Genomic DNA, 909004 nt, shown 5'->3' on the forward strand with positions numbered 1-909004 from the left:
TGGGCGGCCAGTTCGGCGGGGGTGCCCATCAGCTGGGCCTGCGCGGCACCCAGCATCAGGGAGGCGCCGAGGGTCGCGGCGCGGGCCGTCTTTCGTATGCGTTCAGCGTTCACCGGCCCAGTCTAGAGCCCGGCGGGCCGCCCGCATGTCCGGTGTGCGCTGCGCCTCTGGAGGGCGTGCTGGTGCGGTGGTGGGCGCCATGTGCGCACACCGCTGCCCCCCCTGTTTACAGACCAGAAAAGCCGTGCTAACATTCCTTCCGCTGGAGAGGAAGACCCGCCAGCCGCCCGCAAGGGACAGCACAAGCCTCACGGCGCTGTAGCCAAGTGGTAAGGCAGAGGTCTGCAAAACCTCCACCACCGGTTCGAGTCCGGTCAGCGCCTCCAAATCAGTCCCCGGCCGTCAGGCACACAGACTCGTAGCTCAGGGGTAGAGCACTACATTGACACTGTAGGGGTCAGGAGTTCAAATCTCCTCGAGTCTACCAACCGGAAACTCCCGCCCAGGCGGGGGTTTTTCTTTGATGGTTCAGTAGTGGTGGCCGGCGGAACGCAGCGGACCGCTGGAGTGTGGCGGCGTGCATGAGCGCAGACTGTGAGAACCACGAAGGTCGTCTGCGAAAAAATTCCATGCGCAACAGCAGGGCCGGAGTACACTGCGCAATCGCATGTCCGACCTCGACTTTCTTCTGACTTTCCTGGCGGCGGGGGCCAGCCTGTACTCCCTGTTCACCCTGCGATCCGATGCCCGGCGACTGCACTACCGGGACCGACGCGGATTCTGGCTGGGTGTCCTGCCGCTCCTGCTGGGTGTGGCGGTCACAGCCGCGCTGCTGCTGCTGCCCCTGCTGACGGGCGTGACCCTGAACTGGGCGCCGGTGGTGGCGCTGGCGGTGGCAGTTGCCGTGGCGGGTCTGACGTGGTGGGTGGACCTGGAACCGGGTCGCGTGCTGCGCGTCCGGGCCACACGCCGCTGACCTGCATCGGTCTTCCCGCGTTCGGCACTGCCGTGTGGTAAACACCCCCACCGCGCCGGACCTGGAACAGGCGGGGATCCGTCCTTCAAGCGGAGTCCGTCTCAGGCAGCGTGGCCGTGCCGGAAACGGCGGCGAGCCATGGCCAGCACCCACACCTGGGCCGGCAGGCGCGTGCGGGGCCACTGGGCGCAGTGTTCGCAGATGTCCTTCAGGGCGTCCCCGACGGCCTGTTCCCGCGCGTGCTCGGGCAGCTCCAGGTGATCGGCCAGCGCGAACAGCAGTGGCGTGAGGGTCTGGACGCAGCGGCGCACGTCGCCCTGACCGTCCGCGAGTTCACGCAGGGCTTCCTCGCAGGGAAAGTGGGGGGCAGTCGCTGGCACCGCTCCAGTCTCGTGTCTGAGGGTCAGCTGAGATGTGCCCGGTGTTCATGAAGTGCCCGTCAAGTAACGGGCCTTTCTTCATGAGTCGTGTTCCAGGCCGTTCGGGGGGCGGCAATCAGGAGATCCGGTACAGACCTCGCGTGAAGGGTGGGGGGACAGGGTTCGCAATTGCGGACTCGCCACCCGCCGGGCTGTCCGGCCGGACCGTGGCCGACGGGCCACTGTGCAGGGGCGGTGCGAGCAGCGGCGTGCAGGTCAGGACATTCTGCGCGGCAGACCCGGTAGACTACGGCCCGTGCTTCCTGTCCGCCTGTTTGTCATGCTGCTCGGTCTGCTCCTCGGTTGGGCGGCGGGCCGCGCCCTGGCGGTTGTCCAGCCCACCGAACTCGGGTACGTGAACACCCTCAGCCTCATGCTGGCCGGAATGCTGAGCGCCCTGCTGCTGGCGCCGCGCATCGAGGGTGTCTCGCAGACGCTGCTGGGCCGCCTGTCCCGCTGGTACGCCGGCCTGTCGCCGCGCACCGTGGCCGCCGCGACCTCCGGCCTGATCGTGGCGCTGCTGCTCAGCGTGCTCCTCAGCAGCCTGCTGCGGAGCCTGCCGTTCTACAACTGGGTGTGGAACCTCGCCATCACCGGCGTGCTGGGGGCGTTCTTCGTGTCATTCGCCGTGCGCAACGCCGAAGCGTTCGGGTTGCTGGCCTTCCCGCAGGTGCGCCGCCGCCCCGGCAGCAAGCTGCTGGACAGCAACGTGATCATCGACGGCCGCATCCTCGAACTGGCCCGCACCGGATTCCTGGACGGGGACATCGTCGTGCCGGGCTTCATCCTGCGCGAGTTGCAGACCCTCTCGGACAGTCACGACGCGCAGAAACGCACGCGCGGCAAACGCGGCCTGAACGTCCTGGAGGAACTGCGCGACCTGCGCGACCTGCGCGTCGAGGACTGGGACGACCCGGCCCTGCCCACCACCGACGACAAACTGATCCGCCTGGCCCGCGAGACGGGCGCGCGCATCATCACGAACGACGGGAACCTCGGCAAGATCGCCCGGCTGCACGGCGTGCAGATCCTGAGCATCCACGAGGCGGCCGTGGCCCTCAAACCGCAGGTGCAGGCCGGGGATCACCTGACCGTCACCATCAGCAAGGGCGGCCAGCAGAAGGATCAGGGCGTCGGGTACCTGGAGGACGGCACCATGGTCGTCGTCGAGGAAGGCCTGAAATTCCGGGGCAAACCCACCCGCGTGCTCGTCGTGAACAACGTGCAGACGAACGTGGGCCGCATGATCTTCGCCAAGCTGGACCGGGAAGAGAACCAGCCGTAACCGGATGTGGCAGGGGGGACGCGGTTGGCAGTGTCACACTGCCGCCGGCGCCCCCCTTCTCCTGTGCCACTACAGTCCTACAGGTCCAGTCGCTGCACGGAGCTGCCGGCCACGCTCTTGGTGACGAGCAGGCGGCTGGGCAGGCGTTCGCTGAGGCTCTCGACGTGCGTGACGACGCCCACCATGCGGCCCTGGGTGCGCAGGTTCTCCAGGGCGTTGGCCACGGCTTCCAGCGCCTGCGGGTCCAGCGTTCCGAAGCCCTCGTCGAGGAACAGGGCGCCCAGGACGTGGTTCCCGGCGAGGTAGTCGCTCAGGGCGATGGCCAGTGACAGGGACGCCAGGAAGGTCTCGCCGCCCGAGAGCGTGCGGACGCCACGCGCCTCGCCGGCGTTCCAGAGGTCCTGCACGACGTACTCGCCGGTCTGGAGGGCCAGCCGGTAGCGGCCGTCGCTGATCTCGTGCAGCAGCAGGCCCGCGCGGGTCAGCAGCTGCGCCTCGACCTCGGCCAGCAGGAACTGCTGGAATTCGTTCGCCTTGAGGGTGTTCGTGAGGGTCTGCCACGTATCCAGCGTGCGCGAGACAGCCAGGGCGCGTTCCTGCAGTTCGGCGCGGCGTTCCAGGCGTTCGCGCATGGCGCGTTCCTGTTCGGCCAGACTGCCGGCGCGTTCGCGGGCGGCGCCCAGCGCGGCCTCGGTGGCGGTCAGGTCGCGGGCCACCTGCGCCAGCGCGGCCGGGTCGAAGGGCGCGGCGCCCAGCTGCCGGTCCAGGTCGGCCAGGGCTTCCCGCAGCTGCGCGAGCTGCGCGGCGTGCGTGCGCGCGGCCTCCTCCAGAGCGGCGATGTCGTGTTCGGGGAGTGCGGCGGCGCGGGCCTGCGCGGCGTCCAGGCCCAGGCTGCCCAGTGCGGCGTCCAGGCTGGCCTGCGCCTCGGTGGCCTCCTGGGCGCGGCGGGCGGCGCTGGCCTGCACGCCGCGCAGCGTGGCGGCGGTGGCGGCGGCCTCGCCCTGCGCGCGGGCCACGGCGCCCAGCGCGGTCTGCGTGGCAGTCCGCAGCCCCTGGATCTCGGTCAGGGTGGCCTGCCGGGCGCGGGCCGGGTCGGGGCCGGCGGCGCGCACGCGGGCGGCCAGTCCGGCGAGCAGGCGGGCCGCGTCGGTCTGCGGGTCGCCCGTGACCAGCGCCTCGGCGGCGCGCAGGTCCGTCTCGCGCTGCGCGAGCTGCTCGGCCCAGTTGCGGTACTCGGCGCGTTTCTCGTCCAGCCACGCCTGCCGGGACTTCTGCGCGGCGCGCAGGTCCGTGAAGCGGTTGCGGCGGTCCTCCAGCGTGGCGTTCAGCGCCGCGACCTGATCCTCCCAGGCGCGCAGGTCGGCGGCGGGCGTGTCGGGCAGCGTCCGGACCGGCTGGCCGCACAGGGGGCAGTCGTCCCCGACGTGCAGGTGCGCGCGGTACGAGGCGAGGCCCGCGTCGAGCCGCGCGGCCTCCAGCGCCCGCTGCGCGGCTTCCAGGTCGGCTTTCGCCTGCGTGCCCTCACGCTGCACGCGTTCCAGTTCGGCCTTGCCCTGCTCCTGGGCGCGTTCCTCGGCCGTGAAGCGGTCCTGCGCCGCCTGGAGGCTGATGCGCTCGGCCGAGAGCAGGCTGCGTTCCTGCCGGTGCTTCTCGGCCCGCTGCGCGCCCTCGCGGGCGGCCTGGAAGGCGTCCTCGTCCCAGTCGAGCGGCTGGGCGTGCGTGCTCTGCGGGGTGCCGCCGGCGCGTTTCAGGCGCGCGGCGTCCCCTTCCGCGTCCCGCAGCGCCTCGGCGCGCGCCTCCAGGTCCGGGATGCGGGTCTCGGCGGCCTGCGCGGCGGCCAGGGCGGTGTCGGCGGCGTGCGCGGCCTGCGCGGCCCGGTCGGCGGCGACCTGCGCGGCCTGCCGTTCGCGGTCCTCGCGTTCGGCGGCGATGCGGGCGCGTTCGGCAGCGTCCAGCAGCGGCAGCACGCCCGACACGCGCCGGGCGCGTGCGGCCTGCTCCGCGCCGGCCTGCACGCCGGCCGCGCGGGCTTCCAGGGCGCTCAGGCGACGGGCGGTGTCCTCGCGGGCCTTCCAGACGCGTTCCTGTTCGCGCAGGCGCAGCTGCGTGGCCTGCAACGCCTCGCGCGCGTCGGTCAGGCGCTCGGCGTCCGCCTCGGTCCGTTCGCGTTCGGCGCGCAGGTCGGCGGCCGCCTCGGGCGTCACGCCCGCGTACTCGGAGTCCAGCAGGGTGTTCAGGCCCTGCGATTCCACCTTCAGCGCCTTGGCCCGGTCGGACGCGACACGCTGCATGGCGCCCACGTGATCCAGCCCGGTCAGTTCGCCCAGCAGCGCCTGCCGCTCCTTGCCCGTACCGTGCAGCACGCGCGAGAACTCGCCCTGCGGGAGCATCACGCTACGCGCGAAGGTCTTGAAGTCCAGGCCCACCGCCCGGCGGATGCGGTCGTTGATGCCGCGCGCCCCGCCGTCCGACAGGTTCGCCCAGCGGCCGTCGGCGTCCAGCCGCTCGAAACGGACCTCGTTCTCGGCCTGCTTGCGCCCCTTGGTGCGCGAGGCGCGGTACGTCGCGCCGCCCACCTCGAAGGACAGGCTGACCGACAGGCCCCGCTCGCCCTGCGAGATCAGCGCGTCCAGGCCCGCCGCGCCCAGCCGCGCCGTCTGCCCGTACAGCGCGAACGTGATGGCGTCCAGCAGGCTGCTCTTGCCGCTCCCGGTCGGCCCGACAATGGCGAACAGCTCCAGATCCCCGAACTCCAGGCTGGTGAACTGCCGGAACGCCGTGAAGCCCTGAATGTCCAGTTTGATGGGCCTCATTGCCTTGCCTCCGGCTTGTTGATGGTTGATGGTTGATGGTTGATAGAAGTCAGACCATTAACCATCGACTTTCGACTATCAACCCTCCTCACGCGCTTTCCTCGGTGCGGGCGAGTTCGTCGGCCTCGCGGAAGGCGGCGCGCAGGTCGTCGGGCAACTCGCCGCGTTTCTCCTGGTGGTAGCGTTCGTACAGGTCGATCAGGCTCAGGCCCTCGCGTTTCAGGTCGGGCGTGGCCAGGTCCTCCTGCGCCGCGTCCAGTTCGACGGCCAGGGTGGTAGGCGCGAGTTTCAGCACGCGGTCCTTCAGGCCCGGCAGGGCGGTTCCGGCGGGGGCGCGCACGACCACCTTCAGCAGCCCGCCGAAGTCGCTCAGGGCCGCGAGGCGCGACTCGACGTTCTCCAGGTCCACGCGCAGGGTCCGCAGTTCGCGTCCGCTGGCGAGCGGCAGGGCGTGGACGCGGGCGGGCCGTCCGGCCTCGACCTCCACGAGGTTCACCTGTTTCTTCTCGCCGGCCTCGCCGAAGTCCAGCTGGATGACGCTGCCGGGGTAGTACGCGGGCGGCGCGTCGGAGACCTGCTGCGGCTTGTGCACGTGCCCCAGCGCCACGTACTGCGCGCCGGGCGGCAGTTGCAGGCCCGAGAGGGTGTAACTGTTCGTCAGGTCGAACTGCATGGTGCGCTCGGACCCGCTGGGCACCGCGCCGTCCATGGTCGCGTGGCACATCAGCATGTTCACGCTGCTTCCGGTGAAGCCCTCGCCCAGTCGGCGCAGGAAGAAGCCCATGCCCTCGCGGTACTTCTGCCGCCACGCGCCGGTGTCGCCGCCCAGCAGGTCGGCGGCCTTGACCAGCCGCCGTTCGGACAGGTACGGCAGGGCGCCCACGACCAGCCGCTCGCCGCCGCGCGTCTCGACGGTGCGGATCATGTCGGCCGGGTTGGCGGTGGGCTGCGCGACGACCTGCACGCCCACCCAGCCCAGCAGCCCGGTGACCGAGGCGAGGCGGGCGGCGCTGTCGTGGTTCCCGGCGATGACCACGCCCGGAATGCCCTGGTCGCGCAGGCGCAGGAAGAAGTCGAACACGGCGGCCTCGGCGTCGGCGCTGGGGTTGGCGGTGTCGAACAGGTCGCCGGACACCAGGACCACGTCGGCGCGTTCCGTGCGGGCCAGTCCGGCGATCTCGGTCAGGGCGTCGTGGACTTCCGGGGTGCGGTCGAAGCCCCGCAGGGATCGCCCGGCATGGAAATCGGCAGTGTGAAGTACGCGCATCACAGAAAAAAATAGCATGGAGGGCGCCGCGCCCCGCCCGCCCCTGCATACGCGCCGCCGGACCGTGCATAGAAGGCCCCGGTGGCCTGCGGCCTGACCTGCCGTCTGCGTTGTTTTCCTGCGTTCTGGCTGTCAACAGGAAGCCATCTGGCCCGGACGGCAAGAGAAGGAGCGCTGCTGCTCAATACCCGGAATCCCGATCATGATGCAGCTCCTGAATATGTATTCAACGGGTCATTTATCATATTTATTCCGGCCGAACACTGCAAAGATGGCTGCATGTATAGCAGTGACCTCGACCTGTACACCAAGGCGCGCCTGCGGGACACGCAGGACGTGGCCCGCTCCCAGCGCCCCACCCCCACCCTGACCCGCTGGGTGCGCCGCGCCGCCCGCCGCCTCGGCCGCCGCTGAACCCCCTCCCGCCCCCCGGCTCCGTTTTGTTCATGGCGAAACGAGCCGGGGCTTGCTATGCTGTCGGTCTATGTCGTTTTCCCCTCCTGCCGAGACTTTCCGCGTGTCCGGCGGTGTGAACAGGGTGCGCTTCCGCGCGGACTCGGGCTTCACGGTCATGACCGCCCGCATCCGCAACGCGGACGGCGAGGACCCGGACGCCACCGTGATCGGCGTCATGCCGCCCCTGGAAGCCGGCGACACCTTCAGCGCCGACGTCCTCATGGAAGAGCACCGCGAGTACGGCTACCAGTACCGCGTGCTGAACCTCGTGCTCGAAGCCCAGCCCGCCGACCTGACCGAAGCCGGGATCGCCGCGTACCTCGAAGCGCGGGTGGGCGGCGTGGGCAAGGTCCTGGCCGGCCGCATCGCCGGAATGTTCGGCGCGGCGACCTTCGACATCCTGGAAAACGACCCGGACCGCCTGATGCAGGTGCCGGGCGTGACGGCCAGCACCCTGCACAAGATGACCTCCAGCTGGTCGCAGCAGGGCCTGGAACGCCGCCTGCTGGCCGGCCTGCAGGGCCTGGGCCTGAGCATCTCGCAGGCGCAGCGGGCCGTGAAGCACTTCGGCGAGGCGGCGCTGGAACGCCTCCAGGCCGACCTGTTCGTCCTGACCGAGGTCGAGGGCATCGGCTTCATGACCGCCGACAAGCTGTGGCAGGCGCAGGGCGGCGCCCTGGACGACCCGCGCCGCCTGACCGCCGCCGCCGTGTACGCCCTGCAACAGGCGGCGCAGCAGGGCGGGCACTCGTTCCTGCCGCGCGCCCGCGCCGAGCGGGGCGTGGCGCACTACACCCGCGTGACCCCCGCCCAGGCCCGGCTGGCCGTGGAAACCGCCGTGGAACTCGGCCGCCTGAGCGACGACACACCCCCGCTGCTGGACACCGAGGACGCGCTGCACGACCCGACCCGCATCTACCTGCCGCCCACCCTGCGCGCCGAGAAGAAACTCGCGGGCCTGATCCGCACGCTGATCGCCACGCCGCCCGCCGGGGACGAGTGGATCGTGCCGAAAGGCGCGGCCAGGGGCCTGTCCGCCGAGCAGGCGGGCGTGCTGGACCTGCTCGCCGAGAACCGGCTGGTCGTCCTGACCGGCGGCCCCGGCACCGGCAAGAGCACCACCACCCGCGCCGTCGCGGACCTCGCCGAGAGCCTGGGCCTGGAGGTCGGCCTGTGCGCCCCGACCGGCAAGGCCGCCCGCCGCCTGGGCGAGGTGACGGGCCGCACGGCCAGCACCATCCACCGGCTGCTCGGGTACGGCCCGGCCGGTTTCCGGCACAACCACCTGGAACCCGCCCCGTACGACCTGCTGATCGTCGACGAGGTCAGCATGTGCGGCGACGGCCTGATGCTCTCGCTGCTCTCGGCGGTCGCGCCGGGCGCGCGGGTGCTGCTGGTGGGCGATACCGACCAGCTGCCCCCGGTGGACGCCGGACTGCCCCTGCACGCCCTGACGCAGACCGCGCCCACCGTGCGCCTGACCCAGGTGTACCGGCAGGCGGCCGAGAACCCGATCATCCGCGCCGCGCACGGGCTGCTGGAAGGACAGGCGCCGCAGTGGGGCGACCCCCGCCTGAACATCACGGAAACCGAACCGGACGTCGGCGCCCGGCGCGTGGCCCTGCTGGTCCGCGACCTGGGCGGCCCCACCCAGGTGCAGGTCCTGACCCCCATGCGCAAGGGACCGCTGGGCGTGGACATGCTCAACCACCACCTGCAGGGCCTGTTCAACCCCGGCGAGGGCGGCGTGCGGATCGCCGACGCGCACGCCCGGCCCGGCGACGTGGTCGTGCAGACCAAGAACGACTACACCAACGAGGTCTTCAACGGCACGGTCGGCACCGTCCTGAAGGCCGACGGGTCGCGCCTGACCGTGGATTTCGACGGGAACATCGTGGAACTCGCCGGGGCGGAACTGTTCAACCTGCAACTCGGGTACGCGCTGACCGTCCACCGCGCGCAGGGCAGCGAGTGGGGCACCGTACTCGGCGTGCTGCACGAGGCGCACATGCCCATGCTCAGCCGCAACCTCGTGTACACCGCCCTGACCCGCGCCCGCGAACGCTTCTTCGCAGTCGGGTCCGGCAGCGCGTGGCAGCGGGCCGCTGGCCGCCAGCGCGAGGAACGGCACACGGCGCTGCTGAAACGCATCCGCGCCCGCTGACCCGCACCCGTTCGTCCGGGGAGAACCAGCTTACAGAATCCTCACGGAAAAGCACGCGAGTTTGAGGATTTTCACACCCCCCGATTCGGGGAGTGAGATTTCCCGCATTCGGCGCCCATACTGAAGACATGCGCACCCCCGAACGGACCCAGGGCGCGACCCTGATCGTGTCGCTGCTGTTCGTCATGCTGATCCTGGCCGTGATCATGAGCGTCACCGCCCAGGTCACCCTCTCGGCCCGGCGGTCCAGCGTCGACCAGGACGCCATCCTGCGCGCCCAGTTCGCCGCCGAGTCCGGCGCGGCGCGCGTGCAGGCCCGCCTGCGCGTCATGGGCGGCCTGCTCGGCAGCGCCAGCCTGCCCCCGGACGGCGCGCAGGTCATGAGCGACCTCGCCGCGCTGTGCGGCCTGGGCAGCCTGCCCACCGTCGCCGACGGCGCCACCGTCTGCACCCTGAACCCCACCACCGGCCTGAACAGCGCCGGCAGCGGCGTGAACCCCCGCGTGGCCCTGCTCGTCAACGCCGTGAAGCAGCAGGCCTTCGAGGACGCCGGCATCAGCGGCGCCACCCCCGAGGTCCGCAGCCGCTTCTGGTCCGACCTGTTCTCCGGCACGCAGGGCGTCCCGCTGGACGGCGCCCAGGACGCCTCCGGGTACGCGGTCCGCTACGGCCTGAAACCCCTGGCGGTCATCCGCGACAGCGCCACCCAGTACCGCGTGACCTTCGAGGTCCCGGACGTGACCGTCACCGGCAGCGCCGGCACCGCCACCCGCACCGTCGCCGTGCGCTCCAACCTGCCCACCCTGAGCCTGCTCATCGCGCAGCCCTCGCTGGCGCAGTTCGCCCTGCTCACCAACCACCACTTCAACAGCGCCGCCTCCGAGGGCAGCGGGAACCGCATCACCTTCACCAGCCGCACCCTGTTCAGCGGTCCCGTCCACACCAACCAGCAGTTCATGTTCCAGGGCAGACCCTGGTTCGGGGGGGCCGTCACCAGCGCCGGCTGCCCCGCCAACACCCTGGGACCCGACTGCAACGCCACGGGCAAGGCCGCCGCGCAACCCGGCGCCTTCTTCGCCGGCACCTACCGCAGCGTGGCCGACATGACCCCCAGCCCCGACGCGCCCACCGAATGCGCCCCCGGCAACGCGGCCTGCGCCGCCAACCCCAGCGTGCAACCGGCCTTCCCGCAGGGTGTGAACTGGGACTCCCCGGTCCTGCCGCTGCCCGTGAACAGCAACAACCAGCAGGCGGCGGCGCAGGCGGGCGGCATTGCCGTCGCCGGGAACGTCAGCAGCCTCAGCCTGTTCCGCGACACGGTCGGCGGGCAGGACGTGCAGCGCGTGACATTCACCACCGACGCCGGCGGCGCGCCCGTCACCACCCAGCTGGCCTTCGGCGCCGACCGCCTCCTGCGCATCCTGGCGCCCGACGGCAGCTGGCAGCCCGCCACCCGCAACCCGGACGGCACCTTCGCGCCCGGCAGTCCCGCCGCCCCCTTCAACGGCGTGCTCCACGTCGCTGGGAACGTCGCCAGCCTGAACGCCGGCCCGAACGCCGCCGCGGGCGCCGCCGTCGCTCCCTTTGCCGGCCTGACCCTGGCCGCCACCGGCGACATCGACATCACCAGCGACCTGCGCTACGCCGACCCGCCGTGCAGCGGCGCCCACACCCGCAACCCCGACGGCACCGTCACGCCCGCCCCCTGCACCAACCTGAACGCGCAGAACATCCTGGGCATCTACGCCAGCGAGGGCAACGTGAACCTGATCCGTCCTGGCGGCAGCAAACCCACCCAGCTCGGGAACGACCCCGCCATCCACGCCGTCCTGATGGCCGGACAGGGCGCCGTGCAGGTCGAGGGGTACAACACCGGCAGCGCCCTGGGCAGCGTCAACCTGATCGGCGGCGTCATCGAGAACTACTACGGCGCGTTCGGCACCACCAGCGGCGACGTGCAGCAGACCGGCTACAGCCGCAACTTCGTGTTCGATCCGCGCACCCTGGCCGGCCTGCGCCCCCCGTACTTCCCGACCGCCGAGACCTGGACGGTCGCCCTGTACGACGGCGCGACCCCCCTGACCGACCCCCGCCTGCGCGGCGACACCATCAGCACGGCGGGAACCCCGTGAGGCGCCCACACGCCCGGCAGGCCGCCTTCACGCTGCTGGAACTGCTGATCGCCATGGCGATCCTGGCGGTCGTGGCCGGCATCTTCAGCTTCTCCCTGATCGGCACGCTGCGCGCCAGTCAGGTGCGCGAGGCGGCCGCGCAACTCAGCGCCGACCTGCGGCAGGCCCGCAGCGACGCCCTGCGCACCGGACAGTCCGCCAGCGTCACGGTCGCCGCCAACTCGGCGGCGTACACCTTCACCCGCGCCGGCGTCCCGCAGACCCGCACGCTGCCCGCCGGCGTCACCCTGACCGGCGTGACCGGCATGAACAGCGTCGTGTACACCGCCCCGACCGGCACGACCGGCGGCAACGGCGTGACCTGGACCCTCACCAGTCCCGGCGGCACCCGCAGCCTGAAGGTCAAGGTCATCGGAATCACCGGAAAGGTCATGACAGATGCGACGAACTGACACCCGCCCCACCCACGCACGCCCCCCCCACGCCCAGCCCGCCCACCGACAGGGCTTCACGATCGTCGAGGTGCTGGTGGCCGTGCTGCTGACCAGCGTCATCGCCTTCGTGGTCCTGACCCCCCTGACCGGCTTCTTCGGCCTGACCCGCCGCAGCACCGAACAGGTCACCGCCACCCAGCAGGCCCAGCGGGTGCTGGAAAGCGTGCGCGGCGACTGGCTGAGCGTCGCCAACTACGACCAGCGCTGCGCCACCCAGCCCGTCCCGGCCGGCGCGCAGGTCACCCTCACGAACCTCGACGTGAACGGCGACCCCACCGGCACGCCCGCCCTGAACCCCACCTGCGGCAGCAACCCCCCGGACCCCGCCCCGGTGCGGCGCGTGAACGTGCAGGTCACGCTGGGCACCGTCACCTCCAGCCTCAGCGTGGACGTGGCCCGCCCATGACCAACCCACCCGTCACCACCCCACCCGTCACCACCCCGCCCGCCGCCCGCCGCGCCGCGCAGACGGCCGCCTTCACCCTGATCGAACTGCTTGTGGCCGTCTCGCTGGCCCTGATCATCCTGTTCGCGGCCTCCTCGCTGCTGATCTCCTCGTCGCGGTCCTCCAGCGACCTGCAGATCAGGAACGACCTCCTCCAGGAACAGCAGATCGCGCAGAACTACCTGATCGCCAACGTCCGCGAGGCCGCCTACGTGTACCCGCAGGGCACCACCCTGAACCTCGCCAGCGGAACGACGACCGAACGGCCCGGCGGGGGCGCCTGGGTGGTCGGCAGCGCCACCGCTCCCATCCTGGCCATCGTGAAAGCCCCGGAACTGCCGGTCAGCGGCTGCAGCCCCAGTAATGACCGCGCCTGCTACAAGTTCAAGGCCTACTACCCGGTGGTGCGCTCAACCTGGGTCAGCGGCCTGAGCAACACCAGTCAGAACAACCCCGGTGCCGACCCCAGCAACGCAACCAGCTGGCTGCTCGTCGAGTACACCAAGAACATCGACCAGACCATGCCTCCCACCCTCACCCAGCTGACCGAACTGGCCTCCAACGGTCTGGGTAACGTGAGCGGCAAGCTGCTGCTGGACTACGTGCAACCCGCCGTGACCGGCCTGCCCCCGCTGTTCGAGGTGCCGACCGCCGGACCGCAGGCCGCCGGGCAGACCCGCGTCACCATGAACCTCAGCGTCAGCCGCGCCGCGTCCGGCAAGACCGTCGCCGTTCCCGCCCGCGCCAGCACCGACCCGGCCACCTGGACGCAACCCGTCCTGATCGCCCCCCGCAACGTCGGCCGCCTCAACCCCTGACCGGCTGGCGATCCTCCGGTAGCCGCCGCACGCCCGCTTCATCCACGCCCAGGCGCAACGTGCTCCCCTCCAGCGCCCCCGCCTCCCGCGCACTCAGCGTCAGGGTCAGCGGCCCCCAGGCGTGCTCGACCGTCACGCGCACCCCGCCCTCGGCCGCCTGCCGCGCCGACACCGGCCACGCCTCGCCCACACCGGGCCGCAGCGCCCCCTCCGGCACGAAGCGCACCCAGCCCGGCCCGTCCGGCAACAGGTTCACCTCACCCAGGAACGCCGCCACCCACGCCGTCGCGGGCCGCGCGAACACCTCCTCGGTCATTCCCACCTGCACCAGTTCCCCCGCCCGCATGACCGCCACCCGCCCCGCCAGGGACCGCGCCTCGCGCTGATCGTGCGTGACCAGCAGCACCCCCGCCCCCACCCGCGCGAACAGCGCCCGCAGCCCCTCACGCAACTCGGCGCGCAACCGTTCGTCCAGGTTCGACATCGGCTCGTCCAGCAGCAGCAGCGGCGACCCCGTCGCCAGCGCGCGGGCCAGCGCCACCCGCTGCGCCTGCCCCCCGGACAGCTGCGCCGGACGGCGCGCCTCCAGCCCCGGCAGGTCCACCAGCGCCAGCGCCTCGCGCGCCCGCCCCTCCGCCACCGCGCGCCCCGCCCCCCGCACCCGCGGCCCGTACGCCACGTTCCCCAGCACGCTCAGGTGCGGAAACAGGGCGTAATCCTGAAACACCAGCCCCACATGCCGCGCCTCCGGCGGCAGGACCGTCACGTCCCGGCCCGCCACCGTGACCGTCCCACTGTCCGGCCGCTCCAGGCCCGCCACCACCCGCAGCACCGTGCTCTTGCCGCACCCGCTCGGGCCCAGCAACGCCACCGTCTCACCCGCCGCCACGTCCAGCGACACACCCCGCACCGCCGCCACCCCACCGAACGATTTCTGAATGTCACGCAGGGACAGGGCAGGGGGCAGCGGCTCACTCACGGGCCCCAGCATGGCACGGGATTCCTCGCCGCCCCGCACGACACCCCTCACCCCTCGCTCCGCGAGGCCCTCTCCCCACGGGAGAGGGAACACACCGGCCGTTCTTCACGTGACCTCGCCCTCGCCGCCGTCCAGCAGCGTGAAGGCCAGGGTGGACAGCAGCAGCAGCGCGGTCGCCAGCGCGCAGGCTTCACCCAGGTTGCGTTCGCCGGGGCGGCCCAGCCGCTCGTACAGGCCGGTACTCAGGGTCGCCCACTCGGGCCGGGAGAGGACCAGGGTCGCGCCGAACTCGCCCAGCACGGTCGCCAGGGCCAGCGCCCCGCCTCCCCGCAGGGCCGGGAACGCCAGCGGGAACGTGACCGAACGGAACGCCGCGCCGCGCGACGCACCCAGGGACCGCGCCGCCTCGTGCAGGCGGGGCGGAATGGCCCGCAACGCCGGGAGGACCGAACGCACCACCAGCGGCAGTGCCAGTAGCGTGTACGCCGCGATCAGCATGGGCAGCGTCGCCGCCAGCAGCGGGTACGCCAGCAGGTACCCGACCGCCAGACTGACTGGCGAGACCATCAGTGGCAGCAGCGAGATCAGGTCCAGCACCCGTGACCGCGCCCGCCACGCGCCCAGCGCGTACAGGCCGCCCAGCACGCCCGCGCCCAGCAGCGCCAGCAGCCCGAAGCGCACGGTGTTCCACACCAGCCCCGGCGTGCCCTCGTCCGCCAGGACTGCCTGCCAGTACGCCAGGGTCGGCCCGCCGGACCCCAGCACGCCGCGCAGCACGACCGCCAGCAGCGGCGCGAAGCACACCAGCACCACCAGCCCGCCCAGACCCAGCAGCGCCGCCCGCGCCGCCCCCCGCGCGCCCGGTAGCCCACCCGACGGCACGCCCGCCCCGCCGCGCGACAGGCGCACGTACGCCCCGGTCGCCACCAGCGTCAGCAGCAGCTGCCCCACGATCAGCGCACTCGCCTCCGGCAGACGCAGTTGCAGGGCCGTCAGGGTGTAGATCTCGACCTCCAGCGTTCCGTACCGCTCGCCGCCCAGCGCCAGCGGCAGGCCGAAACTCAGCGCCGAGTACAGGAACACCAGCACCGCCCCCGCCAGCACCCCCGGCAACGCCAGCGGCACCGCCACGTCCAGCGCCGCCCGCCACGCCGAGGCACCCAGCGACCGCGCCGCGCCCACCGCGTTCGCCGGCACCCGCGCGAACCCCGCGTACCCCAGCCGCACCATCACCGGCAGGTTGAAGAACAGGTTCCCCAGCAGCAGCAACGCCGGCGTGTCACTCAGGTCCACCCCGGTCAGGCGCGTCACCCACCCCTGCGGCCCCAGCAGCGCACTCAGGCCCAGCACCGCCACCAGCGTCGGCGTCACGAACGGCAGCAGCAGCAGCCGCAGGAACAACGCCTTGCCGCGCACCTCGAACCGCGACATCAGGAACGCCAGCGGCACCCCCACCAGCAGCGCCGCCAGCGTGGTCAGGGCCGCCTGCGCCAGCGTCCACCCCAACCGACCCTGAAAGTACGGGTCCGCCCACACCGACAGGTTCACGCCGCCCTCCGACAGCGTTCTCGCCAGCGGCAGCACCAGGAACACGGCCACGAAGATCAGACCCGGCAGGGCGAGGAGCCAGCCTGTCAGCCTGGGCGGGGTCATGGGGTGGCGCCTGCGGCGGGCTTCCCCACCCCCCAGCCCCCATCCCCAGGGGGGACGGGGGAGCCTGCGTTGGCACTGGGCAGGGATTTCTCTGATTCGGCCGGTAGCAATTGGCGGTGATGGTTCCTGCTCAGACGCCATCCTTCAGTCACGCTGAGTGTGCCCCGCGCGCTGCGCGCACGACGGGCCCGGTGGCTGTCTCGGTTGGTTGGCAAGGTGTCTGGGTGCATGTGGGCAGGTTCTACTTTTCCAGCTTGAGCAGAGATGTCAGTCCTGGCTCCCCTTGAGGGGAGCTGTCAGCGAAGCTGACTGAGGGGTTCTGCGAAGCAGCTGTGTTGCCATGCCCACTTCCCACTCCCGACTGCCCACAACCCTCACCGTGCCCGGAGGACCTGTGTGATCCAGGCGTCCACGAGGCGCTGGGGGTTGCTGGCGACGTCGGGCTTGATGGGGGTGGGGGTGGGTTCCTGCGCGAATCTGTAGACGGGGTTGAGGGGGGTGCCTTTCACGGCGGGGTAGATCCACATGCGGGTGGGGATGTCGGTCTGGACGGGTGCGCTCAGCATGAAGTCCACGAATTTGCGGGCCAGGGCGGTCTGTTTGCTGCCTTTCAGGATGCCGATGCCTTCGAGTTGGGTGTAGGTGCTGCCGGGCAGGAAGAGGTTGGCGGTGGGGGCCTGCGCGGGGAGTTTGCTGGGGTCGAAGCCGTCGGCGTAGAAGACTTCGGCGGCGGGGCTGCTGGCGTAGGACAGCACGATGGGGTAGCGGCCGCCGTTGCGGGTGAAGTCCTTGTAGTAGGCGTCGCTCCAGCCGCGCGTGACTTTCATGCCCCCGGCGCGGGCGGCGCGCCACCAGTTCCAGGCGCCTGCCTCGCCGTAGTGGTTGACGGTGGCGAGCAGGAAGGCGAGGCCGGGGCTGCTGGTGGCGGGGCTCTGCACGACCGTGAGCTTGGCGTAGGTGGGGGTTTTCAGGTCGTCGAGGCTTTTTGGCAGGGCGACCTTGTTCTTCTCGAACCACGCGCGGTCGTAGTTCAGGGCCACGAAGCCGTAGTCGACGGTGTTCAGCAGGCCGTCCTCGCTCAGGCGGTACGCGGCGGGCACGCGGGACAGCGCGGGGCTCCTGTACGGCTGGAGGAGGTCGGCCTGCCGGGCGCGGGGCAGCAGGTTGTTGTCCAGGCCGTACACGACGTCGGCGATGGGGGCGCGGCGGGTGAGGATCAGGCGGTTCAGGAGTTCCCCGGCGTCGCCGCCCTTGATGAAGCGCACCTTCGCCCGGTTCTGCGTTTCGAACGCGGCGATCAGTTTCTTGTCCACGTCGAAGGAGTCGTGCGTGATGACGGTCAGTGTCGTCTGGGCTGGGTTGCTCTGGGCGGTGGCGGCGCTGGCAAGGGCAAGTGCGGCAAGTACGGTCAGTTTGGTTTGCATAAGAAAGTCCCCTCGCGTCACGAGGGGAAGCGGTGGGCCGTCACCACACGTGGGGTGTGGGCGGCCGGTCACGCTCCCTCCGCCGGTATGACCCGGATCAGGTTCTTTGGGGTAAGTCTCAGCCCGCCGCTGTCGGCAGGCACCCCCGGTGACGCATCCGTCAGGATAGCGCAGCCTGCCGGGGGGTGTCCTGCGTCCCCTGTTGCGGTGGCGGGGCGCGGCGCGTGCCACCCTGACCCATGCGGAATCTGCTGGTGTGGGTGGTCGTGCAGGATGAGCGGGACCGGGTGCTGCTGGGCCGCCGGGACGGCTCGGCGTACGGGCATGGCCTGTGGGGCCTGCCGGGCGGTCAGGTGGAGCCGGGCGAGGGTCTGCCGGAGGCGGCGGCGCGTGAGGTGCGCGAGGAGACGGGCCTGACCCTCGATCCAGCGGCGCTGGCCGTGCTGGGCGTGCGGCGCTACGAGGTGGACGGCGCGCAGGGCACCGATTTCCTGTTCCGGGTGCGGAGCTGGGAGGGTACGCCGCAGCCGCTGCACAAGACGTCCGAGGTCGCGTGGTTCGCGCCGGGCGACCTGCCGGACGACGCGCTGCCCTGGCTGGCGCCGCTGCTGGACGCGCACCTGCGCCGGGGGGTGTTCGTGACCGAGCAGATGTCCGACGTGCGCGCGGCGCGGGAGCTGGCGTGACCTTTCATCTGGTGGCGTGGGCGGTGCTGCTGGACGGTCAGGGGCGGGTGCTGCTGGGGCGGCGCAGCGGCGCGTCGTACGCGGACAGCCTGTGGGGGCTGCCGGGCGGGCACGTCGAGGCGGGGGAGACCCTGGCGGGCGCGGCGGCGCGCGAGGCGGCCGAGGAGGTGGGCGTGAGCCTGGACCCGGCGGCACTGGCCTGCCTGGGCGTGGCCCGCTATGACCTGGACGGTTCGCAGGGGCTGGACGTGTTCTTCGAGGCGCGTACCTGGGTGGGAACGCCGCGCCCGCTGGACAAGACCTCGGAGGTCGCGTGGTTCGCCCCGACCGACCTGCCGGACGACGCGCTGCCGTGGCTGGGGGCGGCGCTGGAACTGCACCTGCTGGGCGGCGTGCGGCTGGCCGAGCAGGTGGACGGCATGGTGCGGGTGCAGCCGCTGCCGCTGGCCTGATACAGACTCGGATTGAACGGTCTTTGCAGACCATTCAATCGGAGCGAAGCGAGCAGGAGAGAAGCGGGCTCCGGCTTGCCGGTGAAACAGACGGAAGTCCATATGACCAATGGTGCAGACAGGTTCATCACTTCCGGGCAGACCAGCGATGAACAAGCGGTGTTGACCCCTCCCCCTTGAGGGGGGAGGCTGGGAGGGGGTGAGCAGGAATGGCGTCACACAAGATGTTTTTCATGCTTGCCCCCTCGGGCGCTTGAACAGTGTCCGCACCATTGATGACCTGGGCGGGGCTCTGTGAGGAGGACCGCAGTCCCATTTCTTTCCATCTGAAATACTTCCAGTTGAAATGAAAACGGCGACTTCCCTCCAACCCCCACCCGCCGCCAGCAGCACGGACGACGCCCTGTACCTGCTCGTCCGCACCACGCTGCGCCTCTCGCGGCAGTTCCGGCAGGCGCTCGACGAACCGCTGGAACGCGCCCTGGGCCTGAATACCAAGGAACTGCTGGTCCTGGCCAGCGTCATGGACGGCTTCGATACGCCCGGCGCGGTCGCTGCCCGCCAGAACCTGCCCGCTCCCACCGTGACCCGCATCGTGACCAAACTGGTCGGGGCGGGCCTCGTGCAGCGCGTTGCGGACCCCGCCGACCTGCGCCTGCAACGCCTGCGCCTCACCCCGCAGGGCGAGGCGACCCGCGCCCGCACCCGCGCCACCGGGCAGGACATCGTGCAGGCCCACTTCGGGCACCTGCCGCCCGAGCGCGTCCAGGCTGCCCTGGCCGCCCTGAACGCCCTGGATGACGCGCTGAACGCCGCTCCGCCCGCCCCCGCCGGGGGGCGCCCATGACCGCTCCCACCCCGGCCCCCACGCACAGCGGCCTGAACGAACGCGAGAAACTCCTGGCGTTCGTGGGCATCCTGACCGTGCTGTTCCTGTCCAGCCTGAACCTGACGGTGGTCGGCAGCGCCATGCCGCGCGTCATCAGCGACCTGGGCGGCTTTCACCTGTACGCCTGGGCGTTCACGGCGTACTCGCTGGCGACCACCATCACCATTCCCATCGTGGGCACCGTCAGCGACCGCTACGGCCGCCGCCCCCTGATCCTGCTCGGCATCGCCGTGTTCGCCCTGGGCAGCGTCGGGCTGGGCTTCGTGCAGAACATGGAAGGCCTGATCATCCTGCGCGCCCTGCAGGGCGTCGGCGGCGGCACCCTGATGGCCATGAGCTTCACCGCCATCGCCGACCTGTTCACGCCCATCGAACGCGGCCGCTACCAGGGCTACACCGGCGCCGTGTGGGGCGTCAGTTCGGTGGTCGGGCCGCTCGTCGGGGGCTTCCTGACCGACCACCTGGGCTGGCGCAGCGTGTTCTTCGTGAACCTGCCCTTCGCGCTGCTTGCCGCGTACTTCATCTGGCGGTTCTTCCGCCTGCCCGCCCCCGCGCACGACCCCGCCACGCACGCCCGCTTCGACACCCCCGGCGCGGTCCTGCTGGGCGCGTCCGTCACCACCCTCACCCTGGCCCTCTCGTGGGGCGGCGGCACGTACGCCTGGACCAGCCCGGTCATCCTGGGCCTGCTGCTCGGCACCGCCGCGCTGTTCACCGGGTACGCGATGCACAGCGCCCGTCAGGAACGCCCCATCCTGAACCTGCGCCTCCTGAAGGACCGGGGCATCGCCGTCGCGTCCTTCGCGGGCTTCCTGACGAGTGCCGGCATGTACGCCGCGATCCTGTACCTCCCGCTGTACATGCAGGGCGTGCGCGGCTCCAGCGCCAGCGGCAGCGGCCTCGCCCTGGCCCCGCTGATGTTCGGCATGATCCTCACCAGCACCCTGAGCGGGCAGATCGTCAGCCGCACCGGCCGCTACAAGCACCTGATCCTGATCGGCGGTCTGATCGCCACCGCCGCGCTGCTGCTGGCCAGCACGCTGGGCACCACGACCCCCATCCTGATCGCCGTGGGCATCATGGTCCTGCTGGGCCTGGGTCTGGGCCCCGTAAACAGCCAGCTGACCCTGGCCGTGCAGAACGCCGCGCCGCGCGAACAGCTCGGCAGCGCCACCAGCGGCAACCAGTTCTTCCGGCAGATCGGCGGCACGCTGGCCGTCAGTCTGTTCGGCGCGCTCGTGAACGCTCACCTGGGCAGCCACCTCGCCGCCAGCCTGCCTGCCCAGGCCCGCGACCTGCCCGCGCCCGTGCAGGAGGCCATCGCCAACCCCAACCTCCTGACCAGCCCGCAGGCCACCGCGCAACTCGGCGCGGGCCTCACCAGCAGCGGCGACGGCAACCTGCTCCAGCCCATCCTGGACGCCCTGCGCGGCGTGATGGCCGGCGCCATCGATCAGGTATTCCTGGTGTCCGCCGTGCTCGTCGGCGTCGCGTTCCTGGCCACCCTGATCCTCCCGGAACGCCCCCTGAAAGGCCGCCCGGCAGCCGGGGACCTGAAAGCCAGCGCCACCGACTGAAACGGACTCCGACTGAATGGTTCTGGTCAACCATTCGGTCCGAGCGGACGCGAGTTGGAGTAGAGCGGGTTCCGGGCGTGGAGCTGGCAACCCGGTGCCGTTCCGGGTTGTTAACGAAACAGACGGAATCCGTATGAAGCGAGGTTGTGAGATGTGGGCTGCGGGGAGGATGTTCCCGCAGCCCACACCCCTTATGGCAGCGGCCCCTCACGGCAGCGGCCAGGTGATCGTGCCGCTCTGGTCGGTACGCCACATCCGGGTGTTCGTGGCGGCCAGTCTGCCCAGCACGTCCGGGTGGGGGTGGCCGTAGGTGTTGCGGCCCACGCTGATCACGGCGTCGGCGGGGCGCGCGGCGGCCAGCAGGGCCGCGCCGGTGCTGTGGCGGCTGCCGTGGTGCGCGACCTTCAGCAGGTTCAGCGGTCCCAGGTTCAGGGCCTCCTCGGTGTGGGCGGGCAGGTCGCCCAGGAACGCGGCGCGCCAGTCGCCCACGTCCAGGCGCACGGCGACGCTGTTGTCGTTGTCCTCGGTACTCCAGGCGTGGCCGGGTGGCCACACGACCGTCAGGGCCGCGCGGCCTGCCTGCACGCGGTCGCCGCGCCTCACCTCGCGCACCGGGACGCCGCGCACCTGCGCCTCGTTCAGCACGGCCGTCAGGACCGGATCGTCCGTCTTGCGCTGCCCGATCCACACCTCCCCGACCGGCAGGGCGCGCAGCACGCCGCCCACGCCCTCGATGTGATCGGTGTCGGCGTGCGTGGCGATCACCACGTCCAGTTTCCGCACGCCCAGCGCCCGCAGGGCCGGGACGACCGTGCGCCCGCCCACGTCGTAGTCGCTGCCGACCGAGCCGCCCGCGTCGATCAGGACGGTCAGGCCCGGCAGCCTCAGCAGGGTGCTGTCGCCCTGGCCCACATCCAGAAACACGATGTCCTGCGCGGGCCGCACCCAGCCGGGCAGCGCCGTGATCAGCGTCCCGGCCAGCGCCGCCCCCAGGACCGCCCGGCCCGGCGCGCGGCCCAGCAGCCACAGCCAGCCGGCGCCCGCCGTCAGCCCGAACGCCACGAACCCCGCCGGGCCGATCACGCCCCAGGTCAGGACCGGCGCCTGCCCGAAGGTCTGCGCGACCAGCAGCAGCGCCGACGCCAGCGGCCCGTTGATCAGGTTCAGCGGCGCGGCCAGCGGCCCCAGCAGTCCCGCCAGGAAGCCCAGCGGGACCAGCGCCGCCATGATCACGCCCGCCACGAGGTTGGCCGGCAGCCCCACCAGCGGCACCTGCCCGAACGTCCCCGCGATGACCGGCAGGGTGCCCAGTTCGGCCAGCACGGTCGCCGCGACCGCCAGCCGCAGCGCGTACGGCCAGCGCGCCGGGAGCCGCCCGGCCAGCCGCGCCGAGCCGGTCAGGGCCAGCACCGCCAGGAACGACAGCACGAAGCCCAGGTCCAGCAGCCACAGCGGGAACAGCAGCAGGCACAGCAGCGCCGCCAGCGCGATCAGGCCCAGCGGGTCGGGCCGACCGCGACCGACCGCCAGCGCGATCAGGACCACGCCGCCCATGATCACCGCCCGCGTGATGCTGGGCGAGGGCTGCACCAGCAGCAGCAGGTACGGGGCGAGCAGCGCGGCCGGCACCCCGAACCGCCAGCCGGGCGAGGCCCCGGCGCGGATCATCAGCCACACCAGCACGCCCGTGATCAGCGCGACGTTCTGGCCGGACAGCGCCATCAGGTGCGCCAGCCCGGCGCGGGTGAAGGCGTCCCGCACCGAGTACCCTGCGGCGAACTCCTCGCGGGTGATGTCGCTGCGGTCCCCGAGTTCGATGGCCTGCATGAGCGCCGCGCGCCGCGTGTCCAGCCCGGCGCTCAGGCCCCGCCGGAACCAGCCGCGCAGCCCGCGCTCCGGCTCGTGTGCCCGCACCTGCGCCGCGACCAGCACCGCGCCGGGCGTCGGCACGAACAGCCCGCCCTGCGAACGCAGCCACGCCGCCTGATCGAAGCCGCCGGGCGTGCGCCGTCCCTCCGGCGCGACCAGCCGGCCCGCGACGGTCAGCGCACCCGGCCCCTGGGTGGGTTTCGGGGCGACCACCACCCGCGCGCGCGGCTCGGCCAGCGTCAGGAACTGCCCGTCCCACTCGCCCCGCAGCGTCACCTGCGCGCCCAGCCACGGGGTCATGGGGTCCGGGCGGGTCAGCACCGTGCGCGCCGACAGGAACCCGGCCCCCACTCCCGCCCCGGCCAGCGCCAGCAGCAGCGCCCGCCGGGGGTCCCGCCACGCCAGCGCTCCCAGCAGGGCGCCCAGCCCCGCCAGCGACAGCGCGCCGTTCCCGCCGAAGCCCAGCGTGACCCCCAGCGCCAGCAGCACGCCCGCGATCAGGCCCAGCGCCGCCGGAACCGACCACGCCGTGCGCGCCGCCCCCGCGACCGGCCGGTCCGTCCCGCCCGGCACGGCCGCCGGCACCGTCCGGGGCGCCCCCAGCCCCTGTGCCGGCGCGTGCCGTCCGCTCAGAACGACACCAGCGGCGCCAGGGTTTTCAGGGTGGACGGCCCCACACCCTTCACGCGGTCCAGGTCCGCCAGCGAGCGGTACGGACGGCCCGCGATCAGCTTCGCCGCGAGCGCCGGACCCACCTTCGGCAGGGCCTCCAGTTGCTCGGGCGTGGCGGTGTTCAGGTTCACGCGGCCCGAGATCAGCGGCTGCACGCTGGCCGTCGCCGGGTACGTGCGCGGCTCCGACGACGGGGCGGGCGTGCCCAGGGCCGGCAGCGTCACGCGCGTCACGACCGGCACCTGCGGGCGCGGCCACAGCGCCGGCCCCAGGCTCAGGGCGGCGCTCAGCAGCACCCCGGCGGTCAGCAGCAGCGGCCCGCGTTCCTGACTGAACATGCGGTCAGCGTACCGGGCCGCCCCGCCCCTGTCACGCGAACCTGACGCACCCCGGCCCGCTCCCGCTCTGCCCCTTGGCCCGGCCCGCACCCGCGTGATACACTCCCGGAGTTTGCCCTCCGCAGGGGGGCGCTATCGCGTGAGGCTGCCACGACCCCAGGAGAGAGGCAGTTCCGCGAGCAAGGAGAGCACCATGAAGCGTACCTACCAGCCCAACGTCCGCAAGCGGGCCAAGACCCACGGCTTCCGCGCCCGCATGAAGACCAAGTCCGGCCGTAACATCCTCGCGCGCCGCCGCGCGAAGGGCCGCCAGCAGCTCACCGTCTCCGACGAGTAAGCCACCTTCTTCAGGAGCGACCCTTATCGCCCGAGCAGTTCAGTCCAGCGCCACGCAGGAACGGCCCCGCCGTCCGGTGGCGCTGGATTCGTTGCGTGGCGACCGCGAGTTCCGCAAGGTCCGCAGCCACGGCGTCGCCGTGCGCGACCCGCTGTTCACGCTGCGCGTCACCGAGTACCGCCCCCGCCACGGCGAGACGTGGCGGCCCCGCGCGATCATCGGGCTGGTCGTCAGCAAAAAGACCCTCCGGCGCGCCGTGGACCGCAACCGCGCCCGCCGCCGCGTCCGCGAGGCGCTGCGCACCCTGCCCGGCGGCCTGCCCGCCTGCCGTGCCATCCTGCTGCCCAACCCGGCGGTCCTGACCGTGCCGTTCAGCGAGTTGCAGGCCGCCCTGACCCGCGCGCTCTCCCGCGCACCGGGGCGCGCAAAACGCGGCGGCCAGGGCGGAAACGGACCCCAGGGCGGCCGGCAGGGCGGCGGCGGGAACGCGGCCGGTCCGCGCCCCGTACCTGCTTCCATGCCCCCCCAGGACCCAGCCACGGACGGCCCCCGATGAGCGGCCCCGAGCCGCGCCCCGCCGGGGGCCTCGCCGCGCGCGGCCTGCTGCGCGCCGTCCGGTACTACCAGTCGGCCCTCTCGCCCCGCAAACCCGCGCCCACCTGCCGCTTCACGCCCACCTGCTCGGAGTACGCCGCGCAGGCCATCGAACGGCACGGCGCGGTGCGGGGCGCGTGGCTGGCGTCCTGGCGCGTCATGCGCTGTAATCCCCTCGTGCCCGGCGGGTTCGACCCGGTTCCCGAGCACTTTCCCAAAAGGCGACCCCACACCCCATGAAGACAAGACACCTGCTGCCCCTCGTGGCCGTCGGCGGCGCACTGCTCCTGAGCAGCTGCGGCCAGACCGGTCCCCTCCCCACCTTCGGCAAGGCCATCACGCCCGAATGGATCACCGCCGACTTCGACGGCCAACCCGGCGACGAGTTCATCGCGACCAGCAACCTTCAGGACGTGGTGTTCAACGCGCGCGGCGAGGTCATCGGCTGGTACATCAAGAGCTACGCCGGCACGCCGTACATCAAGCAGCGCGCCGACGGCAGCTACGACTTCAGCGCCCTGAAAGACCAGAAAGGCATCGTGAACATGGTCGCCGGCCGCAAGGCGCTGGCCGTGCAGGCCGACGGCGCGCTCGACCCGGCCGCCGACGCCCAGGTTACCGCCCCCACCGGCCTGACCACCGACGAGACCGCCAACCGCCAGGACGCCGTGTTCCGCTACACGCAGGGCGGCGCGACCGTCACCAAGACCGTCACCCTGCACCCCCGCAACTTCAAGATCGACCTGAAAACAGAAGTCACGGGCGGCCCCGACCGCGTGAACATCCTGTTCCCCGGCCTCGGTAAGGCCGACAACCCCCGCGTGCAGGGTCTCTCGCAGACCGGCGCGCAGCCCGCCACGGTGCAGGGCAGCGGCACACTGGTCGTCGAGAACGTCCGCTACGCCGCGCTCCAGGAAAACCCCAGCCAGATCGCGCACGCGCTGATCATCCTGCCGCAGGTGACCGCTGGCGCGAACGCCGCAGACCCCGCCAGCCAGCCCGACGCGGCCGTGAACGCCACCCTGACCGGCGGCGCGCAGAGCCTGATCAGCGCGTCCGTGCCGGCCAGCAGCAACCTCGAAGTGTACGGCGGTAAGAACGAACTGATTCACCTGTACCAGAGCGGCTACACCACCCTGCCCGGCCTGTTCGCCCCGAACTTCTTCGGTCAGATCAGCCTGTACATCGTGAAACTGATGGAAGCCCTGTACAAGGTCATCGGGAACTGGGGACTGGTGCTGGTCGTCCTGACCGTCCTTCTGCGCGCCATCATGTGGCCGCTGATGCAGGTGCAGGGCCGCACGACCGCCCGCATGCAGGTCATGCAGCCCAAGATCAAGGAAATCCAGGAGAAGTACAAAGACCGCAAGGACGCCGACTCGCAGCGCGCCATGCAGCTGGAGATGGCCCAGCTGTACCGTGACTACAACTTCAACCCGGCCGGCTGCTTCTCCACCTTCATTCCGTTCCCGGTGCTGATCGCCCTGTGGTCCACCATCCGGAACTTCGAGTTCGACAGCGGCTTCCTGTGGCTGCCGGACCTCGCCATTCCCGATCCGTTCTACCTGCTGGCCCTCGTGTACCTCGTCGTGAACATCGGCCAGCTGTACGTCATGACCCGCAAGACCCCCGAGATGTTCCGCCAGCAGGCGTTCATCTACCTGATCTTCCTGTACTTCGCCCTGACCTTCCCGGCCGGCGTGACCATCTACATCATCCTCTCCACCCTGATCGGCATCGGACAGCAGATCCTGATCAACAAGCAGGTCGAGAAGGAAACCGCCACCATCGGCCAGAAGGTCGAGAAGGCCCCCACCCGCCCCGCCGGTAAGAGCAAACCCAGCAAGACCATCGACGCGCCCAAGAAGTAAACGCGTTCCGTACACAGCAGGCCCCGACAGATGAACGTCGGGGCCTGCCTTATGTGTTACAGCGCCGCGAGTGCCTGCCTCGCCTCCGCGTAGCCGGGGCGCAGACGCAGCGCCTCGTGGTACGCGGCCTGCGCTTCGGCGGTGCGGCCCAGTCCGGTCAGGGCCCGCGCGCGCCAGTAGTGCGCTTCCTCGTGCGTGGGCACCGAGCGCAGCACCGCGCCGGTCAGGGTCAGCACCCGCGCGTACTGACCGGTGCGGGTGTACGCCTCCAGCGGCCCGAACGAGTACCACAGCGCGCGCCAGGGCAGCCCGCCCTGCACCCACGCGGGCCGGGTGGGGTCCAGGGTGCGGTCGGGCGTGGCGGCGAACGCTCGGTCGAAGGTGCGGGCGGCAGCGCGGGCGTCCCCGGCGTCCAGTTGCGCCTGCCCCAGGGTCAGGAAGCCCACCGCGTCGTTGCGCCGTTCCGCCTCACGTTCGGCGACCCGCAGAGTCCGGGCCTGCTCCTGCGCGCGGTTGGACCGCCAGTCCAGCACGCCCGCCAGGGCCGCCCGTTTCGACGGTGGCGTGACGATCAGGAACGTCCGCCCGAAGGACCGCCACAGCTCGTCGAACTTCGCGTAGTCCATCCGCAGTGGCCCCAGGTACGAGTCCAGCGCGCTGAACTGCCCGGTGGCGTCGTCGTACCCGGTCAGCAGGCGGTAATGGCCCATGCCGCCCGAGTCCGGCGTGACGAACCACGTCTCCACGATCACCGGGATGCCCGACGCGAGCAGCGAGCGCAGCAGCGCCCGGTCCCCGCCGCGCGCCAGATGCACGTCCATGCCCTGCGCCCGCGCGAACGCCGCGAGTTCCTCCGGCGAGACGTTCACATCCCCCTTTGACGGCTTGAGTTTCGGGGCGATGTCGGACTGGTTCAGCGCGGAGCCCCAGCGGCTCAGGGCCATGCCGATCGTGACCGGCCCGCAGTTGTTCAGCCGCTGGTACTCGTGCCGCACGCCGGAAACGCTGGCCCGCGCGGGCAGAGCCCTGGGTGGCGTGGCGGCAGGAGGCGCAGGCGTGACCTCCGGCGTGGGCGGCTGCACCTGAACCGGAGTGGGGGTGACTGGTTCCGGTGCAGGGTCCGGCTCCACGGGTTCCGGTGCGGGCGGCAGCGCAGGCACCGCTGATTGCTCGACCGCAGTCGTCTGAACCTCCGCACCCGACTGGAAGCGCGTGACACCGAACGCGGCCGCCCCCACGAGCAGGGCCGCCGTCACCAGCAGGGCAGGGGAACGCATTCCCTCCATCGTCCCCGCCCTTCATGATCCGCCCCTGAGGCGAAAAGGTCGCGCAGATCACGCTTCATGCTGGATTCAAGTGATTCCAAGTCATTCGGAGTCGCCCGGTGGCCCCCTCACCCTTCCATCGCTTCGCTCTTCCCTCCCTCTCCCACAGGGGGAGAGGGCTCAACGGAACGCAATCACGTTGAAGCCGAATTGCTTTAATTCCGTACCAGACGCGAAATTTGCGCGATCGTGTCGAGAACCCCGCCCCTGCTGAAGCCCGAAAAGTAGAACCTTCTGACACGCACCAAACACACAGAGCCACACAACCGTCGTGGCAACCGAGCCCGTCGTGCGCGCAGCGCGCGGGGCGCCCGCAGCGTCACCGGAGGAATGCAGCCCCATCAGTGGCCGAACCCGCCAGTCACCCACCGACCACCTCAGAGAAATACCTGCCCAGTGCAACGCTGCCCCCCCTGCCCCTCTGGGGGAGGGGGCTGGGGGGTGGGGAGCCCCGCCGCCAGATGCACCCCTTACGCGCGCACTCAGTGGGTCAGTAGTCCATGACCTGCCGAATCGCCTTCGCCACCCGCAGAGGGTTGGGCCGGTACACGTCCTCGACGGCGGTGAAGGGTGGGTAGGGCGCGTCGAAGCCGGTGACGCGGACGATGGGCGCGCGGAGGTGTTCGATGGCTTCTTCGGCGATGACGGCGGCGATTTCGCTGTGGAAGCCGGCGGTGCGGGGGGCTTCGGTGACGATGACGGCGCGGCCGGTCTTGGCGACGCTGGTGATGACGGTGTCGGTGTCCATGGGGACGAGGGTGCGCAGGTCGATGACTTCCACGCCGATCCCAGCCTGTGCGGCGGCGGCGGCGGCTTTCTGGGCGACTTCGACCATGCCGCCGTAGCAGATGACGGTGACGTCGTCGCCTTGGGTGACGAGGCGGGCTTTGCCGATGGGGACGCGGTAGTCGCCGACGGGGACGTCTTCTTTGACGCTGCGGTAGAGCTTGATGGCTTCGAAGAAGAAGACGGGGTCCGGGTCGTTGATGGCGCTGAGCAGCAGGCCTTTGGCGTCGGCGGGGGTGCTGGGGATGACGACTTTGACGCCGGGGGTGTGGGCGAGGATGGCTTCGGGGCTGTCGGCGTGTTGTTCGGGGGTGTGGACGCCGCCGCCGTAGGGGGCGCGGATGACCATGGGGAGGTGGTAGCGGCTGCGGGTGCGGTGGCGGTAGCGGCCGAGGTGGGAGAGGATCTGGTCGAGGGCGGGGTAGAGGAAGCCTGCGAACTGGATTTCCGCGACGGGTTTGAGGCCGGCGAGGCCCATGCCGATGCCCATGCCGACGATGGCGGCTTCGGCGAGGGGGGTGTCGAACACGCGCCCTTCTCCGTGTTTGGCCTGGAGGCCGTCGGTGGCGCGGAACACGCCGCCCATGACGCCGACGTCCTCGCCGAAGATGTGCACGGTGTCGTCGGCGGCGAGGGCGATGTCGAGGGCGTCGTTGATGGCGGCGACCATGGTCATGTTCCTGGTGCCGGTGGGGGGGGTGGCGGTGGCGGTCATGCCTGCTCCTTGCTGTTCTGGGCGCTGTCCTGCGCGGTGTGTTCGGCGAGGATCTCCGCGCGCTGCTTTTGCAGCTGGGGGGTGGGTTCGGCGAAGACGTGGTCGAGGATCTCGGCGGGGGTGGGTTCGGGGTAGCTGTCGGCCTCGGCCAGGGCGGCCTCGAACTCGGTGGCGATCTCGGCGAGCAGATCGGCCTCGCTGGCCTCGGTCATCAGGCCCGCGTTCAGGAGGTGGGTGCGCAGGCGCGTGACGGGGTCCTTGGCGTCCCAGCCGGCGGTGTCGGCCTCGCTGCGGTAGCGGCTGGGGTCGTCGGCGACGGTGTGCGGCTTCACGCGGTACGTGACCGTCTCGATCAGGGTGGGACCGCCGCCGCTGCGGGCACGCTCCACGGCCTCGCGGGTCACGTGGTAGGTGGCCAGGGCGTCGTTGCCGTCCACGCGCACGCCGGGAATCCCGTACCCGTCGGCGCGGCGACTCAGGTCGGTGGCGCGCGTCTGAGCGCGGGTGGGGACGCTGATCGCCCAGCCGTTGTTCTGGAGGATGAACACGCACGGGGCGTTCAGGGCTCCGGCGAAGTTCAGGGCCTCATGGAAGTCGCCCTCGCTGCTGCCGCCGTCCCCGATGAAGGCCATGGCGACGTTGCGGGTGCCCTGGCGCCGCTCGGCGAGGGCCGCGCCGACCGCCTGCGGGTACTGCGTGGCAATCGGGATGTAGAACGGCAGGACCTTCAGGTCGGCGGGCATGTGCCACCCGTGCGGACTGGTGCGCCAGTAGGCGAGGGTGCGGGCGATGGGCAGGCCCAGGGTCAGGGCTGCGCCGGTGTCGCGGTAGGTGGGGAACAGCCAGTCGTCCTTGGTCAGCGCGGCGGCGGTGCCGACCTGGCTGGCCTCCATGCCGCCGAAGGGTGGGAAGACGCCCAGGCGACCCTGGCGGTACAGCACCCAGCCTCGCTCGTCGAAGTGCCGGGCGCGGCGCATCTGCCGGTACAGTTCCAGGCGGGTGGCGGGCTCGGGCAGCAGGTCCTCACGGACGACCGTGCCGTCCGGCGCGAGGCACTGCACCATGTCGCCGCTGTCCTGCGCGGCGTCGTACGCGGCCTGCGCCGCCGCGTAGCCGGGGGCGGTGTCCTGCGACTCTGTGGCTGGAGCGTGGGGCTGCGGGGCAGCCGGTCTGGTATCTGGGGTCATGAAATCTCCTGGGTGGGGGGCAGGCGCGGGGTCCGGGGCAGAGGAGTGGCGGGGCGCGTCAGGGCGCGCGGCGCTGGTTCAGCAGCCGGTCGCTGCGCGGGGGCAGGCCGGGAGCGGGACAGGAAAGGACGTCAGGCATGGCGGGGCAGGGGAGGGGGGTACAGCGGCGCGCTGGCCGGGGCATGTTGAAGTGCCTCCCAGCGTAGCAGCCGGGAGGCACCTTTCCAAACGGACGTTTGTTTTCAGTGGCGGGGCGGCGCGGCCGCGTCCGGCATCACTGCCAGTTGCCGCCGTTGTACGTGGCGCTGCCCGAGGCGGGCGTGGTGTAAGAGCGGTTGCTGCCGCCCTCCCAGGTGACGCTGGCGCCGCTGTCGCCGGGTTTCTTGATGAACTTGAACTGCGTGGCCACGCTGGGCGGCAGGCTCACGGTGGTCTTCCAGGTGCAGGTGCTGCCCGAGCAGTCGCCCGGTGTCATGGCAAGCGCCGACGCGGTGTTCCACGCGCCCAGTTCGGCGCGGTTGCCGGTCAGGTACACGTCCTGCCCGAAGAAGGTGCTGGCCCGCACCTGGAAGGTCACGCTGACGGCCGCGCCGCCCCCGCCGCCGGTGCCGGTGGCGCCCGCGCGGTAGATGCCCATCCGGCCCGCGCCGATGGTCAGCGGGAGTTTCCCGCCCGTGACGGTCGCGCTGCTGGGCGCTCCCTCGGCGAGCAGGTCGTTGAAGACCGTGCCGTTGCTCAGCGCACTCTTGTCGGCCGCGCTGATGCCCGCGTTGCCCTGAATGTCCAGGTTCACGGTCGCGGCGCTGCCCGAGGTGTTCACGATCACCACGACGCGGTTGGCGCCGCTGCCCCGGTAGAAGGCGTACACGTTCTGCCCCCCGTTCGGGCGCCACAGTTCGGCGTAGCCTCCCTTCCACAGGCCGGGGTTCGCGGTGCGGATGCCCACGAGTTTCTTCGTGAGGTCGTAGGTGTTCTTGGGAGTGCCGCCGCCCGCCACGAAGTTCGCCTGCGTGACGCTGCGCCCCGCGTCGGTCCAGGCCCAGCCCGGCATGTCGCGGCGGTTGTCGGGGTCGTTCGCGCCGTACATGCCCAGTTCGTTGCCGTAGTACAGCTGCGGAATGCCGGGCAGGGTCATCAGCAGGCCCAGCGCGTTGCCGTAACGGGCGCGGATCTCGGATTCGGCGACGCCGGTGCCGGGTTCGTTCACGAAGCGCGGCACGTCGTGGTTGTCGAGCAGGTTCACCTGCAGCAGCGTGCGGTCCAGGCCCAGGGTGCCGACCGTGTCCTGCATACTCCCGGCCACCCGGTCGAGGCTGCCGCCCTTCCCGACCGAGTCCACCAGCGCCTGCCGCAGCGGGAAGTTGAACGTGGAGTCGAACCCGGCGTCCAGGAATGGCTTGAGCTGCGAGGCGCTGCCCGACAGGAACGCCTCGCCCAGCAGGAAGGTATTGGGGCGCGAGGCGAGCACGCCCGGCACCCAGGAGTTCTGCCAGTAGGAGTTGGGGACGTGCTTGACGGTGTCCATGCGGATGGCGTCCACGGCGTAGTTCGTGACCCAGGTCTTGCTGAGGTTGGTCAGGTACGTGGCGACGGCGCTGTCCTCCTGCCGGAAGTCCGGCAGGCCCGCCAGGGGGCAGACGATGTCGTCGCCGGTGCAGTTGCTGTGGAACCACGAGGGGTTCTGGCTGACGATCCGCGCGCCGTACCCGGCGTGGTTGACGACCATGTCCATCATGTATTTCTGCCCGCCGGCCTTCAGGTCGCTGATCAGGCCAGTGAGGTCGGCGCCCGTGCCCAGTCTGGGTTCGATGGCGGTGTCGTTGGGGTTGGTGTAGTCGGGCCAGTAGCCGTGGTACCCGCAGGAGTTCCCGTTCACGATCCCGACCTGCTTGTACACGGGGGTGGTCCAGACGGCGGTGGCGCCCAGGTCGCGGATGTAGCCCAGGCGGTTGCGCAGGCCCTGGAGGTCGCCGCCGTGGAATTTGGTGGGGCTGGCCGGGTCGAAGCAGTTCGGTTGCCCCAGGGTGTCGTTGGAAGTGTTTCCATTCGAGAAACGGTCCGGCATCACGAGGTAGATGACCTGCTGCCGCCAGGCGTCGATGGCGCTGCCGCTGATCGCCTGGGCCTGCACACCCCCGCTGCTGGAAACGGTTCCAGGCTGGGCAGCCGACAGCGGCGCCGGAGCAGGAGCCTGAGAGCAGGCGGACAGGAGCAGGGCGACCGACAGCGCGCCCCCGATTCCGGGACGGACAGCAGGAGAATACACAGAACGTTTCACGGCGAAACCTCCAGAAAGAGTGCTCCGCCACGGCGCGGAGCGGGCACGAATTGAATTGTGGTGCGTGCCCATCATAATGGTCGGCCCCGCCCGGAACGCAAGAGGAGGGGCCAGTCCAAACAGACTGACCCCTCTAGACAACACGGCGTTCACGGCTCATACGGATTCCGTTTGTTTCGCCGACAATCCGGTGACGTTCCGGATTGTCGGCTCCACGTCCGGAGGGGCGTTTCTCTCCTTCTCTGCGGGGCAGCTCTCCGAGTCGCATCCGCTCGGATTGAACGGGCTTTGCAGCCCATTCAATCGGAGTCCGTATCAGATTCGCTTGTCGCTGCCGCTGATCGGTGCCCACTCGCCGGGCGCCAGCCCTCAGCGGCGCTCGACCGTGATCTCGGTGCGGTTGCCCTTGCGCTTGACCTTCAGCTCGGCCTTGCCGCCACCGGCGCGGCGGAACTCGCTCTCGATCTCGTTGTTCTTCACGCGGGTCCCGACCAGCACGTACCCCTCGGCCCGCAGTTTCGCGGCGTAGGCGTCATGCTGGGCGCGCAGGTCCGTGCGGTTGTCGACGCTGATCCGCCACTCGCGCTGCGTGCCCCAGGGGTTCACCACGACCGGCGCCGGCGTGGGCCTGACCGGCTGCGGCGCGCTGACCGCGCGGCCCGCCACCGTGTAGAAGGCCGTGTCGCTGACCCAGGTGTTCTGCGGCAGCGGCGTCACGACGATGCTCAGCGCCTGCGCCAGCCCCTGCTGCCCTGTGACCTTCACGCTGGCGAAGCTGTTCTGCTCGGACTTGAATGTGGCGATCTGATCGAGGTTCAGCGGCGTGCGGCTCGCGACGGCCAGCACCTTGTTCACGCCGTAGGGCGCGGCGATGTCGAAGCTGAAGGGATCACCGGCCGAGGGGAAGGCCTTGACCACGTTCGCCTTCAGGAAGTTCGCGCCGCCCTGGTAACGGTTGGGCAGGATCAGGTCCACCTGCCCCTGCGGGTCCACGTTGAACAGGTACACGTACGCGTCCTGCGTGACGCTGGTGTACAGGCGGATCTTCTCGCCCGGCGCGTAGGCGGGCGTGCCGGCGCCGCTGCTGTCGCGGTCCGTCCAGACCTTCACGTTCAGTTCCGAGGTCACGGGGTTCACGATGATGCTCTGGGCGCTCAGGGTCGGCGCGGCCTGCGCGGGGCCGGAGGAGGACACGGCGGCCAGGGCGACGGTCAGGGCCATCAGGGAGTGGGGTCGGAAGGAAGTCATGCCGGCAGTGTGCCCGCCGCGCGTGACGCCCACCTGACCCGTCCCCACACGCCCATCCCGCGAGTTCTCATGAGCCGGTCAGGTTCCGGCCACCGGCAGCAATCGGAATACGTGTCACAAAGTAAATTCTGTTCATGCGTCCCTTGTGATCCGCTCATCCGGGCACTAGACTGACCGGCGTGCTCCCCCGCAACCCACACCCACAGTCACGCTTCCGCGTGTGGCGCCGCCTGGGACTGATCACCCTGCTCACGCTGGCGCCGGTCACCGCCGGACAGGTGAACCCCGCCTCCAAATCGCGGCTGCCGGCCTTCACGTACGTCCGCGCCGCGCAACCCACCCCGAAAGCCAAACCGGGCGAACGCCGCGCGCTCACCATCAGCACCGGCCAGCGCGAACTGAACCTCACGCTCGGGCAGTTGCAGGCCATGCCCGCCGTGCGCTACACCACCCACCACCCCCAGCTGAAACGCAGCTTCACGTACGAGGGCGTCACGCTGCGCGACCTCGCCGCGCGCGGCGGATTCCTGGGCCGCGACCTGCGTGTGTACGCCGCCAACGGCTTCGCCAGCACCATCCGCGCCGACGACTACATGAACTGGCCGATCATGCTCGCCTACCGCGCCGACGGCGCGCCCATCCCGATCCTGCAGAAAGGCCCGCTGACCGTCGTGCTGCCCGAACGCCCCGAACGCTTCCACGCCGGCGAGTACTCGGCCGCGTGGGTGTGGTTCGCCGAACGGATCGCCCCGGCCCAGTGACCGCTCCGACCGGGCACCAGGGACCGGCGCGGCTGTGGCTGCTGGCCCGCGAACTGCTGCTGGCCATCCTGCCGGGCCTCCTGACGACCGCCGTGCTGGTGGCCACCACCCTGCCCGCCTACAACGCCCTGAAGAACACCGGGACCGGCTGGACGCCCTACGCGTACCAGGGCTTCGCGCAGGACGTCCTGCAATACCAGGTCTCCCGGCACCCGGACGTGCCCGCCGAGGACCGCGAGCGGCGCCGCCTGATGGCCCTGTCCAGCGCCCTGAACCGCGCGCAGTTCGGGCTGCTCGACGACGTGGAACGCCTCGGCGAACGCCGCCTGTCGGTCGCGGCCCGCAACCTGCAGGAAGACACCGACGCCTCGGCCGCGCGGGCCGTGCAGGAAGCGCTGGGCCTGAGCGCCCAGGCCACCGAGTACGCCAAGGGCCTGGGCATCCGCTACGAGCAGGAACTCCAGCGGCTGCGCTACGCCCTGGTCGTCACCTCGGTCCTGACCGGCGTGCTCAGCGCCCTGCTGATCCTGCGCGCCCTGTGGCTGTGGCGCGGCGAACACCAGCGCACCCGCCAGCGCGAGGAACGCCAGCTCGAGGCACTGAACCTCGCCAGTCACGAGATGCGCCGGCCCCTCCAGACCCTGCTGCTCGCCAGCGACCTGCTGCGCCGCGCCGAGACGCCCGACCAGCAGCAACGCCTGCTGACCATGATCGAGGACAGCGCCTCGCAGATCTCGAACCGCGCCGACCTCAGCCGCCTGAACGACCTGTACCTCGACGTGACCCTGAACCCCCAGCGCACCGACCTGCGCCCCCTGCTGCGCCGCTTCGGTTCGGAACGTGTGCACGTCGTCACGCCCGACACGCCCGTGCCGTGGTCCGTGGACGTCGGCCGGTTCCGGCAGATGATCGAGAACCTCGTCGAGAACGCCCTGAAATACACCGCCGGCGTCGTCGAGGTCAGCCTGAGCACCCCGCACGGCCGGCCGCAGGTGCAGGTCCGTGACTTCGGCCCCGGTATGAGCGACGAACTGCAACGCCGCGTCTTCCAGCCCTACGAGCGCGGCCCGGTCAGCCTGGGCAGCGGCCAGGGCCTGGGCCTGCCCCTGGTGCGCCGCTACGCCCGCGCGCACGGCGGGGACGTCACCATCGGCCACGCGCCCGGCGGCGGCCTGATCATGACCGTCACGCTGGGCGACCCCACCACGCACCTGCGCGCCCCGGTCAGTGCCACGCCCGCCCGGCGGGACTGACCGGCAGCTGACGAACCGGATTTCCGCACAGCGTCCAGGCCCGCCGCGCCCTACGCTGGGTAACGTGACCCGCCGTTCCCTCCTGCTTCCGCTGCTGCTGGGCCTGCTGGCCGCGTCCGCCCCGGCCGCCCACGCGCAGGGCACCTTCCGGGTCGGGTACAGCGCCGACTCTACCCGGCAGGCCCCGCTGACCGTCACGTTCACCGCCACCTTCCCGGCCGCGCACACGGTCCGCTGGGCGTTCGGGGACGGCGCCGCCGCGCAGGGCCCGCAGGTCACGCACACGTACTACCGGCCCGGCACGTTCACGCTGACCGCCACGCTGCTCAACGCGCAGGGCCGCGAGGTCAGCCGCGCCGAGACGCCCATCGAGGTCCGCAGCGGCGGCCCCGAACGCGCCGAACTGACCGTCCTGCACGCGCCGGGCAGCGTCCGCATCGGCCCGGCCGGCAGCGTCCTGTACCGCCCGGAACCGCCGCGCGTGTTCCTCGACGGCCGCGAGGTCGGCCCCGGCCCCGCCCCCCTGACCCCCGGCCCGCACGCGGCGCTGGCCCAGGCGACCGGCAGCGCCGGCCAGCGCCTGGAACGTCGCCTGACCCTGAACGCCGCGCCCTTCCAGACGAGCCCCGCCTTCGACAGCGAGGTGCTGCGCCTCACCAACCGCGCCCGCGCGCAGGGCTGGAACTGCGCGACCCTCCGCACGGGCGGCCCGGCCCTGCCCCCGCTCGCCCCGCACCCCGCGCTGGACCTCGCCGCGCAGGGGCAGTCGGCCGGCATGGCGCTGTACGGGTACTTCGACCACACCAGCGCCCTGGACGGCAGCAGCCCCATGCGCCGCGTGCAGACGGCCGGCCTGAACCCCGCCAGCGTCGCCGAGAACATCGCCGCCGGACAGACCACGCCCGCCGAGGTCGTGGACGGCTGGCTGCGCAGCCCCGGCCACTGCCGCAACGTCATGGGGAACTTCACCCTGATCGGCCTGTCGTACGTGGCCCGCCCCGGCACCCCGTACACCCACTACTGGACGCAGGTCTTCGCGCGGCCCTGAACCCGCCGGGTGACCGGCAGGCGCCGGCCGTTGCGGCAGGAGTCCGGATCATACGGACTCCGATTGAATGGGCTGAAAAGCCCGTTCAATCCGAGCGGATGCGAGAGGGAGAGAAACGGATTCCGGACGTGGAGCCAACAATCCGGTGACGTTCCGGATTGTTGGCGAAATAAACGGAATCCGTATCAGTTCACGTCAGCGACGCTTTCGAGCAGGTCGGCCAGCTGCTCCTTGGCGCGGAACACGCGGCTCTTGGCCGTGCCGAGCGCCACACCCTGAATCTGCGCGATCTCGTCGTAACTCAGGTCTTCCATGAAGCGCAGCACGACCGCCTCGCGGTACTCGGGCGGCAGCTGTTGCAGGGCGCGCTGCACGCGGTCCTGCGCGTCGGCACTCTCGGCGGCCTGCACCGGGGAGCGTTTCTCGCTGGTGACCTCGAACCCCACGTCCTCGCGCGCCTGTTCCAGCGAGAAGCGCTGCAACTGCTTGCGGCGGTGCGATTCGATCTGCGTGTTCCTGGCCACCTGATACAGCCACGGCAGCACCCGCTCGCCCGGCCGGAAGGTGCGGATGCTGCGCCACGCGCGGTAGAAGACCTCCTGCGTCAGGTCCAGGGCGTCCTCGCTGTTGCCTTCCAGGCGGTACAGGTACCCGTACATGCGGCCCTCGTACTCCTGCACGAACTCGAACCACGCGCGTTCCTCGCCGGCCGTCAGCCGCTCCAGCAGCTCGGGTGAGATCAGATCGGCAGGCGCAGGATCGGCCGGTACGGGATCGGTCAGCGCAGGGTCGGTCGGAGGGTTCACAGTGCTCCTACCATAGCGCCCCGCCCCGGTCCGGCGCGCCGCACACCGCCCGGCGGCTGCGCTACCATGCGCGCCACCCGCCCATGACGACCCCGCCTCCCCCCGCCTCTGTCCCGCCGCCCGTCCCCCCGGCGCCGCCGGAGTCGTCCGCCCTGAGCGAGGCGCTGCGCGGCATGCTGCCTGACCTGAGCGTGGGCGCGCTGCTGGGCTTCGCGACGGGCGTGGCCCTGCGGCACATCGGGCGGGTGGCGCTGATCGCGCTGGGCGCGCTGTTCATCACGCTGCAACTGCTGTCGTACTTCGGGCTGATCACCGTGAACTGGTGGCAGGTGCAGGCGCTGACCGAACCGTGGTTGCGCCAGGGCAGCGAACAGGGCGGCGCGTGGCTGGCGCGGGTCCTGACGGCCAACCTGCCGTTCGCCGGGGCGTTCACCGCCGGCATGTTGCTGGGCCTGCGCGCCAGGGTGTAGAGAGCGAACAGTTGATGGTAGAGAGACGCACCCCTCTATCAACCATCAACGTTCAACCATCAACCCTTACGCGCTGCCGCGCACGATCAGGCGCGGTTCGAAGCGGCGGGCGCGGGGCGGTCCCTTGTAGCCGTTCAGGCGCGAGAGCAGCAGTTGCGCGGCCTCGTAGCCCATGCTCTCGACCGGCTGGTGCAGGGTGGTCAGGCCGCGCTCGGCTGCCCAGGGCTGATCGTCGAAGCCGATGACGCGCACGTCCTGCCCGATCCGCAGGCCGCGCAGGCGCACCTCGTCGAGCAGCGCGCCGGCCAGCATGTCGGCGGAGGCGAACACCGTGCAGGGCAGCCCGGCGGCCTGCGCGTCGTCCAGCAGGGTCGCGGCGGTGTTGCGGGCGGCCAGCGAGTCGAAGCTGGAGGTGTACTCGGCGCGGACGCTGCGCCCGGCGGCCTGCACCTCACTCATGAAGCCGCTGCGGCGGTCCTCGAACACGCGGGTGGTGAACAGCTGGTCGAGTTCCGTCTCGACCCACACGGCGTACAGCTGCCCCGGCAGTTTCGCGGCGTACTCGCCGGCCAGTCGGCCCCCGGCGACGTTGTCCATGAACGAGGAATCCACGTTGTCGGCGTAGGCGTCGACCAGCACGGTCGGCTGCTGGGTGCGCAGGCGCCGCTCGTGGAACATCTGCGTGAGGTTGTAGGTCGCCATGACCAGCCCGTCCGCCTGGTACGCCAGGGTGTGGGAGCCCAGGTAACGTTCCAGCCGCGAGCGGTCCAGCAGCGGGAAGATCGCCACGTCGTACCGCGCCTCCTGGAAGGCGCTTTCCAGGCCGTCGAGCAGCCGCACGTAGAACTCGGTGGTCAGGACCGGCAGCAGCACGCTGATGGTGTAGCTCTTGCCGCCGGCGATGCGGCGGGCGTGCGGGTTGGGGGTGTACTCGAGGTCCGAGATGGCCTTGAGCACGCTCTCGCGCGTGGCTCCCTTGACGGCGACGTGGTTGTTCAGCACCCGTGAAACGGTGCCGACTCCAACCCCGGCCTGCCGGGCTACGTCCTGAATGGTGGGTTTGCGCATGATCTTGCCCTCACCATACTCCCTTTGTGGAACGGGTTCCACAGCCCGGCGCGTGCGGGGCCGGTGGGACAATGCGGCCCCCGGCGCGGCCTAGACTGCCCCGTGAAGGCCGCCGGAGGCCGCTCCACGCCCCGCCTGACTTCCGGTTCCCGGCCGCTGAAAGGAGTGTCATGACTGCACCTGCCCACCCGCCCCGACGTTCCGTGGCCGCCCTGGCCCTGCTGACGCTGCTCGCCCTGAGCGCCTGCGGTCCCCGCGCGGCGTCCGAACCGGCGGCGGGCCGCGCGCCGTCCGTGCAGGCGGACGCGCCGGACACGACCGGTCAAGACAGTGCCGGTCACGACAGCACCAGTCATGACAGTGCTGGTCACGACAGCACCGGTCACGACATGGCCGGGATGGACCATGCCGCCGGGGACCACACCGCCGGGGACCATGGCAGCATGAACCACGGCGCTGCCTCCCAGGGTGCCGCCCCGGTCACCCCGGCGAACGCCGCGCCGCTCCCGCTGACCGTGACGGACGGCCGCGTGGTCGCCGTGCCGCCCGGCGTGACGGACACCAGCGTGTTCGCCACCCTGACGAACACCGGCCCCGACGACATTCAGCTGAGCGGTGTGAGCAGCCCCGCCGCGACCGGCGGCCTGCTGATGATCACCCGCACCGACGCGGCCGGCCTGACCGGCATGAGCGGCGTGGACACCCTGACCGTCCCGGCCGGCGGCACCCTGACCCTCAGCGACACGGGCGACCACCTGATGCTCAGCGGCCTGAAAGCCCCGTTGCAGGCGGGCGAACGCCTGAGCCTCACCCTGACCGACACGCAGGGCCGCGCCCTGACCCTGGACCTGCCGGTCCTGAAACCCTGACCCGCCCCGGAGACACCCGTGACCGAAACGCCCCCCCACCCGCCGCTCGCGCCCCCCGGCCCGCCCGCCCGCCCCTGGTACGTGTCGGCGCTGCTGGCGACCGCCGCCGTGACCCTGCTGCTGCTGGCCGTGTGGGGTTACGCCCGCCTGAAAAGCCCGTACCCCTTCTTCGGCACGGCGTACCCGGCCGGGACGCGGGCCGCCGGGTTCAGCGGGACCGTGCAGGCCGGGGAGCGCGAGCAGCCCTTCACGTTCACGCCGGACAGCGGACAGGCGGGCGGTCCGGTCACGGCGCTGTTCTTCGGGTTCACGAACTGCCCGAACATCTGCCCGCTGACCCTCTCGTACCTCAACCGCGTGCGTGACGCCCTGCCACCCGCACAGCGCGAGCGGCTGCGGGTCGTGCTCGTCAGCGTGGACCCCGCGCGGGACACGCCCGCCCGCCTGAACGAGTACGTGTCGTTCTTCGGGAAGGCCGGCGTGGGCGTGCGCGTGCCGGAACCGGCGCTGTCCACCCTGGCCGCCGCGTACGGCGTGGCGTACCAGAAGGCCGACGTGAAAGGCCCGGAGTCGTACCAGATCAACCACACCACCGCCACGTACCTGATCGACGCGCGCGGGCAGCTGCGGGTCCTGTGGGACTACACCCAGCTGCCGCAACTCGAACGCGTGAAAGCCGACGTGCAGTACGTCCTGGAGACCCCATGAGCGCCCCCACCCCCGTCAACCTGAACCCCACCCTGGCCGACCTGCTGGCCCCCACGCCCGACCCGGCCTTCCTGATTCCCACGCTGCTGGCCGTCGCCGCGTACACCTGGGGCTTCCTGCGTGCGCGGCGCGGCGCGGCGGCCGGTGCGTGGCCGGCGTGGCGGGCCGCGCTGTTCGCGCTGGGCACCCTGCTGCTGCTGATCACCACCCAGAGCCGCGCCGCCACCATGACCCAGAGCAGCATGGCGCTGTACATGGGCCGCCTGATGGTCCTGGCGGAACTCGTGCCGCCGCTGCTGGTGCTGGGCCTGCCGCGCCTGAACCTGCACCCGCGCCGCGCCCTGGGCCGCGTGCTCGGCGTCCTGCTGGACCCCTGGGTGGCGCTGGCCGTCTGGACGGCCGTGATCGTGTTCTGGAACGTCCCCGCCGGATTCAACGCCAGCGTCGTGTCGAACACCGCTGGGGCGCTGCTGCCCGCCCTGTACCTGCTGAGCAGCCTGCTGGTCTGGAGCGTCATCCTGCGCCCGCTGCCCAGCGTGCAACCCGCCGACATCGGCTCGCGCGGCTGGTTCGGGCTGATCAGCGCGTTGCCCATGATGGCCGTCGCCAGCGTCTGGCTGTACTCCCCCCAGGTGCTGTACACCCCGTACGTGAGCGCCCTGTGCCTGTGGAACTACACGCCCCTGCAGAACCAGCAGCTCAGTGGCTGGATCATGATGCTCGCCGGACTGCCCGCCCTGGCCCTGGCGTTCATCCAGCTGTTCGCGTGGCTGGTCAAACTCTCCGAGGGGCAGGGCATGCCGCCCCAGCCTCCCACCCGGCCGCCCGCGCCGCCCACCCGGCCCTGAGCCGGCCCCACCCCGCCTCTGTGGCCGCCCTGCGCTAGCCTGCACCCATGCATGACGCAGTGGTGATCGGCAGTGGACTGGCAGGACTCACGGCGGCGCGGGTTCTGGCGCGCGCCGGGCAGCGGGTGCGGGTGCTGGAGGCCGCGCCGTTCGTGGGGGGCCGCGTTCACTCGCGCGCCGTGAACGGCTTCACGCTGGACGCCGGGTATCAGGTGCTGTTCCCGGCGTACCCGGCGGTGCGGCGGCACCTGGACCTGGGCGCGCTGGACCTGGTGCCCGTGCCGTCGGCGGCGGTCGTGCGGCGCGGCGCGCGGACCGACACGCTCGGCAGTCCCCTGAGCGACCCGGCGGCGCTGCCCTCGACCCTGCTGAGCGGCGTGCTGAGCGTGCCCGACAAGGCGCGCGTGGCGGCCCTGGCCCTGAAACTGCGCGCCCCGGCGCCGCACACGCTGCTGCGCGGCGACGATCAGACGACCGAGGCGTTCCTGCGCGAATTCGGGTTCAGCGAGGACGCGCTGGACCGTTTCTTCCGGCCATTCTTCGGGGGGATCTTCCTGCGGCGCGAACTGGACACCAGTGCCCGCCTGTTCCGCTACTACTTCCGCATGCTGATGGACGGCGGCGCGGCGCTGCCCCGCGCGGGCATGGGCGAGGTGGCGGCGCAACTGGCGGGCGGGCTGGATGTGGTGACCGGCGTGCGCGCCACCCGCCTGAAATCCCACGCGGCGCACGTGACCGTGACCACCAGCGCCGGCGAACTGGACGCGCGGCAGGTGATCGTCGCGACCGACCCGGACGGCGCCGCCGCCCTGACCGGCCAGCCGACCGGGCGCGGCAGCCTGGGCAGCACGTACCTGCACTACGCCGCCCCACACGGCCTGGACCGCGAGACACGGCTGCTGCTGAATGCCGAGGCGGGCTTCATCAACAACGCGCACTGGCTGTCGAACGTGATCCCACAGCGCGCCCCGCAGGGCCAGTCGCTGCTGACCGTGACCGTCCTGGGCCTCCCGGACCTCGACGACGACGCCCTGGACGCCCGCGTGCGCGGCGAACTGGACCGCTGGTACGGCCCGCAGACCGCCGCGCTGCGGACCCTGCTGGTCGAACGCATCCGCCACGCGCAGTACCCGCAGCCCGCCGGGTACGCCGCCACCCTCGCCGGGCACGCCACGCCCCTGCCCGGCGTGATCCTGGCGGGCGAGGCGACCTCCATGAGCGGCATCCAGGGTGCCATGGAAAGCGGCGAGAAGGCGGCCGCCATCGTCCTGAACGACCCGGCTGGCATGAGCCGCCCCAGGGGCGCATGACCGCCCACCCCGCCCCGAGCCAACCGGGCGCGCGACTGGACCATCTGGTCATCGCCGCCCGCACCCTGGAGGAAGGCCGCGCGTGGCTCGAAGGCCGCCTGCACTGTCCGCTGGAGCCGGGCGGCGAGCACGAGCTGTTCGGCACGCACAACGCCCTGCTGTCCCTGGGACCCGACGCCTACCTGGAAGTGATCGCCGTGAACCCGAAGGCCCCCGCCCCGGCCCGCCCCCGCTGGTTCGGGCTGGACACCCCCGCCATGCAGCGGCGCCTGTCGCACGGCCCGGCCCTGATCCACTGGGTGGCGGGTGTGCCGCGCCTGCCGGCCGGTCCCGAAGTGCTGGCCCTGTCACGCGGCGCGAACCGCTGGACCCTGACCGTCCCCGCCGACGGCCACCTGCCCGGCGGCGGCCCCCACCCGTCCCTGATCTGCTGGGAAACCCCGCCGCCCCCCACCCGCCTGAGCGACCGGGGCGTGCGCCTGGGCACCCTGCACCTGGGCACGCCCGACCCGGACGCGCTGCGCGCCGCGCTGGACACCCTGAACTTCACGGGCGAGGTCGAGGTTCAAGAGGCCCCGCAGCCCGAACTGCGCGCCGTGCTGACCACCCCTGGCGGCCCGGTCGAACTGTGAGTGCCCACGGGCCACTGCCGCCCCCGGACGCCACCCACTACACCCGCCCGGACGGCGTGCCGCCGCGCCCCAGCGTGGGCGGGGTCATCCTGCGCCCCCTCACGCTGGATACCGTCGCTCTGGAAGGCACGCCCGGCGGCTGGCAGGTCGCGGTGGTCGTGGAACCCGGCCCCTACCCGCAACTGCCCAAGGGTGGCCTGGAGGGCAGCGAAACCCACCGGGATGCCCTGCACCGCGAACTGCGCGAGGAGGCCGGACTGGAGGGCGTGCAGATCCTCCGCGAGCTGGCGACCCTGGAACGCCTGAACTACGCCCGCACGAAGTGGCAGGTCACCCGTTACTACCTGGGCATCACCACACAGCAGGAGGCCCTGCCCCCGCTGGAGCCGGGCTACCGGCTGGAATGGCATCCCCTGGAGGGCCGCAGCGGGCAGGTGCCGGACCTGTTCTGGCCCGAGCAGACGCGGTTACTGCGGCAGGTGGTCCGCCAGCTTCAGCGGAACGGCACGCCGTTCTGACCTGCCGCCCGGCGGGGCCGCCGCCCGTGCAGCAGCGCCGCCGCCAGCAGGCCCGCCAGGAACCCGAACAGGTGCGCCTCCCACGACACGTACGGATTGCCAGGCAGCACGCCCCACAGGATGCCCCCGTACAGCGCGAATGCCGCGACCGCCACGCCGATGGCGACCGGCGTGCGCTCCCACCAGCCCACGCCCAGCAGGTACGCCAGGAACCCGAACACCAGTTCGCTGGCGCCCAGGTGCACGCTGCCGCCCCTCCCGAACAGCCACACCAGCGCGCCCCCCACCAGCACGATGATCAGCGTGGCCGCCACGAAGCGCGCCACGCCGCGCACGGCGCCCATGAACGCCAGCACCGCCAGCGGCACCGTGTTCGCCATCAGGTGCCCGAAGTCCGCGTGCAGGAACGGTGCGGTTAGGATGTTCCAGAACGCTCCCGTGTCACGCGGGAGGATGCCGTAACGGTCCAGCGACCCGCCGAACAGCAGCTGATCGGCCACCTCCTGCCCCCAGATGCCCGCCACGAGCGCCGCCGTCAGGGCCGCCGCCGGGCCGGGCTGACCCATGCGGGCGGGCTGACCCACACGGGAGGGCGGGCGCGCGGGACGGAACCGGTCGGGTCGGGTCATGCGTCCAGTGTGCCGCATGCGGGCCGGGCGTGGCATCCGCCGGAGGGTGCAGGGACGCGCGGGTGGGTGCGCTACGCTGCGCGCATGAACAACCCGGAATCAGGCGCCCACGCGGCAGGCACCCAGGCGGCAGGCAGCACCCCCACCCACCGACCCCTCGGGCACAGCGGACCGAGCGTCTCGGCGGTCGGGCTGGGCTGCAACAACTTCGGCGGTCGCCTCGACCAGACCGCCACCACCGCCGTCGTGCGCCGCGCGCTCGATGCGGGCATCACGCTGTTCGACACGGCCGACATCTACGGCAACCGGGGCGGCAGCGAGGAGATGCTGGGCCGCGCCCTCGGCCCGGAACGCCGGAACATCATCCTGGCCAGCAAGTTCGGCATGGACATGGGAGACGGCCAGCAGGGCGCCCGGCCCGAGTACATCCGATAGGCGCTGGAGGCCAGCCTTCGCCGCCTCGGCACGGACTACCTGGACCTGTACCAGCTGCACACCCCGGACCCGCACACGCCCATCGAGGACACCCTGGGCACCCTGAACGACCTCGTGCAGCAGGGGCTCGTGCGCGCCATCGGCGTGAGCAACATGCCCGCCGCCGACGTGCGCGCCGCCGACGCCCTGGCCCGCCAGCACGGCTGGGCGCGCTTCACGTCCTGCCAGGACGAACACAGCCTGCTGGTCCGCGACATCGAAACCGACCTGATCCCCGCCGCCCGTGACCTGAACCTGGGCCTGCTGCCGTACTTCCCGCTCGCCAGCGGCCTCCTGACCGGCAAGTACCACGCCGGGCAACCCCTCCCGGACGGCGCGCGCATCACGGGCAGCCAGGGCGCGCAGGACCGCTACCTGACCCCGCGCAACTGGGCGGTCGTCGAGAACCTGCGGACCTTCGCGGAGGGCCAGGGACACACGCTGCTGGAACTGGCGTTCAGCTGGCTGCTGTCCTTCCCCGAGACCAGCAGTGTCATCGCCGGAGCGACCCGGCCCGAACAGATCGACGCCAACGTCGCCGCCGCCAGCTGGACCCTGAGCGCCGACGAACGCGCCGAGGTGGACCGCATCACGCGCGGCTAGGCCGCAGGACGTGGGGTGGGGGAGACTTCCGGCTCCGGTGCCCAGGGTCACAGAAAAAGCCGGGGCAGGACGCTCCGGCTTTCCTGGGATCGGGTCGAGTCGAGAATCAACCCGGCCCCACTCCCCCCTTACGCCCGCTGTTTCGCTTTCAGCGCGCCTTTCTGCTGGAGGTACTCGGCGATCTGCACGGCGTTCAGGGCCGCGCCTTTCAGGAGCTGGTCGCCCGCCACGAACAGGTCAATGCCGCCGTCGAACACCAGCGACTCGCGGATGCGGCCCACCTCGACGTCGTACTTGCCGCTGGCGGTCAGGGGCATGGGGTACAGCTTACCTTCCGGGTTGTCGCGCACCTCGACCCCGGCGGCCCCGGCCAAGAGTTCGCGCACGGCCCCAGGCGTGGCGGAGCGTTCGAGTTCCAGGGTGATGGCCTCGCTGTGCGTGCGCAGCGTGGGGATACGCACGGCGGTGCAGCTGATCTTCAGGCTGTCGTCCCCGATGATCTTGCGGGTCTCCCAGGCGACCTTCATCTCTTCCTTGGTGTACCCGTTGTCCTGGAAGGAATCGATGTGCGGAATCACGTTGAAGGGAATCGGGTGCGCGAACACGCTCGCCTGCGCCTGCTCACCGTTCAGCTCCGCGCGCGTCTGCTCCAGCAGTTCCTCCATGCCCTTGGCCCCGGCGCCGCTGGTGGCCTGATACGTGCTGACGATCATGCGCTTCACGCCGTACTCGCGGTGAATGGGCGCCACGGCGACCACGGCGATGGCCGTCGTGCAGTTCGGGTTCGCGATGATGCCCTTGTGGCCCAGGGCCGCGTCCCCGTTCACCTCGGGCACGACCAGCGGTACGTCGGCGTCGTAGCGGAAGGCGCTGGAGTTGTCGATCACGACCGCGCCGCCCTCCACCCATTTGGGCGCCAGCGCCTTGCTGATGCTGCCGCCCGCCGACGCCAGGATCACGTCCGCGTCAATCGCCCCTTCCGGCGTGACCTGCACGGTCAGGGACTGGCCCTTGAAGGTCAGCTGCGTGCCCGCGCTGCGCGGACTGGCGAACAGGAGCAACTCGTCGAATTGCAGGCTGCTGCCCTCCAGCACCTTGAGAAGCTCGTGCCCCACCGCTCCGGTCGCTCCGACAATCGCTACGCGCATGCTCGTCTCCTTCCCACAAAAAAACCGCCCGGCGTGTCTCGCGGGGCGGCTGCCATCAGGACACCGCCCTCACGGGGTAATGGTGGTCATGACGGCGTTCATGCCCCCCAGCGTAGGCGCTGCCCCTCCGGGGGTCAAGGCTGCCTGCCTAGCGTGAAGGGACCGTGGGATTCAGAGGCGCACGGGAGCGTCGCCCACGCCCTGGTGCACGCAGGGTCCGGCGGTGGGGACGGTCAGGGTGATGGTCGTCTGATAGGTGAACGAGTTCATGTCGAGCGCCCCGTCCCGCTGGACGGTCAGCGTGCCGAACGTCCGGGGTTCGAGGCTCTGGGTAGCGAGCCAGTCCGTCAGGTCGCGGACCTGCGGGCCGCTCAGCTTCAGGCAGGTGCGTCCGGCGCGTCCCAGGAACTCCTGCATCAGGTTCAGTTGCGTCCCGCTGAGGGCGTGCCTGGGCACCATGATCTTCAGGTCGCGGATGGGCTGTTTCGGCGCGGCGCTCGTGAGGAACGCGAAGAGGAAGTCCGGTTCGGTCAGGCTCCGCAGGATGAAGCCGTCGTGTCCGGTCTTCCAGATCACCGTGCCGGTCACGGCCACCTGCGCCAGCGTGGTCGGCGCGGCACTACCCGGGGCGGGAACGGTCTGCGCCTGGGTGGCGGGCAGGGTCAACAGGGCAGCCAGAAGCAGAGGGCGGGACATGCCTCACGGTACGCGGCAGGACGAGCAAGAGTTGCCGCAGGTGCCCTACTTGCGCCGCCGCAGGAAGCTCAGCCACCCGGCGCGTTCGGGTTGCCGGGCCGGGGCGAAGTCCTCCATCCTGATCTCCGCTTCCGGGTGTGGCGCGGCCTCCCAGCCGTACTCGGTGGCGATCAGGCCTCCGAAGCGTCCGGCGGCGTACAGCGCGTGCGTGCGCTCCTGCTCCTCGGTGACGGCGCGCGGGTCGGCCAGCGCCTGCAGCATCGCCTGAAGGCTCTCGTCGTCGCACTGCCACGCGCCCTGCGTGAACACCGCTTCCTTACCGTAAACGCGAATCCTGGCCGACATGCACTCCTCGCAACGTGACGGGGCCGGGGTCCCGCCGTTCAGTTGTCTTGACCCGCCCAGCATAGCGCACGCCGGGCCGCGACCTGCGATACGGATTCCGTTTGTTTCGCTGACAATCCGGTAAAGTTCCGGATTGTCACCTCCACGTCCGGAACCCGGTTCTCTCCTACTCGCATCCGCTCGGACTGAACGGCTTACAAGGCCGTTCAATCGGAGTCCGTATGAGGTGCGCGCGGCCCGGCGTGCGTGAGGCTCAGCTGACCTTCTCGCCGAAACGGCGTTCGTTCCCGGCGTGCAGTTTGCGGATGTTCTCGCGGTGCTGCCACACGATCAGCGCGGCCAGCGCCGAGACGACCAGCGACAGCCACAGCGGCGCGCCCAGCAGGTACGCCGTGAACGCGCCCGTCAGCGCGCCCAGGATGCTGCCCGCCGACACGAACCGCGTGAGCCACACGGTCGTGATGCCCATCAGGAAGAAGCCCAGGCCCGCCACGGGCAGCAGCGCACAGATCGTCCCGAACGTGGTCGCCACGCCCTTGCCGCCCCTGAACTTCAGGAACGGACTGAAGTTATGCCCGATCACGGCGGCCACCCCGCACGCCGCCTGCATGGGCGCGTCCAGGCCCAGCGCACGCGCCAGCCAGATCGCCAGCGCGCCCTTGAGAATGTCGAAGATCGCCACGACGATGGCCGGGCCCTTGCCCAGGGTCCGCAGGACGTTCGTGGAACCGCTGTTGCCACTCCCGACCTTCAGGATGTCCACGCCACGCGTGCGGGCCACCCAGGCCGCCGCCGGAATCGCTCCGACCACATAAGAAATCAGCACCGCCAGCACGGCAATAAAGGTCACAGTTGCATTCTAGGGCATCGGCGGGCCGCGCATCCCTGCGGGCCGGACGGCATACGGCCCGGCCCCAGATTTGATTTTCCTGCCCTGACCCGCTAATCTGCTGTGCGCTGGAACGGTGCCCGAGTGGTTGAAGGGGCACGCCTGGAAAGCGTGTGTACGGGCAACCGTACCGAGAGTTCGAATCTCTCCCGTTCCGCCAGCCAGAATCAGAGCGTCGCAGTCGGCCCCAGGCCTGCTCCGGCGCTCTGTTCATTGCTTCCGTCCTGTCCTGCCCCTGGCCCCCGCGCCGGGGGTTTTTCATTCGCCGGAAATCTTGAACTGCGGGGACTGGTTTCAGGCCGGCGGGGTGACGTATGGTGCCGCTTGCACCTACAACTTCAGTTTCCGGCCGGCGCGCCGTTGCCCGGCCCCATCTGCCGCGTCCCGCTCTGCCCGGAGGAAATCCCGTATGCCCAGATCGTTCCTGTCGTCTGCCCGTCTGCCTGCCGCCCTGATCCTGAGTGCCGCGCTGGCGGCCTGCTCGTCCGCTCCGCAGCCGCAACTGGCGGCCACCGCTGGCCTCCCGGCGGGGTTCAGTGAGGCGCAGACGGCGCTGCTGGCCGAGGGAAGCGGCCGGGGCGGCGCCCTGAGCGCGCAGGCGGCCGCGTGCCCCACGGCGCTGGCCCTGCCGTTCGGGCAGAGCGGCCTGGATACCGGCGTGTACTGGTACGCCAGGGGCGAGAGCGGCAGCCCCGGCGGGGTGGGCTGCAAGGCCCGCGCGGACGGCGCGGCGATCAGCGGGTACTACGACCCGGCGAAGCCCGTGATGCTGTTCGTGCACGGCTGGCAGGACGGCAGCACGGTGGCGGGCGTGCGCGACAACTTCTACTTCAGTGACGGCAACCTGAATGTCGCGGACGCCTGGATCAATGCCGGGTGGAACGTGGCGCTGTTCCACTGGACGCAACTGGCCGACGACGAGGGCACCGTCAGCGTGCCGTACCACTCTCAGGCGAAGATCTGGACGGCCGGGTACTCGTACCGCGACACGCTGGGCCGCACGCAGAACATCGGCATGCGCTACCGCACCCCGACCGGCGCGTACTCGGTGACGGGCGCCCCCACCGTCAGCGCCGGGCAGCTGTTCTACAACGCCTACCGCAGCGCCCTGAGCCAGTGGACGTACAGCGGCGCCGAGGGCGTGCGCGTCATGGGGCACTCGCTGGGCGCGCAGATGGCCCTCGCCATGACCGAAAAAGCCTACGCCGACGCTGGCCTGAGCGCCGCGAAACGCCCCCGGCGCGTGATCCTGGCCGACCCGTTCTGGTCGCCCGCCAGCGCCGCCTACGGCCACTCGTACGCCTACCTGAGCCCCGACGCGAACCCCGCCGCCCGCAGCGCCCGCATCGCGCAGACCCTGAAAAGCAGCGGCGTGGCCGTCGAGTGGATCAAGTCCAGCCGCCTGCTGGACCTGGGCGGCGACAACAACCTGAACATGGCTAAATTCATCAGCCGTACCGAGGTCTTCCCGGACTACGTGTTCGACCTGAACCCCGCCAGCGGACTGGCCCGCAAGCACGGCGCCGCGCCCCGCTGGTACCTCTGGAGCCGCTCGTTCGCCGCGAACGGGGCCGTCAGCGCCGCGAACACCCAGTCGGTCGCCGTGACCCGCATGAACAGCGGCGTGCGCTACGACCAGAACGGCGGCAAGAGTAGCGCCACGCCCGGCGACGACACCTTCGTCAGCGCCGCCAATCCCTGACCAGCGGCCTCTGACCGGTGGGGGAGAGGCGTGCCGCACACCTCCCCCCACCGGTCACGGGTCAGGTGGTGCGGACCCGCCACGCGCTGAACAGCGGCAGCAGCGCCAGGACGGCGCAGGCTCCGGCCAGGACGGGGAAGCCGGCGCGGGCGATGATCACGCCGCCCAGCGCGGTGCCCACGCCCGCCGCGACGTACCCCAGGCCGTCCGTGACGCCCTGCGCGGCCGGGAAGCGGGTCAGGGACTTGCTGCCCGCCACGAACGCGAGGTTCCAGCCGAGGCCCAGCAGGAACATGCTGACGGCCAGCCACGCCGCGCCGCTCAGGGGGGCGCTCAGGGCGGCGGCGGCCAGCAGCAGCGCGCCGCTGACGTACCCGAAGCGCAGGCCCAGCCGGTCGATCAGCGGGCCGGTCAGCCAGCCGAAGCCGAACATGCCCAGGATGTGCCCGCTGATCAGCGCGGCGACCGCGCCGTGATCCATGCCCATGTGGTGCGCCCGCAGCGGCGTGAGGCTCATCAGGGTGACCATCAGGCCCTGCGCGGCGGCCAGGGCCAGCGCGGTGCTGCGCACGCCGGGAATGGCGAAGGCCGCCCGGACCGTCAGTTTCGCGGGGGCAGCAGCCTGGGCAGGCCGCGCGGTGGGCGCAGGGGTGGGGGCGGTGGGCCGCCACAGGCGGATCAGCAGGGCCGCGACGCCCAGCAGCGTCCCGCCGACCAGCCACCCGGCGACCTCCGGGGTGCTGCCCAGCGCCGCGCCCAGCGTCTCGATGGGCCGGGACGCCCCGGTGATCAGGAACGACCCGAGTACGCTCATGAGCATCAGCGCGCCCAGCGCCGCGCCGCGCCGGTCGTCGGGCACGCTCTCGGCGGCGGCGTAGCGTGCCTGCTGGTACCCGCCCTGCGCCGCGCCCATCAGGCACGCGCCCAGCAGGAACACGGGCAGCAGCTCCCAGCGGGCGCCCACGAAGCCCACGGCGGCCCCCAGCGCCCCGAGCGCGAAGGCGGCGCTCAGGCCGGTGCGGCGGCCCCGGCGGATCATCAGCGCCCCGAACGCCCCGGCCGACAGCGCCGCCGACGTGCTGATCAGCGTGCTGGGCAGGCCCACCAGCGTCTCGAAGTGCAGGCCGCTCATGATCAGGCTGGCCAGCACGGTGCTGACGGTGGTCGCGCCGGTCGCCAGGGCCTGCGCGGCGTACAGGGGAGCCAGCCTCCCGACGTTCAGGGCGGGGCGGGGCAGCGCGGCGTCACTCATGCCGGCATGATGACAGCCCCGCGCCGCTCACGCCGCGCACCACTCACGCCTCGCCCTGCGCCTGCCAGCGGGCCTGCACCGCGCCGCGCAGGTACGTGGCGGCGTCCTCGGTGCTGGCTCCGGGCGTGAATACGCGCCCCACGCCCAGTTCCGCCAGGGTCGGCAGGTCCTGATCGGGGATGATGCCGCCCCCGAACACGATGATGTCCTGCGCGTCCTGCTCGCGCAGCAGGGTCATGACCTCCCGGAAGTAGTGCATGTGCGCGCCGGACAGCACGCTCAGGCCGATGGCGTCCACGTCCTCCTGCACGGCGGCGTTCACGATCATCTCGGCCGTCTGGCGCAGGCCGGTGTAGATGACCTCCATGCCCGCGTCCCGCAGGGCGCGCGCCACGACCTTCGCGCCACGGTCGTGGCCGTCCATGCCGGGTTTGGCGATCAGTACTCGAATTCGGCGGTCCTGTGTCATGTGGTTCCTCCTGCCCCCGTCTCGGCTGACCGGGCGGCGCACTCTTGCATTCAGAGGGGCCGGAGGACGGTTCGCGCCGCACCTCCCGGACCCTAACGGGCGTTTGGTTGCCATTCTACGCACCGCCGCGCCCGACTGTCCCGCCCTGCCGTCTGGAGCGCCCGTCGTGACCGGTCGTCACGCGCCCATCAGGAACGCGGTGTACAACCCTTCTCATGAGCGCCCTGCTGCCCCTGACCCTGGCCGTGCTGACCTCGCTGCCCACGCCCACGCCATCCGCACCGGGTCCAGCCACGCCCAGCCCCGCGCTGGTCGGGACGACCTGGGTGTTGCAGACCGTGCAGCCCGCCGGCCGCGCGCCCATCACGCCCGGCGCGCGCCTGACCCGCCCCACCCTGACCCTGACCGCCCCCACCCTGAGCGGCAGCGGCGCCGAACTGACCCTGGGCGGCAGTACCGGATGCAGCCCCCTGAGCGGCGCGGCCCGCCTGGGCACCGCCGGCCCGCTGAAAACGGCCACGCTGCTGCTGCGCGGCGTGCAGGGCGGTAGCAGTCAGACCTGCACCGACGCCGCCCTGAGCCTGCGCGAGGACTACCTGAACCTGCTGCGCGCCACCACCCGCTACGCCCTGAGCGGCGACACCCTGACCCTGAGCGCCGGGAAGGGCCGCCTGACCTTCCGCGCGACCACCGGAGACCGCCTGAACACCACCCTGAACGGCGCCTGGACCGTCACGCGCCTGAACGCCGCAGGGCGCGACCTGCCCATCAGCGGCCTGCTGAATGTCAGCTTCGACGGGCCGAAAGTGACGCTGGGCGGCGTGGTCGGCTGCAACGCCCTGCGCGGCACCGGGGCGCTGCTGGACAGCCCGGCGCGCGTGACCTTCGGGCCGGTCAGTTCGACCCGCATGGCCTGCACGCCCACCCAGGCGCAGGCGGAAACCGCCCTGACCGGCCTGCTGCGCGCCCCGCTGACCGTCACGCAGGCGGGCAGCACCCTGACCCTCAGCGGCGCGGTCGGCACCCTGACCCTCACGCGCGGCCCCCAGTCCACCGCGACCCCGGCGCCCACCCCGGTCATGCCCGACCCGGCCGCCACGTACACCCTGACCCGCGTGAACGGCGCGCCCGCGCCCGCCACCGCCCGGCCCGTCAGCCTGACCTTCCGGGACGGGCGGGTGGGCGGCGTGGACGGCTGCAACAACGTGGGCGCGCCCTACGCCCTGCGCGGCACTCTACTGAGCCTGACCGGCCCGGCCTTCACGACCCGCATCGCCTGCCCGGAAACCGGCGTGAACCTGATCGGCCTGCTGGACCGCGCACCCACCCTGACCGTGCAGGGCGCCGCCGGACGCGGGCAGACCCTGACCCTGACGGTGGACGCCACCCCCGACGCGCCCGCCGAACGCTGGGAATTCCAGGCCCGCTGAAGGTAAGCCTGACGCACACAGAAGGGCGGCACTCCACATCTGGAAGTGCCGCCCTTGATGTTGTACGGCGTTCAGCGGGCCAGCAGCACCGCCAGCGCTGCCAGCGCGGCCGGGACCGTCTGGATGAACAGGATGCGGCGGTTCGCGGTCGCCGCGCCGTACAGGCCCGCGACCGCCACGCACGCCAGGAAGAACAGCTGAATCGCCGCCGAGCCGGTGACCAGACCCCAGATCAGCCCAGCTGCCAGGAAGCCGTTGTACAGGCCCTGGTTGCCCGCCATGACGCGCGTCGTCGCCGCGAGTTCCGGCGTGGTCCCGAAGGCCTTCATGGCGCGCGGGGTGGTCCACAGGAACATCTCCAGCACCAGGATGTACACGTGCAGCAGGGCGATCAGGCCCACCAGCGCGGCGGCGAGCAGGGTCATGCGCCCAGCTTGGAGGTCCGGGCGACCACCCGGTCACGGCCCAGCGTGGCGAGCAGGTCCGGCAGGTCCGGGCTCTCCATGGTGCCTGCCACGGCCGCGCGCACGGGCGGCATGACCTTCCCGAGCTTCAGCCCACGCTCCTCGGCGAACGCCGCGAAGGCCGCCTTGATGGACGCCGCGTCAAAGGTCGGCAGGTTCTTCAGCGTGGCAGCCAGTTCCGGCAGCAGCTCGCGCGCGTCGTCGATGGCCGCCTGCGCCTTCTCGGTCACCGGGTACTCCTCGGACCAGAAGTAGGGGGTCTTCTCCATGAATTCGCTGAACACCTCGATGCGCGGCGTCATCAGGCGCACGACCGAGCGGAAGTAGTCGTCCAGGGGGAGATTCACCTTCTGATCGGCCAGGAAGGCGTGCAGCCTCCGGGCGACCTCGTCCTCGCTCAGTACCTCGCGCAGGTACTTGCCGTTGTACCAGCGCAGCTTCGCCTGATCGAACACCGGGCCGCCCAGCGTCACGTCCTCCAGGCGGAACACCCGCTCGAACTCGGCCAGATCGAACACTTCCAGGCCGTCCGGGTGCGTCCAGCCCATCGTCGCCAGGAAGTTCAGCATCGCCTCGGGCAGGAAGCCCTGCCCCTGGTACCACTCGACGCTCGTGGGGTTCTTGCGCTTGCTGATCTTGGACTTGTCCGAGTTGCGCAGCAACGGCATGTGCGCGAACACCGGCTCATCCCACCCGAAGGCGCGGTACAGCAGCACGTGAATGGGCGTGCTGGTGATCCACTCCTCGGCCCGGACGACATGCGTCACGCCCATCAGGCGGTCGTCCACGACGTTCGCCAGGTGATAGGTGGGGAAGCCGTCGGCCTTCAGCAGCACCTTGTCGTCGATCTCGCGGTTCTGGAAGTGAATCGGGTCGCGCAGCAGGTCGTTCACGACCGTCTCGCCCTCACGCGGGACCTTCAGACGGATCACGGCCGCCTCGCCCGCCTCTGCCCGCGCCTGCGCCGCTGCCGGGTCCAGGTCGCGGCTGGGCACGGCGATCACGCGGCCCTCCGCCTGCGCCGCCTCGCGCAGCGCCGACAGCTCATCGGCCGTCTCGAAGGCGTAGTAGGCGTGCCCGCTCGCCACGAGCCCACGGGCGTAATCGCCGTACAGGTCGAAGCGCTCACTCTGACGGTACGGGCCGTTCGGGCCGCCCTGAAGCGGCGACTCGTCGGGCGTCAGGCCCAGCCACGCCATCATCTGGAAGATGCGCTTCTCGCTGTCCGGCACGTAGCGGTTGCGGTCGGTGTCCTCGACGCGCAGGATGAACTTCCCGCCCGACTGGCGGGCCAGGGTGTGGTTGAACAGGCCGATGTACGCGGTGCCCACGTGGGGGTCACCCGTGGGACTCGGAGCAATGCGGGTCACGACAGACATGACGCACAGCATACGAGGCGGCGGGGCGTTCCTGCCTTCCCACCCGTCCCGCCCTGCCCGTCCCGCCCTGTCCGCGCCGCCCGCCCGGCCCCCCCCGGCTGCCAGGGCCTATGCTGCCAGGGCATGTCCCCGCACCCCGACCCGTCCCCGACCGATCACCCGGCCCCTGCCACGCGCCTGACGCAGACCACCACCCGCCTCTTCGGCTACTACCCCGGCACGGTCGCGCTGGTCACGGCCGCGCACGCCGGCACGCGCAACGTCATGGCCGCCGGCTGGCACACCGCCCTGAGCGAGACGCCGCCCCTGTACGGCGTGTCGCTGGGCCGCGAACGCGCCACGTACCCGCTGATCCGCGCGTCCGGGGCGTTCGGCGTGAACTTCCTGCCGCTGGCCCGCGCGGACGCCATCCACGGCAGCGGCCTGCACAGCGCCCACGACGGCACCGACAAGCACGCCCTGCTGAACCTGCCCACCCTGAGCGAGCAACCCCTGGCGCTGAGCGGCGCGTACCTGCACTACACCTGCCGGGTCACGCAGGTCATCCCGGTCGGGGATCACGACCTGATCGTCGGGCACGTGCAGGAGGTCCGCTTCGACCCGGACGCCTTCGACCCGCGCGGCCTGCTCGCCGCCCCGCCCGCCCTGTACCTGGGCCGCAGCCTGTACGCCACCCTGGGCGCCGACCGGCTGGACGCCCGCCCAGACGGGCTGTAATACGGACTCCGATTGAAAGGGCTGCAAAGACCCTTCAATCCGAGCGGATGCGAGTAGGAGGGAAACGGGTTCCGGACGTGGAGCCGGCAATCCGGCGAAGTTCCGGATTGTTGGCGAAACAACCGGAATCCGTATGACGAACCTCACACTCGCCGACACCGCCCTGACGCGCCTCCCCGATGGTCAGGGGCGTGAACCGCTCCGCTCGCCAGTCCGTCCGTCTCGTCCAGGCCCTGCTGCCGCTGCTGCTGACCGGCGCCGCGCACGCCGCCGCGTTCAGCGTGGGCGGCGAGATCCGCAACCCCACCGCGACCCGCCCGCTGGGCAGCGGGGAACTGCGCGTCCTGATGACCAACCTGGGCGGCGGCTGGCTGCTGGGCATGGGCCCCCTGACCGGCACGCGCTTCAACGTCGTGGTGCCCGGCACCTTCCAGCCGCCCGTGCAGCCCCTGGATGTCTGCCCCGGCGTGAAGGTCACGCCCGCCGGGGCACGCACGTACACCGCCGAGACCCTGCTGCTCTTCAATCCCGCCACGAACGCAGTCGCCACGCTCGTGCAGGGCGACGCGCCCACCGACCCCACCGAGCGCGGCCAGTGGATCTACAGTGACCGCACCGTCACCCTGAGCGGCCGCTGCGCCGGCCTGAACACCTACTACGCCCTGACCCTGCGGCCCGGCTGGACCGGCGTGACGACCGAGAGCCGCGACGGACGCTTCGAGATCCGCAACGCCCGCCGCAACCTGCCGTACTGGGTGCAGCCGGTCCTGAGCACCGCCGCGCGCCAGACCTTCCCGGCGCTGTTCAGCGGGCAGCGCAGCGCCTTCAACCGCTGATACGGACTGCCGGTTGTTTCGACGGCAATCCGGAAGTTCACCGCCCCTGACGGCTCCACGTCCGGAGGGGCGTTTCTCTCCTGCTCTGCGGTGCAGCTCTACGAGTCGCATCCGCTCGGACCGGGCGGGCTTTGCAGCCCATTCAATCGGAGTCCGTATGAGTGGTTCTGCTAGCGCGGCGCGGCGTCCCGGCCGCGTGGCACGTCCCGCACGCCACGCCGCCCGAACGAGTGCGCGAGGTCCCGTTCGCTCAGGCGCAGCACGGTCGGGCGGCCGTGCGGGCAGGCCCAGGGGTGCTCGCAGGCGCCCAGGGCGCGCAGGACCGCCTCGCCGCGCGCGTGGTCCAGCATGCCGGCCTTCAGGGCGGGCGCGCAGGCCAGCCGCGCCAGCACGTCCCGGCGCGGGTCCGGATGGTCGCCCAGCGCGGCCTCCACGATCTGCTCGTGCAGGCGCGGCACGCCCAGCGCCGCCAGCGTGGCGGGCACGGTCCGCAGGCGCGCCAGTCCCGCGCCGAAGTCCTCCAGGGTCAGGCCCCAGGCCTGGAGCGCGGCGGCGCGTTCGTGCAGGCGGGCGGTCTGTTCGGGCGTCAGGTGCAGCAGTTCCGGTTCGGGCAGTTCGGCGGGCGGTTCGGCCTCCAGGGTGCGGGTCAGGTGCTCGAACAGGGCGCGTTCGTGCGCGGCGTGCGCGTCCACGATCCACAGGTCCCCCTCGCCCTGCGCCAGCAGGTACAGGTCCTGGTACACGCCCAGCAGCGTCAACGCCGGGAAGGTCCCCTGCGCGGCCTCCTCGCGTCCGGCCTCTGGCGGTGCGAGCAGCGCCGGGGCCGCCCGCGCCAGCGGATGCGCCGCCAGCGCCGCCGCCACCGCCGAACGCACCCGCGCCGCCACGCCCGGCAGGTCCGCCAGCGCCACGACCTGCTTGGCCGGATGCACGTTCGGGTTGTGATCCTCCGGTGCCACCGTCAGGTCCAGCACGCACAGCGGCGCCGCGCCCGCCGGGAGCAACTCCGCGAAGCCCTCGATCACGGCCCGTTCCAGTTCCGGCGGGGCCAGGATGGGCCGCCCGTTCACGCTGAAATGCATCCGGTCGCGCCGCGCCCGCGTCAGCTCCGGGCGGGACACCACGCCCCGCACGCCGCCGGCCACGACGGTCAGCACCCGGTTCGCGCTGAGCGGGCCGTACACGCTCGCCACCGCGCCCCGGTGATCGCCCGGCGCGTGCGTCAGGCGCACGTCCCCGTCCACGCACAGCCGCCAGTACAGCCCCGGATGGTGCAGCACGTACCGGCCCAGCAGCGCCGTCACCTCGCGCACCTCGGCCGCCGCCGGAGCCTGCGTCCGCAGCCGCCCCGGCAGCGCCGCGAACAGGTTGCGCACCGTCACGGTCGTTCCCGCCGGAGCCGACGTGCGCGACACCTCCACCTCGTCCCCGCAGGCCCGGACCTCGCAGGCGCCCACCTGCGCCGCCGGGCGCGTCACCAGCTGCAACTCGCCCGCCTGCGCCGCCGCCCACAGCGCCTCGCCCCGGAAGCCCAGCGTCGTCACCGCGTCCACCGACGCCGCGTCCGGCGCCAGCTTGCTCGTCGCGTGCCGCCGCGCCGCCAGCCCCGCCGAGGCCGCCGGAATGCCCGACCCGTTGTCCCGCACCCGCACCAGCCCCAGCCCGCCGCCCTCCAGGTCCACCTCCAGGCGGGTCGCGCCGGCGTCCAGCGCGTTCTCGATCAGTTCCCGCACCACGTCCAGCGGCCGCGACACCACCTCACCCGCCGCGATCAGCCGCGCGACGTGAGGGGGCAACACATGAATCGTCATCGTCCCCCGAGGCTAGCGCAGCCGCGCCCTGCCAATCCCGCCCCGCACCGCTTTTTCGGGGCTGACCGGGGTTCAGTGTTCGTCCGGCAGCACCTTCCCCGGATTGAGGATGTTCAGCGGGTCCAGCAGCGCCTTGACCTCACGCATCAGGTCCAGCGCCTCGCCGTGCTGCGCCCGCAGGAAACGCCGCTTGTGCAGGCCCACGCCATGCTCGCCACTGCACGTGCCGCCCACCCGCAACGTCTCGGCCACCATCCGGTCGTACGTGACCCCGATCCGCTCCCAGGTGGCCGCGTCCCCGGCCGGCGCGTGGAACAGCACATGAAAATTCCCGTCCCCCACATGCCCCAGCACGCTCGCGTCCAGCCCGGCCTCCCGCAGCCGCTCGTGCGTGAACGCGATCACGCCCGCCAGTTCATGCAGCGGCACGCACAGGTCGGTGCTCAGGAACACCTCGCCCGGATACAGCGCCTTGAGGGCGTAGAAAGCGCGGTGCCGCGCCTCCCACAACCCCTCCAGTTCCGCCGCGCCGCGCGCCACCTGCACGTCCCGCGCGCCCGCATCCCGGAACAGCTCCGCGCACAGCGACAGCGCCTCCTCCAGCGCCGCGCCGGACGGCCCGGTCAGCTCGGCCCACAGGGTCGGCACCTCCGGGAACGCCCGGCCCAGGTGCCGGTTCACGGCCCGCAACCCCTGCGCGTCCATCAGTTCCAGCCGCTCGGGTTGCAGGGCCGCGCCCATCACCCGCGCCGCCGCGTCCGCCGCCGCCGTCAAGTCCGGGAACGCCCCGCGCAGCGCCGCCCGGTGCGCCGGCAGCGGCCACAGCCGCACCGTCAGCTGCGTGATCACCCCCAGCGTGCCCTCCGCGCCCAGGAACAGGTGCCGCAGGTCGTACCCGGCGCTGCTCTTGCGCGCCCGGCTGCCCAGGCTCAGCACCCGCCCGTCCGCCAGCGCCACCCGCAACGCCAGCACGTTCTCGCGGGTCGTGCCGTACCGCACGGCCGCCGTGCCGCTCGCGTTCGTGGACGCCATGCCGCCCAGCGTCGCCTCCGCCCCCGGATCCACCGGGAAGAACAACCCGTGCGGCCGCAGCGCCCGGTTCAGCTGCGGGTACGTCACGCCCGGCTCCACCACCGCCAGAAAGGAAGCCGGGCAGACCTCCACGATGCCCGTCAGGCCGCTCAGGTCCAGGGACACCGCGCCGGGCGGCGGAATCAGCTGCCCCTCCAGACTGCTGCCCGCCGCGAACGGCACCACCGGAAAGGCGAACCCGCGCGCCAGCGCCAGCAGCTGCACCACGTCGGCCTCGCCCCGCGCGAACAGCACCGCGCCGGGCCGCGCGAACTCCAGCCCGCTCTCATCGCGGCCGTGCGCGTCCAGCACCGCGCCCGCCGTACTCAGGGCCTCCCCGAACGCTTCCCGCAACGCCGCGAGCGCCCCCGCCGACAGCTCAGATTCAGGCATGCCCCACTATGCCGCGCCTGCGCCCCGCGGGCAGGCAGGTCTGGTCGGTCAGGATTGGGCGACCGGCTCTGCGCCCGCGCCCAGTTCCCGTTGCCAGCGGTGCAGGGTTTCCAGCGCCTGCATGGGCGTCAGGCGGCCGAGGTCCAGCGTGGCGAGTTCGCGCCGGAGGCGGGTGTCGTCGCCCTGCACGCTCAGGGCGCCCAGCAGGCGGGCGGCGCGGGTGGTGACCGCTCCCGGCAGTCCGGCCAGTCGGGCGACTTCCACGCCGTAGCTCTGGCGGGCCGCGCCGGGCACGACCTGATGGTAGAAGGTCAGGCCGCCGCTGCCGGCGGCGCCGTTCTCAAGCTGCACTTCCTCGGCGGCCACGTGCAGGTTGATCAGGCCGGGCAGGTCGCTTTCCAGGCGGGTCAGTTCGAAGTAGTGCGTGGCGAACAGCGTGTGCGCGCCCGCCGCGTGCAGGTGTTCCAGCGCGGCCTGCGCGATGGCGAGGCCGTCGAGGGTACTCGTGCCGCGCCCGATCTCGTCGAGGATGACGAGGCTGCGGGCGGTGGCGCCGTGCAGGATGGCGGCCAGTTCGCTCATCTCGACCATGAACGTCGAGCGGCCCCCGGCGAGGTCGTCGCTGGCGCCGATGCGGGTGTGGATGGCGTCGTAGACCGGCAGTTCGGCCCGGTCGGCCGGCACGAACGACCCGATCTGGTGCAGCAGGGCGCACAGGGCGGCGGTGCGCAGGTACGTGCTCTTCCCGGCCATGTTCGGGCCGGTCAGCAGCAGGGTGCGCTGGCCCTCGCCCAGGCGCACGTCGTTCGGCACGAAGCGCCCGCCCAGGCTGCCTTCCACGACCGGGTGCCGGGCCTGCGTCAGCTGCGTGTGGCCGGCGGTGGTGACGGGCCGGACCCAGCCGCCCAGCGCGGCCATCTCGGCCAGGGCGGCCAGCACGTCCAGTTCGCTCAGGGCGCCGGCGGCGTCGGACAGCGCCTCGGCGTGCGCGGCCAGCGAGTCGCGCAGGTCCGTGAACACCTCCAGTTCCAGGCGTTCGCTCGCGGCGTCCAGCCGGGCGATCTCGCGTTCGCGTTCCCGCAGGTCCGGGCGGGTGAAGCGCGCGCGGTCCTTCAGCGTGGCGATCTGCCGGTAGTCGGCCGGGACCTTGCCCAGGTGGGCGCCCGTGACTTCCAGGTAGTAGCCGAACACGCCGTTAAACCCGACCTTGAGGCTGGGAATGCCAGTGCGGGCGCGTTCGCTGACCTCCAGTTCCGCCAGCCACGCGCGGTGCCCGATGGCCGCGCCGCGCAGTTCGTCCAGGCCCGCGTGGAAACCGTCGCGGATCAGGCCGCCGTCGCCCGCGCGGATGGGCGGCTCGTCCACCAGGGCCGCGCGGATGCGGGTCACGACGTCCGGCAGGCCCTCCAGGCGCGTGCGGACGGTTGCCAGGAGTCCCGACTGGCCGTCCAGCAGCGCCGCCGCCTCGGGCAGCAGGTCCAGCGTGCGCGCCAGGGACGCCACCTCGCGCGGCGTGGCCCGGCGGGTCGCCACGCGCGCTGCCAGCCGCTCCAGGTCGTGCGCGCGGTACAGCAGGGACCGGGCGGCGCCGCGCAGGTCCGGCGCGCGGGTCAGGGCTTCCACGCTGTCCAGCCGGGCGCGGATGCTCACCTCGTCCAGCAGCGGGGCGCGCAGCCACGCCCGCAACCTCCGCCGCCCGCCGGCCGTGCGGGTGTGACCCAGCGTGTCCGTCAGGGTGCGGCCCTGCGGGGACTGCGCCGTGAACAGCTCCAGCGCCCGCACGGCCGCGTCCGGCAGGCGCATGTGCGCGCCCGGCTCGAAACGCACCACGCGCCGCACCATGTCCAGCCGCCCCTGCTGCGTCACGCGCGCGTACCCCAGCACCGCCCCGCAGGCCCGGCGCAGCGCCGCCGACGCCAGTTCCGGCGACACCTCGCCCAGCACGGTCAGCAGTTCGGCCTGCGCGGCGTCCTCGTCGAAGGTGGCGGGCGAGAGCATCACGGGAAACCGCGCCTGGAAGTCCGAGAGCAGCGCCGCGTTCCCCGACAGTTCCGGCGCCAGCAGCACCTCCCGCGCCCGCCAGCGCGACAGCTCGTCGTACAGCGCCAGGCGCGTGTGGAACGCCGCGCAGCGGAACTCGCCCGTACTGACGTCCAGCAGCGCCAGCGCGTACCCGTCCCCGGTGGCGACCGCCGCGAGGTAATTCTCGTCCGCGCCCAGGTGCCGCTCCTCGGTCACGGTGCCCGGCGTGAGCAATTGCGTGACCTTGCGTTCCACCAGCCCGCTGCCGGGTTCCTCGACCTGATCGGCGACCGCCACGCACACGCCCGCCGAGAGCAGCCGCTCCACGTGTCCGTCCAGGGCGCGCAGCGGAATGCCCGCCATGGGCGTACTGAAGTCCCGGCTGCTCTTGTGCGTCAGGGCCAGCCCCAGCAGCCGCGCGGCGCGTTCGGCGTCCTCGCCGAAGGTCTCGTAGAAATCACCGACCTGAAACAGCAGCAGCGCGTGCGGCAGCTGCGCGGCCACCTCGTCGCGCATCCGCACGTACTGTTCCAGCATGGGCGGGAGTGCGCCCGACCCGGTTCCCTTCAGGACGTTCTGAGCCCGCATCCCGCGCAGCATAGCGGCGGCGCGCCCCGCCTGACAGCGGCGGCGGCACAAACGGAGACGCGGCAGGGGAGGGGTGGCCGGAGGGCGCAGCGAAAACGCCCGGCGTGACCGGGCGGGAGGGGTGAACTCGGGGGGTTGTGCGCCGTTACTCGTCGCAGCCGAGGGCGCGCAGCAGGTCGAGTTCCGTGATGGGACGGACGGGCAGGGCCGGCGCAGCAGGCTGGGCGGGACGGCGGAAGAAGAGACGGCGCAGCAGTGCAGTCATGGGGGCTCCTGAACTTCAATGAATCTGATGTGATCCTGACTGTACATGAAGAGCACTTCATGGGGATGTGATGAACCTCACCCTGCCGGCGCAGCAGCGCGGCGCGCCGTCCGGGCAGGTGCGGGCCGTGCGGCGCGCTGAACCGTGTCCCGGTTCGCCCGCCTGCGGGAACGGCGCGGCCTACCATGCCGGACATGGCTTACGATCCCCGCATGAACTACGACCCCGCCCGCAAACTCACGGACGGCGACGTGCAGGACCTGAAACCCGACGGCTGGTACGGCGACGACGGCAAACTGTTCCGCGAGTTCGAGTTCGGCACGTACCAGCAGGGCGTGGACTTCGCCATGCGGGTCGCCGCGCAGGCCGAGGAACGCGGCCACCACCCGGACCTGCATATCTACTTCCGCAAGGTCCGCGTCAACTTCTTCACGCATGACGCGGGCGGCGTCACGCAGGCCGACATCGACGGCGCGCGGGCCGTGGACACCCTCCTGCCCGCCCCGGACGCCCAGGCGGACCAGGATTGAAACTCCGCATTCCCGACGCGGACGTCCTGTGGGACGCCCTGCCTGACGCGCGCCGCCACGAACGGACCCTGCACGTCCAGCCGGGCGACCTCGACGACCTGAACCACGTGAACAACACCGTGTACCTCGCGTGGTGCGAGCAGGTCGCCCGCGAACACGCCCTGCGCCTGGGCATGGGCACCGACGCCCTGAGCGCCCTGGGCGCCGTGCCGGTCGCGCGCCAGCACGTCATCACGTACCACCGCCCGGCCGTGCTGGGCGACGCGGTGCGGGTCCGCACGGCCCTGACCCTGCACGCCGGGGTCCGCAGCGTGCGCGCCTACGCCCTGGACCGCGTGAACCCCGCCGACCCCGAAGGCGGCGTGCGTCTGGCTGAATGCCAGACCGAGTGGGTGTGGGTGGACCCCGTCACGGGCCGCCCCAAACGCGCGCCCGAGACGGTCAGCGACCGCTTCGGGTTCAGCGACGCCGTGTTCAGCCGCTGAAGCCAGAGCCGCTGAAGCCGGGTGGGCGGCCTACCCCAGGTCGCCCAGCGTCCCGGCGGGCAGCAGCACGGCGCGCGCCGGTGCGCCGTCCACCTCGGTCAGCGGCAGCGGCAGGCAGATCAGGTCGTACCCGCCGTCCGGCACGCCGCTCAGGTTCAGGCCCTCCAGGATCAGGACGCCCGCCTCGCGGCAGGCGTGGTGCCCGTCGAGCGTCTTGCTCGTCAGCGGGTCCACGCTGGGTGCGTCCGTGCCGATCAGGGTCACGCCGCGCCGCGCGGCCTCCCGCACGAACGCCGGGGACAGCGCGGCAAACACGGTAGGGAATTCCTGCCAGTGCGCGGGCTGCCCGGTGTTCAGCAGCAGCCGGGGCGGCAGGCTGCCCGGCAGGTCCGCCAGGGCGTCCTCCTCGACCGTCAGCGGCTCGCCGCGTCCCTGCACGCTGACCACCCGGCACGGCCCGACGTAGGTGGCCAGCGGCACGCCGCTCATCTTCACGCCCGCGTCGTCGTAGTGCCACGGGGCGTCCACGTGCGTGCCGGTGTGCGTGCTGGTGCTCAGCTCGCCGGTGTTCACGCTGTCGCCCTGCGCGATCCGGGCGCCCGGCGTGACCCGGAACAGGGCGTCGCCAGGCCAGTTCGGATGGCCGGGCGTGAGCAGGCGGGAGATGTCGATGGGGTAACGCGGCATACCCCACCATAACAACCGGCTCCGCGCCCCATTGCGCCCATGACGCGCATCCCGGACAATGAGGCATGAACCTGCGGACGCTGGGGGAACTGTCCGTGGAGGGCGTGACCTTCCGGCGCGAGAAGGTGTTGCTGCTGCTGGCGTTCCTGTGCCTGGAAGGCCCGCAGCCGCGCCGCCGACTCGCGGACCTGTTCTGGCCGGACGCCGCGAACCCCATGAACTCGCTCGCGCAGCACCTCGTCCACCTGCGCGGCCTGAACGGCGCGCTCGGCGAGGACGGCCCGCGCGTCGCCGCCGGCCCGCAGGTCCGCTGCGACGCCACCGACCTGAGCGGCGCCGTCCGCCTCGGCCGCCCGCAGGACGCCGCCGACCTGTACCGCGGTCCCTTCCTGGACGGCCTGACCATCCCGCTCGGCGCGGACCTCGAGGAGTGGCTGTTCGACACCCGCGAGAGCATTGCCCGCACCGCCCGCACCGCCCTGACCACCCTGGCCGCGCAGGCCGCCGCGCACGGCGACACCACCCGCGCCGGGGACCTCGCCGCGCGCGCCCTGACCCTGCCCGGCGCGCCCCCCGCCGACGAACTGGAACTGCCGCGCCTGCACCACCTGCTGACCCTGGCCGCGCACCCGCTGGCCGCGCAGGTGGACCGCGAGGCCCGCACGCTGGGCCTGCACCTGGACGCCGTGCCCGTCACGCCGCCCGCCCCGTTCGCCGGGCGGGAAGGCGAACTGGCCGCGCTGGGCGCCCTGCTGCCCGGACAGGTCGCCTGGGTCAGCGGGCACGCCGGGATGGGCAAGACCGCGCTGCTCGACGCCCTGGCCCGCGCCGGCGGCTGGACGGTCCTGCCGGGCCGCGCGGACCTGCCCTTCGGCACGCTGGCCCCGCTGTGCGCCGCGCCGCCCGCCAGCGCCCACGCCGCGCTGGGCGCCCTGCGCGACCCGCAGGCGCGCGTGGCCGTCGACGGCTGGGAGGGCACGGACCCCGGCACGCAGGCCACGCTGACCCTGGCCGCGCAGTCCCGGCCAGCGCCGGGACGGGACACGCCCGCGCGGCCCGGCGCGGCCCTGTTGATCACGGGCCGCACCCACCCGCCCTTCGACGTGGACCTGCACCTGCACCTGGGGCCACTGAACCCCGGCGACCTGAGCGCCTGGCCGGACCTGCACGTCCGCACGGACGGGCACCCGGCCCTGGTCGGCGCGGCCCTGCGCGGCCAGCCGCTGGACCTGCAGTTCGGCGCGCGGGTTCGCGCGTACCCGGACCCGGTGCGTGACACGTTCCTGACGCTCGCCGTTCAGGATCAGCCGAACCTGCGCGCCACCCGCGCCGCCATGAACCTGGGCGCGCAGGACTTCGCGCGGATCCTGTCATTCCTGACGACCGAGGGCCTGACCACCGAGACGGGCCGCGCCTACGCCGCCGCCGCCACCCGCGACGCCCTGGCGCAGATTCACGTACACGCCGCCCTGATTCACCTGCAACTCGCCCGCGCCCTGCCCGAAGAGGACGCCTGGCCGTTCTACGACCGCAGCCGCGACCTGTGGGAGGACGCCGACGAACGCCGCGCCGCCCGCGCCGCCCGCCTGCGCGCCCACGCCCACCTGAAACGCGGCTACCCCGGACAGGCCGCCGCACTGCTCGACACCCTGGCGCACCTGAGCGAACTGGCCGTCCCGCACGCCTGGGCGCTGATCGGCGTGGGCCGCTACCAGGACGCCCTGACCCGCCTGGACACCCTGAGCCCCCACGACCAGCAGGTCAGGGACGCCCTGGCCGCCCGCGCCGTCGCGCTGGTCTACCTCGGGCGCGCCGACGAGGCCGTGGTCCTGGCCGACCGGATCGGCGGCAGCGGCCCCGACGCCGCCCACGCCGCCAGCGTCCGCGCGCACGCCGCCCGCATGCGTGAACAGTGGGAGGACGCCCGCCGCCACGCCCAGATCGCCGCCGACCTCTGGAACCTGCACGGCGACGACGAGGCGCACCTGACCGAACTGGGTATGGTCGCCCGCGCCCAGGTGGGCCTCGGGGCGGACCCCGCCACCGTCTTCGGGCCGCTGCTGGACCGCGCCCGCGAGATTCCCAGCGCCCGCAGCCGCCTGCTGATGAACTACGTGATGCTGCTGGGCAGCCTCGGCCAGCGCCCGCAGGCCGAGGCGCTGTACCCCGCCCTGATGCAGGCCCTCCACGAGGCCGGCGACACCTTCGGACTGGCGAACGTCCACATCAACCGGGGCGTGGACGCCCACGAGAGCGGCCAGCACGCCGAGGCCGCCGCGCACTACCGCGCGGCCATCACCCACCTGCGCGGCACCGGGAACACCCGCCTGCTGGGCGTCGCCCTGAGCAACCTCAGCGAGATCGACGGCGACCTCGGGGCCTTCGAGGACGCCCTGACCCTGCTGACCAGCGCCGGGCAGCAGGAACTGGTCGCGCAGATCCGCCGCAGCGTCCAGGTCCGGTCGCCCTGAACCCCACCCCCGGCGCCCGATCATGGCCCGGTCACGATCCGCCTGACATGCTGCGCCCCGGAGGGACACCCATGATCCGAACCGCATTCCGCACCCGTCTGCCTGCCCTGCTACCTCTGCTCCTGCTGGGCGCCTCGCACGCTCAGCAGAGCGCGCCCGCGACCATGGTGGCCCGCACCGCCGGGGTGTACCCGGCCGCCGCCGCGCCCGGCGAGACTGCCTGGATCTTCGGGCTCAATGGCGTTCCCGCCGAGGGGAAACTGAGCGTCGGCGGTCAGACGACCGGGTACCGCATCGACCGCCCCAGCGGCTGGCTGGCCTTCCAGGTGCCCCAGGCGGCTGCCGGGGGACCACAGGCCCTCACGCTGCGCGGCGCCCCGCAGAACCTGCGTCTGAACGTCCTGACCGTGCCCCCCGGCACCGACGCCCTGGTGTACGTCCGCCCCGACGCGGCAAAGACCGTGCAGGCCGAGTACACCCGCCGACTCCGGGCCCTATCCGAAACCTGTGCGAAAAGCTGCCCGGCCGAGGTGCAGACCGTCCTGAAAAGCCTGGGCGCCCAGCCGTCTCCCGTCCTGACCCCCATCACGTCACCCGTGAAGGGCCAGGGGGTCACGCCGGGACTGGCCGCGCGGATCACCGTGACCCCCACCGTCCGCGCCCCCCTGATCAACCTGAACACCCTGAAAGCCACGAACCTGACCCAGCTGCTCAACCCGGCCGCGCGCCCCGCCGCCGCGCCCACCGACTCGATCTGCTCGGCCCTGGCCGGCACGGTCCCCACCGCCGGGCTGCCGCTGGGTCAGGTGCTGACGCTGCTGGAACTGATCTTCGCCGGCGACCTGCAGACCGACCCGGTCCGCGTCGGCTGGCCCAATCAGGCCAAGGAGCCTCCCCACGCGAAAACGCCCCCCGCCACCGTGCTCGGCCGCCTCCTGAACTTCAAGGGAGGCAGCGGCAAGGGCGTGACCATCCACGTCCTCGACACGGCCAGCGCCACAGAGGACCCCTTCACCTACAGCGGCCAGTACTACAACGTGCCCTTCACGGATCGCCCCCACCATGGCCGGGCCATCGGCGAGATCGCGCAGGCCGTCGCACCCGGCGCGGCCGTGCAGTACCGGCAGGTGTGCGCGAAGGACGGCACCTGCTCCACCCTGACGACCGTCCAGGCCCTGTGCGCCGTCGCCACCGAGGCCCGCCGCGGCGGGCGGCACGTCGTGAACCTCAGCGTGGGCGGCCCGAACCCCACGCGCGGCCTGGAACTCGCCCTGCGCGAGATCGCCGCGCTGGGCGTACCGACCGCCGCCAGTTACGGCAACCGCGACGACTGCGCCCGGCTGATTGCCGGGGACCGCTGCAACCACTACCCCGCCGACTGGACCCGCACCTTCGAATTCGGCCCGGCCGTCAATCTGGCGTCCCGCAGCCTGCGGCCCACCATGCTGCTCAGCGTCGCCGGATGGGACATCGCCGGCGGGCAACTGGCCACCTACAACCGGGGCGTGGGAAACCCCGGCCTCCTGAGCGAGGCACCCAGCGTGCAGGCCCCCGGCGAATTCTGGCTGGGCGGGTACCCCTACTTCGGGACCAGTTTCGCCGCGCCGGTCGTGAGCGGCGTCCTGGCCAACTGGATGAGCTGCCAGCCCGGCGTGCCCCTGCTGCCCCTGATCACCACGCCCGGCCAGCCCCCCCTCGCGCCGAACGTCGTGAACGCCTGCCCCTGAACCCAGTCGCGCCCTCCTGTGACCACCCGGCCTGACAGCGGGTGGTCACATCCACTTGACCCCCCCACCGGGTGTGTCGCTACAATGCTCTATGAAACTTCTCACATTCGGCGGAGTGTCAGTCGAGGGCGCCACCTTCCGCCGCGAGAAGCCCCTGCTGCTGCTCGCCTACCTGTGCCTGGAAGGCCCACAACCCCGCCGCCGCCTCGCCAGCCTGTTCTGGCCCGACGCCGCCAACCCCATGAACTCCCTGGCGCAGAACCTCATCCGCCTGCGCCCCCTGACCGGCGCCGTCCTCGAACACGGCAGCCGCGTCGAGGCCCTGCTCCCCAGCGACACCCAGGCCTTCCGCGACCACTGCCGCGCCGCCCGCCCCGCCGACGCCCTGACCCTGTACACCGGCGCGTTCCTCGAGGGCCTCACCCTCGACCTGAACCCCGACCTCGAGGAATGGCTGCTCGACACCCGCGAAACCCTCGCCCGCGAAGCCCGCGCCGCCCACCTGAGCCTCGCCGGACACCACCACGCCCGCGCCGAACACACCCCCGCCCACGCGCACGCCGAACGCGCCTACCACACCCCCGGCGCACCCCCCTGCGACCCCGCAGACCTCCACCACCTCTGGCAGATCCTCGGCCCCACCGACCACCCCCTGACCCTCACCCTGCGCCGCGACGCCCGCGACCTCGGCCTCACCCTGCCCGCCCCCACGCCCGCCCTGCCCACCACCCCCCTGATCGGCCGCGCCGCCGAACTCGCCGCCCTGAGCGCCCTGCCACCCGGACAGATCGCCTGGATCAGCGGCCCCCCCGGCATCGGCAAGACCACCCTGCTCTCCGCCCTCGCCGGGCACGGCTGGCAGGTCTTGCCCGCCCGCAGCGGCCTGCCCCTCGCCACCCTCGAACCCCTCAGCCCCCACCCGCCCTGCAGCGCCGCCGACGCCCTGAACCTCCTGCGCGACACCCGCCTCAAACTCGCCCTGGACGACTGGGAGGACATGGATGACACCACGCGCGCCACCCTCACCCTCGCCGCCCGCCAGCACCCCGGCGCGACCATCGCCATCACCGCCCGCCAACCTCCCGCCCTGCCCACCCACCACCACATCCCCCTGCACTCCCTGACCGAACACGACCTGCACGCCCACCCCGGTGCGCACGCCGCCACCGGCGGCCACCCCACCCTGCTCGCCGCGTACCTGAACGGCACCCCCCCCGACCGCACCCTCGACGCGCACCTGACCCTCCTCGGCCCCGACCACCGCCGTCTGTTCCTCGCCCTGGCCGCGCAGGACACCCCCAACCTGGCCGCCACCCGCGCCGCCCTGAACCTCAGCGCCGCCACCCTCGCAAGTACCCTGGACACCCTCACCCGCGAAGGCCTCACCACCCCAGGCGGCAGCATCCGCGCCAGCACCCCCGCCCGGCAACTCCTCGACGCGCATCCCCTCGACACCGCCCTGACCCACCTGCACCTCGCCCGGCACCACCCCCACGACACCGCCTGGCCCCACTGGCTCGCCGCCCGCGACCTCTGGGAACTGGCAGACACACCGAAATGCGCCGCCGCCGCCCACTGGCACGCCGACCAGGAAATGAAACGCGGCTACCCCGCCAGAGCCGCGAAGACCCTGGAAGTCGCACCACAGACCGACGAAGTGAAACTGCTACGGGGATGGGCTGAACTCCGCACCGGGAACGCCACCGCCGCCCAGCGCATCGTGGACGACACACACCGCACCCCGCCCCACCGCCCCCGACCCTGGCAGACCCTGGCCGCCGCCTGCGCCCTGAAACTCGGCCACCTGAATGTCCTGCGCGACCTCCTCGACACCCTCGACCGCACCGGCAGCCCACCAGACGCCCGGACCACGCACCTGCGCGGCATGCTCGCCCTGCGCGAAGGCTGTGACCCCGAAGCCATGACTCTCTTCCGGCAGGCCAGTCTCCGTTTCCGCAGTGAGGGCCTGCCCGGCGACGCCGTCATCGCAGAATCCCTGGTCGCGATGCTGAACGTCCGACTCGGCCACGACGCCCACGACGCCTTCCGGAACGTCCTGAACGACTCACGGCCCTACCCACGCGAACGCGTTCACGTCCTCACCAACTACGTGTACTCCCTGACCGCCACGCACGCCCCCGACACCGACGTGAACGCCGCCTACGAAGAAACCGTCACCCTGGCCGCACAGACCAACGACCTCGAAGGAGGCGCCGCCGCCTGGAATACCTGGGGCGTCCACGCCCACCTCGCCCGCGACTACGAACAGGCTGCCCACCGCTACCGCCGCGCCCTGCACCTCGTCGAAGGCACCGGCAACCTCAGACTCCACGGCCTCATCCAGAGCAACCTCAGCGAACTCATGGACGACCACGCCCAGCTCGCCGCGACGCTGGACCTCCTGAGCGGCGCAGGTCACGACACCCTCAGCCAGACCATCCAGAACAACATCCTCCGCTGAACCGGACCGCCCCCCGACCGGACAGGAGTCACGGCCCGGTCACGCCCCACATGGTGCACTGCCTCCCGGAGGGAACCATGAATAAGAGACGGAATCTGGGCTTCATTCCACACCTGTGTGCGAGCCTGACCCTGCTGACCAGCCACGCGGCTGCGCAACAGGGCAGCCGTATACCAGTTGCCCTGCGAGGCGAATTCCTGGCCGTAGATAGAGCCGGTGACGCCGTACCTAATATCAGGGTCGGAGGACGGGAGGCACCCTGCAAACCGATCGGGTGCCCCATTCCGAGTGACGCCGCGCTGGGACGACAGCCCCTGTCGTTTCCTGGTGCCGTGAACGTGACAGTGGCTGGAAAGCCCGCTCCGACAGAGATCAACGTGGCACCGGACTTCTCGAAGTTGCTGACCACACAGAAGCAGCAGCGGCAGCAGGTGAACGTGCAGGCGGATGCTGCTGGCATCATTGCGACGACGCCCGGAACTTTCAAACCTCCCATCAATGTCATAGAACTGAACAATTTCCTGACCGAAAAGCTGGGAAGGCCCTTCAAGCTGGAAAGTCGCCTGACTCCCCAGCAATTGCAGGAGATAAGGAACTTCCCCACCAGTCCCCAGAGCCTGAGCCCTCGCCTGACCGCGCAGGAACTGGAGCGGTTGCAGGAGTTCCTTGCTGCCAGATCAGACTTTCGCGGTTTCACGGGCTTTGATCTGTCCCGGCCACCGTTTCAGGCCCTGAATCCTTTTCAGATCAACCAACTGGACCTCCGGTTCGCTCCCGGCACACAGAACAACAAAGCCATAGAAGATCTTCTGGACAAGTCCCTGCGCCTCACGGGCCAGAGTTCGTTCACCGGTGTTGCTCGGGAGAAGCTCAAAGCCCAATTGCTGAACGGCACGGTGCCTACTATGACGTACACCCTGAATCCCGAACTGCTGCAGCGGTTGCAGGGGTCCACCCCACCGGACGCCTGCACGCAGGTCCAGGAAATTGAGGTGGCTGACCGGGCAAGTCAGGTTGCTTACCTCACCGCAGTGGACAACTACGGCGTCAATCTTCGCCTCGACCCGACAGCAGAACCGGTCGGCGGGCAGGTGACGGCAGTTGGAAGGATTCAGACGATGACTCCGGCCGCCAGGAGCAGCAATTGGTCGATACTGTCGCGCCGCAATTACGGTGTTGCCGCGCAGCCGAGACCTCAAGTAATGCAAGACAATCTCAGTGTTTACTTGCTGGATTCCCTGGCTGCTGATGAAAAAAATGATTACTTCCGGCGGACAGTGAATCTGGCATCGGGTGTCCGCGTAGAGTTCAGCGGACATGGCATTCATCTCAAGGAGATCATCATGGCCATCGCCAATGTCCCCGAAAGGGCATTCCGGATCTTGCCGGTCTGCGACGGGTCGGGGTGCAGCACGGCGAAGGTCATCATGGGGGTCTGTCAGGCCGCCGCCGAGAAGATTAGCTCGCCGGACAGGCGGGTGCTGGTGAACATGAGTTTCAGTACGCCACTGCCCGGCCAGTTGCTGCAGGGAGTCATGGAGTTCGCCGCGAGTAAGGGCGTTGTTTTCCTGGCAGCTCACGGAAACGCGCCTGACATGACCGAATCAGCCGAGATAGCTGGAGCAAGCCCGTTCTCATGCGCGAATCACGTGAAGGGTGACCGTTGCCATCACTTCCCAGGGGACTGGGCATACTCCAGTCGGGGTGCAGGTGCAATGCAGGGGGTCTACAGTGTATCTGCTGCGTCTTGCACTGCGAATGTCTGGAGTAAGTCGAGCTATACGCGCGCCGACCTGCCTGCTGATCGCGTCCAGAGTTTGCCGCCCAGCGTCTACTTCCCGGGGTCATGGCCGTTCATGGTCAAACTGAACGGACAGGAGAAGTACGCGGACTACAACGGCACCTCGTTCGCGACGGCCGTCGCCACGGCCATCATGATTCGCAACGGTGACCTGAAGGCCCACGCGCGCCTGAAGGGGAGGTGTTGAAAGAACGCAGGAGTGGCCGGACTTGGTACGGGTCCGGCCACTCTCAGGGGTGAATGGTTACACGCTGATTTCGGCGAATCTCGCGTTTTCTTGAATGAAGACTTTGCGGGGGGCGACTTCGGTGCCCATGAGGTTCTCGAAGACTTCGTTGGCGACGATGAGGTCTTCGATGCCGACGCGTTTGAGGACGCGGGTTTCGGGGTTCATGGTGGTGTCCCAGAGTTGGTCGGCGTTCATTTCTCCGAGGCCTTTGAAGCGTTGGATGTCGTATTTTTTGCCTTCGCGGTTGGCCTGGGCGACGGCGGTTTTCAGGGCGTCGTTGTCGTAGAGGTAGGTGCCTTTCTTTTCGCGGCCGATCATGATGCGGTACAGGGGCGGCTGGGCGATGTAGAGGTAGCCGGCTTCGACGATGGGGCGCATGTAGCGGTAGAAGAAGGTCAGGAGCAGCGTGGCGATGTGGCCGCCGTCCATGTCGGCGTCGGTCATGATGATGATCTTGTGGTAGCGGAGGTTTGACAGGTCGAAGTGCATGCGGTCGCCGGTGCCTTCGACGCCGGCGCCGATGGTGCCGATCAGGGCGCGGATTTCGGCGTTCTTGAGGATCTTGTTCAGTTCGGCTTTTTCGACGTTCAGGATCTTGCCGCGCAGGGGGAGGATGGCCTGGAAGCGGCGTTCGCGGCCGCCCTTGGCGCTGCCGCCGGCGCTGATGCCTTCGACGATGAACAGTTCGCTTTCGGTGGGGTCCTGGCTGCTGCAGTCGGCGAGTTTGCCGGGCAGGTCGTCGTTTTCCAGGGGGTTGCTGCGGCGGACGATGTCGCGGGCCTTGCGGGCGGCTTCCCTGGCGCGGGCAGCTTCGGCGGCTTTCTCGACGATGGTCTTGCCGACTTTGGGGTTCTCTTCGAGGAATTCGGCGAATTTCTCGCCGACGACGGCGTTGACGGCGGTCTGCGCTTCGCTGTTCAGGAGTTTGACCTTGGCCTGCGATTCGAACTGGGGGTCGCCGAGTTTGACGCTGACGACGCAGTAGATGCCTTCGAGGAGGTCGTCGCCGCTGGGGACGGGGTTCCCGGCTTTGATCATGTTCTTGTCGCGGGCGTACTTGTTCAGGATGCGGGTGTAGGCGGTCTTGAAGCCGGTCAGGGGGGTGCCGCCGTCGCGGGTGCGGATCATGTTGGCGTACGTCAGGATGTTGTCGCTGGCGTAGGTGTTGGCGTGGATGAACGCCACTTCGACCTCGACGTCGCTGTGCTTGCCGCGCATGACGATGGGCTGGTCGTACAGGAGTTTGGTGTCGTCGGTGACGAGTGCGCGGGCGAAGTTGGCGACGCCGCCTTTTTCGTGGAAGGTTTCTTCCTTGATCTGTCCGGCGTGCAGTTCGGTGCGTTCGTCACGGATGACGATCTTCAGGCCCGTCAGGTACGCGAGTTCGCGCAGGCGGTTGCGGATGCGGTCGTAGTTGAAGTGGTTGTCGAATTCCTTGAAGATCGCGGGGTCGGGGTGGAAGGAGACGCGGGTGGCCCAGGTGACGTCGCCCGGTGTGGGGCCTTCGTCGCGCAGGGGTTTGACGAGCGTGCCTTTCTCGAAGCGGATGTTGTGCAGTTTGCCGTGCTTGTTGACGGTGACGTCGAGGTAGAGGCTCAGGGCGTTCACGACGGTGCTGCCGACGCCGTGCAGGCCGCCGGAGACCTTGTAGGCGCCCTGGCCGAATTTGCCGCCGGCGTGCAGTTCGCTGAAGATGACTTCGATGGCGGGGCGGCCCTTGCTCTGCATGATGTCGATGGGGATGCCGCGGCCGTTGTCGGTGACGGTGGCGGCGCCGTCGGCGTGGAGGATGATGTGGATTTCGTCGGCGAAGCCGGCGAGGCCTTCGTCGATGCCGTTGTCGATGATTTCGGTCAGGAGCTGGTGGTAGCCGTCGATGCCGGTGCCGCCCTGGACGTACATGCCGGGGCGTTTGCGCACGGCGTCCATGCCCTCGAGGACGCTGATGTCGGCGGCGGTGTAGTCGGCGCTGGGGCCGGCGGTGGTGGTGATGTCCTGCACGGGGGCGTTGACGGGGTCGTCGATCTGGGTCATGGGGCTCCTGGGGCGCGGCTCCCGGTGGGGCCGGCGCTGGTGTGGGTGGTGGTGGGGTGGGGCGCGCGTGTTGGGGCGCCTTCCGGGTCTGTTCAGTATACTACTGCGGTTGAAAAGGGTCAAATATTTTACGTCTATAACGTAATACGCCGGCAAAGTCCGATCCCGTCTGCCGTCACGGAAATGCCGTGCAGCAGCCACTCCGGCCCGCAGGTGCAGCCGGACCGCGCCGCGCCCCCCACCGCCCCCGCCTCCGGAAGCGTCAAAATACGGCACGAATGGACCGCGCCCCTGCCAGCACCGCCCCGATCACCGCCCCGCCACCGGCCCCCCGGCCGGGGCGTTCCCGGCCACTGACCGCCCTGCTGCTGACCTGCCTGCTCCTGAACCCCACCCAGACCGGCGCCGCCCAGACTGGCACCCCCCAGAGCGGAACAGCCCAGACCAGAACAGCACAGACCACGCAGGCCAGCGGAGCGGCGGCAGTCCAGCCTGCCTGCGCCCTGCCCGCCGGCCCGCTGCCCACCCGCACCCGCGCCGTGATCGTGCTGGACACCAGCGGCAGCATGCGCGGCCTGGGCGACGGCCGCGCCGACATCTTCGAGCAGGTCAAGGCCAGCGTGGACCGGTACGTGCAGGTCCGCACCCCGGACGAACTGACCCTGATCACCTTCGACGGCGGCCTGCGCACCCGCCGCACCTTCAGCGACCCCGCCCGCAACCCCGACTGGACCGCCGCGCTGGCCGCCACGCGCGCCGACGGCAACAACACCTACCTGTACCGCAGCCTGCGGGCCGCGCTGCAACCCCTGACCCCCCAGCCGGACACCCTGACGACCGTGTTCGTCCTGACCGACGGCATCGACAACGACAGCGCTGCCACGGCCGGAGCCGCGCAGGCCGCCCTGGACGCCTTCACCGCGCGCGGCCCCCTGGACCGGCTGCACTACGTGGCGCTGGGCACCGACATTCCCGCCGCCGCCCGCGCCGCCCTGGAAGGCAGCGACTACGCCAGCGGCCTGACCCTCCCGCTGCGCCGGATTCCCGACCTGACCGGCCAGACGGCCGCCGGCACCGGCCTGGAAGGCGGACTGCTGACCATCACGGACCCCGCCGCCGCCGACACCGCCTTCCCGCCCGGCACGCCCCTGACGCTCGCGGTCAGTCCCGGCGCGCGCAACGTGCGGCTGAACACCGCGCGACTGAACAACGTGCCGGCCGACACGGGCCGCCTGAACCTGACCGGCCCCGTGCAGGCCGGCGCCGCCGCGCTGCTGTGCGCCCCGCCCAGCGAGGCGGCGGGACAGGTGGCGCCCCGCGCCCGCCGCGTGCTGCTGCGCCTGACCGGCAGCGCCCCCCTGCTGACCTGGCTGAACCCCGGCGAGGACCGCACCCTGAAAGCCGGCGAGCACGCCACCCTGCGCTACCGCGCCGCGCCCGGCCTGCCGCTCGAACAGGCCAGCGTCCGCGGCGCGGCGGGCCTGCGCGCCGAGGTCCGCGCCCTGCCCGGCAGTCGTGAACTGAGCGTGCAGTTCATGGGCCTGGACCTCCCGGCCGGTCAGAGCGTCACGCCCACCCTGCTCATTCCGGGCCTGCCGCCGCAGCCGCTGCCCGCCCTGACCGGCGCGGCCGGGGGACGCCTGCCGACCGTCCCACCGGTCACGGCGCCGGTCACGCCCACCCCGCCGACCACGGAGCCGACCACAGGCCCGGCGGGCGGAGCGGATTCCGGGCGGGCGCCGTCCCCGCTGGCCGCCCTGGTCGGGCTGGCGCTGGCCGCCGCGCTGCTGCTCGGGTGGCGGGCCCGCCGGAAGGCGCCCGCCCCGGCCGCCCGCCCGGCCCGCCCCGCGCCGCCCACCCCGGTCGAGGGCCTGGAGTACCGCGACGACCGCACCCTGGCCCTGGTCGGCGCGGACGGCGAGGTCAGCAGCGTCCCCACGCCGCTGGGCGGCCCCTTCGACCTGGGGCAGATGGCCCGCGTGCCGCACCTGAGCGGCCTGCGCGCCGAACAGCACCGCGACGGCCTGCGCATCCTGCGCTTCCCGCCGGACCTGGAAGTCAGTCAGGGTACCCGCCTGCTCAATCCCGGCGACGTCGTGCGCCCCGGCACCCTGCTGGGCGTGGCGGTCGCCCGGCGGTCCCGCGCGCCGCACCCCACCCTCGGCAGCCTCGCCGGGCTGGGCCTGCCCCTCGCGCTGCACAGCCGCGGCCCCGTCCTGCACGTGCGCGGCCCGTACGGCGAGCACGCCCTGCGCGTCCACGCGCCCGTCACGGACCTCGGCGAGGCCCTGCGCGCCCCCGCCCTGGAAGGCCTGAGCGTCAGCCTCAGTGGCCGCGACCTGCTGCTGCTGCACGCCCCGGACACCCTGCAACTGCGCGTCGCCGGCGAGAACACCGTCCTGACGCCCGGCACGCCCCTGCCCCCGCACGCCGTCGTGGACTTCCTGGGCTGACAGAGCGGACAGGGGAGGGGAGGCGGGGACGCCCGCCCACGCCCCGCCGCGATACGCTGCGGACATGGAGCTGATCCGCCTCATTCATAACGTCCGGTTCGACACGCCGCTGGGCATTCTGCTCTCGACCCCGCTGACCGTCGCGTGCCTGATCCTGACCGTCTGGAGTCTCGTTCCGGCCATCCGGGGGCGGGTAGACAATCCCTTCCTGATCTGGGTGCGCCTGACCTGGGTGACGCTGCTGCTGCCGGGCGTGACCGGCATCCTCCTGGCCCTGGGCGGCCAGAAGGTCGCCAGTGCCACCGACGCCGGTGGCGGCGTCACGCGCTACGGCTTCCCGCCCGACCCCAGCCGCAACGGCGAACACTGGATGTACGTGGCGTTCGTGCTGCTCAGCATGTACATCATCGAGATGCTCAGCCGGGGTCGCTGGGTCGATCCGCGCGTGGGCCTGCGGCTGCTGCCGCTCGTGGCGTTCTTCATGTACGGCTGCGCGTTCATGATCGGGCGGGTCGCGGTGTTCCCCGGCAGCACCCCCGGCACCTGACGCACCCGGCATGAACGTCGCGTCAGGCGCGCTTCATCCTGAGCCGACACAACTGTGGTCAGGTGGGACGTCATGCGCCGAACCTCCCTGCTGCTCCTGCTTCTCCTCGGCCTGACTGGCCCGGCCGGCCCCGCGCTGGCCGCCAGTGCCCCGCGCACCGTCACGGTCCGCGCCGGGGACACGCTGTACCGCATCGCCACCCGCACCGGCACCAGCGTGGCCGCCCTGCGCGCCGCGAACGGCCTGAAGGGCGACGTGATCCGCGCCGGGCAGGTGCTTCGCCTCAGCGCAGGCGCTTCCGCTCCTGCCCCTGCCACCACGGCGGCGGCCACCGCCCGGCGGCACACCGTGAAGCAGGGCGACACCCTGAGCCTGATCGCGCGCCGCTACGGCGTGAGCGTCGCCGCCCTGAAAGCCGGGAACAGCCTGACCAGCAGCGTCATCCGCACCGGCCAGACCCTGAAGATCCCGGCCCGAACCACCCGCCCCGCCCCGGCCCCCACCACCGAGGTCCGGGTCGTGTACCGCTACGTCCGCATGACCGCCGGGGACACACCCACCCGTTTCGCCGCCCGTTACCGCCTGAGCGTGGACCACCTGCGCCGCCTGAACGGCCTGAACACCGCCCGCCTGATCGTGCCGGGCCGGAAACTGCTCGTCCCCAGCCGCGTCCCGGTCCCGATCCCCCCCCGCCCGGTCCGCCCGGCCGTCAGCTTCAAACGCCTGACCCCGCTGAGCGTCCCGGTCCGGATCGCGAACGTGGACCTGCGGCACCGCGACACGCTGATCGCGCCGGTCCTGGCCAGCCCGCGCGCCGCGTTCGGCAGCGGCGCCCGCGTCAGCCAGCTGGCCCGGAACAGCGGCGCGAAAGTCGTCATCAACGGCTCGTACTTCCACCCGCAGACGTACGCCCCGGCCGGGGACATCGTCATGCAGGGCCGCATGCTCACCTGGGGCCGCATTCCCATGGCGCTGGCCATCACCCCCGACAACCGCGCCACCATCCGCGCCAGTACCACCCCGCTGCTCCAGCGGCCCCTGGACACCACCTGGGCCGGCATGGAAACCGTCATCGCGACCGGCCCCCGCATCCTGAGCGGCGGCCAGCTGATCACCCGCTACAACGCCGCGTTCCGCGACCCGGCCCTGTTCGGCCGCGCCGCCCGCAGCGCCATCGGCCTGATCAGCAACCGCGACCTCGTGCTCGTCAGCACCCACATGAAACTCACGACCACCGAGATGGGCCGCGTCATGGCCCGCCTGGGCATCCGCGACGCCCTGCTGCTCGACGGCGGCAGCTCCACCGGCATCGCCTGGAACGGACAGGCGGCGCTCGACAGCGTCCGCAAGGTCAGCTACGGCATCGGCGTGTTCACGGACTACACCGGCCGCCGCTACGCCCGCTGACACAGCGGCAGATACGCTGCGGGTCGCGTCCACCCGCATGACCCGGTTGGAGTCCGCATCATCAGGCCTCCGATTGAATGGGCTGCAGAGCCCGCTGGTCCGAGCGAAGCGACTCGGAGAGCTGCCCCCGCAGAGTGGGAGCAACACGCCCCTCCGGACGTGGAGCCGGCAGGGGCGGTGAAGTTCCGGATTGCCAGCGAAACAAACGGCAGTCCGTATGAGCCAGTTGCCGGCCGTGTTCAGCGCAGGATGGCGTGGCGCAGTTCAGGCCAGCTCGCGTACATGAACATCTGCACGGGCAGATCGTCACTCACCAGTGCGTACCCGGCGCTCGCTGCCGCCGCGTCCGAGACGTAGAGTCGCTGCACACGGTTGCCTGCGTAGGACACGGCGACCAGCGTCCATCCGTCGGCTTCCAGCGACGCGCACACCTGCTCGTGCGTGCCGGGCACCTCCACCCGGCCGGTCAGGGTGGTTCCACCCGCGAGGATGGCCCCGGATGTGGTCAGGGACGCCAGCCCCTGCGCGGGCGCGCCACACCCGGCGAACAGGGCCGCGCCGATCAGCAGCGGCCGCAGGCGGCGCACAGACGTCGGGAGGGGAAGGATAGAGATCAGGGTCCACATGAGGTTCCTCCTGCCCGCCCACTGGAGAGGATTCCGGGCGGCCTGCGCGGCTGCCGGGTGGGGCGGGTGCCATAACCCTGCGCCGCCCCCCGTGACCGCAGCGTGCCCGTGCCGTGACCGCCCGGCGTCCTGTACGCTGCTGGCCGCACGCCGTATCCGGCGGGGGCCGGACCGGGGCTGTCCTGCGGACGGACGCTGTAGCATGCGCGGATGTTGACCGCACCCTTCCTGACGGCCGCGCCGGTGCGCGCATGAAACCCGAACAGCTCCAGTCGCAGCTGACCCGCGTGCTCAGCGAGGCCATCTCGGGCCTGCGGGACCCGCGCGTGCCCATGATCGTGACCGTCGAGCGCATCAGCCTCACGAGCGACTACGGCATCGCGCGGGTGTACGTGAGCGCCATGACCGGCGACATGGACGAACTGCTCGAAGCGCTGCGGGGCGCACGCGGGCACCTTCAGCGGCAGGTGGCCGAACAGGTGAAGCTGCGCCGCACGCCCACCCTGGAATTCCACGCCGCGTCCGACGCGGTCCTGTGACGCCGGCCGTGACGGTCATCCGGGTCCGTTACGCCGAGACGGACGCCATGGGGGTCGTTCACCACGCCACGTACCCGGTGTGGTTCGAGGTGGCCCGCACGGACCTGATGAACGCCCTGGGCCTGCCGTACCGGGAGGTCGAGGCGCGTGGTTACTACCTGATGCTGGCCGGCCTGAACGTCGAGTACCGCCGCGCCGCCCGTTACGATGACACCCTGCATGTCCTGACGCGCGTGACGTCCGTACGCTCGCGCACCCTGACCTTCACGTACGAGGTCCGGCGCGGCGACGAACTGCTCGCCACGGGCGAGACGCGCCACATCGCCACCGATCACGGCTATCGCCCGGCGCGCCTGCCGGACGACGTGCTCGCCGCGCTGTCCTCACCCGGACCCTCCTGACCCGGCCGGCGCGCTAGACTGCCCGTCACATGAGTAACCTGTCGCGCACCCTGCCCATCAAGCGCGCCGCGCACGTGTACCTGATCCGCGACGGGCACCTGCTGCTGGTCGAGGAACGCATGGACGACGGCAGCATCTTCTACGGCCTGCCCGGCGGCAAGGCCAACGCCGGCGAGACCCTCGGGGACGCCGCCGTGCGGCAGGTGCTGTACGAGACCGGCCTGACCGTCACGGACCTGATGTTCGTCAGTCTGCTCGAAGGCGAGCTGCTGCCCGGCACCCGTAACGAGTGTTACGCCATCTTCGGGCGGTTCACCGCGACCTTCCACGGCGAACTGGACCCCACCGACCCCGAGGTGGTGGGTGTCAAGTGGGTGCCGTTCGAGCAGGTCGAGTCCCTGGTCCGTTACGGCCCGCCGCCCGAGGTCGAGGAACGCAACCCGCTGATCTGGGTGCCCACCCGTGACTTCGTGCGCGGCCAGCCCCGCGCGTACTACCCGATCTGACGGCCAGCCCGCGCCGCCCTCAGGGAATCCTGACCGGACCTTAAGGAACGTGGGGTAATTCACACTGCCTGGACCGGGCAGTGTACGCTGGCCCCCATGTGGCCATTTGGAAAAAGCACTGCTGACCGAGTCAAAGACGCCATCAACGAGCAGACCCGCCTGAAGGACCTGGGGCTGCAGGTTCAGGAGCGTGGCGGCACCGTCACGATCACCGGCATGGTGCCCAACGAGCGCTACGTGGGGCTGATCAACGCGGTGGCGGGCGGGATCAGCGGCGTCAAGAACGTCGATACCAGCGGCGTGACCTTCGAGCAGCAGGTGGCGGCGCCCGCCCAGCCGGCCCCGCAGGCCCCGGCGGCGACCGTGCAGGAGGCCGCCCCGGAGATTCAGCCCACCACCGGGAACCTGAATGCCCGTCCCGCGCCGGCCCGCGCCGCCCCGGCAGACGATATTGAGGCCGAGGTCGAGGACCGCAGCCGGATTGCCAAGGCTGTCCTGAAGGCCCTGCGCGGCAACGTGGAACTCGCGGACGATCCCATCGACGTGCTGCAGAGCGGCAAGAGCGTCATCCTGCGCGGCGTGGTGGACAACGATCACGAGCAGCGCCTCGCCGAGAAACTCGCCCGCGAGGTGCCGGGCGTGTCGGCCGTGGACATCAGCGGCCTGCGGGTCGCCGTCGGCGCCAAGGAACTGGCGAAGGAAAAAGACCAGGACACCGGCGACACCGTGTACACCGTGAAGGCCGGCGACACCCTGGGCGCCATTGCCCAGAAGTACTACGGGAACGCCGCCGAGTACCGGAAGATCGCTCACTTCAACAACATCAGCAACCCGGACCTGATCAAGGTCGGGCAGAAGATCCGCATTCCCGGCTGATCCGGCGCGCCCACTGTTGGTGCGTCCGTCCACGGAGGCCTGCCACGCGGCGGGCCTCCGCCTTTCGTGGGACGAGCGGGTGGGGTGCGCGGCGCTACGCTGCGCGGCATGATGAAGGTCATGGGAGCGGTGCGGGAACGGGGCGGGTCACGCGGCGTGCGTGGCGGGCCGCTGCGTGACCTGACCGATCCCGCCACGTACCGCGCGGCGGCGTACGTGCTGCTGACCCTGCCGGTGGGGCTGGTCGTCGCGGCGCTCCTGACGGTGGTGATCGCGGGCGGCCTGCTGACCCTGCCGCTGCTGATCGGGGCGCCCGCCCTGCTGGGCGCATTGTGGCTGGTGGGTGCGCTCGGTGACGTTCAGCGGGCGCTGGCGGGCGTGCTGGGCGTGCGGTTCACCCGTCCGCCGCCCCCCGCCTACCCCGGCGTGCTCGCTTGGCTGGGCGCGCAGCTGTCCTCGCCGGTCACGTACCGCACGCTGCTGTTCCATGTGGTGCAGTTGCCGCTGGGGCTGCTGTGCTGGCTGGTGCTGGCCGCGCTGCTGGGGCTGGCGCTGCTGGGGCTGGCCGCGCCGGGGTGGGCGCTGGGGTCGGCCGTGCCGGTCATGTGGAACGAGTGGACGGTGCAGCCGGGGCCGGTGGCCGTGGCGGGCCTGATGCTGGTCGGGCTGGGCCTGCTGATCGTGGCGGGCGGCGTGCTGAACCTGATGGATCGCCTGTGGACGCGCCTGACGTCGGCGCTGCTGACCCTGGACGCCGGGGACGAGGCGGCCCGGCGTGAGGTCGTGGCGCTGCGCCGCGCGGCCGGACGGGTCGCGTTGGGCGACGACCTGAACGCCACGCTGGCCGACCTGACCACCCAGGCCTGCGCCGCCAGCACGGCCGCGCAGGTCACGCTGCACGCCCCGGACGGCACGCTGCGCGCGTCGAGCGTGTCCGACCCCTGGGCCGATGCCTGGAGCGGCCCGTGGGCAGACGGCGCGGAGGGCAGTCCCCCGGACACGGCCCTGCCCCGGCCGGGCGAGGCGAACGTGCTGCCGCTGCCGGACGGGGGAGTGCTGGCGGTGCTGCCGGTGTCGCTGCCTGCGTCGGCCGGAACGCTGGAGGGCGGCACGCTGCGCGCCCGTTACCGTCCCGGCGTGCGGCCCGGCGAGGACGAACTGGCGTTCCTGCTGAGCATCGCGGATCACGCCGGAACCGCCCTGCACGCCGCGCAGCTGATCGAACGGGCGGGCGCGCGGGCCGGCGAGCAGGAACGCGCCCGGCTGGCCCGCGAACTGCACGACAGCGTCGCGCAGGCCCTGTACGGCATCACGCTGGGCGCCAAGACGGCCCGCGCCACGCTGGAACGCGATCCGGCCCGGACCCTCCAGAGCCTGGACTACACCATCCGGCTGGCCGAGGGCGGCGTGTCCGAGATGAAGGCGCTGCTGTTCAGCCTGCGCCCCGACGCGCTGGAGGAGGGCGGCCTGACCGCCGCGCTCACGCAGCACGCCCACGCCCTGGAAGCCCGGCACGGCCTGAAGGTGCACGCCGAGTTGCGCCGCGAACCGGACCTCGCGCCGGACGTGCAGGCCGCCGCGTACCGCGTGGCGCAGGAGGCGCTGCACAACGTCGTGAAGCACGCCCGCGCCGCGCAGGTGTGGGTTTCGCTGGCGCAGGACGGCCCGCTCGTGACCCTGACCGTCCGGGACGACGGGCGCGGCTTCGACCCGCAGGCGCAGGGGCGCGGCACGCTGGGCCAGCGCAGCATGCGCGAACGCGCCGCCGGGGCCGGCGGGACCCTGACCGTGCAGTCCGCGCCGGGCGAGGGAACGACCGTCACCCTGACCCTGCCCGCCGCGCCTCCCGCCCCACCCCTGCCCACGCCGGGCGCGGTGGGCGCGTGACCACCGTGCCGCCCTCCCGGCCACTGCTACCGGTCCTGGGCCGCATGGCCGCCGGGCTGCTGCTGGTGGCGGGCGGGGCGCTGCTGGCGTGGCAGAACGTCACGCTGCACCCCACGCCCGGCATGAGCGTGCTGGACACACCCGTCAGCGTGCCCCTGGACGGCCCGCTGCCGCTGGACCTGGCCCGCACGGCCGGCCTGAGCTTCAGCGGCGACCGCGTGAACCTGACGCTGGGCGCCCTGCCGGCGGGCAGCGCCCTGGCCGTGCAGGGCCGCGTGCGTCACCGCGCCCGCAACCCCGTGCAGGCCGACGTGACCCGCCAGGGCCGCGCCCTGAACGCCGCGCTGACCCTGCGCGTGCAGCCGCTTGACCGGGGCGGCGTGATCGTGAGCGGCCCGGAGCAGGTGCAGCACGCGGCGGACCTGCTGCTCGCGCGGAACCTGCCGCTCACGCTGGGGGTCGTCACGACCAGCGGGAACGTCACGGCCGACCTGGGACCGCTGCGCCTGCGGAGCCTGAGCCTGCGCAGCGACAACGGCGACCAGACCCTCGACCTGCCCGCCCGGCCCGCCGGGCCGCTGAGCGTCGTGACCCGCAGCGGCGAGGTCACCGTCCGCGCCGCGCCCGGCTCGGCCCCGGACGCGCTGCGCGTGAACACCGCCAGCGGCGACCAGACGCTCGACCTGGGCGCCATGCGCACCCAGACGCTGGGCGTCGGCACCGAGAGCGGCGACGTGCGCCTCACGCTGCCGACCGTCACGGGCCGCGCCACCCTGACCACCGACAGCGGCGACCTGACCGTGACCGCCACGCCCAGCACGCGCGGGAACCTCGACATCCGCACCCAGAGCGGCGACGTGACCCTGCGCGTCCCGCCCGCCCTGAAGGTCCGGGTGCGTTTCACGGACCGCGACAGCCTCTCCTGGCCGCGCGGCGCGCCCGCCTCGCTGGCCCCGGACCTCGACGTGTTCGTGGACGCCCCCCGCGCCCGGTTCACCCTGCGCCCCCTGGAGGACACCCCATGACCCACCCCACCGCCCAACCTTCCACCGAACCGTCCGTGCGCGTCCTGCTGGTCGACGACCACGCCGTCGTCCGCCAGGGCCTGCGCCTGTTCCTGGGCCTCGATCCCCTCATCGACGTGATCGGCGAGGCCGCCAACGGCGAGGAGGCCCTCGCGCAGGTCGCCGCGCTGCACCCCGACGTGGTCATCATGGACCTGATGATGCCCGTCATGGACGGTATCACCGCCACCCGCGCCCTGAAACGCGCCCATCCGGACACCGAGGTCATCGCCCTGACCAGCACCCTGGAGGAACACAAGGTGAACGGCGCCATCGAGGCCGGCGCGATCAGCTACATGCTCAAGGACGCCTCGTCGGACACCCTGGCCGACGCCATCCACGCCGCCGCGCGCGGCGAGGTGCGCCTGCACCCGGAAGCGGCCCGGCGCCTCGTGCGGGACTTCCGGGGCGGCGAGATGCGCGAGAGCCTGACCCCCAAGGAAACCATCGTCCTGCAACTCATCGCGCACGGGTACAGCAACCGCGACATCGCCGCCGACCAGAACGTCAGCGAGGCCACCGTCAAGACCCACGTCTCGCGCCTGCTGGGCAAACTGGGCCTGGACAGCCGCACCCAGGCGGCGCTGTACGCCCTGAAGCACGGCGTCGCCAGCCTGGACGGCGTGGACCTGTAGCCGTCTCCTGCATCTCTTCTGTCGCGTATAGTGGATGAATGTCTATCATGCGCGACGAAGCGACGGACGCCATCGCCCAGCGCCTGCGCCTGGAACGCGAGGCGCGCGGCTGGTCCCTCGCCGACCTCGCCGCGCGTTCCGGCGTGGCCCGCGCCAGCATCAGCCGCATCGAACGCGGCGAGATGAGCCCCACGGCGGCGCTGCTCGTGCGCCTCGCCGGGGCCTTCGACCTCACGCTCGCCGGGCTGCTCGTCCGCGCCGAGGCCGCCGCCAGCCGCCTGACCCGCGCCGCCGACCAGCCCGTGTGGCGCGATCCGGCCACCGGCTACACCCGCACGCAGGTGTTCATGCGCCCCGACCACCCGGTCGAACTCGTGCAGGTCACCATGCCCCCCGGTGGGCAGGCCGCGCTGCCCGCCTCCTCGTACGCCCTGATCCGGCAGGTGATCCAGGTGCAATCCGGCCAGCTCACGGTTACCGAGGGCGGCGACACCCACCACCTGCACGCCGGGGACAGCCTGGGCTTCGGCCCGCCTGCCGACGTGATCATCGCCAACACGACCGCCCACCCCTGCACGTACCTCGTCGCACTCGCCCGGAGCTGACCCCATGACCGACCTCCAGATCACGCCGCTGACCCACGCCGCCCTGCCCCAGCTGGCTGAACTCCTGACCGAGACCGTCGCCGCCGGAGGGTCCGTCAGCTTCATGCATCCCCTGGCGCCCGCCGACGCCCGCGCGTTCTGGCAGGCGTCCCTGAACGCCGCCGAGGCAGGCGGGCGCGTGCTGTACGGCGCGTGGCACGGCCCCGAACTGATCGGCACCGTCACGTTGCTGCTGGACTTCCCGCCCAACCAGCCGCACCGCGCCGAGATCGCCAAGATGATGACCCGCGTGGCGTGGCGCGGCCAGGGCGTCGCCACCGGCCTCCTGAGGACCGCCGAGGCCGAGGCCGCCCGCCGGGGGCGCACCCTGCTGACCCTCGACACCTCCGTGGACGGCGGCGCCAGGAAACTCTACGAGGGCGCCGGCTACACCCTGGTCGGTGAGATCCCCGACTTCGCCCTCACGCCGGACGGCCGCCTGAACGGCACGCTCATCTACTACAAGCGGTTGTAAACAGCAGAGGCGGCGGGCCGCGTGTGCCACACCGCCTCCCACCTGTTGCCGTTCAGCCCAGGTCGTCCAGCACGCCCGCAAGGTCCTTCTTCACGCAGGTGAACATCGGCGTGTCCTGCAACGTGAACATGCTCGCCTCGGTGTAACGCAGGCGGTGGACCAGATCCACGAATTCCTGCGGGTAGTCGCTGTCGAAGCTCACCACGAACTCCTGATCGTCGATGCCGTAGGAGTAACTGGTGTTGATGCGCACGCCCTTGAACGGCACGCTGGCGTTGATGTGCTCGTCCATCATGCCCTGGCGGGAGTGCGGGGTCAGGTCGTACCACGCGCGGGTCTTCACGAACGGGTAGATGAACAGGTACTGACCCTGGCCGGGCAGGATTTCCAGGCCGTGCCCGCTGCCCTCCACGCGGTTTACGTACTGGCTGCGTTTGTTCATGGAGATGAAGTTGTACGGCTGCGTCAGGTATCCCATCAGGCGCGTGCGGTTCAGGCGGGCCTGCGACTCCTGGAAGTCACGCACGTCGAACGCGATGCGCCACAGCATGAAGTCCACGTCGCCACGCACGCCCACCAGCGAGTACGGGCGCAGGATCAGGCCCTTCTCGGCGGGCGCGTCGGCCACCCAGCCCTGCGCGGCGGCGAGGAACTCGGCCTTCAGTTCGTCCCGTTCCGCCTGCGGCAGCCGCCGGAAGGAGGGGTCCAGCTTGAAGAACGCGTAGTTCAGGAACTGCCGGTTGGCGCGGTCGGCCTCGCGGCCCGTCACCTGACCGCTCGGGTCGAGGTCCACCATCATCTTCGGGCGGCCGGGCCGCGCGGCGGGCGCGGGCGCTCCCGTCTCGGCGGGCATCGCACCCTCGGGGCGGGTGCCTTCAGGACGGCCGCTCACTTCGCGCCTCCCGCGACGACCTCGCCGCGCAGGTCGTGCGTCAGGCCGAAGTTCTCCCGGTACAGCGCCTGGATCGCCCCGAACTCCTCGTCGGTCAGCGGCGCGGCGTCGAAGGTCGCGGCGTACTCCTCGAGGTTCTGCGCCGAGTAGATGTTCGGCAGGACGCTCGCCATGACCGGGGACCGCAGCGCGAACTGAATCGCCAGCTGCCCGACCGTGCGGCCACGGCCCTCCACGAACTGCGCCTGAAGCTGCTCGACCTTCTTCAGGCCGTCCTCCATCCAGGCCTTGCGCCGGGCGTTCGTGGTCATGCGCCAGTTGCGGTGGTCACCGGGCTCGAACTCGGTGTCCAGCGTCATGTACCCCTCCAGCAGCCCGGAGGCGTGTGGCACGCGGGCCATCACGCCCACGCCGGCCGCCTCGCCCGCCGGGAGGATCGCCTCGCCCAGCATCTGCTCCAGGAGGTTGTAGATGATCTGCGTGGGCGCGCGGCGGTCGCGGACGCTGGCAATCCCTTCCTCGATCTGCCGTTCGTTCAGCGCCGGCCCCAGCGCCGTGCCGTACGCGCGGATCAGGCCCTCGGATTTGGCGCGGTCCAGTTCGGCCCACAGGTCGTCCGCCAGCGCCGAACCGGGCGCGATGGCGTCCATGCGCGGATTGTGCAGCTGGTAGTAGTCGATGTAATCGGTGCCCAGGCGTTTCAGGCTGCCTTCCAGCGCCTTTCGCAGGTAAGCGGGCGTCCAGTCGTGCGGACGCTCCTGCTGCCCCGGCCGTTCCGGGTGGGTGTAGATGTCGTACCCGAACTTCGTGCCGATCACGATCTGATCGCGCACGCCGCCCAGCGCCTCACGCTGGAGTTCCTCGGCGCGGCCTGACGCGTACGTGTCCGCGTTGTCGAAGAACGTGACGCCCAGATCGAACGCCCGGCGCAGCAGCCCCTTGCCCATCTCCTCGTCCTTGACGCCCCACCAGGTCGTGCCGACCGTCCACACGCCGAACCCGACCGCGCTGACGGTCAGGTCGGTGCCCTGCAACTTGCGGTATTCCATGCCCGGCACTATGTCACCCCCGACCGGGGAGGGATGACCCCGAACGACCGGTCAGGCAGGCCGCCCCGGCGCCCATCCGGTCCCCCTGTACCCTGAGCACATGCTGAAACACGTCTCGTTCCTCACCCGCGACCTGAACGCCACCGTCGCCTTCTACGAAACACTGGGCGCCGTCACCGAGAAGAACCTCACCACCCCCGAGGGTTACCGCCGCGCCGTCCTGCGCCTCGGGGAGGGCCGCCTCCAGTTCTTCCAGATCCCGGAGCAGGCCCCCGCCCCGCACCCCCACTGGGCCGAGCACATCGCCCTGCACGTCACCGGTCTGCGCGCCCTGCTGCCCACCCTGCGCGCCGGCGGCGTCACCGTCACCCGCGACCTGCAACCCAGCCCCGGCGGCCGCGACATGGCCTTCGTGCAGGACCCCGACGGCCGGCAGGTCGAACTGCTGGAGGCGTGAGGGGATTCCGGGCACCCCGCGCCCATGCTCTTGACCATCACCCATCACCCATCACCCATCACCCAGGCGCTAGCCTGAACGCATGACACCGACCATCGTGATCGTGCCGGGCCTGGGGGACAGCGGCCCGGAACACTGGCAGTCCCTGTGGACCGAGAAGTTCGGCGCAGCGCGCGTGCAGCAGGACGACCCGGACCGCCCGACCCCGGCGGCGTGGTCGCAGCGGCTTCAGGAGGTGATCGAGGCGACGCCGGGCGAACTGGTGCTGGTCGGGCACTCGTGCGGGGTGCTGAACATCGTGCACTGGGCGGCGCTGACGGGCGGGCACGAGCGGGTCAGGGGCGCGGTGCTGGTCGGCCCGACCGACGCGGACCGGGCGTTCGAGGAGTACCCCACGGTAGCGGGCATGGCGCCCGTCCCCATGCAGCCCCTGCCGTTCCCGGCGCTGGTGGTCGCCAGCGAGAACGATCCCTTCGCCAGTTTCGAGCGGGCGCAGGCGTTCGCGGACGCCTGGGACGCCGCGTTCATCTCGGCCGGCGAGGCGGGGCACATCAACGTCGCCAGCGGGCACGGCGACTGGCCCGACGGAGAGGTGCTGCTGAGTGAGGCCCTGCACGCCTGGACCCCGCCGGACATCGTGCGGATGTGATCCGCACCCGGATGGCAAGGGGCTGCAAAGACCCCTCCATCCCAGTCCGCATGAGGAACATGGTGCGTGGGGAAAAGCCGCCTCGCCACCGCTCTCCACGCCCCGTACCCCGTTACAGCAACGCCGCCCCGGTCATGCGATCGGGGCGGCGTCGTGTGTCGGGTTCAGGCGCTGGGCTGGGCGGCCTTGTCGACCGGGGCGCTGTGCTTGTCGAGCAGCGTCTCGAAGGCGCGTTTGGGCTGGGCGCCGACGACTCCCTCGATGGGCTGGCCGTCCTTGAAGAGGATCAGGGTGGGGATGCTCATGACGCGGTACTGGCCCTGCGTGACGGGGTTCTCGTCCACGTTGACCTTGCCGATCTTGACGCGGCCCTCGTACTGCCCGGCGAGTTCCTCGATGACAGGCGCGATGATGCGGCACGGTCCGCACCAGGGGGCCCAGAAGTCCACCAGGGTCAGGCCGCTGGCGATCTCGTCGTTAAAGTTGCTGTCCGTGAGTTCCACAGGCTTCATGTCCGTCACTATACGCCCGGGGGGCATGGTCAGGATGGGGGTGGGATGGGGGAGACGCTCACCGCTCGTTTAACCGCTGTGACGCGGCTCTCATATCGACTCCGGTTGAAGGGGCTGCGCACACTGGCCCGGGCGGATGCGCGTGAGAGAGAGACGGAATCCGTATCAACCCCCCGCCGGGCCGCGTTAGGCTGGGTGGGTGAACGGCCCTGACCACTGGACGGACCGCGACGCGCAGGCGTTCGCGCGCGGCGCGGCCCTGTTCGCGCGCGGCGAGTGGTGGGAGGCGCACGAGGCCTGGGAGGAGCCCTGGCAGCGGGCCGCCGGGCCGGACCGGGCGTTCCTTCAGGCACTGATCCTGCTGGCGGCGGCGCTGCACAAGCGCTGGCATCACGGGAGCCTCACGCACCGCAACTACCACAAGGCGGCGCGGTACCTCGATACCCTGCCGCCCGCATACGGGGGCGTGGATCTGGCCCGCCTGCGCGCGGAGGTCTGGGAGGCGTTGGGCGACCCGGCCCGGCGACCCACCCTGCGACCGGCCCCCCCGGCGACCCCCATAGCCCCGGTCCCGCCCGGCCCGTGAGTGCGGGCGGCCAGTCCGGGCCGGGAAGGCTGCTGCGGGGGCCGGGGGGCTGGGTGGGCTGCGCGGGCGTCGGGTATCCTGACGGGCGGACGTTCCCCATCCGGGGGCGTGACGCGGCTCGCCCCTGGGCGGGCGGCACAGGAGAGACATCAGATGGAACGCATTGCACTTTTTATTGACGGCGCGAACGTGTACGCAGCGGCCAAACGACTCGGCTGGAACTTCGACCACCGCAAGATCCTGGAGCACTTCTCGGCGGGCGGCGCGCTGCACAACGCCTTCTACTACACGGCGGTCCCCACGCCCATCGACGACAAGCAGAAGCGCTTTACGGACGCCCTGACGTACATGGGGTACACGGTCCGCACCCGCCCGCTGCGCGAGGCGACCGACGAGGGCGGCGACACGTACCGCCGCGCCAGCCTGGACATCGAGATCGTCACGGACCTGCTGTCCACCAGCGACCGCTACGACACGGCCGTGCTGCTGACTGGCGACGGCGACTTCGAGCGTCCGGTCGAGGTGCTGCGCGCCCGTGGCAAGCGCGTGGTCGTGGCCTGCATCGCCGAGATGACCAGCTACGAACTGCGCAACGCCGCCGACGAGTACGTGGACTTCAAGGACATCCGCGAGCACGTCGAGCGTCCCGGTTACCGCCTGCCCAGCGAGTCGCGCGGCAACAGCGGCGAGCACCGCCCGTTCTACACCTCGGCGGCGCTGCAGGAACCCGATGACCGCTGAACCCCCCGTGGCGGCCGCGGACCGCAGGGTCCTGCCGGTCGCGCTGGACGCCATGGGCGGCGACCACGGCGCCCCGCCGAACGTCGAGGGGGCCGTCCTGGCCGCCCGCGCCGGCGTGAGCGTGCTGCTGGTCGGGGACCGCGTGAAACTGCACGCGGAACTCGGGAAGCACGCCGGGAGCGCCGCGCTGCCCATCGAGGTGGTCGAGGCGACCGACGTGATCGGCATGGACGAGCACGCCAGCGACGTGCGGCGCCGCACGCAGGCCAGCATCAACGTCGCCACCCGCCTCGTAAAGGACGGGCGCGCGTCGGCGGCCGTCAGCATGGGCCACAGCGGCGCGACCATGGCGTCCGCGCTGCTGACCCTGGGCCGCATTGGCGGCGTGGAACGCCCCGCGATCCTCACGCACCTGCCGGCCCGTGGGGGCTTCACGACGCTGCTGGACGTGGGCGCCAACGCCGACGTGAAAGCCGCGTACTACGCGCAGTGGGCGCGGCTGGCCAGCGTGTACCTGCGGGTCGTGGAGGACCGCGAGAACCCCACCGTGGGCCTGCTGTCCATCGGCGAGGAAGACCACAAGGGCAGCGCCCTGGTGCTCGAAGCGCACGCCCTGCTGCGCGAGCAGCACGGCCGGGGCATCAACTTCCACGGGAACGTGGAGGGCCGCGACATCTTCCGCAACACCACCGACATCGTCGTCACCGACGGCTTCACCGGGAACGTCGTCCTGAAACTCGCGGAGGGCGAAGCCAAGGTCCTGTTCGGCTGGGTCAAGGAAGCCCTGAGCGGCAGCCTGAAGACCAAGCTGGGCGGCCTGCTGGTGCGCGGCGCGCTGCGCGGCCTGGCTGACCGCATGGACCCCAGCACCTACGGCGCGAGCCTGCTGATCGGCGTGCGCGGACTGGCGTTCATCGGGCACGGCAGCGCCGACGCCCGCGCCGTCAAGAACGCGCTGCTGCGCGCCGCCCGCGCCCACGAATCCAACTTGATTCCCCGCCTGGAAGCCGCCTTCCAGGATCAGGCCCGCTGACCCGGCCCGGCTGACCCACCCGGTGGGGCCTGGGCAGCCCCGCAGAGCCCTCACCTTCCCGCCGCGACGGCCGGATGGTGGGGGCTGAACCGTCCCCCCACACCCCTCACGTTCTCATGAGTAAGGTGGGGGGCATGCTGGATGAACTGAGTATCCAAATCACCAAGCCGCAGGTGTGGATCGGACTGGCCCTGACAGCCGTGTTCGCCTACGCCATCTACCGTTTCGGACGGCTGCTGATCAAGGCGCTGACCCCCCACATCCACCGCCGACTCGCGCCGGTCCTCAAGTGGGCGTGGCTGCTGACCGTCAGCGTGTCGTGGCTGGCGGTCGCCACGTTCGTCGCGTACCTGCCCAGCGTCCCGGTGCTGTTCGAGCTGGGCCGCGACATCACGCAGGGATTCCGGCACAGCGCCGGGCAACTGGTCGTGGTGATCGCCATGGCCCTGATCGCCTGGAACCTGATCAGCACCCTGGCGGCCCGCATCGTCGCGGAACAGGAATTCAACCGCCGCAGCGTGCGCGTGCAGACCCTCAAGGGCGTCGTGGAAAGCACCCTGCGGGTCGTGGTGGTCATCATCGGCGCCATCGCCGCCCTGCAGGCCATCGGCCTGAACGCCACCAGCCTGCTGGCCGGGGTGTCCGTGCTGGGCCTCGCGGTCGGTTTCGGCGCGCAGAGCCTGATCAAGGACGTCTTCAACGGCTTCTTCATCCTGCTCGAGGACCAGTACGGGGTGGGCGACGTGATCACCATCAACACCGGGCAGCTCTCGGGCGGCGTGGAACGCCTGAACCTGCGCGTCACCGCCCTGCGCGCCCTGGACGGCACCATGCACATCGTCCCGAACGGCCAGATCCAGACGGTCAGCGTGAGCAGCAAGGACTGGTCGCGCGTGGTCGCCGCCGTGGACGTCACGTACAACGCCAACGTCGACGAGGCCCTCAAGGTATTGCAGGCGGTCAGTACCGAGCTGTACGAATCGCCCGACTGGCGCCACTTCTTCCTGGAGGAGCCCGAGATGCAGGGCGTCGTGCAGCTCGCCCCGGACGGCGTGACCCTGCGCGCCCTGTACAAGGTGCAACCCAAGAGCCAGTGGGCGCTGGGCCGCGAATTCAACCGCCGCATCAAGATCGCCATGGACGAGGCCGGCATCGAGATTCCCTTCCCGCAGCGCAGCGTGAACTTCGGCGCGAACCCCATCGAGATCCGCCTGACCCGCGACGAGGCCGCCGCGCCGAACGCCGCGCAGGACACCAGCACCCAGAACCGCCGCCGCCCCCCGGTCGAACCCAGCCTGGGCCGCGACCCCGAGGAAGAAGAGATCTGATACGGACTCCGATTGAATGGGCTGCAGCTGCTCCTCAGAGTGGCAGCAGCGCACCCCTCTGGACGTGGAGCCGGCAGGGGCGGTGAAGTGCCGGGTTGTCGGCGAAACAGACGGAGTCCGTATGAGCAGCGCCCCCGACCTCTGCGGTTGGGGGCGCTGCTCTGCCGTGCTGGGGTCGTCCTCAGCCGGGCAGGCCGGCCGGGGCGGGCGGCGCGACGGGCGGCAGCGGATCGAGTTCCCGGCCGTCGAGCAGGGCGCTGAATTCCTCGCCGCTGAGGGTCTCGCGGGTCATCAGGACCGTCACGATCTCGTGGACGCGGCCCAGGTGCTCGCCGATCAGGGCGATGGCGCGGGCGTACGCGGCGTCCATCAGGGCGCGGACCTCGGCGTCCACCTGCGCGGCGGTCGCCTCGCTGATGGGCAGCAGTTGCGACCCGCCGCCCAGGAAACCGCCCTCGCTGCTGGCCAGCGCGACCTTGCCGGTGTGCTCGCCCATGCCCCACTCGGTCACCATGCGCCGCGCGATGCCGGTCGCCTGCTGGAAGTCGTTCTGCGCGCCGGTCGTCACCTCGCCGAACACGACCTCCTCGGCGGCGCGGCCCGCCAGTGCCACGGCGATCATGTCCTCCAGTGCGGGGCGGGTGACGTGCAGGCGGTCGTCGGCGTCCGGCATCATGAACCCGGCGGCGCGGCCACGCGGCACGACCGTCAGTTTCGCCACGCGGTTGGCGTGCGGCAGGAGCTGGGCGGCGAGGGCGTGTCCGACCTCGTGGTACGCCGTGACCTTCCGGTCCGCCTCCCGCACCACCAGCGACCGCCGCTCCGGTCCCATCAGCACCCGGTCCCGCGCCTCGTCCACATCCCGCCCCACGATCCGCGTCCGCCCCGACCGCGCCGCCTGCAACGCCGCCTCGTTCAGCAGGTTCTCCAGGTCCGCTCCCACCATCCCCGCCGTCCGCCGCGCCACCACGCCCAGGTCCACCGACGCGTCCAGCGGTTTCTTCCGCGCGTGAATCCGCAGGATCTGCTCGCGGCCCCGCACGTCCGGCGCGTCCACCACCACCTGCCGGTCAAACCGCCCTGGGCGCAGCAGCGCGGCGTCCAGCACGTCCGGGCGGTTCGTGGCGGCCAGGATGATGACCTCCTGCCCGCTGGAGAAGCCGTCCATCTCGACGAGCAGCTGGTTGAGGGTCTGTTCGCGTTCGTCGTTGCCGCCCTGCATGTTCACGCCGCGTTTGCGGCCGACGGCGTCGATCTCATCGATGAAGACGATGCAGGGGGCGGCCTTGCGGGCCTGTTCGAACAGGTCGCGGACCCTCGCGGCGCCGACACCGACGAACATCTCCACGAAGTCGCTGCCGGAGATGCTGAAGTAGGGAACGCGGGCCTCACCGGCGACGGCCTTGGCCAGGAGGGTCTTGCCGCTGCCCGGGGGGCCGACCAGTAAGACGCCGTGGGGGATGCGGGCGCCGAGCTGGTGGTACTTCTCGGGGTGGCGGAGGAAGTCGACGACTTCCTGGAGGTCCTGCTTGGCCTCGTCGCAGCCGGCGACGTCAGTGAAGTTGAGTTTGATCTGGCCCTCGCTGATCACGGCCGCCTTCGACTTCCCGAACGTCCCCGCCGCGCCGCCCGAACTGCCCTGCCCGCGCATGCTGCGCCACAGCACCACCAGGATCAGCGCCGTCAGGACCAGCGGCAGCACCTGCACCAGCCACCCGAACGACGACCCCGCCTGCGTCACCTGCAGCGGCACCCGCGCCGCGCGGATGCGTTCCAGGGTCGCCCCGTCGGCCGGGACGACCAGCGAACGCGGGCGGCTGCCGTCCACGAAGGTCACGCTGGCCTGCCCCGCGCTGGACAGCACCACCCGCGACACCCGCCCCGCCTTCAGGTCCGCGAAGAACCGGTTGCTGGAGTATCCGGCCCCCGTCGCGTCCGGCGTGGCCCCCGGCGGCCGGGCCGGAGCGGTGTCCGACGGGGCGGTCGGCGCACTGGTCGCGGGGGGAAGCGCCGCTGGGGTAACCGCCGCCGGGGTGACCGCCGCGGCGGCCCCGTCCGGCGACAGGGCACCCAGCAGCAGCGCACCGACGGTCAGCGCGGCGACCCACCGGGCCACTGCACGTCGGGTCCCTGCACGTTGGGCCGCCACGCCTGGGGCGGCCGGGAATGACGGAACGCGGTTCATGCTCCATGCTACGCCGCTTTCCCGCCGGGCGAACGCACCCGCGCTGACCATTGGCTCCCCCGGCGGTCACCCCTGCGGGTGGAGCGCTCAGGTTTCCGTCAGGCTCGGCGGGTATGCTGACCGCATGCGCACTGCACTTCTGCTCGGCACGCTGGCCCTGGGTCTCAGCGCCTGCACCGTCACCGTCCGCCCCAACCTGGGCCTGCAGGGATCGGGCAGCAACCTGATCACCAGCCTCCGCCCGGACCGTGGCGAGGGCAGCACCTACGCCGTCGGCGAGCCGCTGCGCCTGAGCGTCACCACCCGCGCGGCCGGGTACGTCACGCTGATCGCCCTGCAGAGCAACGGGTACACCAGCACCCTGGTCCGCAACGCCTACGTGCCGGCCGGCACCACCACCTTCCCCCGCGCCCAGGACGGCGTGACGTACAACGTGGCCGAACCGCGCGGCCTGCAACGCGTGCGCGCCATCTTCACCCGCGTGCGCCCCACCACGGACCTCGTGCTGCGCGGCACGTACGACGACGGCCGCTGGAACGCCACCAGCAACGCCTACCTGCAACCCTACGACGCCGCCGACCGCGACGTGCAGGAAACCTACCTGTACATCCGCTGACGCCGCGCCGCGATAGGGGGGAATCCAGACCGGGTTCCCCCCTCGCCCGTTCAGCCCGCCGGGCGGGGCAGGCGGCCCCGGTGCGGCCGGCCCGGCAGGGGAGAGGCCGCACCCCGCCACGCACCGCACAGGGCGCGCACCGCCGCCACCCGCTGCCCCCCGGCGGCGTTCAGGGCGGCCGTCATGGCCTCCCGCTCGCCTCGCCGCTGCCCCAGCAGGAACAGCGTGCGGGCCTGCGCGAGTGCCGCCAGTCGTTCCGGGTCACGCGCGGGCAGCCCGGCAGGGGGCACAGCCCAGGCGTCGGCCGGGAAGCGCGGCGCGACCTTCTCTCCGTTCTCGGCCAGCCAGAACCACAGGCCCGCGCCGGTCAGGACACTGCGGGCCTGCACGCCCCGCAATTCGGGCTGTGCGTTCCAGCGCTGCGCGGCGGGCCGCGCGTACCCGCCGCGCAGCAGGCCCACCAGCCGCACGCGCCGGGTCACGCAGCGCCCATCCAGACCGTCCTCCTGCGCCCACTCGCGCAGCGTCCGGTGCAGCTCGGCGAACGTGCCGCCCGAGGCGACCACGTCCACCAGCGCCGCCCGGCGCCCTGAACGCACCAGTTCACGCGGGTGCAGGCCCGCCCCGGCCAGCAGGGGCCGCAGCGTCCGCACCTGCCCGGCGTTCAGCGTGGCGTGCAGCAGCGACACGTTCAGGCCCGACACCCGCCACGGCACGCCCACGCCCCACAGCAGCCCCCCCAGGTACGCCCGCAGCGGCTCGGGCGAGCGGCCCACGAACACCAGATCCGCGCCGCCCGCCGCGACCAGCACGCCCGCCAGCGCCGAGCGCAGTTCCGGCAGGAACACCTCCAGCGCGTCCGGACTGGCCGGAAGTGCCCCCAGGCCGTCGGCGCGGGTCACGTCCCACACGGGCGGCCCGGCACTGTGCAGCGGGTGGTGCCGGGGGTGGTGCAGCGGGCGCGGCGCGGTCATGGCCCCATGCTGCGCCCGGCGGGGCGGCCCGCGCATCGGCCAGCTGGCGCACGGTCCCCCCGGCCATTGCCGGTATGCTGACCCGCATGAGCCTGACCTTCGAGGACGCCAGCGCCCGCGTGGACGCCTACATCAGCCAGTTCCGGGAAGGGTACTTTCCGCCGCTGCTGATGCTGGCCCGCCTGACCGAGGAAACCGGCGAGATCGCCCGCGTCATCGCGCACGCCAGCGGCAAGACCCCCAAACCCGGCGAGGACCCCGGCGACCTGGAAATGGAACTCGCGGACCTGCTGTTCGTGACCATCTGCATGGCGAACGAACGCGGCCTGAACCTGGAACGCGGCTTCGAGCGCATGATGGCCAAGATCGAGAAACGAGACGCGACCCGCTGGACCCTCAAGGAACCCGCCGAGCCCAGCGCGCCCGGCAACACCGAGGTCACCCCGTGACCGGCGACCCCCGCTACCCGCTCGGGCCGATGCCCACCCCGCAGACCCTCACGCCCGTCGAGCGCGTCGAGGCCCTCGGGCAACTGTTCGCCCTGCCCGCCGACCTGTTCGACGCCGTGCAGGGCCTGACCGACGGGCAACTGTCCACCCCCTACCGCGACGGCGGCTGGACGGTGCGGCAGGTCGTCCACCACGTCGCCGAGAGCCACATGAACGCCTTCATCCGCCTGAAACTCGCGCTGACCGAGGACAACCCCACCATCAAACCGTACGAGGAGGACCGCTGGGCGACCCTCCCGGACCACGAACTGGTTCCCGACGTCAGCCTGAACCTGCTGGACGCCCTGCACTCGCGCCTGGGCATGCTGCTCGCCTCGCTGGAACCCGGCGGTCCCGACTGGACCCGCCCCTGGACGCACCCCGCGCAGGGCCGCACGTACACCGTGGACACCCTGCTCGCCATGTACGCCTGGCACGGACGGCACCACACCGCCCAGATCACCGCCCTGCGCGAACGGAGCGGCTGGTAGGTGCAGTTCGGCCCTGAACTCCACACGCCCGTCTCTCACCGCGCGGCGGGCGTGGTCATCCTGAACGCCGCCGGCGACCTCCTGATGGTCCGTGAGAACGGCGTGCCGGGCCAGCGGCAGAAGGCCGGTCTGTGGCACATCCCCAGCGGCACCGTCGAGGACGGCGAGAACCCCCAGGACACTGCCGTGCGCGAGGCATGGGAGGAAGCGGGCGTGCGGGTGCGCCTGCTGAAATTCCTGGCCGCGTACCTGGGTCACTTCCCGGACGGCGTGCCCGTCCTGCGGCACGCGTGGCTGGCCGAGGCCCTGCCGGACTCCACCTTCCGCCCCGCCCTGCCGGACGAGGTGACCGAGGTGCGGTTCGTGCCGAAAACCGAATTCGACGCCCTGTACGACGCCCGCCTGATCCGCATGCACCACACGAAACTGTTCTACGAGGACGCGCTGCGGGAACGGGGACGCTGACCGCCAGGGCAGCCAGAGCCGGGGCGGAACGCGTCAATCTGCGTTCCGCCCCGGCGGGTGGCCGTGCCCGTGTAGACCCTTACTCGTACCCGAGTTCGCGCAGGGCTTCCTCGTCTTCGCGCCAGTTGTTGATCACGATGACTTCCAGGCCTAGGTACACCTTGCGGCTCAGGAACACTTCCAGCTGCTTGCGGGCAGCCTGACCGATCTCGCGCAGCTGCTTGCCGCCCGCGCCGATGACCATGCCCTTGTGGGCGTTCTTCTCGACGACGATCTCGCCCTCGATGCGTTGCAGGCCGTCCTGCCGCTCGGTCCAGGAGTTCACGCGGGTCGCGACGGCGTACGGCAGTTCGTCGCGCAGTTTCTTCATGGCTTCCTCGCGGATGATCTCGGCCGCCCACTGCTCGCGGGTCTGGTCGCTGGCGGCGCCCTGCGGGAAGAAGAAGGGGTTTTCCGGCAGGGCGTCCAGCAGCTGTTCGCGCAGGGTTGCCACGGCGGCCGGGTTGTTCTGGGCGCTCAGCATGGTCTCGCTGGTGTCGTGCTCGCGACCCTCCAGCAGCGCGCGGTACAGCTTCATGGCCTCGTCGGGGTACTTGGCGGCGTCGGTCTTGTTGCCGACCATGAACACGGGTTTGGGCAGTTCGCGGATCTGCCGGGCGACCAGCTGGTCCTCGTCGGTGGGCGGGTGGCGCAGGTCCACGACCCACACGACGGCGTCCACGTCGGCCAGGGCGCTGTGGACCTCGTGGTTCATGTACTTGCCCAGGGCGTCCTTGGCCTTGTGCATGCCGGGCGTGTCCACGAACACGATCTGGCGTTCACCGCTGGTGTGGATGCCGCGCACGCCCCGGCGGGTGGTCTGCGGGCGGGGGCTGGTGGGGGCGACCTTGGTGCCCAGGAAGCTGTTCAGCAGGGTGCTCTTGCCCACGTTGGGTTTGCCGATAATGGCAATGAAGCCCGAGTGGGTCTGTTGCTCTCCGGTGGAGGAAAAATCCGTCATCGGGTTCATTCTCTCATGCCGCGCGCCGCGCAAAGGTGCCGGGGCGGGTTCAGCGGGTGCGGCGGGCCTGCACGCGGCCGATCAGGCGGGTCACGACCGCGCGCGGCAGCAGGCGGGGCAGCAGCGTCTGCACGCGGTTCAGGCGGCCCGCCACGACCACCCGCTGCCCCACGAGCAGGCCGCGCACGCCCTGACGGGCGACCTCGTCGGCACTCAGGATGACCAGCCGGGCGGGGCCGTTCAGCAGGTCGCTCTCGCCCAGGCGACTGACCGCCTGGAATCCGGTCTGGACCGGGCCGGGGCACAGCGCCGTGACGGACACGCCGCTGCCCGCGACCTCCTCGGCGACGGCCTCGCTGAAGCTCAGGACGTACGCCTTGGTGGCGTAGTACACGGCCATCAATGGCCCCGGCTGGAACGCGGCGGTACTGGCGACGTTCAGCACGCGCCCGCGCCCGCGCGCCAGCATGTCCGGCAGGAACGCGCGGGTCAGGCCGGTCAGGGCGCTGATGTTCACGGCGATCATGCGGTCGATCTCGTCGGAGGGCTGCGTGCTGAACTCGCCGTAGCCGCCCAGCCCGGCGTTGTTCACCAGGATGTCCACGTTCAGGCCGCGTGCCTGCACGGCGGCGTGCAGCTCGGCGGCCGCGCCGGGCCGGTTCAGGTCGGCGGGCAGGACGTGGACCTGTACGCGGTAACGCGCGCCGAGTTCGGCGGCCAGGGCGTGCAGGCGGTCCTCGGTCCGGGCGACCAGGATCAGGTGCGCGCCGTGCGCCGCGAGCTGCCGCGCGAGGCTCTCGCCGATGCCGCTGCTGGCCCCCGTGATCAGGGCGGTCGAGGTACGCATGTTCAGGGCGGGCGGGGCCGGAGGCTGGGTCATGCTTCACAGCATGCTGCAACGCCGTCCCGGCGGATCGACCCTGCATGAAGACACCGTGAAGTGAACGGAGGGTCAGTGGAATGCAACTTCCCTGACCGGCCCCCCGTACTCTGGGGCATGAGAAACCCCGTCACCGGACCGGAAGCGACCGTGCAGAACATGTTCGCGCAGAGCACCGCCGTCCTCACGCAGCCCAGCCCCGCCACCTTCGAACGCTACGAGCGCGGAGGCGGCCTGCGCAGCGCCCTGACGTACGTGATGGTGGCCGCCGTCGTCTCGGCCGTGATTGCCGCCGTGTTCTCGTTCCTGCACACTGACGTGACCTTCTTCGGGCAGCTGTTCAGCCGCCTGATCGGCGTGCCCGTGGGGTTCCTGATGTTCACGGGCGCGGTGTACCTGATCGGCCGCACCCTGTTCAAGGGCACCGGCACGTACCCGGAAGTGGCGTACACCTTCGCGCTGTTCTACGTGCCCATCAGCATCGTCATGACCCTCCTCGGCATCATCCCGATCCTGGGGTGGCTGGTCAGCCTCGCCCTGAGCCTCGTGCTGGTGTACTTCGGGTTCCTGGCCGTGCAGAGCAGCATGAACCTGCGCGACCAGACGCAGGCCGCCGTGACCCTGGTCCTCGCGTGGATCGCGCAGGCGGTCGTGGGTCTGATCGTGGCGGGCGTCGTGGGCGGCCTCTTCGCGGTGGGCCGCGCCGTCACCGGCGGCTGAACCGCACCTGACCACGGGGCGGGGCCGGTGTCGGAAACGACCGGCCCCGCCCCCCTTCTGCCGGCCGTTACTGGTCGCCGTAGACGTGGACCGCCACGTCCATGCGGCCCTGCCCGCCGCCGTAGTACGTGCCGCGCACCGGGGAGACGTCGCTGTACTCGCGGCCGTGACCGATCTTCACGTGCTTCTCGCGCGCCACGCAGTTGTTCGTGGGGTCCAGGCCCAGCCAGCCGTACCCCGGCACGAAGCACTCCACCCAGGCGTGCGTGGCTTCCGCGCCGACCATCTCGCCGCCGCTGTACAGGTAGCCGCTCACGTACCGCGCCGGAATGCCCAGTTGCCGCGCGACACCCAGCATCGCGTGCGTGAAATCCTGACACACGCCGCGCTGGTGCGTGGCGAACTCCGCCAGCGGCGTACTGACGGTCGTGGCCTGCGTGTCGTACGTGAACTGCCGGTACAGCTGCGAGTTCAGGTCCGTCAGGAACGACGGCAGGTCGTCCCCGGCGGCCGGACGGGTCACGCCGAACAATTCCGGCCACGCGCCGCCGGGCACGCGCGGACTGGCGACCAGGAACTCGGTGTGCTGCCCCCGCAGCGCCCCCAGCGTTCCGACCGTCACGGCCGCCGGGTCCGGCACCGGGTGCGTGTCCACGATCGCCTGCGCCTCGATCAGCAGGTGCGTGTGCGGGTCGTGCACATGCACGTGATGCACGATCGCCCCGAAGTAATCCTTGTGCGAGGTCACCTCGGCGTCCGGCGCGACGTGCAGGTGGAAGGACCGCACCGTCTGCCGCGTCTCCTGGCTGGGGTGTAGCCGCACCTGATTGAACGAATCCCAGGCGGGCCTGGGGTACCGGTACTCGGTGGTGTGCCGGATCTCGCAGCGCATCAGCCGTGTCCTCCCGCGCAGGTCCGGGCGGCGCCGGCCGGTCCCGCTGAGCCGCTCCCTGTCGGCACGTTCATTCCTGCTGGAAGTACGCCGCGTCGATCGCGCCGCCCACCCGGTTGATCTCCACGAGCAGTTCCGGCAGCGTCGGGCCCGGCGTGCCCAGCACGTCGTCGATCCGCGCGTACTGCAGGCGCGCGACCAGCCAGCGCGACAGCCGCAGGATCTCCGGGTGCGCGCCCGGATGGCAGCGGTCGATCTGCGTCAGCGCCTCGTGCAGATGCTCGGCGCTGTAACGCACGCTGCGCGGGAAGTACTCGTCGAACAGCAGGAAGCCCGCCACGCCGCGCGGATCGATGCCGCTGTGGACACTCTTGCGGTACGCCTCGAAGGCACTCGCGCCCTTCAGGACACTCACCCAGCGCTGCTCCTGAAGGGCCCGCCACGTCGGTTCCGCCGGACTGCCCGCCGGGTCGTCCGGGCTGTCCAGCCGCGCCTGCAGGACCCGCACGGTGTTGTCTGCGCGTTCCAGCAGCTGCCCGCTGCGCAGGAACGACCACCCCTCGTCACGCGGGAGGGTCGCGAACGCGATCCCGAAGAAGAACTGCGCCGCCTCGCGCGCCGCCACGCAGTACTCGTACAGGCCGTCGCGGTCCATCACGTCGCCCGTCTCGAAACACAGGTTCAGGTACGAACGGTTCAGGGCCTCCCACATCTCGCTGGGAATGCGGTCACGCAGGCCGCGCGCGTTCTGCCGGGCCCGCGCGAGGCTGCTGGCGATACTGGACGGGTTGTCCTGATCGAAAGCCAGCCACGCCGTGGCGCTGCGGGTATCCACCCGCCCGTAACGCTCGATGACCGGCCCCTCGCCCCCCGTGAGTTCCAGCAGGGGCCGCCAGTGCTCGCGGACCCGCCCGGCGGATTCCAGCGTGGCGTAGTAGTTGACGTTCAGCAGGCGCGCGGTGTTTTCGGCGCGTTCCATGTACCGCCCGATCCAGTAGAGGTTCTCGGCCAGTCGTGACAGCAGCAGCATCAGTTCTCCTCTCCGGCCGGGGCGGCGCCCAGCTCGGTCTTCTCCAGCTGCTGCTGGTACGAGTGCGCGCCGCCCTGCGCCTGGACCTGCCCCTGACGCTGGGACTGGCCCTGCGTCTGACCCTGTCCCTGGGATTGACTCTGGAATTGGCCCTGGAATTGGTTCTGACGCTGCGTCGACCCCTGCCCGGGCAGGGGGTCGCCGCCCGGCGCGGCACCGGGCGCGGGATCGCCGTGCAGGTGCTGCGTCATGCCCTGCGCCTGCCCCGGCCCGTCGTGATCGAGCACCCAGGTGTCCTTGCTGCCGCCCCCCTGCGAACTGTTCACGACCAGACTGCCGCGCGTGAGGGCCACCCGCGTCAGGCCGCCCGGCACGATCGTCACGTCCCGCCCGAACAGCACGTACGGCCGCAGGTCGATGTGCGCGCCCTCGAACGCGCCGTTGTCCGGGTACAGCGTCGGGTGGCGCGACAGGCCCACCACCGGCTGCGCGATGAACTCGCGCGGATTGGCCCGCACCCGCTCCAGGTACGCGGCCGTCTCCTCGCGCGTGGCGGCCGGACCGATCAGCATGCCGTACCCGCCCGCCTCGCCCACCGACTTGAACACCAGCTGCGGGGCGTTCGTCAGCATGTGTTCCAGGTGATCGGCGTTCCAGCCCAGGTACGTGGGCACGTTGTTCAGCAGCGGCGTCTCGTTCAGGTAGTAGCGGATCATGTCCGGCACGTACGCGTACACCGCCTTGTCGTCCGCCACGCCCGTCCCGACCGCGTTCGCGATCGCCACGCGGCCCTGCCGGTAGACCTCCATCAGGCCCGCCACGCCCAGCGAACTGTCCCGCCGGAACGCCAGCGGGTCCAGGAAATCGTCGTCGATGCGGCGGTAGATCACGTCCACCTGCCGTCGCCCGCCGGTGGTCCGCATCCAGACCCGCCCGGCGTCCACGAACAGGTCACGGCCCTCCACGAGTTCCACGCCCATCTGCTGCGCCAGGTACGCATGCTCGAAGTACGCGCTGTTGTACATGCCGGGCGTCAGCACCACCACCGTCCCGCCCGGCTTGGGACTGACGGCCTGAAGGTTCGCCAGCAGCGCCGTCGCGTAGTGCTGCACTGGCCGCACACCCTGCCCCTCGAACAGACCGGGGTAGATGCGGGTCATGGCCTGCCGGTTCGCCAGCAGGTACGACACGCCGCTCGGGGACCGCAGGTTGTCCTCCAGCACCAGGTACTCGCCCCGCTCGTCGCGGATCAGGTCGGTGCCGACCACGTGAATGAACACCCCGCCGGGCGGCGTCACGCCGTGCACCTCGCGCCGGAAGTGCGAGGACGTGAACACCAGCTCGGCCGGGATCACGCCGTCCGCCAGGATCTGCGCGCCGCTGTAGATGTCCGCCAGGAACGCGTTCAACGCCCGCACCCGCTGGGTCAGGCCCGCCTCCACGTGCGCCCACTCGGACGCCGGAATGACGCGCGGCACCGGATCGAACGGGAAGGTCCGCTCGGTGCCCTGCGCGTCCCCGTACACCGTGAACGTGATCCCCTGGTTACGGAACGCGGCGTCCAGCAGGTGCCGACGCCGCTCGAATTCCGGCACGCCCAGCCGCTCCAGGTACGCGCGGACACCCTCGTAGTGCGGCCGGACCTGCCCGTCCGCAGTGAACATCTCGTCGAAGAATCTGCTGCCCGGATCGTACTTCATGCCATCTGTCCCCCTGCTTGCGGCGCGTTGCCACAAGATACGCGTTCCGGCGCGGCCCTCCGGGCGCGCGGCGCAGACAGCGGCCCGACCGGCAAGGGACCATGAAGGCCCGCCCCCGACTTACACTGCCAGCCATGACCAGCAACGCCGACACCCCCATCACCCCCGACGACCGCGCCCGCCTGGACCCGGTGTTCATGCAGGTGATTCTCGACGCGCAGGCCCAGGCGCAGCAGACCCAGCCCGCCCAGAGCGGCAACCTGGCCGCCATGTTCCACCGCGAGACCGTCACCGACGCCCTGCAGGGCTGCGCCATGCTGATCGCCGGCTGGAACCAGGGCCGCGTGGACGAGGCCGGCCTGACCCGCGCCGCCAAGGCCCTGCGCGCCCTGGACCTCACGGACCTCGCCGGACGCCTGGAGAACCTGCGGAACATCGCCGCGCCGCAGGACTGACACGGACTCCGGTTGAAAGGCTCTGCACGCCGTTCAGCCGGAGGCAGGTCGTCCGGTCCCCGCCCAGGTGGCCGGGCCTGGACAGATTTCTGACACTGCCCTAGACCGCCGCCGCGACCCCCGCCGCGCCCGCGCCCTACACTGCCCGCATGACCCCGCGCGGCGCTTTCTTCTATTGGTTCGGTACCCACCGGGCCTAGCAGCGCTGCACCCCGCCGCCCGGTGAGCCTCCAGAGGCCACCGGGCCTTTTCTTTCCCCCCCACCCCCGAGGAACCCCCATGACGCACCCCGATCCCATCATCGAAGCAGGCCGCACCGAGAACCTGAACGTCAGCGGGTTCACGCCGCTGATCACCCCCCGCGCCCTGAAGGCCCGCTGGCCCCTGACCCCGCAGGCCGAGGCGACTGTGCTCGCGGGACGCCGTGCCGCGCAGGACATCCTGCACGGCCGCGACGACCGCCTGCTGGTCGTGGTGGGCCCCTGCTCTGTCCACGACCACGAGCAGGCGCTCGACTACGCCCGCCGCCTCGCCGCGCTGCGCGAACGTGTGAAGGACCGCCTGGAAGTCCACATGCGCGTGTACGTGGACAAACCCCGCACCACCGTCGGCTGGCGCGGCTACCTGCTTGACCCGGACATGAACGGCACGAACGACATCAACAAGGGCCTGGAACTGACCCGCCGGCTCATGGTGCAGGTCAGCGAACTGGGCCTGCCGGTCGCCACGGAACTGCTTGACCCCTTCGCGCCGCAGTACGTGTTCGACGCCGTCGCCTGGGCCTGCCTGGGCGCGCGCACCACCGAAAGCCAGACGCACCGCGTCATGAGCAGCGCCGTGTCCGCCCCCATGGGCTTCAAGAACGGCACCGGCGGCGGCATCAAGCTCGCCGTGGACGCCATCGTGGCCGCCGCCGCCCCGCACGCCTTCTTCACCATCGACGACGACGGACAGGCCTGCATCGTCCACACCCTGGGCAACCCCGACGGGCACGTCATCCTGCGCGGCGGACGCGGCGGTCCCAACTACGCCCCGCAGTTCGTGAAGGAGGCCGCCAGCCTCATGACCGCCGCGGGCCTGACCCCGGCCGTCATGGTGGACTGCTCGCATGCCAACAGCGGCTCTGACCACACCCGCCAGAGCCTCGTGTGGCGCGACGTGCTGCACCAGCGCGCCGCCGGGCAGAGCGCCGTGCGCGGCCTGATGATCGAGAGCAACCTCCGCCCCGGCAAGCAGGCCATCCCCAAGGACCTGAGCACCCTGGTGCCCGGCCTGAGCGTCACCGACGCCTGCGTCGGCTGGGACGAGACCGAAGCGTTGCTGCTCGAAGCGCACGCCGCGCTGGGCCAGCAGGCGGCGGGCCGCGAGACCGTCACGGGCTGACCCCCCGCTGAAGATCCCCCACCCCGGCGCGCGTCCAGGGTGGGGGATCTTCCGTTCAGGTCAGGGGTTCTGCACGAGCCTGAAGTCGCGGAAGCTCAGGCCGTAGCTGCTGCCGGGCGTGCCGACCGCGCCCAGAATCTGGAGTTGCGCGGCGGGGTTCGTGGCGGCCGCCGTGAAGGTGTACGTGAAGGTCTGCTCGGTGGCGCTCAGGGCGGCGGTCTTGTCGAGGTAGCGGGCGTAGCTGCCGCCGTTCTCGCCGATCACCACGGCGACCTCGCGGGCGTCGGTGGCCTTGCCCTTGAAGGTCAGGGTGTAGGACTTCCCGGCGGTCAGGGGCACGTCGGTCTGGTTCAGCTGCACGTGCCAGTTGTTGGCGGGGTCCACGTTCTTGACGTTCAGGGTGACGGTGCCGCCGCTGACGCTGGTGGTCAGGCGGTCGGGCACGTTGCTCCAGGTGCTCCAGTAGGCGGTGCCGGGCACGCCCGCGATGCCGGGGTGGTTGGGGCTGTCCTGCGTGAACGCGGCGTTGTACAGCAGGTTCCCGTCGGCGGCGGGCGGTCTGGCCCCGGCGGCGTTCCCGACGCGTTTGACGAGCACGTTGTCGATCCAGACGGCGCCGGTCCCGGCGTTCCCCAGGTTGAATTCCAGGCGGGTGGCGGCGTCGGTGGTGGCTTTCATGTCGAAGGTAACCGTCTTGCGTTCTTTGGTGGTGCCCAGTTGCAAGGTCTGCTCGCCGGAGTATGCGGCGTAGCCCCGGTCCGGGCCGCCGCCGACCTTCAGCATCATGGGCCGCGCGGTCTGCGCCCAGGCGTCGAAGGACACCTCGTACTTCCCGCCGCTTTCCAGGTTCAGGCCGTCCTGCCGGACCTGCACGGCGTAGTTCACGGTGCCGGGGTTGGTGATGTCCACCTTCAGGGCCTTCCCGGCGGCCGCGTCGTTGCTCAGGGTGGCCTGCCCGTCACTGCGGAACAGGGTCCAGTACGCGCTCTGGGTCACGCCGTCCAGGCGGGGGGCGTCGCTGGTGACGCGCGGGTCCGTGTCGGCCCAGTCGAAGGATTCGTTGTAGACGAGGTTCCCGTCCGGCTGGGCGGGGCGGGCCACGGCGGGCGTCCAGGGGAATTTCGTGGCGGGGCGGGGGCCGGCGCTGGCGGTCTCGCCGGTCAGGCCGTACACGCGCACGTAATCCACGCGCATCTCGGCCGTGCCCGGCGTGCTGGCGTTCGGGTTGCCGTCGAAGTTGCCGCCCACCGCGAGGTTCAGCAGCAGGTGGAACGGCTTGTCGAACGGGGCGGGCCAGGGGTGCAGGTCGGCGTCGCTGGTGGGGGGCGTGCCCTTGGCGCTCCACCAGCCGGTCTTCTCGCTGGTCAGTTTGCCGTCGATGAACCACTGGATCTTGCCGGGCGTCCACTCCACGGCGTAGGTGTGCCACTGGTCCATGGTGCCGCCGTTCGGGAAGTTCACGGTGGTGCCGGAGTACACGTTGTTCGGCCACTGCCCGCCGTAGTGCAGGGTCTGCGCGAGTTCCGTGGGTTTGCTGCCCCAGCCTTCGGCGATGTCGATCTCGCCGCCGGCGGCCCAGGTGCCGTAGGGGCTGGGTTCTTCCGGCAGCATCCAGATGGCGGGCCACAGGCCCTTGCCGGTCGGGAACTTGGCGCGGATCTCGAAACGGCCGTACGCGCGGCTGAACTTCCCGGCGGTGCGCACGCGGGCCGAGGTCCAGTCGAAGGTGCTGGTCTGGCCGTTCGCGGAGCCCTGGTATGCGCCCCGGCGGGCCGTGATGATCAGTTCGCCGTTCTCGACGCGGACGTTCTCGGGGCGGTCGGTGTAGTACTGGAGTTCGTTGTTGCCCCAGCCGCTCACGTAGTCGTTTCCGGACATGAAGCCGTTGCCGATCTGCGGGGTCCAGCGGGCGCTGCTGAGGGTGGTGCCGTTGAACTCGTCCTGCCAGACGGCCTGCGGTCCGGTGGGGCCGGAGCGGGCGCAGCCGGCCAGCAGCGCGGCGCACAGGGCGAGGGTCAGGGCGGACGGCAGGTGGGATCGGTTCATGGCGGGCTCCTTGCAGGCGTGCCGTGTGGGTCGCCCCGCTGCGGATCAGTGGGGGAGACGGTGGTGGGCGGGTGGCCCGTCGGGTTGCGCTGTCCTTCCGAGCGTAAGCATTTCTGAAAGCGCTGTCAAGGGTCCGCAGGTCAGGAGTCCGACCCGGATCGCCGGGCAAGGGGGATCTGGAACAGCCCGCCGGGCGGGACTTTTCCGGATTTCATGGCGTGCGGCCCTGCTGACGCCTCAGGTGAACCGGTTCCACCCCGGAGGCCGCAAAATCACTGGTTTTGAAAGGCCTTTCAGAGCATGAAGGCCCGAACCATCAGAAACCGTGACGGTTCCCGGCGTTCCCGCCCACACATCCCGGCCCGCCCACGCGCCACACTCGGAAGCATGAGCCCCACCCCTGCCAAGCGCCCCGGCGGCGGCCGCCCCCCCAGCCAGCGGCCCAGCAAACCCTGCGCCCACTGCGGCCTGCCCTTCACGTGGCGCAAGAAATGGGAACGCGACTGGGACCAGGTGAAGTACTGCTCGGACCGTTGCCGCGCCGCCGCCAAGCGGGACCGCCCATGACCACGCCACCCGCCCCCACTCCGCCCGGCCCCGTCTACGGTCTGGTCTGCCTGACCGCCGGCCCCGAGGTCCGCTTCCGGACCATCACGCTCACCCGCTACCGCGCCCTGACCCCTGCCGCCCGCGAGGGCACGCTGCTGGACCTGTACGCCGACAACATCGCCCGGCTGCGCGCCGCCGCCGCCTTCTGTCAGGCGCGGGGCATCCGCCTGTACCGCCTGAGTTCCAGCCTGTTCCCGATGCTGGACCTCGCCAGTGACGACGTGGGCGCCGCTGTCCTGACCCACCTCGCGCCGCAGCTGACCCGCGCCGGGCAGGCCTTCGCGGACGCCGGCATCCGCGTCCTGATGCACCCCGAACAGTTCATCGTGCTGAACAGCGACCGCCCCGAAGTCCGCGAGAGCAGCCTGCGCGCCATCCGCGCCCACGCCCGCGTCATGGACGACCTGGGCCTGAGCCGCACCCCCTGGAACCTGCTGCTGCTGCATGGCGGCAAGGGCGGGCGCGCCGCCGAACTGCGCGCCCTGATCCCCGACCTGCCGGACGCCGTGCGCCTGCGCCTGGGCCTGGAAAACGACGAACGCGCCTACAGCCCCCGCGACCTGCTGCCCGTCTGCGAGGCCACCGGCACCCCGCTGGTCTTCGACGCGCACCACCACGTCATCCACGACCGCCTGCCCGACCAGGAACACCCCAGCGTCCGCGAGTGGGTCCTGAGCGCCCGCCGCACCTGGACCCCCCCGGACTGGCAGGTCGTACACCTGAGTAACGGCATCGACGGCCCGCAGGACCGCCGCCACAGTCACCTGATCACCCACCTGCCCAGCGCCTACCACGACGTCCCCTGGATCGAGGTCGAGGCCAAGGGCAAGGAAGAAGCCCTGGCTGCCCTGAGCGCCCCCACCTGACGGGCCCCCGCTCCGCACACCCCACAGAAGCCCCGCCCCGCACGCGCTACGCTGCGGGGCGTGAATGTTGTCGTGTTCGACCTTGAAACCACGGGCCTCTCACCGGAGCGGGACGGCATCGTGGAAATCGGCGCGGTGCGGATCGTGGACGGTCAGGTGCAGGAACACCTGAAGTACGAGACGCTGGTGCGCCCCACCACCCCGGACGGGCAGACCCTGATGATCCCCTGGCGCGCCGAGCAGGTCCACGGCATCAGCAACGCCATGGTCCGCGCCGCCCCCACCATCGCGGAAGTCCTGCCGGAATTCATCGAGTACGTGAACGGCTGGCCGGTCGTGGCGCACAACATCGGCTTCGACGGCGGGTTCATGCGCGCCAACGCCCAGCGGCACGGCCTGACCTGGGCGCCCGCCAGCGAACACTGCACCGTGCAACTCTCCCGCCGCGCCTTCCCCAAGGAACGCGCGCACAACCTGACCGTCCTGGCCGACCGGCTGGGCCTGAATTTCGCGCCCGGCGGCCGCCACCGCTCGTTCGGTGACGTGCAGGTGACCGCGCAGGCCTACCTGCGCCTGATGGAACTGATCGGCGTCCGGGCCTAGACGCGGCAGGAGAAGGCGGGAACGGCCTTCACGGCCCTCTTCCCGCGGCCAGCCTTACCTCCGCGCGGCGGCCGTTCCGGGGCGGGGGACCAGCACCAGGGCGTTGGGGACGCTGCGGCTCCAGACGGTGTTCAGGTAACCGCCCAGGTCGGCGTACCCGCCCGTGACGTACGCCGTGGCGCTGCTGCCGCTGTCGAGGCGCACGGCGTCCCGCAGGCCCGCGCCGGCCAGCGCCGCCGCGAAGGTCTCGGGACTGCCGTGTTCCAGGTAGGCGATGGTGGGCTGGCCGCCCAGCGTTCCGAACGCCACCTGCCGGGTGGGCCGCCAGATGCTGGCGCTGGTGTTGAAGCCCTCGCGGGCCGGGTCCAGCACGACCTTGCCGCCCTGCAGCAGCAGCGGCCCGGCACTCAGGGCGTCCACCGCGCCGTCCCAGGGTGCGTCGGCGCGCCAGTTCAGGCTGACGGTCAGGGGCGCGCCCGCCGAGCGCGGCAGGTGCGGGTAACGGGCCGGGTCGAACGTGAAACTGAGCGTCCCGGCGGGCGGCGTGACCGGGCCGGTCAGGGCGCGCAGGACCGCGCCACTGCCCGGCGCGGCGTACAGGGTGGTCAGGCCGTCCGCGCCGACGCTGCTGCGCCCGTCCCCCACGAACGCGGTCAGCAGGTCCGGGGCGGGCCGGGCGCGCACGCTGTTCACGGTGACGCTGAACGGCGCGCCCTGACTGTCCGTGCCGCTCAGAACGTAGCGGGGGCGGGGATAGCCGAACAGCGTGTCGCCCCGCGCCGTGACGCCCAGCGTGGCGCGTTTCTCCAGGCTGCCGGCCGTCATCAGGCCGCCCACGGCGACCAGATCCACCGGGAGGCTGCTGGCCGGGTCGAAGTACCCGCCGTTCACGCCGGCCACGCCGCCCACCGACCGCACGAGGTCCGCCACGCCGCTCGTCCGGCCGGCCGGGGCGCTCACGACGCGGGTCTGGTACTGCGCCGGGTCGAAGCTCAGCAGGTGCAGTTTGCCCTGCTGCCGGTACGTGACGCCGGGCGCCAGGGCGTCCGGGTTGATGGGCGGCGGCACGCGCGTGTCGGTGTAGGTGGTCGTGTCGATGACCACGCGGGCCGGGTTGTCCAGCGTGAAGATCTCGCTGCGGCCCCCGCCGGTGCCGAGCCGGACGGCCGCGCCGGTCGCGGTGGGCTGCACGGACAGCTGATCGCCGGACTCCAGTTTCTGCGTGACGGGCGCGGCACTCACGCCGGGCAGCGTGACGATCAGCCCGGCCGCCTCGCGTGTCACGGTCAGCGGCACGAGGCGGGCGTCCGGCACGTTCAGTTCCAGCACGACGCGCTGCACCTCGACCGTGCGGTGCAGCGCGCGGCTCACGCGGACCGTGCCGAGCGACGCGACCGGCGTGAAGGTCGGCGCGGGCGGGACCGGCGCAGGGGGAGTGGGGGCCGGCAGTGCCGGCGAGGGGGTCACCGGGGTCGGCGTCACGGCCGCCGGGGAAGGGGTGGGCGTGACCGGGCTGGCAGGCGTTGCCGTGGTGGGCGAGGGCGGCAGCGTCTCTGCGGGCACCTGCGCGGGCGCCGCGAAATCCAGCAGGTCCGGGGCGTCCGCCGTGACGGTCACGCCCAGCAACGTCAAGGCCTGAAGCGGCACGAACAGGCTGCCGCCCGCCAGTTCCGGCAGCGGCAGTTTCGCGTTCAGCGTGAACCCCACCGCCCGCCAGCCGGTCTGCGGCGAGAAGCGCAGCTCGCGCGTCACCTGCTGGCGCGTGAACTGCAGGCGCAGGTCCTGCGGGTCGTTCCGGACGGCGACCCCCAGCCTCGGGAGGGTCCACACGGCCAGCGCCTCGCCCCCCGCGAACTGCCGCGAATCGAGCGCGGCACTCTGCCGCACGCCCCCGATCGCGACCGGCCGCGCCGACGCGGCGCCGCCCAGCAGCGCGCTCAGCAGCAGCACCCGCCAACCCGACCCGGCGCGCGGCAGGAATGGCCGTGCAGAACGACGAAAAAGAAGCAAGCGGCGCAGGTTCACGCGGGCGAGTGTAGCGCCCACGGGCGGGGCGGCGGGTGAGCGGCCCGTCAGCTCCGGGCGGCAGCGGTCCGGGGCGCGCGGCGCGGAGTTTCTCACGCGGCCCGGCAGGTCCGTCAGGCTCTTGTGTGAAAGGCTTCCTATACTGCGGCGTATGATCGAACCTTCACTGGCGCTGTACGGCGACGCCTTCGAGCGCGTGGATCAGGTGATTCAGGACCTGCTGGAAACCACGGGCGTCCGCTACGGACTGCTCGTCGACCGCAAGGGTTTCGTGCTGTCACACAAGGAGGCGCTGTGGGCGCCCCGCCCCCCGGCCCTGGACAGCGTCGCCACGCTGGTCGCCAGTAACGCCGCCGCGACCGCCGCGCTGGCGAACATGCTGGGCGAACGGACCTTCAGCGAACAGATCCACCAGGGTGAGAATGGCACCCTGTACGTCGAGTCGGTCGGCACGGACTCGCTGCTGACCCTGATCTTCGACGCCAGCGTCCCGCTCGGCAAGGTCAAGCTGTACGCCAAGAAGAGCATCACGCAGATCGCCGCGATCCTCGAGGAACTCAAGGACATCCCCCCGGTGCAGCTCGGTGAGGATTTCAGCCAGGGTGCCAACGCCCTGCTCGACGACCTGCTCGGCTGAGCCGCACGCGCCCCGGCCTGACCTGCCCGTTTCCCTCACCCTGACCCGGCGTCACAGGAGAATCCGTCCATGAGTACCATCAACTTCGCTGCGCGCGAAATCAACTGCAAGATCGTGTACTACGGCCCCGGCATGAGCGGCAAGACCACCAACCTCAAGCACGTCTTTTCCAAGGTGCCCGGCCACCTGCGCGGCGAGATGGTCAGCCTGGCCACCGAGGACGAGCGCACGCTGTTCTTCGACTTCCTGCCGCTGGACCTGGGCACCGTGCAGGGCTTCAAGACCCGCTTCCACCTGTACACCGTGCCGGGGCAGGTGTTCTACAACGCCAGCCGCAAACTGATCCTGCGCGGCGTGGACGGCATCGTGTTCGTCGCGGACAGCGCCCCCAACCGCCTGCGCGCCAACGCCGAGAGCATGCGCAACCTGCGCGAGAACCTTCAGGAACACGGCATCGACGTGCGCGACGTGCCCATCGTGTTGCAGATCAACAAACGCGACCTGCCCGACGCGCTGCCCACCGCCATGATCCGCTCCGTGATCGACCCGAAAGGCGAACTGCAACTGTTCGAAGCGATGTCCGACAAGGGCGTGGGCGTGTTCGAAACCCTCAAGACCGTCAGCCGCCTCGTGCTGGAACGCCTCTCCCAGAACAAGTAGCCGTCGCACCGGACAGGCAGCAACGTGGGCAGCGGGGAATTCCCTCCGCTGCCCACGTTCTGTCCTGTTACCTGCTGTCTCCTTCAGTCGGCGCTGAGGGGCAGGGCGCCCGGACTCTCTTCCGGCAGGTGGCGGCGCACCTCGCGCATGGCCGAGTGGATGACCCCCAGGGCGAGGCTCATGGTGAGCATGCTGGAAAAGCCGTAACTGACCAGCGGCAGCGGCACGCCGGTCACGGGGAACACCCCGGCCGCGACGCACAGGTTCACGAAGGCCTGCCCGACGACCATGAACATCGCGCCGATGGCGAGGATGCTGGCGCCGTGAATCTCGGGAGTCATGGGGCGCACGCGGCTGGCGAGATGCGCGACTTCCAGCGCGGTCGCCACGATCAGCCAGTACGCGAACATCAGCATGGCGACGCCCAGCAGCCCGGACGTGAAGCCGACCGACGCGACGATCATGTCGGTGCGTTCCGCGAAGTACTCGTAGCGGGGGCCGTCCGGGCCCAGGCCCCACAGGCCGCCGAAGTTCAGGTCGCGGTGCGCCATGCCGATCTGGTCCAGGCCCACGCTGACGTCCTCCTCGCGGGTCTGGTGGCCGTTCCAGCGTTCCAGGATGTACGGGTGGGTTTGCAGGTACAGGCCGGCGAACGGCAGGGCGATCAGGCCCAGCGCCAGCATGAAGCCGCCGATCTTGGTGATGCGGACCCCGGCGGCGTACATCAGGATGATCCCCAGCCCGAACATCAGGACGCTGGTGCCCAGGTCCGGCTCGAAGAACACCAGGGCGGTCGTGACGACGATCATGCCGGTCGCGCTGATCAGTTTGTTCTGCACGCCCCGCCGGGAGAAGAACGACGCGAGCATCAGGACCAGACCCAGTTTCGCCATCTCGGAGGGCTGGAAGCGGAACGGGCCGCCGAAGTCCAGCCAGCGGCGCGTGCCGCCACTTTCCTGCGTGCCCTCCCCGATGAAGAACACCAGCAGCAGCAGCACCAGCGTCACGCCCCACACGGCCGGCCCGATCTTCAGGAAGGTGCGGGGCCGCAGCCGGGCGACCAGCAGGGTGGCCAGCAGCGCCAGCAGCGCCTTGGCGCCGTGATCCACGATGTGTTCCGGTTCGACGGCTGCGATGCCCAGCAGGCCCAGGCTGAGCAGCAGCACCTGCGCGATCAGCAGTTGAACGCTCACCCGTGACCCCCGGAGCGGGCGGCGAGGGCCTGAGCGGCGCGGCGGAAGCTGTCGCCCCGCTCGCGGTAATCCCGGAACTGGTCGAAGCTCGTGCCGATCGGGGCCAGCAGGACCGTGCCGGCCCCCTCCAGGGCGTCCAGGCCGGCCTGCACGGCCCGGTCCATGGACTCGTCGCCGGTCGCGCCCGGCACGGCGCGGTAGGGGAGACCCAGCCCGCGGGCCAGCGCCTCGCCGTCCTCACCGAACGCGATGACCTGCCTGACCCGCCCGGCCGCCGCCTCCCGCAGCGGGGCGAGGTCCGCGCCCTTGTCCCGCCCGCCCACCAGCCACGCGACCGGCGGCGTGGCCCGTTCCAGCGCCGCCTGCACCGCCAGCGTGCGCGTGGCGATGGAATCCTCGATGAAGCGCACGCCGCCCACGCGGGCGACCGTCTCGAACCGCCCCTTCACGGGCGCGGCCGTGCCCAGCGCGCTGGCCAGCACCGCCGCGTCCACCGGGCGACCAAGGTGGCGCAGCAGGGCCTCGGCCGCCAGCAGCGCCGCCGCCGCGTTCGCCGGGTGGATTCCCTCGGGCAGCGCGGCGGCGTCCAGCACGGGCGTTCCGTCGGCCAGCGCCAGCCGGGCGGGCGTGAAGGGCTGAAGGCGGGCCCGCGTGGGCACCGTCAGGTCCGCCGGGACGATCAGCACGTCCCCGGCCTCCTGCGCCGCCGTGATGTTCAACTTGGCCGCGTGGTACGCCCCGACCGTGCCGTGCCGGTCGATGTGATCCACGCCCAGGTTCGTGATCACCGCGACCGGCAACCTCACGCCCGGCACCCGCTCCAGCTGGAAGCTCGACAGTTCCACGACCGCCACCTGCGCCGTGTCCACCACGTCCAGCAGCGGCGGGTCGATGTTCCCCCCCTCACGGGCGTTCAGGCCGCAGGCGCGCAGCAGGTGCGCGACCAGCACCGTCGTGCTGCCCTTCCCGGCCGTGCCGGTCACGCCCACCATCGGCAGGCCGGGCCGCCGCCGCGCCGCGAGCGCCACCTCCCCGATCACCTCGGCCCCCGCCGCCCGCAGCGCCGTCAGGTCCGGATGGTCGATGGGCACGCCCGGCGCGGCCACCACTGTCCCGTACGGCCGCGTCACGTCGCCCTGCGCCCAGCCGAGTTCCTGCATCAGCGCGAGGTCCTCGGGGGTGGGGCGGGCGTCCAGCCACTCGGCCCGCAGGCCCTCCCGCGCGAGGAACCGGGCGGCGCCGCGCCCACTGCGTCCCAGTCCGTACACCAGCACCCTGTCAAGCTTCACGCCACCCACCATAGAACAGCGTCCCTCCCCTTGTGTTCTGCGCTTCCCTCAGACGACAATCGCCGTGACCCGCCCCGCCCGGAGGTGCTCCCCGATGCCCACCCGCCCCCCGCGACCCGCCCTGCTGCCTGCCCTCCTGCTGTCCGGCGCTGCGCTGGGCAGCGGGAACCCCCCACCCGCCCCGCCCTGGACGCCGCCAGCCCTGGACACCCCCGTGCGCGAGGTCGCGGTGGCGGCTGCGCCCGGCGGCACCGTGTTCCTGGCCACCCTCAGCGACAGCGGGCGTTTCAGCAGCGGCCGGGGCACCTTCACCGCCCGCACGCTGCGCGCCTGGAAAGCCGCGCCCGGCGGCCCCTGGACGCCGCTCCCCCGCCAGGACGGTGCCGGGGTGGGCGGCGCGTTCGGCCTGAACGACTGCCACCCCCGCCCCGCCGCGAACCTGAACCTCAGCGCCGACCGGCACGGCAGCGCCGTCCTGGTCTGGAACGAGAACTACGGCGACAACGACATCGTGCAGCTGCGCGCCCTGCGGCCCGGCGGCTGGACCGACTGGCCTGGGCGCTACCTGGGCGACGACCTGCCCTACGCCGCCCGCACCCGCGCCGTCGCCGCCTGGAAGGGCGAGGCGGTCCTCGCCTGGGGCGAGTGGCTGCGCCGCCCCGACGGCAGCCAGCTCACGGTCCGCCGCTGGAACGACACCCTGAACAGCTGGGTGCGCGGCCCGCAGTTCAACGAGCGCGCGCAGTTCTCCCGCACGCCCGCCCTGGCCCTGACCCGCGCCGGACAGCCGGTCGTGGCGTGGCTCCAGGGCGACGTGATCGCCAGCCGCGTCCTGGCCGCCCGCTGGGACGGACAGGCATGGCAGGCGCTCGGCGGCCCGCTCAACCGCCACGCGCCGGGGTACGTGGCCTCCACCCGCCTCGTGCTGGACGGCCAGGACCGCCCCATCACCGCGTGGCTGGAGGACCACGCCGGACAGGACACCCTGTACGCCGCCCGCTGGGACGGCCGGCGCTGGCAGCCGCTGGGCGGCCCGCTCAGCGCCGCGTTCGCCTCCGCCCCCACCCTGAGCACCGACCCGGCCGGGTACGCCGTCCTCGCCTGGGTGGAGGAACGCGGCGGCCGTGGGCAGGTCCACCTCGCCCGCTGGACCGGCCGGCACTGGCAGCCGCTGGGCGTGCAGAACCGCGATCCGCGCCGCGACGCCCGCAGCCCCAGCGTCGCCACCGACGACGCCGGACGCACCACCCTCGCCTGGAGGGAAGACGGGGGCGGCGTCTACCAGATTCAGCTCCAGCAGATTCAGACACGGCAGTTCTGACAGCAGTTTTCAGGGGTGTTGAGGGGTTCCCTCAGCACCCCTGAACCGAGCAAAGCGAGAAGCCGTTCACACCAGCGGTTGGAAGTGGAATTGAAGGGCGTGCTGTTGGCCCTTCAATGGAACTGGAAACCGCTGTGACCCTGGGGAGCCCGGCGCTTTACGCTCCGGCGGCCTCTGCCCCCTCCGGCTGCGCGGCCACTTCCTCGCGCGCGGGGGGCGGCGTGACCGTCAGGCCCGCCTCGTCCTGCGCCCACTCCATGAAGGCATTCAGGCCCCGGCGGAACATCACCGGGCGTTTCTCGCGCTTGCCCAGCTTGCGGGGCTTGCCGGTCTTCTCGTTGATCTCGGCAGGCAGTTCCGGCACCAGCGCCCAGTTGACGTTCATGGGCTGGAACCCCTTCGGGTTCGCGCTTGCGAGGTAGCGGGTCAGGCCGCCCAGCATGCTCTCGGCAGGCGGTGTGAGCGGCGGCAGGCCCAGCGCGAGGCGCGCGGCGTTCGTTCCGGCCAGCCAGCCGGTCGCTGCCGACTCCAGGTACCCCTCCGTGCCCGCCAGGACGCCCGCCACCAGCTTGGTCGGGTCGGCCTTCAGTTGCAGGGTGGATTCCAGCACCAGCGGCGCGTTCAGGTACGTGTTGCGGTGCATCACGCCGTACCGGACGATCTCCGCGTTTCCCAGGCCCGGAATCAGGTTCACGACCGCCTTCTGATCCCCCCACTTCAGGCCCGTCTGGAAGCCCACCAGCGACCACATGCGGCCCTCGCGGTCCTCCTGACGCAGCTGCGCCACCGCGTACGGCCAGCGCCCGGTCCTCGGATCGTCCAGGCCCTTGGGCGACATCGGCCCGAAGCGCGGCGTGTCGATCCCGCGCCGGGCGATCTCCTCGATGGGCATACAGCCCTCGAAGAACTCCAGCTTCTCCCAGTCGTGCGGCGTGTGACTGCGCGCCTGCTCCAGCGCCCCGAAGAACGCCAGGTACTCGTCCTTCGTGAACGGGCAGTTGATGTAATCAGCGCTCTGGTCGTAACGTCCCGCCCGCCACGCCACGTCCATGTCGATGGAATCGAAGGCGATCACGGGCGCCGCCGCGTCATAGAAACTCAGGCGCTCGCTGCCCGTCAGGCGGGCCATGTCCGCCGCCAGCGCGTCCGACGTGAGCGGCCCCGACGCGATCACCGCGATGCCCTCCGGCACGGCCGTGACCTCCTCGCCCAGCACCTCGATCAGCGGATGCTCCCGCACCGCCCGCGTCACCCGCTCACTGAACTCGTCCCGCTCGACCGCCAGCGCGTTCCCGGCCGGCAGTTTGGAGGCGTCCGCCGCGCCCACGATCGCGCCCCCCACGCTGCGCAGCTCGGCCTGCAACAGGCCCTTGCTCTGCAACTCGCCCTCGCCGCCCAGCGAGTTGCTGCACACCAGCTCCGCAAAATTCCCGCTGCGGTGCGCCGGGGTCATCTTCACCGGCCGCATCTCGAACAGGCGCACCCGCACGCCCAGCCGCGCCGCCGCCAGGGCCGCCTCGGACCCCGCCAGTCCCGCACCAATCACCGTGATCATTCGCTCGCTCATCAAGACGGCAGTGTAGGGCAGCTTCGCAGCGGCATTTGTGCCGCGAGGCGAATCCGCACGCCCCTCAGCGTTCCGGCGTGCCGCCCAGCGCGGCCTTCACGCGCGACAGGGCCTCGTACAGCAGGATGCGGGTGGCGATCAGTCGGTCGCTGGGCTGGCCGAGCGTCTGATCGAATCGCCACTCCTTCGCGGGCACGCTGACCACGTTCACGCCGTACGTGCGGAACAGGGCGGCGGCGCGGCGGCTGTGGCTGGGGCTGGTCACCAGCAGGACGGTCGTCCAGCCGCGCGTGCGGGCCAGGTCGCGCACGCGGGCGGCCTCGTCGCGGGTGGTGGTGACGTTCCTCAGCGTGACCAGCGTGGGGCCGCCCGGCCCGTACAGCGCGCGGGTCAGTTCGGTTTCCAGCACGCTCATCTTCGGGCAGTCGCGCGGCCCGATCAGGCCGGACTGCTCGGAGACGGTCACGACCGGGGCGTACCCGGCCTGCCAGAGGGTCAGGGCGCCGGTCAGGCGGGCGACGGCGCTGGCTTCCAGTTCGCGGCTGCCGCAGTGGACGCCCGCGCCGAGCGCCACGATGGCGTCCGCCTTCACGGGCGGCTGTGACAGGGTCAGGGCCGCCAGCGGGCCGCGCAGGACGGGGGTCAGCAGGCACGCGGCCAGCGTCAGGGCCAGCGCACCCGCCGCCACGTTTAGCGCCCGGCGGGACGCCCGGAAGGCGCCGGCCACCCCGGCGGCCGCGATCAGGGTCAGCAGCAGGGCGGGCGGGGCGCGCACCTCGCCCAGAAAGGCAGCCAGGACCGCCAGCGCCGCGCCCACGGCCACTCCGCCGAGCACGCCGCCCAGCCGTTCACGCCGCTCTGCTGCCGTCATCGCCCGGCAGTGTAGCGGGCGCAGGACACTTCCCCCTGCCGGTCGCGGGGCGCGGCTGCCTATACTCGCGGGCATGGTCCGCCGATTTGCCCTGCCGCTGCTGGTCGTTCTCGCTGCCGTGCTGGGCGGCCTGCTGCTGCTGCCGCGCCTGGGCGGCCCGGCCGAGAGTAGCACCGAGGTCCGGTTCGTGCGCGAGATGATCCAGCATCACGCGCAGGCGGTGGACATGGCCCTGCGGGTCCGGGAACGCAGCCGCGACGAGCAGCTGCGAACGCTGGCGCTGGACATCACGCTGTCGCAGCAGGAGCAGATCGGGCAGATGCGCGGCTGGCTGACCCTGTGGGGCCGCCCCTGGGGAGGGGAAGGCATGAGCGCAGAGCACGCCCGCATGATGGGCATGGCCACCCAGGCCGAGGTGCAGGCCCTGAGCGACCTGGGAGCCGCGCAGAGCGAGGTGCGGTTCCTGCAACTCATGACCCGTCACCACCAGGGGGCACTGGCGATGGTGGCCCCGGCCCTGGCGCCCGGCGTGCGCCCCGAAGTGCAGGCCCTGGCCCGCCAGATCCAGGCGGCCCAGGCGTCCGAGGTGATGTTCATGACCCGCCTGCTGCGGGAACGGGGCGCGCAATTGTTACCCGCCCCGACCGGCAGTCACAGTGACGCGGGCAGCGATCACAGCGACATGGGCCACTGATACGAACTCCGATTGAATGGGCTGCAAAGCCCGCTGGGTCCGAGCGGATGCGACTCGGAGAGCTGCCCCGCAGAGCAGGAGAGAAACGCCCCTCCGGACGTGGAGCCGGCAGGGGCGGTGAGGTTCCGGATTGTCGGCGAAACAAACGGCAGTCCGTATGAGCAATGGTGCGGACAGGTTCATCCCTTCCGGGCAGACCAGCGATGAACACGCCGTGTTTGCCCCTCCCCCTTGAGGGGGGAGGCTGGGAGGGGGTGAGCAGGAATGGCGTCACAGAAGACGTGTTCCATGCCTGTTCCCTCTGGCGCTTGAACAGTGTCCGCACCATTGATGAGCAGGGCGGCGGCTGAAAGTGGAGTCCTGCGGAGTGCCCCTGGCTCTGGAGTGGAACTGGAAACCGCCGTGACGATGCGTCCGTCTTACCAGTTGTCCTCGTCCCAGACGTCGGTCTTGGCGTCGCGGCGGGCCTTGCGGCGGGCGTCCTTGCCGCCCTTGCGTTTGGGCTGGGGCGGCAGGGCCAGTTCGTAGGGACGGTCGGGCTGGCAGGGGGCCGGGTACTCGCCCAGCGACTCGCCGGGGTCGTTGCGGATGTTCCCGGCGACGTGCAGGTGCCGTTCGCCGCAGTACGGACAGGCGTCCACGACCCAGAACATCACGCGGGTGCCGGGCATGTCGCGCAGGGTCACGAAGGCCTGCTGGGGGGTGCGTCGGTCCTTCTTCGCCATGCCGCGCAGAGTACCGCCCGCCCTGCCCGGAGTCTGTGGCGGGCATGGCGTTCCGGCAGTCCGGCAACCCCCCTGTTCCCGCTCGTTTCTGCCTGAACGGGCGCCCGACGGCAACGACCGTTCAGGCAGGGTTACACGTCCTCGTCGCCTTCTTTCATGTATGTCACGACGCTGCGGCAGTGTTTCAGGCCCGCGCGGGTGTACAGGGCGCGGGCGGGTTTCATGTGGTCGTGCGCGCGGACACGCAGAGTGCGGAGTTCCGGGTGGGTGTCGGCCTCGGCGGCGGCCAGGGCCAGCAGGGTCAGGCCCAGGCCCTGGCCGCGCTCGGCGGGGTGGACGGCCACGTAGGTCACGTCGGCGCGGGCTTCCTCGGGGCAGAATTCCAGTTCCGCGAAGCCCAGCGGCTGCTCGCCGCGCATCAGGGCGACGAGGCGCACGTCGTCCTGCGCGAAATGGGCGTCGAACTGTTCGGGTGTCCAGTTCAGGCGTCCGGCCCAGGTGTCCTCGCTGCTCCGGTACAGCGCCCGGTACGTCTCGAACGGCAGGTGGCGCGTGATGCGCGTTCCGGCTGGCGCGCAGGCGCGCGGGGTCAGCAGCGACAGCGGGCCGCTGTAGAAGTCCGTGGTGTGCATGGGCGCGAATCCCGCCGCTTCGAGCGCGTCGCGCACGGGGGCGTTGTCGCGGGCGCTGAAGGCGTACACCGGGAGGCCGTCGGCGTGGTCCAGCGCGCGGCGCAGCAGGGCCGGCAGGTGCCCGCCGTCACTGACTGGCCCTTCCAGCACCAGTCCGTCCCGGAAGGGTGACAGGGCGCAGTAGGCGCGCACGCCCTCGTCGTCGGTGTCCACGAGGCAGGTGCTGTCCTCGCATTCCAGTTGCAGTTCGCGGGGGTCGCGGGCGTCCGGGGAGAACACCTCGCGTTCCGGGGCGTCGTCCATCCAGTTCAGGAGCGCGAGGACGTCCGGGACGTCGGTGGGCAGCATGGGTCGGATCATGGGAACCTCCGGAAACGGCGGCTGTGCTCCTGTCCGGCAGGGACGGGGCGCGGTCAGCGGGGAGACGGCAGGACCAGGGCGACAGGGTTGACGGTACGCTGACCTTCAGCCTAGTCAGCGGCGAGGCGGTCTGTCTGCCGTGCGTTTCACCCCGCGCCCCGGCCCGCGCGTGCTATGCTCAGGGCATGCCCTGAACAGGGTACGCCGCCTGCCTCCCCACAGACACGAAGCCGTGTTTGAGGGGCGTTTTCCTTTTGAGCCGGGGGCGGACCGCGCACGTGGCGCCCCCCCCTGGCCCCGCCGGAGAGACGACCGGGCAGCGCGGCATCATCCCGGAGGTGTTCGCCGTGACGAAACAGTCCAGCAGACCGGGCGGGAGCCCCCCGCCCCGCGCCGCCCGCCCCGCCCCGACGACCGGCCCGCAGCAGGGCATGGACCTGCTGGTCCTGCGCGCCCAGCTGGCCCGCGCCGAGAAGGCCGCGCGCCGCGCGCAGCACGCGCCGCCCCCGGTGCGCGCCGCGCCGCAGGCGCCGGTCAAACCGCAGCGCGAGGCGGACCTGGCGGGGGTCAGCACCGACGAGTTCAGCCTGAGCCGCGCGCACGCCCGCCTGCGGGAAGCGGTGTACGACGGCCGGTACCACCTGTGCGACCACGCCATCGGGCACGCCCGCGCCGAGGGGTTCCTGGAGCACGACGTGATGAACGTCCTGCTGACCGGCCGGGTGCGGGCCGTGTACCCCGAGGACCGCCGCTGGCTGGTGTGCGGGTACTTCGAGGCGTGCGGCGTCAAGCTTCCGCTGCACGTCGTGGCGCAGCACGCCCGTGACGGCTTCGTGGAGATCGTGACGGCGTTCGTGCCCAAGCAGCCGCACCACATCATCAGCCGGGCGCGGCTGGCCGTGATGCTGCGCTACGACGACCAGACCATCCGCGCCCGCACCGCGCACGCCGGGAACCGCGTGGGCTACCGGGGCAAGGGCCGCTGGAAGAAGAGCGCCTGATCCGGACTCCGATGGAATGGGCTGCAAAGCCCGCTGGGTCCGAGCGGATGCGACTCGCAGAGCTGCCCCGCAGAGTGGGAGCAGCACGCCCCTCCGGACGTGGAGCCGGCAGGGGCCGTGAAGTTCCGGATTGTTGGCGAAACAGACGGCAGTCCGGATGACGGCACGCCAGACTGGCACGCAAGGCAGGCAGGGGAGACAGCAGGGGGGCCGGAACACACGTTGTCCCGGCCCCCCTGCCTGTCTGCGGTCAGTGCCGGAAGTGGCGGCTGCCCGTGAACACCATGCTGATGCCCAGTTCGTTGCAGGCGGCGATCACCTCGGGATCGCGTTTGGCGCCGCCGGGTTGCAGGATCGCGGTGACGCCCACGCTGGCCGCGAGGCGCACCACGTCGTCGAAGGGGAAGAACGCCTCGCTGGTCAGCACGGCCCCCTGCGCCCGTTCGCCCGCGTTCGCCACGGCCCGCTCGGCCGCCCAGATGCGGCTGACCGCCCCGGCGCCCAGGCCGACCGTCACGCCGCCGCGCGCCAGGACCACGGCGTTGCTGCGGGCGTTCTTCACGACCGCCCACGCGAAACGCAGGTCGTGCCATTCCTGATCGGTGGGCTGGCGGGCCGTGACGACTTCCGGGCACAGGTCGTCCCAGGGGCGCGCGTCGCGTTCCTGCACGGCGAAGCCGCCGGTCAGGGGGCGCACGTCGAGTACGCTCACGCCCTGCGGCGCGGCGGCCACGAGTACGCGCAGGTCGGGTTTCTTCTCCGCGAACCACGCGGCGGCCTCGGGCGTGACCTCGGGGGCGATCAGCACTTCCAGGAAGGTGCCGCGCGTCGCCTGCGCCGCCTCCAGCGTCACGGGCGCGCTGACGGCGACCACGCCGCCGAACACGCTGAGGGTGTCGGCGTCACGGGCGCGTTCCCAGGCGGTCTTCACGTCGTCCGCGACGGCCACGCCGCAGGGGTTGGCGTGCTTGACGGCCACGCACACGGCCACCGGGTCGCCGTGCTGCGCCTGCGTCTCCTGCGCCGCGAGTTCCTGGCACAGTGCCCACGCGGCGTCCGCGTCGGCGTAGTTGTTGAAGCTCATGGGTTTGCCCGCCACGACCTGCGCGTCGATGACCGGCCCGACCGCGCCGCCCAGGCGGTAGATCGCGCCCGGCTGGTGCGGGTTCTCGCCGTAACGGACCTCTGCGGCGCGGCTGAGGTTCAGGGTCAGTGTTTCGGGCAGCTCGGTGGGCAGCTCGTCGCTGCGGCCCTCCAGGTAAGCGGTGATGGCGGCGTCGTACTCGCTGGTGTGGCGGTACGCCTTGGCGGCCAGCCGCTGCCGGTCGGCGGCGCTCACGTCGTCCTGAAGCGCCACCGGGTAGTCGGCCGGGTCCACGAGGACCAGCACGCCCGCGTGGTTCTTCGCCGCCGAGCGGATCATGGCCGGGCCGCCGATGTCGATGTTCTCGATGGCCTCGTCGAACGCCGCGCCGCGCGCCACCGTCTCCCGGAACGGGTACAGGTTCACGCACACCAGATCGATGGTGCCGATCCCGTGCGCGTCCAGCTGCCCCAGGTGACCGGGTTCGCGCCGCGCCAGGATCCCACCGTGCACGGCCGGGTGCAGCGTCTTGACGCGGCCGTCCAGCATCTCCGGGAAGCCCGTCACGTCACTCACCTGCCGCGCCGCCACGCCCGCCGCGACGATGCTGGCGTACGTGCCGCCGGTGCTCAGGATCTCCCAGCCGCGCGCCTCCAGCTGCCGCGCGAAATCCACCACGCCCGTCTTGTCACTGACCGAGATCAGCGCCCGTTTCCGGCCCTGCCCCGTGGTCTGCCCGCCCAACTCCGTGCCGTGCTGCGTCATGTGCCTTCCTCCCAAAACCAGAAAACGCGAACGGTTCCCACCGACAGGGAGCCGTTCGACCCAGGCGCGCGATCATTCACTCTTCCGGAGGCTCCCCCGTGGTCAGCCCACGTTCAGCGCCAGTCGCCCCCGCACTCGCCGCAGCATACCGGGTTCCGGCGCGGCCGGGTCCGGCAGTCGCAGACAGGGCGCCGCCCACGCGAGGTTGCGTCCCGCCGGCGGGGCGGCCCGGCTACACTGGAGGTCCTGGCTGCCCCGCCGGGACGGGCACTGCCGGACGCCCGTTTCCTCCCGGCCCGCCGGCCGCCTGACCGGAGATTCCCCTGCCTGACCTTCCTGCCGTGCCGCTCCCGGACGCCCCGCCCGCCGGGGTGCCGGAACTGCTGACGCTGTTCCGGCCGCTGGCCCGCACCGGGTTCCTGCCGCCCACCGCGCCCCTGCTGAGCCTGCCAGGACCGTTCCAGGCCCTGCTGGACGCTGTTCCGGCGCTGGCCCCCGCCTACCAGGGGGGCGGCGTGCGCGCCGACCTGCTGGACCTCGACGCGGCCCTGGGTGACCGCCGGGACGACGCCCGGCAGCTGGACACCGCCCAGCAGGAGGCGCTGCTCTCGGTCACGGCGATCCTGATGCACCTGTACCGCTGGAACGCCGTGCCGGTCACGCCCGCCCGCTTTCAGGAACGGCCGACCTTCCCGCCGCACCTGCACGCCCTGTTCCGCGACCTGAGCGCCGCGCACGACCTGCCCGCCTGCGGCACCATGCACACCCTGAAGTACCTGAACTGGCGCTCGGACGCCCTGCCGCCCGGCCAGCCGTACCACGCCGCCCAGGTGCAGGCCGGACAGGTGCGGATCGCGCACAACTGGCACGCCACACCCGCCGGGGACGACCGCGACCTCGCGGGGCAGCTGGACCTGTGGATCCAGACCTTCGTGCTGACCGAGGCGCGCGGACAGGCGGTCCTGACGGCCGCCGCGCAGGCCCTGGCCGCCGCCCACCACCACGACCGCCCTGCGCTGGAAACGGCCCTGGAAGCCCTGCACGCCGCCGTGCAGGCCATGACCCGCCAGATCAACACCCTGATGCGGTTCCGGGTGGTGCGCAGCGACCTGTGGCGGGTGTACATCCAGCCGACCTTCGGCTGGGGCCTGCCCGCGCCGGACGCACCGGACGGCCCGCCGCTGGAGGGAGCCAGCGGCCTGCAACTGGGCGGCACGCAGGTCGCGGACCTCGCGCTGGGCGTGCCGTTCGATTCGAACCTGGGCCGCGCCCTCCGGCACTCGCGCACCTCCATGACCCCGCCGCAGCGGGCGCTGCTGAACGCCTGGGAACCACACCGGAACGTGATCCGCGCGGCCGTCCTGGACTGGGGCGGCAGCCGCGCACGCGGCGCTTTCGACGCGGCGCTCGACGACCTGAACCGCTGGCGGGTCAGTCACCGCGAACGCGGCGCGGTGTACCTGCGTGGCGACGGCCGCGAGCACGTCATGGCCTCCACCGGCACCCAGCTGGACGCCGGCACACCCCACGAGCAGGCCTTCCGCGACCTGATGAACGAACGCATCGAGGAAACGGGTGCCCGGACGGTCGGGCCTGCTGCGGACCCCGACTGAATAGCTTGGGCCGCTGGGTCCGAGCGAAGCGCCTCGTAGCAAAATTTTCTACTTCCCTGCTTGAGGCCGCGTGATACGACATCATCAGAGAAGCGCAAACTCTTGCTGAACGGCAGACCCTGAAGCGAGACGCGTTTGAGATGCTGCTCAGGGCCGTTTCCCTCTGGGTCAGTTAGGGGAAGGTGCTGTCTCCAACAGTTCCGACGTGCAGCAACGTTTGTCATGCCCACCGAAGACGCCTCTGACGACCGGATGTCGCACCCGTCGTTCGTCACGGTGGACGGCCTCAAAGGCCGCCTCGCCCGCGTGGAACTCCCGGACGGCACCACCGAGGACTGGCCCCTGGCGTCAAGGAGGGCGACGTGATCCGCCTGACCGTCCACGGCGGCCTCAAAGCGGAGAGCGACCAAGCCCAGACCCGCGACCGCCTCACTGGCCCGCAGGCGGGCACGGACGCCCTGAATGCTGGGGCCCCCACCGGCCACGCGGGCCTGCTGACCTTCAGCGTACGCACCTGTGATGAGCATGCCGCCAACCTGGACCTCGGCGCTGAGGCTTTGCGGATAGATCTTAGAAGTGAAGCACGTTCCAGGTCAGCGAGAAGTGTTCGGGCAGATTGGTAAAGGTAACGTTCCGAACTTTGGACTTGTTTGTACTGTACTGACTCACAGTATTGAGGACAAGATTCCAGCCTTGTTTCAGGCTGAGTCGTGCTGTACCAGAGAAAAGAACCCCATTTTCAATCTGGCAGCTCGAGGCTATATCAATGTTCACATCTGTGGATGCGTAGATGAAACGGGCGAAATAGCCTATATCCATACCTTTAAGCGCGGTGTTCACCCCCGCCACGAGGGTCCAAGAGTCATCAATGTTCCTTTTACTGTTCAGCCGGAAAGTACTGAGGTTGCTGAACCACGCTTCTTTGTCCTGTTGATTGGACTTCAAGCAGCTGGTGTGGCCCTCCGTTACCATGATATCCAGAGACCTGACGTACGACTTGGCAACGTCAGGCAGAGTGACTTGAAATGTCCCATCGGCCGCCACCGTGCCCTGGTAGACGCCGTCCGACCCGGAGGCAAATACGAGTTCCTGGTTCACGCCAGTTGCGACGCCCTGAAGTTGCAACGGCGCGGCGTTGGCAATCGAGAGTGAGCAGGTGCTTACCAGCAAGAGGGTGCTGCGGATCAAAGGCGAGGACATGTGAGTCATTGGATTCCTTCGAGTGTACAAGAATTTCCACGCCTGCTGGAGTCGTGTGCCACACGACGTCATGACGACACAGAACAGGGAAAACGTCGGTCAACACGTCACTTTCTTCGTTGCGTCGTGTAGAGGATTTTTGGCTGCGACAGGCTCTGCCTGAACAGCCCGGAAATGAGCACTTATTGATACCGGCGTAAGTTGACATTGCTCATCACTCCCCTGTGCTGCGTAGATGCCGCGCAGAGCTATATGTACTCCGCTCGGATGACTTACAAAGCCATCCGAGCGGTAGCGAGAAGATAGAGAAATGGGTTCCGCACGTGGAGTTGACAGATCAGTGGTGCTCCAACCTGTCAAAGAAACAGAAGGAAACCGCATGAGCAGCCGGAAAGCTGATCGGCCCGGCGAGCACGGCGGCGGAATCAACGACAGGGCGCGGAGGTGAGTTCCCTCCGCGCCCTGTCCTGCACCGGGTTCAGCCGCTGTTGCCGCTGCCGTCCGGGGCGGGGGAGACCATGTCGGAGGCGGTGGTGGCGGGCGCGTCGTCGGGGAACAGCAGGCGGCGCAGTTCGTCCAGCACGGCCTGTTCCTTCTCGTCGACCAGCTTGCCGCCGATGCCCAGGAAGCCGCCCTCCGTGGCGGCGTTCGCGGTGCGTTCCGCCACGTTCATCAGCATCTGGCGGTACGCGGCGTTGTCTTCGGGGCTGGCCTTGGCGCTGACCAGCCACGCCGCCTGCCGCACGGCCTGGAGGCTCTGCTCGCGGGCTTCTTCGGCGTTGCGGGCGCGTTCCTGGGGGGGCTGCGTGTCGGGGGCGGTGCCGAGCATGTCGGCGGCCATGGCCTCGAGCAGCGGCGTGCGGGTGGCGGCGCTCACGCTCTCGCGGGTGGCGTCCGAGACGGCGCGCGCCTCGGCGATCAGGCCGGTCAGGCCGCTGGGGCTGGCGGCCATGACGGCCGCGCCGGCCCGGCCGGGGCCGGTCATGACCTTGAACCACTCGTCGGGCGTGAACTTGTCCTTGATGCTCATGCGCTCAGGGTACCGGGCGGCGTGCGGGGCGGCGTTCGCCGTTCATTCACGCTCGCGCGGGGCCGGCAGGGCACTCAGGTCGAAACGCACGGGTTCCGTTTCCTCGCGGACGCTGCGGTGATCGGCCGCCAGACCGTGGCTGCCGAACAGCCCGCCGGCAGCCAGATTGACGCCCAGCACGTCGCGGGGCCCCTCGTCGGCCGGGACCAGCGGCCGAATCCGGAACGACAGGGCGATCAGGGCGGCGGGCAGGACGATCAGCAGCGTGAATGCCAGCATGGAGGCCTCCGGGCGTGCGGGGGGGTCAGCAGGGGGTGGGTTCGGCGGGCGTGACGGGTCCCGTGGGAGTGACGGGTCCCGTGGGAGTGACTGGGGCGTTCAGGTGGGTCTTGGCCCAGCCGTCGATGGCGTCTATGACGCTCTGCAACTCGCGGCCGGCGGGGGTGAGGGTGTAGACGGACCGGGCCAGTTTGCCGTGGCTGTCCTCGGTGCGTTTGTTGATCAGTTCGAGTTGCTCGAGGTGTTCGAGGCGCTGCGTGAGGGTGGCGCTGTTGCAACCGCCGACGGCCCGCGCGAGTTCGTTGAACCCCTTCTCGCCGTCGAGCAGGGCGCGCACGATGTGCAGCACCCATTTCTCCTGCAACACCCCGATGGCCCGGTAGACCGGGCAGAATCCAGTGTGTTCGCTCATGACCAGAGTTTACACTGCGGGGCTGATCAGATCATGACGAAACTCACACCACTTGACTTTTCAAAGCGATTGATCTAGCTTGGACTTATGACCGCGACCACCCCCCACACCCTGAACGTCAAAGAAGCCATCGAGACCCGCCGCAGCATCCGCAAGTACGCCCAGGAACCCATGAACCAGGACGACCTGCACGAGATCCTGCGCCTCGCCAGCCTCGCCCCCAGCGCCTGGAACGCCCAGACCTGGCGCTTCGCCGTCGTGCAGGACGCCGCCATCAAGCAGCAGCTCCAGGACGCCTCCTACGGCCAGGGACAGGTCACGAACGCCCCCGCCGTCATCGTCGTGTACAGCGACATGGAAGACACCCTGGCCACCGTCGAGGAAACCGCGCACCCCGGCATGGGTGAAGCCGGCCGCGAAGGCCAGCGCAAGACCTTCGACGGCGCCTTCGGCGGCCAGGACGTCGCCCAGCGCGGCCAGTGGGGCCTGAGCCAGGCGAACATCGCCTTCGCCTTCGTCATGATCGCCGCCCGCGGCCTCGGCTACGACACCGTGCCCATGCTCGGCTTCCAGCCCGACAAGGTCAAGGAAATCCTGGGCCTGCCCGAGCACGTCCAGTTCGCCGGCCTGCTGCCCGTCGGCAAGCGCGCCGAGGACGGCTTCCCCCACCACCGCCACAGCGTCGAACGCATCACCAAGTTCTACTGAACCCGCACGGCTGACCCGCCGGGGTGCCGGGCCCGCGCCCGCGGGCGCACCCACCGGGCCAACCGAGGACCGCTCCCACACCGGGAGCGGTTTTTCACATTCCCCCTGTTCCCCCAGCGGTACTCCACCCGGCGCGCCGGCCGCCTGATGCTCCGCAGACAGGAAACGCCCTACAATGAATGGCGCATGAAAAACAATCTCCTTCTGATCGGCGCCGCCCTCAGCCTCAGCAGCTGCTCCATGCTCCTCGGACCCTCCGGCCCCACCTCGGTTGACGTCACCGTCATCGGCGTCAACGACTTCCACGGCAACCTGCTGCCCACCAGCTTCCGCGTACCCGATCCCGCCGACCGCACCAAGACCCTGACCGTCCAGGCCGGCGGCGTCGAGGCCATCGGCGGCATCCTCGCCGAGGCCCGCAAGGCCAACCCCAACACCATCTTCGTGGGCGTGGGTGACATGACCGGCGCCAGCCCCCTGATCAGCGGCCTGCTGCGCGACGAACCCACCATCAACGCCCTGAACAGCCTGGGCATGGCCGTGAACGTTGTCGGCAACCACGAATTCGACTACGGCTTCGCCGAACTGCAGCGCTACCAGAAGGGCGGCTGCAACAGCAACGACGCCGCCAAGGCCTGCAAGTTCAACAACACCTTCGAGGGCGCCAAGTTCACCTACATCGCCTCGAACGTCCTCGACGAGAAGACCGGTCAGCCCGTCCTGCCCGCCTACAAGATCGTGCAGGTCGGTAACGCCAAGGTCGCCTTCGTCGGCGCCGTCCTGAAGGACACCCCCACCGTCGTCACGCCCGCCGGCGTCGCCGGCCTGAAGTTCGAGGACGAGGTCAAGAGCATCAACGCCGCCATCCCCACCATCAAACGCATGGGCGCCGACGCCATCGTCGCGCTCGTCCACCAGGGCGGCACCAGCGGCGACGCCTTCGACATCGTGAACTGCAAGACCCTCAGCGGCCCCATCGTGGACATCGCCAAGACCCTCGACCCCGCCGTCAGCGCCATCATGACCGGCCACACCCACCGCGGCTACAACTGCCTGGTGGCCGGCCCCGACGGCAAGGACCGCATCGTCATGCAGGGCGACGCCCTGGGCCACCTGCTGCAGCGCATCGACATGACCGTCGACACCCGCGCCAACCGCGTCACCGCCATCAAGGCCAGCAACGTCGTCGTGGACGCCGCCAAGACGCCCAAAGACGCCGCCATGACCGCCCTGGTCCAGAAAGCCAAGGACCTGACCGACCCGATCGCCCGCACCGTGATCGCCACGCTGGGCGTCGAGCAGATCACCCGCGCCGCCGGCCCCAACGGCGAGAGCCTGCTGGGCCGCGTCATCGCCGACAGCCAGCTCGCCGCCGCCGCGCCCGCCAGCAAGGGCGGCGCCGTCATCGCCTTCATGAACCCCGGCGGCATCCGCGCCGACCTGCCCGTGAACGTCCCCAACCCCAGCAAGCAGGTCACGTACGGCGACGCCTTCACCGTGCAGCCCTTCGGGAACATTCTGACCGTCATCACCCTGACCGGCGCGCAGATCAAGGCCGCGCTGGAACAGCAGTTCGACAACCCCTCGGCCGGCACCAACCGCCTGCTGCAGGTCAGCAAGGGCTTCACGTACACCTGGGACAACGCCAAGGCCAAGGGCGACAAGGTCAGCGAGATCAAACTGAACGGCCAGGCCATCGACCCCGCCGCCAGCTACCGCGTCGTGCTGAACAACTTCCTCGCCGACGGCGGCGACGGCTTCACCACCTTCGCGCAGGGCACCAACCGCCTGGGCGGCGACCTGGACATCGACGCCTTCCGCGCCTACCTGACCAGCACCACCGTCACCCCCGACACCACCGAACGCATCAAGCGCCTGAACTGAACCCAGTCGCAGCGTAAGAGGCCGCCCAGCGCGGCCTCTTCTTCATGTCCGCGACTTCACGCCTCCTGTACCCCGCCACCCCCGACGCGCCACTCGCGGGTGGCGATCCGTTGCACCAGCCGCCGGTCATGACTGGCGAGCAGCACCGTGCCCGTGAAGTCCAGCAGCAGGGATTCGAGCGCCTCGATGGCCCGCACGTCCAGGTGGTTGGTGGGTTCGTCCAGCAGGAGCACCTGCGCGCGCGTGACGCTCAGCCGCGCGAGGCTCAGGCGCGTCCGCTGCCCGCCCGACAGACCCGTGACCGGGAAGGCCGGGCCGCCCGGCACCTCCAGCGCCGCCGCGACCTCATGCAGCTGGTGCAGGGTCAGCAGGGGATTGGCGTCCAGCAGCGCGTCCCCCACCGTGTCCAGCCCGCGCAGTTCCTCGCCGTGCTGCCCGGTCCGGCTGACGGTCAGCCCCGCGCCCCACGTCACGGCGCCCTCGTGCGGCACCTCGCCCAGCAGGGCGCGCAGCAGCGTGCTCTTACCGCCACCGTTCGGGCCGGTCAGGGCCACCCGGTCGCCCCGGCGCACGTGCAGGGTCACGCCGGACAGCACCACCCCTGAGCCATGCGTCACGCCCAGGTCCCGGACGGTCAGCACCTCCAGCGGCCCCGGCGGCACGGGCGGCAGCGTCAGGCGCAGCGTCCGCGCGTCCCGGAACGGTTTCTCTGGCGCCCCCATGTCCATCCGTTCGATCTGCCGCTCCATGGCCCGCGCCCGGTTCGAGAACAGCACCTGCGCCCGCCCCGCCTTGTGCGACGACAGGAACTTGTCGTTGTCCCGCGCGCGCGAGCGGTTCTCCTCGACGCTGCCCCTGCTGCTCAGGCGGCGGCGCTCCTCGTCCAGCGCGGCGCGCCTGCGGCGGTACGCCTCGAAATCACGGGCCTGCGCCTCGCGCAGCGTGGCCTTCAGGGCCATCGCCCCGGAGTAATTGCCGGGGTACACGCTCAGCGTGCCGCGTTCCAGGTCTGCCACGCCAGTCGCCACCTCATCCAGGAACGCCCGGTCGTGGCTGGCCAGCACGAACGCCGCGTCCGACGCCCGGATCCAGTCGCGCAGCCACGCCGCGCCCCCTGCGTCCAGGTGGTTGGTGGGTTCGTCCAGCAGGTACACGTCCGCCGGGGCCAGCAGCAGCGCAGCCAGCAGCACCCGCCGCGCCTGCCCGCCCGACAGCCGGTCCGTCCTCGCCCCGGCGTCCAGACCCAGCCCGGCCAGCACCGCCGCCGCGCGACCCGCGAAGTCGTAGCCACCCGCGAGCCGGTAGGCTTCCTCGGCGTCCGCGAAGGCCAGCAGCGCCGCCTCCGACCCGTCCGAGAGCGCCGCCGAGGCCGCCTCGAACGCCAGCTGCGCCCCGGCCAGCGCCGGGGGCGTCACCGCCTCCAGCACCGACCCGCCCAGTGATGCTGTCTGAGCGAGCAGCGCCACGCGGCCCGAGCGCGTCATCACGCCCGCATCCGGCGCGTCCAGCCCCGCCAGCACGCGCAGCAGCGTGCTCTTGCCGCTGCCGTTCTCGCCGACGAGCGCCAGCCGTTCCTCGGCCCCCACGGTCAGCTCCACACCCGAAAACACCACCCGGTCCGCGAACGACCGCGCGACCCCACTCGCCATCAACAACATGTCATCCCCCTGACGGGACAGGCCAGCCCACACGCGGCAGGCGGCAACTCGGAACACGGCAGTCAGGGGTTACAGACGCAAGGCAGGGAGGTCCTTTGAATGAACGGAGGGACGGAGCAGCCGGGTAACCCCGGCGATCAAGACAGACCGTACCACCTGCCGGGCGGGAAACACATGCGCCGGATGGCGGAGGGTTCCCTCACCCCTCGGCAGGCACGTCCGGGAAGTTGCTGAGGGGGAAGGTGTCCACGTTCGCGCTGCGCTGCTGCACCAGCACCCCGCCGTCCACGACCACGAACTGCCCCGTCACGTACGCCGCGTCGTCCGACGCGAGGAACGCCGCCGCGCCCGTCATGTCCTCGGCGGTGCCGTAGCGGCCCAGCGGCACGGTCTTCTCCCGCTGCGCGAGATCCTCACCTTCCAGTCCGTACGTGTTGATGAACCCCGGCGTGATGCCGTTCACGCGCACCCCGTACGGCGCCATGTCCAGCGCCAGCGCCCGCGTGAACGCCTCCACGCCGCCCTTGGCCGCGTCGTACGACGTGAACCCCCGGTGCGAGCGGGTCGCGCCGCCGCTCGACACGTTCAGGATCACGCCGCGCCGCCGCGCCGCCATGCCCCGCGCCGCGCGGTGGCTGCACAGGAACACGCTCTTGAGGTTCACGCGCAGGAACAGGTCCCACCACGCCTCGTCCGCATCCAGGAAGTGCCGCTGGTCACTCGTCAGCGCCGCGTTGTTCACGAGCACGTCCACTGGCCCGAGATGAGCCTCGGTCGCCGCAAAGATCGCCTCTACACCGTCGGCTACACTTACGTCGCCCGGCACGCTCAGCGCCTGTGCGCCCGCCGCCGTCAGGGCGTCTGCGACCGCCTGCGCCGCCGCCGCGTTCAGGTCGTTCACCGCGACGCGCGCTCCCTCTGAGGCATACCGGTGCGCCAGGGCCGCGCCGATCCCACCCCCTGCCCCCGTGATGAGTACTGTCCTGCCTGTGAACCGCTGCAAAGTCGTCATGACGCACAGGGTACGGCAGGGGAGGGGACGGCATGAAGATCGCCCCCTGCCGGATCGGAAGGGGGCGGCGTTGTGGGCAGGAAGTGCCGGTCACTCCCGTCTGCGCAGCGCCAGCGCCAGCAGGAAGATGGCGGTGTTCACGAGGACGATGGTCGCGCCGGGGGCGGTGTTGGCGTAGTAGCTGAGGTACAGGCCCGTGACGCCGCCGACGGTGCCGAGCAGCGCGGCCAGCAGCATCATCTTTTTCAGGCTGCGGGCCAGCAGGCGCGCGGCGGCGCTGGACGTGATGAGCAGGCTGACGCTGAGGGTCGTCCCGACGAGCTGCACGGTCAGGACGACGACGAGGCCGATCAGGATCAGCAGCAGGCTTTCCAGGCGGCGCACGGGGAGGCCGACGGCGCGGGCTTCGGTGGGGTCGAAGGAGGCGAGCAGCAGTTCCTTCTGGATGGCGGTCAGGATGCCGCCCACGACGACCGTGACGGCCAGCGCGCCCCACAGGTCGGCGGGCGTGACGCCCAGGGGGTTGCCGATCAGGAAGTTGCTGAGGTCGGTGGTGAAGGTGGGCGCGCGGGACAGCATGACGACGCCCAGTGCGAACATGCCGACGAACACGATGCCGATGGCGCTGTCCTGCTTGAGGCCGCTGCGCCGCCCGATGGCGCCGATGCCCAGCGCGGTGAGGACGGCGGCGATGAGCGCCCCGACGAGCAGGTTGCCCTGCATGAGGAACGCGCCGACGATGCCGGGGAACACGGCGTGGCTCATGGCGTCCCCGATGTAACTCAGGCCGCGCAGCACCACCCACGCGCCGACGAGGGCGCACAGGACGCTGACGAGGATCACGGCGATCAGGGCGCGGTTGAAGAAGGCAAACTGGAGGGGGTCGGTCAGCAGGTGCAAGGGAAGCCTCGAAGGTGCGGGAAGGTGGTCAGGCCGGGTGTGTCGTCCATCATCTTTCAACCATCACCCATCGACCTCACGCCTCGGCGTGAGTATGGCCCAGGAAGCTGGTGCTGAAGGTCGCCTCGATGTTCTGCGTGGTGTACACCTGTTCGGGCGTGCCGTCCGCGATCACGCGGCGGTTCACGAGGACCAGATGGTCGCACCAGCGCCGCGCCTGTTCGAGGTCGTGCGTGACCATCACGACGGCGCGGCCCCGGTCGGCCTGCCGCCTCAGCAGGCCCATCAGGGTTTCCTGGGTGGCGGCGTCCACGCCGGTCAGGGGTTCGTCCAGCAGCAGCAGGTGCCCCTGGCGGGCCAGCATGCGCGCCAGCAGGACCCGTTGCCGCTGCCCGCCGGACAGCGCGCCGATGTGCCGGCTGCGCAGGTCGAACACGCCGGTTTCCTTCAGGGCGTCCTCCACGATCTGCCTATCCTTGCGGCCGGGCCAGCGCAGCCAGCCCAGGCGGCCGGTGCGGCCCATCATGGCGGCGTCCCAGACGGTCACGGGAAAGGCCCAGTCCAGGGTCTGCTGCTGCGGCACGTAGCTGATGCACGAGCGGGCGCTGTGGCCCTCGTCGAAGCGCACGGCGTCCGCGTGGTCCGGCAGCAGGCCCACCAGGGTCTTGAGGAGGGTGCTCTTGCCCGCGCCGTTCGGGCCGATGATCGCGCTGAACGACCCGGCCTCGAACCGCACGCTGGCGTTCTCCAGGGCCGTCTGCGGCCCGTACTTCACGGTCAGGTTCTCGACGCCCAGCATCAGACCAGCATACCCCCTGGCGCGCTGATGTTGCGAGCGCAGAATCAAAAGAGGGGCGGGACGCAGGAAGGGCCTCTCCACTGCGTCCCGCCTTCCGCGTCCCGGTTACTTCAGGGCCTTGACCATGATGTCCACGTTCGCGCGGAACGCCTTGAGGTACGTGTCGCCGCTGCTGCCCTTGGCCCCGAGGGCGTCGGTGTACAGGGGCGGGGCAACGCGAGCGCCGGTCTCGCGGGACAGCGTCTGGGCGAGGCGGGCGTTGACGGTGTTCTCGGTGAAGATCACCCGCGCGCCCGCCTTCTTCATGGCCTGCGCCAGGGTCGCGAGTTCACGGGAGGTGGGTTCGCGTTCGGTCCCGACACCCGGAATGACGGCGCCGACCACGCGCAGCCCGTAGCGTTCGGCGAAGTAACCGAGGCTGTCGTGGTTGGTGACGATCACGCGCCGCGCGGCGGGAATGCTGGCGAACTGCTTTTTCGCGTAGGCGTCGGCGGCGCTGATGGCTTTCAGCTGCGCGGCGGCGTTCTTCGCGTAGGTGGCCTTCCCGGCCGGGTCCAGCTGGGTCAGGGCGGCCTGGGCGTTCTTCACGTACCCGGCGGCCAGGGTGGGGTCCCACCAGGCGTGCGGGTCGAGCGGGCCGTGGTCGTGGTCGTCCCCGGCGTGTTCGTCGGCGTGTTCGTCGCCGTGGTCGTCATGGCCGGCCTCGTGGAGTTTCAGGCCGGCCGTGAGTTCCCGGACCGCAACCCTGGGGGCGCTGGCTTTCAGTTTGGGCAGCCAGGGTTCCAGGCCGGCGCCGTTGGCGAACAGTGCGCGGCTCTGCGCGAGGCTGCGGATGGCGCCGGTGGTGGGCTGGAAGGCGTGCGTGTCGGCCCCGGCGGGCACGATGACGTTCACCTGCACGCGGCTGCCGCCGACGACCCGCACGAAGTCCGCGATGATGGTGGTGGTCGCGCTGACCTGCAGCGGCGCGGCGCTCGCACCGGGGGCGGCGCAGGCGGCCAGCAGCGCGGGAATCAGCAGCGCGGAGCGTTTCACAGCAGTTCGATGCCCTTGTGGGGGCCGCGGCTGAGGGTCCGCAGGGCGTTCGCGCTGAGCCAGACGGTCTTGACGGTGCTCTTGCCGTTCACGGTCTCGCGGATGGTCTTCTTCAGCAGGTTGGCGCGCTGCACGCGTTTGGTCACGCCCGTGACCTTGCGGCCCACGCCGCCCGCAGCGCGGGCCTTGCCGCGACGGGTCACGCTGTTCACCACGAGGTTCTTCTTGCCGGTCAGGTAGCATTCACGACTCATATTGATATCTCCTTATCACGTCTGGGGGTGGGGGAAAGGTTCAGCAGCGCACGTTCTGCCGGGCGCACCTTCTGGCGGTGGTCAGGCGCGCAGGGCGCCGCTCAGCAGCTGGTCCAGCGCCGCGCCGTCGAGGTCGTGCCCGATGAACACCAGTTCACTGAAGGCCTCGTCCGGGCTGAGCCACTCGCCCGCCGTCTCCAGGGCCAGCTGGCGGCCGGTGTGGTTCCAGAGGGTCGCCACGCCGTTGCCCAGGTTCACCCAGCCCTTGGAGCGGATCACGTTGCGCGGCAGGCCCAGTGTCAGCGCCTCTTTCAGGCGGTCCGGGTCGAAGGGCCGCTCGCTGCGGAAGATGTGGGTGCCCAGCCCGTACGTCTCGGATTCCGGGGTGTGTTCCTTTTCCAGTTCGGTCATCCAGGCGTCGAGCTGGCTGGAGTGGTCGAAGTCGAACAGGCCGGTGTTCAGCAGTTCGCTGGCGGGCAGGACGCCGCGCGTGGCTTCCAGCACGCGGGCGCGGGGGTTGGTGATGCCGATCAGTTCGCGCAGCTGCCGCACGTCGTCCGGCGCGGCCAGATCGAGTTTGTTCAGCACGACGATGTCCGCGAATTCCAGCTGCTCGGCCAGCAGTTCCCCGAAGCCGCGCTCGAAATCGTCGCCGGGGATGGCGTCCTGGCGGTTCCAGAGCGTGAAGAACTGCGCGCTGTCCACCACCGTGATCATGGCGTCCACGTGCACGCGGCCCAGCAGGTCGGGAATGGCGGGCTGGCCCTCCTCGGGTTCGATTTCCAGTTCCTCGGGGGTCAGGCAGAAGCTCTGCGCGATGGGCAGGGGCTCGCCGATGCCGGTGGATTCGATCAGGATGGCGTCCAGCTCGCGCGTTTCCAGCAGGTCGTTCACGGCGTGCAGCAGGTCGCCGCGCAGCGTGCAGCAGATGCAGCCGTTGCTGAGTTCGATGGTCTGCTCGTCGGTCTTGACCACGAGGCTGGCGTCGATGTTCACGGCGCCGAACTCGTTGACGATCACGGCGACGCGCTGCCCGTCGGTCTGGGTCAGCAGGTGGTTCAGGAGGGTGGTCTTCCCGGCGCCTAGGAAACCGCACAGGACGGTGATGGGCACAGAGGAGCGGACAGGGGGGACAGTCACCATAGCCTGATAATGATATTCTATTATCAATTTTATGGCAAGGTTCCACACCCTCCGACGCTGCCCCCTGACCGCCCAGTTCTGGTTCCTGGGCCTCGACGCCCGCCAGGGCGACCTCGCCCTGCGCGGCTTCCGCAAGAGCCCCAGCCCGCAGGGCAGCAGCCTGTACACCCTGGGTCACCTGACCCTGCACTCGGCCGGTCTGACCCTGGACCTGCCGGACGGCGCGCTGCACTTCAACCGCCGCACCCAGACCTTCACCCGGAACGGGCGCACCGTGCTCGCCACCGAGGGCCGCCTGCACCTGCGCGCCGCGCTGTACGCCCACGAGGCCTGGATCGCCGCCCGCCACGGCCCCGGCTACCGCGAGGCGCTGGTACGCCTGCACCGCCCGCCGCGCCCGGTCGTGGGGGCGCTGGAACCCTGGCGGGCCTACCTGCGCGGCGGACCTGTGGACGGAGCGGACCTGAATCTCGCGCTGCCGCGACCGATGGGCGGCCGGGTGGCTGGTCCCGCCGCCCACCTGCCCTCCAGATCGACCCACCCGATGCTTTAAAAAGTAAAGTGTGCTTGGCTGACCATCCGCAAAGGTGCCCGGTGGTACGCTTCACACATGACGGGCAACACTCCCAGCACCCAGCACTACGACGTGGTCATCGTCGGTGGCGGCCCCGCCGGCCTCACCGCCGCCATCTACACCGGCCGCGCCAGCCTCAGCACCCTGATCCTCGAAAAGGGCCTGCCCGGCGGCCAGATCGCCCAGACCGAGGAAGTCGAGAACTACCCCGGCTTCCCCGAACCCATCAGCGGCATGGAACTCGCCAGCCGCATGCAGCAGCAGGCCGAGAAGTTCGGCGGCAAGATCGAGATGGACGAGGTCCAGAGCATCACCCGCGCCGACGACGACCGTGAACATGCCTACCCCTTCACCGTCACCGGCTACAGCGGCACCTACCACGCCAAGGCCGTGATCCTCGCCACCGGCGCCAACCCCAAACGCCTGGGCATTCCCGGCGAGCAGGACTTCTGGGGCCGCGGCGTCAGCACCTGCGCCACCTGCGACGGCTTCTTCTACCGCGGCAAGAAGGTCGTCGTGATCGGCGGAGGCGACGCCGCCGTCGAGGAAGGCCTGTTCCTGACCAAATTCGCCGACGAGGTCACCCTGATCCACCGCCGCGACACCCTGCGCGCCAACAAGGTCGCCCAGGCCCGCGCCTTCGCCAACCCCAAGATGAAATTCGTCTGGGACACCGCCCCCGTCGAGATCCTCGGCGACGAGGCCGTCAGCGGCGTGCGCCTGAAGAACCTCAAGACCGACGAGCAGTACGACATGCCCACCGACGGCGTGTTCATCTTCATCGGCCACACTCCCAACACCGAATTCGTGAAGGACACCGTCGCCCTGCGCCCCGACGGCTACGTGGACGTCACCGACGAGATCTACACCAGCGTCCCCATGCTGTTCGCCGCCGGCGACGTCAGCGACCACATCTACCGCCAGCTCGGCACGTCGGTCGGCGCGGGAACGCGCGCCGCCATGAGCGCCGAACGCGCCCTGGCCGCCCTGGAACTCGAAACCGCCGAGACCGCAGCGGATTAAGAACACCTCAGCCCGCGGCGGGACGCCCCGGTGGTGGAGGGGCGTCCCGCTCGCTTATGCTCGGCACATGCCTCACCGCACCTTCATGAGCCGCCTGCGCCGCAAGGCGAACGGGTACGCGGCCAAGGTGCGCCGCCTCCTGCGCAGCCTGCGCGCCAGCGACGCCCACCCCGACGACCCCTGGGCGCAGACCCACCTGACCCCCGAAGAGACCCGCGTGTACCGCGCCATGGACCCCCGTGACCGCGAACACGCCTGCCGCGTCACCCGCCACCTGATCCGCGACCACCCGCACGCCGACCCGGAACTGGTCGCCGCCGCGCTGCTGCACGACTGCGGCAAGAGCCTGCGCCCCTACCGGCTGTGGGAGCGGGTGCTGGTCGGCCTGATCCCCAACCGCCTGTCCCGGATCCTGCCGCCCGTCGGGGCCGTCGGCATCCGCGCGCACCACCCGGAACTCGGGGCCCGCCTGCTGGCTCACGCCGGCGCCCGCCCCCGCGTCGCCCGCCTCGTCGCCCGCCACCACCACCCCGGCGGCGACCCGGACGCCGCGCTGCTGCACCTCTACGACGATCAGGAATAGGCCGCCCCGGCACACGGACAGCGCCGCCTTCCCCAACCGGGAGAGGCGGCGCTATTGCAGGAAGTCAGCCTTCCTGGTGCGGATTACTCGTGGTCGTGGTGGCCGTCGGCGTGCGCGTGGCCGTGCTCGAGTTCCTCGGGCGTGGCGTCACGCACGGCCAGGACCTTCACGTCGAAGTCCAGGACCAGTCCCGCCATGGGGTGGTTGAAGTCCACCTTCACGGTGTCGCCGTCCACGTTGATCACCGTGAAGGGCAGCATGCTGCCGTCCTCGGCCTGCGCGTAGTACGTCGCGCCGACCTCGATGTCGTCCTCGAAATCTTCGCGGGACAGGTCCTCGATGTTGTCCTCGTCGCGGGGGCCGTAGCCTTCCTCGGGCTGCACCGTCAGTTGCATCGCGTCACCGGCGGCCTTGCCTTCCAGCGCGTTCTCCAGGCCGGGAATGATGTTGCTGTGCCCGTGCAGGTACACCAGCGGCTCGCCCGCTTCGCTCTGGTCGATGATTTCGCCGTTCACGGTGAGCTTGTAATCGAGTTCGACAACCTTGTCCTGGGTAATGTTCATGCGGTCTCCATTTCCCCGTCCGTCCCTGGAGGTCAGGGAACGCCGGACAGGTTCTGTTGCCCAAGGAGTGTACCCTCTCGGCGCGGACAGGAACCGTTACCGTACCCTGAAACTCCACGCGACCCGCCCGGCCGACGTGCCGAAACTCACCTGCGCGCGGTCCCCGGCCCGCAGCGGCGCGTGCGGCAGCAGCACCCCGGCCCCCTGCGCGGCCAGCACGCCCCGCCCGGCCCGCGTGTCGCCCTCCGACGCCCCCCGGAAGGTGTCCGCGCGCAGCAGGCACGCCGGGACGGGCCGCCCGTTCACCTTCAGGGCCGCGCCGCGCACCGTGACGCCCGGCCCCATCAGCAGAGCGATGGGAGCGCCCGCCCCGCTCAGCCCGCAGTGCACCAGCGGGTCCGGCCACTCGGCCGCCGACGCCTCCGCCGGGAACGCCGCCAGCTCCAGGCCCGCCTCCGGGCCGGGGTAACGCACGGGGTACGCCTCACCGGTCGCCGCACCCAGGCCACGCCTTACATCCAGCACGGCCGCCGACCGGAACGCCCCGGCCGCGTCTTGCGCCTCGCCGGACGCCACGCGGGTCAGGCGCGGGTCGAGCAGTTGCGGCAGGTGGAACGCGCCACCCACCCAGTACGACAGCGCGCGCCGCAGGTCGCTGCCGGGCTGCGACGACACGAAGTAATGCCCCGGCGCGCAGGCCTCGCCCGCCGCCGACCGGAACGGACTGGCCGGGTCCTGGCGGTGCTCGGCGCGGTCGGCCCGCACCAGATACCGCGCGTGCGCCGCGCAGCCCGCCTGCCAGTCCGGCTCGGCCCGCACCGCGCCCACGCCCGCCCCGGCCCGCAGGCGGTTCAGCAGGGCCAGCGCCGGGTCCGGCGTCGGGTCTGTGGTGGGCTGCGCTGGAACAGGCGGCACCGGGTCTGACGGCCCTGGCTCCGGCTGGGGATCCGGGGCGGATTCCGGTGCGGCTGGCAGGGGCGCTTCTGGGGGCGCTTCGGCTGGTGGGGCCTCGGCAGTCGTGGGCGTGCTGACCGTGGTCGGGGCAGGTGGTGGGCCGGGCAGCCACCCCGCCGCCCGCAGGCCGACCCACGCCAGGGCCAGCAGCGCCAGCAGCCAGACGAGCGCCCACGCGGCCCGCCGCGCCGCCCACCGCCAGGAGAAACCGTCCATGAATGCCTCATGGTAGGGTCGGCCGCGCACCGGCAGGGCGGCCCGGCCCCTATCCTGCCTTCATGACTGCGCCGCTCCCCCCGTTCCCCATGCATGTCAGCGTGGACGAGGCCCGCACCCTGCTGGCCGCCCTGCTGCCCGACCGCCGCACCGAGACGCTGCCGCTCGCGCAGGCGGCCGGGCGGACCCTGGCGGGCGACCTGCGCGCCCTGGTCAGCCACCCCAGCGCCACCGAGAGCGCCCTGGACGGCATTGCTGCCCGCGAGGCCGACACGCTGGGGGCCACGCCGGACGTCCCGGCGCGCCTGCGCGTGATCGGCGAGAGCCGCGCTGGGGCGGCCTTCACCGGCACGGTCGGCGCGGGCGAGTGCGTGCGCATCTACACCGGCGCGCCCCTGCCGCCCGGCGCGGACGCCATCTGCCCGGTCGAACAGCTGCTCGACGACGGCCCGGACGGGGTGCTGCTGCGCCGCCCCGCAAGTCCCGGCGACGTGCGCCACGAGGGCGGCGACTTCCGCGCGGGCGAGGTCGTCATGACCGCCGGCCTGCTGCTGACCGCGCCCCGGCTGGCGCTGGCCGCCGCGCTGGGGCATCCGCAGGTGCCGGTGCTCGCGCCGCTGCGCGTGGCGCTGCTGTCCACCGGCGATGAGGTCGTCCCGCCCGGTCAGCCCCTGACGGCCGGGCAGGTGTACGACAGCAACTCCGTGGGCCTGCGTGCCATGCTGATCGAGGCCGGGTGCGAGGTCGTCCCGCTCGGGCACGCCCCGGACAGCCCCGAGGCCCTCCAGGCCGCCATCGACCGGGCCGGCGGCGCGGACGCGCTGCTCACCAGCGGCGGCGTCAGCATGGGCCGGTACGACTTCATGCGCGATCTGCTGATCGAGCAGGGCCGCGTGAGCTTCTGGAAGGTCCGGATGCGCCCCGGCGGACCCGCCATCCTGGGCGGCTGGAACGGCCTACCGGTCTTCGGCCTGCCGGGTAACCCGGTCAGCAGTCTCGTGGTGTTCCACGTGATCGTCCGGCCCGCCCTGACCGGCCAGCCCCCCCAGACGCTGCGGCTGCGCGCCGCCACGCCCTTCCGCGCCCTGCCCGACAAGACCGCCTTCTGGCGCGCCACCCTCCAGAACGGCATGGTCAGCGACTACGGCCAGCAGGGCAGCGGCATCCTCCGGTCTCTCAGCGAGGCCGGGGCGCTCGTCATCGTGCCCGAAGGCCGGCCCGTCGCGGCGGGCGACGACGTGGACGTGATCCTGCTGTGAGGTGAGCGGGGCGCGCGGGGCTGGTCGCCGTGAACCACCCCCACGCGCCCCACGCCGCTCACGCCAGCGGCACCAGCACCAGTGCGCCGCGCGCCGGGACGCTCAGGGGCGTGTCGGCGGTCAGGGTCAGGGTGCGGCCGGTCAGGACGTCGCGGTACTGGCCGGGCGTGACCCCCGTGACCGGCAGGTGCGCCTCGTGCTGCGCGGCGTTCAGGGCGATGTGCGCGTTGCCGGCCTCGTGGCGGCGCACGAAGACCACGCCCTCGCCCTGGGCGTGCGTGACCTCGAAGGTGCCGCGCGTCAGGGCCGGCACGCTGCGGCGCGCGGCGATCAGGGTGCGGGTCAGGGTTAGGGTGTCCCCATCCCAGTCCTGCTCGTCCCACGGGAAGGCGCGGCGGCAGTCGGGGTCGGGACCGCCGGGCAGGCCGATCTCATCACCGTAGTAGATGCAGGGCGCGCCCACGTACGTCATCTGGAACACGGTCGCCAGCCGGTACGCGGTCGCGTCACCGCCCACGGCCGTCAGGAAACGGGCCGTGTCGTGCGAGTCGAGCAGGTTCAGCTGCGCCCGCACGATCTCCGGGTGGTACATGTTCTTCACGTCGGTCATGCGGGCCGCGAACGCCTCGGCCGTCATGGGGTCCACGCGGCCCGTGCCGCTGCGTTCGTTCATGGGGTGATCCAGCGTCCGCGCCCCGAAGAACGCCAGACACGGCCGCGTGAAGTGGTAGTTCATGACCGCGTCGAACTGGTCGCCCTGCAACCAGCGGTGCGCGTCCCCCCAGATCTCCCCGACGATGTACGCCTCGGGGTTCACGGCCTTCACGCGGCGGCGGAACTCCTGCCAGAACGAGTCGTCGTCGATCTCGTTCGGCACGTCCAGCCGCCAGCCGTCGATTCCGAACCGCATCCAGTACTCGGCCACGTCCCACAGGAACTCCCGCACCGCCGGGTTGGCCGTGTTGAACTTCGGCAGGGCGCGGTTCCCCCACCACGCGGCGTAGTTGGCGGGGCGGGTGTCGTCGTACGGTTGCAGCGGCCAGCCGTCCACATGGAACCAGTCGCGGTACGCGCTCGCCTCGCCCTGCTCCAGCAGGTCGTTGAACTGGAAGAAGCCGCGGCTGGAGTGGTTGAACACGCCGTCCAGCACCACCCGGATGCCGCGCGCGTGCGCCTCGTCGATCAGGGCGCGCAGGGCGTCGTTCCCGCCCAGCATGGGGTCCACCTGATAGTAGTCGTGCGTGTGGTACCGGTGGTTGCTGGCCGACTGGAACACCGGGCAGAAGTAGATGGCGTTCACGCCCAGCCCCTGGATGTGATCCAGCCGCTCGATCACTCCCCACAGGTCGCCGCCCATGTACTTATGGAAGTGCGGCGTGTCGCCCCAGGGTTGCAGGTTCAGGCCCGTCACGCGGCCTGAACGGGCGAAACGGTCGGGGAAGATCTGGTAGAACACCGCGTCCGCCACCCAGTCGGGCGTGATGGGATGCGTGTCGCGGGAACGGTCGGGGCGCTGCGGATTCATCTCTGCGGCAGCATAGCGGGGATTGGCTGGCAATCCCCTGACAGCGGACTCCGATTGAATGGACTGCAAGGCCCGTTCAATCGGAGCGAAGCGACTCGTAGAGCTGCCCCGCAGAGTGGGGGCAACAGCGGGCTGCCGGACGTGGAGCCGGCAGGGGCGGTGAAGTTCCGGATGGTTGGCGAAACAAACGGCAGTCCGTATGACAGCGGACCGCGCTCACGTCAGGTTGTGGGGTTCCCGTCCGCCCAGTCCCGCACGAACGCCCGCGCCCCGTCCGGCGTGGTCACCTCTCCCAGCGCGGCCGCCTCGGCCAGGGCGCGGGCCGCCATGCCCACGCGTGGCCCCGGCGGGACGCCCAGCAGCGCCATGATCTCCTGCCCGCCCAGCAGCGGCGGCGGCGCAGAGGGCTGCTCCTCCAGCGCCGCCAGCACCCGCTCGAAACCCCGCGCGTACGTCCGCCGGGACGCCTCGCTGCTCGCCGGGCCGCGCGCCGCCTCGCGGTCCGCCAGCATCAGGGACAGCAGGTCCGGCAGCAGCTCCCGCCGCCGATGCACGAAGCGCCGCGCCTCCCGCTCATTCGCCGGGAGCGGCAGCATGTGCGCCCCCACCAGCGCCGACACCCGCCGCACCTCATCCCCCGGCAGTTTCAGGCGCGTCAGGATCCCGGCACTCAGCTCGGCGCCCACCCGCTCGTGCCCGTGAAACGACACGCGGCCCGTCACGGGGTCCACGGCGCGCGTGCGGGCCTTGCCCACATCGTGCAGCAGCGCCGCCCAGCGCAGCGTCAGCGGCGCGTCCGGCCGCCGCGCCAGCAGCTGATGCAGCGCCTCCAGACTGTGCCCGAACACATCCAGGTGATGAAAGCCGCCCTGCGCCACCCCCAGCCCCTCACGCAACTCCGGCACGGTCAGGACCAGCAGACCCAGCTCCTCCAGGCGCGCCACGCCCCGCGCCGCCCCCTCCGAACCCAGCAGCGCGTGCAACTCATCCCGCACCCGCTCCCAGGCCGGCATGGGCAGCAGACCCGCACCCAGATCCACGGCCACCTCCCGCACCGCCGCCTCCGTCTCCACCTCCAGCCGGAAGCCCAGCGTGCCCTCAAAGCGCGCCGCCCGCCACGCCCGCAACGGATCCGCGCGCAGGTTCTCCCGCGACACCATCCGCAGCCGCCGCGAGCGCAGATCCGCGCGGCCACCCGCCGGGTCCAGCACCCGCCCGTCCGCCCACACGCCCAGCGCATTCACCGTGAAATCCCGCCGCAACAGGTCTGCCGTCACATCAACCGGCAACGGCACCAGATCATGCTGCACACCCCCCGGCGCCGACACCCGCCAGTACCCACGTTCCGCGTCCAGCGGGAACGCCGCCCCGCCCGACACCCGCGCCAGCCCCTGCGCCGCGCCCGCCGGATCCGGCACCGCCCAGTCGAAATCCTTCGCCGGCACGCCCCGCAACCAGTCACGCGCCGCCCCGCCCACCAGCAGCGCCCCAGGCGGAAACACAGGCAATGGCGCGCGACGACCGAACATCCCCCCATGCTACCCACCCGCCGCCACCCACGCCTGCGCCATCTGGCCCACACTTGCTAAACCCCCCGCAAGCTGCTACAGTTCACGGCGCTGAGGGGGCTTAGCTCAGCGGGAGAGCATCCGCTTTGCAAGCGGAGGGTCTGGGGTTCGAATCCCCAAGCCTCCACCACAAGAAACCGCGCATTAGGCGCGGTTTTCTTTTTGCCGATTTTCGCCCAGCCGGAGCGCGGGACCAACGCGGGGCCAACTGGCCTGAGCAATGGTGCGGACGCTGTTCAAGCGCCAGAGGGGGCAAAGCATGGAACACGTCTTCTGTCATGCCATGCCTGCTCACCCCCTCCCAGCCTCCCCCCTCAAGGGGGAGGGGCAAACACGGCGTGTTCATCGCTGGTCTGCCCGGAAGGGATGAACCTGTCCGCACCATTGCTGATTGGGAGAGAAACGCCCCTCCGGACTTGAAGAACCCGTGTCTCTCCTGCTCTGCGGGGCAGCTCTCCGAGTCGCATCCGCTCGGACCGGGCGGGCTTTACAGCCCATTCAATCGGAGTCCGTATGACTGCCGCACCTGCGCCGTAAATGCGCTACGTTCCTGGGGTGATTCCCTCATGATCAGTGCGATGATGGTGGCCGTGATCGGCGTGGGCTTGCTGGCGGGCGTGCTGGGCGCGATTCTGGGTCTGGGTGGCGGCGTGGTGGTGGTGCCGGCGTTGGAGTTCGTGTTGCCGCTGTTCGGGCGGGACATCACGATTGCGCAGGCGGTGGCGGTCAGTCAGATCGGGGTGCTGGCCGTGGGCCTGAGTGGCGCGGCCAGTTACCTGCGGCAGGGGCTGGTGCGCGCCCGGACGGGGTACCTGCTGTCGCCGTACACGATCGTGGGTGGGGCGGCCGGGAGTTTCCTGGGGTTGGTCCTTCCGGCGCGGGCGGTGGCGACGGTGTTCGCGCTGCTGCTGCTGTACTCCGCGTACAACCTGCTGCGCGGCCTGAAACGGGTGGAGGTCGAGCGTCCGCCCAGTCGCCTCGTGCCGCCTGCCATGACGTTCGCGGGGGTTATGAGTGGTCTGCTGGGCATCGGTGGGGGCACCGTGCAGGTGCCGGTCCTGAACCTGCTGGCGGGCGTGCCGATCCGGCAGGCGATTGCCACGAGTACCTTCATCATGGGCCTGACGGCGGTGGGGAACGCGCTGGTGTATCAGGCGGGCGGGCTGCTGGACTTGCCGCTGGCGGCCGGGGTGGCGCTGGGTGTGCTGATCGGCGCGCGGGCCGGGGCGACCCTTCAGAGCCGCATTCCGGCGGCGCAGCTCAAGCTGTTCTTCAGTCTGCTGTTGATCTTCACGGCCGGGCAGCTGCTGTGGAAGTACTGGGGGCAGGCGTGAGCGCGCCGCTGCCTCCGCAGAAGCCGGATACCGAGCTGGCCGGGCTGCCCGCGTGGCTGTACCCGCTGGGTTTCTGGGTGGGTGTGGTGCTGCTGGCGGGTGGGGTGCTGCTGCCTGAGTACGCGTGGGTGGGTGTGGTGTGGATCGCGTCGGTGCCGGTCCTGGCGGCCCTGTGGGTGGCGCTGGCGGGGTGGCGCGTGGACCGTCGCCTGAGCGTGGCGGCGGTGCTGGCGCTGGCCGGTCTGGCGCTGGTGGTCGTGGTCCGGCAGTTCATCGGGTAGACCGGTCAGCTGCCGGGCGCGGTGTGGTGCAATGAACGGGTGAACCGACTGGAACTCCCGGTCCTGGGCGCGGCGCAGGTGGCGGCCCTGCTGCCGGACGCACCCGCCCGAGTGGCGTGGCTGGGTGCGGGCAGCGATCACCGCGCCTTCGCGCTGGGGGAGGACCGGGTGGTGCGCCTGCCCCGCTGGCCGGGCGGGGGAGAGGCGCTGCGGCAGGAGGCCCGGTTGCTGGCATGGCTGACCCCCCGGCTGCCCGGCGCGGCGATGCCGGAGGTGGTGCGCCTGGGGGCCGCCTCGCCGCTGGCTCCGGAGGGCTTCAGTGTGGCGCGGCGCGTGCCGGGTCGGTCGGCGCTGGGGGCCACCCTGCCCGACCCGGCCACTCTGGGGGGTGGGCTGGGGCGCTGGCTGGCGGATCTGCACGCCCTGAACCCGCAGGGGTCGGGGCTGACCGCGGACCTCGACCCGTCCGGGCGCGACTGGCGGGACGCCGCGCTGGACGATCTGGCGGTGGCGGCAGGGGCGGGCGTCCTCCCTGGGGCCGACGCCTGGGCGGCCCGCGTGCGCGCCGTGCCCGATCTCCGGAGGGTCGTGCCGGTGACCATCCACGGGGATTTCGCGGCCGAGCACGTTCACCTGGACGGTTCGGGGCGACTCGCGGGTGTGCTGGACTGGGCGGACGCGGCGCTGGGGGACCCGGCGCGGGATCTGGCGGGCCTGATCCACTGGGGGAACGCGGCGCTGCTCGCGGCGGCCCGCGCGGCGTACGGTCCGTCCTGTGGGGCGGTGTGGGAGCGCGCGGCGTGGTACGCGCTGTGCCGCACGCTGGGCGATCTGGCCTTCGCGGTGGGGGAGGGGTCGCCCGCGTACCTGGGGTCGGGACGACGCGCGCTGGACGGGCTGCGGGAGTGGTGGACAAACGCCCCGGCCCCGCCGTAAACTTGAACCGAGTCTAATTTTAAGTGAGCCCCTCAGGAGGTCGCATGAAGATACAGAAAGCTGCCGTTATCGGCGCGGGCGTGATGGGTGCCGCCATCGCCGCGCAACTCGCCAACGCCGGGATTCCCGTGACGCTGCTGGACATCGTCCTGCCGGACAACCCCGACCGCAACTTCCTCGCCAGGAGTGGCGTGCAGCGCGCCCTCAAGGCCCGCCCCGCCGCCTTCATGGACCCGGCCCGCGCCGCCCTGATCCAGGTTGGTAACCTCGAAGACGACCTGAAGAAACTCAAGGACGCCGACTGGATCATCGAGGCGATCATCGAGAAACTCGACGCCAAACGTGACCTGTGGGCCAGGGTCGAGGCGGTCGCCAAGAAGACCGCGATCATCTCCAGCAACTCCAGCGGCATCCCCATGCACCTCCAGATCGAGGGCCGCAGTGAGGACTTCCAGCGCCACTTCGTGGGCGCGCACTTCTTCAACCCGCCCCGCTACCTGCACCTGCTGGAAGTCATCCCCACGCCCAAGACCGACCCGGCGATCGTGAAGACCTTCAGCGAGTTCGCGGAAACCACCCTCGGCAAGGGCATCGTGGTCGCCAACGACGTGCCGGGCTTCGTCGCCAACCGCATCGGCGTGTACGGCATCGTCCGCGCCATGGACCACATGCAGCGCGCCGGCCTGACCCCCGCGCAGGTCGACCAGCTGACTGGCCCCGCCCTGGGCCGCGCCAGCAGCGCCACCTTCCGCACCGCCGACCTCTCGGGCCTGGACATCATCTACCACGTCGCCAGCGACCTGGGTAAGGCCACCCCCGACGACGAGGACTTCACCCTCACGCCCGCCTTCCGCGCCCTGGTCGAGGAGAAGAAGTGGCTGGGCGACAAGACCGGCAGCGGCTTCTACAAGAAGACCAAGGACGAGAAGGGCAAGACCAAGATCCTGAACCTGAACCTCGACACCTTCGAGTACGAGGACCAGGGCCGGGTCAAGGTCGCTGCCGTGGACGCCGTCAAGGGCCAGCCCCTCGCCGCGCGCGTCAAGGCCCTGTACGCCGCCGAAGGCCAGGAAGGCGAGTTCCTGCGCGGCGTCATGAACGACGGCTTCTGGTACGCCGCCAAGATGGCCGGGAATGTCAGTAACCGCCTCCAGGACATCGACAACGCCCTCAAGTGGGGCTTCGGCTGGGAACAGGGCCCCTTCGAGACGATGGACACCCTGGGCGTCCAGACCGTCATCGCCAACCTGGAAGCCGAGGGCCGCACCCTGCCCCCCCTGCTGGCCGCCATGAAAGCCAGTGGCCGCGACGCCTTCTACCAGGGCGGCGAGATCGTCACCCCCGAGGGCCAGCCCACCCCCTACGAGGCGCCGTACTTCATCCTGACCGACCTGAAAAAGGACGCCACGAAGATCGTCAAGAAACGCGCCGGGGCCAGCGTCATTGACCTGGGCGACGGCGTGCTGCTCGCCGAATGGCACGCCAAGATGAACGCCCTCGGCGAGGACCAGCTCCGCACCGTGCAGGACGCCCACAAGCTCGTGCAGGACATGGGCTACCACGGCCTCGTCATCGGCAACCAGGGCGAGAACTTCAGCGCGGGCGCCAACCTCCCCCTGATCCTCTCGCAGGCCCAGGCGGACGAGTGGGACGAACTCGACGACATGATCAAGCAGTTCCAGCAGGTCACCACCAGCCTGCGCTTCAGCCCCCACCCCACCGTCGCCGCGCCCTTCGGCCTGACCCTCGGCGGCGGCGCGGAATTCACCCTGCACGCCGACCACGTCGTCGCCAGCGCCGAACTGTACATGGGCCTCGTGGAAGTCGGCGTGGGCCTCATCCCCGGCGGCGGCGGCACCAAAGAAATGCTGCTGCGCTTCACGGACATGCAGCAGCCCGGCCAGCGCCTCGGCGCCACCCTGCTCCCCGCCGTGCAGCGCGCCTTCGAACTCATCGGCACCGCCAAGGTGAGCACCAGCGCCCTCGAAGCCCGCAACCTCGGGTTCCTGCGCGATACCGACACCGTCGCCATGAACAAGAACCACATCCTGCAAGACGCCAAACGCCAGGTCCTCGCCCTGGCCCCCGGCTACGTGCAACCCACCCCCCGCCAGGACATCCCCGTCATGGGCGACGCTGCCATCGGCGCCATCAAGAGCGCCTTGCACGGCATGCACCAGGGCGGCTACATCACCGACTACGACCTCGTCGTGTCCGAACAACTCGCCAAAGTCCTGAGCGGCGGCACCGGCAACAACCGCGCGGCCAAAGTGTCCGAGCAGCACCTCCTCGACCTCGAACGCGAAGCCTTCCTCACCCTCCTCGGGAAGAAAGGCACCCAGCAACGCATCGAGCACATGCTCAAAACCGGCAAACCGCTGCGCAACTGACGTCGATAGTTGATGGATGAAGGTTGAAAGAGGACAGATGACTCAGGCACGCTTCTTCGGATTCGAAAAACTGGATGTCTACCACCTGTCGGTGGAGATGGCGGCGAACGTCTACCGCGTGTCAGGGAGCTTTCCTCAGGAAGAACGCTTCGGCCTGACCAATCAGCTGCGCCGCGCGGCGACCTCGGTCACCCTCAACATTGCCGAAGGGGCCGGGCGGGACTCCCGCAGGGACTTCGCTCACTTCCTGACGCAGGCCAGAGGTTCCACGTACGAGGTCGCCAGCGGACTGCAACTCGCCGTGCGACTGGGCTTCGTCCCGCAGGCCGACACCCAGGCCGTTCATGAGCAGGCGCAGACCATCGCCGCCATGCTCAGCGCCCTCGCCCGTAACCTGAAGGCCGAAGCATGAAGCGCCAATCAACCATCAACCATCAACCATCAACCGGCGGCCGCCTGACCGACCGACTCCTGAACGTCCGTAAACGCCGCGCCCTCGGCTGGGCCGCCCTGGCCTACGCCGGGGTGGTGCTGGCGGGTGCGTTCCTGGGGGCGGAGATCACGTTGCGCAGCAAGACGCGCCGCGTGAAGGGCGTGATCGTGCCGGTGGGTCGGCGGGGGAACAGTGTGTTCCTGCCGGCCAGTGCCGAGACGCTGTCGCGCGGGCCGATCGGGATTGTGCCGCTCCTTCCGAACAAGGGGCACGCGGTGCTGGGGGAGCGGAAGGTCGTGGGGACGCTGGTGCGCCGCGAGGTGACGGGCGAGCGTGGCGTGCTGCCGAACGGGGCGCTCGCGTGGGCCAGTACGTTCGTGTACAACGGCACGCCCGCGCAACTGGGCGTGGCGTTCGAGCACACGGCCGTTCACACGCCGCTGGGCGACATGCCCGCGTGGCACATTCCGCCCAGTGGGGACGCGCCGGGCCGCGCGGATACGCTGGTGATCGTCATTCACGGTCACGGCGGTCAGCGCGCCCAGGCGTTGCGGATGCTTCCGGCCCTTCAGCGCACCGGGACGGGCAGCCTGTTCGTCACGTTCCGTAACGCGCACGGCGCTCCGGCCTCCCCGCAGGGGTACCTGACGCTGGGCGACCAGGAGGCCGAGGACGTCATCAGTGCGCTGCACTGGGCGCAGGACGCCGGGTACAAGCGCGCCGTGCTGTACGGATTCTCGATGGGTGGCAACATCGCCCTGAGCGTCCTGCGGCGCAGGCACCGTCCGTACCCGCTGCCGATCCTGGGCGTCATGCTGGACTGCCCCGCGCTGGACTGGCGGGACACCATCCGCTCGCAGGGCGTCCGCGTGGGCATCCCGGCGTTCATGGCGCGGCACGTCGCACGTTTCGTCGAACGGATCGTCACGCGCCGCAGCGGTCAGGACTTCGACACCGTCGACCAGATCGCCGCTGCGCCCACCTTCGACCTGCCCATGATCCTGTGGCACGGCACCCGCGACCGCACCATCCCCGTCGGGCAGGCCGACCGTCTGGCCGCCGCCCGCCCCGACCTCATCGAATACCACCGCGTGGAAGGCGGCAAGCACATCCGCGTGTGGAACATCGACCCCGAGCAGTACGACGCTCAACTGGAAACCTTCATCGCCCGCGTGGTGCCGGAGGTAGAAGGGTGAGTGGAGTTGACCCCAATCAACTGATGTATGAAGGACTCGATACCTTCCTGTCAGGGTTTGCCCGCAGTCCGCTGGGACAGCCGTTGGCGTTGCAGAACGCCGGACTGTCAAGGGGCCTGTGCAGCACTGGGTTCCGCCCGTGGGACGGTGAAGGTGACTTCTACGGCGGTTCGCAGGTCGAACTGTGCCGTGAAGACGGGGCAAAGTTCATGTGGAAATTGGGTGTTTTCTACGAACAGGGATCGAACGATGGAGAGCCATGGCAGCATGGTTGCGCCTATGCTTACGTCGCTATCAACCTCAACCAAGACGAGGGACGGATCGCCGTTTACACCATTGGAGATGTGCAGTTGCCTGCCACGCCTCTGAAACTCGCAGATCTTCCTGAGTTTTCTCGCGCTATTGCAGGTCTGGCCGAGAACTGCCTCGAGGATCTGGAATATGTATATGAAGCCAAGTTATTTGATCGTCTTCTGATGCTTGGCCGGCAAAGAAGTATGGGGCATGACCAGTGGGAAACAAATCCCCTAAGGAGTGAATACTATGCGTGACGCTGTTATTGTTTCTGCTGTTCGGACGCCCGTTGGGCGTGGTATCAAGGGCACCCTGGCGAACACCCGCCCCGACGATCTGGCGGCGCTGGTGCTGAACGAGGCCGTCAAACGCGCCGGGATCGACGCGGCGCTCGTCGAGGACGTGTACTTCGGGTGCGCGATTCCCGAGGCCGAGCAGGGCCTGAACGTGGCCCGTCTGGCCGCGCTGCGTGCCGGGATGCCGGACAGCGTGGGGGGCGTGACCATCAACCGTTTCTGCTCCAGCGGCCTTCAGACGATTGCGATGGCGGCGGCCGCCATTCAGACCGGTCAGGCGGATGTGATGCTGGCGGGCGGCGTGGAGAGCATGAGCATGCTGCCCATGAGCGGCCACAACCCCAGCCCGAACCTGGACCTCGTGGACAATCGGCCCGGCGCGTACATCGGCATGGGCATGACGGCCGAGAACGTCGCCGCGAAGTACGGCATCAGCCGTGAGGATCAGGATGCGTTCGCGTTCCGCAGCCACCAGCGGGCGGCGGCGGCGCAGGATGCCGGGAAGTTCGACGCCGAGATCGTGCCCGTGCCGGTGCGCGTGGACAAACTGAAGGGCACGAAGATGAAGTCCGAGACCATCAACTTCGATAAGGACGAACTGATCCGCCGGGACGCGAACCTCGCGGACATGGCGAAGGTCCGCCCGGCGTTCAAGGCGACCGGTTCGGTCAGCGCGGCGAACAGCAGCCCGTTCAGTGACGGCGCGGCCGCCGTGCTGATCATGAGCGCCGACAAGGCGCAGGAACTCGGCCTGAAGCCCCTGGCGAAATTCCTGGGCTTCGCCGTGGCGGGCGTCGAGCCGGAACTGATGGGCATCGGCCCCGTGAAGGCCGTCCCGAAGGTGCTGGCGCAGACCGGCCTGTCCCTGGCTGACATCGACCTGATCGAACTGAACGAGGCGTTCGCCGCGCAGTCCCTGGCCGTCGCGCGGGAACTGGGCCTGAACGAGGACATCATGAACGTGAACGGCGGCGCCATCGCGCTGGGTCACCCGCTGGGGTGCAGCGGCGCGAAACTCGCCACGACCGCCATCTACGAGCTGGGTCGCCGGGGCGGCGGGAAGGCCCTGATCACCATGTGCATCGGCGGCGGCATGGGCGCGGCCGGCGTGCTGGAAGTGTACGGGCAGGAGCAGGCCGCCGACTGACCGGCGCGGTCCACCCGTGATATGCAGGCCGCCCGCAGCAGGGGCGGCCTGTTCGCTTGCCGGACTGGGCTGTGCGGTACGCTGGGGGGATGCAGGACGCCGCTTCCACTCCCCGTTCCCGCCTGAGACTGCGGGTCTCTCCGGCCGCCGAGACGCACATCCGCGCCGGGCACCCCTGGGTGTACGAATCGAGCCTGCGGGATCAGAACCGCGAGGGTGACGCGGGGGAACTCGCCGTGATCTATGACCGCCGCGACCGCTTCCTGGCGATCGGTCTGTTCGACCCGGACAGTCCGCTGCGCGTGCGGGTGCTGCACCACGGGGCGCCCGCCACCCTGAACGACGACTGGTGGGCGGCCCGGCTGGACGCGGCCCTGCTGCGCCGCGCGCCGCTGTTCGGTCCGGACACGGACGGGTACCGCGCCGTGAACGGCGAATCGGACGGCTGGCCCGGACTGGTCGTGGACCGTTACGCGGACACGCTGGTCGTGAAGCTGTACACCGCCGCGTGGTTCCCGCACCTGGAACGCGTGCTGGACCTGCTGGAATCCCGCTTTCCCGGCAGTGGGGTCGTGCTGCGCCTGAGCCGCAACATTCAGGTGCGCGCCGCCGCCGCCGGCCTGCACGACGGGCAGGTGCTGGCCGGCGCGGTCCCGGACGGCCCGGTGGTATTCCACGAGACGGGACTGGCGTTCGAGGCGGACGTGCTGCGCGGCCAGAAGACCGGCTTCTTCCTGGATCAGCGGGACAATCGCCGCCGGGTGGAACGGTACGCCCGTGACCGCCGCGTGCTGAACGCCTTCTCGTTTAGCGGGGGCTTCAGCCTGTACGCGGCGCGGGGCGGGGCGGCCGGGGTGGTCAGCCTGGACCTGAGCGCGCACGCCCTGCGCAGCGCGCAGCGTAACTACGCCCTGAACCCGAAACTCGTTGCGCCGCACGAGACGGTGCAGGCCGACGTGTTCGAGTGGCTGGGCGCCACGGACCGCGAGTTCGATCTGGTGATCCTGGACCCGCCGTCGCTGGCGCGGCGGGAGGCGGAACGGACGGGCGCCATCCGCGCGTACGGGAAGCTGGCCTCCGACGGCATCCGCCGCCTCGCGCGGGGTGGGATTCTGGTCAGCGCGTCGTGTTCCGCGCACGTCAGCGCCGAGGAATTCTGGGCGGCAGTGCGCGAGGCGGCCGACCGCAGCGGCCGCCCCTGGAAGGAACTGCACACCAGTCAGCACGCTCCGGATCACCACGCCAGTTTCGCGGAGGCGCAGTACCTGAAAGCGATCTTCATTCAGCTGGACGGACGCTGACAGATAATGATACGGACTCCGATTGAATGGGCTGTAAAGCCCGCCCGGTCCGAGCGGATGCGACTCGTAGAGCTGCCCCGCAGAGTAAGAGAGACACGGGTTCCGGACGTGGAGCCAGCAGGGGCGGTGAAGTTCCGGATTGTCGGCGAAACAAACGGCAGTCCGTATGACAGACGCGCGGCCTTCGCCTGAACGGGGAAGGCCGCGTCTGTCATGGCGAGCGGGGTTGCAGCCGGTGTTGCACGGCGCCGTATGCCCAGGTGCCGACCAGCGCGGCTGTCAGGACGATCAGCATGGGCAGCAGGTGGCTGCCCAGCAGCGCGAAGATCGGGCCTGGGCACATGCCGGCCAGTCCCCAGCCCAGTCCGAAGATCAGGCCGCCCAGCACGTAGCGGCGGGTGGGGCCTTCCTTGGCCGGTACGTGGATGGTCTCGCCGTTCAGGGCGTGCAGTCCGGAGCGGCGCAGGAGGGTGGTGGTGATCAGGCCGGTCAGGACGGCGCTGCCGATCAGGCCGTACATGTGCATGGACTGGAAGCGGAACATCTCTTGAATGCGGTACCAGCTGGCGGCCTCGGATTTGATCAGCAGCACGCCGAACAGCAGTCCGGCGATCAGGAACGGCCACTGCCGCAGCAGGTGCGTGCCGGAAGCGGTGGTGGTGGTGGTGGTGGTGGGCGTGGTGCTGATCATGGGTTCACCTCAGGAACAGCGGGAGCAGCAGGTTGGCGCTCAGGATGCCGCCCGCGAAGAAGGACACGGTGGCGATCAGGCTGGGCCGTTGCAGGGTGCTCAGGCCCGTGATGGCGTGACCGCTGGTGCAGCCCCCGGCGTAGCGGGTGCCGAACCCCACCAGCAGGCCCGACAGGATCAGCAGGCCCCAAGTGGCGGGGCGGGTCAGGTCGGTCAGTTCGGCGGGCAGCAGGCCGGGTTGCACGGTCACGCCCAGCGTGCCCAGGCTCTGCACGGCCGCGCCGGACAGCGCGGTGGGGGCCGGGTCGCGCAGCAGGGTGGCGGCCAGCACGCCGCCCAGGATCAGGCCGGCGGCGAACAGCAGATTCCAGCTCTGGGCGCGCCAGTCGTGGCGGAACAGGGCGGGTTTCAGGCGGTCCGGCAGCAGGACAGCGCAGGCGTGGCGCAGGTTCGAGGAGATCCCGAAGGCGCGGTTGCCCAGCAGCAGCAGCAGCGGCACGGTCAGGCCGATCAGGGGGCCGCTCACGTACCACGGCCAGGGTTCCTGAAGCAGGCGCAGCAGCTCAGGCACGCGCGGCCTCCTGCGCGGCGTGCGCGGCCAGACACTGCGCGAAGGCGTCCTTCAGGGCGCTGCCGGCCTGCTCGTGAATGACGAGCTTGATCTTGGCGGCCATCTTGGGCACCAGGGCGCCGAGTTCGGTCAGGTCGCGGCACGCCGAGATCTGCGCGACGTACGGCGCGGCCCGGCCGCCCAGGTGTTCGGTCAGGACGCCGCGCAGGTGGGCGCTGATCTCTGGCAGGGTATGCGGGACCGGGGGCAGTTCGGCGGCGGGCGGCGCCTGCACCTCCGCGCTGGGTAGCGCGTCGTCCGGCAGGGCGTTCAGGGCCGCCTGCGCCTCCTGCATCAGCTGCTGTTGCAGCTGCGCGGGCAGGGGAACGGCGGGCGCTGCGGGGGTGGCGGCAGGTGCCAGCAGGTTCAGCTGTTGCAGGTCTTTCAGGGCGCTCTGCAACTCGCCGAGCGGCAGGCGCGTCAGCGCGGCGACCTCCTCCAGCGCGCGGCGGCCGTTGCACATCATGTAGACCCGCAGCTGTTCCCGCGTCAACTGAAGGCCGTCCGGTCGGGGAAGACGCTCGTAGATCATTATTCCAGCGTTCCCAGCACGTCCCGCACGAGGTTCAGGACCAGGATCACGAACACGGCGCCCAGCAGCAGGATCACGGACAGGATCAGCATCGAGCTGTCGGCGGGACGGCCGAAGGTCAGGGCGCCCACCACCAGGTAACTCAGGGCGAACACGGCGATCATGGCGAGCAGCTGCGTCAGGCGCGTGCCGATCAGTCCGCCGGACGCCCGCGACTTCAGCTGATACCCGAAGAAGGTGCTGTAGGCCATGATGAGGAAACCGGCGGCGATGAGTGCGATGGTCATGGGTGGAACTCCTTGAACGGACGAGAGGGCGGGGGGCACGCGGGGCGACAGGACACCGTGGCCGCCTCTCGGGGGAGGCGTCCGGGGGTGGTGACCGGGAAGTGGTACTGACCTGAGTCCTTCAACCTGAAGTATGAAAAATCTCTCTTACGGCGGTATGACACGCTACCCCCGCTGGGGACGCACCCAGCGGGGGTTTTTAAGACTTCAGGGGGGAGATGCCCCCGCGGCGGACACCGGGCCGGCCCCCGCCCACGCCGCACGTGCGGTCCCGGCGCCGGCCGCCGTCCCCTACCCTGAAAGGGATGCCCGTGTTCTCTGCGCCCCTGACCCGTTACCTGACCCTGGCCGTCCTGACCGGCGCCCTCCTGAGCGCCTGTGGCGGAGGCGGCTCCGGGCCTTCCCAGACGACCCCGGCCACGCCGGCGCCGACGACCCCCGTCACCCCGGCCCCAGTCACCCCGGCCCCCGCCACGACCTTCAGCGTGAGCGGAATCCTGACGTTCCCCGGCGCGACCGGTGCCGCCACTGACGACACGCCCGCCGTCCACGCGGCCCGCACCACCCCGGCCGGCGGAACCGGCGAGATTCCCGGCGAGTACCTGATCGTGACCCGCCCCGGCCTGAGCGTGCAGGGCCTGGGCACCCTGACCGTGACCACCCCGGACGTGGGGGTGACCACGCTGCGCCGCGTGACCGGCTCCAGCGCTGCCGGACTGGCCCTGTACCGCAGCGAACAGACCCTCAGCGCACCGCAGTCGCGGCTGGTCGCGCAGGCGCTGCTCGGACAGCCGGGCGTGCAGGCCGTCACGCCCAACCGCCGCCTGCAGGCGCTGGCCACTCCGAACGACCCGTACTACCCGTTGCAGTGGCAGTACCCGGCGCTGAACCTGCCCGCCGCCTGGAACCGCACGACCGGCGCGGCCGTCACGGTGGCCGTCGTGGACAGCGGCGTGGTGCCGCACGCGGACCTGCGCGACCGCACCCTGCCCGGCATGGACTTCGTGAGTGACCCCGACCTGGCCGGCGACGGCAACGGCGTGGACCCCGACCCCACCGACCTGGGCGGCGACACCGACTACCACGGCACGCACGTGGCCGGCAGCGTCGCCGCGCACACCGGGAACGGCCGGGGCGTGGCGGGCGTCAGCTGGGGCGCGCGGATCGTGCCGGTCCGGGCGCTCGACACGACCGGCGCCGGCAGCCTCGCGGACATCCTGGACGGGGTGCTGTGGGCGGCGGGCGTACCCGTGGACGGCGTGCCCGAAAACCGCCACCCGGCGCGCATCGTGAATCTCAGCCTGGGCGGGCCGGGCGCCTGCTCGGCCGCCGAGCGGCGCGTCTTCGCGGAACTGCGCGCCCGGCAGGTCGTCACGGTCGTCGCGGCCGGGAACGACGACGTGGACGTCTCGACCAGCTCGCCCGCCAACTGCGCGGACGTGATCACGGTCGGCGCGACCGGTCCCGACGGCCGCCGCGCGCCGTACTCCAATCACGGCGCCCGCATCGACGTGATGGCCCCCGGCGGGAACTCGCGCCTGAGCGTCAGCGTGAACGGCCGCGCCTACCCCGGCGGGATTCTCAGCACCGTCCGCGACCAGGGCGGGCAGGACGCCTACGCCTTCATGGACGGCACCTCGATGGCCGCGCCGCACGTCGCGGGCGCCGCCGCGCTGCTGCTGGGCCAGGAACCCACCCTGACACCCGATCAGGTCCGCGCGCGCCTGCGGGCCAGCGCCGCGCCGCTCGGCAGCCGCTGCGACGTCAGCGGCGGCTGCGGCGCCGGCCTGATCGACGTGAACGCGCTGCTGAGCGGCCAGACTCCCACCGCGCCCGCACCCACACCGCCGGTCACGAACACGGCCGTCGTGGTCGCGGCGCTGTTCATGGACGGAGACACGCTGGACGCCAGCCGCAGCGAATTCACGGAAGTGCCGGGGGGAACCCTCCGGCCCCCGTACACCCTGCGGAACCTGAAGGCCGGCACCTACCTCGTGGCCGCGTGGCAGGACACCGACGACGACGGACAGGTGGACGACGGCGAACCCTTCGGCGTGTACCCGGACCCCCTGACCCTCAGCGGCGCCGGCCGCGCCCTGACCGGCATCGACCTGACCATGGAGGCCGCCGCCGTGACGGGCGCCAGCCTGACCGGCAGCGTGACCGCTGAACGGGCGCGCCACGCACGCGCCACCCTCCGGGCCATGACCGGGAGCGACGGGAAGCAGTCCACGCCCTGAACGGGCCTGAATGGCTCTGAGCAACTCTGGGCGGCGCGGAACGCTACAGTTCGGCGCATGACCCGCCCGCACGCCGTGATCCTGGACCTGGACGACACCCTCTTCGACGACACGGCCTGCACGCACGCGGGCCTGGGCGCCGTGGCGCGGGCGCACGGCCTGAAGGTGGACCCGGCGGCGCTGTTCGAGCGGCACGCGGCGCACATCCGCGCCATTGACCCGCTGCTGTTCAGCGGTCAGCTGGACGCGCACGGCGCGCGGGTGCGGCGCTTCTCGGGCCTGCTGACCGAACTGGGCGCCGCCGACCCGGACGGCGAGGCGGCCACCCTCGTGTACCGCGCCGCGTACCGCCAGCACTGGCGACTGCTGCCCGGCGCGCCGGACGTCCTGCGTGACCTGCGGGCCGCCGGGCTGCGGCTGGCCGTTCTGACCAACTACGTGCGCGAGGTGCAGGGCCAGAAACTCGCGCACTTCGGCCTGGACGCCCTGGTGGACGCCGTGCTGTGCGTCGAGGACGTGCCCGCCGCCAAGCCCGACGCCCGCGCGTACCACGCCGCCTGCGCCGCGCTGCACGTCACGCCCGCGCGGGCCGTGATGGTCGGCGACTCCTGGGAAAAGGACGTGCAGGGCGCCCTGGCTGCCGGACTGCGGGCCGTGTGGGTCAGCCGGACCGGGCGGCCCGCCCCCGACGCCGGCGTGCCGGTCGTGTCCCGCCTGGCGGACCTGCCGGCCGCGCTGGGCCTCGTGCCCGCCTGACAGCAGGCGGGGCGGGGAACGCAACACACTCCCGCGCGCCGCCCCCCGCCCTGCCCGGCGTCAGCCCTGAACGGTGGCGCGCGCCTCGGCGCCCTCACCGGCGAGGTGCAGCCAGGTGCCCAGCACGCTGTCGGGGTTCAGGCTGACCGAGTCGATGCCCTGTTTCATCAGCCACGCGGCCAGGGCGGGGTGGTCGCTGGGGCCCTGCCCGCAGATGCCCACGTACTTCCCGGCGCGTTTGGCCGCTGCGATGGCCTGCGCCATCAGGGTCAGCACGGCCTCGTTCTGCTCGTCGAACAGGTCCGCGACGAGGCCCGAGTCGCGGTCGAGGGCCAGGGTCAGCTGGGTCAGGTCGTTGCTGCCGATACTGAAGCCGTCGAAGTGTTCCAGGAACTGGTCAGCCAGGATGGCGTTGCTGGGGATCTCGCACATCATGATGATCTTCAGGCCCCCATCTCCATCAACAGCACTGTCGCCGCGTTTCAGGCCGTTTCTGCCCAGGATCTCGATGATCTGCGCGGCCTCGCCGACGGTGCGGACGAAGGGAATCATGACCTGCACGTTCGTCAGGCCCATGTCGTCGCGGACCTCGCGGATCGCCTCGCATTCCAGTGCGAAGGCCGCCGCGAAGTCCGGCGAGCGGTAGCGGCTGGCGCCCCGGAAGCCGATCATGGGGTTCTCCTCGTGCGGTTCGTACGCGGCCCCGCCGATCAGGTGCGCGTACTCGTTGCTCTTGAAGTCGCTCAGGCGCACGATCACGGGTTTCGGTGCGAAGGCGGCGGCGATGCTGCTCACGCCCTCGGCCAGTTTCTCGCGGAAGAAGTCGCGCGGGCTGGCGTACCCGGCGGTCTTCTCGTCGATCTGCGCTTTCACTTCGTCCGGCACGTTCGGGTAGTCCAGCAGGGCGCGCGGGTGAATGCCGATCACGTTCGAGCAGATGAATTCCACGCGGGCCAGTCCCACGCCCTCGTTCGGGAGGGCCGCGAAACTGAAGGCCCGGTCGGGGCTGGCGACGTTCATCATGATCTTCATGCCGACCTCGGGCATGTTCCCCAGTTCCACGCGGTTCACGCGGAACGGCACCGGCCCGGCGTACACGAAGCCCGTGTCGCCCTCGGCGCAGGACACCGTCACCGTCTGCCCGCTGCTCAGCTCGCGGGTGGCGTTTCCGCTGCCCACCACGGCCGGAATGCCCAGTTCGCGCGCGATGATCGCGGCGTGGCAGGTGCGGCCGCCCCGGTTGGTCACGATGGCGCTGGCGCGTTTCATGACGGGTTCCCAGTCGGGGTCGGTCATGTCGGCGACCAGCACGTCGCCGTCCTGCACCTGACTCATCTGCGCGAGGTCGGTCACGACCCGCACCACGCCGGTCCCGATGCGGTTCCCGACGGCGCGGCCCTCGACGAGAACGTCGCCGCGGCCGGTCAGTTCGAAGCGTTCCATGATCTGCCCGGCGCGGCTCTGGACGGTCTCCGGGCGGGCCTGCAGGATGTAGATCAGGCCGTCGCGGCCGTCCTTGCCCCACTCGATGTCCATGGGTCGCCCGTAGTGGTCCTCGATGGTCACGCACTGCCGCGCCAGTTCGGTCAGGTCGGCGTCCGACAGCGAGAAGGCGCGCTGCTCGGCGGGCGGCACCTCGACGGTCTGCACGCCACCGCCCGGCGCGTACTCCATGCGTTTCGCCTTGCTGCCCAGCGTGCGGCGCAGGATGGCCTTCTTCCCGCTTTTCAGGGCGGGTTTGTACACGAAGAACTCGTCGGGGTTGATGGCGCCCTGCACGACCAGTTCACCCAGCCCGTACGCGCTGGTGACGAGCACGGCGTCGCGGTAGCCGCTCTCGGTGTCCAGCGTGAATGCCACGCCGGACGCGCCCAGGTCGGTGCGGACCATGCGCTGCACGCCGGCCGACAGCGCCACGTCCGCGTGCGAGAAGCCCTGATGCACGCGGTAACTGATGGCGCGGTCGTTGTACAGGCTGGCGAACACCAGCCGCACGTGGCGCAGCACCGAGTCGATGCCGCGCACGTTCAGGAAGGTCTCCTGCTGCCCGGCGAAACTCGCTTCCGGCAGGTCCTCGGCGGTGGCGCTGGAGCGCACGGCCACGTCCGGGTCCGGCACGCCCGCCTCGGCGGCCAGCGCGGCGTAGGCGTCCCGGATGGCTGCCTCCAGCGCAGCGGGCAGCGCGGCGGCCTCCACCTGCGCCCGGATCTCGCGGCCCGCCTGGGCGAGCGCGACCACGTCGTTCACGTCCAGCGCGCCCAGGCGGGCGTTGATGCTCTCCTCGATGTGGTTTTCCTGCAGGAACAGCCGGAAGGCGTCGGCGGTGGTGGCGAAGCCCCCTGGGACGCGCACGCCGGCGCCCGCGAGGCCCTGGATCATCTCGCCGATGGAGGCGTTCTTGCCGCCCACGATCTCCACGTCGGTCATCCTTAGTGTATGGAACACACGAATCATATCCATTGCTTTTCTCCGATGTAGAGGGAATCCAGAAGACTGGAACCGGGCGAATTAGTGTTGCCTTACCCCGCCAGCTTACCCGAGGGCCGCCCCGCGCCCCGCCACTTGTCCAGTGACACGGGCCGCCTGTCTGGGCAGCCGCTCCCACCGGGCCCGCCGTGTCACCCTGAACGCATGACCCAGGCAGACGCCACGCCCGGCCCACCCCCGCACCCCCGCACGGTCGTCATCGTCAGCGACCACACCGGCCTGACCGCCGAGAACATCGCCCGCGCGCTGCTGGCGCACTTTCCCGGCCAGTCCCTGCGCTACCTGCGCCGCCCGTTCACCGCCGACCTCGCCGCCGCGCAGAGCGTCGCGCGGGAAGTCTGCGCCCTGGCCGAACGCGGCGAGCACCCGCTGGTCTTCACGACCGTCACCCGCGCCGAGGTCCTGACCGAACTCCAGACCTGCCCCGCGCAGGTGTTCGACCTGCTCGGCCCCGGCCTGAGCGCCCTGGAACAGGAATTCCAGCAGCGCGCCACCCGCACCGTCGGCCGCCACCACGACATGCACGACACCGACGCCTACCTGTCCCGCATGGACGCCCTGGACTTCGCGCTCGCCACCGACGACGGCGTGGGCGACAAGCAGTACGGCCTGTCCGACGTGATCCTGGTCGGCGTCTCCCGCGCCGGCAAGACCCCCACCAGCCTGTTCCTGGCCTTGCAGCACGGCGTGCGCGCCAGCAACTACCCGCTTGCCGAGGACGACTTCGATCGCAGCAGCCTGCCGCTGCCCCTGGAAGCGCACCGCCACAAACTGCAGGGCCTGACCATCGACCCCCGCCGCCTGCACGCCATCCGCACGCAGCGCAAACCCGGCAGCCGCTACGCCAGCCTCGAACAGTGCGAACACGAGGTCCGCCGCGCCGAACGCATGTTCCAGCGCGCCGGCATTCCCGTGCGCGACACCACCAGCGCCAGCGTCGAGGAGATCGCCGCCGGCATCCTGAACGCCCTGCGCAAGGGCTGAAGGGAAGACCGGTTCGGATACAGACTCCGATTGAATGGGCTGCAAAGCCCGCTGGGTCCGAGCGGATGCGACTCGGAGAGCTGCCCCGCAGAGCAGGAGAGAAACGGGTTCCGGGCGTGGAGCCGGCAATCCGGTGAAGTTCCGGATTGTTGGCGAAACAAACGGCAGTCCGTATGAACAGCAACGCCGAGCCCCCGCCCGGTTCAGGCAGGGGGCTCGGCGGACCTGTCAGCGCTTACCGGCGCGTGCGGTAGCGGCGGATCAGGGTGTTCGTGGAACTGTCGTGCGTCAGCTCGGGTTCGGCGGCGGCGTGCAGTTCCGGCACGATCTTCCCGGCCAGCACCTTGCCCAGTTCCACGCCCCACTGGTCGAAGGAATTGATGTTCCACACGGCGCCCTGCACGAAGACCTTGTGTTCGTACAGCGCGATCAGCGCGCCCAGCGTATGCGGGGTCAGGCGGTCGGCCAGGATGGTGTTCGTGGGGCGGTTCCCGTCGAACACGCGGTGCGGCGCGAGGTCGGCCTGGACGCCCTCGGCCAGCACGGCGTCCAGGCTCTTGCCGAACGCCAGCGCCTCGGTCTGCGCGAACACGTTGGCCATGAGGAGGTCGTGGTGGGGCGCGCCACCCTCCAGGGGCAGGGGGTTGAGGGTCTGGCAGAAGCCGATGAAGTCGCAGGGGATCAGTTTGGTGCCCTGGTGGATCAGCTGGTAGAAGGCGTGCTGGCCGTTCGTGCCGGGCTGCCCCCAGATGACCGGGCCGGTCTGGTAGTCGGTGGTCTGGCCGTCCAGGGTGACGTGCTTGCCGTTGCTTTCCATGTCCAGCTGCTGCAGGTACGCCGGGAAGTACGCGAGGTACTGGTCGTACGGCAGCACGGCGTGGCTCTGCGCGTCATGGAAGTTGTTGTACCAGAGGCCCAGCATTCCCAGCAGGACCGGCAGGTTCCCCTCCAGCGGCGCGGTACGGAAGTGCTCGTCCATGGCGTGGAACCCGGCCAGCAGTTCACGGAAGCGGTCCGGGCCGACCGCCAGCATCAGGCTCAGGCCGATGGCGCTGTCCATGGAGTAGCGGCCGCCCACCCAGTCCCAGAAACCGAACATGTTCGCCGTGTCGATCCCGAACTTCTGCACGGCGTCCGCGTTCGTGGACACCGCCACGAAGTGCCGCGCGACCGCCGATTCGTCCCCCAGTGCTGCGAGCAGCCACGCGCGGGCACTCTGCGCGTTCGCCATGGTCTCCTGCGTGGTGAAGGTCTTGCTCGACACGATGACCAGCGTCTCGGCCGGGTCCAGGTCGCGGGTCTTCTCGACCAGGTCGGTGCCGTCCACGTTCGACACGAAGCGCAGCGTCAGGTCCCGCTGCGCGTAGTGCCGCAGCGCCTCGTAGGCCATGACCGGCCCCAGGTCGCTGCCGCCGATGCCGATGTTCACGATGTTCCGCAGGGGCCGCCCGGTGTGGCCCAGCCACGTCCCGGCGCGCACCTGATCCGCGAAGGCCGCCATGCGCCCGAGGACCTCGTGCACGTCGGGTACGACGTTGCGGCCGTCCACCATGACGGTCGCGCCTTCCGGGGCGCGCAGCGCGGTGTGCAGCACGGCGCGCCCCTCGGTCACGTTGATCTTCTCGCCGGCGAACATGGCGTCCCGGCGGGCCTCCACGCCCGTCTCGCGCGCCAGGGCCAGCAGCAGCTTCAGCGTCTCGTCGGTCACGCGGTTCTTGCTGTAGTCCAGGTACAGTCCGGCGCCCTCGGCGCTCAGGCGTTCGCCGCGCGCGGGGTCGGCGGCGAACAGGTCGCGCAGGTGCAGGTGACGGGTGGCTTCGGCGTGGGCAGTCAGGTCCTGCCAGCTGCGCAACTGGGTGATGGTCGGCATAGGGTGTCCTCCCGGAGCGGCGGTCCTCGGGGGCCGCGCGCCCTGTACGCCCGCGAGCATACCGCCCGTCGCGGCCCGCCTGCGCGCCACTGTCTGGGCACACGCCCGCATCCGGCAGGCGCGGCCCGGCGCAGGCCAGACGGGACGAGGTTCCGACGGGGGGGCGGCCACGCGAATGAAAACCGTGGATCCACCCCCCCCCGACAGACAGAGTCCGTATGGCACGACCTTTCAACGTTCAGTCAGAGAATTGTGCGATTGTCCTCATTACCCTGGGGGCATGACCAGGAAGGTGAGGGACGCAGAACACTCCAGTTGGGCCCAGTGGGGGACACCCTACCTGAGGGAAGAATCCCGCGTTCAGGCGCCCGGCGCGGGGTACCGGCCCGCTCCTGCCGAGACGCCTGCGCAGCCGCTGTCGGCCGAGGCCCTGCGCCGCGCGCTGCTGGCCGAGGAGCAGCGTCAGGTGTTCGCGATCCTCAACCGCCTGCGCCGCGCCCGGCAGCCCTGAACACTGCCCGGTCGCTCTCCAGGCCCTCCTCTTTACAATCGCGTTCCGTACGCCGCCCCGCGCACCTCTGGTGTCAGGGGCGGCGTTCCGTTTGACAGGCCGGCGGCCCTTCCCATTGGGGGGCGCGGCGCGCTTGAATGCAGCGGTCAACTGCACTCACCTCGGGCCTCCCTGAAGTCTGACCGGAGGCCCTCCCGCCTGCTTTCCCGGAGGTTTCCCAGCGTGTCCCAGCTTCCTTCTGTCAGTTCTCTGCAAGACCGTGACGTGGTGATCGTCGCGGCCGTCCGTACGCCCATCGGCGCCATCCGTGGCAGCCTCTCCACCGTCCGGCCCGACGACCTCGCCGCGCACGCCATCCGCGAGGCCGTCGCCCGCAGCGGCGTTCCGGCCGACCAGATCGAGGAGGTGATCCTCGGTTGCGCGAACCAGGCGGGCGAGGACAACCGCAACGTGGCCCGCATGGCCGCCCTGCTCGCGGGCCTGCCGGACACGGTGGCGGGCCTGACCGTGAACCGCCTGTGCGCCAGCGGCCTGTCGGCCATCAACACGGCGGCCCGCGCGATCCGCAACGGCGACGGGGACGTGTACGTGGCGGGCGGCGTGGAGAGCATGACCCGCGCGCCCCTCGTGATGCCCAAGGGCGCGCAGGCCTTCGCGAACGGCAACGTCACCGCCTACGACACCACGCTGGGCTGGCGCTTCCCGAACCCCGCCCTGGAGGCCCTGTTCCCGCTGGAGGCGATGGGGGAGACCGCCGAGAACATCGTGGGGCGCTCCCGTGAGGGCGCCTACCGGGGCGGCGAGATCACCCGCGAGGACCAGGACGCCTTCGCGCTGGACAGTCAGCGCAAGACGATGGACGCCCTGAACGCCGGACGGTTCCGGGATGAGATCGTGCCCGTGCAGGTCAGGGGCCGCCGGGGTGTCACCGTGTTCGACACCGACGAGCACCCCCGCGTGACTCGCACCGACGGGGGCTTCACCCTCGCGACCGACGAGGCCACCCTGGCGGGCCTGAAACCCGCCTTCCGCAAGGGGGGCAGCGTGACCGCCGGGAATGCCAGTGGCCTGAACGACGGCGCGGCCGCCCTGGTCCTGATGAGCGCCGCGAAGGCCCGCGAACTGGGCGTCACGCCACTGGCCCGCTGGGTGGGCGCGGCGGCGGCCGGCGTGGAGGCCCGCGTGATGGGCCTGGGTCCCATTCCCGCCACCCGCAAGCTGCTGGACCGCACCGGTCTGAGCGTGCAGGACCTCGACCTGATCGAACTGAACGAGGCCTTCGCCGCGCAGGCGCTGGCCTGCATCCGCGAACTGGAGCTGCCGCAGGACCGGGTGAACGTGAACGGCGGCGCCATCGCCCTGGGGCACCCGCTGGGCATGAGCGGCGCCCGCCTGATCGTGGCCCTGACGCACGAACTGGCCCGCCAGGGGGGCCGCTACGGACTGGCGACGCTGTGCGTGGGCGTCGGGCAGGGCGAGGCCGCCATTATCGAGCGGGTGGAGGCATGACCGCCGCCGCGACCCCGACGGGCCTGAAGCACGTCCCGGTCATCACTGCTGCCGAGGCCGCCGCGCTGGTCCAGAGCGGCCAGACGCTGCTGGTCGGCGGTTTCGGCATGACCGGGAACCCGGTGCATCTGGTCCACGCGCTGGCAGACACGGACGTGCGCGACCTGACATACGTGGCGAACAACGTGGGCGAGGCGGGCCTGAGCGGCGGGCGCCTGCTCCGCAACGGTCAGCTGAGGAAGGCCATCGGGTCGTTCTTCACGAGCAACCGCGAGGCGGTGGCCGCCGCGCAGGAGGGCCGCCTGGAGGTGCAGCTCATCCCGCAGGGCAGTCTGGCCGAGGCGCTGCGGGCCGGGGGCGCCGGGATTGGTGGGTTCTACACGCCCACCGCCGCCGGGACCGTCATCGCCGGGGACGCCGATGTGCGCGTCCTGAACGGCCGCGAGATGGTCTTCGTGCCCGCTCTGCGCGGCGACGTGGCCTTCGTGCGCGCGTGGCGGGCCGACGAGGCCGGGAACCTCCAGTACCGCCTGACCGAGCAGAACTTCAACCGCGCCATGGCGACCGCCGCCGACCTCGTCGTGGCGGAGGTCGAGGAGATCGTCCCGGTGGGCACCATCCCGCCCGAGGGGGTGCACACGCCGGGCCTGTACGTGGATTACCTCGTGCAGGCGACCCTGACCGCCGACGCGCTGGGCAGCAGCGCCGACGTGAAGGGCAGCGCCAAGAAGGTGGACGAGGCGCGGATGCACATGGCCCGCCGCGCCCTGGCGGAACTGCGGCGCGGGGACGTGGTGAACCTCGGCATCGGGATTCCCACGCTGGTCGCGGACCTGATCACCCCCGAGCACGGCGTGAACCTGCACACCGAGAACGGCATGCTGGGCGTCGGCCCCGCGCCCGAGCAGGGCGGCGCGCTGGACTACCCGGTGAACGCCGGGAAGATTCCGGTCACGGCGCTGCCCGGCGCGAGTTACTTCGACTCCGCCGACTCCTTCGGCATGATCCGGGGTGGGCACGTGGACGTGGCGGTCATGGGCGGGTTGCAGGTGGACGCGCAGGCGAACCTCGCGAACTGGGCAGTGCCCGGCAAGCCGCTGCTGGGCGTGGGCGGCGCGATGGACCTCGCCAGCGGCGCGCGGCGACTCATCGTCCTGATGACCCACACCGACCCGGATGGCACGCCGAAGGTGGTGCCCGAGTGCACGCTGCCGCTGACCTCGCGCGGCGCGGTCAGCATGGTCATCACCGACCGGGCCGTGTTCGAGTTCCGGGGCGGGACGCTCACCCTGACCGAACTGATGCCCGGCGCGACCCTGGACGAGGTGCGTGCGGGCACCGGCGCTCCCTTCGTCGAGGCGCTGTAACCGCAGCGGGCCGCCCGGATCGCCAGGGCGGCCCGCGCGGGTGCCGGGGTCAGCGGCTCAGGTCGCTGCGGGCCGCGCTGTCCGGCGCCAGTGCTCCGTGCATCAGCAGGCTGAAGCGGTCCTGCCAGTCGCGCAGCACCTCGCGCTGATCCCGGTGCCCTCCGTGCAGCAACGCCAGGATGAACGCGTCCACCAGCAGCAGGCTCAGCATGTTGATGTTCGCCTCGGGCCGCAGGCGCCCCTGCGTCTGCATGGCCAGCAGGACCGGCTGAACCAGCGCCGCCAGTGTCAGCGCGGTACGCAGGCCGTCGCCGGGCGCCCGGTCGGCCGTCGCGCCGGACTGCTCGGTGTCCGGCGCGGCCCCCAGCACCGCCTGCCCCACCGCGCCCACCAGATGCCGGTAACGCACCCCCAGATCCGCCATGCGGCCCGTGACCTTGTCCCACACCTGTTGCGGGTTCGCGCCGGCCCGCAGGCGCTCCAGGGCGTCGTCGCGGCTGGCCTGCACGGCCTTCTCGAAGTGCGCCAGCAGCATGTGGACCTTGCTGGGGTAGTAACGGTACAGGTTGGTGCGGCTCACGTACGCGGCGCGCGCGATGTCCTGCGCGCTGATGGCGTCCAGGCCGCTGCGGGCGAACAGCTCGAAGGCCGCGCGGGCAATCCGGTCGCGGCGCGCGTCTTCCTGTTCCTGCCGGTCTACCTTCACGCCCTCAGGATACAGCCGTCACCGGGCGGCGCGCACACCACGGACCTTCATCTGACTGGTAGACACCCGTGACTGATAGACACCCGCAGCCGCCGGAAGGAGCGCCGCGCGGGCGGCACAAGCGGGGTGCCGTACGGCCCCGCCGTGGCGACGCCCGTACTCTCTGTTCCGGAGCATACCCCGAAACGGCCGCGCGGCGCAGTGAGCTGTTCGCCTGACACGGCGCTGACTTTGAGCCTAGAGTGAATCACCGGAGCCGATCCCACCCTCCGGGAAAAGGAAGAGGTGAAAGCCGTGCACATCTACAAGCTGTCAGGCCGGAACGTTGAAGTCACCGACGCCATGCGTGATTACGTGCAGGAGAAACTCACGCGCTTGGACCGTTACAACGATCAGATCACCGACGCGCGCGTGACCCTGACCGTCCGTGACGTGCGGGACTCCGGCCGGCGAAACAGGGTCGAGGTGCAGCTGAACGTCCCCAGCGGCATCATCCGCGCCGAGGAACACCACGCGGACATGTACGCCGCCATCGACAAGGCCAGTGACGTGCTCGAACGCCAGCTGCGCAAATTCAAGACCCGGTACCTCAAGAGCCGCCACGACGCCACGCCCCAGCCCGAACCCGGCCCCGCCGAGGCGGATGTGAACGCCGGCCTGGACGACGTGAGCGAGTTCACGCCCGAGATCGTCCGCATGAAACGCTTCGACATGCGCCCCATGAGCCCCGAGGACGCCGTGGCGCAGATGGAAGCGCTGGGACACGACTTCTACGTGTTCATGCACATGCAGACCAACTCCTGCGGGGTCGTGTACCGCCGCAAGGACGGCCACTACGGCCTGATCGAACCCAGCGTGCAGTGACCGCCGGAGTGCCGGTGAACGCCGAGGCGTGAAGCGGAAGAGCCCGAGAGGGTCATCACAGGAAACAGGGAGGCGGCCGCCACTGGCGACCCGCCTCCCTGTTTCCTCTTGCGCCTGACGGACACGACGGGGATGGCAACGCGGAGCAAACAGCAGTCCTTATGAGAGGACCCTGATCAAGTCCTCATTTGTCCCGGCGGGTCCGGGGGGCGATCTGGTACGCTGCGGCGTTGTGATCGCCCATGTGATCAATCCAGGAACCAGTGGGATCAAGCTCGCCTGCGCGAGCATCGAACCCAGCGAGAATCCGGCGCTGCCCGGACAGCTTCGCCTGACCCTCACGCGCGCCGACCTGCCGCTGGTCATCCCGCCCACCGCCGATCAGGTCCCGGACCTCGCCCGCGCCGTGCTGGCCCTGACCGCCGACTGGCCCGCCCCGGACGCCATCGTCGGGCGCGGCGGCCTGATCGGGCAGGTCGCCACCGGCACGTACCGCGTCACGCCGGAACTCTCCGCGTACGCCGTCAGCGGCAGCGGCGCCACCTACCCGCCCAACCTGGGCGGCCCGCTCGCGCTGGCGACCGCGCAGGAACGCGGCGTGCCCGCCTTCATCGTCGATCCCCAGAGCGCGGACGAGCTGCTGCCCGAGGCGCGCCTGACCGGCCTGAACGGCGTGCGCCGCACCGCCGAGTTCCACGCCCTGAACGCCCGCGCCGTCGCCCGCCGCGCCGCGCACGAGGTCGGTAAGCGCTTCCAGGACGCCCGCGTGATCGTCGCGCACCTGGGCGCCACCACCAGCGTCACGGCCTTCGACTGCGGCCGCGCCATCGACACCACCGGCACCGGCCCCGACGGCGGCCCCATGGGCGCCATGCAGAGCGGTCCGGTCCCACCGCGCGCGCTGCTGGCCCTGACCCGCGACCTGGGCGAGGAGGCGGTCCTGACCCGCCTGAGCAGCGAGGGCGGGTTCCTAGCCCTGACCGGCAGCCGTGACCTGCGCGACCTGGAACAGCGGCTCCCCGGCGACCCGGACGTGCAGGCCGCTGCCGCCGCGTTCGTGCATCAGGTCTGCAAGGCGCTGGGCGAGCAGACCGGCGCGCTCAGCGGCCGCCCGGACGCCCTGGTCATCACGGGCGGCATTGCCCGCTGGGACGAACTGGCCGACCGGATCGAGCGGCGCGTCGCGTGGATCGCCCCGGTGCTGGTCATTCCCGGCGAACTGGAACTCGAAGCGCTCGCCGAGGGTGCCGGCCGCGTCCTGCTGGGCCTCGAACAGGCGCGCGACTGGCATCCGCCCCGCCCTGCCGGTTCCTGACATGCCGCGCCGCCGCCCCCCCAGAACCGCCCCGGAACCCATCCGCGCGACCAGCATGTGGCGCGTCGATCAGGTGTTCCTGGCCCGCCGGGGCCTGCGCGTCGAGGTGACCTGCTCCCTCGTCAACGACCAGGGCGGCCTGCGGAACCTCAGCGTCACCGCTCCCACCGAGGACCCGCACGCCGCCGTCCGCCACGCCGCGCGTTTCATCGCGGGCCGGGGTAACGTCAGCAGCGCCCGGCAGGCCCGCGTCCGCTGGACCCGCGAGCAGGCCACCACCGAACAGGACGCCCTGATCCGCGACCGCGCCCTGGAAGACGAATTCCTCGACGAGTTCGAGGACACGCTCGCCGCCGTGCGCGACCAGCAACGCTGACGGGATCAGCGCACAGATGAACTTGACCTGGCCGGCCAGCCCGCGTACACGCTGGTGACCATCCGCCATCCGCCATCCGCCATCCGCCATCCGCCATCCGCCATCCGCCATCCGCCATCGACCATCACCGTTCGCGCCTGCCGGGGCTGCTACACTCCGTCCCGATGAGTGTTTCTGCCGCCTCTGCGCCGTCCGTTCCGTCTGGGCCTGTCCGCATTCTGGGCATCGATACGTCCTGCGACGACACCGGGGTCGGCATCGTGGAACTGCTGCCGGACGGGCGCGTGAACCTGCTCGCGAACCGCGTGTGGTCGCAGACCGTTCACGCCCGTTACGGGGGGGTCATGCCGGAACTCGCCAGCCGCGAGCACGTGGAACGCATCGACGAGGTCATGGGTGACGCGCTGCGCGAGGCGGGCCTGAACGTGACCGACATCGGCGCGGTGGCGGCCACGTCCGGTCCCGGACTGGTCGGGGCGCTGCTGGTCGGCCTGATGTACGGCAAGGGGCTGGCGCAGGCGCTGAACGTGCCGTTCCACGCGGCGCACCACCTGGAAGGGCACATCTTCGCGGCGGCCAGCGAGGCCGAACTGCGCGCCCCGTTCCTGGCGCTGGTCGTCAGTGGCGGGCACACGCACCTGTTCGACGTGCCGCGCGACGGCGAGTACGTACTGGTCGGCGCGACCATGGACGACGCGGCGGGCGAGGCTTTCGACAAGATCGCCCGGCTGGCCGGACTGGGTTACCCCGGCGGCCCGGCCATCAGCGAGGCCGCCACGCGCGGCAACCCGGACGCCGTGCCGTTCAAGGAGCCGTTGCAGGGGCAGAAGACCTTCAACTTCAGTTTCAGCGGCCTGAAGACGGCGGCGTTGCTCGCCCACCGGGCCGGGGCCGCGCCGGAGGACCTCGCCGCCAGTTTCCAGCAGGCGGCCGTGAAGGTCCTCGTGAAGACCACGACCCGCGCTGCGCACGCCCACGGTCGCGGTACCGTGGTCGTGTCCGGCGGCGTCGCCGCGAACGCCGCGCTGCGTGAGGCGTTCGGCGCGACCGACCTGAACGTCGTGTTCCCCGGCCGGGGCCTGAACACCGACAACGGCGCCATGATCGCCCTGGCCGGCGCGGCCGCCATCCGTGCCGGACGGCCTGCCAGCCCACTGGACGGCGGAGCGACCGCCTACGCGCCCCTGGCGAACGCCTGATACGGACTCCGATTGAATGGGCTGCACAGCCCGTTCAATCCGAGCGGATGCGACTCGGAGAGCTGCCCCGCAGAGTAGGAGAGAGACGGGTTCCGGACGTGGAGCTGGCAATCCGGTGACGTTCCGGATTGTCGGCGCAACAAACGGAATCCGTATGAACCGGTACAGGACAACAGAGGAGCAGGGGCGGCCCGCTGTGGCCGCCCCTTTCTCCACTACCTGCTGATTACGACGCTACGTCAGGCGCTCTTGGCTTTCTGGCTGTCGCGGGCTTCCTGGGCGAGCTGGCGGCGCAGGATCTTCATGGCGGCCGTCTTGGGAAGTTCGGTGCGGAACTCGACGCTGCGGGGCACCTTGTAGTTGCTGAGCAGGCCCTTGCAGTGCGCGATGATGTCGGCCTCGCTGGCGGTCGCGCCGGGTTTCAGGGCCACGACGGCGTGGACGCTCTCGCCGCGGTACTCGTCGGGCACGCCGACGGCGGCGGCTTCCAGGACGGCCGGGTGACTCATCAGGACTTCCTCGACCTCGCGGGGGTAGATGTTGAAGCCGCCGGCGATGATCAGGTCCTTCTTGCGGTCCACGATCCGGAAGTACCCGTCGGGGTCCATGGTGGCCATGTCGCCGGTCATCAGCCAAGTGCGGCCGTGGGCCTCGCGCAGGGTCTTGGCGGTCTCGTCGGGGCGCTGCCAGTAGCCTTTCATGATCATGGGGCCGGCGATCCACAGTTCGCCGACCTCGCCGGGCGCGACGAGCTGCCCGTCGTCATCCACGACGATGGAGTCCACGCCGGGGAACGGCACGCCGATGCTGCCCTCGCGCTGCTCGCCGAAGATGGGGTTGGTGTGCGTGCAGGGGCTCGCCTCGGTCAGGCCGTAGCCCTCGACGAGGTTGGCGCCGCCCGTGATCTCCTTGAAGCGGCGGGACGTTTCGAGCAGCAGGGGCGCGCTGCCGCTGATGCACGCGCGGATGCTGGTCAGGTTGTGCTTGGGCGTGTCCGGGTGGTTGTTGATGGCGTTGTACAGCGTGGGCACGCCGGGGAACAGCGTGGCGCCGGACGACGTGATCTGCGACAGGACCATCTTGATGTCGCGCGGGTTGGGCACGAGGGCCAGGGTCGCGCCGGTCAGGACGCTGAGGTTCATGGCGACCGTCATGCCGTACACGTGGAAGAACGGAATGGCGGCCAGCGTGACTTCCTGCCCGTCGCGCAGGTCACTCATCCACATGCGGGCCTGCTCGCAGTTGGACACGAGGTTCGAGTGCGTGAGCATGGCGCCCTTGGGCACGCCGGTGGTGCCGCCCGTGTACTGCAGCAGGGCCACGTCGTCGGGGCGGACGGTCACGCTGGGCGCGGCGGCCGCGACCTGGGAGGCCAGCACCTTCGGGTAGGACAGCACGCGGTCGTCGAACGGCACCTTGACCCAGGTGCCCTCGCGGCGCGCCTTGACCGGGTACAGCAGGTTCTTCGGGAACGGCAGGGCGTCCTGCACGCCGGTGACCAGGGTCCGTTTGACCGGCACGCGGCTGCGGATCTCCTCGTAGCGGGGGTAGAAGGTGTCCAGGATGACCAGCGTCTCGCTGCCGCTGTCCTTGAGCTGGTGTTCCAGTTCGGACGGGGTGTACATGGGGCTGGTGTTCACGGCGACCGCGCCGGCCAGCAGCGTGCCGTAGAAGCTGGTCACGAACTGCGGGGTGTTCGGCAGCATGATGGACACGCGGTCGCCGGGGCGCACGCCCATCTTGTGCAGCGCGGCGGCGAACCGCTGGGCGTCCTTGTACAGCTGGCCGTAGGTGGTGTTCGCGCCGATGAAGGACATCGCCACGCGGTCCGGGTACTTCTCGGCGGTGCGGCGCAGCAGGTCCGGGAGGGTCAGGCCGCTGGGCGTGAAGGTGTGGGGCACGCCGGGTTCGTAGCTGCTGAGCCAGGGGCGGGGGGGGGTGGCTTGGGTCATGGCTCTCCTGGGGAAACGGGGGCGCCCCGGACTCGCTGGATGAGAACTCGGGGGAGGGGGGTGGAACCTGCTCCGCTGCGGTTGCGGCGCGTGTAGCGCGTGACCCCGGCGGGTCTGGAACGGAACAGATCGGTTCTAAGTTGAACTCAGTATAAGCAAAAATGAAGCCTTATCAAGCCACCCCCATCTCCCCCCGCACGCACCCCACGCGCCTGAAGCGACCCTTCACGCACGCCACCGAACCCAGTCCAGCGCACAGAATTCTGCTGCGGGCCCTTCAGACTGCCGTCATGTCACCCGATGCCCCCACCCGCGACGACCGGCGCTGGCTGCGCCTCACCCTCGACCTGGCCCGCGAGGCCCAGCAGGCCGGCAGCGCCCCGGTCGGCGCGGTCCTCGTCGACGCCAGCGGCCACGAGGTCGCGCGCGGCCGCAACCGCGTGGGCGAGACCCAGACGCCCGAACACGTCGGGGACGCCAGCGTCGCGCACGCCGAGATGGACCTGTACTTCAGCGTCGGCAAACTGGAGAACCCGGAAAACCTGACCCTGTACACCAGCCTGGAACCCTGCCTGATGTGCGGCGGCGCCAGCGCCCTGCTCGGCGTGGGCCGCGTCGTGTGGGTCACGGACGACCCCTGGGGCGGCTCGGGGCGCCTGATCGCCTGGAGCGACCACCCCGCCATGCAGGACACCGAGGTGCTTCCCACCCCTGACCCGGAACTGGAACGCGAGGGCGCGCGGCTGTTCGCCCCGGAAGCGAAACGCGCCTTTCCCGACGAGGGCTGGCAGCTGTGGCGCCGCCGCTACCCCGCCGAAACCGCCGGGCTCTGACCGGCGCTCGCACCGGCTCCGGGGCCTGTTCCCCGCGCGGTTGCGCCCCCGCACCTGCCCGCGCGGCCCGCCTGCACGCCACTTCACGGTGCGCGCCGCCCGCATGGGCTAGCCTGCCCGCATGCGTTACCGCACCTTCACCGAGGCCGACTACCCGGCCATGCAGGCCCTGGACCTGCGCCTGCAACGCCACCACGACCCGGCCTTCGACACCCTGCCGGAACGCGAACGCGACGGCCGCACCCACACCAGCCTGCCCGCCCTGAAATTCTACGAACGCAGCGAACACTCCTTCGCCGCCGAGCAGGACGACACCCTGATGGGCTTCATCCTGGCGCAGTCGGTCTGGCAGGGCGACCGGCCCCTGGTGCTGGTCCGCACCGTCACCGTCGCCCCCGACGCCCCGGACGGCACGCACGAGGGCCTGCTGCACGCCGCCGTCAAGAGTGCCTACGACACCGCCGTGTACGAACTGCACTTCACCCTGACGCCCGAACTGCAGGCCGCCGCGCTCGCCGAGAGCGCCGTCGTGACCGGCCAGAGCGCCGTGTGCCACCTGGGCACCCGCGCTGACACCGCCCCCGGTACCCGCCTGCGGACCGGCCCGCAGGGCGCATAATGACAGCCATGACCAACACCGCCACCCGCGTGCTGCTGGGCGTGCGCGGCATGAGCCGCGACGCCGGGACGGGCGTCGCTGCCGCGCTGACCGCCCTGCCCGGCGTGAGCCGCGCCACGCCCGACGAAGGCCAGATCGAAGTGCACTACGACCCCTCACAACTGACCGTCATGGATCTCGTGCGCGCCGTGCGCCGGCAAGGATTCCTGGCCGGCATGCTCTGAACGTGGCCCTGGGCTACGTGGGCGTCCTGACCGTCCGGGTCGAGATGCCCTGGGTCGCCAGCCTCAAGGAGAAACGCGCCCTGGTCCGCCCGGTCGTCGAACGCCTGAAGGTCCGCTACCCGCTGACCGTCGCCCGGCTCGACGGCCTGGACGCCCACGACTGGGAAGTGATCGGCGTGGCGACCATCAGCAACGACTACGCCTGGGTCGAGGAGACCCTGCGGATGGCTGCCGACTACATCGCCAGGGAAGGCCCGTACCGCGTGACCGACGAACACACCGAGATCACCCCCCTCGGCGCGGACGACGACGAGGACTGAACCGGAATCCGTGGAACGTCCTGCTGGAGCTGCTCCGCAGAACGGGCGTGCCACGTTTGCCCCTCCCCCTTGATGGGGGAGGTCGGGAGGGGGTGAGCAGGAATGGCGTGACAGAAGACGTGTTCCATGCTTGTCCCCCCTGGCGCTTGAACAGTGTCCGCACCATTGATGACACGGCTCCACGTCCGCAACCCGCCCCTCTCCCACTCTGCGGAGCAGCTCTACGAGTCGTTTCGCTCGGACCCGGCGGGGTTTGCAGCCCATTCAATCGGAGTCCGTACAACACGGCCTGCACAGGCAACGCCCCCCGGAGCCACTGGCCGCCGGGGGGCGTTGCGCTGTGCGCGTTAGGGCGTGACCGGGGTCTTCAGGGCGTCGAAGGGCGCGGGTGGGGTCAGCAGACGCCAGTTCAGGACGTTGTCACCGCTGAATTCCGCGACCGTGCCGGCGTTGCAGTCGTACGTGACGTTCGCCTTGCGCATGATGGGCCACACGACGGCGGCGGCGCGACCTGCCACATCGCGGCGTTCGATGGCGCCGATCATGCGGGAGTCCTCGGAGCCGTTCTGGGTGCGGTTGTCGCCCATCACGTAGTAGTGGCCCTCCGGGACGGTGAATTCCCGGCTGTCCTGCACCACGCCGTAACTGACGGACGCCGTGGCGTTGTTCGCGAGGTCGCTCTGGGTGTCCCAGCAGCCCTGCTCCTGCCAGTAGGCGGTCGTCCAGCTGGAATCGAGCGGCGTGCCGTTCACGGTGACTTCGCCGCCCGTGACGCTGATGCGGTCGCCGGGCAGGCCGATCAGGCGTTTGATCAGGAACGGCCGGTACGTCCACAGGCCGAACGCGCTCTTGTTCAGGTTCGAAATGCCGGCGCTCGCCGCGCGCGGCGGTTTGAAGATCAGGATGTCCCCGCGTTTGAATTCACCCACGCCGGCCTTGTGCAGCCAGGTTTCGTATTTCGGGACGAACACCCGCTCCCCGTTGCGGAGGTTGGGCATCATGCTCACGCCGTCCACGCCGACCAGCGTCGCGACGAACTGCGTGATGACCACCGCGAACGCGATCGGTTCGAGCAGTTCCTTCCACAGCTTCTGGAGGGCGGTCGGTGCAGGTCTGTCAGGTCTGGTCATGCACCGGGCAGAATACCGGATGCGGCCGGGCCGCATGCCTCCGGGCGCGGCACCCGGCACCCCGGTGGGCGGGCGGGTCCGGATCAGCCCAGCAGCGCGCGGATGCGGGGCAGTTCGGCCAGCGCCGCGTCCCGCCCCGCCTGGGTGGCCTGCGCGGCGCGGTTGAAGTTCATCAGGTCGATGTCACCCAGGTGCGGCCGCAGCAGCACGTCCGGACGGTACAGGCTGACGCGGGCGTCGGTCAGTTGCGCCTGCATGATCTCGACCGAGCGGCGCAGCGCCCGCAGCGGCCCCAGGCTGGCCTCGCGTTTCCATAGCAGCACGCGCCGTTCATGCAGTTCCAGCGGGTCGGGGGCGGTCACGTCGACCGCCAGCACGCGCCGCGCGCCCAGGAACAGCGCGGCGTCCACCGGCACCTGATTCAGGATCCCGCCGTCCGAGAGCAGCATGTCATCGACCGGGACGGGTTCCAGCGCGCCGGGGTAGGCGGTCGTGGCGCGCAGCGCCGCGTGCAGGTCCCCGCGCGTCAGGTACACGGCGCGGCCCGAGAGCATGTCGGTGGCGGTGATCGCCAGCGGGCGCTTCAGTTCCTCGAAGGTGGGCGGCAGGTGCTGCGAGAGCCACGCGGTCAGGCTGGACGTGCGGATCAGGCCGGGACCGGGCCGCAGGTCCAGCAGCCGCCGCCACGACACCGACCGCGAGAGCCGTTCTAGGTCCTCGCCGCTGTACCCGGCCGCGATGAACGCCCCCACCAGTCCGCCCATGCTGGTCCCGGCGACCACGTCCGGCAGCACCCCGCGTTCCTCCAGTACCTGCCACACGCCCACGTGCGCCAGTCCGCGCGCGCCGCCGCCACCCAGCACCAGACCGTAACCGCTCACGCCGGCACGCCCGGATCGCGGTGCTCGGGGGGCCGGGTCGTGCCGGAGGCTGGCAACGGTCGGAAGGTCATGGTCCGATTCTACGGCGCGCGCCCGGCTGTTGAACCCGGTCCAGTTCGGGCCGCGCGGGCCGCTGCCGCCGCGCTTTCCGGCAGTGGCCGGCCGGGGCGGGGGTGGCCGGGGCGCGGCTGGGGTCTACCCGCCCCGCGCGCCCCTGCGGTAGCCTGAGCGGGATGCCGCTTGCAGGACAGATCGTGGGTGACGGAGTGAGACTCGTCCGTCCCGTCGGTCGCGGCTCGCACAGTCTGGTGTACTTCGCGGTGGCCCGCGACGGGCAGCCCTGCGCGGTCAAGATCTTCCCGGCCCACCTGAGCAATTACGCCGACCGCGAGTACCAGCACGCGCACGACCTGCGCCACCCCCGGCTGGTGCGGGTGCTGCACCGCGCCGTTGTGGAGGGCCAGCCCGCCCTGGTCGGCACCCTGGCGCGCGGCGAGGTGATGTTCCAGCGGTTCAGGCAGCGGCCCGCCGCGCGCACCGAGCGGCGCGCGTTCCTGCTGACCATCGTGCATCTGCTCGACGCCCTGTCGTACCTGCACGGGCGCGGACTGGTCCACCGCGACATCAAACCCGAGAACATCATGGTCGACGAGGACGGCAGCGCCAAACTCGTGGATTTCGACCTGTCCGGCCCGGCCTTCGAGACCTTCGACACGCCCGTCCGCATGGGTACGGCCGCCTTCCAGAGTCCGGAGGCGGCGCGCGGCGAACCGCTCGGCCCGGAAAGCGACCTGTACGGCGTGGGCGTCCTGCTGGGGTGGGGCATTCACGGGTCGCTGCCGGACCCGGACGACCCCCTGCCGCTCAGCGGCGATCCGCTGGGCGCCCTGCACGCCAGCCTGACCCGCCCGCACCGCGCCGAACGCCCCAACGACGCGGGCCGCGTCCGGCAGGAACTGCTACGCCTGGCGCGGCTGCCGTACTGAACGGCCGGCACGGCAGGGGGCGGGACGGGGGCGCTGTCGGCTGATCCGTCCCGCCCCGCGTATCACCGTTCAGCGCAGGATGCGGGCCTCGTTCGGGCGCAGGGCCGCGCCGCTCGCGGGCCGGTCGCCCAGGCTGCTCAGCAGCGTCTCGCCGGCTGCCAGCGCGCCGAGGTCGTGGGTCTGCGCGCCGAAGTTCAGCAGGACGGTCAGGCGCTCACGGTCGTCCTCGCGCACGAAGGCGAACACGCCGTCCGGGGCGTCCACGCTGCGGTACGTGCCGCCGATCAGCGCGGGGTGTTCCTGGCGCAGGCGGGTCAGGTCGCGGAAGTAGTTCAGGTCGCTGGCCGGGTCACTGTCCTGCGCCTGCACGTTCAGGGTGGCGGCGTCGTCCGCCAGCGGCAGCCACGGCGTCGTGCCGGGCGCGCTGAAGCCCGCATTCGCGGAAGCGTCCCACTGCATGGGCGTGCGTTCCGGGTCGCGGCCCGCCTCGGGGCTGTCCGGCTGTTGCAGCGCGGCCGGGTCCACGATCCGGTCGGGCGGGATGACCACGTCGCGCATGCCGATCTCGTCGCCGTAGTACACGGTGGGCGTGCCGCGCAGGGTCAGCAGCAGCGTCTGCGCCACGCGGTACTGGTCGTCGCCCACGCGGGACCGGAAGCGGTGCTGGTCGTGGTTGCCCAGCACCCAGTTCGGCCACGCACCCGCCGCGAGGCACGCCGCGTCGTACCCGTCCGCGAACTGCCGCACCCCGGCCGCGTCCCAGGGCAGCAGGATCAGGTGGAAGTTGAACGGCAGGTGCACCATCCGGGCGTCCTCGGTGCCCGAGTACGGCAGCAGGCGGTCGACCGGCAGGTAGATCTCGCCGACCATCATGCGGTCATCGAACTCGTCCAGCACGGCGCGCATCTCGCGGATGTACCCGTGCGTCTCGGGCTGGTCCTGCGTGTAGGGGTGCAGCAGGCTCCAGTGTTCGGGCTGGCCGGGCTGCCAGTCGGGGTTCTCGGGTTCGTCCAGGTATCGGTCGTCCTCGGCGAGCAGCCAGATGACGTCCACCCGGAAGCCGTCCACGCCCCGGCGCATCCAGAAGCGCAGCGCGTCGAACATCGCCTGCCGCACGTCGGGGTTGCGCCAGTTCAGGTCCGGCTGGCTGGGCAGGAACTGGTGCAGGTAGTACTGTCCGCTCGCCTCGTCCAGCGTCCAGGCCGGGCCGCCGAAGAAGGACTTCCAGTTGTTCGGCACGCCGCCGCCCTCGGCCGGGTCGCGCCACACGTACCAGTCGCGTTTCGCGCTGTCCTTACCAGTCAGCGCCTCCTGGAACCACGCGTGGTCGGACGAGGAATGGTTGGGCACGTAGTCCAGCATGACCTTCAGGCCCAGGCGGTGCGCCTCGGCCACGAAGGCGTCGAAGTCCTCCAGCGTGCCGAACAGCGGGTCGATGTCGCAGTAGTCGGCCACGTCGTAGCCGAAGTCGCGCATGGGGCTCCTGAAGATGGGGGAGAGCCACACGGCCCGCACGCCCAGGCTGGCCACATAGGGCAGGCGGCGCGTGATGCCGCGCAGGTCCCCCACCCCGTCGCCGCTGTCGTCCTGGAAGGATCGCGGGTAGATCTGGTAGATGATGCCGCTCTGCCACCACTTCAGTTCGCCGGTCAGGGAGGAGGTCATGCCCAGCACACTACGGTCTGAATCGTTTCAGATCAAGAGGGGGGAGCGGGCAACGGGAGTAGAGGCGCCCCCTCCACTCCCGCTGACCACTGCCGACTGCCCTCAGGGAGCGGGCGTGTCCGAACCCAGGCGCACGGTCACGTCCGCGCCCGCCGCAAGCGGCTGATCCGTGACCGTCCCGAAGCCCACGTCCCGCAGCACCCGCGCCGCCGCCGCGCCCGACGCGGTGGTCCTCGCCGGGCCGCGCGACTCATTCACGATCCAGACGTTCGAGTACCCCAGGCCCTCCAGCCGCGCCTTCAGGCGGCCCGCGCTGCCGTCCGGGGCGTCGGTGTTCACGACCGCCACGCCCAGCGCCCGCACGTCGTCCGGGTCACGGAATTCCTTGCCCACCAGGGCGTTCAGGGCGGCGCGGTCCACCTCCCACACGCTCGCCGCGCCCCGGTACCCGAAGTCGCCCGGCACGCTGAACGTCCGCACCTGCGGCCCGCCCAGCGCCGCGCCGCTCAGGGCCGCGACCTGCGCGCGGGTCAGGTTGGTCTTCATGTTGCGGTCCACCGCGCCCACCATCATCGGCAGGCGCCACACGTTCAGCGGGTTGCGCACCTGCGCGCCCAGCGCGGACACGAACTGCTGCTGCCGCGCGATCCGCCCGATGTCACCCAGGTTGTCGTGCCGGAACCGCAGGAACCCGGCCGCCTGCTCGCCGTCCAGGCGCTGCCGCCCCGGCTTCAGGTCGATGTGCAGCTTCCCGGCGTTATCGTCGTACTTCATGGCCTGCCCCACGTCCACGGTCACGCCGCCCGCCGCGTCGGTCAGGGCAGGAATGGCGTTCAGGCTGACGAGCGCGTAGGCGTCTACCGGCACGCCCGTCAGGTCCTGCACGGCCCGCATCAGCATCTCCGGGCCGCCGTGCACGTTCGCGCCGTTGACCTTGCCCCACCCGTAGCCCGGCATGTTCACCCACGAGTCGCGCGGCACGCCCAGCACGTTCACCCGCCCGTCCGGCCACACCTGCGTGAGCATGATGGTGTCCGTGCGGGTCGTGTACGACTCGGCCTTGGCGGGCCAGGGCCACACGGCGGCGCTGTCGTCGTAATCCACGTCCACGCCGGCCAGCAGCACCGTCAGCGGGCCGTCCGCTGCGCGCGGAACGGCCGCGTACCGCGAGAGAAACGGAGCGGCAGGGGCAACGACCGCTGCCAGACCCGCCGCCGCAACAAGAACCCAGACAATGCGGCGCACGCCGACGAGCATAGCGCCCACACGCCGCGCGCGGATCAACCGGATGGATGATACGGACTCCGATTGAATGGGCTGCAAGGACCATTCAATCCGAGCGGACGCGAGTGGGAGCAAAACGGGTTCCGGGCGTGGAGCTGACAATCCGGTGAAGTTCCGGATTGTCAGCGAAACAAACGGAATCCGTATGACGCGGGGCGCTGCCAGCGCAGGTCACTGCGGCGGCGTCCAGACCATGTGCGTGTACGTGCCCCCGGCCAGGGTCCGCGTGCCCGCCGCGCGGAAGCCCACGCGCGCGTACAGGGTGGCGGCCCGGTTGCCGTCCTCGACGAGCAGGCCCACGCGGTCCAGGCCCCGCGCCTGCGCCTGCCCGGCCGCCGCCCGCAGCAGCGCGGCCCCCACGCCCGCCCCGCGCGCCGCCTCAGTCACGGCCAGCGTGTCCACGTACAGTTCGCCGGGCGTGCCCTCGGACTCCACCTGCGCGGGCAGACCCAGGGACGCCAGCCGCTCGCGGAACGGGTCGTCCAGCGTCCCGGCCTGATCGCCGGGGTAGGCCAGCAGCATCCCCAGCGGCTCAGGACCACGCGCGGCGATCAGCACATTCTCGTAACTCAGGCGGTTGCCGCGCAGCGGAAAGAACCCCAGCATGGCCCGCGCCGCCCCGGTGTCCGAATCGGCGCCGGTCAGGGCCAGCCCGACCCGGCCGATGGTCTGCTGCACCAGCGGAACGGCGAACGCCGCGTCGAAGGCAGTGGCGGGGCGGATCACGATGGGTTCAGACATGCCGAGCAGCATAGCGCCGCCCCAGGCCGGAGCCGGTCGGCACACAACAAACCGGACCCCCGCAGGAGTCCGGCTGTGCATGATCCGGGTGGATCAGTTCAGGGTGATCTTGTTGGCCTTCAGGGTGCTTGCAGCCTCGTCGATCTCGCCCTCGACCGCCACGTTGGCGTCGGCGCGGTCGCTGCCGAAGAACTCCTCGGCGGTGGTGGCGCCACCCTCGAACACGGTGGACTCGTCGATGGTCACGGCGTAGTTGGCGTCGTTCTCGTTCAGCGTGAAGGTCTGGGCGGTGCCGTCGAAGTCGGTCACGGTGCCTTCCAGGCCATCGCCGACGGCCATGTCGATCTCTTCGCTGGTGTTGGCGTCGTCGTCGTTGGTCATGGTGCTGTCCACGCCGGGATCTTCGGCGTTGTCCATGGCGCCCTCGCCTTCAGCGATGGGGTTGTCCACGCCGGGCTCGTTCGTCTCGGTGGAGACGGCGCCGGTGTCGGTCGTGGTGGTCGTCTCTTCCTTGGGAGCGCAGGAGGCGAGGAGGGCAGCGGTCAGCAGGGCCAGCAGGGTGGGTTTCATGCCCTCATCTTCACCGCTGCCCCTGCCTGCCAGATGAGGAGAATCGCAGGAAGTCTTTACGTCCAGCACGCTGAAAAACCGGTCAGGAACGTGAACCTTCCGTGAAGTTCCGCCTGGGGGGAAGTGCGCGCACGGCCGCCCCCGGATGTGCTACCAAGCGCGCAGCCCGGCACCCTCAGGTGAACGTGAATTCCCCGTTCCGGACGCCCACCTTCACGGTCCCGCCGCCCTGCAGCCGCCCGAACAGCAGCTCGTCGGCCAGCGGCCGTTTGAGGCGCGTCTCGATCACCCGGCCCAGCGGGCGGGCGCCCATCGCCGGGTCGTACCCCAGTTCCGCCAGTCGCGCGCGGGCCGCCGGACTGACCGTGACCGTCACGCCCCGCTCGGCGAGTTGCGCCTGCAATTCCCGGATGAACTTGTCCACCACGCCGCCCATCACGGCCGGGGACAGCGGCGCGAAGTGCAGGACCGCGTCCAGGCGGTTGCGGAACTCCGGCGTGAAGGTCCGCCTGACCGCCTCGGCCTCCTCGCCCGCGCGGCCCACCCGCCCGAAGCCCAGCGCGGGCCGCGACGCGTCGGCCGCCCCGGCGTTCGTGGTGAAGATCAGGATCACGCCGCGCCCGTCCACCTTCTTGCCGGTGTGGTCGGTCAGGGTGCCGTGGTCCATCAGTTGCAGGAAGACGTTGTACACGTCCGGGTGCGCCTTCTCGATCTCGTCGAGCAGCAGCACCGCGTGCGGGTGCCGCGCCACGGCGTCCGTCAGCAGGCCCCCCTGGTCGAAACCCACGTAGCCGGGCGGCGCCCCGATCAGGCGCGCGACCGTGTGCGCCTCCTGGTACTCGCTCATGTCGAAGCGCGCCAGGTGAATGCCCAGCCGGTCGGCCAGCGCGCGGGCCAGTTCGGTCTTGCCCACCCCGGTCGGCCCGGCGAACAGGAACGCCCCCTGCGGTTTCTGCGGGTCGCGCAGGCCCGCGCGCGCCAGTTTCACGGCGCTCGCCACGGCGTCCACCGCCGCGTCCTGCCCGAACACCCGCGCCCGCAGGTCCGCGCCCAGCGTCGCCAGCGACGTGACCTCCTCGGCCCGCACCGCGCCCAGCGGCACGCGCGCCATGCGCGCCACCGTGCCCTCGATGTCCGGCACGTCGATCACGCCGCCCTTCCCGCTGCTGGAGCGCGCCGCGCCGGACTCGTCGAGCACGTCGATGGCCTTGTCCGGCAGGAACCGGTCGCGCAGGTAGCGCACCGAGAGCCGCACCGCCGCCTCCAGCGCGTCCGGCGTGAACGTCACCCCGTGATGCGCCTCGTAACGCCCGGACAGCCCCTGCACGATCTTCAGGGCGTCCTCCTCGGACGGCTCGGGCACCTCGACCGTCTGGAACCGCCGCCACAACGCCCGGTCCTTCTCCAGGAAACGCAACTCGGCGGGCGTGGTCGCGCCCAGCACCCGCAGCCCGTGCCCGTGCGCGCTGCCGCGTGCCAGGGCCGGCTTGAGGAGGTTCGCGGCGTCCACGTTCCCGCCCTCGGTCGCGCCGGCCCCCACCAGCGTGTGCAGCTCGTCGATGAACAGCACCGCGTTACGCCCGTCCAGCGCCGAGAGGACCGCCTTCAGCCGCGCCTCGAAATCGCCCCGGTACCGCGTGCCCGCCAGCAGCGCCCCCAGGTCCAGCGCGAACACGCTGGCGCCCTTCAGGAAGCCCGGCGCCCGCCCGTCCGCGACCCGCTGCGCCAGCCCCTCGGCCAGTGCCGTCTTGCCCACGCCCGGCTCGCCGACCAGCACCGGGTTGTTCTTCCCGCGCCGCGCCAGAATATGCACCACCCGCTCCAGTTCCGCCGCGCGCCCGATCACCGGATCGAACTTCCCGGCCCGCGCCAGCGCCGTCAGGTCCGACGCGTACGCCTCCAGCGGGTCCACCTCCGGCGCCTCGGCTCCCGTTCCGTCCGGGGCCGCGCCGTCCACGCCCGCCACGCGCCGCTCCCGCTCACGGCCCGGCACCTTCGCCGCCCCGTGAGACACGAAATTCAGCACGTCCAGCCGCGACGCCCCCTGCGCCTCGATGGCCGCGCGCGCCGGACTGTCCTCCTCCTCCAGCAGTTCCACCAGCACCCGCGCGCCGTCCGCCTGCTGCCCGGCCCGGCCGCTGGCGTGCAGTTGCAGCACCGCGCCCTCCACGACCCGGTGAACGCCCAGCGTGAAATCCGGCTCGGCGTCCGGCACGGCGTCCAGCCCGGCCAGCAGCGCCCTCAGGTCGTCCCGCAACCTCTCCACGTCCACACCCACCGCCAGCAGCGCCTCGCGGGCCTCCGGGTCGTGCGTCAGGGCCAGCAGCAGGTGCTCCAGCGTCACCAGCTCATGCCCCGCCTCGCGCGCGTAATCCGCCGCGCGGCCAATCGTCACCTGCAGGTGATCGCCGATCATTCGCCCGCCTCCGGTTCGGCCACCACGCGCAGCGGGAACCCCTCTTGCCGCGCGGCCGCCATCACCTGCGCCACCTTCGTCTCGGCCACGTCCCGCGAGTACACGCCCGCCACGCCCTGCCCCTTGTGATGCACGGCCAGCATGATCAGTTCGGCCTCCTGCTCGGACTTGCGGAAAAAGCGGCGCAGCACCTCCACCACAAACTCCATCGGGGTGTAGTCGTCGTTCAGCAGCAGTACCCGGAACAGCCGGGGCCGCTGCGTCCGCGTGCGCTCCAGCGTCTGGGTTCCAGAATCAAGGTCCCGGCGTGTCATGCCGCCGAGTGTAGCGGCCCCCGACCACCCCGGCCGGAGTCGGGGTCACGGTCAGGGCGCAGGCAGGCATAGAGGCGCACGAAAGGCCGCGCCCCCTCCGGTGGGGGAGGGGGCGCGGCGCTGGCAGGAAATGATCATACGGATTCCGTTTGTTTCGCCGACAATCCGGAACTTCACCAGATTGTCGGCTCCACGTCCGGAACCCTTGTTGCTCCCACTCTGCGGAGCAGCTCTACGAGTCGCTTCGCTCGGATTGAACGGGCTTTGCAGCCCATTCAATCGGAGTCCATATCAGGCTTTCTTGGCGTCGCGGGCCGCGCCCTTGACGTCGTTGGCGGCCTTGGTGGCCTCGGCCTTCACGTCGGCGGCCTTGGCCTGCGCGTCGGCCTTGACCTCGGCGGCCTTGTCGGCAGCGGCGTTCTTCGCGTCGGACGCGGCGTCCTTGACCTTGTCCGTCACGTCGGCCGCCTTGTCACTGGCAGTCGCGGCGGCGTCTTTGGCGGCGTCGGCAGCCTTGCCCGAGGCGTCGGCCACGGCGCTTTTCACGTCACCGGCGACTTCCTTGACCTTGTCGGCGGCGGCCTGCGCGCCACCGGCGGCGGCGTCCTTGACCTCGCCCGCCTTGTCGGCGATCACGGCCCCGGCGTCCTTGGCGGCGTCCTTCGTCTTCTCCCAGCCCTTCGTGACGCTGCTGCCCACATCCTGCGCGGCGTCCTTGAGGCCCAGTTCGGCCAGTTTGGCGTCCAGCGCGCGGCGGTTCTGCTCACGGCTGAAGTAGTACGCGCCGGCTCCCACCAGGGCACCCAGGACCAGCAGACGTTTCACGGGAAAATGACGATCACTTTTCATGAGAGTCAGCCTACGCCCGCCTCATCTGTGCAGGATGAGCCGCGATTCACGGGCAGTTCACGCCCACCCGGCACGTTCAGAGCAGCCCCAGCCGCCGCGCCAGTTCCCGCCCCAGAATCCACTCCTCCGGCTCCCCGGCGTCCTGCACGCGCACCAGCACGCACTCGCGGCCCAGGTAGAACGCCACGATCTTCTCCCAGGCTTCCTCCTCGGTGTCCGCCGTCTCCTCGATGTCCTCCAGGGTGCCCCACACGTCGCCGTCCACGTCGGCGCTGCGCAGCGCCTCGGCGTGCCCGCTCAGCACGTACGCGTCGACCGCCTCGTCACGGCGGTACGGTTCGCCGTCCCGGCGCAGGTCCAGGCGGTCGTCCCGCTCGAACAGGCTGTCCAGGAAGGCGTCCCACTGCCCGGCACTCAGGATGATCACGTCGCGTCGCTCGTCACTCACGCGCGCAGTGTACCCGCCCCGCCCCCGAACTGCCGACGGGTGCCGAAAGAACACGTGAAGGCGCAGCGTTCAGGTGCGCGCCCGCGCCGCCCCGTACACTGCGGACATGCAGCCCGCACAACGCAACCCTGGCCGCCGCCTCCTGTCCCTGGGCGCCCTGCTGCTCTGCCTGCTGACGCTGCTGACCCTGACGCTGCCCGCGCAGGCGCAGTCCGGCGGCGGGTTCGGCGGCAGTTCCCGCAGCTCCGGCAGTTCCGGCGGGAGCTCCGGCGGCAGCTTCGGTGGCAGCCGGGGCGGCGGGTACAGCGGCGGCGGGTACAGCGGAGGGGGGTACAGCGGCCCGATCATCATCAACGGCGGAGGCGGCTACGGCTACGGCGGCGGGGGGAGCGGCGGCCTGATCACCCTGGTGATCTTCGGCGTGGTCATGTTCGTGGTCATCAGCGGCATGAGGCGCACCCTCGGCGGCGGCGGGCGGGGTCTGGCCGGCCTGAGCGGCACCGCGCAGGCCCTGAGCGTGCAGCTCCTGCTGGCCGAGGGTGACGAGGTCAAACGCGCCCTGCAACGCGTCGCGCAGACCGGCGACCCCGACACCAATGAGGGCCTGACCCGCATGATGCAGGAAGCCGCGCTGGTCGTCCTGCGCCACCCGGAACGCTGGGTGTACGGCAACGTGCAGCGCGCCCAGGGCGCCGCGAACACCGCCGACAGCCAGGTGGGCGCCTGGGCCACCGAGGCCCGCGCCGCCTTCACCGAGCAGACCACCAGCAACTACCAGAACAACGACCCCACCAGCGGCTACGCCCGCCGCGACGACTACACCTTCAAGCACGACGCCGCCGACCAGTACCTCGCCGTGACCCTGGCCGTCGCCGCGCACACCCTGGCCGCCCTGCCCCCCGCCGGCGCCACCAACGCCGCCGAGGCCCGCGCCGCCCTGCGCGCCATCAGCGCCGTCACGCCCGGCGACCTGATCCGCGCCGAGGTCGTCTGGAGCCCCGACGCCGAAGGCGAATTCCTCAGCGAGGACGAGGCCATCCAGAAGTACCCCGACCTGACCCGCCTGTAACGGCCGCCTCCAACCTATCTGCCCGACCGGACTGTTCAGCGTCAGACAGTCCGGCCTTCGCGTGCGCCCGTATCCTCACGCATGGCCCGCCGGCACCCCCCCAGCAACTGGCCCCCGCCGACCCGGCCGGACCCCACCTGCGCCCTGTGCGGCCGCGCCGTCCCCGCCCTGACCGAACACCACCTGCTGCCCCGCTCGCAGGGCCGTCGCCAGGGCGTCCGGGCTGCCGACCTGCCCACCACCCTGCTGTGCCGCCCCTGCCACAGCTTCCTGCACCGCACCTTCAGCAACGCCGAACTGGCCCGCGACTACCAGGACATCGGCGCCCTGCGCGCCCACCCGGAAGTGCAGCGGTTCACCCGCTGGCTGCGCACCCAGCCCGCCACCAAGGGCGTCCGCGTCCGCTGATCGGGGAGCAGGAAGTGGCCCGCCGCTGCGGTGCAGGGCGGGCCACTTCCCGGTGCGTCACTTCAGGGTGGCGACGTAAGCGGCGACGGCCGTCAGGTCCGCGTCGGTCATGGGCGTCAGGGCGATGTGCATGGCGTCCGGGTATGGAATGCCCGTGACCGGGCCGGCCTTGTAGGCGCGCAGCTGTGCCAGCACGGACGCGGCGGTGCGGCCTGTGATCGCGGGCACGCCCACGTCCTCGGCGCCCCCGCCCGTCTCGCCGTGGCAGACCGCGCAGGCGATGACGCCGCGCGCCGCTGCGCCCACCTGATACAGCGTCTCGCCGGGCGTGGTCGCCCCGGTCGTCGGGGGTGGCGTGACCGGGGGAGTGGTCGCTGGGGGCGGCGTGACCGGAGCGGTGGCCGGCGCCGCAGCCGGTGCGGACGCCGGGGTGCTGTCGCCGGAGTAGAACGCGGCGATATCCACGATGTCCTGATCGCTCAGGCGCGACGCGATGTTCTGCATCGTGCCGTTCGGACGGGTGCCCGCGCGGAACGCCAGCAGCGCCGTGCGGATCTGCGGGGCCGGGTCGCCCTTCAGGGCGGGGGCGCGGCCGTTGGGACCGTGGCAGCCGGCGCAACTGCCGGCCAGCGTCTCGCCACGCGCGGCGCTGGGCGTCAGGCCCGCCAGGGCGCTGTCCGTCGTGGCCGGAGACGCCGCCGTCTGGGCCAGTACCAGCGGCGCGCCGAGCGCCAGCAGGCCGGGAAGAAGGAACCGTGAGAGCCGTCCGCGTCTGATCTGCATGTCCCTGACCTCCACTCTGAACGGGGCGGCGTTCCCCGCCGCGTTTCCCGCCTGAACAACGCCTGCAACGACCTGTCGCCCTGCAACTGCTGGTCGCCCCGAGATACTTGTTGAAACGCCTGACAGTGTACCTCCCCGGCAGGCGGGATCGCTCAGGCCGTCACGCGCTCCGGCGCGGCCCGCTCCCGGACCTCGCCGACCGGCAGCCAGCGGCGCAGCAGCAGCGGGACACCCTCGGCCGCGACCAGCACCAGCAGGGCGTAGCGCAGCGCCCGCACCAGCCCGACCTCCTTGATCCCGTCCGGCAGCGCCCCCAGCGCGAAGTACACCGCGAACACCACCGTCAGCCCGGCCACCGCCACGATCACGCGGCCCAGCGCCGTCGCGGGCGGCGTGAAGCGCGGCTGCACGAACCAGAATCCGGCCGCCATGCCCAGCCCCGCCGCGAACTCGCGCGGTGCGCCCGCCGGCAGCAGCGCCGCCACGACCAGCGCGCCCAGCGGCGGCGCCCAGCGCAACGCGCCGCCCTGCGGGAACTGCACGCGGGCCGCCAGCAGCGCGAACAGCGCCCCCAGCGTCAGGCCCACGATCACGTCGCTGGGGTAGTGCACGTTCAGGACCAGCCGCGACCCGGCGATCAACGCGACGAGCGCGGCAGCCGCCCCCGTCACCCACGGGCGGCGCAACTGCGCGGCCACGCCCCACCACAGCGTCGCGGCCATCTGCGAGTGCCCGCTCGGCAGGCCCGGCCCGCCCGCCGTGGCCCGCGCCGCCTCCGACGCGGCCGCCGGGGCGTTCGTGAACGGGCGCGGCAAGTTCAGGCCGTACTTCAGCGCGGCGTTCAGCAGGTAACTCAGCGCGAAGGCCACGCCCAGGTTCCTCCCCCCGACCGGCCGTACCAGCCACGTGTACAGCGCCAGCCCCACGATGAAGACCTCGTCCCGCCCCAGATTCGTGACCGCCAACCAGAAAGTTTCCATGACGCCCCACATTCTGACCCACCCGCCGGGCGGGTGCGCGCCACCATCCGCCCGCGCCCGGCCGGGTGCTGCCCAACAGCCTGTCTGGACAGTAAACTGAGGGGTATGACCGTTCCCACTGCCGACGTGCTGCGACAGGTGCAGCACAACTCCCCTAACGCGCTGGAGTTGCGCGGCATCACCAAGCGCTTCCCCCTCGTGCTCGCCAACGACGACATCTCCATGCAGGTCCGCTGGGGCAGCGTTCACGCCCTGTGCGGCGAGAACGGCGCCGGCAAGAGCACCCTGATGAAGATCGTGTACGGCATCCAGCCCCCCACCAGCGGTCAGATCGTCGTGGACGGCGAGACCGTCGACCTGACCGACCCCAGCGAGGCCATCAAACGCGGGATCGGCATGGTCTTCCAGCACTTCATGCTCGTCGAGACGCTCACCGTCACCGAGAACGTCATCCTGGGCATGGAACCCACCAGCGGCGGCGCCATCAACTACGCCGCCGCCCGGAAACGCGTCGCGGAACTCATCAAGCAGTTCAACTTCGACCTGAACCCCGACGCCATCGTCGGTGAACTCGCCGTGGGCCTGCAACAGAAAGTCGAGATTCTCAAGACCCTGTACCGCGGCGCCCGCATCCTGATCCTCGACGAACCCACCGCCGTCCTCACGCCCAGCGAAACCGAGGAACTGTTCGACTTCCTGAAAAACCAGTACGCTGCCAGCGGCAACGCCGTCATCTTCATCAGCCACAAGCTGCACGAGGTGCTGCACATCAGCGACACCATCAGCGTCATCCGCGACGGCCGCATGATCGGCACCATCCCCGCCCAGGGCGCCACCACCGAACTGCTCGCCCGCATGATGGTCGGCCGCGACGTGTCCCTGAAAGTCAACAAGGCCCCCGCCCAGCCCGGCAACGTGGCGCTTGACGTGCAGAACGTCGTCGTGAAAGGCGAGTATGGCAACGCCGTGGACGGCGTGAGCTTCCAGGTCCGCGCCGGCGAGATCGTCGGCATCGCCGGCGTCGAAGGCAACGGCCAGAGCGAACTCGTCGAGGCCATCACCGGCCTGCAACCCTACCGCGGCCAGATCACCTACCTCGGCAAGGCCGCGCGGGGCGTGCGCGAAGTCGAGGCGTCCGGCCTGTCCCACGTTCCCGAAGACCGCAACGAACGCGGCCTGGTCCTCGAAATGACCACCGCCGAGAACTTCATCCTGGGCGAACAGGACCGCGCGCCGTTCGCCGGGCCGCTGGGCCTGCTCAACCGCGAGGTCATCGAACAGAACGCCCGCGACCTCAGCGAGAAGTACGACGTGCGCCCCCGCTCCACCACCCTCCAGGCCGGACGGTACTCGGGCGGCAACGCCCAGAAACTCATCGTCGCCCGCGAGATGCGCAAGGGCCCCAAGATCCTCGTCGCCAGCCAGCCCACCCGCGGCGTCGACATCGGCGCCATCGAATTCATCCACGCCCGCATCGTCGAGGCGCGCGACCAGGGCCTCGCCGTGCTGCTCGTCAGCGCCGACCTGGGCGAAGTCATGAACCTCGCCGACCGCATCCTCGTCATGTACGAGGGCAAGGTCGTCGGCGAGGTCGAGGCCGCGCACGCCACCGACACGCAACTGGGCCTGCTCATGACCGGCAGCGCCGACACCCTGAACACCCAGGTCAGCTGGCAGGAGTGACGCCGGGAGCGTAGGCCGCAGGTACCCAGGAAGGAAGGCCCGCCAGCCGGAGTGCTGTGCGGGCCTTCCTGTCATCAATGGTGCGGACACTGTTCAAGGGCCAGAGGGGACAAGCATGGAACACGTCTTCTGTCACGCCATTCCTGCTCACCCCCTCCCGGCCTCCCCCCTCAAGGGGGAGGGGTCAACATGGCGTGTTCATCGCTGCTCTGCCCTGAAGGGATGAACCTGTCCGCAGGGCCATTTCTCTCCTTCTCCGCTCGGACCCAGCGGGCTTTGCCGCCCATTCAATCGGAGTCCGCATCAGTTCACCGGTTCGGGTTCGCTGTGCGCGGTGGGTTTGCCGGTCAGGTTGATGCCGGCGCTGGCGGCGATCACGCACAGCATGGCGATCCACTGCGCGGCGCCCAGGCGTTCGCCCAGGAACAGCAGGCCGCTCAGGGCGGCGATGGCCGGCTCGACGCTCATCATCACCCCGAAGATGCGGGCGGGAATGGCCCGCAACGCCCGCATCTCCAGGGTGTACGGCAGGGCGCTGGACAGCACCGCCACGCCCAGCCCCAGCGCCAGCGCGCCGGGCGTCAGCAGGTCCGCGCCGGCCTCTGCCACGCCGAACGGCAGGGTCACGACGGCCGCCACGATCATGCCCGCCACCACGCCCGTCGTGCCTGGCACGCGCCGGCCCACCGCGCCGCCCGCCAGGATGTACAGCGCCCAGAATGCCCCGGCCAGCAGCGCCAGCCCGATCCCGACCGGCGAGACCGGCGCGGCCGCCACGCCGCCCGTCAACTGCTGCCCCAGCGGCGAGATCAGCGCGATCCCCAGGCCCGCCAGGACCACCCACGCGACGTCCAGCGCCCGGCGGGACAGCAGCAGGGACAACGTGAGCGGCCCGATGAATTCCAGCGTGACCGCCAGTCCCAGCGGCAGGGTCCGCAGCGACTCGTAGAACGCGAGGTTCATCAGGCCCAGCGCCGCGCCGTACGGCACGATGGCCGCCCAGTCCGCGCGGGTCAGGGCGCGCAGGTTCGGGCGCAGCAGCGCCACCAGCAGCGCGGCGGCCAGCGTGACACGCAGGGTCGTGGTGCCGGCCGCGCCCAGGGTGGGGAACAGCGTCTTGGCGAACGCCGCGCCCCCCTGAATGCTGACCATGGCCAGCAGCAGCGCCGGAATGGGAGGCAGGCCCGGCCGGGGGCGCGCAGTGGAACGGGCGGCGGTCATGCCGGGCATTAGACCACCTGCGCCCCGCCCATCCGGGAGAGGCGCCTAGTCGGCTGGTCGGCCGTCTGCCCCGCCGGGACGGACCGGCCCGGACGCAGCTGGCTCATACGGACGGCCGTTTGTTGCGCCAACAATCCGGAACTTCACCGCCCCTGCCGGCTCCACGTCCGGAACCCGTTTCTCTCCTTCTCGCATCCGCTCGGACCCAGCGGGCTTTGCAGCCCCTTCAATCGGAGTCCGTATCAGGTGCCTTCCGGGTCGGGCCGCTCGGCCAGGACCGCTCCGGCCAGCCGGAAGCCGCTCAGCGCGGCGGGTACGCCGGCGTAGATCGCCACCTGATGCAGCACGTCGCTCAGGTCCCGTTCGCTGACGCCGCTGTTGGCGGTGGCGCGCACGTGCCCCTCGAATTCCCGGTCGCGGCCCAGCGCGGCCAGGATGCCCAGCGTGACCATGTGCCGTTCCCGGTCGCTCAGGCCGCCGCGTCCCCACACGGCGCCCCAGGCGTACTCGGTCAGGAAGCGCTGGAAATCCGCGCCGAAGGCCTGCGGGTCACCGGCGAAGGCGCGGTCCACGAACGCCTGTCCCATCAGCTGCGCCCGCTTCTGTTTGCCGCGCGTGAGCAGTTCGCTGTCCTGCGGGCCGGTCGCCGGATCGTCCGTGTGGTCACTCATGCCCCACGCTACCCGCTCGTGGGGCGGCAGCCCTGTCACCCCGTGCAGGGCAGCGGGGGGCGGTAAGGGAGCGTACGCAACAACAACCCCCCGCCGGACCGGGCAGGGGGTGTCGTCGCGTGAGCGGAAGCTCAGGTCAGTCGTATCAGGCCCTGTATCAGGCCCACTTGATCAGGCCGGCTTCCAGGTCGTTGCTCAGGCCGTCCACGACGGGAATCATGCGCACGCCGACCGAGTACAGGCCGCTCTCGTTCAGGGGCACCTGGGCGCTGAAGGTGCCGTCGCCGTGGCTGGTCAGGGGCACGTGGGTGCGCTGGCCGGCGCGGGTCAGGACGGCTTCCACGCGCAGTTCGTCGAGGTTGATCCCGGCGGGGTTGACGGTCGCCGTGACCGGCACGGTCTGGCCGGGCTGGCTGGTGGCGGGCAGCTGCGCGTGGGCGCTGAGGGTGGTGTGCGGCCACTGCTGGCGCACCCAGCCTTTCCAGCTGGCGATCTCGCGGGCGCGGGCGCTGCCGCCGGCGGCCAGGGTCGCGCCGCGCGCCGCGACGGGCACGTAGTACTTCTGCACGTAATCGATCACCTGACGCTGCATCGAGAAGCGCGGGCTGCACGTCTCGATGGCGCGGCGGACGGTGTGCGCCCAGGATTCGGCGCCGGCACGCTGCCCGTAGTAGCGGGGCGCGATCTCGCTTTCCAGCGTCTGGTACATGCTGTAGGCGTCGGCGTCGTCCTGCACGTTCAGGTCGGCGTACTCGCGTTCCTCACCGATGGGCCAGCCGTTCGTGCCATCGAACCCCTCGCGCCACCAGCCGTCGAGGATGCTGAGGTTGGGGCTGCCGTTGAAGCTGGCCTTCATGCCGCTGGTGCCCGAGGCTTCCAGCGGGCGGCGGGGGTTGTTCAGCCAGATGTCCACGCCCTGCACGAGGTGACGGGCGACGTGCATGTCGTAGTTCTCGAGGATCACGATCCGGCCGCGGAACTCGGGTTCCTGGCTGAGTTTGTAGATCTCCTGGATGAAGGCCTTGCCGGGGTTGTCGGCCGGGTGGGCCTTGCCGGCGAACACGAACTGCACCGGGCGTTCCGGGTGGTTCACGATGCGGCTGAGGCGTTCGCGGTCACGGAACAGCAGCGTGGCGCGCTTGTACGTGGCGAAGCGGCGCGCGAACCCGATGGTCAGGGTGTTCTCGTCGAGCAGCGTCTCGGTGGCGGCCACGTCGGCGGCGCTGGCGCCGTTGCGGACCTTCTGTTCGCGCATGCGGGCGCGCACGAAGGCGATCATGTCGCGTTTCATGTCGCGCTGCACGTCCTGAAGCTGCTGGTCGGTGAGTTGCTCGACCGCCTGCCACATCTGTTCGTCTTCCAGGCGTTCGGTCCAGTCGGCGGGCAGGACCGTGCCGAGCAGGTCGCGCATGGCCTGACTGGTGAAGGTCAGGTTGTGCGCGCCGTTCGTGACGTGCCCGATGGGGACTTCCTCGGTCTGCGCGCCGGGGTACAGGAAGTTCCACATGTCGCGACTGACCTCGCCGTGCAGTTCGGACACGCCGTTCGCGGCGCGGCTCATGTTCAGCGCGAACACCGTCATGGAGAAGGTGGGGACGAGGTGGCCGTCCCACAGCTGCTCGTGTTCGGCCAGTCGGTACAGTTCGTCGCGGCTGGTGGCGAGCTGCGCGGGCCACGCGCCGACGTAGCGGTCCATCAGTTCGTACGAGAACGCGTCGTTCCCGGCGGGGACGGGCGTGTGCGTGGTGAACAGGGTGGAGCTGGCGACGGTCTCCACGGCGGTGCGGAAGTCCAGACCCTGTTCCACATACTCGCGGGTGCGTTCCAGGCCCAGCAGGGCGGCGTGGCCCTCGTTCATGTGGTACACGTCGCCGGGAATGCCCAGCAGCCTCAGGGCGCGGATGCCGGCGACGCCCAGCAGCACGTACTGCTGCACGCGCAGTTCCTGGTTGCCGCCGTACAGGCGGGCCGTGAGTTTACGGTCCTCCTCGCTGTTCTCGGGGACGTTGGTGTCCAGCAGCAGCACCTTGATGCGGCCCACGTTCAGGTTCCACACGCGCGAGTGGACGGTGCGGCTGCCGATCACGACGCTCACGCGCGCCTCCTCGCCGCTGGCCGTCAGGGCGGGCGTGATGGGCAGGGTGGTCAGGTCCAGTTCGTCGTAGGTCTCGTTCTGCCAGCCGTCCTTGTCGAACAGCTGCGTGAAGTACCCCTGGTGGAACAGCAGGCCGACCGCCGTGAAGGGAATCCCCAGGTCGGAGGCACTCTTGCAGTGGTCGCCGGCCAGCACGCCCAGGCCGCCGGAGTAGATGGGCAGGGACTCGTGGTAGGCGTACTCCATGGAGAAGTACGCGACGGGTTTCATGTCCGGCACGTTCCGGGCGGCCCAGGTGTCCTTCTTGCCCATGTAGGCGTCGAAGTCGGCCATGACCTGCGCGTAGCGCCGCAGGTAGGCGGGGTCAGCCGCGACCTGTTGCAGGCGGGCCTGCGGAACCTCGAGCAGCGTGCGGACCGGGTTGTGCTGGAAGCGCTCCCAAATAGAGGAGTCCAGTTCCTGGTACAGCTCCTGCGCGCGGGGTGTCCACGACCAGTACAGGTTGTAGGCGAGTTCAGACAGCCTCGCGATCTCGGGCGGCAGCTGAGGCAGCACGGTGACTTTGCCAATGACGTTCATACCAGATGAGCTTACACTAAGCCCATCTTGACCACCTACAGTCCCGCTCGGCGCCCAGCACGGCCCCCGGTGGCGGTTGTCCAGACAGCTGCCCGGCATGTCAGCATGCCCGCATGACGCTCCCCGACCCCCCAGAAACCGGCCCGGCCACCGACCCGCAGGCCGCCCTGATGGCCGAAGGCGACCGGCTGGCCCGCCACCTGACCCAGACGCTGGAGGCCACCCTGCCCGACCAGCCACGTCTGACCCTGCTGGGCCGCAGCCTCGCCCTGAACCTCGTGAACGCCTTCGTGCCCACCCTGGAGCACATTTCGCGCCGCGCCGGGCGACCCCTGCACGCCACCCTGACCGTGGACGACCGGGCACGCCCACTGCTGATCACCGCCACGCCGGACGGCGAGAGCGGCCCGACCCTCAGCGCCGACGACCTGCTGCGCGACCTGCTGTTCGTGCGCGGCCACCTGCACCCCGTCGTCCGCGAGCACCTGCAGGGGGGCCTGCGCGGCAGCGAACATCAGGCCACCCGCGCCCTCGTCTCATGCCTGAACAGCCGCCCCGTCCTGGACGCCATGACCCGCGCCGTGCAGACCCTGCTGGCCCGCTGACTCTCTCGGACGGACCCCGACGGAACGCCTTGCAGAACCGCAGCATTCACCGCAGCATTCAGAGGCATTCAGGAGTCCCGTTCATTCCTCTGATCAATGGTGCAGACACTGTTCAAGTGCCAGAGGGGACAGGCATGGAACACGTCTTCTGTCACGCCGTTCCTGCCCACCCCCTCCCGGCCTCCCCCCTCAAGGGGGAGGGGCAAACACGGCGTGTTCGTCGCTGGTCTGCCCTGAAGGGATGAACCTGTCCGCAGCACCGATGAATGCTGCGGTGCGGTCAGCGGTCAGCGGTTCTACGAGCGCTCGCCGCCACCCGGCGCGACGGGCACCGGCGCCTGCAGGTGGCGGACCAGCATGACCAGCACGACGCTGGCGTGCAGCGAGAGCAGCATCAGCAGTTCCAGGGTGGGCTGCATGACGTAGCCCACGGCGCCCACCAGCTGGAACAGCGTGAGGATCAGCAGGCCCTGCGCCCGGCGGTCCGGCACGCACAGGTAGACGTAGGTGCCGCCCGCCATGCTGAACATCAGCGGGAGCAGCAGTGTGTTAAGCATTTCTTGATGCATGCTTCATTATGTGGGGGGCATCATGACAGCGGCATGACCGCGCCGGCCGTCCGGACCTTCACAGTCGTTTCCGCTTCCGGAACTGCCTAAACAACCCTGGCCGGGACCGGGCCACTCACAGGCGGTAGCGGTCCAGGCGGGCGGGGTCGATCCGGTGATCCCGCAGGGCCGTCACGTCCAGCCAGCCGTCCCGGAACGTGATGGGCGCATCCAGCAGGTCGTCCTGCAACTTCAGCACGAAACTCAGTTCGCACGGCTCGGTCACCTCGGCCTGGGTGGACAGCAGCGCCGCGTGGATGGTGCCCAGACCCGTACTGGCCTGAGAGCCCACCATGCCGCGCTTGCCGTGCGCCGCCGCGCGGGCCAGCATGTTCAGGCCGTCGGTGAACCCGTTGCGGGCGGTCTTCACGTTCAGCACGTCGAAGGTGTCGAAATCCAGTTCGCGTTCCAGATCGGCCGGCGTGAAGCACGAATCGTCCGCCACGACCGGCAGCCGCCCCAGGGCGTGCAGCGTCGCGCGGGCGCGCAGGTTCCGGGCCGGGAGGGGTTCTTCCACGTACATCAGGCCCGCCGCGCGCATGGCGTCCAGCGCCGCCGGGGCCGACTCGGGGCTCAGCGTCTCGTTGCTGTCGGCGTACAGCAGCACGTCAGGGCCGAACTCGTCGCGTAGCGCCCGGATCACGCGCAGGTCGCGTTCGTGTTCGCGGCCCACCTTCACCTTCAGGCAGCGCACCCCGGCCGCCACGACCCGCCGCGCCTCGGCCAGCATCTCGTCCGGCGCGGCGATGCCCAGGATGAAACTCACGCGCACGCGGGTGTTCGGTCCCAGCAGCGTGTCGAACAGCGTCCCGCCGGCGGCGCGGGCGCGGGCGTCGTGCAGGGCCATGTCCAGCGCGCCGCGCGCCGTGTGGTTGTTCGTCACGCTGCCCCGCACCCGTTCCAGCGCCGCCGTGTCCGTGATCTCCAGGCCGCGCAGGCCCGCTTCTAGGTGGGCGAGGATGCCCAGCACACTCGCGGTCGTCTCGCCGTAGATGGTGGGGCGCGGCGTCGCCTCGGCCAGCCCCACCGTGCCGTCCGAGAGGGTCACGCGCACCAGCACGTGCTCGGCCACGCTGAGGGCCGAGTGCGCGCCCCACGCCAGCGCCGAGGTCAGCGGCAGCCGGAAGGGAACGCCCTCGACCCGCGCGACGGTGGGGGCACTCACGCCGCGCCCCCGGCCCAGGCGCGCACGGCGGCCGCCACGCCCGCCGGGTCCAGCGCCACCGTGTCCAGCACCAGCGCCCGCGCGGGCGGCAGGGTCCGCAGGAACGCCTCGGCGGCCGCCGGGTCGTAGTTGCGCCGCTCGGACACCACGATCCGCACCTTCGCCAGCACGTCCGCCGGCGCGAACCCCTGGGCGGTCAGGTCCGCCAGGGCGTCCAGTTCCGCCGGGGTGAACACGGCCTCCACGCCCGCCAGCGCCGCCAGTTCCGCCCGCAGCGTCCCGCCGGTCCCGGCCGTCACCTGATCGAAACTGTCCGCGCGGCCCAGCAGCCGCCGCACCCGCACCGCGTCCGGCGCGCCGAGCGCCACGAAACGCCACGCCGGGAACGACTCGGCCGCGAAACGCACCTCGTCCAGGCCGCGCAGCCCGTCGAACACCGGCGCCTCGCCCCAGTGCCGCACGTCGGCGACCAGCGACCCCAGCGCCTGCGCCATCCCGCCCGGCTGCTCCTGGCGGTAGCGGGCGGTCAGCCGGAAGCGTTCCTCGCGGTCACGGACCGGCACGCCGCCCGTGGCGGGCAGGATCATCACGGCGTCCGTCACTTCGCGCCGGTCCGGCAGGACCCGCACGCCCGCGTCTGCGCCGGTCAGGGCGGCCAGCGCCGTACTTTTCCCCACGCCGGTCACGCCGACCAGCACGGTCAGCGGCAGCCCGGACAGCCGCCGCTCGGACGGAGAGAGAGGCGCGGCGTCGGCACGCAGGAACGGCAGGGACGGACCAGGGAGGCTCACGGTCCCGAGCCTAGCCCCTGCGCCGCGTAAAGAGGGGGCCAAGGTTCAGTCAAGTTGTCATGACGGGCGCCGCACGAGAACGGAGCGGCCGCTTCCTACACTCGGGAACGGAGGCATCATGACCCGACTCAAAGGCAATTCCGGCGGTAACGGAGGCAAACTCCTGATCCTGCTGCTCGCGCTGATCGTCCTGTTCCTGCTGGCGTACTTCCTGTACCTCAAGCCCCAGGGCCTGCTGGACCTCGGCTTCATCTGACCGCGCCCCTGCCGGTGACCGCTCCCGCCGACGACCGCCCCGCCCGGTGAACGGGCGCCGGGAGGGGCGGCGCCCCCGGAGTCGCCCCCCGCGTGCCGCGCGTCGCGGCGACACCCCACCTGCCCACCAGGGCGCGGCACCCCCACCTCACCCCGCATCCCCAGGACGCTGTCCTGCACCCGGAGTCCCCCATGATCAAAGCCAAGGAAATTCTCGGCCGTCCCATCATCGCCATCAGCACCGGCGAGAAGATCGAAACCGTCCACGACGTCATCTTCGACCATCAGGCCAACCAGGTGCTCGGCCTGCTCGTCGATGAGGGCGGCTGGTTCAGCGCCGCCAAGGCCGTGCCGTTCGTGCAGGTCCGCTCCATCGGCGAGGACGCCATCATGGTCGCCGACCCCGACGCCGTGACCACCACCCGCGAGGACGGCCGCCTGAAAGAGGCGCTGGACAGCAAGACCAGCCTGATCGGCCTGACCCTGCTGACCACCGACGGACAGAACCTGGGCCGCATCGCCGACGTGTTCTTCGACGAGCAGACCGGCCGTGTCGAGGGATACGAGGCCACCGGCGGCCTGTTCGCGGACCTCAGCAGCGGCCGGACCTTCGTGCCGGTCCCCGAGAGCGTGCAGATCGGCGCGGACACCGCCATCGTCCCGGTCGAGGTCGCCAGCGCCATGCAGGAACAGGACGACGGCGGCCTGAAGGGCGCGCTCCAGAGCGCCGGTCAGGCGGTCGCCGGGGCGTACACCGGCGCGGCCGACAGCGTGAAGGGCGCCTACGAGAACATCGCCGAGGCCACCCGCGAACGCCAGAAGGAGTACGCGGTCGGCAAGACCGCCGGCGGCGACATCACCGCCGAAGACGGCCGGGTGATCGTCTCGAAGGGTGAAACCATCACCGCCGCGCAGGCCGACGAGGCCGAGACGGCCGGGAAACTCGCCGCGCTCGCCACGGCCGCGACCGGCGGCGTGATCGCCGACGCCTACGGCAGCGCCCGCGACCGCGTGCAGGACACCTACGCCGACGTGAAAGACGCCACCGCCGAACGCCAGAAGGCGTACGTGACCGGCAAGACCGCCAGCAGCGACATCAGCACCGACGCCGGCGAGATGATCGTCGCCTTCGGGGAGACCATCACCGCCGAGCACGCCGACCGCGCCGAACAGACCGGCCGGCTGGGCGCCCTGACCGCCGCCGCGACCGGTGGAGCCATCAGCGACGCCTACGGCAGCGCCCGTGACCGCGTGCAGGACACCTACGCCGACGTGAAGGACGCCACCGCCGAACGCCAGAAGGCGTACGTGACCGGCAAGACCGCCAGCCGCGAGATCGCCACCGAGGCGGGCGAGGTCATCGTGCCGGCCGGCGCGACCATCACCTCCTTCCAGGCGGACCGCGCCGAGCAGACCGGCCGACTGGCCGCCCTGACGGCCGCCGCGACCGGCGGAGCCATCGGGACCGGCGTGCAGACCCTGCGGGAACGCGCCGCGCTGGACCCCAACACCCTGGAAGCCACGGTGGGTCGCCGCGTCCGCAGTGACGTCCGCGCTCCCGGCGGGAGCCTCGTGGCGGCGCAGGGGCAGATCGTCACGCAGGCCATCGCCGACCGCGCCCGCCACCTGGGCGTGGAGCAGGCCCTGATCGGCGCGACCACCGGCGGCGCCGCCAGCCCCGCAGCCGGGACCGCCGTCGCGGGCGGATTTGCCAGCGTCAGCGAGGGTGCCGGGAACCTGATCGACCGCGCCAAGGCGTGGCTGGGCGACAAGCGCGACCAGGCCGGCGAGGCCATCGACCAGCGCCAGCAGGAAGCCGAGGAACAGAAGGTCCGCGACGCCCTGGGCCGCCCCGTGACCCGCGTGATCCTCGCGCCGGACGACTCGATCATCCTGAACATCGGCGAGATCGTCACCAACCGCGCCGTGCAGGCCGCCCGCGACGGCAACGTGCTGGACATCCTGGTCAGCAGCGTCAGCAAGGACACGCCGCACATCGACCCGCTCGCCAGCCGCCCCGACGCGACCGGCGAGGCTGCCCTGCCCGAACAGGACGTCCCGGACAGCCAGCCCCCCCGCTAAACGGACCGCCCACCCGGCCGCGCCCCTGACCCTGGGGGCGCGGCCCCCTGTCTGCCCGGTTTCCCGTGTGCCCGGTTGCCTGTCTGCTTCCCCCCGATTCCCGCGCCGCGCAGGGCCTATCCTGGGCGGCATGATCGAGTCGCTCATCGGCCACACGCCCCTGGTGCAGTTGCGGCGCGTCACGGACCCCGGCATGGCGGACGTGTTCGTGAAACTGGAAGGCCAGAACCCCGGTGGGAGCATCAAGGACCGCACCGCGCTGGGCCTCGTCGAGGACGCCGAACGGCGCGGCCTGCTGAAACCCGGCGGGACCATCGTGGAACCCACCAGCGGCAACACCGGCATCGGACTGGCGCAGGTGGCGGCCGCCAAGGGCTACCGCCTGATCCTGTGCATGCCCGCCCAGATGAGCGAGGAACGCAAACGCACCCTGGCCGCGTACGGCGCGGAACTCGTCCTGACCGACCCCGAACGGCGCATGCTGGCCGCCATCGAGGAAGCCGAAGCCATCGCCGCGCGCACCGGCGCAGTCATGATGGGCCAGTTCACGAACCCCGCCAACCCCGCCGTACACGAGGCCACCACCGGCCCGGAACTGTGGGAGCAGATGGGGGGACGCATCGACGCCTTCGTGTACGGCAGCGGCACCGGCGGCACCATCAGCGGCGTGGGCCGCTACCTGAAACGCATGAACCCGGCCGTGCAGATCGTCGCCTGCGAACCCGCCCGCAGCAACGTCCTGAGCGGCGGGGAACGCGGCGAGCACGGCTTCCAGGGCATGGGACCGGGATTCGTGCCCGCCAACCTGGACCGGAGCGTCATCGACGATGTGATCACGGTCTGGGAGGAGGACGCCTACCCCCTGGCCCGCCGACTGGCGCGCGAGGAAGGCATCTTCGTGGGCATGAGCAGCGGCGCGATGGCCTGGGCCGCCCTGGAAGTCGCCCGCCGCCTGGGACCGGGCCGGCGGGTGGCGACCATCGCCTGCGACACCGGCGCCCGCTACCTGACCACCAGCCTGTTCCAGCAGGAGGACGACACCCCGCCCGGCTACCTGCCCCGCTCACGCGAACGCACGGACCGCGCCGCCACGACCTGACACGGACTCCGATTGAATGGGCTGCAGGGCCTGCTGGGTCCGAGTACAGCGACTCGGAGAGCTGCCCCGCAGAGTGGAAGCAACACGCCCCTCCGGACGTGGAGCCGGTAGGGGCGGTGAAGTTCCGGATCGTTGGCGAAACAAACGGCAGTCCGGATCAGCAATAGTGTGGGCACTGTTCAAGCGTCAGAGGGGGACAAGCGGGGAACACGTCTTCTGTCACGCCATTCCTGCTCACCCCCTCAAGGGGGAGGGGTCAACACAGCGTGTTCATCGCTGGTCTGCACTGAAGGGATGAACCTGCCCGCACCATTGATGACACGGACTCCGATTGAATGGGCTGCAAAGCCCGGTCAGCCCGAGCGGCAGACGCCGGGGCGGGCAGGCGCGTGGCCCGTCCGCCCCGGCGCCAGTCAGGGTCAGCGGCGCTGGCCGGCCCCGCCGAACATGCCGATCAGGTCGTCCAGGGCGCTGCCGTCGCCGTCGCTGTCCAGCGCGCGGTTCAGGGTGCCCATCAGGCCGCCGCCGGCCGGAGCGGTCTGCTGCGGTGCGGGGGCGCCCCCCAGGACGCTGCCCAGCAGGCCGCCCAGGTCGCCGCCCGTGGACGCCGGCGCGTGGCCGGTCTGCGCCTGGGGTTGCGTGCCGCCGCCCAGCATCCCGCCGAGCAGGCCGCCCAGTCCGCCGGCCGCGCCGCCACCCAGCAGGCCGCCCAGGACGCTGCCCAGGTCCGCGCCGCCCGCCTGGGCGCCCTGCCCCTGCCGCTGGCGGCTGAGGTACGCCAGGACCAGCGGGGCCAGCATGCTCATGATCTGCATGGCGAGCTGCGGGTCGATCCCGGCGCGTTTACCCACGGCCTGCGCGGCCTGACCCTGCTGCGCGCCGAACACGTGCCCTAGGATCTTCTGGCCGTCCTGCGTGTCGGGCGTCTGCCCCTGCGTGAAGGCGTCCAGGGCGCTGCCGTCGTGGCGGTTCAGGGCCCCGCTCAGGGCGTCCAGGCCGCCGGGCTGCGCGGCGTTGCGGGTCAGGGCGCCCAGCAGCAGCGGCAGCGCCGCCTGGATGGCCGCCTGGGTCTGGTCGGGGCTGGCGCCGGTCTGCCGCGCGACGGTCTGCTGCGCCTGTCCCATCCCGCCGAGCATGTTGAAGATGTCCATCATGGTGTGTTCCTCCGCTTGGTGAAGTGCGTTCAGCGTACCCTGCGCGCGCCCTGCCCCCGCCGGGGGGTTCTTGAGGAATTCCTGACATAGAACGCCGCTTCCTCGGCCACACGGCGTATTCCGCGTCCGTCCCCGCGCCTGTAGCCTGAACGCTTCCGGTTCGGCAACTGGAGGAGGGAACCTATGACCACCATGCCCGCCCCCCCCACGGGGGGCCACGTTTCACGTCTGTCCCGGCTGGCGCTGCCCTGGGCGGTGGCCCGGCTGGGCTTCCGGCGGCAGTTCGCGTATCCGCAGGCGGCCCTGTGGGGCCTGATCACCAACTCGTTCTTCGGACTGCTGCGCGTCGCGGTGCTGCTGGCGCTGTTCGGCACCCGCCCGCAGGTGGCCGGGTACACCCCGCAGGACGCCATCACGTACACCGGCCTGACCCAGGCGTTCATCATGGCCTTCAGTCTGTTCGGCTGGTTCGACTTCATGCGCGTCATCCACCGGGGCGAGGTGACGGCGGACCTGCTGCGCCCCGCCAGTCTGCTGGGCTTCTGGGCGGCGCAGGATGCCGGGCGGGCGCTGGGACAGCTGGTGCTGCGCGGCCTGCCGATGCTGCTGATCTTCCAGGTCATCTGGGGCCTGAACTGGCCGCCCGGCCCGCTCGCGTGGGCGCAGGTCGTCCTGAGCGTCCTGCTCGCCTGGGCGTGCGGGTTCCTGTTCCGTTTCCTGGTGAACTGTGCGGCGTTCTGGTCGCCGGACGCGGTGGGCTTCGGGCGCTTCGCGTGGGCGCTGCTGGGCCTGGGCTGCGGCTTCCTGATGCCCCTGGCGTTCTTCCCGGAAGGCTTTCGCGCCGTGCTGGCCTGGACGCCCTTTCCGGCCATGCTGAACACCACCGTGGAACTGTGGGTGGGGGTCACCGGCGGCGGGGCAGCCTGGGCAGCACTGGGCACGCAGTTGGGCTGGACCGTGGCGCTCCTGCTCGCCTGTCAGGTCACGCTGCGCGCGGGCCTGCGGCGGCTGGAGGTTGCCGGTGGCTGACGTCCGGCATCACCTGACCCTGTACCTGCGACTGCTGGGCGCGCAGATCCGCTCGCAGGGCGCGCACCGCACCTCGTTCATCCTCGACGCGCTGGGCAGCCTGCTCATCACCGCCGCCGAGTTCGCCGCGCTCGCGCTGGTCCTCCCACGCTTCGGCGGGCTGGGCGGCTGGACGCTGGGCGAGATCTGCCTGCTGTACGGCCTCGCGGAACTCGCGTTCGTCCTGATGGACATCCTGTTCGGGGGGTTCGACGCGCCCAACCTGTCCGCGCACGTCCGCAGCGGCTCGTTCAGCACCTTCCTGCTGCGCCCCGCCCCGCTGACCCTGCAGGTGTTCGCGTCCGACTTCGCGCTGCGCCGCATCCCGCGCGTGCTGCTCGCCGCCGCCATCGCCGGGTACGGCCTCCTGCACGCGCCGCTGGCCGCCGGGCCCGAGACGGCCGCCCTCCTGACCGCCGCCGTGCTGGGCATGATCTGCTTCTTCGGCGGGCTGTTCGTCATCGGCGGCACCCTCACGTTCTGGACGGTGGACAGCGTCGAGGCCATGAACGTCCTCACGTACGGCGGCCGCACCCTGATCAGCTACCCCATGGACATCTACTCCGCGTGGCTGCGCCGCACCTTCACGTACCTGATCCCCGCCGCGTTCCTGTCGTACCTGCCCGCCCTGCACCTCCTGGGTCGCCCCCTGCCCGACGGCCTGCCCGGCTGGGCCGCACTGATCGGCCCGCTGGCCGGACCGCTCGTGCTGGCCGGGGCGTTCGCGTTCTGGCGCGTCGGCGTGCGGCACTACCAGGGCACCGGCACATGAAACCGCTCGCCACACACCCGAAGGGAGGCACTCCATGATTCACGTCGAGCACCTGCGCAAGACCTTCACCACCCGCACCGGCCGCTTCCTGAGCGCGGGGCGCCGCACCCACGAGGCCGTCCGGGACGTGTCCTTCCACATTCCACGCGGCGAGATCGTCGGGTACCTCGGGCCGAACGGGGCGGGGAAGAGCACCACCGTCAAGATCCTCACCGGCCTGCTCGTGCCCGACAGCGGCGCCGTCAGCGTGGGCGGCCTGACGCCCTGGCAGGACCGCCGCCGTCACGTCGCGCGGCTCGGCGCGGTGTTCGGGCAGCGCACCACCCTGTGGTGGGACCTGCCGGTCATCGAGAGCCTGCGCCTGCTGCGGCACGTCTACCGCATCCCGCAGGGCCGCTGGCAGGCGAACCTGAGCACCTTCACGGACCTGCTCGACCTCGGGCCGTTCCTGCACACGCCCGCCCGCGCGCTGTCGCTGGGGCAGCGGATGCGCGCCGACCTCGCCGCCGCGCTGCTGCACGACCCGGAGCTGCTGTTCCTGGACGAACCCACCGTCGGCCTGGACGTCGTGGCGAAGGACCGCATCCGCGACTTCATCACGCACATCAACCGCGAGCGTGAGGTCACGGTACTGCTGACCACGCACGACCTCGGGGACGTGGAACGCCTCGCTAGGCGCGTGCTGATCATCGACCACGGGCAACTGCTGTTCGACGGTGACCTCGCTCGCCTCCAGGCCGCGTACGGCTCGCAGCGCGAACTGCACGTCGAGTTCAGCGAACCCGTCCCCGACGCCGGGGTGCCGGGCCTGACCCTCCTGAACCACGAACCGGGTCGCGCCACGTACGCCTTCACGGGCGCCGCTGCGGACCCCATCGCCCGCGTCACCGCGCACGCCCCCGTCCGCGACCTGACCGTGCGCGAACCGGACATCGAGGCCACCATCCGCCGCATCTACGAGGGCGACCTGCTGCGCGCCGGGGTACGGTAGAGGCGTGACCGACTCCGACCACTCCGGCCCGCCCCCCAGCGTCAGCACCGGCACGCTGGTCCTGGTGATCCTGACCTTCGCGGTGGTCGCCAACACCCTGTCCCTGGTCCTCATCCCGGAGGACCGCGCCCTGCGGCTGGCCCTCGCCGCGTTGCCGGTCGCCGGGCTGATCTGGAGTGCCGTGGCGGTGTGGCGCACACGCGCAGTTCCCGGTGCGTGGCCGGCGTGGCCGATCATGCTGACCCTGTGGGCCGCACTGGTGTCGAACACGACGCTGCAACTGATTCTGGGACGGCCGGTCGCCACCCACCAGTGGATTGCACTCGCACTGAACACGGTCGTCTGCGGGCTGCCGCCGCTGCTGTCACGCCGCCGCTGACCCTTCTCATGGGGGTCTTACCTAGGCTGCGGGCGTGGAAGGACTGACCCTGGACCTGCTGCTGGGCGCGCTGCTGATCTTCGCCCTGCGCATCGTGGACGTGTCGCTCGGAACGCTGCGCATCGGGATGCTGGTGCGCGGCAAACGCCGGCTGGCGGGCGTGCTGAGCTTCTTCGAATCGCTGATCTGGCTGGTCGCGGCCGCGCAGGTGCTCGGCAAACTGGAAAGCCCCATCCAGTTCGTCGCGTACGCCGGCGGGTACGCCACCGGCACCATGCTCGGCGCGAACATCGAACGCTGGCTGGCGGTCGGGAAGGTCGTGCTGCGCGTCATCGTGCCCGTCAGCGCCCCGGACGTGCAGGACGCCCTGCGTCAGGCCGGCCTCTTCGTGACCACCGTGAACGCCAGCGGCCGCGACGGCGAGGTCCGCGTGATGTTCAGCGTCATCGCCCGCAAGAAACTCCGCGCCGCGCTGCGCGTCATCGAAGCCACGTACCCTCGGGCGTTCATCACGGTCGAGGAGGTCACCACCGCCCAGCTTCAGGAGGTCGCCACCCGCGAGGACCGGCTCTCACGGCGTTTCCGGATGATCCGGAAGTAAACCGTGCGCCGTGCGCGGTAGGCAGCGGGGAGTGATACGGACTCCGATTGAATGGGCTGCAAAGCCCGTTCAATCCGAGCGAAGCGAGTGGGAGCAACACGGGTTCCGGACGTGGAGCCGGCAATCCGGTGAAGTTCCGGATTGTTGGCGAAACAAACGGAATCCGTATGAGAGGGCACAGCGAAGTGGGGCCGCCTTCCATCGCGGAAGGCGGCCCCACGGCGCTGACCATCCGGATCAGGGGGCGGGCGGCGTGACGGGCGCGGCGGCGTCCGGTGAGCTGGGAGCCGGCGCGGTGGGGGCCAGCGCGCCGGGGGCCGGGCGGGGGCGGCGCTTCTCGCTCTGCAGGGCGCGCATCAGGGACACGCACATGCCCAGCATGACCACGCTGAACGGCAGGGCCGCCACGATACTGGCGTTCTGCAACCCGCTCAGGCCGCCGCTCAGCAGCAGCGCCACCGCGATCAGGCTCTGCAGCACCCCCCAGCCGAGCTTCACGCGCCCGCCCGGATTCTCGCTGCCCTCGCTCGACAGGCTGCCCAGCACGAACGTGGCCGAATCGGCGCTCGTGATGAAGAACGACGCGATCAGCAGGGTCGCCAGCACGATCAGGGCGCCGCTCAGCGGGAAGTGACCCAGTAGCGCGAACAGCGCCGTGGACACGTCGGCCTTCGTGGCCTCCACCACCGCGCGGTCCCCGGCGATGGTCTTCTGCAGGGCGCTGCCGCCGAACACGCTGAACCAAGCGAAACTCACGAGGCTGGGCACCAGCAGCACGCCCGTCACGAACTCCTTGATGGTCCGCCCGCGCGAGATCCGCGCGATGAACAGCCCCACGAACGGCGCCCACGCGATCCACCACGCCCAGTAGAACAGCGTCCAGCCGCCCACCCAGGTGTTCCCGCTGAACGGGGTCAGGCGCGTACTCATGCCCACCAGATCCTGCACGTACCCGCCCACGCTGGTCGTGAATGTCTCCAGCAGGAACCGCGTGGGACCCAGCACGAACACCGCCAGCATCAGCAGCGCGGCCAGCACCATGTTCGTGTTCGACAGCAGCTGGATGCCACGCGTCAGGCCGGTCGAGGCGCTGATCAGGTACAGCACCGTGACCACCCCGATGATCGTCAGTTGCGTCGGCACGCCCACCGGCACCCCGAACGCGCTGTTCAGGCCGCTACCGATCTGCACCGCCCCGAAGCCCAGCGAGGCGGCCACGCCGAACACGGTCGCGAGGATCGCCAGCACGTCGATCAGCTTCCCGGCCGGACCCTCGACCCGGTCGCCCAGCAGCGGGCGGAACGTGCGGCTGATCAGGGCCTTCTCGCCGCGCCGGAACGAGAAGTACGCGATGCTCAGGGCCACCACGCTGTAGATCGCCCAGGGGTGCAGTCCCCAGTGGAAGAACGAGTACTTCAGGGCCGTGCGGGCCGCGTCGGCCGTCTGGGCCTCCACGCCGGCCGGCGGGGTCAGGTAGTGCGAGACGGGCTCGGCCACGCCCCAGAACACCAGCCCGATGCCCATGCCGGCGCTGAACAGCATCGCGAACCACGAGCCGCGGCTGAACTCGGGTTCCTCGTCGTCCCGGCCCAGCTTCACCTGCCCGTGACGGCTGAACGCCAGGTACACGCAGAAGATCAGGAATGCCAGTACGGCCAGCAGGTAGTACCAGCCGAAACTTTCGGTGGTGAAGGTCATGGCGGCGGTGGCCGCCGCGCCGAACCCCTCGGGATTCAGCAGGCCCCACAGCACGCAGGCGGCAATGATGGCCATGGACAGGTAGAGAACCACGGAAGGAACCTCCAGGATCGGGAAGCGCGCCGGGCAGCGGGGCCAGCACGGCGACGGGGCGCGCGGCGCGACAGGGAACTTCGCAGGACAGGGCCCGCGTGATGGGGGGCTGAACCCCGTGTGGCCCGGACGGGTCACGGGGGCGGCCCGTCACCTTACCCACCGCTCATGAGGGTCATGAGTCCCTTCCCTGAAGACCGGCCTGCCGGGGTGCGCAGTAGGCTCGGGCCATGACCGCTCCGCTGCCGCCCGCCCACTTCGCCGGGAATCCCGTGGAGATCGCCCGGAACCTGTTGGGCGGCACCCTGGTCCGGCAGGTTCCGGACCATGAGAACCGCGTGGGAATCCGCCTCACGGGCACCATCGTGGAAGTCGAGGCCTACGACTGCCCCCGCGACCCCGCCTGCACCGCCGGACGCTTCCACGCCGCCCGCAGCGCCGACATGGCCATCCCGCCCGGCACGTGGCTGTTCTGGACGGCGCACGGCCACCCGTTGCTGCAGGTCGCCTGCCGCCCGGAGGGCGTGTCCGCCAGCGTGCTGATTCGCGCCATTCAGCCGCTGGAGGGCCTGGGCCAGATGCTGACCTTCCGGCCCGTCACCCGCGAACGCGACCTGACGAACGGCCCCGCGAAACTCGTGTACGCGCTGGGTCTGGACCCCGCGCGGATCAGCGGGCGGCCCGTGAACGCCCCGGAACTGCACCTCCTGCCGCCCCCCGCGCCGCTGCCCGACGAGATGGTCGAGGTCACCGCCCGCGTCGGCATCCGCGAGGGCCGCACCCTCCCGTGGCGCTTCACCGTCCGCGGCAACCCCTGGGTATCGCCCGCCGCGCCCAGCATGGACCTCGCTCTCAGCCCTGCGGAGTAGCGGGAGCGCCCAACAGCGCCGCGACGCCCTGCACCGCCGTGCGCTCGCCGCGCAGGACCTCGGCGCGCAGGGCGTGCAGCCGCGCCGGGTCCAGGCCCGCCTGGAACGCCCGCCACGCGGCCTCGCGCAGCAGTTCGTCGAACCACTGCGCCGCCTGCCCCTGACGTTTCACGCGCAGGTCCACTGCCGTGCGGTACGCCTCGACGGTCGCCCACACGCCGTCCAGTCCCTCACCGGTCAGCGCGGAGGCCCGCAGTGCCACGGGTCGCCACGGCGCGTCGTGCGGGGTGAGCAGCGTCAGCGCCGTCCGCAACTCCGTCTGGGCACGCACCGCCGCCTGCGGGTTCGTGTCCGCCTTGTTCACCACGCACACGTCCGCGAGCTCCATGATCCCCCGCTTGATGCCCTGCAACTCGTCCCCCGCGTTCGGGAGGGTCAGCAGCACGAACAGGTCCGTCATGGCGGCCACCTGCGTCTCGCTCTGGCCCACGCCGACCGTCTCCACGAGGATCACGTCGAACCCCGCCGCCTCGCACAGCGTGATCGACTCGCGCGTGCGCCGCGCCACGCCACCCAGCGTGCCCCCGCTGGGGCTGGGCCGGATGAAGGCGTTCGGGTGCGCCGTCAGGCGCGGCATGCGCGTCTTGTCGCCCATGATGCTGCCGCCTGTCCGGGCCGAACTGGGGTCCACGGCCAGCACCGCCACCCGGTGCCCCGCGTCGGCCAGTCGCACGCCCAGCGCCTCGATGAACGTGCTCTTGCCCACGCCCGGCACGCCCGTCAGGCCGATCCGCACCGACCGCCCCGCCCGCGGCAGCACCTCCGACAGGAGCGCCTGAGCCTGCGCCTCATGCTCGGGCCGCGTGGACTCGACCAGCGTGATCGCCTTCGCCAGCGCCCGCCGCGCGCCCGACAGCAGCGGCAGCGTCAGGGGATGCGGAGCGGCGGACAAGTGAACCTCTCTATCAGGTCGGCGGGGCGCAGTTCGCGCTCCAGGGTCGGCCAGGGGACGCGGTACTCGGGCTGCACGTCGCCCCACTCGCGGGTGTGCACGACCTGCCCATCCGGGCCGATCAGCAGCTCAATCCGCGCCGCCACCCCGTCCTGGCCGGGCGTGCGGCGCAGCGCCCACGAGTACGCGCGGGGGCGGCCCGCCTCGTCCCAGTCGATGCGCTGCTCGGTCCGGTGCGGGTTCCAGCCGGACGCCGCGCGGAACACCAGCCGCCGCACCGTGCCGCGCGCGTCCGTCCAGGTCTGCACGTCGAAGAACGCGTCCATGATGCACGGCATCGAAGAACCCTGGAACGCCCGCCACCCCCCCAGCGCGGCGTCGTTCCCGGTCACGACCGCCCGCGCGGACGGGGCAGGGGAGAGGCCCACCGGACCGCTCACCCCGCCCGCCAGCACGGTCCCACCCGACAGCGGCGCACACACCAGCAGCGCCAGCAACACCTGTTTCAACATGTCAGCCCCCTCGGCACCGCCCGCAGGTACGACCCCAGCGGTGTCGTCACGCCCCGAGCGCGGAACCCCGTCTCCTTCACCAGTCGCCCCCGCGCGTCGAACGACCCGCGCACGTCCAGCAGGCGCCCCGCGAACCCACTCCAGTTCACGCTGAGCCCCGTCAGACGCCCGGCGCGGTCGTAACTCTGCCGCACCCACAGACGGTTGTCCGGCACCAGCCGCGCGTACGTCAGGCTCCGCACCCGGCCCGAGCGGTCCAGCAGGTACGTCGTGTCCCCCCGCTCGCACACCCGCAGACCCCCCACCTGCGCGGGCGGCCCCGCAGGCGGCGCGGGCAGGGTGGTCCCCGCCGCCCCTGCACCGCCCAGACCAGCCACGCCCAGCACGGCACACGCCGCCACAGCCCTCAGTCGCTTCAGCATGCGGGCAGGTACGCGGTGGTGGGGGCCGGGGTTGCGTTCACGCCTGTTCGCGGGTCCGCAGGAGGTTCAGCACTTCCCGGGCGCTGCTGAGGATGGGGGTGCCGGGGCCGAAGATACCCGCCGCGCCTGCCTCGCGCAGGGCGGGGTAGTCCTGTTGCGGGATCACGCCGCCCACGACCACCAGGATGTCCCCGGCGCCCTGTTCGCGCAGCGCGGCGATCAGTTGCGGCACGAGGGTCTTGTGCCCGGCGGCCTGACTGCTCACGCCGACCACGTGAACGTCGTTCTCGATGGCCTGCCGCGCGGCCTCCTCGGGCGTCTGGAAGAGGGGGCCGACGTCCACGTCGAAGCCCAGGTCGGCAAAGCCCGTGGCGATGACCTTCGCGCCGCGGTCGTGGCCGTCCTGGCCCATCTTCACGACGAGGATGCGGGGGCGGCGGCCCTCGGCCTCGGCGAAGGCCTCGATGTCACCCTGGAGGGACGTGAAGCCCTCGTCGCCGTCGTACCCGGCGGCGTACACGCCCGACAGGGTGCGGATCTCGGCGGCGTGGCGGCCCCAGGCGCGTTCCAGGGCGTCGCTGACCTCTCCCACGGTGCAGCGGGCCTGCATGGCAGTCACGCTCAGGGCCAGCAGGTTGCCCTCGCCGCTGCGGGCGGCGTGTTCCAGGGCAGTCAGGGCGGCCTGCGCGGCCTGCGGGTCGCGCGTTTCCCGCACGCGGTTCAGGCGGGCGATCTGCGCGTCGCGCACGGCGGCGTTGTCGATGTCCAGCACGTCCACCGGGGTGTCCTGGGTGGGGCGGTACTTGTTCACGCCGACGATGACGTCCTCGCCCCGGTCGATGCGGGCCTGTTTGCGCGCGGCGGACTCCTCGATCCGCAGTTTCGGCACGCCGCTCTCGATGGCCTTCGCCATGCCGCCCAGCGACTCGACCTCGCGCATCAGTTCCCGCGCCTTCCCGGCGAGGTCGTGCGTGAGGCGTTCCATCATGAAACTGCCGCCCCAGGGGTCCACGACGTGCGGGATGCCCGTCTCCTCCTGAATCACCAGCTGGGTGTTGCGCGCGATCCGGGCGGAGAAGTCGGTGGGCAGGCCGATGGCCTCGTCGAAGGAGTTCGTGTGGAGGCTCTGGGTGCCGCCGAACACGGCCGCCATCGCCTCGACGGTCGTGCGGATGACGTTGTTGTAGGGGTCCTGCTCGGTCAGGCTCCAGCCGCTCGTCTGGCAGTGGGTACGCAGCGCGCGGCTCATGGGGTTCCTCGGCTCGAAGGGCGCCATGAGTTCGCTCCACAGCAACCGGGCGGCGCGGAGCTTGGCGACCTCGGTGTAGAAGTTCATGCCGATCCCGAAGAAGAAGCTCAGGCGCGGCGCGAACTCGTCGATGTGCAGCCCCTTGCCCAGCGCGGCCTTCACGTACTCCAGTCCGTCCGCGAGGGTGTACGCGAGTTCCAGCGCGGCGTTCGCCCCGGCCTCCTGGATGTGGTACCCGGAAATGGAAATCGAGTTGAAGCGCGGCATCTGCTGCGCCGTGAACTCGATGATGTCCGCGATGATTCGCATGGAGGGTGCCGGCGGGTAGATGTAGGTGTTGCGCACCATGAACTCTTTCAGGATGTCGTTCTGGATGGTGCCCGACAGCTGATCCAGGGTCGCGCCCTGCTCCAGCCCCGCCACGATGTACCCCGCCAGGATCGGCAGGACCGCGCCGTTCATGGTCATGGACACCGACATCTCGGACAGCGGAATGCCGTCGAAGAGGATCTTCATGTCCTCGACCGAGTCGATGGCGACCCCGGCCTTGCCCACGTCGCCCACCACGCGCGGGTGGTCGCTGTCGTACCCGCGGTGCGTGGCGAGATCGAACGCGACCGACAGGCCCTTCTGCCCGGCGGCGAGGTTGCGGCGGTAGAAGGCGTTCGATTCCTCGGCGGTAGAAAAGCCCGCGTACTGCCGGATGGTCCAGGGGCGCGCGGCGTACATGGTGGCGCGCGGCCCGCGCGTGAAGGGCGGCAGGCCCGGCAGGGTGTCGGTGTCCAGGCCCTCGGTGTCGGCGCGGGTGTACAGCGCCCGGAGGGTGATGCCCTCGGGCGTCTCGCGGTTCAGGCGCGCCGGGTCGGCTCCTTTCAGGTCCTTGCTGGCCTGGGCTTTCCAGGTGCTCAGGTCGGGGGCCTGGGCGGTCGTGGGTCGGGTCATGCGGTGGACCTCCGGCGGGTCGGGAATGGAGGAAACAGGCCGCGCCGTACAGGGCGCGTCGGTCGTGCAGCTTGAGGCGTCCATCATGCCACGCGGTCAAACGTGCGTTAGGGCATTTGTCATCACGGCGCCTGACCGGCGGTCCGGCCCGGTGGAGTGGGTCGGTGGTGCGGCTCGGTGGGCCGGGCCGCCTGCCGGGCCTCTGTTCCTGCCCAGCCTTTCCCGGCGGCCCGTGCCGGGGCAGAGCGGCTGGCAGTTGCCATTCTCACCGCGCCAGTTCATTTCACGTAAAACCAGGGTGGGGGTGTCTGTTCCAGACGTAACGTGAGCAATGTTAGACTGCCGGGCGTGACTGCCGAATCCGACACCCCCCGGCGCGTACTTCTCGCCCCGAGCCTCCTCGCCAGCGACTTCACCCGCCTCGGCGACGAACTCCAGGCCATCGCCGGCGCCGACTGGGCGCACGTCGATGTCATGGACGGCCAGTTCGTGCCCAACATCTCCTTCGGCCTGCCCATCCTCGCCGCCGCCCGCGCCGCCAGCCCGCTGTTCATGGACGTCCACCTCATGATCGACCGGCCCGAACGCTACCTGAAAGACTTCGCCGACGCCGGCGCCGACGGCCTGACCGTCCACGTGGAAAGCACCCCCCACATCCACCGCGCCGTCCAGCAGATCCGCGAACTCGGCAAGAAGGCGGGCGTCACCCTCAACCCCGGCACGCCCCTCGAAACGCTCCGCCCCGTCCTGCCCGACGTGGACCTCGTGCTGATCATGAGCGTCAACCCCGGCTTCGGCGGCCAGAAATTCATCCCGCACAGCCTCGACCGCATCCGCACCGTCCGCCGCTGGCTGGACGAACTCGGCAGCTCCGCCGAACTGCAGGTCGACGGCGGCGTCGGCCCCACCAACGCCCGCGCCGTCGTCGCCGCCGGCGCCAGCAACCTCGTGGCGGGTAGCGCCGTCTTCGGCCCCGGCGGCGCGCAGGCCGGCCTGGAACGCCTGCGCGAGGCCCTGAAGTAACATGCGCCTCCGCGTCGATCTTCTTCCCCACGGCAACTACCCCGACGTGGTCGTCATCGTGGACGTCCTGCGCGCCACCACCACCGCCGTCGCCTACCTGGAACGCGGCGCCGACGCCCTGCTCCTGACCGCCACCCCCGAAGTCGCCCTGGCCCTGCGCCCCGAAGGCGAAAGCACCCCCTACCTGCTCGGCGGGGAACGCGGCGGCCTGCCCATCCCCGGCTTCGACTTCGGGAACAGTCCCGTCGAGGCCGCCGGGCAGAACTTCACCGGCAAGACGGTCGTCATGAACACCACCAACGGCACCGGCGCCGCCCACACCGCCGCGCACAGCGGCAAGCACGTGTTCCTCGCGGCCCTCACGAACGCCCACGCCGCCGCCCGCCGCGCCCGCGCCGCCGCCACCGAGGAGATCGCCATCGTCTGCGCCGGCACCGACAACCACGTCGGCCTGGAAGACGTGTACGCCGCCGGGGTGCTCGCCGAGTACCTGCTCGCCATGGGCGAATTCAGCGTCGACGACGGCGCCCGCATCGCCCTGACCGTCCGCCGCAACGGAGGCAACCCCCTGGAGGCGCTGGGCAGCAGCGGTCACGGCGCCCACCTGACCCGCCTGGGCCTCAGCGAGGACGTCCGCTACGCCGCCGGCCTGAGCACCAGCACCATCGTCCCCACCCTGACCCGCGACGACAGCACCCCCGACCAGACCCTGAAATTCACGGCCGGCTGACCCGCCGGACGACCACGAGCCTGCCCGCCTGCCATGTCTGGTCTGACGGGCAGATTTGCTAGGTGATACGTCGGGCGCGCACTAGCATGAACACTCCATGAATGCCCCGGATCTCCTGCATCTGCTGCGCAGCGGCGACATAGAACCCCTTCACGCCCAGCTGAGCGACCTGCAGGCGCAGTTTGAGGCCGGAAAACTGCATGAGCGCGACCTGCTGCGCGCCTTCCATCCCTTCCAGACGTCCGACCTGACCCTGAGCGACGGCTTTCAGAAATGGACCGAAAAGCGCCCCGGCACGTACGCCCCGCACGTCGCACTCGCAGGCTGGTTCCTGGGACGGGGCTGGGAAGCGCGCGGGGGCCAGAAGTCCAACCGCGTCAGTGACCAGGGTTGGCGTTCCCTGGATCACTTCCTGACCCAGGCGGACGGCTGCGCCCGCCACGCCGCCACCCTCACCGACAATCCCCTGGCGGCTTGGCATGTCATCGGACTGGTCAGCAACACGCGCGGCTGCCAGCTGAGCCTGCACGACGTGCAGACGCAGCACTACCCGGACTGGTTCACACGCGGCGTCGCGGACAACCCAGGCAGTTTTGTCCTGCGCCGCGTCATGCTGCTGCACCTGCGCACCGAATGGGGCGGCAGCGAGGAACACATGCTCACCTTCGTGCGCCAGCAGCAGGATGCCGGGCTGCTCGGGCAGACCGACATGCAGCGCCTCTGGGCCGAATTCCACAGTTGTGTGGCGCATCACGCGCAGCATTTTTCGCAGGACCACGCACTGGCCGTGGAACGTGCACGCATCGCTGCTGAACTCGACCCGCTCCAGTCCGAGCAACTCCTGATCTCCCTGACTGGAGCGAACGCCAGTCCGTTCGAACGTCTGGACGCCCTGCGCCGTTACCTTTCAGCGGCGCAGCAGGAGAACTCCGTACCTTCCAGCAATTTTGGCTGGGCGGTGCTCAATGCCGAAGACTGGATCAGGCCCGAGCTTCCACGCATCACGGCCCTGCTGGACCGCGCCGCTCAGGACGGCGACGCCGATTCGGCCGTCCTGCTTGGTCACATGCAGTTGATCCATCCCGCGTGGGGGACGCAGAGTGCCCGCGCCGTTCTGGAAATCGCCCGCGACCAGGGCCACACGGCAGCGGCCGAAACCCTCGCCTACCTCAGCGAACACACCTCCGCACCCGTCGAGCAGCGACGAGAAGACATCCTCAAGGCGGCCGACCTGCTCAGCGGCGAAATGAGCTGGCACGTGTACCAGCAGTTTCCGGAATTCCAGCGTCAGTTCAATCTGGAGCCACGGCAACGCTTCAAGTACCTGCACCGCGCCGCCGACGGTGGTGAAAACGACGCACGTTTCGAACTGGCGCAGCAGTTACGGGCCGGGAATGTCGAACTGGGCGAGGACGGCCTGCTGCGTCCCGTGGATACCCAGCCGCTCCAGGCCAGTCTGGACTACGCCAAGCACCTGCTGGAACGCGCCGCCAGCACCGATCACGCGCCGTCCAGCAAGGCGCTCAAGGCCGCGCGGGAGCGTGACTGGCAGGCGGAAACGGCCCGGCGCGTGAAACTCAGAGCCGTCCAGACAGGACCGGTAAAACTTGGGGAGCCAGCGGGAGAGCGGCAGGCCCGTGTGCCCTGGTGGCTGATCGCCGTGCTGATCGTCGGGGCGCTCCGGGCGTGCGCACACTTTACCGACGCGCCACCGACCTCAGAGGTGGATCCGTTCAGACTGCTCGAGGAGCGCGCGGAGCTGTCTCAGCAGCAGGACCTGATCCAGCAGGTTGCCGACGGGAAACTGAAAGCAGTTCTGGAAGGAGATCAGGTGAAGTTCGTGCCGGTCGATCCCAGGGATCACTGAACGCCCGCTGACCTTCGGTGCGCCCCGCAGCAGGTAGGCTGTGGGGCGTGACTGTACTTGATTTTGCCCTGCCTGCCGTGACGCCCGTGGATTCCGTGGACTGGGCGGCGATTCCCAGTCCGGCGTTCGTGCTGGACGAGTCCCGCCTGCGCCGGAATCTGGCCCTGATCTCGCACGTGCAGCGTGAGAGTGGCGCGCAGATCATCGTGGCGTTCAAGGGCTTCTCGATGTGGTCGGCATTTCCGGTGCTGCGGGAGTTCGGGATCACCGGCGCGACGGCCAGCAGCCTGAACGAGGCGCGTCTGGCGCGCGAGGAGATGCAGGGCGAGGTTCACGTGTACGCCCCGGCGTACAGCGACGCGGAGTTCCCGGCGATCCTGGAACTGGCGGATCACCTGGTGTTCAACTCGTTCAGTCAGTGGGAGCGCTTTAAACCGCAGGTGACGGCGGCGCGTGAGGCGGGCCGGACGATGCACGTGGGCATCCGCGTGAACCCGGAGTACGCCGAGGTCGAAACCGACCTGTACAACCCGGCCGGGCCGTTTTCCCGTCTGGGAGTGACGCGCCGCGAGTTCCGCATGGACCTGATGGACGGCGTGGACGGCCTGCACTTCCATACGCTGTGCGAGAAGGACAGCGACACGCTGGAGCGCACGCTGGAGGTGCTGGAACGCAACTTCGGGGACGTCCTGTCGCAGGTGAAGTGGGTGAACTTCGGCGGCGGGCACCTGATGACCCGCGAGGGGTACGACATTGCGCGTCTGATCCGCGTGGTCCGCGCGTTCCGTGAGAAGTGGGGCGTCCACGTGATCCTGGAACCCGGCAGCGCGTTCGGCTGGCAGACCGGCTGGCTGGTCAGCAGCGTGCTGGACGTGGTGCATAACGTGAAAGACGCCCTGCTGCTCGATATCAGCGTGTCGGCGCACATGCCGGACGTGCTGGAGATGCCGTACCGGCCGCGCATCCTGGGGGCGGGCGATCCGCCCGAACTGGACCATCACCGCGAGACGAGCGAGGGCGCGGGCGGCCACCCATACATCATCGGCGGGACGACCTGCCTGGCGGGGGACGTGGTCGGCGAGTACGTGTTCCCGCAGCCGCTGAAGGTCGGGGACCGCGTGGTGTTCGACGACATGATCCACTACACGATGGTCAAGACGACGTTCTTCAACGGGGTCAAGCACCCGGACATCGGCATCCTGCACCTGGACGGCTCGTACGAGTGCGTGAAGTCCTTCGGCTACGAGGAGTTCAGGGCGAAACTCAGCTGAGCCGGGCCGGTCATGCGCGCGGCGCACTCCCAGGGTGGGGGTGCGCCGCCGCGTGTCGAGTCGGATTGGAACCTGCCAGGGGCCGCGCACGTTGCAGCGCCGGCAAGATGGTGGTGGAGGCCGGGGGGAGGTGATACGGATTCCGTTTGTTTCGCCAACAATCCGGAACTTCACCGGATTGCCGGCTCCACGTCCGGAACCCGTTCTGCTCCTACTCGCTTCGCTCGGATTGAACGGGCTTTGCAGCCCATTCAATCCGAGTCCGTCTTACTTGCGGTAGACCTTCACGGCGCCGTTCACGGTACGGATGGTGCCGCCCTCGAAATCGGCGGCCCAGGCTCCGCCGATCTGGTACTGGTCGCGGGTGGGGAAGCCCAGGAACGAGCCGCTGCCGCCCAGACCCTGGTAGGTTTTCAGGACCGGGCCGGTCAGCCAGAACGTGCCGTACTTCTCGGTGCCGTACAGCGCGCCGTTCTGGAAGAACCCGTACAGGCCGCTGGTGCCGTAGGTGTTGCGCGGGATGACCTTCTCGTCCCCGGCGGCCCAGCCCAGGCGGCTGGGGGGGCGGGTCGCGCCGTTCTCGGCTTTCGCCAGCGCCAGGTAGCGTTCGAGCAGCATGCCGTGCACGGCGTACGAGCGGCTGCTGCCGTTCGCGTGCAGCAGCGCCGCGTCGCCGTACGCGCCGACCCCACGGAACTTCTGCCACAGGCCGTCCCCCCATGGCGCGGCGTAGGTGGTGGCCTGCCCGAGGCTCTCGCTGCCCTTCAGGCGGGCGTAGGCGTCCACCATGGCCTGATCGCGCGCGGCGTTCTGGCGTTCGCCCGGCTGGATCTGTCCGGCCGGGGTGGGCTGCGGCGCGGGAGTGGGCTGTGGGGCCGGGGTGGGCTGCGCGGGCTGACCCTGGCCGGGCGTGATGGTCACGCTGCCGGTCGCGCCGCCGGGCGCCGGGGCGGGCGGAGTGACGGCCTCGCCGCCCACGCGGAAGGTGACGGTGTCGGTCGTCCAGGCGTCGGCCGGCAGGGGGCTCACGACGATGCTCAGCGCCCGCGCGAGGTTCTCCTGCCCCTGCACCCGCACCTGCGCGAAGCCCTGCCCCCCGGCGAAGCGGGCCACGTCGTTCAGGTCCAGTTCACGGGTGCTGGCCAGCGCCAGCAGGCGGTCCTGACCGTTCGGGCCGCCCACCGTGAAGGAGTACTTCGCGCCCTGCGACGGGAACACGCGGGTCACGCCGGCCTGCATGAAGTTGCTCTCCTCGAAGGTGTTCGGGAAGAACAGGTCAATCTGCCCGTTGGCGTTCACGTTGAACAGGTACACGTAGGCGTCCTGGTTGGTTTTCAGGCCGACGCTCAGCTGCTCGCCCTTGCGGTACACCGGGTTGCCCCGGCCGCCCGCGTCGCGGTTCACCCAGACTTCCACGTTCAGTTTCGTCTCGACGGGATTCACGATGATGCTCTGGGCGGTGATCTTCGCGGGACTGGCCCCCGCCCACGCTCCCAGCCCCAGCAGGGCGGACATGAGCAGCGTGGCGGATTTCAGCGGACGTCGGATCGGATCGGTATGCATGGTGTCTCCTCTTGAAAGTGGTGCCCCCTGTGGGGCGGTCGGTGAGGAGGTCACCGTAGGCCGCGAAACTGACTCACAGCTGAGCGGTCGCCCGTCCGCAAGGAATCCCGAAGGTCAACTGAAGGCGGCGCCCCCCACCCGCCCGCCTCCATGAGCGTTCATTGACCGCCGCCTGAACGGACGTTCATGCCCGCCTGCCTGTCCGGTCGTCCCGGCGGGCGGTAGGCTGACGGCATGGTCACCCGCCGAACCGCCCTGGGCGCGCTGCTGGGAACACTGCTCTGGAACGCGGGAGCGGCTGGGGTGCTGCCGGCGGGCCGCTCGGCACCGGCAGACCCGTGGCCGGCCGCGCCGGTCCTGACCCGGCTGTTCCGCCTGCCGGCCGGCCGCGCCGACGCCCAGGCGCTGATCGCCACGCTAGACCTGACGGTCGCGCAGGTGTGGGAACTGCGGCGGCTGGCGGGCAGCGAGACCCTGTCGGCCAGCGCGCCGGACTCCGGGACGGCCCGCGCGAAGATTGCCGCCACGAATGCCGAGAAGGACCGCAAGGTGCGCCTGCTGCTCGGCGCGGACTACGCCCGGTTCCGCGAGTGGGTGCGGGCGTGGTGGCGCAACCAGCTGCGCCGCCCCTGATGCCCAGCCGGACCAGGGGACGGCCCCTCGTACGGACCGCCGTTCGTTTCGCCAATCATCCGGAACTTCACCGGATTGCTGGCCCCACGTCCGGAGGGGCGTTTCTCTCTCACTCTGCGGGGCAGCTCTCCGGGTCGCATCCGCTCGGACCGGGCGGGCTTTGCAGCCCATTCAATCGGAGTCCGTATCAGCCGCCCAGGCGGGTCACGGCCCACAGGGCCAGCGGCGCGAGCAGCAGCGCGGGCAGCAGGCTCCCGACCCGCACTCGGCGGTCCTCGAATCCCAGCCCGGCGAGCATCAGGTTCCAGCTGATCCCGATGATGGTCAGGCCGCCCGCCCCGGTGATCAGCAGCACGTACGGATTGGTCTTCAGCACCTGCGGGTCCGCGCCGCCCAGCAGTCCGGCCGCGAACGTCCCGGCCAGCAGGCTGATGCCGCCCTGCACCAGCAGCACCGTCAGGGCGCTGAAGCCCACCCCGATCCCGTACGCGCCGGCCAGTGCCAGCGCGGCGATGCCGTCCAGGGTGCTTTTCAGGACGTAGGTGCTGCTGTCGCCGGTCAGGCCGTTCTGCAGGCCGCCGATCACGGTCATGGGCCCCACGCAGAACAGCAGGCTGGCCGCCACGAACCCTTCCGTGAACCGCCCCCCGCCCCGGAAGCGGCGCTTGAGGGTCTGCCCCAGGCGCTCCAGGGCTTCCTCCACGCCCAGCGCCTCGCCGATCACCGCGCCCGCCGCGAGGCTGATCAGGGCCAGGATCACGCCCGGCACCGCGCCGCCCTGCACGCGGTTCAGGCTGCCCGCCATGTCCAGCCCTATGAACAGCGTCACCAGACTCAGGGTCTGGAGCAGGGTGCGTTGCGTGCGTTCCGGCAGTCGCCCGCCGATGGTCAGGCCCAGCAGCGTGCCCAGCAGGACGGCGGCCACGTTCACGAACGTTCCGGAAAGTTGCGTCAGGAGACTCATCGGACCCGACTGTAGCGCCCCGCCGATTCTGAAGGTCCGGGCAAGGCAACCCTGACTTGCACTTGACGGGCCCTGTGGTAAGTTCTGTGCAAGTTGAAACGAGTGACCGCCCACCTCCCGAACACGCCGCGCCGATGCGGCGGGCCGGGCGGCGCGGGCCAGACCGCCAGCGTGAAGAATCTGAACTTGTGTGTGGGGCTGCCGTGTGGTGGCCCCACGCTCGTTTGAGGAGGCCAGCACCATGACCTTATCCGACCAGTACCAGAACATGCCCAAACTCCTGAAAGTCAGCGAAGTGGCCGACTTCACCGGCACCCACGAACGCACGGTCCGCCGCTGGATCCGCGACGGACGCCTCGGCGCGGTCGAGCATCCCAGCGGCCTGCGGGTCCCGCGCCGCTCGCTATGGCGGTTCCTGGGACTGGACCTGGCCCTCAGCGCCTGATACGGACTCCGATTGAATGGGCTGCAAAGCCCGCCCGGTCCGAGCGGATGCGACTCGGAGAGCTGCCCCGCAGAGAAGGAGAGAAACGCCCCTCCGGACGTGGAGCCGGCAGGGGCGGTGAAGTTCCGGATTGTCGGCGAAACAAACGGCAGTCCGTATGACTCGCAGCGCCTGACCCTGCACCCGGTCGCGCGTTGCCGCTGGCGGGGGTGCCAGTGGCATAGTGTCGGGCGTGATGGACCTGACGGCCGCCCTGACCCTCGGTGAAGCGGAGGCCCGCGCCGCCTGCGCCGCCCTGCCCCCCGCTGAACGCGCCCACGCCGCCGCGCACGCCCTGCGGCTGGGCCGCCCGCACCTGACCCTCGACTGGTCCGGCGATCCGCTGCTGCGGACAGCCGCGCACCTGCGCCTGGGCGACACCGGCGCGGCCCGGCAGGAACTGCGCGCCCAGCCCGACGCGGCCCGCCCGGCCGTGCTGAACGCCCGCGCCGCCCGGCTGGACGGCAGCCCGGACGCCGCCGCCCTGGCTGCCCACGCCGCCCGGCTGGCCCGCGCGGAAGGTGACGGGAACGCCCTGATCGCCGCCGCGATCCTGAACGCCGAGCAGGACCTGTTCCGCGCCTCGCCGGAGCGTCCCGGCGTGGCCGCCGACCGCGCGGCGCACTTCGCGGCCCTGCGGTCCCTGGCCGAGGGCCTGAAGGTGGCGGAACTGACCGGTCAGCCCGCCGACCCGCACCTGCTGGCAGTCCTGGCGCACGCGCAGTGGCCCCTGAACAGCCGCAAGGCTGCCGCGACCGCCGCCAAGGCCCTGGACCGCAGCGAACCGGGCAGTCCGGCGCGCGTGCTGGCGCTACTGGCCCTGAATCGCCCCGAAGAAGCCCACGCGCAGGCGCAGCGCGGCTCGCTGGCGGCGGCGTGGTCGGAACCGTTCGCCGGGCTGGTCAGCGCAGCCCGGCCTCCCGCCACAGCTCCGGGAACGGACGGTACGGCGGCGGACGGATGAAGGCCCGTGGCGCCGGGTTGCCGTCCAGGTACACGCTGCGGTACGTCCAGACGTTGCGCTCCTGAAGAGCGCCGTACAGTTCTGTGCCGGCGCGCAGTTCATCTGCCGCCAGCGGCTGGTGCGCCCGGTAGGCCCGCAGGAACACGGCCCCCAGCACGGTGTCCAGCGCGAAGCAGAAGTGCAGGGCGCGCACGATCTCCCAGGCGCGCGGGGCGAGGCGGGGTTGCTCCCAGTCGATGATCGCCGCTGGACGTTCCCCCAGGAAGAACACGTTCCCGTCGTGGTAGTCGCCGTGCAGGAAACGTCGGGGCAGGTGGTCGGCCACCGGGGCGTCGTCTGGTGCGGAACGCAGATGCGTCAGGCGCTGGCGGGTGCGGGCCAGTGCCCAGCCGTCCACCGGGTCCGGGTGGGGGAGGGCCAGGATCGCCGCCTCAATTTGCCGTAACTCCTGCACGGTGGCCTCGGCGCTGGCGGGCGGGCCGAGGACCGACACGGGAAAGTCCACGCTGTGTGGCAGGCGTCCGTGCAGATCAGCCAGGAACGCGCCCAGCGACTCTGCGTGGCCGGGGGTGAGGTGGGCGCGCGGGATGGGCGCACCGGGGGTCACCTCGAACAGCGCCGCCCAGTGGCCGTTCAGGTCGGTCACGGTATCGCCCGTGTGGGTGGGCAGGACGCGCGGCGTGGGAATCCCGGCGGCGCGGGCTACCCGTACGGCCGCGTGTTCCCGCCGCGCCCGGTCCAGGCGCGGGTCGCGGTACACCCGCAGGTGAAAGACTCCGGCCTGCGCCTGCACGCGGTACGCGGCGTTCACGCTGCCGCCCGCCAGCGGCGTGACCGACTGGACAGTGCCGACCGGCCACCGCGCCTCTATCCCTGGCACCGTGACCTGCGCCGCTGTGGGTGCAGCCGCGTTCACGGTGGGGTCTACCCGACCTGAACGGTCAGGCGGTCCAGGCCGCGAATCACGAAGCCGCCCGTGTACTGCGCGGCGTCCGGGCCGCCCAGCTGCAGGTCCGGCAGGGCGCGGCACAGGGCGCGCAGGCTCATGGCGAGTTCCAGGCGGGCCAGCGGCGCGCCCAGGCAGTAGTGGATGCCCAGCCCGAAGGTCAGGTGCGGGTTCGGGTCGCGGTCCAGGCGCAGTTCGTCCGGCGCGTCGAAGCGTTGCGGGTCGCGGTTGCCGCTGGCGTACAGCAGCGCGACCCGGTCGCCGGGGTTCAGGGTCGCGCCGCCCAGCGTGACGGGGTCCAGCACGATCCGCTCGAACATCGGCAGGGGCGTGTCGAAGCGCAGCAGTTCCTCGACGGCCCGGCGGAACACCGGCAGGCTGCCTTCGTGCGGAGCGGCCTGCACCAGCGTCTCCCAGTGCCGGCGGTCGCGTAGCAGGGCCTGCACGCCGGCGCTCAGGCCGTTCACGCTGGCCTCGTGCCCGGCGTTCAGCAGCAGGATGCAGGTGTCGATCAGCTCCTGTGCGGTCAGGCGGTCGCCGTCCTGTTCGACCTGCACGAGCGCCGTGATCAGGTCGTCACGCGGTTCGGCGCGCCGCTGGGCGGCCAGTTCGCGCAGCAGCGCGCTGAAGTCCAGCACGGCCTGTTCGGCCGCCGCCTGCTCGGCCGCCCCTGCCGACGGTTCGTACAGTTTCACGATCGCCGCCGACCAGGGCCGCAGTTGCGCGCGGTGTTCCTCCGGCACGCCCAGCAGCTCGGCGATCACCGTGACGGGCAGCGGTTCGGCGTAGGCGCTCACCAGATCGAACGAACCCTGCTCGCGCAGACCGTCCAGTTGCGCGGCCAGCAGCGCCTCGATGCGGCCCTGCAATGCCTCGACGCGGCGGGGCGTGAACGCCAGCCCCACCAGCGAGCGCAGGCGCGTGTGCTTGGGCGGCTCGCTGTCGAGCAGGTGGTTGGAGTTGAACGCGTCGAAGTTCGCCTGCGCCGGGTCCGGGCGCGGCCAGCCCAGCTCGTCGCGCGAGTAGCGGTGCAGGGCGCTGCGGCCCAGCCGCCGGTCGCGCAGCGCGGCGCTGATGTCCGCGTGGCGGGTCAGGACCACCCGGTCCAGCGCCGGGTCCACGAACACCGGCGCGTCGGCGCGCAACTGCGCCAGCAGCGGGTACGGGTCACGCACGAACGCCGGGTCCGACACCGGCAGCGTGCGGGTCGGGACGCTGCCGGACAGCCGCCCGTGCAGCGCGGCGCGCGGGGTGGCGGCACTCACAGGAACTGCTGCCCCTCGACCCGCAGCGTCGTGTCGGCGCTGTCGCCCTGGGTGCCCGCCGGGTGCGCGCCCGCCAGTTTGATGCCGCCGGCGGGACCTGCCGGGGGTTCCGTGATGCCGGCGCCCGCCGTGGGAGGCGTGACCAGCGCGTGCCGGGTCAGGCCGGGTTCCGGTGCCGAGGCCGGCGTGTCGCTGGCAGTCGTGCCGGGTCCGGAAGGATCAGGGCTGTCGTCCGCCGCGGTGCCGGCGGGCCCGTCGTGGGCTGGCGCGGCGGCCACCTCGCCTGTCACGTCCGGCAGGACGACCGGCAGCGGCGTGGAGGGCAGTGGCGCGGAGGGCAGCGGCGTCTCCTCCGGCAGGACGTGCCGGCCGGACAGGTCCGAGAACGACGACATCAGCGCGCGGTAGCCGCTCAGGAACTGCGAGTACTCCTGCCGGGCCGACGTGAGCCGCGAGGTCAGTTCCGCGTGACGGTCCGAGAAGGCCCGTTCCAGTCCGGCGAGGCGTTCGGCCTGCGCCCGCTCGCGTTCGCGGATCAGGTCGTGATGTTCGCGTTCCATGTCCGCGAAACGCCCCCGGAAGGCTGCCTCCAGGGCCGCCAGCCGCGCCTGATGCCCGGATTCCAGTTCCGCGCGGCGGCTCTCGGCGTCGCGCAGGGTCGCGTCGCGTTGCAGGGTGGCCTGGGCGATCATCAGTTCCGACTCGCGCACGGCGTTCTCGCGCAGCTCGTGCGAGATGCGTTCGGCCGCCACGACCGCGCGGCGGATCTCGTCCTCGTTCTGCCGCTGTTCCTCCAGCTGCCGTTCCAGTCCTGCCAGCTGGTCGCGCAGCGCCTGATGCTGCTGCAGCAGCGTTTCCATATCGTCGGACAGTTCGTTCAGGAACGCGCGGACCGACGCGCGGTCGTAACTGCCCAGCCGGGTCGGGAATTCCTGGTGACGCACGTCGAGGGGGGTGAATTTCACGAGAACAGACTCCTTCCCACCCGCACGAGGGTGGCTCCTGCACGAACGGCCAGCGGGTAGTCCCCGCTCATGCCCATACTCAACTCTGACAGACCCAGATCATGCGCGCGCCGGGCGGTGTCCGTGAACAGCGCCAGCAGCCGCGCGTCCCGCTCGGCGTCCCCCAGACCCTCGAACTCCGGGGCCATGAGCATCAGGCCGCGCACGGTCAGGCCGGTGGCCTGCACCTCGCGCAGCGCGCCCGGCAGTTCCTCGCCGCTCAGGCCGTGCTTCTGGGCCTCGCCGTTATGCAGTTGCAGCAGCACGTCCGGCGCGCGGCCCCAGCCCTGCGCGGCCTGCGCGATGGCCTCGGCCTGCCAGACGGCCTCGATGGAATGCACCAGCGTGACCGGGCGCAGGTACTTCACCTTGTTGCGCTGCAACGTGCCGATGTAATGCCATTCCAGGTCCGGGCGCACGGCCGCCTTGTCCCGCAGTTCCTGCGCGCGGCCCTCGCCCAGCGGGAACGACCCGAACGGCAGGACGCAGCGTTCGATGCTGGGTAGGTCCTGGCCCTTGGTCACGGCGACCAGCCGCGCGCTGCCGGGGGGCCGCCCGGCCTGCGCCTCGGCCTGCCGGATGGCGGCCAGGACCGCCGGGACGCTCAAGGTGACCCCGCCGGGGCCGCTTGCCCGGCCGGACCGGCGGGGCGCTGCTGATAAACCGTCACGTCCGCCATTCTCACCCAATCGGGGAAGGCACTCAAGTCCGCGCCGACCGGGCCGGGGGCGGCGTCCCGCCGGGGCGGGCGCCGGGGGCCGCGCCCGGCTGCGCAAGGCTGCCTGCACGGAACCTTCACCCTTCTCAGGGACGCAGCGGCAAGTGTGAGCGCAGTGCTCGCCGTCCCCAGCCCCCAGCCGTTCTCCCAGGTGGGGGCGATTTCAGGGTTCCGTGCGAGACTAGGAGAAGAATGCGACACCCCATGACGCTCGCCGTGACCGTCCTCCTCGCCGCGCCCGCCGTCGCCCAGACCGCCGGGACCGTGCAGGACGTGACCGTGGTCGGCACCAGTGAACTGCTGGCCAACTTTGTCCGCGCCACCCTCAGCGTCCAGAGCGGCGCGCCCCTGTCCAGCATCAACCTGCGCCAGGTCGAGCAGGAAGTCGTGGCCAGCGGCTACTTCAAGAGCGCCGCCGCCGAACTGCGCAGCGTGGGCGGCCGGGACAGCCTGGTCATCACGGTCGTCCCGAACGCCACCATCAAGGACGTCACGGTCACCGGCCTGACCTTCCTGCCCGCCGACGGCTTCAAGAAGAGCGTGGGCGACCTGCTGAACATCGCGCCGGGCGCCACCCTGAACACCCAGCGCATCGACGAGGCCAAAACCGCCCTCGCCAGCAACTTCCAGGGTGAAGGCTACCCCTTCGCGCCCAGCATCAGCGCCGACGTGAAGACCGAATCCGACGGCACCGTCACCGTGAACTTCATCGTGGACGAGACGACCCCCCTGACCCGCGTGGAAGTGCAGGGCGTCACGCTGCTGCCCGCCAGCACCGTCACCGCGATCTTCAAGCCGCTGTACGACGCCCGCCGCTTCACCCCGGACGCCTACTTCGCCGCCGTGCAGCAACTCCAGCAGGCCTACGACGCCGCCGGCTACCTGCAGTCCGGCGTGAACCCCCAGGCCAGCACCCTGGAAGGCGGCGTCCTGAAGATCGGCGTCATCGAGGGCCGCGTGTCCACCGTCGACCTGACCGACCTGGGCGTCAGCGGCGCGGCCCTGCAGACCCGCGCCGGGCAGCCCCTGAGCCTCGCCGCGTTGCAGGCCGACGTGCGCACCCTCGCCAACCAGACCGGCAAACCGGTCGGGTTCGCCATCCAGCCCGACCCGCAGAACCCCGCGCAGGTCACGGTGCTGTTCGGCTCGGCCGGCGTCGCCACCGGACCGGTCAAGAGCATCGAGGTCAAGGGCAACACCCTGGTCCCCGCCGCCGACCTGCTCGCCGCCGTGAAGACCAAGACCGGCGACGTGTACAGCCCCCAGCTCGCCCAGGACGACTTCCTGGCGATCCGCGACGTGTACCGCAAGGCCGGGTACGAGATCAGCACCCGCGACGCCATCACCTTCGAGGGCGGCGTGCTGACCTTCAACACCCGCGAGGTCCGGGTCGCCGGGTACGAACTGCAGTGGCAGGGCAAGCACACCACCAAGGACCGCGTGATCCTGCGCGAACTGCCGGAACCCGGTCAGGCCTTCAACCAGAAGGACCTGTACGCCGCACTGGGCCGCATCAGCCGCCTGGGCTTCGTGCGCGTCGTGACCGAGAGCGTCCGCAGCGACCCCGCCAACCCCGAGAGCGTCACGTACGTGCTGGGTCTGGCGGAAACCACCACCGGCATTCCCGTCCAGCTGGGCCTGACCTACGATTCCTTCGCGGGCGGCTTCGGCGGTGACGCCGGGTACACCAACAACAACGTGTTCGGCCTGGGCCACAACTTCACCGCCTCGGTCGGCGGGCAGCAGAACGACGCCGGGCAGAACCTCGTGGGGAACGTCGCGTACTCGATTCCCTGGCTGGACGTGGACTTCCTGGACTTCCGCAAGACGCCCACCAGCCTGTCCGTCAGCGCCGGCTCGAACGTCGTGGGCAACAACAGCATCGTCAGCAGCAGCACCGACACGCCCGCCAGCACCGACACCGGCTGGGACTACACCCGCCGTACCAACTCCTTCAGCGTCAGCCTGGGCCGCAGCCTCGCCCGGAACCTGTACGGCACCGTCGGCGTCGGCACCGGGTACTCCACGTACTACCTCGAAGCGCTGAAAGACAAGGAAAACGTCGTCACGTACAAGGACGCCAGCGGCGCCGAACAGACCCGCACCTTCGACAAGGCCACCGCCGAGGGCCTCCTGCCGGCCGCCTCGCTGACCACCAGCGTCAACACCGGCCTGAACTACGACAGCACCACGAACCCCGACTTCCCCGACAGCGGCGTGCGCGCCGGCGTCAGCGCCGGGTACAACTTCGGCCGTCAGAACAACACCAACGTCCGCTGGGGCACCGTCGAGGGCGGCGCCAGCACCTACCTGGGCTTCGGGAACACCCTGGAAAAGACCCTGGGCACCAGCAGCAAGCAGCAGGTGTTCGCCGTGCGCGCCAACGCCGGCACCACCCTGGGCCTGGACACCGCCCCCACCGGCACCGGCTACGCGGTCGGCGGCGGCAGCAGCGCCAGCGCCGCCCGTCAGATCCGCGGCCTGGACGACGGCGCGCTGTTCGGCTCGAACTACCTGACCACCAGCGCCGAGTACCGTTACGACTTCGGTCTGAAAGCCGGGATCGCGCAGGGCCTGTACGGCGTGGTCTTCGCGGACGCCGGCAGCGCCTGGGGCGGCACCACCAACACCGACTTCAACCTGAAGTACGGCGTCGGGGCCGGCGTGCAGCTCGACCTCGGCATTGGCGGGGCGCTGCTGCCCAGCCTGCGCTTCGACTACGGCTTCAGCCCCCAGACCGGCACGGGCAAGTTCTACTTCCGCCTCGGCAAGTTCTTCTGATTCCCGCCTTCGGAGGTCCGGGCGCAGCTTCCCGGTCCCTCTGAAACGGGCGGACCCGCCGGGTGCGGGAGCCGGGCGGCGCGTTCCTCCACACGGGGGGCGCGCCGCCCACTGTCGTCCGCATGGGCCAGTTCGCGGACGCATCCGCGCGGCCCGGAGGGGTAGCATGCCCGGATGACGTTCACTGTTCCCCTGTTCGCGCCCGGAGGTCCGGCATGGAAGGCCTGATGCTCGCGCGGGTGCTGCGCGACCTGCGCGGACACCTGCCCCTGCGGACCCTGGGCTGGGTCTTTCCGGACGAGACGACCGCCGCGCTACTGCTGGAACTGCCGGGCGAGGGCCGCACCAACCTGGTGCTGTCGTACCGGCCGCCGCAGCCCGTGGTGTTCCTGTCGCGCGAACGGCTGCGCGGCGACCCCCGCAGTCCCTTCCAGCGGTTCCTGGCGAACCGGGTGCGTGGCGACCTGCTGGCCGCCGAGCAGCTGAAACTCGACCGGGTGATCGCGCTGCACTTCTCCGGCGAGAGCGGTTTCGTGGACCAGCCGCCCACCCGCCTGCTGTTCGAGGTGACGGGCCGCAACGCCAACCTGCTCGTCCTGGACGCCGGCGAGGGCTTCGGCGGGCGGATCGTGATGGCCGCGCGCGAGATCACGAACAGCCGCAACCGCTTCCGGACCATCCGCACCGGCGGGCCGTACACGCCCCCACCCCCCTACGACAAGCTCGACCCACGCACCCTGAACGCCGAACAGGCGCAGGAACTGGCCGCGCTGCCCATCGGCCGCTGGCGCGAGCGGCTCGACGGACTGGGCCCCCTCCTGAGCGCCGAACTGGCCCGCCGCGCCGACCTGAGCCCCGACCAGCCGCCGGGTGAACGCTGGCCGCAGGCGCTGAAGGCCGCGCAGTCGGTCGCGCAGGACCCGACCGTCAGCGAGGGCGTCATGGAAGGCGGCGCCCGCGAGGCCGCCCGCGCCGAGAAGGCCGCGAACCTCCGCCGGGCGCTGCGCGAACCGCTGGAGAAACGCGTGACGCTGCTGCGCAACCAGCTGGCCGACGTGACCCGCGCCGAGGCCGGCCTGACCGACGCCGCGCAGGACCGCGAGGAGGCCGACCTGCTGATGGCCTACGCGCACACCGTCCCGCCCGGCGCGGCCAGCGTCCTGCTGAGCGCCTTCGACGGCAGCGGCGAGCGTCCGGTCGCGCTGGAACCGAACCTGAGCGCCGTGCAGAACGCCGAGAAACGCTACGCGCGCGCCCGCCGCCGCGAGGAGGTCTACCTGCGCCTCGCCGAGCGGGAGGCCCCGCTGCGCGCCGAACTGGCCGAAGCGCAGGCCCGCGTGCAGGACCTGGACCTCGCGCCGCTGGACCGGCTGAGCGCGCTGGCCGCGCAGGTGCAGAGCGAGAAACCCGAGAAGAGTCCCTACGGCACCCGCTTCACGAGTCCGTCGGGTCTGGAGGTCCTGGTGGGCCGCAACAACAAGGAGAACGCCACCCTGACCCACCGCGTCGGGCGCAGCATGGACTTCTGGTTCCACGCGCAGGGCTACCCCGGCAGTCACGTTCTGGTCCGCAGCGGCCCGCGCGACCTGGACCTGCCGGACATCCTGTTCGCCGCGCGGCTGGCCGCCGCGAACAGCAAGGCGCGCGGCAGCAGCAATGTCCCCGTGGACTACACCCGCATCAAGCACGTCTGGAAACCGCGCGGGGCGCCCGCCGGGCAGGTCCACTACACCGACCAGAAGACCGTGTTCGTGGACGGCACCCTGCCGGACTGACCCGCTCCGCCCTGGGGGCTGGTGAGCGGGCTCGCTGTTCCTCGCTCCGGGACGGGTAGAATGCCCGCTCGTGGAACGCATCATGTTCAGGGCCAAGATTCACCGCGCGACCGTCACCCAGGCGGACCTCGACTACGTCGGCAGCGTCACCATCGATCAGGACCTGCTGGACGCCGCAGACATCCTGGTCAACGAGCGCGTCGACATCTACAACATCACCAACGGCAACCGCCTGAGCACCTACGCCCTCAGCGGCCCGCGCGGCAGCGGCGTGATCGGCATTAACGGCGCGGCCGCTCACCTCGTGCAGCCCGGCGACATGGTCATCATCGCCGCGTACGGCAACTTCACCGAGGAGGAGGCCTGCCAGCTGGAGCCGCGCGTGGTGCTGGTCGACGCGCACAACCGCGCGCTGGAAGCCCTGCAACCTGCCTGAGAAGGAATTCGGTTAGGGGATGAGTAATACGGACTCCGATTGAATGGGCTGCAAAGCCCGTTCAATCCGAGCGGATGCGAGTGGGATAAGAACGGGTTCCGGACGTGGAGCCGGCAATCCGGTGAAGTCCCGGGTTGTTGGCGAAACAAACGGAATCCGTACAACAGCCGCTCAGGCCGGGCGGGACCCCTACGATTGGGCCATGCAGGTCAACCTGCGGTCAGATGAAGAAACAATGAAGGTGGTGTTGCGACCCTCCCCGACGGGCGTCCTGTCAGGGAGGGTCTTCCGTGCCGCCGCCGGTCATGCGCGGGAACGTGACCGGGCCGGCTCCTGCGGCCGGGCGGTCCAGCGGGGCCCCACGACGGGTGGTACGGTCCACTGCCAGTCAGTCATTTCTGACCTTTAATCAAAGTTCATGCTGGTGCTACACTCCGCCTGTGTCCCGCCCGAACCCCTGGAGTGCCCTGCTGCTGCTCGTGGCCGCCGCCCTGCTCGGTTACGCCGCCTACCAGGGCCTCCAGGGACTGATGGCCGCCGGCGCCCTGCTGATGGCCGCCGTCACCATGCACCGCAGCGGCGCCCTGCGCTGGAGCTCCCTGGCCGCGTACTCGGTCGCGTTCGTCGTGTCGCTCACGCGGCCCGGCTCGGCGGTCACGCTGCCCGACCTGCTGGGCGCGCTGCTGGTACTGGGCGCCACCGGGTACATGATCCTGCGTGAGCAGGGCATCGTGCGGGAACTCGCGTGGCAGCGCAACACCATCACGGCCCTGCGCGCCGGCAGCGAACGCCTCGCCGAGGCCCGCGACGCCGACGCCATCATCCGCGCCGGCATCGGCATCCTGGACAAACTGCAGGTCGCGCCGAACCTCGCCTTCGTCGCCTACCGGCAGGGCACCCCGCACATCCTGGCCGCCAAGGGCGCCTTCGAACCGTTCCTGGAACGCCCCATCCACCCCAGCGACAACGACAGCCGCAGCGTCCAGGCCGACCACTGGGTCGCCGAGGAAGCCCTGGCGCTCCTGAAGAAGCCCCAGCGGCAGAGTTACCACGTCGCTCCCGTGTACGGCCGCGCCTCCACGCACTTGGGCGTCCTGATCCTCACCCGCAACGACGGCAGCGCCTACGACGAGGTCGAGAAGAGCGTCGTGGCGTCCTTCGCGCGGATTCTGGGCGCGCAGCTCGGCCAGTGGAACGCCATCCGCGACCTGCGCGACGCGAACGACCTGACCCTGCGCTCGCTGGGCGCCGCCCTGGAACGCCGCGACGACGACACCGGCGGCCACACCACCCGCGTGGTCAGCATGAGCGTGCGCCTCGCGCGGCGCCTCGGCTGGGACGAGGATCAGGTCAAGGCGCTGCGCTGGGGCGCGTACCTGCACGACCTGGGCAAACTCGCCATTCCCGACAGCGTGCTGCACAAACGCGGCCCACTGGACCCCGAGGAACGCAAGGTCATCCAGACGCACACGACCATCGGGTACGACATGCTGCAGGACCTGCACTTCCTGCCGGCCGAGACCCTGGACCTCGTGCGGTACCACCACGAACGCTGGGACGGCACCGGCTACCCCAGCGGCCTGCGCGGCCCCACCATCCCCGACACGGCCCGCCTGTTCACGATCATCGACGTGTTCGACGCCCTGACGAACGCCCGGCCGTACAAACCCGCCTGGACCCGCGAACGCGCCGTGAACGAGATCCGCATGCAGGCCAGCCGCCAGTTCGACCCGCAGTACGTGGACGCCTTCCTGCGCATGATGGCCGAACACGACGACGCCCACCTCGTGCTGTAATACGGACTGCCGTTTGTTTCGCCAACAATCCGGAACGTCACCGGATTGCCGGCTCCACGTCCGGAACCCGCCCTTCTCCCACTCTGCGGAGCAGCTCTACGAGTCGCATCCGCTCGGATTGAACGGGCTTTGCAGCCCGTTCAATCGGAGTCCGTATAACAGCCCGGTAGGCGTCGAAAGCCAGCAGCCGATGGTCGAGAGAGCGGGCCTTCCCTCTATCGACCATCGACTTTCAACCGTCAACCCTTACAGGTTCAGGTCGGCCCGTGTGGGGGCGTACGCGCCGGCGTGGGCGCACGCGGCGGCGGCGGCGGCCAGTCCGACGCGCAGGTGCTCGCTCCACAGCGCCTCGGGGCGTTCGGCGGCGCTGACGAGCAGGCCCGCGCACAGGGCGTCCCCGGCGCCGACGGTGTCCACGACCTGCACGGGCGCCGCCGGCAGGTTCGCCTGCCCGGCCGCGTGGTACAGGGTGGCGCCCTGCGCGCCGCGCGTGACGATGATGGGCGCCTGGGCGTTCAGGCCGCGCAGGCGGCGCAGCACGTCGGCCTCGCTGACGCCGGGGAAGAAGAACGCGAGGTCCTCGTCGCTGAATTTCATCAGGTCGGCGCGCCGGGCGACCGCCTCGAACACCTTCGGGTAGTCCGGGTGGCGGTGCGTGATGCGGGCGTTCGGGTCGAAGCTGATCTTCACGCCGGCCGCGCGGGCCGTCTCGATCAGGCCCAGCAGCGTGTCCGCCAGCGGCCAGCGCGCCAGGCTGATGCCGCCCACGTGCAGCCAGCGGGCCTCGCGCAGCCACCCGGCGGGCAGGCGCGTGGGGTCGAAGTGCAGGTCGGCGCTGTTCTCACCCAGGAACCGGTACGCGGGCGGGTTGGCGCTGTACACCACCGCCAGCAGGGTCGGGGCGGGTACGCGCTGCATGAAGCGCAGGTCCAGGCCGGCCTCCACGGACGCGCGGATCAGGTCGTCCCCGAAGTTGTCCTGCCCGACCGCCCCGGCAAAGGCGCTGGGCACCCCCAGCGACGCGCAGGCCCGCGCCACGTTCCACGCCGCGCCGCCCGGATGGGCGTGCCAGGCGTTGCCTCCGGCGGTCACGAGGTCAGTCAGGGCTTCCCCGGCACTCACGATGAACGGTAGTTGCATTCCCCCAAATCTACCGTGCCGGGCCGCCGCTCACACGGACTGCCGGAGGCCGGGTCGCGCCCGCGGCGGGCGGCCCGGTCACGGGCGGGGGCGGACCTGATCACGGCCTGATCACGGTCCCTGCGGAAGATGAATCCAGGCGAGGTTCAGAGCAACTTCCGGGGGGGAGTCAACCGCCTGAACCCGCCCACCCCGCCCCACCCAGGAGGACACCACATGACCGGAGGAACGAGCATGAAGGATGAGGTCACGACCGCCCGCGTTTCCGCAGGCACCGCACCCCGACACGACCTGAAAGGCCTGACCCGCGACGTTGAGGCGCTGCGCGGCGACCTGCGCGCCCTGGCCGACACCCCACACCTGGAAGAACTGCTGCGCCTGATTCCCCGCCCCGGCTGGACCACACCCGCCGAACTGGACCTCGTGCGGTCGGGCGTGGCGCAGCTGAGCAGTCAGGTGAAGCTGCTGCGCGCCGCCCAGGACTCGCTGCTGCGCGGCGCCCGATTGGTCGGCCGTTCCTGAACCGCCCGCCGCCTGCCACCCGACCCCGCATCACCCAGGGCCGCGCCGCACCGGCCCGCGCACAGGAGAGACCGTCATGTCCCACCCCCAGCCTGCTTCCAGCCTGCCCGTCCGTCCGTCCCGCCGCTCCGCCCTGCGTTCCTGGGGCGCCCTGCTGGGCCTCTCGGCGCTGCTGGCCTCCTGCGCCTCGACCGGCACGCCGCCGGCCCCCACCACGCCCACCGCGACGGGCATGCAGCTGAACGGCACGCGCGTCCTCGGCCCGTCGCAGGTGCAGTTCGGCGTGACGCCCCTGAACGGCACGCAGACCGCGACCGGCACGCTCAGCAACCCGGCCGTGACGTTCACCACCGCCGGCGTGAGCGGCACGGTCAGCGTGTGCGGGCAGGTCAGCGTGCAGAACACCGTGACGGCCGCCGTTACCCTCGACGCGACCGGCAGCATGAGCAGTACCGACCCGGACGTGAAACGCCGCGCGGCCGCCAAGGCCTTCGTGGCGCGCATGACCGGCGACAGTCAGGCCGCCGTCCTGTCCTTCGAGGCGAGCAGCGCGCCCTCTGCCGGCCTGATCGGCAGTCGCCTGCACCAGGACCTGACGTCCGACCAGACGGCGCTGAACAGGGCCATCGACAACGCCACGTACGCCAGCGGCACCACCAACTTCTACGACGCGGTCGTGGACGCCGTGAAGGTCGCCAGCCGCGCCGGACGCCCCAGCCCGATCGTGCTGGCCCTCACGGACGGCATCGACAACAGAAGCAGCCACTCCCCGGACGACGCCATCGCCGCCGCGAAGGCCGCCGGGGTACCCGTGTACGCCATCGGCCTGGACGCCACGGGCACCCTGGACTTCACCCAGATGGAACGCATCGCCAGCGAGACCGGCGGCCTGTTCCGCAGCAACATTGCCGCCGGGGACCTCGACGCGTACTTCTCGCAGCTGTACAACGCCTTCACGGCGCAGGGCTGCCTGGAACTGAACCTCGCCGCCGCGCCCGCCCCCGGTACAACCGTCGCCGGCACCCTGTCCGTGGACGTCACCGACTACGGCAAGGCCACCTCACGCCTGAGCGTTCCCTTCAGCTACGCCGTCCGGGACACCAGCGGCCCCAATTAACGCCACCCCTTGCAGCGGGCAGCAGTCTCCGTCACGGGAGGCCGCTGCCCGCTGCGCGAACAGGCAGGCGGTACAGGGTGACGGTCAGGCCGAACACCTCGCGCTGCCCGCACCGCTCGAACCCGAACGAGTCGTACAGGTGGTGCAGGGCGGGCCGGGCAGCGTCGGTATCCAGTTTCAGCCAGGGGCGTCCGGCCAGGGCGGTCACGCGCGCCGCCTCGCGCAGCAGCGTGTGCGCCAGCCCCTGCCCCTGCGCGGACGGATGCACGGCCAGTTTGTGCAGGTACAGCGCCTCGCCCGGCGGGTCGTCCGGCCAGAAGGGCGGGTCGCTGGTCAGCAGGCAGAAGCACCCGACGGGCTCGCGGGTCGCCGCCGCGCCGGTCCAGGCGACGTGCCACCCGCCCGGCGGGTAGTGCCGTTGCAGGTGCTGTGGCGTGAGCCTGTCGGGCGGCCAGAGCGTGCGCCCGCGCGCCTGCAACTGCGTGGCGGTGGCCTGGAGCACGGTGCTGGCGGCCTGCACGTCGCCGGTGGTGAAGGACAGGGGGACGTGGGGGGGCGTCATCCCGTGAAGTCCGGGGCGGGTTCGATCCCGGTGGCCCACAGGTCCGCGCCGCGCCGCTGCAACTGCACGCGCGGCAGCGGCAGCAGCGCCTTGCCGAAGACCGCCTCGCCGGACTGCAACGGATCGAACACGCTGTAGTGGCAGCGGCAGCCCAGTTGCGGGTGCTGGTCCTCGCGCGGCGGGCGGTAATTGAACGCGAAGGCCAGGATCTCCGGGTCGCGCACCAGGTTCACGTTGCAGCCCAGGTGCGTGCAGACCCGCGAGTACGCGACCAGGAACGACCCGCCGTCCGGCAGCGCGCCCGGCACGTCACGCGGGACGCGCAGAGCCGTGCAGGGCCGCCCGGCATACGTGAAGGTCTGCTCGGCCCACTCGCCGCTCAGGTCGCTCAGGGCCGCCACGCGCTGCGGGGTCGCGGGCCGGAAGTCCGGCGCGCCCGCCGTGCGTTTCCCGGTCGTGACGCGCGTGGCGTACCAGCCCATGTACCCGAACGTGCCGGCCGTGCCCGCCACCGGCAGCACCCACCAGCGTTCCAGCAGCGCGCGGCGGGTCAGGCGGCGGGCCGGGGTCCTGTCGCCCGGCACTTCAGCGGCCCCCCGTGTCCTGCCAGCTTTCCAGCAGGTCCAGCAGGGCGTTCAGGTCGCTGCCGTTCAGGTCCGGGTAGGCGGGCATGGCGCCCTGTCCCTGCACGATGATCTGCCGGGCGGCGGCGCGGGTCAGGGTGGAGTCGCGCAGGCTGGGGCCCAGGCCGCCGCCGCCGCTGGGACCGTGGCAGCTGGCGCAGCTGGCGGCGTACACGCGCAGCGCGGGGTCGCTGTCGTTCTGGCGGGCGCGGATGGCGGTGATCAGGTCGTCGGCGTCGCGGCCGCTGGGGTCCAGGGTGCGGTAGCGTTCCAGCGCCGCGAGCGCCTGCTCGTCCTGCCCGAAGCGGGCCAGCGCGAAGCCCAGCAGCAGCTGCGATTCCGGTTCGTCCGGCGCGAGCTGCGCGCCCGTGCGGATCAGCAGCGCGGCCCGCTGCGCGTCCTCGGGGCTCAGGGTCTGCCCGGTCTGCTCGCCGCGCGTCAGGAGCAGGATGCCCAGCCGGCGCAGCGCCTCGGGTTGCCGGGGGTCGAGTTTCAGGGCGTTCCCGTACGCCGTGAGCGCCTGATCGTAACGGGAGGAATCGAAGGCCGCCTTGCCCCAAGCGAGGTAATCGGCGGCCGCGCCGGTCCGTTCGGCCTGCTCTTTCAGGCCTGGCAGGCGCAGCGTGGCCTGCACGTTCGCCGCGTCGGCCGGTTGCAGGGACGCCAGCTGCCAGCGCGGCACGAAGGTCACGGCGCCCACCACCGTCAGCGCGAACGCGGCGGCCAGCGCCCCCAGCGCCAGCGTGCGGGTGCGTGGCGCGGGGCGCGGGCGGGGCGGCAGGGCGTCCAGGGCGCGCAGGCTCAGCGCGGCGCGGCGTTCCAGGTCCGGGCGGCGCCGCTGCGCCTCGTCGGTGTCGGGCAGCGCGGCCAGTTCCGCGTACAGCGCGTCGCGCTCCTGCTCCAGCCGGGCGCGCGGTTCGGCGTCCGGGTCGCTGGGCTGCCCGGACCGCAGGGGTTCCAGCACCAGCCACAGCGTGACCGCCACGACCAGCAGCAGAAGCAGCAGGCTCACGGCGGTCACGCCGGGCCTCCGTCGGTGGGGTCGCCGGGCGCGCGGGTGTCGGTGCCGGCGCGGGTGTCGCGGCGCACCTGTTCCAGGAAGGGATCGAAGGGTTCGTCCGCCGGCCCGGCGGGAACGTGGCGGGGCGCGCGCCGCAGGAACGACCACAGGACCGCGCCGCCCAGCGCCAGCGCCAGCAGCGGCGCCCCCCACAGCAGCAGGCCCTGACCGCTCCGGGGCGGGTCGAGCAGCACGAAGTTCCCGTAGCGCTGCGCGAAGAACACGTAGATGTCCCCGTCGGTACGCCCGGCGGCGATCTGTTCGCGCACGGACTCGCGCATCTTCACGCTGATGTCGCTGCGGGAGTCCGCGATGGACTCGCCGGTATCGCACAGGGGGCAGCGCAGGTTCTTCTGGATGGCGACCGCCCGCTGCTCCTGCGCGGGAGTCAGGGTCGGGCCGCCGGGCTGTCCGGCTCCCGTCTGCGCCGCGCCCTGCCCGGCCAGCAGGGTCAGCAGGCACAGCAGGGCCGCCAGCAGGCCGCGCGCCGGGGACAGCGCCGGGTGGGCAGTCACGGCCGTCACAGGGCGGGCACGCCGATCTTTTCCAGGCCGACGTTCAGGCGCTCGCGCGTCAGGCCGCCCCGGTCCATGTGCTGCACCACACCCCCAGAGTCGATGAACACCGTCTCGGGAATGCCGCGCACGCCGTACTCGACGCCGGTATTGATGCCGGGGTCCTTCAGGTTCGGGTACGCCAGCGCGTACTCGCGGATGAAGTCCCGCGCGCTCTGCTCGTTCGTCTCCTGAAACAGGATGCCCACGACCGCCAGACCGTCGCCGCCGCCCTGCCGGGCGCTCAGTTCACGGAACATGGGCGCCTCCTCGCGGCACGGACCGCACCACGACGCCCAGAAGTTCAGGACGACCGGACGGCCCCGCAGGTTCTCCAGGCTGACCGGCACGCCGTCCAGGCTCTGAAGCGTGAAGGCGGGGGCGGCCTTGCCGATCAGCGGGCCGCCGGTCGTGGCGTTGCGCGCGGGTTGCAGCAGCGCCGCGCCCAGTCCGGCCACCAGGGCCGCCGCGACGAGCGGGGGCAGGAACCGCCGCCACGCGGGCGGGGAGGGCGGGGTGGAAGGCGGGGCCGGGGGAGGTGTCTGGGTCATGGAAGTCCTTTCGGGTCTGGCGGGCCGTCACGGGCGTGCGGGCGGGGGCCGCCAGGGCAGGGGAGAGGCAGGTGAGGCGGGGGTGCCGGTCGGAAGCCGGATCAGTCGGTCGCGGGGGCCAGCCCGGACGGCGCGCGGACCGCCACGCGGCGCGGCGAGACGAGCGTGAACGCCGCGCCCACGCAGACGATCAGCGTGCCCCACCAGATCCACGACACCAGCGGCGACTCGATCAGGCGCACGCTGGCCCAGCGGCCCTGCGGGTCCACGCTGGTCATCACGACGTACGTGTCGCCCAGCGGGCCGTAGCGCACGGCGGGCGACGGGAAGGCCGTGTCGCCGCCCTGCGTGTACGTGTTCAGCCGCGCTTGGAAGGGCTGGCCGTCGATCTGCACGGTCGCCACGTCGGCCGCGCCGTCGCTGCGGCGCACCGTGCGCAGGTCCGTCAGCTGCAACCGTTCGTTCAGCAACTGCACGGGCGCGGCGTTCAGGTTCAGGGTCACCTGCGCGTCCCGGCGGTACGTGCCGCTGAACGCCAGCCCCAGCGCCAGCACGATCAGGCCCACGTGCGCCAGGTACGCGCCGTAGCGGCGCGGCTGCGCGCCCAGGGCCGCGCCCAGGCTGCCGGCCTGCCGGGCGGCGCGGGCGGTCAGCAGCGTCAGGCCGACCACGTTGTACGCCGAGAGGGCCAGGGTCACCAGCACCCCGGCGTGCCGCACGCCCAGCCCGAAGGCCACGGCGGCCGTGACCGCGCCACTCAGGAGCAGCGGCACCAGCGCCCGCCACAGGCCCTGGCCGTCCGCGCGGCGCCACGGCAGCAGCGGCCCCACGCCCATCAGGGCCAGCAGGCCCAGGCCCAGCGGAATGGCGAAGGCGTTGTAGAAGGCCGGGCCGACGCTGGAATCCCGGCGGCCCTGCACGGCCTCCACGAAGGTGGGGAACAGCGTGCCGACCAGCACCATCACCGAGAACACCACGAACAGCCAGTTGCCGGCCAGGAACGCGCCCTCGCGGCTCAGCGGGGCGGGCGGGTCCGCGTCGTCCCGCAGCGCCGGGGCGCGCCAAGCCGCCAGCAGCGTCCCGGCCAGCAGCAGGAATGCCAGGAAGCCCAGGAACACCGGCCCGACCGGCCCGCCCGCGAAGGCGTGCACGCTCTGCACGATGCCGCTGCGGTTCAGGAAGGTGCCCAGCACGGTGCTGGAGTACGCCAGCACGATCAGCCACACGTTCCACGAGCGCATCAGGCCCCGGCGTTCCTGAATCTGGATGGAATGCAGGAACGCGGTGGTCAGCAGCCACGGAATCAGGCTGGCGTTCTCGACCGGATCCCACGCCCAGTACCCGCCCCAGCCCAGCGTCTCGTAACTCCACCAGCCGCCCGCCACGATCGCGGCGGTCAGGAACGCCCAGGCGATCAGCGTCCAGCGGCGCGTGACGACCACCCAGTGGTCCGACAGGCGGCCCGTCACGAGCGCCGCGACCGCGTACGCGAACGGCACGCTCAGGCCCACGAAGCCCAGGTACAGCAGCACCGGGTGGACCGCCATCATCCAGTGGTTCTGCAGCGCCGGGTTCGGGCCGCGCCCGTCGAGCGGCACGGTCGCCACCGGCGTGAACGGCGAGGCGACCGTGGCGACCACGCCCACGAAGAACAGCAGGCTCACGAACATCGCGCCCAGCGCCCAGGGCCGCAGCGCGTCGCGGCGCAGCGTGAGGCTCAGGATGAACGTGAAGCCGCCCAGCAGCCACGCCCACAGCAGGATGCTGCCCTCCAGCGCGCCCCACAGCGCCGTGACCTTCACCCAGGTCGGGGAGGCCCGCATGGAATGCTCGGCGACGAAGCGCACGGTGAAGTCGTCACGCAGCAGCGCCGTCATCAGGACCAGCAGGGCCAGGGTCAGCAGCGCGAACACCGCCCAGGTGGCGCGGCGGGCCGCCTCGGTCACGCGGGCGTCGCCGCGCAGGCCGCCCAGCACCGACAGCAGCAGTCCCGCCACGCTGAAGGCCAGCGCGCCCAGCAGACTCAGTTGCCCCAGCGCGCCCAGCGGACTGGAGGAGAACGAGATCAGGTTCAGCGGATTCACAACGGATTACCTCTCTGGTGGGGCCGCGCGGGGCCAGGACCCCGCCCACGCGGGCCGGCCGGGTCGGACAGGTCCGGCGCCCGCCTACTCGGTGGTGTTCAGCAGGTCCTTGAGTTCCGCCTGCGTTTTCGGGACGTTGTACTCCTCGGAGTGCTTGACGACCAGATCCGAGGCGTGGAAGGTCTCACCCTGGAACTCGCCGCGCACGACCACGCCCTGGTTCTCCTTGAACAGGTCGCTGACCGCCCCCTGGTACTGCACCGGGAAACTCGCCCCGCCGTCCGAGACGGTGAAGCGCAGGTTCAGGGACTGCGGGTCGTACTGCACGTCCCGCACCAGCCCGCCGATGCGGATGGCGCGCCCCTGCAACTGCGCCTGCTGCTGCTGGTACTCGGTGGGCGTCACGAAGTACTCCAGCGAACGGTTCAGGTTCCCGAACGCGATGAACCCGGTCAGGCCCACCAGGGCCGCCACGCCCAGCACGGTCGGCCAGGGGCTGCGCCGGCGCCGGCGCGCCTGCCCCAGCGGGGTGGGGGGCGGCGGGAAGGAGGAGGGGTCGCTCACTGCGGCGCTCCGTCGGCGGGCTCGTCACGAAGGGCGCGCAGACGCCACCACATCCACCCCAGGTACCCGAACAGCAGCGCGAAGGTCACGACGTACACGATCACGACGTAGGCGGTGTACTTATCCACGGGCGACCTCCGCGCGGGGCTGCGCCGCGCCCAGTTCGTTCATCAGTTCGCGTTCCTCACGGGCTTCCTCGCGGGCGGCCATGACGCCCCGCACGCGCAGCAGCAGCGCGTACAGCAGCGTGAACGCCCCCAGCGAGATGAACAGCGTCGGCAGGTACACCGGCGCGGCGTCCCAGCGAATGCCGTCCAGCAGCTTCAGCGTCTGCGTCTGGTGCACGCCGCGCCACCACTCGACCGCCATGTAGTTCACGGGCACGTACAGCGTCCCCACGATCCCCACCACCGCCGACACCCGCGCGCGGCGGTCCGGATCGTCGATCAGCGAACGGATCAGCAGGTAGCCGCCGTACACCACGATGCTCAGGGCCGTGGTCGTCAGGCGGGCGTCCCACACCCAGTACGTGCCCCAGGTCGGTTTGGCCCACAGCATCCCGCCCACGATGGTCACCACCGTGAACAGCAGCCCGATCTCGGCGCTGGCCATCGCCAGCCGGTCCCAGCGGCGCTGACGCCGGATCAGGTACAGCAGCCCGAACAGGCCCGTGCCACCGTACGCGAGGTAACTCAGCCACGCGCTGGGCACGTGCACGAACATCAGGCGCACCAGCGACCCCTGATTGATGTCCAGCGGCGCACTCAGGCCCAGTCCGACCGCGATCAGCAGCGTGACCAGGGTCGCGCCGCCCAGCAGTGTTGTCGTGAGGTCTCTCTTCATGTCGCTCCTCATTCTGAACCCCGGACGTGAGTCAGGACCGTGACGGTCGCCGCGCCGGGCAGTCCATACCGAATGCCCGCAGCATCCCGCCCAGACGCCAGGCCGGGCAAGTGCGAGTGTCCCCGCCCACCACGGGCGCGGCGCGGCCGGAACCCCCGCACAGGGGCTCCGGCCGCGCCGCCGGGCACGCGCCGTTACTGCTTGACGATCCGGTCCACGGCCGCCTTGCCAGTGTACGTGGTCGGGGCGTTCAGGTACCCCTTGAGCACCACCCGCCAGTTCCCCGCGACGGGCCTGGGAATGCTGACCGCCTCACCCGTGCTGGCCCCCTGGGCGCTGGAGCCCACCAGCTGCCCGGCCGGGTTGTAGACCTCCAGGTCCAGGTCGAAGGCGGGGTTGCCCCACTCGGTCGAGACGCGCAGCACGCTGGCGCCCGAGGGCACGTTCAGGGTGTAACTGTCCTGGGCGTTCTGCACGCAGTTCACGGTGGGCGCACACACGGCGGTCTGCACCGTGCCGGTCCAGCCGGGCAGCGCCGTCGTCTGCACCGTGAAGCGGTTGGGATTCAGTTTGGCCGCCTCGCGCACCGCCGCGTCGGCGTTCACGTAGCCGTACCCGACCTCCCACTCCTCGCGCTGCTTCACGACCACCTGGGCGGGATCGAAGCCGTTCGTGGCGGTCGCCACGTAGTACATGTTGCGGCTGGTCTTGCTGAAGATCTTCATGACCCCGTCCAGGTTCAGTTTGGGGTTGGCTTCCAGCATCAGCGCCACCACGCCGCTGATGTGGGGGGTCGCCATGCTGGTCCCGCTGATGCTGGAGTACCGGGGGTTGTCGGCGTCGGGCACCGTGGTCGCGGCCAGACCGGTCAGGGCGCGGGCGGCGCTGATCTTCACGCCGGGCGCGGTGATGTCGGGATGCACCAGCGTGTCGCCGGGCCGGCCACGCGAGCTGAAGTCCGCCAGGTAGCCCTTCTTGTCGCCGGCGGCCACGCTGATCACGCAGGGGCTGGCCGAGTAGGGGTTCAGGGTGTTGGCGTCCGGACCCTCGTTCCCGGCGGCGAACACGACGACCATCCCGGCCTCGTAGGCGCGTTTGGAGGCGATGCTGATCGGGTTGTACGGCGCGAACTCGCCGCTGCTGCCCCAGGAGTTGCTGATCACGCGGACGTTGTAGGTCTCGCGGATCTCAGGTTTCATCAGGTAGTCGAAGCCCTGCAGCGCGTACAGGATGCTCAGGCCGTCGCCGGCGCCCACGCCCACCAGGGTCGCGCCGGGCGCCACGCCGCGCCGCATCCGGCTGCCGGCCGAGGCCTCGCCGCTGCCGCCGATGGTGCTCGCCACGTGCGTGCCGTGCCCGCTGCTGGTATCGGTGTTCGGCAGGTCCACGAACAGGTACCCGCCGGCCGGCGTGTCGGTGATCGGCCCCACCAGCTTGACGTTCTTGGCAGTGTGCGCCAGGTCCGGGTGGGTGGCGTCCACGCCCGAGTCGATGATGCCCACGCCGATGCCCTTGCCGCTCACGCCGTACGAACTCTGGGCGGTATCGGCCCCGATGAACTTCACGCTCTCGGCCAGCTTGTACTGCAGCGGCGCGTCCTGGTAGATCGACGCGAGGCCCGGCAGGTTCGCCTGGAGGGTGTCGACCACGGCGGGCGTGATCAGGGTCCGGACCGCCACGATGGGCAGGTTCTCGAAGGCGCCCAGCCCGTCGCCCAGGTCCACGTCCAGGTGCGAGTCCATCCAGGTGATGGCGCGGCCCTTGCTGGTGTCGTCCAGGAAGGTCAGCAGCAGCGTGCCCACCTGCCCGTACCGCATGGAGCCGTCGATCTGCACGCCGCTGGGTTCCTGGGCGTACAGGGCGCTGCACGCCGACAGGGTCGCCGCGCCCTGCGCCGTCAGGCCCTGCGGCGCCGCCGCCTGCAGGGAAGACTGCGGGGTGCTCTGACCGCACGCGGCGAGAAGGACCGTCAGACCCAGACCAATCGTGGACACTTTCTTCATCTTGAGCTCCTTGGTGTTACGTGGGGTGGAACCGGTGAGGCGTGCCGTCATTCAAGCAGGCGAACCTCAAAAAAATCGCAAACACCCCCGTCCGGGCAGTCCCCGTTCCGGCACGGCCGTCCGGGGGAAGTCGCCCTGAGACCCGCGCCCTATACTTCAGGGATGGCTCCACTGCCCCAGCGGCTCCTTTCCAGACTGGACCGGGCCAGCGGCGTGGTGGCCCCGGTGGACGTCGGGGCGAACCAGCCGGCCCTGCGCGCCTGGGCCGCAGGGCGCGGCTGGAGCGTGCAGCGCACCCCGCCCGCACCCGGCCAGCGCGACTGGCTGTGGTGCCCGGACCGGCGCGGCGACCTGGCGCAGCTGCCCGCCGATCAGGCCGGCGCCCTGATCCTGTGCGGCGCCGACCTGCTGCTCGACGCGACCGACTGGAGCGCCGCGCTGCCGCAACTGAGCGCCGGACAGCACGAAGCGACCCTGGCGTACAGCGGCGGCTGGCCGGCCGCGCTGCCCCTCGCCGAACAGCGGCCCGACGACCCGGCCCCCCACCTGCACCCGCTGGCGACCGCGCAGCTCTCGCCGCTGCTGCCGCCCGAACCGCTGCTCGCCAGCGCCGCCCGGCTGGCCGTCGCCACCCTGATCACCCCCCTGACCGCCGACCGGCTGGACGTCCCGCGCGCCGACCTGGACGCCCTGCACGGCAGCGGCTGGCTGTGGCCGGACCCTCACGGCTGGAGCTTCCCGCCGCCGCTGCGCCGCTTCCTCGCCCCGCACCCGGACCCGCACGCCGCCCGGCTGGCCGCCCAGGCCCTGGCCGACACCCACCCGGACGCCGCGCTCGACACGCTGGCCCACGCGGGCCTGTGGGAAGACCACCTGACCCTGCTGGCCCGCGTCGCCCGCGCCGGCCAGGGCGAGGCCAGCCTGCGCGCCGCGCTGCGCCGCCTGCCGGAACCCTGGCGCGGCGCCCCGCCGGCCCTGTACCTCGCCGGACTGCTGGCCCGCGCCGCCCACGACCCCCCGCACGCCGAGACGCTGTACACCCGCGCCCTCGCCGGCCCGCTGGACGCCCCGCTGCGCGCGACCGTCCACAACGCCCGGGGCGTGGTGCGCGCCCTGCAGGGCGACCCCGACGCCGCGCTGCGCGACTTCGGCCGCGCCGCGCAGGGCCACGGCGTCACGGCCGGCGAGGCCGGGTACAACCGCGCCACGCTGCTCGTGCAGCTCGGCCGGCACGCCGAGGCGGAACGCAGCCTGCAGGGCGCCGTCGCCGCCTTCCGCGAGGCCGGCGACCTGCCCCGCGAGGCGCAGAGCCTCGAAACCCTCGGCGCGCTGCACTTCGGGCGCGGCCTGCTGCGCGAGGCCCTCAGTCCCTACCGCCGCGCGTTGGCGCTGTTCCAGCCGGACCACCCGCACGACGCCGCCCTGACCCACCTGAACCTCGCCGAATGCCACGTGTACCTGGGAGAACTCCCGCAGGTCGCCCACCACCTCGACGGGGCCGTCCGCCTGCACGAACAGCACCCGTCCGCCCAGACCTTCGGCTGGCTGCGCCGCGTGCAGGCCGTCATGGCCCTCCAGGCCGGCGACCCCGCGCAGGCCCTGGCGCTGCTCGGACACATCCAGCACGACGACCGCAGCCTGCAGGCCGAGGCGGCGCTGCTGCGCGCCCGCGCCCACCGTGAACTCGGCCAGCCGGACGCCGCGCAGACCGCGCTGTGCGGCGCCCACCCGCTGGGCCTGCGCGCCGAACTCGAAGGCGCCCTCCTGAGCGGCGACCTGGACCCCGTCATCGCCGCCGCCCGCCGCGAGGAGGCGCGGCTGGAACTCGTGACCGCCCTCCTCAGCCGCGCCCGGCCCGACGACCTGACCGAGGCGCTCGACCTGATCCGCACGCACGGATACCTGTCGCTGCTCGGCAGTCGCGCCGCCGCGCCCCTCGCCAGCCTCGCGCAGGACCCCGTCACCCGCGCCCTGTTCCCGCTGCGCATCCAGACGCTCGGCCCGCTGCGGTTCACGCACGCCGGCCGGCAGGTCCAGCTCGGCGACTTCCCGACCCGCAAGAGCGCCGCGCTGCTGGTCGCCCTGGCCCTCAGCGACCACCCGCAGTCCCGCGAGACCCTCGCCGACCGCTTCTGGCCCGGCGCCAAGAACCCGCTGGCCAGCCTGCAGACGGCCGTGTACCACCTGCGCGCCACCTTCGGCGTGCCGGTCGTCGGGACCGAACGCGGCCTGCTGCACCTGCTGTTCCCGGTCGTCAGCGACCTCGCCGACCTGCGCCGCGCCCTGCGAAGCCAGGACCTGCCGGGACTGGCCGACCTGCTGCGCCCCCTGACCGCCCCGCTGAGCGTCCTGCCGGACCTCCCGGCGGAACTCGGCGAGGAACGCGCCCAGGCCGAGCGGCTGCTGCACGACGCGCTGCGCGTCCACGCCAGCGCCCAGCCGGACAGCGACGTCCGCCGCCGCGACGCCCTGCGCATCCTGATCGCCGCCGACCCGCTCGACACCGACAGCCGCGAGGACCTGATCCGCTGGCACGAACTGCACGGCGAACACGACCTCGCCGAGAGCGAACGCGCCCACCTGCGCGAAACGCGCGCCGCGCTCGGCCTGGACTGACACGGACGCCGACGGAAGGGGCGGTAAAGCCGTTCAATCGACGTCCGTGTCATCCATGGTGCGGACAGGTTCATGACTGCCGGGCAGACCAGCGATGAACACGCTGTGTTTGCCCCTCCCCTTTGAGGGGGGAGGCTGGGAGGGGGTGAGCAGGCATGGCGTGACAGAAGACGTGTTCCATGCCTGTTCCCTCCGGCGCTTGAACAGTGTCCGCAGCATTGCTGATCCGGATTTCCGACTCCACGTCCGGAGGGGTTTTACGAGTCGCTCCGCTCGGACCCAGCGGGCTGTGCAGCCCATTCAATCGGCGTCCGTCTCAGCTCTCGGCGGCGAAGGGAAACAGCAGGGTCGCCAGGATCACGGTGCCCAGGTCGAACGCCGCCAGGAAGGTCAGCCAGGTGCCGACTTCGGCGCTCCAGCCGTCCGTGAGCAGCAGGGCGGTGGCCTTCACGGTGGCGATCACGGCCGGCACCAGGATCGGGAAGGCCAGGGCGGGCAGCAGCGCCTCGCGGGCGCGCAGGCTGACGGTCACGCTGCCGTAGAAGGTCGTGCCGGCCGCGAATCCCAGGATGCCCAGCACGGTCGTCAGGGCCAGCGCCGCCCAGGGAACGGCGCGTCCGGCGGCCGTGGCGGCCTCGGCCGCGCCGAACAGGATCAGGCCGGCCGGGACCGTGAACGCCGCGACCAGCAGCAGGGGTGGCAGGACGCCCAGCAGTTTGCCCAGGTACAGCGCGCCGTGCGGGCCGGGGTACAGCAGCAGCTGCTCCAGCGCCCCGGCCTCCTGCTCCTGCGCGAAGGCCCGTTGCGCGCCCACGGCGGCCGCCAGGGCCAGCGCCGTCCAGATGGCCCCGGCCGCCAGCGCCGCTCCCTGGTCGGGTGTGCGCACCGAGCCGCTCAGGGCCAGCCCCAGGACCATCAGGACCAGACCCGCGAAGAAGGCCGTGGCGAGCAGCGTGTCGCGGGTGCGGCCGGCCACGCGCAGGTCCTTGCCGGCCACCGCGCGGATCACGGCCCACGCGCCGCTGCGGCCGTCGGGGTTCCGGGGCCCGGTGGGCCGGGGCTGCGCGGTCACGCGGACTCCGCGGGGGTCGGCGTGAGCTGCCCGGCGTGCAGCCGCAGGGCGCGCGGCGCCACCTGACGGGCCAGGGCCGGTTCGTGCGCCGCGACGACCAGCGTGCCGCCCCCGGCGCGCAGTTCGCCCAGCAGGTTCAGGACGAGTTGCCGGCCCGCGTCGTCCAGGTTCGCGAACGGCTCGTCGACCAGCGTGACCGGCCGCGCCAGCAGGTGCGCGCGGGTCAGGGCCAGCCGCTTGCGCATCCCGGCCGACAGGAAGCGCGCGCGGCGGGTCGCGGCCCCGTGCAGATCCACGCGCCGCAGCGCCGCGCCCACGTCGCCCGGCTGGCCGTGCATGGTCAGGGCGAACTGCAGGTTCTCCTCGCAGGTCAGGTCCGGGTACAGCCCCCCGTCCACCGGCATCAGGTGGACATGGTCGCGCACCGAGCGGCTGTCGCGCAGGTCGAAGCCCAGCACCCGCCCCTCGCCGCGGGTGGGTCGCAGGCCCGAGGCGAGCAGGCGCAGCAGCGTGGTTTTCCCCGCGCCGTTCTCGCCGAGCAGCGTCACGCCCTCGCCGGCCGGTACGTCCAGCGTCACGCCGCGCAGGATGACCTCGCGGCCCAGGCGCAGCCACACGCCGCGCAGTTGCAGCGCGAACAGGTCGGGGGCCGCGTGCGGCGTGCCGGTCATACGGACTCCGATTGAATGGGCTGCAAAGCCCGCCCGGTCCGAGCGGATGCGACTCGTAGAGCTGCCTCGCAGAGTGGGAGAGGGGCGGGTTCCGGACGTGGAGCCGGCAATCCGGTGAAGTTCCGGATTGTCGGCGAAACAAACGGAATCCGTATCACACCTGCAGCCACTCGGGCATCACCTGATAGAAGAACGTCGCCAGCCGCGTGAACTGCCCGGTCAGCATCAGCAGGCCCACCGCGACGAGGATCGCGCCGCCCACCCGCTCGAACACCCCGGAGAAGCGGTTCAGGCGCCGCAGGTTCAGGCGGTGCCACAGCAGCGCCGCCAGCAGGAACGGCACGGCCAGCCCCAGCGTGTACGCGCTCAGGAGCGCCACCCCGCTGCTCAGGCTGGCGGAACTGGCTGCCAGACCCAGGATGCTTCCCAGCGCCGGTCCCAGGCACGGCGACCAGCCGAACGCGAACGCCGCGCCCAGCGCGACCGGGCCGTACCCGCCGGCGTCGGCCAGGGCGCGGGTGTCGCGCATCAGCAGCGGCAGGCGGATCACGCCCAGCATCACCAGCCCGAAAAACACGATCAGGACGGCCGACACCTGCCCCAGCAGCACCTTGTGCGGCGCGAGCAGGCTGCCCAGGCTGCTGGCCGTCGCGCCCAGCGCCACGAACACCAGCCCGAACCCCAGAATGAATCCCAGGGCGCGCGGCAACGGCGCCCGCGCGCCCCCGATCACGCCCAGGTAACTCGGGACCAGCGGCAGCACGCAGGGACTCAGGAACGACACCAGCCCCGCCAGAAAGGCCACCGCGAACGTCGGAGAGGCAGTCATATGCCCGGCAGTCTAGCCGCCGGCCCCCCGGCGCGGCAGAGTCGCGCGTCCCGCCCGGCCCGTCATTCGAGTCGTCCGGCGAAGGTGCCTTCCCAGGCGTTCAGGACCCGTCCGTCCTGCACCAGCAGCACCGCCGGGTACGTCCCGACCCGCAGCGCCCGCGAGAACCGGGTGGCGTCCTCACCCTGCCACGCCTTCAGGCCGCCGGGCGCGGGCGTGGCGGTCCCCTCGGCGTTCACTGCCCGGACCGGCAGGCCACTGCCCAGCAGCGCCGTCCACAGGTCTCCCAGGTCGCCGCAGTCGTGGGTGTACACGACCACGACCTCCCGCCCGGCCGACACCCAGGGATGCGCGGGCAGCGGCTCGCCCAGCCGCACGCGCGCCCCGGCCAGCGGGGCACCCAGAATCATCAGCAGGGACAGCAGCGGCGCGCGGCGCAGAATCATACGGACTCCGATTGAATGGGCTGCAAAGCCCGTTCAGTCCGAGCGGATGCGACTCGTAGAGCTGCCCCGCAGAGCAGGAGAGAAACGGGTTCCGGACGTGGAGCTGGCAATCCGGTGACGTTCCGGATTGTCGGCGAAACAAACGGAATCCGTATCATGCCGCCCATCATGCCCCGCCCGGCGCTCCACGCGCATGACGCCCGCATGAGGACCCGCCCGGCAGCCATGAAGAACCCCCGGTCAGGAGCCGGGGGTCGGGCAGGGGAAAGGTCAGGGTGTGGCCGGAGTCGGCGCGGTCGGGGCGGGCGTGGTCGGAGAGGGGGCCTCCGGATCGGGCGCCGGTGTGGTCTGCGGCGCGCCGCCCTGACTCCGGGCGGCCTTCAGCGCGTCCGGGTCAGGCGACTCGTCCTTCAGCGGGGTGGGGGAGGGGTCCGGCGCGTAAGCGGGCAGCGACTCGATCTCCACGCGGCGTTCCACGATGTTCTCGGGCGGCGTGAACTCGGTCGCCAGACGGTTGGTGACGCGGTCCAGGCTGACCATCACGGTGCGGGGGTCGCTGCCGCCCGGCGCGTACCCCGACTCGCGGTACTGCACGGGGGCCGGCGCGTCTGCCTGAAGGTCCGTGTTCGCCGCGTCGCGGTAGCGGGGGTCCAGGACGGCCAGCTTCACGCCCGGCAGGAACGGCTGGTCCGGGGCGTCCACGTACTGGATGCCCGGCGGTTCGCTGAACTGCCGCAGCGGCTGCCCGGCGTGCGCGAGTTCCATCATGCGCCGCCAGATCGGGGCGCTCACGTACCCCGAGTAGTAGTTGATGGGCATCTCGCCGCCCTGCTGCCGGCCCACCCACACGGACCCGGTGTACAGCGGCGTGGTGCCCACGAACCAGAAGTCCTTCGGGCCGTTACTCGTGCCGGTCTTCCCGGCGACCGGCCAGTCCCCGAAGCGGGCGCGGGTGGCCAGACCGCCCTGGCTCTCGTTCAGGTCGTTCACGACGCCCCGGATCATGTCCAGGCCCAGCCACGCCACCTGCGGCGTCCAGGCGCGCACGGGCCGCGTGGCCTCGCTGGCGGCGTCGTACAGGACCTCGCCGCGCGCGGTCGTGACCTTGCTGAGGTACCGGGGCGCGCGGTACAGGCCGCCGTTCACGAACGGCGCGTACGACGCCGCCATGCGGACCGGGGTGGTCTCCACGGCGCCCAGCGCGGCGGCCAGTCCGGTGCCGTCGTTCGTCTGGAGGCCCACCTCGCGCAGCTTCCCGAAGAAGGTCTGCAACCCGATCCGGTCGGCCAGTCGCACGGTCACGAGGTTCAGCGAGCGGTCCAGCGCCTCGCGGATGGTCATGTCGCGGTACGTGGTGGCGCCCTCGAAGTTCTGCGGGGAGTACACGCCGTTGCGGCAGCCCGTGCAGGGGTAACTGACGGGACGGTCCTCCTCGCGGTGCGACTGGTCCAGCCCGGTGGACAGCGCCGTGGTGTACAGCAGCGGCTTGATGGTCGATCCGATCTGCCGCTGGCCCTGCGCGGCGTTGTTCCACGCGGCCGGCGGCTCGTTGCCGCGCAGCTTCTGCCCGATCATGCCGACGACCTCGCCGGTGTACGGATCGATGACCGTGGCGGCCAGCGTCGCGCCGGGCGGCAGGCCTCCCGCCTCGCGGCTGGCGGTCTCCACGGCGTTCTGCACGCGCGGGTCCAGCGTGGTGTACACGCGCAGGCCGCCCGAGCCGTACACCTTCTCGCGCCCGAAGCGGCGGATCAGTTCGTTCTCGACCTGCCCCATGAAGTGCGGCGCGCGGGTGGACGTCACGGCCTTCAGTTCCTTCTGGGTGCGGTCGACCAGCCGGGCGCTGGTGATGTCCCCGGCGGCGTTGTACAGCACCTTCCAGCCGCGCGGTTGCAGGTTCTCCTTCCAAGCGGCGTCCATCTGCGCCTGCGTGATCCAGCGGTCCTCGACCATGCGGGTCAGCAGCACGCGCATCAGCGGGCGCATCTCCTTGTAGTTGAAGTACCGTCCGGCGCTGGGGACCAGCACGGTCAGGTACGCGCTCTGCGCCAGCGTCAGGTTCTTCGGGGTGGTCCGGAAGTACGCCTGCGCCGCCGAGTAGATGCCGTACAGTTCGACCGGGCCGCCGTCGCCCCAGTAGATGGCGTTCAGGTAGTTCTGGAGGATCTCCTCCTTGGTGAACGACCGCTCGACCTGCACGCTCAGGATCCACTCCTTGAACTTGCGGTCCGGGGCGCGCGACTGCTGGTACTCCTCGAGCAGCAGGGTGTTCTTGATCAGCTGGTTGGTCAGGGTGCTGCCGCCCTGCACGGAATCGCCACGCGCGACCCGCTGGAACTGCCGGCCCAGCCCGTAGGGGTCCAGCCCGTAGTGCTCGAAGAACCGGCGGTCCTCGTTACTGACGAGCGCCGCGACCATGAACGGACTGATCTCGTTCAGGTTCACGATGGTGCGGCTGATCGCCTGCTCGCCCACCTTGGGAATCAGGCTGCCCAGCGGCGTGTTGTCACGCGCGTAGATTTTCGTCTCGGCCCCCAGGGACCGGGTCAGGTTGTCCAGTTCGCGGTAGTCGGGCAGTTCCCGGCCCCACTTGATCGCGAACGTGGCCGCCACCCCCACCCCGGCCACGAGCGCGGCCAGCAGGAACGACGTCAGGAACTTCAGGAAACGGCCGATGAAGATCATGCAGGCCCCGGTCGTGCGGCGCGTCTCAACGGCGGCGCGCCTCGATCAGCTGATTGACGCGGCCGCGCAGGTTCTTACCGGACAGCGGCTTGTACACGATGTCGTCCGCGCCGACCAGTTTGGCGTGATCGCGGGTCTGATCGTCGTCGAAGCCGGTCAGCAGCAGGACCGGCGTGTCCCGCAGCCGCTTGATGCGCTTGACGCGCGAGCAGATCTCGAAGCCGTCCATGTGCGGCATCTTCACGTCCAGCAGCATCGCGTCCGGAGTGTGTTCACGCAGGTAATCCAGCGCCGATTTGCCATCGGAAACAGCCACGATGTCGTGCCCGTCCGCCGACAGAATGACCTCCAGCATGGTCCGGATGGCCGGTTCGTCGTCTGCGACGAGAATGGTATACGCCATGCGGCCCATGATAGTGCAGCGGCCATGAAAAGTCCCACACGCCCACCCCGGCGGGGTCGCTGGCCGCCGGGGCAGGCGGGATCAGCCGATCTGGGTGCGCCGCAGGTCCGCGAGGTGAACGTCGTTGCGGCCCTTCTCCTTGACGGTGTACATGGCCGAGTCCGCCCGGCCCAGCACCCGCTCCGGGTCCTCGCCGGGCGCGGCGGTCGCCACGCCGAAGCACGCGGTCACGCCACTGACCTTCCCGTGCCGCTGGTGGCGCAGTTCCAGCCGCAGGGCGTCCAGCATGCCGCGCACCTGCCGGTCGGTCTGCTCCGGCAGGATCAGCAGGAACTCCTCGCCGCCCCAGCGGGTCGCCAGGCCGCCCGGCGGCAGGTGCGCCAGCGTCGCCTGCGCCACGCCCTTGAGGACCAGGTCGCCCGCCGCGTGCCCGTGCATGTCGTTCACGCGCTTGAAGTGATCGAGGTCGAACAGCACCAGCGTGTAGGTCTGTGCCGCCCGCGTCAGGTCCGCCAGCCGTTCCTCGGCGGCGCGGCGATTCCCGATGCCGGTCAGGGTGTCGGTGTGCGCCGCCGCGTGCGACGCCAGCAGCTGCATGCGGTGCACGCCCAGCGTGGCCTGCATGACGGTCATGACCGTGCCCGTCAGCAGGAACTGCACCGACGCGCCGGTCAGGTGCGTGCGGGTCAGCGGCGAGACCGTGAAGGTCAGGTGGTACGCGCAGATCGCCGACGACAGCGCCAGCAGCGCGGCGGCCAGCCACGTCGCCTGCCGGGGCGGGAACACCAGGAAGGCCGCCGCGTACAGCACCGCGAACCAGTACGTGTTCTCCATCAGGGTCCAGTTGGTGCGCGGCATCACGCCGAACTGATGATTCAGGGCCAGCAGCACGTACACGGCCGTCCCCACGAACGCGCCGGTCACGGCCGCCTGCAACGTGATCCGCTGCGCCGACAGCAGCAGTTGCAGCGCGATCAGGTTCAGGCTCAGCAGCGGCAGCGCCCAGCGGTCCAGCGGGTCGAGGTTCGGGTACTGCGCCAGCAGCGCCGCCCCGCAGGCCGCGCAGGCCAGCCACACCAGCAGCGTGAACATCCGGCGCTGCCCGGCGTGCCAGGAGGCCGGTTCGGGCAGCACTTCAGGAGCGGAACGGAAAAAATGCAGGGTACGCAAGGGGTCTCCGGGGAGGCGCCGGACGCCGGACAGGCAGCCGGGAGCCGGACAGGGTGGGGTGCGGGGTGAGGCGCGGTGCCCCGGATTCTACCGGATCGGACTGCCCGGCAGGTCGGGCCCGGCGGCCGGGGGGCGGACCACATGGTGGACCCGGCAGCGCGCCTCGTAGCTTTCCAGCGCGCCGACCAGCACCACCGGGTCGTCCGCGCGGGCCGGCTGACCGCCGATCAGGCGCTGCGAGCGGGTGGCGGGCGCGCCGCACACCGTGCAGATGGCCGTCAGCTTCTCGACGCTCTCGGCGCGGGCCAGCAGGTCCGGCATGAACCCGAACGGCTCGGCCCGGAAATCCAGGTCCAGGCCCGCCAGGATGACCCGCACGCCCGCGTCGGCGAGTTCCAGCACCAGCGGCACCAGCTCCGGGTCCATGAACTGCACCTCGTCGATGCCGACCACGTCCGGCAGGTCCGCCGCGCCCGACGGCAGCAGCGTCCCCTCGCCGCTCAGGTGCGCGCGGATGTCGGCCGCGCCGCGCACCGCCACGGCGTGAACGCTGCGGCCCGCGTGACTGGCCACGGCCGACTCGTGGTACCGGTCGTCGAGGGCCGGTTTGAACACCTGCACGTTCTGCCGCGCGATCACCGCGCGGGTCAGGCGGCGGATGAGTTCCTCGCTCTTGCCGCTGAACATCGGGCCGACGATGACCTCCAGGTGACCGCCGTGGTAGGGGGACTTCAACACACGCGCGAGCATACCGCAGTCCGGCCTGCTGCCCCCCGGCCGGCCGGAGCACAGGTGACGGGGCCGAAAAAACCCCCGCTCCTGGGGAACGGGGGCGAGCAGACCGGGAAGCCGGCCTTACTTCTTCTTGTTGCGGTAGCTGTCGCCGAAGCGCTTGTTGAACTTGTCGACGCGGCCCTCGGTGTCGACGAAACGCTCCTCGCCGGTCCAGAAGGGGTGCACGCCGCTCCAGACGTCCACGTGGATCTCGGGCTTGGTGCTCAGGGTCTCCATGACGACCTTGCCCTGGTAGATGATCTTGGTGGGAACGACTTTCGGGTGGATGTCTTTCTTCATATGCGCCTCCTCCGCCACGTCTGCCACCACCGGGGTGGGTGTGCGTAGCGGGCAACCCTGGCAGTATACACGCCCGCCCCCGGACTGAACAGTGCCGCGCCCACCCACACCCGACCGTGCGGATCAGGGGGCCGGCACCAGCGCCGGCAGGTGCTCCACGCAGGCCCAGCCGCGCTCCCAGCCGGGCCAGGAATGCCCCAGCCGCAGGTCCGGGCGCAGCGCGGCCGGGACGTCCAGACCGCGCGCGCCGATCAGGGCGCCCACCACGCAGGCGACCGTGTCGCTGTCGTCGCCCAGCAGCGCCGCCGGTTCCACGCACGCCAGCCAGTCCGCGCCGCGCGCATGGACCAGCGCCGCCTCCAGCGTGTCCAGCACGAACCCGCTCTGCGAACTCAGGTGCCCCGCCAGACCCTGCCGGACCCGCGCGCGGACCTGCGCCCGCGCCTCGCGGTCCCGCTCACGGAACGCCCGGTGCGCCGCCTGCGTCTCCAGGCCCAGCACGCCCGCCCCGACCAGCGCGGCGCGGGCGTCCAGGGACTCCATGACCCGCAGACCCGCCGCCGCCGCGTCCGGCAGGGCCTGACCGGCCGCCAGGGCCTCCAGGCAGCCGGTCAGGAACACCGAGGCGTGCACGCAGCGCGGGTCGGCGTGCGTCAGGGCCGTCACGACCGCCGCCTCTGCCGCCAGCGACTCGCCCCGGAAGCCGGCGATCCACACCGCCGCCACGCGCATCAGGCCGCCGTTCCCGGCGCCGTCCAGGCCGCCCTGCTGCCACGCCAGCGCGCCCCCGTCCAGCCGCCGCGGGTCGTTCGCCGTGACCCGCAGGGCCAGCCGGGTCAGGTTCCCCACGTCCGGCGGGGCCGCCGCCAGCCAGTCACGCAGCGCCGCCAGCACCGCCCGGTGCCGGATTTCCGTGTCGGCCGCAGCGGCCTGCCGGTAGCCCAGGAGCGTGGCGACCGTCATCTGGCTGTCGTCCGTCGCCTCGCCCGGCGCGAACCCGAACACGCTTCCCGGCTGGTAGGTCCGGATCCGCTCGCCGTACTGCGCGCGGATCGAGTCCGGGGACTTGAACTCTGTCGCGGCGCCCAGCGCGTCGGCGGCGCACAGCGACAGCAGCGTCCGGGTGCGGCGGTCGGGCGCGGCCGGAGCGCGGGCAGGCAGGTCGGTCATGCCGTGATCCTGACACAGCCCGGAACGCGGCCACGCCGCAGGTCGCGCCCGACCACCACCGGGGGGGGAGTGCCGCCCACGCGGGCCGGGGCGCGCTAGACTGAGGGGCATATGGTGCGCGGCGACCTGAACGTCTTTCCCTTCCTGTCCGTGATGCAGATGTTCCTGACGAGCGGACGCTCCGGACGGCTGAGCATCGACCACGTGCGCGGCGGCCAGCTGTGGATCGACCGGGGCGAGATCATCCACGCCGAGGTGGGCCGCCTGCGCGGCGATCCGGCCCTGCAACTCCTGTCCAGCCTGGACGGCGGGACCTTCACCTTCGAGGCCGACCAGCAGCCCGCGCAGCGCACCCTGAGTCTGCGGCGCGACTCCGCGCTGCGGCGCATGCTGGAGGACAGCGAGGCCTGGACGCCGCTGCTGCGCGCCTTCCCCGACTGGAACCAGCGCCTGCGTTTCACGGCCCGCTGGAACGAGGCGCAGCCCGTCACCCGCACCCAGTACCGCATGCTTCACCTGATTCCCGACAGCACCAGCGTCCGCGCGCTGCTGGAACGCACCCAGGAACCGCCGCGCGCCGCGCTGGACACCCTGCGGCCCTTCCTGCTGGCCGGACTGATCGAACTGGTCTGAACGCCCGGCCAGCACCGGCACCAAAAGTGACTTCCGGTCAGGCATGATGGAAGGCGCAGCGGAGGACCCATGAGCGCGATCACGCGAACGAACAACAGAGGCACCACCCCCGACGGCGACACCGGACGGGACGCCCAGCCGCGCCATGAACAGCGCCACGACCCGGCGGCCCGCCACGCCCCCACCCTTCCCACCCACCCCAGCTGGCGTTTCCAGGACCGGTTCGAACTGTGGGCCGACTGGCTCGAACGCGATTCCGGCGGCCACTGGAAACCGCACCAGAGCGTCCTGCAACGCAGCTTCCGCACCCGCGAGGACACCCTGCTGCACGCCGAACGCTTCATCAGCCGGGGCGACTTTCCCATGAGCGGCGGCAGCGCCACGCCCGTCACGCTGCTGCGCAACCGCCGCGACGCCCTCCTGGCCGCCTTCCGCGAGGCCGAAGGCGACGGCGTCACCCTGATCCGCGAGGTGATCTTCCCGGTCGGCGAGTACGCCCTGAGCCTGAAAGTCACCCGCGAACGCCTCGCCGACCCCGTGCGCGCCACCTTCGGCAGCGCCGCCAACCCCCTGCGCAGCCTCGCCGGGCAACCCGTGAAACTCACGGTCCTGATCGAACACCCCTACGACGTCCTCGAACGGGCAGGCGGCCACCTCGAACTGGGCGACCGGGCCGCGCAGGTCGGCGCGCACACCCAGGAATTCGCGCCCGGCACGGCCGTCACCGGCGTCCCGTACCGCCACGCGACCGTCAGCGTGTCACGCGGCCTGCTGAAAAAACCACTGCTGTACCGCTACGAGATCGTGGAACCCGACCCCGAAGAGACGCCGCCCGCCAGCCCCTGAGCGTCAGGCCCGCACCTCACCCAGCGCCCCCAGCGGCACGCACCCCCGGTACAGCACGTGCGGGACGTCCATCCACAGGATCAGGGGAGCGCCTTCCGGCAGTTCGCGCAGGCGGGCCAGGGTCGCCGGGGGCGCCACCGAATGCTCTCGTAGCGTGTGCGGCGTGAACGGCAGCTCATCCGCCGGGTCGGGCGCGGGCAGTACGCCCCCCGGCCAGGGACGCACCAGCCGGACGCACGCCCGCGCCGGATCGAGCTGCGAGGCGTCCAGCGTCCAGAACCGCACGGGGGGAATTGCCCGTCCGCTCTGCCGCGCGGCGTTCAGCAGCGGCCCCGGATGCACCGGGGAGAAGAACAGAACGTCGTTCCACAGGCAGTCCAGCCGCCCCACGCGCTCCTGCATCAGTGCCTCGCGGCCCACGTACTTGGCGGCCTCACGGGCGTACACGTCCGGGTGAAGCTCCCGCAGGACATTCAGCGGCCGCAGAGCGTCGCCGCGCACGTCCCGCACGGCCCGGTGGTACAGCGTGAACGGGCGCAGGGCCGCAGGGTCACTCGATTCCGGCATCGGCCCATCATGCGGCCTGCCCCGCCCCGGTGGCCATGCGCCCTCTGGCAGATGCGCCGCCCCCCCCGCCCGCCCTATACTGCGGGAGCAGTGACCGGGAAGAGTACCCGCGGAACGCACCCACAGGAAGCCCGCCCCGCGACTGAGAGGGCGGCGCGGGAGGCACCCGGCGAACGTCGCCCGCGAGCAGGTCGGCAGAAATCCCCCACGCCAGGGGAGAGTAGATCCGTCCGGGTGCGCCCGACACAGCGCGAAGAGCGCCCCGCCCGCAGCGGGGAACAGCGGTGGTACCGCGGGACGGTCACGTGACGTCTCGTCCGCAGGAGGCCTGTTCAGCAGAGGCCCGGCGGACGGGACGTTGTTCTGATTCCCGCCGCCTCATTCCCACCGGAGGTGCTCTTTTCGCATGGTCACGTTCTACCCAACCCAGCCAGTTGCCCGCGCCGACGCCGCGCTCGGCCTGCGGGAGGCATCCGGCCTGACCCTCATGGACCCGGACGATCTGACCGCGTCGCCGTGGGAGGCCCCGCGCCCAGCCCCTTCCTGCGCCACCCCGAACGGCGCGGAATCTGTCATCCTACCGAATTGACTGCCGACTGGCGCCCGACCTGCCGCCCCTGACCGCCCCCCGTTTCAAGGAGATCCGAGCATGACTGACCACACCCCCGACACCACCCCCGATCTGGACACCACCCCGGACCAGACGCCCGAGAACGACGCGGGCACGCTGGCGAAGGCCTTCGATCCGCAGGCCATCGAGCCCGCCTGGGCCGCCAAGTGGCGCAGCGAGCCGTTCCGCGCGGACGCGACGAGCGGCAAGCCGCCGTTTACCATCGTGATCCCGCCGCCCAACGTGACGGGCAACTTGCACCTGGGGCACGCGCTGGACAACACCCTGATCGACACGCTGATCCGCTTCAAGCGCATGGCGGGCTTCGAGGCGCTGTACCTGCCGGGCATGGACCACGCGGGCATCAGCACGCAGGTGGTCGTGGAGCGGCAGCTGCGCGATCAGGGCGTGAGCCGTCACGACCTGGGCCGCGAGGAATTCCTGAAGCGCGTCTGGGACTGGAAGGCCGAGTCCGGCGGGATGATCCTGAACCAGCTCTCGCGCCTGGGCGTCAGCGCCGACTGGACCCGCGAGCGGTTCACCATGGACGAGGGCTTGAGCCGCGCCGTGCGGCACCAGTTCGTGCGGCTGTACCACGACGGCCTCGCGTACCGGGGCGAGCGGATCGTGAACTGGGACGTGGCGGCGCAGACGACCCTCTCGGAACTGGAAATCGACCGCGAGGTCCGCAAGGGCAAGATGACGACCCTGTCGTACAAACTGCGTGACCCGAACGCGGCGGCCAGCAACGGCGAGCCCGGCGAGATCCGCATTGCCACCGTGCGCCCCGAGACGATCTTCGCGGATCAGGCGATCGCCGTTCATCCCAACGACCCCCGTTTCGCTCATCTGGTGGGGCAGGAGGCCCGCATTCCCCTGACCGACCGCTGGGTGCCGATCATCGCCGACGAGGCGGTCGAGATGGAGTTCGGGGTGGGCGCCCTGAAGATCACGCCCGCGCACGACCCCACCGACTTCGAGGTCGGCGAACGCCACGGTCTGAGCCGGCCCAGCGTGATCGACCTGCACGGCAACCTGACCTCCGACGACCTCGTGCCGGAAGCCTTCCGGGGCCTGGAACGCTTCGCGGCCCGCAAGGCGGTCGTGAAGGCCCTGACCGAGAGCGGCGACCTGATCGAGGAGAAGGACCACGACACCGCCATCGGCCTCTCGGAACGCACCAAGGTGCCGGTCGAACCGATCATCAGCGAGCAGTGGTACGTGAAGACCAAACCCTTCGCCGAGCAGGTCCTCGCCGGACTGGACAGCGGCGACATGACGCTGGTCCCCGACCGCTACGGCAAGGTGAACCGCGACTGGCTGGAGAACATCCGCGACTGGAACATCAGCCGCCAGCTGTGGTGGGGCCACCAGATTCCCGCGTGGTACGACGACCAGGGCAACATCTACGTGCCGGACCCCGAGAACCCCGACCTGGACTGCGACCAGGACCCCCGCTACGCGCACCTGAACCTGCGCCGCGACCCGGACGTGTTCGACACGTGGTTCTCCAGCAACCTCTGGCCGTTCAGCACCCTCGGCTGGCCCGACACCGACAGCGAGGACTTCCGCAAGTTCTACCCCACCCAGGTCCTCGTGACCGGCTACGACATCCTGTTCTTCTGGGTGGCCCGCATGCAGATGGCCGCCTACGGCCTGACCGGACAGGCCCCCTTCGGCACCGTCATGCTGCACGGCCTGTACCTGGACGCCAAGGGCCAGAAGATGTCCAAGAGCAAGGGCAACGGCATCGACCCCCTGAACCTGTTCGACCAGTACGGCGTGGACGCCAGCCGCTTCGCCTTCGCGTACCTCTCGACCGGCGGGCAGGACATCCGCCACGACCCGCGCCGCTTCGAGCAGGGCCGCAACTTCGCGAACAAACTCTGGAACGCCGCCCGCTTCGCCCTGCTGCGCCTCGGTGAGGCCCTTCCCAACCTTGAAACCAGCGGCGCCGAGGGCGACGCCGACCTGATCCGCTACGTGCAGAGCGCCCTGGACGACACCGCAGGCGAACCCGTCCGCAGCCGCGACGCCCTGAGCATGCTGCGCGAACGCACGGACCTGAGCCTCGCCGACCGCTGGATCCTGTCCCGCCTGAACGCCGTGACCGCCGAGGCGACCGCGCAGCTGAACGCCTTCGACATCGGCGCCGCCACCCGCACGCTGTACTCGTTCACCTGGGACGAATTCTGCGACTGGTACATCGAGGCCGCCAAACCCGCCCTGGCTGAAGGCAAACTGTCCACGCTGGTCACGCTGAAAGCCACGCTGGAGCACATCCTGAAGATGCTGCACCCCATCATGCCGTTCATCACCAGCGAACTGTACGCCGCGCTCGGCCACCGCCGCCAGCTGGCCGTGCACACCTGGCCGGAACCCGACGCCGCCCTGCACGACGCCGAAGCCACCCGCGCCTTCGACGCCCTGCGCGCCGCCGTCGCCGCCGCCCGCAACCTCAAGAACGAACTCGGCATGGCCCCCCAGGAACGCCTGAACATGGCCGTCGAGGGCGACCTGGCCGGCATCGTGCTGGAGAACGCCCGTGTGGTCGAGAGCATCGCCCGCGTCACCCTGACCACCCTGGAAGGCCGCACCCTGAGCGCCGTCGAGCAGGGCGTCACCCTGCGCGCCCCGCTGGAAGGCACCGTGGACATCGCCGACTGGCTGGGCAAGCAGAAAAAACGCCTGACCGAACTCGACAAGCAGATCAAGCAGGCGCAGAACAAACTCGGAAACGAGAGCTTCGTCGCCCGCGCCCCCGCCGAGGTCATCGAGGAAGAACGGCGCCGCGTGACCGACTTCGGCGCGCAGAAAGAGCGTCTGGAAGCCGTGCTGGCCCAGTTCGAGTAACCCGATGAGAGGAAGGCCGGACCCCGTTGCAGGGTCCGGCCTTCCTGTCTGTCGGGAGCGGGCGTGCCCTCCCTTCAGGTCAGGCGCGACTCCAGGCGGCGGCCTGCGCCAGCGCGTGAACGGCAGCGTCCACGTCCTGCTCGGTGGTGGCGGCCCCGAAGGAGAAGCGCAGAGTGGCGCGGGCGTCGGGTTCGTTCAGGCCCACGGCGGTCAGGACGTGGCTGGGCTGCATGGTGCCGGCGCTGCACGCACTGCCGGCGCTGGCGGCCACGCCGAGCATGTCGAGGTTCATCAGGAGGGCCTCGCCGTCCGCGCCGGGCAGGGTGAGGCTGGCGACCTTGGGACTGCCGTGCGGGGAGTGGTTCAGGCGCAGGTCCGGGATGGCCTGCGCGCCCGCCTCGAACCGGGCGCGCAGTGCGCTGAGGTGGGCGTGTGTGGTTTCGCGCGCCTGCTCGGCGTGGGTGAGGGCCACTCCGGCCGCGTACACCCCGGCGGTGTCCTGAGTGCCGGGGCGGGTGCCGCCCTCCTGCCCGCCGCCGAGCGTGACGGCGTTCAGGTGCGTGCCGCGCTGCACGTACAGGAAGCCCACGCCGCGCGGCCCGCCCCACTTGTGCGCGCTGAACGTGGCGAACGTGACGCCCCAGGCGCCCAGGTCCACCGGCAGCACGCCGGGTGCCTGCACGGCGTCCGTGTGGTACGGCACGCCCCGCGCGGCGGCCAGCGCGGCCAGGGCGGGGGTGTCCTGCACGCTCCCCAGCTCGTTGTTGGCGTGGTGGATGGACACCAGCGCCGTGTCGTCCCGCAGGGCGGCCGCCAGTTCGGCCGGGTCGTACTGCCCGTGCCGGTCGGGGGTCAGGAACGTGACCTGCCAGCCCTGCGCGGCCAGCGCGCGGGTGGGCGCCAGCACCGCCGAGTGCTCGGTGGGCGTGGTGATCAGGTGACCGGGGCGGCCGCGTGCGTCCTGCCACGCGCGGGTCACGCTCAGCAGGACGTGGTTGTCGCCCTCGGTGCCGCCACTGTTGGCGACCAGGGTGCGCGGGTCGGTGTGCAGCGCGGCGGCCACGCGGGCGCGCCCTTCCTCCAGGCGTTCGCGGGCGGCCTGCCCGGCGGCGTGCACGCTGGCCGGGTTGCCGGGTAGGGCCGCCGCCTGTGCGTACGCGGCGAGCGCCTCGGGCGTCATGGGGTGCGTGGCGGCGTAGTCGAGGTAGATCATCACGGGTCAGCGTGTCACGCGGTTCAGGGCGTGACCGTGGCGTAATCCACGCCGTCGCGGCGGATGATGAACACCGCGTCCCCGCGCACCGGGATCGCGCCGGACGCCCGCTGGTTCGCGAGTGTCTCGGCCGGAGCGGCGGACCGGACGACCCGCTCGCCGTCGGCGTCCCGGACCAGGATGGCGTAGTTCCCGGCGGGCAGGTCGGCGGGGAACACGTACTCGAAGTTCACGGTGCGCGCCGCCGCGTCACTGGGCGGAATTTCCGGCGTGGTGGGCGTCTGCGGCGTGGCCGGGACGCTGTCCGGCGTGACCGGGGCGGGTTCGGTCGGCTCAGGCGTGTCCGTCCCGGCGGGCGGTTCCGGTTCGACCGGGACGGGCGGCACGTACGCGGGCGGCAGCGGCAGGTCCCCGGCGGGTCGGCTGGGCGCGCTGTACCGCGCGGACGCGACCGTCAGTTTCACGGGGCTGCCCACGGTCACGCGCACGTACGGCGCGGGCGACTGCTCCAGGACGCTGTTCTCGGGTTTGTCGCTGGGCTGGCGTTCCACCGAGGTGACGACCAGTCCGGCGGCGCGGGCGTGCGCGCGGGCCTGCTCGTACGTCAGGCCGGCCAGTTCCGGCAGCCACGTCTCCTTGCCGCTGACGCCCGTGCTGATCAGCAGCTGCACCGCCTGCCCGCGCTGCGCGCTCGATCCGGCCTCGGGCAGTTGCGCGATCACGCGGCCCTCGGCGGTGTTCGACAGCGTGCCGTCCACCTTCAGGACCTTGCCGATCAGCATGTTGCGGTCCTTCAGGGCGTCGCGCGCCTGATCGAGGTTCATCTCCTCCAGGCGCGGCACCTCGATGGCGGGGGGGTTGTTCACGGTCAGGGTCACGAGGCGGCCCACCGGGAGTTTCGTGCCGCCCGCCGGGTCCTGCCGGATGACGCTGCCGATGGCCCGTCCGCCCGCCTGCCCCTGCGTGTACTCCACGCGGAACCCGGCGTCGGTCAGGGCGCGGGCGGCGACCTTGGCTTCCTGGCCGGTCACGCTGACCACGTCCCGCACCGGGGGGTTCAGGTAGATGGACACCGCCTGCGATCCCAGGTACGCCGCGCCGCCCAGCAGCAGCAGGCCCGGCACGAAGGTCAGCCACGCACCCGGCTCCCGGCGGCGGCGCACCCGGCCCTTCTGGAGGGGCGCGAGCGTCTGCGCGTTGCGCGCCGCGATGTCCTCCGGGGTGCGCGGGGCGTTCAGCGGCGTCAGGTACGCGACCTGCGCGGCCTGATCCTCCACGACCACCTCCGCGTCGGCCAGGGCGTACCCCTGCTCGGCGAGGCGCGCGGCGAGGGCCTGCACGGCGTCCACCGTCTCCTGCGGGCGGACCTTCTGCTCCAGCGTGGCGGCGAGCGGCTGGCCCGCCACGGGTTTCCAGACGGCGTAGTACGCGCCGGGCCGGGCGACCACGTCGGTCAGGCCGGCGGGCTCCAGGGCGCGCAGCGCCGTGCGGTACGCGTGGAACACCTGCCGGTCGGCGGGTGTGGACACCGCGAACCACGCGACATGCCGCGTGACTCCCTCGGCCGCGCGCACCTCGGAGAGGGTCACCATGCCCCCCGCCGAGAGTTCACGAAGAACCTCGTACTTGCCGTCGATGATCCTGACCCTACCCTCCTGACCCGTCATGCGCGTCCCAGCATAGCGCGGCCACGCCGGAACGCGGCGCAGCCGTCCGTCCTGCGGGCCGCGAGGCCGTCCAGGCTGCCGGGCGCGGGGTTCCGGCGGCCCCCGCCCGGCCCGCCGGGGTGCGGGTTAGCGGTCGGGCGTGGCGGCCCGGACCCGCCCGGCCTGGAGGTCGGCGCGGTAGTTCGCCAGTTCCCGTTTCACGACCGGGAGCAGCAGGTACAGCCCGATGATGTTCGGGATGCTCATGGTGAACAGCATGGCGTCACTGAAGTCGATCACGGCGCCCAGGTCCATGCTCGCGCCGATCACGATGAACAGCAGGAACACGCCCTTGAAGACGTTCGTGACGAGTTCGTTCGGCCCGAACAGGTACCGCACGGCGCGGGTGCCGTAGTAGGCGTAGCTGATCATGGTGGAGTACGCGAACATCAGGACCGCCAGCGTCAGCAGCCAGCTGAACCACGGCGCCACGCTGCGGAAGGCGGTGTCCGTGATGCCCACGCCGTCCAGTCCCGACACCGTGTAAGAGCCGGTCACGACGATGGCGAGCGCCGTCATGGTGCAGATGACGACCGTGTCGATGAACGGTTCGAGCAGCCCCACGAAACCCTCCGTGACGGGCCGCTGCGTCTTGACCGGACTGTGGGCGATGGACGCCGTGCCGATCCCGGCCTCGTTGCTGAACGTGGCGCGCCGGATGCCCTGGATCATCACGCCGATCACGCCGCCCGCCACGCCCTGCGGCGAGAACGCGCCCTGCACGATCGCCGCGAACGCCGCCGGAATGGCGCTGGCGTTCACGATCAGGATCGCGGTCACGGACCCCACGTACAGGACCGCCATGAGCGGCACGAGTTTCCCGGTCACGTTCGCGATCGAGCGGATGCCGCCCAGGATGACCGCGCCCACCAGCGCCGCCAGGACCAGACCGGCCAGCCAGCCGTTCCCGGCCAGTGGGCTGGTCGCGCCGCCCGTGGCGTTCACGAGCTGCTGGAACGCCTGGTTGCTCTGGAACATGTTCCCGCCGCCCAGGCTGGCGAACACCATGCACACCGCGAACACGGCCGCCATGACGCGGCCCAGGCGGGCGCGGCCCAGTTCAGCCAGCCCGTCGCGCAGGTAGAACATCGGGCCGCCGTCCACCCGGCCGTCCGGCTGGATCTGGCGGTACTTCACGCCCAGCGTGCATTCCACGAATTTGGTACTCATGCCCAGCAGGCCGGCCAGGATCATCCAGAAGGTCGCGCCCGGCCCGCCCAGGCTGATGGCGACCGCCACGCCCGCGATGTTGCCCAGCCCGACCGTGCCGGACACCGCCGTGGACAGCGCCTGAAAGTGCGTGATGGTGCCGGGCGTGTCCGCGCTGGGCGTGTCGAACCGTCCCCGGACGATCTGGATGGCGTGCCAGAACCCGGTCACGTTCACGAACCGGAACGCCACCGTACACACGACGGCCGCCACGAGCAGCCACACGACGATCAACGGGACCGGCACGCCGCCCACCGGCAGGCTCGCGAACACCACGCCGCTCAGGAAGGAACTGACGGGCGAGACCACCGCGTTGATGCGGTCGTCGAAACTGACGGGACCGGAGGTCGGGGCGGCGGCCAGGGCGGCGCTGGACAGCGCGGCCCCGCACAGGGCGACGCCGGACGGAACGGCGCCGGACGGGAACAGCTTGAAGGCCGCCCGGCGTCCGGCGGACGGGAAGTGGGTCTTACTCATGTCCTCTCACCTTAAACAGACAGGCGGGACCAACATGAAAATCCGCTGAAGTGCCGGTCATCTGACCGCCGGGACGGCAGCGGTTTCCGGCGCCCCGGACGCCGCCGGGCGACTCCCGGTCCGACATGAAGGTCACCGCCCCGGCCGGGCAGCGCCGCGCGGCTTGACCCTCCCGTCACGTCAGGGCCTACGCTGAGGCTCAGGAGGTTTCACCCTGGACGGCACGCGCTGGACGGTGGGGGAGGTCGCGGCCCTGACGGGCGTCAGCGTCCGCACCCTGCACCATTACGACGAGATCGGGCTGCTGCGCCCCGCCGAGCGCAGCGACGGGAATTACCGCCTGTACACGCCGGACGATCTGGTGCGGCTGCGGCGGGTGCTGACCTGGAGGTCGCTGGGCGTACCGCTCACGCAGGTGGCCGGACTGCTGGACGCCCCGCCGGACCTGGAACGCGACGCCCTGCACGCGCACGCCACGCGACTGCGCGACGACCTGCGCCGCACGCAGCACACCCTGCGGCAGGTGCAGGCCCGCCTGGACGCCCTGAACGGCAGGGCAGAGGAGAGCCGCATGAACAACGAGGACATCAGGGCCGCCTTCGACGGCTTCGACCCCGCCCGGTACGAGGCGGAAGTGCAGGAACGCTGGGGCGACACCGACGCCTACCGCCAGAGTGCCGCCCGCACCGCCCGCTACACGCCCGCCGACTGGCAGCGCATCCGCGCCGAGATGGACGCCCTCACCGCCGGGTACGTGGACCTGATGGACGCGGGCGTGCCCCCCACGGACGGGCGGGCGCAGGCGGTCGCGGCGCGGCACCGCGCGCACATCAGCGGGGCGTACTACGACGCCTCGCCGCAGATGATGCGCGGACTGGCGCAGATGTGGGTGGCGGACGAGCGCTTCACGCGCAACATCGATCGGGCGCGGGTCGGACTGGCCGCGTACCAGAGTGCCGCCGTGACCGCCTGGGCCGACGCGCAGGACGGGTAAGGGCCAGGGGACGCGCGCCCGACTGTCAGGCCGCGCCGTGCTGCACGAAGCGGGTGGGGGTCTGCGCGGCGACCTCGGCGGCCTCGCGCGTCAGGCGCTGCCACTCGGCGCGCATCCCGTCCGGGCCGAGGACCTGCACCTGCGGCCCCCAGGACAGCAGCCACGGAAGGACGCTGCGGGGCACGCCCCCGGCGGCGTGCGGCACCAGCAGGGGCGCGTCCACGCTGCCGTCCGGGTTGATGCTCGGTTCTCCCAGGCAGCCATACCCGCCTTCCAGCACGCGGAATGTCGCCTCGCCCGTGAAGCGCAGGGTGACCGTCATGCCGGGCACACCCGTGGCGGGCAGCGGCGTGACCGGCAGCGCGGGCGTCTGCGCCGGGTCGAGGGGGTCGGGCGTGAAGGTCTGCGGGTCCAGCGTGACGTGCAGCATCCGGCTCAGGCGGTACGTGCGGACCTCACCCGCGTGGTCGGGGTCGCGGCCCACGACGAGCAGATCGCCGCTGACCGGGTGCGCCTCGATCCGCAGGGGGTGCAGCCGCGCGGCGCGCCGCGTGCCGGGCTGCCACTCCTGAAAGCGGATGGGGCGGCAGGTCAGCCACGCCTGCGTCACGGCTTGCAGCGCGAGGTCGGGCGCGGCGGGGCGCGACGTGACGCGCGGGCGGGGCAGGGCCGCGCGGACGTGTGCGGGCAGCGCGTCGGCCAGCGCGGCGCGCAGCGGGGCGAGGCTGGCCGCCGGTTCGCTTCCGCGCGCCGCAAGGGCGTCCAGGCCGCGCAGCAGGGTCAGTCGCGCCGCGCCGTCCAGCTCCGGCGTGCCGATCACGTACCCCTGCGGTGGGCCGGGCAGGACGCGCAGCCCGGGTTCCAGGGTCTCCAGTTCGCGCAGGTCGCGCGCCGTGACGGCCAGGGTCTGCCCGGTGGCCGCCGCGAGTTCCGCGACGGTGTGCGGCCGGGCGCGCAGCAGGCGGGCCAGGAGGAACAGGCGCTGGACGGGGCTCTGGGCACGCTCGGGCTGCTCGTCGGGGGTCATGCCCCCAGTCTGCGGAACGGGTGTCCGCAGAACGTCCGTATTTATGAGAATGGTCTATCAATAGTGGTCAATCCGGCCCTCCAGCCAGCGCCCGCTCCTCCCGCCACTCCAGCACCCACGGGTCGAAGCGGCCCTCGCAGAAGAAATCCTCCCGCCCCCGCCTCGGCATGGAGGGTTCCTCCCAGCGCGGCGCGTCCGACAGGCGCAGCACGCCGCCGTCCACCGTCAGCGCCCCCGGCCAGCCCAGCAGCTCCCGCAGGGCCGCCACCGCCGCACTCAGCGCCTTGCGCCGCGCGGTCGGCGTTTTCCCCGGCAGGTCCAGCGCGTCCAGCGCCCGCTCGCGCGCCACCTGCCCGCCCGCCGTCACCAGCAGCGCCAGCAGGCCCGCCTCGGGCCGCGTGGAGCGCAGCGGCAACTCGTCCCCGGACATCCACATCCGCACCGGCCCGGCCAGACTGACCCGCACCGTCCATTCCGGCGGCGCGAACGTCACCACCGCGTACTGCTCCAGCAGCGCGGGCAGATACGCACGCACCCACGACCACCGCAGCGTCGCCAGCTGCGCGCGGATGCCGTCACCCGGCGGCAGCGGCTCACCCCCCGCCTGCCGGGCGCACTCCGCACGGGCCAGCCACGAGAGGGTCCCCGCATGCTGCGAGTAACTGTCCGCGCGGCTCAGGGCTTCCTGGGCGCGCGGCAGATCCCCCGCGTGCAGGTACGCCAGCGCCAAGTGGTTGAGGATCGCGTGCCGACCCGAGTCCAGCACCCGGTGCAGCGCGGCCGCCTCCTGCGCCATCAGGACAGCCTCGAACGTCTGCCCCATGAGGGCCAGTGCCGTCGCGCCCAGGACGAGCGTTGAGGCCAGCCTATCCGGAACGGAGACGTGCTCACGGGCTGTGGCCGCAGTCTGGATGGTCACGTGGTACTGAGTCAGGTTCAGGGTCAGCATTGCCCGCGGCAGGAACAGTTCTGAAGCGAGCAGGCCGTCCTGAGCGATTGCTTCCGCCTTTCGCAGGGCAGTCAGCGCTGCGCCCGGCTGATTGGTATCGAGGGCAATGGCCACGAGCGTCCGGTAGACGTAGGTGGAGGTCGTCGGGTCATGTCGCAGGTCACCCAGCGCCCGCGTGAGTTCGGTGGTCGCCTCGCCTAATTCCTGGTGGTGTTGTAGGTCGAAGGCGAACTGAACGCGGGCCAGCCCCCGGTAGATGGGTGGTGCCTGAGCGATCTGGAAGCGGTACAGCTCCTTCCAGTGGGGGTGATCGAGCATGGCGGCGGCACCCGCCAGCTGCGTGAGGGTCAGCGAACGGGTGGGGCCATCGGGTGCCTGCAGGACGCTGAACCGCGCGAGATTCAGGGCCAGTTCGCTGCGCCGGTGAATCAGGTGCAGGTGCGCCCGGAACGGCAGGAGCTGTTCGGCGGGTCGGGTTTCCAGCAGGTCGTCGAGCTGGCGGTGCTGCATGCCCCGGAAGTACAGCCATGCCAGGGCAAGGCCGCCCAGTTCACTGTTCAACCAGTCCTGCGGGACTTCCGGCAGGGCCGCGATGATCGGGAGAACGTCTGCCGCTCTGTGGGCGTGCTGAGCCGCCTGGATCAGGTGCTTCAGTGTCCCCTCTGCGTCGTCACGGAGCAGCAGTTGCCGGAGCGGGATCAGGGGATCTGGCACAGCGAGAGCTTAGCGGCTTGGCGTCAACCACGGGGCCGATCTTCGTCATATCCCAAAAGGGGCGAATTCTGCTCATGGGTGATGTCGTTGAACAGGCGGAAGATCCAGATCAAAAAATACGCTGAAAACATAACAAAGCTCCAGTCGCGGCCTGTCCGGTGTCCGTGGGGTGCCGGACAGTCTGGGCCGACTGTGGGTGGGGGAGGTGGCGCGGCCAGCAGAGCGGGATGTCACCCGTTTTGGGCCGCCAGTGGGCGTGGAACGTCGTTCACCTCAGGCGTGGCTGGGGTGAAGGGTTCGGATGGAGCGTGGATTGAATCGGGAGTTCAGGGTCGGTCGGGAGTGCCCTGAGGACTATGTAAATTATAGAACAATGTCACCGATTTCGCAAATAGCAGAATAAGCGTATTGAGGAATGCGCCACCTCACCCAGGGACGGCACGCCAGATCACCGACGCCACCCCGGCCCCTCAGCAGGCCACAACCCCTACGGACATAAGAAAAAAGGCGGCCCACGCCGCCCCGATTCCCCAACCCCGCCTTCAGATCACACGCCGTTCCGGCAACGTCACCCCGCGACTCAGGCGTGCCTCCAGCCCGCGCACCAGCCGCGACAGCACGAACGTCAGCAGGAAATACACCAGCGCCAGCACCGCGTACACCTCGAACTGCCGGTATGTGGCGTTCGTGATGTACCGCCCCTGACTGAACAGCTCCTGCAAGGTCACCGCGCTCGCCAGACTGCTGCCCAGAATCAGGCTGATGAACTCGTTCCCCAGCGCCGGCAGCGCCACCCGCCAAGCCTGCGGCAGCACCACGAACCGCAGCGCCTGCCCCCGGCTGAGGCCCAGACTGCGCGCCGCCTCCGCCTGCCCCGCCGGAACACTGCTCATCCCGCCCCGCACGATCTCACTGGTGTACGCCGCCGAGTACAACCCCAGCGCCAGCACCGCCGCCGGGAACCCCTCCAGCGTCACGCCCAGCGCGGGCAGCCCGTAGTACACCACCGACAGCAGCACGATCAGCGGAATACCCCGCACCACCGTCACGTACGCGTTCCCCAGCGCGCCCAGCACCGGCACGCGCAGCACCCGCGCGGCCCCCAGCGCCGTGCCCACCAGCACCGACACCAGCAGCGCGCACCCGCTGACCGCCAGCGTCAGGCCCAGCCCCGACAGCAGCAGCTGCGGGTACTCGCCGGACAGCACCGTCCGGAAGCCCGTCAGAATCTCGTTCAACACCCGCCTCGCCCGCAGGCCGTCAGGCCGCTCATCCTGGGAACCGTCACGCCCCCGAGCATAGCGCGGCCCCACCAGTGCTGCCCGGCCCGTGAAGCGAAAAGTGAATGCGCAGACGGTCACCTGACAGGAACCCGCTACGCTGGAAGGCAGCGGGTCAACGTGACCTGCCCTTCGACCGGGCCCCCGCACGCAGCGGGCGCGGCCCGACGCCCGCCCCGACCGGCGGGCCACACGGGAAGAGTGAAACACCATGTCCATCACCTGGACGAACACGAGCGCCGCCACACAACTCAGCATCCGCCTGGACCGCCCGCCCCCCGGAGCCCCGAAGGCCAGCTGACCCGGCCCCCGCCCCCACACCGGGGGCCGGTCGCGTCATCCCCGCACGCCAGCGTCCGCACGCGGACCGGCGTGACCCTTCAGCTCACCCCGCCCTGCGCGCGGGGAAGGAACGGTGTTGTCTCATGCGCGCCTGGACGGCGCTACTGTGCGCCATAGCCCTGGAAGTCACGGGCACCCTCAGCCTCAAGGTCATGACCAGCGGGCCCGCCGGCCCCGGACTGGAACTGATTCTCACCTACGCCCTGCTGGCCGGCTCGTACGTGCTGCTGTCCCGCGCGTTCCGGCAGATTCCGGTCGCCGTGGCCTTCGCCGTCTGGGAGGCCGCCGGCCTGATCCTCATCACGGGCCTGGGCGCCCTGATCCTCGGCGAGCACCTGACACCCACGCAACTGGCCTCCCTGACCGCCCTGAGCCTCGGCGCGGCCCTGCTGCACCACGGCACCCGGCACACCCCCCGGCCGGCCACCCCGCCCGCCGCCGACCCGCCCCGCCCGGCCCCCGCCCTCCGCCAGGAGCCCGCATGAACCCGGCCGCCATCCTGTTGATCCTGGGGGCCGTCACGCTGGACATCCTCGCCAACGTCCTGCTGAAACGCTCGGACGGCTTCCGGCACCGGCGACCCGGACTGGCCGCCATCGCCCTGATCCTGCTGGCCTTCACGCTGCTCGGCGTCGCCGTGCAGCACATGCCGGTCGCCGTCGCCTACGCCGCGTGGGGCGGGCTGGGCATCGTCACGACCGCCCTGCTCAGCCGCCGCATCGACGGAACGCACCTGACCCCCACCGCCTGGGCCGGCCTGACCCTGATCGTCGGGAGCGTCGTCGTTCTCAGCAGCGGCCACTGATCCCGAAGTCCGCTCGGCTTGAACGGTGTTTGCACACCATTCACTCGGAGTGGCTTATGGATTCCGTCTGTTTCGCCGGCAACCCGGAACATCGCTGGGTTGCCAGCTCCACGCCCGGAACCCGCTTCGGCTCCTACTCACTCCGAGTGGGCCTTACTTCTGCACGATCCAGCGGTTCAGCAGTTTCTGGTACTCCCCGCTGGCCTTCAGGCGCGCCAGCGTCTTGTTCGCGGCGGCGGCCAGATCACTGCCCTTCTTGAAGACCATGCCGTAATCCTCGGCGGCCAGGTCCTTGCCGGCCTGCTCGAACTGGCCTGGCAGGCGTTTTTTCAGGTCCGTGACGGTCGGGGCGTCCCCGATCAGCGCCGCGACGCGTCCGGCGCGCACGTCGGCCAGTCCGGCCGCGAAATCGTCGTACACCTTCAGGGTCGCGCCCCTGGGTTTGAGCAGGTCGTTCGCCACGAACTGCCCGGTGGTGTTCGCCTGCACGCCGATCACCTTGCCCTTCACGTCGGCCGGCCACGCGAACTTGCCGGGGTTCCCGGCGCGTACGATGAACACCTGCGCGCTGCGGTAGTAGGGCTGGCTGAACGACACGACCTTCGCGCGTTCGTCCGTGATCGTGATGCCGCTCATGGCCATGTCCACCCGGCCGGACGTGACGGCCTGCGGCATCAGCGATCCGAAGCCCACCGCGCGGATCTCCAGCCGCACGCCCAGGTCCTTGGCCACGGCCCGCGCGATGTCGATGTCGAAGCCCTGGATCTGCCCGTCGGCGCCCTTGAATTCGAACGGCGCGAATGTCGGGTCGGTGCCCAGCACCAGCACGCCCTTCTTCTTCACCTCGGCCACCGTCGCCGCGTGCGCCGCGCCCGCCAGGGCCGAACCGAGGACTGCCGTAACCATCAGGAAACGCTTCATGCGCCCAGCATAGAACCCCGCGCGGCGCGGCGTACCCTGCCTGCATGGAATGGCCCGCCCCCACCGACTTCGTTCACGGCGACCCCCTCCCGGCCCCCGACACCTGGACGCGGCCGGGGCTGGTCATGACCTTCAACCTGGAATGCCCCGGCTGCGTGTCGCGCGGCATTCCGTTCCTGAAGCGCCTGCACGCCGAATTCGGCGACTCGGTGCACCTGCTGGCGGTGCATACCAGCCACGGCCACCGCCTGCTGCCCGGAGAGGAGGTCGTGCCCACCCTGCAGAAGTTCGCGCGGGACTACGCGAAACTGCCGTTCCCGGTCGCGCTGGACCTGAGCGGCGACCTGGCCCGAGGCTGGCGGACCGAGGGCACCCCGCACTGGCTGGCCTTCGCGCCGGGCGGCGAGTTGATCCGCAGCGTGTATGGCAGTCAGGAGAACGCCCAGACCAGACTCCAGTACCTGCTGGAAGAATGGACCGGGCGCGCCGACCCTGCCGGGTCGTGACGGGGTCTAGCCCTGACCGGGCCGCAGCGGCAGGGTCCGCAGACGCTCGCCGGTCAGGGTGAACACCGCGTTCGCCACGGCCGCCGCCGCCGGACCCATCACGGGTTCCCCCATGCCCTGCGGTTCGTCGCCACTCTCGACGAGCAGCACCTCGACCGGCGGCGCGTCCCGCATGGGCAGGAGGCGGTAACGGTCGAAGTTCGACTCGACCACCCGGCCGTCCTGAATGGTCAGTTCCTCGTGCAGGGCGGAACTCAGGGCCATCATCACCGACCCCTGCGCCTGGAGCCGCGCGCCGTCCGGGTTGATGACCAGTCCGGGGTCCACGGCGACCGTCACGCGGTGAACCTGCACGCGCCCCTCCTGCACCGAGACCTCGGCCACCAGCGCCGAGGCGGTCCCCAGGTCCAGGCAGCAGGCCACCCCGCGCGCCCGGCCTGCCGGCAGGGGCGTGCCCCACCCGGCCGCCTGCGCGGCGCGTTCCAGCACCCCGCGCAGTCGCCGCCCGTCCTCGCCGGACCCCAGGTGCTGCAGCCGGAACGCCAGCGGGTCCGCGCCCGCCGCGTGCGCCAGTTCGTCCATGAAGCTCTCCAGCGCGAACGTGTTCGGCAGGACACCCAGCCCCCGCCAGTACCCGGTCGGGACGGGCAGCGCCTCGCGGCGGTTCACGACCCGGTACGCCGGGAAGTCGTACGGCATGAACTGCCCCAGCAACCCGCCCGGATCGAAGCCCAGCGCGTCCCGCACGAACTCCGGTATGCCCGTCTGCCCCCAGATGATGTCGCCGCCCGCCGTGAACTGCTCCACGCCCCGCAGCCGCCCGTCCGGGTCCACACTGCCGCGCAGGACGTGATGGGTGGGCGGCCGGTAGAAGGCGTGCTGGAGGTCCTCCTCGCGCGTCCAGCCGACATGCACGGGCTTCCCGACCGCCGCCGAGAGCCGCGCGGCCTCCAGCGCCGCGTGCTGCCCCGCCTTGCGCCCGAAGCCCCCGCCCAGCTGGGTCGGGTGGACCAGCACCTCGCGGTCCTTGCCGAACACGTCACGCAGGTCGTCGATGACCATCTGCGGGTACTGCGTGGACGCCCACACCTCGATCCGTCCGCCCGCCTTCACGTCCGCCAGCGCCGCCAGCGGTTCCAGGTGCGCGTGCGCGGCCAGCGGCGTGCGGTACTCGCCCTGCACCACCGTCCCCCCCGAGAGGGCCGCGCGGACATTCCCGCGCCGCCGCAGCACCGACCCCGACCCCGCCTGAATCTGCGCGTCCAGATCGGCGCTGCTGGCGGTCGTGCCGCCCTCCCAGCGCAGGTCCAGGGAAGGCAGCGCCGCGCGGGCCTGCGTGCGTGTCCGCGCGACCACGCCCGCGAACCCCGCCCCGGCGTCGATCACGACCCGCACCACGCCCGGCTGCCGCCCCGCCGCGCCCGCCGACGCCGACACCAGCCGCGCCCCGAACCTCGGCGGACGCGCCACCGCCCCGAACAGCATGCCCGGCAGCCGCGCGTCGTACCCGTACGTGGCCGTGCCGAGCACCTTGTCCCGGAAGTCCGTGCGCGGCATGGCCCGCCCGATCCGCTTGAACTCCCGCCGCGCCTTCAGGGCAGGCGTGGCCTCCGGAATCACCCACTCGCCCTGCTTGCCCGCCACGACCTGCGCGTACCCGATGCGCTCGCGCGAACCCGCCACGAAGAACGACCCACCGGCCGCCGTCAGCCGCGTCGCCGGGACGCCCAGCTGCCGTGCCGCCTCCTCCCGCAGCAGCTCGCGCAGGGTCGCCGCCGCCTCACGCAGCGGGCGGTACAGCGCCTTCACGCTCGTCGAACCGAACGTGAACATCGTTCCGCCCGCGTACCCGCGCGCCGTGTCCGCCTGCCGCACCGTCAGCTGCTCGGGCGTGACCTCCAACTCCTCCGCCGCGATCTGCGCCAGCGCCGTGTGAATGCCCTGCCCCATCTCGATCTTCGGCACGAAGAACGTCACCCCGGCGGGCGTCACCTCGAACCACAGGTCCGGATTGCGGGGCGCGTCCTGCGGGCCGGTGCCGTTCTCCTCGATGTAGTCCACGATTGCCGGGCGGCCCGCGTTCAACGCCAGCGGCACCCCCACCACCAGCAGACCCGCGCCGCTGCCCAGCCCGATCAGCACCCGGCGGCGTGTGACGGGCTTCATCCGTCCTCCCGCTTCAGTTCCGCCGCGCGGGCGACCGCCCGGCGGATCGCGTTGTACCCACCGCAGCGGCACAGGTTCACGCCCGCCGCCTCCTTGATCTGCGCGTCCGTGGGGTTAGGCGTGCGCTCCAGCAGCGCCGCCGCCGACATCAGGTGCCCCGGCAGGCACCACCCGCACTGCAAAGGGTTCTCCAGGAACGCCCGCTGCACCGGATGCAACTGCTCCCCGTGTGCCAGACCCTCCACGGTCGTCACCTCCCGCCCCGCCGCCGCCCGCGCCGGAGTCAGGCACGCCCGCGCCACCTGCCCGTCCAGCAGCACCGTGCAACTGCCACACGCGCCGATCCCACACCCGTAATGCGTGCCGGTCAGGCCCAGCTCATCACGCAACACCCACACCAGCAGCTCGTCCGGGTACGCCACCTCGCGCCGCCGCCCATTCACGCTTAACTGCACGCCACCCGCCACACGAAGCCGATCATGCCGCCATGATACGGACCCGCCAGAAACGGAACAGTCCGCGTGGGCGCAGATCGGGGCGGAGCAACAGCCCGTGCCCCCACGGCCACCAGTGAAACGCCCAGCCCGCACTTCCAGTCGCGGCTGGAAGAAGGGGCCGGGCGAGGCGCCGAGGAAGCGGGTTAGCGGGCGTCCGACGTCGCCTGAGCCGGCACGAACACGCCGGACTTCAGGTCGCTCAGGGGGACGTTCGTGATCCGCACGAGCAGGGCGCTGCGGCGACCCCCGGACAGGTACGGCCCGAGCTGATCGATGCTGGAGACGAACCGGAGCTGCCGGTCCTGACTGTGGACGCTCAGCCGACCCTGGGCATCCACCTTGCCGGCGTCCACCATGAAGTTCGTGCCGCCGCGACTGGTGACGAGCATGACAGCCTCGCCTTTCTGGAGTCTCGTCGAGATCAGGTGTTCAGGGCCGGTCTTTGTCCCGACAAAGTAACTGCCCCAGACGGGTTGGCCGATCAGCGCCGACAGGAACACGCTGTTGCTGGAGTTGTAGAACGCAGCCCCGATGTCCTCCGGGCCTGCATTCAGCAGGAGGGTGGCGTCGCCCACCTGCATGCGTGGGGAGGTGTACCCGCTGAAGCGTACGGAACGGGTCCGGGTCAGCAGGTCGACGACGCTGCTGGCGTCGAAGAACGCCACGCCGTCACGGGTAAACCGCGCGTTGACTGAAGTGCCCCCCAGGGCCAGTGACCGGCCGTTCCGGCTGAGCGTGACCCCCTGGGTTTCCAGGGCGCGGGTGACGTCAGTGCCTTTCAGGAAGACACCCTTGTTGACCTCGTGGTCATTGAAGGTGTAACAGGTGACGCCGCCCTTCTCGCTGACGATGGTGATGTTGTCTCCGGAGGGTTTGGTGCCGCGCACGCAGCTCGGCTTGACGGGTGCCTGCCGGACGACGGTGAGGGTCGTGCTGGTCGCGCCGCTGCCCGCCAGGGCGTACAGTCCGGCGCTGAGAGCAAGGGCGAGGGTTCCGGCGGCGAGGATGAAGTTTGGCATGATGTACACCTTTGCCATGCCCAGGGTCACGTGGGCGGGTGGCCCGAGTTCGCGGATGGCCTGGGCGGTGGCCTGAGTGGGGGTGAGGCCGGTCAGGGTCAGGTGGTCGGCGCGCGTCAGGACGTGCTCTTCGAGTTCGTCCCAGAGTTCCTGGCGGCGTGCTTCCGGTAGGCCCCAGGTGGCGCGGCGCAGGTAGGCGGTGAGTGCGCGGGGGGTGGTGTGGGTGGCGGTGGTCATGCGCCGTTCCGGCCGAGCTGCTGCACGGCTCCGGTGAAGGCGGCGAATTCCTGGCGTTTGGTGTTCAGTGTTTCGCGGCCCCGGTCGGTGATGGCGTAGTACTTGCGGGGTTTGCCGTTGCGGCCGGTTTCGCCGTGCTGCGCGGCCAGCAGGCCTTCGGCTTCCAGGCGGTGCAGGGCGGGGTAGAGGCTGCCTTCCTTGAAGTCGAAGTACCCGCCGGTGCGGTCGCGGGCGGCCTGGATGATCGCGAAGCCGTACAGGGGCTGCTGTTCGAGGAGGGTCAGGAGGATCAGGTCGAGGTTGCCGCGCAGCAGGTCTGGGTTCATGGGTGCTCCGGTGTGGGGCTTTGGCCGCGTGGCGTCCCGCGTGGTTGCCGCCCCTGCATAGCTATGTCTGTCTACATAGTCTGCCTTGGCTAGCTTGCCGTCAAGCCCAGTCTGTCTATGTAGTGGGTGGCCGATGCACCGGAGGGACTGAACGGCCACACTGGACCCATGCGCCCCTGGATGTTGACCGCCCCGCAGGCCCACCTCCCCGGATCTGCCACCACTGCATTCCAGGCCGCGTGGGACGCCCGCGACCCGGCCCTCCTGCCGCCCGAGACACCCCGCTGGCTGTTCCTGCGCTGGCTTCAGGGGCAGGGCGTCCTGTTCCACGGCTCCCCGCAGGCCGGACTGACCGTCTTCGAGCCGCGCACGCCGCATGACCTGAGCGCCGACGACTTCAGCAAACGTACGGGCGTGTTCGCCACCTCCGACGCGCTGTGGGCCTTGATGTACGCCCTGCGGGAACGCAGTCGGGTGAAGCGCATGGTGAACGCTGCCCTGCAGGTGCAGCAGACGGGCAGTTGGAGCGAGACACGGTACTTCCTGTCTCTGGCCCCACAACCGGACCTGACCGTGACGGGTGGTCAGGAACTGCTCTCGACCGGCTTCGTGTACGTCCTGCCACCAGACGGCTTCGAGCGGATGCCGGACTATGACTGGCCGGGTCTGGGACGGGTGCGCGAACCGCACCTGATCTGCCCGCAGCCTGTCCGGCCACTGCTGGCGGTGCCGGTCACGCCGGCCGACTTTCCCCTGCCGGTGCGCCTGCACGACGCCGCCACGGTCGACGCCCGTTGCGCGGCCGATCCGTGGGGGTTTCCCTGGCTGGACTGACCCGGATTCAGGGGAGTCCCGGTGGTCAGGGCGTCTGTTCTTCCACGTTCAGGGTGCTGCTGTCGGTGTCCTCGCTGGTCACGTCGGGGGTGGGTTGGGTGTACGTGCCGGCCTGTTCGGCGGCGGCTTCGGCGTCGCCTCGGTCCACGTAGCGGAACGTTTCGTCGTTCAGGCTGGTGACGGTGACGGTGTAGTCGCTCAGGCGCTGGGGATCCAGGGTCACGACGCTGGCCTTGACGGTGGCGGCCATGTCGGCGCTCAGGGCGTAGTCGCCCAGCAGGGCCGAGGTGCAGGGCTGGCCGTTCAGTCCGGCGGGCAGTTGCTGGGGCGTGGCGGTCGCGCGGGCGCGTTCGAGGGCCGTGACGCACTGCGTCCGGAAGTACAGGGCGTTGTCGTGCCGGAGTTGCCGGGCGCGTTTCTCGTTGTGGGCTTCGAACATGCCGCTGCACGAGGCCAGCAGGACCGGGAGGGTCAGCAGGGGCAGCAGGAACAGGGGAGACCGGGGCATGAACCGAGTGTAGGGGGCCGGTCGGCGCGGCGTTGCGGCAGGTGCGTCCGCCAGACCAGGGTGCAGGGCGGAGGCGGCGGGGACGTGAAAACCCCCCGGACCGCTGGGGCGCCGGGGGGAAGTATCAGAGGCGGGCGATCAGTCGATGCTGACGCGCCAGCGCCATTCGCTCGCGCGTTTCATGACGTGGGCGATGCCGCCGGTGATGGCGAGCTTCTGGTTCCAGGGGAGTTTCATCCAGCCGACGGCCATCAGGCCGCCCAGGCTGACGAATTCGCCCAGGGTGGTGGGTTCGTAGGCTTCGAGTTCCTCGCCCTTGGCGAGTCGCATGATGTTCTTGCCGGTCAGGCGGCCCTGCTGCCCGGCGTGCTGGGCGGTGGTGGGCACGGGTTTGCCTTCCTGGTTCAGGGCGAGGCCCATGTCACCGATGACGAACACTTCGGGGTAGCCCTTGGCGCGCAGTTTGTCGTCCACGGCGATGCGGCCGCCGGGGCCTTTTTCCAGTTTCTCGCCCTTGACGATGTCGCGGGCCTGGATGCCGCCGGTCCAGATGATCTTGCCGGCGCCGATGACTTTCTGCTCGCCGTCGGCGGTCTGCACGGTGACGGTGTCGGCGGTGGCCTGCATCAGGCGGTGCCCGACGAGGATGTGGATGCCGTACTCCTCGAGGGTCTTCTGGGCCTTGGCGCGCAGGGCGTCGTCCAGGATCGGGAGGATCTTGGGGCCGGCCTCGACGAGGTAGATGTTGAAGGGGGGCAGGCCGCGTTCCTTGGTCAGGAGCTGGGCGCGCTGCGCGAGTTCCGTGACGAGCTCCACGCCGGTCAGGCCGGCGCCGCCGACGACGATGTCGCGGTTGCCCTGGTACTCGGTGGTGTAGGCGCGGTTGACGAAGTTGAAGATCTCGTCGGCGTCGCTGAGCTGCTTGAGTTCGGCGGCGTTCTCGGCCAGGCCGGGAATGCGGTAGAAGTTGGTGACGCTGCCCAGGCCGACGACCAGGGTGTCGTAGGTCAGGACGCGGCCGTCTTTCAGGGTGACTTCGCGCTCGTCGAGGTTGACGCCTTCGACCTGCGCCTGTTCGAGGTTCACGCCGGTGCCGCGCAGCAGCGGGGCCAGGGGCAGGGTGACGGGGGTGTTGTGCGCGGCGGCCTCGTGGAGGCGGGTTTCGAAGGTGTGGTAGGCGTTCTGCTCGACCATCAGCGCTTCGAGTCCGGGCGCGGGTTTCATTTTCGTGGCGACAGCAAGGCCGGAGTAACCAGCACCGAGGATGAGGGTCTTCATGTCAATCTCCTGTGAACGAATTCACGAGTTCTGTGGGCGGTCGGCCTACTCCCCCGCAAACGCCGTCGGAATCACGTGATCCCGAATTCGGCAACAGTGTACATCTTACACCAAATCGGTCATGGGTGACCCGCTCACCCACAACACCACGAAGCGTGCGTCCATAACGCAGGAACACCCACAATGCCCGCGCGCCCCCACACGGCGCGCCCGGCCCTACGACGCCAGCAGCGCGGCCCGCCGCGCCCGCACCACCCCCACACGCGGATCCCCCGCCGGCAGGACCGACTCCAGCAGCGACAGGACCTCCAGGTCATCGAAACGCGCCACGTACTGCCACAGCAGCGCCGGGTCCCGCACGGCGCACACCGCGCGGCGCAGCGCCCCGTCCAGGTACGCGCGCCAGTACGACAGCAGCGGCGACTCGCTGAGCGGCAGAGGCGGCCCGCCGAACAGGTCCAGCGCACCCCCCACGTCCCCCGCCAGCAGCCGCCGCTCCAGCCGCAGCAGGTCCAGGTCCACCGGCACGCTCAGCCGGTACGGCCGCGACGCGATCTGCCCGCCCAGCAGCCCGCGCAGGGTACTGACCTCGGACTTCAGGGTGCTGGCCGTGATCGGCGCGTCCCCGTACATGTGCGCGTGCAGGGCGTCCAGCGTCAGGCCGTCCGGGTGCAGCGCCAGCACCGTCAGCAACTCCAGCTGCCGGGGCGTCAGGTGCAGCGCGCGGCCGCCCAGCTGCACGGACGGCGACCCGCACAGCGTCACCCTCAACCCCACCTGCGGTCCCGCCGCCAGCTGCGACTCGATCCGCTGCGCGTAATGCTGCGCGCTCGCCAGACCCAGCGGCGTGCTCTGGTGCCACACGGTACTCAGGTTCAGCACGCCCAGCAGCGTGCCCTGCGCGTCCCGCAGCGGCGCGCCGTAACACACCCAGTCATGCACGGCCTGCACGTAATGCTCGGCGGCGAACACCTGCACCGCCCGCCGCTCCCGCAGGGCCAGCGCCAGCGCGTTCGTGCCGACGCTCTGCTCGTCCCAGTGGCCGCCCGGCACGAAGTTCAGGGCGCGGCCCAGCCGCTGCATGCGCGCACTTCCGGCCGTCCAGAGCAGCTGCCCGCGCGCGTCGGCCAGCGCGACCATCAGGTCGCCGTCCTGCGCCAGCGCACTCAGTTCCGGGCGCAGGTCACGCGTGGCGAACTCCAGCGGCGATCCCGCCCAGGCGGGCGTCTGATCCGACACCGGGGCCGTCAGGCGGTCCGGCGCGACCGACGCCGCCGACCGCTCCCACGACGCCAGCACCCCCGCCGGCAGGGACGGCGCCCCCGGCCCCGCCCCGCCCCAGCCCCCGACCCGGTCGGCCCCGCCGCGCGACACGAACCGCTGCCAGGCGCTCACGCGCCGCTGCCTTTCCAGTACGAGTCGCTCGTTCATCGCGTCCCCTCCCCGGTTCCCGCCGGCGGCCCGGCCCGGCTCCTCCGACGTCGGCCTGCCAGCGCAGCGCCCGCACCCCGCGCCTCTGCGGCGCGTGCTGTTCGGGTTGAAATCCGTTGCAGACCTCAACCGGAGTCCGGATGACTTCCCTGACTTGCTGACCCGCCCAGGCTACCACGCGCCGCCCGCACCCCCCACCCGTGGGCAGTCCTCGTGGGTGGGCACCGGCACCCTTTTCCAACCTTTTTTGTGTTTGAATGGACGGGTCACACAATCCAGTCCCGGCGGCCGGTCACTCGCGGCCGCGCGCCACGCAGTCCCACCGGAGGTCCGCATGAACGTCACCCTGACCGTGAACGGCAAGTCCTACACCCGCGACGTGGAGCCCAGAACGCTGCTCGTGCATTTCCTGCGCGAGGAACTCCTGCTGACCGGCACGCACGTCGGCTGCGACACCAGCCAGTGCGGCGCCTGCACCGTCCACGTGAACGGCGACGCGGTCAAGAGCTGCACGCTGCTCGCCGTGCAGGCCAGCGGCATGGAGGTCACCACCATCGAGGGCATCGGCACGGTCGCGGACCTGCACGCCCTCCAGACCGGCTTCTGGGAGGAACACGGCCTGCAGTGCGGCTTCTGCACGCCCGGCATGATCATGAGTTCCGCCGAACTGCTCAGGCACACGCCCAACCCCACCGAGGACCAGATCCGTCACCACCTGGAAGGCAACCTCTGCCGCTGCACCGGCTACCACAACATCGTCCGGGCCGTGCAGCACGCGGCGGGCGCCATGCAGGGAGCCGGTCAGGCCGCCGACGACTGACCCCCGCGCCGACGCACCCCACCGACCGCAGGTTCCCAGGCCGGGCGCCGGCCGCGCCCCAGCTTCACCGTCCACTCCCAGGGAGGCACCACCCCATGAGCGACACCAGAACCGAGAAGTACTTCGGGCAGGCCCTCAAGCGCAAGGAAGACCCGCGCTTCATCACGGGCACCGGCAACTACACCGACGACATCGTCATTCCCGGCATGCTGCACGCCGCGATGGTCCGCAGCCCCTACGCGCACGCGAAGATCAGCGGCATCAACACGGACTCCGTGACCGGCCTGCCCGGCGTGGTGAAGGTCCTGACCGGCCAGGACGTCGCGGACGCCGGGCTGGGCAGCATCCCGGTCGGCTGGCTGCTGCCGGACCTGAAGACCCCCGCGCACCCCGCCATCGCCCTGACCGAGGCGAACCACGTCGGGGACATCGTGGCCGTCGTGATCGCCGAGACGCGCGCCCAGGCCGAGGACGCCGCCGCCGCCCTGGAAGTCGACTACGAGGCCCTGCCCGCCGTGTCCACCGCCGGGGCCGCCATCGCCGACGGCGCGCCGCTGGTGCATGACGACGTGCCGGGCAACGTGGCCTTCAACTTCGAGATCGGTGACGAGGCCGCCACCAGCGAGGCCTTCAGGGGCGCCGCCCGCCGCGTCAGCGTGAAACTGAAAAACCACCGGCTGGTCGCCAACCCCATCGAGCCGCGCTCCAGCCTCGCGCAGTTCACGCCCGCCAGCGGCGAGTACCTGCTGTACACCACCAGCCAGAACCCCCACATTCACCGCCTGATTCTCGCGGCGTTCGTGATGAGCATCCCCGAACACAAACTGCGCGTGATCTCGCCCGACGTGGGCGGCGGTTTCGGCACCAAGATCTTCCAGTACCAGGAGGAAGTCATCGTGCTGCTCGCCGCGAGGCTGCTGGGCCGCGCCGTCAAGTGGACCGCGCGCCGCTCCGAGGCCTTCGTCAGCGACGCCCAGGGCCGCGACCACGAGACCGAGGCGGAACTCGCCCTGAGCGACGACGGCCTGATCCTGGGCTTCCGCGTGAACACCCTGGCGAACCTCGGCGCGTACCAGACGCTGTTCGCGCCCGCCGTGCCCACCTACCTGTACGCCACGCTGCTGAACGGCGTGTACCGCATTCCCGCCATTCACGCGCGCGTCACGGGCGTCATGACGAACACCGTCCCCGTGGACGCCTACCGCGGCGCGGGTCGCCCGGAAGCCACGTACCTGATCGAACGGATCGTGGACATGGCCGCGCACGAACTGAACATGGACCCGGCCGAACTGCGCCGCAAGAACTTCATCGGACCCGACGAGTTCCCGTACCAGACGCCCGTCGCGCTGGTGTACGACAGCGGCGACTACGAACCCGCCCTCGACAAGGCCATGACCATGATGAACTACCCGGCCCTGCGCGAGGAACAGGCCCGCATGAAGGGCCAGGGCAAGATCCTGGGCGTGGGCCTGATCTCGTTCCTGGAAGCCTGCGGACTGGCCCCCAGCGCCCTGGTCGGGCAGCTCGGCGCGCAGGCCGGACAGTGGGAATCGAGCCTCGTGCGCGTCCATCCCACCGGGAAGGTCGAACTGTACACCGGCAGCCACAGCCACGGGCAGGGCCACGAGACGGCCTTCCCGCAGATCGCTGCCGACGAACTCCAGATTCCCATCGAGGACATCGACCTGATCCACGGCGACACCGGCCGCATGCCCTACGGCTGGGGCACCTACGGCAGCCGCTCGGCAGCAGTGGGCGGCAGCGCCCTGAAAGTCGCGCTGCAGAAGATCACCACCAAGATGAAGAAGATCGCCGCGCACCTGCTCGAGGCCAGCCCCGACGACATCGAACACGAGGATGGCGTGTTCCGCATCAAGGGCGCCCCCGAGAAGAGCAAGACCTTCTTCGACATCGCCCTGATGGCCCACCTCGCGCACAACTACCCCCAGGACCTCGAACCCGGCCTGGAAGCCACCGCCTTCTACGACCCGAAGAACTTCGTGTACCCCTTCGGCACGCACATCGCCGTCGTCGAGATCGACACCGACACCGGCCACGTGAAACTTCGCAACTACGGCTGCGTGGACGACTGCGGCCCCCTGATCAACCCCCTGATCGCCGAGGGGCAGGTGCACGGCGGCATCGCCCAGGGCATGGGTCAGGCCCTGCTGGAAGACGCCGCGTACGACGAGGACGGCAACTTCCTGGCCGGCACGTACATGGAGTACGCCATGCCCCGCGCCGACGACGTGCCCACCTTCCAGATCGGGCACACCGTCACCCCCAGCCCCCACAACCCGCTGGGCGTCAAGGGCATCGGCGAGGCCGGCACCATCGCCAGCACCGCCGCCGTCGCCAACGCCGTCATGGACGCCCTGTGGCACGAGTGCGGGATCGCCCACCTCGACATGCCCTACACCGCCGAGAAGGTCTGGAAGGCCATACGCGACGCCCGCAGCCAGCTGCAGGCCGCCGACGACTGAAGCGTTGACAGGTGAAGGTTGATGGTTGATAGCAACCGCCAACCTTCTCCATCAACCCTCACCTTTCAACCATCACCCCCATCCCGGAGGGATTCATGTATCCAGCCAGCTTCGACTACCAGAAGGCCGACAGTGTCGATCAGGCCATCGCCGCGCTCGCCGCGAACCCCGACCTGAAACTCATCGCCGGGGGGCACAGCCTGCTGCCCGCCATGAAACTCCGGCTGGCGCAGCCGCCCGCCCTGCTGGACATCTGGGGCATCCAGGAGATGAAAGGCATCCAGCGCGACGGCGACTGGTTCGTGGTGGGCGCCATGACCACCCACGCCGAGGTGCTGCGCAGCGACCTGCCCCTGTTCCCCGAGGTGGCCGGCTGGGTCGGTGACCCGATGGTCCGCAACCGGGGCACCATCGGCGGCAGTCTGGCCCACGCCGACCCCAGCGCCGACTACCCCGCCGCCGCGCTGGCGCTGGGCGTGCAGTTCGTCATTCGCGGCCCCGACGGCGAACGCACCGTGGACGCCGACGACATGTTCGTCGGAATGTTCGAGAGTGCCGTCAGGAGCGGCGAACTCCTGACCCACATCCGCATTCCCGCCACCATCCAGGCCAGCGCGTACGAGAAGTTCCGCCACCCCGCCAGCCACTACGCCGTCGTCGGACTGGCCGTCGCCCGGCACGCCGACGGAACGGTCCGCGCCGCGTACACCGGCGCGGCCGAACGCGCCCACCGCCTCCCCGCGCTGGAGGCGGCCGTGAACGGCTCCCAGGCCATCCCCACCGGACTGGTGGACGCAGGCGACCTGCTCGGCGACCGCTTCGCCAGCGCCGAGTACCGCGCGCACCTCGTGGACGTCCTCGCCGCCCGCGCCATCGAACGCCTCGGCTGACGGAACCCCCCACGCAGCGGCACTCGGCGGGATGTCCGGGTGCCGCTGCGCGTTCCAGGGTGTCTGCCGCTGCGGAGTCCGTCTCAGGCCCTGCTCGCAGAGCGTTCATGACCCGTGGCTACCGTGAGGGCATGAACCGACTGACCCTGGCCCTCGCCACCCTGATCCTCGGCACCGCGCAGGCCGCCACGCCGCCCGTGCAGGTGAACTACCGCGTCTACCAGTACGCCTGCACGGGCGGGCAGAACCTGAAGGTGTACTACGTGCAGTTCGGGGATCAGCCCATGTTCGCCATGCTCGACTGGAAAGGCCAGCGGCACGGACTGGCGCAGGCCATCAGCGCCAGCGGCGCCCGCTACGCCAGCCTCAGCGGCCCGGCGGGCGCACGCGGCGGCCTGCAGTGGTGGGAGCACCAGGGCAAGGCGGAACTCAGCACCTTCGTCGGGAACAGCACCACGACCACCAAGACCCTGCTGACCGGCTGCAAGACCCCGGGGCGCTGAGCGGTCCTTCGCTAAGTCTTTTCGCTCTCTGTTTCCGGTGCGGGGGGCGCGTACACTCTTCCGGTGACTGTTGCTGAGCCGAACCTGTCGAAACTGCTGCCCGCTGCTCCGCCCGGTAACCTGCTGCTGCTGCCGCAGGTGGCGCGGGCGGCGCTGTTCGCGGCGTTCCCCGGCCCGGCCGTGCTGCTGACCACCCCGGACCGGCTGGGCAGTTACGCCACGGCGGGCGTGCTGGGCGCGCCGGTCAGTGTGAACCCCGGTCTGCGCGACTGGGACGCCCGGCACGAGCACGTGGTGCTGGACGTGAACACGGCGCTGGACCTGTTCCCGTCCCGTCCGGAGGATCACGCCCTGACCCTGAAGGTGGGGGCCAGCTACCCGCGTGAGGCGCTGCTCTCCCGCCTGGAACGCCTGGGCTATGAACGCGGCGAGGAGCCGGGTTTCGAGATCCAGGGCGACACGCTGGAACTGCGCCTGTCGGCCGGGTCAGGCCTGCCCGCCGAGGCCGAGGAGGGGCTGTGGGTCCGCGCCGAGTTCTTCGGGGACGAGCTGGACACCCTGCGCTTCCTGAAGCCCGGCGCGCTGACGGGCGAGAAGGCGCAGAGCTTCACGCTGGAACCCACGGCCGACTACCTGACGGAGGTGAAGTGGGACGCCACCCGCCTGGAGTTGCTGCCGGGCCGGGTGTTCCTGGACTCGCCGGAGTTCTACGCGTCGGCGCTGGGCGTGCTGATCGACACCTTCTGGCCGAAACTCGCCGGGCGTGAGGTGACCAGCTTCGGCCGGACGCCGCTGGACCTGCCGGACCTCGATACCGGCCTGACGCCGCTGCCGTTCTACCGCGCGCGCCTGAGCGACCTGGAACGCGACGTGAACGAGTGGCGTGACGCCAACTACCGCGTGATGATCCTCGTGCGGCACGACCGCACCGCCGCGTACCTGGCGGACAAGCTGCTGAACACCCACGAGATCCCGTGGCTGAAGATTCCGCGCGTGAAGGAGGGCGGCCTGGGCTTCCTGCGCGCGGCAGGGGAGGGCGGGTTCGTCATCCCCGAGCACAGGACCGTCGTGCTGACCGAGGACCTGATCTACGGCTTCCAGGGCGGCAGCGCCCTGCGCGGCAAGCGCCTGAACGGCAAACCCGTCACGGACGCGCTGGGCCTGCACGTCGGCGATTACCTGATTCACCCCGAGCACGGCATCGGGCAGTTCGAGGGCCTGGAGACCCGCAAGGTGCTGGGCGTCACCCGCGACTACCTGAACCTGACCTACCGGGGCGGCGCGCGCCTGAGCGTCCCCATCGAGCAACTGCCGGTCCTGCGCCGTCACCCCGGCACCACCGACGACCCACCCAGCCTGAGTTCCTTCGACAAGAAGGACTGGGCGAAAGCCAAGGAGAAGGCCCGCAAGAACGCCGAGGCCGTCGCCGCGAAGCTCCTCGTGCAGTACGCGGCGCGGCAGGTCACGCCGGGCAACGCCTTCCCGGCGCAGCCCGAATGGGACGAGCAGGTAGAGGCGAACTTCAAGTTCGAACTGACGGCCGATCAGCGCACTGCGCTGAAAGAAACCATGCGCGACCTGGAGAAGGCCAACCCCGCCGACCGCCTCATCTCCGGCGACGTGGGCTTCGGCAAGACCGAGGTGGCCCTGCGCGCCGCGCACCGCGTCGTCGGGCACGGCAAGCAGGTCGCGGTCCTCGTGCCCACGACGCTGCTGGCCGAGCAGCACACCAGCACCTTCGTGGAACGCTTCAAGGGCCTGCCGGTGCGCGTGGAGGGCCTGTCGCGCTTCACCACCCCCCAGCAGGCGCGCAGCATCCTGGCCGACACCGCCCAGGGCAAGGTGGACATCCTGATCGGCACGCACCGTCTCCTGAGCGGCGACGTGCAGTTCCGCGACCTGGGTCTGATCATCGTCGACGAGGAACACCGCTTCGGCGTGGGCCAGAAGGAGAAACTCCGCGCGCTGCGGGGCCTGCCGCCCACCGCCAAGGACGGCAAGATCGACATCCCCGAGGACGCCCGCGCCGTGGACACCCTGGCCCTGTCCGCCACGCCCATCCCGCGCACGCTGTACATGAGCATGGTCGGCCTGCGCGACATGAGCAGCATCCAGACGCCCCCCAAGGGCCGCAAACCCATCCAGACCGTCCTGGCGCCCTTCGACCCGATCACGGTGCGCGACGCGATCCTCACGGAAATCGAACGCGGCGGCAAGGTCTTCTACATCCACGACCGCATCGCCAGCATCGGCGCACGCAGCCTGTACCTGCGCAACCTCGTGCCCGAGGCCCGCATCGGCGTGGCGCACGGCCGCATGAACGAGGAAGAACTCGAAGAAATCATGCTCGGCTTCGAGCAGGGCGCCTTCGACGTGCTGCTGGCCACCACCATCGTCGAGACCGGCCTGGACATCCCCGAGGCGAACACCATCCTGATCGAACGCAGCGACCGCCTGGGCCTCGCCCAGCTGTACCAGCTGCGGGGTCGCGTGGGTCGCCGCGCCCAGACCGCCTACGCGTACCTGTTCTACCCGCCGCGCATGACCGAGAACGCCCAGCGCCGCCTGTGGGCGATCGCCGACCTTCAGGACCTCGGCTCGGGCCACCTGCTCGCCGAGAAGGACATGGAGATCCGTGGCGTGGGCAACATCCTGGGCGAGGAACAGCACGGGCACGTACAGGCCGTCTCCATCGACGTGTACACCGAACTGCTGGCCGAGGCGGTCGCCAAGCTCAAGGGCGAGAAGATCGAGGCGCCCGCCACCATCAGTATCGACCTGCCCATCGACGCGCGCCTGTCGCCCGAGTACTTCGTGAACCCCGACGGCCAGAGTGACGAGGAAGCCCGCATCGCCACCTACGGCCGCCTCAGCGAGAGCCGCACCCTCCAGGCCATCAGCCGCGTCGAACGCGACCTGCGCAAGAAGTACGGCCCGCCCACCCCCGAAGTGCAGAACTTCATCGACCTCGCCAAGCTGCGCCTGACCGCCGCCGCCCGCCGCGTCCTGAGCATCGGCGAGACCATGACCCAGATCCAGATCACCTTCGCGTACAAGACCCTGGACTACGACGCCCCCGGCCTGCGCGCCTTCCCCTTCAAGACCGAGGTCGTGAACTTCCCGCCCAGCGTGAAACTCGACAAGCGCGGCCTGAAACCCAACGACTACGCCCGCACGCTGATCGACCTGCTCGGGTACTTCGGGTAGGGACGCGCCGGGACAGGAACAGGAGGCACCGGGGGAACACAGTCCCGGTGCCTCCTGTTCTGTCTGGGCGCAGCCTCCGGTCAGCCGGGGGTAGCCGCGCCCGTTCCGGCTGGCCGCAGGCGCCGCCACAGCCAGTGGCCGCCCGCGATCAGCCACGCGAGCACGAACACCAGCCCGTACTCGATGACAGGAATGCGGATGATCTCGTTCGCGCGGTCCCAGCCGCGCCCCGAGTACACCAGCGCGACCAGCGCGGCGAACACCGCCACCGCACTCCAGCGGGCCCAGCGCGGCCAGCCCAGACCGTACATCTGCGTACCCAGGAACACCGCCCCGAATCCGAAGGCGAACATCGGCCAGATGCCGTTGCCCTGGCCCACGGCGACCAGCGTGCCGTGCAGCAGCACCGCGACCTCCAGCGTGGCCGTCCAGGCGCGGTTCAGGTGGGCGCGCGTGAAGGACAGGCTGCTCTGGGTCATCAGCAGGAACATGTACACGAACCCGATCAGGTGCCCGCTCGTGGACACCATCGGGTGGTACCAGAAGGTGTAGATGATCGCCCACGAGAACACGTACCCGTGGTAACGCCGCACGACGTCCACCGCCACCTGCGGAATGCCGGCGCTGCGGCCCGCGATCAGGCCACGCCGGCGGCTTTCCATCAGCAGGACCATCACCAGCAGCAGGATCACGGACCCCTGCGAACTGAAGATGCTCACGTCCTGCGCCAGCCCGTCGTAGAACACGTGCGTCTGGATCAGGTGCAGCAGGATGAAGCCCGCGTTCACCGCCAGCGCCAGCACGTTGAAGCGGTGCAGGCCCGCCGTATACGCGGGCCGCTGCCGCTGCGCCGCCCAGATCAGCGCCCACACCGCCACCTGATGCAGCAGGTACGGCACCCAGGCGCTCAGGCGGGTCGCCAGGGTGGGTTCCGGCAGTTTCCAGCGGTACCACGCGGCCCCCTGGTCCGGCAGCAGGGTCACGCTGTCCAGACGGCCGCCCAGCCACCAGATCAGGCCCGTGAACACGAAACTGAACGCCACGCCGCCCAGCAGCGCCGCGTTCGCGCCGGGCCGCGCGGCCGGTTCCAGCGCGGAGGAAGAACGGGTCACGGCACACCTGCACAGAAGAGAATCATGCGCCCACGATAGCCAGTTCCGGCGGGCGTGGCGACCGGCCGCCCCGGTACACTGGGGCATGACCACCGTCTCGCCCCCGCTGCCGCAGGCCGGACTGTCCGGCGCCGCGTACCGCGCCTCGACCCGGCAGAACCTGCTGACCATCGCGCTGGGCTGGTGGCTGCTGGGCGGGATCTTCGTGGACGGCTGGGCGCACAACCAGTTCGGCGAGTCGCTGGAGACGTTCTTCACGCCCTGGCACGCGCTGTTCTACAGCGGCTTCCTGGCCGTGGCGGGCTGGTGCCTGCGGCTGGCCTCGGTCGGGTGGCGGCAGGGGAGGCGCGGTCTGGCGGCGTTCCCGGACGGCTACCACCTGGCGGCGCTGGGCGTACCACTGTTCGGGCTGGGCGGCCTGGGGGACATGATCTGGCACACGGCTTTCGGGATCGAGGTGGGCATCGAGGCGCTGCTGTCGCCCACGCACCTGCTGCTGTTCGCGGGCGCGGTCCTGATCGTCGCCTCCCCCCTGAACGCCGCGTGGCGGTCCCCGGCCGGGCGCACGGCAGCGGGCGGCGTGCGGTGGGTGGCGGCGCTGTCCGGCACGTCCCTGCTGGCCGCCACGGCGTTCATGCACATGTACATGTGGGGCCTGATGACCGTCCCGCAGGGCCTGGGCTGGGTGCAGACGCGCGGCGAACTGAGCGCCGTTCTGCTCACGGCCCTGATCATGACCGCGCCGGTCCTGCTGATCCTGCGCCGCTTCGCGCTGCCGTTCGGGGCAGTCAGCGTCATGTACTTCGTGACGAACCTGGGCATGAGTTTCATGCTCGCGCCCGGCGAGTGGCGCGTGCCGCTGCTCGCGGCGTTCAGCGGCCTGCTGGCCGACGCGCTGCACGCCCTGCTGCGTCCCGGCGCCGCGCGGGTGTGGCCGCTTCGGGCGTTCGCGTTCCTGTTGCCGCTGTGCGTGTGGGTGCCGTACCTGGGCGGGGCCGTGCGCCTGGGCCTGAGCAACCTGAGCCTGGAGCTGTGGCTGGGCGTGGCCGTCATGACCGGCCTGGGCGGCGTGGCCCTGAGTGCCCTGGTGTTCCCCGCGCCGCTGCCCCCGCAGGCGCTGGAGGAATAGCGCCGGGCAGGAAGGAGGCGGCAGTCCGTTTCTCTCCTGCTCTGCGGGGCAGCTCTACGAGTCGCATCCGCTCGGATTGAACGGACTTCGCAGCCCATTCAATCGAAGTCCGTCTCATCAATGGTGCGGACACTGTTCAAGCGCCAGATGCGACAAGCATGGGGAACGTCTTCTGTCACGCCATGCCTGCTCACCCCCTCCCGGCCTCCCCCCTCAAGGGGGAGGGGCAAACACGGCGTGGTCATCGCTGGTCTGACCTGAAGGGATGAACCTGTCCGCACCATTGCTCATACGGACTGCCGTTTGTTTCGCTGGCAATCCGGAACTTCACCGCCCCTGCCGGCTCCACGTCCGGAGGGGCGTGCTGCTCCCACTCTGCGGGGCAGCTCTACGAGTCGCTTCGTTCGGACCCGGCGGACTTTACAGCCCATTCAATCGAAGTCCGTATCAGTGGTGGTGCGTGGGCGCCGGGCTGCCGGGGTCCAGGCCCGGCGGGGGTGATAGCGGGGTCTGGGCGCGCCGCCGCAGCAGGGCGCTCAGGGTGGTGATCTCGCCGCGTTGCGTGGCCGTGATCTGCCGCGCCAGCAGGCCCACCTGCGGATGCACGCCGGCCTCCAGCGCGGGGCGCGCCATGACCAGCGCGCCCTGGTGGTGGCGGATCATCAGTTGCAGGAACAGCGCCTCGGCCTCCGGGACGGGGCGGGTGTTCAGGGCATTCAGTTCGGCGGGGGACGCCATGCCCATCAGGCGGGCGTGAGCGGCCGGCAGGGGCGCGGCCGGGTCCACGGGCGGCAGGGTCCACAGGCGCAGCCAGCCCTGCATCTGCCGGATCTGTTCCTGCTGCCCCAGTTCGATCTCCAGCGCCACCGAGCGCAGCGTGCGGTCCCCGGAACGCCGCCGCAGGGCCTGCGCCGTCGTGACCGCCTGGGCGTGGTGGGGGATCATGCCGCGCACGAACGTCGCTTCGGTACTCTGCGGGCCGGGCGAAGGCTGCCGGGGGGTGAGGGCCAGCAGCGCCCCGCCGCCCAGCAGCAGCGCCGCCAGCACGCCCGCTGCCGCCCGCCTCACCGCGTGGCCTTCATGGGGTGGCCCTTCACGGGCTGGCCGCCTGCCGCTCGAAGTGCCGTTGCCGCGCCCGGAACGCCGCCTTCTGCTCCGGCGTGGTCTGCGCGTGGCAGTGGCGGCAGCTGACGCCCTCCTCGAACAGCGCGTCCGCGCGTTCCTGCTCGTCCAGCGGCCACCCGCACGAGTGGCACATCACCGCCCCGCCCTCGCGCAGGCCGTGCCCGACGGTCACGCGGCCGTCGAACACGAAGCACTCGCCGTCCCAGCGGCTGTCCTCCTCGGGCACGTCCTCCAGGTACTGCAGGATGCCGCCCTGCAGGTGGAACACGTCCGCGTACCCGCGCTGGCGCAGCAGGCTGGTGCTCTTCTCGCAGCGGATACCCCCGGTGCAGAACATCGCCACGCGCTTGCCTTCCAGCTCGGCGGCGTGCGCGTCCAGCCACGCCGGGAACTCCCGGAACGAATCGATCCCAGGGTCCAGCGCGCCCCGGAACGTCCCGGCCTTCACCTCGTAACGGTTGCGGGTGTCGATCACGACCACGTCCGGCGCGCTGATCAGGGCGTTCCAGTCCTGCGGGGCCACGTACTGCCCGGCCTCGCGGGTCGGTTCGACCGGCACACCCATCGTCACGATCTCGGCCTTCACGCGCACCTTGAAGCGCCGGAACGGCTGCGCCGACGCGCCGGACTCCTTGTACTCCAGACCCGTGAACCCCTCGGCGTGCAGCGCGGCCCGCAGCGCGTCGATGCCCGCGCGGCTCCCGGCGACCGTTCCGTTGATCCCCTCGGACGCCACGATCAGCGTGCCGCACAGGCCCCCGGCCTCACCGTGCGCCAGCAGCCGCCCGCGCAGACCCGCCGGGTCGGCCACCGCCCGGAACTGGTACAGCGCCGCGACCACGAAGGCAGGCCGGGCAGCCGGATCGGAGGGAACGTCGGGCAGGGAAGGGGCAGGGTGGGGCGCAGACATCCCCCGCATGATACCGAGCAGCTGCTGGCAGCCGGGGGCCGCGCCTCACGGTTCCCGTCACATCTTGGAGGCGTAGCGGAAGTAGGCGTTCACCTGCGGAACGAAGCACAGCGCGGCGGCCCCCAGCAGCGGCGCGGCCCCCAGGACGGTGCTGAACGGGTTCCCGGCGCTCAGGAGCAGCGCGGCGTTCACGATCAGCAGCAGCACCAGCAGCGCGCGCGCCCAGCCGCGCCCCCGGTACACGTTCCAGCACAGCGCCGCTTCCAGCAGCAGCCGGATCTGACCCCCGCCGCCCTGCCCGGAGAACAGGGCCGCCAGTACGCCGACCAGCGAGGTCAGCAGCAGCGCGCCCAGGATCAGGGTCGTGACGGTCCAGCCGTTCCGGATGGCGGCGGCCTCGGCCGGGGATTCGGCGGGCAGGTCGGTGTCCAGCAGGCGGTCGGTCATGTCCCGAGCGTACCGGGGCGCGGCGCGCGGCGTTGCCGCATGTGACCGGACGTCAGCGGGGCGGCGGGGGCCGGAATGCGCTTTCTGGCGGAGTCGCGGGGCGCGGGCCTCTGCTAGCCTTGCGGGCGTGTCTGCGCCCTCCACCCTGATCACCGCGTCCGGCCTGAGCGTCGTGTACGGCGAGCGGGCCGTGCTGGCCGGCGTGGACCTGAGCGTGACGGCCGGTGAGCGCGTGGCGCTGCTGGGCCGCAACGGGGCGGGCAAGACGACGCTGCTGCGCGTCCTGACCGGCGAGCGCGCCCCGGACGACGGGGAAGTCTGGCGGCAGGACGGCCTGAGGGTGGCGGTGCTGGCGCAGCATCACGCGCACCCGCCGGGCCTGAGCGTGCGCGCCCTGCTGGACGCCGCGCACCCGTACCGGGAGCTGGAGGCCGACCTGCTGGCGCTGGAGGCGGACCTGGGCGACCCGGACACCCTGGACCGCTGGACGGCGCTGCACGCCCGCCTGGACGACCTGGACGCCTTCCGCTGGCCGGCGCGGGCGGCGCGGGTGCTGGGCATGCTGGACCTCACGCGCTTCCTGGGGCGCGAGGCGGCCACCCTGTCCGGCGGGGAACGCACCCGGCTGGCGCTGGCGCTGGCCCTGGCCAGGGAGCCGGACCTGCTGGTGCTGGACGAACCCACCAACCACCTGGATATCCGCATGCGCGAGTGGCTGGAGGGCTGGCTGCGGGACTTCCGGGGCGGGGTGCTGCTGACCAGTCACGACCGCGACTTCCTGGACGGCGTGGCGACCCGCAGCGTGTGGCTGGACGCGGGCGAGGCGACCCCGTACGCGGGCGGGTACTCGCGCGCGCGGGCGCAGCGGGACCTGGAGCGGCGCACGCAGTCCCGCGCGGCCCGGCTGGGCGAACGGGAAGCCGGGCGGCTGGCGGGCAGCGTGGACACCCTGGACCGCTGGGGCCGCCGCTCGCGCGCCCTGAAGAGCCGCGCCGAACGGGTCGCGGTGCCCGAGGCGCCCCTGCCGGAACGGCAGATCCGGATGCGCCTGCTGGCCGGCACGGCAAAGGCGCCGCTGGTCGCGTGGGGCGAGCACCTGAGCAAGGGGTACGCCGGGCGGCCTGTCCTGCACGGCGCGGCCTTCCGGCTGCGGCAGGGGGACCGCGTGGCCCTGATGGGCGCCAACGGCACCGGCAAGACCACCCTGATGCGCCTGCTGTCCGGCGAGCTGCACCCGGATCCGCCGGGCCGCGACCCGGACACGGGCCTGCCGCTGCCCGAGCCGCTGCTGCGCGTGGCGGGAGGCGTGACGGTCGCCAGCCTCGACCAGACCTGGCATGGCCTGACGCCCGGCGAGGGCCTGCACGCGCAGTTCGAACGGCGGTTCGGGCGGCAGGCGACCACCCTGCTGGGCCGCGCGGGCTTCGGTGCGGCCGACTGGCCCAAGACGCCCGAGGTGCTGTCCGGCGGGGAACGCGCCCGCGCCGGACTGGCGCTCGTGAGCGGCCTGCGCGCCGACCTGCTGCTGCTGGACGAACCCACCAACCACCTGGACGTCGAGGCGCTGCTGGCCCTGGAGGGCGCGGTGCAAGCGTACGCGGGCGCGGTCGTGATCGTCACGCACGACCGCCGCTTCGCGCGGGAGGTCGCTACGAGGTTGTGGGTGATCGAGGACGCCGCGCTGCGCGAGGTGAGTGGCTGGGGCAGCCGCGAGTACTGCGACCCGGCCGCCACCCTACAGGGCGACCCGCCGCCACCGCCGCCCGCGCCCACCCCCCGGCAGCGTCTCGCGCCGCTGGAAGCTCAACTGGGCCGCCTGCGCGCCGAACTGGACCGCCCGCCCGGCACCCTGACCGGCCGCGAGGAAGCCCGCCTGCGCGCCCAGGCGCACGAACTGCAACAGAACCTGTACGCCCTGTACGCCCAGGTCTGGCACGAGGCGCAGTACGACACCCAGGTCCGCGAGCCGCCCCTGACCGTGCGCGCCCAGCGCCTCGGGGACGCGCCGGGCGAGGGGGGCGGCATGTTCTGGGCGGCGCAGGACCCCACCTGCCCGCACCTCGCCTGGGACGGTCACACCCTGCGCTGGAACGGCACGCCGCCCCCCTGGTTCGGCGCGGCGCTGCTGGGCGGCACCCTGCGCGTCCTGTTCGAACGCTGGAATGCGGGCCGCGTGCAGCTCGGCGAGGATGGCCCCGTCCTCACGCGCCGCGCGTACTTCGAGCGGCTGGGCCTGATCCGCCCGACCTGACCGGGCGGTCCGGGCACGCCTCATGCCGGACCCCGCTATACTTCCGCGCATGGAAGACCTCATCAAGGGACGCCTCGGTGGCGCGGACGGGTACGACATCCGCTGCACCATCGACGGCGACAGCATCCGGGGCCGCGCAGGCGGCAAACTGCACGGCAAGGACATCAACCTCGAAATCACCGAACGTGGCGTGCAGGGCAGCGTCGGCGCGGACCCCGTCAAGATCGAACTCGACGACGGCGAACTGCGCGGCAACGTCGGCGCGCAGAAACTCACGCTGCGTGGCGTGGACCGCGTCACGGGCTTCATGGGCGAACCCATCATCGGCTGGAACGTCGTCGCGCAGCAGAACGGCGAACGCCTGACCGGCCAGCTGGGCAGCACCGTCCTGGGCCGCCCCTTCGACCTGGAACTGGGCAGCGCGCCCGGCTGGGTGGGCACGCTGGTCGCCGTCGTGGCCTTCTACGCCCTGGAACCCCGCGCGAACATCACCACCAGCCGCTGATACGGATTCCGTTTGAATGGGCTGCAAAGCCCGTTCAATCCGAGCGAAGCGAGTAGGAAAGAAACGGGTTCCGGACGTGGAGCTGGCAATCCGGTGAACTTCCGGATTGTCGGCGAAACAAACGGAATTCGTATGACCCCACGGCAACACAGAGGGCCGCCCAGGTGCAGACCGGGCGGCCCTCCGCGCTGCCTGCCGCCCAGGGGTCAGCGGCCCCCGATGCGGTAGGTGACGCCGAAACGGAATTTGGTGCCGCGGTCCGCGTCGCCGCTTTCCAGGCCCAGGCTGACGTTCGTGCGGGTGTTCAGGTTGTACCCGGCCTTGAAGCTGGGGCGGATGGACTGCAGGTTCAGGCCGTTCAGGGGCGTCGTGACCCGGAACGTGAAGCGGTTGTCCGGGGTGCTGTACGCCGCGTCGATCAGGCCGTTGCCGTTCAGGTCCACCTGATACTGCAGGTACAGGTCCCGCGTCAGGTACGACCCGAGCGTGATGGTGGCGCCCAGCGTGCCGTCCGCGTTCGACAGTTGCGGCGTCAGGCGGAACACGTCCAGCCCGAAGGCGGTGGCGAGGGTGCGTTCCAGTTCGCCCAGGATGAACACGTTCAGGGTGGTCTGCAGGGCGCTGCTGCCCAGCGCACCCAGGTTCAGGTTCGTCAGGTTCGGCACGCCCGTCGCCACCAGCGCGTACAGTTCCGCCTCGCTGTAGGGGGCGCCGGTGGTCGGGTCGGCGCAGTCCGGGCTGTCCTGCGTGCAGCGCAGCGTGGTCGTCAGGTCCAGGACGTTGCTGCCGTCCGTGCGGGTCGTGAACTCGCCCTTCAGGTTCAGCGTGACCGGTACCCGCTGGCGCAGGCTGTCCGCGCCGGCCGGGGTGGCCGTCACGAGGCCCGAGGCGCCGACGTCGAATTTCGGGTACAGGTTCTCGCCGCCGAACGTGACGACGCTGTCGTTCAGCGTGAACTCGTTCTCGCGCAGGTACACGAAGCCGCGCTGCGAGCGCAGTTCGCCGGTCAGGCGCGGGCGGGCGCCGCTGCCCGACACGAGCAGGTTGCCGGTGAATTCGGCCCGCACGAGGTTCTCGTCGATGCGGATACCGTTCGGCGCGCGGATGGGAATGTCGTCCAGCAACAGCCGTTCCAGGAAGGGCCGCGCCGGGCGTTCCTGCGCGTCCGTGACCGGCGCGGGGAAGGTCGTGAGGGCCTCGGGCAGCGGACTGACGAAGTTGTCGGTGGTGCGTCCGTTCCCGTCGTCGGCGGGACCGGCCTGACCGGGGGCGGGCAGGGTGGCCGGAGCGTTCACGCGGCCCAGGATCAGGCGCGTGAAGTCCGCCGCGCCGCTCACGCGGATGTTCGTGCCGTCGTCCACGGCGCGCAGGTCGGCGTTCACGGCGCTCTCGCGGCCGTAGATGATCGCCAGCGGCAGGTTGTAGTTGCGGGCCGTGAGCGTCAGGTCCCAGCGGGGTGCGAGGTCCCCGCTGAGCGTCAGGGTGCCGGGGCCGCTCGCGGCGGCGTTGCTGCGGCTCAGGCCACTCAGGGTCCAGCGGTCCTCCTGCTGGGCCAGCGTGACGGTCGTGTCGGGCAGCGCGCCCAGCACCTGCGGGGCCAGCAGGCCCGTGAAGTCCACGCGCGTGCCGCTCAGGCGGCCCAGCGTGAGCTGACCGGCCAGCGTCACGCGGCCGTCCGAGCCGACCGTGCCGCCGGTCCGGACGGTGCCGCCCCCGCTGAACGCGCCGCTGTCCGGCAGGTCCCCGGCGAACTGCGGCACCTGCACGCTCAGGCCCGCCACGGCGCCCGTCAGGTTCTGCGCGCGGATCAGGCCGCGCGGCCGCTCGTACGTGCCGGCGGCGCTGACGGTCAGGCTGCCCTTCAGGTTCGGGTCGAGGGCCGCGACACTGGGAATCAGCACCAGGGCCGGCGTGAAGGTGGTGTCCGTGAACTGCGCGCTCAGGTCCACGCGCTCACGGGTGTACTGTCCGCGCACGTCCCAGGTGCCGGCCCCGGCCAGCTGGATGTTCACGCCGCGCAACTCGCGGGCCGCGTACTCCAGCGTGCCGGTTCCGGTCAGGGTTTCCGTGACGGCCGATTCGCCCTCGCCGCTCGTGGCGCTCACGCGGATGCGTTCGGCGACCACGCTGACCCGCCCGGCCAGCGGGTCCGCCAGCGGGAAGCGGAAGCGGGCCGCGCCGGTCACGACGCCCTCGCCGGGACTGGTGCCCGCGAAGGCCCCCACGACCGCCCCGACCGGCAGGGCGCGCAGGGTGCCCTGCCCGAACACCTCGCCGCCGCCCAGGCCCGCCGTGAAGTCCGACTCGCCCAGGAAGCCGCGAATCCGCCAGTCGCCCGCCACCTGCGTGCCTTCCAGGCGGGCGGGCAGCACCTTCGGACCGACCTTCAGGGTATCGCTGCGGATCACGAAGGTGCCGCCCCCGTCGCGCAGGTTCGCCTCGCCGCTCACCCGGCCGGACAGGTCCGGGGCGATCTTCAGGTTGCGGATCTCCACGTTGTCCAGCAGCGCCCGCACCGAGTACCCGTCCCCGGTGGAACGCACTGCCAGCGGGCCTTCCAGCGCCGGCAGCAGGTCACCCAGGCCGCCGCTGGCGGTCACGGCCGCCTCGCCCATGGCGTTCACGCCGCGCAGGTCCGCGCGGAACGTCTGCCCGTCCAGGCGCAGCGTCCCGCCGAGCGTCAGGGCCTGCCCGGCGATGTCCAGCGGGTACCGGTCGGCGCTGACCTGTCCGGTCAGGCCGGCGGCGTCCGCGCGGACATCCAGTCCGATGGACCCCGGCCCGGCCCGCAGCGTGCCCGCCAGTTGCCCGGTCCAGTCCTGCCCGCCCTGCGCGGCCGTGAAGGTCAGGGTGCCGGCCGGCAGGTCGGCCGCGCCGCTCACCTGCGCCCGCCCGCCGCGCAGGGTCACGGCGGCGTTCAGGTTCCCGGCGAGCGGCAGGTCCAGGTACGGCACGCGGTACGGGCTGCTCAGGTCCGTCACGTTCAGCTGCGCCTGCCCGTCCAGCGTGCCGGTCTGCACGCGCCCGGACGCGGTCAGCAGGCCGCCCACGCCGCGCACGCCCAGCCGGCCCAGGTTCAGGCCCGGCAGGTCCGCTTCCAGCCCGGCGTCCCGCCAGCGCAGCGCGCCGTCCTTCAGGCCGTCCGAGACGGTCAGGTCCGCCGCGTTCAGGCCCACCACGCCCGAGGCGCGCCACTCGCCGCGCCGCACGCTGAGGGTCGCCTGCGGGTCCGTGACCGGCCCGCTGGGCGTGACGCTCAGGGACAGTTCCGGGCGGGTCAGGCTGGCCGCGCCCAGCAGCGTCCACACGCCGCCGCGCGGGCGCAATTCGATCACGCCGCTGGCCCGCGCGCCCGCACCGTCCACCAGTCGCAGCTGCGCGCCCTGCGCCGAGGCGACCACGCGCACCCCCGCGCCCAGCAGGCCACCCTCGCCCTGCACGAGCGGCGAGGCGAAACGGCCCCCGGCCGTCAGGACGAGCGGGCGGGTCAGGACCCCGGCTGGTCCCCCGGTCAGGCGGGCGGTGCCGTGCCAGCCGGTGGTGGGGTCGGCGCGCAGGTCCAGCGCCGCGCGCAGCGACTGCGGGCCGCCCAGCGCGCCGCTGAGGGTCAGGGCCCGCGCCGCGTACGTGGCCTGCACCTGCCCGTTCAGGGTGCCGGCGGCCCTGACGGTCAGGTCCGCGCGGCCGTCCAGCCGGGCCGTGCCGCTCATGTTCAGGTCACTGCCCGCCGCCGAGGCGCGCAGCCCGGCCAGGGTCAGGACGGAACCGTCCAGGGTGGCGACGGTGGCCTCGCCGCCCGCCGGGGCGGCCTGCGTGAGCGTGCCGCGCAGGCCATCCAGCGTGGCGCTCAGGGTGCCGCCCAGGTCGGCGAGGGTCACGCCGCCCGCCGACGCGCCGCGCGACTGCACGGTCGCGGCGACGGTGGGCGCGGCGACCGTGCCGCCCAGCGTGCCGCGCAGCGTCAGGTCGCCCGCGCCGCCCAGCAGCGGCAGCGGCGTCAGGGCCAGGGTGCCGCGCAGCGCCGGCACGAAACCGCTGCCGCCCGAGAGCGTCAGGTCCGCGCGCCCGAGCCGGCCGGCCCCCAGCGCGAACCCGCCGCGCCCGTCGCCGCTCAGGACCAGCGGGTCCGGCAGGCCCGCCACCCGTGCCTGCACGCGGCCCGACAGGTCCGGCCACACGCCGCTCAGGTCCAGGTCCGCGCGGCTGCCGCCGGACGTCACCGTGCCGTACACCCGCGCCCGCACCCGCCCGGCCGCGAGGTTCAGGTCGCGCGCCTCGGCGTACACGGTGCCCGAGGCGCCGCCGCGCAGGTCCACGCGGGCATTCAGGCTGGGCGAGGCCGCCCGGCCCGCCACGGTCACGCGCCCGTCGAGGGTGTCGGTCCGCAGGGTCAGGGTGCCCTGCGCGGCCGGGTCGGTCACGGCCCCGCGCAGCGTGAGGTCCGCGCCCAGCTCGCCGCGTCCCAGCGAGACGGCGTTCAGGTACGCGGTGTCCACGTCCCGCGCCGTGACGCGCAGCCCGCCGGGCAGCGCCCCGCTGGCCCGCAGCACGCCGCCGCGCAGGCTGCCGCTCAGGTCCGCGTCCAGCTGCCCACTGCCGGGCCGGTACGTGGCCCGGCCGTACAGGCTGAACGGTCCGCCCTGCGCCTGCTCGCCCCGAAGCGCGAGATTCCGGGCCGTGACCTCGGCGGGACCGCCGCTCAGGGTGCCGCGTGCGTCCAGGGTGCCGGTGGCCGTCAGGGCGTTCACGCCCAGGCCGGGCGGCAGCAGCCGCGCCAGCCGCAGCGGGGCCTGCGTGGTCCCGGCGCGCAGCGTCACGCGGTACGCGCCGCCCTCCAGCACCGCGCCGCCCGACACGCGCTCGCCGTTCAGGCGCACGCTGCCGTTCCCGGCGCGGTACGTAACACCGAGCTGGCCGCTCAGGTCGCCGCCCGTGTCGAGCAGGTCGCCGTTCAGGGTGGCAGTCAGGTCCGCCCAGGACCCGCCGCCCAGCGCCGCGCGGCCCGTGACGCTCAGCTGCTCCGCGCGGCCCCACAGCGCCCCCAGGTCCAGCCGTTGCAGGTCCAGGGTGCCGCCGGGCCGCAGCGGCAGGTCGGCCGGCAGCAGCCCGGTCAGGCGGGCCTGCCGCGCCCCGGTGCCCAGCAGCGCCGTGACCCGCAGTTGCCCGGCCGCGTCGCCGTCCAGGAAGGCGTCCAGTGGGCCGCCGGGCACGTCGCCCTGCACCCGCAGGTTCCCCGTGAAGCCCCGGCCGCTGCGCCAGCCGACCGGGCCGTTCAGGCGCAGTTCGTTCGTGCCGGCCAAGTAGGTGGTGTTCAGGGTCAGCGCGGCGTTCAGCAGACCCCCCAGCGGGCCGCCCAGCCGGCCGCGCAGGTCGCCCCGGACCGCGTTCCCGCTGAACGACGCGCGGTAGTCCGGCCCGAACAGCCGCGCCTGCACCTGCGACCCGGCGGCGCGCAGACCGGCCGCGTCCCCGCTCAGGCGGCCCTGCACGCGCAGGTCCGGCCGGGCTGGTGTGCCCAGCAGCTGCGCAGTGTACGTGCCGGGCAGCCAGTCGGTCAGGGTGGCCTTCGCGCTCAGGTTCAGGGTGGGCAGCAGCGTGCCGCCCAGACGGGCGCGGCCCTGCGCCAGCGTCAGGTCGGCCCCGCTGACGCTCAGGCGCCCCTGCGCGTAACGGGCCGGCACGCGGAAGGTCACGCCCGCCGCCTCGCCGTCCGCCTGCACGCGCAGGTCCGCCAGCGTGCCGTCCAGCGAGGCGCGCGCGCGGCCGTCCACGCCCGCCAGGGGGCGCAGGTCGGCGGCGCTCAGGCTGCCGGCCACGCGCCACGCGTTCAGGCCCGCGCCGCTGCCCTGCTGGCCGCGCAGGTTCAGGGCCGCGCCGGACACCGTGCCGGTCAGGGTCACGTTCGCCGCGCCGCGCAGGTCGCGGGCGGCGGCGTTCAGGTCCACCTCGCGCCCCTGGTACGTGCCGGCCACGCGCAGGTCCAGGGCCGTGTCGGCGCGGCCGGTCAGGGCGGCGCGCAGGCCATCCAGGGTCAGGGTCGCGTTCGCCTGCGGGTACAGCGGCCCGCGCAGCGTCAGGGCGGAGCCGGCCAGCGAACTGCTCAGGTTCGCGGACAGCTGCCCGCGTGAGAGCGTCACGCGGCCCTGCGCCCGCTGGGGCGGGTTGCCCGGTGCGCGCACGTCCACGTCGGCGCGGCCGCTGGCGCGGGCCAGCGGGTCGGGACCGGTCAGGTCCGGCAGGGACAGGGTCAGGGTCGCGCGGCCCGACGCGCCCGCCAGCACGGGCGTCAGCACCCGCGCGTCCAGCGCCGCGCCGCTCACGGTCAGCGCCCGCCCGTCGAAGCGCACCGGAAGGCGCGTGCCGGGGTGCGTCAGGGTGCCGCTGGCGCGCAGGCCGCCCGCCCAGTCCACGCGGGCGTTCAGGTCCAGCGGGTCACCCAGGTAACGGGTGCCGGTGGTGCCCAGCACCGCGCCGGTGGGGGAGAGGCTGGCCGTGAGCCGCCCCGCCACGACCTGCGCGCGCACGGCGGCGGGCAGCAGCGCCCGCACGGCCGTCAGGTCCGCGCTGACCGCGCCGCCCAGCGCCGGGAGGACCGTCACGCGGCCTGTCACCGGCCCGGTCGGGGCGACGCTCAGGCGCGTGTCCTCGCCCAGCACCCGCAGCGTGCCCGGCTGCCCGCCCAGTGCGTAACGGGCGCCCAGCGCACCGGACCACGCGCCGCTCCGGTAGGTCAGGCCGCCCACGCTCACGCGCGCCCCGGTCAGCGAGCCGGTCAGCGGGAACGACTGCGCTGGGACGCTCAGGGTCGCCCCCCCCGAGCCGTACGACTGGGCGTTCAGGGTCAGGGTGCCGCGCAGGTCCGCCACGCCCCCACCGGCCCGCGCCGTGAAGTACGGCCCGGTCACGCGCAGGTTCAGGTTCTCCAGCGTGGCGGGCAGCGTGACCTTCCCGGTCGCCAGGACCGTCTGCCCGGCCAGTTCCCCGCTGACCCGCAACTGCCCGTTCACGGCGCGGACGTCCAGCGGTCCGGCCTTCAGGGTGCCGTTCAGCACGCCGTTCACGGCGCTCAGGTCGCCGCGCAGGGTCTGGCCGCCCAGCGTCAGGCCCTGCGCCTGCACGTTCAGATTGTCGAAGCCCTGTAGCTGTACCTGCGCCCGCCCGCCCTGCGCGTCGGTCACAGTCACGTTCCCGCGCGGTTCCAGGCCGGTACCCTGCACGTTCCCGTCCACGAACAGGCCGCCGCCCAGCGGGCCGCTCACGTCCACGTCGTAGCGGCCGGCCGGCAGCGAGGCGGTGCCGCGCGCGCGCAGGCCCTCGCCGTCGGTCAGCAGCAGGTTCAGGTCGTCCCAGGGGCCGTTCAGGGTCACGGCGTACTGGTCGAGCACGCCGCTGGCGGCCACCGCGCCCCGGAACGTGCCGCCGGGACCGGGACCCCAGGTCGCGCGGCCCTGCACGCGCCCCGCCTGCCCGAAGGCCGTCAGCGCCTGCGCGCCGGTCACGCGGGCCAGTCCGGTCGCCGCGTCGTACGTGGCGTTCAGGTCCCCCCAGGTGCCGCTGGCGGTCAGGCGGGGGGTCAGGGTGCCGCTCAGGTTCACGCGCTGCGCGGGCAGCGTCACGCCGCCGAACGACAGCGGACCGGTCTGTCCGGTCACGCGCGCCCGCAGGTCCCCGTACCCCCCGGCCACGCCGAGGCTCAGGGTCTGCCCCTGCGCGCTCACGCGGCCCCGCGCCTGCACGTCCGGGTACACCCGGCCCGACAGCGCCGCCTGCGCGCCCGCGTACGCGACCCGCAGGTCGGCGTTCAGCGGGCCGCCCGCGCGGGTCAGGGTGCCGGTCACGGCCGCGCCCAGCGCCCCGGCATTCACGCGCGCCGAGCCGCCCTGCCCGGCCAGATTCAGGTCCAGCGTGCCGCTCAGGCCGTCCACGTTCACCAGGGGGCGCAGCGCCGCGAGGTTCACGCGGCCCGTGGCGTCCCAGCGGTCCCCGTCGATCACGCCGCGCGCCGTGTCCCCGGCGGTCGTCAGCGTGAAGCGCACGCCGTCGTCCACGCTCAGGACACCGCCGATGTCTGCGCCCTGCACCCGCGCCGTCGTCAGGTACGGCGCCTGAAGCTGCGTGTCGGCCAGCACGGTCACGCCGCCCGCCGAGCCGCGCAGGCTGGCGGACGTGCCGCGCGCCGTGGCGGTCAGGTTCACGCCCGCCCCGGTCGCCCGCAGCGTCCCGAAGGCCTTCAGGGCGGTGGTCACGGTCACGTCGCCGCTCAGGTCCAGGCCGCCGGTCACGGCCAGATTGCGCGCCTGCACGCCGAAACTGTCCCCGTTCCAGGTCAGGACCTGCGCGCCGCTGCGGAAGGTGCCGCGCTGCCGGGTGTAGTTCAGGTTCAGCGGCCCGGCCAGTGTATCGCGCACGCCCGGCACGGTCGCCTCCAGCTGCCCGGTCACGTCGCCGCCCGTCAGGTCCAGCCGCCCGCGCCCACTCAGGATGATCCCCGAGCCGCTCAGGCCCTGCGCCTGCCACGTTCCCCGGAACTCGCGGTTCAGGTCGATGCGCGCCGCGCCCAGGTCCACCCGCAGGCCCCGGTTGTCCAGCGCGCCGCTGCCGGACAGGCCCGTGAACGGCCCGGCCTGCGCGCCGCTGACGGTCGCCCGCAGGTCGTCCGGCGTGCCGCTGACCGCCACCCGCGCCTGCACGGCGCCGTAGGTGGGGTTCAGCACGGCGTTCAGTTTCACGCCGCTCAGGGCCAGCGTGCCGGACAGCGGGCCGCCCAGCCCCTCGCCGCTCAGGGTCAGGACGTTGCGCGCGTCGATGGTGGCGTCCACGTTCAGGGGTTTCTGCCCGAACGCCCCGGCCAGCGAGGCGCGACCCGCGCGGCCCAGCGCCCAGCGCCCTTCCAGCCGCTGATCCGACCCGGCCAGCGAGGTCACGGCGCTGAACGCCAGATCGTTCGTCTGCGTCGCCACGTTCCCGTCCTCGCTGAGGAAGGTGTACTCGGCGTTCGCGTCGCGGAAGCCCACCCCGGCGACCGTCCCCGCTCCCTGCGCGAAAGCCTTCACGCGCACGGTACTCCAGCCGCCCGCCGTGACCCGCAACTTCAGCGCGCCGTCCCCGGTCGTGCCGAGCGCCCCGGCCAGTCCCGCCACGGTCGGCGCGGCGTCCGCCGTGACCTGCCAGTTCTGCGCCTTCAGGTCCACGCCGCCCGTCGCGGTGACCGGGCCGTTCCAGCCGCGTCCCGCCAGTTGCAGGCGGATGTCGTCGCCCCGGTGCGTGGCGGTCCCGGCGATGCCGGTCACGGTCACGAAGTCCGCCTCCGGCACGCGCAGGCTGGCGTCCGTGACCTTCAGGTCACCGCGCACCGGCCCGCTGCCCAGCACGTACTGCCCACTGATCCGGCCGCCCGTCACGCCCGGCCAGTAGTGGTTCAGGACCCGCGCGTCCGCGTCGAGGTCCACCGTGAACACGTTGCCGTCCGGCCCCTCGGTCACGCGCAGGTCGGCGTTCAGTTCGCCCTCGCCGGTCGCGCCGCGCAGCCGCGTCCGCCCCTGCTCCTGCGTGACCCGGAACCGGCCGTCCGGCACGTTGATGCCGCGGCCGTCCACCGACACCTGCGAGTCCTGCACGTCCACGCCGGCCAGCACGACCTTCCAGCCGCCGCCGCCCCCGCCGCCACCCGGACCGCCCAGCAGGTCCGCGAGGTTCAGGCGCACGTCCGCGCCGCGCGCCGACACGTTCAGCCGCACCGTCCGCGCGAACGGATCGACCGACGCGACCGTCACGCCCACCGAACCGGCGCGGCCCGTCACGCCCGGCAGCTTCACCTGCGCGCCGCCCAGCGTCGGCGCCCACAGCGGCCCGCCCACCCGGTCGGCCGAGATCACGTCCCCACCGAACCGGGACAGCAGCGCGCCGCCCAGCAGGGCCGGCAGGAACGCCGCGACCAGCAGCAGCGCGCCCAGCACGCCCAGCACCCACGGCCAGCGGCGGCGGGTGGGCGGCGGGCCGCCGGGGGTCGGTTCCTCCGGTCCGGTCAGGTCCTCCGCTCGCCGGTCCTCACCCGTCACGGACGGACCCGGCCACGCCCGCCGGACGACGCGCCTGCCCCCACCTTCACACCCATCGTCGCTTCCAGCCGCATTCCCCGCATTCTACGCAGCCGGGCGTGAACGCCGCACCCACTCCATCCTCACGCAACCGTCAGAAAGCCACCCTTGCGGCGCGCCCGACCCGTTACCATGACCGCATGCGCCTGACCGCCCTCATCACCGGCACCGTGCAGGGCGTCGGCTACCGACGCTACGTGCAGCGCCACGCCCGCGACCTGAAGCTCGCCGGGTACGCCGAGAACCTCAGCGACGGCCGCGTCGAGATCGTCGCCGAGGGCGCCCGGCCCGAACTGGACCGCCTGCTGCACTGGCTGCGCCTCGGCCCGCCGCACGCCCAAGTCAGCGACGTGCAGACCAGCTACAGCGAACGCACCGGCCTGAACGACTTCCACGTGTACTGAACGTGCGGGGTGAGGCGCCCACCGGCCCACCCCGCACGTCCTGCGCCCCTGCTCAGCCCACGCGGCGGATGTCGCCCACCACGCGGTAGAAGCCCCCGGCGTCCACGAGGTCGTCCACGAGGTACGTGGCGCCCGCCTGGCGGAGGTTGCGGGGGAACTGCACGTTCCACGCGTGGTAGCCGGGGGTGGTGGGGCGCACGCGCAGGCGGGTGCCGTCACGCTCGCAGACCAGCCGCACGCCCTGGCCGCTGTCGGCAGTGACGGCCAGCTGCGTCAGGGGCGCACTGGCCTGCGCGGCCGCGGCGAGTTTCACGTCGCGGGGGGCGGGGGCCTCGCCACGCTGCGCGGCCTGGATCGCCTCGGGGCTGGCGTCCAGGGCGGCCAGAATGCCGCTGCTGGTCACGAGGTACAGCCGCCCGCCCGCGTACTGCATGCTCAGCGCGCCGCCCACCCCGCTGCCCAGTTTCCACAGGCGCTCGCCCGTGCGGGTGAAGCAGTACACGGCGCTGCCGCTGTCCCCGGCGAACACGTACTCGCCGCCGGGGCTGGTGGCGCAGGACAGCACGGCGGCGTCGCAGGCGTAGTCCTGCGCGTGCTCGCCCGCCTTCGTGAAGCGCTGGATCAGGTTCTGGGTGGTACCCGCGTACAGGTCCTGGCCGTCCTGCCAGCCGAACAGCACGCCGCCGCGCGTCTTTGCCTGCCACAGCGGGAGGCCGCTGGTGCGGTCGTACATGCCCACGCCGGTCGAGTGCCCGTAGTACACGCCCCCGTCGTCCACGCGGACCATCCAGCCCATCTTGCCGCCGGTGGCGACGTTCGCCCACTGCTGGTCGCTCTCGGCGTCGAAGGCGAACACGTTGCCGTTCCAGTCGCTGGCGGCCAGGGTGCCCGCGTGGATGTCCAGCCACAGCAGCGCCGAGCTGCCCTCGACCTCGTACGCCACGAAGGGCAGTTTGCCGCTCAGGTCGTACACGTTCCCGTCGTCGCAGCCGGCGAAGGTCCAGCGGTCGTCGCGCACGAGGCATTTCACGCCGTCGGGCAGGGTGAACGAGCGCTGCACCTCGCCGTCCGGGCTCAGGGCGTGCACCTGCCCGGCCTCGTTGCCCACCCAGACCTGATCGTCGTCCGCGAAGATGCCGAACGCGGTGGCTTTCGTGCTGAACTTCCACAGCAGCGGCGCGCCCCGGCGGGTGGTGGGGCGGGTCTCGGTGAAGGTGCGGCGCACGACCTCGCGTTTCTGGCGCACGCCCTGCACGGCGTCCTCGTAGCCCTTGCGGCGTTTTTCCTTCAGTTTCTTGTCGGCTTCCGCCTGGGCCTTCTCGGGGCTGGGGAAGGTCTTGCGTTGCGTCTGGCCGTCGGTGCCGATGCGGCCGTAGCGGACGGTCAGGTCGGCGCCGTCCACGGTCACCTCGTAGAACTTGTGCTCAGCTCCGTTCGGATCTGAATACTCCAGATATGTTACAGACATAATTCTATTGTAACTGACCTCTCGATGGGCAGGCAAGCGAATCCGAGCTGAGCCCCAACTGATACGGACTCCGATTGAATGGCCTGTAAAGCCCGTTCAATCGGAGCGGATGCGACTCGTAGAGGTGCTCCGCAGAGAAGGAGAGAAACGGGTTCCGGACGTGGAGCCGGCGATCCGGTGAAGTTCCGGATTGTTGGCGAAACGAACGGAATCCGTATGAGGCGCATGTCCACGGTTGAACAGGGAAGCCTGACGCGACCCTGGGCGATTTTCAGAATCCCGGCTTTCAACTGAAAATTGAAGTTCGCAGAATGAGGCCATGCCCGCCACACCCGACACCCGACACCCACCCGAGGCCCTGCACGTCACGACCCCCGCCCAGGCCGACGCCCTGATGGACTTCACGTACGGCGCACGCCTCCTCGAACAGTTCCTGACCCCCACCACCGCCAGCAGCGCCGCCTACGCCCTGAACGAGCCCGCCAACCGCGTCACCTACCACGTCTGCAAGCTGCGCGACTGCGGCCTGCTGCGCGTCGCCGGGCACCACGGCAAACGCGTGCAGTACGTCGCGGCCGCCCGCACCTTCCACGTCCCGCGCACCCTGGTCCAGCTCGACGAACCCCTGACCGTCATCGGCCCCGCCATGCGCGAGATCACCGCTGCCTACGCCCACGCCATCCTCGACTGGCAGACCCGTCAGGGCCACCCCGGCAGCGGGGACGACCTCACCATCCACCTGGGCCGCGGCGCGCCCGACACCCGCACCGACACCGGGGTTTTTGCGCCCGCCATGCGGATGCGCACCGTGCAACTCAGGCCGCAGCAGTACCGCGCCGCACAGGACGCCATCAACGACATCCTCGACCGCCTGAACACCGACGAACCGGGAGAGACCGAAGACACGCGCACGAGCACCTTCGTCCTCCTGACCTTCAAGGGCCAGCTCCACCTGACCTGATCACCGCCCGCCCCACCGTCACCCCCGACCGCCCCGGCAGCCGGCGGGACACCCCCTCATACCCCAAGCGAGGTTCCACCATGTTCCACGAACGCCACCAGCACGCCCTCGACCGTCAAGCCCAGCTGCTCCGCGAGGCTCAGGCCGACGGACTGGCCCGTACCCTGAGAGCCGCCCGACCGGCCCGCTGGCAGTTCCGGTGGCGCCTGACGCGCGTCACCCTTCACCTGCCCGTTCTGCAACGGGCCGGGTAGACCCACTGACCGCCCCGGCGAACGCCACGATCCGCCGCGCCGCCTCCTGCGGGTCCAGGCACGAGGTATCCAGCACCAGCGCGTCCGCCGGGGCGTCCATCACGCCGCCGCGTTCCATCAGGCCGCGCAGGATCAGCGGATCACGTAATTTCAGGCGCTCCCGCCGCTCCGGTTGATCCATCCGCGCCTCCAGTTCCGGCAGTGGGCACGTCAGCCACACCGGCACGAACGCCGCGCCCCGCTCGCGCGCCAGCGCGCGCAACTCGGCCACGACCTCCTCGCCTTCCTCCACGCGGCTCAGGTAGTTCGTCAGGATGTGCGACCGCGCAGGCGGGGATAGCCGCAGCGCCCGGAGGCCCACCTGCCGCACTTCCTCGGCCAGATCGAACAGTTCCGGCGGCACCGGGCTCACGCCGTCCACGCCGAACGCCGTGAACACCGGATCGTTGAACAGATGGTTGTCCAGCAGCGCCGCGCCCGTCAGGGCCGACAATTCTTTGCCGACCGTGCGTTTGCCGCTGCCGGGCGCGCCGACCAGATAGAACAGATGACTCATGCGCGCCAGCCTGCCACATGCGGGCCGGGCGTACATGCGCCCATTGGCCTGCCGAGACAGAAAACGGCGCCCCTGGTGGTCGGGGGCGCCGCAGAACCCGGAACCTTACTCCAGGATGGCTTCGTGGGTGATCTCGACGTTGCCTTTCATGACCTGACTCATGGGGCACATGTCGGCGGCCTGCCGGACGTGCTCCTCGAAGTCGGTCTGGTCGCTGCCCGTGACCTTGCCGCGCACCACGAGTTTCATGGCGCTGACCTTGAAGCCTGCGCCGTCCTTGACCATCTCGCAGGTGGCCTGGGTGTCCAGGGACTCGACCGTGTGGCCGTGGTTGGCGAGGAGTGCGGACAGCTGCATGGTGAAGCACCCGGCGTGCGCGCTGGCCAGGAGTTCTTCGGGGTTGGTGCCCTTGCCGTTCTCGAAGCGGGTGCCGAACGAGTACTGCGCGCCGTCCAGCACGCCGCTCTCGGTGCTCACGGTGCCCTTGCCGTGCTTGAGGTCGCCTTCCCAGTGGGCCGTTGCCTTGCGTGCGATGTCTGCCATGCGCTCCAGTCTGCGCGGTCAGGTGGTGGGGTCGGCACGGGGGCGCTTGAGCGGAACTTCATGCTTGCCTGACCCCCAGGATGAATCTTGACCTTGCAACTCGGGATTAAGTCTGGCACAATCCCCCACACCAGCGCGGCGGTTCCTCACGGACCCCGGCGCACAAGGACACCCATGCCGAAACGAAGCACCCTCCTGACCCTGACCGCTGTCCTGGGCAGCGCCGCCCTGACTGCCAGCGCCGCCACCTACCCCCAGACCGTCACGCACGCCGCCGGCACGACCACCATCCCCCGGCAGCCGCTGCGGGTCGTCGCCCTCGGGCCGCACGCGCTGGACCTGCTGCTGTCCATCGGCGTGCAGCCCGTCGGCTACGGCGAGGCCTCCACGTTCCTGAAAACGCCCGCCTTCGGTTCGCCCATCCGCGACATCAAGTACCTGGGCAGCCGCGTGACCAGTGCGCCCGTGAACGTCGGCGACCGCTTCAACCCGAACCTCGAAATCCTGACCTCCCTGCGCCCGGACCTGATCGTCGGCGAGACGTACGCCGCGAACGTGTACCCGCAGCTCAGCCGCATCGCGCCCACGCTGCTGCTCGACGGCATCGACCGCAATGCGTGGCAGAAGACGCTGCCCACCCTGGCCCGCGCCCTGAACCGCGAGGCCGCGTACCGCACCGCCCTGAACACCTACAACATGGGTGTGCAGGCCACCCGCACGCAACTGGCCGCCTTCGGCAAGAAGCGCGTGCTGGTCGTCTGGACGACCGGCGGCGACGCCCGCAACACCTTCACGATCAGCGGCAGCGACGACTGGACCGGTGGCCTGCTGCGCGACGCCGGCCTGAACGTCATCGACGGCGAGAAGAAGGACGCCGTGATCAGCGTGGAAGGACTGGCCGCCATCAACCCGGACGCCGTGATCGTCCTGGCCGCCGGGACCAGCACCCCCACCCGCGCCCGCGCCGAGTGGAACGCCGGGGCGATCACCAGCCGCCTGCGCGCCAGTCAGGCCGGACAGGTGTACTTCTTCGACTACCACCTGTTCCGCCGCATCCGCGGCCCGATCGCCGCGCAACTCGTCGAGCGGGAACTGGTCCGGGCGCTGCGCTGATCTGGATGCAGCGCTGACCGCCCCCGCCCGCTTGCCCTACACTCGGGCCATGCAGAGTCAGGACTGGACGGTGCCCGGCGCTCCCGGAAGAGGTTACGTGTGGCGCGCGCAGACCCCGCGCGGGAACGTGCTGCTCACGCACGGCTTCGGGGAGTACGCCGGGCGGTACGTGGACCGCTACCACGCCCTGATTCCCACGCTGGTCGCGCAGGGCTTCACGGTGTACGCCGCCGACCAGCGCGGACACGGCGCGTCCGGGGGCGCGCGGGCCGTGGTGGACGTCCGCGAACTGGTGCAGGATCACTTCGCGGCCCGCGAGGCCCTGCGCGCCGACCCCCACCCGCTGTTCCTGCTGGGGCACTCCATGGGCGGGCTGGTCACGGCCGCCAGCGCCGCCCGCGACCCGCGCGGGATCAGCGGCGTGATCCTGTCCAGTCCGGCCCTGCTGGTCGGCGAGAACGAGCCTGCCCTCGTGAAACGGCTCGCCCCGGTCATCGCGCGCCTCGCGCCGGGCCTGCCCACCACCGACCTGGGCACCGGCGGCCTGTCGCGCCTCCCCGAGGAGGTCGCCGCGTACGAGGCTGACCCCCGCATGTACCACGGGAAGGTCCCGGCCCTGACCGGCGCGAGCATGCTGTCGCTCAGCGCGTCGCTGTGGCCGCTGTACGCCCGCTGGACGCTGCCTACCCTGGTCGTGCACGGCACCGCCGACCGCCTGACCGACCCGCGCGGCAGCCAGCGCTTCATGCAGGCCATCGCCTCGGGTGACCGCGAGCTGCACGTCGAGGAGGGCGGATACCACGAACTGCTGAACGACGAGCCGCGAGAGCGTGTGCGGGCGCGGATCGTGGACTGGCTGCGGGCGCATACCGCCTGAACGGCCCTGCCGGCCCGCGCCAGCTGACCGGGCGACTGGACAGGGCTCTCAGTTTCCTCTAATCTCTGGGCATCCCACAACCGAGGTGACCTGCCATGCGTAAAGTCACACCTGTTCTGCTGCTGTCCCTGCTGCTCGCCGCCTGCTCCACGTCCCAGCCCTCCCCGCAGCAGGACGGCCCGTCGGCCCGCACGGCCCCGAACACCCGGCCCGCCACGCTGATCCTCCCGGACGGCACCCGCCAGCAGGTCACGGGCTTCGAGCAGGACGGCTACCTGATGCTCGAGGACGACATCATCCTCGCCGAGCTGGGCAGCGTCACCCCGCAGGGCACCTACGTCGTGGACACCCGCACCCGCTGGACCGGCCGCACCATCCCCTACACCTTCGCCGCGAACGTCCCGCAGGCCATCCGCGACCGCGTGGCCGCCGCCGCCTCCACCATCCGCTCGACCACGAACGTCATCGTCACGCCCCGCACCAGCACCACGCAGCGCAACTACGTGGAAATCACGTACAACACCGGCACCAGCTGCGCGTCCAGCCTGGGCATGGTGGGCGGCAAGCAGACCATCACCCTGGCCGACCGCTGCACGACCGGCACGATCATCCACGAGTTCGGGCACGCCATGGGCCTGTTCCACGAGCAGACCCGCCCCGACCGCGACCAGCACGTGCAGATCGTCTGGGCGAACATCCCCGCCGACTGGCAGAGCCAGTACCAGATCCGCAGCGGCAGCGCCGGCTACGGCGCGTACGACTTCGACTCGATCATGCACTACCCCGCCTTCTTCGACGGCAAGATCGCCATCCAGCCCCTGAACTCCAGCGTGGACCTGAACCGCATGGGCCAGCGCAACGGCTTCTCGACGACCGATAAGAGCACCGTCAACGCCATGTACCCCCGCTGAGCAGCAGAGGAGGAGGGGCCGCCACACTGGTTCAGGTGGCGGCCCCTCTGCTGTGGATTGGATTCATGCGGACTGCCGTTTGTTTCGCCGACAACCCGGAACTTCGCCGGATTGCCGGCTCCACGTCCGGAACCCGCTTTTCTCCTTCTCGCATCCGCTCGGATTGAACAGGCTTTGCAGCCCATTCAATCGGAGTCCGTATCAGTCGGCGGCACTCTCTGTGGTGGCAGTGTCCTGCGTGGCAGGCACGCCGTCACGGATGCTGGGGTGAATCCCGAAGTCCTCGGCGATCAGGCGGGCGGTCATCTTGGCGCTCATCATGACGCTGGGCGTCCCGCCGCCGGGCTGCGCGCCCGCGCCGACCATGTAGAGGTTGCCCACGTCCTCGCTGCGGTTGTGCGGGCGGAAGAACGCACTCTGGATCAGTGTCGGCTCGGGGCCGAAGGCGTTGCCCAGGTAGCTGTCCAGCGTCCCTTCGAAGTAATCGGGCGTGATGAACTCGCTGTGCGTCAGGCGGGCGCGCAGGTCCGGGATGTACCCGCGTTCCTCCAGGAAGTCGTAGACCCGCTCGACCAGTTTCGGGCCTTCCACCGCCCAGTCCAGGCCGCTGGCGTTGTGCGGCACCGGCACCAGCGTGTACGCCGCGTGGTGCCCCTCGGGCGCGAGGCTGGGGTCGGTCAGGGTGGGGACGTGCAGGTACTGGCTGAAGTCGCGGCCCAGCACCTTCTTCCCGAAGATCTCGGTCAGCAGTTCCTGGTAGCGCGGCCCCAGGATGATGTTGTGGTGGCGCAGCTTCAGGTCCGTGTCGGTCTTGCGGAACCCGAAGTAGATGACGAGCAGGCTCATGCTCTGGCGGGCCGCCTTCACGCGCACGTCGCTGTTCACGAGGCGGGCGGCGGCCGGCAGGCGCTTGAGGTACGTGTTCGCCCAGTCGCCGTTGCTGACCACGATGTCCGCATGGCGCTCCTGCCCGCTCTCCAGCCGCACGCCGCGCGCCACGCGCCGCCCCAGCGGGTGCCGGACCGGGCGGCCCCGGTCGTCCGTGACCAGGATCTCCTGCACGCCCTGCCCGTACTCGATGCGCCCGCCGAGTTCCTCGAACTTGCGCACGAAGCCCTGCACGAGCGCGCCCGTGCCGCCCATGGCGTAGTGGATACCCCAGGTCTTCTCCACGAAGTGGATCATGGCGTAGATGGCCGGCACGCTCAGGGGGTTGCCGCCCACCAGCAGCGTCTCGAACGAGAACACCTGCTGCATCTTGGGGTTCGTGAAGTACTTGCCGGTGAAACTGAACAGGGTCCGCACGGCGTCCAGGCGCATCAGGTCCGGCACGACCTTCAGCATGGTCGCCACGTCCCCGAAGTGCGTGTACCCCAGTTCCAGGAAGCCGCGCTCGAAGATGGCGCGGGCGTCCTCATGGAAGCGTTCGTACCCGGCGAGGTCCTCGGGCGCCAGTTCGCTGATCTGACGGCGGGTGCTGACCGGGTCGCCGTCGTAGTCGAAGAAGGTGCCGTCGTCGAAGTAGATGCGATAGAACGGCAGGATCGGCACGAGCTTTACGTACTCGCGGGTGCGCGGGCCGCCGCTCTCGCCCTCGCGCACGCGGGCGTCCGGGGCCAGCACCGCCGGGGGGTAGTCCGCCCCGGCCAGCATCCCGGCGTTGCGTTCCAGCGCGAACAGTTCCTCGATGAAGTGCGGCACCGTGATCACGGTCGGCCCCATGTCGAACACGTACCCGTCCTCGGTGCGTTTCTGGTACGCGCGCCCGCCCGCCTTGTCCAGCCGTTCCAGGATGGTCGTGTCGAAGCCCAGCGACTGCAGGCGGATGCCGAGGCTCAGGCCGCCGATGCCGGAACCGATGATCAGGGCAGTCTTGCGTCTGGAAGCGGAAGTGGTGGCGGACACGGGGGGAACGGAAGCAGTCATGCGGGAACCTCCGCCGCGCAGGGCGGCGTGAACAGGAAAGGATCAGAAGGGAGGGAGCAGGCAAGGGGGCCGGTCGGGGGGGCGTCGCCCCGCCTCAGCCGGCCGGGGTGGGCGCGGACCGCAGTTCCCACCACGCCTGCGGCAGCATCATCAGCTTGCGGGTGCCGCTGACGTGCGCCCGCCGACCGAAATTATCGAAGTCGTTGCGGGCCAGGTCGTCCAGGATGCCCTCGTAGGCGCGTGCGGCGGTTGCCACGGCCAGCCGCGCGCTGCCGTGCAGGCACGGAATCCCGGCGCGGCCCTGCACGTACCAGTCGCGCGCCAGGTCCGACAGGTGCTCCATCAGCGCGCGGTACTCCGGCGTGACCACCCCGCGTTCCAGGTCGCAGCGGGTCACGCCGTACTCGGTCAACAGCGTCTGCGGCAGGTACACGCGCCCACGGCGCAGGTCCTCGCCCACGTCCCGCAGGATGTTCGTCAGCTGCATCGCCTGCCCCAGCATCAGCGCGGCGTGCAGGGTGCGGTCGCCGCCGCTGTACCCGCTGACCGGCGCGATCATGAATCCCACCACGCCCGCCACGCGCCGGCAGTACAGGATCAGGTCATCCATGGTGCGGTACTCGTGCCCGGCGAGATCCATGCGCAGGCCCTCGTGCAGCTCCGCGAACGCCGACAGCGGAATCGGGTAGGTGCCCGCCGCCCACGCCAGGGCCGTGTCGATGGGATGCGGGCCGGGCCGCCCCGCGAAGGCCGCCTGCGTGCGCGCCCACCAGTCGTCCAGGCCGGCGCGGGCCTCGTCGCCGCTGCGTTCGTCGACGATGTCGTCCCCGTCGCGGCAGGCGGCGTACACGGCCCACACGGCCTGACGCTGCTGCGCCGGGAAGAACCGCGAACCCAGGTAGAAGGTCTTGCTGTGCTCCCGCGTCATGTCCTGGCAGTGCGCCACGGCCTGCGTCAGGGCGCTCTTGGATGGGGGAGGGAAGGTCACGTCAGTCACGGTTGGGTTCCTTTCCACCGAGTGTAGGGGGCGCGTAGAGGGGAAACGTCACGCATTCTTACAGAGTTTCCCGCGTGCGGTCGTCAGGGCGCCCGTCCCGCACGTAACGCTCGAACTGCACCGCCCCCACGCCCAGACCGTCCGTGCGGCCCAGCCCCGGCAGCTGCCGCGCCACCCACGCCGGGTCCGGGAAGTTCAGGCCGCCCGCCGCCGGCCGCCCGAACAGCGATTGCAGCGGCCCCCCGGTGCGGCGCAGGTACATCAGCCACAGCTGACCGCCGGGCCTCAGCACCCGCGCGCACTCGCGCAGCAGCGCCGCCGGGTCGCGCGTCTCGTTCAGTGTCGCGCCGACCGTCACCCCGTCGAACGAGGCGTCCGGCAGGTCGCTGCGTTCCATGTTCAGCTGCGCCCAGTCGATCCGGGCGTCGGGTTCGCGCCGCGCCCCCACCCGCAGCATCGGGGCGCTCAGGTCCACCGCCAGCACCCGGCAGTCCGCGCGGGCCAGCACGCCTGCGTAGAAGCCGGCGCTGGTGCCCACGTCCAGCCAGTCCTGACCGGCCTGCGGGCGGCACAGCGCCCGGAACAGCGCCGCCTCGCGTTCCAGCGTGAACGCCGTGCCCAGCGCCCGCAGCGAACGCTCCCGCCACCACGCGTACCCGGCGGCCGTCAGGGGCAGGAGATTGCTCCGCTGCGCGGCACTCAGGGCCGGCGCGGAATTCAGGTTTTCTTGGCTCTGGGCAGAAGGCGGCACAGGGTTCATTATGCTGGTGGACATTCAGACCCGCCGTTCACGGTTTCGTGAGGGTCCCCGGAGGAACGCATGGAAGAACGCAAGAGTATGGGAGGAGCGCTGGTGGACGTCTTCGACGCCGGCCTGACCCTCGTGAAATCCGAGATCAACGCCGTCGCCCGCAAGGCCGGCCAGATCGCCAAGGCCAAGGGCATCGGCGCGGTGCTGCTGCTCGCCGCGACCGGCCCGCTGATCCTGGGTCTGGTGTTCGTCATCCTGGCCGTGTTCTACGGCCTGATGCGCCTGGGCCTGGGCGCCTGGGCCGCCGCGCTCCTGATCGCCATCCTCAGCTTCGTCGTCACGGCCGCCCTGATCTTCATCGGCATCCAGAAATTGGGCGCGGAGGTCCCCATGGACGAACCCCGCCACCGCCGCTCCGACGACCTGCGCGACCACGCCGACCACGCCGACACCCGGCCCGTGGGCAGCGCCGGCGCCCGCCCTGCCACGGGCAGCAACACCGAACGCGACGCCCACAACCCCAGCGGTCCCCGCGTCGAGATCGGCCGTGACGCCGGCCAGTACGCCGCCGGCGAGAACCGCGTGACCCGCGAGGGCGGCGGCACCGCCACCGTCCGCATCGAGGGCGGCGAGACCACCGTGCCCGTGTACGAGAGCAAACCCGGCGGCGAACCCGCCCACTACGGCAGCGGCTTGAACAAACAGATCGACGGCAGCGAAGTCGGCAAGGGCCACCGCGGCGACGAGCACCACGCCCACGACCCCAACCTGCAGGAACCCGTCGTGCTGAAGGACGCCCCCGGCATTCCCGTCAGCACCGCGCCCACCTTCCGCGACGACATGAAAAAAGGAGGACAGTCCTGATGGCCGAGTACCTGACGGAACGCGAGGAAGCCCGCGAACGCCTCAAGAACAGCGTGGACGCCCTGACCCAGCAGGCCAGCCTGCAGGTCAACCTCCAGAAGGACCCCCTGAAGATGCTGGGCGGCGCGTCCGCCGTGGGCGCCGTGATCGGCATGGTCGTGGGCCGCCAGTTCAGGCGCAGCCGCAAGATCTACGTGGACGCCGCCAGCCCCGCCAAGCACCAGAAGGCCCTGATCAAGGCGCAGAAGTCCGGTAAGGGTGGCGTGGGGGGCGCGCTCGTCGCCACGCTGGGTACGCTGGCCGTGAAGACCGTCATGGACCGCGTGGTCACCCCACGCCTGGAACAGCTCGCCGACAACCTGCTGGAGAAATCCGGCCAGCCCGCCGGGGCGACCCGCGCGGCCCCGCAGCCCACCCACACCCCGGCCGCCCGGCCCCAGGCGACCGGCGGAACCGTCAGCTTCATCAAGACGCCCGCCACGCCCGCCCAGAGCTACGCGCAGCAGGCCCCCGCCGAGGGCAGCGTCCCGCCCGCCCCGGCACCCGCGCACCCCGGCATGAAACCCGCCCCGGCCAGCCACGTGGAAGCCAAGGCCGTGGGCAGCCCCATCGCGCCGGACGAGATGGGCAACCCCAACCGCCGCTGAACCCCCACCCCGGTAATCCGCCGCAGCCCACCCGTCAAAGGTGGGCTGCTTTTTGATACGCCCCGATCAGGAATGCTAGCCTGCACCCATGACCGCCACCCGCAGCACCCGCCAGCGCGACGTGATCTCCCGCATCCTGCACGACGCGGAAGGCCCACTGGCCGTCAGCGACGTGCTCGACCGCGCCCGCGGCGATCTGCCGGGCCTGGGCGTCGCCACCGTCTACCGCACCCTGAAACTCCTGACCGACCAGGGCCGCATCCACCCCGTCACCCTCGACGGCGAGACCCGCTACGAGGCCAGCGGCCAGGGCCACCACCACCACTTCTCCTGCCAGGACTGCGGCCGCGTGTTCACGCTGCACACCTGCCCGGTGGCGCTGCCCAGCGGCACCGTCTACCCCGGCGGGTTCATCGTCCGCACGCACGAGGTCACGCTGTACGGCCAGTGCCCGGACTGCGCCGCCCGCACCTGAGCGGCGCTCAGCGTTCCAGCAGGGCCAGCAGCGTCCGCAGGAGTTCCCGGTTCACGCCCTCCGCGCGGTAGGGATTCAGGTCGGGAGTCTGGACGAGCGCCGACACCACCGCTGCGCCGCCCGGCGTGAGCAGGTTCAGGGCCTGCCGCGCCGGACTGACTGGTCCGTCGGGCGCCGCGATCCGCGTCCGGGCCAGCAGCCCCTGCACCTGGACTTCCCGCGCCCGCAGGTGCGCCCGCAGCGACTGCCCCTGCGCGGGGGTCAGGGTCGCCAGCAGTTCCGCCTGGAGTTGCGCGCTCAGCTGCGGTCCCAGCGTCTGCGCGTCCCGCAGCTTCAGCAGCACCTCGCCTAGCTCGGCGCGCGCCGCGGCGTCCGGGCGCAGCGTGCCCGCGCGGATCAGGTTCCGCAGGCCTGAGACGGTCGTCAGCAGCCCGGTGGTCGGCTTCACGTCGGTCAGCGAACCGGTCAGCGAACCGGTCGGCGGCAGCGGGCGCGGCCCCGCCTGCGGCACCCCAGGTGTGACCAGCCCCGGCTCGAGCGGCGTGCGGGGTGGCGTGGTCGCCCCGGCACTCCCGGCGCCCAGGCTCAGGCTCAGCAGTGTGGCGGTCACGGAACGGGCAGCGGAGAAACCGGGCAGGAGGCGGGCCATACCCGCACTGTACCCACCGGCGCCTGACCCGACCCTGAACGGCGGCCACCCTCCGCCTGGGGGGGTGGCCGCCGTTCAGGGCGTCGGGGATTATCCCGCCGGGGTCACTTCATCAGGCGCAGTTTGCGCTGGTAGGCGGTTTCCTCGGGGAAGATCACGAGGCCCGGCTGGGGGCGGAAGGTGGGGCTGTAACGGGCCTTGGCTTGCGGCTTGAGGCTCAGGTTCTCCAGTCCGTTCAGGTTCTCGAACCACTTGTATGCCTCGACCTTCACGCCGGCCGCGTTGGCCGCGTCGATCACGGCGCGGTAGCCCTCGTGGGCCAGTTTGGCGGCGCCCAGGTAGTCCAGCGCGTCGTACTTGGTCCTGGCCTGCGTGAACAGCGTGTCGGCGTTGCGGGCGGCGCTGCCCAGGGCGCTGGCCTTCTGCGCGCGGCGCACGCTTTCCAGCGCGGCGTTGGCGTTGTTCAGGTACGCGGCGGTCAGGTAGCGGTACTGGCTGTCCAGGTTGAACTGCCCGAAGGTGCGCGACAGATCGTTGTACGACATGATCGAGGCGCTCTGGTCGCCCAGGTTCACGAACGCGAACTCGCCGCTGGGGCCGTACGAGACGTCCTGCTCGCTGTCGTAGCCGTCGTGTGGGTGAGAGAGGCTCAGGTGGTGGCCGATCTCGTGGACGGTGGTGTCGGTGAAGCCGTACCCGAACTTCTTCAGGCCTGGGGTCAGGAAGGAGTACACGAAGCTCTGCGTGCCGGTCTCGCCGTCGTCGTACGCGATGCCCAGCAGGCCGCCCTGGCTGTTGCTGCCGTCGTTGAACAGGTAGGCGGGCAGGCGGTACGTGCCGGGTTTGGTGGTCCTGTACGCCTCGCGCAGTTCCTTGACCGAGGTCTGGAACAGCGGCTCACCGAAGATGTCGGCGTAGTCGAAGGTGCAGATGTCCTCGAAGCTGGTCGCGAAGAAGCACTTGTAGGCGTCCGCGAACGAACCGTCCAGCGCCGTGGTCTTGAGGGTGGTCTTGAACTTCGCGAACGGCTGGAGGGGCTGCACGCGCTCCTGCAGAAGCTGGGGCTTGAGGACGGTCGCCGGGTCGGGTGCGCCCGCGCCCTGCTCGACGTGCAGGTCCATCTCGATCTCGTCGGGCATCTGCGGGGGGGTCAGCGCGGCGCGGTAGATGGGGCTGGGCGTGAACAGCAGGTTGATCGCCACGTAGCGGGTCACGCGGGCCAGGTCCGGGCTGACCTTGCGGCCGTATCCGATGTTCGCCTTGCGGGTGCCGTACTCCCAGATGGGCGGCATGCGGTAGTCGGCCACCTCGTCGCCGTCTACGTCGGGGTTGGTCACGTCGTAGGCGGCGGTCCAGGGGTCCGGGTTGGCGGACAGGTCGTAGAACCACACGCGCTGCGCGGCCTTGCCGTCGCGGGTGCTGCCGCCCCAGGCGCTCAGGCGGCGGTTGGGGAGTTTGCCGAACTCGGTGTCGGTGTCGGTGTCCTTGGCGTCCAGGCGGGCGTAACTGTGGAACTTGAAGTCCGGCCGGTCGTACCAGTTGATCAGGTAGACGGTGTACTCGCCGTTCTTCACGCCCACGCGCGCGCCGTTGTCGGCCAGCCAGTTCTCGGTCTGCAGCGCGTCGATCACGATGTTGTTGTTGGGGTCGATGGCGCGCGTGATGTTCCCGGCCGGGGTTTCGCAACCAGGAGCGCCCTGGCAGTTGAAGTAGTTCTCCTGCGGCGTCAGCTTTTCCTTGGTGCCCGCAGCGGCCGCGAACTTGAAGAAGTCGTCCTCGAAGGCTTGATCGGCGAACACGTAGTTGTAATCGAACTCGAAGGACGTGCCGGTCTTCTCGGTGCGGCCGTACGCGCTGGGGATGCGGTTCACGGCGTCGTACCGCGCGGGCAGCATCTCCCGGAAGTCCTGGGTGCTGACCTGCCGCGCGGTGGGCACCTGACCGGGCGGGGTCTGACGGTAGCCCACGAACACCACGTTGACCTTCAGTTTGGTGTTGATGGTGTCGTTCACGCCAGGCTTGAGGGTCTGCAGGACACCGAAATCGGTCTGCGTACCCGTCGCGGGCGTGGCGGGACTCTGGCGGCAACCGGCCAGCAGGGAGACACTGAGGAGGGCGGCAGCGACAGCGGTATGTTTCATGGAACTCCTGAACGTGACGGCGGGCATTCGACCCGAGCGGTGAGGAAGATGCAGGCCTCCCGCACCGTCCGCGGGGCCTGCGGCGAACAACGGACGGCAGGCGCCGCATGGAATTCCATGAGCGGCCCGTGTCGGCAGGGTGAATCGACAGGCATTCTATGAGAATTGCCGGCCTGTTCAAGCTGATCTGCCGCCCGCCGTCCACCCGCAAGGCAACCGGCGGCGCCCTTGACCGGGGGCGGGGCGGGACGCTAGGCTGCCGGACAGCTCCTGCGTGGAGCGACCCACTTCAGAGCGCCCGAGAGAACTGGCTCGTCGACGGCGCGGCAACCGGACCTCATCGCGTCACGGTGCCAAGGCCAGCCCACCCGCCGCGGGTCAACGATGACCGCCGGGAGGGACCAAGAGGGAAGGTCACGCGGTTGATACCCATCAGCGCCCCTTCTCGATCCCCACGAGCAGGGGCGCTGTCATTCCAGGCGGCGTCCCACGGTCCCCACCGAGGAGGCGCAGTCATGGCGCACAGATTCGAGACGTTGCAGGTTCACGCCGGCCAGAAGCCCGACCCCACCACGGGCGCGCAGCAGACGCCCATCTACCCCACGAACAGTTACGTGTTCCAGTCCCCGGAGCACGCCGCCGACCTGTTCGGGCTGCGGCAGTTCGGGAACATCTACAGCCGGATCATGAACCCCACGAACGCCGTGTTCGAGGACCGCGTGGCGGCGCTGGAGGGCGGCGTGGGCGCGCTGGCGGTCGCCAGTGGGCACGCCGCGCAGTTCCTGGCGATCACGAACGTCGCGCAGGCGGGCGACAACATCGTGTCCAGCCCGAACCTGTACGGGGGGACCGTCAACCAGTTCCGCGTGACCCTGAAACGCCTCGGCATAGAGGTGCGTTTCACCAGCCGCGAGGAACGCCCCGAGGAGCTCACGGCCCTGATCGACGACCGCACCCGCGCCGTGTACCTGGAAACCATCGGGAACCCGGCCCTGAACGTCCCGGATTTCGAGGCGATCGCGGCCGCCGCGCACGCGCAGGGCGTCGCGGTGATCGTGGACAACACCTTCGGCGCCGGCGGGTACTACTGCCAGCCGCTGCGGCACGGCGCGGACGTGGTGCTGCACTCCGCGAGCAAGTGGATCGGCGGGCACGGCAACGGCATCGGCGGCGTGATCGTGGATGGCGGCACCTTCGACTGGGGGAACGGCCGCTACCCGCTGATGACCGAACCCAGCCCCAGCTACCACGGCCTGAACTTCTGGGAGACCTTCGGCGCGGGCAACCCGCTGGGCCTGCCGAACGTCGCGTTCATCATCCGCGCCCGCACCGAGGGCCTGCGCGACCTGGGCCCCACGCTGGCGCCGCAGCAGGCGTGGCAGTTCCTGCAGGGCCTGGAAACCCTGAGCCTACGCGCCGAACGCCACGCCGACAACGCCCTGGCGCTGGCCTCCTGGCTGGCAGTGCACCCGGACGTGGCGCGCGTCACGTACCCCGGCCTGAGCAACCACCCGCACTACGACCGCGCCCAGCACTACCTGCCGCGCGGGGCGGGCGCCGTCCTGACCTTCGAGCTGCGCGGTGGGCGCGCGGCGGGCGAGGCGTTCATCCGTTCGGTCGCCCTGGCGCAGCACGTGGCGAACGTGGGCGACACCCGCACGCTGGTCATCCACCCGGCCAGCACCACCCACAGCCAGCTGGAGGAAGCCGCGCAGCGCGCCGCCGGAGTCACGCCCGGACTGGTGCGCGTGTCCGTGGGCATCGAACACATCGACGACATCCGCGACGACTTCGCGCAGGCGCTGGCCGCCGCGCTCGTCGAGGCCGGTGACGTGACCGGAGAGGGCGCGTGACCGCCCTGACGCACCCCACCACCCCCACCACCCCGCTGACCGCCCCGGACGACACGCCCGGACGATGTCAGGCCGGGGAACGCCCCCGCCTGCAGGTCGCGCGGGTGTTCCGCGCGGCGCCGCTGCTGCTCGACTGCGGCCTGCCCGTCAACGACGTCCGCCTCGCCTACCACACCTACGGGACCCCGCAACCCACCGCCACGCTGGTCCTGCACGCCCTGACCGGCACGAGCGCCGTACACGAGTGGTGGCCGGACCTGCTGGGCGCCGGCCGACCCCTGGACCCTGAACGCGACTACGTGATCTGCGCGAACGTCCTGGGCGGCTGCGCCGGCAGCAGCGGCCCCGCCGACCTGCCCACCCTGGGCGGTCAGGACGCCCCCCTGACCCTGCGCGACATGGCCCGCGCAGGCCGCGCCCTGCTCGAGCACCTGGGCGTCAGGCGCGTCCGGATCGTGGGCGCCAGCATGGGCGGCATGCTCGCCTACGCCTGGCTGCTCGAATGCCCGGACCTCGTCGAGAAGGCCGTGATCATCGGCGCTCCCGCCCGGCACTCCCCGTGGGCCATCGGCCTGAACACCGCCGCCCGCAGCGCCATCCGCGCCGCGCCCGGCGGGGAAGGGCTGAAAGTCGCCCGGCAGATCGCCATGCTCTCGTACCGCAGCCCCGACAGCTTCGCCGCCACCCAGACCGGGCAGCGTCAGGGCGTGCCCGCCATCACCTCCTACCTGCACCACCACGGCGAGAAACTCCACGCCCGCTTCTGCGAACGCAGCTACGTCGCCCTGACCGGCGCCATGGACGCCTTCCAGCCCACCGACCACGAACTGCGCGCCGTCCAGACCCCCACCCTGGTCGTCGGAATCAGCAGCGACGTCCTGTACCCCCCCACCGAGGTTCAGGCCGGCGCCGCCCTGCTGCCCCGCGCCCAGTACCGCGAACTGGACTCCATTCACGGCCACGACGCCTTCCTGATGGACCCCGGCCCCCTGCCCACCCTGGTCAGCGCCTTCCTGAAAGGCTGAAGGGGACCGGGCCGGTGACTCCGGCCCGTCAGACCTGGTCAGTCCGGGAGGCAGGCGCGCAGCAGCGCCGCCGCCTGCGCCGCCGTGCCGGTCAGCGTATGCCGCTCCAGGACACGCTGGCGGGCCTGTGCTGCCAGCTGCGCGGTGCGGTCGGGGTGCGCTGCCATGGCCCGCAGGGCGCGCGCCAGCAGGTGCGGGGCGGGCGGGACCAGCAGGCCGTCCACGCCGTCGCGGATCAGTTCTGCCTGCGCGGGAATGGGCGTGGTTACGACCGGCAGTCCCGACGCCATGGCTTCCAGCGTGACCAGTGACTGGTTCTCGGCCAGGGTGGGTTGCAGGAGGGCGTCGGCGGCGCGGTACAGGTCCGGCAGGTCCCAGCGGCGGCCCAGGAAGGTCACGTTTCGCAGGCGCAACACGCGGGTCAGGGTGCGGGCGGCGCTTCCCACGCCGGAATCCATGTCACCCGCGAACACGAAGTTCAGGTCCGGCGCGTACCGGGCTGCCCGGACGGCGGCCAGCTGGTTCTTTTCCGGTGCGAACCGGCCGGGCACGAGGACCGTGAACCCACTGAACCCCAGGCGGGCGCGCAGGGCGTTGCGCTCGGCGGGTGGGGCGGGGCGGTAACGGTCCGGGTTCACGCCGTTCGTCAGGCCGCCCACGCGCGGCAGGCCCATGGTGCCGTGCAGGAAGGCCTGCCCCCACCGGGAGACGGTCACGACCGAGTCGGCGCGGCGCAACCCGCCCAGTTTGGTCGCGCGGTACACCAGCCGGTACCAGCCCTTCAGTCCGGCCGGGTAGTGGTAGTCCAGCTGATCGTGCACCACGGTCACGCGCGGGGCGTGCAGGGCGTCCAGCGCGCGGTACGTACCGGGATCCCAGGCCTGCATGACCCGCAGCTCGAAGCTGTTCAGGTCTGGCGTGATGGCTTTCAGGTCGTCATACCGCCGGACGGGCACCCCGGCCTGACTGAAGCGGCGGGCCAGTTCCTCCAGCGCCTCGCCGCGCGGCAGGAAGACCGTGGGGTGCAGGCCGTGCGCGGGCAGCAGGGGCAGCACGTCCAGCAGCCAGACCTCGCTGCCAGCCACGCGCGGCGCGTCGGTCACGAAGGCCACCCGGTGTGAGGGCGGCGTCACTCGACGGGTTCGCCGCGCTGGAGTTTCACGGCGCGCACGAGGTTCTGGTACATCAGGGCGCTGGTGAGCGGGCCGACCCCGCCGGGGACGGGCGTCTGCGCGCGGACGGGCAGGTCCGGGGTGGCGTCGCCGATCACGCCGCCAGGGTGGACGTTGATGCCGGCGTCGATGACGACATGGTGGGGTTGAACGTGGTCCGGGCGGAGCAGTCCGGCGCGGCCCACAGCGATCACGACGGCGTCCATGGGGGCCAGGACGCGCGGCAGGTCGCGGGTGTGTTCGTTGCAGAGGGTGACGGTCGCGCCGCGGTTGTTCAGCATGAAGGTCAGGGGGCGGCCGACGGTGCGTCCGGGGCCGATCACGGCGATGTTCAGGCCGCGCAGGTCGTCGCCGAGGGCGGCGCGCAGCAGGAAGCGGATGGACCGTGGGGTGGGGGGCAGCAGCGCCTCGGTTTCGCGGCCGGCGGCGATCAGGGCGAGGTTGGCGGGGCTGAGGCCCTCGACGTCCTTGCGGGGCGCGAGTCGCAGCAGGGCGGCGTCGGCGTCCAGGCCAGGGGCGAGCGGCAGTTCGAGCATGATGCCGTGCACGTCGGGGTCGGCGGAGAGGTCGTCGAGGGCGGCGTGCAGGGCGGCGTCGGTCAGGGTGGCGCCCAGGTCGTGGGCGGTGAACTGCACGCCGAGACGTTCGGCGCGGCGGGCCTTGCTGTCCACGTACACGCGGGAGGCCGGGTCGCCGCTGGCGAGCACGCTGACTAGGTGCGGGCGGAAATTCCAGGCGCGCAGGTCGGCTTTCACGCCGCGCGTGACCTGGTCGGCCAGGGCCTTGCCGGTCAGGGGGCCGCCGGGGAGGGCCGTGTCGGTGGGGGCCGTGTCGCTGGGGGTGGGGTCCGGTGTGGTCATGTGGGGTCCAGTCTGGGTGGGGAGTGGGGGTGGTCGGGGGCGGCCCCTGGCGGCGGGGCCGGCGCGTTCCGGCACAGCATACCGAGTTCGGCCGGGGCGGGCGGCGGTGCGCGTGGACGTGCTTGCCTGCGGGCCGCGCCGTTCGACGTGAACTGGTTTCACGTGTGCTGGTCCTGATCCCCTGGGGGGGGATACGTGAAGACCTTCACAGCGGCGCGGGCCGCGCACCCCTATCTTCTGAACAGATGGTCACCGACACGCCCCGCCCTGCCCGCGCCCGCAGCGCTGAAGAAAAGAACCGCCGCCGCGACGACATCCTCCGCGCCGCCGAACGCCTCTGGACCACCACGACCTACGCCGACCTGAGCATGAACCAGGTGGCCCGCGAGGCCAGACTGGCCAAGGGCACCCTGTACCTGTACTTCGACACGAAAGAAGAACTGTTCCTGGCGCTGCTCAGCGAGCACCTGCACGCCTGGATCACCCGCACGGCCGAACTGCTGCGGGAACGCCAGCCCCGCACGCCCACCGAGGTCAGCGACGCCCTGCTGGACTCCAGCGAGACCCTGACGCCCCTGCGCCGCCTGCTGGTGCTGCTGGGCACCGTGCTGGAACGCAACGTCCGCCCGGAACTCGCCACCGAATTCCGCCGCGACCTGGACGCCCAGCTGGGCCGGCTGGTCGAGCACATGCCGTACAGCCAGCCCACCACGCTGCGCATCCTGCGGCACCTGTACGCGGTCGCAATCGGCTGGCAGCAGTTCAGCGAGTCCCTGCCCGGCCTGGACCCCAACACCGGGGAACCCATGCAGGACGCCCAGTGGACCTTCCAGAGCGAGTTCGAACTGGTCCTGCGCGCCGTCGTGGACCGCCTGGCCGCCACCGACAGCTGATCCGCACCTGCACGGGACGCCGCGCGACCACCCCCAGGGAGAGTCGCGCGGCGTTCTGCGTGCCTAGCGGCGGAACTTCCCGACGCCGGGAGTCCAGTTCAGGCGCAGGGCGCGCGTGGCGGTCGTCACGTTCACGCCGGCCGACTCGCACCGCTGCTGCGCGGTGGCCGGCACGAGCGGCAGCGCGTGCAGCGACGTTCCCTGACGCGCCGGGACGTACTGCACGCCCAGCGTCACGCCCCGCAGGCAGGCCGGGAGGGTGCCCACGGCGAAGTCGGCGTCCCGGATCAGCGGAATGACGCTGGGTTCCGGCGCGGACTTCCAGCCGCCCGGCCCCTGCCACGCGAAGGTCGTGCGCGATTCGCAGCGTCCGGCCGCGCACCACTCGCGGGTCAGGACCAGCAGCGCCTGTCCGGCGCGCAGGAACGTCGCGGCCCGCACGACCGTGAAGGTCGGCCCGGCCACCCCGAGGGCGCTGTGTCCCCGCCATTCCAGGTAGTGGTTCGGGGCGTCGTGCAGCTGCGACGCGAACAGGTTCTGCGTGGCCGTCCAGTCCAGCTGTTCGCGGCGGGCGTAGGCCAGCAGGGACCGCTCGGCCGGGTCGGGCGTGAAGGTCGCCATGAACTGCCGCACGCCCTCCAGCGGCCCCAGCGGGTCGGGCGCGGCGGCCTGCGCCACCCCGCTCACCAGCAGCGCCGGCAGGAGTCTGGGCAGCAGCGTGGGTTTCAGGGCGCGGCCCCTGGACCCCGGAAACGGAAAGTGAAACCTGAACACTTCACCCGTGATAGCGCCTCCACTCTGACCGGAACCTGACGGTCCGCCCGGCCCTGTCTGTGCGTGCGCGGCGCGTGGCGGGCGGCCCGGCGCGTATCCTGCGCGGATATGCGCGTCGTCCTGAAACTCGGCACCAGCGTCCTGACCGGCGGTACCGACCGCCTGCACCGCCCCCGACTGGTGGACCTGATGCGCGGCCTGGCCGCCGTGCGCGCCGCCGGACACGAGGCGGTCCTGGTCACCAGCGGCGCCGTCCTGGCCGGCTGGGAGGCGCTGGGCTTCCCGCCACGCGACCGCACCCTGGCCGAGAAGCAACTGCTGGCCGCCGTCGGGCAGGGCCGCCTCATGCACACGTACGCGCAACTGGCGGACCTGTACGGCCTGCCGGTCGCGCAGGTCCTACTGACCGCCGACGACTTCCGGGACCGCACCCGCTACCTGAACGCCCGCACCACCCTGGACGCCTGCCTGGCGCGGGGTGTCATGCCGATCATCAACGAGAACGACGCCGTGGCACTCGAACAGATCAAGGTCGGCGACAACGACACCCTCTCGGCGTTCGTGGCGAACCTGACCGAGGCGGACCTGCTGGTCATCCTGACCGACGCGCCCGGCCTGTACACCGCCGACCCGCGCAGCGACCCGTCCGCGACCCTGATCCCGGTCGTGGAGCGCGTCACGCCGGATGTCTGGGCGCGTGCCGGCGGCGCCGGGTCGCACCGGGGTACGGGCGGCATGCACACCAAGATCCAGGCGGCCGAGATCGCCACGCGCGCCGGCACGCCCGTCGTGATCGCGCCCGGCGACGCCCCGGACGCCCTGGTCCGCATCGTGGGCGGCGAGGCCCTCGGCACGCGCTTCCTGGCTGCCGGAACCCGCCTGGAAGCCCGTAAACGCTGGATCCTGGCCGAGATCGCCGCTGGGCGCGTCCTGCTGGACGCCGGGGCTGCCAGCGCTGTCCGCGAGCGCGGCGGGAGCCTGCTGCCCGCCGGGATCACGCAGGTCGAGGGTAGCTTCCGCCGGGGGCACACCATCCGCCTGATCGACCCCGGCGGCCACGAGATCGCGCGCGGCCTGACCCGCTACGACGCGGCCGACCTGACCCGCATCGCTGGGCACCACTCCCGCGAGATCGAGGGCCTGCTGGGCTTCACGTACGGCCCGGAAGCCGTCCACCGCGACGACCTCGTGCGGTTGTAGGCGGTCGGAGGCCCGCGCCCGCTGCCGGCGCACGCGGCGTCCACGCGGCGCCCGCAACGCCGCCTATACTGCCGTGCGTGCTGTTGCCCATGCTTTCCATTCCGCTGCTGGCCGCCCAGATCACCGTGACCGACCCGGCCGGTGACGCGCGCGGCGACGGCGGGTACGTGCTGCCCACCCGCCCGGCCATCACCGCCGAGATGCTCGACCTGCGCGCCTTCACCGCCGACAGCACCGGCCAGACCATGCGCTTCACCGTCAGCTTCGGCCAGATGGGCAACCCCTGGAACGCGCCGGGCGGATTCAGCGCCGGCGTGACCGACATCTTCGTGAAGGGCGCGCTGGGCGGCCAGCAGGTCCTGGCCGACACCGGCCTGCGCGTGCGCGGCCAGGGCGGCTGGCAGTACCACCTGCGCGTCACGGGCGTCGGCGCGACCCTCACCGAGGCGAACACGCTGGGCCGCCTGACCGTCCGGGCGGCCCCGACCGTCCGGGTCGACGGCACCAGCCTGGTCATCGACACCGACCTGCCCGCCGGGAAGTACGGGTACTGGGTGACCAGCAGCGTGTACACGCCCCTGTCCGCCAGCGGCCTGCTGCGCCCCAGCCAGGACGTCCGCCCGGACGCCCTGCAGGCCGGCCGCGCCGACGCCCCCACCCCCGTGGACGTCCTCGCGCCGGCCGGCGACACGCAGGCCTTCACCAACGACACGCTGGCCGCCGTCGGCGAGACGCGCGACTGGGTCAGCATCGCCCTGATCGCCCTGGGCGGCGCAGGCCTGCTGGTCACCGTCATCGCCACCGTGTTCGTGTGGCGCCGCCTGTCGTCATGAACCGCGTCCCCGCGCCGCTGCTGATCCTGACTGCCGCCGTCCTGTGGGGTCTGCTGGGCATCCTGGGCAAGCAGGCGCAGGCCGCCGGGATCGCCCCGCTGGAAGTCGCGTTCTGGCGCGCCGCACTCGCCGGGGGCCTGTACGCGCTGCATGCGGCCGTGATCCGCGCGCCCCTGCCACGCGGCCGGGACCTGCTCGTCACGGCCGCGTTCGGCGTGGCGGGCGTCAGCGTGTTCTACGGCAGTTACCAGCTGGCCGTCCGGGCGGGCGGCGCGAGCCTCGCCAGCGTGCTGCTGTACACCGCGCCGGCCTTCGTGGCACTGATCGGCTGGGCCGCGTGGCGCGAACGCCTGGGGGGCCGCGAGGCCCTCGCCATCGGCGGCACGCTGGGCGGCATCGGCCTGATCAGCCTGGGCGGCGGGCAGGGCGTGACCGTCAGCCCGGCCGCGCTGGGCCTGGGCCTGACCGCCGGATTCACGTACTCGCTGTACTACATCTACGGCCGCGCCTTCTTCGACCGCTACGCGCCGCCCGCGCTGCTGGCCGTCGCGCTGCCCGTGGGCGCCGCGTGCCTGCTGCCGTTCGTGACGTTCAGCGCCAAGACCGCGCCCGCCTGGGGCAGCCTGATCGCCCTGTCGTTCTTCAGCACGTACCTGGCGTACCTGGTGTACAGCGCCGGCCTGCGCCGCCTGAACGCCACGCGCGCCAGCGTGATCGCCAGCCTGGAACCCGTCGTGGCCGCCGCGCTGGCCGCCGCGCTGTTCGGCGAGCGCCCCGCGCCGCTGGCCCTGCTGGGCGCCGCCCTGGTCATCGGGGCCGCGCTGCTGCTCAGCCTGCAACCCGCCGAGAAGCACCCGCCCGTGGAGTAGCTGGCGGCGGGCGGGTCGCGGCCCGCCTAGGCCAGCGCGGCGTTCAGCTCGTCGCGGAAGGTGCGGGCGGCCTGCACGCTGGCCGGTACGTCCAGCCCCCGCGCGTACTGCACGCCCCGGCTGGCGCTGACCAGCGCACCGGTGCCGCCCGCGTCGAAGGCGGGGGCCAGTTGCGCCGCCGTGGCGCCCTGCGCGCCCAGGCCCGGCAGCAGCAGCAGCGCGCGCGGCATCCGGGTGCGGAACGCGGCGAGGTCCTGCGGGTGCGTGGCGCCCACGACCGCGCCGACGCTGGCGTACTCGCCGTCCTCGGCGGCGTTCAGGCGCGTGATCTCGTCGGCCACGCGCTCGCTGACGCCGTTTCCCTGAAGGTCCGCCTGTCCGGGGTTGCTGGTCTTCACGAGCACGAACACCGCGCCGCCACTGGCGCGGGCGGTGTCCACGAAGGGCGTCAGGGTCTCGAAGCCCAGGAAGGGGTTGACGGTCAGGGCCGCGCCCGCGTGCCGGCCGGTCAGCCAGCCCTGCGCGTACGCCTGCGCGGTGCTGCCGATATCGCCGCGTTTGGCGTCCAGCAGCACGGGCAGGCCCAGCGTGCGGGCGGCGGCGCACACGTCCTCCAGGATGTGCAGTCCTTCCAGGCCCAGCGCCTCGTAGAACGCCAGTTGCGGCTTGACGCACGCGGCGTACGGCGCGGTCGCCTCCAGCACGTCCAGGGTGTGGGCGCGCAGGTGCGCGGCGTCCCGGTACGCGTCCAGGCGGGGGTCCAGGCCCACGCACAGGCGGGTGTTCAGGCGGCGGGTTCGGTCGGTGACGGCCTGCGCGAAGTTCATCGGGTCCGAGGCTACCGCATCTGCCCCCCGGCCCGTCCGGGCACCCTGACCGGACGCCCCCGCGCAGACGGTACGCTGACACGCATGACCTTTTCCATCGTGGGCCGCGACGCCCGCACGGGCGACCTGGGCGTGGCCGTCGCCAGCATGTTCCTGGCGGTGGGCGCGCTGGTGCCGTTCGTGCAGGCCGGCGTGGGCGCCGTCGCCACCCAGAGTTACGTGAACCCCACCTTCGGCCCGGAAGGGCTGCGCCTGCTGGGCAGCGGCCTGGACGCGCCGGCCGTCAGCGCGCACTTCCAGGCGACCGACCCCGGCATCGCGCAGCGGCAGTTCGGACTGGTGAGTGCCGGTGGCGGCAGTGCCACCTTCAGCGGCCCCGACTGCCACGCCTGGGCGGGCGGGTACGCCGGGCCGGATGTCGCCATCCAGGGCAACATCCTGGCCGGGCCGGGCGTCGTGACCGCCATGCGCGCCGCCTGGGAGGCCGGGCCGGACCTGCCCCTGCCGCGCCGCCTGCTGGCCGCCCTGATCGCCGGGGACGCGGCGGGCGGGGACCGCCGGGGCCGTCAGTCGGCCGCGCTGCTGTGCGCCGGACCGGGGCGCGGTTACGGCGGCCTGACGGACGACTGGGTGAACCTGCGCGCCGACGACCACGCCGCCCCCTGCGCGGAACTGGCCCGCCTGCTCGACATCCACGACCTGCTGTTCACCCGCCCCGAGAGCACGCGGCCCCTCATGCCGGAGCAGCTGGACTGGCTGCGTGCCCTGCTGGTCCGTCAGGGGTACGCGACGGCCCTGCCCGCCGGACCCTGGGACGCCGACACCGAGGCGGCCGCCTGGGCGCTGTTCGGCACCGAGAACCTAGAGGAACGCTGGGTGCCCGGCGGTCAGGTGGACCCCGTCGCGCTGGCGTACCTCCAGCAGCGGTACGGCGCGGAGGGGTGATGCGGGCCTGAACCTGTAGCCATAGCCCCTTCCCCCATACCCTGGGGCGGTGTGGGCGGCGCGGCGCGGTACACTGCCTGCCATGCGGCTTTCAGCCACCGACGTGTACGCCTTTCAGGCGCTGGGATTCCTGGGCACCCAGGACCCGGCCCGCTGGGTGTCCAGCGAGGAGATCAGCGAATCGACCGGCGTTCACCGCCCCTACCTGGTGCGGATCCTGGCGGCCCTGACCGCCAAGGGCGTCGTGAAGAGCAAGAAGGGCATCGGCGGGGGGTACGCGCTGGCGCGGCGGCCCCAGCTGATCAGCCTGTGCGAGGTCGTGCGCGCCATCGACGGGCCGGTCGCGCCGCTGTCGTGCATCAGCCTCAACTGGCACGAGCACTGCCCCGAGGAGGACCGCTGCCACGCCCGCAGCACCATCTATACCCGCATGCGCGACGCCATGCTGGGCGTGCTGCAGGAATTCAGCGTGCAGGACCTCGTGACCGACGCGCAGCAGGGTGTCAGTTACGGCCACTGCCTGGGCCACCTCCTGAAACCCAACGCGTAGGAGCAGGTGAACAGTTGAAAGTCGATGGTTGATGGAGGGGCATTCCTTCCATCAACCATCGACTTTCACCCATCAACCTACTTCAGGTACGGTTCGAAGCGGTTTCGGTTGCTGCTGTCGGGGTCCTCGGTGGCGCGGACGACCGAGCGGGCGCTGAACACCAGCAGCAGGCGCCCGGCGGGGGCGGCCGTGTCGGCGCGCAGGGTGCCCTGGTTCACGCGGTACGGGCCGGCCAGCATGGCCTGCATGGTGCTGGGATCGAAGGCCAGCGCGGCGCCGGTCATGGCGGGCTTGGCGGCCTTCACGCCGCCGCGCGCGGTCACGAAGCCGCTTTTCACGTTCAGGGTCATGCTGGGCGCGCTGAGGTCCGTGAAACGCGCGTCGTTGTACGTGACGCCGCCCGTCGCGGTGACCGTCCCGGCCTTCAGGTCGTACGTGACCTGCGCGGCCTTCAGGGTGCCGCCCTGCCTGGTGGTGATGGTCGCGTCCTGCGCGCTCAGCCGCTGCCCCGGCTGCAACTGCATGCGGGCCGCCGTGAGTTTCACGCCGCGACTGTCGGTGGCGGTGCCGCCCTGCGGCAGGTCGGTCGCGCCGGTCTCCAGGTTCAGGTTCTGCGGGCCGCGCGGCGTGACGTTCAGGCCGCCGAACGTGACGGCCTGCGCGCCGCCCGCCGCGAGGGTCAGGGCGGTCAGCGCGCCGGTCAGCAGGCGGGCCAGGGTGGGGGAGGGGGAGCGCTTCATGCGGCTTACCGTAGCGGGCCGCGCACTGAGCGGCGTGAGGAGAGCCGTCAGGTTCGCTTCAGCCCTCCTGCCGGACCCGCCGGTTTCTCATACAGGGGCCATCCGCCTCATGCACTCCTATCCGCTGCGGTGCGTGGCGGCGCTACACTCCGCGCAGTGAAGCTGCCATCTCTCCTGTCGGCCGGTCCCCGGAAGGCCCTGATCCTGCTCTCCCTGCTGGGCGGCCTGACGCACGCGGCGCCCCGCGTGGGCACGCACGACGGGTACACCCGGCTGGTGTTCGACCTGCCCGGCCAGGCCGCCGTGACCAGCACGGCGAAAGTCGCCGCGCAGTCCGTGACCGTGAAGCTGGGCGCGACCCTGAAGAGCGAACAGGGACCGCTGAACGCGCCGGGCGTCACCGCGTACGCCGTGTCCGGCGGAACGGTCACCGTCACCCTGGCCGCCGGGCATTCCAGGGCCAGCAGCAGTGTCCTGCCCGCTTCCGGCGGCCAGCCGGCCCGGCTGGTCATCGACGTGCCCACCACGGCGGCGGCCCGTCCGGCTGCTGCTGCGGCGCCGGCCCGCCCGGCGACGGTCGTCCGGCCGGCCGCCACCTCGGCACCCACCCGGCCGCGCGTGGTACTCGATCCCGGTCACGGCGGCACCGACCCCGGCATGGTCAGCCGCTGGGTGACCGAGGAGGACGTGACGCTGGACGTGGCCCTGCGCACCCGCGCCGAACTGCTGCGCCACGGGGTGGAGGTCGTCATGACCCGCGACTCGGACCGGCACCTGAGCGCCAACAAGACGCAGGACCTGGACGCCCGCGCCCGCATGGCGAACAACGGCACGGTCAGCGCCTTCGTGAGCATTCACGTGAACGCGGCCGGGGCGTCCGCGCAGGGCATCGAGACGTTCTACTTCGGGCAGCCGCTGGGCGGCAGCAACCGCAGCCTCGCCGTCCGCGAGAACGGCGGAGGCAGCCTCGGCGAGGAACTGACCCGCAAGGCCGCCAGCACCGCCCAGAACCTGCTGGGCGACATTCTGGCGCAGGCGAAGATCGCCTTCAGCCGCCAGCTGGCGCAGAAGGTGCAGTCGCGGCTGGTGGCCGGGACGGGCGCCGTGAACCGGGGCGTGCGGACCGACGCCTTCTACGTGATCCGCAACCCGACCACGCCCGCCATCTTGGTCGAGCTGGGCTTCGGCACGCACCCGGCCGAGGGGCCGAAACTGGCGACCAGTGCGTACCGCGAGCAGCTGGCGCAGTCGCTGGCCCGCGCGATCCTGGACTTCCTGCACACCAAGTGACGGCCGGCGGCACGGACGCCTGCGCGCGGTCGGGCCGCCCCCTGCTGGACGGTGCGGAAGCGGCCGGTGGCCCGCTGCGGGTTTCCTCATGGAAGATGACGGAAGCTGTGAGACACGCTACTATCGGTGACAGTCAACTTGGAATCACTTCCATTGCGTTCCGTCCGGTCAGCCCGTAGCCCCTCAAGAACGACCCGCCGCTTTCCCGCTGCACTTCTGCCGGCACTGCCGCCGCGCGGCCCGGCCCAGGAGGTTTTCCCGCATGACCATCACACGCTCCAGCGGCGTCCTGCTGCACCCCACCAGCCTCCCCGGCCCCTACGGCATCGGTGAACTCGGCGCGCACGCCCGCGCCTTTGTGGACTGGCTCTCCCGCGCCGGCCAGAAGTACTGGCAGGTCATGCCGCTCGGCCCCACCGGCTACGGCGACAGCCCCTACCAGGCGTTCAGCGCCTTCGCCGGAAACCCCTACCTGATCGACCTGACCGCCCTGCGCGAACACGGCCTGCTACAGGACACCGACTTCAACGCCCTGCCGGACTTCAACCCCGACAAGGTCGACTTCGGCCAGCAGTACGTCTGGCGCAACCAGATGCTGGGCCGCGCCTACGCCCACTACGCCTTCGGCGGCGCCCAGCACCTGAAAGCCGACTTCGAGGCCTTCAAGCAGCAGGAAGCCGCGTGGCTCGACGACTACGCGCTGTTCATGGCCCTCAAGGACGCGCACGGCGGCCTCCCCTGGAACGCCTGGGAGCCGGCCACCCGCGACCGCCACCCCGACGCCCTGGCCGCCGCCCGCGAGCAGCTGACCGGCACCACCGAACGCGTGAAGTTCATCCAGTTCCTGTTCTTCCGCCAGTGGACCGTGCTGCGCCGCTACGCCGCCGAGAAGGGCATCCAGATCATCGGGGACATCCCGATCTTCGTCGCCATGGACTCCAGCGACGTCTGGGCCAACCGCGACCAGTTCTACTTCGACGACCAGGGCCAGCCGACCGTCGTGGCAGGCGTCCCGCCGGACTACTTCAGCGAGACCGGCCAGCTGTGGGGCAACCCGCTGTACAACTGGCAGGCCATGCAGGACACCGGCTTCCAGTGGTGGATCGAACGCTTCCGGGGCAGCCTGAACCTGTTCGACCTGATCCGCATCGACCACTTCCGCGGATTCGCGGCCAGCTGGGAAATCCCGTTCCCCGCCGACACCGCCATCCACGGCCAGTGGGTGCCCGCCATGGGCCACGAGATGTTCACGGCCGTCCGCGAGGCGCTGGGCGTCCTGCCCATCATCGCCGAGGACCTGGGCGTCATCACCCCCGACGTCGAGAAACTCCGCGACGACTTCGGCTTCCCCGGCATGGCCGTCCTGCAGTTCGCGTTCGGCGGCGGCGACTTCAGCGTGAACGACTTCCTGCCGCACAACCTCCGCGAGAATCAGGTCGTGTACTCCGGCACGCACGACAACGACACCACCCGCGGCTGGTGGGTGCACGCCAGCGAACAGGAAAAACACAACTTCCGCGTGTACACCAGCAGCGACCCCGCCGAGGACACCTTCGCCGCCCAGCTGACCCGCATGGCCTTCGAGAGCCGCGCCGCGCTGGCCGTCGTGCCGCTCCAGGACCTCCTGAACCTCGGCACCGACGCCCGCATGAACCTGCCCGGCACGACCGGCGACCACAACTGGACCTGGCGTTACCGCGCCGCCGACCTGCGCCCCGACGTCGCCAGCAGCCTCAGGGAACTGACCGAAGCCACCGGACGGTAAAAACCGGAGAAAGTTGAAGGTTGATGGTTGATAGAGGGTCGCCGGACCTTCCATCAACCATCAACCGTTCACCATCCACTACCCTGTGGGCTATGAAGCTCTACACCAAGACCGGCGACGGCGGCACCACCGGCCTGTACGGCGCGGACCGCGTCAGCAAGGCGAACATCCGCGTGGAAGCGTACGGCACCGTCGACGAACTGAACAGCGCCATCGGACTGGCCCGCGCGCACAACACCCGCAGCCACAAACCCGACCCGGCACTGGACGCCGATCTGGAATACCTCCAGAACGCCCTGTTCGACGTCGGCGCCGACCTCGCCACCCGCAGCGGCACGCCTTACGAGAAGAAGATCACCCGCATGGACGAACAGGACACCGCGTTCATCGAGGCCATGATCGACCGCTACCAGGAAGCCGCGCCGCCCTTCACCGGCTTCGTCCACCCCGGCGGCACGCCCGCCGCCGCCAGCCTGCACGTGGCCCGCACCGTCGCCCGCCGCGCCGAACGCGAGGTGATCCGCCTGCTGCACGAGGAGGACGCCAACACCCACGTGCAGGTGTACCTGAACCGCCTGTCGGACCTGCTGTTCGTCATGGCCCGCGCCGCCAACCAGGCCGCCGGCATCGAGGAACACGCCTGGCTGGTCAAGGGCCGCCGCTGAGACAGTGACTGGAAGGGGGCGACGCGCCTGTGCCGTCGCCCCCCTTCGTCACGCGGTTACTCCAGCGCCTTGCCGCAGTGCGGGCAGCAGGCCACCGTCTCCTGCTGGCGCAGCCGCGCGAGTTCCTCGGCGAACCCGCTGGCGATCATGCCCGCCGGGAGGGCCACCATGCCCACCCCGAACAGCATGATCAGCCCGGCCGCCGCCTTGCCCAGCGGCGTGGCGGGGTACACGTCCCCGTACCCGGTGGTGGTCAGGGTCACGACCGCCCACCACAGCGCCTGCGGGATGCTCTCGAAGCCCTTCGTACCCGCACTGGATTCGACCTGATACAGCAGGCTGGCGGCGATGAACACCAGCACCAGCACGATCAGCACGGTGGAGATCAGTTCCCCGGTCCGCTGGCAGATGACCCGCCCGATGAGTTGCAGCGAGTCCGAGTAGCGGCCCAGTTTGAGCAGGCTCAGGAGTTTGAGCAGGCGCAGGCCGCGCAGGCTGGCCATGGCGGTCGTGGCGGGCACCATGAGCGAGACGAGCACCAGCAGGTCGATCAGCGGGAGTGGCGACGTGGCGTAGCGCAGGTACGACCGGGCGCTGCCGTCGAATCCGGGCCGCAGTGGCGTGACGTACAGCCGCCCCAGGTACTCCAGGCCGAACACGAACGCGCACACGTAGTCGAAGATGCGGATGGCCCGGCCGTACTCGCGCTGCACCTCGGGCACCGTGCCCGCGATGGTCACGGCGATGGTGAGCAGGATCAGCGTGACGAGCAGCGCGTTGAACGTCCGCTCGGCGGGCCCCGCGCCGTCGCTGGGGTCCAGGAACGAGTGGAGTTTCTCCCGGAAGGTCGTGGGCGCGGTCATGCGGGCAGCACCACGTGCGGGGCGAAGGTGGCGCGGTTGTCCGTCACGCGCGAGCGGCCCTCGCGGATGCCCAGGCCGCACACCTCGTCCCCGGCCACCCACACGCCCAGCACCGGGTAACGCGGGCCGTCCGGGGCCTGCGCGGTGGGCAGCTCGGTGTACGCCTGTTCCACCACGGGCAGGTCGGCGTACGCGCCGGGCGTGCTGGCCTCGCCGGGCAGCTGCACGTTCTGTCCCTCGCGGGAGTACAGCGGCTTGCGCACCACGTCCGCCCCCAGCGCGCCGGGCGTGAGGGTCGCGGGCAGCAGGTTCGGGTGGCCGGGGTTCAGTTCGTGCAGCAGCGCCAGCAGGCCCTTGCTGCCGGTCACGGCCTTCCACAGCGGCTCGATGAAGCGCGTGCCGGTGCTCGCCAGGAACGCCGAGTCGCGGGATTCCCACGCGAACTCGAACGGCCACAGCCACATCAACTGCCGCAGCGGCAGACTCCAGGTGTCCAGCAGGTACGCCTCGGTGGGACTGGTGCCCAGGTCCTCGGTGAAGATGAACGACGTGCGCAGGCCCGCCGCCCCGGCCAGTTCGCGCAGGTACGTGACGGTCGCGGCGTCCTCGTCCACGCGGGCGGAGCTGAAGGCCACCTCAGTCAGGCCCCGCGCGGCCTTCAGGTGCGCCCACTGCTCGGTCAGACCCTCGTGGATGGTGTTCCACTGCGTCGCCCCGGCGGGCAGCTCGCCCCGCGCGATCTGATCTTCGAGCCACTGCCACTGACTGACCGCCGCCTCCAGCAGACTGGTGGGCGTCTGCGCGTTCACCTCCAGCAGCTTCACGCCCCCGCGCCCATCGAAGGCGAGGTCCAGGCGCATGTACACCGTGGGATCGTCGCGCTCCCAGGAGTCCCGCACGGCGCTGTGCAGGAACGCGGGGATGCCCAGTTCGGCCAGCCGCCCGCGTTCGATGGCGTGTCCGGTCGCCTCCAGCACCAGGGTCGTCAGCTCCTGGCTGGCCGCGCGCAGGTGCTCGATCTGCGCTGGCGTGAAGGCGTAGTACCCGTCCTCGCTCCAGTACGGCACCGGATGCTCCGGCGTGGGCGCGTACCACGTGAACCCCACCTCGCGCAGCCGCGCCTCCCAGTCCGGGCGGGGGGTGACGGTGCGCCGGATCATCCGCCGGACCCGCTGCCGGTGCTGGCCGCGCGGCTGGTCGTCCGGGAGGCCACGCCCGCCGCGTCCGGCCGGTTCACCTGCTGCGCGGGCCGGTCCGTGCAGGACGTGGTCAGCGTGGGGAGGAAGGCGGTCATCAGGGGCCACTTGAATTCTCTGGACATGGGGACTCCGGCGCGCGCCGTGGGCGGCGAGCGGCAAGGTGCAGGTGGGACGAGGTCGGCGAGCGACGCGGGCTCAGCCGCCGAAGCTGCCCGAGCGGCTGCTGGACATGAAGCCGCCCCGGCTGACGGGCGCCTTGAAGTTGCCGTACGAGCCGCGCTTGCTGTCGTAGGTCAGGCCCGTGCCGGACACCTTGCCCAGGCGGTCATAGCCGACGTAGCGGGTGGTGCCGCTCAGGACCCGCACGTACGGGCCGTAGTACCCGCCGCCGCTGCGGGACACGCAGGGGTTGCTCAGGCCCCGCTCGATCAGGACGCGGTTGGCGATCAGGCACTGCTCGTAACTGCCGTACGTGGTGCGGGAGTACCGGTCCAGGTCGTTCCCGCAGGAGGCCAGCAGGGCGGGCAGCGCCGCCAGCAGTGGCAGGGTGAAGGACTTGCTCATGCGTCAGAGTACGGCGCGAGTCCCGCGCGGGTTGCACACCTTCGCACGGCGCCCGCGATCACCCGTCCGCCCGCCGCCGCCTGCGCCGCGCTGAGGCCCCCGTGCCCCAGCAGCAGCGCGTTCGGGGCCTCGCCCAGCGTGTAGGTGTCCAGCGTGGTGACCTGCACGCCCTGCGCGGCCAGCGCCGCCGCCACGTCCCGCGCCGGGATCGCCGGGTGGAGGTGCAGGCAGACGTGCAGGCCCGCCTCGATGCCGCCCAGGTGCGCCAGTCCGTCCAGGCCGTTCAGAGATTCGGTCAGCGCCGCGCGGACCTGCGCGTGCCAGCGGCGCGAGCGGCGGATGTGCCGGTCCACGTGCCCGCCGGTCAGCAGGTGCGTCAGGGCCGCCTGAACCTGCACGGGCGGCCCGAAGTCCAGCAGCGTCCGCGCCCGCACCAGCCGCGAGAGCAGCAGCGGGGCGGCCACCACGAACCCCGTCCGCACCGAGGGAGTCAGGACCTTACTCAGCGTGCCCAGGTACAGCACCCGGCCCCCCGCCCCCGTCTGCGCCGCCAGCGCGGCGAGTGGTGGCAGCGGGGGCGCGCCATAGCGGAACTCGCCGTCGTAGTCGTCCTCGACGATCAGCGCGTCGTGCCGCGCCGCCCACTCCAGCAACGCCAGCCGCCGGGGCAGGCACATGCGGCCCCCCAGCGGGAACTGGTGGCTGGGGGTCACGTACACCAGCCGCGCGGTGGGCGTGTCCACGTTCACGATCAGGCCGTCGGCGTCCACCGGCACGGGAACGACCTCGTGCCCGGCGTCCAGCAGCACCTGCCGCGCCGCGCGGTACCCCGGATTCTCCATCAGCACCCGCGACCCCGGCGGCAGCAGCGCCCGCACGATCAGGTTCAGGGCGTGCAGCGTCCCGCCCGTCACGAGCACGTCCTCGGCCTGCGCGCCCAGCCCGCGCTGCCGCCCCGCGAACGCCGCCAGGGCTGCGCGCAGCCGCTGCTCGCCCGCCGGGTCGGCGTAGTCGCCGCTGACGTCCTCGCGCGCCGCGTCCGCCCAGGCCTGCCGCCACGCGCGGCGGTCCAGGGTGGCGGTCCCGGTCACGCCCACCCGGAAGTCCAGCCCCGGCCGCGCGCCCGGCCCGTCCACCGGCAGTGGCGGCATGACCGGCAGCCACGCCGGAACGCCCGACGCGCCCACCGGGACCTCCGGGGCGGGCGCGGGTGTCTCGTCGCGCACGCGGGTGCCGCGCCCCACCAAGGATTGCGCGGTGCCGTCCGCGAGGAGTTCTGCGTACGCCGTCTCCACGACGCCGCGCGTGACCCCCAGCGTCCGGGCCAGCGTGCGGGTGCCGGGCAGCGGCGTGCCGCCCGGCAGCAGGCCCGACAGGACCGCCTCACGAATCTGCCGGGCCAGTTGCGCGTGCAGCGCCTCGGTGTGGTCGCGGCGCAGGTCCAGTGGGAAGGGCAGCTCGTCCGTCCGGGCCGGCAGTGGCCCCCGCAGGTCAGCGGAAAGTGGAGCTATCGAGGGGGCCACCATGCCCCGTAGTGTAACGCCCATGACCGAGCCCCGCGACATCCACCCCATCCCGCCCGCGCAGGCGCACTTGGCCCTCCCGGCCCTGCGTGCGCTGCGGCCCGACTCGCCGCACACGGCCACGCCGGACGCCCTGCGCGCCTTCCTGAACACCACCGGACCCGAGGGCTACGCCTTGGTCGGCGCCTTCGAGCCGGGCCGCGAGGAGGCCGCCGCCGTCGCCGGGTACCGCGTCATGCACCTGCTCTGGGCCGGACGCACCCTGTACGTGGACGACCTGAGCACTCTCCAAGGTGCCCGTGGACGCGGCCATGCCCGCGCGCTCCTGCACTGGCTGGAAGGCCGCGCCCGCGACCTGCACTGCGCGGAACTCCACCTTGACTCCGGGGTGGGGGAGACGCGCCACGCGGCGCACCGCCTGTACCACCGCGCCGGGATGAACGTCACCGCGCACCACTTCAGCCTCCCGCTGGGTCGGGGGAAGGCATGACGCGGCGTCCGTCTGTTTCGTTCACAACCCGGAACACCACCGGGTTGCTCACTTCACGCCCGTACGCCGCTGTACTCCCACTCGCATCCGCTCGGATTGAGCTGGTTTTGCAAACCATTCAATCGGAGTTGATATGACCCGCACCGTCGGTATCCTGATCTTCGACGGCATCGAGGTTCTCGACCTGGGCGGCCCCTTCGAGGTCCTGAGTGTCGCCACGCGACTGGCCGGGCGCGACGGCGAGGCGGCGCCCTTCCAGCCGGTCCTGATCGGCGCGTCGGGTGCCCCGGCGGTCGGGCGCGGGGGCTTCCGGGTGCTGCCGCACGCCACGCTGGACGATCACCCGCCGCTGGACGTGCTGATCGTGCCCGGTGGCGTGATGGACGCGCCACTGGCCGACCCGCGTGTGCGTGAGTGGGTGCGGGCGCAATCAGCGCGGGTGGAGGTCCTGGCCTCCATCTGCACCGGCGCGTTCCTGCTCGCCTCGGAGGGCCTGCTGGACGGGCGGCGCGCCACCACCCACTGGGAGGATCAGGTGGACCTGCAGGCGCAGTTCCCGGCGTTGACGGTCGTGCCGGACGTCGCCTGGGTGGACTCGGGCGCGGTGGTCACGTCGGGCGGCATCAGCGCGGGCATCGACATGACCCTGCACCTCGTGGAGCGGCTGCACTCGCGCGCGCTGGCCGAACGCACGGCCCGGCAGATGGAATTCCGCTGGTCTGGTCAGGGGCTGCGGGACGGGGTGAACCCGTGACCGGCTTCTACGACCCCGCGCAGCGCGACCCCAGCGTCAGTCGCCGCCCGCAGAACCGCCGCGACGACGCCTGGATCGAGGACCTGCTCTTGCGCGTGCCGCTGGGCCGCGTGGCGACCGTGTACCGCTCCGGCGACGGCCGGGTGTGGCCCTTCGTGACGCCGCTGGCCTTCGCGTACCGGCCCGAAGCGCGGGACCTCGTGTACCACACGAACGTCGTGGGCCGCCTGCGCGCGAACACCGAACAGGCCGAGGCAGAGGGTCACCCCGCGACCTTCGAGGTCACCGAGACCGGCGCGCTGCTGCCCAGCAACTCCCCGCTGGAGCTGAGCGTGCAGTACCGCAGTGTCATCGTGTTCGGCACCGCCCGCCTCCTGCACGGCGAGGACGCCCGCGCGGCCCTGACCACCCTCAGCGAACGGGTCTTTCCGGGGCTGCGCGTGGGCACGCACACCCGCCCCATCACGGACGCCGATCTGGCCCGCACGGCCGTCTACGCCCTGAGCATCGAACGCTGGAGCGGCAAGGAGAACTGGGCGGACGGCGCCGCGCAGGAGGACGGCTGGCCCGCGCTGCCCGCTCACCTCGCCACTCCGTTGCTGCCTGGGAGCCGCGCGTGACCCGCCGCGACGCGCTGGACATGTTCCTGCTCTCGGCGTTCTGGGGCGTGTCGTTCCTGCTGATCCGCCTGAGCGGCGAGGTGTTTCCGCCCGTGTGGGTGGCGCTGCTGCGGTCCGTGTTCGGCGCGGCGGTGCTGCTGGTCGCGCTGCGGCTGGGTCGTCACAGCCTGCCGCCCGCGCGGCTGTGGAAACCGCTGCTGCTGGTCGCGCTGTTCAACAACGTGATCCCCTGGTCGTTCTTCGCGTGGGGCGAGCAGACCGTCAGCTCCAACATCGCGGCGATCATCAACGCCACCACGCCGCTGTTCGCGCTGCTGATCGGCCTGACCCTGCGCGACACCCGCCTGAGTGGCCTGACGCTGGGTGGCGTGCTGCTGGGCATGGGCGGCGTGGCCCTCACGGTGTCCGGCGGGCTGGGCGGCGGGCACGCCACGCTGCACGGCGTGGTCATCCTGCTGCTCGCCAGCCTGGGGTACGCGGTCGCCACCACCATCGCCAAACGCACCCTGGGCGGCCTGAACCCGGTGGGTCTGGCGACCACGCAGCTGGGCCTCAGCAGCGTCATCCTGCTGCCCGTCGCGCTGATCGGCCCGGCACCCGCGCCGCTGACCGTCACGGCCCTGGGCGCCGTGGCCTTCCTGGGCGTGGTCGGCAGCGGACTGGCGTACCTGCTGTACTACGGCCTGCTGGCGCGCGTCAGTCCCACCCAGGTCACGGCCGTCACGTACGCCCTGCCCGTCTGGGGCCTGGGCTGGGGCGCGCTGGCCGGAGAGCCGGTAGGGGCACTGTCCGTGCTGGGCGTGCTCGTGGTCCTCGCCGGGCTGGGGTTGATCAACCTGCCGCCCCGCGCAAAGCCGGTGCAGGGGGCCGTGAAGCCGGGGGCCTGAACCGCCTCCGGGCATGACCGGCCGTCCTGGCGTATGAAAGGCTTACTCGTACATTTTCCTGTCATGTGCCATGATCGTGTGGGCTGGACACCCACAGACCACCCGGCCCCGCAGGGCCTACACTGTCGCATCAACCGCGCCCCGGCCGGGCGCGCACACCACGGAGGACACAGAGCATGACTGGAGCACCCACCCACCCGCAGAGCAAGTGGCTTGAAGCCGAACTGAAGTACGACAGCCGCGTCGTCGGCAAGCACGAGGTCGTCATGACCCGCGGCCTGGGCGCGACCGTCTGGGACGAATCGGGCCGCTCGTACATCGACTGCGTGGCCGGGTACGGCGTCGCGAACGTCGGCCACAGCCACCCGGACGTCGTGCGCGCCGTCAAGGAACAGGTGGACCGCCTGATGGTCATGCCGCAGAGCCTCCCCAACGACAAGCGCGCCGAGTTCCTGACCGAACTGGTCGGCGTGACACCCGCCGGACTGGACCGCGTGTTCCTGTGCAACAGCGGCACCGAGGCCATGGAGGCCGCCAAGAAATTCGCCATCACCGGCACGGGCCGTAAGCGCTTCGTCAGCATGAAACGCGGCTTCTCGGGCCGCAGCCTGGGCGCGCTGGCCTTCACCTGGGAACCCAAGTACCGCGAACCCTTCGGGGACGCCGTGGACAACCGCAACGTGGACTTCGTGACGTACGGGAACATCGAGGAACTCCGCGCCGCCGTCACCGAGGAGACGGCCGCCGTGATCCTCGAGGCCGTGCAGGGCGAGGGCGGCGTGCGTCCCGCCAGCCTGGAATTCATGCAGGAAGCCCGCCGCATCACCCAGGAGAAGGGCGCGCTGCTGATTCTCGACGAGATCCAGACCGGCTTCTGCCGCACCGGGAAGTTCTTCGCCGCCGAGCATTACGGCATCGTGCCCGACGGAATGACGCTCGCCAAGGCCATGGGCGGCGGCATTCCCATCGGCGCGTTCGTCATGACCCAGGACGTCGCCGACCGCATGCCGGCCGGCGGGCACGGCGGCACCTTCGGCGGGAACCCCATCGCCATGGCGGCGGGCGTGGCGACCATCCGCGCCATGAAACGCGAGGGCATGGCCGAACAGGCCCGCGAGAAGGGCGAGTACTTCATGGAACGCCTGCGCGCCATCCAGAGCCCCAAGATCCGCGAGGTGCGCGGCCTGGGCCTGATGATCGGCGTGGAACTGAAAGAAAAGAGCGCCCCGTACATCCACGCGCTGGAACACGACGAGGGCGTCCTGGCCCTCCAGGCGACCCCGCTGGTCGTGCGGTTCCTGCCGCCCATCACCATCAGCCGCGAGCAGATCGACGCGGTCGTGGCCGCCTTCGAGCGCGTGCTCAGCGGCGTGAACCCCCGCGCCGAACGGCAAGCCCAGCTGGCCGCGCAGGCCGCTGCCGGCGAGACCGCGCAGGGCGAGGCCGTCCAGACCGAGTAGGCAATGCGTCCCTGATGATACGGACTCCGATTGAATGGGCTGCAAAGCCCGTTCAATCCGAGCGGATGCGAGAAGGAGCAACACGGGTTCCGGACGTGGAGCCGGCAATCCGGTGAAGTTCCGGATTGTTGGCGAAACAAACGGAATCCGTATGACACCACCCCTGGCAGGTCTGGCGGGTGGTGTTCTCACGTCTGGTGCCGGACGGCCCGGCAGGGGTGTACACTTCCTTACATCGTCAGGAACTTAATGAACGTGGGTGTGCCGGGGGGGAAGGTGACTTTCCCCAGTCACAGCGGCGTGAATTTCCTTACACTGTACGGCGATGAAGTACTGGGTAGCAGGGATAACGGCCGTCGCACTCCTCGGAGGGGCGCTCGCCATGGGTGTCGCGACCCAGTCGAGCGGGACCATCGCGCCGGGTCTGAGCATCGCGGGCGTGGACGTGGGCGGCCTGACGCGCGAACAGGCCCTCGCCGCGCTGGGTGACCGGGTGGCCGCCGCGCCGCAGGTGACGGTCAGCGCCGGCAGAAGCAGCTGGACGGTCAGCGCCGCGACACTCGGCTGGCGGGCCGACGCGGAAACCAGCGTGCAGGCCGCGCAGAAGATCACCACCGAACGCGGCGTGCTGGAACGCCTGCAGGGCATGGTCGGCGCCGCACCCCAGCAGGACATTCCCCTGACGGCCGCCGTGGACGCCGCGCAGGCCCGCGCCGCCCTGAACGCCCTGACCGCCGGCCTGAACACCGCGCCCCGCAACGCCAGCGTGTACTTCGACAAGGCCAGCAAGCGGTACGCCGTGAAACCCGGCGTGACCGGCGTGAAGGTCAACGTGGCCGGCGCCGTCACTGCGTACGTCGCCAATCCTGCCCTGACCAGTCTGGCCGTCGCGGTGGCCGAACAGGCCCCCCAGTACACCACCGAGGCCCTGAACGCCCTCGTGAAGCAGGGCAACGCGCTGGCCCGTCCGTTCACCGTGACGCTGGGCAGCACCGGCCGCACCGGCACCCTGACCGCCCTGCAGGTCGCGGACCTGTACTGGGTGCGCGAGACCGGCATCGTCCCGGACGAGAAGACCCTGAAGGCCGCGTTCGGCCGCCTGACCACCTTCATCGACCAGCCCGCGCAGAACGCCCGCTACGCCCTGAAAGGCACCCAGCTCGTGAAGGTCCCGGAGAAGGCCGGGGTGGTCACGGATCGCGCCGCCGCGTACGCCCTCTTCCGCAAGAGCGTGCTGGACGCCGCGCAGAAGTCGGCGGTGTTCCCCAGCCGGGCCGACAAGCCCACCCTGACCGTGGCGAACCTGCCGGCCGCCAGCGAGTTGCAGCTGATCTCGGTCGGCAAGAGCACGTACTACGGCAGCAGCGCCGCGCGGCGCACGAACGTCATGAACGCCGCCGCGAAGATCAACGGCGTGGTCGTCCCGGCCGGGCAGGACTTCTCGTTCCTGAACGCCCTGGGCGGCATCAGCGAGCAGAACGGCTTCGTGGGCGGCCTGATCATCAGCGGGGGCCGCACCGTGGACGGCCTGGGCGGCGGCGTGTGCCAGGTCAGCACCACCGCCTTCCGCGCCCTGTACCAGGCGGGCCTGCCGGTCGTGGAACGCCACCAGCACTCGTACCGTGTCGGCTACTACGAGCCGCAGGTGGGCTTCGAGGCCGCTGTGTACGATCCGGGCCTGGACCTGAAACTGAAGAACGACACGGGCGCCCCCATCCTGATCAAGACCATCAACAACAACGCCACCAGCACCCTGACGGTCGAGGTCTGGGGCATCAAACCGAAGCGGACCGTGACGGTCAGTCCGGCCGTCATCACGGCCCGCGTGGCGCACCCCGGCCCCAAGTACGTCGTGAATCCCGGCCTGCGCCCCGGCACCGTGCGGCAGGTGGACTGGGCCGCCGACGGGTACAGCCTGTACATCACCCGCACCATCAGGGACGCCGCAGGCACCCGCAGCGACCGGGTCAGCACCGTGTACAAACCCTGGCAGGCGGTGTACGAGACCGGACCCAGGAGTTGACGGCCGAAGCTTGATGGTTGATGGAATCGAACTCCATCAACCATCAACTGTTGACCTTCAACCCAGCGCACGAACGTCCGTTTGTTCCCGGCGCCGGAACGCCCGGCGGTCTAGACGCTGCTTGCACCCGGTTCAGGCAGCGGCCTATGGTGTAGGCATGAGTGCGCAGATCGTGGTGGTACTTCTTAGCATCGGGGGTTTCCGAGGCTAGGCGTCCGCGCCACTTCGCACACCCCCGCCCACCAGCGGGGGTTTTTCATTCTCGGGAGGGCACGGCAGTCCAGCAGTTCCAGAAAGCAGGTCCAGCAGGCAGGTAAGCGGTAGGAAGCAGGGAAGCGGTAAGGAGGAGTCATGAGTTCAGACAGCGCGAACGACCAGACGAAGCAGGAACCCGGCCAGACCGGGCGGGGCGACATGAACGGCGCCAAGGCCCTGTGGGCCACGCTGGCCAGCCACGGCGTCAGCACCGTGTTCGGCTACCCCGGCGGGGCGATCATGCCCGTGTACGACGCCCTGACCTACTACCCGGAAGTCCGGCACGTCCTGGCCCGCCACGAGCAGGGCGCCGCGCACGCCGCAGAAGGCTGGGCCAAGGCGACCGGCGAGATCGGCGTGTGCATGGCCACCAGCGGTCCCGGCGCCACCAACCTCGTGACCGGACTGGCCGACGCCATGCTCGACAGCGTGCCGCTGCTGGCCATCACCGGGAACGTCGCCTCGCACCTGATGGGCACCGACGCCTTCCAGGAGGCCGACATCACCGGCATCACGCTGCCCATCACCAAGCACAATTACGTGGTCCGCGACGTGCAGGACCTGCCGCGCATCGTGGCGGAAGCCATCCGCATCGCCCGTTCGGGCCGACCGGGCCCCGTGCTGGTGGACATTCCCAAGGACATCCAGCTGGCCCCCTACCACGGCGAGATTCCCGTCCCGCACGCCCGCCCGGAAATCCCGGCGCCCAGCCAGGACGCCATCGACCGCGCCCTGGAACTGATCCGCGCGGCGCAGCGGCCCGTGATCATGGTGGGCGGCGGCAGCCTGGACGCCGCCGCCGAGGTCACCGCCCTGGCCCGCGCGTGGGACATCCCGGTCATCACGACCCTGATGGGCCTGGGCGCCTTCCCCAGCAGCGACCCCCTGTGGCTGGGCATGCCCGGCATGCACGGCAGCGTCGCCGCGAACCGCGCGATCAGCGAGGCGGACGTCCTGATCGGCATCGGCCTGCGCTTCGACGACCGCGTGACGGGCCGCGTGAACGGCTTCGCGCCGAAAGCCAGCATCATTCACGTGGAACTCGACGCCGCCGAGATCGGCAAGATCATCCGCACGCACGTCCCGGTGCGCGGCGACGCGAAGGTGGCCGCGCAGATGCTCGCGCAGGGCGCCCGGCCCCTGGACCGCCCCGAGTGGAAAGCGCAGGTCGAGGAGTGGAAGTCCCGCACCCAGCTGCCCGACCACTGGGGCGCCGGGTACGCCGTGAAGGCCGTCGTGGACCGCCTGCGCCCGGACGACATCCTGAGTTCCGACGTGGGCCAGCACCAGATGCTCGCCGCGCAACTCGCCCGTTTCGAGAAACCCCGCCGCTGGATCAACTCCGGCGGGCTGGGCACCATGGGCTTCGGGTTTCCCGCCGCGATCGGCGCCGGCATGGCCGAACCCGGCGTGCGCAGCGTCGTCATCGCCGGGGACGGTGGGTTCCAGATGACCGCGCAGGAACTCGCGACCCTCAGGATGTATGACGTGCGGAACGTCAAGATCTGCATCATCAACAACTCGTTCCTGGGCATGGTCCGCCAGTGGCAGGAGATGTTCCACGGCAAACGCTACTCCGAGGTCTGGCTGGGCGACTCCAACCCGGACTTCATCAAACTGGCCGATGCGTATGGCGTGCCCGGCTACCGCGCCAGCAGCGCCGAGGAACTCCCGGCCGCCATCGACGCGTGGCTGGCCGACCCGAACAGCGCCCTGCTGGAAGTCGTCGTGCCGCACGAGCACGCCGTGTTCCCCATGGTCCCGGCCGGCGCGGCGCTGTACGAGATGCTGGAAACCGAACCCGCCCGCACCCCCGGCCCCGACATGGCCGAGGTGGCCGAGGAGGCCCGCAACGCATGACACAGGCAACCATTCCCCACCAGCACGAACCCAACCCCGAACAACTGCTGTCCATCCTGGTCCGCGACGAACCCCGCGTCCTGACCCGCATCACGGCCCTGTTCGGGCGGCGCGGCTACAACATCAAGAGCCTGTCGGTCGGCAGCACCGAGCACCCCGGCGTGTCCCGCATGACCATCGTCGTCAGCGGTGACCGGGGCGTGGTCGAGCAGGCCATCCGGCAACTGGAGAAACTGCACGACGTGGTCCGCATCATCGACCACAGCCTCGAGAAGTACGTGGACCGCGAACTGGTCCTCGTGAAGGTCGCCATCACGCCCGAGAATCGCGTGGAGGTCCGCCAGATCGCCGAGGACTTCCGCAGCCGCATCGTGGACGTGGGCCGCCACGCCCTGACCTTCGAGGTCACGGGCGACGAGGGCAAACTGACCGCCTTCATCGAGCAGATGCGTCCCTTCGGCATCCTGGAAACCATGCGTACCGGCCGCATCGCCCTGACGCGCGGCAGCAACGCCGACATTCCCGGCCACGTGTACCACGGCGAGACGCAGGCCCTCCGGCCCGCCGTGCAGATCGAACAACCCCGCGAGGAACGCGCCCGTGAAGTCCCCAACCTGTTCTAGGTCGATGGTTGAAAGGTGATAGTCGAAAGAAAATCCATCAACCATCAACTATCGACCATCAACCCTCTCTAACCCGCCTAGCCCACACCCTGCCCCCACTCACTTTCTGTAGGAGAATCCCCAACATGGCTGCAAAAATGTACTACGACCGCGACGTGAGCACCGCCCCCATCGAGAACAAGCTGATCGCCATCATCGGCTACGGCAGCCAGGCGCACGCGCACGCGCAGAACCTCCGCGACAGCGGCTTCAACGTCGTCGTTGGTCTGCGTGAGGGCAGCGCCAGCCGCGCCAAGGCCGAGCAGGCCGGACTGCGCGTCGCCAGCATCGAGGACGCCACGAAGGAAGCGGACGTGGTCATGCTCCTGATCCCCGACGAGCAGCAGCCCCGCGTGTACGAGCAGAGCATCGCCCCGAACCTCGCGGACGGTAAGGCCCTGGCCTTCGGTCACGGCTTCAACGTGCACTTCGGCCGCATCACGCCGCCCGCCGGCGTGGACGTGTTCCTCGTGGCGCCCAAGGGCCCCGGTCACATGCTGCGCCGCGTCTACGCCGACGGGGCGGGCATGCCCGGCATCTTCGCCGTGCAGCAGGACGCCACCGGCAAGGCCCGCGAAATCGCCCTGGCGTACGCCAGCGGCATCGGCTGCACCCGCGCCGGCGTGCTGGAAACCACCTTCAAGGAAGAAACCGAGACGGACCTGTTCGGCGAGCAGGCCGTGCTGTGCGGCGGCGTGACCCACCTGATCCAGTCGGGTTTCGAGACGCTCGTCGAGGCCGGCTACCAGCCCGAGATCGCCTACTTCGAGACGCTGCACGAGGTGAAACTGATCGTGGACCTGATCTACGAGAAGGGTTTCGAGGGCATGCGCCACAGCATTTCCAACACCGCCGAGTTCGGTGACTACGTGACCGGGCCGCGCGTCGTGACGGCCGAGACGAAAGCCGAGATGGGCCGCGTCCTCCAGGACATCCAGACCGGCAAGTTCGCCGAGCGCTTCATCGCGGACGCCGAGGCCGGCTTCCCGTTCATGGAGGAGCAGCGCGGCAAGATGCGCGGCCACACCCTGGAAGTCGTCGGGAAGGAACTGCGCGACCAGATGCCGTTCATCACCAAGAAAGCACTCGAAGTCTAAGCACCCGAAGTTCAGGGGCCGGGCATTCCGTGAAGGGAGGCCCGGCCGCTGTGCTGTACCTCGGCGCCCCCGGTGGGGGAGTGCGCAGATGTGAGGAATTCGACATGCGCCGCCGCTTAAGGTGAGAGGCACCATGCGCCTGCCCCCATACCTCCCGAGGACCCTGCCGCTCCTGCTGGGAACGCTGCTGACCTTCCTGGCGCTGCCGGGAAGCGCGTCGGCGCAGCAGGCGTTCGGTTCGCGCTACGCGAACACCGCCACGAACGGCGACATCGTCCTGATCGGGAACGTGAACTTTCACTGCCTGACGGTTGCGCCCGCCACCGCCGCGCAGATCACGGCCTGCAACACCGCCCGGTCCGGCGGGACCGTCACCAACAACGGCGTGTACATGCAGGCCGTGGATACCGACACGGACCCCCTGACCACCAACTCCAGCTCCGCCACCCTGACGCTGGGCAGCGGCAGCAGCGTCCTGTTCGCCGGGCTGTACTGGTCGGGCGTCAGCAGCAGCGCCGCCAACCGCGCCGCCGTGCGTCTCGCCACGCCCGCCACCGCCGGCAGCAGCGTCGCGCTGACCGCCACGAGCACCAGCTTCATCGGGAGCAACTACCAGTCGTTCGTGGACGTCACGGCCCTCGTGCAGGCCGGCGGCAGCGGCCGGTACACCGCCGGGAACGTCGCCAGCACGGCCGGCAGCAACAACTGGGCCAGCTGGACGCTGGTCGTCGCGTACCGCAACCCGGCCCAGCCGACCCGGAACCTCGCAGTGTTCGACGGATTCCTCCAGGCGAACAACGCCGCCGTTCCGGTGGACATCTCGGTCAGTGGGTTCATCACGCCCAGCGTCGGCACGGTCAGGAGCACCATCGGCGTCGTCGCGTACGACGGGGACCGTGGCTCCCAGGAGGGCGCGTCCGCCAACCCGCAGGGCAGCCTGCGCTTCGGGCCGACCACCGCCACCCTGAACACCGTGTCGAACACCGTCAACCCGGTCAACGACGTGTTCAACTCGACCATCTCGGTCACGACGGGCGCGGCCGGCGGCGGCACCGACGTCACCGGGGGCCGCGACCCCACCTTCACGAACACCCTGGGCGTGGACATGGACACCTTCACGCCCAACACGCCCCTCCCGAACGGCAGCACCTCCGCCGTGGTCCGCGTGATCGGCACGAACAGCGATGTGATCTTCCCCGGTGTGATCACCCTCGCCACCGAGATCTTCGTCCCGAACATCAAGGACGCCCTGACCAAGACCGTCACGGACCTGAACGGCGGCGCCCTGATTCCCGGCGACACCCTGGAGTACGAACTGGTGATCCGCAACCAGGGCAACGACGGCGCCCTGAACGTCATCCTGACCGACCCCATCCCGGCCGGCACCACCTACCTGCCGGGCTCCATGACCGTCACCGGCGCGAACGCCGGAGCGAAAACGGACCTGGCGGGCGACGATCAGGCCGAATTCGACGCGGCCGGGAACCGCGTGGTGTTCCGCCTTGGAACCGGCGCGACCGCCGCCACGGGCGGGTCGGTCCTGCCCAACGAGGAAAGCCGCGTGCGCTTCCGCGTGACCGTGAACGCCGGCACGCCCGGCGGCACCGTCATCGACAACACCGGCACCGTCAACTACCGCCAGCAGACCCTCGGCACGGCCGTCTCGGACACCAGCGACAGCGACCCCGTCGCCGCCGGTGACCAGCCGGCCCGCGTGACCGTCGCCGGGCCGGACCTCAGCGTCACCAAAACCCACACCGGCAGTTTCCGCACGGGCGTGCCCGGCACGTTCACGCTGCGCGTCTCGAACGCCGGACCTGCCCCCACGACCGGCACCGTCACCCTGACCGACACCCTGCCCGCCGGCATGACCGCCCAGAGCGTCAGCGGCCCCGGCTGGACCTGCACCGTGTCACCGCTGCGGTGCACCCGCACCGACCCCCTGACCGCCGGGAACAGCTACCCGGACGTGACCCTGACCGTCCTCGTCAGTCCGGCCGGCACGTACACCAACGCCGCCAGCGTGAGTGGAGGGGGGGAGGCCGCCGCGCAGACCAGCAACAACGCCGCCACCGACACCGTGACCGTGACCGCCCAGCCGCCCGTCGTGGTCCTCACCAAGAGCGTGCGGAACGTCACGCGCGGCGGCCCGGCCGGCACCACGTCCGGCGCGCTGCCCGGCGAGATCCTCGAGTACTGCATCGCGTACCGGGTCAGTGACGGCGACGCCGTGAACTTCGTGCTGCGCGACACCTCACCCCCGCAGACCCTCCCGCAGCCCGGCGCGTACGGCGCGGGCCTGGGCCTGCTCGTCACGCGGCCCGCCGGGACCGTGACCCTCACCTCGGCCGCCGACGCCGACGCCGGCAGCATCGCCGGGCAGGACATCAACGTGCGCCTGGGCGCCGCGCCCGCCGGCGAGACCGGCAGCGTCTGCTTCCGCGCCAGCGTCCGCTGAGGACGCCGGCCCTTCCCTCCCGGCGTGGCTGCATTCCAGACAACTCTTGCACGCGGCCCCGGCCGGCGCTTACACTCCGGGTCATGAACGCGTTCGGCCTGCTTCTTCTTACCCGTCCTCCGGTGGAGTGAACGGCAGCGAAAGCACATGCCTGGAACGCCCCCGGAGGACTCCCCTCCGGGGTTTTTTCATACCCGTCCGGACCACCCCACTCCCCGCCAGTCCCTCACACCCGCACAGGAGCCGCGCCATGACCCAGATCACCGACCCGAACCGCATCATCATCTTCGACACCACCCTGCGCGACGGTGAGCAGAGCCCCGGCGTGGCCCTGAACCACTCGCAGAAACTGGAAATCGCGCACCAGCTGGCCCGCATGGGCGTGGACGTCATCGAGGCCGGGTTCCCCATCGCCAGCCCCGGCGACCTGGAAGGCGTGAGCCGCATCGCCCGCGAGGTGCGCGGCCCCATCATCACCGGACTGGCCCGCGCCGCCCGACCCGACATCGAGGCCGCCGCCAGGGCCGTCGAGGCCGCCGAGAAACCCCGCATCCACACGTTCATCGCCACCAGCCCCATCCACATGCAGAAGAAACTGCAACTGGAACCCGACGCCGTCGTGGAACGCGCCGTGCAGGCCGTGACCTACGCCCGCACCTTCGTGGACGACGTGGAATTCAGCGCCGAGGACGCCACCCGCAGCGACATCCCCTTCCTGATCCGCATCTTCCAGTCGGCCGTGGAGGCCGGGGCCACCACCCTGAACATCCCCGACACGGTCGGGTACACCACCCCCGAGGAGATCCGCGCGATGTTCAGCGAGATCCGCGCCGCCATTCCCGCCCACGTCATCCTGAGCGCCCACTGCCACGACGACCTGGGCATGGCCGTCGCGAACTCCATCGCCGCGGCCGAGGGCGGCGCCCGGCAGATCGAATGCACCATCAACGGCATCGGGGAACGCGCCGGGAACGCCAGCCTGGAAGAACTGGTCATGGCGTTCCACACCCGCCGCGACCACTACGGCCTGGAAACCGGCATCCGCACCCGCGAACTGTACCGCGCCAGCCGACTGGTCAGCCGCCTGAGCGGCATGCCCGTGCAGCCCAACAAGGCCATCGTCGGTGACAACGCCTTCGCGCACGAGAGCGGCATCCATCAGGACGGCGTGATCAAGGCCCGCGAGACGTACGAGATCATGAACGCCGAACTCGTCGGCCGCGAGGCCGCCGTGCTGGTCATGGGCAAACACTCCGGCCGCGCCGCGTTCCGCAAGGCCCTGAACGACCTGGGCTACGCGGACCTGCCCGACGACAAGGTGCAGCACCTGTTCACCCGCTTCAAGGACCTCGCCGACCGCAAGGGCCAGATCTTCGCCGACGATCTGCGCGCCCTGGTCGACGCCCGCACCGACGTCCCGCAGACCTTCACGCTGGAAGCCTTCCAGATCACCAGCGGCATGAACATGACGCCCGTCGCCTTCGTCCGCCTGACCACCCCCGACGGGTCCGTCGAGGCCACCGCGCACGGCGACGGCCCGGTTGAGGCGGCCGTGCAGGCCATCAACCGCATCACGGGCATCGCGCCCACCATGGAAAGCTACCGGATTCAGGCCGTCACGGGCGGCGGCGACGCACTCGGCGAGGTCAGCATCAGCGCCCGCCACGGCGAGACCCTGCTGCACGGCAGCGGCGTCTCCACCGACGTCGTCGAATCCAGCGCCCGCGCCTGGCTGCGCATCCAGAACATGATCGTCGCCGGCATGGGCGCCGAACGCCGCCAGGGCGAATTCGCGCCCGGCCGCATTTAAGGTCACTGAGGATAGGTGATGGGTTCGCCGCTTCGCGGCTGAAGGATGGGGAGGCTGGTGTGCCCGGCCTCCCCATCTTTTTTGAAGGAGGACGTATGGTCCTGGAAATTGCCACGCTGCAGATCCGCCCCGGCCAGACCCCTGCGTTCGAGGCGGCCTTCGCGCAGGCGCAGCGCATCGTCGCTGTTAAGGGCGGGTACGTGCGGCACGAGCTTCAGCGTTGCGTGGAGGACAGTCACCGGTACGCGCTGCTGATCTGGTGGGAGACGCTGGAGGACCACACGGTCGGCTTCCGGGGCAGCCCCGAGTATCAGGAGTGGCGCGCGCTGCTGCATCACTTCTACGATCCGTTCCCGACGGTCGAGCATTTCGTGCGGGTCGCCCTGTGACCGGGGCAGCGGGGCCGCCCACACCCCGGCCGCTGCGCGTGCTGTTCGTCTGCGCGCAGAACAGGCTGCGCAGTCCCACGGCTGAAAGCATCTTCCGGGATGTGGACGGCTGGGAGGTCGCGTCGGCCGGCACGAACCGCGACGCGGAGGTGCCGGTGAGCCGCGATCTGCTGGAGTGGGCAGACGTGGCGGTGTGCATGGAGAAACGCCACCGGGACATCCTGCGTCAGCGGTTCCGGGGGGCGCTGCCGGACAACCGGATCCTGACCCTGGGGATCCCGGACAACTTTGAATTCATGGACGCGGAGCTGATCCGGCAGTTTCGCCGGCTGGTGCCGTGGCGGCTGGAGGCGATCCGGCCGCGCCCGGCAGGTGGCGGTGAGGGCGCGGGCTGATTCAGGTGTCTTCATGCGGGCAGGTCGTTTGATGGGGGCGTTCGTGGCAGCATGGAGGGCGTGACGAACCCGTTCCTGAGAACCGCCCTGATCACCGGCGCCGTGATTGCCGTTGTGAACATCGTTTTTGCCTCGCTGGAGTACGGTCTGCCCAACCTGCCGTGGTGGTTCTACGCCGCGCAGCTGCTGCTGCTGCCCGCCATGCTGCTGCCCATGCGGTACTTCCCGCAGGCCAGCGTCACCCCGGATTACCTGCGCCGCGCGGGGTTGTTCGCGCTGGGCTGGGCGGTGCCGTACGCCATCTACAAGTTCGCGCATGACGTCCTGAGCCCGGTGTTCAGTCCCGGCGCGTCCCTGGTGGGGTACGTGGTGACGGTGGCGCTGTTCTCGTTGATCTTCGCGGCGGTGCGGCGTCCCGGCGCGGGTGGTCGGCGCTGAGAATCGCGGTCCTGTCGGACGTGCACGGCAACGCCTTCGCGCTGCGGGCGGTGCTGGACGACATTCGCGCGGCCTCGCCGGATCTGATCCTGAACCTGGGGGATACGGTGTGGGGGGCCGCCGATCCGGCCGCCGCGTGGGCGTTGCAGGCTGAGTTCGCGCCGCCCAGCGTGCGCGGCAACACCGACGAGCGCGTAGCGGGGCTGCGGGACGGGCGGGAGGGCATGCGTGAGTGGCTGCGTTCGCACCTGCCCCCGGACCTCCCCGCGCGACTGGCCGACCTGCCCGTGCGGCTGGACGTGGCGGGCGGCGAGGTGCGCGCCGCGCACGGCAGCCCCCGCAGCGCCTGGGAGGACCTGATGCTGACCGGGACTCCGGCTGGCCGGACCCGCCCGGCGCGGTTCGCGGAGTTGCGCGAGCGGCTGGACGGTTTCACGGCGGACGGGGGAGGGCAGGTGTGCGTGGTGGGCCACACTCACCGCGAGATGCTGGCCGTCGTGGATGGCGTGACCGTCATGAACGTCGGCCCGGTGTCCCGTCAGAAGGACGGGCTGCCGCTGGCCCGCTGGGGCCTGCTGACCCGCCGCGCCGGGTGCTGGACTCCGGAGTTCCGCCGCACTGCATACGACGTGGCCGGGGCCGCCGCCTGGGCGCGGGAGCACGCTCCGTCCCAGGCCGCCGCCTTTGAGGCCGCGTGGCTGAGCGCCGGCCGGGAACCCTGAGCTGCCCCCGGACAGGACCGGGTGGGACCCGATCAGGGGGCCTGAATGGTCATGCGCCGGATGTTCAGCATGCCGGCGCCGGTGTCCAGGGTCAGACTGTCCTGCACGCGCGTGGCGGTCAGGGTGCGGCCCGACAGGGTCTTCAGAAGCACCTGTTCCTGCGCGGCGACGGCGTCGGAGCAGGCCATGCGGGTGGTGTTGATGCTGCTGAAGGTGACGCGGTTGCCGTTCATGCGCAGGGTGCCGTTCAGGCGGTTGCAGCCGGTGGTGCCGGTCAGGCGGTCGCCCTGGATGTTCAGTTGCGGCAGGCGGTTCTTGACGGGCACCGAGTCGGGGAGGGTCCAGCCGACGATCTTCCAGCTGCCGTTGAGGTCCGGGCTGAGGGCGATCTGGGCGGCGCCCGTTCCGAGCAGCAGGAGAGAGAGTGTGAATTTCTTCATATCCCCGATTGTCCTGTTCTCATCCTGCAAAAAAGTGGTCCGAATTACTTTTCTGGGTAAAGCGCCCACCCATTCCCGCTGCCAGCAATGCAGAACCCCCGTCCTTCATCGTGAAGGACGGGGGTTCACTCAATCAGCGGTGATCAGCGACCGGCGGGAACGAATTCACGGTCCGCGAAGTCCTCGCGGGGACGACCGCCACGGTCGTCACGGTCACGGCTCCAGCGACCCTGGCCGCCGCCCTGACCACCACGGCCACCGCCCTGGTAGCCGCCACGGCCGCCGCCCTGACCCTGGTACCCGCCACGGCTGCCGCCGCCACGGTATCCGCCCTCGTCGCGGTCACGGTAGCCGCCACGGCCGCCCTGGTATCCGCCCTCGCGGCGTTCACGGGTGGGCTGCTCGAACAGTTCCGGCAGTTCCTGCGCGACTTCCACGGTGACCTCGCCTTCCAGCGGGCTGGCGCTCATCAGCTTCTGCACGAGTTCGCTGGGCACGTCGGCGACCGCGCCGCCACGCCACTGGCGGATCTTGCCCAGGCGGCGGGTGTCGATGTCGGCGTTGCGGGCCAGCAGCGCCACGGCGCGCGCCACGCTCATGCGCTCGGCGTGCAGGATGATGGTCGTCTGACCTTCCTCACCGCTGAGCAGGCTGGCGGCCTTCACGGGCTCGGTCACGCCGCTGATCTTGGCCAGGGCGCGGGACAGCGCCTCCAGGCCCATCTCGCTGAACAGACGCTCGGCCTCGGCCTGGAAGGTCTGCGCGACGCTGCTGTCGACCTTGCGGACCATCTCGGCGCTCGTGCGGGCGCTCGCACCCTGCACTTCCTTGGGGGTGGGCAGGGCGCGCTCGATGAAGCGCACGCCGGTCACGCGTTCCAGGCCCATCACTTCGCGCTGCTCGCGGTCGCCGTACATGATGATGGCGGTGCCGGTGCGGCCCGCGCGGCCGGTACGGCCGGAGCGGTGCACGTAGCTCTCGGGGTCCTGCGGCAGGTGGTACTGGACCACCAGATCGACCTCGGGGATGTCCAGGCCGCGGGCGGCCACGTCGGTGGCGACCAGCACGCCGGCGCGGCCGTTGCGGAAGGCGTTCAGGGCGCGTTCGCGCTGGCTCTGCGCGAGGTCTCCGTGCAGCGCCTCGGACTCGATGCCGCGGTGGATCAGTTCGTTCGCCAGTTCGTCGGCTTCACGCTTAGTGCGCGTGAACACGATGGCCTTTTCCGGGTTGTAGATGGTGAGCAGGTCGGCCAGCACGCGGGTGCGGGCGCGGCCCACGCGGATCTTCAGGTGCTCGACGGTCTGCGCGGCCTGGCTCTTGCCCTCGCCGACCATGTCGATCACGATCGGGTTGTTCAGGTACTTCTTCGACAGGCGGTGAATGTCGTTCGTCAGCGTGGCGCTGAACAGCAGCGTCTGGCGGCCTTCCGGCGTGCGCTGGAGGATCGTCTCGATGGCGTCGGCGAAGCCCACGCTGAGCATCTCGTCGGCCTCGTCCAGCACCGCGAACTCCACGGCGGTCAGGTCGATGTTGCCACGGTCGAGGTGGTCGATCAGGCGGCCGGGCGTGCCGACGATCACGTCGACGCCGCGGCGCAGCGCGTTCTCCTGCGGGGCGTAGGCGGCGCCGCCGTACACGGTGACGGTCGTCAGGCCCTGGCCGCTCTTGCTGAACTCCTCGGCGACCTGCTTGGCCAGTTCGCGGGTCGGGGCGACCACGATGGCGCGGGGCAGACGGCCGCGTTCACGGCTGGGTTCCAGTCGGGTGATGATGGGCAGCGCGAAGGCCAGCGTCTTGCCGGTGCCGGTGCGGGCGCGGCCGATCATGTCGCGGCCCTGCAGGGTGTGGGGCAGGCTCTCGGCCTGGATGGGGCTGGCTTCCGTGATACCGCGCTCGGCGAGACGCGCCGCGAGTTCGGGCGCAATCAGTTGGTCAAAGTTCATTTGTGGTCCTTTCGGGAAAGCACAGCCCCAGTGACCAGCAAACGCCTTGAATCCCGGCATCACGCATGTCCTGAAAGTGGGGGCACTCTCCAGCCGCCCGGGTATCTCCCGCTGCGGCGCACGAATTGAAAGATTACAGCAAGTCCGGCCGGAATGCAAGCGGTGATCAGCGAAAAAGCTGGAAGCGGGTCAGGTGCCCGTCCAGTCTGGTCCGCGCCCATCAGGCGCTCCGGTTGTCACTGCCCGGCAGTCTAGCGCATCCGGCCCCTGCCCTGGCAGCCCTGCACCCGTCGGGCTGGAGGCAGCGTGTCCGGCGGATGCCGCTTGTTCTGCTGACAGGCCGGAACCCGTGCTATTCCCTGCGCGCTATTCCCCGCGCGGCGCGACTTCCAGGGTGTCCGGTACGCGGCCGCCCACGCCCACCCAGGCGCTCAGCATGTCGTCCGGGACCGGGGCGTGCAGGTGCAGCGCCCGGCCCGTCACTGGGTGCGGGATGGTCAGGAACTGCGCGTGCAGCGCGTGCCGGGGCATGAGTTCGCTCTCGCGGCCGTACACGCTGTCACCCAGGATCGGGCTGCCCAGGTGCGCCAGATGCACCCGGATCTGGTGCGTGCGGCCCGTGCGCGGCTGCGCCCGCACCAGCGTCAGCGTGCGCCCGTGCCCGTCCGGGCGGGTGTCCAGCGGCGTGAACAGCGTCTGCGCGTCACGCGGTTGCGCGCCGCCGACCGTCATGCGTTGCCGCTGTACCGGGTGCCGGCCCACCGGGGCGTCCACCTGCACGGCCTCCAGCGCCTTCCACTGCCCGGCCGCGATCGCCAGGTACGTTTTGCGGGTCCGGCGGTCCTTGAACGCCGCCGCCAGCGCCGCGTGCGCCGCGACCGTCTTGGCGACCACGATCACGCCGCTGGTGTCGCGGTCCAGGCGGTGGACGATGCCGGGCCGGTACCCGTCCGGGCCGTCGTGCCCGTCCTGCTGCGGCAGGCTCATGCGGCCCAGCAGCGCGTTCACCAGCGTGCCGGTACTCACGCCCGGCGCGGGGTGCGTGATCATGCCCGCCGGTTTGTTCACGGCGATCAGGTGCTCGTCCTCGAACAGCACATCCAGCGGCACGTTCTCGGGGCGGACGGTCGCGTCCGGCGGGGGCGGCACGCGGACCGTGAGGGCCTCGCCGCCCCGCAGTTTCAGGGCGGGTTTCAGCGCGGGCTGCCCGGCCACCTGCACGAACCCACCCGTGATCCAGGCGGCCACCTGCGAGCGGCTCGCGCCGGTCAGGGCCGACAGCACGGCGTCCAGCCGGCCCGGCGTGGCGGTCAGGAGGCTGGCATCGGGGGACGGCGCGTCATTCACGGCGCGCAGTGTACTCCGGCACGACCGGAACGGACCGCCCGCCTTCACGCAGCCTTTAACGAACGGCGGCCCCGTGATCCGACCGCGCACGCCCCGCATATGGCTGTTCGAGTGAGGACAGGAGGGGGGGCGCACGCGCCGACCTACCGGCCGGAACCGGGTGGCTGCCCAGCAGCCGTTCAGGTCGGCGCACACCGCTCAAGGAGGCTTCAATGCCGGACGACACCCAGATCACATCTGCCGTCAACAGCACCTCACGCCGTCAGTTCATGGGCTACGCCGCACTGTTCGGCGGAGGCATGGCCCTCGTTTCCTGCGGAGTCGCCTTCCCGGAGCTGACTGCCGCCGAGAAACAGGACATCGACATCCTGAACTACGCGCTGACCCTGGAGTACCTGGAAGCCGAGTTCTACGCGGCCTTCATCGGCAGCGGCCCGTACGCCGGGAAGCTCTCGAACCCGCGCGTGATCCAGTACGCCAAGGAGATCGCCGCGCACGAGGCCTCGCACGTCGAGGCGCTGAAGAAGACCATCATCAGCCTGCGCGGCACGCCGGTCGCCAAGCCCACCTTCGACTTCAGCCCCCTGATCGGGAACGCCACCGTGAACGATCAGCTGTTCCTCCAGCTGGCCGCCGTCCTCGAACCGGTCGGCGTGCGCGCCTACCTGGGTCAGGTCGCCCGCCTCAGCAACCCCCAGCTGATCGCCGCCGCCGCCGCGATTCACGCCGTGGAAGCCAACCACGTCTCCGCCGTGCAGGAACTGCGCGTCAAGCTGGGCTTCAACACCACCCCGGAGCGCCAGACCGACATCGCGCCCCAGAGCGTCACGAGGCCCAACAGCACCGCCGCCGCCGACTTCGACCCGAACTACGCCCCGGCCCCCACCGCGCTGTGGAAGGCCCTGACCATGGCCGAAGTGCTGGCCATCGTCAAACCCGTCATCAAGTGAGCGGCACCGCACGGAAAGGAGAGCACACCATGACCACACCCACCCGCCGTTCCTTCCTGAAAATCGCCGGTGCCGGCGCCGGGGCCATGACCCTGGGCGGCCTGAGCCTGCCCGCGCTGGCCGCCACCAGCGTCGCCAACAAGAGCGCCAAGCAGGACCTCGACATCCTGAACTACGCCCTGACCCTGGAGTACCTGGAAGCCGAGTTCTACAACGCCTTCACCGGCAGCGGCGCCTACGCCAGCCGGCTCACGGACACCCGTGTGCGCTCGTACGCCCGCAACCTGGCCTCGCACGAGAACGACCACGTGACGGCCCTGCAGGGCACCATCCGCGCCCTGGGGGGGATGCCGGTCACCAAGCCCAACATCGACTTCAGCCCGCTGCTCACCAACAGCGACGGCAGCGCCAAGACCGTGAACGACGAACTGTTCCTGGCACTGGCGAACACCTTCGAACCCATCGGGGTGCGCGCCTACCTGGGGCAGGCCGACCGGATCCTGAACGGGGACGTCCTGACGGCCGCCGCCAGCATCCTCGCCGTAGAGGCCAACCACGCCAGCGGCATCCAGGAACTGCGGACCCAGCTGGGCTTCAACAAGAAATCCACCCGTCAGACCAGCCGCGCCCCGCAGAGCGACGCGAAACCCACGAGCACCAACGTGGCCGACTTCGACGGTGACTTCTCGCCCACCCCCACCGACTTCTGGACGCCGCTGAGCATGGAAGACGTCCTGGCCATGGTCAAACCTCTGATCAAGAGCTGACACCGGACACCCGTCCTGCGTCATCCGGGGGGATGAGGAGGCCGCCGCCTGCGGCCCCCGTCCCCCACGCCCTTCCCGCCCCGCCTTCCCACCACAAGGAGAACCCCCATGCCCAACATCGGTCCCGCTGAACTGCTCGTGATCCTGCTCGTCGCGCTGGTCGTGTTCGGCCCCCGCAAACTCCCGGAACTCGGCAAGAGCCTCGGCCACGGCCTGCGCGAATTCCGCAAGAGCACCCAGGGGCTGAAAGACGGCCTGAGCCTCGACGCGCCCACGCCGGCCGTTCCCGCCGCGCAGCCCGCGCCCGTCACAGCCGCCGCCGTCAGCGCCCAGGCTGTCAGTGCGCAGGCCGTCACCGCCACGCCCGCCGGCCACGTCACCCCCCAGGCCTGAAGGTCCGCCCCCACGCGACCCGCCTCACCGCCAGCCCAGCCGGCGACGCAACTGGTAGATGCACGACCAACCGCCTCCCGACCAGCCTGATAGGCTGACCGGTACCACATGAGCCAGCCTTCCCTTCACCCCGACCTGCCCGACGAGGCGCTCATCCAGGCGATGGCCCAGGGCCGCGAGGACGCGCTCCAGGAACTGCACCGCCGACACGCGCGGCTGCTGTACTCCCTCGGTCACCGCATGCTCCGCCAGACCGACGACGTGGAAAGCTGCGTGCAGGACGCGTTCATGAACGCCTGGCGACACGCCGCGCGCTTCGACGCCCGCCGCGCCGCCGCGAAGACCTGGCTGGTCAGCATCGCCCACCACCGCTTCCTTCAGGAACTGCGCGACCGCCCCGACACCAACCTCGAAATCGAGGAATGGGACGCCCCGACCTCCGCCGCCGACCCCGCCGACCGCATCATGGCCGAACGGGCCGTGCAGGGCCTGGAGGGCAGCCAGCGGGAACTGGTCGAACTGGCGTACTACCGCGGGTACTCGCACAGCGAACTGGCCGTCATTACCGGCCTGCCCGTCGGTACGGTAAAGTCTCGACTGCGCGCCGCCCTCGACCGGATGCGCGCCCACCTGAACACCGGCGGCCCCGCTTGACCCCCGCCCGCAGCCCCTTCCCACCCACCACCCTCACGCCCCCCAAGGCAGGTGAATGACACGTGACCATCAACCGAGACGACCTTCTGGCCCTGGCGCTGGGCCTGTTGACCCCCGAGGAGGAGGCGCGTGTGCAGGCCGCGCTGGACGCCGACCCGGCCCTGATGGCCGAGTACCGCGCCGACCTGGAAGCCCTGCACCACCTGCCGGACGACCTGCCCCCCGCCCAGGTGCCCGCTGGAGCCGAGGAACGACTCCTGGCCCGCCTGCACGCCGAACGCCCCGCAGCCCAGGCGAATCCCGCCCCCAGCGCGCCCGTCAGTCAACCGCTGTTCCCGGACGGCCAAGCCCCCCAGGGCGCCCCCCGCCCTGCCCGGCTGAACTGGCGTGGCGGCCTGCTGGCCCTCGTCGCGGCCGTCGCGCTGGGCGTGATGTTCCTGCGGCCCTCCGAACCCACCGACCTGCTCAGCGAGTTCGCCGGAGCACCCGGCGCCGTCACCCAGGAACTCGGCGCGACCGGACGCCCGCTGGGCCAGCTGATCCGCCTGCCGGACGGCCGCGCCTACCTGCACCTCAGCGCCGCCGCGCCCGAGCAGCGCGTGTACCAGCTGTGGCGCATCGAGAACCAGACGCCCGTGTCGGCCGGCGTGTTCGACGGACAGGGCATCCTGATTCCCGCACTGAAAGACGGACAGACCATCGCCGTCAGCGTGGAACCGCGCGGCGGCAGCCAGCAACCCACCACGCAGCCGATCCTCGTGCAGTCGCTGTAAGACGGACTCCGAGTAAGCCGCCGGAAACCTGCCGCAGGGCCGGGACGGACAGGGAGCATGATCTCCCCGTCCGCCCCGGCCCTGCGACGGTTCGCGCCCGCCGCTGCCTGGATCGCTGGCCACCCGGCAGGGATTGTGGTGCGGATTCCGATGGAACGGGCTACAGGGGCCTTCCAACCGGAATCCGCGTCAGTACAGCCAGTCCTCGCCGACTTCCTCGACCTTCTTGCCCTGCAGGTCGTCCACCTCGTCCAGGCGGGTGGCCCAGGCGGGGAAGGGGTAGTTGACCAGCACGGGGTTGGGCACGTCCGGCTGGCTGACCAGCATGGTGCCAGGTTGCAGGATGCCGGCGCGCGCCCGGAAGCTCTGAGGCAGGAAGCGGTACTCGGGCCGCTCGGCCTCCGCGAGGTCCAGGCGGCCCACCACGCGGATCGCGGCATTCGATACGATGCGCCGCTCGACCTCGCTGGCCGTCTGCTGCGCGCCGATCAGGATGATGCCCAGCGAGCGGCCGCGCTCGGCGATGTCCAGCAGCACGTCCTTGATGGGACTGTCGCCGTCGCGCGGGGCGTACTTGTTCAGCTCGTCGAGAACCACGAAGACCGTGTCCTGCCGCCCCACGCGTTCCTTGTGCTCGAACAGGTCGCGCAGCAGCACGCCCACGATGAACATCTGCGCGGTGGCGGACAGCGTGTGGATGTCCACCACGGTCGTCTGCACGCCGGGTTTCAGCGGGTCCGGGCGGAAGCGGGCGGCCTGTTCGGCGCTCACGTCGCCGCGCACCAGCGGGGTCAGGTGCTTCTGCACGCCTCGCAGGCGGCGGATGAACGCCTGGAGGGTGGCGGGTGACTGCTTGCCCACCCATTTGCGGTCGCCCTCGCCGTCGTTTGCGTCGAGCAGTTTGTACTCCAGGTACGCCACGAGCTGCGCGAAGGTGCTGATGCGGACGCTGCCCATCTCGTCGAAGCGCACGTCCTCGTCCAGCACCTGCTCGGTGTCGGGCTGCCAGTCCTCCACGGTCAGGTAGGGCGTGTCGGCCCCCTGCGCCATGCGGTACAGGCGCTCCTCGATACTGCCGATCACGAAGCCCAGGTTCACGCTCGCGTCCCGGTCCACGAACACGTACGGCAGCATCCGCCGCGCGCAGAACTCCCGCAGCGAGTACAGGAACGGCGTGACCCCCTCGGCGCGCTGCTCGACGTGCGGCACGATCGCCGCCCCCGCACTGCCGGGCCGGGGCGGCGCGAGGAACTGCACGTCCCGGAACGCCTCGACCGGCAGGCCCATCAGCGCGTAGCGGTGGTCCGGCAGGCCCTTCTGCGCCCGCGCCTGCGCCTCGCGGGACTCGACCTCGCGGTTGCGCTTGTCGAGGAACAGCAGGTCCTCGCCCTTCACGTTGAAGATCAGCGCCCGCCCCGCCGACGCGCCCGTGCCCATCACGCCACTGCGGAAGATGGAATGCAGCAGGAACAGCGCGTAACTGGTCTTGGTCGCCACGCCCGAGATCCCGCTGATGTTGATGTGCCCGCCGTTCTCGCCGTTCACGAAGCGGTAGTTGACCGGCAGCACCTGCCCGTCGGCCAGCAGCCCGCCGGGGAAGGCCTTCTCACCCATCTTGTCGGCGCTCAGGGCCATGCGCAGGTCGTCGCCCCGCGCGTGCCGCACCCCGTCGCCCGGCTGCGGCGGAATGAAGTTCTCGGGGTTCACGCGCGTCACCAGCACCCGCGCCGCGTAACTCACGCTGGCCGGCAGCAGGCCCGCCGCGACGTCCTGCACGTCACTGTCGAAGGTCACGCCCTCATGCCGGGTGCGCACATGATCCACGATTCCGTAAAAATTGACGAACGACCCGTCCGGTTTGCGGGTCTGCACCGCCACCAGATCGTCGAGTTGCACGCTCGCACCGGGCAGCACCGCGAACCAGAAACTCACGGGCGTCACGTCCTGCGTGCCCAGCACCATGCCCACCGGCGCGCCCGCCTCTGCGGCCCCGAAGTTCAGGTTCGTCACGCGACCCCCTGCAGACCCGCGATGTGCGCCCGGATGCGGCGCGTCACGAGGTCCGCGCTGCCCATGCTGCGGCCCATCGCCTGCTCCAGCGCCGCCGTGGGAATCAGGTTCTGCGGCGCGCGCGGGTCCTTGTGCGCGTGACTGCCCAGCCGCCCCAGCAGGGTGCCGCTGAGGTTCGCGACCTCGCGCACGGTGGGCGGCAGGAAGTCCGGTTCGGGCGGCGCGTACATCTCCAGGCGCATGACGCCGCTCATGGGGTGCTGGTAGAAGGCGGCGCCGGACAGGCGCACGTACCACGTGAAGCGCGTGCTGCGGCCCGTCTCGGATTTCATGTGCAGGATCGGGGTGCGTTCGCCGGGTTTCAGTTCGCTCAGCAGGCCCACCCGGTCGGCGCTCAGGTACTGCGTCTGCATGGTCTTCACGTACCCGACCACCGCGCCACCCAGCGTGGCCCCGCCGCGCCGCAGCGTGCCGTCCTGCAACGTCAGAGAGGTCAGGGCCTCGCGGTCGTCGGTTTCCTCGGTCGGCACCAGCGAGGCGTACCCGTGCGAGAGCGTCTGCTCGGCGTCGAGCATCAGGGCCTGGAGGCGGTGCAGCGGCGCCATTGGGTCGGCGCTGTCGGTCGGGACCGGGTGGTACAGCAGGGTGCCGCTGTGCGGGTCGCGCGGCGAGAGGCTGGTCGGGTCGAGCTTCAGCGCCGGGGCGTGCGCCAGCACCCGCATGGCCCGCACGTCCAGCAGTTCGGCGGCGCGGGAGCCGTGGGGGCACAGGCTGACCGCGCCGACCACGTACGCACCGAACCCACCCGTTCCGACGTTCCCGTGGTCGTCCTCCACGAACACGCGGCCCTCCATGCGGCGTTTGCCGTCCACGACCTGCACGGTGCTCAGCTGGCGGGGAATCGGGCGGGCGGGAATCGCGGCCCAGCGGGGGGTTTCTATGTCGATCAGGGTGCCGTCGAAGGGGTCGAGGGTCAGCTGGCCGCCCTCGATGTCCACGGGCCAGGGGTCCAGGCGAATACGCATGCCCGCAATTCTACGCGCCGGACAGAATGTCTGACCGTTGCTATGGTGCGCCGTGGCTCCGGTGACGCGAAGGCGCCGCCGGTCCGGGGAAGGACGGGCGGCGCCGGTGGAGTGGTGCGGTGTTCAGCCGTGGTAGCCGCTCAGGAGGCGCAGGCCGTCCTCGTCGGTCAGGGTCAGGCAGCGGTAGGCGGGGCTCAGCAGGCCGTCGTCGCGCATCTCGCCGATCAGTTTGCTGACGCTCTCGCGGGTGGCGCCGGTGCCCTCGGCGATCAGTTCGTGCGTGGCCCGCACGAAACGGGTGCCGTCGCTGTGCGCGCCGCCCAGGGTGCTGTCCGCGAGGTTCAGCAGGTAGCGGGCGATGCGTTCGCGCAGGTCGCCGTCCTGAATGTGGACGCCGTCGGTCATCATGCGTTGCAGCTGGGCGCTGAGGCTGCGGGTCAGGTCCCACAGTTCGGCGGCGCTCAGGTGCTGCGGGTGGATGGGGGTCAGGACGGTGTCGGTCAGCGCGACTACCTGATGGCCGCGCGTCTGGCCGTGCAGGCATTCCTCGCCGAAGATGTCGCCGGGGCGGATGTGGCGCACGGTCAGGTTGCGGCCCTGCGGGGTGAGGCGCACGGCGCGCATCAGGCCGCTTTCGAGGCGGTAGAGGCTGGGGGCGCTGTCTCCGGCGTAGTACAGGGTCTGGCCACGGCGCACCGTGCGGTTCAGGTCGTGTGTCTGGGGCAGGGTGATGGGGGCGAGGTACGTCATGGTGACTCCTGTTGGGTGCGCCGGTGCGCTGGAGGAATGCGGTGCGTGGGGTTGCGGCCTTCTCTTGTGGAATGAAGTGTACAACCCTTGTACAACCTTGAAACGTTCGTGGATCACAGTGTGAAAAGTAAACCAATGGGTTTCGGCATGTGAGCCGGGCAGCCGTGCCAGTCAGGCTCCAGCCGCTCAGCATTCCTCACCGGGAGGGGCAGTCGGGGGTACGCTTCCCCCGACGCCACACCTTTCGGCACCGCCGGGGTGCTTCAGGACTGTCCAACCCCCGACCCTCCCGGACCGCTACCCCAGCACGTCCAGGCCGTCCAGTACGACACTCGCGTGCGCCTCGACCGTCAGCGCGTGATCGTGGTTGTACCCGCCGGCCATCATCGTCACCACGGGCACGCCGGCCGCCCGCGCCCAGCCCAGCACCGCGCGGTTACGCCCGCGCACGCCGTCCAGCGTCAGCGCGAACCGCCCGAAGCGGTCCCCGGCCAGCACGTCCGCCCCCGCCAGGTACAGCAGCAGGTCCGGCCGGAACGCCTCCAGCGCCGGCAGCACCCGCGAACGCACCACCGACAGGTACTCGGCGTCCGTCACGCCGTCCCCCAGCCCGATGTCCAGCGAACTGACCTCCTTGCGGAACGGGTAGTTGCGCTCGCCATGCACGCTCAGCGTGAACGCCCGCGCCTCGGTCGCCAGCAGCGCCGCCGTGCCGTTCCCCTGATGCACGTCCAGGTCCACGACCGCCACCCGCCGCGCCAGCCCGTCATCCAGTGCGATGCGGGTCAGGATCGCCGCGTCGTTCACCAGACAGAAGCCCTCGGCGCGGTCCTGGAAGGCGTGGTGCGTGCCGCCCGCCAGGTTCGCGCCCCACCCGACCCGCAGCGCGTCGTGCAGCGCTGCCAGCGACCCGCCCGCCGCCCGGCGCGCCCGCTCGACCACGCCCGGCGACCACGGCAGCCCGAAGGCGCGTTCCTCGTGCCGGTCCACCTCGCCGCGCCGCCAGCGCCTCAGCCAGTGCGGATCATGCACGCGCGCCGCGTCCGCCCAGCGCAGCGGCGGGGTGTCCAGCACCGGCAGCAGCGGGGACAGGCGCCGCCGCACCCCCTCGTACTTGTAGTACGGGAAACGGTGCCCGTCCGGCAGCGGAAACCCGTAATCCGCCGGCGAGTACGCCCGGAACGGATGCCGGATTACCGACGCTGCCGGGAGAAGTTCTGCGGCTTCACTCACGCTCCGCAGTCTGCCGCAGCCCGCCCCGCCGCACGGCAAGCGAAGCCACAGCCGCGCCCCACCGTCCGTCCGCAGCGGCTCTTCATACGGACTGCCGTTTGTTTCGCCAACAATCCGGAAGTTCACCGCCCCTGCCGGCTCCACGTCCGGAGGGGCGTTTCTCTCCTGCTCTGCGGGGCAGTTCTCCGAGTCGCATCCGCTCGGACCGGGCGGGCTTTGCAGCCCATTCAATCGGAGTCCGTATCAGCAATGGTGCGGACACCGTTCAAGGGCCAGAAGGGGGAAAGCATGGAACACGTCTTCTGTCACGCCATGCCTGCTCACCCCCTCCCAGCCTCCCCCCTCAAGGGGGAGGGGCAAACACTGGGTGTTCATCGCTGGTCTGCCCTGATCGCTGGTCTGCCCTGAAGTGATGAACCTGTCCGCACCACTGCTCGCGAATGCTGGCCAATCCGGGTCTATCACGGTGATTCGCTGAATTGGAGGAACATCCGTCCAGCCCGCTGGATCTCCGCGTCGAAGCTGCTTGAACCTGTCCGCACCATTGATCAGTCCTGCCCGCGCAGGCCGCGCAGCACCCGGAAGCCCAGGGCGTCCACCACGACCAGCGTCGCCAGCGACCCCAGGCCCGTCAGCCACTCGCCGCGCCCGAGTTGCAGGACCACGCTCATCAGGCCGCCCAGGTTGACGCTGACCAGCATCAGCACGACCAGCCCGATCAGCACGCCTGCCTCCCCGCACACTTCCACCCGTTCACGGACCGCAGTGTACCCGCGTCCCTCACACTGGAGGGGTGACCCTGCGCCCCCCCGCCCGTCCCGCCGCGCTGCCCCTCATCTGCGCGCTGCCCGTCCTGCTGTCCGGGTGCCTGCCCGCGCCGGTCGGCCCGGACCTGGGCGGCCTCGCGGCCGTGCCGGACGCCGCGTGGCAACCCGCCGACCTGATCGACCGCTCGCTCCTGCCGCAGTCGCGGGTGCTGCCGCTGCCCGAGGCGATCCGCCGCGCCCCGGTCGGCAGCGTGATCGTCGCCTGTCAGCACACCGGGGCCGTCTGGGGCGCCTGCACGCACCTGACCCGCAAGGTCAGCGCCGACAACCTCAGCGAGGAGACCGGCGTGATCGGCACCGGCGCGCGCCTGCGCCCGGTCTCCAGCCTGCTCGAACGTGACCTGATCCTGGTCATCGACGCGGGTGTCCGGGAGACGCACCTGCGCGCACTGAACGCCGAGATCCGCCGCCTGAGCGGCGCGCCGTACCAGCTGAACGGGCAGCTGAACGCCTTCGACTGCTCCACCTACCAGAACGCCCTGCAACGCGCTGCCGGCCTGCCGGACGCCGTGCCCTTCGACCCGAGCTGGCGGGCCTTCCTGCCGCTCGGGGCGCTGCGCGTGCCCGGCCACCGCCTGCTGTGGGCGGGAATCAGTGACCGCGTCACGCTCACGCCCCCCGACCCCGCCCCGGCCCGCTGACCGGCGCCCGGACTGGACACTGCTCGGCCCGCGCCTGCGTGGGCGTGTTAGCGTCGGGGGCGTGATTGACCGTTACCTGACCCCGGAAATGAAGGCCCTGTGGAGCGAGGCCAGCAAGTACCGCGCGTGGCTGCGCGTGGAACTGGCCGCCATGCACGCCCAGGCGAACCACGGCGAGGTGCCCGCCGAGGCGCACGCCGCCCTGACCGCCCGCAGCGAGGCCGACCCCCTGGACGACGCCTTTGCGCAGAAGGTCGCCGAGATCGAGGCCGTCACCCGCCACGACATCGTCGCCTTCACCCGCGCCCTGACCGAACGCTACGGCGAGGAAGCCCGCTTCGTTCACCACGGCCTGACCAGCACCGACGTGGTGGACACCGCCCAGAACCTGCTGCTGGACGAGGCGCTGGGCATCATCATCACGGACGCCGAGGCGCTGCGCGAGGTCTGCCGCACGCAGGCCGTGGCGTTCAAGCACACGCCCACTGTGGGCCGCACGCACGGCATTCACGCCGAACCCATGACCTTCGGCCTGAAGTTCCTGAACTGGATGGCCACCCTGGACCGCGACCTCGAACGCCTGCACGCCGCCCGCAAGCGCGTGCAGGTCGTCATGCTGTCCGGCAGCGTGGGCACGTACGCGCACGTCTCCCCGAAAGTCGAGGAGGAAGTCGCCGCCGCGTGGGGCTGGCAGGCCGCGCCCGTCACCAACCAGACCCTCGCCCGCGACCGTCACGCCGAGGTGCTCTCGGCCCTGGCGATCTTCGGCACGACCCTGGAACGCATCGCCGTGGAGATCCGCCACCTGCAACGCAGCGAGGTCCGCGAGGCCATGGAACCCTTCGGGAAGGGCCAGACCGGCAGTTCCTCCATGCCGCACAAGAAGAACCCCATCCTGACCGAGAACGTCACGGGCTTCGCGCGCCTTCTGCGCGGCTTCCTGACCACCGGCCTGGAGAACGTGGCCCTGTGGCACGAACGCGACATCAGCCACTCCAGCGCCGAACGCGTCATCCTGCCCGACGCCACGAGTGCGGCCAGTTACGCCGCGCGCCGCCTGACCGGCGTGCTGCGCGACCTCGTGGTGTTCCCGGACCGCATGCTGAAAAACCTGAACGACCTGGGCGGACTGGTGTTCAGCCAGCGCGTCCTGCACGCCCTGATCGACGAGAAAGGCATGATGCGCGAGGCCGCCTACACGCTGGTGCAGCGCAGCGCCCTCCGCAGCTGGGAGACGGGCGAGGGCCTGCGCGACCTGCTGAAAGCCGACCCGGAAAATCCCCTGAACGACGCGGAACTCGACGCCGCCTTCGACCTGGCGTGGTACCTGCGGCACGTGGACGACATCTACGCCCGCTTCGGACTGTAAACCGGTCGCGCGGACGCCGATGGAAGGGCCTGCACAGCCGTTCAATCCGGGCGGACGCGCCTCCTGATACGGACTCCGGCGCGCCGGGGGCGGGACCTCCCGGTGGGGGAGAGGCCCCCCCGGCGCGCTTTTTTCCTCGGGGGACGGTTCCATTCCGGGTGCGGCGCATCCCGTATCCTGCGGGTATGGGTTTCATTCTTCGGTTGCTGGTGAACGCACTGGCCCTGTACCTGCTGGCCCGCGTGTATGGCGGCGTGAGCTTCGAGCCGGGCGCGGACCTCGTGAGCGTCCTGATCGCCGCGGTGGTCATGGGCATCGTGAACGCCCTGATCCGCCCGGTGCTGCTGCTGCTGTCGCTGCCCGTGAACGTCCTGACGCTGGGCCTGTTCACGCTGGTCGTGAACGGCGTGGTGCTGTACCTCGTGGCGGCCGCCACCGCCCTGAACGTCGCGGGCTTCGGCGCGGCGATCATCGGGGCGATCATCCTGGCCGTGATCTCCTGGGTGCTGGACGCCGCCGTGGGCGCCCTGAAACTGGACGGTGGCCGGAATTAACGCCGTGACCCTCCCGCCCGAACCGCAGGTCAGCCCGCACCCCACCGTGATCACCGACCCCGCCGACCTGCGCGCCGCGTTGCGCGGGCACGCGGTGGCGTTCGTGCCCACCATGGGCGCCCTGCACGAGGGGCACGCGACCCTGATCCGCGCGGCGCGCGCGGCCGTGCCCGGCGGGCGCGTGGTCGTCAGCGTGTTCGTGAACCCCATGCAGTTCGGCCCGAACGAGGACCTCAGCCGCTACCCCCGCGACCTGGACGGCGACCGGCGCGTGGCGGGCGAGGCCGGCGCGGACCTGCTGTTCCACCCGGACGTGCCCACCATGTACCCGGACGGGTTCAGTACCAGCGTCAGCGTGTCCGGCGTCAGCGAACCGCTCGACGGCGCGGCCCGGCCCGGTCACTTCACGGGCGTGGCGACCGTCGTGCTGAAACTCCTGAACCTCGTCCGCCCGGACGTGGCGCTGTTCGGCGAGAAGGACTGGCAGCAGCTGGCCGTCGTGCGCCGCATGGTCCGCGACCTGAACCTGCCCGTGGACGTGCGCGGCGTGCCCACCGTCCGCGAGGACAGCGGACTGGCCCTCAGCAGCCGCAACGCCTACCTGAGCGCCGACCAGCGCGCCCAGGCGGCCGTGCTGTCGCGGGCGCTGCGGGCCGTGCAGGCCGCCTACGCGGACGGGGAGCGCCGAGGCGCCGCCCTGCGGCAGGCCGGGCTGGACGTCCTGACCACCGCCGCCGACCTGAGCCTGGACTACCTGAGCGTCGTGGGCAGTGACATGCATGAAAGGGAAATCATGGACAATGACCCCATGAACCGCGTCCTCGTGGCCGCCCGCATGTTCGGGGTCCGGCTGATCGACAACATGCCCCTCGCCGCCCACGTTGCAGCCGGCCAGTCCACGGTGAGCCCGGCGTGACCCTCGACGAGCTGCTGCGCGAGATGGTCACCCGCCGCGCCTCGGACGTGCACCTCCAGGCCGGCAGTCCCCCCATGGGCCGCATCGACGGGCAGCTCGTCCCGTTCGGCACGCAGCCGCTCATGCCGCCCGACACGCAACTGCTGGCGCAGGCCCTGATGACCGCCGACCAGTGGGACGACTTCACGTACCGCAACGAACTCGACCTCGCGTACAGCGTCTCGGGGCTGGGCCGTTTCCGCTGCAACGTGTTCCGGCAGCGCGGCGCGGTCGGCATGGTCATGCGCATCGTCTCGGACGCCATTCCTGGTTTCGATGCGCTGGGCCTCCCGGCCGACGTGCTGCGCCAGCTGGCCGACGCGCCGCGCGGCCTGATCCTCGTGACCGGCCCCACCGGCAGCGGCAAGACCACGACCCTGGCCAGCCTGATCGATCACATCAACCGCTCGTTCGCGTACAACATCATCACGGTCGAGGATCCCATCGAGATCCTGCACAAGAACAAGAAGAGCATCGTCGTGCAGCGCGAGATCGGCAGCGACACCCGCGACTTCCGCACCGCCCTGAAGTACGCCATGCGCCAGGACCCGGACGTGATCATGATCGGCGAGATGCGCGACAAGGAAACCGTCGAGGCCGCCCTGAGCGCCGCGCAGACCGGTCACCTCGTCCTGAGCACCCTGCACACCCAGGACGCCGTGCGCAGCGTGAACCGCGTCATCGACTTCTTCCCGCCCTACGAGCGCGATCAGGTGCGCCTGCAACTGGCCGAATCGCTGGTCGGCATCATCAGCCAGCGCCTGCTGCGCCGCGCGGACGGCGTGGGCCGCGTGCTGGGCCTGGAAATCATGATGAACACCCCCCTGATCCAGGAGTACGTGAAAGACGAGGACAAGACCCACCTGATCAAGGACGCCCTGATCGAGGACAACATCCGCGGCATGCACACCTTCGACCAGCACCTGTCGCAGCTGTACCGCAACACCCTGATCACCATGGACGAGGCCCTGGCCGCCGCGACCAGCCCGCACGAACTGAAACTGATGCTCACCCGCAGCGGCGTCGCGTACTGACCCGCACCGGTCCTCCTGAGCCGCCCCCGCCCGTCCGTCCGGCCACCTGCGCCGCCGCGCGTGGTCGGGGGCGGGTCACTGTCTGTACACCGGCCCTGATACGGGTTCCGTTTGTTTCGCCAACAATCCGGAACGTCACCGCCCCTGCCGGCTCCACGTCCGGAACCCGTTTCTCTCCTGCTCTGCGGAGCAGCTCTACGAGTCGCATCCGCTCCGATTGAACGGGCTTTACAGCCCATTCAATCGGAGTTCGTATGACCGGGAGTGGCAACGTCTGGACGGCGTGGTAGACTGTCGGCTGTCAGCAAGGCGTCAGCGTAAACCCCGGGCATTCTCGTTCATGCACCCCGGTTACCCGATCTCCAACCCCGGTTTCACGGGCGTTGGGCCACTCGCGGGTAAGAGTAGGGGCAAAGGTAGGCACACCATGGCAGAAGTCATCCTCGAGCACATCAACAAGCGCTACGGCAGCAAGCACCACGCGGTGAAGGACTTCAACCTGCACATCCAGGACCGTGAATTCATGGTCTTCGTCGGGCCGTCCGGCTGCGGGAAGTCCACCACGCTGCGCATGATCGCCGGCCTCGAAGACATCAGTGACGGCATCCTGAAGATCGGCGACCGCGTCGTGAACGACGTGCCGCCCAAGGACCGCGACATCGCCATGGTGTTCCAGAACTACGCCCTGTACCCGCACATGAACGTGTACGACAACATGGCCTTCGGCCTGAAGCTGCGCAAGACGCCCAAGGACGAGATCGACCGCCGCGTGCGCGAGGCCGCCAAGATCCTCCAGATGGAGCACCTGCTGGGCCGCAAACCCAAGGAACTGTCCGGCGGTCAGCGTCAGCGCGTCGCGATGGGCCGCGCCATCGTCCGCGAGCCGAAAGTCTTCCTGATGGACGAGCCGCTCTCCAACCTGGACGCCAAACTGCGCGTCGAGATGCGCTCGCAGATCAGCCAGCTGCACCGCCGCCTGGGCGCCACCATCGTGTACGTGACCCACGATCAGGTCGAGGCCATGACGCTCGGCAACCGCATCGTCGTCATGCGTGACGGCGTGATCATGCAGGTCGACACGCCCATGAACCTCTACGACTTCCCGCAGAACAAGTTCGTGGCCGGTTTCATCGGCAGCCCCAGCATGAACTTCGTGACCGCCCGCATCCAGAACGGCGAGTTCGTGATCGGCCAGAACCGCGTGGCCCCCATGGGCCGCCTCGCCCAGAGCGTCAAGGCCTACGAGGGCAAGGACGTGTTCATGGGCATCCGCCCCGAGCACGTCGGCGTGGTCGGCATGAGCGACCTGCCGCACGGCACCAACGTCCTGAAGGGTCAGGTCGTGGTCGTCGAGCCGCTCGGCGCGCAGACCGACCTGATCATCGACGTGAACGGCCAGAACCTGACCGTGAAGGTCGAGGGGCAGGCGACCGTGCTGCCCGGCGACCCCATCGAACTGCTGATCGACCAGACCCGCATGCACGCCTTCGACGCCACCACCGAGGCCGCCGTCGACCGGGGCACGCCCGCCGGCACGCGCGGTCAGGCCGACACCCCCGGCCTGGGCTACGAGTACACCCACGCCGTCAGCGCCGACTGACCCCCCGGCCGGGGGGATCCCTCCGGCATAAACGACCAGAGCGCGCCACCGGGCTGGAACCCGGTGGCGCGCTACTCGTTCCATGTGGATGGGCGCCCCCTCTTCATGTTCTGGGCCTTGCGGCCTTGCAGTCAGACATCTTCGTGGCAGGTGTTTACCTGCCCTTCATGCGGCGCTAGACTCAGGCACCCATTACTGCGCCCGCTCGACGGCCCGGTCTGCCTCAGGCAGACGGACCCCGCACCGGACAAGGAGTTCCCATGAAGAAAGCACTGCTGACCCTGACCGCCCTGGCCCTGCTCGCCACGACCGCGCAGGCCCGTTCCTGGGAAGAGATCAAGAAGAGCGGCACCATCAAGATCGCCACCGAGGGCGCGTTCCCGCCCTTCAACGTCGTCAAGGGCAAGGAACTGACGGGCTTCGAGGTGGACCTCGCCAACCAGCTGGCCCGTCAGCTGGGCCTGAAGGTCCAGTGGGTCACGCAGCCCTTCGACAGCCTGCTGATCGGCCTGCAGCAGGACCGCTACGACTTCGTGATCGCCAGCCACGGCATCACGCCCGAACGCGCGAAGGCCGTGGATTTCAGCAGCCCGCACTACTGCACGGGCGGCGCCATCGTCAGCCGCACCGGCGGCCCGAAAACCGCCGCCGACCTGAAAGGCAAGACGGTCGCCGTGCAGGTCGGCACGACGTACCTCGAGAACGTCCGCAAGGTGCCGGGCATCAAGGAAGTCAAGACCTTCCCCAAGGACACCGACGCGCAGGCCGCGCTCATGGCGGGCCGCGTGGACGCCTGGGTGGGCGACAAGTTCACGGGTCTGGACCTCGTGAAAGCCCAGAAGGGCAAACTGGCCGCCGGGAACCTGCTGTTCAACGAACGGATCGGCATGGCCGTCAGGAAGGGCAACGCGGGCCTGCTGAAAGAACTGAACGCCGCGCTCACCAAGTCCCTCAGCGACGGCAGTTACGCCAAGCTGAGCGGGCAGTACTTCGGCACGGACGTCCGCTGCCGTAACTGAGACGGACTCCGGTTGAATGGGCTGCAAAGCCCGTTCAATCCGAGCGGATGCGAGTGGGAGAGAAACGGGTTCCGGACGTGGAGCCGGCAATCCGGTAACGTTCCGGATTGTCGGCGAAACAAACGGAATCCGTCTGATACGGACTCCGATTGAATGGGCTGCAAAGCCCGTTCCATCCGGTGCTGCGGTCCTGAACACGGAGGCGTCGGGGGTGTTCCCTGACGCCTCCTGTGGTGTGCCGGGCCACCTGGGTCAGGGGCCGGCGGATTCCGGCGGGACGGCGCCGGCGCTGCCCCGGTAGGCGCGGCTGGTCATCCAGTAGCGTTCCATCCAGCGTTTCAGCAGGGTCGCGAACGGCACGGCCAGAATCGCGCCCGTGACGCCCGCGACGGCCAGTCCGACCAGCAGCGAGATCAGGATCGCGGCCGGGCTGAGGCGGACGGTGCGGCCCATGATCAGCGGTCCCAGGACGTTGCCCTGCAACTGGTTGATGATGAAGTACAGCAGCGCGACGAGCGCGACCGTCCCGGCGCCCTGTCCGACGGCCAGCAGCATCGGTATGGCGGCCGCCACGACGATGCCCACGTAGGGAATCAGGCTCAGCAGGCCGCTCAGCAGGCCCAGCGCCAGGGCGTTCGGGACGCCCAGTCCGATCAGGCCGGCGCTGGCGAGGACGGCCGTGGCGACCATCAGGAGCAGCTGGCCGCGCAGGAACCCGCCGAAGGAGCCGCTGACGTCTTCGGACAGGCGCAGCACGGTGGGCTGCCAGCGGCGCGGGAAGACGCGCAGCAGGCCGTGCCCGACCCGGTCGTAGTCGAGCATGAAGTACATGGCGAGCGTCACGATGAATCCTGCCTGTCCCAGCCAGCCGACTAGGTACGTCAGGGTGCCCAGCACGTCCGGTCCGGCGCTGACGAGCCGTTCGAGCAGCAGGCCGGTGTTCGTGGTGAGGTTCGCGGTCTGCTCGTCGATGTACTTCGAGAGGCTGTCCTTGATGCCTTCGGCGCCTTTGACGCTGTCCAGCCGGTCGAGGCTGGCGTTCACGAGATCCTTGAGGTTCCGCGCGAGATCCGGCAGGCCGTTGATCAGGCCCGTCACCTGCGAACTGACGGTCATGAACAGCAGGGTGGTCACGGCCAGCGTCAGGACGACGATCAGCAGCACGCCCACCATGCGGCTCACGCGGCGGCGTTCCAGCCAAGACAGGACCGGGTTGGCCAGGAACGCCAGCCCGTAGGCGACGAGGACCGTCACGATCACGCTGGTCAGCAGCTGCGACCACCACAGGACGGTGCGCGCGCCCACGACCAGCAGCGCGGCGTACACGATCAGCCGGACTGCGGGGCGCTGCCACAGGGCGCGCAGCAGTTCCGGAACGGTCCGGGCCTGCCGCCAGTCCGCTGCCGGGACCGCCCGGCGCGGCGCGGAAGAAGAGGAGGGGGAAGGGGAGGGGGAGCTCACGCTTTCCATCCTGCCACCCCCGCCCCGGCAGAGAAACGCCCCGGACAGGCAACCGGGGCGTTGATGCTTGGGTGTTTCTTCAGGCAACCCTGAAGTCATACGGATTCCGTTTGTTTCGCTGACAGATCGGAACATCACCGATCTGCCAGCTGCACGCCCGGAACCCGTTCTTCTCCTACGCGCTCCGAGTCTGTATCAGCTGGGGACCGGCGTGACCGGGGGCTGCGCGGGCGGTTCGGAACGCGCGGCGGCCTTCTGCCAGAAGTACACGGCGGCGATCAGTGCGAGCGCCGCGAGGTTCCACACCAGCGCGCTCGGGATGATCAGCATGAACGACGCGATCAGCAGCAGCAGCATCTGCACGGGGTTCGTGCGGCGGTGCAGGAACCGCATGGTCGCGGCCGTGAACGCCACCAGTCCCAGGAACGCGAACACGATCATGGGGACGGCCTCAGTGAAGCTCAGGCCGCTCAGGCGGCCGCCCGCGATCAGCAGCAGCGGCGGGTTGAAGAACATCATGTACGCCAGCAGCGCCGTGCGCAGCTCGTACTTGAAGGCCTGCACGCCGGTCGCGACCGGGTTCCCGCCGCTGATGGCGGCCGCCGCGAAGGCCGCGAGCGCCACCGGCGGGGTGCTGTCCGCCATGATCCCGAAGTAGAACACGAACATGTGGACGGGCAGCATCTCGGCCGGGTTGCCGGTGTCCAGGCCCGCGACCTTGGCGATGATCGGCACGATCAGGGCGCTCATCAGGATGTAGTTCGCGGTGGTGGGCAGGCCCATGCCCAGGATCAGGGCGATCAGCTGCGCCATGACCAGCACGATCAGGATCGCGGCGAAGCCCGCGACCTCGGGTCCCGCGAAGCCCAGCAGGGAGCGCACGCCGTCGCTGGCGAGCTGCACGATGTCGGCCAGTCCGAAGCCCAGGCCCGTGATGGTCACGATGCCCACGATGATCCCGGCGGCGGCCGTGGCGATGGCGATGCCGATCATGGACCGCGCGCCGCCCTCGAAAGCCTCGATCAGTTTGCGGCCGCCGTCCAGCAGGCCCCGGTGCGCGCCGCGCCCGTCACGCGCGGCGAAGAAGGCCTCCTGAACGAACATCATGCCGATCATCATGAAGATGGTGTTCAGCGCCACGCGTTCCGGGGTGGCTTCCGGGTTGATGGTCAGCGTGCCGATCAGGTACCCCAGCGGCAGCAGGTAGTACCAGCCGGACAGCAGCGTCTGCCGGACGCGCGGCAGTTCGTTTCTGGGCAGGCCCCGCAGGTTCAGTTTCAGCGCCTCGATATGCGTGGCGACCAGCAGCGCCCCGTAACACAGGAACGCCGGGATGGCCGCCGCCAGGATCAGGGTGCGGTACTCGATGTTCAGGTTCTGCGCCATGATGAACGCCGCCGCGCCCATCACGGGCGGCATCAGCTGGCCGTTGCTGGAACTGGCGACCTCGATCGCCCCAGCCTTCTCGGCGCTGTACCCGACGCGTTTCATGGTGCCGATGGTGATGTTCCCGCCGGTCACGACGTTACTGACCGCCGACCCCGAAATGATGCCGTTCAGGGCGCTGCTCAGGACGCTGGCCTTGGCCGGGCCGCCCCGGAAGCCGCCGAGCAGGCCCTGCGCGACGTTCATGAACCACTCGCCGGCTCCCAGCTTGTCGAAGATCGCGCCGAACAGCACGAACAGGAACACGATCTGGGCCGACACGCCGATGGCCGTTCCGAAGATGCCCTCGGTGTTCGCGAACAGCTGCCCCACCACCTGCGGCCAGGTCTGCCCGGCGTGCAGTTGCAGCTGCGGCCCCAGGTCACCCCGGATCAGGCCGCGCGGGCCGGTCAGGGCGTACAGCATGAACACGCCCGCCACGATCGGCATGGCGATCCCGATGGTGCGCCACGCGGCCAGGAGCAGCAGGATCACCATGCCGCTGCCCACCCACACGTCGGTGGGGTTCAGGACGGCGCCCTGCTCGCCGGCGATCTTCGGGTACTGCGTGATCAGGTACGCGGCGGTGCCGGTCGCGCCGATGCCCAGCACCCAGTCGTACCAGGGCACGCGCGTCTGCGGGCGGCCCGGCGTCTTGCGGAAGGGAAACACCAGGTACGCCAGGAAGAAGGCGAAGCCCAGGTGCGTGGCGCGCAGGGTCAGGGTGTCGATGTTGCCGACCTGCGCGGCGTACATCTGGTACAGGCACCACGCCACGGCGACCACCGTGACGAGGGGCCGCTGCCAGCCGCCGAGTTTACGGCCGCCGGTTTCGGCCGCCTCGACCATCTCCAGGGCGCGGCGTTCGCCGTCGGTCATCTCGGTGCCGGGCGGGGTGAGGGTGGGGTCGGTACTGATCGGTCGGGTGGGGTCACTCATGGGTTCCTCGGTGTGGGTTCAAGGCGAGGGGGCCAGCGTCCCTCACGGCTGCTGGCCCCGGCTGGTCGCCCGGAGGGCTTACTTGACGTTCAGGCCCTTTTCCTTGAAGAACTTCACGGCGCCCGCGTGCAGCGGCGCGGGAATTCCCTTGACGGCCTTGGCGTAACTGAAGTTGCTGTTCAGGCTGGGGTGCAGGCCCTTCACGTCGGCCTCGCTGTCGAAGATGGCCTTCATGGCGCGGTACACGGCGTCCTCGCTGAGGGCCGTGCTGGTCACCAGGGTCGCCTGCACGGCCACGCTGGGCACGGTGGCGCCCACGCCCTTGTAGCTCTTGGCGGGCACGTTGAAACGCACGTAGAAGGGGTACTTCTTGATCAGGCTGGCCGCCTGGTTGCCGCTGACCGGGACCATGTTCACGTCCACCGTCTGCGCGATCTGGCTGATGGCGCTGGCGCCCACGCCCACCGTGTAGAACAGCGCGTCGGCGCGCTTGTCCTGCATCAGGGTGATGCCCTGCGCGGGGGACACGCGCAGCGCCTGCCCCAGGTCGTCGAAGCCCAGACCGTAGGCCTCCATGACCTGCTTGGCGGTCAGTTCCGTGCCGGACCCCAGGTCACCGATCACCACGCGCTTGCCTTTCAGGTCCGCGATGGTCTTGATGCCGCTGTCCTTGCGGGCCACGACGTGCAGGACCTCGGGGTAGAGGACGGCCATGGTGCGCAGCTTGCTGTTCGCCTTGCCCTGGAAGGCCTGCAGGCCCGTGCCCTTGTAGGCGTAGTACACGACGTCGTTCTGCGCGACGGCCGCGTCGAGTTCGCCGCTGGCGATGGCGTTCATGTTGAACACGCTGCCGCCGGTCGAGCGGGCATTGGCGCGCACGCCGTTGCCGGCGTCGTTGACCATCTTGGCCATGCCGGTCGCGACCGGGAAGTACACGCCGGTGGTGCTGCCGGACCCGATGGTGAGGAACGTGGTGCCCTGCGCCAGCGCGGCGGCGGTCACGCCGAGAATCAGGACAGCGGTCAGCTGACGGGTGCGTTTGTTCATGGGGTCCTCCAGGGGGTGGCGCAGGAACGGAACCGTTCTCTGCAGCCGGGTTGAGAATAGCCCTCATGCTACCACGCTCCCCTGGCAGCAGAACGGTCCGGTTCAGGCGTCCCGGCGCAGTTTTCCGCACTGCCACCACGCGGCGGCGCACAGCGCGCCACTGAGCGCGAACACCGGCGTGTACCCCACCCGGTCGGCCAGCAGGCCCCCCAGGACCGGCGTGAACAGCGCCGCGCCGACCAGCGTGTTCAGCGTTCCGATGTAGCGGCTGCGGGCGTGCTCCGGGGCGATGTTCAGCAGGTGGTTCGTGTGCCCCAGGTTGAAGCCCTGCGTCGCCACACTGGACAGCACGAACACCCCCAGGTACGCCCAGGCGTTCAGGCCCAGCGCGCCCACCGCGACGGCGTACAGCGGCGCCAGTCCGTAGCAGACGCTGGCGTACCGGATGATGCGCCGCGACCCCTTGCGCTCCGCGACCCGCTGCCACACGATGTTCGACAGTGGGGCCGCGCCGGTCAGCGCCATGACGAAGATGCCCAGCGTGGCCGCCGGGTAGTGCAGTTCACGCAGCGCGTTCACTGCGAAGAACGGCTCGCTCATGCTGGCCCCCGCCAGCAGCAGCCGCACCGTCAGGAACGCCCGGAAGTGCGGGTCGCGCAGCGTCTCCGGAATGGCCCGCAGTTCCCCGCGCAGCCCCAGCGCGAGCAGCGGCGGGTCCGGGGGTTCCTTCACCAGCCCGAACACCCAGTACCCGAACGTGAACGCCGCCGTACCCAGCGCGAAGATCAGCGCGTAATTCAGCGGGAACGGCAGGTCCGACGCCAGAATCCAGCGGACCAGCAGGCCCGCCGCGAACGCCAGCAGCCCCCCGTACAGGTTGCGCGTCCCGAAGAACCGGGGGCGCCGCCCGGCCGGGACGGTCTTGCTGACCACCTCCAGAAAGGGCAGGCCCGACACGCCGGACGCCAGGGCATTGAGCATCATGGCGAGTACGAACAGCGTCAGGCACAGCGCCGGGTTATGGCTCAGCAGCGCCGCGATCAGGACCATCGCCACGTACGTGCCGGTCCGCACGAGCGCCGCCGAGCGGTACACCGGCAGCTTGAACGGCAGGCTGCGCACCCGCGCCGCTACCAGCAGCTGCGGCAGCATCCACCCGCCCGCCGCGATGGCCGGCAGCAGCCCGATCACCCAGTTGGGCGCCCCCAGCCGCGCGGCGAAGCCCACCACGACCACCGACACGTTCAGGAACCCGTCCCCGGTGAACACGGCCCAGCCGTTCAGGATGCCCAGCCGTTCGTTCCGGTCCCAGGCGCGGGGGGGCGCAGGCGTCATGCGGGGCATTATCCGCGTCCGGCGGGGCGGGGAGCGCCCAACCGGGTGGCCCGGTTCCGTATGCCGGGACGCTCCGGGCCCGGTTCAGCTGCCGGGCAGGCGCAGGATGCCTTCCAGCGCGCTGTACGCGTCCGGGCGGGCCAGGAACACCAGTTCGTCCTGCGAGGTCAGGCGCAACTCCGGGCGGGGCAGCCGCACCGCGCCGTCACGCACCACGCCCACGACCTCCACGCCGGGCGGCAGGCTCAGCAGGCTCAGGCGCGCGCCACGCCAGCTGGGCGGCACGCCCCGGCGGTACAGTTCCCGCTCGGCGGTCGGGCCGGGCAGCAGGTCCGTGTCCAGCGGCGCGTCCGTTCCGGCGGCGGGGACCGGCGCGTCGAACGGCACGCCCGGCTGGTCCGCCACGCCCCGCCGGATGATGCGGCGTTCCGGCAGCCACCCGGAACTGGCGTGCACGGCGCTGTCCCGGCGCGACTGGATCTGCGACGGCACGAGGCCGCTGGTGCCGCTCAGCAGGTGGGCCACCCCACTGGCGACCAGCGCCAGCGGCAGCAGCGTCTCGCCACCCCACGCGACCGCCAGCAGCGCCGCCGCGAGCGGCACGTTCAGCGTGACGGTCAGGAACGCCACGGCCCCCACCATGCTGCCGGTCGCGGTATCCACGCCCAGCAGGCTGCTCAGGCCCGCGCCCAGCAGGCCGCCCACGGCCACGGACGGCAGCACCCCGCCGCCCAGCGCGATCTGCGCGCCCAGCGCCAGCAGCAGCCAGCGCCACGCGCCCTGCCCGATGCCCTCGGCGCCCACGAACCCGGCGGCGCCCAGCTGCACCCAGCCGCTCCCGTCGCCCAGCACGGTCGGCGTGCTCAGCAGCGCGATCCCGGCCGTCAGCGCCCCGAAGGTCAGGCCCAGCAGCGGCCGGTAGCGTCCCTCGGTCCAGGCGTCCGGCACGACCCGGCAGGCCAGCAGCGACAGCCAGCCCAGCAGCGTGGCGGCCAGCGCCACCAGCACGAACGACAGCACCTGCGACCCGGCCGGCACCTGAACGTCCGGGAACGACAGCAGCGGCGCGAACCCGAACGCCAGTCCGTACACGGCCGTGCCGGCCACGGCGGCCAGCACGCAGGGCATCAGCACCTCGAACTCGAACTCGAAGCGGCGGTACAGCACCTCGGCGATCAGCACGGCGGCGGCCAGCGGGGCGTGCAGCACCGCGCCCAGCGCCGCCGCCGCGCCCGCCAGGGTCAGGGTGCGGACCTCCACGGCGTCCAGCCGCGCGACGCGCTGCATCAGGCGCGCGCCCAGCTGACCGGTCATGGTGAACGCCGCGTCCCGCCCGACCAGCAGGCCCGACCCGTACGCCAGGACGGTCGCCAGCAGCGTCCGCGCCTGCACGAGCGGGCCGGGCCACTGCCCGCGCGCGTGGTAGCCGCGCACGAGCTGCGTGAGCGGGTCGCCGCTGCGGGCCGGGACCAGCCACGCGTACAGCGCCCCCACGGCCGGCAGCAGCGCCAGCCCCCACGGGCCGGCGGTGCCGAAGGCCATCATCAGGCCGCCCTCGCCGGTCGTGCCGGGCGGCGCGTAGTCCGTGATCAGCGTGCCCAGCCGCACGGCGGCGTCCAGGATCAGGCGCAGGATGATACTCAGGCCGCCCACCAGCGCGCCCAGCAGAACACTGAGCACCACCAGCCGCCCGGTTTCCAGACGGTTGAGCACGGCGCGGGGCAGGGGAGAACGCATTGCCCGCCATGCTAGAGCATTTGCCTCCCAGCGGCACGGGCCGCGCCACGGCCGGCCGGGACCGGACAACATGAACCTCCGCTTAACCCGCCGGGCCTCCACGCGGCGGCGCGGCGGCGCGTAAGATACACAGCGGTCGCCGGGAACGGCCCGCACCGTGCGGGACCGACCACCCGGCCTGTCAAGGAGCTCATCATGGCCTACGAACTTCCCCAGCTGCCCTACGCCTACGACGCCCTCGAACCGCACATCGACGCGCGCACCATGGAGATCCACCACACCAAGCACCACCAGGCGTACATCGACAACGCGAACAAGGCCCTCGAAGGCACCGAGTTCGCCGACCTGAGCGTCGAGGAACTGATCACCAAACTCGATCAGGTGCCCGCCGACAAGAAAGGCGCGCTGCGCAACAACGCCGGCGGCCACGCCAACCACAGCCTGTTCTGGACCGTCATGGGCCCCCAGGCCAGCGGGCAGCCGGGCGGTGAACTGGCCGACGCCATCACGGCCGCGTTCGGATCGTTCGACGCCTTCAAGGAGAAGTTCGAGGACGCGGCCAAGACCCGCTTCGGCAGCGGCTGGGCGTGGCTGGTCGTCAAGGACGGCGCGCTGGCCGTCGTGAGCACCGCCAACCAGGACAGCCCCCTGATGGGCGAGGCCGTCGCCGGCGTCAGCGGCACCCCCATCCTGGGCGTGGACGTGTGGGAACACGCCTACTACCTGAACTACCAGAACAAGCGCCCGGACTACCTGAAGGCCTTCTGGAGTGTCGTGAACTGGGACGAAGTCGCCCGCCGCTACGCCGCCGCGAAATAACCCATACCCGCTAGCAGACAGCGCCCCCGACCGTGATGGTCGGGGGCGCTGTCTGGCTTGATCAGCCCCGGCGGGACGCGCGGGCTTTCAGGACAGCCGGGACGACCAGGGCCGCCAGGACGGTCAGCAGGATGAACACCGTCAGGGGGCTCTGCACGAAGATGGCGGGGTTGCCGTTGCTCTGTTGCAGCGCCGTGCGGAACTGACTCTCGGCGACCGGCCCCAGGATCACGCCGATGATGGCGGGCGTGACGGGGAAGTCGAAGCGGCGCATCCCGTACCCGATCACGCCGAAGATGGCGAGCAGGATCAGGTCGAACACCGAGTTGTTCAGGGAGTACACGCCGACCGTGGAGAACACCAGGATCCCGGCGTACAGGAACGGGCGCGGAATCAGCAGCAGCCGCGCCCACACGGGGGCCAGCGGCAGGTTCAGGGCCAGCAGCATGACGTTCCCGATGTACAGACTGGCGATCAGTCCCCACACGAGGTCGGCGTTCGTGACGAACAGCAGCGGCCCCGGTTGCAGGCCGTACTGCTGGAACGCGGCGAGCAGGATGGCGGCAGTGGCGCTGGTGGGCAGGCCCAGCGTCAGCAGCGGCACGAGCACGCCCGCCGCGCTGGCGTTGTTCGCGGCTTCCGGCCCGGCGACGCCCTCGATGGCGCCCTTGCCGAATTCCTCGGGGTGCCGGCTGAGTTTCCTTTCCAGGGTGTAGGACAGGAACGTGGGAATCTCGGCGCCGCCGGCGGGCACCGCGCCGAACGGGAAGCCCAGGGCGGTGCCGCGCAGCCAGGGTTTCCAGGAGCGGCGCCAGTCGTCGCGGGTCATGCTGGCGTTGCCGTCCAGCTTGATCACACTGGCCTTGTCCTTGCGCAGGCGGCTGGCGACGTACAGCGTTTCGCCCACGGCGAACAGGCCGATCACGACGGTCACGAACTCGATGCCGTCGAGCAGTTCCGGGCGGCCCAGCGTGAAGCGCGCCTGTCCGCTCTGGAGGTCTGTGCCGATCAGGCCGATGGTCAGGCCGAAGAACAGGCTGATCAGGCCGCGCAGCGGGGACGAGCCGAAGGTGGCGCTGATGGTCACGAACGCCAGCATGATCAGCGCGAACTTGGCGCTGGGGGGGATCTGCACGGCCACCTCGGCGATGGCGGGCGCGGCGAAGGTCAGCAGCACCGTGCCGATGGTCCCGGCCACGAACGACCCGATGGCCGCCGTGGCGAGCGCGGCGGCGGCGCGGCCCCGGCGGGCCATCTTGTTGCCCTCGAGCGCCGTGATGATGCTGCTGCTCTCGCCGGGCGTGTTCAGCAGGATGCTGGTGGTGCTGCCGCCGAACATGCCGCCGTAGTAGATCCCGGCGAACATGATGAACGCACTGACGGGCGGCAGTTTGGCCGTGACGGGCAGCAGCAGCGCAACCGTCAGGGCCGGGCCGATGCCGGGCAGCACGCCCACCAGCGTGCCCAGCGTCACGCCGATCAGCGCCCACAGCAGGTTCATGGGCGTCAGGGCCGTCTCGAAGCCCGCCAGCAGGGAGGTGACGGCTTCCATCACAGCACCCCGTTCAGCAAGCCCGCCGGGAGGGTCAGGCCCAGGCCGCGCGTGAACACCACGTACGTGACGAGCGCCACGATCAGCGCTACGCCGGCCAGCAGCGGCGCGCGCCGCTCACCGAACGCGAAGCCCACCGTGAAGTACATGACGGCCGTGCCGATCACGAAGCCCAGCGGTTGCAGCAGCGCGGCGCCCAGCAGGAACCCGCCCAGGATCAGGGCCGGCTGGCGCAGGTCCGGCCGGGCGTCCGGGTCGGTGTCCTCCTCGGCGGCCGGTTCGGCCCGCCCGCCCCGCAGGACGTTCACGGTCAGCAGGGTCCCCAGCAGCAGCGTGCCGACCGACACGATCAGCGGAAACACGCGCGGCCCGACCACGGCGTTGATCCCGAACGGAATCTGCAGGGTCCCGATCAGCAGCAGCGCGCCCAGCAGCACGACGCCCAGCGCGACCAGCAGGTCCGGGACGCTCAGACCGGGCCGCGCGCCGGCACCTGGGGGGATGGGTGGAAGGGTGGGGTCAGACATTCAGGGCACCTCGAAAGCAGAAGGGGAGAACACGGGAAGCCGGGCGGGGCGAAGGAAACTCGCCGCCGCCCGGACTGCCGAAACTGTCGGGATTACTTGACGAGCCCGATGTCCTTGAGGATCTCGCGGGTGCGGACCGCTTCGAGTTTCAGGAACACGTCGAACTTGCTGCCGCTCATGTACAGGTCCGTCCAGTTGCGGGTCTTGAGGGTGTCCTTCCAGGCCTTGCTGGCGTGAAGTTTGTCCATGGCGGCCACCAGCGTGGCCTTCTGGCTGCCACTGATGCCGGGCGGGGCGACGATGCCGCGCCAGTTGGCGAGGTCCACGTTGAAGCCCTGCGATTTCATGGTGGGCACCGGAATGCCGGCCTGCGCCCTGGGCGCGCTGATGCCCAGGGCGCGGAGCTTCCCGGCCTTGATCTGCGCCTCGAACTCGCCGTACCCGGCGACGCCCGCCGCGACCTGGTTGCCCAGCACGGCCGCCAGCGTCTCGCCGCCGCCGCTGAACGGCACGTAGTTCATCTTCTTGGTGTCCACGCCGGCCGCCTTGGCGAACAGGCCGACCAGCATGTGGTCGGTGCCGCCGGCGCTGCCGCCCGCAAAGGCCAGGGCGTTGTTCGCCTTCCAGGCCGTGGCCAGGTCACCCAGCGTCTTGTAGGGGCTGCTGGCGGGCACCACGATGACCTCGTACTCGCCGGTCAGGCGGGCGATGGGCGTCACGCGGCTCAGGTCCACCTTCGAGGAGTTCGTCTGGATCGCGCCGACCATCACGAGGCCCATGGTCATCAGCAGGTTGCCGTCGCCCTTGCTGTTGTACAGCTGCGCCAGCCCGATGGTGCCGCCGGCGCCGGGCACGTTGAACACCTGCACGGGCTTGGCGATGCCCTCGTCCTGCATGACGGTCTGGATGGCGCGGCTGGTCTGGTCCCAGCCGCCGCCGGGACTGGCGGGCGCCATGACGCGCAGGTTCAGGTTCTGCGCGGCGGCAGGGGCGGCCGTACTCAGCAGGGCCGACAGGGCAAGGGCAGCAGTTTTCACGTTCATGGTGAACCTCCGGGGGTGGGCTGCCGCTCGGACGGGCAGCCGGTCTGGGTTGTCAGTACCCGGCCACCCTACTCCCGTGCCCGGCCCGCCGCAAGGGATTTATTGCGTGCAGCACGCCTGCTGGCGCGCACGCAACGCACAGGTGTGAACTCAATGAACGTAACGTGGCGCGCCGGTCGCCGCCGCCTAGAATCAGGGGCGATACCCATGACTGCGCTCTCCCGCCGCCCCGACCTGCAGGGCCGACTCGTGCGACTGCACCTGCTGGTGCTGTGCGGCATGACCACCCTGCTCGTCGCCGTGCAGACCGCGCACCTGTACGGCGAGGCCCGCGCGCGACTCGGGGAGCGCGCCCTGACCGCCAGCCGCATCGTGGCCCGCCTGCCGGTCGTCACGCAGGGCGCGGAGGCCGGCGTGCAGAACCCGGAACTGAACGCCCGCGTGAACGACCTGCGCCGCGAAGCGGGCGCGGACTTCGTGGTGGTAGGCAACCGCGCCGGGGTGCGGCTGGCCCACCCGCTGCCGGAACGGCTGGGCCTCCCGATGGAAGGTGGCGACAACGCCGCGCCCCTGGCCGGGCGGGAGGTCGTGAGCGTCGCGCGCGGCAGCCTGGGCCTGAGCGTGCGCGGCAAGGTCCCGGTCTGGCGGGACGGCCGGAACGGCGGGACGGTGGTGGGCGTCGTGAGCACCGGCTACCTGATGCCGCAGGTGTGGCAGCTGGTGGGCCGCGCGCTGGTCAGCCTGCTGCCCTGGTTCGTGCTGGCCCTGGCGCTCGGCACGGTGGGCGCCGTGTGGGCCGCGCGGCGGCTGCGGGCCGAGATCCTGAACCTGGAACCCGAACAGATCGCCGCGCTCGCCCGGCAGCAGCGGGCGGTGCTGGCCGCGCTGCGCGAGGGCGTGCTGGCCGTGGACCGCGCCGGGCAGGTCACGCTGACCAGCGCCCGCGCCGCCCGGCTGCTCGGGGACCGCGCCGCGCCCGCCGCCCTGACGGACCTGTGGCCGGAACTCGCGCGGGTCGCCGCGCCCGCCGCGCCGGCCCGCCACCAGAACCTCGAACTGACCCTGCGCGGCCAGCCGGTCCTCGTGAACCTCGAACCGCTCGACGGGGGCGGATTCGTGGCCGTGTTCCGCGACCGGGCCGAGGCGCTGGCGCTGGCCGAGGAACTCACGCACGCCCGCGGTTTCGTGGACGTCCTGCGCGCCCAGACGCACGAGTACCAGAACCGCCTGCACGTCCTGTCGGGCCTGCTGCAACTCGGGCGCGGCGACGAGGCCCTGCGCGTCCTGAACGCCGAGATTCACGCCGACGCGCAGTTCCGGCAGCTGCTGCGCGACGTGCAGGTGCCCCGCCTGGTCGCGCTGCTGGCTGGGAAACGCGAGCGGGCGCAGGAACTCGGCATCGACTTCAGCGTCACCGAGGGCAGCAGCCTCGGCCCGCAGTGGGAACGGCACGCCGACACGCTGGTCAGCGCCGTCGGGAACCTCACCCAGAACGCTTTCGAGGCGCTGGCCGGGCAGCCCGGTCAGGTCACGGTCCTGATCGGCGAGGACCCGGAAGGCATGCAGATCGAGGTCGAGGACAGCGGCCCCGGCGTGCCCGCCGACCTGAGCGGCGCGCTGTACACCCGCGGCGCGAGCAGCAAGGGCGAGGGCCGCGGCTACGGCCTGCACGGCGTCATGGGCCGCGTGCAGGCGCTCGGCGGGCAGCTGCGCCACACCCGCCGCGACGGCCGCACCGTCTTCCAGCTGAGCCTCCCGGCGCCCGCGCCGGCCGCCCTGCCCGTTCCCGGCGAGCCCGGCGTCCGGAGCGCCCCGTGACGCCCGCCCTGCCGGTCCGGGTGCTGCTGGTCGAGGACGACCTGCGCGTTGCCCGCGTGAACCGCGACCTGCTGGAACGCGACCCGGACGTGCATGTGGTCGGCAGCGCCGCCACCTGCGCGCAGGGGGACGCCCTGGCCCGCGCCCTGACCCCGGACCTGATTCTGCTGGACGTCCACCTGCCCGACGGCAGCGGCCTGGGCCTGCTGCGTCACTGGCGCGCCCACGGCCTGACCACCGACGTCGCCCTGATCACCGCCGCCGACGACGAGGCCAGCGTGCGCCTCGCGCTCGCGCACGGCGCGTTCGACTACCTGATCAAACCGTTCACCGGCGCGCGGCTTCAGGAACTGCTGGCCCGGCACCGCGCCCGCCGCCAGTCCGGCCCGGCCGACGCCCGCCTCGACCAGGGCCGCCTGGACCGGCTGCTGGGCGTCAGTGGCCTGCCGGCCGCCCTGCCGCGCGGCATCGACCCGCACACCCTGGACCGGGTCGCGCAGGCCCTCGCGGACGCCGCGCAGCCGATCAGCGCCGAGGAGATCGGCGAGCAGGTCCACCTGAGCCGCGTGACCGCGTGGCGCTACCTGGAACACCTCGTACGCAGCGGCCGCGCGCAGCTGGACCACCAGTACGGGCAGGCGGGCCGCCCCGCGAAACTGTACCGGGCGCAGCGACCCACCGACCCGACCCCCTGATTGGCCCACTGACCTGACCCAGCCACAGGACCCGGCGGCCGGAGCGGGCACACCGGGAACTGCTCTACACTGGGGGTTCGAATGCGCGTCCCGTTCCACCCCCTGCTGCCGACGAACCGTTCCCCCAGCCCGGCCCGGGCCGCCCCGCTGCTGGCGCTGCTGCTGCCCGCGCTGCTGGGCTGCGCGCCGCGCCTGTCCCCGCAGGCGACCCGCACGCCCCCGCTGGATCCGGGCGGCCCCGCGCCGGACGTGGTGGTGCTGGGCGTGTCGGGCCGCTGCGCGCCGTCGTGCGCCGCGCCCCGCGACAACTGGGATTACCTGGGGTCGCGCGGCACCCTGGACGCCCTGGCAGATGTGTTCACCTCGCGCGGTCTGAGCGTGCAGGCGCGCGGGTACGCCAGCCACCCGGCCTCCACGTTCACGCCCTCCGCCCTGAACATCCCGCAGCGCGGCTACGCGGCCCTGCAGGACGACCTGAACGCCCTGAAACCCTGGCTGAGCGCCCCCCGACCGCCCCGGCTGGTGCTGGTGGGCCACTCGCAGGGCGCGGTGTGGCTGCACCACCTGACCCGCGCCAACCCGTCCGTGAGCTTCGACGTGCAGGTGGACCTGGACAGCATCTGCCTGGGCTGGCACGGTGACTTCGCGGGCCTGCTGCGCGCGCAGCCCAGCGAGCCGTCCCCGCTGGAAGCCTGCGACGTGATCCGCGTGGCGGGCCGCTCCCTGAACATCAAGGACGTGGTCTGGCCGAACGTGAAACTGAACCTGGAGGTGCAGAGCAAACGCCTGCCCGCCCGCTCCGCGACGACCGGTTTCCCCGTGAACTACCTGTTCGAACTGACGCCGAACACCCGCCTGGACGGCACCCGCACCGGCCTGGAACGTTTCGTGTCGGCCCTCGAGGACCACAGCGCCGTGTCGTACCCGCGCAGCGACGCGATGGGCTGGGTCACGCGCCGCCTGCTGGACCTGACGCGCGACTGGGTGCCCGCGCCGCTCGCCCCGTCCCTGGGAGACACCCCGCCCCGCTCCTGACCGCCCAGCCTGCCGGACGCCCAACCTTCCGGCCGCTCAGCCTCCGGTCAGCGGGCCGGCCAGCCCGGCCAGCCACGCAGCCGCCTGCTGCGGCCCCAGCAGCCGCGCGCCGCGTTCCGGCGGGAACCAGTCCAGCAGCGCCTGCACGGCCGCCGGGTCCGGCGTGCCGTCCGGCCCGGCGAAGATGACCTTGTGATCCCCGTCCTCCAGGTGCAGCAGCCCGGCCGGCGGGAGGGTCAGCTGCGTGCCGACCGGGAGCGGCGCGCCCAGCCACACGGCGTCCACCTCGGCGTCGTCGGCGGGGTTCAGGGTGCCGGGCAGGCAGCCGTAATTGACGGGCGCGTTCCAGCGTTCGGTACGCAGCGGTTCCAGCGCCGCGCCGCGCCACACGAACCGCTCGCGGGTGCCGGCGGTCCACTCGACCACGCCCGACCAGTTGCCGTCTGCGGTGCTCACGGCGCCACCTCGTACAGTTCGACCTGCCGCAGGACCGCGCCGCCGAACGACAGCACGGCGCGGTAGGTGCCGCGCGCGGGCGCCTCCAGCGTGAAGGTCGCGGCGCGCTGCCGGTCGTCCAGGTACACGCTGTCGCTGCCCAGGTCGCGGCTCCCGTCGAACCAGCGGACCGTCAGGAACCCCGGCTCGAAACGGCCGTCCACCTGGGCGGTGACGCGCAGCGCGTCCCCCTGGCGGGTCAGGGTGGCGTTCGTGAGGCGCGCGGGCAGGTCCACGTTCACCTGCGCGGGAATCAGCGGCACGAACGCGTAACGGCAGCCGCCCAGCAGCGGCGCACACGCCAGGGCAACGAGGAGCAGGGCAGGGCGGACCATGCGCCCAATCTACCGCTCCGGCCGCATCGCCCTGCCTCCGCCTGCTCTGGCCTTATACGGACTGCCGTCTGTTTCGCCAACAATCCGGAACTTCACCGGATTGCCGGCTCCACGTCCGGAACCCGTTGCTCTCCTGCTCTGCGGAGCAGCTCTCCGAGTCGCATCCGCTCGGATTGAACGGGCCTTGCAGCCCATTCAATCGGAGTCCGTATTACTTCAGGCGGCGTTACTTCAGGCGGCGTTACTTCAGGCGGCGCTGCTCGATGAAGTTAAGGACCTGCGGGCGCGTGTCGCCCAGGAACGTCAGCGGGCGGGCCATCGCCGCGATGATCGTGATGTGCCCCACGCGCGGCAGCACCTTCAGTTCCACCGGCACGCCCGCTGCGCGCAGGGCGCGTTCCATGTTCACGCCGTTGTACGCCTCGACCGTGTCGTCGTTCTGCGCGACCAGCAGCAGGTGCGGGGGCGCGTCGGCGCGGACGTGGCGGTCCGGCATGACCTCGTCCGGCGTGGCCCCCTTCGGGAACGCGACCGCCGACTGGAACGACCGGAAATCGAAGGAGTACGGCCCGGCCACGCCGATCACGCCCCGGATGCTGCCGACCGGCACGTTCGCCTCGGCCAGCCAGCGGGCGTTCACGACCATCTCGACGGCGTTGAATCCCCCGGCCGAGTGGCCCATCACGAACAGGTTGTCGGGGTTCCCGCCGAAGGCCTTGGCCTCGGCCCGCAGTACCTTCAGTGCCTGCGCGGCGTCCTGCACGTACGACGGGTACACGTTCTGCGGCGCCAGACGGTAACTCATGACGCCCGTGACGTACCCGGCGCGGGCCAGGGACTCCCCGACGAACTTGTGGCCGTCCTTGTCGCCGCCCTGCCAGGAACCGCCGTGGATGAACAGCACGACCGGCGCGCCCGCCGCGTCCTGCGGCGCGTAGATGTCCATGACGTTGCGGGCGTCCGGGCCGTACGACACGTCGCGCTGCACCTTCAGGCCACCGGTGCTGGTCAGGTTGTTCAGGAAGCCCTGCGCGCCGTCGCGTGAGCAGGCGGCCAGGGACAGCCCCAGGGCCAGCGCCCCGGCTCCGAGGAGCAGGCGGCGGACGGCGGCGGGACGGCGGGAAGAGAGGCGGGTCATGCGGGCAGGCTAGAACGCCGCCCGCGCGGTCGGCTGCGTGCCGGTGCACACTCGGCCCTTAGAGGCCCTTGAGGATTGTCCGCCGCCATCTGGCCCGCTCTGCCGGGTGGGCGGGTGCGGGCGCACACTCCTGCCGGGCCGCGCCGCGCTAGCCTGCGGGCCAGATGACCGCCGACGCTTCCCTCCTGTCCGGGCCGCCCACGGACGCCCTGATCGTCGGGGCTGGTCCCGCCGGGCTGGCCCTGGCCGCCGAACTGAGCGCGCGCGGCCTGAGCGTCCGCGTGACCGACCCCCACCCGCACGCCCCGTTCCCCGCCACGTACGGCGCGTGGCACGACGACCTGCCCGGCTGGGCGCAGGCCTGCGCGGCGCACACCTGGGCGGACGTGCGCGTGCAGACCGGACCGCAGCCCACGCCGCTGCTGCGCCCGTACACCCTGCTGGACAACGCGGCCCTGCGCGCGGCGCTGCTGGGCCGGGCCGGGCCGGGGCTGACCCTCACGGCCGCACGGGTGAGCGGGGCCACACGCGCGGCCGGCGGCTGGACCGTGCAGGGCACCCAGGACGGGCAGCCCGCCCGCTGGGAGGCCCGCGTGGTCATCGACGCCAGCGGTCACCGGCCCGCGCTGCTGCGGCAACCGGACCGCCACCCGGACGGCGCGGCCCTCCAGACCGCGTACGGCATCGTGGCGACCTTCGACCGGCCGCCCAGCGCGCCCGGCGCGGCCGTGTGGATGGACTACCGCGCCCCGCACGCCCCGCACCCCGACCGGCACGGCGGCGCGACGTTCCTGTACGCCATGCACCTGGGCGGCGACCGCTACTTCGTGGAGGAAACCAGCCTGATCGCCCGGCCCGCCCCCACCCGCCAGGACCTGGAGGCCCGCCTGCACGCCCGCCTGCGCGCGCAGGGCACCCCGGCGCGCGAGGTGCTCAGCGACGAGTGGGTGTCGTTCCCGATGAACACCGCGCCCCCCGCCCCGGACGGCGTGCTGGCCTTCGGGGCGGCCGCCGGGCTGGTCCACCCGATCAGCGGCTTTCAGGTGGCGGGCGCGCTGCGGGACGCTCCGGCCGTGGCCGACGCCGTCGCCGGGGCGCTGCGCGTCGGGCATGACCCCGCGCAGGCCGGCTGGGACGCCCTGTGGTCCCCGGAACGCCGCGCCGCCCGCGCCGTGCACCTGCTGGGCGTGCAGGCCCTGCTGAACCTGCCGCCCCAGGCGCTGCCCGCCTTCTTCGAGGCGTTCTTCGCGCTGCCGCCCGCCCGCTGGCACGCCTTCCTGGACCCGCGCACCCCGCCCGGCCCGCTGGCGCGCACCATGTTGCGCCTGTTCGCGCACGCGCCCGCCCACGTGCGCCTCCCGCTGGCCCGCGCGGCCCTGCGGCACGCCGGGACCAGCCTGCACGCCCTGAACGCCGCCGCGCGTACACTGACCGCATGAGCCTCCTGGACATGATCGGGCCTGTCATGATCGGCCCCAGCAGCAGCCACACGGCCGGCGCGTGCCGCCTGGGACTGGTCGCGCACCACCTGCTGGGCGAGGCGCCGCGCGGCGCGGTCATCGACCTGCACGCCTCGTTCGCCAAGACCGGACGCGGGCACGGCACGCACCTCGCGCTGATCGCCGGACTCCTCGGCATGGCCCCCGACGACCAGCGCCTCCCGCACGCCTTTGCACAGGCGCAGGCGGCCGGCCTGACCTTCGAGTTCCGCGACGCCGACCTGGGCGACGTGCACCCGAACACCGCCCGCATCGCCGTGCGGGGCGACACGCACACCCTGACCGTGCAGGGCAGCAGCACGGGCGGCGGCGTGATTCAGGTCGCGCAGGTGCAGGGCCTCGGCGTGAACTTCAGCGCCGCCAGCCCCACCGCGCTGCTGCGTTACTCGGACGCGGTCGGCATGATCGCCCGCATCGCCAGCACCATCGCCGCCGACGGCGTGAACATCGCCACCCTGACCTGCACCCGCGAGACGCGCGGCGGGCAGGCGCTGCTGGCCATCGAACTCGATCAGGCCCTGAGCCCCGAGGCGTTGGCGTTCCTGAACCGCTGGCCCGACGTGAACTGGGTGCGGATGCTGCCCAAACTGATGGACGGCTAATACGGACTCCGATCGAATGGGCTGCAAAGCCCGCCGGGTCCGAGCGGATGCGACTCGTAGAGCTGCCCCGCAGAGTGGGAGCAACGCGGGTTCCGGACGTGGAGCCGGCAGGGGCGGTGAAGTCCCGGATTGTTGGCGAAACGAACGGCAGTCCGTATGACACTGCGTTCATCGTGTAGATAGACCGCGCGCAGCGCGTAACAGTAGAAAGTACGTCGAAACGGGAGTTGAGAAGTGGAGAGGTTCCGGCGCTCTCCCGGACTCCCGCGATGGGAGCTTCGACTTGGCGCCTGAAGGTCACGGCGGTGTGACGTTTCTGTGGTGCGCCGTCCCCTAGGGTGGGGGCAGAGTTCATGTTGGCAGGAGGGTTCCCGCTTGACGCAGCCAGACGCCCCCGTTCCCACCCCGACCGGCACGCTGCTGGAGCAGTTGCAGGCCCTGGAAGCCGGGATGTACCACACGCCGGAACGCTCGCACGGCGAGATCCTGGCGCTGCTGCGGCAGGCCGAGGCGCGCGGCGACCGGGCCGCCCGCGCGCAGGCGCACCTGCTGCTGGCCGGCTGCTCGCTGTACACCGGTGACCTGCCGGAAGTGCTGGTGCAGGTCGGCCACTGCCTGCCGCTGGCCCGCGAACTGGGCGACCCGCAGACCGAGGCCCGCGCCCTGAACGGCCTGGGCCTGGGCCACGACCGCCTCGGGCAGTACGACCAGGCGCTCGAGGCGTTCCTCCACAGCCTGCGCATCACGCAGGACACCGGGGACCGCATGGGCAGCTTCCGGGCGCTGAACAACCTCGCCAGCCTGTACAACGACACCGGGAACGTCACGCAGGCGCTGGCCTTTCACCGGCAGGCGCTGGAGATCGCCGAGGCGCTGCGCTCCCCGGTGATGCTGGCCTCGTCCATGACCCACCAGATCGCCATTCACGACCGCCTGCACCGCAGCGAGGAAGTCCTGACCCTGGCCGCCGAACACCTGGACGTGATCCGCGCGGCCGGCCCGCCCCGCTGGACCTCGACCGTGCAGGAATGCGTGAGCCGCGCCCTGCTCCGCCAGGACCGCCCCGAGGAGGCGCTGCGCGTGGCGCTCGACGACCTGCGCGCCGTCCGCGCCCGGCAGGACCAGGAAGCCGTGTGCCGCCAGGGCGTCACGGCCGCGCGCGCCCTGCTGCGCCTGAACCGCCCCGACGAGGCCGAACCGCTGCTGCGTGAAAGCCTGCGCATCAGCCGCGAGGCCCGCACCCGCCCGCAGGAGGCGCTGACCCTGGAAGCCCTGGCCGAACTGCTCGAGCAGCAGGGCCGCCACGCGCAGGCCCTGAGTGTCGCCCGCGAGCACTTCGACCTGGAACGCCAGATGCACGCCCGCGAGGTCGACGCCCGCTCGCAACTCCTGACCGCCGAGATCCGCCTGGAACTGCTGAACCGCGAGGCGGAAATCGAGCGGCTGCGGAACGTGGAACTCGCGCAGGCCAACCAGGCCCTCCGGGAGACGCAGCAGGTGCTGCTGCACCGCGCCACGCACGACCCCCTGACCGGCGTGGCGAACCGCGCGCACTTTCATCAGGTGACGCAGGACACCCTGGGCAGCCTGGAGGACGGGCAGCTGGCCGCGCTGATCTTCATCGACTTGGACCGTTTCAAGCAGGTGAACGACACGCTGGGCCACCCCGCCGGGGACAACCTGCTGCAACAGGTGGCCCGCCGCCTCGGGGACGCCGTGCGCGGCACCGATCTGGTGGGCCGCATGGGCGGCGACGAGTTCACGGTCCTGCTGCGGCGCGTGGCCGCCCGCGAGGACGTCACGCTGGTCGCGCAGAAACTCGCGGACGCCCTGGCCCACCCGTTCACGCTGGGCGGGCAGCGCGTGAACATCACGGCGTCCGTCGGGTGCGCCGTGGCCCCCACCGACGGCCTGGACGCCGGGGCGCTGCAACAGCACGCGGACCTCGCCATGTACCGCGTCAAACGCAGCGGCGGCAATCAGGTCCTGCACTTCGAGGCGCAGATGGGCGAACCCGGCGAGCGGCAGCAGCTGGAACGCGACCTGCGCGGCGCCTGCGAACGCGGCGAGATGCGCCTGCACTACCAGGGCCGCCACGACCTGCGCGGCCGGCAGCTGGCGGGCTTCGAGGCGCTGGTCCGCTGGGAGCACCCCACGCGCGGCCTCGTCCCGCCCTGCCAGTTCATTCCGCTGGCCGAGGACAGCCGCGCCATCCTGAACATCGGCGAGTGGGTGCTGCGCGAGGCGTGCGCGCAGGCCGCCGCGTGGGACTTCGAGCGGCGCGGGCTGTGCATGTCCGTGAACGTCAGCCCCCTGCAGTTCGAGCTGCCGGACTTCGTGCAGACCGTGAGCGGCGTCCTGAAGCGCAGCGGCCTGAACCCCCGGCACCTGATCCTGGAAGTGACGGAAAGTCTGGTCATGCACGACCTGGAACGCGCCCAGCGGCACATGCGGGACCTCAAGGCGCTGGGCGTGCAGATCGCCATCGACGATTTCGGCACCGGCTACAGCAGCCTGAGCGTGCTCCAGGCGCTGCCGTTCGACCAGCTGAAGATCGACCGGTCCTTCACGAACGCCCTGACCGGCCCGCGCGCCCCACGGGTCACGGCCCTGATGACCGCCATGATCCAGCTGGCGCAGACGCTCGACATGACCGTCACCGTCGAGGGCATCGAGACCGAGGAGCAGCGCCGGATCCTGACCGGGCTGGGCTGCGACCACGCGCAGGGCTTCCTGCTGTCCCGCCCGCTGCCGCCCGCGCAGGCCGCCGCGCTCATTCCGGACGCCACCCCAGCTCCCAGCTGACCGCGCAGGCCGCCGCGCTCATTCCGGACGCCACCCCAGCTCCCAGCTGACCGCGTCCGCCGCGTCCCGCAGCGAACGCAGCGGCGCGTCCCGCCCGCGCAGGCGAGGCGTGGGCAGACTCACGCCCAGCGCCGCCAGCACCGTTCCGTCCGCGCCGCGCACCGGGACGGCCAGACCGGACGTGCCGGCCGCCCATTCGTCCACCGTGACCGCGTACCCGTCGCGGCAGATCACGGCCGCCTGCGCCGCCCATGCCCGCCTGTCCGTGACCGTGTGCGCCGTGAACGCCGCGCCCACCGGGAGTGGACGGCCGGCCAGCGCCAGCAGCAGCTTCCCGCTGGCCGAGGCGTGCGCGGGCAACTCGAACTCCAGTTCGCCCGCCACGGGCGGCCCGTCGCGGCCCTGCACACTCCGGGCGATGCACAGCACCCGCCCCGATCCCCCGTCCAGCACACTCAGGAACGCCAGACAGTGCGTTCCGCGTGCCACCCGCTCCATCGCCGCGTGCGCCGGGCCGTACCACGGCAGGCTGCCGTACAGCGCACTCGACAACTTCAGCAGCCGCCACCCCAGCCGGTAACGGCCCCGCCCCACCCGCGCCAGCAGACCCGTCTCGCACAGCGCCAGCAGCTGCTCGTGCAGGGTGCTCGTCGGCACGCCGAGCTGCCGCGACAGGTCCGACAGGCGCCACTCGGTGTGATCCGCGTCGAAGGCACTCAGGACATCCACCGCGCCGGACAGTAGGGAAGAGGAAGGCACGGGCGCAGCATGGCACGATTCCGGTCAGGCCGGAAACAGGTGCGGGGGCTACAGCTTCAGCCCCGAGATCACCTCCGCTGCCCGCGTCACCCCGTCCTCCGCGCGGATGCGGGTGCCCAGGGCTGCCGCCCGGTCACGCATCCCGGCGTCTGTGACGGTGCGCGTCAGGGCCTCCGCCAGCGTCCGCTCGTTCAGGGCGCGGCGCGGCACCGGGGCAGGCCCCACGCCCAGCCTCTGCACGCGGTCGCCCCAGAACGGCTGATCCCCGAAGAACGGCACGATCACGTTCGGCACGCCTGCCGCGAGGCCCGCCGCCGTCGTGCCCGCCCCGCCGTGATGCACCACGGCTGCCACACGCGGGAACAGCCAGTCGTGCGGGACGCTGTCCGTCACGAACACTGTGTCCGGCACGTCAGCGGCGCTCAGGCCACCCCAGCCGCTCAGGAGGACCGCCCGCTGCCCGCTGCGCTCCAGCTCCCGCACGACCGCGCGGGTCGTCGCCTGCGGGTCCGGGGTGGTCATGCTCCCGAACCCGATGGACACCGGAGGCGGCCCGGCGGCCAGGAACGCCTCCAGCGCGGGCGGCGGCGTCCAGGCATCCTGCGGCAGGAACCAGTAACCGGTCAGGTGCTGCGCCGCGTCCCAGTCGGCAGGGCGCGGCAGGACCGCCGGGCTGATGCCGTGCAGGGTCGGCAGGGGCCGCAGTGGGCGCGGGCCGGGCAGCGGGGCGGGGGAGAGGCCCAGCACCTCGCGCCGCGCGCGGGAGTCGGCCGAGCGGAACATCTGCCACATCACCTGCCGCGTCAGGACGTGCGACAGGCGGTTCGCCCAGCCGCCCAGCCGCGCGGTGGCCGGCGGAAAGATCGCGCCCGGAAACGCCCGCGTGGGATGGAACGGCACCACGTGCGCCTCCACGAGCGGCACGCCCAGCTTCTCCGAGAGGGCCTGCGCGACGTTCATCCCTCCGATGCCCGCCACGAGCAGGTCGGCGTCCCGCGCGGCCACGAGGCCGTCCTCGGCCCACAGCAGCGCCCCCTGCTGCGTGGCGCGCGCGGACACCCGGTTGATCGCCAGCATGTTCCCGCCCGCCAGCGCAGCGCGCATCTCGGGGCTGTTCACGACCTCCTGCACGTCCCCGCGCATCGGGGCGAACTCCAGCCCCGCGCCCGTCACGAGCGCCCGGAACGCCTCGTGCGAGGCGAGGCGCACCGCGTGCCCTGCCCGGCGCAATCCCAGCCCCAGCGCCACGTACGGCTGCACGTCCCCGCGCGAGCCCAGCGCGATCAGCGTGACCCTCACGCCCGCTCCGCCGCCACCAGCGCCAGCAGCACGTCGGCCATACGCGCCGCCGTCACCTGCGGGTCGGGGAGAGGGTCGCCCGACAGCGCACCCTGAACCGTGTGGCCCAGCACCAGCGTCAGGCCGGTGCGCAGCAGCTCGCCGGTGTCCACGCCACGCAGTTCGGGCCTCTCGGCGAGCGCCTGCGCGCCCAAGGCCGCCGTCCCGGTCAGGCCGTCGGCGAACGCGCGGCCCAGGTCGCGGCGGATCAGGCCCTCGGACAGGATCACGCGCAGCAGGCCCGCCTCGTCCTGCGCCAGCGCCGCCAGGGGCGCGGCCAGGAACGCCCGCAGGAAGTCCCGCAGGTTCAGGGCCGCCAGCGCCGCCGGATCGAGCGACGCGCGCGCCTGCTCGCCCAGGGCGCCGAACAGGCCCAGCAGCAGGTCGTCCTTGCCCCGGAAGTGGTGGTAGAGGGTGCCCTCGGCCAGTCCCGCCTGCCGCGCGACGGCGCGCATGGTCGTCCGGTGAAAGCCGTCCTGCGCGAAGCAGGTCTGCGCCGCGTGGAGGATCGTTGCCCGACGCTGGGGATCGTCCGCCGGGCGGGGCGAGGTCCGCTTCGCCCGTTCGCCCTTATCCGAGTGAGTATTCACTCATTCATAGTGCCGCATGCGTCAATCAGTGGCAAGAGAGGCGGATTACTTTCCGGCGTGACCGGAAAACTCGATTGCGGGCGGCAGATGGCGGATGGAAGATGGCAGCACAGAACTGGGCTATGAGCTATGCGCTATGCGCTCTGAGGAGATTTACCGAAGCAGAAACTTCTGTCGCTGCTTGCTCACAGCTCACAGCCCCCACTCCCCGGAGGACCCCCCATGACGCACCCCGCCCCCACCGAAGCTGCCCCCGTCATCCGCGCCCCACGCGGCCCCCAGAAAACCGCCAAGGGCTGGGTTCAGGAGGCGGCCAAGCGCATGCTGATGAACAACCTCGACCCGGACGTCGCCGAGCACCCAGACACCCTGGTCGTGTACGGCGGGCGCGGCAAGGCCGCCCGGAGCTGGGAAGCCTTCCACAGGATCGTGGAGACCCTCGACCGCCTGGAGGACGACGAGACGCTGCTGATCCAGTCCGGCAAACCCGTCGCAGTCCTGCGCACCCACGAGTGGGCGCCGCGCGTGCTGCTCGCTAACAGCAACCTCGTGCCGCACTGGGCGAACTGGGAGACCTTCGACAAGCTCGACCAGGCGGGCCTGATGATGTACGGCCAGATGACCGCCGGAAGCTGGATCTACATCGGCACGCAGGGCATCCTCCAGGGCACCTACGAGACCTTCGCCGGGGCGGCCCGCAAGCACTTCGGCGGGAGCCTGAAAGGCACCATCACCGTCACGGCCGGACTGGGCGGTATGGGCGGCGCGCAACCGCTGGCCGTGAAACTCGCCGGGGGCGTCAGCATCAATATCGAGATCGACCCCACCCGCATCCAGAAACGCCTCGACACCCGGTATCTGGATGAGGTCGCCACGAGCCTGGAAGACGCCATCGCCCGCGCGGAAAAATACAAGGCCGAGGGGGTCGCCCGGTCCATCGGCGTGCAGGGCAATGCCGCCGACCTCGTCCCGCAGCTCGTGACGATGAACTGGACCCCCGACCTCATCACGGACCAGACCAGCGCGCACGACCCCATGTGGGGCTACCTCCCCCCGGTCAGCGCCGACGAGGACGCCAGCCGCCTGCGCACCGACCACCCCGACGAGTACAAGCGCCGGGCCTACGACGCGATGGCCGCGCACGTCCGCGCCATCCTCGAACTCCAGAAACGCGGCGCGGTCGCGTTCGACTACGGCAACAACCTCCGCCACCGCGCGCAGGAAGCCGGTGTGGAGAACGCCTTCGACTACCCCGGCTTCGTGCCCGCGTTCATCCGCGACTCCTTCTGCGAGGGCCGTGGCCCCTTCCGCTGGGTGGCCCTCAGCGGCGACCCCGAGGACATCCGCGCCACCGACCGCGCGCTGCTGGACCTCTTCCCCAACGATGAACGCCTGCAATCCTGGCTGACATACGCCGCCGACCAGATCGCCTTCCAGGGCCTCCCCGCCCGCATCTGCTGGCTCGGGTACCGGGAACGCGACCGCGCCGCCCGCCTCTTCAACGAGATGGTCGCCGACGGCCGCCTGAAAGCCCCCATCGTCATCGGCCGCGACCACCTCGACGCCGGCAGCGTCGCCAGCCCCTACCGCGAAACGGAAGCCATGCTCGACGGCAGCGACGCCATCAGCGACTGGCCCCTCCTGAACTTCGGCGTCGGCATCGCCAGCGGCGCCAGCTGGATGAGCTTCCACCACGGCGGCGGCGTCGGCCTGGGCTTTTCGCAGCACAGCGGCCTCGTCATCGTCGCCGACGGCACCGAACAGGCCGCGCAGAAACTGGCCCGCGCCCTCACCAACGACCCAGGTATGGGCGTCATCCGCCACGCCGACGCCGGCTACGACCACGCCCTGAACGTCGCCCGCGAACGCGGCCTCGACCTCCCCAGCCTGGGCATCGAAGACCACCGCTGACGTGGACAATGGCCGCATGACCAGAATCAACCTGCTGGCCCTCGGGGTTCTGCTCGGACAGGCACAGGCCCAGTACCCATTGGGCTACCCACCACCACTCGGTTACGATCCGCAACTGGCGGTCAAGGTGAAGACACCGGCTGGCAAGGTGGTCGTGGTCAAAGGGCCGCAGGTGCCCATACAGCCTGATCCCGATTTCACCTGGCGGTGGGGCGTGCAGAAAGTCGTGAAGAACAGCTCCGGGCAGTTCACCGCCGTCCACTACTCCGGTAGCCTGGCGGCAAAGTACAGGGACGCAGCCGTGTTTCTGGTCCACCCAGATGGACGTATCGACCGGCTCAAGAACGACACCGTGTTGGATGTCCAATGGACGGCAGACGGCCGTTACCTGCTTGGAACTGGCGCCAACACGATTCGCCTGTGGAACCTGAGTGGTGGACTCCGGCAGGTCAGCTATCAGGACATCAGGGCCAGCCGCGTGACAGGGAAGACCCTGTGCCTGAACGTGAACTGGTACAGCCCCACGACGGGCCAGCTCAGCCGCACCGCTGAACTCCATCTTGCCCTTCCTTCGCTGTCACAGGTATCAGACAAAGACACCGACGGCAACGCGACCTGTGAGGCGCAACCATGACCCACCTTCCTTACGGCGGGATTCCCACCTTCGCCCGCGCTCCAATGGTTCAGCCCGAGGGGGACTGGACAGCGGACGTGGCAGTGCTGGGCATTCCTTTCGATATCGCGCTGGGCTTCCGCCCCGGCGCACGCTTCGCGCCGCGTGCGCTGCGGGAGGCGAGTCTGCGCAGCGTGCCGCCCTTCACGGGCCTGGACGGCGTGACGCGGCTGGCGGGCGTGACCTTCGTGGACGCGGGGGACGTGGTGCTGCCCAGCCTGGAGCCGGAACTGGCGCGGCAGCGGATCAGCGCGGTGGCGGAGGATGTGCGGGACCGGTGCAGCGTGCCCGTGTTCCTGGGCGGCGACCACAGCGTCACGTACCCGATCCTGCGGGCCTTCGCGGGCGTGCCGGACCTGCACGTGGTGCAGCTGGACGCGCACCTCGACTTCACGGACAGTCGCAACGACACCCGCTACAGCAACAGCAGCCCTTTCCGCCGCGCCTGCGAGGAACTGCTCAACCTCGTGCACATCACGACGGTTGGCCTGCGTGGGCTGCGCTTCGACCCGGAAGCGGTTGCAGCGGCCCGCGCGCGGGGGCACGCCCTGATCCCCATGACGGACGTAGCGGGCGATCTGCCGGGCGTGCTGGCCCGCCTGCCACGCGGGAAGAACGTGTACCTCAGTGTGGACGTGGACGCCTTCGACCCCAGCGTCATCCCCGGCACGAGCAGTCCCGAACCGGACGGCCTGACCTACGCGCAGGGCATGGCGATCCTGGCGGAAATCGCGCGACACAACACCATCGTCGGACTGGACGTGGTGGAACTCGCCCCGAACCTCGACCCCACTGGCCGCAGCGAACTGCTGACCGCGCGACTGATCATGGAGACGCTGTGTGCCGTGCAGGAATCTGGAATCTTCAGGCCATGACCAGACCCCGTACCGTCCTGCCGCCCGTCGAATCGCGCCTGACCGGAGTGGCGCACCCGCGAAACCAGCTCAAACGCCAGCTGAAGAAGGAACTGGCGACGCTCACGGCCCCCGACACTGCCGCCATGCGGCCGGGCCTCTGGCTGTCGGTCACCGCCGCGCCATTCGTGCTACATGTCGCCGTGCGCGACGACACCACCCTCGAAGACATGGACGCCTTCCTGCGGGAAGTCTGGATGGAATGCTGCGGGCACCTGAGTGAATTCGAGTCACGTCCCACGAAGTACGAGACGATCACGTACCGCAACGATTCCGACGAGGACTTTGAAGACGACGAGCTGGACGCCGACTTCGATGCGGAAGGGCTGTCGGATGCCGAATACTGGGATGAAGACGTAGAAGAGGAACCTGAGCGGAGCGACTTCCCAGTCATGTCCGACGACGACTGGGAGGCGCTCCGTGCTCGCCTGAGTCCCAGCGCGCACCCTGAGCGTCCGCTGACCGTGACCGTCCGGGAGGCCATGGACGGCGTGCCGGACCTGCGGTACGAGTACGACATGGGTTCCACCACCCGCTGCGTGCTGAAGGTCGAGGCGGAGCTGACGTTGCCCTGGCCGGAGGACAGGACGGTGCGGCTGCTGGCCCGCAACGCCCGCCCCGACTGGGTGTGCCGCGAGTGTGCCGAACCGGCTACCCACCAGTGCATCATGGGCGAGTGCTGGGAGGACGGGTACGCCAAGTTCTGCGCGAAACATGCCAGAACCCATCCACGCAAGGCCCACCCGCGCGAGGGTGGAGACGCCTGGATGATCGCGCCCCTCTCCAACTCCCCGCGTGATCCGTGCTGTGGGTACGTCGAGCATCCAGGCAGTGAGGAGGACTACGTGTGGTGACAGAAACGCTGTTCACGAACATCAGCCAGCTCGTCACGCCTGCGCCGGGTGTGCAGCGCGGCGCGGCCATGCGCGACCTGACGGTTGTTTCCGATGCGGCCATGCTGGTGTCGGGCGGTGTGATCCGCTGGGTCGGCCCGCGCGCCGACGCACCCGACACCGCGCAGGAGCATGACCTGGGTGGCGTGGCGGTCGTCCCCGGATTGATCGACCCGCACACGCACGCCGTGTGGGCCGGGGATCGTCTCGCGGACTTCGAGGCGCGCGTGCAGGGCGTCCCGTACGAGGAGATCCTGGCGCGCGGCGGCGGCATCCGCAGCTCCATGCGGGCGACCGGGGCGGCGAGCGTCGAGGAACTCGTGACCCTGGCCCGACCACGCCTTGAAGCCCTGCGCGCGTCCGGAGCGACGACCACCGAGGTCAAGAGCGGGTACGGCCTGGATTTCGACGCTGAACGCCGGATGCTCCAGGCGGTCCGTGCGCTCCAGTCTGAATTCGGACTCGTGCCGACCCTGCTGATTCACGTGCCGCCCACCGGGGGCCGCGCCGAGTACGTGCAGGCGGTCTGCCATGACCTGATCCCCAGTGTGGCGCGTGAGGGGCTGGCGACGGCGGTGGACGTGTTCACCGAGTGCGAGGCGTTCACGGTGGCCGAGACCCGCGCCATCCTCCAGGCTGCGAAGGCACATGGCCTCCAGACGAAGCTGCACGCCGATCAGTTCCACGCCATCGGCGGCACGGAACTGGCGTGCGAACTGGGTGCCCTCAGCGTGGATCACTTGGAAGCCAGTGGTCCCGCGCAGATCGCCGCGCTGGCCGCGTCGAACACCGTGGCGACCATCCTCCCCGGCGTGACCCTGCACCTGGGCCTGCCCGCCGCGCCGGGCCGCGCCCTGATCGACGCGGGCGTGGCGGTCGCTGTGGGCACCGACCTGAATCCCGGATCTTCCCCTGTGTTCAGCACGCAACTGGCGCTGGCGCTGGCAGTGCGCCTGTGCCGCCTGACGCCCGCCGAGGCGCTGACGGCCAGCACCGTGAACGCCGCCGCCGCCCTGGGCCTGAGCGACCGGGGAGCCCTCGCACCCGGTCAGCGCGCCGACTTCCTTACCCTGCACAGCCCCGACTGGCGTGACCTGCCGTACACCCTCGGCGCGAACCCCGTCCGGAACGTGTTTGTCGGCGGCTCTGCACTATGAAATCCGGCCTCTGAGCCGTTCCCATCAATCCTCCGCCATCACCCATCAACCCTCCGAAGGAGCACCCGTGATTCTCGATCAACACCTGTCCCTGTCTGAATTCCTGTCCGTCGTGCGTGGCGGCGAGTCCGTCCAGTTGTCGGAGGCGGCGCGTGGGCGCATCCTGCGGGCGCGGGCGGTGATCGAGCGGATCGTGGACGGTGACGCGGCGGTGTACGGCGTGAACACGGGTTTCGGGAAGTTCGCGTCGGTGCAGGTGCCGCGCGAGGGGCTGGAGGAGTTGCAGCTGAACCTGATCCTGTCGCACGCAATCGGGGTGGGGGAGGCCCTGCCGACCGAGGTGGTGCGCGGGATGCTGCTGCTGCGGGCGCAGTCGCTGGCGCTGGGGCACTCTGGAGTGCGGCCCGAGGTGGTGGAATTGCTGCTGGCCCTGCTGAACGCGGGGGCGCACCCGGTCATTCCGGCGCAGGGGAGCGTGGGCGCGTCGGGGGATCTGGCGCCGCTGGCGCACCTTGCCCTGGCCCTGATCGGGCACGGCGAGATCGAGTTCCGGGGCGCGGTGCGCGCCAGTGCGGACGTGCTGGCCGACCTGGACCTGACCCCGCTGACGTTGCAGGCGAAGGAGGGACTGGCGCTCATCAACGGCACGCAGCTCATGGGCAGCCTGCTGGCGCTGGCCGTCGCGGACGCGCGCACCCTGCTGGGCACGGCGAACCTCGCGGCGGCCATGACGGTCGAGGCGATGTACGGCTCGCACCGGCCCTTCCAGCCGGACGTGGTGGGCCTGCGCCCCCACCCCGGCGCGGTCGCGGTGGCCGAGGAACTGCGGTTCTTCCTGCGCGGCTCGCAGATCGCCCCGTCGCATCTGGTGGGGGACGGGAAGGTGCAGGACGCGTACTCGCTGCGCGCCGCGCCGCAGGTGCACGGCGCGAGCCTGGACGCCCTGGCGCACGCCGAACGGGTCCTAGCGGTCGAGTTCGCGTCGGTGACCGACAACCCCCTGATCTTCCCCGATACCGGCGATGTGGTGAGCGGCGGGAACTTCCACGGGCAGCCGCTCGCCGTGACCATCGACGCCCTGAAGGTCGCCGTGGCGGAACTCGGCAGCATCAGCGAACGGCGCTGCGAGCAGCTCCTGAACCCGTCCCTGTCGGGCCTGCCGGGCTTCCTGACGCCGCAGGGCGGCCTGAACAGCGGCTTCATGATCGCGCAGTACACCGCCGCCGCCCTCGTCAGCGAGAACAAGGTCCTCGCGCACCCCGCCAGCGTGGACACCATCCCCACCAGCGCCAACCAGGAAGACCACGTCAGCATGGGCGCGCACGGCGCCCGGCAACTGCGGGCCATCCTGGAGAACGTGCAGAACGTCATCGGGATCGAACTGCTGTGCGCCGCGCAGGCCCTCGACTTCCAGACCCTCCACGCCGGGCGGGGCGCGCAGGCCGCGTGGGAACACATCCGCGCGCACATCCCCAACATGACCCGCGACCGCTACTACCGCCCGGACCTCCTCAAGATCGTGGAGATGGTCCGGGGCGGCGAACTGCTGCGCGTGGCGCGGGAGGCGTAGGCGACCCCTCACCCTTCCGCCGCTCCGCGACTCCCTCCCTCTCCCCTGGGGAGAGGGGCAGGGGTGAGGGGTTCCTTACCGGTTCAGCCAGTCCAGTCCGCCCACGCGGCCGTCTGCGGGCAGGTCGAGCTGGGCGGTGCCCAGGTGCGCGAGGTGGAAGGTCGGTGGCGTGCCCGTGACGGGCCAGCCGAGTGCCGCGCGGATGAGCGCTCCGGCGAAGTCGTGGTGCGTGACCAGTGCGACCCGGTCCTGACCGGGGTGCCGGGTGCGGAGGTCGGTCAGGACCTGCGTGGCGCGGGGATGGAAGAGGGATTCCTCCCACGCTTCCGCGCCCCCGTCCCACGGTTGCCCGGTCAGGTGCGCGGGCCAGACCAGCGCGGGGCAGTGCGCGCGGAGGGTCGCGTGGTCGCCGCCCGTGACGGGCGTGAAGCCTCCGGCGGGGCCGGTGGTCAGGCCGCCGTACTCGTAGGCCCGTTCGGTGCCGTGCGCGGGGAGGTTCAGGCGGGCGGCGATGGGCGGGGCAGTCTGCACAGCGCGGAGCATCAGGCTGGTGTACAGGTGCGTCACGCCGCTCAGGTCGGCGTCCTGCGCGAATTGCTGGGCGCTGGCGTGTCCGTGCGCAGTCAGGGGCGGGTCGGGCTGCCGCGCCTGCGCGTAGTCGGGCCGGTCCTCGATGACGTTGTTCTGGGACTGCGCGTGGCGGATCAGCAGGAGCTTCACGGCTGCACCGTAGCGTGTCCGTGCGCTCCGGACGGCCTCACCGCGCGCTGATTCGGCTAGACAGGTCGGGGCGTACCATGGGAGCCACTTTTCCCGCTGCCGCCTCACCATTTCACCCTCCGTGCGCCGCGCACGGCTCAAGGACGCCATGACCACCCTCGACGACATCCTGAACGCCCCCCACCCCGCCTCCGACTGGATTCTCGCGCAGGACTGCGCCGAGACCGGCCTGCACCCCGACGACATCCGCGCCGAGATGCTGCGCCGCATCTGCGAGATGCGCGCCAGCATCGAACGCGGCCTGAGCAGCGATGCCAGGAGCATCACGGGGATGGTCGGCTGGAACGCCAAGGGCCTCTGGGACGCCCCGGACGCCCTGGGTGCCCCCCTGCTGCGGCGCGTGCAGGCGTACGCGATGGCCGTGAACGAGGAGAACGCCCGCATGGGCCGCATCGTCGCCGCGCCCACCGCGGGCAGTGCCGGTACGATTCCCGGCGCGCTGATCGGCGTGGCCGACCACCTCGGCATTCCCGACGAGCGGCTGGTCAGTCCCATGATCCTCGCTGCCGGGATCGGCAAGGCCATCAGCAAGCGCATGTTCATCAGCGGCGCGGCCGGAGGCTGTCAGGCCGAGATCGGCTCCAGCGCCGCCATGGCCGCCGCCGCCATCGTCGAACTGATGGGCGGCACCCCCCGCGCCGCTGTGCACGCCGCCAGCATGGCCCTCATGAACACCATCGGCCTCGTGTGCGACCCGGTCGGCGGGTACGTGGAGGTCCCCTGCGTGAGCCGTAACGCCTTCTACGCCGTGCACGCCGTCAGCGCCGCCCAGCTTGCGCTGGCGCAACTGGAATCCTTCATCCCGCCCGACGAGGTGCTGGGCGCGATGGCCAGCGTGGGCCGCATGATGCCCGCCGCGCTGCGCGAAACCGCCGACGGGGGCCTCGCCCAGACGCCCACCGGACTGGCCGTCACCGCCCGCATGGAAGGCCGCAAAGAAGGCGAGGGACCGGGCGGCATGATCGAACTGCCCCTGGCGTAAGCGGACAGAGCGGGCCGGCCTGAACTGCGGGCCGGCCCGGTGTCGTCACGGGTTCAGGTCGCGGCGGAACGACGCAGCGCCGTCAGGCTCCGGATACTCCCCGCCGTGCACGCCGCTATCACGGCCAGCACCGTCGCTCCCTGATCCGCCACCCCCGGATCACGCGGGGCCGCGTCGCCCAGCGCGGCCTGTAACGCCACCACCGCCAGCCACGCACCCGGCAGGAACGCCAGTGCGCCCGCCCCGGCCTCCAGCGGCCCCACGTGGCGCAGGCCCAGCAGTGCACCCAGTACGCTCGTCATGACCATCACGCCCAGCCACAGCCCAGCCGGCGCATCGTGCAGCCAGAAGAGCTGGGTCAGCCCCACCACGCCAGCGCCCAGAGCAGCGAACACCGCCGCCGCCAGACTCGCAGCGCGCCACCCGAACCGTCCCGCCGCCAGTTTCGTCTGCATAGCCCACGGCTGGTCGTCCACGCTGTTGGCCTCGTTGCGCATGGCGGCCCTCCACTCGTCGGGGGTCATGCGAGGGTCCGGGTGGGTTGCGGGTGCCGGAGGGGGAGGCCCAGCACGATGCCGAGCGCAGCGACGCCCAGCGCAACGCTGAGGGGGTAGGCGGGGAATCCGGCGAAGTCACTGAGGATCAGGTTGCCGAGGCTGGAAATGGTGATGGTGCCCAGCGCGGCGCACAGCAGCGTGATCCAGCGGGGGACGCGCAGGCGGGTGGCGACGGCGGCGAGCATGAAGACAGTCAGGATCAACCCGAGGATCGGCAACTGCGGGTCCTGGCTGCTGGTGATGGTGGTGACGGGTTGTGGGTTGCCCAGCAGGTTCCATTTCAGGAAGGTCAGGCTGTCCACGCCGTTACGGGCGGCCTCGCGGGTCATGACGCTCCACTGCGTGCCCAGCGTCAGGGCGGCGGTGGCGGCGACGGTTCCGGTGGTGGCGAGCAACGCGGTCAGGGCGGTGCGGCCCAGCTGCCGGTGGCGCAGGTGGCGGCGCGTGTCGCAGCTCCACTCCGCGTCCTGAACGCTGTCCGCTTCGTTCTGCATGCCGGTGTTCCAGTCGTCTTGGGTCATGTCAGTGCTCCTGTGGTGTGGGTGGTGGGGCTGGGGTCGTGGCGTTCGCGGGCCAGTTGCAGGCCGCTGTGGGTCAGGCGGTAGATGTGGCGGGGTGGTCTGCCGGGGTGGGGGGACGGTTCCCACTGGGCGTCCAGGTGGCCCTGTTCGTGCAGGCGCTGGAGGATGGGGTAGAGGGTCCCGCTTTTCAGGCTGGTGCTTCTGCTCAGGTCGTAGCCGTAGGTGTGCGCGGGGTAGGTCTGCTGGAGGGCGTGCAAGACGGCCCTGGTGTGCGGGCTGGAGTTGGGTGGGCGGGGCATGGCCCATTAACAACATATGTAGAGTTTCTTGTCAAGGGGAGGCGGGGCCACTGGCCGCCCCGCCCTTCATACGGATTCCGTCTGTTTCGCTGATAACTCGGAACGTCGCTGGATTGCCAGCTCCACGCCCGAAGGGGCGTTTCTCTCCTGCTCTGCGGAGGGGCTCTCCGAGTCGCACCCGCCGGGACCCAACGGGCTTTGCAGCCCATTCAATCGGAGTCCGTATCAGACCGGAACGGCCAGCCCCAGCGCCTCCTGCAACTGCGCGTGCGAGGTCACCACGCGGTTGACCCCGGCGGCCAGCAGGTGCGCGGCGTCGTCCGGGTGGGCGTGTCCGGTGGCGAGCAGGCCGATCACGGTCGCGCCGGCCCGCACGCCCGCCGTGGCGCCCGGAACGCTGTCCTCGACGACCACGCAGCGCGTGATGTCCGCGCCGAGCTGCGCGGCGGCGAAGGCATACAGGTCCGGTTCCGGCTTGCCGCGCCCGCCCACCCATGACGGGTCGTAGGCGTGCGCGCCCACCAGCGCCGTCAGCCCGGCCGAGGCGAGTTTCATGTGCAGCCGCCCGCGTTCGCTGTTGCTGCCCACTGCGAACGGCACGCCCGCCCGCCGCAGGGCTTCCAGCGTGTCGCGCGCGCCCTCGATGGCGTCCAGGGTGTCGAAGGCCGCGTTGAACCGGGTTTCCAGGGTGGGCAGGAACGCGTCGGTTGGTGTCCAGCCGTGCAGGTCGCTCAGGCGCACCAGTACGTTCGGGAAGGTCTGCCCGACCGCCAGATGCGCGAAGTCGTTCAGGGCCAGCGGCAGGCCGTGTTCGGCCAGCGTGCGGACCCACACGTCCGCCGCCAGGGCCTCGCTGTCCACCAGTACGCCGTCCAGGTCGAACAGGACCGCGTCGAACGTGCCGGTCAGCGCCGGGGCATCCGTGGGGGCGGTCACTGGCCCAGGCCCGTATCGTTGTCCGGGCCGTTTTTCCACCCGGCCAGGATGTGGACATGCGTGTGGAACACCATCTGCCCGCCGCCGGGGCCGCAGTTCACGACCAGCCGGTAGTCCTGCGCGTGCTGCCGCGCGACCCGCGTGGCGGTCAGCCACAGCTCGCCCATCTCGGCGGCGTCCGTGATCTCGTCCACCCGCGCCGACACCTTCTTCGGAATGACCAGCAGGTGGATGGGCGCCTTGGGGGCAATGTCGCGGATGGCGATGTAGTGCTCGTCCTCGAACACGATCTGGCTGGGAATCTCGCGGGTGATGATCCGCTCGAACAGGGTGGGAGAGGCTGTCATGCGCCCCACTCTAGCCGCCGCGCCCGCCTGATCTGGCTGCCTGGATCAGCCCGCGTTCTTTAGGGGGCGTTCATGTAGGACGGGTACCTGATCCGATTCCCGCGGCCCCGCATATACCCGGTTGTCAGGAAGGAACCGCCCGCGCTGTTCCCCCCTACAGCGCCCGCTTCCGCCCACCCCTCATCCCTCTCCCGCAGCGCCCCGCCGGACCTCACACCCGTGACGTCCAGAAGGCTCACTGCGCCCCGTACAAGGAGCACCCATCATGGATAACCGCACCAGCACCGAACAGATCATCGCCGCCGCCACCAACGCCGACACCATGAACCGCCGCGCCGCCATGGGCTTCCTCGGCAAGATCGGCATGGGCGCCGCCGCCATGGGCCTCGCCGCGACCGCCGGCACCGCCACCGCCGCGCCCGCCAAGGACATCGACGGCGCCGTCCTGAACTTCGCGCTGAACCTCGAGTACCTCGAGGCGGCCTTCTACCTCGCCGCCGTGGGCCGCGTGGACGAACTGCGCAAGATCGGTGGCGGCGCGAACATCATCCTGCCCGCCGGCCTCGACCAGAGCCGCGGCATGCAGTTCAAGGACGGCAACGTGCAGGCCCTGGCCCGCGACATCGCCGAGGACGAACTGCAGCACGTCAAATTCCTGTCCGGCGCGCTCGGCAAGGCCGCCGCCCCCCGCCCCGTCATCGACCTGAACGGAGCGTTCCGCGCCGCCGGGAAGGCCGCGTCCGGCGGGAAGATCGACGGATTCAACCCCTTCCTGAACGACCTGTTCTTCCTGCACGGCGCGTTCATCTTCGAGGACGTGGGCGTCACCGCCTATAACGGCGCCGCGACCCTGATCACCAACCCCGCGTACCTGCAGGCCGCCGCCGGCATCCTGGCCGTCGAGGCCTACCACGGCGGCGCCATCCGCACCATGCTCTACCAGCAGCGTCAGGTGAGCGCCGCCGCCGGCCTGTACGTCGGTCAGGTCGTGCAGGCCATCAGCAACCTGCGCGGCTCGGTCGGCGGCATGAAGGACCAGGGCCTCAGCGACAACGCCGGCAACATGATCGTCGCGCCCGCCGACAAGAACGGCGTGGCGTACGGCCGCTCCACCCGCGAGGTGCTGAACATCGTCTACCTGGCCCCCAACGCCACCAAGGGCGGCTTCTACCCCAACGGCCTGACCGGCAGCATCAAGTAAGCTCCCGCAGGAGTCAGCATGGGTAGGAAGGGGAGGCTGGGCCACTTGGTCCGCCTCCCTTTCCTGTGCCGGACTGGCGCGTTACCCTGCCCCTGTGACTCCCGATCCGACCCTGGCGGCCCTGCGTGCGGCGGCGGCGCGCACGCTGGACCCGCAGCGCAGCGTGCAGGCGGCCCTGAATACCATGGGCTTCGTGCAGGCCGACCCGATCCGCGCGCCGGCCCGCGCGCAGGACCTGACCCTGATGGCCCGCGTGCCCGGTTACCGCGCCGGGGACCTGGAGCGGCTGTACCTGACCCTGGACGTCGAGGAGGACATGCTGCCCAACTACGGCTTCATGCCCCGCGCCGTGCAGGCGCTGCTGCATCCGCGTGAGGTGCCGCCCACCCGTCTGGAGGCCGCGCACCCCGACCTGCTGCCCGAGGTGCGCGCCGCCGTGCAGGGCCGCGAGGAAGTGCACCCGCGCGAGGTGGCGTTGCAGCTGGGTCAGGGCCGCACCGTGAACGCCTGGGGCGGCCAGTCGAGCGCCACGACCCGCGCGCTGGACGTGCTGCACCGCCGGGGCGAGCTGCGCGTCACGCGGCGCGTGGGGGGTGTGCGGCTGTACGGCCCGGCCCCGCACCTGCGGGCGCTGCGCGGGTCGCCCCTGCCGGAACGCGAGCGGCTGCGGGGCGTGGTGCATCTGCTCGCGCGGCTGTACGGGCCGCTGCCGCAGGCGAGCCTGGGGTACCTGATCGGCCTGTCGCACTACGGTCTGCCGCATCTGCTGCCGCAACTGCGCGCCGCGTTCCGGCAGGCCCTGCGGGACGACCTGCACTCGGCCCGCGTGGACGGCCTGACGTACGTGTGGCTGCCCGGACAGGACCCCGCGCAGGCTCCCGCGCCGCGCGGCGTGCGGATCGTGAATCCCTTCGATCCGCTGGTGTGGGATCGCCGCCGGTTCGCGCATCTGCACGGCTGGACGTACCGGTTCGAGGCGTACACGCCCGCCCCGAAACGCCAGTTCGGGTACTACGCCCTGCCGGTCCTGCACGCGGGCCGCGCCGTCGGCTGGGCGAACCTGAGCGTGCAGGGCGGCCAGCTGCACACGGACCTGGACCTCGTGCCCGGCGCGCGGCAGACCGGGCCGTTCAGCCGCGCCCTGGGCCGCGAACTCGACCGCTGGCGGGCCTTCCTGGGGCTGGGCGGCCTGGGTGACGCGGCCCTCACGGACCCTGCCCTCACGGACCCTGCCCAGCCGCTTCCTGCCACGCAGCCGTGACCTTCAGCGCCGCCTCGGCCGTGCCCCGCTCCGGCGTGCGCGCGGCCTGCCGCACCACGGACAGCAGGTTCAGCGCCAGTCCCGCCCGCTCCTGTGCCGCCAGTTCCACAGCCGTCAGGGGGAGGCCGCCGCGCGCCAGTTCGTCCCGGTACGCGGCGCGCAGGTCCGGTCCCAGGCGGGCGCGGTCGGCGGCGTCCAGGCGCACGGCCAGCAGGTGCGCGAGGTCCTCGCCCGGCACGCTGGGATGCGTCTGGCCGTAATCGATCAGGACCGGCTGCGGCCCTCGCCACAGCACCTGCCCGGCGTGAATGTCACCGTGCACCAGGGTCGTCACGGGAGCTGCCGCCAGCAGGGAGGGGAGTTGTCCGGCCGCCTCGCGTGCCGAGCGCACCACCGGCTCCGGCAGCGGCGCGGGCCGTCCGTCCGGGCCGCTCAGGCTGCCTGCGGTCAGCCCGGCGTGCATCCGGGCGGCGCGGTCCAGCACCCGCCCCGGCTGCCACGCCCAGGGGCCGCGCAGAGCCGCCTGCCCCGGACCTGCCCAGAACGCGTGGTGCCGCGCGAGCAGACGCGCGATCTCCAGCAGGGCCGCGCCTCGTGTCGTATTGTCCGTCAGCGCCCCCCAGCCGGTCGTCTCCTCGGTCAGGTCGCGGGTCAGCAGGTGCGCGTGCGGCGTGCGCGTGGACTGCGCCGCGTGCCGGAACGGGGCGTGCGGCACCGGCGACAGCGGCGCGAGGTCCCGCAGGTACGCCGCCTCGCGCGTCAGGCGTTCCCAGGCGCGGCGGTCCCGCCAGCCGGCCGGAATGAACTTCAGGAACAGCGGCTCCCCGCGAGCGTCGAAGCGGGCGAAGGCCGCCCCCTCACCCACCCAGCTTTCCAGCGGACGGCCCACACCCGCGAACCGGTCGCGCAGGTCGCGCGGCCAGCAGCGGGCGTGCAGGATGACCGGCCCGTCGCCGCGCAGCACGGTCAGGGTGTCGGCCAGCGCGGCCGCGGGGCTGGGGGGCATCAGCCCAGCAGCGTCAGCAGGCCTGCCGCGCCGCCCGCCACGGTCACTGTGACGAGCGCGACCATGCCCAGGCAGCCCAGGCACCCGCCGCGCCGCTGCCGGTAGTGCCCGCGCCGCCCGTAGTGGGCGCGGCCCCCGCTGAAGCTGCTGCGGCTGTGACGCCCGCCAAGCAGGCCACCCAGCCCCCCACCCCGTCCGCTGCGACTGAACGAAAACGACCCGCCGGAGAATCCACTCATGCCCCCGGTACGCGCCCGCGCCCCGCCGGGTTTCCGGGATTGAACCCGGTTCAGGCAGGCCATCCCAGGCCCGGTCAGTCATGAGTCAGGTACTCACGGCACTCCCACGCGTATGATGGGCGCCATCATGAGTGAACGGAAGTACTTCGGAACGGACGGCGTGCGCGCCGTGGCGGGGGCCTTCCCCCTGACGGCCTCCTGGGTCATGGCGCTCGGCGCGGCGGCCGGTGAGGTCCTCAAACAGCAGAACCCGCGCGCCAGCGTTGTGATCGGCAAGGACACCCGCCAGAGCGGCGACATGCTAGAAGCCGCCCTGGCCGCCGGCCTGACCAGCCGGGGCGTGAACGTCATCCACGTGGGCGTCCTGCCCACCCCCGGCGTCAGCTACCTGACCCGCCACCTGAACGCCGACGCGGGCGTGGTCATCAGCGCCTCGCACAACCCCTACGAGGACAACGGCATCAAGTTCTTCGGCGCGGACGGACAGAAACTCCGCGACGCCACCGAACTGGAGATCGAGGCCGCCATCGACCGCGTGGACACGCTGCCGCCCGTGACCGGCGTGGACCTGGGCGGCGTCACCAACTACGCCGAGGCCGAACGCCTGTACGTCAACTACCTCAAGGCGCACGCCCCGGACCTCAGCGGCCTGCGGATCGCCATGGACTGCGCGAACGGCGCGGCGTACCGCGTGGGCCCCAAGGTCTTCCAGGCGGCCGGCGCGGACGTGTTCGCCGTGTACACCACCCCGGACGGCCGCAACATCAACCGCGAGTGCGGCAGCACCCACCTGGACCACCTGCAACGCATCGTGCGCGAAGGGAAGTACGATCTGGGCGTCGCCTTCGACGGGGACGCCGACCGCGCCCTGTTCGTGGACAGCCGTGGGAATGTCGTGCACGGCGATCACATGCTGCTCCTGAACGCCCGCGCGCGCGGCGAGAAGGCGGTGGTGACCACCATCATGGCGAACATGGGCCTGGAGGTGAAACTGCGCGAGGCGGGCATCCCGCTGGAACGCACCGCCGTCGGCGACCGCTACGTGCACGAGCGCCTGCACGACCAGCACCTGACCCTGGGCGGCGAGCAGAGCGGCCACATCCTGTTCCTGGACGTGTCGCCCACCGGCGACGGCGTGCTGACCGCGCTGCTCACGCTGGCCAGCATGCGCGCCACGCAGACCACGCTGGACGAGCTGCACGACGACCTCGTCATGTACCCGCAGACGCTGGTGAACGTGCGCGTGGCCGACAAGAAAGCCATCGCCGTGGACCCCGCCGTGCAGGCCGCCGTGACCGACGCCGAGGCGAGACTGCACGGCAAGGGCCGCGTGAACCTGCGCCCCAGCGGCACCGAGAACCTGATCCGCGTGATGGTCGAGGGTCAGGACGCCGCCGAGATCCACGAGATCGCCCGCGTGCTGGCCGGCGTGGTCGAGACGCGCGGCGCCGTCACCGGCTGACCTGAATCTGATGGGCGTGGGGGCCGCAGTGGGGGGATGAGTGCCCCCGGCGGCCCCCACGCAGCTCATGAACGCCCGCAGTAATCATGGAAGGCAAGGGCGGTCCCGGACCGGGCGCCGCTCACCCCCGTCCCCACGCCCCACCCACCACCGGAGGTTCCTGCCATGTCCACCCTGATCCGCACCACCCTGCTCGGCGCCGCTGCCCTCGGCACGCTCGCCGGTGCCGCCGCCACCACCCCCAGCCCCCTGACCCTGACGGCCGCGACCATGGTCGTCACCCAGGAAACCCGCGACGGCAAGAAAGTCGAGGTCCTGACCGACGCGAACAAGACCCAGGTCGTGCCCGGCAGCGTCCTGTCCCTCCGGCAGACCTTCAGGAACGTCAGCAAAGGCCCCCTGAACAGCATCGCCCTGAACATGAAAGTCGACCCGGCCACCACCTTCCAGCAGGCGAGCTGCACGGTGGCCGGCGTCACCACGCAGTACAGCATCGACGGCAAGACCTTCGCCGCCGCGCCCCTCATGAAGACCGTGACCGTCACCGAGAACGGCAAGACCGTGCAGAAGAAGGTCGAGGTCAAACCCAGCGAGTACACCGCTGTCCGCTGGAACATCGCCCGCCTGACCGCCGGGCAGGAAGGCACCTGCGCCATCCGCGCGACCGTCAAGTAAACGCTCAACCCAGCAGGACGGCCTGAGTCAGAGCATTCTCAGGCGGACTCCGATTGAAAGTGCTGCAAAGTCCTTTCAATCCGAGCGGATGCGACTCGTAGAGCTGCCCCGCAGAGGAGGAGAAAAACGGGTTCCGGGCGTGGAGCGGGCAGATCGGTGGTGTTCCGATCTGTCGGCGAAACAGACGGAATCCGTATCAGGCGGGCGGCGACTCCCGAGGATGGGAGTCGCCGCCTTTTTCGTGGCCCGGCGGCGGCAGGCAACGCGAAACCCCGCCTCACCGCTGGGGTGGGACGGGGTTTCGCGTGCCTGGGGGCTCAGCCCTGCTGCGCGGCCTTGGCCTTGTTGATGGCCTTGGCGAGGCGGCTCTTCTTGCGGGCCGCGGCGTTCTTGTGCAGGGTGCTGCCCTTGGCGGCCTTGTCGATCAGGCTCTCGGCGCGGGCCTGCAGCGTGTTCAGGTCCTCGGCGCCGGTCTGGGCGGCCACCACGGCCTTCTTGGTGAAGGTCTTGATGGTGCTCTTGCGGCTGCGGTTGGTCATGCGGCGCTTGAGGCTCTGGCGGTGACGTTTCTGGGCGGACTTGTGACGAAGGGCCATGTGATTTCTCCTTTTCTCCCGCCGCCGGTCTGGCGGTGCGGGGCGGTTCCCACGCGGGGGAACGCGAGCGTCCGGACGCGGTACTTCGCGGTGCTTCCGGCGCACCGGACCTGCGCGCCACGCTGGGCGAGCGGGTCCGGGCTGCCACCCGCGCGGGGTGGGCAACCTCGTGACTATACCTGCCTTTGCGGGCCGTGGCAAGCGGCATACTGGCAGGCATGACCGGACGATACAGACCCGGACGCCGCCCGGCCCGCCCGCCCGGCGCAGACCCGCAGGACACGCCGCCCGCCCGGCCCGCGCGGGAACGCACCCCGCAGGAGCAGCGCGACGCCCTGATCGGCTACGCCTTCCGGGCGCTGGGCCAGCGGGCGCTGACGCAGGCCGAACTGCGCGCCAAACTGGAGAAACGCAGCGACGACCCGGACCTGATCGCGGCCGTGCTGGCCCGCGTGCAGGAACTCGGCTATCAGGACGACACGCAGGTCGCGCGGGCCGAGGGCGCGCGGCGCGGCGTGGGCAGCCTGCGCGTCCGTCAGACCCTCCAGCGCCGGGGCCTGACCGACGACCTGATCCGCGAGACCGTGGACGCCCGCGACCCCGACGCGGAGGCGCAGGTCGTGCGTGAACTGCTCGCGCGCCGCTGGTCGTCCTTCGCCCGCAAACGCGACCCGCAGGCCAGCGCCTTCTCGTTCCTGGCGCGGCGCGGCTTCACCGGGAACGTCATCTGGCCCGCCATCCGCGAACACGTCGCCGGCCTGCCGGAAGGGGAGGACATGGACGGCAGCCCGGAAGACTGGGACGCGGAATGACGCGCCCCGCCGCGCTTGACACCCCGCAGGGCGCCGCGTAGACTACCCCCTGCCCAGCAACAGCCGGGCGGTGGTCGGGTTCGGGGCGTAGCGCAGCCTGGTAGCGCACGTCGTTCGGGACGACGGGGTCGGAGGTTCGAATCCTCTCGCCCCGACCATCACCAGAAGGGCCCTCCCGTTATCCTGCGGGGGGGCCCTTCTGCTGCCCGCCCCCGCCCCCTTCGCCCCCCGCCCGAGCCCGGAGACGACCCAGACCCCATGCGCGTGTACGCCATCGCCGACCTGCACCTCGCCACCGTCACCCCGAAACCCATGACGGTCTTCGGACCGAACTGGGCCGGGCACCCGCAGGCCATCTTCGACCAATGGCAGGACCTCGTCCGCCCGCAGGACCTCGTGCTGCTGCCCGGCGACCTGTCCTGGGCCATGCGCCTCCCGGACGCCATGACCGACCTCGCGCCCGTCGCGGCGCTGCCCGGCACCAAGGTCCTGCTGCGCGGCAACCACGACTACTGGTGGCCGACCGCCGGGAAACTCCGCGCGGCGCTGCCTCCCGGCATGCTGGCCGTCGTGAACGACGCCGTGCGCGTGGAGAACGTCGTCGTGTGCGGCTCGCGCGGCTGGCTCACGCCCGGTCACGACCCCCTGAGTGACGACGACACCCGCCTCCTGACCCGCGAGGCCGAACGCCTGAGCCTCAGCGTGAAGGCCGCCCGCGCCCTGCGGCAACCCGGCGACCACCTGATCCTGATGCTGCACTACCCGCCCGCCACGCCCCCGTACCCCGCCAACCCCATCACCCGCGTCATCGACGACGCCCGCCCCGACATGATCGTGTACGGGCACCTGCACGGCGTGCCGGTGGAACGCAGCATGCGGCACGTCGGCGGCGTGCCCGCGCACCTCGTGGCGGCCGACGGGCTGAAATTCAGGCCCAGACTGCTGCTCGACACCGGCGACTGATACGGATTCCGTTTGTTTCGCCAACAATCCGGAACTTCACCGGATTGCCGGCCCCACGTCCGGAACCCGTCTTGCTCCCACTCGCTTCGCTCGGATTGAACGGGCTTTGCAGCCCGTTCAATTGGAGTCCGCATCATACGGACTGCCGTTTGTTTCGCCGGCAATCCGGAACCCGTATTACACGCTGACCAGTCCCAGGGAGATGCCGCGCGCGACCGCTCCGGCGCGGCTCTGCACGCCCAGCTTGGAGTACAGGGCCTGCACGTGAAACTTGACGGTGCTCTCGGAGACGCCCAGGTCGCGGGCGGCGCGTTTGTTGCTCAGACCCTCGGCCAGCAGGGCCAGCACGTCGCGTTCGCGGGGCGTGAGGGTCACGTCACCGGGAGCGCCTGCCGGGTCGTCCTCGTGAAGGTCGTCGGCGGGTGCTTCCGGCGCGGGCGAGGGCAGCAGCGCGGGCGGCAGCACGGCCAGTCCCGCAGCGGCGCCCAGCACCCCGGCCAGCAGTTCGGCGGGCGTGGCGTCGGCACCCAGCGCCGCCCAGCCGCCGGCACTCAAGTCCGGCAGCAGCGCGGCCCACACGCCCGAGCCCAGCGCCACCAGGGCCGGGTGGCCGCCCAGGGCATCCGGGTCGGCCAGCCACGCGTCGTCCACGATCAGCACGTCGGCCTCACCAGCCGGAGGGCCGTGCAGGCCGCTGGCCGCCAGGATCGCCTGCACGCCCGCCGCGAGCACCGCCGAGGCGACCGCCACCTGCACGGTCGGCAGGCCCGGCGCGGCAGGCGGGACGGTCATGCCTGATCCTACCCGCACGGCGCCGTTCAGCGTTCCCCGACCGGTACCGGCAGGTCCTGCTCCTGCCCGCCGCGCAGGACGCGCAGCGTCACGGTCTGCCCGGCCTGATCCCGCACCCGCTCCAGCAGTTCCCGCGGGTGCCGGACCGGAGCGCCGTCCAGCGCCAGCAGCACGTCCCCGACCAGCACGCCCGCCTGCGCTGCCGGGCCGTCCGCGTCCACCTGCACGACCGTCAGTCCCACGCGGCCACCCTGGGCCCACCCGCCCGGTTGCCACCCGCCTGCGCCCCACGGGCCACGCGGTCCCCTGGGGCCGCCACGCCCACGACCGCCCTCATGACCGCCTTCCCGCCCCGGCCCGCCCCGGTGCCCGCGCTCCCAGGGCCCACGACCCCACGGACCACGCTCCCACGGACCACGGGGCCCGCGCGCCGCCCCGTTCCCAGCCACCCCGGACTCGGCGACCCCGGACTCGGCCGCTCCGGACATGGCCTGCGTGTCCGGGAAGTGAACGGGCTGCGCGGACAGGCCCAGGTACCCGCGCGGCACGCGGCCCTGCGAGTCCAGCAGCGCCGCGACCCGCAGCGCCCGCCCGGCCGGGACGGCCAGCAGTTCGCTGCGCCGCACGCCCGCATTCAGGACGCCCGCCAGACCGCCGCTGGCATCCAGCAGCGCGCCCCCACTCGACGCCGGGAACGGCGCGGCCCCGCTGGGCAGCCAGCCCTGCCCCGGCCCCTGCTGCGGCACATCCCGCCCGTACAGACCCAGCGCCGCCTGCACGCCATGCGGTGGGCGACCCACCGCCAGCAGCAGTTCGCCCACCCGCACGGGTGCGCCCACGGTCAGGGCCGGGAGATTCAGGCCCGGCACGCGCAGCAGCGCCAGATCCGTCGCCGGGTCACGCCCGGCCACCACCGCGCCCCAGCGGACCCCGCCGGCCGCCACGACCGTCACGTCATCGGCGGGCAGTACGTGCGCCGCCGTCAGGATCAGGCCGTCACCGACCACCGTGCCACTGACCGGCCGGGCCGCCCGGACCTGCACCACGCTCTGCGACGCGCCCTCGACCATGTCCGCCATTGCTGTTGAAAGTTCAGATAGATTCGTCATGCCCACATGGTGATCCCCGCGCCCCGCCGGTACGCCCGGCAAACGGACAGGGCCTCACCCTGGCCGGATGGAGGGGGCGGCGGGACGGCGCGGCGCGGGGCGCTATCCTGCCGTCATGTCACAGACGCTGTCCGTGGTGCCCGGCGAGTACGCCGTCTCGCAGCTTCCCGCCGGAAGCGCCGCGCCCACCTGGGCGTTCACGGGCGACCTGTGGTGCGTCATGAGTGTCCGCGACGAACTGTCCGTCGTGTGCCCCGCCGCGAACGTCCCGCCCGGCGTGACCACGCAGCGCGGCTGGGCGGCCCTGAAACTGCACGGCCCGTTCGCGTTCACCCTGACCGGCATTCTCGCCAGTGTCCTGGATCCCCTGCGGGACGCCGGCGTGGGCATCTTCGCGCTGTCCACCTTCAACACGGACTACGTGCTGGTGGCGCAGGCCGACCTGCCCCGCGCCGCCCACGCCCTGCGGGCCGCCGGACACACACTGCTGGACTGATACGGACTCCGATTGAATGGGCTGCAAAGCCCGCCCGGTCCGAGCGGATGCGACTCGCAGAGCTGCCCCGCAGAGTGGGAGAGAAACGCCCCTCCGGACGTGGAGTCGGCAGGGGCGGTGAAGTTCCGGATTGTTGGCGAAACAAACGGCAGTCCGTATGAGGCCGTGGGCAGGGCGACCCACTGTCTGCCTGCCGCTGTCTGCCTGTCACTGTCTGCTCGTCACTGCCTACTCTCCGATCAGCGCCGGGTTCAGGATCACGTAGCGCGTGACGGCCACCACCTCGCCCGCATACGGTTCAGGGTCGGCGTGCCCGTCGTCGCGCATGTTCAGGCGGCGCATCAGGGCGTGCGAGCGGGCGTTCGGGGCGTGGACCAGGGCCGTCACGCGCGGCAGGCCCGCCTCCCACGCCAGGGTCAGCAGGTCCCGGCACGCCCTGAACGCCACCCCGCGCCCCCACCACGCCCGGTCCCCGAGGGCGATGCCCAGTTCCGCGCCGCCCGGCCCGATGCGGCCCAGGTCCGCGTACCCGATCAGTTCGTCGTTCGCCGTGACTCCCCAGCGGCGGAACGTCGGGTCGTTCCCCGCGATGATCGCCTGCCAGTGCCGCCGCACCACCCGCGCCGACAGGCCGGGCGTCCAGTCGGCCGCGCGGCAGAACACCGGGTCCGCCGCCCAGCGCACCGCCGCCGCCTCGTCACCGGGGCGCAGGGGGCGCAGGGCGACCGTCAAGGGGTCGGGTGCCAGCGGGTCGGGGGTCATGGGGTCAGGTCCGCCACGATCTGCGCGGCGCCTGCGGTGCGGGCCTGCCGGTAGCCTTCCCCCGCCCAGAGGCTCAGCAGGTCCGCGTGGCCGGCCTGCGCGCCTGCCGTGCGCAGGGAGCGGGTCAGGGCGTTCTGATGTGGGAAGGGGAGGGGAGAGTGGACGCCGCCGGTCAGGGTGGTCTGCAGGCCCCGCGCCGCGCGCCCCGAGTACGCGCGGGTCAGGACGGTGTCGCGCGTGCCCTCCAGAAGTGCGTGCCGGTAGGGCGCGGGGGTGCCCGCCTCGTCGGCCAGCAGGAACGCCGTGCCACACGCGGCCAGCGCCGCCCTGGCCTGCAGCGCGGCCCTCACGTCCCCGGCGGTCATCAGGCCGCCCGCCGCGACGACCGGGAGGCCCGTGTCCTGCGCGACCTGCCGCGTGAGGGTCAGGGTGTCGGCCAGGGCGTCCTCCTGCCAGCCGCCCCGGTGTCCGCCGGCCGCGCCGCCCTGCACGGTCACGGCGTCCACGCCGTCCTGCGCCAGCTGCCGCGCCTCCCGGAGGCTGGTGGCCGTGCCGACGACCAGCACGCCCGCCGCGTGCAGCGCGCCCAGCGCGGCGGGTGGCAGGCGACCGAAGGTGAAGGAGAACACGGCTGGCGGGTCGCTCAGGACGGCGTTCAGCTGCGCGCCGAAGTCCTCCTGCACCTGCGGCGGCAGGGTGGGGGGCGGCAGGCGCAGCGCCGCGTGAAAGGGCGCGAGTTCCTCGCAGGCCACCTCGACCTCTGCCGGGGTCACGGGCGGCAGGGGCTGAGGCGCGAACAGGTTCACCGCGAACGGCCGGTCCGTCCTGGCGCGCACGGCGGCCATTGCCGCGCTGATCTGCGTGGGCGTCAGGTACGCCGCGCCCAGGCTGCCCAGCCCGCCGGCCTCCGACACGGCGGCGGCCAGTGTGGGTGTCCCGGTGCCGCCCGCCATCGGGGCCAGCATCAGCGGGAGGCGCAGCGTCGCCTGAAATTCCGGCCAGGACCGCAGTGCGTTCATGCCGCTCAGCGTAGCCTGCGCGGGTGGGGTTCACGCATCCGTTCCGGGCGTTCACGCCGTTTCGCCGCGCGGCCTACCAGGGAGCGCCCGCGCCGCGCCGTCAGTTCCTGCCGCGCGAGTTCATCGCGCCGCTGCTGGACGGCGCCGCTGCCCGCCTTCCGCTGCTGGACGCGCCGGACCTGCCGTGGGCGCTGGCCGGGCGGGTGCATGACCCGGCGTTCCTGGCCCGCTGGCGCGAGGGGCAGGTCACCCGCGCCGAGGAACGCGCCCTGGGCTTCCCGTGGAGTCCGGCGCTGGTCGAGCGGGGCCTGGGCAGTTGCGGCGCGACCCTGGCCGCCACCCGCGACGCCCTGAGCGTGGGCCTGGGCGTGAACCTGGGAGGCGGCACCCACCACGCGTATGCCGGTCACGCCGAGGGCTTCTCGTTCCTGAACGACGTGGCGATCGGCACCCGCTGGCTGCTGGACACCGCGCAGGCAGGCCGCATCCTGATCCTGGACCTGGACGTCCACCAGGGAAACGGCACGGCCGCCATCTTCGCCCACGAGCCGCGCGTGCTGACCGTCAGCGTGCACGCGCAGAACAACTACCCCTTCCGCAAGGAGGTCAGCGACCTGGACGTCCCCCTGCCCGACGGCACCGGGGACGCCGCGTACCTGCGCGCCCTGGACCGCGTGGTGGCGCCCGCCGTGGCGGCCTTCGCGCCGGACTTCGTGTACTACCTGGCGGGCGCGGACGTGCTGGAGGGAGATCAGCTGGGCAAGCTGGCCCTCAGCCCGGCCGGGGTGCGCCGCCGCGACGACCGGGTGCTGCGCTGGGCGGCCCGCGCGGGGCTGCCCACCGTGACCGTCATGGCCGGCGGGTACAACCGCGACCCGCACGCCCTGATCGCCGCGCGCCTGGGCACCCTGGACGCCGCGCTGAGCGCCTTCGCGCCTGCCGTAGCGGGCGGGTGACGCGGCGCGCGTGGGGCGGTATCATGCGGGAATGACCGTTCTCCTCACGCCACCCTAGTCAGACGTGCCGGTTCGGCTGTCCGGAGCCTGAAGGGCCGACGGCCCGCCGAACTGGCGCAGTGAGTGAGTTTCTCGGAGCAGTTGGGAGAATGGACGCGTCGGGTCCCCTGACCAGACGCCCTGATACCGGAATCCGGCCAGATGCTCCAGCAAGGGTCGGGAAGCGGTGTGCCCGCCGCGTTTCGCGTTCGCCGCACCCCGCCTTCAGGACCATTCTCCACCGTGACCTTCCCACCGTTTTCCCGCTTCGGGCCGCGACCGTTCCAGGCCCGCAGGAGTTCCCATGACCAGCCCCGACACCAACCCCGCCGCCCTGAGTAGCGAGATCGCCCGCCGCCGCACCTTCGCCATCATCAGCCACCCGGACGCCGGGAAGACCACCATCACCGAGAAACTCCTGCTGTACGGAGGCGCCATCCAGGAGGCCGGCAGCGTCACCGCCAAGGAGGGCCGCAGTCACACCAAGAGCGACTGGATGAGCATCGAGCAGCAGCGCGGCATCTCGATCAGCTCCAGCGCGCTGACCTTCGAGTACGGGGGCCGGCACATCAACCTGCTCGACACGCCCGGTCACCAGGATTTCAGTGAGGACACCTACCGCACCCTGACGGCCGCCGACAGCGCCCTGATGGTCCTCGACGCGGCGCGTGGCGTGCAGGCGCAGACCGAGAAGCTGTTCGCGGTGTGCCGCAACCGGGGCATTCCGATCCTGACCTTCGTGAACAAGATGGACCGCCCCGCCCAGGATCCCTTCGAACTGCTCGAGCAGCTGGAGGGCATCCTGAAGATCACGGCGGTGCCGCTCACGTGGCCCATCGGGGACGGCCCGGACTTCAAGGGCGTGTACGACCTCCAGACCTCTCAGGTGCTGGCCTTCGAGCGCACCTCCGGCGGGAAGCACCGCGCCCCCATGCAGACCAGCGGCCTGGACGACCCGAAACTGGACGCCCTGGTCGGCGCGGACCTAGCCGCGAAACTGCGCGAGGACGTCGAACTGATCCAGGGAGCCATGCCGGAATTCGACCCGGCGAAATTCCTGACCGGCGAACTCACCCCGGTGTTCTTCGGGTCCGCCATGAACAACTTCGGCGTCGAGCACTTCCTGAGCAACTTCGTGGACCTCGCCCCGCCCCCCGGCGCGGTCGAGACGAACCTGGGCGAGCGCGCCCCGGACGCACCGTTCGCGGGTTTCATCTTCAAGCTGCAGGCGAACATGAGCAAGCAGCACCGCGACCGCACCGCGTACATGCGGGTCATGAGCGGCCACTTCGAGCGCGGCATGGACGTCACGCACACCCGCACGGGCCGCAAGCTGCGGCTCTCGCAGGCGCACACGCTGTTCGCGCAGGACCGCGAGAAGGTCGAGGAAGCGTACCCCGGCGACATCGTGGGCCTCGTGAACCCCGGCGTGTTCCAGATCGGTGACGTGATCAGCCTCGACGCCAAGGTCACGCTGCCCGGCTTCCCGCGCTTCACGCCCGAAACGTTCGCCACCATCAGCCTGCGCGACGTCGGCAAGCGCAAGGCGTTCATGAAGGGCCTCACCCAGCTGGCCGAGGAGGGCGTCGTGCAGGTGTTCTACCCCACCGACGGCGCCCGCGACCCCTACCTGGGCGCGGTCGGCCCCCTCCAGTTCGAGGTCTTCCAGGCGAGGTTGCAGGAGGAGTACGGCGTGGACGTCGAGATGCACGTCACGAGTTACGGGCTGGTGCGCTGGCTGGCCGGCGACCCCACCAACGTCGCCCGCTTCGCCCGCCACGTCGAGGACGACCAGGGCCGCCCCGTCATGCTGTTCCGCAGCAAGTACGACCTGGAATACACCGCCGAGCAGCACCCGGAAATCGAGTTCCTGCCGCTGCCGAAAGACCTCACCCGCGTGTGATGAATGGTTGAAAGTGACCGGTTGGTAGTAAGAAGTTGAAAGTCGCTGGTTGATGGACGCGAAAACCGTCCATCAACCAGCGACTTTCAACCATCAACCTGCCATCACACCTTGATGAATTCCTGCACGCCCATGACGAACATCACGGCCCCGCCGACCGGCACCTCGACCGGGTCGCCGACCAGTCCCTCGTTCTGTTCGCCCATGGGAACGCTGGGCGCGACGAGGCGGGTGCGGGTGCGGCAGGTGCGCTGGACGTGGCGTTTGAGTTCGTCCAGGCGGGTGTCGTCCACGCCGATCATCAGGGTGGTGTTGCCCTCGCGCAGGAAACCGCCGGTGCTGGCGAGTTTCGTGACTTCGAAGGCGTTCTGGGACAGGACGCGGACCAGCGCGGTCGCGTCGGCGTCCTGAATCACGGCGAGCACAAGCTTCATACCCCCGAGGATACCAAACGCCCCGCAGCGTGACCGTCAGCGGGGCGTCACGGACCGCGCGCCACCGGACACGGCAGAGGGCCGGCCCTCCCGCGTGGGAAGACCGGCCCTCAGGTCCGGGTCATACGGATTCCGTTTGTTTCGCCGACAATCCGGAACTTCACCGCCCCTGCCGGCTCCACGTCCGGAACCCGTTTCTCTCCTGCTCTGCGGGGCAGCTCTACGGGTCGCATCCGCTCGGATTGAACGGGCTTTGCAGCCCATTCAATCGGAGTCCGGGTCAGGCGACCTGTTTCTTTTTGCCGGTCGCGGCGGGGGCGGCCTGTTCGGTGCCGAGCGCCTGGGTTTCTTTCAGGCGGAAGATCACGAGGCTGCCCACGAAGGTGCAGGTGATCATGCCGTGCGCATTCAGGAGGCTCAGGGCGGTCATGACGTCCTCGCGGGTCATGCGCAGCTGATCGCTCATGTACAGGGCGCTGTCGGCGCGGCCTTCGAGGTAGTCACGGACTTTCTTGGCGTCGCTCGTCAGGGGCGTGGCGGGCACGTCGGCCAGACCGGGATCCGCGAGGCCGTACACGGCCCGGGTGCCGGTGCCGGGCAGGCGGCGCACGCGGCCCTGGTCGAGCAGGCTGGCCAGCGCGGCGCGCAGGTGCGACAGGGCCAGGCCGGTGGTCTTGGCGAGTTCAGTCTCGACCCATTCCGGCTTGCTTTCCAGCGCCTTGAGAACGAGCTTCTCGTTGGCGCGGCGGGTTTCCTGCAGATCTTCGAGGGTGGGGGGGTTGAACATGCGTGCCTCCGGGTGGTGCGGGCGACGGACACGGGCGGTGGCCGGCGCGCTGGGGTTGGGTGGGTTGGGCATGGGGCGGCGCGTGCCGGGATGGCCGTGACCGCTGCTGAACTGATCTGAACCTGCGCCGATGAGGGTGCCCTGAGCGGGCGGGGGGTGGCCGGCTGTCACGGGAGGGAGCGCTGGGAATCCCGGACGCTCCGGGAGGTGATCGGGGGGCGGTGCAGTGAAACTGGTGGGTGGTCGCCGGATGGACCGGGTGTAACTTTCAGGGCAGGGTGCGCCTGGTAGCGCAACTTTCCCATTGTTACAGATTTTCTCTCATGTTGCATGAGGTGACGGGGGGCTTGATCTTCAGGGGCGTCCTATGAAGGGGAACGCCCTGTCATGTGGTCCGCACCTTTCCAGACGGGGTGTAGGAGGGATTCAGGTTGGAAGGGCTGCAAAGCCCCTTCCCTCTGATAGAAGCGACCCGCAGGACTGCCCCACAGGGTGAGAGAGAAGCGGGCTCCGGGCCTGGAGCTGGCAACCAAAGCGGTGCCGGGCGCGTAGGGAGGGGCGGATACACACGGTTCAGGGCGGCGCCACCTCGAGCGGCGCCGGCCACCCCGCACCACTGGGAGGTTCATGCATTCACTTCATTCCGTCTCGTCCCTTCCAGATTCCCAGGCCCCGACCGCCGGGGTGCCGATGCTGAGCGTCCAGCAGGTCGGCAAAACCTACGGCACCTTCCACGCCCTGCGGGACGTGACTTTCAGCGCCCAGGGGGGCGAGGTCTTCGGGTTGCTCGGCCCGAACGGCGCTGGCAAGACCACCCTGCTGCGCATCCTGGCGACCCTGTTGCGGCCCGACAGCGGTCAGGCGCAGGTGGCGGGGTTCGACATCACCCGCGACCCCGAGGCGATCCGCGCCCGCATCGGCATCGTGAACGGCGGTATGGGCCTCCCGGCCCGCCTGACCGGTCGCGAGGTCCTGCAGTCCTTCGCGCGGCTGTACGGCCTGACCCGCGCCCAGACCGACGCGCGCATCACGGAACTCGACGACCGCCTCGAACTGGGGCGCACGCTCGACACCCGCGCCGGCGAGTACTCCACCGGCATGAAACAGAAGGTCGTGATCGCCCGCGCCGTCATCCACGACCCGCCCGTGCTGATTCTCGACGAGGCCGCCAGCGGCCTGGACATCTTCGCGCGCCGCACGCTGCTGGACTTCGTGCAGGCCAGCCGCGCGCCGGGCCGCCTGACCGTGTACTCCACGCACGTCATGAGCGAGGTCGAGGAAGTCTGCGACCGGGTCGCCATCCTGCACGGCGGCGCCCTGATCACGCTCGGCACCCTGAACGGCATCCTGGACGCGACCGGGGAACGCACGCTGGAACGTGCCTTCTTCGCGCTGGTGCGCGGCCAGCCGACCGGAGGCGCGCATGTCTGACCGTGCCGCCCGCCGGGGCCTGCGCCGCGCGATGGTCTGGGAGGTCGCCGCCCGCGACCTGCTCGCCACGCTGCGCGACCGCCGCACCCTGAACGCCACCATCCTGATGCCGCTGATCCTGATTCCGCTGTTCACGCTGGGCTTCCCGCTGATGCTGGGCAACTTCATTGGCGGGCAGCAGCAGGAACGCCAGACCGTCGGCGTGAGCGGCCCCCTCCCCGCCCCGCTGCGCGCCGCCCTGGAACGTGATGAGACCCTCCCGGACGGCACGGTCGTGCGCGCCGGCGTGACCCTGGTGCCCGTCAGCGACCCGCAGGCCGCCGTGCAGAGCGGCGACGTGGACGCCGCCCTGCGCGTCCCCGAAACTCTCCCGGACCGCGCCGGGGCGGGCCAGGGCACCCTGGAACTGCACGCCAAGCTGGGCAACCTGCGCGCCCAGACCGGCGCCTACTCCAAGGTCACGGACGTCATCGAGGGTTACAACCGCACCCTGGCCGTGCAGCGCCTGGGCGAACAGGGCCTGAACGAGAGCGTCCTGCAGACCGTCACCGTGAAACCCGTGGACGCCAGCACCTCGCAGGAGCAACGCAGCGGCCAGCTGGCCTTCCTGATTCCCATGCTGATGCTGCAGTTCATCCTGTCCGGCGCGGTCGCGACCGCCGTGGACGCCACCGCCGGCGAGAAGGAACGCGGCACCCTGGAAAGCCTGCTGGTCTCCCCGGTGCGCCGCGCCGAGGTGGTCGCCGGGAAACTGCTCGCCACCACCCTGACCGCCCTGACCAGCGCGGCCTTCAGCGTCGCCGGATTCCTGCTCAGCGGACTCGCCATGCGCCTGTACCTGCAACGGCAACCGGACGCGACCGCCGCCCTGACCGGCGGCATGGGTGGCCAGCTCACGCTGGACCCCGGCAGTCTGCTGGCGCTGCTCGGCATCGCCGCGAGCGCCGCGCTGGCCATCAGCGCCCTGCTGATCGCGGTCGGCATTTACGCCCGCACCTTCAAGGAAGCCCAGACGTACGTCGCGCCCATCAGCCTGATGGTCGTCCTGCCGGCCGTGATGTTGCAGTTCGCGGACTTCCTGAACTTCGGACTGGGCATTTATGCCGTGCCGGTCATCGGCGGCATGCTCTCCATCCTGGAAACCGTGCGTGGCGCGGCCGTCCCGTCGCACGCCCTGATCGCCATCGGCGCGAACCTGCTCTCCGCGCTGCTGCTGGGCCTGCTGGCCCTGCGGTCCTTCGGGCGCGAGGAAGTCATTTTCCGCAACTGACGCGCACTCTGATTGAATGGGCTGCACAGCCCGCTGGGTCCGAGCGGATGGGACTCGTAGAGCTGCCCCGCAGAGAAGGAGAGCAACGCCCCTCCGGATTGTCGGCGAAACAAACGGCAGTCCGTATGTCCAATGGTGCGGACAGGTTCATCACTTCAGGGCAGACCAGCGATGAACACCCAGTGTTTACCCCTCCCCCTTGAGGGGGGAGGCTGGGAGGGGGTGAGCAGGCATGGCGTGACCGAAAACGCTTTCCATGCTTTCCCCCCTCTGGCCCTTGAACAGTGTCCACATCATTGATGTCACGGAAGGCGGTAACCGGGGGTCGCACCGACTGGCCGATTCCCGCCTTCCTTCCCGTCCGGGTCCCGGCGCGGCTCTAGAATGCCGCGCGAGATGAGACTGGCGATCCTGGCAGACATTCACGGGAACGCGGACGCCCTGGACGCCGCGCTGCGTGACGCCCGGCAGCAGGGCGCCGAACGGCTGATCGTGAACGGCGACGTGGTCAACCGCGGCCCGGACTCCGTGCAGGTGCTGCGGACGCTGCTGGACCGCCCGGACGTGACGTTCACGCTGGGCAACCACGACGACCTGTTGCGCCTGTGGCACGCCCGCAGCGACGCCCTGCCCGCCGACTGGTTTACGGACCCCTTCTGGGGAGCGACCGACTGGAGTGCCGCGCAACTCGACCGGGCGGGCCTGCTGGACACCCCTGCCGACTGGCCCATGACCCTCACGCTGCGTGAATCGGGCCTGCCGGACGTCCTGATCGCCCACGGCACCGCCGACCACTACCGCGAGAGCCTCAGTGACCGCAGCGACCCGGAGCGGGTGCAGGCGCTGCGCCGCGCCCCGGACGGCCGCGAGTACGGCGTCCTGATCGGCTCGCACATTCACCGCCCGGTGAACGCCCACATCGACGGGACCTGGGTGCTGAACACCGGTTCGGTCGGCTCGCCCGCCACGGGGGACCCGCGCGCCCAGTACCTGTTGCTGGACGCCACGCCGCGCGGCTGGCAGGTCACGCCCCGGCTGGTGCCGTACGAACGCGCGGGCGTCCTGGCGCGGTTCGAGAGCAGCGGCCTGCTGAGCACCGGCCTGAGCGCCGAGATCTTCCGTCAGGAAGTCGTGACGGCCCGCAGCCTGTACACGCCGTACTGGGCCTGGACCGAACAGGAGGGCCACCCGCGCGGCCCGGCCAGCTGGGAGGCCTTCCAGGCCCTCCGGCCACCCGCAGCGGCCCGCTGATACGGACTCCGTTTGTTTCGCCGACAATCCGGAACTTCACCGGATTGCCGGTTCCACGTCCGGAACCTGTTTTGCTCCTTCTCGCATCCGCTCGGATTGAACGGGCTAACGAACAGGGCCGCGCCCTCCTGGGCAGGAAGGCGCGGCCCTGCGGGTGGTGCTTACTGCAGGGTGGGGGGCAGCATGACCATGTCGATGGGGTAGACCACGCTGGTGCCCGCGTCGATGCGGTTGGCGACGGTGCTGCCGACGGCGTTGGCGGCACTGAGGTTACCGACGGTGTAGGTGGTGCCGTTGGCGCGCAGGTCGATGGAGCTGCCTTCCAGCGAGCGCAGCTGCGCGACGTTCAGGCCGGCGTCGACCACGCGGCCGGCCACGACGTGGTACGTCAGGACCTGCTTGAGCTTGGCGGGGTCGGCCATCAGGGCGTCCAGGGTCGCCTGGGGGACCTTGGCGAAGGCGTCGTTGGTGGGGGCGAAGACGGTGACGTCGGCGGCGGTCAGCGCGCCGACCAGATCGGCCCTCTGCACCAGGCTCAGCAGGGTGCTGAACTGGGGCTGGCTCAGGGCGTCCACCAGGGCGTTGCCGGTCGTGGCGGCCGGGGTGGTCGTCACGGTGGCGGTGGTGGTGGTCGCCGTGGTCGCGGCGGCGGCGTCGGTGGTTGCAGCGGCGTCGGTGGTGGTCTCGGTCATGGCCTCTTCACCGGTGGGCGGGTCGGGCAGGACCAGGGTGTCGGGCAGCAGCACCTCGTTGATGGCGAAGATGTTGCCGTTGCTGGCCATGACGGGCGCGCCGTCGATCATGGCGGTGTTCACCATGATGCCCGTGCCTTCCATGGCGAGGTCGAGGCTGCTGCCCTCGGCGCTGCGCAGCTGGGTGCCGGCCTTGAGGTCCTCGGCGTTCAGTTTGCCGCTGACCACGTGGTACAGCAGCACCTGCTTGAGGGTGTCGGGGTTGCTGGCGATCAGGGCCAGCTGGTCGGGGTCCACGCCCTCGAAGGCCTCGTTGGTGGGGGCGAAGACGGTGTACTCGTTGCTCATGAGCACTTCGGTCAGTTCGGCGTCGCTGAGCAGGTCGCGCAGCGTGCTGAAGCGCTCGTCGGCCACGATCATGTCGTACAGGGTCGTGCCTTCGGTCATCATCTCGCCGCTGGCCTCGGTGGTGGTTTCCGTGGTGGCGGTCTCGGTGGTGGTGGTCGTCGTGGTGGTCATGCTCGCGCCGCCCTGGGGCAGGGCGGGGATGCTCATGATGTCCGTGGCGGCCGCAGCGGTGGGGGCAGTCACGGTGGCGGCCGGGGCGGGTGCCGGGGCAGGCGCAGCAGCGGCGGGCGCGGCGGGCTGCATGGCGGTGTCCATGGCGGGCATCAGGACCGTGTCGATCACGTGCACGACGCCGTTACAGGCCATCACGTCGGCCTTGGTGACGGTGGCGTTGTCGATCATGACCTTGCCGCCGCTGACCGTGACCATGAACGAGCCGCCCTGGGCCGTCTTGCCCATGCTCATGCCCATGACCTGCTTGGCGGTGACCTTGCCAGGCACCACGTGGTACAGCAGCACCGAGCGCAGCAGCGCCGGGTCGTTCAGGACCATGGCGAGCGCGTCGCTGGGCAGCTTGGCGAACGCGGCGTTGGTGGGCGCGAACACCGTGTACTGGCCGCCCATCAGGGTCTGGCCCAGGCCGGCCGCCTCGACGGCGGTGGCGAGGGTGCTGAAGTTGGGGTCGGCCATCACGATCTGCGCGATGTTCTTGCAGGGCGTGGCGGCGGGACGTGCGGCGGGAGCACCGGCGCCGCCGGCGAGGGCGGGCGTGGCAAGCATCAGGCTGAGCGTGATAAAGCTGGTCTGCTTCTTCATGAAATCACCTCTGGGGAAATTGGGTTGTGCTGTCTGTCCGGCACCCAATCTTCACCACAGCGCCGCAGAATGCAACTACAGGAAGGTTTCCAACAATTCGTCTAAATGAAAAAGCCCCCACCTTTGTGGGGACTCTCATTCCGCTTTCATTCAGTCTGGAGTTCCGGAGCAGGACGCACCCCGCTCAGGCCTAGCGACCGAAGTACTCCGGCAGGTCCGCCTCGGACACGAGCACGTCACGCGGCTTGCTGCCCTGATGCTTGCTGACGATCCCCATCGACTCGAGCATGTCCATCAGCTTCCCGGCGCGCGCGTGACCCACCGACAGACGCCGTTGCAGGCGCGACACGCTTCCTTGACCCTCCTCGATGCAGATCTGCGCCGCCTGACGCAGCAGCGGATCCGAGAAGTCCATGTTCGACCGGTCCGCGCCCGGCCCGCTGGCCTCCACACCCCCCTCGAAATCCGAGCCGTAGGCCTCCACGAACGCGTCCTCGAACACCTGCCGGCGCAACTCGTCGGCAATGCGGGCCGACTCGACCTCGCTGATGTACGGCCCCTGCAGACGCACCGGCTTGATCAGCCCCGGCTGGTAGAACAGCATGTCGCCCATCCCGGTCAGACGCTCGGCGCCCATGGTGTCCAGAATCGTGCGGGAATCGTGACTGCTGCTCACCGCGAAGGCGATGCGCGCCGGGACGTTCACCTTGATCAGGCTGGTCAGGATGTCCACGCTGGGCCGCTGCGTCGCCAGCACCAGGTGCATCCCGGTCGCGCGGGCCATCTGCGCCAGCCGCATGATCGCGCTCTCGACCTCCTTGGGACTGGTGATCATCAGGTCCGCCAGCTCGTCGATGATGATCACCAGATGCGGCAGTTCCGGCTCGCCCACCTGCCGCATCTTCGCGTTGAACTGCTCGAGGTTCTTGGCGCCCACCTGCGACATCATCTTGTAGCGGCGCTCCATGTGCGCCACCGCGCCCAGCAGCACGCCCGCCGCGTCCACCGGGTTGGTCACGACGCTGCGCACCAGATGCGGAATGCCGTCGTACGGCGTGAGTTCCACCATCTTCGGGTCGATCATCAGGAACCGCAGTTCGGTCGGCAGGTATTTGAACAGCAGGCTGGTGATCAGCGTGTTCACGCACACCGACTTGCCGCTGCCGGTACTGCCCGCCACGAGCAGGTGCGGCATCTTGGCGAGGTCCCCGACCATCAGTTCCCCGTCGATGCTCTTGCCCAGGATGATCGGCAGTTTCGCGCGGGTCGCCCGGAAACTCGGGGCGTCCGCCGCCTGATGGAACGTGACGGGTTCGCGTTCGGCGTTCGGGACTTCCAGACCGATCACGCTCTTGCCCGGCACCGGCGCCTCCACGCGCACGCCCCCCACCGCCAGCGCCCGCGCCAGATCGTTGCTGAGGCCCGCGATGCGGCTGATCTTCTCGCCGGGCGCCGGTTCGATCTCGTACCGCGTGACGGTCGGCCCGCGCGCAAAATCCACCACCCGCGCCTGCAGGTTGAAGTGCCGCAGCGTCTCGTCAATCAGGCCCGCCCGCTGCCGCGCCGAGATGTCGAGCGCCGACGTGTTCAGCGCCGCCGCCGGAATCGGGTCCAGCAGCGCCTCGGTCGGCACCGCCAGCGGCAGGGCGCCCTGCACGGGCCGGGGGGAGTCCAGGGCATCCAGACGCGCCTGCGGCAGTCCGGCCGGGGCTGGCGCGGGCCGCGCCGCCGGGGCAGGAGAGACGGGCGGGGTCGGCGCCGGACTGGCCTCCCAGGGTGCCGGGGCGCGCGGGGCTGCCGCCGCGGGCGCCGGGTCCGCCGGGCCGAACGGCAGGTCGTCGTCCCCCCACCCGCTGAACGGGTCGAGGTCGGGAGTGGTCGCCGGCTGCGTGGCCGGGCCGACCCCGGCCGGACTGCCGGGTGCGTCGAACACCCCGCCCAGGTCGTCATCCAGCCCGTCGAAGACCGGATCGGTCGGCGCGGCCGGCGGCAGGACCACCGGGGTGCGCGTCACCGCCGGCGGCCGCGCGGACGGCAGGGGCGCTGCCTCCGGCGCGGCGACCGCCACGGGAACGGCTGGCGCCGGCACCGCCGCAGGTCTCAGGTCGCCCGTTACCAGACCGCCCGGCGGTAGTTCGACCGGCGTCGGGACCGGGGCGGCCATGGCCGGGACCGTCATGACAGGAGCGGTGATGGCGGGGGTCGTCAGGATTGGGGCCGTCATGACAGGGGCCGTCTCGCCGGGCCGGGTCCACAGTGCGGGCTCGGGCGGCCCGGACCTGGGCGCCGGACCGGCCGGCAGGCCCCCGGTGAAATCGAAGTCCAGCGCGAGGGGCGTCACGGCCGGCGGGGTCATGGCCTCGGCGCGGCGGCGCGCTTCCTCCTGCGCGCGGGCCAGCTGCGCGCGCCACCCGGCCGGGTCGGCCAGCGTGCCGTCCGGATCGCCGGCCAGCGCCTCGGCCAGCTGCGCGGCCACCTCGGTCGGCGCGCGGTCGAACGCGGCCGTCAGGTCCGGCCAGCCGGCGTACGCCTCGAGCCGGCCACGCCACGCCGTGAAATCCACCGCCAGTTCCTGCCACTCGGTCAGCCGCTCGCGGTGGGCCTGCAGTTCGCGCGCCAGGAGGCCCACGTCCGGTTTCCCGAGCGCCTTCTCGGCGGCGCGGCGGTCACGTTCCAGCCGGCCGGCGCGCTGCGCGAGCCGCTGGATTTCCATGACCATCGCGCGGCGCAGGCGTTCCAGCGCGCCGCTGGCCAGGGTGCTGGGCAGCTCGATGCTCAGCTCGTGCCGGCCGGCCCGCACCTCGTTCGCGGTGGCTTCCACGTTCGCGCCCGCGTCGGGCGCCTCGGCCGCGACCTCCTCACGCAGGTCGCGGGCGGCGTCCCCGACGAAGGTGCGCAGCGTCTCGCGCCAGCCGGTCACGTCGCGTTCCAGGTGCGCCAGCCCCGCCTCGTCCAGGGTGCGGACGTCGCGCTGCGCGCCGCGCAGTTCGCCCAGCAGGGTGTTCAGCGCCGCCGCCTGCGGGTACAGGCGCCGCAGGGCCTCCACGTCCCGCAGGGTCGCCGCGACACCCTGCCGGGCCGCGCCGCGCACGCGGGCCGACTCGCGGCCCTCCTGACGGGACTCGATGACGCCCTGCACCTGCGCCGCGCCGCCGCCCAGCAGCACGCTCACGAACCGGAAGAACCCCTTGAGCAGCGTCAGCGGCGGCAGGCGCAGCATGAGTTCCGCGCCCAGCGTGAGCGTCACCAGCGGCAGCAGCGCCGCGAGGTAACTCACGGCCCGCAGCAGCGGCCCCATCGCCGCCTCGGCCAGCAGGCCCGCGCCGCCCGGCTGCGCCGCCTCGTGCAGCGCCAGCAGCGACAGCACCATGACCGCGCCGCCCAGCACCCGCCGCGACAGGTTCCCCAGGTCGCGGCCCAGGAACACCAGCACCCCATACGCGACCGGCACGACCGGCAGCAGCCACGCCGCCCAGCCCAGCTGCGACGTGAGCAGCGTCTGCGCGCCCGCCATGAACCCGGTGCCGGAACTGCCCTGCGGCAGCAGCACCGTCACCCCCAGAAAAATACCCAGCGCGAACAGCACCAGGCCCAGCGCCTCTCCGTCAAACCGGCTGACCGGAGGAGCACCTCTTGAACGAGCCTTCGCCATGGGGCGCAGTGTACCCCATCCCCGCCCCGCCCGGCGGCGGAAGGCTGCGGCCAGCACGGCATTTCAGGCTGCATTCCGCATCCGCCCGACAGGCATAATGGGGGGGTGCTGCACCTGCCCGCCTCCCTGCACGCCGCGCTGTGGGCGCACGCCCGTCAGGACCCGGCGCGCGAGTGCGTCGGCGCGCTCGGCGGCCACCGCCGAGGCAGCGGCCTGAACGCCGTCTGGGACGTGCGGACCCTGTACCCGCTGCCGAACATCGCGCCGCGCCCGGACCGGGAGTACCTCGCGGAACCCCGCGCGCTGCTGCGCGCCCTGAAGGCCATGCGCGCCGAGGAACTCGACCTCGTGGGCCTGTACCACAGCCACCCGCGCGGCCCGCAGGTCCCCAGCGCGACGGACCTGCGGCTCGCCAGTTACGAGGTGCCGTACCTGATCGCCGACCTGCGCAGCGGCCAGCTCGGCGCGTTCCATCTGCCCGGAGGTCAGCGGGTGCCGCTGCGGATCACCGACGCCGCGCCCGCCTGAGACGGACTCCGATTGAATGGGATGCAAAGCCCGCTGGGTCCGAGCGGACTCGTAGAGCTGCGCAGCAGAGCGAGTAGGAGAGAAACGCCCCTCCGGACGTGCAGCCGGCAGGGGCGGTGACGTTCCGGATTGTTGGCGAAACAAACGGCAGTCCTTGTGAGACGGACTCTGGTGGAAAGGCCTGCCACCACCCGACAGTCCGTATGAGGCGCCGCAGCTGAGGCGGGGCGCCGCAGGGTGACAGGGCCGCTTGCGCCGACCCGGCGGATGTGAACACAATGAGGACCGCGCATGATGCCCGATGACACCCCCGCCGAACCCGCCTGCGCGGCCCCGCCCGCCCCGGCAGCGGCCGGCGTCGCCCGGCCCTGGCAGCCCCTGCACGACCAGCCGACCCTGCCGCCCGGCACCTTGCCGTTTGCGCTGCTGGCCCACGAACACGCCGCCCGCGCCCAGGCCCTGAGCGCGGCGCTGGGCCACCCGGACCCGGCCCGGTACGCGGCGCGCCTGCTGCGCCCCGACGCCCGACTGTCCGGGCCGCACCTGCACGCCCTGACCGCCCCCCACCCGCCCGCCGTGGCCCGCGCGCTGCACGAGGTGCTGGGCGCCGGCAGCCCGCCCGCTGAGGCGCAGGGGGGCCGGGCACGCTGGGCGCCGCTCCGGATGGCGCGGCTGCTGTGGCGGGCCACCCGGAGCGCCTTGCCGCCCGCCGCAGTCCTGCCCGCCGACGGTTCGGCCGCCGACCTCCTGCACGAGGCGCTGGACGCCCTGGCGCGCGCCGCCGCGCACCCCGCCCCGCTGGGCGCGGCCCTGACGACGGCCCTGCTGGAACGCGTCACCCGGCAGTGGCTGGACGACCCGGCCACCCTGCACCTGGAACTGCTGGGCGGCGGACCGGCGCCCGAAGCTGCTCCCGGCGGCCCGGTCACGGCCACGCCGGACCACGCGCTGAACCAGCTGCGCACCACCCTGAGCGGCCCGCGCCGCGCGGCGGCCCTGCTGATCCTGCGCGCCGCGCGCCGGCAGCAGCGGGCGCTGGCCGACCATCACGCCGCGCTGCACGCCGCCCGCCGCGACGCCCTGCGCGCCGCCGTGCGGGCCGCCGCCACCCTGCGGGGCCGGGGCGACCTCGGCCGCACCGCCGAGGCGCGCTGGCTGACGCCGCAGGAACTGATCGCCGCGCTCGACGGCACCCTGCCGCCCGCCGGGATGCGCGCCCTGATCCACGCGCGCCGCACCACGCCCCCGGCCCCACGGACCGGCCAACCGGCCCGCCCCGCCGACCCCGGAACCGGCCTGCTGGGCGCCGTCCCGCTGGCTCCCGGCGTGCGTGACGGCCGCCTGCACCGCTGGGCGCCTGGCACGCCCGTTCCGCCCGGCGCGGTCCTGCTGCTGGACAGTCCCCCCTGGCCGCACCAGCTGCCCGCCCTGGCGTCGGCGGCCGCGCTGCTGCTGGCGCGCTGCACCCTGCACTCGCCCGTCAGTGTGCAGGCCCGGCGCGCCGCGCAGGTCGCCGTGTGCCTGCCGGACCCCGCACCCGACTGGCTGGAGGACGGCGCGCTCGTGCGCGTCAACGGCCACACCGGCCAGCTGACGCTGCTGCGCCGCGCCGGGCTGCCCGACCCCATTCCCGCCTTCGACCTGAACCTGGACGGCCCGCCCCTCACGCCACAGACCGGCCCGGCCGCCCGGCCGACGGCGCCCTCACCGCACGTGCGGGTGCTGCCGCGCCCCACGCCGTTCAGCATCGACCTCGCCTGATACGGATTCCGTTTGTTTCGCCAACAATCCGGAACCGCACCGGATTGCCGGCTCCACGTCCGGAGGGGCGTTTCCCTCCTGCTCTGCGGGGCAGCTCTACGAGTCGCATCCGCTCGGATTGAACGGGCTTTGCAGCCCATTCAATCGGAGTCCGTATGAAAATGGGCCTGATGCCGGACCGGACGCCGGGGCGCATCCACGCGCTGCACGGCTTTATCGGCAGCGGCAAGACCACCCTGGCCCGCACGCTGGAACAGGAGCTGGGCGCGCTGCGCTTCACGTCCGACGAGTGGATGACCGCCCTGTACGGCCAGGACCCGCCCGCCGACGAGTTCCCGGTCCTGTTCCGGCGTGTGATGACCGTCATGGAGGCCCAGTGGACCCGCGCCGTCACGCTGGGCGTGCCCGTCCTCCTGGATCACGGGTTCTGGACCCGCGCGGCCCGCGACGAACTGCGCGCGCAGGCCTCCGCGCTGGGCGCGCCGCTGACCCTGCACGTCCTGGCCGTCCCGGACGCCGAGGCGCGGCGGCGCGTGCAGGCCCGCAACCTCCAGCCGGGCGCGCTGCTGATCGCCGACGACACCTTCGACCTGTTCCGCCCCCGCTTCGAGCCGCTCACCCCGGCTGAGGAAGCCTTGCAGGACGTGACCCGCTGGCCCTGACCGCCGCCGGGATCAGGGCAGGCGCGCGATCCGTTCCAGCAGCAGGTCGAAGAACGCCCCGTCGCGCACGCCGACCGCCACCTGCGCGTTCGCGGGCCGCCCGGTCACGCCGTACAGGTCGCAGACGGTGCGGCCCAGGTTCAACCCTTCCTGCGTCTCGACCTGCACGTCCATGGACTGCCAGTCCAGCAGGTCCGGGCGCAGGGCCGCCGCGACCGCCAGCGGGTCGTGCAGCGCGCCACCGTCCAGGCCGTAGCGGTCGCGGTACACGCCCGCGTAGAAGGTCAGCAGTTCGGCGCACACGGCGCCCGCGCGGTTGCCCAGGGCGCGCAGGGCGTCCACCCGCCCGGGCGTGGCGACCGCCTGCATGGTCGCGTTCAGACCGATCATCCGCAGCGGCACGCCCGCACCGAACACGATCTGCGCGGCGTGCGGGTCCACCAGCGCGTTGAACTCGGCGGCCGGCGTGCGGTTCCCGTGTCCGGTGCTGCCGCCCATCCACACGATCTCGCGGATCAGGGGCGCGATGTCCGGCGCCATCCTCAGCGCCAGCGCCACGTTCGTGAGCGGCCCGGTCGGCACCAGCGTCACCTCGCCCGGCCGCGCCCGCACCGTGCGGATGATGAAGTCCACCGCGTGCCCCGCCTCCGGCCCCCGCAGCGGCTCCGGCAGGCCCGCCGCCGGCAGGCCGGTCGCGCCGTGCACGCTGGCCGCCGTGACCCCCTCGCGCAGCAGGGGCCGGTCCGCGCCCGCGAAGTACGGCACGTTCCGCCCCGCCTCGCCCGCCAGGGCCAGCACCACGCCCGCGTTGCGGGTCGTCAGGTCCAGCGGCACGTTCCCGTGCACGGCCGTGAAGCCCAGCACCTCCAGGTCCTCCGGGCTGCCCAGCGCCAGCAACCACCCCACCGCGTCGTCCAGGCCGGGGTCACCGTCGAAAATCACGGGCAGGGGCGCGGGGCGGGCCGGGATGCGGGCAGTCATGCCGGGCAGCATAGCGCCCCCCGGAACGCGCCCCCGGAACGCGAAAACGGGACCACGCAGGCCCCGTTCTCATGTTCCGGCGTTCAGGCCTGGGCGGCGCCTTCCTGCGGACCCTCGCCGCGAATGGTGGCGATGGTCGCCTCGACCATCTCCTGGAAGCCGCCCTGGTGCATGGCGGCCAGCAGTTCGATGGTCTTGGCGGCGCTGCCCTCGAACACGAAGCCGGTCTCGTGGATCTGGCAGCCCTGCATGGCGGTGCCGTCCTCGCCCCGGAAGACCAGCACGCACTTCTCGAAGGTGCAGTTCACGAACTGCGTGCCGTCCAGGGGAATGCGCTTACCGGTAAACGTCTGATTCTCGATCGTCTGCATGATAGGCGGCCAGCATAGCGCGCCGCAGCCAGGGGCGCCCCCCGCCTGCGGTCCATTCAATCGGAGTCCGTATCACGCCCTGCCTGCTCACCCCCTCCCAGCCTCCCCCCTCAAGGGGGAGGGGCAAACACGGCGTGTTCATCGCTGGTCTGCCCGAAAGGGATGAACCTGTCCGCACCATTGATCACTTCCCGACGAACACGGCGGTCGTCAGGCCCGGCACGGTCACGCTGCCCCCTGCCGCGCGGCTGCCCTTCACGGTCGCGTCGCTGCTGGCGGCCAGGACCGGGTGCAGACTCAGGTTCAGTCCGGTCAGGGCCGGGTCGGTCAGGGTGACGTTCTGGCCGCTGCCGTTGAACACCACGACCACGTGGCGGTACGGGTTGGTGGGGCTGGTCGCGCCGCTGAGTTTCATGGCGATCACTCCCGGCACCTGCGCGGGCCCGACGTTCAGGAATTGCAGGCCCGACTGCACCTGCGCCGCCGTCTCCAGGCGGAAGAGGCTGCTGGAGTAGCGGACGCGCAGCATCTCGCGGTAGTGGTCGAAGGCGCGGCGCATCTCGCCGGGGGCGGGTTTCAGGGCGGGGTTGCCCAGCAGCGGGCGGTACAGGTCCCAGTTGCCGGCGTTCTTCTCGGCGGGCGGCAGGCCCTTCCCGAAGCCGTTCCCGGCGAACGTGAAGTCCAGGGTGTTGAACCAGTCGCCGCTGTTGTAACTGTCGGTGTCGAAGCTCTTGGAGCGCAGCATCTCGTCGCCGGCGTAACTGAACGGCAGGCCCTGGCCCAGCAGCACGACGCTGTTGGCGAGGTTCTGCATGCGGGTCCGCTGGGCGGGCGTGGCGCTGGCCGGGGCTTTCAGGGCGATGGCGTCGAACAGCGTCTGGTTGTCGTGCGCGCTGACGTACGTGATCGCCTCGCGGGGGCTGGCGGCGTATCCGGCGGGCGCGCCGTTGTAGTCCACGTTCCCGCCCGTGGTTTCCTTGCCCAGTCCGTTCGTGAAGCGGTAGTCGCGCAGGTTGCCGGTCAGGCCGACCCGCACCTGATCCGCCAGTCGCAACGCGCGGGCGCGGTCGGTGTTCTGCGGTTGCCCGTTCGGCAGTGTGAACAGTCCGGTCGCGAAGCCCTGGTCCTGAAGGCCGCCGAAGGGGTTCCCGCCGCGCACCGCGTCACGCAGGCGGTCGTTGAAGGTCCCGATGCCCTGCCCGAACAGGTTCAGCTGCGTGGCGTTCCTGCCGCGCGCGCCGCCCTGCACCTCCCCGAAGTCCCAGCCCTCGCCGTACAGGTAGATGCTCCGGCCGTCCACGCCGTCCTTCTGCAGGGTGAGGGCGTCCAGGGCGCGGCGGGCGGCCTGCATGTCCTCGACCATGTGGTGGCCCATCAGGTCGAAGCGGAAGCCGTCGACCTTGTAGGCGCGGGCCATCAGGACCAGCGTGTCCACCATCAGCTTGCGCATCATGACGTGCTCGGTGGCGGTGTTCGAGCAGCAGGTGGAGTTCTCGACGCCCCCGTTGGCGTTCAGGCGGTGGTAGTAGCCGGGCACGATGCGGTCCAGCACGCTGCGTTCCGCCTGACCACTGGCGGCGGTGTGGTTGAACACCACGTCCTGCACGACCCGCAGGCCCAGGCCGTTCAGTGCGGCCACCATGCGGCGGTACTCCAGGGTGCGGGCGTCGGCGTTCACGGCGTAACTGCCTTCCGGGACCATGTAGTGGTACGGGTCGTAGCCCCAGTTGTAGGGGTCGGCGTCCTTGACGGCGGTGATGGCCTTCTGCTGCTCCTCGCTGTTCGGCGCGAACTTGGAGAGGTCACCCGGCGACTTCCACTTTGCGCGGTCCTCCTCGATGGTGGCGATGTCGAAGGTGGGCAGCAGGTGTACGGCCTTCAGGCCCGCGTCGGCCAGGGCTTTCAGGTGCTTCACGCCGTTGCTGCCCGCCTGTGTGAACGCGAGGTACGTGCCGCGCTGCGCCGCCGGAACGGTGCTGTCCGCCGCGCTGAAGTCCCGCAGGTGCAGCTCGTAGAAACTCAGGTCGCTCGCCGAGCGCAGCGCCGGTTTCTTCAGGGCGTCCCAGCCCTGGGGCTTGGTGGCCGGGTCGTTCAGGTCCAGCAGCACCGAGCGGGTGCTGCCCCGCGTCAGCGCCACCGAGTACGGGTCGGTCACGAGGTTCGTCTCGACCTTCCCGGTGCCCGGCGCGTACACCTTCACCTCGAAGCGGTACGCGGCGCCGCGCCAGTTCTGCGCGCCCCTGACCGTCCACACGCCCCTGGCGTCACGGGTCATGGGGACGGTCGTCTCCTGCCCGCCCGCCGCGGTCAGGCGCAGTTTCACGTCCTGTGCGGTCGGTGCCCACAGGCGCAGGGTGGGCACGTTGCCCTGCCACGCGGCCCCCAGCGGGCCGTCGTACGCGAACAGGTCGTCCAGCGCCCGCGCGGTCTGCACGCCGGTCGCGTCCAGCACCGTGCCGTCCGGCAGGACGCTGCTCACGGCCACCTGCCCCTGAAGCACGGCCGGAATGCGGGCGCGGTCCTCCGGGCGCACCCGCAGCAGCGCGTAGCCCTTCAGGTACGGCACCTTTGCGGTCAGCGCGGGCGTCAGGCCCCCCTCGACCTCCTCCAGCGTCAGGCTGTCGCCGCCGTCCACGCCCGCCCCGGTCAGTTTCAGGCCCCCGGCCCGCGCGGTGTGCAGCGTCAGGAACGCGCCGGGCTGCACGAACGCCGGTTTCACGGCGATCAGGTCCCGCGACAGCATCACCGCCTGCGCGCGGCTCAGGTCGCCCACCGTGCGCACGCTGGTGTCCGGACGGGTGGTGTTCACGGCGGCGTTCCCGCTCACGATCCACGCCTGATTGCCCATCTCGCGGGTGAGGGCCTGATCGGCGCCCGGATCCTTGTTGTCGCCACTGTGCACGATGAACCCCAGTTTCTTCCAGTCTGTCTTCATGGGAACGTCCCAGTACACGCCGAAGCTGTTCGTGCCGGTCTGCGGCAGCGGCTTGCTCCACTCGACCTGCGCGGTCGTGTCCTCCCAGGCGTGCAGGCCCCAGCCGTCGTACTTGCCGTCCGGGCGGTAGTAGTTGATGCGCGCCACGCCGGCCGGCACGGGCGGGTCGCTCAGGGCGGCGGGCGCCCCGTAAGCGAACTCGGCCTTGCCGCTCGTGACGGTCACCTCGTTCCCCTTGCCGGGGTCCGCGAACATGTCGGCGCCGGGGTCCTTCTCGTCGCCCTTATGGACGATGAAGCCCACCTTCGCCGCGCCCGCCTTCAGCGGCACGTCCCAGTACGCGCCGCCCGCGTCCACGCCGGTCTGCGGCAGCGGTCGGCTCCACTCGACCGTGGCGGTGGTGTCCTCCCAGACGTGCAGGCCCCAGCCGTCGTACTTACCGTCGGGGCGCACGTAGCGCACGCGCAGCACGTTCTTCGGGATGGGCTGCGCGCCGCTGCTGGCCGCAGGGGCCGCGGCGGGTGCAGTCGCGGTGGGCGCCGCCTGCGCGACCGGCGCCCGGCTGGCGTCCACGGTGAACGGCCCGGCCTTCGCGTACGCCACGTTCAGGCTGCCGGACTTCAGGAACAGCTCCCGGCCCCGGCTCAGGTCGAACCACAAATCCTTCTCCGCGTCCTTGGTGTCGCCCTTGTGGACGATCAGGCCCAGTTTCTGCGCGCCGGGTTTCAGGGGAATGTCGAAGTACGCGCCGAAGTCGTCCCGCCCGCTGGCCGCCAGGGGTTTCTCCCAGGTGACCTGGGCGGTCGTGTCCTCCCAGACGTGCAGGCCCCAGCCGGCATACGCGCCGTCCGCGCGCTGGTAGTGCACGCGGGCCGTATCGGCGGGAAGGGATGTTTGCGCCGCTGCCGCAGCAGACAGCGCGACCGTCAGAAGGGTCGCCAGTCGTTTCATGTGTGCCTCGAAGTGTACCCCGCCACGCGTGGGAGTGCTTCCATGAACCGGTTCCACCCCGCCCGGCGGCAGACCCCAACGTTCCTTGAGGCCCGGCACACCCGCCCCGCCGCGCCCCGACCCTACAGTGGGCGCCATGACCGGACACACCAGCGACGAAGTGGTGGGCAACCCCACCGAACCCCACGAGCACAGCGACGCCGAGAGCCTGCGTCACATTCCCCCCAGCTACGACCAGCGCGGCGTGGTGCAGGACAGCCCCGGCAACCCCGACATCGGCGTCGAGCACGGCGAACCCAACCGCCAGAAAGACCCGGAAAACGACAACGCCAACGACGGCGTGTAACCCGCTGCCCACGAAACAGGAAAGAGGCCCCATCCGGTATGGATGCGGGCCTCCTGATCTGTCGCTCAGCTCAGGGAACGACCTGCCGTCCTTCCGGGCCGTACTGCGCCAGCACGGCCTGCGCGACGGCGCCCGCCTGCCCGGCCCGCACGAGCGCCACGACCGCGCCGCCGAAGCCCGCGCCGGTCATGCGCGCCCCGAACACGTCCGGGTGCGCCTGAAGCAGCGCCACGAGCGCGTCCACCTGCGGGTGGCTGACGGCGTAGTCGTCGCGCAGGCTGGCGTGGCTGGCGTTCATCAGCACGCCGAAGCGCGCGGCGTCCACGTCGGCGGCCAGGGCGGCCTGCACGCGGGCGTTCTCGCTGACCACGTGCCGCGCCCGCTCGCGCAGCGGTTCGGGCAGCGCCTCCACGCTCTGGGGGTCCTGCACGTCGCGCAGTTCGGTCACGCCCAGCAGGCGGGCGGCCTCCTCGACCTGCGCGCGGCGTTCGTTGTAGCCGCTCTCGGCGAGTTTGCGCGGCACGCCGCTGTCGATGACCAGCACCTCGGCCCCGGCGGGCAGGGGCAGCAGGTGGCGTTCCAGGCTGCGGGTGTCGAGCAGCAGCATGGTCGCGCTGTTCGCCACCGAGCTGGCCATCTGGTCCATGATGCCGCACTGCACGCCCACGAACTCGTGCTCGACGCGCTGCGCGATCAGGGCGACCCGTTCGTCGCTGGCATCCAGGATGCCCAGGTCGCGCAGGCCGCGCAGCACCGCGACTTCCAGCGCGGCGCTGCTGCTGAGGCCCGCGCCCATCGGCACGTTCGACGTGACATGCACGTCCAGCCCGTCCGGCGCGCCGCCCAGCGCCAGCGCGCCCGCCACGTAGCGCGCAAATCCGTCCTGGGCGTTCCCGCCCACCGGGAAGGTGCTCTGTTCGTTCAGGTCGGCGGCGAACACCCGGTGCTCGCGCGTGCCGTTGGCCCCCAGAGCCACGGTCGTCATCTGCGGGATGGCGGTGGGCAACACGAACCCGCCCTGGTAGTCGGTGTGCTCGCCGAGCAGATTCACGCGGCCCGGCGCGCTCGCCGTCACCTGCGGCGCGCGGCCGAAGTGCTGCTCGAAGGTGGGAATGCTGGCGGAAGGGGTGGCGGGGGTGCTCACAGGTTCTCTCCGGCGGTGGGGGAGACGGCGCGCAGTTCGGCGGCGGCCGCCTCCGGGAATTTGTCGTTCGCGAACTCCCCGGCGCCCTGCTCGGTCCCGGCGAGGTACTTCATGCGGCCCGGCGCGCGCAGGTACGGGTAGATCTCGATGTGCAGCGGGAACGCCGGGTGCGGTCCGTCCAGCGGCGCCTGATGCACCGTCAGCAGGTACGGCATCCGCACGCCGAACAGCCCGTCCAGGCGCAGCAGGGCGTCTTTCAGGGTGCGGGCGAGGCTGGCGCGCTCCCCGGCGCCCAGTTCGGACAGGAGGCTGACCGGGCGGGTGGGCAGGACCCACGTCTCGAAGGTGTAGCGCGCGAACGGCGGCACGACGCTCAGGGACTCGCCGTCGTCGTGGACGATCCGCTCGCCGCTCTCGCGTTCCCCGGCCACGAAGTCCGCCATCCACGGGCGGCCGTTCTGCGTGTGGTATGCCTCCATCTGCGCGGTCATGCGGGCCTGCACGGGCGGCACGTGATCGTAGGCGTAGATCTGCCCGTGCGGGTGGTGCAGCGTCACGCCGACCTCCACGCCCCGGTTCTCGAAGGCCAGGACACTGTGAATCTGCCCCGTGCCCGCCAGCCGGGTGGTGCGGTCGGCCCACACGCCCAGCAGCAGGTCCACCTGCGCGTCCGTCAGGTCACTCAGGCGGCCCTGGGCGCTCTGGCTGAACACCACGACCTCGCACTTGCCCACGCCCGCGCGCGTCCCGGCCGGGCCCTGTGGCGGCGTGGGCGCGTTCAGGGTCAGGCTGGGAAAGCGGTTGTCGAACACCGCGATGTCGTACCGGCCCTGCGGCAGTTCCGTGGGGTGCGCGGGGTCGCTGGTGGGCGCCAGCGGGTTGTACTCGGGCGGCGGCAGGAACGTGCGCCCCATGCGGTGCGCGGCGTACATGACCCACTCGCCGCGCAGCGGGTGCCAGCGCATCAGCGGGCGGGCGTCCACCGGGTCCGGGCTGGGGCTGGGAATCTCGCCGCGTACCTCGACCGGCTCCAGGCCGTACAGGGTCAGGGCGCGCCCGTCGGGTTTCGTGAAGTCCTGCGCGTGCAGGGCAGCTGGGGCCTCGGTAGGGGTGGTCATTTCTGGGCCTCACGGTAGGAGTGCGGGGCCAGCGGTCGGCCCTGGGCGTCCGGCGCGGGCCGGTCGGTCAGGTTGAACTCGCCGCGCGAGAAGTGCGTGACGGCCGCCCCGCCGCGCAGGCTCAGGCTGACCGGGCGGTCCGGCGTGCTGACTTTCAGGCAGCGGCGCAGCAACTCCAGGCCCTCGTCGTTCAGCAGCGCGATGGGGTCGCTGCTGGCGCGCAGACCGCCGATTACGTCCAGCATCCCGGCAATCGCCTCGCGTTCGGGCGTGCTGAGCATGCTCAGTTCGCGGCGGCAGATCGCCACGTCCGGGTCCGGCTGGTACCACGCGCTCTGATACCAGCGGCTCAGGGCGGTGTGCAGCGCGTTGCGGGCGCTGGGGCCGGTCGCGTCGCCCAGCCACACCCGCCGGGACTCCTCGTCCCAGATGGGCGCCACGTCCGGCCCGGTGCGCATGGCGTCCACCACGCCGATACTCTGCGCGAGCGGCGCGCCGCACCCCAGGATGAACGCGTCCGGCCCGGCCCCCTCGCGGAAGGCCTCGATGCCCATGCGGTACGCCCCGGCGCGGCCCACACTGGGGTCGTGCCGCACGCCGGGCAGCGACGCGCCGTACAGGAAGTCGATCTTCAGGTACGTGTACCCCCAGCCGCGCACGGTCGCGCCCAGGTTCCGCAGCCACGCCAGCACCTCCGGGTGGGTGGTGTCCAGCGCGTAGTACGGCCCGCCCCAGTTCTGCCCGACCGGGAGCGGCTGGCCGTCCTCGCCGCGCAGCATCCAGTCCGGGTGCTGCGCGAACAGCTGCGAGGTCGGGGACGCCAGGAACGGCGCGAGCCAGATGCCCGGCGTGAACCCCAGCGCCCGCAACCGCTCCGGCAGGTCACGGGCGTGCCCGCCGAAGTGCGCCGACGGCAGTTCCCAGTCGCCCAGGTCCGCCTGGAAGCCGTCGTCGAGCTGGAACACGTCGAAGTCCAGGCCCTGCTCGCGGGCCAGTCGGGCGTTGTCCAGCATGGCGTCCAGCGTCACGGCGCGGTAGTACGAGTACCACGAGCACCACACCCGCAGCGGCGCGGGCGTCCGCGCGTGCATGGCCGAGCCCAGCTGCGCCGCGTGCGCTTCCAGCGTGGCGATCACGTCCGGCGTCTCCTCCCACAGCACCCCGACCTCCGGGCCTTCCAGGCGGCAGGTGACGGTCACGTGGTCGCCCTGCGCGCGGGCCTCCCACTGCACGAAGGTGCGCGTCGCGTCCAGCGCCCCGCCCACCCAGCCGCTGCCGTCCTCGCGGGCCAGGGCCAGCACGGTATGGCTGCGCCACACGCCTGCCTCGCCGCCCGGCGCGAAGCCCGGATCGTGTCCCTGCTCGACCTGCCAGTGGTGCGCCGGGGCCACCTGCCGCGCTGTCAGCGGGTGCAGTTCCGCCTCACTCCAGGACTGGAACCCGCTGATCAGCACCTTCAGGCCCGCCGGGGCCTCGTTCACCGTCCACTTATGCATCCTGCTCTCCTTCCAGCGGCTGGCCTGCTTCGACCGGCCGCACCACGAAACTCACCGGCGGCAGCGTGGTTCCGTTCCACTCCACGGGCTCCGGATTCCAGTTCTGCACCAGCAGCTGCCCGGCCCGGCGCGACACGCGCACCCCCTCGGGCACCGGCAGCACCGGCACGCCCGCCTCGCCCAGCACGCCTTCCAGCACCGCCCCGATCAGGGCGTCGCTGTGCGCGCCGATCACGGTCACGTTCCCGCGCCGGATCACGGCCGCCTGACCGTCCAGCGGGCCACCCCGGTAGTGCGCCAGCGCCTGCGCGCCGCTGAGGCGGTAACTTTCCGCCCAGGTGGACGCCTCGAAGGTGCCGCTCAGGTCGCCCGCGCCGCTCACGGTCTGGCGCAGCGTGGGCCGCAGGCTGTCGTACTGCAGCAGGCGCGCCCCCACCAGTTCCGACAGCGGCCCGAACTGCCCATCCGACCAGGTTTCCCCGCCCGGCGTGCGGAACGCCGTGCGCGGCCCGCACACCAGCTGCGCGCCCGCGTTCACGGCGTCCGTCCAGCGCGCCGCACGCCCCGCGCTGACCAGCGTGATGGCCGGCGCGACCACGACCGCGTAGCCGCTCAGGTCGGCGTCGGCGTGAATCACGTCCACGTCGATGCCCAGGCGGCGCAGCGCCATGTAGTACGTGACGGTCTGCGTCCAGTAGTTCAGGCCCTGCGCGTGCGGCTGCTGATCGTAGATCCACAGGCTCTCGTAGTCGTGCAGCAGCGCCACGCGCGCCGGGACCGGCCCCACCGGGAAGGCGGTCTGGTCCAGCGCCGCGACCTCCGCGAAGCCCCGGTCCGGCGTCTCGTCGTGGCGCAGCAGGCCCGAGTGCATGACCTCCTGCGCCATGGTCGCCGCGCGCCAGCGGAAGTAACTCACGACGTCCGCGCCGTGCGCCCACGCCTGCGCCGTCCACAACGCCACCGCGCCGTCAGCGGGCATGGGGTTGTACGGCGCCCAGTTCACCTGCCCGCACTGCTGCTCCATGACCCACGGGCCGTCCGGCGTGCCCGCCCCGTCCCGGCCCAGACGCTCCCCACCGCTCAGCAGACCCCGGTACAGGTCGTGGTTGAAGCCCACGAGGTCCGGATGCCCGGTCCGCGCGTAGCGGGTCCGGAGGTCCTCGCCGATGCCGGGCGGCGCGAACAGTTCCAGCATCCCGGTCGGGTAGTTGTCCCAGGTCACGAAATCCAGGCCGCGCGCCACGTCGTAGTGGTCGAAGCCCGACTCGAAGATCATGAAGTTGTGCGTGACGAAGCGCCCCGGCGACAGCTCGCGCAGCAGCTCGACCTGCTCGGCCTGGAACTCGCGGATCATGTCCGACGCGAAGCGGTTGTAGTCCAGCACGTGTGACGGGTTCACCTCCGTCACGGTCAGGATCGGGGGCCGGACCTGCGCCCAGTCCGTGTACTCCATGCTCCAGAACACGTTGCCCCACGCGGCGTTCAGGGCGTCCAGCGTGCCGTACTTCTCGCGCAGCCACTCCGGGAAGCGCGCGGCGCTCGCCCCGCCGTAACTGCGGCTGGTGGCGTGGCATCCGAACTCGTTGTCGGTCTGCCAGCCCGCCACGGCCGGATGCTGCCCGTACCGCTCCGCGATGGCGCGCGTGATGCGCCGCGAGTGCTCACGGAAGACCGGCGACGCGAAATCGTAGTGCCGCCGCGACCCGAACTCGCGCACGCGACCCTGATCGTCGAACGCCAGGATCTCCGGGTGCGCGCGGATCAGCCACGCGGGCGGGGTGGGCGTGGGCGTGCACAGCACCACCCGCAGGCCCTCGGCGTGGTACGCCTCGACGGCGTCGTCCAGCCAGCCCCACTCGAAGGTGCCGGGAAGCGGTTCCAGGCGGCTCCAGGCGAACTCGGCCAGTCGCACGAAGCTCAGGCCCAGCTCACGCTGCATCCGCGCGTACACCGGGGGGCGGTCCTGCGGAACGTGCTCCGGGTAGTCGCAGGTGCCGAGAAGAAGATGAGAGAAAGAAACGTCAGCTTGGGTCATGAACTCGTCCTTACGGGCAGGCTCCGGGGTGCGGGGGCCTGTGGAAACGGGAAAACCGGATGAACAGACGGGGAACGCGGGGGTAGGCGGGGCGCCAGGGGAGAGGCCGGGCACCACGACCCGGCCGCCGCCCTCCGGGGGTCAGTCCTTGACGGCGCCGCCCGCGATGCCCGCCACGAAGTGCCGCTGCAACGCCAGGAACAGCATCAGGAACGGAATGGTGGCGATCGCCGTGCCCACCATGATCCCGCCCCACGACACGCGCGTCAGGCCGATCAGGGTGCCCAGCGCCACCGGCATGGTGTAACTGTCCTTGTTGGTCAGGACCAGCAGCGGCCACAGGTAATCGTTCCAGGACGCCAGGAACAGCAGGATCGCCAGCGCAGCCATGGCCGGCCGCACGACCGGCAGCGCGATCTGCCAGAAGGTGCGCCACTCGCTGGCCCCGTCGATCCGCGCGGCGTTCAGCAGGTCGGTCGGGACCGTCTGGAACGCCTGACGCATGTAGAAGATCCCGATGGTGTTCGCCAGGGTCGGCAGGATCACCGCCCAGTACGTGTTCGAGATCTGCATGTCGCGCGCCACCATGATGAACTGCGGAATGATCGTCACGAACGTCGGGATGGTCAGGGTCGCCAGGATCAGCCCGAACAGCCAGCCCTTGCCGGGAAAGTCGAACTTCGCGAACGCGTACCCGCCCATGGAGGTCAGCAGCATGCTGAACACCGTGTACAGCGACGCGATCACCACCGAGTTCAGCAGCGCCCGCAGGTAGTTCGTGTCGGCCTGAAGTCCCCGGAAGTTCTCCCCGAACGCCCCGCCGAACCACAGCGGCGGGTTCGCGCTGAAGATCGCGCTTTCCGGGTGCGTGCTGAACACCGCCATCATCCACAGCGGCGCCAGGAACAGCGCGGCCAGCGGAATCAGCGCCAGGTGCAGCCAGAAGGCCTTGATGCGGTTGCGGGCCTTCACGCCCGCCTTGTCCTTGGGTGCCTGCATGGCGGTCGTCATTCGTCCCTCCCGAACAGGCGCAGCTGCACCACGCTGAAGATCGCCGCGATGGCCGCGACCGTGTACGCGATCGCGCTGGCGTACCCGAAGTTGAAGGAGCGGAAGCCCTGCTGGTACAGGTACGTCCCGAGCGTCATGGTGGAGTTGCCGGGGCCGCTGTTCGTGATCAGCGCCGGTTCCGTGAACAGTTGCAGCGTGCCGATCACGCTGAGCACCAGACAGAACAGCAGGCTGGGGCGCAGCAGCGGCAGCGTGATCTTCCAGAACTGCTGCCAGGGCGTGGCGCCGTCGATGCTGGCCGCCTCGTACACGTCCTCGCTGATGCCCTGCAGGCCCGCAAGCAGGATGATGGCGTTGTAGCCGGTCCAGCGCCACGTCATGGCGAGGATCAGGACCGTCATGGCCGGCCCGGACTGGTTCAGCCAGTCCACGGCGGGCAGGCCCAGGCCGGTCAGGCCACGGTTGACCATGCCGAAGTCCGTGTTGAACAGCAGGCGGAACACCGCCGAGTACGCCACGGTCCCCACGACCAGCGGCGCGAAGAACGCGAACCGGAACCACCCGGCGGCCTTCAGGAGTTTGCTGTTCAGCGCCACGGCCAGCACCGTCGCCAGCGACAGCATCAGCGGCACCTGAATCACCAGGATCACCAGGGTGTTGCGCAGCGCCGTGCGGAAGAATTCGTCCTGCACGAGTCGAGACCAGTTCGCCAGTCCGAAGGGAGCGGTGTCACCCAGGCGCGAATCCTTGAAGCTCATCATGAAGGAACTGAGGATCGGCCACGCCCAGAACGTCAGGAAGATGATCAGGTAGGGCAGGATGAACAGGTAGGGGGCCTTGGGCGTGCGGGCCCACCATCCGGCTTTCCGGACGGGGTGCGGCCGGGCGGGTGGCTGCGGAACTGTGGTCATGGGTACCTCTGTGGAACGCGTGCGGGGCGGAAGGACGACCGCCGGAACGGGGGAGCGGGGCGGGGAGGACGGCGCCCATGGTGCGCGCCGCTCTTCCCGCCCCGTCTCATGTGCTCAACCGGTCAGACCGGGGATTTACTTGGCGACCGGCAGGCCGGTGGCGCTGGAGATCTTCTTGGCGGCGTCGTCCAGGGCCTCCTTGGCGGTCTTGTACTTGCCCTTGATGTAGTCGGCCTGCACCACGATCATGACCTGACGGGCGTCCTGGAAGTACTGGGTGCCGCGCGCCTGGGGCACGTCGCCCAGCGTGTCGAGGATGGTCTGCCAGACCTTCTGGTTGCCCCAGTACGGCTGCGCGACCTTCACGTAGGAGTCCTTGGTGGCCGACAGCAGGCTGGGCACCAGACCCTGGCTCTTGAGCATGGTCACCTGACCGTTGGTGGTGGCCAGGGCGTTTTCCATGAAGGCGTACGCGGCGGCCTTGTTCTTGCTGCTGGAGGGCAGGGCCAGGGCGCTGCCGCCCAGGTTCGCGGCGCGCACGCCGCCGGCCTTGTTGGCGGGCATGGGGTACACGCCCCACTTGCCCTTCTGGTCGGGGGCGTTCGTACGGATGGTGCCCTCGTACCACGCGCCGAACATGGCGCTGGCGCTGCGGCCCGCCTTGAAGGACGTGATCTGGCCGCCCCAGTCGCCGGTCGCGACGACCTGCGCGTCGTACAGTTTCTTGATGGTGGTCAGGGCGTCCACGCAGCCGGTCTTGTTGACCGTGACGCTGGTGCCGGCGTTGTCGAAGTAGAAGCAGTTGTTCTGGTTGGCGAGCATGCGGAACCACTCGTCGTCCTGGCCGTTGGCGACGACGCCCATCTTGACCTTGCCGTCGAACTTGGCGTTGACCTTCTTGCCGGCGGCGATGAAGTCGTCCCAGGTCTTGATGGCGTTGGCGTTCACGCCTGCCTGCTGGTACAGGTCACGGCGGTAGAAGATCACGACGGGGCCGGAATCCCAGGGCATCGCGAAGCGCTTGTTGCCGGCCATCAGTTCGGTCCACTTGAACGCCGGGAAGTTCTTGGCGAGCTTGTCGGCGCCCAGGGTGTTCAGGTCGGTGAAGCAGTTGGGGAAGCGCGCCCAGAACACTTCGGCCTCGTTGTTCTCGATGGAGTACACGTCGGGCATGTCGGCGCCGCCGGCCGCGCAGCCCGCCAGGCCACGGTCGTACACGTTCTGGTTGCCCAGGTCGACCACGTTGACCTTCACGTTGGGGTACTTCTTGTTGAAGCTGGGGATGGTGCTTTCGAGCGCCTTGGCGGCGGCGTCCCAGGACCAGACGGTCACGGTGCCGGACAGGCTCTGCGCGGAGGCGGCGGAGGCGAGGGCAAGGGCGGTCAGCAGTGCGAGTTTCTTCATGGGCATCCTCCGGGGATGGGTGGGAAGGGACAGGGTTGGGGTGAAGCTGGGGTGGGGCGGAAGAGCGTTACACGAGATGCAGTTCCGGGATGGCGCGGCGCAGTTCCGGGGGTGGAGCGGGACCGCTGCGGTCGCTGACGAGGGTGCTGATGCGGTCGGTGGGCGCGATCAGCGCGCGGCTGATCCGGCCGAGTTTGCTGTGGTCGGCAACGACCACGATCTCGCGGGACTGCTGCACCATCACGCGCTTGATCTCGGCTTCCTCGTGGTTGGCGTTCGTCACGCCGTGCTCGGCGTGCACGCCGTTGCAGCCCAGGAACAGCCGGTCGGCGTGAATGTGGCGCAGCACGTCCAGCGCGTAGGGACTGACCAGCGAGTGCTGCAGCGGGCGCAGGGTGCCGCCGGTCACGATGACGCGCACGCCGGGCAGCCGCTCGAGTTCCAGCGCGATGTTCAGGCCGTTCGTGACGACCGTCACGCCCTGCAGGGTGGGGGACACGGCGCGGGCGACCTCGGTGGTGGTGCTGCCCACGTCGATGAACACGGTCTCGCCGTCGCGGATCAGGGCGGCGGCGGCCCGCCCGATGCGGCGCTTGGCGGCGCTGTGCTCCAGCCGGGTCTCTTCCAGGGGCGATTCGCGGCGCACGTCGGTGGGCAGGCGGACGCTGCCACGGGTGCGGCGGACCTGCCCGGCGTCCGCGAGGACTTTCAGGTCACTGCGGACCGTCACCTCGGAAACACCCAGAATTTTCGAAAGTTCCGTAACCGGCAACTCGCCATGTTGTTTCACGAGCGAGACAATCTCGCTTCTGCGCACGTCGATCAAGGCAGCCCCCTGATGTACTGGATTTCGATACTTTCGAAGTTTACGGTTTCCTCATGCTCGCGTCAAGAGTCTGACCGGGCGTCGCACTCTGCGCATCCCGCTGCGCCCCCCGAACCCCGTTTTTTTCCAGGGACAGAACAACCCCCCGGCTCCTGCGAACCGGGGGGCATGAAATGCGTATCAGGCGATCAGCGGACGTCGACGAGTTCCACATCGAAGATCAGGGTCGCGCCGCCGGGAATCACGCCGGGCACGCCCGCCGCGCCGTAGCCCAGGCTGGCCGGAATGGTCAACTTGGCCTTGTCACCCACGTTCAGCTGCGCGATGCCCTGATCCCAGCCCTGAATCACGTAGCCCACGCCCAGCGGAAACTCGATCGGCTCGCCACGGTCACGGCTGGAATCGAACTTCTGCCCGTTCTCCAGCATGCCGGTGTAGTGCACGCGCACCATCTTGCCGGCCTGCGCCGGAGCGCCGTTGCCCTCAAAGTACTTCTCGACCTTCAATCCGTTGCCTTCAGCAGTCATGCGCGACAGGGTAACGGTTCCAGTACCCTTCCCGCCACCCAAACTGAAGTGACCATGAAGACACTGACCCGGCGGCCCCCACGCCAGCCCTCCCGCCGGCCCTCCCACGACCCGGAAGACAGCGGGCCGGAATGCTAGCCTCTGGGTCCGTGACGCCTGCCCCCCCCACCTCCCCCCAGCCGCCCGCCGCCCACCGCACGGACAGCGCGTGGCGGCGCTGGGTCCTGGGCGGCCTGCTGCCGGCCTACCTGATCACCACCTTCGGCGCGACCCTGGCCCGCGTGGACGGCGACTCCATGAACGACACCCTGCGCACCGGCGACGTCCTGGTGCTGCTGAAATACCCACGCTGGCTGCGCGCCTGGGGCTTGCCCGGCGCGTACCCGCGCCGGGGCGACCTGCTGATCTTCAAGGCGCCCCCCGACAGCGACTACGCCTTCAGCTCACGCCTGGGCCTGCGCTACCGCCCCTACAACGTCAAACGCATCCTGGGCCTGCCCGGCGACACGGTCGCCATCCGGGACGGACAGGTCATCCTGAACGGCCGCCCCCTGGCCGAAAGCTACGCCAGTGAGGGCTTCGTGGCCGACCAGCCGGCCCAGACCGTCCCGCCCGGCAAGGTCTGGGTGATGGGCGACAACCGCCGCCTGGGCGCCAGTCTGGACAGCCGCGCCTACGGCCCCGTCGATCTGCGCGACGCCGCTGGCCCCGCCGACCTGCGCCTGTGGCCCCGCCCCGGCCTCGTGGCCCGCTGACCGGCCCCTGACGCCCGACCCGGCATGACGTTCACACACGCCAACCGGGCCGCTCATGCACCGCTGATACGGTGCCCCTCATGAAGGTTCTCACCACTGCCCTCCTTGCCCTGACCCTCCCGGCCGTCGCCGCCGCGCAGACGCCCGTCACGCTCGTTCCCCTGAACGCCCCAGAACTCCCCTTCAGCGTCAGCATGCCCAAAGGCTGGCTGGGCGTGAACTTCGAAGACGGCGCGCTCGGCGTGAGCGCCGTGTCCGCCAAGGCCCCCCCCGCCACCCTGATCCGCCTGCTGTACGCCGCGAAAACCGGCACCCCCGCCGCCGCCAGCGAATTCCAGAAATTCGAACAGGGTGTGAAAAGCACCGGCGCCAGCCTCAAGCAGACCGCCAGCCGCACCGTCGGCTACGGCGGCGTGCAGGGCGTCGAACGCACCTACGCCCTCACGCACGCCAAAGGCAAACTGAGCATGCGCGTCTGGTACGGCATCGGCGCCAGAAACCTGTACTCCTTCCAGCTGACCGACACCCCCCAACGCTTCACGGCCGCCAGCGCCACCTTCAGCAGAGTCCTGGCGACCGTCAAATTCCGCTGAGCTGAAGGCCCACAGACAGACCCGGAGTGAATGGTGTCGGCAGCCCGTTCACTCCGGGTCTGCCTCATCCGGACTGCCGTCTGTTTCGCCAACAATCCGGAACCCGTTTTTCTCCCACTCTGCGGAGCAGCTCTACGAGTCGCATCCGCTCGGACCCAACGGGCTGTACAGCCCGTTCAATCGGAGTCCGTATCAGACGAGCAGTTCGTACGCCGCGTCGCGGGTGCCGCTGCCCAGTTTGCGCAGCAGGCCGTCCTGCACCAGGCGGCGCAGCGTGCGCCACGCCTGCTGGGTGGTCAGGCCGCAGGCCTCGCGCAGGTCCACGTTCCGCACGCGGCCCCGCTCGCGGGCCAGGGCCAGCGCGATGGCGCGCACCTCGGCGGCGCTGGGGCCAGACTCGTCACGCGGAACGCGGGCCGCGCGTTTCGGGCGCCCGGCAGCCTCCGGGGGTGGGGGAGACGTGACCGGCGCCGGCCGGGCACCGCCGACGGTGCCTGCCGGTTCCTGCTGCGCCAATCCCTGCTGCGCCAATCCCTGCTGCGCCAATCCCTGAGGCGCCGACCCCGGATGGGCCGATCCCTGAAGGGCCGGTGGCGGGGTGGTCGGCGCCACCGCCTGCACGGGCACAACCGCCTCCGGCAGCGGCTGGGCGGCCGGCACGACCCGTTCGCGGCCCAGGGCGCGGCGCACCTCGTCGCTCAGGACATACGCGATGCCGCGTCCCACGCCCGCCTTCACGATCAGGCCGTGATCCTCCATGCCCCGCAGCAGCCGGGGCGTGCGGTCCTCAGGCAGTTGCAGCGCGCGGGCCAGGACGGCGCGGGTCGCCTCGCCCTCGCGGGCCAGCAGGCTCAGGACGATCAGCACGTCCAGCGACAGCGTCTGCATGTCCTCCTGCTTGCGCGCCACGAAGCGCACGAATTCCGCGTCGAAGCCCGGCGAGTGCAGCGCCAGCGTCACGGAATCCGGGTACGTCGTGAATTCCGGCGGTTCCTTGCCGTGCCGCAGCATCAGGGAGTACATCTTGTCCACGCCCACCCCGGCCCGCTCGACCAGTCCCAGGCGGGCCAGGACCTCGGCCAGCAGCGGGTTGCGGCGCTTGGGCTGGTGGCGCAGGATGTTGCCCGGCGTGATCCCGCCCGGCAGTCCGCCGGGGTTCATGATCTCCAGCCGGTCCGGGAAGTGATGCACATGCACCGCGTCCCGCAGGCGGTAATCGCGGTGCGTCAGGGCGTTCAGCAGCGCCTCGCGGTACACCGCCTCGTCCTGATCCCACACCTCGATGCGGAACAGGCCCACCTGCACCGGCGTGAACCGGTTCCTGGCCTGAATCAGTTCCGCCAGCCGGGTCAGCAGCGCCGGGATGGGCCGCAGCAGGTCCTCGCGGAACTGGAATTCCACGTCCGGCGTGTGGTGATGGTAGAAGCACACCTCGGCCTGCGGGACGTGCGCCCGCAGCGCCGCCGGGGTGCCGGCCAGCAGGATCGCGGCCAGGGTGGGCCGCAGCGCCCCGCCGCTCGGAACGAGCAGGCCCAGCTCCTGAAGGAAATCCAGGTCCGGCAGGTTCGACGCGTTCGCCCGGCGCCCCAGCCCACGCAACCGCGCGACCTCGGCCGGGTCCAGGTCCGCCAGGGACGCGTCCGGCGGGACGACCGCCGTGAAGTCCTGGTCCGCCACCGGTTCCGCCTCGCCGGGCGTGACCGGCACGAGGTGCGCGCCGTCCCAGGCGATCACCGACCCGTCCGGCGCGGCCAGCACGTACGGCGCCTGCGGCACGAATACCGCCAGCACCCGCGCCCCGCCCGGCAGCCGGTGGTGCTGCACGTTCACCGTCAGGCGACCGCCGGACAACTCGAAGATCGCGTGCGTGACCATCAGCGGGTGCAGTTCTCCCGCGTCGCGCACCGTGCCGGGCGGCAGGTCCAGCACGTCCACGCCCACCAGCACCGTCCCGCCGCGCGCGTTCGCCAGCCCCACGGCGTAGCGGGCCAGTTCCTCGGGAGAGACGTTCAGCGGCAGGTGAATGCACGTCGGCCCGGCCGGAGGCAGCACCCCCAGCGGCGAAATGGCGTCAGCAGCGTCCAGCGTCACAATCGGCCACTATACATCGCCCGGCCCGGCCGGGGTTCCCGCGACCGCACCTTTCCCGGCCGGGCGCAGCCACCAGCGTTCCGCGCGCACGCCCCCCACCCCGGACGCCGGCAGCCACACCAGGGCCGCCCGCGCGCCACTGCCCCACAGGACCGCTGCCTGCCCGAACGCCCCGCCCAGCGCCGCCACGTCCCGCAGCGAGATCCCGGTCAGGATCAGGGTCGGTTCCTGCCAGTCGCCGTCACCGTTCACGCCGTCCAGGGAGGACCAGCGCGCCGCCGCGACCCGCAGCCGCGCCTGCGCCGCCCGGTTCGCCGCGCGGTCCTGCGCCTGCCCGGCCGGATTCCACGCGGTCACGACCCCCCAGCGGGCCGCGGCCCAGGCGGGTCTGAAGCCGGGCAGCCGCTCCGCGCCCAGCGTCACGCGCTGCGCCGCCACGCCGTAGTGGGACGCCAGGAACGCCGCGCGCAGCCCTTCCGCGGGCCGACCGGCACCGGTCGGGTTCAGTGGGTGACGGTGGCGCTCAGGTTCACGATCTGCGCGTTGCGGTAACGCAGCACCAGACTGACCTTCTGCCCGGCCCGGAACGTGCCGCCCAGCACCACGCGGTACCCGGTCGAGGCGTTCAGGGTCAGCGTTCCGGGCACCGGCACCGCCGGCACGACCTGACAGCTCGGGGCGCAGCGCATCAGCCGGGCGCGGCCCACGCTGCTCCAGACGCCCGTCAGCTCGTCGGATTTCGGGACGATCAGCGTCCCGGTCAGCAGCGCCCCTCCCTGGGTGGGCTTGAGGATCAGGGTCCGCGAGGTCGCGGCCTGCGCCGGTCCGGTCAGCAGCAGGGCGGCCGCCCCGCACAGCAGTGGCCATCGTTTCACTCGGTGTCCTCCAGTGCGCCGTCCTCGCCGGACCCGTCGTCCGGGGTGTCCGGCGCGTCCACGTCGGTCTTCATGATCTCGCGCAGCACGCTGGTCGCGAAACTGCCGCGCGGCAGCGTGAAGGCGGCCGTGAACCCGTCGTCCTGCGGGGTCACGCTCACGTCCTCCGGGAACACCCGCGTCAGGCGGCGGTCGCCCTTGCGCGACGAGAACATCCCGGCCGACAGGCCCAGCGCCGCCAGCGCCTCCTGCTCCAGCTCCCCGGCGTCCAGTGTCAGGGGTTTGACCTTCTTGCCGAACAGCGTGCCGGTCGCGCTGACCTCGCCCCGCAGCGCGCGCGGCGTCTCCTGCGCGGCGTCCTCCACCTGAAACACGCCGCCCGTGTCGTGCTTCTTGGCCATGTCCCCGGCCAGCAGTCCGTCGAACACGCCGCGTTCCAGGCGCAGGTTCACGAAGCCGTTGAACACCACGCTCTGGAGCGCCGTCGTCAGGAACCGCCGCACGCGCGGATCGCGCACCCGCGACTCGCCCCGCACGACCCGCAGGCCCTCCTCGGCGTTCAGGCCGCCCAGTCCGAACCGCTGCGGTCCGAAGTAGTTCGGCACGCCCCGCGCCGCCAGCAGTTCCAGGGTGTGCCGCGCGGCGTCCGCCTGACCGGCCGCGCCGCGCACCCGCACCACGAACCGGTTGGCGCGCAGGTGCCCCATGCCCAGCTTGTTCGTGTGCCGGGTCACCTGCAACACCCGCACGCCGTCGAGCGCGAAGGCCGGCAGGCGACCCTCGACCTTGCCCGGCAGGCTGATCCACTGCGTGGTCACGGCGTGCCGGTCCTTCAGGCCAGCCACGCCGATGTCCCGGTCGCGCACGCCGATCTGCCCGCCCAGTTCCCTCAGGACGTGCGCGGTCGTGTGACCGGTCTTCTCGAACTGCACGAACAGGTGCTCGCCCTCACCGGACGGCAGGTACAGAGGCACTTCCTCCACACGGAAATCGCCGGGTTCCTGGCGGAGCACTCCGCCGGTTCCCGGCCCTTCTGTCAGGGCGCGCAGCGCCGACCAGTCAAACACCAGACTCACGATGAAGCCCACCATACCCCGAGTTTTCCGTGCCGGAGTGAAAAAACCCGCAAAAGCGTGAACGGCCCTTCATGAGCCGGGCGGCCCACCGACCCGGCCGGCGGCCGCCCCGCACCCGCCCGGATCAGTTCAGGACGCGGCTCTCGGCGCGGGCCGGGGGAGTCCAGTCCGCGCGGAACAGGTGGGCCTCGTCGGCCCGCAGCGGCGCGTACCAGACCCGCACCCCGCTGTCCTGCGCCGTGACCGGCAGCAGCGCCTCCTGCCCGGACCGCAGTTCCAGCAGCGGCGTGCCGCCCGGCCCGCGCACCCGGTACCACGCGTTCAGGCCCGCCGGGGACCACCCGGCCAGCCGCAACGCCCGGCCCGACACGTTCTTCAGGTACGCGCCCTGCTCGGTCACCGTGACGCTCAGGTCCGGCCACTCGGGCGTGACCGTGCGGTTCCAGCGCACCTGGAAGCCCAGCGGCGCGCGCCGGTGCAGCGGCGGGGTCAGCAGCGCCCCCAGCAGCCCCGCCGCGCCCGCCAGCAGCAGCGAGGCGGCCAGCGGCAGCAGCGCCCCCTGCCCGGCGACCGGGGCCGGGGGCAGCGCCGTCAGCAGCCCGGCGCCCAGCACCACGCCCACCAGCGGCCACCCGGCCTGCGCCCAGCGGCCCGGCAGCTCTGCCGGGGCCGGCACGAACGCGGCGGGCGCGAACTCCGAGAGCAGCAGCAGCGCCGCGCCCACCCCGAACAGCGCCGGCAGGTCCAGCAGCGGCGCCAGCAGCAGCAGCGCCAGCCCCGGCACCCCCCACCACGCCTGCGCGGGCCGCAACGACAGCCGCGCCGCGCGCCCCACCCGCGCCAGCCAGTACACGGCGATCAGCGCCAGCGCCAGCAGCAGCGGCCCGCTCACAGGCCCCCCGTCCGGCTCATACGGACTCCGATTGAATGGGCTGCACAGCCCGTTCAATCCGAGCGGATGTGAGAAGGAGAGAAACGGGTTCCGGACGTGGAGCCGGCAATGCGGTGAAGTTCCGGATTGTTGGCGAAACACACGGAATCCGTATCAGGTGCGCCACGGACGCCCACCCTGCCCGGTCACGGCCGGTCGGATCACTGCGGCCCCTTGCGGTGACGGCCCAGGCCCGCCGCGACCCCACCACCCGCGCCGGGCTGCGGGACCGGCAGCGGCGCCGGCGCGTCCGGAGCGACCGGCGCGGGCGGGGCGCTCAGGACGCCCGGCTGCCCGTGCCGCGTGACCTCGAAGGCCAGATGTCCGATCTCGTCGCGCAGGATGCCCTCCCAGGCGGTCTTGACGGCGTTCAGGCTGCCGGGCATGGCGAACACCACCGCGCCGCGCACCAGTCCCCCCACCGCGCGCGACAGCATGGCCGCCCCGCCCACCTGCTGGTACGACAGCATCCGGAACAGCTCCCCGAACCCCGGAATGGGCTTGGTGATCAGGGACTCCACGACCGGCACCGTCACGTCCCGCCCCGTGATGCCGGTCCCGCCGCTCGACAGCACCACCGTCGCCTCGCGCGCGAACGCCACGAGCGCCGAACGGATCTCGACCGCGTCGTCCCGCACCACCCGGTACGCGACCACCTCGTGCCCCCCTGCGCGCAGTTCGCCCAGCAGGTACTGCCCGCTCGTGTCGGTGTCCGGGGTGCGCGTGTCGCTGACCGTGAGGACCGCCACCCGCACCGACTGCGCGCCCGCCGCGCGGTGCGCGTCACTGGACGCCGCCCCGCCCGGCGTCGGCGAGGGCTCGGAGGCAGGGGGCGCAGCTTTACTCAGGTCGGTCATGCCGTCACGATACCCCGCTCCCGGCGCGTGAATGAGGGCAGATTCACGCATCCACCCGGTCGGGGGCGGGCGTGACCCCACGCCACCGGCAGGCGTTCAGCGCCCGGCGTTCAGGACGCTGCGGGCGCTGTCCGGCAGCACCGAGCGGTCGGAGGGCCGCAGCTGCGCCCGCGTGCGCCCCAGCGTGAGCGCCATGAACACGTCCGCCTGCTGCGCCAGGAACTCGCGGTAGCCGTCCTCGTGACCGCTGCGCACGCACTCCAGGGCCAGCAGGTCCAGCTGCCCCTCCAGTTGCCGCAGCGCCAGGAAACGCGCCGCGCCCGCCCCGCTGTCCCCCAGCGTCGCGCCCAGGTCCGGCAGTCTCTCCGGCCAGCGTTGCAGCAGCCGGGCGGCGCGGCGCACGTTCGGGTCCTCCAGCGTCAGGGCGCAGGCCCGGCACGGCTGCTCGCGGCTGGCCTCGCCGCACACCGGGCAGGGCCGCCAGCCCTGTTCCTCGCGCCAGCGCCGCGCCCGCGTGACCGCCTCGGCCGCCCGCAGCGCCGCGCCGCGCAGGTCCGGGCTGCGTTCGCTCTGCACGCCCTCGACCAGCTGCCGCGCCCGCGCGCGGTCCGGGGCGGGCAGCGGCGCGGGCGGGGGCGCCGTGACCGGCTCGCGCACCGACCCCACGCTGAAGCGGATCTCGCTGACCGGCTGGTCGGGCATCAGGGCGTTCAGGGCCTTCAGGAAGTGGTGACGCTGCATGCTCAGGTGGTGCGCGGTGGCGCTGTCGCGGACCTCCACGAACAGCGTCCCGCCCTGCTGCGTGCGCGGCCGGGTCAGGCGCGCGATCTCCGGCCCGACCGCCTGCGGCCACAGCAGGATGGACCGCGCCCGCTCGATCCCCCGCGCGATGCGGGCCGTGCCCAGCGTGGCGCCCATCAGTTCCCCCAGGGCGCGCGGGCCGCCCAGGCGTCGGCCGCGCGTCAAGCGCCCACCCCCGCCACCGGGGGCAGCTCTGTTTCCACCGCCGTTCCGTCCCCTGCCGTCGCCCCGTCCTCCACTGACAACCCGTCCTGCACGGCCGACCCGTCCTGTACTGCCGACCCGTCCGGCGTGAACCGCCCGGACTGCGCCCGCAGCGTCAGCGCCGCGCCGGGAGCGCGTTCCGTGCCGGTCACGATGGCCTGCGGCACGCTGGCCGCCAGTTCCAGCAGGAACGACCGGCGCACCGGGTCCAGTTCCGCCGAGAAATCGTCGATCAGCAGCACCGGCCGCTCCCCGAAGCGTTCGGCCAGCAGTTCCAGTTCCGCGCGGCGCAGCGCCAGCGCCACCGTGCGCCCCTCGCCGCGACTGGCGTACTCGCTGGCCGGGAAGTCCCCCAGGGTCAGCAGCAGGTCGTCGCGGTGCGGACCGGTGACGGTGCTGCCCCGCGCGAGTTCCTCGGCGCGGCGGGCCGCGAGGTCCTGCGCGTACGATTCGGGCGTCGTGGATTCCGTCAGGGTCAGCGTCAGGGGTTTGCGGCTGCCCAGCGCGGCGTTCGCCTCGGCCGCCAGTTCGTTCAGGCGCACCAGCGCGCGGCGGCGGAACAGCATGATCTCGCTGCCCAGACGCACCAGCGACTCGTCCCAGACGTGCATGGCCCATTCCTCGCCGCCACGCAGGGCCGCGTTCCGCTGCGACACCGTGCGGTCGTAGCGCGACAGCTGCTCGGCGTAGCGGGCGCTCAGGCGCGACAGCAGCGAATCCAGAAACGCCCGCCGCCCGGACGGCGACCCGAACACCATCTCGCTGTCCTCCGGGCGGATCCACACGGCGCTGCCGCGCGGCAGGTCCCCGGTGCGCACCCGCACGCCGTCCAGTTTCAGCTGCCGCCGCCCGCGCCCCAGTCCGACCTCCTGCACGCTCAGGCTGCCGCCGCTTTCCAGGTCGGCGCGCACGTACGCCTCGGTCTCGCCCTGCTGCACGAGCTGTTCCAGGCGGGTCACGTCGGTCAGGCCGGTCAGCGCCAGGTACGCCGCTTCCAGCAGGTTCGTCTTGCCGGCGCCGTTCTCGCCGAACACGCCGGTCACGCCCGCCGGAAACGCCAGCGTGAACGGCGCGAGGTTCCGGTAGTTCAGGGTGGACAGCGAGTCGAGACGCACCCCCGCATTCTAGAGCGCCGCCGCCCACGCACAGGGACAGGGGTCACAGGGTGAGGCGCGCAGGCTGAGGGTGACAGGTCCGAGGCTGGCAGGGTCGGGGGAGCGCCGCCGGGGCGACGGGGCGCGTGCCGGCCCGCACGGTACGCTGGCAGGCATGAGCGCCCCCACCTTCACCGAGTCGCCCACCCCGGACGCCCTGACCGCCTTCGGGGCCGGCCGCCTGCCGGGCCTGATCGGCATCCGCTTCACGCACGCCGAGGCGGGCCTGCTGCGCAGCGAACTGACCGTCCGCCCCGAACTGCTCGCCCCGAACGGCTTCCTGCACGCCGCGAGCGTCGTCGCGCTGGCCGACACCACCTGCGGCTACGGCACCCGCATGCTGCTGCCGCCCGGCGCCAGCGGCTTTACCACCATCGAACTCAAGAGCAACCACCTGGGCACCGCCCGCGAGGGCACCGTCCGCTGCGAGGCCCGCAAGGTCCACGCCGGCCGCACCACGCAGGTCTGGGACGCCGAGGTGACCGGCCCGGACGGCCACCTGATGGCCCTGTTCCGCTGCACGCAGGCCGTCCTGTACCCGAAACCCACCCCGGCCGGAGACTGACCTTGCCGCCCGCCCGCACCTTCCTGAATCACCCGGACCCCCTGACCCGCGAGGTCGCCCGCCACTACGCCTCGGGCGCGTTCCTGATGGACAACGGCGACGGCCTGATGTGGTACTCCGTCGAGAACCGCGCCGTCGTGCCGCTCACGGAACGCGACGGCCTGCACGTCGCCCGCCGCCTGCGCCGCGACCTGAAGCACTTCGAGCCGCGCGTGGACACCGCCTTCGCGCAGGTCGTCGCCGGCTGCCGGGGCGAACTGCCGGGCAGCGCGCCCCGCGACGGCGAGTGGATCAGCGACGAACTCGCCGCCCTGTACACCCACCTGCACGCGCAGGGACTGGCGCACTCCTTCGAGGTCTGGCGCGGCGGCGAACTGGCGGGCGGCGTGCTGGGCCTCGCGCTGGGCGGCGCGTTCATCGCCGAGAGCAAATTCCACCGCGTCACGAACGCCAGTAAGGCCGCCCTGATTCTCCTGGCCGCGCACCTGCACGCCCGAGGCTTCACGCTGCTGGACGCCCAGATCCAGAACCCGCACCTGGAGACGCTGGGCGTGCGCGAGATCGACAGCAGCACCTACGGCGAGCGGCTCGGCGCGGCCCTGCCGCTCGACGTCCGGCTGTAACCAGTCCTGCCCCGCAGAGGCTCCCGGCGCCCTTCCCCCTAGCCAAATCCTGCCCCTTCCCGCGCCGGGCGCTTACCCTCTGTGCATGACCGCACCCGCGCCCACCCCCGAACAGGCCGCCCTCCTGCGCGTCCTGATCTGCGACGAGATGAACCCCGGCAACCTGGAGCACGCCGGGTTCCAGATCGACTACCAGGGCAACATGGACCGCGCCGAGACGCTGCGCCGCCTGCCCGAGTACGACGCCCTGATCACCCGCAGCCGCACCAAGGTCGACCGGGAACTGATCGACGCGGCCGGCCCCCGCCTGAAAGTCATCGGGCGCGGCGGCGTGGGCGTGGACAACATCGACCTCGACTACGCCAGCCTGCGCGGCCTGCTGGTGCTGAACGCCCCGGAAAGCAACAACGTCTCGGCCGCCGAACTGGCCGTCATGCACCTGATGGCCGCCGCGCGCGGCCTGACCCGTAGCGACAGCCTGACCCGCGCCGGACAGTGGGACCGTAAGTACCTGGGCCTGGAACTCAAGGACAAGACCCTGGGCATCGTCGGGCTGGGCCGCATCGGCAGCATCGTCGCGGACCGCGCCCAGGGCCTGCGCATGAACGTCGTCGCCTTCGACCCCTACGTGCCGGACAGCAAGTTCGAGCGGCTGGGCGTCACGCGCGCCGCCACCCTGGACGAGCTGCTGGCTCAGGTGGACGCCATCACCGTGCATACCCCCCTGACCGACGAGACGCGCGGCATGATCGGCGCCGAGCAGCTCGCCCGCCTGAAGAAGGGTGCGGTCGCCGTGAACGCCGCGCGCGGCGGCATCATCGACGAACAGGCCCTCGTGGACGCCCTGCACAGCGGCCACCTGTTCGCCGCCGGGGTGGACGTGTTCGTGGACGAACCCCCCACCCCGGACCACCCCTTCCTGGGCGCCCCGAACCTGGGCATCACCGCGCACCTGGGCGCCAACACCTTCGAGGCGCAGGAACGCGTGGGCGCCGAGATCGTCTCCCGCGTCCTCGACGCCCTGCACGGCGACGTCAGCAAGGGCGCCGTGAACGCCCCCGCCCTGGACGCCAAGACCATGGAAGCTCTGGGCGGCTACCTGAAACTCGGCGACAAGCTGGGCCGCGTCCTGTCGCAACTGCTGCCCGGCGCGCACGACGTGGAAGTCACCTTCCGCGGCGAGTTCCCCGCCGACCCCGCCCCGGTCGTCACGAGCGTCCTGGTCGGCTACCTGAGCGGCAGCACCGACGAGACGCCGAACATGATCAACGCCCGCGCCCTGGCCCGCGAACGCGGCGTGAACATCGCCATCCGCGAGGAAGGCGACAGCCCCGACTACCAGACCGAGGTCATCGTGAAGGTCACGGGCGGCGACGGCCACAAGGAACGCACCCGCACCGTCGGCGGCACCGTCTTCGGCCGCAGCCCCCGCCTGACCCGCCTGCGGGACTTCCGCGTGGAACTCGAACCCGACGGGTACATCCTGATCGCCAGCAACCAGGACAAACCCGGCGCGGTCGCCAAACTCAGCACCCTGCTCGGCAGCTGGGGCGTGAACATCGCCGGGATGGCCCTCGGCCGCGCCGAGAAGGGCGGACAGGCGCTGTTCACCCTGACCCTCGACGACGCCCTGACGCCGGGGCAGCTCGCGCAGGTCCGCGAACTCGACGTGATCGACAGCGCCTACCTCGTCCGCGCGTAGAGCCCGTACCGCCCGCCCCACGCACGGGGCGGGCGTTGTTCAGATCATCCGGTGCAGGCGGTCGGCAGCCACCAGCAGCACGTCCCACACGCCGCTGAACGGCGGGGCGTACGCGAGGTCCGCGTCGAACAGGTCCTGCGCGGTGCCCCGCCGCCCCAGCAGGGCCGCGACGACATCCACCCGCTTGACGCTCAGGTGGTTGTGGCCGATCAGCTGCGCGCCCAGCAGCCGCCCGCTGCCACGCTCGCCGGTCAGGCGCACGTGAATGGGCCGGGAACTGCCGTGGTAGCCGGCGTGGTCGGTGCTGGTCACGTCCACGCTCACGGCGTTCAGGTCCAGTTCCTCCGCCTCGGTCTGCGTCAGGCCGGTGCGGGCCACGCCCAGCTCGAACGTCCTGAAGATGCCGGTCCCGACCACGCCGGGAAAGCGGGCGTTCCCGCCAGCCATGTTCACGCCCGCCACGCGGCCCATGCGGTTGGCGGGCAGCCCCAGCGGAATGTGGACGCGGCGGCGCGTGACCCGGTGCAGACTCTCGGTGTTGTCCCCGGCCGAGTACACGCCCGGCACGTTCGTCTCCTGCCGGGCGTTCACGGCGACCGCGCCGGTCTTCCCGAGCCGCACCCCCGCCGCCCGCGCGAGCTCCACGTTCGGTTTCACGCCCACCGCCACCACGACCAGATCGGCCCGGACCAGCCCGGCGTCCGTCTGCACGCCCGTCACCCGCCCCCGGCCCGTCAGGCCCTGCACCGTCACGCCGCAGCGGACATCCACCCCGCCGCGCTCCAGTTCCCCGCGCACCTGCACCTGCAACTGCGGGTCCAGCATCCGGCCCGCCACCTCCGGCCCCTTTTCCAGCAGGACCACGCTCAGGCCCCGCGCGCGCAGTGCCTCGGCCAGCTCCAGCCCGATGTACCCGCCGCCCACGACGCACGCCCGCCGGGCGCCGCGTACGCTCGCCTCCAGCGCCTCGCCGTCCGGGATGTCCCGCAGGACATGCACGCCCTCCAGGTCCGTGCGCGCCCAGTCGGGCCGGACGGGGGAGACCCCGGTCGCCAGCAGCAGCCGGTCGAACGGTTCGGTCGTCGTGCGCCCCGACGCCCGGTCCAGCACCGTGACCGTTCCGGCCCGCGCGTCCACGCCGGTCACCTCGTGCCGCACCCGCACGCCGATTCCGCGCGCCCGCATCTGCTCCGGCGTGCGCGCCACCAGATCCCCGAACGAGTCGACCTCACCGCCGATCACGTACGGCAACCCGCACGCACCGTAACTCACGTACTCTCCCCGCTCGAACACCACGACCCGCGCGTCCGGACTGAACCGCTGCGCGCGACTCGCCGCGCTCATGCCGGCCGCCACGCCACCCACCACCACGATCCTCATGCCCGCAGCGTAGCCGCGCGGCCGCCGCCCGGCCTACCGGCGGCCTTCATGAGGGCCACCGAGCCGCCGTGCAGGACCACCGGGCAGGACCACCGGGCAGAGCAACGGGAGAGAGTCGTCGGGAAGATGCCGTCAGCCCCGGAAACCCTGCGTTCAGGGCTTCAGGGCGTCCTGCGCGGCCTGGTCGATCAGGGCGCGGGCGATGCTGAAGCGGGGCGGGAGAGTGGGCAGGTCCGTGACCGGGAAGAAGCGGGCGTCCTCGATCTCGCCGGGTTGCGGGGTGATCTCGCCGGCCCTGTAGCGGGCCATGAAGCCGATCATCAGGGAGTGCGGGAACGGCCACGGCTGACTGAAGGCGTAGCGCAGGTCCGTGATGGTCACGCCGAGTTCCTCGCTGATCTCGCGGTGCGCGGCGGCCTCCAGCGTCTCGCTGGGTTCCACGAAGCCGGCGACGGCGGAGTACATGCCGGGCGGGAAGTTCGGGCCGCGCGCCAGCAGCAGTTCGGTGTCCGGCCCGTGCCCGCGCGTGATGAGGACCATCGCGACCGGCGCGACCCTGGGGTACGCGGTCAGGCCGCAGTTCGGGCAGACGCGGGAGCGTTCGTGCGCGCTGTCCTGCATCGGGGTGGCGCAGCGGCCGCAGTAGCGGTGCGTGCGGTGAAAGTCCAGGATCTGCGAGGCGTACCCGGCCACGCCCATCAGCGTGTCGCCCAGCGTCCCGAACGCCGAGCGGACCGGGACGCTCACGTACCCGCCGGGCAGGTCGCCGTCCAGCGCCGCCGTGAACATGCTCTGGCCGTCCAGGCTACCCAGGCCGCTCATGTCGGTCACGGGCAGCGGCGCGGCGGGGCCGGTCGGCAGGTCCTGCTGTGCGGTCAGGATCAGGCAGTGACCGTCGAACACGAACCACACGCTGTCCGGGCCGGGCGTGGCGTGCGGGTCACGCTGGAAGGCGTCCGGGAGGCTGGTGGCGTTCACCCGTGTTCCTCCAGTCGCAGCACGTCCCCGAACGGGAAGCCCCCGTCCTCCAGGCCGCCGGGCGGCACCACCCACAGCGTCGGCACGCGCGGCGCCTGCTCGGGGAAGTCGCCGTACCCGTCGGTCAGATAGATCAGCACGTCCGGTTCGTGCGCGTCCAGCAGCGCGAAGATCGGGCGGAAGTCCGTCCCGCCGCCACCCTGCGGTGGGGGGATCTCGCCGCCGGGCGACAGGGCGTGCGGGCCGTACGCCTCGGTGTCCGCGTAGTAGAGGGTCGCGCGCACGTGCGGGTACGCGCCCAGCACGCCCTGCACCTCGCCCACCAGCGCGCGCACCGCGTCGTCGTCCACGCTGCCGGAGGTGTCCACGGCGATCAGGGCGTTCAGGGACTCGTCGTCCAGCGCCTCCAGGTACAGACCGCGCCCCACGAACCGCCGGTCGAAGCCGCCGAAATCCACCGGGGTGCGCGCCAGGAACCGCCACAGCTGCGCGCGCCAGTCCAGTCGCGCCGGGGCCAGCCGCATCAGTTCGCGGTGCAGGCCCAGCGGGTCGTCGCCCTTCCCGCCGCTCATGGCGTCCACGCTGCGCGCCTGCGCCAGCGCCTGCTGCCACTGCCGCGCCACGTTCTGGGACGGCTGCCCGTTCCGTGGGGGAACGTCACCGGGCGGGCCGTCCAGCAGGTCATCACCGTCCTCGCCGTCCCCGTCCGGTTCGCCGTCCAGGGCGGTGTATACCTCCTCGACACTCAGTTTCTCCAGGTGCTCGTCCCGCGCGGCCCCGGCGCGGCTGGGCGGCGTGGGCAGCCCGGCCGCCGTGACCATGCCGTTCACGATCAGGTCCGCCGAACGGTTCCAGCGTTTCTTCTCACGCGGCCCGCGCCTCTGCACGTGCGACAGCGCCGCGTGCAGCACCTCATGCAGCAGCAGGCCGTCCAGCACGTCCGGCGCCAGCCCGGCCGCCACCTCCGGATTTACGTACACCCGCTCCCCGTCCGTCCCGGCCGCCGCCACCTCCCGCGACGGCACGAACTCCGCGTGCAACAGCAACGTCGCGAAAAACGCCGACTTGCCCCGCAGCCGCAACCGGGAGCCGGAGATCAGACGCTGGAATTCAGGCGTGACGGGAACGGGAGTCATGGGGCTCCCGGTGTTGAAAGTTGAAGGTTGATGGTTGATAGAGAACGGCCGTTTCCATCAACTGTCAACCATCGACCATCGACCCCCGTCACATCCCCTCCGTGAGCTCCAGCGTTCCCTGTACCAGCGTGGCGAGGCGTTCGTCGCGGCCGATCAGGTCGGCGAGGTCGGCGAGTTGTCCGATGGCCTGGAATTTGCTGACGAGCGTGGCGACGTACAGTTGCAGCCATTCGGGTCCGGCGTTGTCGGCCAGCCACGTGAAGGCGTGGTAGGCCTCGTCGGCGCTCTGCGCGCGGGCGGCGAGGCCCACGACGGCAGCGTAGCGGACGCTGGGTTCGTCCGGGAGGCGCAGACCGGCGCCGCATCCCTCAAGGACGGTGCCGAGGTCCGGCAGCTGTTCGTACAGGCGCACGAAGGCGCTGAATTCCGCTCCGGCGGCGTCCCCGATGGCGGGGGTGGCGTCCAGTCCGGCGCGGTGCAGGCGGGCGGCCATCTCCCAGGCGCGCGGGCTGGGCCACGCGGGTTGCTGCGGGTCCAGGCGCCACAGCAGTTCGGGCCGGAAGGTCAGGAACGCGATGACGTGCTCGTGCAGGCCGCGTGCCAGGGCGTAGGCGCGCCACGAGTCGAAGTCCGGGCGGACCGTCAGGTGCAGGAAGCGGTTGGCGAGGGGGGCGGGCATGTCGAACACGCTGGCGCGGTCCTCCTTGCGGTTCCCGGCGGCCCACACGAACCACCCGTCGGGCAGGACGTAACTGCCGACCCGGCGGTCGAGGATCAGTTGCTGCGCCATGCCCTGCATGGTGGGGGGGGCCATGTTCACCTCGTCGAGGAACAGCACGCCCTGTCCGCCGCGCGGCAGGAATTCCGGCGGGTACCAGCGGGACACGCCGCCGCCCTGCCCGTCGGCTTCCGGGACGGGCAGGCCGCGCAGGTCGGTGGGGGCCAGCTGCGAGAGCCGGACGTCCACGAAGTCCAGGCCGTGCCTCTGCGCGACCTGCGCCACGACGCTGCTTTTGCCGACGCCGGGGGGGCCCCAGATCATGGTGGAGAGTTTCAGGTCGCCGGTCACGAGGGCGCTGAGGTACGTCTGAAGTTCGTTCGCAGTGGGGCTCACGGGTTCACGCTACCGCACGGGGGGGCCGGGAACGGTGGGCGGTGTGCCGGGCCGCCTTGACGCTTCGGGGTGGGGTCGGTGGTATCGCCTGACGGGGCGGGGGAGGGGGGTATGGTGAGGGTGATTCCCTGATGCCCGGCATCCCCTATACTTTCCGCATACTTTGACTCGGTACAAGTTTCCGCCCGTCTCGTTTCCTGCCTGAAGGAGTTGCCCCTTGCTGCCCCTGATTCACCAAGTGCTGTTCTTCCTCTTCGCCCTGATTGCCGGCGGCTTCGGCCTGTGGGGCTTCTACCGCCTGTACCGCCGCGTGGCGCGCGGCGCCCCCGCCAGCGAGGACCGCACCGGCAACCCCGTCGGGCGCGCCCTGTACGCCATCCGGGTCAGCCTGACCCAGGAGCGCACCTTCCGCCGCCGCACGACCATCAGCGTGCTGCACTCGTTCATCTTCTACGGCTTCGTGTACTACCTGCTGGTGAACGTCGTGGACGGCCTCGAAGGCTACCTGCCGTTCCACATCTACTCCAAGGACAGCCCGCTGCTCGCCGGGTACAACTTCCTGGCGGACCTGCTGAGCGTGCTGGTGCTCGTGGGTGTCGTCAGCCTGCTGATCCGCCGCCTGTTCCTGCCCAGCAAGAGGGATTTCCGCTTCACGGACAAGACGCTGCTGCACCCGCTGCTGAAAGCCAACTACATCCTGCGTGACAGCCTGATCGTCTCGTCGTTCATCACCTTCCACGTCGGCAGCCGCATCCTCGGCAACGCCGCCAAGATGACCGAGGAAGCCCGCAAGCTCGGCGGGTACGACTCCTTCCAGCCGTTCAGCAGCGCCCTGGGCCGCCTGTTGTTCAACGGGGCCAGCGAACAGGCCATCGAGGGCTGGCGCATCTTCGGGTACTGGGGCGCGCTCGGCAGCGTCCTGGCATTCCTGGCGTACTTCCCGTTCACCAAGCACATCCACATCTTCATGGCCCCGCTGAACTACGCCCTGAAGCGCCCGGTCGGCAGCGGCGTCCTCCCCCCCATGAAGGGCCTGGAGGAGGCCATGGAGGCCGACGAACCCAAACTGGGCGTCGAGAAACTCGAGGACCTAGAATGGCCGCGCCTGCTCGACGCGTACTCCTGCATCCAGTGCAACCGCTGCCAGGATGTCTGCCCGGCCAACGCGACCGGCAAGGCCCTGAGCCCCGCCGCGCTGGAGATCAACAAGCGCATGGAACTGAACGTGATCGCGGCGCACCCCAGCCCCTTCACGCTCAAGCCCGCCCCCTTCGAGGGCGGCGCGAGCACCGCGCACCCGCTGCTGGAATTCGCCATCAACGAGGAATCGGTCTGGGCCTGCACCACCTGCGGTGCCTGCATGCAGGTCTGCCCGGTGCAGGACGAGCAGATGCTCGACATCATCGACATCCGCCGCCATCAGGTCATGGTGGCCGGCGAGTTCCCCCCGCAGCTCCAGACCGCCTTCCGCGGCATGGAACGCGCCAGCAACCCCTGGGGCATCAGCCGCGACAAACGCATGGAATGGGCCGAGGGCCTGAAGGTCCCCACCATCGACGAGAACCCGGAACCCGACGTCATCTACTGGGTCGGGTGCGCCGCCAGCTACGACCCCGGCGCGCAGAAGGTCGCCCGCAGCTTCGTACAGCTGCTCGACAAGGCCGGCGTGAACTACGCCGTGCTGGGCAAGAAGGAAGCCTGCACCGGCGACAGCGCCCGCCGCGCCGGGAACGAGTTCCTGTACCAGACCCTGGCCCAGGAGAACGTCGAGACGCTGAACACCGTCGCACCGAAACTGATCGTGGCGACCTGCCCGCACTGCATGAACGCCATCGGCAACGAGTACCGGCAGCTGGGCGGCGACTACCGCACCATCCACCACACCGAGTACCTCGAAACCCTGGTCGCCGCCGGGAAGCTCCCGCTGACCCAGCTCGCTGAGAACGTCACGTACCACGACCCCTGCTACCTGGGCCGCCACAACGGCGTGTACGACGCGCCCCGCAACCTGATCACCCAGATGGCGGGCGAGGTGCTGGAACTCGAACGCAGCCGCGAGAACTCCTTCTGCTGCGGCGCCGGCGGCGCGCAGTTCTGGAAGGAAGAGGAAGAAGGCTCAGAGCGCATCAGCGACAACCGCTTCCGTGAACTCCAGACCCGACTGGACAGCGCCAAGGCGGCCAGCGACGAGTTCGAGCAGACCGGCAAGGTCGTCGCCGTGGGCTGCCCCTTCTGCAAGTCCATGATGAACTCCACGCCCGAGAAGCAGAAACGCGACGACATCATCGTCAAGGACGTCGCGGAACTCATGCTGGAGAGCGTGCAGCGCGCCGACGGCACGTGGCAGCAGGCCGCCCCGACCGGCCCCGTGGCGGACGCCACCCCGCTGGAACAGCCCGAGATCGTCAGCGCCCCCAACGCGCAGACGCCCATGGAGCGCACGGGCGAACGCCCCGGCGCCGGCGCCCCGGACGCCGTGGTGGGCGAGACGGCCGCCGCGGTCATCAACGCGCAGCCCGGCAGCCCCGACGCGACCCAGGGCACCCAGCCCGAGGCGCAGGCCGCGCACCCCGAGGCGACCGCCCGCAAGAGCTGGAAACCCAAAGCGGCCGGTACGGACGACGTGGCCCCCGCCGCGCCTGCCCCGGCACCCGCCCCGGCTGCGGCCACTCCCGACGCCCCGGCCCGCAAGAGCTGGAAGCCCAAAGGCGGCGACGACGTGAGTGCCGCGCCGGTCACGCCCGCCCCGGCTGAGACTGCGGCTCCGGCGCCCACCGCCCCGGCAACTGCTGCTCCGGCCCGCAAGGCCTGGGCACCGAAAGCGAAGGCGGACGACGTGAACCCCGCTCCCGTCGCCCACGCCCCGGTCGCCCACGCCCCTGTCGCCCAGCCGGACGTCACGGCCGCGGCCCCGGCGGCACCCGGCACGGACGCCCCCGCCCGCAAGGCCTGGGCACCGAAGGCCAAAGCGGCTGCACCCGCCGCTGAACCCGCCGCAGAGCCGGTCGTCGAGGCTGCGGGCACCCCGGCGTCCACCCCGCCCACCGGGTCCGTTCAGGCGGCCCCGGCGACGGGCGAGCGGCCGAAGTGGAAGCCCGGCGCCGCGAAGACTGCGACCCCGTCGCCCGAGGCGGCGCAGCCTGCGGCCCCGCAGACCCCGACCGCGCAGACTCCAGCCGCGCCCGTGACGGAGATCCCGGCGGCTGTTGCGCCCGCAGACGCGACGCCTCCCGCTGCGGCGGCCCCGACCGGCGAGCGCCGCAAGTGGACCCCGAAAGCGAAGGCGGACGACGTGAACCCCGTCCCTGTGGCTCACGTCCCTGTCACTCACGCCCCTGTCGCTCAGCCGGACGCCACGCCCGACGTGACGCCCATCACCGAGCACCTGCACCTGGAACAGGTCGGCGAGAACGCCCTGGAAGAGGGGCAGCAGGCCACCAGCGCCCCCGGCACCGGACCGGAACAGAGCAGCCCGGCCGGTACGGGCCGCAAGAAGTGGGAACCCCGCAAGAAGGGCTGACGCGGACTCGGACGGAACGGTGCGTGGGGACTGTTCCGTCCGCCCGCAGTGAGTGATACGGACTCCGATTGAATGGGCTGCAAAGCCCGCTGGGTCCGAGCGGATGCGACTCGTAGAGCTGCTCCGCAGAGTAAGAGAGAAACGGGTTCCGGACGTGGAGCCGGCAATCCGGTGAAGTTCCGGATTGCCGGCGAAACAAACGGAGCCCGTATGAAACCCGCCTGATCGCTGCCAGACAGGGCGCGCCGGACATCCCGTTCCGGCGCGCCCTGCTGGCTGGACGGGGACGTTCGGCGGATGCCGGTGGCTTGCGTGCGAACAGTGTGCGTTGTCACGCTAGTATCAGCGAATGACCATTGCAATCGTCACGGATTCCACGAGTGACCTGAACGCCGCCCTGTGCGCGCAGTCGGGAGTGACCAGCGTGCCGCTGTACGTGCTGTTCGACGGCAAGATGCACAAGGACGGCCTGGAGATCACGCCCAGCGACCTGTTCGCCGGACTGAAGGCCGGCAAGAAGACGCCCAGTACCAGCCAGCCCAGCCCGGCCGAGTTCGCGGCCGTGTACACCGAGGCGCTGAAGACGGCCGACGAGGTCCTGAGCATCCACATCAGCGGGCAGATGTCCGGCACCATCGGCAGCGCCCGCCTCGCCGCGCAGGATTTCGGCGGGAAGGTCACGGTCCTGGACAGCCGTTCGGTGACGATGGGCCTGGGCCTGCGCGTGCTGCGCGCCGCCCAGCTGGCCAGCGAGGGGCGCAGCGTCGCGCAGATCGTGGACGTCCTGGAACGGATCGGCAGCCGGGCGGACATCCGTTTCACGGTGGACACCCTGGATTTCCTGCGGATCAACGGGCGCATCGGGGGCGCGCAGGCCCTGCTGGGCGGCCTGCTGAACATCAAGCCCATCCTGACCGTCCGTGAGGGCCGCGTGGAGTCCGGCGGGCGCGTGCGCGGCCACAAGAAGGCCATGCAGGACATCGTGGATCACGTCCGCAAGTACGCCGAGCAGAACGGCGGGGCGCGCGTGGCGTTCCTGGCGACGCCCGGCGGCGAGGCGTACCGTCAGGAGGTGCGCGACGGCCTGAGCGGCGTGGCGCTCGAGGACATGGGCGATCACGTGATCGGCGCCGTGGTCGCCACGCACGCGGGTCCCGGCACGGTCGGCGTGGTTCTGGAGCCCCTGACCGCCTGAATGGCGCCGTTCCGCTGTCCGGGCCGGTGGTGGCTGGCGGGGGTGGCGCTGCTGCTGGCCGCCTGCCAGCCGGACGCGGCCAGAACCGACGGGCGCGTGGTGCTGCGGCAGATCGAGCCGCCGCAGGCGCAGGTGCAGCGCGACGACAGCGGCCGGGACGATCAGGGGTGCCTGCGCCGGGCGCCCCCGGTGCCCAAGGCTCCGGCGCCGCCGCTGCCGCTCAGCGGCACGCTGGGGCTGTGGGTGGCCGAGGTGGACCCCGTGACCCTGGCCCCGCTGCGGGCGGTCGGGACGAACCCCGACAGCGTGTTCCCGCTGGCCAGCACGTACAAGCAGGCGGTCCTGTGGGCGACGCTGCGCGCCTTCGATGCCGGCACCCTGAGTCCCACCGAGCGTTTCGACGTGACGCGCGACAACCAGAGCCTCGGGTCGTACCCCTTCGACGGATCGAACGTGCGGACCCTGACGGACCGCATGATCCGCCACAGCGACAACACCGCGACAGACATCCTGCACCGCCGCGTGGGATTGCAGGCCGTGCAGGACATCGCGGACGACCTGGGCCTGTGCCACACGCGCCTGATCCTGCCCACCCGTGACTGGTGGGTGGCGCAGGCGGGTCTGTCGCCCACCTTCAACGGCACGACCCGCTGGGCCGGTGCGCGCGGCGAGGAGCGGCTGCGGCTGGCGACCCTGATTCACGCGGACGCCCGCCGCTACCGCGCGGACTACCTCCAGAACCGGCTGAACACGTACTTCGACCACCGGTACGATCCGGCGCTGGACCTGCGGACGCACAACATCAGCACCCCGTACGAGTTCGGGACGCTGGTCACGCACGAGTTCCTGCGCAGCGGCCTGTCGCCCCGCGCGCAGCGGTGGCAGCGTGAGGTCATGGCGACCGGCTTCGGGAAGGGCGCCCTGAACGTCACGCACCGCCAGGGCGTGCAGGCCTTCGGCGGCAAGGGCGGCAACGGCTGGCGGCTCCTGACGTACAGCGGCTACCTGCACACCCGCGACGACCGGCACGTGGTGTACGTGTTCATGCAGCGCGGCGCGGCGCAGACGTACACCATGCCCAACACCCGCCGCGCCTTCGCGTGGATCAACGCGGCGGTGGACGTGGTGCTGGCGTCGCCGGGCGCGGCGGCGCCCTGAACCGGGCTGGCCCGCCGCGCCCGGCCGGCGCTCAGGCCGGGCCGTTCACCCGTTGCAACTCGGCGGCGATGGCCGCGTCGAGCTGCGCCATGACCTCCCCGAAGGGCGCGGCGACGCTCGCCCCGGCGGCCGGGACGTGCCCGCCGCCGCCGAGCGCCACGGCGACGTTCTGCGCGCTCACGCCCGCGCGGGACCGCATGGACAGCTTCACGCGGTCCCCGTAGTCCTTGACCATCACGGCCAGCTGGGTGCCCTCGGCGCTGCGCAGCAGGCCCACGTAGGACTCCACGTCTTCCCACGCGGCGCCGGCGCGGTCCAGCATCGCCTGGTCCACGCGGGCCAGCACGACCCGGCCGCCGTGCAGGAACTGCATGGTGCCCAGCACCTCGCGCAGCAGGTGGTAGTAGGTGGGCGGGTTCTGGCCCAGCTGGTCGTTCAGCCAGCCCAGGCGGGCGCCGTGGGCGCGCAGGCGCGCGGCGCACTCGAAGGTGCCGGGCGTGACGCTGTCGAACCGGAAGCTGCCGGTGTCGGTGTTCAGGCCCAGCATCAGCGGCGTGGCGAACGCCTCGGTCCAGGTGACGCCCAGTTCGTCGAGCAGGTCCGCGATCATCATGGCCGTCGCGGGCCGCGCGGGGTCCACGACGAGCGCCGTGGCGCGCCGCGCGTTCGTGCCGTGGTGATCCACGTTCACGACCGGGCCGGTGAAGCCCTCCAGGTTCACGCCCGCCACGCGCGTGGGGTCGTTGTTGTCCACGTCCAGGACCGCGACCAGCGCGCCGTCCGGCAGGGCGTCGAGCGGGCCGCTCAGTTCGCCCGGTTCCGGCAGGAACGACAGGTAGCGCGGCGCGGTCAGGGGGGCGGTCACGTCGCGGCCCAGCGCGCGCAGGGCGCGGGTCAGGCCCAGGACGCTGCCCAGCGCGTCGCCGTCCGGGTTCTCGTGAGACACGACCACGACCGGGCCGGGGTGGTCCAGCAGCGTGCGGGCGACCTGCCGGAGGTCGCGGGTGTAGTCGGGGCTGGCAGCATTCTGAGCGGTCATCCCGTCCACTATAGGCAGCGGCCGGATGAGGAGGCCCCCCGTCCCCCCCCGGCGGCCCGGCAGTCGAGCTGACAACGTGACCGGCGCACAGTATCCTGCTGCGTGTGCCCCGCCGTCTGAACCTGGCCGCCCTGACCGACGAGGAACTGCAACGCCTGGTCGGTGAGGACCGTGCCGTGGGCCTGCTGCCCGAGATCAGCCGCGCCCGCCTGGACGGCCGCCCCGTGAGCGGCCCGCCCGTCCATGAACACCTGACCTTCGAACCGCTCGAGGAACGCGCCTGGGGCAGCACCCCGGAACAGGCGCGCAGCCTGGGCGCCCTGCACGCCGCCGTGCTGGCGCAGGGCGCCGCGTTCCACGGAACCTTCTACCTGCCGGTCATCAGCGAGGTCCGGCACCTGCGCGCCTACACCCTGGAGCCCGACACGACCGCCGCGCTGCGCTGGAGCGAGACGCCGGAGTCCGCCCGGACGGGCCGCGCGTACCTGCAACTCATGACCTGGCTGCGTGACCGGGCCAGCGGCGTCGCGTGCGTCCTGACGACCGGTTCGCCCACCCTGTCGTCCCCGTCCCTGAGTGAGGAGATCGACCAGCACCACCACCCGGACGCCCCGGTGCCCGACCTGCTGGCCCTGCACCGCGCCTACGTCCTGCGGCACGGGCGCGGGCAGAAGCTCGGCGCGGACGCCGACTGGACCCGCGCGTGGCAGGCGTCGCACGCACTGAACCTGAACGCCTGGGTGCGGCGCGGCCTGCTGATCGACGCGCCCGACGGGCCGCCCGACCCGCCCGCGCGTCCCGCCGCGCCCTGAAACGGCGCGGTCCGTCTGAACAGAGGCGCGCGCCCGGCGACCCGAGTGCGCCAGAATCGCTGCCATGAAGGATCAAGTTCCGCCTGCCCTCCCGCACCGTCACGTCGCCTTCGACTGGGGCGGTGTGTTCACCATCGGCACCTTCGACGGCCGCAGCACCCAGAACGTCGCGGACCGCAGCGGCGTGCCGGTCGAACGTGTCCGCGAGTCGTACTTCCGGCATGTGCGGCAGCTGGAGGTCGGCGCCTGGACGCTGGCGCAGTTCTGGACGGTCCTGCAGGAGGAAGCCGGGATTCCCATGCCGTACGGTGACTTCGAGGAACTGTACCTGGGCAGCATCGTGGACAACCCGCCCATGTACGCCACGCTGGCCGCGCTGTCGCAGGACGTGCGGGTGGGCCTGCTGAGCAACAACTACCCGGTCGTCAGCGATCACCTGCGCCGCGACCCGCGTTTTGCGCGGTTCCACCAGCCGGTGTTCAGTAACGAACTGGGCCACAAGAAGCCCTCGCCGGAGTCCTTCGCGGCGCTGGAGGCCGCCATGGGCATCCCGGCCGCGCAGGTGGCATTCGTGGACGACGTGCAGGAGAACATCGACGCCGCGAACGCCGCCGGGTTCCACGGCATCCTGTACCACCACGACCACCACGCCGCTTTCGAGGCCACGCTGGCGGAGTGGCTGAACGGCTGAACGGTTGCGCGGCTGAAGAGCCCCAAGCGAAGGTTCCAAGGAAAGGGGCGTCCGGTGCAGTCCGGGCGCCCCTTTCTTCGTGTCTTGTCCCTCCGCCCCGGCAGGGGCGTGGGGCGGCGGGATCACCGGCAGGTGGTGTACCTGACCGGGTGGTGTACTTCGGCACTCCTCCGGTACACCACCTCCCGGCGCGGGGTGCGGGGAGCACAATGCCCCTACCGAAAGGCACCGCCCACACCGGGCACCCCACACACCACGCCAGACCCCTCACGCCCCGCAACGGGCGCGGCGGATCGTCCCTCACACCCCACGGAGGCCCCACCATGACCACCAACCCCCGCACGCCCGCCGAGATCCTGGAAAAAACCTGGCAGACCGAGGACCGCTGGCAGGGCATCAAACGCAACTACAGCGCCGAGGAAGTCGTCAAACTGCGCGGCAGCCTCCCCATCGAGCACACCCTCGCCAAGCACGGCTCGCAGAAACTCTGGCGCCTGATGAAGGAAGAACCCTTCGTGAACGCCCTGGGCGCCCTGACCGGCAACCAGGCCATGCAGCAGGTCAAGGCCGGCCTGAAAGCCATCTACCTGAGCGGCTGGCAGGTCGCCGGTGACGCCAACAACGCCGGGCAGATGTACCCCGACCAGAGCCTGTACCCCGCCTCCAGCGTCCCGGACGTCGTCAAACGCATCAACAACACCCTGCGCCGCGCCGACCAGATCCAGACCAGCGAAGGCAAGAACGACATCGACTACTTCGCGCCCATCGTCGCCGACGCCGAGGCCGGATTCGGCGGTCCCCTGAACGCCTTCGAACTGATGAAGGCCATGATCGAGGCGGGCGCGGCCGGCGTGCACTTCGAGGACCAGCTCGCCAGCGAGAAGAAATGCGGTCACCTGGGCGGCAAGGTGCTCGTGCCCACCAGCCAGTTCATCCGCACCCTGAACGCCGCGCGCCTCGCCGCCGACGTCAGCGGCGTGCCCACCGTCCTGATCGCCCGCACCGACGCCGACGCCGCCAACCTGCTCACCAGCGACATCGACGAGAACGACCGTCCCTTCTGCACCGGCGAACGCACCCCCGAAGGCTTCTACTACGTCAACCCCGGCATCGAGCAGGCCATCAGCCGCGCCCTGGCCTACGCCCCCTACGCCGACGTCATCTGGTGCGAGACCTCCGTGCCCAACCTCGAAGACGCCCGCCGCTTCGCCGAGGCCGTCCACGAGAAGTTCCCCGGCAAGCTGCTGGCCTACAACTGCTCGCCCAGCTTCAACTGGAAGAAGAACCTCGACGACGAGACCATCGCCAAGTACCAGGTCGAACTGGGCAAGATGGGCTACAAGTTCCAGTTCATCACCCTGGCCGGCTTCCACAGCCTGAACATGAGCATGTTCGACCTCGCCTACGGCTACGCCCGCAACCAGATGACCGCCTTCGTGGAACTCCAGGAACGCGAGTTCGCCGCCCAGGAACGTGGCTTCACCGCCGTCAAGCACCAGCGCGAGGTCGGCACCGGCTACTTCGACCTGGTCGCCCAGGCCGCCGGCGGCGGGCAGAGCAGCACCACCGCCCTGGCCGGCAGCACCGAAGCGCAGCAGTTCGGCAAGGAACTCGCCGGAGCGCACGACTGAACGCCTGACCACCCACGGCAGCCGCAGCGGCTGCGCCATGACCGCCCAGCAGGGGGAGAACCGGACCACCGGGATCTCCCCCTGCGGCGTGTTCTCCCCGTCGCCAGGGTGGGGGAGGGGTCATGCGGCTTCCGCCCGTCCCGTTCACAACCCGCGACCCGTCGTGTTTCCACGCGGCGCCGCCGCTCCCGCCGTGCGGATCAGGGAGCCGGGCAGGGGTAGCCGCCCGTGACGGTCGTCTGCGTCTGCCGCACCACGTACTCGCCCGTCTGCGGACTGAACTGCACGTAATCGCGCTGCCAGCGGCAGAACAGGTGCCCGTCCCACCAGGACCGGTCACTGGCGATCAGCCGCCAGCCGGTCCAGAAACTGTCGGTCATGGGCGTGACCACGCCCGTCCCTGGGCCCGTCCCCACGCCCGGCCCGGCCGCCACCGCAGCGGGCGAGCCGGTCAGGGCCACGCCGACCATCAACAGATTCAGAACGAGTTTCTTCATGGATCACCCCGGCAGGACCTGACCCTGCAACTGCTGTCCCTGCAACTGAACGTCCCGGCACGCCGGAACCGCCGAATTCTGCACCTGCACGCACCACTGAACTGCGCCACTCGCTGAACTGAACCCCTGGAGTCTAGGGCGGTCCCCGCCACGACTCAAGCGGATGGCCGTCCCCGCCCTGCTCGGGCAGACGGGAACCGGGCCCCGACCGCAGGGTGCGGCGAGGCCCGGTTCAGAGGGTGGGTCAGGTGGCCCGGCCCGGTGAAGGTTATACGGATTCCGTTTGTTTCGCCGACAATCCGGAACGTCACCGCCCCTGCCAGCTCCACGTCCGGAGGGGCGTTTCTCTCCTTCTCTGCGGGGCAGCTCTACGAGTCGCATCCGCTCGGACCCAGCGGGCTTTACAGCCCATTCAATCCGAGTCCGTATTACTCGGTGCCGACCGGGTGGCCGTCGTCGCGGTGCTCGAGGCGGAAACCGTGCGGCAGGAAGTCGCGGACGTACCCGCTGATGATGTCGCCGTGCTGGTTGACGCACACCACGCGGGCGTCCGGCGCGAACTCGAACAGCACCTGACGGCACGCGCCGCAGGGACTGGCGGGCGGCGTGGCCTCCGAGTACACGACGATGTCGGCAAAGTCGCGCCGCCCGGCGGTCGCCATGGCCTGCACGGCGCTCTGCTCGGCGCAGCGGCCCAGGCCGTAACTGGCGTTCTCGACGTTCGCGCCGAAGTACACCTGCCCGTCGGTGGTGCGCAGGGCCGCGCCCACATGGAAGCGGCTGTACGGGGCGTACGCCTGCTTGAACGCCGCCCTGGCGCCCTCCAGCAGTTGCGGGTCGGGGGTCAGGTTCAGGGCGTTGCTGTCGGTGGGTCGGGGGTCAGTCATGGTGGATCTCCTCGGGGTCCAGGGGGGAGCGGTGCGGGGCGCGTTCCACGCGGACGCGGATCACGCGGCGCTGATCGGCACTCTCGACCGTGAACGCCCAGCCTTCATGCACGAAACTCTGCCCGGCGGCCGGGATGTCGCCGAAGTGGCTGGTCATGAAGCCGCTCAGTGTATCGAATTCGCCCTCGCCGTCTTCGAGGTTGCTGCCCAGGTGTTCCTCGACCTCGCCGACGGTCAGGCTGGCGTCCATCAGGTACACGCCCTCGCCGAGCACCTCGATCATGGGCAGCTCGTCCTCGTCGGTCTCGTCGTAGATCTCGCCGACGATCTCCTCGAGGGCGTCTTCCAGCGTGACCAGCCCGGTCGTGCCGCCGAACTCGTCCACGACGATGCTCATGTGGCTCTTCTTGTCGCGCATCTTGGCGAGCAGGTCCTTGATCTTCATGCCTTCGGGCACGAAGTACACGGGCCGCATGATGTCCGCGATGACCGCGTGGTCGAGTTCGTCCAGGTGGCGCAGCATGTCCCCGGTGTGCGCGATGCCCACGATGTTGTCCGCGTTGTCCTGGAAGACCGGCACGCGCGAGTACCCGTGTTCGGCGTTCACTTCCAGCAGGCGGCGCAGCGGCGAGGCGCCGTCCACGACGATCATGTCCACGCGGGGCGTCATGACCTCGCGGGTGGTGGTGTCGGACAGGTCGAACACGTTGTACACGAGTTCCTTCTCGCTGTCCTCCAGCACGCCCTCCTGGCTGGAAGCGCCCACGATCATGCGGATCTCCTCTTCGGAGTACGCGGCGTGATGGCCGGCCACGCCGCGCAGTCCGAACAGCCGTACCACGCCGTTGCCCATGCCGTTCAGGATGCGGATGGCGTACTGGAAGATGGCCGTGAAGATCAGCAGCGGCCGGATGACGAACAGGCTGACCTGCTCGCTGCGTTGCAGCGCCCAGCTTTTCGGCGCGAGTTCCCCGAACACGATGTGCAGCACGGTACTGATCGTGAAGGCCACGCCGAACGAGATGGCCGTGATCTGCGCCTCGCTGAACTGCCCCTCCGGGAACAGGGGGTGCAGCAGGTGCTCGATGGCCGGTTCGGCCACGAAGCCGATGGCGAGGCTGGCCATGGTGATGCCCAGCTGGGTCGCGGCGATGTACAGGTCGAGGTTTTTCAGGGCGCGCTGCGTGGCGCGGGCCAGACTGCTGCCCTCGTCGGCCAGCTGGTCGATGCGGGTGCGGCGCACGCTGACCAGCGCGAACTCGGCGGCGACGAAAAAGCCGTTCATCAGCACCAGGAAGAACAAGGCGAGGATGCCAAACAGGTCATTCATGAATGGACGCGCTCCATTGTTCGCGTCCCGGTCATCCGCGAGGCACATGCTGCCCGTCCACGCCTGCCGGGCGCGGTCCGTCGGTGTCCGGTGGTGGTCGTGACGCCACAGCAAAAAGCCGCCCTCAGGCGGAATTCACCGGGCGTCGAGGAAGAGCCAGAACTGGGAGGCTCCATAGCAGAGCGGAGTGTAACACACCCGCCCCGCCCGGCACGCCGGTGTCTGCCGCGCGGTGACGCCCCGGACGGCCGGCCCGGTCACGCGGCGGGGCCAGCGGCACGCTAGGCTGGGGCGGACCAGACACCTCATGCTCAGGAGCCGACCCGACGGCCCTGATCGCCCCGCTCTCCCGTTCCCGGAGGTTTCCCGCATGACCCAGCCCGACGCCACCCCCCTGCCCGACACGTACCGCGCCCTGCGCGCCGAGAAGACCGACAGCGGCGTGCAGGTGAGCCTCCAGACCCTGCCGCTGAGCGCCCTGCCCGACGGGGACGTGACCGTGCAGGTCACGCACTCCAGCCTGAACTACAAGGACGGACTGGCCGTGTCCGGGCGGCCCGGCGTGCTGCGCTCGTATCCCATGACGCCCGGCATCGACCTGGCCGGCACGGTGTTGGAGGACCGCACGGGCCGCTGGCAGCCGGGGCAGGGCGTGATCCTGACCGGCTGGGGTATCGGCGAGCGGCAGGACGGCGGGTACGCCACCCTGGCCCGCGCCAGGGCCGACTGGCTGGTCGCGCAGCCCCCCGGCACCGACGCCCGCTGGGCCATGAGTGTCGGCACGGCCGGATTCACGGCCATGCTGGCCGTCATGGCCCTCGAGGAGCACGGCGTGACTCCCGGCGACGGCGAGGTCCTCGTGACCGGCGCGGCCGGCGGGGTGGGCAGCACCGCCGTGGCGCTCCTGGCCGCCGCCGGTCACACCGTGGTCGCCAGCACCGGCCGCGCGCAGGAGGAAGCGTACCTGCTGGGCCTGGGCGCCAGCCGCGTGATCGGCCGGGAAGAACTCACGGCGCTGAACCGCCCGCTGGAGAAGGAACGCTGGGCGGGCGTGGTGGACAGCGTGGGCGGCGCGACCCTGGCCGGCGCGTATGCGTCCACCCGCACGCACGGCGCGCTGGCCGTGTGCGGACTGGCGGGCGGCAGCGACCTGAACGCCAGCGTGTTCCCGCTGATCCTGCGCGGTGTGAACCTGCTCGGCATCGACAGCGTCACCTGCCCCACCCCGCGCCGCGAGGCCGCCTGGAACCGCCTGGCCCGCGACCTGAGAGCCGGCAAGCTGGCCGCCGTCACGCAGGAACGCGCCCTGAGCGACGTGCCGACCCTGGCCGGTGAGATCCTGGCCGGGCAGGTCCGTGGCCGCACCGTCATCGACGTGACCCGCTGAGCAATGGTGCAGACAGGGTCATCACTTCCGGGCAGACCAGCGATGGACACGCCGTGTTGACCCTTCCCTCTTGAGGGGGTGGGCAGGAATGGCGCGACAGAAGACGTGTTCCATGGTTGTCCCCTCTGGCGCTTGAACAGTGTCCGCACCATTAGATCTCCTGCGAAAGTCCCCAGCTACGCTGCGTGAGTGAGCCACGACCGTCTGGAACGCCTCCGACAGCTAAACCGCACACGCTTCAAACGGCACACCGGGATCTACCCCGAAACCTTCGCCGAGATGGAAATCGTCCTGCACCAACGCGAACGCTCCAAGAAAAAGTCCGGTCGACCTCCCGCCCTCAACGCGAGTGAACAGCTCCTCCTCACCCTCGAATTCTGGCGTGAATACCGTACCTTCGCCCACCTCGGCCATGACTGGAACATTCACGAAACCACCGTGCAGCGCACGGTGGAGCGCGTCGAAACCGCCCTGATCCACAGCGGAGAGTTCCGACTTCCTGGCCGCAAGAGCCTCAAACAGGAAGAGAACGTCTTCCAGATCATCGCCGTAGATGCCGCTGAAACCCCGTGTGAACGACCGACCAGCCAACAACGCCGCTGGTACAGCGGCAAGAAGAAACGGCACACCCTCAAAACGCAGGTCGTGATCGACGTGTCCACACGCATGATCCTGTGCGTTGCCACCGCCTTCGGGTCCATGCATGACCTCACCCTGTTTCGGCAGTCAGGCGTCCAGATCCATCCAGAAACGGCGCTGATCGGGGATGCCGGCGACCAGGGCATTCGGCCGCATCAAGGTCACTCGGTGACACCGCACAAAGCGACAAAGAAAGCGCCGCTGACCCCTGAACAGCGTCAACAGAACCGGGAACTGGCGTCGACCCGCAGGCGGGTCGAGCATGTCATCCGGTGTCTGAAGATTTTCCGCGTGCTGAAGGACATTTACCGTCACCGGAGGCGGCGCTTCTCTGTACGCGTCAATCTCATTGCAGCGGTATGTAACCGCAGCGTTGCCGGTGTGGCGTGACTTTCGCAGGAGGTCTATTGCTGAGACGGAATCCGTGTTGCTCCTTCTCGCGCTGCTTGGCCTGGAGGGGTTGCAATGACCCTCCAACCGGGGTCCGTATGACTTCACGGCCCCAGACGAAGGATGGGCGGCCCCGCGCAAGTGGGGCCGCCCATCAGCCATCAGCCATCAGCCATCAGCCATCAGCCATCAGCCATCAGCCATCAGCCATCAGCCATCAGCCATCAGCGGGGTTGCAGGTCGCCCAGGTCCACGCCGGGTTCCGTGCTGGACAGCGTGACGGTGCGTTCGTCGCGGCGTTCGCCGTTCTCGCCGTAGATGCCGTTGCCGTTGGTGTCCTCGCCGGCGGTGACGCGGTAGGTGCCGTCGCCCAGCCACGCCTGGAAGTGGCCCAGGGTGTCCAGGGCGGGTTGGAAGGTCTGGCCGCGGCTGTCCTGCATTCGCAGGCCGAAGCGGTCGCTCACGGTGGGGGCGTTCAGGGCGGCGGCGGCGTTGATCAGGCCGTACCCGAACTGTTCGTCCCGGCCGGCGGCGCCGAGGTCGGTGGCGGTGGCGTTCAGGCGGGCGAGGGTGCTGCTGGCGTCGGTGGTGACGCCCTTGGAGAGCAGCAGCGCGGCGAGGGCGGCGACCTGCGGGCTGGCCTGACTGGTGCCGACCTGCGCCTCGTAGTTGGGTTCGTTGCGGATGTAGTCCCAGCTGGTGGAGAGGATCTCGTCGGGGAAGGGCTGGCCGTTCAGGGTGGCGCCGTTGAAGGCGTCGGTGCTGAAGGGGGCGCTGCCGCCGGGCGCGGTGAGTTGCACCTGGGGGTAGGCGTTGCTGAACGGGGAGCGGACGGGGGCGCTGCCGCCGCTGAGGGTGACGCTGCCCACGGCGACGGCGTCCGGGCAGGCGGCGGGGTAGTAGGGGGTGGTGCCGTAGCCGTTGCCGGCGGCGGCGATGACGAGGGCGCCGGCGGTGCGGGCGTCCGTGACGGCCTCGCACATGGCCTGGGCGTTGGTGGCGCTGATGGCGCCGCCCAGGCTGAGGTTGATGACCTGCGCGGGGTGGGGGGTGCGGGTCTGTGCGCCGTTCACGCTGACGGGCAGTCCGGCGGCGTAGCGGATGGCGGTGGCGACGTCGGATTCGGTGGCGTTGCCGCTGGCGTCGATGACGCGGATGGGCAGCACCCTGACGTTCGCGGTGTGCGTGGCGCCGACCACGCCGGTCGGGCTGCACGCGGGGCAGCTGGGGGCGTTGGTGCCCCAGCGGGCGGCGATGAGGCCGGTGACGTGCGTGCCGTGGCTGCCGGTGGTGCGGCCCGGAACGGACGGGTCGGTGGGGTCGGTGTCCGGGCCGTCGCCGTCGCCGTTGGCGGGGTCCGTGATGAGGTCGAGGGCGCCTTCGGTGGGGGTCCACAGGCGGCCCTGGAGGTCCGGGTGGTCGTAGCGGACGCCGGTGTCGATGACGGCGACCGTGACCGGGCGGGTGTACGCGCCGCCTTCCATGTCGCGCCACACGGCGCCGTAACCGGTCAGCGGGTACGCCCACTGCAGCCCGGCGAACTGGTCGGTGGGAACGACGGGTGTAGCGGCGGCCTGGGTGCGCAGGATCACGTCGGGAATGGCGTACTCGACGGCCGGGTCGGCCCGCAGGGCGCGCAGGGCGGCCGGGACGTCCTGCACGCGCAGGGCGGCGCTGCGGCTGTCGAGGGGGCGGGAGGCCTGGACGGTCACCCCGGCGCCGCGCAGGGTGGTGGCGGCCTGCTGCGCGGTCAGGGTGGCGGCGCGGGTGCCGGTGGCCTGCGCGGTCAGGCTGGCGCGGTACTTGACGATCACGCCGGCCGCGTCCGGTTGCGGGGCTGGCGTGACGGGGTGGCCGGTCTGCACGCCCTGTGTCTGCACGCCCTGCCCCTGTACGGCGGGTGCGTTGACCCGCCCGCGGAGGCTGTACTGCGCGGCCGTGACGGTCCAGACGGTCTGGCCGCTCTGCGCGGAGCTGCCGGTGCCGGACGTCCAGTTCAGGGTGAGGTTGCCGCTCAGGGTGGCCTGATCGGCTTTCAGGCGGGTGGCGGCGGCCCGGTCGGCGGTCAGGGTGAACACCACGTTGCCCTGGCCCGCCTGCGCCGAGAGTTTCAGCCAGCTCGGGAAGTTCGTGACCGACCAGCGGCCCCCGAACGGGACGTCCAGGGTGACGGCGGCCTGCTGCTCCAGGGGGATGGTCCGTGTGGTCAGGGTGGCCGGGGCGGTCGTGGGCGGCTGCGTGACGGGCGGCTCGGTGACAGGTGGCTCTGTGTCCGTCGGGGTGGGGGTCAGGTCGCAGGCGCTCAGGGCCAGGGCCGCCGACAGCAGCCAGGCGAGACGGACAGGGGTGCGGGGCATGGTCATCACAGCATGCCGCACCGGAGCTGACGGCGCATGAACCGCCCGCTGCCCCCGGTCGGGGGGCTGGGCAGGGGCAGGTGGGCGGGACGCCGCGCCGGGCAAAGGGTGGCACAATGGCGCGCGTGCCAAGCGGACGTGTTCACAACCTCATCAACATCGCGGCGTACAGCGTGCTGGCGGCGGGGGCGCTGGTCGCCACCCGGCAGGACCTGCTGACCGTCACGCCGGCCCAGGGTCTGAATTTCACGCTGGCGTTCGCGGCCGGGACGTTCCTGCTCTCGCCGGACCTGGATCTGGCCGAGGGCCGTGTGGACAGCAAACGCCACTGGGGGCTGCTGGGGTTCCTGTGGGTGCCGTACGGCATGATGTTCAGTCACCGGGGGCTGTCGCACACCTGGATTCTGGGGCCGCTGACGCGGCTGGCGTACCTGGGCGCGCTGATCGCGCTGGTGGTGGGGTTGCTGCGCTTCGTGCTGCCGGACCTGACCCTGCCGCCCGTTCCGCAGCTGAGCGCCGAGGTGCTCGCGCCGTTCGGGGTGGGGTACTACCTGAGTCAGTGGCTGCACCTGATCGCGGACGGGGTGCGGCCCGACCATGGCGTGCGGCGCGGGTACCGCAAGCTGCGGCGCCGCTGACGCCCGCCGGGGGAGGGGCGGGCCGCGCCTGATACACTGCGTTCAGACCGGTGCCCGGCGCGCGTGCATGATCATGCGTTCCGGAGCTGCCGACTTCCGAGGTCAATCATGATTCTGAACCTGTTTGTCGTTCTGTTCGCGCTCGTGTGTGTGGCGCTGGTGTTCTTCGTGCTGTTGCAGGTGCCCAAGCAGGCGGGCCTGTCGGCCAGCATGGCGTCTGGCGGTTCGCTGCTGGGCGGCCGTGGCGTCGAGGGTGGTCTGGTGCGGATCACCAGCGTGCTGGGCGGCCTGTTCATGCTGCTGGCGCTGCTGATCGGTTTCGTTTCCCGCTGATACGGACTCCGATTGAATGGGCTGCAAAGCCCGTTCAATCCGAGGGAAGCGAGTAGGAGAGAAACGGGTTCCGGACGTGGAGCTGGCAATCCGGTGAAGTTCCGGATTGTTGGCGAAACAAACGGAATTCGTATGAGGGGACTGCCGCCGGAGGGCGGCCAGGACGCCGGGAGCCCTGCGGGTGCTTTCCGGCGTTTCTGCTGTCGGTCTCCGGCGGCGTCCGGGGTTCTTCCGCGCTGGCCTGGGCAGCGCCCCCGCCTCATGAGGAACACTGACGTCCTGCATATCAGGACGTGTGGCGATTCACGGCCCGGGCAGCTGACCGCAGGGATAACAAAGCGGCTCCAGAGCTGGATCTTTATGCACTCCGGCGGATAGGGGTGGCAGGGCCTGCTGGCAGCTGTCTGTCAGCTCCATGTCGGCCTGAACGCCAGCGATGAGCCGCCCGCTTTGCAGATGCCACTTCATGAGGCTGTTATCAGGTTGACCGCCAGTTCATCCGGCTGTTCTCGCACAGAATCATGAGAAACAGTGTCCAGCATTTGTGTTTTCCTTGACCTGAACTAGGCCAGTCCATATATTGACTGAGCTGGAAACCCATTCAACCCAACGCGACGACCCCCCGCCGGATCGTTGCCGTTTTCCAGAACCACCCGGAGGACCACATGAAGAAAGTTCTGACCCTTGCCCTTGCCCTGACCGTCGGCAGCGCCGCCGCCCAGAGCGCCTTCGTCTGGCCTGCCGCCTGGACCGGCGAACAGAACACCGCCAACAAGCGTGGCGGCGAACTGCGTCTGTCCGCGATCAGCGACTTCAAGACCTTCAACCCCTTCACCAGCTCGGAAGCCGACAGCATTACCCAGCGTATGACTGAGGACAGCGCCGGCCTGTTCTTCCAGGATCCCCGCAACGACGAGTTCATCCCCTACATGGCCGCCAGCGCGCCCGTGGTCAGTAACAACAACAAGCGCTTCGTGGTCAAGATCCGCCAGGGCATGAAGTTCAGCGACGGTCAGGCCATCACCGCCGACGACTGGGTCACCACCTGGAAGATCCACACCGACGACAAGGTCGGCAGCAACAGCCGCGACACCTTCTTCCTGATCGGCAAGCCCATCACGGTCAAGAAGCTCGACACCTACACCCTGCAGTTCGACTTCCCGCAGCCCAGCGCCAGCGCCCTGAGCATCATGAGCTACGCCCCCTGGCCCGACCACGTGTTCGGCAAGGCCTACCGCGAAGGCGGCGCCGAGGCCATCAAGAAGATGTGGACCCTCGCCACGCCCCCCAGCCAGATCGTCAGCCCCGGCGCCTGGGTGCTCGAGACCTACCGCGCCGGCGAGCGCGCCGTGTTCAAGAAGAACAGCAACTGGGGCGACTGGAACAAGGACGGCCGCGGCCAGGAACTGCCCTACCTGAACAACCTCTCCGTGCGCATCGTCGCCGACGCCAACGCCGCGCTCGCCGCCTTCCTGGCCGGCCAGCTCGACACGGTCGCCATGCGCAACGCCGACGACCTGGCCCAGACCAAGAAGGCCATCGACGCCGGTAACCTGAAGGCCTTCCTGAAGGCCAACGTGAGCCCCCAGGCCACCAGCCAGTGGATCACCTTCAACTGGAACAAGGCCAGCGACCCCGCCAAGCAGAAGCTCTTCCGTGACGTGCGCTTCCGCCGCGCCATGAGCCACATCGCCAACCGTCAGGCCATGGTGCAGCTCGCCCTGGGCGGCCTGGGCAGCGAGACGTACTTCAGCACCTACCCGATCTTCAAGCAGCAGATCGACGCGGGCCTGTCGGCCGGCGCGCCCACCTACAAGTACAACCTCGCCGAGGCCAGCCGACTGCTCGGCCAGCTGGGCTACACCAAGAAGAACGCCCAGGGCTTCCTCGTCGACAAGGCCGGCAAGGTCCTGGAATTCAACCTGAGCACCAACGCCGGCAACACCGTCCGCGAGCAGCTGGGCCGCATCTTCGCCGACGAGGCCAAGAAGGTCGGCGTGAAGGTCAACTTCACCCCCATCGACTTCAACACCCTGGTCAGCCAGCTGACCTCCAAGGGCGAGAACCGTCCCTTCGATGCCATCCTGCTGGGCCTGAGCGGCGGCAGCAACATCTGGAGCTTCGGCAGCAACGTCGTGCCCTGCGGCACCAACCTACACTCCTACAACAACCCCACCGACGGCAAGTGCGCCACCAGCCAGGAACAGCTGATGACCAAGCTGTACTACCAAGGCGACGCCGAACTGAACGACGCCAAGCGCCGCGCCATCGGCGGGCAGCTCATGAAGGTCGAGGGCGAACTGCAGCCCGTCATCTACCTCGTGGGCGGCAACTACCACGTGGCGTACAACGAGCGCCTGGGCGGCGAGTTCACGGCCAACATGATGGACGCCTACTACGGTCACCGCTACTTCCCGCTGACCTTCGTCAAGTAAGCCCCAGAGCCGATTCTCTGCTCCCACGGGGGGTGGTCCGCCCGCGCGGACTGCCCCCCACACCCATGACGCCCACGGAGTACCCGCATGATCCCATTCCTGCTGCGCCGCGTAGTGCAGTCCATTCCCACCCTGTTCCTGGCCAGCCTGCTGATCTTCTTCGTGATTCAGCTCGCCCCCGGTGACTTCCTGACCCCCGCCAAGCTCAACCCGAACATCAGCCCCGAGCAGATCGCCGCGCTGGAAAGCAACTTCGGGCTGGACCGCCACCCCATCGAACAGTACCTGCTGTGGATGAAGAACATGATCTTCAACCTGAACTTCGGACTGTCCTTCCAGTACCAGCAGCCCGTCCTGGACGTCGCCATTCCCCGCGTCCTGAACTCGCTGTGGCTGGTCCTGCTGAACCTGATCTTCTTCTACGCCATCGCCATTCCGCTGGGCGTGTTCGGCGCCGTGCGCCAGAACTCGCTGGGCGACAAGGCCGTGAACGTGGTCCTGTACTTCCTGCTGGGCTTCCCCAGCTTCTTCCTGGCCTTGATCGTCATCTACTTCATCCTGCAGATCCGCAATGCGACCGGCTGGGACATTCCCATCAACGGCATGACCAGTAACGGCTTCGACGCCATGGCCCCGCTGGAAAAGGTCTGGGACGTGCTCAAGCACCTGCTGATTCCCGCGCTGGTCCTGGCGATCAGTGACGCCGCCGGCCTGACCCGCGTCATCCGCGGCCTGATGCTGGAAGTCATGCGCTCGGACTACATCCGCACCGCGCGCGCCAAGGGCGTCAGTGAACGCACCGCCATCTGGAAGCACACCTTCCGTAACGCCATCCTGCCCATCGTGGCCGGCATCGGCGGCCTGCTGCCGGCCGCCATCAGTGGCGCCGGCCTGACCGAGGTCGTGTTCGCGTACCCCGGCATCACGCCCATGATCCTCGACGCCATCAACACCCAGGACCTGTACCTGATCGCCGGCTTCACGGTCCTCGGCACCGTCCTGCTGGTCATCGGCAACGCCCTGAGCGACATTCTCCTCGCGGTCGTCGACCCGCGCATCAAGGTCGGGTGACCCGCGTGACCACCGTTCCAACCTCCACCCCCGTCAAGGCCCCGGTCCGCTCGCAGTCCCAGCTGTCCGTCGCGTGGGGGCAGTTCCGCAAGAACCGCCTCGCGCAGATCGGCGGGACCATGATCATCCTGCTGTACCTGATGGCGATCTTCGCGCCGTTCCTGGCCCCGGACGGCCTGTCGAACTACTCGACCAGCAACATCACCCGCTTCCACCCGCCCACGCCCGTCAATTTCCGCGACCCGGAAACCGGCGCGTTCGGGCGGCCCTTCGTGTTCAAGTACACCCAGCAGCTGAACATGGACACCTTCGTGAACGAGTTCAAGCCCAGCACCGAGAAATGCCCCATCTACTTCGGTGTGCGCGGCGACAGCTACCGCATCCTGGGCCTGTTCCCCGGCAACCTGCACCTGTTCGGCACCGGACAACCCGACTGCAAGGTGTACCTGATGGGCGGCGAGGACCTGGGCCGCGACCTGCTCAGCCGCACCCTGTACGCCTCGCAGATCAGCCTGACCATCGGCGTGGCCGCGGTGCTGATCAGCACCCTGATCGGCCTGTTCATGGGCGCCATGGCCGCGTACTTCGGCGGGTTCGTGGACACGGTCATCATGCGCCTCGTCGAGGTGCTGGCCTCCATCCCCACGCTGTTCCTGCTGATCCTGCTGCGCTCGGTGTTCCCCAAGGAGATCAACCCCATCCTGGCGCTGTACGTGATCCTGGGCATCCTGGCGTTCATCAACTGGGGCGGCCTGGCCCGCGTCACGCGCGGACAGCTGCTCAGCGTGCGCGAACAGGACTTCGTGTCCGCCGCCCGCAGCCTGGGCGCCAGCGACAACCGCATCATGATCCGGCACATGCTGCCCACCATGACCACCTACGTCATCGTGACCACCTCGCTCGCCATTCCCGCCACCATCCTCACCGAGTCCGGCCTGAGCTTCCTGGGCATCGGCGCGGTGGAACCCTACGCCTCGTGGGGCAGCCTGCTCAAGCAGGCGCAGGACGGCGGCCTGAGTAGCCTGAACACCCGCCCCTGGGTGCTGATTCCCGGCTTCTTCATCGTGTTCACCGTCATGTGCTTCCAGCTGCTCGGCGACGGACTGCGCGACGCCTTCGACCCCAGAAAACGTTCCTGATACGGACTCGGATTGAATAGGATGCAAAGCCCATTCAATCCGAGCGAAGCGGGGGGGGAGTAAAGCGGGTTCCGGATTGTCGGCGAAACAAACGGCAGTCCTTATGACCCCCCGCAGGTGCGCCGCCCCGTGTGGCCGGATTCCCTGGCCACACCCACCCATCAGCCCCGACCCGGCGCGACGGAACGGTTGTATGATGCGCTACGTGTTTAAATCGGAGGAACCATGACCCATCAGGGTGAAGTCCTGCTGGCCGTGAACGGCCTGAAAACCTACTTCAGTACCGACGACGGCGTCGTCAAGAGCGTGGACGGCGTGACCTTCCACATCAACAAGGGCGAGACGCTGGCCGTCGTCGGCGAGTCCGGCTCGGGCAAGAGCGTCACCAGCCTGTCCGTCATGCGCCTGATCCCCACCCCGCCCGGCAAGATCGTGGAAGGCGAGATCCTGTTCACCGGCAAGGACGGCGTGCAGAAGGACATCGTGAAGCTGAGCGAAGCCGACATGCGCAAGATCCGCGGCAACGACATCAGCATGATCTTCCAGGAACCCATGACCAGCCTCAACCCGGTCTACACCGTCGGTGACCAGATCGCCGAGGCCGTCATGCTGCACCAGGGCAAGAACAAGAAAGACGCCATGGGCGTCGCCACCGACATGCTGCGCTTCGTGGGGATCCCCGCCCCCGAAAAACGCGTGAACGAGTACCCGCACCAGATGTCCGGCGGGATGCGTCAGCGCGTCATGATCGCCATGGCCCTGAGCTGCAAACCCGCCCTGCTGATCGCCGACGAACCCACCACCGCGCTCGACGTGACCATCCAGGCCCAGATTCTGGACCTGATGCGCAAACTCCAGGCGGACGTGGGCATGAGCATCCTGTTTATCACGCACAACCTGGGCGTCGTGGCCGAGATGGCCGACCGCGTGGTCGTCATGTACGGCGGCCGCGTCGTCGAGGAAGGCGACGTCGTCGAGATCTTCAAGGCACCCCGCCACCCCTACACCATGGGCCTGCTGAACTCCATTCCCCGCCCCGGCGAGGCGCACGAGCCCGGCCAGCCCAAAGGCCGCCTGGAAGCCATTCCCGGCAACGTTCCCAACCCCCTGAGCCTGCCGCCCGGCTGCGCCTTCGAGCCGCGCTGCAAGTTCGCCGTGCCCGACTGCTCCAAGGCCGTCCCCGCCCTCGAGGACACCGGCCACGGCCACATGTCCCGTTGCATCCGCTGGCGTGACTTCGCGCAGGCCCAGAACGAGGTGACTGCATGACCGCCACCACCGCACAGACCCGCCGCAGCATGCCCGCCACCGGCGACACCCTGCTCGACGTCCAGAACCTCGAGAAGTACTTCCCGATCCGCGGGGGCCTGCTCTCCCGCGTCGTCGGGAACGTCAAGGCCGTCAACGACGTGTCCTTCAAGATCGGCCGCGGCGAGGTCGTCGGCCTCGTGGGCGAGTCCGGTTCCGGCAAGACCACCGCCGGCCGCGCCATCCTGCGCCTGATCGAACCGACCGGCGGGCAGGTGCTGTTCAACGGCACCGACATCACCAAACTGTCCAAAGGGCAGATGCGTGACTACCGCCGCGAGATGCAGATCATCTTCCAGGATCCCTTCGCCAGCCTGAACCCCCGCATGACGGTCTCCGACATCATCGGTGAGGCCATGCAGATCCACAACCTGCACCCCGGCAAGGGCCGCATCGACCGCATCGCCGAACTGCTCCAGAAGGTCGGCCTGCGCCCCGAGCACATGCGCCGCTACCCGCACGAGTTCTCGGGCGGCCAGCGCCAGCGCATCGGGATCGCCCGCGCCCTCGCCGTGGACCCCGCGTTCATCGTCGCCGACGAGCCCGTCTCGGCGCTCGACGTCTCGATCCAGGCGCAGGTCGTGAACCTGCTGCAGGACCTGCAGGAAGAACTGGGCCTGACCGTGCTGTTCATCGCGCACGACCTCGCGGTCGTCGAGTACATCTGCGACCGCATCATCGTGATGTACCTGGGCCGCGTCATGGAGATCGCGCCCAGCCGCCAGCTGAACACCAACCCCAAACACCCCTACACCGAGGCGCTCCTGTCGGCCGCGCCCGTGCCGGACCCCACCGTCAAACGCCAGCGCATCATCCTGGAAGGCGACATTCCCAGCCCGATCAACCCGCCGTCGGGGTGCGTGTTCCGTACCCGCTGCCGCTACGCGATCGCCGACTGCGCGAACATCGTTCCGGAACTGCGTGAAGTCAGCCCCGGCCACTTCAAGGCCTGCATCCGCGACGACATCCTGTAAGCGTCCCGAACAGACGAACAGCCCGCCGACCCCACCGGGAAGGCGGGTTTTTCTGTTCCAATTCTGACCGGACCTCTCACATCTCATAATGAGGGCCGGGTCACCATGCAGCCATGACCAAAGCGTTCCCGGCCGTCCTGCCCGCCCTCGCCGCCGCCCTCGCCCTCGGCAGCGCCGGCGCCACCGACCTGCGCATCTACCCCAGCTTCACCGAGGTCCGCCAGCCCGTCACCGCCACCGGCACCAGCCTGAACGTCACCCTGCCCCAGTCCGCCTGGGAAAGCGTGCTGCCCGGCAGCCTCGACCTCGAAGGCCTGCCGTTCAGCAGCGCCGCCCAGACCCTCCAGAGCAACTGGCTGAGCGGCCTCGAAGGCCAGACCGTGTTCCTGCGCCGCGGCGACACCACCGAACCCGTCACCCTCGTGCGCGCCCGCGACCTGCTCGTCAAGGACGCCCAGGGCCGCTTCTTCAACGTCCGCTTCGAGGACCTGTCCTTCAGCGCCGCGCCCCCCCTGAACCCCCAGAGCCCCAGCCAGACCCTGACCTACACCCTGCCCCGCGCCGGAGCCGGCACCCTGACCTACCTGACCCGCGCCGTCACCTGGAGCCCCCGCTACACCCTGAACGCCAGCAGCGCCGGCGCGAACCTGACCGCCCTGGCCGACCTGCGCAACACCACCGACCTCGCCTACGACGTGCAGAACACCGAACTGTACGCCGGAGACGTCACCGTGCAGGCCAACCCGCAGGCCGAAGCCGCCGGATTCGCCGCCGATATGGTCATGCGCGCCGTCCCCAGCGCCGCCGCCCCCGTCCCCAAGATCCAGAGCCAGGGCGAACTGCGCGGCCTGACCCGCTACGACCTCACCACGCCCTTCACGCTGCCCGCCAACTCCGTCATCACCCTGCCGTTCCTCACCCCCAAACTCAGCCGATTCGAACGCTACGCCGGGCTGGAGACCTACTTCGGCACCGGCACCCGCACCGGCACCCTCAACCGCTCCTACCGCCTGGAAGCCGACCAGCGCCTCCCCGCCGGACCCCTCACCGTCCGCGAGGACGGCCGCCTCGTCGGCCAGACCACCCTCCCCGACACCCGCAAGGGCGGCACCATCGACTTCTCCCTGGGCGAAGACCCCGACATCGAATACACCCGTACCGCCGCCCAGACCGCCCAGGTCAAGGACGCCAACGGCAACGTCACCAAGACCACCTACCGCGTCACATACGCCTTCGAGAGCAGCAAGGACCGCGCCGTCCGCGCCGAGATCACCGAACGCATCGGCGGCCGCGTCATCATCATCGACACCAGCGCCCCCGTCAGGAACCAGGGCACCGCGAACCTCCGGGTGGACGTCCCCGCCAAGGGCAAGATCAGCAAGAGCTTCACCGTCGTGATCGACAACAGCTGAAGCTTCAGCTCGATTCGGGTCTTCCAGACGTTCCTGGGAGGCCCGATTCATTTGCCCCACCTCCCAACCCCCATCCCCAGGGGGGACGGGGGAGCAGGCGTTGCACTGGGCAAGAGTTTCTTTCGGCGCGGCGTGTTTGTGTTGGTCGCTGACGGGTCCGGCCTCGACGCCATCCTTCCGCGCCCGCTGGAAGGCCCGCGCGCTTCGCGCACGACGGCTGGTGGCAGTCGGCGGTCAGATGATCGGTGGGACGGTTCGCATTGCTGATCTACCTTTCCAGCTTCAGCCAGGGGCCGGGGTCGTGTAGAGCCTGTCGCTCAGAGAATGCCTTCCAGGTACGCCTGTACGTCCACCTTCACGGGCATGAAGTACGCGTGCTGGTCGCGCTCGCGGGCGAAGGCCAGCAGGTCGGCGGCAAAGGCGCGGTTGCATTCCAGGGTGGGTGTGAACGAACGGGGGAACACGGCGTGGTTACGGGCCCGCCAGTAGTTCAGGCTGGATTCGGTCAGGATGCTGGTCGCGCCCCACCACACCTGCGTGCCGTCGGGGATCAGGTCACTGTAGGCGTCCATGACGCGCAGATCGAAGAACGGCTGCGTGAAGAACCCGGTCGCGCCCACATCCAGTTTGCGTTCCAAGTAATCGCGTTCCCGCGCGAACGACTGCCGGTACGGGTCCAGGCCCGCGTACACGGTCAGGTGCGGAGCCTCGCGGCGCAGGCGGCGGATCAGGTCCACGGCGTCCTGGTCGTACACCCGCGCGCTCATGTCCGCCGGAGCGTCGCCCGTCACGACCAGCACCTCGGTGATGCCGTGCTGCTCCAGCGTGCCCAGGAACGGCAGAGGCTCACGCGGATTGAAATCCACGGCCCGCAGGTGCGGCACCGCCCGGTACGCGGGCCGGGCGAACGCGCACCCCAACCACGACCGCAACGAGTACCGCGTCAGATCCGGAATGTTCACCGTGTCCACGCCCGGCAGCGCCGCCACCACCTGCGCGATCTCGCCCCGCAACCCACTGCGCGACCGGGGTACGAGTTCAATGGACACGCGGGTCATGGGCGGCCTCCGGCGGCGGGGGATGGTTGATGGTTGATGGTTGATGGATTCCGACCATCAACTTTCAACTGTTCACCATCAACACCCGCAGGGTCATAAGCGAGGATCGGTCCCAGCCAGCGTTCCACCTCGTCCAGCGGCATGCCTTTGCGCCGGGCGTAGTCCTGCACCTGATCGCGGCCGATGCGACCCACGGCGAGGTAGCGGGCTTCGGGGTGCGCGAAGTACAGCCCGGATACGGCGGCGGCGGGTGTCATGGCGCACGATTCGGTCAGGGTCAGGCCGACCTCCCCGGCGTTCAGGAGGGTGAACAGGGTGCGTTTCTCGGTGTGGTCGGGCTGCGCGGGGTAGCCGGGCGCGGGGCGGATGCCCTGGTAGCGTTCGCGGATCAGGTCGTCGTTGCCCAGCGTTTCCTCGGGCGCGTAGCCCCAGTGGCGCACGCGGACGTCCCGGTGGAGTTTCTCCGCGAAGGCCTCGGCCAGCCGGTCGGCGATGGCCTTGACCAGAATGGCGTTGTAATCGTCGTGCTGCGCCTCGAAGGCGGCCGCGAGTTCCTCTGCGCCGTGAATCGCCACCGCGAACGCCCCGATGTGATCCCCGTCCGGCAGGATGAAGTCCGCCAGCGCCGCGTTCGGCGTGGCCTGATCGCGCTGCTGACGCAGGGTATGGAGGATGGTTGATGGTTGATGGTTGATAGATGACGGGGTCTGGTCGTTTCCATCAACCATCAACCGTTCACTTTCCACCACGATGTCGTCTCCGTCGCGCCGGGCGGGCCACAGGCCGATCACGCCGCGCGCGGTCAGGAGCTTCTCGTCGATAGCCCGCCGCAGCAGCGCCTGTGCGTCGGCGAACAGTTTGCGGGCTTCCTCGCCGCGCAGGGGGTCGGTGAGGATGTTCGGGTAGATGCCCTTCATCTCCCAGGCGATGAAGAACGGCGTCCAGTCGATGAAGTCCAGCAGCTCCGCGATGGGCTGCTCGATGACCTGACGGCCCGGTTCGCGCGGGGCGGGCGCGGGGGTGGGGGAGACCTGCGGCGCGCGGGCGCGGGCCTCCTCAATGGGAATCAGGCGCACCTGCCGTCCGCCATGCCGTTCGCGCAGCGCGTCGTACTCGGCGCGGACGCGGTCCTGCACGCCCGCCGGGTCGGCCAGCAGGTCGGCGGTGGTCGTCACGGCGCGGCTGGCGTCCAGCACGTGCACCACGGGGCCTGGGTAGGCGGGGTCGATCTTCACGGCGGTGTGCGCGCGACTGGTGGTCGCCCCGCCGATCAGCAGGGGCAGGTTCAGGCCGCGGCGGGTCATCTCGCGGGCCACGGTGACCATCTCGTCCAGGCTGGGGGTGATCAGGCCGCTCAGGCCGATGACGTCCGCGCCGATCCGCTCGGCCTCGTCGAGGATCTTCTCGGTGGGCACCATCACGCCCAGGTCGGTGACCTGATAGCCGTTGCAGGCCAGCACCACCCCGACGATGTTCTTGCCGATGTCGTGCACATCGCCCTTCACGGTCGCCAGCAGCACGCGGCCCTTCCCGCCGGCCTCCTGCTTCTCGGCCTCCATGTACGGCGTGAGGTACGCCACGGCGCGTTTCATCACGCGGGCGGACTTCACGACCTGCGGCAGGAACATCTTCCCGGCCCCGAACAGGTCCCCGACGACGTTCATGCCGTCCATCAGCGGCCCCTCGATGACCTTCAGCGGCGAGCCGAGTTCCTGGTACGCTTCCTCGGCGTCCTGATCGACGAAGTCCGCGATGCCCTGCACGAGCGCGTGCTTCAGGCGCTCCTGCACTGGCAGGTCACGCCAGGGGCTGCCCGCGCCGACCTCGCGCTTGACACCCTTGTAACGGTCAGCGAGTTCCAGCAGCCGCTCGGTCGCGTCGGGGCGGCGGGCCAGGATCACGTCCTCCACCGCGTCGCGCAACTCGGGTTCGATGTCCTCGTACACGGCGAGCATCCCGGCATTCACGATGCCCATGTCCAGTCCCGCGCGGATCGCGTGGTACAGGAACACGGCGTGCATCGCCTCGCGCACGTGGTTGTTCCCCCGGAACGAGAACGACACGTTGCTGATCCCGCCCGACACCAGCGCGCCCGGCAGGTTCGCCTTGATCCAGCGGGTCGCCTCGATGAAGTCGATGGCGTAGCGGTCGTGCTCCTCGATGCCCGTGGCGACCGTCAGGACGTTCGGGTCGAAGATGATGTCCTGCGGCGGGAAGCCCACCTCCCCGGTCAGGAGGCGGTACGCGCGGGAGGTGATCTCCTTGCGCCGCTCCAGGTTGTCCGCCTGCCCCTGCTCGTCGAAGGCCATCACGACTGCCGCCGCCCCGTAGCGGCGCAGGAGGCGGGCGCGTTCCAGGAACTTCTCCTCGCCGTCCTTGAGGCTGATCGAGTTCACGACCGCCTTGCCCTGCACGCGCTTGAGGCCCGCCTCCAGGATCTCCCACTTGCTGCTGTCCAGCATCAGCGGCACGCGGCTGATGTCGGGCTCCCCGGCCAGAAGGTTCAGGAACTTCACCATGGCGGCCTCGCCGTCGAGCATGCCCTCGTCGAAGTTCACGTCCACGATCTGCGCGCCGTTCTCGACCTGCTGCCGCGCGATCTTCAGGCCCGCGTCGAAATCCCCGGCCAGGATCGCCTTGGCGAATTTGGGGCTGCCGGTCACGTTGGTACGCTCGCCGACGTTCACGAAGTTCAGTTCCGGCGTGACATTCAGCGGTTCCAGGCCGCTCAGGCGCAGCACGGCGGGCTGCGCCGGGGCCACGCGCGGCGTGATCTCGCGCACCGCGTCGGCAATCGCGCGGATGTGCTCGGGCGTCGTGCCGCAGCAGCCACCCACGATGTTCACGAGGCCCTCGCGGGCGAAGTCGGCCAGCACGCCCGCGGTGTGCTCGGGCGTCTCGTCGTACTCCCCGAAGGCGTTCGGGAGGCCCGCGTTCGGGTGGACGGACACCAGCGCGTCCGTGTTCGCGGCGATCTCGCGCAGGTGCGGGCGCAGCAGGTCCGCGCCCAGCGCGCAGTTCAGGCCCAGGCTGAACAGGTTCGCGTGCCCGGTGCTGATCGCGAAGGCTTCCGGCGTCTGCCCGCTCAGGGTGCGCCCGGAGGCGTCCGTGATCGTGCCCGACAGCATGACCGGCAGCGTCTTGCCGGTGCGGGCGAAGGCCTCCTCGCAGGCGAACAGCGCGGCCTTGGCGTTCAGGGTGTCGAACACGGTTTCGAGCAGCAGGAGGTCGGCGCCGCCCTCGATCAGACCCTCGGCGGCCTCGGTGTAGGCCGCGACCAGATCGTCGTAGGTGACGTTGCGGAACTCCGGGCGTTCCACGTCCGGCGAGAGGGTCGCCGTGCGGTTCGTCGGGCCGATACTGCCCGCCACCCAGCGCGGTCGGCCATCGCGGGCGGTGAACTCGTCGGCCACCTCGCGGGCCAGCCGGGCGCCCTGCACGTTCATCTCGCGCGCCATGCTTTCCGTGCCGTAGTCCGCCTGACTGATCGTCGTGGAGTTGAAGGTGTTCGTGCTGGCGATATCCGCCCCGGCCTCGAAGTACGCGCGGTGCACGGCGCGGATCACGTCGGGTCTCGTCAGTTGCAGCAGGTCGAAGTTCCCCCGGTACATCCGCAGGGGATCGGCGCCATCCCAGCGGAAGTCGGCCTCGGTCAGGCCCGCTCCCTGAAGTTGCGTGCCCCACGCTCCGTCCAGAATCAGGATTCTCTTGCGCGCCTCGGCGCGAATATCGGTGCTCATGGTCCACCCCTGTCAAACAGAAAGCCGCCCGGTGGCGGCCTCGAAAGTCTCTGTGCGCGATTGCTGCGCCGCTCCTGGGCCATCGTCCCCGCTCGCGCCATCGTCAGCGCACCCACGCGGGTCTTCTCTGAAAGCACCGTTGCCGCGATGAGGGCCGGTTGCCTCGCCATCACAGGGCAGAAAATCCCCTCCGGCGACTCTGGATGACCGCGCCCGGCGGGCACGATGAGGGCAGCATAGCGCACCCCCACGGCCGCAAAAGGGGGGTGGAGTGGACAACGCCCCCACCCACCCCCGCCCCAGCACGGCCCCGCCCGGCCACCCGCCGGAGTCCGTACCGGTCCATAACGTCAGCCGACCGTGCCCTGCGCTGCCGGGTACGACCCGATGATCTTCGCGTAACTCGCCTTGCGCAGCACCCCCGCCAGCGCCTGCGCCACCCGCGGATCACGCGCGTCACCCTCGATGTCCACGTACATCAGGTAACTCCAGGCGCGGTCGCGGCGCGGACGGCTCTCGATGCGGCTCAGGTTCAGGCCGCGCAGCTCGTTCAGCGTCTCGACCAGGAAACCCGGCGTGTGCCGCACCGCGAACACCAGACTGGTCTTGTGCGGCGCGTCGCTCGGCGCGGGCTCGGCGCGCGACAGGATCATGAACCGCGTGAAGTTGAACGGCTCGTCCTCGATCTCACGCGCCAGGATGTTCAGGCCGTACAGTTCCGCCGCGCGGCTGCTGGCGATCGCCGCGAGGTCCCGCTCGCCGCTCTGCGCGAGGTTCTTGGCGCTGCCGGCCGTGTCGTGCGCCGCGACCGGCTGCCACCCGTGCTTGCGGATCAGGACCGTGCACTGATCCAGCGCCGGCTGCTGACTCGCCACACGCCGGATGTCCTCCAGCGCCACGCCCGGCAGCGCCATCAGGCAGTGCGACACCCGCACGACCACCTCGCCCGTCACGTGCAGGTCCGTCTCGCTCAGCAGGTCGATGGACTGGTGAATGGCGCCCATCAGGCTGTTCTCGACCGGCAGCACCCCGAAGTCCGCCTCGCCGGCCTCCACGGCCCGCGCGACCTCATGAAAGGTCGGGTAGCCGCGCGACTCGACGTCACGGCCCTCTCCCAGGGCGTTCAGCGCGGCGATCTCCCCGTAGGAACCGGGATTCCCCTGAAAGGCGACGGTCAGGCGGGCGGCGTGGTCACTCATGCGCCCGAGGCTACCGCACCGCGTCCCAACCCGCCCACCCGGCCGATAGACGTGGGTACAGTACGGAACGTGACCCTGACCATGCCCGACCCGATCCTCGATCTGGACGTCTGCTCCCTGGCCGCCGCCACCCGCCGCGGCGACCTGACCGCCAGCGAGGTCACCCGCACCTACCTGACCCGCCTGCACGCCCTGAACCCCCACCTGCGCGCCGTGATCACCGTCAACCCCGACGCGCAGCGCAGCGCCGACACCCTGGATGCCCTGAGCGAGCCCCGGCGCGGCCCGCTGCACGGCGTTCCCGTCCTGATCAAGGACAACATCGACGTGGCCGGCCTGCCCACCACCGCCGGCAGCCGCCTGCTGCTGGAGCACGTGCCCGCGCAGGACGCCCCGCTCGTCGCGCGCCTGCGGGCCGCCGGGGCCGTCATCCTGGGCAAGGCCAACATGACCGAATGGGCGAACTTCATGACCGTCGGCATGAGCAACGGCTACTCCAGCGCCGGCGGGCAGACCCTCAACCCCTGGGGCGACACCCTGGACACCGGCGGCAGCAGCAGCGGCAGCGGCGTGGCCGTCGCCGCGCGCCTGTGCGCCGCCGCCATCGGCACCGAAACCAGCGGCAGCATCGTCAGTCCCGCCCACCAGAACGGCGTGATCGGCCTGAAACCCACCCTGGGCCTCGTGCCGCGCACCGGCATCGTTCCCATCAGCCACAGCCAGGACACCGCCGGACCCATCACCCGCAGCGCCCGCGACGCCGCCCTGATCCTGAGCGTCATCGCCGGCCCCGACCCGCACGACGAGGCCAGCCGCCGCCGCCCCGTCCCCGACCTGCGCGTCCGCAGCGGCGTGCTCGGCGGCGCGCACCTCGGCATCATCCGCGACGAACCGCACGCCACGCCCGCCGAACAGGCCGCCCTGGACCACCTCTGCGCCCGCCTGGACAGCCTGAACGTCACCCGCCTGGACGTGACCTTCCCCACCCGCCAGGAACTGAACGCCAGCGGCTGGAACCTCGAAGTCCTCGAATACGAATTCAGGGGCGACCTGAACGCCTACCTCGCCGGCGTCACCCACGGCCCCCGCAGCCTCCAGGAAGTCATCGACGCGAACGACCGCGACCCGGAACGCCTGCTGCGCTACGGCCAGACCCTCCTGCACGCCGCGCAGGGCACGCGCGGCGACGCCAGCGAAACCAACTACCGCCGCGCCCGCACCCGCGACCTGGACCTGACCCGCACGCGCGGCTTCGACCAGCTGTTCGCGCGCGGCCTGGACATCCTGATCTTCCCCGGCATCCACGGCTGCGGTCTGGCCGCCAAGGCCGGCTACCCCAGCCTCGCCCTGCCCGTCACGCCCCCCGGCACCGACACGCCCGGCGGCGCCCTGCTCGTCGCGCCCGCCGGACAGGACGGCCGCCTCCTGTCGCTGGCCTCCGAACTGAACCGAGAACTCGGCGGGGTGCGTTTCCCGGCGGTGTAGGAGGGGAGTGGATGGTCCTGACGTGGGCGGTCCGGCCGCGCACACGCTCCTGACCATCAACCATCAACCATCAACCTACTTCTGCGTGTCGATCTGGATGACCCCTGCGTTCAGGCGGGCGATCTCGGCGGTGGGTTGGTCGTCGCGGTGACGCATGTTGTTCAGGCTGCTGCCCTCGGGCGCGCGGGCGACGGCGTCACCGATGCGGATCTGGGCGCTGGCGATGGGTCGCGCCCACACGATGGCGTCGCTGTGACCGCCGCTGCCGGCATGTGCCACGCCGCGCAGCGCGCCGATCACGATCACGTCGCCGCCGGCCACGATCTCCGCGCCGGGGTTCACGTCGCCCAGCACGATCACGCTGCCCGGGTACTCGCCGCGGAATCCGGCGCGCAGGGTGTTCGGGACGATCACGGTCCGCGCTGGCGGCAGGGGCGGCCGCGTGTCCGGGGCGGGGGCGGGCGCGGTGACGGTCACGCGCGGCGCGCGGATCCGGCCGGGGGTGCCGCCGGCCGCGCGGACGTGCGCGAGCGCCGCTTCCAGGGCCAGCGGGTCGGCGTCGCCCTGCACTTCCAGGGTCACGTGGGTGCCGAGCAGGTCGGCGCGCACGGCGAGGGACTCGTTGACCGAGTCGGCCGTGTCACCGGGTTCGAGCAGGAGGTTCATGCCGCCAAGCGTGCCGCGCAACTTCATGAGACCCAATCTAGAGCATCGCCGGGCCGGGTCAGGGGAACGCCGCGCCGTTCTGGACCGGGTGCAGCGCCGCCCGGCTGCGGGCGTGCAGGTCGCCTTTTCTGAGGACTGGGCGCGGGATTTCTTCACGTTCAAGGCCGGGGCGTGGGCGGGTGCGGCGCACGGGCGCGGGGGATGGTGTACCATGAGCCTCATGCTTTTCAAGGAGAACACCTTTGGTGCAGCTTGATTCCGGCGCGGTCGTGGAGGGCCGCGTGACGCGCGTGACCGACTTCGGCGCGTTCATTCAGTTCGAGAACGGCGAGACGGGCCTCGTGCACATCTCGCAGATCGCCCATTCGTTCGTGCGCAACATCCACGACCACGTCCGCGAAGGCGAGAACGTGGAAGTGAAGGTGCTGGGCCGCGACGAGCGGGGCCGACTCGACCTTTCGATCAAGGAACTGCTCGAGGAGCCCGAGGAGGTGCCCCGCCCCCGCGCGATCGGACGGCAGAGCCCTCAGTTCGAGGCCAAGCTCCGTTCCTTCATGCGTGACGCCAAGGAACGCACCACCGCTGGCGGTGGGAAGAAACCCGCAGGCAAACGCAAGAAGTAACCCTCCGACCCTGCCGCACGGCCTCCTGCCGGAGATCCGTCCAGCTGCCGCCCACGCCCCGCGCGTGGGCGGTTTTCCTGTTGCCGCGCCGCCCTGTCTGCCGCGCCGCCCTGTCTGCCGCGCCGCCCTGACGCAGGTCAAGGAGGAGTGCGGGCGTTTTAACCAAGCTGTAACGGGCTCCTTTCAGAATGCGCCGTATGAAACGCTCCCTGTCCATCCTGGCCCTGACCGGAACCCTCGCCGTCGGCGGGCTGGTCGGCTACGAACTGAACGCCCGCACCGCCAGCGCCCCGGCCACCGCCTCCGCGCCGGCCGTCACGCAGACCACGCCGGACACCAACCTCGACGCCGGCCGGGGCGCGCAGGGGCAACTGCTGCCCACCTCGACCGGCACCTACGACGCGGGCCGCGCCCGCACGGAATCCGAGGCGAACACCGTGCAGGTCGTCAAGGACCGCCAGGACGGCCTGGTGTACGTGAGCGTCAAGGAAAGCAGCGCCGGCAGCGCCCAGGCGCAACTGCGCCAGCGGCTGCAACAGCAGTTCCCGTTCGCCCTGCCCGAAGGCGACCAGGAGCAGACCGGCACCGGCAGCGGCTTCTTCGTCACGGACAGTGGCGACATCATCACCAACAACCACGTCGTGGAGGGCGCCAGCGAGATCACCGTCCGCCTGCACGGCGACAAGACCGAGTACCGGGCGAAAGTCGTCGCCCGCGCCCCCGACTTCGACCTGGCCCTGATCCGCGCCGAGGGCCTGCCCGCCGGGGCGGCCAAACCCATCCCGCTGGGCGACAGCGACCAGCTGGACGTCGGCCTGAAAGCCGTCGCGATGGGCGCCCCCTTCGGCCTGGACTTCAGCGTCTCCGAGGGAATCATCAGCAGCCTGGAACGCACCGTGCCGGTCGGCACCCGTGGCGTGCAGCAGAGCGTCATCCAGACCGACGCCGCCATCAACCCCGGCAACAGCGGCGGCCCGCTGCTGGACAGCGCCGGGCAGGTCATCGGCGTGAACACCCAGATCCTGACCGGCGGCAGCAGCCAGAGCGCCGGGGTGGGCTTCGCCATTCCCGTGAACACCGTCAAACGACTCCTGCCGCAACTCCAGGCCGGTAACGGCGGCGTGATCCAGACCCCCACCCTGGGCGTGCAGTTCACGGACCTGAGCGTCCTGAGCGAGCAGCAGCGCAAACAGGCGGACCTCCCCGAACAGGGCGCCCTGATTCAGGAAGTCGCGCCGGACAGCCCCGCCGCTGCCGCCGGCCTGCGGGGCGGCACGACCGCAGGGCTGGAACTGAACACCCCCCAGGCCGGGACGCAGGGCAGCCAGGACACCCTGAGCACCGACGGGGACATCATCACCGCCGTGGACGGCCAGCCCATCCGCGAGGGCGACGACCTGCGCCGCGCCATCATCGGCAAACGCATCGGCGACCGCGTGAAACTCACCGTGCAGCGCGCCGGCAAGACCCGCACCGTCGACGTGACCCTCAGCGCCTTCAGCTTCCCCAGCACCAGCCAGTAAAGCCGCGTCCAGCCCGCGTCAGCCGAACAGACCTAACCGAACAGTGGGCCGAGATCGGTCATCACGCCGGTCGCCTGGGCGGGCGTGAACACGTACGAGCCGAACACCGCGTGGAATTCGTCGTGGGTGAGGTGGCGGGTCTGGCCGCTGGGGCCGGTCGCCTGGACCTGTTCGCCGCGTGCGGTCAGGCGGTACTCGCCGAGTTCGCGGACGCTGGCTTTCTTGCCGCGTCCGGCGCGGAGCAGGGCGGTCACGCGGTGCTCGCAGCCGCCCCTGACGCTCAGGAATTCCAGGAGTTCGGCCGGGGTCAACATCGGCTGGGAAGCATAGCACCCCCGCCCGCCCAGGCGGGAGAGGGAGGCGGAGGGTTGCAGGCTGGGATTACGAGACGACGGTGCCGGCCCCGCCGAGCGCGGCGCTGACGGGTTCCCCGGCGCGGGCGTCGCCGAAGATCACGCGCCTCACGCCGCCCTGCACGGCTTCGGCGGCGCCCAGGACTTTCTTCTTCATGCGGTCCTGCGCGAATTCCAGGTAGGATTCCACGTCGGCGGCGGGAATCTCGCGGATCAGGCTGCTCTCGTCGGGGTAGGCGCGCAGCAGGCCCGGTACGTTGGAGAGCAGCAGCAGCGCGTCTGCTTTCAGGGCGACGGCCAGCGCGGCGGCGGCGCGGTCGCCGTCCACGTTGATGGCCACACCCTCGTAGGAACTGGCGGGGGGCGTGAGGACCGGCAGGTAGCCGCCTGCCAGCAGCAGGTCGATCAGGTCGGTGTTCACTTTCTCGACGGTGCCGGTGTGGTCGCCGCGCAGGATCTTCGTCTTGCCGTCCTCGACGATTCGGACGGAGTCCTTGTGGCGGCCCTCGAAGATGCGGCCGTCGAGGCCGGACAGGCCGACGGCGTTCACGCCGAGGCGTTGCAGGCGTTCCACGATGCCCTTGTTCATCTTGCCGCAGTACACCATCTCGAAGATTTCGAGGGTCTGGCGGTCCGTGAAGCGGCTGGTGTATCCGCTGGGGCTGGTGACGAAGCGGGGCGGGTGGCCCAGGGCCTCGGCGACGCGGTTGGTCTCGCCGCTGCCGCCGTGGACGAGGATCAGTTTCTCGCCGGCTTTCCAGCGCCGGGCGAGGTCCGCGCAGACGGCGTCGTAATCGATTCCGGCGCTTCCGCCGACCTTCACTACTATCATGCGGCGCATCCTAACGCATGATAGGAATGAAGGTCAAATGATTTTCAATTGATAGGGGAGGGTGGGAGCGGCTCAGATCCAGACGACCAGCGCCAGCAGCGCCGCCCACGCGACGGCCCACCACAGGCAGATGCCCCGGAAGACCCGCTGGTACGCCACCTTGCGGGTCTTGTGCCGGAAGACCTGCTGCGCCGCCCACGACCCGGCCCAGCCGCCCAGCCGCTCGAAGCGGTGCAGCGTCGCCTCCGGCAGGCGCCCCTCGCGGGCCTGCGCCAGCTGCTTGTCCCGCCACACCGCCACGAACGCCACCAGCCCCCACACGACCTGCCACGCCACGAACGCGCGCAGCAGCGTGTCCAGCAGGGCCGGGACGTTCAGCTGCCAGTCACTGCCCACCCGCGCCCCTCGTGACGGCGTTCCTCACTGCTGCGTGCGGGGCAGCGCCTGCGTGGGCAGGATCTTCTTCGGCTCGCGGAACTCGATGTTCTCCCACTCGCCCTCCTCGATGACCTCCAGCGCCGGGTTCAGCGCCCGGAAGTGCGCCACGACCGCCTGCACCAGATCGTCCGGCGTGCTGGCCGCGCTGGTGATCCCCACCGACCGCACCCCGGCCAGATCGACCCCCGCGAGGTCCGCCGCCGTCTCCAGCCGCACGGACCGGCCGCACTCGGCCTCCGCGAGTTCCAGCAGGCGCATGCCGTTGCTGGAATGCGTGCTGGTCAGCACCAGGAACAGGTCCACGTGCGGCGCGATTGATTTCACGGCGTCCTGGCGGTTCTTCGTGGCGTAGCACAGGTCCTCGCTGGGCGGCACCACCAGCGCCGGGAAGCGCCCCCGCAGGATGTCCACGGTGCGGCGCGTGTCGTCCACGCTGAGGGTCGTCTGGGTCAGGACCACCAGCTTCTGCGGGTCCGGCACCTGCACCGTGTGCGGGTCGTGCAGGCCCTCGCCGGTCTTGCCGAGCACGCCCACCAGGATGGTGTTCTCGGGCGCCTCGCCCTGCGTGCCGATGACCTCCTGATGCCGGGCGCTGTCCCCGATCAGCAGGATGGTGTAGCCCTCACGGGCGTACTTCTTGGCCTCGGTGTGGACCTTGGTGACGAGCGGGCAGGTCGCGTCGATGGTCGCCAGCCCCAGCGCCCGCGCCCGCTCACGCACCGCCGGGCTGATGCCGTGCGCGCTGAACACGACCGTCTCGCCCCCCTGCGGGAGGGCGTCCACGCCGTCGAGGTCCTCCACGAAATGCACGCCGTACCCCTGCTGAAGGCGATCCACGACCGTGTGGTTATGCACGATGGAGTGGTACACCGTCACCGGTTTCGACTCGGTCTGCGCGGCCTTCTCGACCGCCTGGATCGCCATGACGACCCCCGCGCAGAAGCCGCGCGGCTTGGCAAGGTGAAGCCGCTCAACCACGCGCGACCACCGGAAGGACACAGGAGACGGAAGGAACGAACGACGTCATGCCCGACAGTGTAATGCCCGCCTGCCACGCAGACCGTGCCCCAGCCGGCACCCCGCGGCCCGGTCAGGGGGCGCCCACCGGGATGCGCTCCAGCCACCACTCACGCGGCACCGGGCGGCTCGAGGTCCGCCACGCCTCCGCGAACGACGCGTCCTGCGCCGCCACCGCCGCCCCGTCCGAGGTCGCCAGGGCCGCCTCGGCCAGACCCCACGGCCCCCACGCACTGAAATGAAAGTTGATGCTGCCCGCCACGACCACCGACCGGTCCACGACCAGCGCCTTGGTGTGCAGGGCGAACGTCGTGTAGCGCGCCTCGAACCGGTCCTCCAGACCGCGCCGCCGCAACTCGCGGCGCAGCAGCGCCACCGCCGAGCGGTTCGTCGGGGCTCCCACCCCGTAATCCACCAGCAGCAGCCGCACCCGCACGCCCCGCTCCAGCGCCGCGAGCACCGCCCCGAAGTACGGCGGTTGGTCCTCGGCCCGGCACGGATCGGGCCGCAGGAACGCGAACCAGCACGTCACGGACGTCCCGAAATCCGCCTGCATCAGGTCCAGGGACTCGCGCGCCGCGCCGATCAGCGCCAGTTGCGCCCGGTCCGCCTGATCCTCCCCGCCGGGCCGCCGGTACAGCAGGAACGCCCGCGCCTCGCCCGCCCGGACGGCCTCCCGCGCCGCCGGCGGGTGCGACACCGGGTCCGCCTCGCCCCGCACGCAGGCGGCACTCACGGCGTCCGGCGCGACCAGCGGCGGGCAGCGCAACTGCCACGAGTGCCGCCACAGGTCGTCGAAGGCCGCCACGCCCGCCTGCGCCGCCGGTCCCCGCACCCGCAGGCCCAGGTCATGCAGGGACCGCGCGCCCGGCACCGGCCCACCCGCCGGCAGGTGCCACGCCGAGAAGTTGAACCCCGCCACCGTCAGGTCCGTGCCGTCGATCACGTGCAGTTTCACGTGACTGTGCGGCAGGAACCGGAAGGTCAGGACCGACACCTGCCAGCCCAGCGCCGGGTCCTCCAGCGGGACGCCCAGCGCGCGCAGGTCGCGTGCCAGCACAAGCGCCGGCCCGGTCCCGTCCGGGTCCAGCGGGTCCGGGTAGCCGCCCAGCAGCGCCCGCACCACCACGCCCTGCGGGTACTCGCCCGGCGCGGCCCGCACCCGCGCGTACAGGTCCCGCACGGCCCGCGCGAAGGTCCAGCCGGGCATTCCCGGCCCGCCCCACCACTCCATGGAGGCCAGCAGCACCTCCGAGCGGGCCGCGACCACCTGCTGCGCGATCCGGTCGAAGGCGTCCACCGGCGTGTTCAGGTCACGGGGCGTACGCAGGAACTCCAGGAACGCGTTCCCGCACGACAGGTCCGACCCGTCCGGCGTGCGGACCGCCTCCCACAGCGCCCGTTCCAGCCGGTCCGCCGGAGTTGCACACGCGCCCGCCGCGGCCGGGGGCCAGCCCGCCACCACCGCCGGCCGCGCCGGTCCCAGCCACAGCGGCAGCTCCGCCGCTCCGGCCCAGGCGCTAAGGAAGGCCAGCAGGAACAGCCCCCGCCGCCACAGGCCCACTCCGGCACGCCGCATCTGGCCCGCAGCATAGGGCGCGGCCCGCCCGGTTTCCTGCCGACCAGCCGGCCCGCGTCTCCATCAATCGTTCAGGGACGGCCCATGCAGGAGGGGCCGGCGCGGTCGTCCCGCGCGGCCCCCCAGGCCGGAACGCGGCCGGTCAGTCGACGACCTCGAAGCCCAGTTTCGCGGCCTGATCCACGAAGAAGTTGATGTTCTCGGTCAGCGTCTGCGGCCCCAGGCTCTTGCGCCAGTGCTCGCCGGTCGCGGCGATGATCAGCGTCTCGGCGAGGCAGGCGGGCACCTGTCCCTCACCGAACTGCAGGTCGATGTTGCTGGTCATCCCGCCGGGGGGGCGCACCACGCCGCCGGGAATGACGCGCACGCCGGGAATGGCGGCCACGCTCTCGTCCACGTCGGCGGGGCGGCCCTCGTCGAAGATCCACGCGCCGCTCCTGACATGCTGCGGGAAGATCACGGGGTTCGGGTCGCTGGTCGCCGTGAAGATCAGGTCCGCTTCCTTCAGGGTGTCGTAACTGGTGGTCGTGACGATCTCGGTGTCCTTCGACGCGCGGCGCAGCGTGGCGGCGCTGCGGTCCAGGCGTTCCAGGTCGCGGCCCACCATGATGACCTTGCCCACCTGCGGCGCGATGGTCCGCGCGATGCCGAACGCGACCACGCCGTTCGCCCCGACGACGGCCGCCGTCGCCTGCTTCAGGTCGCGGCCCTCGGCGGCGAAGTGCTCCAGGATGCCCGGAATGGCCGCCTTGATGGTCCCGGACGTGTACGCCCCCCCGTTCGTGATGGTGATGTCCGGCACGGCCGCCTGCACGTCCACGCCCTTGTTCCCCACCACCGACCAGAACGCGCCCAGCCCGAACACCTCCGCGCCCAGTTCCTGCGCCAGCCGCGCGCCCTCGATGGCGCGGCGCGTGGCGAGGTCCGGATTGTCACGGAATACGTCCGGCAGCAGCGGACTGGACAGCAGGTAGCAGCGGACGCTCTTGCCGTCCGTCGTGCGGATGCCCTGCAACTCCCCGACCTTCATGGGCCGCAGGCTCTCGGCCATCTGCCGCACGCCCGCCTCGCTGATCAGGCCCTTTTCCACCAGCGGACGCAGCCACGCGAAACGCCGCGCGCTCCAGAAGTTCTCCAGCGTCATGGGGTGAATCATGAACGCCGCGACCACCTCGTCGCTGCGGCGACCGGCCAGCGGCACCGCCTCGCCCAGACGCGGCTCGGTGCCGTCCAGCATGCGGCCCAGGTTCTCCTTGAAGCGCCACGTGGCGGCCACCAGCAGCGCCAGCGCGCCCAGTTTCGCGGCCGGTCCCAGCGGCAGCGTCGCCAGCGCCAGCGCGAACGCCAGCAGGCCCGCCAGCGTCGCGGCGCCCACGTACCCCCAGAAGCCCGCCACGCCCGCGTACACCACGACCGGCAGGGCCGCCACCCACAGCGGCGCGGCGCCCGTCACGGCCAGGGCCGCCATGACGCCCAGCAGCACCAGATTGCCCCGCCCGCGCGGCGGCGTCTGCCCGTACAGCGCGCGCGGCGGGTTCAGGTGCCCCAGGTACGCGGCGAGGCCCGCCAGGACCGTCACCTCGGGCACGCCCAGGCTGGAGGCCATCAGGACCGCCAGGAACCCCTTGACGGCGTCCAGCGTGGCCGTCAGGGTGGCGAGGCCCGGCCCGACCCGGTACAGGACGTTCTCGACCCCCAGGTTGTGCGCGTTCGTGACGCGCGTGTTCACGCCCGCGCGTGACAGGACCGCGTGACCGAGCGGGACACTGCCCACCAGGAACGCCACGACTAACAGCAGGGCCGACAGAAACAACATGCCGGCCATTCTAGGGCAGGCGCCCCCCACCTGACGGGCCGGCCGGTCAGGTCAGGTGCTTCTGCTCCCACACGAGGTCGCGCAGCACCCAGCCACTGCCGGGAAACCGCAGGCCCAGGCGCAGTTCGCCCAGCAGGTAGTCGCGGACCTCGTTCAGGGGCGTGCCGATCGTGACGGCGTCCCCCAGGGTGCGTTCGCCGTCCAGGACCCGCGCGACCGGGTGCAACGCCGCCCGCTGCCGGGTCGGCATCAGCCGCAGCCGGAACCACTCGAAGCGGTCCTGCGGTTCCAGACGCCCGTCCCGCACGGCCTGCGCGACCACCTGCGCCACCTGGAACAGCGGCACCTCCGCCTCGCGCGCCGCGGCCCGCACCGAGCGGCCCTGCGGGACATCGAACAGCGGCAGCTGCCCCTGGAACACGCGGCTGGGACTGCCGATCACGCCGCACACCTGCCCCCACTCGTCACTGATGCGCGCCCAGTCGGTCGAGAAGTGCCCGTACGCGCCCAGCGGCGTGCCCGTCACGGCGCGCGGCTCGAAGGTGAACATGCCGGACTCGGGCAGCATCGGGCTGGCGTGCAGCGCCTCGCTGCCCAGCCAGTCGAGAATCCCGCCGGACACGATCTCGCCGTTCACGAACGCCACCGTGAACGGCACGTCCGCCTGAACCTCCAGCACCCCCGTCTGGCGGGTCGTGTGAATCAGTTCCAGAACCCCGAGAAGGGGGAGATCACTCAGCAGGCCTTGCATGGATGCGTGCAACCTACCACCTCCGGACACGGGAACAGTCAGGGAAACTTCACGCCGCGCGGGTGCATGTGGGGGGGGAGGCCGGCGGCGCCCAGGTCCCGCCACGCCCCCCCGAGTTCCTGCGCGACGTCCGAGGCGCTCAGGCCGTAGCCGTGCCGGGCGGCGGCGCGCTCCCCGGCGCGGGCGTGCAGACGCACCCCGACCACCGCCGCGTCCGCCGCGCCCAGCCCCTGCCCCAGCAGCGCCGCCAGCACGCCCGAGAGCGTGTCGCCCATGCCGCCGCTCGCCATACCCGGATGCCCGCCCCGCGACACGCTCAGGCCCCCGGCGTGCGCCACGACGCTCGGGCCGCCCTTCAGGACGACCGCGCCGCCCAGCCGCGCGTGCAGGGCGCGCGCCGCCGCCAGCGGGTCGCGCGTCACGTCGGCCGTGGCGCACCCCAGCAGCCGCGCCGCCTCGCCCGGATGCGGCGTCCAGACGCAGCGGTCATGCCCGCAGCCCGCCAGTTCCGTTTGCAGCGCGTCGGCGTCCAGCACGGTCGGTACGCCCCAGGCCAGCACCTCGCGGGCCAGCGTGGCGGCGTTCGGCCCCAGGCCCATGCCGATCGCCAGGGCGTCCGGCCGCCCCGACACTGGCGTGCCCAGCAGCGCCGCGCGCAGGTCCGCGTGCCGGTGAACCATCAGTTCCGGCATCAGCAGCGGCACCTCCGCCGCCGAGTGGACCGTCACCAGCCCCGCCCCGGCCCGCAGCGCCCCCACGCCCGCCAGTCCCGCCGCGCCCACCGTGCCCGGATGGCCGCCCACGATCCACACGCGGCCCGCCACGCCCTTGTGCGCGTCCGCCCCGCGTACCGGCAGCCGGGCCGCCACCTGCGCGTCGGTGGGCTGCGCGGCCAGCGCCTGCGCCGCCACCCAGTCGCCCGGCACGCGCAGCGGCGCCAGCTGCACTTGCCCCGCCCGCGCCGCCGCCGGCCCGAATAGCAGCGCCGGTTTCAGGCCCATGAACGTGACCGTCAGGTCCGCGCCCGCCGCGCCGTCCGGCACGGTCGCCAGCGAGTCCGTCAGGCCGCTCGGCAGGTCCACCGCCAGCACCGGCACGCCCCGGTCCCGCGCCCCGTTCAGCGCCGCGAGCACCCCGGCCAGCGCGGGCCGCAGCGGCGGCCGGAACCCGGTGCCCAGCAGGCCGTCCACGATCACGCCCGCTCCCGGCGCGGCGCGCTTCAGGGCCGCCTCGCCCAGGGCGCGGGTCGCGCCGCCCACCGCCCGCCAGCGCCGCCGGTTCAGGCGCGTCAGCGGATGCCGGGACGGCAGCGCCAGCACCTGCACCTCGCGCCCCAGCGTCAGCAGGTGCCGGGCTGCCACGAAGGCGTCACCGCCGTTCGCGCCGCCGCCCGCCAGCAGCAGCGCCGCGCCGTGCGGGAAGGCGGCGTGCGCGGCGTCCGCCACGGCCCGCCCGGCCTCCTCCATGGTCAGGTCCAGCAGCCCGGCGGCCTCCAGGCGCTCGTCGACCGCCCGCGCCCCCGCGCCGTCCAGGACCCACGGCATGTCAGCCTCCGCCGCGCAACGCCAGGAACAGGATCAGGGCCACGACCGCCAGCAGCAGCCAGCGCAGGTTACGCATGCCGGGACTGCGCGCGAACTGCTCCTTCATCTCGGCGTCCGTGTCGTTCCGCGAGCGTTTCAGGCTCAGCCGCTGCCCCTGCCGGATGGACCGCACGCCCTCGGCGATCCGCCCCTGACGGCGCAGCGCCACCCCCAGGTTGTGATGCCCGCCGTCGTAGTCGGGGTTCAGCAGCAGCACCCGCCGGTAGATCGCCTCGGCCTGCGCGTACCGTCCGGCCTCCATGTCCAGGTTGCCCAGGTTCGTCAGGGCGCGGTAGTGGCCGGGGTCGGCCTCCAGCGCGGCCTCCAGCGCCTGACGCGCCCGGTCCTCGTCGCCCGCCACGGCCAGCAGCACGCCCTGCTGGTTGAGCGCCTCGGCGCGCGTGGCGTTCAGCGCCAGCGCGCCGCCCAGCGCCGAGGCCAGCTCGTCCGGGTCCGTGATCTTCTGCGCGGCGTCCAGTGCCGCCACCGCCGCCTCCAGCGCCTGCGGGTCCATCGCCCGGCGCAGCGCCGCGCCGTCCTCTCCGGTCAGCAGTGGCAGCAGCCGCGTCAGTTCCGCCAGGGCGCGCCGCACCGCCGGGTAGCGCCGCGCCCGCAGCCCGTCCCGGAAGTCCAGCGCGGCGTCCAGCGCCTCCTGAAGGTCCAGCGTGGCCTGCTCCTCACGCGCAGAGACGCGCGCCCGCGCCCAGTCGCCCGCCGCGATCAGCTCGCGCAGCGTGGCCGGACGCTCAGGGGCCGGACGCTCGGGGGCCGGTTGCTCTGGGGCCGGGGGGTCGAGCGGAACGTTCACGCCGCCCCCCCGGCAGAAGGCAGGGCCGCTGGGACCCGCGCAGGCAGGCGGAAAACGCTCGGGCAGGACGGAACACTCACCTGCCGAGTATACTGACGCGTTGCAGACCCCGCCCCCGGCGGCGCACGCCCAGGGAGTGCCGTCCCCGCTGGCCCGGCCCTCCGTGAGCCAGTTCCCCCGCGAGGCCGTTCCCGTGATCCTGCCCGCCGTGGTCCAGCCTCCGCGCGCGCCGCCGCGCCCGGCCGGGTGTCCGTCCCGCCCCCGTCCCGCCGAATCGCCCAGCCGCCCTGGCCGCGCACCCACCCCGCGCTCCCATCCGCTGCCTGCCGGCCCCCGCCACCCCACCCCCGGAGCTTTCCCTTGAAACACCCTGCCCACCCCGCCCCCCAGGACGCCGACCGAGACGACGCGCCCGCCACGAACGCCCCGCTGTACTCGCCGGCCCGCGTGCGCGAACTGCTCACCCGGCACGGCCTGAAACCCACCAAGAGCCTCGGGCAGAACTTCCTGATCGACGGGAACATCCTGCGCGCCATCGCCGAGGCCGGCGGGGCCGCGCCCGGCGTGCCCGTCCTGGAAATCGGCCCCGGCCTGGGCGTCCTGACCCGCGAGATCCACTCGCGCGGCGCGCAGGTCACCACCCTGGAAAAAGACGAACGCCTGCGCGCCGTCCTGGCCGAGACGCTGGGCGACACCGACGTGCAGATCATCTGGGGCGACGCCCTGGACTTCGACTACGCGACCCTCCCGGCCGGCACGCGCGTGATCGCCAACCTGCCGTACTACATCACGGGCCTGCTGCTCTCGCGGTTCATGCGCGCCCCCGGCATCGTGTCCGCGACCGTCCTCGTGCAGAAGGAGGTCGGGCAGCGCCTCGCCGCGAAACCCGGCACCGACAACTACGGCTTCCTGAGCGCCATCGCCGCCCTGTACGGCAGCGTCCGCCACGTCCGCGACGTGCCCAAGGGTGCCTTCCTGCCCGCCCCGGACGTGACCAGCAGCGTCATCCGGCTGGACTTCGACCGCGACCGCCCGGCCCCGGAACCCGAATTCCTGAAGTTCATCGAGGCCGCCCTGCACCACCGCCGCAAGACGCTGCGCAACAACCTGCGCATGATCGGCCACGACGGCGACGCCATCGACGCCGCGCTCGCCGCCCTGAACATCCGCGCGGACGTGCGCGCCGAGGACGTCGCCCTGGGTGACCTGCGTGACATGGCTGTGAAACTCGGCGTGATACGGTAAGCGCAGCGTTTCCGCACCCCCAAGCCCCACCCGAATGTCCCTGTGAATGTCCACTGACAAGGGCCGTGAACCGCGCCCTGGAGGTAACCCCGTGAAGTTCTACGTTATCGGCGACGTGACCGTTGACCACCTCTACCACCTCGACCGCCTGCCCGCACCGGGCGAGGAAGTCACCCCCCGGCACGCCAGCATGAAACCCGGCGGGGCCGGCGGCACCATCAGCGTCACCCTGGCCCGCCTGGGCCACAGCGTCACCCTGGCCGCCCGCGTCGGCGACGACCCCTTCGCCGAGTACGCCCTGAGCCGCGTGCGCGAGAGCGGCGTCAGCGAGAACGCCATCCAGCGCGACGCGGACCGCCTGACCAGCACCATCACGGTCATGCAGACCGGCGCGGGCGAACGCGCCATGATCAGCGACGGCGCCGCCAACCGCCAGCTCGACCCGGCCAAACTGAAAGCCAAGGACATCGAGGCGGCCGACGCCCTGATCATCAACGCCTACGCCATGATCGAGGGCCCCCAGCGCGAGTACGCCCTGAAGGCCATCGAGGCCGCCCGCAGCGCCAAGACCCGCGTGCCCGTGTTCATCGACCTGGGCACCGGCGCCGTGAACAAGGCCGGCACCAGCCTGAAAGCCGACGTGCTGGGCGCCGACTACCTGATGCTCAACCAGCACGAGTTGCAGGCCCTGACCGGTACCAGCTCCATCAGCGCCGCCCTGGCGCAGCTCGGCGAGGCCGGCGCGCAGCAGGTCGTCGTGAAGGTCGGCAAGATGGGCTCGATCACCTGGACACCCACCGAGACGGAACTGGTCGACGCCGTGCGCCCCGAAGGCAAGGTCGTCGACTCGACCGGCGCCGGCGACACCTTCACCGCCGCCTTCGCGCACGCCATCCTGGGCGGCGCGACCATGGCCGGCGCCGCCCGCGCCGCCAACGCCGCCGGGGCGCTCGCCGCGACCGGCATCGGCGCGCAGGAACGCCCGATCACGGCCGCCGATCTCGCCGGCGCGCTGCCGGGCATGGTCGCCTCCGCGCCCGCCGCCCCGGCCCCCGCCGCCCCGGCGCGCACCACCCGCGCCCGCAAAACCAGCGCCAGCTGACAGCCGCTCAGGGTGCCGCGAGGCCCGCCTGTCCAGACCGGACGGGCGGGCCTCGCCCTACAGCACCCGTGTGGAGGCGCGAGCGGGCTGCCGGACGTGAAGTGGGCAACCCCGCGCGCGGGTGGATGGCACCACAGATGGAATGCGGATCATGCGGACTCCGATTGAATGGGCTGCAAAGCCCGCTGGGTCCGAGCGGAGCGAGGAGGAGAGAGAAGGGTTCCGGACGTGGAGCCGGCGATCCGGTGAAGTGCCGGATTGTTGGCGCAACAAACGGCAGTCCGTATCAGGAGTGTCTGTTCCTGACGGCGCCATCCGGGGAACTGCCCTATGCTGGGTGCATGACCGAGCGCACCCCCACCGCCCCCGACCGGCCCCTGACCCGTGCGCTGCACGCGGCGGCCGCCGAACGCGGCCTGCGAGGCGGCGACGCCCTGCCGGACGTGCCGGAACTGTTCGCGCTGGTGCGGGACATGCCGTACGCCCGCGCCGACACTCACGAACCGGCCGGGATCATCGCCGGGTGGCGCGGCACCTGCTCGACGAAGCACGAACTGCTCGCCGCGCTGCTGGCCGAGGCGGGTCTGCGCAGCACCGTCATGGCCTGCACGCAGGAGATCCGCCCGCCCGCGGACGCCCCGGCCGAACTGCTGGCCCTGAGCGGCGGGCAGCCGGTCGTGGACGTCCACAACTACCTCGTGGTGCATGCCCCGCAGGGCGACATGACCGTGGACGCCACCTGGCCGCTCGCGGCCGCCACTGCCGGTCTGCCCGTGAACGCCGCGTGGGAGTGGGGGCAGGATCAGGTGATCGCCTGCACCCCGCTGGAGACCTGGGCGGTGCCGGAAGGGGAGAGCGTGGCGGCCTTCAAGGACCGCGCGCTGCGTGCCCGCTACACCCCGCAGGAACTCGAGCGGCGCGAGGCGTTCATCCAGGGTGTGGGCCGCCTGTTCCTCGCGCAGTCCCGGTAACCTCCCCGGCAGTCTCCAGCGCGGCGCCCCCGGATGCGTTAGCCTGCGGGCCGTGACCTACAACCCCGATTTCCCCACCGTGCGCCGCCCCGTGTACGCCCGGCGCGGCATGGTGGCCACCAGTCAGCCGCTCGCCGCGCAGGCCGGACTGCGCGTCCTTCAGGAGGGCGGCAACGCCGTGGACGCCGCCATCGCGACCGCCGCCGCCCTGACGGTCGTGGAACCCACCAGTAACGGCATCGGCGGGGACCTGTTCGCGCTCGTGTGGGCCGGCGGAGAGCTGCACGGCCTGAACGCCAGCGGCGCCGCGCCCGCCGCCCTGAGCCTGGACGCCCTGCACGAGCGGCACGCCGGGCAGATGCCCCGCCACGGCTGGACGCCCGTCACGGTGCCCGGCGCGGTGCGCGGCTGGGCCGACCTGCACGCCCGCTTCGGACGGCTGGACTTCGCGCAGGTGCTCGCGCCGGCCATCGCCTACGCCGCAGAGGGCTACCCGCTCTCGCCGGTCCTCGCGGCGAACTGGGCGCGGGCCACGCAGATCTACCGCCGCCTGAACCTGCCGGAGATGGACGAATGGTTCCGTACCTTCGCCCCGGACGGCTTCACGCCCCGCCCCGGCGCGCTGTGGCGCAGCGAGGGCCACGCCCGGACCCTGCGCGACATTGCCGCCACGCAGGGCCGCTCGTTCTACGAAGGGGACCTCGCCGCGCGCATCGACGCGCACGCGCGGGCCGGCGGGGGGCTGTTGCGCGCCGACGATCTGGCCGCGCACCGCAGCGAGTGGGTCACGCCCATCCACACCGACCACGCCGGCCACCGCGTGTACGAGATCCCCCCGAACGGGCAGGGCGTCGCCGCGCTGATCGCCCTGAACGTCCTGCGCGGCCAGCCGCTCCCGGAACGCCGCGACGACCCGCTCGGCCTGCACCTCCAGATCGAGGCCATGAAACGCGGCTTCCACGACGCGCACGCCTTCGTCGCGGACCCGCGCCACACCCCGGTGGACGTGGCCCACCTGCTGTCCGAGGCGAACGCACAGGCGCACCGCGCGCGCTTAGGCGAACGCGCCCACGACCCGCAGACCCGCGCGCCCAGCACCGGCGGCACCGTGTACCTCGCGGCGGCCGACGACGAGGGGCAGATGGTCAGCCTGATCCAGAGCAACTACATGGGCTTCGGCAGCGGCGTGGTCGTGCCCGGCACCGGCGTCGCGCTGCACAACCGCGGGCACAACTTCCACACGGACCCCGCCCACCCGAACGCCCTGGCGCCCGGCAAACGCCCGTACCACACCATCATCCCCGGCTTCCTGGGCCGCACGGACGGCACCCCGGTCGGCCCTTTCGGCGTGATGGGTGGGTTCATGCAGCCTCAGGGGCACCTGCAGGTCGTACTGAACACCGTCACGCACGGCATGAACCCCCAGCAGGCGCTCGACGCGCCGCGCTGGCAGTGGCTGGACGGCACCCGCGTCGAGGTCGAGGCCAGCCTGGGCGCCGACCTGACCCGCGAACTGATCCGCCTGGGCCACACGGTCACGGTGCAGACCGACCCCGGCTCCTTCGGGCGCGGCCAGATGATCCGCCGCGACCCCGCGACCGGCGTGCTGGAGGGCGGCACCGAGAGCCGCACCGACGGCCACATCGCCGTATGGTGATACGGACTCCGATTGAACGGGCTGTAAAGTCCTTCAATCGGAATCCGTATGAGCAATGGTGCGGGCACTGTTCAAGGGCCAGAGGGAGAAAGCATGGAACACGTCTTCTGTCACGCCATGCCTGCTCACCCCCTCCCAACCTCCCCCCTCAAGGGGGAGGGGCAAACACTGGGTGTTCAGCGCTGATCTGCCCGGAAGTGATGAATCCGCACCACTGCTCGCGAATGCTGGCCAATCCGGATCTGTCACGGCGATTCGCTGAATTGGGGGAACATCCGTCCAGGCCGCTGGATCTCCGCGTCAAAGCTGCTTGAACCTGTCCGCACCATTGATGAGGGGCTACAGCGCCCGCGTGCTGAACACCATCACGTCGCTGCCGGCCTCCAGCGGCCCGCCCTGGAACGAGCCGGTCACGCGCGGACTCTCGAACCCCGCGAAGCGCAGCAGCCACTCCACCTCGTAGCGGGTGTAGTAGCGCTGCGTCAGGGTGTAGTGGCGGCGTGTCAGGGTGCCGTCCGGCTGCGTGGTGTCCACGTGGTACTCGGTGGTGATGTGCTGGCGGGGCCGGTCGTGCCGCTGCACCAGAAAGACGTCGGTGCGGCGGCCGTCCGGCGTGTGGAACGTCTCGCCCTCGTGCCGGACGGTGTTCGCCTTCCCGAAACGCGGCACGTACAGGTCGAACACGAAACTGCCGCCGGTCTTCAGGTGCGCGTGGATGTTCTCCAGGCCCTGTAACTGCTCGTTCGGGGTGTACAGGTGCATCAGCGCGTTGAACGGCGCGATCACGGTCTCGAAGCGTTCATCCAGGCGGAAGGTGCGCACGTCGCCCTGCACGAAGCGCATGGTCAGGCCGTCCTTCGCGGCGCGTTCCTGGGCGCGTTCGATCATGCGGGCGCTGGGTTCCAGGCCCGTGACGGTCACGCCGCGCCGCGCCAGGAACGACGTGACCCGCCCGGTGCCCGCCCCGACTTCCAGCACCGGGCCGCCCGCGCGTTCGCCCACGCCGCCGTAGAAGTGCAGGTCGTCGCGGTACACGTCGTACTGGTGGTCGTACAGGTCGGCGAACTCGTCGTAATTCACGCCGCCCAGCGTAGCGCGGGCCCGGCGATCAGGTCGCCTGCTGCGGCGCGTGCCGGTGCCTGGGGCGTTACTGCGGCGCCTCGCCGTACCGCCGCAGGAAGTCCTCGCGGCTCAGGACGCTCAGTTTCGGTTCCTGCGTGGTCGCGCGCGCCCCGTACGCGCGGCGCAGCACGTTCGCCCAGACGCGCAGGCGGCGTCCCGTGGCGGGCGGCAGGTCGTGCGTCTCGAAGCCCAGCCGTTCCAGGATGGGCGTGACCGCCGACTGGCAGTACACGGCCTGCGCCCCGCGCAGCTCCGGGCGACGCTGCAGGTCGGCCGCCACCCGCCGGAAGTCCTGCCGGGCCACCCGTACCGTACCGACCGGACCCAGCTGCGACATCAGCGCGTTGTTCGCGTGGTACTCGGCCGCCGGGACGCCTGCGCGCAGGGTCAGGCCGCCGCCCGGTGCGGCGCCGCGCAGCGTCAGGTCCGGCCCCGGAAAACGGGTGGGGGAGACGCGCAGGATCGAGTCCCTCAGGCCCCCGGCGGGTTCGGTGCGGGTCACGCGGTCCAGCAGGCGGTCCAGGGCGCCCATCAGGCGGGGTGGGAGGTCGGCGGGCCGTTCCGCGCGCAGGCCCTCCAGCCGCGCGAGGCTGGTCGCGGCGTACCCGCGCGCCTTCAGGTCGGCCAGCACGCCGGGCAGGGCCGGCACCGTCACCCGCGCGCCGGGCCCTGCGTCGTGCAGCACGATCACCGCGCCCGGTTGCAGCGTGCGGCGCAGGTGGGCGCGCAGGCCGTCCGGGGTCTGCCCGGCCCGCCAGTCCTGCCCTTCCAGACTCCAGTGCGCGCCGGTCAGCCCGGAGGTCCGCTGGCCCAGCCGCGTGAACAGGCTGTACGCGCCGTGCGGCGGGCGGTGCAGCGTCACGGGCTGCGTGCCGCCCACCTGCCGGACGACCGCGCCGATGCGGGCCGCCGCGTCGCCCGGATCCCGGTACGCGCTCCAGGGGGTTCGCAGCCACGCGTGGCGGTGCCGCACGGCATGTGCCTGCACCTCGTGCCCCTCGCGCAGCATCCGCGCGATCAGGTCCGGGTGCGCCTCTGCCTGCGCGGCCACCACGAAGAACGTGGCCTGCGCGCCCGCCGCGCCCAGCGCGTCCAGCACCGCCGGGGTGCTGCGGGGGTCCGGGCCGTCGTCGAAGGTCAGGGCCACCGCCCGGCGTGTCTGCGGCGCGGCGCGCAGCAGGCCCAGGTTCGCGCGCTGCCACAGCAGGAACGGCCCGCCGATCACCAGCAGGCCCGCCGCCGCCACGCCCAGCGCCGCGCGGTTCAGGCTGGACTTCATGCGCGCCCCAGGCGGCCCAGCACCGCCTGCGCCACCCGGTCGGCGGCGTCCGGGATACCCAGGCGGCTCGCGGCGGCGCTCATGGCGGCGTGCGTGTCAGGGTCCAGGGCGCGCAGCACGGCGGGCCGCACCTCGCTCAGCTGCCGCGCCCAGACGGCCGCTCCGTGCCGCTCCAGCAGGTCGGCGTTGTGTTCCTCCTGCCCCGGAATGGGTTCGTGAATGACCATCGGCACGCCCAGCGTGGTCGCCTCGGCCACCGTCAGCCCGCCCGCCTTGCCGACCACCAGATCCGAGGCGGCCAGCAGTTCCGGAAAGTCGGTCGTGAAGCCCAGCCGGTGGACGGTCGCGCCACCCACCCGCTCCACGCCCTGCCCGTCCGCGCCGGCCAGCACCAGCACCTGCACGCGCCGCCCCAGGTTCGACAGTTCGCTCAGGACGCCGCGCAGCGCCCGGAACGTGCCGGTCCCGCCGCCCGAGATCAGGATGACCGGCTGGTCGGGCCGCAGGCCGTGGCGTTCTCGCAGCGCCGCGCGGTCCGCGCCGATCAGGCTGCGGAACACCGGCGCGATGGGAATGCCGGTCACGACCACCCGCTCCGGCGGGATCTTCCAGTCGGCCATCTGCCCGGCCGCCTCGGGGGTCGCCACCATCAGCAGGTCCGCCTCGGGCCGCGCCCAGTGGTGATGCACGCGGTAGTCCGTGACGATCAGGGCGTTCAGGAAGTCCAGCCGCAGGCGCGTGCGGGCCGCTGCCGCCGCCGCCACCGGAATGGGGTATGAGCTGACGACCACCTCGGGGTTCACGGCGCGCACGTCCCGCAGGGTGCCGCGCAGCCCCATGTGGTGAAAGGTGCTCACCACGGCGCGCGGCTCGCTCTCGCGGTCCGTCCAGTTGTAGAACGCGCGGTAGATGCCCGGCGCGTACCGCAGCCACAGGTCGTACGTGCCGGCCGTGACGGTCCGCTCGACCGGGTTCAGGTACGTCAGGAAGTCCGCGTGCCGGGCGTGCAGGTTCACGCCGCGCGCCCGCAGCGCCGTGTCCAGCGCCCGGTTCGCCTGATGATGCCCGCGCCCGAAACCGGTGGACATGATCAGCGTCCGCAGTTCCGGCCCGGTGGGGGGAGGTGGGGGTGCGTTCAAGTGCGCCTCAGCTGCCACAGGCCCGCCCCGGCGAACAGCACGTTCGCCAGCCACACGCCGGCCTCGGGGAAGGCGGGGATCAGGCCCGCCACGGTCAGGCCCACGAAGAACAGCAGGTAGTACGCCACGGCGATCATCAACGCGACGCCCAGGCTGACGCCCAGTGTCCGCCCGAACCTCAGCGCGAACGGCAGGGCCGCCAGCACCAGCACGAGGTTCGCGAACGGCAGCGCCAGCTTGCGGTTCAGGTTCACGCGGGCGGCGGCGCGGTCGGCGGCGCTCACGCCCGGCGCGGTCAGCTTGGTGATCAGTTCGGGCCAGCCCTCGGCGTCCGCGCCGATTGCGTCGGCGTACTGCGCGAGCGTCTGCTTGCGGCTCAGGCCGGTATCCACGTTCAGGGCGTCGGTGGCCTTCTCGGGCACGACCACGCTGGGGAACACGTCCTGCACCGCCGCGCGGAAGGCGGCCGGGTCATTCTCGGGCACGCGGGTCAGGGCGGCGACCGCGCCGTAGTCCACCACGAACGTCGAGTACCCGCTGAGGCTCAGGCGGTTGTCCTCGAAGGTGCCGCGCTCGGCCAGGATGCCCGTGCCGCGCCCCGCCGAGTCCGCCTGCCACTTCTGCACGCGCACGTCCCGCAGTTCCCGTTTCGCGGCGTCATAGCCGCCCAGGGACAGCGTCAGGTTGTTGCCCAGGTCCACGGTCTTGCCCACCAGCTGCGACAGGCCCGCGCCAGTCAGGGCGTCCCAGTACAGGCCGCGCGTCTCCACGTTCGCGCGTGGCGCGACCCACAGGCTCAGCCACACCGACAGCGCCGTGACGAGTAGTGCCACGACTGCCGCCGGGCGTGCGACGCGGCCCAGGCTGATCCCGCCGCCCTGCACCGCCACGAGTTCCCGCTCGGTGCTCATGCGGCCGAACGCCACGACGGTCATCAGCACGACCGCCATCGGGAAGACCTTCACCAGCGTGTCCGGCATCTGGTACCCGATCCAGCGGGCGATCAGGCCCACCGGCACGCCACTGAGCCACTGACTGGAGATGAAGAAGTACCCGAAGCTCAGGACCGCCGTGAACAGCAGCGTGCCGGCCAGCAGCGGCGGCAGCAGTTCCGCCGTCACGTAGCGGGTCAGGCGCGTCACGCCTCACCCCGGCGCGGCGCGGGCAGGTGAACCGGATTGAGAGGCGACACGCACCTCTCAACCAGCGCCCCGGTCACCCTTTGCCCACCGCGAACAGGATGGTCGCCTCGGCCACCACCACGCCGTCCACCTCGGCGCGGCAGGTGGTCTTGCCCAGGCCGCGGCGCAGGAACTCCAGTTTCGCGTGCAGGTGCAGCTGATCGCCGGGAATCACCTTGCGCCTGAAGCGCGCGCCCTCGATCCCGGCGAGGTACCCGACCGTGCCGGGCTCCAGCTGCCCGTGCAGGCAGAACATGCTGGCCTGCGCCAGCGCCTCGGTGATCAGCACGCCGGGCATGACCGGCTCCTGCGGAAAGTGACCGGGGAAGAACGGCTCGTTGACGGTCACGTTCTTGATGGCGTGCACCGCGCCGCCTTCGATGGACAGCACGCGGTCCACCATCACGAACGGGAAACGGTGCGGCAGGGTCTTCAGAACGTCCTGAATCAGAATCGGGTCCATGCGGGGCTCTCCTGGGTGGGGTCCGGCCGGGCCGGAAAAGGAAAAAGGGAGAGGCTTTACGGGCCGTCTCCCATCAATCAGCAGCGTCAGCGGCAGCGGGGCAGGGGTGCGCGCTCCCGGCGGCCGCAGGGTCAGCGGCGCAGGTAGTTGTCGCTGGACACCAGCGAGTCGCCCAGCACCGGGATCATCTCCAGCGCCATGCCGGTCCCGACCGCGACGGCCTCGACGGCGTTCTCGGCGACGGCCACCGGAATGCCGGTCGTCTGGCGCAGCAGTTCGTCGAAGTTGCGCAGCAGCGACCCGCCGCCCGTCATGACGATCCCCCGGTCAATGATGTCGCTCACCAGTTCCGGCGGGGTGATCTCCAGGACGCGCTTGACGCCGTCCACGATCTTCGTGACGGGTTCGCTGAGGGCCTCGACCACGTCGGTGCTGTCCAGGCTGATGGTCTTGGGCAGGCCGTTCACGAGGTCACGGCCGCGCACCTCGGCGGTCAGGTTCTCGGCGTCGTCGAGCAGCATGGCCGCCCCGACCTTGACCTTGATCTCCTCGGCGGTGCGCTCACCGATCAGCACGTTGTGCTTGCGGCGCACGTAGCGGATGATGCTCTCGTCGAACTCGTTGCCGGCGATGCGCATGGATTCCGACACCACGATCCCGCCCAGCGAGATCACGGCGACGTCCGTGCTGCCCCCGCCGATGTCCACGACCATCGACCCGATCGGTTCGGCGATCTTCAGGCCGGCCCCGATGGCGGCGGCCAGCGGCTCCTCGATCAGGAAGGCGCGCTTGGCGTTGCTGTTCAGGGCGGCGCGCAGCACGGCGCGTTTTTCCACGTCACTGACGTTGCTGGGCACGCCCACCATCAGCTGCGGCTTGAAGCCGAACAGGCGCCCGGCGTTGCCCTGCACCTTCTGCAGGAACATGGTGATCATCTTCTCGGTCAGGCCCTCGTCGGCGATCACGCCGTCCTTGATGGGCCGCACGGCGACGATCCCGCCGGGCGTCCGGCCGATCATGCGGTAGGCTTCCTCGCCCACGGCCTTCACCTGCTTACTGTCTCGCGCCATGGCGATCACGCTGGGTTCCTGGAGGACCAGGCCGCGGCTCTTGCTGTAAATAAGGAACGTCGCCGTTCCAAGATCGATTCCAATGTCTTCTGACAGCCTCACACTCGCCCTCCGGTCAAAACGTCCCAATCGTAGCACGGTGCATGAGGCGCGCCTAAACCATTCCTCATGCGCGTGGCGTTCAGGCGCGCGGTTTCACGAACGCGGCCAGCGCCGCGCACAGGCTGGTCAGGACCATCAGCGACAGCGCCTGCCCCACCCCGCCCAGGCCCTCCAGGCCCAGCTGTTCGGCCAGCGCGCCCTCCAGTCCGCCCAGCGAACGCAGCCACAGCGGCCCCGTGCCGGCCAGCGACGCGAAGGTCCCCAGCGACAGCAGCGCCAGCGCCAGCGTCAGGCCGAACAGCAGCGCGCACAGCAGCCAGCCGAGGACTCTCAAGGGCGCCCTCCGCGGAGGTCCGGGCGTGGCCGCGCGGCCCGGCGGGAAACGGTGGATCGTGACGGGGCGGTCATCCGGCGCATTCTAGTGATGCCTGCGCCACGCGCCGTGAGGATTTTCACATCCTGGCCCCGTGGGCGCGCGCCCGTCCGCGGCGGGACGCTATGCTGCGCGCGTGAACCTGCCTGCCCGCGTGCGAGTGACCCGCCCCCCGCTGCCCCTGGCCCCGGCCCTGAAAGCCGCCGCCAGCCGCCTGTGCCCGGACGCCCCGGACGCGCTGACCGGCGCGGCGCTGGCCATCGCCGGGGGCGGCGTGATCGGCGCGCACCTGCGCTGGGACGGGGGAGAAGCCGCGAACGTCGAGACCGGCTGGCGCGGGCGCGGCATCGAGGAAGCGCTGGCGCAGACCGTCTCCGGCTGACCGGAACGCCCGGAGGCGGCCTGCCCTGCGGGACGCGCGCCTAACAACCGTTTGGTAACCTGGGGGCATGACCACCACCGCCGCCGCGGACACCGGCATGAGCTTCGGCCTGACCGACGAACAACGCATGATCGTGCAGCACGTCCGCGAGTACGCCCGCGCCGAGATCGCCCCACACGCCGCCGCCTTCGACCGCAGCGGCGAGTACCCCCGCGCGCAACTGCGCGGCCTCGCAGACCTGGGCCTGATGGGCGCCACCGTCCCCGAACAGTGGGGCGGCGCGGGCCTCGACTCGGTCACGTACGCCCTGTGCCTCGAGGAGATCGCCGCTGCCGACGCCAGCGTCGCCGTGATCGTCAGCGTGCAGAACGGCCTGCCCGAACAGATGCTCCTGCGCTACGGCACCGACGACCAGAAAGCCACGTTCCTGCGGCCCCTCGCCAGCGGCGAACACATCGGCGCGTTCTGCCTGACCGAGCCGCACGCCGGCAGCGACGCCGCCAGCCTGTCGCTGAAAGCCACCCGCGACGGCGACCACTGGATCCTGAACGGCACCAAGGCCTGGATCACCAGCGGCGGACAGGCCGACACGTACCTCGTCATGGCCCGGACCGGCGGCCCCGGTGCGCGGGGCGTGAGCTGCTTCGTCGTGCCCGCCGCCACGCCCGGCCTGAGCTGCGGCCGCCCCGAGGAGAAACTCGGCCTGCACGCCAGCCACACCACCACCGTCACCTTCGAGGACGCCCGCGTGCCCCACGCGAACATGGTCGGCGAGGAAGGCCAGGGCCTGATCATCGCGCTGGCCAGCCTGGACGCCGGACGCATCGGGATCGCCATGCAGGCCCTCGGAATCGCTCGCGCCGCGCTGGAACACGCCGCCCGCTACGCCAGCGAACGCGAACAGTTCGGCCGGCCCCTGCGCGAATTCGAGGGCGTGAGCTTCAAGATCGCCCGCATGGCCGCCCGCACCGAGAGTGCCCGCCTCGTCGCCCTGAAAGCCGCGTGGCTCAAGGACCAGGGCCAGCCGTACGGCAAGGAGGCCAGCATCGCCAAACTCCTGGCCAGCGAGGCCGCCGTGGACGTCACCCGCGACGCCATCCAGATCTTCGGCGGCAACGGCTACAGCCGCGAGTACCCGGTCGAACGCCTGTACCGCGACGCCAAGGTCACCGAAATCTACGAGGGCACCAGCGAGATCCAGCAACTCGTGATCAGCCGCGCCGTCTTCAACGAACTGACCTGATCAATGGTGCGGACAGGTTCATGGCTTCAGGGCAGGCCAGCGATGAACACCCAGTGTTGACCCCTCCCCCTTGAGGGGGGAGGCTGGGAGGGGGTGAGCAGGAATGGCGTGACAGAAGACGTGTTCCGTGCGTGTCTCCTCTGTCGCTTGAACAGTGTCCGCACCATTACTGAGCCTTTCGCCCGGCTTGACTCCACCCGGCCGAATCCCACCCCGGCCGGGGCCGGACGCGGCGTGGAGGATTCAGGGAACCGCAAGATACGCCGGAGTGCCGCCGCTCAGAATGAACGGTGATGCTCCGGCAACTCCTGTGGATTCCCGGCACCCTGATGGTGCTCGCCGTGATGGTCGACCTGATCGTCACGTGCCTCCAGTCCGGCGAGGGCCGCCTGGGCCGCGCGGTCCACCGCCCCCTGTACGCCGCGCTGACCGGCGCCGCCCGCCTGACCGGCCGCCGCGCCCTGCTGTCGTGGACCGCGCCCCTGCTGATCCTGGGCACCCTGACCGCCTGGACGCTCCTGTGCTGGCTGGGCTGGACCCTGATCTTCTGGTCGCAGCCCGGCAGCCTGCTGGGTTCCGAGAGTGGCACCCCCGCCACGTTCGCCGGCACGCTGTACTTCGTCGGGTACACCATCAGCACCCTGGGCCTGGGCGAGATCACCGCGCCGCTGCCCTTCTGGCGCGTCCTGACCGCCGTGGCGTCCATCAACGGGTTCTTCCTGCTGACCTTCGCCATCACCTTCGTCGTGCCCATCGCGCAGGCCAGGGGCGACCGCCGCCGCCTCGCGCTGCACCTGCACCGCGCCGGACCCGGCGCGCAGGCCCTGATCCTGAACGCCCACACCGACCACGACCGCAGCCTGCTGAGCCTCACCAGCGACCTGCACACCATGCTCAACGACGTGGACGCCGCCCACCTGAACTCGCCGTACCTGCACCGCTTCCACGACCACGACCCGCAGGACGCCCTGGACCTGCACCTGCCCGCCCTGGGCGAGGCGCTGCTGATCCTCCAGGGGAGCATGACCGGCCCCGTGCCGCACGGGCTGGGCCGCACCCTGGCCAGTATCGACTCCATGACCCGCACCTTCGAACGCACCCACGGGCCGAGCCCGGTGCCCGTCCCGCCCCCACCCGACCTGACCCGCCTGCGGGACGCCGGCCTGATCCTGAAACCCGACGCCGACCTGCACGCCCACCTGCACGCGCACGCCGACCTGCGCCGCCGCCTGCACGCCATGGCCCACGCCGGCCAGTGGCGCTGGGACGAGGTGGCCGAACTGCCGCCCACCCCCGACGCTGCGTGAAGGTGGGCGGCGCTCCACCCCCTACCGGCCTCATGCCCGGCGGCCAGACTGAAAGCATGTCGCTCCTGACCGCGCTGCTGACCGCCGCCACCCTCGGCCCCCCGGCCCTCGCGGCGCCCTTCACGCTGACCGGCGCGGACGGCCGCCGCTGGTCCCTGAGCAGCGCCCTGGGCCGCGAACGCCTGCTGATCGTCCGTAACCCCAGCGCCGCGTACCTGAACACCGTCCGCGCGCAGGACACGGCACTTCAGGTCCGTGACCTGCGCGTCGTGGCCCTGCTGCCCCCGGACGACGCTCGCCTGAACGGCCCCCGTACCCTGATGCTCACGCTGCTCGCCGACCCTGGCGGGAAGGTCGGCGCGCAGTACGGCCCCGCCACCCTGATCGGCAAGGACCGCGGCGTCAAGGCCCGCTACCCCGCCCCGCCCGCCCTGAACACTGTCGGCGCCCTGATCGACACCATGCCCATGCGCCAGCAGGAACGTCAGGAGCGGGGCCGCTGACCTACCCCGACGGGCGCGTCAGCACCAGCACCCGGTCCTCCGGGTCTCCCGCCTCGCCGGTCACCGTGAAGCCCGCCCGCGCTGCCAGCCGCAGTGACGCCGCGTTTTCCGGGCTGATGATGCAGAACGTCTCCCGGCCCGGCACGTTCGCGTCCCGCCAGCCCAGCGCCGCCGCGACCGCCTCGCCCGCATACCCCTGCCCGTGCGCCCACGGCAGCGTCACCCAGCCCGCCTCCGGAATGCCGTCCAGTTCAGGCTGTCCTGCCAGCAGGTCCCGCTTGAACCGCCCCAGCCCGACCTCACCCACAAAGCGCCCGGACGCGCGCTCCTCGGCAACCCAGTACCCGAAGCCCAGCAGCGCCCAGTGCCCCGGATGCCGCAGCAGCCGCGTCCACACGTCCTGCCGCGCCAGGGGACGCCCGCTCGTGTACCGAGTGACCACCGGGTCCTGCCACAGTTCCACGCAGGCGTCCAGATCGTCCAGGCGGTGCGGGCGCAGCCGCAGGCGCGGGGTGGTCAGGATGGGGGCCTCCATGTGGTCACCGTAGCGCATCGCCCGGACGGAACAGGCCGCCCACCCGGAGGTGCAGCGGCCCTGTCGTTTCCCGTTTCAGATGGTGGCTGTGGTCAGTCCGTGTAAGCGCCCACCGATGCGCTGCTGACCAGTTTGGCGTACTTGGCGAGCACGCCGCGCTTGTAGCGGGGTTCGGGTTGCACCCAGGCGGCGCGGCGGCGGGCCAGTTCGGCTTCCGGGACGTGCAGGGTGAGTTTCAGGGTTTCGGCGTCCAGTTCGATGGTGTCGCCCTCATGTACCAGCGCGATGGTGCCGCCCACGAACGCCTCGGGCGCGACGTGACCCACGACCAGCCCGAAGGTGCCGCCACTGAAGCGCCCGTCGGTGATCAGGCCCACGGAGTCGCCCAGGCCCTTGCCGATGATGGCGCTGGTGGGGGAGAGCATCTCGCGCATGCCGGGGCCGCCCTTCGGGCCCTCGTAGCGGATGACGAGCACGTCCCCGGCGCGGATGCGGTCGCCCATGATCGCCTCCATGCATTCTTCCTCGGAGTCGAACACGCGGGCGGGGCCGGTGATCTTGATGCTCTTCAGGCCGCTGATCTTGGCCACCGAACCTTCCTCGGCGAGGTTGCCGCGCAGGATGGCGAGGTGCCCCTCGGTGTACAGCGGGTCGCTGAAGGCGCGGATGACGTCCTGCCCCTCGCTGGGCGCGTCGGGTTCGTCGGCGAGGTTCTCGGCGACGGTCTTGCCGGTGACGGTCAGGCAGTCGCCGTGCAGCAGGCCTTCTTTCAGCAGCATCTTCATGACGCGGGGGATACCGCCGACGACGTGCAGGTCGGTGGCCACGTACTTCCCGCTGGGTTTCAGGTCGCAGAAGACCGGGGTGCGCTCGCGGATGCGCTCGAAGTCCGCCAGGGTCAGGTCGATGTCGCAGGCGTGCGCGATGGCCATCAGGTGCAGGACGGCGTTGGTGCTTCCGCCGACGGCCATGATGACCGTGATGGCGTTCTCGAAGGCTTCTTTCGTCAGGATGTCCAGCGGGCGGATGTCCTGCTCGACGAGGTTCAGCAGCGCGCGGGCGCTGTCGGCGCTCGACACGGCCTTCTCGGCGTCCACGGCGCTCATGGTGCTGGAGTACGGCAGGCTCATGCCCATCGCCTCGAAGGCGCTGCTCATGGTGTTCGCGGTGTACATGCCGCCGCACGAGCCGTTGCCGGGGCAGGCGCGTTTCTCGATCTCGGTGAAGTCCTCGCGGCTGATCTTGCCGGCGCCGAACGCCCCGACCGCCTCGAACACGCTGACGATGGTCAGGTCCTTGCCGTCGTAGTGGCCGGGTTTGATGGTCCCGCCGTACACGAAGATCGCGGGGATGTTCAGTCGGGCGATGCCGATCATGGCGCCCGGCATGTTCTTGTCGCAGCCGCCCACGACGATCACGCCGTCATGGCTCTGCCCGCGCGACACGGTCTCGATGGAATCGGCGATCACCTCGCGGCTCACGAGGCTGCACTTCATGCCCTCGGTGCCCATGCTGATGCCGTCCGACACGGTGATCGTGCCGTAGATCTGCGGCATCCCGCCACCCTCGCGGATGGCGCCGGTGATGTGGTCGGCCAGTTCGCCCAGGCCGTTGTTGCAGGGCGTGATGTTGCTCTGCGCGTGCGCCACCCCGATGATGGGTTTCTCGAAGTCTCCGTCCTCGAAACCCACGGCGCGCAGCATGGCGCGGTTCGGGGCGCGCTCGTCCCCCTGCGTGATGTGGTGGCTGTTCCAGTTCAGTTTCCGCTTCTGCGCCGTGTCGGTCATGCCTCACCCTACGCCCGGTCGCGCCCGCCTGCATGCAGAGGCACAGACAGGCGCGCCCGGCCCGCGTTACCGTGCCGCATGACCCGCCCGCACCTGCTGTTCGTCTACAACGCCGACGGAGGCCCCCTGAACGCCCTGAAGGACCTGTGGCACAAGACGGTGTCGCCTGCCACGTACGACTGCCAGCTGTGCGCGGTCACGTACGGCCCGCTCGGCATGCGCCGCGAGTGGCGGGAGTTCGTGCGGTCCCTGCCCGCCGACGTGACGTTCCTGCACCGTGACGAACTGGCCGCGCAGTACGGCGTGCAGGGCGTGGCCCTCCCGGCGGCGTTCGTGCTGGACGGCGCGCAGGTGCGCCCCTGGCTGAGTGCCGAGGCTGTCAGGGAGGCGCGCACCCTGGACGACCTGATGTCCCTGGTGCGCGCCTCCCTGCCCATGACCGCCGGGCCAGACACGGGCGTGCGGCCCGCCTGACCCGGCGGCTGAAACGGCCCAGGTTATCAGCCTAGGTTCAGCCCGATGTCGAACGTGGCCGTGTACCCCCTGGCCGGGTCGCCCTTGGCGTTCAGCAGCAGCTGGCTGCCGCCGTTGCGGTAGATGCTGTCCTGCGCGTTGGGCGTGTCGGCCTTCGTGCCGTGCGCGCTGTACGGCGCGCGGGCGAACACGGCGCTGTTCACGCTTTCCGGGAAGAACAGCTGCGACGTGAACTCGCCCGTCGCCTTCCCGCTGGCGTTCAGGGGCCGCAGCTTGAAGTGGATGTGCACGGCCCGCCCCCGGTACCAGCCGGGGTAGATGGTCGTGAAGCTCGCGCGGCCCTGCGCGTCCGTGACCTGCGACCCGCGCAGGAAGTTCCCGGTGTTGCCCTGCACGCCCGAGTACGCTCCCTGCGCGTCGCAGTGCCACACGTCGATCAGCACCTGCCCGCGCGGGGTGCAGCCGCCCACCGCGACCCGGCTGACCACGAAGTTCAGGGTGAGCGGCACGCCGGCACTCTGTTTTCCGGTCGTGGTGTCCCGGCGCAGGTCGCTGCGGCGCGGTTCGCTGTCCACGAAGTACGGCCCCTCGGTCATGGCGGGCCGCACCACGCAACCGGGCAGGCCGCTGGCGGCGCTGGCCTGACCGGCGCTCCGCTGGGCCAGCACGCCCCCGGCGCCCAGTGCGGTGGCCCCGGCTCCCAGGCCCAGCAGCCTCAGGGCGTGGCGGCGGCTCAGGAGCGTGCCGATCATCTCGTCGTCGTTGTCCTCGTCCGGCTCCTGGGTGGGGGCGAGGTCGGGGGCGGCGGGGTTCGGGCGGTGCGGGTCGTTCGGCATGGATCCTCCGGTGTGGGGCGCGCCGTCTGGCGAACCTGTGCCCCTATCGTGCCCCGCCCCGGTTAAAGCAGGGTTGGGCGCCCCACAGGCAAGGAGAGCGCAGGAGGGGTGGCTGCCAGCAGAAAGCGGCCCCCAGATGGCGGGGGCCGCTCCGGCAGGATGCCGGAAGGGGGGGGTTACTGACTGGCGGGCGCGACGGTCACGGCGGCCGGGAAGGCCTCGGTGCCCAGGCGGGCGATCTGCGCGTCCAGGTACTTCTGCGCGGCGTCCTTGCCCAGCTGGTCGCGGATCAGGGGCGCGGCGTCCGCCAGGGGCAGCGTGCCGGCCTCCGTGCGCTTGGTGACGGTCAGGACGTGCCAGCCGAACTGCGACTGCACGGTCTGCACGGCCCCGACCGGCCCGCTGAAGCTGGCGCGGTCGAAAGTCTCGACCATCTCGCCGGGGCCGAAGCAGCCCAGGTCGCCGCCCTGCGCGGCGCTGCCCGGATCCTGGCTCCTGTCGGCGGCGATCTTCGCGAAGTCCGCGCCGCCCGCCAGTTCCCGCGTGATCGCCTGCGCGTCGGCCTGGGCGGGCACCAGGATGTGCTTCACGCAGGCCTGCGCGTCCTGCGCGAAGTCCGCGCGGTTCAGGTTGTAGTACCCGGCGACCAGCGCGTCCCCGAACGTGAAGCGCTTCTGGATGCCCTGCAGGTACGCGCCCACGACGCTCTGGCGTTCCAGTTCGCGGCGCAGGTCGGCGGCGTCCGCGTACCCGGTGGCGTTCAGCGCCTCGGCGAAGTCCGCGTCGGATTCGAAGTCGCTGCGGGCGTCCACGAGCTGCTGGTCGAGCGCGGCGGCGTCGGCTCTGTTGTTCACGCGGGCCAGCTGGTACACCGCGCGGTCCCGCAGGAACTGCTTGAGGAATTCAGGGCGGGCGGAGGCGAACTCGCTGAGGTACGCTTCCTCGAACGGCACGCCCTGGGCATTCACGACCCGCGCGGCCGCCAGCCGGAAGGCCCGGTCGAAATCGCCCAGCGTCAGGGTCTCCTTGCCGACCCGGCCGACTGGCGTGGCCGGATCGCTGACCGGAGCGGCGGGGGCGGCCGTGGCGGGCGCGGCCGGAGTGGTGGGAGCGGGGGCCGTGGTGGCCGGCGCCGGAGTCGTGGGGGCCGGCGCGGTCTGGGCGCCGGCGGTCTGGAAGGCGACGCCGCTCAGCAGCGCTGCGGTCAGGAGCAGTTGTTTCATGGTCCGTACTGTAGCGTCCCGCGCGGCGCACTCCATGACAGTCTCCTGTGACGCCCCGGCACACGCCCCCCCGCCTGCTACAATCCCCCCCGTGCGCCTGAGCCTAGTAGAAACCACCGATCCGCGCGTGTACGACGACGCCGTGCGGAACCTCCCCATCACCAGCGCCCTGCAGGGCTGGGGGTACGGCGAGGCGCGGCGAACGCTGGGCCAGACCCCCGCGCGTTACCTGATCACGCAGGACGGCCGCACCGTGGGCGCCGTGCAACTGCTGCGCAAACGCCTCGTGCCGGGGTTCAGCACCCTGTACGCGCCGCGCGGCCCGGCCCTGGAAAGCCTGGACCTGCTGCCCGCCTTCGCGGAGGCCGTCCGGCGCGTCGCGCGGCCCACCGACGCCCTGCTGAAGGTCGAGCCGCCCGTTCCGTTCCTCGCGGACGACAGCGTGATCCTGCCCGAAGCGTACGGGCCGCTGCGCCGCGCCGACACGGAACAGCCGGAACACACCATCGTCGCGGACCTGACCCGCAGCGAACAGGACATGATGGCGGGCCTGTCCAGCATGGCGCGGCGCAACATCCGCACCTCCGAGAAACTCGGGGTGGTCGCGGGCCGCGACGACGACTTCGAGGCGTTCTGGGAGATCTTCACCGCCACGAACGAACGCGCCAGACTGGGCGCCTTCCCCCGCGAGTACTACGAGACCATGCTGCGCGAGGGCAACGCGCACGGCGGCGAGGCGTACATCGTCCTGTCCCGCTACCAGGGCCGCGCGCTGGCCGGCGGGTTCTTCCTGGCGATGGGCAAGGGCACCTACTACCTGTTCGGCGGCAGCGTCCGCGACGACCGCGTGGACGACCAGGGCAACCCCCTGAAGGACGCCAAGGCCCCGGACGCCTTCTACTGGAACGCCATGCTGGACGCCAAGCGGCGCGGCTACGAACTGTTCGACTTCTGGGGCATCCCGCGCGTGCTGGACGAGAGCAAGCACTCGTACGGCGTGTTCAGGATGAAGCTCAAGTTCAGCGAGCAGCGCGTCTGGTACCCCGCCTACGACCTGAACCTGAACCCGGCGGCGCCTGCCATCGTCCGGGCGCTGCGCTGGCGCAAGACCCAGAACAACCTGCGCAAACGCGGCAGCGCCGACGACGTGCTGTAACGAACGGCCTGTCACGCCGGTCAGTTCAGGATCCTGGCCTCGCCCGGCACGAGGCCCAGCAGCGCCTCCAGCCGTTCCAGCAGCGTCCGGGCGCGCAGGGCGTCCTCACGCTGCTCGGGGCTGGCGGGCAGCAGCGTCGCCGCGAAACTCGCCATCAGCAGCGGGTCGATGGGGGCCGCGCCGCGCAGTTCGTCGGCGTCGCCGGGCCGCAGCCGCAGCAGGGCCGTGAGCAGCTGGGCCGCCGCGCCGCGCGCCGCCTCGTCCGCCACCCCGGCCTCCAGCAGGTCGGGGTCCAGGGGCCACACGGTCACGTCCGCCGACAGGTAGGGCCGGTCTAGGTGGAAGTCGTCCACCCGGAAGCGGTCCCCGCCGACGACCAGCACAGTGCTGGTGCCGTCCTCGTGGGGGCTGGCCTGCCGCAGGTGTGCCAGGGTGCCCACCCGCGATACCCGCTCGTGAAAGGGACGGTCGGAGGTTTCGGACGACTCCACGATCCGCACGATTCCGAAAGGTTGCCCACTGGCCTGCACGTCGGCCAGCAGTTCACGGTAACGGGGTTCGAAAACGTATAGGGGAAGGACCACGCCCGGAAACAGCACCAGTTGAGGCAGGGGGAACAGTGGAACACGCATACCCGGTCATGGTGCGCCCATCCGCGCCCGGCAACTTGAGCGAACCCCACAGTAAGCGAACCTCACAGGAGACGCCGGGCAGCGGGGGCCGCCCTGAACCCAGGTCGCGCCCCACCGCTGCGGCGGTCAGGAACCGGGCGGGGGGTCCGGATCGGCCGGGCGGGGCCGTTTGCGGCGTTTCGGGCGGGGCGGCGGGGGCGCGCCCCACTCCTGCAACTGTTCCGGTGTGGCGCCCAGTTCACCCAGGGTCACGGTGTCGGCGGGGGTCAGCGGGGCGCTGACCAGCAGGTCCGGGCGGCGGGCCAGCGTGCGCGCCAGCGCCTGCCCGCGCCGCCACGCCGCCACCGCGCCGTGATTCCCGCCGCGCAGCACGTCCGGGACGCTCTGCCCGCGCCACTCCGGGGGACGGGTGTACTCCGGGTAGTCCAGCAGCCCAGAACTGAAACTGTCCGCCTGATGCGACTCGGGGTCGCCCAGCACGCCCGGCACCAGTCGCGCCACGGCTTCCAGCACGCACGCGGCGGCCGCCTCGCCGCCCATCATCACGAAATCCCCGATGCTCAGTTCCCGCGTGACCAGCCCCTCGGTGCGGGCATCGAAACCCTCGTAGCGGCCGCACAGGAACACCAGGTGGCGGCGCTCCGCGAGTTCCTCCGCGACCGCCTGCGTGAACGGCTGCCCGGCCGGGCTGAACAGGATCACCTCGTCCGCCGCCGGGAGGCTGGCCAGGGCGCGCTCGGCGACGTCCACGCGGATGACCATGCCGGCCCCGCCCCCGTACGGCGTGTCGTCCACCTTGTGGTGCCGGTTGCCCGCGAAGTCGCGCATGTTCACCAGTCGCACGTCCAGCAGGCCGCGCTCGCGGGCCTTCCCGACAATCGCCTCGGCCGCGAACGGCGCGAGCAGTTCCGGGAACAGCGTCAGGAACGAGAAGGTCAGGCCCGGCGTCCCGGCAGTGTCGTCCGGCAGGGGGAGGGGGTCTGTCATCCGGAGTGGCCCGCCCCGTCCGGCCCGCCCGCATCGTCCGTGTTATCCGTGTCGTCCGGGTCGAGCAGCCCTCCCGGCGCGTCGGCCGTCAGCGCCAGCGACGCGGGCCGCCGCTTCCCGTTCAGGTTCACGGTCACGTACGGCGCCTGAAGCGGCACGAAGGCCTCACCCGCCGCGTGCCGCACCACCAGCAGGTCCTGATGCCCGGCGTCCACGACGTCCACGACCTCGCCCAGCACCTCGCCGGCCGGGCCGCTCAGGGTCAGGCCGCGCAGCTCGTGGTAGTAGTACACGCCGTCCTCGGGTTCCGGCAGGTCCGCGTCGGCGGCGTACACGTTCAGGCCGCGCAGGTCCTCGGCGCCCTCGCGGGTCACGACGCCCGCCAGGTGCAGCGCCACGCCCGGCGCGAGCATCTCGGCGCGGCGTACCTTCAGCCAGCCGCGCTTCTCGACGTACACGCGCTCCAGCGCCGCCAGTTGTGTCTGGTCGCCCAGCACGAACACCTTCACGCCGCCCTTCACGCCATGCGGTCCCAGGAAGTAGCCCAGGCGGGTCCGGTCTGTGGAAGTTCCGCCGGTCACGCTTTGCGGGGGGCGTCCAGGTCGACGTTCAGGCGGTCACGGGGGTCGCTCGCGGCGCGCACCAGGGTGCGGATCGCCTGGATCACGCGGCCCTGCCGGCCGATCAGTCGGCCTTCCTCGCCCGCACCGACCCGCACGACCACGGTCGGCCCCCGGCGGGACACGCGCACCAGCGACGGCTGATCCACCACGCTCTGGGCCAGGAACAGGGTCAGGTCTACAGGATCGGTCTTCATGCTGGGCATTCTAGAGCATCCGCCGCCCCGCAGGCCCGTGCGCTGCGTCCACGCCGCACAATTCGGTCAGGTGCCGGCATGAAAAAAGGCCCCACGAGGGGGCCTGTCAGGGAGTGGGGACGCTCAGGCGACCTTGACGCCCTGGCTCTTGAGCAGGCGGCGGGCCGTCTGCGTGGGCTGGGCACCCTGGGCGATCCAGTAGGCGGCGCGCTCGGCGTCGATCTTCAGATACGTCTCGGTGGTCTTGCGGGGATCGTAGTGGCCGAGGTTCTCGATGTAGCCACCGTCACGGGGACGGCGGGCATCGGTCACGACGATACGGTAGTGGGGGTTGTGGGTAGCACCGAAACGGGACAGGCGAATCTTGACCATGATGGAAACCTCGGGTTGATCGGGTAATTGAGGGTACAGCTCCCGTTAGGATCACGGGGTTCATGCGCCCGTCAGCAGCCAACCGGGGTGCGCACCGAACAAGAGTACCAGCCGCGCCCCCATCCGGCAAGAGGCCCGCCGCCCATGCGGACTCCGCGCTACGTACCTTGAAGCTACCACTGCGAGATTCCGGGAAAGCGCCGGAACCTCTCCGTTCCTGCTTCAACGTCCTTTCTTCTGTTACGCGCTGCGCGCGGTTTATCTACTTATCTACAAGGTAAACGCAGTGTACTCAGAAGCCGGGAGAGACGGGCACGCCGCCCCGGCGCAACTGGAAGGCCATGCTGTCCGGCCCGATGATCGAACTGCCGCCCACTGTCCCGACCGGCGTGCCGCGCCCCACGCGGTTGCCCACGCTGACCAGCGGATCGCGCAGCCCGAAGTACGCCGTGACGCTCGCCCCGTGATCCACCAGCACCACCCAGCCCAGCGACGCGTAGTACGTGACGGCCAGCACGTTCCCCTCGAGCGCCGCGACCGCCTGCGGCCCGCCGCTCAGGACCACCCACGGCGACCCGCCCGACCCGTACGGCGTCTGCACCCGGCCGCCCGGCAGCGGGAAGCCCAGCGGTCCACTCAGGTCCGGGAGGGGCGCCAGCTGCTGCTCGACCCGCACCTGCGCCTGCTGCACCTGCTCGCTGCGCTGTTGCAGGGCCGCCTGCTCGCGCTGCACCTGCGCCTCACGCTGCGCCTGCGCGGCCTGCTGGGCGGCGCGCTGCCGGGCGGCCTGCGCGTCGGCGGCCCGCTGGCGCGCCAGCCGCAGCGCCTCCTGCCGGGCGCGTTCCTGCGCCTCGCGGATCCGGCGGGCTTCCTCCTCGCGGCGGCGGCGTTCCTCCTCCAGGCGGCGCTGCCGCTCGGCTTCCAGACGGCCGCGTTCCGCGACGACCTGCCCCACCAGCGCATCGACCGTGCGGGCCGCGAGGGCCTGCTCGGCCTGCCGCTGCGCCGCCAGGGTCCGCTTGCCGGCCTCGCTGGAACGCAGCTGCGCCAGCAGGCGGTTCTGCTCGGCCCGCTGCGCCGTCAGGGCCTTCAGGGCGGCCGTGCGCTGCGCCTGCAGGGTCCGCAGGTCACGCGCCTGACGGGTCTGCTGCTCGCGCTGTTCGGCCAGCACCTTGACCTCGCCCGCCAGGGACTCGATCACGCGGGTGTTGTACTCGCCCGCCATGTTCGCGTACCGCAGGCGGATCAGCAGGTCCGACAGGCTGCTCGACTGTGACAGCAGTTGCAGGTACCGGCCGCTGCGGTCCCGGTACTGCAGCAGCAGCACCTCGCGCACGTCGTTCTGCAACCGCTCCACGCGGGCCTGCGTGACCTTCAGCTGTTCGGCCGTGTCCGCCAGCGCCCGCTCGGCCAGCGCCACGCGCGCCGTGACGACCGCCACCTCGTTCTCCAGCCGCGCCGCGCCGGCCGCGAGCGTGTCCAGCCGGGCCAGCGTCGCCCGCTGCTGCGCGCTGAGGTTCTGGATGCTGCGCCTGAGCGTCTCCAGTTCCCTCGCCCGGTCGGCGCTCAGTTGCCGCTGCTGCTGCAACTCGCGCTGCAACCGCTCGAGCCGTTCGCTGGTACTCAGGTCCGGCGCGTCACCGGGCCGGGCCGAGCCCTGCGCCTGCGCGGCCCAGTCGGCGCCGCCCGGCAGCGCGGTCAGCAGCGCGGCGCACAGCAGCAGCGCCGCCCGCCCCCGCCGCGCGTTCACTCCAGCTCCAGCAGGTACCGGCGCGTGGCGAACAGGCTGCCCAGCAGCCCGATCAGCACGCCCAGCAGCGCCACCCCGCCCAGCAGCGGCACCAGCGTCCCGGCGTCCTGCACGACCGGGAACACCGGCGCCAGCTGCTGCACGCGCCGCGCCAGCCCCAGGTACGACGGCACCAGCAGCGCCAGCGCCAGCCCCGCCGCCAGCAGCCCCACCAGCAGCCCCTCGATCACGTGCGGCATGCGGATGAACCCGCGCGTGGCGCCCAGCAGCCGCATCACGCTGATCTCGTCACGGCGGGCGTACATCGCCACGCGCACCGCGTTCAGGATGTTGAACAGCGTGCCCAGCAGCAGCAGGCCCACCAGCGCGTACCCGGCCCCGCGCACCGCCGTCAGGGTCCGCACGGTCGGGTCCACGTACCCCGCGCCGTACTCGACGTCCTCCACGCCCGGCAGGGCCGACACGGCCGCCGCCACCGTCCGCGAGTCCTGCACGCGGGCGACCCGCAGCCGCAACGTGTCCGGGAAGGGGTTGCCCACCAGCGCCGCCGCGTCCCGCGTGTACGGCGAGTCCTGCGTCATCTCGGTCAGCACCTGCTCGCTGGTCACCAACTTCGCCTCCGTCACCTGCGGCAGCGCCTGCACCTGCGCCAGCAGCGCCGCGTCCTGCGCGTCGGGCCGCAGGAACGCCGCGACTTCCACCTGCGACTCCAGCTGCGCCAGCGTGCGGTTCACGTTCAGGGTCAGCAGCAGCACGAACCCCAGCATCAGCAGCGTCAGGGTCATGGTCATCAGGGTCGCCAGGGTCGCCGTGACGTTCCCGCGCATCGCCAGCAGCGCCTGCCGGAAGTGGTAGTTCACAGCGCGTACCCGCCGTACGGATCGTCCCGCACCAGCTTGCCCTTGCGCAGCGTCAGGGTGCGGTGCCGGAACGTCTCGACCAGATCGCGGGCGTGCGTGGCGACCACCACGGTCGTGCCGCGCAGGTTCACGTTCTGCAGCACCTTCAGCACCTCGCGGCTGTTGTCCGGGTCGAGGTTCCCGGTCGGTTCGTCCGCCAGCAGCAGCGGCGGATCACCCACGATGGCCCGCGCGATCGCCACGCGCTGCTGCTCGCCCTGCGACAGTTGCAGCGGCAACGCGTACTTCTTGTGCTCCAGCCCCACCGTCCGCAGGGCCGTCGTCACGCGCGGCGCCCACTCCCGCTGCGGCACGCCCGTCACCCGCAACGTGAACGCCACGTTGTCGAAGGCGTTCAGGTGTGAGAGCAGCAGGTTGTCCTGAAACACCGTCCCCATGCGGCGGCGCAGCAGCGCCGTGCGGCGCCCCCGGTACCGCGCCAGCGGTTCGCCCGCCACGCGCACCTCGCCCCGGCTGGGCAGCGCCCGCTTGAGCACCAGACTCATGAAACTGCTCTTGCCGGCCCCCGAATGCCCGACCAGGTACACGAATTCCCCCTTGCCGATCTGCAGCGACACGTCATCCAGCGCCAGCGTCCGGGTCACGGGGTACTCCAGTGAGACGTTCTTGAAATCGATCACGCGGACCACCCGTGCAGGGAGGACAGCGGCGGAAGGAAAGGACCTGTCATGCTCGCGGCACAGCATAGCCCACCCCCGCCCCCACACCATGAAGCCTTGCCCAACCACCGGCGCCCCCCGCCCCCGCCCGGCCAGCGGCAGACCGGATGAAATCCTCAACTGCACTTCACCTGCCGGCCCTATTCTGATGGCGTGAACGCAAAACGCCTGACCATCGTCGGGGTTGCCCTGTCCGCCACCGCCGCTGTCGCCTACGCGCAGCTCGGCGGGTACACCCAGGCGAACCTCAGCAGCACCGCCACCGGAAAATCCTTCCTGCAGGTCATCAACGACCTGAACCGCCTGTACCTGTACCCGGTCGATCAGGAAAAACTGCTGCGCGGCGCGATCACCGGCGCCCTGGGCAGCCTGGACGACGAATTCACGTACTACAGCCAACCCGAGGACAACGCCATCGACTCCGAGAACCTCAGCGGCGAGTTCTACGGCATCGGCGTGCAACTCGTCGCCGCGAACGCCGACGGCACCGGCGGCAAGATCGACAACGTCTTCCGCACCGGCGCCGCCAGCACCGCCGGCGTGCAGATCGGCGACGTGTTCGTCAAGATCGACGACAAGGACGTCACCAGCGCCAAACTGAACGAGATCGTGCGCCTCGTGCGCGGCAAGCAGGGCACCACCGTGAACGTCACCTTCGCCCGCGACGGCAAACCCTACACCGTCAAGATGGAACGCCAGCCGGTCGCCATCGTCAGCGTCGAACAGACCGTCCTGCCCGGCAACATCGGCTACATCGCCCTGAACACCTTCTACAACGAGAAGGCCAGCGAACAGTTCGCGGCGGCCGTCGCGGACATGAAAAAGAAGAACGTGTCCTCGCTGATCCTCGACCTGCGCGACAACGGCGGCGGCCTCCTGAACGCCGGACGCGACGTCGCCGACCAGTTCATGCAGAGCGGCCCCATCGTCAGCCTCCGCGACCGCAGCAAACGCACCCAGGTCTTCGGCGGAAACGCCACCAACCGCGCCACCGACTACACCGGCAAACTGATCGTCCTGGTCAACAAGAACAGCGCCAGCGCCAGCGAAGTCGTCTCCGGGGCGCTGCAGGACACCGGCCGCGCCACCATCGTCGGCGAGCAGACCTTCGGCAAGGGCGTCGCGCAGATCCCCACCACCCTCCCCGACGGAGGCAAGGCCGCCATCGTCAACAGCGAGTGGCTGACCCCCAAGGGCCGCGAAATCCACAAGAAAGGCATCACGCCCGACGTGGTCGTCAAGGACACCCGCTACACCACCCCCCCCAACCTGACCGGCAGCGGCGTCACGCCCGGCGCGAAAGTCACCTTCACCATCGAGGGCAAACCCGTGACCGTCACCGCCGACAAGGACGGCAAGTTCAGCTACACCGGCGAGATCAAACGCCCCAGCCGCAGCGCCGCGCAGGGCGAGGCCGTCGTGGACCTCCAGACCGACGCCATCCTGAAAAAAGCCGTCGAACTGCTCAGCAAATAATACGGACTCCGATTGAAAGGGCTGCAAAGCCCGTTCAATCCGAGCGGACGCGAGAAGGAGCAACACGGGTTCCGGACGTGGAGCCGGCAGGGGCGGTGAAGTTCCGGATTGTTGGCGAAACAAACGGAATCCGTATAAGCCGCTTCACCCCCGGCGGGTCGCCCCTGAACGACGGGGGCGGCCCATCTGTTGCTGTCACAGCGGTTTTCAGGGGTGTTGAGGGGTTCCCTCAGCACCCCTGAAACGAGCGAAGCGAGAAGCCGTCCACAACAGCGGTTGGAAGTGGAATTGAAGGGCGTGCTGTTGGCCCTTCAATGGAACTGGAAACCGCTGTCAGTCCCAATCCCAGTCGCGCCAGTCGCTGGCCTTCGCGGTGGCCGGGTGCGCGGGCCGCCCGGCGCCCTGCCCGCCCTCGCGGCCCGGCGCCGGGTACCAGTCGTACGCCGAGGCCAGCGCGAGGTCCAGTCGCCCGCGCAGCAGCCCGTGCAGGTGGCTGCGTTCGCGCTCCGTGACCCGCCCGACCTCCCGGACGATGCGGTCCAGTTCGCGGTCCAGGGCGGGCAGGTACGGTTCGCGCGCCTTGCGGACCGCGCCGCGCCGCAGCGGCTCCGGGTGAATGACCGGATGGTAGGACCCGGCGGCCGATTCCAGCAGCAGGGCGCGGCGCTGCTCGCGGGTCTCGCGGGCGCGGGCGGCCCGGTCGCGGGCGTCGGCGGCGCGGGCCTGCGCGGCCAGGAAATCGTCACGGCGTTCCGCCTCCAGCACGCGTTCCTCGGCGTACAGTTTCACGGGCGGCAGGCGGCGGCGGCCCATCTTCAGGCCGTTCGGGCGGGTGCGGTCGTGCTCGCCCAGGAACCGGGTGATCAGGGCGGGCGTCCAGCCGCGCTCCTTGAGGTCCTGCGTCGCCAGGAAACCCGGCGGGTTCGCCGGGGCCGCCTCGCGGCGCTCGCGGGCCGGCAGGGTCACGGCCGGGGCGTCCACTCGCGGCGCAGCAGGTCCAGGGTGACGCTGTCGTGGCGCTGGCCGCGCACCAGCCGCGCCTCGCGGACACGGCCGGCCTCGCGGAACCCCAGGCGGTGGGCGGCGCGGATCATGCGCTCGTTGCCGCTCCAGGTGCTGAAGGTCAGGACGTGTGCGTCGGTCTCGTTCAGGGTCGCCTCGATCCACAGCGCCAGCGCGCGGCGGCCGATGCCCCGCCCCCAGTGGAGCGGGTCGAAGATGATCACGCCCAGGTCCCACACGTCACTGGCGTCCTCGGCGCGGTTGAGCATCCCGATACACGCGCCGCCCAGGTCCACCACGCGCTCGTTCGGGGTGGTGGGGGTCGTCTCGAGGCGGTGGACGTACGCGCCCAGCGAGGCGGTCGTGTCGGCGGCGTTCAGGTACGGGGCGTCCCACTCGCGCCACTGCGCGGCGGGGTCCGTGAACCAGCGGCGCAGGGTGGGCAGGTCGCGGGGGCGGCGGCCCCGCAGGGTCACGTTCGCCGCGTCGGCCGCGCCGGTGGGGGAGGGTCGGGGGTCGGTCACGCCGGGTATCCTGCCACGTTCCGCCCGTCCCGGACCGTCAGCCGGTGGACGATGTGCGCCGGCCCCACGTCCGGAATCCGTGTTGCTCCCACTCTGCAGAGCGGCGCTACGAGTCGGGTCGCTCGGACCCAATGGGCTTTGCAGCCCGTTCAATCCGAGTCCGTATGGGCAACGGTGCAGGCAGGTTCATCCCTTCAGGACAGACCAGCAATGACCACGCCGTGTTTGCCCCTCCCCCTTGAGGGGGGAGGCCGGGAAGGGGTGAGCATGGCGTGACAGAAGACGTGTTCCATGCCTGCCCCCGCTGGCGCTTGAACAGTGTCCGCACCATCGATCAGGTGAGGCCCAGGCGGGTCAGCAGCGGCGGCAGCAGCACGCTCAGGCCCACGATCAGCGCTCCGGCGCTGCCGACCAGCACGGCCGCTGCCGCCGCGTCCTTCGCCACGCGGGCCAGGGCGTGCCACTCGGGGCTCACGAGGTCCACCACGGCCTCCAGCGCGGTGTTCAGCAGTTCCAGGCTCAGGACGAGCGCGCAGGCCAGCGCGACCGGCGCCAGCGGAACGCGCAGCCACCCGCCCAGCCCCAGCGCGAGCAGCGCCGCCCAGCATTCGATCCGGAAGTTCGCCTGCGTGCCGTACGCGTGCCGCACGCCCGCCCACGCGAAACCCGCCGAGCGCAGCCAGCGCCGCGCGTCCCAGGCCGACCCGCCGCTGCGCATCCCTCAGCTGCCGGCCGGAAGGGCCGACTGCGCCGCGCGCCACGCCGCGTGGAAGACCTCCCACTCGGGGCCCTGCGCGCCCTCCTCGAAGCCCAGGCCGTCCGCGTGCGGGTGGTCGTTCCCGACTAGGTGGGTCAGGCCGTGACTGGCGAGCAGCGCGACCTCGCGGGTCAGGGAGTGGCCGCGCGCGTCCGCCTGCCGCTGCGCGGTGTCCAGGCTGATCACGATGTCCCCCAGGTGCGGCGGCACGAACGGGTCGCCCGGCTCCCAGGTGGGGAAACTCAGGACGTCCGTCACGGCGTCCTCGCCCCAGTGTTCGCGCTTCAGGGCGCGGATGGTGCGGTCACCCACCAGTACGACCGTCACCTCGCGGTCCGGCACCTCGAAATGCGCCATGACGGCCTCCAGACTGGCGCGCAGCGCGGGCCGCAGACCGGCGGGCGGGGTTTTACGGACGATCAGGTCAATCACTCCGTAGAGGATAGTGGATGGCGAAGGGGCAGGGGCGGATGGCCGATAGCGGATGGCAGATGGCGAAAGGCCCGGCTTACCTGCTCGCCGGGCCTCTCCTGCCATCAACCGTCAACCTTCAACTGTCAACGGCGTTGTCCCCGTCGCCCTCGGGGATGCTGGCGAACTCGCCGCGACGGGCGGCGCGTTTGTCCTGCTCGGCGTTCTCGGCCGTCTCGTAGGCCTTGATGATGCGGCCCACCAGCGGGTGACGGACGACGTCCACCTCGGTGAACTCGTGCCACGCGATGCCGTCGATGGAACTCAGGACGCGCTTGGCGACCGCCAGACCGCTCGTGATGTGGCGCGGCAGGTCGATCTGGGTCACGTCCCCGGTCACGACGACCTTGCTGGAAAAGCCCATGCGGGTCAGGAACATCTTCATCTGCTCGCCCGTGGTGTTCTGCGCCTCGTCCAGAATGATGAACGCGTCGTTCAGGGTGCGGCCGCGCATGAACGCCAGGGGCGCGATCTCGATCACGCCGCTCGTCAGGTACGACTCGAACTTCTCCTGGTCCAGCATGTCCTGCAGCGCGTCGTACAGCGGGCGCAGGTACGGGTCGATCTTGGCCTGCAGGTCGCCGGGCAGGAAGCCCAGCTTCTCGCCTGCCTCGACGGCCGGGCGGGTCAGGATGATCCGCTTGACCCGCTTGGCCTTCAGGGCCTGCACGGCCATGGCGACTGCCATGTACGTCTTGCCGGTCCCGGCCGGACCGACCCCGAAGGTGATGTCGCTGCGTTCGATGCTCTCCAGGTACAGTTTCTGCCCCGGCGTCTTGGGTTTCAGGCCGCGCGGCAGGCTCAGGCCCGTCACCTGCGTCTCGGCGGCCAGGCTGCGGCCCTCGTTGCTCAGGCGCGCGGAGCGCAGCAGGCTGTCGGGCGTGAGTTCCCCGCCACCACGCACCACGTCCAGCGCGTCGCGGATCATCCGTTCGGCGCCGCGCACGTCGGTCTCGTCACCCGTGATGGTGATGGTCTCGCCGCGCGCCACCAGTTTCGCTTTCGTCAGTTCGCGCATGCGGCGCAGGTTGGCGTCGCCGGCGCCCAGCAGCGAGTACGCCTCGCGCTGGTTCTCGATCTGGATGGTGGCGGTGGTCGGGCCGGTCGTCGTCTGGGCCGTCGCGGCCTGAACGGGCAGACCGGACTCGTTGTTGGGCTGTGTCAAGTGTTCTCCAGTCGCGCGGCGTGGCGCACCCTCCCCCCGGTACGGGCGGGGAAGGGAAGGGGTCGGATGGTCATCTGGATGCACACATTCTGTGCAGGAACCCGCCGGGCCGGCGTGTCCGGCAGCACATTCTGCCCCGAACATGAAGGCCTTGCACGCCCGGACCCGGCCGGGAAGATGCTCTAAACTGACCGGGTGAGTCTGCCGGACGGAACCCCTGCCCCCCGCGCCTTCCTGTTCGCCGATCCGGCCGCGCATTCCCTGTCGCCGCAGATGCACCGCGCGGCCTTCGCGCACGCCGGTCTGCCCGGAACGTACGAGGCGCGGCGCGTCCCGCCGGCCGATCTGGCGGCGGCCATCGCGGGGTTGCGGGCGCCCGGCGTGCTGGGCGCGAACCTGAGCCTGCCGCACAAGGAGGCCGCCCTGCCGCTGCTCGACAGCCTGAGCGGCGCGGCGCAGGCGGTCGGGGCCGTGAACACCATCGTTCACCGGGGCGGCCAGTTGCACGGCGACAACACCGACTCGCCGGGCCTGCGTGACGCCCTGTCCGACGCCGGGTACATCTGGGAGCAGGGCGCCGAGGTGATCGTGCTGGGGGCCGGGGGGGCCGCCCGCGCCGCCGTGCACGCCCTGATCTGCGGCGAGCAGAACGTGACGGTCGTGAACCGCACCCTGGAACGCGCGCAGGCCATCGCCGCCGACTGGCACGTCCCGGACGCCGACTTTCAGGTGACGGCCCTCCCCGCCCACGCGGCCCCGTGGGAGTCGGCGGCGCTCGTCGTGAACGCCAGCAGCGCCGGCCTGAACGACCCCGACCAGACGCCGCTGGACGCCGCGTTCCTGGCGAGGGTGCCCGCCGGGGCGCTCTTGTACGACATGGTCTACAAACCCGCCGAGACCCGTCTGATGCGCGAGGCCCGCGCCGCCGGACTGAACGCCGAGAACGGCCTGGGGATGCTGGCCCACCAGGCGCGGCTGGCCTTCCGCGCCTGGACCGGCGCGGACGTGCCCGTGGACGTGTTCCTGGACGCCTTGAACGCCCGGCCGGCGCGGGAGGGTTGATGGCGCGGCGCGTTCTGGGACAGCGCGCACCCGTCACGGTCATGATCCTGGTCGCGGCCCTGGCGGTGGCGGCCGCGCTCGTCGTGCACGCCTTCGTGCGCGAGCAGCAGCGCAGCCGCTTCGAACGCGAGGCCACCGTGTACGTGCAGGCGCTTCGTGACCGCCTCTCCGTGTACGAGCGCCTGCTGTACACCACCCGCGCGTCCTGGCAGGCGCAGGGCCCCACGCGCGACGAGGCGACCTTCGCGCGCTTCGTGGACGGCATCGATCTGGCCAGCCGCTACCCCGGCGTGCAGGCCGTCGGGTTCGGTCAGGTCGTTCCGACCGCGCAGACCGCCGCGTTCGAGGAGCAGTTGCGCCGCAGCGTCGGCTTTCCCGTGCGGGTCCAGCCCGACACCCGGCAGGCCGAGCGGGCCGTCATCTCGCTGATCGCGCCGCTGAACAGCGTGAACCGGGCCGCGCTGGGCTTCGACCTGAACAGCGAACCCGCCCGCCGCGCCGCCCTGCAGGGCGCCCGGCAGACCGCCCAGGCGCAGGCGACCACCCTGCTGCGCCTCGTGCAGACCGACGAGACCGGCGAACCCATCCGTGGATTCCTGATCATGCTGCCCGTCTGGAATGACCCGGACACCCGCGACCTGCGCGGCTACCTGTACCTCGCCGTGCGCGCCGACCAGTTCCTTCAGGACCTCGCGCCGCCCCAGGACGGATCGCCGCTACGGGTGCAGGTGCGGCTGGCCGGCGAGGCGCTGCGCGGCGACCTAGCCGACCCCGGCGGCCTGAACTTCCGCTACGCGACCCGCCTCACCTCGGCCGGGCAGCCGTGGACCATGGAATTCGGCGCTGACAGCGGGTTCGGCCGTGATTTCGGCGCCGCCGTTCCGCTGCTGCTGATCCTGCTGGGCCTCGGGGCGTCCGGACTGGCCTTCCTGCTGGTGCAGGCGCAGGTGGACGCCCGCACCCGCGCCGAACGCCTGAACGTCTCGCTGGCCGAGGCCCGCGTCCGGCAGGAACAGGCCCGCGCGGAATTCGAGGCGATCTTCCAGTCCATGCAGGACGCCGCCGCCTTCACCGACGAGGACGGCCGCATCCGCATGGTCAACCGCGCCCTGACCGAACAGTTCCGCGCCGAACCGGACGACCTGAACGGCCGCCTGCTGGGCACCCTGCACCTCGACCGGCGGCTGGACAACCGCCTGACCTTCCAGTCGCTCACCACGGCCTTCGAACGCGTGGACGGCAGCGTCTTCCAGGGCGAGGCGCAGCGCGGCGAGGTCCGCGACCCGCGCGGCGAACGCCTGGGCCTGCTGGAAGTCGTGCGGGACGTCACGGAGCGCGTCGCGGCCGAACGGGCCGTGCAGGCCGGCGAACGCCGCTCGCGCGGGGTGCTGGACGCCATCGCGCACATGATCAGCGTCGGCCGCCCGGACGGCACCGTCACCTTCACGAACCGGCAGTTCGGGCTGCGCCTGGGCCGCGCCGGCCTGAGCGGCCACCTCGACCCGGTCGGCCGCGCCACGTACGGCCAGATGTGGCGCGAGGCGACCGACAGCGGCGAGGGCGCCCAGTGCGAGGTGCAGCTGCACCTGCCCGGCGGGCCGCGCTGGGTGGTCGTGAAGGTCGTGCCGCTGCGCGACGACCGCGGCGAGATCAGCGAATGGGTCACGAGCGCCACCGACATCCACGACCGCGTGACCGCCGAACGGCTCGCGCAGCGCAACGAGGAACGCTACCGAGGCGTGATCGAGGGCATGCCGCAGATCGTGTGGCTGACCGACCCGACCGGGCAGCCCGTGTACTTCAACCGTCGCTGGAGCGAATTCGTCGGCGAGGACCACGCGCACGGCGGTTTCCTGAACCTGCTGCACCCGGAGGACCGCGCCGACTACCAGCGCCGCTGGGCCGACGCGCTGCGCTCGGCGCGGCCCTTCGAGTCCGAACACCGCCTGCGCCGCCACGACGGCCAGTACCGCACCTTCGTCACGCGCGGCCTGCCGGTCCGGGACGCCACGGGCCGCGTGCTGGAATGGGTGGGCACCAGCACCGACGTGGACGACTCGGTGTATGCCGAGAACGCCGCGCGCCTGCTGGCCGACGTGACCGAGCAGCTCAACGCCCGCAGCGCCGACGCCGCCCCGCTGCGCCACGACCGCTACCGCGCCGCGCTGGCCCTGCTGCCCAGCCGCTTCGCGGACAGCGCCGCCCTCTGGGGCGTCCACCCGACCACGCTGCTCGCCACGTCCAGCCCGTCGGCCACCTGGCACGCCGCCGCCTTCCAGGTCGTGGCGGCGCAGGCCATCGAACAGGTGCTCGCCAGCGAGGACCCGGTGTTCATCGACTCGGACCCGGCGCTGCACCGCGTGAGCGCCACCGGCGCGCTGTTCTACCCGCTCGTCGGGCGGGACGGGGCGCTCGTGGGCGTGCTGGGCCTGCTGTACCGGCAGGCCCTCACGAACCGTGACCAGGACCTCGCGCAGGACCTCGCGCAGCGCTTCGCCTCGGCGCTCGGCAACGACCGACTCCAGGAACGCGTGAACGCCGCGCAGGCCGACCTGCACGCCCTGAACCAGTCGCTGGAGGACCGCGTGCAGCGCCGCACCCTGGAACTCGAGGCCGCCAACCGCGAACTCGAGGCCTTCAGCTACAGCGTCAGCCACGACCTGCGCACCCCGCTGCGGCACATCGTGGGCTTCGGCGACCTGCTCCAGAAGGAGACAGGCGACCACCTGAGCGCCAAGGGCCAGCGGTACCTGAAGGTCATCACCGACTCGGCCGGACGCATGAGCCAGCTGATCGACGACCTGCTCGGCTTCTCCCGCATGGGCCGCCAGGAACTGCGGCGCGTGCCCGTGAACCTGCGCGCCCTGATCGACGCCAGCTGGCGCGGCCTGGAACCCGACCGGGCCGGACGCAGCGTCACGCTGCACCTGCCCGGCGACCTGCCGACCGTCCCGGCCGACGAGGGCCTCCTTGGTCTGGTCTTCACGAACCTGCTGAGCAACGCCATCAAGTACTCGCGCGGACGCCCCGACGCCAGCGTGTGGATCAGCGCCGAGCAACATGAGGACTCCGTGACCGTCACCGTCCGGGACAACGGCGTGGGCTTCGATCCGCGTTACGTGGATAAACTGTTCGGTGTGTTCCAGCGTCTCCACCGCGCCGATGAGTTCGAGGGCATCGGCATAGGCCTCGCCAACGTGCGAAGAATCGTCAACCGTCACGGAGGACAGGTGAGTGCCGACGCCGTTCCCGGCGAGGGCGCCACCTTCACCGTCACCCTGCCCACCACCCCGGAGGACCTGTGATACGGATTCCGTTTGTTTCGCTGACAGATCGGAACATCACCGATCTGCCAGCTCCACGTCCGGAACCCGTTTCTCTCCTGCTCTGCGGGGCAGCTCTCCGAGTCGCATCCGCTCGAATTGAACGGGCTGTGCAGCCCATTCAATCGGAGTCCGTATGACCCACCCCGCCACCCAGGGCGTCCCCGGCGAGGGCGAAGCCCTGCGAATCCTGCACCTGGAAGACAGCGAACTCGACCACGAACTCGTGACCATGCACGTCGAGACCGACCTGCCCTGGCCGGTCGAGATCACCCGCGTCGAGGACGAGGCAGGCTTCCTGCACGCCCTGAGCAGCGCGCCCCCGCACCTGATCCTCAGCGACTTCGCGCTGCCCAGCTACGACGGCCTGAGCGCCTACCGCGCCGCGCACCAGCGCCTGCCGAAGGTGCCGTTCATCATCGTGACCGGCGCCATGGGCGAGGAAACCGCCGTGGACACCCTGCGCGAGGGCGTCACCGACTACATCCTCAAGCAGCGCCTCGAGCGGCTGGCGCCCAGCATCCGCCGCGCCATCGCCGAGGTCGAGTCCCGCATCCGCCGCGAACGCGCCGAACAGGAGATCCGGCAGCTGAACCTTTCCCTCCAGGCCCGCCTCGAGGAAGTCGAGCGGCTGCGCAACACTGCCGAACGCCAGAGCCAGCGCCTGGAAATCCAGGCCCGGCAGCTCGAGGAGGCCCTGAACCTCCAGAAGACCTTCCTGGCCGAAACCAGCCACGAGCTGCGCACGCCCCTGACCGCCCTGCACGGCTACCTGCGCCGCGCCGAACGCGAGGCCGGCGGCAGCCAGACGCTGCTCGACGCGCAGCGCGTCGCGGAGAACATGACCCGCCTCGTGAACGACCTGCTGCAACTTTCGCGCGGGGAACTCGTGCAGAGCATCGAGATGCACTTCATGAACCTCGGGCAGCTGCTGCGGCAGGTGGGCCGCGACTACGGCGTGAAAGCCCCGGACGGCGTGTACGAGATCGTCGGCGACCCCGGCCGCCTGAACCAGGTGTTCATCAACCTCGTCACGAACGCCATCCGCGTGACCGGCAGCCCCGACAAGGTCTGGCTGGAGATCGTGCCCCGCCCCGGCGAACTGGAGGTGCGGGTCGTGGACCGTGGCCCCGGCGTGCCGGACGCCGTGAAACCCCGCATCTTCGACAAGTTCTACCGTGGCAAGGAGGCCGGGTCGGCCGGCCTGGGCCTGACCATCGCGCAGCAGGTCGTGACCGCGCACGGCGGCACCATCGACGTGGTGGACACGCCGGGCGGCGGCGCGACCTTCCGCGTGCGCCTGCCGCTGCCCGAGGAGGACGACGAGACGGGCGGCGACCTCGAACCGTCCATCGACCCGGATGACGTGGTTGCAGGCGACGTGGTTGCACCCGACGGAACCACACCCGACGGGACCGCAGATGCCCGGACAGGCTGACAGTCTGGGCCGCCGCGGCGCGCTAGCGTGGACGGCATGAAAAAGACCCTGAACGTCACCTGGCTCGGAGAACAGCGGTACCTGGGCGTCAGCGAGAGCGGCCACCAGCTGCTGATCGACAACAGCCCCACCAAGGTGGGCGTCTCGCCCATGGAGGCCCTGCTGGGCGCGCTGGCCACCTGCACCGCCTACGACGTGGTCGAGATCATGAAAAAACGCCGCACGCCCCTGGCCTCGTACCGCATCGAGGTCGAGGGCGAACGCGCCGACACCGACCCGAAACGCTACACGCACATCACGGTGCGGCACATCGCCAGCGGGGAGGGCGTCACCGACGAGGCCCTCGGCAAGGCCGCGCACCTCAGCCACGAGAAGTACTGCTCGGTCGCGGCGACCCTGAACAGCGAGATCACCGTCGAAACCCGCGTGGAGTGACGGGCAACAGAAGAGAGGCCGGAAAGCAGTTGCTCCGGCCTCTCTTCCTGTCGGGGGTCAGGGGTCAGGGTTGCTGGGCGCTGCGGCCGGGCGTGCCGGCGTCCGCCCTGGCTGCGGCGGCGGCACGCTGCGCCCGGACCTTGTACACCCGGTGCATCTCGTCGAGTTCGCCCGTGCAGGGCTGCTGCGCGCTGAGCGGCAGGGCGCTGCCCTTCTCGTCCAGGGTTACGCACCAGCGGGCGGCGAACATCTTCTTCACGGCCTTCAGCGCCGGGCCGGAGCCCTCGCCGCCGTTCTGGAAGAACGCCACGACCGCGAAGTTCGGGCTGGACAGCGGCCCGTACCCCTCGTACCACGCGTGGGTGTACGCGTACCCGCCCCGGCGGCTCAGGCCGTTCTCGGCGGTGCCGGTCTTGCCGCCGGTCCGCACCGGGAACAGTTCCGGGCCGACCTCGTGGCGGGACGTGCCGGTCGGGATGCTGGTCGTCCAGGTCATGCCTTCCTTGACCAGATCGAAGGCCGCGGTGTTGCCGTTGCGGACCACGTTCACGGCCGGTTTGCGCGGGACCGGCGTGCCGTCCACGGCCTTCAGGACCGTCAGGGGGCGTTTCTGCCCGCCGCCGATGATGGTGGACATGACGGACACGACCTGTGCGGGCGTGACCAGCACGTCGCCCTGACCGATACTCATGTTCAGCGCGAAGCCCGGATACCACGGCGCGTTCGGGTTGGTGTAGTCGTCCGCGTCGAGCAGCATCCCGGTCTTCTCGCCCACGAGTTCCAGGCCGGTTTCCGCGTTGTAGCCCAGTTCGGTCAGGCGGGACTTGAGTTGCCGCGAGTAGGCTTCGGTCCCGGCCCGCGCCGCCGAATCGTAGTACCAGGGGTTGCACGAGAACGCCACGGCCTTGCGGCCGTCCACCGGTCCCAGCCCGTAGCCCGCCCAGTTGCGGAACGCGGCCCGCCCGAAGTAGTACGTGGGCGCGCAGTTCATGGTGAAGTTCCCCCACTTCTCCACGTACATCAGGGTCGTGGCGATCTTGAACACGCTGCCCGGGTTGTACGCCTGCACCACGCGGTTGGAGGTCACGGCGTCCAGCTCGGCCAGCGGGCGGTTCGGGTCAATGGCCCAGTTCTTCGCGGCCGGGTCCGGGCTCGGCACCCGCGAGAACCAGTTCGGGTCGTACGCGGGACTGCTCGCCATGGCCAGCACCTCGTTCGTGCGCGGGTCGATGGCGATCACCGCGCCGCGCGTGTACGGCTCGGCGGGCTTGCCGTACTTCGCTCGGCCGGCGTTCACGTCCTTCAGGCCCTCGCGCAGCGCCTGCTCGGCGGCGCGTTGCAGGGACGACTCGATGGTCAGGGTCACGTCCTGGCCCTTCTGGCCCGGCGTGATGACCCGCTCGGTCTGCGGTTTGCCGCCCGCCGTGACCTCGCGGCGTTTCAGGCCGTTCCTGCCCTGCAGGGTGTCTTGCAGGCTGTACTCCAGTCCGCTGCGGCCCACCAGGTCGCCCAGGGTGTACCCGTCCTCCTTCACCTGCGTCTCGGTGGCTTCCTGCACGTACCCGAGGAGGTGCCCGGCCATCTTGCCCTGCGGGTACACCCGTTCGAGGCGTTCACGCAGTTCCAGGCTGGGCACCAGCACCGTGTACTCGTAGATCGCCGCGAGTTTCTCCTGCGGGATATTGCGCGCCAGGACCGTCTCGGCCTCGCGCTGCCGGTTCGGCTCGCGCGGCTGCCCGCCGTCCAGCACGTCGGGCTTGATGCCCGCGAGGTACACGATCTTGTCCCAGGAGGGAATCGCCTGTTCCGGATCGGTCGGGTCGCGGCGGCCCGTGTACACCAGATCCACCGCCAGACGGTTCGTGGCGAGCAGCACGCCGTCACGGGTGCGGATCTCGCCGCGCAGCGCCGGGATGACCTCGTCACGCTGGTAGTTGCTGGCCGAGCGCACCGCGTACTGATCGTGCTGCACGACCTGCAACTGGTACAGCCGGCCCCCCAGCGCCAGCAGGCCCAGACTGAACGCCAGGGCCGTCCAGCGCACGCGGGACGCTCCCTCGTGCGCCGCCCGCGCCGGTCGCGCCCGCCCGCGCGCCCCGGCGCGGCGCCGCAGCCGGTCCTGGCGGTCCATGGCCTGTCCGGCGCGGCTCACGCGAGGTGCTCCTCGGGGCCGCTGCGGGAACCGAAGGCCCACGCGACGACCCGCTCCCACAGCGGGTACAGCACCAGCGTACCCACGAACACCAGCGGTACGGCGGTGCGCAGCAGGTCGGCCGTGATCAGGTTCGCGCGCAGCCAGTAGTTCAGGATCAGGAACGCCAGCCACTGCCCCGTGACGGCCATCAGGACCGTCAGCAGCATCTGGAACAAGCCGCTGTCGGCCACGTAACGCCGCACCAGCAGCGTCAGCAGCGCCCCGCCCGCCACGCCCGCCGCGTGCAGGCCCAGCGCGCCGCTGCCCAGCAGGTCCTGCCCCAGCCCCACCCCGTACGCAGCCAGGACCGCCCAGGGGGGCGGCAGCCGCCACACCAGCGCCGCGCCGGTCAGCAGGAACAGGTCCGGCGCGGGAATGCCCGCCGCGTCCGACAGGCGCGACAGCAGCCCCTGCGCCGCGATCAGCAGCGCGGCGTACACGATCAGCTTCACCCACCGCAGCGGGCCGCGCGGCGCGGGATACGGACCCCTCATACGGACTCCGATTGAATGGGCTGCACAGCCCGCTGGGTCCGAGCGGATGCGGCTCGTAGAGCTGCTCCGCAGAGTGGGAGAGAGACGGGTTCCGGACGTGGAGCCGGCAATCCGGTGACGTTCCGGATTGTCGGCGAAACAAACGGAGTCCGTATCATAATCCCTCCAGCAGCGTGACGTCCTCGATCACGCCGACGTCCACGCTGGGTTTCACGATCACGGTGCGGCTGATGTCGTTCGGGCCGAGCGGCATGACCTTCTCGACCGTCCCGACCCGGATGCCGACCGGAAAGACGCCGCCCAGGCTGTTCGTGACGAGCACGTCCCCGACCTTGATCGGCACGCTGCGCGAGAATTCGGCGCGCAGCCGGTCCGGCGGCACGCCGCGCGCCAGTCCGCGCCCGCCCCGGTTGCCCTGCAGGGTCACGCCCACGCTGCTTTCCGGATCGACGAGCGCCACGACCGTGGACCGCTGCTCGGAGACGCTGGTGATCTGCCCGACCAGCCCGGCCGGAACGGTCACCGGCATCCGCAGCCGCACGCCGTCCGCCGAGCCGCGGTTCAGGTCCAGCCGCGCCAGCAGCGGGCTGGGGTCCACGGCGATCACCTGCGCGATGCCCAGCGCGTTCGGGGCCTGCGTGGTCGTGATGTTCATGACCTGCCGCAGCCGCGAGACTTCGCGGCGCAGCAGTTCGTTCTGCTGGCGCAGCGTGTCGTTCTCCTTGCCCAGCGTTCCCACCTGACGGGACAGTTCCCGCTCGTGGACCAGGGTCACGTAGGCCCGGCGCACGTTGTCGGCCGCCACGACCGACGCCTGCGTGATGGGCGCCGTCCCGGCCCGCCACGACGAGGGCGCCACCACCTGAAACCGCGTGGTGACCATGCTGAGAGACAGCAGGCCCAGCGTGACGAGCAGGAATTTCCGGCCGTCGCTCACGCCCCGGCGACCCCCGCAGGCGGCGCGGCGCTCAGGCTGCCCCACACGGGCACGCCCGCGCCGCGCAGCAACCGGATCACGACGGACAGCGGAAAGCCCACCACGTTCGAGTACTCGCCGTCCAGCCGCTCGACCAGCGCCATGCCCAGGCCCTGGATGCCGTACCCGCCGGCCTTGTCCAGGCCCTCGCCCGTCGCGGCGTAGTGCGCGGTCTCGGCGTCGTCCAGCGTGCGGAAGGTCACGCGGGTGCGCGCGACCTCGACCGTCTCGGCCGCGCCGTGCAGGGCCGCCACGCCGGTGTACACGTCATGCGTGCGGCCCGACAGCCGGCGCAGGAACGCCTCGTTCTCGGCGGCCGTGGCGGGCTTGGCCAGCAGGTCCGCGCCCACGGCGACCACCGTGTCGGCCGCCAGCACCACCGCGTCCGGGTGCGCGCGCGCCACCGAGCGGCCCTTGAGCAGCGCCAGTTCCGCTGCCAGCGCGTGCGGGTCGCTCTGGGTGCTGTCCTCGTCCTCGCCGCTGACGATCACCTCGAAGGTCACGCCCAGGCCGCCCAGCAGCTCACGCCGCCGGGGGCTGCCGGACGCCAGCACCACCCTCGGCGCGGTGAGGGCCGCGCCGCCTGAACCGCCCGCCATTAGTCCCCCTCGCCGCTCTGTTCGCCCGCCACGAGCGCCACGCCGCCCGACGTGCCCAGGCGCGTGGCGCCGGCCTCGATCATGTCCAGCGCGTCCTGGGCGCTGCGTACGCCGCCCGCCGCCTTGATCTGCGCGCGGCCCGCGATGACCTGCGCCATCAGGCGAACGTCGTCCAGGGTCGCGCCGCCCGTGCCGAAGCCCGTGCTGGTCTTCACGAAGTCCGCGCCGCCCAGCACGGCCGCCTCGGTCGCGCCGCGCTTCTGCTCGTCGTTCAGGTAGCAGGTCTCGATGATCACCTTCAGCACCGAGTCCGGAATGGCGCGGCGCACCGCGCGCACGTCGGCCTGCACGGCGTCCCAGTCGTTCGCCAGGGCCGCGCCGATGTGGATCACCATGTCCACCTCGTCCGCGCCGGCCTCGACGCTCAGGCGGGCCTCCACGGCCTTCTGGTCCGGGCTGACGGCCCCCAGCGGGAAGCCGCACACGGTCGCGACCTTCACGCCGCTGCCTTCCAGCTCGGCTTTCGCCAGCCCCACGAACACCGGGTTGATGCACACGGCGTAGAACGAATGCTCACGGGCCTCGGCGCACAGTTTCTGAATATCGCCAGCGGTGGCGGTGGGTTTAAGCAGGGTATGGTCAATGTACGGCGCAAGCTTCACCCCCCCAGCATACGCAGTCCAGCCTAAGAAGGTTGAACGCGCCGCCCGCTTCCGGCCCGCGCACGCTACCCTGGGAACGCCATGACCGAGCAACCCACCCCCCCGCAGGCCGGCCAGCCGTTCCCCGCCTTCGCCCTGCCCGACGCCCAGGGCCGCACCCACGCCCTGAGCGACTACGCCGGGCAGTACGTCGTGCTGTACGTGTACCCCAAGGACGACACGCCCGGCTGCACGAAAGAAGCCTGCGACTTCCGTGACAACGCCGCCCTGAAGGCCCACGGAGCCGCCGTGCTGGGCGTCAGCGCCGACGACGCCGGCAGCCACGCCCGCTTCGCGGAGAAGTACTCGCTGCCCTTCCCGCTCCTGAGCGACGACGGCGCCGTCTTCCTGCGCGCCATCGGGTCGTACGGCACCAAGAACATGTACGGCAAGGTCACCGAGGGCATCAAACGCCAGACGTTCCTGATCGCCCCGGACGGCACCCTGGTGAAATCCTGGCTGGCCGTGAAGGTCGACGGGCACGCCGACCACGTGGCTGCCGCCATCGAGAAACACCGCGCCCAGGGGACCGCGTGAGCACTGATCTGCACGCCCCTGACCTGGAGGCCCTGAAGAAGGAGGCCGCCATCCGCGCCGTCGCCCTGGTCGGCAGCGGCATGCGCGTGGGTCTGGGCACCGGCAGCACCGCGAAGTACGCCATCGAGGAGATCGGCCGCCGACTGGCCGCCGGGGAACTGAGCGGCGTGACCGGCGTCGCCACCAGCGAGGCCAGCGACGCCCTGGCCCGGCAGGTCGGCATTCCCGTCGAGGCGCTCGACCCGCGCCCGCTGGACATCGCCATCGACGGCGCCGACGAGATCGACCCGGCCCTGAACCTGATCAAGGGCCTGGGCGGCGCGCTGCTGCGCGAGAAACTCACCGAGGTCCAGGCCCGGCAACTGGTGATCATCGCGGACCACACCAAGCTCGTGACCCGCATTGGCGAGAAGGCCCCGCTGCCCATCGAGATCGCCCTCTTCGGCTTCCTGAGCACCATCGAACGTCTGCGCGCCGTGCTGCCCGCTGGCCGTCTGCGCCAGAACGGCGCGCAGCCCTACGTCACCGACAACGGCAACCTGATCTTCGACGCGCAGATCCCCGAGGGGCACGACATCCACGCCCTCGAACGGCAGCTCAAGGGCACCCTGGGCGTCATCGACACCGGCCTGTTCCTGGGCATGGCGCAGGTGGCGTTCGTGGCGGCGCCCGACGGCGTGCAGGAACTCCGCCCGCAGTAACGGCCGACAGGCCGACAGGCAGAGAGGGAGGCCCCAGGGTTCAGAACCTGGAGCCTCCCTCGTTCTGGGATCCTGCGCGGCCAGCAGGGGAGGGCCGCGCCCCCCGACGCCCCGGATCAGCCCAGGCGGGCCAGCTGCGCGTCGAACGTCGCCCCGTCACGGGTGGGCAGGTCGCAGGTGCGGTTCACGCACACGAAGCCCAGGCCCCCGCCGGGCCGGGCCTCCAGCACGGGCAGGTCACCGCCCGCCTCCGTGAAGGCCAGCGCCGTGAACGGCAGCGCGTGCCGGGCCGCGACGGCCTCCAGCGGCGCCCGCTCCGGCGGCGTTCCGATGATGGCGACCTCAGTGTGCGGCGCGTGCAGGAACGCGGCGGCCTGCCACAGCCCCCCGAACCCGCCGGGAGCGGCCAGCATGTCGAGCCGGAAGCTCTCCACGGTGCGCCGCGCCGTGTCCCCGGCGCCGGGCAGGGCGAAGTAGCGGTCCATCCACAGGGCCAGCAGCGCCCCGGCGGCGTTGTCGCTGATCACGGCGCTGTCGAAGCCCTGCGCCTGCCGGGTCAGCAGCGCCTCGGCCGACCCGCCGGACGCCATGAACACGCCCGCCCCGTCGTTCCAGAAGTCCCGCTGCGTGACCTGCCACAGCTCGCGCGCCCAGTGCAGGTGCGCGGGATCGCCGCCCGCCTGGAACAGCGCGACCAGCCCCAGCGCGTACAGCGCGTGGTCCTCCATCAGGCCCTCCACGCGCGCCTGGGCGCCGCTCCAGACGTGACGCAGCGTGCCGTCCGGCCGCCGCAGGTGCGCGCGCACGAAGTCGGCGTTGCGGCGCGCGACCTCCAGGTACGCGGGTTCGCGCAGGATGCGGGCCGCGTCCGCGAAGGCCGCCAGCGCCAGCCCGTTCCAGGAGGTCAGGACCTTGTCGTCCGTGCCGGGTTGCGTCCGCGTCTGCCGCGCCGCCAGCAGCCGGGCCTTCAGGGCGTCCAGGCGGGCCTGCACCTCCGCTTCCGGCTGGCCCAGTTCGGCCGCCAGGTCCGGTACGGGCACGGCCACGAACGGCACGGAACGCCGCCCGTAGGCGCGCTGGTGCGGGTCCTCGAAGTTGCCGGGGTCCGTGACGCCCAGGTGCCGCGCGATCAGCGCCGCGTCCGCCGCCCCGTCGTCCGGGCCGCTGCCGGCCAGCGCCGCCTGCACCTCGGCGGGCGTCCAGGTGAAGGTCAGGCCCTCCACTCCGCCGTCCGGGGTGGGCGTGTCGGCGTCCTGGGCGCTGTAGAACCCGCCCTGCGGGGCGAGCATCTCGCGGCGCAGGTAGTCCAGCGCGGCCCGCGCCGCCCGCGCGAACGCCCCGTCGCCGCTCACCTGATAGGCGCGCAGCAGCGTGCGGGTCAGTTGCGCGTTGTCGTACAGCATCTTCTCGAAGTGCGGCACCCGCCACGCGTCATCCACGCTGTAGCGGTGAAAGCCGCCGCCCAGCTGGTCGTGCAGGCCGCCCGAGAGCATCCGCCGCAGCGTGTGCAGCGCCATCAGCCGCCCGTCCGGGCGGGTCAGCAGGAAATCCAGCGTGGTCGGCGCCGGGAATTTCGGCGCCCCGCCGAAGCCCCCCCGGTCCGCGTCGAAGGCGCGGCGCAGGTTCTCCACGCCGCGTTCCAGCAGCTCCGGCCCGAACGCCCCGTCGGACGGGCGGGGCCGCGCGGCCTCGCGCACGTGCTCGGTCAGCGCCTGCGCGTTCCCCAGCAGCTTGTCGCGTTCCTCCCGCCACGCGCGCTCCACGCTGCCCATGACCCGCATGAAACTCGGCAGGCCGTGCCCGTCCTGCGGCGGAAAGTACGTGCCGGCGTAGAACGGCTCGCCCGCCTCCGTCAGGAACACCGTCATGGGCCACCCGCCCTGCCCGGTCAGCGCCTGCGTGGCCGCCATGTACACCGCGTCCACGTCCGGGCGTTCCTCGCGGTCCACCTTCACGTTCACGAAGTGCCGGTTCATGAACGCCGCCGTCGCCTCGTCCTCGAAACTCTCGTGCGCCATCACGTGACACCAGTGGCAGGTCGAGTACCCCACCGACAGCAGCACCGGCACGCCGCGCCGCGCCGCCTCCGCGAACGCCTCCTCGCCCCACGGCCACCAGTCCACCGGGTTGCCGGCGTGCTGCGCGAGGTACGGACTGCTTTCCTGGGCCAGTCGGTTCATGCCGCCCACCCTAGCGTCCCGGCCCGCGCCGCGCGGGGAACATGAACCTTGCTCCGCGTAGACTTCACACCCACGCGCGCCCGCCCAGGCCGCACACTGGGGCGCATGGCCCAGCCCTCCAGCGCGACCCCCGACCTCACCTTCCAGAACCCCACCCGGATTCGCGCGGGTTTCCGCCTCACCTTCGACGTGCCGTTCCCCACCCCCATGCTGTTCGTGGTGCAGCCCACCGACCGCCTGCACCCCACCGGCACCCGCCAGCGCATTGAGGACCAGCGGCCGCTGGGCGCCGCGCCGGGCCTGCACTCGTACACCGACACGCACGGCAACACCGTCTGGCGCGCCCTGGCCCCCGCCGGGACCTTCACGGTCGGGCACGACCTGATCGCGCAGATCAGCCGGAGCCCTGACCCCACCCTGCCGGGCCTGCCGAAAACCCCGGTCGAGGCGCTGCCGGACGAGGTCCTCACGTACCTGCTGCCCAGTCGCTACGTGGACAGCGACCTGATCAGCGACGACGCCTGGGCGCGCTTCGGGCACATCCAGGGCGGCTGGGCGACCGTGCAGGCCATCAGCGACCACCTGTACGGCGCGTGCGTGTACGGCTCGGGCAGCACCAGCGCCACCACCGCCAGTCAGGCGCTCGCCAGTGGCCGCGCCGTGTGCCGCGACTTCGCGCACATGGGCGTCGCGTACTGCCGCGCCCTGAACATCCCCGCCCGCTACGTGTGCGGCTACCTGCCGGACATCGACATCCGGCCCGACCCGGTCCCGATGGACTTCCACGCGTGGTTCGAGGCCTACCTGGACGGCCAGTGGCGCACCTTCGACGCCCGCCACAACCGCCCCCGCGCCGGCAGGCTCGTGATCGCGCAGGGCCGAGACGCCTCGGACGTGGCCTTCACCACCACCTTCGGCAACGCCCGCCTGACCAGCATGACCGTCTGGGCCGACGAAGCCCCGGACGGCATGACCCTGGACGACCCGCCCAACCCGCGCGTGTTCTGAAAGCCCGGCCGCCGACCGGACCGCAGGGGGGCCGCCCGCTGGTAAACTCCCAGGTTATGGACCTCAAGGCTCAACTCAAACAGGCGGTCGAGACGGCCGCCGCCGCGCTCGGCGCGCCGCTCGACGTGGCCATTCAGGAAACCCCGGCCACCAAGCCCGGCGATTACGGCACGCCCGCCGCGTTCCAGATCGCCAAGGCGATCGGCGGGAACCCCGCGCAGGTCGCGCAGCAGCTCGCCCAGACGGTCGTACTGCCGCAGGGCATCAGCCGCGTGGAGGCCGCCGGGCCGTTCCTGAACTTCTTCGTGGACGTGGCCGCGTTCGTGCGCGGCGTGGTCGAGCAGCCCTTCGAGATGCCCGCGCTGGGCGGCAAGGTCGTGATCGAGCACACCAGCGTCAACCCGAACAAGGAACTGCACGTCGGGCACCTGCGCAACGTGGTGCTGGGCGACTCCATGGCCCGCATCTTCCGCGCGGCCGGGCACACGGTCGAGGTGCAGAACTACATCGACGACACCGGCCGTCAGGCCGCCGAGAGCCTGTTCGCCGCCGCGCACTACGGCCTGACCTGGGACGGCACCCAGAAGTACGACCACTGGATGGGCGAAGGCTACGTGCGCCTGAACGCCGACCCCGCCAAGGCCGAACTGGAAAGCGGCATCACGGCCATCATGCACCGCCTGGAAGCCGGGGAGCTGCGCGGCGAGGTCGAGAAGATCGTCCACGCGCACCTCCAGACCTGCTTCCGCCTGGGCGCCCGCTACGACCTGCTCGCCTGGGAGTCCGACGTGGTCGGCAGCGGCTTCCTCGGGCACGGCCTGAACATCCTGGAGGGCAGCCCCTACACCAGCCACCCCACCGAGGGCAAGTTCGCCGGGGCGTTCGTGATGGACGTGTCCGCGTTCATGCCCAACCTGGAGGAATCGAACGTCGTCCTGCGCCGCAGTGACGGCACTGCCATGTACGTCGCCAAGGACGTGGGCTACCAGTTCTGGAAGTTCGGGCTGTTCGAGGGCATGAAATTCAAGCCGTTTACCACCGACCCCGAGGGCAACACCATCTGGACCAGCGCCCCCGACGGCCAGCCCGACACGGAAGGCCGCTTCGGGCACGCGCAGGAAGTCATCAACGTGATCGACTCCCGCCAGGAACACCCGCAGAAGATCGTCAAGGCGTCCCTGGGCGTGGCAGGCGAGACCGAGAAGGAAGCCCGCTCCATTCACCTGTCGTACGCCTTCGTGACCCTGGAAGGGCAGACCATCAGCGGCCGCAAGGGCGTGACCGTCAGCGCCGACGCTGCCATGGACGAGGCGCAGACCCGCGCCCTGGCGGCACTCACGGAACTCAACCCGGCCCTCGCCGCCCGCGACGACGCCGCCGAGATCGCCCGCCGCATCGGCATCGGCGCCATCCGCTTCGCCATGCTGAAGGCCGAACCCACCCGCAAGATCGACTTCCGCTGGGAGCAGGCCCTCGCCCTGAACGGCGACACCGCCCCCTACGTGCAGTACGCCGCCGTGCGCGCCGCGAACATCCTGCGCAAGGGTGCCGAGGCCGGGTACGCCACCGACGGCACCGGCGCCGCCTGGGACGCCCTGCCCGACATCGACCTCGCGCTCGCCAAGACGGTCGCCAAACTCCCGGAAGTCGTCGCGCAGAGCGTGCGCGCGCACTCCCCGCACGTCGTCGCGCAGTACGCGCTGGACCTCGCCACCGCCTTCAACGCCTGGTACAACGCCAAAGACAAGCAGGGCAAACCCGCCACGAACGTCCTGGCCAGCCCCGAGGGTCTGCGCGAAGCCCGCCTCGCCCTGGTGGCCCGCCTGCGCGTGGCCTTCGAGGAAACCCTGGCCCTGATCGGCATCGAGATCCCCGCCGCGATGTGATTCGAACTCGGGTGGAATGGCTGGCAGGGCCGTTCCACCCGAGCGGAGGCGATAAGAATTACAGAGATGGGCGGCCCCGGTTCTGCGCGGGGCCGCCCACCTGCTTTCAGGTTGTGCTCAGTTCACGCGGACGCTGTTGGCGAGGTTGCGCACGACCGCCTCGTTGCGGCTGTAGTCCTTGACGTTCCCGGCGATGGTCATGACCAGCATGCGGCCGCCGACGCTGGTGACCATCAGTTCGCGGCGCAGTTCGTCGCCCTGGCTGGGGGTGGTGAACACGAACTGCGCCCAGGGGGAGCCGCCGAGCGTGACGAGGTTCGCCTTGAGGGCCTTGACGTTCGGCACCTGCGCGCGGATCACGCCGGGGAACTGCTCGACGAGTTTGGCGACCTCGTTCTGGGCGAGTTTGCTGGTGCGCCACTCGAAGGCGACGCTGACCTTGCGGTCCTCGGTCATGAACACGGCGTCCGGGCGGCCGGCGGCGCTGGGGAAGGCGCTGCGGATGCCGGCGGCGCTGAGGGTCAGCATCTTCGCGTTCGGTTCGACGGTCACGGGGACGTTGCCGAGCTTCACGGGCGCGGCGGCTGCGAGGCCGGGCAGCAGGAGGCCGGCAGCGAGCGTCAGGGTCAGGGAGCGGGGCTTCATGTCGTTGTCACCCTACGCGGTCCCCCACCGGACCTCATGAACTGAACATGAGGAACGTGCGGCGGGAGTCAACTGACGGTCAGCTGAACCGCCCCCCGCACGCCGTTCAGGGCCGTTCCAGGGCACCGAGCAGGAAGCGGGCGGCGCGGCCGCCGATCATCATGCTCGTGGCGTTGGTGTTCGCGTGAATGATGCGCGGCATGACGCTGGCGTCCGCGACCCACAGGCCCCGCGCGCCCCGCAGCGCCAGCTGGCGGTCCACCACGGCGTCCGGCCCGTCGCCCAGCGCCGCCGTCCCGACCGGGTGGTACAGCGTGGCGCACTCCTGCTGCACGTGGCGGCGCAGGCCCGCGTCGGTACGCACGCCCTCGCCCGGCAGGACTTCCGCGCCGCGCAGGCCCGACAGCGGGGCCGAGGCGGCGATCTCGCGGGCCTGCCGCACGCCCGCGATCAGGCTCTGCACGTCCCGCTCGTCCGACAGGTACGCCGGGTCGATGACCGGCGCCGCCTGCGGATCGGCAGACGCCAGCGTGATCCGCCCGCGACTGTGCGTGTCCACCAGCACCGGCCCGACCGTGAAGTGGTCGCCGGGTTCGGTCTTCGCGCCGTGATCCCGGAAGTACGCCGGACCGAAATGAAACTGGATGTCCGGGTCGTCCGCGCCTGCGTCCAGGCCGGGCCGGGCGTGCGAGAACGCGCTCGCCTCGGCCACGTTGCTGCTCAGGGGGCCGCTGCGGTCCCACAGGTAGCGGGCCAGCGCCTCGGCCTGCGGCACGCGGTCCAGCGAGGTCAGGCGCGAGCGCGTGATGACCGGCACCGCCAGGTGATCCTGCAACCCGGCGCCCACGCCCGGCAGTTCCAGCTGCGTTCCGATGCCGTGCCGGGACAGTTCCGCGTGCGGCCCGACGCCCGAGAGCATCAGCAGTTGCGGGGTCTGCACCGCGCCCGCCGCGAGCATCACCGCGCCCGCCGGGGCGTCCAGCGTGCGCCCCTGCCAGCGCAGCCGCACGCCCGAGGCGCGCAGCGTGTCGCCGCGCCCCGACCACAGCACCCGCAGGACGTGCGCGCCGGTCAGGACCGTCAGGTTCGGGTGGTTCAGGACCGGGCTCAGGAACGCCCGGAACGCGCTGTAGCGTTCGCCGCGCCGGTGGTTGCTCTCCAGCAGCGCCGCGCCCTCCAGCACCCCGTCGTTGAAGGTGCGGGCGACCGGCACGCCCAGCCCCAGGGCCGCCGCGCGCACGAACGCCTCGCTCAGCGCGTGCGACCCGGCCCGCGCGCCCGCCGGCATCGGGCCGTCCGTGCCGCGTGCCTCGGACGGCTCGCCCCGGTAGGATTCCTGCGCGCGGAATTCCGGCAGCACGTCCTCCCAGGTCCAGCCGTCGCCCCAGCCGTCGAAATCCCGCCTGGAGCCGCGGATCCAGATGGTCGCGTTGATGGCGCTGCTGCCGCCCAGCACCTTCCCGCGCGGCCAGTAGAAGGTCCGGCCGCCCGCGTGCGCCTGCGGGGTGGTCGTCAGGTTCCAGTCCACGGCGCTGCGGAACAGTTTCGGGAACGCGCCGGGCGCGCGGATCAGCGGGTTGGTGTCCGGCCCGCCCGCCTCCAGCAGCAGCACCCGCAGGCCTGCGTCCAGCAGCCGCCGCGCCGCGACGCACCCGCCCGACCCGGCACCCACGATGACGACGTCCGCGCGCGGGCGCGACTCCAGTGAATTCAGTGTCATTTGCACCGAGTATAGACCCGCCCCGGACGCGCCCGGCCCGCCGCCCGCTACACTCCGCTGCATGAGTGGCCTGACGTTCCCCACCGGCTTCACCGCCGCCGCCATGGCGGCCGGTATCAAACCCAGCGGCAAGACCGACCTGAGCGGCGTGACCAGCGCCCGTGACTGCACTTGGGCCTTCGCGGGCACCCGCAGCACCACCGCCGCCGCCTGCGTCACCCGCAACCGTGAACTGTACGCGCAGGGAACGCCCGTGCGCGCCCTGCTGGTCAACGCCGGCAACGCGAACGCCGCCACCGGCCGGCGCGGCGCGAACGACAACGCCGACATGGCCGACGCCTTCGGCAGCGTCCTGAACGTGGACCCTGGGGCCGTCCTGACCGCCAGCACCGGCATCATCGGGCACCTGCTGCCCATGGACAGGGTCCTGAGTGGCATCGAGCACCTCCCGGACGAACTGGACGGCGCCGCCGATCCCTTCGCCGCCGCGATCATGACCACCGACACGCACCCCAAGACCGCCAGCGTCACCCTGGGCAGCGGCGCGCGCATCGTGGGGACCGCCAAGGGCAGCGGCATGATCCACCCGGACATGGCGACCATGTTCGCCTTCGCCTTCACCGACGCACAGATCGACCAGACGGCGCTGCGCGAGGCGTTCCCCGCCATCGTGAACCGCACCTTCAACGCCGTCACCGTGGACGGCGACACCAGCACCAACGATATGGCCGTCGTCCTGTGCAACGGCGAGGCTGGCCCCGCCGACCTGACCGAATTCCTGACCGCCCTGGAAGGCGTCATGCGTGACCTCGCCCGGCAGATCGCCGCCGACGGCGAGGGCGCCACGAAACTCCTGACCGTGCAGGTCAGCGGCGCCCGCACCGAGGCCGAAGCCCTGGCCGCCGCCCGCACCTGCTGCGTCAGCCCCCTGCTGAAAAGCGCCGTCCACGGCAACGACCCCAACTGGGGCCGCGTGATCATGGCGGTCGGCCGCAGCGGCGCGCAGGCAGACATCGAACGCCTGACCGTCAGCGTGCAGGGCCACCCCGTGTTCGGCGGCAAACCGCTCCCGTACGACGACGCCCAGGTCAGCGCCAGCATGAAAGCCGAGGAAGTCGTCTTCACCATCGACCTCGGCGTCGGCGACGCCCACGGCGAGGCCTGGGGCTGCGACCTCAGCGCCGAGTACGTCAGCATCAACGCCGACTACACGACCTGAACCGGGACGCGGCGCGCGGGGAGCGGCGCTCAGCGTTCCTTGTCGATTGGCTCCCGGCCCGCATTGCCGGCGGTAGGGTGCGGACATGAGTGCCACCGCTGACCCCCCTCCGGCCGCTCCCCGCCCGGCTGCGTTCCGTTCGGCGCTGGCGCGGCCACTGGACTTCTCGTACCCGTCGAACCGCGTGGCGGCGGCCGGAAGTGCCGGGGCGGCGCTGCTGGCCCTGGCATTCGGGCGGCCCGGGGCGCAGGCGGCAGGTGTGGGCGGCGCGGCCTTCCTGGCGTGGGCCACGGCGCGGGAACTCGACCCGGACCACCCGGTCACGGCGAACGCGGCGCTGCCGGTCGCGGCGGCCGCCGCGCTGCTGGGAGGCGCCGGCAACCCGCTGGCGGGACTGGCGGCCCTCAGCGGCCTGCGCCTGATCGCAGGCACGACCGGCGAGGCGGCCACCCGCACCGATCACGCCGGAATGCTGGTGCAGGCACTGCTGGCCGGAGCGTCCGGCGAGCGGGCCGCCGCGTTCCTGGCCGGCGGCGCGTCCCTGCTGACCGCCGAGGCCCGCAGCGCCCTCCCTGCCGCCGGGGCCCTGACACCCACCCTGCACCGGCACTCGGGGTTCTCGTGGGGATCGGCGCTGCTGGCGGCCTCGGTCCTGCCGCTGGCCGGCACCCTGACCGCCCCGGAACCCGTCACCAGCGTCTGCGACCGCGCCGAGCGGCCCGTGCGGGCGCAGGAGGTCCAGCTGGCCCGGTACGCCGCCGTGACCACCCTGGCGGCCGGCCTGCTGACCCGCCGGACGCGGGGACTGCTGCCGCTGGCCGCCGCACTCCTGACGGTCGCTGCCCGCCGCGCCGGCAGCCGCTCCTGACCGGCCCGTCTTGACCGGTCCATCTTGACCGGACCTTCATGCGCGGGGCGGTGTTCACGGAACCGTCAGCCTTCTGACATCCCGCCCCGCGCGCCCCCTCCTACGCTGGACGCATGACCGGACTTCCCAGGCAAGTCACGCTGCTGCTCGTCACGATCCTCACGCTCGTGATGAACTATCTCAGTAACGCCCTTCCACTCTTCGGCAACTCGAACCGCGAGGTCAGTGACGCCCTCCCGAACGCCTTCACGCCCGCCGGCCTGACGTTCGCCGTGTGGGGACCGATCTTCCTGGGCCTGCTGGCCTTCGCCGTGTACCAGGCGCTGCCCGCCCAGCGCGGCCCCCGCTTCGACCGGCTGTTCTGGCCGTTCCTGCTGGGCAACCTGCTGAACGTGTCGTGGCTGCTGGCCTTCCAGAGCCTGAACTTCGGCCCCAGCGTGATCGTCATGCTGGCCCTGCTCGCCAGCCTCGTCTGGCTGTACCTGACCGTGCGCGGCCTGCCGCCCCAGGGTGCCGAACGCTGGACGCTCGCGCTGCCCACCTCGCTGTACCTGGGCTGGATCAGCGTCGCCACGATCGCCAACATCACCGCGTTCCTGGTCAGCGCCGGCGTGACCGGCGGCGCCCTGGGCCTCAGCGCCCCCGTCTGGAGTGCGCTGCTGGTCGTGATCGCCGCCGTGATCGGCGTGTTCTTCCTGGTCCGCTTCCGCGACTACGCCTTTGCGGCCGTGCTGCTGTGGGCCTTCTACGGCGTGTACGTCGCCCGCCCGGACGCCGCCACCGTCGTCACCGGCGTCGTGGTGGCCGCCGCCGTGGTCGTGCTCGGGGCGCTCCTGAGCCTGCGCAGCCGCCGCCCGCTGCTGTAATACGGATTCCGTTTGTTTCGCCGACAAGCCGGAACTTCACCAGATTGTTGGCTCCGAGTCCGTATAAGTTCCGGGCAGCGCTGCGTGGACGGTGGACAGGATGGGGGAGTGCCCCTGATCTCGTTCACCGTCCACTGTCATGACCCGCGAGCGGCTAGACTGCGGGTCCATGCCTGCGTCCGACACGCCCCTCGCCCTGATCGGTTACCCCGCCCCGGCCGCCCGCGCCCTGCGGGACCTGGGCCTGATCGCCCTCAGTGTTCCCACCGACGACACCCGCGCCGTGCTGGACGCCTGCCGCACCCTGCACTTCACGGGTGCGCTCGTGCATGACAGCCAGCAGGTGCATCTGCTGGACGCCGTCACGCCCGACACGGCCGCCCGGCGCGTGGGCCGCGTGGACGCCGTGTCGTTCGCCGGCACCCTGAGCGGCACCTTCGCCCTGACCGACGCCCTGAGCGACACCCTGGAAGACAGCGGGTACGCCACGCGCGGCGCCAGCGCCCTGCTGATCGGCCTGGACGCCCACGACCTCGCCCTGGCCCTGCCGCTGGCCCGCCTGGGCTTCACGGACATCGGCGTGGCTGCCGAGAGCCTCCCGGAAGCGGAACGCGCCATCCGCGACCTGCCGGCCGGACTGCGCGCCTACCCCCTCAGCCGCCGCGACCCCAGTTGCCGCACCTACGCCGAACGTGCCGACCTGATCGTCCTGACCGCCGGGCCACTGCCGGGCGGACTGGTCCAGCCGTACCACACCCTGATCGACCTGACCGGCCGCGCCGACGCCAGCAGCAGCGGCGCGGGCCGCGTCGACCTGAGCCGCCTGCCGCTGCGCCGCCTCGCCCGGCAACTCGCGCACGCCACCGGCCAGCGCTTCCACCCGGACGAACTCGAACCGGTCCTGCCGGCACTGAGCAGCTGAGGGGCGTCAGCCGCCGGCCCCCAGCTGCTCAGCGCCTACGCCATTACACGCTCAGCTGCACGATCAGGCGTTCCAGGGCGACGTTGGGGTCCAGGCCGCGTTTCATGGCGAGGTCGGCGGCCAGGATGCGTTCCAGGTGCGTGCGGATCCTGGCCTCGTTCAGGCGGCGCGAGACTTCCAGGGCTTTCTTGGCCGGGTAGGGTTTCACGCCGAGTTTCTGCGCGGCGACCGCCTCGGTGACGCGGCCGTCCTGCTGTTGCAGGGCGACGCAGCGGGCCACGAGGCTGTACTGCCACACGACGGCGCCCATCATCTTGAAGGGGTCCTCGCCGGAGGCGAGCAGGCGGCGCAGTTGCGTGATCGCCTCGCCGGGGCGGCCGGCGGTGGCGGCGCCCAGCATGGCGAAACTGTCGCCCGGCGGTTCGCGCCCCACGACGCGCCGCACGGCGTCACGGGTGAAGGGACCGTCGAGCAGCGCGAGTTTGTTCAGTTCCCCGGCGATCCCCGCGAGGTCCGCGCCGAACACCTCGGCGAGGTAGGCGCTGGCGTCCCGGTCGAGGTTCAGTTTCTGTTTCTTACAGCGCTGCACGACCCAGCCGGTCACGTCGCCGGGCCGGCTGGGGGCGGGTGAGGCGACGATCTGGCCGCGCGCCTCGTACAGCTTGACGCGTGTGGCGGGCGGGGACTCGTCGAGGACGGCGACCGTGACCGCCGCCGAGGCGAGCAGCTCCAGCAGCGCCTTGTCGGGTTTCACGCCCTCGAAATCCACGATCAGGCCGCCGTCCCCGAACAGTCCCGGCGACAGGTGCGGGCGGAGCGTGTCGGGGGTGACGTCCTCGCCCGCCAGTCGCGGCAGGTCGCGGGCGTTCAGGCCGCGCGCGGCGAGCGTGTCACGCAGCGTCTCGTCGGCCAGGAAGCGGTTGCCGGTGAAGGCGAGCAGCGTCACGCGCTGGCGTCCAGGTTGTCCGGGCGGGGAAGCGGCAGGTCCGGCAGTCCGAGTGCCTGCCGGGCGGCGCGCAGGTCCTCTGCCATCCGCGCGGCGCTCAGGGGCCGCTCGGACCGGTCGCGGGACAGCGCCGAACGGATCAGCGGATGCAGGGGTTCCGGGCCGGGCAGCGCCTCGCGCCGCTCGCGGATGCCGGCCAGCCACCCCAGCGCGTCCTCGTACGGGGGGTGCCCGGCGAGGCAGTCGAACAGCAGCACGCCCACCGAGTACAGGTCGCTGCGCGGGTCGCCGCGTACCCCCAGGAACTGCTCGGGCGCCATGAAGTGCGGCGTGCCCATGCGGGTGCCGCTGTGAATGTCGAGCGGCAGGGACCGGGAGTGGCTCATGCCGAAGTCGATCACGCGCACGCTCTGCCAGCCGGGCTGGCCGCCCAGCAGCATCACGTTCTCGGGTTTCAGGTCGTGGTGCGTGACACCTGCCGAGTGCAGGTACTCCACGGCGTTCAGGACGCCGGCCGCCACCTCGGTCGCCTCGGCCTCGCCCAGCGGTCCGCATTCCAGCCGCTCGCGCAGCGTGCCGCCCTCAATGAACTCGAAGATCAACTGCGTGGGCGTCAGGGCCAGCAGGGACGCCACGAGCGGATGGCGCAGGCTGGCCGCCACCCGCCCCTCATGCTGAAAACGGGCCAGCGAGTCCGGATCGTCCGCGACGAGGGTCTTGACGAACACGCGCCGCCCGTACCAGAGGGCCGATTCGCTGTACACGCCGGGCTGCTCGGCCAGTGGGGCCCGGTCGGTCAGGGGTTGGGTCGTCGGGTATTCCTGCATCAAACTCACTGCTGTAAAGTCTTTCACACCCGCCGCCGTTCGGCGAGATGCGCGGCACATTCTACCCCCGACAGGCGCGGCCCATCCCCCCACCCCCTGGGTCCCTCCACGCCGGTCACCCCGGACAGCCCGCCCGTCAGCGGCTGACCGGACGGCTGGGAATGCCCGACGCGGCCGGCACCCACTCCAGCGTCTCCAGCCGCGTGAAGAACCCCGCCAGCCGCTGCGCGACGGCCGGCGTGAAGCGGTTGGCGCCCAGGTGCGGGCCGGTCACGGGCACGAACTCGCTCACGCCGGGCTGCGCGTGCGGCAGCAGGCGGTCACTGTTCACGCCGGCCTTCACGGTCGTGTCCTCCAGGCTGCTGATCACGAACAGCGGCAGCGGCGACTGACGCAGCAGGAGGTGCTGCGGGTTCAGGTCCGGCCCGGGCGGCGCGGCGTTCCCGTACGCGGCCTCGATCTCCAGGCGGCGGGACAGGGCCGACCCCCAGGCGAGTTCCAGGTCCGTCCAGGCGTCGATCAGTGCCACGCCCCGCACCGGGTACGGCGAGCCGGGCAGGGCGCTGCGCAGCGCCATCAGGCCGCCCATGCTCAGGCCCAGCGCGTACGTGCGGCCACTCCACTGGAAGCGGCGTACGGCGGCGGCGTGCGCCGCTCCGGCTTCCGCCAGTCCCTGCGGACTGCCCCAGCTGAGCGGACCGCCGTCGCTGCTCAGCAGGACCGCGAAGTTCGCGCGCAGCAGCGCCTGCGCCAGCGTCTGCACCTGCGGGCTGTCCCGCAGCCGCTCGGGACCCTGCCCGCGCGGGTGCGACACCACGACCAGCGGGCAGCCCCGCGCCGCGCAGCTGGCCGGAGCCTGCAGCAGCGACGGCGCGGCGCCCTCCAGCGTGACCCAGCGGCCTGCCCCGGCGTCCCGCGCGGCGCCCGGCGTGGCCGGCAGGGAGGCCAGCACGGCCGCGCCCCGGACTGCCTGGGCAGCGGCCGGAACACCCCCGGCACCCAGAACTGTGGCCAGCAGCGCGGCCACGACCCGCACGCCGGGCCGCGCCGGGACACGCCGGGGACTGGTACGGACTCCGGCTGAATGGCTGGCAGGGCCGCCGGGTCCGGGCAGCGCGAGCGAGTCTCGAACGGGTTCCGCTCGTGAAGTCGGCCGCCCGGTGCCGTTCCGGGTGGGCAACGCAACAGCAGGAATCCGCATGAAACCGGAGCGGACGGAATCCGGACGAACGACAGGGCGGAACAACAGGGCAGACACCTTCACGGAGCGGCACTCTAGCGCGCCGGCCCGGCAGGTACCTGACTGGACACTCATCAGGGCGGCGGTCCGGCCGAAACCCCTCCTGCGAACTCCGGTCGAGTGGCCTGCCCGGACCGTTCCATCCGGGTGAGCCGAGCCGAGGGAGGACGGAGTTCAGGCGGGCAACCCGGCGCGCGTGCGGACTGGCCATGCCCCTTCGCCTTCAGCCACTGTCGTTCGCGGGCGCTCGATTCCGGATTCCGCGGTCAGCGGCCGAACAGCAGGGTACTCAGGCGGGTGTTCAGCAGCGCCCGGCCCAGCAGGGCCGGCAGCAGCAGCGCCAGCAGCGCGTACGCCCCGGCTGTCAGGAGTACCTGCGTGGGCGTGCCGCCCGGCGCGTTCCAGCGTTCCAGCGCCTGCAGCAGCGCCGGGTGAATCAGGTACACCTGCAGGCTGACCGTTCCCAGCGTCGCCAGTGCCGCCTGGACGCGCGATCCGCCGCGCTGGATGCGGTGCGCGGCGCCCAGCAGGGTCAGGGCGGTCAGGCTGGTGAACACCCAGCTCAGGGTGCTGTACAGGACCGGTGTGACCGGCACGCCCCGCACGTACGACAGCGCCGCCGGCAGGTACGCGGCGTACGCGGCGGCCAGGGCCGGCAGTACCACCCAGCGCCGCCGGCGCCACCACGCCGGGAACTCGTCGAGCCGCGCGCCGACCGCCATGCCCAGCGTGATGGGCAGCAGGTACCACAGGACCGTGCTGGCCGGGAACGGCAGGCGCAGCACCTCGCGGTTCAGGAAGTACGCACTCAGCTGCAACCCCAGTCCGGTCAGCAGCGCCGCTGTGATGCCCGGCCGTCGCCGCGCCAGCGGCAGCAGCAGCGGCAGCACCAGGTAGACCTCCAGCGCCACCAGCAGGAAGTACAGGTGGTAACTGGCCTTGCCGTTCGACAGGTAGAACCACCAGCGGTCCGGGTCGGTCAGCGTCTCCGGGGGCCGCTGCCCGCTCAGCACGTACCACAGCATGTACAGCGCGCTCCACAGCAGGTAGGGCCAGCCGCCGCGCGTCAGGCGCCGCCAGAAGTACCGCCGGGGCTCGAAACGGCGCAGCAGGCTGCGGGTCAGGACCACGGCCGACAGGAACACGAAGGCCGGCACCGCGAAGTGCAGCGTGCGGTTCAGGACCGTGACCGCGTCGTGCGACAGCGTTCCCGGCGTCAGGTAGCGCAGCGCCATGCCGGTCGTGTGGTGCAGCACGACCTCGGTGATGGTCAGGCCCCGGAACACGTCGATCATGGTGAGCGGCGCCCGCGCCCGCACCGGTTCGGCGGCGGGTGCGGCGTTGGCAGGGGGGGCGGCGTCAGACATCAGCGGTCCACCGTAGCGCACGCGGGCGCCGTCCGGATGTGCGCCCCGCGTCCAGGTACCGGTCGGTCAGGAACGGCCCCGGACCTCGAAGCCCTCGGCGGCCAGGATGCCGGCGGCGCGCTGCACGTCCTCGGGGGATTCCAGGCCCAGGCGGACCGCGCCGCCGTCCTCGCGGATGGCGAGCACCTCGATGTCCTTGATGTTCACGCCGTGCGCGCCGAGCGTCTGCGTGACTGCGCCCAGCTGGTTCGGGCGGTCCGGGACGGCCACCACCAGATCGTGCCGCTGCGGCAGCAGGCTGCGCTTGACGATGGGCAGGCTGTCGCGGGTGCGTTTGCCTTCCAGCGCGGCGGCCAGCAGTTCGTCCGGTTCGTCCAGGTCGGCTTCCAGCCGCTCCAGTTGCCGCCGGAAACGGGCCAGCGCCTCACGCAGCGCTCCCTTGTTCTCCACGACCATGTCGCGGCTCATGCGCGGGTCGCCGCTCGCCACGCGCGTCAGGTCCCTGAATCCCCCGGCGGCCAGCAGGCTCAGGCGTTCGTCCCGCGCGACCATGTGCGTCATGGCCAGACTCGCCAGGTACGGCAGGTGGCTGATGGTCGCCACCAGCGCGTCGTGCGCGTCGGGCGGCATCACGACCGGCGCGCCGCCCAGCGACTCGACCAGCGTGCGCGCGCGGCTCAGGGCGGTCAGGGGCGTGTGGTCGGTGGGCGTCAGGACCCACACGGCGTTCTCCAGCAGCGCCGCGCGGGCGTGCGTCACGCCGCCGCGCTCGCTGCCGGCCATCGGATGCCCCGCCACGAAGGACCGCACGCCCAGCCGCTCCATCTCGGCCGCGATGCCGCCCTTCACGCTGCCCACGTCCGTCACGAGTGCGTGCGGGTTCAGGAATGGCGCCAGGTCACGGGCCAGCGGGGCCAGCGCCCGCATCGGCGCGGCCAGCACCACCAGGTCCGCCGCGCGCAGCCACTCGCCGGGCGCGGTCTGGATCTCGTCGACCACGCCCAGCGCCAGCGCCTCGCGCAGCACCTCGGGGCTGGCGTCCAGGCCGATCACGCGCCGGGCCAGCAGCCGCTGCCGCAACCCCAGTGCCACGCTTCCCCCGATCAGCCCCACGCCCGCCACGACCGCCGTGTCGAACAGGGCGGGGGGCGCAGGGAGCGTGCTGGAGGAATCTCGCGTCATAAAGGCGAGGCTAGCACGCGCCCGCAGGCGGCCCGGCCGGGGCGTCTGAACACGTCGGCAGCGGATCACGGAGCGCGGGGAGGGGGGGAGGGCCGCTGTCCCACTCCCCCCGCCTTCCCCTGCTAGATTCCGCTGGTGCCTGGACCTGAAGTGCTGCTGTACGGCCTGCCGCTCGCCTTTCTGGCGGGGTTCATCGACGCGGTCGCCGGGGGCGGCGGCACGATCACGCTGCCCACGCTGCTGTTCATGGGCCTCAGCCCGGCGCAGGCGGTCGCCACGAACAAACTGCTGGCGATCTTCGGGTCCGGCAGCGCCACCGCGCAGTACTGGCGCAGCGGGCACGTGGAGCGGGCGCTGGTCCTGCGCCTGATCCCGCTGGCCCTGGCCGGCAGCGCCCTCGGGGCGTTCCTGGTGCAGTTCGTGGACCCGGACGCCTTCCGCACCCTGATCGGCGCGGTGATCCTGGGCGTGGGCGCGCTGGTGCTCGTCAACAAACGCTTCGGGCTGGAGGACCGCTACCCCGGCCTGACCTCCCGCACGCTGGCCCTCACGCTGCCCGGCGCCCTGATCGTCGGGATGTACGACGGCTTTCTCGGACCGGGCACCGGGACGTTCCTGATGTTCCTGTTCGCGCTGGCGGGTTTCAATCTGGTGCGGGCCAGCGGGAACGCCCGGACCATCAATTTCGCCACGAACCTCGGCGCGTTCCTGTTCTTCCTGATCGGCGGGCAGATGGTCTGGTGGATCGGGCTGTCCATGGGCGTCGCCAACGCGCTGGGCGCCACGCTGGGGGCGCGCATGGCGATGCTGCGCGGCAGCGCCTTCGTGAAGTGGGTGTACGCCGTGATCGTGGTCCTGGTCGCCGCGCGCCTGTTCCTGGGCCGCTGAGCGCCCCGGACCGGCTGCCTGCGGGGCGGGGTGAACCGTGGTGGCGCTTCCCGTCGGGCGGGCCGGGGCGCGGCATCATGACGGCATGACAAGTCCCAGTGGAACGCAGCAGGCCATTCTCGCCGGCGGGTGCTTCTGGTGCACCGAGGCGGTCCTGAAGGACGTGCGTGGCGTGCAGAAGATCGAGAGCGGCTACATCGGCGGGCACACCCCCAACCCCGATTACCGCAGCGTGTGCAGCGGCACGACCGGGCACGCCGAGGCGGTCCGCGTGACCTTCGACCCGGCGCAGGTGGACTTCCGGGACCTGCTGGGCCTGTTCTTCGCCACGCACGACCCGACCAGCCTCAACCGTCAGGGAGCGGATACCGGCACGCAGTACCGCAGCGCCGTGTTCCCCCTGACGCCCGAACAGGACGCCCAGACCCGCGAGGTGATCGCGGACCTGACCGCGCAGGGCGCGTTCGACCGGCCCATCGTGACGACCATCGAACCCGCCAGCACCTTCCACGTCGCCGAGGACTACCACCAGGACTACTACGCGAACAACCCGCGCCAGCCGTACTGCGTGGCGGTCATCGCGCCGAAGGTCGCCAAGCTCCGCACGTATTACGCCGACCGCCTGAAAGGCTGACGCCGCCCTGGACCCTACGCCCCGGACCCTACGGCCGGGTGCACTCCTGGCCGCGCGCCTCCAGCTTCGCGAGCCGTTGCAGCAGGTCGGCGCGGCTGCGTTCCGCCAGCGGGTGGACCAGCAGTCGCCGCAGGTCGTCCGGCGTGACCGGGCGGCCCTGCACCGTGCCGCGCAGGTCCAGTTCGAACAGGTCCCGCAGGCTGGGGGCGTCCGGCGCGGCGCGCGTGACGGTCACGGTGTCGCCGGCCTGCACCCTGCCGGGCGTCAGGACGCGGGCGTACAGGCCGGGCCGCGCCGCCTGCGCGAAACGCCGGGCGAAGGCCGGGTCGCCCAGGTGGGCACTCAGGGTCGCGCAGGGAATACGCGGCGCGGTCACTTCCAGGGTCACGCCGCCGGTGGTGGTCAGGCGGTCCCCGACCCGCCAGTCCGCGCTGCTGCCCGCCCCGGTCAGCGTGAGGTTCTCGCCGAACAGGCCGTCACGCACGGTCAGGCCCTGCGCCGCCCACCAGTCGTAGTCGTCGCTGGTGTACAGGTACGCGGCCTGCCCCGGCCCGCCGTGATGCCGGGTGTTCAGCACCCGGTCCCCGTCCAGCCCGTCCGGGCCGATCCCGACCGGCTGGAGGGTGGGGCGCTTGTCGATCCCGCTGCGGACGGCGCGCGCCCCGACCGTGACTGGGAGGCCCTGACCGACGTTCACGCTCCTGAGACGGATTCCGTCTGTTTCGCCAGCAATCCGGAAGTTCACCGGACTGCCGGCTCCACGTCCGGAACCCGCCCTGCTCCCACTCGCATCCGCTCGGATTGAACGGGCTGTGCAGCCCATTCAATCGGAGTCCGTATGAAACGGATTCCGTCTGTTTCGCCAGCAATCCGGAAGTTCACCGCCCCTGCCGGCTCCACGTCCGGAACTTGCCCTGCTCCTGCTCTGCGGGGCAGCTCTCCGAGTCGCATCCGCTCGGACCGGGCGGGCTTTGCAGCCCATTCAATCGGAGGCCCTATGAGATTCATGTTCATGCGTGCAGGCTACGCCCTGCGCGGCCTGTGCGTGACGGTCTGTGCGTGGCGGGGCGCTCGTGACCTTCGCCCTCGTTTCCGGGCCGGGCGTGTGATGGAATGCGGCCCGTGAGTCCCAAGCGCCCTTCCGTGACCCCCACACCGGACCGCCCGCCCGCCGCGCCGGTCTCGCCTTTCGATCCGGCGCTCGCCCAGGCGGGCCGCGTGCCGACCCTGGTGGTCCTGATGGGCCTGCTGATGACCAGTTCGCTGCCGTTCGTGGCGTCGCTGGTGCAGGGCCGCGCGCAGAACGTCGCGCAGGGCGTGCTGTCCATGTGCCTGACCGTGTTCCTGCTCGGCATGGTGTGGCGCGGCAGCGTCCTGGCGTGGCGACTGACGATCGGGCTGGCCATGCTGGCGGGCCTGCTGGTGTTCGTGGTGGGCATGCTGACCGGCACGACCGCCTGGCAGGGCTGGGTGGTCAGCGGCGCCGGGCTGGTGTACCTGGGGCTGGGCACCGCGCTGGTCGGCACGCCGTCCATCCGGGCGTTCCTCGACAGCCGCTGGGCGGCCCGCAGCGCCGCGCGCCGCTCCGGGGGGCGCGCGTGAGCGGGCGGCGGTTCACGGTGGTCGGCACGAACAACGCCTTCACCTGCGGATTCTGCGGCGCGCAGGTGCAACCTCTCCGGAACGGCAGCGTCCGGAACCACTGCCCCGAGTGCCTGCACAGCCGCCATGTGGACATCCTGCCCGGCGACCGCGCCTGCACCTGCCACGGCGACATGGAACCGGTCGCGGTCGAGCAGAGCGGCAAGAAGGGCTGGATCATCACGCACCGCTGCCGGACCTGCGGCTTCGAGGGCCGCAACCGCGCCGCCACCGACGACCCGGACCAGCCCGATAGCTGGGACGCCCTGATCGCCGTCAGCACCCGCCGCCGCGAGTGACGGCCCTCAGTTCGGAGTCATGGGGGCGCGGACGATGGTCAGCATGTAGCGCCCGAGCGCCTGGATGGCCTCGTAGAAGCGGCTGAACTCGACGGGCTTGACGACATAACTGGCCGCGAACGCCTGATACGAGCGCAGGATGTCCTCCTCGGCCTGACTGGTGGTCAGCATGATCACGGGGATGGTCATGAGGTCCGGGTCGCGTTTGATTTCCCGCAAGAATTCCAGGCCGTTCATGCGGGGCATGTTGATGTCCAGCAGGATCACGTCCGGGCGTGGCACCAGGCCGGCGGCGCGCAGCATCTCCAGACCCTCCACGCCGTCCCGCGCGACGTGCAGGTTGTTCAGCACGCCGGCGTCCGCGAAGGCCTCGCGGGTCAGGACGATGTCCGGTTCGCTGTCCTCGACCAGCAGGATCTCGATGGGAACGGGCGTGGACAGGGCTGGGGTGTGGGCTGTGTGCATGGGGTTCCTCGGGGCGCGCCACTGCGGCGTGTCTGGTATGTCCCGTCAAGTCTGACAGTGGCGGGAAGTGCGTGGTACCGGCTGGACTTTACGCACCCGCCATGCGCCCTTGATGTTCCCTTGATCATGAATGAACGTGCGGTCATTTAACGTGCGCGGGGAGCGACCGCGCCGCGTGGCCGCAGCGGGCGCCGGGTGCTGTAGCCTCCGGGCATGACGGACCCCCACCCGACCCTGCTGCAACTGTCCCTGCTGGGCGGCGCGTCGTTCCGTGACGTCACCGACCTGCTCGGCGGCCTGACCTGGGCCGAGGCCAGCGCCCCTCACCCCGGCCTGCCGCGCACCCTGGCCGACCTGATCTGGCACCTGAGCGTCACGCAGCGCGCCAGCCTGAACATCGCCTCGGGCCGCGCGGACGGCTGGCCCGATGACCTGAACGTCTGGCCCCAGGCGCCACTGACCGAACCCGACTTCACGGCGGCGCACGCGGACCTGCTGGCCGGCCTGCCCGAGGCGCAGGCGCTGGCCCGCGACCCCAGCAGCCGCGCCCGCGACGTGCTGACCGATCTGGCTGTGCACAGCGCGTACCACTGGGGGCAGGTGGCCCTGCTGCGCCGCCTGAACGGCACGCTGCCGCCCGCCGGGTCGGGCGCATGAGCGTGTTCGTGGGGTCCCTGAACCCCGGCAAGGTCCAGCCGGTCCGCGAGGTCTTCACGGCCCTGGCCGCCGACCTGGGCCTGCCCGCCGGTCCCGCCGTGCAGGGCGTGAACGTACCCAGCGGCGTGCCGGACCAGCCGCTCGGGGTGGAGGAGACGGCGCGCGGGGCCGCCAACCGCGCCGCCGCCGCCCTGGCGCAGCCCGGCGCGCTGTGGGGCGTGGGACTGGAGGGCGGCGTGCGCCTGGACGAACGGGGCAGAGGCTGGCTGTTCGGCGTGGTCGCCGTGGCGCACGCGTCGGGCATGAACGCGGGCCGCACGGCGGAACTGCCGGTCCCGCCCGCCATCCTGCCCGGCGTGCAGTCGGGGATGGAACTCGGAACGCTGATGGACGACCTGCTGGGCACCCGCGACCTCAAGCGCGGGGTGGGGACGGTCGGGGCGCTGACGGGCGGCCTCGTGACCCGCCCGGACGTGTGGCGGCAGGCGCTGGCGCTGACCCTGGCCCCGTTCCTGCACCCGCAGCTGTACCCGGACTGGCCGCACGCCGGGCTGTCCCTGCACGGGTAAACGCCCCACCCCGCTCCCGGCTAACGAACGTCTGTTAGGCTCTGGCGCATGTCCTGGAATCATTCCCGCCAGATCGGCCAAGCGCAGGTCCATTCCCTCACCGACGGACAGTTCCGCCTGGACGGCGGCGCCATGTTCGGCAGCGTCCCCAGGGTGCTGTGGGAACGCGCCGCGCCCGCCGACGACCTCAACCGCATCCGCCTGCGCATCAATCCGCTGCTGATCCAGCTGGGCGGCGAGAACATCCTGATCGAGACCGGCTTCTGGGACCAGGGCGGCGAGAAGTTCGAGGCCATGTACGCCCTCGACCGCGACGAAACCGTCTTCCGGGGCCTGGACCGACTGGGCCTGACGCCAGAGGACATTCACATCGTCATCAACACGCACCTGCACTTCGATCACGCCGGGCGCAACGTGACCCTGCTGGGCGACCCGACCTTCCCGAACGCCCGCTACGTGGTGCAGAAACAGGAACTCCACGACGCCCGGCACACCCACGAACGCAGCCGCGCCAGCTACGTCCCCGCCTACATCGACCCCATCCTCGACGCCGGGCTGTTCGACGTCGTGGACGGCGAGCATGAACTGCGCCCCGGCCTGAGCGTCCTGCCGCTGCCCGGCCACAACCTCGGGCAGCAGGGCGTGGTGCTGCGCAGCGAGGGGCAGACGCTGGTGTACGTCGCCGATCTGATTCCCACCCTGGCGCACGCGCCCACGCCGTACATCATGGGTTACGACCTGTACCCGGTCACCACCCTGGAAACCCGCAAGGCCCACCTGGGCGCGTGGTTCGAGCAGCAGGCGACCATCTGCACCCCCCACGACCCGGACGTGCCCTTCGCCCGCCTGCACGAGAACCCGAAGGGTGGATTTATCCTGAAAGCGGACAGCTGACCGCAGGCAGCAGAAGGCCCGCCCGGCATGTCGGGGCGGGCCATTCGTTGCAAACCTGGGAACGGGGACGGGTCATACGGATTCCGTTTGTTTCGCCGACAATCCGGAACTTCACCGGATTGCCGGCTCCACGTCCGGAACCCGTTTCTCTCCCACTCGCATCCGCTCGGATTGAACGGGCTTTGCAGCCCATTCAATCGGAGTCCGTATCAGACGACCGGCCCACTCCCCCCTTACGCCGGGTGCAGTCCCGCGAACTCCAGTCCGGTCGTCTCGGGCCAGTCCAGGGCGATATTCAGGCTCTGGATGGCGTGACCGGCGGTGCCCTTGACGAGGTTGTCGATGGCGGACATCAGGACGACGCGCCCTGTGTCCATGTCCATCTCGAAGCCGATGTCGCAGTAGTTGGTGCCGTCGAGCAGCATGGGGTCCGGGTAGCGGTGAATCCCCTTGGCGACCTTCACGATGCGGATGAAGGGCTCCTGGGCGTACACCTCGCGGTAGGCGCTCCAGACGTCGCGGTCACTGTAGCCGTCGGGAATCCAGGCCTGCGCGGTCGTCAGGATGCCACGCACGCGCGGGGTGCTGATGGCGGTCAGGTGCAGCGGGAAGTGGCCGGGCAGCTCCTGCTGTGCCTCGGCGGTGTGGCGGTGCCCGACGGGTTTGTACACGCGCAGGCTCCCGGCGCGTTCCGGGTGGTGCGAGGAGTCGCTGGCGCTCGCCCCGGCGGCGCTGCTGCCGACCAGTCCGGTGGCGATGATGTCCTTGGGCAGCAGCACGCCCAGTTTCAGCAGGGGGTACAGGGCCAGGATGACGCTGGTGGCGAAGCATCCGGCGCAGGCGATGCGGGTCGCGCCGCGTAGGTCCTCGCGGTGCAGTTCCGGGTTGCCATACACCCACTCGCCCAGCTTGTCGGGGGTGGGGTGGTCCTCGCCGTACGTGGCGCGGTAGACCTCGGGGTCTTTCAGGCGGAAGTCGGCCGAGAGGTCCACGATGATCTTGCCCCTGGCCTCGTACTCGGCGATCTTTTTGGCGGCGTTGCCGTGCGGGAGGGCCAGCACGATGATGTCTGCCTCGTCCAGTTCGGCCGCACGGCGGAATTTGAGGTTGGTGCGGCCGCGCAGGTTGGGGTGGACCATGCTGACCATGGTGCCGGCGTTGCGTTCGCTGGTGACCTGCGTGACGTTCAGGTGGGGGTGGTTCAGGGCGAGGCGCAGGAATTCGCCTCCGGCGTAGCCGCTGCCGCCGACAATGGCGACCGTCTTCTGGTCATGCATGCTCATCGCCGCGCAGCATACCCCGCCCCGCCCTGGCCTGTCGAGTGACATGTCTTACGGTCATAGGTTTATCAAATGAAAACCGCCCCTGGAGTGACCCAGGGGCAGCCTTCCGGACGGGGCGCTTTGTACGGATTCTGTCTGTTTCGCCAACAATCCGGAACTTCACCGAATTGCCGGCTCCACGTCCGGAACCCGTGTTGCTCCAACTCTGCGGAGCAGCTCTACGAGTCGCTTCGCTCGGATTGAATGGGCTTTGCAGCCCATTCAATCCGAGTCCGTATCAGGCCTTCGCGGCCTGCGCCGCGTCACGGCGACGGCGGTTCCACTCCTCGTAGTACACCACCAGCGGCGCCACGATGTAGATGCTGGAGTACGTCCCCACCAGGATCCCCACCAGCAGCACCAGACTGAAGTCCCGCAGCACCGGCCCACCGAAGATCAGCAGGCTCAGCAGCGGCAGCATCGTACTGACCGAGGTCATGATCGTGCGCGACAGCGTCTGGTTGATCGACATGTTCACGATCTCACGGTACGGCCGGCCACGCATCTCCTTGATGTTCTCCCGGATGCGGTCCGACACGATGATCGAATCGTTCAGCGAGTACCCGATCAAGGTCAGCAGGGCCGCCACGCTGGCAATCGAGAACTCCAGGCCCAGCAGCGCGTACAAGCCCATCACGATCGCCACGTCGTGAATCACGGCCAGGATGCTGCCCAGACCCATGATGAAGTCGAAGCGGAAGCCCACGTACACCAGGATCAGGCCCATGCCCAGCAGCACCGCGTAGATGGTCTTCTGCGTCAGCTCCTGCCCGACCGCCGGACCGACCGTCTCGGTGGACTGCACCTCGCCGCCCGGCAGCGCCGTGATGGCCGCCGACAGCTTCTGAACCTCGGGGGTTGTCAGTTCCGGCACCTTGATCGTGTACGTCGCGCCGTCCAGGCCGGGCGTCACGTCACGCTGCACCACGGTACTCTGCCCGTTGATCTTCTCCACGCCGGCCCCGGTCGCGGCCGAACGCACCTGCTCGGTCGTCGTGTCGGCCGACGTCTTGATCGCCACCGTCGTGCCCGACGTGAAGTCCACGCCGTAGTTCATGCCCTTGCTCGCCAGGATCCCCACGCCCACCAGCGCCAGCAGCACGCTGAGCGTCGTGATGATCTTCGCCGGACGGATGAAGTCGATGCGGGTGTTCTTGATCCACAGGCGCGCGTTCATGTTCGGGCGGCGCTGCGCCAGCCACTGGATGAACCACTTGGCGAACACCAGGTTCGAGAAGGTCGCCGCGACCACGCCCACCATCAGCGTCACCGCGAAGCCCTTCACCGGACCCGTCGAGTAGTTGTACAGCGCCAGCGCGGACAGCAGGTGCGCGGCGTTCACGTCCAGAATCGCGGCCGTCGAGTGATCGTACCCGGCGCGGATCGAGTTCTTGATGCCCTTGCCCTTGTCCAGCTCCTCCTTGATGCGCTCGAAGGAGATCACGTTGCCGTCCACGGCCGCGCCGATGGTCAGCACCAGACCCGCGATGCCCGGCAGCGTCAGCGTGGCCCCGAAGCCCGCCAGCATCCCCAGGATCACGACGCTGGAGAACAGCAGGCCCAGCGCGCCCACCAGCCCGAACCAGAAGCCGTAGTACGCGAACAGCATCACGAACACCAGCGCGATCCCCACCACGGCCGCGATGGCCCCGCTGCGGATCGCGTCGGCACCCAGCGTCGGCCCGATGGCCTTCTCGGCCTCCGTCTTGATCTTGATGGGCAGCGCGCCGGACTTCAGCACCAGCGCCAGCTGACTGGCTTCCTCGGCGTCGAAGTTCCCGGTGATCTGCACGTCACGGAACAGCCGCTGCTGGATGTTCGCCACGCTCTGAATCTGGTCGTCCAGCACGACCGCCATCAGCCGGTTCACGTTCCTGCCAGTGAACTCCCCGAAGGTGGCGGCGCCCTTGTCGGTGTTCTGGAAGGTCACGACCCAGCGGCCCGACTGCGGGTCCGTCGCGGACTGCGCGTCCGAGATGACCTCCCCGGTCGCCTCGACCGGCCCCAGCTGCGCCAGCGTGTACCCGCCGCTGCGCGGATTGCTCTGCGCCAGCGCCTGATCCGGCTGCGCGTTCTGCTGCACGATCCGGAACTCCAGGCGGGCTGTCTGCCCGATGATCTCACGCGCGCGGTTCTGCACGGCGGGCGTCGCGCCCGGAATCTCCACGACCACGCGCTTGCCACCGGCGACCGTCACGGTCGGCTCGGCCACACCCAGCGCGTTCACGCGGTTCTCGATGACGGTCTTCACGCGGTCCAGTTCGTCACGGGTGGCCGTGCCCGACTCGGGCGCCAGCTCGATCCGCAGGCCGCCCTTGAGGTCCAGGCCCAGCGTCATGAACTGGAACTTGTCGTCCCAGAGGGTCCACAGGTTGTCACGGTGCTCCCAGGGACGCCAGATGTACGCTAGGGACGCCAGCAGCGTCAGCAGCAGCAGCAGCCCGGTCCACCGGTTGGGTTTCGATGCCGTGGGCGCGGCGCGGCGCGGCGGCGGACGCCGCCCGTCTTTGTTGCGATTATTGCCGTAGGTCACAGGAACAACTCCAGAAAAAAGAAACGAGAGGCGGATCGGTCACGCGGGCCACGCACTCAGGCCAGTCATCAGACCAGTCATCAGGCTCGGCGGTCAGGCCCGCAGTCAGGCGGTCGGCAGGTGGGGGGCGGATCAGCCGCCGTCCGACTGCCGCCGCCCCAGCACACTCAGGGCCGGGCGGCGCAGCGGCGGCGACCACGCCCGGACCGCCCGCACCTCAGCGTGAACGGCCGCCGCCCACGGCAACGGTTCCGGCGGCGGGGACGCCGGGAACGGCGTGGGCGTGGGCGCACCCGGCGCGGGCCGCAACTCCGGCAGGGCCGGCGTGACCCGCCCCGCCGACAGCCGCTCGCCCACCTCCGGCGCGGGCGCGGGCGTCCCGAACCCCACCGCCAGCAGCGACAGGACCGTCAGCACCCCAGGCCACGCACTCAGGCGGGCCAGCCACGCGGGCGGAAGGAACAGCGGACGGTTCAAAGCGACCCAGCATAGCAGACCCCGCCCCCACCCCGCCCCCGGACCGGCCGCGCGGCCCGGCGGGCTGTCCGCGTTAGCCGCGCCCTAACCGCCGCCCGGCACACTGCCGTCGTGGCTGACCTCCGGAGGGCAGTCCACACCGGAGCGGGCACCCGGCCCGCCTGAACCCGGTCGCCCGGACCGCGTCATGAACGGCTCCCGACGACCCACCCCCACCCGAACATCCCCCCTTCAGACCACCCACGGAGAGTGCCCCCATGAACAACCCCCTGAAGAACCGCCTGCCCCTGATCGCCTTCGCCGCCCTGCCCCTGACCATCGGCCTGGGCTTCGCGCAGAACAGCGCCACCACCGCCGACACCACTGCGGGCATCACCGCCCAGGCCCAGCCGGGAACCCAGCGCAACCAGACGCAGGGCCAGCAGGACCGCGCCGCCCGCAACGCCACCAACCACGCCGACACCTTCCTGAAGAACCTCGCCACGCAGCTGAACACCACCCCCGAGAAACTCAAGGCCGCCGCCGTGAAGGCCGGCAACGCCACCATCGACGCCGCCGTGAAGGCCGGCGACATCCCCGCCGACCGCGCCGCCGACATGAAAGCGCGCCTCGCCGAGAACCCCTTCGGCTTCGGCGGCGGACGCGGCCACGGCATGCGCGGCGACCACGGCCCCCGCGACGGTCAGCGCGGCCCGCGCGGTCAGCAGCCCGGCGCTCCCGCCGGCAACGCAGGCCAGGACCAGGGTGCCGCCCAGCAGGGCAGCGCCGCCGACACCAGCGGCACCTGAACCCCGCACCCCCCGCCCCCCACCATGTGGCCCGGTCCATATGGTGGGGGGCGGTCCGTATGACCGCCACGAAAAAAGCCGGAACCCCACGCGGAGGTTCCGGCTTGGTTGGAAGCTTAGTTCTGCTCGACTTCCACCATTTCGCTGGCTTCGATGATGTCGCCTTCCATCACGTCGTTCCAGTCCACGTTGATGCCGCACTCGTAGCCGGTCTGCACTTCGCGGACGTCGTCCTTGAAGCGCTTGAGGCCCACGATGGTGCCCTCGTACACGACCTGCTTGCCGCGCGTGACTTTCGCCTTCGCGTTGCGTTTCAGGCTGCCGTCCGTGACGTACGAACCGGCGATGGTGCCGCTCTTGGGGTGCTTGATCAGCATGCGGACCTCGGCGCGGCCCAGGTACTTCTCCTCGAAGACAGGTTCGACGTTCCCCTTGATCAGGCGGTCGACCTCGTCGATGAGTTCGTAGATGATCCGGAAGGACTTGATGTCCACGCCCTTGCCTTCCGCGACCTTCTTCACGCCGCCCGACGCGGTGACGCTGAAGCACAGGATGGTCGCCTCGGCGGTGCTGGCCAGCAGCACGTCACCCTCGGTGGGCGCGCCGATCCCGGCGAGCATCACGTTGATCTTGACGTCGTCGCTTTCCTTGCGGGCCAGGATGCCCTGGATCGCCTCGACGCTGCCCTGCGTGTCGGCGCGCAGGATCAGGTTCACGGTGCGGACGCTGCCGAGCGGCCCCATCATCTCTTCGAGGGTCAGGCGGCGCTGCACGCGGGCGTTCTCGGCGTCACGGCGCTCGTCGGCGCGTTGCGCGACGATCTCGCGGGCGGCGTGCTCGTTGCGGGCGCTCTGGACTTTCTCGCCGCTGCTGGGCACCTCGCTGAAGCCCAGGACCTGCACGGGCGTGCTGGGGCCGGCTTCCTTGATGCGGTTGCCGTTGCTGTCGGTCATGGCCTTGATCTTGCCGTAACTTTCGCCCACGACCAGGAAGTCGCTGACGTGCAGCGTGCCTTCCTGCACCATGACGGTCGCCAGGACGCCCGCCTGCTTGTCGACCTTGCCCTCGATGATCACGCCGCCGAAGGTGCCCTTGGGGTCGGCGCGCAGGTCCTCGAGTTCGGCGGTCAGGCTGATGTACTCCAGCAGGTCCTCGACGCCCTCGCCGGTCTTGGCGGAGACGGGCACGACCACGAGGTCGCCGCCGTACTCTTCGGGCACGAGGTTCAGCTGGGTCAGGTCGGTCTTCACGCGGTCCGGGTCGGCCTGCGGCAGGTCGACCTTGTTGATGGCGATCAGCATGGGCACGTTCGCGGCCTGCGCGTGCGCGATGGCTTCGCGGGTCTGCGGCATCAGGCTGTCGTCGGCGGCGATCACGATGATCGCGATGTCCGCGACGTTCGCGCCGCGCGCGCGGATGGTCGTGAAGGCCTCGTGGCCGGGCGTGTCGATGAACACGATCTTGCCCTTGCTGGTCTGCGCCTCGAAGGCCCCGACGTGCTGGGTGATGCCCCCGGCTTCCTTCGCGGCGACCTTGGTCTTGCGGATGTAGTCCAGCAGGCTGGTCTTACCGTGGTCCACGTGACCCATGATCGTCACGACCGGCGCGCGGTGCGGGACCTCGCTGACATCCGCCTGCGCGGGGGCCGCTGCGGGCGTTCCGGTGGGGGCGTCCTGCTCAGCGTCCGGCGTGGCGGCCTGGGTGGCGGCGGTCTGCGGGGCGGCGGCGCCACCCTCCTGCGCGGCTTCCTCGGCCAGCATTTCCTTGATCAGTTCCACGGTCTCTTCCTCGATGGTGCTGCTGACGCTCTTGTACGAGACGCCCAGACCGTCGAGCAGTTCCAGCATCTTGGCATTCTCGACGCCAAGGTCCTTGGCGAGGGTATAAATTCGGACTTTCGACATGCTCACCTCCGGTGAGACCCGTCACGGACCCGTCCGGGTGCGCGCGGGATTGATTCTGATGCGGCCATGGTGGGGCCGCTGGAGTCGGTGTCGTGGCCGCCACTGAGCAGCGCCGAGACGGCCGGGGCCTGCGCGCCGAACGCGCGGCGCAGCCGCCCCTGCTGCCAGCAGGCCGGGGAGTCGGCGCACACGTACGCGCCCCGCCCCACCCGCACGCCGGACTGCGGCGTCCACACCCCGCCGACCCGTGACAGGCGCGTGAATTCCGCCTGGGGTCGCCGGCGGCGGCACGCGACACAGGTCCGTTCCGGCGTGTGCCGGTCCGCTGCGGGGGTGGGGGCGGGGGAGGCCGTCAACACTTACTCCTGAACGTCGTCGGGGCTGGCGGTCGCGACCGACTTGCTGTCCTTGAACAGCGCGTCGAACGCGGACTGCGCGGTGCCGCTGTCGCGGCCTTCCTGCTCGTCCGCCAGCGCCTGCTGCATCGCGGCGTCCAGGTCGCTGATCGCGGCCGTTTCACGCAGGTCGATCTTGAAGCCGGTCAGCTTGGCGGCCAGACGCACGTTCTGCCCGCCCTTACCGATCGCCAGGGACAGCTGGTCGGGCGTGACGGTCACGGTCGCCTCGCGGCGGTCGGGCTGCACCTCGATCAGGCCCACCTTGGCGGGGCTCAGGGCGTTGCGGATGAAGTCGCGGGTGTTCGCGTCCCACAGGATCACGTCCACGCGCTCGCGGCCCAGTTCGCCCGTCACGGCCTGAATGCGGTTTCCGCGGTGACCGATGCACGCGCCGATGGGGTCCACGTTGCTGTTGTGCGAGAACACCGCGACCTTGGAACGCTGACCGGCCTCGCGGCTGATGGCCTTGACCTCCACGATGCCGTTGGCGACCTCGGGAATCTCCTGCTTGAGCAGGTAGTCCAGCAGGCGCTCGTCGGCGCGGCTCGCCAGGATGGTCGGGCCCTTGGGCGTCTTGCGGACTTCCTTCAGGTAGATCTTCACGCGGTTGCCCGGCGTGAGTTTCTCGCCCGGAATCTGCTCGCGGGGCGGCAGGATCGCCTCGCCCGCGCCCAGTTCCACGAACCAGTTGCCCTTGTTGTCGCTGCGGACCACCTGCGCAGTCAGCACCTGACCCTCGCGGTCCTTGTACTCGTTGAAGACCACGTTGCGTTCCGTTTCACGCATCTTCTGCGTCAGGGTCTGCTTGGCGGCCTGCAACGCGATCCGGCTGAACTTCTCGCGGTCGACCGGGAACTCCATCTCCATGCCGACTTCCACGCCGGGATCGAGTTCCAGCGCGTCGGCCAGCGAGATCTGCATGTGCTCGTCCTCGACCTTCTCCACGACCTCGCGCACCACGAGCACTTCCAGCTCGCCGCTCTGCGGGTCCAGGTGAACCTCGATGCGCTTGTCGGGCTCGACGTTGCGGGTGTACGCCTGCGCGAGCGACTGCTCGAAGGCCTCGATCAGCTGCATCTCGTTGATGTTACGGGCCTGCGCCACTTCACGCAGGGCGTCGGCAAAATTGAATTCTGGCTGGGTCATCTCACTCTTCCTTATCAGGGGGGCGCGGCAGTGGGGGGCCGCGGCGGCCGGCGCGGGGCGGACCCCGGCCGGACTTAACGGTGGCGGTCCGGGAACTCCGCGAGGTTCGCCTGGAACGACCCGGCGCGCAGCGTTATGCGCTCACCCGCCACGTCGAACGAGATCAGCTCGCCGTCCACCGCCACGATCGGCGCGGTGAACGCCTGCCCCTCGCCACGCACGCGGGCCTTCAGGCCCAGCATCCGCTCGAAGTGCCGCGCGCGCGTCAGGGGACGCTTGGCGCCGGGCGACTCGAACTCCAGCCGGTACTCACCGGCGATGGGGTCCACGCGGTCGAATTCCGCCTCGGCGGCCCGACTCGCTTTCGTCAGGTCGTCGACCGTCACGGGCTGCTCGTCCAGCCGGTCGATACGGACCAGCACGATCGGCTGCCCGCCCAGGTTCTGCACCTGCACTTCCAGCACCTCGAACCCCATCGGGGTCAGTGCGGTCTGCGCGATCTGCTCAAGTTGATTGTTGCTTCCATTGTTATTCATATTGTGTCGGCCGGGAAACCAGCCTGAAAACCACCCCCTCCACGAAAAAAGGTGGGTTGCCACCCACCCCTCGTTCGAGGAATTACGCTCCCAGTATACCCGAAACGCCGCCTTCCGCACGCCGCCGCTCACAAAGTGCGCCCCCCGCCCCCTTGCAACGCTGCCCCGCCTCCCCTTAAGATGTCAGGCCGCGCAACGGGCGGTTAGCTCAGCGGTAGAGCGCTCGCCTTACACGCGATTGGTCGGGGGTTCAAATCCCTCACCGCCCACCACGCGCAGCGTCCCCGGATGAAAAGTCCGGGGACGCTGCTGTTGTTTGGGCTGGGGCAGGGGAGTGGAGCAGCGCCGCACACGCTGTCCCACTCTCTACGGCCCGCTCACTCCATTTCCAGCAGCATCCGGTGTGCCAGCCCCCGCCCGGAGGCGATCTGCCACGCGGCGCGGGCGTTGCCCTGCGCGACGGCCGCCATGAATTTCGGGTCGGCGCCCAGGGTGGTCAGCAGCCAGAAGTCCCCCCAGACTTCCAGACCCCAGCTCTGGCGCATGGCGCGGGCGGCCGCGACCCACACGGGTTCGGACAGGTGCTCCAGCGGCGCGATGAAGTGCAGTTCGCCGTCGGTGCCGGGCGTGCGGGCGACCTCGCGGCGGTACTCGGCCTGCTCGCGGCGCGTCATGCGTTCCAGGGTGCCGCTCTCGCAGTACGTGGCAGGGAAGGCGCTGAAGGTGTCGCGGCAGCGGGTAGGGCGCGCGTCGTACTGGCTGCAGCCGCCGCTCTCGCGGTTCAGGATCGGGCAGTAGCCGACCTCGTCGCGGTGGCGCTGCACGTACTGATCGTCGCTGCGGGCGGTGCGGGCGTTGGCGACGGCGGCGCGGGCGTGCGCCTCGACCGCGCGGGCCTGCTCGGGGGTCAGGGCGGCCGTCATGATGAGCGCCTCGGCCAGACTGACCCGGATGGGCATGTTGCAGCACGCGAAACAACCGGCGCCGCAGTACACGCGGCCACCCTGCTGCTGGTAGCGTCCCAGCCAGCGTTCGGCCTGCTGGGCGTAACGGGCGTACCCGGCCCGGACGGGTTCGGTCACGGCGGCGTGGGGGGAAGGGCGCGGCTGAGTCATGGCGCGCAGCGTAGCGCGGGTATACTGGACGCAACGTGTTCCGACGCCCCCGCACCCAGCCCCCGGCCCCAGGCACTCCTGACCCGCGCAAGACCGGGATATCGGTGCCAGGAGAGCCGCTGGACGCCACGCGCGTCCTGTCGGACCTGCTGTCCCGCCCGTCCCAGGAGGGCATCCTGGAAGGCGCGCTGTCGTACGCCGCGACCCTGCTGGGCGGTCAGGCGCAGGGGTACGCGGTCGTGCGGCGCGGCCAGGACCGCGTGGCGGCCGTGTTCGGCTACCCCAGGGAGCTGCTGGGCGCGGCCCTGAGCGGCCCGTGGTCGGCGCTGCGCCCACGCGTGCTGGCCGACGGCACCCGCGAACTGTACGAGCAGAACGGCCCGGAGGTCACGGCGCTGCTCGACAGCTGCGGCATGCGGGACGTGACCGTGTCGCTGGTCGTGCCGCTCAGCGACCGGGGCCGGAACCTGGGCGCCATGGTCCTGGACCGCACCGGCCCCGAGTGCGTCACGCCCGGCGCGCAGGAGGCCGTCACGAAATGGGCGGCGGCCGTCGCGCCGCTGCTGGGCGTGCTGGAGGGCCGCGAGGAGTGGAAGCAGGCGGCGCGGCAACTGACGGGCGCGCTCGTCGAGGCGGTCGAGAGCCGCGAGTTCGACTCGCTGGGGCACGCGCAGTCCGTGGCGGACGTCAGCATGAAACTGGGACGGCTGGTCGGACTGGCGGGCCGGGAACTGGACGAACTGTGGTTCGCGGCGACCCTGCACGACCTCGGCAAGATTCACGGCGAGTCCGGGCACGCGCAGGTCGGCGCGAACTTCCTGCACGGCGTGCCGCACCTCGCCGAGGCGCAGAAGGCGATCCGGCACCACCACGAACGCTGGGACGGTCAGGGCGAACCCGACAAGCTGGCCGGCGAGGACATCCCGCTGTACGCGCGCATCCTGGCCGTCTCGAACGCCTTCGTGCGGATGGGGGACGTGGAACGCCTGAAACCGCACGCCGGCAAGGCGCTGGACGCCCGGCTGGTCGGCCTGCTGGAGAAGCTGCCCCGGTGATCGGACCGGTGATCCACCCGCTGACTACGCGGCGCGCGGCCACGCCCGGCACCAGGAGCGTCCGTTGACACCCAGACGCGCGGCGGGCGGTGACGAACCGGCGCCGCGATTCCCGGTGCTGGAGGCCCGTTTCGGTCCGCTGACCCCCATGGACGCCGGCATGCAGAGCCGCGTGTACGTCACGCCGGACGACGTGATCGTGAAGGTGTACCGCAACCACCAGGGCGACCACTGCACCGAGGCCGCCAACCTGCGCCGCGCCGGACTGGGCGACTGGGTGATCGACGCGCTCGAGGCCGACGGGGTCGAGGCGCTGGTCATGAAACGCTTCCCCGGCCGGCCCCTGCGCCCGGCCGACGTGACCCGCGCCGCGCCCGCCCTGCGTGACGTGCTGCGCGAACTGCACCGCGAGCAGCGCGGCCGGGTGGACCTGCGCCGCGTGCGCGGCCGCCTGCAACGCTTCCGCAGCGCCCTGGCCGCCTACCCCCTGGACGACCTGTTCGACGCGGTCGAGATTCCGCTGGAACGCGGCCTGCTGGACCGCCCGGCGTCGTTCTGCCACCTGGACCTGTGGCAGGACAACATTCTGATCACCGACCCGCCCGCCCCCGAGCGGCTGCTGGTGATCGACTGGACCAAGAGCGGCTGGGACGACCCACTGCGCGACCTGGCCCTGCTGAAGACCGGCACGCTGGACCTGCTGCCCCCCGACCAGAGCCTGAGCCTGGCCCTGGATTTCCTGCCGGACCACGCGCCGGACACCCTGACCCGTTACCGCGCGTACCTGGCCCTGACCACCCTGCACGACCTGTACTGGCTGCTGATGAACGAACCGTACGAGTTCGACGGACAGCGCGCCGAGAAGGTCCCGCGCGCCCGTCACGCCCTGGCCCGCCTGCCCGCCCCGCCCTGAACCGGTATCGTGGGCGGCATGGTTACTGTCGTTACCCACCCCCTGGTTCAGCACAAGCTCTCGGTCATGCGTGACGTCCGCACCGGCGTGAAGGAATTCCGGGAACTGGCCGGCGAACTCAGCCTGCTGCTCGCCTACGAGGCCATGCGTGACCTGGAAACCGTGCAGGAGACCGTGCAGACGCCCATCACGCAGGCCGAGTTCCCGATGCTGAGCGGCAAGAAGCTGGCGCTGGTCGCCATCCTGCGCGCCGGGCTGATCATGACCGACGCGATCGTGCAGCTCGTCCCGGCCGCCAAGGTCGGCCACATCGGCCTGTACCGCGACCCGGAATCGCTGCTGCCGGTCGCGTACTACAACAAGCTTCCCACCGACATCGCCGAGCGCCGCGTGTTCCTGACCGACCCGATGCTCGCCACGGGCGGCAGCGCCGTCGCCGCCATCGAACGCCTCAAGGAGGCCGGCGCGACCAGCATCAAGCTGATGTGCATCCTGGCCGCGCCCGAGGGCATCGCCCTGATCGAACGCGAGCACCCGGACGTCGAGATGGTCGTGGCCGCCGTGGACTCGCACCTGAACGACCACGGGTACATCGTGCCGGGCCTGGGCGACGCCGGCGACCGCATCTACGGCACCAAGTAACCGTTCGCCTGGGCGGGTGGGCGGGTGGGCGGTTGGCCCCGCCGTTCACCCAGGCCAGCGGGCCGGTGTGGACGCCGGCCCCGCCGGCCCTCCCTCTTTGGTGTGACCTGCCGGGGCCGCCCAGCCTTTACACTTGGGGCCGTTTATGGATTCCTTGCAGGCTCTTGCTGCCCAACTGGGCATTTCCGATCTGACCGGACGCGGCTTTCTCAGCGTGCTGGTCACCTTCTTCGCCGCGTGGCTGTTCACGTGGGTGTTCATTCCGCGCCTGCGTGAATTCGCGATCCGGGTCGGCTGGGCCGATCAGCCCAACGAGCGCCGCCTGAACAAGGAGCCGCTGCCCAACGCGGGCGGACTGGCCATCTACGGCGGGTTCCTGGTGAGCATCATCGTGGCGTGGGCGCTGCGTCCCATCGCGGTGGACATCGTGAACATCCAGGTGCTGGCCATCCTGCTGGGCGCGTCCATGCTGGTCCTGGTGGGCTTCATCGACGACCAGTACGGCCTGACGCCGCTGTCGCGCCTGCTGGTGCAGACCCTGGCGGCCGTGCTGCTGCTGGTCAACGACCTGCGCATCGACTTCAACGCCATTCCGTTCCTGCCGGTCGTGCCCGAACCGATCAGCACGGTCCTGGGGACCGTCATGACCGTCGTGTGGGTGCTGGCCCTCACGAACGCCGTGAACCTGCTGGACGGCGTGGACGGCGTGGTGGGCGGCGTGGCGTTCGTGGCGAGCTTCGTGCTGCTGGTCACGGCCGCGCAGTTCCCGGACCGCGCGGCCGCCGTCGTGCTGCTCGCCGGCCTGTCCGGCGCGGCGCTGGGCTACCTGCGGCATAACTTCAACCCCAGCCGCATCATCATGGGTGACGCCGGCAGCACCCTGTTCGGGTACACGCTGGCCGCCGTGAGTCTGCTCGGCACCCTGAAATTCAGCGCCGGGGCCAGCCTGCTCGTGCCGCTGATCGTGCTGGCGCTGCCGCTGCTGGACACCACCCAGGTCGTGATCGGGCGGCTGGCGCGCGGCATCCGCAACCCGCTGGGCCACCCGGACAAGACCCACATCCACCACCGCGTCCTGGCCCGCACGGAGAGCGCGCGGCGCACCGCCGTGATCCTGTGGCTGGTCGCGCTGGCCTGCGGGGCGCTCGGCATGAGCCTGCAGGGCGTGCCGCCCCTGGCGATCCTGGGCACCATCCTGAGCGCCGCCGCCTGCCTGTTCTTCGTCGCCTACCGCCGCATCCGCGCCGGCCATCTGGAACAGGCCGGGCGCGACTCGACCCCAGAGGAGCTGAACCCATGACCACCCCCGACCCCGCGAACACCCCGTCCCAGCCCCCGGAGCGCACGGTCGTCCTCGCGTTCGGCACGCGCCCCGAGGCGACCAAGATGGCCCCGGTGTACCGCGCGCTTCAGGCCACGCCGGGCCTGCGCCCCCTGATCCTCTCGACCGGACAGCAGCGGCAGATGCTGGACGCCGCCCTGAGCGTCTTCTCGCTCGTCCCGGACCGCGACCTGAACGTCATGACCGACCGGCAGACCCTGGCGGACCTGACCGCCCGGATCGTCCCGCAGGCCGGCCGGACCCTGCGCGAGATGGGCGCCGACATGGTCCTCGTCCACGGCGACACCAGCACCAGCTTCTGCGTGGCACTCAGCGCCTTCTACGAGGGCATCCCGGTCGGGCACGTCGAGGCCGGACTGCGCAGCGGCGACCTGCGCGAACCCTTCCCCGAGGAAGCCAACCGCCGCCTGACCGGCGTGCTGAGCACCCTGGACTTCGCGCCCACGAACGGCAGCCGCGACAACCTGCGCCGCGAGGGGAAAAGCGACCACGGCATCTTCGTGACCGGCCAGACCGCTGTGGACGCCGTGCGCGAGGTCGCTGGCCGCGTCCCGCTGCGCCCCGAGTGGCAGTCGCGCGTGAAGGCCGCTCAGCCGCTCGTGACCGTCACCATGCACCGCCGCGAGAACCAGCCCATGATGCGCGAGATGGCGCTCGCCCTGGCCCGCGTGGCGCAGGCGCACCCGGACCATCACTTCATCTACCCCGTCCACCTGTCGCCCGCCGTGCAGGAGGCCGTGCGGCCCGCGCTGGAAGGCGTACCGAACTTCGAACTGACCGAACCCCTCGACTACAGCGACATGGCCCCCCTGATGGCCGCCTCGCGCCTGCTCGCCACCGACAGCGGCGGCCTGCAGGAGGAAGGCGCGGCGCTGGGCGTGCCGGTCGCGGTGCTGCGCAACGTCACGGAACGCCCGGAAGGTGTCGAGGCCGGGGTGCTGAAACTCGCCGGGAACGACCCCGCGCAGCTGGAAGCCGTCCTGACGGGCCTGCTCGGCAACGATGCCGAACTGCAACGCATGCGCGACGCCCGCAACCCCTACGGGGACGGGCAGGCCGCCGGCCGCATCGCGCAGGCCATCGCGTGGCACTTCGGCCTGACCGACCGTCCCGCCGACTGGCAGTAACGCCGCCCCCAGGCCGGCACCCCCGAGACAGGCACCGTGGCGCGGCCCGGTGCCTGTTTCCGTCTGATGCGGACTCCGATTGAATGGGCTGCAAAGCCCGTTGGGTCCGAGCGAAACAACCGGAGTCCGTCTGACCCCCGCCGCCGATGCTCTATCCTGGGTGCCCTGTGACCCCTGATGGCCCGTCCGTTTCCGTTCCGCATCTGGCGGTGGTGCTCAACCCGAACGCCGGCGGTGGACTGGCCCTGCGGTCCTGGCCGCGCCTGCAACGCGAACTCACGGCCCGGCACCTGAGCCACGAACTGATCCGCGAGGACAGCGGCGACGCGGCCCTCGCGCGGCTGCGGGCGCTGCCGCCCGGCACGGCCGTCATGGCGGTCGGCGGGGACGGCACCGTGGGCGCCCTGCTGCCCGCCCTGGTCGGCACGGGGCGCGCCCTGGCGATCGTGCCGCTGGGCACCGGCAACGACTTCGCGGGCCTGCTGGGCCTGCGGCCCGGCGCCTTCGCCGAGGCCCTGGACCGCCTGAACTACCAGCCGCGCGCCGTGGACGCCCTGCGCGTCACGGTCGTGCAGGGCGACGAGGCCGGACAGTCCTTCGTGCTGCTCAACGGCCTGGGCATGGGCTTCGACTCGGACGTCACCGCCAACATGGCCCGCGCGCCCGCCCGGCTGCGCGGCTTCGCCCGGTACGCCTGGTCGGCGGTCGCCACCATCCGCGAACTGCACCTGACGGGCGTGACCATCACCGCCGACGATCAGCTCCTGTACGCCGGTCCCAGCGGCATCGTGGCCGTCATGAACGGCACCCGCTACGGCGGCGGCTTCCGGATCAGCCCGGACAGCGACGTGCGCGACGGGCAGGTGAACGTCGTCGCGGGCGGCGACATGAACCGCCGGCAACTCACGGACCTGATGCTCCGCGTTCTGCCGGGCCGCCACCTGAACCACCCACGCGTCCACACCCGCGCCGCCCGTACCGTGCAGGTCCGCTGGGACGCCCCGGTCCGCGTTCACCTCGACGGCGACCTGCACGGCCACGTGACCGAACTGCACGTCGAGACCCTGCCCGGCGCCGTGCACCTCCTGAACGCCTGAACAGGGGTGTGAACAGGGGTGATGGTGAACGGTTGATGGGTGATGGAACCCTGTTCTGGTTCCATCACCCATCAACCATCGACTTTCAACCCGCTCCGGGCGTTACTTCAGTTTGGCGAGGGTGGCCTTGGCGGCTTCCAGGTCGCGTTTTTCCCAGAAGGTTTCGGCGGGGATGCTGACGGCCTTCTGGAGTTGCGTGGCGGCTTCGGCCTTGCGGTTCTGGAGGATCAGGGCGTTGGCGAACTCGATGCGGTGGACGGCCACCTCGGGTTCGAGGCTGATGGCCTTCTCGAAGTTGGGGATGATCTGGTTCTTGTTGGCGCCGCTGGCCTGCACGGCAATGAAGCCCTTGGAGACGAGGTTGGCGTTCCAGAGGCCCAGGGCGACGTACGCGCCGGGCAGTTTCGGGTCGAGTTTGATGGCCATGTCGAGGTTCTTCTTCATCTCGCCGGCCAGACCGAGGCTCTGGAGGATGCCGCTGAACTGCGCGAGGCGGCCCTGCGCGCGGGCCATCTCGAAGTACGCCTCGGCGTTGTTCTTGTCCTTGGCGATGGCCTGCTTGGCGTAGCCCTGGGCCTTCTCGAACAGCGCCTTTTTCTGGTTGTCGGGCACCAGGGCGGAGCCGGCGGTGGTGGCCTCGGCGGCCAGGGCGAAGCCTTCGCTGGTGTTCAGGGCGGCGGCGGCGTTGGCGGCTTCCTGCCACTTGCCCTGTTCGAACAGGCTGGTGGCGGCCGACAGGGACTGGGCGGACGCGGTGGCGGTCAGGGCGAGGGCGGCAGTGATGATCAGTGAACGCATGAACTTCCTCCGGTGAGGTGACTCGGTGATTTGAATTGAACGCTGCCGCGGAGTATACACATCCGCCGCGCCGGGATGCTGACGAACCCGTCAGGAACGGCAACCCTGCTCTTTCATGAACCGGGTTCACCGGGCGGGCGGATGCGCTACGCTGCGTGGCGACGTGAACTGGAAGGCTGTCCTCGCCGATCTGCGCGCCCACCTTCCCCCCGGCGGGGGGGGTGTGGTGCGCGGCAGTCTGCGCTGGCTGGAAGCCGAGATGCGCGCCAGCGGCGCGAACCCGTCGAGCGTGCGGAACATCATCTACCGGGACGTGGGCACCCCGGCGGACAAGGCGGCGCTGCGGGCCGTGCTGGCCGGACTGGCCCGCGAGATCGGCCGGCCGCTGCCGGACACGCCACTGCCCGAAACGCCGCCGCCCGTCCCGGACGAACTGGACCTGCTGGGCCGCAGCAAGAAACGCGCCTACCGGCAGTTCCTGGCGGGCGTGCGGGCGGGCCGCGCGCCGCGCCTGATCGTGTGCGGCCGCGCCGGGGCGGGCAAGACCGTGCTGCTGTCGCACGTGGCCCGCGCCCTGGCCGCGCAGGGCGTGCCGGTCCGGCAGCTGTTCCTGTCGGGCGAGGCGGCCGGGACGCTTCAGGCTCCGGCGCCGTCCGGGTCGTCGTTCGCGGCGCTGGCGCAGGCGCAGCTGGACGGCGCCCGGCAGGCGCTGCCGGCGACCGGGGCGCTGCTGCTGCGCGTCACGGGCGACCTGACGCTGCACGGCGGTCCGCCCCGGCTGCCCGGCGGGACGCCGGTGGACCCGGCCAGCTGGGCCGCGCGGACCCTGCTGGAACGCGCGCCGGCGGGCGTGGCGGTGCTGCTGGCCGTCGAGGGGGACGCGCCGGCCGACGCGCCGTGCGAGGTGATCGAACTGCGCCCCCCCACCGCCGCCGAGGCCCGCGAGTACCTGATGGCCCGCCTGAACGTCCCGCGCGCCGAGGCGGACCGGCTGGTGCAGGAGACGGGCCGGCACCTGGACCGCCTGACCCTCCTGGCCAGCCTGAGCGGCGGGGACGTGCAGGCGGCCGACCTGCTGGGCGACCCGGATTCGCGCCTGCTGACCGAACGCACCGCGGCCCTGAACGCGGCCGCCCTGAACGCCGCCGCGCCCGGCAGCCCCGCGTGGCCGGACGCGCTGCTGTGCGCGCTGCTGGGCGGCGCGCCTGCAAGTCTGCCCCCGCACGCGCGGGCGCTGCTGCGCGGCACCCCGCAGGGCGGCTGGCGGCCCGCGCCGGTCCTGAGTGCCGCGTGGCCCGCCGTGTCCCGCGCCGCGCAGACCGGCGCGCTGCGGCTGCTGGCGCGGCTGGACGACCCGGCGCTCGGCGCGTACCGGCTGGCGGCGCTCGCGGCGTTGCAGGACTGGACGGCGCTGGCGGCGCACGTGGCGGCCCACCCGGACGACAGCCGGCACCTGCCGGCGCTGTGGCCGGCGCTGCGGGCCGCGCCGCCCGGACCGGACCGCGAGGCGCTGGCCCGCGCGGTCGTCACGCACCACGCCGGGCGCGGCGAGTACAACGAACCCCGCGCCCGCGACGCCCTGTTCACCCTGATGGAATCCTCACGGGACGCCGTGCGCGCCTGGGCGCGCGTGAAACTGGCCGAGAGCAGCCTGGAGGGCGGCAACATGGACGCCGCCCGCACCCAGCTGGAGCATCCGGACGTGACGGGCATGACCGCGCAGGCGGCCGGGCTGGACCCGTGGGTGGTGGCGGCGCAGGCCGACGCGCTGCTCGTGCAGGCGGCGCTGGCACGCTGGCAGGGTGACCTGGACGCCGCGACCCGCGCGGCCAGCGACCCCCGCGCCGCGCACGGCGGACCGCGCGCGCTGCTGTGGCGCGGCCTGATCGCCAAGGACGCCGGCCGCTGGCCCGAGGCCCTCGGGGCGTTGCGGGCCGTGCCAGACGCCAGTCCGCTGCTGTCGGCCCGCGCCCGCTACCAGCAGGGGGACCTGCACCTGCGGCTCGGGCAGCCGGGCGAGGCGCTGGGCGCGCTGCTGGACGCCTCGGCGCGGCTGGAGGCGGCGGGCGGCAGCGCCGAGGAGGTCGCGCGGGTCCTGGCACGCACCGCGACCGCGCAGCGCCGCCTGGGCCGCCCGGCCGACGCGCTGGACAGCCTGAACGTGGCGCTGGCCCGCCTGCCGGCCGACGAGCGCCGCCACGCGGACGGCGTGCCGCGCGCCCGGCTGCTCTCGGAGGGCGTGCCGATCCTGCTGGCGCTGGGCCGACACGACGCGGCGCTGGCGCAGGCGGCGCAGGCGCTGGGCCTGCTGACCCGCAGCGAGGTCCGCCCCGCCGAGACCCGTTACCGCGAGCGGCGGACCCGTTACCGCGTGGCGCTGGCGTACCTGTCGCGCGGGCTGGGCCGCCCGTACCTGCCGCCGCTGCCGGGACCGCCGCCCGGCGTGGACGGCCCGGATCTGGCGCAGGCCCGCGTGATCCTGGACGGGCTGCTGGAGCGGGCGCAGCCGCGCGGGGACCGCGAGCAGATGCTGCGCTTCGACATGCTGCTCAGCCGCGCCCTGAGCGAACCGGACCCGCAGCGGGCGATGGTCTTCACGGACCGGGCGCTGGACATGGCCGGGCACGCCTACGAGGAAGCGCAGGCGCGGGCCATGCGGGCGGACGTGCTGCTGCGCGGCGGGCCGCAGGAGGCGGCGCTGCCGGACCTGAACCGCGCGCACGCCCTGCTGCGGCGCGTGCAGGTCGGCCTGGGCGACGCGGGCGGCCCGGCGGCGCCCGATCCGGGCCTGCACGCGCAGCTGCTGGCGCTGGAGGCCCGCGCGACCATCCGCGAGGGCGCCCCGGCGCTGCGGTGGCTGCGTGACTCCCTGCGCGCCGGGGCGGGCGGCGACCTGCGCGCCTTCGGGGCCGGGGTGTGGCGCGAGGCGGCACTGGCGCTGGAGGCCTTCCACCCGGACCCGGCCGGGGTGCTGCGCGACCTGGGCGTGCCGTTCGACCCGCAGGTGCTGCGGCCCTCGGACGCCCTGCGCCTGCACGGCCCCTGTGAATGAGCGGAGGCGGGCCGCGTGAGCGGTGACCGGGTGGCGCGCGGCGAAAGCCGGTATGCTGTGCGGCGTGAGTACCAGTGAACCGCAGGCCGGGGGCCGCGCTGCTGTCCGCCTGCTACAGGGGTATGTGTGGCATCCGCAGGACGCCGACATCGAGCTTGAACATTACCTGCCGCGCGAGCTGGACCTGAGCGGCGGCGACAGCGAGGGCGCGCACGTCCTGTGGGACGGCGTGAACCCGCCGTTCGCCTTTTTCGAGAACGGCGAACCGACCGCGTCGCAGGCGTTCTACCAGTTCACGGTGCTGCGCGTGTACGACGAGCGGCCCAGCAACGAGGCGCTGCACGAGGACGCCACGCTCGCCAGCGGCCTGCTCGACCCGCTGCTGGAGGCCACGCCGCAGGGCTTCGGCTGGCAGCTCTGGGAGGACCTGCGCGACCTATGACGGCGCCCCTGGACTGGTTCGACCTGCGCGTGGAGGGTGACCCGCACCCGCGCCGCTTCGATTCGGCCGCGTCGGCCCGCGCGTACCTGCTGCGGGTGGAACGCCTCAGCGAGGAGGCGGCCGAGGAGCTGCTGATCGCCGGCGAGGTGCATCCGCCGCTGTCGCGCCGCTCGCTGGAACTGCGGCCCCTGCGCGGCGGATGACCCCGGACGCCGTGGACACCGCCGGCGCGGCGGCGCCCGAGCCGGGGCCGGTCGTGGCGATCCCCGTGTACGCCGGGGTCAGCGAGCTGGAACTGGGCGTCATGATGACCGTCTGCCGCCTGTGCGGCGGCGAGGGCGCGGCCCTGACCGTGAACCGCTCGCGGGCCAGTATCGTCACGGCGGGCGGACTGGTCAGCACGCCGCACGTCCTGTACGCGGCGCTGCCGGAACCGGCGGGCCTGCTGCTGCCCGGCGGTCCCGGCGCGGCCCGAGCGAGCCGGGACCCGCTGCTGCGCGCGTTCCTGGCGGCGCACGCGGCCCTGCCGACCGGCGCGGTGGGCAGCGGGACGCTGCTGTGCGGCGAGGCCGGCACCCTGACCGGCCGCGTGGTGGGCGGTCCCGCCGAGCTGGGCGACACCCTGTGGGGCTTCGGCGTGGCGGGCGTGCAGGCCGGGCAGGTCGTGACCGACGGGGGGCTGATGACCACGCCGTCCGGGCTGCCGGCCCTCCAGGCGGCGCTGCACGTGGCGGCGCGGGTGTGGGGCGAGGTGGCCGCCGCGCAGGCCGCCGACCAGATCGGCTACCGGCCCGCCTGACCCTCCCGCCTGACCCTGACCTGCTGCCGGCCGGCGTTCGTGTGTGGGGCGAACCGGGGCCGGATGATACGCTGAGGGCATGGATCAGGCTGCGTTTGACCGTTACCTTGCGCTGCGGGCCGAGGTCGCCCGCCACAACCGCGCGTACCACGAGCAGGACGCCCCGGAGATCCCGGACAGCGAGTACGACGCCCTGGCCCGCGACCTGCGCGCCCTGGAAACCGCGAACCCCGACTGGGCCGCCCGCGCCGCCGAAACCGACGGCCGCGACCTGAGCCCCGCGCAGGCGGTGGGCGGCGCGCCCGCCGGGGCCTTCGTGCCGGTCAACCACCCCACCCCCATGACCAGCCTCGACAACGCCTTCAGTGACGAGGAACTGGACGACTGGCGCGAGAAACTGGCCCGCGCCCTGAACCTCCCGGCCGACCACGACGACTTCACCTTCACGGGCGAACTGAAGATCGACGGCCTGAGCGTCAACCTGTACTACCTGAACGGCGAACTCCAGTGGGCCGCCACGCGCGGCAACGGCGTGACCGGCGAGATCGTGACCGCGCAGGTCGCCACCGTGCCCGGCATTCCCACGCACCTGCCCGGCCTGAGCGGCGAACTGGAGGTGCGCGGCGAGGTGTACATGAGTCGCGCGGACTTCGCGGCCTTCAACGAGCAGGCCGAGGAACTCGGCACGCCCCTGCTGAAAAACCCCCGTAACGGCGCGGCGGGCGCGCTGCGGCAGAAGGACCCGGAAGTGACCCGCACCCGCAACCTCCGCGCGATCTTCTACTCGCTGGGCAAGCGAGACGGCGTGCCCGCCACCACCCAGGGCGAGGTGCTGGCGTGGCTGGCCGCGCAGGGCTTCCCGGTCAGCGCGTACAGCGAGACGCTGCGCGGCCTGAACGCCGCCGCCGACTACCACGCCCGCATGACCGCCCGGCGCCAGACCTTCGAGTTCGACGCGGACGGCACGGTCCTGAAACTGGACCCGCTGCGCCTGCAGGAGGAGGCGGGCTTCACCAGCCGCGCGCCCCGGTGGGCCATCGCGTACAAGTTCCCGGTCGAGGAGGTCGAGACGACCCTGGAGGCCATCACCGTGAACGTGGGCCGCACCGGGAAACTCGCGCCGCTCGCGCACCTCGCGCCGCGCCTGATCGAGGGCAGCACCGTCAGCCGCGCCACGCTGCACAACGAGGACTTCATCCGGGACCTGGGGCTGCACATCGGGGATACGGTGGTGGTCCGCAAGTCCGGCGGCGTGATCCCGCAGATCATGCGCGTCCTGCACGACAGACGCCCCGACGGCGCCCAGCCGTTCGAGTTCCCCACCCACTGCCCCGAGTGCGGCCACGAGGTCACCCGCGCCGACGGCGACGCGAACACCTACTGCCCGAACCCCGCCTGCCCCGCCCAGGCCTTCGAGCGCATCCGGTACTTCGTGTCGCGCGGCGCGATGGACGTGCGCGGCATCGGCGAGAAACTCGTCGCGCAGCTCATCGAATCCGGACTGGTGCGGGACGTCTCGGACCTGTACACCCTGAACGCCGAACAGCTGGCCGGACTGGAACGCGGCGGCGACAAGAAAGCGCAGAACATCCTCGCGCAGCTGGACGCCAGCCGCACCAGGCCGCTGTGGCGACTCGTGAACGCGCTCGGCATGAACCACGTGGGCGAACGCAACGCGCAGGCGCTCGCCCGCGCCTTCGGCACGCTGGACGCCCTGCTGGCCGCCACGCCCGAACAGATCGAGAACGTGCCCGGCATGGGCGGCGTGATCGCCCAGAGCGTCACGGCGGCCCTGGCCGACCCCAGCATGCGCGGCGTGCTGGAGCGGCTGCGCGCCCACGGCGTGAACCCCGCCGAGGAAGTCACCCGGCGCGGCGAGCAGTTGCAGGGGCTGAACTTCGTGATCACCGGCACACTGACCCGCCCGCGCGACGCCATCAAGGCGCAACTGGAAGCCGCCGGGGGCCGCGTGACCGGCAGCGTCACCGGCAAGACCAGCTTCCTGATCGCCGGGGAAGAGGCGGGCAGCAAACTGACCCGCGCGCAGGAACTCGGCGTGACCGTCCTGACCGAGGTGGAACTGGCCGAAGTGCTGCGCGAACGGGGCGTGACGGACCCCGCCAGCTGAACACATGCCCGGAATGGCCGGAATGGTCGCCGTTGCGTATAAACTGGCAGGTATTGGCGCGGTCCGGGCAACAGCAGCGGACCCGCGCGTGGAGGCAAGACCAGCATGACGACCCACACCGAAATCGAAATCAGCAAGAGTGTCCTGACCGACATCGCCGCCACCACCCTGGACGGCATCGAGGGCGCCGAGATCGCCGCCGCGACCCTGAAGGTCGGCGAGGTGCTGCGTAACCAGAATCCCGGCCGCAAGGCCCGCGCGCTGCGCGTCACCCGCGAAGCCAACGACGTGACCGTGGACATCGGCCTGAACGTCGAATTCGGCCGCAGCCTGATCGGCCTGAGCGAACAGGCCCAGCGGGCCGTGCGCGAGAACATAGAACTCATGACCGGCCTGAAGGTCCGCGCCGTGAACGTCAGCGTGCAGAACGTCTGCCTGCCCAAAGGCAGCCCCGCATGACCCGCCGCCGCGAGAAGGCCGCCGCGCCCGTCGGCACCCGCCGCGCCGCCCGCGAATTCGCGTTCCGGGTGCTGTTCGAAGCCGACCGGGGCGACCTGCCCATGCAGAGCGTGTTCACCCGTGCCGAGGGCGCCATGCGCAGCGGCGACGACACCTTCCCGGCCCTCAGCGAGGACGCCCTGGTGTTCGCGCAGGAACTCGTTCGCGGCATCAGCGGCGCCCGCCCGGACATCGACGCGACCCTGCGCCGCACCATCCGCGGCTGGAGCTTCGACCAGATGGCCCAGACCGACCTGAACATCCTGCGACTCGCCACCTTCGAGATGATGTACACGGCCGAACCCCACCCGCCCGTCATCGAGAGCGCCGTGCGTATCGCCCGCAAGTTCGGCGGCGACGACTCCGGCCGCTTCGTGAACGGCGTGCTGGCGGGCCTGAGCCGCTCGCTGGGCAGCCAGGAACGGCCCGCCGCCGCGCAGGCCGAGCCGCAGGCACCCCTCCCGGACGGAGAGGCCGGGTGACGGGCGGCCAGGTGACGGGCGGACGGGCCACCGCCCGGACCCTGGCCGGCCCGCCCGCCGCCGCCGACCTGCTCGCCCGCGCCGCCGCCCTGGCCGCCACGCTGCCCGTCACGCCCGCCATCGCGTTCATCCGGGTCGGTGACGACCCCGCCAGTGAAAGTTACGTGCGCGGCAAGGCGAAGAAAGCCGCCGAACTGGGCCTGGACAGCCGCGTCCACGCCCTCCCGGCCGACACCACCCAGGCGGACCTGCACGCCCTGATCGGCACCCTGAACGCCGACCCCGGCGTTCACGGCGTGCTGCTGCAACTGCCGCTCCCGGGCCACCTGAACGCCGACGCCGCCCTGACCTGCATCGACCCGCGCAAGGACGTGGACGGCCTGCACCCGGTCAGCGCCGGCCTGCTGTGGCAGGGACAGCCGGGCCTGCGCCCCTGCACGCCCGCCGGTGTGATGGCCCTGCTCGACCACTACCGCATCCCGGTGGCGGGGCAGCACGCCGTGATCGTGGGCCGCAGCGCCCTGGTCGGCCGGCCCCTGGCGGGCCTGCTGCTGAACGCCGACGCGACCGTCACCGTCGCCCACCGCGCCACGCCCGACCTGGGCGCCGTGACCCGCCGCGCCGACCTGCTGATCGTCGCGGCCGGACAGGCGCACCTGATCACGCCGGACATGGTGCGTCCCGGCGCGACCGTCATCGACGTGGGCATCAACCGCGTGCCCGGCCAGGACGGCGCCAGGGCCTCCCTGACCGGTGACGTGCACCCGGACGTGGCGGGCGTGGCCGGGGCGCTCACGCCCGTGCCTGGGGGCGTGGGACCCATGACGGTCGCGCAGCTCATGATGAACACCGTCCAGGCCGCCGCGCAGCAGACGCCGGCCGACCGGCGGAACGGAGCGAGCGGTGACGTCCCTCGCTGACCTGATCGGCAACCGCTGGCTGTGGGTGGCGGTCCTCAGCAGCACCGGCGCGCAGGTCCTGAAGGTCCTGCTGATCCTGCTGATCGAACGCCGCTGGCGGCCCGCCGCGTTCATGGAAACCGGCGGGATGCCCAGCAGCCACAGCGCCATGGTTGCCGCCCTGACCACCGGCGTCGGCATCACCGAGGGCCTGGGCAGCCCGCTGTTTGCCGCGAGCGCCGTGTTCGCCCTGATCGTCATGTACGACGCGACCGGCGTGCGCCACAGCAGCGGCCAGCAGGCCCGCCTGCTGAACGACCTGGTCGACGAACTGCGCGCCGTGGTCCGCGAGGGCTTCGCGCCGCTGCCGCTGCGCGTCCTGCTGGGCCACACCTACCTGGAGGTGCTGGTCGGCAGCCTGATCGGCGTGGCCGTCGGGTTCATCGCCTTCAGCGGCCAGTCCTGAACGCCGCCGGAACCGCAGGAGGGACGGATCCAGTGTTCGACCCGTCCCTCCTGCGTTGAACCCGGTTCCTGCGCGCACTCCGAGTGCGGAGCGTGCAGGCCACCCGGCACCCTTCCGGGTGGATGTCATACGGACTCCGATTGAATGGTCTTTGCAACCCATTCAATCCGAGCGGACGCGACTCGTAGAGCTGCTCCGCAGAGAAGGAGCAACACGCCCCTCCGGACGTGGAGCCGGCAGGGGCGGTGAAGTTCCGGATTGTTGGCGAAACAAACGGAATCCGTATCAGGCGAAGCCTGTACTACACGGCGACGCCGCGCAGCGCGCCGTCCAGCAGGGCCTCCAGCCGCTCGCGCGTGAAGGGCCGCCTGCCTTCCAGCAGCGTGCCGCCGGTTCCGGCGTGCAGGTGCCAGTGCTTGCTGCCGCCCATCAGGCGCAGCGACACGCCCTTCAGGTCGACGTGGCGCGGGCTGACGGCCGCGATCAGCAGCGGCTGACCGCCCACGCCCACACTGACGCTCATGACGGTGGTGGGCAGGTCGTAGGGGCGTTCCATGCGGTAGATGTAGTCCGGGAAGTCCGCGACCTTCTCGAACGACAGCCCGCGCGCCGCCGCGCTGCCCTCCAGCCAGCCCAGAAGCGTGACCCACTGCGTGTACAGCGCCGAATCATCTGCATGTGACATGTGACACGAGCATACTCCACCCGGCCCGCGCCGTCAGCCTGCCCGCCCCCCTGGCTGCCGTCAGCCCAGCAGCACGCGCCCCCCGCTGGCATCCAGCGTGACGTGACCGCCGCGCAACACCTCGCCCGTCACGGCGTCCCGCCACTCGCCGTCCGGCAGGGACAGCGTGACCTCGTGCGCGCCGGGACGGCGGCTGGCGATCACGGCCGCCCGCTCGGCCCGTCCGTCCGCGTGGGTGTACTCGCGCAGGAACGCCACGGCGTCCTCCTCGGCATGCAGGAAGCGCAGGCCGCCGCGCTGCAACGCCAGCGACTTCCGGCGCACGGCGATCAGGGCCTTCATGCGGCCGCGCAGGTCCGTGTCCCACTGCGACTCGTCCCACGGCATGGACTCGCGGCACCAGGGCATGGACCCGTCACGGGACTGCGTCACGCCCACCTCGCTGCCGTAGTACGTGCAGGGCACGCCCACGTACCCCATCAGCAGCGTCACGCCCGCCAGGAAGCGCGTGCGGTCGTTGCCCAGGCGGTACAGGGCGCGCGGAATGTCGTGCGATTCCAGCACGTTGAACATGCTCAGGGCCACCTGCGCGGGCAGCGCGTGGTACGCGTCCCACAGGATCTCCGTGAGTTCCTCGCCGCCCAGCGCGCTGGGTTCGAAGGTCATGTTCGCCCGCGCCAGCCACTGCATGACCGGCAGGCCGAACCCGTGGTAGTTCATGCTGCCGTCCTCGCCCTGCCCGTCCAGCGCGTGCTCCGGGTCATAGAAGCGCTCGCCGAACACGTACGCGTCCGGGCGTTCCTCACGCGCCGCGCGTTTCAGGGTGCGGTGCAGCGGCAGGTTGTCCTCGTCCGTGCCGCCCGTGCCGATCATGTGCGCCACGTCCAGCCGCCAGCCGGCCGCGCCGCGCCGCAGCCAGTGCCGCACGACGCTCTCCTCGCCGCTGAAGAACTCCTGCACGGCCGCCCCGTTGCGGTAATCGATCTTCGGGAGGGTCGGCACGTCGAAGAACGCGTGGTACGGCAGTTTGCCCGGCTCGTCCCGCCACGTGAACATGGCGCGTTCCGGGGCGTCCTCGGCGTCCATGGCCGCGCGGAACAGGGCGTTCTCGTTCCCGACGTGGTTGAACACGCCGTCCAGCACGATCCGCACGCCCGCCTGTTCAGAGGCGCGCACCAGTTCGTCCCAGGCCCCGTCGCCACCCAGGTGCGGGTCCACGTGCCGGTAATCGGTGATGTCGTACCGGTGGTTGCTGGGCGACACGAAGATCGGCGTGAGCCACAACCCCGTCACGCCCAGGTCCGTCAGGTACGGCAGCGCCTGCGTGACCCCGTTCAGGTCCCCGCCGTAATGCCCGTGAATGTCCCCCCAGCTGTCGATGGGCGTGGACCACTCGACCCGTTCGACCACGCGGTCCCCGTACACGTACTCGCCGGTCTGCACGTCGTTGCCGGGATCGCCGTTGCGGAAACGGTCCGGGAAGATCTGGTAGAACACGCTCTCCCACGCCCACTCGGGCGCCGCATGGCCCGTCAGGTACGTGAACCACGACCGGAACCCCCGGCGCGTGCGGTGCAGGCCCAGCGCCGTCAGGTGCAGGTGATCGTTCGTGAAGTTCAGCTGCCAGGAGTACCGCACGCGGCCCTCGTGGACCGGCAGGTCCGCCTCGAACCAGCGGCCCGGCGCGTCCCCGAGCGGCGTGACCTCGCGCGCCGGGACGGACTCGATCTCACCGACCCGCACGAACTTCAGGTGCACGGCCGTGACGCTCAGGGTCGTGCGGACACGCACGCGCACTGAGCCGCCCAGCGGCGCCCCCAGCGTCTCGGTGTAGGCGGGCGTGTGGTCGTGCTGGGTGGACAGAAGCGGAAAGACGGACATGAAAACCTCCGGAAACGGAACCGAACCAGTCGGGACAGGAAAGAAGCGGGAAAGCGGGACGCCCACGCGGGCGGCGCAGCAGAAAGGACGCCGGGCACGGTCTCAGCGCACCCTGCGTTCAGCAGTGCGGCCAAGGTCGTGCCCGGCGGGCAAGCGTTGCCTTTGAACTTTGCGCCACAGTCTGAAGCTCCCCGCCCCCCGCGGTCAAGTGGGAGCGGGGGCGGGCTGTCGCAGGCGGGCGTAACGCTGCTTCCTGACCATCCCGCATGGCGCCGCGTACACTGGGCGGCATGAAGCGTCGCCAGACCGTCAGCGTCAACGTGGGAGGGGTCATGGTGGGCAGCGCCCACCCGGTCGTCGTGCAGTCCATGACGAACACCGACACCGCCAACGCCGAAGCCACCGCCATCCAGATCGCGCAGCTCGTCCGGGCGGGCAGCGAGATCGTGCGCGTCACCGTCAACACCCGAGAGGCCGCCGCCGCCATTCCCGACATCGTCGCCCGCCTGAAAGAGGTCGGGATCGAGGTGCCCATCGTCGGGGACTTCCACTACAACGGCCACATCCTCCTGCGCGAATTTCCCGAAACGGCGCGCCTGCTCGCCAAGTACCGCATCAACCCCGGCAACGTCGGCGCCGGACAGCACCACGATGCGAACTTCGCCACCATGATCGAGGTCGCCAGGGAGTTCGACAAACCCGTCCGCATCGGCGTGAACTGGGGCAGCCTGGATCAGCAGGTCCTGGCCCGCCTGATGGACGAGAACACCGCCGCCGGCAGCCCCAAGACCGGCACGGACGTCATGATCGACGCGATGGTCGTCTCCGCGCTGGAGAGCGCCGCGTACGCCGAATCCCTCGGCCTGCCGCACGACAGGATCCTGATCAGCGTGAAGGTCAGCTCTGCCCCGGAACTCTGGCAGGTGTACCGCCAGCTGGCCCCGCTGTGCGACTACCCCCTGCACCTCGGCCTGACCGAGGCGGGCATGGGCATGAAAGGCATCGTCGCCAGCAGCGCCGCCCTCGCCCCCCTGCTGATCGAGGGCATCGGGGACACCATCCGCGTCAGCCTCACCCCGGAACCCGGCGCGAGCCGCAAACTGGAAGTCGAGGTCGCCCAGCAGATCCTCCAGAGCCTCGGCATCCGCCAGTTCCTCCCGCAGGTCACCTCCTGCCCCGGCTGCGGCCGCACCACCAGCACCTTCTTCCAGGAACTCGCCCAGAAGATCCAGGACTACATCCGCGACACCATGCCCGACTGGAAAGCGAAATACCCCGGCGTGGAGGACATGCAGGTCGCCGTCATGGGCTGCATCGTGAACGGCCCCGGCGAGAGCAAACACGCCAACATCGGCATCTCCCTGCCCGGCACCGGCGAGGACCCCCGCGCGCCCGTCTACCAGGACGGCAGACTCCTGACCACCCTGCGCGGCCCCCGCATCGCAGAGGACTTCCAGGAACTGATGGAAAAATACGTCGAGCAGCGCTACGGCCGCAGCGAGGCCCCCGCATGAGCGCCTGGGGCGTCGGCCCCTTCCAGAACGAGGCCGCCGCCGAGATCGCGCAGGACGGCGCCTACGCCCTGGCGGAAGCCTTCGACGTGGCGCTGGACCCCGACAACGACTACTTGGAGGCCGAGGAAGGCCACCGCGCCGTCGCCGCCGCCGAGACGCTGGCTGCCGTCCTGACCGGCGACACCAGCGCCCTGACCGACGCCGCCCTGCGCGCCTGGGTGCAGGGCGCTGACCCCACCGAACTCACGCACCTGCGGGAACACGCGCTGGAAGCCCTGGACCGCGTCCTCGGCCCCGGCAGCGAACTCCCGGACCTGTGGGAGGACAGCGAGGACGCCGACGCGTGGCAGGGCGACATCCAGCGCCTGCGCGCCGCGCTGAGCTGAACGTGGAACCGGGCGTGCTGCCCTGGCTGCGGGACGACCTGACCCGCGCGGACCCGCACGCCCCGGCCCGTCTGACTGCCGACCTGCACCGCTGCGCCCGTGAATCCGGCTGGGCGTTCGTCGGCGGGCTACACGACGACCCCCTGACGGGCGTGCGGGGTCAGACCCTCCGACCTGCGGCGGGCGGGGCAGCGGTGAGGCTGCTCGCACACACCGACTGGCCACTGCTGACCCTCACGGACGCCACGCATCCGGCGGCCACCTTCGCGCCCTACCTGAACCCGCCCGGCCTGACCGCGTGGTGGCAGGCATGCGGCTGGCTCGTCCCGGACGCCGCGTGGCTGAACGGAACACCCGACCGCGCCGACCTCGACCGCCTGCCACCCGGCGCGGCGAAGGGCGCGCGGCACCTGGGCTGGACGCGCGGCGACCTGCTGTTCCGGTACTGGTGACGCTCAGGCGTGTGCCTGCTGCCGTCCCTGCCAGTGGTCGAGGAGTTGCCGCCCGTCGCTGGGCATGCCTGCGCCCATACCCATCCAGGCGGGGTAGCGGACGGGCATAGCGGTCACGAGGGCCTGAAGTCCGGCGAACACGGCCAGCGCCTGCCCGAACAGACCGGTCAGGTCGCCTCCGCCGCGCCACAGCAGCGCGCCCAGGGCGCACAGCGCGGCGGAACTGAGCGGCCCGAGGGCGATGGCCCACGCCCAGGTGGCCGGGGTCACGGTCGCGTGATCCCAGTGGGCGCGGCCTATCCAGAACGGGTACGGGCGCACGTCCACCGCGATCCGCCCCAACCGGAACCGCGCCACGGACCGGCCCCCATCCACCCCGAGCTGCACGCGCACGCCGGACGCCCCGGCCCGCAGCGGCAGCAGCACATGCGCGAACTCGTGCGCCGTGACGGCCAGCAGCCCGGCCAGCAGGTACATCAGGAGCAGCGTCGGATCGAAGGTCACCACGGTAGGGAGTACGCGGCGCGGCCGCCGGCCGTTTCACCCGGTGGGCGACCCGTCCTGCCGCGCGTAGTTGCGGGTGAACATCAGGTTGCCCCGCCGCATCCCCAGCGCCTCGTAGTACGGGACGAGGTTGTCGTCGCAGCCGAGGTCCACGGCGTACAGGTGCCGCAGTTCGGCCTGCATGCGGGTCATCAGGGCGCGGCCCACGCCCCGTCCCTGCCAAGCGGGCAGGACTTCCAGCAGCGGAATGTACGCGGTCAGCACCCCGTCGCTGATCGCCTGCACGAAGCCGATGACCTGACCGTCATGCACGGCCAGCACGACGCGGTACGACCCGCGCAGCAGGCGCAGGAACGTCTCGGGCGCGGGCGGATTGGGCCAGTCCACGAAAAAGCCCTGCAACTGCCCCGGCGTGACGCGGTCCAGGGTGGTGTGCAGGGTGTAGGCGGGTTCGGTGGTCACCGGCCCAGTCTGTCAGAGGACGGCCGGGCAGGTGGGGGCAGCTGCGGTCAGAAGCGCAGTTCCAGGCCAACGCCCGCGCCGATCTGGCCGGCGCTGCTGGCCCGCACGAACGCGCGCCACCCGGCGGGGCCGAACACGGGGCCGCGCAGGCCGGTCTCGCCGTACAGCGCAAAGCGGTTCTCGCCTCCCTGCGCGGTGGGGACGGTGAGTTGCCCACCGACGGTGGCGAAGGCATCCACCTTCGTCAGCGGGAGGTTCAGGTCGCGCAGGGTCACGCCGGCGGCCAGGCGGTTGTATGAGGTGTCGGTCGTCTGCCAGGGGCGTTCGGCGCTGCCTTCCACGCCGACCGTACCGATGAACGGGATGGGCAGCAGGGCGCTGCCGACGTGCACGCCGTACCCGCTCGTGGTGGCGTCCACGCCGGCCCACACGACGGCGGCGCTGGCAGGGGCGGTGAGGGTGGCGGCGAGGCTCAGGGCGGTCAGGGTGCGGCGCATGCATTCAGGCTAGCGGACGCCGCATGAGGATGTGCGCAGGATTGCGCGCGTTCAGGCGTTCAGGCGCACGGCGGCCACGCTGGCCAGCATCCGGAACGTCTGGAACAGGTGGAAGGCGTTCTCGCTCTCCCAGCCGACCGTCACGGCGTCGATGCGGGTGATGCCGGGCACGCGTTCGCAGGCGTCCGCGCGGGCCTGATGGTCGAAACTCAGCTGCGCGGCGGCCGGGAAACGCGTGCCGTACGGTTCGGGCGGCGAGTGCAGCGCCTGCGTCACGGCCCGGAACGCGCCGTCGCGGATGCGGCGCTGCGCCTCGCGCGGGTGCAGGTGCGTGGCCGCGAAACTGCTCAGGCCCTCCTTGACCGGCACCGTGACCACCCCCTCGCCCAGTTCCGCGGTGATTTCCGTCATGGCCACGTCGTCCCCGCAGGCGAACAGCACGGGCACGCCGTAATGCCCGGCCAGCAGGGCGTTCAGGCCGTACTCGCCGGTGCTCGCGCCGTTCACGCGCACGTCGCGGATGAAGCCGTTCCAGGTGTGCGCCAGCGGCCCGCGCACGCTTCCGGCCCGCGCGTGGTACCCCACGAACAGCAGGCCCAGCACGCCAGCCTCCTGCACGCCCTGCACCATGCTCAGGGGCTTGTCGTTCCCGCTGGTAAAGCGCACTCCGTCCGGCAGCAGTTCCGGGATCAGGTTGCGCATGGTGTCGTGACTGTCGTTCACGAGCACGTCGGTCGCCCCGGCGTCCAGCGCACCCTGCGCGGCGGCGGCGGCCTCCAGGGTCATGCGTTCGCGCGCCCGCTCGTACTCGGCGCCGCTCACCAGCCCGCCGAACTCGGGCGGACTGACCTGCACCCAGCTGGAAACGCCGGTCACGCCTTCCATGTCCACGCTGATCACGATGCTGCGCGCCCCTGTGCCGCTCTGCTGGTCACTCATGGGGGCCAGGGTACCGTGACGCGCGGCAGGGAAGGGCACGGCCGGGCCGTGTTAGCCTCATGCGTTATGAGCCGCGTTTCCCTGAAATCCGCCCGAGAGATCGAAGCCATGCGCCGCGCCGGGGCGCTCGTCGCGGAGACGTTCCGCGTGCTGGAGCCGCACGTGAAGCCCGGCGTCACCCTGAAAGAACTCGACACCCTGGCCGAGGAACACATCCGCCGCGCTGGCGCCACGCCCGCCTACCTGGGCTACGGCCCGAAGAACAACCCCTTCCCCGGCACCATCTGCGCCAGCGTGAACGAGGTCATCTGCCACGGCATCCCCGACGGCCGTGAACTGAAGGAAGGCGACGTGGTCGGCGTGGACATCGGCGTGCTGATGAACGGCGTGTACGGCGACGCCTGCTACACCTACACGGTCGGGCAGGTCAGCGCGGACGTGCAGGGCCTCGTGGACACCACCCGCGAGTGCCTGAAAGCGGGGCTGGACGTCATCCGCCCGAACGCCCGCACCGGCGACATCGGGCACGCCATCCAGACCCTCGCCGAGGCGCGCGGGTACAGCGTGGTCCGCGAGTATACCGGGCACGGCATCGGCAAACGCCTGCACGAGGAACCCACCATCTACCACTGGGGCGCGCGCTACACCGGCCTGAAACTCCAGCCGGGCATGGTGTTCACGGTGGAACCCATGATCAACCTGGGCCGCCCCGAGACGCGCCTGCAGGCCGACGGCTGGACCGTCACCACCGCCGACGGGCAGCCCAGCGCGCAGTTCGAGCACACCCTGGTCGTCACGGACAAGGGCTACGAGATCCTCACGCTGTAAATGGACCCGACCCGCCCGAACGCCCCGAAATTCCCGCGCGGCGGCCTGCGTGCCCCGCCGCCCGGCCCGCTGGAAAGCGAGACCGTGTACCGGGGGCTGGCGCTGGAAGGCGACCTGACCGGCGCGGAGGCCCTGAACGCCGTGACCTTCCAGGGCTGCGTGTTCCGGCGGGTGAACCTGACCGGCGTCCACTGGCGCGGCGTGCGCCTGACCGACGTGCGTTTCGAGGGCTGCGACCTGAGCGGCGCCCGCCTGGAAGACGCGGCCCTGGAACGCGTGCAGTTCACGGACTGCCGCCTGCTGGGCGTGCAGGCCGCCCACGCGCGCCTGCGGCACGTGACCCTGAGCCGCGTGGCCGCCCCCCTGAGCGTGTGGGTGAAGGCCGACGCGGCCCACCTGCGCCTGGACGACTGCGACCTGACCGAGGCCGTCTTCATGGACGCCGACCTGCCGGGCCTGATCCTGCGGGGGTGCCGCCTGCCCCGCACGGACCTGCGCGGCGCGCGGCTGGCCGGGGCCGACCTGCGCTCCAGTGACCTGCGCGGCCTGCGCGTCACGCCCCGCGAACTGGAGGGCGTGACCGTGGACGCCGCGCAGCTGCCGGACCTCGCCCACCTGCTGGGCGTCCGGGTGGGGGAGAGCCTCCCGGACCCGGACGCCCTTCGCTGACCACCGGTTCGTCTCAGTCCCAGACCACCGCGCCGGTCAGTTGAACGGGCAGCTGCTGCGCACGTCCGAGTAGGTGGTGCCGACGGCCGGGGCGGGGCACAGGAACGGGCTGTAGCGCAGGTCGTTGTCCACGAAGCGTTTGAGCCAAGCCACGCTGGCCCGCGCGATGGGCGTGTTCGACGTGTTCGGCGCGAAGTGGCTGGCGCCGCGCAGTTCCAGGTACGTGCGGGGCAGCGTGGCGGCCAGACTGGTGTAGAACGGCACCGAGTGCGAGGCGACCGGCGCGACCGTGTCGGACTGCGCGCCGATGATCAGGGTGGGCGTGCGCAGTTCCGGCCAGGTCTTGTCGGTGTTCCAGGGGGTCAGGGCCACGGCGGCCTTCAGGGCGGGGTTGGTCTTGGCGGCTTCCAGACTGCCGCCGCCGCCCATGCTGTGGCCCATCACGGCCAGCCGGTTCGGGTCGATGCGGCCGCGCACGTCGCTGCTGCCGGTCAGGTACCGCAGCGCCGCCAGAAGTTGCGTGCCGCGCGAGGACGGCTGGTCGTAGATGGTGTTCGTGTCGATGATGAACACCACGAACCCCTGCGAGGCGAGGCGCGGCCCCAGCCACGACAGGCTGCTCTGCGTGGCGGTGTAGCCGGGGGACACGGCGACCGCGCCGAAGGTGCCGTCGCTGGTGGTCGTCGGGTAATAGATGGTGCCGCCCCCGAACCCGCTGACCCGCAACCGGGACACGCTGGTCGAGCTGGTCGCGTACGGCCCGCGCGTCGCTTCCAGGCTGGCGGTGGTGGGGGCGGGGCCACGCTCGAAGGGGTTGACGGCCTGGGTGGTCACAGGCTGGTCCTGCGGGGCCGCGCCGGGCGGTGACTGCACGCCCGCGCAGGCAGCCAGGAGGACGGTCAGGGCAAGGCCGACAGTCAAGTTTTTCATTCCAGATCAGTCTGTCCGGTTCCGGTGCGGGCCGTCAAGAGCACCTGACCTGCCTGTCAGCTCGGGCTGGAGCGGGACGGGCAGCAGGGCACCTTCCGGCCGGCCCGTCTCGAAGCGGGCGCGCAGGTAGTGGCCCTGCGTCAGCAGGCGGCTGGCGCTGCCGTGATCGCGGTTCAGGGCGTCCTGCGCGCCGCTGCTCAGGTGTTCCAGCTGCTCGCGCAGCAGGGCGTCCGGGTCGCGTCCACCGGCCCGGAGTTGCCCACGGGCGGCGGGCGTCAGGTTCAGGTAACTGCGCAGCGTGTCCGGCAGGTACTCGAAGCGGATCTGGTGCAGCAGCGCCCGCGTGTGCGGCTCCAGGGTCGCGGGGGCGTCCTGCAGGCGGCACAGCAGCGCCAGCGTGTACAGCCGGTGCGGTTCCGGCAGCCGCAGCGCCAGCCCCGGCGCGTCGTCGGGCGGGCCGTCCGGGCCGGGCGTGGCCGGCGCGGGGGTCCGCTGGGCGCGCAGCAGCTCCAGCCGGTGCCGGTGAATCAGGGTGCGGCGCACCAGCGGAAAACCGAACACCGCACCGAAAAAGAACAGGGGAACCAGCGTGTCTTCCACAGCGAACCTCGATTGGAACTCGATTGGAATCGGGGGGGACGGACCAGTGGCGGAACCCGGCCAGCGTACCGCCGCCCCGCCGTGCCCCGCGTCACCCTTAAGGCGGAGTGCAGACCCCGGCTGCGTCCACGCGGTTAAAATTCCCCGTATGAGTCTGATTCAGAGGTCCCTTCCATAACCGGCGTCTCGTTCAGGGGAAAGCGCGCGCGTGAACTGTCCGCCGACGCGGCCGTCAGTGTCGTGGACGTATTCAAGAGCTTCAGGTCGCCGTCGGGCGGCGAGACGCGCGTGCTCGACGACATCGACCTGGATATCCGGCGGGGCGAGTTCTTCAGCCTGCTGGGCCCCAGCGGGTGCGGCAAGACGACCCTGCTGCGCATCCTGGCGGGCTTCGAGCAGCCGGACGCCGGGCAGGTCATCATCGGCGGGCAGGACATGACGGGCGTGCCGCCGCACCTGCGCAACGTGAACACCGTCTTCCAGAGTTACGCGCTGTTCCCGCACCTGAGCGTGCAGGACAACGTCGCGTTCGGCCTGAAGATGAAGGGCGTCCCCGCCGCGCAGGCCCGCACCCGCGTCATGCAGGCCCTGGAGCGCGTGCGCATCGCGGATTTCGCCTCTCGCCGCCCGGACCAGCTGTCCGGCGGGCAGCGGCAGCGCGTGGCACTGGCCCGCGCCATCGTGAACGAACCGCAGGTGCTGCTGCTCGACGAGCCGCTCTCGGCGCTGGACCTGAAACTGCGCAAGGAACTCCAGGTGGAACTCGCCAACCTGCAAGAAAGCCTGGGCATGACCTTCGTGTTCGTCACGCACGACCAGGAGGAGGCGCTGGTCATGAGTGACCGCATCGCCGTCATGAACCGGGGCCGGGTGGAACAGCTGGGCCGCGCCGAGGAACTGTACGAGCGCCCGAGGACGGCGTTCGTGGCGAACTTCCTGGGCAGCAGCAACCTGATCGAGGGCACCGTCCTGAGCGTGGACGGCAAAGGCGCCACCGTGCAGACCGTGCACGGCCCGCTGCGCACCACGCACGGCGAGGGCCTGCGCCCCGGCCAGAACGTCACGCTGTCCGTCCGGCCCGAGAAACTGCGCATGGAACGCGACGACGAGACCGAAGGCAACGAGATCCGCGCCACCGTGGACGACATCGTGTACACCGGCGCCGAGAACCAGTACCTGCTGCGCGCCGGCGGCCAGCAGCTCGTGGTGTTCCAGCTGAACGCCGACATCGGCGCCGACGAGGACTTCGACTACGAGGAACAGGTCGCCCTGTACCTCCCGCCCGACAACCTCGTCGTGCTGGAAGAAGCATGACGGGGGTTGAAAGTCGAAAGTTGATGGTTGATAGAGGGGTGTTCCATCAACCATCAACCATCGACCATTACCGCACCGAAGGTGCACAGTGCTGACGGTCCGGCGCTTCTTCGCCACGCTGGGGCCGGGGACGCTGTGGCTGGCGGCGTTCCTGATCGTGCCGGCGCTGGTGATGCTGGGGTACTCGTTCCTGACCCGCACGGACCTCGCGCAGGTGGGCGGCCCGTGGACGCTGGAGGCGTGGGGGCGGGTGTTCGGGTACGACGCGCTGTTCCAGGAGTGGACGGCCGACAACGCGCGCGTGCTGTGGCGCAGCGTGTGGGTGGCGGGCCTCAGTACGGCGCTGTGCGTGCTGATGGGCTACCCGCTGGCGTTCTACATCGCCCGGCAGGACGCGCGGCGCAAGAACCTGCTGCTGCTGCTGCTGATCATCCCGTTCTGGACGAACTTCCTGATCCGCGTGTACGCCTGGATCCTGATCCTGCGGCCCTTCGATCTGGTCCCCAGCCTGAGCGCCACATTGCTGGGCATGGTGTACGCGTTCGTGCCGTTCTTCGTGCTGCCGGTGTACTCCAGCGTCGAGAAGATCGACTGGCGCCTGCTGGAAGCCGCGCAGGACCTCGGCGCGCCCCCCCTGCGGGCCTTCATGACCGCCGTGTTCCCGCAGACCCTGCCGGGCCTCGTGGCAGGCATCCTGCTGACCTTCATCCCGGCGCTGGGAACCTTCGTGGTCAGCGACATCCTGGGCGGCGCGAAGACCGCCATGGTCGGGAACCTCATCCAGAACCAGTTCGGGCAGGCCGGCGACTGGCCGTACGGCAGCGCCCTGAGCTTCCTGCTCATGGGCATGGTGCTGCTGGGCCTGTGGAGCTACGCCCGCCGCGCCGGACAGAAAGGCCTGGAGGAACTCGTATGAGTGCGCTACGCGCACGGTTGAAGGTCGATGGTCGATGGTCGAAAGAGGGTCCATCAACCATCAACCATCACCTGTCAACGGCCCGGAGGGCCCCATGATCCGGCGGACGCATCCGGCCCTGAGTGTGTGGGCGTGGCTGGTGTACGCCTTCCTGTACCTGCCGATCATCGTGCTGGTCGTGTTCTCGTTCAACGATTCGCGCTTCGGGGCGACCTGGGCGGGCTTCACCACCAAGTGGTACGGGGTGCTGTTCGCCCGCGCGGACGTGCGCGAGGCCCTCACGAACACCCTGACCGTGGCGGTGGTCAGTACGCTGATCAGCACGGTGCTGGGCACCCTGGTGGGCCTGGGCCTGTGGCGGTACACGCTGCGCTTCCGCACGGCCCTGACGGGCCTGCTGGTCCTGCCGATCGTCATTCCGGACGTGGTGATGGGCGTGAGCCTGCTGATGTTCTACGCGTTCGTGCGTTCGGGCCTGGAACGCCTGGGCTGGACCTTCGACAACGGCTTCTGGACGGTGCTGCTGGCTCACGTGACCTTCCAGATCAGTTACGTGGCCCTGACCGTCCGCTCGCGGCTCGCCGGGTACGGCCCGGAACTGGAGGAGGCCGCGCGGGACCTGGGCGCCACTGGCCTGCGCTCGTTCACGCACGTCGTCCTGCCGCTGGCGCTGCCGGGCGTGCTGGCGGGCGCGCTGCTGGCGTTCACGCTGTCACTGGACGACTTCGTGGTCACGTACTTCACGAGCGGGTCGGGCTTCAGCACGCTGCCGGTCCTGATCTACACGAACGTCAAGCGCGGCGTCACGCCGGACATCAATGCTCTGAGCGCCCTGCTGGTCCTCGTCACGGTGGTCGCCATCGTCGCCGCGAACGCCCTGCTGCGCCCCCGGAGGCAGCCATGAAACGCGCCGCCCTGGCCGCCCTGCTCGTCCCGGTCCTGCTGAGCGGCTGTTACCGCGTCCAGAAACCCGCCGCGACCCCTGATCCGACGGCCGCGCCCGTCACGCGCGGCGACGGCAGGACACTGCGGGTGTTCATCTGGTCCGAGTACATCGACCCGGACCTCGTGACCGCCTTCGAGAAACAGAACGGCGTGCGCGTCGTGCTGGACACCTTCGAGAGCAACGAGGCCATGCTCGCCAAGTTGCAGGGCGGCGGCGCGCAGTACGACATCGCCGTGCCCAGCAACTACGTGGTGCAGACCATGGCCCGCGCCGGACTGCTCCGGCCGCTGGACAAGTCCCGGTTGCCGAACCTGAAGAACATCGCGCCCGGCTTCCTGAACGCCGCCTACGACCCCGGCAACCGCTACTCCGTGCCGTACCAGTACGCCGCGACCGGACTGGCCTACAACCGGGAACGCTACGTGCCGCAGGACACCTGGGCCGAGATCTTCGGCCCCGACGACACCCGCACCTTCGTCCTGCTCGACGACCCGCGCGAGGTGATCGGCGCGGCCCTCAAGTACCTGGGCTTCAGCGCCAACACCACCGACGTCGCCCAGTTGCGGCAGGCACGCGACCTGCTGCGCCGCGCGGTCGCCAAGAAGGGCTTCCAGGGCTTCGACGGCGGCCCCGGCACCCGCAACAAACTCCTGGCCCGGCAGATCGACCTCGGGCAGATCTACGTGGGCGACCTGCTGATCGCCACCGAGGAAGACGAGAACGTGCAGGTCCTGCTGCCCCGCCAGGGCACCACCATCAGCATGGACACCCTGGTCGTCCTCAGGCGCAGTCCCAACCCGGACCTCGCGCACCGCTTCATCGACTACCTGCTCGACGCCGACAACGGCGCGCAACTCAGCAACTACACCTACTACGCCACCCCGAACGCCGCCGCGCAACCCCTCCTCGACGACTTCCTGAAGGACATTCCCGCCCTGAACCCGCCCGCCGCGTGGCTCACGGACGGCCGCCTGGACTTTATCGGCGAGCTGCCCACCGGCCGCCCACAACGCCTGTACGACCGCATCTGGACGGAACTCAAGAGCCGCTGAACACGCAGCCCACAAGCAAGGCGCCCCCGCTGAACGTGGGGGCGCCTTGTTCTTGGTCGGGCGTCATACGGATTCCGTCTGTTTCGCCAACAATCCGGAACTTCACCGGATTGCCGGCTCCACGTCCGGAACCCGTTTCTCTCCTGCTCGCATCCGCTCGGATTGAACGGGCTGTGCAGCCCATTCAATCGGAGTCCGGTTCAGTCCGGCTGGTTCACGGGGTGCAGGGCGTCCAGCCAGCCCCAGTCACGCATGTACGCGCGGAACTCGCCGATCAGCTCGCGGGCCTCGTCGCGTTCGGATTCGTGCAGGGCGCGCAGCCACGCCTCACCGGTCGCGCGGGTGAAGGCCCGCAGGGGCGCCGGGCGGCCCAGGAAACTGTCCAGGGCTTCCAGCAGTTCCTCGGCGCGGGCGCGCGTCCAGGGGCGCTGGCGGGTCACCTCGTTCAGGAACTCGTCGGCGGCGTGCTCCAGCAGCGGCGCGCGGCCCACGATCCACGGGGCTTTCAGCGGCGGCAGGCTCACGGCGCTCACGCTTTCCAGCCCGGGAAGCCCTCGATGGCGACCAGCGTGGGGCGCGGGACGTTCGTGCCGGGCTTCGCCGCGAAGTTCGAGCGCAGCTTGTCCAGGCTCTCGCTGTCCTCGCCGGGGTGCTGAATGGCCAGGAACAGCGTCTTGCCGTCGGGGCTCCAGACGGGGCCGGTCATCTCGGCGTCCACCGGGCCGATCGCGAAGCGCTGCGCCTTCCCGGCGTCCGGGCCTTCGGTCGCGAAGAAGAACATGGCGTTGTTCCCGTGGAATCCCTTGATGGGATTGCTGCTCAGGTCGCTGTTGTCGGTGACCATCCACAGGTTCCCGTACGGGTCGAACACCAGGTTGTCGGGGCTGGCGAAGCCGCTCTGCGGGCCGCCCACCGCGAACACTTCCCACAGGAACGTCGTGGCGGTCCAGTCGTCCTTCGCCTCGCGGAACTTGATGATCTGCCCGAAGTAGTTCCCGTGCTTGGAGTTGTTCGTCAGGGCGACGTACACCTCGCCGGTACGGGGGTGGATCTCGATGTCCTCGGGCCGGTCCACGGGCGTCCCGCCGACTGCCAGGGCGCTGGCGCGGGCGTCGGCCAGCACGTCTGCCTGACTGCCGAACAGCGCCTTGCCGTCCGCGCCCTTGGCGTCCTTCAGTTTCGGGTTGCGGTCGTAGTCCAGCAGCACCCAGCTCCCGTTCCCGAAGTTCGCCACGTACAGGTCGCCGTCCTCGAGCAGCTTCAGGTTCGCGGCGCGGTCCGCCGGGTTGTACCGGCCGCGCGACACGAACTTGTACACGCAGGCGTCCTGCATGTCGTCACCCATGTACCCGACCACGCGGCCGTCCGCCGCGACCGTGATCGCCACGTTCTCATGCCGGAAGCGGCCCATGCCCGTGCGCTTCTTGGGCGTCCAGGCCGGATCGAAAGGATCGATCTCGGTCACCCAGCCCTGGTGCATGGCCTCGTACCCGCTGCCCGCCCAGGCCTTGGTGTAGCCGTCCACGTTCTCCTCGCAGGTCAGGAGCGTGCCCCACGGCGTCTGCCCGCCCGAGCAGTTGCCCACGCTGCCCTTGACCATCGTGGCGCCCTTCACGGCGGCCGAACCGCGCGCCGGGCCGGTCAGTTCGATGTCGGTCAGCGCGTCGATGCGGCGGTTGCGGGCGTCCGGCACGACCTTCCACTCGCTGCCCTCGCGGCGGACCCGCACCACGCTCACGCCCACGGCTTCCATCTCGGCCTTCACCTGCGCGGGCGTGCGCTCCTTGGTGTTCCCACCCACGAACAGCGCGTTGACATACTCGTGGTTGATGGTCAGCAGCGCGTCGGTGCTGCTCTGCCCACCCTCGAGCATGTCGATCGGGAAGTACCCCACGTAATCGTGGTTGAAGCCGATCTCGCGCCCGTCGTTCGTGAACTTCTCACCCCACGGGGCCAGCACCTGATAGCGGTACCCGGCCGGCAGCGTCAGGGCGTCCGCGCCCGTCACGGGCACCGGCTTGAACGGCGCGACCGTCTGAGGCTTGACTTTCCTGGCGTCCACCGTGGAGGGGCCGCCGTTGTTCGCCTGCGCCTCGGCGATGTTCAGGGGCAGGGTCACGGCGGCGGCCGTCGCGGCGGCGCTCCCGATCGCCGTGCGGCGGGTCAGGCGGGTGTCGAGCAGACGGTGCCAGAAGCTGGATTCAACCTTGTCCTGTGAAGTCATGATGAACAGTCTGGGTGCGCCGGGTCAGCGGACCTTCAGCGTCCGGTCAGCCGAATGTCATGCGAGTCGCAGTTGAACCGGGGTCAGGCGATCACCCGCCGCCGGACTGTGCGTTGCAGGTCAAACGGACTCCGATTGAAGGGGGTGCAACGGCCCCTCACTCCGAGCCGAGCGACTCGTAGAGCTGCCCCGCAGAGTGGGAGCAACACGGCCCTCCGGACTGGAGCCGGCCATCGGGTGCAGTTCCGGATTGCCAGCGAAACAAACGGCAGTCCGGATCAGCAATGGTGTGGACGCTGTTCAAGCGTCAGAGGGGACAAGCGTGGAACACGTCTTCTGTCACGCCATGCCTGCTCACCCCCTCCCAGCCTCCCCCCTCAAGGGGGAGGGGCCAACACGGCGTGTTCACCGCTGGTCTGCCCGGAAGTGATGAACCTGTCCGCACCATTGATGAAGCACCCCGCCGCACGTCCGTCTGGACGCAGGGCGGGGCGATCCGGCTCCCTGGGTTACTCGTCGGTGCTGAGGACCGCCAGGAACGCTTCCTGCGGCACCTCGACCGTCCCGAACTGCTTCATGCGGGCGCGGCCTTTCTTCTGTTTGTTCAGCAGTTTCTTCTTGCGGCTGATGTCGCCGCCGTAGCACTTGGCGAGCACGTCCTTGCGGAAGGCCTTCACGGTGGCGCGCGCGATGATCTTCGCGCCGATCACGGCCTGCACGGGCACCGGGAACATCTGGCGGGGGATGACTTCGGCCATCTTGTCCACGATCTTCCGGCCCAGGCTGTACGTCTTGGTTTCGTGCACGATCACGGCGAGCGCGTCGATGACCTCGTTGTTCACCATGATGTCGACCTTGCGCAGGTCGCCCTCGCGGTAGCCGAGCTGCTCGTAATCCATGCTGGCGTACCCACGGCTGATGCTCTTGAGGCGGTCGTGGAAGTCGTACAGGATCTCCGCGAACGGCACCTCGTACAGCAGCTCCACGCGCTTGCCGACGTAGTTCATGGTGATCATGGACCCACGGCGTTCCTGTAGCAGCTGCATGACCGGCCCGACGTGCTCCTCGGGCAGCATGATGCTGAGCTTGATGTACGGTTCCTCGACGAGTTCGATGCGGTCGCGGGTTGGGAACTCGGCCGGGTTCTGCGTCTCGAACACGCTGCCGTTCGTGAGGGTCACGCGGTACACCACGGCGGGCGCGGTGGCGATCAGGTCCAGGTCGTACTCGCGTTCCAGACGTTCCTGGATGATCTCGGCGTGCAGCAGGCCCAGGAAGCCGCAGCGGAAGCCGAAGCCCAGCGCCTCGCTCGTCTCGGGCTCGAAGGAGAACGCCGCGTCGTTCAGTTTCAGTTTCTCCAGCGCGTCGCGCAGTTTGCGGTAGTCCTCGGTGTCGGTCGGGTACAGACCCGAGAACACCACGGGCTGCGCGGGTTTGAAGCCGGGGAACGCCTCGGGCGTCTGCCGTTCGCGGCCGGTCAGGGTGTCGCCGACCTGCGCGTCCTGGATGTCCTTGATGCCGGCGGCGACCCAGCCGACCGAACCGGCCGGGAGGGACTCGCCGACGACCAGTCCGGGGCTGAAGGTGCCGACCTTGTCCACCTCGAAGTTCTTGCCGGCGTTCATCAGGCGGATCTGATCCTTGGGCGTCAGGGTGCCTTCCAGCACCCGCACGAACAGGATCACGCCCTGGTACGCGTCGAAGAACGAGTCGAAGATCAGAGCCTTCAGCGGGGCCTCGGGGTCGCCGCTGGGCGCGGGGATGCGGTCCACGATGGCGTCCAGGATCTCGGTGATGCCGATGCCCGACTTGCCGGACGCGAACACGGCGTCCTCGGCGGGAATGCCGATGACCTCCTCGAGTTCCTGCGCCGCGCCTTCCGGGTCGGCGGCCGGCAGGTCGATCTTGTTGACGACCGGCACGATCTCCAGGTTGTTGTCGATGGCGAGGTACGCATTCACGATGGTCTGCGCCTCGACGCCCTGCGAGGCGTCCACGAGCAGCAGCACGCCCTCGCAGGCCGCCAGGGATCGGGAGACCTCGTAGTTGAAGTCCACGTGGCCGGGCGTGTCGATCAGGTTGAAGGTGTACGTGTCGCCGCCCGTGCCGTCCTCCTGCGCGGGGCGGGTGTACTGGAGGCGGACGGGCGTGGATTTGATGGTGATGCCGCGCTCGCGTTCGAGTTCGAGCGTATCGAGGGTCTGGTCGCGCTTGTCGCGCTCGGTCATCGCGCCCAGACGCTCCATGATGCGGTCCGCGAGGGTCGATTTCCCGTGGTCCACATGGGCGATGATGGAGAAGTTCCTGACGTTCACACAGAGCAGTCTAGTGCATTTCAGGCATTCAGACCGGGCGCTGCGCTGCGGAAATTGCCGCGCCGGACCAGGGGTTGCGCTGACCTGCGGCAACCTTCTGCCGGGCCGCTGCGTATGGTGACAGTGACCATGCCCAGACCGCTGCGCCCGCTGCCCACCCGGCCTCCCGTTCCCGCCTGGAAGGTGCTGCTGCCCGCGCTGATCGCCGGGGGCGTGGGCTGGGGCGCGTGGCAGGCGGCGGCCCGCCCGGTCAACCCGCCCGCGCAGCCCGGCGCGGCGCTGATTCGCGGCGCGCAGGACTGGCAGACCCTGCGCGGCTTCGGCCCGCGCGAGACCGGCAGCGCCGGGAACGCCCGCACGCTCGACTGGGCGCAGGCGCAGTTCGAGGCGCTCGGGTACCGCGTGACCCGGCAGGCCCTCCCGGACCCGGTGTCCATGCCGGCGGGGCGGGAGGCGGCCATCCAGGTGGACGGTCCCGGCGGCCCGCAGACCCTGACCGGCGAGGCCCTGATCGGCACGCAGACGTCCGGGCAGACCGGCCGGCTGGTGCGCCTGCCGCCCGGCGTGACCGACGCGCAACTGGAGGGCCTGCTGGGCAGACTGGCCGTCACGACCTGCCCGGACGGTCCGTGGCGGGACCTGGCCGACCGCGTCCTGAACGCTGGGATTCTGGGGCTGGTCATCGTGAACGACTGCCCGCACCCGCCCGCGTACAGCCCGCTGGCGAACGTGGCGCTGCCGGTCCTGAGCGTCACGCCCGACGTGGGCCGCGCCCTGCTGGACCACCTGGGCCGCGAGGTCACTTTCACCACCACCGTCCGCACGCAGGACGCCCCCGCCTGGAACCTGATCGCGGCGCGCGTGGAGGCCAGCCCGGACGTGCTGTTCGGCGCGCACCTGGACAGCGTGCCCGGCAGTCCCGGCGCAAACGACAACGCCAGCGGCATCCTGGCCGTGCTGCACGCGGCCCGGCAGGCGGCCGGCACGCCCCTGGCCGGCCGCGCGTGGTTCGTGCTGTTCGGCGCCGAGGAACAGGGCCTGCTGGGCAGCCGCGCCTTCGTGCGCGCCCACCCGCTGCCGCTGCGGAACACGCGCGCCATGCTGAACTTCGACATGGTCGGCGTGGACGCCGAACCCCTGGGCGTCGACGCGCACCCGGACCTGCTGACCCTGGCCCGCCGCGCCCGCCCGGACCTGCGCGCCTTCCGGGACGCGCCAGCCACCACCCGCGAGACGTTCGGGCGGTCCTCGCCGGTCACGGGCCGCAGCGACAACCTGCCGTTCAAGCTGATCGGCGTGCGCACCGCCTTCCTGCACCGGGGCGAGGACCGCCACTACCACCGCGCCACCGACACCACCCTGGACCCCGCCCTGGCCGAGGACGCCGCCACCCTGGCCGTGCAGGTCGCGCGGGCCGCGCTGGACACCCCCTGGACCCCCAGGGAACCGTGCGGCATCACGGGCCGCGACTGCCGCTGACCGCCCGTTCACTCACGCGCCACGCGCGGCTCCCAAAACTGTTAGATTCTTCGCAGTGAACGCCTCGCTGCCCGCACTCCTGGCCGGCCTGATCCTGGCGGGCCTGTCGTGCGCGCCCCGGCCCACGCCGGACAGCGCGCAGGGAGGCGGATCGGTCATCTTCCCGCCGGCCGCCGGGACCGCCGTGTTCAGCGGCCCGGCCGGAACGGACGTCGCGCGGGCCGCCGTCACCGCCAGCGGCCGCTACGACCTGACCCTGCCGCCCGACCCGACCCTCCCGGCCGCCGCGCCCACCCTGCTGGACCTGCTCGGCCCGGCCCTGCCGGAAGGCACCGCCGCCACCTGCCAGGGTTCCCTGACCACCGACCCGCCCGCCGCCCGCCTGCTCGTCCTGAGCGGCGGGCGGTACCTGATCGGCGCGCAGGTCACGGGCACGCTGCGGCCCGCCCCGCAGGCCATCGGCACGCAGCAGGTGCAGGTGACCACCCGGCAGTTCGTGTACAGCGACCGCGCCGCCACCCTCGGGAGCGCCCAGACCTGCACGTTCACGAGCGGCGGCCTGACCGTGCCCGGCACCCTGCGCGTGCGGCCGACCCTGCGGCGCGGCTGGAACATCCTGGAAACCCGTCTGCAACTCGGCCCGGACCGCCTGAACGCCGACGTGACCGACGCCGCGACCGGTGCGACCGTCGACTGGCTGTACCGTCCTCGCTCCGACTGATTGAAGCGGGCTGCCGTCCTGGCCGGCGCGGGTAAGCTGGGCGGTATGCCCAGGTCGCTCGCCTTCTTCACGGACGTCGCGCTGCGGGTCGCGGAGGGCGGCGTGACCGAACGCCACGCCGACCACACCGTCATCCGTTCGCCCGGCAATCCCACGTTCTGGTGGGGAAATTTCCTGCTGATGCCCGCCGCGCCGCAGGCCGGCGACCTGCCCCGCTGGGAGGCGCTGTTCCGGCAGGCCTTCCCGACCGCCGCGCACCGCGCGTTCGGCGTGGACACCCCGGATGGCGGCCTGGACAGCGGCGAGTGGCAGGCGGCCGGGTACGAGGTGCAGCGCGACACGGTCCTGACGGCCACGCGGACCGTCCCGCCGCGCCGCACGCCACCCCTGGACCTGCGGCCCCTGCACTCGGACGCCGACTGGGAGGCCGCCGCGCACCTGCGACTGGCCGTGAACGCCGCCGACCCCCACCCGCACGGCGAGGCCGCGTACCGGGAGTTCGTGACGCGCAAACTGGCGGCCGCCCGCGCCGCCCAGGAACGCGGACGGGGCGCGGTGCTCGCGGCCTTCGATCCGCACGGCGCGGCCCTGAGTGCCCTGGGCATCTTCGACGCTGGTGACGGCGTCGCCCGCTACCAGACGGTCGAGACGCACCCGCAGCACCGCTCGCGCGGACTGGCCGGCGCGCTGGTCCACGCGGCCGCGCAGTGGGCGCACGCGCGGCTCGGCACGCGCACGCTGGTCATCGTGGCCGACCCCGACTACCACGCGCAGGCGCTGTACGAACGCCTGGGCTTCCGGCCCGCCGAGACGCAACTGTCCCTGCAGAGGTGCCCGCCCGGCCCGTGAGGGCGGTCAGTCGGGGTCGCCGAACAGGGACGCCGGTTCGCTCAGCAGGGCGCGGATGGGCGCGAAGCTGCGGCGGTGCGCGCCCGTCACGCCGCGTTCGTGTAGCGCGGCGCGGTGGGCGGGGGCGCCGTAGCCCTTGTGGCCGGCGAAGCCGTAACCGGGGTGCTGCGCGTCGAGTTCCAGCATCACGCGGTCCCGTTCGGTCTTGGCGAGCAGGCTGGCTGCCGCGACCGAGTAACTCAGGGCGTCCGCGCGGGGCGGGGCGCTCAGGGGCAGCGACACGCGCAGCTTCAGGTAGTCCGTGACGAGCGCCTGCGGGGCCGGGTCCAGCCGCGCCAGGGCGCGGTGCGCGGCGGCGTGCGTGGCGCCCAGGATGTTCAGGCGGTCAATCTCGTCCGGCCAGGCGTGCTCGACCGCCCAGGCGAGCGCGACCTCGCGCACCACCTGCGCGTACCGTTCGCGTTGCGCGGCGCTCAGCTGCTTGCTGTCCCGGAACGGGTACTCGGCGGCCGAGCCGGGCAGGATCACGGCCGCGACCGTGACCGGCCCGGCCCACGCGCCCCGCCCGGCCTCGTCCACGCCCGCCACGCGGAAATGCCCGCGCCGCCAGTGCTCACGCTCGAAGGACCAGTCGGGGGTCACGCTGGGAGGGACCGTCATGACCGGAACGGTAGCGCATCGCGTCCCGCCCCGCGACCCCGCCCCGCTGGGACCGTTTCGCGTGGGTGCGGTGCCCGTGAACAGTCGCGGCGCGCGGAATGTGCGACTCTGGAGGGCGTGACGAGCAGGCCCAAGCAGAAGATCAGACTCAACCGACCCTCCGGGGCCGCCTCCTCCCCGGCCGGTTCCGGCCCCAGGAGTGCCGCCGCGCCCGCCCCGGCCGCGCCCTACACGGACGTGCGGCCCGCCCGCCTGCCCGAGAAACTCGACCGGCTGACCGTGCTGACCAAGCCCGGCGTGCGCGGATTCCCCGACGTGGACGCCGCCCAGGCGCTGCTGGCGCAGACCATGCGCCGCGACCGGGTGCGCGGCGACGTGCTGGACCTGAGCGCCATGGGCGGCCTGATCGGCGCGCTCGACAGCGTGAAGCTGCGCGCCGTGGAAGGCAGCGCCGCCGCCCTGAAGGTTCTGCACGCCGCCGGACTGGACGCCCACGCCGCCATTCCCGGCGACCCCCTGACCGAGCGCTGGCCCGAACGCGCCCGCACCGTGTGCATCGTGCTGGCCGGCGACCGCGGCAACGCCTACGCCGAGGCGCAGGTCGCCTGGGCGCACGCCTGCACGCCGCCCGGCGGGACGCTGTACATCGCCGGGGACCGCGACAAGGGCTTCGACCGCTACGTGCGCGCCGCCGGCAAGGCCTTCGGGTCCGGCGAGACCATCGCCCGTGACGGCGGGATGCGCGTGGCGAAACTCGTGCGCCGCCCCGGCCCCACGCCCCCCCAGCCCGACCCCGAGACGTTCGAGGCGTTCGGCGTGAGCGTCGTCGGCCTGCCCGGCGTGTTCAGCGCCGCCAGACCCGACAAGGCGACCACCCTGATGCTGGGCGCGCTGGACAGCCTGGACCTGACGGGCCTGGATGTGCTGGACCTGGGCTGCGGGACCGGCATCATCGGCGCGTGGGCGGCGCGGCGCGGCGCGAACGTCACGCTGGTCGACGGCGACCTCCAGAGTGTCCGCAGCGCGCAGGCGACCCTGGCCGCGTCCGGCCTGACCGGCGAGGCCATCCACTCGGACGTGGACGCCGAACTGGGCGACCGCACCTTCGACGTGATCCTCACCAACCCGCCCTTCCACGTGGGCCGGGGCGTGGTGCTGGACGTGGCCCGCGAGTTCATCGCGACCGCCGCGCGCCGCCTGCGTCCGGGCGGCACGCTGCACCTCGTCGCGAACGACCCCCTTCCGTACGAGGCGGACCTGTCCCGCATCGGCCCGGTCCGCGAGACGCTGCGCGAGGGCGGCTTCAAGGTCCTCTCGGTCACACGCGCCTGAACCCCCCGGCGGGCGGGAACTTCCGGGACGCGGGCCTCGTATCCTGCTTGATGGCCCGCCCCTGCGTTCACCCCGCCCGCCCGCGCCGCCCCGGCGGCTGACGTGATCCGCCGCGCCGGACGGCGCTGTTTTGCGCGTTTGCTAGACTGACGCGTTCCGGTGACCGGCTCCGGCCGACTTGCGCAGGGCCGTCCGTTCCCTCCGATCCCCGTTTTGCCGGTTTCACCGCCTCTCCGCCAAGTTCCTTCACCACGTCCCACCCGAGCCCCAGGAGGCCGCATGGCAGATTCCCCCACCGTCCGCACCCGCAAGAAAGTCGAGGCTCCCACCGACGCCGCTGCCCCCGCCCCCAAACCGGTGGTCCGGGCGCGCGCCCGCGTGGCCGCCCCCCGCGAGGACGGCAGCGACACCAGCGCCCCGGCGGCCCCGAAAGCCGCCGCCCGCCCCGCCGCGAAACCCGCCGCGCCGGCCCAGTCCGCAGCGCAGCCGGCCGTGACTGAGGCCGCCGCCGCCCCCGAGGCGCCCAAGGCCCCCGCGAAGAAGGCCGCCCCGAAAGCCGCCAAGCCCGCCAAGGCCGATGCGGACAGCGCCGAGGCCGCGCCCAAGAAACCGGCTCGCAAGGCCGCCGAACCGAAGGCCGCCAAACCCAAGAAGGCCGCCGACGCGCCCGCCGCTCCGGCCCGCACGCCCGGCAAGGTCACGTCCCGCGCCGCGAAACCCGCCCCGAAAGCCGCCGCGCCCGCCAAGGGCGGTGTCGCCGAGAAACCCTACTACGCGCACGGCAGCATTCAGGAACTCCTGAAAGCGGGCCGCGCCGCCGGGGTGCTGGCCAGCGAGGACATCGCCACGGCGCTCGCCTCGGCCCTCGAAGCCAACGGCCTGGACCCCGAGAGCCCCGACGCCTTCGAGGACATGCAGCTGTTCCTGGCGTCCCTGAACATCGAGGTGCAGGACCTCGACGATGACGACGACACCGACGCCGACGACGACGCCGACGACAGCCCCGTCGCCGCCGCGTCCTCCTCGCGCCAGCAGGACGACGACGAGGAGAAGTACTTCGACGACATGCCCCGCGCGGTCAGCAACGACCCCGTGCGCCAGTACCTGCACGAGATCGGCCGCGTGCCGCTGCTGACCCTCGAAGAGGAGATCGCGCTGGCCCGCCGCATCGAGGAGGGCGAGGAAGCCCGTAAGATCCTCGACGAGGACCTGGAACTCGACGACCGGGGCCGCCGCCGCCTGATGCGTCAGATGGAGGACGGCGCCGCCGCCCGCCAGGGCCTGATCGAGGCGAACCTGCGCCTCGTGGTGTCCATCGCCAAGAAGTACACCGGGCGCGGCCTGGGCTTCCTGGACCTGATCCAGGAGGGCAACCAGGGCCTGATCCGCGCGGTCGAGAAGTTCGAGTACCGCCGCCGCTACAAGTTCAGCACGTACGCCACGTGGTGGATCCGGCAGGCCATCAACCGCGCCATCGCCGACCAGGCGCGCACCATCCGCATTCCCGTGCACATGGTCGAGACGATCAACAAACTGACCCGCACCGCCCGGCAGCTCCAGCAGGAACTGTCGCGCGAGGCGACGTACGAGGAGATCGCCGAGGCGATGGGACCCGGCTGGGACGCCAACAAGGTCGAGGAAGTCCAGAAGGTCAGCCAGGAACCCGTGTCGCTGGAAACGCCCATCGGCGACGAGAAGGACTCCTTCTACGGCGACTTCATCCCGGACGAGAACCTCGACAGCCCGGTCGAGAACGCCGCCAAGACCCTCCTGAGCGAGGAGCTGGAAAAGGCCCTAAGCAAACTGACCGAGCGCGAGGCGATGGTCCTGAAGTTCCGCAAGGGCCTCGTGGACGGCCGCGAGCACACCCTGGAGGAGGTCGGCCAGCGCTTCAGCGTCACCCGTGAACGCATCCGCCAGATCGAGAACAAGGCGCTGCGCAAGCTGAAGTACCACGAGAGCCGCACCCGCAAGCTCCGCGACTTCCTGGACTGAAGCCCGGCCTGTACTGAAGCCCAGCCACCCAGACCGCCCCAACAAGACCGCCCCGCGCCTGCCCAGGCCGGGGCGGTCTGCTGTGGGCCGCGTGCCGGCCGGGCGCGGGCACCTGCGGGAACCGGGGCGCGGGTGGGCGCGTATCCTCGGTCAGTCATGACCTCTCCTGTTTCTGTGCCGGGCCGGTGGCCCGCCCGTCGCCGGTCCGGCCGCGCATGTTGACCGCCGCGTCCGTGCGCGCCTCCGCCCCACCCTGGACGGCCTTCGGGCTGGCCCTGCTGCCGCTGTGCCTGGCGGGACTGCTGCCGCTCTGGACGGCAGCGGGCCTGTGCGGCCTGTTCGCGCTGGGTGTCCGCTGGCCCGCCTGGGCGCAGGCGCGCGTGCTGGGCACGCAACTGCTGATCGGCCTGGGGCTGCTGTCCGGGCTGCCTGGCAGTCTGGGGGACGGGGCGGCGCTGGTGCGGCTGGCCGGGCTGTACCTGCTGGCCAGCCTGGGCGGCTTCGCCCTGAGCGCCGCCGCGCACGCCCTGGAGGACGGCCGCCGCCGCGCCCTGCTGGTGCCGCTGGCCCTGGGCCTGATCGCCCCGCAGGTGGGCGTTCCCCTGGCCTTGCTGGGCGGCGCGCTGGCCCGCCCCGGCCCGGACGCCCGCCGCGCCCCGCTGACCCCGCCGGAGCACACGCGCCGCTGGTGGGGCGCGCTGGCGCTGGCTGCCCTGCCCCTGCTGCTGCTGGCGCTGCTGCTGCCTGCGCCCACCGCCGGGCCGGGCAGCCGGAACGTGGCCGGCCCCGCGCCCGTCAGTGGCGCGGCCCCCGACGCCCCCACTCCGGGCCCCGGCCCGTCTTCCGGCACTGGGCCGGCCGGAGCGCCGCTGCTGCAACCCTTCCAGCCGCCCGTGACCCTGAACCTGGGTCAGTCGGGCCTGCCGGTGGAACTCATGCTGCTGGGCGGTCTGCTGCTGGCGGGCGCGGCGCTGGGCGTGCCCGCCCTGAGGCGCACCCGTGGGCAGCCGCCCCACCCGGCCGAGTGGCTGATCGTGGCGGGCCTGCTGCTGACGGGTCTGCTGTGGGTGGTGGCGGCCGTCCTGCTGTACCTGGGCGACTCGGGCGGTTCGGCGGCGCTCCTGCCCGCCGCCCGCGAAACGCAGGGACGGCCGGGAACCGGAGGTGGCCCCGCCAGCGGGGACGCGGCGCGCGTGATCGACCTGTCCTGGCTGCTGCCCACGCTCGTCTGGGCGACGCTGGCGCTGGTGCTCGCGCTGGCCGGGGCGCTGCTGTGGCTGCGCCGCCAGGGCGCCCCGGACCCGGACCTGCCCGCCGACCTGACGCAGGCACCTGCCGACGCGCCCGCTCCGCAGGCCGCCACGCACCGGGTCCGCGAGGCGTACCGCGCCGCGCAGACCGCCCTGAGTGCCGCCGGCTGGCCCCGCGCGGCCGCCGAGACCCCCGCCGCATACGCCGCCCGTCTGGGCGCGCTGCACCCCCCGCTGGCCGCGCCACTCGCCACCCTGACCGCCGCGTACGAACCCGTCCGCTACGGCGGCCGCCTGACCGACGAGGACGCCGCGCAGGCCGAACAGGCCGCCGACCTCCTGACCCGCACGCTGCCCACCCTGCCCCCCGCCCCCACCGAGGACACCCCATGACCCAGACCCTGACCCCCACCCCTTCCGCCCACGCCCCCACACCGGACTTCGCCCGCGCCGTCCTGGAGAACGTCGCCCGCGTGCTGGTCGGCAAGGAGGACGTGACCCGCCTCGCGCTGGCCGGCATCCTGGCCGGCGGGCACGTCCTGCTGGAGGACGCGCCGGGCACCGGCAAGACCATGCTGGCCCGCGCCCTGGCCGTCAGTCTGGGCCTGGACTTCCAGCGGGTGCAGTTCACGCCGGACCTGCTGCCGGGCGACGTGACCGGCGTCAGCGTGTTCCGCCCGCAGTCCGGCACCTTCGAGTTCGTGCCCGGCCCGGTCTTCACCGGCGTGCTGCTGGCCGACGAGATCAACCGCGCCACGCCCCGCACGCAGTCCGCGCTCCTCGAGGCGATGGGGGAGGGGCAGGTCACGGAATCCGGCGTGACCCGCCCGCTGCCCGCGCCGTTCGTGGTGATCGCCACGCAGAACCCCATCGAGAACGAGGGCACCTACCGCCTGCCGGAAGCGCAGCTGGACCGCTTCCTGCTGCGCCTGTCGGTCGGATACCCCACCCACGAGGAGGAGGTGCGGATGCTCGCCCGCCTCCAGACGCAGCACCCCATCGCCACGCTGGGGGCCGTCACCACACCCGCCGCGCTGCTGGACGCCCAGGCGCAGGTGCGTGCCGTGTTCGTCGCGCCCGAGGTGCAGGCGTACCTCGCGCGACTGAGCGCCCGCACCCGCACGCACCCCAGCGTCACGCTGGGCGCCGGGCCGCGCGCCAGCCTCGCCCTCCAGGGGGTCGCGCAGGCGCTGGCGTGGCTGGCGGGGCGGCCGTTCGTCACGCCGGACGACGTGCAGGCCGCCGCGCCCGGCGTGCTCGCCCACCGCCTGAGCCTGCGGATCGAGGCGCGGCTCCAGGGCGTGCCCGACCACGCCATCGTGACCGAGCTGCTGAAGGCCGAACCCGTGCCCGCCGAACTCGCCGCGCCGCCCGTCCGGTGACGACCCTGAGCGCCGTCATGACGGCCGCGCTGCCCTGGCTGCTGCTGGTCGGCGCGGTCCTGGCCGCCCTGTGGTGGGGCTCACGCCGACCGCCCGGCGTCAGCGTGGAACGCCTCCTGCCCGCCACGGGCTTCGAGGGCACCCGCGTCCCGCTGACCGTGCGGGTCACGCTGCGCAGCCGCCGACCCCTGCGCGTCCTGCTAGACGACCCCGCCCCGCGCGGCGTGGTCCCGGCCGTGACGCCCGAACTCAGCGTGCTCCTGCTGGGCCACGCGCAGCACGACCTGACCACCCCCCTCACCCTGAACCGGCGCGGCGCACACGACTGGCCCGGCGGCACCCTGCGCTGGGCCGACCCGCTGGGCCTGTTCTGGCACTCCGCGCCGCTGCCCGGCCCGCCCACCACCCTGGACGTCTTTCCCGGCACGCACGGACTGATCCTGCCAGACCTGCTGCGCCCCCTGCTCTCGGAAGGCACCCTGACCCGCCGAGTCGGCCTGGATGACCCGCTGAGCCTGCGCGGCGTGCGCGACTACCTGCCCGGCGACCCGCCCGGCCGCGTCCACTGGCGCCTGAGTGCCCGCACCGGCACCCTGACCGTCCGCGAGCCGGAACGCACCGCCGCCAGCAGCCTGACCGTGTTCGTGGACACCAGCAGCGGCGGCGAGGTCTTCGTGGACAGCGCCGCCCGTCTCGCCGCCAGCCTCGTGCGCGAGGCCGCCAGCCTGGGCCTGCCCGTCGCCGCCGCCACCCGCGACACCCTGAGCCCCAGCGGCCGCGACCCGCTGTCCATGCAGGCCGCCCTGCGCCTCCTGGCCCGCCTAGCCCCGGACAGCGTCCCGCCCCGATTGCCACCCACCCGCAGCGGCGGGAACCTGATCCTCCTGACCGCCAGCCCCGGCCCGGACCTGCTGACCCAGGCCCTGCACGCCCGCGCCACCGCCGCCCGCGTCAGCATCGTCGCGCTGCCCGAGGGCTACTACCTCGAACCCGGCGAGACCCCCCGCCGCCAGTGGACCGGCCTGCCCGACACGGTCCGCGACCTCGAACGCCGCGCCGCCGCGCTCGCCGGGGCCGGCATTCAGGTCGTGGTGCTGCGCGGCAACCAGAGCGTCCTGACCCTCGCGTGACCCGGCGCGGCCAGCATGCAGCCGACATGAAGAACGCTTTCAGGCGGCCTTGCGTCACGCGCGGTAGCGTAAGCCATGACCGACGACAGACGCCCCGACGCCACCGACACCCAGCCCGACAGCGGCGAGATCCGCAACGTCGATCTGCAGTTCATGGGTAAACCCGACGAGCAGAAGGAACTCGAAGCGGCCGTCGAAGCCGAAAGCCGCGCCCCAGGCGAGTACCAGGAACGCGGCATGGACAAGCAGGATGTCGCCTCTGCCCAGAGCATGGACGCCAGCGACCCCCCCAGCACCAACATGGGCGACGAGGACTGAACCCAGTCCCACCGCGCCACCCGGCCCCCGCTTTCCCTCCCAGGAAGCGGGGGCCGCTGCATTCAGGGCCGATCCGCCCCGCTCAGTTCCAGGATGCGGGCCGCCACGCGCGGCAGCGCGCCACCCGGCCCGATGCGGGTCAGGCCGTCCAGGGCGGCGCGGGCCTGCGCGGTCGGCCGGGCCACCCCGGTGACGGCCTGCGCCACCGCTTCCGGGTCCGGCGCCACGACCGTCAGGGCGCGCCCCAGCAGCCGCGCCTGCCGCCGCGCGAAGCCGGCCGTGAACTGCGGCCCGCTCGTGGGGAACGCCACGACCGGCACGCCCAGCCCGGCCAGCTGCTCGTTGGCCGTCCCGGCTGTCCCGACCGCGACCGTCGCCGCGTGCGCCACCGCCCCGAATGCCCGGCGCAGGACCGGCACGCGCGTCTGCCCGTCCGTGACCTCCGCCTGCCCTGGCCCCTGCACGGCCAGGGTCCAGCCGTCCGGGAGGGTCAGGGCGTCCCAGTCGTGCGGCCACGCCACCAGCGCCTGCCAGCCGGGCAGTCGCGCGGCGGCGCGCAGCATCAGCGGCAGGCTCTCGCGGTGATCCTCCCGCGACCCCGGCAGCAGTGCCAGCACGGGCCGCCCATCCAGCGGCAGCGGGCGCTCCGGTGGGTTCAGCACGTCCATCGCGAAACTCCCGGCGAAACTGGCCGGCACGCCCCGCGCCGCGTAGTACCGGGCGGTCGCGGCGTCCCGCACGAACACGGCGTCCGCGCGGCGGGCCAGGGCCAGCTCGTACTCCATCGGGCGGTTCGCGCCCAGCGCGTTCAGTTCCGCCAGCGCGCCCCGCACGCCCAGCCCCTCCAGGTACTGCGCGCTCAGCAGCGGCTGCACATGCACCAGCCGCGCGCCCGCACGCCGCGCCGCCAGGAAGCCCACCATCAGCGCGTAGGCGTCCCCCACCACCACGACCACCCGCGCCGCCCGCGCGCCCCGGCAGGCGTCCGCCCACTGCCCCAGCGACTCCCGGATCAGGCCGGCCCGCAGGTCCGCGCGCAGGTTCGCGGCACTTCCGAACGGGAACCCCCCGCTGGGAAGGCGCAGCGTGCGCCCCACCTTCACCGCCCCCACCCGCGCGTAGGCCGGTCCCTCACCGACCAGCGGCGCGTAACTCAGGCGGACCCGGCCGCGCAGCCGGTCGGCCAGCGCCGCCCCGATCAGGTCCTCGGCCGTGCCGTTCGAGATGAACAGCGCGCCGGGCAGCGGAGAGGATCGGTCGTTCCGGTCAATCGTCACGCAGGCCAGAATAGCGGCGCGGGAACTCATGGTACGAATGGAGCAATGACCGTTCCCCGCGCCGCCCTTTCCGCTCGCCCGCCCGCATGAGCGAGTTCGACGAACTGCAGGCCGTCATCCGCCGCCACGCCGACGCCCGGCAGGCCGAGCAGCGGGCCTGCGAGGCGTTCCTGAACGCCCTGTACCACGCGCTGCGGACCGCCAGCGGGCCGGGGTTGCCGCTGAACAACGTCACGCTGGAATTCAGGCCCGACCCGGACCTGCGCCTGCGGCCCGCCCCGACCGGCAGTTTCCACGCCGCGTGGCTGCGCCTGGGCCTGTGCGAGGTCCTGGTCCGCGTGCGCCGCAGCGACGGCGCGTTCGTCGGCGAGTACGGCTCCGGCGGCACCTTCCGCCTGGACAGCACCACCGAGGACGACCTGCTGGCCCTCGCCCGCACCCTGCTGCGCCACGTGACCGGCGTGTACGGCGGCGCGACGACCACCGCCCCGCACCTGAACTGATCCGGACTGCCGTCTGTTGCGCCGACAATCCGGAACTTCGCCGGGCTGCCAGCTCCACGTCAGCGCGGCCCACCAGTGGGGGAGAAGCAGTCGCGGCCCCGCCGCACCCCAGGGTCGGGGTGGGCGGGGCCGCGTGCGGGTATCACGGACAGCCCTTCAGGGCATGTGCCAGAGTCCGGTTTACTGGTCGACGTTCCGCAGGAAGGCGGGAATGTCGTAGTCCTTGGGGTCGTAGTTGCTGCCGCGCACGGGCTTGACCATGCTGTCGATCACGCTGGCGCGCAGGCCGCCGGCCACGGCGCCCGGCACCTCGTTGAAGCCGGTGGCGATGACCGTGACGCGCACCTCGTCCCCGGCGGCCTCGTCGGGCGTGATGCCGAACAGGATGTCGGGTTCGTCGAAGCCGGTGGCCTCGCGGATCTTCTCGACGATCTCGTTCGCGTCGGTCATGGACAGGTCGTAGCTGCCGGTGACGTTCACGAGGATGCGCCGGGCGCCCTCGATGCCGCGTTCCAGCAGCGGCGAGTGGATGGCGCTCATGGCGGCTTCCTCGGCGACCTTCTCGCCGCGGCCCGCGCCGATGCCCATCAGGACCGTGCCGCTGCCGGCCAGCAGGTTGCGGACGTCCGCGAAGTCGAGGTTGATCATGCCCTCGACGTTGATCACGTCGCTGATGCCCTTCACGCCGTAGTACAGCACCCGGTCGGCGATCAGGAACGCCTCGCGGAACGAGACTTTCTTGTCCACGGCGGTCAGCAGTTTCTCGTTGTTCACGACGATCATGCCGTCCACGCGCGCCGCGAGCTTGCTGATGCCTTCCTCGGCGACCCGCAGGCGCTTGGGGCCCTCGAACTTGAAGGGCCGGGTGACGATGGCGACCGTCAGGATGCCCATCTCGCGGGCGATCTCCGCGACGACCGGCGCGCTGCCGGTGCCGGTGCCGCCGCCCATGCCGGCCGTGATGAACAGCATGTCGGTGCCCTCGAGGTACTCCTTGATGCGCTCGCGGTCCTCCAGGGCGGCCTTCTCGCCGACCTCGGGGTCCGCCCCGGCGCCCAGACCGCGGGTGAGGCGGTCCCCGAGTTGAATACGGATCTCGGCGTGGCTCTTGGCCAGCACCTGGGCGTCCGTATTGCCGGCGATGAACTCGACACCTTCGAGTCCGGATTCAATCATGCGGTTGACGGCGTTGTTGCCCGCCCCGCCCAAGCCAATCACGCGAATTCTGGCCGCTTGCATCATGCTCTCCTTACGACACGGTCCGGCACCCCGCGGGCGGGGCCGACCGTTCTACTGCGGTGTAGTCTAGCGCACGATACCAGAGAGGCGCGTGCACGTCCGTGCCGACCTCCGCGCACGCCAGCGGCCGTGCGGGCAGGACGCAGCACGGTTCGCTGCGGCTCCTGCCCGCACGGCCGGACCGTTACATCCAGTCTTTGAACCAGCCGCGAATGCGCTCGCCCAGGCCCTGCGACGGTTTCGGCTCGGGTTTGGCCGTGACCGGCGCGCTGGGTGCCGGGGCCGGCAGGTCGGTGGCGACAGCGACGGGCGCGGCAGGAGCCGCCACCGGCTCGTGGACGTCCGGGCCGTACACGGACGCCGGAACGCGGCCGTCCTCACCGATGCCGTACAGGACCAGTCCCACGCCGGCCGCGAAGCCGGGCGCGGCGACGATGTCGGTCAGGCCGCCGATGCCGCGCGGGCGGCCCACCCGCACCGGCAGGCGGAAGCGGTCGCGGGCGAGTTCCGGCGTGCCGCGCAGCAGGGCCGCGCCGCCGGTCAGGATCACGCCCTGCGCGACCAGTTCGACCGGGCCGAGCGTCTGGTCGATCTCGTCGCGGATCATGCCGAAGATCTCGGACATGCGCGGCTTGATGATGCGGGACAGTTCGAAGGCCGTGATGGCGTGCGTGCTGCCGGACGACGTGGTGATCTCCAGCGTCAGGTCCTGGTCCGCGAGTTCCGGCAGGGCCGCGCCGTAGCGGCGCTTGACGTTCTCGGCTTCCTCCATGGGAATCTTGAGGATCTGCGCGAGATCGGCCGTGACGTGCTCGCCGCCGATGGGAATGCAGGCGGAGTGCGCGAGGTTGCCGCGTTTGAACACGGCCACGTCGGTGGTGCCGCCGCCCATGTCCACGACGACGACCGTCTGGCCCTGCTCGGCGGCTTCCAGCGTGGCGAGGCCGCTGGCCAGCGCGTGCAGCGCGAAGCCCTCGACGTGCAGTCCGGCCTCCTGCACGCAGCGGCGCAGGTTCAGCAGCGGTCCGGCGGTCCCGGCGACGATATGCACGTCCACTTCCAGGCGGACGCCGTGCATGCCGACCGGGTTCTTGATGCCCTCCTGGCCGTCCACGACGTACTCCTGCGGGAGGGTGTGGATGATTTCGAGGTTCGGGTCGAGCGGCACGGCGCGCGCGTTCTCGATGGCGCGGTTCACGTCGCTCTGCACGATTTCCTGGTTGCGGCGGATGGCGGCCAGACCGTGGCTGGTGATGGCCTTGGCGTGGTTGCCGGCGACGCTGACGAACACGCTCTCGACCTTCACGCCGCTGACGCGTTCGGCGGTCTGGATGGACTGACGGATGGCCTGGGTGGCCCGCTCGAGGTTCACGACGCTGCCGCGTTTCATGCCCTCGCTGTGGACGGTGCCCTCGCCGATGATGTCGACGGTGCCGCCCTCGGCGACCTCGCCGATGACGGTCGTGATTTTCGTGGTGCCGATGTCCAGGCCCACAATGATGGTGTTGTCTTTCATTCCTGGACGCTCACCCCCCAGGGGTAGATGGAAATGTCGCTATTCGGATACATGCTGATGCTCCCAGCATACTTCAGTAAGGCCTGCAGGTCGCCACTCCAGACCGACCCGGAAGGCAATTTCACGCTCAGGCCGGTCGGCGTGAACACGACCGACTGCACATTGTAGCCGGACAGCGCGCCCAGCACGCGCAGCACATCCGGCAGGCGGTCCGGACCCCACCCGCTGACCAGCGGCAGCGCCGCGCCCGTCGCCGCGCCGGGCAGCACCGTCCCGTCCGCCGCCGCGACCACCACCGACCCGTCGGGCCGCGCCAGGCGCACGCGCGGCACCCGCTCGGTCACCTCGACCCGCACCGTGTCCGGGAACACCCGCACCACGCGCGCCGACGCCACCCACGGACTGTCCAGCAGCCCGCGCGCCCGCCACGCCCCGTAGTACAGCCACCCGAACCCCTCCGACAGCCCCGCGAGTTCCTGCACCCGCGCCCCGGACAGGCGCGCGTTCCCCTCGACCTGCACCGTCCGGACCGGCAACGCGAACCACGCGCCCGCCCCGACCCCGGCGACCAGCGCCACCGCCAGCAGCGGCCGCCAGCCCCGCCACGCCCGGAGTCGCCCGCGCCGCGCCGGACCCTCCGGCGCGACCTCGCCGCCCGGTTCCGGAACGCCCGCAGCGGGAGGCTGAACGGTCAGCGGGACGCTCTGCGCCGGGCCGGACACCGTGTCCGGGTCGGTCGGCGACTCGGCAGGCCGGCGACGGGGGAAGCGCAGGCTCCGGCGGGCGCGCGGCGCCTCCCCGGCCGGCGGCGCGTCCTGACCGGGCGGATCGAAGGTCAGGTTGACCGGCGGGGTCTGCGGCGCGTCCGGCGTGACCCGCCGGTTGCGTCGGCCCGCACCTCCTGAACCGTCCGTCACAGCGCCGGGCCGTCCTGGGGAGCGGCGGGCCGGTCCGGTTCGGGCAGCTGCTCGGGCCACAGTTCGTACTCCAGTTCCATCGGTACCGGCACCCGCGCGCGGATCACGTCCAGCAGCGCGTGCACGTCGGCCGCCGTCGCGCCGCCCAGGTTCACGATGAAGTTCGCGTGCTCCGGCGCGATCAGCGCGTTCCCGACCCGCGTGCCCTTCAGGCCCGCCTCGTCGATCAGCTGCCCGGCACTCACGCCGCCCGGATTCTTGAACGCGCAGCCCGGCGTCTTCATCTTCGGCTGGCCCTTGCGGGCGTTGTCCGCGAAGTCCATCTTCTCCAGCACCGCTTCCGGCGTGCTGCGCCGCAGCCGCAGCCGCACGCGCGACACCACGTGGTTGCGCGGAATGCCGCTGTTCCGGTAGCCCCACTGGAGGTCGGCGGGCGTGACCTGCCGCGTCTCCTGCGGCGTCACGATCTCGATGGTGTGCAGGCCGTCGAACATCTCGCCGTAACGGGTGCCGGCGTTCATCCACACCGCGCCGCCCACCTGCGCGGGAATCCCGACCGTGCCCTCCAGATTGCTCAGGCCCAGCTTCTGAAGCTGCCGGATCAGGCCGGGCAGCGGCACGCCGCCCCCCACCCAGCCGGTCACGATCTCGCCTTCGCTGCTCAGGTGCGGGTCCGGTTCCAGGTCCCGTTCGGCCAGCGGGCCGCTCAGGCGGATCACGCGTTCCGGCACGCCCTCGTCGGCGATCACGAGGTTGCTGCCGCCGCCCAGGATGCGGTACGGCTGCTCCATCGCCTCGGCCAGTTGCGCGTGGTCCGACACGAACCACATCTCGGACTCGCCGCCCACGCCCAGCGTCGTGAAGCGCGCCAGCGGCAGCCTCTCGACCCGCGCGCCCGTGCGGCTGACCGGCGCGGCGCTCACGCCGTCCCCCCGGCCAGTTCCCGCGACAGCTTCCAGACGTCCCCGGCGCCCATCGTCACGATGATGTCACCCGGCGTGGCCGAGGCGCGCAGCCGCCGCAGGATCTCCTGACGGTCCGGCAGGTACGTGACGCCCGCGTGCCCGTTTTCCGTCATGCGCCCCGAGATCAGGGTCGCGTGAATGCCCTCGATGGGCGCCTCGCTGGCCGCCGCGATGTCCATCAGCAGCACCTCGTCGGCGTCCATCAGCGCGTCGGCCAGCCGGGGCCAGGACTGCTGCGTGCGCAGGAAGCGGTGCGGCTGGAACACGATCCGCACGCGCCGCCCGGTCTGCCGGGCCGCCTGCACGGCCGCCGCGACCTTCGTGGCGTTGTGCGCGTAATCGTCCACGATCAGCGCGCCGTTCAGCTCCCCGATCCGCTGCCAGCGCCGACCCGGCCCCCGGAATGCCCCCAGCGCAGATGCCGCCCGCGCAAAATCCCCGCCGTGCAGGTGCGTGACCGCCAGCGCCGCCAGGGCGTTCAGCACGTTGTGCGTGCCGGGCAGGCCCACGCGCGCCTCGCCCAGTGCCTGCCCCCGGAACGACACCGTGAACGACGTGCCGTCCTCGTCCGGGCGCAGGTTCACGGCGCGGTAATCGGCGCCCTCGGCCTGCCCGTAACTGAGGCGTTCGGGCGCGCCCGTCACCAGTTCATCCAGTCCCGGCCAGTCGGCGCACAGCAGCACCCGCCCGGACTGCGCCACGAACCGCGCGAAGCCCGCGTGCTGCTCCTCGACCGTCTCCCAGTACGTGGCCTGATTGCCGCCCACGTGGTCGTCCTCGGCGTTCGTGAACACGGCCGTCGCGCAGCCCAGTTCCGCGAAGGCCCGGTCGGACTCGTCCACCTCGGCCACGAACGGCCCGGCGCCCACGCGGGCGTTACTGCCGAACTCGGGCACGATCCCGCCCACGAACGCGGACGGGTCCAGCCCCGCGCTCTGCATCGCCACGGCGATCATGCTGGTCGTGGTGGTCTTGCCGTGCGTGCCGATCACGCCCACGCTGGGGCCGGCGCGCAGCAGGTCGCCCAGCAGCGCCATGCGCGGCCGCACCAGCGTGCCCGATGCGTGCGCCGCCACGAGTTCCGGATGATCCTTCGGAACCGCTTCCGACGCGACCAGCACGTCCACCGGCCCGAACGGCGCGTCCAGCACGTGCGCCGCCGCGTGCCCGGTCGCCACGGGAATCCCCTCGGCCTGAAGCTGCGCCGTTAGCTCGGTCACGGACTCGTCGCAGCCGCTCACGCGGTGCCCGGCCGCCGACAGCAGCCGCGCGAAGGCGCTCATGCCGATGCCGCCCACACCCATCAGGTGATAGTGCAGCGGCGCAGCGACCAGGGAAGAAACGGATTGGGACGCCACGGACTCGCCGGGCGGTGTCAGCTGGGGGGATAGATCAGTCATGGGAGGTCAGGGAGGCCCACTAACGCAGGTGCCGTTCGATCAGATCCGCGAACCGCCCCGCCGCGCCCACCTGGGAGCGCCCGAGGGCCGCCTCACGCATCGAGGCGCGCGGACCCGCTGCCGCACACTCTAACACCGCCTGACCCAGCGTTCCGGGAACGTCCTTCTGCTCCACCACGCGCCCCGCCCCGGCCTGCTGCACCGCCACGGCATTGTGGAACTGGTGGTTCTCGGCCGATTCCGGCAGCGGCACCATGATCAGCGGCACCCCGTGGAACGCCGCCTCCGCCAGGGTGCTCGTCCCGGCCCGCGTGATCGCCAGGTCCGCCACCGACCACGCCGCGACCGCGTCCACGAACCCCACCGCCTCGTACCACTCGAGGTCCTTCACGCCGCGCGCCACGTCCGCCAGCCAGCGCGGCCCGGTCGAGTGCAGCACCTGCACGCCCCCCCCCGCCCGCGATCCCGTGAAATCCAGGTCCACGTTCAGGCCACCGGCACTGGCCTGCGGAGCCAGCAGCCCCTCACCGCCCAGCAGGTGCCGCAGCGTGTCCGGCACGGCGTTGTTCAGGAACAGCGACCCCTGCGACCCGCCCATCACGAAGATCGTCAGCGGGCCGTCCTGCAAGCCCAGCCGCTCCAGCGCCTCGGCACGCGGCATCCGAGTCTCGCGGACGGGCATGCCCACCAGCGACGCCCGCTTCGGGTCCAGGCCGATCACCCGTTCGTACGCCGTGCCGACCGCCCGCGCGCCCCGCACCGCCAGCCGCTGCGTCAGGCCCAGCCGCGCGTTCTGCTCGTGCAGGACCGTCGGCAGGCCCAGGCTCTGCGCGGCCAGCACGCCCGGCAGGCTCGCGAACCCCCCGTACCCGACGACCGCGCCGGGCCGCGTGCGCGCCAGGAACGACCGCGCCTGCGCCACGCCCTGCCCGGCCCGCAGCAGCTCACGCGGGTCCGGGCGGCCCTGCCCGCTGCGCGCCAGTTTCCCGGCGTCCACCCCGTGAAACGCGAGGCCCTGCTCGGCCGCCACGCGCTCCTCCATGCCGCCCCGCTGCCCCAGCAGCAGCGTCTCGTGCCCGCGCGCCATCAACTCACGCGCCGTCGCCACCGCCGGGTAGATGTGCCCACCCGTGCCCCCTGTCGCCATCACAACCAGACTCATTGCGGGCGAGTGTAGCCCGTGCGGGACATGGAATGCAGGCCCCTGACAGCGGGAAGGGCTACAGCACGGGGCGGGAGCCGCCGCCCCCGCCTCTGAATCCGTCTCTGCAATCCGCTCCCGGCCACCCGCCCGCTCAGTCGAACAGGTCACCCAGGCTCTTGCCGCCGCTGCTGCTGTCCCCGCCCATGCCGTGCTCGAACTCCTCGTAGGGCTGCACGACCACGAAGCCGTCCCCCTGGAAGACCATCTGGTACGTCTCGCCGCCGCCCCGGCCGATCATGGAACGCAGGCTGGAATCCATCCGCAGCTGCGGTTGCAGGTTCCCGCTCCAGGCGATGGTGGCGTTCGGGTCCGTGAAGATCGGCTCGTTCGGCGTGACCCGCAGCGTCAGCGGCTTGCCGTGGCTCAGGATGGCGACCAGACCCTGCCCCTGCACCTTCACGCTGAACAGCCCCCCGGCCGCCATGCCCGCAATGCGGCGCTGCATGGTGATGTCGTACTGCACGCTGTCCTCGAAGGCCAGCAGGTCGTTGCCGTTCACGTTCAGGCTGTCGCCCGCCAGCCGCAGGATCTGCACCTCCTTGCCCTGGTCGGCCAGGTACGCCACGCCGCGCCCCTCGATCTTCGCCAGCGGACTCATCTCCTGCGACACGGCCCGTTTCAGGGCTTTCATCAGGCCGCCTTCCAGGGTGCCCTCGCGCTTGAAGGTCAGGTTGCCCTTGTAGGCGACCATGGCGCCCAGCTTGCTCCAGATGCGCCCGTTCACCTTCACTTCCAGCATCTTGCTGCTTTCCAGCTCGAACACGTCGCCGGGATTGTCCCGCTCGGCGGTCTGCGCCAGGAAGTCGCGGAGGCTGTACGTGCCGTCACTGCCGGGGTTCATGTCTGTCATACCTGTCCACAGTACGACGCGGCGCGCGCCTGGGTTCCGGCCCCGTCAGCCCGTCAGGTCAGCCCGGTCAGGTCAGCCCCATCATGTCAGCAGGGTGCCGATGCGGCGCAGCACCTCGTGGATGGTGTTCAGGTCGGTCGCGTAACTCAGGCGCACCTGCCCCGGCGCCCCGAAGTCCGTGCCCGGCACGACCGCCACGCGCGCGTCGTCCAGAATGCGGCGCGCGGCTTCCAGTTCGTCGGTGTGGAGGCGGTCCGTGTTCGCCATCACGTAGAACGCACCCTGCGGGGTGGGGGTGGGCAGACCCAGGGCGTTCAGGCCGGCGACGATCACGTCGCGCCGCTCGCGGTACGCCCCGCGCGCCATGTCGATGAAGCGGGCCGTCTCCTCGTGCTCCTCCAGGGCCGCCAGCGCCGCGTACTGCGAGACGCTGCTGGCGTTGCTGGTGCTCTGGGATTGCAGGGCGTTCATGGCGGCGATCACGTCCTTCGGTCCGCCCGCGTACCCGATGCGCCAGCCGGTCATGGCGTACGCCTTGCTGGCCCCGTTGATGGTCAGGGTGTGTTCCGGCGCGTACAGGCCGATGCTGACCTGCCGGGCGTCGTACACCAGATGCTCGTACATCTCGTCCGTCACGATGATCAGCCCGTGGCGCTGCGCCACGCCCGCCACCGCCTCCAGCACCTCCGGCGTGAACACGGCGCCCGTGGGGTTGCCGGGGCTGTTCAGCACGATCATGCGGGTCCGGGGCGTCACGCGCGCCTCCAGCGCCTGCGGGTCCAGCTGGAAGCCCGATTCCGGCGTGGTCGGCACCGCCACCGGCACCGCGCCCGCCAGCGCCACCATCTCCGGGTAGCTCACCCAGTACGGCGCGGGAATCAGCACCTCGTCACCCGGATTCAGCAGGGCCATGAATGCATTGAACAGCGCCTGCTTGCCCCCGCTCGTGACCGTCACGCAGTCCGGCGCGTAGCTCAGACCGTTCTCTCGGGCGAACTTCGCGCTGATTGCCTCACGCAGTTCCGGAATCCCGTTGACTGCCGTGTACTTCGTCTTGCCGGATTCGATGGCGGCCATCGCCGCCGCCTTCACGTGATCCGGCGTGTCGAAGTCCGGTTCGCCCACGCTCATGCTGATCACGTCCACACCCTGACGCCGCAGTTCCAGCGCGCGGCTGGTCACGGCGACCGTCGAGGACGGCTTCAGGCTCAGGGCACGGTCGGACAGCTGGAAAGGGCCACTCATGCCCCGCAGGGTACAGGCGGCCCGCACGGACAGGCGCGAGAGGTTTAGAAGCGGTACGTCAGGCCCAGGCGCAGGGTGGGGGAGGGCAGCGCGAAATCCTCCGCGGGCCGCGCGGGCTGGCCGGGCTGGGGGGCTGGCCGGCTGCCGATCGCCTCTCGCAGCACCGTGTAGCGCACGCCGCCCTCGACGAAGAAGCCCAGATCGGGGCGCGTGCGGCTGCGGTACCCGGCGACCGCCCCAGCGCGCCAGCCACCCCTGCCCGTCACCACCACCCCGGCAGACGGCCCGCCGTACCAGCCGGTATCGGCGCGGCTGAACAGCAGGTCGGCACTCAGGATGGCGGCCACAGTGGCGTCCACACCCACGCGCGGCGTGACGGTCAGGGCGCCCACCTGCCCCACCGGAGCGGAAACCGACACCTGAACGACCGGGAGGATGGTTTCCAGCCCCAGCCCCGCCCAGACGGTGGGTCGCTCACGGGTGTCGGCGGCTGCGGTCTGCGCCGCCGCGAGGCTGCCGGTAAGGGGCAGCAGGGTCGCCAGGGTGGCCTTCAGTAAAGACGTTTTCAGGATTCTCATACTGCGGCCATTCTAGCCACGCGTCTGGACTGTGGGCGCCGCACACGAGGCGGCGGGAGCCACGCTGCCGTGACCCCCGCCGCGCCCGGACGGACGTTCAGTGCAGCAGGCCGATGGACCGGGCGCGGCTGACGGCCTCGGTGCGGTCCCCGGCGTCCAGCTTGGCGTACAGGCGCGCCAGGTGGTCCTTGACGGTGTCGGGGCTGACGCCCAGGTTCTTGGCGATCTCCTTGTTGCTGTAGCCCTGGGCCAGCAGGGGCAGCACCTCGGATTCGCGGGGCGTCAGGCGGGGTACGTCCACGTGCGGCAGGCGGTCCACGTCGGGGTTCGCCACGATGTCGCGCAGCTGCCGCGCCAGGCTTTCCGGGTCGGTCTCCTTGCTGACGTACCCGCGCGCTCCGGCGGCGCGGGCGGCCTGCACGATGGCGGGCTCGGCGAAGGTGGTGATCAGGACGCTGACCAGCCGGGGGTTGCTCTGGCGCAGGCGTTCGCAGACCTCGATGCCGGTCATGCCGGGCATCTTGACGTCCAGCAGCGCGGCGTCGGGTTGCAGGGCGCGGCAGGCTTCCAGGGCGGCCAGTCCGTCGCTCGCCTCGGCCACCACGTCGAATCCCTGGTGAATGAGTGCGTATTTCAGGCCCATGCGGAACAGGGGGTGGTCGTCGGCGATCACGAGTCTCATGGTGTTACCTCCGGAAGTTCGAGGGTGAAGCGGGTCAGGTCGGCGGGCGGAACGGACGGATCAGGGTCGGGCGGCTGGCCCGGTGGAGCGCGGTCGTAGTGCAGGCCGCCCCCGTGCGCCTCGGCGATGCGGCGCACGATGAACAGTCCCAGGCCGGCGGTTCCGGCGGTGTACTGCTGCCCGGCGATGGTGGTGGGCTGGGCGTTGAACGGCTGCGCGAGCGTGTCGAGCGGCGCGGGCAGGCCGGGGCCGTCGTCGGTGACCTCGATGCCGCGCGGCGTGACCGTCAGTTCGACGTGCGTGCGGGCGTACCGCAGGGCGTTCACGGCGAGGTTCGTGACGGCCCGGTCGAGGACGGTGGGGTCCGCGCCGGCGTACCCGTGCCCGCTGACGGTCAGGGTCCGGCCGGTCGCCTGCGGGGCGAGCCGCGCGGCGACGTTGTCCACGAGGGCGCGTAGGTCGGTCGGAACGAGGTGCACGGTCACGTCTTCCTGCTCGAAGCGGTGCGCGTCGGCCATCTGCTGCACCAGCGCCAGCAGCCGCGTCGTTTCCGCCTGGATCTGGTCGCCGACCGCGCGGCGTTCCTCCTCGGGGAGCGGCAGGGTGGTCAGGGCGCGGGTGAGGTGGCCGGTGGCGATCAGCGGCGTCTTCAGGTCGTGGACCAGCGTGGCCATGAAGGCGTTGCGGCGGCCCTGTTCGGTGCCGAGTCGGTCCAGCAGGCCGCTGAACGCGCCGCGCAGCGCGAGGATCTCGCTGGGGTCATCCGGGTGCGGTTGCGTGAAGTCGCCGCGTTCGACCTCGTTCTGAAGGCGGCTGACCGCGCGTAGCAGCGTGCCGCTCAGGACGTAGCCGACCAGGGCGCACAGGCTGCCCACGATCAGCATCCAGGCGAGCAGGGTGCTGGTCGGGACGCTGGGGCGGGCGGTGACGGTCAGGACCACGTTCGGCAGGAACGCCAGCATGAAGATCACCAGCGTGAACTGCGCGCGCAGGGTGCTGCGGCCCAGCGCCCCGCGCCGGGTGGCGGGGGCGGTCGGGGCAGTTGAGGCGCGGCTCATGGATCTCAGCGTACGGACTGCGGTCTGACAGAAAACTCACGCCCGTGGGGGGCCGCGCGGGTCTGTCAACCCCCCACCCCCGTCAGTTGCCCCCGGCAGAACCGTGAGGGAGCAGAAGGGAAGCAATCATTCACGAACGGGCAAAATCGTGAATACTTTCACTAATGGTCGACAAGAAAGAGGGGAGCGGGTCACCCCACCCCCCGTCCGTTCAGGCCTGGGGCTGCTGCAGCTGCGGGCCGCCCTGCGCCACGTAGCCTTCCAGGGTCGCGTAGTCGTCCTGGAAGTGCATCAGCACGCCGCCGAACAGCGTGTCGAAGGTCTCCTGGGGCATCTCGGCCAGGGTGGGGTAGAAGCCCACGTACTCCAGCCACACGTTGCCGTCCGCGTCAATGGAACGCGCGAAGGCCCGCTCGCGGTTGCGGTCGTTGAGCATGTTCACGACCTCGTTGCGGCGGTCGTTGTACTGCTTCTGGGTCACGCAGGTCACTTCCAGACGGCTGGTGTTGTTCGGGCCGTCGTTCACGCTGACCAGCACGGCCGCGTCGCCCATCTCGAAGCGCCAGCCCATGCGGATGAACCGCTGGCCGTTGTTCTCTTCCATGTCCAGCTGAACTTCTTTCTCCTTGAGATACTTCGCAAGGGTATCCAGCGTCAGCAGAGCCGTTTCCATCGTCATTGAAACCATCCTCCTCGGTGGGTGAAGCACATCAGTGAAATCTGTCTGTGGTTGAAACCCGGCCGATTCTAACACCCCCGGCCACAGGCGCGCGCTTCAGGGTCGGCTCAGCACGCTCAGGGTCACGGGCGCGACCCCCTCGCTCAGGATGCCCAGCGCCGCCGCCGCCTCGTCCGACAGGTCGATCACCCGCGACGCCACCCCGAACGGCCCCCGGTCGTTGATCAGCACGTCCACGCTGCGGCCCGTCCGGGCGTGCGTGACCCGCACCCACGTCCCGAACGGCAGCGTCAGGTGCGCGGCCGTCATGACGGTCCGCGCGTCCCGGCGCCCCCCGTAGTACACCGCCTGCCCCTGCTGGAAGACCGCGTCGGCCGCGCCCACCCCGGTGGCCCGCACGGTCGCCACCTGCCCCGCCCGCTGCGCCGGCGCCTGGGCCGGGACCTGGGCCGCGCGCCCGTCCGGCACGTTCAGCACGTCACCCGGCCGGATCGCCGCGCCCTGCCCGCGGTTCAGGTCCAGCAGCGCCTGCACGCTCACGCCGTGCGCCCGCGCGATCTCCCACAGGGTGTCGCCGGCCTGCACGCGGTACGAACCGGCCTGCGCCGATCCCAGCACGGCGGTCAGCGCGACGGCCGCCAGGACCGCGCCGGGACGCCTCACACGGCCTCCTTCTCGCTGCGGCTCAGGACCTCGTGGCCGTCCTCGGTGACCAGCACCAGATCCTCGATCCGCACGCCGCCCACGTCCGGCAGGTACGCGCCGGGTTCGACGGTCACGATCATGCCGGGCCGCAGCACGTCCTCGCTGCTGCCGCGCAGGCTGGGACCCTCGTGGACCATCAGGCCCACCCCGTGCCCCAGCGAGTGCGCGAACGCCTCGCCCAGGCCGTGCCCGGTCAGGATGTCGCGCGCCAGGGCGTCCAGGTCCGCGCCGCGCACGCCGGGGCGCACCGCCCGCACCGCCGCCTCTTCGGCCTCCAGCACCGCGCGGTACACGCGGGCCATCTCGGGGCTGGGGGTGCCCACCGCGACCGTGCGGGTCATGTCGCTGTTGTACCCGTTCAGGCGCGCGCCCATGTCCACCGTGACCAGTTCGCCGTCCCCGATCACGCGGTCCGACGCCACGCCGTGCGGCAGCGCGCCGCGCGGCCCGCTCGCCACGATGATCTCGAAGGCACTCTCGGCCCCGACGCGGCGCAGCAGCGACTCGATCTCCAGCGCCACGTCCAGTTCGCGCACGCCCGCGCGGATCATGGGCCGCACCTGCGCGAATACCCGGTCGGCGAGCGCCTGCGCGTCCCGCACGGCCTGCACCTCGTCCGGCGTCTTGACCATCCGCAGGTCCGAGAGCAGCCCGGCCGTGCCCACCAGCGTCGCCTGCGGCCAATAGGTCCGCAGCTGCTCCAGTTCGGCCACGGTCAGGCTCTCGGCCTCAAAGCCCACGCGCAGGCCCGCGAGGCCCGGCGCGGCGTGCTCCAGCGTGGCGGGCGGCCGCGCAATGAATGTCGGCACGCGCGACTCCTGCGCCGCCTGCACCGTGTACCGCGCGTCGGTGTACAGCGTCGCGTCCTGCGGCGTGACCAGCACCTTCCCGTCCTTGCCGCTCGTGAACCCGCTCAGGTACCGCACGTTCGCCGCGTCGCTGATCCACAGGGCGTCCACTCCGGCGCGGCCCATGGCGGCCCGCAACTGCTCCAGTTGACTCATGAACGGCAAAGTAACACGCGCCCCCCCGGTCCGTCTGCCGCCCCCCGCCCCCCACGCCCGCGTGACCGGCCCCCCGGAAAGGCGGTACAGTGCGCGGAATCCAGCCTTCAGACCCGCCTCGCCTGTCCCCGCACCGGAGACAGTGTGAACGGGATTACCTGTCATGCGCTTATACTCGTTTATCGGGACAATCGACACGGCCTTTTCAGGTCTGGTAACACCCCCAAGGAGGGATCACCGTGAAACTTCACGAGTATCAGGGTAAGGAAATTCTGCGCCAGTTCGGCGTCAACGTTCAGGACGGCAAGGTCGCCCGCACCCCCGACGAGGTGCGCGCCATCGCCCGCGAGTACGGTCAGCCCGTCGTCGTCAAGGCCCAGGTTCACGTGGGCGGACGCGGCAAGGCCGGCGGCGTGAAATTCAGCCCCACCGAAGACAAAGCCTTCGAGAACGGCGAGAAGATCCTCGGCATGGACATCAAGGGCCTGACCGTCAACAAGGTTCTCGTTACCAAGGCCGTCGACATCGACGCCGGCGTCGAGTACTACGTCGGCATGATCGTCGACCGCAACGTCCAGAGTTACACCCTGATGGCCAGCGCCGAGGGCGGCATGGAAATCGAGGAAGTGGCCGCCGCCACCCCCGAGAAGATCATCAAGCACCGCGTCGACCCGGTCACGGGCCTGCGCCCCTACGAGGCGCGCGAGGTGGCCATCAAGGCCGGCTTCAAGGGCAACCTGAACAAGATCGCCGACATGATGGTCAAGATGAGCGAGGCCGCCCTGAAGCGTGACGCCGTGCTCGTCGAGATCAACCCGCTGTTCGTCGGTCCCGACGGCATCCCGCTCGCGCTGGACACCAAGTTCGAGATCGACGACAACGCCATGTACCGCCACGCCGACCTGGCCGACTGGCGCGAACTGGAAGCCGAGCACCCCCTCGAGATTGAGGCCAGCAAGTACGGCTTCGCGTACGTGAAACTCGACGACGGCAACGTCGGCGTGCTGGGCAACGGTGCGGGCATCGTGATGACCAGCCTCGACGTGGTCAACCGCGCCGGCGCCAAACCCGCCAACTTCCTCGACATCGGCGGCGGCGCCAAGGCCGAGATCGTGTACAACGCGGTCAAACTGGTCAGCAAGGACACCGACGTCAAGGCCATCTTCATCAACATCTTCGGCGGCATCACCCGCGCCGACGAGGTCGCCAAGGGCGTCATCCAGGCCCTGAACGACGGCATCCTGACCAAGCCCGTGCGCATGCGCATCGCCGGCACGGCCGAGGACGAAGCCAAGGCGCTGCTCGCCGAAGTGGGCAGCCCCCTGATCCAGATGTACCCCACCATGTTCGAGGCCGCCGACGAGGCCGCCAAGGACGCCAACGCCGCGGAGGGCAAGTAATGGGCATTCTCGTTGACAACAACAGCCGCGTGATCGTGCAGGGCATGACCGGCCGCGAAGGTGCGAGCCACAGCCGCGCCATGAAGGAATTCGGCACGCAGGTCGTCGCGGGCGTCACGCCCGGCAAGGGCGGCACCGACTTCGAAGGCTGGCCCGTGTACAACAGCGTCGCCGAGGCGAAAGCCGCGCACGACGCGAACGTCAGCATCATCTTCGTGCCGCCCGCCGGCGCCGCCGACGCCGTGCTGGAAGCCGCGCACGCCGGTATGCCCCTGATCGTCCTGATCACCGAGGGCGTGCCCACCGTCGACATGATGAAGGCCGTGCAGGAAGTCAAGACGCTCGACGCGCTCAACCGCGCCGAGGGCGGTCAGGGCATCCGACTGATCGGCGGCAACTGCCCCGGTCTGGTCACCAACGGCCAGGCGAAAGTCGGCATCATGCCGAACAAGATCTACACCAACCCCGGCCGCATCGGCCTGATCAGCCGCTCCGGCACCCTCACCTACGAGGCCGCCAAACTGCTGAACGACGCCGGCATGGGCACCAGCACCACCGTCGGCATCGGCGGCGACCCCGTGATCGGCACGACCTTCGCGGACGTGCTGCCCCTGTTCGAGGCTGACCCCGACACCGACGCCATCGTCGTGATCGGCGAGATCGGCGGCGCGGACGAGGAAGCGGCCGCCGAGTACATCGCCCAGCACATGAAGAAGCCCGTCGTGGCCTTCATCAGCGGCCGCAGCGCGCCCAAGGGCAAGCGCATGGGCCACGCCGGCGCGATCATCATGGGCGACGTGGGCACCCCGGAAAGCAAGCTGGCCGCCTTCGCCGCCGCGAACGTCCCGGTCGCCGACACCATGCCCGAGATCATCGACATGGTCAAGGCTGCCCTGAACAAGTAATACGGACTCCGATTGAATGGGCTGCACAGCCCGTTCAATCCGAGCGGATGCGAGTGGGAGAGAAACGGGTTCCGGACGTGGAGCCGGCAATCCGGTGCCGTTCCGGATTGTCGGCGAAACAAACGGAATCCGTATAAATTCCCGCCCTGCGGCCCGGCTCACCCCAGCGGTGGGCCGGGCCGTTCCGTGCGATGTGGGTCACATGAACGGCCCGTTGACCTGCGGTCACACCCGCGTCAGCCTCGCGCGTACACTGGGGGCATGAAGCTGCGACGCATCCTGACCACCACCACTGCCCTGCTGTGCGCCGGGTCGGCGTCGGGTCTGACCATTCGCGGCGCCGTGGAGGGCGGCGGGGACGACCTGCGCGTGGCGGGGTTCGTCGTGTCGCCCTTCGGGCAGGTCACGGAGGAGGTCAGTAGCGTGCCGGTCGAGGGCGGCCGGTTCGTGTTGGAGCTTCCCACCACCGCCCCGACCGCGCGGGCGCAGGTGGACCTGACGCCGCAGAACGTCACGTGGCCCGGCGTGATCGACCCGGTGTCCGTGTCCACGCAGGCGCGGGTGGCCGAGATGAAGTTCTTCGTGTACCGCGACCTGAACCGCAACGGCCGCCGCGACGAGGGCGAGGCGCTGCGCGACGTGATGCCGAACGTGGACCGCGCCACGCTGTTCGTGGCCTGGGTGAACACCGACGTGACCGTCAAGGCCAGCAAGGGGTACGAGGCGACCCTGAAGCGCGGCTGGAACGCCCTGATCGTGGACGTGGGCCGCGCCGTGCGGGTGCAGCCGTTCTCGGATTCCACGGTCGTCACGGTACGTCTGGCCCGCTGAATACCCCTCCCGGATCGTGCCTCTGCCTGTGCCGGGCGGGGGCGCGGCCTCTGTATGGAGAGGGTGGGAGTCCAGGCACAGTGGGAGACGGACGACACCAGAATCCAATAAATCGGTCACGATCCGGTAGAATCGTGAAACTATTCACTTACTGACTTTTACCCCTTCCCATCCTGAGAGCAGAGAGACAGACTCCCCCTGCACACCCGCCTGGCGCAGCCCCGGAGCGGCCCCCGCCACCCCGGAGCCACCGGCCGTCAGACCGTCACGCCGAGGGCCGTACGCTCATAGGCCTGGATGTACTGCGGCACGATCCGGCTGGGATGGAAACGCCCCACCGCCGCCGCCCGGCCCGCCGCACCCATCTGCACGTACAGGTCACGGTTACGCAGGATGCGCAGCGCGGCGTCCGCCATGGCGTCCACGTCGCCCACGTCCGCCATGAAGCCGGTCACGCCCTGCTCCACGACCTCCGGAATACCGCCCGCGTTCGACGACACGACCGGCACCTCGCAACTCATGGCCTCCAGCGCCGCCAGACCGAAACTCTCCTGCCGGCTGGGCAGCAGGAACAGGTCGCTGATTCCCAGCACCGTCTCCACGTCCGGGAACGACCCCAGGAAGTGCGTGCGGCCGATCACGCCGAGCTGCTGCGCCAGCTCGAACACACGCGGCCGTTCCGGACCGTCCCCGATCATCAGCAGGCGCGCCGGAATCTCGCTCGCCACGCGCGCAAACACCTGCACCACGTCCTCCGGGCGTTTCACCGGCCGGAAGTTGCTGACATGCACCAGCAGCGCCTCGTCCGGATGCGCGAACCGCGCCCGCACCGCCGGGTCCGTCACCCGCACGAAGCGTTCACTGTCCACGAAGTTATGAATCACCTCAATCTCCCGCTCCACGCCGAACACTTCTTTGGTGTGCTGCGCGAGGTAACTGGACACCGCCGTCACGTGATCGCTCTTCTCGATGGCGTGCCGGGTCGTGTGCCGGAACGCCGGCTCCATGCCCACCAGCGTGACGTCCGTGCCGTGCAGGGTGGTCATCACGCGCGAGCGGCCCGTGATGGCCCGCGCGTGAATGGCGGCCGTGGCGTGCGGAATGGCGTAGTGCGCGTGCGACAGCTCCACGCCCTGCTCGAGAATCACCTCGGTCAGGGTGTTCGCGGCCGCCAGTTCCGGGTACGGCTGATCGAACAACGCGTACGCATAGGCACTCACCTGATGAAAGTACGGGCCGCGCATACCGCCCTGCCCCCCCAGCCGGAACGGCTGAGCCGACCCCACGAAATGAACCTCATGCCCCGCGCGGGCCACCTGCAAGCCCAGTTCGGTCGCCACCACACCCGACCCGCCCGCGCTGGCGTGACACAGCACCGCGACCTTCATGCCCGCCACCCGCGAATTCCACTGCTGTCAACCTGGTTCATGACTGCGGAGTATAGAGGCCCGGCGTCATGGAAAAAGTCGCTCCCGGTGCCATTCGGCGCCCCGCCCGGCAACCTTGCGGAACCCTGACAATCCCGTGTATGAAGACGCCCCGCCCCCGCCAAGACGAAAAAATCACAGTGAGCGCTTCCTGAAACGCTTACAACACACTCATATGATTGCCGTCGTCACCGACTCGACCTGCGACCTGCACCCCGACAGCGCCCGGCAACTCGGCATTCATGTCGTTCCGCTTCAGGTCCACATGCGCGACCGGACCCTCCTGGACTGGCAGGAAGTGGACCCGGACGCCGTGTACGACCACCTGCGCGCCGGCGGGACCGTCACCACCTCGCCCGTACCGGCCGACACCTTCGCCGCCCGGTACCGTGAACTGCTCGCCACGCACGACCAGATCATCAGCATCCACCTGTCCGGCAAACTCTCCGAAACGGTCCGTCACGCCCGGCAGGCCGCCGAGAGCACCGGCGAGAGCAGCCGCATTCACGTCGTGGACAGCGAACTGGCCTGCGGACCCCTCGCCGAGGTCGTCATGGCCGCCCGCGACGCCGTCCAGGCCGGCGCGGACCTCCAGGCAGCCGCGCAGGCCGTCCACACGACCCGCAGCCTCATGCACTCGGAACTCAGCGTCGCCACGCTCGACTACCTGCGCCGCAGCGGCCGCATCGGACGCGCCCAGGCCTTCATCGGAAGCGTCCTGGGCGTGCGCCCCATCCTGAACTTCGACGCCGGACAACTGAAAGCCGTCCGCCGCGCCCGCGTCGATCAGGCAGCCGGCGACATGCTCGGCAACCTGCGCGAACGCTTCGGCACCCGCCCCCTGAGCGTCACCATCATGCACGCCGGACGCGACACCACCCGCATCAACGCCCTGCGCGAAGCGATGACCGCCAGCGGCCTGAACGTCCAGAAGGGCCGCGTGCAACTCATGGGCCCCGTCATCGGCGCGCACGTCGGCCCCGGCGCCTACGGCTTCAGCGTCCTGCCGCTCGACGGCTGAGCCCAAGGCAGAAGGCAGAAGGCAGAAGGCAGAAGGCAGAAGGCAGAAGGCAGAAGGCAGAAGGCAGAAGGCAGAAGGCAGAAGGCAGAAGGCAGAAGGCAGAAGGCAGAAGGCAGAAGGCAGAAGGCAGAAGGCAGAGCCGCGTCACGACTGGACGCGGCTCTGCCTTCAATCGGAGTCGGGATCAGTTGTGGCTGACCGTCTCCAGGCGTTCCAGGTAGGCCTTCCCGCCTTCCACGTCCGCCTCGAAGCCGCTGCCTGCGCCGAACACCAGCGTCTCGGCCAGGGTCTCGCTGGTCAGGTATTCCTGCCAGGCTTCGGCGGCCTCGCGGGCGTCGCCGCTGAGGTCCAGGTGCAGGGCGATGCGGTCCTGCACCTCGAAGCCGGCCTTCTTGCGGGCGTCCTGCACGCCGCGCACGAGGTCGCGGGCAAGGCCCTCGAGTTCCAGTTCGCGGGTGAGGGTGGTGTCGAAGGCGACGAGGTATCCGGCTTCCTCCTGCGCGGCGAAGCCTTCGGGGGACTGGGCGTCCACGAGGACCTCGTCCGGCCCGAGTTCGAAGCGTTCACCGGTGGGGGCCACGACCTCGAACTGCTTGCCGTCGCGGACGAAGCGGGCGACCTCGCTGGAGTCAGCGGCGGCCAGCGCGGCGCGGACCTGCGGGACGGCCTTCCCGAACTTCTTGCCCAGCACCGGGAGGTTGGGGCGCAGCACGTAACTGACGAGTTCCGTGAACTGGTCGATCAGTTCGACCTCCTTGACGTTCAGTTCCTCCTTGATCTGCTCGGCGAAGCGGCCCAGCGCCTGGGTCTGCTCGGCGGTGCGGGCGCGCACCATGACCTTCGGGAGCGGCTGACGCTGACGCATGCCGGTCTGTCCGCGCACGGCGCGGCCCAGGCTCACGACGCGCAGCACGGCGTCCATCTCCGCGACCAGTACGGGCGCGGCGACGGCCTCGTCCACGGTCGGCCAGGAGGTCAGGTGGACGCTGTCCGGCGCCTGCGGGTCCAGGGGCCGCACGAGGTTCTGGTACAGCGTCTCGGCCAGGAACGGCGTGAACGGCGCGGTCAGTTTCGTGACCGTGACGAGCGCGGTGTGCAGCGTGGCGTAGGCGTTGTGGTCGGCGCCGTCGTCGCCGGCCCAGAAGCGGCGGCGGTTGCGGCGCACGTACCAGTTGCTCAGGTCCTCGGTCACGAAGTCCTGCAGGGCGCGGCTGGCCCCGGTCGGGTCGTAGTTCTCCAGCGCGCCCGTGACGGTGGCGGTCAGGGCCTGCACCTTGGCGAGCAGCCAGCGGTCCACCTCGGGGCGCTGATCGGCGGGCGCGGCGGCCTTCAGGTCCGGCTGGTCCAGGTTGGCGTACAGCACGAAGAACGAGTAGGTGTTCCACAGCGTCAGGAAGTAGCTGCGGAACGCCTCGCCGACGAGGTTCATGCCGAAGCGGCGGCTCAGTTCGGGCGGCGCGCTGACGTACATGTACCAGCGGGCGGCGTCCGCGCCGTACTGCTCGAACACGTCCCAGGGGTTCACGACGTTCCCCTTGCTCTTGCTCATCTTCGCGCCCTTCTCGTCCAGGATGTGCCCGGAGCAGATGACGCTCTTGTACGCCACGGAATCGAACACCATCGTGCCGATCTGGTGCAGGGAGTTGAACCAGCCGCGCGTCTGGTCGATGGCCTCCGCGATGAAGTCCGCCGGGAAGCCCCCGTTCTCGAACTTCTCCCTGTTCTCGAAGGGGTAGTGGTGCTGCGCGAACGGCATGGAGCCGCTGTCGTACCAGACGTCCATCACGTACGGCACGCGCCGGAAGGTCTTCCCATCCGCCTCGAAGGTGATGTCGTCCACGAACGGGCGGTGCGGGTCGAAGTCCGGGCCCGTCAGTTCGGGGCGGCCACTCAGTTCGGCCAGTTCGGCGTAACTGCCGACCACGCGGTACTCGCCGTCCTCGGCCTCCCACACGGGCAGCGGCGTGCCCCAGTAGCGGTTGCGCGAGAGGTTCCAGTCGATCAGGTTCTCCAGCCACCCGCCGTACCGGCCGTTGCGGATGTGCGCGGGGTGCCAGTCGATCGTCTGGTTCAGTTCGATCAGGCGCTCCTTCAGGCGGGTGTTGTTCAGGTACCAGCTCTCGGTGGCGTAGTACATCAGCGGCGTGCCGCAGCGCCAGCAGTGCGGGTAGGCGTGCAGGAAGTTCTTTTCCTTCCACATCAGGCCGCGCGCGCGCAGGTCCCGGACGATCTCGGTGTTCGCGTCGCGGAAGAACACGCCCTGCCACGGGCCGAAGCGGTGCTTGCCCTCGCCGTCCACCCCCACGATCACCGGGAAGCCGTAGTTGCGGGCCAGACGCATGTCGTCCTCACCGAACGCGGGCGCGGTGTGCACGATGCCGGTGCCGTCACTGTCGGACACGTAGGTGTCCAGGCCGGACATCCACACGGGCTTGCCCTCACCTTCGGCCTCGTACGCTTCGGTGAAGAGCGGCTGGTACGCTACCCGTTCCAGTTCGCTGCCCCTGAACGTTTGGACGACCTCGGCGTCCTCGCCCAGCACCTCGTCCTTCAGGCTGGCGGCCAGGATCAGCACCGCGCCGTCCCTGTCGCGCGCGGCCACGTACTCGAAGTCCGGGTGGATGGCGACGCCCACGTTGTACGGCAGCGTCCAGGGCGTGGTCGTCCACACCAGGAACGCCGCGCCGTCCTCCAGGCCCAGGCGGGCCGGGTCGGTCAGGCGGAACGGCACGTACACGCTGGGGTCCTGGATGTCCTTGTAGCCCTCGCTGACCTCGGCGTTGCTCAGGGTCGTGCCGTCCTTGGGGCAGTACGGCGCGACGCGGAAGCCCTTGTACAGCAGGCCCTTCTCATTCAGGTTCTTGACGCTCCACCACACGCTCTCGATGTAGTCCTTGTGCAGCGTCATGTAAGCGTCGTCCAGATCCACCCAGTAGCCCATGCGCTCGGTGAACCGGCGCCACTCGGCCTCGTACTCGAACACGCTGGCGCGGCACTCGGCGTTGAACTTGTCGATGCCGTACGCCTCGACCTCGCGTTTGCTGTTCAGGCCGAGTTTCTTCTCGACACCCAGCTCGACCGGCAGGCCGTGCGTGTCCCAGCCGGCCTTGCGGGGCACGTGGAAGCCCTGCATGGTCCGGAAGCGCGGGAAGAGGTCCTTGAAGGAGCGGGCCTGGACGTGGTGCACGCCGGGCTGGCCGTTCGCGGTGGGCGGGCCCTCGAAGAACGTGAAGACGGGGCCGCCCTGGGTCTGTTCCAGTGAGCGTTCGAACACGCGTTCGCGTTTCCAGAAGTCGAGGATGCCCTGTTCCAGCGCGGGGAAGTTCGGGTTGCCCTGCACGGGCGTGAAGAGGGTCTTCTTGTCGGTGGTCATGTGATCTCCGGGTGGGTGGTGAGGGTCGTGATGGGTCGGGCGTCGGAGGCGGGGGTCACCCGCGTCCGAATGGGCGGCCTGGGCCGGGCGGGGCAGAGGGGCGTCGGGTGGGCCAGTCGGGTGCGGTGGATTCGGCTGCGGGGCATGGTCACCTCCGGCGGGGGCGGGTCAGGGAACGGAAAGAGGGGGCGGCTAGTCGACGATGAACAGCGTGGCTCCCACGGCGGTGCTCGACCGGTGCGGTTCGGCGTGGTCGGCCACCTGATACGACTCGCCGGGCCGCAGCGTGAAGGTGCGCCCGTCGGCCAGTTCGGTGTCCAGCTGCCCGGCCAGCACGAGCAGGACGTGGCCCTTCTCGCACCAGTGGTCGGCCCGGTACCCCGGCGAGTACTCGACCATCCGCACGCGGACTGGTCCACCCGGCCCGGCCCCGAACTGCCGGGTGCGCCACACGGCCATGCCGCTTTCGCCGGGGTGTTCGGTGGCGGGCACGTCGGCCCAGGTGGTCACGCCGAAGGGAATGTCGGTCAGTTGCACGGCTCGGTCCTCCGGGGAACGGGAGAGGGGCGGCGGGTCACTCAGCGGACGACGGGGCAGAACGCTGCCTCGTGTGCTGGGACGCGCCGCCCGGAGTCCGGAGCGGGGGCGTGGTACCACCCAACTTCACCGCCCGTCAGTGGGGGGCGGTCTTCATTGCAGGTCCCTCTGCCGGGGGGTGACCGGACGGTTCTACTCGGCCCCGCCAGGGGGGCGTTTCTTCCGTCAGCGCGGGAGGTGATCTTCGGCGTTCGCGGCTGGCGTCAGGCTCTCACCGTCCCTGACTCGCTCCCGCTGCCCTGCGTGGCCTACTGTCCTCACGTTCGCTTCGTGGTTGTCTCACCCCGCTCGGGGGCTGCGCTCATGGTAGGGCGGCAGGCTACGTCGGTCAACGTGTGCGGTCCGCGCCGCCCACCCGGAGTATGCTGAGGTCCGCTCCTTCCCCCTTCCATTCCCTCCTCTCGAAGCGGCCCGCACGTCCCCCGTGAGCCTGCAGGTGTTTACAATGACTGCCAGGGAGAACCTTAATGAAACTCTGTAGCCACAACCTTGACCACCGGCCACGCGCGCCGATTCCGGCCGCCGGGCGCGAGGTCCAGCAGTGACGGACCCCGCCCTGAACAGCCTGCCGTACCATGAACTGCAGCAGAAGATCCTGCCCGAACTGCACCTGATCGCCGCCGGGTACGGCATCGAGAACTACCGCAAACTGAAAAAGGACGCCCTGGCGCTCGCCATCATGGAGCACCAGGCGGACGCCGAAGGGCAGCTGCTCGCGCGCGGATTCCTGGAAATCAGCGCCGACGGGTACGGCTTCCTGCAGGCCGACCTGCTCGACCCGAACAGCCGCACCGTGCTGATCACCGCCGGCCTGATCAAGCAGTTCCACCTGCGCACCGGTGACGAGATCATCGGCCGGGCCCGCAAACCCCGCGAGAACGAACGCTTCGGGTCGCTCGTGCAGGTGGAAGCCGTGAACGGCCTGGACCCCGAAACGGCCCGCCGCCGCCCCCGCTTCGATGACCTGACCCCCACCTTCCCGGACGCGCAACTGGTCCTGGAAGACCCCACCATGGACGACGGCCTGAGCCTGCGCGTCGTGGACCTGCTCGTGCCCATCGGGCGGGGTCAGCGCGCCCTGATCGTCGCGCCGCCCAAGGCCGGTAAGACCAGCCTGCTGAAGAAGATCGCGAACTCCATCGTCAAGAACTACCCGGACGTGACCGTCATGGTCCTGCTGGTCGACGAGCGCCCCGAGGAGGTCACGGACTTCCGCGAGAGCGTGCAGGGCGCGCAGGTCATCGCCAGCACCTTCGACGAGCCGCCCCAGCATCACGTGCGCGTCGCGGAGTTCGTGCACGAACGCGCCCGCCGCATCGTGGAGGAGGGCGGGCACGTGGTGATCCTGCTGGATTCCATCACGCGACTGGCGCGCGCGAACAACCTCGTCACCCCGCCCACCGGACGCACCCTGTCCGGCGGTCTGGACAGCAACGCGCTGCACTGGCCCAAGCGTTTCCTGGGCGCGGCCCGCAACATCCGCGAGGGCGGCAGCCTGACCATCCTGGCGACCGCCCTGGTGGAGACCGGCAGCCGCATGGACGACGTGATCTTCGAGGAATTCAAGGGCACCGGCAACGCGGAACTCGTGCTGTCGCGCCGCCTCGAGGAACGCCGGATCTTCCCGGCGCTGGACATCCTGAAGTCCGGCACGCGCCGCGAGGAACTGCTGCTGCAGCCCGAAGTCCTGAAGAAGATGTGGCTGCTGCGCAAGGTCATCAGCGACATGGACCCGGCGGACGCCATGGAAATGCTGCTGTCCCGCATGGGAAAAACCCGGAACAACGTCGAATTCCTGCAGGGCCTCGCCGGCGGTTGACGTTGTCTATTCTCGATTCTGGAGTTCACACTTGCCCTTCCTTCCTTCCCGCGGCCTGACCTTCCGGGCCGCCGTGACGGCCGCGCTGCTGCTGGTCCCCCAGGCCGGCGCGCAGCAGGCCACGCCCCTCGAACAGCTCACCGCGCCGCTGCAACCGAACCTGCAGGTCCCGGCGGACCTCGTCCTGGACCGCATGCCGGTCCGGAACCTGGAGGTCGTCACGGACGGCCGCACCGCCGCCGGGAGCCTCGCGCGGCGTTACGGCGTCGCGCCCGGCGCGGTGCGCCTGCTGGACCGCCGCGACGGACTGCGCCTGTTCCGGGTGCAGTTGCCGCAGCGTGAAACGGCCCGGCAGCCGCAGCGTCCCGCGTCCGTCCGCACGTACGTCGTGCGGGCCGGCGACACCATGGGCCGCGTGGCGAACCGCTTCGGCCTGAGCCTGGTGGACCTGCTGAGCGCCAACCTGGACCGCACCAGCCTGGACGACCTGCCGGTCGGTTCGACCCTGAACGTCCCGACCGGCCAGCCGGGCCTGCTGGTCCGCATCAAGCCGGGCCAGTCGGCGCTGTCCCTGATCGCCGGGTACGGCGCGGACCTCGTGGCGACCGCCCGCGCCAACGACGTGCTGCCCACCGAGTTGCAGGTCGGGGACGAACTGCTGCTGCCGGGCATCCGCGCCGAGAACTTCGCGCAGACCCTCGCGGAGAAACGCGAGGCCGAACGTCAGGCGCAGCTCGCGCGGGAACGGCAGCAGAAGTACGAACGGTACCTCGCCTGGAAGAAGCAGAAGGAACGCGAACGCCTCGAGGAGAAGTACGCGGCGCAGGCCCGTTACGAGAAGTACCTCGCGTGGAAGAACAGCCCGGAACGCCGCGCGCAGGTGGAAGCCTACGAACGTCAGGCGCAGTACGAGGCGGCGCAGGCCGCCGCCCGCACCCGGCAGGCCACGGCGGCCCAGGCGTCACGGGCGGCCGTCACGGCGGCCAGTTCCGGCAGCGTCCGCTCCGGACTGGCGTGGCCCATGCGGTCCTACCGCCTGACCAGCCGCTACGGTGAGCGCGACATCGCCTTCCACCGGCAGTTCTTCCACGGTGGGATCGACCTGGCCGCGCCGTACGGCACGCCGATCTACGCGTCGGCGGCCGGGACGGTCACGCAGAGCGGGTACGGCGCGTTCGGCCTGAACGTCTGGACGACCGGCGGGGACTCCACGCTGATCTACGGGCACATGAGCCGCGCGGCCGTGTCGGTCGGCCAGCGGGTCGAGCAGGGGCAACTGCTGGGTTACGTGGGCTGCACCGGCGTGTGTACCGGCCCGCACCTGCACTTTGAGGTCCGGATCGGCGGAGAGACCGTCAACCCGCTGGGACTGCTGCCTTGACGTACCCCGGCGCGCGCCTGAACCTGCTCGTGGTGGACGACGAGGAGCAGATTCTCGAGCTGCTCGACCTGACCCTGACCATGCAGGGGTTTCACGTGTTCCCGGCCGCGAACGGTCCGGCCGCGCTGGATCAGCTGGCCCGTCACGCCGTGGACGTGATCGTCATGGACGTCCTGATGACTCCCTGGGACGGGTTCGACACGGTCCGCCGCATGTTCGACCGGCAGGGGGCGGCGTTGCCGCCGGTGGTGTTCCTGTCGGGGCTGGCGCGGCCGGCGGTCATGCCGGAACTGGGGGACGGCGTGATCAGCGAGTATGTCGTCAAGCCGTTCCGCCCGTCGCAGCTGGTCGAGGTGATCGAGCGGGCGTACCTGCGCGGCCAGCAGCGAGCTCCCTGATACCCACCCAGATCTGACCCCACCCAGTCTCTGAATCTGACCCTTTTTCTGGGGTCAGATTTCTTCTATGGTGCGGCCATGAGTGAAGTCACGACCGGAACCCCCGCCCTGAAACAGGGCTTTGCCGAGATGTTCAAGGGCGGCGTCATCATGGACGTCGTCACGGCCGAGCAGGCCCGCATCGCCGAGGCCGCCGGCGCGACCGCCGTCATGGCCCTCGAACGCGTCCCGGCCGACATCCGCAAGGACGGCGGCGTGGCCCGCATGAGCGACCCCAAGATGATCAAGGAGATCATCGGCGCCGTCAGCATTCCCGTCATGGCCAAGGTCCGCATCGGGCACATCGTGGAAGCGCAGATCCTCCAGGCGCTCGGCGTGGACTTCATCGACGAGTCCGAGGTTCTGACCCCCGCCGACGACCAGTTCCACATCCTGAAGACCGACTTCAAGGTGCCGTTCGTGTGCGGCGCCAAGAACCTCGGCGAGGCGCTGCGCCGCGTGGGCGAGGGCGCGAGCATGATCCGCACCAAGGGCGAGGCCGGCACCGGCAACGTCATCGAGGCCGTCCGTCACGCCCGCACCGTGCTCGGCGAGATCAAGCACATCCAGGCCCGCCCGGCCGAGGAACTCATGACCGTCGCCCGCGACCTCCAGGCGCCGTACGAGCTGGTGCGCTACGTGCACGAGCACGGCAAGCTGCCGGTCGTGAACTTTGCCGCCGGTGGGGTCGCCACGCCCGCCGACGCCGCCCTGATGATGCACCTGGGCCTGGACGGCGTGTTCGTCGGCAGCGGCATCTTCAAGAGCGACAACCCGGAGCGCCGCGCGCAGGCCATCGTGAAGGCCGTCACGCACTACCAGAACCCGGACGTGCTGGCCGAGATCAGCGAGGACCTGGGCGCCCCCATGACCGGCATCAACATCGACGACCTGATTCCGGCCGAGCGTCTCGCCAGCCGGGGCTGGTAAGCCGTGACGGCGCCCCGCATCGGCGTGCTGGCCCTGCAGGGCGCGTTCCGTGAGCACCGTCAGCGTCTGGAGGGTCTGGGCGCGGCGGTCACGGAGGTCCGGCTGGGCCGCGACCTGGGCGGCCTGTCCGGCCTGATCCTGCCGGGAGGGGAGAGCACCACCATGGCCCGCCTGATGACCGAGTACGACCTGTGGGAGCCCGTGCGGGCCTTCCACGCGGCGGGCGGGCACCTGTGGGGCACCTGCGCGGGCGCGATCCTGCTGTCCCGCGACGTGCAGGGCGCCCCCCCGCAGTTCGGGCGGCAGGACAGCCTGAACCTGCTGGACGTGACCGTGCAGCGTAACGCCTTCGGCCGGCAGATCGACTCGTTCACGACCGACCTGCCCGTGCGCGGCCTGGACGGCGCGTTCACGGCGGTGTTCATCCGCGCTCCGGCCTTCACCCGTGTCGGGGACGGCGTGGAGGTACTCGCCGAGTACGGCGGGCAGGCGGTGATGGTCCGTGCGGGCCGCGTGACTGCCAGCGCCTTCCACCCGGAACTGACCCCGGACGCCCGCCTGCACGAACTGTTCGTCCAGCGGTGCGCCGCGCCGGTCCCGCTGGCCTGATCCGCCTGGGCGGGGGCCGGGGGTGGAGTCCTGCGGGACGTCGCCCTTAGCCCCCTTTGACCCGCTTGCAGGATGGGGTCGATCAGGCGAATCATTATTTCACGATCTGGCAAAATCGTGAATCATTTCACTAGCATTAGTCACTCTCGATTCCATCCGCTGACGAACCGTAAGGTCATCGCAACACCCGGACCGCCCGACTCGCCTATGCTGCCCTCGTGAGTTCAAGCACCTTCAGGCAGGACGGCCGGTCCCTGCACGTCACCGCCAGCGGAAAGGGACCCCCCACCGTCCTGATCCACGGCCTGAGCGGCTCGCGCGGCTGGTGGCGGTACAACATCCCGGCGCTGCGGGCGCAGTCGCGGGTGTACTCGCTGGAACTCAGCGGGTACGGACACGCCCGCCGCCAGCGGTCCCTGAGCGTGCGCGACATGGCGGCGCTGGTGGCCGCCTGGATGGACGCCGAGGACCTGCGGAACGTCACGCTGGTCGGGCACTCCATGGGGGGGCACATCAGCATGCACGTCGGGGCGCTCGCCCCGGACCGCGTGCGGAACCTCGTGCTGGTGTGCGCCAGCGGCCTGCTGCGCTCGCGGGCGTACCGGGCGGCGCTGCACCTGCCGCACGCGGCCCTGATCGGCCGTAAACGGTTCCTGACGCGGGTCCTGACTGACGCCGTGCGGGCCGGACCGCTGAATCTGTGGCGCAACGCGGTGGACCTGCTGAACGACTCGGTGCAGGACAGCCTGCCGCTGATCCGGGCGCGCACGCTGATCATCTGGGGTGAGCGGGACGTGCTGGTGCCGCTCGCAGTGGGGGAGTTGCTGCACGGCGCGATTGCCGGTTCCCGCCTGGAAGTGGTCGAGCGGGCCGGGCACATCGTGATGGTGGACGCCCCGCAGCGATTTAACCGCCTGTTGCTGGACTTCATGGCGCAGGGCCCGGAAGGTCAGGGTACGGAGCGCCGTGGCTGACGGTCGTCCGCTGCTGCTGCCGGTGAACGGCCTGCTCACGCACGCCTGGATGCGCGGGGAGGGCCGCCCGCTGGTGATCGTGCCGGGCCTGGGCTGCGCGTCGTGGATGTACGCCCGGCTGGCGCGCGAACTGGCGCGGGAACGCCGGGTGTTCGTGTACGACCCGCCGGGCCACGGCGCCAGCGAGGGCCGCCGGGACTTCCCGGTGTGCATCTCGCACCTGACCGATCACCTCGCGGCGTGGCTGGAGGTCATGGACCTGGGCGGCGTGCCGCTGCTGGGCCACTCGCTGGGGGGGGAGGTCGTCATCGATCTCGCCGCGCGTTACCCGACGCTGGTGTCGGCCCTGATCGCCTGCGCGCCCACCGGCATCCCGGAGAACCCCAGCGTTCGGATGCAGCTGCTGCGGCTGCTGAGGGACCTGCCGCGCGAACGGCCGGGTCTGCTGGGGCCGGGCCTGCGCGCCTACCGCCGCAGTGGAGCGAGGCGGATGCTGAAACTCGCCCGCGACCAGGAGGCCCACATGACCGGCCCGCTGCTGGGGCAGGTGCGGGTGCCGACCCTGCTGCTCGACGGCCGCGCCGACCCGGTCATCCGTTCCTGGACGGTCCGGCGGATTCAGCAGGACCTGCCGGACGCCGTCGTGCGTGAGGTGCCGGGCGCGCCGCACGGACTGACCGACACGCACCCCAGGGCCGTGGCGAGCTTCACCCTGGACTTTCTGCGAAATCAGGGCCTCTGACGGGCAGGGGTTGGCTGATGGGCAATACCAGCCAATACTTTCACGAATCCGGCAAATCGTGAATGATTTCACTTCGTGCTATGTACTGAGACACTCATGATCGCAAAACCAGACACAGCAAGGGGGGCCTCCATCCGAAGCCCCCTTCTCAATGCCGTGCGGTTACTCGCTGGCCATGGCGACCGGATTGGCTGGCAGCGCGACTTCCAGGCCGACCTCGGCGAGCTGGGCCGCGTCGACGGGGGAGGGCGCCTGGGCCATCAGGTCCACGCCGCGGTTGTTTTTCGGGAAGGCGATGACCTCGCGGATGCTGCTGGCGCCGCTCATGACCATGATCAGTCGGTCGAAGCCCCAGGCGATCCCGCCGTGCGGGGGCGTGCCGTACTCGAGGGCGTCCATGAAGAACCCGAACTTGTCGCGGGCCTGCTCCTCGCTGAAGCCGATCGCGGCGAACATTTGCGCCTGCACGGCCGGGTCGTGGATACGGACGCTGCCTCCGCCGATCTCGAAGCCGTTCAGGACGAGGTCGTACGCCTGCGCGCGGATCTCGCCCTGACGATCCGTGCCGAACAGGGCCAGGTCGTCCGGGTGGGGGGCGGTGAAGGGGTGGTGCATGTACGTCCAGGTGCCGCTGTCCTCGTCGAATTCGAGTTGCGGGAAGTCCGTGACCCAGGAGATGTGGAACTGCGGGCCGCCGGCGGTCAGGTCGAACAGGTCGCGCAGGGCGAGGCGCACGGCGCCGAGGGCGGACACGGCCTTCTTCCAGTCGCCGGCGGCGAACAGCAGCGTGCCGCCCTGGCCGACGCCGGTGCGGGCCAGGAGTTCGGGCGCCACAGCGGTCACGAATTTGCTGACGCCGCCCGTGAAGCCGTCGCCGTCGCGTTTGAGCCACGCGAGGCCGCGCGCGCCGTTCTGCTTGGCGACCCGTTCGAGTTCGTCGATCTGTTTGCGGGTCAGTTCCGGCGCGGCGATGACCTTGACCGTCTGCGCCTCTGCGAAAGCCTTGAACTCGCCGCCCTGGAACAGGTCGGTCACGTCCACGAATTTATGGTCGAACCGCAGGTCCGGTTTGTCGCTGCCGTAGTCGTTCATGGCGTCGAAGTACGGCAGGTGCGGGAAAGGCACGGGCAGTTCGACGCCCAGCGTCTCGCGGAACACGTGCGCCATCAGGCCCTCCTGAATGGCGAGCACGTCGTCCTGCTCGACGAAGCTCATCTCCATGTCCAGCTGCGTGAAGTCCGGCTGGCGGTCGGCGCGCAGGTCCTCGTCGCGGAAGCAGCGGGCCAGCTGGTAGTAGCGGTCGTACCCGGCGATCATCAGCATCTGCTTGAACAGCTGCGGGCTCTGCGGCAGCGCGTAGAACTCGCCGGGATTCTGGCGGCTGGGCACCAGGAAGTCCCGCGCGCCTTCCGGCGTGGACTTGGTCAGCATGGGCGTCTCGACCTGCACGAAGCCCTCGCGGTCCAGGTACGCGGTGACGGCGGCCACGGCGCGGCTGCGGAGCATCAGGTTGCGCTGCATCTCGGGGCGGCGCAGGTCCAGGTAGCGGTACCGCATCCGGATGTCCTCGGAGACGCTGTCACCCTTGTCCAGCTCGAAGGGCGTGGTCCTGGCGGTGTTCAGGACGCGCACGCGGGTGGCGATCACCTCGAAGTCGGCCGCGCCGCCCTTGCGCTGCGCTTCCGGGCGGGGCTGGTACGTGCCCTCGATCTCCGCGACGTACTCGGCGCGCAGGCGGTCGGCTTCCGCGAAGGCCGGGGAGTCGGGTTCGACCTGCACCTGCACCAGTCCGCTGCGGTCACGCAGTTCCAGGAAGATCAGGCCACCCAGGTCGCGGCGGCGGTTCACCCAGCCCTGCAACGTGACGGTCTGGTGGGCGTGCGTGTCGTTCAGGTGGCCGATCAGGGCGGTGCGTTTCATGCGTTCTCCAGAAGGGTCAGGTGCGCCTGCTCCTGCTCGTGCAGGAAGGCGGGCAGGTCGGACAGCAGGACCGTGAACTGCTCGGCGCTGCGCAGGTTCTTCAGTTGCACGGAGCGGGCGGTGGCCTCGTCGGAGCCGATCAGGCCCGCGAACAGCGCGCCGCGCCGCTCGGCGTCCCGGAAGGCGTTGCCGGGTTTCAGGGCGCGGTAAGCGAACTCGGCCCGGACCGTCGTGCGCGCGGCCAGGGCGGCGGCGGCCGCCTCCGGCACGAGGCTGTCCTCGAGCGCCGCGACGTACACGACCGGTCCCGCCTGCGCGGGCAGGGCGCGGCCCTCGGCTTCCAGCGCGATCAGCAGCCGCTCCACGCCGAACGCCCAGCCGATGCCCGGCACGGCCTGCGCGCCGATCTGCTCGGCCAGCCCGTCGTAGCGGCCCCCGCCGCCCAGCGCGGATTTCGCGCCGACGCCCTCGTGGTGCAGTTCCCAGGCGGTGCGGCGGTAGTAGTCCAGGCCACGCACGATGCTGGGGTCCACGTCGAACTCCACGCCCCAGTCGCGCAGGTAGCCCTGCACCGCGTCGAAGTTCGCGCGGGCATCCTCACCCAGGAAGTCCAGCATGGGTTTCACGTTCAGCTGCGCGATCAGGGTCTGGTCGTCCTCGCTCTTGCTGTCCAGGATCCGCATGGGGTTGCGGGTCAGGCGGTCGCGGGAATCGTCGCTCAGGCGCTCCAGGTGCGGCGTGAACAGCTCGCGCAGGTAAAGGTTGTACGCCTCGCGGTCCTCCGGGTCGCCGATGCTGCCCAGTTTCACGCGCACGCCCGTCAGGCCCAGCTCGCGGACCACGCCCACCATCAGGGCGATCGCCTCGGCGTCCACGAGGGCGTCCGAGCCGCCCAGCACCTCGTAATCCACCTGATGGAACTGCCGCAACCGGCCGCGCTGCTGCCGCTCGGCGCGGAACATCGGGCCGTGCGTCCACAACTTCAGCGGCGAGGGCAGCTGCTTGAGGCCGTTCTGCAGGAACGCCCGCACGATGCTCGCCGTGCCCTCGGGCCGCAGGATGTACCCGCCGTGATCCCCGAAGTAGTACACCGTGAACATCTCCTTGCGGACGATGTCGGTACTGCCGCCCACGCCGCGCTTGACGAGGTCCGCTTCCTCGAACAGCGGCGTGTCGATCCGCTGCGCGCCCGCGCGTTCCAGCACGCGCCGCGCCGTCTCCACCACCCAGGCATGCGCCTGCGCCGAAACGTCCAGCGTGAGTTTCGGACTGCCGGCCGGCAGGTGGTCTTCTGTGCCCTTGGGGCGCTTGATCGCCATAACCCGAGGAGTTTACAGCATTCCCCCCGGCCGCCCCCGCCGCGCCGCACGGCAAAAACAGCCAGTCACGCCCGCCGGATCATGGTCTGCGGGTCAGGCCCCGCTGCGCGGCAGGGGAGAGGGCGGTCCGTCGCGACGGACCGCCCCCCAAGTAACCGTTACTGACGGACGCTGTACTGCAACCCGGTGGACTGCCGCCCCGCGACCTCCACGAACAGCCAGCTCCCGCCGACCGGCGCGTCGGACGGGATGGTCAGCACGATCTCGCTGTCCGTCCAGGACCGCACCGCCGACGCCGGGAACAGGAACCCACCCTGACCGCGTTCATCCGCACCCAGACGCACCCGGCCCGTGGACGGCCCACCCAGGTAACGGCCCTGCACGGTGAGAGTCCCGCCGCGCGCGGCCGACTCCGACACCTTGATCAACACGGGGGTGACCGTCACCATCCGCTCGGAACCCTGCTGGGCCGGCGCGCACGACGCCAGAACCCCCGACAACAGTAAAGAAGCAACCAAGAAACGACGCATAGCCAAAGCCTCCGTACCGGCAGTCTAATGCATTTGATGACCCCCACCCCACCCACCCCCAGCAGCGAACCCGGCAGCACCTCCCTGGCCGGGAAACGCGTTCTCGTGGTGTTCAACCCCAAGAGCGGCAGCGGCGACAGCGAACTGCCGGAATTCATCCAGCTGCTACGCGACGCCGGCGCCGACGTCACCGAACGCGAACTCCAGAAAGACACGCCCATGACCGACTACGTCGGCGACATCGACACCTTCGCGTACCTCGTCGGGGCCGGTGGGGACGGCACGGTCAGCAGCCTCGCCTACGCCACCCGCTACCGCAACGTGCCCATGCTCGCCTTCCCGGCCGGCACCGCCAACCTGATCGCGCAGAACCTCGACCTGCCCACCGACGCCGCCGGCCTGATGAAAGTCATGCAGGAAGGCCACAGCCTGCGCCTCGACATGGGCGAAGTCGAAGTGAAAGGCGAAACCAGCGGCTTCTGCATGCTCGCCGGTGCCGGCGCCGACGCCACCATGATCAAGGACAGCGAGGAACTCAAGGGCCGTTTCGGCGCCATGGCCTACGTCATGAGCGCCATGAAACAGATCAACCCCAAGAAAACCACCTTCCACCTGACCATCGACGGCGAGAAACGCGAATTCGAGGGCATCGGCGTGATGATCGCCAACTTCGGCATGGCCAACTACCGCCTGCCCATCACCAGCGACATCAGCCCCAGCGACGGCCGCTTCACGGTCATCCTGATGAAAGCCGGGAACCTGGTGCGCTTCCTCCCCAACCTGATCGACTCGGTCCGCGCCAAACTCAACCTCGGCGACCCGATGTTCAGCGGCAACCTCGAAACGCTGGAAGCCCGGCGCGTCACCGTGGACGCCACCGACCCCTTCCCACTCCAGTACGACGGCGAACTGCACGTCGAGACAACCCCCTTCGAGGCGCGCATCCTGCCCGGCGCCGTGCGCTTCCTGACCACCGCCAAAAAAGACGACGTCGAAACCTGAACTTACCGCCCCCCACGACCGCCAGGGCATCTGTCCTGGCGGTCATTTATCTAACTGGGAAAAACACCGTCCAGCACGGCCAAAAAACCACAAGCCCACAGGAAGGCCAGGAAGGGGCCAGCAACACACGCCGAGGGGTAAAGTACACTGGTGAGCCAGACCAGAACCTGCCGGATCTGCCGCCAAATCCGCCCAGACGGCGACTTCCCAAAGGACCGCCCCGACGGCAGCCGCCACCACCGCTGCCTGACGTGTCAGGCGACAGCCTACCGCCAACGCTACCGGTCGGATTCCCGGCGACGCGCTCTGCAGATTGCCTACTCCATGAACGGATCAGTCCGGAGCAGATTCCCCGAATCACCAGATGTGGCAGCTGAACTACTCGCCGGATTGATCCTGACTGCCGAAGCCTGCGCCTACTGCGGCCAGCCTAACGACGCAGAAGGTCGAGGCTTTCAACTCGACCATGTTCAACCGCTCAGTCAGGGTGGCGCACACGCTCTGGAGAATCTGGTGGTGGCCTGCGCCCGCTGTAACAGGGCCAAGTGGGATCAGAGCCTCGAAGAGTTTCATGGGTGGTTGGATCGCGTGGCGGCGTGGCGTCTGGCTCTGAACTCCTGAGACGCATCCTCACTGTATGTTCTATAATTTCACTTATGAAACATAGAGCTGCGGCAACGGATCGACCATGACTCAGCAGGCCCTCGTCCTCGCCAGCCGCTGGAGCAACAGCGCCAACCGCCGCCGCGAAGGCCTGCGTGCCGCGCACGGACAGGACGCCGAGGTCCTCACGGACCTGCTCCTGACGTACATGCGCCTGAAATCCAGCCGGGGCGCCCGCACCAGCACCCTGACCCTCGACCACTACGCCGAGAGTCTGCGCCGCTTCCTGGCCTTCACCGGTCCCCCGGAATCGCCCACCCACGCGCTGAACCAGTTGAGTGCAGAGGATTTCGAGATGTGGCTCCTGACCATGCAGAGCGAAGGCCTGAGCGCCAGCAGCGTCAAACGGCACCTGTACGGCGTGCGGAACCTCATGCGCGCGCTCGTCTGGGCAGGCGTGCTGGATGCAGACCCCAGCGCGGGCGTCCGTCCGCCGTCCGAGACGACCGCTGCGCACTCCCGCAAGCGGGCCCTGGAAACCGATTACCTGACCCGCCTCCTGAAACTGCCGGCAGAGCTGCATCCGACCGCGCCGGGGCGCGCCGCCCGTGACACGTGCCTGCTCATGCTGGGCGGCGTACTGGGGTTACGCGCGGCGGAGATCGTCGGTCTGAACACGACGGATGTGGACCTATCAGGCCGGGTGATCCGCGTACGAGGGAAAGGCGGTAAAGAACGGCTCGTGCCTCTTACCGGTAGCGTTCAGAACACCCTGAAAACCTGGATCTCGCTGCGCGGCTCCTTAGCCGATTCGAACGTGGCCGCTTTGAACCCGGACCAGCCCCTCTTGATCTCACTCACCCACCGTAACCTGGGCGGGCGACTGACCACCAAGGGGGGGCGGGACATCGCGGAGGCGTACTACAGGGCGCTGGGCCTGCCGCGTGAGATGTGGGGTCTGCACACCCTGCGGCGCACAGCCGGAACGCAACTATACCGGGCGACGCGCGATCTGCATGTCGTCGCAGACGTCCTTGGGCACTCGTCTGTCAATACGTCCGCCATCTACGCGAAGATGGATTCCCAGGTGCGCCGTGAAGCCCTTGAGGCCGCTGAGCGCCTCCGCAGTGAGTCTGCGGGGGCGGGGTCCTAGAACGCCCGTTCGCGGCGGGTGGTTCCGAAGATGATCATGCCGACGGCCAGCATCAGCGCGGGCCAGTCGCCGAGGCGCATGTAGGGGGTGGTGCCGGTCAGGAGTTTCGGGCGGACGTCGAGTGCCTGGAGGTCCTGGCCGCCCTGCGTGGTCTGGACGGGTTGGCCGAGGTCGTTGACGGTGCCGGCGACGCCCTGGTTGACGCTGCGCACGACCCAGCGGCGGGTTTCGATGGCGCGGACGCGGCCCATGTTGAAGTGCTGCTGGACGCCCCAGCCCTGGTACCAGCCGTCGTTGCTGGGGTTCACGAGGACCTGCGCGCCCCGGTTGGCCAGGGCGCGGGCGACCCAGGGGAAGACGCTGTCGTAGCAGATGTACGCGCCGTACAGCACGCCGTTCAGGGTGAGTGGTGTGGGGTTGGGGTTGGGGGTCATGCTGGGGAGCGTGAAGCCCAGCGAGGTTTCGATGAGGCGGTAGACAGGTCCGAGGATGGGCCGGAACGGGAATTCTTCGCCGAACGGGACGAGGCGGGCCTTGGCGCTCATGCTCTGGATGGTGCCGCCCGCGTCGAGGCTGGCGACGGTGTTGAACTGCCGGTACGTGGCGGGTTGCCGGATGGGGTCCGGGCCGGGCGGGGTGAGTTGTTCGGAGCCGCCGACGCCGCTGATGCCGGGGCCGGGGAACGCGGGGATGGTCTGGCCGGGGGTGGGGCGGGTGCCGGGTGAGCTGATGGCACCTTCGCTCCAGACGATGACGCTGCCGGGTGGGCGGTTCAGGCTGGCGGTGGTCTGCGCGGCGAACTGTTCTTCCGGTGTGAGCTGTCCACTGGCGCGGCCGAAGGCGTCGAAGGTGGTCCGCATGACGCGCATGGGTTGCTCGGGGCCTTCGCCGGGCGTGCGGGTGGCGCCGTAGCCGAGGGCGGCGGCCCAGGCGACGGCTGCCAGGATGGCGGGAAGGAGGGGGCGTCTCCCCTGCTGCTGGCGTCCGGTTTGCGGGCGGCCGGTCCAGGCGTCGGCGAGGCTGGCGGCGGTGAACGTGACCAGCACGCTTCCCAGGAGCACGCCGCCCAGGTCCGCGATCTGGATGGCGGGGCTGGGCAGCAGGGTGTACCCCAGGGTGGGCCACGGGAACGCGAGCGGCCCCAGGAAGCGCAGCCATTCCAGGGTGACCCAGCCGCCCGCGAGTGCCCAGATGCGGCCGGTGGGCGTGCGGGTCAGTGTCACGGCGACGGCGGCCATGCCGGCCAGGAACGCGGCTTCCAGGGCGAACAGCACGACGACCAGGGGCGCCGCCCCGAGCAGCTGGTGCAGGAACGCGCCGAGCCACCACAGGTGCAGCGCGAAGTAGCCGAACCCCGCCCAGAACAGGCGGGCCGTGACGCCCCGGCGGGTGGGTGCGGCGGCGGCGTGCGTGAGAATGGCGGCCAGCGGGAGGGCGCTCAGGAAACTCCAGGGGAGCGGCAGGCCGCACGCGGCGAGGGTCAGCCCGAGCAGGACGGAGAGGGCGGGGGTGGGCATCGTACCCATGATAGGGGGGTTGCGGGGACGCCGGGCCGGTTTTGCTCTAGGATGGGGGCACCTTGCGACTGGCCTTCATCAGCGATCTTCATGGGAACATTCACGCCTTGACTGCGGTCAAGCGTTTTCTGTCGGAACATATTGTCAATCAGGTGATCGTGGTGGGTGATCTGGTCGGGTACGGCGCGAGTCCGGGGCCGGTCATCGATTTCGTGAAACGTGAGGGCTGGGTGACGGGCCTGGGGTCCAGTGACATGCGCGTGGCGATGGAACTGGGGGACCGCGCGGACCGTAAGGGCGTGGCGGATCAGGTGCTGGGCTGGACGAAGAAGATGCTGGCGCCCGAGCAGGTGGATTTCCTGCGGCGCCTGCCGCCGGGCGGGCGGATCGTGACGCCGATCGGGCGGGTGCGGTACTTTCACGGCAGTCCGCACGATCCGGAAGCGCGGCTGGACCTGATGGCGCAGGAGCGGGAGCTGGAGGCGCTGGCCGAGACGCTGGGCGCGCGGGTGGTCGTGGTGGGCGGGTCGCACGTGCCGTTCGTGCGGGTGGTCGGCGAGACGACGTTCGTGGATCCCGGCAGCGTGGGCCTGACCCTGAACCACGAGCCGGGTGCGGACGTGGCGATCGTGGACTGCGTGGGCCGGAAGCCGAAGGTGTCGTTGCACAAGGTCACGTACGATTTCGCGTCCAGTGCGTTCGACATCATGGCGTGGAACCTGCCGCCCGTGATCGCGGACGTGATCCGCACCGGCCGCATGGGCTGAAGCGCACAAAGGGAAGGCGGGGAACCCCAGGTGAGGTTCCCCGCCTTCCCTGTACCAGTGCGTTCAGGCGGGAACGGGTTCCAGCGCGGCGTCGAAGCGCGCGGTCAGGCCCTGCACGCCCAGCAGGTCTTCCAGGGCGTTCATCAGGGCGCGGTAGGGGGCGGGGCGGGCCGTTTCGCCCATCAGACCCAGTCGCCAGATCAGGCCGGCGGTGGCGCCCAGGCCGCCCGTGACGCTGATGTGCCGCTCCCGCAGCGCGCGGCGGACGCCGGCGTCGTCGAAGCCGTCCGGGAGGCGCAGGGCGAGGACGGTGGGCAGACGGTCTTCCGGGCGCTGCACGTAGGGCGTGAAGCCCAGTGGGGCCAGTGCCGTCTGGATAGCCTGCCCGACGTGCTGCACGCGGGCCTTGCGGGTCAGCATGCCCTCGTCCAGCGCGGCGCGCAGGGCGGCGTGCAGGGCGTAGTGCAGGTTGACGGGCACGGTGTGGTGGTAGGTGTGGTGTTCCCAGTAGTCGCGCAGGCCCTCGAAATCGCAGTACCACAGCGGGGTGGGCGTGCGGCGGGCGTGGTAGCGGGCCAGGGCGCGGTCGCTGATGGCGACGGGCGCCAGTCCGGGCGGGGCGCTGAGGCATTTCTGCGCGCCGGTGTAGGCGTAGTCCACGCCCCACTCGGCCATGTGGAAGGGTTCCATGCCGGCGGTCGTGACGGCGTCCACGGTCAGCAGGGCGCCGTGCTGCCGGGCAATTCGCGCGATCTGCGGGACGGGGTTCAGGACGCCGGTGCTGGTCTCGCCGTGCACGACGGCGACCATCTGCACGCCGTCCATCTGCGCGGCCACGTCGTCGGGGTCGATGGCCTCGCCGAGGGGGGCGGTGACGAGGCGGACGTTCGCGCCGTATCGGGCGGCCATGTCGGCCATGCGGCGTCCGAACGAGCCGTTGGCGCACACCAGCACCTCGTCGCCGCTCTCGACGAGGTTGGCGAAGCCGGCTTCCATGCCGAGGCTGCCGGTCCCGGCGAGCAGGGCGGTGAAGGTGGTGTCGGTCGTGCCGTACATGGCGCGCAGGTCCGCCTGGATGTCGGTGTTCAGCGCGAAGATTTCGGGGTCCATGTGGCCGAGCATGGGGCGCATGAGGGCCTGCTGGGCGCGGGGGTGGATGGGGGTGGGGCCGGGCGTCAGCAGGACGTGCTCGGTGTAGGGGTCCTCGAACATGCGGTCAGCCTAGCGCGGCGGTGCCTATTTAGCAATCCTGTTGCGCTCATGTTTCCCTGACGATGTTATACAGGTGAATTATTGCGCTCTGATTGAGAATTCGCATCTATATTGCGTGTAATTCAGGTCAGGCCGGTTTTCTGTTGGGCTTGCGCCGCTCCTGCGGCAAGGCCGCGCCCGCACACCGTCACGTTCCGCGGCCAGCCAGCGTCTAGCATGTCCGGCATGACCAGCCACTCCACGCTGCGCGCCGTGCTGTTCGACCGCGACGACACCATCGCCTACACCGACCCCGGCGTGTACCGCGAGGCCGCCCTGTGGGCCGCGCAGACCTTCGGCCTCGACCCACACGAGGTCGGCGCCGGCATGCAGGCCCAGTGGCAGGCGCGGGCGTTCTCGTGGTGGCACCTGCGTACCCAGGCGCAGGAGGACGCCTTCTGGGACGAGTACAGCCTCGAACTGGCCCGGCGGCTGAACCTCACGCCCACGCAGGCGGCGCAACTTTCGGCCCGCTACCCGTACGAGGCGTTCATGAAACCCGTCCCGGACGCCCGCGCCGTCCTGGAAGGCCTGCGCGCCCGTGGCCTGCGCCTGGGCGTCCTGAGCAACACCCTCCCCAGCATCGACCGCACCCTGGCCTTCCTGGGCCTGAACGACCTGATCGACGCGGCCGTCGCCACCTGCACGGTCGGCATTCACAAACCCGAACCCGGCGCGTACCACGCCGCCGCGCAGGCCCTCGGCGTCCCGGCCGGCACGGTGCTGTTCATCGACGACAAGCAGGAGAACGTGGACGCCGCCCGCGCCGTCGGCATGCACGCCGCCCTGATCGACCTGCGTGGCGACACGCCCGGCGCGCTGCGCCGCCTGGGCGAGGTGACCGGACTGGTAGACCGCATCGGCGTCGCCACGCCGACCGGAACCCGATGACCGACCCGCACCCGCCCGTCACGCACCTGATCGACGGGCACTTGGACCTCGGCATGAACCTGCTGGACGGCCGGGACCTGACCCTCCCGCTGGACGCCCTGCGAGCGGCCGATCCCGTCCCCGACCAGACGGCGACCGTGACCCTGCCGGAACTGCGCGCCGCGCGGGTCCGCGTGTGCTTCGGCACGCTGTTCGCCCTCCCGGCCAGCCCCGACACGCCCGGCGGGTACACCGACCACGCCGGCGCCCGCGCGCAGGCCCTGGCGCAACTGGACGCCTACCACCGCCTGCAGGACGCCGGGCACCTGACCCTCCTCACCTCGGCCGCCGGGGTGAAGGCGCACCTCGACTGCCCGGACGCGCCGCTGGGTGTGGTCCTGCTGATGGAGGGCGCCGACCCCATCCGGGACGCCGCCGACCTGCCGTTCTGGGTCGAGCGGGGCGTGCGCGTCATCGGTCCCGCCTGGGGCCGCACCCGCTACGCCGGCGGCACCGACGCACCCGGACCGCTCACGCTCGCCGGGGTGGACCTCGTGACCGCCATGCGGGACCTGAACGTCACGCTGGACGCCTCGCACCTCGACGACCACGCCTTCTGGGACGCCGCGCAGATCGGCCCGCGACTGATCGCCACGCACGCCAACAGCCGCGCCCTGGTCCCCGGCAACCGCCACCTGACCGACGACATGGCCCGCGCCATCGCCGCAGCGGACGGCGTGATCGGACTGGTCCTCCTGAACCGCTTCATCTGCCCGCTCCCGGAAGGCAGCCTGGACCGCGTGCCCCTGACCGCGCTGGCCGACCACGCCCGGCACTACGCCGACCTGATCGGCTGGGACCGCGTGGCCCTCGGCACCGACCTGGACGGAGGGTTCGGGGCCGAGAAGGCCCCCGCCGGTATCGACCGGTACGCGCACGTACCCCGAGTGCTGGACGAACTGCCCGCCGGGGTCCGTCAGAGCGTGGCGTGGGAGAACTGGGCGCGCTGGCTCACCACGCACCTGTAGCGCAGACTCCGAAATCGGCGCCCCTGCTCTACACTCGGCCGCGTGCATCTCGTGCTGATCCGTCACGCCCAGTCCCTCAACAACGTCCTGTACGCGCAGACGGGCGGTAAGGAGGGACGGCATCCGGACCCGCCCCTGAGCGACGTGGGTTTCGAGCAGGCGCGGTTGCTCGGCGAGGCCGCCAACCGCATTCCGCACCTCGGGTCGCTGACGCACCTGTACAGCAGCCTCACCACGCGCGCCGTTCAGACGGCGGCCCCGCTGGCGACGGCTCTGGCGCTGCCCGTCCAGGGAATGGACACGCTCCACGAGATTGGCGGGCTGTACCTGGGCCAGCTGACCGGCCCGCGCACGCCCACCGCCGGGCAGACCGGGCAGGCCCTGCAACGGATCTGCCCCGAGCTGCGCTGGCCCGCCCATCTGGACGGCCGGTCTGCCTGGAACGGTGCCCTCGAGGAGAACGACGAGCAGGTGTACGCAGCCCGCGCCCGGACGGTCCTGCACGACCTGCAAACCCGCCACACCGTGACGGATCGGGTGGGTCTGATCACGCACCAGAACTTCGCGCAGTTCCTGCTGGCCGCGCTGCTGGGCAGTCCCCTGAGTCGGCTGCCTGCCAAACTGGTACTGCACAACACCGCCGCCTGCGAGCTGGAACTCGGGCCGCGCGGCACCCGGCTTCTGTTCCTGAACCGGCACGATCACCTGCCCGGGCACCTCGTGACGAACTGAACGACGGTGTCCGCTGAACGACTGAACGAGATTCGGGGCCACTGGCCTGCACCACCTGCGCCCCTGTGGGCATGTCGGGGGCTTAGGCTGTGGGGTGTGAGTCCCACTGATGTCGTTCTGGATGCGCGTGTTCATGCGTTCGATCCGGCCATGCGCATGGCCGAGGAGGCCCTGCGGGGCCAGCTGGAGGGGGCCGGGTGGCGGTTCGTGCAGCCGGTGGCGGCCGTGACGGGCCGCTCGCGCCTGAGCCTGCGCGCCGCTCCGGACGCCGATTCGGCGCAGGTCAGTGAGGCGCTGCCGGGCGAGCCGCTGGAGTTGCTGTGGGAGGACGGGACCGGCTGGGCACGCGTGCGGACCGTGCATGACGGGTACCTGGGTTGGGCGCGTGCGGACGGGTTGCTGCCGCGCGGCCCGGTCGGGAATGGGGAGCTGACGGTCACGGCGCTGCGGGCACATGCCTTTGCGGGGCCGCGCATCAGCCGGCCGGTCCTGACGGAACTGGCGCTGGGGGCGCGTCTCACGCGGGCGTTCGGGGAGGTCGTCGAGGAGGAGCACCGCCGCTGGGTGCCGGTGCTGCTGCCGGACGGGCAGGACGCGTGGGTGCAGGAGGCGGCCCTGAGCGCCCGGCCGGACGTGGACGTGGCGGAACTGGCGCTGCGGTTCGTGGAGACGCCGTACCTGTGGGGGGGCCGCAGCGCGTGGGGGCTGGACTGCTCGGGCCTGACGCAGCTCGTGTACGGCGCGTTCGGGCGGGCGTTGCCGCGTGACGCGGACCAGCAGCAGGCGGCCCTGACGCCCGTGCAGACGGCGCGGCGCGGGGATCTGGTGTTCTTCCCCGGCCACGTGGGTGTCATGCTGGACGACCGTACCCTGGTTCACGCGAACGCCACGTACATGCGCGTGAGTGTCGAGACGCTCGGCGAGGGCGAGTACGGCGCGCGGCTCCAGGCGGACCTGAGCAGTTTCGGGCGGTGGACGCAGTGACCGCCGCGACTGCCCCCACCCTGACCTGGGAGACGCTGGACCTGCACACGGCGCAGCCGTTCGGGATTGCCCGCTGGACGCACAGCACGTACCCGCGCACCTTCGTCACGCTGACGCACGCGGGTCTGACCGGGCAGGGCGAGGCTGCCCCGAACGCCTTCTACGGCGAGACACGCGGCACGGTCGAGGCGGTCCTGCCGCTCCTCGCGGACGCCCTGACCGACCCCTGGGACTGGGACGGCCTGCACGCCCGCCTCACGGCCCGGATGCCGCACGACCACCCCAGCGTGAAGTGCGCGCTGGAGATGGCGGCCGTCGAGTGGTGCGCGCAGGCGGCGGGCGTCCCCGTCTGGCGGCTGCTGGGCCTGAGTCCCGCGCCGCTGCCCGAGAGCAGTTACACGGTCAGCATCGCCGATACCGCCGCCATGCGCGAGCAGGCGCGGGACGCGGTCGCGCGTGGGCACGGTGTCCTGAAGGTCAAGCTCGGCACGGGCCGCGACGAGGCGATCCTCGAGGCGCTGCGTGAGGAAGCGCCGCACGTCGCGCTGCGCGTGGACGCGAACGCCGCCTGGACGCGCACGCAGGCCCGCCGGATGCTGGGCGTGCTGGACGCTGCCCGCGTGGAATTCGTCGAGCAACCCCTGGCGGCCGGCGACCTCGACGGGCACGCGGCGCTGCGGGCCGTCTCGACGGTGCCCATCGTCGCGGACGAGAGCCTGCACCACGTCCCGGACGTGATCGCGCTGGCCCGCGCCTTCGACGGCGTGAACCTGAAACTCGCCAAGCTGGGCGGCCCCCTGCAGGCCCTCGCGGCCATGAGGCTGGCCCGCGCGCACGGCCTTCAGGTCATGATGGGCTGCATGATCGAGAGCAGCCTCGGCATCGCCGCCGCCGCGCACCTCGCCGGAGCGTGCGACTGGGCCGACCTGGACGGCGCGCTCCTGCTGGCCGACGACCCCTTCACCGGACTGGAGTGGCAGGCCGGGCACCTGAACCGCCCGACCGGCAACGGCTGGGGCGTGCGGCGCGCATGAATCCCGTGCGCGTGGCGATCATCGGCTGCGGAAACCGGGGCGCGGACGTGTACGCCCGGCACCTCACCGCGCAGGGGGCGGAGGTCACGCACGTCGTGGAACCCCGCCCCGTCCGCCTCGCGGAAGTCGCCGCGCGCCACGGCATCCCCCCGCAGGCGCAGTTCACGCACTGGGAGGCCTTCCTCGCACAGGGCCGCGTGGCCGACGCCGTCGTGATCGCCACGCCCGACCATGACCACGTGCAACCCTGCCTGCGCGCCCTGCAAATCGGGTACGACGTGCTGCTGGAAAAACCCATCTGCCTGCACCCTCATGAACTCGACCTGCTCCTGACCGCCGAGGCCGCCTCGACCGGCACCGTCACCGTCTGCCACGTCCTGCGCACCACCGCGTTCTTCACCGCCGTGCAGCAGGTCGCCGCGTCCGGCCGTCTCGGCACCCTGATCGGCGTTCAGCACGCCGAGAACGTCGCCCACTGGCACTACGCGCACTCGTACGTGCGCGGCAACTGGCGCGCCAGCCCGCCCGCCGCGCCGTTCCTGCTCGCCAAGGCCTGCCACGACCTCGACCTGCTCCGCGCGCTGGCCGGCAGCGCCCCCCAGCGCGTCAGCAGCGAGGGCGGCCTGCACCACTTCCGGCCCGAACACGCCCCGCCCGGCGCGACCGACCGCTGCGTCACCTGCCCCGTCCAGGACTGCCCGTCCGACGCGCGCCGCATCTACCGCACCCGCGACCCCCACGCTTGGCCCGTCACAGTCCTCACCGCTGGCGGCCAGACCCTCGACGAAGCCCTGCGGACCGGTCCGTACGGCGAGTGCGTGTACCTGGGCCACAACAACGTCGCCGACCATCAGGCCGTCACCGTTCACTTCCGGAACGACGTAACCGCGCAACTCACCGTCAGCGCCTTCACGCACAATAACACCCGCACCCTGAAACTCCTCGGCACGCACGGCGAACTGCGCGCCCATATGGAACGCGGCGAACTCGAATTCCACGACTTCCGCACCGGCCACAGCGAACGCTGGACCGTCGACACGCACGGCAACCACGGTGGCGGCGACCAGGGCCTCGTCCGGGCGTGGCTGGCGTCCCTGCGCGGCGAGTCTCCCCCACCCACCCCGCTCGCCGAGTCGCTGGACTCTCACCTGATGGCCTTCGCCGCCGAGGAATCCCGGCTGACGGGGCAGACCGTGGCTTTCTGAGCGGACGGATTGGATAGTCAGTAAGTGAATAGTTTCACGATTTGGATTGTTCGTGAAAAGGGTAGTCTCTCTGCCAGAAAGAAGCCCTCCGTCGCCTGCTGGCCGCTGGATTCTTGCGTTCAGTCCTCGACCGTCACCGCGAGCTGTCCGGCCTGCCAGCCTCCAGTCGTCCGTTCCAGCACCGTGTAATCGGTGTTTCCGTGGACCAGCTGTCCACCCGCCCAGACGTCCTCGATGTTCAGGCCCAGCAGCGCGGCCAGCCCGATCCGGATGATGCCGCCATGCGACACCAGCGCGGCGTCAGTGCCGTCCGGCAGGGCGTTCACGTCCGAGACGAAGCGGGCGGCGATCTCGTCGAACGTCTCCCCTCCCGCAAAGCCCAGGCGGCCGCCGGGCAGGCGCAGTCTCTCCGGGTGGGTGTTCAGGGCCGAGTACGGCTGCCCGGCCCAGTCGCCGCAGTCCACCTCGTGCACGCCGTTCAGGACCTGCACTGGCACGCCCAGCGCACCGGCCAGAGGGGCGGCCGTCTGCTGCGCGCGCCGGTAACGGCTGGCGTACACCACCTGCGGACGCTGCGGCTGACGCAGCAGGTGCGCGGCCAGCGCGCGGGCCTGGGCGTGCCCGGTATCGTTCAGTTCGTCGTTCGCGCTGACCGGACCGCGCAGGAGGCCCGCCTCGTTCCCGGCGGTCTCGCCGTGCCGGATGATCCATACCCTCGCGCCGCGCTTCGTGCCTGTCATGCCCGGCAGTGTAGCGACCCCAGGCGCGGTCCTGGATTCAGCTGTTCAGGGCTTCGGCGACCGAGGTGCGAACGGGCGTGGTGGGCCGGCCGATCAGGGTGGTCAGGTCGCGGCTGGCGCTGGACAGTTCGCCGCGCGCGATCCCGGCGTCCACGTCGGCCAGGGTGTGCGCGAAACCCTCGGGAACGCCGAAGCTCTGAAGGGTCGCGGCGTACCCGGCCGGCGGCAGGTCGCGGTACTCGACGGGCTGGCCGCTCTGACGGGCGTACTCGGCGGCGAGGTCGGTCATGTTCAGGCGTTCGTCGCCGGCGAGTTCGTAGGCGCGCCCGCCCTGCCCGGCCGGGATGTGCCCGTCGGTGGCGAGGACGGCGGCGGCCGCCTCGGCGTAGTCGCGGCGGGCCGCGAGGTTCAGGGCGCCGGTGCCGGCCGCGCCGAGCAGCGCGCCGCTCTGGATGGCCTGCGCGGCGCTGCCGGTGTAGTTCTCGGTGTACCAGCCGTTGCGCAGGAAGACGAACGGCAGGCCGGAGTCCCGCAGGATCTGTTCGGTGGCCTGATGGTCGGCGGCCAGGCCGAAGGTGGCGGTGTCGGCGTTCAGGATGCTGGTGTACGCGACCTGCTTCACGCCGGCCTCGCGGGCGGCTTCGATGACGTGGCGGTGCTGCTCGACCCGGTCGTTGAAGTCGTTGCTGGAGATCAGCAGGAGCTTCTCGACGCCCTGCAATGCGGCGTTCAGGGTGGCGGGCTGGTGGTAGTCGGCGTGGCGGACCTGCACGCCCTGCGCGGCGAGTGCGGCGGCCTTCCCTGGGGTGCGGACCAGGGCGACGATGCGACTGGCGGGAACGCCCCGGTCGAGGAGGGCCTGGACGACGAGCTGGCCGAGCTGGCCGGTGGCGGCGGTGATTCCGATCATGGTGGGTCTCCTGTGGGGAATGAGGGCGTGGGCAGACTGACTCTGGGCAGGCTTGCCTGTCACTGTTTCGCTGACATGTCGAGCAAAAAAAACAGGCCGCTACCCGGCCCGGCACGCGAGGTCCGCCGTCACGTCCGCGAGGGTCGAGCGGGCCAGTTCGGCCTCCAGCGCCGCCTGCGCGCGTCCGAAGCGGTCTTCCAGGGTCGCCTGGATGTTCGCGCCGACCGGGCAGCTGGGGTGCGGCCGCTCGTGCAGGCGGAACACGCGGTCCTCGCCGTTCACGGCGCGGTACACGTCCAGCAGCGTGATCTGGCTGGCGGGACGGGACAGGGAGGCGCCGGCCACGCCCTGGCGGGTGCGGATCAGCCCGGCGCGGCGCAGTTGCCCGGCCACGGTGCGGATCACGACCGGGTTGGTGCCCACGCTGAGGGCCATGTCGGCCGAACTGCTGTGCTCCGGGAAGCGGTCGATCAGGGACAGGACATGGACGGCCACGGCGTACTGGCTGTTCATGCGGGGCCCCCGGTGCTCAACATGTCAGCAGATTAGTGACAGGCTGGCGGGCTGTCAAGTGCCGCGCGCCCAGAACGGACCTTCCACTCGCCCTGCTCGGCTCCATTCCATCGGCGTGTGGTCAATCGGCCTGCGGGTGACCGCGCCCAGGGTCACGGAAACGGGCGGGCCTCTCCCCTATCCTGGGCAGGTGCATCCAGACGACCTGCCCGTGCTGCCCACCACGCCCGGCGTGTACATCTTCCGCAAGGGGGGCACGCCCATCTACATCGGGAAGGCCAAGAACCTGCGCTCGCGGGTCGGACAGCACTTCAAGGCCGGCGGCAAGAGCGGCAAGTTCACGGCGCTGGCCGACACGCTGGAATTCATCACGGCCCGCAACGAGGTCGAGGCGCTCGTCCTCGAGGCCAACCTCATCAAGCAGCACCGCCCGCACTACAACGTCACCCTGAAAGACGATAAGCACTACCCGTTCCTGAAACTCACGAACGAGGCCTTCCCGATGTTGGTCGTCACGCGCCGCGTCATCAAGGATGGCGGGCGGTACTACGGGCCGTACCCGGACTCGTCGGCGGTGCGGCGCGTGAAGAACCTGATCGACACCATGTTCCCGCTGCGCAAGAACAGCGGCCTGCCCATGCAGAAGAAGGCGCGGCCCTGCCTGAACTTCCACATGGGCCGCTGCCTGGGCCCCTGCGTGGACCGCGCCGACCCCGGCGAGTACGCCCGCACCGTCGAGGACGTGACCAGCCTGCTCGAGGGCCGCGCCGCGCCCGTCATCGCCCGGCTGAAGGGCGACATGAAAGTCGCCGCGCAGGGCCAGGACTTCGAGCAGGCCGCCCGCGTGCGCGACCGCGTGCAGGCCGTCGAGAAACTGTTCGGCACCGAGCAGCACGCCTTCGTCAGCGACGAGACCGACCTGGACTTCCTGGGGGCCGCGCAGGCCGGCGAGTACGCCATGGTGCAACTGTTCCGCATGCGTGGCGGGCGCGTCGTGGGCCGCGACAAACGCTTCCTGACCGGCACCGAGGACGCCCCGCTCGGCGAGATCGTCGAGGCGTTCGTGCAGGACTACTACACGCAGGCCACCCACGTCCCGCCGCTGATCCTGCTGCCCGCCGACTTCGACGACGCGCCGGTCTGGAGCGAATTCCTGTCTGAGAAGGCCGCGCGGCGCATCGAGATGCGCACCCCCAAACGCGGCGACAAGGTCGATCTGATCGACATGGCGCAGCGCAACGCGCACAGCGGCCTGGACTCCGAGATGGCGCTGCTGGAACGGCGCGGCGACCATCCGGGCCTGGACGCCCTGCGCGAGGTCCTGGCGCTCGGGGACCGCCCGTGGCGCATCGAGGGCTACGACAACAGCAACCTGTTCGGCACGAACATCGTGTCCGGCATGGTCGTGTTCGAGGGTGGCCGCGCCCGCCGGGGCGAACACCGCCGCTTCAAGGTGCGCGGCCTGGACCACCCGGACGACTACACCAGCATGAAACAGACCATCGTGCGGCGCTTCACCGGCAGCCTCTCGGACAAGTTGCCGCTGCCGGACCTGCTGCTGATCGACGGGGGGCGCGGGCAGGTGAACGCCGCCCTGGACGCCCTGAAGGAGGCGGACGTGCGCGTGCCCGTCGTGGGCCTCGCCAAGCGCGAGGAACGCCTGATCCTGCCCGGCCGGTACGGCGCGCAGTGGTGGCTGGACACCGGCACCGAGGTCGGCGTGGACCGCGAACTGCTGCTGCCGCACACCCACCCGGCCCTGCGGATGCTGATCGGCGTGCGCGACGAGGTCCACAACTACGCCGTCACGTACCACCGCAAACTGCGCGGCGAATCCATGCTGCGCAGCGTGTTCGACGACCTGCCGGGCATCGGGCAGAAACGCCGGGACGCGCTGCTGGAACACTTCACCAGCCTCGAGGACCTGGGCAGCGCCCCGGTCGAGCAGATCGCCGCCGTGCCTGGCATGAACGCCCGCGCCGCGCAGAGCGTCAAGGACTTCCTCGCGCAGCGCGAGGCGAACAGCCGGCCCATCACCAGCTGAGGCCATCCAACGCAGGCGCCGCCCCCGGTTCAGGGAGCGGCGCTGTGTGGTGCGGCGGGCAGGTGGTGCAGTTCGGTGGGCGGCGGGTAGCCGGGGCTCACGCGAGGTGCAGGTGGCGGCGCAGCGCGGCCAGGAGGAAGGTCAGGCGGGCGGCGTGGGCGGGCTGCCGGTCCGCCTGGGCGCGGGCGGCGGCCTGCGCGAGTCGGGCCTGCCGGGCCTGCTGCGCCTCGTTCAGGAGGGCCTGGGCGCGGGCTGCGCCGGGATGGGTGGGAAGGTAGTGCATGCGTGTCTCCGGGCAGGTGCGCCGCCGCCCCGCTGGCAGCCCGTACTGGCGTTCCTGACGCCCTCATGGTGCGCCTCGCGACCCCCGGAGCACATGCGGCAGCTGGCGCAGCGCGGGGTGCGCCATTGGGCGTAGCCGGCCCGGCCGCTGGTAGGCACGGGGGCACCCGAGGGTTAAGCAAGCGGCAAGTGCGCCGCCTGACGCGGGGGCGGTGCCAGCGGCTGTAATGCTGGGATGTTTCCCCACTCCCGGCGTGAATACCTGCCCTTCCTGCGTCAGCACTGGCGGTCGCTGCTGCTGGCGCTGCTGGGCGTGCTGGTGCCTTTCGCACTGTTCACGCACCTGACGTACGAGGTCTTCCGGGAGGGTGGGTTCCCGTGGGACCGGGGGGTGCTGGACTGGTACGCGCAGCGGCGCACGCCGGCCCTGACCTGGGTGGCCGAGGCACTCGCCACGCTGGGGGGCGTGGCGGTCCTGCCGTTCGTGACCCTGCTGGTGGCGTGGCTGCTGGCGGGCCGGGGTGGCCGGGCGCACGGCTGGTTCCTGGTGTCGGGCGTGGCGGGCGCCACCCTGCTGAACGTCACGGCGAAACTGGTGTTCCAGCGGCCCCGTCCGGACGAACTGCTGGCCGTGCTGAACGAGCCGGGATTCAGTTTCCCCAGCGGGCACGCCATGTCGAACGCGGCGTTCGGCTTCGCGCTGACGCTGGTGTTCTGGCGGTCGAGGGCCGGGTGGCCGGTCGCGGTGTTCGGGTTGCTGTGGGCGCTGGCGGTCGGCGCGAGCCGCAACTACCTGGGCGTGCATTACCCGTCGGATGTGCTGGCGGGTTTCACGGCGAGCGTGGCGTGGGTGGCGGGTCTGTACACGGTGATGGCGCGGCGCTGGCCGCAGCTGCGGGGCTCTCCGGCGGGCCCGCGCGACACCCGCTGAGGGCGGGTCGGATGGATGGCGTGAGTGAGTAAGATCATCAAGTGAAATCATTCACGATTTTGGCAAATCGTGAATGATTTACTCGCTCTCCCCCTCCGCTCCCTGTCCCTCCTCAACGGAAGGGGGCGCGGAAGCTCCATCCGGTAGCCTTCCGCGCCCCCTCCGCTCAGCTGCTCAGGCCGTCACGGACCGGCCGAGGTTGAAGGCCGCGTGCACGGCGCGGGTCGCCTCGTCCACATGCTCGGCCTCCACGGCCACGCTGACGTTCAGTTCGCTGCTGCCCTGCGAGATCATCAGGATGTTCACGTCGGCGGCGGCCAGGGCCGTGAACAGGCGGGCCGACACGCCCTTCTGCCCGCGCATGCCGCTGCCCACGATCGCCAGGACGGCCACGTGGTCCTGCTGCTCGACCTTCAGTTCCAGGCTCACGCCGGCGCGCAGGGCGTTCAGGGTGCGTTCGGCGTCGGTGGTCTGCACGGCCAGCGACACGTTGCTCATGCTGGACGACTGCGAGACCATCAGCAGCGTGACGTTCTCGCGGGCAATCGCGTCGAACACGCTGGCGATCACTTCCGGGATGCCCAGCACGCCCGCGCCGCTCACGTTGATGATGCTCACGTTGCGGATGGCGGTCACGGCCTTGACCGGGTGCCCGGCCTCGTCGCGCGGCTGCGCCTGCACCAGCGTCCCGGCGAAGTCCGGATCGGCGGAGTTCTTCAGGCGCAGCGGAATGCCGCTGTCCTGCAATGGCGTGACCGCCAGGGGGTGCAGGACCTTCGCGCCGAAGTACGCGAGTTCCATGACCTCGCCATAGCTCAGGACGTCCACGTTGCGGGCGTCCGCGACGACGCGCGGGTCGGCGCTCATGACGCCGTCCACGTCCTTCCAGCCCCAGACCTCGGTGGCGCTCAGGGCCTTGCCGATGATCGTGGCGCTGAAGTCGGTGCCGCCGCGCCCGAGGGTCGTGATCGCGCCCTTCTCGGTCTCGCCCATGAAGCCCGCCACGACCGGCGTGACCCCGGCGCTCAGCAGGCCGCTGAGGCGGTCCTTGATGCGTTCGTACGTGCCGGGCAGCGGGCGCGCGTTCCCGAAGTGCGTGTCGGTTACGATGCCGGCCTCGCCGCCGGACAGGTGGTGGGCACGCAGGCCGTCCTGTTCGAGCGCGAGTTTCATCAGGGGCGCGGAGAGGCGCTCGCCGAACGCGACGATCAGGTCGCGGCTGCGGGGCGTCAGTTCGCGCAGCAGGTACACGCCGTACACGGCCTGCCGGAGCGTCTCGTGCATCTCGCGGATCTCGCGGACGGTGTCGCTGTCGGGGGCCGCGCCGAGTTCCTGCGCGGCCGTGAAGTGCCGGGTGCGCATGGCGGCGATCTCGTCGTTGGCGCTGGCGATGTCGCCGGACTGCGCGGCGTCCGCGAGTTTCAGCAGCTGGTTGGTGACGCCGGCCATGGCCGACACGACCACCACGACCTTCACGCCCTCGCGGATGCTGCGGGCGGCCAGGGACGCGCTGTGGCGGACGGCGCGGGCGTCCTGCATGTTCGTCCCGCCGTATTTCATGACCAGAAGCGACTCGTTCATGCCTGAGAGTATGCCGCGCCGCCGCCCGCGCCGCCCACAGGCGTCTGAGCAGGGCGGCGACCTTCAGGGAAGCTGGAGGGGGGTTCACGGGTTCTTCACAGGAGCCCGGCAGAATACTCGTGTGAACAACTACCTGCGTCCGCTGTGTGTCCTCGTGCTCGCCACCACCCTGCCCGGAGCGGCGCAGGCGGCCACGTACCGCGCCGCCGACGGCACCGCCACCTTCAATTACCGGGTGACGGTCGTCCCGGTCCCCGGCACCATGACGGGCGTCACGGCGAACGTCACGCTCGACCCGCAGGACCTCGCAGCCACGCGCGGCACCGTCACGGTGCCCGTCTCGACCCTGAAAACCGGGATCGCGCTGCGCGACAACCACGCCAAGGGGGCCGGGGCGCTGGGAACGGCGCAGTTCCCGAACGCCACCTTCGAACTGACCGCCCTGACCGGCGGGAAGCTGACCGAGGGCCAGACCGTCGCGACGACCGCGACCGGCAGACTGACCGTCAAGGGCACCACGAAGACCATCACGGCGCCCATCAAGGCGACCCTGACCGGCGGGAAGGTGAACGTGAGCACGCAGTTCAAGTTCAATCCCTACGACTTCAACGTGCGCTACCAGGGCGGCGCGGACACTGTCACCGTGGATGTGACGTTCGTGCTGAGTACCAACTGAGCGGCGGAAATCCGGCGGGTCGGGCGGAAAACGGGCGCTGGGACGGCCCTGTTTCCGCCCAGATCGTTTTGAACCCGGTTCACCAATCCGTTGGTGTGCAGAGGACACGAAGTCAGGTGTTGACAGGACGGGTTACACTGCGACATGCGAGGTGACTGCCCCCAAACGTGGGGGGTGGCCCTCAAGACTGGAGGCACAGCATGAAAGTAGGGATTAACGGCTTCGGCCGCATCGGTCGTCTGGTGTTCCGTGTTCTGGAAGCTCGCGGCGTTGAAGTGGTCGCCATCAACGACCTCACCGACAACAAGACGCTCGCCACCCTCCTGAAGTACGACAGCACCGCCGGACGCTTCGGCGGCACCGTCGAATTCGACGACAACAGCCTCACCGTGAACGGCAAGAAGATCCACGCGCTGGCCGAACGCGACCCCGCCGCCATCAAGTGGGGCGAGATGGGCGTGGACATCGTCATCGAGTCCACCGGCATCTTCACCACCCGCGAGGGCGCCGGCAAGCACCTCGAGGGCGGCGCGAAGAAGGTCATCATCACCGCCCCCGCCAAGAACGAGGACATCAGCATCGTGCTGGGCGTCAACGAGCAGGACTACGACCCCGCCAGCCACCACATCATCAGCAACGCCAGCTGCACCACCAACAGCCTCGGCGCGCCCATGAAACTGCTGGACGAGGCCTTCGGCATCGAGAAGGCCATCATGACCACCGTGCACTCCTACACGAACGACCAGCGCGTTCTGGACCTGCCGCACAGCGACCTGCGCCGCGCCCGCGCCGCCGCCGTGAACATCATCCCCACCAGCACCGGCGCCGCCAAGGCCGTCTCGCAGGTGTACCCCGCCCTGAAAGGCAAGTTCGACGGCACCAGCCTGCGCGTGCCCACCCCGGTCGGCAGCATCAGCGACGTGGTCGTCATCCTGGGCCGCGACGTGACGGTCGAGGAAGTCAACGACGTGTTCCGCAAGGCCGCCGAAGGCAGCCACAAGGGCATCATCAGCTACACCGAGGACCCCATCGTCCTGCAGGACATCGTCGGCGACCCGCACAGCGCGATCATCGACGGCGGCCTGACCATGGCCATGGGCAGCCTCGTGAAGTTCTTCAGCTGGTACGACAACGAGTGGGGCTACAGCAACCGCATCGCGGACCTGACCCAGCTCGTGCAAGCCAAGGGCTGAACACCGCCCGGTGATGGTTGATGGTTGATGGTTTCCCGACTGTCGACCATCAACCATCATTTTTGCCTGCCCTTTTCACCTGCCTTTGCCCTGGAGGAATCATGCAGAACCTGAACTCATTGAATGTCAGCGGAAAGCGCGTGCTGGTGCGCGTGGACTACAACGTGCCGGTCAAGGACGGCGTCGTGCAGGACGACACGCGCGTCACGGCCAGCCTGCCGACCATCCGCGCGCTGCTGGACGCCGGCGCCCGCAACGTGATCCTGATGAGCCACTTTGGCCGCCCCAAGAACGGCCCGGAGGAGAAGTACTCCCTGAAACCCGTCGCGCCCGTACTGGAAGGCGTGCTGGGGCAGCCCGTGACGTTCATTGCGGGCGCGGCCGACAGCGACGACACCCTGGCTGCCGTGCAGGCCCTGCCGGAAGGCGCCGTGGCCCTGCTGGAGAACGTGCGGTTCAGCGCCGGCGAGGAGAAGAACGACGCCGACCTGAACGCCCGCCTCGCGCGGCTGGGTGACGCGTTTGTGCTGGACGCCTTCGGCAGCGCGCACCGCGCGCACAGTAGCGTGAGTGGCGTGGCGGGCCTGCTGCCGCACGCCGGCGGCCTGTTGCTGGAGGCCGAGGTGACGGCCCTCGGGAAACTGCTGAACAACCCCGCGCACCCGTACGTGGTGATCATCGGCGGCGCCAAGGTCAGCGACAAACTGCTGGTCATCGAGAACCTGCTGCCCACCGTGGACCGCATGCTGATCGGCGGCGGCATGGCCTACACCTTCGTCAAGGCGCAGGGCGGCAAGATCGGCAAGAGCATCCACGAGGACGACTTCCTCGACAAGGCCCGCGAACTGCTCGCGAAGTACGGCGAGAAGATCGTGCTGCCCACCGACACCCTGGTCGCCGACGCTTTCAGCAACGAAGCGAACACCCGCGTGGTCCCCACCGCCGAGATTCCCGACGACTGGGAAGGACTGGACATCGGCCCGGACAGCCGCGAGGCGTTCACGCAGGCCCTGGCCGGCGCGAAGACCGTGTTCTGGAACGGCCCGATGGGCGTGTTCGAATTCGAGAAGTTCGCGGGCGGCACGAACGCCATCGCCCAGGCGGTCGCGGACCTCGGTAAAGGCACGTACAGCGTGATCGGCGGCGGCGACAGCGTCAGCGCCATCAACAAGAGCGGACAGGCGGACCGCGTGTCGCACATCAGCACGGGCGGCGGCGCCAGCCTGGAACTGCTCGAAGGCAAGGCGCTGCCCGGCGTGGAGGCCATGAAATGAAGAACCTGCTGGCACTCAACTGGAAGATGAACAAGACGCCCAGCGAGGCGCAGGCCTGGGCGCAGGAACTCGCGGCAGGACTGACCACCGGCGAGGCGCAACTGGCCGTGATGGCGCCCGCCATCATGCTGCCCGCGCTGGCCACGAACCTCCCGGCCGGCGTGGCGTTCGGCGGGCAGGACGTGTCCGCGCACGAATCCGGCGCCTACACCGGCGAGATCAGCGCCGCGATGCTGGCCGACGTGGGCGCCCGTTACGCCGTCGTGGGCCACAGCGAACGCCGCGAGTACCACGGCGAGACCGACGCCACCGTCGCCGCCAAGGCCCGGCAGGCGCAGGCGCACGGCCTGACGCCCATTGTGTGCGTCGGCGAGGGCCTGGACGTGCGCGAGAAGGGCGAGCACGTGCCCTACACCCTGGCGCAACTGGAAGGCAGCCTCGAGGGCGTCGGGCCGGACGTGGTCGTCGCGTACGAACCCGTATGGGCCATCGGCACCGGCAAGACCGCCACCGCCGACGACGCCGAGGAACTCGCCCTCGCCATCCGCGAGGCCCTCACCGTCCGCTACGGCAGCGACGCCGACCGCATCCAGGTGCTGTACGGCGGCAGCGTCAAACCCGACAACATCGCCAGCATCTGCGCCAAACCCAACGTGAACGGCGCGCTGGTCGGCGGCGCGAGCCTCAAGGTCGCCGACGTCATCGGCATGAACGACGCCCTGAAGTAACGCGGGGGCAAGACAGACAGGAGCAGCGGCCAGTTTCCCGGCCGCTGCTCCTGTTGATGGTTGATGGTTGATGGCGGATGGTCAACAGCGTGTGCGCGGCACCTGCGCCCAGGTCAACCCCGGCCTACCGCCCGCTTACAGCACGGTGAAGATCAGGACGGCGAAGGCGAAGCCGATCACGCCGATCAGGGTTTCCATCACGGTCCAGGTCTTGAAGGTGGTGGGGATGTCGAGGTTCAGGAGGCGGCCCACCAGCCAGAAGCCGGAGTCGTTGACGTGCGACACGACGACGGAGCCGGCGGCGGCGGCGATGACGACGGCGGCCACGTCGGTGCCCGCGTACCCGGCGGCGGCCACGGCGGGCTGGATGAGGCCGGCGGCGGTCAGGAGAGCGACGGTGGCGCTGCCCTGCGCGATGCGGAGGAGGGCGGCGATCAGGAACGCGGCGGCGATGACGGGCACCCCGAGGTCGGCGAGACTGCCGGACACGGCGTTGCCGATGCCGCTGGCGCGCAGGACCGCGCCGAACATGCCGCCCGCGCCGGTGATCAGCACGACAGAAGCGATGGGCCCCAGCGAGGAATCGAGGAGTTTCTCGATGGTGACGGCGTCGCGGCCCCGGCGGGCGCCGAGGACCACGGCAGCGACCAGGACGGAGATCAGCAGGGCGACGGGCGTGTTGCCGAACAGGCGGATCAGGACGACGGCCGGGTTGGCGGCGTCGATGCTGCCGGCGGTGGCGAGGGCGTTCAGGCCGGTGTTCCCGAAGATCAGGATCAGCGGCAGCAGCAGCATGGCGATGACGGTACCGGCGCTGGGCGGGTTGCTGGGAGGTTCGACGATCATGGCGCCGCCGCTGAGGAGTTCCGGGACGGGGTTCGGGTAGCGTTTCCCGGCCCACAGGCCGAACAGGTACGCGGCGAGGTACCAGGTGGGCAGCGCGACGAGCAGGCCCACGCCGATCAGGGTGCCCATGTCGGCCTTCAGCAGGTCGGCGGCGGCGACCGCGCCGGGGTGTGGCGGGACGAACACGTGCATGACCGAGAACGCCCCGGCGGCGGGCAGCCCGAAGCGCAGGACCGGCTGGTTCAGGCGGCGGGCGACGGCGAACACGACGGGCAGCATGACGATCAGTCCGGCGTCGAAGAAGATCGGGAAGCCGAACAGCAGTGAGGCCACGCCCAGCGCGAGCGGGGCGCGGTGCTCGCCGAAGCGGGTGACGAGGGTGTCCGCGAGGACCTTAGCGCCGCCGCTGGTTTCCACGAGGCGGCCCAGCATGGCGCCCAGGCCGACGAGCAGGGCAACGCTGCCGAGGGTGCTGCCGAACCCGTCGGTCAGGACTTTCACGATCTCGCCGGTGGGCAGGCCGGTGGCGAAGGCGGTGATCAGGCTAACGAGGATCAGCGCGACGAAGGCGTGCAGGCGCAGCGCCATGATCAGGAACAGCAGGGCGGCCACGGCGGCGGCGGCGATGCCGAGCAGGGTGGGGGCGGACAGGGTCTGGACGAAGGTTTCCATGGGGGCTCCGGGCTTACAGGGCGCGCAGGTCGTGCGTGAGGGTCTGGAGGGCGTGGGCGGCGTGCCGGTACTTCCGGCCGAGGGTGGCGTACAGGGGGGCGTCGGTGTCGGGTTCGACGGTGTCGAAGGTCAGGGTGTGTGGGAGGTCCAGTCCGGCACTGCGGGCGGCGATCCGGGCCGCGCCGAAGGCACTACCTTCGAACAGGTCGGCGCCGTCGGGAATGAGGACGGGGGCGTTCAGGGCGTTCGCCAGGACGCGCAGCCACGCGCGGGAGCGGGTCAGGCCGCCGGTCGCGCGGTACTCGCGCAGGGGTTGCGTGCCGCTGGCGAGCAGGTCGGACAGCCACGCGAGGTGCAGGGCGACGCCTTCCATGCCGGCGCGGGCGATGTCGCCCTGGGTGTGGTGCAGGCCCAGGCCCAGCAGGTTGCCGCTGACGTGCGGGTCCCACAGCGGGGCGCGTTCGCCGCTCAGGGCGGGCAAGAACAGCAGCCCGCGTGCGCCGGGGGTGGTGGCGTGCAGCAGATCGTCGAGGTCGTGGGGGACGTTCAGGTGGTCGCGCAGCCAGTTCAGGACGATGCCGGCGTTGTTGCTGGGGCCGCCGGTCAGGTAGCGTTCCTGGGCGCTGTGGTCGGCGCGGTAGCTGAACAGGTGGGCGTGCGGGTCGGTGGCGGGGCGGGGCGTGAAGGTGCGGATGGCGCTGCTGGTCCCGACGGACAGGGCCGCCTGGTCGGGTCGGGTGATGCCGAGGCCCTCGGTGGCGGTCACGCCGTCGCTGGCGCCGATGGCCCAGTGGGCGGCGGCGAGGCGCGGGTAGCGGGCGCGGTAGGTGGGTTGCAGGGGCGGCAGCGGCGTCTCGATGGGGTGCACGGCGGGCAGTTGCCCGGTGGTGACGCCGGCCTGCGCGAGGGCCTGCGGGTCGTAGGTGCCGCCGCGTCCGAGCAGGCCGGTGGCGGAGGCGGTGCTCTGGTCGGTCCAGTACACGCCGAAGAAGCGGCGCAGCAGTTCTTCCTTCACGCCGCTGACGCGTTCCACGTCATGCAGTTGCCCGGCCGTGTGCAGCGCGGCGAGTTTCACGGCGGGCGTCATGGGGTGCCAGGGCACGCCGGTCTGCGCGTGCAGGTGCGTGACGGGGTGGCCGCCGGTGCCGGCGCGCAGGTCCGCGAAGGTGAACACGTCGGACGGACCGCCGGGGCGGATCAGGGTCAGGGTGTGCATGGCGCTGCTGAATCCGGCGGCCTGGGGGGTCAGGTCGTGGCGGGTCAGGTACTCTTCCATGCCGCCGAGGGCGAGCGTGAAGGCCTGCATCAGGTCCGGGAGGCGCTGGGTGGCCTGTCCGGGCTGCTCGGCGTGCAGGGGGTAGGGGAACTGCAGGCGGTGGCGTTCGGCGCTGCCGTGGAACAGCACGGCTTTCAGGGCGGTGGTGCCGAGATCGAAGGCGACCACCAGCGGCGGGCTGGGTGGGGAGTGGGTGGGATTCGGCATGGGCCTCCGGCGCGCTCTGTTAGCGCTAACAGGGTGGTGCAGTTGAGATACGGCACGTTAGGCCGTGCCGGTGCGGAAGTCAAGCGCCCTGTCCCGGCAACGGCACGGTCAGGTCGTCTGCCGCTGGCGAAGTTCGCAGGGGAACGTGACCAGGCCGCCCTTCAGGGTGGGGGCGTTCAGGCGGCGGGCGACCTCCGCGCCGATCTCCTCGCGGGGGGTGAAGACGGTACTCAGGGCCGGGTGAACGTGCGCGGAGATGCTCATGTCGTTGTGCCCCAGGATCGCCACGCGGCCCGGCACGCTCAGACCCTGGCGCAGGCACTCGAACAGCGCCCCGGCCGCCACGTCGTCGTTCGAGAAGTAGATGGCGTCCACGCCGGGCGTACGGCTCAGCACCCGGCGCAGCAGGATCACGCCCACCTCGATCGAGGAGGCTTCCTCGACATTCTCGGTGGCGCAGGGCACGCCGCAGCGTTCCGCCTCGGCCTGAAAGGCCTGCATCCGGCGGGCGTTGCGGGCGTCCCCGACGCCCAGGCAACTGGCGTACGCGAGGTGCCGGTACCCGCGTTCGATCAGGTGCCGGGCGGCCATCGTCCCAGCCTGCGCGTGGTCGTACCCGATCAGCAGGTCCGCCGGGTTCGGCCGGGCGTCCATGACCTCAATGATCCGCACGCCGAAGCGCCGCAGGGCCGGCAGCACGCGCGGGTCGTGGTCCGTGCCCGCCAGGACCATCACGTCGGGCCGCAGGGACAGGAACTGCTGCGCGGCGCGCCACTCGCGCTGCGGGTCGTACTCGGTCAGGTCGATCGCCAGTTGCCAGCCCGGCTGGGTCAGGCCGCGCTGCACGCCCTCCAGGAACGGCACGTACACGCTGTGGTGCAGGGTCGGCAGGACCATCGGCAGCAGGCGCACCGGGGCGCCGCCGGCCAGGGTGCCGGCCATGCGGTTCGGGATGTACCCCAGGGCGTCCACGGCGGCCTGCACGCGCTCCCGGACCTGGACGGTCACGATGTCCGGGCGGTTCAGGGCGCGGCTGACGGTCATGCTGCTCACGCCGGCATGGCGGGCCACGTCGGCCAGCGTCACGCCCTTCCCGGTTCCCTTCATGCGCCGGAGCATAGCGCGCGGACCGTATAATTCCGCTCATGGCTTCAACCAGCATCCAGAACCTGAAAGCCCACGTGGGCGAGACGGTCACGCTGCACGCGTGGCTGACGGACAAGAGCGGCAAGGGCAAGATCCAGTTCCTGAAACTCCGGGACGGCAGCGGCTTCGTGCAGGCGACCGTGTTCAAGACCGACATACCCGAGGACGTGTTCGAACTCGCCAAACGCCTCACGCAGGAGCAGGCGGTCACCGTGACCGGCGAGGTCCGCGCGGACGACCGGGCGCCGGGCGGCGTGGAACTCAGCGTGCGGGACCTCTCCCCCATCAGCGAGAACCACGGCGAGTACCCCATCACGCCCAAGGAGCACGGCATCGAGTTCCTGATGGATCACCGGCACGTGTGGCTGCGTCACCGCCGCCCATGGGCGATCATGCGGGTGCGCGACTCCGTGCAGCGCGCCATCGTGGACTTCTTCCATGGCGAGGGCTTCATCCGTTTCGACGCGCCGTTCTTCACGCCGAACGCCGCCGAGGGCACCACGGAACTGTTTGAAATTGACCTGTTCGGCGAGGACAAGGCGTACCTGAGCCAGACCGGGCAGCTGCACGCCGAGGCGGGCGCGTTCGCGTTCGGGAAGGTGTACACCTTCGGCCCGACCTTCCGTGCCGAGAAGAGCAAGACGCGGCGCCACCTGCTGGAATTCTGGATGATCGAACCCGAGGTGGTGCCCAGCAACCACACCGAGAACATGGCCCTGCAGGAGCGCATGGTGAGCTTCATCGTGCGCCGCGTGCTGGACGAGTGCCACGCGGAACTGGATCTGCTGGGCCGCGACGTGAGCAAACTGGCCGGCGCGGCGGAAGGCAACTACCCGCGCGTCACGTACACCGAGGCGCTGGAAATCATCCGCAAACACATCGAGGACCGCGACCTGCCCCCGAACGTGCAGGAAGACGTGCAGCCCGTCGAGTGGGGCGACGACCTGGGCGCGCCGCACGAGACGATCCTGGGGCATCACTTCGACCGGCCCGTGATCATCGAGCGGTACCCGGCGGCCATCAAGGCGTTCTACATGCAGCCGGACCCCCAGGACCCCCGCGTGGCGCTGTGCGACGACATGATCGCCCCGGACGGCTACGGCGAGATCATCGGCGGCAGCGAACGCATCCACGACTACGACCTGCTCAAGTCCCGCATCGAGCACGAGGGCCTGCCGCTGGAAGCCTTCGAGTGGTACCTGGACCTGCGCCGCACGGGCAGCATGCCGCACGCGGGCTTCGGCATGGGCCTGGAGCGCGTGATCGCTTGGATCACCGGCATCGACCACATTCGCGAGGCGATTCCGTTCCCGCGGATGCTGACCCGCATGCGTCCCTGAAGACCGGTCGGGTGGGGGCGGGGTGGGCCGGAGACGGCCAGCCTCGCCTCCACTCTGTTTCCCTGGTGGAGTGGCTGAGCAGGGATTGGTAGTAAGTGAATAGTTTCACGATCAATCCAGATCGTGAAAGAATTGTTTGCGACTATCAGTTTCACCGCAGGGCCTGCCCCTGCCTCCGCACCGGCCCCCGGAACGTCCCGCGCGGTGCGGTAGACTGCCCGCATGATCGCGTATTGCGAGGTGAGTGCCTTCACCGACACGCCCGGACACGGCAACCGTGCCGGCGTGGTGCTGCACGCCGCCCACCTGACCCGGCAGGACATGCAGTCGCTGGCCGCCATGCTGGACGCCCCGGAAACCGTGTTCGTGCTGGGACACGCCGACGGACTGGCGCGCGTGCGCTACTTCACGCCCACCCAGGAGGTCGATTTCTGCGGGCACGCGACCGTCGCGCTGGGCCTCACGCTGGCACAGGCGGGCCTGTGGCGCGGCGAACCGCTGGCGCTGGACACGCTGGCCGGACGGGTCCCGCTGCGACTGGAATGCCGGGCCGGCGTGCCGTGGCGCGTGTGGATGCAGCAACCCGCGCCGCAGTACCGCCCGGTACCGCCCACGCTGCGCGCCGAATTGGCGGACTCGCTGGGCCTCGACCCGCGCATGATCCACCGGGGCCTGCCCATGGCCGCCGCCAGCACCGGCCTGTGGAGCGTGTTCGTACCGCTCCTCGACGCCCTGATCCTGGACGGCCTGGAACCGGACTTCCCACGCATCCACGCGCTCACCGAGGCGCTGGGCGTGGGCAGCATCTACGCCTACGCCCCGATGGGCGTCAACCGCTTCGCCGCGCGGGACTTCGCGCCCGCCCTGGGCATCCCGGAAGACCCGGTGACCGGCAGCAGCGGCGGCGCGCTCATGGCCCTGCTCGCCAGCCAGGGGCGCCTGCCGGTCCGGCAGGGCCGCGCCTGCGGCATGATCTACCAGGGACACGCGCTCGGCACGCCCGGCGAGATCGAGGTCGAACTGGAACTGACCGGCGAGAAGGTCACCGCCGTCCACGTGGGCGGGCAGGCGACGCTGGAACGCGAGGGGCAGTGGACGCCCCGCCAGCCCGGCGTGCGCGGCTGAGCCGACCCCCGGCCGGACCGCCCACCTGTCCACTCTACCGGGCCTTGCGCTGACGGTCCGGGCCTATAGTGCCCGGATGCTTGGATTGATCTGTGTGGATGTAGACGGCACCCTGGTCGGCACCGGGAACGTGATTCGGGACGACGTGTGGGCCGCGCTGGCCGACGCGCGCGAGAAGGGCGTGCATATCGCGCTGTGCTCGGGCCGGCCCGCCATCGGGAACGCCCGCGCGTACGCGCAGAGGCTGGACCCGGACGGCTGGCACGTGTTCCAGAACGGCGCGAGCATCGTGAAGGTCAGCAGCGGCGAGAGCCTCAGCGAGGCGTTCCCGGCGCAGGCCCTGCCGGACCTGATCGGGCGGGCGCATGCCACGGGCCGACTGCTGGAGGTGTACACGGACCTGGAATTCGCGATCACGCACCCCGGCGAGTACGCCGAGCGGCACGCGGCGCTGCTGGGTGTCCCGTATGACGCCCGTCCGCCCGAGGCGCTGGAGGGGACGGTCGTGCGCGTGCAGTGGGTCGTGCCGCGCACCGACGAGCACGCCGTCGTGAACGAACCGCACGACGGGCTGGACCTGCACCCGGCGGGCAGCCCGGTCATGCCGGACGTGTCGTTCATCAGCGTGACCCGCGCGGGCGTCAGCAAGGGCAGCGCCATCGAACGCATCGCCGCGCACTACGGCGTACCCATGGACCGCGTGATGATGGTCGGCGACGGCGAGAACGACGTGACCGCCATGCGCGTCGTCGGGCACCCGGTCGCCATGGGGAACGCCGACCCGCCCGCCATCGCCGCCAGCCGCTACCGCGTGGCGCACGTGGACGACGGCGGCCTGCGCGAAGCGGTGGAACTGGCCCTGACGCTGTAAAGGGTTGATAGTGGATGGTTGATGGAGAACGGGTGGCTGTTCCGTCAACTGTCCACCGTTCACTGCTGCCCGCGCGCGTGACAGGCTGGGGCGTATGCCTGAACTGGTGAAGGTCTGGACGGAGTATGTGGCGCTGGGGGTGGAACTCACGGCGGCCGTCATCATTGCCCTGGCGGCGCTGGTGGGCGCGGGGCGGGCGCTGCTGGCGTTCGTGCGGCCCAGCAGGGCGCCGGACGCGCAGAAGGAGAGCCTGCGGCTGGAACTGGCGCGCTGGCTGGCCGTGGCGCTGGAATTCACGCTGGCCGCCGACATCCTGCGGACCGCGATTGCGCCCAGCTGGGACGACATCGGGAAGCTGGCGGCGATCGCCACGCTGCGCACGCTGCTGAACTACTTCCTGCAACGCGAGATCGACGGGCATCAGGCCCGGCAGGAGGGCGCAGCCGAGGAGGCAGTCAGTCGCCCGTGACGCTGCTATCCGTGACGCTGCGGATGGCCTGCACGATGCGCTCGCCATAGTTCTCCAGGCGTTTGGGACCCAGGCCGGGAACGTCGGCCAGTTCCGCCACGGACTGCGGCTGACGGGCGGCCAGGGCGTCCAGGGTGGCGTTCGTGAAGACCACGTAGGCGCTCAGGCCGGTCTCGCGGGTCAGGTCACGGCGGACGGCGCGCAGGGCGTCGGCCACGCGGTCCGTGAGGTCCGGGCGGGCCGTGGCGGACGCGACTGGTGGGGCGTCCAGCAGGGCCGGGGTGCTGAGCGCCGGGCCACTGGGGACCGGGGTGCTGGGGCGCGGGGCACTGAGGACCGCGCCGCGCAGGACGCCCAGCACGGCGCTGTTCTCGCGCACGCCTCGCTCCTGGGGGGTGGGGGCGGGCGTGGGCGTGCCGGTCAGGTGATCACGGACGATCTGCACGACCTCGTCGCCGTAATCGGCGAGTTTGCGCTGCCCGACGCCGCTGACGGTGCCCAGCAGGGCGTGGCTGGTGGGTTTCAGGTCGCACACGGCTTTCAGGGTGGCGTCCGTGAACACCACGTACGGCGGGACGCCCTGCGCGCGGGCGCGTTCCAGCCTCCAGGCCCGCAGCGCCTCGAACAGCGGCTGGTCGGCGGGGGCGACGGGCGCGCGGCCCGCCCCGCTCCTGGCGCGGTCCCGGTCGCGTTTGCTGGGGCGGGGGGCCAGGGTGTCCTCGCGCAGGGCGAGGGTCTGCTCGCCTTTCAGGATGGCGCGGGCCTTGCCGGTGGCGCTCAGGCCGTGGTGCTCTCCGGCGGCGAGGTAGCCGAGGCTCACGAGTTGCCGCAGAAGGCCGCGCCAGTACTTCTCGTCGTGTGCGGCGCCGACCGCGAAGGTGGGCAGCTGGTGGTGCCCGAGACTGACGACGCGTTCGGTGGCGTGGCCCATCAGTACGTCGGTCAGGTGCGCGGCGCCGAAGCGGTTGCCGGTGCGGATCACGGCGGACAGCGCCATCTGCGCCTCGCGGGTCGCGTCGCGCACGCCGGGCGGGTTCAGGCAGGTGTCGCAGTTTCCGCAGGGGGCGCCCAGCTCCTCGCCGAAGTACGACAGCAGCACCTGTCTGCGGCAGGTGGCAGCCTCGCAGTAGGTGAGCAACGCGTCGAGTTTTGCGGCCTCCACGCGCTTGACCTCCTCGGGCGCGTCGCTGGAGGCCAGCATGCGGCGCACGTTCACCACGTCCGCCAGACCGTACACCATCCAGGCGGTGCTGGGCAGCCCGTCGCGTCCGGCACGGCCGGTTTCCTGGTAGTAGCCTTCCATGCTCTTGGGCAGGTCCAGGTGGGCCACGAAGCGCACGTTGGGTTTGTCGATGCCCATGCCGAAGGCGACGGTGGCGACCACGACCAGCCCTTCCTCGTTCAGGAAGCGTTCCTGGGCGCTGTTGCGTTCGCGTGGCGGCAGGCCCGCGTGGTACGCGACGGCGTCCACGCCCTGCGTCTGGAGCCAGCGGGCGGTCTCCTCGACGCTCTTGCGCGACAGGCAGTACACGATGCCGGCGTCGCCGCGGTGCTCGGCGTTGATGAAGTCCAGCAGTTGCGTCTTGGGGCCTTCCTTGTTCGCCACGCGGTACTGGATGTTCGGGCGGTCGAAGGAACTGATGAACTGCGGCGCGCCGCCCAGTTGCAGGACGCTGAGGATGTCGGCGCGGGTGCGGTCGTCGGCCGTGGCGGTCAGCGCGAGGCGTGGGATGTGCGGGTAGCGGTCGGGCAGCACGTTCAGGCCCTGGTACTCGGGCCGGAAGTCGTGCCCCCACTGCGAGACGCAGTGCGCCTCGTCCACCGCGAACAGCGCGACGGGCGCGCGGTCGAGCAGGTCCAGCGTGCGCGGCAGCAGCAGGCGTTCCGGCGCGACGTACAGCAGGTCCAGCTCGCCGGACAGCAGCGCCGATTCGACCTCGCGCACGCCGTCCAGGGACAGGGTGGAGTTCAGGAACGCGGCCCGCACGCCCAGCGCCCGCAGGGTGTCCACCTGATCCTTCATCAGCGCGATCAGCGGCGAGACGATGATGCCCACGCCGGGGCGCAGCAGGCTGGGCACCTGATAGCACAGACTTTTGCCGCCGCCGGTGGGCATGAGGACCAGGGCGTTGCCGCCGCCCGCGACGGTCCGCACGATGTCGGCCTGCACGCCCCGGAAGGCGTCGTACCCCCACACCTTCTTCAGGACGGTCAGGGCGGCGGTGTCGTGGGTGGTGGGCGCGGCAGGAGCAGACATTCCCCCCCAGCATACCGCGTTACGCCCTGTGCGTAACCCCGCCTGCCGCCTCCGGAGTCGTCACGGGCAGGTCAGCCACCCCGCCCCGCCCGACCCCGCGCCCGCTCAGCGCGGCTTGACCTCGACCGGCACCCGCAGGTCCGACCCCAGGTCCAGCGTGGGCTTCGCGAACCGGTCCCGCAGAAAGCGCCCGTGCGTCAGCAACTCCTGCCCGCCCGACTGGAGCGCCGAGTTCAGCACGTCCTGCACGCCGTCCAGCAGCAACTCCAGCTGCTCAACCAGCAGGGCGCGGCCGGTCTTGCCGTCCTGCAGGGGCGCGCTGTCCGCCAGGGTGCGCGGCAGCTTCAGGTACGCCTCGACGGCGTTCGGGGCGTACTCCTCGCGGATGGCGCGCGCCACGTACTCGGCCTCGCTGCCCGCCTGCCCCTGCGCCCGCAGCAGGTCCAGAGCCTCCTGCGAGCGCAGGTTCAGGGCCGCCAGCTGCGCGCGGGCGTCCGCCGGGAGCCGCTCGTCCCGCACGTACCCGCCCAGCCCGGCCTCCCGCGCTGCGGCGGGGGATTTGGTCAGGATCACGCCGCCTGCCTGCTGCGGCAACGGCACCGGCGCGACAGGCACCGCGCGCTCCGGCGCGGGCTCCCGGAACGGTGAGGACGCCAGCCACGCCATCCCCATGAAGAACAGCGGGAAGATCAACCAGCCCGCCCCCAGCGCCATGAACACGGCCGCCGCCAGCAGACCCGCCAGCAGGCCCGGCTGCGCGCCGCGCCACTTCCCGAACGCGCGCGACCCGAAGAAGCCCAGCAGCATCCCGGCCGCCGGGTGAACCACCCACGCCGCGCCCAGCACCGCCAGCAGCGCGATCACGGCCGAGGCCCGCGCCACCCCCGCGAACGTCCTGCCCTGAGGCGAGAACACCGTCTGCGCGAAGAAGGCGATGGCGAACGCCGCCGCCACCTGCACCATCCAGCCCAGCGGCCCCAGCAGGTCACCCAGGTCCATCACACGCTCCCCTCCATGACTTCCAGCATGACTCAGGGTACACCCGCACCCTCTCCTGTCAGCGGCAATTGCAGGAACACCAGATCCAGCCAGCGCCCGAACTTGAACCCCACCTGCCGGAAGTGAGCGACCTGCCGGAACCCCAGCCCCTCGTGAAAGGCGAGACTCCCGGCGTTCCCGGCGTCCACGCCCCCCACCAGCGAGTGCAGCCCCCGCCCGCGCGCCTCCCCGATCAGGGCCAGCAGCAGCGCCCGGCCCAGGCCCTGCCCCCGGCAGTCGTGACGCACGTACACGGAATGCTCGGCCGTGAACCGGTAGCCCGGTTTCTCCCGGAACGGCCCGAACGTCGCCCAGCCCGTCACCTCGCCGTCACGGGCCGTGACGAGCACCGGCCAGCCGCCCCGCACCCGCTGATCGAACCACGCCAGCCGTGACTCCAGACTGACCGGCTCCAGGTCGTAACTGGCCGTCGTGTGCAGCACCGCGTGGTTGTAGATCTCCAGAATGGCCGGAACATCCGCGCGGGTCGCGGGGCGGACAGGGGACGGGCCGGCAGTGGGCAATTCGGACATGCGCCGACCCTAGCGCCCGCACAGGCCACCCGCCTAGGCCAGACGGCGCATCACCGGCCCGACGACAGGCAGTCAGAATGCAGGTCGCTTCAGGAGGCCTGCCATGTCCATTCCACCACCATCCGCTGCCGGGTGGGTCGTTCCCTTCTATGACGTTCAGGACCGCCTGATCGGGTGTTACTCCGCGCCCCCACACGCGACGCATGTCGAGGCGGCCCGGCGCCTGCGCGGGCAGTACCCGCAGGCGAATCGGCTGCTGGAACTCGGCGCCGGGGGCGGTCAGTTCGCCGTGAGTGCCGCTGCCGAGGGGTTCACGGTCACGGCGCTGGAACTCCGGGCAGCGGGCGCGGCCCACACGCTGCGGCTGGCGCGCGAGCACGGCGTGACCCTGAGTGCCATTCAGGGGGATTTCTATACGGCCGATCCGGGCGGTCCCTTCGACCTGATCGTGTACTGGGACGGGTTCGGTATCGGCGGCGACGACGACCAGCGCCGGCTGCTGACCCGCATGGCCGGCTGGCTGGCGCCCCAGGGACACGCCCTGCTGGACATCTACCCCCCGTGGTACTGGGCCAGTCACGCCGGGTACACCCGCCACACCGACACGTACACGCAGATGTACGGGTTTGACAGCGCGACCAGCCGCATGACCGACACGTACGTGGACCCCAGCGGGCAGCGGCACACCCAGTCGCTGCGCTGCTATTCCCCCGACGACCTGCGCCGACTGCTGGCCGGCACCGGGCTGCGGCTGGCGCGGGCCGAGCCGGGCGGGATGTTCGACACCGCCACCGGAACGTGGCACCCGCAGGCGAACTGGGCGTCGTGCATGACCTTCCAGGCGGTCCTCGTTCCGGAGTAGACCGGGTCGTGCCGGTGTGGGCCGGATGCGAACAGGAACCGCGCCCCTTCCTTCACGGAGGGGGCGCGGTCTGCAGTTACCAGTCTTATACGGGTTCCGTTTGTTTCGCTGACAATCCGGAACTGCACCGGATTGCCAGCTCCACGTCCGGAACCCGTTTCTCTCCTGCTCGCTTCGCTCGGATTGAACGGGCTTTACCGCCCATTCAATCGGAGTCCGTATTACTTGCGGAGGCTGGGGTTCAGGATCTTCTTGCGCAGGCGGATGCTCTGGGGGGTCAGTTCGACGAGTTCGTCCTCGCTGATGTACTCCAGGGCGTCTTCCAGGCTCAGGCGGCGGGGGGGGATCAGGGTCAGGGCGTCGTCGGCGCCGCTGGAGCGGACGTTCGTGAGCTTCTTGTTCTTGCAGACGTTCACGTTCATGTCCTGCTCGCGGGCGTTCTCGCCGACGATCATGCCGATGTAGACCTCGGTGCCGGCGTCGATGAAGAAGTTGCCGCGGTCCTGCAGTTTCCAGATGGAGTACGCGAAGGCGGGGCCGTCTTCCATGGACACGAGGCTGCCGTTCTGGCGGCTCTTGATCTCGCCGGCCCAGGGGGCGTACCCGTCGAAGATGTGGCTCATGATGCCTTCACCCTGGGTCATGCTCAGGAACTGGTTGCGGAAGCCGAACAGGGCGCGGCTGGGAATCTTGAATTCCACGCGCACGCGGCTGCCCATGGGTTCCATGTTCACCATCTGGCCCTTGCGGCTGCCCAGGACGCCGATCACGGCGCTGGAGAGCTGCTCGGGCATGTCGAGGACGAGGTGCTCGATGGGTTCGTGCTTCTCGCCGTCGATCTCGCGGATGATGACCTGGGGCGCGCCGACCTGCACTTCGTAGCCTTCACGGCGCATGGTTTCGAGCAGGATGCTCAGGTGCAGTTCGCCACGGCCGGACACCTTGAATTCGTCGGGGCGGATTTCCTCGACTTTCAGGGACACGTTGGTCATGACTTCCTTCTTCAGGCGGTCGTTCAGGTGGCGGCTCGTGACGTACTTGCCGTCCTTGCCCGCAAAGGGGCTGGTGTTCGGCTGGAAGATCATGCTGACGGTGGGTTCGTCCACGGTGATGATCGGCAGCGCTTCGGGGTCGGCGAGGTCGGCGACGGTCTCGCCGATCTGGGCGTCCTCGATGCCGGCCAGGGCGACGATGTCGCCGGCGCTGACGGAGTCCACCTCGATGCGGCGCAGGCCCATGTGCGTGAAGGGCTGCACGACGCGCGTCTTGGTCATGGTGCCGTCTTTGTGCATCAGCTGGACGAATTCGCCCTTCTTGACGGTGCCGCGCTTGACGCGGCCCAGCACGATGCGGCCCAGGTACTCGGAGTAGTCGAGGTTCGTGACGAGCATCTGGAAGGGCGCGTCGACGTCCACGCTGGGGGCGGGGATGTGCTCGAGGACCATGTCGAACAGTTCGTGCATGTCGTCCTGGGGCTTGTCGAGTTCCTTGTAGGCCTTGCCGTCGCGGGCGATGGCGTACAGGATCGGGAAGTCCAGCTGGTCGTCGTTCGCGCCGAGTTCGGCCATCAGGTCGAAGGTCAGGTTGACGACTTCTTCGGGGCGGGCGTCGTTGCGGTCGATCTTGTTGACGACCACGATGGGCTTGAGGCCCAGTTCGATGGCCTTGCGCAGCACGAAGCGGGTCTGGGGCATGGGGCCTTCGGCGGCGTCCACGAGGACCAGGGCGCCGTCGACCATGCCGAGGACGCGTTCGACTTCCCCGCCGAAGTCGGCGTGGCCGGGGGTGTCGACGATGTTGATCTTGACGCCGTTGTACTCGACGGCGGTGTTCTTCGCGAGGATGGTGATGCCACGCTCTTTTTCGAGGTCGTTGCTGTCCATGGCGCGTTCCACGATCTCTTCACCGTGGCCGAGTTTCAGGGTCTGGCGCAGCAGGGCGTCCACGAGGGTGGTCTTGCCGTGGTCGACGTGTGCAATGATCGCGATGTTTCTGTATTCCATAACTGTCCGTCCTTTTTCCGCCCGGCCACGCCGTCCGGCCTGTGCGGGCCTGGGCGCGAGGGGCGGCAGTGTCCGTGCAACTGGCTGCATGAACCGTGGTGCTTAAAAACGCCCGCCGCACTGTCGTCGTGGGCGGGACACCCAAAACAGGATTTTACCATAACTGGAGGGTGTTGTTCTCATGTCAGCTCGGGTGGGGGCGGCGGGGTGGGTCGGGGCGGGCCGTTCAGGGCAGCGGCGCCCACCACCAGCCGCCCACGTCGCGCCGTCCGGCGCGGGCGGCAGCGTTCAGCGCGCCCCGGTTGCGGCCGTGGATGGTGCCGCTGAGGACCTGGGCAGGGTCCGGCAGATGCCGGGCGAGCAGGGTGCTCAGGGCCGCGCCCAGGCCGTGGCCGCGGGCGTGCGGGGCCAGCAGGAGTTCCTGCACGACCTGCGCGTCCAGACCCACTTGCGGGTGGGCCAGGGTGCCGGCGTACCCGGCCCATTCTCCGCGCCAGTGGACGTCGAACATCGTTCCGGCGTCGATGCACTCCTGAAGGTCCTCGGCGCTCAGCAGGCGGGCCTCGTGCGGGTGGTGGGGGTGGGCGGCGTCCACGGCGTCGTAGGCGGCCTGCGCGTCGGCATGGCGGCTGGTGTCGCGGGTGGGGGTCAGGGTCAGGTCGTCCGGGACGGGGTACCCGCGCAGATCGCCCACGGGCGCGGCCAGCACGCGCCGGTCCGGGTCGAGGTCCGGCCAGTCGGTCATGGGGGCGGCACTCCAGAAGCGCAGGCGCGGCGGGTGGAACGCCGCGTACACGCGGGCCGCGTCCGACAGGGCGGGCAGGTCGGCGCGCGTGACGGGGCGGCTGGTCACACTGACGTCCACGAAGGGTTTCGTGACGTCCAGGCCCAGGAAGCGGATGCTGAGCATGGCGTGCAGGTCGGCGCTCACCATCATCCAGCGGTTCAGGTAGGCGGGCGCGGCGGGTCCGGCGTTCAGGAAATCGGCGCGCTGCGCGGCGAGGTCGAGGTCGGTGGCGAGTTGCAGGTCGAACTCGTGCTCGTCGGTCAGGTTGCGCAGGCGGGTGGCCGGGTCGGTCCAGTCATGCGTGGCGGGGTGCTGCGCGGCGAGGGTGAAGGCGGCCAGTTCGGCGGCGGTGGGCAGGTCAGTAATACCCGGCAGTTGATCGGTGGTCGTCACTGCCGGACACGGTAGCGCCGGGCGGACCTCCGCGCCGCCGCATGTGGGCCGGTCGGGCGGCCGCCTGCTATCCTAGGCGCAACCTAACGAGCGTTTGTTCCAGCCTCTCCCCCGTCCCCGGAGGTCCCCGCATGAAAAGCAAGAACGAGTGGATGCAGAGCGTCTACGCCCCCGCCACGCAGAAATTCCCGGAACGCAAGTACAACTTCAAGAACCTCTCGGACATGGAACCCGAACCCATCTATACCGCCGACGACCTGAAAGACTGGGACGCCGAACGGGACCTGGGCTACCCCGGCGAGTACCCGTACACGCGCGGCGTGCAGCCCAGCGTGTACCGCGGGAAACTCTGGACCATGCGGATGTTCGCGGGCTTCGGCAGCGCCGAGCAGACGAACGAACGCTTCCACGCGCTGCTGCGCGCCGGGCAGACAGGCCTCTCGACCGCCTTCGACCTGCCCACCCTGATGGGCTACGACAGCGACCACCCCTTCAGCAAGGGCGAGGTCGGCAAGTGCGGCGTGGCGGTCAGCAGCCTCGCGGACATGGAGATCCTGTTCCGGGGCATCGACCCCACGCAGGTCACGACCTCCATGACCATCAATTCGCCCGCGAACGCCATCTGGGCCATGTACATCGCCAACGCTCAGAAGCAGGGCAAGGACCTCGGGCAGGTGGGCGGCACCATCCAGAACGACATTCTGAAGGAATTCATCGCGCAGAAGGAATTCATCTACCCGCCTGCCCCCAGCGTGAAACTGGTCATCGACACCTTCGAGTGGGGCCCCCGGATCGTCCCGAAATGGAACTTCATCAGCGTGTCCGGCTACCACATCCGCGAGGCGGGGGCGACCGGCGTGCAGGAACTCGCCTTCACGCTCGCCGACGGCTTCCACTACGTGGAGAAGGCGCTGGAACGCGGCCTGGACATCGACGAATTCGCGCCGCGCATCAGCTTCTTCTGGGACATCCACAACGACTTCTTCGAGGAGATCGCCAAACTCCGCGCCGCGCGGCGCATCTGGGCGCGGCAGATGCGGCACCACTACGGCGCGAAGAACCCGAAAAGCTGGATGCTGCGCACCCACTCGCAGACCGCCGGGGTGTCCCTGCCCGCGCAGCAGCCGCTGAACAACATCGCCCGCGTGGCGATCCAGGCGCTGGCCGCCGTGCTGGGCGGCACGCAGAGCCTCCACACCGACGCCTTCGACGAGGCGCTGGCGCTGCCCACCGAGGAAGCCGCCACCATCGCCCTGCGCACCCAGCAGATCATCGCGTACGAGACGGGCGTGGCGGGCGTGGTGGACCCCCTGGCCGGCAGTTACTACGTCGAGAAACTCACGAACGACATCGAGGCCGCCGCCATGGGCTACATCGAGCAGATCCGCGCGATGGGCGGCGTGGAGGCCGGCATCGACAGCGGCTTCTTCCAGCTGGAGATGGCCGAGGCCGCCTACCGCTACCAGCGCGAGGTCGAGACGAAAAACCGCGTCGTGGTCGGCGTGAACGACTTCGTGCAGGACGCCGTCGAGGTGCCCATCCAGCTGATCGACCCGCAGGTCGAGCGCGTTCAGGAAGCGCGGCTGGCGCAGGTGCGACGCGAACGCGACCCCGAGCGCGTCAGGGCCGCCATCGACGCCCTGCGCGACACGGCCGTGACCGGCGCGAACTCCATGCCCGCCTTCCTGGAATGCGCGCACGCCTATGTCACGCTGGGCGAACAGATGGACATCCTGAAAACCGTGTACGGCGAGTACGTGGAACCCGCCGTCGTGTAATCACCCCCCCTGTCAGAACGTGAAGCCCACGGGAGGACTCTCTCGCGGGCTTCACGGTTGTTCCCACTGCCAGCGGAACAGACCGCGGAGTCCGTCGGTCAGTCGGTCAGGGGGAACACGGTGACGCTGTCCAGGCGGTCGAGGCGGCTGGCGCCGACGGTCAGGGCGCGGCTGTCGGCGGCCCAGGCCAGGAAGGTGGGCGGGTCGGCCAGGGTGGGGGTGCGGGCGTCCACGCGGCCGGTCGTGGCGTTCACGAGGTCCACGCGCCAGCCGCGTTCGTCGTGGGCGGGCACGGCGAGCAGGGCGCTGTCCGGACTGAACCGCGCCGCGCCGAGGGTCCGGGCGGGCGGGGCGGCGCGGACGGTGGCGTAGGGCACGCGGTTGCCCGGCTGGTACAGATCGGTGGTGCCGTCCGGGGCGGTGAAGGCCAGCACGCCCCGGCCGCTGATCTGCACGTCGGCGGCGCGGCGGCCGGGCGCGGTGGGCAGGCCGAAGCGTTTGCCATTGGCGAGCAGCGCCACGAATCCCTCTCCCTGGGGCGGGAGGACGAAGACGCGGGTGGTGTCGGGCGACAGGGTGACGCGGGCCGCGCCGAGCTGGCCGGGCGCGCGGAGGGTCGCGGTGACCTTCCCGGTCTTCTGCGAGACGACGCTGAGGCGCTCGTCGTTCCAGGTGACGGCGGCGTTCCCCCAGTGGTTCACGCTCAGGTGCGTGGCGGGACCGGCCGGGGCGACCGTGCGGACCTTCCCGCCGTCCAGCTGCGCGAGGTTCGTGCCGCTGCCGTCCGTGACGAGCAGCCAGGTGGCGCGGTTCATGGTCTGCACGGCCATGGCGGGCGGGGCGGTCAGGGACGTGCCGGCCACGCTGAGGCCGCCGCCGGGCAGCAGGGCGACGGGCTGGCCGGTCGCGGGGTCGGTGCCGCCCCCGGCCGTCAGGGCCGGCAGGGGCAGGCGGCGCGCGGCGGTCCAGCCGGCCGGCCCGACCGCCAGTCCGGCCGCGCCGATGCCTAGCACGTCGCCGGTCAGGCTGACCTGCGCGGGCCGCAGCGGACCGCCGGGGACGGTCAGGGTGCGTTCGCGGCGGCCCGTGAGCAGGTCGCGCCGCTGGACCTCGCCGGTCCGGGTATCGCCGTCCAGCGTGAGGACCGACCCGTCGCGCAGGGGCAGGCCCGCCAGGGCGCGGCCCTCGCGGACGACGACGGTGCTGGGGAACCCGGCCCGCAGCGCGATGAGTTGCGGGCCGGCCTGCACGGCGGCGCTCAGGCCGTCCGCGCCGAAGCCGACCGTCCCGACGGGGCAGGGGTCGTCGCAGGTGTGACCGGAGCGCACGGCGGCGCCGGTCGTCTCGATGAACTGCACACGGCCCGGCCGGCCCACGACGGCGTGCGTGCCGTCCGGGGACGTCACGAGCGCCGTAACGGGGGCGCTGTCGAGCGTGCGGCGCCCTGAAGTGACGGGGTCCACGCGTTCCAGGCCGCGCGGGCCGCCGATCAGGACTGCGCCGTCCGCCGTGAGGCCCGCGCCGGTGGCCTGCGGGGCGCTCAGGCGCGCGGTGGTCACGCCGTCCGCGAGTCGCCAGACGGTCACGGTGCCGGCCGCGTCGTCCCGAGTGAGGGCCGCGCGGCCGTCCGCGCCGACGCTCAGGCCCGCGCAGGGGCCGGCGGTGGACACGGCGCGCAGCAGCGTCCCGGTCGGGCCGAGGATCAGCAGCCGCTCACCCAGGCACGCGACCACGCCCGCCTCCGGGGTGAGGCGGGCCTCGGTCACGCCGGACAGGCCGGGCAGGTTCAGGCCACTGCCGGGACCGACCCCCAGGCCGGCGGCGATGCCCAGCAGGGCCGTGAGGAGAGCGACGGATCGGAACGGAACGCCCACGCGGAAGGTCACGCCCGACAGTGTAGAGCAGCGACCTGAACGGCAGGTCACCCCCGGACCGTTCCCTGCGGATTCCGTCCGGTTCGTTGCCTCGCCCGGCTCGGGGGCGGAACTGAAGGGCGGGCCACCAGGATCCTCTCCCGGTGGCCCGCTGCCATGCCTGTTCAGTCGGATTTCAGAAGGTGTAGCCTTTCGGGACGACCACCACGCCGTTGTCGGTGACCGTGAAGCCCCGCGCGCGGTCCTCCTCGAGGTTCAGGCCGATCTTCGTGCCGGGCGGGATGACCACGTTCTTGTCCACGATGCAGCGGCGCAGGTGCGCGTGCCGGCCCACCTCGACGTCCTCGAACAGCACGCTGCTCTCCACCAGCGAGTACGAGTGCGTGCGGACGTTGCGCGCCAGGATGGAGTCGCGGACGGTGCCGCCGCTGATGATCGCGCCGCCGGCCATGATGGTGTTGAACGCCTGCCCCTTGCGGCCGTCGCTCTCATGCACGAACTTGGCGGGCGGCGAGAACTCGCTGCTGGTCCGCAGGGCCCATTCCGGGTTGTAGATGTCGAACTCCGGGTTGATGCTCACGAGGTCCATGTTCGCCTCGTAGTAGGCGTCCAGGGTACCCACGTCACGCCAGTAGGTGTTCGGGCCGACCTGACCGGGGATGGGGTTGCGGTGGAAGTCGTACGCCATGACGTTGTACCCGTCGCTCAGGGCGCGGGGAATCACGTCACCGCCGAAATCGAAGCCGCTCTCGCCGGCGCCCATGTTCGTCTCCAGCAGCTCCTCGAGCGCGCGGCGCGAGAAGATGTAGTTGCCCATGCTGGTCAGGCTGGTGCCGGGCTGGCCGGGAATGCTGGGCGGATCCTTGGGTTTCTCCAGGAAGTCCGTGACCCGCCAGTTCGCGTCGACGTGCATCACGCCGAACTGGTGCGCCTGCTCCTGCGGCATGGGGTACGCGGCGATGGTCACGTCGGCGCGCGTCTCGATGTGCTTTTGCAGCATGTGTTCCACGTTCATCTTGTAGATGTGGTCACCGCTGAAGATCGCGACGTAATCCGCCTCGTAGTTGTCGATCAGGTGCATGTTCTGGTAAACGGCGTCGGCCGTGCCGCGGTACCACACCGGCCCGAGTTCCTCGATGCGGTACATCTGCGCGGGCACCAGCGTGATGAAGTAATCGCTGAGGAACGTCCCGAACCGCCAGCCGCGCTGGATGTGCTCGGTCAGGCTCTGCGCCTTGTACTGCGTGAGCACGTAGATGGAGAACACGCCCGAGTTGATGAAGTTGTTGATGGCGAAATCGATGATGCGGTACTTGCTGCCGAAGGGAACGGCGGGCTTGCTGCGCTTCTGAGTCAGTGGCGCGAGGCGGGACCCCTGTCCGCCCGCGAGAATCATGCCGAGAACCCGTGGTTTCATGCGATACCCCCTTCAAAGAACCGGTGGTCAGGCCGCCCACGAGGCCGCCGGACCAGTGAACCGTGAGTCCCTGTGCTGTGCCGACACTGTAACGCGAAATGGCGTGCCCACCACCGGACCCTTCTGCTCAGGCCCGGACCACGCCAGACACTCAGACCGCGCCCACCCTAGCGGGACAGCCGCGCGCGCAGTTGCCCCCGCGCTTCACCCGGAGTTAATACCGGGGCGCGCAGTTGCGTCCGCGTGAACGTCAGCTGCCGACGCCCGTACTGCCGGGTGGCGAGCGTCACCTGCGCCGCCGCGTCCTCCAGCGCCAGCACGCCACGCGCCACGCCCAGCGCCTCCCGGTACCCGAGGGCCTGCCAGACGGTCGGGCGCGGCCCGGCGTCCGGTGACACCCGACCGGCCAGCCACGCCGCCTCGTCCGCCCAGCCGGCCCGGAACATGTCCTGCACCCGCGCCGCCATCCGGGCCTCCAGGTCCGCCGGTTCCCGCGTGAACGCCGTCACCTCGAACGCGAACCGGGGGCGGCTGCGGCCGAACTCGCCCGGAAACCGCCCGGTCTGCCGGTACACCTCCAGCGCACGCACGACCCGGCGCGGATTGCGTTCCATCCGGACCGCCTCGGCCGGATTCAGCGCCTGCATGTCGGCCAGCAGGGCGTCCAGACCCCGAGCGGCCAGTTCCGCCTCGACCCCGGCACGCACCGCCGGATCGCTGGGCGGCGTGAGCGGCAGGCCGCGCGTCAGGGCCGCCAGGTAGAACCCGGTACCGCCCACCACCAGCGGCACCCGCCCCCGCGCGAGAATCCCCGCGACGGCCTCCTCGGCCAGCTCCACGAACCGCGCCACGTCGAACGCCTCGGTCACGTCCGCCACGTCCAGCAGGTGGTGCGGCGCGGCCGCCCGGTCCTGCACGCCGGGCTTGGCCGTGCCGATATCCAGCCCCCGGTACACCGTGAACGCATCGGCCGACACGATCTCCAGCGGGAACTCGCCCGCCAGTTCCAGCGCCAGCGCGGACTTACCGGCCGCCGTGGGCGCCGTCAGGATCTGAATGGGACTCTGCACGCGAGGGATGATACGGGACCGGAACCGCCACGCGGCGACCCCGAGAACCGCAGCGGCGCCGGGCAGTGGTAGCGTAAGGGCATGAACGAGCCCGTGCTGGCGCGACTGCAACACCTCATGACCCTCCGCGAGGAGGTCGAAACCCTGACCGGAACCGGACCCTGGATTCCCAGCGCCGACTGGGCCGACGCCGACACGCACCTGATCCTGTACCTCGACGTGCCCGGCGTGAACCCCGACACCCTCGAACTGCTCGAGGAGGACGGCACCGTCACCGTCGCCGGCCAACGCGACGAGACACACCGACTGCTGCGCGGCGAACGCCCCGCCGGCACCTTCCGCCGCACCCTCACCTTCCCCGAGGATGTCCTCCCCCAGACCGGGCAGGCCAGCCTCGCGGGCGGCGTGCTGTGCGTCCGTTTCGAGAAGAAACACCCCACCATCAACGTGCAGTCCAGCGACGCCCCCGACGATCACGACTGATACGGACTCCGATTGAATGGGCTGCAAAGCCCGTTCAATCCGAGCGGATGCGAGTGGGAGAGAAACGGGTTCCGGACGTGGAGCCGGCAATCCGGTGAAGTGCCGGATTGTCGGCGAAACAAACGGAGTCCGTATGACACGGGTTCCGGGCCCGGAGACGGCCCCGCGCCGTTCAGATCCGGTTGCTTTTCTGGAGGTTGCAGCGGCGGCACAGGAGTTGAAGGTTGTTGACGGTGCTCGCACCTCCCTTGCTGTGCGGAATGACGTGATCGAACTCCAGGTAGTTGTTGTCTCCACATTCGACGCACTTGCCCTGATCACGCTGCCAGACCTCAAGTTTGACTTTCTGCGGGATGCTGCGGCTGGCCCGCTCCGTCTGCGGCATCAGCAGCAGGCGCTTGTTGATGCGGACCAGTGCGTCCAGGGTGGCGCCGAGCAGCACGGGCTGACTCACACCGTGGTAGTACCCGTTGCCTTTCTTCACGCCGAGCGCCAGATTGACTCCGTCCGGTAGTTCCTCGATCTGAAGGACCTTGGCGTACTGGATGTTCCAGCCTCCTTCGCTGGGACTCAGGAAATGCACCTGCCGGTTCGTGACCACGAGCCTGCCGGGGATATCGCGGGTGCGGGTGCTTGTGACGTGCCGGTATGTGGCAGTGCATTCCAGATGGGCGATTTCGCCGGCTTCGAGCATGATGCTGCTGTGGACGGTGGGCAGGTTTCCGGCCCGCAGTTGCGCAGCCTGCTTGAGTTCTTCCAGTTCCCGCTCGAGGTGGGCCACCATGGTGCCGGGCACTTCGAGGTGCTTGATCATCGAGTGGAACGTCGTTTCCTCCTCCTGGGTGATCTGACCATCAGCGCGGGCAAGGGCGAACATTCGTTCCAGGAAGCGCAGGGCGTCCGGGCGAACGAATTCCAGGGCCCGGTGAGCGCTGATGCGTTCCCGATCGATGACCGCCTGCAGGTCCTGCCACTCGCGGTACTCCATGACGCTGTCGGCGCAGGCATCAACGAACCTGAGACGAAATTGCCGCAGGCCTTCGGCCACTTCCCGCTGACAGCGACCACAGACACCCTGGGCGTCAAGGCGGTTGAGCAGACTGCTTCTGGCCTGACAGCGACGGCAGGTGCTGCCAGTGGCCGGAAAAAGAGGAGAAGAATTGAGTGGCGGCCACTGCTGGACCGGCAGGGGTCCACCCGGCTGGGGTGGAACGGTAGGTGAGGGGGATGGGGATGATGCAGGGGCGTCGTTGGCCACCTCGCCACCCATGGATTCGAGAAGGGCCTGAAGGCCGCCGTTGAAGCCCTGACCGACAGCCGTGACCCGCCATTCCCCCTGATGACGGTACAGATCCAGCAGAATCACGGCCTTCTCCGCCTGGAACAAGTTGCCCGGCACGTCGAACGCGGCCCTGATACCCTCCTGATCGCTCAGGTGTACGCGCCCCGCCCCTAGCGCCGCGAACGTCTGGCTGTCCGACGTGGCGGCCACCGTCAGCCTGTGAATGCTGGGAGGAAGGCGGTCGAGTTCAATGTGGAACTCCGAGCGCGGCAGATCAAGGCCGAGCGCCCGTTCCGGACTGCTGAGCTGGTTGTAGAAAATGAAGTACCGGTCATCGGCGAGGCGACGCTGTTCATTGACGCCGAACAGGCTGAGATCCGCGTCGTTCATGCCGGGCAGGTTGACCTGAACCGTCAGAGTGCGCTGCGCGGTGAGTGCCGCCACGGGAAGACGCTGCCCTCTTTGAAGTTGCTCGGGAGTTGGTACGGGCATGGACCAATAGTGTCAGTTCACCACTGAGTGTGCGGCGCAACTGCCTTGCACCTGCGAGTTCGGCAGATGCATTAAGGCGTGGAGAAGAAACCGGAGTCCGTATGGCAACCAGCAGCAGATCATTCTATCCCTGAGCTGTCCCGTTCCCTGATGCAGCGTGGCAAAACTCTTTCAGCTGTCCCGCCCCATACGGCATCCAACGAAAAAACCCCGTGTAAAACGGGGTTTTCTGCGGTTGGTGCCGGTGAGGGGACTCGAACCCCTACGGTTTCCCGCTCGATTTTGAGTCGAGTGCGTCTACCATTCCGCCACACCGGCGGGTGCGTGGGGAATGGTAGCGCGTGGGGGTGCGGTGGTCAACGTGGGTTCAGGTGGGGTCGGGGTGCGCGCCAATGCGGCGGCCGATGTCGCGCCTCAGTTGCGCGCCAGGGAAGTCCGTCTGGTCGGCGAGGGCGTAGGCGCGGCCCAGGGCGGCGTTCAGGGTGGGGGCGGTGGCGGTGATGGCGAGGACGCGGCCGCCGCTGCTGAGGAGTTGGCCGTTCTGGGTGCGGGTGCCGGCGTGGTGGATGATGCCGTGCGGGCCGGGGTCGGGGAGGGTGATGGGGATGTCTTTGTGGGGTTCGGCGGGGTAGCCGGGCGCGGCGAGGATGATGGTGGCGCTGGCGTCCTCGCTGAACGTGACGTGCGTGGGGTCGAGCTGGCCGCGGGTGGCGTCGAGGGCGTGCTGGGCGAGGTCGCTGGTGAGGAGGGGGAGGACGGTTTCGGCTTCGGGGTCGCCGAAGCGGGCGTTGAATTCCACGACTTTCGGGCCGGTGGGCGTGAGCATCAGCCCGGCGTAGAGGACGCCGGTGTAGGGCAGGCCCTCTGCGGTCATGCCGCGCAGGGTGGGTTCGATGATGTCGCGGCGGATCACGTCCAGCACGCCGGGTTCGAGGGGGAAGGGGCAGATGACGCCCATGCCGCCGGTCATGGGGCCGGTGTCGCCCTCGTGGATGGTCTTGTGGTCCTGGCTGGGGGGGGTGAGGGCGTACCGGGTGCCGCTGCACAGGGCGAGGATGGTGACTTCCTGGCCGGTCATGAAGTCCTCGGTGACGGCCTGCGCGCCGGGCTGGGTGAAGATGTCGCGCAGGGCGTCCTGGGCCTGCTCGGGGGTGTGGGCGATGGTGACGCCCTTCCCGGCTTTCAGGCCGGCGTCCTTCACGACGATGGGGGGCGTGAGGGTCGCGGCGTGGTCCAGCGCAGTCTGGAGGTCGCTGAAAGCGTGGTGCGCGGCGGTGGGGATGCCGTGGCGGTGCATGAACGCCTTGCTCCAGGCCTTGTCGCCCTCCAGGCGGCTGGCGGCGCGGGTGGGGCCGAAGGCGGGGATGCCCAGGGCGGCGCACTCGTCGACCACGCCGGCCGCGAGGTACGCTTCGGGGCCGACGATGACGAGGTCGGCGCCTTCCTGCTGGGCGAGGCGGGCGAGGGTGGAGGCGTCCTGGGGGCTGTCGATGATGCGGGCGTGCGCGGCGATGCCGGGGTTGCCGGGGGTGCACAGGACCTCGTGGCCGTGGCGGGCGCAGGCGTGCGCGATGGCGTGTTCGCGGCCGCCGCCACCGATGACCAGGACGCGCATCAGCGGTCGCCTCCGGAGCGGGCGGCGCGGCGCTGCCAGTAGCGGGCCAGGCCCTGCACGCTCATCCAGGGGGGGCAGGCGAAGTCGAAGCGGGCGGGCAGGCCGGGGTGTTCGCGGCTCAGGTCGTTCATGAGTGCCTCGGTGAAGGTGCGGGTGATGGTGTCCAGGTCGTGCCCGGCCTGCAGTCCGGCGGCGACGCGCTGCGCGTCGGTGTCCATGTTGCTCAGCAGGTCGTCCCAGTGGGCGGGGGTGTTCGGGTGGCTGCCGTAGTGCGCGAGGTGCAGGGTGCGGGCGTCCAGGGCGCGCAGGGTCCGGATGGACTCCCGCCACGCCTCAAGGTTGATGTCCGGCGGCGGGGTGGGCGCGCGGGGCGTCTGCGCGGCGTCGAGGCGGATGCCGCCCACGTCGCCCACGAACAGGTGTTCGCCCGCGTGGAAGCTCAGGTGGTGGACGGCGTGGCCGGGCGTGTCGAGGGCCTGCACGTCCAGCTGGCCCAGGCGCAGGCGTTCGCCGCCGTTCAGGACGGTCAGGCGTGCGGGGTCGATGGGTTGCATCTCGCCCCACAGGCGGTCCATCTGGTCGCCGTAGATCTGGGTGGCGCTGGCCACCAGCCGTTCCGGGCGGGACAGGTGCGCCGCGCCGCGTGCGTGGACGTACGCACGGGCCTGCGGGACGAGGTTCAGGACCGTGCCGGCCGCCCCGGCGTGATCGAAGTGAATGTGGGTCAGCAGGATGTGACGCACGTCCGAGAGGGTCGCGCCGAGGCCGGTCAGGCCGTCCTGGAGTGCGCCGAGGGTGCTGGTCGGGCCGGTGTCCACGACCGCGAGGCCGTCTCCGGTGTCGAACACGAACGCGGCGATGACGCCCGGTGTGTCCTGGAAGTGCAGGTCCAGCGCGTGAACCGCCGGGTCCGTCATGCCTTCCCGCTGAGGCGCGCGCCGAGCAGCAGCAGCGCGCAGGCGTACTGCACGCCCGCGATGATGCGGATGGTCTGCACGTTCGCGGCGGCGCGCAGGGGGCCGAAGGTCAGGGCGAGAATGCCGGTGGCGCTGAGTAGAATCATGCCGAACACAAGCCAGAGTGCCATGCGCAGCAGAATACCCGCTGCCGCCAGGGGCCGGGCGGCCGTGGGCTGGGCAGCGGGGCCGGCGTGGGCGCCAGCGGTCAGTTCTCGCTGACCAGCGCTTCGAGGAGGCGCACGGCTTCCTCCAGGCGGTGGGCCTGCACGCGGGCGGCGGTGCGCACCTGCCGCCACTCGAGGCGGACGCGGGCGAGGCTCAGGGGGTCGCCGCCGAGTTGCGTGAGTTGCAGCGCGCGGCGTTCGAGCGTCTCGACCTGCGCGGCAAGCTGACGCAGGGTGGCCTGGTGGGTGCGCGCGGCGTTCAGGGTGGCGTCCAGTTGCGCCTGCGCCTCGGCCTGCGCGAGGTGCAGGTTGTGGTGGGCCTGCATGACCTGCGGGCTGGCCTCGCCGGCCTCTCCGGCCTGCCACTGCGCGTAGTTCAGGGCGTGGCGGGCGCGCAGCACGTTGGGGTGCAGCGGCACGCCCAGCGAGAAGCGGGCGTTGCTCAGGTCGAGTTCCAGCATGGTCAGGGGCGTGTCGGCGTCCTCTAGGTCGATTAGGGGCGTGAACGCCTCCAGGAACGCGCGGGTCTGCGTGACCATCAGGCGGGAGTGCGCCAGTTGCGGGCTGACGACCTGCCCGCTGCGGCTGGCTTCCTCGAGTTCCTGGACGGTCAGGCGCAGCAGTTCGCCCTGCGCGACGGCCGCCGCGACCTGATCGGCCACCTCGATGCGGGCGTGGTCGGCGCGGAGTTTGCTGAGCATCTCCTCGGTCTCCCAGCGCCGCACCTCGGCCTGCGTGGCCTGCACGTCCCATTCGGCGGCGCGTTCCAGGCTCAGCAGGTCCGGGTTGGTGCGGATGGCGCCCAGGCTGCGGCTGGCGATCTCGGCGTGCGAGCGGGCCAGCAGCAGCGGCAGGTCGTGCGCGCGGCGTCCCCACTTGACGGGCGACGGGGCCGGGGCGATCGGGCCGGGCGCGGTGGGCTGGGCGGGAACCGGGACGGACTCGGCGAACTTGGCGAGGTCCAGGGTGGTGCCCTCAAGCCACTTGTCGGCGCGGGCGTCCCCGAAGTTCTCGCGCATCTGCGAGTACACGTCCTGCAGCACGGCGATCACGTCGCGCGGGCCGAGGGTCCGCACGGCGGTCCAGCCGCGACGCTGCACGGCGCCCTGCACGGCCAGGTCGGCCTCGCGCACGCCCAGTTCGGCGCTGAGGCGCTGGCGCAGCCAGTCGCGGTACGGGTCGGCGGAGACCGGGGTCACGCGCCCGCCTGGGCCTGGGCGCGGCGCTGGCGGGCGCATTCGAACAGCACCAGCGCGGCGGCGGTGGCGACGTTCAGGCTGTCGGCGCCGCGCGCGGCGTTCATGGGAATGCTGACCGAGTGGTCGGTGTCCCGCCAGTGGGCGGGCAGGCCCTCGTGTTCGGTGCCCAGCAGCAGCGCGACCCGGCCAGTCAGGGGGGCGTCCCAGTAGGTGCGGGGCGCGTCGGGGGTGCAGGCGACGGTGGTGAAGGCGCGGGCGGCCAGCCAGTCCTGGGCGGCCTGTTCGTCCATCACGGCGACCGGCAGGGTGAACACGCTGCCCTGGGACGCGCGGATCACGTTCGGGCCGTAGGGGTCCGCGCCGCGCCCGAGGACGATCACGGCGTCCGCGCCGGCGGCGTCGGCGGTGCGCAGGATCGCGCCGACGTTGCCGGGTTTCTCCAGGCCGTGCAGGACGACCGTCACGGCGTCCGGGCCGGGTTCGGGCAGCGCGGCGCGGGGTGTGGGGGCCAGGCCCAGCAGGCCGTCCGGGTTCTCGCGGCCGCTGACCTTCTCGAAGGCGGCGCGGGAGAGTTCCAGCACGGTCAGGTGCGGGTGGGTCAGTTCGGGGGCCAGCGCCTGAGCCTCGGGGCTGAACAGGGCCGGGCAGGTGTACAGGGTGTCCAGGTTCACGCCGGACGCGGCGGCGCGGTGCAGTTCGCGGGCGCCCTCGATCAGGATGACGCCTTCCTGTTCGCGTTCGCGGCGGGTGCGGAGTCTCACGAGCCGTTTCACGTGGCTGTTCTGGAGGGAGGTGATCGGGGCGGGCGTGGTCATCGCCGGTCATTATGCCGCGCGGGGGCCTGCGCGCTACGCTGTGGTCATGGCGCTGGCGTACCCTCCGTTTAAGTCCTGTCCCTGCGGTTCCGGCCGCAGCTACGGACACTGCTGCGGGCCGCTGCATGCCGGCGCGCCCGCCCCCACCCCCGAGGCCCTGATGCGCTCGCGGTACGCGGCGTACGCGCTGGGTCACGCGGCGTACGTGCTGGACACCTGGCATCCGGATACGCGGCCCGCGTCTGTGGACCTACGGGACGGCACGCGTTACCTGGGGCTGCGGGTGCGGCGCGCGGCGGGCGACCGCGTGGAGTTCGCCGCGCAGCTGCGCCTGCCGGACGGCGAGCGGTACACCCTGCGAGAGGACAGTGTGTTCGTGCAGGTGGACGGGCGCTGGCTGTACCTGGATGGCCGCGCGCCGGCCGGTGCCGACACCAGTGCCGACGCGGGGGCCGATACCGGACCGGCCTGACCCCGGCCCACACGGGTGGGGGTCAGGAACGTCCGGCGCGCGGGGCACGTACCATGAGACATGACTGAGCCCCGAGTGAACGCAGGTTCCCGCGACCGCCCGGCCCCGACCCTCCGTCCGCCCGGACCGCGCGCGGCGCTGCTGATCGGCGGCCTGCTCGCAGCGGGCCTGCTGGTCAGCCAGAGCGTGAAGGTCATTCCGGCCGGGTACGTGGGCGTGGTGTTCAGTTCGTTCAGTGGCGTGAAGGCGCAGCCGCTTCAGGAAGGCATTCATTTCCTGGTGCCGTTCGTGGACCGCGTGAACCTGTACGACGCCCGCCTTCAGGAGGTCACGCTGGCTCACACCGTGCAGGACGGCGACGAGGGCGCGATCCGGGCGCGCAGCAAGGAGGGCCTGGACATCACGGCGGACGTGACCGTGCAGTTCCGGGTGGACCGCTCCAGGGCGGCGACGCTGCACAAGGAGCTCGGGCGGGACTACGTGCGGACCGTGATCCGCCCGCAGGTGCGCAGCAAGGTCCGGGACGCCATCGGGCAGTTCGGGGCGGCGGACATCATCTCCTCCAAGCGGCAGGAGGTCGAGGCGAGCATCACGGCGGAACTCCGCAAGATCTTCGAGCGCAACAATCTGGTGCTCGACAGCGTGCTGCTGCGTGAGTTGCGGATTCCGGACAGCATCGCCAAGGCCATCGAGCAGAAGCAGGCGGCCGAGCAACAGGTGGCGGTGGAACGCAACCGCCTGCAACAGTCGACCATCGGGGCGCAGCGGGCCGTGGTCGAGGCCGAGGGGGCCGCGAAGGCGGCGGTCGCGCGGGCGCGCGGGGAGGCCGAGGCGCTGTCGCTGCGCGGGCGGGCGCTGCGGGAGAATCCGCAGCTGATTCAGTTGACGGTCGCCGAGAAGCTCTCGCCGGGCATTCAGACGGTCATGCTGCCCAGCACCGGGAATTTCCTGCTGGACGTGGACACGCTCACGCAGCCCGCGAAGACGGCCGCGAAACCATGAGCGCCGCCCGTGCGGTAGCCTGCTCATGATGGTCGTTCTGATGCTGATGCTGATCTTCGCGGGGGTCGCGACCTTCACGGCGGTCGCGTACGTGAACAACGCGAAACGTGGTGCGGGCCGGGCCCTCGGGGATTCCGCCCGCAGCGGTGAACTGCCCGCCACTCCGGCGCCGGGGGCCGCGCTGCCCGGACCGGCCGCCCCCGGCGCAGAACTGACGTTGCCGCTGCTGCTGTCGCTGCCGGAACCCGCGCGGACGCGCGCCTGGGCGCTGCTGTCGGGCGTGACGGACGCCCTGACAGCCGGTTCCGGAGACACCCGCACGGCGTTCCTGCTGGCCCAGACGCGCGACTCGTACCTGCCGGACACGCTGCGCGCCTACGCGGCCCTGACGCCCGGCGCGCGGCAGGCCCTGGAACGTCAGGGGCAGCCGCCGGAGGTGCTGCTGGACGAGCAGCTGTCCCTGCTGGAGGACGGGGTGCGCGAGGCGTTGCGGCACGATCATGCGGCCGCCGACCGGCTGCTCACGCAGGGGCGTTTCCTGCGCGAACGCTTCGGGAGCGACCTGAGGCTGGAGAAGTAGGCGCCGGCAGGAGCAGCTGAACGAACGTTCAAGATTGAACCGGGTTCAGCTTCGCGGTCCGGAGGACGGCCGGGCCGTAGCCTGCCGGTATGACCACACTGGCATTTCTGGGCCTGGGCGCGATGGGCGACCCGATGGCCGCGCACGTCACGCGCCACGCGCGGCAGGGCGGTCACCGCGCCCAGGTCTGGAACCGCACCGCGTCCCGCGCCCACGCGCACGCCCAAGCGCACGGCAGCGAGGTCGCCTCGCTGGAGCAGGCGGCGCAGGCCGACGTGATCTTCACCTGCCTGCCCACGAGCGCGCAGGTGGACGAGGTCCTGACCGTCATGGAAGCGCACCTGAAAGCGGGCGCGGTATGGGTGGACTGCACGAGCGGGCATCCGCAGGCGGCGGCCGCGCAGGGCCAGCGGCTCGCGGCGCGCGGGGTGACGCTGCTGGACGCGCCGGTCAGTGGCGGCACGGGCGGCGCGCAGGCCGGCACCCTGACCGTCATGGTGGGCGGCCCCGCCGACGCGCTGGAAGCCGTGCGGCCGCACCTGGCGTTCGCCGGGAAGGTCGTGCATGTCGGTCAGGGCGGCGCGGGCTTCGCGGTGAAGGCCGTGAACAACGCGCTGCTGGGCGCGGCGCTGTGGGCGACCGGCGAGGGACTGGCGGTCCTGTCACGCGTGGGCGTGGACCTGCACGCCGCGCTGGACGTCATCAATGCCAGCAGCGGCCGCAGCAACGCCAGCCAGAACCTGATCGGGCAGCGGGTCCTGACCCGCGAATTCCCCGCCACCTTCGCGCTGGGCCTGCTCGCCAAGGACGCCGGGATCGCCGCCGACCTGACCGGCAGCGTGCAGGGCAGCGCGCCGCTGCTGGCCCAGACGGCGGCCCTGCTGCGCGCCGCCGAGCACCTGATCGGCGCGGACGAGGACCACACGGCCGCCCTGAAACTGATCGAACAGATGAACCGCACCGAGCTGAACTGATACGGGTTCCGTTTGTTTCGCCAACAATCCGGAACTTCACCGCCCCTGCCGGCTCCACGTCCGGAACCCGTATTGCTCCCACTCGCTTCGCTCGGATTGAACGGTCTTTACAGCCCATTCAATCGGAGTTCGTATCACCCCCCTCCCCAGGAGCCGACATGAACGACACCCCTCCCCCGCCCGCCCCGCAGTTCACCGTGATCACCGACGGCGGCATGGACGCCTACGCCACCCTGCGCAACGACGTGCCGGTCGCGCCGTTCTCGGTCACGTTCGGGAACCGCACGTACCGCATGAACGAGATCAGCCGCGCCGAACTGTACCGGGAACTCCAGACCAATCCCCACCACCCCACCAGCAGCCAGCCCACCCCGCAGGACTGGATGGATGCCGCCACGCAGGCCGGTCAGGACGTGCTGGGCGTGACGGTCAGCGCCGGCCTGAGCGGCAGCCTGAACGCCGCCGAGCAGGCCCGGCAGGCCCTGGAGGGCCGCGTGCGCCTGACCCTGCACGACACCCGCACCATCAGCGCCGCGCAGGCCTTCCAGGTGCACGCCGCCGCCACCGCCGCCGCGCGCGGCGAGACGCTGGACACCGCCCGCGAGTGGATGCGCGCCGTGCACGAGGAAACCGAACTGTACTTCACCATCGAGACGCTGGAGTACCTGCGCCGGGGCGGACGGATCGGGCGGGTGCAGGCGACGCTGGGCGGCCTGCTGAACCTCAAGCCGGTCATCACCGTGGACCGGGAGACCGGCACGTACACGAACGTGGGCCGCGCCCGCTCGTACCGGGGGGCCATCGAGGCGCTCGCGGCGCAGGTCACGCGCCGCCACGGCGAGGGCACCCCGCTGCGCCTGGGCCTGCTGTACGGCAGTGTCCGCGAGGACGCCGACGAGGTGCTGGCGCACCTGAGTGCCCGGCACCCCATCGTGTGGTCCGACGTGGCGGGCGTGAACCCGGTCCTGAACGTCCACACCGGCCCGCGCGCCCTGGGGCTGGCCGCCGCGCCCGGCGCGTGGCCCTGGGAACGCTGAAGCACCCACCGCCGCAAAGGAGAGGAGGAACGCCTGCAATGCGCGGCGTTCCTCCTCTCCTCTATCAACCATCAACTCTCGACCATTACCCTCTTCACTGCGTGCTGCGCGGGTCGAGGACGTCGCGCAGGCCGTCGCCGAGCAGGTTGAAGCCCAGCACGGTCAGGAAGATCGCCAGTCCCGGAAAGACCATCGTCCAGGGCGCGTCGATGTAGTACTGGCGGCTGTCGCTGATCATGGTGCCCCACTCGGGCAGGGGCGGCTGCGCGCCGATGCCCAGGAAGCCCAGCGCGGCGACCTCGATGGTGGCGGTGGCGATGCTCAGCGATCCCTGCACGATCAGCGGGGAGAGGCTGTTCGGCAGGACGTGCCGGAAGATCATGCGGCCCTGCGTGGCGCCCAGCGCCCCGGCGGCCTGCACGAATTCACGTTCGCGGATGGACAGGACCACGCTGCGCGCCAGTCGCATGTACACCGGCACCTGCACCAGCGACACGGCCAGCATGGCGGTCACGAGTTGCGGGCTGTTCAGGGCGAACAGGCGGTCCATGCCGGCGATCAGCAGTGGCGGGTCGCTGGCGCTGAAGATGCTGGCGAAGCCGATGGCGAGCAGGATGCTGGGGAAGGCCAGCATCACGTCGGTCAGGTAGCCCATCACCGAATCGAACCAGCCGCCGAAGTACCCGGCGAGCACGCCGAGCAGCGAACCGATCACCAGGGCCAGCAGGGTGCTGACCACGCCGACTTTCAGGCTGATGCGGGTGCCGTGCAGGACGCGGGTCATGACGTCGCGGCCCAGGTTGTCGGTGCCCATCGGGGCGGCCCAGGCGTTCACGCGGCCCGTGACGGGATCGCGGTAGGTTTCGGCGACTTCCGGGTTCCACAGCGCGGCGACGCTGGGCGCCTTGAGAATCCGGCTGTAGTTGCGGTCGGTGGTGGGGTCGTAGGGTTTCAGGACGCTGGCGAAGACGGCCAGCAGCACGAACGCCGCCACGATGACCGCCCCGACCCGGCCGGGCGTGGAGCGGCGGAAACGGCGCCAGAAGATGCTGTCCTGGCGGGGTTTGGCGGCGGGAGCAGTTGCGGTTGTCATGAGGTCACCTGTGCCCGTCAGCTGTACTGGATGCGGGGGTCGAGGGCGGCGTAACTGAGGTCCACGATCAGGTTGGCGAGGCTCACGATCAGCGCGGCGAAGATCACGCCGCCCTGGATGATCGGGTAGTCACGCTGGCTGATCGCGTCGTACACCCACGAGCCGATGCCGGGCCACGAGAAGATCGTCTCGGTCAGCACGGCCCCGCCGAGCAGCGCGCCGGCCTGCAGGCCGATGACGGTCACGACCGGCAGCAGGGCGTTGCGCAGCGCGTGCTTGAAGGTCACGGCGCGGCCGGTCAGCCCCTTGGCGCGGGCGGTGCGGACGTAGTCCTGCCCCAGCACGTCCAGCATGGAGGAGCGCGTGATGCGCGCGATGATCGCCAGCGGAATGCTGCCCAGCGCGATGGCGGGCAGGATCAGGTGGCGCAGGGCGTCCCAGGCGGCGGCGGGCTGGCCGCGCAGCAGGCCGTCCAGGACGTAGAAGCCGGTCAGGGGTTCGAGGTTCACCTCGCTGCCCAGCCGCGCCGAGGGGGGCAGCCAGCCGAGTTTCACGGCGAAGAAGTACGACAGCAGCAGGCCCAGCCAGAACACGGGCATGCTGACGCCCACCAGCGAGATGGTGGTCGCGAGGTTGTCCCACACCGAGTTGCGGCGCAGCGCGGCCAGGATACCGGCGGGCATGCCGACCAGCAGCGCGAACAGCAGCGCCGCGACGCTCAGTTCGGCGGTGGCGGGGAAGCGGGCTTTCAGGTCGTCCCAGACGGGAATGTTGCTCTTGATTCCACTGCCCAGGTCACCCTGGAGCAGCGCGCCCATGTACTTGGGGTACTGGGCGTCCATGGGGTTGGCGGGGTTGAAGAACCAGGGTTTGTTCAGGCCGAGCTGCTCGCGCAGCGCGGCGGCCGCTTCCGGCGTGGCGCGCTCGCCGAGCATGGCGACGGCCGGATCGCCGGGAATGGACCGCACGAACACGAACACCACGAGACTGATGCCCAGCATGACCAGCACGGTCCGCAGCAGGCGGCGAATCAGGTAACTGCCCAAAGCAGACCTCCCTTGGGTGAATGAATAGAACGAGAATCGAGGTACGAACAGGCCCGGTCGGGTCGGTTGCGTCAGACGGTCAGACAGTGTGTCGGCGCACAGTGTACCTGCCGGGCTGCCGGGCAGTCCGGGCAGTTCAGACAGGTGCCGACGCGGGCAGGTGGCCGGCGTGCCCGCCGGGAACGCAAGACGGCAGGTCTCCGGGATCTGGAGACCTGCCGCCCGGCGACCGGGGTCATGACGGACTGCCGGGGCCTGAAAGGCCGCGTGGACCTTTCAGGCCGGGGCCGGATTACTTCTTGCCGGTGACGGTGATGGTGTTGAAGGGTTCGCTGCCCAGCGGGCTGGGCGCCCAGCCCTTGACGTAGCTGCGCGCGGCGGCCAGCGGGTTGCTGTGCACCATGGGAATGCGGTACGCGGCGTTGTAGGTGATCTCGTGCAGCTGCGAGTACACCTTGGCCTTGGCTTCCTGGGTGGCGGCGGCGCGGCCCTGCTGGAGCAGCGTCTCGACGTTCGCGGGGTTCCAGTTGATGTCGTCCGAGGCGTTCGCGCCGTAGTACGCGCCGTAGAAGTTGTCGGGGTCGCCGTAGTCGCCGGTCCAGCCGATCATGTACATGTCGAAGCCGGGTTCCTTGTTGCGGTCCTCGAGGTACTTGGCCCAGTCCTGGGTTTTCAGGTTGACCTTGATGCCGATGGCGCTCAGGTCGGCGGCGATGGCCTCGGCGATGGGTTTGGGCGTGGGGAAGTACGGGCGGCTGACCGGCATGTACCACAGGTCGATGGAGAAGCCGTTGGGGTAGCCGGCGTCGGCCAGCATCTTCTTGGCGGCGGCCGGGTCGAACTTGTAGTCGGCCGGGACCTTGGAGCTGTTCGCCCAGCTCATGACCGGGGGAACGAAGCTGGCGTTGCTGACGCCCAGACCGTTCCAGAAGCCTTCCACGATGGCCTTCTTGTTGATGGCCATGCTGATCGCCTGACGCACCGACTGGTTTTTCAGGTACTGGTTGCGGTTGTTCATGGACACGAAGCCCACGTTGAAGCTCGGGCGCTTGACGGCCACGAGGTTCTTGTCGGCCTGGACGCTCCTGAGGCTGTCGGGGGTCAGGTCGTTGGCGAAGTCGATGGTGCCGGCCTTCAGTTCGTTCAGGCGCTGGCTGGCGTCCTTGATGTTACGGATGACCAGCTGGTCGACCTTGGCTTTCTCGCCCCAGTACAGCTTGTTGGGCAGCAGGGTCACGCGGTCGCCGGTGCGCCAGCTCTGGAAGATGAAGGGGCCGGTGCCGACGGGCTTGCTGGCGGGCGTGCCGTACTTGGCGCCTTCCTTCTTGATGGCCGTGGGGCTGGCGATCCCGAAGTACCCGGCGGCCATCACGTTGGGCAGCACGCTGGAGGGCTTGTTCAGGTCGATGCGGACGGTGGTGTCGTTGACCTTGACGATGTTCTTGATGACGGCGGTGGCGTCGCCCTTGTAGCCGCCGAGCAGTTCGCCGACGATCTCGAAGGTGCGGCCCTGGTCGCGGAAGCCGTAGGGGTGGCTCTTGTCCCACCAGCGGCTCAGGTTGAACACGATGGCGTCGGCGTTCATGGGGGTGCCGTCATGGAAGCGCACGCCCTTGCGCAGCGTGAAGGTCCAGGCGGTGTTGTTGGCGTTCGCTTTCCAGGAGGTGGCGAGGCCGGGCGCGAGGTCGGTGCTGCCGGGCTTGAAGTCCACCAGGGTGTCGTAGATCTGACGCTGCACCAGGATGCTGATGCCGTCGGTGATGTTGCCGGATTCCAGGCTGACGGGCTCGCCGTTGCCGCCGAACACGAGGGTGGCCGCGGAGGCGGCGCTGAGGGTGGAGAGCAGGGCGGTCAGAAGCAGTTTCTTCATGGAACCTCCGGGTCCGGCATGCGGCGCGACTCCGGAACGACCCGGCTGTGCGCGCATGTGGACGGTAAAAAGGTAAAACGTTCGTTAAGGGTAGGGGGCCGCCGGGGGGGTGTCAAGCGAGCCGTATACACCCGCCGGACACCCCGCCCTCCCGGCGGCCCGCGCGCCTGGGCGGCGCTGGTCGAAACCACCGGCGCCCCGCTCCCGGCCCGCGCTGCCGTACGCTGGGCCGGTGACCGACCCAAGCGACGCTGCCCGCACCGCCGTCCCGCACGGACCTGACCTGCCGGCCGGGCGGCTGGTGATGGTGGACATCCCCGGCCCGACCCTGGACGGCGACACGGCCGCGCACCTGCGCCGGCACGGGATCCGCAGCGTGTGCCTGTTCGGCAAGAACGTGCAGTCCGAAGGGCAGCTGCGCGCCCTGTGCGCCGACCTGCGCGCCGTGATGGGCGAACACGCCCTGATCGCGCTGGACCACGAGGGCGGCGCGATCCTGCGGCCGGACTTCTGGCCGTTCGCGCCGTCCGCGATGGCCCTCGGCGCGGCGGACGACCCGTACCTGACGCGCCGGTCGAGTGAGGCGCTCGCGCGGCAGTTGCGGGCGGTGGGCATCAACTGGAATTTCGCGCCGGTGCTGGACGTGAACGTGAACCCGGCCAATCCCGTGATCGCGGACCGGGCGTTCGGGGGGCAGGTGCCGCTCGTGACCCGGCACGGCCGCGCGGCGCTGGCCGGGCATGACGCGGCGGGCGTGGCGGCCTGCGTGAAGCACTTCCCCGGTCACGGGGACACGTCGCTGGACAGTCACCTGACGCTGCCGAGCGTCACGCGGTCCCGCGCGGAACTCGACCGGACCGAGTTCGCGCCGTTCCGGGAGCTGCTGCCGGTCACGCCGGCCGTGATGACGGCGCACGTCGTGTACCCGGCGCTGGACCCGCACGCGCCCGCCACGCTGTCGCGCACGGTCCTGACGGACGTGCTGCGCGGCGAGTGGGGATTCGGGGGTGTGATCGTCACGGACTCGATGGGCATGAAGGCCATCGACGACCACTACGGGCGCGGCGAGGCCGGCGTGCTGGCCGTGCAGGCCGGCGCGGACCTGGTGATGGCGCTGGGGCGCCGCGAGGCGCAGGAGCAGACGCTGGACGCCCTGGCGTCGGCCCTGGCGGACGGCCGTCTGGACGCGGCGCAGGTGCAGGCGAGCGCGGCGCGGCTCTCGGCCCTCGCGAGCCGCTACCCCGCGCAGGCGGACGCGGCCCTGGACCTGCGGGCCGACGCGCCGCTGTTCGCGCAGGCGTGGGCGCAGGCCCTGACCGCCTACCGCACCCCCGTGGCCCCCGCGCCGGGGTCGCGCGTGCGCCTCGTCGCGCCGCGCCGCGTGACGCGCGAGAACGTCAGCGAGGCCAGCGTGGACGCCGCCACCCTCGCCTCGGAACTCGCGGGGGTGTACCGGGTGGACCTGACGGCCTTCGACGACCCGGCGCAACTCGACTGGCACGCCCTGCGGTCCGGCGGGGTGCCGGTGGTGCTCGCCACGACCGGCCGGCACCGGCACCCGGCGCTGCGCGGCGCGCAGCCGGACCTGCACCTCGCGCTGTACAACCCGTACGCGGCGCTGGACGTGGACGCCCCGGCCGTCCTGACCTTCGGGTTCCGCCCGGAGGCCCGCGCCGCCCTGCTGGCGTGGCTGCGCGGCGAGGCGGACGCGCCGGGCCGCCTGCCCTTCGGCACCTGAAACGGAGTCCGTCTGTGGGATTGCTACGGACTCCGATTGAATGGGCGGCAAAGCCCGCTGGGTCCGAGCGAAGCGAGCAGGAGCGACACGCCCCTCCGGACGTGCAACCGGCCATCCGGTGAAGTTCCGAATTGTTGGCGAGACAAACGGCAGTCCGGATCAGGGTGGGCCGGTCCGTTCAGGCGAGCGGATCGTCCGGGCGCAGCCCGTCCAGCGGCAGGCGGTCCAGGCGGCGCTGGGCGGCCTGCGCGGCGGCGCGGCCGGCCGGGTCAGGGCGGAATGACAGGCTCAGGCTGCCGTCGGCATGGACCTTGAAGCTCAGCAGTCCGGCGTGGCCCGGTACGCGGGCCAGCGTGACGGGCACGCGCAGCAGGAGGCCCAGGGCGCGGCTCAGGGCCGGCAGGGCGCCCTGCCGGTCCGGGGGGGCGCGCAGGGTGATCAGGCCGGCCTGACGGGCGATCAGGCTGACGGGTCGCCGGGCGTCCGGGGGGGGCGAGGCGGCGAACTGCACGGGCAGCCGCGCCTCGAAGGTGGGTTCCGGCAGGCCGTGCGGGCCGGGGCGCCGCGCGCCGGTCAGCTGGAAGGTCAGGACGCGGTTGCCGCTGCGGCTCAGGTCGAAGGTCGTGTCGCTGATCCCAGCCAGAGTCACGCTGTCCAGCAGTCCGGCGGGCAGGGTACGGCGCAGCGCGTCCGTGACGGCGTCCAGCATCCGGTCGCGGGACAGGGTGGCGGTGGCGGGCGCGCAGAGTTGCCCGGCGTGCAGCACGAGCACGCCGTTCTGGAAGTCGTTGAATTCCAGGCCGCTGTCCGGGGTGCCGTCCGGGGCGAGGCTCAGGGTGTCGCTGGTGGGGTAGCCGAGCGGGCCGGACTCCCAGCCGGTGCTGGCCCAGGCGGCGCGCAGGTCGCCGCGTACGACCAGCGGGCCGGTGCGGGGGTGCAGGAACAGGCTGCCGCCCTGGAAGTGCTGTCGGTCCTCCGGGACGCTCCAGCCGGCAGCGCCGGAGGCGGGGGCCGACTCTGCAACGGGGGCCGCACCTGGGGCTGGGGTGGGACCCCCGACCGGGAGGCCCAGGACACTGTCGGGGCCGCCCAGCGCGTCGTAGCGGCGGCGGATGTCGCCCCGGACCTCGTGGACGCCGGTGCCGGGCGAGGTGTACAGGTCCGCGTGGCGGTAACGGCGGCGGTGGCCGCCCCGCACGGCCTCGCAGGGACCGGCGGGCGGGCCGGTGTGGGCCTCGCCCAGCGCCCGCGCGTGGGCGTCCAGTGTCGCGCCTGCCTGGGCGTGCAGGGCGACGTACTGCACCCGCACGTCCAGGCGGGCGTACTCCTCGCCGCTGTCGTGGTGGCGCAGCGTGGCGTGGAAGGCGCGGGTCTGACCGGCAGCGACCCGGCCGCCGAAGGCCGCGCCGCCCTGCTCGCGGACCGGCTGGCCGGGCTCCCGGATCAGCAGGTGGGCCTCGCCGCTGACCTGCACGGGACCGTCGGGCGTCAGGGTGAACGTGACGGTGACCTGCACCTGCCGTCCGCCGCCGCCCAGGCCGGTCAGGTGGACCTGCGCGGCGGGCCGGGCGGCGTCCAGGACGGTCAGGTCGTGGCGGCTGCCCAGGGCGTGCTCCGCGCCGAACGTCTCGTCGTCCGTGACGTGCAGCTGGACCGTGTGGGTCAGTTGCGCCTGGGGTGGGGCGGGGTGCGGGGTGCCGTGCATGTCGCCTCCGGGTGCGGGGATTCGGGCGGGCCAGTTGGATGGAACCAGTTGGATGGAGCCGGTTGGGTGGGGCCGGTTGGGTGGGGCCGGATCACTGGGAGCGGGTCGGGGGGAGCGCACCCCGCCCGCATTACAGCCGGGGGGGCGTGATCGGGCCGTGATCGGTGTCCGGTGTGGGTGGCCGGAGGGAGCGGCGGGGCGGCGGGCCGGGCGAGACAGACGCCCCCCGCGGCTGATAGATTGAACCGAGTACAAACCCAGTCGGTTGCCGATCCGTTCCCCATCCCGCCTTCAGGTTCCGCGCAGAGGCGCGCGCCTGAACGCCCCCCACCCGGAGGACCCCAGTCATGGACTTCACCCTGAACGACGAACAACGCCAGCTGCAACAACTTGCCCGTGATTTCGCGCGCAAGGAGATCATGCCCATCGCCTCCGAGTACGACCAGAAAGAAGAGCTCCCCTGGCAGGTCGTCGAGAAGGCCTTCGAGGTCGGGCTGCTCAACCCCAGCATTCCCGAGCACGCCGGCGGCCTGGGCCTGGGCATGTTCGACGAGTGCCTGATCGGCGAGGAACTCGCGTACGGCTGCATGGGCATCTACACGGTCCTGATGGCCAGCGAACTGGGCATCGCGCCCGTCCTGATCGGCGGCACCGAGGAGCAGCAGAAGCGCTTCCTGACGCCCCTGACCGAGAAGGCCGGACTGGCCGCCTTCGCCCTGAGCGAACCGAACAACGGCTCGGACGCCGCGAGCATGCACACCACCGCCACCCTCGACGGCGACGAGTGGGTCATCAACGGCACCAAGATGTGGATCAGCAACGGCGGCCTGGCCGAGTTCACGGTCGTGTTCGCCACCACCGACCGCCAGGGCGGGCACCGCGCCACCGTCGCGCTGGTCGTGCCAAAGGACGCGCCGGGCTTCAGCTACAACAAGATCAAGCACAAGATGGGCCAGCGCGCCAGCCTGACCAGCGAACTGGTGTTCGAGAACGTCCGAGTTCCGCGCGCCAACCAGCTGGGCGGCCTGGGCGACGGCTTCAAGATCGCCATGAAGACCCTGGACAAGACCCGCATCCCGGTCGCGGCCGGCTCGGTCGGCATCGCGCGGCGCGCCATGGAAGAAAGCATCAAGTACGCCAAGGAGCGCACGGCGTTCGGGAAGCCCATCGCGGAGTTGCAGGCCATCCAGTTCAAGCTGGCCGAGATGGCCATGGGCATCGAGACCGGCCGCCTGATGTACCAGAAGGCCGCGTGGCTGGTCGATGAGGGGCAGCCGCACGGCTTCGAGAGCGCCATCGCCAAGGCGTACTGCAGTGAAATGGCCTTCAACGCCGCGAACGAGGGCATCCAGGTTCACGGCGGGTACGGCTACGTCGGCGAGTACCCGGTCGAGAAGCTGCTGCGCGACGTGAAACTGAACATGATCTACGAGGGCACGAACGAGATCCAGCGCGTCGTGATCAGCCGCAACCTGCTGAAGTAATACGGACTCCGATTGAATGGCTTACAAAGCCGTTCAATCCGAGCGGAGCGAGTAGGAGCAGAACGGGTTCCGGACGTGGAGCCGGCAATCCGGTGAAGTTCCGGATTGTTGGCGAAACAAACGGAACCCGTATCAGTGTTTGCCCCTCCCCCTTGAGGGGGGAGGCTGGGAGGGGGTGAGCAGGCATGGCGTGACAGAAGACGCTTTCCATGCTTTCGCCCCTCTGGCCCTTGAACGGTGTCCGCACCATTGAATAAGACGGACTCCGATTGAATGGCTTGCAGAGCCGTTCAATCCGGGCGGATGCGGGCGCAACGAATTGCGCATCCCCCAGACAGAGAGCGGCCGGAGCTGTTGCCCCGGCCGCTCTCTGTCTGTGGTGACGGGTTCGGGATCAGCCGATGTGCGTGACCAGCGTGCCCACGCCCTCGACCTCCACCTCGACCGTGTCGCCACTGTCCAGCGGCCCGACGCCCTCGGGGGTGCCGGTCAGGACCACGTCGCCGGGTTCCAGGGTCACGTAGCGGGTCAGGTACACCAGGATGTCCACGACCGGGAAGATCATCTGCGCGGTGCGTCCGTCCTGGCGGGTCTGGCCGTTCACGCGGGTCTGCACGCGCAGGTCGCGGGGGTCCAGGTCCGTTTCCAGCCACGGGCCCAGCGGGCAGAAGCGGTCGGCGGCCTTCGCGCGGAACCACTGCAGGTCGGTTTTCTGCAGGTCGCGGGCGGTCAGGTCCAGGCCGCAGGTGTACCCGGCGACGTGCGCGAGGGCCGTGTCCGGCGTCAGGTCGCGGGCTTGCTGGCCGATCACCAGCGCCAGTTCGCCCTCGAAGTGGAAGTTTTCCGTCCAGTCGGGGCGCGTGACGGTCCCGCCGGGTTCGGCCAGCGCGTTGGCGCCTTTCAGGAAGATGCCGGGTTGTGTGGGCAGGTCGCCGGTGTCGTTGCCCAGTTCGCGGATGTGGTCGAGGTAGTTGCGGCCCACGCAGACGATCTTGCCGGGTTCGGCGGGCGCCAGCAGCAGGGCCGGGTCGAGCGGGACGCTCTGGCCGGTGCGGGGGCCGCCCATCGAGCGGGTCAGGTGCAGGGTGTCGCCGTCCAGTTCGGCCCAGTGGGCCTCGCCGGCGTGCCGGATGCGCGCGAGTTTCATGCGGGCAGGATAGTGCACGCCATCAGGCCGTGGCGGGCCCGCCGGCCCGGAATCTGCCGGGCCGATCCGGACCCCTGGACGCGCGGGGCGGTCAGTCGGCGCTGACGTCGGCCTCGTCCAGCGTGACGTGTTCCAGCGCGTCGGGGTCGATCAGGGTGACCTGGGTGCTGGTGTACGTGAGCATGCGGGCGGCGTCGAGTTTGCGCATCACGCGGGATACCGTCTCGCGGCTCGAGGAGATGCGGGCCATGATGTCCTGCGTGGAGAGCGGCAGCACCTCGGGGTTGGGCACGCCGGCCGCGAGCCGCTGCTGGTACAGGCTCAGGAAGACGTGGCTGAGGGCCGCCTCGGTGTTCAGGCCGAAGGCGATCAGTTCGTCGTTCAGGAACGTGACGCGCCGCACGAGCAGGGCGCTGAGGTTCCACAGCACCTGCGGGTGGCGGCGCAGGATCTGCCGGAAGTGCGTGCGGTACAGCATCAGGGTGGTGACTTCCGTCTGGGCGCGGACGGTGGCGCTGCGTTCACCGCCGCCCAGCACGGCCGTCTCGCCGATCACGCCCGGCGCGTACACGTCGCCCATGACGCGTTCGCGGCTGCCCAGGCTGATGCGGGAGACGCGCACGACGCCGCTGGTGATCAGGTGCAGCGCCTCGCCCTCGGCGTCCTGTTCCAGGATCACCTGACCGGCGTAGTAGCGGCGTTCGGTGATGACCTGTAGAGCTTCCTGCAGGGCCTCGTCGGGGACGTCGTGGAAAAGCGGGGAGTTCTTGAGATCGTCCAACCGGGCCATAGTCCGCTCATCCTAGCTTGACAGACCGGCGATAACCAGTCTGCGCCGGCCAGTCCCGGCCGGCCGCGCTAGGATGCGCGCGTGACTGCCGTTCCCGCCGCCCTCGAAGCCCGCTCCCTGACGCAGCGTTACGGGTCCCTGACTGCCCTGCGCGGCGTGTCGCTGCGCGTGGACGCGGGCGAGGTGGTCGCCGTGACCGGCCCGTCCGGCAGCGGCAAGAGCACCCTGCTGCACCTGCTGGGCGGCCTGGACGTGCCGCAGGAGGGCGAGGTCTGGTGGGCGGGCACGCGGGTGGACACCCTGGATACCCAGGTGCGCGCCACGCGCCGCGCCGGGCAGGTGGGGCTGGTGTTCCAGCACCATTACCTGCTCGACGACCTGAACGTGATCGAGAACGTGCTGATTCCGTCCCGGCTGGCCGGGCAGCGGGACGAGGCGCGCGCCCGTGACCTGCTGGCCCGCGTGGGCCTGGGCGGGCGCGAGGCGGCCCTGCCCGGCGTCCTGAGCGGCGGCGAGCGGCAGCGGGTGGCGGTGGCGCGCGCCCTGGCGGCCCGGCCCGCGACCGTGCTGGCCGACGAGCCGACCGGCAGCCTGGACCGCGCCAACGCGCAGGCGGTGGCGCAGCTGCTGGTGAATCTGGCGCGCGAGGAGCGGGCCGGGGTGCTGTTCGTCACGCACGACGACCGGCTGGCGGCCTTCGCGGACCGGACGCTGCACCTGCTCGACGGTCAGTTCACGGATTCGGTGCCGGCGCTGCTGTGACGGCCGGGCGGGTGGCGTTCAGGTGGTGCGCGCTCCCCTGGCGTACTGGGCGGCGACGGGCGGCGTGACGCCCAGGCGCTGCGCGGCCGCCTGAATCCAGTGCGGGTCGCCCAGCAGCGGGCGGCCCAGGGCGATCAGGTCGGCGTCGCCGTTCTGGAGGTACGCCTCGGCGCGTTCCGGCGTGTCGATCATGCCGACCGTCATGACGCTCAGGTCCGGCACGGCGGCCCGCACCTGCCGCGCGAACGGCACCTGATAGCCGGGCTGCACGGGAATCTGCTGCTGGGCGCTCAGGCCGCCGCTGCTGAGGTCCACGGCCGTGACGCCCTCGCGGGCCAGCAGGCCGCACAGGACGACGGTCTGCGATTCGTCCCAGCCGCCCTCGACCCAGTCGGTGGCGCTCAGGCGCACGAACAGCGGTTTGTGCATGGGCCAGGCGTCGCGGACGGCGCGCGTGACTTCCAGCAGCAGCCGCACGCGGTTCTCGAAGGTGCCGCCGTAGGCGTCGGTGCGAGTGTTCGACAGCGGCGACAGGAACTGGTGTAGCAGGTAGCCGTGCGCGGCGTGGATCTCGACGGTGTCGAAGCCGGCCATCTCGGCGCGGCGGGCGGCCTGCGCGAAGTCGGCGGTGACGCGGGCGATGTCGTCGGCAGTCATGGCGCGCGGGGTGGGCAGCGCGTCGCTGTACGGCTGGTCGCTGGGGCCGATGACGGGCCAGCCGCCGCGTTCCTCGGGCACCGCGCCGCGTCCGCGCCAGGGGGCGTAGGTGCTGGCCTTGCGTCCGGCGTGCGCGAGTTGCGTGCCGATCAGGCCGCCGTGCGCGTGAACGAAGTCCGTGACGCGGCCCAGCGGGACGATGTGTTCGTCGTCCCACAGGCCCAGGTCCTCGGGGCTGATGCGGCCCTCGGGGGACACCGAGACGGCCTCGGTGAAGATCAGGCCCGCGCCGGCCAGCGCGTACTGCCCCAGGTGGACGAGGTGGAAGTCGTTCGCCACGCCACCACGCGCGGAGTACATGCACATGGGCGAGACGACCACGCGGTTGGGAAGGGTCAGCTGCGCGAGTTTCAGCGGCTGGAACAGCATGGGAGCGGCGGCGTTGGAACCGGGTGTCATACGCGCGAATCTAGAGCCGCCGGGCCGGGTGGAGTAAGGGACAGCCGACATTCACGCCGCACATGAACGCCAGCTCAAGGGCGGGAGCGCGCGGCGCGGTGACGGGCGGCCTGCCCGGCTACCTGCGCCCAGAACGCTCCCTCCAGCGCCGTCAGGTGGGCCGCGTCCGGCGCGGAGCGGGCCGGGCGGCGGTACGGGGTCGCCTCCAGCCGCACGAGCAGGGTGTGGTGCGGCGCATTCTGACGCGACCGGTGTGCGGCGCGCAGCGCCACATCCTCGGGAGCGGTCTGCGCGGCCTGCACCAGCGCCGCGTACGAGCCGGACAGCTCCTGCAACGCGCGCACGTCGGCGGCGTACACCCACGGGCCGTACTCGCCCAGCAACGCCAGGAATCCGGTCCACTCGCTGTCCAGCACGGCGCGCACCACTCCGCGCGGGGGCGTGTCCGGCGGCAGCCAGGGCCGCACGCCCCGCAGGTCCGGCGCCAGCCAGCGTTCCCCGGCGTACTCGGCCCCGGCGCGGTCGGCGGCGGCGGGCGAGTCGATGTCGCGCAGTTCGGTCAGGTGCGCCAGCCGGGCGCGGGCCGCGTCGGTCAGGGGCAGGGCGCGCGGGCGGCTCAGGCCCAGTGCCTGCCAGGTAGGGGCCTCCCAGGTGGGGGCCTCCCCGGTTCCCGGACCTGTGGGCATCAGCTGCTCGCGCTGGTGTAACTGCCCACCGCGCGCAGCCAGAACAGGCGGGTCACCACGAACAGCGCGGCTGCCACGACCGGCGACGCCAGCGCCGCGCCCCAGGCCAGTTCGCCGGTCATGGCCTGCGCCGGCACGGTCGTGATGAACGCCACCGGCACCACGAACGTCAGGAAGGCCCGCACGGGCAGCGGGAAGGCGGACACCGGAAAGCGGGCCGCGCCGAACACGCCGTTGAACAGCTCCGCGACGTTCTGCGTCTTCACGAACCAGAACGCCGTGGTACTCAGGGCCAGCCAGATGCAGTACACGATCACGACCGCCGACACGTACAGCAGCGCCGCGCCCAGCACCCCGCCCGGCGTGACGCTCAGGCCCGACGCGGCATAGGCGATCAGGCCCAGCCCGATCAGCAGGTCCGGGGCGCGCAGCACGTTCAGGTGCCGGGTACTCACCCCGAACTGCGCGTCGATGGGCTTGAGCAGCGTGAAGTCCATGCTGCCGGTGCGGATGGCGTCCGCGATCTTGCTCATGTTCGGCTGGATGAACACGCTGATCACGCCCTCGGTCAGCATGAAGAACCCCGTGACCAGCAACGCCTCCCGGAACGACCAGCCGCCCACGCTGCTGATCCCCGGCTGCCCGAACACGATCCCCAGGCCCAGCAGCGCCACGCCCACCTCGCCCAGGCTGGCCAGCAGCGCCCCCACGAAATTCGCGCGGTACTCCAGCTGCGCCGACAGGGTCGCGCCCGTGAAGATCCGCAGCAGCCGCAGGTAGCGGCTCACGCGACCCTCCGGGGCGTGACGCGGGTTGAAGGTTGATGGTCGATGGCTGATGGAGGAGCACACCAGCCTCTATCAACCATCAACCGTTCACCATCGACCCCCTTCATGCTCCCACCGCGCCGTATTTCTTCAGGCCGGCGCGCCAGACGGCCAGCCGCAGGAACCAGAACACGACCAGCCAGCCCAGCATGACGAGCGCGCCGCGCAGGGCGTCCTCGGGGCCGGCCTTCCCCGCCAGGAGTTGCGCGGGCAGGCCCAGCATGTACGGAAACGGCGTCCAGACGGCCACGGCCTGCACCCAGGCGGGGTAGAAGTCCAGCGGGGCGAACATGCCGCCCAGCGCCGCGTACACCAGCCACGCGAGTTCCTGGAAGCTGGTGCTGCTCTCGGTCCAGAAGGCCAGCAGCCCGATGGCGTACTCGTACAGGAAACGCGCCGTGAAGCCCAGCGCCGCGAGGCCCAGCGCGGCCGGGTACGCCCACCACTCGGTCGTGAAGCGCGCGCCGGACAGCAGCGCGAACGCCGTGACGAGCACCAGCATGGGCACCAGCCGCACCAGCCGCTCGGCGACGTGCGAGGCGTAGTGCGTCCACATGGGGTCCAGCGGGCGCAGCAGCTTGGCAGACAGGGTGCCCTGCCGGATCTCGAAGTCCAGTTCCCACGCCACCCACACGACCAGCAGTTGCGACACCAGCCAGGTGCTCAGGAAGTACGTGGCGAACCCGGCCGCGTCGTAGCCGCGGATCTGCCCGCCGGGCGCCGCCTGTGCCTGCGCCATCCAGACCAGCATCATGACCAGCGACAGCGTGCCGGACAGCATCCAGATGACGACCTCGGCGCGGTACTCGGCCATCTCCGCGAAGCGCGTGGCGAACAGCACCCGCGCGGTGTTCAGGCGGCTCACGCGCGCTCCAGGGCGGGGGGCGTGCGGTGCCCGAACAGGTCGGCCATGATCGCCTCGATGCTGGGGTCCTCGACCGTCAGGTCGGCCACGTCCAGGTCGGCCAGCAGCCGCGCGGCGCGTTCGCTGACCTCGGCGCGCGGCACGCGCAGCTGGGCGCTCAGGCCGTCCACGCTGACGTCCTGCCCGTACCCGGCGAGGGCCTGGGCGGTCACGGGGGACCGCAGTTGCAGCCGGATGGTCTTCCCCGCCCCGGCCTGCCCGGCCAGACTGCCTAGGTCCCCGTCGAACACCAGCGCCCCCTGGTCGATCACCAGGATGCGGCGGGCCAGGGCGGTCACGTCCGCCATGTAGTGGCTCGTGAGGATCACGGTCGCGCCGTGACGTTCGTTGTAGTCGCGCACGAACGCCCGCACACTCTCCTGCATGTTCACGTCCAGCCCGATGGTCGGTTCGTCCAGGAACAGCACCTTCGGGCGGTGCAGCAGCGCGGCGGCCAGTTCGCACTTCATGCGTTCGCCCAGCGACAGCTTGCGCACCTGCTTCTTCAGGATGCCGTCCAGGCCCAGCACGTCCGTGAATTCACGCATGGTCGCGCGGTACTGGTCATCCGGGATCTCGTAGATTGCCTGATTCACCAGAAAGGAATCCAGCGCCGGGAGGTCCCAGATCAGCTGCTGCTTCTGCCCCATGACCAGCGTGATCTGCCGCAGGAACGCCGCCTCGCGCCGCCGGGGCTCGAAGCCCGCCACGCGCGCCTCGCCGCCCGAGGGGTGCAGCAGGCCCGAGAGCATCTTCAGCGTCGTGGTCTTCCCCGCCCCGTTCGGCCCGAGGAACCCCACGACCTCGCCGGGGTGCAGGTCGAAACTCACGCCGCGCACCGCCTCGACCTGCCGGGTCTTTCGGCTCACGAAGGAGCGCAGACTGCCCATGAAACCGGGTTCCTTCTCGTGGACGGCGTAGGCCTTGCGCAGGTCGCGGACGTGCACGGCGGGGTCCGGGGGTGAGGTGGTCATCGTGTCTCGCAGGATACGCCACGGGCGAATTCAGGCGCGCGGAATCAGCCAGTTGGCGTAGTGCCCCGGCTGGGGTGGAATTGCGTGCGTTGCGTGCACGGGTGTTCCCCCGACAGTCACGCCCGCCCGGCAGGACCGGGAGTAGCCTCGGGCCATGGAACGGATTCCGTCTGTTGCGTTCACACCCCGGCACGGCACCGGGGTGCCAACTCCACGCCCGGAATCCGCTTCTCTCCTGCTCTGCGGGGCAGCTCTACGAGTCGCGCTGCTCGGGTTGAACGATGTTCAACCGGAGTTCAGATGAGTGCTCCCGCCGCCCCGCCGCCTGCCCCGCCGGAGGACGCACCCCACCACCCACCGGCGCCGGTTCCGGTCATGCCCACGCACGCGGACCTGCTGCGGGTGTTCGCGGGCGTGGCGATGGTGGGGATCGGCGGGGGCCTGCCCGCCCACATGCGCCGCGCCGCACTGGGCCGCGCCTGGATGACCGAACTGGACTTCGCGGAGACGTACACGCTGGCGCAACTGACCCCCGGCCCGAACGCCGTGAATCTGGCCGCCATGATCGGCGCGCGCCTGCGCGGCTGGCCCGGCGCGCTCTGGGCGGTCGTGGGGGTCCTGACGCCCGGACTGATCGCCATGCTGGCCGTCACGGTCGTCACGCTGGGTCTGCCCGGCGGGCTGCCCGCCCCGCTGCAGAGTGCGCTGCGCGGCGCGGCCTGCGCGGCCCTGGCGGTCATGCTCACGGCGGCGCTGCCGGTCCTGCGGGTCGTGGGTGGCCTGCGCGGCGGGTGGCCGCTGGCCCTGGCGACCTTCGCCGGGATCGGGCTGCTGCGCCTGGACCTGCTGCCGGTGCTGGCGGTCGTGTTGGGTGCGGGCCTGATCCTGCACCGCCCCCGCCCGCAGGAGCAGCCGTGACGGACGCGGGCGCGAACTGGCTGGACATCCTGCTGACCTTCACGCGGCTGGGCCTGATCAGTTTCGGCGGGGCGAACCTCGCCGAGATCGAACGGGTCCTGGTCGGTCAGCGGCAGTGGATCACGCCGGGGACGCTCGCCAGCGGGTTCGCGCTGGGGCAGATCATGCCGGGACCGAACATGCTGGCCATGACCCACTACGGCTTCGCGGCGGGCGGGTGGGCCGGAGCGGCCGCCGCCACGCTGGGCTTCTACGGCCCCACCGCCCTGCTGAGCGCCGCCGCCGCCCTTGCCTGGAGGCGGCTGCTGGGCTGGAAGTGGCTGCCCACCATCCGCAGCGCCCTGCTGCCGTTCGGGGGGGGCGTGCTGCTGGCCGGGGTGCTGGTCCTGGCGCGCGGCAGCGTGCAGAGCGTGGCGGGGGCCGTCATCGCCGCCGCCGCGTTCGCGCTGCTGACCCGTACGCGCGTGAACCCGGCGCTGGTCGTGATCGGCGCGGCCGCACTGGGCGCGCTGATCGGCCTGTAGGCAGGGCAGGCAGGTACACTGGCCGGATGCTGTTCGTCTCCCCCCGCCTCCCCCTTCCCTCCCCCCGCGCGGTGCGCGCTTGAAAGCCTGGGTGCCGCTGGGCGCCGCGCCCATTCCCGGCAGTCCCGACCAGCTGGAGTTGTGGCAGCGGGAGAACGAGTTCAGCATCCGCATCAGCGGGTACGTGAGCGAACTCATGAACAGCCGCCAGCACGCCAGCGAGGAGGCGCTCGCCGAGTACGCCGTGCCGCAGGTGGCGGGCCGCGCCGCCGCGCACGTCCTGGTGGGCGGGCTGGGCATGGGGTTCACGCTGGCCGCCGCGCTGCGCAGCGCCGGGCCGGACGCGACCGTCACCGTCGCGGAACTCGTGGGCGCCGTCGTGGACTGGAACCGGGGGCCGCTCGGGCAGGCCGCCGGGTACCCGCTGACCGACCCGCGCACCCGCGTGCACATGGGCGACGTGGCCGACCTGATCCGCGCCTCGCGGCGGACCTTCGACGCGATCCTGCTGGACGTGGACAATGGCCCGGAAGGCATGACCCAGCACGGCAACGACTGGCTGTACTCGCCGCGCGGTCTGGCCGCCATCCGCGCCGCCCTGACACCCGGCGGGCTACTGGCCGTCTGGAGCGTGGAGGCCGTGCCGCGCTTCACGGCCGCGCTGGAGAGGGCCGGGTATCACACCGAGGTGCGCCGCGCCCGCGCCCGCGAGGGTCGGGGCGCGTGGCACACCATCTGGGTCGCCCGCTCGGACGGGTAGGCAGTGGCGGGGCGGGAGGGAGACTCCCCTCTTTCCCCTCAGCTCCCGGTGAGGAAACGCGCCGTCTCGCGGTACAGCAGGTCCACCTGTTCCAGCGAGTCGAAGGTGTGGCCCGCGCCGGGAATGGCGACCGCCTCGCAACGCAGCGCCTGGGCGTACCGCACGCCGAACTCGGGGGGGCAGGTCTGGTCGGCGTCTCCGTGGAAGACGCGGGCCTCGCCCTGCCACGCGGCGGCGGCTTCGAGGGGGCGCAGGCGGGTCATTTCCTGAAGGAACTCGCGGCCCAGCGGCCAGCCGTTGTAGTCGGTGACGGTGGCCGGGATGAAGCCGCCGCGCAGGAACGGCAGCCACAGCTCCGGCAGGGCGGGCGCCCACAGCGCGAGGCGGTGCGGGCGCACCAGGGGCGCGCTGAGCGCGGCGACCAGCCCGCCCATGCTGAAGCCCAGCAGCATGGTGCGTTCCGGGTCGATGCCGCTCTGGCGGCGCAGGTACTCGAAGGCGGCCTGCGTGTCCTGCACCTCCCGCGTGACGGTCATCTCGCTGAAATCGCCGTGGCTCTCGCCGCTGCCCCGGAAGTCGAAGCGCAGGCTGGCCACGCCCCTGGCCGCCAGGAAACGGGACAGCAGCGGCAGCAGGCGGTGGTCGCCGCCACGGTTGCCGGTGAAGCCGTGCAGGATGACCACGCTGGGCCAGCCCTGCGCGGGCGCGTCGCCGGTGGGGCGGTGCAGCAGGCCGTACAGGCGCTGCCCGTCCACGCTGAACTGCGCGAATTCCTCGTTCAGGGCCTGTTCGTTGCTGCCTCGGGTGGGGTCGGTCATGCCGGGAATGGTAGCCCAGTCGCGGCGCGGCCGGCCAGATTCAGCGGGTGTACTTCGTGAGGACCATGCTGAACTGCGCGGACGGAATGGTCTGCTTGACCAGACCGACGCCACGCACGTACCACGCGGTGCTGCGGGTCTCGCCGCCCATCAGGTTGTTCAGGTCCATGCCGGGCGGCAGGTCCGTCCCGGCGGGCGGGGTCATGGTGGTGGTGGTCGTCGTCTCGACGCGCAGGGCGGTGAACGTCCCGGCGGGCGTGGTGACCTTCTCCTGCGCGGCAACGCGGCTGCGGGTGCGGCTCTGCATGTTCATGCCGCCGCTGGCCTGCATCTTCCCGTCGCTGGTCCAGGCGTACCCGACCTTCCAGGCCGAGGTGGGCGGGTAGAACCCGGACTCCAGCCACAGGTCGCCCCGGCCGGCGCCGATGGTGGCGGTCATGCCCCTGCCCGTGCAGGTCCAGGTGCTGTTGGTGGTCTGGCCGCCCGTGGTGGTCTGGACGGTCACGGTGTTCCCTTTCACCTGGGCGCGGGACGTGAAGGTGCTGCTCTGGCCCTGCGTGGTCAGGCGGTACGTGCGGGTGCCGGACGGCATGAATCCGGCAGGGTCGCAGGCGGCCAGCGCGTGCGTGCCGGCGCAGCCCAGCAGCGCGGCGCTCAGGATCAGGGCGGGTCGAACGGCAGGTGCGCGCATGGGGGTTCCTCCGGGGCCGGGGGGCTGGATAGGGACGGTTCCAGCGTACACCCGCCCGCAACCGAAAACAGGCCCACCCGTCACGGGGCGAGCCTGCCTCTCAGCCATCGACCATCAGCTATCGGCCATCAACCACGCCCCTCAGGGCGTCAGCCGGTGACGGTCGCGGGGGAAGGCGCGGGCGTAGCGGACGTTGCTGATGCCCAGCAGTTTGGCGGTGAGGCGTTCGGCGCCGATGGCGAAGCCGCCGTGGGGGGGCATGCCGTACTTGAAGACCTCGGTGTAGCCTTCCAGCGTCTCGGGTTTCAGTTTGTACGCCGCGATGGAGTCCATCAGCATGGCGTGGTCGTGGATGCGCTGGCCGCCCGACGTGATCTCGATGCCCCGGAACAGCAGGTCGAAGCCGCGCGTGATCTCGCCGCTGAGGCTGCCGTCGGCGTTGCTGTCCGGGTGCGCGTAGAACGGGCGGGCGGCGCGGGGGTACTTGGTGACGAACACGAAGTCGCTGCCCTCGGTTTCCGCGTAGTGCTGGCACAGCAGGCGCTCGGCTTCCGGGTCGAGGTCCTTGCCGCCGACCACGTGCCCGTACTTCTCGGTGACCAGAGCGCGGGCGTCCAGCAGGGTGATGCGGGGGATGTGGGCGGGCACGTCGGGGATGGTGGCGCCCAGCAGGTCGAACTCGGGCTGCGCGCTGGCTTTCAGGCGGGTCATGATGCTGGCCAGCAGGCGGTTTTCGAGGCTCATGACGTCCTCCTCGTCCTCGATGAAGCCCATCTCGACGTCCAGGCTCAGGTACTCGTTCAGGTGGCGGCTGGTGGCGTGCTCCTCGGCGCGGTAGACGGGCGCGACCTCGAACACGCGTTCGAACACGCCGACCATGATCTGCTTGTACAGCTGCGGGCTCTGCGCGAGGTAGGCCGGGTGCCCGAAGTAGTCGATGGGGAACAGGTTCGCGCCGCCCTCCGCGCCGGCCGAGACGATCTTGGGCGTGCTGATCTCGGTGAAGCCCTCGGTCATCAGGTGATCCCGGAACGCGGCGACCAGTTCGGCCTGCACCTTCAGCGCCGCGCGTTCCTTCAGGCCGCGCACGGTCACCACGCGGTAGTCGAGCATGGTTTCCGGGTTGACGTTCCATTCCATCTTGGGAATCTCGACCGGGCTGGCCTCCACGGCGGCGCTGATCACGCGGAATTCCTTGATCTGCACCTCGAACCCGCCGGGCGCCTTGGGGTGCGCCTTGACGGTCCCCGTGACCTCCACGCTGCTCTCCGCGAGCGGCAGGGTCAGGCCGCTGCCCACGCACTGCGTGACGCCGCTCACGTCGCGCAGCACCACGAACTGCACGCCGCCCAGGTCACGGCGGGCATGCACGAAGCCCTGCAGGCGGACGGTCTGCCCGTCGTGGCTGCTCAGGTCGCGGGTGAGGGTGCGGGGCAGGCGTTGCTGGGCGGGCTGTTCGGGGGTGGCTGGGGTGGTCATGGGCTGTCGTCTCCTTGTTCATGGAAAAGCCCCCGACTCCGTGGTGGGGTCGGGGGCGCGGTATGCGGCGTGACGTCCCCTAGCAGGGATCATCATTCACGTTGTTGTTGCTCGCCGCGTTCATGCCGGGAAGTGTACGCGCCGCCCCCACACCGGGTCAATGCCGGAAACTAGGCAGGCACGGGCAGCCACCTGCAGTCGGTCAGTGTCCGGGTCAGCTGTCGCGGCGTCCGGTCGGGACGAACGTGAGCAGCATCAGCAGGCTCAGGAGGGTCAGCCCGACCGTCACGAGGATCGGCACCCACAGGGCAGAGGGCCGGTCGCCTTCGGTGATGTACAGGACGTTGTCACTCACCCTGTACTCGCCGCCCTCGTTGAACAGGTCACGTGTCTCGCTGGTCAGTGCGTCCGGGCCAGTACGGACGATTCCCTCAATGGTGCGTTCGCCCATGGTGAGGCAGCCGTCACCACCTTCTTTCTCCTCTGCCTGACACCCGGAACTGACGCGGCTGTCGCTGGCCATGATGTGAATGGGCGTGACATGCGACTCGCCGCTCATGACGGCGGCCACACTGTCCTTGAATTCCTGCTCCGGCAGCAGGGCGTACTCGATGCGGTTGACAATCCGGGTCTTGTCGTCGCTGTCCTTGTCAGGGGTCTGGTAGACGTAGGTGCCGTCCGTGAACCCCGTGATGCGCACGTACCGGGCGCCGCCGACGCCGCTGTCGATGACCTGCTGCGCGGTGTACGTCTGCGGGGTACGGCCCTGGAGGCTGATGCGGATACCGTCGATTCCGTAGGTCCAAAGGCCGTACAGAGCTGCGAGCAGAATGATCACTCTGGTTATCATGGTGTTAAATTTCTTGCATTCGCCGGGGGCATTCAAGCAGATGTGAGAACGGCACATCCGCATCCCACTTCCCGGTTTCACCGGAGCCGCTATCCTCGGGGCATGTCAACGAACGTTCGTTTGTCTGCCCGCGCCGGGTGGTCCGCTTGAGTGGCGCCCGACTGGCCCGCCCGCGCAGCCTGCTGTTCGCGCCGGGCAACCGCGCCGACCTGATCGCCAAGCTGCCGCGCGCGCAGCCGGACGCCGTGGTGATCGACCTGGAGGACGCCGTGCCCGGCATCCCGGAAGCGAAGGCCGCCGCCCGCCCGGTCGCGCGGGACGCCGCGCGGGATCTGATGGCCGCCGCGCCGCACCTGCCGGTGTTCCTGCGCGTGAACGCCCCGCACTCGCCGTACTTTGCCGAGGACCTGAACGTGCTGACCCCGGAACTGGCCGGGGTGGTCATCCCGAAACTGGAGAGCGCCGCCGACGTGCGACTGGTCATGAACGCGCTGGCCACGCACGGCCTGACCCTGCCGCTGCTGGCGGGCCTGGAAACGGGGGCCGGCGTGTGGAACGCCCACGAGATCCTGCGTGAAGACGCCGTGCGCTGGGCGTACTTCGGTGCGGAGGACTACACGACCGACCTGGGTGGGCGGCGCACTCCCGGCGGCCTGGAGGTGCTGTACGCCCGCTCGCAGGTGGCGCTCGCCGCCCGCCTGACCGGCGTGCCCGCACTGGACATCGTCGTGACCGCCCTGAACGACCCGGACCGCTTCCGCGAGGACGGGGCGCTGGGCCGCGCCCTCGGGTATGCCGGGAAGCTCTGCATCCACCCGGCGCAGGTGGCGCTGGCCCACGACCTGTTCGGCGCGACCGACGCCGAGAGGACGCGCGCCCACGCCCTCCTCGCCGCCGCGCACGACGCCGCCGCGCAGGGCCACGGCGCCTTCAGCTTCGAGGGCCAGATGGTCGATGAACCCATGCTGGCCGCCGCACGCGCCATCCTCGCGCAGGAGGTCGGCCGTGCCCGGTAAGCCGTGGGAACACCACGATCCACTCCCCATTTTCTCCCCACTAACCGCCGGAGGCACCCGTGAATGAAGACCTGAACCGCCCGCAGGGGCGTTACCTGGAGGAACTAACGCCCGGCACCCTCATCCGGCACCGCGTCACGCGCACCGTGACCGAGGCGGACAACGTGTTCTTCACGACCATGACCATGAACCCGCAGCCGCTGCACCTGGATCACGAGTACGCGGCCGGCACCGAGTTCGGGCGGCCACTCGTGAACAGCCTGCTCACCCTGAGCCTGCTGGTGGGCCTCAGCGTGCACGAGCTGACGCTGGGCACGCTGGTCGCGAACCTGGGCCTGACCGACGTGACCTTCCCGAAACCCGTGTTCCACGGCGACACCATCCGCGCCGAGTCCCAGGTGCTGGAAGTCCGCGAGAGCCGCAGCCGCCCGGACGCGGGCATCGTGATCGTGGAGCACCGCGCGATCAACCAGCGGGGCGAGGTGGTGGCAAAGTGCAAGCGCACCGCGCTGATGCAGCGCAGGCCCACCGCGACGGGGTGAGGGTCCGGCGGGCGCGTTGAAGCCGGAGCGAAAGGGATTCCGTCTGTTTCGTAGACAACCCGGAAAAACGCCAGCCTGCCCACTCCTCGCCCGGAATCCTCTTCGCTCCCACTCGCTTCGCTCGGCTTGAAGGGTGGCGGCAACCCTTCAAGCCGGGTCCGTCTTACTCGGCGGGGAGGTACCAGTTGCGGTCCCAGCGGTGCGCGTGGAGTTTGCGCACCTGTTCGGCCGGGAGGCCCTGGCCGTCCGCGAGGGTGGCGTTGCGTTCCACGTTGCGGACCGAGCGCATCCCGACGATGACGGTGGACACGGCGGGGTGACTCAGGACGAAGCGCAGGCTGGTCTCGGCGAGCCCGTCGGTGCGGATGCCGAGGTCCTGTTCGATGGCGCGCAGGCGGGGTTGCAGCTGCGTCAGGCGGTTGCCGCCGAAGTACCCGTTGCGCCAGTCGCCTTCGGGAAAGGTGGTGTCTGCGGTGAGGGTGCCGGTCAGGCTGCCTTCATCCAGGGCGACGCGGACGATCACGCCGACGCCGTGGGCGTGGCAGGCGTCGAGCAGGCGGTCCTGGGGGGACTGGTCGAACACGTTGTAGATGACCTGCACGCTGTCCACCGCCCCGGCCTCGACGGCGGCGACGGCGTTGTGCGGCTGGTGGTCGTTGACGCTGATGCCGAAGGCTCGGACCTTGCCGTCCCTCTTCAGCTGGGCCACGGCGTCCTGCCAGTCGCCCTGGCCCAGCCAGGAGTCGTTCCAGACGTGGAGTTGCTGCACGTCGATGGTGTCGAGGCCCAGGCGGGCGAGGCTCTCGTCGGTCATGCGGATCACGTACTCGCCGGGGTAGGCCTGGTCGGCGGTGGTGGTGGGCGCGGCGGGCCACTGCATGTTCAGGGGGCTGATCTTGGTGGCGACGAGGGTGCCGGGGTGCTCGCGGACGACCTGCCCGACGAGGCGTTCGCTGTGGCCGCTGCCGTAACCCATGGCGGTATCGATGAAGTTGCCCCCAAGGGTGACGTAGCGGCGCAGGGCGGTGAGGCTCTCGTCGTCCTGCGCGCCTTTCCACATGTCGGCGCCGATGCCCCAGGCGCCGTAGCCGATCTCGGTGACGCTCAGGCCGCTGCGGCCCAGGGGCCGCTGGTGAAGTGGGTTGGTGGTCATGGAGTGACTGTAACGATTCAGAGTCCATGAATCCAGTCCCGCAGTCTTCATGACCGCGCCGGGAGTACCCTGCGCGGGTGAGCGCTCCCCCCACCCCCGCCGCTGCCCCCGCCATCTCGCCGCAGGTGCGGCAGCTCGCCACGGTGGGACTGGTGGTGGGCGTGTTCCTGGCGGCGCTGGAGGCCAGCGTGGTCGCCACCGCCATGCCCAGCGTGATCACGGACCTGGGCGGCGAGAGCCTGTACGCCCTGCCGTTCGCGGTGTACCTGCTGACCAGCACGGTGTCCAGTCCGCTGTGGGGCCGCGCGAGCGACATCGTCGGGCGGCGCCGCCTGTACCTGTGGGGCGTGGTGATCTTCCTGGTCGGGTCGGCGCTGTGCGGCCTGAGCACCTCCATGACCTCCCTGATCGCGGCGCGGGCCGTGCAGGGCCTCGGGGCGGGCGCGCTGCTGCCACTGACGCTGACCATGATCGGGGAGCTGTACACCCTGGCCGAACGGACGCGGGTGCAGTCGTTCATCTCGGGCGTGTGGGGCGTCTCGGGGCTGCTGGGACCGCTGCTGGGCGGCTGGCTGACCGAGAGCCTCTCGTGGCGCTGGACCTTCTACGCCAGCCTGCCGTTCGGGGTGGCGGCCCTGCTGCTGGCCCTGCGCTTCCTGCCGGAAACGGGGCGGCCCCGGCCCGCGCGGCTCGACTGGCCCGGCGCGCTGCTGTTCACGGCCGGGAGTGGCCTGCTGGTGTGGGGGCTGGAGCAGCGGCAGTGGCTCATGGTGGCCGCCGGACTACTGATCCTGCTGGCGGCCGTGCTGGTCGAGCGGCGGCACCCGGAGCCGCTGCTGCCCATGCGGGCCCTGCGCGAGCGGCTGCCGCGCGTAGCGTTCGCCGGGAACCTGCTGGGCGGCGCGGCGTACTTCGGCGTGATCGCGTACCTGCCGCTGTACGCGCAGGGCGTCAGCGGGGGCGGCGCGACCTCCGCCGGGGCGATCCTGACCCCCATGCTGGTCGGGTGGACCCTGACCGCCATCCTGACCGCGCGGCTGGTCCGGACCGTGCCGCTGGCGCGCATCTCGCAGGCGGGCTTTGCGGTGCTGGTCGTCATGTTCGCCGCGCTGACCTTCGCCGTCCACGCGCCGCTGTGGGTCACGAGCGTCCTGGGCTTCGCCGTCGGGACCGGCATGGGGCTGGCCATGCTGAGCCTGCTGCTGGCCGCGCAGGAAAGCAGCGCCCGCGAGGACCTGGGGGCCGTCACCAGCGGCGTCCTGTTCGCCCGGCAGATGGGCGGCGCGCTCGGCGTGGCCCTGATGGCCCTGCTCATCGGGTCCGGCGCCATCGAGAGCGGAGGCTTCCAGCTGGCCGAGGGACTGCGCCGCGCGTACATCCTGGCGCTGGGACTGGTTGCCGCCGCGTTCGCGCTGAGCCTGCTGCTGCGCGCCGCGCCGGTCACGCCGGAACGGACACCGGCCGGGTCCGTCACGCCCGAATGACGGCGCCCCTCACGGACGCCGCCGCGCGCCTCTGCTAGCCTGAGCGCGCATGGCGACTGTGGCGGAACTGCGGGAGAAATTGCGGCGGCCCCTGAGCGCCGAACTGGCCGGCGGTTGCCAGAACCGCGTGGTGGCGGGCGGCGTGGAGCGGCTGCTGGCCTCGCCGCTGGGCAACCCCTTCCCGAAGGTGCGCGAGGCCCTGCGCGGGTACGCGGAACTGGACGGCCCGGAGCGGGAGGCGGCCCTGCGGGGAGCGCTGGCGCTGCTGGCCGACCCGGACGCCCCGAAGGCCGCCCCGAAACGCGCCGCAACCCGCACGGCCCCCCCGACCGCCGCGCCCGGCGAGCGCCTGCCGCTGGACGCCGAGATCGCCCGGCTGGACACCGGCCCCGGCGGGGCGCGCAAACTGCAATCCCTGGGCCTGCACACCGTCCGGGACGTGCTGCACGCCTACCCGCACCGCCACGAGGACCGCCGCGCCCTGCCGGACCTGTCCGAGGTCGAGGACGGGCAGAAGGTCACGGTGGAGGGGCGCGTGGTCGCCAAGTCGCGCCGCAGCCCGAAACCCGGCATGCAGATTCTGGACGTGACGCTGGAAACCCCGTCGGGCGGGCGGGTGAAGGCCACGTGGTTCAACCAGCCGTGGGTGGAAAAGCAGCTGCGGGAGGGCGCGCGGCTGGTCCTGACGGGCCGCGTGAAACGCTTCGGGCGCAGCGTGCAACTGGGAGTCGAGCACCTGGAAACGGTGGACGGCGCGCAGGACTCCCTCTCGACCGGGCGGATCGTGGGTGTGTACGACAGCAAGGACGGCGTCTCGCAGGAATTCCTGCGCCGCGCCGCGCACCGCGCGCTGCTGGCCGCGCCGCTGGACGACTACCTGCCCGCCCACTGGCGGCAGAAGTACGCCCTGACCGACCTGGGGGACGCCCTGTGGGGCATGCACTACCCGGCCGACGAGGCGCAACTGGCCCGCGCGAACCACCGCCTGCGCTTCGACGAGTACCTGTTCCTGGAACTGCGGATGCTGCTTCAGGGCGAGGACGCCGTGCTGGAGGGCAAACGCTTCGGCGCGAAGAGCGAGGACATCCACACCTTCGAGGGTGCCCTGCCCTTCCGCTTCACGAACGCGCAGCGGCGCGTGCTGCTGGAGATCACGGACGACATGCGCAGCGACCGCCAGATGGCCCGCCTCGTGCAGGGAGACGTGGGGAGCGGGAAGACCGCCGTGGCCGCCTGCGCCCTGTACCTCGCGGTGCGCGACGGTTACCAGGGCGCGCTGATGGCCCCCACCGAGATCCTGGCGCGGCAGCACTACGCGAACCTCGTCGGGTACCTGGGCAAACTGGACGTGCGGGTGGGCCTCCTGATCGGCGCGATGACCCCGAAGGCGAAACTGGAGATGCAGACCCGCATCGCCGAGGGCGACGTGGACGTCGTGGCCGGCACGCAGGCCCTCATTCAGGAGAACGTGCGCTTCGACAACCTCGGGCTGGCCGTCGTGGACGAGGAACACCGCTTCGGCGTGCAGCAGCGCCGCCGGCTCCTCGCGGGCCGCCCCGATGTGCTCGTCATGAGCGCCACGCCCATCCCCCGCTCGCTGGCGCTGACCGCGTACGGCGACCTGGAGCTCTCGATCATCGACGAACTGCCGCCCGGCCGCACGCCCATCGAGACGAAACTCGTGCAGGACACCGCCCGGCAGCAGGCCTACGGCTTCGTCATGCGCCAGATCCGCGAGGGACGGCAGGCGTTCGTCGTCACGGCCCTCATCGAGGAGAACGACACCCTGGAACTCCTGGCCGCCACGCAACTCGCCGACGACCTGAAGACCATCCTCCCCGAGGCGCGCACCGAGGTCCTGCACGGCAAGATGAGCGCCGCCGAGAAGGACCATGTCATGGACCGCTTCCGCGCGCACGACTTCGACCTGCTCGTGTCCACCACCGTCATCGAGGTCGGCGTGGATGTCCCCAACGCCACCGTCATGGTCATCGAGAACGCCGAACGCTTCGGCCTCGCCCAGCTGCACCAGCTGCGCGGCCGCGTCGGGCGTGGCAGCGCCCAGAGCTACTGCGTCCTGATCGCCGGGGAACACAGCAAGAAGACCCGCCAGCGCCTCAAGATCATCGAAGGCAGCACCGACGGCTTCGTGATCGCGGAAGCCGACCTGAAACTCCGCGGCCCCGGCGAGATCCGCGGCACCCGCCAGAGCGGCATCCCCGACCTGCGCCTCGCGGACCTCGCCAACGACACGCAGATCATCGAACAGGCCCGCGAACTCGCCAAACACATCCTCGCGCACGACCCGAAACTGGAACACCCCCGCCTGCAATACCTGCGCAGCGAACTCCAGAACCGCAGCCAGAGCGTCGCCTACCGCGAAGTGATCTGATCAATGGTGCGCATTCATCACTTCCGGGCAGACCAGCGATGACCACGCCGTGTTGACCCCTCCCCCTTGAGGGGGGAGGCCGGGAGGGGGTGAGCAGGAATAGCGTCACAGAAGACGTTTTCCGTGCCTGTCCCCTCTGGCCGTTGAGCCGTGTCCGCACCATTGCTGATGCGGGCTTGAACTGCCCCCGTCTATGGCGTGACGGTGAAGGGGATGCTGTGCAGGGTGGGGTTGGGGGTGGCGGCCTCGGTGGAGTAGCGGATCTCGTACTCGCCGGGCTGGTCGGGCAGGGTGAGGGCGCCGGGGTTGCCGTCCCTGGTGTAGAAGTAGTCGAGGTACGCGCCGACGGGGGCGCCCCTGGGAACGATGGTGACGTAGTCGCCGGGGTTGTTGGGGCCGGTCCAGTTCACCTGGATGGTGGTGCCGGCCTTGCCCTGGCGGGGGGCGCTGAGGCTGTACGCGGCGGCGGTCAGGCGGATGGGGGTGCTGGCGAGGGTGGGGTTGGGGCTGGTGGCCTCGGTGGAGTAGCGGATCTCGTACTCGCCGGGGGCGGGGGGCGTGGTGAGCGGGCCGGGGTTGGCGTCTTTCGTGTAGAAGTACGCGAGGTACGCGCCGACAGGGGCGCCCCTGGGGACGATGGTCACGTAGTCGCCGGGGTTGTTCGGGCCGGTCCAGTTCACCTGGATGCGGCTGCCGGCGGTGGCGGTGGTGGGGGCGGTGACGGCGTAGGCGCTGGCGGTCAGGGTGATGGGCGTGCGGGCCAGGACGCGGCCGGAGGTTTCGTTGTTCAGCCGGACCTCGTACGCGCCGGGGGTGGGGGGGGTGGTCAGGGTGCCGGGGTTGGTGCCGGTGGTGTAGAAGTAGCGGGTGTACGCGCCGGGGTCGGCGCTGGCGGGAACGATGGTGACGTAGTCGCCGGGGTTGTTCGGGCCGGTCCAGCCCACCCGGATGGCGCTGCCGGCCGCGGCCGTGGCGGGCGCGGTGACGCTGGCGGCGGCGCGTTGCGGCGTGAAGGGGGCGCTGCGGCCGATGACGCGGGTGCTGCCGTCGGGGTTCGCCTGGTGGTAGCGGGCCTCGTGGGGGGCGGTGTCGTCGGGGACGGTCAGGGTGACGGTGCCGCTCGCGCCGGTCACGTACTCCCAGTCGAGGTAGGTGGGGTCGGGGTCGCCGGGGCGGGCGAGGGTGATCCAGGGGCGGCCGGTGGCGGCGGGCGCGCCGCTGAAGCTGATCGTGGCGCGGCCCCCGGCGGTGGGGGCGGCGGGCGTGACGGTCAGGGTGACGCGGCCGGTGGGGGTCAGGTCGAACGTGAAGCGGTTGGGGCTGCCGGCGCTGACGGTCAGGCCCGCGAAGATGCGGGTTTCGGTGGCCGCCTTGACGGTGGCAGTGTACGCGCCGGGCGGGACGCTGGCCGCGTACGCGCCGCCGGCGGGGCTGAGGCTGGTGGCGCGGCCGCCGGTGCCGGTCAGGGTGACGGTGGGGCCGCTGGTGACGGGGTTGCCGCCGCTGGTGAGGGTGACGGTGACGGGCAGGGTCTGCGTGGCGGGCGGCGCGACCTGCGCGGTGGCCTGCCCGAGCGCGGCGGCGAGTTCGGGGGCGCTGCGGGTGTTCACGAAGGTGCCGACGCCCGCGAAGGCCTGCGCGGCGCGGTCGTTCAGGTCGATGCCGATCACGCGCAGGTCCACCTCGATGCCGCGTTCCCGGAAGGCTTTCAGGGCGTCCTGAAGGTTCCCGCCGCAGGATTCCAGGCCGTCCGTGACGAGCACCACGAGTTTCCGGCCGGGCGTGGTGGGGAAGTCACGGGCGGCCTGCGTGAGCGCGTACACGATGGGCGTCGCGCCGCGTGGGCGGGTGGTCCGGACGGTGTTCAGCAGAGCGGCGCGATCCACGCCGGTCATGGGGATGGTCAGGGCGCTGTCCTGGCAGGCGCCGGCGTCCCCGGCGTTCGTGCGGGCGCCGTACAGCCGCAGGCCCACGTTCAGGTCCGGGCGGTCGGGCAGGGCGGCGATCAGATCGCTCAGGACGTCCTGCGCGGCGGCGATGCGGGTCTGCCCGCCGGGCAGGCGCGTGAACATGCTGCCCGAGGCGTCCAGGATCAGCTGGACGCTGGTGGGGCCGGTCTGGGCGTGGGCGCCGCCGGCGAGGGCCAGCGTCCCCAGGAGCAGCAGGGCGGCCGCGCCGCGACGCAGGGCGGCAGTGCGGGAACGGGACCGGCGGGTGGGGGCGGGTCTGGGCATGGGACTCCTTGTCAGGACCGGTGCGGGGCAGCGTCACCGGGCCGGGTTGAGGGCGGTCCAGGGGGGGTCTTCAGTGTACCGGTTCGGGCGCGGCGGGAACAACGCGGGCGTGAGGAGCATGACGGGAACGCCGCCGCCCCGGACGGGAGCGGCGGCGGACGGGCGAGGCGTCATGCGGATGGGCCTGAACGGACAGAGTCCGGGTCAGCCGACGTCGGTGATGATGGGGGAACGGAAGCGGTCGTCGGGGATGTACACCCAGCGGCGGCGGCTGATCAGCGCGACGGTGAAGCCGATCAGGGCGACCAGTCCCATGCGGCCCATGAAGTCCCAGTACTGGCCCTCGAAGGCGCCGAACATGGCGTGCCGCAGGGCGTTGATGAGTTCCGTGACGGGAATCAGGTTGTGGATGGCCTGGAAGGCGGGGCTGGAGAGTTCCACGGGGTAGCTGCCGCCGCTCGCGGCGAGTTGCACGATCAGCAGGATCAGCGCCAGGACGCGCCCGGCCGGGCCGAACAGCAGGTTCAGGGCGAGAATCACGATCATGAAGGTGACGCTGCCGGCGAGGCTGGTCAGCAGGACCTGGGTGGGGTTCATGAACTGCACGCCCATCAGGTGAACGCCGAGGACGACGATGCCGGCCTGTCCGGCGACGATCAGGAGCGGCACGCTGAGTTTGCGCAGGACGCGGGCGACCTGTCCGGTGTGGCGGCCACTGTCGGGAATCAGCAGGAACGGGAAGATGAAGGTGGTCAGGGTGGCGCCGACCCACAGGGCCAGGGCGATGAAGTACGGGGCGAAGGCGTTGCCGTTGTTGGGGACGTTCGCGAAGTCCTCGGTGCGGACCTTGACGCTGCGGGCCAGTCCGTCGGGGTCGCCGCCGAGCTGTTCGGTGTCGGTGGGGATGCGGTCGCGCAGCGTGACGAGGCCGTCCCGGAGCTGGCGGGCGCCGCCCTGCAGGTCAGTGGTGCCGGACCGCAGGGTCCCGGCGCCCGTGGCGAGCTTGCGGGCGCCGTCGGCGAGCTGTTCGCTGCTGGTGGCGAGGGTGCGCCCGCCGCTGCTCAGGGCGCTCAGGTCCTGCGCGGCCGGGAGGTTGGCGGTGATCTGCCCGAGGGCGTCCTTGATCTTCAGGTTCCCGTCTACCAGCGTGTTCACGCCGGTCTGGAGGCTCTGGGCGCCGGCGGCGAGTTGCGTGGCGCCGGTCGCGGCCTGACGGGCGTTCGCCGCGAGCGTGCCGGCCCCCCCGGCGAGTTTCTGGGCGCCGCTGCGGAGTTGCGTGGTGGCGGTCGCGAGTTGCGCGGCGCCGGCGGCGGCCTTCTGCGCGCCGGTCTGGGCGCTGGCGGCCCCGGCGGCGAGGCGGGTCGCGCCGGTCTGGAGCTGTGCGGCGCCGCCGCTCAGGTCGTTCAGGCCGCTGCTCAGGCCGGGCAGCTGGCGGGCGAGGGCCTGGGCGCCCTGGCTGGTGGCGGCCGAGGCGGCTTTCGAGTCCTTCAGGCCGTCCGCGAGGCTGGTCGCGCCGGTCTGGAGGGCGCGGGCGCCCTGCACGGCGGGGGTGTCGTTCAGCGCGGCGGCCAGGCTGGTCGCGCCGCTTTGCAGGGACTGCGCGCCGGTCTGGAGGGTGCCGAGGCCGGTGTCGAGCCTGCCCAGTCCGGCGGCGAGTTGCGTGGCGCCGTCCGAGGCCTGTTTCGCGCCCGTCCCGGCCTTCGCGAGGCCGCCGCTCAGGCGTTCGGCGCCGCTGGCGAGGGTGGCGGCGCCGCCGTTCAGGTCGCCCAACCCGCTGCTCAGGGCGGGCAGTTGCCCGGCGAGCTGGCGGGTGCCGGTATCGACCTGGGCGGCGCCGCTGCCGAGTTTCTTCGCGGCGGCGGCCAGCTGCTCGCTTCCGCCCGCGAGCTGGCCGAGGCCGCCGGCCAGGGTGCCCGTGCCGCTGGCGAGCTTGGCGGCGCCGCTGCGCAGCGGGGCGAGTTGTTTCTCGCCGGGGGCGGCCGCCTCGAGTTGTTTCAGGCTGCTGCTCAGGCGGCCGACCCCGCCGGTCAGGCGGTCCACGCCGCCGCTGAGGTCGCCCGCGCCGGTGGCGAGGCGGCCGGCGCCGTCGGCCAGGGTGCCCGCGCCGCTGGCGAGGGTGGCGGCCCCGCCGGCGAGCTTCCCGCTGCCGTCCAGCAGGGTCTGCGCGCCGTCCGCGAGTTTCACGGTGGCGCCGTGCAGGTCACGGAAGCCCTGCTGGACGTCGGCGAGGCTGTTCTGCACGACTTCCCAGCGGTTCTCGCCGAGGGTGGCGTTCAGGTCCTCGGCGATGGCGCTGGCGACGCGGTCGGAGACGGTACTGGCGTAGTAGTTCAGGCCAGGGGCGCGGTAGAGCTGGAGCAGGCCGTGTTCGCTGCTGCTGCCGCTCACGGCGCGGCGGCTGAAGTCGGCAGGGATGGTCAGGGCGAAGTACACGTCGCCGCGCCGGACGGCGGCCTCGGCCTGCGCCTGGGTGGGGTAGCGGCGGAACTGCACGGGGGGGTCCTTGTCCAGTTCGGTCAGGAGGTCGCGGCCCACGTTGACGGTTTCGCCGCGTGAGACGGTGCCCCGGTCGAGGTTGACGATGGCGGCGGGCAGGTCGGGCAGGTTCCCGGCCGGGTCCCAGACGCTCATGAGGTACACGCCGACGTAGATGAGCGGCACGAACAGGAAGGCGGCGGCGGCGGCCCACATGATCGGGTAGCGCCACAGGCTGCGTTCGGCCGGGGTCAGGGCCTGGTAATCGGCGTTCAGGCGGCCGGAGCGGGGGGCGGCTGGCGGGGTGGGGGCGTCTGGAGGCAGTGTGTTCATGTGGACCTCTGGAGCGGGAATGCGGCGCGTCAGGTTCTGACACGTTGTCAGTCCACGGAGTATCCACCCCAGATGACACTCTGTCAATGGACGATCTGTCAGGTGACATGTTGTCAGAAAGGTGTAGACTGGACCCATGCAGAGCCTCTCCTCCGCCCGCAGTCCCCGCCGCCTTCCCTCGGCCGACCGCCGGCAGCAGATTCTCAGCGGCAGCGAGGCCCTGTTCACCACCCGCGGCTTCGAGGCCGTCACCATGGGCGACGTCGCCCGCGTGATCGGCGTGTCCCGCCCCACCATCTACAGCTACTTCACGTCCACCACCGACATCCTCGCGGAACTGCTCACGGCGCGGCTGCACGACCTCGAAACGCGCCTCGCCCCGCTGCTCGCCGAGATCCACAGCGGCGAACGCACCCGCCCCTTCTCCGCCCTGCTGAACGAGCTCGTGCAGGAACAGTCGCTGCTGACCCTCCTCCAGAGCGGCAGCGGCCCCGCCTTTACCCGCCGCCGTCAGCAGGTCCTGGCCGACCTCGAACAGCGCCTGCACATCCACCTGCCCAGCGAGGGCGCCCGCACGCCCTACCTGCTCACCTGCATCACCATCCTGCTGCACGGCGCCGCCGCGCACGCCGTGAACGCCGGCCTTGGACCCGCCGCCACCGCGCAGCTCGGGCAGACGCTCGACACCCTGCTGAATACCGGCGTCCAGGCCTTCGCCACCCAGATCGCCACCACCATCCGCGACGACTGATCAATGGTGCGGACACTGTACAAGGGCCAGAGGGGGCAGGCATGGAACACGCCTTCTGCAACGCCGTTCCTGCCCACCCCCTCCCGGCCTCCCACCTCAAAGGGGAGGGGCAAACGCGGCGTGTTCATCGCTGGTCTGACCTGAAGGGATGAGCCTGTCCGCACCATTGCTGATCCGGGCTCCGGCCGCGCTGCTCACGCGACCTTCATCAGGGCGTCTTCATGCAGCTGTGACAAAGCTGTGAAGCGCGCCCGCTACACTGACCCTATCAGCGCACACAATCAGGAATGCGGGCCGGGTGAAGTCCGCAGCGCCAGGAGGCTGAACCGCACAGAAGGTTCAGCCTCCCTTTCCGTTCACCGGCCTTCGCCGCTCACCGGGCCGGCGGGGCGCGGCGGGATTGTCCTTAGCCGCCGCCGCGCCGCGCCTTCTATGCTGGGCGGCATGACGTCAGACCGCACGCCCACACCCGCACCCCACTCCCTGCACGACCAGCACGTCCTCGTGACCGGCGCGACCGGCGGCATCGGCCTGATCACCGCGCGGGAACTCGCGGCTCGCGGCGCGCACGTCACCATCGTCGGCCGCGACCCGGAACGCACGCGCCGCGCCGCGCAGCAGACCGGCGCGCGCGACCACATCCTGGCGGACCTGTCGGAACTCGCGCAGACCCGCCGCGCCGCGCAGGAGTACGCCGACCGTCACGGCCGCCTGGACGTCCTGGTGAACAACGCCGGCGCCTTCAACGCCCGCCGCGCCGAGACGCGCGAGGGCATCGAGCAGACCTGGGCGCTCAATCACCTCTCCCCCTTCCTGCTGACCCGTGAGCTGCTGCCGCTGCTGCGGGCCAGCGCCGCACCGCGTGTCGTCACGGTCGCTTCGGCCGCGCACGCCATGGGCCGCGTGCGGTTCGACGATCCGGAATTCCGGCGCGGGTACGGCGGGTGGGCCGCCTACGCGCAGAGCAAGCTGGCCAACATCCTGTTCGCGCGGGAACTCGCGCGGCGCGAACCCGGCATCCGCAGCAACAGCCTGCACCCCGGCATGGTCGCCACGGGTTTCGCGCACAACAACGGCGGGTGGGTCAGCCGGGCGTACCGCGTCGTGGACCGCTTCGCCATCACGGCCGAGCAGGGCGCGCAGACCAGCATTCACCTCGCCAGCACCGACTCGGCCGTGTCGGGCGCGTACTTCAGCGAGTCCCGCGCCGTGACCCCCGCCCCGCAGGCGCAGGACGACGGCGCCGCGTTCCGCCTGTGGATCCTCAGCGAGGGTTACCTGGATTGAACGGGTGCGATTGAACGGGCGCGGGTGGCCTGCGCTCAGGCTTCGCGGATGTGGCCGTTCTTGACGAAGTCCTGCACCATCACCTCGAGGTCGTGCAGGGCGACGTCCGAGCGCAGGGCGTACTCGGCGGGCGACAGGTTCTCGCCCAGCGCGCGCAGGAAGGCCAGTCCGGCCGGGCCGTGCTGCGCGCGGAAGGTCTGGTGCAGGCCCGTGATGGCGTTCAGGGCGTCGCGGCCGCGCAGGGTCATGGTGTACTGGTGGTGCGCCCAGCCGGCCAGACTGCGCGGCAGGATCAGCGTCTGCGGGCGCAGCGGGGCCGGGAACGCGCCCTCGTACGGGAGGCTGGCGGGCAGGGTGGCGATGATCTCGCCGCGCAGGTAGCAGACCGCGCCGGTCGGGCTGGCGTGCAGGCCCGTGAAGTCCTCCGTGAGGTTGAACTTCCAGGCGCGCGAACCGACGCCGCTCAGGACGTGGGCCAGGGTCGCCGGGAGCGGGTGGGCGCTGAGCGAGGCGCCCTGCTCGTACAGGCTCAGCAGTTCCCCGAGCGCCTGCTCGCCGGTGGCGGTCGCGGCGGCGGCCGTGACGGCGCGGCCCTCGAACAGCAGCGCGAAGGCGCTCTGCTCACCCAGCGTGGCGTGCAGGTACCCGAACCACGCCTGCTCGTGCAGGTACTTCAGGAACGCGTGCAGGTCGCAGAAGGCGTGCTGGAGTCCGGTGTGCGCGGGCGGCGCTTCCGGCAGGAACCGCGCCAGGAACGGCGCGGCGCCGGGGAACATGGGCCGCAGTTCCGGGACGCCCGGCGCGGCGGGATGCGGGCCGGGCCGTTCGGGGGCCGGGCCGGGCGGGGTGCCGGTCGGTTCGGTCATGGGAGCCTCGGGGGTGGGGTCGGGCGCGGGGTCGGCGGGACGTCCGTCGGGCCGGGCGGCGCGGCGCTTCTGTTTCACGCGGCCCTCCGGGCGCCCCGCAGGGTCACAGGCCGTCCACGCGCGACAGCACCTGCGCGGCGTCGGGGGCGCTGGCCACGTCCGGGGCGGTGCCGTCCGCGTCGTCGGGCAGCAGGACCAGTCCGTGGCGGAAGCGGGCGGCGGTCTGCACGTACCGCGCCGCGTTGCCGCCGCCCGGCGCGGGCCGCACGACCCGCGCGGGAATGCCGACGGCCAGCATGCCGTCCGGGACGTGCACGCCCTCCGGCAGGACCGCGCCGGCCCCCAGGACCGCGCCGGCCCCCAGGCTGGAGCCGCTGAGCATGACGGCGCCCATGCCGACCAGACTGCCGGGACCGCAGATGGCGCCGTGCACGATGGCGCGGTGCCCGACCGTGACGTGATCGGTCAGGATGCAGGGCCAGCCGGCGTCGGTGTGCAGGACCGCGCCGTCCTGGACGTTGCAGGACGGGCCGACCGTGATGGCCTCGAGGTCGCCGCGCAGCACGGCGCCGAACCAGACGCTGGCGTGCGCGGCGACCGTGACCTGACCGATGATGTCGGCGCTGGGCGCGGTGAACGCGGTGGGGTGAATGTGGGGGACGTGCCCGTCCAGGGCGTAGCGCGGCATGCAGTCTTCCTCCGGGAAGCCGCGTGTGCGGGGGCCGCTCCGGCGCAGGGGCCCGGAGGCTTCGGCTGTGGCACACACGCGGCGTTGAACTGGGTGTCAGCCTAGCATGACCCTGCCGTCAGCGCGCCGCTGGCGGGGGCGCGGGCCGCGCGGGCGGGGGCGCAGATTTGCACACCGCCGCGCGGAAGTCATGCGATAATGCAGCGGTCTCAAAATTCGCGTCATCTGTTGGGTCTGACCCAGAGGGTGGGATACCAGGCAGCGGATTCTTGAGATGCAAGGAGAGTTATGGCTCAAGGTCGAGTGAAGTGGTTCAACGTTGAAAAAGGCTACGGATTCATCGAGCACCCCGGCAACCCCGACGTGTTCGTGCACTACAGCGCCATCCAGAGCGGCGGCTTCCGCAAGCTCAACGAGGGCGACGAGGTGGAGTTCGAGGTGGAAGCCGGTCAGGGCAGCAAGGGCCCGCAGGCCAAGAACGTGGTCGTCACCAACGCCGCGCCCGCCCCGATGGGCGGCGGCATGGGCGGCAACCGCGGCGGCAGCCGCTGGTAATGTCCCGCCCAGGGCTCCCGCGCGGAGCCTGAGCGGACACCCCACCCACCCTTTCTTTCAGCATTGACCCCAGCAGCGGACGCGTCGTCGTCCGCTGTCTGCATGAAGGGGCGCTGCCGGCAGGACCGGGCCGGCGCAGGTGCGTCCGCGCGCCGGCCGCGCAGCCCGTAGCATGGCGGGCATGAGTGACCCCGTCTCCCTGTCCAAGGACCGCCCGGCTGCCGCCCCGGACTCCGGCACGCCTCTCGGCCGGCACGCCGCCGCGCCCGCGACAGGCATCCACTCAGGGCACGCGGCGGACGGCACACAGGCCGCGCCGGTCGTGACGACCTACCCGGTGTCGTTCACGGGGTCGGCAGGCGAGTACTTCCGGCTGTGGATCGTGAACGCGGCGCTGACGGTCGTGACGCTGGGGCTGTACCTGCCGTGGGCGCGGGTGCGCAACCGGCAGTACTTCTACGGGCACACCTGGGTGGACGGCCACAACTTCGAGTACCGGGCCGATCCGCGCCGCCTGCTGCGCTCGTACCTGCTGGTGGGCGCGCTGTTCCTGGCCTACGTGCTGACCAGCGAGAGCGAGAGCCTGGGCTGGGTGTCGGTCCTGATCGCCCTGCTGTTCCTGGGGTTGTACCCGTGGCTGGTGGCGCAGTCCATGCGCTTCCAGGCGGTGAACACCGTGCACCGGGGCCTGCGCTTTCACTTCGACGGCCGCGTGCGGGACGCCTACGTGGCGTACGGCGCCGCGAACGTGGCGGCGGCCGTATCCGGGGGGCTGGCGCTGCCGTGGGCGTGGTTCATGCAGCGCCGTTACCAGCTGGACCACCTGCGGTACGGGTCGGCACGCGGTCTGTTCCGGGGGGACGTGGCGCCCATGTACCTGATCGCGCTGACGGCCCTGGGGGTGATGGCCGGGGCGGGGCTGCTGCTGGGCGTACCGGCAGTCGTGGCAGTGGTGGCCTGGATGGCCGCCCAGGGCTTCGAGCTGGACAGCCTGAACTGGATGGGTGCGGGCCTCTTCGGCGTGTTCTTCGTCGCGGCGGCGTACGTGATCCTGCTGGTGTTGCAGGGCGTGGTGTGGCAGTACGTGCGGGCGGCGACCATGCGGTACGTGCTGAACAGCGCCGAACTGGGCGGCGTGGTCCGCACGGGCGCGACCTTCAACCCGTGGCGGGTGGTGTGGATCAGCGTGTCGAACGGCGTGGCGCAGCTGCTCACGCTGGGGCTGGCGACCCCCTGGGCGGACATCCGCCGCAGCCGCTACCTGCTGCAGGGCGTGACCGTGCGGGCCATCGCGCCCCTGGACGAGTTCGCGGGCAGCGCGGGCGGGCCGGAGTCGGCGCTGGGCGAGGCGGCCACCGAACTGCTGGACATCGGGCTGGGGTTCTGAGGATGCCGGGCGGCGACTCGTGGCCCGAGGTGCCGGGCGTGTTCTTCGACGGTCGCAGCAGCCGCGACCACCCGGCCACGCTGCACCTGGAACCGGACGGCGTGCGGCTACGGCTGGCGGGCCGCGCCGACCACCACTGGCGCGCGGCCGACGTGACCGTGGACCCGGCGCTGCCCGGCGTGCGCCGCGCCCTGTCGTTCCCGGACGGCAGCCGGTTCGAGACGGCCGAGCACGCCACCGTCCGCGCCTGGGAGACCCGGCACGGCCGCAACCGCCTGCTGGGCGGCGTGGCCCGCCTGGAGGCCAGCTGGGGCGCGGCGCTCGGCGCGGTCGCCGTGACCGGGGCGCTGCTGTGGGGGTTCGTGACCTTCGGCCTGCCGGCCCTGGCGCGTCAGGCGGCGGCCGTGACCCCGCAGGGCGTGCTGGCCTCGTTCGACCGGGAGGCGATGCGGGTGCTGGAAGGTCAGGACCTGATCGGCCCGAGCGGACTGAGCGCGGCGCGGCAGGCGCAGTTGCAGGCGGCGTTCCGGGATGTGAGCGGCTGGGCGGGCGGTGGGTACGGGTACCGGCTGCTGCTGCGCGACGGCGAGCCGGCGGGAGGCGTCGGGATGGGCGCGAATGCGTTCGCGTTGCCGAACGGCACGGTCGTCATGACCGATCAGCTCGTCGCGCTGGCCCGCAGTGACCGGGAACTGATCGGGGTGCTGGCGCACGAGGCGGGGCACGTCACGCAGCGGCACGGGCTGGCCAGCGTGTATCAGGCGCTGGGCCTGAGCCTGATCGTCACGGCCCTGACCGGGGACGTGGTCAGCGCGTCCACCTTCGCGGCGGCGGTGCCGGTGGCACTCGTGCAGGGCGGGTACTCGCGGGCCGCCGAGACGCAGTCCGACGCGGTGGCCGCCCGCTACCTGCTGGAACGCTACGGCACCACGCGGCCCCTCCAGACCATCCTGGCGCGGCTGGAATCGGCGGAGGGAGGTGCGGACGGCCTGCCGGACCTGCTGAGCACGCACCCCGGCACGGCCGCCCGCATCGAGCACCTGCGGCAGCTGGAGGACGCCGCCCGCTGACCCGGCCCCGGCGTGTGGCCCGCTGCCGGTCAGTCGGAGGGGCACAGATGCGCGGGCCGTCATGCACTACGCTCTGGGGCGTGAAGTTCACGGTTCTGTCCACCAGTCTCGACCCGGAAAGCCGCAGCGCGTGGTTGTGCACCCTGGCTGCCGCGCAGTTGCGGGCGCAGGGGCACGAGGTCACGTTCCTCGACCTGCGGACCGACCCGCTGCCGCCCTTCGACAACGTGCAGGGCGCCGGCGGCTGCTACGACCACCCGAACGCCGCGCGTTACCACGCGGCCGTGGCGGGCGCGGACGGCGTGTTCCTGGGCGTACCCGTGTACAACTGGGGCCTGGGGTCCGGCGCGAAAGCGCTGGTGGAACTGACCGGCAGCAGCGACGAGGCGCGCGGCCTGCACGGCGCGTGGTTCGACCGGCCCGTCACGTTCCTGGTGTCCGGCGGGCTGGACCACGGCTACCTGAGTCATGGGGCGTTCGCGTTCGGGCTGATGGTGGATTTCCGCTGCGTGGTGAACCCGCACTTCGTGTACGCCACGTCCGCCCACTGGGACGCGCCGGGCGTGCCGGGCGAGTGGCTGCGCGCGCGGCTGGCCCGCACCGTGGACCGGGGCGTGGACCTGTCGGAGCGGCTCTCGGGGCGCGACTACGCCAGCGCGTGGGAACTGTGACCGCGCCCGCCCGCACCGCGCCGCTCCTGCCGCCCACGGAACGCCCGCGCGTGATCCTGGAACACCCGGACTTCTACGTGGTGCACAAGCCGGCGCTGTGGCTCACGCACCCGGTCCGGGCGCGGGTAGAGGTGCCGGACCTGCTGACGTTCATGCAACGCACGACCGGCGAGGCGGACCTCGCGCCGCCGCACCGCCTGGACCGAGAGACGAGCGGCGCGCAGGTCCTGACCCGCGACCGCGAGGCCGCGCAGCGATTCTTCACGCTGTTCAAGACGCACTTGGTCGGCAAGACGTACCTGGCGGTCGTACACGGCACCCCCGACTGGGAGCGGCGCACGCTGGACGCCCCGCTCGGCGACCTGGGACTGGGCGGCGCGAACCGCATCAGCATCCGGCAGGGGGTCGTGCCGGACGGCAAGCCCGCCGTGACCGACTTCCGGGTGGTGGCCCGCCGCGCCGGGCACGCCCTGATCGAGGCGTACCCCCGCAGCGGGCGGCTGCACCAGATCCGCGCGCACCTGTCGCACCTGGGCCTGCCGATGGTGGGCGACAAGATCTACGGCCGCGACCCCGACGTGTTCCTGACGTTCATGGAGACCGGGCAGACGCCGGAACTCACGGCGCGGCTGGGACTGGCGCGTCAGGCGCTGCACGCGGCGCGCGTGGCGTTCCCGTGGGCCGCCACGCAGGTCGTGGCTGAGGTGCCGCTCGCCCCGGACCTCCAGGCGTACTGGGACGCCCTGCCAGACACGCCCTGATCCGCAAGAGTGGCGCGCCCGGTCCGGCAGCGCCGCCCGTTTGCGTGCGGGTGCCGGCCGGGCGGCCCGTATACTCGCCGCATCATGATTGCCTCTCCTCCTGCTGCCCCGCGCGTGAGCCCGTGGGTGCTGTCCGCGTTCTGGTTCGGCACGGCGTTCCACTGGCTGCTGCTGCTGCTGGTCCTGATGCCCGCCAACGTCCTCGAGTTCGTCGGCCCGGACCGCAAGGGCACGTACGTGGGCGCCCTGACAGCCATCGGCGCGGTCATGGCGCTCGTCATTCCGCCGCTGGTGGGCGCGCACAGCGACCGCACCGGGCGGCGCGTGCCGTACCTGCGGCTGGGCGTGGGCGTGAACATCGCGGGACTGGCCGTCATGGGGGGCGCCGTGACCCTGCTGAGCGGCATGACGGGCTTCTGGGTGTACGTACTGGGGTTCCTGCTCGTGCAGTTCGGCAACAACTACGCCACCGCGCCGTACTCGGCCCTGATTCCGCAACTCGTTCCGACCGAGCAGCGCGGCCGGTACAGCGGCGTGATGGGCATGCTCCAGGCGGCCGGACAGCTGCTCGGCGCGGTCAGCGCCTTCGTGGTCGGGACGCTGGGGTTGCCGTCCATGGTGTCGTTCGTGCTGATCGCCGCGTTCCTGCTCGTGCCGGCCCTCGTGACGATGCGCGGCGTGCCGGACGACGCCCGCCCCGCCCCGTCCGGCACGCAACCCGCGCCGTGGCAGTCGCTGTTCGCGTACAGGCCGTTCCTGTGGGTGTTCGTCACGCGCGTCCTGTTCGCGCTGGGTCAGTACTCGGTGCAGCCCTTCCTGCAGTTCTACAACGCCGACGTGCTGGGCCAGAAGGACCCGGCCACCTCGAACTCGATCATGCTGGCGTGCATCATCGTGGCGAGCATCGTCTCGGCCCTGATCGGCGGGCGGATCAGTGACCGGGTGGGCCGCAAACCCGTCATCTACGTCGCCGGGACGACCATGGCCGTCGCCGCGCTGCTGCTGCTGATCGTGCCGGGCTTCGGGGCGGCGCTGCTGCTGGCCGTGGTGTTCGGGCTGGGCTTCGGGGCGTTCACCAGCGTGGACTGGGCGCTGGGCAGCGACGCCATGCCCAGCGACACCAGCTTCGCGCGGGACATGGGCATCTGGCACGTGGCGTTCGTGGCGCCGCAGTTCATCGGCGGGCCGCAGGGCGCGCTGCTCGACTGGGGGAACGCGCAGGGCGACAACCTGGGGTACACGCTGGTGTTCGGCGTGGCCGCCGCGTTCTTCATCCTGGGCGTGCTGCTCGTCCGGAACGTACCGGACCACCAGTCGACCCGGCCCGTCACGACCTGAGACAAACGGCCGCCTGTCACGTCGAAGACCCGCACCCCGCCTCTGTGACCGCATCCGCCGGCATCGAATCAATTGAAGTCTATGAACCTGCGCGCGGCCCGGACCTCCCACGTCCGGGCCGCGCTTCCATCCCGTGGATTCCGTCGGTTTCGTTGACAACGGGGCAGCGGCTCTCCGGAGCTGGGGGGGATCTCCAAGAACCCTGCAAGCGGAGTCCGGAGCGTGTCCTCACGCGGCGTGCAGCGTTCCTTCAGGGTGGGTTGCGGCAGGGTTCACACGGTGGGCGACCTCCCAGTCCGCCGGGCCGGGCACATGACAGGGTGCGGGCATGACCAACCACACTGCCGCCGACCACGCCGCCCCCACCCGCCAGGAGGCCGTGAAGACTCTCGCGGCGATGATCAAGGAAGTGCATTTCGCCATGCTGACCGTGCAGACCGCCGACGGGCACCTGCACGCGCACCCGATGACCACGCAGCAGGTCGAGTTCGACGGCGACATCTGGTTCATCGGCGGCAAGGACACCGAGCAGGTCCGGGACATGGCGGCCCGCCCGCAGGTGAACGTCAGTTACTCCAACCCCGACAAGGGCGTGTACGTCAGCGTGAACGGCACCGCGCAACTCGTCGAGGACCGCGCGAAACTCGACGAACTCTGGAGCGACTTCTACCAGACGTACTTCCCGCAGGGTAAGGAAGACCCGAACATCCAGCTGATCCAGATTCACGCGAACGGCGCCGAGTACTGGGAAGGCAACGGCAAGATCCGCAGCCTGCTGGAATTCGCGAAGGGACTGGTCGGCGGGAAGCCCGACATGGGCGAGAACGAAACCGTTCGTCTCTGACCGGCTGCGTCCTGACAGCAGCAGTTCAGAGATAAGCGCGGAACGGACTCCGGAAGAGTGGGCAGATACCCACCTTCCAGAGTCCGCTCCATTGTTCGGTCGCGCCGCCTACTTCAGTTCTTTGATGACGGCGTTGTTCAGGTTCGTGGCGCCCTCGTTGGCGTACACGATCAGGCTGGTCTGCGCGGCGACCCGTTCATCCAGAACGACGGTGTAGCCGTTGGCGCGGGCAACCTTGGCGACCGCGGCGTTCATCTTGGTGCCCAGCGGCTTGAAGGCCGTGTCGATGCGTTTGGCGTAATCGGTGCGGGCCGCCGCGTACGCCTGCTGCGCCTTGGTCAGGGCGGCGCGGTCGGCGGCGGTGCTGGCCTTGGCAGCGAGCGCCTGGATGTTCTTCTGCTTCGCGGCGAGGTCGCTGTTGGCCTTGGCGTTCAGGTCCAGGTAGGCCTGCGCGCCGGGCATGGCCTTCACGACTGTCTGGACGTTCAGGATGCCGACGCGGTTCTTGCTCTGCTGGGCGTGCGGGACGGTGGTCAGCAGGGCGAGCGGGAGGAGGAGCATGAATCGGTTCAAGGGAAGTTCTCCTGACCCGGCAGGAAGCCGGTGGGGACGGGGCTGGCCCCGCAGCGAGTACCGCGCGGGGCCAGCTTCAGGTCGGGAATGGCCGCGCGGACGCGGGGGGAACCGGGCGGTTACTTGACGGCTTTGGAGACGGCGTCGGTCAGTTCGCTGGTGGGGTCGGCGTAGATGACCAGTCCGCTCTTGGCGGCCACGTCGCGGTCCATGACGATGGAGAAGCCGTTGCTCTTGGCGACGGTGTTGATGGCGGTGTCCACGGCCTTCTCGACCACGGCGATCTTGGGGGCCAGCTGCTTGTCGTAGGCGTCGGCCTTGCTGCGGATGGTGGTCACCAGCTGCTCGCGGGTCTGCTTCTCGGCGGCCGAGGCGTTCGCGCCCTTGGCGTCGATGGCCTTGACCTGCTTGTCGAGGGCCGTGAGTTCATCGTCGGCCTTCTTCTGGATGGCCTGGATTTCCTTGTCGCCGGGGTGAGCGGACAGAAGTTTGGAGACGTCCACGAACCCGACCTTCTGGGGCGTGGTCTGCGCGTGGGGCGCGACGGTACCGAGGCCGTAGGCGGCCGCGAGGGCCAGGGGGGCCAGGATCTTGGCGTTGATCTTCATGACGAGCACCGTAGCACGCGCCTTTCTGAGCCGAATGAAGGTCCGCTGACCCGCCTCACACCTCCTGTCCATACCCCTTTCGTGGGTCTGCGCGCAGGCGGGCGGGACGTGTGATACGGGTCCCGTTTGTTTCGCCGGCAATCCGGAACTTCACCGGATTGCCGGCTCCACGTCCGGAACCCGTTTCTCTCCTGCTCGCATCCGCTCGGATTGAATGGTCTTTGCAGCCCATTCAATCGGAGTCTGTTGGACGGGCCGGCCCGCCTGTACACTGCAGGTATGCTCGTTCGCGACTGGATGACCCGTAATCCGACCACCGTGACCCCCGACACGCCCGTCATGGACGCCCTGAAACTGCTGAAAGAAGGCGGGTTCCGTCGCCTGCCGGTCATGGACGGCGACCGCTTGGTGGGCATCACGACCCGCAAGGACCTGAAAGACGCCATGCCCAGCAAGGCCACGACCCTGAGCGTCTGGGAACTGAATTACCTGCTGAGCAAACTGACGGTCGAGGAGATGATGGCCCGCCCGGTCATCACGGCCGCCGAGGGCGAGTACATGGAAGACGCGGCGCTGCGCATGCAGGAGCATCACGTGGGGGGCCTGCCGGTCCTGAACGACGCGGGCCGCCTGAGTGGGATCATCACGACCATGGACGTCCTGCGGGCCTTCACGGGCATCCTGGGCATGCGCGAAGGCGGGCAGCGCCTGACGCTGGACATGCCGGACGTGCCGGGCAGCCTGGAACGCGCGACCGGGGCGATCCTGCCGAGCAACATCATCAGTGTCGCCACGTTCGGCGGCGAGAACGGCCGGCGCCGCTTCGTGATGCGCGTCAGCGGCGAGGGCCTCAAGGACGTACGCGAGCGCGTGCGGGCCACCGGCATCGACGTGCTGGACTGAGCCAGAAGCATATCAGGGGGAGGCCCGGTGTTCATCGCACCGGGCCTCCCCTTTCTGGTCTGCTGCCGCTTACAGCAGGCTGATGGCGTACTCGCCCATCCGGCGGGGGATGTTCACGCCGGTGGTCGCCACGGAGTTCTTGAATTCCATGGTGTGGTTGATCTCGATGATCTTCAGGCCGCCCCACTCGTTCTGGGCGGCGGGGTCCTCGACGAGGTCGATGGCGACGATCTGCCCGTGGACGGCGGCGGCGGCCCGCACGGCGAGGTCGGCGATTTCGGGCGTGACGGGGCAGTTGCTGGCCTTGGCGCCGCGCGCGGTGTTCGTGATCCAGTGTTCGCTGGTGCGGTAGATCGCGCCGATGCACTCGCCGCCCACCACGAACGCGCGGATGTCACGGCCGGGCTTGTCGATGAGTTCCTGCATGTAGAAGATGCCGTGCTGCGGGCCGCCCAGGACTTCCTTGTGCTCGATGACGGCCTCGGCGGCGGCGCGGTCGTTCAGGCGGCTGACCATGCGGCCCCACGAGCCGACGGTGGGTTTCAGGACGACCGGGTAGCCCATCGATTCGATGAGGTTCAGGGCCGCGTCGCCGTCGAAGGCCACGCCGGTGCGGGGGGTGGGCAGCCCATGGGCGTGCAGGGCGGCGTTCGTGGCGAGTTTGTCGCCGCACAGTTCGATGACGTGCGCGGGGTTGATGACCTTCACGCCGAAGCCTTCGAGCGCGCGGGTGACGCCGTGGCCGCGGCTCTGGCTGACGCAGCGTTCGATGGCGACCTTCCAGGGGACGGCGGCGCGGCCCTGCTCGTCGAAGGTGACGGTCAGTTGCGGCGTGTACACCTTGTCGTAGGGCACGCCGAGGTCGTCGAGGGCCTCGAAGAGCATCTTCTCGTCGGGGCGGATGCGGTCGTACAGGACGGCGAGGTCGGCCATGCTGGGTGCCTGGGGTGTGGTCCGGCAAGGGAGCGCGGTCAGGTGTTCCGGTGGAACGGCCTGACCGCGTGCCCTGGCGGGATCACTCGCCCCAGTCCTCCGCTTCCTGGGGGGCGGCTTCGAGGCGGGGGGGGTCGATGGACACGACTTCGTATTCCACGCCGGTCTCGTCGTCGGTGACGAGTTCGCCGAGTTCGGGGTTAGTCAGTTCGATGATCGCACCGGTATCAGGGTTTTCAAATTGAATGATAGCCATATTCACTCCTTACGTTTGGTAGGTTAACGTACCCAAATTCTGGCGTTCGCAATTGTCTAGGCAGAATGCGCGCCTAGTCCAGGCCGCCCTCGTCCACCAGTTCCAGCGCCACCAGCCCCCGGCAGTGCGGGCAGGACACCACACTGACCTCCGCGCCGTCCAGCACCTGCACCGGCGCGGCCGCCAGCATGTCCTCGGTCACCTCGAATTCCTCACCGCAGTTCGGGCAGGTCGTCATCTCGCCCAGCAACTCCAGATCGAAATCCTCACCCTCGCCGTTGCGGGTCACCTCCATCTCCGAATGGCAGGAGTCGCACACGATCACGTCCCCCACCATCAGTTCCGCACGGTCCTCGTCCGTCAGTTCCAGCACTTCCGCACACACGGGGCATTCGATCTCCAGGGTCGCCATGCCCCCAGTGTAGGGCCCCCGGTTCAGGCGGGCTCGCCGGGAAAGCGCCCGTGCTTCTTGAAGAACGCCAGGATGCTCCCCTCGGCCAGCGCCTCACGCAGGAACTCCGGCGGGGGCGGCAACTGCACCGTCCCGCCCGCGTGCGTCAGGACCCCGGTCTGAACGTCCAGCGACACCTCCGCGCCGTCCTCCAGCAGCCCAGTCAGGTCGAACTCGAAGGCCGGGATGCCCAGGTTCAGCAGGTTGCGGTAGTGGATGCGCGCAAAACTTGGTGCGACGATCCCGCCCACCTGCAACTTCTTCAGCGCCTGCGGGGCGTACTCGCGGCTGCTGCCCAGGCCCCAGTTGCGCCCCCCAATCAGCACGTCACCGGGCCGCACGCTGGCTGCGAACTCCGGGCGGATGTAATGGAACGCGAACGTCTGGAACACGTCCTCGCCCGCCATGAACGGCGCGAACTTGCCCGGCAGGATGTCGTCGGTGTTCACGCTGTCGCCAAATTTCCAGATACGGGCCATCAGGCCACCTCCCCCTGTCCAGGAACGTCCTCGGGCAGCGCGACGCGGCCCATGACGGCGGTCGCGGCGGCCACGGCGGGCGACGCGAGGTAGATCCGGGCGTCCTTGTCCCCCATCCGCCCGATGAAGTTGCGGTTGCTGGTGCTGACGCAGACCTCGCCGGGCGCGAGGACGCCCTGGTGGCGACCCATGCACGGCCCGCAGCCGGGCGTGCCCAGGACCGCCCCGGCGCGTTGCAGGGTCAGGAGGGTGCCGTCGGCCATGGCGTCCTCCATGACCTGACTGCTGGCCGGGATGACCAGCAGGCGCGTGCCGGGGGCGACACGACGGCCGCGCAGGACGTTGGCGGCAGCGTGCAGGTCCTCGATGCGGCCGTTCGTGCAGGTGCCGATGAACACCTGATCCACGTGCACGTCGCGGAGGTCCTCGCGCAGCTGGGCAACGTCGAACACGTTGTCCACCTCGCTGGGGGCGCTCATGCGGGGATTCAGGGTGCCCAGGTCGATCTCGATGCTCTGCACGTACGTGGCGCCCTCGTCCGGGTAGACCCACTCGGGGATGTCGTAGCCGTACGCGGTGAGGATCTCGCCGCCGGGCACGACCAGTCCGGCCTTGGCACCCGCCTCAACGCAGAGGTTGGCGAGGGTCATGCGTTCGCCGCGCGTGAAGCGGTCCCCGGCGTGCATCTCGATGCTCTGGTAGGTGGCGCCGTCCGCGCCGAGGCGACGGATCATTTCCAGCGCGACGTCCTTGGCGGTCACGCCGGGCCGCAGGTCGCCCGCGAAAGTGACTTTCACGCTGTCGGGCACCTTCAGCCAGGTCTTGCCGCTCGCGGCGGCCAGGGCGATGTCGGTGGCGCCCATGCCGCTGCCGAACGCCGCGACTGCGCCGTAGGTGGTGGAGTGGCTGTCGCTGCCCAGCACGATCCAGCCGGGGCGGGCCAGCCCTTCCTCCATCAGGACCTGATGGCAGATGCCGCGGCCCACGTCGAAGAGGCGCACGCCGGTCTGCGCGGCGTACTCACGCGCTTCCTTCTGCGCCTGCGCCACGCTGACGGTACTGGCGGGGGCGACGTGATCGATCACGATACTGACCCGTTCGGGGTATTTAGGCGTGGCGCCGAGGTCCTGCTGCATCCGCTGGATGAAGCTCTGGGCGATGGAGTCCACGACCATGACCTGATCGACCTCGACGACCGCGAGGTCCCCGGCGTACACGGTGTGCGTACCGCGCCGGGAGAGGATCTTTTCCGCCATGGTCTGCGGGCGGGGGGTGGGGTTCGTCATGCGCCCCATCATGCCGCATCCCGGACGGACAGGCGTGAGATTGACTGGATTTCAGGCCGAATTGTTTACAAACGCCAGGGGCGGGTAGAGGGGGTGCGGTTCAAAAATGAACCCCAGTCAAGTCAACCGCTCCCCAGTGTGTCACTGTGCGGGACGTACCCACAACCCAGCTGCCACCCGCGGCAGACCCGTCCGTTCCAGCGTGAACGGACCCCGGCAGTCCTGTTCCGACACCCGGCGCAGGCCCCCGCCTCCGCCCGTGGCCCAGGAGCCGTCATGTCCCATGCCCCACACCGTACCGCCCCCCGCCCCGTCGTCCTGGCCGCCCTGAGCGCCGCGCTGCTGCTCGGCTCGTGCGGCGCACCCACCGGACCCGCCGCCACCACCGTTCCGGTCACGGCGGCCGTCCCCACCCCGCCCGAGGCGACCGCCGCGCCCACCCGCACCGACCTGCGCGACACCGCCCCGCCCGCCCCGCTGAACGCGCAGGCGCTGGACAAGAGCACGCCGCTGATCCTGGTACACGGCCTGGGAGGCTTCGGGCGGGACGAGGCGCTGGGCCTGCGCTACTGGGGCGGCCTGAACGACGTGCAGCAGGACCTGCGCGGCCAGGGGTACGCGGTCTACACGGCCAGCATGGGGCCGGTCAGCAGCAACTGGGACCGCGCCGCCGAACTGTACGCGCAGATCAAGGGCGGCTGCGTGGACTACGGCGCGGCGCACGCCGCCACGCACGGACACGCCCGCACCGACCCGGCCAAGTGCTATCCCGGCTTCTACCCGCAGTGGGACGCGCAGCACCCGGTGAACCTGCTGGGGCACTCCATGGGCGGGCAGACCGCACGGCTGCTCGTGAAACTGCTGGACGACGGGGACACCGCCAACCGCGCCAGCGGCGGCCTGTTCACCGGAGGCCGCGCCGGGTGGGTGCGCAGCGTCATGACGGTCAGCACCCCCAACAACGGCAGCCCCGCCGCCGACACGTTGCAGGACGCCGTGCCGCTGTTCAAGAACCTGATCCTGGCGTTCGCGGGCAGCGTCGGGGCGCTGGACCCGCAGAACTTCGTGTACGACTTCGACCTGGGCCAGTGGGGCCTGAGCCGCGCGCCGGGCGAGCGGTTCAGCACGTACCAGGACCGGGTGATGAACTCGCGGATCTTCACCACACGCGATCAGGCGGCGTACGACCTGAGCCCGGACGGCGCGGCCGCCCTGAACGCCGCCGCGGGCCGCAGCCGCACCACGCGGTACTTCTCGTGGGAAACGAACGCCACCACCAGCGGCCTGATCAGCGGCTGGCAGTACCCGACCCCCACCATGAACGCCGTGCTGCAACCCATCGCGTACCCGTACGCGTGGCCGCTGAAGCCGGGACTGGGGAACATCACGGGCCGCAGCCCCGGCGGGGCCGTCACGTACAGCAGCGCGTGGTGGGCGAACGACGGGATCGTCCCGAACACGTCCATGAACGCCCCGAGCGGCCAGGGCAGCGCCGCGTACACCGGGCAGGCCACCACGCCCGGGGGCTGGTACCGCCTGGGCCGCGTCAGCGGGTACGACCACATCGACATCACGGGAAATCTGTCGTTCCGGGACGTGAAGACCTTCTACCGCAACCAGGCGGCGTTCCTGGCCAGCGTGAAGTGACCGCCTGCCAGCGGGCCTGACTCCCCTGCCCTATCCTGGGCGGCATGGTGAAACTCGACGAGACTCCGCTGCCCGGCGTGGGCATGCGCTACGACTTCGACAGCCGCTCCGGCAAACGCGTGGGCGTCATCACGCACCGCGACGGGCGGCGCGAGATCTTCGTCGCCCGCCGCGACGACCCGGACGCCTGCGCCGAGAGCATCGTCCTGGCCGACGACGAGGCCGAGGCCGTCGCGGACCTGCTGGGCGGCAGCTCCGTCACGCGCCGCCTGGAAACCTCCATGCAGGACATCCAGGGACTCGCCATGGACTGGCTGCCGCTGCCCGACACCAGCCCCTTCGTGGGACAGCTGCTGGGCAGCACCATGATGCGCACCCGCACCGGCACGTCCATCGTGGCGGTCATGCGCGGCCAGCAGGCCGTCCCCGCACCCGGACCGGAACTGACCTTCGAGCGGGGCGACGTGGTGGTCGTGGTGGGCACCGCGCCCGGCATCCGGCAGGCGGCCGCGCTGCTGCGCGGCACCCCGTGACCCCTCCCCCACCCGCCCGCACGGGGGGCGCGTGCCGTTAGGTCAACTGTTCCTGGAACTCGGGGTGGTCATCCTGGCGCTGGCGCTCGTGGGCCGCGCAGCCGGGCGGCTGGGCATCACGCCCATTCCGCTGTACCTGCTCGCGGGCGTGGGGCTGGGCGCGTTCATGCACCTGGGCCGCGCCCCGGAGGAATTCATCCACGTGGGCGCCGAGATCGGCGCGGTGCTGCTGCTGTTCACGCTGGGCCTGGAATTCACCAGTCAGGAACTCCGCGAGAGCCTGAGCAAGCAGCGGAACATCGGCGCGCTGGACCTCGCCCTGAACTTCCCGCCGGGCCTGATCGCCGGGTGGCTGCTGGGCCTGCCCCCCATGGCCTGCGTGCTGCTGGGCGGCGTGACGTACCTGACCAGCAGCGGCATCGCCAGCAAGGTGCTGTCGGACCTGGGCCGACTCGGGAACCGCGAGACGCCGGTCATCCTGGGCGTGTGCGTGCTGGAGGACGTCGCCATGGCCGTGTACCTGCCGGTCGTGGCGGCGCTGCTGCTGGGCGGCACGCTGGTCGCCATCGGCGTGAACCTGATCGTCGCGCTGGGCGTGTTCGCCCTGACCTTCTTCCTGGCGTTGCGCTACGGGCACCTCCTGAGCCGCGCGCTGAACGTCCCCAGCGACGAGGCGCTGCTGCTGGGCGTGCTGGGACTGGTGCTGGTCGTGGCCGGCGCCGCCGACCTGCTGAAGGTCAGCGCCGCCATCGGCGCGTTCCTGGTGGGCATCGCGCTGTCCGGCGAGGTCGCCGACCGCGCCCGGCGGCAGATCGAGCCGCTGCGGGACCTGTTCGCCGCCGTGTTCTTCGTGTTCTTCGGCCTGCAACTGAACCTCGCCCAGGTGCCGGACGTGCTGCTGGCCGCCACGCTGCTGGCCGTCGTGACCGCCGCCACCAAGTTCGCAGTCGGCTGGATCGGCGCGGCCCGCGCGGGCGTGCAGACACGCGGCCGCGTCCGCGCCGGAGCGACCCTGATCGCACGCGGCGAGTTCAGCATCCTGATCGCGGGCCTGGGCCTGGGGCTCGCGCCGCAACTGGGGCCGCTGGCCGCCGTGTACGTACTGCTGACCGCCCTGATCGGCCCGGTCGTGACCCGCTTCGACGCACCCATCGCCGCGTGGCTGACCCGCCCCGCCCGGCCCGCCACGAGCAACTGACCCCCAGCAACAGGAACCGGCGGCAAAGGGAATATCCTCTGCCGCCGGTTCCTGTCGATGTTCACGCTGCCTGGATTGAACGGCTTTGCAGCCCATTCAATCGGAGGCCCTCAGATGGCGAGGCCCTGCGCGTGGGCGCTGACGTCCTTGCTCTCGTACTGGCCGGGCGGCAGGTCGATGGCGGGGGCGTTCGTCTCGAATTCGTCGTGCCAGCCGACCTCGTCCAGGGCCTTTTTCCACGCGCCGATGCTCTCGTTGCGGTAGATCTGGTAGGCGGCCATGCCGACCTCCGGGCCGCCGCGCGCGATCACGCTTTCCACCCAGGCCCACTTGGCGGACACGTTGCGCAGTTCGGCGGTGGTGCGCAGCTCCTTCTGGATGCGTTTCATGCGCTTCTCGATGACCTGCACGCCCGCGAAGGGGTCCGCGAAGTGCGGCGTGTGGCGTTTGGGCACGAAGGGACTGATGCCCAGCGCGATGCGGTTGATCCCGGCGAGTTCCTTGGTGAACGAGATCAGTTCCGTGATGTCGTCGTCGTTCTCGGGGCCCAGGCCGATCATCATGTACACCTTGACGCCCTTGAAGCCCAGGTCGCGGCTGATGTGCGCGGTCTTGACGAGGTCCTCGGTGGTGATGCCTTTCTTCAGCCAGCGGCGCAGGCGTTCGCTGGGGGCGTCGCTGGCGACCGTGAAGGTGCGCAGCCCGCCAGCCTTGAGGATCTCGGCCAGTTCGGCGTCCACCGTGTCGGCGCGGATGGAGCTGACGCCCAGCTTGATGCCCCGGTCGGTCAGGGTGCGCCCCACGAACTTGGTGTGCGGGAAGTCGCTGAGGGCCGCGCCGACCAGACCGACCTTGGTGGCCCAGTCGGGAATGACGTCCAGCAGTTCCTGCGCCTGGTTGTTGCGGTTCGGGCCGTACATGGTCCGGGCGAGGCAGAAGGTGCAGGGGCGGGGGCAGCCGCGCTGCGCCTCGACGAGGAACATGTTGCTCAGTTCGCTGTGCGGCGTGACGATCTGGCTGTACGCGGGCAGCAGTTCCTTGGGCGCGGTCGCCCACTTGGGTTCGTGGGTGTGCCGCGCCGGGAGGAACACGCCGGGCATGCCGTCCACGAGGTCGTAGAAGTCCTCGCGGCTCGTCGCCTCGCGCAGGGCCTCGCTGATGACCGGGATGATCTGCTCGCCGTCCCCGATGATGATCACGTCCGCGAACGGAGCGAGCGGGTAGGGGTTGGAGCTGGTGAACGGCCCGCCGATCATGACGATGGCGTCGCTGTCGTCGCGTTCCTCCCGCAGGGGGCGCAGTCCGGTCACGTCCAGCAGGCGGATGATGTTCGTCAGGTCCAGCTCGAACGACACGCTGATCGCCAGCAGCTGGCAGTCCCCGGCGTCGCGGCCCGTCTCGACGGTGGGCAGGGCCTGCCCGGTCCGCTCGAAGGCCTCGACGTCGTCGGGCAGGAAGGCGCGTTCGCAGGCGACACCTTCTTCCTGGTTGAACATGCGGTAGATGACCTGATAGCCCAGCGAGGCCATGCCGACCGAGTAGCGGTTCGGGAAGGCCAGGGTCACGCGGACGGGCGCCTGCTTGAACAGGGTGCCGGTCTCGTCGTCGAGCAGGGGTTTGATGGTGTTGCGCCAGTAACTCAAAAGTCCTCCGGGAGCGTGGGCCGCGCCGGAGGGAAAGCCAGAGCGGATCTCAGCGCAGGGGCTGGGCTCGGGCGGCGGCGCGCGTCACAATCTGCCATTCTACGGGATTGCGCGCACCCAACTGAAGTCCGCGTCACGACCGGCGCACGCCGCCTACGGGTCCGGGGTCGGGGGCGGGGCGTCCGGCAGGGCGCGCCCCTGCGGGTACAGCCAGCGCAGGAACACCAGGAACAGGCCGATCACGGTGGCGGTGCTGGTCGTCAGGAACGCCACGAGCACGCTGCTGTCCAGCCGGAACGGTCGCCCCGCCAGTTCGCCCCACCCGGCCGCCAGGGTCAGGACCACGTCGGCGGCCAGCCACGCGCCGGACAGCAGGAACACGATGGCCCCCACACCCAGCCGCAGCCAGCGTTGATCCACCGCCTCGCGGTAGCGCAGTTCGCGGGTGCGGCGTTCCAGGTCCGCCTGGGTGGGCAGGGCGCGCCGCTCGGCCTCCAGACCGTGCAGGACGGCCTGTTCGATGGCGGTCCGTTCGGGTGCCGGGGCCGGTGGTGGCGCGGCAGGGGGCGGACCGGCAGGTGGTGGCGAGGGGTCCGGCATCAGGCGCTGCGGGCCAGGGCGGTGTAGTACTCGCGGGTGATCTCGTCGGGGATCAGGTCGGCGCGGGCCGCGTACACCTGCGCCCAGGGGCTGCCGGCGCGGTGGGTCAGGCGTGAGAGTTCCAGGCCGTCCATGCTGCCGTAGGCGCTCCAGACGCTGCGAATCACCTCGGCGGCGTCCGGGTCGGCGTGCAGATCCGGTTCGGACGGCGCGACCGGCAGCGGCGACTCGATGGGCTGCACGCCCCGCCCGCCCCAGCGTTCCCACAGGCGGCGGATGACCGGGCCGTTCCTCCAGGCGTGGACGGTGTTGTACGTCAGGGGGCGGCCCAGCAGGGCCAGCGCGTAGCCGTGCGCGATGAACACCAGTTTGTGCACCTGCATCTGCGTCAGGTGCCTTCCCTCGCGGCGGGCCAGTTCGATGAAGGCGTTCGCCACGACCTCGGCGGCGTACCCACCGGGGGGCAGCGCGGCGGGCCAGGGGGTGACGGGCTCGGGGTGGGTCATGGCAACAACCTCCTTTCCCGGCTGGTCGGACCCGCCGGGGGTTCTGTCCTCAGCGTAACACGGCGGGGCCGGAAGCGGTGGGGCCGGGCGCGGTGGAGTCCAGCGTGCCCAGGTACGCCTTCGTCCGGTACGCCAGTTCCACGCAGGCCTCGGCCCCCGGCATCCCCGCCTGCGCGTGAGCGTCGAACGCCGCGTCCAGCGCCGACCGCAGCGCCGGGAACTCCGGCGAGTCCGGCGCGGGCAGGTAACTCACGCTGCCCGCCAGCGCATGCAGGGCCGCGCGCGTCAGGGGGTGCGTGTGCGTCCATTCACGCGCCTCGAACCCGCCGGGCATGAACAGCGGCAGGTCATCCTCCGGCACTCGGATCTGAAGGGGATCGTCGTCTGTGAACGCCCGCACGACCTCGCCGTACGCGCGGTTGAACGGCGCGCTTTCCTGCGCGGCCCGCCAGTCGTTCCAGACGAACAGCACCCGCCCGCCCGGAACCAGCACCCGCCGGAACTCCGGCAGGGTCCGCGCCGGGTCGAACCAGTGGGCCGCCTGCGCCGCCGTGATCAGCCCCACCGACGCGCCCGCCAACCCGGTCGCCTCGGACGTTCCGGCCTGCACGGTCAGACCCGGCACGCCGCACAACCCCTCACCCAGCCGGGCGCGCATGTCCGGGTTGGGTTCCACGGCCGTCACGGCCGCCCCGTGCGCCAGCAGCAGGCGCGTGAACAGCCCGGTCCCCGCGCCGATATCCGCGACCCGTGCGTCCAGCAGCCCCAGGTCACGCAACCACGCTCCCAGCGCGTCCGGGTAACCAGGGCGGGCCTGCGCGTACACGTCCGCGCGGCCCAGGAACCGCGCCGGATTCACCACGCTGGAATCGGCCGTCTGTTCGGGCGTCAGGTCAGACATACCCTCATCCTGCCATGATGACCCACACGGCGCGGGAGCACCTGCGCAGCCTCAGGCAGAGGTGTCCGATGTGACCGGGGGTTTCTCCAGGCGAACCGGTGCTGCACCGGCCGGGCGGGCAGCGGCGCCCGACCGCGCAGCTTCGCCTCCGCCACGCGCCCGCAGCGCCGGACGCCACGCGCTCGTCACGAAGTACACCAGCCCGCCCAGCAGCCCCGTCACCAGCAGGAACCACAGCAGGCGACCCAGCACCCCCACCGCCCCCACCACGAACACGCCCAGCCCCGTCAGCAACTGCCCCAGCAGCCACACGGCCGCCAACGCAGTGACCGCCAGGAGAATCACGCCCGCCAGGGCCAGCAGCAGTCGCGTCATGCCGCGCAGTCTAGCAAGCGGGCGGATGCAGAGGGTGGATCGGGGCATCTGACTCTTCATGCAGATCCTCATGAATTTAAGGTAAGAAAGCTGTGACCAGAGCTTGATAGCCTCCCTGAGCTTCGAACAGAACTTCTGTCGGAGAGACGCGTTGAGCTACGTACTGTATCCGGGCACCTGGTACGTGGTGAGCGAGTGGTGCGACCGGCTTTTCGTTCAGCTGTCCCCTGTCTGTCAGGGCAGCCTTCATTGATATGACTGCAGGATCACGGTCCTGCGGAGGAGTTCCCATGCGTACATTCAAAACTGCCACCCTGCTGACCGTCCTGCTGCTGACCCCCTTCGCGGGGGCCGTGTCCTCGCAGAGCAGCGACTACGACACCGCCATCGTGACCGGGCAGTCCACGACGGTCGGCACCTTCGGCGAGGCCGTCAGCTTCAACGTCAGCACGGGCGAGGTCGACCTTCCGGTCATGAAACCCGGCGAGACCTACACCATCACCATTCCCGTGGAAAACACCACGGACCGCGCCATCCGGCTGCAGCTGAAAGACGTGCAGGTGACCAGCGGCAATACCTCGGTCGCGTCGGTGACCTGGAGCACCCAGTCTGGTGATCTGGAACTCGCCGCCGGTGAATCCGGCGAACTGTCCATCACGGTCGTCACCCAGGACGCCGGCACCGTGAAGGCGGGCGACGTGGTGACCATCGGATACGGCGTGACCGGCCAGTCCGCGTACTGATCGGAAGTCCCGCAGTGGTGGCCCGCCACCTGCCAGAAACGACCCGCCGGGACGACCGTCTCTGCGGGTCGTTTCTGGCTGCGTCCCACCCGGCCGGTCGAGACAAGGGTATTGCGCGCCGCACGAATCGAGGAGCGAATCCACCATGCAACATGCCAGTAACATCGACCTGAAGCGCAGCGGACTGCCCGGCCTCTGCCTGTGGGCTGCCCTGACGGCCGCCACGGCGGCGGCGCAGGTGTCCGTCCCGAAGGTGTCCATCACGCCCAGTCAGGTGACCACGACCGAACTCGCCCGTACGGTGCTGGTTCAGCCCGCGCAGCTGGAGGCGCGGCTGAATCCGGGGATGTCGACCACGACCCTGACCTTCACGCTCCTGAGCCCCATCACCACAGAGGTCTACCTGAAAAGCCAGGATCGCCGCCTGATCGTCCGGCTGCCGGATGCACCGGTCCGTCTGACCGCGCACATGACGCAGCCGGTCAGCGTGCTCGTCATGGAGCCGCACGCCGGGCAGCTGAGTGTCCTGAACCGAAGCGGCGACGTCATCGGCACGGTGCCGTACCGGGTCGAGTCCGCGAAACTGGTGAATCAGAACCTGTCGCTGAACTACTCGCCGGGCGGGGCGCGGCTCGGGCTGAACTACTCGGTCAGCGGCGTACCGGCGTCCATCTTCGATCCACGCTGGTCCGCGAGTGCGAACGTCAGCCTGAAAACCGATTCAGGGCAGTTGGGCGGCGGTGTGAGCGTGAACCTTTCCTGGTGACTGCCGCGCTGCCCGTTCCTGCCGTACCCTGTCGGGCGTGAAGATTGTCGAGACGGAGCTGCTGGTGATCGGGGGCGGTGTGGCGGGCGCGTACGCGGCCCTGACGGCGCGCAGTTACGGGGCGGATGTGGTGCTGGCCTGCAAGACGCCGCTGACGGGCGGTTCGACCCGCTGGGCGCAGGGGGGGATCGCGGCGCCGCTGGCGGTGGGGGACGAGGACGCGCACGCGCTCGACACCCTGAAGGCCGGGCGGGGCCTGTGCGAGCCGGAGGCCGTGCAGGCGTTCGTGCGGGACGCGCGGTCGCATGTGGAGACGCTGCGGGACCTGGGTGTGACGTTCAGCGCGCACGTGACGCTGGAGGGCGGGCACAGCCGGGCGCGGATCCGGCACACGGGGGACTCGACGGGGCATTCGATCAGCCGGGCGCTGGCGGAGGCGCTTCAGGCGGGGCGCGGGGCGGCGTTGAATGTGCTGGAGGGCGCGTTCGTGCGGAACCTGCGGGTGTCCGGGGGTGCGGTGGTGGGCGCGGACCTGCTCACGCCGGACGGGCCGGTGGAGGTGCGGGCCGGGGCGGTGTTGCTGGCGACCGGGGGCTTCGGGCGGCTGTACCCGGTGACGACCGCGCCGCCCGAGGGCACGGGGGACGGGCTGGGGCTGGCGTGGCAGGCGGGCGCGGCGCTGCGGGACCTGGAGTTCGTGCAGTTCCACCCGACGGCGGTGGTGCGGGGCGGCGAGGCGTTCCTGGTGACGGAGGCCGCGCGGGGCGAGGGTGGGCGGCTGCTGAACGCGCGGGGCGAGCGGTTCATGGAGCGCTACGATCCGGCGCTGGAACTCGCGCCGCGGGACGTGGTGGCGCGCGCGATTGCCGCCGAGATCGCCGCGACGGGCCGGGTGGACCTGGACCTGCGGCACCTGGGCGCGGCGTTCGTGCGCTCTCGCTTTCCGACGGTCACGGCGTCCCTGGCGCCGCTGGGCCTTGATCTGGGCGCGGACCTGATCCCGGTGCAGCCGGCGGTGCATTACACGATGGGCGGCGTGCAGACGGACGTGCAGGGCCGCACGGGCGTGCCGGGCCTGTACGCGGCGGGTGAGGTGGCGTCCAGCGGCCTGCACGGCGCGAACCGGCTGGCGAGCAACAGCCTGTCCGAGGGACTGGTGTTCGGCGCGCGGGCGGCGCGGGCGGCCCTGGCGGTCCTGAAGCCGGTGCCGGCGCGGACCGAGGCACTCCCGGCGCCGCTGGTGGACCCGGCCTGCCTGCCCGCACTGCGGTCGCTGGTGGCGGGCGCGGCGGGCCTGCGGCGCGACGGGGAGGCGCTGCGGGCCGCGCTGGACGCCTGGGCGTGGCCGGTGACGACCACCGAGTCCCGCGAGAGTCTGGAAGCCGGGCATCTGGCCCTGATCGGCGAACGGGTGCTGCGGGCGGCGCTGGCGCGCGAGGAGTCGCGTGGCGGGCACCACCGGACGGACTTTCCGGGCGAGGCGGCGGGCGCGGTGCATTCCGTGCAGTCGCGCGCGCTGGGGGACACGGTGGCGCGGGTGCCGGTGGGCGCGGCGGTACCGGCTGTGCTAGGGTCTTCCGCGTGAAATCCCGCACAACGTCACCTCTGGGGGCCGCCCCGTGCTGAGCCTCGACGAGCGCCTGCGCGCCGCCCTGGCCGAGGATATCGGCCGGGGGGACGCCACGACCCTCGCCACCATTCCCGCCTCGCAGGGCGCCACCGCCGAATTCCTGCTGAAGGAGCCGGGCGTCCTGAGCGGCCTGGAGGTCGCCACGCGCGTCTTCGCGCTGGTGGACCCGGCCGTGAGGGTCACCTGGACCGCGCGGGACGGCGAGGCCCGCACGCGCGGCCCGATCGGCACGGTCAGCGGCGCGGCCCGCAGCCTCCTGACCGGCGAACGCCTCGCCCTGAACCTGATGCAGCGCCTGTCGGGCGTCGCCACGCAGACCCGCCGTTACGCGGACGCGCTGGGCGGCGGGCACACGCGCCTGCTCGACACCCGCAAGACCACCCCGCTGTGGCGCGACCTGGAGAAACAGGCGGTGCGGCACGGCGGCGGCTTCAATCACCGCGCGGGCCTGGACGACGGCATCCTGATCAAGGACAACCACGTGGCCGCCGCCGGCAGCATCACGGAAGCCATCCGACGCGCCCGCGACCACAGTTACCTGCTGAAGATCGAGTGCGAGGTGCCGGATCTCGCGGGCCTGGAGGAAGCCCTGCACGCCCGCGCCGACCGCGTGCTGCTGGACAACATGAGCGACGAGCTGCTGGCCCAGGCCGTGGCCCTGCGTGACCGCCTCGCGCCGCACGTGACGCTGGAAGCCAGCGGCAACATGACCCCCGAACGCCTGCCGCGCGTGGCGGCCAGCGGCGTGGACTTCGTGAGTGCCGGGGCGCTGACGCACTCGGCCCCCGCGCTGGACATCAGCCTGAACTTCCTTCCCGACCCACACACCCCTGCCCCCGAGGACCTGTCATGACCGACCTGCCCCACACCGCCCCCACCCCCCGCCCCGTCACGGACCGCCCCGTCACGGACCGCCCCGACCCGGCCGGCACCCCGGTCGTGCCGCGCCCGCAGACGCCCAACCGCGACCTGCTGCAACTCGAAGTCCTCCCGGACGAATCGCAGATCCGCGCGGACATCGAACGCCTGCGCAAAGAGAAGAACGCCGTGATCATCGCGCACAACTACCAGCGGCCCGAGGTGCAGGGCATCGCGGACTACGTGGGCGACTCGCTGGGCCTGTCCCGGCAGGCCGCGAAGACCGACGCGGACGTGATCGTGTTCGCCGGCGTGCACTTCATGGCCGAGACCGCCGCCATCCTCAACCCGGACAAGACCGTGCTGCTCCCCGACCTGCGCGCCGGGTGCTCGCTGGCCGACACCGTCACCGCGCAGGGCATCCGCGACTGGAAAACACAGAACCCCGGCGGGCTGGTCGTCACGTACGTGAACACCACCGCCGACGTGAAAGCCGAGAGCGACTACTGCTGCACCAGCGGGAACGCCGTGCAGATCGTGCAGAACCTCCCGGCAGACGTGCCGGTCCTGTTCGCCCCGGACCGCTTCCTGGCCGCCCACGTCATCCGCGAGACGGGCCGGGCCATGGACGTCTGGGACGGCGCCTGTCACGTCCACGAGGCCATCCGCCCCGAGGACGTGCAGGACCAGCAGGCCGCGTACCCGGACGCCGAACTGCTCATCCACCCCGAGTGCGGCTGCTCCACGAAAATCCTGGGCGCCCTGCCGGAATTGCAGCTGTACTCCACCGAGGGCATGGTCCACCGCGCCCGCGAGAGTGCCGCGCAGGAATTCATCGTCGTCACCGAGACCGGCATGGTCACCCGCCTGGAACACGACGTGCCCGGCAAGACCTTCATTCCGGTCAGCCGCACCGCCTGCTGCGAGTACATGAAGATGATCACCCTGGAGAACATCCGCGACGCGCTAGAGAACCTTCAGCCGCGCGTGACCGTTCCCGCCGACATCCGCGAGAAGGCGCTGGTGCCCATCGAACGCATGCTCGCCATCGGGTAACCCGCAGCCGCAGACAGGCCCGACCCGCCGCTCTGGTGAGCGGGCCTGTCTGCGGCTGTGAGCAGAGCACGTCAACCCATGCTGCCGACACTGCTCACCCCCTCCCAGCCTCCCCCATCAAGGGGGAGGGGCATAAGAGCCTATCCGGAAAATATGGTGTACTGAGCTGCAGTGACGACGCAACAGCACCAAGATCAAATCAACGCTCAGGACACCCTTTGGGAAGTGCCGGATGAGCTCTGGATTCGTCTGGCTCCAGTCCTGGTCATCGACAAACCCAGAAAGAAAAGTGGGCGTCCCCCACGGGACGCCCGCGCCATTTTCAACGGGTTGATCTGGCTCGCCAGAACCGGTAGTCAGTGGAGCCAACTCCCACGTCGCTACGGCCCAAAATCCACGGTCCACGAACGGTTCACTGCCTGGGTCGAGCACGGATGCTTACGCGCGGCCTGGGCAATCGTGCTGGAAGAATATGACCAGGAGCTCGGGATCGACTGGGAATGGCAAGCCGCTGATGGAAGCATCGTCAAAGCTCCCCTCGGAAAAAGGGGGCCCTCGGAGCGTCCGAAGCGACGGGCAGCAATCCCACCGACCGAGGCAAAGCAGGCTGTAAACGCACGCTGCTGACAGATGCCAAAGGAATTCCACTCGCCGTGGTGCTGTCTGGAGCGAACCGGCATGACAGCAAGATGCTGATGGACGTCCTGGATGCTGTGGTCATCGCTGTTCCTCCTCCTGAGGAGGAGGAACAGCGTCATCTGCTTCTGGACCGTGGGTACGACACGCGGGCATGTCGTGCCTTGGCTGAGATGGAAGGGCTGGTCGCGCATATTCCGAAGAGGGCGACGAAACAGGAGCCTCTCCCTCCACCGAGCGATCCGGACCGTCATCCCCCTCGGCGGTGGGTCGTGGAGGTCGGGCATAGTTGGTTCAATCGGTTCCGTCGCATTCTGACGCGCTGGGACAAGCGGCAGGAGCTGTATCTGGGGTTTGTCGAACTGGCGTCCTGTCTCATCATCTGGCGCAAGTTGGCTCCTGTCGCTCCCATCCGCACACTTTCCGGATAGACTCTAAGCCACAGACAAGGGAGGCCCGGGCCGCACACGCGGCGTCCGGGCCTCCCCTCTTTCTTTGCTGTGGCTTATGCCTTGCGGGCTTTCATGTTCTCGATGATCTTGTCACCGAACTGGCTGGTCTTGACTTCGGTAGCGCCTTCCATGTTGCGGGCGAAGTCGTACGTGACGACGCGCTGCTGGATGGTGTCGTCCAGGCCCTTGAGGATCAGGTCGGCGGCTTCGGTCCAGCCCATGTAGCGCAGCATCATCTCGCCCGAGAGGATCACGGAGGAGGGGTTGATGACGTCCTTACCGGCGTACTTGGGAGCGGTGCCGTGCGTGGCTTCGAAGATGGCGTGGCCGGTCACGTAGTTGATGTTCGCGCCGGGGGCGATGCCGATCCCGCCGACCTGCGCGGCCAGCGCGTCGCTGACGTAGTCGCCGTTCAGGTTCAAAGTAGCGATCACGTCGTAGTCGGTGGGGCGCAGCAGGATCTGCTGGAGGAAGTTGTCGGCGATGACGTCCTTGATGACGATGCCGTTCGGCAGCTGGCACCAGGGGCCGCCGTCGATCTCCACCGCGCCGAATTCACGCTTGGCGAGTTCGTAGCCCCAGTCGCGGAAGCCGCCTTCCGTGAACTTCATGATGTTGCCCTTGTGGACGATGGCGACGCTCTTGCGGCCGTTGTCGATGGCGAACTGGATGGCGGCGCGCACGAGGCGCTCGGTGCCTTCACGGCTGACGGGTTTGATGCCGAAGGAGCTGGTGTCGGGGAAGCGGATCTTGGTGACGCCCATCTCGCGGGTCAGGAAGCCGCGGACCTTGTCGGCCTCGGGCGTGCCGGCCTTGTACTCGATGCCGGCGTAGATGTCCTCGGTGTTCTCGCGGAAGATGACCATGTCCACGTCTTCGGGGCGCTTGACGGGGCTGGGCACGCCCTTGAAGTACTGGACGGGGCGCACGCAGGCGTACAGGTCGAGTTCCTGGCGCAGCGCGACGTTGATGGAGCGGATGCCGGTGCCGACCGGGGTGGTCAGCGGGCCCTTGATGCCGAACAGGTACTCGCGGAAGGCGTCCAGGGTGCCCTGGGGCAGCCACTCGTTGGCGCCGTACACTTCGAGGCTCTTCTCGCCGGCGTAGACTTCCATCCACTCGATCTTCTTCTCGCCGCCGTAGGCGATCTCGACGGCGGCGTCGAGGACGCGCACGCTGGCCTTCCAGATGTCGGGGCCGGTGCCGTCACCCTCGACGAAGGGAATGATGGGGCGGTTCGGCACGCTGAGCTTGCCGTCTTGCATCGTGATCTTCTCGCCCTGCGCGGGCACCTTGATGTGGTTATCCATGACGGGAATCACTGTACCCCAGTCGGGTGAATCGGGGGTTGGTGTCCGTGTTACCCGAAGGGTTCAAGGCGCGGTCTGGACGCAGTTCAGAGTTCCGGGCGGGGCTGCGGCGCCTGAATTCATGAAGGTTTGCCTTCGGGTTGCTGCGGCGGGAGTGAAGGCCGACTCACCGCGCCCCGCGCCGGATGGCGGATGGTAGGGGGACCCAACCGGGAATCCAGACTGCAGGAGGTTCACAATGAGTGATGACAAAAGCACCGCCGGGAACATGCTGGACGCCGCTAAGGCCAAGATCAACGAGGGCGCCGACCGCCTGCGCGAAGCGGGTCACAACGCCGCGCACGCCGTGACGGGCGACGCGCACCACAAGGCCGAGGCCCTGGAAGACCGCGCCAAGGCGGAACTCCACAACCGCGAAGCGAACGCCGAGTACAACGAGGGCAAGCGCGAAGCGACCGACGGCGACGGCAAGTAAGCCCGGCCTGAGCTCCCCTACGCCAGTCTTCCCGTCCGGGGAGGCTGGTTTCCGCTGTGGGGGCGCCGCTACGTCCGGTACGCTGCCGGGCATGGATCTCGAACGGATTCCGCTTTTTCGGCGCCGGAAGGACTTCTACGTGAACGCCCGCGCTGTCATCGAACGGGACGGCCCACGGGAGCGCGAGGTGCTGCTGCAACGCCGCGTGAAACCGGGGCAGCCCCGGCGGCTGGAATTTCCGGGCGGGCAGCTCGATCCCTTCGAGGGAATCACAGACGCCCTGGCCCGCGAGGTGCGCGAGGAGACGGGCCTGACCGTCAGCGGCTACCTGACGGACCTGCGGGGCACCATGACCGTGACCCCGGCGGCCGAGGTGGAGTGCCTGACGCCCAGTTTCGTGTACCAGACCCGGCGCGGGCCGGTGGACAGCGTGGGCTTCTTCTTCCGGGTGCAGGCCAGCGGCGACCTGACGGAGCGGGGGGACGGGGCCGCCGGTCACGAATGGGTGCCGTTGGGCGAGGTCCGCCGCCGCTTCCGGGACGCGCCGGACACCTTCGACTGGCTCACGCAGGCGGCGCTACGGCACCTGCTGACGCACGACTGGGCCGGGCACGCCGGGCCGGACGACAGCCGCGAGGGGGTGCTGGAGCCCGGCACGGTGCTGCTGGTGCGCCACGCACGGGCGACCGGGCAGGAACCGGGGGCGCTGCTCACCCCCGACGGCGAGGGAGCGGCGCAGGCCCTGGCTTCCTCGCTGTGCGGGCTGGGTGTCACGCGGATCGTCAGCAGTCCATGGGTGCGGGCGGCGGCGACGGCGCGTCCGCTGGCCGACCGGCTGGGGCTGCCCGTCACGACGGACGAGCGCCTGACCGAGCGGACGCTGAGCGGCGCATCCCGCGCCGACTGGCGCGAGCGGCTGCGCGCCAGTTTCTCGGACGAACGCCTGTGCCTGCCGGGCGGCGAGTCCGGCGCGGCGGCCCGCGCCCGCATCCAGTCGGCCCTGGCGGACGCGCGTGACCCGGCGGGCGTGACGGTGGTGGTCACGCACGGGAACCTGCTGGCCTTGGCGTTGGGTCTGGGTTTCGAGGACTGGGCGGCGCTGCGCAACCCGGACGTGTGGACGCTGCACACCGGAGCGGCGCGGCGGTGGCCGGCGTGACGGGCGGCGTTCCGGCCGATCCGCACGCGACCCCGCTGGTCGGGGGCCGGCCGTACCGGGTGGTGCGGCGGGTGCTGGGCGGCGTGCCGTGCCTGCTGGAACTTCCGCCGGAGGGACAGGCGGTGACGGCGCTGTGCGTGGTGTACCACGGCGCCTGGGCGACCAAGGAGGGCAAGCTGGGCGTGTACGCGGCGCTGGCGGCGGGCGAGGGGACCGGGGGCGCGGCGGTGATCCTGCCGGACGCGGCCCTGCACGGTGAGCGGCAGGGTGACACGCCGCCGGGCCTGAACGACCGCGAGTACGTCTGGGAGAGCGTGAGTCGCACGGTGGCGGAGGCTCCGGCGCTGCTGGCCGGGGCGCACGCGGAGTTCGGGCCGGGGGCCGGGCGGGTGCCGCTGTGGCTGGTGGGGTCCAGCATGGGTGGGTACGTGGTGCAGACGCTGCGGCGCACGCTGCCGGAGGCTGGGCTGCCGGTGGCGCGGACGGCGGCGCTGATCACGTCCGGCGTGTGGCGGGAACCGGCGGTCCGGGCGCCGCACCTGCGGGCCTTTCTGGACGCCTACCGCCCGGTCGTGCATGCGGGCGCCGCGCCGCTCACGCCGCTGCTGCTGGCCAGCGGGGAGGCCGACCCGACCTTTTCGCTCGCGGCGCATCATGCGCCCACGGCGGCGGCGTACCGGGAGGCGTTCGGGCCGGGCGGGGCCGGGCTGGTGGAACGGACCTTCGCGGGGGTGGGGCATTACACCAGCGTGCGGATGCGGGACGCCACGCTGGCGTTCCTGGGGGGCGGGACGTCCGTGGCGACTTCCCCGCCGAATGATACGGACTCCGATTGAATGGTCTTTGCAGCCCATTCAATCCGAGCGGATGCGAGTGGGAGAGGGGCGGGTTCCGGACGTGGAGCCGGCAATCCGGTGACGTTCCGGATTGTTGGCGAAACAAACGGAATCCGTATGAGAGAATTCTGTAAGCGGGAGCGTGACAGGATCGCCCGGTATGAACCACCTGACCCGGCGGGATGCACTCGCGGCAGAGGCCGCGCCCGCCCCGTCTACCCGGCCGGGGGCCGGCGAGCCGGACGCACTGCTGACCGCGCGGGAGCAGGCGGTGTTCACTCTGCTGAGCAGTCATCCGGGCCGGTTGTACGCACGCGCCGACATTCTGGAGCGGGTGTGGGGGCTGGAGTTCGGCGGTGACGAACGGGTGGTGGACGCGTACGTGAACCGCGTCCGCCGCAAGCTGGAAGGCCGGAGCGACCTGCGGATCGAGACGGTCCGGGGCGCCGGGTACCGCTGCGTTCCGGCGGACGACGGGCCGGGCGCGGACCCGCTACCGGTCGGCGCGACCCGCCTGCTGGAACTCGTGGGCGAGTACGGGACCAGTCCGGCCGGGATTCTGCGGGCGCTGCTGGACAGCGTGGGCAGCGTGCCGGGCGTGGGCGGCGTGGCGCTGCTGCGCGGCCAGCCGGGCGCCGCGCAGGTCGTGGCGGCGGTCGGGTCGTGCCCGGTCAGCTGGCCGCCACCGCCGGTCCCGGCGGCGGACGCCTCTGCGTGGGTCGCGGGCGGACCGGCTCCCGAAGGGATCAGGGTGGCGGGTGGCGTGCCGGCGCTGCTGCTGCCGCTGCCCACGGCGGCCGGGTCGCGGCTGGTGCTGGCGTTCGCGGGGCGGCCCGGCGCGGTGTGGGAGGCGGACACGCGGGCGCTGCTGTGCGCGCTGGCGCGGCCCGCTGTCGGTGCGCTGCGCCGCGCGCTGGAAGCGCAAGCCGAGCGTGAAGCGCACCGCCTGCTGAGCGAGCAGGTACAGGCGCTGGAGGCACGCGCCCTGAAGGCGCGGCAGGACAGCGGGGCGCTGCTGGCCCTCACGCACCTGCTGGAGGACGCCCGCAGCGTGCCGGAGATCCTGAACGTCAGCCTGCCGGTCCTGGCGGAACTGGCTGGCACGGACGCCTGCGCCGCGTGGTTCCCGCGCCCCGGCGGGCCGGCCGGCGCGGCCCTGCACCGCACGGGCCTGCCGGTGGGGACGCCCGACTGGAGCGGGTCGCCGGCGCTGCCGGGCGACCTGACCGTCGAGATCGGCGAGCAGACGCTGACGCTGCGGCCCTTCGGCACCCACGGGACGGCCACGCGGGAGGCGAGCCTGCTGCTGCCGGTCGCGGCGCGCTGCGTGGCGCTGGCCCTGACGCAGACGACCCTGCTGCGCGCCCTGGAACGCTCGGCCCTGACCGACGAGTACACCGGGCTGGGCAACCGGCAGGCGTTCCTGGCGGACCTGCACGCCGAGGTGGCGTTCTCGGGGCGGCACGGGGCGCGCTTCGCGGTGGCGCTGGTGGACCTGGGGAACATCCGGTACCTGAACGCCACGTCCGGGTACGCCGGCGGGAACGACCTGATCTCGCGGCTGGCGCGGACGCTGCAGGGCGTGACCCGCGCCGAGGACCGCGCGTACCGCCTGAACGGCGCGACCTTCGCGCTGCTGCTGCGCCTGCCGCCGGACCCCGGCGGGGCGGTGCGCGGCTGGCAGGACCGGCTGGGCGCGGCCCTGACGCAGCTCAGGCAGTCGGCGCCCGTGCCGCTGGACCTCCAGACGTCGCTGGTCGTGTGCCCGCAGGACGCCGCCAGTACCTCCGAACTGCTGCGGCTGGCGCTGCGGCACCTGAGTCCCGCGCCGCTGCCCGCGTCCCTGCCCGACGCGGCCGATCAATCTCCCGAATCCCAGTGGCCCGCCCATGACGGATGACACCCTCCTGTCCCCGGCGGCCCGGCCGGACGCGGCGCCCGGCGGTCCCCTGACCAGCCTGGACGCGCACGCCGGACGCTGCGCCGCCCTGAGCGGCCGGAGTCACCCGGACGCCCTGAGCGAACTGCTGCGCGCAGCCACCGACTACGTGAACGCCGCGCACGCCGCCGGGAACGAGGCGGCCGAGATCGAGGCGCTGTCGCTGCTGGCCAGCGCCGCGCAGCGCGGCGGACAGCTGCGGCTGGCGGTGGAATGCCAGCAGCGGGAACTGGACCTGCACGCCCGGCGCGGCGACCGGGCCGGGCAGGCCCACTGCCTGAACAACATCGGGATGCTGCACGCCAACCTGGGCGCGCACGCCGAGGCGCTGGCCGCCCTGCACGGCTGCCAGCGCCTGTGCGACCAGTACCAGGAACTGCCGGACGAACTGCGCGGCGCGTGCGGCGTGAACATCGCGCACGCCTTCCTGCTGATGGGTCAGCCCGCGCACGCCCTGACGTTCCTGCAACCCGGCCTGGACACCGCCCGCCGCTGCGGGGACCTGCAGACGGAACTGGCCGCGCTGGGCATCCTGGGACTGATCCACAAGGAACTGGACGCCCCCCAGGCCACCCGGACGCTGCTGGACGCCATCGAACTGGCCCGCGCGCACGACCAGACGACGCACCTGATCGATCTGTTCGACAACCTGGGGCAGGTGCACCTGCAACTCGGGGACTCGGGGCAGGCCGAGGCGATGTTCCGGCAGTCGCTGTACTGGGCCGAGGCGACCGGCGACGTACACGGCCGCGTGAACGCCCTGCTGAGCCTCGGCCGGGCGGCCTTCGCACGCCAGGACACGCCGGGCGCGCTCACGCACCTGGGCGGCGCGCTCGGGCAGGCGCGCGAGCATCACCTGAACGCGTCGGTCCTGACCATCCTGAACGCCCTGGTCGGCGGGCTGGAAGCCGACGGGCAGGTCGCGCAGGCGTACCCGTTCCTGCGGGACCTGCGGGACCTGGAACGGCAACTGTTCACCGAGGACAGCGAACGGCAGGTGCAGTCGCTGCGCAGTCAGTTCGAGACGGAACGCGCCCGGCACGACGCCGACGTGTACCGCCAGCTGAACGAGGCCGCGCAGCACGCCCGCCTCCAGGCCGAGGAGACCGTCCGGGTCCGCACCGCCGAACTGGAAGCCGTGCAGATCGAGATCGTCACGCGCCTCGGCATGGCCGCCGAGTACCGCGACGACCGCACCGGGCAGCACACCCGCCGGGTCGGGGAACTCAGCGGGCAGCTCGCGCAGATGATGGGCCTGCCGCCCGAGGAGGTCGACCTGATCCGCTGGGCCGCGCGCCTGCACGACATCGGCAAGATCGGCGTCAGCGACGACATCCTGCTGAAGACCAGTCCGTACACCCCGGAAGAATTCGAACGCATGAAACTCCACACCATCATCGGCGCGAAGGTGCTGGAGGGCAGCACGTCCCGCCTGCTGCGCGTCGCCGAGGAGATCGCCCGCACGCACCACGAACGCTGGGACGGCGGCGGCTACCCCCGCCAGCTGAGCGGCACGGACATCCCCATGTCGGGCCGCATCGTGGCAGTCGCAGACGTGTTCGACGCACTGACCTCCGAAAGGCCGTACAAGGAGGCGTGGACCGTCACCGCCGCGCTGGAGGAAATGCAGCGCGGCAGCGGCACGCAGTTCGACCCGGACATCGTGGAACGCCTGATCATGATGGTCACCAGCAACCAGCCGGAACTCAAACCCATGCTGGCCCCACGCCTGCACCCGGACCTGCACCCGCCCGTCCCGCCACTTCACGCCGAGGACTGCCGGGAAGCGCAGCAACTGATCGAGCAGGCCTGGAGTATCCGCCAGAGCGACCCCAGGGGCGGCGCGCTGATCGCCCCGCGCGCCCTGGACGCCGCGCGCCGCTGCGGCGACGACCTGACCCTGGGCCTCGCGCAGCGCACCAGCGGCTTCTACTGCTTCATGGCCGGCCAGTACGAGGAAGCCCTGACGCACCTGTCGCAGGGCATGGACATCGGCATCCTGTGCGACAACCGCGCCCTGCAGGCCGACTGCGCGAACTTCACGGCCGCCGTGTACTCGAACCTGCAGGAGTACGAGAAGGCCGCCGATCACCTCGCCGTGGTGCTGCGCATCGCCCGCGAGGACCACGACCGCCTGCGCGAGGCGCATTCGCTGCACAACCTCTCGAACCTGCATTACTACAACCGCGATCTTGCCAGGGCCATGGAACTGGCGCGGGAGTGCCTGGAACTGTACCGGTCGCTGGATCACGTCAGTGGCGTGGCCTTCGCGCTGAGCATGCAGGCCACCGTCGCCTTCGACCTGGGGCAACCGGAACAGGCCGCGCAGGCCGCGCGGGCCGCCATGGTGTACGCCGAGCAGGCCGGAAGCCTGGAGGTCGGCACCATCGCACTGGCCACGGCCGGCCGGGCCACCGCTCAGCTGGGCAATGTGCCGGAAGGCATCGCGCTGCTCCGGCAGGCCATCCGGGACGCGCAGACGCACGATCTGACCATCCCGCAGGCCGAACATCACCTGGAACTCGGACGGGTGCTTCAGAACACCGGTGATTCCGTGGGCGCGCGCGAGCACTACGGTCAGGCCCTTGCCCTGGCCGAGCCGCTGGCAGCGAAAAGCATCATGATGAGCACGTACCTGCAACTGGCCGAGCTGTGCGCCGCCGAGGGCCGCTATCAGGAAGCGTTCGAGCTGTACCGGCGGCACCATGACGTGGAACGTGAGACTCACAGCGTGACGGCGGCCCTGAAGACGCGGGCGTTGATGACGCAGCTGGAAGTCGAGCGGGTCAAGTCCGAGGCGCAGATCTACCGCCTGAAGACCATCGAACTGGCGAGTGCCAACGAGGCGCTGGAACGCGTGAACACCGAGAAGAGCGGGCTGGTGAACATGCTCGAGGAGCAGTCGCGGCTGCTGGAACGGCAGCTGTCGGAAGACGGCCTGACCGGCCTGTTCAACCGGCGGCATGTGGAGGGCGTGTTGCAGCACGAGTTCCTGCACGGGCGGGTCACGCAGGCGCCGCTGTGCGTGGCGATGGCGGACATCGATCACTTCAAGCAGATCAACGATCAGTTCTCGCATCTGGTGGGGGATCAGGTGCTGCGCGCGGTGGCGGCGCTGTTCCAGAGTGCGGTGCGGCCCACCGACAGCGTCGGGCGGTACGGTGGCGAGGAGTTCCTGTTCGTGTTCCCGAACACCACCACCGAGCAGGGCCAACGGATCTGCGAGCGGGTGCGTGAACTGGTGGGCACCTACGACTGGTCACAGATTCACCCGTCGCTGACGGTCTCACTGTCGATGGGCGTGGCGACCGATCCGCGCGTCCCGAACCACGAGCGGCTGGTGTCGCTGGCCGACGAGCAGCTGTACCGCGCCAAACGTTCCGGACGCAACCGGGTCTGCGTGCTGCCGGAAGCCGGGCACTGACCGCACGCTCCAGCAGTGCTGAGGGTATCCACCGGTCTTTCTGAATCGAGCGCACCCGCAGAGCTGCGCAGCAGGTTGAACAACCGAAAAACGATGTGAACGACGCGCGGGACCGGGTCGCATCCCGCGCGGCCGGCCCTCCGGCCTGCACCCGCGTGCAGTCCCGCTGTCATAAAACTCCGTTCTGTGACTTTTCGTGACACGCAGCGGCCGACCCTCCGCCCTGCGCCGACCAGTACGCGCTGGATCTCACCCGGCGGGGGCACCCGGCAGGGAGTCCGGCTGTCTCGGGAGCGTCACACTGGCCGCGCACACTGGGCTCCAGAAGCTCCCAGACTGCCCGCCGTGCCGGGGGTCGCTGCCGGAGAGTGGAGGAAGCATCATGAAGATCAACACGACCGTCCTGTCCCGCCTGACCCTGCTTGCCGCCGCGCTGTCACTGGCCGCCTGCGGTCAGCGGACCGCGCCGGTGCAGAGTGCGCTGCCCGCACCGGCGCCGCTGGCCTCCGGCGGTCAGATCGCCACGGTCCGGATCGGGCCGGACGTGACCGAGGCGGCCCTGCGCGGCGCGATGCCCAGCGCGCAGATCATCGCGTTCCAGCCGGACAGCGGGTACGCTCTGCTGTCGGTTCCGGCCACCCTGAAGGCCGCCGGCCTGAGCAGCCAGGGGCTCCGGGCGCTGGGCGTGAATGCCCAGGGGGTGACGCTGGAAATCGATCAGGAACTGGAAGCCCTGAACGACACTGCGGCAGAAGGAACCACCGGCGGCCTGGGCGCGACCACCTGGGCGGGCGGCGCGACCACCTGGGCCGGCGGAGCAACCTCGTGGGCGGGCGGCAGCACCTTCCTCACGCCCCGCGACTGGGCCAGCACCCAGGAGTACTGGACCGCGATCAACCTCCAGGCGGCCCACCGGCTGGTCCCAGAACTCGGGCGGGGCGTGAAGGTCGCCGTGATCGACACCGGCATCGACCTGAACCACCCGCTGCTGCGCGGCCGGATCGACACGGTGGGCGCCTGGGATTACGTGGGCGGCGACGCCATCCCGCAGGAGGAACTGCCGGTCAGCGGCGTCCGGAAGTACGGTCACGGCACGGCCGTGAGTGGCGTGGTGCTGCAGGTCGCGCCGAACGCCGAGATCCTGCCGCTGCGGGTCCTGAATCCCAACGGGCGCGGGCAGATGTCGCGGGTCCTGCAGGCCATGGACCGCGCGGTGGCCAGTGGAGCGCGCGTGATCAACCTGTCCCTCGGCTCCGATACGGACTCGGCGGCGCTGAACACCATGATCGGCGCGGCGATCGCGCGGGGTGTCGTGGTCGTGAATTCCTCCGGGAACAGCGGCACGGAAGGCATGGTGTTCCCCGCCCAGAACCTCACGACCGGGAAGTTCACGGCGGACAGCGGCCTGCTGGGCATTGGGAGCGTGAACCTGAAGGGCCTGAAGTCCTCCTTCTCCACGTACGGCGTGGGCATGTCCCTCACCGCGCCCGGCGAGAAGGTGATCACCAGTTACCCGGACAGCCGACTGGCGTACGCTTCTGGCACGTCGTTCGCCGCTCCGGCGGTGTCGGGGGCGGCGGCGCTGGCCCTGTCGACCGGCGCGGCCAGCCTGAGCCCCGCGAACATCGCCGCGAACCTGCGCCTGACCGCCACGCCCAGCCCGGACCTGCTGTTCAAGGGCAAGCTGGGGCAGGGTGTCCTGAACGTCGGGGCTTTCGTGGGCCGGTACCGCTGATGGGCGGCACGCAGGCGGGCGACAGGGCGCCGCAATCCGGGGTGACGGCCCCACCGGCCGCGTGGTGGCCGCCCGCGCTGGGCGGCGCGCAGCCCGCGCCCGTGCAGGCGGCCAGCCGGGGGATCTGGAAGGACACCCGCCCCAAACCCATGTCCAGCTGATACGGACTCCGATTGAATGGGCTGCAAAGCCCGCTGGGTCCGAGCGGATGCGACTCGGAGAGCTGCCCCGCAGAGAAGGAGAGAAACGCCCCTCCGGACGTGGAGCCGGCAATCCGGTGCGGTTCCGGATTGTTGGCGAAACAAACGGAATCCGTATGACGACCTGTTCCCGGCCTCCTGCGCGCCGGGCGGCCGGGGCTCGTCCGAATGGCTGACGCGCCGCAGAAGAATTCCTGACACGCTGGCCGGTATGAGCGCCCACCTGCCTCCCTCCACCTCGGCCGTGCCCGGACGGTCCGAGGTTGCGCCCGCCGCCCTGACCGTGCTGCTGGCCGCCCTGACGCTGGGCGCGTGGGGGCAACTGCTGTTTCAGGCGCCGGAGGGACTGCGGATCGCGAACCGTTCCGGCGCGGTCCTGTCGGGGGTGCGGGTGTGCCTGCCGGACGGGCGGTGCCTGAGCCGCCGGGTGTTGTGGCCGCACGAGTCGTGGCAGGTGCCGCTGCCGGACGGCGTGCGTCACGCCGAGGTGAGCGTGCCGGGGCACCTGCACCGTGAGCCTGTCGCTCTGCGGGCCTCCGGGGTGGCGCGGCTGATCGTGGGATCGGGACAGGTGGACGTGACGCCCTGACCACAGCCGGAACGGGGATCCCCGCAGGAATGAGACGGACTCGCAGAGGGGCCGCCCGGAATCCATCAGTGACTGCCCAGGGGTGAGCGGGCGGCGGTGATCCAGCCGTCCTGCACGGCCGCGAAGGGGCTCTGGAGCAGCGTGAGCAGCAGGTGTTCCTCGCCGGGGGGGTGGGTGACGGCGTGCCAGTGGCCGGCGCACTGCACCTGGATGCGGTAGTGGCCGCTGCCGGGGTCGGGGTGCATCCGGTAGTTGCCGATGGGGTGGGTGCCGCTGGGCAGGGTGGGGACGTGCGGACCGGGAACGTGCATGGCGGGGCCTCCTGTCGGGGGTGGGGGGACGGGTTCAGGGTGAGGGGTGGGGCGTGACCACGGCGTGACTGACGGTCAGGACCCGGAAGTTCACCTTTCGTATGCAAGGTTTTGAGCCCTTACCGGACCTGCCGCTCAGGCGCGCGCGCCGTATTTCTGCCGTCTGACAGCGTGTTTACGCCCCCATGCGTGGCGTGTTAGCCTCACGGCACTTCAACCCTGCACGACCCCGAGGAGACCGATGACCACCACCCATCTGGAAGGCCTGCTGCCTTTCGAGCACGAGCCGTACCACACCTTTCAGGACGAGGCGGTCGCCGCCCGTCAGCGCGACGCCTTCCGGGCCGTGCGCGAGGCGTACGCGGGCCGCACGTTCCCGCTGATCGTCGCCGGGCAGGACGCCCAGGGGAGCGGCACCTTCGCCGTGCGCAACCCCGCCGACACCCGCGAGACACTGTGGCACTTCCAGAACGCCACGCCCGCGCAACTGAATGAGGCGGTGGCGGCGGCGCAGGCTGCCTTCCTGGAGTGGCGCCGCACCGAGCCGCTGCAACGCGCCAGCATCTTCAAACGGGCCGCCGAGCTGTTGCGCGCGCGCAGAATGGAATTCAACGCGGTCATGACGCTGGAGAACGGCAAGAACTGGGCCGAGGCCGACGGCGAGGTGGCCGAGTCGGTGGATCACTTCGAGGTCTTCGCGCGTGAAACGCTGCGCTGGGCGCAGGGCAAGGCCGTGTACCCCATGCCGGACGAGCACGTGACGACCATGTACGAGCCGCTGGGCGTGGTGGCCTGCATCAGCCCGTGGAACTTCCCGAGCGCGATTCCGCTGGGCATGGCGCTGGGCGCGCTGGCGGCCGGGAACACGGTGCTGTGGAAACCGGCTGGCGAGACGCCGCTCTCGTCGTACCTGATGGTTCAGCTGCTGTTCGAGGCGGGCCTGCCCCGGAACGCCGTGCAGTTCCTGACCGGCACGGACGACGTGCTGGGCGACCCGCTGGTGGACCATCCGGGCGTGCGCATGATCGCCTTTACCGGCAGCAAGGAGATCGGCTGCCGCATCTACGAGCGGGCCGCGCGGGTGCAGCCGGGCCAGCGGTGGCTCAAGCGCGTGATCGCCGAGATGGGCGGCAAGGACCCCACGGTCGTGTGCGCGGACGCGGACATCGAGGCCGCCGCGACCGGCATCGTGCAGGCGGCGTTCGGGTACAGCGGGCAGAAGTGCAGCGCCTGCTCCCGCGTGATCGCCGAAGACAGCGTGTACGACGACCTGCTGGCCCGCGTGACCGAGAAGACCCGCGCGCTGAAGGTCGGTCTGCCCGAGGAGAACGCCGCCGTCGGCCCGGTCATTCACCAGGGCAGCGCCGACCGCATCGCGCAGTTTGTCGAGGCGGGCCGCACGACCGCGCGGCTGGTGCTGGGCGGAGACACGCCCGACACCGGGGACCGCGTGGGCGGGTACGTCTCCCCCACCCTGTTCGCGGACGTGGACCCGGCCGATCCGCTGTTCCAGCAGGAGATCTTCGGGCCGGTCCTGACCTTCACCCGCGCCCGCGACTGGGAACACGCCATCGAACTGGCGAACGACTCCGAGTACGGCCTGACCGCCGCGTTCTACTCGCGCGACCCGCACAAGATCGCGGTGGCCCGCCGCGACATGCACGTGGGGAACCTGTACATCAACCGCAAGTGCACGGGCGCCCTGAGTGGCACGCACGCCTTCGGCGGGTACGGCATGAGCGGCACGAACGCCAAGGTCGGCGGCCCCGACTACCTGTTCTGGTTCCTTCAGACCAAGACGGTGGCGCAGCGCTACTGACGGGAACGGGGCGCGGCACGGGCGTCAGGCCCGCGCCAGCCACTCCCGCGCGGCCTCCACGGTCGGCAGGAGACGGATCAGGGCGTGCCCGGCGTGCTCGCGGGCAAGTTCCGCGAAGCGTTCGCCGTGCCGCGCCGGTTCCGGCACGACCAGGGCCAGCGGCAGGCGGTGGTTGCTGAACGTCTGGAACAGTTCACCCAGCAGTCCGCTGCGCAGGTTCAGGAACGCCGGGTCGAGGTCCGCCTCCTGCACGATCAGGCCGTCCAGGGAGTACGCCGCGCCCAGCACCTCGCGGATCGCCCCGGCGTCCGGCAGGCGCAGGCCCAGTTCGCTCAGGGTCCGGACCCCGCCGATCTGCTGTTCATGATGATTCTCCGGCACTCCCATGACCTCCACCCCACGGATTTTTCTGGAACACTGGCCCCATGACCGATCCTAACCGCACTGAACGAACCCAGATGGCCTTCGCGCGCCTGCTGCCCAAACTGTTCCGGGGTGGGCAGGCCTTCGTGGGCGTCGAGGCGTCCCTGAGCAGCCTGGACGCCGACACGGCCACCACCCGCCCGGTCGGCCTGCCGCACTCGGTGGCGGAACTCGTGGCGCACATCAACTGGTGGAACCGCTGGATGCTGGACATCATCGAGATGGGCGAGGCTCAACCCTACCCGAAGCACGCCGCCGACACCTGGCCCGCCGTGAGCAGCGAGGACTGGCCGCGCGTGAAGAACGAATTCTACGAACTGCTGGCCCGCATCGACCCGCACGCCGCCCGCCCGGACCTCGCCAACCCCGTGAACCACGAGGAAACCATCGGGGAACTGCTGGCCGACATGGCCCTGCACACCGCGCATCACTTCGGACAGGTCGTGACGGTCCGGCAGGCCCTGAACGCCTGGCCGCCCGCCGGTGGGGGCGACACGTGGTGAGCGCGGCCGCCCGGCCTCCGGCGCAGAACAGGGCGCAGCCGACTCGTTCATAAACCACCCCCCACGCTTCTTCCACTCTCTCTTCGCGCACAAGGAACCCAGCCCATGTCGAACGTGTTCTACCGCAGCCGCAAGTCGTACCCGACCGCCGTTTCCGCCCACGGGGTGTTCATTCAGGACGATCAGGGTCGCTCGTACCTGGACGGGTCGTCCGGGGCGCTCGTGGCGAACGTGGGGCACGGGCGCACCGAGGTGGCACAGGCGATGGCGGAGCAGGCGGCGCGGCTGGCGTTCGTGCACGGCTCGCAGTTCTCCAGTGACGTGCTCGAAACGTACGCCTCGCGGCTGGCCGGGTTCCTGAACCTGCCCGGTTACCGGTTCTGGGCGGTGTCGGGCGGGTCCGAGGCGAACGAGAGTGCCATCAAGCTGGCGCGGCAGTACCACGTCGAGCGGGGCGAACCGGAGCGCTTCCGGGTGATCACGCGCGTTCCCAGTTACCACGGCGCGAGCCTGGGTGCGCTGGCCGCGTCGGGCATGGGCGCGCGGCGCGAGGTGTACGCCCCGCTGATGCGCCCGGACGCATGGCCGAAACTGCCGAAACCCGACCCGTCCCTGAGCGGTGAGGCCGACGCCGAACGCCTGCGCACCCTGCTGGAGGAGGTCGGGCCGGAGTCGGTCGCGGCGTTCATGTGCGAGCCGGTGGTGGGCGCGTCGGACGCGGCGCTCGCCCCGAACGCCGGGTATCACGCCCACATCGCGGCGATCTGCCGGGAGTACGGCGTGCTGTTCATCGCGGACGAGGTCATGAGCGGCATGGGCCGCTGCGGGGCGCCACTCGCCGTGCGCCTGCACGACCCGCAGGTCACGCCGGACCTCGTGGTGCTGGGCAAGGGACTGGCCGCCGGGTACGCGCCCCTGGCGGGCGTGATGGCCTCGGGGGCGGTGTTCGACACGGTCATGAACGGCAGCGGCGCGTTCAAGCACGGCTTCACGTACGCCGGGCACCCGGTCAGCGTGGCGGCGGGCCTGAGCGTGCTGGACATCGTACAGCGCGAGAAACTGGTGCGGGCCGCGCAGGAACGCGGGGCGCAGTTGCTGGACGGCCTGCGTGCCCTGCAGGGCCGCCACCCCGGCGTGCTGGACGTGCGCGGACACGGGCTGCTGCTGGGCGTGATCCTGGGCGACCCCGCCACCGGACAGCCGCACGCGACCCCCGGCGCAGCCGAACGGGTCGCCGCCGCCGCGCGCGAAGCGGGGCTGCTCACGTACCCCGGCAGCGGCGCCCTGGACGGCGTGCGCGGCGACCACCTGCTGCTGGGCCCCCCCCTGAGCATCACACCCGCCGAGGTCACGCTGCTGCTGGAGCGGCTGGACACGGCGCTGGCACGCGGGTTGTGAGGCAGCGGTACCTGCCAAGCGGGTTCCGTCTGCTTCGTTGACAGATCGGGAAAGCACCGATTTACCAACTCCGCTCCCGGAACCCGCCCGGCTCCCACTCGCATCCGCTCCGATGGAACGGTTTTTGCAAACCATTCCATCGGAGTCCGTTTTACCCGTCGCTGGGCGTGCGTTTCTTGGGTTTGCTGGCGGCGAACGCGGCGAGGCGGGCTGTGACCTGCGGGGGCGTGCGGGTCAGCAGGTCGCGGGCGTTCGGGTGGGTCTGCACGAAGGCCTCCACACGGTCGAACATGGTGTCGAACACGTCCTGCGGCATGTCCAGGGCGGGGGTCAGGCGCACGGTGCGTTTGCTGCTGAGGCTGAGGTTCGCCATGACGCCCGCGCCGTGCAGTTCGCGCAGCGCGAGGATGGCGGTCGCCTCGAACACCAGTTCCTTGAGGGGGCCGGGCAGGGGCACGCCGACCATCGGCTGGAATTGCAGGGCGAACAGCATGCCCTGGCCGCGCACTGCCTGAAGCAGTTTCGGGAAGCGCGCCTGGAGGGCCTGGAGGCGCGCGAGGCCCTGTTCGCCCAGGCGGGCGCTGCGGGCGGGCAGGTCGTTCTCGATCAGGTACTCCAGGCTTTTCATGCCGACGGCCATGGCGAGGGCGCCGCCGCCGAAGGTGTTGCTGTGGCGTTTGCTGCTCAGGCCGCCCAGCATTTTCTTGTAGATGGGCGCGCGGACGATGGTGGCGCCCACGGCGGTCATGCCGCCGCCCAGGGGTTTGGCGAGCGTGATGATGTCGGCGTCCAGGCCCTGCGCGGCCGACTCGAACCAGTGGCCGGTGCGGCCCAGGCCCGTCTGGATCTCGTCGGCGATAACAGTGATGCCGTGCTGGCGGCACAGTTCCCCGACGCCGCGCAGGAACCCGGCGGGCGGGATGTTCACGCCACCCTCGCCCTGGATGGGTTCGATGACCACGCAGCCCACGTTGCCGGGGCCGACGCGGCGGATCAGGCTGCGCAGGGCGTCCAGGTCGCCGTAGGGGCTGGTCAGCGCGCCCGGCACGAGGGGCCGGAAGATGTCCTGGTACTCGGGGTTCGGCGTGAGACTCAGGCTGCCGAGCGTCTTGCCGTGGTACCCGCTGGCAAACGAGATCTGGAATTTCGCTTTTGGCCTCCAGGCCTTGGCGAATTTCAGGGCGCCCTCGATGGCCTCGGTGCCGCTGGAGCAGAAGAACACCTGACTGTCCGCGTGGCTGGGCAGTTCGCGGGCCAGCAGCCGCACGAGGTTCGCCTGGAGGGCAGCGCGCCACGGGCCGGTGCTCTGCTGCGGGAGGCCCATGGCGCGGTTTTCCCGCAGGAACGCCTGCATGAAGTCCGTGATGGCAGGCGGCATCTCTCCGAAGGGCGTGGCGGCGTACCCGCTGGCGTTGATGCGGCGCACGCCCCGCTCGTCCTCCAGTTCCCAGGGCGTGACGCGGCTGAACGGCCCGGCGAGGCCGAGGACGTCCAGGCCGTACAGGAGTTCCTCGTTGCCGTACGCGAGTTCCAGGCGGCGGACGTCCGCGCCGCTCAGACGCCCTTCGAGGACGTCGCTGGTCGGGATGAAACCGGGGGGCAGGGCTGACATGCCCAGCAGTCTAGCCGCGCGGCGCGTGAGACGCGCCCCCCGCGTCCCGCCCGGCCGTGAGGAACTCGGCTGTCATCAATGGTGCGGACAGGTTCATGGCTTCAGGGCAGACCAGCGATGAACACGCCGTGTTGACCCCTCCCCTTCGAGGGGGGAGGCTGGGAGGGGGTGAACAGGAATGGCGTGACAGAAGACGTGTTCCGTGCTTGTCCCCTCTGGCGCTGGAGCAGTGTCCGCACCACTGGTCATACGGACTGCCGTTTGTTTCGCCAACCATCCGGAACGTCACCGGATTGCTGGCTCCACGTCCGGAACACGCCCTTCTCCCACTCTGCGGGGCAGCTCTCCGAATCGCATCCGCTCGGACCCGGCGGGCTCTGCAGCCCATTCAATCGGAGTCCGTATCAGGAACCGGCCGTCGCCAGTGCCGCCAGTGCCGCCAGCAGCGCCGGCACGCCACCGGGGTACGCGTCGGCGTCCAGACCGTCGGCGCGCAGGTACCGGGCGGCCAGGGCGCTGCGCACGCCCCGCTCGCACACGACCAGCAGCGGCCCCAGGTCACGGGTCAGGCCGTGCGCGCCGTTCTCGATGTCGTCCAGACTCACGACCCGCACGGCGTGGGCGGTCAGGTCCGGCAGGAGCGGGCGGCGCAGCGGTTCGGGGCGCAGGTCGATCAGGGTCACGCCGGCGGGGAGCGAATCGGGCGGGGTCATGGGGGCAGCATAGGGGGCGCGGGGGGCGGGTCGGGGGCGGCGGGCACATTCGCGCGTCCGCTCTCGGCTATGCTGGCCCGCATGGAAGACATCTCTCCGCAGGAAGGGCAGCGCCGCGTGCAGGCCGGGGCGCTGCTGGTGGACGTTCGCGAGCCGAACGAGTTCGAGGAAGTGCACGCCGAGGGCGCCACGCTGATCCCCCTGAGCGAGTTCGAGGCGCGCTTCTCGGAACTCCCCAAAGACCGTGAACTGGTCATGATCTGCCGCAGCGGCGCCCGCAGCGCCCGCGCCGGCGAGTACCTGAAAGCGCAGGGGTACTCGCAGGTCGTGAACCTCGCCGGGGGCACCCTGGCCTGGGCGAACGAGGGCCTGCCCACCGGGACCGGCCTGGAGGTCCGCCAGTGACGCTGCCCACCGAGGAGCAGGTGCTCGAAGCCCTGAAGATCGTCAAGGACCCGGAAATCCCCGTGAACGTGGTGGACCTGGGCCTGATCTACGGCGTGGACATCGCCGAGGGCGGCCTGATCGACATCACCATGACCCTGACCAGCGTGGGCTGCCCCGTGCAGGACCTGATCCGCGCGGACGCCGAGATGGCCGTCGGCCGCCTGGACGGTGTGTCCGAGGTGAACGTGGAATTCGTGTGGACGCCGCCATGGGGTCCGGACAAGATGACCGAGGACGGCAAACGCCAGATGCGGATGTTCGGCTTCAACGTCTGATACGGACTCCGATTGAATGGGCGGCAAAGCCTGTTCAATCCGAGCGGAGCGAGTAGGAGAGAGACGGGTTCCGGACGTGGAGCCGGCAGGGACGGTGAAGTTCCGGATTGTTGGCGAAACAAACGGAATCCGTCTGATCCGGACTCCGATTGAACGGGCTGCCAATGCCCCTCAATCCGGGCGGACTCGCAGAGCCGTGCCGCAGAGCGGGTAGGAGTTCCAGCGGGTTCCGGACCAGCACGCAGCAGCAGCCCCCGACCTATGGTGTCGGGGGCTGCCTGCGTCGGGGTGTGCGCGGCTCAGCTGCGGTTGCGGGCCATGCCCAGGACGTTCAGGAACTGCGCGAGGGCCATGGCGAACCCGGCCACGTAGGTCAGGGCGGCGGCGGTCAGGACGGCCTGCGCGCCCTTCTGACCTTCGGGGCTGCCGGTCAGGTTGTGGGTATCCAGGTACGCCAGGGCGCGGCGGCTGGCGTCGAATTCGACAGGTAGCGTGACGAGGTGGAACAGCAGCGCCGCGCCGAACAGGATCACGCCGACCCAGATCAGGCCCGTGAGTTGCAGGACGATGCCGGCCATCAGCAGCCACGGGGCGAGGTTCATGCCGAGGCTCAGTGGAACGGCGAGCCGGCCGCGCAGCAGCAGGGCGGGCATGCGCACCTTGTCCTGAATGGCGTGCCCGACCTCGTGCGCCGCGACGGCCATGGCGCTCACGCTGGGGACGCCGTACACGCCCTGGCTGAGGTTGACGGTCTTGCGGATGGGGTCGTAGTGGTCGCTCAGGTTGCCGGGAACGGCGTTCACGGGCACGTGGTTCAGGCCGTTGGCGTCGAGCATCAGGCGGGCAACGTCGGCGCCGGTCAGGTTGCGGGGGTTACGGACCTGACTCCAGCGGCTGTACGTGCGGGTCAGGTAGCCCTGAATCAGCATGGACGCGACGAACACCAGCAGGATCAGGGGTGTGTAGGGACCTAAGAATTCCATGGGGCGCTTCCTCCTGCCTTCAATCTAAGTGCCATGCACTCAGATTTTATGAGACGGCATTCAGGTTCCGCGCACGGAACGGTGATGCCCCTAGCACTGAACGGCCCCGCACGCAGTCGGGAGCGTGCCCGGCAGCCGCACCGGGCCTGCGGGACGTGCAGGTTCAGGCCGGAGCGGCGGGGATGGCGCGGACCGTGAACTTCACGGCGGTGCGTTCCTCCTGGGGGGTTTCCAGCTTCACGAATTCCGGCTGGGTGACGAGGTCGAGCTGGTCGCCGGTGAGGTAGCCGCGGGCGATGGCCAGCGCCTTGACCGCCTGGTTGACGGCGGCCGGGCCGATGGCCTGCATTTCCACCTGCCCCTGCGAGCGCAGTAGCGCGGCGATGGCACCAGCGATGGCGTTGGGACGTGAAGTGCCGGAGACACGCAGGGTTTCCAAGATGGGACTCTCCTCTCTGAAGCTCAAAGCTCGTTCATTCTATGTTCATCAAATTGGTCAATACAATTCCCCCGGTGACGGGTCGCCATTGCCCCCGCTGGGGGCCTTCCCGGACTGGCCTTCACCCGGCGGGTCGCCTGCGCGAAGAAACCGGAGCCACGCAGGGATTTTCCTGCATGCCTCCGGCAGCGGTCGAACGTGGGCCAGTTGCGGTGGGGCCGGGTTGCGCGGACTGCCGACTGTTTCGCCCTGCACCCGCTCACGCACCGGGTTGTCGGCGAAACAAACGGCAGTCCGTGTCAGCGGCGCTGCGCGAGCAGTTCTTCCAGGCGGGCCACGTAGCCTTCCAGGGTGCGGAAGGTCGCCTGGACGGGCGCGGGGCTCAGCATGTCCACGCCGGCCTCGCGCAGCGCGTCGATGGGATCCTGGCTGCCGCCGGAACGCAGGAACCGCAGGTAGTTCTCACGGGCGGCGTCCGGGTCGCCCGCGAAGGTTTCCAGCAGCTGGTGCGCGGCGCTGATACCGGTCGCGTACTGGTACGCATAGAAGTTCGCGTACAGGTGGGTGCTGAACTGCGCCCACAGGCTGCCGCTGCGTTCGCGGTCCATGGTCACGCCGTCGCCGTAGCCCTGGGCGAGCAGGTCGGCGGTCAGGGTGTTCAGGTCCGGGGCGCTCAGGGTGCCGCCCGCCTCGACGCGGCGGTACGCTTCGAGTTCGAAGGCGGCCAGGGTCGGCATGATGAAGAAGTACCGGTGGAAGTTCGACAGGGCCTCCTCGATGATCTGCACCTCGAAGGTCGTGTCGCCGCTCTCGCGGGCCTGTTTCAGCAGGTGGGCGCGCACCATCGCCTGATCGAAGTTGCTGGCGACCTCGGCGTGAAACAGCGTGTAGCGCGGCACCGAGTACGGGTGTTCGCGCATGGACAGCAGCGAGTGCATGGAGTGCCCGATCTCGTGCGCCAGGGTGCTGTAGCTGTTCATGGTGCCGTTCCAGGTCATGAAGATGAACGGTTTGACGCGCCCGCCGCCGTTGCTGTACGCGCCCTGGCGTTTGCCGTCGTTCTCGGCGTAGTCCACCCAGCGTTCGGTGGTCAGGCCGGCGCGCATGTCGGTCACGTACGCCTCGCCCAGCGGGGCCATGCCCTGGCAGATCCAGTCCACGGCCTGTCCGTAGCTGACCTGACGCGGCTCGACGAGGGCGGCCTTCACGTCGAATTCGCGCAGTTCGTTCAGGCCCAGCCACTCGCGGCGCACCCGCCAGTAGCGGTGCCAGACCGGGGTGTTGGCGCGGTACGTGTCGAGCAGGGTGGTGACCACGTCGGTCGGGATGCGGTCCGGGGCCAGGGAGGCCGTGATGGCGTCCGGGTAGCGGCGGGCGCGGGCCAGGAAGACGCTCTGGCGGATGTTCGTGGCGTACATGGCGGCCTGCGAGTGCTGCGCAGCGAGGTGCGCGTCGGCGTAGTTCTCCCAGGCCTCGCGGCGCACCTCACGGTCCGGGTGGGAGGTCAGGCGGTCCACGTTCCCCTGCGTGATCTTCTCGCCGCCCGCCGTGCCGAAACGCAGGTCCATGTTCGCCAGGGTGGGGTGAATGCCGCGTTCGGACGCGAAGGGCGCCTGCACCGCGCCCAGCAGTTCCTCGACCTCGGCGCTGCGGACGTGCGGTTTGCCGCGCAGGATGCGTTCGAGCCGCACGCGCTGGTCCGCGAAGTCCGGGCGATCCAGCCAGCCGCGCACCGTCGCCTCGTCCAGCGCGAGGAGTTCCGGGCGGTAGAAGGCAGTCACGCTGCCATAGCGGGCGCCCAGGCCACTGGCGCGGTCGCGGCGCGCGGCGGCCACGGCGTCCCGGCCGTCCACGCTGGCGGTCATGCCGGCGTAGGACATGAATCGCGTGAGGCGCAGTTCGACCTCGTCGGCCGCCGCGAGGTACGCCAGCAGACCCTCCGGCGTCCCGAGACGGCCGGCATGGCCGGCCAGGGCGTCCACGCCGGCCGCGATGCCTGCCTCGTCGGCGTCCCAGGCTTCGGGCGTGGCGTACAGGGCCTCGATGTCCCAGGTCTGCTCACGGGGAACGTCCTGCCGGCGCGGCAGCTCCTTGATCGATTCAGGGGTCATGCCGGAGGCTAGCACCTCCTCACGGTCCGTTCCGGCGCGGCGGGCTTACAGTGGTCCGGATGAATGGACGGACCCCCGCATGACCACCCCCGCGACCCCCACCGCCCCGTCCGGCCTTGAGGGCCTGGGCGCCATGCTGCGCCTCCCGCACGCCGCCGGACTGGCCCTGAGCGTCTTTCTGCTGGGCTTCGGACTGTCGCTGGCCGTCCCGTACCTCGCGCTGTACGCCGTGAACCGCGCCGGCATGACCCCGCTGCAACTCGGGGTGTTCCTGACCGTGAACGCCGTGTCGGCCGTGCTGGTCGCCACGCTGCTGGGCCGCTGGAGCGACCGGCTGCCCAACCGCAAACCCATCCTGCTGCTCACCCTGGCCGCCGGGACCGCCGCGTACGCCCTGATCGCCGTCACCCCGAACTTCGCGGGCCTGCTGCTGATCGGGTCGCTGCTGCTGTCACTGGGCGCCGCCGCGTTCCCGCAGGTGTTCTCGTTCGCGCGGGCCAGCCTGAACGGCACGCCGGGCGAACTGGCCGAACGCGCCATGACCCTGCTGCGCAGCGTGTTCAGCCTGTCATGGGTGGTCGGCCCCGGTCTGGGCGCTGCGCTGCTGGGCGAGGACCGCTACCACGCCGTCTTCCTGGCGGCCGCCGCCTGCTTCGCCCTGGCCGCCGCGCCCCTGATCCGCGTGCCGGGCCGCCGCCCGCAACCCCCCCCCGGCTCGGCGCCGGTCGCCGCGCCGCCCGCCGTTCCGCGCACCCTGATCGCCTGGGGCGCCGCCGCGTTCGTGCTGTACGGCATGAGCATGCACATGGGCATGGCGATGTTCCCGCTGTTCGTCACCAAGACCCTGGGCGGCACGGCCGGCGAGGTGGGCCTGCTTGTCGGGCTGTGCGCCCTGCTGGAAATCCCGGTCATGCTGGCGCTGGTCACGTGGCGCCGCCTGCCGGGCGTACCGGTCCTGATCGCCGCCGGGATGGGCCTGTTCGTCCTGCACTTCGCGCTGGTCGTGCTGGCCGGCGGGATGGCCGCCCTGATCGCCGCGCAGGTCGTGCGGGCCGTCGTCCTGGCGATCCTGGCGGGCCTGGGCATGACGTACTTCCAGACCCTGATGCCCGGCCGCTTCGGGGCCGCCACCACCCTGTACGCGAACACGTCCTCCGTCGGCGCGATGCTCAGCGGCATCACGTCCGGCGCGGTCGCGCAGGCCTTCGGGTACCGCAGCGTGTTCCTCGTGTGCGCCGCCCTGTCCCTGGTCGCCTGGGGCGTGATGACCCTCAACAACCGCCGCCCCGCCCGCAGCCTGCCCGCCTGAAACGCACCCGGATGAAATGGTTTGCAGAGCCGTTCCATCTGGGAGGTACCGGGCCGCGTGGGAATCCTCCACGCGGCCCGGCTGCTGTCAATCTGTTCAGCTCTTGCGGCAGCCGTCCGCGATGCTGGCGGCCAGTGCCCCGACATCCTGGCCGTTGCGCACGGCATTGATGAAGGCGCTGCCGACGACCACGCCGTCCGCGACCCGCGCGACCTGCTGGGCGGTCTGGGCGTCGTTCACGCCGAAACCCACGGCGACCGGCACTTGGGCGTACTGGCGGGCCAGGGCCAGCATGGCGGGCACCTCGCCCAGCGCGGAGCCCTCGCGGGCGCCGGTCACGCCGGTCACGCTGACGGCGTACAGGAAGCCCGTGCAGGCCTCCGAGACGAGTTTCACGCGTTCCGGGGTGCTGGTCGGGGCGATCAGGAAGGTCACGGCGATGCCGTGCTCGGCGGCCAGGTCCGCGATCTCCAGGTCCTGGTCGGGCGGCAGGTCCGGCAGGATCAGGCCGTCCACGCCGGCTTCCTGGGCCAGTCGCATGAATTCGCGCGGCCCGACGGCGTAGATGGGGTTCACGTAGGTCATGATCACGATGGGCGTGTCGTGCCGGGCGCGCAGGTCCCGGACCAGCCGCAGGGTGTGGCGGGTGCTGGTGCCGCCGCCCAGCGCCTGCTCGCTGGCCCGCTGGGTGGTGGGGCCGTCGCCCAGGGGGGCGCTGTAGGGAATGCCGACCTCGAGGATGTCGGCGCGTTCCAGCAGAGCGTCCGCGACGGCGGGGAACCCTTCGGCGGTGGGGTAGCCGGCGGTCATGAAGGGAATGAAGGCGGCGCGGCCCTGCTGCGCGGCGCGGGCGAAGGCGGCGTGCAGGCGCGCGGCGCCGGGCGTGGTGGGGGGGGTGGGGGCGCTCATGCCTGGACCTCCGGGCGGGCGTGCAGGGTGCCGGGCGCGCTGCTCTGAGCGGCGGGCAGGGACAGCAGGCGCATGACCTCGGCCACGTCCTTGTCGCCGCGGCCCGAGAGGTTCACGACGATCGTCTGGTCGGGGCGCATGGTCCGCGCGAGTTCCACGGCGTGGTGCAGGGCGTGCGCGGTTTCCAGCGCCGGGATGATGCCTTCCAGGCGGGTGCAGAGTTGCAGGGCGTCCATGGCCTGCGCGTCCGTGACGGGCACGTACTCGGCGACGCCCGTCTCGGAGTACAGGCAGTGTTCGGGGCCGATGCCGGGGTAGTCCAGGCCGGCGCTGATGGAGTGCGGCGGGACGATCTGGCCCTCGTCGTCGTTCAGCAGGTACATCATGGCGCCGTGCAGGACACCCACGCGGCCGCCCGCGACGCTCGCGGCGTGCCGGCCGGAGTCCACGCCCTCACCGGCGGCCTCGGTGCCGATCAGTCGGGGACGCTCGCCGTCCGGGAGGTACGCGAACGGCGCGAAGATGCCGATGGCGTTGCTGCCGCCGCCCACGCAGGCGACGATGGCGTCCGGGACGGGGCGGCCCTCCAGCGCCTGGTGCTGCACCTTGACTTCCTCGCCGATCACGCTCTGGAAGTCGCGGACCATGGCGGGGTACGGGTGCGGCCCGACGACGCTGCCCAGGATGTAGAAGGTGTCGCGGACGTTCGTGACCCAGTCGCGGATGGCCTCGTTGGTGGCGTCTTTCAGGGTGCTGGTGCCGCTGGTGACCTCGCGGACCTCGGCGCCCAGGAGTTTCATGCGGAACACGTTCAGTTCCTGGCGGCGGATGTCCTCGGCGCCCATGTACACCACGCAGTCCAGGCCCAGCAGGGCGGCGGCGGTGGCGCTGGCGACGCCGTGCTGGCCGGCGCCGGTCTCGGCGACGACGCGCTGCTTGCCCATGCGTTTGGCGAGCAGGGCCTGCGCGAGGCAGTTGTTGATCTTGTGGGCGCCGGTGTAGTTCTGGTCCTCGCGCTTGAGGTAGATCTTCGCGCCGCCGGCGTGGGCGGTGAGGCGCTCGGCGAGGTACAGCCCGCTGGGCCGGCCCACGAAGTCGCGCAGCAGCCGGTCGAGTTCGTTCAGGTACTCGGGGTCCACCTTGGCGGCGGCGTAGGCGCGTTCGAGTTCGTCGAGGGCGGGAATGAGCGTTTCGGGCACGTACCGTCCGCCGAAGCGGCCGAAGCGGCCACGTCCGTCGGGTTGCGGGTAGGTGGGGAGTGTCAGGGACATGGGTGCAGGGTAGAACTGCCGCTCCGAACGGCCGTTAGGCAAACTTAGACAACTCGTCTAAGTTCGGGCGTTCCGGCCCGTTTCCGTCTGACAGGCCCGGACACCCCGCCCGCACCGTGAGAAGGGCTGCTATTCGCCCGCTGGCAGGGCCGGCGCTCCTTCCAGTGCCGCGCGCCACAGCGGTAGCAGATCGGCCGCCTCCACCTCGTCCGGGACCGCCCAGCCCAGGCTGCGGGCCAGCTGCGCCCGCACCCGCCCCGCGCTCTCCCCTGCCTCGCGCAGCGCCGACACGGGCGGCGCGCCCCCGCGCTTGGCCAGCCGCTCGCCCCGGTAATCGGTCATCAGCGGCACATGCAGGTAGCGGGGCGTCGGGAAGCCCAGCGCCGCCTGCAACGCCACCTGCCGGGGCGTGGCGGCCCACAGGTCCGCGCCGCGCAGCACGTCGGTCACGCTGGCCGCCGAGTCGTCCACCACCACCGCCAGGTGGTAGGCGTACACGCCGTCGTTGCGGCGCAGCACCACGTCGCCCACCTGCATTCTCAGGTCCTGGCAGAGCGTCTGCCCGGTCAGCCGGTCCCGGGCGCACACCCGCGCGTCCGGCACGCGCCAGCGCAGCGCCGCCGGCCGCTCCGGGTGCCGCGCGCCGGGGTCACGGCATGTGCCGGGGTACACCGGTTCCGCCCCGTGCGGCGCCCCGGCGCTGTCCTGCACGGCGGCCAGCACCTCGCGCCGGGTGCAGGTACAGGGATAGGTGTCCAGGCGCGCGGCAGCCTCGCGGTACAGATCCAGCCGCCGCGACTGAACGACCTCCTCGTCCCAGTCCAGGCCCAGCCATTCCAGGTCGCGGCGGATCAGGTCGTACGCCCAGGGACGCACGCGCCCGGTGTCCAGGTCCTCGAAGCGCAGCAGGTGCCGCCCGCCGGGCGCGCGCGAGTGCAGCCACGCCAGCAGCGCCGTACGGGCGTTGCCCAGGTGCATGGCCCCGGTGGGGCTCGGCGCGTAGCGGCCCACCACTCCAGCTGTCTGCGGGTTTGCGCACGCCGTTTCCATTCCGGCCTCTGTTCTAGCGCAGGTCGTCCCACACGGCCAGCACGACCGACACGATCAGGGTCGCCAGCGCCAGAAAGGTCACGAGGCGCCCCAGCGGGTCCGCGAGGTGCAGCGCGTTCGCCTGCGGGTTCCAGCCGCCCAGCAGCTGCCACCAGTCGTGCGTGTCCGGGTCGCCCGTGATCAGGTCCAGCTGCCGCAGCGGCGCGTCCCGGATGTACGCCGCCACGCCCGCCGCGAAGCGGTCACCGCGCCACAGGAACGCGGCGGCGCAGGCCAGCGGGACGGCCACCTGCGCCGCGCTGCCGCCCAGCAGCGTCAGCGTCTCGCCGGCCGGGATCAGCAGGACGTGCCCGGCCTCGTGGAACACCAGGTTCACGCCACCCAGCAGGTCGCCGCGCAGCGGGTTCAGGATACCCGGCACGGTCAGCCACAGCGCCAGCAGCAGCCCGGCGGCCCGCCCCCAGCGCGCGGGTGCAGTCACGTTCAGGCGCGTTCTCGCAGCCAGCGCAGCAGCAGGTCCTCCACGAGTTCGCTGACACTCTCGCCACCCTCCGCCTTCACCTGCCGCCACACGGCCCGCACGGTCTCCTTGCGCACGTACACCGCCTCGACCCGTTCGGCCGTCTCGCCCTTCTGGCGGCCGTCGGGTTCCGGCGTGACCTTGAGCGGACGGTCCCGCTTGCCGCCCTTGCCCTTGCCGCCCCCGCGTCCCTTCCCGGTCCGCTCCTGCAGGTAATCGAAGCGTCCCACGTCAGCGCCCCCCGCGCGGACCGGTCACAGGACCTCGCCCGCCAGGGCCAGGATGTCATTCCAGGCGGCCTCGGCACGCGGGTCACGCACGTCGCCCGCCAGGATGCCCAGCTCGGCGGCCTTCTGGTACGCCGCGTAGTGCCGGACCACGGCGTTGCAGACCGTCACGCCGTCCTCGCGCAGGTCCTCGCGGGCCTCGTCGGCGGCGCGGCCCACCGGAGGCACGCGCGTCAGGACCACGCGGGTCTTGCGGGCCGCGTCCTCGCCGGACAGGAAGTCCAGCAGTTCACGGGTGGCCTCGAGTTCCAGCGTGGACACGCCGCTGGGCACCAGGATCAGGTCGGTGCGTTCCGCGAGTTGCCGCAGGTCACGGCGGCGCGGGCGGCCCTCGGTGTCCAGGATGATCAGGTCGAACGCAGAGAGCCGTTTGGGTTTCACGTCGTCGGCGGCCATCACCTGAAACGGCAGCCCGCCCGTCCGGGCGGCCCAGCGCAGGGAACTGCCGACCCGGCCGTCCTCGTCGATCAGCAGGACCGACCGGCCCGCCGCGTGCGCCGCCCCGGCGAGATGCACAGCCAGGGTGCTCTTGCCCACGCCTCCCTTCTCGGATGTGATGGCCACCACCTTTGTCATGCGTCCGAGCGTAGCAGACACCCCAGCCGGGCCGTGTCAGGCGGGTGCCGACCGGGGCGGCAGCGGTGCATGCTGGGATGATGATCACGCCTGAACAGCTCAACGAGATGGAACGCGCCGGGGTGTACTGGACCGCCCGCGCCCTTCAGGAGCAGGGCAGCCGCTTCTACCGCGCGCTGGGGGCGGCGCTGGAGGCCGCCGACGCCACCAACCGCCGCCTGATCTACCGGACCTGGCCGGACGCCCTGTGGGACTTCTACCGGCGTGGGCAGCAGCTGGCCGCGCAGGAGGCCGGGCCGGAAGGCGAATAGGGAGGGCGGCACACCCCCTGTGGCCGGCCGCCCGTACACTGCCGGGCATGACCCACCCGGACGTACCCGCCCCCACCGCCCCACGCCCCACGCTGCTGGCCGTGTTCGCCCACCCGGACGACGAGGCCTTCAGCGTGGGCGGTACCCTGACCCACTACGCCCACCTGGGCGTGAACGTGGTTCTGGCCTGCGCCACGCGCGGCGAGGCCGGCAAGATCACGGTGCCCGGCATGACCGTGGACGACCTGGGCGCGCAGCGAGAACAGGAACTGCGCGAGGCCTGCCGCGCGCTGGAAATCCCGGACCCCGTGTTCCTGGACTACCACGATTCCGGCCGGTACGAACGCACCCGCCACGACGATCCGAAGGCCATGATGAACGTGAACCCGCTGGACGTGGAGGTCCGGTTGCGTGACCTGATCGCGCGGGTGCAGCCGCAGGTGCTGCTGACCTTTGATCCGCACGGCGGGTACGGGCATGTGGATCACCTGCAGATTCACCGGGCGACGAGCGCCGCCTTCTTCAGCACCGGGAACCTGCCGTACGGCGGCCCGCAGCGGCTGTTCTTCACGGCCATGAGCGTCGAGTCGGCGGCCGGGATCGCGCGGATGGGACAGGACCTCGACCCGCTGGTGTACGGCGTGTCGGAGGGCACCTTCGCAGTCAGCATGGACGTGTCGGCGTACGCGCAGAACAAGCGCGCGGCGCTGGCGGCCCACGGCACGCAGATGGGCGCCGAGAGCCTGCTGGGCCGCATGACCCCCGAGGAACGGCAGGCCATGGAGGACCGCCTGAACCACGAGCATTTCAGTCTGGGTGGCACGCGCGCCCCGGTGCGCTCCTACCCGCTGCGCGGTCTGTTCGACGGTCTGGAAGGGTTCTCGGCCCTCGACGCCTGACAGGGATGTGCGACCGGTGGGGCAACGCAACCGGAGCAGGGGGGCCGCGCCCCATCACAGGGTGCCTAGGGGAAGCCGCGATGCATGAACAGAGGACGCGGACCCTTGCCAGACCGTCAGGCCGGGGTCAGCGGTAAGCGTTAAGAAGTTCACAAGGAGAGTCCCATCCACTCTCTCCGACCCCGTGTTTAGCGATTGCGACTTTGGGGGCATAGACAACGCCAGAATTCCGTATACTCTGTTCAAGCAAACCTACTTTTCATCTCTGGAGGAACACCCATGAAGAAGATCCTGACCATTGCCCTTGCCCTGAGCGCCAGCGTCGCCAGCGCCCAGTCCGTCCGTGTCGGCCTCGCCTACGACGCCGGCGGTAAATTCGACAAGAGCTTCAACCAGAGCGCCTACGAGGGCAGCCAGCGCGCCGTCAAGGCCCTGGGCATCCAGGCCAAGGACTTTGAACCCAGCGACCCCAGCCAGTCCGTGCAGGGCATCCGCTCCTTCGCCAACGAGGGCTTCGACCTGACCATCGGCGTGGGCTTCGCCAACAACGCCAGCATCAGCCAGGTCGCCAAGGAGAACCCCGACCTCGCCTTCGGCCTGATCGACGACATCTCCCCCGAGAAGAACGTCGCCAGCCTGGTCTTCCAGGAAGAGCAGGGCAGCTACCTCGTCGGCTACCTCGCCGCGCTGAACTCCTCGACCGGCGTTCTGGGCTTCGTGGGCGGCATGGACATCCCCCTGATCCACAAGTTCGAGGCGGGCTACACGGCCGGCGCCAAGGCCGCCAACCCCAAGGTGAAGGTCATCGCGCAGTACGTCGGCACCACCCCTGACGCCTGGAACAACCCCGGCAAGGCCAAGGAAATCGCCGGCAGCATGCGCTCCAAGGGCGCCGACATCATCTTCGCGGCCGCCGGCGGCAGCGGCAACGGCGTGATCGACTACATCAAGCAGACCCAGTGCCTCAAGGCCGGCAACCTGCCCAGCGGCGTGAAGTTCAACACGAACAACTTCGCCAAGGTCGCCAAGAGCGCCGCCTACACCAAGGCCTGCGCCGGCAACACCCGCCCCATGTTCTTTATCGGCGTGGACAGCAACCAGAACTACCTGGGCGACTTCGACAAGAACCCCGCCACCATGAACCACGGCCTGACCAGCATGCTCAAGCGCGTCGACAACGCCGTCTACGCCCTGATCAAGGACGTCAAGGAGAACAAGTTCAAGGCTGGCGAGCGTCGCTTCGGCCTGAAGGAAGGCGGCGTGGGCTACGCCGTCGACCAGTACAACAAGAACCTGATCAGCAGCGCGCAGGTGCAGAAGGTCGAGGCCGTCAAGGCCAAGATCATCAGCGGCGCCATCAAGGTTCCCACCAAGTAATCGACTGACACACGCGGGCGGCCTCCTCCGGGAAGGCCGCCCTTCTTCTGGCGTCACTGCACCACTGCACCACAAAGAGGCGCGGTCCAGAGGGAATTTCCCTGGACCGCGCCTCTTTATGAACGATGGAATCTGAACGGCGGGCGCCGCTCAGCGGTTGGTGCCGCTTCCCGTGGCCCGCAGGGGCTGGCCCGTCTCGTCGACGACGTTGACGGTGCTGAAGCTGCCGGGCACGCGCACGATGGCCCAGGGGCTGGTGATGGCCTGCGTGGTGAACGATCCGGCGGCCGGAGCCTTGACCTGCACGGCGACGGTCAGGGTGCCGCCGCTGACGCTGGCGCCCGTGACCTTCACGCTGTAACCGCCGGTGGCGCGCTGGCCCAGGAACACGCCCACCAGGGTCGAGCCGTTCAGCGCGGCGGGGGTGGGAGCGCCGGTCTGGCGGCCGTAGGCGGCGGCGTACAGGGCGCGGGCCTCGGCGTCGGTGCGGGCGGTCTGGACACTCAGGCTAGTGACGGTGGCCTGAGATCCGGCGGCGATCTCGGTGAAGGTCACGGCGGCTCCTGGGAGGCTCACGGCAGGGGGGGTGCCGCTGCCGGGCAGGGTCGGGCGGGCGGGGGTGCCGGGTGTGGGGGTCGCGGCGGTCTGGGTGGTGACGTTCGGCAGGACGTACAGGCCGGTGCGCTGGTACTCGCCGGGGGCGGGTTCCACGGTCAGGGGCGCGTCGGGGATGCTGGCGCTGTCCAGCACACCCACGGCCAGCGGTCCCTGGCCCAGCAGGGCGCCGCCCAGCGCGGTCGCCTCGGCGCTGCTGAGCTGCCCGGCGCCGCTCAGGCCGTCGCTGCGGGTGCCGGTCACGACGCCGCTGGTGCCGTTCAGTTTCGTCCAGGTCTGCCCGTCCGTGAAGTACACGGCGCTCAGGGTCGCGCCGGGCAGCGGGGTGACGTTGAAGGTGCCGTCGGTGCGGCGCGTGACGCTGAGTTTCTGGGTGGTGGCGGTGGTGGGCGCGCGGTAGGTGGCCTTGCCGTTCACGCTGAGGGTGCCGTCCAGGGCCAGCGGGTCGTTCACCTGGGCGCGCAGGTCGGCGGTGGCCGCGCCGAGTTTCACGCTGCTCTGGGTGCTGCCCTGCCCCAGGGTGCCGTACACCCACACGATGCGTTCCTGGGTGCCGCCGTACAGCAGCGCCTCGTGGACGCGCAGGTTGCCGGGGGCGGTCATGGTGCAGGCACTCAGGAGGCTGACGCCGAGCAGCGCGGCAGCGGGTAGCGTCTTGCGGGGGGTACGGGTCATGCTGCCCAGCTTAGGCAGCGGGCCTGACGCTCAACTGAAGGCCACCTTTACCAAAAGCACACCAAGTCACAAAGGCACACCAAGCGGGGCAGGTCCGGCTGGTCAGCGGGCGGAACTGGCGGGTTCGGCAACGGCCTCCGCGCTGGCGTGGGCGGGGCCGAGCAGTTCGCGGGCGTGCCGCAGCGCCGCCTCGCTGGTGTTGCCGCTGAGCATCCGGGCGATCTCGTGCAGGCGCTCTTCCGGGGGCAGCAGGCGCACGCGGCTGACGGTGCGGCCGTCCTCGACGCTCTTCTCGACCTTGTAGTGGTGGTCGGCCTGCGCGGCGATCTGCGCGAGGTGCGTGACCACGAACACCTGCCGGGCCTGCGCGAGGTGCCGCAGCTGCGCCGCGACCGCCAGGGCCGCGCCGCCGCCGATGCCGGCGTCCACCTCGTCGAACACCACCGCGGGCGTGTCGGCGCCCAGCACGGTGCTGATGGCCAGCATGACGCGCGACAGTTCGCCGCCCGAGGCGACGTCCGCCAGCGGCGCGAGGTCCTCGCCGGGGTTGGCGGTGAAGTGCAGCGTCACGTCGCTCAGGCCGTGCGCGCTGGGCTCGTTCAGGGCGTGCAGGCGGAATTCCAGCCGGGCGTGCGGCATGCCCAGCTGCCGGATGACGGCCACCAGTTCGGCGGCCAGCGGCGCGGCGCGGTCCCGGCGGGCGGTATCGAGGGCTGCCCCGGCGCGCAGCAGCTCGGCGTGCAGGGCCGCCACGTCGGCGTCCAGGGTGCCGGCGTCCTGCTCGTCGCGAGTCAGGGCGGCGAGTTCCTGCTCGACCTGCGCCTGGAAGCTCAGCACGTCGTCCAGGGTGGGGCCGTACTTGGCGCGCAGTTTGCCCAGCGCGCCCAGGCGGGCCTCGACCCGCGCGAGTTCCTCGGGGTCCGGCGCCTGGTCCTCGGCGACGGCGCGCAGTTCGCCCACGACGGCCTGCACGCTGTCGAGCGCCTCGCGCAGCTCGCGTTGCAGTTGCGCGGTCGTGTCGTCGTAGCGGGCGCTGACGTTCAGGGACCGCACGGCCTCGGCCAGGAAGCCCAGGGCGTTCTCGTCGCCGTCGCTGAGCAGCGTGATCGCCCCGGCAGCGCCCTGCGCGATGCTTTCCAGGTTCGCCAGCCGGTTCAGGTCGGCCTGGAGGGGTTCCTCCTCGCCGGGGACGGGGTTCACGTCGCTGATCTCGGTCGCCTGGAACTGCAGCAGGTCGAGTTGCCGGGCGCGTTCGCGCTCGCTGGCGCGCAGCGCCTCCAGGCGGGCGCGGGCGTCGGCCCAGGCGCGGTGCGCGGCCGCGTACGCACCGAGTTCGGCCGGCAGTTGCCGGTCGAGCAGGGCGCGCTGGTTGGCAGGGCCGAGCAGGCTGACGGCGCTGTGCTGCCAGTGGATGGTCAGGCGCCGCTGCGCCCAGTCCTGCAACTCGCGCAGCGCGACGACCTCGCCGTCCAGCCGGGCGGTGCTGCGGCCCTGGCTGGTCACGCGGCGGCTGGCGACGTCGTCCGCCCAGAAGCCCGTGACGAGCAGGTCGTCCTCGCCCGTGCGGATCAGGTCGGTGTTGCTGCGCGAGCCGAGCAGCAGACCCAGGGCGTCCACGATGATGCTCTTGCCGGCGCCGGTCTCGCCGGTGAAGACGCTCAGGCCGTCACGGAAGCTCAGGTCCAGCGTGCGGATGGTGGCGAGGTTGCGGACCTCCAGGCGGCTCAGGGACGGTCCCGGCGCGGTCGGCGGTTCGTTCTGGGGGGTGGTCTCGTCGCGCGAGCGGGCCTTTCGGGTCACGCTCCCGAGTCTAATGCCTGGGCGGGGGCGGCGATTGGGGCGCAGGTGGGTCTTGCCGGTCTGTGGGGGCGGCGCGGCAGGCGCGAACATGAAACTCCCATTACATTGCGCCCATCCTGGCCTGAGCGGGCCGGGCCAGAATGACGGCATCGTTCACCCCGGACGGTCGGGAGCCGGCCTTCCGGCACGCGGGTGAGCACCAAAGGAGCGCAACATGACGAGCGATACGACCGGCGGCGTGAGCAAACGCAGCCTGCTGATGCTGGGGGGCCTCGCCGCCCTGGCCTTGAACAAGGACACCCGCCGCGCCCTGGTCACGGGCAGCCGTGACGTCTGGAGCGGCGCGCAGCACACCCTTCAGGACACCGTGAAACCCACCCTGGCGCACTCGCTGGCGCAGGCGCAGGAACGGTCGCAGGAGCTGGCCCTGGAAGCCGCCCGCCGGGGCCAGAGCGCCGCGAGCCTGATCCGTGAGGAAGGTGTGCCGCGCGCCACCAGCCTGCTGAGCAGCGTGCTGGACGAGGTCGCGGCCGTGGCCGGCGGGCTGGCGGGCACGGCCGGGGAACTGGCGGGCACCGCGCAGGAACGTGCCGGGACGCTGGCCGGCACCCTGGCGGACACGACCCAGACCGTGACCCGGCAGGGCCGGCAGCAGGCAGGCCGCCTGCTGAGCGCCGCGCAGCACAGCGCCGGCGACACCCTGGCAGACGCACGCGGCGCCGGCAAGGAGCTGCTGGCGACCGTGCAGGACCGGGTCGGCAGCACCCTGCACGAGGTTGCGGACGGCGCGCAGACCCGTCAGCGCCGCATGGAGCGCACGCTGAAGCAGGCGCGCCGTGACGCGGAACGCGAACTGCGGGCCGGACAGCGGACCCTGAACCCCGCGAAGCTCCAGAAGGCCATTGACCGGAAGGTCGCGCCGCTCCAGAAGGAACTGGCCCGCGAACTGAAGGTGCTGGAGAAGCAGGCGCGTCGGGCGCGCCGTGACGACCGCAGCGGCGGTTCGGCCGGCGCCCTGGTGACTCTGGCGCTGGTCGGGACGGGCGCGGTCGTGCTGGCCCGCGTGCCGGCCGCCCGGCAAGGCATCCTGAGTGCCGTGGAGGGCGTGAACCCGGAGGCGGCGCAGGCGCTGCGTCAGGCGGGCCGCAACGCCCGTAACCTGATCGGCAGCGCGTGGCTGGAGCGCATCGAGGAGCATCAGGCGACGCCGGCGCCCGGCGCGGCGAAGTCCACGCAGGCGGCGACGACGGGCGCCTCGGCGTACGGCGCGGTGGCCCCGGACGCTCCGGCAGCGGCGCGCACGAAGGCCGAGGAATCCGGCGGCAGCGAGGGCGCGGCGCGCAAGGACACTCCGACCAACTGATTGGCGCGGTATGAGCGGGCGGGGAGGCGATGACGCTTCCCCGCCCGTCTTGTGTGGGTAATACGGATTCCAATTGAATGGGCTGCAAAGCCCGCTGGGTCCGAGCGAAGCGACTCGCAGAGCTGCTCCGCAGAGTGGGAGCAAGACGGGTTCCGAAAGTGGAGTCGGCAATCCGGTGAAGTTCCGGATTGTTGCCGAAACAAACGGAATCCGTATGGGTCCTGGCAGGTGCATGGTGCGGGGCCGCGTTTCGTAATGCGCTGGTAAGTGGGCGGCGCATGCTGGTGGCAGGAAACAGGTGTCCGGCAGCCAGGGACGTTTGTGTGTGTTGTCCCCAAAAGCGTGACACCACAAAGCTTTGACTGGAACCGTTTCCCAGGCGAAGATTTCAGGGTAAGAAAACACACGAAGTCCGGCTTTTGCGTCATCCCAGCCGGTTCCGCCTTTCCGCACACGGAGGAACGCCCATGAGCCTGACCGCCAGCGCACCCCTTGCCGACCTCGGCATCAAGACCGCCACCATTCACCTGAACCCCGGCGTGGACGACCTGTACGCCCACGCCACCCGCCTGGGTGAGGGTGTGCAGGCCGCCTGCGGTCCCCTGACCGTCCGCACCAACAAGACCGGCCGCAGCCCGAAAGACCGCTTCATCGTCGAGGACGACCTGACCCGCGACAAGGTCTGGTGGGGTGGCTTCAACACACCCATCAGCGGCGCGGTGTTCGACCGCCTGCTCGACAAGATGACCCGCTACGCCGAGGGGAAGGAACTGTTCGTGCAGCAGGTGTACGCCGGCACGGACCCCCGCTACCGCATCGGGTGCCGCATGGTCACCGAGATGGCGTACCACTCGCTGTTCATCCACAACATGTTCGTGCGCCCCACCCCGGCTGAACTGGCCGACTTCCACGAGGACTGGACGGTGCTGAACATCCCGTCGTTCCGCGCCGACCCCACCCTGGACGGCGTGCGCAGCGACACGTTCATCATCATGAACTTCACGCGCCGCATGATCATCGCGGGCGGCACGCAGTACGCCGGCGAGAACAAGAAGGGCATCTTCGGCGTGCTGAACTTCCTGCTGCCGGACCAGGGCGTCATGCCCATGCACTGCTCGGCGAACGTGGGTGACGACGGCGACGTGGCCCTGTTCTTCGGCCTGAGCGGCACCGGCAAGACCACCCTGAGCGCCGACCCCAGCCGCCACCTGATCGGCGACGACGAGCACGGCTGGACCGACAGCGGCATCTTCAACTTCGAGGGCGGCTGCTACGCCAAGGTCATCAAACTGAACCCCGAGGCCGAACCCGACATCTACCGCACCACCCGCACCTACGGCACCGTGCTGGAAAACGTGGTCCTGGACGCGGGCGGCCAGCCGGACCTGAACGACGGCAGCCTGACCGAGAACACCCGCAGCGCCTACCCGATCAGCCAGATTCCGAACGTGCAGCCCGGCAGCCTGGGCGGCCACCCCCGCAACGTGGTGTTCCTGACTGCCGACGCCTTCGGGGTGCTGCCGCCCATCAGCCGCCTGAGCGCCGAGCAGACCATGTACCAGTTCATCAGCGGCTTCACCGCCAAGATTCCGGGCACCGAGGACGGCGTGACCGAACCCAGCCCCACCTTCAGCACCTGCTTCGGCGCGCCGTTCATGCCCCGCCACCCCGGCGAGTACGCCCGCCTGCTGGCGCAGAAGGTGCAGGACAGCGGCGCGCGCGTGTGGCTGGTGAACACCGGCTGGACCGGCGGCATGTACGGCACGGGCCAGCGCATGAGCATCGCGCACACCCGCCGCCTGATCCACGCGGCCCTGAGCGGCGAACTGGACGGCGCGACCTTCGAACGCGAACCGCACTTCGGGCTGGAGATCCCCACCGACGTGCAGGGCATCCCGGCGGGCGTCCTGAACCCCCGCGATGCCTGGGCCGACCCGCAGGCATACGACGAGACGGCCCGCAAACTCGCCCGGATGTTCCGCGAGAACTTCCGCCGCTTCGAGGACGGCGTGGACCCGGCCGTGACCGCCAGCATGCCCGACCCCGACGCCGCCCCGCAGGGCTGAACCTGCCCACCGAAGAAGGCCCCCAGCTTGATCGGCTGGGGGCCTCTTTCCGTGCAGGATGAAGGGGATTATTCCTTGACGCCGCCGGACACGGTGCCGCCCACGAAGTAGTTCTGGAAGCCGTAGAACAGCGCGATGATCGGCAGCGCGCCCAGGGTGCTGGCGGCGGCGAACACGCCCCACTTGGTGCTGAACTGCCCGGTCGTGAACGAGCGCAGCATCACGCCGACCGTCCACTGTTCCACGCCGGTCAGCAGGACGTTCGCCAGGATGAACTCGGCGTACGTGCCGATGAACTGGTTCAGGAAGATGAACACCATGATCCCGCCGGACAGCGGCAGCACGACCTTCACGAAGGTCTGCCAGCGGGTCGCGCCGTCCACCATGGCGGCTTCCTCCAGCGATTCGGGCAGGCTTTCCACGTAGCCCTTGAAGATCCAGGTGTTGAAGGCGATGGCGCCGCCCGAGTACGCCAGGATCAGGCCCGTGAAGGTGTTGCCCAGGCCCAGGTCCGTCAGGAGTTTGTACACGGCGACGAGCGCCAGGAACACCGGGAACATCTGGATGAAGATGAAGAACAGCAGCATCTGGAAGCGGCCGGGGAAACGCAGCCGCGCCATGGCGTACCCGGCGGTGGTGGACAGCAGGATCGCCAGGATGCCGGTCACGCCGGACACGAACAGGGTGTTGCGGACCGACAGCAGGAACTTGCTCTCGTTGCTGAAGCCCGTGAACTGCGCGGGCGTCATGAACAGCACCAGCGCGGCCAGTGCGGCGATCACGACGCGCAGCGCCCAGGTGCGGGTGCGTTGCAGGCCCACGCTGTCACGGCCGAAACGGCCGACCAGCATCAGCAGCAGCAGCGTGGCGAGGGACGCGCCGCCCACGCCGGCCAGCAGCAGTTGCCAGCCGGGAATGGTGACGCCCTCGAACAGCTTGGCGAAGTTCTCGGTGCTCAGGACGTCCAGGCGGGGCATCAGGCCGCTGCGGTACAGGATGTTGGGGTTCTCGAAGTCCGGGAAGGCGAACAGGCTGTTGCGCGGGTCGAAGGCGGCAATCAGCACGTACAGCAGCGGGTACACGGCGACCAGCACGACCAGGATCAGGAACAGGTGCGTGAGCTGGTCGCCCAGCACGGCGGCGTAACTGATGCGGCGGCCCGTGCGGGCCATGCCGATCCGCTGGCCCAGCAGGCTGGTCAGGGCCAGCACGCCGCTGGCGGCCAGCAGGAACAGCAGGAAGCGCACCCAGCCGCGTTCCACGAAGTAGATCGAGAAGCTCTTCTGGCGGCCCTGCATGTTCTGCACGAGGGCCTGCCCCAGCACGATCAGGGCGATGACCAGGGCGGCCGTGACCAGCCAGGGCAGCGCGCGGCGCAGCAGGCTGGGTTCACGGTGGACGTACCCGCCGGGCGGCAGGTCGCTGGGGGTCTTGGGTGCGGCGGTCACTTGCGGGCCTCCTCGAACACGCCGGCCGCGCGGAAGTTCACGAGGCTGATGGCGAGGGTCAGGAAGAAGATGATCAGGGCGATGGCGCTGGCCAGCGCGAAGTTCTGCCCGCCGCTGGATACGAACGCGGTGTTGTACCCCCACGACAGCAGGATGTCGGTGCTCTGGGCGGTGCTTTCACGGCCTTCCTGGGCGGGACCGCCCGCCGTGAGCAGGTAGATGATGCCGAAGTTGTTGAAGTTGAACGCGAAGCCGGACAGCAGGATCGGCGTGAACGAGGTGCGCAGCAGCGGCAGCGTGATGTTGGTGATCTGCTGCCAGCGGCTGGCGCCGTCGATCTCGGCCGCCTCGTACAGGTCGTCGTTGATGGTGCTCAGGGCGCTGATGGTGGCGGTCATCATGTACGGGAAGCCCAGCCACAGGTTCACGAGCAGGATGCTGACCTTCGCCCACAGCGGGTCGCCCAGCCACGGCACGGCGGCCACGCCGAGCAGACCCAGCGTCTTGTTCACGATGCCGAACTGCTGGTTGAACAGCGCCACCCACATCTGCACGCTGATCACGGCGGGCACCGCCCACGGCAGGAACAGCAGCGTGCGGTACACGTTGCGGCCCTTCAGGCGCTTGTTGTACAGCAGGATGCCCAGGATCAGGCCGGCGACGGCGTTGATGACGATGGTCGAGAAGGCGAACACCACGGTCCACAGGAACACGGGCCACAGGGCGCGGCTGGCCTTCCCGAAGATCTCCTGGAAGTTGGCGAGGCCCACGTACTCGTAGCGGTTGATGCGGGTGGCGTTCGCGACCTCCACCGTCTCCGGGACGGGCGCGGCGAGCGTGACGGTGTTGCCGCTGATCGCGCGGACCGGCTGGCGGTACGGGACGCTGGCTTCCTCGTCGTACAGGACGATGGTGCCGCCCGCGCAGGTGGGCGCGGCGCACTTGAGGAACTCGGCGAGGTTCTGGCCCTGCTGCTCGGGCAGGGTCACGGTCAGGCGGTCGGCGCTGAGGGTCGCGGCGGTGCGCGAGGCGCTGTCCGGGTTGCCGCTGTTCGCGCCGCTGTAGTTCGTGAAGGCGTAGTTCACGGTCAGCACGACCGGCAGCACCGTGAACGCCAGGATGAACACCAGCGCGGGCAGCAGGTAGAACCAGTTGGTGATCCACGGGAACAGGCGGTAGGTCAGCGGAGTCAGGACCAGCAGGGTCAGCAGCATGAAGATCAGGATGGTGTACGCGGGCGCGCCGGGCAGCACCTGGGCGGTCAGGCCGGACAGCAGCCAGCCGATCAGGAAGCTCACGCCGATCAGGACACTCAGGATCAGCAGGGCCAGGAAGACGCCGCGCGTTCCCTGGGGCGGCACGTTGGTGGGCCGCCGGCGGATGGGGGGGTGCATCGTGTGGGTCATGGGTGGGGAGAACCTCCCTGCGCGTGTGGGCAGGTGGGGCCGCTGACGGAGCGGCGGGCAGAACGTGGAACGGTGGGGCGGACCTGGGTACCGGGCAGCCTACACCCTGGAGCGCCCGGCCGGGCCGACAAAGCCGCTGCCCCGCCCGGCCTCGGGGGCGCGGCGGGGCAGCAGGCGGCGTTACAGGATCACTTGATGTTGCTGTTGATTTCCTGCACGGCCTTGTCGAGGATCTGGCCGTAGTTCTGGCCGGGCTTCTGGACGCTCTGCGCGATGGCGTTGCTCCAGGGGCCCCACACGGCGCCCATTTGCGGGACGTTGGGCATGGGGGTGCCGGCGCTGATGCTCTTGCCGAAGCCCACGACGACCGGGTCGGCCTTCAGTTTGGTGCGGGCGCTGAGGCTGACGGGGATGCGGCCGCCGGCCTTGTTGAAGGCGACCTGCGCGTCGCTGGCGCTGATCTGGCGGGCGAAGGCGGCGGCGGCGGCCTTGTTCTTGCTGTAGGCGTTGAGCATGGTGCCCTGCACGCCCACGAAGGGGCTCCACTTGCCGCTGGCGCCGGGAGGGGTGGGGAAGGTCATGATGCCGTAGTCGATGCCGGCTTTCTTGATGTCGCCCATGTCCCAGGGTCCGGTCAGGAACATGGCGAGGCGGCCGTCCACGAAGGCGCTCTTGGCGGCGCCGCCGTCCACGCCTTCAGGCACGAGGTTGTACTTGTAGCGCAGGTCGTTCAGGAAGGCGCTGGCCTTGTCGGCTCCGGCGTTGGCGAGGCCCACGTCCTTGGTGTTCAGGGTGCCGCCGGTGTTCTTGAAGACGTACCCGCCGTAGGCGCTGACGATGCCGTACTGCATGTAGGCGTTGCTGAGGTCGGCGAGGTAGCCGTACTTGCCGCTGCTGGTGTTCTTCTGCGCGGCGGCCAGGAACGCACTCCAGGTGGTGGGGGCGCTGGGCACGAGTTTCTTGTTGTACACGACGGCGACCGCTTCGGCGAACATGGGGATGCCGAACAGTTTGCCCTGGTAGGTCAGGGCGCTGACGGCGGTCTTGTCGAGGTCGGTCTTGCTGGTGACGTACTTGTCCATCGGCTCGATGACGCCGGCGGCGGCCAGCTGGCCGAGGCGGTCCTGGGGCAGCGTGGTGATCAGGTCGGGGCCCTGGCCCTTGGGGGCGCTCTGGATCAGCTTGTCGGGAATCTGGTCGAAGGGCACGCTGACGATGTTGACGGTGTTACCGGTTTTCGTCTTGTACTGGGCGGCCTGGGTGCGCAGCCACGCGAGTTCGGCGTCGCCGAAGTGCGTCCAGACGGTCAGGGTGGCGGCGCTGGCCTGGCTGATCAGCGCGAGCGAGAGAACGGTCAGTGCTTTTTTCATAGAGCTCCTTGAAGGACGGCGGCCTTGTGAACCGCTTCCAATTGGGGTTGATCCTGTTCCATCGGCGTTCCACGGAAGGAGCCTTCTGGATGTGGCCGATTCGAGCGCTTTCGGCCGAATGAATTCTGATTGCTCGCAAGACAGTATAGGCCCGCGCTGCCCACTTGACAATGCCCCGGCTGCCCAGAAAACGAACGTGTCAGCCGATCAAAAGTATGCTTCGCCACACCGAGTCCAAAAGATGCGAACGGTCAGGACGCAGCTGATGAATCCGGTGATTCCGAAAGGAGATGAGCCACCAGCATACGTCACGCCGGCCCCGGCTGTCACCGCCCCCGATCCGTGGAACGGACCGGCCGGTTCCAGACCGCTTCCTATCACCAGCCGTCCAGTGACGCGGCCCGCAGACAGCCGTCCTTACCGCCCGGTCAGGACCGGCGTATACTCCGCGCATGCCGGCCTCCCCCACTCCAGGCGCAGCCACGGGCCGCACGCGCCTCACGCTGTTCTTCACCATCTTCATCGCCATGCTGGGCCTGAGCGTCCTGTTCCCCATCATCGCGCCGCTGGGCCGCCAGCTGGGCCTGACCGAAACGCAGACCGGCTGGTTCTCCACCGGCTACTCCCTCATGCAGTTCGTGTTCTCCCCCATCTGGGGAAACCGCAGCGAACGCCACGGCCGCAGACCCATCCTGATCCTGGGCCTCGTGGGCTTCTCCATCAGCTTCGGGCTGTTCGGACTGCTGGCCGAACTGGGCCTGCAGGGCGTCCTGAGCGGCACGCTGCTGTTCGCGCTGCTGGTCGCCTCCCGCCTGATCGGCGGCATGCTGTCCAGCGCCACCCTGCCCACCGCGCAGGCCATGATGGCCGACCTGAGCGACAAGAACGACCGCGCCGCCAGCCTCGGCCTGATCGGCGCCGCCTTCGGACTGGGCGTCGTGTTCGGCCCCGCCATCGGCGCGCTCCTGAGCACCATCAGCCTCACCGCGCCCATCTACTTCAGCACCGCCCTGGGCCTGATCACCGCCCTCGTCGCGTGGCGCACCCTGCCCGAAACGCGGCGCCCCGGCACCCCCGAACCCGCCGCCGGCAGCCGCCGCGCCCTGCTGCGCCAGGGAGCCATCCCGCTGTTCCTGACCATCAGCGCCCTGAGCACCCTCGCCAGCGTCGGCATGGAACAGACCATCGGCTTCTACGTCCAGGACACCCTGAACCTCACGCCCGAAGGCGCCGCCCGCACCGTCGGCGGCATGCTGACCATCTTCGGACTGGTCGCCGCACTCGTCCAGGGCGGCGCGATCCGCCCCCTCGCCAAACGCCTCCCCACCACCCCCCTGGTCGCCGCCGGACTGCTGATCATGGCCGCCGGCATGTTCCTGCTGCCCACCGGCCAGAGCTTCTGGCCCATCACCCTCGCCCTGGCCGTCATCGGAATCGGCAGCGCCATCCTGAGCCCCAGCCTCAGCGCCGCCCTGAGCCTCAGCGTCAACGAAGACCAGCAGGGCGCCGTCGCCGGCCTCAACTCCAGCGCCCTCGCCCTCGGCCGCATGACCGGACCCCTGATCGGCACCGGCCTCTACCAGACCGCCGGACACGCCGCCCCCTACCTCCTGAGCGGCGGCGTCCTGACCGCCCTGCTGATCTGGACACTGATCAGCCGGCCGAAGGTCAATGCCAGCTGATGGCTGATGGCTGATGGCTGATGGCTGATGGCTGATGGCTGATGGCTGATGGTCAAGAGCGTGTGCGCGGCCGGGCTGCCCATGTCAAGGCGTCTGTACCTGCACCTGACCTCTCACAACCCACCCTCCCCTCTTTCCGGCGCGTACACTGCCAAGGTGAACGACGCTCCACGCCGACCCTCTGCCCGCCCCGCTTCCGGCTCCCGCCCTTCCCGTGAGGACCGGCCGGGGCCTTTCAATCCCGCGCGGGAGGTGGCGGTGCGGGTGCTGCTGCGCGTCCTGAACGGAGACGCCTTCGCCGCCCCGGCGCTCGACGACGCCCTGCAACAGGCCTGCCTGCCGGGCCGGGACTCGGGACTGGCGACGCACGTCGTGTACGGCACGCTGCGGCACGCGCTGACACTGGACCGCGCCCTGAGTCCCATGCTGAAAGGCGAGACGCACCCGAAGACGCGGGCCGTCCTGATGGCCGGGGCGTTCGAGAAACTGTTCCTGGGCACCGCGCCGCACGCCGTGGCGAGCGAGTACGTGAACCTCGCCCGTGGGGCGCGGCTGGGACCGCCCGGACTGGTGAACGCCGTGCTGCGCCGCGTGACGCTGCCCGACGCGACCGACGAGACCCGCACGGAACTGCCCGGCTGGCTGGCCGACCTGTACCGCGCGGCGTTCGGCGAGCGGGCCGGGGCGGTCATGGCGGACCTGCTGCGCCCGCAACCGCTGTGGCTGAGCCTGTCCGACGCGGGCGTGCGCGCCCTGGAGGAAGAGGGCAGCGTGGTGCATCCCGGCGTGCAGGGCGTGGACCGCGTGGAACTGGACCGCCCGCTGCGCCGCACCGCCGCGTACGAGGACGGGCAGGCACAGCCGATCAACCCGGCCAGTCTGGCCTGCGTGGACGCGCTGGGCGACGTGAGCGGCGTGCGGGTACTGGACCTGGCGGGCGGGGCGGGCGTGAAGGCCGCGATGCTCGCCACGCGCGGCGCGCAGGTCACCAGCGTGGACCTCGTGGCCCGCAAGCACGACGCGGCGCGCGGGAACCTGCGCCGCCTGGGCCTGAAAGCCGAGTTCGTGACGCACGACCTGACCGAACCCCTGACCCTGGAACCGGCGGCCGTGGTGCTGCTGGACGCCCCCTGCACCGGCAGCGGCACCCTGCGCAGCCACCCGGAGATCAAGTTACGCCTCACGCCGGACGCCGTGCAGGAGATGGCGGCGCTTCAGGCGCGGATGCTGCCGAACGCAGCCGCACTCGTGCAGCCCGGCGGGACGCTGGTGTACTCGGTGTGCTCGGTCACCCCGCAGGAAGGGCCGCAGGTCGTGCAGGCCTTCCTGGACGCCCACCCGGACTTCGAGGCGCAGCCCGTACCGGGCGTCGAGGTACCCACCGTCCCGGCGGGACCGGGCGTGCTGACCGTCCCGGACGGCGGCATCGACGGGTTCTTCATCGCGCGAATGGTGCGCCGGGCGTAAGCGGTAGGCAGCGCAGACCGGGGGCCGGGTACGCTGGGGTATGACCCTCCTGCGCCGGTCCGTCCTGCTGAGCCTCCTGACCCTGCTGCCCGGCGGCGCGCACGCGCAGGCCCCGGCGAACTGCGCGCTGGCGAACGCCGTGGACAGCGGCACGTACGCCACCCTGACCATCGGCGCGTGGTCTGAAGCCGCGCAGGACCGGGCCAGTTACGACTGGGCGGAATGCCGCGCCGCCGCGCTGCGCCGCACCCTGACCGGCAACCCGAAGCTCAGCGCCCGGATCGACACGCTGCGAAAGCAGTACCGCGAGCTGCGCGCCATCGAGAGCGAACTGGCGGGCGTGCGCGCCGGTGGCGGCACCCTGTACGCGCACGCCGTTCCCCGGTCCTTCGCGGTGCTGGAAGACCAGATCGCCAGTCTGGCGGCCCTGGCCCACAGTCCCCTCGGCGGGCAGACCGGCGCCCTGTACGCGCGGCAGGTCACGCAGGCCCGCGCAGACCACGCGGCGTACGTCACGGCGCTGCGCCGCTACCGCCCCGGCGCCGACGAGGAGTACGTGCGGTTCGACCCGGCCGGATGGAAGGCCAGCGTGGACCGCTACGAGGCGCTCGGGAAGGCAATCATGGCCACACTGGGCACGCGCGGCGACGCTGCCACCGCCACCGGGTACGCCATCCTGACCAGCCCGGTCTTCAGCGCCGACGGCGACTACTGATACGGACTGCCGTTTGTTTCGCCGACACTCCGGAACTTCACCGCCCCTGCCGGCTCCACGTCCGGAGGGGCGTTTCTCTCCCACTCTGCGGGGCAGCTCTTCGAATCGCATCCGCTCGGACCCGGCGGGCTTTGCAGCCCCTTCAATCGGAGTCCGTATGACCGCCGCCATGAACGGCGCGCCGCCGCAGGTGACTCCACAGGTCACCCTCCAGCGCGGCGGCCCAGAAGGCGGGCGTCTCGCTGACCTGCGCGGCGCTGAGGGTCACGGCCCGTTCGCCGTTCGTCAGCACGGTGAAGGCCTGCGCCGGCCCGAATAGCGGGGACTGCGCCGCCCAGCCCTGCGCGGCCGCCTGCGCCAGCCAGTGCGTGAACGCCGCGCGGATGTCGGTGTCCGGCGGTAGCAGGACGTGCGGCGCTCCCTGCGGTGCCAGCCAGGACACGCCGGGCGGGGCACCCAGGTTCAGGCCCGGCTCTGCGGCCACCTGCCCGGACCGGGGCAGCAGCGGCAGGTCCAGCGTGCTGCCTTCCGCGCCCACCACGAGCAGCAGGGAGTCCTCCCCCACCCGGAACAGGTCCGCCGGGACGCCGAAGCCCACCGCCCCGGTCGGCACGGGCGCACATTCGGCCGCCAGCAGCGCGGCGCGGAGGCCGGCCAGCGCCTGCATCTGCCCGTGCGGGTCGTCCGGGCCGCGCAGACGCAGGAAGGTCCCACCCGCCCGGTCACGGTACACGCCCAGCGGGGTCACGCCTGCCGGCCACACCACGCCCCGCAGCGGGGCCGGCAGGTCCGCCACGCGCCGCAGGGGCCAGCGCGGCGGCGGGAACAGCAGCCCCAGCGCCAGCCGCAGCCGGGCCAGTCTCCGGCCTGACAGACGGCCCCCTGTCGCCGCCGGGTAACTGAACATCCAGTCCGCTGCGCGTTTCATGCCCGCAGTGTAAAACCGGGCCGCACACGGCGACCCGGCAGATGCAGTCCGAAGGGTTACTCGCCCAGCGCGGCGTCGAGGGCGATCTCGATCATGGCGTTGAAGGTCAGCTGGCGTTCCTCGGCGGTCGTTTCCTCGCGGGTGACGAGGTGGTCGCTGATGGTCAGGACGGTCAGGGCCCGGACGCCGTGCTTGGCGGCCAGGGTGTACAGCCCGGCGGCCTCCATCTCGACGGCCAGCACGCCGAAGTCCGCCCAGATTTTGTACTGGTCGAAGTCGTCGTGGTAGAAGGTGTCGCTGCTCATGATGTTCCCGACGTGCGTGGTGTGGCCGCGTTCGCGGGCGATCTGGTAGGCGCGCATCAGCAGCTCGAAGTCCGCGATGGGAGCGAAGTTCTTCGCGCCGAAGCGGATGTTGTTGATGTTGCTGTCCGTGCAGGCCGCCTGCGCGAGCACGATGTCGCGGACGTGCACGTTTTCCTGGTAGCTGCCGGCGGTGCCGACGCGGATCAGGTTCTTGCAGCCGTACTGCGTGATCAGTTCGCTGACGTAGATCATGGAGCTGGCGATGCCCATGCCGGTGCCCTGCACGCTGACGCGCTGGCCCTTGTACGTGCCGGTGTAGCCGTGCATACCGCGCACGGTGTTGTGCAGGACGGGGTCGGTGAGGAAGGTCTCGGCGATGTGCTTGGCGCGCAGGGGGTCGCCCGGCAGGAGGACGGTTTCGGCGATCTGGCCCGGTTCGGCGTTCAGGTGAATACTCATGACCCCTGAGCCTACCAAGTTCCGGGGTGGCTGTGAACTGTCAGGCGGTGGTGAGGAGCGCCCCCCGGACGGCGCGCGTGAAGGCGGCCACGTCCGGGGTGCTGCCCTGCGCGAGGTCGGGGCGGCCGCCGCCCTTGCCGCCGCTGGCGGTCAGCGCGGCGCGCAGCACCCCGGCGGCGTTCAGGTCCGGGTGCGCGCTGCCGATGCCCACGCGCCCCGCGTCGGTGACGGCCACGACGACCTCGCCGGTGGTCAGGTCGGTCAGGGCGGGCAGCAGACCGGCCGGGTCGGGCAGCGTCACAAGGCGCAGTGTGACCGGGCGCAGGGTCACGGGTCCGTGAACCTCCGTGGGGGCGGCGTCGCGCAGGGTGCGGGCGTGCGCGGCGTGCAGGGCGTCCACCTGCGCGGCCAGCGCGGCCCGCTCGGCAGTCAGCGCCTCGACCCGTTCGGGCAGGCGCTCGACCGGCACGCTGAACCCGGCGGCCAGCCGGCGGGCGCCGGCGTACACGCCGCTCAGGTGAGCGCCCGCCTCCTCGCCCGCCATGAAGGTCACGCGGGTCACGCCGCCCCGCACCCGTTCGGTCCGCAGGATCACGACCGGCGCGGCCATGGAGGCGCGCGGGACGTGGGTGCCGCCGCAGGCGCTCACGTCGAACGGTTCGCCCTGCCCGTCCCGGAAGATCACGAGCCGCACGTTCCCGCTGACTTTCGGCGCGCGGCGCAGCGGGTAGCGGGGCAGGTCGTGGTCCGGCACGACCGGTGTTTCCAGGGTCAGGTCCGTGCGGCCCAGCGTCTCGCGCAGCAGGGTCTCGGCGGCCCGCACGTGCAGCTCGGCCGGGTCGCCGCGCAGGTCCAGGGTGCATTCGGGGCCGGTCATGTTCACGGCGTCCACCGTGAACGCCGGGTTCACGCGCACGAAGGCCTGGGCGAGCAGGTGTTCGGCGCTGTGCCGCTGCGAGTGCCGCCAGCGGCGGGCGGCGTCCACCTCCCCCTTGACCGGCATGCCGACCGGGTGCACGTCGCCGGTCAGGGCGTGCCAGATCAGGCCGGTCGCCTTCTCCTGGCGGCTGTGCGTCACGGTCGCCGCGCGGGGTTCGCCGTCCGCGCCGGTCCAGCGCAGCGTGCCGGTGTCGGCGGCCTGCCCGCCCGCCTCCGGGTACAGAGCCGTGGCATCCAGCGCGACCTCCTGCCCGGCGGCGTGCATGACGTGGGCGGTGAACAGCAGGTCGTGGGAGCCGTGGTACAGGGCGCGGGTCATGCCCGACAGGGTACGGTACGCGGGCCGGTGTCCACCCGTCCCCCCTGGCCTGGGCACGGGCAGACAGACCTGAAGGCCATTTAAAGCCCCTTTCAAGATCAGTTCAACACTTCATTTCGGCAGCGTCAGATTGGATTCCCTACACTGGTCACATTCAACGGGACACCGGACAGGTCACGAGATCCAACGTGAACACCGAACGTCCATTTCCAGCATTCAGCGTCCGGTCCGCATACCGGAACAGGAGGTCACTATGTCGAACTTCACCATCTACATGATCGGAATCGTCGTTCTTATCGTCGCGCTGTTCATCGCGGGCAACGCCTTCGCCTGGCCGCAGTCGTACACCCTGATCGCCGCCGTCGTCCTGCTCGGCCTGGGCATCCTGGCGGGCGTGACGAGCACCAAGCGCCGTGACCCCCCGGCCGGCGACCCGCCCAGCGGCACGCCCCCCGTCCGCTGAGCACAGCCCACCACCCACGCAACTACCCACGCAGAACCGCCCCGGCTTGAAGCTGGGGCGGTTCTGCGTATACCTACGGGCAGTCTGGCCGGCGCTTCAGCCTTGCAGCGCCTGCCACGCGGCGTTCACGGCGACGCCCCGCTCGAAGGGCACGCCCAGGGCCGCGAAGGCGTCCTCCAGGATTCCGGCGATAGCCAGGGCGTCGTAACGGTCGGCGTAGCCCATGGTGCTCACGCGGAACACGGTGTCCTCGTGGGGGGCCTGTCCGGGCAGGGCGCGCTGACCCATCTCGGCCAGTTGCGCCGCCACCTGACGGCCCGTGATGCCCGCCGGGGGTGTCAGGACCGCGACGGCCGGGCTGGTGCGCGGCGCCCAGGCGGGCGCGCCCAGTGCGGTGCCGGCGGCGATCAGGGCGTCGGTCTTGCGGCGCTGCTCGGCCCACAGGACCTCGCGCGGCACGCTCAGCAGGCGGTCCAGCGCGGTGCTCAGGGCGTAGATCAGGTTGATGGCGGGCGTCTGTGGGGTGCTGCCGGCCTTCTGCCCGGCCAGTTCGCGGGTCATGTCGAGGTAGAAGGCGTTGCCCGGATTGCGGATCATGCGGGCCTGCACCTCGGGGCTGAACAGCACGAAGCCCAGGCCCGGCGGGGTGGCGGTGCCCTTCTGGCTGCCGGACACGATCACGTCCACGCCCCACGCGGCGGGACGCAGTTCGGCCACGCCGTACGACGTGATGCCGTCGGCGATGATGATCAGGTCCGGGTTCTGGGCCTTCGCGGCGCGGGCGATGGCTTCCAGGTCGTGCAGGGCGCCCGTGCTGGTCTCGCTGTGCGTGATCAGCAGGGTGTGCGCGCCGCGTGTGGCGTCCGCGACCTCCTGCGGGTCGAGGACCTCGCCCCAGGGCCGGGCCACCAGGGCCGTGTCGTACCCGAAGCGCTGCGCCATCTCGCCCCAGCGTTCGCTGAACTTCCCGGCCTGGGCGTTCACGACCCGCGCGCCTGCCGGGGTGGTGCTCAGCAGCGCGCCCTCGAACGCGCCGGTGCCGCTGCTGGTCGTGATGACCGCGTCGTACGGATCGCCCAGCAGTTGCGTGAGCTGCGCGCGGGCCTCCATCAGTTTGTCGATGCCTGCCTGCGCGCGGTGGTGCATCTGCGGCTGCGCCAGCTGCGCCAGCACGTCCGGCGCCACCTCGACCGGGCCGGGGGCGATCAGTCGGGTGCGGTTCAGGGGCGTGTGCTGCGTCGGGAGTGCGTCGCTCATGCCCCGCATGGTAGCCCCCACCGCCCCGCGCCGGGCGGCGCTGTGCAGCGGAGTACCGCGCCCGTACCGCATGACAGACCAAGCCTGCACCCCCGGCGGGTGGACGACCCGCCGATGTGAGAAACAGCACCCTCATGTGGCAGATCGTGAGGACAGTGTGTAGTTCTCATGATGTAGTGGACAGGCGATGCCCAGATTGTCTTCATCCGCTCCCCTCCCCCGTCAGCTCCGCGCCGCCCTCCTGACCACCGCCCTCGCCGGACTGACCTCGCTGACCGCCGCACACGCCCAGGCGACCGTGCCGCTGCCGACCGCGCCCACCGGCACGCCCCCGGCCCCGGCCAGCGGCAGCGGCGTGACCCTGCCCGGCGGCGCGGTGCTGCGCCCGGACCTGATGGTCGACAGCGCCGACGTGTTCGCGCAACTCGTGCAGGCCGACTTCCTGAGCTGCGGGCAGCAGGCGCGGCGCGACGCGACCCTGGACGGGGTGGCCGCGCGGGTCCTGCGGGGCTTTCCGCTGAAAGCCGAACTGAGCAGCGCCCAGTACCCCGCCAAGCGCCTGGCGCAGTTCACGCTCCCTAAACTCGGGAAGGTCCAGGCCGTGGCGGACGCCCTGGCCAACCAGTGCGGGCACCGCGTCGGCTTCAGCCGCTTCGGGGTGGCCGTGCAGGGCGGACGCGCCGCGCTCGTGTACGTCCAGCCCGCACAGATCGACGTCGGCGACCCGCGCGAGTGGATGGTGCGGCTCATGAACATCACCAACGAGGCCCGCAGGCACGGCCAGCGCTGCGGGGACAGGCTGTACGGCACGACCGGCCCGCTCGTCTGGCACGAACCCTTGGCCCTGAGCGCCCAGATGCACGTCGACGACATGATCCGCCTGAACTTCCGCGGACACGTGAACCCCGAAACGGGCAGCGAACCCCTGGAACGCGCCCGCCAGCACGGCTTCACGGGCGAAGTGTCCAACGAGAACGCCGCGTACGACGTGATCACCCCCGAGGAGGCCCTCGACACCCTGCTCAGAAGCCCCGGCCACTGCCGCACCCTCATGGACCCCCAATGGACCCTGTTCGGCGCGGCCGTGGGCAACGGCACCCCCACCAACACCTTCGCCAACTACTGGGTGCAGACCTTCGGCCGCTGATCCGGACTGCCGGCCGTTCCGCGTGGCATAGTCGGGCGCATGACGTTCTCCGACCTTGATCCGCGGACCCTGACCACCCTGGGGACCGAGGGGGCGCTGGAGGCGGCGGCCAGTCCGCGCGCCTCGGCGGACCTGCTGAGCGGCCTGTCGGCCCACCCGGACTCGCGCGTCAGGGCGCTGGTCGCCCGGCACCCGAACACCCCCACCGACATCCTGGGGTCCCTGGCCGCCGCGTACCCGGCGGACGTACTCGCCAACCCCGGCCTGCCACTGATGCGACTGGCCCGCCCGAACCTGCTGTCCTCGTTCCCGGCGGACAGCGTGATCGCGCTGCTGAACGCGGACGGCTCGCCCGGCTGGGTCGCAGACGCCGCGCTGCGCCACGAGGACTACGCGGTCCGCACGGCCCTGGCCGCCCGCCCCGACCTGAGCGAGGCGCGCGTGGCGGCGCTGGCCGTGGACGCCGGCTGGCAGATCCGGGAAGCCGTCGCGCGCCGCGAGGACCTGCCCGAACCGCTGGCGCGGCAACTGGCCGCCGACGACGACTACGACGTGCGCAAGGCCGTCGCACTCCGCACGGACTTGCCCGGCGACACCCTGCGCACCCTGGTCGGCGACCCGCACGGACTGGTCCGCGCCAGCGCCGCCCGGCGACTGGACCTGCCGCTCGACTGCATCCTGACGCTCGGGACCGACAGCGACCCGGACGTCCTGGCCACCCTGGCCCGCCGCGTGGACCTGCCCCGCAGCGTCCGCGAGTGGCTCGCCACGCACGACCAGCCGACCGTGCGCGCCGCCGCCCTGCAGGGCTGGACGGTCCCCACCGCGTGGCTGAGCCGCGCCGAACTGGACGCCGACCCGGACGTCCGCGCCGCCCTGGCCCGCCGGCCCGACACGCCCCCCGCCACGCTGACCCGACTGGCCGCCGACGAGACCGAAACCGTGCGCCGCGCCGTGCTGGAACGCAACGACCTGCCCGACGAGGCCGTCCTGACGCTGGCCCGCGCGCCCGAACAGGACATCCGCCTGCACGTCGCCAGCGCCGAGCACCTCAGCCCGGCCGTGCTGGACGCCCTGACCGGCGACCCGGACCCCAACGTGCGGACCGTCCTCGCCGTGCGCCCCGACCTGAACGGCGACCTGCTGACCCGACTGGCCGCCGACCCGAACCCCGAGGTGCGCCGCGCCGTCGCGTATGCCCCCGTCACCAGCCCCGACCTGCTGACCCGACTGGCCGGCGACCCGAACGCCGGCGTGCGCCGCGCCGCCGCGCACCACCCGAACCTCCCGGAGGGCACGCACGACACGCTGGCCACCGACCCGGACGACGGCGTGCGCCTCGCCCTGGCCGGACGCACCGACCTCTCCCCCACCCTGCGCGACCACCTGCGAGCCGACCCGGACCCCAGCGTCCGCGCCGAAGCCAGCGCATGACCGATATCCGCCTGCCTTTGGGCGACGTGAAGTTCAGCGTGCGGGTCGCCATCCTCTGCACGCGCGGCGACACGCTCCTCACGAACACCGAGCCCGGCATCGGCTTTCACTACCTGCCCGGCGGGGCCGTCACCACCGGCGAGGACTCCGTCACCGCCGCCGCCCGCGAATGGACGGAAGAAACAGGCCTGCCCCCCGGCCCACTGCGACTGGTCGGCGTGGTCGAGAACTTCTTCGGCCCCCCCGACCGCCGCCAGCACGAGATCGGCTTCTACTACCACACACCCGCCCCAGCGGAACTGCCGGACAGAGAATTCGCCGTGCAGGACAACCCCGGCGTGACCTGCCACTGGCTCCCACTGAACGCCACCGAATCCACCCCGGTCTACCCGCTGGTCATCCGCGACCTGCTGGACGTCCCACCCGGCGAAATCCGCCACATCGTCAACCGCGAAGAGTAACAGCGCGAACCTGCGCCAGCGCCGCCCATGCCGAAGCCCGTGCTTGTCTTCACGAACTCCGCCCCGGACCGCACCACCGCCGCCTCCCGCTTCTGCTCGTGAGTCAGGAAGCACGTCAAGATGGGCAACTTCAGCACCGCATCCCAGCCATTCTATAGCGCTGTGGCGGTTCCCGAAGGACCCGGATATTTCACTGAAGAAAAATAGCACTCGGGAGCCCACTAATCACAGACGGGAGGGTGAAGCGGCTGGTTGTTGAGATTTTGCAGCTTATAAGATTGAGTTGACTGTTAATAAAACCAATTTGAGAACTATGACATATATTTTAATAAATTACTAGATTCTCTGTGCCGACACCTCGACTATTGATAATCGGGAACCAACATGCAAGCTCCTTCCATCTGAAAATAAAAATCTAAGCGAGATCACGTCCCCTTCGGAGTCGTCACTAAAGCTATATATATTTGAATCATACCCCCTATAAGCGAATTCAATTGAATCTAAAGCATGGTCTTCCGTCAGGTCGAGATTTAATTCAAGGAAACGAATGTCTTCAAACGTGAATTTGACTCTGAAATCACCCATGTATGTATAAAGTGCTATCTCTATCTTGCTATTATTCTCAATTTTAAGATATATGAGAATCGAATCAACCAGATCGACGTTAACGTTATCACCAATACTGAGCACTAAATTACTGGAGATCGTGTAATTACGGATCATTGGTAATTCCGCCTTATAATTATCTGCTCGGCGCTTGTTAGATCTTGCATGGTCACGAGTCAAACTTCGATTTCTTTGAAATTGCCAATTTGACCTGCATTTGCCCTTCCTCACATTAATTTATCCTGTTTAATTCGCATATTAGACATGGTGATACTTTGTTTTGCGGCCTTATCTTTATGAATTGAGCCACCCATTTCAATAGCTACCCTCGTCAAGCCGTTGCCGTTGTAGTAGATAACTCGATTGGCTCCACTGCTTAGTTGATGAACAATGTCTAATGCCTTTTGCTCTAGATTTGCAGGAGGTCCATATACGTAATTGAATCTATCGTACGTTTCTACAGGACTCCTACTTTCATTATGCACCAGCCACCCATCCTGTCCCACGTAGTACGTATGGGCCTCGCTGACGGTGAGGTTGAACATCTCGCGCGTCTGCCCAGGGGTGGTGACGTTGGCGACGAGGCCGATGGTGCCGTCGGCCTGCTTGATCTGATCGCCGATCTTCAGGTGTCCCGCGCCCACCCAATTCCTGCTGAGGTCGCGGTGGCCTTCCGTTGTGGCTGGAGGCTCGGGGGCGGCCCCTCGCCTGTCTCGTCTGCGGTGGCGTGTCTCTGTACGTGGTGGGCGCGGGCCTGGGCTGGGCGGATCGGGCGGCCGGGTGCGCTGGTTTGGCACTCCGGCGCGGCGTTCAGGCGGGTGAGAGGTTCGCGAATTTCACCAGGAGTTTTTTCGTTCCAGCGGTCGGGAAGTGCACCGTGACTTCCTGCCGGTCGCCGATGCCGGCCACGGCGAGGACCTGTCCCTCGCCGAATTTGGGGTGGCGGACGCGTTCGCCGCCCCGGTAGGCCATGCCGGACGTGAGGGGGCTGGTGTTCTTGACGGCGCTGGCGGTGGGGACGGTGGGGCGGTAGGTTTTCCAGGTTTTGGTGCGGTACTCGACGACCTGTCCGTAGGGGTCGACGGTGTCGAAGCCGCCTTCGATTTCTTCGAGGAAGCGGCTGTCCTCGGCGGCGTTGGTTTTGCCGTACTGCATGCGGTTCTCGGCGGCGGTCAGGAACAGGCGGTCCATGGCGCGGGTGATGCCGACGTAGAACAGGCGGCGTTCTTCCTCGATGCCGCCCGCCTCGGCGATGGCTCCTTTGCTGGGCAGCAGGCCTTCCTCGACGCCCACGATGAACACGACGGGGAATTCCAGGCCTTTGGCGTTGTGCATGGTCATGAGGGTGACGGCTTCTTCGGGCGCGCCTTTGTTCTCCTGTCTGGTGCGCATGTCGTCCACGCTGGAGAGCAGGGCGGCGTCGTCGAGGAAGTCGCCGATGGTGCCCTGGTTGTCCTGTGACCATTCCTCGGCGGCGTTCACGAGTTCGTCGAGGTTCTCGGCGCGGACCTGTCCTTCCGGGCCTTCCTGGCGGAGCAGGTCGAGGTAGCCGCTGGTTTCGATGACGTAGCGCAGGAACGCGCCGGGTTCGTAGTTGTCGGCGGCGTCGCTCATGGCGTGCATCAGCGCGGCGAAATCCACGGCTTTCTGCGCGCCACGGTCGAGGATGCCGTCCGTGTCGGCGCGGGCGCAGGCTTCGAGCAGGCTGGTGCGGTGCGCGGCGGCCCAGTCGAGGAGTTTCGTGAGGGCCGTGTCGCCGATGCCGCGCCGGGGCCGCCCGATGATGCGGCGCAGCGCCACGTCGTCACTGGGGTTAATAGAGAGGCGGGCGTACGCGAGGATGTCGCGGATTTCCCGGCGGTCGTAGAAGCCCACGCCGCCCACGATCTTCGCGGGAATCTGCACGCGGCGCAGGCTCTCCTCGATCACGCGGGACTGCGCGTTCGTGCGGTACAGCACGGCCATGTCCGTCAGCGGGCGGCCTTCCTGGGCGTGCAGGCGCGTGATCCACTCGGACACGAAGTCCCCCTCGGCGCGGTGGTCGGTGGCGCGGTGGAACACGACGGGCGGCCCGTCGTCCTTGACGGCTTTCAGGGTCTTGTCGAGGCGTTCGGCGTTGTTCTCGATCAGCCGGTTGGCAATGCCGAGCACGCGGGCGCTGGAGCGGTAGTTGTGCTCCAGCATGTAGACCTTCGCGTCGGCGTAGTCCTTCTGGAAGTCGAGGATGTTCTGGATGTCCGCGCCACGGAACTTGTAGATGCTGTTGTGAACGAGCAGGCCGCCCGCGAGGTAGGTGTGGGTGGGGGTGACGGTCAGGTCGTACACGGGGCCGTCGTAGTGTTCCTGCGTGACCTGCGTGACGGTTGTTTCCTGGAGGCCGTGTGGGGTGTCGGCCAGCAGGAGCATGCCGGGGTGCAGGTGTGACAGGGGCGTGAAGGCGTACATGGCGCCGCCGATCTGCGCTTTGCGTTGCAGTTCCAGGCCGCCGTCCTGCGCGATCTGGCGGGCCTCGGCCAGGGCCTGTGGGTAGTCCCTGCGGCTGAGTTCGAGGCGGTAGCCGCCGCGTCCGTTCGTGCGGACGGGGTGCCCGGCGTCCGTGAGTTTCGCGGCGATGTCGGCGCGGTTGCTGCTCCACTGGATGCGGTGGTAGCCGACGCTGCCGTGCCGGTGGTCCTGGAACATGATCAGGTTCAGGCTCTGGCGCCTGACGCCGTTCTGCGGGCGGTGGTGCGGGAAGTCCGGGTGCAGGTGCAGGTCCGTCATCAGGCGGCGGGCGGCGGAGTGCGTGTCGATCTCGCGGAACAGGCGTTGCAGGTGGTCGTCGCCCATGGCGAGGTTCCGGCCGACGCCGTGGAACAGCGCGGTGGGCAGGCCGTAGCGGGCGGCGTACAGCGCTTCCCAGTACGCGGCGTCGGCGCGGGTGTCGCAGACGCGCAGGACCCAGACCTTGTCGCCGTTTTCCTGGTTCAGGCGGACGCGGTAACCGTAGTCGGGCTGTCCCTCGCTGTTCTGCCGGGCACCGACGGTCAGGCCCACGCGGTAGCCGCGGTCCTCGCGGTACATCAGGTAAACGTACCACTGGCCGTGCATGGGCTGGTGCCGCGCGAGGACGATGTGGTGCGGCGTGCCGCGCAGCGTGTGCGCCTCAGTCTGCACGTTCCAGAGTGGTCCGCACGAGTGACCGCGTTTGACGTGCGTGACCTGCGCGGGCAGGCGCGTGCCGGACGCGCCGACGCCGCACACGGTGTCGCCTTCTGCGATGGTCTCGATGGGGCGCGGTCCCTGCGGCGTGCCGATCAGGGTGCCGGGCGGCAGGCACTGGTCGGGGTCCCCGACGACGAGCAGGTTGCGGTCCCTGGAGGCGAGCAGGCGGGTCAGTTCGTACTGGGCTTTGTTGGTGTCCTGGTACTCGTCGACGTGAATGAAGCGGGCGCGGTTCTGGACGGCGTTCAGGACGGCGGGAACGTCGCGGAACAGGCGGACGGTTTCGGTGATGAGGTCGCCGAAGTCGATGGCGTTCTGCGCCTTTTTACGGGCCTCGTAACGGCGGTAGGCTTCGGCAGCGGCCTCTTTGGGGATGCCGCTGAGGTAGGGTTCGTGGGCACGGTCGAGGTCGCTGGGGGTCTGGAGGTTGCTCTTGGCGCGGTCGAGGATGCCGCGTAGGACGCGGGGGTTGGTGTCGGGGCCGATGCCGGGGAGGCTGCCCATGATGTCCTTGAGGACGTCGAGCTGGTCGTCGTCGTCGTAGATGACGAAGCCGCGTTTCAATCCGATGTGTTCGCCGTAGGCGCGCAGGATGCGGACGCCGGCGGAGTGGAAGGTGCTCATCCAGAGGTCCTGGGCGCCGGGGACGAGGTGGCTGGCGCGTTCGCGCATCTCGGCGGCGGCCTTGTTGGTGAAGGTCACGGCCAGGATCTCGCCGGGGGCGGCGCCGTAGTGGCCGATCAGGTGGGCGATGCGGTAGATCAGGGTGCGGGTCTTGCCGCTGCCGGCGCCGGCGATGACGAGGGCGGGGCCGGTGTAGTGGTCGGCGGCCTGTGCCTGGGTGGGGTTCAGTTGGGCGAGCAGGTCGGGCGGGTTCACCTGGGAATTGTACCAGCCTGCGTTCTGCCCTGGGCGTAATGAGGGTGGGGGGCGGGGGGCGTGGCGTGTTCCCGGACCGGGCACGGTTTTCGGGTTGCCTAACCCTGCTACCCTCCTCAGGTGACGGCTTCCTCGACCTCTGTTCAGACTTCCTCGCGTGCGTCCAGGCTGGCAGCGGGCAGCATTCTGGTGGCGCTGGTGGTGCTGGGGCTCAAGGCCGTGGCGTACCTGATGACGGGCAGCGTGGCGCTGTACTCGGACGCGCTGGAGAGCGTCATCAACGTGGCGGCGGCGGTCGCGGCGCTGATTGCGTTGCGGGTCGCGGCCCGCCCGGCGGACGCCAACCACCCGTACGGGCACACGAAGGCCGAGTACTTCAGCGCGGTGGCCGAGGGCGTGCTGATCGTGCTGGCGGCGGCGGCGATCGTGCGCGAGGCGCTCCCGGCGCTGCTGAATCCGGCGGAGTTGCCGGCGCTCTCGGGCGTGGCGGGGCTGGGCGTGAACCTCGCGGCGGGGGTGCTGAACGCGGTGTGGGCGTCAGTGCTGTTGCGGCAGGGGCGGGCGCTGCGGTCCCCGGCGTTGCTGGCGGACGGGCGGCACATCTTCAGTGACGTGGTGACCAGCGTGGGGGTGCTGCTGGGCGTGCTGGCGGCGCACCTGACGGGTCAGGCGTGGCTGGACCCGCTGCTGGCGATTCTGGTGGCGCTGAACATCCTCTGGAGCGGGTGGCGGCTGGTGCGGGAAAGCGTGGGCGGCCTGATGGACGCGGCGGTGGACCGGGAGACCGAGGAGAAGATCCGGCTGGCGATGCGGCTGCATGGGCACGGGGCGCTGGAGATGCATGACCTGCGGACCCGGCACGCGGGGAGCGTGACCTTCATCGAGTTTCACATGGTGGTGCCGGGCGACATGACGGTGCAGGAGGCGCACAGCATCTGCGACCGGCTGGAGGACGCCATCCGGGCCGGGACGCCGCAGTCGTCGATCAGCATCCACGTGGAGCCGCAGGAGAAGGCCAAGCATCACGGGGTGCTGGTGCTGTAGTCGCCGGGCCGGGCATTCATGAAGCCGGGCTTCATGCGACAGTTCTTTCATGTCGAACGGTCATGCCTATACTCGCCGTTGAAAGCTTCAGGGAGGAAGATATGGGCGAGATCGACGTGCCGAACGACGTGCACATCCGTTCCACGGTGGGGCCGACGCGGCCGCCGCGTGGCGAGCAGGTTCAGGTGACGGTGGACGGAGCGCCGCAACTGGCGTGGGTGGGCGAGCCTCTGGTGGACGTGATCAACCGCGCGCAGATCGAGCTGGCGCAGGTGTGTTACCACCCGCAGCTGGGGCCGATCCAGACCTGCGATACCTGCACGGTCGAGATCGACGGCGTGGTGGGCCGCGCCTGCGGCACGAAGGTCGCGGCCGGGATGACGGTGCGCACGCAGACGATCGCCGCCCGCGCCGCGCAGCGGGACGCGTACGACCGCATCGTGGCAAACCACGACCTGTACTGCACGGTCTGCGACAACAACAACGGGAACTGCACGGTGCACAACACGCTGGGCCTGCTGGGCATCGATCATCAGACCCGGCCGTTCCAGCCCAAGGGCTACGCGAAGGACGAATCGAACCCCTTCTACCGCTACGACCCGGACCAGTGCATCCTGTGCGGCCGCTGTGTGGAGGCCTGCCAGAACGTGCAGGTGAACGAGACCCTGACCATCGGCTGGGAGATGGAGCAGCCGCGCGTGCTGTGGGACGGCGGGAAACCCATCGGCGAGAGCAGTTGCGTCAGCTGCGGGCACTGCGTCACGGTCTGCCCCTGCAACGCCCTGATCGAGAATTCCATGATCGGCGAGGCGGGCCTGTTCACGGGCATTCCGCTGCCCGTCTGGGACGCCGCCATCGACGTGGTCAAGGGCGTGGAGGCCAGCGCGGGCCTCAAGCCGATCATGAACGTGTCGGAGATCGAGTCGGCGGCCCGCGACCGGTACATCAAGAAGACCAAGACCGTCTGCACGTACTGCGGAGTGGGTTGCTCGTTCGACGTGTGGACCGACGAGCGGCACATCCTGAAGGTCGAACCCGGCCTGGGGCACGCCAACGGCATCAGCACCTGCGTGAAGGGCAAGTTCGGCTGGGATTACGTGAACAGCGAGGACCGCCTGACCGCCCCGCTGATCCGCGAGGGCGACCGCTTCCGCGAGGCGACCTGGGACGAGGCGCTGGACCTCGTGGCGCGCCGCTTCATGGAGATCCGCGCCAAGGACGGCCCGGACGCCCTGGCGTTCGTGGCGAGCAGCAAGGCCAGCAACGAGGAAGCGTTCATGGTGCAGAAGTTCGCCCGTCAGGTGATCGGGACGAACAACGTGGACAACTGCTCGCGGTACTGCCAGTCCCCGGCCAGCAAGGGGCTGTCCCTGACGACCGGGATCGGCGCGGACAGCGGGACCATCAAGGACATCGAGAACGCCTCGCTGGTCATCACGGTGGGCAGCAACGCCGCCGAGAGCCACCCGGTCCTGGCGACCCGCGTGAAACGCGCGCAGAAGCTGGGCAACACCCGCCTGATGGTGTTCGACATCCGCGAGCATGAACTCGCGACCCGCGCGGACCTGTTCCTGCGGCCGAAACCCGGCACGGACTTCGTGTGGCTGGCCGCCGTCAGCAAGTTCATCCTGGACAACGGGCTGGAGGACCGGGTGTTCCTGGCGGAGCGCGTGAACGGCCTGGAGGAATTCCGGCAGTCCATCAGCACGTACACCCTGGAGTACGCCGAGCGCGAGACGGGCATCGACGCCGGGACGCTGGAGGCCGTGGCCCGCCAGATCGCCGCCGAGGAGCGCGTGGCGGTCCTGTGGGCGATGGGCGTCACGCAGCAGTGCGGCGGCAGCGATACCAGCGCCGCCATCAGCAACCTGCTGCTGATCACCGGGAACTTCGGCCGGACCGGGACCGGCGGCTTCCCGCTGCGCGGTCACAACAACGTGCAGGGCGCCAGCGACATGGGCGCCATGCCCGATCAGGTCAGCGGGTACCAGCCGGTCGGGGACGATCTGGTCGTGCAGCGCCACCAGCGCGAGTGGGGTGTCACGCTGCGCCCGGAACGCGGCCTGGACAACACCCAGATGCTCGACGCGGCCATCCAGGGCAAGTTGAAGGCCATGTGGATCACGGGCGAGGAGATGAGCCTGACCGACGCGAACGCCAACCACCTGGCGCAGGGCTTCGAGGCGCTGGAATTCCTGGTGGTGCAGGACCTGTACTTCACGAACACCGCCCGGTACGCGGACGTGGTGTTCCCGGCCGCCGCGTCGCTGGAGAAGGAAGGCACGTTCACGAACACCGAACGCCGCATCCAGCGGCTGTACGAGGTCATGCCGCCCCTGAAGGGCACGAAACCCGACTGGCAGATCTACCAGGGCGTCGCGCAGCGCATGGGCGCCGACTGGAAGTACAGCCACCCGAGCGAGGTCATGGACGAGATCGCGCGCCTCACGCCGTTCTTCGCGGGTGTCAGTTACGACCGCCTGCAGGGGTACGACACGCTGTGCTGGCCGGTCGCCGAGGACGGCACCGACTCGCCGCTGCTGCACCGCGAGCGCTTCAACTTCCCGGACGGGAAGGCCCGGCTGTACCCGGCGACGTACAAACCCCGCCAGGAAGCCCCGAACGACGAATTCGACCTGCACCTGAACAGCGGGCGCATGCTGGAGCACTTCCACGAGGGGAACATGACCTTCCGGGTGGAGGGCATCGCCGGGAAGGCGCCGGACACGTTCGTGGAGGTCAGCCCGGAACTCGCAGCCGAACGGCAACTCCAGAGCGGGCAGTGGGTGCGGCTGATCAGCGAGCACGGCGCGGTGCGTCTGCGCGCGCTCGTCACGGCCCGCGTGAGCGGCAACGAGGTCTTCGTGCCCATGAACGCCCGCAAGGCCGGGGACGCCGTGAACTTCCTGACCGGCAGCCGCGGCGACAGCATCACGAACACCCCCGCGTACAAGGACACCCGCGTGCGCATGGAAGTCCTGCGCGACGTGGGCGAGAACCCGCTGCCCGCGAAGAACCACCGCTGGGGCCACCCGACCCCGCAGACGGGCGTGGAGGTGCAGCGCAAGTGGTCCCGGCCGGACTACGTGTTCCCCGGCGGGCTGCTGCCTATGCACGGCGACAGCCTGAACGCCCGCGCCGACGCACTGGCCGGCCCGGCACTGGGCGGCTCAGTCATGGGCGGCGCTGACGACTGACATTCAGCGGAAGGGGGCAGGCAACCGCTTCCCCCCTTCCGCGCAGGAGACACCATGGCGAAACCACTTGAATTCACGCCCCGCATCCCGACCGCGCAGGAGAAACTGCGTTCCGAGGTCGAGGATTCCACCGACGCGCTACTGGAGGGGCTGTACCTGCTGCGGCAACTGCACGAGCACGGCGTGCTGGACGTGGCGGGCAAGACCGTGCGGGGCGGCGAGGGCCTGATCGCGTCGCTGCTGCACATCACGGGCGGCGAGAGCGGCACGACCCTGCTGCGCAACGCCACCGAACTGGGCAAGACCCTGGCGGCGCTGGACCCGCGCGAGGTCGGCATTCTGGGCAGCGCCATCACGACCGGCGTGAACGAGGGTGCGCGGCACGTCGCGGCCGGGAAGGGCGTGGGCCTGGGTGAACTGATGGGCCTGCTCAAGGACCGGGACGTACAGGTGGCGCTGGGCGCGCTGTTCGCCGTCCTGAAGGGGGCGGGTCGGGCGCTGCGCGAGGCGAACGGCGACGTGCCGACCACCGCCAACCAGTCCGAGGTGGGCCGCTGAGCAAGGCTGGCAGCCAGGGCGGGGAGGCGAACGTGGGCCTCCCCGTCACGCTGTTCCGGGACGGGCAGGGAACGGCTCGCCTGGACGCCGTGGCGGTCGAGGAACCGCTCGAACTGCGCCTGCACGCGCCCGGCGGGCCGCTGCCGCTGGGGGTGCTGATGCGCACGCCGGGGCACGACCGCGAGCTGCTGCTGGGCTGGCTGATCTCGGAGGGGCTGCTGCCCGCCGCGTTTACGCTGGACCCGGACCCGGAGAACGCGAACGTGTGGCACCTGCGCACACCGGAATTTGCGCGGCTGGCGGCGGGCGCTCGGCTGGCGGTGTCGTCGAGTGCCTGCGGGGTGTGCGGGTCGGGCAGCATCGAGGCGCTGGCGGTCCGGGCCGCGCCGCCGGTCTGGACGGCGGGTCCGCTGGACGCCGCGTTCCTGGCGGGTCTGCCCGAACGGTTACGGGCGGCGCAGCCGGGCTTCGCGGCGACCGGAGGGCTGCACGGCGCGGCACTGTTCACGGCGAGCGGAGCGCTGCGCTGCGCTCGCGAGGACGTGGGGCGGCACAACGCCGTGGACAAGGTGGTCGGCTGGGCGCACCGGCAGCAGCCCGGACCGCTGGAGGATCAGGTACTGGTGGTCAGCAGCCGAGCTGGCTTCGAGATCGCGCAGAAGGCCGTGACGGCCGGGATCGGCGTGGTCGTGGCGGTGGGCGCGGCGACCAGTCTGGCAGTGGACACGGCTTCCGTGTTCGGCGTGACGCTGTGCGGCTTCACCCGTGAGGGCCGCCTGACGGTGTACGCCGGGGCGGAGCGGGTGGCGTTCCCCTAGACCTCCTGCGAAAGTCTCTCTGACTGCCGAACGTGCGGCCGGATTCCTCGCTTCAGGCAAGAGCGGGGGGAGATCTGAAAATCCACTTTCGCAGGAGATCTGTTGACGCGTCAATGTTGGTCTGTCCGTAGAGTCTTGATATAGCTATCGAAAGTTGGCTGTCCAACGGCGAACGACACTTCGTACAGACACCAAGCGGTGCTGTCCAAAGTCGGCCGCGTACGATCACCACCCTCACAGAGAGCTGCCAACATTCTTGCCAGTTGAAATTTCAGCTGGAACTTTGCTGATTCTGTGCTCTCCGGCGGGCCGTGCGCAAACGATTCATTGTGGATGTCAACCTGCTCGTCCAGTTCATCTGCAAGAGCACGTAAGCTCTCCCAGTCAACGTTGCCAGCGTTCGAATTGTCGAGCAGGATGGCGTCCAGCGGGCGAGCAAACTGGAGCGGGTCCACCTGACATTGGCCCAGTGCCCATTCGATACTGTTCACGGCCAGTTGACGCAATTCAAGTTCCGTCATCGTCCGCATCGCTCGTGCCAGATCAGCATGACCGAGGATGCTGTTGAGCTTTGGGAGATCCATTCCGCTCAAGATACTGTTCTTTCATTCCGCTCTTTTGACCTCCAGCGATAGTTGCTCTATGTCTCGAAACGACGTCCAGATTCCTCCTTGCTGGCAGCAATAACGGAGAAGCGGGGCGGAGCGGGTGGCCTTGCGCTGAGCGGGCTGCCGGGCAGCTGTCCTGCTCCATGAGTGTTCAGGTCTGAAACGATGAAGTGCGCGCCGGCTCACCCCCGCTAGACTCCTTGACGTCAAACAAACTGACGGGCTTCAGGAGGACGTATGGGATTTCTGGATCGTGAGCATTCTGTCGCAGGGCCGGGCTGGACCCGCTGGCTGGTCCCGCCCGCCGCACTTGCCGTACACCTCAGCATCGGGCAGATCTACGGGTACTCGGTGTTCAACAAGCCCCTCTCCCGCCTGATCAGCGGCGACCTGAACGCCGAGGCCGGCGCTCCTGGCGACTGGTCCCTGTTCCAGGTGGGCCTGATCTTCAGCGTCGCCCTGTTCTTCCTGGGGGCCAGCAGCGCCATCTTCGGCAAGTGGGTGGAACGCGAGGGGCCGCGCAAGACCATGTTCGCCAGCGCCCTGCTGTTCTGCGGCGGGTTCTTCGTCGCGGCGCTCGGGGTGAAACTGCACTCGCTGCCTCTCGTGATCTTCGGGAACGGCGTGCTGGGCGGCATCGGCCTGGGCCTGGGGTACATCAGTCCGGTCAGCACGCTGATCAAGTGGTTCCCGGACCGCCCCGGACTGGCGACCGGCATGGCCATCATGGGCTTCGGCGGCGGCGCCCTGATCGGCAGTCCGCTGGGCACCGCGCTGATGACCCGCTTTGCCAGTGACGGCACGCTGGGCGTCGGCTCGACCTTCCTGGTCATGGGAGCCGTGTACCTGATCATGATGCTGTTCGGCGCGTTCCTGATCCGCGTGCCCGCCGACGGCTGGAAACCCGCCGGATGGAGCCCCAAACCGCAGGCGGCGGGCGGCATGATCTCCTCTCATAACGTGCTGGTCGAGCAGGCCTTCCGCACCCCGCAGTTCTGGCTGCTGTTCGCCGTGCTGTTCCTGAACGTCACGGCCGGCATCGGCGTACTCGGGCAGGCCAGCGTGATGATCCAGGAGATGTTCAGCGACCGCGTGCTGGGCGCCGGGAACGGCGTGACGGCCGCCGCCGCCGCTGGCTTCGTGGGCCTGCTGAGCATCTTCAACATGGCCGGGCGGTTCATCTGGTCCTCGACCAGCGACCGCATCGGGCGCAAACCCACGTACATGATCTTCTTCGCGCTGGGCGCCGTGCTGTACTTCCTGATTCCCATGTTCGGCAACATGGGCAGCCTGGCGCTGTTCGTCGCGGGTTTCTGCGTGATCATGAGCATGTACGGCGGCGGCTTCGCCACCATTCCCGCGTACCTGCGGGACATGTTCGGCACCGCGAACGTCGGCGCGATCCACGGCCGCCTGCTGCTCGCCTGGAGTGCCGCCGCCATCGTCGGCCCCAGCCTCGTGAACGGTTTCCGCGACAGTCAGATCAAGGCCGGGATTCCCGCCGCGCAGGCGTACAGCACCACCATGTACATCATGGCCGCGCTGCTGGTCGTGGGGTTTGTCGCCAACCTGCTCGTCCGTCCCGTCGCCGAGAAGTTCTGGGCCGAGAACCGCGCGCCCGCCCCCAGCCACGACTAACGCAGTCACGACTGACGCCCAGCGCAGCACCCATCCCAGCCAGGAGGTCCGCATGACCCGTTCCACCCCCGAACCCACCGAACAGCTGTCTCCCGTGATCTACCTGACGTGGCTGGTGCCCGGCATTCCCCTCGTCTGGGGGGTCTGGCAGACGCTGATCAAGGTGTCGCAACTGTTCCAGTAACCCGGCCAGCAGGCAGACAGCTGATGGCAGAAGGCTGATCGCGGATGGCAGATGACGGCCTCCCCCTCTTTCGGGGGAGGTCTGCTGTTGCCATCTGTTCAGGTCAGGGCGGGCTGGGCGTGTTCGTCCAGTTCGCGGCGCAGGTACGGTGCGGTGCGGCTGCCGCTGGCCCTGGCGACCTGTTCGGGGGTGCCCTGGGCCACAACCTGCCCGCCGTCCTCTCCCGCGCCGGGGCCGAGGTCCACGACCCAGTCGCTCGCGGCGATCACGCCCAGGTCGTGTTCGACGACCATGACGCTGTGCCCGGCCTCCACGAGGCGGCTCAGCTGCGCGTGCAGGCGTTCCACGTCGCTGGGATGCAGGCCGGTGGTGGGTTCGTCCAGCAGGTACACGGTGTGGCCGCGCACGGCCTTCTGGAGTTCGGTGGCCAGTTTCACGCGCTGCGCCTCGCCGCCCGAGAGTTCCGTGGCGGGCTGCCCGAGGCGCAGATAGCCCAGGCCGACCTCCTGCAGGGTGCTCAGAGCGCGGTGGACGGGGGCCTCTTCTGCGAACACCGGCGCGGCGGCGTCCACGGTCAGGTCCAGTACCTGCGCGATGTTCAGGCCCTGCCAGGTGACTTCCAGCGTGGCGGCGTTGAAGCGGGTGCCGTGGCAGACGGGGCAGGGCGCGTACACGGACGGCAGGAACAGCAGTTCCACGGTCACGAAGCCCTCGCCCTGGCAGTGTTCGCAGCGGCCACCCTTCACGTTGAACGAGAAGCGGCCCGCGCTGTAGCGGCGCTGCCGGGCCAGGGGCGTCGCGGCGAACAGGCGGCGCACATGGTCGAACAGGCCGGTGTACGTGGCGAGGTTGCTGCGCGGCGTGCGCCCGATGGGTGCCTGCGTGACCTGCACCAGCCGCCGCACGCGCCCCACGTCGCCGCCCAGGCTGCCCTGCGTGGGGGCGGGCGCGTCGTCGGCGGTCAGCAGGTCGGCCGGGTCGGCACCCGCCTCGACCGGGGCGACCTCGCGGCCCAGGTGGGCGCCCAGCAGGTCCGAGAGGGCCTGGGTGATCAGGCTGGACTTCCCGGACCCGCTGACGCCCGTCACGGCCGTCAGGACGCCCAGCGGCAGGCGCACGTCCACGCCGCGCAGGTTGTTGCGGGTCACGCCGCGCAGGTCCAGCCAGCCGGTCGGGTCGCGGCGCACCTCGGGCAGCGGGGCGGGCGGCCCGAACAGGTGCCGGGCGGTCAGCGAGTCCGGCACGTCCCGCAGGCCCGCCGGGGGACCGCTGTACAGCACCTGCCCGCCCTGCTGCCCGGCGCGCGGGCCGACGTCCACGATCCAGTCGGCGTGGCGGATCACGCCCGGCTCGTGTTCCACCACGAACAGCGAGTTCCCCCCGGCTTTCAGGCGGTCCAGGGCGCCCAGCAGGGCCTTGGTGTCGGCGGGGTGCAGCCCGGCGGAAGGTTCGTCCAGCACGTACACCACCCCGAACAGGTTCGAGTACAGCTGCGTGGCCAGCCGCAGGCGTTGCAGTTCACCGGGCGACAGGGTGGGCGTGCCGCGTTCCAGGGTCAGGTAGCCCAGGCCCAGGCGTTCCAGCACGTCCACGCGGGCGCACAGGTCGGCGGCCAGCCGGGTCAGGGCCAGCGCCTCCTCGGGCGGGCGGGACGTGCCGTCCGGGCGAACGGTCTGCCCGGCGGCGGCCGGGGCGAGCAGTTCGGCGGCGCGGCGTAGCGGCAGGCGCGAGAAATCCATGATGTCCAGCCCGGCGAACGTCACGCCCAGGGCCGCGCGGGTCAGGCGTTTGCCGTGGCAGACCGGGCACTCACGGATCACCATGAACGACGCCGCCCGGCGCTTCATGCTCTCGCTGCCGCTGTTCGCGAAGGTGTGCAGCACATGCCGCCGCGCCGAGGTGAACGTGCCCAGGTACGACGGTTCGGCGCGGCGTTTCACGGCACGGCGCGTCTCCTCGGGCGTCAGGCCCGGATACACCGGCACCTGCGGTTGCTCGTCCGTGAACAGGATCCAGTCGCGGGCCTCGCGCGGCAGGTCCCGCCAGGGGGTGTCCACGTCGTACCCCAGCGTGACCAGAATGTCGCGCTGGTTCTGCCCCGCCCACGCGGTCGGCCACGCCGCCACCGCCCGCTCGCGGATCGTCAGGGACGGGTCCGGGACCATGCTCTCCTCGGTCACGGCGAACACGCGGCCCAGCCCGTGACACTCCGGGCAGGCGCCCTCGGGCGTGTTCGGCGAGAACCCCTCGGCGTAGATGATGCCCTGGCCGGCCGGGTAGTCCCCCGCGCGCGAGTACAACAGGCGCAGCACGTTGTTCAGGGTGGTCAGGCTGCCCACGCTGCTGCGCGCCGACGTGACGCCCCGCCCCTGTTGCAGGGCCACGGCGGGCGGCAGGCCGTCGATGCGGTCCACGTCCGGCGTGCCCAGCTGGTTGAACAGCCGCCGCGCGTACGGCGACACGGAATCCAGGTAGCGGCGCTGCGCCTCGGCGTACAGCGTCCCGAACGCCAGCGAGGACTTCCCGGAGCCCGACACGCCCGTGAACACCACCAGCGCGCCTCTGGGCAGGTCCACGTCCACGTTCTTCAGGTTGTGTTCCCGCGCGCCGCGCACCTGCACGAACCCGTCACGGGAGGAGGAGGGAAGGTCGTTCATCCCGGCATGATTCCCCCGCCGCCCGCCGGGCGGGTACGCGGAGCCTTCAGCCGTTGCCCATGCTCCGCCGCCATACGGATTGCCGTCTGTTTCGCTGACAACCCGGCAGGGCACCGGACTGCCAGCGAAATCAGTTCAGTCCGGTCAGGAAGTCCTGCACGGCGTTCAGGATCTCCTCTTCCGCCTGCGCGTGCGTGACGGTGGGCAGGCCGTCACCCTTCTGGGGGCCGTAGCGTCCGAAGAACGAGTGGACTGCGCCGGGAATGACGGTCAGGGTGGTGCCGCTGGGCAGGCGGTCCAGGCCGCCGCGCACGTCGTCAGGGGCGGCCACCCCATCCCGTTCGGCCAGCAGCGACAGCACAGGGAGCGTCCGGTCCTTCAGGCTGACGTTCCCAGCGGGGTACGCGGCCATCAGGATCAGGCCGGCCAGGGCGTCGGGGTTGTTCGCGGCGTACTGCGCGGCCATCGCGCCGCCCAGCGAGTGACCGGCGATCACCACGCGCTTGCCCTGGCCGTACTGCGCGATCAATCCGTCCGCGCGCCCTATGCCGGTCACGGCAAGGTCCAGCGGGAAGGCCGGAATGACCGTCTGCACGCCCTGATCGGCCAGCGCACGGCCCAGCCACTCGTACGCCTGGGGGCGCACCAGCCCGCCGGGGTAGAACACCAGCAGCGTGTCCGCCTCGCCCTGCGCGGGCCGGATGTCGATGACGGGGCCGCCCACGTTCTCCAGCGTCACGCGCGCCGTGTCCTGTCCGGAGGGGGGCACGGCGTCCTGCCCGACGACCAGCGGGGGCCGCACGACCGCCTGCCGCGCCGTCGAGATCAGGTACCCGCCCAGCAGCGAGACGCCCGCGATCACCCACGCCCGCACGCGCGGCGAGAGGCGCGGGCGGCGCCGGGAACGGACAGGGGCGGGCGGGGTCGGGGCAGGTTCGGTACTCACGCCCCCAGCATAGGCCCGGTCCTCCCCCACCCTTACACGAACGCGCTGAGGCCGGTGATGGCCCGCCCGACGACCAGGGTGTTGATCTCGTTGGTGCCCTCGTAGGAGTAGATGGCCTCGGTGTCCGCGAAGTGCTTGGCGACGCCGTATTCGAGCAGGATGCCGTTTCCGCCGAAGGTCTCACGGGCCAGGGCGACCGTCTCGCGGCAGCGGGCGGCGGTGACAACCTTGGCGAGGGCGGCGTGCTCGTCGCGCATGTCGCCCGCGTCGGCCATGTGGCTCAGGCGCAGGCACAGCGCGAACAGGGTGCTGACGTTGCCCAGCATGTGCACGAGGTGGTTCTGGATGAGCTGGAATTCCCCGATGCGTTTGCCGAACTGCTCGCGGGTCTGGGCGTACGCGGCGGCCAGTTCGTAGGCGCCCATGGCGCAGCCGACGCCCTGCCACGCGACACCGGCGCGGGTGAGTTTCAGAACCTCGGCGGTGGTGCGCCAGCCCTGCACGTTCTGCAGGCGGTCGGTGTCGGGCACGCGGCAGTCGGTCAGGGTGATCAGGCCGTTCTCGACGATCCGCAGCGCGGTCTTGCCCTCGATCTTCTCGACCTCGTAGCCGGGCGTGCCGGCGCGGACGATGAAGCCGCGCACCTCCTGGGTGTCCACGTCGCGCGCCCAGATGACCGTGAAGTCGCTGAAGGGGCTGTTCCCGATCCATTTCTTCTGGCCGCGCAGGGTCCAGCTGTCGCCGTCGCGTTTGCAGGTGGTGCGCATGCCCTGGCTGACCTGCGAGCCGCCCTCGGGTTCGGTCAGGCCGAACGCGCCGATCACGTCCATGTCCAGCATCTTCGGCAGCCACTCGGCCTTCTGCGCGTCGCTGCCGCCCAGCGCGATGGACGCGAAGGCCAGTCCGGCGTGCACGCCGAAGAACACGGCGGTGCTGACGTCCACCTTGCAGGCTTCCATGGTGAACAGGCCTTCCATGATGGTGGCGTCGGGGGTGCGGCTGCCGTCCTCGTTCCAGATGCGGCGCAGGAAGTCGTGTTTCTTCAGTTCCGGAATCAGGTGGCGGGGGAACTCGTCGCGGTTCCAGTACTCGTTCATGATCGGCGAGACGTGCGTGTGCATGAAGCCGCGCACCTCGCCGGCAAAGTCGCGTTGCTGCTGGGTCAGGGTGTCCATCTGCCCGAAGAAGTCGGCGTCCGGGGTGGGCAGGCGCGGGGCCTTCTCGGGCGCGGCGCTCATCAGGCGGGTCAGTCCCTTGAGCTGCGAGTCGCTCATGCCGGCGGCGGCCTTCACGAGGGCGCCCAGATCGAGCCGTTGGTTGAGGCGGGCGAGCGCTTCGAGGTCCAGCCCGGCCAGCAGCGCCTGGGCGTCCACGTTGGGAGTGTTCATGCTCCGTGTTGTACCGCGTTCAACAATCCTCAGATTGCGTGCGCTGTCGCGCTTCACGCGCCGCCCCGTTCATGCGGCCTTCACGGTCGGCCCGGTCGCCGCGCCGCTCCCCGCAGGCGCTAGCATCCGGCCATGAGCGCCCCGTCCACGCCGCGCCCCACCCGTCCCCTGCCGACCCGTCCGGCCGGGTACGTGGAACTGGCCCGCTACTCCAGCCTGGGCCGCCTGTGGTCCATGCTGGGCAGCGCCGGGCGGGCCGGGCGGCAGGTGACACTCGTGCGCGGCGACGCGCCGGACCTCTGCCGCCGCCGCGTGAGCGGCTACACCCTGCCGAACGCCGGGATATTCCTGGACGAGGCGCGCGCCGCCCGCGACCTGGAGGACGGCTTCGCGCCGCATCCGGCGCTGCTGGCCCTGCTGGGCGGCGACCCGGCCCCGCTGCGCGCGGAACTGAACGCGCACTTCGAACTGCGGGTGGATTTCGTGCTGGCCTTCACCGCCCGCCGCGACCTGATCGCCCGGCCGGAACTGCGTTTCGCGCCGCTCGTGGCGGGCCTGAGCAGCCTGCCGGACGGCCTGACGCTGGACGCCCGGCGCCTGGGCCGCGACGAACTGCACCTGCTGGTGCAGCGCGCCTGCGGCCTCGCCTGAGCCGGGGCTCGCGGGTGAGTCAGCCGGCGCGGGCGGCGCGGCGTTTCTCGGCGCGGACCATCTGCACGAACTTCGCGAGGCGCGGCGCACGGTTCCAGCGTTTGCGGTCCCCGGCGACCCGCCAGATCCACTCGACGCCCATGCGGCGCGTCCAGGCGGGCGCGAGGTCGGCGGTGCCAGCCAGCACGTCGATCACGCCGCCGCAGCCGATCATGACCGGGGTGTTCATGACCTGCCGCCAGTACTGGTTGAAGGTCTCCTGCCGTCCGGCGCCCATGGCGGTCAGGACGAGGTCGGCGCCGCTGTCGCGCACGAGTTCCGCGACCCGCTGATCCTCGGGCAGGTCGAAGTATCCGTGGTGGATGCCCGCCACCTGAATGCCGTAGTCACGCGCGGCGTTCTGCGCGGCGACCTCGGCCACGCCGGGCTTGGCGCCCAGGAAGAACACGCGCAGGTCCGCGCCGTGGCGTTTCATGAGGCCCTGCACGATGTCGAAGCCCGGCGCGCGCGGCACCTCCTGCGCGCACAGTTGCCGCGCGGCCCACACGATGCCCACGCCGTCGGCGGTCACGAGGTCCGCGACCTGCATGGCCGTCACGAAGTCCGGCTGGGTGCGTGACTGCACGATGAACTCGGGGTTCAGGGTCACGACGGTGTGCGGGGCGCGCGGGGCGCGGTAGATCCAGTCGCCCAGACGGTCCAGGGTGGCGTCCAGTGTGATGTTGTCCAGCGGCAGGTCGAACAGGGTCAGTCGCTGGGTGGGGTCCGGGTTGGTCATGCTGTCGCGGATTGTAGAGCAGTTGGGCGGGCCGGGGGGGGCGCTCGCCGGGACTGGCGGGTGGGCTTGCGCGTGGGGGACGCCGGTACGGCATACTGCTACGCATGTTGCCCGGTGCTTTCGGTGCTTTACCTGCGGACGCTCAGGCGCAGGTGGTCGCGGCTGGACGGCTGGGACGCTGGACCCGCGCCGAACTGCTGTACCACCCGGAGGACCCGGCCGAGACGCTGTACATCGTCACGCGGGGGTCCGTGCGGCTGTACCGCCTGGGGTCCGGCGCGCGTGAGGTCACGCTGGACGTCCACGGTCCCGGTTCCCTGCTGGGCGTGATGTCCCTGATTCCCGGCGAACGCTGCGGCGTGTACGCCGAGGCGATGGACGACACCGAGGCGCTGATGCTGGGGCAGGACACCCTGCACCGCGTCACGCAGGCGCACCCGGCGGTGGGCGTGGCCCTGACCGAGCAGATCACCCGGCAGACGCGCGGCGTGCAGGAACGCCTCTCGGGTCTGGTGTTCCTGGAGGTGTCGCAGCGGCTGGCGCTGGCGCTGCTGAACCTCGCCGAGCGCGAGGGCCCCTGGCCGGAGGGCGGGTCGCACGCGCTGCGCGACCGGGTGTCGCACCAGGATCTGGCGCACGTGGTGGGCAGCACGCGTGAGACGATCACGAAACTGCTGGGTGACTTCCGCACGCGCGGCCTGCTGGACCTCGGGTACCGGCGGATCATCCTGACCGACCGTGAGGGTCTGCAACGCGCGACGCGCGAACCGCTGCGCTGAGGGCCGGCGGCGGCGGGACGGGGTCCGGTCCGTCGGCTTTACTTCACAGTGTGGTGTGACAGTCAGTGTAGTGTGGGTCCCGTTGCCGTACGAACCGGGTCGACCGGACAGGAAGGGCACCGCACGCGCCCCGGCAGACGCCGGGGACGGCCCGCGCCGCGACCACGGGGCGCCGGGCGGAAGGAAGAACAATGGCGCGGAACGCAGGAGCGGAATTCAGGAACGGTGGCATGCAGGCGTACTTCCGCCTGCCCGCAGGGGCGCTGGCGCAGGCCCGCGCCGAGACCCGCAGCGACGTGGACCGCGCCGCGCTGGCAGAGGCCCTGCGCGCGTACCACCGCGACCTGGGCACGCTGGACACCCACGCGCACTCGGCGCTGGAGCGGCTGGCGCACCCGGCGTCCCGCGTGGTCGTGACCGGGCAGCAGGCGGGCGCGCTGACCGGCCCGGCGTACTCGGTGCACAAGGCCGCCGACGCGGCGCTGCTGGCCCGCCAGGAGGACCGCGAGGACGCCCCGGTGGTCGCCGTGTACTGGATCGCCAGTCAGGATCACGACGCCGCCGAGGTGGCGGGCACCACCCTGCTGGACCTCGCCGAGCGCCTGCACCGCCTGACGCTGGACGTGCCGCAGGGCGTGCCGGTCGGGCGCGTGCCGTGGCGCGCGGAGTGGACGGCGCAGGTGCACGCGCTGCTCGACGCCTTCGAGGCGCCCGCCGCGCACGTGGCGGCCGTCCGCGCCCGCTTCGAGCGCGCGGTGAACGGACCGGCCGGTGCAGGCAGTTACGCCGACGTGTTCGCCCGCCTGATTCACGGACTGCTGGCCCCGGCGGGCCTGCTGGTCCTGGACCCGCTGCACCCGGCCCTGGCCGCCCTGATGGCCCCCACCCTGGCCCGCGAACTGGAACGCCCGCTGGCGTCCAGCGAGGCCATCGAGGCGGCCGCCGCCCGCCTGGAAGCCGACGGGTTCGTGCCTCAACTGCGCCGCCCGGCCGGAGCGACCAACCTGTTCATCGAGGAAGGTGACGGGCAGCGCCGCCTGCTGCGCTTCGACGGCCGCACCTTCAGCACCGACCACGCCACGTACTCGCGCGCGGACCTGCTGGCCGCGCTGGCCGGCGATCCCAGCCGCCTCACGCCCGCCGCCGGCCTGCGCCCCGCCGTGCAGGACGCGCTGCTGCCCACCCTGGCCTTCGTGGTCGGGCCGGGCGAGATCGCGTACGGCGCGCAGCTGCGGGACGTGTACCCGCTGCACGGGCTGGGGCAGCCGCTGCTGTGGCCGCGCCTGAGCGTCACCTGGGTCGAACCGAACGTGCGCCGCCTGCTGGGCCGCCTGAACGCCACGGCCGCGCAGGTGCAGGCCGACCCGGACGGCGTGCTGGGCCGCGCCCTGGCCGCCGAGCGGGGTGCGGCCGCCGCCAGCGCCGAGCGACTGGCCGCGCTGGACGCCGAGCTGCTCGCCCTGACCGGCGAACTGGCCGCCCTGGACCCCACCCTGCACGGCGCCGCCCAGCGGACCCGCGCCCGCACCACCGCCCGCGTGGCGCACCTGCAACACCTCGCTGCGCGCGCCCTGGCCCGCGCCGAGAACGACCGCAGCGGCCAGCTGACCCGCCTGAAAGCCCACCTGCTCCCGAACGGCGCGCCGCAGGAACGCGAGATGAACTTCCTGACCTTCCTGCTCAAGCACGGCGACACGCCCCTGCGCCAGCTGCTGGACCTCCCGGCCGGCTGGCAGGGCGAACTCGACATTCCCTGAAGTTCCAGACGCAAGGCGGGCAGCCCCATCCGACCGGGCCGCCCGCCTGCCTTGCCAGTTCTTTACTCGCGCGGGATGTTCACGTCGAACAGGGCGCGCACGAATTCCTGGCTGTCGAAGGGTTGCAGATCATCGGCCTGTTCGCCCACGCCGATGAACTTGATGGGCACGCCGAGTTCGCGGACGATGGCGACCAGGATGCCGCCCTTGGCGGTGCCGTCGAGTTTCGTGACGATCACGCCGGTCAGGGGGGTGGCCTCGTGGAATTTCTTGGCCTGTTGCAGGCCGTTCTGGCCGGTGACCGCGTCCAGGACCAGCCACGTCTCGGCGGGTTCGGCCGGGTCTGCCTTCTCGACGACGCGGCGGACCTTCTTGAGTTCCTCCATCAGGTTGTGCTTGTTGTGGAGGCGGCCGGCGGTGTCGATGAACAGCAGGTCGGTGCCGCGCGCGGCGCGGGCGCTGGCGCCGTCGAAGGCGACGGCGGCGGGGTCGCCTCCGTCGGTGCCCTGCACGACGGGAATGCCGAGGCGTTCGCCCCACTCGCCGAGTTGCGCGCCGGCGGCGGCGCGGAAGGTGTCCCCGGCGGCGAACATGACGCTCTTGCCGCGGTTCATGTAGTACTGGCCGAGTTTGGCGATGGTGGTGGTCTTGCCGACGCCGTTCACGCCGATGATCATGACCACGTGCCCCTTGGGGTCCACGCCGGTGCGCCGCGCGTCGGGCGCGAAGCCGAGCTTGCGGAATTCGGCGCGGCGCGCGTCGGGTTCGAGTTGCAGGGTCAGGGCGTCCATCAGCGCCTGCTGGAGGTTCTTGCCCTCGGCGCGGCGGATGTCCTCGAGGATGTCCTCGGTGGCGGCGCGGCCCACGTCGGCGGCGATCAGGGCGTACTCGAGGTCCTCGATGGTGTCGAGGCGGTTGGTGACGACGTCCCGGACGTCCTGTCCGAGGAAGCCGGCGGTGGAGTTGATCTGCTGGCGGGTCTTGCTGAGCCCGTCGCGCAGGCGTTCGAGCCAGCTCACGCGCGCGCTCCGGTGGGGGGGGTGGGGATGACGTTCATGCGTCTACCATAGCGTCCCGCCTGCATCCGCGACGGTTCGGGCCGCCGCATTCCGCCGGGGCACGCCAGAACAGGCCCCCTCCCGGTGTGAGAGTGGGCCGTGGGGACCGGATCAGCTGTGCAGATACTCGCGGATCAGGGCGAGTTTCAGGGTGCTCAGGCGCGCGCGGCTGAACGCGCCACGCCCCAGGACGCGGTCCCCGAGGGCCAGGACGGGTACGTGGTCGCCGTGCAGGGCGCGCAGGTGCGGGTCGAGGTCCACGTTCACGCTCTGCACCCGGAATTCCAGGCGGGCGAGGTGGTCGGCGGCCTGTTCGCACAGGTGGCAGCCGGGGCGGGTGTACAGGGTCAGGGTCGGCAGCGTGGGGGGCGTGGGTGGGGGGGTGCTCACGCGGGTTCCAGGACGGCGGGGCGGCTCAGGATGCTCATGGCCTGCACCGGGGCGTACATGTCGTTCGAGGAGAGCAGGTCGCCGACGCTGGAGAAGGTCCGCAGCACCTGCCCGCCCTGACGCACCGCGAAGATCTGACCGTCCGGGCCGACCTGGATCAGCCAGGGGGCCTCGGTGGGTTCGCCGACCAGGGTTTCCATGGCGAAGGTGAGGCCCGGCGTGCCGTCCGCCTCGATCTTGCGGACCTTGCGGGCCACGCTGTCCACGATGTACACCGCGCCGAACTGGTCCACGCCCAGGCCTTCCAGGGGGCGCAGGCTGTCGCTGTTGCGGTCCAGGCGGAAGGCGTAACGGCTGAGGTACTCGCCCTGCGCGCTGAAGCGCTGCACCTCGTGGTTGCCGGTGTCCAGGACGTAGACGTGCCCGTCGGGCGCGGCGACGATCCCGCTGGGTTTCTCGAAGCGGCCCAGGCCCTGGCCGCGCCCGCCGAAGCGGCGGACGAAGCGGCCCAGGGCGTCGAACACCACGACCTGATGCGCCTCGGCGTCCAGCACGAACACCTGCCCCTGCGCGGCGGCGATCCCGACGGGTTGCAGCAGTTCGCCCTCGTTCAGGCCGTAGGGACCGAAGCTCAGGAGTTCCGCGCCGTCTGGCCCGAGTTTGCGCACCAGCGCGCCGGCCTTGCCCTGGCGGTAGTCGAGCAGCGTGACGTACAGGTTTCCTTCCGGGTCGCCGGTCATGGCGTTGGGCGTGCCGGGCAGACCCTGCGCGCCGCCGGTCTGGTCGCGCAGGCTGGCGCGCAGTTTGCCTTTCAGGTCCAGCAGGCGCAGCGTGCCGCGTTTCTCCTGCACGCTCATGGCGAGCGCGATGGGGTCGTTGAAGACCTCGTCGGTCAGGACGCCGGCGTCGATGCGGGCGATCACGTCGTCCAGGGTGGGGCGCTGGGCGGGGTCCTTCTCGATCATGTTCAGGATCAGGTCGTTCAGTTTGCCCGGCACTTCCAGCCGCACCTGCTTGGGCGGTTTGGGCGTCTCGAACACCTGCTGGTGAACCACGGCCTCGTAGCTGCCCTTGAAGGCGGTGTGGCCGGTGACCATCTCGTAGGCGAGCAGGCCCAGCGAGTACACGTCGCTGCGGGCGTCCACGCGGTTGCCCTTGGCCTGTTCGGGGGCCATGTAGATGGGCGTGCCGACGCGCGCGCCGGTCATGGTCAGGCGGGTCAGGACCTTCCCGACCGCGATGCCGAAGTCCATGAGTTTCACGCCGCCGTCGCGCAGCACGCCGTCCGTGAAGGCGTTCTTGAGGACCATCACGTTGGCGGGTTTGATGTCGCGGTGAACGACGTTCTGCATGTGGATGTGCCGCAGGGCGTCGGCGAGCGCGCGGATCAGCTGGGTGCCCTCGTGGAAGCTCAGGGTGCGGCTCTCCAGCAGCGCCTCGAGGCTGTCGCCGTCCAGGAATTCCATGGCGATGTAATGCTCGGGGTCCTGCATGCGGTAGTCGTACACCCGCACGATGTTCGGGTGGTTGAAGCGCTTGAGGACTTCCGCCTCGCGGTAGAAGCGTTTGACGAACTTGGCGTCCGCGAGGTACTTGTCCTGCGGGACCTTCAGGGCGACCACGCGGCCGTCCTGGCGGCGGCGGGCGCGGTACACGCTGCCCATCCCGCCGATCCCGACCCGGTCGAGGACCTCGTACTCCTGAAAGCGCAGGTCTGAGACGGTCTGGGTGGTCGTGGGGCGGCGGGACGGCGGGACGGGCGTCGACGTGCGCTGCACCCGCACGGGCTTCTGGGCGGGCGCGCGGCCCGGCCGGTCCAGGCTGGGCATCACGACGCGGCCCAGGCGGAAGGCGGCCGTGACCAGCACGAACGCCGTGACGGCCAGCACGCCCTGCGCGCGGTTCAGGTTCTCCAGGCTGGGCGGGCCGCCCTGCGAGGTCAGCGCGAGGCCCGCGACCAGCAGCAGCAGCAGGACGGCCGCTGCCGCCGCCACCACGCTCAGCGCGCGTTCCGGGGCGCGGACGGTCAGCAGGACGCCCACCACGAACAGGGGCACGAGCAGCAGCGCGATCACGGTGACGTACCGGCCGGGCGTGGGAAGGAAAGCAGCGGGAACATTACCCACAGTTATACAGGGCCGGCCTTGCGCGGAGCTTACAGGTTGCGCCTCCCACGGCGCGCCGCCCGCCCGGAACCCCCGGCGACCGCGCGGCGCGCGCGGCGGTCCATGCGGCATACTGGACGGGATGCCCACTGTCCTGAACCCGTGCCTCACCACTGCGGCCAGCGGCGGGCGCGCGTGACGACCACCTACTGGACCGAACTGACCGAGCTGTTCGAGTACAAGGTCGCCGACGCGCTGGCCGGCCGCGTTCCGCGTGGCGGGCGCCGCTCGCTGGGCCTGCTGCGCGAGGAGCTGCTGCAGGCGCCACTGGAACCCACGCTGCTGCGCCGCCTGATCGAGGCCGACCGGCAGTACCGCGCCGCGCAGAAGGCCGACCGGCCGCCCGAACCGGTCCGGGCGGGCTTCGGCGGCCCGAGCACCTGGGAAGCGCCGGCCACCACCGAGACGGACGAGTCGCGTGCCTGGGAGGAACTGCAACTGCTCGCCTGGCACCACCAGGCGGCCCGGCAGGTGCGGGAACAGGCGCTGCGCTGGCAGCGCGAGGCGACCCTGGCGCGCCTGCGGGTGCTGTTCACGGTCACGGAGAACGCCGAGCGGGCCGGGGCCGGCACTGGTCCGGCCGTGCCGGTCCCGGCCGCGCACGACCCGCTGATGGACCTGCACGACCCGGAAGTCGTGCAGAACCTCGCGGGCGCGCTGTCGAACCTGCTGCTGACCGACACGGGCCGGCAGCGGGTCCGGACGGCCCTGTCGCAGGTGGCGGCCGAACCGTTCCCGCGCCACCCGGACGAGGACGTCCTCGCCGCGCGCCTGGAAGCGGCCGAGCGCGAACCGCTGGCCGCCGGGGCGCGCGACGCCCTGATCCGCGCCCTCAGGGCCGAGTACCCCATGCCGCGCGACCCGCGCGAGCGGCCCGCGATCCGCGCGGCGGCGCGCAGCGTCACCGAGTTCCTGGAACCGCTGATGGCCGCCGCGCCCCTCCCGACGCTGGGGGTCGTGCCGCACGGCAGCGTGCTGTACGCCCGGCACCCCGCGACCGCCATGCGCGGCCCGGACGAGGGAGCCGACGTGCTGGTCGTTCACCTGCGCGGGGGGCAGGCGGCCCGCTGGCGCGGCCTGGACCTGCTGTGGCAGCCCATCGGGAAGAACTGGCAGATGCAGGTGGGCGGTCAGGTGGCGCTGCTGCGGCCCTCGCGGGACGCCCCGGACGGCCCGCAGAGCATCGCACTGCCCGACACGCAGCTGCGCGCCTTCGTCAGCGGCGACTACCTGATGCTGCGCCTGGAAAGTCAGGCGGCGCTGGAACTGGGTCGGCGGGCGGCGCTGGGGCGGGCCGTGTCGCTGCTGCTGGATCCGGGCGGCGAGTTCGTGTTCCTGCGGCTGGCCCGCGCCGCCGCGCAACTGCTGCGCGGCGCGGCGCTGGACCTGCCGTCCCTGCAGGGCGCGTCGGCCCGCAAGTACCACGACGCCACCCCGGACGCCCTGCTGGCCTTCGCGCGTAAGGGCGTGGAGTCGCTGATGGTGCGCCTGTCGCGCACGGACCCCGTGCAGGCCGCGCAGGCCTTCCACGCGGCCGCCGACGCACTCGGGATGCATCCGCTGCTGGGCCGCCGCCTGCACGAGGCGCTGCACGTGGCGCTGCGCAGTCCCGAGACGCTGCCCGAACCGCTGTCGGGCGAGACCTTCGAACTGCCCGACAGCGGCGCGTTCCTCAGCGTGCAGCTCGGGGACGCGCCCCTGACCCTCCAGGCGGGCACGCGGTCCGTGACGCTGCGGATGGACTACAAGTCCGAGCTGGCCGTCGTGATTCCCGGCCACGCGCCCATGATCCTGCAGGACCTGCTGGTGGTGCGCGTCCCGGACCTGAACGTGATCCTGGTGCGGCACGGCAGCTGGCTGGCCGCGGCGGCCGGGCACGACGAGGCGCTCGACGTGATCCGCCCGGACCTGCAGGTGCGGGCCGAACCCCCCTCGCTGCACTGACCGGCGGGCAGACGCCACGCGGGGCCGCCGTCGCTTACCATGGGCAGCATGTCTGCGGTGTCGCGTTCTCCCTCCCTGGCCGTTCTGATTCCGGCGTTCAACGAGCAGGACACGGTCGGGGCCGTGGTCAGGGTGGCGCTGGAGTTCACGCCGGACGTGGTCGTCGCCTCCGACGGCAGCAGTGACGACACGGCCCAGGCCGCGCGGGACGCCGGGGCGCGGGTCGTGGAACTCACGCAGAACGGCGGGAAGGGCGCGGCGCTGCTCGCGGCGTTGCAGGCCACGACCGCCGATCTGGTCGTGCTGCTCGACGCGGACCTGACCGGCCTGAGCGCCGCGCACCTGCAGACGCTGGCTGCGCCCGTGCAGGAGGGCCGGCTGGACATGAGTATCGGCGTGTTCGAGGGCGGGGGGTTCGTGACCGACTGGGGCAACAAGCTCACGCCGCACCTGAGCGGGCAGCGCGCCTGCCGCCGCCAGTGGCTGCTGGGCGTGCCGGGACTGGATCAGGAACGCTGGCCGGAACCGGCGATCACCCGGCACCTGAAGGTCACGGGGGCGCGCTGGGCGTACGTGGAGCTGCCGAACGTGGCGCAGGTCGTCAAGGAGAAGAAACGCGGGTTCTGGCGCGGCGCGACCGCCCGCACCCGCATGTACGCCTCGCTGCTGACCTACGGGGTACGCCGCCGCAAACCCTGAACGCGGCCCCCGGCCGGGCTACTCACAGCGGTTTTCAGGGGTGTTGAGGGGTTCCCTCAACACCCCTGAAACGAGCAAAGCGAGAAGCCGTTCACACCAGCGGTTGGAAGTGGAATTGAAGGGCGTGCTGTTGGCCCTTCAATGGAACTGGAAACCGCTGTCAGCGCAGCAGGTCGATGACGCTGCCGTCCGCCGTCTGGTACCGCACGACGCCCACGGTGGGCACGAAGTAGGTGGTCTGCACGCTGACCTTCCCGCCCGCCGTCGTCTCGGTGCGGATGGTCAGGGTGTTGAAGGTGCCGCCCGCGAGTTTCAGCGGGGTCACGCCGGTCACGGTCGAGCGGGTGCGGAGGGTGCCGGCGCTGCCGGTCCAGCTCTGGCCGGGCGACAGCGGGCCGGGCGGGTAGACGTTCAGCGGCGAGGCGTACCAGGTCAGGCGGCCCCCGGCGTTCACGCCGCGCAGCCATACGCTGCCGTCCGCGCGGTGTTCGATCAGGTCCTGGGTGTAGGTGGTGCTCCCGTACTGGTGACTGACCGGCACCACCCGCACGCCCCGGTGCGTGAGGGCCGCCCCGACGATCTGGGTCTCTCCGCTGGAGTACGTCCAGCGGGTGCCGGGGCGGTGCGGGTAGTAGTTGGGGTCCACGGGCGGCGCGCCCAGCGCACCCTGCCACAGCAGGGCGGCCAGCGGGAACAACCGGGCGAGGCGGGGGGCGGATCGGGCAGAAGCGGGCATCGCGTTCCAGAGTAGTGCAGTCCTCTCACCCGCGCCTGACAGAACGGGATGATACGGACTCGGATTGAACGGGCTTTGCAGCCCATTCAATCGGAGTCCGTATGAGAGGCCACTCGGGCCGTGCCGGGGATTATTTCAGGAAGGCCTGGTACCACAGGGCGCTGTCTTTCAGCAGGCGTTCCTGGGTGGTGTAGTCGACGTACACCAGCCCGAAGCGCTTCTGGTAGCCGTACGCCCACTCGAAGTTGTCCATCAGGGACCACGCGAAGTACCCGCGTATGTCCACGCCGGCCTGACTGGCGTTCAGCAGGGCGTTCAGGTGGGTGCTGAGGAACTCGGTGCGGCGCGGGTCGTGAACGCGGTCGCCGCTGCGTTCGTCGGCGAAGGCGGCGCCGTTCTCGGTGATGTAGATGGGCGGCAGGTTCGGGTAGTCGGCGTTCAGGCGCAGCATCAGGTCGGTCAGGCCCTGCGGGTGGATCTCCCAGCCCATGTCGGTCACGCTGGCCCCTTCGGGCAGCACGCCGCCCTGCGCGCCGATCACGCCGCGCGAGTAGTAGTTCACGCCCAGGAAGTCGTTGGGAACGCGGATGAGTTCCAGGTCGCCGTCCTGGACGGGGGGCGCGTCGGCGCCCACGTCGGCCCAGGTGTCGGCCGGGTACTCGCCGCGCAGCAGGGGGTCCAGGAACCAGCGGTTGAAGCGGCCGTCGGCCTGCCGGGCGGCCAGGATGTCCTCGGGGCGGTCGCTGGCGCTCTCCTGCGGGCCGAGGTTCAGGACGATGCCCGCCTGCGACTGCGGCGCGTGACGGCGGATCTCGGGCATGGCGAGGCCGTGGCCCAGCAGCAGGTGGTGCGCGGCGCTCAGGGCGGCGGCGCGGTCGCGGGTGCCGGGGGCGTGCTCGCCGATCTCGTAGCTGAGGACCGAGGAGCACCACGGTTCGTTCAGGGTGGCGTAGCTGGCGACGCGGTTGCCCAGGCGCGCGGCGACGGCGGCCGAGTACTCGGCGAAGGCGTAGGCGGTGTCGCGGTTGGTCCAGCCGCCCTGGTCCTGCAGGGTGGCGGGCAGGTCCCAGTGGTACAGCGTGACGTGCGGCTGCACGCCGCGCGCGAGCAGGCCATCGGTCAGGCGTTCGTAGAAGTCCAGACCGGCCGGGTTCACGGGGCCGCGTCCGGCGGGAACGACGCGGGGCCACGCGACACTGAAGCGGTAGGCGTCGACGCCCAGCGCGGCGATCAGGTCGAGGTCCTGTTCCCAGCGGTGGTAGTGGTCGCAGGCGACCGCGCCGCTGCTGCCGTCGCTGATGCGGCCGGGCTGGGCGCAGAACACGTCCCAGATGCTGGGGCTGCGGCCGTCCTCGTGCGCGGCCCCCTCGATCTGGTACGAGCTGGTGGCGACGCCGAACACGAATCCGGCGGGGAAGTCGCGGCGGGTCAGGGCGGCGGCGCGGGCGGCGGGGGTCGGGGTGTCGGTCAGGGTGTTCGTCATGTCAGGTACTCCTGTGCGGCGCGGGCAGCGGCGGTGGGAATGGCGGGCCGGGCAGGGCGCAGTTCAGCCCTTGGTGGCGCCGGCGGTCAGACCCTCGATCAGCTGGCGGGAGGCCAGGGCGAACAGGATCAGCAGCGGCACGACGGTCAGGGCGACGCCGCACATCAGGGCGCCCCAGTCGGTGTTGGCGATGCCCTGCATGGAGCGCAGCGCCAGGGGGGCGGTGTACGTCTCGGCGGTGCGGAAGATGATCAGCGGCCCCAGGAAGCCGTTCCAGGACTGCACGAAGGTCACGAGGCCCAGGGTGGCCATGGCGGGACCGGTCAGCGGGACGATCACGCGGCGGAAGATGCCGAATTCGGTGGCGCCGTCGATGCGGGCCGCCTCGACCAGTTCGCGCGGGATGGAACTGCCGATGTACTGACGCATCAGGAAGATCCCGAAGGCGCTCGCCATGCCCGGCACCCACAGGGCGCGCGGCTGGTCGATCCAGCCCAGCGCCTGCATGATCAGGGCGTACGGGACGATGTTCAGCGTGCCGGGAATCAGCATGGTGGCCAGCAGCAGTCCGAACAGCACCTCGCGGCCCTTGAAGGAGAACATCGCGAAGGCGTACCCGGCGAGCGTGCAGAAGAACAGCGTGAAACCGGTGGTCAGGACCGCGAGGTACAGGCTGTTCCAGAGGTTGCGCCAGAACGGGACCCGTTCCACGAGGTTGCGGTAGTTCTCGTCGAGGTTACTGCCGAACCAGGTGGGCGGCGGCAGCTGGAAGATGTCGCTGCGGGTGTGCGTGGCGAACACGAACATGAAGTAGAACGGGGCGATGGTCAGCACGGCGCCCAGGGCGATCAGGGCGTACGCGGCGAGGCGTTTGCCGTCCAGGGTGGGGGCGCGGCGTGCGGGGCGGGTGGCCGGACGGTCGGGGATGGGGGCGGTGGTCATAGGTCAGTCCCTTCCGGCAAGGCCGCTGCGGCCGAAGGCGCGGTTGTTCACGAGGGTCAGCACGCCGATCACGATGAACAGCAGCCAGGACATGGCGGCCGCCACGCCGGCGTCGGAGTACGAGGCGTAGGTGCGGTACATGTACATCACGGTGGTCAGGCCGGCCTGTCCGGCGCCGCCGCTGCCGTTGGTCAGGATGAACGGCTCCTCGAACAGTTGCAGGCCGCCGATCAGGCTGAGGGTCACGGCGATGAACATGATGGGCCGCAGCAGGGGCAGCGTGATGTACCGGAACTGCTGGGCGCGGGTGGCGCCGTCCACGCTGGCCGCCTCGTACAGTTCGCGCGGGATGGCCTGCAGGCCGCTGAGGTACAGCAGCATGTTCCAGCCGGTGTAGCGCCACACGACGACCATGGCGACCGCGCTCTGCACGTATTCCTTCTCGCCCAGCCAGTTGATCTTCTCGGAGGGGAACAGCGCGCCGATCAGCGGCAGGCCGCTCAGGGCGTTCAGGACCGAGTTGATCACGCCGTACTGCCACGAGAACAGCGTGAAGAAGATCACCGAGATCGCCACGATGGACGTGATGTACGGCAGGAAGTACACGGCGGTCACGAAGTTCTGCATGCGCCGCAGGCCGCCCTGGATGGCGAAGGCCAGCGGAATGGCGATCAGGTGCTGCGGCAGGCCCGAGAGCAGCGCCAGGATGGCGGTGTTCTTCAGGGACTGCCAGAAGGTCGGGTCGGTCAGGTTGTCGGTGTAGTTGCGCAGGCCCACGAACTTCATCTCGCCCAGGCCGGTGCCGGGCTGCCACTGGTGGAAACTCAGGTACGCGTTGAACACGATCGGGAACAGACCGAACGCGAAGAACAGGATGAAGAACGGGCTGATGAACAGGTACGGCGCGTACCGCCGCTGGAAGTCGCTCCAGCTGGGGCGGCGGCGGGGTTTGGGTGGTTTCAGGGTTGCTTGCATGCCTGTGGTCTCCAGGGCCTGTGCTGTTCAGGCGGCGCGGCGCTCGGGCGGGGGTGCGGGGGCGGGGCCGGGCGGAACGCGCGGGGGCAGGTCCGGCGCCTCTGAATGGGCGAACGGACCTGCCCCTCGCCGGTCTGGTTCAGCGGGCGCGGCGGGTGATCAGGTTCTTCGCCTCGGTCAGGGCGCCCGTGATGTCCTTGCTGCCGTCCAGGACGCTGTTCAGGGCGTCGTTCACGATCTGTTCGGCGATGGGGTCGAGTTTGTTCACGTCCAGCGGCTGGATCTTCAGGGCCGCCTGACGCCACAGCACGCGGGCCTTCTGGCCGTTCAGGTACGGCACGCCCTCGTTGAAGACGGGGTCGTTCGCGGCGGAGCGCAGCGCGGGGAAGGCGCCGGTGGTCTTGAACGCCAGGACCTGCTGGTCCTTGTTGGTGGTCAGGTACTTGATCAATGCCCAGGCTTCGGTCTTGTTCTGGCTCTGCTGGGGAATGCCGTAGAAGGAGCCGCCCCAGCTGGCGAAGGTGTTGCCCGGCAGCTGCTGCGAGGCCCACTTGCCGCTGTAGTCCTTGGCGAGCCAGTTCTGCATGTGCCCGACCAGCCACGCGCCGCTGAACTCGGTGGCGAGGTTGCCTTTCTGGAAGGCGGTGGTCCACTCGGGGCTGAAGGCGCCGCCGGCGCGGGCGTCGAGTTTCGCGTCGCGGATCTGCTTGGCGATGGTGAAGGCGCGCACGAAGCGGGGGTTCTTGGGATCGACCAGGACGTTGTTGCTCTTGTCGAAGAACAGGCCCTCGCCGCTCTTGAGGCCGGTGCGGATGATGATCTGCGCGGCCTGTCCGGCGTCGGGGATCAGGAACGAGCCGGGGTTGGCGGCGACGACCTTGCGGCCGTTGCTGATGTAGCTTTCCCAGCTGGCGTTCAGGGAGGCGGCGCTCACGCCGGCCTTCTTGAGCATGTCGGTGCGGTAGAACATCGCGCCGGGGCCGATGTCGGTGGGCATGCCGACCATGCGGCCGTCCTGGGTCATGGCCTGCGGGTAGGTGTACGCCACGAACTGGTTACGGAACTGCCCGGCGTTGTAGGGGGCCTTGCTGATGTCGACCAGGCCGTTGCCTTCGGCGAAGCGGGCGACGTACCCGAAGTCGATGGCGACCACGTCGGCCGCGCCCTTGCCGGTGGAGAGCGCGGTGGTCAGGGCGGTGTGGTGGTCGGCGTAGGCCAGCGAGTTGATCTTGACCGTGATGTTCGGGTAGAGCTTGTTGAAGCCGGGCAGTGCGGCCTTGACGACGCTGTCGAGGTCCGGGAAGACGCCGACGGTCAGGGTGGTCTTCTGGGCGCTGGCGTTCCCGAGGGCGGCGCAGAGAACGGCGGTCAGGGTGAGGGTCAGGCGGGGCAGTTGACGCATGGTGGTTCCTCCGTGGGGTGGGGGGCGGGTCGGGGCCGTGGCAGACCGCTCAGGTGTCGCCCTGAGGCGCGCGGCGCGTGGCGGCGTGCGACAGGGCAGTTCGTTCACAGGTGAACGAGGGGAGGTCTGAATCTTCGGTTCTGCTTGGGGTTACTGTACTCGCCTTTTGAAAGCGCTGTCAAGATGGCCCCGCCTCTCCCCTGCCCACCGGGAGCCGCCCCCGGCGGTGCAGATCGATTCAGATGGCCTGGAAGCGCCTCTTTCGCCGCGAAGGTGCAAGAATGCCCTTTCATACGGATTGCCGTTTGTTTCGCCAACAATCCGGAACTTCACCGCCCCTGCCGGCTCCACGTCCGGAGGGGCGTTTCTCTCCTTCTCTGCGGGGCAGCTCTCCGAGTCGCATCCGCTCGGACCGGGCGGGTTTTGCAGCCCATTCAATCGGAGTCCGTATCATGCCACCGACCGGCGGCGCCACAGACGACCGTGCGGAGGCCCCGGAAGACAGGCTCCTGGGACCTCCGCACACACGCCCCCCAGGCGGGGGTGCCGTCAGCGGCTGCGGCGGCTGGCGACGGATTCGCGCAGCATCAGTTCCTGGCGCGGCTCGAAGGGTTCGATGGTCTCGCCGCGCAGGCGCGACAGGATGTACCGGGCCAGCCACTGCCCCATCTCGCCCATGGGCTGCCGGACCGAGGTGAGGGGCGGCATGGTGTACGACGAGCCGGGCAGGTCGTCGAAACCCACCAGCGACATGTCGTCGGGAACGCGCAGGCCCAGGCGGTACAGCGCGAGACGTGCGCCGTAGGCCATCTGGTCGTTCGCCACGAACACCGCCGTCATGTTCGAGTGGCTCTGCAACAGGCGCTGCATGCCGATCAGGCCGCTGGGTTCCTGAAAGTCGCCCTGCACGACCAGGGTGGGGTCGAAACGCAGGCCGCGTTCCTCCAGGGCGTCGCGGTAGCCGTCCAGGCGTTCGCGGGCGTCGGCGTGGTCCGAGGGGCCGCTGATGTGGCCGATCACGCGGTGGCCGCGCCCGATCAGGTAGTTCACGAGGTCGCGGGCGGACTGCCGGTTGTCCATGGCGAGCGACGCGCCGCCATGCGCGCCGAGGTCGATGGTGCGGCCCAGCACGCCGATCGGGAGGCGGGCGGCCAGGGCGTGCAGGTCGTGGTCGGGCATCTGGCCGCCCAGGATGATCATGCCTTCCACGCGGCGGTTGAGCAGCAGCGCGACGGCGTGTTCTTCCTCGTCGGTGCGCCAGTGGCCGCTGATGATGATCGGGGAGTAGCCGCTGCCCATCAGGCCGCGTTCGATGCCGCTCAGGGCGTCGTTGTAGAAGGGACTGGCGATGTCCGGGGTCAGGACGCCGATGCTGCCGGACGCGCCGGTGGCGAGGCTGCGGGCGAAGGTGTTGGGCGTGTACCCGAGTTTCTCGATGGCGAGGCGGACCTGCCGGGCCTTGGTGTCGTTGACGCGGGCGGTGCCGTTCAGGATGCGTGAGACGGTGCTGGGGGACACGCCGGCCTCTCGGGCGACCTCGCTGAGGGTGACGGCGCGGTTCATGCGGCGTGGGCCTGCCGCGCGGTCGGGTGGGCGCAGCGGCGTGCGTGGGCGGGCACGGTCACTTGGAACATACCCGCACTGTACCTGAAAGCGCTTTCAGATTCCATGCCTCTGCCCCGCCCGGTTGGCGGGAGGGGCGGGCAGCAGTGCACGCCCCCCGGCCGCCGTCCTCATCACTCCTGGTCGCGGCCCAGGTCGGTGCCCCGGCGGGTCGCCTGCACGACCGCCTCGATCAGCCCGCCGCGCACGCCCGCCGATTCCAGCGCCGCCAGTCCCGCGATGGTCGTGCCGCCGGGACTGGCGACCTCGTCCTTGAGCATCGCGGGATGCGCCCGCAGCTGCAGCAGCTCGCCGGTCGAGACGAGCAGCTTGGCGGCCAGTTCGTTCGCCAGCGGGCGCGGCAGGCCCATGCGCACGCCCCCGTCGGCCAGCGCCTCGGCGACCACGGCCACGTAGGCCGGGCCGCTGGCGCTCATGCCGGTGAAGCTGTTGAACAGGTGCTCGGGCAGCTCGTAGGCGTCCCCGACCGCCGTGAACAGGTGCCGCGCGAACGCGAGGTCGCCCGCGTCGGTCGCCTCGCGCGGCCCCGTGATGGCCGTCTGGCTGCGCCCGATGGTCGCCGCGAGGTTCGGCATGACCCGCACCACCCGCCTCGTTCCCAGGCGGCGGGTCAGGGCCGCGACGCTCACGCCGGCCATGGTGCTGATGTACCCGGTGTTCTCCTGCGCCAGCCACTCGGCCGCTTCCGGGAACACGCGGGGTTGCAGGCTGATCAGGACCCGTTCGGCACCCGGCAGTTGCGCGGCCGTCACGACGCGCGCCCCGGTCCGCTCGGCGATCTCCTCGCAGCGGGCGGTGTTCAGGTCCAGCAGGCCGATCTCGGAGGCCGGCATCACGCCGCGCGCCACCACGCCTTCGAGCAGGGCCAGCCCCAGCTTTCCCACACCGACGATCACGAGTTTCATGCGGGCCAGTATAGGTGCGGCCCCGCCACGCACGCGCGCGCCACCCGGCAGATGTGCAGGCAGAGACACCGGGCCACCGTCAGCGCAGGACCCCCAGTGCAGGGCCGGGCGGTCAGTGCAGGGCCGGGTCGAAGGGGCCGGCGGGCGGGGCGTCCCACGCGGCCGATTCCAGCATGGTCAGGAACGTGTCGACCAGATCCGGGTCGAGGTGCGTGCCGGCCACGCGCCGGAGCTCGCGCAGCGTCTCGGAGCGGGACCAGGGGGCCTTGTAGGGCCGCTCGCTGCTCAGGGCGTCGAACACGTCCACGACCGCGAACAGGCGCGCCAGCAGCGGAATGTCACGCCCACCCAGCCCGTCGGGGTAGCCGGTGCCGTCCCAGCGTTCGTGGTGGTGCCGGACGATCTGCAGCACCTCGGGCGGCACGAGGCCCTGCTCGCGCAGCAGCGTCTCGCCGATCGTGACGTGCCGCCGCATCCAGCGCCACTCGGGGGCGGTCAGGGCGCCCCGCTTGTGCAGCACGTCGTCCGCGATGGCGATCTTGCCCAGGTCGTGCAGGTACGCGCCCCAGCGCAGGTGCGCCAGCTGCGTGCTCGGCAGGTCCAGCGCCTGCCCCAGCCGCAGGGCCAGCGTGGTCACGCGGTCGGTGTGGCCCTTGGTCTCGAAACTGCGGTACTCCAGCACGCGCCCCAGCACCCGGAAGGTCTGCTCGCGCACCTGCGCGAGGTCCCGCAGGACCCGCTGCTGCTCGCTGGCCTTGCCCACCTGCGCCGCCAGCACGCTCAACAGCGGCAGCGTGGCGGGCGGCGGCGGCGCGTCGTGCAGCAGCGCCAGCACGCCGGTCGCCTGACCGCCGACCTGCACGGGACTGACACTCAGGAACGCCGGCGCCGGGCCGGCCAGCGTGAGCTGCCGCGACTCGCCCTGCCCGGCCGCGCGCCACAGTTCGGCCTGCAGGTGCGCCTCGCGCAGCGCCGTCACCGTCCCGGCCGATGCCGCCAGATCCCGGCCGGTGTCGGCCACGCCGGCACTGCCCGGAGCCGTCAGGTACGCGCCGCCCACCGCGCCGCCGTCGCCGGTCAGGTGGCCCAGGCCGCGCCCGGCGATCTGGCTGGGAATCTGGCTGTCACCCAAGCTGCCCAGCACGCTCAGCAGCGTCGGCGAGAGCGTCACGCCGCCCTCCTGCCGCCGTTCCAGGCCGCGCGGACCGGTCGCGTGGACGGGGTCGCGGGCCGCGCGGCGCAGCGTGTCCCAGATCAGGTCGTCCGGGTCGCTCAGCCAGGGGGGCGCGCACGCGTCCAGCTGGAACGCCCACGCACCCCCGGCCGCCTCGGGGGACGTCAGCGGGATCAGCAGCGTCCACCGTCCCAGGTCCAGCAGCGCCGGGGCGGGCGGGGGGCGGCTGTCCGGGCGGCGCGTCAGGTGCAGGCTCAGGTGGAGGCTGCGGGCGGCGCGGCGCAGGGCGGCGGCGTCCAGCGTGCCGGTCTGGATCAGGGCGCCGCGCCGGGTCAGCAGGGCCGCGCCGCGCGCGCGGATCAGGCGTTGCGCGGCCTGCAGGGCTTCCTCGGGCAGGGCGTGACCGTCACGCAGGGCCTGCGCGGCCCCCTGGAGGTCCAGGCTCAGGCGGGCCACGCGGGCGGCGCGGGCCAGTTCGAGCTGCCGGGCGGCGGCGCGCGCCGTGACGGACATGGCCTGCGCGGCGGCGTGGGCGTCCGGGCCAGGGGGAGCGGCCAGCCACAGGCGGCCCAGCGTGGCGTGCGGCGGGCCGATGTTCAGGGCGTGCGGGGCCGCCGCGTGCAGACCGGTCAGGGGGCCGTCGGTCACGGATGGGTCGGTCAGGGGCCAGTCGGCCAGGGGCAGGTCGGTCAGTTCCTCGCCGTCGCTGAGTTGCGCGCGCAGCACGCCGGCCCGCCTCAGGAACGGGGCGGCGGCGGCCAGCGCCTGCGCCGGCGGGAGGGTCAGGCAGGGCAGCAGTTCGGCCGGCAGGTCGGCGGGCCGCGGCGCGTGCAGGGCCGGACCGGCCGCGAGCAGGGCTGGGCCGTTGCGTCCGGCGGCCGGCTGGCCGGACCAGTCCAGGCGCAGCAGCGCCCCCCCCGGCACGGTCCCCTGCACCGTCGCGGACGGCGCCTGCCGGTGCGCGCCGGGCAGCCGGACGGCGCGGTGGCGGGGCCGCGTCAGTGTCACGGGCTCTCCCCAGGCGGCGCGGTGAAGGTCCAGCGTGCCCAGCTGGGCCAGCCAAGGCAGGGCGGCGCGGTGCGCGGCGGGCGAACCGCAGGTGTCGGGCGGCACGCCCCGGCCGGGCCGCAGCGTCAGCAGCAGGTGTTCCGGCCCGGCGCCGGAATGATCCGGGACCGGTGGGGTCGTGGGGGGGGCGGTCCTGCGGGCCATGGGCTTCTTCCTCCGGGGGTGCGCTGACCGGCAGTGTAAAGCCAGGACCGGACCCGGTGGAAGGTGCCGGGTGCGCGGCTTCGGGGGTGCGCGGCTTCGGAGGTGCGCGGGTTCCGGGGTGCGCGGGCCGCGCGGTAGACTGTGGGGATGCTGGTCTACCACCTTCCCGGAACGTTCGAAACGCGCGAGGCTCACCTCGACCTGCTGTGGGAGGCCGGCGCGACCGGCCTGGAGGAACGCGCCGGCCTGATCCGCGCGTACTTCGACGGGCAGACCGACCTGCCGGCCGACATCAGCGACGGCGAGTGGCGCGACGAGGCCGACCAGGACTGGCAGGCGGAGTTCAAGGCGAACCTGCGGCCCGTGCAGGCCGGGCGCGTGACCATCGTGCCGCCGTGGCTGCGCGCTGAGGTGCCGGCTGGGCAGGTGCCGCTGATCATTGAGCCGGGCATGGCCTTCGGGACCGGGCATCACGCGACGACCCGCATGGCCGTCGAGGCGCTCTCGGCGCTGGATCTGGCCGGGCAGACGGTGCTGGACGTGGGCACCGGCAGCGGCGTGCTGGCCATCGCGGCGGCGCTGCTGGACGCCCGTTACGCGCTGGGCGTGGATATCGACCCGGTCACCATTCCGATCGCCACCGAGAACGCCGGGCAGAACGGCGTGCCGGAGGGCCGCGCGGCGTTCATGGTGGGCACGCTGGGCGACGACCTGCCGGGCGACGTGGTCACGGACGGCGTGTTCGACGTGCTGGTCGCGAACCTGTACGCGGAACTGCACGACCTGCTCGTGGGCGCGTACGTGGGGCACCTGCGCGCGGGCGGGCCGCTGATCCTGACCGGCATCCTGGTCAGCAAGCTGCCGCTGGTGCAGGACGCCCTGGACCGCGAGGGCTTCACGGACGTGCAGGTCCGCACGGACGGCGACTGGGCGCTCGTGACCGCCCGCAGCGCATGAGGCCCGACCAGCCCCGCGCCGATCTGCCCCGTGCCGACCAGCCGCGTGCCGATCTGCCGCGCCACCGGGTGCGGGTGCCGGCCCTGTCGGCGGTCATGACGCTGGGGCCGGGCGAGGCGCGGCACCTGCACGTCCTGCGGCTGCGCGCCGGGGACGCCCTGCGGGTGTTCGACGGTCAGGGCACCGAGGCGCTCGCCACCCTGACCGAGCTGGAGGAAGCCCGCGCCACGCTGCACCTGGGCGAGGCCATCGAGACGCACCTGGAAACGCCGCAGCCGGTCACCCTGGCCGCCGCGCTGCTCAAGGGCGACAAGCTGAGCGACGTGGTGCGGGCCGCCACTGAACTGGGCGTGAGCGCCGTGCAACTGACCGTCACGGCGCGCGCGGACGCCCGCGAGATCGGCGCGCAGAAACTCGACCGCCTGAACCGCGTGGCGCAGGAGGCCGCCAAGCAGTCGCGCCGCAACGTGATTCCGCCCGTGCTGGCGCCCGTGCCGCTGGGCAGCGTACCGCTGACCGGGCAGGTGTTCGTCGCGCAGCCCGGTTCGAACACCCGCCTGACCGACGTGCTCGACTGGTCGGCGCCCGTGACCCTGATCACCGGCCCCGAGGGCGGCCTGACCGACACCGAGGTCGCGCGGCTGGTGGCGGGCGGCGCGCACGCCGTGACGCTGGGACCGCGCATCCTGCGGGCCGAGACGGCCCCGGTCGCGCTGCTGGGCGCCATCGCCGCACTGGGGTTGTAGAAACGGGCCTGCAGCGACAGATTTGCAGCGAGGAGGGGTGTCGTGCCGGAGGGGGTCGGCCGTTACGGCGTGGCCGCCGCCTGCGCATGCGGGACGAGTTGCCGCCAGGACTGCACGTTTCCGATCTGCACAGTCACGAAGCGTTCCAGCGCCCGCCACAGCGCGGGCCGCTGCGCGGCGGGCAACGGCGCGTCCATGCTGGCACGCACGGTGCGGCGGACCACGCCCCGCAGGAAGTCCAGCGAGTCCGGCGGGTAGGCGGGCAGCGCCGCGCAGTCACGGCACAGCAGCTGCCCCCCCAGCGGGTCCGGGTGCGCCGGCTCGGGGGCGCGGCAGCGGGCGCAGTGGGCGGTCTGCGGGACGAACCCGGCCAGGGCCAGCAGTTTGTAACTCATGACCAGCGCCACCCATTCCGGGTCCGGCTGGTGCGCCACGCCGCGCAGCGCGCCCGCGAACAGGTCGAAGGCCTGCTCGCTGAACTCGCCTTCCTGGAACAGCGCGTCGGCGAATTCGGCCATCAGGTGCGCGAAGGCGTAGCGTTCCGGCTGCGCCAGGGTGGGCAGTGCACCCTCCAGCACCGCCTGCTGCACGCTGGCGAGGTCGTTGTGCGGCCCCTGGTACACCTGCACGTGAACGTGGTGAAACAGGTTCAGGCGGCTGGCCAGGGGACCGCGCACCCCGCCGCGCGCCACGGCCTTCAGCTTGCCCTGCGGGGTCAGCAGCGACAGCAGGATGTCCCCGGCGGGCGTCACGCGGCGGCGGATGACGACGCCGCTGCGGTTGGCGGTGCGGGACCTCAAGGGCGCGGCCGGCCGGGGCGGGAGGAACGGGGCGGGAGGCAGGTCACAGCCTCCAGTCTACCCTGCCGCCCACGGCGGCCCTGTGCCCGTTTCCACTTTGCTGGGCGGCGTCGGCGCCTACACTGGACGGAATGAACGACCCGCACCGGAAGGGAGCGCCCGCGCGGGCGCACGACGTCAGGGACCTGCTGCGGGAGCTGTTCCCCGAAACGCACCGCGAACTGTTCGGCGAGCAGGACGCCGCCCGCTCCGCCCCGCCCACTCTGGGCCTGTACCCGGTCGCGGACGGCCGGCTGGCGCTGGTGCATGGCGAGCAGCTGGCCGAGTTCACGCCACTGGACCCGAAGACGCGCGGCGCGCTGCACTGCGACCTGTGCCACTACACCCGCAGCCGCAGCGAGGCCGCGCTGTACCGCGTGCAGGTGGGCGCGCGCCGCACGCGCTACGTGACGCTCTGCACCGCCACCGAGGGCTGCCAGAAACGCGCGGGTACACGCGGCCTGGAATCCCTGGCAGAGCGCATCTTCCCCATCGAACCGATCGGTCCCGGCGACCACTGATACGGACTCCGTTTGTTTGCCCGGACCCGGCTGGCTTTACAGCCCCTTCAAGTCCGTATGGGCAATGGTGCGGACACTTTCAAGCGGCAGAGGGGACAAGCATGGAACACGTCTTCTGTCACGCCATGCCTGCTCACCCCCTTCCAGCCTCCCCTCTCAAGGGAGAGGAGTAAACATGGCGTGTTCATCGCTGGTCTGCCCGGAAGTCATGAACCTGTCTGCACCATCGATGAGCTGAATTGCGGATGCGCGGGGCGCGGGCGTGTGATCTGCTGCGCTCCATGACCGATCCCACCCGGCTGCCCTCCATGCAGGACACCCCTGCCGACCCGTCGCTGCGTGACCTGTCGTTCCAGGATCTGGGAACCGCCGAGTACGCGGCGCTGCTGACGCTGGCGCACCCGGAGAAACCGACGGACGCCGTGAATCTGGAGCGGCTGGCGGCGGGGCGACTGCCGGGCGAGCATCACTCGCAGCGCGGGGCGTTCCTGGGCGGCGCGCTGGTCGGGGCAGTGCAGACGGGCGTGCCGGGCATGGACAACCACGACGGGTGGCTGGACCTGACGGTCACGCTGCACCCGGAGTACCGGCGCTCCGCGCTGGCCGACGCACTGGTCGAGTACGGCCTGGAGGTGCTGCGCGCGGCGGGCGCGCGGGTGGCCGTCACGCGCCTGCGCGAGGGCTGGTGGGAGGCCGGGTACCTGCTGCGGCGTGGCTGGGCGGAACACGACCGCATGTGGAGCAGCGTCCTGGACCTGCGCACCCTGGATTTCGCGGCGTTCGCTGCCGAGGAGGCACGCGCCCTGGCGGGTGGCGTGCGGATCGTGTCGCTGGCGGACCTGACTGCCCCCGGCGCGGACCCCTGGGACACGCACCCGCGCGAGCACTACGACCTGATCCGCACCCTGCTGACCGACGTGCCCAGCGCGACGCCCGTGCAGGTCTGGCCGTTCGAAATCTGGCGGATGCGGATGCCGCAGCGTGAACTGGACCCGCGCGGCCTGATGATCGCCGTCGCCCCGGACGGCGCGTGGGTGGGGACCAGTCAGCTGGCGCAGACGCTGCCGGCCCAGCCGGGCCACCTGCACAACGGCCTGACCGGCGTGCGCCGCGAGTGGCGCGGCCACGGCCTGGGCCTCGCGCTGAAACTCGCGGCAGCCCGCGCGGCCCTGGCACGCGGTTTCACGCACTCGCACACCGGCAACCACACCGGGAACGCGCCCATGCTGGCCATCAACGAGCGCCTGGGTTTCACGCGCGAGGCGGCCAT

The 909004-nt window shown here is 70.9% G+C and carries 841 protein-coding genes, 7 tRNA genes, 1 pseudogene and 3 riboswitches (2 of these 852 only partly in view); of the genes and pseudogenes, 425 read left to right on the forward strand and 424 right to left on the reverse strand.

The features are described from left to right. A protein-coding gene (locus CBQ26_RS02875) for a DsbA family protein (protein WP_229844299.1) crosses the window boundary here: on the reverse strand, nt 1-113 show its start. It extends 916 nt beyond the left edge of the window; the window shows 113 of its 1029 coding nt (coding positions 1-113); it begins with the start codon at nt 111-113; its stop codon lies beyond the left edge, outside the window. Nucleotides 114-312: 199 nt separating this feature from the next. Between CBQ26_RS02875 and CBQ26_RS02880 the strand changes: the two genes are divergently transcribed. From CBQ26_RS02880 to CBQ26_RS02890, 3 genes are all read left to right on the forward strand, one after another. Beyond that, nucleotides 313-386, forward strand: a tRNA-Cys gene (locus CBQ26_RS02880). Nucleotides 387-412: 26 nt separating this feature from the next. Then, nucleotides 413-487, forward strand: a tRNA-Val gene (locus CBQ26_RS02885). Nucleotides 488-667: 180 nt separating this feature from the next. Beyond that, on the forward strand, nt 668-976 hold the full coding sequence (locus CBQ26_RS02890) for a hypothetical protein (protein WP_088247095.1): 309 nt from the start codon (nt 668-670) through the stop codon (nt 974-976). A gap of 101 nt (nt 977-1077) precedes the next feature. On the opposite strand, the gene CBQ26_RS02895 is transcribed toward CBQ26_RS02890, so the two are convergent. Continuing rightward, on the reverse strand, nt 1078-1356 hold the full coding sequence (locus tag CBQ26_RS02895; protein ID WP_088247096.1) for a hypothetical protein: 279 nt from the start codon (nt 1354-1356) through the stop codon (nt 1078-1080). Nucleotides 1357-1651: 295 nt separating this feature from the next. Here CBQ26_RS02895 and CBQ26_RS02900 point away from each other — a divergent pair, with 295 nt between their 5' ends. Then, complete coding sequence (locus tag CBQ26_RS02900) at nt 1652-2680, forward strand: PIN/TRAM domain-containing protein (RefSeq protein WP_088247097.1); 1029 nt, start codon at nt 1652-1654, stop codon at nt 2678-2680. 77 nt (nt 2681-2757) lie between these two features. Here CBQ26_RS02900 and CBQ26_RS02905 read toward each other — a convergent pair whose 3' ends face one another. Both CBQ26_RS02905 and CBQ26_RS02910 read right to left on the reverse strand, forming a co-directional pair. Further along, a complete protein-coding gene (locus CBQ26_RS02905) occupies nt 2758-5493 on the reverse strand; it encodes an AAA family ATPase (RefSeq protein WP_088247098.1) in 2736 nt (911 codons plus the stop codon). A gap of 88 nt (nt 5494-5581) precedes the next feature. Continuing rightward, nucleotides 5582-6760: an exonuclease SbcCD subunit D gene (locus tag CBQ26_RS02910; protein ID WP_172417893.1), complete on the reverse strand. Its 1179-nt coding sequence runs from the start codon at nt 6758-6760 to the stop codon at nt 5582-5584. Nucleotides 6761-7039: 279 nt separating this feature from the next. On the opposite strand from CBQ26_RS02910, the gene CBQ26_RS22765 reads away from it, so the two are divergent. The 6 genes from CBQ26_RS22765 (at nt 7040) to CBQ26_RS02935 (ending at nt 13269) form a co-directional block, all read left to right on the forward strand. After that, nucleotides 7040-7174, forward strand: a complete 135-nt coding sequence (locus CBQ26_RS22765) for a hypothetical protein (RefSeq protein WP_268248336.1) — start codon at nt 7040-7042, stop codon at nt 7172-7174. 70 nt (nt 7175-7244) lie between these two features. Beyond that, nucleotides 7245-9380, forward strand: a complete 2136-nt coding sequence (gene recD2 / locus CBQ26_RS02915) for an SF1B family DNA helicase RecD2 (protein WP_088247100.1) — start codon at nt 7245-7247, stop codon at nt 9378-9380. Between the two features lie 128 nt (nt 9381-9508). Continuing rightward, nucleotides 9509-11512 (forward strand): DUF4900 domain-containing protein, encoded by a 2004-nt coding sequence (locus CBQ26_RS02920; RefSeq protein ID WP_088247101.1) that lies wholly within the window; start codon nt 9509-9511, stop codon nt 11510-11512. Further along, on the forward strand, nt 11509-11964 hold the full coding sequence (locus CBQ26_RS21715) for a pilus assembly FimT family protein (RefSeq protein WP_172417894.1): 456 nt from the start codon (nt 11509-11511) through the stop codon (nt 11962-11964). Before CBQ26_RS02920 ends, CBQ26_RS21715 begins: the two co-directional genes overlap by 4 nt. After that, nucleotides 11951-12412 (forward strand): type II secretion system protein, encoded by a 462-nt coding sequence (locus tag CBQ26_RS02930; protein ID WP_088247102.1) that lies wholly within the window; start codon nt 11951-11953, stop codon nt 12410-12412. The genes CBQ26_RS21715 and CBQ26_RS02930 overlap by 14 nt, the downstream gene beginning before the upstream one ends. After that, entirely contained in the window at nt 12409-13269 is an 861-nt protein-coding gene (locus CBQ26_RS02935; RefSeq protein WP_088247103.1) for a PilW family protein, read from the forward strand. Before CBQ26_RS02930 ends, CBQ26_RS02935 begins: the two co-directional genes overlap by 4 nt. On the opposite strand, the gene CBQ26_RS02940 is transcribed toward CBQ26_RS02935, so the two are convergent. From CBQ26_RS02940 to CBQ26_RS02950, 3 genes are all read right to left on the reverse strand, one after another. Next, nucleotides 13259-14260: an ABC transporter ATP-binding protein gene (locus CBQ26_RS02940; RefSeq protein ID WP_088247104.1), complete on the reverse strand. Its 1002-nt coding sequence runs from the start codon at nt 14258-14260 to the stop codon at nt 13259-13261. The two genes, CBQ26_RS02935 and CBQ26_RS02940, sit on opposite strands and share 11 nt — an antisense overlap. 93 nt (nt 14261-14353) lie before the next feature. Beyond that, nucleotides 14354-15901, reverse strand: coding sequence for an ABC transporter permease (locus CBQ26_RS02945; protein WP_088247105.1), 1548 nt, complete (start codon nt 15899-15901; stop codon nt 14354-14356). A 374-nt stretch (nt 15902-16275) separates the two neighbouring features. Beyond that, the gene (locus tag CBQ26_RS02950) at nt 16276-17325 is read right to left on the reverse strand and encodes a thiamine ABC transporter substrate-binding protein (RefSeq protein ID WP_088247106.1); all 1050 of its coding nucleotides are present in this window, start codon (nt 17323-17325) and stop codon (nt 16276-16278) included. Nucleotides 17326-17381: 56 nt separating this feature from the next. Continuing rightward, a riboswitch (TPP riboswitch) is annotated at nt 17382-17482 on the reverse strand. 82 nt (nt 17483-17564) lie between these two features. Here CBQ26_RS02950 and CBQ26_RS02955 point away from each other — a divergent pair. The 4 genes from CBQ26_RS02955 to CBQ26_RS02970 all read left to right on the forward strand — a co-directional run bounded on the left by CBQ26_RS02955 (nt 17565) and on the right by CBQ26_RS02970 (nt 20929). Then, a complete protein-coding gene (locus CBQ26_RS02955) occupies nt 17565-18011 on the forward strand; it encodes an NUDIX domain-containing protein (protein ID WP_088247107.1) in 447 nt (148 codons plus the stop codon). Continuing rightward, on the forward strand, nt 18008-18463 hold the full coding sequence (locus CBQ26_RS02960; RefSeq protein WP_088247108.1) for an NUDIX domain-containing protein: 456 nt from the start codon (nt 18008-18010) through the stop codon (nt 18461-18463). Before CBQ26_RS02955 ends, CBQ26_RS02960 begins: the two co-directional genes overlap by 4 nt. Before the next feature lie 346 nt (nt 18464-18809). Next, complete coding sequence (locus CBQ26_RS02965) at nt 18810-19310, forward strand: MarR family winged helix-turn-helix transcriptional regulator (RefSeq protein ID WP_088247109.1); 501 nt, start codon at nt 18810-18812, stop codon at nt 19308-19310. Continuing rightward, nucleotides 19307-20929 (forward strand): MDR family MFS transporter, encoded by a 1623-nt coding sequence (locus tag CBQ26_RS02970; protein WP_088247110.1) that lies wholly within the window; start codon nt 19307-19309, stop codon nt 20927-20929. Before CBQ26_RS02965 ends, CBQ26_RS02970 begins: the two co-directional genes overlap by 4 nt. A 207-nt stretch (nt 20930-21136) precedes the next feature. On the opposite strand, the gene CBQ26_RS02975 is transcribed toward CBQ26_RS02970, so the two are convergent. Beyond that, a complete protein-coding gene (locus CBQ26_RS02975; protein ID WP_229844298.1) occupies nt 21137-23371 on the reverse strand; it encodes a DNA internalization-related competence protein ComEC/Rec2 in 2235 nt (744 codons plus the stop codon). Between the two features lie 56 nt (nt 23372-23427). Further along, nucleotides 23428-23808 (reverse strand): ComEA family DNA-binding protein, encoded by a 381-nt coding sequence (locus tag CBQ26_RS22385; protein ID WP_229844297.1) that lies wholly within the window; start codon nt 23806-23808, stop codon nt 23428-23430. Nucleotides 23809-24001: 193 nt separating this feature from the next. Between CBQ26_RS22385 and rpmH the strand changes: the two genes are divergently transcribed. The 4 genes from rpmH to CBQ26_RS02995 all read left to right on the forward strand — a co-directional run bounded on the left by rpmH (nt 24002) and on the right by CBQ26_RS02995 (nt 26610). Continuing rightward, on the forward strand, nt 24002-24145 hold the full coding sequence (gene rpmH, locus CBQ26_RS02980; RefSeq protein ID WP_055362370.1) for a 50S ribosomal protein L34: 144 nt from the start codon (nt 24002-24004) through the stop codon (nt 24143-24145). Nucleotides 24146-24236: 91 nt separating this feature from the next. After that, on the forward strand, nt 24237-24701 hold the full coding sequence (rnpA, locus tag CBQ26_RS02985) for a ribonuclease P protein component (protein WP_088247857.1): 465 nt from the start codon (nt 24237-24239) through the stop codon (nt 24699-24701). Next, nucleotides 24698-24979: a membrane protein insertion efficiency factor YidD gene (yidD, locus tag CBQ26_RS02990; RefSeq protein ID WP_088247112.1), complete on the forward strand. Its 282-nt coding sequence runs from the start codon at nt 24698-24700 to the stop codon at nt 24977-24979. Before rnpA ends, yidD begins: the two co-directional genes overlap by 4 nt. Then, nucleotides 24976-26610 (forward strand): YidC/Oxa1 family membrane protein insertase, encoded by a 1635-nt coding sequence (locus tag CBQ26_RS02995; RefSeq protein ID WP_088247113.1) that lies wholly within the window; start codon nt 24976-24978, stop codon nt 26608-26610. The genes yidD and CBQ26_RS02995 overlap by 4 nt, the downstream gene beginning before the upstream one ends. Nucleotides 26611-26666: 56 nt before the next feature. Here CBQ26_RS02995 and CBQ26_RS03000 read toward each other — a convergent pair whose 3' ends face one another. The 5 genes from CBQ26_RS03000 to CBQ26_RS03020 all read right to left on the reverse strand — a co-directional run bounded on the left by CBQ26_RS03000 (nt 26667) and on the right by CBQ26_RS03020 (nt 34149). Next, nucleotides 26667-27887, reverse strand: coding sequence for a C39 family peptidase (locus tag CBQ26_RS03000; RefSeq protein ID WP_229844296.1), 1221 nt, complete (start codon nt 27885-27887; stop codon nt 26667-26669). 538 nt (nt 27888-28425) lie between these two features. Beyond that, a complete protein-coding gene (locus CBQ26_RS03005) occupies nt 28426-29436 on the reverse strand; it encodes an alpha-ketoacid dehydrogenase subunit beta (protein WP_088247115.1) in 1011 nt (336 codons plus the stop codon). Beyond that, complete coding sequence (gene pdhA / locus CBQ26_RS03010) at nt 29433-30500, reverse strand: pyruvate dehydrogenase (acetyl-transferring) E1 component subunit alpha (RefSeq protein WP_229844308.1); 1068 nt, start codon at nt 30498-30500, stop codon at nt 29433-29435. The genes CBQ26_RS03005 and pdhA overlap by 4 nt, the downstream gene beginning before the upstream one ends. 397 nt (nt 30501-30897) lie before the next feature. After that, the gene (locus tag CBQ26_RS03015) at nt 30898-32901 is read right to left on the reverse strand and encodes an alpha-amylase family glycosyl hydrolase (protein WP_244897978.1); all 2004 of its coding nucleotides are present in this window, start codon (nt 32899-32901) and stop codon (nt 30898-30900) included. A 369-nt stretch (nt 32902-33270) separates the two neighbouring features. After that, nucleotides 33271-34149 carry a DUF4384 domain-containing protein gene (locus tag CBQ26_RS03020; protein WP_088247117.1) on the reverse strand — a complete coding sequence of 293 codons (879 nt, stop codon included), beginning with the start codon at nt 34147-34149 and terminating at the stop codon, nt 33271-33273. 179 nt (nt 34150-34328) lie between these two features. Between CBQ26_RS03020 and CBQ26_RS03025 the strand changes: the two genes are divergently transcribed. The 3 genes from CBQ26_RS03025 (at nt 34329) to CBQ26_RS03035 (ending at nt 37211) form a co-directional block, all read left to right on the forward strand. Next, nucleotides 34329-34910 (forward strand): molybdopterin-dependent oxidoreductase, encoded by a 582-nt coding sequence (locus tag CBQ26_RS03025; RefSeq protein WP_229844294.1) that lies wholly within the window; start codon nt 34329-34331, stop codon nt 34908-34910. Continuing rightward, the gene (locus CBQ26_RS03030; protein WP_229844293.1) at nt 34907-36163 is read left to right on the forward strand and encodes a sensor histidine kinase; all 1257 of its coding nucleotides are present in this window, start codon (nt 34907-34909) and stop codon (nt 36161-36163) included. Before CBQ26_RS03025 ends, CBQ26_RS03030 begins: the two co-directional genes overlap by 4 nt. A gap of 64 nt (nt 36164-36227) precedes the next feature. Further along, a complete protein-coding gene (locus CBQ26_RS03035; protein WP_088247118.1) occupies nt 36228-37211 on the forward strand; it encodes a CAP domain-containing protein in 984 nt (327 codons plus the stop codon). A gap of 185 nt (nt 37212-37396) precedes the next feature. Here the strand turns inward: CBQ26_RS03035 and CBQ26_RS03040 are convergent, their stop codons facing one another. Beyond that, nucleotides 37397-37954, reverse strand: a complete 558-nt coding sequence (locus tag CBQ26_RS03040; protein ID WP_172417945.1) for an RNA polymerase sigma factor — start codon at nt 37952-37954, stop codon at nt 37397-37399. A gap of 146 nt (nt 37955-38100) precedes the next feature. On the opposite strand from CBQ26_RS03040, the gene CBQ26_RS03045 reads away from it, so the two are divergent. Beyond that, entirely contained in the window at nt 38101-38487 is a 387-nt protein-coding gene (locus tag CBQ26_RS03045; protein WP_088247120.1) for an FUN14 domain-containing protein, read from the forward strand. A gap of 66 nt (nt 38488-38553) precedes the next feature. On the opposite strand, the gene CBQ26_RS03050 is transcribed toward CBQ26_RS03045, so the two are convergent. Continuing rightward, nucleotides 38554-39555, reverse strand: a complete 1002-nt coding sequence (locus CBQ26_RS03050; protein ID WP_088247121.1) for a LacI family DNA-binding transcriptional regulator — start codon at nt 39553-39555, stop codon at nt 38554-38556. A gap of 170 nt (nt 39556-39725) precedes the next feature. Here CBQ26_RS03050 and CBQ26_RS03055 point away from each other — a divergent pair, with 170 nt between their 5' ends. The 6 genes from CBQ26_RS03055 to CBQ26_RS03080 are packed head-to-tail and all read left to right on the forward strand — an operon-like array spanning nt 39726 to nt 44440. Further along, entirely contained in the window at nt 39726-40424 is a 699-nt protein-coding gene (locus CBQ26_RS03055; RefSeq protein ID WP_229844292.1) for a copper chaperone PCu(A)C, read from the forward strand. Between the two features lie 18 nt (nt 40425-40442). Further along, nucleotides 40443-41132: an SCO family protein gene (locus CBQ26_RS03060; RefSeq protein WP_229844291.1), complete on the forward strand. Its 690-nt coding sequence runs from the start codon at nt 40443-40445 to the stop codon at nt 41130-41132. Continuing rightward, nucleotides 41129-41980, forward strand: a complete 852-nt coding sequence (locus CBQ26_RS03065; RefSeq protein WP_088247122.1) for a cytochrome c oxidase assembly protein — start codon at nt 41129-41131, stop codon at nt 41978-41980. Before CBQ26_RS03060 ends, CBQ26_RS03065 begins: the two co-directional genes overlap by 4 nt. A 47-nt stretch (nt 41981-42027) precedes the next feature. After that, the gene (locus tag CBQ26_RS03070) at nt 42028-43290 is read left to right on the forward strand and encodes an NAD(P)/FAD-dependent oxidoreductase (protein WP_088247123.1); all 1263 of its coding nucleotides are present in this window, start codon (nt 42028-42030) and stop codon (nt 43288-43290) included. Beyond that, nucleotides 43287-43922, forward strand: a complete 636-nt coding sequence (locus tag CBQ26_RS03075; protein WP_088247124.1) for a VOC family protein — start codon at nt 43287-43289, stop codon at nt 43920-43922. The genes CBQ26_RS03070 and CBQ26_RS03075 overlap by 4 nt, the downstream gene beginning before the upstream one ends. Continuing rightward, nucleotides 43919-44440, forward strand: coding sequence for an NUDIX domain-containing protein (locus CBQ26_RS03080; RefSeq protein WP_088247125.1), 522 nt, complete (start codon nt 43919-43921; stop codon nt 44438-44440). Before CBQ26_RS03075 ends, CBQ26_RS03080 begins: the two co-directional genes overlap by 4 nt. Here CBQ26_RS03080 and CBQ26_RS03085 read toward each other — a convergent pair. Next, entirely contained in the window at nt 44416-45069 is a 654-nt protein-coding gene (locus CBQ26_RS03085; RefSeq protein WP_088247126.1) for a rhomboid family intramembrane serine protease, read from the reverse strand. The two genes, CBQ26_RS03080 and CBQ26_RS03085, sit on opposite strands and share 25 nt — an antisense overlap. 84 nt (nt 45070-45153) lie before the next feature. Here CBQ26_RS03085 and CBQ26_RS03090 point away from each other — a divergent pair. Continuing rightward, nucleotides 45154-46146, forward strand: a pseudogene (locus CBQ26_RS03090) (aldo/keto reductase). Between the two features lie 128 nt (nt 46147-46274). Here CBQ26_RS03090 and CBQ26_RS03095 read toward each other — a convergent pair. From CBQ26_RS03095 to plsY, 4 genes are all read right to left on the reverse strand, one after another. Further along, a complete protein-coding gene (locus CBQ26_RS03095; RefSeq protein WP_088247127.1) occupies nt 46275-47294 on the reverse strand; it encodes an aspartate-semialdehyde dehydrogenase in 1020 nt (339 codons plus the stop codon). A 171-nt stretch (nt 47295-47465) separates the two neighbouring features. After that, nucleotides 47466-47990 (reverse strand): hypothetical protein, encoded by a 525-nt coding sequence (locus tag CBQ26_RS03100; RefSeq protein WP_088247128.1) that lies wholly within the window; start codon nt 47988-47990, stop codon nt 47466-47468. A 45-nt stretch (nt 47991-48035) separates the two neighbouring features. After that, on the reverse strand, nt 48036-48335 hold the full coding sequence (locus CBQ26_RS03105; RefSeq protein WP_088247129.1) for a hypothetical protein: 300 nt from the start codon (nt 48333-48335) through the stop codon (nt 48036-48038). A 253-nt stretch (nt 48336-48588) separates the two neighbouring features. Further along, nucleotides 48589-49185, reverse strand: coding sequence for a glycerol-3-phosphate 1-O-acyltransferase PlsY (gene plsY / locus CBQ26_RS03110; RefSeq protein WP_088247130.1), 597 nt, complete (start codon nt 49183-49185; stop codon nt 48589-48591). A gap of 109 nt (nt 49186-49294) precedes the next feature. Here plsY and CBQ26_RS03115 point away from each other — a divergent pair. Both CBQ26_RS03115 and CBQ26_RS03120 read left to right on the forward strand, forming a co-directional pair. Then, nucleotides 49295-49384: transfer RNA gene (locus CBQ26_RS03115), tRNA-Ser, on the forward strand. Nucleotides 49385-49633: 249 nt separating this feature from the next. Continuing rightward, nucleotides 49634-50926, forward strand: a complete 1293-nt coding sequence (locus CBQ26_RS03120) for a hypothetical protein (RefSeq protein ID WP_088247131.1) — start codon at nt 49634-49636, stop codon at nt 50924-50926. Between the two features lie 61 nt (nt 50927-50987). Here the strand turns inward: CBQ26_RS03120 and CBQ26_RS03125 are convergent, their stop codons facing one another. Next, nucleotides 50988-52178 carry an MFS transporter gene (locus tag CBQ26_RS03125; protein WP_088247132.1) on the reverse strand — a complete coding sequence of 397 codons (1191 nt, stop codon included), beginning with the start codon at nt 52176-52178 and terminating at the stop codon, nt 50988-50990. Between the two features lie 43 nt (nt 52179-52221). After that, a complete protein-coding gene (locus CBQ26_RS03130; RefSeq protein WP_078300392.1) occupies nt 52222-52647 on the reverse strand; it encodes a cobalamin B12-binding domain-containing protein in 426 nt (141 codons plus the stop codon). A 215-nt stretch (nt 52648-52862) separates the two neighbouring features. Here CBQ26_RS03130 and CBQ26_RS03135 point away from each other — a divergent pair, with 215 nt between their 5' ends. Next, on the forward strand, nt 52863-54077 hold the full coding sequence (locus tag CBQ26_RS03135) for an META domain-containing protein (RefSeq protein WP_088247133.1): 1215 nt from the start codon (nt 52863-52865) through the stop codon (nt 54075-54077). 71 nt (nt 54078-54148) lie between these two features. Here CBQ26_RS03135 and CBQ26_RS03140 read toward each other — a convergent pair whose 3' ends face one another. Then, a complete protein-coding gene (locus CBQ26_RS03140) occupies nt 54149-54502 on the reverse strand; it encodes a DUF1304 domain-containing protein (protein ID WP_088247134.1) in 354 nt (117 codons plus the stop codon). Then, complete coding sequence (gene gltX, locus CBQ26_RS03145) at nt 54499-55920, reverse strand: glutamate--tRNA ligase (RefSeq protein ID WP_172417895.1); 1422 nt, start codon at nt 55918-55920, stop codon at nt 54499-54501. Before gltX ends, CBQ26_RS03140 begins: the two co-directional genes overlap by 4 nt. Nucleotides 55921-56043: 123 nt before the next feature. On the opposite strand from gltX, the gene CBQ26_RS03150 reads away from it, so the two are divergent. Further along, nucleotides 56044-56637, forward strand: a complete 594-nt coding sequence (locus CBQ26_RS03150) for a flavin reductase family protein (protein WP_088247136.1) — start codon at nt 56044-56046, stop codon at nt 56635-56637. Between the two features lie 191 nt (nt 56638-56828). Then, nucleotides 56829-57473 carry a hypothetical protein gene (locus CBQ26_RS03155; RefSeq protein WP_143341961.1) on the forward strand — a complete coding sequence of 215 codons (645 nt, stop codon included), beginning with the start codon at nt 56829-56831 and terminating at the stop codon, nt 57471-57473. 170 nt (nt 57474-57643) lie between these two features. On the opposite strand, the gene mutL is transcribed toward CBQ26_RS03155, so the two are convergent. The 3 genes from mutL to mutS form a co-directional block, all read right to left on the reverse strand. Continuing rightward, entirely contained in the window at nt 57644-59284 is a 1641-nt protein-coding gene (mutL, locus tag CBQ26_RS03160; RefSeq protein WP_088247138.1) for a DNA mismatch repair endonuclease MutL, read from the reverse strand. Between the two features lie 72 nt (nt 59285-59356). Beyond that, nucleotides 59357-60748 carry an FAD-binding oxidoreductase gene (locus CBQ26_RS03165; protein ID WP_172417896.1) on the reverse strand — a complete coding sequence of 464 codons (1392 nt, stop codon included), beginning with the start codon at nt 60746-60748 and terminating at the stop codon, nt 59357-59359. Between the two features lie 48 nt (nt 60749-60796). Then, a complete protein-coding gene (gene mutS, locus CBQ26_RS03170) occupies nt 60797-63358 on the reverse strand; it encodes a DNA mismatch repair protein MutS (protein ID WP_229844290.1) in 2562 nt (853 codons plus the stop codon). A 459-nt stretch (nt 63359-63817) separates the two neighbouring features. On the opposite strand from mutS, the gene CBQ26_RS03175 reads away from it, so the two are divergent. Both CBQ26_RS03175 and CBQ26_RS03180 read left to right on the forward strand, forming a co-directional pair. Further along, nucleotides 63818-64153, forward strand: a complete 336-nt coding sequence (locus CBQ26_RS03175) for a 4a-hydroxytetrahydrobiopterin dehydratase (RefSeq protein WP_088247140.1) — start codon at nt 63818-63820, stop codon at nt 64151-64153. Further along, a complete protein-coding gene (locus tag CBQ26_RS03180; RefSeq protein WP_088247141.1) occupies nt 64150-64638 on the forward strand; it encodes an acyl-CoA thioesterase in 489 nt (162 codons plus the stop codon). The genes CBQ26_RS03175 and CBQ26_RS03180 overlap by 4 nt, the downstream gene beginning before the upstream one ends. Nucleotides 64639-64668: 30 nt before the next feature. Here the strand turns inward: CBQ26_RS03180 and CBQ26_RS03185 are convergent, their stop codons facing one another. Continuing rightward, nucleotides 64669-65325 carry a cyclase family protein gene (locus CBQ26_RS03185; protein WP_088247142.1) on the reverse strand — a complete coding sequence of 219 codons (657 nt, stop codon included), beginning with the start codon at nt 65323-65325 and terminating at the stop codon, nt 64669-64671. 65 nt (nt 65326-65390) lie between these two features. On the opposite strand from CBQ26_RS03185, the gene CBQ26_RS03190 reads away from it, so the two are divergent. The 4 genes from CBQ26_RS03190 to CBQ26_RS21220 all read left to right on the forward strand — a co-directional run bounded on the left by CBQ26_RS03190 (nt 65391) and on the right by CBQ26_RS21220 (nt 73972). Beyond that, nucleotides 65391-67796, forward strand: a complete 2406-nt coding sequence (locus tag CBQ26_RS03190) for a P-loop NTPase family protein (protein WP_088247143.1) — start codon at nt 65391-65393, stop codon at nt 67794-67796. 71 nt (nt 67797-67867) lie between these two features. After that, complete coding sequence (locus CBQ26_RS03195; protein ID WP_088247144.1) at nt 67868-69523, forward strand: S8 family serine peptidase; 1656 nt, start codon at nt 67868-67870, stop codon at nt 69521-69523. Between the two features lie 91 nt (nt 69524-69614). After that, nucleotides 69615-71984, forward strand: a complete 2370-nt coding sequence (locus tag CBQ26_RS21720; RefSeq protein WP_172417897.1) for an AfsR/SARP family transcriptional regulator — start codon at nt 69615-69617, stop codon at nt 71982-71984. Nucleotides 71985-72316: 332 nt separating this feature from the next. Then, nucleotides 72317-73972, forward strand: coding sequence for a S8 family serine peptidase (locus CBQ26_RS21220; RefSeq protein WP_172417898.1), 1656 nt, complete (start codon nt 72317-72319; stop codon nt 73970-73972). 57 nt (nt 73973-74029) lie between these two features. Here CBQ26_RS21220 and CBQ26_RS03205 read toward each other — a convergent pair whose 3' ends face one another. After that, entirely contained in the window at nt 74030-76048 is a 2019-nt protein-coding gene (locus CBQ26_RS03205) for a DNA gyrase subunit B (protein ID WP_088247145.1), read from the reverse strand. 278 nt (nt 76049-76326) lie between these two features. Between CBQ26_RS03205 and CBQ26_RS03210 the strand changes: the two genes are divergently transcribed. From CBQ26_RS03210 to CBQ26_RS22770, 3 genes are all read left to right on the forward strand, one after another. Further along, complete coding sequence (locus CBQ26_RS03210; RefSeq protein WP_088247146.1) at nt 76327-78501, forward strand: vWA domain-containing protein; 2175 nt, start codon at nt 76327-76329, stop codon at nt 78499-78501. 64 nt (nt 78502-78565) lie between these two features. Then, entirely contained in the window at nt 78566-79048 is a 483-nt protein-coding gene (locus tag CBQ26_RS03215) for a hypothetical protein (protein WP_088247147.1), read from the forward strand. Nucleotides 79049-79120: 72 nt separating this feature from the next. Continuing rightward, nucleotides 79121-80455 carry a LysM peptidoglycan-binding domain-containing protein gene (locus CBQ26_RS22770; RefSeq protein WP_088247148.1) on the forward strand — a complete coding sequence of 445 codons (1335 nt, stop codon included), beginning with the start codon at nt 79121-79123 and terminating at the stop codon, nt 80453-80455. 239 nt (nt 80456-80694) lie between these two features. On the opposite strand, the gene CBQ26_RS03225 is transcribed toward CBQ26_RS22770, so the two are convergent. Continuing rightward, on the reverse strand, nt 80695-81081 hold the full coding sequence (locus tag CBQ26_RS03225) for a hypothetical protein (RefSeq protein ID WP_143341967.1): 387 nt from the start codon (nt 81079-81081) through the stop codon (nt 80695-80697). A 251-nt stretch (nt 81082-81332) separates the two neighbouring features. Between CBQ26_RS03225 and CBQ26_RS03230 the strand changes: the two genes are divergently transcribed. The 9 genes from CBQ26_RS03230 (at nt 81333) to CBQ26_RS03270 (ending at nt 88108) form a co-directional block, all read left to right on the forward strand. After that, entirely contained in the window at nt 81333-81620 is a 288-nt protein-coding gene (locus tag CBQ26_RS03230) for a ribosome-binding factor A (protein ID WP_088247150.1), read from the forward strand. 8 nt (nt 81621-81628) lie between these two features. Continuing rightward, the gene (locus CBQ26_RS03235) at nt 81629-82021 is read left to right on the forward strand and encodes an acyl-CoA thioesterase (protein WP_268248335.1); all 393 of its coding nucleotides are present in this window, start codon (nt 81629-81631) and stop codon (nt 82019-82021) included. 29 nt (nt 82022-82050) lie between these two features. Then, nucleotides 82051-82527, forward strand: coding sequence for an NUDIX domain-containing protein (locus CBQ26_RS03240; protein ID WP_055362805.1), 477 nt, complete (start codon nt 82051-82053; stop codon nt 82525-82527). Between the two features lie 96 nt (nt 82528-82623). After that, complete coding sequence (locus CBQ26_RS03245) at nt 82624-83403, forward strand: BON domain-containing protein (RefSeq protein ID WP_088247152.1); 780 nt, start codon at nt 82624-82626, stop codon at nt 83401-83403. 108 nt (nt 83404-83511) lie between these two features. Next, nucleotides 83512-85290, forward strand: a complete 1779-nt coding sequence (locus tag CBQ26_RS03250; protein WP_244897979.1) for a sensor histidine kinase — start codon at nt 83512-83514, stop codon at nt 85288-85290. Continuing rightward, nucleotides 85287-86315, forward strand: coding sequence for a DUF4097 family beta strand repeat-containing protein (locus CBQ26_RS03255; RefSeq protein WP_229844287.1), 1029 nt, complete (start codon nt 85287-85289; stop codon nt 86313-86315). Before CBQ26_RS03250 ends, CBQ26_RS03255 begins: the two co-directional genes overlap by 4 nt. Beyond that, a complete protein-coding gene (locus CBQ26_RS03260) occupies nt 86312-86989 on the forward strand; it encodes a response regulator (RefSeq protein WP_088247153.1) in 678 nt (225 codons plus the stop codon). The genes CBQ26_RS03255 and CBQ26_RS03260 overlap by 4 nt, the downstream gene beginning before the upstream one ends. Before the next feature lie 38 nt (nt 86990-87027). Continuing rightward, nucleotides 87028-87594 (forward strand): helix-turn-helix domain-containing protein, encoded by a 567-nt coding sequence (locus tag CBQ26_RS03265; protein ID WP_088247154.1) that lies wholly within the window; start codon nt 87028-87030, stop codon nt 87592-87594. 4 nt (nt 87595-87598) lie between these two features. Then, on the forward strand, nt 87599-88108 hold the full coding sequence (locus CBQ26_RS03270; RefSeq protein WP_088247155.1) for a GNAT family N-acetyltransferase: 510 nt from the start codon (nt 87599-87601) through the stop codon (nt 88106-88108). A gap of 52 nt (nt 88109-88160) precedes the next feature. On the opposite strand, the gene CBQ26_RS03275 is transcribed toward CBQ26_RS03270, so the two are convergent. Together CBQ26_RS03275 and CBQ26_RS03280 are read right to left on the reverse strand one after the other, a co-directional pair. Further along, on the reverse strand, nt 88161-88907 hold the full coding sequence (locus CBQ26_RS03275) for a chlorite dismutase family protein (RefSeq protein WP_088247866.1): 747 nt from the start codon (nt 88905-88907) through the stop codon (nt 88161-88163). Nucleotides 88908-88996: 89 nt separating this feature from the next. Next, nucleotides 88997-90049, reverse strand: coding sequence for an aldo/keto reductase (locus CBQ26_RS03280; protein WP_088247156.1), 1053 nt, complete (start codon nt 90047-90049; stop codon nt 88997-88999). Nucleotides 90050-90149: 100 nt separating this feature from the next. Between CBQ26_RS03280 and CBQ26_RS03285 the strand changes: the two genes are divergently transcribed. Both CBQ26_RS03285 and CBQ26_RS03290 read left to right on the forward strand, forming a co-directional pair. After that, on the forward strand, nt 90150-90506 hold the full coding sequence (locus tag CBQ26_RS03285) for a VOC family protein (RefSeq protein ID WP_088247157.1): 357 nt from the start codon (nt 90150-90152) through the stop codon (nt 90504-90506). A gap of 82 nt (nt 90507-90588) precedes the next feature. Further along, the gene (locus tag CBQ26_RS03290; RefSeq protein ID WP_088247158.1) at nt 90589-91155 is read left to right on the forward strand and encodes an RBBP9/YdeN family alpha/beta hydrolase; all 567 of its coding nucleotides are present in this window, start codon (nt 90589-90591) and stop codon (nt 91153-91155) included. A 164-nt stretch (nt 91156-91319) separates the two neighbouring features. Here CBQ26_RS03290 and trxA read toward each other — a convergent pair whose 3' ends face one another. Then, nucleotides 91320-91667 carry a thioredoxin gene (gene trxA, locus CBQ26_RS03295; RefSeq protein ID WP_088247159.1) on the reverse strand — a complete coding sequence of 116 codons (348 nt, stop codon included), beginning with the start codon at nt 91665-91667 and terminating at the stop codon, nt 91320-91322. A gap of 199 nt (nt 91668-91866) precedes the next feature. Here trxA and CBQ26_RS03300 point away from each other — a divergent pair, with 199 nt between their 5' ends. The 4 genes from CBQ26_RS03300 to CBQ26_RS03315 all read left to right on the forward strand — a co-directional run bounded on the left by CBQ26_RS03300 (nt 91867) and on the right by CBQ26_RS03315 (nt 95355). Further along, on the forward strand, nt 91867-92253 hold the full coding sequence (locus CBQ26_RS03300; protein WP_088247160.1) for a DUF309 domain-containing protein: 387 nt from the start codon (nt 91867-91869) through the stop codon (nt 92251-92253). Between the two features lie 153 nt (nt 92254-92406). Further along, entirely contained in the window at nt 92407-92994 is a 588-nt protein-coding gene (locus CBQ26_RS03305; RefSeq protein ID WP_088247161.1) for a LabA-like NYN domain-containing protein, read from the forward strand. Next, entirely contained in the window at nt 92984-94027 is a 1044-nt protein-coding gene (gene plsX, locus CBQ26_RS03310; protein WP_088247162.1) for a phosphate acyltransferase PlsX, read from the forward strand. The genes CBQ26_RS03305 and plsX overlap by 11 nt, the downstream gene beginning before the upstream one ends. Nucleotides 94028-94161: 134 nt before the next feature. Continuing rightward, complete coding sequence (locus tag CBQ26_RS03315) at nt 94162-95355, forward strand: mechanosensitive ion channel family protein (protein ID WP_088247163.1); 1194 nt, start codon at nt 94162-94164, stop codon at nt 95353-95355. A gap of 181 nt (nt 95356-95536) precedes the next feature. Here the strand turns inward: CBQ26_RS03315 and ftsH are convergent, their stop codons facing one another. Beyond that, on the reverse strand, nt 95537-97540 hold the full coding sequence (ftsH, locus tag CBQ26_RS03320) for an ATP-dependent zinc metalloprotease FtsH (RefSeq protein WP_088247164.1): 2004 nt from the start codon (nt 97538-97540) through the stop codon (nt 95537-95539). Between the two features lie 124 nt (nt 97541-97664). On the opposite strand from ftsH, the gene CBQ26_RS03325 reads away from it, so the two are divergent. Continuing rightward, nucleotides 97665-98156, forward strand: coding sequence for a DUF4384 domain-containing protein (locus CBQ26_RS03325; protein ID WP_088247165.1), 492 nt, complete (start codon nt 97665-97667; stop codon nt 98154-98156). A gap of 50 nt (nt 98157-98206) precedes the next feature. On the opposite strand, the gene CBQ26_RS22775 is transcribed toward CBQ26_RS03325, so the two are convergent. Beyond that, complete coding sequence (locus CBQ26_RS22775) at nt 98207-99130, reverse strand: hypothetical protein (protein WP_088247166.1); 924 nt, start codon at nt 99128-99130, stop codon at nt 98207-98209. A gap of 86 nt (nt 99131-99216) precedes the next feature. Between CBQ26_RS22775 and CBQ26_RS03335 the strand changes: the two genes are divergently transcribed. The 3 genes from CBQ26_RS03335 to CBQ26_RS03345 are packed head-to-tail and all read left to right on the forward strand — an operon-like array spanning nt 99217 to nt 100574. Next, nucleotides 99217-99579, forward strand: coding sequence for a nucleotide pyrophosphohydrolase (locus CBQ26_RS03335; RefSeq protein WP_088247167.1), 363 nt, complete (start codon nt 99217-99219; stop codon nt 99577-99579). Beyond that, entirely contained in the window at nt 99576-100109 is a 534-nt protein-coding gene (locus tag CBQ26_RS03340) for a YfiT family bacillithiol transferase (RefSeq protein ID WP_088247168.1), read from the forward strand. Before CBQ26_RS03335 ends, CBQ26_RS03340 begins: the two co-directional genes overlap by 4 nt. Further along, a complete protein-coding gene (locus tag CBQ26_RS03345; RefSeq protein ID WP_088247169.1) occupies nt 100110-100574 on the forward strand; it encodes a Nudix hydrolase in 465 nt (154 codons plus the stop codon). 79 nt (nt 100575-100653) lie between these two features. Here CBQ26_RS03345 and era read toward each other — a convergent pair whose 3' ends face one another. Both era and CBQ26_RS03355 read right to left on the reverse strand, forming a co-directional pair. After that, on the reverse strand, nt 100654-101574 hold the full coding sequence (era, locus tag CBQ26_RS03350) for a GTPase Era (RefSeq protein ID WP_088247170.1): 921 nt from the start codon (nt 101572-101574) through the stop codon (nt 100654-100656). Between the two features lie 49 nt (nt 101575-101623). Beyond that, nucleotides 101624-102454 carry an SDR family NAD(P)-dependent oxidoreductase gene (locus CBQ26_RS03355; RefSeq protein ID WP_088247171.1) on the reverse strand — a complete coding sequence of 277 codons (831 nt, stop codon included), beginning with the start codon at nt 102452-102454 and terminating at the stop codon, nt 101624-101626. Between the two features lie 117 nt (nt 102455-102571). Between CBQ26_RS03355 and CBQ26_RS03360 the strand changes: the two genes are divergently transcribed. Next, complete coding sequence (locus CBQ26_RS03360) at nt 102572-103174, forward strand: YIP1 family protein (protein WP_088247172.1); 603 nt, start codon at nt 102572-102574, stop codon at nt 103172-103174. Nucleotides 103175-103241: 67 nt separating this feature from the next. On the opposite strand, the gene CBQ26_RS03365 is transcribed toward CBQ26_RS03360, so the two are convergent. The 3 genes from CBQ26_RS03365 to CBQ26_RS03375 all read right to left on the reverse strand — a co-directional run bounded on the left by CBQ26_RS03365 (nt 103242) and on the right by CBQ26_RS03375 (nt 106796). Next, nucleotides 103242-104066 (reverse strand): transglutaminase family protein, encoded by an 825-nt coding sequence (locus tag CBQ26_RS03365; protein WP_088247173.1) that lies wholly within the window; start codon nt 104064-104066, stop codon nt 103242-103244. 70 nt (nt 104067-104136) lie between these two features. Continuing rightward, nucleotides 104137-105096, reverse strand: a complete 960-nt coding sequence (locus CBQ26_RS03370; protein WP_088247174.1) for an alpha-E domain-containing protein — start codon at nt 105094-105096, stop codon at nt 104137-104139. Continuing rightward, nucleotides 105096-106796, reverse strand: coding sequence for a circularly permuted type 2 ATP-grasp protein (locus CBQ26_RS03375; RefSeq protein WP_088247175.1), 1701 nt, complete (start codon nt 106794-106796; stop codon nt 105096-105098). The genes CBQ26_RS03370 and CBQ26_RS03375 overlap by 1 nt, the downstream gene beginning before the upstream one ends. A 134-nt stretch (nt 106797-106930) precedes the next feature. Between CBQ26_RS03375 and CBQ26_RS03380 the strand changes: the two genes are divergently transcribed. Further along, nucleotides 106931-107251 (forward strand): hypothetical protein, encoded by a 321-nt coding sequence (locus CBQ26_RS03380; protein ID WP_088247176.1) that lies wholly within the window; start codon nt 106931-106933, stop codon nt 107249-107251. Nucleotides 107252-107530: 279 nt separating this feature from the next. Further along, complete coding sequence (locus tag CBQ26_RS03385; protein ID WP_088247177.1) at nt 107531-108634, forward strand: 3-deoxy-7-phosphoheptulonate synthase; 1104 nt, start codon at nt 107531-107533, stop codon at nt 108632-108634. 60 nt (nt 108635-108694) lie between these two features. Here CBQ26_RS03385 and CBQ26_RS03390 read toward each other — a convergent pair whose 3' ends face one another. Continuing rightward, on the reverse strand, nt 108695-110680 hold the full coding sequence (locus tag CBQ26_RS03390; RefSeq protein ID WP_088247178.1) for a carbohydrate binding domain-containing protein: 1986 nt from the start codon (nt 110678-110680) through the stop codon (nt 108695-108697). A 387-nt stretch (nt 110681-111067) separates the two neighbouring features. Between CBQ26_RS03390 and CBQ26_RS03395 the strand changes: the two genes are divergently transcribed. Genes CBQ26_RS03395 through CBQ26_RS03405 form a run of 3 tightly spaced genes read left to right on the forward strand, consistent with a single transcriptional unit; the run spans nt 111068 to nt 112758 of the window. Continuing rightward, a complete protein-coding gene (locus tag CBQ26_RS03395) occupies nt 111068-111247 on the forward strand; it encodes a DUF2256 domain-containing protein (RefSeq protein ID WP_088247179.1) in 180 nt (59 codons plus the stop codon). Then, the gene (gene uvsE, locus CBQ26_RS03400; protein ID WP_229844402.1) at nt 111244-112155 is read left to right on the forward strand and encodes a UV DNA damage repair endonuclease UvsE; all 912 of its coding nucleotides are present in this window, start codon (nt 111244-111246) and stop codon (nt 112153-112155) included. The genes CBQ26_RS03395 and uvsE overlap by 4 nt, the downstream gene beginning before the upstream one ends. Before the next feature lie 60 nt (nt 112156-112215). Then, complete coding sequence (locus CBQ26_RS03405; RefSeq protein WP_088247181.1) at nt 112216-112758, forward strand: 3'-5' exonuclease; 543 nt, start codon at nt 112216-112218, stop codon at nt 112756-112758. 54 nt (nt 112759-112812) lie between these two features. Here CBQ26_RS03405 and CBQ26_RS03410 read toward each other — a convergent pair whose 3' ends face one another. Further along, nucleotides 112813-114708, reverse strand: coding sequence for a phosphodiester glycosidase family protein (locus tag CBQ26_RS03410; RefSeq protein WP_172417947.1), 1896 nt, complete (start codon nt 114706-114708; stop codon nt 112813-112815). A 226-nt stretch (nt 114709-114934) separates the two neighbouring features. On the opposite strand from CBQ26_RS03410, the gene mglB reads away from it, so the two are divergent. Together mglB and mglA are read left to right on the forward strand one after the other, a co-directional pair. After that, entirely contained in the window at nt 114935-115420 is a 486-nt protein-coding gene (mglB, locus tag CBQ26_RS03415; RefSeq protein ID WP_088247182.1) for a GTPase-activating protein MglB, read from the forward strand. 69 nt (nt 115421-115489) lie between these two features. Then, nucleotides 115490-116080, forward strand: a complete 591-nt coding sequence (gene mglA / locus CBQ26_RS03420) for a GTPase MglA (RefSeq protein WP_088247183.1) — start codon at nt 115490-115492, stop codon at nt 116078-116080. An 83-nt stretch (nt 116081-116163) separates the two neighbouring features. Here the strand turns inward: mglA and CBQ26_RS03425 are convergent, their stop codons facing one another. Then, nucleotides 116164-117273, reverse strand: coding sequence for an FtsW/RodA/SpoVE family cell cycle protein (locus CBQ26_RS03425; RefSeq protein ID WP_088247184.1), 1110 nt, complete (start codon nt 117271-117273; stop codon nt 116164-116166). Further along, nucleotides 117270-118574 carry a UDP-N-acetylmuramoyl-L-alanine--D-glutamate ligase gene (gene murD, locus CBQ26_RS03430; protein WP_088247185.1) on the reverse strand — a complete coding sequence of 435 codons (1305 nt, stop codon included), beginning with the start codon at nt 118572-118574 and terminating at the stop codon, nt 117270-117272. The genes CBQ26_RS03425 and murD overlap by 4 nt, the downstream gene beginning before the upstream one ends. A gap of 82 nt (nt 118575-118656) precedes the next feature. On the opposite strand from murD, the gene CBQ26_RS03435 reads away from it, so the two are divergent. Beyond that, nucleotides 118657-119883, forward strand: a complete 1227-nt coding sequence (locus CBQ26_RS03435) for a hypothetical protein (protein WP_088247186.1) — start codon at nt 118657-118659, stop codon at nt 119881-119883. A 157-nt stretch (nt 119884-120040) separates the two neighbouring features. Here the strand turns inward: CBQ26_RS03435 and trmFO are convergent, their stop codons facing one another. Continuing rightward, complete coding sequence (trmFO, locus tag CBQ26_RS03440) at nt 120041-121450, reverse strand: methylenetetrahydrofolate--tRNA-(uracil(54)-C(5))-methyltransferase (FADH(2)-oxidizing) TrmFO (protein ID WP_088247187.1); 1410 nt, start codon at nt 121448-121450, stop codon at nt 120041-120043. Nucleotides 121451-121514: 64 nt separating this feature from the next. Beyond that, nucleotides 121515-122321, reverse strand: coding sequence for a YdcF family protein (locus CBQ26_RS03445; RefSeq protein WP_088247188.1), 807 nt, complete (start codon nt 122319-122321; stop codon nt 121515-121517). Between the two features lie 73 nt (nt 122322-122394). On the opposite strand from CBQ26_RS03445, the gene CBQ26_RS03450 reads away from it, so the two are divergent. Further along, nucleotides 122395-123015: a DUF305 domain-containing protein gene (locus CBQ26_RS03450; protein ID WP_088247189.1), complete on the forward strand. Its 621-nt coding sequence runs from the start codon at nt 122395-122397 to the stop codon at nt 123013-123015. A 419-nt stretch (nt 123016-123434) separates the two neighbouring features. On the opposite strand, the gene CBQ26_RS03455 is transcribed toward CBQ26_RS03450, so the two are convergent. Both CBQ26_RS03455 and CBQ26_RS03460 read right to left on the reverse strand, forming a co-directional pair. After that, nucleotides 123435-123740, reverse strand: coding sequence for a hypothetical protein (locus CBQ26_RS03455; RefSeq protein ID WP_088247190.1), 306 nt, complete (start codon nt 123738-123740; stop codon nt 123435-123437). A 131-nt stretch (nt 123741-123871) separates the two neighbouring features. Next, nucleotides 123872-124732 carry a GNAT family N-acetyltransferase gene (locus CBQ26_RS03460; protein ID WP_088247191.1) on the reverse strand — a complete coding sequence of 287 codons (861 nt, stop codon included), beginning with the start codon at nt 124730-124732 and terminating at the stop codon, nt 123872-123874. 347 nt (nt 124733-125079) lie between these two features. Here CBQ26_RS03460 and CBQ26_RS03465 point away from each other — a divergent pair, with 347 nt between their 5' ends. Beyond that, complete coding sequence (locus tag CBQ26_RS03465) at nt 125080-125733, forward strand: DUF4258 domain-containing protein (RefSeq protein WP_373297222.1); 654 nt, start codon at nt 125080-125082, stop codon at nt 125731-125733. Nucleotides 125734-125983: 250 nt separating this feature from the next. On the opposite strand, the gene purH is transcribed toward CBQ26_RS03465, so the two are convergent. Continuing rightward, nucleotides 125984-127582 carry a bifunctional phosphoribosylaminoimidazolecarboxamide formyltransferase/IMP cyclohydrolase gene (gene purH, locus CBQ26_RS03470; protein ID WP_088247192.1) on the reverse strand — a complete coding sequence of 533 codons (1599 nt, stop codon included), beginning with the start codon at nt 127580-127582 and terminating at the stop codon, nt 125984-125986. Nucleotides 127583-127633: 51 nt separating this feature from the next. Further along, nucleotides 127634-127719, reverse strand: a riboswitch (ZMP/ZTP riboswitch). Nucleotides 127720-127923: 204 nt separating this feature from the next. Between purH and CBQ26_RS03475 the strand changes: the two genes are divergently transcribed. Beyond that, nucleotides 127924-129195 (forward strand): hypothetical protein, encoded by a 1272-nt coding sequence (locus CBQ26_RS03475; RefSeq protein ID WP_172417899.1) that lies wholly within the window; start codon nt 127924-127926, stop codon nt 129193-129195. A gap of 222 nt (nt 129196-129417) precedes the next feature. Continuing rightward, nucleotides 129418-129561 (forward strand): hypothetical protein, encoded by a 144-nt coding sequence (locus CBQ26_RS22185; protein WP_191301540.1) that lies wholly within the window; start codon nt 129418-129420, stop codon nt 129559-129561. A gap of 204 nt (nt 129562-129765) precedes the next feature. Here the strand turns inward: CBQ26_RS22185 and CBQ26_RS21230 are convergent, their stop codons facing one another. The 4 genes from CBQ26_RS21230 to CBQ26_RS03490 all read right to left on the reverse strand — a co-directional run bounded on the left by CBQ26_RS21230 (nt 129766) and on the right by CBQ26_RS03490 (nt 132116). Beyond that, entirely contained in the window at nt 129766-130404 is a 639-nt protein-coding gene (locus CBQ26_RS21230; protein WP_143341968.1) for a hypothetical protein, read from the reverse strand. 469 nt (nt 130405-130873) lie between these two features. Further along, entirely contained in the window at nt 130874-131425 is a 552-nt protein-coding gene (locus CBQ26_RS03480) for a hypothetical protein (RefSeq protein WP_088247194.1), read from the reverse strand. A gap of 42 nt (nt 131426-131467) precedes the next feature. Beyond that, nucleotides 131468-131704 (reverse strand): hypothetical protein, encoded by a 237-nt coding sequence (locus CBQ26_RS03485; protein ID WP_088247195.1) that lies wholly within the window; start codon nt 131702-131704, stop codon nt 131468-131470. A gap of 25 nt (nt 131705-131729) precedes the next feature. Further along, nucleotides 131730-132116: a winged helix-turn-helix transcriptional regulator gene (locus CBQ26_RS03490; protein WP_088247196.1), complete on the reverse strand. Its 387-nt coding sequence runs from the start codon at nt 132114-132116 to the stop codon at nt 131730-131732. An 87-nt stretch (nt 132117-132203) separates the two neighbouring features. On the opposite strand from CBQ26_RS03490, the gene CBQ26_RS03495 reads away from it, so the two are divergent. Both CBQ26_RS03495 and CBQ26_RS03500 read left to right on the forward strand, forming a co-directional pair. After that, complete coding sequence (locus tag CBQ26_RS03495; RefSeq protein ID WP_088247197.1) at nt 132204-132824, forward strand: nitroreductase family protein; 621 nt, start codon at nt 132204-132206, stop codon at nt 132822-132824. A gap of 186 nt (nt 132825-133010) precedes the next feature. After that, nucleotides 133011-134708 carry a bifunctional metallophosphatase/5'-nucleotidase gene (locus CBQ26_RS03500; RefSeq protein ID WP_088247198.1) on the forward strand — a complete coding sequence of 566 codons (1698 nt, stop codon included), beginning with the start codon at nt 133011-133013 and terminating at the stop codon, nt 134706-134708. A gap of 56 nt (nt 134709-134764) precedes the next feature. Here CBQ26_RS03500 and CBQ26_RS03505 read toward each other — a convergent pair whose 3' ends face one another. From CBQ26_RS03505 to CBQ26_RS03535, 7 genes are all read right to left on the reverse strand, one after another. Beyond that, the gene (locus CBQ26_RS03505; RefSeq protein ID WP_088247199.1) at nt 134765-136366 is read right to left on the reverse strand and encodes an ABC-F family ATP-binding cassette domain-containing protein; all 1602 of its coding nucleotides are present in this window, start codon (nt 136364-136366) and stop codon (nt 134765-134767) included. Between the two features lie 199 nt (nt 136367-136565). Next, the gene (locus tag CBQ26_RS03510; protein ID WP_088247200.1) at nt 136566-137378 is read right to left on the reverse strand and encodes an SDR family NAD(P)-dependent oxidoreductase; all 813 of its coding nucleotides are present in this window, start codon (nt 137376-137378) and stop codon (nt 136566-136568) included. A 90-nt stretch (nt 137379-137468) separates the two neighbouring features. Beyond that, nucleotides 137469-138278 (reverse strand): manganese ABC transporter permease MntB, encoded by an 810-nt coding sequence (locus CBQ26_RS03515; protein WP_088247201.1) that lies wholly within the window; start codon nt 138276-138278, stop codon nt 137469-137471. Between the two features lie 76 nt (nt 138279-138354). Further along, nucleotides 138355-139077, reverse strand: a complete 723-nt coding sequence (locus CBQ26_RS03520) for a manganese ABC transporter ATP-binding protein MntA (RefSeq protein ID WP_088247202.1) — start codon at nt 139075-139077, stop codon at nt 138355-138357. 105 nt (nt 139078-139182) lie between these two features. Continuing rightward, complete coding sequence (locus CBQ26_RS03525; protein WP_088247203.1) at nt 139183-140112, reverse strand: manganese ABC transporter substrate-binding protein MntC; 930 nt, start codon at nt 140110-140112, stop codon at nt 139183-139185. After that, nucleotides 140109-140366, reverse strand: a complete 258-nt coding sequence (gene rpmB / locus CBQ26_RS03530) for a 50S ribosomal protein L28 (RefSeq protein WP_088247204.1) — start codon at nt 140364-140366, stop codon at nt 140109-140111. The genes CBQ26_RS03525 and rpmB overlap by 4 nt, the downstream gene beginning before the upstream one ends. A gap of 81 nt (nt 140367-140447) precedes the next feature. Beyond that, on the reverse strand, nt 140448-141509 hold the full coding sequence (locus CBQ26_RS03535; protein ID WP_088247205.1) for a CobW family GTP-binding protein: 1062 nt from the start codon (nt 141507-141509) through the stop codon (nt 140448-140450). A gap of 31 nt (nt 141510-141540) precedes the next feature. Between CBQ26_RS03535 and CBQ26_RS03540 the strand changes: the two genes are divergently transcribed. The 3 genes from CBQ26_RS03540 to CBQ26_RS03550 all read left to right on the forward strand — a co-directional run bounded on the left by CBQ26_RS03540 (nt 141541) and on the right by CBQ26_RS03550 (nt 143689). Further along, entirely contained in the window at nt 141541-142062 is a 522-nt protein-coding gene (locus tag CBQ26_RS03540; protein ID WP_088247206.1) for a hypothetical protein, read from the forward strand. Nucleotides 142063-142119: 57 nt separating this feature from the next. Then, nucleotides 142120-143106 (forward strand): thioredoxin-disulfide reductase, encoded by a 987-nt coding sequence (gene trxB / locus CBQ26_RS03545; protein WP_088247207.1) that lies wholly within the window; start codon nt 142120-142122, stop codon nt 143104-143106. 67 nt (nt 143107-143173) lie between these two features. Further along, nucleotides 143174-143689, forward strand: a complete 516-nt coding sequence (locus CBQ26_RS03550) for an HD domain-containing protein (protein WP_088247208.1) — start codon at nt 143174-143176, stop codon at nt 143687-143689. Between the two features lie 83 nt (nt 143690-143772). On the opposite strand, the gene CBQ26_RS03555 is transcribed toward CBQ26_RS03550, so the two are convergent. Further along, nucleotides 143773-144252 carry an FKBP-type peptidyl-prolyl cis-trans isomerase gene (locus CBQ26_RS03555; protein ID WP_088247209.1) on the reverse strand — a complete coding sequence of 160 codons (480 nt, stop codon included), beginning with the start codon at nt 144250-144252 and terminating at the stop codon, nt 143773-143775. 96 nt (nt 144253-144348) lie between these two features. Beyond that, nucleotides 144349-145422, reverse strand: a complete 1074-nt coding sequence (locus CBQ26_RS03560; protein ID WP_088247210.1) for a CAP domain-containing protein — start codon at nt 145420-145422, stop codon at nt 144349-144351. Between the two features lie 62 nt (nt 145423-145484). On the opposite strand from CBQ26_RS03560, the gene CBQ26_RS03565 reads away from it, so the two are divergent. Further along, complete coding sequence (locus CBQ26_RS03565; protein ID WP_088247211.1) at nt 145485-146681, forward strand: molybdopterin molybdotransferase MoeA; 1197 nt, start codon at nt 145485-145487, stop codon at nt 146679-146681. 58 nt (nt 146682-146739) lie between these two features. On the opposite strand, the gene CBQ26_RS03570 is transcribed toward CBQ26_RS03565, so the two are convergent. Both CBQ26_RS03570 and CBQ26_RS03575 read right to left on the reverse strand, forming a co-directional pair. Further along, a complete protein-coding gene (locus CBQ26_RS03570) occupies nt 146740-148206 on the reverse strand; it encodes a glycoside hydrolase family 13 protein (RefSeq protein WP_088247212.1) in 1467 nt (488 codons plus the stop codon). Nucleotides 148207-148427: 221 nt separating this feature from the next. After that, nucleotides 148428-149735 carry an HD domain-containing protein gene (locus CBQ26_RS03575; protein ID WP_088247213.1) on the reverse strand — a complete coding sequence of 436 codons (1308 nt, stop codon included), beginning with the start codon at nt 149733-149735 and terminating at the stop codon, nt 148428-148430. Between the two features lie 94 nt (nt 149736-149829). On the opposite strand from CBQ26_RS03575, the gene CBQ26_RS03580 reads away from it, so the two are divergent. From CBQ26_RS03580 to CBQ26_RS03620, 10 genes are all read left to right on the forward strand, one after another. Next, nucleotides 149830-149904, forward strand: a tRNA-Ala gene (locus CBQ26_RS03580). Between the two features lie 436 nt (nt 149905-150340). Further along, nucleotides 150341-151108, forward strand: a complete 768-nt coding sequence (locus tag CBQ26_RS03585) for a sulfite exporter TauE/SafE family protein (RefSeq protein ID WP_088247214.1) — start codon at nt 150341-150343, stop codon at nt 151106-151108. Next, nucleotides 151105-151389 carry a hypothetical protein gene (locus tag CBQ26_RS03590; protein WP_229844267.1) on the forward strand — a complete coding sequence of 95 codons (285 nt, stop codon included), beginning with the start codon at nt 151105-151107 and terminating at the stop codon, nt 151387-151389. Before CBQ26_RS03585 ends, CBQ26_RS03590 begins: the two co-directional genes overlap by 4 nt. 39 nt (nt 151390-151428) lie before the next feature. Further along, nucleotides 151429-152325: a phosphotransferase gene (locus tag CBQ26_RS03595; RefSeq protein ID WP_172417900.1), complete on the forward strand. Its 897-nt coding sequence runs from the start codon at nt 151429-151431 to the stop codon at nt 152323-152325. A 44-nt stretch (nt 152326-152369) separates the two neighbouring features. Beyond that, complete coding sequence (locus tag CBQ26_RS03600; RefSeq protein ID WP_088247216.1) at nt 152370-154715, forward strand: 3-hydroxyacyl-CoA dehydrogenase/enoyl-CoA hydratase family protein; 2346 nt, start codon at nt 152370-152372, stop codon at nt 154713-154715. Nucleotides 154716-154752: 37 nt separating this feature from the next. Beyond that, nucleotides 154753-155127 carry a four helix bundle protein gene (locus CBQ26_RS03605; protein ID WP_088247217.1) on the forward strand — a complete coding sequence of 125 codons (375 nt, stop codon included), beginning with the start codon at nt 154753-154755 and terminating at the stop codon, nt 155125-155127. Further along, nucleotides 155124-156344: an alpha/beta hydrolase family protein gene (locus CBQ26_RS03610; protein WP_088247218.1), complete on the forward strand. Its 1221-nt coding sequence runs from the start codon at nt 155124-155126 to the stop codon at nt 156342-156344. Before CBQ26_RS03605 ends, CBQ26_RS03610 begins: the two co-directional genes overlap by 4 nt. Beyond that, nucleotides 156341-156895, forward strand: coding sequence for a hypothetical protein (locus tag CBQ26_RS21235; protein WP_143341970.1), 555 nt, complete (start codon nt 156341-156343; stop codon nt 156893-156895). The genes CBQ26_RS03610 and CBQ26_RS21235 overlap by 4 nt, the downstream gene beginning before the upstream one ends. Then, nucleotides 156888-158081 (forward strand): thiolase family protein, encoded by a 1194-nt coding sequence (locus CBQ26_RS03615; protein WP_088247219.1) that lies wholly within the window; start codon nt 156888-156890, stop codon nt 158079-158081. The genes CBQ26_RS21235 and CBQ26_RS03615 overlap by 8 nt, the downstream gene beginning before the upstream one ends. Nucleotides 158082-158170: 89 nt before the next feature. Further along, nucleotides 158171-159382 carry a 23S rRNA (cytosine(2499)-C(5))-methyltransferase gene (locus CBQ26_RS03620; protein WP_088247220.1) on the forward strand — a complete coding sequence of 404 codons (1212 nt, stop codon included), beginning with the start codon at nt 158171-158173 and terminating at the stop codon, nt 159380-159382. A 211-nt stretch (nt 159383-159593) separates the two neighbouring features. On the opposite strand, the gene CBQ26_RS03625 is transcribed toward CBQ26_RS03620, so the two are convergent. The 4 genes from CBQ26_RS03625 to CBQ26_RS03640 are packed head-to-tail and all read right to left on the reverse strand — an operon-like array spanning nt 159594 to nt 161502. Next, nucleotides 159594-160073, reverse strand: a complete 480-nt coding sequence (locus tag CBQ26_RS03625) for a DUF6691 family protein (RefSeq protein WP_088247221.1) — start codon at nt 160071-160073, stop codon at nt 159594-159596. A 4-nt stretch (nt 160074-160077) separates the two neighbouring features. Next, nucleotides 160078-160644, reverse strand: coding sequence for a YeeE/YedE family protein (locus tag CBQ26_RS03630; RefSeq protein ID WP_088247222.1), 567 nt, complete (start codon nt 160642-160644; stop codon nt 160078-160080). Then, complete coding sequence (locus tag CBQ26_RS03635; RefSeq protein WP_088247223.1) at nt 160637-161215, reverse strand: hypothetical protein; 579 nt, start codon at nt 161213-161215, stop codon at nt 160637-160639. The genes CBQ26_RS03630 and CBQ26_RS03635 overlap by 8 nt, the downstream gene beginning before the upstream one ends. Next, nucleotides 161215-161502, reverse strand: a complete 288-nt coding sequence (locus tag CBQ26_RS03640; protein ID WP_088247224.1) for a hypothetical protein — start codon at nt 161500-161502, stop codon at nt 161215-161217. Before CBQ26_RS03640 ends, CBQ26_RS03635 begins: the two co-directional genes overlap by 1 nt. 305 nt (nt 161503-161807) lie before the next feature. On the opposite strand from CBQ26_RS03640, the gene CBQ26_RS03645 reads away from it, so the two are divergent. Both CBQ26_RS03645 and CBQ26_RS03650 read left to right on the forward strand, forming a co-directional pair. Next, on the forward strand, nt 161808-163742 hold the full coding sequence (locus CBQ26_RS03645; RefSeq protein WP_172417901.1) for a S8 family serine peptidase: 1935 nt from the start codon (nt 161808-161810) through the stop codon (nt 163740-163742). 57 nt (nt 163743-163799) lie between these two features. Beyond that, nucleotides 163800-164498 (forward strand): HAD family hydrolase, encoded by a 699-nt coding sequence (locus CBQ26_RS03650; RefSeq protein WP_088247226.1) that lies wholly within the window; start codon nt 163800-163802, stop codon nt 164496-164498. Between the two features lie 60 nt (nt 164499-164558). On the opposite strand, the gene ppsA is transcribed toward CBQ26_RS03650, so the two are convergent. Continuing rightward, on the reverse strand, nt 164559-166958 hold the full coding sequence (gene ppsA, locus CBQ26_RS03655; RefSeq protein ID WP_088247227.1) for a phosphoenolpyruvate synthase: 2400 nt from the start codon (nt 166956-166958) through the stop codon (nt 164559-164561). A 171-nt stretch (nt 166959-167129) separates the two neighbouring features. On the opposite strand from ppsA, the gene CBQ26_RS03660 reads away from it, so the two are divergent. Then, complete coding sequence (locus CBQ26_RS03660) at nt 167130-167969, forward strand: pyruvate, water dikinase regulatory protein (protein WP_088247228.1); 840 nt, start codon at nt 167130-167132, stop codon at nt 167967-167969. Nucleotides 167970-168204: 235 nt separating this feature from the next. Here CBQ26_RS03660 and pgi read toward each other — a convergent pair whose 3' ends face one another. Continuing rightward, on the reverse strand, nt 168205-169839 hold the full coding sequence (gene pgi / locus CBQ26_RS03665; protein ID WP_088247229.1) for a glucose-6-phosphate isomerase: 1635 nt from the start codon (nt 169837-169839) through the stop codon (nt 168205-168207). Between the two features lie 280 nt (nt 169840-170119). Here pgi and CBQ26_RS03670 point away from each other — a divergent pair, with 280 nt between their 5' ends. The 3 genes from CBQ26_RS03670 to CBQ26_RS03680 all read left to right on the forward strand — a co-directional run bounded on the left by CBQ26_RS03670 (nt 170120) and on the right by CBQ26_RS03680 (nt 173226). After that, nucleotides 170120-170350 (forward strand): hypothetical protein, encoded by a 231-nt coding sequence (locus CBQ26_RS03670; protein ID WP_088247230.1) that lies wholly within the window; start codon nt 170120-170122, stop codon nt 170348-170350. Nucleotides 170351-170572: 222 nt separating this feature from the next. Beyond that, the gene (locus CBQ26_RS03675; protein WP_280522573.1) at nt 170573-171859 is read left to right on the forward strand and encodes a thiolase family protein; all 1287 of its coding nucleotides are present in this window, start codon (nt 170573-170575) and stop codon (nt 171857-171859) included. Continuing rightward, a complete protein-coding gene (locus tag CBQ26_RS03680) occupies nt 171856-173226 on the forward strand; it encodes a 3-oxoacid CoA-transferase (RefSeq protein WP_373297194.1) in 1371 nt (456 codons plus the stop codon). The genes CBQ26_RS03675 and CBQ26_RS03680 overlap by 4 nt, the downstream gene beginning before the upstream one ends. A gap of 49 nt (nt 173227-173275) precedes the next feature. On the opposite strand, the gene CBQ26_RS03685 is transcribed toward CBQ26_RS03680, so the two are convergent. Further along, nucleotides 173276-173932: a TetR/AcrR family transcriptional regulator gene (locus CBQ26_RS03685; RefSeq protein ID WP_088247233.1), complete on the reverse strand. Its 657-nt coding sequence runs from the start codon at nt 173930-173932 to the stop codon at nt 173276-173278. A gap of 294 nt (nt 173933-174226) precedes the next feature. Between CBQ26_RS03685 and hpf the strand changes: the two genes are divergently transcribed. From hpf to tsaD, 4 genes are all read left to right on the forward strand, one after another. Continuing rightward, nucleotides 174227-174796, forward strand: a complete 570-nt coding sequence (gene hpf, locus CBQ26_RS03690; protein ID WP_088247870.1) for a ribosome hibernation-promoting factor, HPF/YfiA family — start codon at nt 174227-174229, stop codon at nt 174794-174796. Nucleotides 174797-175028: 232 nt separating this feature from the next. After that, nucleotides 175029-176111, forward strand: coding sequence for a butyrate kinase (locus CBQ26_RS03695; protein ID WP_088247234.1), 1083 nt, complete (start codon nt 175029-175031; stop codon nt 176109-176111). A gap of 1 nt (nt 176112) precedes the next feature. Next, entirely contained in the window at nt 176113-176487 is a 375-nt protein-coding gene (locus CBQ26_RS03700; RefSeq protein ID WP_088247235.1) for a hypothetical protein, read from the forward strand. Between the two features lie 164 nt (nt 176488-176651). Further along, entirely contained in the window at nt 176652-177686 is a 1035-nt protein-coding gene (gene tsaD / locus CBQ26_RS03705) for a tRNA (adenosine(37)-N6)-threonylcarbamoyltransferase complex transferase subunit TsaD (RefSeq protein WP_088247236.1), read from the forward strand. A 239-nt stretch (nt 177687-177925) separates the two neighbouring features. Here tsaD and CBQ26_RS03710 read toward each other — a convergent pair whose 3' ends face one another. Then, a complete protein-coding gene (locus CBQ26_RS03710; protein WP_088247237.1) occupies nt 177926-179638 on the reverse strand; it encodes a long-chain-fatty-acid--CoA ligase in 1713 nt (570 codons plus the stop codon). Between the two features lie 290 nt (nt 179639-179928). On the opposite strand from CBQ26_RS03710, the gene CBQ26_RS03715 reads away from it, so the two are divergent. The 4 genes from CBQ26_RS03715 to CBQ26_RS03730 all read left to right on the forward strand — a co-directional run bounded on the left by CBQ26_RS03715 (nt 179929) and on the right by CBQ26_RS03730 (nt 181634). Next, nucleotides 179929-180471, forward strand: a complete 543-nt coding sequence (locus CBQ26_RS03715; RefSeq protein ID WP_088247238.1) for a nucleoside deaminase — start codon at nt 179929-179931, stop codon at nt 180469-180471. 121 nt (nt 180472-180592) lie between these two features. Continuing rightward, nucleotides 180593-181090, forward strand: coding sequence for a DUF1999 domain-containing protein (locus tag CBQ26_RS03720; protein ID WP_088247239.1), 498 nt, complete (start codon nt 180593-180595; stop codon nt 181088-181090). Next, a complete protein-coding gene (locus tag CBQ26_RS03725; protein ID WP_088247240.1) occupies nt 181090-181314 on the forward strand; it encodes a heavy-metal-associated domain-containing protein in 225 nt (74 codons plus the stop codon). The genes CBQ26_RS03720 and CBQ26_RS03725 overlap by 1 nt, the downstream gene beginning before the upstream one ends. Nucleotides 181315-181316: 2 nt before the next feature. Beyond that, entirely contained in the window at nt 181317-181634 is a 318-nt protein-coding gene (locus tag CBQ26_RS03730; protein ID WP_088247241.1) for a DUF503 domain-containing protein, read from the forward strand. A 347-nt stretch (nt 181635-181981) separates the two neighbouring features. Here CBQ26_RS03730 and lepB (CBQ26_RS03735) read toward each other — a convergent pair whose 3' ends face one another. Together lepB (CBQ26_RS03735) and CBQ26_RS03740 are read right to left on the reverse strand one after the other, a co-directional pair. After that, nucleotides 181982-182764 carry a signal peptidase I gene (gene lepB / locus CBQ26_RS03735; RefSeq protein ID WP_088247242.1) on the reverse strand — a complete coding sequence of 261 codons (783 nt, stop codon included), beginning with the start codon at nt 182762-182764 and terminating at the stop codon, nt 181982-181984. Nucleotides 182765-182847: 83 nt separating this feature from the next. Continuing rightward, entirely contained in the window at nt 182848-183645 is a 798-nt protein-coding gene (locus CBQ26_RS03740) for a patatin-like phospholipase family protein (RefSeq protein WP_088247243.1), read from the reverse strand. A gap of 233 nt (nt 183646-183878) precedes the next feature. On the opposite strand from CBQ26_RS03740, the gene CBQ26_RS03745 reads away from it, so the two are divergent. Then, nucleotides 183879-184631, forward strand: coding sequence for a serine/threonine-protein kinase (locus CBQ26_RS03745; protein WP_088247244.1), 753 nt, complete (start codon nt 183879-183881; stop codon nt 184629-184631). A 69-nt stretch (nt 184632-184700) separates the two neighbouring features. Here the strand turns inward: CBQ26_RS03745 and CBQ26_RS03750 are convergent, their stop codons facing one another. From CBQ26_RS03750 to CBQ26_RS03785, 8 genes are all read right to left on the reverse strand, one after another. Then, the gene (locus CBQ26_RS03750; protein WP_088247871.1) at nt 184701-186296 is read right to left on the reverse strand and encodes an alpha-amylase family glycosyl hydrolase; all 1596 of its coding nucleotides are present in this window, start codon (nt 186294-186296) and stop codon (nt 184701-184703) included. 102 nt (nt 186297-186398) lie between these two features. Further along, nucleotides 186399-187541, reverse strand: coding sequence for an LCP family protein (locus tag CBQ26_RS03755; protein WP_229844265.1), 1143 nt, complete (start codon nt 187539-187541; stop codon nt 186399-186401). A 210-nt stretch (nt 187542-187751) separates the two neighbouring features. Next, nucleotides 187752-188321 (reverse strand): GNAT family N-acetyltransferase, encoded by a 570-nt coding sequence (locus CBQ26_RS03760; RefSeq protein ID WP_088247246.1) that lies wholly within the window; start codon nt 188319-188321, stop codon nt 187752-187754. Between the two features lie 93 nt (nt 188322-188414). Beyond that, nucleotides 188415-188891: a hypothetical protein gene (locus CBQ26_RS03765; protein WP_088247247.1), complete on the reverse strand. Its 477-nt coding sequence runs from the start codon at nt 188889-188891 to the stop codon at nt 188415-188417. 175 nt (nt 188892-189066) lie between these two features. Continuing rightward, on the reverse strand, nt 189067-191307 hold the full coding sequence (locus tag CBQ26_RS03770) for an AAA family ATPase (protein ID WP_088247248.1): 2241 nt from the start codon (nt 191305-191307) through the stop codon (nt 189067-189069). Then, a complete protein-coding gene (clpS, locus tag CBQ26_RS03775; RefSeq protein ID WP_088247249.1) occupies nt 191304-191621 on the reverse strand; it encodes an ATP-dependent Clp protease adapter ClpS in 318 nt (105 codons plus the stop codon). Before clpS ends, CBQ26_RS03770 begins: the two co-directional genes overlap by 4 nt. A 291-nt stretch (nt 191622-191912) precedes the next feature. Then, a complete protein-coding gene (locus CBQ26_RS03780) occupies nt 191913-192470 on the reverse strand; it encodes a desiccation-associated late embryogenesis abundant protein (protein ID WP_088247250.1) in 558 nt (185 codons plus the stop codon). A gap of 76 nt (nt 192471-192546) precedes the next feature. Beyond that, the gene (locus CBQ26_RS03785) at nt 192547-192918 is read right to left on the reverse strand and encodes a hypothetical protein (RefSeq protein WP_088247251.1); all 372 of its coding nucleotides are present in this window, start codon (nt 192916-192918) and stop codon (nt 192547-192549) included. A gap of 106 nt (nt 192919-193024) precedes the next feature. Here CBQ26_RS03785 and CBQ26_RS03790 point away from each other — a divergent pair, with 106 nt between their 5' ends. Beyond that, a complete protein-coding gene (locus CBQ26_RS03790) occupies nt 193025-193987 on the forward strand; it encodes a DUF1517 domain-containing protein (RefSeq protein ID WP_088247252.1) in 963 nt (320 codons plus the stop codon). A gap of 81 nt (nt 193988-194068) precedes the next feature. Further along, nucleotides 194069-194395 (forward strand): HNH endonuclease, encoded by a 327-nt coding sequence (locus CBQ26_RS03795; RefSeq protein ID WP_088247253.1) that lies wholly within the window; start codon nt 194069-194071, stop codon nt 194393-194395. 57 nt (nt 194396-194452) lie between these two features. Here the strand turns inward: CBQ26_RS03795 and CBQ26_RS03800 are convergent, their stop codons facing one another. Together CBQ26_RS03800 and CBQ26_RS03805 are read right to left on the reverse strand one after the other, a co-directional pair. Further along, on the reverse strand, nt 194453-195178 hold the full coding sequence (locus tag CBQ26_RS03800; protein WP_088247254.1) for a c-type cytochrome: 726 nt from the start codon (nt 195176-195178) through the stop codon (nt 194453-194455). Nucleotides 195179-195330: 152 nt separating this feature from the next. Further along, complete coding sequence (locus tag CBQ26_RS03805) at nt 195331-196158, reverse strand: phosphatase PAP2 family protein (protein ID WP_088247255.1); 828 nt, start codon at nt 196156-196158, stop codon at nt 195331-195333. Between the two features lie 105 nt (nt 196159-196263). Here CBQ26_RS03805 and CBQ26_RS03810 point away from each other — a divergent pair, with 105 nt between their 5' ends. Further along, nucleotides 196264-197841: an ABC transporter ATP-binding protein gene (locus CBQ26_RS03810; protein WP_088247256.1), complete on the forward strand. Its 1578-nt coding sequence runs from the start codon at nt 196264-196266 to the stop codon at nt 197839-197841. Nucleotides 197842-198144: 303 nt separating this feature from the next. On the opposite strand, the gene CBQ26_RS03815 is transcribed toward CBQ26_RS03810, so the two are convergent. The 3 genes from CBQ26_RS03815 to glgP all read right to left on the reverse strand — a co-directional run bounded on the left by CBQ26_RS03815 (nt 198145) and on the right by glgP (nt 202407). Then, complete coding sequence (locus CBQ26_RS03815) at nt 198145-199071, reverse strand: EamA family transporter (RefSeq protein ID WP_373297193.1); 927 nt, start codon at nt 199069-199071, stop codon at nt 198145-198147. Between the two features lie 233 nt (nt 199072-199304). Continuing rightward, on the reverse strand, nt 199305-199733 hold the full coding sequence (pcaC, locus tag CBQ26_RS03820) for a 4-carboxymuconolactone decarboxylase (RefSeq protein WP_088247257.1): 429 nt from the start codon (nt 199731-199733) through the stop codon (nt 199305-199307). Between the two features lie 157 nt (nt 199734-199890). Beyond that, on the reverse strand, nt 199891-202407 hold the full coding sequence (gene glgP, locus CBQ26_RS03825; RefSeq protein WP_088247258.1) for an alpha-glucan family phosphorylase: 2517 nt from the start codon (nt 202405-202407) through the stop codon (nt 199891-199893). A 113-nt stretch (nt 202408-202520) separates the two neighbouring features. Between glgP and CBQ26_RS03830 the strand changes: the two genes are divergently transcribed. Beyond that, nucleotides 202521-203012: a hypothetical protein gene (locus CBQ26_RS03830; RefSeq protein WP_088247259.1), complete on the forward strand. Its 492-nt coding sequence runs from the start codon at nt 202521-202523 to the stop codon at nt 203010-203012. Between the two features lie 296 nt (nt 203013-203308). Here the strand turns inward: CBQ26_RS03830 and CBQ26_RS03835 are convergent, their stop codons facing one another. From CBQ26_RS03835 to CBQ26_RS03845, 3 genes are all read right to left on the reverse strand, one after another. Further along, the gene (locus CBQ26_RS03835) at nt 203309-203569 is read right to left on the reverse strand and encodes a hypothetical protein (RefSeq protein WP_229844264.1); all 261 of its coding nucleotides are present in this window, start codon (nt 203567-203569) and stop codon (nt 203309-203311) included. 127 nt (nt 203570-203696) lie between these two features. Continuing rightward, the gene (locus CBQ26_RS03840; protein WP_172417902.1) at nt 203697-204785 is read right to left on the reverse strand and encodes an enolase C-terminal domain-like protein; all 1089 of its coding nucleotides are present in this window, start codon (nt 204783-204785) and stop codon (nt 203697-203699) included. Next, on the reverse strand, nt 204782-205576 hold the full coding sequence (locus CBQ26_RS03845; protein WP_172417903.1) for a P-loop NTPase family protein: 795 nt from the start codon (nt 205574-205576) through the stop codon (nt 204782-204784). The genes CBQ26_RS03840 and CBQ26_RS03845 overlap by 4 nt, the downstream gene beginning before the upstream one ends. 118 nt (nt 205577-205694) lie before the next feature. On the opposite strand from CBQ26_RS03845, the gene CBQ26_RS21725 reads away from it, so the two are divergent. The 3 genes from CBQ26_RS21725 to cysK all read left to right on the forward strand — a co-directional run bounded on the left by CBQ26_RS21725 (nt 205695) and on the right by cysK (nt 209012). Next, nucleotides 205695-205832 (forward strand): hypothetical protein, encoded by a 138-nt coding sequence (locus CBQ26_RS21725; RefSeq protein WP_172417904.1) that lies wholly within the window; start codon nt 205695-205697, stop codon nt 205830-205832. 191 nt (nt 205833-206023) lie between these two features. Beyond that, complete coding sequence (locus tag CBQ26_RS03850; RefSeq protein WP_088247261.1) at nt 206024-207913, forward strand: PRC-barrel domain-containing protein; 1890 nt, start codon at nt 206024-206026, stop codon at nt 207911-207913. Between the two features lie 130 nt (nt 207914-208043). Further along, nucleotides 208044-209012 carry a cysteine synthase A gene (gene cysK, locus CBQ26_RS03855; protein WP_088247262.1) on the forward strand — a complete coding sequence of 323 codons (969 nt, stop codon included), beginning with the start codon at nt 208044-208046 and terminating at the stop codon, nt 209010-209012. A gap of 419 nt (nt 209013-209431) precedes the next feature. Here the strand turns inward: cysK and CBQ26_RS03860 are convergent, their stop codons facing one another. Then, nucleotides 209432-210166 (reverse strand): DUF937 domain-containing protein, encoded by a 735-nt coding sequence (locus tag CBQ26_RS03860; RefSeq protein ID WP_088247263.1) that lies wholly within the window; start codon nt 210164-210166, stop codon nt 209432-209434. A gap of 183 nt (nt 210167-210349) precedes the next feature. On the opposite strand from CBQ26_RS03860, the gene CBQ26_RS03865 reads away from it, so the two are divergent. From CBQ26_RS03865 to CBQ26_RS03885, 5 genes are read left to right on the forward strand one after another with little or no spacing between them, the layout of a single operon-like run. Next, on the forward strand, nt 210350-211195 hold the full coding sequence (locus CBQ26_RS03865; protein ID WP_229844263.1) for an ABC transporter permease: 846 nt from the start codon (nt 210350-210352) through the stop codon (nt 211193-211195). Further along, complete coding sequence (locus tag CBQ26_RS03870) at nt 211188-212006, forward strand: ABC transporter permease (protein ID WP_229844262.1); 819 nt, start codon at nt 211188-211190, stop codon at nt 212004-212006. Before CBQ26_RS03865 ends, CBQ26_RS03870 begins: the two co-directional genes overlap by 8 nt. 34 nt (nt 212007-212040) lie before the next feature. Next, complete coding sequence (locus CBQ26_RS03875) at nt 212041-212997, forward strand: ABC transporter ATP-binding protein (RefSeq protein WP_088247264.1); 957 nt, start codon at nt 212041-212043, stop codon at nt 212995-212997. 4 nt (nt 212998-213001) lie between these two features. Beyond that, the gene (locus CBQ26_RS03880) at nt 213002-213376 is read left to right on the forward strand and encodes a hypothetical protein (RefSeq protein WP_088247265.1); all 375 of its coding nucleotides are present in this window, start codon (nt 213002-213004) and stop codon (nt 213374-213376) included. 34 nt (nt 213377-213410) lie between these two features. Further along, the gene (locus CBQ26_RS03885; RefSeq protein ID WP_088247266.1) at nt 213411-213977 is read left to right on the forward strand and encodes a DUF2179 domain-containing protein; all 567 of its coding nucleotides are present in this window, start codon (nt 213411-213413) and stop codon (nt 213975-213977) included. Between the two features lie 237 nt (nt 213978-214214). Here the strand turns inward: CBQ26_RS03885 and CBQ26_RS03890 are convergent, their stop codons facing one another. Further along, a complete protein-coding gene (locus CBQ26_RS03890; RefSeq protein WP_088247267.1) occupies nt 214215-215768 on the reverse strand; it encodes a glycine betaine uptake BCCT transporter in 1554 nt (517 codons plus the stop codon). A 230-nt stretch (nt 215769-215998) separates the two neighbouring features. Between CBQ26_RS03890 and CBQ26_RS03895 the strand changes: the two genes are divergently transcribed. Continuing rightward, complete coding sequence (locus tag CBQ26_RS03895; RefSeq protein ID WP_172417905.1) at nt 215999-216637, forward strand: DNA-3-methyladenine glycosylase; 639 nt, start codon at nt 215999-216001, stop codon at nt 216635-216637. Here the strand turns inward: CBQ26_RS03895 and meaB are convergent. The 4 genes from meaB to scpA are packed head-to-tail and all read right to left on the reverse strand — an operon-like array spanning nt 216621 to nt 220714. Then, nucleotides 216621-217589, reverse strand: coding sequence for a methylmalonyl Co-A mutase-associated GTPase MeaB (gene meaB, locus CBQ26_RS03900; RefSeq protein WP_172417906.1), 969 nt, complete (start codon nt 217587-217589; stop codon nt 216621-216623). The two genes, CBQ26_RS03895 and meaB, sit on opposite strands and share 17 nt — an antisense overlap. Then, nucleotides 217565-218101, reverse strand: coding sequence for a hypothetical protein (locus tag CBQ26_RS03905; RefSeq protein ID WP_143341972.1), 537 nt, complete (start codon nt 218099-218101; stop codon nt 217565-217567). Before CBQ26_RS03905 ends, meaB begins: the two co-directional genes overlap by 25 nt. Continuing rightward, nucleotides 218095-218523 carry a hypothetical protein gene (locus CBQ26_RS03910; RefSeq protein ID WP_143341973.1) on the reverse strand — a complete coding sequence of 143 codons (429 nt, stop codon included), beginning with the start codon at nt 218521-218523 and terminating at the stop codon, nt 218095-218097. Before CBQ26_RS03910 ends, CBQ26_RS03905 begins: the two co-directional genes overlap by 7 nt. Before the next feature lie 37 nt (nt 218524-218560). Then, nucleotides 218561-220714: a methylmalonyl-CoA mutase gene (scpA, locus tag CBQ26_RS03915; protein ID WP_088247270.1), complete on the reverse strand. Its 2154-nt coding sequence runs from the start codon at nt 220712-220714 to the stop codon at nt 218561-218563. Nucleotides 220715-221062: 348 nt separating this feature from the next. On the opposite strand from scpA, the gene rpe reads away from it, so the two are divergent. The 4 genes from rpe (at nt 221063) to nspC (ending at nt 225605) form a co-directional block, all read left to right on the forward strand. Beyond that, the gene (gene rpe, locus CBQ26_RS03920) at nt 221063-221737 is read left to right on the forward strand and encodes a ribulose-phosphate 3-epimerase (RefSeq protein ID WP_088247271.1); all 675 of its coding nucleotides are present in this window, start codon (nt 221063-221065) and stop codon (nt 221735-221737) included. Between the two features lies 1 nt (nt 221738). After that, on the forward strand, nt 221739-222467 hold the full coding sequence (locus CBQ26_RS03925; RefSeq protein ID WP_088247272.1) for a 2-phosphosulfolactate phosphatase: 729 nt from the start codon (nt 221739-221741) through the stop codon (nt 222465-222467). A gap of 97 nt (nt 222468-222564) precedes the next feature. Beyond that, nucleotides 222565-224334, forward strand: a complete 1770-nt coding sequence (locus CBQ26_RS03930) for a sel1 repeat family protein (protein WP_088247273.1) — start codon at nt 222565-222567, stop codon at nt 224332-224334. A gap of 47 nt (nt 224335-224381) precedes the next feature. Continuing rightward, nucleotides 224382-225605 (forward strand): carboxynorspermidine decarboxylase, encoded by a 1224-nt coding sequence (gene nspC, locus CBQ26_RS03935; protein ID WP_172417907.1) that lies wholly within the window; start codon nt 224382-224384, stop codon nt 225603-225605. 267 nt (nt 225606-225872) lie between these two features. Here the strand turns inward: nspC and CBQ26_RS03940 are convergent, their stop codons facing one another. Then, the gene (locus CBQ26_RS03940) at nt 225873-227168 is read right to left on the reverse strand and encodes a DUF4384 domain-containing protein (RefSeq protein WP_229844261.1); all 1296 of its coding nucleotides are present in this window, start codon (nt 227166-227168) and stop codon (nt 225873-225875) included. A 234-nt stretch (nt 227169-227402) separates the two neighbouring features. On the opposite strand from CBQ26_RS03940, the gene CBQ26_RS03945 reads away from it, so the two are divergent. Continuing rightward, the gene (locus tag CBQ26_RS03945) at nt 227403-227801 is read left to right on the forward strand and encodes a hypothetical protein (protein WP_088247275.1); all 399 of its coding nucleotides are present in this window, start codon (nt 227403-227405) and stop codon (nt 227799-227801) included. A 187-nt stretch (nt 227802-227988) separates the two neighbouring features. Here CBQ26_RS03945 and CBQ26_RS03950 read toward each other — a convergent pair whose 3' ends face one another. After that, the gene (locus CBQ26_RS03950) at nt 227989-228765 is read right to left on the reverse strand and encodes a DUF554 domain-containing protein (RefSeq protein ID WP_088247276.1); all 777 of its coding nucleotides are present in this window, start codon (nt 228763-228765) and stop codon (nt 227989-227991) included. 241 nt (nt 228766-229006) lie between these two features. Between CBQ26_RS03950 and CBQ26_RS03955 the strand changes: the two genes are divergently transcribed. Both CBQ26_RS03955 and CBQ26_RS03960 read left to right on the forward strand, forming a co-directional pair. After that, nucleotides 229007-229210: a helix-turn-helix domain-containing protein gene (locus tag CBQ26_RS03955; protein ID WP_078300149.1), complete on the forward strand. Its 204-nt coding sequence runs from the start codon at nt 229007-229009 to the stop codon at nt 229208-229210. Between the two features lie 235 nt (nt 229211-229445). Then, a complete protein-coding gene (locus CBQ26_RS03960; RefSeq protein WP_229844269.1) occupies nt 229446-230213 on the forward strand; it encodes a hypothetical protein in 768 nt (255 codons plus the stop codon). Here CBQ26_RS03960 and CBQ26_RS03965 read toward each other — a convergent pair. The 4 genes from CBQ26_RS03965 to CBQ26_RS03980 are packed head-to-tail and all read right to left on the reverse strand — an operon-like array spanning nt 230152 to nt 234036. Further along, a complete protein-coding gene (locus CBQ26_RS03965) occupies nt 230152-231129 on the reverse strand; it encodes a phosphotransferase enzyme family protein (RefSeq protein ID WP_172417908.1) in 978 nt (325 codons plus the stop codon). The two genes, CBQ26_RS03960 and CBQ26_RS03965, sit on opposite strands and share 62 nt — an antisense overlap. 8 nt (nt 231130-231137) lie before the next feature. Next, nucleotides 231138-232424 (reverse strand): cytochrome P450, encoded by a 1287-nt coding sequence (locus tag CBQ26_RS03970; RefSeq protein ID WP_229844260.1) that lies wholly within the window; start codon nt 232422-232424, stop codon nt 231138-231140. Then, nucleotides 232421-233389, reverse strand: a complete 969-nt coding sequence (locus tag CBQ26_RS03975) for a DivIVA domain-containing protein (protein ID WP_088247278.1) — start codon at nt 233387-233389, stop codon at nt 232421-232423. The genes CBQ26_RS03970 and CBQ26_RS03975 overlap by 4 nt, the downstream gene beginning before the upstream one ends. Continuing rightward, a complete protein-coding gene (locus CBQ26_RS03980) occupies nt 233386-234036 on the reverse strand; it encodes an alanine racemase (RefSeq protein ID WP_088247279.1) in 651 nt (216 codons plus the stop codon). Before CBQ26_RS03980 ends, CBQ26_RS03975 begins: the two co-directional genes overlap by 4 nt. 302 nt (nt 234037-234338) lie before the next feature. On the opposite strand from CBQ26_RS03980, the gene CBQ26_RS03985 reads away from it, so the two are divergent. The 4 genes from CBQ26_RS03985 (at nt 234339) to CBQ26_RS04000 (ending at nt 240934) form a co-directional block, all read left to right on the forward strand. Continuing rightward, nucleotides 234339-236927, forward strand: coding sequence for a BamA/OMP85 family outer membrane protein (locus tag CBQ26_RS03985; RefSeq protein WP_088247280.1), 2589 nt, complete (start codon nt 234339-234341; stop codon nt 236925-236927). Nucleotides 236928-237142: 215 nt separating this feature from the next. Beyond that, nucleotides 237143-238702 carry an NFACT RNA binding domain-containing protein gene (locus CBQ26_RS03990; RefSeq protein ID WP_088247281.1) on the forward strand — a complete coding sequence of 520 codons (1560 nt, stop codon included), beginning with the start codon at nt 237143-237145 and terminating at the stop codon, nt 238700-238702. Nucleotides 238703-238772: 70 nt separating this feature from the next. Continuing rightward, on the forward strand, nt 238773-239138 hold the full coding sequence (gene panD, locus CBQ26_RS03995; protein ID WP_088247282.1) for an aspartate 1-decarboxylase: 366 nt from the start codon (nt 238773-238775) through the stop codon (nt 239136-239138). 440 nt (nt 239139-239578) lie between these two features. Further along, the gene (locus tag CBQ26_RS04000) at nt 239579-240934 is read left to right on the forward strand and encodes an HD-GYP domain-containing protein (RefSeq protein WP_308430623.1); all 1356 of its coding nucleotides are present in this window, start codon (nt 239579-239581) and stop codon (nt 240932-240934) included. Between the two features lie 246 nt (nt 240935-241180). Here the strand turns inward: CBQ26_RS04000 and CBQ26_RS04005 are convergent, their stop codons facing one another. Continuing rightward, nucleotides 241181-242074: a carbohydrate kinase family protein gene (locus tag CBQ26_RS04005; protein WP_078300137.1), complete on the reverse strand. Its 894-nt coding sequence runs from the start codon at nt 242072-242074 to the stop codon at nt 241181-241183. Between the two features lie 216 nt (nt 242075-242290). Here CBQ26_RS04005 and CBQ26_RS04010 point away from each other — a divergent pair, with 216 nt between their 5' ends. Both CBQ26_RS04010 and CBQ26_RS04015 read left to right on the forward strand, forming a co-directional pair. Continuing rightward, a complete protein-coding gene (locus CBQ26_RS04010) occupies nt 242291-242596 on the forward strand; it encodes a hypothetical protein (protein WP_088247283.1) in 306 nt (101 codons plus the stop codon). 76 nt (nt 242597-242672) lie between these two features. After that, nucleotides 242673-243713: a vWA domain-containing protein gene (locus tag CBQ26_RS04015; protein ID WP_088247284.1), complete on the forward strand. Its 1041-nt coding sequence runs from the start codon at nt 242673-242675 to the stop codon at nt 243711-243713. 31 nt (nt 243714-243744) lie between these two features. Here the strand turns inward: CBQ26_RS04015 and CBQ26_RS04020 are convergent, their stop codons facing one another. From CBQ26_RS04020 to CBQ26_RS04065, 10 genes are all read right to left on the reverse strand, one after another. After that, nucleotides 243745-244275 carry a GNAT family N-acetyltransferase gene (locus CBQ26_RS04020; RefSeq protein ID WP_088247285.1) on the reverse strand — a complete coding sequence of 177 codons (531 nt, stop codon included), beginning with the start codon at nt 244273-244275 and terminating at the stop codon, nt 243745-243747. After that, on the reverse strand, nt 244272-244859 hold the full coding sequence (locus tag CBQ26_RS04025; RefSeq protein ID WP_229844259.1) for a QcrA and Rieske domain-containing protein: 588 nt from the start codon (nt 244857-244859) through the stop codon (nt 244272-244274). The genes CBQ26_RS04020 and CBQ26_RS04025 overlap by 4 nt, the downstream gene beginning before the upstream one ends. Nucleotide 244860: 1 nt before the next feature. Next, a complete protein-coding gene (locus CBQ26_RS04030; protein WP_229844258.1) occupies nt 244861-245919 on the reverse strand; it encodes a c-type cytochrome in 1059 nt (352 codons plus the stop codon). Further along, nucleotides 245916-246473 carry a cytochrome c-type biogenesis protein gene (locus CBQ26_RS04035; RefSeq protein ID WP_229844257.1) on the reverse strand — a complete coding sequence of 186 codons (558 nt, stop codon included), beginning with the start codon at nt 246471-246473 and terminating at the stop codon, nt 245916-245918. The genes CBQ26_RS04030 and CBQ26_RS04035 overlap by 4 nt, the downstream gene beginning before the upstream one ends. A gap of 5 nt (nt 246474-246478) precedes the next feature. After that, on the reverse strand, nt 246479-247063 hold the full coding sequence (locus tag CBQ26_RS04040; RefSeq protein WP_088247286.1) for a TlpA family protein disulfide reductase: 585 nt from the start codon (nt 247061-247063) through the stop codon (nt 246479-246481). A gap of 101 nt (nt 247064-247164) precedes the next feature. After that, nucleotides 247165-249147, reverse strand: coding sequence for a heme lyase CcmF/NrfE family subunit (locus CBQ26_RS04045; RefSeq protein WP_229844256.1), 1983 nt, complete (start codon nt 249145-249147; stop codon nt 247165-247167). 84 nt (nt 249148-249231) lie between these two features. Continuing rightward, entirely contained in the window at nt 249232-249711 is a 480-nt protein-coding gene (ccmE, locus tag CBQ26_RS04050; RefSeq protein ID WP_088247287.1) for a cytochrome c maturation protein CcmE, read from the reverse strand. Continuing rightward, nucleotides 249708-249839 carry a heme exporter protein CcmD gene (gene ccmD, locus CBQ26_RS04055; RefSeq protein WP_078300128.1) on the reverse strand — a complete coding sequence of 44 codons (132 nt, stop codon included), beginning with the start codon at nt 249837-249839 and terminating at the stop codon, nt 249708-249710. The genes ccmE and ccmD overlap by 4 nt, the downstream gene beginning before the upstream one ends. Continuing rightward, nucleotides 249832-250554, reverse strand: a complete 723-nt coding sequence (gene ccsA, locus CBQ26_RS04060; protein WP_088247288.1) for a cytochrome c biogenesis protein CcsA — start codon at nt 250552-250554, stop codon at nt 249832-249834. The genes ccmD and ccsA overlap by 8 nt, the downstream gene beginning before the upstream one ends. 194 nt (nt 250555-250748) lie before the next feature. Beyond that, the gene (locus CBQ26_RS04065; RefSeq protein WP_088247885.1) at nt 250749-252557 is read right to left on the reverse strand and encodes a S8 family serine peptidase; all 1809 of its coding nucleotides are present in this window, start codon (nt 252555-252557) and stop codon (nt 250749-250751) included. Between the two features lie 162 nt (nt 252558-252719). Between CBQ26_RS04065 and CBQ26_RS04070 the strand changes: the two genes are divergently transcribed. Beyond that, nucleotides 252720-255173: a tetratricopeptide repeat protein gene (locus CBQ26_RS04070; protein WP_088247289.1), complete on the forward strand. Its 2454-nt coding sequence runs from the start codon at nt 252720-252722 to the stop codon at nt 255171-255173. 316 nt (nt 255174-255489) lie between these two features. Here the strand turns inward: CBQ26_RS04070 and CBQ26_RS04075 are convergent, their stop codons facing one another. The 10 genes from CBQ26_RS04075 to CBQ26_RS04120 form a co-directional block, all read right to left on the reverse strand. Next, nucleotides 255490-256182, reverse strand: a complete 693-nt coding sequence (locus CBQ26_RS04075) for a heme exporter protein CcmB (protein ID WP_229844268.1) — start codon at nt 256180-256182, stop codon at nt 255490-255492. 59 nt (nt 256183-256241) lie between these two features. After that, nucleotides 256242-256916 (reverse strand): ABC transporter ATP-binding protein, encoded by a 675-nt coding sequence (locus tag CBQ26_RS04080; protein WP_088247291.1) that lies wholly within the window; start codon nt 256914-256916, stop codon nt 256242-256244. A gap of 154 nt (nt 256917-257070) precedes the next feature. Beyond that, a complete protein-coding gene (locus CBQ26_RS04085; RefSeq protein WP_088247292.1) occupies nt 257071-257745 on the reverse strand; it encodes a cytochrome c biogenesis CcdA family protein in 675 nt (224 codons plus the stop codon). 62 nt (nt 257746-257807) lie between these two features. Further along, complete coding sequence (locus CBQ26_RS04090) at nt 257808-258191, reverse strand: penicillin-binding protein (RefSeq protein WP_229844255.1); 384 nt, start codon at nt 258189-258191, stop codon at nt 257808-257810. Nucleotides 258192-258461: 270 nt separating this feature from the next. After that, complete coding sequence (locus CBQ26_RS04095; protein ID WP_088247293.1) at nt 258462-260876, reverse strand: transglycosylase domain-containing protein; 2415 nt, start codon at nt 260874-260876, stop codon at nt 258462-258464. A 25-nt stretch (nt 260877-260901) separates the two neighbouring features. Continuing rightward, nucleotides 260902-261288 (reverse strand): response regulator, encoded by a 387-nt coding sequence (locus CBQ26_RS04100; RefSeq protein WP_055362428.1) that lies wholly within the window; start codon nt 261286-261288, stop codon nt 260902-260904. A gap of 72 nt (nt 261289-261360) precedes the next feature. Further along, nucleotides 261361-262413, reverse strand: coding sequence for a GGDEF domain-containing protein (locus tag CBQ26_RS04105; protein ID WP_229844254.1), 1053 nt, complete (start codon nt 262411-262413; stop codon nt 261361-261363). Between the two features lie 123 nt (nt 262414-262536). After that, nucleotides 262537-263187, reverse strand: a complete 651-nt coding sequence (locus CBQ26_RS04110; protein ID WP_088247294.1) for a thymidine kinase — start codon at nt 263185-263187, stop codon at nt 262537-262539. Between the two features lie 117 nt (nt 263188-263304). Beyond that, on the reverse strand, nt 263305-263523 hold the full coding sequence (gene rpmE / locus CBQ26_RS04115) for a 50S ribosomal protein L31 (RefSeq protein WP_046844910.1): 219 nt from the start codon (nt 263521-263523) through the stop codon (nt 263305-263307). Nucleotides 263524-263646: 123 nt separating this feature from the next. After that, nucleotides 263647-264693: an ADP-ribosylglycohydrolase family protein gene (locus CBQ26_RS04120; RefSeq protein ID WP_088247295.1), complete on the reverse strand. Its 1047-nt coding sequence runs from the start codon at nt 264691-264693 to the stop codon at nt 263647-263649. A gap of 111 nt (nt 264694-264804) precedes the next feature. On the opposite strand from CBQ26_RS04120, the gene CBQ26_RS04125 reads away from it, so the two are divergent. Further along, nucleotides 264805-265326: a DUF4388 domain-containing protein gene (locus CBQ26_RS04125; RefSeq protein WP_088247296.1), complete on the forward strand. Its 522-nt coding sequence runs from the start codon at nt 264805-264807 to the stop codon at nt 265324-265326. Between the two features lie 69 nt (nt 265327-265395). Further along, entirely contained in the window at nt 265396-266172 is a 777-nt protein-coding gene (locus CBQ26_RS04130) for a hypothetical protein (RefSeq protein WP_229844252.1), read from the forward strand. A 3-nt stretch (nt 266173-266175) separates the two neighbouring features. On the opposite strand, the gene CBQ26_RS04135 is transcribed toward CBQ26_RS04130, so the two are convergent. Beyond that, nucleotides 266176-266739, reverse strand: a complete 564-nt coding sequence (locus CBQ26_RS04135; protein WP_088247297.1) for a hypothetical protein — start codon at nt 266737-266739, stop codon at nt 266176-266178. 649 nt (nt 266740-267388) lie between these two features. Here CBQ26_RS04135 and CBQ26_RS04140 point away from each other — a divergent pair. Continuing rightward, nucleotides 267389-270202, forward strand: coding sequence for a valine--tRNA ligase (locus tag CBQ26_RS04140; protein ID WP_088247298.1), 2814 nt, complete (start codon nt 267389-267391; stop codon nt 270200-270202). Nucleotides 270203-270281: 79 nt separating this feature from the next. Here CBQ26_RS04140 and CBQ26_RS04145 read toward each other — a convergent pair whose 3' ends face one another. The 3 genes from CBQ26_RS04145 to CBQ26_RS04155 all read right to left on the reverse strand — a co-directional run bounded on the left by CBQ26_RS04145 (nt 270282) and on the right by CBQ26_RS04155 (nt 274807). Further along, nucleotides 270282-271415, reverse strand: coding sequence for a cysteine desulfurase family protein (locus tag CBQ26_RS04145; RefSeq protein ID WP_172417909.1), 1134 nt, complete (start codon nt 271413-271415; stop codon nt 270282-270284). Between the two features lie 23 nt (nt 271416-271438). Further along, nucleotides 271439-273082 carry a PASTA domain-containing protein gene (locus CBQ26_RS04150; RefSeq protein WP_088247300.1) on the reverse strand — a complete coding sequence of 548 codons (1644 nt, stop codon included), beginning with the start codon at nt 273080-273082 and terminating at the stop codon, nt 271439-271441. A gap of 126 nt (nt 273083-273208) precedes the next feature. Next, nucleotides 273209-274807 (reverse strand): alanine/glycine:cation symporter family protein, encoded by a 1599-nt coding sequence (locus CBQ26_RS04155; RefSeq protein WP_088247301.1) that lies wholly within the window; start codon nt 274805-274807, stop codon nt 273209-273211. A 235-nt stretch (nt 274808-275042) separates the two neighbouring features. Between CBQ26_RS04155 and CBQ26_RS04160 the strand changes: the two genes are divergently transcribed. Then, nucleotides 275043-275801, forward strand: a complete 759-nt coding sequence (locus CBQ26_RS04160) for a MerR family transcriptional regulator (protein ID WP_088247302.1) — start codon at nt 275043-275045, stop codon at nt 275799-275801. A gap of 25 nt (nt 275802-275826) precedes the next feature. Here the strand turns inward: CBQ26_RS04160 and CBQ26_RS04165 are convergent, their stop codons facing one another. From CBQ26_RS04165 to CBQ26_RS04175, 3 genes are all read right to left on the reverse strand, one after another. Beyond that, a complete protein-coding gene (locus CBQ26_RS04165; RefSeq protein WP_088247303.1) occupies nt 275827-276828 on the reverse strand; it encodes a helix-turn-helix transcriptional regulator in 1002 nt (333 codons plus the stop codon). Nucleotides 276829-276895: 67 nt separating this feature from the next. Then, entirely contained in the window at nt 276896-278491 is a 1596-nt protein-coding gene (locus tag CBQ26_RS04170; RefSeq protein ID WP_088247304.1) for a hypothetical protein, read from the reverse strand. 542 nt (nt 278492-279033) lie between these two features. Then, a complete protein-coding gene (locus CBQ26_RS04175) occupies nt 279034-279729 on the reverse strand; it encodes an amino acid ABC transporter permease (protein WP_172417910.1) in 696 nt (231 codons plus the stop codon). A 467-nt stretch (nt 279730-280196) separates the two neighbouring features. On the opposite strand from CBQ26_RS04175, the gene CBQ26_RS04180 reads away from it, so the two are divergent. Both CBQ26_RS04180 and CBQ26_RS04185 read left to right on the forward strand, forming a co-directional pair. Then, nucleotides 280197-280598: a DMT family transporter gene (locus CBQ26_RS04180; RefSeq protein WP_088247305.1), complete on the forward strand. Its 402-nt coding sequence runs from the start codon at nt 280197-280199 to the stop codon at nt 280596-280598. After that, nucleotides 280595-280918, forward strand: coding sequence for a DMT family transporter (locus CBQ26_RS04185; protein ID WP_088247306.1), 324 nt, complete (start codon nt 280595-280597; stop codon nt 280916-280918). Before CBQ26_RS04180 ends, CBQ26_RS04185 begins: the two co-directional genes overlap by 4 nt. Nucleotides 280919-281071: 153 nt before the next feature. Here the strand turns inward: CBQ26_RS04185 and CBQ26_RS04190 are convergent, their stop codons facing one another. Beyond that, complete coding sequence (locus tag CBQ26_RS04190; RefSeq protein ID WP_088247307.1) at nt 281072-281839, reverse strand: ABC transporter substrate-binding protein; 768 nt, start codon at nt 281837-281839, stop codon at nt 281072-281074. 44 nt (nt 281840-281883) lie between these two features. On the opposite strand from CBQ26_RS04190, the gene CBQ26_RS04195 reads away from it, so the two are divergent. Then, a complete protein-coding gene (locus CBQ26_RS04195) occupies nt 281884-282345 on the forward strand; it encodes a TlpA family protein disulfide reductase (RefSeq protein WP_088247308.1) in 462 nt (153 codons plus the stop codon). A gap of 6 nt (nt 282346-282351) precedes the next feature. Here the strand turns inward: CBQ26_RS04195 and CBQ26_RS04200 are convergent, their stop codons facing one another. The 4 genes from CBQ26_RS04200 to CBQ26_RS04215 all read right to left on the reverse strand — a co-directional run bounded on the left by CBQ26_RS04200 (nt 282352) and on the right by CBQ26_RS04215 (nt 286590). Then, nucleotides 282352-284511, reverse strand: coding sequence for a xanthine dehydrogenase family protein molybdopterin-binding subunit (locus tag CBQ26_RS04200; protein ID WP_088247309.1), 2160 nt, complete (start codon nt 284509-284511; stop codon nt 282352-282354). Next, nucleotides 284508-284966, reverse strand: a complete 459-nt coding sequence (locus CBQ26_RS04205; protein ID WP_088247310.1) for a (2Fe-2S)-binding protein — start codon at nt 284964-284966, stop codon at nt 284508-284510. The genes CBQ26_RS04200 and CBQ26_RS04205 overlap by 4 nt, the downstream gene beginning before the upstream one ends. Nucleotides 284967-285151: 185 nt before the next feature. Next, entirely contained in the window at nt 285152-286264 is a 1113-nt protein-coding gene (locus tag CBQ26_RS04210) for a permease prefix domain 1-containing protein (RefSeq protein WP_088247311.1), read from the reverse strand. Beyond that, nucleotides 286261-286590, reverse strand: a complete 330-nt coding sequence (locus tag CBQ26_RS04215) for a PadR family transcriptional regulator (protein WP_088247312.1) — start codon at nt 286588-286590, stop codon at nt 286261-286263. Before CBQ26_RS04215 ends, CBQ26_RS04210 begins: the two co-directional genes overlap by 4 nt. A 168-nt stretch (nt 286591-286758) precedes the next feature. On the opposite strand from CBQ26_RS04215, the gene CBQ26_RS04220 reads away from it, so the two are divergent. After that, nucleotides 286759-287424, forward strand: coding sequence for a hypothetical protein (locus CBQ26_RS04220; RefSeq protein ID WP_088247313.1), 666 nt, complete (start codon nt 286759-286761; stop codon nt 287422-287424). A gap of 25 nt (nt 287425-287449) precedes the next feature. On the opposite strand, the gene CBQ26_RS04225 is transcribed toward CBQ26_RS04220, so the two are convergent. The 3 genes from CBQ26_RS04225 to CBQ26_RS04235 form a co-directional block, all read right to left on the reverse strand. After that, nucleotides 287450-287932, reverse strand: coding sequence for a hypothetical protein (locus CBQ26_RS04225; protein WP_088247314.1), 483 nt, complete (start codon nt 287930-287932; stop codon nt 287450-287452). A gap of 138 nt (nt 287933-288070) precedes the next feature. Then, nucleotides 288071-289210: an NAD(P)/FAD-dependent oxidoreductase gene (locus CBQ26_RS04230; protein ID WP_088247315.1), complete on the reverse strand. Its 1140-nt coding sequence runs from the start codon at nt 289208-289210 to the stop codon at nt 288071-288073. Nucleotides 289211-289426: 216 nt separating this feature from the next. Further along, nucleotides 289427-290641, reverse strand: coding sequence for a helix-turn-helix domain-containing protein (locus tag CBQ26_RS04235; protein WP_143341975.1), 1215 nt, complete (start codon nt 290639-290641; stop codon nt 289427-289429). A 334-nt stretch (nt 290642-290975) separates the two neighbouring features. Between CBQ26_RS04235 and CBQ26_RS04240 the strand changes: the two genes are divergently transcribed. From CBQ26_RS04240 to CBQ26_RS04260, 5 genes are all read left to right on the forward strand, one after another. After that, nucleotides 290976-291461, forward strand: a complete 486-nt coding sequence (locus CBQ26_RS04240; protein WP_088247317.1) for a (2Fe-2S)-binding protein — start codon at nt 290976-290978, stop codon at nt 291459-291461. A 95-nt stretch (nt 291462-291556) separates the two neighbouring features. Continuing rightward, nucleotides 291557-293944 carry a xanthine dehydrogenase family protein molybdopterin-binding subunit gene (locus CBQ26_RS04245; RefSeq protein ID WP_088247318.1) on the forward strand — a complete coding sequence of 796 codons (2388 nt, stop codon included), beginning with the start codon at nt 291557-291559 and terminating at the stop codon, nt 293942-293944. A 95-nt stretch (nt 293945-294039) separates the two neighbouring features. After that, complete coding sequence (locus CBQ26_RS04250) at nt 294040-294834, forward strand: FAD binding domain-containing protein (RefSeq protein ID WP_088247319.1); 795 nt, start codon at nt 294040-294042, stop codon at nt 294832-294834. A 131-nt stretch (nt 294835-294965) separates the two neighbouring features. Continuing rightward, a complete protein-coding gene (locus CBQ26_RS04255; RefSeq protein ID WP_172417911.1) occupies nt 294966-295337 on the forward strand; it encodes an MliC family protein in 372 nt (123 codons plus the stop codon). A gap of 63 nt (nt 295338-295400) precedes the next feature. After that, nucleotides 295401-298544 (forward strand): DEAD/DEAH box helicase, encoded by a 3144-nt coding sequence (locus tag CBQ26_RS04260; RefSeq protein ID WP_088247321.1) that lies wholly within the window; start codon nt 295401-295403, stop codon nt 298542-298544. Nucleotides 298545-298624: 80 nt separating this feature from the next. On the opposite strand, the gene CBQ26_RS04265 is transcribed toward CBQ26_RS04260, so the two are convergent. After that, nucleotides 298625-299656, reverse strand: a complete 1032-nt coding sequence (locus tag CBQ26_RS04265) for a hypothetical protein (protein WP_088247322.1) — start codon at nt 299654-299656, stop codon at nt 298625-298627. Between the two features lie 85 nt (nt 299657-299741). Between CBQ26_RS04265 and CBQ26_RS04270 the strand changes: the two genes are divergently transcribed. Beyond that, the gene (locus CBQ26_RS04270; RefSeq protein WP_088247323.1) at nt 299742-300785 is read left to right on the forward strand and encodes a hypothetical protein; all 1044 of its coding nucleotides are present in this window, start codon (nt 299742-299744) and stop codon (nt 300783-300785) included. A gap of 447 nt (nt 300786-301232) precedes the next feature. On the opposite strand, the gene CBQ26_RS04275 is transcribed toward CBQ26_RS04270, so the two are convergent. The 3 genes from CBQ26_RS04275 to CBQ26_RS04285 are packed head-to-tail and all read right to left on the reverse strand — an operon-like array spanning nt 301233 to nt 303267. Next, a complete protein-coding gene (locus CBQ26_RS04275; protein ID WP_229844245.1) occupies nt 301233-301853 on the reverse strand; it encodes a DUF305 domain-containing protein in 621 nt (206 codons plus the stop codon). Between the two features lie 25 nt (nt 301854-301878). After that, complete coding sequence (gene trhO / locus CBQ26_RS04280) at nt 301879-302820, reverse strand: oxygen-dependent tRNA uridine(34) hydroxylase TrhO (protein ID WP_088247324.1); 942 nt, start codon at nt 302818-302820, stop codon at nt 301879-301881. A gap of 57 nt (nt 302821-302877) precedes the next feature. Continuing rightward, nucleotides 302878-303267, reverse strand: a complete 390-nt coding sequence (locus CBQ26_RS04285) for a hypothetical protein (RefSeq protein WP_088247325.1) — start codon at nt 303265-303267, stop codon at nt 302878-302880. A gap of 127 nt (nt 303268-303394) precedes the next feature. Here CBQ26_RS04285 and CBQ26_RS04290 point away from each other — a divergent pair, with 127 nt between their 5' ends. After that, entirely contained in the window at nt 303395-305518 is a 2124-nt protein-coding gene (locus CBQ26_RS04290) for an ABC-F family ATP-binding cassette domain-containing protein (protein ID WP_229844244.1), read from the forward strand. A 49-nt stretch (nt 305519-305567) separates the two neighbouring features. Continuing rightward, nucleotides 305568-306023 (forward strand): hypothetical protein, encoded by a 456-nt coding sequence (locus CBQ26_RS04295; RefSeq protein WP_172417912.1) that lies wholly within the window; start codon nt 305568-305570, stop codon nt 306021-306023. Nucleotides 306024-306229: 206 nt separating this feature from the next. On the opposite strand, the gene CBQ26_RS04300 is transcribed toward CBQ26_RS04295, so the two are convergent. Next, complete coding sequence (locus CBQ26_RS04300; RefSeq protein WP_244897981.1) at nt 306230-316081, reverse strand: translocation/assembly module TamB domain-containing protein; 9852 nt, start codon at nt 316079-316081, stop codon at nt 306230-306232. Nucleotides 316082-316260: 179 nt separating this feature from the next. Between CBQ26_RS04300 and CBQ26_RS04305 the strand changes: the two genes are divergently transcribed. Continuing rightward, on the forward strand, nt 316261-316524 hold the full coding sequence (locus CBQ26_RS04305; RefSeq protein WP_088247328.1) for an acylphosphatase: 264 nt from the start codon (nt 316261-316263) through the stop codon (nt 316522-316524). Nucleotides 316525-316576: 52 nt separating this feature from the next. Here the strand turns inward: CBQ26_RS04305 and CBQ26_RS04310 are convergent, their stop codons facing one another. Then, on the reverse strand, nt 316577-317992 hold the full coding sequence (locus CBQ26_RS04310) for a WGR domain-containing protein (RefSeq protein WP_088247329.1): 1416 nt from the start codon (nt 317990-317992) through the stop codon (nt 316577-316579). A gap of 319 nt (nt 317993-318311) precedes the next feature. Between CBQ26_RS04310 and CBQ26_RS04315 the strand changes: the two genes are divergently transcribed. Continuing rightward, a complete protein-coding gene (locus tag CBQ26_RS04315) occupies nt 318312-318953 on the forward strand; it encodes a hypothetical protein (RefSeq protein ID WP_088247330.1) in 642 nt (213 codons plus the stop codon). 216 nt (nt 318954-319169) lie between these two features. Here CBQ26_RS04315 and CBQ26_RS04320 read toward each other — a convergent pair whose 3' ends face one another. Both CBQ26_RS04320 and CBQ26_RS04325 read right to left on the reverse strand, forming a co-directional pair. Further along, nucleotides 319170-319763 carry a P-loop nucleotide/nucleoside kinase family protein gene (locus CBQ26_RS04320; protein ID WP_088247331.1) on the reverse strand — a complete coding sequence of 198 codons (594 nt, stop codon included), beginning with the start codon at nt 319761-319763 and terminating at the stop codon, nt 319170-319172. 105 nt (nt 319764-319868) lie between these two features. Beyond that, a complete protein-coding gene (locus tag CBQ26_RS04325) occupies nt 319869-320306 on the reverse strand; it encodes an OsmC family protein (protein ID WP_088247332.1) in 438 nt (145 codons plus the stop codon). 174 nt (nt 320307-320480) lie between these two features. On the opposite strand from CBQ26_RS04325, the gene CBQ26_RS04330 reads away from it, so the two are divergent. From CBQ26_RS04330 to CBQ26_RS04340, 3 genes are all read left to right on the forward strand, one after another. Continuing rightward, nucleotides 320481-321419 (forward strand): ABC transporter substrate-binding protein, encoded by a 939-nt coding sequence (locus CBQ26_RS04330; protein ID WP_088247333.1) that lies wholly within the window; start codon nt 320481-320483, stop codon nt 321417-321419. Nucleotides 321420-321468: 49 nt separating this feature from the next. Further along, nucleotides 321469-322296, forward strand: coding sequence for an alpha/beta hydrolase (locus CBQ26_RS04335; RefSeq protein WP_088247334.1), 828 nt, complete (start codon nt 321469-321471; stop codon nt 322294-322296). 95 nt (nt 322297-322391) lie between these two features. After that, nucleotides 322392-323207 carry a M12 family metallopeptidase gene (locus CBQ26_RS04340; RefSeq protein ID WP_088247335.1) on the forward strand — a complete coding sequence of 272 codons (816 nt, stop codon included), beginning with the start codon at nt 322392-322394 and terminating at the stop codon, nt 323205-323207. 201 nt (nt 323208-323408) lie between these two features. Here CBQ26_RS04340 and crtI read toward each other — a convergent pair whose 3' ends face one another. The 3 genes from crtI to CBQ26_RS04355 all read right to left on the reverse strand — a co-directional run bounded on the left by crtI (nt 323409) and on the right by CBQ26_RS04355 (nt 326890). After that, a complete protein-coding gene (crtI, locus tag CBQ26_RS04345) occupies nt 323409-325133 on the reverse strand; it encodes a phytoene desaturase family protein (protein ID WP_088247336.1) in 1725 nt (574 codons plus the stop codon). Nucleotides 325134-325227: 94 nt separating this feature from the next. After that, nucleotides 325228-326061, reverse strand: coding sequence for a phytoene/squalene synthase family protein (locus CBQ26_RS04350; protein WP_088247892.1), 834 nt, complete (start codon nt 326059-326061; stop codon nt 325228-325230). A 127-nt stretch (nt 326062-326188) separates the two neighbouring features. After that, nucleotides 326189-326890, reverse strand: coding sequence for a class I SAM-dependent methyltransferase (locus tag CBQ26_RS04355; RefSeq protein WP_088247337.1), 702 nt, complete (start codon nt 326888-326890; stop codon nt 326189-326191). Between the two features lie 60 nt (nt 326891-326950). On the opposite strand from CBQ26_RS04355, the gene CBQ26_RS04360 reads away from it, so the two are divergent. The 3 genes from CBQ26_RS04360 to CBQ26_RS04370 all read left to right on the forward strand — a co-directional run bounded on the left by CBQ26_RS04360 (nt 326951) and on the right by CBQ26_RS04370 (nt 328867). Then, nucleotides 326951-327745, forward strand: coding sequence for a phage holin family protein (locus CBQ26_RS04360; RefSeq protein WP_088247338.1), 795 nt, complete (start codon nt 326951-326953; stop codon nt 327743-327745). Beyond that, nucleotides 327745-328392, forward strand: a complete 648-nt coding sequence (locus tag CBQ26_RS04365) for a hypothetical protein (RefSeq protein ID WP_088247339.1) — start codon at nt 327745-327747, stop codon at nt 328390-328392. The genes CBQ26_RS04360 and CBQ26_RS04365 overlap by 1 nt, the downstream gene beginning before the upstream one ends. 88 nt (nt 328393-328480) lie before the next feature. Continuing rightward, nucleotides 328481-328867, forward strand: coding sequence for a Fur family transcriptional regulator (locus CBQ26_RS04370; RefSeq protein WP_088247340.1), 387 nt, complete (start codon nt 328481-328483; stop codon nt 328865-328867). A 7-nt stretch (nt 328868-328874) separates the two neighbouring features. On the opposite strand, the gene CBQ26_RS04375 is transcribed toward CBQ26_RS04370, so the two are convergent. Continuing rightward, the gene (locus CBQ26_RS04375) at nt 328875-329516 is read right to left on the reverse strand and encodes a hypothetical protein (RefSeq protein WP_088247341.1); all 642 of its coding nucleotides are present in this window, start codon (nt 329514-329516) and stop codon (nt 328875-328877) included. Nucleotides 329517-329620: 104 nt separating this feature from the next. Further along, complete coding sequence (locus CBQ26_RS04380; RefSeq protein WP_088247893.1) at nt 329621-331657, reverse strand: zinc metalloprotease; 2037 nt, start codon at nt 331655-331657, stop codon at nt 329621-329623. Nucleotides 331658-332172: 515 nt separating this feature from the next. On the opposite strand from CBQ26_RS04380, the gene CBQ26_RS04385 reads away from it, so the two are divergent. Together CBQ26_RS04385 and CBQ26_RS04390 are read left to right on the forward strand one after the other, a co-directional pair. Beyond that, nucleotides 332173-333510, forward strand: coding sequence for an O-acetylhomoserine aminocarboxypropyltransferase/cysteine synthase family protein (locus CBQ26_RS04385; protein ID WP_088247342.1), 1338 nt, complete (start codon nt 332173-332175; stop codon nt 333508-333510). Then, nucleotides 333507-334535, forward strand: a complete 1029-nt coding sequence (locus CBQ26_RS04390) for a homoserine O-acetyltransferase family protein (protein WP_373297184.1) — start codon at nt 333507-333509, stop codon at nt 334533-334535. Before CBQ26_RS04385 ends, CBQ26_RS04390 begins: the two co-directional genes overlap by 4 nt. Nucleotides 334536-334573: 38 nt before the next feature. On the opposite strand, the gene CBQ26_RS04395 is transcribed toward CBQ26_RS04390, so the two are convergent. Together CBQ26_RS04395 and CBQ26_RS04400 are read right to left on the reverse strand one after the other, a co-directional pair. Beyond that, on the reverse strand, nt 334574-335638 hold the full coding sequence (locus CBQ26_RS04395) for a glycosyltransferase family 4 protein (protein ID WP_229844242.1): 1065 nt from the start codon (nt 335636-335638) through the stop codon (nt 334574-334576). A gap of 26 nt (nt 335639-335664) precedes the next feature. Then, complete coding sequence (locus CBQ26_RS04400; RefSeq protein WP_088247344.1) at nt 335665-336567, reverse strand: bifunctional 5,10-methylenetetrahydrofolate dehydrogenase/5,10-methenyltetrahydrofolate cyclohydrolase; 903 nt, start codon at nt 336565-336567, stop codon at nt 335665-335667. Between the two features lie 245 nt (nt 336568-336812). On the opposite strand from CBQ26_RS04400, the gene CBQ26_RS04405 reads away from it, so the two are divergent. Further along, the gene (locus tag CBQ26_RS04405) at nt 336813-337460 is read left to right on the forward strand and encodes a TetR/AcrR family transcriptional regulator (RefSeq protein ID WP_088247345.1); all 648 of its coding nucleotides are present in this window, start codon (nt 336813-336815) and stop codon (nt 337458-337460) included. 63 nt (nt 337461-337523) lie between these two features. On the opposite strand, the gene CBQ26_RS04410 is transcribed toward CBQ26_RS04405, so the two are convergent. Next, entirely contained in the window at nt 337524-338234 is a 711-nt protein-coding gene (locus tag CBQ26_RS04410; RefSeq protein WP_088247346.1) for a hypothetical protein, read from the reverse strand. A 108-nt stretch (nt 338235-338342) separates the two neighbouring features. On the opposite strand from CBQ26_RS04410, the gene proB reads away from it, so the two are divergent. The 3 genes from proB (at nt 338343) to CBQ26_RS04425 (ending at nt 341136) form a co-directional block, all read left to right on the forward strand. Next, nucleotides 338343-339434 carry a glutamate 5-kinase gene (proB, locus tag CBQ26_RS04415; protein ID WP_088247347.1) on the forward strand — a complete coding sequence of 364 codons (1092 nt, stop codon included), beginning with the start codon at nt 338343-338345 and terminating at the stop codon, nt 339432-339434. 77 nt (nt 339435-339511) lie between these two features. After that, the gene (locus CBQ26_RS04420) at nt 339512-340267 is read left to right on the forward strand and encodes a glucodextranase DOMON-like domain-containing protein (RefSeq protein WP_229844241.1); all 756 of its coding nucleotides are present in this window, start codon (nt 339512-339514) and stop codon (nt 340265-340267) included. Continuing rightward, complete coding sequence (locus CBQ26_RS04425) at nt 340264-341136, forward strand: DMT family transporter (protein ID WP_088247896.1); 873 nt, start codon at nt 340264-340266, stop codon at nt 341134-341136. Before CBQ26_RS04420 ends, CBQ26_RS04425 begins: the two co-directional genes overlap by 4 nt. A gap of 26 nt (nt 341137-341162) precedes the next feature. Here CBQ26_RS04425 and pyrF read toward each other — a convergent pair whose 3' ends face one another. Then, on the reverse strand, nt 341163-341963 hold the full coding sequence (gene pyrF, locus CBQ26_RS04430; RefSeq protein WP_088247348.1) for an orotidine-5'-phosphate decarboxylase: 801 nt from the start codon (nt 341961-341963) through the stop codon (nt 341163-341165). A gap of 84 nt (nt 341964-342047) precedes the next feature. Here pyrF and CBQ26_RS04435 point away from each other — a divergent pair, with 84 nt between their 5' ends. After that, nucleotides 342048-342908: a DUF1028 domain-containing protein gene (locus tag CBQ26_RS04435; protein ID WP_088247349.1), complete on the forward strand. Its 861-nt coding sequence runs from the start codon at nt 342048-342050 to the stop codon at nt 342906-342908. 82 nt (nt 342909-342990) lie between these two features. Further along, the gene (locus tag CBQ26_RS04440; RefSeq protein ID WP_088247350.1) at nt 342991-343458 is read left to right on the forward strand and encodes an Rrf2 family transcriptional regulator; all 468 of its coding nucleotides are present in this window, start codon (nt 342991-342993) and stop codon (nt 343456-343458) included. 77 nt (nt 343459-343535) lie between these two features. Here the strand turns inward: CBQ26_RS04440 and CBQ26_RS04445 are convergent, their stop codons facing one another. Further along, the gene (locus CBQ26_RS04445) at nt 343536-344198 is read right to left on the reverse strand and encodes a hypothetical protein (protein WP_088247351.1); all 663 of its coding nucleotides are present in this window, start codon (nt 344196-344198) and stop codon (nt 343536-343538) included. Between the two features lie 156 nt (nt 344199-344354). On the opposite strand from CBQ26_RS04445, the gene CBQ26_RS04450 reads away from it, so the two are divergent. The 3 genes from CBQ26_RS04450 (at nt 344355) to CBQ26_RS04460 (ending at nt 347918) form a co-directional block, all read left to right on the forward strand. Next, nucleotides 344355-345488, forward strand: coding sequence for an N-acetylmuramoyl-L-alanine amidase family protein (locus CBQ26_RS04450; RefSeq protein WP_229844239.1), 1134 nt, complete (start codon nt 344355-344357; stop codon nt 345486-345488). A 262-nt stretch (nt 345489-345750) separates the two neighbouring features. Continuing rightward, the gene (malQ, locus tag CBQ26_RS04455; RefSeq protein ID WP_088247352.1) at nt 345751-347253 is read left to right on the forward strand and encodes a 4-alpha-glucanotransferase; all 1503 of its coding nucleotides are present in this window, start codon (nt 345751-345753) and stop codon (nt 347251-347253) included. Nucleotides 347254-347345: 92 nt separating this feature from the next. Beyond that, nucleotides 347346-347918, forward strand: coding sequence for a cob(I)yrinic acid a,c-diamide adenosyltransferase (locus tag CBQ26_RS04460; RefSeq protein WP_088247353.1), 573 nt, complete (start codon nt 347346-347348; stop codon nt 347916-347918). A gap of 56 nt (nt 347919-347974) precedes the next feature. Here the strand turns inward: CBQ26_RS04460 and CBQ26_RS04465 are convergent, their stop codons facing one another. The 5 genes from CBQ26_RS04465 to pdxR form a co-directional block, all read right to left on the reverse strand. Further along, nucleotides 347975-348781 carry an ion transporter gene (locus CBQ26_RS04465; RefSeq protein ID WP_088247354.1) on the reverse strand — a complete coding sequence of 269 codons (807 nt, stop codon included), beginning with the start codon at nt 348779-348781 and terminating at the stop codon, nt 347975-347977. After that, nucleotides 348778-349941, reverse strand: a complete 1164-nt coding sequence (locus tag CBQ26_RS04470) for a glutathionylspermidine synthase family protein (protein WP_088247355.1) — start codon at nt 349939-349941, stop codon at nt 348778-348780. The genes CBQ26_RS04465 and CBQ26_RS04470 overlap by 4 nt, the downstream gene beginning before the upstream one ends. Continuing rightward, nucleotides 349938-350102: a hypothetical protein gene (locus CBQ26_RS21730; protein ID WP_172417913.1), complete on the reverse strand. Its 165-nt coding sequence runs from the start codon at nt 350100-350102 to the stop codon at nt 349938-349940. The genes CBQ26_RS04470 and CBQ26_RS21730 overlap by 4 nt, the downstream gene beginning before the upstream one ends. A 73-nt stretch (nt 350103-350175) precedes the next feature. Further along, nucleotides 350176-350544, reverse strand: a complete 369-nt coding sequence (locus CBQ26_RS04475; RefSeq protein ID WP_088247356.1) for a hypothetical protein — start codon at nt 350542-350544, stop codon at nt 350176-350178. Beyond that, on the reverse strand, nt 350541-352070 hold the full coding sequence (gene pdxR, locus CBQ26_RS04480; RefSeq protein WP_088247357.1) for a MocR-like pyridoxine biosynthesis transcription factor PdxR: 1530 nt from the start codon (nt 352068-352070) through the stop codon (nt 350541-350543). The genes CBQ26_RS04475 and pdxR overlap by 4 nt, the downstream gene beginning before the upstream one ends. On the opposite strand from pdxR, the gene CBQ26_RS04485 reads away from it, so the two are divergent. The 15 genes from CBQ26_RS04485 (at nt 352069) to CBQ26_RS04555 (ending at nt 368387) form a co-directional block, all read left to right on the forward strand. Then, nucleotides 352069-352557 (forward strand): GNAT family N-acetyltransferase, encoded by a 489-nt coding sequence (locus tag CBQ26_RS04485; protein ID WP_229844238.1) that lies wholly within the window; start codon nt 352069-352071, stop codon nt 352555-352557. The two genes, pdxR and CBQ26_RS04485, sit on opposite strands and share 2 nt — an antisense overlap. Nucleotides 352558-352690: 133 nt before the next feature. After that, nucleotides 352691-353311: a DJ-1/PfpI family protein gene (locus CBQ26_RS04490; protein ID WP_088247359.1), complete on the forward strand. Its 621-nt coding sequence runs from the start codon at nt 352691-352693 to the stop codon at nt 353309-353311. Then, nucleotides 353308-353931 (forward strand): pyridoxamine 5'-phosphate oxidase family protein, encoded by a 624-nt coding sequence (locus CBQ26_RS04495; protein ID WP_088247360.1) that lies wholly within the window; start codon nt 353308-353310, stop codon nt 353929-353931. The genes CBQ26_RS04490 and CBQ26_RS04495 overlap by 4 nt, the downstream gene beginning before the upstream one ends. Further along, the gene (locus CBQ26_RS04500; RefSeq protein WP_088247361.1) at nt 353928-354818 is read left to right on the forward strand and encodes a DMT family transporter; all 891 of its coding nucleotides are present in this window, start codon (nt 353928-353930) and stop codon (nt 354816-354818) included. The genes CBQ26_RS04495 and CBQ26_RS04500 overlap by 4 nt, the downstream gene beginning before the upstream one ends. A gap of 176 nt (nt 354819-354994) precedes the next feature. Further along, nucleotides 354995-356278 carry an acetylornithine/succinylornithine family transaminase gene (locus tag CBQ26_RS04505; protein ID WP_088247362.1) on the forward strand — a complete coding sequence of 428 codons (1284 nt, stop codon included), beginning with the start codon at nt 354995-354997 and terminating at the stop codon, nt 356276-356278. 382 nt (nt 356279-356660) lie between these two features. Next, nucleotides 356661-358301, forward strand: a complete 1641-nt coding sequence (locus CBQ26_RS04510; RefSeq protein WP_244897982.1) for a VanW family protein — start codon at nt 356661-356663, stop codon at nt 358299-358301. 414 nt (nt 358302-358715) lie between these two features. Then, nucleotides 358716-360416: a biosynthetic-type acetolactate synthase large subunit gene (gene ilvB / locus CBQ26_RS04515; RefSeq protein ID WP_172417954.1), complete on the forward strand. Its 1701-nt coding sequence runs from the start codon at nt 358716-358718 to the stop codon at nt 360414-360416. Continuing rightward, a complete protein-coding gene (ilvN, locus tag CBQ26_RS04520) occupies nt 360413-361039 on the forward strand; it encodes an acetolactate synthase small subunit (protein WP_172417914.1) in 627 nt (208 codons plus the stop codon). Before ilvB ends, ilvN begins: the two co-directional genes overlap by 4 nt. 125 nt (nt 361040-361164) lie before the next feature. Next, nucleotides 361165-362175: a ketol-acid reductoisomerase gene (gene ilvC / locus CBQ26_RS04525; RefSeq protein WP_088247365.1), complete on the forward strand. Its 1011-nt coding sequence runs from the start codon at nt 361165-361167 to the stop codon at nt 362173-362175. A 133-nt stretch (nt 362176-362308) separates the two neighbouring features. Continuing rightward, a complete protein-coding gene (locus tag CBQ26_RS04530) occupies nt 362309-364633 on the forward strand; it encodes a DUF11 domain-containing protein (RefSeq protein ID WP_088247366.1) in 2325 nt (774 codons plus the stop codon). A 250-nt stretch (nt 364634-364883) separates the two neighbouring features. Continuing rightward, nucleotides 364884-366443, forward strand: coding sequence for a 2-isopropylmalate synthase (locus CBQ26_RS04535; protein WP_088247367.1), 1560 nt, complete (start codon nt 364884-364886; stop codon nt 366441-366443). Nucleotides 366444-366538: 95 nt separating this feature from the next. After that, the gene (locus tag CBQ26_RS04540; protein ID WP_088247368.1) at nt 366539-366832 is read left to right on the forward strand and encodes an antibiotic biosynthesis monooxygenase family protein; all 294 of its coding nucleotides are present in this window, start codon (nt 366539-366541) and stop codon (nt 366830-366832) included. Continuing rightward, a complete protein-coding gene (locus CBQ26_RS04545; RefSeq protein WP_088247369.1) occupies nt 366829-367227 on the forward strand; it encodes a low molecular weight protein tyrosine phosphatase family protein in 399 nt (132 codons plus the stop codon). Before CBQ26_RS04540 ends, CBQ26_RS04545 begins: the two co-directional genes overlap by 4 nt. A gap of 60 nt (nt 367228-367287) precedes the next feature. Next, nucleotides 367288-367665 carry a hypothetical protein gene (locus CBQ26_RS04550; protein ID WP_055363887.1) on the forward strand — a complete coding sequence of 126 codons (378 nt, stop codon included), beginning with the start codon at nt 367288-367290 and terminating at the stop codon, nt 367663-367665. Between the two features lie 20 nt (nt 367666-367685). Further along, complete coding sequence (locus CBQ26_RS04555) at nt 367686-368387, forward strand: metallophosphoesterase family protein (protein ID WP_342351768.1); 702 nt, start codon at nt 367686-367688, stop codon at nt 368385-368387. A gap of 32 nt (nt 368388-368419) precedes the next feature. Here CBQ26_RS04555 and CBQ26_RS04560 read toward each other — a convergent pair whose 3' ends face one another. The 3 genes from CBQ26_RS04560 to CBQ26_RS04570 form a co-directional block, all read right to left on the reverse strand. After that, a complete protein-coding gene (locus tag CBQ26_RS04560; protein WP_088247372.1) occupies nt 368420-368827 on the reverse strand; it encodes an META domain-containing protein in 408 nt (135 codons plus the stop codon). 143 nt (nt 368828-368970) lie between these two features. Next, nucleotides 368971-370770 carry a DEAD/DEAH box RNA helicase gene (locus CBQ26_RS04565; protein WP_088247373.1) on the reverse strand — a complete coding sequence of 600 codons (1800 nt, stop codon included), beginning with the start codon at nt 370768-370770 and terminating at the stop codon, nt 368971-368973. Nucleotides 370771-371136: 366 nt separating this feature from the next. Further along, the gene (locus CBQ26_RS04570) at nt 371137-372117 is read right to left on the reverse strand and encodes an RluA family pseudouridine synthase (protein WP_229844236.1); all 981 of its coding nucleotides are present in this window, start codon (nt 372115-372117) and stop codon (nt 371137-371139) included. A 212-nt stretch (nt 372118-372329) separates the two neighbouring features. Here CBQ26_RS04570 and CBQ26_RS04575 point away from each other — a divergent pair, with 212 nt between their 5' ends. From CBQ26_RS04575 to CBQ26_RS04595, 5 genes are all read left to right on the forward strand, one after another. After that, nucleotides 372330-373067, forward strand: a complete 738-nt coding sequence (locus tag CBQ26_RS04575) for a ferritin-like domain-containing protein (protein ID WP_088247375.1) — start codon at nt 372330-372332, stop codon at nt 373065-373067. Nucleotides 373068-373096: 29 nt separating this feature from the next. After that, nucleotides 373097-373834 carry a ferritin-like domain-containing protein gene (locus tag CBQ26_RS04580; RefSeq protein ID WP_088247898.1) on the forward strand — a complete coding sequence of 246 codons (738 nt, stop codon included), beginning with the start codon at nt 373097-373099 and terminating at the stop codon, nt 373832-373834. Between the two features lie 108 nt (nt 373835-373942). Then, a complete protein-coding gene (gene tatA / locus CBQ26_RS04585; protein ID WP_088247376.1) occupies nt 373943-374227 on the forward strand; it encodes a twin-arginine translocase TatA/TatE family subunit in 285 nt (94 codons plus the stop codon). A gap of 108 nt (nt 374228-374335) precedes the next feature. Beyond that, the gene (locus CBQ26_RS04590; protein WP_172417915.1) at nt 374336-374881 is read left to right on the forward strand and encodes an RNA polymerase sigma factor; all 546 of its coding nucleotides are present in this window, start codon (nt 374336-374338) and stop codon (nt 374879-374881) included. Nucleotides 374882-374943: 62 nt separating this feature from the next. After that, a complete protein-coding gene (locus tag CBQ26_RS04595; RefSeq protein WP_088247377.1) occupies nt 374944-375654 on the forward strand; it encodes an anti-sigma factor in 711 nt (236 codons plus the stop codon). A 189-nt stretch (nt 375655-375843) separates the two neighbouring features. On the opposite strand, the gene CBQ26_RS04600 is transcribed toward CBQ26_RS04595, so the two are convergent. The 5 genes from CBQ26_RS04600 to CBQ26_RS21735 all read right to left on the reverse strand — a co-directional run bounded on the left by CBQ26_RS04600 (nt 375844) and on the right by CBQ26_RS21735 (nt 381397). Continuing rightward, nucleotides 375844-377616: an ATP-binding protein gene (locus CBQ26_RS04600; protein ID WP_088247900.1), complete on the reverse strand. Its 1773-nt coding sequence runs from the start codon at nt 377614-377616 to the stop codon at nt 375844-375846. Between the two features lie 44 nt (nt 377617-377660). Further along, complete coding sequence (locus CBQ26_RS04605) at nt 377661-378689, reverse strand: DNA double-strand break repair nuclease NurA (protein WP_172417916.1); 1029 nt, start codon at nt 378687-378689, stop codon at nt 377661-377663. A 123-nt stretch (nt 378690-378812) separates the two neighbouring features. After that, nucleotides 378813-379439, reverse strand: coding sequence for a Crp/Fnr family transcriptional regulator (locus tag CBQ26_RS04610; protein WP_088247379.1), 627 nt, complete (start codon nt 379437-379439; stop codon nt 378813-378815). A gap of 297 nt (nt 379440-379736) precedes the next feature. Continuing rightward, on the reverse strand, nt 379737-380633 hold the full coding sequence (locus tag CBQ26_RS04615; RefSeq protein WP_088247901.1) for a histone deacetylase family protein: 897 nt from the start codon (nt 380631-380633) through the stop codon (nt 379737-379739). Nucleotides 380634-381220: 587 nt separating this feature from the next. Continuing rightward, the gene (locus CBQ26_RS21735) at nt 381221-381397 is read right to left on the reverse strand and encodes a hypothetical protein (RefSeq protein ID WP_172417917.1); all 177 of its coding nucleotides are present in this window, start codon (nt 381395-381397) and stop codon (nt 381221-381223) included. A 68-nt stretch (nt 381398-381465) separates the two neighbouring features. Between CBQ26_RS21735 and CBQ26_RS04625 the strand changes: the two genes are divergently transcribed. The 7 genes from CBQ26_RS04625 to CBQ26_RS04655 all read left to right on the forward strand — a co-directional run bounded on the left by CBQ26_RS04625 (nt 381466) and on the right by CBQ26_RS04655 (nt 388671). Then, nucleotides 381466-382140, forward strand: coding sequence for a hypothetical protein (locus CBQ26_RS04625; RefSeq protein WP_088247381.1), 675 nt, complete (start codon nt 381466-381468; stop codon nt 382138-382140). A gap of 61 nt (nt 382141-382201) precedes the next feature. Next, the gene (gene purB, locus CBQ26_RS04630) at nt 382202-383509 is read left to right on the forward strand and encodes an adenylosuccinate lyase (RefSeq protein ID WP_088247382.1); all 1308 of its coding nucleotides are present in this window, start codon (nt 382202-382204) and stop codon (nt 383507-383509) included. Nucleotides 383510-383694: 185 nt separating this feature from the next. Further along, nucleotides 383695-384063: a phage holin family protein gene (locus tag CBQ26_RS04635; protein WP_088247383.1), complete on the forward strand. Its 369-nt coding sequence runs from the start codon at nt 383695-383697 to the stop codon at nt 384061-384063. A 46-nt stretch (nt 384064-384109) separates the two neighbouring features. After that, entirely contained in the window at nt 384110-384979 is an 870-nt protein-coding gene (gene panC, locus CBQ26_RS04640) for a pantoate--beta-alanine ligase (protein WP_172417955.1), read from the forward strand. After that, nucleotides 384976-386052, forward strand: a complete 1077-nt coding sequence (locus CBQ26_RS04645; protein ID WP_088247385.1) for a type IV pilus twitching motility protein PilT — start codon at nt 384976-384978, stop codon at nt 386050-386052. The genes panC and CBQ26_RS04645 overlap by 4 nt, the downstream gene beginning before the upstream one ends. Nucleotides 386053-386479: 427 nt before the next feature. After that, nucleotides 386480-387652: an ABC transporter ATP-binding protein gene (locus CBQ26_RS04650; protein WP_088247386.1), complete on the forward strand. Its 1173-nt coding sequence runs from the start codon at nt 386480-386482 to the stop codon at nt 387650-387652. Nucleotides 387653-387912: 260 nt separating this feature from the next. Beyond that, nucleotides 387913-388671, forward strand: a complete 759-nt coding sequence (locus CBQ26_RS04655; RefSeq protein ID WP_088247387.1) for an ABC transporter substrate-binding protein — start codon at nt 387913-387915, stop codon at nt 388669-388671. A gap of 252 nt (nt 388672-388923) precedes the next feature. On the opposite strand, the gene CBQ26_RS04660 is transcribed toward CBQ26_RS04655, so the two are convergent. The 5 genes from CBQ26_RS04660 to CBQ26_RS04680 all read right to left on the reverse strand — a co-directional run bounded on the left by CBQ26_RS04660 (nt 388924) and on the right by CBQ26_RS04680 (nt 396615). Then, complete coding sequence (locus CBQ26_RS04660) at nt 388924-390132, reverse strand: AI-2E family transporter (protein WP_172417918.1); 1209 nt, start codon at nt 390130-390132, stop codon at nt 388924-388926. A 195-nt stretch (nt 390133-390327) separates the two neighbouring features. Then, a complete protein-coding gene (locus CBQ26_RS04665; protein WP_172417919.1) occupies nt 390328-392496 on the reverse strand; it encodes a TRAP transporter permease in 2169 nt (722 codons plus the stop codon). Between the two features lie 78 nt (nt 392497-392574). Beyond that, nucleotides 392575-393543 carry a TAXI family TRAP transporter solute-binding subunit gene (locus CBQ26_RS04670; protein WP_088247389.1) on the reverse strand — a complete coding sequence of 323 codons (969 nt, stop codon included), beginning with the start codon at nt 393541-393543 and terminating at the stop codon, nt 392575-392577. Nucleotides 393544-393645: 102 nt separating this feature from the next. Further along, complete coding sequence (locus CBQ26_RS04675) at nt 393646-394887, reverse strand: MFS transporter (protein ID WP_088247390.1); 1242 nt, start codon at nt 394885-394887, stop codon at nt 393646-393648. 75 nt (nt 394888-394962) lie between these two features. Next, on the reverse strand, nt 394963-396615 hold the full coding sequence (locus CBQ26_RS04680) for a chloride channel protein (protein WP_088247391.1): 1653 nt from the start codon (nt 396613-396615) through the stop codon (nt 394963-394965). Between the two features lie 195 nt (nt 396616-396810). On the opposite strand from CBQ26_RS04680, the gene sodA reads away from it, so the two are divergent. Further along, nucleotides 396811-397434: a superoxide dismutase [Mn] gene (sodA, locus tag CBQ26_RS04685; protein ID WP_088247392.1), complete on the forward strand. Its 624-nt coding sequence runs from the start codon at nt 396811-396813 to the stop codon at nt 397432-397434. Nucleotides 397435-397495: 61 nt separating this feature from the next. Here the strand turns inward: sodA and CBQ26_RS04690 are convergent, their stop codons facing one another. The 3 genes from CBQ26_RS04690 to CBQ26_RS04700 form a co-directional block, all read right to left on the reverse strand. Next, complete coding sequence (locus CBQ26_RS04690) at nt 397496-398986, reverse strand: tripartite tricarboxylate transporter permease (protein ID WP_088247393.1); 1491 nt, start codon at nt 398984-398986, stop codon at nt 397496-397498. Continuing rightward, nucleotides 398986-399513 carry a tripartite tricarboxylate transporter TctB family protein gene (locus CBQ26_RS04695; protein ID WP_088247394.1) on the reverse strand — a complete coding sequence of 176 codons (528 nt, stop codon included), beginning with the start codon at nt 399511-399513 and terminating at the stop codon, nt 398986-398988. The genes CBQ26_RS04690 and CBQ26_RS04695 overlap by 1 nt, the downstream gene beginning before the upstream one ends. Before the next feature lie 92 nt (nt 399514-399605). Beyond that, entirely contained in the window at nt 399606-400556 is a 951-nt protein-coding gene (locus CBQ26_RS04700; RefSeq protein WP_088247395.1) for a Bug family tripartite tricarboxylate transporter substrate binding protein, read from the reverse strand. Nucleotides 400557-400763: 207 nt separating this feature from the next. Here CBQ26_RS04700 and CBQ26_RS04705 point away from each other — a divergent pair, with 207 nt between their 5' ends. From CBQ26_RS04705 to CBQ26_RS04715, 3 genes are all read left to right on the forward strand, one after another. Next, on the forward strand, nt 400764-402374 hold the full coding sequence (locus CBQ26_RS04705; protein WP_088247396.1) for an ATP-binding protein: 1611 nt from the start codon (nt 400764-400766) through the stop codon (nt 402372-402374). Next, nucleotides 402371-403069, forward strand: a complete 699-nt coding sequence (locus CBQ26_RS04710; protein WP_229844234.1) for a response regulator — start codon at nt 402371-402373, stop codon at nt 403067-403069. The genes CBQ26_RS04705 and CBQ26_RS04710 overlap by 4 nt, the downstream gene beginning before the upstream one ends. Before the next feature lie 81 nt (nt 403070-403150). Continuing rightward, complete coding sequence (locus tag CBQ26_RS04715; RefSeq protein ID WP_229844233.1) at nt 403151-404104, forward strand: lipase family protein; 954 nt, start codon at nt 403151-403153, stop codon at nt 404102-404104. A gap of 36 nt (nt 404105-404140) precedes the next feature. Here the strand turns inward: CBQ26_RS04715 and CBQ26_RS04720 are convergent, their stop codons facing one another. The 3 genes from CBQ26_RS04720 to CBQ26_RS04730 all read right to left on the reverse strand — a co-directional run bounded on the left by CBQ26_RS04720 (nt 404141) and on the right by CBQ26_RS04730 (nt 406072). Then, nucleotides 404141-404560: an inorganic diphosphatase gene (locus CBQ26_RS04720; protein WP_088247397.1), complete on the reverse strand. Its 420-nt coding sequence runs from the start codon at nt 404558-404560 to the stop codon at nt 404141-404143. Further along, a complete protein-coding gene (locus CBQ26_RS04725; protein ID WP_088247398.1) occupies nt 404557-404934 on the reverse strand; it encodes a hypothetical protein in 378 nt (125 codons plus the stop codon). Before CBQ26_RS04725 ends, CBQ26_RS04720 begins: the two co-directional genes overlap by 4 nt. Before the next feature lie 241 nt (nt 404935-405175). After that, complete coding sequence (locus CBQ26_RS04730; protein ID WP_088247399.1) at nt 405176-406072, reverse strand: alpha/beta hydrolase; 897 nt, start codon at nt 406070-406072, stop codon at nt 405176-405178. Between the two features lie 164 nt (nt 406073-406236). Here CBQ26_RS04730 and CBQ26_RS04735 point away from each other — a divergent pair, with 164 nt between their 5' ends. From CBQ26_RS04735 to CBQ26_RS04745, 3 genes are all read left to right on the forward strand, one after another. Then, nucleotides 406237-407511 carry a lycopene cyclase family protein gene (locus CBQ26_RS04735; RefSeq protein ID WP_088247400.1) on the forward strand — a complete coding sequence of 425 codons (1275 nt, stop codon included), beginning with the start codon at nt 406237-406239 and terminating at the stop codon, nt 407509-407511. Further along, nucleotides 407508-408173, forward strand: coding sequence for an L-serine ammonia-lyase, iron-sulfur-dependent subunit beta (gene sdaAB / locus CBQ26_RS04740; RefSeq protein WP_088247401.1), 666 nt, complete (start codon nt 407508-407510; stop codon nt 408171-408173). Before CBQ26_RS04735 ends, sdaAB begins: the two co-directional genes overlap by 4 nt. Before the next feature lie 375 nt (nt 408174-408548). After that, nucleotides 408549-410978, forward strand: coding sequence for an EAL domain-containing protein (locus CBQ26_RS04745; RefSeq protein ID WP_088247402.1), 2430 nt, complete (start codon nt 408549-408551; stop codon nt 410976-410978). Nucleotides 410979-410996: 18 nt separating this feature from the next. Here the strand turns inward: CBQ26_RS04745 and CBQ26_RS04750 are convergent, their stop codons facing one another. From CBQ26_RS04750 to CBQ26_RS04760, 3 genes are read right to left on the reverse strand one after another with little or no spacing between them, the layout of a single operon-like run. Then, entirely contained in the window at nt 410997-411737 is a 741-nt protein-coding gene (locus CBQ26_RS04750; protein ID WP_088247403.1) for an IclR family transcriptional regulator, read from the reverse strand. A gap of 48 nt (nt 411738-411785) precedes the next feature. Further along, nucleotides 411786-413036 (reverse strand): glycosyltransferase, encoded by a 1251-nt coding sequence (locus tag CBQ26_RS04755; protein WP_088247404.1) that lies wholly within the window; start codon nt 413034-413036, stop codon nt 411786-411788. Continuing rightward, the gene (locus tag CBQ26_RS04760) at nt 413033-413665 is read right to left on the reverse strand and encodes a TetR/AcrR family transcriptional regulator (protein WP_088247405.1); all 633 of its coding nucleotides are present in this window, start codon (nt 413663-413665) and stop codon (nt 413033-413035) included. The genes CBQ26_RS04755 and CBQ26_RS04760 overlap by 4 nt, the downstream gene beginning before the upstream one ends. 222 nt (nt 413666-413887) lie before the next feature. Here CBQ26_RS04760 and hutU point away from each other — a divergent pair, with 222 nt between their 5' ends. The 6 genes from hutU (at nt 413888) to hutH (ending at nt 420783) form a co-directional block, all read left to right on the forward strand. Continuing rightward, entirely contained in the window at nt 413888-415576 is a 1689-nt protein-coding gene (gene hutU / locus CBQ26_RS04765) for a urocanate hydratase (RefSeq protein WP_088247406.1), read from the forward strand. A gap of 16 nt (nt 415577-415592) precedes the next feature. After that, a complete protein-coding gene (locus tag CBQ26_RS04770; protein WP_088247407.1) occupies nt 415593-416210 on the forward strand; it encodes a hypothetical protein in 618 nt (205 codons plus the stop codon). Next, nucleotides 416207-417124, forward strand: a complete 918-nt coding sequence (locus CBQ26_RS04775; protein ID WP_088247408.1) for an arginase family protein — start codon at nt 416207-416209, stop codon at nt 417122-417124. Before CBQ26_RS04770 ends, CBQ26_RS04775 begins: the two co-directional genes overlap by 4 nt. Then, nucleotides 417121-418017 (forward strand): hypothetical protein, encoded by an 897-nt coding sequence (locus CBQ26_RS04780; protein ID WP_088247409.1) that lies wholly within the window; start codon nt 417121-417123, stop codon nt 418015-418017. The genes CBQ26_RS04775 and CBQ26_RS04780 overlap by 4 nt, the downstream gene beginning before the upstream one ends. Continuing rightward, nucleotides 418014-419213, forward strand: a complete 1200-nt coding sequence (gene hutI / locus CBQ26_RS04785; protein ID WP_088247905.1) for an imidazolonepropionase — start codon at nt 418014-418016, stop codon at nt 419211-419213. Before CBQ26_RS04780 ends, hutI begins: the two co-directional genes overlap by 4 nt. Before the next feature lie 67 nt (nt 419214-419280). After that, on the forward strand, nt 419281-420783 hold the full coding sequence (gene hutH / locus CBQ26_RS04790) for a histidine ammonia-lyase (RefSeq protein ID WP_088247410.1): 1503 nt from the start codon (nt 419281-419283) through the stop codon (nt 420781-420783). Between the two features lie 75 nt (nt 420784-420858). Here hutH and CBQ26_RS04795 read toward each other — a convergent pair whose 3' ends face one another. Then, the gene (locus CBQ26_RS04795) at nt 420859-421503 is read right to left on the reverse strand and encodes a histidine phosphatase family protein (RefSeq protein ID WP_172417920.1); all 645 of its coding nucleotides are present in this window, start codon (nt 421501-421503) and stop codon (nt 420859-420861) included. A gap of 148 nt (nt 421504-421651) precedes the next feature. Between CBQ26_RS04795 and sdaAA the strand changes: the two genes are divergently transcribed. Then, a complete protein-coding gene (gene sdaAA, locus CBQ26_RS04800) occupies nt 421652-422545 on the forward strand; it encodes an L-serine ammonia-lyase, iron-sulfur-dependent, subunit alpha (RefSeq protein WP_088247907.1) in 894 nt (297 codons plus the stop codon). Between the two features lie 53 nt (nt 422546-422598). On the opposite strand, the gene CBQ26_RS04805 is transcribed toward sdaAA, so the two are convergent. The 5 genes from CBQ26_RS04805 to CBQ26_RS04825 all read right to left on the reverse strand — a co-directional run bounded on the left by CBQ26_RS04805 (nt 422599) and on the right by CBQ26_RS04825 (nt 425205). Then, a complete protein-coding gene (locus CBQ26_RS04805; protein WP_088247411.1) occupies nt 422599-423069 on the reverse strand; it encodes a hypothetical protein in 471 nt (156 codons plus the stop codon). Continuing rightward, nucleotides 423066-423623, reverse strand: coding sequence for a hypothetical protein (locus tag CBQ26_RS04810; RefSeq protein ID WP_088247412.1), 558 nt, complete (start codon nt 423621-423623; stop codon nt 423066-423068). Before CBQ26_RS04810 ends, CBQ26_RS04805 begins: the two co-directional genes overlap by 4 nt. Further along, nucleotides 423620-423922 carry a PadR family transcriptional regulator gene (locus tag CBQ26_RS04815; protein ID WP_088247413.1) on the reverse strand — a complete coding sequence of 101 codons (303 nt, stop codon included), beginning with the start codon at nt 423920-423922 and terminating at the stop codon, nt 423620-423622. The genes CBQ26_RS04810 and CBQ26_RS04815 overlap by 4 nt, the downstream gene beginning before the upstream one ends. A 225-nt stretch (nt 423923-424147) precedes the next feature. After that, a complete protein-coding gene (locus CBQ26_RS04820) occupies nt 424148-424858 on the reverse strand; it encodes an HAD family hydrolase (protein WP_229844232.1) in 711 nt (236 codons plus the stop codon). Beyond that, nucleotides 424855-425205 (reverse strand): histidine triad nucleotide-binding protein, encoded by a 351-nt coding sequence (locus tag CBQ26_RS04825; protein ID WP_088247414.1) that lies wholly within the window; start codon nt 425203-425205, stop codon nt 424855-424857. Before CBQ26_RS04825 ends, CBQ26_RS04820 begins: the two co-directional genes overlap by 4 nt. A 265-nt stretch (nt 425206-425470) precedes the next feature. On the opposite strand from CBQ26_RS04825, the gene CBQ26_RS04830 reads away from it, so the two are divergent. Then, the gene (locus tag CBQ26_RS04830; protein WP_088247415.1) at nt 425471-426406 is read left to right on the forward strand and encodes a ferritin-like domain-containing protein; all 936 of its coding nucleotides are present in this window, start codon (nt 425471-425473) and stop codon (nt 426404-426406) included. A gap of 94 nt (nt 426407-426500) precedes the next feature. Then, complete coding sequence (locus CBQ26_RS04835; RefSeq protein WP_229844231.1) at nt 426501-427667, forward strand: DNA glycosylase AlkZ-like family protein; 1167 nt, start codon at nt 426501-426503, stop codon at nt 427665-427667. Here the strand turns inward: CBQ26_RS04835 and CBQ26_RS04840 are convergent. Together CBQ26_RS04840 and CBQ26_RS04845 are read right to left on the reverse strand one after the other, a co-directional pair. Next, the gene (locus tag CBQ26_RS04840) at nt 427627-428673 is read right to left on the reverse strand and encodes a phosphotransferase family protein (protein WP_088247416.1); all 1047 of its coding nucleotides are present in this window, start codon (nt 428671-428673) and stop codon (nt 427627-427629) included. The genes CBQ26_RS04835 and CBQ26_RS04840 overlap by 41 nt on opposite strands. Continuing rightward, nucleotides 428673-428912 (reverse strand): hypothetical protein, encoded by a 240-nt coding sequence (locus CBQ26_RS04845; protein WP_088247910.1) that lies wholly within the window; start codon nt 428910-428912, stop codon nt 428673-428675. The genes CBQ26_RS04840 and CBQ26_RS04845 overlap by 1 nt, the downstream gene beginning before the upstream one ends. 127 nt (nt 428913-429039) lie before the next feature. On the opposite strand from CBQ26_RS04845, the gene glmM reads away from it, so the two are divergent. Next, the gene (gene glmM / locus CBQ26_RS04850) at nt 429040-430374 is read left to right on the forward strand and encodes a phosphoglucosamine mutase (RefSeq protein WP_088247417.1); all 1335 of its coding nucleotides are present in this window, start codon (nt 429040-429042) and stop codon (nt 430372-430374) included. Nucleotides 430375-430539: 165 nt separating this feature from the next. After that, nucleotides 430540-431049: a hypothetical protein gene (locus tag CBQ26_RS04855; RefSeq protein WP_088247418.1), complete on the forward strand. Its 510-nt coding sequence runs from the start codon at nt 430540-430542 to the stop codon at nt 431047-431049. Nucleotides 431050-431366: 317 nt separating this feature from the next. Here CBQ26_RS04855 and rpsT read toward each other — a convergent pair whose 3' ends face one another. Then, entirely contained in the window at nt 431367-431645 is a 279-nt protein-coding gene (rpsT, locus tag CBQ26_RS04860; protein ID WP_055363480.1) for a 30S ribosomal protein S20, read from the reverse strand. A gap of 218 nt (nt 431646-431863) precedes the next feature. Here rpsT and CBQ26_RS04865 point away from each other — a divergent pair, with 218 nt between their 5' ends. The 3 genes from CBQ26_RS04865 to CBQ26_RS04875 all read left to right on the forward strand — a co-directional run bounded on the left by CBQ26_RS04865 (nt 431864) and on the right by CBQ26_RS04875 (nt 433420). After that, nucleotides 431864-432457, forward strand: a complete 594-nt coding sequence (locus CBQ26_RS04865; protein ID WP_088247419.1) for a regulatory protein RecX — start codon at nt 431864-431866, stop codon at nt 432455-432457. 81 nt (nt 432458-432538) lie between these two features. Next, a tRNA-Pro gene (locus CBQ26_RS04870) sits at nt 432539-432615 on the forward strand. Nucleotides 432616-432715: 100 nt separating this feature from the next. Then, nucleotides 432716-433420 carry a metallophosphoesterase gene (locus tag CBQ26_RS04875; protein WP_088247420.1) on the forward strand — a complete coding sequence of 235 codons (705 nt, stop codon included), beginning with the start codon at nt 432716-432718 and terminating at the stop codon, nt 433418-433420. A 177-nt stretch (nt 433421-433597) separates the two neighbouring features. Here the strand turns inward: CBQ26_RS04875 and CBQ26_RS04880 are convergent, their stop codons facing one another. Then, nucleotides 433598-434212, reverse strand: coding sequence for a response regulator transcription factor (locus CBQ26_RS04880; protein WP_088247421.1), 615 nt, complete (start codon nt 434210-434212; stop codon nt 433598-433600). Nucleotides 434213-434238: 26 nt separating this feature from the next. After that, complete coding sequence (locus tag CBQ26_RS04885; RefSeq protein ID WP_244897983.1) at nt 434239-435321, reverse strand: S1C family serine protease; 1083 nt, start codon at nt 435319-435321, stop codon at nt 434239-434241. A gap of 115 nt (nt 435322-435436) precedes the next feature. On the opposite strand from CBQ26_RS04885, the gene CBQ26_RS04890 reads away from it, so the two are divergent. Beyond that, entirely contained in the window at nt 435437-435817 is a 381-nt protein-coding gene (locus CBQ26_RS04890; protein ID WP_088247423.1) for an ACT domain-containing protein, read from the forward strand. 228 nt (nt 435818-436045) lie between these two features. Here the strand turns inward: CBQ26_RS04890 and CBQ26_RS04895 are convergent, their stop codons facing one another. After that, nucleotides 436046-436579, reverse strand: a complete 534-nt coding sequence (locus tag CBQ26_RS04895; RefSeq protein ID WP_229844229.1) for a GNAT family N-acetyltransferase — start codon at nt 436577-436579, stop codon at nt 436046-436048. Then, entirely contained in the window at nt 436576-437598 is a 1023-nt protein-coding gene (locus tag CBQ26_RS04900; protein ID WP_088247424.1) for an NAD(P)H-dependent flavin oxidoreductase, read from the reverse strand. Before CBQ26_RS04900 ends, CBQ26_RS04895 begins: the two co-directional genes overlap by 4 nt. Before the next feature lie 23 nt (nt 437599-437621). On the opposite strand from CBQ26_RS04900, the gene CBQ26_RS04905 reads away from it, so the two are divergent. Both CBQ26_RS04905 and CBQ26_RS04910 read left to right on the forward strand, forming a co-directional pair. Next, the gene (locus CBQ26_RS04905) at nt 437622-438554 is read left to right on the forward strand and encodes a histone deacetylase family protein (protein WP_088247425.1); all 933 of its coding nucleotides are present in this window, start codon (nt 437622-437624) and stop codon (nt 438552-438554) included. 343 nt (nt 438555-438897) lie between these two features. After that, on the forward strand, nt 438898-440496 hold the full coding sequence (locus CBQ26_RS04910) for a peptide chain release factor 3 (protein WP_088247426.1): 1599 nt from the start codon (nt 438898-438900) through the stop codon (nt 440494-440496). Nucleotides 440497-440600: 104 nt separating this feature from the next. Here the strand turns inward: CBQ26_RS04910 and CBQ26_RS04915 are convergent, their stop codons facing one another. Beyond that, nucleotides 440601-440930, reverse strand: a complete 330-nt coding sequence (locus CBQ26_RS04915; protein ID WP_055363479.1) for a cyclic-di-AMP receptor — start codon at nt 440928-440930, stop codon at nt 440601-440603. 280 nt (nt 440931-441210) lie between these two features. Continuing rightward, nucleotides 441211-441717, reverse strand: a complete 507-nt coding sequence (locus CBQ26_RS04920) for a transcription initiation factor IIE subunit alpha family protein (protein WP_088247427.1) — start codon at nt 441715-441717, stop codon at nt 441211-441213. Between the two features lie 690 nt (nt 441718-442407). Between CBQ26_RS04920 and CBQ26_RS04925 the strand changes: the two genes are divergently transcribed. The 3 genes from CBQ26_RS04925 to CBQ26_RS04935 all read left to right on the forward strand — a co-directional run bounded on the left by CBQ26_RS04925 (nt 442408) and on the right by CBQ26_RS04935 (nt 445669). Further along, nucleotides 442408-443148 carry an ABC transporter ATP-binding protein gene (locus tag CBQ26_RS04925; RefSeq protein WP_088247428.1) on the forward strand — a complete coding sequence of 247 codons (741 nt, stop codon included), beginning with the start codon at nt 442408-442410 and terminating at the stop codon, nt 443146-443148. Next, nucleotides 443141-444418, forward strand: a complete 1278-nt coding sequence (locus CBQ26_RS04930) for an ABC transporter permease subunit (protein ID WP_373297180.1) — start codon at nt 443141-443143, stop codon at nt 444416-444418. The genes CBQ26_RS04925 and CBQ26_RS04930 overlap by 8 nt, the downstream gene beginning before the upstream one ends. A 396-nt stretch (nt 444419-444814) precedes the next feature. Further along, entirely contained in the window at nt 444815-445669 is an 855-nt protein-coding gene (locus tag CBQ26_RS04935; RefSeq protein WP_088247430.1) for a metallophosphoesterase family protein, read from the forward strand. Between the two features lie 161 nt (nt 445670-445830). On the opposite strand, the gene CBQ26_RS04940 is transcribed toward CBQ26_RS04935, so the two are convergent. After that, nucleotides 445831-447525 carry a fasciclin domain-containing protein gene (locus CBQ26_RS04940; RefSeq protein ID WP_088247431.1) on the reverse strand — a complete coding sequence of 565 codons (1695 nt, stop codon included), beginning with the start codon at nt 447523-447525 and terminating at the stop codon, nt 445831-445833. A gap of 190 nt (nt 447526-447715) precedes the next feature. After that, nucleotides 447716-451177: a DNA translocase FtsK gene (locus CBQ26_RS04945; protein WP_088247432.1), complete on the reverse strand. Its 3462-nt coding sequence runs from the start codon at nt 451175-451177 to the stop codon at nt 447716-447718. Between the two features lie 105 nt (nt 451178-451282). Here CBQ26_RS04945 and CBQ26_RS04950 point away from each other — a divergent pair, with 105 nt between their 5' ends. The 3 genes from CBQ26_RS04950 to CBQ26_RS04960 all read left to right on the forward strand — a co-directional run bounded on the left by CBQ26_RS04950 (nt 451283) and on the right by CBQ26_RS04960 (nt 454128). Beyond that, nucleotides 451283-451705, forward strand: a complete 423-nt coding sequence (locus CBQ26_RS04950; RefSeq protein WP_373297107.1) for a M67 family metallopeptidase — start codon at nt 451283-451285, stop codon at nt 451703-451705. Between the two features lie 291 nt (nt 451706-451996). After that, nucleotides 451997-453466 (forward strand): hypothetical protein, encoded by a 1470-nt coding sequence (locus CBQ26_RS04955; RefSeq protein ID WP_088247433.1) that lies wholly within the window; start codon nt 451997-451999, stop codon nt 453464-453466. A gap of 155 nt (nt 453467-453621) precedes the next feature. Next, nucleotides 453622-454128 (forward strand): P-loop nucleotide/nucleoside kinase family protein, encoded by a 507-nt coding sequence (locus CBQ26_RS04960; protein ID WP_088247434.1) that lies wholly within the window; start codon nt 453622-453624, stop codon nt 454126-454128. Between the two features lie 12 nt (nt 454129-454140). On the opposite strand, the gene CBQ26_RS04965 is transcribed toward CBQ26_RS04960, so the two are convergent. From CBQ26_RS04965 to pulA, 3 genes are all read right to left on the reverse strand, one after another. Further along, nucleotides 454141-455109 carry a nucleoside hydrolase gene (locus tag CBQ26_RS04965; RefSeq protein ID WP_088247435.1) on the reverse strand — a complete coding sequence of 323 codons (969 nt, stop codon included), beginning with the start codon at nt 455107-455109 and terminating at the stop codon, nt 454141-454143. 83 nt (nt 455110-455192) lie between these two features. Next, on the reverse strand, nt 455193-455480 hold the full coding sequence (locus CBQ26_RS04970; protein WP_088247436.1) for a hypothetical protein: 288 nt from the start codon (nt 455478-455480) through the stop codon (nt 455193-455195). Between the two features lie 184 nt (nt 455481-455664). After that, on the reverse strand, nt 455665-459366 hold the full coding sequence (pulA, locus tag CBQ26_RS04975) for a pullulanase-type alpha-1,6-glucosidase (RefSeq protein WP_088247437.1): 3702 nt from the start codon (nt 459364-459366) through the stop codon (nt 455665-455667). A gap of 136 nt (nt 459367-459502) precedes the next feature. Between pulA and CBQ26_RS04980 the strand changes: the two genes are divergently transcribed. Further along, nucleotides 459503-459712: a hypothetical protein gene (locus CBQ26_RS04980; RefSeq protein ID WP_088247438.1), complete on the forward strand. Its 210-nt coding sequence runs from the start codon at nt 459503-459505 to the stop codon at nt 459710-459712. A 70-nt stretch (nt 459713-459782) separates the two neighbouring features. Here the strand turns inward: CBQ26_RS04980 and galK are convergent, their stop codons facing one another. The 9 genes from galK to CBQ26_RS05025 all read right to left on the reverse strand — a co-directional run bounded on the left by galK (nt 459783) and on the right by CBQ26_RS05025 (nt 470184). After that, on the reverse strand, nt 459783-460856 hold the full coding sequence (gene galK, locus CBQ26_RS04985; protein ID WP_308430585.1) for a galactokinase: 1074 nt from the start codon (nt 460854-460856) through the stop codon (nt 459783-459785). Next, complete coding sequence (galT, locus tag CBQ26_RS04990) at nt 460853-461974, reverse strand: galactose-1-phosphate uridylyltransferase (protein WP_088247439.1); 1122 nt, start codon at nt 461972-461974, stop codon at nt 460853-460855. Before galT ends, galK begins: the two co-directional genes overlap by 4 nt. Beyond that, entirely contained in the window at nt 461971-463470 is a 1500-nt protein-coding gene (locus CBQ26_RS04995; RefSeq protein WP_088247440.1) for a glycoside hydrolase family 36 protein, read from the reverse strand. The genes galT and CBQ26_RS04995 overlap by 4 nt, the downstream gene beginning before the upstream one ends. Beyond that, nucleotides 463463-465505 (reverse strand): beta-galactosidase, encoded by a 2043-nt coding sequence (locus CBQ26_RS05000; protein WP_088247441.1) that lies wholly within the window; start codon nt 465503-465505, stop codon nt 463463-463465. Before CBQ26_RS05000 ends, CBQ26_RS04995 begins: the two co-directional genes overlap by 8 nt. A 141-nt stretch (nt 465506-465646) precedes the next feature. Further along, complete coding sequence (locus tag CBQ26_RS05005) at nt 465647-466516, reverse strand: carbohydrate ABC transporter permease (RefSeq protein ID WP_229843984.1); 870 nt, start codon at nt 466514-466516, stop codon at nt 465647-465649. Beyond that, nucleotides 466513-467427: a carbohydrate ABC transporter permease gene (locus CBQ26_RS05010; RefSeq protein ID WP_088247442.1), complete on the reverse strand. Its 915-nt coding sequence runs from the start codon at nt 467425-467427 to the stop codon at nt 466513-466515. Before CBQ26_RS05010 ends, CBQ26_RS05005 begins: the two co-directional genes overlap by 4 nt. 135 nt (nt 467428-467562) lie before the next feature. Further along, on the reverse strand, nt 467563-468831 hold the full coding sequence (locus tag CBQ26_RS05015) for an extracellular solute-binding protein (RefSeq protein ID WP_088247915.1): 1269 nt from the start codon (nt 468829-468831) through the stop codon (nt 467563-467565). 67 nt (nt 468832-468898) lie between these two features. Continuing rightward, nucleotides 468899-469648, reverse strand: a complete 750-nt coding sequence (locus CBQ26_RS05020) for a DeoR/GlpR family DNA-binding transcription regulator (RefSeq protein ID WP_088247916.1) — start codon at nt 469646-469648, stop codon at nt 468899-468901. 197 nt (nt 469649-469845) lie between these two features. Then, nucleotides 469846-470184 (reverse strand): FKBP-type peptidyl-prolyl cis-trans isomerase, encoded by a 339-nt coding sequence (locus tag CBQ26_RS05025; protein WP_055362289.1) that lies wholly within the window; start codon nt 470182-470184, stop codon nt 469846-469848. A gap of 149 nt (nt 470185-470333) precedes the next feature. On the opposite strand from CBQ26_RS05025, the gene lepB (CBQ26_RS05030) reads away from it, so the two are divergent. Together lepB (CBQ26_RS05030) and CBQ26_RS05035 are read left to right on the forward strand one after the other, a co-directional pair. Then, complete coding sequence (gene lepB / locus CBQ26_RS05030) at nt 470334-470939, forward strand: signal peptidase I (protein WP_244897984.1); 606 nt, start codon at nt 470334-470336, stop codon at nt 470937-470939. An 80-nt stretch (nt 470940-471019) separates the two neighbouring features. Beyond that, complete coding sequence (locus CBQ26_RS05035) at nt 471020-471532, forward strand: hypothetical protein (RefSeq protein ID WP_229843987.1); 513 nt, start codon at nt 471020-471022, stop codon at nt 471530-471532. Nucleotides 471533-471724: 192 nt separating this feature from the next. Here CBQ26_RS05035 and CBQ26_RS05040 read toward each other — a convergent pair whose 3' ends face one another. The 8 genes from CBQ26_RS05040 to recF all read right to left on the reverse strand — a co-directional run bounded on the left by CBQ26_RS05040 (nt 471725) and on the right by recF (nt 479482). Further along, a complete protein-coding gene (locus CBQ26_RS05040; protein WP_088247444.1) occupies nt 471725-473623 on the reverse strand; it encodes an ATP-binding protein in 1899 nt (632 codons plus the stop codon). A 9-nt stretch (nt 473624-473632) separates the two neighbouring features. Beyond that, nucleotides 473633-474061 carry a DUF3293 domain-containing protein gene (locus tag CBQ26_RS22405; protein ID WP_229843989.1) on the reverse strand — a complete coding sequence of 143 codons (429 nt, stop codon included), beginning with the start codon at nt 474059-474061 and terminating at the stop codon, nt 473633-473635. Between the two features lie 65 nt (nt 474062-474126). Continuing rightward, entirely contained in the window at nt 474127-474498 is a 372-nt protein-coding gene (locus tag CBQ26_RS22410; protein ID WP_172417888.1) for a hypothetical protein, read from the reverse strand. Then, a complete protein-coding gene (gene truD, locus CBQ26_RS05050; RefSeq protein WP_088247446.1) occupies nt 474495-475589 on the reverse strand; it encodes a tRNA pseudouridine(13) synthase TruD in 1095 nt (364 codons plus the stop codon). The genes CBQ26_RS22410 and truD overlap by 4 nt, the downstream gene beginning before the upstream one ends. Before the next feature lie 109 nt (nt 475590-475698). After that, nucleotides 475699-476466: a hypothetical protein gene (locus CBQ26_RS05055; protein WP_088247447.1), complete on the reverse strand. Its 768-nt coding sequence runs from the start codon at nt 476464-476466 to the stop codon at nt 475699-475701. A 200-nt stretch (nt 476467-476666) separates the two neighbouring features. Continuing rightward, a complete protein-coding gene (locus tag CBQ26_RS05060; protein ID WP_088247448.1) occupies nt 476667-477362 on the reverse strand; it encodes a MogA/MoaB family molybdenum cofactor biosynthesis protein in 696 nt (231 codons plus the stop codon). Nucleotides 477363-477458: 96 nt separating this feature from the next. After that, entirely contained in the window at nt 477459-478328 is an 870-nt protein-coding gene (locus tag CBQ26_RS05065; RefSeq protein ID WP_088247449.1) for a DciA family protein, read from the reverse strand. Continuing rightward, on the reverse strand, nt 478325-479482 hold the full coding sequence (gene recF, locus CBQ26_RS05070) for a DNA replication/repair protein RecF (protein ID WP_088247450.1): 1158 nt from the start codon (nt 479480-479482) through the stop codon (nt 478325-478327). Before recF ends, CBQ26_RS05065 begins: the two co-directional genes overlap by 4 nt. Before the next feature lie 154 nt (nt 479483-479636). Here recF and CBQ26_RS05075 point away from each other — a divergent pair, with 154 nt between their 5' ends. The 3 genes from CBQ26_RS05075 (at nt 479637) to serA (ending at nt 482411) form a co-directional block, all read left to right on the forward strand. Then, nucleotides 479637-480086 carry a PaaI family thioesterase gene (locus tag CBQ26_RS05075; RefSeq protein ID WP_172417922.1) on the forward strand — a complete coding sequence of 150 codons (450 nt, stop codon included), beginning with the start codon at nt 479637-479639 and terminating at the stop codon, nt 480084-480086. Between the two features lie 2 nt (nt 480087-480088). After that, nucleotides 480089-480709: a leucyl/phenylalanyl-tRNA--protein transferase gene (gene aat / locus CBQ26_RS05080; RefSeq protein WP_088247451.1), complete on the forward strand. Its 621-nt coding sequence runs from the start codon at nt 480089-480091 to the stop codon at nt 480707-480709. An 85-nt stretch (nt 480710-480794) separates the two neighbouring features. After that, the gene (gene serA, locus CBQ26_RS05085; RefSeq protein ID WP_088247452.1) at nt 480795-482411 is read left to right on the forward strand and encodes a phosphoglycerate dehydrogenase; all 1617 of its coding nucleotides are present in this window, start codon (nt 480795-480797) and stop codon (nt 482409-482411) included. A 39-nt stretch (nt 482412-482450) separates the two neighbouring features. Here the strand turns inward: serA and CBQ26_RS05090 are convergent, their stop codons facing one another. The 4 genes from CBQ26_RS05090 to CBQ26_RS05105 all read right to left on the reverse strand — a co-directional run bounded on the left by CBQ26_RS05090 (nt 482451) and on the right by CBQ26_RS05105 (nt 487019). After that, entirely contained in the window at nt 482451-483791 is a 1341-nt protein-coding gene (locus tag CBQ26_RS05090; RefSeq protein WP_088247453.1) for an FAD-dependent oxidoreductase, read from the reverse strand. Nucleotides 483792-483944: 153 nt separating this feature from the next. After that, nucleotides 483945-484769, reverse strand: a complete 825-nt coding sequence (gene nudC / locus CBQ26_RS05095; protein ID WP_244897985.1) for an NAD(+) diphosphatase — start codon at nt 484767-484769, stop codon at nt 483945-483947. After that, the gene (locus tag CBQ26_RS05100) at nt 484766-485905 is read right to left on the reverse strand and encodes a vWA domain-containing protein (RefSeq protein WP_088247454.1); all 1140 of its coding nucleotides are present in this window, start codon (nt 485903-485905) and stop codon (nt 484766-484768) included. Before CBQ26_RS05100 ends, nudC begins: the two co-directional genes overlap by 4 nt. 88 nt (nt 485906-485993) lie before the next feature. Further along, a complete protein-coding gene (locus tag CBQ26_RS05105) occupies nt 485994-487019 on the reverse strand; it encodes an ATP-binding protein (protein WP_088247455.1) in 1026 nt (341 codons plus the stop codon). A 217-nt stretch (nt 487020-487236) separates the two neighbouring features. Here CBQ26_RS05105 and CBQ26_RS05110 point away from each other — a divergent pair, with 217 nt between their 5' ends. The 3 genes from CBQ26_RS05110 to CBQ26_RS05120 all read left to right on the forward strand — a co-directional run bounded on the left by CBQ26_RS05110 (nt 487237) and on the right by CBQ26_RS05120 (nt 492892). Next, nucleotides 487237-490539: a heterodisulfide reductase-related iron-sulfur binding cluster gene (locus CBQ26_RS05110; RefSeq protein ID WP_088247456.1), complete on the forward strand. Its 3303-nt coding sequence runs from the start codon at nt 487237-487239 to the stop codon at nt 490537-490539. Between the two features lie 349 nt (nt 490540-490888). Next, nucleotides 490889-491734, forward strand: coding sequence for a DegV family protein (locus CBQ26_RS05115; RefSeq protein ID WP_088247457.1), 846 nt, complete (start codon nt 490889-490891; stop codon nt 491732-491734). Then, entirely contained in the window at nt 491735-492892 is a 1158-nt protein-coding gene (locus tag CBQ26_RS05120) for a serine hydrolase (RefSeq protein ID WP_088247458.1), read from the forward strand. It abuts the gene before it with no gap. Nucleotides 492893-492923: 31 nt separating this feature from the next. Here CBQ26_RS05120 and CBQ26_RS05125 read toward each other — a convergent pair whose 3' ends face one another. Next, a complete protein-coding gene (locus CBQ26_RS05125; protein WP_088247459.1) occupies nt 492924-493931 on the reverse strand; it encodes a DHH family phosphoesterase in 1008 nt (335 codons plus the stop codon). 104 nt (nt 493932-494035) lie between these two features. Between CBQ26_RS05125 and CBQ26_RS05130 the strand changes: the two genes are divergently transcribed. The 3 genes from CBQ26_RS05130 to aceA all read left to right on the forward strand — a co-directional run bounded on the left by CBQ26_RS05130 (nt 494036) and on the right by aceA (nt 497065). Next, on the forward strand, nt 494036-494743 hold the full coding sequence (locus CBQ26_RS05130; RefSeq protein WP_088247460.1) for a hypothetical protein: 708 nt from the start codon (nt 494036-494038) through the stop codon (nt 494741-494743). A gap of 64 nt (nt 494744-494807) precedes the next feature. Continuing rightward, nucleotides 494808-495434 (forward strand): HAD family hydrolase, encoded by a 627-nt coding sequence (locus CBQ26_RS05135; protein WP_088247461.1) that lies wholly within the window; start codon nt 494808-494810, stop codon nt 495432-495434. 323 nt (nt 495435-495757) lie between these two features. After that, entirely contained in the window at nt 495758-497065 is a 1308-nt protein-coding gene (gene aceA / locus CBQ26_RS05140) for an isocitrate lyase (protein WP_088247462.1), read from the forward strand. A gap of 200 nt (nt 497066-497265) precedes the next feature. Here aceA and CBQ26_RS05145 read toward each other — a convergent pair whose 3' ends face one another. From CBQ26_RS05145 to CBQ26_RS05155, 3 genes are all read right to left on the reverse strand, one after another. After that, complete coding sequence (locus tag CBQ26_RS05145; RefSeq protein ID WP_088247463.1) at nt 497266-497562, reverse strand: hypothetical protein; 297 nt, start codon at nt 497560-497562, stop codon at nt 497266-497268. Nucleotides 497563-497990: 428 nt separating this feature from the next. Beyond that, entirely contained in the window at nt 497991-498449 is a 459-nt protein-coding gene (gene cdd / locus CBQ26_RS05150) for a cytidine deaminase (protein ID WP_088247464.1), read from the reverse strand. Next, nucleotides 498442-499779 (reverse strand): hemolysin family protein, encoded by a 1338-nt coding sequence (locus CBQ26_RS05155; protein ID WP_088247465.1) that lies wholly within the window; start codon nt 499777-499779, stop codon nt 498442-498444. Before CBQ26_RS05155 ends, cdd begins: the two co-directional genes overlap by 8 nt. Before the next feature lie 370 nt (nt 499780-500149). Here CBQ26_RS05155 and CBQ26_RS05160 point away from each other — a divergent pair, with 370 nt between their 5' ends. Further along, nucleotides 500150-501166: an MDR family oxidoreductase gene (locus CBQ26_RS05160; protein WP_088247466.1), complete on the forward strand. Its 1017-nt coding sequence runs from the start codon at nt 500150-500152 to the stop codon at nt 501164-501166. A gap of 189 nt (nt 501167-501355) precedes the next feature. Further along, on the forward strand, nt 501356-502195 hold the full coding sequence (locus tag CBQ26_RS05165; protein ID WP_088247467.1) for an IS5 family transposase: 840 nt from the start codon (nt 501356-501358) through the stop codon (nt 502193-502195). Nucleotides 502196-502419: 224 nt separating this feature from the next. On the opposite strand, the gene CBQ26_RS05170 is transcribed toward CBQ26_RS05165, so the two are convergent. Next, complete coding sequence (locus CBQ26_RS05170) at nt 502420-504552, reverse strand: S8 family serine peptidase (protein ID WP_088247920.1); 2133 nt, start codon at nt 504550-504552, stop codon at nt 502420-502422. A 116-nt stretch (nt 504553-504668) separates the two neighbouring features. On the opposite strand from CBQ26_RS05170, the gene CBQ26_RS05175 reads away from it, so the two are divergent. From CBQ26_RS05175 to CBQ26_RS05210, 8 genes are all read left to right on the forward strand, one after another. Beyond that, on the forward strand, nt 504669-505190 hold the full coding sequence (locus tag CBQ26_RS05175) for a metal-binding protein (protein WP_088247468.1): 522 nt from the start codon (nt 504669-504671) through the stop codon (nt 505188-505190). Between the two features lie 108 nt (nt 505191-505298). Next, nucleotides 505299-505523: a preprotein translocase subunit SecG gene (gene secG, locus CBQ26_RS05180; RefSeq protein WP_055362877.1), complete on the forward strand. Its 225-nt coding sequence runs from the start codon at nt 505299-505301 to the stop codon at nt 505521-505523. Nucleotides 505524-506188: 665 nt separating this feature from the next. Further along, nucleotides 506189-507958 carry an ABC transporter substrate-binding protein gene (locus CBQ26_RS05185; RefSeq protein ID WP_088247469.1) on the forward strand — a complete coding sequence of 590 codons (1770 nt, stop codon included), beginning with the start codon at nt 506189-506191 and terminating at the stop codon, nt 507956-507958. A gap of 87 nt (nt 507959-508045) precedes the next feature. After that, nucleotides 508046-509029, forward strand: coding sequence for an ABC transporter permease (locus CBQ26_RS05190; RefSeq protein WP_088247470.1), 984 nt, complete (start codon nt 508046-508048; stop codon nt 509027-509029). A 5-nt stretch (nt 509030-509034) separates the two neighbouring features. Further along, on the forward strand, nt 509035-510168 hold the full coding sequence (locus tag CBQ26_RS05195) for an ABC transporter permease (protein ID WP_088247921.1): 1134 nt from the start codon (nt 509035-509037) through the stop codon (nt 510166-510168). A gap of 225 nt (nt 510169-510393) precedes the next feature. Further along, on the forward strand, nt 510394-511437 hold the full coding sequence (locus CBQ26_RS05200) for an ABC transporter ATP-binding protein (RefSeq protein WP_088247471.1): 1044 nt from the start codon (nt 510394-510396) through the stop codon (nt 511435-511437). Continuing rightward, nucleotides 511434-512450 carry an ABC transporter ATP-binding protein gene (locus CBQ26_RS05205; RefSeq protein WP_088247472.1) on the forward strand — a complete coding sequence of 339 codons (1017 nt, stop codon included), beginning with the start codon at nt 511434-511436 and terminating at the stop codon, nt 512448-512450. Before CBQ26_RS05200 ends, CBQ26_RS05205 begins: the two co-directional genes overlap by 4 nt. Before the next feature lie 113 nt (nt 512451-512563). Further along, nucleotides 512564-513862, forward strand: coding sequence for a DUF4139 domain-containing protein (locus tag CBQ26_RS05210; protein ID WP_088247473.1), 1299 nt, complete (start codon nt 512564-512566; stop codon nt 513860-513862). A gap of 317 nt (nt 513863-514179) precedes the next feature. Here the strand turns inward: CBQ26_RS05210 and CBQ26_RS05215 are convergent, their stop codons facing one another. The 3 genes from CBQ26_RS05215 to CBQ26_RS05225 form a co-directional block, all read right to left on the reverse strand. Then, nucleotides 514180-514920 carry a methylenetetrahydrofolate reductase gene (locus CBQ26_RS05215; protein WP_088247474.1) on the reverse strand — a complete coding sequence of 247 codons (741 nt, stop codon included), beginning with the start codon at nt 514918-514920 and terminating at the stop codon, nt 514180-514182. Further along, nucleotides 514917-518660, reverse strand: coding sequence for a methionine synthase (gene metH / locus CBQ26_RS05220; protein ID WP_088247475.1), 3744 nt, complete (start codon nt 518658-518660; stop codon nt 514917-514919). The genes CBQ26_RS05215 and metH overlap by 4 nt, the downstream gene beginning before the upstream one ends. 350 nt (nt 518661-519010) lie before the next feature. Next, on the reverse strand, nt 519011-519859 hold the full coding sequence (locus CBQ26_RS05225) for a prephenate dehydratase (protein ID WP_088247476.1): 849 nt from the start codon (nt 519857-519859) through the stop codon (nt 519011-519013). 69 nt (nt 519860-519928) lie between these two features. Between CBQ26_RS05225 and CBQ26_RS05230 the strand changes: the two genes are divergently transcribed. Then, the gene (locus tag CBQ26_RS05230) at nt 519929-521344 is read left to right on the forward strand and encodes an amidase family protein (protein WP_229843992.1); all 1416 of its coding nucleotides are present in this window, start codon (nt 519929-519931) and stop codon (nt 521342-521344) included. A gap of 75 nt (nt 521345-521419) precedes the next feature. Here the strand turns inward: CBQ26_RS05230 and CBQ26_RS05235 are convergent, their stop codons facing one another. Continuing rightward, nucleotides 521420-522037 (reverse strand): septum site-determining protein MinC, encoded by a 618-nt coding sequence (locus CBQ26_RS05235; protein WP_088247477.1) that lies wholly within the window; start codon nt 522035-522037, stop codon nt 521420-521422. Nucleotides 522038-522252: 215 nt separating this feature from the next. Here CBQ26_RS05235 and CBQ26_RS05240 point away from each other — a divergent pair, with 215 nt between their 5' ends. Next, nucleotides 522253-522633, forward strand: coding sequence for a S1 RNA-binding domain-containing protein (locus CBQ26_RS05240; protein ID WP_055362658.1), 381 nt, complete (start codon nt 522253-522255; stop codon nt 522631-522633). A gap of 197 nt (nt 522634-522830) precedes the next feature. Next, nucleotides 522831-524156 carry a S1C family serine protease gene (locus CBQ26_RS05245; RefSeq protein ID WP_088247478.1) on the forward strand — a complete coding sequence of 442 codons (1326 nt, stop codon included), beginning with the start codon at nt 522831-522833 and terminating at the stop codon, nt 524154-524156. 32 nt (nt 524157-524188) lie between these two features. Here CBQ26_RS05245 and CBQ26_RS05250 read toward each other — a convergent pair whose 3' ends face one another. The 9 genes from CBQ26_RS05250 to CBQ26_RS05290 form a co-directional block, all read right to left on the reverse strand. Then, on the reverse strand, nt 524189-524470 hold the full coding sequence (locus CBQ26_RS05250; protein WP_088247479.1) for a hypothetical protein: 282 nt from the start codon (nt 524468-524470) through the stop codon (nt 524189-524191). A 67-nt stretch (nt 524471-524537) separates the two neighbouring features. Further along, nucleotides 524538-525341, reverse strand: coding sequence for a [LysW]-aminoadipate kinase (locus CBQ26_RS05255; RefSeq protein WP_088247923.1), 804 nt, complete (start codon nt 525339-525341; stop codon nt 524538-524540). 72 nt (nt 525342-525413) lie between these two features. Then, complete coding sequence (locus CBQ26_RS05260; RefSeq protein WP_088247480.1) at nt 525414-525737, reverse strand: DUF1294 domain-containing protein; 324 nt, start codon at nt 525735-525737, stop codon at nt 525414-525416. Nucleotides 525738-525761: 24 nt separating this feature from the next. Then, the gene (ispH, locus tag CBQ26_RS05265; protein ID WP_088247924.1) at nt 525762-526757 is read right to left on the reverse strand and encodes a 4-hydroxy-3-methylbut-2-enyl diphosphate reductase; all 996 of its coding nucleotides are present in this window, start codon (nt 526755-526757) and stop codon (nt 525762-525764) included. Between the two features lie 112 nt (nt 526758-526869). Then, nucleotides 526870-528375 carry a phospholipase D-like domain-containing protein gene (locus tag CBQ26_RS05270; RefSeq protein ID WP_088247481.1) on the reverse strand — a complete coding sequence of 502 codons (1506 nt, stop codon included), beginning with the start codon at nt 528373-528375 and terminating at the stop codon, nt 526870-526872. Between the two features lie 142 nt (nt 528376-528517). Beyond that, nucleotides 528518-530191: a glycerol-3-phosphate acyltransferase gene (locus CBQ26_RS05275; RefSeq protein WP_088247482.1), complete on the reverse strand. Its 1674-nt coding sequence runs from the start codon at nt 530189-530191 to the stop codon at nt 528518-528520. Nucleotides 530192-530237: 46 nt separating this feature from the next. Continuing rightward, on the reverse strand, nt 530238-530942 hold the full coding sequence (locus CBQ26_RS05280) for a DUF4388 domain-containing protein (protein ID WP_088247483.1): 705 nt from the start codon (nt 530940-530942) through the stop codon (nt 530238-530240). Nucleotides 530943-530980: 38 nt separating this feature from the next. Then, nucleotides 530981-532486 carry an NAD(P)H-hydrate dehydratase gene (locus CBQ26_RS05285; RefSeq protein ID WP_088247484.1) on the reverse strand — a complete coding sequence of 502 codons (1506 nt, stop codon included), beginning with the start codon at nt 532484-532486 and terminating at the stop codon, nt 530981-530983. Between the two features lies 1 nt (nt 532487). Beyond that, nucleotides 532488-533333 carry a tetratricopeptide repeat protein gene (locus tag CBQ26_RS05290; RefSeq protein WP_088247485.1) on the reverse strand — a complete coding sequence of 282 codons (846 nt, stop codon included), beginning with the start codon at nt 533331-533333 and terminating at the stop codon, nt 532488-532490. 429 nt (nt 533334-533762) lie between these two features. Here CBQ26_RS05290 and rsmA point away from each other — a divergent pair, with 429 nt between their 5' ends. From rsmA to CBQ26_RS05310, 4 genes are all read left to right on the forward strand, one after another. Further along, complete coding sequence (gene rsmA / locus CBQ26_RS05295; protein WP_088247925.1) at nt 533763-534578, forward strand: 16S rRNA (adenine(1518)-N(6)/adenine(1519)-N(6))-dimethyltransferase RsmA; 816 nt, start codon at nt 533763-533765, stop codon at nt 534576-534578. 91 nt (nt 534579-534669) lie between these two features. Further along, nucleotides 534670-535680: a carbohydrate kinase family protein gene (locus CBQ26_RS05300; protein WP_088247486.1), complete on the forward strand. Its 1011-nt coding sequence runs from the start codon at nt 534670-534672 to the stop codon at nt 535678-535680. A 341-nt stretch (nt 535681-536021) separates the two neighbouring features. Then, nucleotides 536022-536651, forward strand: a complete 630-nt coding sequence (locus CBQ26_RS05305; RefSeq protein ID WP_088247487.1) for a hypothetical protein — start codon at nt 536022-536024, stop codon at nt 536649-536651. 109 nt (nt 536652-536760) lie between these two features. Beyond that, nucleotides 536761-538308: a gamma-glutamyltransferase family protein gene (locus CBQ26_RS05310; protein ID WP_172417961.1), complete on the forward strand. Its 1548-nt coding sequence runs from the start codon at nt 536761-536763 to the stop codon at nt 538306-538308. Between the two features lie 339 nt (nt 538309-538647). Here the strand turns inward: CBQ26_RS05310 and CBQ26_RS05315 are convergent, their stop codons facing one another. The 7 genes from CBQ26_RS05315 to CBQ26_RS05345 form a co-directional block, all read right to left on the reverse strand. Further along, entirely contained in the window at nt 538648-539388 is a 741-nt protein-coding gene (locus CBQ26_RS05315; RefSeq protein WP_088247488.1) for a class I SAM-dependent methyltransferase, read from the reverse strand. 67 nt (nt 539389-539455) lie between these two features. Further along, the gene (locus tag CBQ26_RS05320; protein WP_088247489.1) at nt 539456-540709 is read right to left on the reverse strand and encodes a polysaccharide deacetylase family protein; all 1254 of its coding nucleotides are present in this window, start codon (nt 540707-540709) and stop codon (nt 539456-539458) included. After that, nucleotides 540706-541848 carry an MGDG synthase family glycosyltransferase gene (locus tag CBQ26_RS05325; protein WP_342351769.1) on the reverse strand — a complete coding sequence of 381 codons (1143 nt, stop codon included), beginning with the start codon at nt 541846-541848 and terminating at the stop codon, nt 540706-540708. Before CBQ26_RS05325 ends, CBQ26_RS05320 begins: the two co-directional genes overlap by 4 nt. Then, a complete protein-coding gene (locus CBQ26_RS05330) occupies nt 541845-542990 on the reverse strand; it encodes an LptF/LptG family permease (RefSeq protein WP_088247491.1) in 1146 nt (381 codons plus the stop codon). The genes CBQ26_RS05325 and CBQ26_RS05330 overlap by 4 nt, the downstream gene beginning before the upstream one ends. A gap of 73 nt (nt 542991-543063) precedes the next feature. Beyond that, the gene (fabZ, locus tag CBQ26_RS05335) at nt 543064-543492 is read right to left on the reverse strand and encodes a 3-hydroxyacyl-ACP dehydratase FabZ (RefSeq protein WP_088247492.1); all 429 of its coding nucleotides are present in this window, start codon (nt 543490-543492) and stop codon (nt 543064-543066) included. Nucleotides 543493-543623: 131 nt separating this feature from the next. Continuing rightward, nucleotides 543624-544664 (reverse strand): rod shape-determining protein, encoded by a 1041-nt coding sequence (gene mreB, locus CBQ26_RS05340; protein WP_055363749.1) that lies wholly within the window; start codon nt 544662-544664, stop codon nt 543624-543626. A 79-nt stretch (nt 544665-544743) separates the two neighbouring features. Further along, entirely contained in the window at nt 544744-544998 is a 255-nt protein-coding gene (locus tag CBQ26_RS05345; protein ID WP_229843993.1) for a hypothetical protein, read from the reverse strand. Between the two features lie 175 nt (nt 544999-545173). On the opposite strand from CBQ26_RS05345, the gene CBQ26_RS05350 reads away from it, so the two are divergent. The 4 genes from CBQ26_RS05350 to CBQ26_RS05365 all read left to right on the forward strand — a co-directional run bounded on the left by CBQ26_RS05350 (nt 545174) and on the right by CBQ26_RS05365 (nt 548472). Further along, entirely contained in the window at nt 545174-545419 is a 246-nt protein-coding gene (locus CBQ26_RS05350; RefSeq protein WP_088247494.1) for a hypothetical protein, read from the forward strand. Nucleotides 545420-545486: 67 nt separating this feature from the next. Further along, the gene (locus tag CBQ26_RS05355; protein WP_088247495.1) at nt 545487-546662 is read left to right on the forward strand and encodes an acyl-CoA dehydrogenase; all 1176 of its coding nucleotides are present in this window, start codon (nt 545487-545489) and stop codon (nt 546660-546662) included. Between the two features lie 293 nt (nt 546663-546955). After that, on the forward strand, nt 546956-547969 hold the full coding sequence (locus CBQ26_RS05360) for a potassium channel family protein (protein WP_088247496.1): 1014 nt from the start codon (nt 546956-546958) through the stop codon (nt 547967-547969). A 56-nt stretch (nt 547970-548025) separates the two neighbouring features. Further along, nucleotides 548026-548472, forward strand: coding sequence for a DUF4174 domain-containing protein (locus tag CBQ26_RS05365; RefSeq protein ID WP_088247497.1), 447 nt, complete (start codon nt 548026-548028; stop codon nt 548470-548472). A gap of 1 nt (nt 548473) precedes the next feature. Here CBQ26_RS05365 and CBQ26_RS05370 read toward each other — a convergent pair whose 3' ends face one another. Both CBQ26_RS05370 and ilvD read right to left on the reverse strand, forming a co-directional pair. Then, on the reverse strand, nt 548474-549007 hold the full coding sequence (locus tag CBQ26_RS05370) for a GNAT family N-acetyltransferase (protein ID WP_172417924.1): 534 nt from the start codon (nt 549005-549007) through the stop codon (nt 548474-548476). A gap of 92 nt (nt 549008-549099) precedes the next feature. Next, nucleotides 549100-550794, reverse strand: coding sequence for a dihydroxy-acid dehydratase (ilvD, locus tag CBQ26_RS05375; RefSeq protein WP_088247499.1), 1695 nt, complete (start codon nt 550792-550794; stop codon nt 549100-549102). 78 nt (nt 550795-550872) lie between these two features. Here ilvD and CBQ26_RS05380 point away from each other — a divergent pair, with 78 nt between their 5' ends. Next, entirely contained in the window at nt 550873-551268 is a 396-nt protein-coding gene (locus CBQ26_RS05380; protein ID WP_088247500.1) for a hypothetical protein, read from the forward strand. A 26-nt stretch (nt 551269-551294) separates the two neighbouring features. Here CBQ26_RS05380 and CBQ26_RS05385 read toward each other — a convergent pair whose 3' ends face one another. After that, entirely contained in the window at nt 551295-552104 is an 810-nt protein-coding gene (locus CBQ26_RS05385; RefSeq protein ID WP_088247501.1) for an intradiol ring-cleavage dioxygenase, read from the reverse strand. A gap of 176 nt (nt 552105-552280) precedes the next feature. After that, entirely contained in the window at nt 552281-553327 is a 1047-nt protein-coding gene (locus CBQ26_RS05390; protein WP_088247502.1) for a peptidylprolyl isomerase, read from the reverse strand. A 91-nt stretch (nt 553328-553418) separates the two neighbouring features. Here CBQ26_RS05390 and CBQ26_RS05395 point away from each other — a divergent pair, with 91 nt between their 5' ends. Continuing rightward, nucleotides 553419-554483 carry a lipid II:glycine glycyltransferase FemX gene (locus CBQ26_RS05395; protein WP_172417925.1) on the forward strand — a complete coding sequence of 355 codons (1065 nt, stop codon included), beginning with the start codon at nt 553419-553421 and terminating at the stop codon, nt 554481-554483. 20 nt (nt 554484-554503) lie between these two features. Here CBQ26_RS05395 and CBQ26_RS05400 read toward each other — a convergent pair whose 3' ends face one another. From CBQ26_RS05400 to ftsE, 8 genes are all read right to left on the reverse strand, one after another. Next, entirely contained in the window at nt 554504-555115 is a 612-nt protein-coding gene (locus tag CBQ26_RS05400; protein ID WP_088247504.1) for an LON peptidase substrate-binding domain-containing protein, read from the reverse strand. A gap of 126 nt (nt 555116-555241) precedes the next feature. Then, entirely contained in the window at nt 555242-556102 is an 861-nt protein-coding gene (gene trmD, locus CBQ26_RS05405; protein ID WP_088247505.1) for a tRNA (guanosine(37)-N1)-methyltransferase TrmD, read from the reverse strand. After that, entirely contained in the window at nt 556099-556683 is a 585-nt protein-coding gene (gene rimM / locus CBQ26_RS05410; protein ID WP_088247506.1) for a ribosome maturation factor RimM, read from the reverse strand. The genes trmD and rimM overlap by 4 nt, the downstream gene beginning before the upstream one ends. Then, nucleotides 556680-556919: a KH domain-containing protein gene (locus tag CBQ26_RS05415; RefSeq protein ID WP_078305021.1), complete on the reverse strand. Its 240-nt coding sequence runs from the start codon at nt 556917-556919 to the stop codon at nt 556680-556682. The genes rimM and CBQ26_RS05415 overlap by 4 nt, the downstream gene beginning before the upstream one ends. Before the next feature lie 123 nt (nt 556920-557042). Further along, nucleotides 557043-557291 carry a 30S ribosomal protein S16 gene (gene rpsP, locus CBQ26_RS05420; protein ID WP_088247508.1) on the reverse strand — a complete coding sequence of 83 codons (249 nt, stop codon included), beginning with the start codon at nt 557289-557291 and terminating at the stop codon, nt 557043-557045. 292 nt (nt 557292-557583) lie between these two features. Beyond that, nucleotides 557584-559041, reverse strand: a complete 1458-nt coding sequence (locus CBQ26_RS05425; RefSeq protein ID WP_229843994.1) for a murein hydrolase activator EnvC family protein — start codon at nt 559039-559041, stop codon at nt 557584-557586. Further along, the gene (locus tag CBQ26_RS05430) at nt 559038-559901 is read right to left on the reverse strand and encodes a cell division protein FtsX (protein WP_216360336.1); all 864 of its coding nucleotides are present in this window, start codon (nt 559899-559901) and stop codon (nt 559038-559040) included. Before CBQ26_RS05430 ends, CBQ26_RS05425 begins: the two co-directional genes overlap by 4 nt. Further along, nucleotides 559898-560581, reverse strand: coding sequence for a cell division ATP-binding protein FtsE (ftsE, locus tag CBQ26_RS05435; protein ID WP_088247929.1), 684 nt, complete (start codon nt 560579-560581; stop codon nt 559898-559900). The genes CBQ26_RS05430 and ftsE overlap by 4 nt, the downstream gene beginning before the upstream one ends. A gap of 192 nt (nt 560582-560773) precedes the next feature. Between ftsE and CBQ26_RS05440 the strand changes: the two genes are divergently transcribed. Next, nucleotides 560774-562096, forward strand: coding sequence for a S41 family peptidase (locus CBQ26_RS05440; protein WP_088247509.1), 1323 nt, complete (start codon nt 560774-560776; stop codon nt 562094-562096). A 333-nt stretch (nt 562097-562429) separates the two neighbouring features. On the opposite strand, the gene CBQ26_RS05445 is transcribed toward CBQ26_RS05440, so the two are convergent. The 5 genes from CBQ26_RS05445 to CBQ26_RS05465 form a co-directional block, all read right to left on the reverse strand. Continuing rightward, the gene (locus tag CBQ26_RS05445) at nt 562430-563056 is read right to left on the reverse strand and encodes a hypothetical protein (RefSeq protein ID WP_088247930.1); all 627 of its coding nucleotides are present in this window, start codon (nt 563054-563056) and stop codon (nt 562430-562432) included. Between the two features lie 2 nt (nt 563057-563058). Then, entirely contained in the window at nt 563059-563622 is a 564-nt protein-coding gene (locus CBQ26_RS05450) for a GNAT family N-acetyltransferase (RefSeq protein ID WP_229843996.1), read from the reverse strand. Between the two features lie 334 nt (nt 563623-563956). After that, the gene (locus tag CBQ26_RS05455) at nt 563957-564340 is read right to left on the reverse strand and encodes a diacylglycerol kinase (protein ID WP_088247510.1); all 384 of its coding nucleotides are present in this window, start codon (nt 564338-564340) and stop codon (nt 563957-563959) included. Nucleotides 564341-564343: 3 nt separating this feature from the next. Further along, entirely contained in the window at nt 564344-564811 is a 468-nt protein-coding gene (gene ybeY / locus CBQ26_RS05460) for an rRNA maturation RNase YbeY (protein WP_172417926.1), read from the reverse strand. A 118-nt stretch (nt 564812-564929) separates the two neighbouring features. Beyond that, nucleotides 564930-565934 carry a PhoH family protein gene (locus CBQ26_RS05465; RefSeq protein ID WP_373297112.1) on the reverse strand — a complete coding sequence of 335 codons (1005 nt, stop codon included), beginning with the start codon at nt 565932-565934 and terminating at the stop codon, nt 564930-564932. 354 nt (nt 565935-566288) lie between these two features. On the opposite strand from CBQ26_RS05465, the gene CBQ26_RS05470 reads away from it, so the two are divergent. The 4 genes from CBQ26_RS05470 to CBQ26_RS05485 all read left to right on the forward strand — a co-directional run bounded on the left by CBQ26_RS05470 (nt 566289) and on the right by CBQ26_RS05485 (nt 572273). Then, entirely contained in the window at nt 566289-567077 is a 789-nt protein-coding gene (locus CBQ26_RS05470; protein ID WP_088247932.1) for a shikimate dehydrogenase family protein, read from the forward strand. Then, a complete protein-coding gene (locus CBQ26_RS05475; RefSeq protein ID WP_088247513.1) occupies nt 567077-570382 on the forward strand; it encodes a CHASE domain-containing protein in 3306 nt (1101 codons plus the stop codon). The genes CBQ26_RS05470 and CBQ26_RS05475 overlap by 1 nt, the downstream gene beginning before the upstream one ends. 154 nt (nt 570383-570536) lie before the next feature. Beyond that, nucleotides 570537-571838, forward strand: a complete 1302-nt coding sequence (locus tag CBQ26_RS05480; RefSeq protein ID WP_172417927.1) for a sensor histidine kinase — start codon at nt 570537-570539, stop codon at nt 571836-571838. 36 nt (nt 571839-571874) lie between these two features. After that, nucleotides 571875-572273, forward strand: coding sequence for an OsmC family protein (locus CBQ26_RS05485; protein WP_088247514.1), 399 nt, complete (start codon nt 571875-571877; stop codon nt 572271-572273). Between the two features lie 64 nt (nt 572274-572337). On the opposite strand, the gene CBQ26_RS05490 is transcribed toward CBQ26_RS05485, so the two are convergent. The 5 genes from CBQ26_RS05490 to deoC all read right to left on the reverse strand — a co-directional run bounded on the left by CBQ26_RS05490 (nt 572338) and on the right by deoC (nt 577198). Then, entirely contained in the window at nt 572338-574425 is a 2088-nt protein-coding gene (locus tag CBQ26_RS05490; RefSeq protein WP_229843997.1) for a penicillin-binding transpeptidase domain-containing protein, read from the reverse strand. Continuing rightward, nucleotides 574422-574961: a Rod shape-determining protein MreD gene (locus tag CBQ26_RS05495; protein ID WP_088247515.1), complete on the reverse strand. Its 540-nt coding sequence runs from the start codon at nt 574959-574961 to the stop codon at nt 574422-574424. Before CBQ26_RS05495 ends, CBQ26_RS05490 begins: the two co-directional genes overlap by 4 nt. A 154-nt stretch (nt 574962-575115) precedes the next feature. Continuing rightward, complete coding sequence (mreC, locus tag CBQ26_RS05500; RefSeq protein ID WP_172417928.1) at nt 575116-575898, reverse strand: rod shape-determining protein MreC; 783 nt, start codon at nt 575896-575898, stop codon at nt 575116-575118. Then, nucleotides 575895-576536: a Maf family nucleotide pyrophosphatase gene (locus CBQ26_RS05505; RefSeq protein WP_088247516.1), complete on the reverse strand. Its 642-nt coding sequence runs from the start codon at nt 576534-576536 to the stop codon at nt 575895-575897. Before CBQ26_RS05505 ends, mreC begins: the two co-directional genes overlap by 4 nt. Continuing rightward, nucleotides 576536-577198 carry a deoxyribose-phosphate aldolase gene (gene deoC, locus CBQ26_RS05510; protein WP_088247517.1) on the reverse strand — a complete coding sequence of 221 codons (663 nt, stop codon included), beginning with the start codon at nt 577196-577198 and terminating at the stop codon, nt 576536-576538. Before deoC ends, CBQ26_RS05505 begins: the two co-directional genes overlap by 1 nt. A gap of 81 nt (nt 577199-577279) precedes the next feature. On the opposite strand from deoC, the gene prxQ reads away from it, so the two are divergent. Together prxQ and rpiA are read left to right on the forward strand one after the other, a co-directional pair. Beyond that, entirely contained in the window at nt 577280-577774 is a 495-nt protein-coding gene (gene prxQ, locus CBQ26_RS05515) for a thioredoxin-dependent peroxiredoxin PrxQ (RefSeq protein WP_088247518.1), read from the forward strand. Continuing rightward, on the forward strand, nt 577771-578475 hold the full coding sequence (gene rpiA / locus CBQ26_RS05520; RefSeq protein WP_268248289.1) for a ribose 5-phosphate isomerase A: 705 nt from the start codon (nt 577771-577773) through the stop codon (nt 578473-578475). Before prxQ ends, rpiA begins: the two co-directional genes overlap by 4 nt. Nucleotides 578476-578591: 116 nt before the next feature. Here the strand turns inward: rpiA and CBQ26_RS05525 are convergent, their stop codons facing one another. Beyond that, nucleotides 578592-580655 (reverse strand): thioredoxin domain-containing protein, encoded by a 2064-nt coding sequence (locus CBQ26_RS05525; RefSeq protein ID WP_088247519.1) that lies wholly within the window; start codon nt 580653-580655, stop codon nt 578592-578594. A gap of 105 nt (nt 580656-580760) precedes the next feature. Between CBQ26_RS05525 and CBQ26_RS05530 the strand changes: the two genes are divergently transcribed. Together CBQ26_RS05530 and CBQ26_RS05535 are read left to right on the forward strand one after the other, a co-directional pair. Continuing rightward, the gene (locus CBQ26_RS05530) at nt 580761-581663 is read left to right on the forward strand and encodes a transglutaminase-like domain-containing protein (protein ID WP_088247520.1); all 903 of its coding nucleotides are present in this window, start codon (nt 580761-580763) and stop codon (nt 581661-581663) included. Nucleotides 581664-581719: 56 nt separating this feature from the next. Beyond that, nucleotides 581720-583549: an arginine--tRNA ligase gene (locus CBQ26_RS05535; protein WP_088247521.1), complete on the forward strand. Its 1830-nt coding sequence runs from the start codon at nt 581720-581722 to the stop codon at nt 583547-583549. 117 nt (nt 583550-583666) lie between these two features. Here the strand turns inward: CBQ26_RS05535 and CBQ26_RS05540 are convergent, their stop codons facing one another. Beyond that, the gene (locus tag CBQ26_RS05540) at nt 583667-584194 is read right to left on the reverse strand and encodes a hypothetical protein (protein ID WP_088247522.1); all 528 of its coding nucleotides are present in this window, start codon (nt 584192-584194) and stop codon (nt 583667-583669) included. Nucleotides 584195-584300: 106 nt separating this feature from the next. Further along, a complete protein-coding gene (locus tag CBQ26_RS05545) occupies nt 584301-585914 on the reverse strand; it encodes a GMC family oxidoreductase (RefSeq protein ID WP_088247523.1) in 1614 nt (537 codons plus the stop codon). 61 nt (nt 585915-585975) lie between these two features. Here CBQ26_RS05545 and argJ point away from each other — a divergent pair, with 61 nt between their 5' ends. From argJ to CBQ26_RS05565, 4 genes are all read left to right on the forward strand, one after another. Further along, nucleotides 585976-587133, forward strand: coding sequence for a bifunctional glutamate N-acetyltransferase/amino-acid acetyltransferase ArgJ (gene argJ, locus CBQ26_RS05550; RefSeq protein ID WP_088247524.1), 1158 nt, complete (start codon nt 585976-585978; stop codon nt 587131-587133). Between the two features lie 85 nt (nt 587134-587218). Continuing rightward, nucleotides 587219-588001 (forward strand): hypothetical protein, encoded by a 783-nt coding sequence (locus CBQ26_RS05555; RefSeq protein WP_088247525.1) that lies wholly within the window; start codon nt 587219-587221, stop codon nt 587999-588001. A 113-nt stretch (nt 588002-588114) separates the two neighbouring features. Further along, nucleotides 588115-588867 carry a tryptophan-rich sensory protein gene (locus CBQ26_RS05560; protein WP_088247526.1) on the forward strand — a complete coding sequence of 251 codons (753 nt, stop codon included), beginning with the start codon at nt 588115-588117 and terminating at the stop codon, nt 588865-588867. A gap of 169 nt (nt 588868-589036) precedes the next feature. Beyond that, on the forward strand, nt 589037-589789 hold the full coding sequence (locus CBQ26_RS05565; RefSeq protein WP_088247527.1) for a shikimate dehydrogenase: 753 nt from the start codon (nt 589037-589039) through the stop codon (nt 589787-589789). 43 nt (nt 589790-589832) lie between these two features. Here the strand turns inward: CBQ26_RS05565 and holA are convergent, their stop codons facing one another. From holA to CBQ26_RS05590, 5 genes are all read right to left on the reverse strand, one after another. Then, entirely contained in the window at nt 589833-590735 is a 903-nt protein-coding gene (holA, locus tag CBQ26_RS05570) for a DNA polymerase III subunit delta (protein ID WP_088247528.1), read from the reverse strand. After that, nucleotides 590732-591562, reverse strand: coding sequence for a serine/threonine-protein kinase (locus CBQ26_RS05575; RefSeq protein WP_088247529.1), 831 nt, complete (start codon nt 591560-591562; stop codon nt 590732-590734). Before CBQ26_RS05575 ends, holA begins: the two co-directional genes overlap by 4 nt. Nucleotides 591563-591698: 136 nt before the next feature. Beyond that, nucleotides 591699-592514, reverse strand: a complete 816-nt coding sequence (locus tag CBQ26_RS05580; protein WP_229843998.1) for an alpha/beta hydrolase family protein — start codon at nt 592512-592514, stop codon at nt 591699-591701. A gap of 554 nt (nt 592515-593068) precedes the next feature. Next, the gene (locus CBQ26_RS05585; protein WP_088247531.1) at nt 593069-594169 is read right to left on the reverse strand and encodes an acyltransferase family protein; all 1101 of its coding nucleotides are present in this window, start codon (nt 594167-594169) and stop codon (nt 593069-593071) included. 66 nt (nt 594170-594235) lie between these two features. Further along, on the reverse strand, nt 594236-595351 hold the full coding sequence (locus CBQ26_RS05590; protein ID WP_088247532.1) for a prephenate dehydrogenase: 1116 nt from the start codon (nt 595349-595351) through the stop codon (nt 594236-594238). A gap of 135 nt (nt 595352-595486) precedes the next feature. On the opposite strand from CBQ26_RS05590, the gene CBQ26_RS05595 reads away from it, so the two are divergent. Further along, on the forward strand, nt 595487-596239 hold the full coding sequence (locus tag CBQ26_RS05595) for a TSUP family transporter (RefSeq protein WP_088247533.1): 753 nt from the start codon (nt 595487-595489) through the stop codon (nt 596237-596239). 85 nt (nt 596240-596324) lie between these two features. Continuing rightward, the gene (gene msrA / locus CBQ26_RS05600; protein ID WP_088247534.1) at nt 596325-596873 is read left to right on the forward strand and encodes a peptide-methionine (S)-S-oxide reductase MsrA; all 549 of its coding nucleotides are present in this window, start codon (nt 596325-596327) and stop codon (nt 596871-596873) included. Nucleotides 596874-596901: 28 nt separating this feature from the next. Here msrA and CBQ26_RS05605 read toward each other — a convergent pair whose 3' ends face one another. Then, entirely contained in the window at nt 596902-597570 is a 669-nt protein-coding gene (locus CBQ26_RS05605; protein ID WP_229843999.1) for an MOSC domain-containing protein, read from the reverse strand. Nucleotides 597571-597995: 425 nt separating this feature from the next. Here CBQ26_RS05605 and CBQ26_RS05610 point away from each other — a divergent pair, with 425 nt between their 5' ends. Beyond that, a complete protein-coding gene (locus CBQ26_RS05610) occupies nt 597996-598475 on the forward strand; it encodes a hypothetical protein (protein WP_229844001.1) in 480 nt (159 codons plus the stop codon). Next, nucleotides 598472-598813, forward strand: coding sequence for an RNHCP domain-containing protein (locus CBQ26_RS05615; RefSeq protein ID WP_088247536.1), 342 nt, complete (start codon nt 598472-598474; stop codon nt 598811-598813). Before CBQ26_RS05610 ends, CBQ26_RS05615 begins: the two co-directional genes overlap by 4 nt. Nucleotides 598814-598819: 6 nt before the next feature. On the opposite strand, the gene CBQ26_RS05620 is transcribed toward CBQ26_RS05615, so the two are convergent. Continuing rightward, nucleotides 598820-599278 (reverse strand): response regulator, encoded by a 459-nt coding sequence (locus tag CBQ26_RS05620; protein WP_088247537.1) that lies wholly within the window; start codon nt 599276-599278, stop codon nt 598820-598822. Between the two features lie 213 nt (nt 599279-599491). Here CBQ26_RS05620 and CBQ26_RS05625 point away from each other — a divergent pair, with 213 nt between their 5' ends. Genes CBQ26_RS05625 through CBQ26_RS05635 form a run of 3 tightly spaced genes read left to right on the forward strand, consistent with a single transcriptional unit; the run spans nt 599492 to nt 601398 of the window. Then, nucleotides 599492-599935, forward strand: a complete 444-nt coding sequence (locus tag CBQ26_RS05625; protein WP_088247538.1) for a damage-inducible protein DinB — start codon at nt 599492-599494, stop codon at nt 599933-599935. Beyond that, nucleotides 599932-600504, forward strand: coding sequence for a DUF84 family protein (locus CBQ26_RS05630; RefSeq protein WP_088247539.1), 573 nt, complete (start codon nt 599932-599934; stop codon nt 600502-600504). Before CBQ26_RS05625 ends, CBQ26_RS05630 begins: the two co-directional genes overlap by 4 nt. Nucleotides 600505-600552: 48 nt before the next feature. Further along, entirely contained in the window at nt 600553-601398 is an 846-nt protein-coding gene (locus tag CBQ26_RS05635) for an MBL fold metallo-hydrolase (protein WP_088247540.1), read from the forward strand. A gap of 233 nt (nt 601399-601631) precedes the next feature. Here CBQ26_RS05635 and argC read toward each other — a convergent pair whose 3' ends face one another. The 3 genes from argC to CBQ26_RS05650 form a co-directional block, all read right to left on the reverse strand. Then, nucleotides 601632-602675, reverse strand: coding sequence for an N-acetyl-gamma-glutamyl-phosphate reductase (argC, locus tag CBQ26_RS05640; RefSeq protein ID WP_373297113.1), 1044 nt, complete (start codon nt 602673-602675; stop codon nt 601632-601634). Nucleotides 602676-602958: 283 nt separating this feature from the next. Continuing rightward, nucleotides 602959-605253 (reverse strand): protein translocase subunit SecD, encoded by a 2295-nt coding sequence (gene secD, locus CBQ26_RS05645; RefSeq protein ID WP_088247542.1) that lies wholly within the window; start codon nt 605251-605253, stop codon nt 602959-602961. 132 nt (nt 605254-605385) lie between these two features. Next, nucleotides 605386-605730 (reverse strand): hypothetical protein, encoded by a 345-nt coding sequence (locus tag CBQ26_RS05650; protein ID WP_229844002.1) that lies wholly within the window; start codon nt 605728-605730, stop codon nt 605386-605388. 257 nt (nt 605731-605987) lie between these two features. On the opposite strand from CBQ26_RS05650, the gene CBQ26_RS05655 reads away from it, so the two are divergent. Continuing rightward, the gene (locus CBQ26_RS05655; protein ID WP_088247544.1) at nt 605988-606518 is read left to right on the forward strand and encodes a hypothetical protein; all 531 of its coding nucleotides are present in this window, start codon (nt 605988-605990) and stop codon (nt 606516-606518) included. Nucleotides 606519-606634: 116 nt separating this feature from the next. Here CBQ26_RS05655 and infB read toward each other — a convergent pair whose 3' ends face one another. The 4 genes from infB to rimP all read right to left on the reverse strand — a co-directional run bounded on the left by infB (nt 606635) and on the right by rimP (nt 610502). Continuing rightward, nucleotides 606635-608422, reverse strand: coding sequence for a translation initiation factor IF-2 (gene infB, locus CBQ26_RS05660; protein ID WP_088247545.1), 1788 nt, complete (start codon nt 608420-608422; stop codon nt 606635-606637). A 2-nt stretch (nt 608423-608424) separates the two neighbouring features. Then, entirely contained in the window at nt 608425-608778 is a 354-nt protein-coding gene (locus tag CBQ26_RS05665; RefSeq protein WP_088247938.1) for a YlxR family protein, read from the reverse strand. A gap of 3 nt (nt 608779-608781) precedes the next feature. After that, nucleotides 608782-609966, reverse strand: a complete 1185-nt coding sequence (nusA, locus tag CBQ26_RS05670; RefSeq protein WP_088247546.1) for a transcription termination factor NusA — start codon at nt 609964-609966, stop codon at nt 608782-608784. Nucleotides 609967-610040: 74 nt separating this feature from the next. Continuing rightward, the gene (rimP, locus tag CBQ26_RS05675; protein ID WP_088247547.1) at nt 610041-610502 is read right to left on the reverse strand and encodes a ribosome maturation factor RimP; all 462 of its coding nucleotides are present in this window, start codon (nt 610500-610502) and stop codon (nt 610041-610043) included. Nucleotides 610503-610699: 197 nt separating this feature from the next. On the opposite strand from rimP, the gene CBQ26_RS05680 reads away from it, so the two are divergent. Continuing rightward, nucleotides 610700-610774: transfer RNA gene (locus tag CBQ26_RS05680), tRNA-Val, on the forward strand. 105 nt (nt 610775-610879) lie between these two features. Here the strand turns inward: CBQ26_RS05680 and CBQ26_RS05685 are convergent. Beyond that, on the reverse strand, nt 610880-611617 hold the full coding sequence (locus CBQ26_RS05685; RefSeq protein WP_088247548.1) for a YkgJ family cysteine cluster protein: 738 nt from the start codon (nt 611615-611617) through the stop codon (nt 610880-610882). Between the two features lie 35 nt (nt 611618-611652). Here CBQ26_RS05685 and CBQ26_RS22415 point away from each other — a divergent pair, with 35 nt between their 5' ends. From CBQ26_RS22415 to CBQ26_RS05715, 6 genes are all read left to right on the forward strand, one after another. Then, nucleotides 611653-612672, forward strand: coding sequence for an HD domain-containing phosphohydrolase (locus tag CBQ26_RS22415; RefSeq protein ID WP_088247549.1), 1020 nt, complete (start codon nt 611653-611655; stop codon nt 612670-612672). A 64-nt stretch (nt 612673-612736) separates the two neighbouring features. Then, nucleotides 612737-613585: a phosphotransferase family protein gene (locus CBQ26_RS05695; RefSeq protein ID WP_229844003.1), complete on the forward strand. Its 849-nt coding sequence runs from the start codon at nt 612737-612739 to the stop codon at nt 613583-613585. A gap of 18 nt (nt 613586-613603) precedes the next feature. Further along, on the forward strand, nt 613604-614227 hold the full coding sequence (gene upp, locus CBQ26_RS05700) for a uracil phosphoribosyltransferase (protein ID WP_088247550.1): 624 nt from the start codon (nt 613604-613606) through the stop codon (nt 614225-614227). Nucleotides 614228-614372: 145 nt separating this feature from the next. Beyond that, nucleotides 614373-615527 carry an MraY family glycosyltransferase gene (locus CBQ26_RS05705; protein WP_088247551.1) on the forward strand — a complete coding sequence of 385 codons (1155 nt, stop codon included), beginning with the start codon at nt 614373-614375 and terminating at the stop codon, nt 615525-615527. After that, nucleotides 615524-616696, forward strand: a complete 1173-nt coding sequence (wecB, locus tag CBQ26_RS05710) for a non-hydrolyzing UDP-N-acetylglucosamine 2-epimerase (RefSeq protein WP_088247552.1) — start codon at nt 615524-615526, stop codon at nt 616694-616696. The genes CBQ26_RS05705 and wecB overlap by 4 nt, the downstream gene beginning before the upstream one ends. Nucleotides 616697-616863: 167 nt before the next feature. Next, complete coding sequence (locus tag CBQ26_RS05715) at nt 616864-617793, forward strand: diacylglycerol/lipid kinase family protein (protein ID WP_229844004.1); 930 nt, start codon at nt 616864-616866, stop codon at nt 617791-617793. A gap of 102 nt (nt 617794-617895) precedes the next feature. Here the strand turns inward: CBQ26_RS05715 and CBQ26_RS05720 are convergent, their stop codons facing one another. Continuing rightward, nucleotides 617896-618591, reverse strand: coding sequence for a tetratricopeptide repeat protein (locus tag CBQ26_RS05720; protein WP_088247554.1), 696 nt, complete (start codon nt 618589-618591; stop codon nt 617896-617898). 115 nt (nt 618592-618706) lie between these two features. Here CBQ26_RS05720 and CBQ26_RS05725 point away from each other — a divergent pair, with 115 nt between their 5' ends. From CBQ26_RS05725 to CBQ26_RS05765, 9 genes are all read left to right on the forward strand, one after another. Beyond that, the gene (locus CBQ26_RS05725) at nt 618707-621643 is read left to right on the forward strand and encodes an ATP-binding protein (RefSeq protein WP_088247555.1); all 2937 of its coding nucleotides are present in this window, start codon (nt 618707-618709) and stop codon (nt 621641-621643) included. A 52-nt stretch (nt 621644-621695) separates the two neighbouring features. Next, nucleotides 621696-622085 (forward strand): DUF3208 domain-containing protein, encoded by a 390-nt coding sequence (locus CBQ26_RS05730; protein WP_172417964.1) that lies wholly within the window; start codon nt 621696-621698, stop codon nt 622083-622085. Beyond that, nucleotides 622082-622288 carry a hypothetical protein gene (locus CBQ26_RS05735; protein ID WP_088247557.1) on the forward strand — a complete coding sequence of 69 codons (207 nt, stop codon included), beginning with the start codon at nt 622082-622084 and terminating at the stop codon, nt 622286-622288. Before CBQ26_RS05730 ends, CBQ26_RS05735 begins: the two co-directional genes overlap by 4 nt. Then, entirely contained in the window at nt 622285-622884 is a 600-nt protein-coding gene (locus CBQ26_RS05740) for a type 1 glutamine amidotransferase family protein (RefSeq protein WP_088247558.1), read from the forward strand. Before CBQ26_RS05735 ends, CBQ26_RS05740 begins: the two co-directional genes overlap by 4 nt. Nucleotides 622885-622963: 79 nt before the next feature. Beyond that, nucleotides 622964-625012 (forward strand): NAD-dependent DNA ligase LigA, encoded by a 2049-nt coding sequence (ligA, locus tag CBQ26_RS05745; RefSeq protein WP_088247559.1) that lies wholly within the window; start codon nt 622964-622966, stop codon nt 625010-625012. Nucleotides 625013-625117: 105 nt separating this feature from the next. Then, a complete protein-coding gene (locus CBQ26_RS05750) occupies nt 625118-625471 on the forward strand; it encodes an Asp23/Gls24 family envelope stress response protein (protein ID WP_088247560.1) in 354 nt (117 codons plus the stop codon). Continuing rightward, complete coding sequence (nusB, locus tag CBQ26_RS05755) at nt 625468-625992, forward strand: transcription antitermination factor NusB (protein ID WP_088247561.1); 525 nt, start codon at nt 625468-625470, stop codon at nt 625990-625992. The genes CBQ26_RS05750 and nusB overlap by 4 nt, the downstream gene beginning before the upstream one ends. After that, complete coding sequence (locus CBQ26_RS05760) at nt 625989-626912, forward strand: bifunctional 5,10-methylenetetrahydrofolate dehydrogenase/5,10-methenyltetrahydrofolate cyclohydrolase (RefSeq protein ID WP_229844006.1); 924 nt, start codon at nt 625989-625991, stop codon at nt 626910-626912. Before nusB ends, CBQ26_RS05760 begins: the two co-directional genes overlap by 4 nt. Further along, nucleotides 626896-627357 carry a divergent PAP2 family protein gene (locus tag CBQ26_RS05765; protein ID WP_088247562.1) on the forward strand — a complete coding sequence of 154 codons (462 nt, stop codon included), beginning with the start codon at nt 626896-626898 and terminating at the stop codon, nt 627355-627357. Before CBQ26_RS05760 ends, CBQ26_RS05765 begins: the two co-directional genes overlap by 17 nt. 301 nt (nt 627358-627658) lie before the next feature. Here the strand turns inward: CBQ26_RS05765 and CBQ26_RS05770 are convergent, their stop codons facing one another. Together CBQ26_RS05770 and CBQ26_RS05775 are read right to left on the reverse strand one after the other, a co-directional pair. Then, the gene (locus CBQ26_RS05770; RefSeq protein ID WP_088247563.1) at nt 627659-628042 is read right to left on the reverse strand and encodes an NADH-quinone oxidoreductase subunit 15; all 384 of its coding nucleotides are present in this window, start codon (nt 628040-628042) and stop codon (nt 627659-627661) included. A gap of 60 nt (nt 628043-628102) precedes the next feature. Beyond that, the gene (locus CBQ26_RS05775; RefSeq protein WP_088247564.1) at nt 628103-629923 is read right to left on the reverse strand and encodes an alpha-amylase family glycosyl hydrolase; all 1821 of its coding nucleotides are present in this window, start codon (nt 629921-629923) and stop codon (nt 628103-628105) included. Nucleotides 629924-630213: 290 nt separating this feature from the next. Here CBQ26_RS05775 and ispG point away from each other — a divergent pair, with 290 nt between their 5' ends. Genes ispG through CBQ26_RS05790 form a run of 3 tightly spaced genes read left to right on the forward strand, consistent with a single transcriptional unit; the run spans nt 630214 to nt 632275 of the window. After that, nucleotides 630214-631437, forward strand: a complete 1224-nt coding sequence (ispG, locus tag CBQ26_RS05780) for a flavodoxin-dependent (E)-4-hydroxy-3-methylbut-2-enyl-diphosphate synthase (RefSeq protein WP_172417929.1) — start codon at nt 630214-630216, stop codon at nt 631435-631437. Further along, nucleotides 631434-631823, forward strand: coding sequence for a DUF4259 domain-containing protein (locus tag CBQ26_RS05785; RefSeq protein WP_088247566.1), 390 nt, complete (start codon nt 631434-631436; stop codon nt 631821-631823). The genes ispG and CBQ26_RS05785 overlap by 4 nt, the downstream gene beginning before the upstream one ends. A 2-nt stretch (nt 631824-631825) precedes the next feature. Beyond that, entirely contained in the window at nt 631826-632275 is a 450-nt protein-coding gene (locus CBQ26_RS05790) for a hypothetical protein (RefSeq protein WP_088247567.1), read from the forward strand. A 3-nt stretch (nt 632276-632278) separates the two neighbouring features. Here CBQ26_RS05790 and CBQ26_RS05795 read toward each other — a convergent pair whose 3' ends face one another. From CBQ26_RS05795 to CBQ26_RS05810, 4 genes are read right to left on the reverse strand one after another with little or no spacing between them, the layout of a single operon-like run. Then, the gene (locus CBQ26_RS05795) at nt 632279-632779 is read right to left on the reverse strand and encodes a hypothetical protein (RefSeq protein ID WP_088247568.1); all 501 of its coding nucleotides are present in this window, start codon (nt 632777-632779) and stop codon (nt 632279-632281) included. A 36-nt stretch (nt 632780-632815) separates the two neighbouring features. Beyond that, nucleotides 632816-633241, reverse strand: coding sequence for a GNAT family N-acetyltransferase (locus CBQ26_RS05800; protein WP_229844007.1), 426 nt, complete (start codon nt 633239-633241; stop codon nt 632816-632818). 47 nt (nt 633242-633288) lie between these two features. Continuing rightward, a complete protein-coding gene (locus tag CBQ26_RS05805; protein WP_088247569.1) occupies nt 633289-633738 on the reverse strand; it encodes a hypothetical protein in 450 nt (149 codons plus the stop codon). A 51-nt stretch (nt 633739-633789) separates the two neighbouring features. Next, on the reverse strand, nt 633790-634677 hold the full coding sequence (locus CBQ26_RS05810) for a M55 family metallopeptidase (RefSeq protein WP_088247570.1): 888 nt from the start codon (nt 634675-634677) through the stop codon (nt 633790-633792). 66 nt (nt 634678-634743) lie between these two features. Between CBQ26_RS05810 and map the strand changes: the two genes are divergently transcribed. Beyond that, complete coding sequence (gene map / locus CBQ26_RS05815) at nt 634744-635505, forward strand: type I methionyl aminopeptidase (protein ID WP_172417930.1); 762 nt, start codon at nt 634744-634746, stop codon at nt 635503-635505. Continuing rightward, nucleotides 635506-636174, forward strand: a complete 669-nt coding sequence (locus CBQ26_RS05820) for a pentapeptide repeat-containing protein (protein ID WP_088247572.1) — start codon at nt 635506-635508, stop codon at nt 636172-636174. 36 nt (nt 636175-636210) lie between these two features. On the opposite strand, the gene CBQ26_RS05825 is transcribed toward CBQ26_RS05820, so the two are convergent. Both CBQ26_RS05825 and CBQ26_RS05830 read right to left on the reverse strand, forming a co-directional pair. Beyond that, nucleotides 636211-637104, reverse strand: coding sequence for a poly(ethylene terephthalate) hydrolase family protein (locus CBQ26_RS05825; RefSeq protein WP_088247573.1), 894 nt, complete (start codon nt 637102-637104; stop codon nt 636211-636213). Between the two features lie 6 nt (nt 637105-637110). Then, entirely contained in the window at nt 637111-637704 is a 594-nt protein-coding gene (locus tag CBQ26_RS05830; protein WP_191299454.1) for a hypothetical protein, read from the reverse strand. A 240-nt stretch (nt 637705-637944) separates the two neighbouring features. On the opposite strand from CBQ26_RS05830, the gene CBQ26_RS05835 reads away from it, so the two are divergent. The 4 genes from CBQ26_RS05835 (at nt 637945) to CBQ26_RS05850 (ending at nt 641932) form a co-directional block, all read left to right on the forward strand. After that, a complete protein-coding gene (locus tag CBQ26_RS05835) occupies nt 637945-639018 on the forward strand; it encodes an ABC transporter ATP-binding protein (protein WP_229844009.1) in 1074 nt (357 codons plus the stop codon). Nucleotides 639019-639106: 88 nt separating this feature from the next. Further along, nucleotides 639107-639934 (forward strand): ABC transporter permease, encoded by an 828-nt coding sequence (locus CBQ26_RS05840; protein ID WP_088247575.1) that lies wholly within the window; start codon nt 639107-639109, stop codon nt 639932-639934. A gap of 94 nt (nt 639935-640028) precedes the next feature. Beyond that, the gene (locus tag CBQ26_RS05845) at nt 640029-640838 is read left to right on the forward strand and encodes an ABC transporter permease (protein ID WP_088247576.1); all 810 of its coding nucleotides are present in this window, start codon (nt 640029-640031) and stop codon (nt 640836-640838) included. Then, complete coding sequence (locus CBQ26_RS05850) at nt 640835-641932, forward strand: polyamine ABC transporter substrate-binding protein (protein ID WP_088247577.1); 1098 nt, start codon at nt 640835-640837, stop codon at nt 641930-641932. The genes CBQ26_RS05845 and CBQ26_RS05850 overlap by 4 nt, the downstream gene beginning before the upstream one ends. Nucleotides 641933-642132: 200 nt before the next feature. Here CBQ26_RS05850 and CBQ26_RS05855 read toward each other — a convergent pair whose 3' ends face one another. From CBQ26_RS05855 to lepA, 3 genes are all read right to left on the reverse strand, one after another. Then, nucleotides 642133-642465 carry a hypothetical protein gene (locus tag CBQ26_RS05855; RefSeq protein WP_229844010.1) on the reverse strand — a complete coding sequence of 111 codons (333 nt, stop codon included), beginning with the start codon at nt 642463-642465 and terminating at the stop codon, nt 642133-642135. Then, nucleotides 642462-644156, reverse strand: a complete 1695-nt coding sequence (locus tag CBQ26_RS05860) for a PhoX family protein (protein WP_088247578.1) — start codon at nt 644154-644156, stop codon at nt 642462-642464. Before CBQ26_RS05860 ends, CBQ26_RS05855 begins: the two co-directional genes overlap by 4 nt. Nucleotides 644157-644665: 509 nt before the next feature. Beyond that, nucleotides 644666-646495 (reverse strand): translation elongation factor 4, encoded by a 1830-nt coding sequence (gene lepA, locus CBQ26_RS05865; RefSeq protein ID WP_088247943.1) that lies wholly within the window; start codon nt 646493-646495, stop codon nt 644666-644668. Nucleotides 646496-646600: 105 nt separating this feature from the next. Between lepA and CBQ26_RS05870 the strand changes: the two genes are divergently transcribed. From CBQ26_RS05870 to CBQ26_RS05880, 3 genes are read left to right on the forward strand one after another with little or no spacing between them, the layout of a single operon-like run. Continuing rightward, nucleotides 646601-647950, forward strand: coding sequence for a M28 family metallopeptidase (locus tag CBQ26_RS05870; RefSeq protein ID WP_143341980.1), 1350 nt, complete (start codon nt 646601-646603; stop codon nt 647948-647950). A gap of 55 nt (nt 647951-648005) precedes the next feature. Continuing rightward, nucleotides 648006-648671, forward strand: a complete 666-nt coding sequence (locus CBQ26_RS05875; RefSeq protein WP_088247580.1) for a hypothetical protein — start codon at nt 648006-648008, stop codon at nt 648669-648671. A 45-nt stretch (nt 648672-648716) separates the two neighbouring features. Next, on the forward strand, nt 648717-649520 hold the full coding sequence (locus CBQ26_RS05880; protein ID WP_088247581.1) for a GNAT family N-acetyltransferase: 804 nt from the start codon (nt 648717-648719) through the stop codon (nt 649518-649520). A 6-nt stretch (nt 649521-649526) separates the two neighbouring features. Here CBQ26_RS05880 and CBQ26_RS05885 read toward each other — a convergent pair whose 3' ends face one another. Continuing rightward, entirely contained in the window at nt 649527-650180 is a 654-nt protein-coding gene (locus CBQ26_RS05885) for a ribonuclease HII (RefSeq protein ID WP_088247582.1), read from the reverse strand. 117 nt (nt 650181-650297) lie between these two features. Between CBQ26_RS05885 and CBQ26_RS05890 the strand changes: the two genes are divergently transcribed. The 6 genes from CBQ26_RS05890 to CBQ26_RS05915 all read left to right on the forward strand — a co-directional run bounded on the left by CBQ26_RS05890 (nt 650298) and on the right by CBQ26_RS05915 (nt 657587). After that, the gene (locus CBQ26_RS05890) at nt 650298-651512 is read left to right on the forward strand and encodes a class I SAM-dependent methyltransferase (RefSeq protein ID WP_172417931.1); all 1215 of its coding nucleotides are present in this window, start codon (nt 650298-650300) and stop codon (nt 651510-651512) included. Between the two features lie 279 nt (nt 651513-651791). After that, the gene (rpoD, locus tag CBQ26_RS05895) at nt 651792-653507 is read left to right on the forward strand and encodes an RNA polymerase sigma factor RpoD (protein ID WP_088247583.1); all 1716 of its coding nucleotides are present in this window, start codon (nt 651792-651794) and stop codon (nt 653505-653507) included. Nucleotides 653508-653740: 233 nt separating this feature from the next. Continuing rightward, nucleotides 653741-655150, forward strand: a complete 1410-nt coding sequence (locus CBQ26_RS05900; RefSeq protein ID WP_143341982.1) for a DUF4129 domain-containing protein — start codon at nt 653741-653743, stop codon at nt 655148-655150. Next, complete coding sequence (locus CBQ26_RS05905) at nt 655147-656139, forward strand: AAA family ATPase (RefSeq protein WP_088247585.1); 993 nt, start codon at nt 655147-655149, stop codon at nt 656137-656139. The genes CBQ26_RS05900 and CBQ26_RS05905 overlap by 4 nt, the downstream gene beginning before the upstream one ends. 17 nt (nt 656140-656156) lie before the next feature. Continuing rightward, nucleotides 656157-657269 carry a DUF58 domain-containing protein gene (locus tag CBQ26_RS05910; RefSeq protein ID WP_088247945.1) on the forward strand — a complete coding sequence of 371 codons (1113 nt, stop codon included), beginning with the start codon at nt 656157-656159 and terminating at the stop codon, nt 657267-657269. A 75-nt stretch (nt 657270-657344) separates the two neighbouring features. Beyond that, nucleotides 657345-657587 carry an M-like protein gene (locus tag CBQ26_RS05915; RefSeq protein ID WP_088247586.1) on the forward strand — a complete coding sequence of 81 codons (243 nt, stop codon included), beginning with the start codon at nt 657345-657347 and terminating at the stop codon, nt 657585-657587. A 62-nt stretch (nt 657588-657649) separates the two neighbouring features. Here the strand turns inward: CBQ26_RS05915 and CBQ26_RS05920 are convergent, their stop codons facing one another. After that, nucleotides 657650-658864: a lipid-A-disaccharide synthase-related protein gene (locus tag CBQ26_RS05920; protein ID WP_229844013.1), complete on the reverse strand. Its 1215-nt coding sequence runs from the start codon at nt 658862-658864 to the stop codon at nt 657650-657652. Nucleotides 658865-658950: 86 nt separating this feature from the next. Between CBQ26_RS05920 and CBQ26_RS05925 the strand changes: the two genes are divergently transcribed. Further along, complete coding sequence (locus tag CBQ26_RS05925) at nt 658951-659367, forward strand: hypothetical protein (RefSeq protein WP_088247588.1); 417 nt, start codon at nt 658951-658953, stop codon at nt 659365-659367. A gap of 180 nt (nt 659368-659547) precedes the next feature. On the opposite strand, the gene ftsZ is transcribed toward CBQ26_RS05925, so the two are convergent. The 14 genes from ftsZ to CBQ26_RS05995 all read right to left on the reverse strand — a co-directional run bounded on the left by ftsZ (nt 659548) and on the right by CBQ26_RS05995 (nt 673409). Continuing rightward, the gene (gene ftsZ / locus CBQ26_RS05930; RefSeq protein ID WP_088247946.1) at nt 659548-660606 is read right to left on the reverse strand and encodes a cell division protein FtsZ; all 1059 of its coding nucleotides are present in this window, start codon (nt 660604-660606) and stop codon (nt 659548-659550) included. Between the two features lie 184 nt (nt 660607-660790). Continuing rightward, on the reverse strand, nt 660791-662122 hold the full coding sequence (gene ftsA / locus CBQ26_RS05935) for a cell division protein FtsA (protein ID WP_088247589.1): 1332 nt from the start codon (nt 662120-662122) through the stop codon (nt 660791-660793). Further along, entirely contained in the window at nt 662119-662643 is a 525-nt protein-coding gene (locus CBQ26_RS23110) for a cell division protein FtsQ/DivIB (RefSeq protein ID WP_373297114.1), read from the reverse strand. The genes ftsA and CBQ26_RS23110 overlap by 4 nt, the downstream gene beginning before the upstream one ends. A gap of 392 nt (nt 662644-663035) precedes the next feature. Next, nucleotides 663036-663962 carry a UDP-N-acetylmuramate dehydrogenase gene (locus CBQ26_RS05945; RefSeq protein ID WP_088247590.1) on the reverse strand — a complete coding sequence of 309 codons (927 nt, stop codon included), beginning with the start codon at nt 663960-663962 and terminating at the stop codon, nt 663036-663038. After that, on the reverse strand, nt 663959-665404 hold the full coding sequence (gene murC, locus CBQ26_RS05950; protein ID WP_088247591.1) for a UDP-N-acetylmuramate--L-alanine ligase: 1446 nt from the start codon (nt 665402-665404) through the stop codon (nt 663959-663961). Before murC ends, CBQ26_RS05945 begins: the two co-directional genes overlap by 4 nt. 19 nt (nt 665405-665423) lie before the next feature. After that, nucleotides 665424-666566 (reverse strand): undecaprenyldiphospho-muramoylpentapeptide beta-N-acetylglucosaminyltransferase, encoded by a 1143-nt coding sequence (gene murG, locus CBQ26_RS05955; RefSeq protein ID WP_088247592.1) that lies wholly within the window; start codon nt 666564-666566, stop codon nt 665424-665426. A 133-nt stretch (nt 666567-666699) separates the two neighbouring features. Then, nucleotides 666700-667458, reverse strand: coding sequence for an AIM24 family protein (locus CBQ26_RS05960; protein ID WP_078304186.1), 759 nt, complete (start codon nt 667456-667458; stop codon nt 666700-666702). A gap of 81 nt (nt 667459-667539) precedes the next feature. Further along, entirely contained in the window at nt 667540-668703 is a 1164-nt protein-coding gene (locus CBQ26_RS05965; protein ID WP_088247593.1) for a pyridoxal phosphate-dependent aminotransferase, read from the reverse strand. 44 nt (nt 668704-668747) lie between these two features. Continuing rightward, nucleotides 668748-669281, reverse strand: a complete 534-nt coding sequence (locus CBQ26_RS05970) for a hypothetical protein (RefSeq protein WP_088247594.1) — start codon at nt 669279-669281, stop codon at nt 668748-668750. Nucleotides 669282-669378: 97 nt separating this feature from the next. Further along, on the reverse strand, nt 669379-669963 hold the full coding sequence (locus tag CBQ26_RS05975) for a response regulator transcription factor (protein ID WP_078304194.1): 585 nt from the start codon (nt 669961-669963) through the stop codon (nt 669379-669381). Further along, the gene (locus CBQ26_RS05980; protein ID WP_088247595.1) at nt 669960-671021 is read right to left on the reverse strand and encodes a sensor histidine kinase; all 1062 of its coding nucleotides are present in this window, start codon (nt 671019-671021) and stop codon (nt 669960-669962) included. The genes CBQ26_RS05975 and CBQ26_RS05980 overlap by 4 nt, the downstream gene beginning before the upstream one ends. Before the next feature lie 211 nt (nt 671022-671232). Beyond that, nucleotides 671233-671700 carry a YbjN domain-containing protein gene (locus CBQ26_RS05985; protein WP_088247596.1) on the reverse strand — a complete coding sequence of 156 codons (468 nt, stop codon included), beginning with the start codon at nt 671698-671700 and terminating at the stop codon, nt 671233-671235. Nucleotides 671701-671796: 96 nt separating this feature from the next. After that, nucleotides 671797-672363 carry a septal ring lytic transglycosylase RlpA family protein gene (locus CBQ26_RS22785; protein ID WP_088247597.1) on the reverse strand — a complete coding sequence of 189 codons (567 nt, stop codon included), beginning with the start codon at nt 672361-672363 and terminating at the stop codon, nt 671797-671799. Continuing rightward, nucleotides 672360-673409 (reverse strand): M24 family metallopeptidase, encoded by a 1050-nt coding sequence (locus CBQ26_RS05995; RefSeq protein WP_088247598.1) that lies wholly within the window; start codon nt 673407-673409, stop codon nt 672360-672362. Before CBQ26_RS05995 ends, CBQ26_RS22785 begins: the two co-directional genes overlap by 4 nt. 239 nt (nt 673410-673648) lie before the next feature. Here CBQ26_RS05995 and sucC point away from each other — a divergent pair, with 239 nt between their 5' ends. The 3 genes from sucC to CBQ26_RS06010 all read left to right on the forward strand — a co-directional run bounded on the left by sucC (nt 673649) and on the right by CBQ26_RS06010 (nt 676545). Beyond that, nucleotides 673649-674809, forward strand: a complete 1161-nt coding sequence (gene sucC, locus CBQ26_RS06000) for an ADP-forming succinate--CoA ligase subunit beta (protein WP_088247599.1) — start codon at nt 673649-673651, stop codon at nt 674807-674809. Beyond that, the gene (gene sucD / locus CBQ26_RS06005; RefSeq protein WP_088247600.1) at nt 674809-675714 is read left to right on the forward strand and encodes a succinate--CoA ligase subunit alpha; all 906 of its coding nucleotides are present in this window, start codon (nt 674809-674811) and stop codon (nt 675712-675714) included. The genes sucC and sucD overlap by 1 nt, the downstream gene beginning before the upstream one ends. Before the next feature lie 261 nt (nt 675715-675975). Further along, nucleotides 675976-676545, forward strand: a complete 570-nt coding sequence (locus tag CBQ26_RS06010) for a hypothetical protein (RefSeq protein WP_088247601.1) — start codon at nt 675976-675978, stop codon at nt 676543-676545. A 257-nt stretch (nt 676546-676802) separates the two neighbouring features. On the opposite strand, the gene bshA is transcribed toward CBQ26_RS06010, so the two are convergent. Further along, nucleotides 676803-677933 (reverse strand): N-acetyl-alpha-D-glucosaminyl L-malate synthase BshA, encoded by a 1131-nt coding sequence (gene bshA, locus CBQ26_RS06015; RefSeq protein WP_088247948.1) that lies wholly within the window; start codon nt 677931-677933, stop codon nt 676803-676805. A 214-nt stretch (nt 677934-678147) separates the two neighbouring features. Here bshA and CBQ26_RS06020 point away from each other — a divergent pair, with 214 nt between their 5' ends. Then, on the forward strand, nt 678148-678993 hold the full coding sequence (locus tag CBQ26_RS06020; protein WP_088247602.1) for a DegV family protein: 846 nt from the start codon (nt 678148-678150) through the stop codon (nt 678991-678993). A 184-nt stretch (nt 678994-679177) separates the two neighbouring features. Here CBQ26_RS06020 and ileS read toward each other — a convergent pair whose 3' ends face one another. From ileS to CBQ26_RS06035, 3 genes are read right to left on the reverse strand one after another with little or no spacing between them, the layout of a single operon-like run. After that, nucleotides 679178-682366, reverse strand: a complete 3189-nt coding sequence (ileS, locus tag CBQ26_RS06030) for an isoleucine--tRNA ligase (protein WP_088247603.1) — start codon at nt 682364-682366, stop codon at nt 679178-679180. Further along, entirely contained in the window at nt 682363-682512 is a 150-nt protein-coding gene (locus CBQ26_RS21745; protein WP_172417933.1) for a hypothetical protein, read from the reverse strand. The genes ileS and CBQ26_RS21745 overlap by 4 nt, the downstream gene beginning before the upstream one ends. A 46-nt stretch (nt 682513-682558) precedes the next feature. After that, the gene (locus CBQ26_RS06035; protein ID WP_088247604.1) at nt 682559-682903 is read right to left on the reverse strand and encodes a DHCW motif cupin fold protein; all 345 of its coding nucleotides are present in this window, start codon (nt 682901-682903) and stop codon (nt 682559-682561) included. Nucleotides 682904-683504: 601 nt separating this feature from the next. Between CBQ26_RS06035 and rho the strand changes: the two genes are divergently transcribed. From rho to CBQ26_RS06070, 7 genes are all read left to right on the forward strand, one after another. Continuing rightward, nucleotides 683505-684782, forward strand: coding sequence for a transcription termination factor Rho (gene rho / locus CBQ26_RS06040; protein WP_088247605.1), 1278 nt, complete (start codon nt 683505-683507; stop codon nt 684780-684782). Nucleotides 684783-684813: 31 nt separating this feature from the next. After that, nucleotides 684814-686163: a M23 family metallopeptidase gene (locus CBQ26_RS06045; RefSeq protein WP_229844014.1), complete on the forward strand. Its 1350-nt coding sequence runs from the start codon at nt 684814-684816 to the stop codon at nt 686161-686163. Beyond that, nucleotides 686160-686561, forward strand: coding sequence for a response regulator (locus CBQ26_RS06050; protein ID WP_229844015.1), 402 nt, complete (start codon nt 686160-686162; stop codon nt 686559-686561). Before CBQ26_RS06045 ends, CBQ26_RS06050 begins: the two co-directional genes overlap by 4 nt. Nucleotides 686562-686639: 78 nt before the next feature. Beyond that, a complete protein-coding gene (pdxS, locus tag CBQ26_RS06055) occupies nt 686640-687530 on the forward strand; it encodes a pyridoxal 5'-phosphate synthase lyase subunit PdxS (protein WP_088247606.1) in 891 nt (296 codons plus the stop codon). 3 nt (nt 687531-687533) lie between these two features. Beyond that, complete coding sequence (pdxT, locus tag CBQ26_RS06060) at nt 687534-688139, forward strand: pyridoxal 5'-phosphate synthase glutaminase subunit PdxT (protein ID WP_088247607.1); 606 nt, start codon at nt 687534-687536, stop codon at nt 688137-688139. Nucleotides 688140-688357: 218 nt separating this feature from the next. Next, the gene (locus tag CBQ26_RS06065) at nt 688358-689113 is read left to right on the forward strand and encodes an alpha/beta fold hydrolase (protein ID WP_088247608.1); all 756 of its coding nucleotides are present in this window, start codon (nt 688358-688360) and stop codon (nt 689111-689113) included. After that, entirely contained in the window at nt 689106-689855 is a 750-nt protein-coding gene (locus tag CBQ26_RS06070) for an alpha/beta fold hydrolase (protein WP_308430589.1), read from the forward strand. The genes CBQ26_RS06065 and CBQ26_RS06070 overlap by 8 nt, the downstream gene beginning before the upstream one ends. A 162-nt stretch (nt 689856-690017) precedes the next feature. Here CBQ26_RS06070 and aspS (CBQ26_RS06075) read toward each other — a convergent pair whose 3' ends face one another. From aspS (CBQ26_RS06075) to CBQ26_RS06085, 3 genes are all read right to left on the reverse strand, one after another. Continuing rightward, entirely contained in the window at nt 690018-691775 is a 1758-nt protein-coding gene (gene aspS / locus CBQ26_RS06075) for an aspartate--tRNA ligase (RefSeq protein WP_088247609.1), read from the reverse strand. Continuing rightward, on the reverse strand, nt 691772-693094 hold the full coding sequence (gene hisS, locus CBQ26_RS06080; RefSeq protein WP_088247610.1) for a histidine--tRNA ligase: 1323 nt from the start codon (nt 693092-693094) through the stop codon (nt 691772-691774). The genes aspS (CBQ26_RS06075) and hisS overlap by 4 nt, the downstream gene beginning before the upstream one ends. Before the next feature lie 158 nt (nt 693095-693252). After that, complete coding sequence (locus CBQ26_RS06085) at nt 693253-693540, reverse strand: IPT/TIG domain-containing protein (protein ID WP_308430590.1); 288 nt, start codon at nt 693538-693540, stop codon at nt 693253-693255. Nucleotides 693541-693660: 120 nt separating this feature from the next. Here CBQ26_RS06085 and CBQ26_RS06090 point away from each other — a divergent pair, with 120 nt between their 5' ends. The 3 genes from CBQ26_RS06090 (at nt 693661) to CBQ26_RS06100 (ending at nt 696382) form a co-directional block, all read left to right on the forward strand. Further along, nucleotides 693661-694626, forward strand: a complete 966-nt coding sequence (locus CBQ26_RS06090; RefSeq protein ID WP_088247612.1) for a diacylglycerol/lipid kinase family protein — start codon at nt 693661-693663, stop codon at nt 694624-694626. Nucleotides 694627-694950: 324 nt separating this feature from the next. Beyond that, complete coding sequence (locus CBQ26_RS23115; RefSeq protein ID WP_088247952.1) at nt 694951-695247, forward strand: HNH endonuclease; 297 nt, start codon at nt 694951-694953, stop codon at nt 695245-695247. Nucleotides 695248-695314: 67 nt separating this feature from the next. After that, nucleotides 695315-696382 (forward strand): tyrosine-type recombinase/integrase, encoded by a 1068-nt coding sequence (locus tag CBQ26_RS06100; protein WP_088247613.1) that lies wholly within the window; start codon nt 695315-695317, stop codon nt 696380-696382. Here CBQ26_RS06100 and lnt read toward each other — a convergent pair. After that, nucleotides 696379-697899, reverse strand: coding sequence for an apolipoprotein N-acyltransferase (lnt, locus tag CBQ26_RS06105; RefSeq protein WP_244897986.1), 1521 nt, complete (start codon nt 697897-697899; stop codon nt 696379-696381). The genes CBQ26_RS06100 and lnt overlap by 4 nt on opposite strands. A gap of 62 nt (nt 697900-697961) precedes the next feature. Here lnt and CBQ26_RS06110 point away from each other — a divergent pair, with 62 nt between their 5' ends. Beyond that, a complete protein-coding gene (locus tag CBQ26_RS06110; protein ID WP_088247615.1) occupies nt 697962-698666 on the forward strand; it encodes a metallophosphoesterase family protein in 705 nt (234 codons plus the stop codon). Between the two features lie 63 nt (nt 698667-698729). On the opposite strand, the gene CBQ26_RS06115 is transcribed toward CBQ26_RS06110, so the two are convergent. Beyond that, nucleotides 698730-699878 carry an alanine--glyoxylate aminotransferase family protein gene (locus CBQ26_RS06115; RefSeq protein WP_088247616.1) on the reverse strand — a complete coding sequence of 383 codons (1149 nt, stop codon included), beginning with the start codon at nt 699876-699878 and terminating at the stop codon, nt 698730-698732. Nucleotides 699879-700103: 225 nt separating this feature from the next. Here CBQ26_RS06115 and CBQ26_RS06120 point away from each other — a divergent pair, with 225 nt between their 5' ends. The 6 genes from CBQ26_RS06120 (at nt 700104) to CBQ26_RS06145 (ending at nt 705770) form a co-directional block, all read left to right on the forward strand. After that, a complete protein-coding gene (locus CBQ26_RS06120) occupies nt 700104-700808 on the forward strand; it encodes an HAD family hydrolase (RefSeq protein WP_088247617.1) in 705 nt (234 codons plus the stop codon). After that, nucleotides 700805-701815, forward strand: a complete 1011-nt coding sequence (locus tag CBQ26_RS06125) for a dipeptidase (RefSeq protein WP_088247618.1) — start codon at nt 700805-700807, stop codon at nt 701813-701815. Before CBQ26_RS06120 ends, CBQ26_RS06125 begins: the two co-directional genes overlap by 4 nt. Before the next feature lie 42 nt (nt 701816-701857). Continuing rightward, the gene (locus tag CBQ26_RS06130; protein WP_088247619.1) at nt 701858-702547 is read left to right on the forward strand and encodes a histidine phosphatase family protein; all 690 of its coding nucleotides are present in this window, start codon (nt 701858-701860) and stop codon (nt 702545-702547) included. Between the two features lie 96 nt (nt 702548-702643). After that, the gene (locus tag CBQ26_RS06135; RefSeq protein WP_308430591.1) at nt 702644-703531 is read left to right on the forward strand and encodes a C40 family peptidase; all 888 of its coding nucleotides are present in this window, start codon (nt 702644-702646) and stop codon (nt 703529-703531) included. Continuing rightward, nucleotides 703528-704565, forward strand: coding sequence for a dipeptide epimerase (locus tag CBQ26_RS06140; RefSeq protein WP_088247953.1), 1038 nt, complete (start codon nt 703528-703530; stop codon nt 704563-704565). The genes CBQ26_RS06135 and CBQ26_RS06140 overlap by 4 nt, the downstream gene beginning before the upstream one ends. After that, nucleotides 704562-705770 carry a Gfo/Idh/MocA family protein gene (locus CBQ26_RS06145; RefSeq protein WP_088247954.1) on the forward strand — a complete coding sequence of 403 codons (1209 nt, stop codon included), beginning with the start codon at nt 704562-704564 and terminating at the stop codon, nt 705768-705770. The genes CBQ26_RS06140 and CBQ26_RS06145 overlap by 4 nt, the downstream gene beginning before the upstream one ends. A 119-nt stretch (nt 705771-705889) precedes the next feature. Here CBQ26_RS06145 and CBQ26_RS06150 read toward each other — a convergent pair whose 3' ends face one another. The 3 genes from CBQ26_RS06150 to CBQ26_RS06160 all read right to left on the reverse strand — a co-directional run bounded on the left by CBQ26_RS06150 (nt 705890) and on the right by CBQ26_RS06160 (nt 707933). Next, nucleotides 705890-706510: a histidine phosphatase family protein gene (locus CBQ26_RS06150; RefSeq protein ID WP_088247621.1), complete on the reverse strand. Its 621-nt coding sequence runs from the start codon at nt 706508-706510 to the stop codon at nt 705890-705892. 37 nt (nt 706511-706547) lie between these two features. Next, nucleotides 706548-707420 (reverse strand): SDR family oxidoreductase, encoded by an 873-nt coding sequence (locus CBQ26_RS06155; protein ID WP_088247622.1) that lies wholly within the window; start codon nt 707418-707420, stop codon nt 706548-706550. A gap of 99 nt (nt 707421-707519) precedes the next feature. After that, entirely contained in the window at nt 707520-707933 is a 414-nt protein-coding gene (locus CBQ26_RS06160) for an Rrf2 family transcriptional regulator (RefSeq protein WP_088247623.1), read from the reverse strand. 190 nt (nt 707934-708123) lie between these two features. Between CBQ26_RS06160 and uvrC the strand changes: the two genes are divergently transcribed. Next, entirely contained in the window at nt 708124-709977 is a 1854-nt protein-coding gene (gene uvrC, locus CBQ26_RS06165) for an excinuclease ABC subunit UvrC (RefSeq protein ID WP_088247624.1), read from the forward strand. A 97-nt stretch (nt 709978-710074) separates the two neighbouring features. On the opposite strand, the gene CBQ26_RS06170 is transcribed toward uvrC, so the two are convergent. Further along, complete coding sequence (locus CBQ26_RS06170; protein ID WP_088247625.1) at nt 710075-710260, reverse strand: hypothetical protein; 186 nt, start codon at nt 710258-710260, stop codon at nt 710075-710077. A gap of 234 nt (nt 710261-710494) precedes the next feature. On the opposite strand from CBQ26_RS06170, the gene CBQ26_RS06175 reads away from it, so the two are divergent. After that, nucleotides 710495-711190, forward strand: a complete 696-nt coding sequence (locus CBQ26_RS06175; RefSeq protein WP_088247626.1) for a phosphatase PAP2 family protein — start codon at nt 710495-710497, stop codon at nt 711188-711190. A 174-nt stretch (nt 711191-711364) separates the two neighbouring features. Here CBQ26_RS06175 and CBQ26_RS06180 read toward each other — a convergent pair whose 3' ends face one another. Beyond that, entirely contained in the window at nt 711365-712771 is a 1407-nt protein-coding gene (locus tag CBQ26_RS06180) for an aspartate kinase (RefSeq protein WP_088247627.1), read from the reverse strand. A gap of 121 nt (nt 712772-712892) precedes the next feature. On the opposite strand from CBQ26_RS06180, the gene CBQ26_RS06185 reads away from it, so the two are divergent. From CBQ26_RS06185 to tpiA, 4 genes are all read left to right on the forward strand, one after another. Then, nucleotides 712893-713447, forward strand: coding sequence for a YceI family protein (locus CBQ26_RS06185; protein WP_229844017.1), 555 nt, complete (start codon nt 712893-712895; stop codon nt 713445-713447). A gap of 200 nt (nt 713448-713647) precedes the next feature. Continuing rightward, on the forward strand, nt 713648-714640 hold the full coding sequence (gap, locus tag CBQ26_RS06190) for a type I glyceraldehyde-3-phosphate dehydrogenase (RefSeq protein ID WP_088247629.1): 993 nt from the start codon (nt 713648-713650) through the stop codon (nt 714638-714640). 101 nt (nt 714641-714741) lie between these two features. After that, the gene (locus tag CBQ26_RS06195) at nt 714742-715914 is read left to right on the forward strand and encodes a phosphoglycerate kinase (protein ID WP_088247630.1); all 1173 of its coding nucleotides are present in this window, start codon (nt 714742-714744) and stop codon (nt 715912-715914) included. Next, nucleotides 715911-716642, forward strand: coding sequence for a triose-phosphate isomerase (tpiA, locus tag CBQ26_RS06200; protein ID WP_088247631.1), 732 nt, complete (start codon nt 715911-715913; stop codon nt 716640-716642). Before CBQ26_RS06195 ends, tpiA begins: the two co-directional genes overlap by 4 nt. A gap of 135 nt (nt 716643-716777) precedes the next feature. Here tpiA and CBQ26_RS06205 read toward each other — a convergent pair whose 3' ends face one another. The 3 genes from CBQ26_RS06205 to CBQ26_RS06215 form a co-directional block, all read right to left on the reverse strand. Next, a complete protein-coding gene (locus CBQ26_RS06205; protein ID WP_088247632.1) occupies nt 716778-718160 on the reverse strand; it encodes a GntP family permease in 1383 nt (460 codons plus the stop codon). A gap of 13 nt (nt 718161-718173) precedes the next feature. Continuing rightward, nucleotides 718174-719643, reverse strand: a complete 1470-nt coding sequence (locus CBQ26_RS06210; RefSeq protein ID WP_088247633.1) for a gluconokinase — start codon at nt 719641-719643, stop codon at nt 718174-718176. Between the two features lie 108 nt (nt 719644-719751). After that, a complete protein-coding gene (locus CBQ26_RS06215; RefSeq protein WP_172417935.1) occupies nt 719752-720750 on the reverse strand; it encodes a LacI family DNA-binding transcriptional regulator in 999 nt (332 codons plus the stop codon). 38 nt (nt 720751-720788) lie between these two features. Here CBQ26_RS06215 and asnS point away from each other — a divergent pair, with 38 nt between their 5' ends. From asnS to CBQ26_RS06235, 4 genes are all read left to right on the forward strand, one after another. Beyond that, nucleotides 720789-722129 (forward strand): asparagine--tRNA ligase, encoded by a 1341-nt coding sequence (gene asnS, locus CBQ26_RS06220; protein ID WP_088247635.1) that lies wholly within the window; start codon nt 720789-720791, stop codon nt 722127-722129. Nucleotides 722130-722351: 222 nt separating this feature from the next. Further along, a complete protein-coding gene (locus CBQ26_RS06225; RefSeq protein ID WP_088247636.1) occupies nt 722352-723254 on the forward strand; it encodes a PhzF family phenazine biosynthesis isomerase in 903 nt (300 codons plus the stop codon). Between the two features lie 76 nt (nt 723255-723330). Next, nucleotides 723331-724125 (forward strand): Cof-type HAD-IIB family hydrolase, encoded by a 795-nt coding sequence (locus CBQ26_RS06230; protein WP_088247637.1) that lies wholly within the window; start codon nt 723331-723333, stop codon nt 724123-724125. 94 nt (nt 724126-724219) lie between these two features. Continuing rightward, a complete protein-coding gene (locus tag CBQ26_RS06235; RefSeq protein ID WP_088247638.1) occupies nt 724220-724594 on the forward strand; it encodes a DUF1622 domain-containing protein in 375 nt (124 codons plus the stop codon). Here CBQ26_RS06235 and recQ read toward each other — a convergent pair. The 3 genes from recQ to CBQ26_RS06250 form a co-directional block, all read right to left on the reverse strand. Next, a complete protein-coding gene (gene recQ / locus CBQ26_RS06240) occupies nt 724581-726851 on the reverse strand; it encodes a DNA helicase RecQ (RefSeq protein WP_088247639.1) in 2271 nt (756 codons plus the stop codon). The two genes, CBQ26_RS06235 and recQ, sit on opposite strands and share 14 nt — an antisense overlap. A 105-nt stretch (nt 726852-726956) precedes the next feature. Further along, nucleotides 726957-727850 (reverse strand): hypothetical protein, encoded by an 894-nt coding sequence (locus CBQ26_RS06245; protein WP_088247640.1) that lies wholly within the window; start codon nt 727848-727850, stop codon nt 726957-726959. A gap of 32 nt (nt 727851-727882) precedes the next feature. Further along, nucleotides 727883-728422, reverse strand: a complete 540-nt coding sequence (locus tag CBQ26_RS06250; protein WP_088247641.1) for a GNAT family N-acetyltransferase — start codon at nt 728420-728422, stop codon at nt 727883-727885. Between the two features lie 103 nt (nt 728423-728525). Here CBQ26_RS06250 and CBQ26_RS06255 point away from each other — a divergent pair, with 103 nt between their 5' ends. After that, nucleotides 728526-729284, forward strand: coding sequence for a class I SAM-dependent methyltransferase (locus tag CBQ26_RS06255; protein ID WP_088247642.1), 759 nt, complete (start codon nt 728526-728528; stop codon nt 729282-729284). Nucleotides 729285-729505: 221 nt separating this feature from the next. Here the strand turns inward: CBQ26_RS06255 and typA are convergent, their stop codons facing one another. Together typA and CBQ26_RS06265 are read right to left on the reverse strand one after the other, a co-directional pair. Then, a complete protein-coding gene (gene typA / locus CBQ26_RS06260; RefSeq protein ID WP_088247643.1) occupies nt 729506-731287 on the reverse strand; it encodes a translational GTPase TypA in 1782 nt (593 codons plus the stop codon). Nucleotides 731288-731513: 226 nt separating this feature from the next. Further along, nucleotides 731514-732467 carry a hypothetical protein gene (locus CBQ26_RS06265; protein WP_216360337.1) on the reverse strand — a complete coding sequence of 318 codons (954 nt, stop codon included), beginning with the start codon at nt 732465-732467 and terminating at the stop codon, nt 731514-731516. A gap of 131 nt (nt 732468-732598) precedes the next feature. Between CBQ26_RS06265 and CBQ26_RS06270 the strand changes: the two genes are divergently transcribed. Beyond that, nucleotides 732599-734245, forward strand: a complete 1647-nt coding sequence (locus CBQ26_RS06270) for a methylmalonyl-CoA mutase family protein (protein WP_088247644.1) — start codon at nt 732599-732601, stop codon at nt 734243-734245. 98 nt (nt 734246-734343) lie between these two features. Here CBQ26_RS06270 and CBQ26_RS06275 read toward each other — a convergent pair whose 3' ends face one another. The 3 genes from CBQ26_RS06275 to miaA all read right to left on the reverse strand — a co-directional run bounded on the left by CBQ26_RS06275 (nt 734344) and on the right by miaA (nt 738606). Then, on the reverse strand, nt 734344-736131 hold the full coding sequence (locus tag CBQ26_RS06275; RefSeq protein WP_088247645.1) for a WD40 repeat domain-containing protein: 1788 nt from the start codon (nt 736129-736131) through the stop codon (nt 734344-734346). 163 nt (nt 736132-736294) lie between these two features. Continuing rightward, a complete protein-coding gene (glgC, locus tag CBQ26_RS06280) occupies nt 736295-737536 on the reverse strand; it encodes a glucose-1-phosphate adenylyltransferase (RefSeq protein WP_088247646.1) in 1242 nt (413 codons plus the stop codon). Nucleotides 737537-737703: 167 nt separating this feature from the next. Beyond that, the gene (gene miaA / locus CBQ26_RS06285) at nt 737704-738606 is read right to left on the reverse strand and encodes a tRNA (adenosine(37)-N6)-dimethylallyltransferase MiaA (protein WP_088247647.1); all 903 of its coding nucleotides are present in this window, start codon (nt 738604-738606) and stop codon (nt 737704-737706) included. Between the two features lie 81 nt (nt 738607-738687). Here miaA and CBQ26_RS06290 point away from each other — a divergent pair, with 81 nt between their 5' ends. Next, on the forward strand, nt 738688-739089 hold the full coding sequence (locus CBQ26_RS06290) for an Hsp20/alpha crystallin family protein (protein ID WP_088247648.1): 402 nt from the start codon (nt 738688-738690) through the stop codon (nt 739087-739089). A 172-nt stretch (nt 739090-739261) separates the two neighbouring features. Here CBQ26_RS06290 and CBQ26_RS06295 read toward each other — a convergent pair whose 3' ends face one another. The 7 genes from CBQ26_RS06295 to CBQ26_RS06325 form a co-directional block, all read right to left on the reverse strand. Continuing rightward, complete coding sequence (locus tag CBQ26_RS06295) at nt 739262-740863, reverse strand: TerD family protein (protein WP_088247649.1); 1602 nt, start codon at nt 740861-740863, stop codon at nt 739262-739264. Nucleotides 740864-741099: 236 nt separating this feature from the next. Further along, nucleotides 741100-741181 (reverse strand) — tRNA-Leu (locus tag CBQ26_RS06300). A 49-nt stretch (nt 741182-741230) separates the two neighbouring features. Further along, nucleotides 741231-742478, reverse strand: a complete 1248-nt coding sequence (purD, locus tag CBQ26_RS06305) for a phosphoribosylamine--glycine ligase (RefSeq protein WP_088247650.1) — start codon at nt 742476-742478, stop codon at nt 741231-741233. Beyond that, on the reverse strand, nt 742478-743395 hold the full coding sequence (locus CBQ26_RS06310; protein ID WP_088247651.1) for an MBL fold metallo-hydrolase: 918 nt from the start codon (nt 743393-743395) through the stop codon (nt 742478-742480). Before CBQ26_RS06310 ends, purD begins: the two co-directional genes overlap by 1 nt. Beyond that, nucleotides 743392-743565: a hypothetical protein gene (locus tag CBQ26_RS21755; RefSeq protein WP_088247652.1), complete on the reverse strand. Its 174-nt coding sequence runs from the start codon at nt 743563-743565 to the stop codon at nt 743392-743394. The genes CBQ26_RS06310 and CBQ26_RS21755 overlap by 4 nt, the downstream gene beginning before the upstream one ends. 77 nt (nt 743566-743642) lie before the next feature. Next, complete coding sequence (locus CBQ26_RS06320; protein WP_229844355.1) at nt 743643-744800, reverse strand: hypothetical protein; 1158 nt, start codon at nt 744798-744800, stop codon at nt 743643-743645. Then, nucleotides 744797-745615 carry a TrmH family RNA methyltransferase gene (locus CBQ26_RS06325; protein WP_088247654.1) on the reverse strand — a complete coding sequence of 273 codons (819 nt, stop codon included), beginning with the start codon at nt 745613-745615 and terminating at the stop codon, nt 744797-744799. Before CBQ26_RS06325 ends, CBQ26_RS06320 begins: the two co-directional genes overlap by 4 nt. A 46-nt stretch (nt 745616-745661) precedes the next feature. Here CBQ26_RS06325 and CBQ26_RS06330 point away from each other — a divergent pair, with 46 nt between their 5' ends. The 5 genes from CBQ26_RS06330 to CBQ26_RS06350 all read left to right on the forward strand — a co-directional run bounded on the left by CBQ26_RS06330 (nt 745662) and on the right by CBQ26_RS06350 (nt 749680). Continuing rightward, the gene (locus CBQ26_RS06330) at nt 745662-746087 is read left to right on the forward strand and encodes a YchJ family protein (protein WP_088247655.1); all 426 of its coding nucleotides are present in this window, start codon (nt 745662-745664) and stop codon (nt 746085-746087) included. A 60-nt stretch (nt 746088-746147) separates the two neighbouring features. After that, entirely contained in the window at nt 746148-747089 is a 942-nt protein-coding gene (locus CBQ26_RS06335) for a prohibitin family protein (RefSeq protein WP_088247656.1), read from the forward strand. A 28-nt stretch (nt 747090-747117) separates the two neighbouring features. Further along, nucleotides 747118-747669, forward strand: a complete 552-nt coding sequence (locus tag CBQ26_RS06340; protein ID WP_229844356.1) for a hypothetical protein — start codon at nt 747118-747120, stop codon at nt 747667-747669. Nucleotides 747670-747758: 89 nt separating this feature from the next. Next, entirely contained in the window at nt 747759-748643 is an 885-nt protein-coding gene (locus tag CBQ26_RS06345; protein ID WP_088247658.1) for an NAD(P)-dependent oxidoreductase, read from the forward strand. Nucleotides 748644-748801: 158 nt separating this feature from the next. Continuing rightward, entirely contained in the window at nt 748802-749680 is an 879-nt protein-coding gene (locus CBQ26_RS06350; protein ID WP_088247660.1) for a DegV family protein, read from the forward strand. 94 nt (nt 749681-749774) lie between these two features. On the opposite strand, the gene CBQ26_RS06355 is transcribed toward CBQ26_RS06350, so the two are convergent. The 3 genes from CBQ26_RS06355 to CBQ26_RS06365 all read right to left on the reverse strand — a co-directional run bounded on the left by CBQ26_RS06355 (nt 749775) and on the right by CBQ26_RS06365 (nt 753689). Next, complete coding sequence (locus tag CBQ26_RS06355; protein ID WP_088247661.1) at nt 749775-750773, reverse strand: ABC transporter permease; 999 nt, start codon at nt 750771-750773, stop codon at nt 749775-749777. A gap of 17 nt (nt 750774-750790) precedes the next feature. Beyond that, a complete protein-coding gene (locus CBQ26_RS06360) occupies nt 750791-751819 on the reverse strand; it encodes an ABC transporter permease (RefSeq protein WP_088247663.1) in 1029 nt (342 codons plus the stop codon). A gap of 292 nt (nt 751820-752111) precedes the next feature. After that, nucleotides 752112-753689 (reverse strand): ABC transporter substrate-binding protein, encoded by a 1578-nt coding sequence (locus CBQ26_RS06365; protein ID WP_088247665.1) that lies wholly within the window; start codon nt 753687-753689, stop codon nt 752112-752114. A 232-nt stretch (nt 753690-753921) separates the two neighbouring features. On the opposite strand from CBQ26_RS06365, the gene nagZ reads away from it, so the two are divergent. Then, nucleotides 753922-755427, forward strand: coding sequence for a beta-N-acetylhexosaminidase (gene nagZ, locus CBQ26_RS06370; RefSeq protein ID WP_342351771.1), 1506 nt, complete (start codon nt 753922-753924; stop codon nt 755425-755427). A 178-nt stretch (nt 755428-755605) separates the two neighbouring features. On the opposite strand, the gene CBQ26_RS06375 is transcribed toward nagZ, so the two are convergent. Continuing rightward, complete coding sequence (locus CBQ26_RS06375) at nt 755606-757132, reverse strand: LGFP repeat-containing protein (RefSeq protein WP_088247666.1); 1527 nt, start codon at nt 757130-757132, stop codon at nt 755606-755608. Between the two features lie 347 nt (nt 757133-757479). On the opposite strand from CBQ26_RS06375, the gene CBQ26_RS06380 reads away from it, so the two are divergent. Beyond that, complete coding sequence (locus CBQ26_RS06380; protein WP_088247668.1) at nt 757480-758616, forward strand: acyl-CoA dehydrogenase family protein; 1137 nt, start codon at nt 757480-757482, stop codon at nt 758614-758616. Nucleotides 758617-759010: 394 nt separating this feature from the next. Here the strand turns inward: CBQ26_RS06380 and CBQ26_RS06385 are convergent, their stop codons facing one another. Both CBQ26_RS06385 and CBQ26_RS06390 read right to left on the reverse strand, forming a co-directional pair. Continuing rightward, nucleotides 759011-759763 (reverse strand): fumarylacetoacetate hydrolase family protein, encoded by a 753-nt coding sequence (locus tag CBQ26_RS06385; RefSeq protein ID WP_088247670.1) that lies wholly within the window; start codon nt 759761-759763, stop codon nt 759011-759013. 91 nt (nt 759764-759854) lie between these two features. Further along, entirely contained in the window at nt 759855-760553 is a 699-nt protein-coding gene (locus tag CBQ26_RS06390; protein ID WP_088247671.1) for a Crp/Fnr family transcriptional regulator, read from the reverse strand. Nucleotides 760554-760634: 81 nt separating this feature from the next. On the opposite strand from CBQ26_RS06390, the gene CBQ26_RS06395 reads away from it, so the two are divergent. Then, nucleotides 760635-761315, forward strand: a complete 681-nt coding sequence (locus CBQ26_RS06395; protein WP_088247673.1) for an ABC transporter ATP-binding protein — start codon at nt 760635-760637, stop codon at nt 761313-761315. Nucleotides 761316-761333: 18 nt separating this feature from the next. Here the strand turns inward: CBQ26_RS06395 and CBQ26_RS06400 are convergent, their stop codons facing one another. The 5 genes from CBQ26_RS06400 to CBQ26_RS06420 all read right to left on the reverse strand — a co-directional run bounded on the left by CBQ26_RS06400 (nt 761334) and on the right by CBQ26_RS06420 (nt 765822). After that, entirely contained in the window at nt 761334-762431 is a 1098-nt protein-coding gene (locus CBQ26_RS06400; RefSeq protein WP_088247675.1) for an NADH:flavin oxidoreductase/NADH oxidase, read from the reverse strand. 74 nt (nt 762432-762505) lie between these two features. Next, nucleotides 762506-763117, reverse strand: a complete 612-nt coding sequence (locus CBQ26_RS06405) for a hypothetical protein (RefSeq protein ID WP_088247676.1) — start codon at nt 763115-763117, stop codon at nt 762506-762508. After that, nucleotides 763117-763905 carry an ABC transporter permease gene (locus CBQ26_RS06410; protein WP_088247677.1) on the reverse strand — a complete coding sequence of 263 codons (789 nt, stop codon included), beginning with the start codon at nt 763903-763905 and terminating at the stop codon, nt 763117-763119. The genes CBQ26_RS06405 and CBQ26_RS06410 overlap by 1 nt, the downstream gene beginning before the upstream one ends. A 103-nt stretch (nt 763906-764008) precedes the next feature. Next, nucleotides 764009-764758: an ABC transporter permease gene (locus CBQ26_RS06415; RefSeq protein WP_088247957.1), complete on the reverse strand. Its 750-nt coding sequence runs from the start codon at nt 764756-764758 to the stop codon at nt 764009-764011. 47 nt (nt 764759-764805) lie between these two features. Beyond that, a complete protein-coding gene (locus tag CBQ26_RS06420) occupies nt 764806-765822 on the reverse strand; it encodes an ABC transporter ATP-binding protein (RefSeq protein ID WP_088247679.1) in 1017 nt (338 codons plus the stop codon). 300 nt (nt 765823-766122) lie between these two features. Here CBQ26_RS06420 and CBQ26_RS06425 point away from each other — a divergent pair, with 300 nt between their 5' ends. The 3 genes from CBQ26_RS06425 (at nt 766123) to CBQ26_RS06435 (ending at nt 768024) form a co-directional block, all read left to right on the forward strand. Next, nucleotides 766123-766740 carry a chromate transporter gene (locus CBQ26_RS06425; RefSeq protein ID WP_229844026.1) on the forward strand — a complete coding sequence of 206 codons (618 nt, stop codon included), beginning with the start codon at nt 766123-766125 and terminating at the stop codon, nt 766738-766740. After that, entirely contained in the window at nt 766737-767264 is a 528-nt protein-coding gene (locus tag CBQ26_RS06430) for a chromate transporter (protein ID WP_088247682.1), read from the forward strand. Before CBQ26_RS06425 ends, CBQ26_RS06430 begins: the two co-directional genes overlap by 4 nt. A gap of 79 nt (nt 767265-767343) precedes the next feature. Continuing rightward, nucleotides 767344-768024, forward strand: coding sequence for a spermidine synthase (locus CBQ26_RS06435; RefSeq protein WP_088247683.1), 681 nt, complete (start codon nt 767344-767346; stop codon nt 768022-768024). Nucleotides 768025-768062: 38 nt separating this feature from the next. Here CBQ26_RS06435 and CBQ26_RS06440 read toward each other — a convergent pair whose 3' ends face one another. The 4 genes from CBQ26_RS06440 to CBQ26_RS06455 form a co-directional block, all read right to left on the reverse strand. Next, nucleotides 768063-768842: an alpha/beta hydrolase family protein gene (locus CBQ26_RS06440; RefSeq protein WP_088247685.1), complete on the reverse strand. Its 780-nt coding sequence runs from the start codon at nt 768840-768842 to the stop codon at nt 768063-768065. 40 nt (nt 768843-768882) lie between these two features. Beyond that, the gene (locus tag CBQ26_RS06445; protein ID WP_088247687.1) at nt 768883-769533 is read right to left on the reverse strand and encodes a hypothetical protein; all 651 of its coding nucleotides are present in this window, start codon (nt 769531-769533) and stop codon (nt 768883-768885) included. A gap of 141 nt (nt 769534-769674) precedes the next feature. After that, nucleotides 769675-771012 (reverse strand): aspartate--tRNA(Asn) ligase, encoded by a 1338-nt coding sequence (aspS, locus tag CBQ26_RS06450; RefSeq protein ID WP_088247689.1) that lies wholly within the window; start codon nt 771010-771012, stop codon nt 769675-769677. Nucleotides 771013-771226: 214 nt separating this feature from the next. Continuing rightward, complete coding sequence (locus CBQ26_RS06455; protein WP_088247691.1) at nt 771227-771850, reverse strand: hypothetical protein; 624 nt, start codon at nt 771848-771850, stop codon at nt 771227-771229. 158 nt (nt 771851-772008) lie between these two features. On the opposite strand from CBQ26_RS06455, the gene CBQ26_RS06460 reads away from it, so the two are divergent. Beyond that, entirely contained in the window at nt 772009-772878 is an 870-nt protein-coding gene (locus tag CBQ26_RS06460) for an HpcH/HpaI aldolase/citrate lyase family protein (RefSeq protein WP_172417937.1), read from the forward strand. A gap of 59 nt (nt 772879-772937) precedes the next feature. Next, nucleotides 772938-773420 (forward strand): MaoC family dehydratase, encoded by a 483-nt coding sequence (locus CBQ26_RS06465; RefSeq protein ID WP_088247692.1) that lies wholly within the window; start codon nt 772938-772940, stop codon nt 773418-773420. Between the two features lie 163 nt (nt 773421-773583). Here CBQ26_RS06465 and CBQ26_RS06470 read toward each other — a convergent pair whose 3' ends face one another. Continuing rightward, on the reverse strand, nt 773584-774573 hold the full coding sequence (locus CBQ26_RS06470) for an aldo/keto reductase (RefSeq protein WP_088247693.1): 990 nt from the start codon (nt 774571-774573) through the stop codon (nt 773584-773586). A 77-nt stretch (nt 774574-774650) separates the two neighbouring features. Between CBQ26_RS06470 and CBQ26_RS06475 the strand changes: the two genes are divergently transcribed. Both CBQ26_RS06475 and recG read left to right on the forward strand, forming a co-directional pair. After that, on the forward strand, nt 774651-776057 hold the full coding sequence (locus CBQ26_RS06475; protein ID WP_172417938.1) for an MFS transporter: 1407 nt from the start codon (nt 774651-774653) through the stop codon (nt 776055-776057). A gap of 49 nt (nt 776058-776106) precedes the next feature. Then, a complete protein-coding gene (gene recG / locus CBQ26_RS06480; protein WP_088247695.1) occupies nt 776107-778449 on the forward strand; it encodes an ATP-dependent DNA helicase RecG in 2343 nt (780 codons plus the stop codon). 191 nt (nt 778450-778640) lie between these two features. Here recG and CBQ26_RS06485 read toward each other — a convergent pair whose 3' ends face one another. Both CBQ26_RS06485 and CBQ26_RS06490 read right to left on the reverse strand, forming a co-directional pair. Further along, entirely contained in the window at nt 778641-780683 is a 2043-nt protein-coding gene (locus CBQ26_RS06485) for a vWA domain-containing protein (protein ID WP_088247697.1), read from the reverse strand. Nucleotides 780684-780887: 204 nt separating this feature from the next. Beyond that, nucleotides 780888-783491 (reverse strand): YhgE/Pip domain-containing protein, encoded by a 2604-nt coding sequence (locus CBQ26_RS06490; RefSeq protein WP_088247698.1) that lies wholly within the window; start codon nt 783489-783491, stop codon nt 780888-780890. Between the two features lie 136 nt (nt 783492-783627). Here CBQ26_RS06490 and CBQ26_RS06495 point away from each other — a divergent pair, with 136 nt between their 5' ends. Continuing rightward, a complete protein-coding gene (locus tag CBQ26_RS06495) occupies nt 783628-784242 on the forward strand; it encodes a TetR/AcrR family transcriptional regulator (protein ID WP_088247701.1) in 615 nt (204 codons plus the stop codon). A gap of 444 nt (nt 784243-784686) precedes the next feature. Then, nucleotides 784687-785529 carry an SDR family oxidoreductase gene (locus CBQ26_RS06500; RefSeq protein ID WP_229844027.1) on the forward strand — a complete coding sequence of 281 codons (843 nt, stop codon included), beginning with the start codon at nt 784687-784689 and terminating at the stop codon, nt 785527-785529. A 35-nt stretch (nt 785530-785564) separates the two neighbouring features. Here the strand turns inward: CBQ26_RS06500 and CBQ26_RS06505 are convergent, their stop codons facing one another. Next, the gene (locus CBQ26_RS06505) at nt 785565-786473 is read right to left on the reverse strand and encodes a hypothetical protein (protein WP_308430592.1); all 909 of its coding nucleotides are present in this window, start codon (nt 786471-786473) and stop codon (nt 785565-785567) included. Nucleotides 786474-786498: 25 nt separating this feature from the next. After that, the gene (locus CBQ26_RS06510) at nt 786499-787083 is read right to left on the reverse strand and encodes a gamma carbonic anhydrase family protein (protein WP_143341984.1); all 585 of its coding nucleotides are present in this window, start codon (nt 787081-787083) and stop codon (nt 786499-786501) included. A 288-nt stretch (nt 787084-787371) separates the two neighbouring features. Between CBQ26_RS06510 and CBQ26_RS06515 the strand changes: the two genes are divergently transcribed. The 7 genes from CBQ26_RS06515 (at nt 787372) to CBQ26_RS06545 (ending at nt 793709) form a co-directional block, all read left to right on the forward strand. Next, complete coding sequence (locus tag CBQ26_RS06515) at nt 787372-787638, forward strand: cold-shock protein (RefSeq protein ID WP_088247704.1); 267 nt, start codon at nt 787372-787374, stop codon at nt 787636-787638. A 181-nt stretch (nt 787639-787819) separates the two neighbouring features. After that, on the forward strand, nt 787820-789025 hold the full coding sequence (locus CBQ26_RS06520) for a YjgN family protein (protein WP_088247706.1): 1206 nt from the start codon (nt 787820-787822) through the stop codon (nt 789023-789025). Between the two features lie 2 nt (nt 789026-789027). Continuing rightward, on the forward strand, nt 789028-790095 hold the full coding sequence (locus CBQ26_RS06525) for a M48 family metallopeptidase (RefSeq protein ID WP_088247708.1): 1068 nt from the start codon (nt 789028-789030) through the stop codon (nt 790093-790095). Between the two features lie 80 nt (nt 790096-790175). Further along, nucleotides 790176-790766: an NADPH-dependent FMN reductase gene (locus CBQ26_RS06530; RefSeq protein WP_172417939.1), complete on the forward strand. Its 591-nt coding sequence runs from the start codon at nt 790176-790178 to the stop codon at nt 790764-790766. Continuing rightward, nucleotides 790763-791527 carry an RluA family pseudouridine synthase gene (locus CBQ26_RS06535; protein ID WP_244897992.1) on the forward strand — a complete coding sequence of 255 codons (765 nt, stop codon included), beginning with the start codon at nt 790763-790765 and terminating at the stop codon, nt 791525-791527. Before CBQ26_RS06530 ends, CBQ26_RS06535 begins: the two co-directional genes overlap by 4 nt. Nucleotides 791528-791611: 84 nt before the next feature. Then, nucleotides 791612-792865: an MFS transporter gene (locus CBQ26_RS06540; RefSeq protein ID WP_088247713.1), complete on the forward strand. Its 1254-nt coding sequence runs from the start codon at nt 791612-791614 to the stop codon at nt 792863-792865. 328 nt (nt 792866-793193) lie between these two features. Next, on the forward strand, nt 793194-793709 hold the full coding sequence (locus CBQ26_RS06545; RefSeq protein ID WP_088247715.1) for a pyridoxamine 5'-phosphate oxidase family protein: 516 nt from the start codon (nt 793194-793196) through the stop codon (nt 793707-793709). A 108-nt stretch (nt 793710-793817) separates the two neighbouring features. Here the strand turns inward: CBQ26_RS06545 and CBQ26_RS06550 are convergent, their stop codons facing one another. Both CBQ26_RS06550 and CBQ26_RS06555 read right to left on the reverse strand, forming a co-directional pair. Next, a complete protein-coding gene (locus CBQ26_RS06550) occupies nt 793818-794282 on the reverse strand; it encodes an OmpH family outer membrane protein (RefSeq protein ID WP_088247717.1) in 465 nt (154 codons plus the stop codon). Nucleotides 794283-794401: 119 nt separating this feature from the next. Continuing rightward, nucleotides 794402-794890, reverse strand: coding sequence for an OmpH/Skp family outer membrane protein (locus CBQ26_RS06555; RefSeq protein ID WP_088247718.1), 489 nt, complete (start codon nt 794888-794890; stop codon nt 794402-794404). A 279-nt stretch (nt 794891-795169) separates the two neighbouring features. Here CBQ26_RS06555 and CBQ26_RS06560 point away from each other — a divergent pair, with 279 nt between their 5' ends. Beyond that, nucleotides 795170-795793, forward strand: coding sequence for a CBS and ACT domain-containing protein (locus CBQ26_RS06560; RefSeq protein WP_088247720.1), 624 nt, complete (start codon nt 795170-795172; stop codon nt 795791-795793). Between the two features lie 69 nt (nt 795794-795862). Here the strand turns inward: CBQ26_RS06560 and lysX are convergent, their stop codons facing one another. The 5 genes from lysX to CBQ26_RS06585 all read right to left on the reverse strand — a co-directional run bounded on the left by lysX (nt 795863) and on the right by CBQ26_RS06585 (nt 799198). Then, a complete protein-coding gene (lysX, locus tag CBQ26_RS06565) occupies nt 795863-796726 on the reverse strand; it encodes a lysine biosynthesis protein LysX (RefSeq protein WP_088247722.1) in 864 nt (287 codons plus the stop codon). Between the two features lie 82 nt (nt 796727-796808). After that, nucleotides 796809-796982, reverse strand: coding sequence for a lysine biosynthesis protein LysW (gene lysW / locus CBQ26_RS06570; protein WP_088247724.1), 174 nt, complete (start codon nt 796980-796982; stop codon nt 796809-796811). A 73-nt stretch (nt 796983-797055) separates the two neighbouring features. Next, nucleotides 797056-797394, reverse strand: a complete 339-nt coding sequence (locus CBQ26_RS06575) for a hypothetical protein (protein WP_088247726.1) — start codon at nt 797392-797394, stop codon at nt 797056-797058. Between the two features lie 23 nt (nt 797395-797417). Next, complete coding sequence (locus CBQ26_RS06580) at nt 797418-797912, reverse strand: LeuD/DmdB family oxidoreductase small subunit (protein WP_088247727.1); 495 nt, start codon at nt 797910-797912, stop codon at nt 797418-797420. Then, complete coding sequence (locus CBQ26_RS06585) at nt 797912-799198, reverse strand: 3-isopropylmalate dehydratase large subunit (protein ID WP_172417940.1); 1287 nt, start codon at nt 799196-799198, stop codon at nt 797912-797914. The genes CBQ26_RS06580 and CBQ26_RS06585 overlap by 1 nt, the downstream gene beginning before the upstream one ends. A gap of 276 nt (nt 799199-799474) precedes the next feature. Here CBQ26_RS06585 and CBQ26_RS06590 point away from each other — a divergent pair, with 276 nt between their 5' ends. Genes CBQ26_RS06590 through CBQ26_RS06600 form a run of 3 tightly spaced genes read left to right on the forward strand, consistent with a single transcriptional unit; the run spans nt 799475 to nt 802576 of the window. Beyond that, complete coding sequence (locus tag CBQ26_RS06590) at nt 799475-800845, forward strand: esterase/lipase family protein (RefSeq protein WP_088247730.1); 1371 nt, start codon at nt 799475-799477, stop codon at nt 800843-800845. A 44-nt stretch (nt 800846-800889) separates the two neighbouring features. Continuing rightward, complete coding sequence (locus CBQ26_RS06595; RefSeq protein WP_088247732.1) at nt 800890-801378, forward strand: cation:proton antiporter regulatory subunit; 489 nt, start codon at nt 800890-800892, stop codon at nt 801376-801378. Nucleotides 801379-801409: 31 nt separating this feature from the next. Next, a complete protein-coding gene (locus CBQ26_RS06600; RefSeq protein WP_088247734.1) occupies nt 801410-802576 on the forward strand; it encodes a cation:proton antiporter in 1167 nt (388 codons plus the stop codon). Nucleotides 802577-802686: 110 nt separating this feature from the next. Here the strand turns inward: CBQ26_RS06600 and CBQ26_RS06605 are convergent, their stop codons facing one another. From CBQ26_RS06605 to CBQ26_RS22435, 5 genes are all read right to left on the reverse strand, one after another. After that, nucleotides 802687-804219 carry a B12-binding domain-containing radical SAM protein gene (locus CBQ26_RS06605; RefSeq protein ID WP_088247735.1) on the reverse strand — a complete coding sequence of 511 codons (1533 nt, stop codon included), beginning with the start codon at nt 804217-804219 and terminating at the stop codon, nt 802687-802689. A 153-nt stretch (nt 804220-804372) separates the two neighbouring features. After that, nucleotides 804373-804819 carry a hypothetical protein gene (locus tag CBQ26_RS06610; RefSeq protein WP_088247737.1) on the reverse strand — a complete coding sequence of 149 codons (447 nt, stop codon included), beginning with the start codon at nt 804817-804819 and terminating at the stop codon, nt 804373-804375. Further along, nucleotides 804819-805325 carry a Panacea domain-containing protein gene (locus CBQ26_RS06615; protein WP_088247739.1) on the reverse strand — a complete coding sequence of 169 codons (507 nt, stop codon included), beginning with the start codon at nt 805323-805325 and terminating at the stop codon, nt 804819-804821. The genes CBQ26_RS06610 and CBQ26_RS06615 overlap by 1 nt, the downstream gene beginning before the upstream one ends. A 49-nt stretch (nt 805326-805374) precedes the next feature. Further along, nucleotides 805375-806226 carry a class I SAM-dependent methyltransferase gene (locus CBQ26_RS06620; protein ID WP_088247741.1) on the reverse strand — a complete coding sequence of 284 codons (852 nt, stop codon included), beginning with the start codon at nt 806224-806226 and terminating at the stop codon, nt 805375-805377. A gap of 51 nt (nt 806227-806277) precedes the next feature. After that, entirely contained in the window at nt 806278-806601 is a 324-nt protein-coding gene (locus tag CBQ26_RS22435; RefSeq protein WP_229844029.1) for a hypothetical protein, read from the reverse strand. Between the two features lie 135 nt (nt 806602-806736). After that, nucleotides 806737-806820, forward strand: a riboswitch (cyclic di-GMP riboswitch). A 71-nt stretch (nt 806821-806891) separates the two neighbouring features. On the opposite strand from CBQ26_RS22435, the gene CBQ26_RS06630 reads away from it, so the two are divergent. The 7 genes from CBQ26_RS06630 (at nt 806892) to CBQ26_RS23125 (ending at nt 812721) form a co-directional block, all read left to right on the forward strand. Continuing rightward, nucleotides 806892-807344 (forward strand): hypothetical protein, encoded by a 453-nt coding sequence (locus CBQ26_RS06630; RefSeq protein ID WP_088247743.1) that lies wholly within the window; start codon nt 806892-806894, stop codon nt 807342-807344. Between the two features lie 145 nt (nt 807345-807489). Then, nucleotides 807490-808110 (forward strand): hypothetical protein, encoded by a 621-nt coding sequence (locus CBQ26_RS06635; protein WP_088247745.1) that lies wholly within the window; start codon nt 807490-807492, stop codon nt 808108-808110. 37 nt (nt 808111-808147) lie between these two features. Then, the gene (gene nadB / locus CBQ26_RS06640) at nt 808148-809695 is read left to right on the forward strand and encodes an L-aspartate oxidase (RefSeq protein ID WP_088247747.1); all 1548 of its coding nucleotides are present in this window, start codon (nt 808148-808150) and stop codon (nt 809693-809695) included. Nucleotides 809696-809729: 34 nt separating this feature from the next. Next, nucleotides 809730-810593: a carboxylating nicotinate-nucleotide diphosphorylase gene (nadC, locus tag CBQ26_RS06645; protein ID WP_088247749.1), complete on the forward strand. Its 864-nt coding sequence runs from the start codon at nt 809730-809732 to the stop codon at nt 810591-810593. Further along, nucleotides 810590-811654 carry a quinolinate synthase NadA gene (gene nadA, locus CBQ26_RS06650; RefSeq protein WP_088247751.1) on the forward strand — a complete coding sequence of 355 codons (1065 nt, stop codon included), beginning with the start codon at nt 810590-810592 and terminating at the stop codon, nt 811652-811654. The genes nadC and nadA overlap by 4 nt, the downstream gene beginning before the upstream one ends. A 171-nt stretch (nt 811655-811825) precedes the next feature. Then, complete coding sequence (locus tag CBQ26_RS23120; RefSeq protein WP_088249312.1) at nt 811826-812281, forward strand: transposase; 456 nt, start codon at nt 811826-811828, stop codon at nt 812279-812281. Next, on the forward strand, nt 812278-812721 hold the full coding sequence (locus CBQ26_RS23125) for an IS5 family transposase (RefSeq protein WP_373297168.1): 444 nt from the start codon (nt 812278-812280) through the stop codon (nt 812719-812721). Before CBQ26_RS23120 ends, CBQ26_RS23125 begins: the two co-directional genes overlap by 4 nt. A gap of 74 nt (nt 812722-812795) precedes the next feature. Here CBQ26_RS23125 and icd read toward each other — a convergent pair whose 3' ends face one another. Further along, entirely contained in the window at nt 812796-814052 is a 1257-nt protein-coding gene (gene icd / locus CBQ26_RS06660) for an NADP-dependent isocitrate dehydrogenase (RefSeq protein ID WP_088247753.1), read from the reverse strand. A 238-nt stretch (nt 814053-814290) separates the two neighbouring features. On the opposite strand from icd, the gene CBQ26_RS06665 reads away from it, so the two are divergent. The 7 genes from CBQ26_RS06665 to CBQ26_RS06695 all read left to right on the forward strand — a co-directional run bounded on the left by CBQ26_RS06665 (nt 814291) and on the right by CBQ26_RS06695 (nt 824409). Further along, on the forward strand, nt 814291-814527 hold the full coding sequence (locus CBQ26_RS06665) for a hypothetical protein (protein WP_088247755.1): 237 nt from the start codon (nt 814291-814293) through the stop codon (nt 814525-814527). Nucleotides 814528-814618: 91 nt separating this feature from the next. Then, complete coding sequence (locus tag CBQ26_RS06670; RefSeq protein ID WP_088247757.1) at nt 814619-815686, forward strand: histidine phosphatase family protein; 1068 nt, start codon at nt 814619-814621, stop codon at nt 815684-815686. Further along, complete coding sequence (locus CBQ26_RS06675) at nt 815644-816522, forward strand: alpha/beta hydrolase family protein (RefSeq protein WP_229844030.1); 879 nt, start codon at nt 815644-815646, stop codon at nt 816520-816522. The genes CBQ26_RS06670 and CBQ26_RS06675 overlap by 43 nt, the downstream gene beginning before the upstream one ends. A gap of 160 nt (nt 816523-816682) precedes the next feature. Continuing rightward, nucleotides 816683-818422 carry a winged helix-turn-helix domain-containing protein gene (locus tag CBQ26_RS21760; RefSeq protein WP_088247759.1) on the forward strand — a complete coding sequence of 580 codons (1740 nt, stop codon included), beginning with the start codon at nt 816683-816685 and terminating at the stop codon, nt 818420-818422. Continuing rightward, a complete protein-coding gene (locus tag CBQ26_RS21250) occupies nt 818412-821885 on the forward strand; it encodes a diguanylate cyclase (protein WP_143341985.1) in 3474 nt (1157 codons plus the stop codon). Before CBQ26_RS21760 ends, CBQ26_RS21250 begins: the two co-directional genes overlap by 11 nt. A 382-nt stretch (nt 821886-822267) precedes the next feature. Beyond that, on the forward strand, nt 822268-823620 hold the full coding sequence (locus tag CBQ26_RS06690) for a S8 family peptidase (RefSeq protein ID WP_088247760.1): 1353 nt from the start codon (nt 822268-822270) through the stop codon (nt 823618-823620). Between the two features lie 411 nt (nt 823621-824031). Beyond that, nucleotides 824032-824409 (forward strand): hypothetical protein, encoded by a 378-nt coding sequence (locus tag CBQ26_RS06695; protein WP_088247761.1) that lies wholly within the window; start codon nt 824032-824034, stop codon nt 824407-824409. Between the two features lie 65 nt (nt 824410-824474). On the opposite strand, the gene CBQ26_RS06700 is transcribed toward CBQ26_RS06695, so the two are convergent. Continuing rightward, nucleotides 824475-824720 (reverse strand): hypothetical protein, encoded by a 246-nt coding sequence (locus CBQ26_RS06700; RefSeq protein WP_088247763.1) that lies wholly within the window; start codon nt 824718-824720, stop codon nt 824475-824477. A gap of 241 nt (nt 824721-824961) precedes the next feature. On the opposite strand from CBQ26_RS06700, the gene CBQ26_RS06705 reads away from it, so the two are divergent. Next, nucleotides 824962-826539, forward strand: a complete 1578-nt coding sequence (locus CBQ26_RS06705; RefSeq protein ID WP_088247765.1) for an L-glutamate gamma-semialdehyde dehydrogenase — start codon at nt 824962-824964, stop codon at nt 826537-826539. A 24-nt stretch (nt 826540-826563) separates the two neighbouring features. Here CBQ26_RS06705 and CBQ26_RS06710 read toward each other — a convergent pair whose 3' ends face one another. Beyond that, nucleotides 826564-826920 (reverse strand): DUF4180 domain-containing protein, encoded by a 357-nt coding sequence (locus CBQ26_RS06710; RefSeq protein WP_229844031.1) that lies wholly within the window; start codon nt 826918-826920, stop codon nt 826564-826566. A 44-nt stretch (nt 826921-826964) separates the two neighbouring features. Here CBQ26_RS06710 and CBQ26_RS06715 point away from each other — a divergent pair, with 44 nt between their 5' ends. Next, nucleotides 826965-827465: a DinB family protein gene (locus CBQ26_RS06715; protein ID WP_088247767.1), complete on the forward strand. Its 501-nt coding sequence runs from the start codon at nt 826965-826967 to the stop codon at nt 827463-827465. A 105-nt stretch (nt 827466-827570) separates the two neighbouring features. Continuing rightward, nucleotides 827571-828863: an aminotransferase family protein gene (locus tag CBQ26_RS06720; protein ID WP_088247769.1), complete on the forward strand. Its 1293-nt coding sequence runs from the start codon at nt 827571-827573 to the stop codon at nt 828861-828863. Between the two features lie 151 nt (nt 828864-829014). On the opposite strand, the gene CBQ26_RS06725 is transcribed toward CBQ26_RS06720, so the two are convergent. Together CBQ26_RS06725 and CBQ26_RS06730 are read right to left on the reverse strand one after the other, a co-directional pair. Next, nucleotides 829015-830475 carry a class-III pyridoxal-phosphate-dependent aminotransferase gene (locus CBQ26_RS06725; protein ID WP_088247770.1) on the reverse strand — a complete coding sequence of 487 codons (1461 nt, stop codon included), beginning with the start codon at nt 830473-830475 and terminating at the stop codon, nt 829015-829017. A 404-nt stretch (nt 830476-830879) separates the two neighbouring features. After that, on the reverse strand, nt 830880-831188 hold the full coding sequence (locus CBQ26_RS06730) for a rhodanese-like domain-containing protein (RefSeq protein ID WP_088247772.1): 309 nt from the start codon (nt 831186-831188) through the stop codon (nt 830880-830882). Nucleotides 831189-831269: 81 nt separating this feature from the next. On the opposite strand from CBQ26_RS06730, the gene CBQ26_RS06735 reads away from it, so the two are divergent. Both CBQ26_RS06735 and CBQ26_RS06740 read left to right on the forward strand, forming a co-directional pair. Beyond that, complete coding sequence (locus tag CBQ26_RS06735; RefSeq protein WP_229844032.1) at nt 831270-831593, forward strand: rhodanese-like domain-containing protein; 324 nt, start codon at nt 831270-831272, stop codon at nt 831591-831593. After that, complete coding sequence (locus tag CBQ26_RS06740) at nt 831590-831910, forward strand: metal-sulfur cluster assembly factor (RefSeq protein ID WP_088247775.1); 321 nt, start codon at nt 831590-831592, stop codon at nt 831908-831910. The genes CBQ26_RS06735 and CBQ26_RS06740 overlap by 4 nt, the downstream gene beginning before the upstream one ends. 299 nt (nt 831911-832209) lie before the next feature. Here CBQ26_RS06740 and CBQ26_RS06745 read toward each other — a convergent pair whose 3' ends face one another. From CBQ26_RS06745 to pepF, 3 genes are all read right to left on the reverse strand, one after another. Continuing rightward, a complete protein-coding gene (locus CBQ26_RS06745) occupies nt 832210-832893 on the reverse strand; it encodes a zinc metallopeptidase (protein WP_088247776.1) in 684 nt (227 codons plus the stop codon). Nucleotides 832894-833056: 163 nt separating this feature from the next. Beyond that, nucleotides 833057-833332 carry a stage V sporulation protein S gene (locus CBQ26_RS06750; protein WP_088247963.1) on the reverse strand — a complete coding sequence of 92 codons (276 nt, stop codon included), beginning with the start codon at nt 833330-833332 and terminating at the stop codon, nt 833057-833059. A gap of 299 nt (nt 833333-833631) precedes the next feature. After that, nucleotides 833632-835443: an oligoendopeptidase F gene (gene pepF, locus CBQ26_RS06755; protein WP_088247777.1), complete on the reverse strand. Its 1812-nt coding sequence runs from the start codon at nt 835441-835443 to the stop codon at nt 833632-833634. Nucleotides 835444-835522: 79 nt separating this feature from the next. Here pepF and CBQ26_RS06760 point away from each other — a divergent pair, with 79 nt between their 5' ends. Then, nucleotides 835523-836752, forward strand: a complete 1230-nt coding sequence (locus CBQ26_RS06760) for a sugar efflux transporter (RefSeq protein ID WP_244897987.1) — start codon at nt 835523-835525, stop codon at nt 836750-836752. 96 nt (nt 836753-836848) lie between these two features. On the opposite strand, the gene trpA is transcribed toward CBQ26_RS06760, so the two are convergent. The 6 genes from trpA to CBQ26_RS06790 all read right to left on the reverse strand — a co-directional run bounded on the left by trpA (nt 836849) and on the right by CBQ26_RS06790 (nt 841365). Beyond that, a complete protein-coding gene (gene trpA, locus CBQ26_RS06765; RefSeq protein ID WP_088247778.1) occupies nt 836849-837661 on the reverse strand; it encodes a tryptophan synthase subunit alpha in 813 nt (270 codons plus the stop codon). Continuing rightward, nucleotides 837658-838932: a tryptophan synthase subunit beta gene (gene trpB / locus CBQ26_RS06770; protein WP_088247779.1), complete on the reverse strand. Its 1275-nt coding sequence runs from the start codon at nt 838930-838932 to the stop codon at nt 837658-837660. Before trpB ends, trpA begins: the two co-directional genes overlap by 4 nt. A 129-nt stretch (nt 838933-839061) precedes the next feature. Further along, nucleotides 839062-839982, reverse strand: a complete 921-nt coding sequence (gluQRS, locus tag CBQ26_RS06775) for a tRNA glutamyl-Q(34) synthetase GluQRS (protein WP_088247780.1) — start codon at nt 839980-839982, stop codon at nt 839062-839064. Between the two features lie 13 nt (nt 839983-839995). After that, nucleotides 839996-840463 carry a hypothetical protein gene (locus CBQ26_RS06780; protein ID WP_088247781.1) on the reverse strand — a complete coding sequence of 156 codons (468 nt, stop codon included), beginning with the start codon at nt 840461-840463 and terminating at the stop codon, nt 839996-839998. Nucleotides 840464-840465: 2 nt separating this feature from the next. Then, entirely contained in the window at nt 840466-840732 is a 267-nt protein-coding gene (locus tag CBQ26_RS06785) for a hypothetical protein (RefSeq protein WP_172417941.1), read from the reverse strand. Nucleotides 840733-840756: 24 nt separating this feature from the next. After that, nucleotides 840757-841365: a ParA family protein gene (locus CBQ26_RS06790; protein ID WP_088247782.1), complete on the reverse strand. Its 609-nt coding sequence runs from the start codon at nt 841363-841365 to the stop codon at nt 840757-840759. A gap of 80 nt (nt 841366-841445) precedes the next feature. Here CBQ26_RS06790 and CBQ26_RS06795 point away from each other — a divergent pair, with 80 nt between their 5' ends. The 3 genes from CBQ26_RS06795 (at nt 841446) to CBQ26_RS06805 (ending at nt 843952) form a co-directional block, all read left to right on the forward strand. After that, nucleotides 841446-841676, forward strand: a complete 231-nt coding sequence (locus CBQ26_RS06795) for a hypothetical protein (RefSeq protein WP_088247783.1) — start codon at nt 841446-841448, stop codon at nt 841674-841676. 47 nt (nt 841677-841723) lie between these two features. Beyond that, the gene (locus tag CBQ26_RS06800; RefSeq protein WP_088247784.1) at nt 841724-842575 is read left to right on the forward strand and encodes a PIG-L deacetylase family protein; all 852 of its coding nucleotides are present in this window, start codon (nt 841724-841726) and stop codon (nt 842573-842575) included. Between the two features lie 279 nt (nt 842576-842854). Next, a complete protein-coding gene (locus CBQ26_RS06805) occupies nt 842855-843952 on the forward strand; it encodes a BMP family lipoprotein (protein ID WP_088247785.1) in 1098 nt (365 codons plus the stop codon). Between the two features lie 150 nt (nt 843953-844102). Here CBQ26_RS06805 and CBQ26_RS06810 read toward each other — a convergent pair whose 3' ends face one another. Then, nucleotides 844103-845242, reverse strand: a complete 1140-nt coding sequence (locus CBQ26_RS06810) for a protease complex subunit PrcB family protein (protein ID WP_143341987.1) — start codon at nt 845240-845242, stop codon at nt 844103-844105. Nucleotides 845243-845344: 102 nt separating this feature from the next. Then, nucleotides 845345-847042 (reverse strand): DNA repair protein RecN, encoded by a 1698-nt coding sequence (locus CBQ26_RS06815; protein ID WP_229844035.1) that lies wholly within the window; start codon nt 847040-847042, stop codon nt 845345-845347. Nucleotides 847043-847256: 214 nt separating this feature from the next. On the opposite strand from CBQ26_RS06815, the gene CBQ26_RS06820 reads away from it, so the two are divergent. Together CBQ26_RS06820 and pckA are read left to right on the forward strand one after the other, a co-directional pair. Beyond that, nucleotides 847257-848405, forward strand: coding sequence for an alginate biosynthesis protein AlgP (locus CBQ26_RS06820; RefSeq protein WP_143341989.1), 1149 nt, complete (start codon nt 847257-847259; stop codon nt 848403-848405). Between the two features lie 467 nt (nt 848406-848872). Continuing rightward, a complete protein-coding gene (gene pckA, locus CBQ26_RS06825; RefSeq protein WP_088247788.1) occupies nt 848873-850471 on the forward strand; it encodes a phosphoenolpyruvate carboxykinase (ATP) in 1599 nt (532 codons plus the stop codon). A 68-nt stretch (nt 850472-850539) separates the two neighbouring features. On the opposite strand, the gene CBQ26_RS06830 is transcribed toward pckA, so the two are convergent. The 3 genes from CBQ26_RS06830 to CBQ26_RS06840 all read right to left on the reverse strand — a co-directional run bounded on the left by CBQ26_RS06830 (nt 850540) and on the right by CBQ26_RS06840 (nt 854695). Next, nucleotides 850540-851919, reverse strand: a complete 1380-nt coding sequence (locus CBQ26_RS06830) for a sugar ABC transporter permease (RefSeq protein ID WP_088247789.1) — start codon at nt 851917-851919, stop codon at nt 850540-850542. Next, nucleotides 851916-853325, reverse strand: coding sequence for an ABC transporter permease subunit (locus tag CBQ26_RS06835; protein WP_172417942.1), 1410 nt, complete (start codon nt 853323-853325; stop codon nt 851916-851918). The genes CBQ26_RS06830 and CBQ26_RS06835 overlap by 4 nt, the downstream gene beginning before the upstream one ends. A 188-nt stretch (nt 853326-853513) precedes the next feature. Continuing rightward, nucleotides 853514-854695 (reverse strand): sugar ABC transporter substrate-binding protein, encoded by a 1182-nt coding sequence (locus tag CBQ26_RS06840; RefSeq protein WP_088247791.1) that lies wholly within the window; start codon nt 854693-854695, stop codon nt 853514-853516. A gap of 452 nt (nt 854696-855147) precedes the next feature. Between CBQ26_RS06840 and CBQ26_RS06845 the strand changes: the two genes are divergently transcribed. From CBQ26_RS06845 to CBQ26_RS06855, 3 genes are all read left to right on the forward strand, one after another. Further along, the gene (locus CBQ26_RS06845; protein ID WP_088247792.1) at nt 855148-856377 is read left to right on the forward strand and encodes an MFS transporter; all 1230 of its coding nucleotides are present in this window, start codon (nt 855148-855150) and stop codon (nt 856375-856377) included. Nucleotides 856378-856629: 252 nt separating this feature from the next. Next, nucleotides 856630-857844 (forward strand): RsmB/NOP family class I SAM-dependent RNA methyltransferase, encoded by a 1215-nt coding sequence (locus CBQ26_RS06850; RefSeq protein ID WP_268248297.1) that lies wholly within the window; start codon nt 856630-856632, stop codon nt 857842-857844. A 40-nt stretch (nt 857845-857884) separates the two neighbouring features. Next, on the forward strand, nt 857885-858559 hold the full coding sequence (locus tag CBQ26_RS06855) for a hypothetical protein (RefSeq protein WP_088247793.1): 675 nt from the start codon (nt 857885-857887) through the stop codon (nt 858557-858559). Nucleotides 858560-858701: 142 nt separating this feature from the next. On the opposite strand, the gene CBQ26_RS06860 is transcribed toward CBQ26_RS06855, so the two are convergent. Genes CBQ26_RS06860 through CBQ26_RS06870 form a run of 3 tightly spaced genes read right to left on the reverse strand, consistent with a single transcriptional unit; the run spans nt 858702 to nt 861509 of the window. Next, nucleotides 858702-859487, reverse strand: a complete 786-nt coding sequence (locus tag CBQ26_RS06860) for a hypothetical protein (RefSeq protein WP_088247794.1) — start codon at nt 859485-859487, stop codon at nt 858702-858704. A gap of 56 nt (nt 859488-859543) precedes the next feature. Continuing rightward, entirely contained in the window at nt 859544-860251 is a 708-nt protein-coding gene (gene deoD, locus CBQ26_RS06865; RefSeq protein ID WP_088247795.1) for a purine-nucleoside phosphorylase, read from the reverse strand. 40 nt (nt 860252-860291) lie between these two features. Further along, nucleotides 860292-861509, reverse strand: a complete 1218-nt coding sequence (locus CBQ26_RS06870) for an alanyl-tRNA editing protein (RefSeq protein ID WP_088247796.1) — start codon at nt 861507-861509, stop codon at nt 860292-860294. A gap of 253 nt (nt 861510-861762) precedes the next feature. Between CBQ26_RS06870 and CBQ26_RS06875 the strand changes: the two genes are divergently transcribed. Then, nucleotides 861763-861972 carry a hypothetical protein gene (locus CBQ26_RS06875; protein WP_088247797.1) on the forward strand — a complete coding sequence of 70 codons (210 nt, stop codon included), beginning with the start codon at nt 861763-861765 and terminating at the stop codon, nt 861970-861972. A gap of 96 nt (nt 861973-862068) precedes the next feature. Here the strand turns inward: CBQ26_RS06875 and CBQ26_RS06880 are convergent, their stop codons facing one another. Beyond that, on the reverse strand, nt 862069-863229 hold the full coding sequence (locus CBQ26_RS06880; protein WP_172417943.1) for an aminotransferase class V-fold PLP-dependent enzyme: 1161 nt from the start codon (nt 863227-863229) through the stop codon (nt 862069-862071). A gap of 187 nt (nt 863230-863416) precedes the next feature. Here CBQ26_RS06880 and CBQ26_RS06885 point away from each other — a divergent pair, with 187 nt between their 5' ends. From CBQ26_RS06885 to CBQ26_RS06895, 3 genes are read left to right on the forward strand one after another with little or no spacing between them, the layout of a single operon-like run. Next, nucleotides 863417-864376 carry a CAP domain-containing protein gene (locus tag CBQ26_RS06885; RefSeq protein ID WP_088247798.1) on the forward strand — a complete coding sequence of 320 codons (960 nt, stop codon included), beginning with the start codon at nt 863417-863419 and terminating at the stop codon, nt 864374-864376. Between the two features lie 39 nt (nt 864377-864415). Continuing rightward, nucleotides 864416-865810, forward strand: a complete 1395-nt coding sequence (locus CBQ26_RS06890; RefSeq protein WP_088247799.1) for a hypothetical protein — start codon at nt 864416-864418, stop codon at nt 865808-865810. Next, on the forward strand, nt 865807-866271 hold the full coding sequence (locus CBQ26_RS06895; RefSeq protein WP_088247800.1) for an NUDIX hydrolase: 465 nt from the start codon (nt 865807-865809) through the stop codon (nt 866269-866271). Before CBQ26_RS06890 ends, CBQ26_RS06895 begins: the two co-directional genes overlap by 4 nt. 833 nt (nt 866272-867104) lie before the next feature. Here CBQ26_RS06895 and CBQ26_RS06900 read toward each other — a convergent pair. After that, nucleotides 867105-867521, reverse strand: coding sequence for a polymorphic toxin-type HINT domain-containing protein (locus CBQ26_RS06900; RefSeq protein ID WP_244897988.1), 417 nt, complete (start codon nt 867519-867521; stop codon nt 867105-867107). Between the two features lie 166 nt (nt 867522-867687). Continuing rightward, nucleotides 867688-870960 (reverse strand): UvrD-helicase domain-containing protein, encoded by a 3273-nt coding sequence (locus CBQ26_RS06905; protein WP_143341994.1) that lies wholly within the window; start codon nt 870958-870960, stop codon nt 867688-867690. Nucleotides 870961-871080: 120 nt separating this feature from the next. Here CBQ26_RS06905 and mntE point away from each other — a divergent pair, with 120 nt between their 5' ends. The 4 genes from mntE (at nt 871081) to CBQ26_RS06925 (ending at nt 876577) form a co-directional block, all read left to right on the forward strand. Continuing rightward, nucleotides 871081-872004: a manganese efflux transporter MntE gene (gene mntE, locus CBQ26_RS06910; RefSeq protein WP_229844037.1), complete on the forward strand. Its 924-nt coding sequence runs from the start codon at nt 871081-871083 to the stop codon at nt 872002-872004. A gap of 101 nt (nt 872005-872105) precedes the next feature. Next, complete coding sequence (fdhF, locus tag CBQ26_RS06915) at nt 872106-875201, forward strand: formate dehydrogenase subunit alpha (RefSeq protein ID WP_088247803.1); 3096 nt, start codon at nt 872106-872108, stop codon at nt 875199-875201. Nucleotides 875202-875255: 54 nt separating this feature from the next. Continuing rightward, the gene (locus CBQ26_RS06920) at nt 875256-875759 is read left to right on the forward strand and encodes a helical membrane plugin domain-containing protein (protein WP_088247804.1); all 504 of its coding nucleotides are present in this window, start codon (nt 875256-875258) and stop codon (nt 875757-875759) included. Nucleotides 875760-875791: 32 nt separating this feature from the next. After that, nucleotides 875792-876577, forward strand: coding sequence for a formate dehydrogenase accessory sulfurtransferase FdhD (locus tag CBQ26_RS06925; RefSeq protein ID WP_088247805.1), 786 nt, complete (start codon nt 875792-875794; stop codon nt 876575-876577). Between the two features lie 110 nt (nt 876578-876687). On the opposite strand, the gene CBQ26_RS21260 is transcribed toward CBQ26_RS06925, so the two are convergent. Then, complete coding sequence (locus tag CBQ26_RS21260; RefSeq protein WP_143341996.1) at nt 876688-877161, reverse strand: hypothetical protein; 474 nt, start codon at nt 877159-877161, stop codon at nt 876688-876690. A gap of 261 nt (nt 877162-877422) precedes the next feature. Between CBQ26_RS21260 and CBQ26_RS06930 the strand changes: the two genes are divergently transcribed. Together CBQ26_RS06930 and CBQ26_RS22790 are read left to right on the forward strand one after the other, a co-directional pair. Then, the gene (locus tag CBQ26_RS06930) at nt 877423-878823 is read left to right on the forward strand and encodes an L-lactate MFS transporter (RefSeq protein WP_088247806.1); all 1401 of its coding nucleotides are present in this window, start codon (nt 877423-877425) and stop codon (nt 878821-878823) included. Between the two features lie 52 nt (nt 878824-878875). Then, a complete protein-coding gene (locus CBQ26_RS22790; RefSeq protein WP_268248294.1) occupies nt 878876-879007 on the forward strand; it encodes an MFS transporter small subunit in 132 nt (43 codons plus the stop codon). 98 nt (nt 879008-879105) lie between these two features. On the opposite strand, the gene CBQ26_RS06935 is transcribed toward CBQ26_RS22790, so the two are convergent. The 3 genes from CBQ26_RS06935 to CBQ26_RS06945 all read right to left on the reverse strand — a co-directional run bounded on the left by CBQ26_RS06935 (nt 879106) and on the right by CBQ26_RS06945 (nt 883998). After that, the gene (locus CBQ26_RS06935; RefSeq protein WP_088247807.1) at nt 879106-881664 is read right to left on the reverse strand and encodes an ATP-binding cassette domain-containing protein; all 2559 of its coding nucleotides are present in this window, start codon (nt 881662-881664) and stop codon (nt 879106-879108) included. A gap of 130 nt (nt 881665-881794) precedes the next feature. Beyond that, nucleotides 881795-882610 carry an alpha/beta fold hydrolase gene (locus CBQ26_RS06940; protein WP_216360338.1) on the reverse strand — a complete coding sequence of 272 codons (816 nt, stop codon included), beginning with the start codon at nt 882608-882610 and terminating at the stop codon, nt 881795-881797. A gap of 32 nt (nt 882611-882642) precedes the next feature. Then, nucleotides 882643-883998 (reverse strand): acyl-CoA dehydrogenase family protein, encoded by a 1356-nt coding sequence (locus tag CBQ26_RS06945; RefSeq protein WP_088247809.1) that lies wholly within the window; start codon nt 883996-883998, stop codon nt 882643-882645. Nucleotides 883999-884130: 132 nt separating this feature from the next. Here CBQ26_RS06945 and CBQ26_RS06950 point away from each other — a divergent pair, with 132 nt between their 5' ends. Next, nucleotides 884131-884649 (forward strand): hypothetical protein, encoded by a 519-nt coding sequence (locus CBQ26_RS06950; RefSeq protein ID WP_088247810.1) that lies wholly within the window; start codon nt 884131-884133, stop codon nt 884647-884649. Nucleotides 884650-884668: 19 nt separating this feature from the next. On the opposite strand, the gene CBQ26_RS06955 is transcribed toward CBQ26_RS06950, so the two are convergent. After that, complete coding sequence (locus CBQ26_RS06955; protein WP_088247811.1) at nt 884669-885427, reverse strand: WecB/TagA/CpsF family glycosyltransferase; 759 nt, start codon at nt 885425-885427, stop codon at nt 884669-884671. 104 nt (nt 885428-885531) lie between these two features. Here CBQ26_RS06955 and CBQ26_RS06960 point away from each other — a divergent pair, with 104 nt between their 5' ends. Next, entirely contained in the window at nt 885532-886206 is a 675-nt protein-coding gene (locus CBQ26_RS06960) for a Crp/Fnr family transcriptional regulator (RefSeq protein WP_088247812.1), read from the forward strand. A 191-nt stretch (nt 886207-886397) separates the two neighbouring features. Next, nucleotides 886398-887963 (forward strand): bacillithiol biosynthesis cysteine-adding enzyme BshC, encoded by a 1566-nt coding sequence (gene bshC / locus CBQ26_RS06965; RefSeq protein ID WP_088247813.1) that lies wholly within the window; start codon nt 886398-886400, stop codon nt 887961-887963. 62 nt (nt 887964-888025) lie between these two features. On the opposite strand, the gene ftsY is transcribed toward bshC, so the two are convergent. From ftsY to CBQ26_RS06980, 3 genes are all read right to left on the reverse strand, one after another. Continuing rightward, nucleotides 888026-888982, reverse strand: a complete 957-nt coding sequence (gene ftsY, locus CBQ26_RS06970) for a signal recognition particle-docking protein FtsY (protein WP_088247814.1) — start codon at nt 888980-888982, stop codon at nt 888026-888028. Nucleotides 888983-889132: 150 nt separating this feature from the next. After that, nucleotides 889133-889411, reverse strand: a complete 279-nt coding sequence (locus tag CBQ26_RS06975; RefSeq protein WP_088247815.1) for a glutaredoxin family protein — start codon at nt 889409-889411, stop codon at nt 889133-889135. Next, nucleotides 889408-891537: a protein kinase domain-containing protein gene (locus CBQ26_RS06980; RefSeq protein WP_373297119.1), complete on the reverse strand. Its 2130-nt coding sequence runs from the start codon at nt 891535-891537 to the stop codon at nt 889408-889410. Before CBQ26_RS06980 ends, CBQ26_RS06975 begins: the two co-directional genes overlap by 4 nt. A gap of 141 nt (nt 891538-891678) precedes the next feature. Between CBQ26_RS06980 and CBQ26_RS06985 the strand changes: the two genes are divergently transcribed. Together CBQ26_RS06985 and CBQ26_RS06990 are read left to right on the forward strand one after the other, a co-directional pair. Beyond that, the gene (locus CBQ26_RS06985; RefSeq protein WP_191299518.1) at nt 891679-893520 is read left to right on the forward strand and encodes a hypothetical protein; all 1842 of its coding nucleotides are present in this window, start codon (nt 891679-891681) and stop codon (nt 893518-893520) included. Nucleotides 893521-893568: 48 nt separating this feature from the next. After that, on the forward strand, nt 893569-894219 hold the full coding sequence (locus tag CBQ26_RS06990) for a glycosyltransferase family 2 protein (RefSeq protein WP_088247817.1): 651 nt from the start codon (nt 893569-893571) through the stop codon (nt 894217-894219). A gap of 160 nt (nt 894220-894379) precedes the next feature. On the opposite strand, the gene CBQ26_RS06995 is transcribed toward CBQ26_RS06990, so the two are convergent. The 8 genes from CBQ26_RS06995 to CBQ26_RS22200 all read right to left on the reverse strand — a co-directional run bounded on the left by CBQ26_RS06995 (nt 894380) and on the right by CBQ26_RS22200 (nt 904671). Beyond that, nucleotides 894380-894955, reverse strand: a complete 576-nt coding sequence (locus tag CBQ26_RS06995) for a hypothetical protein (RefSeq protein ID WP_143341999.1) — start codon at nt 894953-894955, stop codon at nt 894380-894382. A gap of 130 nt (nt 894956-895085) precedes the next feature. Then, nucleotides 895086-896438, reverse strand: coding sequence for a GH1 family beta-glucosidase (locus tag CBQ26_RS07000; protein ID WP_088247819.1), 1353 nt, complete (start codon nt 896436-896438; stop codon nt 895086-895088). A gap of 63 nt (nt 896439-896501) precedes the next feature. Next, nucleotides 896502-897380 carry a carbohydrate ABC transporter permease gene (locus tag CBQ26_RS07005; RefSeq protein ID WP_088247820.1) on the reverse strand — a complete coding sequence of 293 codons (879 nt, stop codon included), beginning with the start codon at nt 897378-897380 and terminating at the stop codon, nt 896502-896504. A 3-nt stretch (nt 897381-897383) separates the two neighbouring features. Next, on the reverse strand, nt 897384-898355 hold the full coding sequence (locus CBQ26_RS07010; RefSeq protein WP_088247821.1) for a carbohydrate ABC transporter permease: 972 nt from the start codon (nt 898353-898355) through the stop codon (nt 897384-897386). 139 nt (nt 898356-898494) lie between these two features. Further along, on the reverse strand, nt 898495-899757 hold the full coding sequence (locus CBQ26_RS07015) for an ABC transporter substrate-binding protein (RefSeq protein ID WP_088247822.1): 1263 nt from the start codon (nt 899755-899757) through the stop codon (nt 898495-898497). A 549-nt stretch (nt 899758-900306) separates the two neighbouring features. Then, complete coding sequence (locus CBQ26_RS07020; RefSeq protein ID WP_088247823.1) at nt 900307-901320, reverse strand: LacI family DNA-binding transcriptional regulator; 1014 nt, start codon at nt 901318-901320, stop codon at nt 900307-900309. A gap of 173 nt (nt 901321-901493) precedes the next feature. Further along, nucleotides 901494-902285, reverse strand: a complete 792-nt coding sequence (proC, locus tag CBQ26_RS07025; RefSeq protein WP_088247824.1) for a pyrroline-5-carboxylate reductase — start codon at nt 902283-902285, stop codon at nt 901494-901496. A gap of 112 nt (nt 902286-902397) precedes the next feature. After that, a complete protein-coding gene (locus CBQ26_RS22200) occupies nt 902398-904671 on the reverse strand; it encodes an HD-GYP domain-containing protein (RefSeq protein WP_229844038.1) in 2274 nt (757 codons plus the stop codon). Nucleotides 904672-904818: 147 nt separating this feature from the next. Between CBQ26_RS22200 and CBQ26_RS07035 the strand changes: the two genes are divergently transcribed. Continuing rightward, nucleotides 904819-905628, forward strand: a complete 810-nt coding sequence (locus tag CBQ26_RS07035) for a 50S ribosomal protein L11 methyltransferase (protein WP_088247825.1) — start codon at nt 904819-904821, stop codon at nt 905626-905628. Next, on the forward strand, nt 905625-906374 hold the full coding sequence (locus CBQ26_RS07040; protein WP_088247826.1) for a 16S rRNA (uracil(1498)-N(3))-methyltransferase: 750 nt from the start codon (nt 905625-905627) through the stop codon (nt 906372-906374). Before CBQ26_RS07035 ends, CBQ26_RS07040 begins: the two co-directional genes overlap by 4 nt. A 62-nt stretch (nt 906375-906436) precedes the next feature. On the opposite strand, the gene recO is transcribed toward CBQ26_RS07040, so the two are convergent. Continuing rightward, nucleotides 906437-907174 (reverse strand): DNA repair protein RecO, encoded by a 738-nt coding sequence (gene recO, locus CBQ26_RS07045; RefSeq protein WP_088247827.1) that lies wholly within the window; start codon nt 907172-907174, stop codon nt 906437-906439. A gap of 131 nt (nt 907175-907305) precedes the next feature. Here recO and CBQ26_RS07050 point away from each other — a divergent pair, with 131 nt between their 5' ends. Both CBQ26_RS07050 and CBQ26_RS07055 read left to right on the forward strand, forming a co-directional pair. Next, the gene (locus CBQ26_RS07050; protein ID WP_088247828.1) at nt 907306-907734 is read left to right on the forward strand and encodes a hypothetical protein; all 429 of its coding nucleotides are present in this window, start codon (nt 907306-907308) and stop codon (nt 907732-907734) included. A 281-nt stretch (nt 907735-908015) separates the two neighbouring features. Then, on the forward strand, nt 908016-909004 hold the 5' portion of the coding sequence (locus tag CBQ26_RS07055; protein ID WP_191299522.1) for a GNAT family N-acetyltransferase. It continues 91 nt past the right edge of the window; only the first 989 of its 1080 coding nucleotides appear in the window; it begins with the start codon at nt 908016-908018; the stop codon falls past the right edge of the window.

The organism is Deinococcus indicus (assembly GCF_002198095.1).
GTDB lineage: Bacteria > Deinococcota > Deinococci > Deinococcales > Deinococcaceae > Deinococcus > Deinococcus caeni.

Coding starts and splice junctions, on each gene's coding strand:
- CBQ26_RS02890 (WP_088247095.1), top strand. CDS start 668: ATGTCCGACCTCGACTTTCTTCTGACTTTCCTGGCGGCGGGGGCCAGC.
- CBQ26_RS02905 (WP_088247098.1), bottom strand. CDS start 5,493: ATGAGGCCCATCAAACTGGACATTCAGGGCTTCACGGCGTTCCGGCAG.
- CBQ26_RS02910 (WP_172417893.1), bottom strand. CDS start 6,760: ATGCGCGTACTTCACACTGCCGATTTCCATGCCGGGCGATCCCTGCGG.
- CBQ26_RS22765 (WP_268248336.1), top strand. CDS start 7,040: ATGTATAGCAGTGACCTCGACCTGTACACCAAGGCGCGCCTGCGGGAC.
- recD2 (WP_088247100.1), top strand. CDS start 7,245: ATGTCGTTTTCCCCTCCTGCCGAGACTTTCCGCGTGTCCGGCGGTGTG.
- CBQ26_RS02920 (WP_088247101.1), top strand. CDS start 9,509: ATGCGCACCCCCGAACGGACCCAGGGCGCGACCCTGATCGTGTCGCTG.
- CBQ26_RS02930 (WP_088247102.1), top strand. CDS start 11,951: ATGCGACGAACTGACACCCGCCCCACCCACGCACGCCCCCCCCACGCC.
- CBQ26_RS02935 (WP_088247103.1), top strand. CDS start 12,409: ATGACCAACCCACCCGTCACCACCCCACCCGTCACCACCCCGCCCGCC.
- CBQ26_RS02940 (WP_088247104.1), bottom strand. CDS start 14,260: ATGCTGGGGCCCGTGAGTGAGCCGCTGCCCCCTGCCCTGTCCCTGCGT.
- CBQ26_RS02945 (WP_088247105.1), bottom strand. CDS start 15,901: ATGACCCCGCCCAGGCTGACAGGCTGGCTCCTCGCCCTGCCGGGTCTG.
- CBQ26_RS02950 (WP_088247106.1), bottom strand. CDS start 17,325: ATGCAAACCAAACTGACCGTACTTGCCGCACTTGCCCTTGCCAGCGCC.
- CBQ26_RS02955 (WP_088247107.1), top strand. CDS start 17,565: ATGCGGAATCTGCTGGTGTGGGTGGTCGTGCAGGATGAGCGGGACCGG.
- CBQ26_RS02965 (WP_088247109.1), top strand. CDS start 18,810: ATGAAAACGGCGACTTCCCTCCAACCCCCACCCGCCGCCAGCAGCACG.
- CBQ26_RS02970 (WP_088247110.1), top strand. CDS start 19,307: ATGACCGCTCCCACCCCGGCCCCCACGCACAGCGGCCTGAACGAACGC.
- CBQ26_RS22385 (WP_229844297.1), bottom strand. CDS start 23,808: ATGTTCAGTCAGGAACGCGGGCCGCTGCTGCTGACCGCCGGGGTGCTG.
- rpmH (WP_055362370.1), top strand. CDS start 24,002: ATGAAGCGTACCTACCAGCCCAACGTCCGCAAGCGGGCCAAGACCCAC.
- yidD (WP_088247112.1), top strand. CDS start 24,698: ATGAGCGGCCCCGAGCCGCGCCCCGCCGGGGGCCTCGCCGCGCGCGGC.
- CBQ26_RS02995 (WP_088247113.1), top strand. CDS start 24,976: ATGAAGACAAGACACCTGCTGCCCCTCGTGGCCGTCGGCGGCGCACTG.
- CBQ26_RS03000 (WP_229844296.1), bottom strand. CDS start 27,887: ATGCGTTCCCCTGCCCTGCTGGTGACGGCGGCCCTGCTCGTGGGGGCG.
- CBQ26_RS03005 (WP_088247115.1), bottom strand. CDS start 29,436: ATGACCGCCACCGCCACCCCCCCCACCGGCACCAGGAACATGACCATG.
- pdhA (WP_229844308.1), bottom strand. CDS start 30,500: ATGGTGCAGTGCCTCGCGCCGGACGGCACGGTCGTCCGTGAGGACCTG.
- CBQ26_RS03020 (WP_088247117.1), bottom strand. CDS start 34,149: ATGACTTCCTTCCGACCCCACTCCCTGATGGCCCTGACCGTCGCCCTG.
- CBQ26_RS03045 (WP_088247120.1), top strand. CDS start 38,101: ATGACGACCCCGCCTCCCCCCGCCTCTGTCCCGCCGCCCGTCCCCCCG.
- CBQ26_RS03050 (WP_088247121.1), bottom strand. CDS start 39,555: ATGCGCAAACCCACCATTCAGGACGTAGCCCGGCAGGCCGGGGTTGGA.
- CBQ26_RS03055 (WP_229844292.1), top strand. CDS start 39,726: ATGACTGCACCTGCCCACCCGCCCCGACGTTCCGTGGCCGCCCTGGCC.
- CBQ26_RS03065 (WP_088247122.1), top strand. CDS start 41,129: ATGAGCGCCCCCACCCCCGTCAACCTGAACCCCACCCTGGCCGACCTG.
- CBQ26_RS03070 (WP_088247123.1), top strand. CDS start 42,028: ATGCATGACGCAGTGGTGATCGGCAGTGGACTGGCAGGACTCACGGCG.
- CBQ26_RS03075 (WP_088247124.1), top strand. CDS start 43,287: ATGACCGCCCACCCCGCCCCGAGCCAACCGGGCGCGCGACTGGACCAT.
- CBQ26_RS03085 (WP_088247126.1), bottom strand. CDS start 45,069: ATGACCCGACCCGACCGGTTCCGTCCCGCGCGCCCGCCCTCCCGTGTG.
- CBQ26_RS03095 (WP_088247127.1), bottom strand. CDS start 47,294: ATGCGCGTAGCGATTGTCGGAGCGACCGGAGCGGTGGGGCACGAGCTT.
- CBQ26_RS03100 (WP_088247128.1), bottom strand. CDS start 47,990: ATGTCCCGCCCTCTGCTTCTGGCTGCCCTGTTGACCCTGCCCGCCACC.
- CBQ26_RS03105 (WP_088247129.1), bottom strand. CDS start 48,335: ATGTCGGCCAGGATTCGCGTTTACGGTAAGGAAGCGGTGTTCACGCAG.
- CBQ26_RS03120 (WP_088247131.1), top strand. CDS start 49,634: ATGCCCAGATCGTTCCTGTCGTCTGCCCGTCTGCCTGCCGCCCTGATC.
- CBQ26_RS03125 (WP_088247132.1), bottom strand. CDS start 52,178: ATGAGTGACGCCGCGCTGCCCCGCCCCGCCCTGAACGTCGGGAGGCTG.
- CBQ26_RS03130 (WP_078300392.1), bottom strand. CDS start 52,647: ATGACACAGGACCGCCGAATTCGAGTACTGATCGCCAAACCCGGCATG.
- CBQ26_RS03135 (WP_088247133.1), top strand. CDS start 52,863: ATGAGCGCCCTGCTGCCCCTGACCCTGGCCGTGCTGACCTCGCTGCCC.
- CBQ26_RS03140 (WP_088247134.1), bottom strand. CDS start 54,502: ATGACCCTGCTCGCCGCCGCGCTGGTGGGCCTGATCGCCCTGCTGCAC.
- gltX (WP_172417895.1), bottom strand. CDS start 55,920: ATGTCTGTCGTGACCCGCATTGCTCCGAGTCCCACGGGTGACCCCCAC.
- CBQ26_RS03150 (WP_088247136.1), top strand. CDS start 56,044: ATGTCCCCGCACCCCGACCCGTCCCCGACCGATCACCCGGCCCCTGCC.
- mutL (WP_088247138.1), bottom strand. CDS start 59,284: ATGACGATTCATGTGTTGCCCCCTCACGTCGCGCGGCTGATCGCGGCG.
- CBQ26_RS03165 (WP_172417896.1), bottom strand. CDS start 60,748: ATGCCTGAATCTGAGCTGTCGGCGGGGGCGCTCGCGGCGTTGCGGGAA.
- mutS (WP_229844290.1), bottom strand. CDS start 63,358: ATGCGGGCTCAGAACGTCCTGAAGGGAACCGGGTCGGGCGCACTCCCG.
- CBQ26_RS03175 (WP_088247140.1), top strand. CDS start 63,818: ATGGCTTACGATCCCCGCATGAACTACGACCCCGCCCGCAAACTCACG.
- CBQ26_RS03185 (WP_088247142.1), bottom strand. CDS start 65,325: ATGCCGCGTTACCCCATCGACATCTCCCGCCTGCTCACGCCCGGCCAT.
- CBQ26_RS03190 (WP_088247143.1), top strand. CDS start 65,391: ATGAACCTGCGGACGCTGGGGGAACTGTCCGTGGAGGGCGTGACCTTC.
- CBQ26_RS03195 (WP_088247144.1), top strand. CDS start 67,868: ATGATCCGAACCGCATTCCGCACCCGTCTGCCTGCCCTGCTACCTCTG.
- CBQ26_RS21720 (WP_172417897.1), top strand. CDS start 69,615: ATGAAACTTCTCACATTCGGCGGAGTGTCAGTCGAGGGCGCCACCTTC.
- CBQ26_RS03205 (WP_088247145.1), bottom strand. CDS start 76,048: ATGACCCAGATCGACGACCCCGTCAACGCCCCCGTGCAGGACATCACC.
- CBQ26_RS03210 (WP_088247146.1), top strand. CDS start 76,327: ATGGACCGCGCCCCTGCCAGCACCGCCCCGATCACCGCCCCGCCACCG.
- CBQ26_RS03215 (WP_088247147.1), top strand. CDS start 78,566: ATGGAGCTGATCCGCCTCATTCATAACGTCCGGTTCGACACGCCGCTG.
- CBQ26_RS22770 (WP_088247148.1), top strand. CDS start 79,121: ATGCGCCGAACCTCCCTGCTGCTCCTGCTTCTCCTCGGCCTGACTGGC.
- CBQ26_RS03225 (WP_143341967.1), bottom strand. CDS start 81,081: ATGTGGACCCTGATCTCTATCCTTCCCCTCCCGACGTCTGTGCGCCGC.
- CBQ26_RS03230 (WP_088247150.1), top strand. CDS start 81,333: ATGAAACCCGAACAGCTCCAGTCGCAGCTGACCCGCGTGCTCAGCGAG.
- CBQ26_RS03240 (WP_055362805.1), top strand. CDS start 82,051: ATGAGTAACCTGTCGCGCACCCTGCCCATCAAGCGCGCCGCGCACGTG.
- CBQ26_RS03245 (WP_088247152.1), top strand. CDS start 82,624: ATGTGGCCATTTGGAAAAAGCACTGCTGACCGAGTCAAAGACGCCATC.
- CBQ26_RS03250 (WP_244897979.1), top strand. CDS start 83,512: ATGATGAAGGTCATGGGAGCGGTGCGGGAACGGGGCGGGTCACGCGGC.
- CBQ26_RS03260 (WP_088247153.1), top strand. CDS start 86,312: ATGACCCACCCCACCGCCCAACCTTCCACCGAACCGTCCGTGCGCGTC.
- CBQ26_RS03265 (WP_088247154.1), top strand. CDS start 87,028: ATGTCTATCATGCGCGACGAAGCGACGGACGCCATCGCCCAGCGCCTG.
- CBQ26_RS03270 (WP_088247155.1), top strand. CDS start 87,599: ATGACCGACCTCCAGATCACGCCGCTGACCCACGCCGCCCTGCCCCAG.
- CBQ26_RS03275 (WP_088247866.1), bottom strand. CDS start 88,907: ATGATGGTGGACCTCGACCCGAGCGGTCAGGTGACGGGCCGCGAGGCC.
- CBQ26_RS03280 (WP_088247156.1), bottom strand. CDS start 90,049: ATGGAATACCGCAAGTTGCAGGGCACCGACCTGACCGTCAGCGCGGTC.
- CBQ26_RS03285 (WP_088247157.1), top strand. CDS start 90,150: ATGCTGAAACACGTCTCGTTCCTCACCCGCGACCTGAACGCCACCGTC.
- CBQ26_RS03290 (WP_088247158.1), top strand. CDS start 90,589: ATGACACCGACCATCGTGATCGTGCCGGGCCTGGGGGACAGCGGCCCG.
- trxA (WP_088247159.1), bottom strand. CDS start 91,667: ATGAAGCCTGTGGAACTCACGGACAGCAACTTTAACGACGAGATCGCC.
- CBQ26_RS03305 (WP_088247161.1), top strand. CDS start 92,407: ATGGAACGCATTGCACTTTTTATTGACGGCGCGAACGTGTACGCAGCG.
- plsX (WP_088247162.1), top strand. CDS start 92,984: ATGACCGCTGAACCCCCCGTGGCGGCCGCGGACCGCAGGGTCCTGCCG.
- CBQ26_RS03315 (WP_088247163.1), top strand. CDS start 94,162: ATGCTGGATGAACTGAGTATCCAAATCACCAAGCCGCAGGTGTGGATC.
- ftsH (WP_088247164.1), bottom strand. CDS start 97,540: ATGAACCGCGTTCCGTCATTCCCGGCCGCCCCAGGCGTGGCGGCCCAA.
- CBQ26_RS03325 (WP_088247165.1), top strand. CDS start 97,665: ATGCGCACTGCACTTCTGCTCGGCACGCTGGCCCTGGGTCTCAGCGCC.
- CBQ26_RS22775 (WP_088247166.1), bottom strand. CDS start 99,130: ATGACCGCGCCGCGCCCGCTGCACCACCCCCGGCACCACCCGCTGCAC.
- CBQ26_RS03335 (WP_088247167.1), top strand. CDS start 99,217: ATGAGCCTGACCTTCGAGGACGCCAGCGCCCGCGTGGACGCCTACATC.
- era (WP_088247170.1), bottom strand. CDS start 101,574: ATGACGGATTTTTCCTCCACCGGAGAGCAACAGACCCACTCGGGCTTC.
- CBQ26_RS03355 (WP_088247171.1), bottom strand. CDS start 102,454: ATGACCCAGCCTCCGGCCCCGCCCGCCCTGAACATGCGTACCTCGACC.
- CBQ26_RS03360 (WP_088247172.1), top strand. CDS start 102,572: ATGAGAAACCCCGTCACCGGACCGGAAGCGACCGTGCAGAACATGTTC.
- CBQ26_RS03365 (WP_088247173.1), bottom strand. CDS start 104,066: ATGCGCTGCGAGATCCGGCACACCACCGAGTACCGGTACCCCAGGCCC.
- CBQ26_RS03370 (WP_088247174.1), bottom strand. CDS start 105,096: ATGCTGCTGCTGTCACGACTGGCCGAGAACCTCTACTGGATCGGGCGG.
- CBQ26_RS03375 (WP_088247175.1), bottom strand. CDS start 106,796: ATGAAGTACGATCCGGGCAGCAGATTCTTCGACGAGATGTTCACTGCG.
- CBQ26_RS03380 (WP_088247176.1), top strand. CDS start 106,931: ATGACCAGCAACGCCGACACCCCCATCACCCCCGACGACCGCGCCCGC.
- CBQ26_RS03385 (WP_088247177.1), top strand. CDS start 107,531: ATGACGCACCCCGATCCCATCATCGAAGCAGGCCGCACCGAGAACCTG.
- CBQ26_RS03390 (WP_088247178.1), bottom strand. CDS start 110,680: ATGAACCGATCCCACCTGCCGTCCGCCCTGACCCTCGCCCTGTGCGCC.
- CBQ26_RS03395 (WP_088247179.1), top strand. CDS start 111,068: ATGAGCCCCACCCCTGCCAAGCGCCCCGGCGGCGGCCGCCCCCCCAGC.
- uvsE (WP_229844402.1), top strand. CDS start 111,244: ATGACCACGCCACCCGCCCCCACTCCGCCCGGCCCCGTCTACGGTCTG.
- mglB (WP_088247182.1), top strand. CDS start 114,935: ATGATCGAACCTTCACTGGCGCTGTACGGCGACGCCTTCGAGCGCGTG.
- mglA (WP_088247183.1), top strand. CDS start 115,490: ATGAGTACCATCAACTTCGCTGCGCGCGAAATCAACTGCAAGATCGTG.
- murD (WP_088247185.1), bottom strand. CDS start 118,574: ATGGTGGGTGGCGTGAAGCTTGACAGGGTGCTGGTGTACGGACTGGGA.
- CBQ26_RS03435 (WP_088247186.1), top strand. CDS start 118,657: ATGCCCACCCGCCCCCCGCGACCCGCCCTGCTGCCTGCCCTCCTGCTG.
- trmFO (WP_088247187.1), bottom strand. CDS start 121,450: ATGAGCGAGCGAATGATCACGGTGATTGGTGCGGGACTGGCGGGGTCC.
- CBQ26_RS03445 (WP_088247188.1), bottom strand. CDS start 122,321: ATGACGGCAGCAGAGCGGCGTGAACGGCTGGGCGGCGTGCTCGGCGGA.
- CBQ26_RS03450 (WP_088247189.1), top strand. CDS start 122,395: ATGGTCCGCCGATTTGCCCTGCCGCTGCTGGTCGTTCTCGCTGCCGTG.
- CBQ26_RS03455 (WP_088247190.1), bottom strand. CDS start 123,740: ATGGCGAAGAAGGACCGACGCACCCCCCAGCAGGCCTTCGTGACCCTG.
- CBQ26_RS03460 (WP_088247191.1), bottom strand. CDS start 124,732: ATGATCCGACCCATGCTGCCCACCGACGTCCCGGACGTCCTCGCGCTC.
- purH (WP_088247192.1), bottom strand. CDS start 127,582: ATGACGCAGCACGGCACGGAGTTGGGCGGGCAGACCACGGGGCAGGGC.
- CBQ26_RS22185 (WP_191301540.1), top strand. CDS start 129,418: ATGCCCACCGAAGACGCCTCTGACGACCGGATGTCGCACCCGTCGTTC.
- CBQ26_RS21230 (WP_143341968.1), bottom strand. CDS start 130,404: ATGACTCACATGTCCTCGCCTTTGATCCGCAGCACCCTCTTGCTGGTA.
- CBQ26_RS03480 (WP_088247194.1), bottom strand. CDS start 131,425: ATGAGCATCAAGGACAAGTTCACGCCCGACGAGTGGTTCAAGGTCATG.
- CBQ26_RS03485 (WP_088247195.1), bottom strand. CDS start 131,704: ATGCTGGCATTCACGCTGCTGATCGTCCTGCCCGCCGCCCTGATCGCC.
- CBQ26_RS03490 (WP_088247196.1), bottom strand. CDS start 132,116: ATGAGCGAACACACTGGATTCTGCCCGGTCTACCGGGCCATCGGGGTG.
- CBQ26_RS03495 (WP_088247197.1), top strand. CDS start 132,204: ATGACCGCGACCACCCCCCACACCCTGAACGTCAAAGAAGCCATCGAG.
- CBQ26_RS03500 (WP_088247198.1), top strand. CDS start 133,011: ATGAAAAACAATCTCCTTCTGATCGGCGCCGCCCTCAGCCTCAGCAGC.
- CBQ26_RS03505 (WP_088247199.1), bottom strand. CDS start 136,366: ATGTTGTTGATGGCGAGTGGGGTCGCGCGGTCGTTCGCGGACCGGGTG.
- CBQ26_RS03510 (WP_088247200.1), bottom strand. CDS start 137,378: ATGACGACTTTGCAGCGGTTCACAGGCAGGACAGTACTCATCACGGGG.
- CBQ26_RS03520 (WP_088247202.1), bottom strand. CDS start 139,077: ATGCTGGGCGTCGAGAACCTGACCGTGAAGTACGGGCCGCAGACGGCC.
- rpmB (WP_088247204.1), bottom strand. CDS start 140,366: ATGAGTCGTGAATGCTACCTGACCGGCAAGAAGAACCTCGTGGTGAAC.
- CBQ26_RS03535 (WP_088247205.1), bottom strand. CDS start 141,509: ATGGTGACTGTCCCCCCTGTCCGCTCCTCTGTGCCCATCACCGTCCTG.
- CBQ26_RS03540 (WP_088247206.1), top strand. CDS start 141,541: ATGGCAAGGTTCCACACCCTCCGACGCTGCCCCCTGACCGCCCAGTTC.
- trxB (WP_088247207.1), top strand. CDS start 142,120: ATGACGGGCAACACTCCCAGCACCCAGCACTACGACGTGGTCATCGTC.
- CBQ26_RS03550 (WP_088247208.1), top strand. CDS start 143,174: ATGCCTCACCGCACCTTCATGAGCCGCCTGCGCCGCAAGGCGAACGGG.
- CBQ26_RS03555 (WP_088247209.1), bottom strand. CDS start 144,252: ATGAACATTACCCAGGACAAGGTTGTCGAACTCGATTACAAGCTCACC.
- CBQ26_RS03560 (WP_088247210.1), bottom strand. CDS start 145,422: ATGGACGGTTTCTCCTGGCGGTGGGCGGCGCGGCGGGCCGCGTGGGCG.
- CBQ26_RS03565 (WP_088247211.1), top strand. CDS start 145,485: ATGACTGCGCCGCTCCCCCCGTTCCCCATGCATGTCAGCGTGGACGAG.
- CBQ26_RS03570 (WP_088247212.1), bottom strand. CDS start 148,206: ATGAATCCGCAGCGCCCCGACCGTTCCCGCGACACGCATCCCATCACG.
- CBQ26_RS03575 (WP_088247213.1), bottom strand. CDS start 149,735: ATGTTCGGTCGTCGCGCGCCATTGCCTGTGTTTCCGCCTGGGGCGCTG.
- CBQ26_RS03585 (WP_088247214.1), top strand. CDS start 150,341: ATGATCAGTGCGATGATGGTGGCCGTGATCGGCGTGGGCTTGCTGGCG.
- CBQ26_RS03600 (WP_088247216.1), top strand. CDS start 152,370: ATGAAGATACAGAAAGCTGCCGTTATCGGCGCGGGCGTGATGGGTGCC.
- CBQ26_RS03605 (WP_088247217.1), top strand. CDS start 154,753: ATGACTCAGGCACGCTTCTTCGGATTCGAAAAACTGGATGTCTACCAC.
- CBQ26_RS03610 (WP_088247218.1), top strand. CDS start 155,124: ATGAAGCGCCAATCAACCATCAACCATCAACCATCAACCGGCGGCCGC.
- CBQ26_RS03615 (WP_088247219.1), top strand. CDS start 156,888: ATGCGTGACGCTGTTATTGTTTCTGCTGTTCGGACGCCCGTTGGGCGT.
- CBQ26_RS03620 (WP_088247220.1), top strand. CDS start 158,171: ATGCAGGACGCCGCTTCCACTCCCCGTTCCCGCCTGAGACTGCGGGTC.
- CBQ26_RS03625 (WP_088247221.1), bottom strand. CDS start 160,073: ATGATCAGCACCACGCCCACCACCACCACCACCACCACCGCTTCCGGC.
- CBQ26_RS03635 (WP_088247223.1), bottom strand. CDS start 161,215: ATGATCTACGAGCGTCTTCCCCGACCGGACGGCCTTCAGTTGACGCGG.
- CBQ26_RS03640 (WP_088247224.1), bottom strand. CDS start 161,502: ATGACCATCGCACTCATCGCCGCCGGTTTCCTCATCATGGCCTACAGC.
- CBQ26_RS03645 (WP_172417901.1), top strand. CDS start 161,808: ATGCCCGTGTTCTCTGCGCCCCTGACCCGTTACCTGACCCTGGCCGTC.
- CBQ26_RS03650 (WP_088247226.1), top strand. CDS start 163,800: ATGACCCGCCCGCACGCCGTGATCCTGGACCTGGACGACACCCTCTTC.
- ppsA (WP_088247227.1), bottom strand. CDS start 166,958: ATGGATATGATTCGTGTGTTCCATACACTAAGGATGACCGACGTGGAG.
- CBQ26_RS03660 (WP_088247228.1), top strand. CDS start 167,130: ATGACCCAGGCAGACGCCACGCCCGGCCCACCCCCGCACCCCCGCACG.
- pgi (WP_088247229.1), bottom strand. CDS start 169,839: ATGCCGACCATCACCCAGTTGCGCAGCTGGCAGGACCTGACTGCCCAC.
- CBQ26_RS03670 (WP_088247230.1), top strand. CDS start 170,120: ATGACCAGGAAGGTGAGGGACGCAGAACACTCCAGTTGGGCCCAGTGG.
- CBQ26_RS03680 (WP_373297194.1), top strand. CDS start 171,856: ATGACCGCCGCCGCGACCCCGACGGGCCTGAAGCACGTCCCGGTCATC.
- CBQ26_RS03700 (WP_088247235.1), top strand. CDS start 176,113: ATGCCGCGCCGCCGCCCCCCCAGAACCGCCCCGGAACCCATCCGCGCG.
- tsaD (WP_088247236.1), top strand. CDS start 176,652: ATGAGTGTTTCTGCCGCCTCTGCGCCGTCCGTTCCGTCTGGGCCTGTC.
- CBQ26_RS03710 (WP_088247237.1), bottom strand. CDS start 179,638: ATGACCCAAGCCACCCCCCCCCGCCCCTGGCTCAGCAGCTACGAACCC.
- CBQ26_RS03715 (WP_088247238.1), top strand. CDS start 179,929: ATGTCACCCGATGCCCCCACCCGCGACGACCGGCGCTGGCTGCGCCTC.
- CBQ26_RS03720 (WP_088247239.1), top strand. CDS start 180,593: ATGCGTTACCGCACCTTCACCGAGGCCGACTACCCGGCCATGCAGGCC.
- CBQ26_RS03725 (WP_088247240.1), top strand. CDS start 181,090: ATGACAGCCATGACCAACACCGCCACCCGCGTGCTGCTGGGCGTGCGC.
- lepB (WP_088247242.1), bottom strand. CDS start 182,764: ATGACCAGACCTGACAGACCTGCACCGACCGCCCTCCAGAAGCTGTGG.
- CBQ26_RS03745 (WP_088247244.1), top strand. CDS start 183,879: ATGCCGCTTGCAGGACAGATCGTGGGTGACGGAGTGAGACTCGTCCGT.
- CBQ26_RS03750 (WP_088247871.1), bottom strand. CDS start 186,296: ATGACCTCCTCCCTGACCGGCGAACTGAAGTGGTGGCAGAGCGGCATC.
- CBQ26_RS03760 (WP_088247246.1), bottom strand. CDS start 188,321: ATGTCTGAACCCATCGTGATCCGCCCCGCCACTGCCTTCGACGCGGCG.
- CBQ26_RS03765 (WP_088247247.1), bottom strand. CDS start 188,891: ATGAAACCCACCCTGCTGGCCCTGCTGACCGCTGCCCTCCTCGCCTCC.
- CBQ26_RS03770 (WP_088247248.1), bottom strand. CDS start 191,307: ATGATCGGCGATCACCTGCAGGTGACGATTGGCCGCGCGGCGGATTAC.
- clpS (WP_088247249.1), bottom strand. CDS start 191,621: ATGACACGCCGGGACCTTGATTCTGGAACCCAGACGCTGGAGCGCACG.
- CBQ26_RS03780 (WP_088247250.1), bottom strand. CDS start 192,470: ATGAAAAGTGATCGTCATTTTCCCGTGAAACGTCTGCTGGTCCTGGGT.
- CBQ26_RS03790 (WP_088247252.1), top strand. CDS start 193,025: ATGCAGCCCGCACAACGCAACCCTGGCCGCCGCCTCCTGTCCCTGGGC.
- CBQ26_RS03795 (WP_088247253.1), top strand. CDS start 194,069: ATGGCCCGCCGGCACCCCCCCAGCAACTGGCCCCCGCCGACCCGGCCG.
- CBQ26_RS03800 (WP_088247254.1), bottom strand. CDS start 195,178: ATGCAGATCAGACGCGGACGGCTCTCACGGTTCCTTCTTCCCGGCCTG.
- CBQ26_RS03805 (WP_088247255.1), bottom strand. CDS start 196,158: ATGGAAACTTTCTGGTTGGCGGTCACGAATCTGGGGCGGGACGAGGTC.
- CBQ26_RS03810 (WP_088247256.1), top strand. CDS start 196,264: ATGACCGTTCCCACTGCCGACGTGCTGCGACAGGTGCAGCACAACTCC.
- CBQ26_RS03815 (WP_373297193.1), bottom strand. CDS start 199,071: ATGCCCGGCATGACCGCCGCCCGTTCCACTGCGCGCCCCCGGCCGGGC.
- pcaC (WP_088247257.1), bottom strand. CDS start 199,733: ATGAGTGACCACACGGACGATCCGGCGACCGGCCCGCAGGACAGCGAA.
- glgP (WP_088247258.1), bottom strand. CDS start 202,407: ATGAACGTCATTGGCAAAGTCACCGTGCTGCCTCAGCTGCCGCCCGAG.
- CBQ26_RS03830 (WP_088247259.1), top strand. CDS start 202,521: ATGACGCTCCCCGACCCCCCAGAAACCGGCCCGGCCACCGACCCGCAG.
- CBQ26_RS03835 (WP_229844264.1), bottom strand. CDS start 203,569: ATGCTTAACACACTGCTGCTCCCGCTGATGTTCAGCATGGCGGGCGGC.
- CBQ26_RS21725 (WP_172417904.1), top strand. CDS start 205,695: ATGACCCGACTCAAAGGCAATTCCGGCGGTAACGGAGGCAAACTCCTG.
- CBQ26_RS03850 (WP_088247261.1), top strand. CDS start 206,024: ATGATCAAAGCCAAGGAAATTCTCGGCCGTCCCATCATCGCCATCAGC.
- cysK (WP_088247262.1), top strand. CDS start 208,044: ATGATCGAGTCGCTCATCGGCCACACGCCCCTGGTGCAGTTGCGGCGC.
- CBQ26_RS03860 (WP_088247263.1), bottom strand. CDS start 210,166: ATGATGGACATCTTCAACATGCTCGGCGGGATGGGACAGGCGCAGCAG.
- CBQ26_RS03865 (WP_229844263.1), top strand. CDS start 210,350: ATGACCACCATGCCCGCCCCCCCCACGGGGGGCCACGTTTCACGTCTG.
- CBQ26_RS03875 (WP_088247264.1), top strand. CDS start 212,041: ATGATTCACGTCGAGCACCTGCGCAAGACCTTCACCACCCGCACCGGC.
- CBQ26_RS03895 (WP_172417905.1), top strand. CDS start 215,999: ATGACCGCTCCGCTGCCGCCCGCCCACTTCGCCGGGAATCCCGTGGAG.
- CBQ26_RS03905 (WP_143341972.1), bottom strand. CDS start 218,101: ATGTTGAAACAGGTGTTGCTGGCGCTGCTGGTGTGTGCGCCGCTGTCG.
- CBQ26_RS03910 (WP_143341973.1), bottom strand. CDS start 218,523: ATGCTGAAGCGACTGAGGGCTGTGGCGGCGTGTGCCGTGCTGGGCGTG.
- scpA (WP_088247270.1), bottom strand. CDS start 220,714: ATGACCCGACCCACGACCGCCCAGGCCCCCGACCTGAGCACCTGGAAA.
- CBQ26_RS03925 (WP_088247272.1), top strand. CDS start 221,739: ATGCGCCTCCGCGTCGATCTTCTTCCCCACGGCAACTACCCCGACGTG.
- CBQ26_RS03930 (WP_088247273.1), top strand. CDS start 222,565: ATGAATGCCCCGGATCTCCTGCATCTGCTGCGCAGCGGCGACATAGAA.
- CBQ26_RS03940 (WP_229844261.1), bottom strand. CDS start 227,168: ATGCATACCGATCCGATCCGACGTCCGCTGAAATCCGCCACGCTGCTC.
- CBQ26_RS03945 (WP_088247275.1), top strand. CDS start 227,403: ATGGTCACCCGCCGAACCGCCCTGGGCGCGCTGCTGGGAACACTGCTC.
- CBQ26_RS03950 (WP_088247276.1), bottom strand. CDS start 228,765: ATGAGTCTCCTGACGCAACTTTCCGGAACGTTCGTGAACGTGGCCGCC.
- CBQ26_RS03955 (WP_078300149.1), top strand. CDS start 229,007: ATGACCTTATCCGACCAGTACCAGAACATGCCCAAACTCCTGAAAGTC.
- CBQ26_RS03960 (WP_229844269.1), top strand. CDS start 229,446: ATGGACCTGACGGCCGCCCTGACCCTCGGTGAAGCGGAGGCCCGCGCC.
- CBQ26_RS03985 (WP_088247280.1), top strand. CDS start 234,339: ATGCGACACCCCATGACGCTCGCCGTGACCGTCCTCCTCGCCGCGCCC.
- CBQ26_RS03990 (WP_088247281.1), top strand. CDS start 237,143: ATGGAAGGCCTGATGCTCGCGCGGGTGCTGCGCGACCTGCGCGGACAC.
- CBQ26_RS04005 (WP_078300137.1), bottom strand. CDS start 242,074: ATGCAACTACCGTTCATCGTGAGTGCCGGGGAAGCCCTGACTGACCTC.
- CBQ26_RS04010 (WP_088247283.1), top strand. CDS start 242,291: ATGACCGGAGGAACGAGCATGAAGGATGAGGTCACGACCGCCCGCGTT.
- CBQ26_RS04015 (WP_088247284.1), top strand. CDS start 242,673: ATGTCCCACCCCCAGCCTGCTTCCAGCCTGCCCGTCCGTCCGTCCCGC.
- CBQ26_RS04020 (WP_088247285.1), bottom strand. CDS start 244,275: ATGACGCCCCCCCACGTCCCCCTGTCCTTCACCACCGGCGACGTGCAG.
- CBQ26_RS04040 (WP_088247286.1), bottom strand. CDS start 247,063: ATGACCCAGACACCTCCCCCGGCCCCGCCTTCCACCCCGCCCTCCCCG.
- ccsA (WP_088247288.1), bottom strand. CDS start 250,554: ATGAAGAGAGACCTCACGACAACACTGCTGGGCGGCGCGACCCTGGTC.
- CBQ26_RS04065 (WP_088247885.1), bottom strand. CDS start 252,557: ATGAAGAAAGTGTCCACGATTGGTCTGGGTCTGACGGTCCTTCTCGCC.
- CBQ26_RS04070 (WP_088247289.1), top strand. CDS start 252,720: ATGGCTCCACTGCCCCAGCGGCTCCTTTCCAGACTGGACCGGGCCAGC.
- CBQ26_RS04080 (WP_088247291.1), bottom strand. CDS start 256,916: ATGACCGGCACGCCGCACGCGGCCCCCGACCTGTTCGCGCTGCAACTG.
- CBQ26_RS04085 (WP_088247292.1), bottom strand. CDS start 257,745: ATGACTGCCTCTCCGACGTTCGCGGTGGCCTTTCTGGCGGGGCTGGTG.
- CBQ26_RS04090 (WP_229844255.1), bottom strand. CDS start 258,191: ATGATTCTGCGCCGCGCGCCGCTGCTGTCCCTGCTGATGATTCTGGGT.
- CBQ26_RS04095 (WP_088247293.1), bottom strand. CDS start 260,876: ATGATCTTCATCGGCCGTTTCCTGAAGTTCCTGACGTCGTTCCTGCTG.
- CBQ26_RS04100 (WP_055362428.1), bottom strand. CDS start 261,288: ATGGGCCGCATGGCGTATACCATTCTCGTCGCAGACGACGAACCGGCC.
- rpmE (WP_046844910.1), bottom strand. CDS start 263,523: ATGAAGAAAGACATCCACCCGAAAGTCGTTCCCACCAAGATCATCTAC.
- CBQ26_RS04120 (WP_088247295.1), bottom strand. CDS start 264,693: ATGACCGACCTGCCTGCCCGCGCTCCGGCCGCGCCCGACCGCCGCACC.
- CBQ26_RS04125 (WP_088247296.1), top strand. CDS start 264,805: ATGGTGCGCGGCGACCTGAACGTCTTTCCCTTCCTGTCCGTGATGCAG.
- CBQ26_RS04130 (WP_229844252.1), top strand. CDS start 265,396: ATGAGCGCGATCACGCGAACGAACAACAGAGGCACCACCCCCGACGGC.
- CBQ26_RS04135 (WP_088247297.1), bottom strand. CDS start 266,739: ATGCCGGAATCGAGTGACCCTGCGGCCCTGCGCCCGTTCACGCTGTAC.
- CBQ26_RS04140 (WP_088247298.1), top strand. CDS start 267,389: ATGACTGACCACACCCCCGACACCACCCCCGATCTGGACACCACCCCG.
- CBQ26_RS04145 (WP_172417909.1), bottom strand. CDS start 271,415: ATGATCTACCTCGACTACGCCGCCACGCACCCCATGACGCCCGAGGCG.
- CBQ26_RS04150 (WP_088247300.1), bottom strand. CDS start 273,082: ATGACGGGTCAGGAGGGTAGGGTCAGGATCATCGACGGCAAGTACGAG.
- CBQ26_RS04155 (WP_088247301.1), bottom strand. CDS start 274,807: ATGAGTAAGACCCACTTCCCGTCCGCCGGACGCCGGGCGGCCTTCAAG.
- CBQ26_RS04165 (WP_088247303.1), bottom strand. CDS start 276,828: ATGACCCCCGACGAGCAGCCCGAGCGTGCCCAGAGCCCCGTCCAGCGC.
- CBQ26_RS04180 (WP_088247305.1), top strand. CDS start 280,197: ATGCGCGCCTGGACGGCGCTACTGTGCGCCATAGCCCTGGAAGTCACG.
- CBQ26_RS04185 (WP_088247306.1), top strand. CDS start 280,595: ATGAACCCGGCCGCCATCCTGTTGATCCTGGGGGCCGTCACGCTGGAC.
- CBQ26_RS04190 (WP_088247307.1), bottom strand. CDS start 281,839: ATGAAGCGTTTCCTGATGGTTACGGCAGTCCTCGGTTCGGCCCTGGCG.
- CBQ26_RS04195 (WP_088247308.1), top strand. CDS start 281,884: ATGGAATGGCCCGCCCCCACCGACTTCGTTCACGGCGACCCCCTCCCG.
- CBQ26_RS04200 (WP_088247309.1), bottom strand. CDS start 284,511: ATGAAGCCCGTCACACGCCGCCGGGTGCTGATCGGGCTGGGCAGCGGC.
- CBQ26_RS04210 (WP_088247311.1), bottom strand. CDS start 286,264: ATGACCACCGCCACCCACACCACCCCCCGCGCACTCACCGCCTACCTG.
- CBQ26_RS04215 (WP_088247312.1), bottom strand. CDS start 286,590: ATGAACCCAGACCTGCTGCGCGGCAACCTCGACCTGATCCTCCTGACC.
- CBQ26_RS04220 (WP_088247313.1), top strand. CDS start 286,759: ATGCGCCCCTGGATGTTGACCGCCCCGCAGGCCCACCTCCCCGGATCT.
- CBQ26_RS04225 (WP_088247314.1), bottom strand. CDS start 287,932: ATGCCCCGGTCTCCCCTGTTCCTGCTGCCCCTGCTGACCCTCCCGGTC.
- CBQ26_RS04230 (WP_088247315.1), bottom strand. CDS start 289,210: ATGAAGACCCTCATCCTCGGTGCTGGTTACTCCGGCCTTGCTGTCGCC.
- CBQ26_RS04235 (WP_143341975.1), bottom strand. CDS start 290,641: ATGAACGAGCGACTCGTACTGGAAAGGCAGCGGCGCGTGAGCGCCTGG.
- CBQ26_RS04240 (WP_088247317.1), top strand. CDS start 290,976: ATGAACGTCACCCTGACCGTGAACGGCAAGTCCTACACCCGCGACGTG.
- CBQ26_RS04245 (WP_088247318.1), top strand. CDS start 291,557: ATGAGCGACACCAGAACCGAGAAGTACTTCGGGCAGGCCCTCAAGCGC.
- CBQ26_RS04250 (WP_088247319.1), top strand. CDS start 294,040: ATGTATCCAGCCAGCTTCGACTACCAGAAGGCCGACAGTGTCGATCAG.
- CBQ26_RS04255 (WP_172417911.1), top strand. CDS start 294,966: ATGAACCGACTGACCCTGGCCCTCGCCACCCTGATCCTCGGCACCGCG.
- CBQ26_RS04270 (WP_088247323.1), top strand. CDS start 299,742: ATGACCACCGTCTCGCCCCCGCTGCCGCAGGCCGGACTGTCCGGCGCC.
- trhO (WP_088247324.1), bottom strand. CDS start 302,820: ATGTCTGCGCCCCACCCTGCCCCTTCCCTGCCCGACGTTCCCTCCGAT.
- CBQ26_RS04285 (WP_088247325.1), bottom strand. CDS start 303,267: ATGACCGACCGCCTGCTGGACACCGACCTGCCCGCCGAATCCCCGGCC.
- CBQ26_RS04295 (WP_172417912.1), top strand. CDS start 305,568: ATGGAAGACCTCATCAAGGGACGCCTCGGTGGCGCGGACGGGTACGAC.
- CBQ26_RS04305 (WP_088247328.1), top strand. CDS start 316,261: ATGCGCCTGACCGCCCTCATCACCGGCACCGTGCAGGGCGTCGGCTAC.
- CBQ26_RS04310 (WP_088247329.1), bottom strand. CDS start 317,992: ATGTCTGTAACATATCTGGAGTATTCAGATCCGAACGGAGCTGAGCAC.
- CBQ26_RS04315 (WP_088247330.1), top strand. CDS start 318,312: ATGCCCGCCACACCCGACACCCGACACCCACCCGAGGCCCTGCACGTC.
- CBQ26_RS04320 (WP_088247331.1), bottom strand. CDS start 319,763: ATGAGTCATCTGTTCTATCTGGTCGGCGCGCCCGGCAGCGGCAAACGC.
- CBQ26_RS04325 (WP_088247332.1), bottom strand. CDS start 320,306: ATGGCAGACATCGCACGCAAGGCAACGGCCCACTGGGAAGGCGACCTC.
- CBQ26_RS04330 (WP_088247333.1), top strand. CDS start 320,481: ATGCCGAAACGAAGCACCCTCCTGACCCTGACCGCTGTCCTGGGCAGC.
- CBQ26_RS04335 (WP_088247334.1), top strand. CDS start 321,469: ATGCAGAGTCAGGACTGGACGGTGCCCGGCGCTCCCGGAAGAGGTTAC.
- CBQ26_RS04340 (WP_088247335.1), top strand. CDS start 322,392: ATGCGTAAAGTCACACCTGTTCTGCTGCTGTCCCTGCTGCTCGCCGCC.
- crtI (WP_088247336.1), bottom strand. CDS start 325,133: ATGACTGCTTCCGTTCCCCCCGTGTCCGCCACCACTTCCGCTTCCAGA.
- CBQ26_RS04350 (WP_088247892.1), bottom strand. CDS start 326,061: ATGACGCGGGAGCACAGCAAGACCTTCTACCTGGGTTCGCGGTTCTTC.
- CBQ26_RS04355 (WP_088247337.1), bottom strand. CDS start 326,890: ATGAACCCTGTGCCGCCTTCTGCCCAGAGCCAAGAAAACCTGAATTCC.
- CBQ26_RS04360 (WP_088247338.1), top strand. CDS start 326,951: ATGGAAGAACGCAAGAGTATGGGAGGAGCGCTGGTGGACGTCTTCGAC.
- CBQ26_RS04365 (WP_088247339.1), top strand. CDS start 327,745: ATGGCCGAGTACCTGACGGAACGCGAGGAAGCCCGCGAACGCCTCAAG.
- CBQ26_RS04370 (WP_088247340.1), top strand. CDS start 328,481: ATGACCGCCACCCGCAGCACCCGCCAGCGCGACGTGATCTCCCGCATC.
- CBQ26_RS04375 (WP_088247341.1), bottom strand. CDS start 329,516: ATGGCCCGCCTCCTGCCCGGTTTCTCCGCTGCCCGTTCCGTGACCGCC.
- CBQ26_RS04380 (WP_088247893.1), bottom strand. CDS start 331,657: ATGAAACATACCGCTGTCGCTGCCGCCCTCCTCAGTGTCTCCCTGCTG.
- CBQ26_RS04385 (WP_088247342.1), top strand. CDS start 332,173: ATGGCGCACAGATTCGAGACGTTGCAGGTTCACGCCGGCCAGAAGCCC.
- CBQ26_RS04400 (WP_088247344.1), bottom strand. CDS start 336,567: ATGACCACACCGGACCCCACCCCCAGCGACACGGCCCCCACCGACACG.
- CBQ26_RS04405 (WP_088247345.1), top strand. CDS start 336,813: ATGGTCACCGACACGCCCCGCCCTGCCCGCGCCCGCAGCGCTGAAGAA.
- proB (WP_088247347.1), top strand. CDS start 338,343: ATGCGCGTCGTCCTGAAACTCGGCACCAGCGTCCTGACCGGCGGTACC.
- CBQ26_RS04425 (WP_088247896.1), top strand. CDS start 340,264: ATGAACCGCGTCCCCGCGCCGCTGCTGATCCTGACTGCCGCCGTCCTG.
- pyrF (WP_088247348.1), bottom strand. CDS start 341,963: ATGAACTTCGCGCAGGCCGTCACCGACCGAACCCGCCGCCTGAACACC.
- CBQ26_RS04435 (WP_088247349.1), top strand. CDS start 342,048: ATGACCTTTTCCATCGTGGGCCGCGACGCCCGCACGGGCGACCTGGGC.
- CBQ26_RS04440 (WP_088247350.1), top strand. CDS start 342,991: ATGCGGCTTTCAGCCACCGACGTGTACGCCTTTCAGGCGCTGGGATTC.
- CBQ26_RS04445 (WP_088247351.1), bottom strand. CDS start 344,198: ATGAAGCGCTCCCCCTCCCCCACCCTGGCCCGCCTGCTGACCGGCGCG.
- malQ (WP_088247352.1), top strand. CDS start 345,751: ATGACCATCACACGCTCCAGCGGCGTCCTGCTGCACCCCACCAGCCTC.
- CBQ26_RS04460 (WP_088247353.1), top strand. CDS start 347,346: ATGAAGCTCTACACCAAGACCGGCGACGGCGGCACCACCGGCCTGTAC.
- CBQ26_RS04465 (WP_088247354.1), bottom strand. CDS start 348,781: ATGACCGCGCCCACGACCTTCCGGGAGAAACTCCACTCGTTCCTGGAC.
- CBQ26_RS04470 (WP_088247355.1), bottom strand. CDS start 349,941: ATGATCCGGCGCACCGTCACCCCCCGCCCGGACTGGGAGGCGCGGCTG.
- CBQ26_RS21730 (WP_172417913.1), bottom strand. CDS start 350,102: ATGTCCAGAGAATTCAAGTGGCCCCTGATGACCGCCTTCCTCCCCACG.
- CBQ26_RS04475 (WP_088247356.1), bottom strand. CDS start 350,544: ATGAGCAAGTCCTTCACCCTGCCACTGCTGGCGGCGCTGCCCGCCCTG.
- CBQ26_RS04485 (WP_229844238.1), top strand. CDS start 352,069: ATGCCCCGTAGTGTAACGCCCATGACCGAGCCCCGCGACATCCACCCC.
- pdxR (WP_088247357.1), bottom strand. CDS start 352,070: ATGGTGGCCCCCTCGATAGCTCCACTTTCCGCTGACCTGCGGGGGCCA.
- CBQ26_RS04490 (WP_088247359.1), top strand. CDS start 352,691: ATGACCCGCACCGTCGGTATCCTGATCTTCGACGGCATCGAGGTTCTC.
- CBQ26_RS04505 (WP_088247362.1), top strand. CDS start 354,995: ATGACTGGAGCACCCACCCACCCGCAGAGCAAGTGGCTTGAAGCCGAA.
- CBQ26_RS04510 (WP_244897982.1), top strand. CDS start 356,661: ATGGGTGTCGCGACCCAGTCGAGCGGGACCATCGCGCCGGGTCTGAGC.
- ilvB (WP_172417954.1), top strand. CDS start 358,716: ATGAACGGCGCCAAGGCCCTGTGGGCCACGCTGGCCAGCCACGGCGTC.
- ilvN (WP_172417914.1), top strand. CDS start 360,413: ATGACACAGGCAACCATTCCCCACCAGCACGAACCCAACCCCGAACAA.
- ilvC (WP_088247365.1), top strand. CDS start 361,165: ATGGCTGCAAAAATGTACTACGACCGCGACGTGAGCACCGCCCCCATC.
- CBQ26_RS04530 (WP_088247366.1), top strand. CDS start 362,309: ATGCGCCTGCCCCCATACCTCCCGAGGACCCTGCCGCTCCTGCTGGGA.
- CBQ26_RS04535 (WP_088247367.1), top strand. CDS start 364,884: ATGACCCAGATCACCGACCCGAACCGCATCATCATCTTCGACACCACC.
- CBQ26_RS04540 (WP_088247368.1), top strand. CDS start 366,539: ATGGTCCTGGAAATTGCCACGCTGCAGATCCGCCCCGGCCAGACCCCT.
- CBQ26_RS04560 (WP_088247372.1), bottom strand. CDS start 368,827: ATGAAGAAATTCACACTCTCTCTCCTGCTGCTCGGAACGGGCGCCGCC.
- CBQ26_RS04565 (WP_088247373.1), bottom strand. CDS start 370,770: ATGAACTTTGACCAACTGATTGCGCCCGAACTCGCGGCGCGTCTCGCC.
- CBQ26_RS04575 (WP_088247375.1), top strand. CDS start 372,330: ATGCCGGACGACACCCAGATCACATCTGCCGTCAACAGCACCTCACGC.
- CBQ26_RS04580 (WP_088247898.1), top strand. CDS start 373,097: ATGACCACACCCACCCGCCGTTCCTTCCTGAAAATCGCCGGTGCCGGC.
- tatA (WP_088247376.1), top strand. CDS start 373,943: ATGCCCAACATCGGTCCCGCTGAACTGCTCGTGATCCTGCTCGTCGCG.
- CBQ26_RS04590 (WP_172417915.1), top strand. CDS start 374,336: ATGAGCCAGCCTTCCCTTCACCCCGACCTGCCCGACGAGGCGCTCATC.
- CBQ26_RS04600 (WP_088247900.1), bottom strand. CDS start 377,616: ATGGTGCTGGGCACGCAGGACGTGACGCCCGTGAGTTTCTGGTTCGCG.
- CBQ26_RS04605 (WP_172417916.1), bottom strand. CDS start 378,689: ATGCGTATTCGCCTGGACCCCTGGCCCGTGGACATCGAGGGCGGCCAG.
- CBQ26_RS04610 (WP_088247379.1), bottom strand. CDS start 379,439: ATGACGTACCTCGCCCCCATCACCCTGCCCCAGACACACGACCTGAAC.
- CBQ26_RS04635 (WP_088247383.1), top strand. CDS start 383,695: ATGGGTTTCATTCTTCGGTTGCTGGTGAACGCACTGGCCCTGTACCTG.
- CBQ26_RS04650 (WP_088247386.1), top strand. CDS start 386,480: ATGGCAGAAGTCATCCTCGAGCACATCAACAAGCGCTACGGCAGCAAG.
- CBQ26_RS04655 (WP_088247387.1), top strand. CDS start 387,913: ATGAAGAAAGCACTGCTGACCCTGACCGCCCTGGCCCTGCTCGCCACG.
- CBQ26_RS04665 (WP_172417919.1), bottom strand. CDS start 392,496: ATGAGTGACCCCACCCGACCGATCAGTACCGACCCCACCCTCACCCCG.
- CBQ26_RS04670 (WP_088247389.1), bottom strand. CDS start 393,543: ATGAACAAACGCACCCGTCAGCTGACCGCTGTCCTGATTCTCGGCGTG.
- CBQ26_RS04675 (WP_088247390.1), bottom strand. CDS start 394,887: ATGCCCCGCATGACGCCTGCGCCCCCCCGCGCCTGGGACCGGAACGAA.
- CBQ26_RS04680 (WP_088247391.1), bottom strand. CDS start 396,615: ATGCGTTCTCCCCTGCCCCGCGCCGTGCTCAACCGTCTGGAAACCGGG.
- sodA (WP_088247392.1), top strand. CDS start 396,811: ATGGCCTACGAACTTCCCCAGCTGCCCTACGCCTACGACGCCCTCGAA.
- CBQ26_RS04690 (WP_088247393.1), bottom strand. CDS start 398,986: ATGGAAGCCGTCACCTCCCTGCTGGCGGGCTTCGAGACGGCCCTGACG.
- CBQ26_RS04695 (WP_088247394.1), bottom strand. CDS start 399,513: ATGTCTGACCCCACCCTTCCACCCATCCCCCCAGGTGCCGGCGCGCGG.
- CBQ26_RS04700 (WP_088247395.1), bottom strand. CDS start 400,556: ATGAACGTGAAAACTGCTGCCCTTGCCCTGTCGGCCCTGCTGAGTACG.
- CBQ26_RS04705 (WP_088247396.1), top strand. CDS start 400,764: ATGACTGCGCTCTCCCGCCGCCCCGACCTGCAGGGCCGACTCGTGCGA.
- CBQ26_RS04715 (WP_229844233.1), top strand. CDS start 403,151: ATGCGCGTCCCGTTCCACCCCCTGCTGCCGACGAACCGTTCCCCCAGC.
- CBQ26_RS04725 (WP_088247398.1), bottom strand. CDS start 404,934: ATGGTCCGCCCTGCCCTGCTCCTCGTTGCCCTGGCGTGTGCGCCGCTG.
- CBQ26_RS04730 (WP_088247399.1), bottom strand. CDS start 406,072: ATGACCCGCCTCTCTTCCCGCCGTCCCGCCGCCGTCCGCCGCCTGCTC.
- CBQ26_RS04735 (WP_088247400.1), top strand. CDS start 406,237: ATGACCGCCGACGCTTCCCTCCTGTCCGGGCCGCCCACGGACGCCCTG.
- sdaAB (WP_088247401.1), top strand. CDS start 407,508: ATGAGCCTCCTGGACATGATCGGGCCTGTCATGATCGGCCCCAGCAGC.
- hutU (WP_088247406.1), top strand. CDS start 413,888: ATGACGCACCCCGCCCCCACCGAAGCTGCCCCCGTCATCCGCGCCCCA.
- CBQ26_RS04770 (WP_088247407.1), top strand. CDS start 415,593: ATGACCAGAATCAACCTGCTGGCCCTCGGGGTTCTGCTCGGACAGGCA.
- CBQ26_RS04775 (WP_088247408.1), top strand. CDS start 416,207: ATGACCCACCTTCCTTACGGCGGGATTCCCACCTTCGCCCGCGCTCCA.
- CBQ26_RS04780 (WP_088247409.1), top strand. CDS start 417,121: ATGACCAGACCCCGTACCGTCCTGCCGCCCGTCGAATCGCGCCTGACC.
- sdaAA (WP_088247907.1), top strand. CDS start 421,652: ATGACCACCCTCGACGACATCCTGAACGCCCCCCACCCCGCCTCCGAC.
- CBQ26_RS04805 (WP_088247411.1), bottom strand. CDS start 423,069: ATGACCCCCGACGAGTGGAGGGCCGCCATGCGCAACGAGGCCAACAGC.
- CBQ26_RS04810 (WP_088247412.1), bottom strand. CDS start 423,623: ATGACCCAAGACGACTGGAACACCGGCATGCAGAACGAAGCGGACAGC.
- CBQ26_RS04815 (WP_088247413.1), bottom strand. CDS start 423,922: ATGCCCCGCCCACCCAACTCCAGCCCGCACACCAGGGCCGTCTTGCAC.
- CBQ26_RS04825 (WP_088247414.1), bottom strand. CDS start 425,205: ATGACAGCCTCTCCCACCCTGTTCGAGCGGATCATCACCCGCGAGATT.
- CBQ26_RS04830 (WP_088247415.1), top strand. CDS start 425,471: ATGGATAACCGCACCAGCACCGAACAGATCATCGCCGCCGCCACCAAC.
- CBQ26_RS04840 (WP_088247416.1), bottom strand. CDS start 428,673: ATGCCCCCCAGCCCCGCGGCCGCGCTGGCCGACACCCTGACCGTGCTG.
- CBQ26_RS04845 (WP_088247910.1), bottom strand. CDS start 428,912: ATGAGTGGATTCTCCGGCGGGTCGTTTTCGTTCAGTCGCAGCGGACGG.
- glmM (WP_088247417.1), top strand. CDS start 429,040: ATGAGTGAACGGAAGTACTTCGGAACGGACGGCGTGCGCGCCGTGGCG.
- CBQ26_RS04855 (WP_088247418.1), top strand. CDS start 430,540: ATGTCCACCCTGATCCGCACCACCCTGCTCGGCGCCGCTGCCCTCGGC.
- rpsT (WP_055363480.1), bottom strand. CDS start 431,645: ATGGCCCTTCGTCACAAGTCCGCCCAGAAACGTCACCGCCAGAGCCTC.
- CBQ26_RS04865 (WP_088247419.1), top strand. CDS start 431,864: ATGACCGGACGATACAGACCCGGACGCCGCCCGGCCCGCCCGCCCGGC.
- CBQ26_RS04875 (WP_088247420.1), top strand. CDS start 432,716: ATGCGCGTGTACGCCATCGCCGACCTGCACCTCGCCACCGTCACCCCG.
- CBQ26_RS04880 (WP_088247421.1), bottom strand. CDS start 434,212: ATGACCGTCCCGCCTGCCGCGCCGGGCCTGCCGACCGTGCAGGTGGCG.
- CBQ26_RS04885 (WP_244897983.1), bottom strand. CDS start 435,321: ATGACGAATCTATCTGAACTTTCAACAGCAATGGCGGACATGGTCGAG.
- CBQ26_RS04890 (WP_088247423.1), top strand. CDS start 435,437: ATGTCACAGACGCTGTCCGTGGTGCCCGGCGAGTACGCCGTCTCGCAG.
- CBQ26_RS04895 (WP_229844229.1), bottom strand. CDS start 436,579: ATGACCCCCGACCCGCTGGCACCCGACCCCTTGACGGTCGCCCTGCGC.
- CBQ26_RS04900 (WP_088247424.1), bottom strand. CDS start 437,598: ATGAACGCACTGCGGTCCTGGCCGGAATTTCAGGCGACGCTGCGCCTC.
- CBQ26_RS04910 (WP_088247426.1), top strand. CDS start 438,898: ATGACCAGCCCCGACACCAACCCCGCCGCCCTGAGTAGCGAGATCGCC.
- CBQ26_RS04915 (WP_055363479.1), bottom strand. CDS start 440,930: ATGAAGCTTGTGCTCGCCGTGATTCAGGACGCCGACGCGACCGCGCTG.
- CBQ26_RS04920 (WP_088247427.1), bottom strand. CDS start 441,717: ATGTTCAACCCCCCCACCCTCGAAGATCTGCAGGAAACCCGCCGCGCC.
- CBQ26_RS04925 (WP_088247428.1), top strand. CDS start 442,408: ATGCTGAGCGTCCAGCAGGTCGGCAAAACCTACGGCACCTTCCACGCC.
- CBQ26_RS04930 (WP_373297180.1), top strand. CDS start 443,141: ATGTCTGACCGTGCCGCCCGCCGGGGCCTGCGCCGCGCGATGGTCTGG.
- CBQ26_RS04935 (WP_088247430.1), top strand. CDS start 444,815: ATGAGACTGGCGATCCTGGCAGACATTCACGGGAACGCGGACGCCCTG.
- CBQ26_RS04940 (WP_088247431.1), bottom strand. CDS start 447,525: ATGAAGAAGCAGACCAGCTTTATCACGCTCAGCCTGATGCTTGCCACG.
- CBQ26_RS04945 (WP_088247432.1), bottom strand. CDS start 451,177: ATGGCGAAGGCTCGTTCAAGAGGTGCTCCTCCGGTCAGCCGGTTTGAC.
- CBQ26_RS04955 (WP_088247433.1), top strand. CDS start 451,997: ATGATGCCCGATGACACCCCCGCCGAACCCGCCTGCGCGGCCCCGCCC.
- CBQ26_RS04960 (WP_088247434.1), top strand. CDS start 453,622: ATGAAAATGGGCCTGATGCCGGACCGGACGCCGGGGCGCATCCACGCG.
- CBQ26_RS04965 (WP_088247435.1), bottom strand. CDS start 455,109: ATGACTGCCCGCATCCCGGCCCGCCCCGCGCCCCTGCCCGTGATTTTC.
- CBQ26_RS04970 (WP_088247436.1), bottom strand. CDS start 455,480: ATGCAGACGATCGAGAATCAGACGTTTACCGGTAAGCGCATTCCCCTG.
- pulA (WP_088247437.1), bottom strand. CDS start 459,366: ATGAAACGACTGGCGACCCTTCTGACGGTCGCGCTGTCTGCTGCGGCA.
- CBQ26_RS04980 (WP_088247438.1), top strand. CDS start 459,503: ATGACCGGACACACCAGCGACGAAGTGGTGGGCAACCCCACCGAACCC.
- galT (WP_088247439.1), bottom strand. CDS start 461,974: ATGACCACCCCTACCGAGGCCCCAGCTGCCCTGCACGCGCAGGACTTC.
- CBQ26_RS04995 (WP_088247440.1), bottom strand. CDS start 463,470: ATGCATAAGTGGACGGTGAACGAGGCCCCGGCGGGCCTGAAGGTGCTG.
- CBQ26_RS05000 (WP_088247441.1), bottom strand. CDS start 465,505: ATGACCCAAGCTGACGTTTCTTTCTCTCATCTTCTTCTCGGCACCTGC.
- CBQ26_RS05005 (WP_229843984.1), bottom strand. CDS start 466,516: ATGACGACCGCCATGCAGGCACCCAAGGACAAGGCGGGCGTGAAGGCC.
- CBQ26_RS05010 (WP_088247442.1), bottom strand. CDS start 467,427: ATGACCACAGTTCCGCAGCCACCCGCCCGGCCGCACCCCGTCCGGAAA.
- CBQ26_RS05015 (WP_088247915.1), bottom strand. CDS start 468,831: ATGAAGAAACTCGCACTGCTGACCGCCCTTGCCCTCGCCTCCGCCGCC.
- CBQ26_RS05025 (WP_055362289.1), bottom strand. CDS start 470,184: ATGACTGCTGAAGGCAACGGATTGAAGGTCGAGAAGTACTTTGAGGGC.
- CBQ26_RS05035 (WP_229843987.1), top strand. CDS start 471,020: ATGAAGGTTCTCACCACTGCCCTCCTTGCCCTGACCCTCCCGGCCGTC.
- truD (WP_088247446.1), bottom strand. CDS start 475,589: ATGGTGGGCTTCATCGTGAGTCTGGTGTTTGACTGGTCGGCGCTGCGC.
- CBQ26_RS05060 (WP_088247448.1), bottom strand. CDS start 477,362: ATGACCGACCTGAGTAAAGCTGCGCCCCCTGCCTCCGAGCCCTCGCCG.
- CBQ26_RS05075 (WP_172417922.1), top strand. CDS start 479,637: ATGAGCGCCCCCACCTTCACCGAGTCGCCCACCCCGGACGCCCTGACC.
- serA (WP_088247452.1), top strand. CDS start 480,795: ATGACCGCACCCGCGCCCACCCCCGAACAGGCCGCCCTCCTGCGCGTC.
- CBQ26_RS05090 (WP_088247453.1), bottom strand. CDS start 483,791: ATGAGGATCGTGGTGGTGGGTGGCGTGGCGGCCGGCATGAGCGCGGCG.
- CBQ26_RS05100 (WP_088247454.1), bottom strand. CDS start 485,905: ATGACTCCCGTTCCCGTCACGCCTGAATTCCAGCGTCTGATCTCCGGC.
- CBQ26_RS05115 (WP_088247457.1), top strand. CDS start 490,889: ATGACCATTGCAATCGTCACGGATTCCACGAGTGACCTGAACGCCGCC.
- CBQ26_RS05120 (WP_088247458.1), top strand. CDS start 491,735: ATGGCGCCGTTCCGCTGTCCGGGCCGGTGGTGGCTGGCGGGGGTGGCG.
- CBQ26_RS05125 (WP_088247459.1), bottom strand. CDS start 493,931: ATGACCGCTCAGAATGCTGCCAGCCCCGACTACACCCGCGACCTCCGG.
- CBQ26_RS05135 (WP_088247461.1), top strand. CDS start 494,808: ATGAAGGATCAAGTTCCGCCTGCCCTCCCGCACCGTCACGTCGCCTTC.
- aceA (WP_088247462.1), top strand. CDS start 495,758: ATGACCACCAACCCCCGCACGCCCGCCGAGATCCTGGAAAAAACCTGG.
- CBQ26_RS05145 (WP_088247463.1), bottom strand. CDS start 497,562: ATGAAGAAACTCGTTCTGAATCTGTTGATGGTCGGCGTGGCCCTGACC.
- cdd (WP_088247464.1), bottom strand. CDS start 498,449: ATGACTGACCCCCGACCCACCGACAGCAACGCCCTGAACCTGACCCCC.
- CBQ26_RS05155 (WP_088247465.1), bottom strand. CDS start 499,779: ATGAATGACCTGTTTGGCATCCTCGCCTTGTTCTTCCTGGTGCTGATG.
- CBQ26_RS05160 (WP_088247466.1), top strand. CDS start 500,150: ATGACCCAGCCCGACGCCACCCCCCTGCCCGACACGTACCGCGCCCTG.
- CBQ26_RS05170 (WP_088247920.1), bottom strand. CDS start 504,552: ATGCCCCGCACCCCTGTCCGTCTCGCCTGGCTGCTGTCGGCGGCCCTG.
- CBQ26_RS05175 (WP_088247468.1), top strand. CDS start 504,669: ATGGCGCGCGTGCCAAGCGGACGTGTTCACAACCTCATCAACATCGCG.
- secG (WP_055362877.1), top strand. CDS start 505,299: ATGATTCTGAACCTGTTTGTCGTTCTGTTCGCGCTCGTGTGTGTGGCG.
- CBQ26_RS05185 (WP_088247469.1), top strand. CDS start 506,189: ATGAAGAAAGTTCTGACCCTTGCCCTTGCCCTGACCGTCGGCAGCGCC.
- CBQ26_RS05190 (WP_088247470.1), top strand. CDS start 508,046: ATGATCCCATTCCTGCTGCGCCGCGTAGTGCAGTCCATTCCCACCCTG.
- CBQ26_RS05200 (WP_088247471.1), top strand. CDS start 510,394: ATGACCCATCAGGGTGAAGTCCTGCTGGCCGTGAACGGCCTGAAAACC.
- CBQ26_RS05205 (WP_088247472.1), top strand. CDS start 511,434: ATGACCGCCACCACCGCACAGACCCGCCGCAGCATGCCCGCCACCGGC.
- CBQ26_RS05210 (WP_088247473.1), top strand. CDS start 512,564: ATGACCAAAGCGTTCCCGGCCGTCCTGCCCGCCCTCGCCGCCGCCCTC.
- CBQ26_RS05215 (WP_088247474.1), bottom strand. CDS start 514,920: ATGACCCGCGTGTCCATTGAACTCGTACCCCGGTCGCGCAGTGGGTTG.
- metH (WP_088247475.1), bottom strand. CDS start 518,660: ATGAGCACCGATATTCGCGCCGAGGCGCGCAAGAGAATCCTGATTCTG.
- CBQ26_RS05225 (WP_088247476.1), bottom strand. CDS start 519,859: ATGAGTGACCACGCCGCCCGCCTGACCGTCGCCTTTCAGGGGAATCCC.
- CBQ26_RS05235 (WP_088247477.1), bottom strand. CDS start 522,037: ATGAAGTTGCGCGGCACGCTTGGCGGCATGAACCTCCTGCTCGAACCC.
- CBQ26_RS05245 (WP_088247478.1), top strand. CDS start 522,831: ATGAAACGCTCCCTGTCCATCCTGGCCCTGACCGGAACCCTCGCCGTC.
- CBQ26_RS05250 (WP_088247479.1), bottom strand. CDS start 524,470: ATGTTGACCCCGGCCGAACTCCTGGAATTCCTGAGCGTCAGGGGCGGC.
- CBQ26_RS05255 (WP_088247923.1), bottom strand. CDS start 525,341: ATGATAGTAGTGAAGGTCGGCGGAAGCGCCGGAATCGATTACGACGCC.
- CBQ26_RS05270 (WP_088247481.1), bottom strand. CDS start 528,375: ATGCGGCGTGCCGGAGTGGGCCTGTGGCGGCGGGGGCTGTTCCTGCTG.
- CBQ26_RS05275 (WP_088247482.1), bottom strand. CDS start 530,191: ATGTTGTTTCTGTCGGCCCTGCTGTTAGTCGTGGCGTTCCTGGTGGGC.
- CBQ26_RS05280 (WP_088247483.1), bottom strand. CDS start 530,942: ATGCAAGGCCTGCTGAGTGATCTCCCCCTTCTCGGGGTTCTGGAACTG.
- CBQ26_RS05285 (WP_088247484.1), bottom strand. CDS start 532,486: ATGCCGTGGGTCCTGGACGGCGCGGGGGCGCGGGCGGTCGACGAGCGC.
- CBQ26_RS05305 (WP_088247487.1), top strand. CDS start 536,022: ATGACCGAGCGCACCCCCACCGCCCCCGACCGGCCCCTGACCCGTGCG.
- CBQ26_RS05310 (WP_172417961.1), top strand. CDS start 536,761: ATGGTGGCCACCAGTCAGCCGCTCGCCGCGCAGGCCGGACTGCGCGTC.
- CBQ26_RS05320 (WP_088247489.1), bottom strand. CDS start 540,709: ATGAAGTCCAGCCTGAACCGCGCGGCGCTGGGCGTGGCGGCGGCGGGC.
- fabZ (WP_088247492.1), bottom strand. CDS start 543,492: ATGGACCCGATTCTGATTCAGGACGTTCTGAAGACCCTGCCGCACCGT.
- CBQ26_RS05355 (WP_088247495.1), top strand. CDS start 545,487: ATGACCACCACCGCCGCCGCGGACACCGGCATGAGCTTCGGCCTGACC.
- CBQ26_RS05360 (WP_088247496.1), top strand. CDS start 546,956: ATGCTCCGGCAACTCCTGTGGATTCCCGGCACCCTGATGGTGCTCGCC.
- CBQ26_RS05365 (WP_088247497.1), top strand. CDS start 548,026: ATGTCGCTCCTGACCGCGCTGCTGACCGCCGCCACCCTCGGCCCCCCG.
- CBQ26_RS05370 (WP_172417924.1), bottom strand. CDS start 549,007: ATGGAGGCCCCCATCCTGACCACCCCGCGCCTGCGGCTGCGCCCGCAC.
- ilvD (WP_088247499.1), bottom strand. CDS start 550,794: ATGACCGACACGGCGCAGAAGCGGAAACTGAACTGGAACAGCCACCAC.
- CBQ26_RS05380 (WP_088247500.1), top strand. CDS start 550,873: ATGACCCGCCCGCACCTGCTGTTCGTCTACAACGCCGACGGAGGCCCC.
- CBQ26_RS05385 (WP_088247501.1), bottom strand. CDS start 552,104: ATGCCGAACGACCCGCACCGCCCGAACCCCGCCGCCCCCGACCTCGCC.
- CBQ26_RS05390 (WP_088247502.1), bottom strand. CDS start 553,327: ATGAAACAACTGCTCCTGACCGCAGCGCTGCTGAGCGGCGTCGCCTTC.
- CBQ26_RS05400 (WP_088247504.1), bottom strand. CDS start 555,115: ATGCGTGTTCCACTGTTCCCCCTGCCTCAACTGGTGCTGTTTCCGGGC.
- trmD (WP_088247505.1), bottom strand. CDS start 556,102: ATGACAGACCCCCTCCCCCTGCCGGACGACACTGCCGGGACGCCGGGC.
- CBQ26_RS05415 (WP_078305021.1), bottom strand. CDS start 556,919: ATGAAGACCGATCCTGTAGACCTGACCCTGTTCCTGGCCCAGAGCGTG.
- rpsP (WP_088247508.1), bottom strand. CDS start 557,291: ATGGTCAAGATTCGCCTGTCCCGTTTCGGTGCTACCCACAACCCCCAC.
- CBQ26_RS05455 (WP_088247510.1), bottom strand. CDS start 564,340: ATGCGCAGCGGCGGGTCGGCCTGGGACGCGCGGCGCTGGCTGCGCTCG.
- CBQ26_RS05470 (WP_088247932.1), top strand. CDS start 566,289: ATGCACCGCGCGGCCTTCGCGCACGCCGGTCTGCCCGGAACGTACGAG.
- CBQ26_RS05475 (WP_088247513.1), top strand. CDS start 567,077: ATGGCGCGGCGCGTTCTGGGACAGCGCGCACCCGTCACGGTCATGATC.
- CBQ26_RS05480 (WP_172417927.1), top strand. CDS start 570,537: ATGACCCACCCCGCCACCCAGGGCGTCCCCGGCGAGGGCGAAGCCCTG.
- CBQ26_RS05485 (WP_088247514.1), top strand. CDS start 571,875: ATGAAAAAGACCCTGAACGTCACCTGGCTCGGAGAACAGCGGTACCTG.
- CBQ26_RS05495 (WP_088247515.1), bottom strand. CDS start 574,961: ATGAGGGGTCCGTATCCCGCGCCGCGCGGCCCGCTGCGGTGGGTGAAG.
- CBQ26_RS05505 (WP_088247516.1), bottom strand. CDS start 576,536: ATGGCGGGCGGTTCAGGCGGCGCGGCCCTCACCGCGCCGAGGGTGGTG.
- prxQ (WP_088247518.1), top strand. CDS start 577,280: ATGACCGAGCAACCCACCCCCCCGCAGGCCGGCCAGCCGTTCCCCGCC.
- CBQ26_RS05525 (WP_088247519.1), bottom strand. CDS start 580,655: ATGAACCGACTGGCCCAGGAAAGCAGTCCGTACCTCGCGCAGCACGCC.
- CBQ26_RS05530 (WP_088247520.1), top strand. CDS start 580,761: ATGGCCCAGCCCTCCAGCGCGACCCCCGACCTCACCTTCCAGAACCCC.
- CBQ26_RS05535 (WP_088247521.1), top strand. CDS start 581,720: ATGGACCTCAAGGCTCAACTCAAACAGGCGGTCGAGACGGCCGCCGCC.
- CBQ26_RS05540 (WP_088247522.1), bottom strand. CDS start 584,194: ATGAAGCCCCGCTCCCTGACCCTGACGCTCGCTGCCGGCCTCCTGCTG.
- CBQ26_RS05545 (WP_088247523.1), bottom strand. CDS start 585,914: ATGACACTGAATTCACTGGAGTCGCGCCCGCGCGCGGACGTCGTCATC.
- argJ (WP_088247524.1), top strand. CDS start 585,976: ATGAGTGGCCTGACGTTCCCCACCGGCTTCACCGCCGCCGCCATGGCG.
- CBQ26_RS05555 (WP_088247525.1), top strand. CDS start 587,219: ATGAGTGCCACCGCTGACCCCCCTCCGGCCGCTCCCCGCCCGGCTGCG.
- CBQ26_RS05560 (WP_088247526.1), top strand. CDS start 588,115: ATGACCGGACTTCCCAGGCAAGTCACGCTGCTGCTCGTCACGATCCTC.
- CBQ26_RS05565 (WP_088247527.1), top strand. CDS start 589,037: ATGCCTGCGTCCGACACGCCCCTCGCCCTGATCGGTTACCCCGCCCCG.
- CBQ26_RS05575 (WP_088247529.1), bottom strand. CDS start 591,562: ATGCAGGAATACCCGACGACCCAACCCCTGACCGACCGGGCCCCACTG.
- CBQ26_RS05585 (WP_088247531.1), bottom strand. CDS start 594,169: ATGTCTGACGCCGCCCCCCCTGCCAACGCCGCACCCGCCGCCGAACCG.
- CBQ26_RS05590 (WP_088247532.1), bottom strand. CDS start 595,351: ATGACGCGAGATTCCTCCAGCACGCTCCCTGCGCCCCCCGCCCTGTTC.
- msrA (WP_088247534.1), top strand. CDS start 596,325: ATGACAAGTCCCAGTGGAACGCAGCAGGCCATTCTCGCCGGCGGGTGC.
- CBQ26_RS05620 (WP_088247537.1), bottom strand. CDS start 599,278: ATGCACACAGCCCACACCCCAGCCCTGTCCACGCCCGTTCCCATCGAG.
- CBQ26_RS05625 (WP_088247538.1), top strand. CDS start 599,492: ATGACGGACCCCCACCCGACCCTGCTGCAACTGTCCCTGCTGGGCGGC.
- CBQ26_RS05630 (WP_088247539.1), top strand. CDS start 599,932: ATGAGCGTGTTCGTGGGGTCCCTGAACCCCGGCAAGGTCCAGCCGGTC.
- CBQ26_RS05635 (WP_088247540.1), top strand. CDS start 600,553: ATGTCCTGGAATCATTCCCGCCAGATCGGCCAAGCGCAGGTCCATTCC.
- argC (WP_373297113.1), bottom strand. CDS start 602,675: ATGCATGACCAGAAGACGGTCGCCATTGTCGGCGGCAGCGGCTACGCC.
- CBQ26_RS05655 (WP_088247544.1), top strand. CDS start 605,988: ATGAACAACCCCCTGAAGAACCGCCTGCCCCTGATCGCCTTCGCCGCC.
- infB (WP_088247545.1), bottom strand. CDS start 608,422: ATGTCGAAAGTCCGAATTTATACCCTCGCCAAGGACCTTGGCGTCGAG.
- nusA (WP_088247546.1), bottom strand. CDS start 609,966: ATGACCCAGCCAGAATTCAATTTTGCCGACGCCCTGCGTGAAGTGGCG.
- rimP (WP_088247547.1), bottom strand. CDS start 610,502: ATGAATAACAATGGAAGCAACAATCAACTTGAGCAGATCGCGCAGACC.
- CBQ26_RS05685 (WP_088247548.1), bottom strand. CDS start 611,617: ATGACTCAGCCGCGCCCTTCCCCCCACGCCGCCGTGACCGAACCCGTC.
- upp (WP_088247550.1), top strand. CDS start 613,604: ATGGTTACTGTCGTTACCCACCCCCTGGTTCAGCACAAGCTCTCGGTC.
- CBQ26_RS05705 (WP_088247551.1), top strand. CDS start 614,373: ATGGATTCCTTGCAGGCTCTTGCTGCCCAACTGGGCATTTCCGATCTG.
- wecB (WP_088247552.1), top strand. CDS start 615,524: ATGACCACCCCCGACCCCGCGAACACCCCGTCCCAGCCCCCGGAGCGC.
- CBQ26_RS05720 (WP_088247554.1), bottom strand. CDS start 618,591: ATGCGTTCACTGATCATCACTGCCGCCCTCGCCCTGACCGCCACCGCG.
- CBQ26_RS05725 (WP_088247555.1), top strand. CDS start 618,707: ATGAACCGGGTTCACCGGGCGGGCGGATGCGCTACGCTGCGTGGCGAC.
- CBQ26_RS05730 (WP_172417964.1), top strand. CDS start 621,696: ATGCTGTGCGGCGTGAGTACCAGTGAACCGCAGGCCGGGGGCCGCGCT.
- CBQ26_RS05735 (WP_088247557.1), top strand. CDS start 622,082: ATGACGGCGCCCCTGGACTGGTTCGACCTGCGCGTGGAGGGTGACCCG.
- CBQ26_RS05740 (WP_088247558.1), top strand. CDS start 622,285: ATGACCCCGGACGCCGTGGACACCGCCGGCGCGGCGGCGCCCGAGCCG.
- ligA (WP_088247559.1), top strand. CDS start 622,964: ATGGATCAGGCTGCGTTTGACCGTTACCTTGCGCTGCGGGCCGAGGTC.
- CBQ26_RS05750 (WP_088247560.1), top strand. CDS start 625,118: ATGACGACCCACACCGAAATCGAAATCAGCAAGAGTGTCCTGACCGAC.
- nusB (WP_088247561.1), top strand. CDS start 625,468: ATGACCCGCCGCCGCGAGAAGGCCGCCGCGCCCGTCGGCACCCGCCGC.
- CBQ26_RS05770 (WP_088247563.1), bottom strand. CDS start 628,042: ATGTCACATGCAGATGATTCGGCGCTGTACACGCAGTGGGTCACGCTT.
- CBQ26_RS05775 (WP_088247564.1), bottom strand. CDS start 629,923: ATGTCCGTCTTTCCGCTTCTGTCCACCCAGCACGACCACACGCCCGCC.
- ispG (WP_172417929.1), top strand. CDS start 630,214: ATGAAGCGTCGCCAGACCGTCAGCGTCAACGTGGGAGGGGTCATGGTG.
- CBQ26_RS05785 (WP_088247566.1), top strand. CDS start 631,434: ATGAGCGCCTGGGGCGTCGGCCCCTTCCAGAACGAGGCCGCCGCCGAG.
- CBQ26_RS05805 (WP_088247569.1), bottom strand. CDS start 633,738: ATGCGCCGCACCCTGACCGCCCTGAGCCTCGCCGCCACCCTCACCGCC.
- CBQ26_RS05810 (WP_088247570.1), bottom strand. CDS start 634,677: ATGAGTGACCAGCAGAGCGGCACAGGGGCGCGCAGCATCGTGATCAGC.
- map (WP_172417930.1), top strand. CDS start 634,744: ATGAGCCGCGTTTCCCTGAAATCCGCCCGAGAGATCGAAGCCATGCGC.
- CBQ26_RS05820 (WP_088247572.1), top strand. CDS start 635,506: ATGGACCCGACCCGCCCGAACGCCCCGAAATTCCCGCGCGGCGGCCTG.
- CBQ26_RS05825 (WP_088247573.1), bottom strand. CDS start 637,104: ATGAAAAACTTGACTGTCGGCCTTGCCCTGACCGTCCTCCTGGCTGCC.
- CBQ26_RS05845 (WP_088247576.1), top strand. CDS start 640,029: ATGATCCGGCGGACGCATCCGGCCCTGAGTGTGTGGGCGTGGCTGGTG.
- CBQ26_RS05850 (WP_088247577.1), top strand. CDS start 640,835: ATGAAACGCGCCGCCCTGGCCGCCCTGCTCGTCCCGGTCCTGCTGAGC.
- CBQ26_RS05860 (WP_088247578.1), bottom strand. CDS start 644,156: ATGACTTCACAGGACAAGGTTGAATCCAGCTTCTGGCACCGTCTGCTC.
- CBQ26_RS05870 (WP_143341980.1), top strand. CDS start 646,601: ATGCCCAGACCGCTGCGCCCGCTGCCCACCCGGCCTCCCGTTCCCGCC.
- CBQ26_RS05880 (WP_088247581.1), top strand. CDS start 648,717: ATGCCCAGGTCGCTCGCCTTCTTCACGGACGTCGCGCTGCGGGTCGCG.
- CBQ26_RS05885 (WP_088247582.1), bottom strand. CDS start 650,180: ATGACGGTCCCTCCCAGCGTGACCCCCGACTGGTCCTTCGAGCGTGAG.
- rpoD (WP_088247583.1), top strand. CDS start 651,792: ATGGCAGATTCCCCCACCGTCCGCACCCGCAAGAAAGTCGAGGCTCCC.
- CBQ26_RS05905 (WP_088247585.1), top strand. CDS start 655,147: ATGACCCAGACCCTGACCCCCACCCCTTCCGCCCACGCCCCCACACCG.
- CBQ26_RS05910 (WP_088247945.1), top strand. CDS start 656,157: ATGACGGCCGCGCTGCCCTGGCTGCTGCTGGTCGGCGCGGTCCTGGCC.
- CBQ26_RS05915 (WP_088247586.1), top strand. CDS start 657,345: ATGACCGACGACAGACGCCCCGACGCCACCGACACCCAGCCCGACAGC.
- CBQ26_RS05925 (WP_088247588.1), top strand. CDS start 658,951: ATGAGCGAGTTCGACGAACTGCAGGCCGTCATCCGCCGCCACGCCGAC.
- ftsZ (WP_088247946.1), bottom strand. CDS start 660,606: ATGCAAGCGGCCAGAATTCGCGTGATTGGCTTGGGCGGGGCGGGCAAC.
- ftsA (WP_088247589.1), bottom strand. CDS start 662,122: ATGAAAGACAACACCATCATTGTGGGCCTGGACATCGGCACCACGAAA.
- murC (WP_088247591.1), bottom strand. CDS start 665,404: ATGACTGATCTATCCCCCCAGCTGACACCGCCCGGCGAGTCCGTGGCG.
- murG (WP_088247592.1), bottom strand. CDS start 666,566: ATGAGTCTGGTTGTGATGGCGACAGGGGGCACGGGTGGGCACATCTAC.
- CBQ26_RS05960 (WP_078304186.1), bottom strand. CDS start 667,458: ATGACAGACATGAACCCCGGCAGTGACGGCACGTACAGCCTCCGCGAC.
- CBQ26_RS05965 (WP_088247593.1), bottom strand. CDS start 668,703: ATGAGTGGCCCTTTCCAGCTGTCCGACCGTGCCCTGAGCCTGAAGCCG.
- CBQ26_RS05970 (WP_088247594.1), bottom strand. CDS start 669,281: ATGAGAATCCTGAAAACGTCTTTACTGAAGGCCACCCTGGCGACCCTG.
- CBQ26_RS05975 (WP_078304194.1), bottom strand. CDS start 669,963: ATGAGACTCGTGATCGCCGACGACCACCCCCTGTTCCGCATGGGCCTG.
- CBQ26_RS05980 (WP_088247595.1), bottom strand. CDS start 671,021: ATGAGCCGCGCCTCAACTGCCCCGACCGCCCCCGCCACCCGGCGCGGG.
- CBQ26_RS05985 (WP_088247596.1), bottom strand. CDS start 671,700: ATGACGATGGAAACGGCTCTGCTGACGCTGGATACCCTTGCGAAGTAT.
- CBQ26_RS05995 (WP_088247598.1), bottom strand. CDS start 673,409: ATGAGTCAACTGGAGCAGTTGCGGGCCGCCATGGGCCGCGCCGGAGTG.
- sucD (WP_088247600.1), top strand. CDS start 674,809: ATGGGCATTCTCGTTGACAACAACAGCCGCGTGATCGTGCAGGGCATG.
- CBQ26_RS06010 (WP_088247601.1), top strand. CDS start 675,976: ATGAAGCTGCGACGCATCCTGACCACCACCACTGCCCTGCTGTGCGCC.
- bshA (WP_088247948.1), bottom strand. CDS start 677,933: ATGAAGGTCGCGGTGCTGTGTCACGCCAGCGCGGGCGGGTCGGGTGTG.
- CBQ26_RS06020 (WP_088247602.1), top strand. CDS start 678,148: ATGATTGCCGTCGTCACCGACTCGACCTGCGACCTGCACCCCGACAGC.
- ileS (WP_088247603.1), bottom strand. CDS start 682,366: ATGACCACCGACAAGAAGACCCTCTTCACGCCCGTGCAGGGCAACCCG.
- CBQ26_RS21745 (WP_172417933.1), bottom strand. CDS start 682,512: ATGCCCCGCAGCCGAATCCACCGCACCCGACTGGCCCACCCGACGCCC.
- pdxS (WP_088247606.1), top strand. CDS start 686,640: ATGAGTGAAGTCACGACCGGAACCCCCGCCCTGAAACAGGGCTTTGCC.
- aspS (WP_088247609.1), bottom strand. CDS start 691,775: ATGAAACGCACCGCCCTGATCGGCCACCTGAACGACACGCACGCCCAC.
- hisS (WP_088247610.1), bottom strand. CDS start 693,094: ATGGCGATCAAGCGCCCCAAGGGCACAGAAGACCACCTGCCGGCCGGC.
- CBQ26_RS06090 (WP_088247612.1), top strand. CDS start 693,661: ATGACCCCCACCCCACCCACCCCCAGCAGCGAACCCGGCAGCACCTCC.
- CBQ26_RS23115 (WP_088247952.1), top strand. CDS start 694,951: ATGAACGGATCAGTCCGGAGCAGATTCCCCGAATCACCAGATGTGGCA.
- CBQ26_RS06100 (WP_088247613.1), top strand. CDS start 695,315: ATGACTCAGCAGGCCCTCGTCCTCGCCAGCCGCTGGAGCAACAGCGCC.
- lnt (WP_244897986.1), bottom strand. CDS start 697,899: ATGCCCACCCCCGCCCTCTCCGTCCTGCTCGGGCTGACCCTCGCCGCG.
- CBQ26_RS06115 (WP_088247616.1), bottom strand. CDS start 699,878: ATGTTCGAGGACCCCTACACCGAGCACGTCCTGCTGACGCCCGGCCCC.
- CBQ26_RS06120 (WP_088247617.1), top strand. CDS start 700,104: ATGACCAGCCACTCCACGCTGCGCGCCGTGCTGTTCGACCGCGACGAC.
- CBQ26_RS06125 (WP_088247618.1), top strand. CDS start 700,805: ATGACCGACCCGCACCCGCCCGTCACGCACCTGATCGACGGGCACTTG.
- CBQ26_RS06145 (WP_088247954.1), top strand. CDS start 704,562: ATGAATCCCGTGCGCGTGGCGATCATCGGCTGCGGAAACCGGGGCGCG.
- CBQ26_RS06150 (WP_088247621.1), bottom strand. CDS start 706,510: ATGACAGGCACGAAGCGCGGCGCGAGGGTATGGATCATCCGGCACGGC.
- CBQ26_RS06155 (WP_088247622.1), bottom strand. CDS start 707,420: ATGATCGGAATCACCGCCGCCACCGGCCAGCTCGGCCAGCTCGTCGTC.
- CBQ26_RS06160 (WP_088247623.1), bottom strand. CDS start 707,933: ATGAACAGCCAGTACGCCGTGGCCGTCCATGTCCTGTCCCTGATCGAC.
- CBQ26_RS06170 (WP_088247625.1), bottom strand. CDS start 710,260: ATGCACTACCTTCCCACCCATCCCGGCGCAGCCCGCGCCCAGGCCCTC.
- CBQ26_RS06175 (WP_088247626.1), top strand. CDS start 710,495: ATGTTTCCCCACTCCCGGCGTGAATACCTGCCCTTCCTGCGTCAGCAC.
- CBQ26_RS06180 (WP_088247627.1), bottom strand. CDS start 712,771: ATGAACGAGTCGCTTCTGGTCATGAAATACGGCGGGACGAACATGCAG.
- gap (WP_088247629.1), top strand. CDS start 713,648: ATGAAAGTAGGGATTAACGGCTTCGGCCGCATCGGTCGTCTGGTGTTC.
- CBQ26_RS06195 (WP_088247630.1), top strand. CDS start 714,742: ATGCAGAACCTGAACTCATTGAATGTCAGCGGAAAGCGCGTGCTGGTG.
- tpiA (WP_088247631.1), top strand. CDS start 715,911: ATGAAGAACCTGCTGGCACTCAACTGGAAGATGAACAAGACGCCCAGC.
- CBQ26_RS06205 (WP_088247632.1), bottom strand. CDS start 718,160: ATGGAAACCTTCGTCCAGACCCTGTCCGCCCCCACCCTGCTCGGCATC.
- CBQ26_RS06210 (WP_088247633.1), bottom strand. CDS start 719,643: ATGCCGAATCCCACCCACTCCCCACCCAGCCCGCCGCTGGTGGTCGCC.
- CBQ26_RS06215 (WP_172417935.1), bottom strand. CDS start 720,750: ATGAAGGGAACCGGGAAGGGCGTGACGCTGGCCGACGTGGCCCGCCAT.
- asnS (WP_088247635.1), top strand. CDS start 720,789: ATGGCTTCAACCAGCATCCAGAACCTGAAAGCCCACGTGGGCGAGACG.
- CBQ26_RS06225 (WP_088247636.1), top strand. CDS start 722,352: ATGATCGCGTATTGCGAGGTGAGTGCCTTCACCGACACGCCCGGACAC.
- CBQ26_RS06230 (WP_088247637.1), top strand. CDS start 723,331: ATGCTTGGATTGATCTGTGTGGATGTAGACGGCACCCTGGTCGGCACC.
- CBQ26_RS06235 (WP_088247638.1), top strand. CDS start 724,220: ATGCCTGAACTGGTGAAGGTCTGGACGGAGTATGTGGCGCTGGGGGTG.
- recQ (WP_088247639.1), bottom strand. CDS start 726,851: ATGTCTGCTCCTGCCGCGCCCACCACCCACGACACCGCCGCCCTGACC.
- CBQ26_RS06245 (WP_088247640.1), bottom strand. CDS start 727,850: ATGGACCTGGGTGACCTGCTGGGGCCGCTGGGCTGGATGGTGCAGGTG.
- CBQ26_RS06250 (WP_088247641.1), bottom strand. CDS start 728,422: ATGTCCGAATTGCCCACTGCCGGCCCGTCCCCTGTCCGCCCCGCGACC.
- CBQ26_RS06255 (WP_088247642.1), top strand. CDS start 728,526: ATGTCCATTCCACCACCATCCGCTGCCGGGTGGGTCGTTCCCTTCTAT.
- typA (WP_088247643.1), bottom strand. CDS start 731,287: ATGGAATACAGAAACATCGCGATCATTGCACACGTCGACCACGGCAAG.
- CBQ26_RS06270 (WP_088247644.1), top strand. CDS start 732,599: ATGAAAAGCAAGAACGAGTGGATGCAGAGCGTCTACGCCCCCGCCACG.
- glgC (WP_088247646.1), bottom strand. CDS start 737,536: ATGAAACCACGGGTTCTCGGCATGATTCTCGCGGGCGGACAGGGGTCC.
- CBQ26_RS06290 (WP_088247648.1), top strand. CDS start 738,688: ATGAACGAGCCCGTGCTGGCGCGACTGCAACACCTCATGACCCTCCGC.
- CBQ26_RS06295 (WP_088247649.1), bottom strand. CDS start 740,863: ATGCCCGTACCAACTCCCGAGCAACTTCAAAGAGGGCAGCGTCTTCCC.
- purD (WP_088247650.1), bottom strand. CDS start 742,478: ATGCGCGTCCTGGTCATCGGTGGCGGCGGCCGCGAACACGCCATCGCG.
- CBQ26_RS06310 (WP_088247651.1), bottom strand. CDS start 743,395: ATGACGGACCCGGCGGTTCACGCGCTGGACCTGCACTTCCAGGACACA.
- CBQ26_RS21755 (WP_088247652.1), bottom strand. CDS start 743,565: ATGGCACTCTGGCTTGTGTTCGGCATGATTCTACTCAGCGCCACCGGC.
- CBQ26_RS06325 (WP_088247654.1), bottom strand. CDS start 745,615: ATGACCACGCCCGCCCCGATCACCTCCCTCCAGAACAGCCACGTGAAA.
- CBQ26_RS06330 (WP_088247655.1), top strand. CDS start 745,662: ATGGCGCTGGCGTACCCTCCGTTTAAGTCCTGTCCCTGCGGTTCCGGC.
- CBQ26_RS06335 (WP_088247656.1), top strand. CDS start 746,148: ATGACTGAGCCCCGAGTGAACGCAGGTTCCCGCGACCGCCCGGCCCCG.
- CBQ26_RS06340 (WP_229844356.1), top strand. CDS start 747,118: ATGGTCGTTCTGATGCTGATGCTGATCTTCGCGGGGGTCGCGACCTTC.
- CBQ26_RS06345 (WP_088247658.1), top strand. CDS start 747,759: ATGACCACACTGGCATTTCTGGGCCTGGGCGCGATGGGCGACCCGATG.
- CBQ26_RS06350 (WP_088247660.1), top strand. CDS start 748,802: ATGAACGACACCCCTCCCCCGCCCGCCCCGCAGTTCACCGTGATCACC.
- CBQ26_RS06355 (WP_088247661.1), bottom strand. CDS start 750,773: ATGACAACCGCAACTGCTCCCGCCGCCAAACCCCGCCAGGACAGCATC.
- CBQ26_RS06365 (WP_088247665.1), bottom strand. CDS start 753,689: ATGAAGAAACTGCTTCTGACCGCCCTGCTCTCCACCCTCAGCGCCGCC.
- CBQ26_RS06375 (WP_088247666.1), bottom strand. CDS start 757,132: ATGCACGGCACCCCGCACCCCGCCCCACCCCAGGCGCAACTGACCCAC.
- CBQ26_RS06380 (WP_088247668.1), top strand. CDS start 757,480: ATGGACTTCACCCTGAACGACGAACAACGCCAGCTGCAACAACTTGCC.
- CBQ26_RS06385 (WP_088247670.1), bottom strand. CDS start 759,763: ATGAAACTCGCGCGCATCCGGCACGCCGGCGAGGCCCACTGGGCCGAA.
- CBQ26_RS06390 (WP_088247671.1), bottom strand. CDS start 760,553: ATGGCCCGGTTGGACGATCTCAAGAACTCCCCGCTTTTCCACGACGTC.
- CBQ26_RS06400 (WP_088247675.1), bottom strand. CDS start 762,431: ATGACACCCGGTTCCAACGCCGCCGCTCCCATGCTGTTCCAGCCGCTG.
- CBQ26_RS06405 (WP_088247676.1), bottom strand. CDS start 763,117: ATGCCCACAGGTCCGGGAACCGGGGAGGCCCCCACCTGGGAGGCCCCT.
- CBQ26_RS06415 (WP_088247957.1), bottom strand. CDS start 764,758: ATGGCCGAGTACCGCGCCGAGGTCGTCATCTGGATGCTGTCCGGCACG.
- CBQ26_RS06420 (WP_088247679.1), bottom strand. CDS start 765,822: ATGACCACCTCACCCCCGGACCCCGCCGTGCACGTCCGCGACCTGCGC.
- CBQ26_RS06425 (WP_229844026.1), top strand. CDS start 766,123: ATGAGTGCTCCCGCCGCCCCGCCGCCTGCCCCGCCGGAGGACGCACCC.
- CBQ26_RS06440 (WP_088247685.1), bottom strand. CDS start 768,842: ATGACCGACCCCACCCGAGGCAGCAACGAACAGGCCCTGAACGAGGAA.
- CBQ26_RS06445 (WP_088247687.1), bottom strand. CDS start 769,533: ATGCGCGCACCTGCCGTTCGACCCGCCCTGATCCTGAGCGCCGCGCTG.
- aspS (WP_088247689.1), bottom strand. CDS start 771,012: ATGACCACCCCAGCCACCCCCGAACAGCCCGCCCAGCAACGCCTGCCC.
- CBQ26_RS06470 (WP_088247693.1), bottom strand. CDS start 774,573: ATGACCACCAACCCACTTCACCAGCGGCCCCTGGGCCGCAGCGGCCTG.
- recG (WP_088247695.1), top strand. CDS start 776,107: ATGGCGACTGTGGCGGAACTGCGGGAGAAATTGCGGCGGCCCCTGAGC.
- CBQ26_RS06485 (WP_088247697.1), bottom strand. CDS start 780,683: ATGCCCAGACCCGCCCCCACCCGCCGGTCCCGTTCCCGCACTGCCGCC.
- CBQ26_RS06490 (WP_088247698.1), bottom strand. CDS start 783,491: ATGAACACACTGCCTCCAGACGCCCCCACCCCGCCAGCCGCCCCCCGC.
- CBQ26_RS06495 (WP_088247701.1), top strand. CDS start 783,628: ATGCAGAGCCTCTCCTCCGCCCGCAGTCCCCGCCGCCTTCCCTCGGCC.
- CBQ26_RS06500 (WP_229844027.1), top strand. CDS start 784,687: ATGACGTCAGACCGCACGCCCACACCCGCACCCCACTCCCTGCACGAC.
- CBQ26_RS06510 (WP_143341984.1), bottom strand. CDS start 787,083: ATGCCGCGCTACGCCCTGGACGGGCACGTCCCCCACATTCACCCCACC.
- CBQ26_RS06515 (WP_088247704.1), top strand. CDS start 787,372: ATGGCTCAAGGTCGAGTGAAGTGGTTCAACGTTGAAAAAGGCTACGGA.
- CBQ26_RS06520 (WP_088247706.1), top strand. CDS start 787,820: ATGAGTGACCCCGTCTCCCTGTCCAAGGACCGCCCGGCTGCCGCCCCG.
- CBQ26_RS06525 (WP_088247708.1), top strand. CDS start 789,028: ATGCCGGGCGGCGACTCGTGGCCCGAGGTGCCGGGCGTGTTCTTCGAC.
- CBQ26_RS06540 (WP_088247713.1), top strand. CDS start 791,612: ATGATTGCCTCTCCTCCTGCTGCCCCGCGCGTGAGCCCGTGGGTGCTG.
- CBQ26_RS06545 (WP_088247715.1), top strand. CDS start 793,194: ATGACCAACCACACTGCCGCCGACCACGCCGCCCCCACCCGCCAGGAG.
- CBQ26_RS06555 (WP_088247718.1), bottom strand. CDS start 794,890: ATGAAGATCAACGCCAAGATCCTGGCCCCCCTGGCCCTCGCGGCCGCC.
- CBQ26_RS06560 (WP_088247720.1), top strand. CDS start 795,170: ATGCTCGTTCGCGACTGGATGACCCGTAATCCGACCACCGTGACCCCC.
- lysX (WP_088247722.1), bottom strand. CDS start 796,726: ATGGCCGACCTCGCCGTCCTGTACGACCGCATCCGCCCCGACGAGAAG.
- lysW (WP_088247724.1), bottom strand. CDS start 796,982: ATGGCTATCATTCAATTTGAAAACCCTGATACCGGTGCGATCATCGAA.
- CBQ26_RS06575 (WP_088247726.1), bottom strand. CDS start 797,394: ATGGCGACCCTGGAGATCGAATGCCCCGTGTGTGCGGAAGTGCTGGAA.
- CBQ26_RS06580 (WP_088247727.1), bottom strand. CDS start 797,912: ATGGCCCGTATCTGGAAATTTGGCGACAGCGTGAACACCGACGACATC.
- CBQ26_RS06585 (WP_172417940.1), bottom strand. CDS start 799,198: ATGACGAACCCCACCCCCCGCCCGCAGACCATGGCGGAAAAGATCCTC.
- CBQ26_RS06590 (WP_088247730.1), top strand. CDS start 799,475: ATGTCCCATGCCCCACACCGTACCGCCCCCCGCCCCGTCGTCCTGGCC.
- CBQ26_RS06595 (WP_088247732.1), top strand. CDS start 800,890: ATGGTGAAACTCGACGAGACTCCGCTGCCCGGCGTGGGCATGCGCTAC.
- CBQ26_RS06610 (WP_088247737.1), bottom strand. CDS start 804,819: ATGCCGGACCCCTCGCCACCACCTGCCGGTCCGCCCCCTGCCGCGCCA.
- CBQ26_RS06615 (WP_088247739.1), bottom strand. CDS start 805,325: ATGACCCACCCCGAGCCCGTCACCCCCTGGCCCGCCGCGCTGCCCCCC.
- CBQ26_RS06620 (WP_088247741.1), bottom strand. CDS start 806,226: ATGTCTGACCTGACGCCCGAACAGACGGCCGATTCCAGCGTGGTGAAT.
- CBQ26_RS22435 (WP_229844029.1), bottom strand. CDS start 806,601: ATGACGCGACTGCTGCTGGCCCTGGCGGGCGTGATTCTCCTGGCGGTC.
- CBQ26_RS06630 (WP_088247743.1), top strand. CDS start 806,892: ATGCGTACATTCAAAACTGCCACCCTGCTGACCGTCCTGCTGCTGACC.
- CBQ26_RS06635 (WP_088247745.1), top strand. CDS start 807,490: ATGCAACATGCCAGTAACATCGACCTGAAGCGCAGCGGACTGCCCGGC.
- nadA (WP_088247751.1), top strand. CDS start 810,590: ATGACCGACCTGCCCCACACCGCCCCCACCCCCCGCCCCGTCACGGAC.
- icd (WP_088247753.1), bottom strand. CDS start 814,052: ATGGATAACCACATCAAGGTGCCCGCGCAGGGCGAGAAGATCACGATG.
- CBQ26_RS06665 (WP_088247755.1), top strand. CDS start 814,291: ATGAGTGATGACAAAAGCACCGCCGGGAACATGCTGGACGCCGCTAAG.
- CBQ26_RS06670 (WP_088247757.1), top strand. CDS start 814,619: ATGGATCTCGAACGGATTCCGCTTTTTCGGCGCCGGAAGGACTTCTAC.
- CBQ26_RS21760 (WP_088247759.1), top strand. CDS start 816,683: ATGAACCACCTGACCCGGCGGGATGCACTCGCGGCAGAGGCCGCGCCC.
- CBQ26_RS21250 (WP_143341985.1), top strand. CDS start 818,412: ATGACGGATGACACCCTCCTGTCCCCGGCGGCCCGGCCGGACGCGGCG.
- CBQ26_RS06690 (WP_088247760.1), top strand. CDS start 822,268: ATGAAGATCAACACGACCGTCCTGTCCCGCCTGACCCTGCTTGCCGCC.
- CBQ26_RS06695 (WP_088247761.1), top strand. CDS start 824,032: ATGAGCGCCCACCTGCCTCCCTCCACCTCGGCCGTGCCCGGACGGTCC.
- CBQ26_RS06700 (WP_088247763.1), bottom strand. CDS start 824,720: ATGCACGTTCCCGGTCCGCACGTCCCCACCCTGCCCAGCGGCACCCAC.
- CBQ26_RS06705 (WP_088247765.1), top strand. CDS start 824,962: ATGACCACCACCCATCTGGAAGGCCTGCTGCCTTTCGAGCACGAGCCG.
- CBQ26_RS06715 (WP_088247767.1), top strand. CDS start 826,965: ATGACCGATCCTAACCGCACTGAACGAACCCAGATGGCCTTCGCGCGC.
- CBQ26_RS06720 (WP_088247769.1), top strand. CDS start 827,571: ATGTCGAACGTGTTCTACCGCAGCCGCAAGTCGTACCCGACCGCCGTT.
- CBQ26_RS06725 (WP_088247770.1), bottom strand. CDS start 830,475: ATGTCAGCCCTGCCCCCCGGTTTCATCCCGACCAGCGACGTCCTCGAA.
- CBQ26_RS06730 (WP_088247772.1), bottom strand. CDS start 831,188: ATGACCCCGCCCGATTCGCTCCCCGCCGGCGTGACCCTGATCGACCTG.
- CBQ26_RS06735 (WP_229844032.1), top strand. CDS start 831,270: ATGGAAGACATCTCTCCGCAGGAAGGGCAGCGCCGCGTGCAGGCCGGG.
- CBQ26_RS06745 (WP_088247776.1), bottom strand. CDS start 832,893: ATGGAATTCTTAGGTCCCTACACACCCCTGATCCTGCTGGTGTTCGTC.
- pepF (WP_088247777.1), bottom strand. CDS start 835,443: ATGACCCCTGAATCGATCAAGGAGCTGCCGCGCCGGCAGGACGTTCCC.
- CBQ26_RS06760 (WP_244897987.1), top strand. CDS start 835,523: ATGACCACCCCCGCGACCCCCACCGCCCCGTCCGGCCTTGAGGGCCTG.
- trpA (WP_088247778.1), bottom strand. CDS start 837,661: ATGAGCGCCCCCACCCCCCCCACCACGCCCGGCGCCGCGCGCCTGCAC.
- trpB (WP_088247779.1), bottom strand. CDS start 838,932: ATGTCCCTGACACTCCCCACCTACCCGCAACCCGACGGACGTGGCCGC.
- gluQRS (WP_088247780.1), bottom strand. CDS start 839,982: ATGGAAACGGCGTGCGCAAACCCGCAGACAGCTGGAGTGGTGGGCCGC.
- CBQ26_RS06790 (WP_088247782.1), bottom strand. CDS start 841,365: ATGACAAAGGTGGTGGCCATCACATCCGAGAAGGGAGGCGTGGGCAAG.
- CBQ26_RS06795 (WP_088247783.1), top strand. CDS start 841,446: ATGATCACGCCTGAACAGCTCAACGAGATGGAACGCGCCGGGGTGTAC.
- CBQ26_RS06800 (WP_088247784.1), top strand. CDS start 841,724: ATGACCCACCCGGACGTACCCGCCCCCACCGCCCCACGCCCCACGCTG.
- CBQ26_RS06805 (WP_088247785.1), top strand. CDS start 842,855: ATGAAGAAGATCCTGACCATTGCCCTTGCCCTGAGCGCCAGCGTCGCC.
- CBQ26_RS06810 (WP_143341987.1), bottom strand. CDS start 845,242: ATGACCCGTACCCCCCGCAAGACGCTACCCGCTGCCGCGCTGCTCGGC.
- CBQ26_RS06820 (WP_143341989.1), top strand. CDS start 847,257: ATGACGAGCGATACGACCGGCGGCGTGAGCAAACGCAGCCTGCTGATG.
- pckA (WP_088247788.1), top strand. CDS start 848,873: ATGAGCCTGACCGCCAGCGCACCCCTTGCCGACCTCGGCATCAAGACC.
- CBQ26_RS06835 (WP_172417942.1), bottom strand. CDS start 853,325: ATGACCCACACGATGCACCCCCCCATCCGCCGGCGGCCCACCAACGTG.
- CBQ26_RS06840 (WP_088247791.1), bottom strand. CDS start 854,695: ATGAAAAAAGCACTGACCGTTCTCTCGCTCGCGCTGATCAGCCAGGCC.
- CBQ26_RS06845 (WP_088247792.1), top strand. CDS start 855,148: ATGCCGGCCTCCCCCACTCCAGGCGCAGCCACGGGCCGCACGCGCCTC.
- CBQ26_RS06855 (WP_088247793.1), top strand. CDS start 857,885: ATGACCCTCCTGCGCCGGTCCGTCCTGCTGAGCCTCCTGACCCTGCTG.
- CBQ26_RS06860 (WP_088247794.1), bottom strand. CDS start 859,487: ATGAAACGCGCAGCGGACTGGATGTTCAGTTACCCGGCGGCGACAGGG.
- deoD (WP_088247795.1), bottom strand. CDS start 860,251: ATGAGTATTCACCTGAACGCCGAACCGGGCCAGATCGCCGAAACCGTC.
- CBQ26_RS06870 (WP_088247796.1), bottom strand. CDS start 861,509: ATGACCCGCGCCCTGTACCACGGCTCCCACGACCTGCTGTTCACCGCC.
- CBQ26_RS06875 (WP_088247797.1), top strand. CDS start 861,763: ATGTCGAACTTCACCATCTACATGATCGGAATCGTCGTTCTTATCGTC.
- CBQ26_RS06880 (WP_172417943.1), bottom strand. CDS start 863,229: ATGAGCGACGCACTCCCGACGCAGCACACGCCCCTGAACCGCACCCGA.
- CBQ26_RS06885 (WP_088247798.1), top strand. CDS start 863,417: ATGCCCAGATTGTCTTCATCCGCTCCCCTCCCCCGTCAGCTCCGCGCC.
- CBQ26_RS06890 (WP_088247799.1), top strand. CDS start 864,416: ATGACGTTCTCCGACCTTGATCCGCGGACCCTGACCACCCTGGGGACC.
- CBQ26_RS06895 (WP_088247800.1), top strand. CDS start 865,807: ATGACCGATATCCGCCTGCCTTTGGGCGACGTGAAGTTCAGCGTGCGG.
- fdhF (WP_088247803.1), top strand. CDS start 872,106: ATGGGCGAGATCGACGTGCCGAACGACGTGCACATCCGTTCCACGGTG.
- CBQ26_RS06920 (WP_088247804.1), top strand. CDS start 875,256: ATGGCGAAACCACTTGAATTCACGCCCCGCATCCCGACCGCGCAGGAG.
- CBQ26_RS21260 (WP_143341996.1), bottom strand. CDS start 877,161: ATGGATCTCCCAAAGCTCAACAGCATCCTCGGTCATGCTGATCTGGCA.
- CBQ26_RS06930 (WP_088247806.1), top strand. CDS start 877,423: ATGGGATTTCTGGATCGTGAGCATTCTGTCGCAGGGCCGGGCTGGACC.
- CBQ26_RS22790 (WP_268248294.1), top strand. CDS start 878,876: ATGACCCGTTCCACCCCCGAACCCACCGAACAGCTGTCTCCCGTGATC.
- CBQ26_RS06935 (WP_088247807.1), bottom strand. CDS start 881,664: ATGAACGACCTTCCCTCCTCCTCCCGTGACGGGTTCGTGCAGGTGCGC.
- CBQ26_RS06945 (WP_088247809.1), bottom strand. CDS start 883,998: ATGAACACTCCCAACGTGGACGCCCAGGCGCTGCTGGCCGGGCTGGAC.
- CBQ26_RS06950 (WP_088247810.1), top strand. CDS start 884,131: ATGAGCGCCCCGTCCACGCCGCGCCCCACCCGTCCCCTGCCGACCCGT.
- CBQ26_RS06955 (WP_088247811.1), bottom strand. CDS start 885,427: ATGACCAACCCGGACCCCACCCAGCGACTGACCCTGTTCGACCTGCCG.
- CBQ26_RS06960 (WP_088247812.1), top strand. CDS start 885,532: ATGTTGCCCGGTGCTTTCGGTGCTTTACCTGCGGACGCTCAGGCGCAG.
- bshC (WP_088247813.1), top strand. CDS start 886,398: ATGGCGCGGAACGCAGGAGCGGAATTCAGGAACGGTGGCATGCAGGCG.
- CBQ26_RS06990 (WP_088247817.1), top strand. CDS start 893,569: ATGTCTGCGGTGTCGCGTTCTCCCTCCCTGGCCGTTCTGATTCCGGCG.
- CBQ26_RS06995 (WP_143341999.1), bottom strand. CDS start 894,955: ATGCCCGCTTCTGCCCGATCCGCCCCCCGCCTCGCCCGGTTGTTCCCG.
- CBQ26_RS07000 (WP_088247819.1), bottom strand. CDS start 896,438: ATGACGAACACCCTGACCGACACCCCGACCCCCGCCGCCCGCGCCGCC.
- CBQ26_RS07005 (WP_088247820.1), bottom strand. CDS start 897,380: ATGACCACCGCCCCCATCCCCGACCGTCCGGCCACCCGCCCCGCACGC.
- CBQ26_RS07010 (WP_088247821.1), bottom strand. CDS start 898,355: ATGCAAGCAACCCTGAAACCACCCAAACCCCGCCGCCGCCCCAGCTGG.
- CBQ26_RS07015 (WP_088247822.1), bottom strand. CDS start 899,757: ATGCGTCAACTGCCCCGCCTGACCCTCACCCTGACCGCCGTTCTCTGC.
- CBQ26_RS07020 (WP_088247823.1), bottom strand. CDS start 901,320: ATGAACCGCGCCGTCACCCTCAGCGAGGTCGCCCGAGAGGCCGGCGTG.
- proC (WP_088247824.1), bottom strand. CDS start 902,285: ATGAAACTCGTGATCGTCGGTGTGGGAAAGCTGGGGCTGGCCCTGCTC.
- CBQ26_RS22200 (WP_229844038.1), bottom strand. CDS start 904,671: ATGGCCCGCAGGACCGCCCCCCCCACGACCCCACCGGTCCCGGATCAT.
- CBQ26_RS07035 (WP_088247825.1), top strand. CDS start 904,819: ATGCTGGTCTACCACCTTCCCGGAACGTTCGAAACGCGCGAGGCTCAC.
- CBQ26_RS07040 (WP_088247826.1), top strand. CDS start 905,625: ATGAGGCCCGACCAGCCCCGCGCCGATCTGCCCCGTGCCGACCAGCCG.
- CBQ26_RS07050 (WP_088247828.1), top strand. CDS start 907,306: ATGAACGACCCGCACCGGAAGGGAGCGCCCGCGCGGGCGCACGACGTC.